A 922746-nucleotide genomic window follows, 5' to 3' on the forward strand; every position below is an offset into this window, starting at 1 on the left:
CCAGATCGAGATCATACTCGCGCCCCTCCTCGATCCGGTCTGCCCACTGCGCGGCAAGGCGGCGCACATCACTGGCTTGCGGTGCAACAAGGTGTGGGCGTACCGCCTTGCGCTGTGCTTGTGCCGGCTCGCCTTCACGCATCATGAAACTGCGTCCATTCCATTGCTTGAGCATGCACAGTGCCGGCGTCCAGCGGCGTAAATCGTCACGATGCTCGACCATCAGTTCGTGCACGGTTTGCGGATGGAACAGGCACCAGACACGTTGCGGGCCCATGCGCATGACGGCGACGTCCGGCTGCATCGCGTGCATTTTCTTCAGCCAGGCCAGCGGGTCGCGCTGGATCTCCAGCCAGTGGCGCAAGCCCGCACGGTTATCACCGACCCAGGGTATGTTGGCCAGCCGACGGCGTATCGGGCAATTCGGATTGGCTTCGAGCATGGTTCCGCCTCACTGCGTTCCCTTGTTCAGGGCCTTATTCGGGGTGAGGATATTACCCTGGATGGACTTTCTCAGACCCGATTACAAGGCGATTTTCCAATTCGTAGGGCATTCAATTGTCTCATGTGTATTTGATGGGCCCGTGACTCATCTTGCCACTTGTAATCAGCATACCCTTTCACTCCTTCCCAAGTCATCAATAGCACATCTGTACTATAGGAGGTTCTTGTACAGCTCCACTAAGCTACCTCAATAAGCGAATTTTCAGTAGCAATTGCACATCTTCAGATAACCGTCGACTTTCAGGCTGCCGAAACTCTCGTGCAAAAAATAAACTTTTACTCTCAGAGGTAGCAACCATGGGTACTTATTGCCAACTGGCGAAACTGAAAGGTTTGGCGGCTGCAGGAATGTTAATGATGGCCTTGACGGCATGCTCAACCGATGGAAGTTCATTCGCCGGACTGGACTCTTTAACCGGCGAGGCAAAGTACGCGCCTGAATTTATCAAAAGTAATATTGTTGTTGGCAAGTCAACAAAACAACAGATTCGCGAAAAGTTTGGCTCACCTTCAAATGTGAGTGACAACCTGGGCAACGATACCTCGGAATGGCTTTACGATCGCAGCGAGTCGCAACTGGGCAAGCTTACGGACATGGCTTACAAGTACACCACCCGGTACGGGGCTCAAGGCTCTGCCAGCACGATCATTTCGAGCCAGAACCAGGTGGGTGATGCTCAAGAGATCATGAATGATGCCGGTACACTCTCTGGCAGCAATGCCCCAGGAAAAAAGGTGAAAATCAACAAGCTGTATGTTGAATTCAAAGGTGATGTCGTGCGTTCCTTCAGGACCTATTAAGCACGGAGCGATGCTGAAAAAGACATCGTTCCCGGGGATGTGCCGAATCCATTCTCATGAAGTGGCATTGATCATCCGATCACTGCCATTGTGCACGCTTAATTGATCCCCCACTTATGCAGCGACCCCGTATTGCCCATTCCCATGAAACCGCAGCCCTTGGTTTCGTAATACGCGATGATGCCTTTGGAATCAACGGTCATATTGACTATGCAGGCGGTATATTTACGCTTCGTCGTGTAAGTTTCTACGTGTTGCACGTAACCTCTGGAGGTGTCGGTATAGGTGCCGGCTCATAGTACCCTTCATTACTCATCCATTCATAAAAGGTATATTCAGGGTTGCTGATTGAGCGGGTTATATACCTCGGCTTGCCCATTGACGGAGCCAATCGCTCTACCGCCTCACTGACGTTTTTTCCCACTAGCTCACTGGCTATGCTTCTCTCTGGATTTATCGTACTGCACCCTGAAAGACCTATAATCAATAGCGCTGGAATAACCAGTTTGTTCATGATGGGTTTGCTCATGGAAGCGAAGTTATTGAGTGCCTACAAACAACCAAGGCGTAATTGCGATAAAGCCAGAAGATACCCGTTGCCAGGCTCTTAAAAAATAGTACACATGTGCTATTGGGCACGCTCTTTTCTTATTGGCTTTTTAAACGAACGGCATATACCCGGCCAAGCAGATTGTCTTGATTGAACGTGAAGGTCATCACAACAGAACTGGCGTCAGGCTCAAGTATCGCCTGCCCCCGATTGTCTCGAACGACAAGCGTGCCAGGCGCATCTTCAATAACCTTCGATGTTTCAGACAGGGTGAACGCCTGAGCAATTACAGCCTTGCGGGTATTCAAGGGGAAATATCGGGTGACAATATCGCTGACATCGATTTGCTCAAAACCGACGGGCTTTCTCAATGAATGAACTTCGTCAAGCATGGCGCTCAAGTCCGCAGCCAGAACATGCTGAAAGCCTGAACCCATCACCATTAGTGCCACAACCAGATATCTCATGAAGCCTGGCGGCCTCCTGAAGCGTCCTTTACAGGGGTTCATAGACAGCCTTCTTCCCGATAGTCGCCACCCACAAACGCAAGCGTGTCGCCCGGCCCAAGACGCCAGTAGACTCGCGCAGAAACCCTGCAGGGTATCGATCCCTCCTTTCGCACTGCCCCGTAGTAACCGCCACTCACAAACCATGTCGGTTTGAACCCTTCGCTGTTGAGTTCACGAATGAAATCCTCGGCAGGCATGCCCACTGGAAACCGAGTGCGTAGACGACTGCCAAATTGTTCGGCGGCGTTGTTCCATTCGTGCGGCAGGCCATCAGTCAATGACGAGGGTGATCGTACGGAGTCCCATAAAAGAACAACGACGATGCCGATGGCAATTCCCCCGCTATAAAGAACTGCATTTTTAGTTAGATTTTTAATCATGATTAGCGTTTAGATCGCGACCTGTAGTGTGTACAGCCTTTCAGCAATTAATTCATTCCTGCCAACTCTTTTTCAATAGCACATGTGTGCTATTTGTTCGGGCCTGTGCCCGGTATAGCCTCTATCAAAGCCATGATCGGATATGAAGGATGTTCTATGCCTCCTCACCTGCTTGTACCCGTACTCGTCGGGGCAAGTCCCGGCAGTATGCTGCAGCGGGTCTTCATTTCCATCGGGTTGGCACTCTGCTGGCCAGTGAGCACTTTTGCAGCGTCCGCAACACCCGCTATCCCGTACACCGTTCAGACTGCAGATAATATTGAAAATCTGCTCAACCTCGATGAACGTAAAATCATTCAGGAGGGTTTGATCTGGGGCGGAGTTTATACCGGCCGTATCGATGGCAATTTTGACAAGGACACTCGTGACGCCATTGCTTCTCTTCAGCAACAGTACAAACAGCCCGGTACCGGCCTGCTCAGCGAAACGATGGCCCAGCACCTGTATCAGTTAGCCCTGAATGCCAGGACAAGATCTGGCTGGGAGACACTGGCAGACCCCGGTACGGGCGTGATAGTGGCCTACCCCTCCAGACTGCTTGCTACGGCGTTCCAGGACCCGGGCACGCTCTCACTGAGACTGGTTTCCGACGACAGAAAAATTTCGCTACAGATGATCAATGCAAATCGCCTCGCACCCGGCGCTATCGATACCTTATATAAGCAAGTGAATGAAGATGGAGCGTCGACCATCATTCATACCTCCAGGAAAGACAACATGTTCATCACCGCCGGGGAGCGCGGTGCCGTCAAGTTCTACAGCCGCTACGAACAACGCGGGAATGAGATTCGGGGCTATGACCTGATATGGGCGCGTGATAATGATACGGAGATGCAGATCTTCTCCCCCTTGATTTCCAACAGTTTTGAGGCATTTCCCACGCCCGCCGTTACCTATGATGCTTTTCTCAAACCCCACCTGATAAAGCAGCCTTATTACCCCTATCTCATAGCTCTCTCCAGAGAAAAAAGGAAACCATCAGCCAGTGACAACGCTTCAACTGTTGAGCAGCAAGCCCCTGTGAAAGCCACTCCCGATGGTCTGGGTCCACGATTTTCCTATTCCTACGAGGAACTCAGGAATGTCGGCCTGGTAGATTCCTATCGCTTCACGCGCAAGTCTGACTTACTGGTTGGCAACAACGAAATCAATGCGGTGGACGGCATGTTCATGACTCGCCGCCCTCTGCGTTATATAGCCAGGCAATGTGGCATGGATACGCATTACAGTCCCGCGGACTCTGCAGTCATCCTCTGCTACGGAGTTATCGACTACCTTCTTCGTCAGGCCGATGCTCTCAATGCCAATAATGATCCGGCATTCCGGGCTGAATACGTGAAGGCAAGGCTACGTCTTGCTTTGCTGCATGCTACAGGTCATGCACTCATTGACCTGCTGAACCTGCCACCCCCTTCGAATGAAGAAGAGACTGTCGATCAACTGGTCGCAACCCTGATCCTGCTTGATGCGAACAATGAAGAAACACCCGAGCAGCTCACGCGCATGCTGGCGATGAACGCGACCGGGCTCAAAGCCGACCTGTCAGTGCCTGCCCCTTACATTCACGACGAATTATCTAAAAAGCACACTTGGAACGAAGAGCGCTATTCCAACCTGTTGTGCAGGGTCTACGGCAGCAATCCACAGGGTTATGCGTCGATTGTCGATCAGGGGCTGCTTCCAAAGTCCAGAGCAGCAAATTGCACTGAGGATGCTCCCGGGAAATATGCAGCATGGAAAGATTTTCTGTCGCCACACTTCGCACCACGCTTTCAAAAAAACACCGGCGACTCAGTCAGTCGCCAGGAATAAGCCCCAATCAAGGATATAAACGGAGTATGGACACTGCATACGCCAGAACATCAAGCCCTCGTGAAGTAGCAACAGGTTGCATGACGTGGCTTGTAGCTCTGCTCTTGCCCGTCTGCGTCCATGCGAGCGGGCAACTACCGCCAAGTACGATCGAGGATCGTACCCTGCCCAGCGCCTCCGCTTGCCGCACCTTTCTTGAGGCAACCTGGCGGAAAGATCTGAGCAAGGCCGACCCGCAGCCAATCCCCGATAACGACGGATCAAGGCAGACGCTTATCTACTCCGACGGTGTGGTCGCCATCGATGACAGGCACCTGACTTACGAAGTCGAGGAAGGCTGGCAATTCAGACAACCTCTGCTCGATATAAAGCAGATACGGACTTCCTACAGTTATGAACGCCGCAGTTATAGATGTGAGGACGCCCATCTTACTGGCACCAGCATCAGCGGCTATGCGCTCGAAGGTTATGAAACGATGGTAGGTAGGAGCGAATTCATTCGCGAATAAGCGGAGCGCCGCCCGATTCGCTTGTGTCTTTGATCAGGGTAAGGTCAGGAGTATGCACTTGAATTACAAGCAACTGTTGCGAGCGGTGACTAAGTTGTGTGCTTCACCGTTCAGAAAAAACAGCAGCGACAAGGAGCCTTTGACCTTCAAGCAAACACCATCGGGCGTGTGGGAAGCTCTGGATGGATACTATCGGGTAAGTTTTGAGGGCCGACGTGTCGGTCATGTCATTAACCTGCACGTGGATGGCAGACCTGAGGCATGCTTTTTCGTCTGGTCAGAAAGCAATTATGAAACTGACGTTCCGAGCTATATATGGACACTCGGCGCACGACCCGCAGTCGGTGAGACGCGGGTCGGCAAACACACATACACCTCCATATTCCTGGCCATGTCCAAGGCTTTCAATGAGTCAGAGAAAGTGACAGTGATTTATGACCCCGCTATAGAAAATACTGTGCTGGATCGCTGGGGGCCGTGATGACTCCGGAGGAGTCTTGTTGATCATCTATGCTCTCTTATCCCGTTAGACAGGACGTTTATGGCCATACCCTATCTGCCGCTGTTGCTCTGGAACAAGTACTGGAAGCTGAACGGCGAGTTTGTGTCCTGTCAATATTGTCGCCGATCGCAACACCTGGCAGACCATCGCCCTTTCAAACACGCACAGAGCTGCCCCCAGTTCACGCGGCAGGTCCAATCCCCCGGTCGCGAGTTGGGGCAGATCATTGAACAAAAAATCAACGCAGGACTGTTTTAGATCTGTGCCGGATATTCTCAGGGCAACGTCCGGGGGCTTGCACGAATGCCCGGGGCTGACTCCTGCGGTTTATCTGTCCAGGTCAGGAGCTTTGACAAGGTTCCATAGGGCTCGGCAAACCGTTGGCAGGACGCTTCATCGGTCACGTCCGAGACGCTTGCTGACTGAGTTGCACCGATACGCATAGCCTTTAGCCAGTCTTTGGCACGGTGCCTGTCCTGGTCGGTCAACTGGAGCCGGTGTTGAGCCAGTGCGGCACTGGCATTGCGAATAATGGTCTGCGCGTCATCCGGGTTTAAAACGCGGCATATCTGACCGATCAGCACTAACCGCTCGATCCGGACCGTATTCATTGCCACACCCTGCCACTGCTTCCAGGCAAGCAGGCCCGGAACATCGGCGGGCATCGGCTTGCCTGAGGTGAGCACACTCTGGATGTACCTCATTTCAGGATCTGCTGCGTACCAGGCAAACAACTCGGTTTCGTTCTGGGGAAGCCATTTATCCCAGCGCGTAAACACTTGCTCATTTTCGCTACTGTCTCCACCAACAGGTATGCACACAAAAGTGCCCAGTTGCGAAGGACGGCAACTCCAGGGATAGGAGAGTGCTCGCTGACTCACGACACTGCCAATTCGGACAGAGTTCTTGTCTTGGCCGATAAAGCCGAGCAAAAGTTGCGGCGGCCCGGTATAGCCGCTCTGATTCGAGGGCTTGTATTCGCAGACACTCGTGATAGGCGCTAACTTCACGTCAGCAGGTGCGCACGGTGACTCATCCAGTTCAGCCACATCGAACCACTGCCGCATATAGTCGCGCATTTTCGGCGACGCCCATGCCAGATTCTCTGAACCCAGCTCAGCCAGAGCGTCAATGGCATCCATGGGTTGCTCTACAGGCGAGAGAGCCAGAACTGGTGTGAGCGCGCTACTCAACCACAGTGCTGCCACGCATAATATGCGGCGATGAAATACTGCGGATGGGCAGGCAAACATAGTTAATTTCTCGCTAATTTATGATCTTGACGTAACAACACTCTACCCTCGTGTTTTGTTATCACTCAGGCACCGAAATACCAGCTCTTTGATAACCGCGTACATCCTGAACCCACCGCTTTCGCATTTTGAATGATGCCTCGTCGATCGGCTTTAAGGTTGACGGTGCAGTAGTGATTAACACGCTTGTAGTCGTAGGTATAAACCAATATAGGGCGCCCCATATTGACGTCCATGTAGGAGCCGGTCTGCTCCGGCACGTCTTCGTAGTAAACAAGCGTCTCCCATTGATATAGACGCTCTGAATCAACCGGAATCGTGTCGGCAATTATGCTGGGTATTGGCGTGGGCTCATAGACAGGATTACCCATGGTTGAATAAAGAAAGCCCTTGGCTTCTGCGATATCCTTGCCCTTGAGCTTGTCTATCATTTCATGCTCAGGGTTAAAAGAGCTGCATCCGGAGACAGACACAAAAAGCAAAAGCGTCACTGCCATCTTGAACATTATTTCGATCCTGATATTTATATGAAACCGTCTAAGCACGTGTAATGATCGCCAAGCCGAAAAAATTAATCGGCTTGAGGAAAATCATTCATGGAAGCACATGACAAGAGCGAAAGTTAGTCTATTTGCAGAATAATGACCAAGCCTTTAAAGCATATCAATAGCACATATGTACTACTACCAATGTGACTGCCGGGGATACGGTGACTCTCTTTCAGCCAGCCTGACGGGGGATAGATGATAAGGCATACCCACAGGCCATTGCTTACAACGCCTGGAGCAACCTGGGTGCGATCAGCTCTAAAGCTCATCGAAAAGCCGCCGTTACACTGGGTTCAACCCTCACTCACGGAAGTAGTGACATGCAAATAACCAATAATACCCTGCCCATACTGACGCCCGGCGGTACTCGCCCAACGACTCCCCTGCCCGTGTCTCCAACCCCTCCACCACCCTTGACCGATGAACAAAAAGCGGCATCGGAAAAGCTCAGGGATCAGTTGAAAAATCCGACCACCCCTCCGGTTACGGCCACGCCGGAGAAAACCACGCTGATCGATGAAGTGGTTTAATTTGTTGCGGTAATAGGGCTAAAGTTCAAAGGCAATGAGGTTATGCCATAGGCATAACCTCAACTTTATCAGAGATTACTGCATTAAGAGATCAAGGGGCAGGAGAAATGGCAACCTTAAGGCCATCATTCTCTAAATATAAAACAGCTTCACGACCGTTGATTTCAATTGGCATAGGACTCTTGATTCTGCCATCATCTTCAGCTTGTGATATTTTGAAAAGTTTTTTGTCAACTATATTGGCTCGCCATATTGATTCGCCATTTTTAAAATAAAGAATCGGACGAGGTTTGCTCCATACCGGAATGAATATGTTCCAGTCGTGTTCTGGGTCGTTCGGGGAAGCTATAAATTCCGATTTGTCTATGTGCGGATGATAAATTTCCATTTTATTGTAGGAGCTGCTTCGGCTAAAAAACAGAGAGCCCTTTTGATTCTCTGTAGTGTTGGATGCTCCTTGAAATAGAGTGCTACTCTCCGTAGGGGGCAGGCGAGATCCCAGCTTATAAGACATGCTTATAAAATGATTGGGCGCCACTTTGATCCTATAATAAAAAACTCCACTCAGTACACCCGCCAATCTTCTACCTTCGTCATTGCTATCAGGGTCTTCCGTCCCATCGAAGCAGATATCTCTAGCTATAGGGTACAACATTGGTTGAACGATGGGATATTGATCAACGAACTCATACAGCGCACCTTTATAGCAACGCATTTCAGAATTGTATTCTCCATCAAATACAATAACATGTAATTTTCCTGATAGCGTTTCAGTTGCCACAATGTACTGCTGTCTATATTTCTTGCTATACGGAAGCTGCGTCAGGGTCCAGTTCTTCCAGAGTTGGTCACTAATAAAATAACTTTTATCTGCTGGCAAAGCAGTTACAGCTTCACTGTCTTTAACGTTTTCAGATGGAGGGGTTAAAAAATCGATCTGCTGTGAGTAAGTATTTTCCAGGCACTCTATAGATTCACAGGCATCACGAGCGGACTCTAGCCACTCTCGTTGTGCCATCTGTATGAAATAGCTATTCTTCAACGGCCTGAAAGCTACACTCAAATCCTCATCCAGCTTTGATAATGAAGGATTGTCACAGATCTTATGTTCTACGTCTGTCGATGCCTTGCGACAGTCAAAGCTAGCGGAGTGAGCATAAGGAAAAACTGCCATCAATGACAAAAGCATGGCTGTGGTTGCAATGTGATTTTTTCCCATTATTACAGTCCCAAAAAGCGTAAAACTGATAAAAATTAGTAGCACTTTCTGGACGCTGGAGCGTCCGAAACCTGCATTTTCAAGCGCTGCCAATTACTGGATGCGACTTGATCTCCCTGCTCAGCAGCCAAACGATAGCAAGCCATTGCTCTGGGCACGTCTTTAGTGGCTAACTCACCCATTTCGAAAGAGTATCCCAAATAATTAATTGCATTGACGGAACCCATCGTGGCCGCACGTATAAGTTCCTTTTCTGCCAGTGCTGGATGCTGGCATGCGCCATCTGCGCCTGTATTATTACCGTAACAGTAAAAGGTCGATAACCCTAAGGCGCCTTCGGCGAGAGTAGTGGCGGCTGTTTTAAAAAGTGCCTCGACCTTGGAGGTTTCCAATTGTGGCGCCATACCGGACAGGCTCAGACCCGCTGCATCCAGGCTAGCCTGAGGATCGCCCGAAGCTGCAGAGCATAGATAGTTTTCCAAGGCCGCCTCAAAGAACTCCGCAGTGAGCGGATATAGCTGACCCTCCCCCAGATTAAGGAAGGATTTGGCCCGTTGATAACAGAGGCTTTCGATGCGATTCATTGTTGGTGTTTCTGTGACCGAAAGATAGTTATCCCTGATTGACCAATCCTCTATCTTTGCAAGCATCCAGCATGATTCGCGAGTAAAGCTAAAAATCTTTATATTGCTATTACCTGCGCGCTTATCAATGATATTGACGTGACTATTATCCTTCTCTTCAATGGTAACACCTTCCGCTCTATCAAAATATATAGGTGCCATGAGTGGAAGCGTTAAATCTGCATTCGCGACCTCAATGGTGTGAGGCTCAAGTTTTCCCGACGGCGATGTAGATTTCAGCTCTAGAATTTTTATTGTGTTTTTTGCAAGGCGTTGTTGCACCTCTGGAGCGGTTGAAAACACCTTGAGGAATAAGTCAAACTTGTCATTGGGGCACTCATGTGCGTTCGCATTACCATGAAACAAGCTAAGCCCTGAGGCAGTAAAAGCAATTAACGCCAAAAAGCGTTTTTTCTTTAGATTAAGGGCCATCTCATCATACTCTATTACTTTTGTGAGGCGTGATATCTTACCTAAAACACGCCTCTATTTTTTGATTCTTCTCAACAGCCGTCTACGTTACCGCACTGAATCCAGCCACGAATCAACTTCCCCTTGGCAGTCTTATATACAACCGAAATCCATCCGGCCTCAACGGCTTCTTGTGTGACCTTGTCTCCTGCAACAAGATACTTGCGACTCATGTCAGCCAGTACAGGTGAATTGTATAAAGAAGATTTCTTATTAACGACCAAAGTCACAGGTGTACCGGAACTCCACTTTTTGTAAAATTCTGATTGAAGCCTGGAAGTAACCGCATCCTTACTCTTGTACGGAAATAGATAGGCAACTTCTTTATAGTCATCTGCTAAAATATCGCCACCCTCACCAAAGTACTTGGAAAGCTTATCATCCTTGGTGTAACCATTAGAGCTCTTTTTGTAAGCATGAACAGAATAGTACTCTCCCGAGTATTTGAGTCCCGTATCGGACCTGATCTCAACACCATGTATCACAAAAAGCTCTTTTTCACGACCTTGCTCTGCGTTAGCTAAAAAAGCGGCTTTGACTTCACCGGTGTCTGCTAAAAAAGGCAACTGCCCAATCAGGCTTCTGTCACCTGTGTTGCAGTTAAAGAAATTGATATCGATCCCTAACTGCTCACCCCCGCTGGTATCTCTCGCATCCTCATCAATGGGGACGAGATCAAAAGTAATGATTCCGTTTTCAACAGATATTGACCGAAATGCTTTACCTTCAAGCACCTCACAGGAAAATACACTAAATGGATAAAAGATACATAGAGTAACCAAGAATTTTTTGAGTAGGTTCATATGGGTCCCATGGATGCTAATCCGTGATTTTACACTGCCTGATGCGAACACAGTAAACTCAAAACGTATGCTACCAAGAGCAAGGTAAAAAGCATAAATAACGTAAGTAGCATTAACTATCGCCCCCTCACGCCACCACTCTTGCCAAGGAGTAGTCTGAAGGGGGATTTATCCCCCCCCAGTAGCCTGCATACTTTGGCCAGCCACTAAATCACAGAAGAAATACTAATCCATCGTATCAAATAGTTTCCATTTTTCATCTTGTACGAAATTTTAAGAAAGCCATTCTTGTATTCTAAAATCCTGACCTCATCTCCAGAGATTAAATAACCCTTAGTTTTAGACGACTCCGATGGCTCAGAGTATAAAAAAATTTTTTCTGAGCTGACGCTTGTAGTAATCTCGCCGCCCGCGAGCATCAGAGCATCCTTATTGAAAACCTCTGAAATGTGCATGTCTGAAAAATTCAATTTTTCCAGATTTTTAAGATTACTCACTAAGGTTATAGATTTTACTTTCTCAGAAGTATCAAATGATGGAAGACGCATCTCTTTTGTTGCACCCTTCAAATAGATACCATCCTTTGCTGGAGCCAACTCAATTGCGTCCACGCCATTCGGATAGTTCCACAATATCTGATATGCGCCACTTTCTGTTTTTGTAATATCTGGTTGGTTCGTCCCATCTCTGACGCTATCTAGGCTTACAAAATTTTTATTGGAGGACAGTAATATGACCTTGTCACCGCTTCTTGAGTAAAAGCTAAGCACTGCATTATCAGAGCTTTCGGGCGCTTCATATATGCAAGCAAAATCTGCCCCCATATTAAATTGCTGATATAGAACAGCGTCGCGAGGGATCGATTTCTCACATTCCTCTGCTGCTTGCACACTTGAGAAAAAAAATAAAAACGCTGCTAATACAGTAAAACTTTTCATTACCAGTTAGCCTTTAGATTGTTATAAGCATTTGAAATTTTCGTATCATAACCGACTTGATTTTCGCCATTATATTTCTTAGCAATGGTCAGCCAGTTTTTTTGCTTCATCGGTTCAAGCATATTTTTCTCTTTGGTAAGAAATATCTTAAAGTATTGCAAGTGCTGCAATGCGCAGTAGTTCTGCGCCTCTACCAATTCATCTGTGCTTTTATACAAGCGAGCATAATACGCTCCCATAACCTGGAATTTCCCCCAGGAGCATGACTTATTTGCAGCATCACGATCTAGTTCGCGCGCGCGCTGAAGTCGTTCATACTGTGATTGCTCACTACCATAGGAATAACCAGCTTGGTAGGTATGGACAATTTTAGGCTCGCTAGTAGCTAAAGCATTTAATTGCTGATCGGTATATCCTTTATTTTTAAGAAAGCGGTACATATAGTGACGTTCATAAAGTATTGCCGCGTGTTGCTGGCCAGGAACAAATTCTTTGAATGGTACCTTATCTCCTGTTTCTGCAACTGCTATCGCACGAAGCACTTCTTTCTCGACGCCAAGCTGAGTCGCCAATAATTCAAAATGCTCTTTCGTCACATCCCTGACACCTGTTTGACAAGGAGAGTCTACAATGCCTTGATCAAAGCAAAAGCATTTATTATTGGATAGCATATTACCGATCATTGCTACCGGATGAAAATGTTTAACGACACCTGTACCGTCACCTATTTTAGCTGTACCTGTCAGTTCATCCCAAAAAACCAATTTATCTATTCGATCTTTCTCGTGTTTCAGCACAGCAGGATAGGCCTCTAACAAAACGTCTAAACGGGACCATTTAGAAGTATCTGATTTAGATTTCCACTCTGTCGGATGATCCGCAACCAATTTCGACCAACGCCCTCTAAACTCTAAGTTCTTTAAGGCAGTTGGCAGGTCTTCGACTGTTATCTTATTGTCATTATTCCCGTACTTATCCAAATCGTTGTAGATATCTTTGAAAAACGCAGGCAGGTCATTAACATCCAGAAAGCCGTCAGCATTTTGGTTATTTTCTTTGACGATTTTGAAGCCCAACGTTTCCCAGTCATGCTGAGTGATCAGCTTGGCCGACTCTTTCTTCAGCAAACCAGTTTTGCTTTCTCCGCTGTCGACAACAGTGATCTCATACCAATCAACCGTATCTTTGAAAGGTATCGCCTTAGCTAAGTCTACAAAGTGCTCACTTGATAGCTCTATCTCTCCTACCAGCGGCGTTTTTTTATTCAATACCGTTGCGGCAGGCAAGTGTATATATTTTTTACCGTCCTTTATACCCGCTTTATTCTTAAGAAAATCTTCTATTCGAGGATCCGCCGAAAAAACCTCTACATGAATCTGATGCTTTCCTGATATCCCGCCGGTAGGGCCGGAAATGTTTTCATTGAGTCCCAAGTAGCCGATCGGGTCACCAGCTTTAATTGCGGTTTCAACGGATACAACTTCGTCAAAAGTCGACGGAATGAGTTCTTGCCACTGAACAAAACGATTGGGGGATATATCTTCTACACAAGCCCAAAACGAAGTGGGCACAACCATTGTGCTGTTTTTCAATCCGGTGGGCGGACCTGATGTACTAGGTATAAATGTACACTCTGCCATTCGAAGGGTTTGATTACCCAGTTTAAGATTGAGAACTTTAGCACTATCAAATTCAATCGTGCTGTTTGTGCATAAAACTAAACCTTCACTTCCGCTTTGAGTTGCTGCACTGATAGGCAACCCTGCCTGAGCGCCATGAGCAAGAGCGGCTGGAGGCTGGCGGAGAGTAAGTCCGGATCCTGTAACGACTGCTCTCACCTTTCCCTTCCAGTAACCTGGCTTGGTTCGCTCAGGAGGAATTATTTCATTCCAGCTAGGGTCGCCATTAGTTCTAGGATATGCAGCACCATTTTTCTTGTAGGCAAACCAGAACTCTTGCCCCTCGGTACGACCAGTGACTGTACCTTTTAACAGCTTGCCTTTGGCATGAACATGGTCAGGGTGTTCTTCTAAAATTTCTATTTCCGCACCAGCCGAAATACCCCCATACTCCTGACAGTTGGCAGCACCCGCTATATCACTTCGAGCCTTAAAGCCACTTGCAATCATCTTGATTCGTGGCAATTTAACTTCATCAGGTGCAGCAGGATACCGGTCAAATGGCAGTAAATGCATGTAAAGACTATAAAAAATCAGTTCATTACATACTCCAGGCGTCACCTCTGTGTTGACAGGTGACTTGTAGTCATGCCTTACAAGGCAGAAAGAATTTGAATACTTAAGTGTTTCAGTAGCGTTCGCACCTATAAACTCACTTGCCAGATAATCCTTATTAAGACGGTACGCCACAACGACTCCATCTCCAATACAGCGAACAGGCTCATCACGGATGCACTGTGGCGCACTCGCATTACTAATATGAATTCCACCATGCCAAAAATTATGGCTGCCTAAGAGATAGTTGCCAGACGTCTCTGCCTCTAGCGCAGAGAACAACTCATCTGCATCTTTATACGGTGCACCTCCAGCCTTGCGTATCGGAAATTGCCATGGGCTACTAACCTTTACAGTCTCCGCAGGTGCTGGTGCTGGTGCTGGTGCTGGCGCACCACTGTTATCTCCATCTGGATGCGTCAGATTGGAAATATCGAACTCGCGAGGATTGACCGTAGCATGACCCTGAACCAGGTTCGGATGGCCTTTCGTGCCATTGCGAAGCACCTCAAAGTGCAAGTGTGCGCCCGTGCCAATGCCTGTATTCCCGCATGGGCCAACAGACGCCCCTTTAGCCACGGAGCTCCCTATAGCCAGAGGGGAAGCAGATCTCATGTGCGCATACAATGTATGAACAATCTCTGTCCCATTGGCGTGCTCAAGTACTACCAGATTTCCATACCCGGACATGGTGCCTTTATAGACAACCTTTCCTGCGCCCGCGGCTGGGATCGACGTACCACTAGGTGCCGCCCAGTCCTCTCCTCGATGCGGACGGACTTCACCTGTCACTGGATGAGTACGCGTGGGGTTCCACGCGCTCGTGTAAACAAAAGGTGCACCTGGGTTATACAATTCCATGTTATTACTCACTGTACTCATCACAGTAGAAAACAGAACTTCCCCGTTGCTTGGGGTTTGCAATCAAAATAGGTGAAACACCGTCATTTTGATTTAGCTTTATATCTGGAAACTGCGTACGCAATCTTGCTTCAACGGTCGCAGGGCTATCCTTTAAATAGATAGCATGAACACTGAAAGGACCATGATAAGGAATCGCAACTTCACTTACGGCCAAGCCATAAAAAGTATCATTTACACAGTAGAACGCTACTTCATCGATGCGACACGGCTCAAGTTGGCGTTCAGAAAAATACTGGCCGCTGGCTTTTTTTGTCACAGGATCAAGAAAGATATTTTTAATCTGGCAGGCCTCAATGCCGTTAAATTGCTCTTCCAGAGACGTGCTCGCGCAAGCATCTAAAACTGCTAAAGGCGCAAGGAAGAAAAACGCTAAAAATTTATATCGCGCAAGAGGTAACTTGATATTGAACATTGCTTTCCCTTACTCAGAAAACACAAAAAAAGCCTTCGGCTTAACCTTCTCAGGCGGCGCATTCACCAGAGCCTGATCCATCAGACTCCCCGCCTTGTCCTTATCCGCCGCGCCCGGCAGCACGGGCGGTTTGATCGCGATTCCCGTACCTGACCCTGCCGAGCCGCCGGCATTGATCTTCACTACCGGGCCAATCACGGTAATGCCGCCACCATCGAGCTTGATAAAGCTCCCGCCTCCCAGCGCCGTCAGTTCCGTGCCGGCTTCGATGACGATCTTGTCGCCAGCCTTGAGGTGGATTTCCCTGCCGACGCTGGTCAGTTGTGCCGTGCCGAGCTTCACATGCTGGTTTTGTCCGATGGTGAGGTGGTCATCCATCCGGACCTCGACCTTGCGGTCGCTGTGGGTGGTGCGGTGTTCTTCGGCCTTGAGTTCGGTGTAGGTGTTTTTCTCTACAGTGTCGTGGCGTTCGTTGCCGACGCGGATTTTCTGGTCGTGCTCGATGTTTTCATCCCAGTCGCGCTGGGCGTGGATGTAGATCTGTTCGGCACCTTTCTTGTCTTCGATGCGCAGTTCGTTGTAACCGCCACCGCCAGGAGAGCTGAGGGTCTTGAAGACGGTGCGGGTCTTGTTCGCTGGCAGCGTGTAGGGAACCTGGTTTTCCTTGTGGTACAGGCAGCCGTTCACCAGTGGCTGGTCGGGGTCACCTTCGAGGAAGGTGACAAGAACTTCCATGCCGATCCGCGGGATGGAAATAGCGCCATAGCGATCACCTGCCCAGGCAGTGGAGACGCGCAACCAGCAACTGGTCTTGTCGTCGGCCTGGCCTTCCCGGTCCCAGTGGAACTGCACTTTGATCCGGCCGTACTGGTCGCAGTGGATCTCTTCACCTTTTGGCCCTGTGACGGTGGCGGTCTGGGTACCGAGCACACGGGGTTTGGTGTGCTCCAGCGCCGGACGGTAGAACACGGCCCACGGGGTCGCGAGGAAGCGGTTGCGGTAGCCCTGATGGAAATCGTCCTTGTTGTCAGTGGTGTCGCTGGTTACCGACTCTTCCAGCACTTGCGGCTGTTTGCCTTCATGAAAGATTTCGGTCAGCAGCCACAGGTCGTTCCACTCGGTACGAGGGTGGTCGGAGAGTTCCAGGAAGTGCCCGCTGGTGAGGGTCGTCTGGTCGCCCCAGCCCTCGACCTGCTGGTAGTCGGCACGATGACGCTCCAGCGCCCGCTGGCTGAGGAATTTACCCCGGGCACGATCCAGGAAGCTGCCCGGATAGTCGTAGTCTTCCAGGTCTGGTTCAGTGCTTTCGCCAGCGGGTTTCCAGGCGGCTTCGAGTTGCATGTTGGGCTTCTCGAAGTCGTAATCACGGCGGGTGACGCGGCTGGTGCGGGTTTCCAGGCGCAGTTTGAAGCCCTTGATCACCGGTTCGTCGGCAACCAGGCCACTGCCTTGTACATACGCTGTGGGCTGGCCGAGCTTGGGGAATACGGTCTGGTCGTCGCCAAATACCAGCAGATGAAGTTTTTCGCTGTGCTGGAAGTGATAGTGAATCCCCTCCTCCTCACACAGGCGCTGGATAAAGTGCAGGTCGGTTTCGTCGTACTGCACGCAATACTCGCGCTTGGGGCACGGCTGGCTGAGCTGGAAGCTGTAGGCGTTACCCTTGATGCCGTGCTCTTCGAGGATCAGTGCAATGATCTCGGGCGCCGACAGTTGCTGGTAGATGCGCTGGTTGGTCCTGTGGTGCAGGTACTGCAACTGCGGCACCAGAGACAGGGTGTAACGGGTCAGACGCTTGCCGGCGTCGCCTTGGGCGATACGGTATATCTGGCCATGAATGCCGCTGCCCTGCGGGTCGAACGCCAGGAACGCCTGCTTGTGCAGGAGCTTTTCCAGGTCCAGATCAGGGTTTTCGCTGACAAGTTCCACGTCGAAACGAAAGGCCTGGCTGATGCCTTCTGTACCCGTAAAAGCCAGCACCTGCAGATCGCCCTCGTAATCTTCGATGGTCAGGCTGAAGTGCGTTTCGTTGGAAGGGTTGAACATTGTTTGCTCCCTGTTCGGTAGTCATCCGTTACGCCAAGGCATCAGACGCTGCTGCCAGGACGAAGTGACGGTGAAAGCGTCACGCAATTGTTTGGCGGTGATCCTGCGATCCCCGGCATCGAAAGCCAGTGCTGCGCGCAGGGCTGGCCAGCAGTGTTTCGGCAAGTTCTTCGGCGCTTGCAGTTCACGATCGAGGCGTTCGTCACGGGCCTGAGTCGAGGGCAAACGGCGAAACGGGTGTTTGCCTCCCGCCAGCTCGAAGATCACACAGGCCACGCCATAAACATCGGCACCTGCCGACAATGGTTTGCCTTCGAGCAGTTCCGGGGCGGCATAGCCCGGTGTCCAGGCATGGAATCGCTCGCGGCTCAGGTGCGGCAGACCGGGCAGGATACCCTCCTCTGCCTGGCCAAGGCCAAAGTCGAACAGGCGCACGCCGTCTTCGGTGACCATGACGTTGCTCGGCTTCATGTCACCATGCAGCACGCCATGGGCATGGGAATAGGCCAAGGCATCGAGCAGCGGCAGTGTGATGTCACGCAGTTCTTTCCACGGCAGCCCCAGGGGCCGCTCGCAGAGCAATTTGTCCAGGGTCAGCCCACGCATGAGTTCCATGGTGATGAAGGCCCGCTGGCAGTCAGTGTCCACTTCAAAGTTATGCAGGCGCAGGACGTTGTCGTGGCGCAGGCGTCGGGTCAGGGCAAACTCGCTGTAAAGCAAGGCGCTGGCATCCGGCGACTCGGCAAACTCTTCGCTGAGGACTTTCAGCGCGATATAAGGATCGGGATCGCCGAACTGCTCGCTCAGCAAGTCCCGGGCACGATAGACCAGGCCCATGCCACCGGCACCGAGCAAACGCTCGATACGGTAACGACCTGCCAGCAGATCGGGCATCTCCGAGATACTGGCCCGGGTCGGCGCCGGCGCAGCTTCTGCCTTGTGCGACTGGGCGAAGGCAAAATAGGTCAGATTGCTGTCCTGTTCCTCGCTCACCAGCAAGTCGTCGATCGGTCCCATGAGTTCAGTCATTGGCGGATTACCACGGCCGTCAGGTTGTCCCGTGCCGAACCACGCAGGGCACCATCGAACAGGCGCTCCAGCGCAATCTGCGGCGCAGTCAGGCTCAAGGCATTGCCGAGTGCATCGCTGCTGAGCCCTTGATACAAGCCGTCGCTGCAGAGCAGGAAGGTGTCGCCGGGATACACTTCCAGCTCCAGTACATCCAGGGTCAGTTGCTCTGCAGCACCGACTGCACGAGTCAGGGCATGGGCGCCAGGATAGGCCCGGGCCTGCTCAGCGCTCATTTTCTGCTCGTCGATCAGTTGCTGCTGCAGCGAATGGTCCCTGGACAACTGATACAGACGCTGACCGCGCCACAGATAACAGCGGCTATCGCCGGCCCAGATGCAGGCCGCACGATTGCCCTCCACCAGCAGCGCCACAACGGTGCTGCCCATGATGCTGTCGTGGCGTCCGGCGGTGACAGTCAACTCTTGCCCCAAACGACGGTTGAGCCAGTGCAGGCACTGGCGTATGTCCTTGAGTCGTTCGTCGAAATCATTCTGTACCGGCAATTCCGCCAGGCTGGCGACGATCAACTGACTGGCGATATCGCCCCCCTGATGACCGCCCATCCCGTCTGCGACCACCCACAGCCCATGCTGTGGGGAGTCCAGAAAAGCATCTTCGTTGCGCGCCCGAACCTTGCCGGCATCGGTGCGCGCAGCGCTGCGCCATGGGCTGGCTACCAGCATCAGAGCTGCACCGGCATGCGGAAGGTACGCAGCACGCCCATGTCGAACGGGTTCGGCGTGCGCTGGCTGGTCAGCAGGTAGTTGGCGCGCAGGCCACCCACGTCGGCCTTGAGCACCAGCACGTCACGCCCTGTCAGGTATTCGGTCTGCATCAGGTCGAACAGACGGAACAGCGACCATGGTCCCGTGTTCTTCTCGATACCCAGCGGGCGACCGACCATTCTGTCGAGTACCAGGCTGGTGCGGCCGTCTTCGGCATCGGTCGGCCACTTGAACGACACCGGCACGATCGGACCATGGCGATATTCGATGGTCTTGTCGCCCAGCTTGAACTCGGAACGGCTGACTGCCGGGTCCAGGGTGTAAGGCTCCAGCTTGAACTGCACTTGCGGCTCGGCCGGGTTATCGGCGAAGAAGCTCTGGCGGATAACCAGCGCAGACGCCATCTGGTCGAGGTAGACCTTGGAAACCGGCAGGCTGTAACCGTCGACAGTGCGCATGCGGTAGTTACCCGGATCGCCACTGACGAATGGACGCATGTAGCTGTCGAAGAAGCGATCCGCAATACCCTGAGCCTTGAAGAACTCACGGAAGTCGCTGATTGCCACGTCGCTGGCGCTGTGTGCGTTGAACGGATAACGCTGATTGATCGCCTTGCCGTAGAAGCTGTACAGCTCGTTCTGATAACGCTGGTTCAGGTACTGATAGGAATCACGCAGCACCAGGCGCCAGGTGTCTTCAGCCAGGACGTTGAACCACACGCCCACCGGACGCGGCAGACGGCTGGATACAGTGCGCAGGTTGCTCAGCGCATCACGCTGGCCACCCATGCGGTTCTTGGCCAGTTCGAACGCAGCCTGATCCGGCGAGCTGGAGCGCGCCAGGCTGGCCATCTGCATTTGCAGTTCGTTGAGGGCTGCCAGGGCTGGCGTCAGGTCAGCGGTCGGGCCGTTGTTGTCGTCCAGCAAACGGTGCAGCGGTTCGAAGCGGCTTTGCAGGGATTTACGCGCAGTATCCGGCAGCTTTTTCGCCAGAGCATCAGACGCATTGCCAGCAGCAGCGGCTGCCACCTTGCCGAGTTTCCCGCCCTTGTCGGCCAGTTGCGCGGCAGCTGCAGCGGCTTCCTCTGCCGTTTCCGCGACCACCGGGAAGCGGGTGTTTTCACGCACTTCGACCAGCATCTGGATGACCGGTGAGTTGGCTGACGTCAGGCCTGCCAGTTGCTCGGCACCCTCGCCAAAGTCGTTGATGGCCGGCAGTTGCACCTGGCCTACCGCTTCGCCCCAATAGTTGGCGTAGTCACGGAAATACAGTTGCTCCAGCTCAACCATCAGGCGACGCAAGTCCATGCTGCTAAGGCCAGAGCCTTCGCCCAGTACCCAGTTGTCACGCAGGATATCGCTGACCAGCATCGAGCCCTGCACCGAGAAGTACTGCTGGTAACCCTGTTGGGTGTAGAAGCCCGGAATCACATAGTCGGTGCCGACAAACAGCGAGCCTTGCGGGCCCAGGTGTTGATCCAGACGGTATTCCGGCAAGTTGCGAGCCTGCTCGCGCAGCATCCGGTAGACCACGTTGGCCAGGGACTCGCTGCGCAGAATCTGACGCGCCTGAGCCACCAGTTGCTCGTCCAGCGGATAAACGAACGGCTGCTTGAGCAAGCGCTCGAAGTGGCTGTTCAAGCCGTTCTGTACGGCAGTGTTGCCGCTGTAACGCTGGGACCATTCTGTCGCGACCCAGTCCTTGAGCCATTGCTCGTCGCGACGGTCCTTCATGTTCAGCATCAGGTACGCACGCAGGCTGTTGAGCAGGCGATCGCGGTCCTTGGTGTTGGCACGCACCTGCCCTTCCAGCAGGGTTGCGACCCGTGGCAACAGTTGCTGTTCAAGCTGACGATCGTAAGCGTCCTTGACGACCGGGTTGACGGCTTCGCCCTGATACAGACCGCCGCGCTCGTGGTAACTCACGTCGCCTTTTGCAGGGAACACCTGGGTAGCGGCGTAGCTGGTGTCCAGGGTCTTGAGTGCCGCCATGGCGTCATCGCGGGTGCTCAGCGCCGAACGTTGCTGGGTCCAGGTCTGAGCCAGGTTGCGCAGGTTTTCCAGACGCTCATAGTTGGCAGAGAAACCGCTGGCCCAAAGCAGGCCGAACAGCGCAAGTGCTGCCAGCGCGCCTACGTACAGCGCACGCTGGCCCCAATGGATGCGGCTGCGCTCGCGTTTGTCCAGACCCGCAAGATCGGCCTCGGGAAAAATCACCCGGCTGAGCAAGTGGTGAATGAAGCGCGAACGGCCACTGCGCAGGGTTGGCAAGATGCCAGCGTTCAGACCCAGGTTGGCGCCGATACCCGCAGTGGTGGCGTCCATTTCCGCAGTCAGGTGCGGCGCGCTGGTCAGGTAGAAACCGCGCAACTGGCTGGCACGCTGGTAGCGGTTGCCAGTGAATGCCATGTCGACGAACAGGCACAGACGCTCGCCGATCTGACCCAGTTGATGCGGGAAGTCGAGGATACGGCCACGACGCTGGGTGTCACGCTCCTGGTGCATGCGCATGATCACCTGGCTATTGAGGCGACGCAGCAGTTCTTCGAACTCGTTGCGCAGCACAGCCACATCGGTGCCGACTTGCTCTTTGCGGAAGCTGGTACCCAGCACCTGATCGCTTTCTTCGCGAGTCAGTTGATCGAAGAACTCATCGAAGCCCAGCAGGCTGTCAGCCTTGCTCAGCACCAGATAAACCGGCACGTCCACGTGCAGTTTCTGATGCACGTCCTGCAGGCGTCCACGCACCTGACGGGCCAGGGTTTCGAGTTGCTGTTCGCTGCCCTGCAGCAGGGTTTCCACCGGAATGGTCACCAGCACGCCGTTCAACGGACGATTGCGACGACGCTTGCGCAGCAGGTCAAGCAAAGTGCTCCAGGCACTGCCATCGACTTCGGCATCCGGCTGGGTCAGGTAGCGGCCAGCGGTGTCGATCAGCACGCCATGATCAGCGAAGTACCAGTCGCAGTGGCGGGTGCCCAGGGTGTCGCGGGTCAGCTTGCGCTCGATCTTGTTGATCGGGAACTCAAGACCCGAGAAGTCCAGCAGGCTGGTCTTGCCACTGCCCTGCGGTCCGATCAGCAAGTACCAGGGCAAGTCACTGCGCCAGCGCTCGCTACGGCCACGATACAGGCTCGACGTCTTCAGGGTCTTGAGCGCATCCTTGAAACGCGCTTTCAACTCCTTCTGTTCTTCGTCGATCTGCTCTTCGCGGCGGAGACGATCCTGGCCGTCTTCGCTCTCTTCCATCGCTTTCTTGCGAACACCGGCGCGCCAGCTGACGAAGACCATGGTCAGGCCCCAGATCAGGAACAGCACGCTGATGGTCAGCAGGCGGGAGGTCGAGCCTTCCCAGAACTTGTAGTCATTGACCGCCAGCAGCGGCCCCACGAACCACACCAGCAACGCGACAAACAGTACCAGCAGCAGCGTCCAGACCCATGTCTTGCGCAGGAATGCGCCGACTTTCTTGAAAAAATTCTTCATCACGCGTCCCTGATTACGGCTGCGACTGCGGTTGAACCGCGGTCTGGTCAAACGGCTGATAAGGTTGCAGAACGGTGTCGCGCTGCTCGCCCAGCATCCAGGCGAAACCGGAATACATCACCACCAGGCAGACGAAGGTAAACAGCACCACCATCCACACCGGCACGATGCGTACCAGGCTGCGGCGCTGATCGTTCAAGCCTTCCCAATGGGGCGACAGCTCACGTGGTACATCACCGCGAAGTTGGCGGATCTGGCGATACAGGGCGTCACGGATGCCTTCGAGCTCGAGCATGCCCCGTGCCTGGACCCGATACTTGCCTTCAAAACCGAGGGACAGGCACAGGTACATCAGTTCCAGCATGGGCAGGTGCTTGACCGGGTTTTTCGACAGGCGATCCAGCAACTGGAAAAACTTCTCGCCGCCGAAGGTTTCGTTGTGGAAGCTGCTGAGCAGGCTCATCTGCGACCACTCGCTTTCGTTGCCCCAGGGCGTGGTCACAACCGCTTCGTCTACCACGGTGCACAGCACGTAACGGGCAGCCATTACCTGGCTGCTCTCGGCACCGTTGTGCAAGGCGCGCACTTCAAACAGCTTCAGCCCGGCAGTCAGTCGATCATTGAGTGCGTACAGGTCCTCGCGGGAGTCACTGTGCTTGAGTCGCACCACTTCAGACAGCAGCTCGGAGCCAGCAGCCACCAGCGAATTGAGGCTGATGTTGAACGCTTCGGCCGGGCGCAGGCGCGCCGCATAGATCATGCGCTCTTCAAGCTGCTCGAAGCGTGGCGGCGCTGCGAAGTCGGTCAGCGGGCTCGAAGCCGGCCCATGGCCCTGACGGTCGAGCAGGACGGTCTTGTCGTCCTGGTTGTATTCCGTGTCCTTGATCATGTCGATCAGTTCCTTATGGCCCAGAATTTCAGTTCAAGCTCGGCGAATTCGCCGGATACGTGGAACGCGAAGCCGCCGGAGCGCTCGAGTTGCGCCAGGTCTTCGGAACTGAGTTCGAGGATGAAATAGGTTTTGTTGGAGTGGAACGCGATCTGCCGCGGGGCCACCGGCAAGGGTTTGACCTTGATGCCTGGCAGGTGCAGGTTGACCAGTTGGCGGATACGCTCCACCGGGCCGACCTTGAGGTGCGCGGGCAAGCGATGGCGCAGCTCTTCGGAGTCGCAGTTGGCACTGGCCGCCAGCACGAACGAGGCCGAGCCCAGCAGTGTGTGATCGTGCAGCGGCGAGACGATGATGCCGTACTGGCGCGCCTGCAGAATCAACTCGATGGCATGCTGCTCCAGCACCATCGACAACACCTGACGGATCGCTTCCATCAGTTTGCGGAAGCTCGCGCCCTGGTCGCTGTGCTGATAACGGCTGTCCAGGCGCGGGCGCTTGCTGTCGCTGGAAAAGGTCGCCAGATCGCCCAGCATGGTCAGCAGCGTGCGGTACAGCTCTTCCGGGTGAACCTGCTCAAGACCCAGGTAGTGACGCAGCAACAGCTCGGTGCGGTTGATCAGTTGCAGCATCATGAAGTCGCCGACTTCAGCGCCGCCCACCTTGCCGTTAGAGCGAATCCGGTCGGCGATGGTATCGCCCCGGTGGCTGAGCATGCTGATGACTTCCTTCAGGCATGACAGCAGGTAGCTGGAAGCGTGTGCCTGGATGTAGGTCGGCACAAAGTCAGGGTCGAGGCTGATCACGCCGTCCGGCGTCGTATCGAGCACTTCGCAGATCTTCAGCTTCACGTACGCCTGATCGCTCTGCTGCTCGCCGAGCAACAGTTTGAAGTCGGGACGGCCACAGCTGACCTGGCTTGAGGAATCGTCGCCGGCATTGGAGTCGGCTACTTCGGCTTCATACGCGGTATAGCGTGCCAGCACGTCGGACTGCTCCGGGCGGCGCGCTTCGATGTGATTGCCGGTCACCAGCGGCAGTGCCAGATAGACCGGTGTATTACCGGTATTGGGCGGTACGTCGAGAGCCAGCGGCTCGGTGTTGCCGCCCAGCTCGAACAGGCTGCCGTCCGGCAGAATCCCCGAGGCCTGACTGACCACCAGTTTGCCCATGTTGAGGAACTGCAGGTCGATGTCCAGATTGAGGAAACCCCAGGTGTAGCTGCCCAGCAGCTTGGTCCGGGTCTTCATCTGGTGATCGTAGTAGCGATCGTTGTGCTGGAAGTGCTGCGGACGCAGCAACATGCCTTCCTGCCAAATGACTTTATGAGAGTTCATGGTCAGTCGACTGCCTTGGCGAGCGATTCATTGGTGTTGCGAATACCGTTCTGATCGAGGATCAGTTCGGCATCGGTGAGTGCCAGCGGGGTCACTTGCAGCGTGTAGCGCCATCTGGTTTCCGGCAGGTCACGGTAGGCCGCAAGGACACCGACGTAGCGGCTGCCCTCTCCCACAGTCAGCTTGAGGTCGACGGTTTCACCCGGACGCAGCTCCAGTTCTTCGCTGGTCACCATGTCCGGCGACAGGGACTCCTTGGCGCGCTCATAAAGGCTGAAGAAGTCCGCATTCTCGAACGCCACCGGGTGCTTGAGTTCGAACAGGCGTACCACGATCGGTGACGGACGGCCATTGAGGTCCGGGTTCAAACGATCACTGGCCGTCAGCTTCAGGTTGAGCTTGGTGAGATGGGAGTACGGCGAGAGCGTTGAGCAGCCGGCCAGCAGCACCAGGGCGGTCAGCGCAGCCAGCGTTTTAGAGAAAGCAGTCATACGGCGAGACATGCGCATCATCCTTGGTGATCGGTGTGGAGGGTGGAAATCAGGCGAATCTGCTCTTCATAGGCCTGGGCGAAATCGCGGGCCATCAAACGCTCGCTCCAGTCATCATCCTGGCGCAACGCCTGGTGATAGCGTCCGTAAGCTCTCCAGCGACTGCCGGACGTGGCAAACAGCGGTTTGTTGTCGCGCTCGAAACGCAGGGTGAGCTGTTGCGGCGAGAAGTGTTCCAGAGTGCCGCGAACGGCGGCGCGGCTGGCGGTCAGCAAAGCCACCTGATGCGCCTGCAGATCACGGAATGCGCGGGATATCGCCTGCTCGGCCGGCAACTGCCCAGGTTTGCCCGGCTGCAACAGAATGCCCAGTGCTTCACGGGTATCGACGGCAAACTTCAACGGGTTTTTCTGACTGCCCTGAACCGTGGTCTGTGCCAGGCGCAATTCGTTTTTCAGCTCGCTACGGGTGCGCAGGCTCTGCTGCAGACCGCCGATGCTTTGCTTGAGCAAACGGGCTGCATTGAGCGCCAGTGCCTCTTTGGCATCGTGATCGAGACCGTTGAGGTCAACCCCCAGAGCCACAGCAAACTTGTCCCAGAAAGCATCGGACTGACGTTCGACCGGCGGCGGTGCAGGCGCGGGTTCAGGCTTTTTCGCGACCTCGACCAGTTCCGGCACCAACAGGCTTTCCATATCGATGCGGGCATAGTCGGCACGCTGCCGGCCATCATCGATAGCGGTGTTCGGGGAGATCAGCTCCTCGATTTCCGAATAGACACGCTCCTGCTGGTCAAGGGCGTTCAGCGGGTCCAGGTCGAGGAAGGCATCGTCAGGGATGATGCTGCCTGCCGCCTGTGGACGACCGACTTCCACGTCGAACGTGGCCGGGTCACGAACCAGACGCGCACGAATCTCGAAGTCACCCAGGACATATACACTGCCGTGTTCGATACGAACGGCTTCACCCTTGCGCAGGCGCGCACCGTTGGCGCTGTCCTGAATACCGTTACTGCTGGTATCGGTCAGGAAAAACGTTCCCTCGCGATAGCTGATCAGCGCGTGATGGTTGGACAAATGACGCTTGCGGTCCGGGATGATCCAGTCGCAGTCCTCTCCCCGACCAATCACGCCACCCGCCTGCTTGAAGGTCTTCTGGCACAACTCCGTGGGCACGAACTGCTTGGTGTTAAGCATTTCGAAAACCAGTTCCATGATGATGCTCCTTGCGGTCACTTGCCGCGATTGACCGCCTGAGGATCACCCAATGGGCGATAGGTGTTGTCGTTGAATTTGTAATTGCCGCTGCAGCCGCCAAGGCCGCATAGAACGACAAGTGTCAGCAGGAAGGCTTGCCAGTGACGAACAGACATCAGAGGGTCTCCAGGAGTAAGCACAAAGCGCCGGACCTTTCGGAGGGCGCTGTTGGAAGCGGATGAATTGAAAAACAGTGTGGTTGCCTACCCATTGAAATCACCCAGATTGATATTCAGGCGCTCAAGGCGGTAAAGCAGTGTGCGTCTCGGCAGACCGAGTTCGCGCGCGGAAAGCGTCTGGTTGCCATCGTTCTTGCGCAGGCAATCGAGGAGCATGCAGCGTTCTACCTGTTCCAGTCGCTCGCGCAGATTGAGGCTGCTGTCCAGTGGGATGGCTTCTGTGCGCAGGGAAAAGTGCTCGGCCAGCAACTCACCGCCCTCGCACAGCAGCACGGCACGTTCGACCAGGCCCTTGAGCTCGCGAACGTTGCCGGGGAAGGCATAGCTGGACAGGTGAGTCAGTGCCGAATCCGACCAGCGCAACGGGTCACGCTGCAGGAATGCACAGGTCTTGTCGGCAAAGTGCCGAGCCAGGTCGACAATGTCGCCTTCGCGCTGACGCAAGGCCGGCAGTTCGATAGGGAACTGCGCAAGGCGGTAGTACAAGTCCTCGCGGAACGTGCCTTCACTGACCATCACCGACAGATCCCGGTGTGTGGCGGCAATGATGCGCACGTCGATCTTGTGAGTCTCGTTGGAACCCAGCGGACGAATCTCGCCTTCCTGCAGGACGCGCAGCAGCTTGGCTTGCAGGGCCAATGGCATGTCGCCGATTTCGTCGAGCAACAGGGTGCCGCCATTGGCAGCGTCGAAAAGCCCTTCACGGTCAAAGTCAGCACCGGTGAATGCACCCTTGCGATAGCCGAACAACTCGCTTTCGAGCAGGTTTTCAGGGAACGCCGCACAGTTCTGCACGATGAATGCCTTCGAATGGCGCGGTCCGAAGTCATGAATCGCCCGTGCGACCACTTCCTTGCCGGTGCCCGTCTCGCCGCGCAACAGCACGGTATAAGGGCTGTGCAGGACTTTGCTGATCATCGAATAGGTACGGCGCATGCTTGCGCTTTTACCGATCAGTCCGTAATCGCTGGCACTGGGCACGCGGGCCGATGCAACGGGCAGCTCATTCATGGGCTGGCGCAGGCGCTGCATCAGATGCAACTGGCCAAGTACAAACGAGCCAAGCTGTCCGAGTGAGTCGGCAAAACCTTGCAGGTCGACATGCCGACGGCTTGCGCACAACAACACGCCTTCTACGGACTTCTGATGGGTGACCATCGGGACACACAGCAGCGACTGCCAGGGCGTGGCCTGTGCCGGCAGGAAGCTGGTTTCATGCAGGCTGCCGCTCAGTTCGCTGAGGAACAGCACACGATTCTGGCTCAGGGCGAACTGCAGCAACTGTTCGTCACTGTAATCCACCGGCAAGCTCGCCGCTTCCCGGGGTTGCAGGACGCCATCAAGGCACTCGGCATTCATGCCAAGGCAGGTGTTGGTGGCATCCAGCAGGTAGAGCTGAGTCAGCTCGCAACCGCTGAGCCCGGCCAGCCCGCGCACAAAGCCACCCAGCAGATCGGCACCGCTGGCCGCTCGCGACAGTTCAGCGTACTGCGCAAGCAACGCTTCGGCATAGGCCAGTGGCTGAGGCACCTGAGTGAACATCACACCCACCTCAGGCGAACTCGCACGTCACGCTGGCGTTGCCGTCGAGCGTGGCGTGAACCCGCTTGAGGCTTTCACCGGTGGCCATGGCATCCAGGAGGCGGTCGGCCACCAGCGGCAGAACGTGCTGATCCAGCAAGTGATCGATCAGGCGCGCACCGCTTTCGCTCTGGGTGCAACGCTCGGACAGGTGATCCACCAGGTTCTGGCACCAGGTGAACTCCAGCTGGCGACGGTTCAGGCGCTCGCCCAGACGACCGAGTTTGATCTCGATCAGCTCGCGCAGCACCGGGCCGCCGACCGGGTAATACGGCACGACGCGCATACGGGCCAGCAGCGCCGGTTTGAAGTGTTTGCTGAGGACCGGGCGAATGGTCTCTTCCAGCACTTCGGCAGACGGACGCTCGCCGTTTTCGCACAGCTCGGCGATACGGTCGCTGCCCAGGTTCGAGGTCATCAGGATCAGGGTATTGCGGAAGTCGATCTCGCGCCCTTCCCCGTCGTTGGCCACGCCCTTGTCGAAGATCTGGTAAAACAGGTTGAGCACGTCCGGGTCAGCCTTCTCGACTTCATCGAGCAGCACCACGGAATAAGGCTTCTGGCGCACGGCTTCGGTGAGCATGCCGCCTTCGCCGTAACCTACATAGCCCGGTGGTGCGCCGATCAGGCGTGAAACGGTGTGTTTCTCCTGGAATTCGGACATGTTGATGGTGGTGATGAAGCGGTCACCGCCGTACAGCAGATCCGCCAGGGCCAGCGCGGTTTCGGTCTTGCCGACACCGCTCGGACCGACCAGCAGGAACACGCCCACCGGTGCGTCGGGCTTGTTCAGGCCGGCAGCCGTGGCGCGCATCGAACGATCAAGCGCATGTACAGCCTGTTCCTGACCACGGATGCGGGTACGCAGGTCGACGGCGAAACTCGCGACCTTGGCATTGTGCTCACGGGCCAGTTGCGACAGCGGCACACCGGTCCAGGCGCTGATCACTTCGGCCACCAGACGCGGGCAGACTTCGAAGCTGACCAGACGCTCCTTGGCCTGAGCGGCGGTCAAGGCACTGTGGGTCTGGTTCAACTCGGCTTCCAGCGTCTCGACACTCAGGGCTTCGTCGGCTTCATTGCTCAGGGTTTCGATGACCGTGCCTTCGGCGTCCTCTTCGACACTGATGGTCGGCTCGACCGCTGCGGCTTCACGGGCCTTGGCCAGTTGCTGACGCAGTTCCAGCAGACGTTCGGCCAGTTGCTTCTGTTCGGTCCACTGGCTTTCCAGAGCTGTCATTTCACTCTGGGCTTCCTCCAGTCGGGCTTCCAGAGCATCAAGGGCTTCATGGTCGATCAGCAGACCGGCTTCGGCATCACGGCGCAGCGCCTGACGCTGACGGCCGCCTTCGGCCAGTTCGCCACGCAGGCGCTCAAGGCTCTCAGGAGCCGCGGCCAGGCTGATGCGCACACGGGCGCATGCTGTATCGAGAACATCGACAGCCTTGTCCGGCAACTGGCGGCCTGCCAGATAACGGGCAGACAACTCGGCAGCACACACCACGGCGTCATCACGCAGGTAGATACCGTGGCTCTTCTCGTAAACCTGAGCCAGGCCACGCAGGATGGTCACGGCTTCGCTGACAGTCGGTTCGTGCAGTTGCACCGGCTGGAAACGACGGGCCAGGGCCGGGTCTTTTTCAAAGTACTTCTTGTACTCCGCCCAGGTGGTGGCAGCGATGGTACGCAACTCGCCACGGGCCAGGGCCGGCTTGAGCAGGTTGGCTGCATCGGAGCCACCGGCATTGCCGCCAGCACCGATCAACGTGTGGGCTTCGTCGATAAACAGGATGATGGGCTTTGGCGAGGCTTTGACTTCGTCGATCACACCTTTGAGGCGTCGTTCGAACTCGCCCTTGACGCTGGCACCGGCCTGCAACAGTCCCATGTCCAGAGACAGAAGCTCTACGCCCTTGAGGACTTGCGGCACTTCACCCGCGGCGATGCGCGAAGCCAGACCTTCGACAATGGCGGTTTTACCCACACCCGCTTCACCGACCACAATCGGGTTGTTCTTGCGGCGACGAGCCAGGATATCGACCATCTGGCGAATAGCGCCGTCGCGGCACAGCACCGGATCGAGTTTGCCGTCACGGGCCTGTTGGGTCAGATTGTGGGTGAAGCGCTCCAGCAGCGACTCGCCCTGCACTGCCGGTTTACCGTTGGCCGGTTGTTCTTTCTGGGACAGCGCGAACTCTTTGAGGCGTTCAACGTTCAACTTGGCCAGCAATGGCTGGTAGCGGCTACCGGCATAGCGCATCGGATTGCGCAGCAATGCAAGGATCAGCGCGGCCTGTTCGACCTGGTTCTGGCCCAGTTCAAGGTTGGCCACCAGCAACGCATCCTGTATCCATTGCACCAGTTCCGGTGCGAACACCGGGTTACGCGAAGCACTGTGCTCGACGCGCGGCTGCAGCGCAGCGCTCAGTTCACCGGCATCCACTTCGGCATCCTGCAAGGCGCGCGCGAGCAAGCCTTGGGGACGTTCCAGCAGGCCCAGCAACAAGTCTTCGACGAGGATTTTGCTACCGCCACGGGCAACGCAGCGCTCGGCCGAACGTTCCAGATCACGACGGGTTTCGGCGTCCAGTGCCTGAATAAGTTGTTGCAGGTCTACGTTGATCATGGGTCATCTGTCCTTAATGAGTTTTGCTGCCCAGGGTTACCACACCGTCCGCTTTTTCGCGGCCGAGCCAACTGGTCCATCCCAGGCGACAGGCGTTTTGTTCACCGATGCGCAGTTCGCGTATTTCTTCCTGGCGCAGTACCAGGCGAATGTCGTAATCAAGCGGGTCACGCAAGGTGAACCGCACCAGCGCGCACAGCGGCTGGTAGCCGAAACCGATCGGCAGGAACTCGTGAAAGCGCTGCCAGTCGAGCTCGCGAATGTGAATGCGGAACTTGCCGCTGCGGTCGCGCACGTGCTCACCCAGCACCAGATCTTCCCCGAGCATGCTGTTGGCGCGGCCCAGACGATTGCGCTGCTCGTCGAGAATTTCCACCCGACGCTCGATGCACTGCTCGATGGTCAGTTCGGCGTGCTTGAAGTAATAACGCAGCACCGCTTCGATCAATGCTGCCGAGTGCGCACGCAGGCTGAGCAGGCCCAGATACGGCAGCAAACGCTTCCAGTTCAGTTCCTTGGCGCGCCGGATCTCTTCCCCACCCAGGCCGATCAGGGCGAAAAGATGCGAAGAGAACGCATCGACCGCGCCGCTTTCGAAGCTGGCGCGATAGCGGTATTTCTTCCAGATCGGCAGCATCAGCCGTTGCAGGCGATGGTGAAACAGATCGAGAAAATTGCGGGTCGGGTTGCCGTCCTCGCTGTCGCCCAGCGCCTGTTCGCCATAAAACGCAGGCAGCGGCGAACCGGAACCCACCAGGCCGATCAGGTTGAAGCGCATGCGCGCCCGCATCTGCCCGTGCTCTTCGAAAAACTCCACGCGATCAACGTCACTGCCAGGGAAACCCAGGCTCGGGTTGGCCTGGAATTCCAGCTGGTCATACAGGTCGTCTTCGCTCAGGTACGGGTGCGCCTCGCGCAGCCGGTCGATGACCAGCAGCACAGCCTGAAACAGCGAGTACTCTCGTATACTTCGGGTCAGCCCGCTTAAAGCAGGGGCTGAAGACCCATACGTGGTGTCCATTGGTACACCTCTCCCTGTGTGCTTTTTACCCGCAGTTCATGGTACGAATTGAGACTGGCGTAAAGCGCGAAAAACTCGTTGAGAACCGAAGCGAACACGAACAGGTCGCCTTCGCCGATATACCCTTCCGGGTCGATGGTCAGTTCGGTGCGCAGACCGCGTACCGGCAGACCACGGTGTAACCGGTCCACGTGTTGATGCTTGATCGACTTGAGCCCGCCCAGCAGGCGCTTGCTGACCTTTTCCGCGTGCTGGTCGTAGTAGCGCGGCAGGTCGTAGGTTTCCAGAATCACCTTCAGTGCATTGACGTCGGCCAGGGACAAATAGTTAAGCGACATGTTGCTGATCAGCTTCCACAGGAAGTCACGGTTCAGCGGCGGCGCAAAACTCGACGTGGCCGGGGTGATATTGCGAAAGCTCAGGAACTCCGGCGTCTCTTCGCAGGCCATGCAGATATCGCCGAGCTTGAGCTTGCGCGGCAGGTTCTGGTTGGTGCACATCAGCTCGATGGACAGGGTTTCGTGAGCCTCGGTGTGACGGATACCGAAGCTCAGGTAAGTGTCCAGCCCGTGATGCAGCAAGGATGAACGCTGGCGGATGCTGTAATGCGGACGGCTGTTGGGCACATCGAAGCTGGGGTCATGTTCGAAAGACTCGAACGGCACGTACTCCTGATAACCGAGGCCGCCGGGCTTCCAGCCGGTCACGGTTTCCACCGAAAACACACCACAGTTTTCCAGGTCGTATTCCGCTGGCAACAACAGGTACTCGTCCTGTTTGCCATCGAGACGGATCGGCAACGCATCGTGCTTGAACAGGTTGACGATGGGCGTGCAGAACAGCTTCACGTTATCCAGGGTCGGGCGCAGGCGCTGGATACCGCTTTTACGGATATCGAAACGCAGTTCCAGGCCACGCATCTGCTTGAGGGTGTCTTGTGGCAACGCTTTGAGAATATCCAGGCCGTTGACGTCGACGAACAGGAACTTGTCCTGAAAGGCGAAGTATTCCTGCAGGTAGCGATAGCCGCGGAAGGTGTTCAGCGGATACGGGATCAACGCCTCTTCCTCGGCAAAACCCACCGGCTGCACACGGTCGCCCGGGATCTTGAAGGCCATCGGAATGTCGTTGACGCCATTGATGGGCTTGCCGGCTCCGTCCAGAGGAATCAGCTCGATGCCTTCCAGGTTGCGCAACAGGCTCAGGTAAAGCATCTGGCTGATGTAGCGCTCACCGGCAAAATGCAGGCGCAGGCGACTCAGCTCCAGCTCGCCCAGGTGACCGTCAGCACTCATTTCCAGGCGCAGGCTCAACAGCGAACCGTCGCCCTTCACCGAGTAATTCAGTGCCTTCAGGTCCAGTGCCAGCACCTCGGTCGGGTAGCAGGTACGGAAACGGCAACGCACGTCATCTTTTGGCACGCTCTCGATTGGCGTATCACGCTCGACATTCAACGCAGGCCCCGAACGCTTGAGCGGATCGAACTGCAAAATGCTGAATGCCGGCAGCGGGCGCATGTAGTTCGGCCACAGCAGTTGCATCAGCGAATGGCTGAGTTCCGGCAATTCGTCATCGAGTTTCTGGCGCAGACGCCCGGTCAGGAAAGCAAAACCTTCCAGCAACCGCTCCACATCCGGATCACGCCCGGTCTGCCCCAGAAAAGGCGCCAACGCCGGGCTACGCTCGGCGAAACGACGACCTAGCTGACGCAGTGCGGTGAGCTCGCTTTGGTAGTAGTGGTTAAAGGACACGGGTTACCTGCCTGGTAGTGGATCTCGTGGGAAAGCGGTTCTGCTTAATACTTTGTGCCGAGTGATCAGAAAATTTCACTGAACACCCATTTGTCGAAGCGATAAAGCGCTACAACACCTGCAATCGGAGCGATCAAAAGAGAAAAGCCCCCCTGAAAACTTTTCGACCTTGCGAAAATGACAAGCGCCCTTGCAAAGCAAAAAACCACCAGCAGCATTAGCGGAATATAAAGGGCCACACAAAGGACAAACAGCTCCTTGTAGATATCGACACTCTCCGAAAGCCCTAAATACTCAAAGCTAACTGGCCACTCGCTTTTTGGATCTGTAAATGAAAAAAGTACAAAGATCGCCAAAACCGAATAATAGAAAGCTTTCATTTATCAGCACCACGCCCGGAGCGCCTCGCCAATACCATTTCGCTCACTTTCCCTGAAAGAAATATTGCAGCAGCAGTCAGGCCGCCTGTCAAAACGCTGTAAGCCAATGCCCGCACAGGGTAGAGAGGAAGCAGGTAAACCAATATAGCGCCTACCATAAGGAACAAAAAAACTAGTTTCATTGCAATCCTGGGTATTAACGCCACAATGAAATTTACCGCAATAAAAAAATAGAAAATCAAATACATGGCCATCCCAATGGATGCGCCGCGAGAAGTCAGCCCGCCAAAAGCATATTTATACAACGATACGCCGTAATAATTAACGACCACATAGAAGGCGCATGCAAAAAAATGGACTGCCAACGCTATCATTACTCGAGCCATCATTTTTTCCAGACTCCATATTTCGCTACCAAATCTGGGGTAATGGAGCTTTTAAGCTTCTGGCTTGAACCATTACGGTACAGAGTTTTAGTGATAACTCTCTCACGAAGCCCCATGCGGCCGGCAACGACCATTTCCTTTTCAATGTGAATATCAAAATTTTCCGAAGCCCAAAGCGCACCGCGCAATACCATGTAGTTATCGTATTCGTTAGAAAAATCCGCCTTCGGAAAAATAGGAAGACCATCGCCATATTTCATGCCGGTCTCCACTGTTTTCAGGATAGAGGCCTCTTGTTGCTTTGTCTCTTCCAGATACAGACGGTATGTATCGGTGGCAAACGGAATTTGACCCACTCCATCAGCCCAGTAAGGCTCGCCTTCGATCATTACCAATATGAAGCCAGATCCACCTTCAGGGCTATGTTTCCAATCTCCTGACATGGTAGGCATAAAGCTGAGCGACACACGATCTACGATCGCAAAGTTAATAATCTGCGCCCACGTAAAGTGCTTGTACGCCTTATAGGCTTCAGAGCCAACTGATAGAGATTCAGGGTTTATCCATACCATCTTTCTATAGTTATCGGCCAAAGGCTCAAACCACTGGCGCTTTGCCTCATACAACTTATCAGCTGTGAGAATTCTAAATTTAACATCCGATGGCCCAGGTTTTAGGGCAAACAGTGGTACTCCATTCCCCCTGGTTACAAGCCAGATATCGGGCACTAAAAGCTTTTGAGGTTTTTGATCCTCACTAGGTGTCGTTTCCGACTTGATTTTCAGCTCCGTTTTGCCATCCGACGTCTCAAAAACATGAGCTACACCGTCGATAATAATAGTGGTTTCCACGCTATTACTCCGACGCTACGTAAATAGTGACTATTTCGCTTTGCTTGCCAGTCGATAAACATCCAGTGGCACCAGCGGTCGATGAGCTTCCTGCTTTCTCTATCCCAGACTCAGAAATCATCCTGTAATTCAAGCTGGATACAGGCTGTCCATTAGCAGTCTGAAACTCAAAAGTACGATTAAATACTCCAGGAATAACCACTGGCTCAGGAGCAACAAACGGCGCCGGCGTATGCGAATTCCCGATAATCACCGTCCCGGACCCGGCCGTCACCTTGTTGCCATGACTGCCCACCGAACCCACGGTCGCAGCCGGTTTGCCGTTGATCAGAACGGTCGTTGCAAGATCGCCCACCATCGCACCGCCACAGGCCGAGGCATCGCCCTGGCGGGCGGCCGGGAGGCCGTCGAAGAAGACGTCGCCGGAACCGGCAGCAATCGGGTTGGTGCCATGGCCGGAGACAGGGCAAGCAGTCGGGTCGGATACACGTGCTGCGGGTTTACCGGACATCGGAGTCTCCTTAGTTGACCTTCACTTGACCGCTGCCATCCAGGCGCGCGGCGAAACTGACCTGACGCTTGAAACCATCAACTTCCAGCAGGCCTTCGATACTGAAGGACAGGCGAAGCTGATCGTTGTCACGCGGCAGGGAAATGACACGCACGTTGCTCAGGCGCGGCTCGTAGGCTTCGATGAAGCTTTCGATGGCCAGGCGTGCCTGACTCAGGGAGTCGTGCAGGCTCAGGCGCATGTCATTGAGATCGGGTAACCCGTAATCGGACAGCGTTTGCACGCTGCCCGCACGGGTGCTGAGCATCTTGGCCAGATGGGCAGCCACGGACGACATGGCGGAAACCTCGCGGCTCCATCCAGCACGTTGATCCGCGTCGCCACTCAGGCGCTCGAAAAGGCTGCCGTATCCGGTCATGAGTCGCTCCTTACTCTTTGTCCAGCTTGCCAACCAGCGACAGGGTGAAATCGGCCCCCATGTACTTGAAGTGCGGACGCACGTTCAGGCTGACGCGGTACCAGCCCGGCTCCCCTTCTACATCGCTGACGATGATCTGGGCAGCGCGCAGTGGGCGACGGCCACGGACTTCGGCGCTCGGGTTTTCCTGGTCGGCCACGTACTGGCGGATCCACTTGTTGAGTTCCAGCTCGAGGTCGGTACGCTCTTTCCACGAACCGAGTTGCTCGCGCTGCAGCACTTTCAGGTAGTGAGCCAGGCGGTTGACGATCATCATGTACGGCAGTTGGGTGCCGAGCTTGTAGTTCAGCTCTGCTGCCTTGCCTTCTGCGCTGATGCCGAAGAACTTCGGCTTCTGCACCGAGCTTGCGGAGAAGAACGCCGCGTTGTCGGAGCCTTTGCGCATGGTCAGGGAAATGAAGCCTTCCTCGGCCAGTTCGTATTCACGACGGTCGGAAACCAGAACCTCGGTAGGAATCTTGGTTTCGATTTCGCCCATGCTTTCGAAATGGTGCAACGGCAGGTCTTCAACAGCACCACCGCTCTGCGGGCCGATGATGTTCGGGCACCAGCGGAACTTGGCGAAACTGTCGGTCAGCTTGGTGCCGAACGCGTAGGCCGTGTTGCCCCACAGGTAGTGCTCGTGGCTGTTGGCGACGGTTTCCTTGTACACGAACGATTTGACCGGGTTTTCTTCCGGATCGTACGGGTTGCGCAGCAGGAAGCGCGGCACGGTCAGGCCAACGTAACGGGAGTCTTCCGACTCACGGAAGCTCTGCCATTTGGCGAATTGCGGGCCTTCGAAGTGATCTTTCAGATCCTTGAGGTCCGGCAGACCGGTGAAGCTTTCCAGGCCGAAGAATTTCGGGCCGGCAGCGGCAATGAACGGTGCGTGGGACATGCAGGCTACGCTGGAGACGTACTGCATCAGCTTCACGTCAGGGGAGCTTGGAGACATGTAGTAGTTGGCGATGATCGCGCCAACCGGCTGTCCACCGAACTGACCGTATTCAGCGGTGTAGATGTGCTTGTACAGGCCCGACTGCATCACTTCCGGCGAATCTTCGAAGTCGTCCAGCAGGTCGTCCTTGGAGACGTTGAGGATTTCGATCTTGATGTTTTCACGGAAGTTGGTGCGATCGACCAGCAATTGCAGACCACGCCAGGACGATTCCAGGGACTGGAAGTCAGGGTGGTGCAGAATTTCGTCCATCTGACGGCTGAGCTTGGCATCGATCTCGGCGATCATGCGGTCAACCATGGCCTTCTTGACCGGCTCACCGTTGTTCTGCGGCTTGAGCAGTTCTTCGATGAAAGCAGACACGCCGCGCTTGGCGATGTCGTAGGCTTCGTCGTCCGGTGTCAGACGGGTTTCGGCAATGATGCTGTCGAGAATGCTGTACTCGCCGCTCTCGTTGCTCTTTTGCTGTGCTGCGCTAGTGCTCATTGTGTTGGCTTCCTTGACTGATAGAGGCTCAGGCTTTCGGGGCTTCGGCGTTCAGGCCCAGCTCACCGAGTACGCGACCGCGGGATTCGTCGTCGGCGAGAACGCCTTCGATGGCTTTGCGGAACGCAGGCGCGTTACCCAGCGGACCTTTGAGGGCCACCAGCGCGTCGCGCAGTTCCATCAGTTTTTTCAACTCGGGTACTTGCTCGACCAGGCTGGCCGGGTTGAAGTCCTTCATCGAGTTGACGCGCAGCTTCACGGCCAGCTCTTCGTTGTCGCTTTCTTCCTGAAGGCGGTTCGGCACGCTCAATGTCAGACTCAGCTCTTGCTTTGCCAGCACTTCGTCAAACGTCATTTTGTCGATGCTGATCGGCTTGCGATCTTCGATCTTGCGTTCGTCCTTGCGGTGCGTGTAATCACCGATTGCAAGTAGCTTCAACGGCAGTTCGATCTCTTCCTGTGCACCACCGGTGGCAGGTTTGAAAGTGACGTTAATGCGTTCCTTGGGGGCTACCGAGCCTTCTTTGGCCATGGCTTTTCTCCTTGCGGTTGTGGCCCTGGGGCCTATTCGAGTACCACTTCGAGGTCGAGGTGGCACAGCCTGCGATAAATCTCTTCCTTGCGTTCACGCACTGCATGGTTCTGCGGCAACAACTCGCAGCAGCTATGCAGTAAATGCAGCACTTCCAGCGCAAGATCGGGCTCCCAGGCGTTCAGGCCTGAGTCCTGTAATGTTTGGTCGAGTGTTTCGAGCTGAGTCCTGGCCAGTTCGTATTTCTTGGCCATGAAGCACAGCCGCGCGAGTGCGAACTGCCAGAAAAACTTTACCCGTCCGCCGTTGGCGCTCTGCAAGCCCTGCTTGAGGATCTGCACGGCAGCCTTGAGGCCTTCCTTGCGCAGAACCGGCATGACATCTTCGAGGGCCTGTTCCCAGGCCGGCTGGGTGTCGGCAACTTCAACCTTGCGCGGCGCACTGGCAGTCTGCAGGTGCGGCATCACATGGGCGCTGATCCAGGCGCGGGTGTTCGGATCGGCAAACGGTGCGCCGTCGTGGAAACGCAATTCGATAATGCCGGGCAGACGCTGGATCAACAGCGCAAAGTGGATTTCCACTTCACGCATGGCCAGTTCGGCGTTCAGGGCCTGCAAGCATTCCCAGACCATCCGCTGGCCATCGAACCAGAATGGCGCCTTCGTCAGGCTGGCCTCCAGTTCTACCAGCAGGTCGGCATATTTGCCCTGGTCGTAACGATCCTGATAAGCCTTGAGTTTGTCGGCCGGCAGCCCGCGCAGCGCGGTGATCTGCTCCGCATTGCGCTCGGGAACCGCATCTATCGGCAGCCACAGCAGCGTGCGACTGAGGCGCAAAGCGCGCAAGTCACTGGCTTTCTGCTTGAGCCACCAGGCGCACAGCGGACGTGCGTTTTCCTGTTGGGCACGCAGGGCCTTGTGCGCCTCCTTCTCATTGTCGATTGGCGCACCGGGCGTGAATAACTGGGTAGCGGCCTGCTTGACCTGAGCAACCGCTGCACCCACCACGCCAGGTTCCGGCTGGTTGTCGGCAGCGCGCTGAACCATGCTTTTAAGGCGGCGGGAGAGTGGCAACAGCAGCGGAGCATCATCGCCCAGATGTTTGGTGCACGCATTGTCGAGACCTTCAAGGTGCTCGACCAGACGGCGGAACAGAGGCAGTTGCTCTTTGATGGCAACGTTTTCGTTCAAAACCTGCTCAAGGCGTGACACCAGCCAACTGATGCCAGCGGCACGAGTACGCGCCTTGCTCGGGAAAACTTCGGGCCAGTGATTCTCGCAAAGGTGGTGTAAAAGCCCGAGGCCTGCCAACAAACCCTGGAAGGATTCTCGCTGATAAAGGGACCAGGTCAGCCAGGCACCTACGCGCAAATCCTTGGACTGGGTACGAAGGAGAGTTTCACTGTTTTCGCGAATTTTCAGCCAGTCGATCTGACCGCTTTCGTGCATGGATTGGGCTTTGTTCAGCTCGCTTTCCAGAGCCTCATACTCGCTTGAAAAGCGAACGTCCTCGCCCGCAAAGCTTTCGGTGGAAACCGGTGCCTTTGCGAGTTCGAGGTAATGAGCCGAAAGCTTACTTGAATATGACATCCATGACCTTCAATTACGATCACATCCAATGTAGCCATTACAACTGCAATGGCATTAAGACAGCGCGAAGTGGTCGCGACCCCCGATTTAATTGAGAATCGCACCTTCTGAGGGCGTGGATCTTACTCACCGTGATGGCCACTAGCAAGTACTTAAACAGCAAGACGAAACTTCTTTATGTTTTGTAGGGATTTTCTTAAAACACGAGAACTAATGATGTCAGCCTGATGTCTCACACCTCCACCTCAGTGCCGCCAGCGCGGGATGAAACCACTCTCTGCAAGGATGAGAGCCATCATGTAAAGTGATGGCAATTGGCAATCACCCATATATCAACAGTGCCCACCACTAACTCTTGCGACTATTATTTGTATGCGCGGGAACTAATGATATCAATATGATGTCGCACCCATCCCCGCACTTGGCAATATGCAGATAAAACATGTGCCGTAGTTATGACTGAATGTCATTACCGGATGAATACATACAAGAAGAAGGTAATGAAAAGACCATCATCAGGGTTACCCGGAGATGTCTAGGGGTATTTCCCCATTGCTGTGCATGCGTACATACACAGCAATGGGAAAAGAAAGGATTGATGACGAATCGGGTTATTCCTGACTTCCTCCAACCAGTGTCTGCACTCTCAAGACCTTGTTACCTGCCGTCACGTAAGCCCAGTGCTGTGAACCCGCCGAGCAGAATGCAAGGTTGCCGGTATCTTCTGCAGCCACCTGCAATTTCCCCAGCAGTTCGCCTTTTGGCGAGAACACCTGGATACCTTCTTTGCTGCTGCTCCAGACATTACCCTTGGCGTCGACCTTGAGGCCGTCGGGGATACCCGGAGTGATTTCGGCAAATGTCCGGCCATTGCTCAGTGCGCCCTTGTGCACCTGATAGACCATGATCCTGTGGGCCAGCTTCGGGTTCTTGAAGTCGTGGGCCAGTTGCGAATCAGCCACGTAGAGCAGGCTTTGATCAGGCGAAAAGGCCAGGCCATTGGGTGAATGAAGGCCCGGTGTCTTGAGGCGCGTCAGCTCCTTGAGCTGCGGGTTATAGCGATACAGGTACTCGCCGCCCTGCTCCGGCTTTCCTCCGTAACTCTCTGCCTTGTTCAAGACGCCAAAGGTCGGATCGCTGAACCAGATATGGCCGCTCTTGTCGACGATGACATCATTCGGGCTGTTCAGGCGTTTCCCCCTGTATCGCTCGACCAGAGTTTGCCATTTGCCATCCTTTTCCTGACGCACGATTGCCCGTTCGCCATGGGAGGCTGCAACCACGCGCCCCTCGGCATCCAGTGCCCGCCCGTTCTGATAGTGGGCAGGGTCCAGCAAGGTCGTGACGCCGCTTTTCTCGTCCCAGCTCATGACCTTGTTCGCCTTGACGTCACTCCAGAGCAGGCGACCATCGGGCAGGCACAGCGGGCCTTCTGCCCACTTTGCTCCGTCGGTGAGCATTTCCACCTTCGCACCGGGCTCGACCAGCGTGGAAAACGAAGGGTGGGTGGCAACCACCGTTATAGGCGAAGCCGCATCCGCAGCCATGATCTGGCTGGTTGCCAGGAGTGAGCTGCCCAATAGCAACAGGGACGCTTTCTTTCGTAATTGCCGCATATTCCGTCCTTATATGAAGATACGTACGAGGCAGGTTTGACGGTAATCGGCGGCCGAAGTTTATTCCCGATATTTATTGACTGCGTAACAGCCTCCAGACGGCGATGCTCACCAGACCGATCAGGGCGCAAGCTGCGAGCAGAACCAGACTGTGTGATGAGCTGAAAGCCTGCTGCCCGGCCAGAACGAGTTGCTGCACCTGATGCCCGCCCAGCGCCTTGGCCGCCATCATCGTTTCGCCGATCGAGCGCCCTGCTGTTTCGGCGATACTCGGGGGAAGACCATCCGGCAGACGGATCGATCTCTCATAGCTGGACGTCAGAATGATTCCGAACACCGTGATACCCAGCCCCGAGCCAAGATCATAACTGGTCGCCTCCAGAGCTCCGGCCGAGCCGGCTTTCTCGACGGGTGTATTGCTCATGATTGCGACTGAAGACGCGGTCATGCCAACGCTGAGCGCCAGCCCGAGTGTCGCCAGGATGAAAATGACCATCACACCGTTGCTGCCCAGGTCTGCAAGCGCCAGCCCCAACAGCGATGCGGCAGAAACCAGCAGAGAAAAGCTCGCCACCCGCCTCAACCCGATCGCCTGAAGAGTCATGCCTGCCAGTGGCCCGCCGACTGCGGAGCCGATCATCAGTGGCAACATGAAAATGCCAGCCTCCAGAGGCGTTTGCCTGAGCACGAATTGCAGTTCCTGAGCGAGCATCAACTCAACCCCGGCAAGCGCTCCCATGACCACCAGCGACATGACAACACCTGCGCTGATCGCCGGGACAGAAAACAGGCTCAAATCAAGCATCGGGTCGGGCGAGCGCAGTTGCTTGCGTGCAAACCAGCACAGCATCAGGATGCCGAATGTCAGGAAGAGAGTCGTCATCAACAGGGAGCTGCCTGTCCTGAAAGCCGACTTCAGGCCATATACCGTTGCCATGATGCCGAGGATCAGAATAAGGGCCTGGCCTATGGACCACTTTCCGTTACTGCCTGCCGATAGCAGACGCACCGGGATATAGGCCCTCACCAGAGGCATGACAACAAGCATCACCGGCACGTTTATAAGGAATACTGCGCCCCACCAGAAATGCTCGAGCAGCACCCCGCCAGCAAGCGGTCCCAGGGCAGCTCCTGCGGAAGCGACTGCACCCCAGATGCCCAATGCCATGGCCCGCTCACCTTCATCCTCGAACGTCTGGCGAACGATGGCCAGGGTGCATGGCATGACCATGGCAGCGCCAAAAGCCATGAACGCACGTGCCCCGATCAGGGCCTCGGCACTCGGAGCAAATGCCGCAAGCACCGACCCCGTGCAAAAGATGCCAAGCCCCAGCAGCAACATGCGCCGATGGCCGACTCTGTCGGCGAGTGTCCCCATGGGGATCAACAGACTGGCCATCAGCAGCGGATAAATGTCGATGATCCACAGGACCTCGGTACCGTTTGCCTGCAGGGCAATGGAAAGCGAGGGGACTGCCACATGAAGAATGGTCAGATCCAGTACGATCGGCAGGAAAGCCATCATGACCGCCAGCAATACCAGCCAGCGGTTTAAAGTTCTACCCGACATATTCTTCACCTGCCGAGCCGCGCTGTGCTCTCTCACGCAACCCCATGATCAGGACAAAAAACACCGGCACGAAAAGCACGGCCAGCGTTGCAGTGAGCATCCCGCCCATGACGCCGGTCCCGATGGCCTGCTGACCAGCCGAACTGGCCCCCGAGGCGAACGCCAGTGGCACAACCCCGAAGATGAACGCCAGGGATGTCATCACGATGGGCCGCAGCCGCAGACGAGCCGCCCGGATACTGGCCTCGACCCTGCCCATGCCTTGAGCATGAAGACTCGTCGCGAACTCAATGATCAGGATGGCATTCTTCGCCGAGAGCCCGATGATGGTGATCAGCCCGACCTTGAAGAAAACGTCATTGGGCATGCCGCGCAAGGTAACGGCCAGCACCGCGCCGATAATCCCGAGGGGCACCACCATCAAGACTGCCGCAGGAATCGCCCAGCTTTCATAGAGCGCCGCCAGGCACAGAAAGACCACCAGCATCGACAGCCCGAGCAGCAGCGGCACCTGGCCGCCGGATATGCGCTCCTGCAAGGAAAGTCCCGCCCACTGTAGGGCAAACCCTGAGGGCAGCCCCGAAGCCAGACGCTCCATTTCCTCCATTGCATCACCGGTGCTGTGCCCCTGCGCAGGCTCGCCGGACAGACTGATCGCCGAGTAGCCGTTGTAGCGAGTCAGCTGTGCTGGCCCTTTCGTCCACTTGATAGTGGCGAATGCGGAAACAGGCACCATGCGCCCCTGACGGTTTTTGACTTCCAGGCGCAACAGGTCTTCAACCTGCTGCCGACGGTCTCCCTCGCTTTGCACGATCACCTGCTGCATGCGGCCAAGGTTCGGGAAGTCATTGACGTAAGCTGAACCCAGTGAGGTCGACAGCACGCTGGCGATATCCGAGAACGAAACACCCATGGCGTGGGCCTGCAAGCGATCCACATCGATGTTGATTTGCGGGGTTTCCGCCAGAGAGGCTTCGCGCACGTTTTGCAGAACCGTGCTCTCGCCGGCTCGACGCAAAAACTCGTCACGAGCCTGTCGCATCGCGTCATACCCTTGAGAACTGCGATCCTGCAACCAGACCTCGAAACCGCCCGATGTGCCAAGACCTTCAACGGGCGGTGGCAACAGACTGAAGACCATGGCGTCCTTGAGACCTGAAAAAACGGCAGTTGCCCGGTCGGCAATGGATTGCGCGGAATCCTGAGCGGCTCGCTCGGACCAGTCTTTCAGCGTGGTAAAGGCAAGCGCAGCATTCTGCCCGCTACCGGAAAAGCTGAAGCCGAGAATCATCACGGTATTGGTAATACCGGGTTCCCGGGTGTTATGTGCTTCGATCTGCCTAGCCACTTCAATGGTGCGTTGCTGGCTGGCACCTGGCGGTAATTGAATATCGGTGATGGTGTAACCCTGATCCTCCATTGGCAGGAACGATGACGGCAGACGGGCAAACAGCAGCCCCATGATGCCTGTCAGCAATAGAAAGATGACCATGTAGCGCCCAATGCGCCCTACCGCCTTGCTCACCAGATTTTCGTAACCCTGACTGGCTTGCTCGAAACGGCGGTTGAACCAGCCGAAAAAACCTTTCTTTTCGTGATGCGAGTTTGCAGGTATCGGCTTGAGCATCGTGGCGCACAGAGCCGGTGTCAGGCTCAGGGCCAGAAACGCCGAGAAAACGATGGCAACGGCCATGGAAATCGAGAACTGCTGATAAATCACCCCCACCGAACCCGACATGAATGCCATGGGAATGAAGACCGCTGTCAGCACCAGGGTTATACCGATGATGGCGCTGCTGATTTCCTCCATGGCTTTGCAGGTCGCTTCTCTGGGTGAAAGCCCTTCCTGGGCCATCAGTCTTTCGACGTTTTCCACCACCACAATGGCATCGTCCACCAGAATGCCGATTGCCAGCACCATGCCGAACAGTGTCAGCACGTTGATCGAGAAGCCGAGCACATACATCACGGCAAAGGTGCCCATCAGGGCGACAGGCACCACAAGGGCCGGGATCAGGGTGTAGCGGATGTTCTGCAGGAACACGAACATCACGATGAACACCAGCACCATGGCTTCGATCAGGGTGTGAATGACCTTGGTGATCGAGACTTTCACAAAAGGCGACGTGTCATAGGGAATGTCGTATTTCACACCCGCCGGAAAGTAGCGCGAGAGTTCGTCGAGCTTTTGCTGCACCAGTGTCGCGGTGCTCATGGCATTGGCTGCCGGCGCCAGTTGCACACCGACGGCCACCGATGCCTTCCCGTCCAGGCGGGTGGCGAAATTGTAGTTCTGGGCACCGACTTCAACCCGGGCCACATCGCCGATGGTCACGGTTGAACCGTTGGTGTTCGACTTGAGCACAATGGCGGCAAACTCCTGAGGCGTGCTCAACTGCCCCTTGACCATGACGGTAGCGGTCAGCTCCTGATCCGTCGAAGACGGCAAATCACCAATGCTCCCCGCCGCAACCTGTATGTTCTGCTCGGCAATAGCCTGGCTGACATCCGCCGGAGTCAGATTGAACGCCACCAGTTTCTGCGGATCGATCCAGATACGCATGGCACGTTCCGAGCCGAACAACTGGGCCTTGCCCACGCCTTTCAGGCGCTTGAGTTCGTTGATCACGTTGCGTGTCAGGTAGTCGCTCAGCGCAATCTCGTCCAGACGGCCGTCCGTGGAGGTCAGCGTCGCGATCATCAGGAACCCGGCGGAGATTTCTTCCAGCTGAAGGCCCTGCTGACTGACCGCACGAGGCAGACGCGGCTCGATGACTTTCAGACGGTTCTGCACATCGACCTTGGCCAGCTCGGGGTTGGTGCCCGGCTGAAAGGTAATGGTCATGGTCGCCGTGCCCTGGCTGCTGCTGGAACTGAAATACAGCAAATTGTTGACGCCGTTCAGCTCCTGCTCGATCAGGCTCACCACGCTCTCATCGATGCTATTGGCGGACGCGCCAGGGTAAGTGGCCGTCAATTCGAGTTGAGGCGGCGCAACGCTGGGGTATTGAGCCACTGGCAGCCTGGGTATTGCCAACAGGCCGGCCAGCACGATGAACAATGCGATGACCCAGGCAAAAACCGGCCGGTCGATAAAGAACTGCGCCATTACTTCTGCTCCTGAGCCAGGGCGTCTGCGCCCTCTTCCTGCACGGTGACCGCACTACCCGGCTGCACATGTTGCAGCCCGGAAACGATGACCTGGTCACCGGCGTTCAGACCGTTCTTCACGATCCAGCGATTGCCTTGTACGCTGCCCAGCTCAATGCTCCGCTCCAGAACCTTGCCCTCATCCACAATAAGGACCAGGGCCTTGCCTGCCGCATCACGTTGTACGGCGCGCTGAATGACGGTAATGCCTTGTGCCGTGCGAGCCTGATCAAGCTGGACGCGGATGAAACTGCCGGGCAGCAGCTCATTTTTCGAGTTGGGAAACTCACTGCGCAGCGTGACCTGACCGGTGCCTTGGTCAACAGTCAGGTCGGAAAACAGCAGCGTCCCCTTGTGCGGATACGGGCTGCCATCTTCCTGAATGAGTGTCGCGGTAATCTGTCCCGGCTCAAGCTGCTGCAATTCGCCTTGCTGCAACGAGCGACGCAGCTCGCTTATCTGGCGGGTGGACTGATTGATGTCGGCATAGATCGGCTGTAACTGCTGGATGGTTGCCAAAACAGTGGCATCGCCCTGCCCGACCAACGCGCCTTCGGTAACCAGCGCCTTGCCGATTCGCCCCGAGATGGGCGCAGTGACGGTTGCATAATCGAGGTTGAGTCGGGCGCGCTTGAGCGCAGCACGGGTCGAGGCGACATCGGCCAGGGCCTGCTGGAAGCTGGCGCGAGCGTTTTCGGCGTCCTGACGACTGACGGCACTGATCTTTGTCAGCTCGGCATAACGCTCGGCCTGCAAGCGAGCCTGATACTCCGTCGCCTGAGCCTTGCGCAAAGCCGCTTCGGCGCTTTCCAGATCGGCCTGAAAGGGCGCGGGATCAATGCGAAAAAGCACATCGCCCTGCCTGACATCGGAGCCTTCACGGTAAACCCGTTGCAACACGATCCCGGCGACCCGGGCACGGACCTCGGCAACACGCGGCGAAACCAGGCGGCCATTGAGTTCAGTGGTGATGATCAGGGGATGCGTCTTGACTCTTTCCACCTTCACTTGAGGTGGCATGTCTGGCTCAGCCGTTGGCTTGCCACAGGCAGTCAGTGCGGCAAGAGCGACGCACAGCAGTAAATGACCAGGATCGAGACGGAATAAAGACGGCATTGTGGCGTTCCCCTGAAGATCACGCCATGCTAAAGACTGCTTCCGGAACGCATGTAAACAAGTGTTGGGAAGATGTTAATAAGTGTTAAGGCTTTGCTCGTATCCGGCAGGCCTTGGTTATGCTTTCCCTCTTTGCACAAATGGCCTGAACAATGACCAGGATTATGCTTGTCGAGGACGACATTGCGCTGGCAGAACTGATCGCAAGCTATCTCCAGCGCTTTGAATACGATGTCTCGATCGTCAACCGCGGAGATCGTGCGCTTGAAGGCATGCATCGCTTGCGTCCCGACCTGGTCATCCTCGATCTCATGCTGCCGGGGCTCGATGGTTTGCATGTCTGCCGACAGTTGCGGGACGAAAGTCCCGCTCTGCCTGTCATCATGCTCACGGCCCGGAACAAGAACGACGATCAGATTCTCGGCCTGGAAACCGGTGCCGATGACTACGTTGCAAAACCCTGTGATCCTCGCGTGCTTCTGGCGCGGATCCGCACGCTGTTGCGGCGCAGTCTGTCTGCCGAAACTCGTCACGATGCCCAGCAGATTGTCCTGGGGCGGCTCTTGATCGATCTGGCTGAGCGCCAGGTGAAATGGCGCGACCAGGATGTAGAGCTTTCTTCCGGGGAGTACAACCTGTTACTGGTGCTTGCCAACCACGCGGGCGAAGTATTGAGTCGCGATCAGTTGATCCAGCAGTTGCGTGGCATCGAATTCAACGGTATCGATCGTTCGGTCGATGTCGCCATTTCCAAGTTGCGTCGCAAGTTTGAAGACAACCCCGCCGAGCCTCGCAGAATCAAGACGGTCTGGGGCAAGGGTTACCTGCTCAGTCGCTCGGAGTGGGACGAGTAACAGGCCGGTTTCACGAACATTCCGCACTTCCCTGCAAAAGATAATGGATCGCCATGTTCAAGATGCTCGCTCGGCTTTACCTGATCATGCTGGTGACCTATGGCGTCGCGCTGTTTGCGATCCCGGAGATTGTGCTGAGCTGGTTCAATCAGCAAACCATCACTTATAACCAGGATCAGGCCAAGGGTACGCTGAGCCAGATCAGGAAACGCTTCAACCAGACACCGCAAGAAGCCTGGCCAGCGCTGGAAAACGAACTGCGGGCCGATTTTGCCCCGTCTCGGTTGAGGCTTGTCTCCATAGACGATCCTGGCCTGTCGGAGCATGAGCGCACCGCTCTCAAGCAAGGCCTGAATGCTGTGCGTTCGGACAATTATGGCGAACTGGGCACCGCGCTAACCCTTGTTGCACCGGATACGGTTGTCGAGCTGATAGCGCCCGATGCGCCTGTCGATATCAACATCATGTACTGGCTGATCAATATTCTGATCGGTGCCGCATTGCTGGCCTGCCTGCTGGTATGGATCTGGCCTCACTGGCGCGACCTGCAACGACTCAAGCGTACGGCGATGACCTTGGGCAGCGGCAATCTGGCGGAGCGAACGCAAATCTCACCGCGCTCGAACATTGGTGATCTGGCCCAGGTATTCGACAAGATGGCTCAGGATATCGAAGGCCTGCTCAATCAGCAGCAGGAGCTCTTGAATGCGGTATCCCATGAATTGCGTACCCCCTTGTCGAGGCTGGAGTTCGGCATGGCGCTGGTCATGGCCGATCCCCTGGAGGCACCGACAAGGCTGCGTCTTGAGCAGATGGTGGGCCACATCCGGGAGCTGGATTCCCTGATCGATGAGCTGCTCTCCTACACTCGCCTGAAATCACCGAACCAGCGTCCGCAGCCCGAAGCGATGCCATTGCAGACGTATCTGGACAGCGTGCTGGGTGGCTTTATCGATGAACAGGAAAACAAGGGGTTCTCGTTACTGCTGTGCCTTGAGGATGCCGCAGGGCACTTTGCCCTTGATCCTCGTCTGACTGCACGCGCCCTGCAGAACCTTGTCGGCAATGCCATTCGATACTGTGACAAGGCGGTGCGAGTCAGTGCCAGGCTGACAGAGCAAAGCCTCGTCATAAGTGTCGAGGATGACGGGATTGGCATACCTGTCGCCGAGCAAGAGCATATATTCGAGCCGTTCTATCGACTGGATCGAAGTCGCGATCGTGATACGGGTGGATTCGGTCTGGGGCTTGCCATCAGTCGTCAGGCCATTGAATGCCAGAATGGCAGGATAACCGTCGACTCATCGCCACTGGGAGGCGCAAGGTTCGAGATATTTCTGCCAGCCCGGAAGGCTGGCTGAATATTCATCGTTTACAGGTCAGGCACTGTGCAGCGCCTTGCCTTTGACCTGAGTAATCGCCTTGTCCAGGGCAACCTGGAAGACCTCGACCAGCACATCGATTTCTTCGGCCTGGATGATCAACGGCGGCAGGAAGCGCACGACCGCTCCGTGACGTCCGCCCAGCTCCAGAATGACACCCAGGTGCAGGCATTGGCGCTGAATGGCCTGGGCCAGTGCGGTATCTGCTGCTGGCACACGACTGTCGCCCGGCGTGTCGCTGACGATTTCCACGCCGACCATCAGGCCACGACCGCGAACCTGGCCCAGACATGGGTAATCGCTCTGCAACTGGCGCAGCGAACTCATCAGGCGCTGGCCCATGACGTCGGCATGCCCCGGCAGGTTTTCGCTGATGATATGGCGCAGGGTTGCAGCACCCGCCGCCATGGCCATCTGATTGCCGCGGAATGTGCCCGCGTGGGAACCGGGTTTCCAGGTGTCCAGTTCTTCCCGGTAAACCACCACGGACAATGGCAGACCACCGCCAATGGCTTTGGAAAGCACCAGGATGTCGGGCTCGATGCCCGCATGCTCGAAAGCAAAGAGTTTGCCGGTACGACCGATGCCGGTCTGCACTTCGTCGATGATCAGTGCCACGCCATGTTTGCGGGTCAACTGACGCAGGCCCTGAAGCCAGCGCACCGGCGCGGGTATCACGCCGCCCTCGCCCTGCACGACTTCGACCACGATGGCCGCGGGAGGCAGTACGCCTGACTCCGGGTCGCCCAGCAGTTGTTCGATGAAATGCAGCCCGGCATCGATACCCGCTTCACCGCCAATGCCGAACGGGCAGCGGTAGTCGTAGGGATACGGCAGAAACTGCACGTCGGCCATCAAAGAACCCAACGCCTGCTTCGGCCCCAGATTGCCCATCAGGCTCAAGGTGCCCAGGGTCATGCCGTGGTAGCCGCCGGAGAACGACATGATGGGTTTGCGCCCGGTGGCGATACGCGCCAGCTTCAATGCTGCCTCGATGCCATCGGCACCGGTCGGGCCACAGAACTGGATGCGCCCATGGCGGGCAAAGTTTTCGGGCAGCGCAGCAAACAGGTCTTCGACAAAACGATCCTTGACCGGTGTCGTCAGGTCCAGGGTATGCAGAGGCAAACCGGAATCCAGCGTCTGGCGCATGGCTTCGATGGCGACCGGATGGTTGTGGCCCAAAGCCAGAGTCCCCGCGCCTGCCAGGCAGTCCATGAACAACTGACCTTGAGTATCGCGCACATAAAGACCATGAGCTTCCTGCAACGCCAGTGGAATGCGGCGCGGGTATGAACGGGCATTCGACTCGCGTGCAGCCTGACGCTGCAAGTACTCATTGGTGTTCAGTTGACGGGGTGCCTGCTGACGAAACTGCTCCAGTGTGAAGGTTGCACTGGAGGCCTGGCGGGGCTGGACGCTTTCCATATTGAATCCCTGAAATTGAAAACACGGTCGCAGGCGATCAGCCCTGCCCTTGTACCTGCATGGCCTGACGCAGGCTCAGCGGGCGCATGTCGGTCCAGACTTTCTCGATGTAGCTCAGGCATTCTTCCTTGCTGCCCTGTACATCGAGGGTGCGCCAGCCTTGGGGCACACTGCGATAGTCAGGCCAGATCGAGTACTGTTCCTCATCATTGACTACAACCAGAAAGCGCGTATCCGGACTGTCCAGACTCATTGTTTTTCTCCTTGAACAAGATTTTGATACATTCTCGACACATTACTACGAATGGTAGCAATTCTCATTAATATTTTATTGCAGATATACCTGTCGCTGTTGCCGATAGCCGGGATGAACAGTCGCAAGACACTGACGGCCTGTTTATACTTTCAGCCCTCTGAACGATAACTGCTCTCAACAAGCGGTCCACGGATGAGTCGATGATTCCCAGCCTTGCCCCGCTGTTCACCGGTCCCCTCGCCGACTACGGTGAGAAACTGCAACTGCGCAGCCTTCCACGGACCGACGTGCCGGGTGACCTGTTCTTTGAGCACGAGCATTTCAGTGCATTCGTCGACAGCCTGTTGCTGCACTACAAGACCGATGAGCGCCTGGCCCTGGTGTCGTTGTGGTCCAAGTGGTACTTCAGCACCTTCATGGCGCCGGTAATGGCCGCCAGCCTGCTGCAACAATCCGCACTGCCGCTTGCCCTGACCGACACCGGTCTGCAACTGGGCACCGACTCCAGACCCAAGGCGCTGCATCTGGCTCATGCCGGCAAACCTCTGCCAGCCTGCTCGGCCTTCGAGCGCTTTCATGACCTGATCGACAATCACCTGACACCTGTCATCGACGCTCTGGTCAAAGTTACCCGCGCATCGCCCCGGCTGTTCTGGAGCAATGTCGGCAATACCTTCGAGTTCGTCACCAGCCGTCTCGACCTGCACCCGCTGGCCAGCCCGCAAAGCACCGCACCGGCCAAAGAAATCCTCACGGCCCGCCTGCGCCCTGACGGTCGACGCAATCCATTGTTCGCCCCCGTGCGCTATCACGACACCGGCGAGAACGAGCCCCTGCGCCTGAGGCGTATCTGCTGCATCCGCTACCGGCTTCCCGGTGTCGGCTACTGCAGCAGTTGCCCTCTGGATGAGTGCAGGCAGCCGGACTGACTATTTCACCAACTGGAAAGGGTTTTCGGTTTCCCGGTCGTAATCCACCAGATGGCCGTAATCCAGGCGATAGACCCGGTCGGCGACATCGAAATAGCGGTCGTCATGGGTGATGGCGATCACCGTCTTGCCAGCCGCTTTCAGCTCTGGCAACAGGTCGTTGTAGAACACATGACGGAATACCGGGTCCTGATCCGCCGCCCATTCGTCCAGCAGGAAGACTTCCCGGCCTTCCATCATCAGCATCAACAGCGCCAGACGCTTGCGCTGGCCCATGGACAGCGATGTGGTGGACAGACGCCCGGCCGCGAACTCGACTTTATGAGCCAGCCCCAGACGCTCCAGATAGTGATCCACCCGAGCCTCGAGCTCTTCATGCTTGCCCGCATCACCCAGCACATCGGCGAACAGATAGAAGTCGGCAAAGATGGCCGCGAAATGCTCGCGATGCCACTCGCTGGTACTGGCATCCAGCGCCACGCCATTGAGTGAAACCTGCCCGGACGTCGGCACATAGAGCCCTGTCAGCAACTTGGCCAGGGTCGACTTGCCGCTACCATTGCCGCCGACAATGAAAATCAGCTCGCCACGCCGGATAGACAGATCCACAGGACCCAGTTCAAAGGCAAACTCGTCACTCTGGCCGGGATAGCGGTAACGCACGTTCGACAGACGCAGTTCCTCAAAAGGCTGCGACGCCTGCTCCGGTGTCGTGAATTGCACCGTTTCGCCCAGGGCCAGAGCATCGATGGCCTGCAAGGCCACATGGCCACGAATGACGGCCGGAATGGCATCCAGAATCATCGAGATCGGCGTACGCAAGAACATGATTGCCAATACGTAACCCACCACCACCTGCTGGTTCAGCCAGCCAAGCCCCTGGCCAAGAAAGAACAGCGTACCGATCAGCACGAATACCAGCAGGGTCGTCCAGTTCAGGTTGATGGCCCACAAGGTATCGGCGCGCACTGACGCATCCAGCGAGGCGCGTGCAATGGGCTCCAGCTTGTGCTGATAGAGCTGGTGCCGACGCTGGCGGCTCAGGCCCAGTTCGCAACGACCCTGAATGGCCGCCTCGAACTGTTCGGTCAACTGGTCATCCTGGCGCCTCACCGCCTGCATCAGGGACTTGATCTTGCGCCCGAGCAACACATCCAGGCCGACCCCGCAGGCAATCACGACCAGCGTCAGGAAGAAGAACGGCAGACTCAGCCAGGCCATGTACGCCAGCCCCGTCAGCAACAACAGGCCGTTGTACAACGAAATCGGCAGTTGTTTGAACGCCGTGGCGACGGTAGTCACGTCCTTGGTCAGCGCGTTGTAGATGCGTGGGCTGCCCAGCCGCTCGATGCGCTCCAGCGCAGTACCCAGCACCTTGCCCACCAGTCGCAGACGTAGCTGGTAGACGAGACGATGGCCGATCTGCACCAGCAGCGACTGCGAGGTGATGCCACTGACAAACAACAGCATCAGCAAGCCGCCGAATATCAGCAAGGCCTGGCCGATATCGCCAGGGCCTTGTTCCAGGCTGCGGTTGATGTAGCCAATCAGACCGATACTGGCCGCTGCACTCAAGGCACTGCTCAGCACCGCAAGAAAGATGCGCCACCGAGCGTTATGCAGCAGTTCTCTCAATAGAATCATGACGCCGATACCACCTTGGCAGAAGTTTCCAACAGTAGAGGCAACAGGCTTTCGGCCAGTCGAGGTTCGCCAGGTATTTCGTGATGGCCCACGTCCAGCGTCCATTGGCGAACGACCTGCTGCGTATGCGCTTGCCACTGGGCACGCAGGTCCGCATGGACATTGCCACGCCACACCCAGACCGGCACATCGACGACAGGCAAGGCCTGCTCATACAGGCGCGTCTTGATCGAGCGATACTGCTTCAAGAGTGCGAGCAGTTCGGCATCCGCCGCTTCCCATTGCAGATGCGAACGCACCTGAGGATCGTTGAGCAACAGGGTGACGCCTTCGGCATAGTCATGACCGGCCAGCAGGCTCGTCAAGCGCTCGCGCAATGATTCGCCAATCGGCTGCGCGTGGCTGCGGCAGTAAAAGGCAAAGTCGGCAATCAGTTGCCCTGCTTCATCGCCCTCTCCCGCCAGACTGCGCCGGGCATCGTGATCGAGCACCGCGAGCCCTGCGATATTGAAGCCACTGGCCTGCAAGTGCGGCACCAGCAACAAGGCCAGTCGCGACGCCAGGCTCCAGCCCAGCAGCACCAGCGGCCGTTTTTTCAATTCGACGGGAATGCTCGCCACATAGCGCTGCAACAGCGTATCCAGGGTGCTTTCATCCCAGCCTTCTTCCAGTGCCGCCAGGCCAAAGACCGAGACGTGAGCCCCCAGATTGTCCACCAGCGGCTGATAGGCTTGCAGATGCCCCTGGGCTCCATGAACCAGCAGCACGGCGGGTGATTCTCCATCCGCTTCATTGAGGACTTTCCAGGGGCCGCTGCTCTCGCCTTTGCCCAGGCCACTGACCAGATCGCGCACGGTATGGCGCTCGAACAGCAGATTGGTCGGCAGGTTGAGTGCCAGGCGCTCGCGCAGCAGTGAGATAACCTTGATCGCTGCCAGGGAATGCCCGCCGACGGTAAAGAAGTTATCGGTCACGCCCAGGTCTTCGACGCCCAGCACCTCGCACCAGATGGCCAGAACGGCGGTTTCCAGTTCACCGACCGGTGCCACTCGGGTGTTCTGCAAGCGCTGCCGGGCACGTTCCAGCAGGTTCTTGCGGTCCAGCTTGCCGTTGCTGTTCAGTGGCAGTGCCTTGAGCTCCAGAATGCCGCTGGGCAGCATGTAGTCCGGCAGTTGACGAGCGAGGCTGGCACGCAGTTGGTCTGCGGACTGAGAGCCGGTTTCGTCCTTGACGATAAAGGCCAGCAGCCGTGCATGATCGCCTTCGCCCTCCAGCAGCACAGCCGCCTGCAACACACCTGGCTGGCCCAGCAGAGCCTGTTCGACTTCTGCCAGCTCCAGACGGAAACCGCGAATTTTCACCTGCTGATCGTTACGTCCCAGAATGCGCAATGCGCCATTAGCCTGACGCAAGGCCAGGTCGCCGGTGCGATACAGACGTGCTCCGGTGAGCGAGTCGACACCAAAGGCATTGCCGCCCGCATCTCCCACATAGCCACCTACGTAGCCGCGCCCGACACTGACTCCGCTGATGCACAATTCGCCAGCCTGCCCCGGTGGTACCGGACGCTGCTGCTCGTCCAGCAAATGAATACGGTTATCGCCCAGCACCTGGCTCAGGGCACTGCCTGCCACACCCTGATCGGGATCAATCGCCTGCCAGAGCACTCCGACCGTGGTTTCGGTGGGGCCGTAGTGGTTGTACAGACGACAGGCCGGTTTCGACTCCACCAGACGGCTCAGCAAATGCTCACCGATGGGTTCCCCGCCCAACACCAGCGCCTGACGCGGAAGCACGTCAGCGGCGTGCTCGCCCATCAGGGCTTCAAGATGCGAAGGCACGATCTTGAGGACATCCAGCGGGTAGCGCTTGAGTTCTTCGGCAAAGGCCTGGGCATCGGTCACGGTGGATTGCTCCAGCACATGCACGCACCCGCCTTGCAGCCAGGCCGGGAACAGCACCGTATTGCCCAGGTCCGCGAGCAACGACGACACCAGTCCATAATGCCCGCCCTCGGGCAGGTTCAGGGCGCGGGTTACTTGCGTGGCGTAATGGCGCAACTGCGCCTGTTCGATCTGCACACCTTTGGGCTTGCCGCTGGTGCCCGAGGTATAGAGCACGTAGGCCAGATCCTGCGCCGCAACGGACACCGGCGTATCGAAAATCGGACCGTTGCTGGCTTGCGACCAGCTCAGGGTTGCCAGCGCGGTTTCAGGCAGCAGGTCTTCCAGGCACAGCAACAGCGCTGGCCGGGCGTCTTCCAGAATGCCAGCCAAACGCAGCGGTGGCTGCTTGGGGTCCAGCGGCAGGTAGGCGGCACCGACCTTGAAGCAGGCCAGCATCGCCACCAGCATCTCGGCACCTCGTGGCAGATACAGACCGACCACGTGCTCACGACCGATACCGGCCTGATGCAGGCTGCCGGCTATCCGGTCGCTCAGGGCATCGAGTTCGGCGTAGGTGAATATCTGATCACCATAGCGCAGCGCCGGGCGAGCGGGTTGCGTACGAGCGTGCTCACGCAAGGTGGCGACGATATCGAGATCGGCCTCCAGCTCAGGGCGTGCCGGTTCGGCCAGCAGTTCCTGGGGCAGATGAAGGTCAACCGCATCGAGCCGACCGTTGGGCGCTTGCACCAGTTGCTCCAGCCAATGGACAAAGCGCTGGAGCAATACCTGCGCCTGTTCGCCACGGTAAAGGCCGTCGTCATAGGCCAGCGCAAGCTGCCCATTGCCTTGTGAATCCAGGGTCAATTGCAGGTGCAGTTCCACTGGTGTGTCGAAAGAGAGCACTTGCAGGTCTTGCAGTTGCGGCGTGTACAGCACTCTCAGCCCAGTCTGGAAGCTGGCGCGCCACTCCGGCAGCAGTTGGGCCTGGCCCACATATTCCTGCCACTCGACAGCGTTTTCCAGTTGCCGGCTCAGTTGCCGGGCCACGCTGGTCAGGGTGCTGTGCTCGGAGAGCTGCACCACCATCGGCAAGGTCTGCTCGAACAGGCCATAAGCACCCTGTAGCTCTTCATAGTCATCCCGAGGGTCATGCTGCACGCCAAGCTGGCCATGCTGCTGGCCATTGAGCCTGCCCAGCAGAGAACCCCAGGCCGCCAGTGCCAGTTGCTCGACATCCAAGCCTTCGCTTTCAGCCAGCGCATTCAGCGCAGTTGAGAGTGACTGGGCAAGTTCCAGGCGAACCACGCCATGGTTGCCACTGGCGATGCCGTAGCGCTCGATCAGGCGCATGCCCGGCACATCCTGCAAGGCCAGATTGCGCCAGAACTGCGCGCCCTGCTCGGCGTCTTCGTCCAGTTGCAGGCCGTTGATCCACTCGACATATTCGCCGTACTGCATGGGTTCGGCTTCAATCGCTGCACTGCGGCCCAGCAAATGCTCCTGCAACTGGAGCAGGCTGCGCTGATCCAGCGAGTAGACCGGGACCGCCAACAGCAGGCTGTCGTCCAGCAGCCAGGCCAGCACATCCGGCTGTTCAGCCTGGCAATGACGCCGAGCCTGTTCCCGCCAGCCTTGTGCATCATGGCCATCACTGGCCTGAGCCTGACGCCAGTCCAGGCGCAGCTCGTGGTGTTCGGCAACCCGCTGGCGCAGCGCCGTGGCACCGACCGGGCGCTGATAGCGCTGGCGCAGGGCCTCGTGTTGTTCAAGGCAGGCACGTAAACGTAGTTCAACGGTGCCTGCGGGCACACCGGCCAGTTGCATCCGTACCCAGCGCCAGGCCTGTGGGTTGGCCTGGGCCAGCTGTTTCTGTTGCGGTGAAAGCGTCAGTCCAAGATCCATCATGGGTTCAACTCTGCGTGGGTCGCTTCGGTCTGCGCCGGGGCAGCCATTACCTGATCACGGCCATAGATCTCGCCCATGGCCACCACAATTTTTCGCTCGCCATCAAACGGGTCCCGGGCATGGGCTGCCAGCATATTGTCGAGCATCACCACATCGCCCTGCTGCCAGTCGAAGCGCACGGCGCAACGGTCGTAGGCGGCGTTGATGGCTTCGATGGCGCTCTCTTCAAGCTCCGAGCCGTCGCCGTAGAACACCTGCCTCGGCATGGTTGCTTCGCCATCGCGCAGGAACTGCTCGCGAATGTCAGCATCCAGGAAGGCCGGATGGTAGAGCTGGATCTGGTTGAAGAAGCTTTCTTCGCCGGTCAGCGGATGCAGAATCACCGCCGGACAGACCTGACGGGTATGCAGGTCGTTGGCGCCGCGCCACTGGAACTCGATATTGCTTTCACGGCAGATCCGCTCGACCTCGGCACGGTCCTCGGTCTGGAAGAAGTGCTGCCAGCTGACGTCCAGGCTGGTGCTGAAATTGCGCACGTACATCAGTTGCTTGCTGCGCAGCTTCGCCTGCAGCCAGGCCGGCAGTTCACGATAGACCTCGCGGCTGTCGACAATCGGCGTCGCGCCACCGGTGGTGGCCGGAATCTCGCAGTAGAACCACTGCCGACGCGGCCAGCGATGCTGATGAGCGCTCTCGTTGTGGAACAGGATCATCCGGTCCTTGGGGTATGGCGTGGACTTGTAGATATTCTTGCCGCCCTCTTTCTTGGGCAAGTCACCGTACTGGCCATAGAGCTGCGGGCACAGGGCCTGGCAAAAGCTCTCGAAATCCACCGGCGTCGGCAGGTCGAAACCACGGAACAGGATGCCGCCATGCTCGCGCAGCCAGTTTTCGACCTTGTCACGGTTGGCTTCGGCCCAGATGGCCGGGGCCAGTTCACGGTCGCGCAGGGTCACCAGCAAGGGGAATTTCGAGCCTTCGCGCAACGGTCGGGCTTCGATGGGCTCGCGGGCTGCGGGAGAAGCGCTCTGGCGCATCTTGCCCAATTTGCTCATCTTGCGTTGCACCGGGTTGTCCGTGGACATTGCAGCAGCTCCCTTTACGGTCGGAATCAAGGTATCGATAGGTTTTTCAGGCGCGACGAGGACCATCTCCAGCAGCGACGCGAAAGCATCGCGCAGGCGTTCGATGGTGGCCGGGCGGAACAGGCTGGTGCGATACACCCAGCGCAGGCTGATCGCATCACCGTCTTCGCTGGCGAACAGCGCCATGTCGAACTTGGAATGATGCTGCTCGCCAGTCAGCGGCTCGACCTTCAGGTTGCCCAACTGACGTTGCTGACGCGGCGTGTTGTCCAGGACAAACAGCGTTTGCAGCAGCGGATGCAGATTGGCCACCCGAGGCAGTTCCAGGCACTCCACGACCCGCTCGAACGGCGTGTCCTGCCAGGCGAACGCTTGAAGGCAAAGCTCCCGGACCTGCTGCGCCTGCTCACGGAAACTCAGTTCCGGTTGCAGGCGGATACGCAAGGCCAGCAGGTTGACGAAGAAGCCGATCAGCGACTCGGTGGCCGGATGGTCGCGGTTTGCGACATCGGTGCCGATCACCAGATCGCGACCTTGGGTTTCGCGCTGCAATACGGCGGCATAGCAGGTCAGCAACAGCATGAACGGTGAAGTGCCGCTCTCTTGGGCAAAGGCCTTCAGGCGCTCGACCGTGGCGGCCGACAACTGGAAATCCAGGGCCGCGCCGGTGCCGCTGTCGCGCTCCGGGCGCGGAAAGTCGAATGGCAAAGGCACCTGCGCGGGAATCCCGGCCAGGGTGCGCCGCCAGAAATCCAGGCCTTCACGCTGACGCAACTGGACCGCAGGCGAGCCCTGCCACACCGCATAGTCGACGTACTGGATCGGCAATTCACCCTGATCAGGCTCCAGGCCTGCGCTCCAGGCTTCGTAGCCTTGAATCAGCTCGTCCACCAGCACGGCGCCGGACCAGCCATCGGAGGCGATATGGTGTATGACCAGTTGCAGCACATGTTCTTGCTCGCCAAGGCGATACAGTACGGCCCGCAAAGGTGCTTCGCGGCCCAGGTCGAACGGTCGCAAGGCAACTTCACGGGCTTCGGCTGGCCATTGTGCTTCGCTGGACTCGATCACTTGCAGCGCGACCGACAGATCCTCATGAATCCGTTGGCGCAACTCGCCAGCCTGCTGGTGATAGGTCGTGCGCAAGATGGCATGACGGCTGACCAGTCGCTGTAACGAACGCTGCAGGGACTGGATATCCAGCTCACCGCGCAAGCGTACGTTGCTGCCCATATTGAAACTGCTGTCGGCCGGATCCAGTTGCTGCATCAGCCAGACCCGCTGCTGCGCCGAAGACAATGGCTGCTCGACTTGCTGATCGACGTGGGGAATGGCCAGTGAGCCGATATCCAGATCACGTGCCAGACCTTCGATTCGTGCAGCCAGCTCGGCCAGTACCGGCGTTTCAAACAGCCAGCGCAGCGGCACTTCAAAGCCCTGCTCGCGCAAGCGGCTGCGCACCTGAGCCGCCATCAGCGAATGCCCACCCAACTGGAAGAAATGGCCGTCGGCAGGAATCTGCTGGCGTTTCAGCACAGCGCCCCAGACGTCGGCCAGCATGCTTTCGCTGGCCGACAATGGTCGCTGAACGGCGCTGATGGTCGGGCTTTCCAGTTGCAGGCGTGGCAGTTGCTTGCGATCCACCTTGCCGTTGGTATTGAGCGGTAACTGTTCCAGCGACTTCAAATGCGTCGGCAGCATGTAAACCGGCAGGCGCGCCTGCAAATAGTCGCGAATCTCGGTTTCGTCGGGTGAGCTGCCAGCTTCTGCCACCCAGAAAGCGGCCAGATGTTCGCCCTGTACAGCCACGACCGCCTGAAGCAGTTTCGGATGACTGAGCAGCACCGCTTCGATCTCGCCCAGTTCGATCCGGTAACCGCGCAGTTTGATCTGATCGTCGGTGCGGCCCAGGTAATACAGCTGCCCGTCGGGCTGCCAGCGCGCCAGATCGCCTGTGCGGTACAGGCGGCTGCCATCGGTGCTGAACGGGTCTGCAATGAAGCGCTCAGCAGTCAAGCCGGGTTGTCCGGCATAACCACGAGCCAGACCCTCACCGGCAATGTACAGTTCACCGACGCAACCGGTCGGCACTTCGCACAAATGCTCGTCGAGGACATGGCAGCGAGTGTTGAGCAGCGGTCGGCCAATGGGCGCGACCGGCAATTGCAGCGCATCGATCGGGGTTTGCGTCGACCATACCGTGGTTTCTGTCGGGCCATAGACGTTGACCAGATGAGCCACCGATTGCCGCAGCTCGGTGGCCATCTCGGCCGACAAGGCTTCACCGCCTGCCAGCGCCACCCGCCCGGCCAGCACCTGACGGTCGCCCTGCAACAGCATGGCCCAGGTGGCCGGTGTGGCCTGAATCAGGTCCACGGACTGGTTCTTGATCAGGCTGGCGAGCAATACAGGGTCCTGACGCTCTTCATCGTCGGCCAGTACCACGGCACCACCGCGCACCAGGGGCAGGCACAGCTCCAGGCCACAGATATCGAAGGTGACGGTCGTCAGGGCCAGGTAACGCTGCACGTTTTCCAGAGGCAGCGCCTGCTCCATGGCCAGCAGGAAGTTGGCAAAGTTGCCGCGGCTGATCTGCACGCCTTTTGGCTGCCCGGTGGAACCCGAGGTGTAGAGCGTGTAAGCCAGTTGCTGAAGGTTTCTGTCAATCGCCGGAGCCTGTGCCGGGAATTGCGCCAAGGCCAGATCCGCCCAGATATGGCTGCGCAGTTGCTCGGGCAAGTCTGCAGTCCGTGCATCGCAGAGCAGCAAGTGTGGCTGCGCCCGATTGAGAATCTGCGCCTGACGGGCTGCCGGATGACCGGGATCGAGGGGCAGGTAGGACGCACCGGCCTTCTGGATACCCAGCATGCACACCAGCAGTCTTTCGTCTCTTGGCAGGCAGAAGGCAACGGTCGATTCGTGACCGACGCCCTGTTCCAGCAGCCAGTTGGCCAGTCGATTGGCCTGGGCATCCAGCGCCGCGTAGCTCAAGCGCCGATCTGCGCTGTACACCGCCACACGCTCGGGATAGAGAACGGCCTGGACTTCAAAGCGCGTCACAAAATCCGCTTCGCAGTGTACGTCCATGGACGCACCTGCCGTAGCCAGTCTTGCAACAGAGCCCAGCGGCACTTCCAGCAGGTTCTGCTGAAGATCAAGGCTCGTCAGGCTGCCCAGCAAGCCTTGGTAATCCTCCACCAGCCGTTGCGCGGTTTCAGGACGCAGCAACGCAGTGGCGTACTCGACAATCAGGCGAGTACTGGCATCAGCACCACGCCCGTGGGTGAACAGGTTGAACGTCAGGTCGAACTTGGCACTGACCACGCCGTCCGGCAGCGCCAGCGATTCCACGCTGACACCCGGCAGGCTGAGGCTGCGGGCGTCGCCATGGTCGATCTGGTAATTGAACAGGTTCTGGAACACCGGCGTGCGATCCAGATGGCGCTCGAAATCCAGCTTGTCCAGCAATTGTTCGAACGGCAACTCTTGGTGGGCCATATCTTCGACCAGTTGCCCGTTCAGAGTTTTGATGAAGGCTTGCAGGCTTTGCCGGGCATCGATCTGTACCCGATGAGCCAGGGTGTTGACGAACAGGCCGACCAAGGCCTGACCCGCTGCCGACTCACGTCCGGCCACCGGCAAGCCGATTGCGAAATCAGTGCGCCCGGCATGCCGCCACAACAGGAGCTGGTAAGCGGCAAAGTACAGCACGAACGGCGTGACACCCAGCGCTCTGGCCTGTGCTTCGACCGCTGCGCTCAGCGTAACCGGCAAGGCAAATTCCTCACGGGCACCGGCATAATCCTGCACCACTGGCCGCAGGCAATGATCGGGCAGTTCCAGAGGTTCGTTGCCCAGACCTTGCAGCCGTTGTTGCCAATAACCCAGCAATTGCCGGCCCTGCTCGCCGTCCAGACGCTCGCGATGATCCTTGATGAAGGGCAGCAGGCCGGTTGTCGCAGGCGCTGGCTGGTCCTGATAGATCAGCGCGAAGTCCTGCACCAGCAAGCCCATGGACCAGCCATCCACGGCAATGTGATGCACATTGAACAGCAGGCGGTAATCGCCGGGCGCAATGCTGAAGACATCAATGGCCAGCAACGGCCCGTTGACCAGATCGAAGACTCGCCGGGCAGCCTTGGCGATGCTTGCCTGCTGCTCCGATTCGTTCAGGCCGCTGAGGTCATGCAGATTGAAGATCGACGTACCTGTCTCGTCCAGACGCTGCCAGACCTGTCCCTGCTCTTCAAAGAATCGGCAGCGCAACGCTTCATGGCGCTGGACCAGGGCCTGACAGGTGCTTTGCAGACGCGGAACATCCAGATCACCGCGCAAGGCCAGCAACTGAGTGACGTTATAAGCGGTTTGCGCCGGATCCAGTTGCTGCATGAACCACACCCGTTGCTGAGCGTGGGACAGGGGCTGCGGTTGGTCCGCTGTCTGGATGGCCACGGGCGGCGTAACGGTTTTTGCCGCAACAGGTTTCAATACTCCGGCCAGTTGCCGGGGCGTCGGGTTTTCCAGCAGTTGCCGAGGCATCAGGCGCAATTCGGCCTTACGCAGACGTGCAATCAGTTGCAGGCTGAGGATCGAGTCGCCACCTTCTGCAAAGAAATCGGCATCCGGCCCCAGTCCCGGCTGTTCAAGCAGTTCACGAAAGGCTTCAATCACTGCAAGCAAGGCCGGCTGCTGACGGCAGTCGATGCACAGAGCCATACCCGCCAGGGTGGAATGCTGCAGGACGTCACGAGGCTTGAGCTTGAGCCCGGCCCGGGAAGCCAGGCCGATCAGTTGCAGACTGAGGATCGAATCACCGCCGAGGGCAAAGAAGTCATCTTCACACCCGACCTGAGTACAACCCAGCACCTGACACCACAACTGCGCCAGCTGCTGCTCCGTTTCCCCCGTCGGTGGCTGAACGGCAGCGTTGTCTGCTTCACCTTCAGCAGGCTCAGGCAAGGCGCGACGATCCAGCTTGCCATTGGCGGTCAGCGGCAGTGTCTCCAGCGTCAGCCAATGGGCAGGCAGCATATGCTCCGGCAATTGACGCCGGGCTTCGGTCTGCACATCAGCCAGTTCTTCGGCGCTCAGCGCAGGGCTGATATAAGCCACCAGTTGCGTCCGGCCCTTGATGTCCAGCGCCAGTACCGCGCCTTCGCGAACCTGTGGCCGGGCATTGAGCCAGGCACTGACTTCACCGGGCTCGACCCGGAAACCACGAATCTTGACCTGATCGTCCTGACGACCAAGAAACACCAGACGACCGTTGCGGTCCAGACGAACCCGGTCGCCGCTGCGGTAAAAACGCTGGCCCTGAGCCGTAGAACCGAAGGCCCGCGCAGTCAGCTCAGGCTGACCGAGATAGCCTTGAGCAACCTGCGGGCCTGCAATCAACAGCTCACCGGCGACGCCAACAGGCACCGGAATGTCATTGCCATCGACAATGCGCAGTTCACAGTCCGCCAGCGGCTGGCCCAAAGGCAGGTATTGCCCTGGCTCCAGTGCGTCGAGGGACTGGATTTCGCCACAGATCACGCCGACCGTGGTTTCCGAAGGCCCGTAGTGGTTGAAGATACGCAGTTGCGGCGCCAGTTCGCGCACTTGGGTAAACAAGGCCTGATCGAAGCCTTCGCCGCCCAGAATCAGCACTTCCCTGGGCAACACGCGCCGGGCATCGTCCAGCGCCAGCAGGCCGCGCAAGTGCGAAGGCGCGATTTTCAGGCAGTCCACGGGCTGCTCGTCAAGGAAGTCAGCCCAGCCAGGCGGATCGAACGTCAGGGATGCCGGCGGCAGCACCAGCGGATCACCGGCATTCAGGGCCGCGAATACGCAAGTCAGGCCCAGATCCGCGGCCACGGTGGCCAGGGTCGCCCAGCGGCTGCCGGATTTTGCCTGCAAACGTTGGCCAACAGCTGTCGCGTAATGCGCCAGATTTGCGTGGGTGACCAGCACGCCCTTGGGCTGGCCGGTGGAACCCGAGGTATAGATCAGATACGCAGGCAGGTGCGGCAGGCTCAGGCTCTGAACCGAATCCACAGGTGCATCAGCCGACCAGTCGCTGGCGGTCAGCGCAAGGTGAGCAATATCCACACCGGTTTCAGGCGCTTCGGCCAGGGTCAGCCACAGGCTCGCACCGCTGTCCTGCAACAGTTGCGCAAGTCGTTGCGGCGGCTGGGCCGGGTCGAGAAACAGACAGGTTGCACCGCGTTGCCAGCAGGCCAGGGTCGCCAGCAACTGCTCGGCGCAGCGAGGCATGCACAGCGCAACCACATGCCCCGGCTCAATGCCCTGCCCGGCCAGTCTGGCCGCCAGCGCACGGCTCGCGGCACCCAGCGTTGCATAGTCAATATTCTGCTCAGCACTGCACAAGGCTTGAGCGGTCGGTGTATGGGCCGCCCAGTGCCGGACTTGCTGGTCCAGCGGCAACGGCGTCGAACCCAGTGCCGGGCCACTCAGTTTGCTTGGCGGCGAAACCAGTTGCAGTTCGGCCAGGCGACGCTGGGGATGGCTTGCAGCCTGTCCGAGAATCGCCAGCAGATCGTCCAGCATCTGCTCGACTGTTGCAGCCTCGAACAATTCGTCGCTGTATTCCAGCTCGCAGCGCAGGCGCGAGTCGGCGGTGCGCACCATGCGCAGCGTGAGGTCGAAACGGGCATGGCGCTGTGGCGGGTCAAGCACTTCGACCGCGACACCGGGCAATTCCAGGGTTCGGCTCGCAGGCAGGTCGACCTGCACGAACATGACCTGGAACAGCGGGCTGGAACGCGGACGCTCAAGACTTTCCAGCACATTCTCGAAAGGCAGCAATTGATGATCGAAAGCGGCTGCAACGGTGTCACGGGTGCGCAGCAGTGCGCTGGTGAAATCGGGGTTGTCCTGCAACTGCTGACGGATCACCAGCGTGTTGAGCAACGGGCCTATAAGCGGCACCAGTTCCGGCCGGTCACGCTGGGCTGCGGAAGTGCCCAGGCACAGGTCGTTCTCGCCGCTGTAGCGGGACAACAGGCAACTGAAAGCGGTCAGGCCATAGATATACAGCGTCACACCCTGCTTGCGAATGGCGGCTTCCACTGCTGTTGTCAGCTCGGGTGAAAGCTCGCGGGCCAGCACCGCACCGCTATGACGGCGCTGATTGGCCGAAGGCCGTGGGCGATCCAGTGGCAAGGCCAACGGTGCCGGAGCATCCGCCAGTTGGGTGCGCCAGAACGCGATGTGCTGCTGGCAACTGTCACTGTCCAGCCACTCCTGTTCCCAGGCCGCGTAATCGGCGTACTGGATACTCAGTTCCGGTTGGCGGGCAGGCTCGTTCAGGGCCAGTGCCCGATAAGCTTCGGCCAGTTCCAGCGTGAGCTGCTGAGCCGACCACGCATCGTAGGCCACGTGATGAATAGTGAAAAACAGCCAGGTCGACTGCCCTTGAGCATCGCTGAAAGCCTGCCAGCGCCATGGCGCCGAGCTAGCCAGGTCGAAGGGTTCGGCCAACTGGCGGGCGTATTCGTCGGCACACCATTGCTCGTACTCATCGGTCGCCAGGCTCAAGCGTTTGACCTCTGGCAGGGCAACCTGCAAAGGCTCGCAGTGAGGCTGCAACTGACCCTGGGCATCGCTGATGTAACGTGTGCGCAGGATCTGGTGGCGGTCGGTCAACTGCTGCATGGCCTGTTGCAGACGCTGGCCATCGAGGTCGCGGTCGAAACGCAGGACCGAGCACAGATTGTAGAGCGCACGACTGCTCAGGGCTTCAGCCGACAGAAAGCGCCGTTGCGCCTGGGCCAGCGGCAGGCTCTGGCCTTCGCTGTGCACGGCAGGCACGATCGGCAGCCGCCAGCTGTCGATGCCCTTCTCGGCCAGACGCTGGCGGAACAACTTTTTCTTGTCCCCAGGCAGGGAAGCCAGTCGCTGTGCAATCTCCAGGAACGCTTGTTGCGTCATCCCACTCATTCTTATTCTTCCATCTCTGATAGTAGACGCTGCATTTCGTCCAGGGCTTCATCCGTGGAAGGCCCTTGGGGTTTTTCGATCTGCTCGGCAAGCGCAGCAATCGTCGGGTTGTGGAACAGGCTGCGCAGTTCGATCTTGATACCGAAACGGTTCTCGACCCGGGTCATCAAGCGCATCGCCAGCAGGGAATGGCCGCCCAGCTCGAAGAAACTGTTGAACACCCCGACCTGCGGCACTTCAAGCAACTCCTGCCAGATGTCGGCCAGTTGCTGTTCCAGCTCGTTGCGCGGAGCAACGCCTTCCAGAGCCACGGGTTGCGGCGCCGGCAGGCTCTTGCGGTCGATCTTGCCGTTGGCATTGAGGGCAAAGCGTGACTGCTCGATAAAACCGGCAGGAATCATGTAACCCGGCAACAGGCCTTCCAGATGGCGACGCAAGGCCGCCTGATCCACCGGGCTCGGCGTTTGCAGCCAGGCAAACAGACTCTGGCTGCGGGCGTCGATCATCACCACGGCCTCTTCCACGCCCGGATAACGACGCAACAGCGATTCGATCTCCCCCGGCTCGATACGGAAGCCCCGCACCTTGACCTGGAAGTCGCTGCGCCCGACATAGGCCAGACGACCGTCATTGCGGCGGCGCACCAGATCGCCGGTGCGGTACATACGGCTGCCGGATTCGCTGGCATAAGGATCCGGCAAATAGGCTGCCGCCGTAATGGCAGGCGCATGCTGATAGCCACGGGTCACGCCGGAACCGGCGATATACAGCTCACCGGTCGTGCCCAGAGGCACCGGACGCAGCATTTCATCGAGTACATAGCAGCGAGTGTTGAGCAATGGCGAGCCAATATCGGCCACACCGTTCGGCACTTCCTGCAACGCCTGAGTCGTGGACCAGACCGTGGTTTCCGTCGGGCCATAGGCGTTGATCAGGGTCACGCCCCGGCTGCGCAGTTCGGTCACCAGTTCACCCGGCACCGCTTCGCCGCCGATCAGGCCGCGTATGGCTGGCCAGTCGGTATGGCCGGTTTCCAGCAGGATCTGCCAGCCCGCAGGCGTTGCCTGGAACACCGTGGCACGACGCAGCAAGGCAAACAGTTGATGACCATCGACCACCTGCTCGCGACGCGCCAGCAATATGGCCGCGCCATTGACCAGCGGCAGGAACAGCTCCGGCTTGCACATATCGAAGGCGTAAGTGGTACTGGCCAGCCAGACATCGTTGGCGCCGAGTGGCAACTGCTGACCAAGACCGGCCAGCAGGTTGCTCAGGTTGTCGCGGGTGACCTGCACGCCTTTCGGTGTACCGGTCGAGCCCGAGGTGTAGATGACATAAGCCCGTTGTTGCGGGTTGACCGGCAGCGACAGGTTCTCGGCGCTGTAGTCATCCAGCAACAGTTGGTCGAGCAGCACCTTATCTATGCCGCTCAAGGCATCGCTGCTCAGACTCTCGCCAAGCACCCGTGCCGGACGCGCATGCCCGATGATGAAGCGCAGGCGGTCTGCCGGATGTTGCGGGTCCAGTGGCAGGTACGCCGCACCGGCCTTGTGAATGGCCAGCAGGGTTGGCAACAGCCACGGGCCGCGGGTCAGGCAGACGGCAACCAGGTCATCGGTACCGACACCCTGCCCGCGTAGCCAATGGGCCAGACGATTGCTGCGGGCATTGAGTTGCGCATAGGTCCACTGCTGGTCCTGACAATCCACGGCCAGGGCCTCGGGTGTCAGCGCCACTTGCCGCTCGAAACGGGCAATCAGATCCATTTCATGCTGCACAGCCTGGGCAGTCAGGTTCCATGGGCGCTCGTCCAGCGCATGATCGGCATTGGCCAGGTCGACATCCCACAGGCGCGCTTCAGGTTGTTTGAGCATGCCTTCGAGCAGATAGCGGTATTCGTCGGCATAGCGTTGTGCGGTGCGGGGCAGGAACAGATCGGTGTTGTATTCCAGCACGCACTGCCAGTCGTCACCGTGCTGTTCGATATGCAGACCGATATCCACCAGGGCGCTGTCGCTTTCGACATTCAGACGCTGCACCGGCACGTCGGCAAAGTGCTGCTCGCCCGATGCGGCGACGTCGCGCTGAATCAGATTGAACAGTGCCTGGAACAGCGGCGTATGGCTCAGGTCGCGGCGCACTTGCAGGGCTTCCACCAGACGCTCGAAAGGCACGTCGCCATGCTGCTGCGCGGCCAGATGCGTGGCTTGCAACTGCTGCCAGAACTGCTCGACCGATTGCAGCGGATCGATGCTGCTGCGCAGGACCTGGGTCGTGGCAAAGTAACCGATCAGGTTGTCGGTATGAGCCTGATGACGATGGGCAACCGGAAGGCCCATCCAGATTTCACGCTGGCCCGAGTGTCTGGCCAGTAGGGTTTTCCAGGCAGCCAGCAAAGGTGCGAACGCCGTCAGGCCGTGGCTTTGCGCGGTTGTCCGCAGTTGCGCGACCAGCTCGGCTGGCAGGTCGAAGCGCAGACGCTGGCCTTTGTAGCCCTGCTCCGCCGGACGCGGCAAATCGGTTGGCAGGTTCAGCACCGGCGGCTCGCCAGCCAGGGCCTGACGCCAGTATTCAAGCTGCGATTCGATCAAGGCCTGCCCGGCCGGGGCTTGCCAGCTGGCGGCAATGTCGGAGAACTGCAACGGCAGTTGCGGCAGGCAGGCGTTGCGGCCTTCCACAATGGCCTGATAGATCAGTTGCAGTTCATTGAAGAAGATCTCCAGCGAACGGGCATCGGCAATGATGTGGTGCAAAGTGACCTGCAACACGCTTCGGCTCGGCCCTTGATACACACGCACCCTGAACAGTGGCGATGCTGTCAGATCGAATGCGCGCTGCGCTTCCCGAGTCAGTTTCTGCGCGAAAGCCTGGGAGTGTTCGTCGATCTCCAGCGGCTCGGTGCTCACCTGCACTGCGGCCTGATCCTCGACACACTGACGGGCGCCTTCGGCGGTGTCGCTGAATACCGTGCGCAGGCTGTGCTGGCGACTGATCAGTTGAGTCAGGGCCTGTTCCAGCAATGCCGGTTGCAGCACACCGTCCAGTTTCAAGGCCAGGGACAGATGATAGGCCTGGGTATCGCCTTGCAGACGGTCCAGGAACCACAAGCGTTGTTGCGTGAAATGCAGCGGTGCCAAAGACTCCTTGAACGGGCGCAGGATGCCTTCGGACTCAACGTCTGTCGCCGCCAGTTGCGCAGCCAGGTCCCGCAGCACCGGGTGCTCGAACAAGGTGCGCAACGGCAGGCGCCGGCCATGTTGTTCGGCAATGCGCGCCACCAGGCGTGCGGCCAGCAACGAATGACCGCCCAAGGCGAAGAAGTTGTCTTCGGCCCCGATATCGCTGCTGCCCAGCAGCTCTTCCCAGAGCAGGGCCAATGCCTGCTCCCACTCGCCGGAGAGCGCACTGCGCTGACCATCGCGCTGGAGCGGTTCCGGCAATGCCTTGCGATCAACCTTGCCGCTTGGGCTCAGTGGCAGAGTCTCCAGGTGGACGAACTGGCTCGGCAGCATGTAGTCCGGCAGTTGCGCGCCAAGGGTTTCGCGCAACAGCGCTTCATCTTGGGCATCACCCGCGTAATACCCCACCAGCCGCGCCGCTTCGCCGTTGCCCAGCAGCACGACAGCTGCCTCGCGAACGCCAGAAATACGCGCCAGCAAGGCCTCGATTTCCCCCAGCTCGATGCGGAAGCCGCGCAGCTTGACCTGGAAGTCCAGACGACCCAGGTAATCCAGGCTGCCATTACTATTGCGGCGAACCCGGTCACCGGTGCGATACATGCGGGCTCCGGCCACGAACGGATCCGGCAGGAACGCCGCGGCAGTCAGACGCGCTGCCGCAAAGTACCCGCGGCCCAGGTTGGCACCGGCCAGATACAGCTCACCGGGAATTCCGTCGGCCACGGGTTGCAGATCGGCATCCAGCACATAGGCAGCGGTATTGGCTACAGGCTGCCCGATAGGCACTTCAACGCCGCTTTCGTTGCCGTTGCGAACTTCGAAGGTGCTGTAGACCGTCGCTTCTGTCGGTCCGTAACCGTTGATGACCCTGGCTCCCCTGCCCTCGATGGCTTCGGCCAGCGCACAAGGCAAGGCCTCGCCACCGGAAATGGCGCGCACGCCTTGCCAGTGACGCGAGGTGTGGGCCACCAGCATCCGCCAGGTGGCGGGCGTGGCCTGCATGACGGTCGGTTGCGCAGCCTCCAGCAGTTGATCGATGGCTTGCGGGTCCCGGGCCTGTTCGCGGTCGGCCAGCAGGATACTGGCGCCATGGGCCAGTGGCAGCAGCAGTTCGACAATGGCAATGTCGAAGGTCGCGGTGGTCAGGGCCAGCACCCGGTCCTGTGCGTCCAGCGGCAGGACCTGCCCGACCGCCAGCATCAGGTTCATCAGGTTGCCACGGCTGATCGCCACGCCTTTGGGCTTGCCGGTGGACCCGGAGGTGTACAGCACGTAGGCGAGTTGATCCGCTGTCCATGCCGGTGTCCTGAGTGTTTCAGCCGGTTTCAGTGCGTCGATATCCAGCAACGTCACGCCGCTGTTCCAGCCAGCCAACACTTCCAGGCTCGCCGCAGTACCCAGGCATATCCGCGGTTGCGCGGCTTCAAGAATGTAGCGGCCACGCTCCGGTGGCGTGTCTTCGGCCAGCGGCACATAGGCCGCACCTGCCTTGAGAATCCCCAGCATCGCCGTTGGCAGGCGCGCATCACGTGGCAGATTGAATGCCACGCGGTCTTCGATACCGACGCCATGGGCCTGCAACGCAGCGGCCAGTCGTTCGGCAGCCTGATTCAGTTCGGCGTACGTCAGGCGCTGATCGCCGGCCAGTACGGCAGTGGCGTCGGGCTGAAGGGCAACCTGGAGTTCAAAGGCCTGGAGAATGTCCTGCTGACCACCGACTACCGGGCCGTCGAGCCGTGCCAGGGCACGCTCGGCAGGTTGCCAGACCAGTTCGCCCAGGGCTTTTTCCGGTTGATCGAGCAAGGCCTCCAGCAACACCAGATACTGCTCGGCCATGGTCTGCACCGTCTGCTCGCGGAACAGATCGCTGCTGTATTGCAGGCTCAGGCTGATGCCATGCTCGCTGTCACGCACGTCCAGGTGCAGGTCGCACAAGGCGCTGTCCGGGCGGTTGTCCAGAGGTTCTGCGATGACGTCAGTCAGCTCGAAACGCTCCAGGGCATTGCCCGGGAAGTAGTTGAACATCACCTGGAACAGCGGGTTGTAGCTGACTTGCCGGGCCACGCCGAGCTGCTCGATCAGGTAATCGAACGGCAGATCCTGATGGGACTGCACCGACACCGACAGCGCCTGCAATTCGCTCATCAATTGCAGCAGGCTGCGCTCGCCGGACAGTTTCTTGCGATACACCAGCGTATTGACGAAGCAACCGACCAGAGGTTGCAGCGCGGCATGATGCCGGTTGGCAACAGGCACACCGACAATGATGTCGTCTTCACCGCTACGGCTGCGCAGCAGCAACTGGAATGCCGCCAGCATCGGCGTGAAGTTGCTCCAGCCGTGACGAGCGCTGAATGCGCGCAAACGTGCGGTCAGGGCCTCAGGCAAACGCTGTTCGACACGACCGCCATTCTGGCTGGCCTGGGCAGGACGCGGGAAGTCGGCTGCCAGCTCCAGCACCGGCAGTTCACCGGCCAGTTGCTCGCGCCAGAAGCCCAGTTCCTGCTCGCAAGCCTTGCTATTCATCCATTGCCGCTGCCACAGGGCGTAATCGGCATATTGCATCGACATGGCCGGCGCTTCTGCGCTCAGGCCCTGACGCAGATGGCGATACTGTTTGCACAGACCATCGATGATCAGTTGCAGGGACCAGCCATCGGCAACGATGTGATGGCAGTTCAGCGACAGGACAAACGCCTCAGGTGCCAGACGATAGAGCCTGGCGCGCAGCAACGGCGCGGCCTGCAGATCGAATGGCGTCATTGCGTCCTGACGCAGCAGGTCGTGCAGTGCCTCTTCGCTTGGCACATCGATCAATGGCAACTCAAGTTCGGTGCGGGCCAGAATCACCTGGCTCGGGCCTTCAGGCTCGCTGATGAATCCGGTGCGCAGCACTTCATGCTGGTCGAGTACGGACTGCAAGGCGCTCTGCAAATCGTCGATATTCAAGGCGCCGGTCAGGCGTACCGCACCGGCCAGGTTGTAGGCCGGGCTTTGTGGATCGAGTTGTTGCAGGAACCAGAGCCGCTGCTGGGCAAAGGACAGCGGCAGCTTTTCAGGACGAGGCAAGAGCTTGGGCGCTGACTGGGCAGTGTCGGTACGGTTTTCCAGCCAGTCCGCCATGGCGGCAATGGTCGGGCGCTCGAACACGATGCGCAGTGGCAGGTCTTTACCGCTGAGCTTGCCGATCAGGCCGATCAGTTGCGTGGCCAGCAGCGAATGACCGCCCAGCTCGAAGAAGTTGTCTTCGACGCCTACCTGATCGAGCCCCAGCACGCTTTGCCAGGCTTCGACCATCTGGCCTTGCAGTTCGCTGCTGGGCGCCACATAACGGGCCTGGCTTTGCGCGGCAAAATCCGGCGCGGGCAAGGATTTGCGGTCGATCTTGCCGTTGCCATTGAGGGGAAAGCGCTCCAGGAACATGAACGCGCCCGGAATCATGTAGGGCGGCAGGTTGCCCAGCACATGCTCGCGCAGGGCTTCGATGCCTGGCTGGTCATCGGACACCACATACGCCACCAGCACCTTGGAGCGTTGCTGGTCATCACGGGCCACCACCACGGCTTCCCGGACACCCGGATAGCGGGTCAGGCAGGCTTCGATTTCGTCCAGTTCGATACGGTGACCACGGATCTTGACCTGATGGTCGGTGCGCCCGACGTATTCCAGATCACCATTGGGCAGGAAACGCGCCAGGTCGCCCGTGCGATAGATGCGGCTGCCATCGTTGGCAATCGGGTCCGGCAGAAACACCGCCGCCGTACGTGCCGGGTCGGCCATATAGCCACGACCGACGCCCACACCCGCCACGAAGATTTCCCCCACTGCTCCGGCAGGTATCGGTTGCAGGTCGGCATTGAGCAGGTACAGACGGTTATTCAGTGTCGCGCGGCCAATGGGCACGTTGATGCGTTGCTCAGGCAAGCGTTCGAGCAACGGATGGAACGCCACGTCATCGGAGCATTCCGCCGGACCATAGGCGTTCATCAGCGGAATGGCTGGATAGCGCTCGAACCAGCGCCGCGCCAGAGCTGGCGGCAGTGCTTCGCCGGTCGCCAGGACCCAGCGCAGACGGGAACGGTCGAGGCCAGCATCCAGCAGGCTTTGCATCAGCGATGGCACCGCTTCAAGAATGCTGATGTCATGGCGTTCTATGGCGGCGGCCAGGTCATCGGGGTTCTGCACCACGCAATCACCCAGAATCACGGTGCGCGCCCCCAGCACCATACCGGCCAGGGTTTGCCACACGGAAATGTCGAAGCACTGCGGCGCGGTCTGGGCAATCACGTCACTGGCATCGAGGCCGAGCCCCGGCAGTTTGCCGAGAATATTGTTGAGCATGCCCGCATGGGCAACCATCGCGCCCTTAGGCGTACCGGTGGAGCCGGAAGTGAAGATGCAATAGGCCAGCGAGCTGTCGTGAACCGGAATGTTCAGGTCATCATCGCTGTAGCTGCCCAATGCGGAGGAATCGTAAAGCACCGACTTGAGCGGCTGCTCCAGCAGTTCCACAGCCTCCATCGCCAGTTCGCCCTGCCCTGCACTGTGAATCAGCAATGGCGTGCGACTCTGGCGCAGCACCTGGGCCAGACGTTGTGGCGGGTTGCGGGGATCAAGCGGCAGCCAGCCTGCGCCGGCCTTGAGGGTCGCGACGATCATCACCACCAGGTCCAGGCCACGTTCGTCGAACACCGCGATCAGGTCGTCCGACTGGACGCCCTGTGCCCGCAAGTGCCGGGCCAGACGGTTGGCGGCACGGTTCAACTGGTCGAACGTCAGGCTCTGTTCGCCATGCACAATGGCCACGCGCTCGGGCGTCTGGCGAACCTGTTGCTGTAAGCGTTCGATATACAAGGGTTGCAGCAGTTGCTCATCGGCGGCCAGACCGCCACCGGCCCAGTCCTGATGCTGGATGGCGATTTCCCGCTCATCGAGCATGGCCAGATGATGCAGGGGCGTTTCGGGCTTCGCGCTCAGTGCTTCGCCCATATTCAGCAGCAAGGTGCGGAAGTGGCGCAGCATCTGCTCGATTTCTTCGCGCAGGAACCAGTCAGTCTGGTAGGTCAGTTGCAAATGCAGACGTTCGCCCGGAACGATGACCACCGTCACGGGGTAGTTCGTGTGGGTGCGGTTGGCCATGTCGCTGATCAGGTAATCCAGCTGGCTCTGACGCAGGTCGGAAGTAATCGGCGCGTTCTCGAACACGAACAGGCTCTGGAACAGGTCCTGACGCTGCACGTCGCTCCAGCGCTGGATGTCGGCCAGGGAAACGCTTTCGTGTTCACGCAGGCTCAGGTTCTCGGTCTGCAAGGCTTTGAGCCATGGCCCCAGCGCATCGTCCAGACGCCAGCTCCAGCGCAGCGGCAGGCTATTGATAAACAGGCCGACGATGCTTTCCATGCCCTGCATATGAACCGGACGCCCGGCCACGGTGATGCCGAACACCAGATCGCGATCACCGCTGTAGCGCGCCAGCAGCAAAGCCCAGGCGCCCTGCACCAGCGTGTTGAGGGTGATGCCGTGGCGGGCAGCGGTATTTTGCAGGCTCTGGGTCTGTTCCAGGGTCAGGTGTTCGACGCAATCTTCGACCGGCTCGGCGGCATCCTGAATGCGGCCCACATGGCCAAAACCAAACTCGTTGGGGGTGTCGAAACCGGCCAGACGCTGCTGCCAGAATTCCTGATGATCTTCGGGCTTCTGGGCTTCCAGCCAGCGGATGAAGTCGCGGTACGGGCGAGGTGCCGGCAGGTTCAGGCGACGCCCCTCCTGCGCGGCGCGGTAGCCGTTGAGGAAGTCCATCATGATGATCGAGAAGCACCAGGCATCCATGAGGATGTGGTGATAACTGCGCACGAACTGGTAGGTGTCAGGTGCAATCTTGTACAGCCTGACCCGCATCAAGGGGGCCTTGGTAAAGTCCAGGCCCTGGGCACGCTCTTCGCTCAGCAATTGTTCCAGACGGCTCTGTTGCTCGCCGTCGCTCAGGTGCGACCAGTCTTCATAAGTGATGGGCAGTTCGACCTGTTTGTGCACCACCTGCATCGGGCGCTTTTGCTGTTTCCAGACGAAAGACGTGCGCAGCAGTTCGTGACGCTCCACCACCTGCGCCCAGGCCTGACGGAAAGCGTCCAGGTCGAGGTCGGGCATGACCATGACGTGGCGATATTGCAGCAGGTACATCCCCTTGCCGGGGTGCAGCAGACTGTGGAACAGCAATCCTTGCTGCATGGGAGCCAACGGGTAAATCGCTTCGATATTGCGCGAAAGTGCTTTGACCTTGTCGTTCATGCTGACGGTATCCGAACCTTTAATGTAGGGGACGCAGGGTTGTCACTGCTCAAGCTGTTCGAGCAGTCCCAGGAATTCATCGTCGGACAGGCCTGAGTCAGCGAAGTCCGAAGCCGTGGCGCGGCCAGCCGCTGGAGACAGGCAGTGCTCCAGCAAGGCGCCGATCTGCTGCACAAACTGCTGCGCCAATCCGTTTACCAGTGCCTGATCGTGAACGTGCGGGGCATAGCGCCATTCGATATGCAGCCGTCCTTCGTTCTCCAGCGCTGTCACATCCAGCCAGTGGGTGCGGCGGGTATCGTCGGCGCGCATGCCAGGGCAGATCGGCCGGGATAGACGCCAGAGACGGGACGCCCCCAGCCATTGATCGACACGGCCCAGGTAGTTGAAGGTCAGCAGCGAGGCTGCGCCCAGGCCATGAGCCGGATCCTGGCGCAACAGGCCGTAGCCGATGCCTTGCTCGGGCACACGGCGCAGGGCTTCCTTGGCGCCGATGATCGAGGACTCAAGGTCCCAGGACGTGTTGACCGCCAATGGATAACGACTGGTGTGCCAGCCCACGGAACGGGACAGATCGGGGGCCTGCTCCCAACCGCTACGACCATGGCTTTCCAGCTCAAGAGTGACCCGGTCACGCCCTTGCCACTGACCGATGACACCGGCCAGTGCGGCCACCAGCAGGTCCTGAACCTGGGTGCCGTAGGCTGAGTGGCAATCACCCTGCAACAGTTGTGTCTGCTCAACCGAAAGCTGTGTATCCAGCGTGCGGCTCTCGCCGTATTTATTGCTCTGCTCAAGGGCCAAGCCTTCAGCAACCAGTTGCTCGCGCCAGTAGTCCGCCTGAGCCAGGAGCTCTGGCTCGTTGCGATGGCGCTGCAAGGCTTCGCTCCACACGTGAAAACCCGCCGAAACGGCCGGCAGCTTCAGATCCGGTTGCAGGTACAGGCTTTCCAGTTCTTCCAGCAGCACTTGCCACGACACCGCATCCACCAGCAGGTGATGGGCCGTGCACAGCAACTCCCGGCTCCGGGAGAAATACACCCAGCGGATCAAGGGGGCCTGATCCAGGTTGAAACCCTGCTGCCAGCGTTGCAGCAAGGCTTCGCTCAACGGCTCGTCCTCAACCTGCAGCAGCGCTTCGACCTGTTTCTCGGAAAAGGCCTGATAACGTTGCTGCCAGCCGTCTTGCGAGGCCTCGAAAGTCAGGCGCAAGCTGGCATGCCGGTTGAGCAACGCGCCCGCTGCCTGGGTGAAGCGGGCCTGATCCAGCGGCTCGTCCAGCGCCAGCAAGAGCGACTGGTTCCAGTAGCCGGGCTGGCTTTGCTGCGGGGCAAAGAACCAGTCCTGAATAGGCGTCAGGGCAAAAGCCGTGGTGGGCTCAAGTGCTTCAGAGGCCGCGCCCGCCTTGTCCGCGCCAAGATCAACCACCTGCTCTGCCCAGCCGCGCACGGTGGGGAATTCGAAGATCTGCTTGGGCTTGAGTTGCAGACGCTGTTGCTTGGCCTTGGCGATGATCTGCAAGCTCAGAATCGAGTCGCCACCTGCCGTGAAGAAGTTATCGTCGACACTCAGTTGCGGCTTGTCGAGAATCTCCCGAGCGATGTCCAGCAGGCGTTTTTCGAGCTTGCTCCGGGGCGTCTGCGCCACTCGCGCCAGGGCCCGCACGCTTTGCTCGGCAAACAGTTGCTTGGGCGTCATCAGAATCTGTTGCTGACGCGCCAGGGCAATGATTTGCAAGCCGAGAATGGAATCGCCGCCATTGGCGAAGAAGTTATCGTCAGGGCCAAGCTCCGGCTTGCCGAGCAAGGTCCGCCAGATATCCAGCAAGGTGCTTTCGACAGCGTTCAAGGGCTGATCGTCTGTGGATTCAGCAGCAGACGCCTGAGTCGGGGCCTGACTGGCGAGAGCGATCAGGGCCTGGCGATCAATCTTGCCATTGGCCAGCAAGGCAAAGCTTTCGAGGCAATGCCACTGGGCCGGCTGCATGTAGTCAGGCAGTTGCGTTTGCAGCGCATTCTGGATGTCGGCCAGGGCGTCTGGCGGCGCAATCAGGAAGGCCACCAGACGGTTGCCGGTCAACGGCGCCGGAATATTCAGCACCCGGACATCGCTGACCTGCGCCATGGCGCGCAATTGAGCCGCGACTTCTGCGGGCTCGACCCGATAGCCGCGAATCTTGACCTGTTCATCGAGCCGGCCGAGAAATTCCACCTGCCCTTGATGATTGATTCGTACCCGGTCGCCGGTGCGATAGCCGTGCTCACCAAAGCGGGCATGATCGGCATCAGGAGCACTGAGGTAGCCCGGCGCGACCGTCGCCCCCTGAATGTAAAGCTCGCCGCTGACGCCGACTGGCAACAGCGCGCCTTCAGGAGAGCGAACACTGACTTGAACATTGGCCAGAGGTTTCCCTAACGGCGCAGCACCACTGCCCTCCACTTCATGGGTCAGGACGCCGATTGTGGTTTCGCTGGGGCCGTAGTGGTTGACGATGCGCAGGTCCGCTTTCAGGGCACGCAAGCGACTGATCAGGTCATGGCCCAGCGCTTCGCCGCCCGTGACCAGACACTGGCGTGGCAGCAGGCGCTGCGGGTCCGTGGCGACCAGCAAGGCATTGAGATGTGACGGCACGATCTTCAACAGGTCGACAGGCTCACGCTCCAGCACGGCCGCCAGTTCCTCGGCGTCGAAGGCAAGCTCTTCGGCCAACAGGCGCAGGCGGCGACCGCTGAGCAGGGCACCGAACAAGGCCGTGTGACCAAGGTCGGTCGCACAACTGGCGAGACTGGCCATACTGGCATCGGCGCTGAGATTCAGGCGTTCAAGGCAGCCGGTGACGTAATGAATCAGGTTGCTCTGGCTGACTTTCACCCCTTTTGGCTTTCCGCTGGAGCCCGAGGTGTACACCACGTAAGCCGTCATATCTGCCGCCAGGGCAGCGCGCAGCGGCGCGTCACTGAATAGCGGCGCAGCAGGGATTGGCAACCAGCGCACCTGCTCCGGCAACCACGCTGGGCGCGGGCCTTCGCCCACCAGCACTTTGGGTGCTGCATCCTCGCAGATGTCCCGCAAGCGCGACTCTGGCCATTGCGGGTCAAGGGCCAGATAAGCTGCGCCACTCTGCCAGGCCGCGAGCATATGCATCACCAGTTCGCGACTGCGTGGCAGACACAAGGCAATCCGCTCGCCGGCCAGATCCTGGCCCAGTCGCTCGCCACGGGCAACCACGGCACGCCCCAGTTCGGCATAGCTGAGCGTGCCCTTTTCATCCTGCAACGCAATCGCCTGGGGCTTCAGCGCGCACTGTTGCGTGAAGGCTTCCCAGGCATTGCTGACGACCAGCGGAGTGTCTTCGCCCTTGAGTAGCGATTGCTGCTCGACTGGCAACCAGTCGAGTTCGGCAAAGGGTACTTCGGGCTGTTCGAGAACCGCATGGACCAGTGCCACGAACTGGTCGCGGTAACGCTCAACCGTCTGATGCAGGTACAGCGCCTTGCTGTAGCGCCACCGGCAAAGGAAGCCTTCTTCCTCGTCGATGACCACCATGTTCAGCTCATGGGCTGCGCCGCGCTGCTCCGAGAGCAAACGGTCGACATACTGCTCGAAAGGCGCAATACGTTCCTTGTTGAGGGTGAACATGTGCTGGAACAGCGGCGCCCTGCCCATCTGCCGCGGCAAGTCCAGTTGCTTGACCAGACGCGAGAAGGGGTAATGGCGGTGCTGAAGCGCCTGCTTGACCGTGGCGTCCACCTGCTTGGCCCACTCACCACTGGACACGTCGCGGCGCAAACGGCAGCGGATCGGCAGTGGATTGACCAGATAGCCCGGCAGGTTGAGGTGTTCACGGCGCAGACGCCAGCCGCTGGGGGTTCCCAGCACGAAGTCGTCCTGCCCGGACAGCACGCCGAGAAACTGCTGGAACAGCGAGAACCAGAACACATAAGGCGTTACGCCCAAGCCTCGGGCCACGGCACGGATTCTGGCCGTAGCAGTGGGATCAAAACGCACCGACAACTCGCCGCCCTTGAAGGCCTGATTGCTGCCATAAGGGAAATCCGTCGGCAGTTCCAGGGCCGGGGCTTCGGCCAGTTGCGCCTGCCACCATGCCAGTTCCACGGGTTCGGCCGCTTCGCTGCGGACATGCAGATCACTGCAATAATCGCGATACGCATCGGGATTTACCGGCGCCAGCGACTGACCATCGAGCAGAGCGAACAGCTCATTGAGCACGGTGTAGAACGTGGCCAGGTCGGCAGCGATGTGATGAATCACCAGCAACACGCTGTATTCGGTAACGTCGCCCTGAGTGTTGCTCAACAGGACAACGCGGCTGACCTCGCCGGCTTCCAGATTGAACGGTTTGTCGGCCAGCCCGGTGATGTGTTGCTGCAAGGTATCGGCATCTGCGGTCTGCAATGCCACACGCTGCAAGGGCTGGATCTGTTCGCGATTGCTCCATTGCAGCAGCTCGCCATTACGCTCTGCATAGGCCGTGCACAACATCGGATAGCGCTGCTGTACCGTGGCCCAGGCATCCTGAAGGCGCTTGGGCAGATCAGCGGTGACAAATTGCGCCTTGATGCGTCCGGCATAAGCGATGTTATAGGCGCAGTTGTCAGGCTCCAGACGCTGGAGAAACCAGAGTGCCTGCTCGTTATCCGTCAATGGGCGGGCATCGAAATAATCGGGATGCTGTTGCAGCCAGCGCAGCACCTCAGGACTTTTGGCCTGCAGTTCGGCTACCAGCTCATCGTTCAAGGCGCCCTGTGATCCGTGGGCAATGGCTAACTGGCCTTCGGCTATAGACAGGCGAATTCCGCGCAGCCAGCAGCGATGCATCAGGCGATCCATTTGTTGTCCTTTTTCTACTTGTTCGAAGTAAGCCGTCTATTGCGACGGCTTTCCAGATGAGAGTGCTCAGCTCGCCGAAGCAGGCTCCGCCATGGCGACCACGACCTTGCGTGCGCCCTGGAATGTCGAGCGGCCGTGGGCCACCAGCATGTTGTCAAGCATCAGTACGTCGCCTGCCTGCCAGGGAAAACTGACCTGGCAGCGCTGGAGAACAGCGCGTACATGCTCAAGAGCTTCCAGCTCGATGGGTGAACCGTCGCCGTAAAAAACGTTACGCGGCACGCCTTCCTCGCCAACGATGGAAATCAGCGTCTCGCGTACCGCCGGTGCAAGATTGGAAATATGAAACAGGTGCGCCTGATTGAACCAGACCCACTCGCCGCTTACCGGATGCCGGGCAACGGCCTGACAGACCTGACGAGTCGAAAGCTCGCCCTCTTCATCCCACTCGAATTCGATATTGCTGGCCTTGCAGAACTGCTCGACCTGCGCCCGGTCCTCGGTGTTGAAAGCCTGTTGCCATGGCAGATCCAGGCCATTGCCGTAATTGCGCACATACATCAGGCGCTTGTCGGCAAAGCGCTGGCGAATGACCGGATCAAGCTGTCGATAGACCTCACGACTGTCGGCAATCGGGGTTTCTCCGCCGACCGGGGACGCCTGCACACAATGAAACCAGATCTTCATTGGCCAGTTCAGGGAATAGGACTGTTCATTGTGCAGCGGGATGACCTGGTGGGCCGGGTATTCGGTGGAGGTATAGACACGGTTGTTGAGCTTGGTGCGTGGCGTGGAAGCGTAGTCGTAAGTCAGCAGTTCGTGGCCGAAGCTGCTGGCAAACGCTTCAAAGTCGGCTTCGCCTTCGAAGGCAAAGCCTCGGAACAGAACACCACCGGCACGGGGCAGTTCAGCCTCGACCACCTGCTGGATCTGCTCGCGATGGGCTTGCCAGGTATCGCCGGCAGCCGGCGCCTGAAAGATGAACGGCAGGGTCAGTTCGCTCCCTTGGGAAACCTCCATGGATTGAACCTGTGTACGCGCCACACCCGTTTCCATTTGAACCCCTCGCCATCCCGATAAGCGTATTTTTGGAGAGCACAAACTAATACAAACGAGTACCAACATCAATAGAGAATGATTGTCATTTATGACATTTGTATCAAAATTGACACAACTTATGGCGCTTGCAGGACGCTCTCCCGCTCACCGATATGCGACATCAGCAAATAGGCTGAACCCAACAGGCCTTGCATCGTATCGGCATAGCGGCTGCGGTTCAGATACAGGAACTGACGATTCTTGACCGCAAACAGATTCTGCCATTGCGGCGACTGCCGGAAGGCCGCCGTGCTGGTCTCCGAATCTAGCAGCTCTTCATATGTATCAATAATGAAATCACTGTTGAAGTCGCCAATTCGCTCCAGGCTGTAGGGCACGTTCTGCCGTGCAGCGCTGTAAGCAGGGACTCGTCCCAGGCCAAAATCGGCGATGACATCATCCATGCCACCACGGCCTATCAACTGGAAACCATCGGTGTAGACCTCCAGCGTGGTCACAGTAATTCGCGAAGGATCCTTGACCCGTTTCTTGAACTCCTTGACGACCCATTGGTACTCACCGAGCATTTCGGCGTAACGCTGCTGCTTGCCGACCAGTTCGGCGAGTTGTCCGGCGTAGGTCTTGATATCGCTTTCCCGAGCAGGCAGGAGCACCACCGGCGCAATCTTGCTGAGCTTCTCCTTGATATCCGCGTGATATGACAATCCGATGATCAGGTCAGGCTTCAAGGCAGCAATCGCTTCCAGATCGGGTGCCTGATGCGAGCCGATGTATTGAATGCCGTTCACATCGAAATGCTCCTGGGTGCCGCGAAACAGCACATCGGAAAACAGCTTCTTGCGGCCGGTGGAGCCGCATGGCTTGACGCCCAGCTCCAGCAATTGCGTGGTCAGGCTGAAGTCATGCAGCGATACGATGCAATGCGGTGCCACCGGCACTTCGACCCGGCCAAAGCTGTTCTCGAACACCCTGGTTTCTGCAGCGCTGACGTTTACGGCCAGCAATGCCAGAGGCGCACACAACATGCACGCCACACTCCGGAAAATTCCTTTCACCCGCACTTACCCCCAGACAATTTGTTTTCAGCGATTGCGCTGACGCGCCAACAGGACCATCAGATAAGGCGCACCGATAATGGCGACCACCAGCCCTGCCGGTAACTGCAAGGGCGGAAAGATCCCCCTTCCCAGTGTGTCGCCAGCCAACACCAGCAGCGCGCCGAACAGCGCCGACAAAGGCATCAAGGCACCATGGCGATCACCCGCCAGTTGCCGTGCCAGATGCGGAGCGACCAGTCCGACAAAGGTCATGGTGCCGACATTCGCTACAGCCGCCGCCGTCAGCATGACGCTGCACAGCAGCAAGGCGATCATGACACCCGTGACATTCAGGCCTCGGCTGAGCGCAACCTTTTCCCCGAGTTGCAGCAGGTTCAACTGCCGATGACAGAACAACAGCGGCAAACCGGCGAGCACCAACCAGAACCCCAGGCTGTGAACCTGCGCCCAACCGGCCCGATGCAGGCTGCCACCCAGCCACATCAGGGCCGACTCCACCTGATCGATATTGCCGTAAGTGATCAGCAGATCGGCGACCGCACTCAGCATGGCGGTAAGCCCGACGCCCACCAGAATCAGACGCAGCGGCGAGATACCCTGACGCCAGGACAGCAGCGCCACAAAGAACGCCACCGCCAGACCACCGGCCAGTGCAGCCAATGGATACAGTTCCAACGGCAAAAGCCCGGGCCAGAGCACGATTATCAGCAGCATGGTGACGCTGGCACCCGACTCCACGCCCACCAGACCGGGCGCTGCCAGCGGGTTGCGGGTCAACGACTGCATCAGCAGGCCGGCCAGGGACATGGCCGCACCTGCCAGGATGGCCAGCACCACACGGGGCAATCGCAGTTCCCAGAGCAGATTGCGTATGGTCGGGCTGACCTGCTCGGGCGTCAGCACTGCCTGCCAGGCCTGGGCAACACTCAGGGAAAAACTGCCAACGGTCAGCGCGTACAGCGCCAGGCCGATGACAGCAGCTGTCAGCACCACCACCGAAATCAGGTCGATGGGTCGGGCAATCCAGGGCAACAATGGCAAGGCTCTGGGCAAGGTCAGTCCGGCGCGCCTCATTTGACCTTCCTCAGCACCAGGATGACAAAAACAGGGCCGCCGATCAGGGCCGTGACGATGCCAGTGTTGAGCTCGAACGGACTCACCACGGTGCGAGCCGCGATGTCCGCCAGAATCAGCAGCAGCGCCCCCAGCAGAGGAGCTGCCAGCAACAGCCGACGATAATCGTCGCCAAACAGCAGGCGCGCCGCATGAGGCACGACCAGCCCGACAAAGCCGATAGGCCCGGCCAGAGCCACGGCACACCCGGACAGCAGAACCACCGAAGCCAGCCCGAACACGCGCATCTTCAGCAGATTGACGCCCATGCCCGCAGCCGCCTGCGGCCCAAGACGGTGGGCATTCAAGGCCCGCACATTGATCAGACACAGAAACATGCCCAGCAGGACATAAGGCCAGACCCAGGCCTGCATCGTGCCGCCGGTCACACCGATGGAGCCGGTCAGCCAGCGTCTCAGGCTGTCGAGCCCTTGCTGATCGAGCAATAACAGAATTGAGGTGAACGCGCTGAACAGCGCCGCAATCATGGCGCCCGACAGCGTCAGCCGGATCGGGTTATGGCCCCTGCCCGCCAGCAACAGGACGCCGATGGCCGCCGTCAGCGCACCGGCAAAGGCAAATAACGGGATCATCGACAAATCGTTGCCCGGCATCACCAGCAGCCCGAACACCACGAACAGTGCCGCGCCGCTATTGATACCGAGAATTCCCGGATCAGCCAGCGGGTTATCGCCGACCGCCTGCATGATGGTGCCGGCAAGCCCGAGGCTGGCACCCACCAGCAACGCGACCAGCAGGCGCGGCAGGCGACTGCCACGAATGACACTGTGATCGGGGTTGCCCGGCACATAGGCAACCAGTGCCTGCCAGGTTTCGTGCCAGGGAATGCTCTTTGCGCCAACCGCCAGATGAATCAGTGCGGCCAGGGCGATTGCCATCAACAGTCCCAGCCATACGGGTAACCGTAGACCGTGACTCACATCGCCTCCTGCACGGGCAGCGGCTTGCTTCGGTTCGACTGCGGGACGCATAACAGGTCGCCGGAATAAGGGTCAGTGATGATGTGCGCATCCAGATCGAAGACGGCCTTGAGGTTTTCCCGGGTGAACACCTCGGCAGGCGCGCCCTGAGCCAGCAGACGTCCTCCGCGCATCATCACCAGATGATCGGCGTAACGGGCAGCCTGGTTCAGATCATGCAGGACGGCCACGATGGTCTTGCCCTGCCCGCGAAGGTCCACCAACAGTTCGAGCAGCGTGATCTGATGGGCGATGTCGAGGAAAGTGGTCGGCTCGTCCAGCAGAATCACCGGCGTATCCTGGGCGAGGGTCATGGCAATCCAGCAGCGCTGCAACTGCCCGCCCGACAGGGTTGCCAGCGAGCGATCAAGCAAAGAATGAATACCCGTCAGCTCAATGGCGCGGTCAATCGCCTGCTGATCCTGGTCGGACCATTGGCGCCACCAGCTCTGCCAGGGGAAGCGCCCCTGCATCACCAGCTCTCGCACACTCATGCCCGCTGGCGATGTGGTGTGCTGGGGCAGCAATGCCAGCTGTTGCGCCAGCGCCCGACGCGAATACTGGCGCAGCGGCTTGCCGGACAACTGCACTTCGCCCGCGCCCGGACGCAACATATGTGCAAGCACGTTGAGCATGGTGGTCTTGCCGCAGCCGTTGGCACCGATCAGCGCTGTGAAACGGCCTTCGGGAATGTCCAGGCTGACGCCATCAAGCACCAATTGTTCGCCATAGCCCAGCCGCACTCCGGTGGCTTTCAGCATGACCTTTCTCCCACCCAATAGAGCCTGATCGAATCGTCCGTCGAGCAATGCCCCGGCATCGTTTTTCATCCTGTCATCACATCAGGGGCATAAGTGGGCCACAGAATGTGTCGAAAATGAAATAATTCTGTACTGCAGCGACAAATCTTAATGCAAAACCTTATCATTTACAGATAAAGTACGGCCAATTGATACCAGCCCGGTTGAGCCACTGATGGCACAGGATTCAGGGCAAACGCTATTCCGAAAGTCAAAAATGTACCTCCAAGGACTCCCTCGATGCTCGAAAGAAAAATAACAGTTAGCACCGAAAACCGTTACACAAGGCGCCCTCCTGTGTTTCACCTGACCACCCTGGCACTGGCTTTGAGCAGCGTCATCTCGGCGCAGGCAATCGCGGCGGATGAAGCATCCAGCAGCAATGCCGTTCAACTCACCAATATCAACATCAACGCCGACACTCCGGAAAACCCGACCGCTCCGCTGGCCGGCAAGGTTGCCCTGCGCAATACCAGTGCCACCAAGACCAACGCGGCCATTACCGAAACACCGCAGTCGCTGTCCGTAGTGACTGCCGATGAAATCACCGACCGCAAGTCCGACACCCTGGCCGACGCCCTGAGCTACACGCCGGGCTTCACCAGCCAGCCATCGAGCTTCAACCGCACGTCCGACCGCTTCCGTATCCGCGGTTTCGACGTAGAGTCTGCTACCGGTGGTTCCTTGCGTGATGGCCTGCGCCTGCAGAACAACTCCTACGACGGCGTCCAGGAACCCTTTGGCCTGGAGCGCGTGGAAGTGATCCGTGGTGCGGCCTCGGTCCTGTACGGTCAGTTGTCGCCTGGCGGGTTCGTCAACGGCGTCAGCAAGCGTCCGACCGAAACACCGCTTCATGAGCTGGGCCTGCAATACGGCAACAATGATCGCAAGCAATTGACCGGCGACTTCAGCGGCCCGCTGGGCGACAGCGATACCCTCAGCTATCGCCTGACCCTGTTGCAGCGTGACAGTGGCACCCAGCAGGACCACATCAATGACGACAAGCTCTACATCGCACCGGCCCTGACCTGGCGCCCTAATGAAGACACATCGCTGACCTTGCTGGCCTTCCACCAGAAAAGCGACACGCGCTTCTCCGCGCCCCTGCCTTACCAGCTCGTCAAAGGCCTCGGCAACGGCCCCTTCACCATTGGTCGTCACGACTTCATCGGCGAGCCCGGTTACGACGACATGAATGGCGAGATGTCTGCCATCGGTTACGAGTTCGAGCATAACTTCAACGACAACATCCGCATCAGCAACAAGCTGCGTTACTACGAAGCGGAGATGAAGTGGAAGTACTTGCAGATTCCGACGAACAACGCGGCAGCGATAGCAGCGGTCAACTCGGCGGCTAGAAATGGCTTGCTGACTCGCCAGTACAGCGACCGTCACGAGCGCTCCAGAGCCCTGGCCAGCGATACCAACGTCGAAGCACGCTGGAACATCGGCGGTGTGGAAAATACCTTTCTGGTCGGTGCCGACACCTACGATGCATCGTATGACTCGCACAACTTCCGGAACAACGCGCCCTCTTTGAACCTTGCCACCTACAACTACGGGCAACCGGTGGTAGTGAACAAGGCGCAGAGCGCTGACCGTGGTTCGCAAATCGATACCCTGCAGACCGGCATTTATCTGCAGGACCAGATCAAGTTCGACGATCACTGGCTGCTGTTGCTCGGTGGTCGCCACGACTGGGCCAACCAGGACCAGAAAGCCTTTGTAAACGGCCAGAAACGGCACCAGTCAGACGAATCCACCACTTGGCGCGCCGGTCTGGTGTACCAGGCGGATAACGGCCTGGCTCCCTACATCAGCTACAGCGAGTCGTTCTTCCCGGTAGCGGTGGCCGATGCTCCGACACAAAGCTTCGCACCGACAGAAGGCAAGCAGTATGAAATGGGTATTCGCTACCAGCCTCCTGGCAGCAATGTCCTGTTGAGTGCCGCTGTTTATGAACTGACCCAGAAAAACGTGCTGAAGACCGTCAATAGCGTTTCTTCGCAGACGGGCGAGCAACGCTCCCGCGGGCTGGAACTGGAGGCCAAGGCCGATGTAACGCCGCAATTCAGCGTCATTGCCACCTATGCCTACACCGATGCGCGGATTACCGAAAGTTCGGTTCCGGGTGAAGTGGGCCAGCGTAGCGAAGATACTCCGTACCACCAGGCCGCATTGTGGACCGACTACAACTTCGCCCTATTCGGCATTCCGCAACTGAAGATTGGCGGTGGTGCGCGCTACAAGGGCACAACCCAGGCTTCGGGTATCGAGTCGCAGATGCCGGCTTACTTCCTGTTCGACGCCATGGCCAGCTACCAGATCGACAAGAACTGGGACATTGCCATCAATGCAAACAACGTGACCAACAAGAAGTACACCTACTGTGAATTTGCTATTTGCCGCTACGGCGACGAGCGCGAGCTGGTGACGTCCGTCAACTTCAGGTGGTAAAAACCCTGTAGGTGTAATGCCGATCAGTTAAGGCACAAACAAGACTTGTGGGAGGCAGCTTGCTGGCGAAAAAGGCCTGAAACCGGCAGATACTCTGCGCCGTACGCTGAAGTCGCCAGCAAGCTGCCTCCCACAAAGTGATTCATTGACATTAACTGATCGGCCTACCCCTTCGGCTTCGCAGCTTCCAGCACACCCCGGATAACCTGCGACTGCCACGCAAAGTACGGGTTGTACGTCAGGCGCGCATGCACCTTGCCCGGCTCACGGTAGCCCCACTCGGAATACCACACCTCTTCCCCTGCCTCACAGCGCGCAACATCCTTGGCATTCAGGCCATTCCAGCAGAAACGCAGTTTCCCTGATCGACCATACAAAGCGTTCTGCGGCGAAAACAGAATGCCCATGTGGGAAAACTGGCTGATACGCTCATCTGCAAGGCGGTCCGTGCGGGTCAGGATGCGCGATGAATCCAGTGCTCCAGCCTGCTCCTGTCCATACCAGATCAATCGGCTGGCAGGGTTTGTAAAGCGGCGGCTGAACATATCCCGTACATACTGCACATCGACGACCGAGTCCTTTTCGGTCAGGACGATGGCCACGGGACGGTCGAAGTTTTCATGCTCGATCAGGCTGCGAACCGCCACGCTGCTGCGGTAGAACTGGGCGAAACCGTTGGTGGGCACGTTGTAATAGCGTACGGGCGATTGCTGCGGACGAGACTCGTTGGGCGGGACGATCCAGGTCCTGACATGAGCCAGCCATGGCGTAACCCAGTCGAAGGTGGCACTGGAACGCAGGGCTGGCGAAAACAGTACAAGGCCATTGATGTCGGGGTCCTTCATGGCATAGGCGAGTGCCAGATTCGCACCGGTCGAGAATCCGCCCAGATAGACCTCCGGGAAATCCTGTCGCAGCAGTGCAACCTGCTCCTGCACCAGTTGCTGCCATTCTTCCAGGTGAATATCGATCAGGTCTTCAGGCCGGGTGCCATGCCCGGGCAGCAACGCAACCCGCACGACATAGCCCTGATCGGCAAAATCCTGGGCGACGTCAACGAATGACCAGGGCGAATCACCCAGCCCGTGCAGCAGAAGCAACGCCTTGCCGGAAGGTACGGCAGGACGGATCTCGAAAGGGGCGTTCCACACCAGTTCATTGTCACGGCTTTCAGTCTGGAAAAGACGGCGCTCGCGAATCTCCTGCCGGGTGTCTTGCAGGTACGCCTGAAAACTCGCGTGGTGTGTCACGGCCTTTTCAGCCTCTGGCTGCCGGGTGCATCCCATGGCCAGAATCATGAATGCCATGCTGGCCGCTACCCTGGCCATGAGTGACTGATGCATCGTTTCCCTACCCCGATCCTTGCTGAATGTTGCTCATCGTAATCATCCGCCCGCACCAGCGATACTTTATTTGGCGGGTGGTTTCACACGTCATGGTTTGCCCTGCCCTGCATCCTTTCGTAAAATGCCCGCCACCCTCGGGAACGCTTTGATACAGCGAGCTTCCCACTCATTGATCAGAGCAGTCAGGACATCCGTGGCAAGAAAATCCAGAAGGGATCTCATCAATGCAACGGGCACAGGCGATGCACCGGTCACGGTCATCGATGTGGCGCGTGCAGCCGGGGTTTCTCCCATCACGGTTTCTCGCGCCGTCAATCGCCCTGAACTGGTCAGTGATGCAACCCGCGAACGGGTTCTGGAAGTCGTCAAGGCCATGGGCTACGTGCCCAATCTTCTGGCTGGCAGCCTTGCAAGCAGCAAAAGCAAGCTGGTGGCTATCCTGCTGCCCACCATTGCCCACTCCATTTTTGCCATTGCCGTGCAAGCCATCATGGATCGCCTGACGGAAGCCGGTTATCAGTCGCTGCTTGGCCCCACCGGCTACTCCCCGGAAAAGGAAGAGTCGCTGCTGGAAGCAATTCTTGGTCGTCGCCCCGACGGCATCGTGCTGACCGGCACGCTGCACACCGAAGGCAGCCGTGCCCGGCTGGCCAGTGCAGGTATTCCGGTGGTCGAGGCCTGGGACCTGAGCGATACGGCGCTGGACATGCAGGTCGGCTTTTCCCATGAAAAGGTAGGCGAGTTTGTGGCCGATCACTTCGTCGCCAAGGGCTATCAGCGCTTTTCGGTGATCACCGTCGATGATCCTCGCGGGATTCGCCGCTGCAACAGCCTGATTCAACGCCTGGCACAACATGGCATATCCGGGGTGCCTGTTGAGGTACTGCCTCTGCCCGCGACCTGGGAAGTCGGCCGCGAAGGACTCAAGCGCCTGTTACTGAGCCCCCAACGCCCGCAACTGGTGTTCTGCAGTTCAGACACCGTCGCCATGGGCGTACTCGCCCAGGCCACAGAACTGGGCTTGCGGGTTCCCCAGGACATTGCCGTACTTGGTTTCGGCGATACGACCAACAGTCGGTTTGCGCAACCGGCTCTTTCGACCATCAGCGTCAACTCCACACAGATGGGCCATGAAGTCGCGCAGGCTCTACTGCGCCGCTTTGAGGGCGATACCTCGATCACCCACTTCGACAGCGGCTTCTCGCTGATCGAACGCGCCAGCACCTGATTCCCCTTCATTTTCAAAAAATCTGCTGCTCCGGGCTTGAATGATAACGTTATCTGAATAATGATAACGTTATCGTTGTACGACAACGGATGAGTCGGCTTGCCCTGCTCACACATATCTACCCGCATAAAAACAACTAGTGGGAGCGTCATCCATGCAAGAACCGAAGAAAACCCGCGCCCGGTATCTGATCCTGCTCATGCTGTTCCTGGTGACCACGATCAACTTTGCCGACCGCGCAACCATCTCGATTGCCGGATCCAGCATCCAGAAAGACCTGGGCATCGACTCCATTACCCTCGGCTACATCTTTTCCGCTTTCGGCTGGGCCTATGTGCTCGGCCAGATCCCTGGCGGCTGGCTGCTGGACCGCTTCGGCTCCAAGAAGGTCTACGCGGCAAGCATCTTCACCTGGTCGCTGTTCACTCTGCTGCAGGGCTATATCGGTGAATTCGGGGTCGGCACGGCAGTGGTGGTTCTGATCCTGCTGCGCATGATGGTCGGCCTGGCCGAAGCGCCCTCCTTTCCGGGCAATGCGCGTATCGTGGCGTCATGGTTCCCGACCAAGGAACGCGGTACGGCTTCGGCCATTTTCAACTCGGCCCAGTACTTCGCCACAGCGCTGTTCGCGCCGCTGATGGGCTGGATCGTTTATCGCTTCGGCTGGCAGTACGTATTCATCTTCATGGGCGCCATAGGCATCGTGTTCTCGATGATCTGGATGCGGGTCATCTACAGCCCGAAGGATCACCCGCTGGCCAATGCTGAGGAAGTCCGCTACATCGCCGAAAACGGCGGCCTGATCGATCTCGATGACAAGAAAAAGAAAGCCGATGGCGGCCCGAAATGGGACTACATCCGTCAACTGCTCACCAACCGCATGATGGCCGGTGTCTATCTCGGACAGTTCTGCATCAACTCGCTGACGTACTTCTTCCTGACCTGGTTCCCTGTGTATCTGGTCCAGGAGCGCGGCATGACCATCCTCAAGGCCGGCCTCATCGCGTCGCTGCCTGCCATCTGCGGTTTCCTGGGTGGCGTGCTGGGTGGCGTGTTCTCGGACATGCTGCTGCGACGCGGCAACTCCCTGAGCGTGGCGCGTAAAACGCCTATCGTCGTCGGCATGCTGCTGTCGATGTCGATGATCATCTGCAACTACGTCGAAGCCGACTGGATGGTCGTCGCGTTCATGGCGCTGGCCTTTTTCGGCAAGGGCGTCGGGGCGCTGGGCTGGGCTGTGGTGTCCGACACCTCGCCGAAACAGATCGCCGGTCTGGCTGGCGGCCTGTTCAACACCATCGGCAACCTGTCCTCGATCAGTACGCCTATCGTGATCGGTTACATCATCGCCGCCACCGGCTCGTTCAAGATGGCCCTGGTCTTTGTCGGCGCCAACGCCTTGATCGCCGCCATCAGCTACCTGTTCATTGTGGGCGATATCAAGCGCATTCACCTCAAGGGGATCAGCGATCCGCTGGAAGACAGACCGGCGCAGGCCGATGCTCCAGCCGCCCCTCACACGCCTCGCTGACTCACAACAAGAAAGGACTTTGATTCATGACTGCTCAGACTTCCAGCCAGGCAACACGCGGCGCTCCGGTCATCACTGAACTGCAGGTCGTTCCCGTTGCGGGACACGACAGCATGCTGCTCAACCTCAGCGGCGCCCATAGCCCGTACTTCACTCGAAACGTGCTGATCCTCAAGGACAACGCCGGCCATATCGGCGTCGGCGAAGTCCCGGGCGGCGAAGGTATTCGCAAGACCCTGGAAGACGCTCGGGACCTGCTCATCGGCCAGTCCATCGGCAATTACCAGCATCTGCTGAAACAGGTCCGTACAGCCTTTGCTGACCGCGACGTCGGCGGACGTGGCCTGCAGACCTTCGATCTGCGTATCACCATCCATGCGGTCACGGCCGTGGAATCCGCCTTGCTGGATCTGCTGGGCCAGCACCTGGAAGTGCCGGTATGCGCCCTGCTCGGCGAAGGTCAGCAACGGGATGCGGTGGAAATGCTGGGCTATCTGTTCTACGTCGGCGATCGCACCCGTACCGACCTGGCCTATCGCTCGGAGGCCGATGCCGATAACGCCTGGTTCCGCCTGCGCAACGAAGAAGCCCTGACCCCGGAAAAGATCGTCAGTCTGGCTGAAGCGGCCTACGAGCGTTATGGCTTCAAGGATTTCAAGCTCAAGGGCGGCGTATTGCGTGGCGATGAGGAAATCGAAGCGGTCACGGCCCTGGCCGAGCGTTTCCCGGACGCTCGCATCACTCTGGACCCGAACGGCGCCTGGTCATTGAAAGAAGCCATCCGCCTGTGCCGCGACCAGCATCATGTGCTGGCGTATGCCGAAGACCCGTGCTGTGCGGAAAACGGTTTCTCCGGTCGTGAAGTCATGGCCGAGTTCCGTCGCGCCACCGGCTTGCGCACCGCAACCAACATGATCGCGACCGACTGGCGCCAGATGGGGCACGCCATTCAATTGCAGTCGGTGGACATTCCGCTGGCCGATCCGCACTTCTGGACCATGCAGGGTTCGGTACGGGTTGCCCAGATGTGTAACGAATGGGGCCTGACCTGGGGCTCGCATTCCAATAACCACTTCGATATTTCCCTGGCGATGTTCACCCAGGTCGCGGCTGCCGCTCCCGGACAGATCACCGCCATCGACACCCACTGGATCTGGCAGGACGGACAGCGCCTGACCAAAGAACCGCTGAAAATCGAGGGAGGCCTTGTGGCCGTGCCGAAAAAGCCGGGCCTTGGGATCGAACTGGATATGGACGCCCTGCAAAAGGCCCATGAAGTCTACAAGGGCATGGGACTGGGTGCCCGTGACGACGCCACCGCCATGCAGTACCTGATCCCGGACTGGACGTTCAACAACAAGCAGCCTTGCCTGGTGCGCTGATCGATTCACAGCTTTAGATCCGAAACTGGCCACTCGTTGGCAGCCGGCGCACAACCCCCTTGTGCGCCGTTTTTTATCAGCCTCGAAAAACCCTGACGTATATCCTGCAAAAGTCGTAAACATGTAACAGGATGCGTACAGAATCCAGTACACAATGCGCCGTACCTATTCTCCTGATTACTTTAGATACCAGCGGCAAGATATTGATTTAAAGGCAATATAGCGCCATGAACCCGCACCTCTCAGCCCCTCTATAGCCATTAAAGGCCTGGCTTTTCGCTACATCAAAATGTATATACAAGCAATCACGCACATTCGCTTTCGTGACCGAGGTCTCTTTATCAGCGTCGAAAACCTGTCCCAGCTACATCATCATGGATGAAAAAATGCCTCATACCTTATTTCCGCAAATTGGCCGAGTCATGGCCAGTATTGGTACCCGGAATTTTTCACGTGCGTTTCATGAGCTGATCAATACGCAGCTTGGCATCGATGCCGCACATCTTCATGCGCTGCCACAGCCTCTGCAATCCGAGCATTCCAGCGCTCGGGCGATGTTTGACGAAACCGTCACCTCACCCCGCACCCTCAGTATGTTCACGGATTCGGTTCACCTCTATCCGATGCAGGAATCCGATGGCTACTGTTGCCGAATCACGGTTTTCCGTGCGCCGCCTTCGCTCTGTTTCTCCGCTGGCGAGCGTCGTCGGCTGAAAGACATCTCGCCGTTCCTGTTTTCGATACTCGAGAAACATGTGGAAGCCTTGCAGACTGTTCTGTCCAGAGCCGAGGCCAACAAGACTGAAAGCCTTGAAGACCGCTTCCACGAGCGCCTTCGCGAAACCGGCCTGACGCTTTCAGAGCGGGAAACACAGGTCTGTCTCGGGCTGCTGGCCGGGCATACGGCACTGGAGCAGGCCGAACGTTTGACGCTGAAGGTCAATACCGTGGGCAGCTATCAGCGCCGCGCCGCCGTCAAGCTGGGGATCAGCGGGCGCAACTCACTGATGCGCTGGATGTACGCGTCGCCCGAAGGCATTTCCATCGCCAACTGAGGCTCTGGACCTGCCCTCGGACGCGGGTTTCAATCCCGTGCCAACGCTTCGATCGGATCAAGCCTTGCCGCATTGCGTGCCGGTACAAAGCCGAACAGCACGCCAATCAGTGTCGAACAGGCGAAGGCGGTGACGATCGAAGCCGGTGAGAACACCATTTCCCACTGCTTGACGAACAGCGTGAACAGGTAGCCGATCCCGTAAGACAGGGCGATGCCGATAACCCCGCCAATCAGGCAGACCATCACGGCCTCCACCAGAAACTGCTGGCGGATATCCGACTGGCGAGCACCGACGGCCATGCGGATACCGATCTCACGGGTCCGCTCGGTCACCGACACCAGCATGATGTTCATCACCCCGATACCACCGACCACCAGGGAAATCACCGCAATCAGCGACAGCAGCAAGGTCAGCGAGCGACTGGTTTTCTGCACGGTCTGCATGACGCTGTCGAGGTTGTTGGTGAAGAAGTCCTTGGTGCCGTGGCGCTGCAGCATGAGGGCCTTGATCTCCTCCTCTACCTGCTTGCTCGGCATGCCGTCCTTGACCCGCACACTGATGCTGTCCAGATGGCGCTGGCCCAGCACGCGTCCGGCTGCCGTCTCATAAGGCATCCAGATATTGAGGGTATTGCCGGCGATGAACAGGTTCTTGTGATCGCTGGTAACGCCAATCACCGTGCACGGCAGATTGCCGATCAGGATCACCTTCCCCAACGGGTTCACACCCGGCCCGAACAGCCGTTGCGCGGTGTTGTGATCGAGCACCACCACCTGGGCCTGACGTCGTGCATCCTGCTCGTTGAAGGTGATGCCTGCCGCCAGCTGGATGTTGCGCACCTGAAAGTACCGGTTGCTGACGCCGTTGAGCTGGGCATCGACATCAATGTTGCGATAGCGCACCAGCATGCTGCGACCGACCACCGGCGTAGCGCTGTCGATGTAATACATCCGGTTGAGCGCCGCGACGTCGGACGGCAACAGGGTTTCGATGGATTTTGCCCGGCTGTCACCGAAGTTGCTGCCGGCGTAGATATCGATGGTGTTGCTGCCGATGGCCTGGATGTCCTTGAGCACATAGCGCTTGGCACCTTCGCCAATGGCCGAGATGGACACTACCGAAGTGATGCCGATGATGATCCCGAGCATGGTCAGCAAGGTGCGCATGCGGTGCGAGATCAGGGCGATCCAGGCCATGTTGAAGGCTTCGCGGAACAGGCCGAGGCTGACACCCAGGCGTCGGGCCGCGCCTTCATGCTGCAACTGCGGCTCGGGTTCGGGCGCAGCCTGTGCCTTCTGCACCGTGCGCTGGTCACTGATGATCTCACCGTCACTGACTTCGATGATGCGCTCGGCGTGGGCCGCGACCTTGGGGTCGTGGGTGACCAGAATCACCGTATGGCCGAGGCCGTGCAGCTCAAGAAGGATGTTCATCACCTCCTTGCCGCTGGCGGTATCCAGGGCACCGGTGGGTTCGTCGGCCAGAATCACCTGGCCGCCGTTCATCAAGGCACGGGCAATACTTACCCGTTGCTGCTGGCCACCGGACATCTGGCTCGGCCTGTGGGACAGGTGCCCGCTCAGCCCCAGGCGCGTCAGCAACTCTGACGCACGCTGATGCCGCTGCGCCTGGGATTTGCCGGCATATACAGCCGGGATCTCGACGTTGCGCACGGCATCCAGGTGCGGCAGCAAGTGATAACGCTGGAAAATGAAGCCGAAATGGTCACGACGCAGCGCCGCCAGCTCTTCGTCGTCGAGGTCACGGGTTTCCTGGCCGTTGACCTTGTAGCTGCCGCCGCTGGCATGGTCCAGACACCCGAGGATGTTCATCAGCGTCGACTTGCCCGAGCCCGAGGCACCGATGATCGCCACCAGCTCGCCTGCATGAATCGCCAGGTCGATATGCTTGAGCGCCAGAAACTCGCGGTCTCCGGCCATGAAACTGCGGCTCACACCTTGCAGGTGCAGGATTGGGCTGCCTGTATCGATCGTCGTCTCGTGGAGAGCTGCAACCTCTACCTTCTGGTTCATGCTCAGGACCCCGCCACGGTCGCTGACGGATCGGCGATGACAACCTGATCACCTTCGGCGAGCCCGTTCTTGATCTCCACCTGAACGTTATTGTTGATCCCGGTCTGCACCTTGCGCTCCTGGGCGAAGCCGCTCTTGTCCAGGACGCGAACGGTGTAGACACCTTCTTCATCACGATTGCCCAGTGCTGCCACCGGCATGCTCAGGGCATTCTTGGCGGTGTCGAGGACGATACGCACCTGAGCGGTCATGGAGATGCGCAGGCGATGGTCGAGGTTCGGCACTTCAAACAGCGCGTTATAGAACACGGCCGAGTTCTGCTTGGATGACGAACCGCTGCCTTCGGTTTCCAGGTAGTCCTGTGGCGCTGGCTCGGTGCCGCGCAGCGTGGCGTAGTAGCGTTTCTCTTCACCCAGAATCGTGAAGTAGACCTCCTGACCCGTGCTGATGTGAATCACGTCAGCCTCGGACACCTGAGCCTTGATGGTCATGGTGTCCAGGTCCGCCAGCTTGAGCAGTACCGGCGCCAGTTGCTGGGCGATAACGGTCTGGCCTTCCTGGGTCACGATACCCACCACGTCGCCGTCGATGGGCGCGACGATGCGGGTGTAGCCCAGATTGACCTTGGCCGTGTCGATCTGCACCTGGGCGCTTTTGATCTGCGCATCCAGCGCGCTGACGTTGGCTTGCTGCACTTCATAGTCGGACTCGGCATTCTCGAAGTCCTGACGGGAAATAGACTGATCGGTCTGTAATTCCTTGTAGCGATCATACAAGCGCTTGGCCTGCTTCATCTGGGCTCTGGCGGAGAGCCGGTCGGCCTGAAGCTTTTCCTCATCCACTTCGGCCTGACGCAAGGTGTTACGCAACACCAGAGGGTCGATTTCAGCCAGCCACTGGCCCTTCTTGACCTTGTCCCCCAGCTTGACCTTGAGCGACTTCATCTGCCCTGAAACCTGGGCACCGACGTCCACCTGCTTGATGCCTTCCAGCACGCCTGTTGCCAATACGGCGTTCTCGATGTCGCTACGCTCGACCCTGGCAGTGATATAGGTCGGCGGCTTGGCCGGGGCTTCGATGGCATACAACACGGCACCCGCGACCAATACCAGGGCAGTACCCAATCCAACCTTACGCAATTTCGACTTGTTCATAGATGCCCACTGATACTTGAAGATCGCGCCCACCAAACGGGGCGGTAACTGACTTTTCGGTGTTCTGTGCAGCAGAGCTTCCCGCGCGCATCGGCGGGAAGCTCCTTTCTTCATGGCCTCATGACAGCGTTTCCTCGACCCCGACTGTCAGCCTGTCGTACCACCATGCCGCGAGGCTGTAGACGTCTGGCGCCTTGAGGATGCTGAAGTGGTTGCCCGGGCCATCCCAGATCGCCAGTTGCGGCAACAGGTGCTGCCAGCCGACGGCCATGGCGGCCTGCTCGATCAGGTTGGCTTCGGCATCCAGGCGCGTGTCCGTCACCCGCACCAGACTGGCCGGCCCGGTATACCCCTGGCCTGGCAGGTAAACGGTGCGCAAGGCCGTGGCGAAGGTGCGGAAGATCCCGTGCAGAGCCTGTGGCGCCAGGCGTGGCGGCAACAGGCCAACACGCACCATGGCTTCCTGCAGCAACCGCAACTGGGTGGCATCATCGCCGTCGTTGAAGCCTTGCTGATCCAGGTCCAGACGCTTGCCGCTGGAAATCTGCAGCGCCTCGATCAGTTCCTTCAACGCCGCTGTGGTGGTGTAAGGCTTGCTGAGCACGCCTTGGCCGCCCGGCGCTTCGCTGTCGATCAGGGTCAGGGACGCCACTTCCCGGCCACGTGACTGAAGCTTCACAGCCATGGCATGAGCCGCCCAGCCGCCAAAGGAATGGCCGACCAGATGCAGCGGACCTTGCGGGTAGAAATCCTCGATTTCCTGCACGTAACGGTCTGCCGCGGCCTCGACCTGGCTATGGGGAACGCTGCGCCCGTCAAGGCCGCGTGGCTGCAAGCCGTAGATTGGCCAGTCCGGCCCGAATGCTTCCACCAGGCCGATAAAGCTGGTGACGCTGTCACCGGCACCCGGTATGCAGAACAGCGGCGTCTTGCCATTCTTGCCGCTCTGGATCGCCAGCAAGGCCTGATAGGCAGGCGCTGCCGGAGCCTTCGCAGGTTCCGCAGCCAGCACCTGAGCGATGGCCTGACCGAGCACCTGCACATGAGGTGCCTGCATCATGGTCTGGTGATCGCCCGGCACATCAATGCTGTGCAGTTGTCCGGGTTGCAAGGCCTCAGCCCAGCCCAGGGTCGCGCTGGTTCCGGCCGGCGCCATCGGACGCTCCTCGGCGCGGAACTGGTGAACCGCCAGGCTGATGGGCTCCAGTCGGTAATGGGCCAGGGCATGACCATGGGCCACTTCCCGCTCAAGGAAGTGCTGCAGTTGCTGATCGCTGGCCTGAGCCAGTTCCGGATGCAGCAGGTGTTCGTCGCGACACAGCAACAGCAGCGCCTCGAAGCCCGGCATGGCCGGTTGCTCCAGAATCGAAGCCAGACGCGCCAGTGGCGCAACACCCGCTTCGCCCTGAGCCTTCCAGTGCGCGGTGCAATGAGACAGCAGTTGCCGCTCCAGCAGGTTCGGCCCTTGCCAGCGCGCCTTGCCCTGATCGGTCAGTCGCGGCACATAGGTATCGAGCAGGCCGAGGAAGTCGACCTTCTCGTCCATGCCCAGCAGTTGCGTGGCAACCTCATAGGCCAGCACCCCGCCGAACGACCAGCCAGCCAGACGATACGGGCCATGTGGCTGCACATCGCGAATCAGCCCTACCAGACGCGCAGCCAGGCATTCCATGGTGCGCAGTTGCGGTTGCCCCAGACCGATGCCCGGCAATCCGTAGATCGGGAAGTCGCCTTGCAGATGACGGCCCAGCACCGGGAAGTAAGCATCCAGTCCGGTGAAGTCATGGACCAGGAACAACGGAGGCTGTTTGCCGTCCGCCCGCACGGTAATGACCTCTTCGGCTTCTGTAGGCCCGGCCGGACGCTGGTCGAGCAGACCGGCCAGCGCAGCGATGCTGGAATGCTGGAACAGCTCGGCCAGCGTCAGCGGCACACCGGACTTCTGGATCAGACTGACCAGACGGATCGCCGACAGGGAATGACCGCCCAGCTCAAAGAAGCTGTCGTGACGCCCTACTCGCTCGACTTCCAGCACCTCGGCCCACAACTCGGCCAGACGCTCTTCCAGCGGTGTTTCAGGTGCCTGATAGGTGGCGGTCGCCATGGCATCCAGGCTCGGCACCGGCAGGGCACGGCGGTCGACCTTGCCGTTCTGGGTCAGCGGCAGTGCATCGAGGCCGACATAAGCGGCTGGCACCATGTATTCCGGCAAGCGGCCCAACAGATGGGTGCGCAAGGTGCTGCCGTCGAGCTCGGGGTCCAGACGGGTGAAGTACGCCACCAGACGCAACGTCCCCTGCTCCAGACGCTGAGTCGTGACCACCACTTCGCCGATGCCTGGGCACAGCGCCAGTTGCTGCTCGATTTCGCCCAGTTCGATACGCACGCCACGGATCTTCACCTGATCGTCGTTACGGCCCAGGTATTCCAGGGTTCCGTCGGCCAGCCAGCGCACCAGGTCGCCGGTGCGATACATCCGTGCTTGCGGCTGCGCAGTGAACGGATCGTCGAGGAAGCGCTCGGCGGTGAGGTCCGGTCGGTTCAGATAGCCACGGGCAACACCGGCACCGCCGATGTACAACTCGCCCGGCACGCCCAGCGGCACCGGCTGCTGACGCTCGTTCAGTACATAAAGACGGGCATTGCTCACCGGCTTGCCGATATGCAGCACGCCGCCCACTTCCATGGTGCCGGAGCTGGCCACGACTGTGGCTTCGGTCGGGCCGTAGTTGTTCACTACGGCAAAGCCCGGATCACGGTTGAAGTTGCGCAGGCGGTCGCCACCGATCAGCAAGGTGCGCAGGGTCGGATGACGCAGCTCGCGGCTGAAAGCGTACTCGGCCACCGGCGTCGGCAGGAAGGACACTTGCAGCGGCTGAGCCAGCCACCAGTCCAGCAGTGAATCGAGCTGTTCGTTTTCCACCTCGGCTGGCGGAATATGCAGCACGGCACCGGCACACAGGGCTGGCCAGATTTCCCAGGCCGTGGCATCGAAGCCAAAACCCGCCACGCTGGCGGTATGGCTGCCAGCTTTCAAGTCGAAGGCCTGGCAATGCCAGTCCACCAGATTGTTCAGGGTGTGGTGTTCGACCATCACGCCCTTCGGCAGGCCGGTAGAGCCCGAGGTGTAGATCACATAGGCCAGATTGCCCGAGGTCAAGCCCGGAACCAGCGGGTTCTCGGGGTTGGCGGCCCAGTCCGGGCGATCCAGAGCAATCACCGGTACCGGCAGTTCCGGCAGACGCGCCAGCAGGTCGAGCTGAGTCAACACCACCACCGGCTCGCTGTTTTCCAGCAGGTAGCTGATGCGCTCGTCCGGATGCCCCGGGTCCACCGGCACATAACCCGCGCCTGCCTTGAGCACAGCCAGCAGGCCGACCAGGGTTTCCAGCCCGCGACGGGCAACCACCGCCACCCGATCATCCGGGCGCACGCCTTGGCCGATCAGGTGATGGGCCAGGGCATTGGCACGGCGATTCAACTCGCTGTAGCTCAAGTGATGCACGCCCACTTGCGCGGCAACGGCATCGGGTTGCAAGACAGCCTGCTGCTCGATGCGCTGGTGAACGGTCAGTGCCGTTTCATGCGCGGCCAGATGATCGTTGAAGCCTTCAAGCAGTTCGATCCGCTCGGCCACTGGCAGGATGCCCAGCGCCTCGACCGGCGTCTGCGGAGACTGCTCCAGCGCCGCCATCAAACCTTCCACAGCGTTGATCAGATACGCGCAGATACGCCGCGCATCGATACCTGCCGAGGTCAGCGCGCTCAGCTCGAAGTCCTCGCCCAGATCGTCGACGCTCAGGGTCAGCGGATAGTTACTGCGCTCATCGGCCTGCAACAGCTCGATACCCTGCCAGGCCGTGCTGGCTGCTTCGTCAGCAGCTTGCGGGGCAGCGCTATGGCGATAGTTGAACAGTGCGCTGAACAACGGCGCACCCGCTGGCAAGGCGCTGCAACGCTGGGCCAGTGCCAGCGGCGCATGCTCGTGGGCAAACAGCCCGGTCAGGCGGCGATGGGTTTGCAGAACCACGTCGCGCACCGGCTGGTTACCCAGGTCGATACGCAGCGGCAAGGTGTTGATGAACACACCCAGGGTGCGCTCAACCCCTTCACCGCCCTGCAAGCGTCCGAGCAACACGGTGCCGAACACCACTTTTTCACGACCGGACAAGTGGCCCAGCACTTGAGCCCAGGCCAGATGCATCAGGCTTGCGGCACTGACGCCCAACTGGCGGGACTGATCGCGGACCCGACGGGACAAGGCCGCATCCAGACGCTGCCGGGCTTCGCCTGGCACATCCGCGCCCGGCAAAGTTGCCTGACCATACGGCAAGGTCGGTTCGTCCAGATCCCCCAGTTGTTCGCGGAAGAACGCTTCATGGGCTTCATCGCCAGGCCCCAGCAGAGCCTGAGCGATGTAGTTGCGATACGGCACCGGCTCAGGCAATTGCGCCTCAAGGCCCAGCAATACGGCTTGCAACTCGTGGCTCAGCAGCTCCAGCGCCATGTGGTCCATGATCAGGTGATGGAACAGCAGCACGGCGACGATGCGCTGGTTGTCCGGATCATCGGCATGTACCAGACGCAACAGCGGTGCCGCGTCCAGATTCAGCGGCTCGGCGTCGCTCAAGGCGGCCAGCGGCACTTCCACCACCGGCAGTTCGGCATTGCGCCAGACCACCTGCACCGGCGTTTCCAGACCTTCCCAGCTCAGCGAAGTGCGCAACACATCGTTACGGGCGATGACACGCTGCAAGGCCGAGCAGAACGCGTCCAGACGTTCGCGATTGGCAAAGGCAAAGCGCGCCTGCAAGCGGTAAGGATCGTCCTCAACCGACGTCAGGTAATGGTAGAAAATACCGGCCTGCAACGGCCCCAGCGGGTAAATGTCCTGCACGTTCGCAGCACCGCCAGGAATGCTGGCGACGATACGGTCGATGGCAGGCTGATCCAGCGTCACCAGCGGCAACAGATCCGGCGTGATGCGCGAGCAATCCGCAGTGATCAGGTTGGCCGGCACTTGCACGCCATGGCTGCTGCCGATGCCGCTGGCCAGGGCGGCCAGGGTTGGCTGGGCGAACAGCACGCGGATATCGGCTTCCAGGCCGAGACGACGAATGCGCGCCACCAGGGTAACCGCCAGCAACGAATGACCGCCCAGCTCAAAGAAGTTGTCGTGACGCCCTACCCGGTCAACCTGCAGCAACTCGCTCCAGATTTCGGCCAGATCGGTTTCCAGTTGACCTTGCGGCGCCTCGTAGTCGCGACCCGGCAATGCATCGCGATCCGGAGCAGGCAAGGCACGGCGGTCGACCTTGCCATTGGCGGTCAGCGGCCAGGCATCCAGACGCACAAAGGCGCTGGGCACCATATAGCCCGGCAAGACCGTCAACAGCTCGGCACGCAACTCGGTAACAGACGTCGGCGCCGTATTGGCCTGCTGGATGAAATAGGCCACCAGTCTCGGCTGGCCTGGCTCATCTTCACGCGCCAGCACCAGCGCTTCTTCGATACCCGACAACTGACCCAACTGGCTTTCGATCTCGCCCAGTTCGATACGCACGCCACGGATCTTCACCTGATCGTCGTTACGACCCAGGTATTCCAGCGTGCCATCGGCATTCCAGCGCGCCAGGTCGCCGGTGCGGTACATCCGCGCACCCGGCTGATTGCTGAATGGATCGTCGAGGAAGCGCTCGGCGGTCATTTCCGGACGGTTCAGGTAGCCACGGGCCACGCCATCGCCCGTCACATACAGTTCACCGGCTACGCCAAACGGCACCAGTTGCTGATGCTCGTCCAGCAGGTAAACTTGGGTGTTGGCAATCGGCTTGCCGATATCCAGACTGCCATCGGGCAGCAGCTGACCTGAAGTGGCCACAACCGTGGCTTCGGTCGGGCCGTAGTTATTGATCACGGCAAAGCCCGGATCACGGTGGAACTGACGCAAGCGGTCGCCACCGATCAGCAAGGTGCGCAGCGTCGGGTGACGCAAATCGCGGCTGAAAGCGTATTCGGCCACTGGTGTCGACAGGAAGGACACTTGCAGCGGCTGAGCCAGCCACCAGTCCAGCAGCGAATCCAGTTGCTCGTTGCTCACATCCGCAGGCGGCACATGCAAGGTCGCACCGGCGCACAGGGCTGGCCAGACTTCCCAGGCCATGGCGTCGAAACCAAAACCGGCAACGCTGGCAGTATGGCTGCCAGCTTGCAGATCAAAGGCTTCGCAATGCCAGTGCACCAGATTGCTCAAGGTGCGGTGTTCGACCATCACGCCTTTTGGCTGGCCGGTCGAGCCGGAGGTGTAGATCACGTAGGCCAGATTGGCGTCCGTCAGGCCTGGCACCAGAGGATTGCTTTGCTGATCGACCCAGTCCGGGCGATCCAGAGCAATCACCGGCACCGACAAGGGCGGCAGACCGGCCAGCAGTGTGTGCTGAGTCAAGACGGCCACCGGTGCGCTATCGCTTAGCAGATAAGCGATACGCTCATCCGGATGCGCCGGGTCCACCGGCACATAACCCGCGCCCGCCTTGAGCACGGCCAACAGGCCGACCAGTGTTTCCAGCCCGCGACGGGCCACCACGGCCACGCGGTCATCCGGGCGCACGCCCAGGCTGATCAGGTGATGGGCCAAGGCATTGGCCTTGCTGTTCAGTTCGCTGTAGCTCAGGTGCTGATCGCCCACTTGCGAGGCGATGGCATCGGGTTGCTGAACAGCCTGGGCTTCGATCAAACCATGGATGGTCTGACCTTGCGGGACTTCCAGGTCTGTAGCGTTGAGTGCTTCCAGCAGATACTGACGCTCTTGCTCGCCCACCAGCGCGACCTGATCCAGCACGGTCTGCTCGTTGGCCACCAGCGCTTGCAGCAGTTGCTCGAAGTAATGAACGTAACGACCCACAGTGGCTTCGTCGAACAACGCCAGCGCGTAGTCCAGCGTGCCGACCAGTGTTTCGCCCTGCTCGCCCAGGTTCAGCGACAGGTCGAACTTGGACACCTGGCTGGCCTGCTCGACCGGCGAGACGATCAGCCCGTCCATTGCCGGAACCGAACCTTCGCCCGCGAGCCAGTTCAAGGTGGTCTGGAACAGTGGCGCGTGAGCCAGGCTGCGCTCCGGACGCACGATTTCCACCACCTGCTCGAATGGCAGGTCCTGGTGATCCTGAGCTTCCAGAACACGTTTCTTGACCTGTGCCAGCAAGGCTTTGCCGGTCGGTGCGCCCGAGGTGTCGATACGCACGGCCAGGGTGTTGACGAACAAGCCGACCAGCCCCTCCAGCTCGGTGCGACCACGGCCTGCCATCGGGCTGCCGATCACCACATCGTTCTGTCCGGACAGGCGCGCCAGCAGCGTCGCCCAGGCTGTCATCAGCGTCATGTACAACGTTACGCCCTGACGTTGAGCCAGATTCCGCAGGCCGCTGCTCAGGTTTGCATCCAGATGCACCGCAAGGCTACCGCCCGTGAAATCCTGTTGCGCCGGACGTGGACGGTCAGTTGGCAACATCAACAGCGTCGGTGCGCCGCCCAGTGCTTCACGCCAGTAGGTGGACTGCTGTTGCAGACGCTCGCCCGTCAGCCATTGACGCTGCCAGACGGCATAGTCGGCGTACTGGATCGCCAGTGGCGGCAAAGGATCAGCCTCACCCACACGCAAGGCCGGGTACAAGGCCAGCAGTTCACGGGTCAGCACGCCCATGGACCAGCCATCGGCGACGATATGGTGCACGGTCAGCAACAACACGTGATTATCGTCGGCCACCTGCAACAGGCGACCACGGATCACCGGGCCACGGGTCAGGTCGAAAGGTGCCGCAGCTTCTGTGCGAACCCGCTCAGCCAGAGCTTCAGGGGTATGGCGCAGGTCTTCAACCGGCAGCACAACTTCATCGGATACCGGCGCAAACAGCACTTCTGCACCGTCCTCCAGAGCGACAAAGCGGCTGCGCAGGGTTTCGTGACGCTCGATGACACGAGCCAGGGCACGGGACAGCGCAGGCACATCGAGAGCGCCTTGCAGGCTCAGGGCCATAGGGATGTTGTACGCCTCGTTGCCACCTTCCATCTGCGCCAGGAACCACAGGCGCTGCTGGGCGAAGGACAACGGCAGCGACTGGTCACGAGCCGCCGGCAGAATCTGCATTTGCTCGCTACGCCCGATGCCGGACACAGCCGCTGCCACTGCAGCCAGCTCGCCCAGGGCAAAGAGTTCACCCAATGGCAACTCGACACCCAATTGCTGACGAACCTGGGAAACCATGCGCATGGCCAACAGGGAATGCCCGCCGAGATCGAAGAAGTGATCGTGGCGACCCACTTGCTCAACCTGCAGCACGTCGGCCCAGATCTGTGCCAGAGCGATTTCGATCTCGCCTTGCGGCGCTTCGTAGGTCTGGCCGAACAGCGCCGAACGATCCGGCTTGGGCAGCGCACGGCTATCGAGCTTGCCGTTGGCGGTCAACGGCAGGGTTTCCAGCTCGACGAACGCGGCGGGAACCATGTATTCCGGCAGGTTGGCCTGCAAGGCCGCACGCATCTGCTCGGACGTGAGGGCTTCGACGTCCTGATGCTGGGTGAAGTAGGCAACCAGACGCACACGTCCCGGCTCGTCTTCACGGGCCAGTACCACGGCGTCACGGACACTGGGCAGTTCGTGGAGACGGCTGACGATTTCGCCCAGCTCGATACGGAAGCCACGGATCTTGACCTGATCGTCGTTACGGCCCAGGCATTCCAGCTGGCCATCTTCCAGCCAGCGACCCAGGTCGCCGGTACGGTACATCGTGGCACCCGGCTCATCGCTGAACGGGTCGGTGAGGAATTTCTCGGCAGTCAGGTCCGGACGGTTCAGGTAACCCTGCGCCACGCCGTCGCCGCCAATGTACAGCTCGCCGATAACACCCTGCGGCACCAGACGCTGATGAGCATCCAGCACATAGATGCTGGTATTGCCGATCGGACGGCCAATGGAAACCGACTCGGCACCTTCGGCCACTTCCCGCACTTCGTTGGTGGTGGCAAAGGTGGTGGTTTCGGTCGGACCATAGCCGTTTACCAGACGTGGCCCCGGCGCATGTTCCAGCATGGCGCGGAAACTGGCCGGATCGGCACGTTCGCCGCCGGACATCAGGTAGCGCAGGCCCTTGAGTGCCTCGGGGATCAGTTGCACGTACTGGTTGAACAGCGCGGTGGTGAGGAACAGCACGCTGACAGTGCGCAAGGCATCGCTGAGACGCGCCGGGTCGATCAGGGTCTGGTGGTCGATGATCAGCAGTTGCCCGCCGTTGAGCAAGGCACCCCAGACTTCCATGGTGCTGGCATCGAACGCAGGGTTGGAGGCGAAGGCCACACGGTCCTGTTCGTTGAAGTCGGCGAAGCCATTGTTCAGCACCAGACGGGCAATGCCGCGATGCAGCACGCACACGCCTTTCGGTGCGCCGGTGGAACCGGAGGTGTACATGACATACGCGACACTGTTGGAGTTCTGCACCAGAGCCGGATCATGGGCCGGCTGATCGTCCAGAACCAGCTGGTCCAGGTCGATGCGCGGGGTGGCAGAGTCAATCGACGCGGCACGCTGAGCCAGCACGAACACAGCCTTGCAGTCTTCGATCATGTAGACCTGACGCTCGGCGGGTGCATTGATGTCCAGCGGCACATAGGTCGCCGCGCACTTGCCGATGGCCAGTTGGCCGACCAGCATGTCAATGGAACGCGGCAGCAGGATCGCCACGTGATCATTGGGTTTGACGCCCTGGCCGATCAGATAATGAGCCAGGCGGTTGGCGCGCTCGTTCAGTTCGCCGTAACTCAGCGAGCGGCTGCCATGCACGGCTGCCACGGCCTGAGGATGCGCGGCTGCGCGCTGCTCGAACAGGCGATGCACCGGCAACTCGCGAGGGTAATCGCGACGGGTGATATTGAAGCCCACCAGCAAGCGCTGACGCTCTGCCGCTGGCAGCACCGACAACTGCTGCAGGCCGTTTTCAGGCTGCTGCTCCAGCGCCTCGACCAGATTGGCCACGGCTTCCTGCAGATAACCGCAGACTCGCTGGGCATCGATGCCTTGTGCCGCCTGAGCGGTCAGGCTGAAGGTTTCGCCCAGATCGTCGATGCTCAGGGTCAACGGATAATTGCTGCGCTCTTCGGCATTCAGCACGTCGATGCCTTTCCAGGCGGTGCTGGCGGCTTCGTCCCTGGCCTGAGGTGCCGCGCTGTGGCGGTAATTGAGCAGCGTGCTGAACAACGGCGCGCCAGCCGGCAAGGCACTGCAACGCTGGGCAAGGGCCAGTTGGGCATGCTCGTGGGCAAGCAGGCCGGTCAGGCGGCGATGGGTGTCGAGTACCGCGTCACTTACCGGCTGGTCGCCCAGATCGATGCGCAGCGGCAAGGTGTTGATGAACACGCCCAGGGCACGCTCCACACCTTCACCACCTTGCAGACGTCCGAGCAATACCGTGCCGAACACCACGCTGTCGCGGCCGGACAACTGGCCCAGCACCTGAGCCCAGGCCAGGTGCATCAGGCTTGCAGCGCTGACACCCAGTTGCCGGGCCTGCTCGCGGACCTTGCCGCACAAGGCGACATCCAGCGGCAGTCGCGCTTCGCTCAGCTCACCCTCGCCAGCCGCCACAGGCAGGCCGTAAGGCAGGGTCGGCTCATCGATATCGCCCAGTTGCTCGCGGAAGAAGGTTTCATGGGCTTCATCGCCCGGACCTTGCAGGACCTGAGCAACATAGTTGCGATACGGCACCGGTGCCGCCAACTGTGCTTCTTCATTGAGGAGCATGGCCTGCAACTCGTGGCCCAGCACTTCAAGGGCCACATGGTCCATGACCACGTGATGGAAGCGCAGCACAGCGGAAATCCGCTGGGTGGCCGGATCACGGGCATGCACCAGATGCAGCAACGGAGCCTGGGTCAGGTCCATGCGTGGCGCACTGGCCAGGTCTTGCAGCGGGATCTCGTCGACTTTCAGACGAGCCTGACGCCAGACCACTTGCACAGGAGCCTGCAATCCTTCCCAGAGCAAAGCCGTGCGCAGGATGTCGTTGCGCTCGATAACCCGTTGCAATGCATTGCTGAACGCTTCGAGGCGAGATTCATCCGCAAAGGCGAACTGCGGTTGCAGCAAGTACGGATCGTTATCGCCCGCTGCCAGGTGATGGTAAAGAATACCCGCCTGCAAAGGCCCCAGCGGGTAAATGTCCTGCACGTTGGCTGCACCACCGGGAACGCTGGCGACGATACGGTCGATGGCGCTCTGTTCCAGCGCTACCAGTGGCAGCAGATCCGGGGTGATGTGTTGGCAATCAGCACCGATCCGGTTGGCCGGAACCTGCAGTTCGCTGCCGATGCTGCTGTCGGCGGAGTTGGCCAGTGCAGCCAGGGTCGGCTGGACGAACAGCACGCGGATATCGGCGGTCATGCCCAAGCGGCGCATGCGGGCGATCAGGGTCACGGCCAGCAACGAATGCCCGCCCAGCTCGAAGAAGTTGTCCTGACGACCGACGGTTTCCACGTGCAGCAGCTCGGCCCAGAGTGAAGCCAGCTGGGTTTCTGTCTCGCCTTGAGGGGCTTCGTAGTTGCGGCTCAGCACCGCTTGCGCGCCCGGCTCCGGCAAGGCTGCGCGGTCGAGCTTGCCGTTGGGGCTCAGGGGCAAGGTTGGCAGCGCGACATAGGCAGAAGGCACCATATAGTCCGGCAACCCGGCCAGCACATATTCACGCAAGGCTTCGATGCCCGGAGTTTCCTGGCCTTCATGGCAACTGAACCAGGCCACCAGACGCTCGTTATGCAGCAGGACTGCCGCTTCACGAATGGCCGGATGAGTGGCCAGGCGTGCTTCGATCTCGCCCAGCTCGATTCGCAGGCCATGCAACTTGACCTGGAAGTCATTACGACCCAGGAACTCCAGAGTGCCATCGGCACGCTGACGCACCAGGTCGCCGCTGCGGTACAGGCGGTCGCCTGCCACGAACGGGCTGTCGATAAAGCGCTCGGCCTGCATGTGCGGCAGGTTCAGGTAGCCGCGGGCGACACCGGCACCGCCGATGTGCAACTGGCCCACCACGCCTTGGGGCACGGGCTGATCGTAGGCATCCAGTACATACAGGCGGGTATTGCTGATGGGGCGGCCGATAGGCAATGCGCTGTCTGGCACGGAGTCCTGAGGCTCCAGGGTCCAGACGCTGCAATCCACCGTAGTTTCGGTCGGACCATAGACGTTATGCAGACGTGCGCCTGGCAAGCGCTGACGCACCTGACGGGCCAGCGCCTCGGTCAGTTCGCCGCCGCCGCAGACGATATCGGTCAGGGAGTCGCACTGGCTGCTTTCTTCCAGCTCCAGGAACTGTTGCAGCAAAGCCGGTACGAATTGCACCACGCTGACCTGTCGCTCGATGATCAACTGCGCCAGATAAGCCGGGTCGCGATGCCCGTCCGGGCGCGCCAGCACCAGTCGCAGACCCGCGCACAGTGGCCAGAACAGTTCCCATACCGACGCATCGAAACTGACCGGCGTCTTGTGCAGCAAGGCGCCTTCAGGCGTTGGCAGAATCAACTGCGAACTCCATTGCACCAGGTTGCACAGGCCACGATGCTCGACCATCACGCCTTTCGGCGTGCCAGTGGAACCAGAGGTGTAGATCACGTAAGCCAGATGGTCGGCGCTCAGGCCTGGCACCACTGGGTTCTCGGAAGATTGCGCCGCCCAGGTGCTGGCATCCAGATTCACCAGTTGCAGCGTGTTATCGGCAAAACGCTCTTGGGTTTTGGCATCGACCAGCAGGGTCAGGGCTCCGCTGTCCGCCTGCATGTAGGCCAGACGCTCGGTCGGGTAACCCGGATCAAGCGGCACGTAGGCACCACCGGCCTTGAGCACCGCCAACAGACCGACAAGCAGGTTCGGGCCACGTTCCAGGCACACCGCCACTCGGCTGTCAGCCTGTACGCCTTGACCGATCAGGTGATGGGCCAGACGGTTGGCGGCCTCGTTGAGCTGGCGATAGCTCAGTTGAACGCCTTCGCTTTGCAGGGCGATGGCATCCGGCGTATTCGCCACCTGAGCCTCGAACAGCACCTGCACAGGCTGGTCGAGTACAAAGTTCTGCTCGCTGGCATTGAAATCCACCAGCAAACGCTGACGTTCCTGGGGTTTGAGCAGTTCGGCCTGTGCCGGAACGGCATGATCGCTGCCGACCATGCTCCACAGCAAAGGCTCCAGGTAAGACACATAACGCTCGGCGGTAGCGGCATCGAACAATGCCGTTGCGTAATCCAGGGCACCGGCAAAACCTTCTTCGGTTTCGCCCATGCTCAGGGTCAGGTCGAACTTGGCGAAAGTCGGTTGATCGCCCAGCGGTTCCAGACGCAAGTCACCCAGGTGCAGTTCCAGACCCTGACTACCGTCCCAGGCCAGAGAAGTCTGGAACAGCGGGCTGTGGGCCAGGCTGCGTGGTGGACGCAAGCGTTCTACAACCTGCTCGAATGGCAGGTCCTGATGTTCCTGGGCTTCCAGCACACGAGTCTTGATGCGTGACAGCAGTTCGGTGACATCCGGCTCGCCCGAGGTGTCGATACGCACAGCCAGGGTGTTGACGAACAGGCCGATCAGCCCTTCGACTTCGGCACGGCGACGGTTGGCCACCGGCGTACCAACGACCACTTCGTCCTGACCGGACAGACGCGCCAGCAACACGGACCAGGCCCCCATGAACAGCATGAACGGCGTCACGGCATGGCGCTGGCAGAAAGCTTTGATCTCAGTGCTCAGGCGCGCATCGAAGCGCACCGGCAGGCTGACGCCGGTGTAGTCCTGACGTGCCGGACGCGGCCGGTCGGTAGGCAGGGTCAGCAAGACTGGTGCGCCGGAAAGCGCCTGATACCAGTAGTCGCCCTGACTGCTCAGCCTTTCGCTGTCCAGCCAGTTGCGCTGCCATACGGCGTAGTCGGCGTATTGCAGGGCCAATGGCGGCAGCGGATCATCGAGGCCCTGACTGAATGCCTTGTACAGCGCGGTGAGTTCGCGGGTCAGAACACCCAGAGACCAGCCGTCGGCAACAATGTGATGCACGGTGAGCAACAGCACATGACGATCTTCGGCCAGGCACAGCAGACGACCACGAATCGGCAATTGATGGTTCAGGTCGAACGCCTGCTCCGCTTCTTCCTTGACCACGGCCTGCAAGGCCTGCTCGTCCTGATCGCGCAAGTCCTGCCAGGTCAGCTCCGGAACCACGTTTTCGGGTGCGGCCTGTACCGAGGCTTCACCGTCTTCCTGAGTGAAGCGGCTGCGCAGGCTGTCGTGACGCGCAACAATGCGTTCCAGTGCGCGTCTCAATGCTCGGGTGTCCAGTTGGCCAGTCAGTTGCAGGCCCAATGGAATGTTGTAGGCACTGTTGGCGTCTTCCATCTGCGCCAGAAACCAGATGCGCTGCTGGGCGAAAGACAGCGGAACCGCCCCGCTGCGCGGCAGCACTTCTATGGGTGGCAGCTCATTCTTGCCAGCATTGCCCAGGCATTGCGCCACGGCAGCCAGAGCGCTGTCGGCGAACAGGTCGCCCAGGGACAATTCCAGCGACAGGCGATGACGCACCTGGGAAACCATGCGCATTGCCAGCAGGGAGTGGCCGCCCAACTCGAAGAAACGGTCGTGACGCCCTACTCGCTCGACTTGCAGCAACTCGCTCCAGATCTGCGCCAGCGCGATTTCCAGCTCGCCTTCCGGCGCCTGGTATTCGCCAGTGAACAGCGCATCACGATCCGGCACCGGCAAGGCACGACGGTCGACCTTGCCGTTGGCGGTCAGCGGCCAGGCATCCAGACGCACCAGCGCACTGGGCACCATGTAGGCTGGCAACTGCTCCAGCAAGGCAGCGCGCAAATCATTCACCACCAACGGCGTGCTGTCGGCCCGTTCGGTGAAATAACCCACCAGTCGCGGCTGGCCTGGCTCATCTTCACGCGCCAGTACCAGCGCTTCTTCGATACCCGGCAACTGACCCAACTGGCTTTCGATTTCCCCTAGTTCGATACGCACACCACGAATCTTCACCTGATCGTCGTTACGACCCAGGTATTCCAGCGTGCCATCAGCATTCCAGCGTGCCAGGTCGCCGGTGCGGTACATCCGTGCGCCCGGCAGTTTGCTGAATGGATCGTCGAGGAAACGCTCGGCGGTCATTTCCGGGCGGTTCAGGTAGCCACGGGCCACGCCATCGCCCGCCACATACAGCTCACCGGCTACGCCAAACGGCACCAGTTGCTGATGCTCGTCCAGCAGGTAAACCTGGGTGTTGGCAATCGGCTTGCCGATATCCAGGCTGCCATCGGGCAGCAGTTGACCTGAAGTGGCAACAACGGTGGCTTCAGTCGGGCCGTAGTTGTTGATCACGGCGAAGCCCGGATCACGGTGGAACTGACGCAGACGGTCGCCACCGATCAACAGGGTGCGCAGCGTCGGGTGACGCAAATCGCGGCTGAAAGCGTATTCGGCCACTGGTGTCGACAGGAAGGACACTTGCAGCGGCTGAGCCAGCCACCAGTCCAGCAGCGAATCCAGCTGCTCGTTGCTGACATCCGCAGGCGGCACATGCAAGGTCGCACCGGCGCACAAGGCTGGCCAGACTTCCCAGGCCATGGCGTCAAAACCGAAACCGGCGACGCTGGCGGTGTGGCTGCCGGCGTGCAGATCAAAGGCTTCGCAATGCCAGTGCACCAGATTGCTCAGGGTGCGGTGCTCGACCATCACGCCTTTTGGCTGGCCAGTGGAACCTGAGGTGTAGATCACGTAGGCCAGATTGGCGGCGCTCAGGCCTTGTACCAGTGGATTGTCCTGATGATCGGCCCAGTCTGGGCGATCCAGAGCAATCACCGGCACCGACAAGGGCGGCAGACCGGCCAGCAGCGTGTGTTGGGTCAAGACGGCCACCGGTGCGCTATCGCTCAGCAGATAAGCAATGCGCTCATCCGGATGCGCCGGGTCCACCGGCACATAACCCGCGCCCGCCTTGAGCACGGCCAACAGGCCGACCAGTGTTTCCAGCCCGCGACGAGCCACCACGGCCACGCGATCATCCGGACGCACGCCCAGGCTGATCAGGTGATGGGCCAAGGCATTGGCCTTGCTGTTCAGTTCGCTGTAGCTCAGGTGCTGATCGCCCACTTGCGAGGCGATGGCGTCTGGCTGGTCGAGGGCCTGACGCTCGATGCGCTGATGGATGGTCAGCACGGTTTCCTGATCGAGATGGTAGGCATTGAAATTTTCCAGCAGCCGCTTGCGCTCATCGGCAGGCAGGATTTCAACCCGCTCGACGAGCATTTGCGGGGCCTGTTCCAGGGCCTCCAGCAAATGCTCCATGGCTCGTTCAAAATAGGCACAGGTGCGCTGCGGGTCGATGCCGTCTGTGGTTTGTGCGGTGAAGCTGAAGGCTTCGCCCAGATCGTCGACGCTCACCACCAGCGGGTAGTTACTGCGTTCTTCGGCGTGCAGCACTTCGATGCCCTGCCAGGTTTCACCTGTGGTCTGGGCAGAGCTGTGGCGGTAGTTGAGCAAGGCGTTGAACAGTGGCGTCGGCGCGGCCACACCGCTGCAACGCTGGGCCAGAGCCAGCGGCGCATGTTCGTGGCGCATCAGAGTGGTCAGGCGCTGATGGGTGGCCTTGACTGCGGTGCGCACGTCCTGCGCATCCAGATTGATGCGGATCGGCAAGGTATTAATGAAGATACCCAAGGCACGTTCGGTCGCCTCGGCTCCCAGCAGACGGCCCATCAGTACAGTGCCGAATACCACTCGCTGGCGGCCGGTCAGGCCTGACAGCACCCGCGCCCAGCCCAGGTGGAACAGGCTGGCGACGCTGATGCCGAGAGTCCGCGCCTGATTGCGCAGGCGGCGGCAGAGCTCCAGGTCCAGAGACAGGGTGTATTCGGTAATGTCGCCACCGTCACCGCTGAGGTCCTGCAGGTCGTAGGCCAGGGTCGGCTCATCGAGGTCGCCCAGCATCTCGCGGAAGAACGTTTCATGTTCTTTCTCGCTGACACCCAACAGGGCCTGACCCACGTAGTTGCGAAACGGAACCGGCGTACCCAGCAGACCGGCCTGGCCACTGAGGCAGGCCTGGATTTCATGGCGCACCACTTCCAGGGCGCTGTGGTCCATGGCGATATGGTGGAACTGCAAGGCGGCCTTCACGCCCTGAGCGTGGTCGGCTTCGTCGTAGACCAGACGAATCAACGGCGCCTGGCCAAGATCCATGATGGCCTGGGCTTGCGCCGACAAGGCACCGACCTTGAGTTGGGCACTGCGCCAGACAACCTGGACCGGGGTTTCCAGCCCGTCCCAATGGACCGACGTACGAAGGATGTCGTGCCGTTCGATCACTGTTTGCAGCGCCAGAGCGAATGCGTCCAGACGAGCGCGGTCGGCAAAGGCGAATTCCACGTGCATCACATAGGGGTCGCCGTGGCTGGCCGTGACGTGGTGGTAAAGAATGCCCTGCTGCAAGGGTGCCAGCGGGTAGATGTCCTGCACATTGGCCGCGCCGCCGGGGACATGCGCGACCAGACTGTCGATAGCGTCCTGATCCAGTGACACCAGGGTCAGCATTTCAGGTGTGATGCGTGTGCAACCGGCTGGAATGCCGTTTTCCGGCAAGGCTGGAGCACCGCGTTTTGTTGCCAGATACTCGCCCTGTTCGATCAGTTCGATCAATGCCGGCTTGTGCTCGCGCAGGTGCTCCACCAGGCCCTTGTCGGTCAGCGCACGGCGATTGCCCTGCACTACCAGTTGTCCATCCTTGACCGACAGATTGATGTCATTGGCCTTCAGTGTCGCCAGGAGTTCGTTGATGCTCACAGGATAATCTCCATGCTCTCTGTGATGGCTGCATAGCCGGCCAGCGTAGGTTGTTCGAACAGCGCCCGGACATCGGCTTCAATGCCTTCCTGCCGCAGACGCGCGGTCAGACTGACCGCCAGAAGCGAGTGACCGCCCAGTTCAAAGAAGTTGTCATGTCGCCCCACCCGCTCGACGCCGAGCAGTTCGGCCCAGAGTTCGGCCAGCAGGACTTCGGTCTCGCCCTCCGGCTCTTCGTAGGGACGGGTCAATACCGCGTCTGCACCCGGCGCAGGCAAAGCCTTCTGGTCCACCTTGCCGTTGGGGGTCAGCGGGAACTCATCAAGGTGTACATACAGCGCTGGCACCATGTAATCCGGCAGTTGAGCCCTCAGCACTTCACGCAGGGTTTCCACTGGCAACAACGTGCCGGTGTAGTAAGCCACCAGTCGCTGACCGCCCGGTTGCTCGTCGCGAGCCAGCACCACGACCTGTTGAATGCCCGGATGACGGGTCAGGCACGCCTGGATTTCACCCAGCTCGATGCGCAGGCCATAGAGTTTGACCTGATCGTCGTTACGTCCCAGGAAGTCGAGGTTGCCGTCCGCACGCTGGGACACCAAGTCACCGGTGCGGTACAGGCGGTCACCGGCCACGAACGGGCTGTCGATGAAGCGCTCGGCCTGGAATTGCGGCAGGTTCAGGTAACCACGGGTCACACCCGAGCCACCGATGTGCAACTGACCGATCACGCCCTGTGGAACCAGTTGGTCGTACTCGTCCAGTACATACATGCGGGTGTTGCTGATCGGCCGCCCGATAGGCAAGGCGCTGCCGGGCACGGCTTGGTGTGGCTCCAGGGTCCAGGCGCTGGAATCCACCGTGGTTTCGGTCGGACCATAGACGTTGTGCAGACGCGCCCACGGCAGGCGTTGACGTACCTGCTCGGCCAGAGCGATGGTCAACTCACCACCGCCGCAGACGATATCCGTCAGCGAGGTGCACTGGCTGATTTCTTCCAGCTCCAGGAACTGCTGGAGCAAGGCCGGTACGAACTGCACCACGCTGGCCTGCTGATCGCGGATCACCCGCATCAGGTAGGCCGGATCGCGATGGCCGTCAGGACGCGCCAGGACCAGCGGCACACCGGCACACAGCGGCCAGAACAGTTCCCATACCGAGGCATCGAAACTGATGGGCGTCTTGTGCAGCAGCGCCGTCTCGGGTTTCAGCGCAATGACTTGCGAAGTCCAGTGCACCAGGTTGCCCACGCTGCGGTGCTCGACCATCACGCCTTTCGGCGTACCGGTTGAGCCGGAGGTGTAGATCACATACGCCAGGTGATCCGCGCTCATGCCGACAATCTGAGGATTGTCGATGCTCTGGGTGCTCCAGGTATTGTCGTCGAGATCCACACGCAAGGTGCGCTCTTCGTCCAGCAGTTTGCTGGTCGCCGCCTGGACCAGCACCACGGCAGGCGCGCTGTCTTCGAGCATGTAGTGAATGCGTTCCCGAGGGTAGCTCGGGTCCAGCGGCACATAGGCGGCACCGGCCTTGAGGATGGCCAGCAGGCCGACCACCATGGACACGCCACGTTCGACACAAATCGCCACACGATCATCGGTTTTGACACCCAGGCCGATCAGGTGATGAGCCAGGCGGTTAGCCTGTTCGTTGAGGGCCTGATAGCTGAGCTGCATGCCTTCGCCACGTAGCGCTATGGCCTGTGGCTTGTGGGCAACATTGCCCTCGAACAGACCGTGCAGGGTGTGATCCAGGTCGTAGTCGACCTCGGTCCGGTTGAAGTCCACCACCAGTCGCTGACGTTCCCCGGCATCCAGCACCGACAGGTGTTGCAGCGGCAGATCAGGTTGAGACTCAAGGGCCTCGACCACACCGGTCAATGCCTGCTGCACATAACCGCAGATGCGGCGAGCGCCCACCTCAGGCGTGACCGTGACCGACAGACGCAGGCTGTCGCCCAGGTCGTCGACGTTGAGGCTCAACGGGTAGTTGGTGTTTTTCTCGCTGGCCAGGATTTCCAGGCCGCGCCACGCTTCGCGCTGGGCATCCTGTTTAGCCTGACCGGCGCTGTGGCGGTAGTTGAGAATGGCGCTGAACAGCGGTAATGGTGCAGCCACCCCGCTCCAGCGTTGGGCCTGAGCCAGAGAAGCATGCTCATGACCCAGCAACGCAGCAAGACGGGCGTGGGTGTCACGCGCACCTTCACGCACACCGATATCCGCCAGATCAATGCGCAGCGGCAGAGTATTGATGAACATCCCCATGCCACGGTCGGCACCGGCGCCGCCTTGCAGGCGACCGAGCAATACCGTGCCGAATACCACACGATCCTTGCCGGTTGCGCTGGCCAGCACCCGGCCCCAGGCCAGGTGGAACAGGCTGGCAACGCTGACACCCATCTGCCGGGCCTGACTGCGCAGGTGCAGGGTCAGGTCATCGGGCAGTGTCAGTTGAGCTTCTTCGATGGAGCTGCCATCGCCCTGAACATCGTGCAGACCGAACGGCAGGGTCGGCTCGTCGATATCGCCCAATTGCCCACGGAAATACGCTTCGTGTTCCGCTTCGCTGACACCCAGGCGCGCCTGGGCCACGTAGTTGCGGTACGGCACCGAAAGCTGCTCCGGCTCCGGCTCGCCGCGCAGGTGAGCGAGTATTTCCTCGCGCATCACTTGCAGGGCCGTGGCATCGACCACGATGTGATGGAACAGCAATGTAGCCTGCAGACGCGAGCTGGCCGGATCATGGCTGTAGACCAGACGGATCAGCGGTGCCTGGCTCAGGTCGATCCGCGCCGAACTGTCCTGGGTTTCGATCTGCGCCAGAGGCACTTCCTCCACCGGCAGCTCGGCATGACGCCAGACCACCTGCTGTGGAACCTCCAGCCCTTCCCAGACAATCGCGGTACGCAGGCTGTCGTGACGGGCAATGACCTTGCGCAGGCCATCGGCAACCGTGTGCATACGCTCCAGGCTGTCAAAGCTGATGCGCAATTGCAGCAGGTACGGATCGCCCTGATCGGCGGTCAGGTAATGATAGAGAATGCCTTCCTGCAACGGCGCCAGCGGGTAGATTTCCTGCACATTGGCTGCGCCGCCAGGAACCGTTTCGACGATACGGTCGATGGTCGGCTGGTCGAGACGCGACAGGCTCAGCATATCCGGCGTGATGCGTGCAGCACCTGCCGGTACGAGGTTGGCCGGTACCGTGATTTCGCGACCATTCCCAACCGAGGAAGCCAGTGCAGCCACGGTCGGCTGGCCCAGCAGGACACGCACATCGGCACTCAGGCCGGCGTTGCGCATGCGCTCCACCAGACTGACCGCCAGCAACGAATGGCCACCCAGCTCGAAGAAATTATCGTGACGCCCTACCCGGTCAAGTCCCAGCACCTGAGCCCAAAGCTCGGCAATGGCGACTTCCACTTCGCCTTGCGGCGCTTCGTAGACCTGAGCGGCCAGATCGGACTGGTCCGGGTCCGGCAGAGCACGGCGGTCGAGTTTGCCGTGGCTGGTCAGCGGCAAGGCTTCCAGGCGGATGAAAGCCATCGGCACCATGTAACCCGGCAGGCTGGCCTGCAAGGCCTGACGCAATACGTCGGTTTCGACCGGGACGGTTTCAGTGAACCAGGCCAGCAGGCGTTCGCCACGCACCAGCACCACGGCATCGTTCACGCCGGGCTGGCTGGCAAGGGCCGCTTCGATTTCGCCCAGTTCGATACGCATGCCGCGAATCTTCACCTGATCGTCGTTGCGGCCCAGATAATCCAGGGTGCCGTCGGCATTCCAGCGCACCAGGTCGCCGCTGCGGTACATGCGGGCATGGGCCGCGTCGCTGAACGGGTCGGCAATGAAACGTTCTTCAGTCAGATCCGGTCGGTTCAGGTAGCCGCGGGCCACGCCCGAACCACCGATATACAGCTCGCCGCTCACGCCTACCGGCACAGGCTGGAGCTGTTCATCCAGGACATAAATGCTGGTATTGGAGATCGGGCCGCCGATGTGCAGCGATTCGCCTACCCGCACCTGACCCGAAGTGGCGACCACTGTGGTTTCGGTCGGGCCATAGTTGTTGATCACGGCGAACCCCGGATCGCGGTCGAACTGACGCAGGCGGTCGCCACCGATCAGCAGGGTGCGCAGGGTCTGGTGCTGCTGAGGACGACGGAAAGCCTGCTCGGCCACCGGAGTCGGCAGGAAGCCGACCTGAAGTGGCTGCTCCAGCCACCAGTCGAGCAGTTCATCAACGTGCTCGTTGCCCACATGAGCCGGTGGCAGGTGCAGTACAGCACCGACACACAGCGCAGGCCAGATTTCCCAGACCATGGCGTCGAAACCGAAACCCGCAACGCTGGCTGTGTGGCTGCCGGCGCTCAAGTTGAAAGCCTGGCAGTGCCAGTGAACCAGGTTATTCAGGGTGCGGTGCTCGACCATCACGCCTTTGGGTTGGCCGGTGGAGCCGGAGGTATAGATGACGTAAGCCAGGTTTTCATGGCTCAGACCCGACACTTGCGGGTTGCTGCGGAATTCCTGATCCCATGCGCCATGGCCCAGATCCACCTGGACGACATCACCCACCAGATCCCGGGTCGAAGCATCCACCAGTACCGCTCGCGGCGCGCTGTCCTGCAGCAGGTAGGTGATGCGATCGGCAGGGTATGCCGGATCCACCGGCACATAGGCGGCACCGGCCTTGAGAATGGCCAGCAGACCGACCAGGCGGTCGGGGCTGCGGCGCAGGCACAGAGCGACCCGCTCGTCCGGCTTCACGCCCAGACCGATCAGGTGATGGGCCAGGCTGTTGGCGCGACGGTTGAGTTCGGCGTAGCTCAGGACTTCATCGCCCTGCACCACGGCAGGCGCGTCCGGCCTGTTGAAAGCCTGGGCTTCGACCAGAGCATGGATGGTCTGGCCTTGAGGGAAATTCCGGGCGCTGGCGTTGAAGTCCACCAGCACCTGGCGGCGCTCTTCGGCCTGCAGGATCGACACCCCATTGAGCGGTGCCAGCGATCCCTGCTCCAGGGACTCCACCAGTTGCGTCACGGTGTTATGCATCCAGCCGACCACACGCTCGGCACCGATACCCTCCAGCGCCAGCACGTGCAGGTCGAAACTGTCGCCCATGTCGTCGACGCTCAAGGTCAGCGGGTAGTTGCTGCGCACATCACCACCCAGCACACGCACACCCTGCCATGCACCTTCACCGTCAAGCGGCTTCACATTGGCGCTGTGGCGATAGTTGAGCAAGGCGCTGAACAGCGGAGAACCCGCTGCAACGCCACTGCAACGCTGGGCAAGCACCAGCGAGGCATGTTCATGGGCGAGCAAGGTAGACAGACGCGAATGCACGTTCTTCACGGCTTCGCCCGCGCCAGTCGCGGTATCGACCCGCAGCGGCAAGGTATTAATGAAGACACCCAGTGCCCGTCCGGCACCCTCGCCGCTCTGCATGCGACCCAGCAACACAGTGCCGAATACCACATCGCGACGATTGGCCAGCACGCTCAACACTCGTGCCCAGGCCAGGTGCATCAGGCTGGCGGCGCTGACACCCTGCTGGCGAGCCTGCTCACGCAGGCGCCGGGAAAGCGTGTTGTCGAGTACCAGACGGGATTCTTCGATACCGCTGCCGTCGGTGCGCACGTCCTGCAGACCGAACGGCAGGGTCGGCTCGTCGACGTCACCGAGCATCTCGCTGAAAAAGGTTTCGTGGCGTGCGTCATCACTGCCGATGCGTACTTGTGCCACATAGTTGCGGTAAGGCACGGGTGGCGCCAGATCCGCCAACTGACCGGCCAGCAAGGCCTGCATCTCGTTGCTGACCACTTCCATGGCGGCGTTGTCCAGCACCAGGTGGTGGAACAACAAGATCGCCACGACCTGATTGTTGGCCGGGTCCTGGGCATGGACCAGACGCATCAGCGGTGCCTGGGACAGTTCCAGACGATGATGGCGGGCGTCGAACTGTTGCTGCAAACGTTCGATGACGCTGGCCCCTGCATCCGGGGTATCGAAGCTGACCGGTTGCACCGTCAGTTCGGCTTTGCGCCAGACCACTTGTTGCGGGCTTTCCAGTCCTTCCCAGACCACGGAAGTGCGCAGGATATCGTGACGATCAATGACTTGCTGCAACGCACCGGCCCAGGCTTGCAGACGAGCCAGGCTGTCGAAAGCCAGGCGCCATTGCAGCAGGTACGGGTCGCCCTGTTCGGCAGTGATGTGGTGGTAAAGAATGCCTTCCTGCAACGGCGCCAGCGGGTAGATTTCCTGAACGTTGGCCGCACCGCCGGGCACGGTGGCGACAATCCGGTCGATGGCCGTCTGATCGAGATCGGTCAGGCTCAACATCTGCGGCGTGATCTGTGTGCAGCCTGCCGGTACGCGGTTGTCCGGCACCGCAATCGTTTGCGACTCGTTGCCTTTGAAAGCAGCCAGGGCTGCTACGGTCGGCTGGGCCAGCAATGTATGAACATCGGCCTTGAGCCCGGCCTTGCGCAGGCGATCCACCAGGTTGATGGCCAGCAGCGAATGACCGCCCAGTTCGAAGAAGTTGTCATGACGTCCGACTCGCTCAACATCCAGCACCTGAGCCCAGATGTCGGCCATGGCGACTTCCACAGCGCCTTGCGGTGCTTCATAAGCCTGACCGAGCAAGGATGCAGGATCCGGGTCCGGCAAGGCGCGGCGGTCGAGTTTGCCGTTGTTGGTCAGCGGCAAGGCTTCCAGATAAGTGAAGGCGCGCGGCACCATGTAACCCGGCAGGCGGGCACGCAGGGCCTGACGCAAGGCTTCGGGGTCTACAACAGCGTTTTCGGTGAACCAGGCCAGCAGTTGCTGATCGCGCACCAGGACCACGGCATCTTTCACGCCGGGCTGGCTGGCCAGGACCGCTTCGATCTCGCCCAGCTCGATGCGCATGCCACGAATCTTCACCTGATCGTCGTTGCGGCCCTGATAGTCCAGAGTGCCGTCGCTGTTCCAGCGCACCAGGTCACCACTGCGGTACATGCGAGCATCGGGAACGTTACTGAACGGATCGGCGACAAAGCGCTCTTCGGTCAGGTCCGGACGGTTCAGGTAGCCACGGGCAACACCCGCGCCGCCGATATACAGCTCACCGGTCACACCCACCGGCACCGGTTTCAGGCGCGCATCCAGCACGTAAGTACGGGTATTGGCAATCGGCCCGCCGATGTGCAAGGCGCCGCCCACCAGCACTTGCCCGGAAGTGGCAACCACTGTGGTTTCGGTCGGGCCATAGTTGTTGATCACGGCAAAGCCAGGATCACGATTGAGCTGACGCAGGCGATCACCGCCGATCAGCAGGGTACGCAAGGTCGGATGACCCTCTTCCTGACTGAAAGCGTACTCGGCCACCGGTGTCGGCAGGAAGCTGACGTCCAGTGGCTGGGCGCGCCACCATTGCAGCAAGGCGTCGATGTCTTCGCCACTCTCCTGAGTGGGTGCGACATGCAGGGTCGCGCCGGAGCACAGGGTCGGCCAGACTTCCCAGGCCATGGCATCGAAGCCGAAACCGGCCAGGCTGGAAGCGTGTCCACCCGCACCCAGCGAGAAAGCCTCGCAGTGCCAGTCGACCAGATGAGAGAGCGTGCGATGCTCCACCATGACGCCTTTCGGCTGGCCGGTGGAACCCGAGGTGTAGATCACATAAACCAGATTGTCGCTGCTCAGGCTGGCGATCCGCGGGTTGGCGTGAGCGCCCTGCCCCCAGTCGCTGCCGTCCAGATCGATCAGCGGCAGACTCAGCTCTGGCAGACGGTCATGCAGATTCGACTGGGTCAGCACCGCCACCGGCTGGCTGTCGCTCAGCAGGTAAGACAGGCGCTCCCGTGGATGCGCAGGATCAACCGGCACATAGGCCGCACCGGCCTTGAGCACGGCCAGCATGCCTACCAGGGTTTCCAGGCCACGACGGGCAACCAGCGCAACACGATCATCCGGGCGCACGCCCAGTTCGATCAGGCGCTGGGCCAGGCCATTGGCCTTGCGGTTGAGCTGGGCGTAGGTCAGGTGTTTTCCCTGATGAACCGCCGCAACGGCATCCGGGCGGGTCTGGGCCTGATTTTCGATGCGCTTGTGGATCAGTTGTTCGCTGGCAGAAGTTGCATCGGTCGCGTTCCAGCTCTGCAATTGCTGGTGCTCGGCAGGCGTCAGCAGGTCAAAGTCCTCGACCAGCAGTTCCGGATTCTCCAGGGCCTGTTCCAGTACCTGCAACAGGCGAGCGGCGATAGCCTCGGCCTCTTCGGCCTCGAACCAGGCGCGGTGATAGACCAGGTGCAGCCAGGCATTGTCATTGAAGCTGTTGGTACGCAAATGGATGGCAAGAGGCGTTGTTTCGTAGCCGTTCGAGACTTTTACCGTCTGCGCCTGAGCCTCGCCATAGCGATATTCATGATCTTCCTGCTCGTAGGAAACCGAAACCTCGAACAACTGGCCACGTTCCTCACGGGCCACACCCAGGTTGCGATTCAGCTCGCTCAGGGGAAAGCGTTGATGGCGGAAATCGCGCTTGAGTGTGTCGCGTACCTCCTTGACCAGCGAGCCAAAGTTCAGTTGCCCGTCAAAGGTCATGCACACCGCACTGACCTGAGCGAAGTGGCCCATGGTCGCCTTGAAACGCGCACCGATACGGTTGAGCAATGGCAGACCGACCACCCAGTCTTCGCGCTGGGCGGTACGGGTGAAGTAGACGTGCAAGGCCGCCAGCAGGACATGAAACGCCGTAGAGCCGTTGCTTTCGGCGAACTGCTTCATGCGCGTGTGCAGCGCTTCCGGGAAGTTCTGTACCCAGGTATGGGACGGTGCCGGATCGGTTGCACGGCGGTTGTGGTAGCGCGATACCAGCAGCGGCTCCGGCAGGTTGCTGTACTTCTCCAGCCAGTAAGCCTTGTCCCGCTCGTAGCGTGGCGATTCGTGGTAACGCGCATCTTCCTGAATGAAGTCGCGGTATTCCGGAGCCTTGAAATCCAGGCTGCTGCCTTCAGCCAGTGCCGTGTAGTGCTCACCCAGGGATTTGATCATCTGCCCGAAGCCCCACCCGTCAATGATCAGGTGGTGAACGACGTTGATCATCCAGTGGTGTTCCGCACTCAGGCGCACAAGGCAGAACCTGAACAGTGGACTGCCATCCAGTGTGCAGGGGCGCTGCATGTACTCAAGGGCCAGCGCCTGGGCAGCGCCGATCGGGTCTGGCTGGTCGCTCAGATCATGCAACGGCATCGGCACAGGCATCGATGCGGCATAGGTCTGCAACGGCAGGCCGTCTGCCGAAGCGCCCGGCAGCAACACTGTGCGCAAACCTTCGTGGGATGCCACCAGATTTTCCAGCGCACGCTGATACAAGACCGGATCCAGAGGACCGGTTAGGTTCAGGTAGCCGCCGATGTTGTAGAGAGGAGAATCGCCACGACTGATCTGATCAAGCCAGACATCACGCTGAGCGGCGGTTAGGGGGAAGACATCGGCGGCTGACATGGTCCAGGTCCTTCTAGGCAGTTAAGCCGCGGATTCAAGCACCGCCCTGCCGAACCTGTATGTCCTAGAAAACCCCTACAATGGCGTATAGCCACCATTCAAAAAAATCTTGACAGCTGCTCTGGCCCACGGAGTTAGCTGTTTCGACCGCTCGTCACCGAGCGAAGAGATTATCTTTGTCAGATAAAGTTCATATCCAATAATGCGCCTGTCCCGGTTTTCCACTACAGACACGGAGCAAACCCTTGGGATTGAATAAGACCATCGTCAGCGTCATTATTCAGGCGTCAACATAAGGACTCGGCCACTACCAATCAGTACGGTCAGAATCAGGGAAGATAGAAGTATGAAACTGACAACCCCTCTCGAGCACAGTCACGACCCGCGTTTTTATCAGCATCTGGGTCAGCTTATTTCCAGCACCGGCAGCAACACCTTTGCCAGGCAGATGCTGCAACTGGTCGACGCACTGGTGCCGGTCCACGGTCTCGATATCAATGAGTGGATCCTGGATGTCCCCCAGGCCAGCATCAGCCAGACCAACAGCCTCGGCAATGCCGGCCTGCAATACGACTTCCCGGCGACCAACAGTCAGCGTCCGCCCCTCCTGCAGAGTGTCATGCAGATGGACGCACCACTGCTCATCCAGCTCAAGGTTTCCTCGAACACGCAAAATCCGCAGTACACGATTCACCAGTGCAATCTGGTTTCGAGCCGTGCCGAGCAGCGCTGGATCATCTGCTTCTATCGCCTGCCGACCTTGCGACCGTTCTCACTGAGCGAGTTGTCACTGCTCAAGAGCCTGTCCGACACACTGCTGCCGCTGGTCGAACATCATGCACAACTTCTCGCGCAGCCCGCCACCCGTGTAACAAGCACGGCACGCGTCGAACCCGAGCAGGAAGCAGAAGCCGCCTCCATGCACCAGGCTTTCAGCGGTCGCCTGGCACAGGATGCCATCATTTTGTCCGCACGCGAACAGGAAGTCTGTCTCGGTCTGCTGACCGGCGGCACCGTACCGGAGATGGCGCAAAGACTGCGAGTCAAGGCCAGCTCGGTGGAAACCTACCTCAAGCGCGCCACCGTGAAGCTGGGCATCAGTGGACGGCATGGCCTGGCAAGGTGGATGGCGGGTGCCTGAAGACCTTCGCTTCCTTCAAAATCCCGGCATGCTGTCCCAGTAGTCTGCACCCAACGCCCCGAGCATCTTCGGGGCATGCCTGCCGTCTACCCTCACAAAGAAAGCCTGCGTATAAGCGCTACCACGCTGCCCTCCACTAACGCCCATCTTTCGTTCGAAGTGATCGATACAACCACTGTGAGTGATCACCACCAGGTTTTCGCCCGGTTTCTTGTGCGCCAGTAGCGCCTCCTTGAAGCCACTGTCACACGCCTCGACCCAGCGTTGAGTCTGTGCGGAACCACCCGAAATCAGATCAGCCGTTTGCCTTGTCCGCGTCAACGGACTGGTGATGATCCTTGCCTTTTCCAGCCCCAACTGCTGCAAGCCGTCCCCCACCTTCATGGCGGCTTGACTCCCCACAACGGTGATGCCATCGGAACTGTCCATGCAGGCATTATGAGAACGATCGCAACGTTCGGCATGCCTGATCATCACCACAACATCGCCTTTCGCCCAAAGCCCATAAAGCCCCGACTTGCTCATATTGTCATCCATACCTAAATCAACAATACGAGTCGCTGACAACATCCAGACAAACACGGCAGAAAGCAAAGCTAGCAAAAGAAGGGTTGCGACACTCTCCATGCCCGATTTATTGAAGTGCCATTTCCGACGCCATTGCTTTTCGAGCGCCAAACTATAAAGCCTAGTGAAAGCCACACCCTGCGTCCTTGATCAAAGTTTGAGAAAACAACGCCTGCTGAATCTTTCGTATTTTTATAGACGGAGCTGTCACGGTGAGGTCAACGAGTTGTCAAAATTTTGTGGACTCTTTTGAGCCCTCATAAACAAATGTCTATTGATGAATGCCCCCTCTTAAAAGGCTGAGATACATCAACTAGTGGAAAGAGACTTTTGACAACCCTTTCACTTTAAATTGACGTTTGCCGGAGTACTTTTACCCCGACAGGCTTGCGATATCTGGCGTTGAAAGACATGCCAAGCCCCTGACTACCTGCCGTTGGCCTGACATCATAAAAATGAAGAGCAGCGTAATGCGTATACTGGTTATTGAAGATCACAAAGACATTCTCGCCAACATTACCGAGTATTTCACCCTTAAAGGATTTGAAGTAACCGGGGCGCTGGACGGACTGACCGGACTCCACCATGCAGTGACCGGTAATTACGACGCCATTATCCTGGACCTTATGCTGCCAAGTATGGACGGTATTCTTGTCTGTAAAACCCTGCGGGAAAACACCACAAAACATGTTCCCATATTGATGCTGACGGCTCGCGATGCACTGGATGACCGCATAACAGGATTCAATGTCGGTGCAGACGACTACATCGTCAAACCCTTTGCACTGTCCGAGTTACTTGCCCGGGTTGAATCAGTTGCACGACGCTTCAGCGGTATGAAAAAACGCATGTTGCAGATACATGATCTGACCTATGACCTGGACACCCTGGAAGTCAGACGTGCAGGGTGCTTGCTCAAGCTGAACCCTACCAGCATGGTCATTCTTGAACTGCTCATGCGTAAAAGCCCGGCTATCGTGAAGCGGCAGGATTTTGAACAGGCCCTCTGGGGCAGCAATGCACCCGACTCGGACAGCTTGAGAACCGGTATTTATACACTGCGCAAAATCATTGATAAGTCGTTTGATATTCCCCTGCTGCACACCGTTCATGGCCTGGGTTACAAACTGCAAGGCCCGCGATAGATCATAACTGTTGCCCCACCAACACCTGAGCAACAGAGCACACCCTCAAGCAACATCGCCACTGCGCTATCAATGACAAACCCTATATAAATCAGCTCATTACACTCTGGCACAGGACTTGCCACCTGAGCGATGCAGCTCTGATCACGGAGCCTCATCACAAAGGAATCGAACATGAGTGGACTATTGAAGGTCATCGCTGTTTCAGGCGGGGCCTCTCGCCCTTTTATCCCGACGATGCTGCCAGACAACTGGCTTGAATCTGTCTGCGCGGGAGGATGCCTGTGACCTCTCCTCTGTCCGCTTCCTTCGCTTCACCTCTGCTACTGGCCCGCAATCTGGCGACGGATTTCGCCAGCAACGCTGCCGAACGCGACAAGAACGGTGGGACGCCACTGGCCGAACGCGATGCCTTGCGCCGCAGCGGGTTGCTGGCTCTGACTATCCCGACGCGCTTTGGTGGCCTGGGTGCCAACTGGCAGGAAACCTTCGACGTGGTGCGTGAGTTCGCCAGGGTCGACAGTTCCATTGCCCATGTCTTTGGATTCCATCACCTGATGCTGGCCACGGTCCGGCTGTTCGCCAGACCCGAGCAATGGCACCCGTGGTTCGAACAGACGGCCCGGCAGAACTGGTTCTGGGGCAACGCGCTGAACCCTCTGGACACCCGCACCGTGATGAAGACCTTTGACGGCTGGCGTGAGTTTTCCGGGCGCAAGAGTTTCTGTTCCGGGGCCAGCGACTCGGAAATGCTCATCGCGTCGGCGGTGGATGAAAATGCCGGTGGCAAGCTGGTGATTGCCGCGATTCCCAGCGGTCGCACCGGCATTACCCTGCACGACGACTGGGACAATATGGGCCAGCGCCAGACCGACAGCGGCAGCGCAACCTTCGAGCGGGTGCGTATCGAGGAGTCGGAACTGCTGCTCGATCCGGGCCCGCTGAGTACACCCTTTGCCTGCCTGCGTCCGCTGATTGCCCAGTTGCATTTCACCAACCTGTTCCTGGGAATCAGCGAAGGCGCCTTCGAGGAAGCCCGGCAGTACACCCTCAAGGAAAGTCGCCCGTGGTTCACCTCCCAGGCTCGGGACGTCAGCGAAGACCCTTATGTCCTGCGTCATTACGGCGAATTCTGGGCGGCTCTTGAAGGTGTGCGTGCCCTGGTGGAGCGCGCCTGCGTGCAACTGGACGAAGCTTGGAACAAGGGACCGGACCTGAGCAGCGAAGAACGTGCGCGCCTGGCGCTGTCCATCAGCAGCGCCAAGGTCGCAGCCACTCGCACAGGTCTGGATCTGTGCAGCCGGCTGTTTGAAGTGACCGGCGCCAGAGCCACACATGCCGCCCTGCGCCTGGACCGTTTCTGGCGCAACCTGCGCACCCAGACCCTGCACGATCCGCTGGATTACAAGCTGCACGAGCTGGGCGACTGGGCCTTGAACGGCAAGCGTCCGACACCGACCTTCTATTCCTGAGCGAGAGCCCGTATGCAATTGCTGACACTTCCACCCTCCCCATCCCTTGCGACCTCCATCCGCGCCACGGCCCAGGTGTTCGAGGACCCGAAATCCAGAACCTTGCTGGCCCATCTGCAACAGATCGCCCCCAGCGAAGCCAGCGTACTGATCATCGGCGAGACCGGCACCGGCAAGGAGCTGGTCGCCCGGCATCTGCATAACCTCAGCGGTCGCTGCAATGGCCCGTTTGTGGCGGTCAACTGCGGCGCATTCTCAGAGTCGCTGGTGGAAGCCGAACTGTTCGGCCATGAGAAAGGTGCTTTCACCGGCGCCCTGAGTGCCAAGGCCGGCTGGTTCGAGGAGGCCAACGGCGGCACGCTGTTCCTCGACGAGATCGGCGATCTGCCCATGGCCATTCAGGTCAAGCTGCTGCGGGTCCTGCAGGAACGTGAGGTGGTACGACTGGGCTCACGCAAGAGTATCCCGATCAATGTGCGGGTACTGGCGGCCACCAATGTTCAACTGGAAAAAGCCATCAATGCCGGGCATTTTCGCGAAGACCTGTACTACCGACTGAATGTGGTGACCCTGTCGCTGCATGCCCTGCGCGAACGTCCGGGCGATATCCTGCCCCTGAGTCGCCACTTCGTGCGCACTTACAGCGAACGGCTGGGTTACGGGCAAGTGGAACTCACCGCTCAAGCCCAGTCCAAGCTGGTCGGCTACAGCTGGCCCGGTAATATTCGCGAGCTGGAGAACGTCATTCACCACAGCCTGCTGACCTGCTGTGACGGCAAGGTTCAGGCAGAGGATCTGCGCCTGTCCAACCTGCGTCTGGAGCGTCAGGACGAACAGGTGCAGAGCCACGACAGCAACGCTGTGGACGATCTGCTGCAAAAGGCGTTCAGCAGGCTTTACGAGCAGCACTCGGGCAATCTTCATGAGCATGTCGAAAATGCGCTGCTACGCTCGGCCTATCGGCACTGCCACTACAATCAGGTTCACACGGCGCAATTGCTCGGGCTGTCCCGCAACGTGACCCGCACGCGCCTGATAGCCATTGGCGAACTGGTGGTGAACAAGCGCCGTAACCAGAATCACGCACCGGACAATCGCTTCATGCAACTCTCGATCTGAAGCCATGGCTCGGGCGCCCGACCGAGCGGCTTGTCTGTGCTGCAACTGTCCGCCAGGCAACAGTTGTTCAGCATTATGCCTTCGGCTGCACAGCCCCGTTTCAGCCTCTATTGCGTGTAACGCCCACGGGCCGTGGCCTGCAGCATATGGCATGACACCTGCAATCCCGTCATGACTCCCTACCTGACTGGATACCACGCGATGCGTCTGATTGATCTGGCCTTGCCCCGCCTCCCTCGCTCCCTGAAGCTTCTGGCCTGCACCGGCCTGATGGCACTGGCCCTGAACCCGTCGGCCCGCGCCGAAAATGCGCCTGAAGAAGTACGTCTGGACTACGCCTACTATTCGCCTGTCAGCCTGGTGCTCAAGCACTTCGGCTGGGTCGAAAAGGCCTTGCCGAACTCGAAAGTCAGCTGGGTGTTCAGCCAGGGCAGCAACCGCTCGCTGGAATACCTGAACAGTGGCGGCGCAGACTTCGGTTCGTCAGCCAGCCTCTCGGCGGTGCTGGCACGGGCCAATGGCAGTCCGATCAAGTCGGTATATGTCTACAGCCGCGCCGAATGGACGGCACTGGTGGTGCGCAAGGACTCGCCCCTCAAGAGCGTGAACGATCTCAAAGGGAAGAAGATCGCCGCGACCAAGGGCACGGATCCGTATCTGTTTACCCTGCGCTCACTGGCCAAGGCCGGCCTGGAAAAGAATGACGTGGAACTCCTGCATCTCCAGCATCCGGACGGACGCACCGCCCTGGAGAAAGGTGATGTCGACGCCTGGGCCGGTCTTGATCCGCACATGGCTGCCAGCGAGCTGCAGGCAGGCTCACGTCTGTTGTATCGCAACAAGGATTTCAACAGCTATGGCGTGATCAGCGTGACCGAGGCCTTCGCCAAAGCCCATCCGCAAACCATTACGACTGTGATCAAAGCCTACGAGCAGGCACGCCACTGGGCCATTGCCCATCCGGAAGAGTTCGCCAAACTGCTGGCTGATGAATCCAGGCTGCCGCTGGACGTCGCCAAATTGCAACTGACCCGCACCGACCTGTCTGCGCCTCAACTGACCGACAAGGATATCGAAGCCTCCAAGGCCGCCGCACCGATTCTGGTGTCCGAGGAACTGGTCAAGCGAGGTGTCGATGTCAATCAGGTCATCGATCAGTTGATCGATCCATCCTTCGGCAAGGCCAGTATCGAGTGATGAGCACTTCCAGCAAAGCCCTGGCCGGGGCAAGTCCGGCAGAGCGCCCGGCCAGCCGTGCGCTCCAGTGGCGACGTCGGGCCAAGGGCCTGGCCTTGCCGCTGGCAATCATCCTGTTGCTGGAAACCGTGGTGCGTCTGGGCTGGATCGCTTCCTACCAGATGCCCGCCCCCAGCGAAGTCGCGCAGACCCTGTTCCAGCTCGCCGATGGCGCGTTGTGGAAACACATCGGGGCGAGCCTGTCCCGGGTACTGGCCGGTTTTATCATCGGCTCCGTGCTCGGCTTGCTGTTCGCCGCCTGGGTCGGCCTCAGTCGTGAAGCCGAGGCCTGGCTGGAACCGACCTTCGCCAGCCTGCGGGCGATTCCCAGCCTGGCCTGGGTTCCGCTGCTGCTGTTGTGGCTGGGGATTGGCGAAACCTCCAAGGTCACGCTGATCGCCATTGGCGCTTTCTTCCCCGTGTACCTCAACGGGGTCGCGGCGATCCGCAATATCGACCGCAAGCTGGTGGAAGTCGGACGCATGTATGGCTTCAGCCGCACGCGCCTGGCCCGACGGATTCTCTTGCCAGCGGCCTTTCCGGGTGTGTTCACCGGCCTGCGCAGCGCTCTGAGCCTGAGCTGGATGTTCCTGGTCGCCGCCGAACTCATCGCCGCCACGCGCGGCCTGGGCTATCTGCTCAGCGATGGCCGTGAAACTTCGCGGCCGGATCTGGTGCTGGCCGCAATCATTGTCCTGGCGCTGCTGGGCAAAATCAGCGACGGCCTGCTGGCCGGCCTTGAAAAGCGCTGGTTGGCCTGGCGCGACACCTTCGACGGCGCAGATTCCGGAGCCCGACCATGACTCGACTTCATCACACCACGGACGATCAACCGCTTCTGCTGGATCTGCACGTGGAGCACAAGGCTTTCGGCGATACCGCCGTGCTGGGCCGTCTGGACCTGCAACTGCAAGCGGGCGAAATTGTCAGCCTGCTCGGCCCAAGTGGCTGCGGCAAAAGCACGCTGTTGCGTCTGGTGGCGCAACTGGATCAGGACTTTCGCGGCCAGTTGCGCCAACGTCCCGATGAAGTGGGTTTCGTGTTCCAGGAACCGCGCCTGATGCCCTGGCTGACGGTGGCCGAAAACATCGGCTTCAGTCAGGACAAGGATTACGACCGCGCCCGCGTCAACAGCCTGATCGACGAAGTCGGCCTCACCGGCTTTGCCGATGCGCTGCCCAAGGCATTGTCGGGAGGCATGGCCCAGCGGGTGGCGATTGCACGCGGGCTTTATGGTCAGCCGCAACTCCTGTTGCTGGACGAACCCTTCAGCGCAGTCGATGCCTTTACTCGCTTCAAGCTTCAGGACCTGCTGCTGGACCTGGCCCAACGTCACCATATCGGCCTGCTGGTCGTGACCCACGATGTGGATGAAGCGCTGTACCTGAGCCACCGGGTACTGGTGATCGGCAACCGTCCCGGCACCATCATCAGAGAGCTGAACGTACCACTCACCTACCCTCGCGACCGTCGCGATGAAACCCTGGCAAGGCTGCGCAGCCAGGCGCTGGAATCGCTGCATGATGCGCGGGTGATTTGAGGCTCTGTCGCGGCCAAGGCCCCTCCCACATGATCTGTAGTAAGGGCCTTGCCCGCGACGGGCTATTTGAAGTTCAAAACAACCCTGATGTCGGTGGCTCTGTGCCCTTGAGCTGCCAGGCCCCCACCACAGCAGCCTTCCAGTGACGCGGATTATGGTTGGCCACGGTGCGAGCATTGCGCCAGTGGCGATCAAGGTTATGGCTACGCCCGGTAGTTGAAGCTCCGCCCACATCGAACAGGGTTTCAGCCGCCTTGAGCGCGAGCTCTGCGACCAGATACTGCGCCTGGGCCACCTCGACGGCTGCCTGTTCGACTTCTGCATGCGCCTGCTGCGCGCTCCAGGCCCGGTCGATTGCCTCGGCGGCCTTGAGCACCAGTGCTTCGGCAGCGTAGGCCCGGGCGGAAATATCGCCCACAGCCAGTTCCACATAAGGATCGTCCACCGAACGACGGGCGCTGCTGTGCTTGATCGGTCGCGCATGCTCCCTGGCAAAACGCACCGCATCGTCCAGTGCGTTGCGGGCAATACCGGCCTGTACCGTGCCAAGGAATAGTTGCAGAAACGGCGTGACGATGGTGCGCTTGCCCTCTTCCACTGTACGGGTTCGAATGTCACCGGCCTCGACCCGCACGTTCTGCAGATGAGTCGTGCCACTGGCCGTCAGACGCTGACCCATGGCATCGAAGTCGTCGAGCAGTACCAGGCCTTCACGGTCGCGAGGCAGAACGAATGACACCGGCTGCTCATCCTCGTCCAGTGCCACCGCGCTGACCCAGTCGGCAAACAGCGCACCCGTGCTGTAGAACTTGCTGCCATTGGCCCGATAATGATCGCCCTCACGCACCAGCCGCGCAGCAATCGATCCATTGGCTCCACCCAGTTCCCAACCGGCATTGCCGATCACTGCGCCTTCAAGGTAGCGGGCAAACCAGCGCTCACGTTCGACCTCGGCATCTTCAGTCGTGGCTACCAGCAGCCCCTCGACAAAGGCCAGCCCGGGACGCAAGGCCTGGGCAACGTTGGAATCCACCGACGCGATGCGCAGCAGCAACTCAATGACATCCCGCACGCTGCCGCCAGGGCCACCATGGCTTTTGGGGATACGCACGGTATACAGGCCGGCAGCCGCCAGTTGGGCGATGGCCTCGAAAGGCAATTGCCGCTCGCGTTCACGCTGTGCCGCGCCCGCGCCGATGGCCGGCAGCAGCGCAGTGATACGGGCCTTGAGCTCAACGATGCTGGCAGCAGGCGGCTGCGGGGTAAAACGTTGAAAAGTGGTCATGGGCAGTCCTCAGCCTAGATGGCGATTTTCCAGAGACGTGATTCATCGAATACGTCAAAAGCTTCGTGTTCCGGGTCCAGCGGCGGCACGACCAGCTCCGTGCCGCTACCCGGCAGGCGCGGAACAGAGCCAAGCAGGCGCTGGGTGTATTCATGGGCAGGCTGTGTGAAAAGCTGCTCAGCGGCAGCCAGCTCGACGACCTGACCGTGACGCATCACCAGCACGTTGTCGCTGACATGACGAATCACCCCCAGGTCGTGGGAAATGAACAGATAGGCCAGCCCCAGTTCCTGCTGCAGGTCAGCCAGCAGGTCCAGCACTTGTGCCTGCACCGAAACATCCAGCGCCGATACCGGTTCGTCGCAGATGATCAGCTTTGGCTCGCTGGCAATCGCCCGGGCAATCGCCACCCGCTGGCGCTGACCACCGGACAGCTGCAAGGGCCGTCGCCGGGCCAGCTCAGGCGGCAATCGCACCTGACTCAGCAGATGGCTGATCCGCGCCGGACGCTGACTCACCTCGACGCCCGCAACATGCAGCGCATCGTCGAGGATCTGCATCACGCTCCAGCGTGGGTCGAATGAACCGAGAGGATCCTGATAGATGACACTGATTTCCCGCCTCAGCGGTCTGCGCCGGTTTTCATCGATGGCATTGCCGGGCAGGTTCCAGGGTTGACCGCGATACAGCACCTGGCCGGCATCGGGTTGCAACAGGCCAAGGGCGATGCGGGCTACCGTGGTCTTGCCAGAGCCCGACTCACCGACAATGCCCAGGGTCTGCCCGGCGCGCAGCTCGAAACCGACGTTCTGCACCACCTGACGAAGCTGGCCGTCCGGCCCCAGATAGCGCTTGCCAATACCTTGTGCCTGAAGCAGCACTTGCCCCGCCTCACTGCTTCTGACAGGCAGTATCGGGCGCTGCACGCCCGGCCTTTCGGGAGACAGGCGACTGCCGCGAGGGTGCTCGGACGGCACGGCCGCCAGTAACTCTCGGGTGTAGGGATGTTGCGGCTTGCTCAGGACCTGTTGCATCGGCCCTTGCTCGACCACTTCGCCATGACGCAGCACCACCACGTCGTCCGCCAGTTGCGCCACCACTGCCAGGTCATGACTGATGATCAGCAACGAAGCACCACGGGCCTTGATCTGCTGGAAGACTTCAAGAATCTGCGCCTGCACCGTAGCGTCCAGGGCCGTGGTCGGCTCGTCGGCAATCACCAGCGCCGGGTCCATGGCCAATGCACTGGCAATCAACGCTCGCTGGCGTAAACCGCCGGATAACTGGCCGGACCGCTGGCGGGCTCGCAATGCAACATCGGGCACGCCAACCCGCTCCAACAGTTCCAGTACACGAGCACCTCGCTGCTGCCGATTACCGAAACCATGGGTCTCCAGCACTTCGAGGATTTCCTTGCCCACCGGCCGTAGCGGATCAAGAGACACCAGAGCATCCTGCAGGACAAAGCCGATGTCCTTGCCACGCACCCCACGCCACTGGCGCTCGCTGAGAGCAAGCAGGTCATGCTCACCAAAACTCAGCCTGCGGGCCGCCACGTCAGCACGATTGCCCGTCAGGCCCACGAGACTGCGGGCACTGACGCTCTTGCCCGAACCGGACTCGCCCACCAGCGCCACACAACGACCGGGCGCCAGAGTAAAAGACAGATCCTGCACCACGCTTCGGCCTTCAAACGCGATGCTCAGGCCTTCGACAATCAGGGTCTTGTCACTCATGGCAGGCGTCCCTCAAGGCGTTGTTGGATATAGCGACCGGTCACGGTGGTGGACAGCGTGGTCAGCACGATGAACAGGCCCGGAAAGAAGGTGAGCCACCAGGCATTGGCGATGAAGTCACGCCCCATGGACAGCATGGTTCCCCACTCGGGGGCTGGCGGCTGGGCGCCCATCCCCAGAAAACTCAGGGCCGAAGCCCAGACAATCGCTTGCCCCACGCCCATGGTCAGCGTGACCACCAGCGGGCGCATGGCGTTGGGCAGTAACTGGCGCAGCACGATGCGCGAGACCGGATGCCCCAGCGCCCGCGCCGCTTCGATATAACCGGCATTGCGCACGGCCAGGACCTGGCCGCGAACCATCCGCGCATAACCGGGAGCAGCCCCGAGGCCGGTGGCCACAATCAACGGGCCGATACCACTGCCGAACACCGTCACGAACAACAGAGCCAGCACCAGGCTCGGGAATGCAAACAGCACCTCCAGCAACCAGCCCACCCAGCGATCGATCCACGCACTACCCAGCCCTCCCAGCAGACCGAGGCTGACGGCAATGGCCATCGCCAGGGCTGTAGCGGCGACACCGATGAACAGGCTTTCGCGAGTGCCGTAGACAATCCGGGCAAAGATGTCGCGCCCCGACTGATCGGTGCCCAGCCAATGCGCCCAGCCCGGTGCCTGGAATGCCTCGCGGGGGACAATGGCCAGCGGATCGATGCTCGTGAACAGTTGCGGGGCCAGCGCCGCCAGCAGCAGTGCCGCAAGAAACAACAGCGCCAGGCTCGCACCCAGAGGTGGAAGATGAAGACGCCGTTGCCGACGCAACGGGCTGAAGGTCTGGTCAAGCGTCAGGTCGCTCATGAGTTCGGCTCCTGTTGCCGTGGGTCGATCCATTGATAAAGCAGGTCCACCAGAATATTGGCCAGTACATAGCTCGCAGCCACCACCAGACTGATGCCAATCACCAAAGGCAGGTCCTGAGCCTGTACCGCCTGATACAACTGGCGACCGACACCCTTGCGGGAAAAGATCACCTCGCAGACCACCGCGCCACTGATCAGCGCACCAATGGCCCAGCCGGAAAGTGATACACCCGGCAGCAGCGCATGACGCAAGGCATGCCTGAAACGCACCGCCAGATCGCTCAAGCCTCGGGTTCGGGCGGTCAGTACAAAGGGTTGATCCAGCGTCAGCTCCAGGGATTCACGGGTGACCTGGGCAATGAAACCTGCCAGTGGAATGGCCAGCGAAAAGGCAGGCAGCACCAGGCTTGCCAGACTGTCGCTACCGGCAGGCGGAAACCAGCGCAGCCCAAAGGCAAATACCGCGAGCAGTACGACCCCAAGCCAGAAATGCGGCAAGGCAGCACTCAGGGTTTCGGCGAACGATGCCGCGCCGCCGATCAGCCGGCCGCGCCCTGAAGTGACAACCGTCAGCAGCAGGACCAACACCCAGGCCAGTGCCAGCGATGCCAGGGTCAGTTCCAGAGTCGCACCACCCTGCTCGGCCAGCACGCGGGTCACCGGCTGATGCTGGGAATAGGAACTCCCCAGATCCCCCTGCAGCAACCGCCCCAGATAAACCACGTATTGCACCGCCAACGGCTTGTCGAGGCCGTATTCCTGGCGCGTGGCTTCGATGGTTTCCGCGGTCGGGTTGCCGCTGGGGCCACCCAGAATGGCCAGGACCGGATCGCCCGGCATCAGACGCAGGGCGAAAAAGGTCAGGGTTGCCACGGCCCACAGCACCATCACCCCGCCCGCCACACGAATGGCGGCACGACGACCGAGGGCGGTCAGGCGTTGGCGACGGGGATCAACCACCTCCAGAGAGGTTGCACTTGTACTCATTTCGTCACCCATGAGTCATAGAGATAAGTCACCGCCAGCGAAGGCTCCAGCCGCACGCCGTGGGCCGTCTTGTAAATGCCAAGCCGGGTGCTTTGCGGGTAGGTGGTCAGTTCCAGATATTGCCCGGCGATCTGCTTCTGGGCTTCGTAATAGATCTTGCGACGCTGCTCGGGGTCCTGAGTGGCCAGGGCACTTTCGATCAGCGCATCGAATCCGGCGTCGGCATAACCCGCGGTGTTCTGGTGGTAGCCGCCAACGCCGGCAGGCTGGACAAACGCGGAGCTGAAGATGATCCGCAGTACATCGGGGGTATTGGTGTTCCAGTAGCCGATGCGGATGTCGTAATCCCAGGCAGCCTGACGCGCCGTGGACTGCACATCGCTCATCTGATCCATCACCAGATCGATGCCGACCTGACGGGTCGTTGCCTGAACCTGCTCCCACAAGGTCACTTCAGACGGGGGCGTGCGAGAACCGATCAGCACCACGGCTCGCAGACGCTTGCCATTTCTGGTGCGGTAGCCCTCGGCATCACGACCTGTCCAGCCAGCTTCATCGAGCAACTGCGCGGCGCGGGCCGGGTCATAGTCCTGAACACGTTCGAAGTCCGGGCTATAGAATGGCGTCGCTACGCTCAGCGGACCGCCAGCCCTTTGAAACTCGCCGAAATAGACACTCTTGAGCGCCCCCTCCACATCGGCGCTGCGCACGAAGGCCTCGCGTACCCGCAGATCGTCGAAGGGTGCCCGGCGAATATTGAAGGTGCCATTGGTGGGGTTGCCCGGACGCTGGGAGATGATCAGTTTCAAATCCGGGTTGCGTCGCGCTGCCTCATGGGACTCAGGCGGCAGAGCCTCGATCACGTCCACCTCACCGGCTTGCAGGGAGGCAAAACGTACCGAAGGCTCCTGAATGAATTTCCAGACAATGCCTTCCAGATAGGCCGGCCCCTGATGCCGAGCCGTGGGCGGCGCCCAGTTGTAGTCGGGGTTGCGCGCAAGCTGGACGTGGCTCTGCCGTTCCCACTTGACCACCTTGAACGGCCCGCTGCCCACCGGGCTTTCGCAGTTGGCATCGCGGCTGCGCGCCAGCGCCGTGGGCGACTGGATACCGAGGAACCCCTGGGCCAGCACTTCCAGAAACGCGGCATAAGGCGTGGCCAGATGCACGATGGCGGTGTGGTCATCCACGACCTCGGTGCTGCGGTACTGACGAATATAGCCACCGGCGGTGCTGGACTGGGTCTTGGGATTGGAAATGTGATCGAGGTTGGCCTTCAGGGCCGCGGCGTTGAATGGCGTGCCGTCGGTGAAGTGCACGTCATTGCGCAGATGGAAGGTATAACTCAGCCCGTCGGGCGAGACTTCCCAGCTCTTGGCCAGCCAGGGACCGATACGGCCTTCGCTGTCCATGGACACCAGCGAGTCAAGATACTGCTGGGCGACGAACACCTGGGGCATGTCGCCCGCCACATGAGGATCGAGGCAGGTAGGCTCACGGTCAGTGGCGTACACCAGCGTGCCGCCGTGCACCGGCTGGTCGCTCTGGGTCGCGACTTTTTCGGCACGCTCGCAACCGGTCAACGCCAGGGCCAGTGCCGAGACGGCAAATAAAGGGATGAAAGGACGGATATCGAATTTCAAGATCGCTCCCGGGGATGACATGTCCGATGGCTTGGCACGGGCTGATAGCAGAGGTATTGCAGGTCCCGTGCCGACTCTCAAACCATTGAATTCATTGACTTAAAGATAAGGACCAGTGATGACTGACCAACAAAGTGTCCACGGGCTGTTGCTGCTGCAACAGCCGCCGACTGCTGGTTCATGACGTTTCTGGCGCCGCAAAGCGCAGCGGCTGCAAGGGTTGACTCAGTGCGGCAGGATCGCGGTAGCGCGCTGCCGGATGGTTGTCTGGCAAACGCGACTGCCCTGCCCCGAACAGCCTTTCGCGCAGTGTTTCGCCGGGGGTATAGCGCTCGCGGAAACGACCACGGCGCCGCAACTCAGGAACCACCAGGTCGATGAAGTCCCGGGCCGTCTCGAACGACAGGTATTGGCGCAGGTTGATACCGTCGATGCCGTCCACATCCAGCCAGCGCTCGATCTCGTCGGCGACTACGGTCGGTGTCCCGGCAACGAAGTAACGATCCTCCTGCAATCCTGAAAAGCTGCCGAGCATTTCAGCCACTGTGGTATCCGGCCCGAAACGATTGAGCGAACCCCAGCCGATATCGCCACGCTTGATGATGCTGGACAGTCGTTCATGGGGCGGATATGCCTTCAGGTCGATGCCCATCTGGGCATGGGCCATCCCGCCATCGGCACTGATCAGGCGACGATAGCTGTCGAGCTTGGCCGACACCTCTGCATCGTTGCGCCCGACGATCACCCCTGCCTGAACAATGAACTTGATGCCTGCAGGATCGCGGCCCTGTTCCTCGGTATTGCGGCGCATGGTGGTGATATTGCGCCGCACATCCTCATGGGTGACGCCGCCGGTAAACACCACTTCGGCATGTCGCCCCGCAAAAGCCGAACCCGCCGGAGAGCCCGTGGCCTGGAACAGCACAGGCGTACGCTGCCGCGACGGCTGGCACAGGTGCGGGCCGGCAACCTTGAAGTGCTCACCGACATGGTTGATGTAGCGAACCTTCGACGGATCGGTGTAGATACGCCGCTCGCGATCCTGAATCACCGCATCGTCGTCCCAGGAGCCTTCCCAAAGTTTGTAGAGCACGTCGAGATATTCGTCGGCGATCTCGTAGCGATGGTCGTGGGGCACTTCCTGATCCAGCCCGAAATTGCGGGCGGCGTTGGGCAGATAGGACGTGACGATATTCCAGCCAACCCGGCCCTTGGTCAGGTGATCCAGAGTGCTCATGCGCCGGGCAAAGCTGAACGGCGGCTCGTAGGTGGTGGAAAAGGTCACGCCGAAACCCAGCTCACGGGTCACTGCCGCCATGGCCGGGACCAGCAGCATCGGATCGTTGCTGGGCACTTGCAACCCTTCACGCAAAGCGGTTTCCGGGCCATTGCGGAAACGGTCGTAGACGCCCACCACATCGGCCAGAAAGACACCGTCGAAAGTGCCGTATTCCAGCAACTGGGCCAGCTCGGTCCAGTAGTCCAGGTCGTTGAAACGGTGGCGGTTATTGTCCGGGTGAACCCACATGCCATGGGTGATATGGCTGACGCAGTTCATCTCGAACAGGTTGACGTGCAATTGTTTAGGCATAGCGCTCTCCTTGAATGGCGTTCAGACCGCGCTGGCTTCGTCGATAGCGCCCTGACCTGCGGCCTCGGCATGCAATGCTCGCCAGGTCGCGGTTGGGCTGATGCCGTTGAGGTAGTAATTGCCCAGCGCCTGCTCGCGGTAGATCGCCGGGTTGTGGGACGCCAGGGTGCGGGCGTTGCGCCAGTGCCGATCGAAATTGCGCCCGGTACTGGTGGCCGAGGCACCACCAACTTCAAACAGCAAGGTGCTGGCTTCCAGCACCTGGGCCAGAACGATCTGCTGGGCCTGATAGGTCTGCACTTCGGCTTCGGTATAAAGCGGCTCGCAAACCTCACCGGTCTGCTCGGCTTCATGCACGCCTTGCAGGCTGTGGCCGATGGCGTTGACCTGTGCCTGGGCTGCAAAGGCCAGGCTCGACAGGCGACCGATGACCCGCTGCACCAGCGGATCGTCGGCCGGTCGGGACTGGCCGGGAATGCCGAAGGCTCGTGTGCGGCCCTGCACGAAATCCACGGCATCGGCCAGCACGCCACGTGCGATACCCGCCAGGGTTGCCAGATGCACAGCCTGATAAAAGGCCGTCAGGTAGGACTCGGCGCGCAGTTCGCCTTTCTTGAAACGACGCAGAATGTGCTCTGCCGGCACCTCAACAGCCGTGAAACGAGTGGTACCGCTACCCGTCAGGCGCTGACCGAAACCGTCCCAGTCATCCAGCACTTCTACGCCTGGCGCCCCGGTCGGCACCGACAGGCTGACGAAGTCATCGCCGTCATTGGCGATGGCTGCCACCCAGTCGGCATAAAGCGTGCCGGTGCAGTAATACTTTTGCCCGTCCAGCCGGTAGCCCGCACTGGAGTTTTCAGGGTCCTGCGCCGTCAAGGCCACGGTATTGCCGGAGCTGTCGCTTCGCTCAGCCATCGCCGCTCCCCACAACTCGCCAGCCGCCACTTTGGCGAACCAGTAAGCCTGGGAAGGAATGTCACGGGACGACAGCCGTCCTTCGACAAAACCCAGATGTGCCCGCAGGATCTGCGGCAGGTTTGAATCGGCTTCCCCAAGACGCACCAGCCAGTGCAACAGCTGTGGCAGGCTCGCACCCAGTCCGCCATAGCGGCGCGGTACCCGAAGGGCACCAAAACCGGCTTCTTTCAGCCATGCCACCGGCTCGTGAGCCAACTGACGCTGCTGTTCACGCTCCACCGCACCCGCAGCGATGCGCACAATGACCGGGGCAAAACGCGCCTCCAGCTCGGCATCGGTAACCGCTTGTTCAGACTCGTGACTCATGGCAACTCCTTGTATTCCTGAATGGCGGCGTTCAGAACCGGAACGCCACACCGGTGGTTACCGAGAAAGCGTCGCCCGGATAGAAATTCGCCGAGTCCTGGCCGTTGGCGTTGTAGGCCGTATTGGCGGCAGTGGCGTAGCGCTGGTCAGTGAGGTTGCGCAGGTCGGCAAAGACCTCCCACTTCTTGCTCGGTGCCTGATAACCGACCTTGGCTCCCCAGAGCACGTAAGACGGTGCCTGCCAGCTGTTGGCGTAATCGATGTAGTAACTCGATGCTGCCCGCAGATTGAGCGAGGCGTAAAAGCCGCTTTGCTGGCGGTAGGCAAGCTCGGCCTGATAGACATGACGTGGCAGGCTGGGCAGTTCGTTGTCGCCAAAGGTGTCATCGTGGCGATAGTGGAAATCGTTGAGGGTGTAGGCCTGCCGCAGGTCCAGAGTGTCACCGTTGTCCCCCGACCAGAGCAGCGCGCTCAAACCGGCCTCGATGCCCTGGTGAATGGTCGGGCTGGCATTGGACGTGGTTGTGATCTGATCCTGAGTGGCAGTGGCCTGTTGCACCACGACTGTCAGCAGTTCCTTCTGAATCCAGGAGCGATATAGAGTCAGGCTGCCATCGAAAATCCCCTTGCTGCCGCGAATACCCACTTCGAAAGTAGTCGCCTTCTGCGGCCTGGCATCGAACAGATAAGGGTTGCCGGTGCTACCCAGTTGCCAGGTCACCGGCGGATCGATACTGCGGCTGACATTGCCGAATACCTGGAAATCCGGCGTCAACTGATAGCGCAGGCCGATACGTGGCGCGATGTCGTTCTCGGTGTAGGCGACGCTGTCGGGAAAGTCGCTGGTATTGGTGCCCGTGGTGTATTCGATCTCGGCCTTGCGCTTGATACTCGTGAACGAAAGCCCCGAGGACAGCCACAGGCGATCCGTCAGTTGCAGCTCGTTACCGAAACTCAGCACCGTGTCCCGGGAGCCGGTGTAATTGGTTTCCTGCAGCTTGGCACCGGTGCTGGCGCTGTGGGATTTGACGTCGGCCAGATAGGCCCGGGTGTTGCTGAAGATGATGCTGCTGTCGCTGGGCAGGCCGAAAAAGCGGTCCCCGGTGCGGAAATAGCGCAGGGTCAGGTTTATATCCTTGGAGCGCCAGTCCTGCGGCGCAACGGCGTAGCGCCAGCCATTGAGCAAGGGGTAGTTGTTATAGGCCGCGCCCACTTCGAGCTTGCCGCCATCGTCGAAGGTGTAGGTGGTCTTGTTGGCCAGAAAGGTGGTGCCATCCTTGCGGCGTCCGGTGGGCGCGAGGTTGCTGCGCGGGTCGTGCTTGAGCTGCTGGCGAGTCAGGGTATTGCCGTTGACAAGGTCCTCTTCCCGGTACTTGAGGAAGAAGCGCGTCTCCAGTTTCGAGCTGAACACATGCCCGAAGTTGGCAGCCAGGCCACGGGCTTCATTGGCAGCATGATCCTGATAACCGTCACGCTCGTTATGCTGGATATTGATGTAGTAATCACTGTCACCCACCACGCCGCCAGTGCTCAGTTGCTGCTTGCGATAACCGTAGCTGCCGACCTCGAAACGGGCGTAATTGCCGGGGTCGGTACGCCCGGTCTTGCTGACGAAGTTGATCGCACCACCCAGCGAAAGGGCTGCATATTCCGAGGCATTGGCGCCATACAGCACTTCGGTATGGTCAACGCCCTGCATGTCCAGGAAGTCTTCCTGGGTTCCGCCGGGGCCGGTGATCGGCAAGCCATCGAACAGAAACTTTGTGCCCAGCACATAGCCTTGATAGAACGTGTTCAGGCCTGAACCGCGAATGGATATCTTGTTGGCACCACTGCCACTGGTGGCCTGAGCGAACACACCCGGCTGCAGAGCAAGCACATCCTCTGCACTGCCCGCCTTGCCCTGCTCGATCTGACGGTTGTCTACCACCGCCGTATTGCCCGCCACCTTCTGCAGACGTTTGCGATCCTTCTGCGCCTCACTGGCGGCAGTGCCGGTGACCGTCACCTTGCCCAGGGTCGTACTGCCAGACTCATCAGCCGCCTGGGCCAGCGGGCCGAGCAAAGCCAACAGGATCGGCACACTGGCAGAGCTGCTTGTCAGATGAGGGAAATAACGTCCGCCTTGTCGCTTGATCGCCTGCACTGCAAGTACTCCCTGATGACAACGGATATCCAGACAGCCACTAACTGACCGAATCCGAATAACGCATTAAAGTTATGGAAGTTCATATTGCAGATGTCGTGCCAGCGAGTTTTATTGGCTTTTATCGCTATAAACACTTCTGAAAAGTTGAGCAGCCGTACAAACTGACCAATTGATGTTGCGCGGCAAACAGTTGCGCGGTTCTGAGGTATTAAAAATCAGCCAAGCTCTCTGAATCAGCACATCTGGAGCAGAATCCCTCTCTAAAAAAGCGCCGTTCATATATTTCGGCAACAAGTAATATGCATATAACCACCACTGTTCCCCCTGCAACACTCCACCAACAAACTTTACGCTTTCCAATCACCTGCCCGATAAAACTTGCCACCACATTCAAACTTTACGGGCATCTAACAACTGGCACAGAAACTGCTCACCCCCATGACTGGCCTGACTATGCCCATAGAACGCCGATACCTTCAGTGACGAACTTGGGAGACATACATTGCACGCCATACAACAGGACCGATTGCGCCTGGCCATCCGCCACGCCTCTTTCACGATGGGGCTGGGATGCGCCCTGCTGACCCCGGCCATGACCTATGCCGCGGACTCGACACTGGGTACCGTCACCGTCCAGGGAACCCGACAGTCTGAAACCGAGAACGCCAGAAGCCAGCTGGCCGAAGTGCCTGGCGGCACCAGCGTGGTGGACAGCGAAGAAGTTGCACGGGGCCGTACCGCCAACCTGCAGGATACCCTCGGCTACCAGCCCGGCGTGTTCGTACAGTCCACTGGCGGGAACGATGCGGCAAAGATTTCCATCCGGGGCTCAGGCGCCAACACCTCGCCCGGTTACTTTCGAGAAGGCATCAAGTTCCTGTTCGACGGCCTGCCGATCACAGGCCCTGGCGGTACACCCTATGAGTTTCTCAATGCCTCGGGCGTGAACTACACCGAAATCCTGCGTGGAGCCAACGCCTTTCAGTACGGCGCATTGACCCTGGGTGGCGCGGTGAACTTCGTCAACCACAGCGGCTATACCGCACCGGGCCTGCGTTTGCGTGCCGAGGCCGGCAGTTACGGCTACCAGAAGCAGGCGCTGAGTGTCGGTGGCGTTGAGGGTCCGCTGGACTACTACCTGAACGTCGACAACTACCGCAATGAAGGCTATCGCGATTACAGCCTGTCCAAGAGTTCGGGCGTGGTCGCCAACCTGGGTTATCGCTTCAGTTCCAAACTGGAAACCCGCCTGATGCTGCGCTACCGCGACGAGTTTCATGACGATCCAAGCGCCACCACCCTGGATGCAATCAAGCGCAATCCGCGACATGCCAGCGCCACGGCCGAGTCCAGTGGTGCAGGCAGTCGTCGACCGGGCAGCCTCTGGCTGGGCAGCAAAACTATCTACACCTTCGACGACGATGCGCGCCTGACCCTGGGCTTCGCCTATCACGACTATGCCCACAACAATAATCCGAACAGCCCGAGCAACCCCAGTTACTGGGACTGGCATGATCTGAATCTGCTCGCAGGCTACGAACGCATCGACAACTGGTTTGGCCATGAAAGCCGCAGCTCCATTGCCTTTACCTCCACTCAGCATCTGCGCGGCGAGGTCAATTCGGCGACAGCCTCCAAGGTCCCGCTCAAGCAGGTCAACTACAAGGACTCCGCCGACCGGGTTATCTCCCTGGGAAATGACTTCAACCTGATCGATCGCCTGTGGCTCACCAGCGGCGTGTCGTTCATCAATGTTCAGCGCAAGATCAACGTCGATCAGGCGGTCAATCCCAACACCACCACCTTCGCCACCCACGAAGACTACGACAACTGGAGCATCGCCCCGCGTATCGGCCTGCGTTACGAACTCAACCCGCAACTGCAAGTGTTCGCCAACTTCAGCCGCTCCATCGATCCACCGGCTTCCTGGGAGTATTCAGGCTCTGGTCCGACCACGCCCTACATTCGCCCGCTCGTGGAGCAGAAGGCCAATACCTTCGAGGTAGGTATCAAAGGCTCGTCCGGGATCTTCGACGGCAGCCTGGCGCTGTATCGCTCATGGATTCACGACGAGTTGTTGAACGTGCAGTTCATTGCTGCCACCTCAACCTCCGCTGCTGTAACCGGGGCCTTCAATGCCTCGCCCACCATTCACCAGGGCGTGGAAGCCGGCTTGAACACCCGCCTCTGGGAAAACCCTCAGGGCGACCAGTTACGCTGGCGTCAGGTGTACACCTGGAACGACTTCCATTACCGCGACGACGAAACGTTCGGCGACAACCAGTTGCCCGGCATTCCCAGCCACGTCTATCAGGGCGAGTTGCAGTATCGGCATCACGGCGGCGTCTATACCGGCGTAAACGTGCAATCGGCGTCCCGCACCGCAGTGGATTACGCCAATACCTTCTACGCGCCGTCGTACACCATCTGGGGAGCCAACATCGGCTACGAAGCCCCCAAAGGCGACTGGAAGGTTTCGCTGGACCTCAAGAACCTGGCGAACAAGGCTTATGTCTCGGCAGTCACCCCGCAGTACAACGCAGCCGGTGCTGATACGGCGTCGCTGTATCCGGGTGACGGGATCGGGGCTTATGTTGGGTTTGAAGTGAGGTACTAGGACTGATGCTACATGTAGGACCGGATTCATCCGGGAAGAGGCCTCTATATCCGCCGCATCTGCGTGATCAGAAAGAATGCCTTCCCGGATGAATCCGGTCCTACAGTACGGCGTGAAACGCAGCTCACGACCAGTACGGTTCTATCCTTAGCGCCACAAAGTCTAATTTTCCAGACCGATCTGCCAGTACAGTCGATACCGATCATAGACGCATTTTTAAGGACGATCATGAACACCAGGATTCTTGCTTCAGGCTTTGCCACCCTTCTCGCCTCATCCTTCAGCCAGGCGGCTGCACCCGATACCTCGATCAGCGATGCGCAATACAAGACCGTGCTGGAAGGCTCATGGCGAGCCGAACAACACAGTGTGCGCGACAGCCATCGTCACCCTCGGGAAACCTTGAAATTCTTCGGCTTGCAGAACAACCAGACCGTGATCGAAATAACCCCCGGTGGTGGCTGGTACAGCGAGATTCTGGCGCCCTTGCTGAAGGATCACGGCCACTACATTGCAGCCCTGCAAGCGCCATCCTCAGGTGACTATTACAAGAAAGCCGCCGACAGCCTGAAGCAGAAATTCAAGGCCGATCCGGAGCGTTACGGTAAAGCAGAGTTCATCGAGTTCGATCCCAAGACCCCGGTCTTCGGCAAACCCGCCTCGGCCGATCGGGTCCTGACATTTCGCAACGTGCATAACTGGGTGCTTGCCGATGATGCACCGCAGACATTTTCAGCCTTCTTCAAGGTACTGAAACCGGGCGGAGTACTGGGCGTGGTCGACCACCGCGCCAAAGACGGCAGCAGCCTGGAAAACATCAAGACAAGCGGCTACCTGCCCACCGATTACGTGGTCAAGCTCGCGACCGATGCAGGCTTCAAACTGGAAGCGCAAAGCGAGATCAACGCCAACCCGAAAGACACCAAGGATTACCCTGCGGGCGTCTGGACACTTCCGCCGGCGTTGAAGCTAGGTGAGCAGGACAAGGCCAGGTATGTAGCGATTGGCGAGTCGGACAGGTTTACGTTGAGGTTTGTTAAGCCGGTGAAGTAGGCACTGTGCCATCCATCATCCCCATGTGCAGTGCCGTGGCACAAGAAACTGCTCATGGGGTTTGGCCTTAAAAACGATAACGCTTGGCATCAGTACACAACCGCTCGATCAATGCCTGTGCGTGGGAAGGATCCAGCCCTTTGGTGCGCACCTGCAACATCCTCAGCAAGTGTGCATATTCCTGACGCACGCCGGTAGCGAAAATACCAGGGTTGTCGGATCCAACAACCACAGCAACAGAGCTTTGCATCGGATGCTTGCCTAACCCCAGCCAGTTCCTTGCATGATGATCGTCGTAGCCCTCATGAATGCTGATACGCACATTACTGCTGGGCAACGTCTCAATGGCTATGGTGCATTCTGCGAGTCGTTTGAGCACCGCCTGCTGCAGAGCGCGTAATACCTTGGGACTAAGAACATCACTCTCCCTCGAAATCACAATGTCTTCCCGGCAGCGCTTCAACTGTCCGGTTTCTACACCCACCCCATGCCTTCTCAGGAATTGGGTATGTGCCATGGGATGTCGCTCAGCGGCTTCAGCATAGCGTTTAGCTTCTTCACGCCGATTCGGGTCAACATCGTTGATATGATCCTCCCTCGCTAAAGGATCCAGAGAACGTAATTTCCAGGCGGCTGCCAGTACATCCGGTGTAATTGTGGGGTTCTGCCAGATTCTCATGGCCAGGGAACGGATCTCTGCCTCTATCAGCGGCAGGCTATCCGTATGGACCCGAGCATGTAACAGGGTGTCCCAGGCAAATACCAGGTCATCAAGGCGCTCCTCTATCGGCAACACCACATAACCTTGAACTGAATCCCACCACTTCTTCGGACTTACCCCAGCGGCAGTGCCGTGTCCGATCCGGCAGCCAGCGTCCAGGCCGAGATACAACACCGTTTCACCAATGGCTCGTAAACCAGAGGCCAGATGCGCGTAGTCCTCTCCTACGTGATAAGTGAAACGCCGGATACCTGCCGTGCGCATCCGGCGGAACACGGGAGCAAACACTTCTGGTCCCGCATGCCGTTCATTGCTGGCAGCATCGATCCCCCGGATCAGGCTGTCGAGCCCGCGGGTCCGCTGTAGCAAAGCCACAAGCGCCCGGGCGTTCTGATCAGTTTCTCGACGCACCCGAACATCACGGCATAGAGGACGCACTCCTTTATCAGAGAAGAAGGCATCACGCTCGCTGGGTTTGGTCGTTTTAATGAAATGCGGCACCAGTCCCAAACGCAGGCGACGTAAAGACTTGGGGGCATTGGCATGGCCTTTTTCCAAATTTTGCACTTGCGCCAGTAACTCCGACAAAGAGCAGTAAGGGTCAGGTTTGGACAGAGACTTACCACTCACGTCCTCGCCTAGAAACTGCAAATAACCACGAAGGATTTTCCCGATAAGTGCTGCGGTCTTGTCAGGATGATCTTTAGGGGCAAAGCGGCCCTCGAGAAAATCCATCGTTTGCTGATGACCGCGCTCAAGCTGACGAAAGCGCTCGGCATAGTCCTTCTCGGTTGCTTCTCGCAACTCGTTATGGGTGATGTACTGAAACTGATCGAAGCCTTTATGTTGCTCCTGTTGCACCAGCAACCGGCAAAACTGAGATCGAACAAGTGCGTAATGCCAAAAGGCACACCCCAGACTTTCTGGCAGGGTATGGCGATTGAAGCCCGTCAGCAGAGTGACTAGCTGCCATGCCTCAATCACTATGTCACTCAACCGCCCATTAGAATTTGGCAGACACTGCTCGCGAGCATTTCGCAAAGCGGTGACCGCTGACTCATCCATAGCTTGAGCCAGTCGAGCTTTCGGCCCTTCCGTTGCACGACGCAATAACAGAGCCTTGAGCGCAATTGCATCCTCTACACGTCGCATCAGCATGGCTGGTTTAAGTTCTGGATCTTCCTGACGTAACAGGCGATCCACACCATTACCGATTTCTACATGCAGCCCATATTCACGCTCGAGTATTTTATGGCTCAGGCCGCCCACCACACTTGCCGGCCTGGCGAGGGCATCGCACCACACCTTTTCAGCTTCGGTAGTGCCATTAAGATGCAAGTGGGTTTCATCCAGCCCCTGGGTGCGGCAAAGGTGGTCGAGAAACGGATCGTCATCCACAGGCAACGTTGAATCGCACAGCCAACGCTGCAAACGCTCCAATGCTTCCTTCTGCTCCCGATAGTCCAATGGCTCACCAGCAGACCAGTTCAAACGCTTGGCCATCCAGGCAGAAGTGATCAGCAGAGGTGGCACGACAAGAATAAGTGACTGCCAAGGCTCAAACAGCCGTGTGCGGACACGGATGGAACCATCGTTGCCTTCACATAAAAATATGTCGGCAAGTCGATTGAGCAAAACGGGTAACTGAGTGTGCGGAAGATCCTCTACAGACAGATCGTTCACGGTTTTTGACAAGCGTTTTTCCAGTACATCATCGGTCATCAGAGGATGCAGGCGATTCATTTGCATGAAGCGACCTTGCTTGAAGCTTTTTGACCAAGACTCCCTCAGTACCTTGCTGAAACCGTCTTCATAGAGACTGACCAGTGAGGCACCATTGCTGTCACGGACCGTGCTTTCCATTAATCGTAATAAATCGATATTGAGAAAGACGGATCGGGCATAGGTCACTACTTCCCAGGCTTGGAAGTGCTCTGCTTCTGTGGAAAGACAGAGGCTTGAGTTACTTGGCTGCATAGCGGGGGACTACGTTCAGGAGTTCGTAAAAATTTACGACTTCAACTTGAAATGAGTTTTTTCGAGTTGGGCCTATCGAAACTTTTATACCTTTTTCTTTAAGCCCAGTCATGTGAGCGCGCGGAACATAGCTTTCGATCTTCAAATTCAACAACGCATCACTTACAGAGTCCAAAAGCTTACTTTTCTTAGGATTCAAGAACATCCATATCAAAGGACAGGAAAGGAGCACCCCCATAATAATCGGCATTTTTTCATCGGTGAACCTCTTCAATAAATCGATAAAGGCTTGATCAGAAGTTTTCGATGTTCCTTTACGCCCCGGCAATGATGAGGTAATCGCTAGCATGCCATGCAGAATACAAATAATTTGCCGATGTATAATTTCTCCAGTACGCCAGTGCAATGTAGCTTTTTCATCCAAACTCAACAAATCGTCATGAAGCCGCAATGCTAAATGCCCCAACAACCCAGGGGAAATTTTGTATTCCAGATTGCGGACACTACGATGCCACTTCCTCATACTGCTGCTAAAAACAATAAAAGCATTTTGATTGCTAACCACTAAACCTTCATCGCCCTCATCAAGCCCATCCTCTTCATCATGTTCGTGCTCAGGTGCAGCAAAAGATGAACCTCCCCCTCCAAAGTGCGGAATGACGGAAAATTCTGCAAACGAACCCAGCTCATCAATACTATTAGCAAACAGCAAATCAGCTATCACACCAAACAAAGACAGCGCCGAGACAGAGCGCATCACTTCGCCTCGCTCGTTGAAGCGCCTACTCAAGATCAGCTTAAGTATTTCACCAAACCTTCCACAGCGCTCATCTACTAAATCATCTATATAAAACCACCCAACCCCATTATTTATCGACACACCTTCACTATTACCTTTAATCTTTTCCCACCAACCCCTTGAGCGCTCAGGCAAGGAGTCCACCAAAGAACTCATATAATAACTTGAATCACGCAAATGAATATCGCGCCCACCATACCAGTTCTGCTGAATCGTTTTGGAAGCAACCTTATTCGCAAGCCCAACCGAGCCAAAAGAAGATCCTTGCAACTTATTTACTCGCTCATTGGCTCGATCAATAGCACCGAGTCGCGCCGCCAACTCCGAAGCAGTTATTCCAGATTGACTCCAAAGAAAATTAAAGAGAGAGCTTCTAGACTCTGCATCCAGCAAAGCAGGCCTTCTCATCATTGTTACCGGCAGTGCAAGTCCTAACAACGCCTTAAGAGTATTTCCCACATGCCCCTTGAGCTTCTGTGCCAGCAACAACGCCAAGCAATGTACTGCAATAGCGCGATTAACTTCTGATGAGACACCAAATCTGACGAGGTCAGGTGCGTCTTCTTGCTTGATCAACCACCCAAAAATCACCCGCAACGAGTAATCCAAATCCCCTTTAAAGATCAAATCGGCTGACACACCTTGAGCGATTAGGCGAGTCGAGAAGGCAGTAAATATTGCACTGTATTTTATGTCATCTGGCTCATCAAGAGCTCGCATATAGCCGATAACAAGCCGTAATGGCTCCGTAGCAACCAAATTAAAGAACGGGTGACTGGCAACATGAGGGGGTTCGTGCATCAGTGCACTAATACTTGTATTAGCCCACTCTCTTAGCTCAATACTTGGAGACGCTCCCTGACCTACGTGGATATTCCCCTCCGAATATTGTTTCAGTCCACCAAGCGGCACCATGGATATCCGATTTTGAGGCGGAGCAATCTTGAGCAAATATTGCTCCTCAAGCTCCGAGACGCCACCCCCTACGCTTTGCTGACTCAGCCCCATCAGACCAAGATCATGCTTTAGAACCTGCTCACCAAATGCCTCATAGATATTCTTACGTAACAATCGCCCATAAAGCTCAATATCACCTGAGAGTATGACGACTAAGCCAGGATGCGTCAGGTATTTTCTCACCGTCTCCAAGATCAAGTGGCCGTGAGCAAAGTTAGTATCAACATCATCAAAAGTCAGCACAAAAGCTTTTTTATTGAGCAGCTTCAATGCATGCTCAATATATATGCCAAGCTTTTTTTCAAAATCACGGCCTTTTTTGGCTTTGCGCAAGCCTTGGCTCATAACCCATTTGGCGTCCTCCCATTCAGCACCGTAGGCCGAACTGGAACCAATTCCGTCAAGCAACCCCAGACCTTCCGCCAAGGCCTCTCGAGCACTTTCCAATGCGCAGGTGTCACCTTTTATTTGGGCAAGAACAGCCTCAATCGCGGAAAGAATAACCACGACAATATTTTCTTTCGTTTCAATCAGGGTAGGATCAATAAGCCGCAACACGCTTAGCTGAAGCTTTTCATCATCTCTTAGTCTTTCAAGCGACTTGAGCAGAAATGTAGTTTTCCCGCTACCACGACTCCCTTCGATCAAAATGGCGCTGTGTACTCTTGAATAGGTGATATCTGTTTCTTTGATGCTTTCGTAGGGGAAGGTACTGCGAGCTTTTAATTGATGCTCAATTCTACCCCGCAATTTCAGATAAGCATCCTGCTGAAGCTGCCCCTCGGAATCCTCCAGCACTCCAGCCTCATTGACGGAGAGGTTTATCACCACCTTGTTGTCACTCATGTATCTTTCCTTGCTCAAATCAAACTGCTGTATAGCCTGGAACAACCAATGAAGAGCACGAAATGCTCTACTGTCGGCATACCAGTTGCGTAATTTTTGTCATTGTGGCGTCAAGTCAACCTTGCAGTGGCTGACCGCCGAGTAAATGTGGGAGCGCTAGCGCTAATGAGGAACGGGTGATCAATGACGATCCACCGATGTGCCTGAAGAGAGAAGAAGCTTCCATGCAATAAATCCATACCAACCAGATAATGGCTAAACGCTATATTCCACCCTTAAATAAATGTCAATGATTTTCATAATATTGTTATCCGCCATTAATCTTGGCTCTTGCCCCAAAACACTCCGGCAAACGCCCAAACAGCAACCAATACAGCACTGGAATCAACCCAAGGGTTATCAAAGTACCCAACGCCAGCCCACCCATGATTGTGATCGCCATGCCTTTCCAGAGCGGGCCGGCAAACAGCATCAGTGGAATCAGGCCGATGATGCAGGTCAGCTTGGTCATTACGATGGGACGAAGGCGCATGACCGCAGCATTGACCACAGCATCCCTTAGCGCCAGGCCGGCAGCCGATTCGGCTTCGATCCGCTCCAGCAGCAGTACCGCATTGTTGACGATGATGCCGGCCAGCGACAGCAGACCGAAAGTGGCCATGAATCCGAAGGGGTAGCCGGTGATTACCAGAGCAAGGGATACGCCGATCAGGACGAAGGGAACACTGCTGACCACGATCAGCAGTTTGCGGAACGAGTTGAACTGCCAGATGAACAGCAGCAACATCGCGACCAGCGCATGGGGCAAATATTGCAACAGGGCCTGGTTCGCAGCGGCAGAGTCTTCGATTTCTCCGCCCAGCTCGATTCGGTAGCCACTGGGCAGGTTGATCGCAGCCACTTCCGGGGCCAGTTTTTCGACGATGGAGCTGGCGGTCATCGACGGGTTGTGGCCTGTGACGGTTATCGCCCGTTCCAGATTGCGTCTCTGAATGACCGATGCTTCTACGGCAGGCTCAATCTTCGCGATAGCCGACAGAGGCAGCGCATCGCCACCGGTCGAGGGATAAATCAGCGTACTGGCAATATCATCACCTGGCGTTATGGCTGTTGTCGGCTCCCGAACCAGAATCGGTACGTTCGCTTCGCCATCCTGCATGGAGGACACCAGCAACCCGCCATTGCGCAGTTGCAGGGCCTGGGCAATATCTTCACTGCCGATGCCGGCACGCCGGGCAGCGTCCTGATCGACGACGATGTTGTAGCGCACCAGTCGCAGCCGCCAGTCGTCATTCACATCCAGGGTCCCTGGCACAGCCAGCATGGCTTTTTCGATGCGCGCAGCGATATCCCGCAGTACGGATTCATCCGGGCCGATCACTCTGTAAATGGCAACACCTGCTTCGGTGGTTCCCAGTGAAAACCGCTTGGGCTGCGCCTGCACTTCCGGATGCTGGCTCAGCAGATAGCGCCGGGTACGCTCGATCACTGCATCGAGATCGGCTCCTTCCTTGATGCTCACCGTGAAATAAGCCGTATCCGGGGCAGCCAGAGGTGGATTGAGGCCCAGGACGATACGCGGGCCACCCTCAGCCACATAGCCAATGCTGCTTACCACATCCCGGTCAGCACTCAGCCATTGACTGATCTCGCGCACGGTCTGCTGCGTCATGCCGGACGCAGTACCGGGCTCCAGGGTGACAGGGATCTGGAATTGCAGACGGTCTGATTTGGGCAGGAAATCATAGGGCACCTGAATCAGCACGATCACGGCCGAAGCCAGCATCACCAGCATGGCTCCCAGAAACGTCAGCGGATGCCTGAGCAGCCCTTCGATGATGCGGCGATAGCCACGATAGAAAGCCGAGTCATAGACCTGCGCCTTATCGTGATGCTCATCCGGCTGCGGCGCTCTGGCAAAGTAGAAGCACAGCAGCGGCGTTACGGTCACACTCAGCAGCCAGGAGCCCAGCAAGGCGATGGCCAGCACAATCGCCAGCGACCTCAGGTATTCGTTGGTACTGGTCTGGCCCAGAAAGAACGGTGAAAACGCCAGGACAATCACCAGCGATGACGTCAGCAAGGGAATCATCAGGGTTCGCCCCGCATCCTCGCAGGCCTGTCGGCGCGACTCACCGGCTTCCAGCCGACGCTCGATGTCTTCGGCAATGACGATGCCGTTATCCACCAGCAGCCCCAGAGCCAGAATGATCGCGGCAATGGAAACCGTTTGCAGCTCGACGCCCAGCGCACGCATCACGATCAATGTTCCCAGGATCGTCAACGGCACGATGGCTCCCACCACCAGACCGGTTCGCCAGCCCAGAAACAGCATGACGACAGCCATGACAATCACCACGGTTTCCATCATCACATGATTCATTTTCGACATTTCGTGGTGAACCACGTCGGACTGAAACGTCACGATGTGCAGCTCGAACCCCGCGGGCAATTGTGCTTCCAGTTGCTCCAGACGCGAGCGCAACTGTGCCCCGAACGCCCCGATGTTGAGCCCTGGCTTCATCGAAACGGCAAATACCACGGCATCCTGTCCCTGATAAATCGCCGCTGTGTCCGGTTGCTTGTCGAGTGCGACCGAAACCTTCGCCAGCGTGCCGAGCGCAATGGTTTTGCCGTCGGGAAGCTGTATCGGCAGCGCCTCTAACTGGGATTGCCCCAACACTTCACCGGTGACGGTCATGGTCGTGTTCTGGCCGCCGATCACTGGGCTGCCTGCTGCGACGATCATGTTCTGGGCCTGCAATTGCTGCAGGATCTGCCGGGCCGACATGCCAGCAGCTGCGAGCCGAGAGCGATCCAGATCCAGGTAAAAACGTTCCTGCTGCATACCGTACAGCGAAATCTGCTCCACTCCCGACAAGGCATAGAGCTGGTTGCGCAAGCGGGTCAAGGGGCCGCGCATTTCACTCATGCTGTAGCCCTCGGCGGTGACTGCGATGGAAGCCACGGCAACGCGCCCGAAATCATCATCCACAAATGGCCCCGACGCGCCTTTCGGAAAGCTCGCCCCGGCCTCTGCGGCCTTGGCCCTGACACGCTGCCAGAGCACGCCCAGATTCTTGACCTCGTCATAGGCCGTTACCTGAATGACTGCACTTCCCGGCCGCACCGTGGTGACCAGATTCTTTATCTCGGGCAACTCGCGCAGTTTGTCTTCCGTCGGCTTGACCAGTAGCTCCTCCACACGCTCGGCAGGCAGGCCGGGGAATGAAACACTGACCAGCGCATCGCGGATCGTCACGGAAGGCTCTTCCTGAGAGGGAAAGCCCAGAAAGGTGAAGACTCCGGCGACGAGTACCAGAAAAGCAGCGAATAGCGTCAATCGGCTGAAGCCGAGAGCATGGCGTGTAAGGTTCATGGTCTAGTTCCGGGTCAGGCGAGTGGAAGGCTGGAACAGGCTGACAGTCTGGCCATCGGTCAGAAAAGCGACGCCGCTGACAACAATCTGCTCACCTTCGGCAAGCCCGCTCTCGATCACGGCCCGGCCTTGCCAGACGCCCTTGAGCGAAACATTCCGGGCCGATACCTTGCCTTGCCCGGGCCTGTAGACAAATACCTGGGCCTTGGAGTACTTGTCGCCCACCACAAGAGCCTGCATCGGAATGCTGATCGCGCGCGAGGATTCAGAGCCGAGTTGCACCAGCACCGATACGCCACTGGGAAGCGGCTCACCGGCCTCCTCGACGCGGAAGATAGCGGTCTGCGTCAGACCGTTGTCAGCGCGTTGCGAGAGGCTTTCCAGCACCAGATCAAGTGCGACTGTCGGTTGCGAAACCATCCACGCCATAGCGCGGTCACCCGGTGTCATCTTCAAGGCCTGGGCAACAGGCACCGCCGCTACGATCTGACGGTTATCTTCAGACTCGACCTCAAGCACGACCTGCCCTGCTGCCACTTCGCTGAACGGCTCGACCTGCCGCGCCACGACCCGACCGGCAAAGGGGGCAACCAGCCTGACGCGCTCGACTTCCCGCTGAGCCAGGGCCAGATCGGCTGCCGTACGACGCTGCTGGGCACTCGCATCCTGCCAGGCTGTTTCGGCCTGCTCGACAACACTTTGTGCAACGCTGCCTGAAGCGAACAGGCTCTGCTGGCGCTGATAATTGCGTTTGCGCTCCAGTGCTTGAGCAAGGCTGGTGGCGACGCTGGCCTGGGCCTGCTTCATGCGTAATCGTGCAGGTTCATCATCCAGTTTCGCCAGCACTTGCCCCTTCTGCACGAGAGCCCCCACATCAACACTCAGCGACATCAACCTGCCTGAAGACTCAAAAGCCAGTGCGGCGCGCTGTTGCTGGCGAACCACACCCGTAATGCGCACCCCGTCCCCTCGCCCGGCGCTGACAGTTTCAACCTTGACTGCACGTGCCACAGGCGGCGCAGAAGCCTCTTGCCCGGAACACCCTGCGAGTTGCAGGGCCACAAGACAGACGACACAAAGGCCGGTGAAAAACCTCCTGGTCAAGAGTCCCTTTGCATTGAAATGCCAGCGCATGCTCGGTACCTGCCCTTCAGTCAAAAGCTGTAATTGATCGTGGCCAGGCCAGTAGCCTCGGCGTCGGTCTGCACCAGCGGGCTGCCACGTACCTGATCGGTGTAATGAGTGACACCGACGGAAGTCAGCGCTGACCAATGAGCGTCGAAGGTGTGTTGCCAGTTGAGCGCCGCAGAATACGAGTAGATTCCGCTGTCGGCCTGGAAGCTGCTGAACCGCGAAGTGCTGCTCTGCGCCTGGGTGACACCGAAATAGGTCTGGTTGTAACGTCCATCGCCTGCATGAGCATCGATGTCGAGGGCGATGGTGTCGTCGTTGGTGTGGAATACGATGCCTTCAAGCCCCAGGCGATAGCGATTGCCACGATCCTCACCGCCGGTTCGCAGCTCGGCTTCGCCGTTGAGGGAAAGCCATGGCAACAATTGCTGGCTCACATTGATGTCTGCAACGGTCGCGCCTTCTACCGTCCCCATACCTTTGAGGTCAGTGGAACCGTAGCGACTGCCGCTGTTTTTAGTGCTGCGGCCCATGTCGTAGTTGAGCGCCGCACTTGCACTGAAACCTGACGACGATTGCCATTGCAGGCCCAGCCCCCGAAGGCTGTCGGCAAAGAAGATCCCGCGCTGAATGCTCAGCATCGGCAGCAATGTACTGCGGTAGTGATCGGAACCCATGTAACGCGCAGTGACCGCGGCACCCAGCCCCATGCTGATATCGGTCTTCTTGCCCAGCAGACTGTTGCCCGACGTGTCGTCAGCCGCCTGGACATACCCGGCACAGCTCGCAACAAGAGTCGCGCACGTCAGTAAAGCCTTCAGGGAGACACGGGAATCGAAAGTGGCGTAGCGGTTATTCATGATGAAGCTCCAGTTTGGGGTGTGGTTTGCGCGGGAGCGGCGTCTGTGCCACTGAGCACGCGATAGATATCCAGGCGGTTAAGCAGCAGGTCGTGACGGACCTGACGCCATGCCATGTCCGTGCGGGCGATCAGAATCGTTGAAGAAAGCAGCGAAAGACGGCTGACCCCACCGACATCCAGCGCCCTGGAAGTACGCTGAGCCTTGCTCCTGGCCAGGGCGACGAGGACCTGCTGACTGCGCAGGCGCTCAAGCACCAGTTGCCGCTGTGCCAGTACATCGGCAACTTCGCGAAAGGCGGCTTGAACGGTCTGCTCGTACTGAGCGACGGCAATGTCCTTGCGCACCTGCGCCAGATCGAGATTGGCGCGGTTGCGCCCAGAATCGAACAGCGGCAGTGAAATCTGCGGGCTGAACAGCCAGGTGCCGGAACCGGCATCAAACAGCGAGCGCAAGCCATCGCTGGCCAGACCGGCTCCCGTACTGAGCCGCACAGACGGAAAAAAGGCTGCACGAGCTGCGCCGATATTGGCGTTGGCCGCTTTCAGATGCTCTTCGCTCTGACGCACATCAAAGCGCTGTAGCAAACGTTGCGAAGGCATGTCCGCCAGCCATGTCGGCGTCTCGGGTGCATCCGTGCCGTCAGGAGACACTGGCAGACCGGAAGGCTCCGGCTCTCGTGCAACCGGCGTGGAATAACCGGTTACCAGCATCAATGCCTGGGTGGCACGGGAGTGGTCGCTGATCGCTTCCTGCAACTGAAGACGTGTGCCCTGCGCCCGCACATGTTCCTGAGCCACCTCGTCGAAAGAAATGGCTCCGGCCGCCTGTTGCTCTTCGGCCATGCCCAGCAGTGTCTGCTGCGCCTCGTCGATGCGTCGGGCGTCACCTTGTCGGTCAGCCGCCAGACGCTCCGCCAGATAGAGTCTGGCAACCTCGACGATCAGCGCGCTTCGCGCAGCCTGCTGGCCATAGGTCGTTGCCAGATAGTCATGGCGTGCGGCATCGGAAAGGCTGCGTACACGACCAAAGAAGTCCAGTTCAAAATCCGAAATACCTATCGATGCGTATTTCAGATTCTGTCCATAACGCTCGTTGAGGGCGGCATTATCAAAGTGTTGCTTGTCGCGTTCGACGCTGGCGGCCAGGGTCGGCAAGCGGTCTGCCTGTGCAATGCCCGCCAGGGCCTGCGCCTCCTTGACCCGAAGCGATGCCACCTGGAAGTCCCGGTTGAAACCAAGCCCCTGCTGTACGAGACGCACCAGCTCACCATTGGGCTCCAGCTCTGTCAGCAGACGGGTTTCATCAGCCGAAAGCGGTATCCCGGACACCATCGGATGAGGCGCCGCCTGCAAACTCACTCCCTGCGCCACAGGCACTGGCAAGGACGGTCTGCGGTAATCGGGAGCCAGCGAGCAACCGGCACTGCTCAGGGCCAGCAAAAGCACCGGCCAGCAGATCGGGTTCGATCTTTTAGACTTGGACAGCGATGTGTTTGGCGGCATAGGATCTGTTCGCGGTAAGGAAATCTGGAGCGATCCTATGTGCCGTCTATCAATAAACCGTTCGTGAAATATCAAGATTTCATCAAGAGGCATCCCCGTGTCGGAAAAACGTATTCTGGTCGTCGAAGACGATGCTGACAGCGCCAGTATTCTGGAGGCCTACCTGCGCCGGGATGGCTTTGAAGTGACACTTGCCGAAGATGGACAGCGCGGGATCGAACTGCATCGCCAGTGCAAGCCGGACCTGATTCTGCTGGACGTGATGCTTCCCAAGGTGAGCGGCACCGAAGTGCTTTCTGCCGTGAGACGTTGCAGCGACACGCCGGTCATCATGGTCACGGCCATGGGGGATGAACCGGAAAAACTGGGTGCCTTGCGCTATGGCGCAGATGATTATGTCGTCAAGCCCTATAACCCCAAGGAAGTCGTGGCCAGGGTGCATGCGGTCCTGCGCCGATCAGGCGGGTCCGGGCTGGCCGAACGGCATCTGCGCTACAAGAATCTGCTGGTGGATCTGGACGCCGTCACCGCCAGAATCGAAACGGATACCGACGAGCCGGTCCTGCTGGATCTGACACCCACCGAGTTCAAGATCCTGTCCACCCTGCTGAAAACCCCGGCCAAGGCCTTCACCCGCGACGAGCTGCTGGAAATATGCCTGCCGGAAAGCGATGCCCTGGCCAGGGTCGTGGATGCCCATGTCCATAACCTGCGGCGCAAGCTGGAAACCCATGGCATCGAAGGTGTGCTGGTGACCGTACGTTCCGTTGGCTATCGATTCCGGTGAACCCTGTGGCCGATCTTTCGAAGAAACACCCCAGCCCTTTATGGCGCTGGGTCGGCATACGCATGAGCCTTCTGGCCATGGCCGCGATTGTATTGATCGCTCTCAGCATGTGGGCGCACTTTCTGTTATCGGAGCGGCAGACACTCCAGCGCATGCCGGTCGAGACTCGTCTTGAACTCGAACAATTGCGCAGTGATCCGCAGCTCAACGCAGCACGCCTCTGGGAAATATCCACCCAGTACTACGACATCGAGGATGTCGTCCCGGGAATCAGCAACAAGGACTGGATTCTGCTGGCGGTTCTCGTGGCCGCTGCCCTGCCCGTCATTCTTCTCTGCGGCCTGCTGTTCTCACGCCCGTTGTCCAGCCAGTTTTCGGCCATCGCCAAGGTGGCGCGTTCGGTTGCCCAGGGCGATTTCAATACCCGGCTTCCCGTTACTCACAAAGGCCCTGAGGAATTGCAGAGACTGGTCAGCGACTTCAACAGCATGACGACCCAGTTGCATCGATACGAACAGGAAGTTCGTGAATCCAGCGCCGTCATCGCCCATGAACTGAGAACGCCCCTGAATGCGTCCATGGGCCGTGTACAAGGCATGATCGACTGCGTCTTTCCCCGCGATGCAGAACAACTGAATATGGTGAAAAGGCAACTGGATCAGTTGAGCAAGCTGGTGGATGACCTCCATCTGCTGTCCTTGGCCCGTGCCGGTCAACTGCAACTCGACAAGACCCGCTTCGCGCTGGGAAAACTGATCGATGAACGTCTGGCCTGGTTCAGCGACCCACTCGAAAACGCCAGTATCCGGTCCACCGTCGATATCCCGCCGGATTTGTACATCGAAGCCGATCGCGACCGCATGGGTCAGGTGGTCAATATCCTGATAGACAATGTATTGCGCTATGCCGCGCAAGGCAGGGAGTTGCATATTTACGCAAGGGCAGACAAGGACAAGGTGTCACTGGCGTTTGCAGATCGCGGCCCGGGCTTTGAGGCAAAGGATCTTGACCTGGTATTCAATCGATTCTGGCGAGCCGAACGTTCAAGAGCCCGCTACAGCGGTGGCAGCGGTCTGGGGCTGTCCATAGCACGCGCCATATGCCTGGAACATGGCGCAAGCATCGGCGCTGAAAACCGGGATGGAGGTGGTTCGGTCATAACGGCAGAGATTCCGCACGCTCAGGGATGAGCGTTCTGCCTGCTGATACCCGTGTATCTTTGACGCATAAAACACCCCGCCCCCCGTAAAGACTCCGTATAGATAATTGCTATCCCCCTGCATTGGATTACCCCTCCAGACTTCACATGCTGCAGGAATATCAATAATGGAAAATTCGGAACTGGGTTTCATGATCATCATAATGATCGGACTCTTTGGATTTGCTTCGTTTCTTTTCGAATATCTGGGTACACGACATTCCAGAAAGAAAAAACCTCATTGAACATCGGGCAGAAAATCCGAAACGTGACAAGCGCATCCTTGCAATAAACCTGTCAATCTCACTCCTTACTTGTCACGTGCAACTTCACACATTCAGAACAGTACAAGTGCCGCCCTGACTTTATCCTTTCCGAATACACTCATCCGCTCGAACTCCTGATGCGTCAATGGAACATGCTGGCAATCCAGGCGCTGACGGTAGCGACCATGATCCAGATCAGGGTCATGCAGGTACACGAAGTCTTCATCGCACCCCGTTATCACCACCCAATGCGGAGCCTTGGAGTGTGTCAGCCGATAGCTGCTGATCAAGACAATGGGAACACCGCCCTCGCTGAAAATCCGCGGCAGATCCAGGCGTCCGGATCTGGATTGCTGAACGCCGCTGGCTTGCAGTTCCCTGCAAAACGCGTCATGCACCAGACGCATGACCGACTTCTTGTCCTCACGACGTACACCATCGAGAAACAATGGCCCCGTGCGGCTCACGTGCAGCCGTACGTCGAACCCGCGCCGCCAGGCAGCCAGGGCAAGGCCATGGGGGCTGCAGCCGCCGTGACCGGAAGTCATGAATATGGTCGTGGCTTCGCGCCATAGCTGAATTTCCTCGTCCCGGGAAAAGACCCGGTCAGGGTTGAGTGCCTTCATGGCCATCAGCAATGACGCTGCCCCGCAGGTAAATTCGGTCGTCTGCGAATAATACGGAACCGCCATGACGCTGCCTGCAACCGGCAGCACGATACGTTTCTCATAGCGCAATGCACGTGCATGGTCCTGATAGTAATCATCCACCTCGGCAAAGAGCCGGTAACCGGCTCGCTCATAGAGACGGATGGCTGCCGGGTTATCGGGACGTACCTCCAGCCGCAGGTGCGCGCACTCCTGCTCAATAGCCAGTTGTTCTGCTTGCTGCAGCAACGCCAGACCAAGGCCCGATCCTCTGGCCCGGCTGTCAATTGCGAGGGAATAAAGCCTCGCCAACGAGGTGCCACGATGGAAGAGCACCAGTGCATACCCCATCAGGCCTTTATCATCTTCGGCAACCAATAATCTGGCGTGGGCACGCTGAATCATCCACAGAAAGTTGCGCCGGGACAGTCGATCCTGCTCGAAACATTGATTTTCCAGAAGTTCCAGAGCCGGAATATCTTCGGCGACAGCAAAGCGGTAGTTAATATTCATGGTTTTACCGTAAATAAAGCATAACGACGAAAGACAGGCCGACTGAAAACATGCTTTATAGAACACACTTACACAACAAAGGCCCCCTTTATCATGGTTTCGGTGTATTCAAACGTAATGGAAATATTACCAAAGGTCGAGTTGAATCTACCGGCAGCGAAAGAAACTCCGGCCACACTGTTTGCACCCAGCAAGTTACTGGTTATTGTCGAGCGCCGCGATGACTGGCTTGGTTACTTACCCAGCGAAAGTATACTGACCGCTCAGGAATACCTCGAAGACAAGCGTTATAAAAATCCTGGCGGACAGGTTCAAGTAATAAATCTGTGCCGCAATTATAAATATCTTGGCCACGGCTATTACTGCTCGTTACTGGCAGAAGCACGCGGTCATAAAGTCATCCCTTCGGTCAAAACCATCAGCGAACTCACAAAGCGCTCACCCTACGGTCTGGCCCTTGAAGATCTGGACCGTGTGCTGGATAACGCCATCGCCGACCATCCTTACGGCGAAACCGAAGGGTTCACACTGAGTTTTCATTTCGGCAAAACCGACCTGATACCGCTGCAAGGGCTGGCACAACAACTGTTCGATACCTTTCCTGCGCCCATCCTGCAGGTGGAGTTCATCAAGAACCAGCGCTGGCACATCGCAGGAATCAAGGTCGGTGCCCTGCACAAGCTGCGGGAGGAACAGCAACACGATTTTGCCCATTCGCTGGATACCTTCAACCGGCGCATCTGGCGTCAGCCGGTTTCACAGCGTCAGTCCCGTTATGACCTGGCCATTCTGCATGATCCTGCCGAGGCACTCGCCCCCTCCAATCCTCTGGCTCTGCAGCGGTTCATCGATGCAGGCCAGCGGCTGGGCATTGATGTGGAACTGATCGAAAGGAAAGATTACGCACGACTGGCCGAATACGATGCCTTGTTCATCCGTGAAACCACCAGCGTTGCCAATCATACGTATCGGTTCGCCAAGAAAGCCGAGAGCGAAGGCCTGGTGGTGATGGACGACTCGGCCTCGATCCTGCGCTGCACCAACAAGGTCTTTCTCACCGACCTGCTCAACAAGCACAACCTCGGCATGCCTGCGACAGAGATCCTGTATCGCGATCGTATTCAGGACCTGGAGCAGGTAGGCGAACGCCTGGGGTTTCCTGTTGTATTGAAAATTCCGGACGGCTGCTTCTCACGGGGTGTAATCAAGGTGGAAACCCAGGCCGAACTCGCCAAAGCCGCTGCCGAACTGTTCGAGCACTCCGTATTGCTGCTGGCCCAGGAATACCTCTACACCGAGTTCGACTGGCGTATCGGCGTGCTCAACCGCAAGCCGCTCTACGCCTGCCTGTACTTCATGTCCAAGGGCCATTGGCAAATCTATAACCACAAGGCTCAAGGCAGCGAGGTCAACGGCCTGTGCGAAACAGTTCCCATCGAAGAAGTGCCCCCGGCTGTGGTCAAGCTGGCCGTGGACGCTGCGAGCCTGATCGGCGACGGACTTTACGGGGTCGATCTCAAACAGACCGACAAGCGCCTGGTGGTCATCGAGGTAAACGATAACCCCAACCTGGATGCCGGGATCGAGGATGCCTGCATTCAGGATCAGCTGTACGACCGGATACTGGAGGAGTTCGTCCGTCGTCTGGAGCTCAAGCACCAGGGCCATGGTTAATCAACCTTTGCAGTAGAGACGCCAGAATGATTGAACGCTACAGCCTGAATGACGGGACGCTTCATGCAACAACGGCCGAGGATGCGCCACTCTTGTTATGCACAAACCCCACAGCTCAAGAACGGGACTTTCTGCATCGCAACTTCAAGGTTGACGCCCATATGCTGGATTCGGCGCTGGACCCTGATGAGGTGTCCCGCATCGAATTCCATGACGGTCAGCTCTTTCTCATCTGGAAGCGTCCGGAAAGCTATTCGGGCGCAGCAGCCATGACTTTCGAAGTCTCATCCTTTGGCCTGATGCTCTCATCCGAGAAGCTGGTGGTCATCTCTGCCGGCAATTCATTGCTCAGTACAGAAGGAACCCATCGGCCTCTGGAAAACCCGCTGGATATTCTGATCGACTTGCTGTTCAACAGCGTGCATCACTATCTGGGTCACTTGCGGGTCATCAAGATGATTGCCCGGGAGCTGCACCAGAAGTTCGATACGTCGCTGGATAATCAGCATCTGCTGCACATGTTCAATCTCAGTGAAAGCCTGATCTATTACATCAATGCGATTCAGAGCAATGGCGCGGTCCTGGAGCGTCTGCACAATCATGCCGGCAAACATGGATTTTCAGCCCATTTCATTGCCCTGCTGGACGATCTGATCATCGAGAACGACCAGTGTTACAAGCAGGCCAGAATCTACTCCACGGTGTTCGCCACGCTCATGGATGCCCGAGGCAACATGGCAAACAACAACATGAACTCGATACTGCGCAACCTGACCGTGGTCAATGTGGTGTTCCTGCCACTGAACCTGATCGCCGGTATCGGCGGCATGTCTGAATTCAGCATGATGACGTCGGGGTTTGCGTGGTGGATATCATTCCCGGCACTGATCGCGGGCATGCTGATTCTGAGCCTGCTGATGGTGGTGGTGCTCAGGAAATCGTTCTTTCGCAGTGACACCTGACGGCAGCCACAGGTTGTACCCGGTAGAAAAAAGCCCCGCCATCAGGCGGGGCCAAAGAGTCGCAGGCCTCAGGCCTGCTTGTCGCGAATACCGCAGTGCACATCGGAAGCGATCTGGCCGTCGGACAGCTTGATGATGCGGTCAGCCAGCTGGAAGTACTGATCGTCGTGGGTGATGATCAGGATCGTCTTGCCACGGCGTTTCAGGTCGGGCAGCAGTTCCTCATAGAAGAAACGCTTGAAAGGTGGGTCCTGATCCGCAGCCCATTCATCGAGGACGTAGAGCGGGCGGTCTTCCAGGTAGGCACAGACCAGCGCCAGACGTTTCTGCTGACCATAGGAAAGCGCCTTCAGGGTCGAGTAACCGTGTCCTTCGATCTTGATCTTGTCCGCCAGGCCCAGAGTCGTCAGGTACTTTTGCGCCAGCGCAGTGCTCGCTTCCTTCTCGTCAGGACCGATCAGGCGGTTGAACAGATGGAAGTCAGAGAACACTGCCGAGAACATGTCCCGATAATCGCTGCGATTCTTGTCGGTAACGTCTACTCCGTCGAGCTGAACCTGGCCCTGGCGCGGGATGTAGAGGCCGCACAGCACTTTGGCCAGAGTGCTTTTGCCACACCCGTTGCCGCCGACGATATAGATGAGTTCTCCTGCGTGAATGTCCAGGTCAACAGGCCCCAGGGCAAAGCCCGAACCGGTATCGGCATTCTGGTAATCCATCTTTATGCCCTTGAGCGAGATGGTATTCCAGGCTTTCTGGGGGAAGTGCAGCAGCTTGGGCACTTCCGCTTCCACAACCTGTGGGTGCTCGTCATTGATGCCAAAGCCGAAATCAGCCAACCGGCTGCTTGCAACACGGCCCTGGGCCAGGATCGGCATGGCGGTCACCAGCAGAGAAAGCGGCCCCATGATGTAGAGCACGGCCAGAATGCTGGCTGTCAGCACGGAGGGGTCCAGGGCCGCCACTTTCGGCGCGGCGAACAACAGACAGCCCAGCAGTATCGACAGGGTGAGTTGCCCCACGTTGTCACCGGCCGTGAACCAGACGCGTTCTATGAAGTTGAAACGTGCCACCCGGGTCGAGGAAGCATCGATGGCCGAACGGCTGAACCAGTTGCGGCGAATACGGTTGAGCTTCAGTTCCTTGAGACCGAACACCAGCGCATGGGTGTATTCGTTGAACGAGGTGAATTCGTCACGCACCCGGCTCGACACCTTCACGCCACTGCTGAAGAAATACAGATAAAGCACCACACCCACGAACATCAGCGTCAGCGTGACTGCAAACACCACCCAGGACAGGTAGGCCAGGTAAGCGATACCGAACAGAAACACCGTGGTTTCCACCAGCACCGTAGGCATCACGACCAGCGTGGTATTGAGCTGGGGAATGTCATTGGTGAGCATGGTCAGCACGTTGGCCGGGCCGCGTCTGTCCACTTCTTCAAGAGGCGTGCGCAGAATCTTGCGACACAGTGCGATGCGCAGCCGGGTCATGATGTGCATGCTTGCATAAGCCGGAAAGAACGCCGCAGCATTGCGAAAGATGAACGCGACGGCGCTCAGGCCGATAAACCAGTACATCACCTGGGTCCGCGAGCCTTCCATGTGGATGGCCTGGTTGATCACGTTGACCACTGCAATCGAAGCGACCCCGCTGATGACACCGGTCACCAGGGTAAAGAGGGTCAGCCAGGGATGGCTGCGCCATAACAGGCGCATGATCGAACCCGGACTGGGCTTTTTCTCTTGCTCGTTGCTCATTGCTCAATATCCTTGGATGGACGGGCCATAGGGCAGTACCGATTACGAGTCGCTGGCACATGAGCGCCAGCGGGTTCGGAAAAACAGTGAAATTCAGACAGACCAGTTTACGGACAAGGCCGCTCGCGGCTGTCCCGGACTCCGAGTACAAGCACCAATCATTTGCTCGGCCAGACGGCATCCCGCGTGGTCATCTCACCCATGGCCACCGCGATGAGTCGTGGCTCTTCATAAGGGTCACGGGCATGGGCCGCGAGCATGTTGTCCAGCATGATCAGGTCACCCTTCTGCCACTGGAACCTTACAGCGCAAGCCTCATAAGCCTCACCGACCAGCGCCATGACCTCATCTTCGATAGGCGTCCCGTCGCCATAGCTGACCATTCGTGGCAGGCGGTCTTCACCAAACATGTCGAACAGGTCTTCACGCATTTCCTCGCCCAGGCAGAACGGGTGATGCAGCTGGACCTGATTGAAGAACGCTGCCTGTCCGGTGACCGGATGACGAATGACCGCCGGACAATGGGTGTGGATCTGCAGGGTGTCGGCGTCCAGCCACTCGAACGCGGTGCCTTGTTCACGACAGCGGGCCTCTGCCACTTCGGGCTTGTCGGTGCCGAAGAAGCTCTGCCAGCTGGGTTCTACACCTGAGGTAAAGGTACGGATGTAACGCAGTGCCTTGCGCTCGAACTTCTCGACCACTTCGCCAGGCAGTTGCAGCAGCATCTGGCGAATGTCCACCAGCGGTGTGGCGCCCCCCACTTTCGAGGGCAGCTCACAGTAGAACCACTGCTTGCGTGGCCAGCTTTCCAGGTGCGAGCTTTCGTTGTGGTAGAGGATCATTTCCCGCTCGGGATAAGGCGTGGAGCGATACACATTGCGACCGCCCTCCTTCTTCGGCAGATCGCCGTACCCGCCGTGCAAGCCCGGTGACAAGGCTTCTGCAAAACTCTCGAACAGGGGCACGCTATCCAGGCCGAACCCCCGGAACAGAATCGCGCCGTGCCGGCACAACAGTGCTTCGATGCTTTCACGGTTTTCTGCGGCCCAGGCCAGGGGTTCCAGCCCGGCTTCGACAGGCTCTATCACCACTGGCAGGCTGCTGGCGGGATCCAGCAGCGACAGGCGCACCTTTTTGTCACCGTGGCTGTCGGGCCAGCGCAATGACTCGGTAGTTTTCGGCTGCATACCAGCAGGCAAATCGATGGTTTCAAGGTTCATGCATCACTCCCGGGCGATGAATATCGAGGGTCGTGCCCGTTCGAGAAACCTCCCTTGCCGGCACGCTTTGCGCCAGCATGTAAGCATCGCCGGACATGCCTGTCTGTCACTGCAATTAGGGACATTGCGGCCCTTTCGCTGTGTCACCGACTGTCCCCATTTCCCTCGACAGACACCTTTGCAGGATGGGTGCTGAAATGCCTCCGCTGCGCAAATACGAGCGGTTCGCAAGTACCCCACAACGCTTCGGTACGGGCTGCAGAACCTGGTTTCGAATGCGTCCAGCGCACTGCAACTTGTGATCAAACAGGAGTGTCATTCATGCCGATCAACCCGACAGGCGAAGGGGCAGACAAACTGTCAGCCCCACTGCGACCCGGCGCCTTGCTGCACGAACTGTTCAGTGCCAGGGCCAGAGAATTTCCCGAAAGAACAGCGTTATCCGATGAAACCCGAGCCGTCAGTTACGCAGAGCTCGACGCAGCATCTTCGGCGCTGGCAGCCAGCCTGCGCAAACGCGGCGTCAAGGACGGCAGCCTGGTAGGGCTGTGCCTGGAACGTAATGTCGACCTGGTCATTACCCTGCTCGCCATTCTCAAGGCCGGTGGTGCCTATGTCCCGGTCGATCCGGCCTACCCTGCAAAACGCATCGAACACATCGTTCAGGACAGCGGCCTGCAACTGATCGTCAGCACCAGTAATCTGTGCAGCTTTCCCAAGACGCCTTCGCTGCAAGTGCTGCTCCTGAACGAGCTGCTGGAAGAAAAGAATCCTGGCGAATTCAAGGCCAGCAGCGCCGATGCGTCTCAGGCTCCGGCCTACGTGATCTACACCTCGGGCTCCACGGGCGAACCCAAAGGCGTGCTGGTAACTCATGCCAACGTGAGCAGCCTGCTGGAAAGCACCCAACGCATCTACCATTTCACTCACAACGATATCTGGTCGATGTTCCATTCCATCGGCTTCGATTTTTCGGTCTGGGAAATCTGGGGCGCTCTCGCCCACGGTGGCCAGGTTGCCATCGTGCCTTACGAAATCTCACGCTCACCTGAGACCTTCAGGCAGTGGCTGATCAGCAATCAGGTCACCGTCCTGAGCCAGACGCCATCGGCCTTCCGTGGTCTTGATGAAGCAGACAGTCAGGCCAGCAAACGTCTGTCGCTGCGCTACGTGGTATTCGGTGGCGAAGCATTGCCCGCTACCGTGCTGCGTCCGTGGGTCGAACGTCATGGTGACGCGCTGCCAGCCCTGATCAACATGTATGGCATCACCGAAGCCACCGTGCATACGACCCACAAACGGGTACGCGCTCAGGACCTTGAAACATCGGCCACCGTGTCTGTCGGTCAACCACTGGATGGCTGGACCCTGCATCTGCTGGATGAAAAACAGCAAGCGGTGAACACCGGCGAAATCGGCGAGCTGTATATCGAAGGCGCCGGGCTGACCCTGGGCTATCTGAATCGTCCCGGCCTGACGGCAGAGCGCTTTGTAACCCTGCCAGGCAGCGGCATCCGCGCCTATCGCACCGGCGACCTGCTCAAGCTCGACGAGCATGGCGAATACCTCTACGCCGGACGTAGCGACCAGCAACTCAAGGTGCGCGGCTTCCGTATCGAGGCCGGCGAAGTCGAAGCCGCCCTGCAGTCGAGCAAGAAGATTTCCGCCAGCCACGTTACTGCCTATGACTACGGTCAGGGCGATATCCGCCTGGTGGCCTATGTCGTTCCTTCCGATGGTTCACAGACCGTGACCCAGGAACTGCGCAGCGAACTGGCGGCAGTGGCCGCACAACAGTTGCCGGACTACATGCGTCCTTCGACTTACATTGCTCTGGCGGCACTGCCGGTCACTGCCCACGGCAAGATCGACAAACAGCAACTGCCTTCGCCGCTTGAGCACACCAGCGCCACAACCGATCAGGGCAACCTGTCGGAACAGGAACTGTATGTACTCAAGGTCTGGTCCGACGACATCGGCCTCAAGGGCATTGGCCTGAACGACGATTTCTTCGATCACGGCGGCACCTCACTGGCCCTGATCCGTTCCCTCAGCCTGCTCAAGGCACACTACAAGGTCGACCTCAACCCTGGCGTTCTTGCGGACGGAGCCACTGCCAAGGTTCTTGCCGCCAGCATTCGCAACGCCCTTGCCAAAACCGAGCAGGGCAACCTGTCGGAACAGGAGCTGCATGTCCTCAAGGTCTGGTCCGATGAGATCGGCCTCAAGGGCATTGGCCTGAACGACGATTTCTTCGATCACGGCGGTACCTCGCTGGCCCTGATCCGCTCCCTCAGCCTGCTCAAGGCTCACTACAAGGTCGACCTCAACCCTGGTGCTCTCGCGAACGGAGCCACTGCCAAGGTTCTTGCCGACAGCATTCGCACCTCCCTTGCCAACGCTAATTGACCGAAAAGGAACACGCACATGTCTGAAGTAGCAATCAAGCGATTCCACCTTTCCAAGGAAGAACGCGCCGCATTCGAAAAAAACGGTTTCATCGGCCCTTTCACGGCCTATGACCAGGACGAAATGAAGGAAACCTGGAAACGCCTGCGCCTGCGTCTGCTGGATCGCAGCCATGCGGCCTATCAGGATCTGGACGCGATCTCCGGCGGCACCAACATCGCCAACTACGACCGCCACCTGGATGACGACTTCCTTGCCGAGCATATCGGCCGTCCGGAAATCTGCGACCGCATACAAAGCATTCTGGGCCCGGATGTACTGTGCTGGCGCACCGAGTTCTTCCCGAAATACCCGGGCGATGAAGGCACCGACTGGCACCAGGCAGACACCTTTGCCAACGCTTCGGGCAAGCCGCAGATCATCTGGCCGGAAAACGAAGAGTTCGGCGGCACCATCACCGTATGGACAGCCTTCACCGACGTCAGCATCTCCAACGGCTGCCTGCAGTTCATTCCTGGCACCCAGAACAGCATGAACTACGACGAAACCAAGCGCATGAGCTACTCGCCGGAAACCTCCAACTCGGTGGTCAAGGATGGTGTACGCCGTGGCTTCTTCGGCTACGACTATCGCCAGTTGCAGATAGACGAGAACTGGAAGCCTGACGAAGCCAGCGCCGTGCCGATCCAGATGAAAGCCGGCCAGTTCATCATTTTCTGGTCGACCCTGATGCACGCCTCGTACCCGCACAGTGGCGAAAGCCAGGAAATGCGCATGGGCTTCGCTTCCCGCTATGTACCGTCCTTCGTGCATGTCTACCCGGATTCCGATCACATCGAAGAATACGGCGGCAAGATCAGCCTGGAAAAATACGGCGCGGTGCAGGTCATCGGCAATAACACCCCTGACTACAACCGCCTGGTAACCGAAACCACCCGCGGCAAGAAGTTCAGGGAAGACTGAGTCAAATGCCGATCAGTTAAGGCACACCTGTCACTTGTGGGAGGGGCCTTGGCCGCGACGACTTGCTTACAGGCAACCCATTTTCAACGCCTGAAAGCTGGCTGTCGCGGCCAAGGCCCCTCCAACGGATGGTGGTCCAGCCACCTGTTTTTTTGAAATCAGCCTCTTGATCGATCGGCATTAACCCTACATGTCTGGTAAGGAGCGTTTAACCATGTCCCATTTCACTGACGCGGCGACGCGCCTGTGCGAGGCAGTCAGGATGCTCCGGCATCTGGCGACCAATCTCCCCGAACCGATCCGTATCGGCTTCCTCGGGGCCGAGGATGATCGTTCGATCATCGCCGGCCCCGGCGTAGCAGCAACACAAAAGGCAGTCAGCCAGGCTTTCGAGCGCCTGGGCGTTCGGCATCTGGAATATCACCACGATGCTATTGCACAACTGTCCTCCTTCGAATTGTTCATCAGCAGGAAAATCAGCGCCTCGCTGGATTTCAATTACGAGCTGTTCGGCGTTTCGGAACCGGATCAGGCGCAACAGACGCTGATCCAGGATTTCGACTTCAGCCCTCCTCTGCCCGGTATCGCAAGATCGAGCCTGATCACCCGCGACGGCGTCCTGCTGAACACTTACGCCAGTGCCAACCGGCAACTGGCCCCGATTGTCCTTGCCCTGCCCTGCGGTCTGCCTTTCGAGCTGTGCCGCGAATGGTTCCAGGCGCTGGGCGAGCGTTATTTCGTCATGGCCTGGGAGACTCGCGGGCTGTTTGGTGCCTGCATCGACTTCGATCGCCTGCAAGTGGATGCCGATGCCCAGGTGGCAGATCTGTTCGCCGTCATGGATCACTTTGGCCATGACAGCGCGCACCTGATGGGAATCTGTGGCGGCGCGGCCATTGCTCTTTGCGCGGCGGCTGCCAACAGTGAGCGGGTTCGTTCCCTGAGCCTGTGGCATGGCGACTACAACCTGGCCGATGACAATCTGCGCACGGCCCACCAGCGCAATTTCGAGTGGCTGATGGAGGCCGCCGCAGCGGATCGCAACGAAGCAGGCGACCTGCAGATGCTGTTCGTCGATCAGGCCACGCTGGTCACCACCCCGGAACCCATTGCCCATGTGGCGCTGTTTCCGTACACCAACGCGGAGCTGTTCTACCGCTACTCGAAACTCAACGACGCCCTGAACAAGAAAGACCTGAACGGGCTGCTCGATCAGATCACAGTGCCGGCTCTGGTAGTGGCTGGCGACAGCGACCAGACCACCCATATCGGTGGTTCGCGGCACATCGCCCAGAACATCGAGGGGGCACGCCTGCATGTCGAGGAAAACGGCAGTCACCTGGCGTTTTTCGAACACGCCACGCGCTCATGCAGCACAGCTTTTCGCTTCATGGAAGAGCTGGAAGAACCTGCGTTGATTTGAGTCCGTGTAGGAGCGGACTTGTCCGCGAAGACGGCATTCCAGACGCTAAACATGTGTGGATGTACCGGCCTTTTCGCGGATGAATCCGCTCCCACAAACTAGTTCATAAGGCGATAAATCACTTTGTGGGAGGCAGCTTGCTGGCGACTTCAACAGACGCAGAATATCTGTCGGTTTCACGGCCTTTTCGCCAGCAAGCTGCCTCCCACAAGTTTTGTTTGACCTTAACGGATCGGCATTAACCCTACAGATCCTAAACCCATGAATCAGGCCCTCAGGCCTGATCTACCATGTGCTGCTCGCGATAGAACTCCATGTACATCACCGTCCGTACACCGCTCGATGCGTTGACCGCGAAATGATCGAGTGAGCCGTCAAAAACCACCAGGTTGCCGTTAACGCTCTGGCTGAACTGACCATTGACGTTCAGGTAGTTGTAGTTCTGCTCGGTGGGCGCATCGATGGTCAGTTGCATGTGCAGCAAGCCCTCTTCCCAGGTACCGCCGTGGGAGTGGGTGCCGAGGAAGACATTGGGCTCCAGGCGCAGCAATGCGCACAGTTTGATGCCCGGCGTATTGCTCAGCAGCTCCAGGGTGCGTGGCATCTTTTCCCGGGCATAGGGAATGGGCTGGTCGTAGGCCACCAGCGCGTATTGGGTCCAGTTGGTCATCAACTGATCATTGTCCCCCCAACCCCAGAGCCAGCCGTACTCGCCGCCGTTATTGACGTGCTCGGTCAGTTCCTCGAACAGCTCGGTGATGGACTTGTTGACGCGGTTTATTTCCAGGGTCGGGGCATCCAGAGCCTGAAACTCGTCACGAATCACTTCCCAGTTTCTGGCCAGGTTTTCAAGTTGCGGGAAGCGGCAGGCTTCATAAAACGACGGGCGCATGGCGCCTCCTTCATCAGCAATTATCGGAAGACCTTCAGGTGAGGTCATTTGCCTTTCGCCAAACGAATGCAAGGCGATAAAACCATTTGGCCTGCCGTCACCACGGACTGTCTGCCACCGTAATCGGGTACATCGTTCCCCCGTGAAGCGCCTGGCGTTTGTCCCCACTTCCAGCGACATACAGTGAGCAAGCGTTCCTCTAATTTTTGATCGAACCTCATGATTCGTCACGCCGATGGGTAATGTCCGCATTACAGCCTGGCTGCCCACCGCCCGTAGACGAGCCTTCACTGACTGCGCGATACAGGTGATCCGACATGGCCTCGTCCACACCCCAGATGCTTGAACAAGAAACCCCGTCGTACGGGCTCGCCTCCGTGCAGCAAGGTATCTGGCTCGATCAGATGGCCCATCCCGAATTGCCTTACTACAACATCGGCATGGCAATGGAGATCCGTGGCGAAATCGACGTGCCGCTGTTCGAGAAGGCCATCCAGCTGGTGGTGGAACGTCACGATTCCCTGCGCCTGAGTTTCGGCGTGCAGGACGGAGTGGCCTGCCAGCGGGTCCTGCCTCAGGTCGATGTAGCGTTGGAGGTGGTGGATTTTTCCGGCGAACAGGATCCTGAAAAAGTCGCCAGGGCATACCTGCAGGAAGAGTTTCGCCGCCCTTTCCCGTCGCTGACCGGCGTGCTCTGGAGTGTTCGTCTGGTCCGTTGCGGGCCTCAGTTGTATTACTGGCTGACCCGTTATCACCACCTGATGACCGATGGCATCAGCGTCATGCTCATGGGCCGCGCCGTGGAGCAGGCCTATAACGGGCTGCTGATTGGCGAAGACGATCCGGCCCAGGGTCCTTCCTATCTGTCCTTCCTCGAAGAGGATCGTGGCTACCTGGAATCGAGCCGTTTCGAGCGGGACCGGACGTTCTGGCAGGAAGTCTTCGCCGAGATGCCGCCGCCGTTGCTGCAACAGCGTTTCGCAGTACCGGGCAGTGGCATTGCACCCAGCGCTCAGGTGCAGACGATGATGCCTCGCAAGCTGTTCAACGATCTTGCCGAGTTCGCCACAGGCCAGGGATTGTCCCTGGCTCACGTGTTCATGACGGTCATCAGCACCTATTTCTGCCGCACCACCGGCGTCGATTCCATCGTGATCGGCATGCCGGTACACAACCGCACCAATGCACGACAGAAAGCGACTGTGGGCATGTTCTCGTCGGTCAGCCCGATCCGCCTGGAAGTCGACACCCAGGCTTCGCTTGTAGATCTGATGCAGGTCACCGCGGCCCAGTTGCGCCGCTGCTATCGACACCAGCGCTTTCCGATTGCCGAACTCAACCGCACCCTGAAGCTGGCTCAGGAAGGTCGTCGGCAACTGTTTGACATATCGATCTCGTTTGAAAGCCTCAATGGCGACGCAACGCTGGGCGGCCAGGAAACCGAGATTTTCACCCAGGACAACGGTTACGAACGTCTGCCACTGGCCATCTTCGTCCGCGACTACCATGCCTCGGATGACGTTTACCTGGACTTCAACTTCAACACCGCCTTCTTCACAAGGGAGGAAGTCCAGACCATTCAAGGCCGCATGGTGTCGATGTTCGAAGCCCTGATCGAGCACCACGCGCTGCCTGTCGCACAATTCCCGATCATGCCGCAGGCCGAGCAGGATCGCGTGCTGCACACCTTCAACGCGACGCAACACGACTACCCTCGCGACGAACTGATCCATGGGCTGTTCGAGCAACAGGTCGAGCGTACGCCTGACGCTGCTGCGGTCGGCGATCACAACGGCCAGTCATTGAGCTACGAAACACTCAACCGGCGCGCCAACCAGCTGGCCCATCAACTGATCAAACAGGGCGTAACGCCGGACTCCCGAGTCGCCGTAGCCCTGCGCCGCAGCAACGAACTGGTGGTGGCGCTTCTGGCAATCCTCAAGGCCGGTGGTGCCTACGTGCCGATCGATCCAGACCTGCCGGACAATCGTCGTGACTACATGCTCGACGACAGCTCTCCCGTGGCGATGCTGACCTGCGAGGCTTTGCTGGATAACGTCGCCCGTGCAGACATTCCCGTGCTGCTGGTGGACGAAAATGTCGATCGCTCCGCGTTCCCGGACACCAACCCAAGCCCGGCATTGCAGGGCCTTGAAGCCACGCACCTGGCCTATGTGCTGTACACCTCCGGCTCCACCGGCAAGCCCAAAGGCGTGATGAACGAACATCGTGGCGTGGTCAACCGCCTGCTCTGGGCCCGCGACGAATACCGGGTCAATGAAACCGATCGTGTACTGCAGAAAACGCCGTTCGGCTTCGACGTGTCGGTCTGGGAATTCTTCCTGCCGTTGCTCACTGGTGCTCATTTGTACATGGCTCGTCCCGGTGGCCATCAGGACCCGGGCTATCTGGCTCAGGTGATGCGCGAACAGAACATCACCCTGTTGCACTTCGTTCCCTCGATGCTGGAAGTGTTCCTGGAGCACGGCGACAATCAGGGCTTCAGCGCACTGAGTCGCGTACTGTGCAGCGGCGAAGCCTTGCCTCGCAGTTTGCAGAAGCGCTTCGAGGAACAACTGGCGCCGGTCGAGCTGCATAACCTCTACGGCCCGACCGAAGCCGCCATCGACGTCACCTCCTGGCAGTGCCTCCCAAGCGACGAAGGCGACAGCGTGCCCATTGGCCGGCCTATCGCGAATATCCAGATCTATATCCTCGATCCCCATGGTCAGCCGACGCCTGTGGGTGTAGCCGGCGAGATCAATATCGGCGGTGTGGGGGTTGCCCGTGGCTACCTGAACCTGCCCGAGCTGAGTGCCGAACGCTTTGTGCGTGATCCGTTCTCCAGTGACCCGGATGCTCGTCTGTACAAGACGGGCGACCTGGGGCGCTGGCTGGACAACGGCGCGGTGGAATACATCGGACGCAACGACTTCCAGGTCAAGATCCGTGGCCAGCGTATCGAGCTGGGCGAGATCGAAGCCAAGCTGGCCCTGCACGAAGCCATCAAGGAAGCCGTGGTGCTGGCTCGCGATGAAGCCTCCGGCGAGAAGCGTCTGGTGGCCTACTTCACCTCGACCAGCGATTCGCCACTGGATATCCGTGAGCTGCGCGATCACCTTCAGGCCCAGCTTCCCGCCTACATGGTGCCTGCCGCTTATGTCGGCCTGGAAACCCTGCCGCTGACCGGCAACGGCAAGCTGGATCGTGGCCTGCTGCCTGCGCCGACCGCGAGCGACGTGATCAGCCGCCGCTATGAGGCGCCTCAGGGCCAACTGGAAAGCTCTCTGGCTGAGCTGTGGCAAAACCTGCTGAAGGTGGAACAGGTCGGACGCGAGGATCATTTCTTCGAACTGGGCGGCCATTCGCTGCTGGCCATTCAACTGATCTCCCAGATGCGCCAGCAACTGTCCATCGAGCTGGACCTGGCCGAACTCTTTGCCCACCCGACCCTCGCCGACCTGGCTCACATTGCCGCAAGCGCCGGTAAAAGCAGCCTGCCGGACATCACGCTGGCTGACCGTGACGCCGACCTGCCCATGTCCTTCGCCCAGCAACGCCTGTGGTTCCTGGCACAGATGGAAGGTGCCAGCGAGGCCTATCACATGCCGGCAGGATTGCGTCTGCGAGGCGTACTCGACGCTTCGGTACTGCAAAGCGCTCTGGACCGCGTGGTCGAACGCCATGAGGCATTGCGCACCCGTTTCGTGCCGCATGCCACCGAACAGGCGGTGCAAGTCATCGATGCCAAGGGTGCAGGTTTTATCCTGAAGCGCATCGACCTTTCGGGTCAGGCCGATGCAGAACTGCAGATGCAGACGCTGGCTCGTCAGGAAGCTCTGACACCTTTCGATCTGGAGCGCGGCCCGCTGGTGCGTGGCACTCTGATTCGTCTGGGTGAAACCGAACATGTGTTGCTGGTGACCCTGCACCACATCATCTCCGATGGCTGGTCGATCGGTGTGCTGACCCGTGAAGTGGCAGCGCTCTATGACGCACTGCGCCAGGGCCATGCCGATCCATTGCCGCCGCTTGCTCTGCAATACGCCGACTACGCCGCGTGGCAGCGCCGCTGGCTGACCGGCGAAGTGCTGGAGAAGCAAAGCCGCTACTGGAAGGAAACCCTGGCCGACGCACCAGCCCTGCTGACCTTGCCCACCGACCGGCCACGTCCGGCGGAGCAGAACTACAGCGGCGCCAGCCTGCCGGTGAATTTTGACGAAGACCTGACCCAGGCGCTCAAGGCTTTGGGGCAACGTCACGGCACAACCCTGTACATGACCGTGATGAGCGCCTGGGCTGCATTGCTCAGCCGCCTTTCCGGCCAGGACGAAGTGGTGATCGGCTCGCCCATGGCCAACCGAACCCGTGCCGAAGTCGAGCCCTTGATCGGCTTCTTCGTGAACACCCTGGCGATTCGTGTCGACACTTCGGGGCAACCTGATGTCGGCTCACTGCTGGCACGGGTGAAGGCCCAGACTCTGGCTGCCCAGCGTCATCAGGACCTGCCTTTCGAGCAGGTCGTGGAAATCGTCAACCCGTTCCGTAGCCTGTCTCATACCCCGATCTTCCAGGCCATGCTCAGCTGGCAGGACACTGGCGTCGGCCAGGCCGCACTGGGCGAGTTGCAACTGGAAGACCTGGGCCTGCTGAACGACATCGCCAAATTCGACCTGTCCCTTGATCTGGGAGAAAACAACGGACGCCTGAGCGGCAACCTCGAATACGCCACGGCCTTGTTCGATGAAGCCACGGCGCAGCGTTATCTCGGTTACCTGGAGCGTGTTCTGCGGGCCATGGCCGCCGATGACAGCTCGGTGGTGGAACATATCGACCTGCTCGACGCCAATGAGCGTCAGCGGGTCCTGCAGGATCTGAACCCCGCCCGCACGTCTTACCCCCACGACCAGACTATCCATCGTCTGTTCGAGGATCAGGCCAGCGTGCGTGGCGATGAACTGGCGGTGGCTTTCGAGGGCCAGCGTCTGAGTTACAGCGAACTCAACCGGCAGGCCAACCGCCTGGCCCATCACCTTATCGGCCTCGGGGTTCGCCCGGACGACCGGGTGGCGATCTGCGTAGAGCGCAGCGCGCGAATGGTGGTGGGACTGCTGGGTATCCTCAAGGCTGGCGCAGCCTATGTGCCGCTGGACCCGGATTATCCTGAGCAACGCATTGCCTACATGCTGCAAGACAGCACGCCTTCGGTGCTGGTCAGCCAGAAAGAAGTACTGGGTCGCGTGCCGCAACTGTCGATTCCACTCGTGCTGCTGGACGAGCCCATCACGGGCCGCGATGACAATCCGGTCGTTACCGATCTGCGTCCCGAACATCTGGCCTATGTGATTTACACCTCCGGTTCCACCGGCAATCCGAAAGGCGTGATGATCGAGCACCGTGCGCTGATCAACTACAGCCTCGATGCAGCCCGCCTGTTCGAGCTGAGCACCCAAGACACCGTGCTGCAACAGAACACCCTGAACTTCGACCTTTCCATCGAAGAAATCTTCCCGGCGCTGCTGTCAGGCGCAACCCTGAAACCGAGCCGCAACCTGTTCGGTACACGACAGGATGACGACGAACCGGTCGCGACCATGGTGCACATGACCGCCGCCCATTGGCACACCATGGTGGGTGAATGGCACCTGAATGCAGCCCTGGCCGAAAGACAACTGAAAAACGTGCGCCTGATCAACGTGACTGGCGACGCGCTGTCCGCACAGAAGCTGCAACAGTGGGAAGGCATTCGCCCGTCCCACGTAAAACTGGTCAACACCTATGGTCCGACCGAAGCGACGGTGTCCTGTACCGCCGCCTATGTTCAGGGCTCTGCCGAAGACAGCGAAGCCAGCGGTAATGCCACCATCGGCACACCCATGGCCAACACCCGGATCTACCTGCTGGACGGGCAACAACAGCCTGTCCCTTTCGGCGCTTCGGGGGAAATGTTCATTGGCGGCGATGGCGTCGCCAGAGGCTATCTGAACCTGGACGACGTCACCCGGGAGCGCTTCCTGGCTGATCCGTTCAGCGATCAGCCCAATGCCCGGATGTACAAGACCGGCGACCTGGCCCGCTACCTGCCGGATGGACGCATCGAGTACCTGGGCCGTAATGACTTCCAGGTCAAGGTGCGGGGCTTCCGCATCGAACTGGGCGAAATCGAGGCCCGCCTGGGCAGCCTGCCGGGGATCAAGGAAGCAGCCGTCATTGCCCGCGCCGACAGCGCAGGCGAAAAACGCCTGCTGGCCTATGTGGTTCCCCATGAAGGCCAGAGCATCGATGCGTCACAACTGCATGCGCAACTGACGCCGCTGCTGGCTGAATACATGATGCCCGCTGCATTCGTGAGCCTACCGGCCTTCCCGCTGACCGCCAACCGCAAGCTGGACCGTCAGGCGCTGCCCGAACCCACCGCCGATGCCTACGCCAATCGTGTACACGAAGCTCCGGAAGGTGCCACCGAAACCCTGTTGGCACAGGTCTGGCAAGAAATACTCGGCCTTGAAACTGTCGGTCGCAACGATCACTTCTTCGCCTTGGGCGGACACTCACTCAAAGCCGTCAGCCTGATCGAGCGCCTCCGTGAGCAAGGGCTGGTGGCCGATGTGCGAGCCGTCTTCAGTGCGCCGCTGCTGCGGGACATGGCCAAGGCCATCGAAGGCGGCAGCGATTCGCTCTTCGTCGCCCCGGCGAACCTGATTCCCGATGGCTGCACGGCACTGACCCCGGACATGCTGCCGCTGGTGCAATTGAGCCAGCCGCAACTCGACACCCTGATCCAGCGGGTGCCGGGCGGTGCAGCGAATATTCAGGACATCTACCCGCTGGTGCCCTTGCAACAGGGCATTCTCTATCACCATATGCTGGGGCATGAAGGCGACGCCTATCTGGTGCGCTCGATGATCGAGTTCGATGATCGTACCCACCTGGATGCCTTTCTCGATGCCTTGCAGCAGGTCATCGACCGCCACGACATCCTGCGCAGTGCAGTGCAATGGAGCGGTCTGCCACAAGCGGTGCAGATCGTTCAACGCGAGGCCACCCTGCCGGTCGAGACACTGGCACTCAAAGGCAACTCGACAGCCCTTGAACAACTGCAACAGGCCAGCGATCCGCGCCATCTGCGCATGGACCTGACCAAGGCTCCGCTGCTCAGCGCCCGGATCGTCCAGGACCCGCAATCCCGGCGCTGGCTGCTGGCCTTGCTCGATCATCACCTGATCAGCGATCACGTCAGCCTTGCCATCATTCTCGAAGAAATCCAGACGATCATGCAGGATCGCAGCGATCAACTGCCGGTGCCGCTGCCGTACCGGGATTTCGTTGCCCAGACCCTGGCCAGCACACCCGAGGTTCACGAAGCCTATTTCAGCGAACGTCTGGCAGTCATCGATACACCGACCGCACCTTTCGACCTGCTCGATATACAAGGCGACGGAGCCGACGTCAGCGAAATCAGCCAGTACCTGGCACCGGAGCTGGCACAGGCCATCCGCGAGCAGTCCCGCCGTCAGGGCATGACACCGGCCGTACTGTTCCATACCGCCTGGGCACAGGTTCTGGCCCGCTGCACCGATCAGAGCGATGTGGTGTTCGGCACGGTGGTATCGGGTCGCCTGCAAGGTTCGTCCGGCTCGGAACGGGCGCTGGGGGTATTTATCAATACCCTGCCGGTGCGTATCAGCCTTGCCGGGCAAGGTGCTCAAGAGCTGGTCAGGGAAGTGGCCCGGGATCTGGGCCAGTTGCTGGGACACGAACAGGCTTCCCTGGCGCTGGCCCAGCGTTGCAGCGGCGTTCCGGCTTCTCTGCCGCTGTTCACTACCCTGCTCAACTATCGCCATCAGACCGATGGCGGCTCCCTGGCCAATGAAGAGGCCGTACTGCAATGGAATGGCGTGCGCTTCCTGAGCAACGAAGCACGTACCAACTACCCGATTGAAGTCGCCGTGGCCGATGAGGGGCAAGGATTCTCCCTGACCACCCAGACAGCCGCTGGCGTCGATCCGCACAGGGTCGCCAGCTATTTCATTCAGGCTGTCACGACACTGGTGGACGCTCTGGCGCAGACGCCGATGCGTCTGGCAGAAACCCTCGACATCCTGTCCGAAACCGAGCGCCAGCAAGTGCTGACCGGTTTCAACCAGACCGCCAGCGACTTCGGTACACCTCGGCCCTTGCAGGTGCTGTTCGAGGAGCAAGTCAAGGCACAGCCCAATGCCATTGCTCTGGTTTACGAGCAACAGCAACTCACCTATGCCCAGCTCAACCGTCGGGCCAATCAGTTGGCCCAGCGTCTGCTGGTGCATGGCGTTCAGCCCGAGCAACGGGTCGCCATCTGTGCGGACCGTAGCATCGAGATGATCGTCGCCCTGCTGGCCGTGCTCAAGGCTGGCGGCGCTTATGTGCCCATCGACCCCAACCATCCTGCCGATCGCATCGCCTTTATTCTCAAGGACAGTGCCGCTCGCCTGTTGCTGTGCCAGAAAGCCCTGACACCTCACCTGCCTGCGACACGCTATTGCCCGGCGCTGATTCTGCTCGATGAGCATGATCCAGCAGTCATCGAAAACGACTCGCAATACGACGAGAACTTCGACCCTGAATCCGTAGGCCTGACAGTCGAAAACCTGGCTTATGTGATCTACACCTCCGGCTCCACCGGGCAGTCCAAGGGCGTAATGGTCGAACACCGCTCGGTGTTCAACTTCAGCCACGTCATGGCGCGAACTACTCACGCCCATTGCCCGCCACAGGCCAATGTGGCGCTCAATGCCGGCTTCTACTTCGACATGTCCATCAAGGGCATCGCCCAGCTGTTCTTCGGCCATCGTCTGATCATCATTCCATCGCTGATCCGTGCCAGCGGCCATGAACTGCTGGATTTCCTCGAGAAACATCAGGTCCATGCCTTCGACTCCACACCGTCGCAACTGGATACGCTGCTGGCGGCCGGTCTGCTGGAGCGTCGCAGCTACCAGCCGGTCAGTGTCCTGCTGGGTGGCGAAGCCCTGAATGCCGCGACCTGGGACAAGCTGCGCCAGAGCAAGACCATTCATTTCTACAATATGTACGGCCCGACCGAATGCACGGTCGATGCCTCTCTTGGCCTGATCAGCGAACTGGGCGACCGTCCGAGCATCGGCAAGCCACTCGCCAACATGCAGGTGCTGGTACTCGACAAGCGTGGCCAGCCGGTGCCGGTGGGTGTGATCGGTGAACTGCATATCGGCGGTGCCGGTGTCGCGCGCGGTTACCTGAACAACCCGCAACTGACTGCCCAACGCTTCGTCTCCAATCCGTTCTCCAGCGATCAGCATGCTCGCTTGTACAAGACCGGCGACCTGGGTCGCTGGAAAGCCGACGGCAGTCTGGAATATGCAGGCCGCAACGATTTCCAGGTCAAGATCCGCGGTTTCCGTATCGAACTGGGCGAGATCGAAAGCGCGCTGCTGGCCTCTGCTTCTGTGCGTGAGGCCGTGGTGATTGCTCGCGAGGACCGCTTGGTGGCCTATGTCTGTGGCGAACCGACTTCTGCCGAAGAACTGCGGGCACGCTTGATCAAGCGTCTGCCGGAATACATGGTGCCCAGCGCCTTCGTGCAACTGGACGCCATGCCGCTGACCGCCAACGGCAAGCTCGACCGCCGTGCCCTGCCCGCTCCGGGTCAGGATGCCCTGGCCAGCCGTGCCTATGAAGCGCCACAGGGCGAAGTGGAACAGACCATTGCCAGAATCTGGCAGGAGTTGCTGCACGTCGAACAGGTCGGCCGCAATGACGGCTTCCTGGAACTGGGCGGCCACTCATTGCTCAGCGTTCAGTTGCAGGCTCGCCTGCACACCGAACTGGGTGTTGAAATCGATCTGCGCACGCTGTTCGCCCAGTCCTCGTTGCAGGAACTGGCGTCCTATGTCGCCCAGGCCGATCATTCCAGCTCGCAGGCAATCCCTCTGGCCGACAGGCAGCAGCCGTTGCCGGTCTCTCTGGCCCAGCAACGACTCTGGTTCCTCGACCAACTGGACCACAGCGCCGGTGCTGCCTACCACATCCCGGCACTGCTGCGCCTGAACGGTGAGCTGAACCGCAATGCCCTGCAACGGGCGCTGGACAGAATCGTCGAACGCCACGAAAGCCTGCGCACAACCTTCGAGCGCCATGGCTCGCAAGTACTTCAGCGTATTGCCGCGCCAGCCAGCATCACCCTTAGCGAAACCACGGTCAGCCAGGCGCTGGACAACGAAACCCTGCAAAACATGGCCGCACAGGAAGTGAGCAAGCCTTTCGATCTGGCCAAGGGCCCGCTGTTCAGGGCTCATCTGGTACGCCTGAGCGATAACGAACATCGGCTCTGGGTAACCCTGCATCACATCATTTCCGACGGCGTCTCCATGGGCGTGCTGATCGACGAGTTCGGCGCGCTCTACAGTGCTTTCGCCAAGGGCGAGGCCGATCCGCTGCCTGCCCTGGCCATTCAGTACGCCGACCATGCCGTCTGGCAGCGGGAGTGGCTGTCGGGTTCACGTCTGCAGGCGCAGAAGGATTACTGGCAGCAACATCTGCTGGGCGCTCCGACGCTGCTCGAACTGCCTACCGACCGCCCTCGTCCTCTGGTCCAGAGCCATGCAGGCGGGCAATACAACGTCGTGCTTCCCACCGAACTGACATCCGGGCTGCGCGCCCTGAGCCGTCGTCATGGCAACACCCTGTTCATGACCCTGATGGCAGGCTGGGCAGCCTTGCTGTCACGCCTGAGCGGACAGACCGACATTGTGGTCGGCACCCCGGTCGCCAACCGGCAACGGCAGGAAACCGAGTCGCTGATCGGCTTCTTCGTCAATACCCTGGCGATCCGTGTGCAACTGGACGACGAGCCGAGCGTCACGCAACTGCTCGAACAGGTCAAAGCCAGTACCCTTGGGGCTTTCAGCCATCAGGAACTGCCTTTCGAGCACGTGGTGGAAACCCTGAACCCGGAACGCAGCCTGGGCCACAGTCCGGTCTTCCAGAGCATGCTGGCGCTGAAGAACGGCGATGCCGAACCGGCGCTGCAATTGCCCGGCCTGACACTGACCGCCGAAGATTACGAGCATCGCAGCACCCAGTTCGACCTGTCGCTGTCCCTGACCGATGACGGCACCGACCTGACCGGCAGCGTGGAATACGCCAGCGATCTGTTCGACGACAGCACCATCGCCCGTTTCATGTCGCACTTCCAGGCCTTGCTAGAAGGCCTGCTGGGCAACGATCTGCAAGCGGTCAGCCGCCTGCCGCTGCTCAATGAGGAAGAACGCGAACAGGTGCTCTATGGCTGGAACGCCACCGAACGGCCATTGCCGGGCAATCCCTGCATCCATGAAGTGTTCGAACAGCAGGTCCGCAATCAGCCTGAAGCACTGGCACTGATCTTTGAAGACCAGCACCTGAGCTATGCCGAACTGAACGCCGAAGCCAACCGCCTGGCCCATTACCTGCTGGCCACCGGCATTCAACCCGATGACCGTGTGGCACTGGCCGTCGAGCGCAGCCCGCGCCTGATCGTCGCCTTGCTGGCGATTCTCAAGGCGGGTGCAGCCTATGTGCCGCTGGACCCGGCTTACCCTGCCGAGCGCCTGGCGTACATGCTGAGCGACAGCACGCCGCGGGCCTTGCTCTGTGAGCACGGAGCCCTGGAGCGTCTGGGGGAGTTGCCCGCCGACCTGCAAGTGATTGCCCTGGATGACGAGTTCCAGCCCTGGACCACCCTCGATGACAGCAACCCGGATGCTTCGGCACTGGGCCTGAGCGCATCGAACCTGGCCTATGTGATCTACACCTCCGGCTCCACCGGTAAACCCAAAGGCGTGATGCTTGAGCATGCCGGCCTGCGTAACGAAGTCGAGGCTATTTGCGGCCTGACTGGCCTGGTCGCGGGTGAACGCTCGCTGCAATTCGCCTCGGTCAACTTCGATGCCTCCACCGAAGAGATTTTCGGTGCACTGGTCAGCGGTGCCACGCTGGTCTTGCGCAGCGATGCCTGGCTCACCTATGCCAGCAACTTCTGGGCCTTGTGTGCGGAAAACAGGCTGAATGTGGTGAGCCTGCCCACGCGCTTCTGGCAACAGCTGGCTCAGGATCAGAAAGCGCCGATTCCCGAGCATGTGCGGGTGGTGGTCATCGGCGGCGAAGAGTTGAGCACCGAGGCCACGCAACAGTGGTTTGCACGCGCCGGCCATACCCCGAGACTGCTCAATACCTACGGCCCGACCGAGGCGACCATCGTGACAACTGCGGCTGAAGTCCAGCCACAGGACACCCCGAACCGCAGCATCGGACGGCCACTGGCCAATACCCGGGTCTATGTCCTCGACCGCCATGGCGAGCCGCTGCCCACCGGCGTGGTGGGTGAGCTGTATATCGCAGGTGCCGGGGTTGCGCGTGGCTACCTCAACCAGCCGCAAATGAGCGCCGAACGCTTCCCGATCTGCCCGTTCAGTGAAGACAGACAACGCATGTACCGCACCGGCGACCTGGGTCGCTGGCTGCCGGACGGCACCTTGCAGTTCCTGGGTCGTAACGACGATCAGGTCAAGATCCGGGGCTTGCGCATCGAGCTGGGTGAAATCGAAAACGCCCTCGCCGCCTGCCCGGGCGTGGGTCAGGCGGTGGTCCTTGCCAGAGATGACAGCCCGGGACAGACCAAGGGACTGCAACTGGTCGCCTACCTGTGCGGCGAATCCCTCTCAGTGGAGCAATTGCGCACGCAACTGCTTGAGCGGCTTCCCGAGTTCATGGTGCCCAGCGCCTTCGTGCAACTGGATGCCTTGCCACTGACCCCCAACGGCAAGCTCGACCGCCGTGCATTGCCGGCACCCGATCAGCAGGCTTTCACCAGCCGTCGGGACGAAGCGCCACAGGGCGAAACCGAAACCGTGCTCGCCACGCTCTGGCAGGAACTGCTGGGGCTGGAGAAAGTCGGTCGCCATGACCGCTTCTTCGAACTGGGCGGTCACTCGCTGATGGCGGTCACGTTGATTGATCGCCTGCGCCAATTGGGTCTGAATGCCGACGTGCGCAGCGTCTTCACCGCGCCAAGCCTGCACGAACTGGCCGCAACCCTGCAGCATGGTAACGTGTTGCCATTCGAGACCCCGGCCAACCCGATCAAGGACGGTTGCACGGAACTGACCCCGGACCTGCTGCCCCTGGTGGAACTCAGCCAGTCGCACATCGACCGCATCGTCAGTCAGATACCCGGCGGCGCGGCCAATATTCAGGACGTCTACCCGCTGGTGCCGTTGCAGCAAGGCATCCTGTTCCACCATATGCTGGACCAGGAAGGCGACACCTATCTGGTGCGTTCGGTCCTGGAATTCAGCGAGCGGGCAACCCTCGATACCTTTCTGGATGCGCTGCAACAGGTCATCGACCGGCATGACAGCCTGCGCACCTCCGTGCACTGGAACAGCCTGCCGCAGCCATTGCAAGTGGTACAACGCACAGCGCAACTGACCGTCAGCAACCTGGACTTCACGGGCGACGACATTCGCGGGCAACTGGACCACGCCACTGACCCGAGTCGGCTCCGTATCGACCTGGGCAAGGCCCCCCTGATCCATGCCCATGTCACCCGGAATGCAGAAAGCTGGCTGTTGACCCTGCTCGACCATCACATCATCAACGACCATGTCAGCCTGGGCATCGTCCTCGATGAAATCCGTACCCTCATGAATGGCGACGCCGATCTGTTGCCTGAGCCACAGCACTACCGCGAGTTTGTCGCCCAGACCCTGGCCAGCCCGGTGGAACTGCACGAGGCTTATTTCCGTCGACGTCTGGCGGATGTAGACAGCCCGACTGCACCATTCGACGTGCTGGAGGTAGAGGGTGATCTTGAGAACCACATCCTGACCCTGGACGAAGACCTCACCCGGCAACTGCGCACCCAGGCCAGAAACCTTGGCGTGCTGCCTGCCACGATCCTGCATGCAGCCTGGGCGATGGTGCTGGCGCGCTGTACTGCCCGCGACGACGTGGTGTTCGGCACCGTGCTGTCAGGCCGGTTGCAAGGCGGTTCCGGCGCACAAAGTGCCGTGGGCATGTTTATCAATACCCTGCCGGTGCGCGTGCAACTGGCAGGACGCAACGTTCAGGAATTGATCAGCGCAACGCATCAGGACCTGAGTGAGCTACTGGCTCATGAACAGGCTGCCCTGACCACAGCCCAGCGTTGCAGCAATATCGAAACCGGCACCCCGCTGTTTACCGGTCTGCTCAACTACCGCCAGCACGCACAGGCTGACGGACTGGCGGACTGGCCGGGCATTCGGGTGCTGACCGACGTGGACAACGGCGATTACCCGCTGTCGCTGTCGGTGGACGACTACCCGCAGCACATGAAGCTCACCCTGCAAAGCGTGCCGCTCATCGGTGTTCAGCGCATCGCCGACATGACCCTCAAAGCCTTGAATCTGCTGGTTCAGGCAATGGAAAACAGCCCGGATACCGAGCTGAGCGATCTGGACGGCGATAGCCTGGCGTTCATCGGGCGTAACGACCTCAAGGTCAAGGTCCCGCGCTCGGCACAGGCTGCCCCTCGGGTCTATGAAGCCCCCAACGGCGAAACCGAACAACTACTGGCGAACATCTGGGCCGACCTGCTCGGTTTCGAGCGTATCGGTCGCAACGACTCGTTCTTCGAGTTGGGCGGACATTCGCTGACAGCGGTGCAACTGACCCTGCGGATCCGTGAGGAAACCGGCGTCGAGATTCCCCTGCGGGCACTGTTCGAACAGAACTCGCTGATGGCTCTGGCCGACCACATCAACACCTTGCAACTGGCGCTGTACGACGCCGACGACCTGCTCGCGCTCGAACAGGAACTGGCTTTGCTCTCTGAAAGCGACCTGCTCGCTATTGTCTCCAAGGATGCCTGAATTGAACGATCGTAACGAAAGCCTCGACCAGTTGAAACGCGCCGCCCTGCTGCGCCTGCTCCAACAACGCGGTGCCAGCCGTACCGAGCGTGCGCCTCAGGATGCAATCGAAGCGGCAGACCGCAGCACCGCGCTGCCCCTGTCGTTCGCCCAGCAGCGCCTGTGGTTTCTCGATCAACTCGACCACACCGCCAGCGCCGCCTATCACATGCCTGCGGCCTTGCGTCTGACCGGCACCCTGGACAGATCGGCGCTGAAGTCTGCCCTCGATCATCTGGTGGCACGCCACGAAAGCCTGCGCACGACCTTCGAGCAAAAGGGCGAGCAGCCGGTGCAAGTCATCGCCGCGGCCGATAGCGGCTTTACGCTGGTGGAGCAGGATTTGCGTGAGCAGTCCCCGGAACAGGCACGCCTGAGCGCCACCCGGATCAGCGAGGCCGAAGCAGCAGAGCCTTTCGACCTGCTCAAGGGGCCGCTGATTCGCGGCCGCCTGTTGCAAGTGACTGATGACGAACATCTGCTGCTGATCACCCAGCACCACATCATTTCCGATGGCTGGTCCATTGAAGTGCTGGTCCGGGAGTTCTCTGCCCTTTATGAAGCCTTTGTCGGCAACCAGCCCAACCCGCTGCCGCCCTTGTCGATCCAGTATGCCGACTACGCCGCCTGGCAACGCCAGCGCATGAATGGCGAACTTCAGACCCAGCATGTGGAGTTCTGGCGCAATCACTTGAGCGGTGCGCCAGCCCTGCTGACAGTGCCCACCGACCGGCCACGTCCGCCAGTGCAAAGCCATGAAGGCAGCACCCTGAGGTTCAGCCTGCCCAAGGACCTTTCCCGGGCAGTCGGCGCCTTTGCCCAATTGCGCGCCGCAACGCCCTTCATGACCCTGATGGCCGCCTGGGCCGTGCTGTTGACCCGCATCAGCGGCCAGCAGGACGTGGTCATCGGCACCGTCGCCGCCAATCGTGATCGTCAGGACGTACAGGGGCTGATCGGCTTCTTTGCCAACACCCTGGCCTTGCGCGTCCGCTTGCAGGCTGACCCGAGCCTTGATGAAGTCATGGCCCAGGTGCGCAACCTGATGCTGGAATCGTCGAGTTATCAGGACACGCCATTCGATCTGGTGGTGGAAGCACTCAAGCCGCCGCGCAGTGCCAGCCACAGCCCGATTTTCCAGACCATGCTCTACACCAATGCCGGCAACGACTCGGAACAGCTGCGTCTGCCGGGCCTGACGCTGGAGTTCCTGTCTTCGCGCCAGGAAGACACCCAGCACGATCTGTCCCTTCACATCGATGAGGGCGGCGAGCAACTGGTGTGCAGCCTGTCCTACTCCACGGCACTGTTCGACGCATCGACCATCGAACGGCTTTCCCGACGCTTCGAGCGGGTGCTGCGCTCTTTCACCGAGGCACCGGAAACCCGAGTGGGCGCACTGGATCTGGACCCGGATCTTGATCTGCCAAAGGTGCAGCCAACCGGTCACAATGACCTGGAAACACCACTGTCCTGGCACCAGGAACGTATCTGGTTCGTCGACACCTTTGAAACCGGCTATCTGTATGACGCCAACCCGATCTACCACAACATCCCGCTGTTGCTGGAGCTTGACGGCGAGATCGACAACAGCGCCCTGCAAACGGCCCTCAATGGCCTGATGGCCCGCCATGAAATCCTCCGCTGCCGGGTACTCAGCGATGGCGCCAGAGCCTGGCAGCGTTTTGAAAAGAATGCCGCACTGCCCCTGAACTGCCTGCAAGCCACATCCGGCCAATGCACCGCCATTGCTCTGGAAGACGCTGCGCAGCCATTGCACATGGACGGCGGTGCACTGGTGCGGGCGACTCTGGTACAGGACGGCTCTCGTGAGTCGGTACTGGCCATTACGGTTCATCACTTGCTGGCCGACCGGGCTTCGATGCAGATCATCAAGCGCGACGTGCTGGAACTCTATGACGCAGCCTGCTCGGGACGCGAACCGCAACTTCCGGACCTGCCGGTGACCTATCGCGACTTCGCCCAGTGGCAGCGCCAGTTGCCTGCGGCGACCCGTGAATCCCTGCGTTCGTTCTGGGCTTACCAGTTGCGCGGCAAGCTGCAACCCATGGAGCTGCCTCTCAACCGTCCCCGTGCAGCGGTTCATGTCTTCACACCCGCCACTCATGCCTTCGAACTCACGGCCAGGCAAGTCAAGGCCGTGGAAGCCGTTGCCCGCCGCGCCGGAGTTTCCACCCAGAGCCTGGCGCTGAGTGCATTCACCGCCCTGCTGCGCCGTTATGCCGGGCATGACGAACTGGTGGTCGGCACCACCGCTGCCTGCCGCGAAGACCAGGCGCTGCAAAACATCGTCGGCCCGGTCGGCAACCTGCTGGTGCTGCGCGGTGCCTGTGATGAAAACACCTCGCTGCAAGGCTTGCTGACCCAGACCGCGACCAGACTGGCCCAGGCCCACAAGCACCGCTACATGCAGTTTGACCAACTGGTACTGGCCATCAATCCCGACAAGGACATGAGCCGTACCGCGCTGTTCGATGTGCTCTTCAACTTCGAACAGGCCCGGCAGACGCCTGATCAGGTTGCGGGCCTCGGAGTGCGTACTCTGGAAACCAGCCTGGGTTACGGCAAGAACGACCTGCATCTGCTGATCGTTGCCAGCGAAGCTCAGTGGCAGGGTCACATGACCTATAACGCCGACTTCTTCGACCCGGATTTCATCGCGCAACTGATGCAGCATTTCGTCCGTCTGCTGGACGCCTTTGCTGGCGATGCCGAACAACCGGTGGATGACATTCCACTGCTGGATGAACAGGACAAGCTCGTTCAGGCCTTGCACTGGAACGATACCGAGGCCGCGTACCCGGCTGATGCGACGCTGCATCAGCTGTTCGAGGCTCAGGTTCTGGCCACGCCAGAGCATATTGCAGTCAACAGTGCCGAAGGCCAGCTCACCTATAAGGCACTCAATGAGCGTGCCAACCATCTGGCCCATCGCTTGCGTGACAGCGGGGTTGCGCCTCAGGAGTTGATCGCCATTCTGCTGGACCGCTCGCTGGACATGATTGTCAGCACCCTGGCCGTGCTCAAGGCCGGTGCGGCCTATGTGCCCATCGATCCGGCTTCGCCTGCCGATCGCATGGCCTACATTCTGAAAGACAGTGGCGTGCGCAAGATCATAGCCCGTAAAGAGACGGCCGAATCACTGGCCGACACGGCACTTGAAATCTTCGATCCCGCCTCGCCGAACAAAGAGCGCAGCAGCGCCGCTAACCTGGAAAACCTCACAGCACCGGAACACTTGTGCTACGTGATCTACACCTCGGGCTCCACCGGCCAGCCCAAGGGCACCTTGCTGGAACACCGCAACGTGGTGCGTCTGCTGCACAACAGCCGCAGCCCTTTCAACTTCGGCAGCAACGATGTCTGGACCCTGTTCCACTCCAACGCCTTCGATTTCTCGGTATGGGAAATGTTCGGTGCCCTGCTGCACGGCGGGCGTCTGGTACTGGTGCCGGAACCCGAGCGTCGTGATCCGGCGCTGTTCCTCGATTTCCTTGAACGCGAACAGGTCACGGTTCTCAACCAGACACCGTCTGCCTTCCTGCCCTTGAGCGAAGCGGCGCTGGGACGCCAGGAAACCGCTCTGCGCGCATTGAAATACGTGATCTTCGGTGGCGAAAGCCTGGAAGTGAACCGTCTGGCAGCGTTCCATGGCGCCTTCCCCGGGGTGGCGCTGGTCAATATGTACGGCATCACCGAAACCTGCGTGCACGTGACCTTCAAACACATCAAGGCCGAGGACATCAAAGTCGGCATCTCCAATGTGGGACGGCCGATCCCGACCACCGTGACTTACGTCATGGACAGCAAGCAGCGCCTGCTGCCGGTAGGCGTACCAGGTGAAATCTGTGTCGGCGGCCTGGGGGTCGGGCGCGGTTATCTGAACCGCCCGGAACTCACTGCCGAGCGTTTCATCGACGATCCTTTGCGTCCAGGCGAACGCCTGTACCGCTCGGGCGACCTGGGCAAACTGCTGAGCAATGGCGAAATCGTGCATCTGGGGCGTATGGACGCTCAGGTCAAGATTCGTGGTTTCCGTATCGAACTGGGCGAGATCGAGGCCAAACTGCTGGCCTGCGAAGGCGTGCATGAAGTGCGCGTGCTGGCCCGCGACGATGCCCGTCAGGGCAAACGCCTGATCGCCTACCTGATTCCCGAGCCAGGTGCAGTGATTGAAGTGGCGGCCTTGCGCAAGCAATTGGGTGCGACTTTGCCGGACTACATGGTGCCCAGCGCTTTTGTCAGCCTGAACGCCTACCCACTGACCGCCAACGGCAAACTGGATCAGGATGCCCTGCCCGCTGCGGGTGTGGATTCCATGTCCGAGCGCGGCTATGAAGCACCTCAGGGCGCTACCGAACAGGCCCTGGCACAGATCTATCAGGAACTGCTGGGAGTCGAGCGCGTGGGTCGTCGCGACGGTTTCTTCGAGCTGGGCGGCCATTCGTTGCTGGCGGCACAACTGGTGTCTCGCGTGCGTCAGGTACTGGGCGGCGAGCTGATGCTGCGTGAGCTGTTCAGCCACCCGACCGTCGAAGAGCTGGCCAGGGTCATCGGCACCCTGGAACAGAGCGCGGTTGCAGACATCAAGCCTGTAAACCGTGAAGCTCCGCTGGTGCTGTCCTTCTCTCAACAGCGCCTGTGGTTCCTCGATCAACTGGACCCCAATGCCAGCATCGCCTACCACATGCCGGCGTCCCTGCAATTGCACGGCGAACTGAACACCAGAGCCTTGAAAGATGCCCTCGATCATCTGGTGGCCCGCCACGAAGGGCTGCGCACCACCTTCAAGCGCATCGCAGATCAGCCGGTGCAGGTGATTGCCGCGCCCGACAGCGGTTTCAGTCTGACCGAACACGACCTGCGCGCCCTGCCTTTCGAGGAGGCGCAATCCAGTGCGGCACGTATCGCCCAGCGCGAAGCGGCAGCACCTTTCGACCTGCAGCAAGGACCACTGATTCGCGGCAGCCTGATACGCCTGGCCGATGACGAATACCGCTTGCATATCACCCAGCACCACATCATTTCCGATGGCTGGTCCGTGGGTGTTCTGGTCAGGGAATTCGCGCAGATCTATGAAAGCTTCAGCCAGGGCAATACCCCATCGCTGAAACCATTGGCGATCCAGTACGCCGACTATGCCGCCTGGCAGCGTGAAACCCTGGCAGGCCCGCAACTGGCCAGTCAGCTTGAACAATGGCGCGAACACCTCAGTGGCGCACCGACCCTCCTGAACCTGCCTGCCGACCGGCCAAGACCGGCGCTGCAAAGCTATCGCGGTGCCGATGTACCACTGGCCCTGAGCCCGCAACTGCTCGCCCAGGTGGAACGCTGCTGCAAACAGCACGACGTCACGCTGTTCATGGTCCTGCTCAGCGCCTGGTCGGTGCTGATGGCGCGGCTGGGCAACGAGCGCGATGTGGTGATCGGCGTGCCGACCGCCAACCGTGGCAATGCGCAGGTCGAATCCCTGATCGGCTTTTTCGTCAACACGCTGCCGGTACGGGTGCAATTGCAGGACGGTCCGAGCGTCGCGCAACTGCTGGCGCAGGTCCGGGACACGCTGCTGGCCGTCCATGAACGTCAGGAAGTGCCTTTCGAGCATGTGATCGAAGCCCTGCAACCGCCTCGCTCCCTGAGCTACAACCCGCTGTGTCAGGTTGCCCTGTCTCTGAACAACACCCCGGACGATGGCCCGCTGAACCTGCCGGGCCTGACCCTCACGGCACTGAATCAGGCTCAGGAAACCTCGCAGTTCGACCTGATGCTGTCCCTGGCGGAAAACGCCGGAGAACTGGGTGGTGCCATTCAATACGCCACCGACCTGTTCGACCGTGCAACCGTGGAACGCTTTGCGCAATCCTTCCAGGTTCTGCTGGAAGCCTTTGTCCGCGACAGCGAACAGTCAGTCATGGCCTTGCCGCTGCTGACGCCTGCCCAGCGAGAAGCGCACCCGTCACTGCGCCCTCCTGTGGCAAGCTTCAACACGCCTGCCCTGATTCATCAGCGCTTCGAACACATGGCGGAACAACAGCCCCACGCCATCGCGCTGCAATTCGCAGAACGTCAGGTCAGCTACCAGGAACTCAACCGCAGGGCCAACCGCATCGCCGGGCAATTGCTGGAGCTGAACGTCAAACCTGACGACCGCGTCGGCATTCTCGCCGAACGTGGCGTGGACATGCTGTGCGCCATTCTCGGCGTGCTGAAAGCCGGTGCTGCGTATGTGCCGCTCGACCCGGCCTATCCTCAGGCGCGCCTGAATTATCTGCTGGAAGACAGCCAGCCGGTGGCCCTGCTGGCCCAGCCTGCAAGCCTGGATGCCCTGGGTGATCGCCCCGAGATTGCGCTGATCGAACTCAACCCGCAAACCAGTCCCGGAACGGCCACGGACGCGACCCTGGATCGCAACCCGACACCGGACCTTGGCCCGCAGCATCTCGCCTACGTGATTTACACCTCCGGCTCTACCGGATTGCCTAAAGGCGTGCTGGTGGAGCATGGAAATGTGGCGCGGCTGTTCGATGCCACGCAAGCCAGCTTCAGTTTCGGCAGCGACGATGTCTGGACGCTGTTCCACTCCTTCGCCTTCGACTTCTCGGTCTGGGAAATCTGGGGAGCCCTGGTCTACGGCGGCAAGCTGGTGATCGTGCCCACCGAGCTGGCACGCTCGCCGGACGACTTCCATGCGCTGGTCTGCCGTGAGCAGGTCACTGTGCTGAACCAGACGCCAAGCGCCTTCCGCCAGTTCATCGAAGCCGCCGGGCGCAGCCATGAAGCCCACAGCCTCAAGGAAGTGATTTTCGGGGGTGAAGCCCTGGATGTTCGCACCTTGCGCCCATGGGTCCAGAACACGCCGCTGACCCGCACCCGACTGGTGAACATGTACGGGATTACCGAAATCACCGTGCATGCCACCTTTCATGCTGTCAGCCAGGCTGAAATCGATGCAGGCGATAACGGCCTGATCGGCGAACCTTTGCAGGACCTGTGCCTGCGCATTCTGGATGCCTTCGGGCAGCCGGTGCCGGTCGGTGTCGAAGGTGAAATCTACATTGGCGGCGCCGGTGTCGCTCGCCATTACCTGAATCGCCCCGAACTGAATGCCGAGCGCTTCATCGCCGATCCGTTTTCCGCCAGCCCCGCAGCACGCCTCTACCGTACCGGTGACGTGGCACGCTACCGGGCCGATGGCGAGGTTGTTTACGTGGGCCGCAACGACTCACAGATCAAGATTCGCGGTTTCCGTATCGAACTGGGCGAGATCGAAGCCCGTCTGCAAGCCTGCGACGGCGTGCGTGAAGCCGTGGTGATCGTGCGTGAAGATGCGCCCGGTGATAAACGTCTGGTGGCTTACCTGATCGCCCATGAACAGGCGACGCTGGAGTCGTCGGCACTGCGTTCACAACTGGCCAGTACCCTGGCCGAGCATATGATCCCGAGCGCTTTCGTGCCCTTGTCGGCCTGGCCGCTGACCACCAATGGCAAGCTGGATCGTAACGCATTGCCCGCGCCGGATCGCACCGCAACGGCAACCCGCGACTACGAAGCCCCTCAGGGCGCGCTGGAAATTGCCCTGGCCTCGGCCTGGCAGGAACTGCTGGGTATCGAGCGAGTGGGTCGCGAAGATCACTTCTTCGAGCTGGGCGGACATTCGTTCCTGGTGATCAGCCTGATCGAGCGCCTGCGCCAGAACGGCATTGTGCTGGACGTGCGCAGCGTCTTTGCCGCACCGACACTCAAGGCCATGGCGGCGGTGCTGTCCACCGATACCGGGACTGTCAGCGCTTCTATCCCGCCGAACCTGATCCCTGACGGCTGCACGGAGATCACTCCAGACATGCTGCCGCTGGTCACGCTCACCCAGGCGGAGATCGAGCAGATTGTGGCGGACGTGCCAGGTGGTGCAGGCAATGTCCAGGACATCTACCCGCTGTCGTCGCTGCAGGAAGGGATTCTCTTCCACCACCTGTTGCAGAACCAGGGCGATGCGTACCTGATGCGCACCGTGGTGAAATTCGATCAGCGCGAGCGTCTGGACGAGTTTCTGGCTGCGCTGCAAAGCGTGATCAATCGTCATGACATCCTGCGCACGGCCCTGCGCTGGTCCGGCCTGCCGAAACCGGTGCAGATCGTGCAGCGCCAGGCAACGCTGCCGGTGAACGTGCTCGACAGCAGCCAGGCTGCCGATCCGTTGCAGATGCTGCACGAACACACCGACACCCAGACCCTGAGTCTGGATCTGCAACAGGCGCCGCTGATCGCGGCCTACATGACCTGGGACAGAACCCGGGAGCAATGGCTGCTGGCGCTGCTGGATCACCACCTGATCAGCGATAACGTGACCCTGCGCCTGATCATGTCGGAGATCTACGCCATCCTGCATGGCGAAGGTCACAGCCTGCCGCCGTCCCATCCTTACCGGAACTTCATTGCCAAGGCGGCCATGGTTTCCCAGGAAGAGCACGAAGCCTATTTCCGCAAACTGCTGGGCGACGTCGACGAAACTACCGCACCTTATGGCGTGCTGGATGTTCAGAGCAGCGGTGCCGGCAATACCAAGGCGATCCGCTACCTGAGCGACGAGGTCAGCGCAGCCGTTCACCGCGTGGCCAAAATCCGTGGCGTGCCCAACTCCGTGCTGTTCCATGCGGCATGGGGACTGGTAGTCGCGGCCACCAGCGGGCGCGACGATGCGGTGTTCGGCACGGTGTTGTCGGGCCGCTCCCAGGGGGCCAGCGGTGCCGACCAGGCACTGGGCATGTTCATCAACACCCTGCCAATGCGCATTCGCCTGGAGCAAAGAAGCGTCAGCGACATCGTCCAGGATGCCTATCAGCAATTGAGCGAACTGCTGACCCATGAGCAGGCATCACTGGCCCTGGCCCAGCGTTGCAGTGCGGTCGATGCGTCGATGCCGTTGTTCACCGTCATCCTCAACTGCCGCCATGGCGAGATGATCACCGCCGATGGCAGCAATATCGCGGAATTCGACAAGTGGGACGGTATCCAGTTCGAGGCGTCGGAAACCCACACCAACTACCCGATCGAAATTGCCGTGGCGACTGAAAACGGTGCGATTTCGCTGACCTCCCAGACAGTGGTCGGCATCGACCCGCAACGGATTGCCGATTATCTGGCGCAGGCAGTAACCGTGCTGGTGGAAGCGCTGGAGCATACGCCGCAACGTCTGGCCGATACCCTCGATATCCTGCCTGTGGCAGAGCGCCAACTGGTGCTGGACGGTTTCAACCAGACCGCCAGCGACTTTGGCAGCCCTCGTCCCTTGCAGACCCTGTTCGAGGAGCAGGTTCAGGCTCAACCGGACGCCATTGCCTTGGTTCACGAGCAGACACAACTCACCTATGCCCAGCTCAACCGTCGGGCCAACCAGCTGGCCCAGCGTCTGCTGTCCCACGGCATTGAGCCGGAACAGCGGGTTGCCATCTGCGCGGAACGCGGCACCGAGATGATCGTGGCCCTGCTCGCCGTGCTCAAGGCCGGCGGCGCTTATGTGCCCATCGACCCGGATCACCCGACCGACCGTATCGCCTTTATCCTCAAGGACAGTAACGCTCAGGCTCTGCTCTGCCAGCAGGCTCTGATTGCTCACTTGCCTGACGAGCAAAGCCGTCCAGCGCTGATCCTGCTCGACGAACATGACCTTGCATCGGTCGATAACGATCCGCAGTACGACAGAAACATCGACCCTGCCGACCTCGGCCTGACCGCCGAAAACCTGGCGTATGTGATCTACACCTCCGGCTCCACCGGACAGTCCAAGGGCGTGATGGTCGAGCACCGTTCGGTGTTCAACTTCAGCCAGGTGATGGCGCGGACCACCCACGCCCATTGCCCGCCACAGGCCAATGTGGCGCTCAATGCCGGGTTCTACTTCGACATGTCCATCAAGGGCATCGCCCAGCTGTTCTTCGGACATCGTCTGATCATCATTCCGCCATTGATTCGTGCCAGTGGCCATGAACTGCTGGATTTCCTCGAAAAACATCAGGTCCATGCCTTCGACTCCACGCCTTCGCAACTGGATACCCTGCTGGCAGCCGGTCTGCTGGAGCGTCGCAGCTACCAGCCGATCAGCGTCCTGCTGGGTGGCGAAGCCCTGAATGCCGCGACCTGGGACAAGCTGCGCCAGAGCCGGAACATTCACTTCTACAACATGTACGGCCCGACCGAATGCACGGTGGATGCTTCCCTGGGGCTGATCAGCGAACTGGGCGATCGCCCGAGCATCGGCAAGCCGCTGTCCAACATGCAAGTGCTGGTACTCGACAAGCGTGGCCAGCCCGTGCCGGTGGGCGTGACCGGCGAGTTGCATATCGGCGGTGCCGGTGTGGCCCGCGGCTACCTGAACAATCCGCAAATGACCGCAGAACGCTTCTTCAGCAACCCGTTCTCCAGAGAGCAACAGGCTCGCTTGTACAAGACCGGCGACCTGGGTCGCTGGAAAGCCGACGGCAGCCTGGAATACGCCGGACGCAACGACTTCCAGGTCAAGATTCGCGGTTTCCGTATCGAACTGGGTGAAATCGAAAGCGCACTGCTGACCTCAGCGGCAGTGCGTGAAGCGGTGGTCATCGCTCGCGAAGACAATCCGGGCGAAGCCCGTCGTCTGGTGGCCTACGTTTGTGGTGAACCGACCTCTGCCGAGGAATTGCGCGCCCTGCTGCTCCAGCGTCTGCCGGAATACATGGTGCCCAGCGCCTTCGTGCAACTGGAATCCATGCCGCTGACCGCCAATGGCAAGCTCGACCGTCGCGCCCTGCCCGCTCCGGGTCAGGAATCGCTGGCCAGCCGTGCCTATGAAGCGCCACAGGGCGAAGTGGAAGAAGCCATTGCCAAAATCTGGCAGGACCTGCTGCATGTGGAGCGAGTCGGTCGCAACGATGGCTTCCTGGAACTGGGTGGCCATTCCTTGTTGGCAGTGCAGTTGCTCTCGCGGCTGCGCCGCAAGCTCGGTACCCGGCTGACCCTGCGTGAGCTGTTCGACGCCCCGACCGTACGCGGTCTTGCTGCAAGGGTGGAATCGGCATCGTCCGAGCAAAGCCAGACCATCCCGCTGGCCAACCGCAAGGAGAAGCTCGCCCTGTCGTTCTCGCAACAACGGTTGTGGTTCCTGGATCATCTGGACCCGGCAGCCGGTGCCGCCTACCACCTGCCCGTGGCCCTGCGCCTGAGTGGACAGCTGAACCCCGAAGCCTTGCAGGCCGCCCTTGACCGTCTGGTGGCCCGCCATGAAAACCTGCGGACTTCGTTTGCACTGGTCGATGGCCAGCCGGAACAGAAAATCGCACCGGCGGACCGTGGCTTCACACTGACGCGGCACGACCTGCGCTCGTTGTCGGCCACAGAACGTCAACAGGCCATCGAGCAACTGGGCGAAACCAATGCCAGCACGCTGTTCGACCTCAGCAACGGACCGCTGCTCAGAGGTTCTCTGGTGCAGACTGGCGACCATGAGCATCTGCTGTTCATCACCCTGCACCACATCATCTCGGACGGCTGGTCCAACAGCGTTCTGGCCCATGAGATCAGCGTGCTTTACAGCGCATTCAGTCAGGGCCAGAAGGACCCGCTGCCGGCCTTGCCACTGCAATATGCCGATTACGCCGTCTGGCAACGGCAGTGGTTGCAGGGTGCTGCCCTGCAGGCCCAGACCGATTTCTGGCACAAGCACCTGCATGGCGCACCCGCCTTGCTGAACCTGCCCCTCGACCGGCCTCGTCCGGCGGTGCAGAGCTATGCCGGTGGCATCATCGACTTCGCCCTGCCCGACGGGTTGAGCGAGCAGTTGCGTGCCTTCAGTCAGGCACAGGGCACCACCCTGTTCATGACCCTGCTCGCGGGCTGGTCGACCCTGATGACTCACCTCAGCGGCCAGGACGACGTGGTGGTCGGCACACCGGTCGCCAACCGCCAGCGTACCGAGCTGGAGCCTCTGATCGGGTTCTTCGCCAACACCCTGGCCTTGCGGGTCAAGGCCGAGCGTGAGACGAGCGTCTCCCGGTTGCTGGTCGGTATCAGGGACTTGACCCTGGCGGCCTTCAATCACCAGGATCTGCCTTTCGAGCAAGTGGTCAGCGCGTTGCAGCCCACCCGCAGCATGAGCCACAGCCCGCTGTTCCAGGTGATGCTCAGCCTCAACAACACGCCTCCCGCACCGCTGACGCTGCCGGGCCTCGAGATCGAGTCGCTGGAAAGTGCTCACCACACCACCCAGTTCGACCTGTCGCTGTCCCTCACCGAAGACCAGGGCACGCTGTACGGCAGCATGCAGTACGCCAGCGACCTGTTCGATACCGCAACGGTGCAGAACATTCTCGATCTGTTCACCCTGAACCTGGAGCATCTGATCGCCGATGCCCGGCAACCGGTCGGCAAGTTGCTGGAGCAGTTGCCAGCGCTGGAGCGCGCCGGGAACGCGCCGCATCAGCCTGCCTCGCTGGATGCACAGGAAGCAGAAGCCTTGCCTTATGAAGCACCCCAAGGCGATACGGAGCTGGCCATTGCAAGCATCTGGCAGGAGCTGTTCAAGACAGAGCAGATCAGTCGTCACGATGATTTCTTCAAGCTGGGCGGCATCTCGCTGATGGCCGTGCAAATGACCTCAAGGCTGCGCAAGGTGCTGGGCAAGTCCATCGCAGTCCGTGACCTGTTTGTCGAGCCTACCGTGGCCGGTTTCGCCCGGACGCTGGATCAGCAGGCTGGCCAGGGCACGCGGAGCAATCTGGTGCCGATCCGTCGCAACGGCAGCCAGCGCCCATTGTTCCTGGTCCACCCGTTGGGCGGCGAAGTGCAATACGCCCGGGACCTGGCACCGGAGCTGGATATCGACATACCGGTCTACGGACTGGCGGCCAGTGGCTTCGCAGCCGGTGAAAAAACGCCGACCACGATCCAGGCCCTTGCCGCCAGCTACCTGACAGCAATTCGCGCCGTGCAGCCCAAGGGGCCTTACCGGATTGCCGGCTGGTCCGCTGGCGGTCTGATCGCCCACGAAATGGCGCATCAGGCCATTGCCGCAGGCGAAACCGTCGAGTTCCTGGGGATTATCGACACCTCGGTCCACAAGACAGCGCCTGCCGAGCAACCGATCAGCGAAACGCAGTTCCTGCTGGAATGGCTGCCCGAAAGGATCGAGCCAAGCATCAGGCGTGAGCTGGATGCCCATGCCGCCGCCAACCGGATCGATCAGATGCTTGCGCTTTGCCTGGCCAATGACCTGTTGCCGCAGGAGCTGGGCAAAGACATCGACGCCCAGTCACTGCGCACTCACCTGAAGGTTGCCCATGCCATCCGTCAGGCGGTCGATGCCTATGTCAGCCCGGTGACGGCAGTGAATGTATCGCTGTTTACCGCCAGGGATCAGGAGCGTGTCGATGCATCACTGGGCTGGAGCGAGCTGCAGGGCGACCGTGTGCAGATCACTCCGCTGCGCGGCGAGCACAACACGCTGGTGAAGGCGCCCTACGTCAGAGCTCTGGGCGAAGCCATCACTCTGGCCTTGAAGCGTCTATAACTTCCAGCAGCATCGGCGGCCTGGCGCAACAAACGCCAGGCCGCCATTCTCTGGATTGAAGCGAGGGCTTTCTGTGAATGGAGTATCTGCAACGGCCATCAACTTTGCCGAAAAGTTTTCCCTGTTTTCGGAGCAATGGACACCCAAGGTCATCGCGCAGATGAACGACTACCAGTTCAAGCTGGTTAAGGTCGAAGGCGAGTTTATCTGGCATAGCCATGCCGATACCGATGAAGTCTTTATCGTCATTGAAGGCGAGCTGGAGATTCACCTGCGCGATGGCAAGGTCACTCTGGGAGCGGGAGAAATGTATGTAGTCGGCAAAGGTATCGAGCACAAGCCTTGTGCAACGCGGGAAGCCAGGATTCTGCTGGTCGAACCCCGTGGTGTCATCAATACCGGCGAGCATACCGGAGAGATGACGGCCGAGAACGATCGCTGGATCTGAAACGTGCTCCCGCACACTGCGCGGGAGCCTTCAGCCTGAAGCTCTGGGTCAGGAAACCACCGCCTTGACGGGCGGCTGGGTACGACGTCCCAGTACACCGGCACCTGCGGCCACCAGACCGGAAATCACCATGGTGATCAACAGCATCCAGGCAGCCTGGGAAACCCGTTTGGCAGTCACTTCGGCGGCTTCACGGGCTTTCTGTTCGGCCTGGGCTTTCAACTCCTCATACCTGGCATAAGCCTCGCGATAACTGGCCTGAGCCTGATCGACAATCTGGTTGGCCTCTTCATCGGTCTTGTTGCCACGGGCCTTGATCAGATTGACCATGGCCTGGCGGTCGGCTGCATCCCAGACCTGATCCCCCTTCTCCTTGATGCGATCCATCAGGCTACCCAGTTGCTCATCGGCCTGCTGAGGGTTCTGCGCACCTTGGCGGGCAGTATTCTGCGCGTCCTGCTGGGCGGAGTCGGCTTCCTGCCGGACAGTGTCAGGGTTCAGCTCCGGCTTGCCGGTCTGGCGCATGGCCGTTTCGATTTCCCCCTGAATATCGTTGAGGTTGAAGTCGATACCTTGCGCACGCAGTTGTTCCTGAATCCTGTCACCCAGCGCAGGCGCGACCTGAGCGATGCCGCTGCCCAGTGCCGACATGCCGCTGCCCGCCAGATTCAAGCCACCGCGCACCACGCCCGTGACAGCGCTGGACACCAGATAGACCGTGATCAGAGAAACGCTGGCCCACACCAGCAAACCATGGAATGCACCCTCGCGTTGGGCCAGGCGTCCTGCTGCCCAGCCGCCGACGAACAACGAGATCATGGAACTGGCGACCAGCCAGATACCGGCGCCGGTGCCGATCCCGGACATGGGGTTGGCTTCCTCGATCGGATCGATGCTGGCACTGCCGATAGCCGTGCCCAGCAGGTTCAGGAGCAATGAAACAACCATGGCCAGCACGACACCGGCCAGTATCGCACTCCAGGAAATACGCTTGAGCACTGGCGCAATGGTATGAGCATCCTGATGGACATAGGCGGGATCAGCGCCCGGAGTAATACGGTCATCGCGAATCATGGTGGTAGTCCTTGAAGTCAGTGGCAGAACACGCAAGAAGTCTGCGCTTGGTTCAGTGACCTGAAGGCGAGCCAGGAAGTTTAATACTTCCGTCGAATAATCCATAAATAAGTAAAGACGTTACAACGGGTGTTTCATATAAGCGCAGCGAGACGGTTCATTGATATTACAAACTGCGTTCATTCGTTATTAAAGTACTCCGCACAGTAACTTTTCTAACAATATTGTAATAGTCAGCTCACCTTCCCGTTAGGATCCGCACCGTATCATCACCCTCACGACTGGTCAGCGCCGATGAGAAATCTCGCGCCGAACAGATGAAGAAGTCGGAAGGCTGAAAATAGCGTTGTAACTTCACCTTTATGGCCATACGACTCCTTTGGTAAAGGTGAATCTTCAAGCGTCCTCAGGGACGCTTTTTTTTGCGCCGGGATATTCGCGAATGAATTCGCTCCTACTCATTAAAATGGAATTCTGTAGGAGCGAATTCATTCGCGATAAGCACACTAAGTACGCCATCAAAGCCAGATATCCAATTGCCGCTCTTCAAAAACCAACGGTTGTCCATGTTCCAGCAAACACCGGATCCCCGGGCCGAGCAGATCCTGAGGACCATCCAGCGGCGTCACCGGAAATGCCTGGAAACGTCGCTGATTGGCGCTGACCTGCTGGAGGATCTGTCGGTCCTGGCGCAGGATGACCCGAAACGCCTTTTGCAGAACGAGGCGTTTGATCGCAGCCGGCAGCCAGCCTTGTGCCGTGGCAATCCGGGCAAACACGCGGAGTTGTCCATCGCCACACGGAGTCAGCCATGTGCTGGCCAGCAGGCTGAGGCCGTCGTGGCGATCGCGATATTCGATTTCCGCCAGGCCCGGCAGCCGGAAGCGCCCCATGCTGCTGCCCCGCTCACCTTCAAGCAGTCGCGAGATCAGCCCTGACTGCTTGCCCTCCTCGCTGTACAGCGCCTCGATGCCATCGGCCAGTGGCCGCACCCTGGCGCTGATTTTCTGCCGTTTGCGGTCGTGGCGTATCCAGCCGGCGTGGACGAAATGAGTATGGAACCCGTCGAGGAAGTTTTCCGCAGCGTCCTGCAGCGAGCACTGCACACTGTCCGTGATCCAGAACGTGTCGAGTGGCTGCTTTTGTTCGGCAGGCGCAACCGGCGGCATTGCAGGAGGTTGCCCGCTGAGGCAGACCCACACCAGACCATGGGCTTCGCAACAGGCCAGGCTGTCGAGCAGCGGCTTGCTGCCTGGAGCATGCTCGGTGCCGGGCACGCGGGTGCAACGTCCGTCAGCGGCAAATCGCCAACCGTGATAAGGGCATTCGATCTGCCCGTCACGGACCTTGCCCGCGCTCAGGGGCGCAAAACGATGCGGGCAGCGATCCGGCAGCGCAGCGGCGCGACCGTCTTCAGCCCGGAAAAGCACCAGCGGCGTGTCGTGTAATTGGCACGCCAGGGGCGCGCTCTTCAATTCGTGACTGAGCGCGACCGGCCACCACTGGGCAAGAGGATTCATAACTTGAGCTTCTTCATCAGGGGCACGCCAATGCCATGCAGCAGGCAACTGAGCAACGTCCACACCAGCCGACGGCCCCAAGACAGATGGGCAACGCGGATCAGGCTGTATTCGATCTGGGGCTGACCACCACGCAAGCGCTTGAACCCGGCGGCACCGGAACTGAAATTCAATACCTGACGCCGTTTCGCAGCTTCCAGCAGGCACAGGCAGGTCAGTTGCCGATACAAACCCGTCTTTTGCGGCAGAGCCGTGTCATAGCCCACGATGGGAGTGCTCAGGGTTGTGTCATTGGCAAACCAGCCCAAGGCGCCGTCGATACGTCCGTCAGGCCTGCGCAGAACGCGGATATCGAGCCAGCCTTCACTCTGGCCGCGCTGCATCCAGCGGGCGCTGTAGTGCGGATTCAGGATGCAGTACTTTTCCAGATAAAGCAGGTTGTAGAGATGTTCGATACGCTGAAAATCCGCGTCGCTCAGTACTGAGCCCGGCACGACTTCGTAGGGCGCGCGTCGCAAGAGCGTGGTGTCCATGCCCACGTTGTGGTGCTTGAGAAATTCAGCCTCGTCCCCTGCCCGGCCATCGAACAGATAGACCTGACGACTGGGAATGCTCAGGTAGCCGAGGGTTTGCAGATGCTCTCGCAATTCCCGGTTGCTGAAGTCGTTGATGGAGCGAAAGCACAAGGCATGATCCGGGAAAGCCTGCTGCAAAAAGGCGCTGATCGCCGGCAGTTCGGCGACATTCCACTGGGCCGGGTAAAGATTGGTGGACAGCAGCCAGTTGTTGACCTGCACCAGCCTGTCGACCCTGGCCGCCCTCAGCAGCAGGTCAACGCTTCGGGTCAGCAACTGCAATGGCCAGGTCAGCCAGGGTCGGCCAAGGCGCTTGAGTTCTTCCCGGGCATAGCCGCTGTAGGCCGTGCGGGGGGAAACCACGTAGCAGTTATCGTCAGGTTCATTGCCATCGTTGATGCTGACCGGAAACGCCTGAGTACCGGTGTCGAGCAGCGCCATGCGGGTGCTGACATTGCCGATCAGGCCCGCGGTGGCGCAGGCGCGGACATAATGCCGGGCATGGCTGTCGTCCGGGTTGGCCTGCTCGCTGAGGAGTTGTTCCGGGAATAGCAGCTTCATCGTGGACGCTCGTTCAGCGCCTGACCGTTCCACTCGATATCCGCCGTGGAAGCTGCCAACAGACCGCAGCGCCGGGAAACGGAGCGAGAGATGATTTCTGCAAGGCTCAACACTTGAGCGCCCAGCGGCCAGAAGTCGCCTTTCTGTACGACCACATCCCGGGCCGCGTGGTAATCGCGCCAGAACGCCTTGCTCAACAGCCGTTGCGGGGCCGCCAGCAAGAGCATGGCCAGTGCGATCATGCGCGGATCACCCGTCGGCTCCAGCACCTTCTCGCAGTTTTCGTGCAGGCTGCTCACTAGAAAGCTGCGCTGATCGTCGAACAGATGCACGCCGCTGGTCGCTCGCGGATTGCACTCCAGCACATGGAACCGGCCCTCGCGGTCCTCGATAAAGTCAAAGCCCACTTGCCCGGTGTAGCCGGTTTCCTGGCCGAACTGTTCCAGAAACTGGCGCACGGCTTGCGGCGCGGCGGGCTGGAAGTAGATCCCCGAGCCACGCCCCACCCGGTAGCGCGGCTGGTAGCAACTGTGGGCGCGCAGTTCGCCATCGATCAGCACGCTGAAACTGCAGAACTCTTGCCCGTCGATAAAACGCTGCGCCACCCAGGGTGAAGCGTTGTCGGGTTGAACCTTGCTCAACTGACTGGCCGACGGGCGAATCAGGGTCTGGGAAGCAAAACGCGAATACGCCGGTTTGAATACCCATTGCCCGGCTTCAGCAGCCAGGGCCAGCACGGCCTGACGATCCGTCAGCAGTCGGGTTTCGGGAGCCGCCAGCGCCCAGCCCTGGGTCATGGCTGCGAACCGGCCTTTATGATGCAGGCGGTGCAACAGTGCAAAGTCACTGGTCAGAACACGGCACAGCGGGGCCAGCCGTTCAAGACCGTGAGACAGGTAGAACACTTCTTCGCAAGTGGGCAGCAGCAAGTCGATGCCCTGGGTTTCGATCACTTTCGCCAGGGCCTCGATCCAGGCGGCCGGGTCCTGTCTTGGCTCCGGCAGGCGCACGAACTGCTGTGCCGAGCGGCTGAAACGGCTGAGTGGCTGGCCCAGAGAATCGCCGACGATCACATGCCATCCGGCTTCGTCAAAAGCCCGCGCCCATTCCAGACAGGCTGGCGCACGCGCCCCGAGAATCAGTACGCGCATGGCAGGCCCTCGGGCAATTGCAGCAGTTTCAGACGTCGACGCTTGGCATGTGGCGGTGGCGCCTGCCAATGACCAAAGCTCAACCCGGGTGGCTGCAAGGCGTGATCAGCGCACAGAGCCTGAAAGCTGTCGGTCAGGGCCTGGCACAGGCTGGCGTGATCGTCGCGAGCCAGCAAGTTGACTTGCCAGTGCAGGCCCTGCTGATGGATTTCATATTCCTGAAGCGCCGTGCCATGCATCAGCAAGGCGCGGCGCATGACATCGGGATAAAGCGCCTGCAACCGGTCGCCTGCAAGGCTGGGCAGCCAGAGAATGTCATCGGCACGGCCTTCGACAGCCGCAATCGCCCGCTCGACTCGCCCACAAGGGCAAGGTGCCTGGGCGACACGCAGAATGTCATTGAGCCGGTAACGCACGATCATCTGCGTGCGCCGGGAGAAGTCGGTGATGATCGGCTGAAAGCGCGTGTGTCCGGCATCCAGCCATTGCGGTTCGATATGCAGGTGGCTTTCGTTCAGGTGCAAGGTGCCCTGCTCGCAGGTGTAACCCAGAAAACCTTCACTGGCCTGATAGATCTGCTGCGGTGCGACACCGAAGGCCTTGAGCACGGCATCGGCATCATCGCTTTCGAGCACTTCGGCCACCGACAGGATATGCGTGGGCCTTATCGTCAACCGCCCGCTCAGCCTGGCCTCGGCCAGCCCCCTCAATACCGTGGCCGGGGCCACCAGCACATCGGGGTTCTGCGCATTGAGGCGTTCAAACGATGCCTCGAGGCCCAGGGTCAGGTCGTGAAAGGCAAAGTCGATACGGCGACTGGACAAGGTGGTGTAGAGACGGCTGTTGGCGCGCAGGAAAAAGGCAATTCCCAAGGGCTCGCGCCAGAAGCACAGCAAGCGCGGCAGAAAGCGACGCGGCAGGGTTCGCGCCAACAGGATGCCAGCCCAGCGCTGACGCTCCAGTGCACTGACCAGAAACACGCCCTGATTGCCGGAAGTGCCGCTGGAAAGCCCCACCGTCATATCGCCCAGGGTCGGGCTGAAGTCCCGTGACTCCTCTGCCTGACGTGCAATGGGCAAGACCTGTTCCAGGCTCAGGCCGCGGGTGTTGAACCCGGCAAAGTCGCCCATCAGAGTGGCCTTGTCCATCAGCGGTAGGTCCGCCAGATCGCTGATATTCAAGCCTTTGAAACGCTGGGCCTGGGGCAGCACGTTTTGCAAAAAGTGCTGCAGCTGTCGGGCCTGCCAGGCTTCCAGTTGCTCACGGCGGGTGAAGCGCAACCGGTAGCGGCTGTTGATGAAACTCAGGGCGCTGCACAGAGCCCCCATCAGTTTTTCACTGCTCATGAGCGAATGCCTCCCAGGCCTGGGTGCAATGGGACGGCAGCACCGCCACGGCCGGCTCTCGACGAATCAAAGTGCCAAGGTCGCTGTAGGTCTGGCGGTATTGCCTGGCATCGTGACTGACAAAGTGCAGCGCGGGCCAGGCTGGCAGGCGCTCGGCACGGCAGGCGGGCACCGACCAGCAGGCGTCGGCCACCAGAAACACCGGACGCCCATCGGCATCGGGGATAAACAGACCAAGCTGGCCTTCACTGTGCCCCGGCAGCGGCACGCCGATCAGGCTGCCGTCGCCCAGCAAATCCAGGCCCTGGCTGAAAGGTGCCATCCATTGGGGCAGCGCAACCTTCGTGCAGTGGTCGGCAAGCGTCACCCGTGAGCCGAAATCGTCCGGCAACAATGCGGGCAAATGACCGCCCAAGGTGGCGCGCCAGCGAGAGCCGCGCAGGCTTTCGATCTGTCGGCGGTCGGCATCCAGCGCAATGAACGATGCCTTGGGAAAATCCCTGAGTCCCGCGATGTGGTCGCTGTGGAAGTGGGAAATGATCAGGGTACGAATGTCATCCGGGTGAATACCGAACGCGTGCAGTTGAGCCAGCAGTTGCTCCTGCACGGGCAATTGCACAGGCACTGCACTGCGATACAAGCGCTCGGGCAGCTTCTGGGTCGCCTTGAAAAAATGCTCGGCGTAACCGGTGTCGTAGAGTATCCAGCCCGCATCGGGGTGGCGAATCAGGCCGCACAGTGCAGGGAAACGGGTCGACGCAATGCGTCCGCCACGATCGGCCATGCATTCCAGGTGTCGGCACCAACCGGCGCGCAAGACGTTGAGGCTGACGGTACGGCTCAACCTTGTGCTCCTTGCCGGGCCAGCCACCACTGGGCGTGCTGGCGAATGCCCTCTTCCTGAGTCATGACGGGTCGATAACCCAGTTCGTTGCGAATAGCGTCGAGGTTCAGGGTCTGACTGAATGCCAGCACGCCAGCGCCATAACGGGTCAATAGCGGCTCGCCGCTGCCCGTCAGCCGGGCGCGGGTTTCCAGTACCCGCGCCACGGTGTCCACCAGTCGCCAGGGCAAATGACGGGTGCGCAGGTTCAGGCGAAACTGCTCGGCGATACGCTGCAGCAAATCCTCGAAAGCCAGCGGCGTGCCGTTACTGACGTTATAGGTGCACACGGCCCGAGGCAGCGGCTGGCTCAGGCTCAGCTCCACGGCATGCACCAGATTGTCGACGCAGGTCAGGTCCAGTTGCGCCTGACCGCCACGCATCAGCGGGATTCGCCCACGCTGCATGACCCGCAACAGGCGCGGCAACAATGTGCCGTCCCACGGGCCGAAGACCGCACGCGGGCGCAGGATCACCGCTTCGGTGAGCCCTGCTTCATGCACTCGAGTTTCGGCCAGTGCCTTGCTGCGGGCGTATTCGTTGACCGCCGGTGGCAGCGGATCGTTTTCGCGAATGTCCAGACGATCACGAAAGGCAAAGTACAGACTGGGCGTCGATAGATGCACCAGACGCTTCACCTCGTTAATGCGACAGGCCTGGAGCACTTCATCGGTGGAATCCAGATTGGCCTGGGTAAAGGCTTGCGGCGTTCCCCAGGGTGAAGACAATGCCGCGCAATGAACAATGGCGTCACAGCCTCGGGCGGCTTCGCCCAGTGCAGTGGCGGCCTCCGGTGTGCCGTGCTGCAAGGGAAGCCAGCTCACGGCACCGGGGCTGTGGCGAATGACCTCGGCGGCTGCCGCTGGGTTGCGACCGCTGAACTGCACCTCGAAGGCCCGGGAGGCCAGTCGCCAGACGATATGTCGGCCAATGAACCCGGTACCGCCGGTAACCAGAACTTTCATCAGTACTCCAGGATCATGCCGCCAAGCGAAAGGCCCGCGCCGGTGCCGATCAGCATCAGCGTCTGGCCACGCAGGATACGCTGGTCGCGAATGGCGATGTCCAGCGCAGTGGGCAGCGAAGCGGCCACCTGATTGCCGTGCCGGGCAAAGATGTCGATGACCTTGTCCGCTTCAAAGCCCAGGCGTCTGGCCGCATGGTGCAGCGCTTGCTGGCTGGCCTGATGAGGGATGACCCAGTGAATCTCATCCTGAGCCAGTCCGGCCTGGGTCAGCAGTTCATCCATCAGCGTGGGCAAGTGCCTGGCGGCCAGGCGATACACGTCCTTGCCCTGCATGGCAAAACTGGTCAGCGGCTCGAACGGCGTGTCGATACGACGCGGGTGAAAACGCGAGCCACCGGCAGGGATCTGACACAGGTGCGCGCCTTCGGAAAAGGTCTTGAGGCTGGAGGCAAGGATCTTCGGCCCACCATCACTGACGCCCAGCACCACGGCGGCCGCGCCATCGCCAAAAATTCCGCTGACTTCGACCTGCTGCCAGTCCAGACCGCAGGAAGCGATATCCGAGCACACCAGCAGAATGCGCCTGTAACGCCCGGCAATCAGGGGCCATGACAACGTATCGACGGCGGCGAGAAAGCCCAGGCAACTGGCATTGATATCCATGGCTGGAATGCCGGACTGGCCAAGACCCAGTTCGCGGTGCAGCAAGGCGGCGTTGCATGGCAGGCCCTGATCCATGGTGCCGCTGGCGCAGGCGATCAGGTCGATCTGTTCCAGCTCGACACCGGCCGCACGCAAGGCATGGCGCGCCGCAATGGCGCCAAGGCTGGCGGCGGTTTCGGTGCGGCTGGCGACATGCCGTTGGACCACGCCGCTGATGCGCTCCACACTCCCCGCCACCAGACCCAGCTCGACATCGAGTTCGGCACTGGTGACCACCCGTTCAGGCACAGCGTGCCCGGAACCCAAAATGACCACAGGTCGTGGCGGGTGTGGCAAAAGCGGTGAAGTCTGCATTCAAATTCCGTTTGGCGAGGATAAAGCATCGCCTGTTAAGGCGGCGGAATAGGCTAACAGGTTATTGATGGATATACGCGCTGTAAGCTTACAGTGTCGGCTTGGGCACGGGCGTGTCTGGAATCGACTTGGCGTTCTTGGGTTGTTTCGGACAGCCTCCGGATATGCCCCATTTGGTAATAATGCCCCCTTCAACAAGGAAGCGTTGAACACATCGGGAATATCTGGGGTTATCTCCACTCGCGCCTGCAAGCCAGACATATTCATAAGAAATCATGCTGGCTGCACCTCCCGCCATTGGAAAGCTGTTCTGCGGGGTACCCCAGGACATGATCAGATCGTCCAGGGACGAACCTACCCAGGACGCCTGCACGTCATCCGTCGTCTGAAAACGCTGGTTATTCAGCAGGTTTCCCAAAGGTGTATTGGCACAACCGCCAAGCGTCAGGGCCGACAGAACAATTATCAGGAACCTCATATCCCAAACTCCATTAGTTGTTACGACAGACTGGTTTTTCTGTCTCCGGATGAGGCGCTACAAGAAGTGCGCAGGCCGTTATACGGTCTGGCTGGCGGTCGGAAAATAGTACAGGTGTACTATTCAAGCAGGCTCGAAATCACTTTAAGTTGCCTAATACAATGATTGACTGTGCAATACGTCAACTCATGTCCGGCTGTTAAGTACTATCATTTCAATTATCGCCAAACGCTCGAAGGTGAGCGGTTCCTGGTCTAAAAGGATGTCGCCGCGTGCTGCTCACTCTTCTGGAAATCGGGCTGGAAACGTTTGAATACTTGGTCGAGAACCCACCTTATGCCTGGCTCTTTGGCCTGTGCCTTGCTCTCCTGGCTCTGGGCATCTGGCTGAAGCAGCAAGTTGCAAGGCTGCGCACAGAATCCGTCAGGCAAAAAGAAGAGATCGACGCCCTGCAGCAACGCCTTGTTCGCCTGGAGTCGCCAACCGCCATGCCTGAAGCGGCACAGGCCACGGCGCCGCTTCCTGACGATACGATTATTGTCGCGACCCAGGACAGCGGGCCGGAACTGATCTGGGACTTGCCGGAAGAATTGCCCGCCACTGCGCAACCCGAAGTTGGCATCAAGCCGACTGCGCAACCTGTTGCACCCGAACGTTCCAGGGCAAACCCGCTGAATGCTGCGTTCGAGGCGGCAAAAAACTGGCTGCTGGGTGGCAATACCGTGCTGCGGGTTGGCGCAGTCGTGCTGTTCATGGGGCTGGCGTTCCTGCTGCGCTATGCCACCGAAGGCATGGTGGTGCCGATCGAAGCACGCTATGCAAGCGTCGCTGCCAGCGCCATGGCGTTGCTGGGCCTGGGCTGGTGGCTGCGTCAACGCAACGCCAACTTCGCCTTGATGATGCAAGGCACCGGAGTCGGCGTGTTGTACCTGACGGTCCTGGGTGCCATTCGGGTGCATGAGCTGCTGGACCCGAGCCTGGGCTTTGTCTTGCTGGTGGCGGTCATGCTGTTCTCGACCCTGCTGGCCGTCACGCAAAACTCGCTGGCGCTGGCCTGCGCCGCCACGATCGGGGGTTTTGCCGCGCCCATCCTGTCGTCTACCGGCCAGGGCAGCCATGTCATGCTGTTCAGTTACTTTGCCCTGCTCAATGCCGGGATTTTCGCCATTGCCTGGCTCAAGGCCTGGCGCCTGCTGAACCTGATTGGCTTTGTCGGGACCTTCGGTATCGGTTTCGCCTGGGGCTTGCGCTCGTACAAGCCGGAGCTGTTCTGGAGTGTCGAACCGTTCCTGATCCTGTTCTTCCTGATGTACCTGGCCATCGGCCTGCTGTTCGCCCGGCACAAACTGCAGGAGCGCAATGATGCGCCCGATGATGACAGCCGCGAATCGATGCTGCGCTGGTCCAGGCGTCAGGGCGACTATGTCGATGGCACGCTGTTGTTTGGTACGCCCCTCGCAGGCTTCGGTATGCAATATGCGCTGACCCGCGACATGGAGTTCGGCACCGCTTTCAGCGCGCTGGCGCTGGGCCTGCTGTACATGGGCATCGCTCGCCTGCTCTCCGGTAGGGCACCGGGTCGCGCGTTGTTGCTGGTGGAAACCTGCCTGGCACTGGGCGTCGTCTTCGCCACACTGGCGATTCCCTTGGGGCTTGGCGCGCAATGGACCACCAGCGCCTGGGCCATCGAGGGTGCGGCGATTTTCTGGCTGGGCCTGCGTCAGCAACGTGTGCTGGCTCGCGGCTTTGGCTTGCTGTTGCAGGTTGCTGCGGGACTGGCGTTCATTCACCAGATGTTCCAGTGGTACTCCCTGACGCTGCAAGGCGATTTCTGGACGCCCATGATCATCGCCCTCGCCGCCCTGCTCAGTGCCTTGTTCGTCCATCGCATCAAAGCCCTGCGTTACCTCAAGGACAGCGTGCTGTCAGGCATCCTGCTGGTCTGGGGCAGCCTGTGGTGGGGTCTGGCCTGTGTCATCGCGCTCATGCGTTTCTCGTCGCACACCCTGTTCCCGACCTGGTTGCTGCTGTCGGTGGCCGCGAGCATAGGCATATGGACCTTGCTGGCCCTGCGTTGGCGCTGGAGCGGACTGGCGGCGCTGAGCCTGTGGTTGACACCTGTCAGCCTGATCCTGCTAGTCGGCGCGATGACCGACACCCAACACCTTTTTGCCCATTGGGCCTGGGTGGGCTGGGGCGCATTGCTGGCCGTGCATCTGTTTTCCCTGCGCCGCCTGGCAGATCTCCTGCCCCGCAAGGCGCAGTCACTGGCCCATATTCTGGGTTGCTGGTTGACCCTCTTCATCCTCAGCGTCGAGCTGTTCTACGGCATAGACATGCTGGTCAGCTCCAATGCCCCTAACAGCGCGTGGAACGCGATGGGCACATTGCTGCCCAGTCTGTACCTGCTTGCAATGGCCTCCAACAGAACCTGGATCTGGCCGGTGACCGACCATGCCAGGGCTTATCGCGTGTGGGCCGCACTGCCCGTGGCGCTATTGCTGCTGGCGTGGTTCTGGCTGACCAACTCTTACAGCCGTGGCTACGCCGAACCTCTGCCTTATGTGCCCTTGCTCAACCCGCTCGATCTGACCTTGTCGTTCGCCCTGCTGGGGATCGTGAACTGGACCCGCAACAAGCTGCCACAACTCGCAATGACCGTACCCCGCGCCGAACGGCTGGCGGTAATCATCGCTGGCGCTTCGTTGTTCGCCCTGGTTACCGCCACGGTGCTGCGCACGGCCTGGCATTGGGCCTGGCACGAAATCGACCCCATGCTGGATCAGGCGGTGCTGTCCATCGTCTGGACCCTGATGGCACTGGCCCTGATGATCGGCGGCCATATTCGCCGCCAGCGTGAGATCTGGATCACCGGCGCGCTGTTGATCGGCGTCGTGGTCGCCAAACTGTTCCTGGTCGAGTTGAGCGACCGGGGAGGCATGGCACGCATCGTGTCCTTTATCGGTGTTGGCGTTCTGCTGTTGGTGGTGGGTTACTTCGCCCCGCTTCCACCGAAAAAACCGTCAAACACTACGCAAACACATTGATCATGAGGATTACCTTCTTGAGTCATCAACCGCTGTTCAAGATCGTGCTGTGCAGCCTGGCCATGCTGGGCTCGCCCCTCGCCAGCGCTCAGGACAACCCGGCCGACTTTGCCAGCCACACGCCTTTGAAACTCAACGGCGGCGGCCCCTGGTATCGCATCGAACTGCCACTGACCGTGCAGCTCAACTCGCGTCAGAGTGCTTTGGGCGACTTGCGGGTCTTCAACAGTGAAGGCCAGGCTCAGGCTTATTCGCTGGCCTATGACCCGATTCAGCCACGGCAGGAACCGGCGCCGGTTTCAGTCAAATGGTTCCCGCTGTACAACAGCGCAGACGCTGCCGACAGCACCCCCAAAATCCGTGTTGAACGCAGTGCCAGCGGCACGCTGGTCGAAGTGCAGCCCCAAGGTGCCATTGAAGCGGGCGAAGAAGTGCTGCGCGGCTGGCTGCTGGACACCAGCGCCATCAAGCAGCCCCTGAAACAACTGATTCTGGACTGGAGCACCGAGCGTGAAGGCTTCCAGCGTTTCAGCATCGAGGCCAGCGATGACCTGCAACACTGGCAAGCCTGGGGTGAAGGCCAGGTAGCGCGCCTGTCGTTTGCCAACGATGTGGTGCAACAGCGCCAGGTCAATCTGCCGGGTCGCAAGGCGCGTTATCTGCGCCTGTTGTGGAATACGCCAGACAGCGCGCCAACGCTGACTTCCGCGCAACTGCTCAGCGTCAGCAGCGACACACCGCAAGTGCCTCTCACCTGGTCGCAACCGCTGGAAGGCAGCCTTGAAAAACCCGGCACTTACCTCTGGCAATTGCCCGCAGCCCTGCCCGTCGAGCGCCTGAAACTCGATATCGCCCAGGCCAACAGCCTGGCGCCCGGCACCTTGTACGGACGACCGGACAGCAAAAGCACGTGGCAGACGCTGGGCAACGGCCTGCTTTACCGTCTGACACAAAATGGTCAGGACGTGATTCAGGATGAAATACAGGCCTCCGGCACAGTGGTGCGGCAGTTGAAACTTGAAGTGGATGAACGCGGCGGCGGCCTGGGTAGCCAGCCACCTTCCTTGCGGTTTGCCGTACAGGCGCCTCAGGTCGTGTTTCTGGCACGGGGCAACGGCCCGTTCTCACTGGCGATCGGCAACCCGAGCGCCAAGCCTGCCAACCTGCCGCTGGCCACCCTGATCCCGGACAACAACGCCCGGAAGATGAGCAGCCTGAGCAGCGCCGAGCCGCTGAACGAACCGGTCAGGCTGGCACAGGCCGCCGAGAGCAGCATCGACTGGAAACGCATTGGTTTGTGGGCCGTACTGGTGCTGGGCGTGGCTCTGCTGGGCTGGATGGCCTTGAGCACCTTGCGTACGTCACCAAAGTCCTAGATTCGTGAAATCAGTTCCGCAGCATGGAAATTCCGCAATGACTAAATTTGCCGCCCTGGCGCTGCTTTTCTTCCCTCTGCTGGCCTCTGCCGACTGTACGGATCAGTTGCAAGCCTGGGCCAACACCCTGAAACCCGACTTGAAGTTCGACAGCGAACGCGCTGTATGCAAGGTCAATCCAGCCAATCCCGGACAGATACTGGCGGCCCTGCCCTTTGCCGAGACGGTGGATGAAGAGGGTCAGGGTGACTATGGCCTTGGCGTGATCATGGCCGACGCTGCCAGTGGCAAGATCGTTGCCCGGCACTACCAGAGTGCTGCAATCACCTCGGACGCCATTTCTTTTGAAAGCCTCAGCCTGGACACTGCCCGCTATCAGCTGACGCCGCAGCTCAGGGCTTTCGGCGTGCGGATATCTTACGACGGCGCATCCAGGGTCAACCCTTTCGCCAGCACGACCCTGAACCTCTATGTGCTCGACGGCACACAATTGCGCCCGGTCATGAATACACTGGAAGTCAGCAGAAGCGGCGGCGAATGGGACGGCATGTGCGACGGTGAATTCACCCGGACACTGCGCACCCTGTCCATGGCAAAGAAAAACAGCCATGGCTTTTCAAGCCTGGATATCGACGAGAAGGTCATCCATACCCGGAACCAGCGCAAGGGTGAGGATTGCCAACGAACCGAGGGCAAACCTGCCAGTTCCAGACTCACTCTCGACTATGACGGCAGCCAATATGCTGTGCCGAGCGGCCTGTCATACCCGTGAAGCCAAGGCATACCTTTAACTTGTGGGAGGGGCCTTGGCCGCGACGACCTGCTTATAGGCAACACATTTTCAGCGCCTGAAGCTGATGATGAAGCTGTCGCGGCCAAGGCCCCTCTCATCAAACAAAACTCAATACCATGAATTAAAACGTCTTTTTTGTGAGGCAGAAACGTTCTCCGGTGTACATATCCATTAGCGGTATGTACTGGTTCTACCGGTTCCGCCTTTACGGCGGCCCCCTTTTGTTTCGGTGAGCCAAAGTGACACGCCGTAAAGGCGCAAGGCGGCCTCAAGCCGAACACTCAGTCCGCAACACATGGCACCTGTTTGCTGCGCGACAGCGCGGCGCCGAGGCGGCGGGTAATCTCCCACGGATTCATGCCGATCATGAAATCAAGGTACAAACGAAACGTGTGGGAGGCAGCTTGCTGGCGAAAAAAGCCTGAAACTGGCAGATATTCTGCGTCTGTACGCTGAAGTCGCCAGCAAGCTGCCTCCCACAAAGTGATTCATTGACCTTAACTGATCACCACAGATCATTCTTTGGGCTGGAAGCTCACCTTGACCGGTGTGTTCGGCTTGTAAGTCCAGCTCCGGGGTCCATCACCCGGTTTGAACCCCGGATACCAGGCTCTGAGTTCGGTATCACTCGCCCATTGGAGTTGTAACTGATCGGGTTTCGGAGATTCGGGGGTGTCGATATCAAACTGCGCCCAGGCTTCCACGGCGGATTGGCACGCTGCCGATACGCCAGCATCAAGAACGGAAACCTGTAGCTTTTCACCCCATGTCATGGACCCGCTCTCAGGGCACCGGCGAACTTCGACGTGATGCTTGCCATCGGGTGCAGGCAGACTGGAAACCAGTTCGTTGGGGCCGCATCCCGTCAGGGCAACGGACAGCAAGAGCAGGCATGGAATCGTTTTCTGCATCACAGCACTCCAGGGATCTATTCCAGCAAAAGACGCCGGGCCAGGCCTTCGATATAGGTTTCATCCTGACCGTCAGGGTGTGCTTCAAAGGCCAGGTGCAGGTATTCATGGGTGAGGTCGAGGCGGTCCTGAAGTGACAGCACGCCACGCACGTAGATACGTTTGCGCTCACGGTCGACATAGGGGTTGCCGAAAGCCAGCTGGCAGACGGCAAATGTACTGACTTCGTTGTAGCCCGCTTCGCTTTCGAGTCGTTGACGCCAGCCCCGACGCTGGTTTTGCAGCCAGTCCTGGGCGGCTGGAAGCGCCCGGCAGGATGCGACCGGGTTGTCCCAGCGACTGAGGCTGGTGCGCGGGTAGGCGTGCAACAGAATGGCGTCGTAACGCTGACCGGCCTCGGCCTGTTCCACAGCCTGCAGCCAGGAGAGCTTGTCGGAACCGGGCTCAGTGGAGTGATAGGTGATATTGCTGCCGGCCAGCACCAGGTCGCTGGTCCAGGCCGCGATCTGGCGGGACTCCGCAGAGGCCGGGCGCGGGGCGACGCGCTGGCGATTGCTGCTGTCGTCGATGGCCAGACACTCGCCGTTACGACTGGCATTCTGCAGCAGGTAAGTGCGAATCGCGACGGCCAGGGCCTTGGCCGCTTCGGGCGGATTGGCCGAAGCTTCGCGCTGGAGCACACGGGCGACGTATTCCTCACGGTCCAGACGCGCCACCAGCTTGTCCTTCAGCAGAAAGAGTTCGCCGTCGCTGTGTATGTCCAGTTGATTGCCATTGGCGAACTCGACGCGATAATCCCCCAGCAAAGGCCCCGACTCCACAGCACGGCCAGCGGCCAGAACGCGCTCCACCGGATAGCGTGAAAACAGGTCCACTTCGACACAACGCCCAGGCTCCGCAGGCCAGCCTGCTGGCACCACCGAAGCGATGGCCTCGCTGTAGTTGCGCAAAACCGTCTGACTGGTGCCGCGCCCCTGGGCCCAGACAGGCGTGCCATCCACTGTCCAGCCGGCAAACCCGCCCTGACGCAGTCCGCTGTCGCGGTCCTCGAACCAGCTCCAGGTTTTCACCCGCAACCAGCCGCCCAGCTCGCCCACAACATTGCCGTCAGCGGCGTTCAGCACCACATCCAGCAATACCCGCCTCGCCTGCTCCTGCGCTGGCAACACCGCCAGTATCCCGAGCAGTTCGGCCACAGGCACTTGTGTAGCAGGCTGCAACGACTGAAGACCGAGCAACCATTGCGGGGCCTTGCGCGCTTGCCAGTACGAACGCCAGTCTGCTTCGGAAATGGCCAGGCGTTGCGGCTCGAAGTACAAGCCACAGGATTTAACCAGCGCCTGATCGCGCTCGACCTTGCCACCGGCCGTGCAGCAATACACTTCCTCTTTCGACTGGCCGCGACACTCATAGGCCGGTTCATGAGCATCGGTATCCACCAGCCATGCATAGACAAAGAGTTTCCAGAGACTGCCCAGCGGGGTCTGCAAATCCGCAGGCAACGGCTCCCGCGACAGCAGTCGGGTCTGGCTCAAAGACAGCAGCTCGCCCTTGAACCCCATCTGCAAGGGTTCTTCCTGCGCCGTTGCCAGCGCAGGGAGTAAAAGCAGTACCAGCCATGACAGACGCCGGATCATGTCAGTTGACCTTGACCTGACCATAAGCGGGTTTCGTTTCCAGGGCCTGATTCTGCGGCGCATAGACCTGAGTGAAACGCACCGGCGGCAGCTTGAACTGGCCTTTTTGCGAGAAGCGCACCAGATGCCGTACCCGCAACTCGCCGCTCAGGGCGTCCACCGGAATGGCATAAGCCATTTGCCCCGGCTCAAAGCGGGCCTTTTCCAGCGCCGCCGGTTCGGTCCCGGCCTTGCCCTGCAACTTGATGCCCCAGGTGGTCCGTTCCACATCCGCGCCCGGTGGCAGCGGCACTTCGATCATGCCGTAGCGCAGCGGCTTGGCAGCCTTGCTGGTGATGATCACTTCGTCGAGGTAAAGGCTGTCACTGGACAAGGGCTTGCCATCGACCGCCTGGAGGCTGAACTTGAACGCTTCGTCACCCGGCACAAGGCGCGACAGGCGACGGGTGATGGTCACCGCCATCGGATCGATTGCCGGTTGCCGGGTCTGATAGCTCAGCAAGGCCCGCAGCGGACGCTCCTGGGTCCCGGACAACGACAATACCGCAGGCACGGGAGTAGCGCCCTGCCAGATCCAGTACATTTCACCGCTGTCGCCGTATCGTTTCTTCCAGCCTTCACCCGGTGCCAGAGCGATGGTGGGCGAAGCCTGCTCGATGCTGCGTTGCAACCAGCTCAAGGCCAGGGCCCGCTCCAGGGTCGATTGCTGTGGCAGCAGACGTTGCAGCAAGGCATGGGCACGGCCCTGATCGAAGCCTTGCAGCGACAGGTTCAAGGCTTCGGCAAAGGGCTGGGAGCTGACCGCCAGACGTTGCTGGGCATCCTGCAGTTGACGGCTGAAGGCCTCCGGCAATGTCACCTTGGACTGCTTGGCCAGAGAAGCGGTGAGCGCACGCGCCGCCGCCAGTCCCAGCGCAGAATCCGGGGCGCTCATGACGATGCTGTCTTCGCCACTGTCCAGCAGGTTCGCCTGAGGGCCCTCACCGGCTTTCGCCAGATCATCCATCAGGCCGCCGAGCAATGTGTTGACCGGCAATTGCATTTGTCTGGCGAACGACAGGATCAGCGCACGCTGCAGCAAAGGCGTGTTTCTGGCCTGTTTTGCATACACCTCCAGCACCCGCTGCCAGTGTTCCGGCGGCAGTTGCAGCTCCAGGGCCTTGCTGGCGTGCCAGTCGGCGTAATAGGCGTAGGCGGTCAGGAATGCATCCGGCTCGACGTCATAACCCCACCATGTAAAGCTCGCCGAAGGACCGGCCATTTGCACCAGTCGCAAACGGCTGTTCTGCATGATCAGGCGCAGGCGATCCCTCACTTGCGGGTTCGACGACAGGATCGGATAGGCCATGCTCAGCGGCAACAAGCGGCTGGCCGTATGCTCGACGCCGCCATAGGGATAGCTCAGCAAATCGTCGAGTGCCGAACGGAACAACGCTTGCGGGCTGTCATCCAGGCGCAGGCGAATACCGGTTGCATCGTTCGGCAAGGTCAGCGGATTGTCGCCACTGATTGCGTCCAGACTCTGGTTTTGCGTCACCTGCCAGCCTTCACCGGTCGCGGTCAGGTTCACAGCCAGGGCATCGGCGACTTTTCCGTCCTGAACCAGTTGCGCCGTCCACTCGCCACTGGCCAGTGCAAACCCTGGCAGCGCGATGTAGTTGATACCCTTGTTCAGGGTGACGGGCACACGCTGCTCGGCACCGGCGTAATGCGTCACCAGCTCGGCCTTGACGGGTTTATCCGCCTGGCTGAAAGCGAACACACCCAGATCAGGCTGGTCGCCTGCGCGGAACCGCGTCGGGCCGCTCCATTTCAGGTACAGCGGTTTTTCCGAACGTACAAACTGCTTTTTCTGCCCGACCTGACCGTTCTGATCGATGGCCCGGGCCGTGATGCGCCAGCGGGTCAGCGAGTCCGGCATTTTGAAGGTAAAGCGCGTCTTGCCGTTGGCATCGGTCACCAGTTCAGGCTCCCATGCAGCGGTGTCGACGTCCTCACGACGCGGCCGCTCCAGCACTTTCACGCCCCGCTCGCTGCGGTTGGCCTTGCCCGGCGCCGTCGGGCTGCCCGGCAATGCCACGTCATAGCTGATGAACGACAGGCTGGCACTGGTGCGCACGTTATTGCGGCGCGGGTGGTAGAAGAACTGGTCGATGGTCGGTGCGATTTCCGGTTGCAGCGCGTAGACCATTTCGTCTACCACGCTGACCGTCAGGTGCGCCGGAACCGGTTTGCCAGCGAAGTGTGTGGTCAGGTCCACCGAGACGATATCCCCCGGCTGGTAGTCTTCCTTATCCGTGGCGATGGCGACGTCTATCTGCGGCGCAACCACCTTGATCCCGGCGTTCTGGAAGCTGTACTGGCCACCTTTGGTGTACAGGACCGAGAAGGTCAGGTTCGGCGCGAAGTTCTCCTTTACCGCAATCCGCGCACGGTATTGGGTTTTGTTGAGCTTCTCCATCTTCAGCCAGTCGCCGCCCTTGGACAGCAAGGCCGTGGCCTCGACCTTGTCACGCTCCAGGGACAGCAGCGCATCGCTGACCGGCTCGGGGAACGTGATCAGCGCCAGGGCTTCGTCGCCCACCTTGTACTCGGGCTTGTCGAAGATGATTTCCACGGTGCCCGGCACGGCCTTGACGCCGTCGCCAGTCACAGAATGCCCGGTGGCGCCCAGCAAGCGTCCATGCTCGTCCAGCAGGGTCAGGTTGTAGGTGCCCGGACGGTCGAAGCTCAGGCTGAAATCCTTTGCTGTAGCCGCAAGCTTGTCGCCGCCACTGGCCTGGTCTTCCAGACGAACCCATTTATAGCTGCTCGGCGTCACCGCCTTGACCGGCTCGCTGCCGCCTTCACTCTGATAGCTGAAAGCAACCTTCTCGCCCACGGCACTGAATCGCTGGGGAGCAGTGAGACGGAAACTGGCTGCGCCACGATCAATCAGGATTTCCCGGGTGGTCTTGACCCGATACGCCGCGCCGTCGCTGGCGAACACGGTCAGCATGTAGCGGCTGGGCTTGTCGGCAGCGGGCAGATCAAGAGGCGCATTGCCCTTGGCATCGGTGGTCAGTTCGGTGCTGGTCAGTTCCACCGGGAATTGCCCGAGGTATTGCAGCTCGTTATCGACCGTGGACAACTGCTGGGCGCGCAGGCTCAGGGTCACCTTGGCATTGGCCACCGGCTTTCCGTCCGGATACAGAAGTACCAGATTGCCCTTTACCGGCTCGCCGGTGCCATAGTCCTGCTTGGCCAGATTCAGCGACACTTCAAAGTGCGGCTTGATGTATTCCGCCACACGGAAGGCACTGCTATAGGCCTGATCCCTGTAGCTGAAACGCAGCTCATAGCCACCCGCCACGGCGTTGTCCGGCAACTGAAAACGTCCCTGGGCACCCGACACGGCGTCGAATTTCAGTGGCAGCGATTGCAGTGCAGTTCCCGTGGCGTCGAGCACGGTCACGTCCACATCCGCAGCGGTCGGCGCAACGGAATCACGGGCGTTCTTGAACTCGCGACCGACGATTTTCAGCGACACCCAATCACCGGGCCGGTACATGGGCCGGTCGGTAAAGGCATACAGCTTGGTGTCGTAGATTTCACTGTCGTAGTAGAAGTTTTCCGAAACGAAGACACCGCCCTCTTCGTCTTCACCGATCACGAACGAGCGTTCGGGGCTGACGTGTTTCAATCTCAGCAAGCCATCGGTGCCAGTCGCCCCGCTGCTCATCACGCCCAGGCCATCGGTCCACAGCACATTGACCTTGGCGGCCGAGCCGCCGTCCTGCTTGCGGGCGGCCCAGACCAGAAGCTCGTCACCGGAAATCTTGCTCACGGCCACGGTATTGGAAACGAAGACCATGGTCGTGGCGCGGTACTTGCCGATCAGCGCCTCCACCAGATACAGACCCGGCTTCAACTGACCCAGCGGGATATAGACGTTACCCGGCACGACCGTGACGAACTTGCTGGACGAACCGCTCAGGTCAACGCCAGCCGGTGGCTGGATCGGCTTTGCTTCCCACAGCGGATAACGGAACTGGCTGACCACCGGTAGGCCGGGGATCAGGGCAAATTGGGGTTGAGCCTCGAAAGGTGTAGGCGCAGCGATGGCATTGCCCATTTTCAGTTCAGGCACTTCCTCGGTCACCTGCTTGCGGGACTCGTAGGAAAACGCTCTCTGCATCACACGACGGGACGTGCGATACCAGTTGTCCCACAGGTAAGCCAGGGTGTTGGACAAGCCTTCGCCCTTGAACTGGCCTTCACTGACCACGCGGTGCAGGTTCTTCTGCCGCTTGAGGAAATCCAGCGGCTTGTCGATGCGGTAGACGCGAATGTCTGCGCCGCCGTAAGGCTCCATGCGAAACCGGCGATAGTCACGTCCCGGCGCTTCCAGGCGAACCAGCGCCTGTTCATTGCTGGAAAAACTGCTGTCCGCCAGCAGGAAAAAGCTTTCACCGGGCACCGGGCTATAACCGCTGGGGGCGACGCTGTCCTCGGCGTGGGCATTGGCCACGGGGATCAGCAGTGCCAGAAGCAATGAAATCAGAGAGCAGATACGCAGCATGCGGGCACCGGTCATTGGGTGAGAAAGTTGAGTCGATAGACGCCGATGAAATTGGGGTTGGCAGCGTCGGGTATCCATCGGGTGTCCTTCCATGTCATGAGTTGCTGCAGGCTCGCGGAGCGCATGCCGTTGTCAGTGGGGGTTGTGGTGCCGGTGTGATAGGCGATGTAGCGGCCCATCCAGATCATCAGATGCTGGTCGTCGCCCTGATCGAAAAACATCAGGTCGCCGGGTCGGGCCTGGGTCACGTCGCGCCCTACCAGATGGCTGTTGAACTGGATCAATTTGATTGCATTCACATACGGGCCGACCTTGCCGCCACCTTGCTGCCATTGCTGGGCGAGCCCTCGCTGTGCTTCGCTCAGTTGCAGTTCAGGCGGCAGATAACGGTTCGACAGGCCATTGCTGCGCAGCCATTTGTCGTCATGAACCTTCAGCGCTTCGTTACTGGCGAAGCGCACCAGGCCGGCGCAATCCTGCTGATACCAGCGCGGACTGGGGCCCTGGGCCAATTGCTCCTGGGCGATACGCACGAACCAGGCACGAAACACCTGGGATTGCTGCGCATCGAGGGGCGGCACATCACTGGCAAAGGCCCGGCTGCCCAGCAGCATCGTCAACAGGACAAGTCCTCGAACAAGGGTGATCACAGGGCTTTCCACTCCAGCGGCAACCATTGCCAGTGGCCGTCGGGCTCGGTGCCTTCCGGCAGCGTGAGTGCGTACTTGCCGTAACCGCCGAGCTTGCGCAGCTTGGGAATCAGATGGGTCTGCGCGGCGTTATAAAACACCGGTTCCATGTCCTTGGGCAGGCTGCCCAGGGTTTCCTGCTGCATCAGTTGCGCCATGGAGCCGGGGTTGAAGTAGACCGGCACCAGGGAGTCCTTGGGCAATACATCGGCCAGCGGCGGGAAACGCTTGTCGAGGGTGCCGAGGGCTTTGTCCACGAGCTTGTCGTCGAGGGAAAACAGCAGCGTCGAGCCATGACGTGCCAGGCTGACTTTCATGAAGGCCTTGCCGGTGATGGCGTCCGGGTTCTCGGCATTGCGAGCCAGATACGGACCGAAGTTGGTGCTGACCTGACGTTGCCATTGATGGGTTTCGCCTTCCTGCTTCTCGATCACTGGGAATACTTTTTCGGCGACGTTGGCCTCATAGGCTCCGACCATGGAACCGAACAGGTTGCCCAGGTCTGCATCGAGGCTGGAGGCTTCCTTGGGCTTGAGGCTGGCAACCAGAAGTGGCGTGTACAGACGCGAGTCGGCGTACCAGCACAGGCCTGCCGAGTCGGAGATGTGTTCAGTCAGCGCCTGGGCCACAGCATCCTGCGCACCCAGCTTGACCAGCAGCGGTTTCTGCTGGGTGGCCGCCAGCGGCAAGGCCACGCAGGCACTGGCGCCGATGGGCATAGCTTGCCAGATGGGTTTGAAATTCAGATCCGGCTGGTTCTCCAGTTCGTCCATGGCCAGGAAACTGTGCCAGCCCTTGTCGTCCATCTCGAAACGCAGGCCGGCGAAATTCGGGATAAAGCGCTGATACCCCATGGCCAGAACACTGGAGTTGACCGACAGGCGTTGTTTGACCTCTGGTTTGCGTGGCTCCAGGCCAAAGGCTTCGGTGAACAGTTTGTCGCCGTTGAGCAACGCGGCCATGGCTTCGGTGGAAACGCTGCCGGGTGCAAGCGAGGAACCGTTCTCCTGCTCGTCAGACGGGCTCATGCCGGAAGAGGTCGGTTCATGGGTGGCAGTGTCCGGCCCCACAAGCCTCGCCGGGTTGGACAGCACCACCAGCTTGTCGCCGTGGGAAGCGAATACCAGCGATTTGCTGGCGTTGTAGCTGAGCTGATAGAGCGGCACCTCGTCGGCACCCACTTTCAGCACGCCGATGTTGTTCAACTGAGTGTCGTACAACACCTTGAGCAGCGGCTCCAGGGTCTTGGCCAGGCCTCCGCGGTCCATGACCATCAGGAAATCCTTGAGCCGGCCATCCTTGCCACGCCACAGGGCGATATCCGCCGGTTGATCGAGAAGTTGCTCGATCAGGGTGTCCTGCAACTTCAGGTCGTATTCGTAGATGATTCTGCGCAGGCTGCCGATCAGGCCGAGGCGATCGGCATGGGTTTCGTAATAGAAGACGAAATCTTCGGTCAGGGTTTCCTTGAGGAACGGCACGGCCAGCAGGTCCCTGGGCAACTGGCTCAGGGACCGGGTTTCCAGCAGGCCGTCCGGACGGCTCATGCCCAGTTTGTCACTGGCAATTGCAGCCACCGGCACCTTGGGTTTGTGCATGAACCAGCCCATGGCACCGGCCACTCCAGCCACCAGGCACAACCCCGCCAGCAGCACTGGCCCGCGACGGGAAGATTTGACAACAGGCGTTTCGGCAGGCTGGGGAACCGCTGTTGAAGTCGAGTTATCGCTCATGTTCACAAAACCCAATTCATCCATGGGACGGGATGATCAATAGTTGAAAGTCTTGACCAGCAGCAGGTCACCGATGGCACGCAGAGGCACGATGAAGGTCTCGCGCTTTTCATCGACGGTATTTTCGTTGAGCACCAGGGTTATCTGTGAAGTGATGACTTCCTGTTTGTTACTGGCTTCATCGAAGTTGTAACCCCCGTTGCCGAAGTTGCCCCAGTAGTTCACGTAGATCAGGTAAGTGCCCTGCATGGGAGCGGTCATGGTGAACATTTCCGGACCGGGCCCGTCGACGCCGTCCGGGTCCAGGCCGCCACCGTTGGTCAAGGCCGTGTGCCCGAAGAACGCATGCTGCCCGTCAGGCGTCACGATGTGCAGGTCGAGTTCGGCCTCCGGGTCGTCCCAGCCCAGCACAACGCGAATCCGCGCCGGGGTTCGCAGGCTGTTGGCTTCATAGAACTGAACGCGCTTGAGAGACTTGCCTTCTGCACTGCGCACTTCAACACTGTTGGAGCCCGCACCAAAGGCATAAGGCCGGGCGAAACGCCCTTCTTCGTCGGTATACAGATTCAATGGGTTGCCATTGACCGAGAGCACATGAGGCCCGCGCTGTTTGCCGATGGCCTTGAGCTGCCCTTCGATCATGGTGCGATTGCGCTCCATGCCCCGGTCGATGGGGGGCGTGGGATAAGCGACACGAGGGTTTTCACTGCGGTCCAGAAGGCCGTGGTAGCGCCAGCCGCCCACGGGTTCCGACAGCGTGGCCGACGGTTCGGCCCATGCGGTGGTTGCCCAGGCAAACGTGGCCATGAGCGTTATCAAACTACCTTTCAAGGTAAGCTCTCCAGGAAAATCATGACGTCTGAAAGGCAGACGAAAATCCGGGCATTCAATTGATCACGGCACCCGACGGCGCAGGCTCGTCAGGTATGGGCTCATCAGGAACAGGGCCTATGGGGAAGGTACCCATATCGGCGATGTCACCCGCTTCTGACGGGCAACCGCGGCCATCCGTGGTCGTAACGACGATCTCGCCATCGAGATACCAGTACGCCATGTTGTTGTCGTCTTCTTCGTAATAACAGAGTGCAGTGCGGCTGCCATCCAGCGCCGCAAGAATAGCCCAGTTCACGGAACCACCACTGCGACGATCCCAGCCTGAAGCCAGCAAGCGATCGCCGACCTTGAGGATCGGGCTGATCATGTCTTCACCCAGCACCGCATCGCTGACCGTGGCCGAAGGTGCCGCCTTGATCACGGCGGCGCGAACGTCAGGGTCCTCGATGAAGGCGGTGCCATTCACCTTTTCCCATGGATACTTGCCGATATAAGCCTCAAGGGGGGTGTGCGTCTGTTCCTTCCCGGCAAGGGCCATGCCTGCGGCCCCTGAAAACAACACGCCCAGAACGGTCCCTGTAAGCAAGCGTTTCATACCACTTCCTGATCAATACTGCGGTTCGGGAAAATCATCTTCGGCCTTCGCACCAGGGCCAATTCTGCCGGGAATCTACCCCCACAGATAATCCCGGCCAATAGTACGGATGTGCTATCCCCGCATTTCAAAATCGCCCATTCCCTATCAATAGCTTGAACAGGCTCTGAGCGCTTTTTCATGACGCAAGGCAGCACGCTGCCGAAAACAGGCGGAGCCCGCCCTCAAAAAATGCCAATTACGAATAATAAAAATCGTATAAATCACAAAAATGTATATTAGCTTAAAACCAAAAAGACTTTTACAGCCTCTTCTCAGACGAATAAGGTCTTAAAACCAGCCTGAAGCGCTGTTCGACTTGAAGAGGATTTCACATGCATCGCATTCAATCTCAGGCATTGCCAGGCAACCCCGCGGACCAGGGGACGCAGCAATGATCAAACGCCCTCTTCTGCCGCGCCTGTTATTCGCCGCCGTCACGGCCACCACCCTGCTGGGTTGCTCACCTTCCGGTCAGGACAGCCAGGCAACCAAGACGCTCAAGGTCGCTTTCTTCAGGGATAACACCACGCTGGTCAGCCTCGACCCCTTCCAGGTCTACTGGCTGGAACACCGGGTCGTTCTGCGCAATGTCGCCGAATCATTGACCGATCAGGACCCGCAGACCGGCAACATCATTCCCTGGCTGGCAGAACGCTGGGAAGTGAGCGACAACGCGCTGGAATACACCTTCCACCTGCGCAAGGACGTGACGTTCAGTAATGGCACGCGCTTCGACGCTCAGGCGGTGAAAACGGCCTATGACTCCAACAAGGCTTTCGCCACCCAGTTGCCGACCACCTTCGGTGCGACTTATCTGGCGGGCTACGACCACGCCGAGGTGCTGGACGACTTTACCGTCAAACTGGTACTGGCCAGACCCAACGCCGGTTTCCTGCAAGCCACGTCCACCACCAACCTCTCGATTCTGGCACCGGAATCCTACAAGCTCAGCGCCAAGGAACGCTCGCTGGGCGCGATCATTGGCACCGGACCTTTCGTGCTGGAGCGCTACACCCCGGAAAGCGGTCTGCGCCTGACCAAGCGCAAGGGCTACGCCTGGCCATCGGCCAATGCCCAGAACAAGGGCGAAGCGCACCTGGAGAACGTCGAAGTCAGTTACGTGCCGGAAGAAAGTGTGCGTAACGGCAAGTTCGTACAAGGCCAGGTGGATATTCTCTGGCCGCGCAACCCGTTCTCCGAAGTGGACCTGAATCTGTTCAAGTCCAAGGGCGCCACCATCCAGAGCCGTTCCCTGCCTGGCCCTGCCCTGAACATGTACCCCAACACCCGTGGCACGCGCATCCTGGCCGATCGCAATGTACGCCTGGCCTTGCAGAAAGGCATTGATCGCAAGACTTACGCCGCCACCGTCTACAACCCGCAATTCCCGGTGGTTTCCAGCGTCTACGACATCACCACGCCTTACTACAGGAATCTGGGCGACAAGCTTGCCTATGACCCTCAGGGTGCCGAACGTCTGCTCGAAGAATCCGGCTGGCAGAAAAATGTCGACGGCTATCGCTACAAGGACGGCAAGCGCCTGAAGCTTTCCTACAACCTGTCGCCTGCCGAGAGCGCTGGCGATGTATTGATCCAGGATCAACTGCGCAAGATCGGTATCGAATTCAAGCTCAACGTCGTGACCACCGCCGAATGGGCGGCAGCCAACGCCGCAGGCAACTACGACCTGACATCGACCTACATGACCCGCGCCGACCCGATTGTCCTGCAAACCATCATCGATCCGCGCACCGCAAACAGTTCGACCCTGGCCACCAATCTTTACGAACCGCAAACACTGCCCAAGGCACTGGAGCTGTTCGATGCCGGGCTGACTGCCACTCGCGCAGAACAACGGGCACAAGCCTATGGCGACCTGCAGAACCTGCTGATCGACGAAGGCTCGGCGTTCCCGATTTATGAGCGAGTCTGGCAGGCCGCAACCGCCAAGAAGGTGCGCAACTTCCACTGGACCGCTGAAGGTTTTGCACTGTTCAACGACATCGAGATCGCTGCGCCATGAGCCGTTACGTCCTTGGCCGGATTGCCCAGGCGCTGCTGGTACTCTGGGGTGCCTACAGCATCACTTATTTCATTCTGTATCTGCTGCCCGGCGACACACTGTCCATCATGCTCAGCGCCTCGGGTGTCGAGATCGATGCCCTGTCCGAACAGGACATCGCCCAGGCCAAACTGTATTACGGGCTGGATCGCGGCGTCTTCGAGCAATACATCGATCTGCTGTGGGGCGCGATCCACGGCGACTTCGGCAATTCGCTGACGCTCAACCGCCCGGTTTCAGAACTGCTGGTCGAGCGCTTGCCGCAAACTATGGCGCTGGCGGGCCTGGCCATTGTCCTGTCGCTGATCGGCGGGGTCGGCCTGGCTTACCTCACCGCGTATGTACGATGGCAGCCGTTGAAAGTTGCTCTGTCACGCCTGCCTTCACTGGGCTTCTCGGTGCCGGTGTTCTGGATGGGGTTGCTGCTGATCCAGCTGTTCGCCTTCAGCCTCGGCTGGTTTCCGGCCACCGGCAATCAGGGCTTCTCCAGCCTGATATTGCCTGCGGTCACTCTGGCGATTCCCAGTGCGGCGGTTTATGCCCAGGTGCTGTTGCGCGGTTTTCAGGGGGTGTGGAAAGAACCCTACATCATCACCGCCTACGCCAAAGGCCTGAGCCGCGCTCAGGTTCAGGCGCGCCACGCCTTCAAGAACTCAGCCTTGCCGCTGCTGACACTGATCGGCCTGCAGGTGGGCAATACCGTTTCCGGCGCAGTGCTGGTGGAAACCATCTTTGCCCGCGCTGGCGTCGGTCGTCTTGCCCAGGAAGCGGTACTGCGCCAGGACATTCCGGTGGTGCTCGCCATCGTCGCCGTCTCGGCTGCCGCTTTCGTCGTGGTCAATCTGATCGTTGACCTGCTCTACCCCGCGCTGGATCCGCGCATCGCCCACACGCCAAAGGTCTCCTGACGCCATGACCATTTTCGATACCCGCCTTGCACGTCTGGCTCGCGCTGTCAGCCACACTGAAACACCGCCTGCGGCCCAGTGGCGGCGGCGCAGCAGCCTGAGCCGGGCTTTCGATGCGGTCAGGCCACTGCTGCGTCGGCCCGGCTTTCTGCTGGCAGTGGCCATCGTGGCTTTCGCGTTGCTGGCCGCTGTCGCACCGACCCTGCTCAGCAGCTACGCACCCTACGCGACCTCGCCCGCCGACAAGCTGACGCCGCCCAATGCCGCGCACTGGTTCGGCACCGACGAACTGGGGCGTGATCTGTATACCCGCGTGGTGCATGGTTCCAGCCTGTCGGTGCAGGCCGCCTTGCTGGCAGTCGGCATTGCCATGGCCGGTGGTCTCAGCCTCGGGGTGATTTCCGGCTTTGCAGGCGGTCGCATCGATGCCGTGATCATGCGTTTCATCGATGTACTGCTGGCGCTGCCCGGCCTGTTGCTGGCTCTGGCCATCGTCACGGCCATCGGCTTCGGCACCATTCCTGTAGCCATCGCAGTGGGTGTCGGGATCATTCCCGGCTTCGCCCGCACCACCCGCGCCGAGGTGCTGCGCGTCAAGACATTGCCTTACGTCGAAGCGGCCAGGCTGGGCGGCGCAAGCTGGACCCGGACCTTGCTGCGACACATTCTGCCCAATGCCTGGGGCCCGGTTGCAGTGTTAGCCACCCTGGATTTCGGCGCTGCCATTCTGGCCACCGCCGGCCTGAGCTTTCTCGGCTTTGGCGCAGAACCGCCAGCCGCCGAATGGGGCACGCTGATTGCCAACGGCCGTCACTTCCTGATGACCGCGCCCTGGGTGTCGCTGCTACCCGGCCTGTTTCTGGTCGCCGTGGTGTTCAGCTTCAACCATATCGCCCGCACTCTGGAAGAGACTCAACGATGACCGACACGCCACAACTGATCGACCTCCAGAACCTCAGTGTGACCTATCGCTTCAACGGGCAGCTCACTCAGGCCGTGCGCAACGTCTCCTTTCAAGTAGCCCGAGGCGAAACCGTGGCGATTGTCGGCGAGTCCGGCTCGGGCAAGTCCACCATCGCCAACTCGATCCTCGGCCTGTTGCCGGATAACGCGACCATCACCAGCGGTGAGCTTCGGGTCGACGGCAACGACCTGAGCCACGCGTCTGAACGGGAGAAGCGCAGGGTTCGCGGCAGCATCATCGGTCTGGTGCCACAGGACCCGATGGTCAGCCTCAACCCGACCTTGCGTATTGGCCAGCAGATTGCCGAAGCGTTGATCCAGGCTCACGGCCGCCGCTACCCGGCCATCGACGCCGATGTGGTTGAGTTGCTGGAACAGGTCGGCCTCGACAAGCCGGTGCTGCGCGCCCGGCAATACCCTCACGAGCTGTCCGGCGGCATGCGCCAGCGGGTGCTGATCGCCATCGCGCTGGCAGGCAATCCCCGCCTGATCATCGCCGACGAGCCCACCAGCGCTCTGGACGTCACGGTGCAACGCAAGATACTCGACCACCTGCAACGTCTGGTGGGCGAGCGAGGCATTTCCCTGTTGATCATCACCCACGACCTTGGCGTGGCAGCGGACCGCGCAGACCGGGTGCTGGTGATGAAAAGCGGTGAACTGGTGGAGCAAGGTCCGCCACGGCAGATCCTTGTAAACCCCGAACACAGCTATACACGCGCATTGATTGCCGCCGCGCCGGCTTTCGGCCAGAGAAAAAGCCCGGCAGCACCCCGCTCTGCTTCGCCAGACACTAAGCCGTTGCTGACCCTGAGCAATATCGGCAAGACCTATCGCCTGCCTTACGTGAAAGGCGAAGACGCCGACTTCCAGGCCTTGCAGGACGTCAATTGCAAGGTTTATCCGGGACAGACGCTGGCCATAGTCGGCGAATCCGGCTCCGGCAAAAGCACGGCGCTACGTATCGCACTGGGCCTGGAAAAGCCGACTCACGGGCGAGTCCTGTTCGAGGACCGCGACGTCACGGACCTCGGCTGGAACGAGTTCAGGCCCTTGCGGCGGCGCATCCAGCTGGTTCAACAGAATCCGTTCGGTGCTCTCGACCCGCGCTTCACCCTGTTTGAAAGCATCGTTGAACCGCTGGTTTCCTTTGGCCTGCTCAAGGGCCGTGCGCTGGAACAGGCGGCACGCCAGTTGATCGAGCGGGTTCATTTGCCGACGGCGTATCTGGACCGACTGCCCAGAGAGCTGTCAGGCGGACAGCGGCAGCGTGTTGCGATTGCCAGAGCACTGGCTCTGCAACCGGACCTGCTGTTGCTCGATGAACCGGTCTCGGCACTGGATGTTTCTGTGCAGGCGCAGATCCTCGACCTGCTCGTCGAACTGCAAAGTGAACTGGGCATCGCTTACGTGCTGGTATCCCATGACCTTGCGGTTGTCGCCAGCGTCGCGCATCAGGTGCTGGTGCTCAAACACGGCAAGACCGTCGAGCAAGGTCCGGCCAGCGATGTTTTCGAACGACCCGAGGCGGCTTACACCCAGGAGCTTATTGCCGCGATACCGGGTCGAAGCCTGGAGTTGCAGGCTGCGATACAGGATTAATGCCCGCCTCAGACTTACTCTGCAAATGGTAGTGAAAGGTAATGTCGGCCCAGCTCCGTCAGCGTTCCCTCGTTACTCAGCAGGCTTGAAAAATGCGGGTCATCGTTCATTCGCCCGGTGAACCATGCATAACGGAATACATCAGCCCGGCTCTCGCAGATGGCAACCATTTCGGTCATCTGCTGCTTCTGCTTTTCGAGTGAGTCGATCTGGACACCATCCGGCACGGAATGCCAGTTGGCGAATTCGGTTACCCAGAACGGCTTTCCAAATCTGGACAGCCTGTCGAGCATTCCTGACAGGCCATAGTCGTACCAGTGAAAGGCCAGGTAGTCGATTTGCGGCTCCCTGTTCTGATTCTGCGCTCGGTAGGCCGCATAGAACGCATCCAGCCATACGACCGGGTCCCCATAACCGCTCATGGTTCCCCAGTTCATGGCGGGACCGACCAGCTTGACGCCGGTCTGGGCGGCTATCTGCTCCAGCCTTGGCCAGAACCGGGCTGCCGCTTCGGGAGTCATGTTCGCCTGATCCAGAAGATTCGGCTCATTGATGACCAACAGATAGCGAATAGCGGGATGTGCGAGCAGGTAAAGCTTCAACTGGCCGTCATCGACATTCGCATTCCAGACCATGGGGATGAAGTCCACCCCGTACATCGATGCATAGTCATAAGACGCCAGCCGGTCGTGAGGCTTGGGGCTCCAGTTGTACCACCAGCTGATTCCGGGAGCCAAAGCACTCAAGTCTGCTGGATACGCAATGTCATAGGCGATCCCGCGCTTTGCACTTTTTGTTGTGGCAGCCCAGGCAGATGCGCTCAATACCAGCATCAGCAGCACACAAAAGAATCGTGCGCAGCGTTGTCTTGCAGCGTTTTGCAAAAGCATGGGCTGATCTTCCATAGATGATTCAAAGGAAAGTCTTATTCAGATCTTCCAACGACAGAAACTTTTCCTACCCTGCTTCAGCCGGACTTCAAACCCTTAACTTATTCGCATTTCTTGAAAATCCACTACAGAAAGCTCTACAACTAACCTGTTGCAAAACCCAAACTAAACCATTCACAAACCTTTATTTAACACACAAAAAACTACCATTAAAATCAAGCTGCAACAGCATATCAGACCACTAAACCTAACAGCAATTAGGTTTACAAATTAGCAAAATAAATACAGAAAAAAGCGCAAAACAAGCAAAATAAACCAATAAGCAATCAAAAATAAGCAATAAAACACCAAAAAATAGAGATTTTTGCCTCTTAAATCCAGCATCAACCTCAAAAAAAAGCGCCAATAGCCATGCGCCAGCATTTCCAACTAGCCTCATAAAATATAATTTCTCCCCCGCTGAACTTTTCATCCTCTTCCCGGACTTAACATGCGGCCTTCAGGCGGAACTTCTGTATTCCGCGATCAGCCGACTCCACACTTATCCTTTATCGAGACTCCATCGATGACTAGACCCCTGCTGTCTGTTGTTAGCGTATTACTGCTGGGCGCCTCCAGTATCAGCCCGGTTTGGGCAGACTCTAAAGCGGTCGACACACATCACTCGGAACAAGCTGTTCGTGAACAGGTGGATAAACAAAGGGATCAACTTTCGGGTGCCAACAAAATTGCCACGCCGGCTGAAAAAGGATCGGCCGCACTTCTGCAGGCCCCTGTAGATACAGAGGATGCACCCGCTCAGGTGCAGAAACCATGAACATCGGCTCCCATGATTCCCTCAACCTGCGCCTCCCTCACCCGCCAAAAAGGATGCTGCCCTTGTCAGCCTTCAAACACACACTGGGCTTGAGCATATTGGCCATAAGCGTATCGCAGGCCAGTATTGCCATGGCCGTGACGCCCATGACCGGCAACGAGGTAGAAGCCCGTGTCGGTGCCTTCCTGGACAACATGAGTGTCTCGGAAAAGATCAACTTCACCCGCGTGGATGACGGGCGCATGATTCCGCGCCTGAGCAAGTGGGGGATGGAAGGTACCGTCGCGTATGACTCGGCGATGGGCGTGCATGTCAACAATGCGACATTCGGAGCCCAGTACCCGGCTCAATCCGCGCTGGCGGCCACCTGGAGCATCAACCGCGCCAAGGAGTTCGGCCTGGCAATCGGGTACGAAACCCGCATCGCTGGCGGCCAGCAAATGCTGTCTCCGGGCGTCAACCTGTATCGCACGCCTTATGCAGGACGTACCGCCGAGTATGTGAGTGGCGAAGATCCATTCCTTGGCGCCGTGCTGGCCCCAGCCATCACCAACGGCATCCAGGTCCAGGGCATACAGGCTGCCGGCAAGCACTATGTGGCCAATGAACAGGAAGCCAACCGGCATTACGTCGATATCCGCGTTGATGAGCGCGCCCTGCGCGAAATGTACCTGCCCGGCTTCGAGTCGATGGTCAAGAACGCCAATATCGCCTCGATCATGTGCGGCTACAACAAGATCAATGGCGACTATGCCTGTGAGAACCACCACCTGATCACGGACGTTCTCAAGGGTGAATGGGGCTTTCAAGGCTTCGTGATGAGCGACTTCAACTCGGTGCAGGATGCCTTCAAGGGTGCATGGGCCGGGACCGATATCGATATGCCGTCCGGCCTTCAATTCACCGAGGCCAAACTGCTTCCTTACCTGTGGAGCGGGCAACTGACTCAGAACGTCATCGACGACAAGGTCAGACGCAACTTGCGCGGCCTGGTGAGCTACGGTTTCGACAAGCAGTTGAACAAGGCCCAGACCCTGGAGCATCCGGAATACGGCATGCGTGCGGCGCTGAATATGGCCCGCGAGTCGACCGTGCTTTTGCGTAATGAAAAGACCGCGAAGGGAACCCCTCTGCTGCCACTGGCCCGTGATGCAAAAATCGCCGTTATCGGTGATCTGGCCATACAGCCTCCGGCTTCGCCGTTCGGTACTGCAAATTCGCCACCCAACACCTACGTGACAGAACTCAGCGGCCTGCAGCAACTGGCTTCAACGAGTTCGAATATCGAGTACCTGCACGAGATGAGCCTCAACCCGAAGGCTTCTGTCTGGTATCAGCCGGGCACGGGCCAGAACGGCATCAGCAACGGCGGGGTAAAAGCGGAGTATTTCTCCAATACGGAGCTTTCCGGCTCCCCTGCCCTGACGCGTGTGGAACCGGGGGTCAACCTGAACTGGGTCACCAATACCAACGCCACCGATACCGGCACTACCACCGTTTCGGGCTTCAACCCCGCAGCCGGATCCTTCTCGGCACGCTTCACCTCCACGATCAAGCCGACCATTTCCGGCGAACACGTTTTCAAGGTTCGTGCTGATGGCGCTTACAAGTTGTGGGTGAACGACGAGCTGGTTCTGGAAAACGATGGCACGCAACAGTCGTTCGATCTGATCAACGCGCTGGTGACCTCAGGCAAGACCGCCCGACTGCAAGCCGGCAAGGAATACAGCGTGAAGCTGGAATATCGTCGTCTGCAAGGCAACTTCACGACGTTCCTCGGCGGCCTGGCTGGCGTTCAGATGAGCTGGGCGTCCCTGCGACCGCCCAAGGATCTTTCGCAATACGATGCAGTCGTCATTGCGGCCGGTACCAATCATGAATATGAAGGCGAGTCGATTGACCATGCCTACGAGCTGCCCGAGTACCAGTCTGACCTGATCACCTACACAACCAAGGCCAACCCGAACACCGTCGTCATCCTGCACAGTGGCGGCGGTCTGGATATGCAGCCTTGGGCCAACAAGGTCGGCGCCACTCTTCATGCCTGGTTTGCAGGTCAACAAGGTGGCCAGGCAATCGCCGAAATCCTGTATGGCAAGGTGAACCCTTCGGGCAAGCTGCCTATCACCATCGACAAAAAGATCCAGGACAACCCAAGCTACGCCTCGTATTCCGATCCAAAACAATATCGAGGTGACAACGCGCTGACCGAAATGAACTACAGCGAAGGCATTTACCTGGGCTACAGAGGCTATGACAAGAAGCATGCGAAGCCGCTCTACCCCTTCGGATACGGGCTTTCCTATACCAGCTTCGCGTACAGCGACCTGAAACTGTCGACCAACGTCATGACGCCGGGCAACACCATTGACGTGAAATTCACGGTCACCAACACCGGCGACAAGGCGGGCTTCGAAGTCGCGCAGTTGTACGTCCGCCCGGTGACACCAGCGGTTGACCGTCCGGAAAAAGAACTCAAGGGGTTCAGCAAGGTGTACTTGCAGCCGGGCGAAAGCAAGACCGTCAGCATCCCGATCGACTCGCGCTCACTGGCTTACTACGTGGACAAGACGGCCAGTTGGGATGTGGATGCCGGCAAGTTCAAGATTCTGGTAGGGCCGGACTCAGAGACTCTGCCTCTGGATCGCACCTTGATCACACTGTATCCAGAGCACCTGACCACCCGCGACAGCAACCCGTTGCCGCTGCCGTTGCGCAAGGCCGTACAGGTAAGCGCCACCCAGGCATTCTGATGACAGGCATTCAGGCTCAGGGATGAGCCTGGATATCCTTGCCCAGACGACGAAGGTAAATATCGAAAACGGCCATGACATCCACGTCCTGCGGACATCTCAACCACTGGATCTGCAAACCGTCCATGACCGAGAAGATTTCCTGCGCCAATGCCTTCACATCGATGTCAGCACGAATCTCTCCCGCCTCTTTCAAAGCCGTCATGTGCCCGCGTGCGTGCTGGTGAGTGAGGTGAAAGCGTTCCTGATACCAGGCCCATGCAGGGTGAGCCTTGGACATGCTTTCCATATTCATGACCAGCGACGCCTGGCACTCGAAGGCATCTTCGATACTGAAACCCATGCTCTGCCTCAGGAACCTGAGGAAACCCTCAAGCGTCATCTCCATGGTCAGCTCATGAAATCGCGAGACGACCCTCTGATCCCTGCGCTCCAGAAGCGCGTTCAGCAGAGCCTCCTTGTTCGGGAAATGGTGCAGCAACCCTACGGTTGTAATGCCGACAAGTGCCGCGATATCGCGCATCGAGGCGCTGGAGTATCCATCCCGCGCAAAAATGACGGTGGCCGCATCCAGCAACGCCGTTCTGCGCATCTCACCCTTCGGCGCCCGACGACGCTTCGGCGCAGTCTCTTCAACCGATTCATTCCCTGATTCGTCAACTGCCATAAGGATCCGCTAACACACTCATTCAAACTGTCTCGACGTCTTGTAACGCCCGGCTCCATGGAGTCAGGCCAAGGAGGCGACACGATACGCTAGCGCTGCGGGCATCGCCAAACGACTGGAACGAAGGAAGACAGGAAATACGTATCAAGGGATAACAAACAGCTGGAATATTGCAAAAACCATAAGCGCAATGACGGCAATGCCCATCAACGACGTCAGATTGGCCTGCAGGGTCTCGGAAAAAAAGGAACCTTTCACGGGATACTTTCCAAGCGTGAAAGCTTTCATCACAGGCCAGCCGACAAAGTAGCAAATGGCTCGAAAAACGACTTCAACCAGTATGTCAATCACAGCCGACGATCCTTGATCTGCTTGAAAAGAGAACGGGCCAGTAAATTACCATTACCCCATGAATTGCCGAAGGCCTGATTGGCTGAATGTTGGTCAAACCAGCCTAACGAAAAGCATCGGCGCTAAGCCCGAACCGGTTCATTTTGTTATACAGCCCGCCCCGGGACACTTTCAGTTGCCTTGCAGCCAGCCGGATATTTCCGTTGGTGTGCTTCAGCGCATCGATGATCGCGTTCATTTCATGGGCTCCCAGGTCAGGGGCATCATTGTATTCAGACCGTGACGGGGGTTGCGGCCGTAGCGATGCCTGGATGATTTCCAGGGGCAGGTCACCTGGCTGGATCGATGCGGTTGCCGCCAGATTGGTAGCGCGCTCGAGGGTGTTTTCCAGTTCGCGCACATTTCCCGGCCATGAATACGCCATGAGCGCGTCCAGCGCCGGGGTGGAAATACCCGACACGGACTTGCGCAATGACTGCGCGCAGCGGTCGAGAAAGTGCTGTGCCAGAAGGGAAATATCCTCCTTGCGCATTCGCAATGGCGGCACCGTGAGGTTCAGGACATTGAGTCGATAATAGAGGTCTTCCCGGAACGCACCTTCAGCTACGGCCTGGCTCAGGTTGCGGTGGGTCGCTGCAATGATCCGGACATCCACCTGCCGGGACTTTCTGGCGCCGACGCGAGTCACCTCGCCCTCCTGTAAAACCCGCAGCAGGCTGACCTGAGCATCAAACGACATGTCGCCGATTTCATCGAGAAAGATGGTGCCGCCATCAGCCAGTTCGAACTTGCCCGCAGAACCGCCACGGGCAGACCCGGTAAACGCGCCTTCAACGTGACCGAACAGCTCGCTTTGCACCAGTTCCCGGGGAATGGCGCCGCAGTTGACGGCCACGAAAGGACCGCTGCTACGCTCGCTGGCATTATGAATGGCCTGCGCGAACAACTCCTTGCCGGTGCCGCTCTCGCCGAGGATCAGCGTGGTGGAATCGCTGCGACTCGCAATCCTGCCAAGGCGTAGCGCGTCCTGCATGATTCTGGAGTTTCCCTGAATGCTGTCGAAGGTATAACGAGCCTGAGCCCCCATGATGCGGCGGGTGATTTCGCGGATGCGGCGGTTTTCACGCAGGGACACGATCCGCCCGCCCTGCCCGGTCAGGCAGACCGAAACCAGGCACGCCAGTTGAGTGCCGTCGTGAAGCTGAAAGGTACAGTCCAGATCCCGTAACGCTTCGCCCTGACGCTGCATGATTTCTTCGTTCAGCTCGCTCTGCCCGAGTTGCAGGAACGGACGCTCCAGCAACTCAGGCCCGACCCGGAACAACTGGCGGGCATAACGATTGAGCGCCTTGATACAGCCCTTGTCATCAAGAACCACCAGGCCTTCATTGAGCACCTCCAGAACGCTACGCTGCTCGTCCAGCAGCGTCTGCAACGCCATCTGCCGCGAGACAGCCTCAGCCGCCGCCTGCACGGTGCCCAGGGTATGGAAATGAAACCATCCCGGCTCGGCTGTCAGGGTCAGGATCGCCAGGGTTTCACCATTGGCATTGCGAATCGGCGCGGCAGCGCAATGCATGCGACGTTGCCGCAAACCGTGGGCAAAGTTCTCCTCGGCCAGCACGTAGACCAGTCGATCCTCGGCAATCGCAAGGCCCGTGCAGTTGGTGCCCTGCACGGACTCGGACAGGCGACTGCCCACCGGCGTGATGTCCAGCCCGCAGAAACTCAGGGTCGTGCCTTGAGGATCGGTGAGGTTGATATGGCCTCTGGGGTTATAGGCGAGCAGACCGCGCATCACTTCCTGGGCGGTCTCGATCAACAAGGCGTTAACGCTCAGCTTTTCAGCCAGATCAGTCGGGGTGACGAACCGGTATTCGGCATCTTCGGGATCGATCCCCTGGTCGATGCTGCGCCGCCATGAAGCCCAGATCACCGGCCTCACCACAGGATGAGGATCGACTCTGCCTGCAAGACACTCCCGCCAGGCCTGTTGCAGTTCGAGCATCGGCCCGTCGTTCAGGGCCAGCGGGCCGATGGCGGTGATGTAGTCCAGTTCATTCTGGGGCAGTGTCAGGAACGAATGATCGGCCATTTGCAGCTCTCGAAGTGTTCATTTCTTTGACATGTCATTGTAGACATGTCTTGCAAATAGACACTCTCGCATGCGTAAACAAAGAAATTTTCATTACATATCAAGCACTTGATAAATGGCACAGGGTTTGCTCTCCCGTCCAGAGAGCGAATGAGTTCACTCGCTCGCCCCATCACAACAACAAGGAACGCATGCATATGAGCAAGATCATCCGCCTGGGACTCATCGGTGCAGGCCGCATGGGCAGTTTTCACGGCCAGACAGCCGCCCTGCATATTCCGGGAGCCTGCCTGGCTGCCATTGCCGACCCGACACCGGGACAAGCCGCTCGCCTGGCTGAAAAATTCAATGTGCAGAAGGTCTACACCGACCCGCAGCACCTGCTGGATGATCCTGACATCGATGGGGTTCTGATTGCGGCTCCGGCCCGCAGCCATGCCGAACTGGTCATCGCCGCCGCCCGGGCCGGGAAAGGTGTCTTTTGCGAAAAACCCATGGCAATCACACTGGATGAAGCCGACCGGGCCATCGCCGCAGCCTCCGATGCCCGAGTGCCTTTACAAGTGGGGTTCAATCGGCGTTTTGCCAGAAGCTTTCGCCAGGCGCATCTGGATGTTGTCGCGGGCCGCATCGGCACGCCGCAACTGCTGCGCTCGGTCACCCGGGACCCGGCATTGAATAATCCGGCCGGCATCGGGCAGTGGGTGATTTTCCTGGAAACACTGATCCATGACTTCGATGCCCTGCTCTACCTGAACCCCGGTGCCCGGGCCGTGGAGGTGAATGTCATGGCCGATGCGCTGGTGGCTCCGGCCTACAAGGACAAGGGACTGCTCGACACCGCAGTGGTGACAATTCGTTTCGATAACGGCGCCATCGCCACTGCCGAGGCCAATTTCCAGGCAGTCTATGGCTACGATGTGCGGGGTGAGGTCTTTGGCAGCGCCGGCATGCTGACCATGGGCAGCGTCGCCCAGTCCGAACTGGTTCGTTATCTGGCCGATGGCATCCAGGCCGACACCCAGCGCATGGACACCGACCTGCTGCGCGATGCCTACATTGCCGAACTCAACCACTTTGCAGACTGCCTGCGCACGGGTGAAAGACCACTGGCAAGCGGTGAAGATGCCCGAGCGGCACTGGCCATTGCCCGCGCCTGCATCGAGTCAGTCCAGCAGGGCAAAACGGTACGGGTTGCAGGAGAACAGGCATGAGTTTCTGCCCCTTCACACTGGCCGTCAGCGCCGAAATGGTGTTTCTCGACCTGCCCTTCGTAGAGCGCGTCCGGCGCATCCATGAGCTGGGCTTCAGTGCCGAAATCTGGGACTGGACCACCAAGGACATCGCGGCCTTGAGCGCTACAGGTGCTGACTTCACCTCCATGACCGGTTATATCTCGGGCAATCTGACGGATGCCGAAGGTATCCAGCGCCTGCTGGAAAGTGCCAGGGAATCACTGGCCGTTGCCGAGCGCCTGAACTGCCCCGGCCTCAACCTGCATGGCACCGGCCTGGACAACAAGGGCCTGCCGGTCAACCCTGTAAGCCATACCAACGGGCGCATGTGGCTGAACGCCTGCAAGACCCTGGAAAAAATCGCCCGGCTTGGCGAGGATCATTCCCGAGTCTTCCTGCTGGAAAACCTCAATACCCAGGTTGACCATCCCGGCACGCCGTTCGCCAGGGCCGAAGACACGCTGGCCTTGATTGAAGCAGTGGATAGCCCGCACCTGAAAATGAACCTGGACCTGTATCACGCGCAGATTGGCGAGGGAAACCTGATCGAGCTGATCCAGCGTGCCGGCAGCGCCATCGGCGAAATCCAGGTGGCGGATGTACCGGGGCGCATGGAACCCGGCACGGGCGAAATCCATTACCCGGCCATTGCCAAAGCCCTGCATCGCATGGGCTACAGCGGTGTGGTCGGCCTGGAAGGCTGGGCATCCGGCGACCCGGACATTGCGCTGCAGCGTTTTCGTCAGGCCTTTACCCTGGAGGAATGAATACTCAAAGGTCTTCCGGCCCAGGCACAGGGCCGGAGGCCTCGCTCACTTGATGAATTTCAACCCATAAGAACAAAAGGAAAACCATCATGCGCCATTCGCTTGTACTTGCCTTTGTGACCCTGCTGTTCAGTCACGGGGTGCTTGCCGATTACCGGATCGGCGTCAGCATCGCCAGGATCGACGACAACTTCATGACTTACGTGCGCAACGGCCTGAACGATGCCGCGAAGAAAGAAAACGTGCAGATCCAGTTCGAAGACGCCCAGGGAGACGTGGTTCGCCAGCTCAATCAGGTCGAGGGGTTTATCAGCCAGAAAGTGGATGCGGTCATTGTATTGCCGGTCGACACCGCTGCTGCCGTCAATATCACCCGAGCTGCCACCAGGGCCAGAATACCGCTGGTCTACGTCAATCGCCGACCCGACCAGCACACGCGGTCGGCCGGCGTTGTCGCCGTGGCGTCCCAGGATATCCAGGCAGGTCAGTTGCAGATGAAGTATCTGGCCGAAAAGATGGGCGGCAAGGGTAATCTGGCGATCATCATGGGTGATCTGGTGCAGAACGCGACCCAAGGCCGAACCGAAGGGGTCAAGCAGGTTTTGCAGCAGTATCCCGACATCAAGATCGTTGGCGAGCAGAGCGCTCTCTGGCAGCGTGACAAAGGCATGGACCTGACCAGCAACTGGCTGCTGGCCGGGGTCAAGATCGATGCGATCGTGGCCAACAATGATGAAATGGCAATCGGCGCCGCCATGGCATTGCAACAGGCCGGGCAACGCTCGACACCCGTTGTCGGCATCGACGGCCTTCCCGACGGGCTTGCGGCCATCAAGCGCGGTCAATTGGCAGCCTCGGTGTTTCAGGACCCACAAGCCCAGGCCAGCAGCGCCATCACCGCCGCGCTACGGATGATCAAGGGTGAGCCCGTGGAGTCCGATATATGGGTGCCCTATCAGTTGATCAGGCCGGAGCAGGTATCGGAGTTCGCGCAACATTTCAAATAACGCCGGGTCACGTGTTCAAGTGCTGCGGCAAATCCTGAAAAGCTGGCTTTGCGGATGTCCGGAGCACTTGATCCCCCGTCACGTTTCGATCTGGCCTTGCTCTCGATGAAGATAGTTCTCAAGCAGAGTGACGACTTCCGCAACAAACTGCGGGTTACCCAGCAAGGCGGGTCGATCGGCGGTCACGGTATGAATGATCGCGTGCGCAGAGATGCCCATCAGGTAGATCGACAGCTCCGGGTCGGGCACGTTTTTCATGAAGGGCCTGAGCACATCAGCGAATTGCCTGCGCAACGGGTCCGCGTCCTGAGACTGCCTCACCGTATAGGGCAACTCTTCATGGATTGCCTTGTGTACTGCGGGTGCGACGCTGTGCTCATTGACCAGCATCTCGACAATTAGCGTCAGTGCGTCTCGAAGAGAAGGTTTTTGCGGCAACTCCTTCAATGCTTCAAGCAAGTCGCTGCGCGTTGCTGCCACATGGCGTCGCTGCAATTCGGCAATCACCGCCTCCTTGTTGGGAAAGAACTGGTACAGAGAACCGATATTGACACCTGCACGCTCTGCAATGGCATTGGTCGTCAGCCCTTCCCAACCCACCCGGGTCAGAATGTAAGTCGCTGCCTGCACAATCGCATCGACAGTCGCCCGGGAGCGTGCCTGAGCCGGGACTTTCCGGGGTTTTACGGTCGTTCGGCCTTTGCTCACGGGCTGCTCCGGAACATGAGTATTTAAAATGTAAGTATTAACTTACGATTTCAGGGCATGAAAGCACAACCCCTCACGCCTACCCTGAAGAGCATTTTTTCATCATGAAAATACCAGACACCCCAAGCTCCTGGTCCGGTTTCCAGGCTGCGAACCGCTTCCGCAGAGCCATTCGCAAATTCAATTCGACACCCATTGCAGAGGACGACATTCATGCGTTGCTGGCCGAGGCGACGTATGCTCCCTCAAGCGGAAACATGCAACCTTACGAATTGCACTGGGTTCGGGAGCCCTCTCTGAAAGCCCTGATTGCAGCAGCCTGCAATGGGCAGAAAGCGGCGGCCTCGGCGGCTGACTTCATCGTCCTGGTGGCCAGCCCCGCATTGGGTCTGCGTACCGCCAAAGCGCAACTGGAGCATGTTGAACACTGCGCAGCGCTGGGAGAAAACTCCAAGGCCTATTACCGCAAACAGACAGGGATGTTCCGCAAAATTCTTGGCATCGGCTCTTCAGCCCTCTGGTCACCGCTTGTCTTTCTGGCGGCCCTGATTCGCCCGACCCTGTCCCTGATCCCGATAGGCCATATCGGCAGCCGTCAGTGGGCCGCACGAAATGCCATTTTCGCGGCTCAGACGCTCATGTTGGGCGCGGCTGCAAAAGGCATCGACTCGTGCCCGATGGAAGGCTTTTCCGCCTCTCAGGTTGCCGGCCTTCTCAAACTGCCACGAGGTTCCGTGATTCCACTCGTCATTGCCCTTGGGTATCGCGCAGATGACGCAAGGATCGAAGAACGCTGGCGCTTCCCGCTGACTGACATTGTGGTTTCACACTGAACCTCAGCAGCAGGCCACGATCATGAATACGCTGTCTTTTATCTCGGCCCTGTGCAATCGCAAGTCCTTGCTGGCTGTTTCCTTGCTCGCAAGCGCTGTGTCAGGTGGCCTCCTTTTTGTCAGTGAGCACTCCATGGCGACTCAGCCATTGGCCCAGCCTGCCGTGGCCTTGACGGTCACTGTTGCGGTTGCTACTCAAGCCAAGTGGCCCGTCACGCTTGAAGCAAGCGGTGTGATTGCTCCCTGGCAAGAGGCCGTTATCGGTTCTCAAGTATCAGGCCTGAGGCTTGATGAGATTCTCGTCAATGTCGGCGATCACGTCAGACGCGGACAACTGCTGGCCACCTTCGACTCCGAGTTGCTGGAAACCGACAAGGCCCGGCTCAAGGCCTCTTGGGAGCAAGCCGAAGCCAACCGCCAGCGCGCCCTGCAACTCAAAGGCACCGGGAGCCTCAGCGAGCAGGAAGTGCTTCAGTACCTGACCCAGGCTGACGTTGCGAAGGCCTTGTTGCAAAGCACCCTATTGCAATTGCGCTATGCCCGGGTCACGGCACCTGATGATGGTGTCATCAGTGCCCGCAACGCCACGCTGGGTATCGTCTCTGCAAGCGGGCAGGAATTGTTTCGCATGATTCGCCAGAGTCGCCTGGAGTGGCGAGGCGAGATGACTGCAATCCAGTTGTCCGGGATAAAGCCAGGACAACGTGTCGACCTGACATTACCGGACGACACGTGCGCTACAGCTCTTGTGCGCCAGATAGCCCCCAGCCTGGATAGTCAGACCCGGCTTGGCATCGTGTATGCCGATATCGAGCCAGGCAGCGCAGCACGCGCCGGCATGTATCCACTGGGCAGGGTAACGCTGGCTGAAAGTCCTGCCGTCATCGTGCCTGCCGGCAGTGTGGCAGTGCGTGATGGTCGCAGCTATGTCCCCAAGCTGCCTGCTGGTGATCGTGTCAGCCTGCAAGCCGTCACTGTCGGACGCCGCCAGGGCGCTGAAGTGGAAATCACCTCAGGTCTGCGCGTTGGAGACAAGGTGGTCGTACAAGGTGCGGGCTTCTTGAATGAAGGCGATCGGGTGCATGTCGTTGCTGCACCTGATGTCACGAAGGAATAGACAATGAACTTTGCCACCTGGTCGATCCGTAACCCTGTTCCCGCCATTCTGCTTTTCATTCTTCTTTCTCTGGCTGGCATCCTTGGCTTTCGGACCTTGCCCATCGCCAATATGCCGGATATCGACCTGCCCACCGTCGTCGTATCTCTGACGCAGCCCGGTGCAGCTCCAGCTCAACTGGAAACCGAAGTTGCACGCAAGGTGGAAAACTCCCTGGCCACGCTGTCCGGAATCAAGCACATCACTACTTCCATCGTCGATGGGAAGGTCGCCATCAACGTTGAGTTCGTCCTCGAAAAGAAGCTCTCCGATGCATTGATTGAAACCAAGGATGCCGTGGATAAGGTCCGCTCCGATTTACCCGACGATCTGGAGCAACCCTCCATCAGCGCAGTGCGCGTCGGGAGTGACGAGGCAACCCTGCTCTATGCGGTAGCGTCTTCACGGATGGATGAAGAAGCACTGTCCTGGTTTGTGGATGACGCACTCAACAAGACGCTGCTAAGCGTACAGGGCATCGGCAAGTTCGAGCGGATCGGCGGCGTCCAGCGCCAGGTGCGTGTAGAAGTGAATCCGTCCAGTCTGGCAGCGCTGGGTGCTACAGCCGCCGAAGTATCAAGAGCCTTGAAAAATGTAGAGCAGGAATCTTCCGGCGGAAGAGGACAGATCGGGGGCACAGAGCAGGCTGTACGCACGATTGGCACCCTTCGTCAGGCTGAGCAATTGAAGAGTTTGCCAGTGGTGCTTGACGATGGTCGACGCATAAATCTGGATCAGGTGGCCACTGTCAAAGATACCTATGCAGACCGCACACAGATCGCCACGCTCGATGGTAAAGCTGTTGTGGGGTTCAGAATATTCCGGGCCAGAGACGTTGACGAAACACAGGTTGCAGCCGATGTGGACGAAGCGCTCCACAAGCTTCAGTCAAACAATGCAGGACTCAGCTTTGTAAGGATTTCCGGCACGGTCGACTATACGCACGAACAGTACAAAGGCTCCATGCATATGCTTTATGAAGGGGCTTTGCTGGCAGTGCTGGTTGTCTGGTGGTTTCTGCGTGACTGGCGTGCCACTTTGATTTCCGCTTCCGCACTTCCCCTGTCGATTCTGCCTACCTTTCTGGCCATGAGCTGGCTGGGTTATTCGCTCAATACGCTGACGCTTCTCGCACTGGCCGTCATCGTGGGAATCCTGGTAGACGATGCCATCGTCGAAATCGAGAACATTGAGCGTCACAGCCGAATGGGCAAGCCCGTCAAGCAGGCAACCGCTGATGCAGTCACCGAGATTGCACTTGCGGTCATGGCGACCACGATGACCCTGGTCGTGGTGTTTTTACCGACAGCCATGATGAGTGGCGTACCAGGCCTGTTCTTCAAACAGTTTGGCTGGACAGCCGTAATAGCCGTGCTCTCGTCACTGCTTGTGGCACGGGTGTTGACCCCCATGATGGCTGCCTGTCTGCTCAAGACTCATGGTGTCGAGAAACAGGTACAGGAAGGCCGCTTGATGCAGCTCTACCTGAGTTGCGTGCGCTGGTGCCTGTTTCATCGTCGTCTCACGCTGGCGGGCACTGCCCTGTTCTTTGCTGGCTCGATCGCCGTGGTGCCCTTGCTTGAAACAGGCCTGATACCAGCGTCCGACAAGGGCTACAGCAATATCAACATTGAGTTGCCACCAGGCAGCAGTCTGGCTGATACCCGTGCGGTAACAGAGGCTGTGAGTCGTGCAATCACCGGCATTTCCGGGATTGAGCACGTAATGGCAACAGTCGGTGTTACCCAACCGGCAGGGCATGGCCAGAGTCAGGAGGCCGAACTGCGTCGTGCAATGATGACGCTGGTTCTTTCTGCTCGCGATACACGCCCGACTCAGATCGATATCGAAAATCAGGTGCGCGCTGTACTGCGAGACGTGCCCGGTGCCCGTTTCTCACTGGGGACAGGGGGACTGGGCGAGAAGATGTCACTGATTCTCTCAAGCGATGACAAGGATGCGCTAAAAGCGACCGCTCAGGCATTGGAGCGACAACTGCGTGATCTCGATGGCCTGGCAAACATTACTTCGACAGCAAACCTCGAACGCCCCGAGATCGTTATTCGACCCAATGCTCGACAGGCTGCCGAGCGCGGTATCACCACATCGACCATCGGCGAAACGGTGCGCATTGCAACAAATGGAGATTTTGATGCACAGATGGCCAAACTCAATCTTGATAACCGGCAAATCGCAATACAGGTGCGTATCCCGGACGCTTCTCGGCAGAATCTGGAAACCGTGTCCAACCTGAGAGTGCGTGGTCGCGACGGCCTGGTTCCTTTATCGAGCGTCGCAAGCCTGACCCTGGAAAGTGGCCCTACCCAGATTGATCGTTATGACCGACGCCGGTACGCAACGATTACGGCAGACCTTGGCCATATGCCTCTCGGTAAGGCCCTGGCAAGTGCCAAGGCTCTGCCGGCGATTCAGTCCATGCCTGCCAGTGTGCAATTGATTGAAACAGGCGATGCAGAAACCATGGCCGAATTGATGAGCGGTTTCAGTATGGCAATCGTTATCGGCGTGTTCTGTGTCTACTGCGTCCTGGTATTGCTGTTTCATGACTTTTTCCAGCCAATGACCATTCTTTTCGCCATCCCGCTTTCAGTAGGAGGGGCGTTTGTCGCCTTGTTACTGACCCGAGGCATGCTGAGCCTGCCGTCCATGATTGGACTGGTGATGCTGATGGGCATTGTGACCAAAAACTCCATTCTGCTTGTTGAGTACGCAGTAATGGGCATCAAGCGGCAAGGCATGTCTGTGCAGGATGCCTTGGTCAACGCATGCAACAAACGGGTACGCCCCATCGTGATGACGACCTTGGCCATGATCGCCGGGATGCTGCCTATTGCGCTGGGCATGGGAGCTGATGCCAGCTTTCGTCAGCCCATGGCCATTGCGGTAATCGGCGGGTTGATGACTTCGACCGCATTGAGTCTTCTGGTAGTTCCCGTGGCGTTCACCTGCGTGGATGACCTTGAACGCTTGATACACCGTTGGTTTGCTGGCTCAAGTACGCATAAGACTGTTCACTGAAATAGTCATGAACTGCCAGACTCGAGAATTATTAACGCAAGATAATAATTCTCATATAAATAAAGGGCAGCTCCATTAATGCGTGCTATCAACCGCTAAAAATACTTTTCATCCGTGACAGAATTTCCCATTCAAATTCTGTCATTTCACATACTTGCAAAACGCTAGCACTGAACTACATTGCTACTCATTCCAAGCCTGAGCGGTCAGGCGCCCTACCCGTTTGGTTGTAGAGACAGGAGTAATGCCGGCCCCGGATGCAGTTTGAAATATCTGACAAGGACACTCAGTCATAACAATCAAGAGGGATGCTTGATGAAGCATAGTCCGTTGTACCGTGCACTCTCCAAAGCAGGAGTTGCCGGAAGTGGGTGGCTATCGTTGCTGTGCTTTTCGATTCTGGTCATCGCCAGTTTTCTGTTGTTTGGTGAGCAGATCGAACAATTCCTGACCGGTCTGAGCCTGACGATTCCGTCAGACCCCATTCAGAAGTTAAACCTCGCCCTCCTGTTGATTGCCCTGCTTGCGTTCGATGTCGTGCTGCCTGTGCCCTCCAGTATCGTGGCGCTGATGGCGGTGGCGTTGCTGGGCAGTATCGGCGGTTATCTGGTCATTTTCATTGGGCTTTGTCTGGGTGCCGGAATGGGCTATGCCTTGGGGGCCGGTTACTTGCGGCTGCTGTCCAGGCGCCTGGCGGTCAACAAGCGCAGCAGCGGGCAACTGGCCTATCAGCTCAATACCCTGTCGCTGATCTGCCTTCGTGGTGTGCCGGTGCTGGCGGAAACTTCGGTGGTGGCCGCTGGCATGCAGCGCTATCCGCTGCGTCAGTTCCTGCTGGTCACGACTCTGGCCAATGCGGGGCTCGCCCTGGCCTACAGCGCCATCGGCACTTATCTCATGGAGAAGGACGCACTGCTGGTAACGATACTGGCCAGTATGGTCCTGCCCGGTCTGTTCATTGCCGGTCGCAGTCTGGTGAAAATCATCAAGAGCCGCGCTGCAAAAGACACCGACGGTCCTTTGCAGGGCCGTTTCGAGGTCAGCTACAACTATCCGGTGGTTTTTACCGATCACCTGTTCGACCCGAAAAATGACTGCCTGCGGGCGCAACTCACTGCCGAGCAGCCGGGCCCGGTAACCGTGCTGATCTTTGCCGACGAGCAACTGCTCAAGTCGTCACCCCATCTGCTGCCGCAGATTGATGCCTACTTTGCCGCTCATGCCCGTGACCTGCGCTTGCAGACCGCGCCCATTGCGGTGCCAGCAGGTGAACTGAGCAAGACACCGCAAGTCCTGCATCAGCTCTATGAACACATGTTGCAGCACGGGCTGGACCGGCATTGTTATGTGCTGGCCATGGGCGGCGGTGCCGTACTGGATGCTGTGGGCTATTCCTGCGCCACCTTCCACCGTGGCATGCGCCTGATCCGTATCCCGACCACAGTGCTGGCCCAGAACGATGCCGGTATCGGCGTCAAGAACGGCATCAATGCCTTTGGCCAGAAGAACCTGCTCGGCGCGTTCTGCCCGGCCAATGCGGTGATCAACGACTTCCAGATGCTGCTCAGCCTGTCACAGCGTGACCGGATCGCCGGGCTGGCTGAGGCCGTGAAAGTTGCCGCCATCAAGGATTCAGCCTTTTTTCAGTGGATGGAGCAGCAAGCCCAGGCGCTGGCGACCTTTGAGCATAGCGCCAGCCGTTACGCCATCCGCCGTTGCGCAGAACTGCATCTGGGGCATATCACAGGCGCAGGCGACCCGTTCGAGCGGGGCAACGGCCGGCCACTGGATTACGGGCACTGGTCCGCCCACAAGCTGGAAAACCTGAGCCAGCACCGCTTGCGCCATGGTGAAGCGGTGGCCGTGGGCATGGCGCTGGACGCGCTGTACGCCAATGCGGTGAAGCTGCTGTCGGACACCGATACCGAACGCCTGCTGCACCTGCTCGTGCAACTCGGCTTCAGCCTCAACCCGCCGGAGCTGTTGCTCAAGGATGCCCAGGGTCGCTCGCTGATCGTGCAAGGCCTGGAAGAGTTCAGGCAGCACCTTGGCGGCCAGCTTTCCATCCCGATGCTCACCAGCCTGGGTGAGTCCACCGATCTGCACGAAATCGATTTCGCGCTGATGGAGCAAGCCTTGCAGCGCCTGTCGTCCTACAGCACTTCGCCCCTGGGCTGGACCAAGAGTTGCCCTGAATGAACCAGACCTCCCTGAAAACCTGGATGACCCTGGGCCGTGTCTCCAATCTGCCGACGGTATGGACCAATACCCTGGCAGCCGCATTGCTGGCCAGTAGCGCTGGCGCCCTTGCCCCGCCTTCGTTTCTGGTCTGGGGGCTGCTGCTGGTCGTGCTGTCGCTGCTTTATCTGTTCGGCATGCTCTTGAACGACCTGCTGGATGCCGACTGGGATCAGCAACACGACAATCCGCGCCCCATTACCCTCGGGCTGGTCAGCCGCCAGCAAGTCGCACTGGCTGTCGGCGCACTGATTCTGGTGGCGGCCGTCGCGATACTGGGCCTGAGCCAGTTGATCGAAGAACCGGACTGGCTGCTGGGCAGCGCTGCGCTGTTGCTCGGCTTCATCCTGGCCTACAACATTCTGCACAAGAAATACCCCCACAGCGTCTGGCTGATGGGCGCCTGCCGCTCGGCGCTTTACCTGACAGCGGCTGCCAGCCTCAGCGTACCGCCGGAACCCATCTGGCTTTGCGCGGCATTATTGGGCGCCTACATCAGTGGCCTGACCTACCTGGCCCGTCAGGAACATCGCAACCAGTTGCTCAGCCGCTTCCCGCTGCTGCTGATGCTGAGCCCGCTGATCCTGGTCAGCTACGCCAGCAACGGCATGTTCTGGCTGGTGCTGCTGATCTGGCTCGTCTGGCTGGGACGCAATTACTGGCGTCATCTGGCCAACCCGCAGCATCGTCAGGTCCGCGCGTTCATCGGTGCGGGTCTGGCTGCACTGCCACTGTTCGACGCCATGGTTCTGGCCCTGGCGGATCAACCCTGGGCCAGCCTGCTGTGCGTCCTGGTGTTCTTTCTGCTTCCTCGCTTCCAACGCTGGATCAAGCCCACATGATCGAAATCGCCCCGAATGGATTTGCGGCACTTGAACTCAGAGAAGAGATCCTGACCGACCAACTGCAGCGCTTCAGCCGCCACTTGCCGATGTCCGAGTTGCAGTGGTGGGACAGTGCGCTGCCACAGATTGCGCAAAACCCGAGTGCCGACACGCTGGTGCTTCTGAGCAGTCAGTGCAAACGTCAACTGGCTGAGCGGCCTGAGGCTGATGACGCTGCATGGACCAAGGTGCAGCTAGCCCGCGTGCTGCTGCTGTCAGAAGCCCTCAAGCATCAGGAACCCGGCAAGCGCTCAGCGTTGCTGCGTCAGTTCTATGCCTGGGGCGACGATCAGGAAAAGATTGCCATCCTCAAGGCCCTGGACTGGTTCGATGCCAGCGGGCAGTGCCTGGACCTGGCCCTTCAGGCCGGCCGCACCCACAACAGTCAGGTGTTTGCCGCCATTGCGCTGGATAACCCCTTCCCGTCGAGCCACTACAACGAGCGCGCTTTCCACCAACTGGTGCTGAAAGCGCTAAGCATGGGCCTTGATATCCGGCGCCTGCTGGGTCTGCCTGAAAGGCGCAGCAGCTCGCTGAACCAGCTTGCCCTCGACCTGCTGGAAGAACAGCTTGCCGCCGAGCGTCCGGTTTCAGTCGGCCTGGTTCACGTCATCGCTTTCGCGCTGCTCACAGCCCCCCAACACCAGAGGCTTGCCCAGTTGCGTCAGGCGCAACGCCTGCCCGCCGAATGGGCCGGGCACTTTCGGTAACACCAAACCCGCATTCCCCAACGCTTGCCCTTTGCGCATTACGAGGATGTTCCATGCCCAAGTACTTCGATCCGCACATCCACATGGTAAGCCGTACCACGGACGACTATCAGAACATGGCCGCCGCCGGGATCACCGGGGTCATCGAACCCGCCTTCTGGCAAGGCCAGGCGCGCACCAGTGTCGGCAGCTTTGTCGACTACTTCGATATGCTGCTGGGCTGGGAACGCTTCCGCGCCAGCATGTTCGGCATCCATCATTTCTGCACCATCGGGCTCAATCCCAAGGAAGCCAACGACCTGTCGATCGCCTACGAGGTGCTGGATATCCTGCCTCGCTATCTGGTCAAGGACGGCGTGGTAGCCGTCGGTGAAATCGGCTACGACGATATCACTCCCGAAGAAGACCGTTTTCTCGCAGCGCAACTGGAGCTGGCCAAGCAGTTCCAGTTGCCGGTCCTGGTCCACACCCCCCATCGCGACAAGATTGGCGGCACCAAACGCACGCTGGCGGTGGTCCGCGAAATCGGCATTCCCGAGAACCAGGTCATCATCGACCACCTGAACGAGCTGACCCTGCCCCTGGTGATGGAAACCGACTGCTGGCGCGGCCACTCGATCTACCCCAACACCAAGATGTCGGAGCAACGCATGGTGGCGCTGCTCAAGGAGTACGGCACTGAAAAGATGGTGGTCAACAGTGCCGCAGACTGGGGCGTCAGCGACCCGCTCAAGGTGCCGAAAACCGGCCAGGCAATGCTGGCGGCCGGCTTCACCGAAGCGCAGGTCGAACACGTGCTGTTCCATAACCCGGTGGACTTCTTCGCCCAGAGCGGGCAACTGGACAAGGAACTGGTCAGCACCCCGATGCCCATCGATCAGCGTAAACAATGGCAGGAAAACTCGGCCCTGCGTGGTCAGGAACCGGTGGTCAAATGAGTGCCGCGTCCGGCTGGACCGCTGCCCAGATCGGCTATTGCAGCAACGTGCATCCCGCGCCCGGGCTGGCTGAGTTGTGCGCCTCCATCGAGCAGCATTTCCGGGGTGTACGCCAGCAGCGCAAACTGACCGAACAGGAAAGCGGCCTGTGGATCAGTGCCCAGGCGGCTCAGGAGTTACAGGATGCAGCGGCGCGCAAAGAATTTCTGGCCGTATTGAAGCGCGCCGGAATGCGCCTGACGTCACTCAACGGCTTTCCCTACGGGCAGTTTCACAAGGGCGCGGTGAAAGCCGAGGTCTACCTGCCCAGTTGGGCGGACGCCGAACGACTGACCTACAGCCTGCAACTGGCTGAAATTCTGGCCGAGGCCTTGCCTGCGGACTGCGATCAGGGCGTGATTTCCAGCGTTCCACTGGGTTACGCCGCCCACTGGAGCCCGGAGCGGCAGCAGCGTGCCGAAGAGTTGCTGGGGCACCTGACGTCTTCCCTGGCCAGCCTTCGGCACAAAACCGGCAAGAAGATCGTGATCTGCCTGGAAATGGAGCCGGACTGCGTGCTGGAAAACACCACCCAGGCCATCGAGTTCTTTCAGCGCCTGCAAGCCCGCGACCCTCATCATGAGCATCTGGCGTTGTGCTTCGATGTCTGCCATCAGGCGGTCGTGTTCGAGGACTGTCATGAGTCGCTTGGCAGGCTGCGCGAAGCCGGGGTTCCGGTGGGCAAGATCCAGCTATCCAATGCCATGATCTGCCATCTGCCCGCCGAAGACGACAGTCGCCGTGAACAGGTTCTCGATGCGCTGGGCGACTTTGCCGAAGCCACCTACCTGCATCAGGTCAAGACCCTGGACCCACAAGGCCAGCTCAAAGCCTGGTCGGATCTGCCAGCAGCACTGGAGAACCCGGAGCAAAGCAGCGAGCTGAGGATTCACTTCCACGTGCCGCTGTTCAGCGAGCAATTGCTGTTGCCAGAACTCAGCGGCAGCCAGTTGGCCTTGAGCCAGACTTTCGATTTCCTGGCAGAGCACGCCGATTTCCGTCCGGTGCTGGAAGCGGAAACCTATAGCTGGAACGTCCTGCCTTCCGCCATCAGGCCACAGACCGAACGGGCCTTGCTGCTGGGCATCGCGGCCGAACTGCAATGGGTCGAAAAGCAACTGCGCCAGCGCGGTTTACTGCTGGCCGATGCCCACAAGCAAAAGGCCTATGCCGATGCGATCTGACCTGTCGCCACTGCTGCTGATCAACGTGGTGGGCCTGACACCCGGCTTGCTGGGCGAAGCCACACCGCAGATCAATGCGTTGCTCAAGAATGCGCAGATGGCCAGCTTGCAGCCGGTGTTTCCGGCGGTGACTTCCACTGTGCAGGCGTCCATCCTTACCGGCCAGCCGCCCTCGAAGCATGGCGTTGTCGGCAATGGCTGGTATTTCCGCGATCAGGCCGAAGTCCGCTTCTGGCTGCAGCCCAACGATCTGATACAGGGCGAAAAGGTCTGGCACGCTCTCAAGCGTGAGCATCCGGAGTTTCGCAGCAGCCAGCTGTTCTGGTGGTTCAACATGTATGCCGACGTGGACGCCGCCATCACGCCACGTCCCCACTACCCCGCTGACGGCCGCAAAATGTTCGGTCTGTATTCGTCACCGGCGTCGCTGCACGAAGTCATCGAGCAGCAGATTGGCGAGTTTCCGTTTCCAGGTTTCTGGGGACCCGCCGCCGGTATCGCGTCCAGTCGCTGGATCGTGGATTGCGCCATGGCCGAATTCCGCATCAACCGGCCCAATCTGCAACTGGTCTATCTGCCGCACCTGGATTACAGCCTGCAACGCCACGGGCCGGATCATCCGTCGATTGCCGATGAAGTGCGGGCCATCGACCATGAAGTCGGACGCTTGCTGGCCTTCGCCGAACAGCAAGGTGCCAAGGTCATGCTGCTTTCGGAATACGGCATAGAAGCGGTTCAGCAATCGGTGTCGATCAACCGGGTGCTGCGCTCGGAAGGCTTGCTGCAAGTGCGTCAGTCCCTGTCCTGGGAACTGCTGGATCCAGGCGCCAGTGCCGCCTTTGCCGTCACCGATCATCAGATCGCCCATATCTACGTGAAACGGGCGCAGGATATCCCCAAAGTCAAAGCCCTGTTGCAGCGCCAGCCAGGCATCGAGCAGGTGCTGGACAAGACAGAACAGCAGGCCTGGCAACTCGATCACCCTCGCAGCGGCGAGCTGGTGGCCATCGCAGAAGCCGGTTTCTGGTTCGATTACTACTACTGGTTCGATGATCGCAAGGCACCCGACTTTGCCCGCACCGTGGACATTCATCGCAAGCCCGGTTACGACCCGCTGGAGCTGTTCATCGACCCGGCCATTCGTTTTCCGAAACTGAAAGTGGCGCGCCGCCTGCTGCAGAAAAAGCTCGGCTTTCGCTACTACATGGACTTGATCCCTCTCGATACCCGACTGATTCGCGGCAGCCATGGACGCTTGCCCGGCGATGAACAGTCAGGCCCGTTACTTATTACAAATTGCGAACTGCAGTTGCCGGAGCGTCTTCCTGCAACAGCCGTCAAGCAACTGCTTCTGGAGTATTTCCGGGGGCACCCACACCGTGATCAGACGAATGCCAAGGAGATTTCATGCGGCGAGCCCTTTATGTAAGCGTTCTAAGTGCCGTGGCCAGTCTGGCTCAGGCGCAGACACCACCCCCTTTCGATTGCACCAACCTTTTCAAGTTTGGCACCAGCCAGGCCACGACCTGGACCACCTTCCAGCAGAGCCCTGAAACCATGGCCTGGAACTGGTTTGCCTGCCTGAACCAGCCGGCAGCCCAAGGCAACCCCAATCGTGTCTGGGAAACCCTCAAGCCCAGCGATCAGGTCTATCTGAGCAATGGCGCCCAGCCCCTGCCCTATGCACAGCGTGAACAACTGCCAGCCGATGTGAAAACCAAGGCTCAACAGTTGAACATGAACATGCAGCGTACCTTCCAGAATCTGGACAGCATTCAGCAAGTGGACGGGCTGATCCTGCAAATGGGAAATCAGGTCCCTGCGGCGCAACGGGGCCAGCCCGTACGCTTTCACTTGCAGATGAGTGAAGACACCTTCAATTACATCGTTGAAAAGAACGTCTACAACACCAACGGCCAGGCGGCCCTGACCAGCAACCTGAACTTTCCCTCGACAGCCTGGGAGTTGAAAACCTCCTGGCTGTGGATCGGTGCCGACCAGGCGTTCATGCAGCAACTGGCCAATGACGGCTATTACATCATTCAGGCCTATTACCTGGACGATGACGAGAAGACCTACAACGTGGGTTATGCCGCCCTCAGCGGCATGCATGTCATCAACAAGCTGTCGCCAAGCTGGGTCTGGACCACCTTCGAAAACAAGAACAACAGCAAGTACAGCGTGACCAATGACACTCCGGCCAAACCCATGACCAACATCACCGGGCCGACAGCGGCGGCACAACCGGTCAATACCACCTTCCAGGCCCAGTACCCGGCTCTGGCGCAGTACGAACTGATCGGCGTCCAGTACCAGAACGACGGGCAACTGCTGGCCAACTCGCAACTGGAGTCGGCTTTCCAGAGCAATTCCGACTGCCTCGCCTGCCACAGCACAGCGGCCTACTCAAAGACAAAACACTATTTCAACTTCGCGCTCCCGGAAAAGGACGGCATCGTCTATCCGGTCAAGGAACTGCCGGACTCGGCCTATGCCGGCTACCAGAAACTGGACTTCGTCTGGTCGCTCAAACGCGCCCAGTGGCAACGATCTGCACCTAAAGGAGAGTGACCCCATGAGCGTGTTGAATTTCCCTCGTATCTATTTCAATGGCCACATGTTCTGGAATCCGCCGACGGCCAATAACAACGACATGTTTCCGCTGTACGACGCAGTCAAGATGCAGATGAACTGGCCGTTTCTGAAGGAGTACGGCATCACGCCTGAAAATGCCGCCACCACTCTGATGCCCTGGACCATCGCACCGATTCCCAGGGTGCCCGATTACGTATTACAGGTACCGGGCAATTACGGCGCGAGCGGCATTCCCGGCGAATGGGATCTGTTTGGTGACAATGGCTGCGGCACAGTGGGCTACAAGGATATTCAGTCTCTGGTCATTGGCGGAGAGCTGCAGAACGACAGCTATATCAGCCAGGATGATCTGGTCAACAAAAGTTACCAACTGGTAGGCAACCCTTTTGGCAGCACTGCACAGACACCGGCCCGTTTCGTTGATGTGAGTCCTTGGCAGAACACGTTCACGGCACTGTATTTCGACAAGCTGATCATTGGAGACAGCCAGTGTGGTCTGACTCTTGACCGCCAGTACCGCATGCTTGATCGCTTTCTGAACTTCAACTGGGGAGCCTTCGGCGGCCTGAATTATGTCACCACCACCTGGCAGACCTGTTTCCCCAAGGAAAACCTGCAATGGGTAAACGGAAACTCGGTGTTGTTGAAAAACCTTCAGCAGCAGATGGAAAAGCAAAATGCCAAAGGTCTGATGTTCCGGTTTTCGACCTATCTGACTTACTACGACAAAAACGGCATTTTCAACGATTACCCGCCTTTCATCACTCACTCCGCAGACAAGAGCCAGAGCGCGCAGGAAAAAATTCAGAAAGAAATGCAGGCCATGTATCAGAAAGGCCTGGATAACGTTGCAGATATTTTCTTCAACCCGGCTTATAGCCGTACGGCTGGCACCTTGGGGCTATGGTTCGAGGATGAATTCCCGACTGCACCTGCCGGACGTCGTCTGGTTCCGGCATCACCCATCAGCGTTTACAAGAAAACGCCGGGCGATACGCCTCTTCCGCCCGGAGCCACTATCCAGCTTGGTGTGATTTCGGCTCAGGTACAGCCTGAAAGCAACATTCTGTCGCTGGATCTGGGAACCGGCTTTCCGTTTTATACCGTGGACGACAAGGCCGCAGTCCCCGTGGCCGAGAAATTCCAGGCAGGTGACTATGAGGTGGGAGTACGAACCAACGGACAATTCAGCAAGGTCGCAAGCTTCGGCTTCGATCAGTATCAACAGTCCGCTTTCGACAAGCGCTCCGGCATTCTCGATTTCTCCCTGACACCCGACGCCATCAGCAAACTGCAAAGCGGGCCGCTGGAACTGCAATTGTCGGGCTCGTCACCCACGACCGCCGCCACACAGCAGATGTGGACCGCCGAAGTCGTGGAAAGCGCCAGTTTCATCGATGTCGGCGATACCAAGACGCTGAACATCATGGTTCAGTACGATGGCAAACCGGCGGCGAATACCGTGGTCTGGGTGGCGGAATACAACAACGCCTTTTCAGTGACCACCAGTAGCTATTACCTGGCCTTCAGTAATGCAGCAGATTTCACTCTGTTCGAAAATTACCCACCCACTTATGAGCAGAACGCATCCGTGCTGCCACAATTTCTCAATACCCCTCCCGTATTGAGCCTGGCCGCCGATGGCAGCGGTCGCCAGCTGACGGAGTTTTTACCTCCGCTGGCTGCAAGCGTACTGAAGGACGATTCTCCGAAAGAAGTCAGCTATCAGACCTACCTGAGCAACCCGACAGCGCTGGAGCTGACGCCTTGTCTATCGCTGGCCAATGCCATTGGGCATCAAGACACTCTGGAAGGAAAAAACGGCAGCACAGTGAACTACAGCGTGGCGAAGATCACGACAGATGCCAACGGTGTCGCTCAATTGACCTTTACCGCTCAGGCCCCGGGCTTTCCCACATTGCGCTTCTTCGTACAGGAAGGTGATCAAGCCCCCCAGATCCCTTTCAGCTTCAACTACCTGTCGGCTTACACCGACTTCCTGGCACCTCTGCGGGTTCTTCCTCTGGAGCCGCAACTGCAACAGGACTTCATCACTTACTGGAACAGCATCTACGAGCAGCAGGACGCCCGTGTCTTGATCTGGGAGAAGTTCATCTATCCGCGAATCCTCGAACCCTTCTATTACCTGTATCCGATCATGGCCAAGTACATGCCGCTCAACTCCCTGAAGCGCATAGAAGGCGCGGTCGATCAGTTGATTGTGCTGATCAGCAAGCCGTACCAGGAAGAAAGCACACTGGCGATGCCCATCACCCGTGACATGCCGCAAAGCCGCCGTGCCGTACTGGAGCTTTGGGCGCAATCCCTCGTCAAGGGCAACTACCCGCCCACGCCCCTGAGCATGAGCGACTTCCCGAAAAGCTGTTAAACGCCCAGGCAGGAAAGCGGGTGGCCAACAGGCCATCCGCCATTTCAAAGGAGTGTCGTATGAAATCCAGCGTTCTGATTCGGCTGTTCATGTTGTCGAGCCTGCTGTTCTGCAACTCCCTGTTTGCGCAGGGCGGCGGCGATATCTACCCGTCCATGGGCGTACACAACACCGCAGGCTGTAATGAAAAGAACGGCAACTGCATCGCCAAACGCAACCCGACCGACCCCAGCGATCCGTTCTTCCCGGCATTCTGGGTCAGTGACTGGACCATGTACCGGGTGACCACCGACAGCTACAAGAAAAACCCGCCGCCTTACAGCAACCCGCCCTCCACCTTGAAGCCGAGTGATTACAGCGTTTCCAGGGGCACCAGCTATTACGACACCACTTACATTCCGGCCGACGGCGATGGCTACGGCGCGATGATGGAGCACTACGAGAAATACTGCCTGCCGATCTTCCCGATCAAGGACAATAATTACACCTGCTCCTTCGTGTCCCTGGGCAACAAGGCGTATTTCCTGACCTACGAGCAGGACCGCCCCAAGGGCATGCCCGCCTGCTGCATGTTCTCACCCATGAACCACCCGCCTCGCCAGGACTTCATCCAGCATTTGCCGTATAGCCCCGAGCGCAGCAAAAACCTCAATGCCAGCGTGCAGGCCTATTCCATTGATGTACCGGGGCCGGATGGTCCGATCCTGTTCGGCTATTCATTCTTCAAGGACGCCACCCGCGACCAGCAGGGTCAGGCACCGTATCGGCACCCGCAATCCTTCTTCTTTTCAGGCGACGTCTCCACCGCCGATGCGCCCATCGTCAGCCAGAACTACACCAACTTTCGCGTAAGCAAACCGGACCCGGCCACGACCTGGGCGCAGGTGGCGAAGATGTGTCCGGCCAATCCCGAGCCCTGCCAGTTGTTCAACCCGCCAGCCACGCTGAGCAACGGCAAAAAGGCGCAATGGAACAACCTGATGCCCAACAGGCCCTGACAGACAAGGACGTGTGCCATGACTACTCGATATCGTCTTGCCCTGGCACTGCTCGGCAGTGTCAGCCTGCCTGCCCTGGCCCTTGAACAACCGATGCCGGATGTGTCGGTGACGAGCCTGAATTGCCAGCTGCCCGGCAGCCCCCCAGCCGCCAAAAGCGGCCAGGACCCGTTCGATCTGTACAGCTGGCAGATGTTCATCGCCCTGAACTGGCCCGTAACGGATGGTCAGCGCGGAACCCCCGACTGCAACAAGAAGCCTGGGGATGCGGGTTACACCGTCTGGCAGAGTTACAAGAACGTCAGTGAAATATTCCCGGCAGACGGCAGTAATCCAGGCCCCTGGAATACGCCGTTGACCGCCCGGAATCTGGGCATGATCAATATTTCGGCCCTGAAAAACACCAGCGTACTCCAGGCGGTCGATCAGGCCGTGGGCGGCTGGCTGATCGATCAACGCGGCAATCCGACCTACTACGACATCTCGGCCAACGAGGTTTCGTACAACTACATCGTGGCCAACGACTTCTACAACGCCAATGTAGTTTCCAAGGCCAGCAACATCTCATTCCCGAACGGCGTCATCGAGGTCAAGTCCAGCTGGCGCATACTCACGCCCGCCGACAATGCCAGTCGTTACCTGACGGTTCATTCCCAGGTCGATCTGTTCGATGATCAGGGCAAGCCCACCGGTGCTGTTGAAGATGCCTATCTGGGGCTGGTGGGTCTGCACATCATCACCAAGGTTCAGGGCTATCCGCAGTGGATCTGGTCCACCTTCGAGCAGGTCGACAACGTGCCGCCCAAGAAGGAATCGGGCGGCCAATGGATCGACAACCCGACTTCCGGCATCAATTATTCCTACTTCAACCCCCATGCCGAGCCTGCCAGCCTCAATCAGTCTCCGTGCGACTGGCAGACGCAAGACAACAAGATGGTGTGCGTACCCAAGGCCGGCACCACCTTCCAGACCCCGAACCCGCTGAACCGGGTGACGCCGATTGCTCTCTCCACCGAACTGATCAACAAGGGATTCCAGCTCAATCCCGGCTTGCAGCAAAGCGCTCTGAAGTACTACCAGCTCGTCACGACCCAACGTCCGTTCAACCCGAACAACCCCGGTAATCCGTTGGGTCAGCCGACCCCGGCACTCTCGGCCAACGTCACGATGGAAAGCTATATCCAGGCCAACAGCAGTTGCATGGCGTGCCACTCCATGGCGACACCAGTCGGCAGCCCCTACAAGGCCGACTTTTCCTACATGTTCAAATTTGCGCAACCCGCCGCCCAAGGCGCCAAGGACGAGAAATAGAGCATGAGCATTCTCAATGGACCACGATTGAATTTCTGGGGTGGCATCAGCACGGATGTGAGTGTGCCGAACAATTCGGCGACCGTGCCTCAGAACGATGACGACGGATTCCAGCTGTTCGATCCAGCAACCTCCACTATTGCTCCTGGGGCACAGTCCTACAGCGATGAGCAATTGAACGAAAAGATCAATACTCCCTCCAGTACTGCGCCAACCAGTGGTTACACCCAGGGTGGCTGGAATCACTACGGCCAGCATGTCGTCGAACTGGACACGCAGATCAGTTCGCAAGGGAATCCGGGAAGTATCAGCAAGCAAGGCGACCTGGTGGGAAAACCCGTCTATCTGCTCGGTTCACTGGACCCGGTCACCGGCCAGCGCAGTTCCTCCGGCCCGATGATGGTGGATCTGGACCCGACATCAACGGTTACCACCCAGATATTTGTCGGTGGTCTTCAGATCGGCAACAACGGCGATACTCAGCTACTGATCAACTGCGATACCGTTTGCAGCAGCCTGGATGTAAAGCAGCGAATACTGGGACCGGCAACCATGGATGCGCCAGGATCCTTCGCCCTCAGCGGCACCTTTCAACTGACCTTCCCGCGGGACAGCATCGTCAGTTACAACCAGAACAGCGAAGCCCTGAAATCGATCATCGAGGCCCCTGGCGCAACCGGAATCGTCCTGCGTTTCGTCATGTTCGAGATGTGCCCGACCCTGACCACCCAACAACTGAATGCTGATTATGCAGCCAGGAAATACACACCCAACCCAAGTATTGGCAGAGTTATCGGTACACTGGCACCGGCCTTTGCCGACGAGCCTGCCATCTGCCCGGCGGGTCGACTGCTGGTCAATCAAGACACAAAAAGCACCGGCTTTGCAGACCTGAGCAACAAAGGGTTGTTGAGCATCGATATGGTGAACCTCATTCCCAAGGAAACGTTCAGGGCTGATCGAACGGCCATCACCAGCCCCATCGGCCCCAATGCCGATTATGGCCTTGTCAGTTTCTGCGCAGGCACAACAACTCTCGCGACACTGGCCCCGGACAACGAGTACCTGCAAAACTATTACCTGTATGGCGGCATCGTGGATTTACCTCTGGATGCGGGCAACGCACAACAGGCAAAGACCCAACCGCTTTCACTGTCGGCCCCCGACAAGAAAATCAGCTATTGGCCAACAACAAGAGAAAGCTCTCTGCTGATCAAAGAATCGGCTTACAGACTCTACACCGACCAGAGAAATATCTACCTGGAAGACCATCCTGATGGCCTGACGATTCAGTTGCAGGTCAGGTATCTGGGCGGGCCTGTCCCTTCCGACACCGCTATTGGAATAGCAATTGGCACCAGCCTCGACTGCCTGAACTACCCGACATCAGTTCAAGTGCTAGCCAACCAGCTCTCGGTCGATGTCGATATCACGCCCAAGGCAGGTACCGAAGGATTGGCTGGTTTCAGCACGCTGACGTACACCCTTGCGGGCAACAGTTCGTACTTCAGCAACTTCCGCAAATACTCCCAGACGGATTTCGGCATCGCTGCGGGAAGCACCATCACCTGGGATCAGATGTATCCCAACGTGCTGCGTTATCACTATCTGGCCTTCCCTGCCATGTCCCGCTACGTACCGCTCAACCAGCCAAATGCAGTCATGGGGGCCAAGGACACCATTCTCAGACGCATCTCGGACAACTACAAAGGCACCACTCTATATATGCCGGTGGTTCGTTCGATGTCACCAAGCCAACGAGCATTGCTCAGCGCCTACCTGACAGGCACGCCCTGGCAGCCGCTGCCATGAGCGCACCACCCACAGCTATGGAGAGCGTCATGACTGTTCCCATTGAGATTCCCGCCCATCCAACTGAGCGACTGTGTGCCAGTACTTTCATTGCCGAGGGTTTGCTGAACCCGCGAGGTCTGTGCTCCGGGCCCGATGGCAACCTGATTCTGACCGAAGCAGGATCGGGGTTGCCCGATGCGACCTTCAGTGGCCGCATCAGCGTTCTGCGCCCGGACCCGGAAAGTCCGGGCGTCTATCTGCCTGCCGAACCTCTGGCCCAAGGCTTTCGTGCCATGAACATGCAGCCTCGCATGCTGCGGGACGAGATCATGGGCGTCTCGGATATTGCCTGGGGTAACGGGCGCTTTCTGGTCAGCCAGACCGACTATGTGCAGGGTTCGAAGATCCTGGATATCCAGTACTCACCGCCCGAGCCGGTTTTCCGCAGCCAGGGCAACCTGAACTCGCTGTGCTATCACCCCACCCGTCACAGCTGGCTGGCGGTCAAGCCTGATACCAACCAACTGGTGGAATTCAGAGACGGCAATGAAGGTGAACGCATCCTGGTCCAATTGCCTGACCTGGCTCAAGGGCAGGAGGCGGTGCCGGTGACCCTGGTTTATGAGCCTGCGACCGGAGCTGTCCTGATCAGCCTGTTCTCCGGGGAGTTGCGTGCCAATCCTGAGCGTCAAGGCATCGATTTTGTCGACAGGGCTGGCCAGGTCATCCGGGTCTGGCCCGACACCGGCAAGATCGAGCTACTGATCAGCGGGCTGCAATTACCCACCGGCCTGGCCATCCGAGCGGATGGCAGCGTACTGGTGCTGGAACTGTGCGACCGCCTGCTGCAACCCTTGCGCCCCGAATGGGCCGGCGAAGCCTTGCATGGAGGGTTCGAACGGTTCAGCGGCCGATTATTGAGCTGCGACCTGAAAGCGCGGGAAGTCACTGTGCTAGCCACAGGGCTGGATACACCCTCCAACCTCTGCCTTGTGGAGAATGCCGTGATCGTCAGCGAAGGTATGGGGCTTACCGGACGCCTGCTGCCGGGTCGGGAAAATACAGTGGTGCCGCTGACCGGGAGGTTACGACGCGTGGCGTTATCCTCCTGAAATCTTGAAAAAACCCACAAAGTGGGAGCGAATTCATTCGCGATACGGCATTTCAAACGACACATATCTGTCGGGTGTACTGGCCTCTCGCGAATAAATTCGCTCCTACTCTCTTGCTGCACCTGCAAGTGACGCCATCCCCCTGTCCGGCATCGAATACCTATTCTGCGGCACAGTGGTCGTTCTCAAGGAACAAGGCATATGCACTTGCAACACTCCCCACCTTTCCCTCTCTCGCGCCTGAACCCGGCCAGATTGCTTGGTTTCAGCGCCACCCTCGTCTGCGCCAATATCGTTCAGGCTGCCAATACCGTCAGCCTGGAGAATATCGAGGTGTCGGCCGGTACGGTCAGCGCGGCCGAGGCATCGCGGGAGCAAGCGAAGAAAGTGCCGGGAGCCACCAATGTCGTGGACCTGAACGATGTCGAGCAAGGCCGTGTGGCCAACAATGAAGATGTCTTCAAATACCAGCCTGGCATCTATGCCAAGGCCGCCAACAACGAAGGTGCGAAGATTTCCATTCGCGGCTCGGGCATCAACCGGGCGCCCGGCGCGCATGCTTCCGGGCTGTTTGAAATGCTCGACGGCCTGCCGCTTACCGGCCCCGGCGGTACACCTTATGAACTGAAAGAACCTCTGTGGCTGAGCCATGTGGACGTGCGACGCGGCGCCAATGGTTTCGATCAGGGCTCACTGGCTCTGGGCGGCTCGATCAATTACCTGACCCGCACCGGCTATGACGCGCCAAAACTGCAACTGCGTTACGAAGCCGGTAGCCACGGCTACACCAAGCGCCAGATCAGTTCCGGGCAGGTGCTAGGGGATCTGGATTACTACGTCAGCCTGACCGACTCGAACTATGACGGCTTCCAGGACCAGAGTTCCGGTGGCAGCAAAGGCATTGCCGCCAATGTCGGCTATCGCTTCAACCCGAATATCGAAACCCGCTTCTACTTCCGCTATCGGGAAACCGATAACGATACGCCGGGCCGGCTCACCAAAGAGCAGATCAAGCACGACCCGCGTGCAGCCAACTCACTCAATGTGACCCGCGACTCAAAACGCCTGCAACCGGGCAGCACCTGGCTCGCCAACAATACCACGTTCTATCTGGATGACAATTCCCGCGTGGAAGCCGGCCTGGTCTATCACGACTACCCCATGGACCTGCGCGAAGGCACCAACCGCCTGAAAGTCGCCTACACCGATGTCAGCGGCACGCTGAACTACATTCGTCAGGACCAGTTGGCCGGGCATCAAAGCATCACCACCATCGGCCTGCGCACCACCAAAGGCCTGCCGAACAACGGCGCCTCCGAATACGTGCGGATCCCCACAGGTAATACCGCAGGTTTTGCCGTTGGCACCAAGACCCGTGATTACAGCTACCTGGGTTCCGACACGGCGCTGCATCTTGGCAACGATCTGGAACTGGTGCCGGACTTGTGGCTGACTACCGGTGTCGCGGCCATCTATACCCGCCGCGAGACGGAAGTCACTTACCCTGAGGTCAACGACCCGGTCAGCACCCATGACTGGGACTACGCCGCCCGCCTCGGCCTTCGCTACGAATTCACGCCGCAATTGCAGGTGTACGGCAACCTCAGCCGCTCGGTGGAGCCACCTCATGCGTGGTCGATGATCTGGGGCTCGAACAAGTTCTTCCCGGCCGGAAGTGGAGCCGCGACCGGCCTGCAGCGGGCAGGCGTGAAGCTTGAAAACCAGACCGCCACCACCCTGGAGCTGGGCGGGCGCGGTGAAAGCGAAATTGGACGCTGGGACCTCGCCTGGTACTACTCGCAGGTACGCCACGAGTTGCTGAGCGTCGAAACCCAGGCTGCTACCCAGACCACCTCGGCGATCATTGCGGAATCCAATGCCAGCCCGACCCTTCACCAAGGGGTCGAAGCCAGTCTGGACAGCACGCTGTGGCAAGGCGGAGCAACCGGCAAGCTGGCCTTGCTCCAGGCTTATACCTACAGCGACTTCCATTACCGTGATGACGATCGATTCGGTGATAACCAACTGGCTGGCATTCCGAAACACTACTATCAGGCTCAACTGCGCTACAGCCATCCCACCGGCTTTTACGTCGGCCTGAACACCGAGCATGCGTCAAAAATTGCCGTGGACTACGCCAACTCCTTTTACGCAGACGCTTACACGCTGCTGGGGGCAACGCTGGGTTATGCCTCGCCCAAGGATGACTGGCAGACCTGGCTGGACCTGCGCAACCTGACCAACAAACGTTATGCCAGTACCGTGACGCCGGGTTATGACGACCGTGGGCAGGATATGGCCCGTTCGACTCCGGGCGATGGAATGGGCGTCTATGCCGGGGTTTCCTGGAGCCTTCGCTGAGATGACGTGCTCCCCATCGGCTGCGATGGGGACCGGTCAGAAGTTTGCAGGTGTGTTGGCGCTGATGATTTCGGCCTCGTCCTGACCGATATTGCGGAAGCGGTGAGGCAAGGTGGAAGGGAAATAATAGCCATCCCCGGCGCTCAGAATATTGGTCTGGCCATCGATGGTCAGCTCGATCGTCCCGCGAGTAACCAAACCGCACTCCTCGCCTTCGGCATGCACGATGGGTTCATCACCGGAACTGGCACCCGGCGCGTACTGCTCGCGCAGAAAGCGCATCTGCCGGCTCGGCAGGGTCGCGCCGACCAGCAAGAGGCGCAGCCCGTTACGGCCCAGATCGGGCTGATCGCTGGCGCGGAACACATACTGGTCCTGCCCCGGCGGCTGATCGAAGGTGAAGAAATCCGCCAGGGTCATGGGAATGCCCTCAAGCAGTTTCTTGAGGGAGCTGACCGAAGGGCTGACCCGATTCTGCTCGATCAGAGAGATCGTGGCATTGGTCACACCGCTGCGTCTGGCCAGCTCGCGCTGAGACAACTTATAGCTTTCGCGTACCAGCTTGAGTCGTGCTCCCGTGTCCATAGCCGCCTTACATGAGAAATATTCGGTGAATGAGGCGCGATTGATGGCAGACACCACAACCCCACAAAAGCCGCGTATTAAATCACGTTTGCCAGCGTACGGAACATGCTCCGGCTATCGCTGGCTGCGGCGTTGCGCATAAACCTGACAGGCTTCACGAAATGCCTCGAACAGACGCAACGACACAGGATTGTCCAGAAACTGCCACTCAGGGTGCCACTGCACGCCCAGCACAAACCCCGATGCGCCAGGCATGGATACCGCTTCGACCAGACCGTCCGGCGCCAGCGCTTCTGCGCGCAAATCGCCCGCCAGCCGATCGATGCCCTGGCTGTGCAGACTGTTGACCTCAAAGCCCGGAGCCAGACCAAGGGAATCGAGCACGCCACCGGATTGCACCTGCACGCCATGCTGCGGTGCATATTGCTCTTCCAGCCGTTCACTTTTCGGCTCGCGGTGGTCCATGTAACCCGGCAGTTCATGAACACGCTGATGCAGGCTGCCACCCAAGGCCACGTTCAGCTCCTGAAAGCCCCGGCAGATACAGAAAACCGGCACGCCCAGGGCAATGGCCTGCCGCAGGAGTGGCAAGGTGTTGCGGTCACGTAACACATCATGCTGAGTGCCTTCGGCGCTGGCCGCGCCCTGATAATGGCGCGGCTCGACGTTGGAGGGCGAACCGGTAAACAGCAGGCCATCCAGACGGGCCAGCAACTGGGCAGGATCGGTTGGCGTGGCCAGCGCAGGCAAGACCACAGGCATACCGGCAAATGCGGCCGCCTCGACATACTTGTCGCCCGCCGTGTGGGACGAGTATTTACCCAGCTGCTGACGGCACGCAGTAACGCCAATCATTGGAAGGTTCGACATGATTCAGCCTCTTTGACGATATGCGCGAAGGGCCTGCAAAGCCGCTATCGCGCTCATTGGCATGAGTCTAAGATAGTCACCACCGCAATTGGCATGGGCATTCTGGCAATGGAAGTATGCAGCGATGCAATATGAGATCAGTCACGCCGACCTGACCCTCGTGCTGGCATTGGTGCGCGGACGCACCCTGGCAAGGGCCGCCGAGTTGCTGCAGGTGGATATATCCACGGTATTCCGCTCCATCAGAAGGCTCGAAGCGGCATTGGGTACTGCATTGTTCGAGAAAAACCGCCGCGGCTACATTCCAACCGACACCGCACAGGCCATGTCAGAGCAGGCAGAACGAGCGGAACTGGCCCTCAATGCCGCGCGCGTGGCCCTGCAACAAGGGGAAAATGTGGTCAGCGGCACGGTGCGTCTGACCTGCACCGACGCCGTACTGCACAGCCTGCTGTTACCTGCCCTCGCCCGTTTCATGCCGTCCTTCCCGGCACTGACCCTGGAACTGGCGACCTCCAATACCTTCGCCAACCTGAGCCGCCGCGATGCGGACATTGCCCTGCGCCTGACCAATACGCCGCCCGAGCACCTGATCGGCCGCCAACTGGGCACTGCCCACTACGTCATTTGCGGCCACCCGGATTATCGCGAGCCCTTGCTGGATTCACCGACATCCGTGCCCTGGATCAGCCCGGACGATTCAATGCCGGACCACACCTCAGTCATCTGGCGCAGACAGGCATTCCCTGCCGTCGTGCCACACTATCGATGCAGCAGCATGTCGGCCGTTTCGCAACTGGTGTCAGCCGGGCTTGGCGTGGCGGCCATGCCCGACTTCACCGCCCGCAATCTGCCCGGCACCGAAGTGCTGAGCCCTCCCCTGGAAGGCTGCAGCACCGACCTCTGGCTACTGACTCGTCCCGATTGCCGGGCATTGCGCTCGGTTCAGGTGTTGATTGAGGAATTGACGCCGCTGCTGCGCGAAGAACTGCTCGTAGGCGTTACACCGATCAGTTAAGGCACATACAAAACTTGTGGGAGGCAGCTTGCTGGCGAAAAAGGCCTGAAAACTGGCAGATATTCTGCGTCTGTACGCCAAAGTCGCCAGCAAGCTGCCTCCCACAAAGTGATTCATTTACCTTAACTGATTGGCATTGGTCCTACAGACTCAGAGCGATATTTCGGCAATCGCCGCCCGGGCCTGTTCGATTCCCTTGTTGCGCACTTCTTCGGTTTTCGATGCGCCTTCGGCCCTGACCACCTGCACATCGGTGACACCCAGAAAACCGAAGAAGGCCTTGAGATAGTTTTCCTGAAAATCCATATGGCCTGCCGGCCCTTGCGCATAAAACCCGCCACGGGCCGATACGATAATGACCCGCTTGCCGACGGTCAGGCCGACAGGGCCTTTATCCGTGTACTTGAATGTGCGCCCCATCTGGGCGATTCGGTCCAGCCAGGCTTTCAGGTGGCTCGACACGGAAAAGTTGTACATGGGCGCGCCGATCACCAGCACATCGCTGGCCAGGAACTCGCTCACCAGCGCTTCCGATACCAGGTGTTCCTGCCGGGCGCTGTCATCGATGGCAATGCTGCTGCCCGGACGGAATCCGGCTGCAATGGCACCATTGAGGTGTCTGATTTCGTTGAGGGCCAGGTCGCGGTACTCCACTTGAGCATCAGGATGGCGGGCCTTGATATGGGCCACCGTGGCGGCAGACAGATCGCGGGTTACAGAACTATTGCCCAGAATGCTGGAGTCGATATGCAGTATTTTCATTTCAGCCTCACGTTTGCGGGGGTTATCAGTTAGAAGATTGCTGGCCTGCTTCCCTGGCGGCCCGATCTATCAGTGCGGCCACCTCTTCGGGGTGAGAAAGCAGAGACAAATGGCTGGAGCGGATGGAGGTGACGTTTGCGCCAATCTGCCGGGCAATGACCTTTTGCAGATCAGGTCGCAGGGCATGGTCGTTTTCCGTTTGCAGATACCAGCTGGGCTTTTCATGCCAGGCCGCATGCCGGACCTTCCCTGCAAAACTGTCCACCGAGATGGGCTGCTGGGTCGCGGCCAGTTCCTGTACCTTTTTCATGGGCAGATCCGCCGCCATGACCTGCTGAAATGCCTGGGGATCGTCCAGCCAGATCAGGCCTTGATCATCGGGTACCAGCCCCTCCATGGGGGCATTGAGCCTGTGCAGCAGATCAGCCACCGATTCACCGCTGTCGGGAACCAGGGCGCTGAGATAGACCAGGCCTTTTACATTGGCCTCGTTACCGGCCTGGCTGATCACGGCACCCGCCCAGGAGTGGCCCACCAACAGCACATCGCCCTTCTGGCGCTTCAGCACTCTTTCAGTGGCAAGCACATCATCGTCCAGTGAAGTCAGCGGGTTCTGGACCGCGGTGACTCGATAGCCCCTGGCCTGAAGCCTGGCAATGACAGGAGTCCAGCTGGAGCCGTCGGCAAATGCGCCATGCACCAGCACAATGCTGCGCACGCCCTGCTCTATAGGTGCGGCCATGGCCTGGCCAGAGGTGAACAGCATCGTCAATCCGAGCGCCGCGGCCAGTTGACTCAGTCTGAGAAAATTCATGGGAAACGCCTGAATGACTTGATGGAGAAAAGTCTATAGAGGCTCTTGAAATGGCATCAGATGGCAAACCAGCCATGTTTCATGCAAAACTCGCCAACCCGTAAAATTCACCAGGAGTTCCTGTGCGCATAGCGATCGTTGCCGTGGATGGCAGTCTGATGTCGGCGATTGCCGGTCTGTCGGATATGTTCTGGATCACCAATCAGGCATTGCGCACCCCGCCACAAGGCGCTGCAAAAAGCCTCATCGATCAGGCCGGTCTCGAATTTGAAACCACCATCGTCAGCGCCGATGGCAAGGCTCTGCGCGACCCGCAGGGCCGACAGATTCCGGTAGATGGCTCGTTTCATGACCTGGCCCATTGCGATGTCGCCCTTGTCACCGGGATGGCCCTGGGACCGGACGGACTGCCGCCGCTGTCCGACTCGATCCGTCAGGCCGCGAGCTGGCTCAAGAGCAGCCACGAAAAAGGCGTGCTGATTGGCGCAGCCTGTGCCGGTGGCTTTGTGCTGGGTGAGTCGGGCTTACTGAATGGCAGGCGCTGCACCACCACATGGTGGCTGCATCACGCGTTCAAACAACGCTTCCCCAAGGCACTTCCCGTCTGGGGCACGGCTGTGGAAGAACAGGACAGGATCATCACCACAGGTGGCCCGCTGTCCTGGGTCGATCTGGCCTTGCATGTGATCCGGCGCCTGGCCGGAGCCGAAGTCGCCAGACTGGCCGCTGACATTTCCGTGGCCGACAGCTTGCCGCTGCCACAACTGATTTATGCGCCTCGGGGGTTCGTCAATGCAGCAGACCCGTTATTGCTGCAGGCAGAGCAGATCATCCGCCATACCAATCCCGAACTGACAGCCGGAGGCCTGGCCAAAGCCCTGAACATGAGCGAACGAACCCTGCATCGCCGACTCAAGGAACTGACCAACGAATCCCCCAAGACCTTCATCACTCGCGTCAGGATAGAGACTGCCTGCGTGCTTCTGGAAACACCGGGCAGCAGCGTCAAGCAAGTGGCTCTCAAGTGCGGCTACAGCGAAGAAACCGCCTTCCGCCGCGCCTTTACCCAGTTGACCGGCATGACACCCGCCGATTACAGACGCTGGTCGAACGGGCGCAATTGAGCGGCCTTTCGATTACGTGGCAGGTTTGTAGGACCGAATTCATTCGGGAAAGCAGTATTTCTTCAGATAAAGATGCGGCGGATGTACAGGCCCTCTTCCCGGATAAATCCGGTCCCACGGTCAGATAGCATGCAGCCGTATTTCAAACCGGCAGCCATTGGGCTCCCGGCTGGTCAGCAGCACTTGCCACTGCTGGTTGGCGCAGATGCGTTGCACCAGTGAAAGACCCAGCCCCAGACCATTGCCTCGTTGTTCATCGCCCCTGACAAAGGGTTGAAACATGGCTTGCTGCTTCTCGACGGGAATCCCTATGCCGCTGTCTTCCACCACAAAGCTGTCCGCTTTCACAGTCAGGCGAATGAAGCCTTGATCGGTGTAGTGCCAGGCATTGCGCAGCAGGTTGCCCATGACCGAGTGCAAAAGTGTGGCGTTGTACAGGGTGTCCGATGTTTCCAGAGGTTCGTAGATCAGTTCCAGCCCTTTTTGCCTGATGGGTTCCCCCCAGAATTCGACCAGTTCCCTGGCTACCATCGACAGTGTCGAACGGGGTCCCTGACTGGGTTGATTGCTTTCGGCACGGGCCAGCAGCAGAAAGGTTTCCACCAGTTGCTGCATCGCGGTACTGGCCCTGGCAATGCGCACCACCTGGGAATGGGAGCGCTTGTCCAGACTCGGGTTTTCCAGCAGCAGTTCGCTGGAGCTGATCAGGATCATCAAGGGCGTGCGCAGCTCATGACTCACGTCACTGGTAAACAGCTTCTCGCGCCCCAATGCCGCACGTAGCTGGTCCATGGTCTTGTCGAACGCCAAGGCCAGGGCACCCACTTCATCCTGGGCATATTCGGGGGCCAGTGCAGGCGCCTGGCCGATGAATTGTTCTCGCTGCCGGACCTGACGAGACAGATGTACCACCGGCGCAATCACGCGATGGGCCAGCAAGCGACCCAACAGAATGGCCAGCAGCACGCTCAATACAAAGCTGATGAAAACCACGACCAGCAGGATTCTTTCACGCTTGATGGCGCTGTGCAGATCGCGCAACAACACATACTTGCGGCCGCTCACCACCTCGACCATGGCGTGATAAGGACGGTTTTCCCAGGTGAGTTCATGAAAGCCTTCGCCAAGCTCCTCCAGAGACGGCGTCATCGCCAGATCACCCGCTCCGCCCTGAACGTAGAACAGCGAGCGTTTATAAGGCCGGTGTCGCCAGTCGTCTGCGTTCTCCATCATCAAGAGCCGGTGCAGGTCACTGCCGAGGGTAATGATGGCCAGTCTTTTCTCGACAATATGGACGGTAGCAACGACACCGACCGCAAATACCCCGGCAATCAGAGCGCTCATCACCGCAAAAACCGTAACGATGCGTTGCTTGAGACTGTGTTTGTTTTCCATGGACTTTCCGACATCAGGACAATGCTCAACGACCCGAAATCACTCAAGCCTTCAGGCGTGAGTGATTATCGGGAAGCGGATGTCATGATTTCGTCAAGAAATGGTGCTGACCACGCGCAATGCCAGTCCTTCGTAGGCATCCAGGGTAATAGTGAATTCACCCTCCTGGGTCAGATCCCCTTCCACTCGCTCGTTGATGATGTCTACCACAAGGCCTGCGGCAATGTCCGGCATGTGCAGGGTTTCGACAATGGTCTGCGAGCTGAAGTTGAGGGCCGTTATCTGAATGCCTTTATCAGCGGGCAACTCGTGAACCATCACCAGCAGGCCGGGATGTTCCACATCGGGGATCAATATCTGGCGGCTGGCGGCAATGTCATAGGCGCGGCGCACGGCGAGGATTTTCTTGAGCTGCGACGCGAAAGAGTCAGGGCGCTGCAACTGGCTGATCAGGCTGCCGTACAGGGTTTGGGGGCGAGGCATATTGCCGGCGGAAAACTCTGCATCCGGGTCAAGGTCCACCAGATCATAGGCACCGCGATGAATCCAGCGGGTGTCGCCATCCTGCATCAGGTGCTGAACCTGCTCGGCAGGCAGTGGCAATGCCCCCACCAGATCCCAGCCGGACAAGGCAAAAACCCCGGGCTGCATTGCGTTGTACATCACCAGCAACAAGTGAATGTGCTGGATCTGCTTGATGTCTGCCTCGGTGATGGTGCTCAGGTCACGAATTCCCAGGGCCGCCGTGATGATACTGGCCGTGGTACAGGACACGCCGTTGGTGACGAACTTGAGGTTGTAAGGTGCATGCTCTCCCGCCAGATGCTCATACATCTCTTCGCGGATGTGCTCGCGCAGGATATTGCCGGGAAAGGTCTGGCCCTGATAGTGGTACGTGTCATGGGCATGCAGGGTCCAGAAATGCACCAGTTCCAGGGTCAGTTCATCATGGTTCTGCAACGCATGGATCAACGACGCCGGATCGATGCCGAACGCATGCACCTGACGCAGCATCAGGCGCAGAAACTCCGTAGTACCGGTCACCAGCGCATGCTGATAGGCAGGCCGGGTAATGAAGTCATAGGACAGGTCGGCGCCGCCATGGGACATGGCCGCGATGTCATCCAGAGTCAGGTTCAGCTCCTGAAAGCTGAAACCGCCCGCCTTACGGATTGCGCCACCCAGCAACTGGTTACCGGTAATGGACAGCGGATGGCTTTCCGACCAGGCCGTGCCTTCGGCCTTGCGCTCCACCCCCAGAAAACCGTTGGCATCCAGGCGCAGAACCCTGGCGCCCATGACATCGATGGCATGCAGCGCGTCGCCGATGATCATCTGTTGCGCGGCAAAGCTTGGGTCCAGCCAGTTGAGCGAGGGCTGGCCTTCCTTGAAGTAATGCAGGTAGACCCAGCGCCGGGCCTTGCCATCCACGCCATGAACCACGGCCGTGGCACTCCAGTCGGTTTCCTTGACGCCCGGCTCGAAGAAAATGACCCGCTGCAATTGTCCGACGATGTAATGCTTGTCCCGAAGCTGATCCACCACCTCGGGCATCAGGTTGATCGCATCGCGTCCCGCAGGTACATCCGGCAGCAGAGACCAGTCTTCCTCACGGATCTCGACCATGTGATAAAGGCCGGGATAATCCTCGTAAGCCATCTCCGCCAGACGGAAATCGGCGCCTTTGCCGGTGTGTGACGGAATCACGTCATCGATGATGACCGCATTGTGCGCGGCAGCAATGCGGCTGAGGTTCAGCAACTGGGCTTCGGTCCCCAGTTGCGGATCAATCCCGAAACTGATCCTGTCGAAATTGCCATCGATGCTGGGCGTGAGATTGCGGCCTTGCAGGCCACCGGAAAGCTTGAGCGGTCCGTTATGAATGCCCTGGATGCCGATCTCGGACAATGAGTGCCAAAGCGCCTCATCCCCCAGAGCCTCCAGAACCGAACCGCCCTCGCGGGTGATGATTGACGCCGGATACGCCGTGAACCAGACAGAGGCTATCGCCGAAGCATCCCTGGGACGCGCCTGGGCAAAAGGTCGCTGCCATAACCTGCCCTGCCCGCCATAGGTCTTGGCACGCTGCCGTGCGGTATTGAGCATCGATTGTTCAACCAGCCAGTCCAGATACTGCTTGTCCGGTGTCGTCATAGGTTCAGTCATCCCCACGTCCATTAGCTCAAAACAGACCGCAGGCGACCTGTCCCGAATTCACTACCTATGGGTATGAGCGCCAGCGATGGAAAACGTTGCATCCGGTTTTACGTGGCCATGCGCTGAACCGGAACAAGAGACGGCTTTTTCAGGGTCTGCAGCACCGCATTGGACGCATTGGACAGCAGCGATGTGGGCCGTGCGACGACGCTGATATGGCGCATGATCATCGACGGCAGCGCAACGAGCTCAAGATCCCTGAAACGACCGGCCAGCAAAGCACTGGGCAGAATCGAGATGCAGTGCCCCTTGGCAATCAGGTCCAGCAGCGTTTGCACGCAACTGAGTTCGCCGCGATGGCTGAGGCGCAACTGGGCGGATGCCAATTGGTTGTGCAGCCGCTCCAGACCTGGATGACGCCACGCGACATAGCGCACGGTCTGGGAAAGCTCGGTGAAACTGCGCATGGAAGGCTGCCGACTCTTGGCACACGCCAGCACGTAATAGTCGGACCAGTGATGATGCTCGATATAGTGCTCGCTCAGCACGGTGCTGGGCAGAATCAGGATATCGGCCAGCTCTTTTCTCAAGGGCTCCAGGGAAGGGTTCTGCTCGTTGCTGTGCACAACGCTCAAATGGATATCGGGGTAAATCCGGGCCAGGAAATCCAGGGATGTGTCCAGGCTCGTTTCGAGAATGTGGGTGAAATAGTGAATCGTTACGCTACCGCTGGCCCCATTTTTTTTAGTTGTTCAAGCGTCGCCACGATGTTTCCAAGAGTCTGGGTGATGACTTTTCCTTCCGGGGTCAGGGTGCAGCCTGTACGGCTGCGGATGAACAGGCGTTTTTCGAAAAAATCCTCAACCTCCTTGATGGCGTAACTGATATTGGACTGACTACAACCCAGGATGGCCGCAGCCTCCGAGAAAGAACCATGCAATGCAACGGCTTGAACGACTTTGAAGAAATGGGTTTTCATATTTCCTGCACTCTGGACGTGGCGAAATGGGCGCGGGCCTGCAATTGAGCAGGTTGGTGAAGGGAATACAAGAAGCCCCGCAAACGCAATCCCGATGCCTGCCACAGGACAGTTCAGAAGGATGTGTCAGACGGGGTAAAGCGACCGCTGCATTTTTCGAGAAAGGCGCGTTACGCACAAGTGCGTGACGAAATCAGTGATGCTCCCGTCCGGCTGACAGACTGACAGCCAGAGGGAATATCGGCACCGATGCTTCCGAAAAAACAGAAAAAGGACGGGATGGCAGGATTACTTAGTCGTTTTCGGTCCAGTCGAAGTCTAGTTGCAGTGCAGTACGTTCCGCCAGTTCGCGACTGTGCAGGCGTTCAACCAGGTGCAGGCTCATGTCGATACCGGCGGAAATGCCCGCCGACGTCACGAATGCACCTTCGTCGACCCAGCGCAGGGTGCTCAGTACGTCGATGGAGGGGAACATTTCCTTGAGGTCGGCGATGTCTTCCCAGTGAGTGGTGACCTGCTTGCCTGCCAGTTTGCCGGTCTTGGCCAGCATGAAGGCTCCGGTGCAAACGGCGGCAACCACACGACCGGGTACGGACTGATCGCTGATCCAGTGGATGACATCGGGTTTTTCCAGTTCGGCATTGACCACGCCGCCCGGTACGATCAGGCAATCCATGGCGGGATGATCGTGAATCGAATAGTCCGGGTCGACCTTCAGGCCAGCCCTGGCGCGTACCGAAGCGGTGCTTCGGCCGATGGTGAATACGTTGAACAGTGGCCGTTCGTCGCGGCTCTTGCGTGCGTGCATGCGTGTGGCGGTGGTGAACACTTCATAGGGCCCTGCGAAGTCAAGGACTTCGACGTCGTCATAGACGTAGATACCGATATTGAGTGACATGAAGGGGGCTCCAGAGTACTTGGTGACAGCCGCCAGATTACCCAGTAGCATCACACCGAACTACTGTCGGTAATGCCAATATCCGGTAACATCGCGCCATGAAAAATCATCTCGTCGTTGCCCTCATCTATAACCAGCTCTGCACCTTCGAATTTGGCTGCACGGTGGAAGTCTTCGCCCTGAAACGGCCTGAGCTGGGCGTCAACTGGTATGAGTTCGCAACCTTTCCGGTGGATGATGGCCCGATCACGGCCGCTGGCGGCATTACCATCGTGCCGACGCCCGGTGACGTGCTGCTGGAAAACGCCGACACCATCATCGTGCCCGGCTGGCGTGGAGTGGAATCCGCCATCCCGCAACGGCTTATCGAACAGCTTCAGGCAGCCCATGCTCGTGGGGCACGCATCTGCTCGATCTGCACGGGTGCCTTTGTGCTTGCGGCGGCCGGTCTGCTCGACGGGCACAAGGTGACCACTCACTGGCGTTACACCGACCTGCTGGCAACCATGTATCCGGGCCTGACCATTCAACCGAACGAGCTGTATGTCGATCAGGGCAGTATCGTCACCGCTGCCGGCTCTGCCGCTGGCCTGGACATGATGCTGCATCTGGTGCGTAACGATCACGGCTCCCGGGTCGCCAACATGGTGGCGCAACGCATGGTGATCCCGCCCCATCGCGAAGGCGGACAATCGCAATACGCTTCACGGCAGCTGGTTGCAGCCGCCGACGGGCCGATCTCCAACCTGATGGACTGGATCCGCAGCGACTTGCAGCGCCCGCACACCATCAAGGAAATGGCCTCCCGCGCCGCCGTCAGTACCCGCACCCTGCACCGCAGCTTCATGGAAAGCACCGGACTGACGCCTTATGACTGGCTGCTGGGCGAACGCATCGCCTACGCCAAGGAATTGCTGGAATCTTCGCGAATCCGCCTCAATGAGGTGGTAGACAGAGCAGGCTTCGGCTCGGAAGAGTCCTTCCGCCGACATTTCCGCAATCTGGTGGGTATCAGCCCCAGCAGCTACCGCAAGCAGTTTGCCAGGGCCTGATATTGGCCAATGCCGATCAGTCAAGGCACATGACAAACTTGTGGGAGGCAGCTTGCTGGCGACAGAGGCGTGAAATCCGACAAATATTCCGCGTCATACGCTGAAGTCGCCAGCAAGCTGCCTCCCACAAATTGATTCATGTCCTTGGTAGATGGCCCCGACCAGCCCATCGGCCAATACCCCCCATGCACCGGCCACGGCGGTATTGGTCAGGGCAACCAGGCTGATCCCGGCCTGCGGATCGACCCAGTAATGACAGCCATATAAACCACACCAAGACCAGGTACCCGCGCTCTGGGGATGCTTGGCCAGCGCGGGATCGGTCAGGACCACCGGGCCAAGGCCGAACTTCCAGCCGGCTCCCCTGCCCGCCAGGCCCGTCTCGCCAATCGCATTGCCCAACAGGCTGGCGGTACTCGCGGCGGTCAATATCGGTGAACCGCCCAGACGTAGGCATTCCAGCAGGCGCAGATAATCATCGGCAGTGCCCAGCATGCCTGCGCCACCAGAAGCATAGGCCTCTGGCTCAAAGGCACGGCTCGACGACAGCCAGGCATGACCGCTGTCGAGCGCCAGCAGATCATGACGGCCCACACGTTCGGGACCACTCCTCCCGTCCTTGTAGGCACTGGCCAGCCGTTGATCGTCATCGGGGCTGAACCCTGTCGCATTCATGGCCAATGGCTCCGTTACCCAACGGGCTATCGCTTGCGGCAATGCAAGGTCGGTGGCCTGTTCGATAACAGCGCCCACCACATCCGTGGCCAGCGAATATCCCCAGGCCATGCCTGGCTCGAACAGCAGAGGCACACTGGCCAGACGTTGCAGGTTCTGTTGCAGGTCCATGGCAACAAGGTCCAGCCCGTCCGACACACCGGCCAGAGCATAGGCATTGCCCGGTGGTTGCTCGAAGCCATAGCTCAGACCGGCGGTGTGCGACAGCAAATGCCTCAAGGTGATGACCGGCTCTCGACCATCGGCCAGTTGCGGACGAAAGTCCTTGAGCCAGGTCGTCACCGGCGCCTCCAGCGACAGGACTCCCAGCTCGCAGAGACGCAAAGCCGTGACCGAGGTCAGCAGCTTGGTCAGCGACGCCAGACGAAACCGTGTATCGCGCTCGACCGTTATGCGGCTTTCACGATCCGCCCAGCCACGAGCGGAGGCGTAGCGAATCTCGCCCTCCTGAGCCACCACCAGCACACCGCCCACAATCGAGCCCTGATCGACAACACCATGCCAGACGTCGGCCAGACGCTTGATGACCGGCCCATCGATAAAGGGCATACGCTACTGCCCTCTGACTGCATGAATGAATATCTGCGAATAGGCCTGCGCCGAATGACGGATCGGGTTGGTATGCGAACAGCCATCGGCAAAGGCCATACGCCCCACCAGCTCCGCATCCCGCTCATCGATGCCAATGGCTCCCAGGGTGTGGGGAATGCCGATTTCTTCGCGCAGTTGCAACAGCCACTCCATGACACCCTCGAAGCCCGACCTGGGCAGGCGCAGGTAAACCGCCAGATCGTCCATTTGCGGGGTCAGGGCCGACTCATTGGCTTGCAGCACATAAGGCAACAAAATGGCATTGAGCAAACCGTGGTGCAGGTCATACAAGGCACCCAGGCTCTGGGCGATGGCATGCACGCCGCCCAGCCCCCGCTGGAAGGCCGCCGCACCCATGCTTGAAGCCACCAGCATCTGCTGGCGAGCCTCAAGATCGTGACCATCCGCCACGACTCTGGGCAAGTGAACCTTGATCAATTGCATGCCCTTGACCGCCACGGCCTCGGCCATCGGGTGATAGACCGGCGAGCAATAGGCTTCCATGCAATGGGTCAGCGCGTCAGCGCCAGTCGCCGCAGTCAGTTGCGCTGGCAGATCCAGAGTCAGGTTTGCATCCAGAATCGCAATGCGCGGCAGCATGCGGATATGCAGAATGGTGCGTTTGACCCGCGCCGCCTCATCGGTAATCACCGACGCCCGCCCGACTTCCGAGCCCGTGCCCGCCGTAGTGGGCAAGGCAATGACCGGTGCAATCCCCAGAGGATCGGCCCGCAGATGGTTCTGGCCGATGTCCTCGAAATCCCAGAGCGGACGAGCCTGCCCCGACATCAGCGCCACCGCCTTGGCCGCATCCAGCGCCGAACCGCCACCAAAGGCGATGACACCGTCATGCCCTCCCGACTTGTAAGCCTGCAAGCCATTGGCGACATTGTCGCCGGTGGGGTTGCCCTTGACCTGATCGAACAGGCCGCAGTAGCCCAGCGCTTCGCGGCAATCGGCCAAGGCGCTGTGGATCATGTCGGTGCTGCCCAGAAACGTATCGGTAATCAGCAACGGACGCTTGATCCCTGTGGCACGGCAGGCATCGGCCAACTCTCTGACACGCCCCGCGCCCACCCGGATCGAAGTGGGATAGTTCCAGTCGTTAGTGTGCATAGGTCTATTCCTTATTGAGGCGCTAGTTGCTTCAGCCGATGAAACCGGCAGGCAATAAACCGAACAGCAGTCGCAGACCGAACACGATCATGAACAGCCCGGTAATGATGTCGATGGCCTTCTTCATGCGCTGATAACGCGCCTGAACCGCCGGAATCGAAAACAGCGTCGCCAGCAAGACAAACCAGGAAATGGCCAGGATCGCGATGATCGAAACCCCGGCAGTACGCACCCACATCGGCATACCCGGCGTGGTGACGGTGGTAAATACGCTGGTATAGAAAGCCAGGGCCTTGGGATTGGTCATATTGGTCAGCAGGCCAAAACGGTAGGCGCGACCCAGACTGCCGATGCCCAGGGCCTGGATATCACGCGGCTTGGGCTGACTGCCCGCGCTGCGCAGGCTTTTGCTGCCCAGCCAGGTCAGGTAAGTGCCGCCGAGCAACTGCAAAGCAGGCTGCAACCAGGGCAGTTGCTGAAAGATCAGCCCCAGGCTGGTAGCCGCCAGCAATGCCCAGATGATGCTTCCCGACGCCACACCCAGCCCGGCGCATATCCCCTGTTGTCGGGACTGGCTGAATGAAAGTTGGGTAATGACCAGAAAGTTGGGACCGGGGCTGATAATCAGAACGATGAAAGCACCGGCGAGCGCGGTCAACAACGTGATCTCGTACATGAAAAGTTATCCTGTTCAATTCAATCAGTAATGTGGCGAGTTACAACCTGGCGGCTGTTGAAGCGTTAACACCCAATGCATTCATGCAGGACTCGACAGCCCGTCGCGCTTCGATGAGCGCGCGGCAGCCTGGGTCCGGCGTGGGGACATAGTGGTTATAGAAAGTGCAGCCCTCGACGGCAGGCCCCAGAACCCAGAGCCTTTGCTGGACCGAACCATCGGCACTCAGCGCCCGGCCGACGCTGTCCGTCTCGATGCCGTCGGCGGGATAGGCATGGGCGGCGCGAACCAGCCCCTGACGCTGCAAATCGCCAATCAGGCCCTGAGGGTTGCGGGACAGGCCGCTGTGGGGGACCCGGGCATTGATGACCCTGTCGAAACCCGAACAGCCCGCCTCCTCCATCGGCGGCAGTACCTGGACGACACCGGCATCCATCAAGGCCAGCAGGTCTTCGTAACGCTCTTTTTGCGGGCCACCGACCAGTCGATTGGAAAGCCCGGCCCAGGTGCCATAGAACTCGAGGGTCGAGGCTGGCGTCAGCCCGTTGCGGTCCACCAGCATGCGCAGCAGATCCCGGTAATCGCGCCAGACTTCCAAAGCCTGCTTCACCGGACTCTGTGCAATGCCTCGACGACTGAGCGCCAGGTCATGTTCGATCCAGTCGCGATACCACTGACTGTAATCACTGGCCTGCCCCGTCCAGCGCCGGGTTGGCAGCCATCGAGCAGGCTCGAACTCGCCCCACTCTGCGGCCAGACGGACGAACAACGTCTCTCGCAACCGGGGATTTTTTGCATCCCGCAGCCGTTGCTGAACAGACGCCAGTTGATCGGGCGACTCAAGCCGGACCCTGGCCTGATAGAACACCCCGCGCATTTCGTCTTCGATCAGCGGCAGAATGTCCTGCTCGAAATCCAGTTGCCCGGTCGCGCTCTGCTGTCGCAAGACCTCGATGGCCTGGGCCGTGAAAAACAGCCTGGGTAATCTTTCACTGCTGGCCGGGCTCCATTGTGGCCGGGCATGGAACGCCAGCCCCGAACGGGAAAACAGGCTGATGTGCGGCTCACGCCCCGAAGCAATGTAACGCCAGCCAGCAAAGCCAGCGTCGCGCTCATAGCGCCCGCCTCGGCCCTCAGTCAATCCGGCGAGGGTGTCCATGGCCGTCAGCCCAAGGCCTTCGATGGCAACGTGCTCGCCCACTGCCTGTTCTTCGCGTGTTTCAGGCGCATGCCCGCTGGTGAGAAACACTGCTTCGGTGGTGAATGACCTGCCATTGGCAGTCTGCAACCGAAAACCCGACGTATCCGACAAGGGCTGACACCCCGTCACTGCCTGCGGATCATGGCGCACCTGAACATGGGCCGGGCACTGCTCCAGCAAAAACCGGTAGCTGTCCTGCAGATAGCGGCCCAGCAACTTGCGCGGCACAAAATCGCCAAACCCGATGGGCCGAGCGTGCTCGTCGTCACTGGTATGGCCACGTTCATTCAGACGCACGTCATGGGCGGTACACCATTGCAGAAAGGTCATGCCCGCCGGCTCGCAGACCGGATAGGCACTGGAGAACGCCGACAACTGGCCAGCCATGGTGTTGAGCATCAGGTAATCCGGCTGCTCGACCAGGTGCAAGCCGCTGCCGGGCAGTTGCGGGTCGAAGACGTCGATCAGCCAGCGCTGGCTCCGGTCATCGCGAGCCATGCCAATCAACTGCTCCAGAATGCTCAGCCCTCTGGAGCCCATGCCGATAATGGCGATTTTGCGTGTCTCAGGCTCGACAACAGGAGCGTGATCATCAACAAAACGTTCGATGGAAAGAGTCTGCATGACCGTCACCACCGATTCGATTCAAAGAAGAATCGGGGCACGGACAATGCCGTGCAGTCGGTGATCGCCTGCTGATACACCCGCTGGCCCACGGCCAGATCCAGCACCCCGAGCCCGAACGGCGAAAAGATCGACGCCCGGTCCGGCTTCAGCTCGACCTGGCCCAGCATCAGTTGCGCCAGGGTGCCGGTAATGAACGAGCGATCCTGATAATGCTGCACCGCAAGATCCGGCGAGGTCTGGGCCTTGAGGCAGTGCTCCACGTCATCGAGGATATTGTTGGCGCCAGCAATGACCTTTGGCCCCAGATCCCGCAATGAAATATTGAGGATGACCTGCTCGGGACGGAACGGGTACTCCTCTACGTAAGGGCTTGGCGCGGTGGTCGCAAATACCACCACATCGGCCTGCAGACTGCTTTCCAGATCCGCCGGGTGACTGGTGAGTTGATGACGGGTCGAAGCGTGTTCGATCAACGCCAGAGCCGATTCCACATGCTTGTCGAATACGCTGACGTCATCCATCGTCCAGCCATCGCTGACGAACATGTCCAGAATCGTGCGGGCAATGAACCCTGCGCCGATAAAGGCGATGCGACGGACGCTGCGTTGCTGCCGGTTCAACCAGCGCGCGCCCAGCACTGCCGAGGCCGCCGTCCGCATGGCGCTGATGCGCGAAGCTTCCAGACAGGCGAAGGCGTAGCCGGTCAGCGGGTCGTTGAGGATCAGCACCGCCGAGGCACGCTGCAAGCCCGTGTCGATATTGCCGGGAAAGCTGGAAATCCACTTGATGCCACTCACCGGCTGTTCACCCGACAGGCTGGCCGGCAAGGCGATGATGCGATTGGCCGGGGCCTGGGGGAAGCGCAGGAAATAGCTGTCGGGATTGATGGAGCGCCCCGCTTCATGCTCCAGATACGCACGCTGTACATCGTCGATGCAGGCCTGGGGATCGTCCGCCAGAATCCGCGCCACTGCCTCGCCATCCACTACATGAAACGGCGTCTGGCGCAGGCGTTCGGTGGCCAGATAAGTGGTCCACTCGGGTACGATCGGCATGTCCGCCAGGGTCATGTTCAGCACTTCACTGCCAAAGCGCTGCTCGACCCATTGATCGTCGTAAAGCGTGTCCAGATAACGCTCGCCCCAGTCCGGCGACAACGCCACCACCACCGCACCCGGCTCGATGCGCTCGCGCCAGGCATGCACGGCCGCTATCACCGTGGCGGTCGAACCACCGACCAGCAAGCCTTTGCTGCGCGCCAATACCCGGCACATGGCAACGGTGCGCGATTCGGGCACCATTTCCAGGGCATGAATGCCTTCGGCGTTGAAGATCGGCGGTCGCTGGCTGGTGCCCAGCCCCGGAATGAAGCGCCGACTGGCGGGTGTGTTGAAAGTCACCGAGCCGACACTGTCCACGGCAATGATCTTGGTCGTGGGGTGATGACGCTGAAAATACTGCACGCAGCCCATCAGGGTTCCGGTGGTGCCAGCCCCCACGAACAGGTAATCCACATGACCGAAATGTCGGCCGATGGAACGCGCCGTCGTGCGCGCATGGGCCCGGGGGTTGGCCGCATTTTCATACTGGTTGAGCCAGACATAGCGCGAGTCGCTGCCGACCTTGTCACGGATCAAAGCAATGCGCGTCCCCAGAAAACCGCCATTGGCGTCCGGCGTATCGACCTGGATCACTTCGGCGCCATAAGTGCGCATCATGCGGATGTTGTGATTGGAGCTGTTGGGGTCGACCACACAGGTGAACCTGATGGAGCGCTCGGCGCAGATCATCGCCAGGGCCACACCCAGGTTGCCGGACGAGGACTCGATCAGGATGGTGTCCGGGCCGATCAGGCCGCGGGTCTGAAGATCATCTACCAGGCCCACGGCGGTCTTGAGCTTGATGGAGCCTGCCGGGTTGAGCGATTCCATTTTCAGGAAAAAATCATGCCCCAGACCTGCGACCTTGAGAAAGGCCTGGTCGTGAACGATATCGCAGATATTGTCGTACATGAGGATCACTTCACTGTGTCAGGAGCGGGGCATCGGCCAGGGAGTCGAGGGTTTGTCCAAGGGCGTTGGCGATGCGCTCGGCACGCAACGCCATCAGGGAAAACGACTGGCTGTCGCTGATGCCATGGGTACGCTCGGACAGGCCGTTGACCCAGACGCTCACGTCACACTCGCCCTGAGTGGCGACGTTGTAATTCCTGTCGATGATCAGGCCGCCGTCCAGATCAGCCTTGAGCCAGGGCTGCAGGTTGCTCAGCAACGGCGGAATCAGATACTGCTGGTAGCCCGTGCCCAGCACGATCACGTCCACTTCCAGCAGTTCAGTGCGCTGGCTGAAGGTGTCGGTCAGTGCCACGCGATAGCCCTGGTCGGTTTTTTCCACCCGGGAAATGATCCGGTAATCATAGGTCTGCAAACGCTTGCGACCGGCAATGGTGTCTTCGTAGATCATCGAGAACAGTTTCTGGCTCTCATCCGGATCGATACCGGCGTAGTTGGTCGACCGGCTCCAGTCGAGAAAACGGTGGCGTGCTGCCGGGTTCAGGTCGTGGAAGTAATCCACATGATCCGGGGCGAAAACCCGGTTGGGGAACTGGCCCAGTTGAGTCAGCTTGAAGCCAGCGGAGCGATGAACCGAATGCACCTCGATGCTGCTGTCGCGTCCGATCAGCTCCAGCACCGACTCACTGGCGCTCTGCCCGGAACCCAGCACCAGCCAGCGCTTGGGCAGCCGGTCGCCAAAGGCTTTCAGGCGGGTCAGAAACTGCGAGGTATGGAACAGGGTCGGGCCAAGCAGCGCCTGGAACTCCACCGGAACTCTTGGCGCACTGCCGCTGGAGAGCACGATATTGCGTGTGTTGAAACTGGCATCCGGCGTCTTGACCTGCACCTCGCACAAGCGACCGTCACGAATGACCGGCAGGATTTCAGTGACGGGCGCATTGAAACGGGTGTGGCTGTCGACTTGCCGGGAAACCCAGGCGAGATAGTCCGACCACTCATGGCGGCTGGCAGGACGCCCCAGCAGACCGAAGTCGAACATACGGCCCTGGCTTTTCAGGTACATGGCGAACGAAAAGCGGCTGCGGGGATTGCGTGGCGTTACCAGATCGCGAAAGACATGGTGATTAATATCGGTCCCGGCCAGCAGAAGCTCGCGATGCCATTGAGTATCCGGCGCGGCTTCAAGATAACGGACCGTCAGGCGAGACAGCGGATCATCCACTTCCCGTGCATCTTCAAACACACAGGAAAGTGCAATACCGGCAGGTCCGAAACCAATACAGACCGCATCGGTATTAAACATGTGTGGTGCTAAGTTACCCATTGAAGAACCATCCTTAGAACTGGAGTAAATGGCAGTAAGCAGATAGAGGTGTTGCGTTATTCGGTCACGGGGACGAGCCCTCTCTCGCCCAGTTTCCAGACACTGTTGAACGCCCCCCGGCATTCGCCCCGGTCGAAACCGACGAGGCCCAGCGGCGTGTTGAAAAGGGTGTTGCTCAAGGCAGCCGACAGTTCGGCTTTGCGCAAGGTGCTGTTGGCCAAGACCCCAAGCACGTAGAACATCAGCAGGCTTTCGCGGTAATAGGTTTGCGGCATTGCGCCGTACAGTTGCTGATGAAGATCCGTTGCCTGACCCGAAGAGCTTTCCGGCTCTTCAGCCAGCCCTGCTACACCGAAACCGATGACATAGGTGTCGCGGTCATCCGCCTGTGCATGGCCCAGATAAGGCGATGCGGCGTCGTCGGTGAGCACCAGAGGTCGCGTGCTGCCCGACTGGCGTCGTGCAAGCCAGTGCTCGCGGCTGGCCTGCAAGCGTCCGGCGAAGACTTCCACCTGGGCCTGATCGGGCTCGAAAACCCGGCGCAACCCCGCCTGTCTGGCGGCAACGTCGATGGCACTGGCCAATGCCTGACCGTGGGCGCTACCGTCGGCGTCGATATGCAGAACCTGCCAGTCCCGGGTTTTCAGCCAGGCCAGCAGATCACTGGCCAGTTGTCGATCCGACGGGCAAAAGCGAAAGACGTTGGGGTGCTCCAGCGTCAGGCAGTCAATGGTGGCGGCAGGCGTCAGCAAGGGGATTCCCGCCTGCTGATAGAGTGGCGCGGCACCCAGTGCTGCATCGGAAGAGAAATGCCCGACCACCAGGTCGACTTCCCAGTCGATCATCTGTCGCGCCACCTCGGCCCCCCGTGCGGCATTGGCGCCATCGTCGAGAAAACGCCACTCCACCCGGTCCAGCCCGGCAATGAAGTTGCGGGCTACAGCCAGCGCCCGCAAAAAGGTTCGGGCATGAGGCGTGTCATTGGGGTCGAACAACGCACTCACGCCAACCCGCAGAGCGCGGTACTTCTGCACTGGGGTCATGGCTGTACGCCCGGATCGGCGGAGTCATTGCGGGCGCGGGCCGGTGAAAGGGCCGACCAGTCACTGCTCAGCTCCTGGCCTGCCAGATGACTGCGCAACTGGTCGTAGGCGATCTGCGCAATCGCCGGGGCAAGCTTGAAGCCAAGCCCGGACATCCCCGTTGCCATGTAAACCGGGCTGTGCTCGCCGCAGAATCCCACCAGCGGCCTGCCATCGGGGCTGTAGCTGTCAAAGCCCGGCAGCACATCCAGCACGCTGATCAGCCCGGTGGAGGCCGACAGTTGCTGCACACGCTGGCTGGCGTCCAGAGCATGACGCTCATCAGGCAGGGCAAGACTTTCCGGCCAGGCACCCGCCTCTCGCAAGCCACAGCCGGTCTGCACGATATTGCGGGTCAGGGGAATCCCGTAAGCTTGGGTGACCGCATCGATCACCGGCATCAACCAGGTGCTTTCGGTCATCACTCGCGCCAGGGGGATCGAGCGGGTTTCAAGTCCGAAGTCCATGCCTGGCAGCAGATCCGGGCTCCAGGCACCGGCTGCAATCACCACCGCCCGGCAGCGCAAGGTGGCGCTGCCCAGTTCGATGCGCACGTCGTGACTGGAACGGCAGTCGATGGACCTGACTTCACTGTGCTCCAGCAACAACCCGTACTGGCGGACCACATTGCTCAACAGGGCCACGGCCTGACGCACATTCCCCACACTGGCACGGGGCTCGAACAGATTGACCCGCGGCTCCTTGTGACAGTGCGGATAATGCACGCCGTCAAGTTCATGGGTGCCGACCAGATGCATCGGGTAGCGCACTCTGGCGTGCTGGCGAATAGCGCTCCAGACATCCTCCAGTCGATCCGGCGCAACGCGATAAATCACGCCGGTACGGCGCAATGCATTGGAATAGGTCGTGGCGAAGACGCCTTCATCCATCAAGCCAATGGAATACGCCGCCAGTTCCATCAGCATCGGGTCGGCGTCATACAGGCGCACCAGCCCGCCGGAATAGCTGCTGGAACCCAGGGCTCCGGCAGCGCCCTTGTCGATCAGTGCCACGGAAACACCCGTACTGCTCAGTTTCGCGGCAATGCTGGCACCCACGATGCCAGCGCCGATCACCGCAATTTCATAATCGATGAACATCGGGATGTTCCTGCTCAGATGGAGTATTCAGCGGCCGAGCCGGACATGACCGTGGCGTTGACCCGCGCTTCGGGCAGCCCGAATGCCGTGACGATGCCCGCCGACATCTGCGGTATCAGCGGCTTGCCGATCACCGCCAGGAACGCCGCCAGATGAATCACCGGACGCCCTTCGGCAAGGCGCGCAGCCGTGATGGCAATCACATCCAGCAGCACCTGAGCCATGCCCTTCATCGAGAAATGTTCGGGATCTGAAGCCTTGAGCCATTGCAGGCGCAGCGCCTCAAGCAAACCGGCGTCCTGGCCGCAGATGCCGCTCCACCAGCAGTCATCGCAACGCTGCCCGGCTTCCAGCAAGGCCGGGAAGAACTCGTTGAACACACGTTGGCGCCATTGCAGGAAGTGCTGCAGGCGGAAATCACCTTCGCTTTCCTCTGGAGCAATACTGGCCAGGTACAGACGGGCGCTGTCCGCGCAGGCCTCGCGGGCCAGATCCCCGACCCAGATGGCATGGTTGCGGCTGGTGGACAGGTTCAGGCCATCGAGCTTGAGGAACTGGTTGGGAATGAAACGCTGATTGACCTTGATGTCATCCATTGCAGAAAGCTGCGCCGGGTAAACGATGGCGTGGCTGAATACGCAGTCGAAACCCAGAAAATGCACCAGCGTCCCCTGCCCCGATTGCCAGTACTGGCGGAACAGTTCGGGACGTCCGGCCTGCTCCGCATACTCGCGAAAAGCCGCCATGTAACCCGCCAGCCCCATGAACCAGGTATGCACCCGGCAGGAACCATCGGCCTCAAGATCGAGCCCGCCATCTTCAGGGCGCGTCACACCCCAGTCATGCAGGTGTTCAACGGTTTCCCGCAGCCAGTTGTCCAGGGGCTTGCGCCATTTGCGGCCCAGCAGCCTGTCGCGCAGAACCGGCTTGAACGCCGCCAGCTTCATGAAGGCACGATGGGTGGATTTCCATTGGGACGGCTGCTTGCACAGTTTGCAGTGCAGACCGGTCATCAGCGCGGCATCGGGCGCCTGAGCGCAGTTTTCGCACTGGCTGGCGTCGGACTCGGCCCCGCAATAGTTGCAATTGCCCCGGGCAAAGGCTTCATAGCCCCATACTCGACAGTCAGGGCAATACGGCTCTTCGGCATCGCGAAACTCGATGAAGCCGGATTTTCGGACCTTGTCGAACACCTCGCCAACTGCCTGCTCGAACCACGGATTGCGGTAAGGGCGCATCCAGTTGTCGGGCTTGATGTTGATGGCCGCCAGTGACGCCTCGATGCGGTCCGAGTTGCGATTGGCCAGCTCCACCGGATCGACACCCAGCTCCATGCCTTTGCGCAGCATGTAGGACTGATAGTCGTCCGAGTAGGAAACCAGCACGCAGTCATGGCCGCGCTGGCGCTGAACACGGGTGAAGACGTCTGCTGCCAGAAACGGCCCGGCGATATGGCCGATGTGCAGATCACCGTTGGGCGTGGGCGGTGTGATGGTCACAATGAACTTAGCCATTGAGGCACCCCGTCGTCTCGTTGTGCTGCTCGACGAAGGCATTCACGTAGTTCATGTCCCACCAGACCACGTAGAAATGAAAATCCTCATCGGAATCGTTGATGACGTAGTGATTGGTGTGTTTGGGGATGGCCGCAATGTCACCCACGGCAAACTCCATTTCCCGATCACCGACCACCAGCCTGGAACGCCCCTTGATGGCGATGAAGATTTCCTGATCGATCTGGGTATGGGCTTCACTGCTGGTGCCTGGGCGCACGACGCACCAGCCCCCGGCAAATGGCATCGGATAACCATCCCATGGCAGCAGACGACTGCCATCGAGCCCGTATTCATTGACCAGGGCGTCGAAGTTGGTTTTACGGTGAATGTCGAACTTTTCCATGCTCAAATCCGTGCGTTGTAGAGGGACAAAGCATGAATTTGGGGGAAAGGGTTGGCTATCGGATCGCCTGATAAGTCAGGGGCGCTGCATCGATTTTCTGGATGGCTGCATGTAAGTCGTTCACCTGTTTTGAAGCCCATTTATCGGGAGAAAAACTTCTTACAGGTATTCGAGAATCTAATTCAAAGTATTTCATTTCAAACAAAAGACAGTCCCATGACAGGCGTTGCAAGGCATTGGCGCGCAAGGGGTGAACAATGATAATCACTATCATTGTTGCTGATAATTGAATACGTCCCGGCAGTGTTACTGTGCCCGCGATGACAGAACACGTTGAAAGCTCTGCGAAACCGCATCGCAGGGCCTGAATACCTGCTCTACTTCATCAGTCCTTTGGTTAGATCTTTTAAGCCATCACACGTGAGTGCGATGGCTTTTTTTTGATTTCGGGCAATTGGCAGTAACAACTTTCGGCTTGATGAATGGCCTGTTTGCGATAGTTTTTCGACCGTTTCCTCACGGCAAAAACAGGCATTCCGATGTTCACCCCCGCAGCCCCTCATCACTGCACCGAATCCGGTGCCGAATTCTGGCTTCTTGCCAATCAGGTCAGTAAACGCAGCGAAAATGAACGTCTGATGAATATCCAGGCAGGGTTTGCTCCAGGGTGGATCCGTTCGGTTCGCGAAGCTTTCAGGCTGAGCCATGAACACCTTGAAGAATTGCTGAACGCCTCGACCTCCACTCTGGAACGTCGCCAGCGCCAGCAACAGCCACTGGACCGGATCGTCTCGGAGCGTCTTGACCGGATCGCCATGATTGCCACCCAGGCCATGGAGGTATTCGAAACACCGGAGCGGGCCAGCCAGTGGATGCTGACCGCCAATGCCGCCCTGGGAGATCAACGCCCTTTGCGCTTGTGTGAAACGGAGATCGGCGCCCAGCAAGTACGCCGGGCCCTGGCGGCTATCGCCCATGGCGGGGTTGTCTGATGGAGGCCTGGAGAATCACCACGCCAGCGTTCGCCACAGACCTCAGCGGCCAGGGCGCAGCGTTGTATGGCGGGCGCTGGAATCATCGGGAGCACAAGGCTTTGTACTTCGGCATGAGCGCTGCAATCTGTGCCCTGGAAGCAGTTATTCACTGCACCCAAGTCCCGCGCATCGCGCTGAAACTTGTCCGGGTGAAGCTGCCGGACGAGCCACAGCTTTACTGCGAGCCCGACCTGCAACCCCTCGGCGAAAGCTGGGCCAGCAACCCGGCCGATATCCAGAGCATGGATTTCGGTACGGCCTGGCTCAAGCGCAGCCAGCAACTGGGCCTGATCGTGCCTTCTTCGGCCCTGCCACAAGCCCGCAATATCCTGCTCAATCCGCTGCACCCGGCAGCGAAGCGGATCGAGATTCTGGAAATCACGGACTTCGCGCTGAGTCAGCGATTGATATCCACCACCAGCCTGCCACGCACCTGACCGGCAATCAGCCGTGGCGCAATGTCGACGACTTCGCTCAAGCCGATTTCACGGCTGATCAGCGGTAGCAGCAAAACATCCAGATCAGTAGCCAGACGCGCCCAGGCTTCCAGGCGGTCGGCTCGCGGGCGATTGACACTGTCGATCCCGGCCAGGGTTACGCCGCGCAGGATGAAAGGCGCAACCGATCCCGGAAACTCCATGCCCTGGGCCAGACCGCAGGCTGCGACGATGCCGCGATAGCGAATGCCGGCGCAGACGTTGGCCAGCGTATGGCTGCCGACCGAATCGATGGCTGCCGCCCACTGCTCTTTGGCCAACGGGCGACCCGGTTCGGACAAGGTCGCCCGATCAATGACTTGCGCCGCGCCCAGTTGCTGCAGGTACTCACTTTCCGCAGGACGCCCCGTCGAAGCCACCACCCGGTAACCGAGCCTGGCCAAAATGGCCACCGCAAAGCTGCCCACGCCACCGTTGGCACCGGTCACCAGCACATCGCCGCTGTCGGGCGTCAGGCCATGTTTCTGCAAGGCGATAACCGCAAGCATTGCGGTGTATCCCGCCGTGCCGATGGCCATGGCCTGGGCTGGCGTGAACGCCTCGGGCAGTGGAATCAGCCACTGGCTCTTGAGCCGTGCCCTGGCAGCCAGACCACCCCAATGGGCTTCACCCACACCCCAGCCATTGAGCAGGACCTGATCGCCCACCTTGAATTCCGGCGACTCGCTGCTTTCGACCGTCCCTGCCAGATCGATCCCCGGCACCATGGGAAAACTGCGTACCACTGGGCTGGCACCGGTGATAGCCAGGGCATCTTTGTAGTTGAGGGTGCTGCTGGACACCTGCACCGTGACATCGCCCGGCGGCAGCGAGGATTCATCGATATCTGCCAGGCTGGCGCGATATCCTTGCTCGTCCTTGTTGATCAAAATGCCTTTGAACATATGCACCTCCAATTTAGACCGATCGTCTTTAAATAGACCCGAGCAATCATTGCGGCAAGCCGCGAAGAAAGCCCGCAATAAAGGTATTCAAGGGTTTGTCGCTTTTGACCAGCCGCGCACGCAGCACCGCGCCTTCCCAGCCGATCCAGAAAAAAGCCGCCAGCTCATTGCAGTCCGCATCCCTGGCCAGCTCGCCAGCCTGCTGGGCGGCCTTCAGACAATGGGCAAGTTTCGCCTGCCAATCCTGGAGGATATCTTCAAGTTCAGTGCGAAAGGATTCAGGTAAGACGCTGATTTCCTGACCAAAATTACCCACCATGCAACCACGCCGATAACCATGGCGCGCCATGCCGTGCTTGGCACTCTGCACGAACCCTACCAGCCGCTCCAGCGGCGAAAGCGATTCATCCAGCAGCCAGCGGTCCAGGCGACGGGCGAAGTAACCGGCGTAGCTCTCCAGCACTGCACGGCCAAAGACTTCCTTGCTGGCAAAATAGTGATAGAAGGAGCCTTTGGGAACGCCCACTTCCTTGAGGATGTAATCGATGCCCGTGGCCATGTAGCCCTGCTCGGTCAGGACCTCAAGGCCTCGGCGAATCAGGGCTTCGCGGGTTTCCAGGTTTTCGCGGTCCACCTTGGGCGGGCGACCGGGGCGTCTGGGCTTATCGGATAATGTCGTCATGGCGGCAATATTAGACCGACCGTCTCTAAAGTCAAATCCATGTGAGGCAACATCTGATCGAAGGGTTGCCAAAGGCGATGGCTGCGCGCTCAATAGCAGTTTGACTGCCTTCGATAGGGAGCCCCTGGCATGAGTTCATGGCCTGACAACCGCATCCTTGATCTACTCTCCATCACCCTGCCCATCCTGCAAGCCCCCATGGCCGGGGCCACGGGATCGGCCATGGCGATTGCCGTCGGGAATGCCGGCGGGCTGGCCTCGCTGCCCTGCGCCATGCTGAGCCCGGAGCAGATCAGCGAAGAAGTGGCGCTGATCCGCCAACACAGCCAGGCACCACTGAACCTGAACTTTTTCTGCCATACACCGCCTGTGCCCGACCCTGAACAGGCCGCGCGCTGGAAAGAAGCGCTACAGCCTTACTATCAGGAACTGGGTGCCGATTACGATGCCCCCACTCCGGTTTCAAGCCGGGCACCTTTCGATGCCGATAGCTGCGCATTGGTCGAAGCCCTGAAACCTGAAGTGGTGAGCTTCCATTTCGGCCTTCCCGAACGCGCCTTGCTGGACAGAGTCCGGGCGACCGGCGCCAGGATCCTGTCCTCGGCCACCACCGTTGAAGAAGCGGTCTGGCTTGAGAACAACGGTTGCGACGCGATTATTGCCATGGGCTATGAAGCAGGCGGCCATCGCGGCATGTTCCTCAGCGACCAGCTCCATACCCAGGTCGGCACTTTTGCCCTGGTCCCCCAAATTGCCAACGCCGTCAGCGTGCCGGTCATTGCCGCAGGCGGTATTGCAGAAGGCCGAAGTGTCGCAGCGGCCTTCATTCTTGGCGCATCGGCGGTGCAAGTGGGCACGGCTTATCTATTCTGCCCCGAAGCCAAGGTCAGCAAGCTGCATCATCAGGCCCTGCGCAGCGCCACGGACAGCCAGACGGCCTTGACCAACATCTTCACGGGCCGCCCGGCGCGGGGCATCGTCAACCGGATCATGAGCGAAATCGGCCCCATGAGCCCGCTTGCGCCCGCCTTCCCTCTGGCTGGCGGTGCATTGATCCCCCTTCGTGCCAAGGCCGAGCCACAGGGTAACGGCGACTTCATGAACCTGTGGGCAGGCCAGGCCGTCGGCATCAAGCATGAGCTGTCGGCAGCCGAACTGACCCGGCAACTGGCTGATAATGCGCTGAAAATACTCTCCGGGAAGTGAAACAGCGCTTCCATGGGAATGCGTCATCGCTATATATTTAAATATATAGCGAAGGACTGCCTGTGGCTGTCGCGCCCATTCTCCCCTGAAAATATCCCGGAGCCGTTTCATGCGAGCGTTCCTGCCACGCATCACCCTCAGATCACTGGTTGCAGCCACCGCGGCTCTGGGCATGACTTCTGCCTTTGCCGGTGAGGTTCAGGTCGCCGTGGCTGCCAACTTCACGGCGCCGATCCAGGCCATCGCCAAGGACTTCGAGAAAGACACCGGACACAAGCTGGTCGCCGCCTTTGGCTCGACAGGCCAGTTTTACACCCAGATCAAGAACGGCGCGCCTTTCGAGGTATTCCTGTCCGCCGACGACACCACCCCGGCCAGGCTTGAGCAGGAAGGCGACACCGTCAAAGGCTCGCGCTTCACCTATGCCGTCGGCACCCTGGCGCTGTGGTCGGCCAAAGAAGGTTATGTGGACAGCAAGGGCGACGTGCTCAAGGCCGGTCAGTATCAGCACCTGTCCATCGCCAATCCCAAGACCGCCCCCTACGGCCTGGCTGCCACGCAAGTACTGGGCAAGCTGGGGCTGATCGAGACGACCAAGGCCAAAATCGTGGAAGGCCAGAACATCACCCAGGCCTATCAGTTCGCCTCCACCGGCAATGCCGAGCTGGGTTTCGTCGCCCTGTCGCAGATCTACAAGGATGACAAACTCACCAGCGGCTCGGCCTGGATCGTCCCTGCCGAACTGCATGACCCGATCAAACAGGACGCGGTGATCCTCAACAAAGGCAAGGACAACCCGGCCGCCAAGGCTCTGGTGGAATACCTCAAAGGCCCGCAAGCGGCCAGTGTCATCAAATCCTTCGGGTATCAACTGTAAATGCCGCTGGGGAGTGCCGATATCGCGGCTATCTGGCTGACGCTGAAACTGGCGTCGCTGACAACCGTCATCCTGCTGGTGATCGGTACACCCATCGCCATGTGGCTGGCCAGAACCGACTCCTGGCTCAAAGGCCCGGTAGGCGCAGTGGTGGCCTTGCCTCTGGTGCTGCCACCGACGGTCATCGGCTTTTACCTGCTGATACTGTTGGGGCCTAACGGCTTTGTCGGCCAGCTCACCCAGAGCCTTGGCCTGGGCACCCTGACGTTCAGCTTCACGGGGCTGGTGATCGGCTCGGTGCTGTACTCGATGCCCTTTGTCGTGCAGCCTTTGCAAAATGCCTTCGCGGCCATCGGCACGCGCCCGCTGGAGGTGGCTGCCACCCTGCGAGCCGGCCCGTGGGACACCTTTTTCCATGTGATTCTGCCGCTGGCCAAACCTGGCTTCATCACCGGCGCCATCCTGGGCTTTGCCCATACCGTGGGCGAGTTCGGCGTGGTACTGATGATTGGCGGCAATATCCCCGAGAAAACCCGCGTTGTGTCGGTGCAGATATTCGATCACGTCGAGTCGATGGAATACCTGCAAGCCCACTGGCTGGCGGGTGCCATGCTGATTTTTTCATTTCTGGTTCTTTTGGCGCTCTACTCAAGCGGCAAGTCCAAAGCAGGTTGGAGTTGATTCATGGCATCGCCCATCGCCGTTCGCCTGCAGATGGCTTTTCCCACATTCAAGGTGGATGTTGACCTGAACTTGCCGGGCACAGGCGTGACCGCGCTGTTTGGCCCGTCCGGCTCAGGCAAGACCACCTGCCTGCGCTGCATCGCCGGCCTGGAGAAAGCGCAACAGGGGTTTATCCAGGTTAATGGCGAGGTCTGGCAGGACTCGGCCAACGGCATATTCCTCGCACCGCACAAGCGCTCGATCGGCTATGTCTTTCAGGAAGCCAGCCTGTTCCCACACCTGTCCGTGCGCGGCAACCTGGAATTCGGCCTGAACCGAACGCCCAAAAACCAGCGCAGCATCCCGATGCAACACGCGACCGTCCTGCTGGGCATCGATCATCTGCTCGATCGCCTGCCGGACAAACTCTCAGGCGGCGAACGCCAGAGGGTCGGTATCGCCCGTGCCCTGCTGACCAGCCCGCGCCTGATGCTGCTCGACGAGCCGCTGGCTGCGCTGGATACCCGGCGCAAGAACGAAATCCTGCCGTACCTGGAACGCCTGCATGACGAACTGGAAATCCCCATGCTCTACGTCAGCCACTCTCAGGATGAAGTTGCACGTCTGGCGGATCATCTGGTGCTGCTAGAGGAAGGCAGCGTCCTGGCCAGCGGCCCCATCGAAGAAACCCTCGCCAGACTCGATCTGCCGCTGGCCATGGGCGACGATGCTGGCGTGGTGATCGAAGGCGCAGTGAGCGCCTACGACAGTCATTACCAGCTACTGACCATCACCCTGCCCAACAGCGACCTGCGCCTGACCGTTGCTCACACCGAACTGGCAAAGGGCAAGACATTGCGGGTCAAGGTGCAGGCACGCGATGTCAGCCTCAACCTGCATGCGGATGACCAAAGCAGCATTCTCAACCGCTTGCCCGTGACCGTGATCAGCGAAGTCGCCGCCGACAATACGGCTCATGTACTGGTGCGGCTCGATGCGGGCGGCACACCGCTGCTGGCGCGTATTACCCGCTACTCCTACGACAACATGAGGCTTCACCCGGGACAGCAACTCTGGGCGCAGATCAAGGCCGTTGCGGTGCTGGCATGAAATAATTGGCACCCGCTCGAGCCGGCGTGGTCAGTGTTGTTAACCGACCTGGAAACATGACCATGCCCTCTCCGACCGCCAGTTCATCCGCAGTGCCTGAACTTCATTACGTCGACGATTCTCAGCCAGGGTTCACCCGCAAGATCCTGCGAGGCAAGTTCGCCTACTTCGATACAGATGGTCAGCGCATTCGCGACGAGGCAGAGATACAGCGCATCAACGCACTGGTCATTCCACCCGCCTACACTGACGTCTGGATCTGCGCCGACCCGGCCGGACACTTGCAAGCCACCGGCCGCGATGCCCGAGGCCGCAAACAATATCGCTACCATCCGCAATGGCGGGAAATCCGCGATCAGGACAAATACTCGCGCCTGATCGAATTCGGCCATGCGTTGCCCAAGGTCCGCAAACAGATCGAAGCACAACTGGCACAACCCGGCATCGGTCGCGAAAAAGTCATGGCAACGGTCATTTCCCTGCTGGACGCCACCTTGATCCGCATCGGCAACAGCCGCTACGCCAAGGAAAACCGCTCTTACGGCCTGACCACCCTGCGCAACAAGCATGTGGAAGTACACGGCACGCAAATCGTCTTCGAGTTTCGGGGCAAAAGCGGCATAGAACACCGCGTCAGCGTGAGAGACCGGCGCCTGGCCAATGTGATCAAGCGCTGCATGGAATTACCGGGGCAAAACCTCTTCCAGTATCTGGACGACAACGGCGAACGCCACACCGTCACCTCTTCGGATATCAATGCCTACCTGCAAGACCTGACCGGAGCCGACTTCACCGCCAAGGACTATCGGACCTGGGCCGCAAGCGCGCTGGCCCTGGCAACCCTGCGCAAACTGCACTGGGAGCCGGAAGCCGATGCCAAGAAACACATCGTCGAAATGGTCAAGGCCGTCTCACGACAACTGGGCAACACCCCCGCCATCTGCCGCAAATGCTACATCCACCCCGCCGTGCTGGAAGGCTTCCTGCTGGGCAACCTGGCGAAACTGCCCCGCAGCCGACAACGCAAAGGCCTGCACCTGGAAGAAGTAGCCCTGGCTCACTACCTGCGAAGCCTGGCGCAAAGCATGGAAGACGTCGCGACCACCAAGAAATCGTAAGGGGAATATCTGACAGAGACGCGAACCGGGAACCTCCTGCTTCATCGCAAGCAGGTTTCGTAGCCCCATGATTTACAGAGATTTTTCATTTCACGGAAAAAGTAACATCTTGTGCCATCTGAAGGACTTGCACGCTTGCTTCATGGGGACGGGATGTATATATTCCCTGCCTTGGCGCTACCGCCCCGATGGCGAAATTGGTAGACGCAAGGGACTTAAAATCCCTCGTCCTCTGGACGTGCCGGTTCGACCCCGGCTCGGGGCACCATATATGAATCAAGGGCTTGCACGGGGTGACTCGGCAGGCCTTTGGTGTTTTTGGGGGTTGTGAAAGTTACGGTGCCCCGCAATTGCGGCAAAGCAGATATATCAGCCCGGCTTAGTGCCGGGCTTTTCGTTTCAGGCCCTAAGCCAACCGCCTCATGGACAATTCCATCTTCGCCATCAGATCTCGCTGTTCTCTCAAGGAAAGCACCAGATGCGCGATGGACCTGCTGGATGACAGATCAGACAAAGGCATACCCGTTACGTACAGCTCGATTTCGCCTGATTCGGCGTTGGTGAGCTTTACCGAAAAGCTGTCGTTCGCCGAGATGACGCATTCGCATTTGCTGGGCAGAAAAGCCGTTTCAAGGACTCGCTGTAGCTCGGGCTTTGAATACATGGTTTGCTCTCTACTGATCAGATCTTTCCGACAATACTAGACAAGTATTACGCCAACTTGTTGCCGATCGTCGGCATATTTTCTTGATCCAAGTGGCTGCGGGCGTACTCGATAAGCTCATCCACATGCATTTCTGCACGAGCCAGTCGGGTACTCAGTGAAATACTCGAACCGTGAGTCGTGGTTCGTCGATACAGACAGTTTTCTGAAAAAGATGGAAGTGGCCTGGCTTCAACTACATCAGCTAGTTGAGGATGCTCGTTCAAAAACGCCAGAAGCCTTTCGCTGGCTCTGTGTAGAGTTTCTTCCATGAGACGGCTGAATCTGCCAGCATTTCTGTTTACGTAGCCAACAAAATACTCGCTCTTGTAACAGTCCGGTGAGGCCACATGACATTCGGCACAGAGCAGAAAGCGATTTTCCACGGTATCCGCACCGCCCAGGGAATGCGGAATGATATGCGCGACCTCCTGATACCCCTGATCGCCACAACACCAGCATATACGCAGCTCTTCGCTGTCATCACACACGGCTTCGAGCGCATATTCAGAAAAGCCGTATTGTTTGATCCAGTGCAAATTGCTTTGCCAGGCCTTGCGGACAACTTCACGCCTGATCACTTTTCTCTTTGGTGACAGCCCCATTAGAGACACCTGCTCGGTCAACTCCGAATGGCTTCATGATCGCAATGAAACTTCGTCAAAGCCACACTCAGGTTATGGCGAGCTGTAGGACCGGATTTATCCGGGAAGGCAATATGACTGACGATATAAATATCGGGGATGTACACGTTTCCTGGTACACAAATCATAAGCAGGCCCGACATCCGCCGAACCTGCCGGACAACCTATCTTACGGACATACGCAGACAGTCGGACCAAACACCGGGCCGCTGCATGGGTCCGGGGACGGGCCGAATACCGGGCATGCAGCCTGGGCATTCAGAGAGAAACCACACAGCAGAACTACAGCAAACATCACTTTCTTCATTTGCAACCTCCTGGTCGAATCATCGATAACATTCCGTGATCTCCCCCGCAGTCAGGACACCTGCCCGCAGAGGTGCCGAATATTCGCCCATCACAGGACGGGCCGCAAGACCTGTCAGCAGTGACCGTCGAGCCTTTCACAGGAAGTCCGGTTGAACCAACACGCTGGAACGCCATCCACTTTAAGCAGCTCTGAATCTCATTCGGATGGACAGCCAAGGCTGGGAGGCAGTAATGAAAAAGAACACTGATACAAAAAAGAAAGCAGTGCCGACAGATCAATCAGGCGAAGTCGAGCGCGATAACGATGCGCATCGTCCAGATGGGTCTTCTGGAACATCGCATGATTCAACGGCGCAGAAAACCGCACGCAAGGAAGGCAAGCATTCAAGGTGAAGGGACTGTTTTTTCGCGAGCGTTGCGAATTGGCAGGACGAGACTGCCAACTGCCGCAGATACTCAAGACCAACGACACCGTTCAGATACCTTGCTGTCTGGCATAACACATTGCTTCATACTGGCGGCAAGGTTATACGCAAGAGGGTTGCGACTTGCTCGATTTTATAAGCGGTATATTGAATATATTTGCAAACTGGCCCACCTATGAACGCCCACGTCGTGTATTTACGAGAGGTTTCGTTATTTTCTGCATCGTGACGGCAGTCATGGAACTGCTCATGTTGAATGCGCTATTCGGCAATGGATGACGAAAAGTAAACCTGCTCCTGACAGGCAAAATGGATCAACGCAAATGACGATGCACTACCGTGAAAGTGCCTGCCTGCGCTGCCTGCGATCAGTCGCTCTGGAAACCATATAGGTCCAACTCAGAAATCCCATCCCCGCCACAATGAACACTGCCGGGCTGCGCATCAGAACAATCCCGCCGATCAGCATACCCAACCCCAACGCACCCACGATCAAGGCAGATAGTGCAAACAGATTCATACAACCCTCCTTTGTCATAAATAAATTGGTCGCACCTTCAGCATTGTCATACGTATGGGTTTTCAATGTGAGATAGGTGTGCAGACCGGCTTGGAGGGTGAGTGGGTGTTTGGCGGGGGTGGTTCCATCATTGTGGCTTACCGCTGTAGCTCGATGACTGGAAAACGGCTACGTCATACGTTGAGGAAGTGCATGGGGAATTGCGGGAGAGGAGTGCGCGGTTGTTGGAGACACCCAACCAAAGCACGTTACGCGACAATCAGGCATGAATAGGCAGTCCAATAGCCTTTGCCCTTCTCTTAAGGTGCATACCCACTCTTGTAGGAGGCAGCTTGCTGGCGAAGACTTATAAACAGACACCACATGTGCATAGGCCTTAAACTTTCCCGGGGAAACCACTCGCCGCGTTTCGCGAATGAATTCGCTACAGAGTTGCGTTTTTAGTGCGGGACACGCAATAAAGATCAGCCCCCCAAAAAAATCACCTCTATACCACTACTTAACAATTCCATGACACAAATAAAAAACCCCGTAGACGTTAATCTACGGGGTTTTCAATAGTGGAGGCCGAGGTCGGAATCGAACCGGCGTAGGCGGATTTGCAATCCGCAGCATAACCATTTTGCTACTCGGCCTCAGACGCCTGATGCTTTTACAACCACATCAACCGTTTTGAACTCTTTGGGATCAAGCCTTAGCTTTATCCTCAACCCATTGAATCTTAAGGGTTTTTTCTCGTTCCTGAATCAGGAATGGACGCAATTCTGGACTGGTTGAGGGGGCATGTCAATAACGTGAGTGAAATAATTCCATACATGCCCGCTCAACGAGACCGGTGTTTACTCTTTGCTGAGGTCTACCAGCGGTTCCTTGCGCACTTCGGTTGCCCGACCGTCCTGGATGGTCTTGATCTGGCCCAGTGCGGTGTCGACTGCGCCTTTGTCTGCCAGCAGGCTGTAGCTGATCTGGAACTGGCGCTGTTCTTTCGGGGCGATGGTCGGCACGAGTTTCAGAGGGCGCTGGTAGCGGCGGTTGTAGGAGAAGCTGGTGCCTGGCTCAAGGCCGGTGACATAGCCCTGGCCACGGGTGTCGGTGTTTTTCCACAAGGAGAACACGGGCAGTTGGTGGGTATTGAAGCCCACTGCGACTCCGAGGCTGCCGGCCTTGTTGTGCAGTACGGTAAGGGTATCGCCTTTGGCGTCGCCGTAAGGCACTACGTTATAGACGGTTTCGTCGTAGTCTGGCGTAGGACCGCGGTAGGTTTGCCAGTCAGGCAAGTCGCCTTTGGCCTTTTCGTTGAAGGGCGATACCTGCTGCACCGGCGCCTCGAAGCGTGCGCCCTCCTCCAGGAACGGCGTGCTGAAGTTGCTGTGGTACAGCGCCTGGTATTCCTTTGGATAGTCGCCGTTGTTGGTCAGTGTGTCGTTGAGGGTAAAGCGGGTGCTGCCCGGATCGGTGACCAGTTCGGTCTGGACCGAGAAATCGACTTTCTTGAACGCCTGTTCTTTCAGTTCACCCTTGAGGCGAATGGCATAAGGCGGCTTTTCGTCGATATGCAGGGTGACTTTGTTGGCGGGGATATTCGCCGCTCGGCCATGCAGGGTCAGCAGTTCGCCGTTGTCGATGCCCGGATGGCCAACCCATTCATAACCACAACGGGTCACCAGTTCGTTGAAACCTTCGAGCCAGCCCAACCCGCCGCGACCGTTCAGTTCGATGAAGGCCGGGTTGACGACCTCTTTCACCGGCGAGTCCCAGCCCATGCGTACATCACCGACCGAGGCTTGCAGCACGTTCATGCCGCGAGTGGGCACAACCGACAGCTTCATGGTGCCGTTGTCGATCTCGATGATGCTCACGCCTTCCTGACGACCGCCGTGGAGGGTGCGCATGGTGACGGAAAAGGGTTTGTCGGTCTTGATCCCGAGTTGGGCACTGGTGATCTGCTGGTTCTGGGCGGCCTTGTCGGTATCGAGCAGCACATAGTCCCAGGCGAAGGCGTTGGTAGCCGAGACGATGGCAGTGGCACCGAGAAGCCAGGCGAGCGATTTCATGGGGGTGGTCCTTATTGGAATTATGGGGACAACTGAAGTTGATTAAACGATTCAGCGACCCATCAAGTCTAGTCAAAATCGCAGAATTCGTGAAAAGAGAATTATACGCCCGTGCAGATTCGACCCTCTGATCAGAACCCTGACCACAATTGAAAATACTTATCGTTCACGTTTAAACTGCGCGCTTTTCAGCGGGCGGCACAACCGCTCTTCAGGTTCGAGATCACTGCAATGAGCGATTCCTCCGGCCATCTGTACACGTTTCTGGGGATTCGCCAGGAACTGGTCAGCTACGCGGCAAAGATCACGGGTGATCGCATGCAGGCCGAAGACATTGTTCAGGAGGCCTGGATTCGCTTCATTCCGCAGCAGGCCAGCGCCGAGCAGCCGGCAGCGTATCTGTATCGGATTGTGCGCAATCTGGCGCTGGACCTCATACGCAGCCGCAGCCGGGAGCTGGCCCATCAGGTCTCCCCTCCTGCCTGGCTGCTGCCGGCGCATATCAGTGATCCTGCCGAACTGTGCCAGCACAACATGACGCTGGAACGTCTTTCCCGTGCCCTTGAAGCAATGCCTGAAAACAGTCGTCGGGCTCTTGAGATGCATCGCTTTGGCGGCTGCACCCTGGCCGAGATCGCCGGGCATCTGAACGTGTCCCTGACCACGGCCCATCGCCTGTTGCGTGATGCATTGGTGCGGCTGGCCCGTGAAGTGGACAACCCGGATGACGATAAGGATGTTTCCCTGTGAGTCATGAGGACGATGTACTGGAACAGGCCGGTGACTGGCAGATACGCCTGCAGGAAGATCCTCAGGCCCGGGAAGCTTTCGAGCAGTGGTTGCAGGCCAGCCCTGAACACCGTGCAGCATGGCTCAAGATGGAAAAGCTCTGGGGCGCGCTGGGCGAATTGCCAGCCCTGGCAGTTGCGCCTGCCCCCCGCAGCCAACCGCAGCCACAAGGCAAACCCGTAAAGCGCCGTATCTGGACCCGTCTGGCACTGGCAGCCGGGCTGGCGGCAGTTGCGGTTTTACTGGCCCCACAAGCCAGCCTCACGCTGCGCGCCGACTATCACACCGGCGTTGGAGAAACCCGAACGGTCCAACTGGCGGACGGCTCCACAATCACCCTCAGCCCGCAGAGTGCATTGCGCCTGATCGGTGGCGATGCCCGAAAGGTGGAATTGCTGCAAGGCCAGGCCTATTTCCAGGTCGCCCCCGACCCGCAGAATCCGTTCACGGCCCAGGCCGGACAACTCTCGGTACGGGTATTGGGCACGGCTTTCGATCTGGACCTTCAGGCACACAGTGCCGAAGTCGCTCTGGAGCATGGCCAGGTCCAGGCCGAAAATGCTCAACCACCGCTCAGCGAACGCCTGATGCCCGGCCAGCGCCTGAAGTTCAGCTGGCCATCGGGCAAAGCCGAACACTCGCATGTCAATCCCACGGACATTGGGTCATGGCGCAGCGGTTCGTTGTTCGTCGAAAACCAGACCGTGGCCGACATCGCTGAGCGGCTGCAACGCTATACCAGCGGCTGGATTGTGATTGCCGACCCGGCCCTGAAGCAGCGGCGCATTACGGGCGTGTTCGACCTGAACCACCCGGATCGAGCCCTCAAGGCCCTGGCGCAATCGCTGGCGGTTGAAACCCGGCAGGTGTCGCCGTGGGTGCATGTTTTGGGGAGTTTCTGATTTTTTATCTGAAAGATGGAAAAAATCCCGGCGTCCTACGTCTTTCATGACCAACTTGAGAACTTATCTCAAATGCAATCAAGTCGTATGAAGGATTAAATCGATGTCGCGCTTCCCTGCATTGCCGACACTGGCACTGGCCATCCTCCTGCCGATGGACAACGTCCGGGCCACCGAAACGTCCGAGAACCTGCGCACGGCAAGTTACAGCATCGCTGCACAACCGCTGGCCTCGGCACTGGCCCAGTTTGCCCGACAGAACAACCTGCAACTGAGCTTCGATGCCGCATTGGCCCAAGGCAAGATAGCCCCGGCGGTGAACGGGCAGCTCAGTGAGCGTGAAGCGCTGGCCCGGCTGCTCCAGGCGTCGGGATTGAGCTGGTCGCTGACCGACGACCGTATCCTGTTGCTGTTCCCGCAACCTGCCAGCGGCTCGCTTGATCTGGCGCCGTCACTCATCACCTCCAGCGCATTCACCGAACAGGCTGGAGGCCCGGTGCAAGGCTATCGGGCGACTCGCAGCGCGACCGGCAGCAAGACCGACACGGCCCTGCGCGACATGCCGCAGTCGATCCAGGTGGTGTCGCGCAAAGTGATAGAGGATCAACAGGCCAATAGTCTCGCCGACGCCCTGACCAACGTCAGCAGCGTGCAGCGCAGCAACTCCCATGGCGGTTCGTCCGAGAGCTTCGTGATCCGTGGTTTCAAGGCCACCAGCTATGCCGTGGACGGAATGCTGATCAACCCGCTGGCCTCACGGCCCGAGGCTTTGCGCGATCTGGCCAACGTCGAACGTGCCGAAGTGCTCAAGGGCCCGGCGTCGGTGCTTTATGGCCGGGGCAACCCTGGCGGCCTGATCAACCTGGTCACCCGCAAGCCCAGCTTCACGCCCGAAGCACAGGTCAAACTCCAGGCAGGCTCCTACGATTTCTACCGCCTGGAAGCCAATGCCAGTGGGCCGCTGGACGAAGCCAGGACCCTGGCCGGGCGCATGACGGTCGCCACGCAGACCGAACGGGGTTTTCGGGACACCTTCCGCGACAGCAAACGCACCTACCTGGCCCCGACCCTGCGCTGGGAGCCAACGGATACCACCCGGGTCGACGGTGGCATGGAGTATATCGATCAGACCAGCCCGTTCGACCGAGGCCTGATTCCGGTCAACGGCAAGATCGATATGAGTGCCGATCGCTACCTGGGCGAACCCTGGGCGCGTGACGAGGCCAACAAGTTTTCGCTCTGGTATCGCGCCGAACATGACGTCAATGACTGGCTGACCCTGCGCCAGATGACTCGCTGGGATCAGTCGCACAAGGATCGCTATGTCGTCGATCTGCGCGGCCTGGGTTCGGATGGCCGCACCCTCGCCCGCCGCGCCACTGACGGCGAAGAACGAATCAAGACCCTGGACATGCAGTTCGAGGCCATCGCCCGTTTCGCCACCGGCGGCCTGAACCATACGGTGCTTGCCGGCTTCGAGTACATCGATGGCAAGCGTCGCAGCCGCAGCGACCGCGCCTCCCTGACTTCCATCGATATTTTCAATCCGGCCTACGGCGCCACACCCGGCCCTTTTGCATTCAGTGAAAAGGCCAGTTTCGACCTGACCGCCTACAGCTTTTACCTGCAGGACCAGATCGACCTGAACGAACAATGGAAGCTGATCCTCGGTGCCCGCTACGATGATACCCGCCAGCGAAACACCACAGTGGGCACCTCTGACATCACCCGCACCGACGTGGACCCCGGCAAGGTGTCGCCACGCATCGGCCTGGTTTATCAACCCACCGACTGGCTTGCGCTCTACACCAGTTACAGCACGTCATTCACCCCGCAGAGCGATATCCAGCGTAATGGCAGCCTTCTGGACCCGGAAGAAGGCATTCAGTATGAAGTGGGCGCAAAATTCGATCTGATCCCGGACCGTCTGAGCGCTACCTTGTCAGCCTTCGAGATCACCCGCCAGAACGTTGCCGCTACAGACCCCGAAGACGACAACTATTCAGTGCAGACCGGTGAGCAGCGCGTACGCGGTGTCGAACTGGACGTCAGTGGCACGCCGCTGGAAGGCTGGGAGATCATTGGCAATATCAGCGCGCTGAACGCTGAAGTGACCCAGGACACCACCATCAAGGTCGGCAACAAACTCGAAGGCGTGCCGACCCTGAGTGGTTCGTTGTGGTCCAGCTACCAGTTGCAGGAAGGTGCTCTGAGAGGCCTGGGCTTCGGTGCCGGGGTGATTGCGGTCGGCGAGCGTCAGGGAGATATCGACAACAGCTATGACGTGGGAGGCTATGCCCGGATCGATGCCAGCCTGTTCTACGACATCGATGAAAACATCCGGGTATCACTCAATGGCCGCAACCTGACCGACCGCAAATATATCGAAACCGTTGCCAGTACCGATGGTAACTATGCTGGCGCACCTGCATCGGTGGTCGCGACCGTGAGTACAAAATTCTAGAAGCAGCAAACACGTAGGAGCGGATTCATCCGCGAAGACAGTATTCCCAACGATAAACAGGTATCGGGCCCTCGCGAATAAATTCGCCCCTACAAATCATGATGTCGGGTTTTACCTCGATCAGTTCCACCCACCACCCATCACCTTGTACAGGCTGACCCTGTTGCTCTGCTCGGACAGTCGCAGGGTGATCAGATCCTGCTCGGCGCTGTACAGCGAGCGTTGCGCGGTCAGTGCTTCCAGGTAGCTCTGCGAGCCGCCACGATAAAGGGCATCGGACAGTTCGAAGCTTTTGCGGCTGGCATCGGTCAAGGCCTGCTGCGCCGCAAGTCGCTCATCAAGCGTGCTGCGAACCGCCAGGGCATCGGCCACTTCCTTGAAGGCGCTCTGAATGGTCTGCTGATAGGTCTGGACCTGAATTTCGCGTTCGACCTTGGCAGCGTCCAGGGTTGCACGGTTCGCACCGCCATCGAAGATCGGCACGCTGATGCTCGGCGCAAAGGTCCAGGCGCCGCTGCCCGCCTTGAACAGACTGGACAGGCTTGAGCTGGCTGAACCGGCATTGGCCGTCAGGCTGATGGTCGGAAAGAACGCCGCACGCGCTGCGCCAATATCGATATTGGCTGACTTGAGGCTGTGCTCGGCGGCCAGTACATCGGGGCGACGCTGCAACAGGCTCGATGGCAGCTCATCCGGCACCTGGACCAGCTGTGCAGCCGATTGCAGATCGCTGCCCGGCAAAAGGTCTTTAGGAATGTCGCTGCCGACCAGCAAGCGCAAGGCATTCTGATCCTGAAGAATCTGACTGGCATATTCCGCCACATCGCCACGGGCCGACTCGACGGTGGTCTGGGCCTGCACCAGCGACAATCCGGAAGAACCGCCCAGTGCATGACTGCGCCTGGTCAGGTCATACGTCTGCTGCTGGCTGGTCAATGTTTCCTGAGCCAGTTGCAGAAGCTGGTTGTCCGCCGCCAGGGTCAGCCAGGCCGTCGCCACTTCGGCCACCAGACTGATCTGGGTGCTGCGCCGGGTCTCAGTCAGCGCCAGATAGTCTTCCAGTGCTTCGTCCTGCAGATTCTGAATCCGCCCGAAAACATCCAGCTCGTAACTGGTCATGCCCACTTGCGCGCTGTATTCGTGACTGGTGCTCGCCGTGCCAGTGCTGGACATGGACCCCGGCGTACGGCTTTTAGTACCGCTGACGCCTGCACTGATGGTCGGCAGGCTCGCAGCCCGCTGAATCCGGTACTGAGCCTGGGCTTTTTCGATATTCAGGCTGGCCAGGCGCAAATCACGGTTATTGCTCAGAGCCAGTTCCTGCAACTTCACCAGCCGGTTGTCGGTGAAGAATGTCTTCCATTCGATGGAGGGCGCAACCGTGCCTGATTCGGCCGCCATCACCGGCAACCATTGCTGCGCGACAGGCGCGTCGGGACGCTGATACTCGGGCGCCAGATTGATACAACCGCCAAGCAGCGCCAACGCGGCCGGCAAAAGCCAATGCAATTTGATCATGCGTCACCTGTAGAAACTGTCGATGTCGTGGTCGTAACCGAAGAGCTGCTGAAACGACGACGAATCAACAGGAAGAACAGCGGCACAAAGAAAATGCCAAGGACTGTGGCGCTGAACATGCCGCCCAGTACGCCTGTACCAATGGCCTGGCGCCCGGCAGAACCTGCCCCGGAACTCAATGCCAGTGGCAACACCCCGAACATGAATGCCAGCGACGTCATCAGGATCGGCCTCAAGCGTTGGCGGGACGCAATCAGAATCGCGTCCTGCAGGCTCTTGCCATGCTCTTGAAGGTGTTTGGCGAATTCGACGATCAGAATGGCGTTCTTGGCCGCCAGTCCCACAGTCGTCAGCAGTCCCACCTGGAAGTAGACGTCGTTGCTCAAACCACTGACGCGAGTCGCCAGCACAGCCCCAACGACACCCAGCGGCACCACCAGCATCACCGAAAACGGCACAGACCAGCTTTCATACAGTGCCGCCAGGCAGAGAAACACAAACAGAATCGAGATACCGTAGAGCAATGGCGCCTGCGAGCCGGACAGCCGCAATTGATAGGACTGGCCGCTCCACTCATAACCGATGCCTTCAGGCAGTTGCTTGACGATCTCTTCCACGGCCGCCATGGCAACCCCGGAGCTCACACCCGGCGCAGGATCACCCACGATTTCCAGCGACGAATTGCCGTTGTAGCGCTCCAGCAAAGGCGAACCGTAGCTCCAGGCACTGCTGGCGAAGGAGGAAAAAGGCACCATTTCGTCATTGCTGTTACGCACGAACCAGTGATCCAGGTCCGCCGACTGCATGCGCGACGTGGCCTCGCCCTGGACATAGACCTTCTTGACCCGTCCCTGATTGAGGAAGTCATTGACATAGGTGCCGCCAAGCGCGGTGGACAAGGTGTCGTTGATGTCACTGGTGCTCAGCCCCAGGGCACCGGCCTTGCGGTCATCAATGCTGACTTTCAGTTGAGGCGTATCGTCCAGACCGTTGCTGCGTACGCCCAGCAAGCGCGGATCTTTCCTCGCCAGTTCGATGAACTGCTCACGCGCCGCGACCAGGGCATCATGGCCCAGTCCGCCAAGGTCCTTGAGTTGCAGGTCAAAACCGGAGCTTTCACCCAGACCACGCACCGCCGGAGGCTGCATCACGAACACACTGGCATCCCCAATACTGGCCAGGGCCATGGTCGCTCGTTGAGCGATGGACGCCGCATCCTGACCTTTGCCCGAACGCTCGCTCCAGTCCTTGAGCTTGATGAATGAGCGACCGGTATTCTGGCTGTTGCCGCCCATGCCCAGACCGGTAATGGTGATCAACGAATCGACTTCCGGCTGTTGGAGCATGTAGCTTTCGAACTGCCTCATCGCCGCCTGGGTACGACTGTCAGTAGCACCTACAGGCAGTTGAACCTGCCCCATGAGGATGCCCTGGTCTTCGTCCGGCAGGAACGAGGTCGGCAGGCTGACATAACCTGCGGCCATTGCCAGCAGGATCAAGCCATACACCAGCATGCTGCGACGTCCACGCTGCAGCGTGCTGCCCACCAACCGCTGATAGTTATCGGCACCGCGCTCGAATGTCCGGTTGAACCAGCCGAAGAAACCGCCTCGCGGAGCATGGCCCTGAACATCGGAAGGCTTGAGCAAGGTGGCGCACAAGGCTGGCGTCAGGGTCATGGCCACGAGCACGGAAAGCAACATGGCAGAGACGATGGTCACCGAGAACTGCCGATAAATGATCCCCGTCGAGCCGCCGAAAAACGCCATGGGAATGAATACCGCACTGAGCACCAGGGCGATACCGATCAGGGCGCTGGTGATTTCCGCCATCGACTGGCGAGTGGCTTCAAGGGCCGAGAGCTTCTGCTCTCCCATCACCCGCTCGACGTTTTCCACCACCACAATGGCGTCATCTACCAGCAGCCCGATGGCCAGCACCATGGCAAACATGGTCAGGGTATTGATGGAGTAGCCCGCCAACGCCAATACGCCAAAAGTCCCCAGCAACACCACCGGCACCGTGATGGCCGGAATCAGGGTAGCGCGCAGGTTCTGCATGAACAGAAACATGATCAGCACCACCAGAACGATGGCCTCGCCCAGAGACTTGACGACTTCTTCGATGGACAGGCTCACGAAAGGCGTGGTGTCGTAGGCAATCACGTTCTTGAGTTGCATTTCCGTGGGGTAGAAAGGCTCAAGCTCCTTGAGCTTGGCCTTGACGGCTTCCCCCACGCTCAGGGCATTGGCACCGGTCGCCAGTTGCACACCCATGGCCGCAGCAGCCCGGCCATTCAACGCCGAGTTCACGTCGTAACTTTCGCTGCCCAGTTCAACACGGGCCACATCCCCCAGCAGCACCACGGCACCATCGCTGGAAGACTTGACCACGACATTGCGAAACTCCTCGGCGGTCTGCAGCTTGCTGCGAGCGCTGATGGTGGCATTCAGTTGCTGGCCTGCCACAGCGGGCAATGCCCCCAACTGACCGGCAGACACCTCAGTGTTCTGGGCCTCCAGAGCACTGCTGACGTCCGAAGGCATCAGGGCATATTTTTCCAGCTTGCCCGGGTCCAGCCAGATCCGCATGGCATAGCCCGATCCCATGGTCTGAACATCGCCCACACCGTCGATGCGGCTGATCTGGTCGAGCAAGGTGCTGGAAATGTAATCGCCGATCTGGGTACCGGTAACGCTGTCGTTATCGGAGGTCAGGGCCACGATCATCAGAAAGTCCGAACCGCCCTTGGTCACGGTCAGGCCTTCGCTCTGCACGGATTGCGGCAGCCGGGATTCAGCCTGTTGCAGCTTGTTCTGCACCTGCATCTGCGCCACATCGGGGTCGGTGCCGGCGGAGAACGTCAGGTTGATGCTGGCGCTGCCCGCCGAGCTGCTGGAAGCCGACATGTAGGTCAGGTTGTCCAGCCCTTTCATCTGCTGCTCGATGACCTGGGTCACCGAGTCTTCGACAGTCTTGGCCGAGGCTCCGGTATAGGTGGCCGAGATCCGCACCGTCGGGGGTGCGATATCCGGGTATTGCTCCAGCGGCAACTGGCTGATGGACAAGGCGCCGCCGAGCATGATGCAGATGGCGATAACCCAGGCAAAGATCGGCCTGTCGATAAAGAAACGCGCCATGCTCAGCCCTCCTTCGCAACGGTTGCGGGCGATGCCTGCGCGTCACTCTTGACGGCCAGTACTTCGGTGCCGACCCGGACCTTCTGCCCGCCTTCGACAATCACCTGATCGCCCGCCACGAGGCCAGCCGTCACCCACCACTGATTGCCTACCGCCCGGTCAATCGTCAGCATGCGCTGCTCGACCTTGCCATTGACCACCACCAGCACCGAAGTCATGCCACTGGCGCTGCGACTTACCGCCCTTTGCGGCACGAGGATCGCCTTGTTGTCTCGTGCCTGCTCCAGCACCGCTCGCACATACATGCCGGGCAACAACAGCCGGTCCGGGTTGGCGAACCGGGCGCGCAGGGTCACGGTACCTGTGCCTTCGTTGACGCTGACACCACTGAACTGCAACCGACCTTCACCCGGATACGTGCTGCCATCATCCAGTTTGAGGGTGATGGGCACAGCACCGTCGCTGTTGGCTTGCAGTACACCGCTGGCCAGGTCGCGCTTGAGGCGCAGCAATTCAGTGGTGGATTGCGTGACATCGACATAGATCGGGTCCAGTTGCTGCACGGTCGTCAGCGCCGTGTCCTGATTGGCCACGACCAATGCACCAGGAGTCACGGTGGAGGTTTCTATGCGCCCGGCGATGGGCGACGTGATGCGGGTATACGCCAGATTGATACGTGCGGTTTCCACACCCGCCTGCGCCACTTGCAGCTCGGCTTCGGCGCTGAGCAGACTGGCCTGCGCGTCTTCATTGTCCTGCTGACTGATGGCATCGATCTTCGCCAGCCGGGCATTACGCGTGGCCGTGCTCTGTGCCGACTTCAGGGTGGCACGGGCCTTGGCCAGGGTAGCCTGGGCGTCTGCCAGCGCGGCACGGTACGTTGCGCTATCCAGTTGATAAAGCGCCTGTCCCGCCTTGACCTCTGCTCCTTCGGTAAACAGCCGCTGCTGCACGATACCGCCGACTTGCGGCCTGATTTCGGCCACCATGAAAGCCTGCGTGCGCCCGGCAAGCTCGGTGGTCAGTACCTGGCTCTGTGGCTGGACACTGATCACGGAAACCTTGGGCAGCGCTGCGGCAGGCGCAGCCTCCTCGGGTGAGCAACCGCTCAGCAGGCTTAAAAGAGCCGCATAAAAAACAAAGGTGACAGTCACCAGGTTCTTGGCGAAGATTTTGATAGACATGGAATGCCTCTGCTGGACGTTATGGCTTGGGCCTGACGTCAGATTGCGAGACAAATGTGCAGGAAAATTGAAGATTCCCCGCGCAGCTTGAATCTTCGTCGCCAGCGGGCCTAAATGAGCGGCCTCTTCATCTCCACAAATGCGAAGCCCATGAAACTGAGCATCTCCACCAAACTCTTCATCGCGGTTCTGGCCAGCGTGTTGTTCGTCATCCTGAGCATGGGGCTGACCACCAGCTGGAGTTTTGCCCGCGGCTTTGTGGGGTATCTCAATGAACAGGGCATGCAGCGGATGACCCCGATTCTGCCCAAGCTCGCTGCCGCCTATGTCCAGGAAGGCAATTGGGAGTTCCTGCGCCATGACGGGGACCGCTGGTTCGACATCATGCGTCCCGACCAGGAGGACAACGAACGCAAGAAGTTCGACACCAATGCGATGCAGACCTCAGACCTTACCGGTGCCGTACTGCGTTTTGCGCTGCTGGATGCAGACAAGCAACAGGTGACGGGCTACTCGGGCCTGCATGACGATGACTATATGCGCCCGATTGAGGTGAATGGCAAAACCGTCGGCTGGCTGGCCATTACGCCTTTCCAGAGTGTCAGCGAAGCAGGCGGCGAACGCTTTCAGCAGTATCAGTTTCGGGCCAGCCTCGGAATGGGCGTGCTGTCACTGATTCTGGCCATGTTGATTGCCTGGTGGATCTCCCGAACCCTGCTTGATCCGGTCAAGCGTGTCGCAGCGGCCACCCATCGACTGGCCGCCGGGGAGTACGGCAGCCGGGTAGCAGTGTCTTCCAATGATGAAGTCGGGCAACTGGCCCGTGACTTCAATCAGTTGGCTTATACGCTGGAACGCAACGAACGCATGCGCCGGGACTTCATGGCCGATGTTTCTCACGAACTGCGCACGCCCCTGTCGGTGCTGCGCGGTGAACTGGAAGCGATCGAAGATGGCGTGCGCACACTGGATCAGGCTTCGATGAAGTCCTTGCAGGGCGAAGTCGGCATGCTCAGCAAGCTGGTGGACGATCTCTATGAATTGTCACTGGCCGATGTCGGCGCCCTGACCTATCGCAAGACCGACTGCGAACTCAATGACCTGCTCACAAGCAGCGCTGCCATGTTCCAGGAGCGTTTCGCCGCACGGAATCTGAGGCTGGAACTGGACCTTCCCGCCCAGTCGCTGCCTGTGCAGGCCGACGCCAAACGACTGCAGCAATTATTCAACAACCTGCTGGAAAACACGGTGCGCTATACCGATGACGGCGGCGTGCTGCAGATCCGTGCAGGCCATGAAGGAAACGAATGGCGTATCGACTTTCTCGACTCAGGGCCCGGCATCGACGCCGAGCAACTACCCCGCCTGTTCGAGCGTTTCTACCGGGGCGAGGCATCACGTAACCGGGCCAGTGGCGGCGCAGGGCTCGGCCTGGCCATCTGTCACAGTATCGCGCTGGCGCATGGCGGCAGCCTGACTGCCGATCACTCTCCGCTGGGCGGCCTCTGGCTGACCCTTCGCCTGCCACGGAATACCTGAAGCATGGTCAACGAAGCCCCCATTCTCATCGTCGAAGATGAACCCAAACTGGCTGCGCTGATGCGTGACTATCTGACCGCAGCCGGTTATCCGACCCAGTGCCTGGACAACGGCCTGCAAGTGGTGCCCGCGGTACGGGCCTGCGAACCGCGCCTGATCCTGCTGGACCTGATGCTGCCAGGCCGCGATGGTCTGCAAGTGTGCCAGGAACTGCGCACCTTCAGCGCGGTGCCCATCGTCATGATCACTGCGCGTGTCGAGGAAGTGGATCGCCTGCTGGGCCTGGACCTGGGAGCCGACGACTACATCTGCAAGCCTTTCAGCCCCCGTGAAATGGTCGCCAGGGTCAAGGCGATTCTGCGGCGCGCACCCCAGATGGTTGCTCAACAAGCCCAGCCACGCCTGCTGATCGATGAGGAGCAATATCGCGCCTCGTTCGACGGCGTGGCGCTGGACCTGACACCCGTTGAGTTGCGCCTGCTCAGCACGTTCGTCCGCTCGCCGGGTCGCGTTTTCTCCCGGGACCAGCTTCTCGACAAGCTGTATTCGGACCATCGCGTGGTCACTGACCGCACCGTAGACAGCCATATCCGCAACCTGCGGCGCAAACTTGCGCAGGCCTGTCCAGGCGAAGACCCCATACAGTCGCTGTACGGCGTGGGCTACAAACTGGAACTTTGATTCGCGCAGGCCCCGTCACTGGTATGATCCGTTTTTCGCCCTGCACTGCTGAAATCGTTTAAGGACCCTTAATGGCCAGCCATCCACAACGTGTCGCCATCGTCATCCCGGCAAGATACGCATCCACCCGCCTCCCCGGTAAACCGCTTGCCGACATCGCGGGCAAACCCATGGTGCAGCATGTGTATGAGCGCGCTCTGGAAGCCGCCATTGCCGATACGGTGGTGATTGCCACTGACGACCAGCGTGTGGCCGATGCGGCGCGCAGCTTTGGCGCGGCCTGTGTGATGACATCCCCCGACCATCCTTCGGGCACCGATCGTCTGGCCGAAGTCATGACTCAGGTCGAAGCCGATATCTACGTCAACCTGCAAGGCGACGAGCCTCTGGTAAGGCCTGCGGATATCACCACGCTGGTGAAAGGCATGCTTGCCGATGCGTCCGTGCAGGTCGGCACGCTCTGCCATCCGATAGACTCGGCCGAAGCAGGCAACCCCAATACCGTCAAAGTGGTACTAGCGGCCAACGGCAATGCGCTGTATTTCAGCCGCTCGCCGATTCCTTACCCCCGCGAGGCTGAAACCGCCACCTACCTCAAGCATGTCGGGGTCTATGCCTATCGTCGCGAGGTGCTGGCCAGCTACTCCGGCTTGCCCCAACCCATGATCGAGCACGCGGAAAAACTGGAGCAACTGCGCCTGCTGACCGCCGGTTACTGCATTCGCGCCTGGGTGGTGGAGCCCACCGGCCCCGGCGTCGATACCCCTGAATGCCTGGAAAAGGTCCGTGCCCTGATCGAAGGCCGCTCGCTGCCAAGCCTGCCTGCACTGTCCGACATTCGTCTGGTGATCACGGATGTCGACGGCGTCCTGACCGATGGCGGCATTTTCTACGACGCCACCGGCGAATGCCTGAAACGCTTCCACGTCCGCGATGGCATGGGCATGCGCATGCTGGAGGAAAACGGCGTGCGCGTGGCCGTGTTGTCGGGCCGCGACTCGGCCACTTTGCGCAAGCGCGTGGCAGATCTGGGCGTCGAGCTTTGCCAGTTCGGCATCAAGGATAAAAAGGCAGCCTGCGAGCAGTTGATGGCCGCCGCCGGGGTGACTGCCGGGCAAACAGCCTGTATCGGTGATGACTCCATCGACCTGCCAGCCTTTGCGGCCTGCGGCCTGTCGTTCGCCGTGGCCGATGCACCGGTCTATGTGCAGCAGCAAGCCACCCATGTGCTGCAACGCGCAGGTGGCACCGGTGCATTTCGCGAGGTTTCCGACTCCATCCTGATCGCTCAGGGCAAAGCCGATGTACTGGGCTCTGCTGCCGGTTATGCGTCGGTCATGGCCAAGATGGCCCAGTAAAACCTGAGGCTCCCGACCTCCAGCGGCTCGGGAGCCTGTACATCCGCACTACCATTTCCCCTTCTGCATGGAACAACTCCCGCACAACGGCCACTCAGGTTCAAACGAACCTAAGACCGCGGGAGAGAATTCATGGGCATTCAGTCCGCCAGGGCTTTCAAATACGTACAAGAGTTTTCATGCATTGCCGAGCGTTGCGAAGACAACTGCTGCAAGGGTAACTGGCGCATTGCAGTCAGCAATCGCAGCCACGAGCTGTACAGCCGGGACTTTCCCGAACTCTTGAACCTGATCGTCAAAGACGATTCGGGCTACCAGATGGACAAGGCCGGCGGCCAGTGCGGCGCGCTGCAGGGCGGACGTTGCCAGATCCATGCCCAGCAGGGTGAAGAAGTGCTCACCGATACCTGTGCCAACTACCCTCGCATGTATCGCCGCATCAACAATTCGCTGGTGAAGTCCGCAACCATGAGCTGCCCCGAAGTTGCCCGTATCGGGCTGTTTGGCGAATCGCCGTTCCAGATCGAAGAAGGCCCTCAGGACGACCATCATCTCTACGCCGCCGCCAATCAGGAGTTTCCTGGCATCGATCAGGCCCAGTGGCGCTCGGTGATGGAGTCTTTGCTGCAAATCACCCTGTCGAAGAAACTGCCGGTCAGCCAGGTGCTGCTGCGTCTATACGACATTTCCACGCAACTGTCGGAACTGCCTCATGCCCGCTGGATCGAGGAAATCCCGTTGCTGGCCGACAACACCAGCAACCTTCAGGAAGATACCCGCGAGCCGATTCTTGCCGATCCGTTGCTGATCGTCCTGATCAATGTCTTGAACTCGCCAGGCGCACCCTCTTCCTTGCGCCAGCAGATCCTCACCTCTTCACTCATCGTGCCCGGCGAAACCCCGGCACAGGCGCAATGGACCCTGCGCAGCGAATATCGCCGCCTGTACACGGAAAAACTGCAACACAGCCTGGATCTGATCCTGAAGCGTTTCATTGCCGCAGAAATGACCCGCACCGGCTTCCCGTTTATCTCCAACACCAGTGCCGGGCAGGATTACGGTTTGAGCCTGACCGAGTGGGCCACTACCCTGGCGATCCGTACCCTGACCTTGCGCAACCTGCTGATCGCGCATTGCGATGTAACCAACCAGTTGGCACCGGACAAACAACAGACCGTGGACCTGGTCTACCGCTTCTGCCGGGCTGCCAGCCATAACGCAGTGACCGCCGCCGAACGAACCTTGCGCAACACGATCACCGAAAGAGGCCTTGCCTATCTGAAGACGCTGATCAATCAAGTGGATGCCTGACCTTATCCGCTGTCGCCTTCCTGAGCCCTGGATCAGCAGGGTTCAGGCATCAAAAACTACTGCACCGACTGCTTCATAGATCCAGATCAATAAAACCGGAAGGCAAGGCGATTACCGTTCGCGACTTTTTGCGACCGACACCGCCATGACACCCTTTACCCCGGAACTGCTCGCCCCCGCTGGCACCCTGAAAAACATGCGCTATGCCTTCGCCTACGGCGCCGATGCGGTCTACGCAGGCCAGCCGCGCTACAGCTTGCGAGTGCGCAATAACGAATTCGATCATGCCAACCTGGCGCTCGGTATTCGCGAGGCACAGGGCCAGGGCAAGCGCTTCTATGTGGTGGTCAACATCGCGCCGCACAACGCCAAACTCAAGACCTTCCTCAAGGACCTTGAGCCCGTCATTGCGATGGCTCCCGACGCACTGATCATGTCCGACCCCGGCCTGATCATGCTGGTACGCAAGCACTTCCCGCAGATGCCGATTCACCTGTCGGTGCAAGCCAACACCGTGAACTGGGCCAGTGTCGAGTTCTGGCAGCAGCAAGGCCTGAGCCGCATCATCCTGTCTCGCGAACTGTCCCTGGAAGAAATCGACGAAATCCGCCAGCAGGTGCCTGCCATGGAACTGGAAGTCTTCGTCCACGGCGCGCTGTGCATGGCCTACTCCGGCCGTTGCCTGCTGTCGGGCTATATCAACAGGCGTGACGCCAATCAGGGCAGTTGCACCAATGCCTGCCGCTGGAAATATTCCGCCCGGGAAGCCACGCAAAACCAGCTCGGCGATATCGTGCAGACCTATGAACCCGAACCGACTCTGGGTGCTGGTGCACCGACCGATCAGGTATTCCTGTTGCAGGAGTCCAACCGCCCGGATGAACTGATGCCCGCTTTCGAGGACGAACACGGCACCTACATCATGAACTCCAAGGACCTGCGCGCCGTGCAGCATGTCGAGCGCCTGACCCGCATGGGCGTGCACTCACTGAAGATCGAGGGCAGGACCAAATCCCACTTCTATTGCGCACGCACCACCCAGGTGTACCGCCGAGCCATCGACGACGCCGTCGCCGGTCGCGCATTCGACCGCAGCCTGATGAGCGACCTGGAATCCCTGGCCCAGCGCGGCTACACCGAAGGCTTCCTGCGCCGCCATGTGCATGATGAATACCAGAACTACCAGAACGGCAGCTCGGTGTCCGAACGACAGCAGTTTGTGGGCGAACTGACCGGCGAAAGACGTAATGGATTGGCAGAAGTCCGAGTCAAGAACCGCTTCAGCCTCGGCGACCCTATGGAACTGATGACGCCCAAAGGCAACTTCCACTTTGATCTGCAGCAATTGCAGAACAACAAAGGAGCAGCCATCGAAATCGCACCCGGAGACGGACATACGGTGTACGTAGCGATTCCCGAGGAGGTGGATTTGGGGTTCGGATTGTTGATGCGGGATATCAAGTAGGAGCGAATTTATTCGCGAGGCGGCATTTCAAACGACGCATCTGTGCCGGATGTCATACCGTCTTCGCGGATAAGTCCGCTCCTACTGGCAGCTAAAGGGTTTTCATGTACTCGATCAACGCATAGCGCTGGTCATCGTTGAATGATGATGCGCCATAGTCATGACCTGCCTTCGAATTCCCCGGCAAGGAAGTATCGAAAGTGAACGGTGCGCCTGGCCCATTGGCATCGATAAAACCGACAGCCTTCGGATCGAACACAATCGAGCCCGTCTTGAAACTCGAAGGACGTGCATCAGGTGGAAGCAGCAGGTCATACAGCGTGCGTACCGAGCCGTTATGCAGGTAAGGCGCTGTTGCCCAGATACCCGTCAATGGACGCGCCTTGTAGGCAAGGGTCGGATACTCCTGGATATTCAATGCGTAGCAGGCCTGGAGTCGCTTGTTCTTTTCGGTCGAGGCAAGGCTCAAAAAGGAGAAAACGCTCTTGCGTTCGGTTAGTGCCGGTTGCGACTGGACGTTCATGTAATCCTTCAGCGCCAGCTCAAGAAGGTCTTTCTTCTGGTTCAGTAATATTTCCCGTGCCGTTACGCCCAACTGCGTAACCAAAGTTGTCTGGTCCGTGACCACGCCTTTGAATGTATTGAGAAACGCGCCCTTGAGCTTGCCAGGATCACTGATGAACTGGACCGCATTACAGGCCATCCAGGGGTCGGTATTGATGCTTTGAAGGCTTTCGGGCCTTGTGCTGATAGGCGTCATCTGAGCGACGATCTTGCTTTTCAGATCATCGCGCGACAACGGTAAATGGCAGCTTGAGCAATTGTTTTCGAACAGCTTCGCACCTTCTCCCACCTTCACAGGGTCGATAGCCCCGAGCCTTTCAGGCCATTTCGGTGGTTTCAGGCGCTGCAATGTGCGCTCGAGCTGATCGAGGTTATCGATGCGCACGCTTGAAACAAAGCCCTTGAAAAGCGAATTGGAGCGAAAGGCCACATCACCGAAGACACCTACGACTTCCGAGGCGTTGCGCGCAAGAGCACCGACATCCAGACCATCGGGGCCCAGTCGCTTGTTTGGAGCGACACCATTCCATTGCACTTTATCGTGCTGGGAAGTGTTCCACAGAAACGGATAGCTGACTGGAGCATCCGCGGGGTTGGGCGTTGGTTTTGGGGCGCCGTTGAGCTGGGCCACACGGTTGAGAATATGCCCCACGGCATCAACCCGGCCCGGGCCATACACCAGATCCGTTTTATAGAGCGATGCACTTTTATCAAGGAAAAGGTTCAACTCATTCAGTGAGCTGGAGAGAAGCTGACGATTGGCTTCAGTGTCGGCACCTGCAAGGACCTTTGTCGCAAAGCGATCAAATTTTTCATCATCGCCCTGGGTGTCGATCAACGCCTCGCGGAAGGCATCAACAAACTTCTGGAAATCTGCATTGGTCGGGCCGCCCTGAACCTCCCAGGTATGGCCACCATAGGAAATATTGGCCGTGTGACAGGCTGCACAGTTCATTCCCACCCAGGGTTCCCGGTCAGACTGGTCGCTCTTCCAGCGCAGGCGAGAAAACGTCAGGGACTTGTCACTGCCCTGATCGACCACAAACCCCAAGGGCAACCGATAACTCTTGTAGTCAAACTCCAGAGTGCGCGGCGTGTAACCATACTTTTCGATATTCGCATCAGACATGAAAGGCACTTTCGAACCTTTTATTTCCAATGCCATCATCCAGCTCAAAGGAACCAGGCGCGATCCCTGAGAAGTGTCCTGCCAGACTGCGAGATCTTTTGCACTCCAGTTCTGATCCAGGCTGTAATCATCTGCCAGTACCGCTGCCGATGTCAGGCTTGCGACCCCAATACTTACCGCTGCCAGCAAAGACTTCACTGTCATTTTTCTCGATCCTTCGTAACTGTCTCCGGGAACCGCATTCAATACGCACATCGCCCGAATCTTCGATGGGCTGCACCCTGACTGGCAGTGTAGACAGGTTTTAGAAGAGTGATGGCCTTTTGTCATAAGCCATGAAGACAGAGGCATACGGAGGCCTCTAGCGAATAAATGACGTGGGAGGCAGCTTGCTGGCGACAGCGCCGCTGTTCGGAATAAAGCCCCTCATGATTATCCAGTCTGCCTCATGACCGAATGCAGATTAACGCAATTTATCGATGGGTTTCGCATCCCTAGACTATGGCCATCAGCCCCGCAAAGGGCTTGTGTGCCTATGAAAAGGAGAACCCATGTCCATCAAAGCCTACGGCGCCCACGCTGGCGACAAGCCTCTCGAATCACTGGAAATCACCCGCCGTGCTCCGGGTGCCCATGACGTTCAGGTCGATATCGCTTATTGCGGCATTTGCCATTCCGACCTGCATCAGGTGCGGGGTGAATGGGCCGGGACTCAGTTTCCTTGCGTACCGGGCCACGAGATTGTCGGGCGTGTATCCGCAATCGGCGAGCACGTGAAAGGCTTCCAGTTGGGCGATCTGGTCGGTATCGGCTGCATCGTCGACAGTTGCAAGCACTGCGAAGAATGCGATTCGGGCCTCGAGAACTACTGCGACGGCATGATCGGCACTTATAACTTCCCGACTCCGGACGCTCCCGGCTGGACACTTGGGGGTTACTCGGAGCAGATCGTGGTGCACGAGCGCTACCTGTTGCGTATCCGCCACCCGGCAGAACAACTCGCCGCCGTTGCGCCGCTGCTGTGTGCGGGAATCACTACCTATTCACCCCTGCGCCACTGGCAGGCTGGCCCCGGCAAGAAAGTCGGGATTGTCGGTATCGGTGGTCTTGGTCACATGGGCATCAAGCTGGCCCATGCCATGGGCGCACAGGTGGTGGCTTTCACCACCTCGGAATCCAAGCGTGAAGCGGCAAAAGCGCTGGGTGCCGACGAAGTCGTGATCTCGCGCAACGCCGAGGAAATGGCCGCCCATGCCAAGAGCTTCGACCTGATCATCAACACCGTCGCGGCACAGCACAGCCTTGATGACTTCCTGGCGCTGTTGAAGCGTGACGGCACGCTGACGCTGGTCGGCGCACCTGCCTCGCCGCATCCATCGCCGGAGGTGTTCAACCTGATCTTCAAGCGGCGCTCGATCACCGGTTCCATGATCGGCGGTATTCCTGAAACCCAGGAGATGCTGGACTTCTGCGCCGAGCACAACATCGTCTCGGACATCGAGCTGATACGTGCCGACCAGATCAACGAAGCCTATGAGCGCATGCTCAAGGGCGACGTCAAATACCGCTTCGTGATCGACAACACCACCCTGGCCAACGCCTGATTCGGGGTATCAAGGCTACATGCCGGGGCCTGCCCATGGCCTCGGCACGGACGCAATCAAGAGCTATTAATCAATCCCGTTCATATGGCCTAGAAACCACAGGCAATTGAGGGTACTCAATAGCGTGCTACCGTTTCAGCAGTGTTGCGCAAGTGAAACGCTTGCTCCCTGGCCCGCGGATAGCACCCCAGGGCATTCCCCCACCAGATGGCTGGATAATCATGGAACTGCAGATTAACGATAAGACCTATCAGGTCCAGTCCGAAGGCGATACCCCGTTGCTGTGGGTCATTCGCGATGAACTCGGGTTGACCGGAACCAAGTACGGCTGTGGCCTCGCGCAATGCGGGGCCTGTTCCGTGCTGATCGATGGCGTGGCAGCGCGCTCGTGCGTCGTGCCGGTCCAGGGCGTGATCGGGCGCAAGATCACCACGATCGAAGCCATCGAAGAAGATGACGTGGGCAAGCGAGTGGTCGCCGCCTGGGTCAAGCATCAGGTCCCGCAATGTGGCTATTGCCAGTCGGGCCAGGTCATGGCCGCGACCTCATTGCTCAAGCAGGTCGCCCATCCTTCAGATGCCGAGATCGGCGCTGCGATGATCAACCTGTGCCGTTGCGGCACCTACAACTTCATCAATGCAGCAGTGCATGAAGTGGCTGGAGAAAAGGTCGCGCTGTTTGAACCGGCAGCAACTCCCGGCAAGTCTTGAGGACTGCACGAGGCACAGACCTCGGCATCGAGTTTCACCCATCGTGATCCAGAACCTGAGTGTGGATGCGTCTTGAAAGGGATGGAATCCAGAGGAAATCATAATGACAAAGTTGGCGGACAGTCCCGACACAAGCGAGGCGTTTCCGACAGGGGAAGCGATCAATATTTCCCGGCGTCGCTTTCTGGTTGCATCGGCCGGCACCATGGCAGGCGCCCTGGTTCTCGGCTTCGGCCTGCCGATGGGCCAGGCCCGTGCCCAGGCCAGAGTGGCCGCAGAGGTTCCGGGGACGCGAGTCCCGGCCTTTCTCGAAATTCGCCCGGACAACACGATCCGGTTGCAGAGTCCTTTCATCGAAGGCGGCCAGGGCATTTTTACCGCCATGGCGCAGATTATCGGTGAAGAACTGGACGCAGACCCGTCCACCTTTATCGTGGAAAACGCCTCTCCCGGCAGCGAGTATGTGGTCCTGAGCAACGGCATGCGGATCACCGGTGGCAGCATGTCGGTGCGCATGAGCTATCCCACCATGCGTCGGCTCGGTGCCTTGACGCGAGCGATGCTATTGCAGGCCGGTTCGGAGCGCCTGGGAGTGCCGGTCAGCGAACTGACCACCCAGCCCGGCCAGGTCGTTCATGCGGCTTCGGGCAGGACGCTGAGTTACGGCGAGCTGGCCTCTCGCGCCATGGACCTGCCGGTCCCCGATCCAGACAGCGTCACGCTCAAGGACCCGAGCCAGTTCCGCTGGATCGGCAAGTCGGTAAAACGTCTGGACGGCCACGAAAAGTCTACGGGCAAGACCATTTACACCATCGATTGCAGTGTCGATGACATGCTCCACGCGGCCGTACAACACGCCCCGCGACTCGGTCTGACGGTCGGTTCCATACGCAATGAAGACCAGATCAAAGCCATGAAAGGCGTGCACTCCGTGCATCGTCTGCCCGGTGCCGTGGCAGTCGTGGCCGAGCGCTGGTGGACAGCCAAACGTGCCGTGGAAGCGGTGCAGGTCGACTGGAAAGAGCCAGGCCCGGAATCGGATCTGCGCTACATGCCGGCGGACTTCTCCACTGCGGCCTTCAGCGAGCGGCTGGCCAACGAGCCCGGCGCTGGCAAGGACGACGAAGTGGTCGGCGAAGCCGGCAAGGCTCTGGACAGTGCTCATACCGTTGTCAGCGCCACCTATTACAGCCAGTTTGTCCATCATGCTCAGTTGGAGCCGCCTTCTGCATTGGCGCGTTTCAACCCGGACGGCACACTGGATCTGTGGCTGCCCAACCAGGCACCGGACATGTTCCTGGCCGACGTAGCCAAGAGAACAGGCCTTGAGCCGTCGCAGATCAAACTTCATTCGCCAGTACTGGGCGGTTTCTTCGGCAGGCACTTCCTCTATAACAGTGCCTCGCCCTACCCTCAGGCCATCCAGTTGGCCAAGGAAGTCGGGCGTCCGATCAAATTGATCTGGAGTCGCGAAGAAGAATTCCTGCGCGATGTGCTGCGCCCCATGGCCGTCGTACGCTTCCGTGGCGGGCTCGATGCCAAAGGCATGCCTGTGGCCCTGGAAGCGGTCAGCGCAACCGAAGGCCCTACCGAAGGCATCAGCAACAAACAGGGAGAAAAGATTGACCCTACCGCTCTGGAAGGACTGGCAGGCAAGGTCTATTCGATCCCCAATCGCAGGATTGCCCAGCTGTATGTAAAGAGCCCGGTCATGCTGGGTTACTGGCGCTCGGTCGGCAACTCGATGAACGACTTCCTGTATGAAACCTTCCTGGACGAACTGGCGGACAAGGGCGGTCAGGACCCTTACGAACTACGCATGCACTTGCTCAAAGGCAACGAGCGGTTGACCAACCTGCTGCGCGCCGTCGGCGATCTGGCCGGTGGCTGGAAGCGCGGCCCGTTCAAGGCTGAAGATGGCACCCTCCGCGCCCGTGGCGTTGCCATGGCATCGCCTTTCGGCACGGAAGCGGCGGTCATCGCGGAAGTCTCGATCAAGAATGGCCAGGTCAAGGTGCACGACATCTGGCAGGCCATCGACCCGGGCAGCATCGTCAATCCGGGCATCATCGAGGCCCAGGTCAATGGTGCCGTTGCGCTGGGTCTTTCGCAGGTCCTGCTTGAAGAAGCGGTCTACGAGAACGGCATCCCCACCGCCCGCAACTACGACATGTACCCGATCCTGCCACCTGATCGCATGCCTCGCGTGCACGTGAAGATCATCGAGAGCGGCGCGAAAATGGGCGGCATCGGCGAACCACCGCTGCCCGCCGTTCCGCCAGCAGTGGCCAATGCGGTCGCCCGGCTGACCGGCGAGCGCATTCGTAGCATGCCGCTGTCTCGATACACCTTCAAAGACCAACAAGCATGACGCCTCGGGTCCAGGGATCACAGATGACAACAAGCAGAATCAAGAAAGTTGCTGCCGTCCTGGTGCCGGTGTGTGTCGTGGCGGCAGCGGGTGTCGCGTGGTTCGTGACACGCACACCCGCCTCGCCCTTCGACGGTGTGGCCAGCCCTCAGACCGCACCGGCGGAACTGATCCAGCGTGGCGAATACGTTGCCCGGCTCAGCGACTGCGTGGCCTGCCACAGCACACCCGACAGTGCGCCCTTCGCTGGCGGTCTGGAAATGGCGACCCCATTGGGATCGATCTTTGCCACCAACATCACGCCCGACAAGGAAACCGGGATCGGCAACTACAACCTGGCGGAATTCGACCGGGCATTGCGCCTGGGCGTTGCCCGTGACGGCCATCGGCTTTACCCGGCGATGCCTTATCCGTCCTATGAAAAGCTCAGCCAGGACGATATACGCGCGCTCTATGCCTACTTCATGCAAGGCGTAAAACCCGTCAAACAGGAAAACCAGCCGAGCGAAATCCCGTGGCCGCTGAACATGCGCTGGCCGCTGGCGTTGTGGAACACGGTCTTCACCGACTCCGGAAGCTATATAAAGGCTGAAACCGCAAAAGATCCGCTGTGGCTTCGCGGCGCCTACATTGTTCAAGGCCCTGGGCATTGCGGCAGTTGCCACACGCCGCGTGGCCTTGCCATGAACGAGAAAGCCCTGGACGAACGCAGCCCGGCGTTCGTTTCCGGCGCGCTTCTGGATGGCTGGTATGCGCCCAGCCTGCGCAACGATCCAAACACCGGGCTTGGCCGCTGGAGTGAGGAAGACATCGCACGCTTCCTCAAGACAGGTCGCAATCAGCATGCCGTGGTTTTCGGCTCGATGACCGACGTGTTCAACAACTCCACGCAGTACATGACTGACGAAGACCTGAAGGCCGTGGCGCACTACCTCAAGTCGCTGCCGGGTGATGCCAGACGTGACGGCGAACCATGGCAATACGATGCGAAATCCAATGCCAACCTGACGGTCAGCGAGCAGTTGAAGGTGCCGGGCGCACGCACCTACATGGCCAAATGCAGCTCCTGTCACGGAGCGGACGGACGTGGCCAGGGAGAATGGGTACCGCCTCTGGCCGGAGCCTCATCCTCACTGGCGAAAGAACATGCATCGTCGATCAACGTCACCCTGAACGGGTCGGGACGTATCGTGGCCAATGGCGTGCCGGATGCCTACCGCATGCCTCCGTTCCGCAATCAGCTCTCCGATCAGGAAACCGCAGACGTCCTGACCTTCATCCGCACCTCCTGGGGTAACAAGGGCGGCCCGGTCGGCGTGAAGGATGTGCAGGACCTTCGCGAGCGGACCAATCCGGCCAGCAGTAACGTGATCATTCTGCAGATGCGGTAAGACTTGTCACAGCCAAGGTCCTCCTGCGCTTTTGTGGGAGGGGCCTTGGCCGCGACGACCAGCTTGAGGGCGATACATTTTCTTCGGATGTAAGGGACTCTCGCGAATGAGCGGAGCGCCGCCCGATTCGCTCCTACAGCAGATCAAGGATTCTGCGTCACCGCATCAGCCGCAGGCAGTACAAAACCTGCCGCGAAGGTTGGTTTGACGTCCAGCGGTTTGGCGATCAGGCCATGCGCCTGGTAGAAATCGGCGGTTTCCTGCTGTTCGGTAATGGTCTGGGCATCCACTGACTGCCAGCGCAGTTTGCGACGCTCGAATTGCAGGCGCGCAGCTTCCTGGGGAAAGCCGATGATCTGTGCCAGGGTTCGTGAATAGCTGTCGAGGTTCTGGTAAGCCCAGACCTGCGCATTGGCCAGTCGTACCAGATAATCCTGCAAGGCTTCGCGACGGTCCGGGTCAGCCAGCGCCTTGTCGGTGGCGGCCAGGAAACTGTTACCGCTGGACAGCCCGCGACCATTGACCAGCACCCTGCCCTGACCGCTGAGTTCAGCCAGCGCGGTGTAGGGTTCCCATGTCGCCCAGGCATCTACCGAACCATTGGCCAGCGCGACCTTGGCGTCTACCGGGCCGAGGAAGCGGAACTCCACGTCTTTCTCGCTCAAACCGGCGGTGGCCAGGGCCTTGAGCGCAATATGGTGACCAATCGAGCCACGTCCTGTAGCGATGCGCTTGCCTTTCAGGTCCGCCGCCGTTTGCAGCGATGACTTGGGCTCGACCAGCACCGCCGTGCCGTAAGCGTCGGATTTGTCTACGGCGATGGCCTTGACCTGCGCCCCGGAAGCCAGCGCAAACAACAGCGGCGCATCACCGATGATGCCAGCGTCCACCGCTCCGGCATTCAAGGCCTCGGCCAGCGGTGCGGCGGCCGGAAACTCCGCCCAGCGAATGTCATACGGCAGATCACGCAGGGCGTCGGCAGCTTCCAGCTGGGCGCGCATGTTGCCCTTCTGGTCGCCGATGCGCAGTTCAATACGTTGTTCGGCTAGGGTCGGGCCTGCCAGCAGCAGGGCGGCGCCTAGCGCCAGGATTCTTGCAAAAGGGGGCATCGCGGACATTCTCCGTGGCTGAGGTAGCCTGTGGTCAGGTTCTGGAGGATGACTGTACCGGCAAGCCAATAATCAGTGAAATGCATTTTAGTCATAACCTAATATGCGTATATTTTTAATTATCGCCATCAGCTTATATCGAAAAAGAATTTTACAGCAGTCATTACCAATAATACGGTAATAAGCATCGCCCAATCTGGGCATTCCCCCGTGTTTCCTGTGATGAGTGCCTGATGAATCAACCTTCTGCTACCACTGTCAGCGTGATCGCCAGCCAACTGGATGCTCAGTCCAACGAACTGCTCCGTCGGCAATTGCCCGGGCACCGGGTACTGGACCTGACGCCCGATCAGTTCAATGCCGAACGGGCGGATGTGGTGATCCTGCGCCCGGTCAATGTGCGTGGCCGCCGAGTGGATGAACCGCCGCGTGGCTGGCCCTGGTCGCTGCGCTGGGTGCAACTGGTGTCTTCGGGCATCGACTTCTATCCCGACTGGCTGTTTCAGGGACCACCGGTTACCAGCGGCAAGGGCAGCAACGCTGAACAGGTTGCCGAGTTCGCGCTGGCGGCCATCTTTTCCGCAGCCAAGCGCCTGCCGGATATCTGGGTCAAGGATGACGACTGGAGCTTCAGCCAGTTGCAACCGGTGCGTGGCCGTACCCTGGGGATTCTCGGGCTGGGCAGCATCGGCCGCAGCCTCGCGACCAAAGCCACGGCGCTGGGCATGCGCGTGATTGCCCTGGGTCGGCCTGAGCAGCCATTGACCGGGCTACCCCATGTTGAAGTGGCCGAAAACCTCCATCACCTGTTTGCCGAATCCGACCATCTGGTGCTGGCTGCGCCCCTGACTGCCCAGACCCGTGGCCTGATCAATCGTGAGGTACTGGCCAGTTCCAGACCCGGCCTGCACCTGATCAATATCGCCCGTGGCGGATTGCTCGATCAGCAGGCGCTGCTCGAAGCACTTGAAGCCGGATGGATTGGCCGCGCTACGCTGGATGTGACCGAACCCGAGCCATTGCCGGCTGGCCATCCGCTGTACAGCGACCCACGGGTGTTTATCTCGCCGCATACCTGCGCACTATCCACTGACGGTGTTAACGGCTTCGTCGATGATTTCGTCGAGAACTTCAAGCGCTACCGCCAGGGTCTGGCCCTGAACAATCTGGTGGATCATCAGCGCGGTTACTGAAACTCGCTACACACCACGCCACACCCTGAAAAAGCACTGCCCCTTTACAGACTGACCGACCCCGACCCGGCGGAGGCACAGGATTCCTGCACCCTCCCCGGCTCTAGTGCGTTTGCGTGGACGGCTGCAGGTTGAACACACCAACCGAGCATGTTGACCGTCAGGAACTTCGTCCATGGCCAAACCGACCTTGCGTTACCGTATTTCCCCGCTCCTGCTGTCCTTGCCCCTGAGTGCCTTCGCCGCCAGCGATCCGCTGCCGGAAGAGCGCCTGCCCAGCGTGACCGTCACCGCCGAACACCGTCAGGAGAACCTGCAGAAAACCCCGCTGGCGATCAGCGCCTTCGACGAAAACACCCTGCGCGACCAGCAGATCAACAATATCCGCGACCTCTCAGGACGGGTGCCGAACCTGACTCTCAACCGCCAGTCGATCTCCTATAGCGCCCAGACCTACGGCATTCGCGGCATCGGTGAAACCGACCCGATCCAGGAAGCCGCCGTCGCGGTATACGCCGACGACCTGTACATCCCCCGGGCGATTTCCTCGATGCTCGACTTCAACGATGTCGAGCGCGTCGAAGTGTTGCGCGGCCCCCAAGGTACTTTGTATGGCCGCAACAGCGCGGCCGGGGCGATCCGTGTGATCACACGCGACCCGAGCCAGGAAACCCGGGGCTTCGTTGAACTCGGCGCAGGGACTTACAACGCTCAAAGCAGCCGCCTGCTGATCAGCGGACCGTTGGTGGACAACACCCTTTTCGGCAGCTTTTCCGCGCTGCGCCTCAGTCGCGATGGCACCGTGCGCAACCGCACCCGGGATACGGATGTGAACAATGTCGACATCCAGTCCTATCGAGGCAAGTTGCGCCTGGCACCGCTGGACTCGCCCTGGGACACACAACTGACCCTGGCAGGCACCTTCGACCGTGGCGACACCACCAGCTACACGCCATTCGACCCGGCCACCGGCCGCTTCGACAAGTTCAAGACCTACAGCAGCCTCGACCCGAAGAACCGGCTCGATCAGGGCAGCGCCGTACTGCGGGCCATCTACACCTTCGACGATCACCTGAACTTCAAGTCGGTCACCGGCTGGTCGGCTTTCGATCAGCCCGTGGACTACGACAACTCGGGCGAGGCCAACAGCGGCAATGCTGCGCCGGTGCAAAACAACCTGATCCACTACAAGCAGCGCTACGCCACTCAGGAGTTCCAGCTCAATGGCGACTATGAGCGTTTCAACTACACCCTCGGCGTCTACCTCTATAAAGAGCGCTTTCGCGCCGAACGCGACAGCCTGACCTATTCGGTCGCTGCCGACCGGGTCAATGCCAGCGGCCAGTACAGCACCACTGACACCGAAAGCTACGCCGTCTATGGCCAGGGCAACTACAAACTGACACCCCGCCTGTCGTTGACCGCAGGCCTGCGATACACCAGCGAACACAAGAACTTCGATTACAAGAACTACCGGATCACCACTGCTCGCGAGATCACCGGTCTCAATTTCAATGCAGAAACCAGCGACAGTTGGGCTTCCCTGAGCCCGAAAGTAGGTCTGGAATACACCTGGAGTGACAGCCTGACCCAATACGGTTACGTGGCCAAAGGCTTCAAGGCCGGCGGTTTCGACAACCGCGCACCCACCCAGGCCGCTGCGCTGCAGGGTTTTGAACCGGAGAACGTGATTACCTATGAAACCGGCTTCAAGGGCGATTACCTCGCAGGTCGCCTGCGCAGCAATATCGCACTGTTCTACAACGACTATCGCGACCTGCAGACCAACGCCTGGGACCCGGCCATCAGCGCCAACCTGCGCACCAATGTCGGCAGCGCCCACAGTTATGGCGTCGAGCTGGAAAACACCGCACTGCTCAGCCGCGACCTGACCCTGACCGCCAACCTGGGTTACCTCAGGGCCCAGTACGACGACTTCAAGAATGCCGCCGGTGCAGGAGTCGATGCCGATGGCAACTGGATGGTCTTCGCACCCCGCTGGAACGCATCCCTGGGCCTGAACTGGACGGTGCCCGTCAATGTGCCGGGCGCACTGGTGGCGGGCACCGACTGGCAGTTCCAGACCAAGTCTTACGCCAACGCCGTAAATGGCGATATCTACGAAGTGCCCCAGCAGAGTTTCTGGAACGCCAACACCAGCTACAGCAGCGGCGATGGCCATTGGACCACCACCCTGGCGGTGAAGAACCTGCTCAACCGCGCCTACCCGCAGAGCATTGCCTATTCAGCAGCCAGCAGCACGGCGTATTACGCGGTCAACGATCCACGCACCCTCACCCTGAGCGTGCGTTACGACCTGTAATCGAAAGCGTGACCGGCCTGCATCGACAACCGAATATCGATGCAGGCAGCGCTGAAATCTCTTATTCCAGAAACGAATCACCACATGAAAACAAAGTATTTATCGTTCTATAAAAAAGCCCTTAGTCTCAACCCATGCCCCGCTTCGCAAACAAGGATTTCCCCATGAGCCATTCCGCACAGATCGTCGATTTGAGCCTGTATCGCAAACGCAAACATGCACAGCAGCTGGGCCGTATGATGTGGGCGATGTACGCGCATCAGGCAGGAATTGCGATACAACCGGGGAGCGAGGGTCTCGCATCGCCGAAAACACCTCGCCAAGCGTAACGCCATGACGACATCGGACCGTTTTCTGGCAACATCGATTGACACACCTCTGGACCTTGCCCAAGAGACGGCCACCAACGAAGACGACCTTATCGGTTCGCGCGTCGCCCAGAACCTGCAACGCCTGCGCAGCAAGCGCCAGTTATCACTGGATGCCCTGGCACGATTGAGCGGGGTCAGTCGGGCGATGCTGGCGCAGATCGAATCAGGGCGCAGCGTGCCCTCGATCAAGGTACTGTTCAAGATCGCCAAGGGTGTCAGGGTTTCGGTTGCAGCCTTTCTGGAAAACCGCGAATGCGAAGGTGTGACCGTAATGCCGGCACGCGACAGCAAACGCCTGGTCAGTGCCAGCGGCGACTTTGTCAGCCGGGCACTCTACCCGTACGACACATCACGCCACGTTGAATTCTACGAGTTGCGGATCAGCCCGCTGGGAGAAGAATATTCCGCCGAGCATGGGCCGGGCGTGCAGGAAAATCTGGTAGTCGCGCAGGGTGCGCTGGAGATCAGTGTGAACGAAGAGCGTTTCCTGCTCTCCACGGGCGATTCGATCATGTTCTATGCCGACCAGCCCCACCGTTACCGCAATCCGGTAGACAGTGAGGCGGTGGCCTATCTGGTGGTGACCCACCCCGAGCGCCGCGACTGAGGTTCACGGCACCTGCATTGGATCAGCAGGTGCAGCACATCATCGGCATGCCGTTGCAGCTCATCATCATCGGCATGCTGCAGTCGTTCATCATTTTCATCATCAGCATGCAGCAGTTGTTCATCATGTCCATGCTCATGCCAGCCATCGGCATCATCTTGCAGGTCATGCCGTCAGCCATCATGGTGCATTCCATCATGCACTTCATCATCGGCATCGACATCGACATCCCCATCATCGGCATGTTCATGGACATTGCCATGGCCGCTTCCGACATGCACATCATCGACATGTTGGCGCACTGCATCATGACCGGCATGCCGCAGTTCATCATCATCTGCATCATTTCGGCGTTGTTCTTGAACATGGCCATGTCCATGCCAGCCGCCGGCTTCATGGTGCACATCATGCCGTCTTCGACCATGGTGCAAGTCATGGTCGCCATCATCATCGGCATGCCCATCATTGGCATCATCGGCATGTTGGCGCTCATTGGCATCTGCATCGCGTTCATCATGGTGAAATCCTCTTCAATTTGACGATAGGGTGTGGAGCTGATGGGGGCCGATTCTAGGCTCAAGCGTGGACACGGCAAGATGCTGGCAAAACAGCACAGGATGCTGTCGGGACAAGCGGTTTTGCGCCAATTACCGGCACCTTGACTGTAGTAGAAGACAAATGACTGTTATTGCATCCTCCGATAACTTTCCAGCGACAGATACAGCGCAATAGATATCGCCATACGTTCCATGCTCATAACCCAAATGCATATTTGATCTAAACGGTTCGCAAATAAATGCGCAGATCGTGCCTTGCATAAAGCCCGTTCAACGTCAGTTGGCTCTTCACCCCGCTTGCGATCACGGCTAACCTTGGCGACCGGTCAGGCCAGCATGTCGCGCCTGCCGATCAAATGCTCTCGGAAAACACTGCCACGATGGATATCTCTTCGACTCACCCCGCACTCAACGGCAGCAAGGAAAACGCTGGCGGCGGGCGCGTTCAGGTCATTGACCGCTCGATTGTTCTGCTACGAACCCTGGCTGGCCTCAAGAACGGTGCCAGCGCGCTGGACCTGGCGCGGTTGACCGGCATCGATCGCTCCACCATCCATCGTCTGCTCAAGACCCTGACCCACTGGAGCCTGATCGAATCCCAGGGCGCGACCTACCGCATCGGTCCCGAGAGCCTGATCTATTCGACGGCCTATCTGAACCGCATGAACCTGCGCAAGATCGCCCTGCCCTATGCCATCGAGCTGCAACGGGTAATCGGCGAGCGCCAGGCAATCGTTTCCCTGTCGATCCCGGTGGGCGATCAGGTAGTGCTGATCGAGCGGATGTGGACACCGACCACACCGCTCAACGTCATCGTCGACCTGGCCGATCAGTACCCCATCGATGGCAGCCCCAGCGGCCGTGCCGTGCTGTCCACTTACAATGAAGAAGCGGCGCTGAATATTCTGGGTCAGGAGCGTTATGTCAAAGTGCTGCCCGCTCTGGAAATGATCCGCAGCCAGCAGGACTTCGCCTTCGGTCATGGCGAGTTCAAGCCAGGCCTGTCGTCCGTGGCCTTTCCCATCCGCCTCGAAACCGGCATGGCCCTGGGCGCAGTGGTGGTGGCGGGCCTTGGGATGGAAGATGAAACCCATCCTGCCTCGCCACTGGCCAGCCACGTGCGCCGCGCCTGTGAAGGCATTGCCGCGCAACTGGGCAACCTTTAAACCGGCAACTGCGGCCCCAGTGCCGCAAGCAGGCGGTTCTTCTGCACCTTGCCATAGTGCGAACGCGGCAGCTCATCGATGAAGTAGATCTGTCGCGGAACCTTGTGCCGCGACAGGCTGGCGCGACAATGCTCGGTCAATTGCGGTAACGATGGAGCATTCGCCGGATCGACCACCACTGCCGCACACACCTGCTCGCCCCACTCGATGTCCGCCAGACCGAATACATGGGCATCTTTCACGCCGGGATGACTCAACAGGCTTTGCTCGACTTCACCGGGTTGCACTGACTTGCCGCCGCTGCGGATGATGTCCTTGCAGCGTCCAAGCACTACCAGTTGCCCGTCCTCACGAATCCGGCCCAGGTCGCCACTGCGCAACCAGCCGTTATCCAGCACTTCGGCTGTTCGGGCTTCCTGCTGCCAGTAGCCACTCATCAATTGCGGTCCGCCCAGCAGAATCTCGCCCATACCATTGGCATCGGGCTGATGAATGCGAATGGCCGCAGAAAACAATGGGCGCCCTACCACCCCTTCGGCGCTTTCTCCGGCATGGCGTAATGCAGCCATTTGCGCAGCCGCGAGGTAACAGCTCCAGGGCGCTTCGGTCATGCCGTAAAGCACACTGATTCGCCCACTGAACACACTGAAAGAGCCTTCCAGCACTTCACCGGTCAAGGCCGCAGCGCCAATATCCAGACTTTTGAAAGCAGGCAATTGCACAGGTTCGCTGCCGTTTTCCCGCAGCAGGCGCAACAACTGGGTCGGCACCAGAGAACTGAAGGCAACCTGCTGCTCGCGCAACTGCGCCAGAAAGGTCTTGCTGTCGAAACGACCACCCAGCACCACCTGCCCGCCACTGAGCAGATGCGCCAATACCGCCACTGCCGCAATGGGCCACAACGGGCGGACATTGAGCAGCACATCACCGACAGCAGCGCCACGGCCCATCACGATGTTCTGCAACACGGCACAAAGGCTGGCATGCCGGTGCATCACGGCCTTGGGCACGCCAGTAGTGCCGCCGGTGTAGTTCAGAGAAGCCAGGGCATTGGCCGGTTGTGCGGCGCGTGGCCCGATATCGGCAGGCGTCGTTTCGATAAGCGAACCCAGGGGTAGACAAGCAATACCCGCCAGCGTCAGGTCTTCGGCAACCGCTGCGTACTGACGGGAAAACAGTAGCAAGGCCGCACCGGCATCGCGCAACTGAGCCAGGAGTTCATCGGGGGCCAGCGCCGGATCAAGTGGCACGCGGACACGTCCGTTGGCCATGCAGCCATAGTCGGCGATCAGATAGTCGATACTGGCCTCAGCCAGCAACGCCACCCGCGCACCGGGCTCGATATCCAGCCGCCCCAGCTTCTGGCCGAAGGCAGTAAGGGCACGGTCGAGTTCAAGAAAGCTCAGGCTGCGGGCACTGGCCGGTTCGCTCAGTGCAGGCAGGTCTGGCCATTTTCGGGCGGCCTGCCCCAGCAGAGTACTGATATCCATGGCTACCACCCGCTCAGGACGATGCGTCCATTGACCTGGCGCGACTCCAGCAGCGCATGGGCCTCGCTCACCTGCTGAAACGGCAGCACCCGATCGATCAAGGGCCGGACCTGTCCGCTATGGATCAGCGCAAGGGCAACGCGCAGTTCTTCCACCGTGGCACTGCCCGAACCCTGAACCTTGAGTCGCCGACCGATCAGCAACCCTGGCGCAATCGGCACACTGCCCGGCTGGACATTGCCCAGCACCACCACACGCCCGCCCAGGGTCATGCTGCGCAAGGTGTCCTCAAGGGTGTGGCCGAGATTTTCCATCGCCACATCCACACCGCGCTTACCGGTCAGTTTCCAGACTTCGGCGCTGTAGCTGCCGCTGGAAACCACCACGTCATGAGCACCCAGTTGATGAAGAAAATCGCGCTTCGCGGCGCTGCCGGTGACGGCAATTACCCTCGCACCCAGCGCCCGTGCCAGCTGGATCTGATGCGCGCCAAGACCGCCACTGGCACCGTTGATCAACACGGTTTCGCCCGGTTTGAGCGCCGCCTCGCCGTGCAACGCACGCACGCTGGTGGCAATCGGGCAGGAAGCCAACGCCGCCAGGGTGTAATCCAGGCCGTCAGGCAGTTCGATGGCGGAGATCGCCGGAATCCGCAGGTATTGCGCGTAGGCTCCTTCAGTGTCCACCGAGGGCAGGCCCAGTGCCCGGCACAAATCCTGGCGTCCGCGCAGGCAGTCGCGGCACTGGCCGCAGAAACGTCGCTGATAGACCACAACCCTTGAGCCCACCGCCAGTTGCAGGACGCCCGCGCCCACCTCCACGACTTCACCGGCCACTTCATGGCCCAGTACCACGCCGGTATGCGCCCCCGGCAGATGGCCGGCACGGTGCAGCAAATCGTGATGGCAGACCCCTGCCGCATGAACCTTGACCAGCACTTCACCCGGACCGATATGCGGCGTAGGCACTTCTTCGACTTGCAGTTGCTCAGGCCCGCCGAAGGCTTTCAGGACTATCGCTTTCATTTTTTATAACCATTAGTGACCCGCTAAGAATATGTTCATATAACAAACATGTTGTTTGCATTATGAACATCAATTAAGTTTTCCCCACTTTGACGCAGACCTCAAGAGGCAATGCGTCTTTCTTTCACACTCAGCGAAATCGAAGTCATGACAGTCGAGTATCAACACCTTGGGGAAGGCGTCCTGCAGGTCACTCTCAATCGCCCCGAGCGCCTTAACGCGCTGGACAGCCAGGCCAAACGCGAACTGGCTGAGATCTGGCAGCGCGCCGCAGACGACCAGAGCGTGCGGGTAATCGTGCTGCGAGGCGCAGGCGAGCGAGCGTTCTGTGCCGGTTCCGATCTCAAGGAAATCGAGGCCACAGGCGAAGCCGTGAGCAGCGAACTGCTCGCCCGCGCCCTGCCCGGCGTCGGCTTCGATCTGAACAAACCGGTGATTGCCGCATTGCACGGTCACACATTGGGGCTGGGCATCAGCCTGGCGATTCATTGCGACTTTCGCATTGCTCGCCATGACACCCGTTTCAGCTTTCCGGAAGTCCAGCACGGCATGTTGTCGGGTTTCAGCGCCATCACCCTTCCGGGGCTGATCGGCGAAGCTGCGGCTCTGGACATCATGCTCAGCGCTCGCCCGTTCGATGCGTCCCAGGCACTGGCCATGGGACTGGTCAACCAGCTTGCGGACGACGCCCATGCCAGTGCACTGGAGCTGGCCTCGCGTCTGGCGGCTCATTCGTCCAAGGCGATGGAATGGACCAAAACTTTGCTGCTGGCCCAGAGAAAGGCCCGACTCAAGCAGCACCTGACGCTGGTCGATCAGGCCCGTCAGGACGTCATGCTTTACCGATAACCACAATAACCAACACTTTTCGCCTCGCCAGTACTGTCAGGAACACCCACCACCAGGAATGGAAAGCGGCACCCGAATCGGAGCCACACCATGTCTCGCCCCAAGACTTTCCAGCCCAGGCTGAACCTGCTGACCGCAGCGACTCTGGGCCTTTGCGCCAACCAGCTGGCATTCGCCGCCGAAAGCCCCGTTGATACCGCCCTGCAGACCGTGGTCGTGACCGGTGCCCGTGATGAAGGCCGCACCGTGGCCAAGAGTCTGGCACCCATCGACGTGATCAGCGCCGACGACCTGGCCCGTTCGGGCAAGCAGAACCTGCGCGATGCCCTGGCTGCCAGCGTACCGTCCTATACCAATGCCGCCGGTTTTACAGGGGGCACCGGGCTATCGGTAAAATCGGCAACCCTGCGCGGGCTGGGTGGGAACCACGTGCTGGTGCTGGTCAACGGCAAGCGTCGCCACAACACCTCGCTGATCTTCGTGCAGACCGCCGCCACCTCAAGCGGCCAGTCGCCTGCCGACCTGGACCTGATCCCGGTCAGCGCGGTGGACCACATCGAAGTGCTGCGCGACGGTGCAGCCGCACAGTACGGCTCGGACGCCATCGCCGGGGTGATCAACATTATCCTCAAGACCAATCGCTCCGGCGGCAGCGCCAGCGCGTTGTACGGGCAATACAAGGAAAGAGTCGGCGGCAAGGGCAACTTCGGTGCCCGCGGCCAGGGCCAGATCAACCAGGGCTTCGAGCTGCCCAATGACGGCTTTTTCAGCCTCAGTGCCGATATCGGCATTCAGGAAAGCTCCAACGTCGCGGGCGCAGTGCCAGATCGCACACGCATCTACTTCCCGCAGAACGGCAGCGCCGACCCACGGGAAACCAGCGAAAGCCGCTATCGCCAGCAACTGGGTCAGCCCCGCTCCCAGACCTATAACTTCGGCTACAACGCCGAGCTGCCGCTGAACGAAGATGTCAGTCTTTATTCGTTCTCCACCCTCAGTCACCGTAACTCCACCAGTTGGGGGACTTACCGCACCGCCAACTCGCCGCAGAATATCGTCTCGGTGTACCCGGACGGTTTCTCGCCACGCTTCGTGGTGGAAGAAGATGACTTCCAGACCGTGTTTGGCGCACGCCATGAAAACCTGCTCGGCTGGCGCTGGGACCTCAGCACCAGCTATGGCCGCAACGATGCCAACACCCGCAACGAACGTTCGCTGAACCCGTCGCTGGGTCCGGACAGCCCACGCGATATGGATGGCGGCCATCTGATTGCCAGCCAGTGGACCAACAATCTTGACCTGACCCGAGGCTTCGATACCGGCCTGTTCGCCAAACCGCTGAACGTCTCCACCGGGCTGGAATTCCGTCGCGACGGCTTTGGGATCGAAGCAGGCGAATATGCCTCCTACGCTGATGGCGGCTACATATTCCCTGTCGGCCATCCGCTGGCCGGACAACGCCCGAACCCCGGTGCGCCAGGGCTGGTGGGGTTCACACCTCAGGATGCACATAACTATTCGCGGACCAACACCGCTGGCTATATTGACCTCAGCCAAAGCCTGACCGAACGCTGGGACGTCAGCCTGGCCGGACGTTTCGAGCATTACAGCGACTTTGGCGATACCGGCAGCGGCAAGTTCTCGACGCGCTATGCCTTCACACCCCAGTTCGCCGTGCGCGGCACCATCAGCAACGGTTTCCGTGCGCCGTCGCTGCAACAACAGTATTACTCCTCGTCGCTCACTGCCTGGCGTACCAGCCCGCTGACCGGCCAACTGGAACAGGCCGTCACTCGCTATGTGACGGTGGACGACGCTGCTGGCCAGGCTCTCGGTGCCAAGGAACTGAAACCCGAGCGTTCGACGAACTACAGCCTGGGCTTTGTCGCCACGCCGACGGAAAACCTCGACGTGACAGTCGACCTCTACCAGATCGATATCAAGGACCGCATCCTGCAGACCAGCAACCTGCAAGGCACCGCCGTCTCCAACCTGCTGGCCGCCAACGGCCTGGACCCGAACCAGATCGTGTCCTACTTCGGCAACCTGGCCGACACCCGCACCCGCGGCATCGACCTGGTGGCCGATTACCGTTATGACCTGGGCCGCTATGGCAAGACCAAATGGACACTGCTGAGCAACCAGAGCCTGCAGACCATCGAAAAGATCAAGGAACCCGAATCACTGGCCGGTACCGGCGTCAGCGCCGTGGGTCGTGATCGTCAGGGCAACCTGACCACGGCTTACCCGAAAAATGTCACCTCCCTGACCGCCGCCTGGCAACTGGGGGATTTCGACCTGACCCTCAAGGGCACCCGCTACTCGAAAGTCACCGGCCGCAACCAGGTTTCCGCCAGCCGCGACGAAGAAATCCGTCCGGCACTCATCACCGACCTGAGCCTGGGTTACTGGCTCAGCGATGCAGTGAAAGTGACCCTCGGTGGCGAGAACATCTTTGATCGCCGACCACAACAGCTCAACGAAGAAGCCAAACGCTTCTACTTCTTCCCCACCGATAACCCGACCTATAGCTGGTACTCGCCCTATGGGCTTGAAGGTGCCTACTACTTCGCCAAACTTGACGTGAGCTGGTAAGACCGATGAGCACTCCCGGCGCTGTAAACGCTGACACGCAACCCGCAGAAAACACCGAAGCGGTTTTCGACCAACGCCTGTACCGCAAACTGGCGTGGCGAATCATGCCGTTTCTGTTCCTGTGTTTTGTCCTGAACTGGCTGGACCGGGTCAACATCAGCTTTGCCCACCTGCAATTCAAGACCGACCTGAACATCAGCGACGCCACGTTCGGCATCATTGTCGGGGTGTTCTCCATCGGCTATCTGCTGTTCGAGATCCCCAGCAACCTGCTGCTGGAAAAGTTCGGTGCGAAGAAAACCATGACCCGGATCATGATCCTCTGGGGCCTGGTCACCATCGCCACCGCGTTCGCCCAGACACCCGCGCAGTTCTATGTATTGCGCATACTGCTGGGCGCGGCCGAGGCAGGCTTTTTTCCCGGCGTGATCCTCTACCTGACTTACTGGTTCCCGGCCAGCCACAGGGCACGAATCACCTCGCGCTTCATCATGGCGATTGCGGTCTGCGGGATCATCGGCGGCCCGCTGTCGACCTGGATCATGAGCCACTTCGCTGGTCTGGGCGGCTTTACCGGCTGGCAATGGCTGTTTGTCGTCACCGGTATTCCACCGGTGCTGGCCGGGCTTTTCGCCTGGTACTGGCTGGATGACAAACCGGCCAACGCCAAATGGTTGAGCGATGCCGAGAAACAAGCCATTGCCGACGCCCTTGCCCATGAACGCAAACAACGCCAACCGGGTGGGCATCAGCGCTTCGTCGAGGCCTTGAAAGATCGCAAGGTCTGGTTCATCACCCTGGCCTACTGCCTGACCATCATGTGCACCGGCAACGTCACCAATATCTGGGCGCCGTCGATCATCCGCGACTCTGGGGTCAGCAACCTCGGGCATCTGGGACTGCTCTCGGCACTGCCTTATGTGATCGGTGTGTGCGTGATGCTTTGGGCCTGCCGCCATTCGGATCTGCATCAGGAACGTCGATGGCACTTCGCGCTGGGCGGCCTGACCGCCGCGCTGGCCATGGCGATCCTGCCGCAAATGCTGTTCAGCCCGTGGTCGGCGATTGCCGTACTGACCGTGATGACCAGCGGCTATCTGGTAGCCACGTCGATTTTCTGGACCATCCCCACCTATTACCTGTCGGACGGCGCCAAGGCAGCGGGCCTGGCACTGGTCAATTGCTGCGGGCAGGTCAGCAGCCTGCTGACGCCGATCATGATCGGCTCGATCAAGACCAACACCGGCAGTATCAGCCTGGCGCTCTACATAGTCGCGGCCCTGGTGGCCAGCGGCACCCTGATCCTCTTGCTCGGCGTTTCACGCCAGTCCTTGCGCGATGCGCCCTGAACCCTTTTCGAGAGTTGCACATGACTGATTACCTGGCACTGGCCCATGAACTGGCCACCCACATTCAACCCGGCGCAGCGGAGCGCGATGCCAATCGCACACTGCCCTACGCTCAGCTCGACCTGATCCGTGAATCGGGTCTGGGTGCCGCCCGCGTGCCAACGGAATTTGGCGGCGGCGATGTCAGCCAGTTGCAGGTGGCGCAGATCTTCATCGCCCTGGGCAAGGCCGACCCTTGCGTGGCTCAGGCGCTGTTCCCGCATTTCGCCACCGTCGAGCACATGCGCCTGATCGCCAACCCCGAGCAACAACGCCGCTATCTCAGTGCCTTTGCCAACCGGCAATTGTCCTCCGGCGCGGTCGCCGAGCGCAGTGGCACCTTCCGCGGTGAAATCCATACCCGCCTCGAACGCCGTGGCGAACAGCTGATTCTCAATGGCAGCAAGTTCTACAGCACCGGCTGCCTGTTCGCCGACCTGCTGAAGATCCAGGCAGTGGACGAAGATGGCAATGCGCTGTACGTGATTCTGCCCGCCAACACGCCCGGCATCACCATGCTCGATGACTGGGACGGCATGGGCCAGCGCAGCACTGCCAGCGGCACTACCTTGCTGGAAAATGTCATTGTGCAACCGGAGCAGGTGATCCCTCTGGCCCAGTGGTATCAGCGACGCAACTACGTCGGTGCCAGCGCGCAGTTGATCCACTGTTCCATCGATATCGGCATCGGCCTCGCCGCGCTGGACGATGCGGTGCACTGGGCACGCAACGGCTCGCGCCCGGTGCGCGAGAGTGGTGTCGACAAAGCCCGCAACGACCCGTACATCCTGCACACCATTGGCGACCTTTCGGCGGCGATTCATGGTGCCGAAGCGCTGGTTGAAAAGGCTGCGCTGAGTGTCGACCTGGCGGCTCGCAGTCAGTTGCAGGGCCTGCTTGCCGGTGAAGAACTGGACGCTCTGCTGGCGCGCTCTTCGATTGCCGTGGCCGAAGCCAAGATCGCTTCTACCCGCGCTTCACTGCATGTCTGCGAGCGGCTTTATGAAGTGGGCGGTGCCGCCACCACGCAATCGCGCTACAACTTCGATCGCCACTGGCGCAATGCCCGAACCCACACCACACACGATGCCGTGGCTTACAAGTACAAGGCCATCGGTGACTACCTGCTCAACGGCAACTACCCGCCGATTGCCTTCACCTACTGACAGAGCCGATCGACCATGCAGCCAAATCGAAAGCCCTGCACGCGCCTGTCAGTGGGCGCGTCATTATTGCTGACCTTGCTGGCGAGCCAGGTCCGGGCCGCCGAACCGGCTGCCTGGGCAGACCTGGATAAGCAGATCGCCCGCGCCCTGCCCGGCGTGATCGAACTGCGCCACGCCATTCATCAACACCCGGAACTGGGCAACCGAGAATTCAACACCAGCAAACGCATCGCCGAACGGCTGCGGGAACTGGGCCTTGAAGTACAGACCGGCATCGCCCATACCGGCGTGGTCGGCGTACTGCGCGGCGGCAAGCCTGGGCCGGTAGTGGCAATCCGCGCCGAGCTGGATGCCCTGCCACTAACTGAACAGACCGGCCTGCCCTACGCCTCGACCGTGCGCGCCCAGGACCAGAGCGGTGACTTTCGCACCCGAGGCAAGGAAGTCGGAGTGATGCATGCCTGCGGCCACGATGCGCACATGGCCATGGCCCTCGGCGTGGCCGAAGTCCTCGCCGCCCGTCGCAGTGAACTACCTGGCACTCTGAAACTGATTTTCCAGCCCGCCGAAGAGGGTCCGCCACTGGGCGAAACCGGCGGTGCACAGTTGATGATCGAACAAGGCGTACTGACCAACCCGACACCCGACGTGATCTTTGGCCTGCATGTCACTGCAGGTACGGCCGGCACATTCACCCTCAGTCGCCACCGCACCACAGCGGCAGCCGACACCTTCGTCGCCCGTATCAAAGGCCGTCAGACCCACGCCGCATTCCCCTGGACCGGTATCGATCCGGTGCCGGTCGCGGCCCAGACCATTCTCGCCTGGCAAACCATTCCCAGCCGCCAGTCGAACCTGAGCCTGCTGCCTGCTCCGGTGATTTCGGTGGGCAGGATCGAAGCTGGCGACCGCCACAACATCATCCCTGCCGAAGTCCGGCTGGAAGGCTCGATCCGCACCGTGAGCGACGAACAGCGCGAAGACGTGCTGATGCGCATGCGCCGCAGCGCAGAGAACATCGCCGAAGCGTCAGGTGCCACGGCAGAAATCGACTACCTGCCCGGCAACTACCGCGTCGGCCATAACGACACCGCACTAGTCGACCGCCTGTTGCCGGTGTTGCAAGCCGTCTCCACCACACCGGTGAAAATCGACAACGGCACCTACGGCGCCGACGACTTCGCCGAGTACGCAAGGCAGATTCCGGGGATCTTCATGCGCATGGGCGTTACGCCGCCGGCGCTGGAAGGCAAAGCTGTCTGGCCGACTCACTCACCCGGCTTCACCGTGGATGATCCCAGCCTTGCAGTGGGGATTCGGGCGCTGAGCCGGATGACCTTGAGTTATATGGCGGGCGGATAGTGTTCAGGTGTCCGCTGTAGGAGCGAATTTATTCGCGAAGAGACCTGTACATCCAAAACATCTTCAGTGCCGGTTTCGCGAATGAATTCGCTCCTACAAGTCATTTACGTTTTTTTGATAGAAAGGGTTTCAGGCACCGCCACCCACAACAGGACCAGCGCCGCAGCCGCCACAGCAGCAAGGGTCAGGAACGCCGCGCTGTAACCGGCCTCGTGCACCACAAAACCCGCCAGGCTATTGCTCAACGCCGCGCCAAGGCCGAAGACCGTCGAGAGCGCGCCAAGGCTGATGTTGAAGTGTCCGGTGCCATACGTGAGGTCTTTGACGATCACCGGAAACAGTGCACCGAAAATGCCCGCACCAACACCGTCCAGCAGTTGCACGGCGACCAGCCAGTAAGGATCGTCCGACAGGGTATAAAGCGCGCCGCGCAACGGCAGGATCAGGAATCCGATGAGCAACAGCGGCTTGCGTCCCCACAGGTCAGCCTTGGCTCCCACCAGCAACGCGGCCGGGATCATGACCAGTTGCGCCGCAACGATGCAGGCGGAAGTCAGTGGCGTGGCCATCTGCAGATTGACCTGCGCCAGCTTCTGGCTCACCAGCGGCAGCATCGCGGCGTTCGCCAGATGGAACAGCGCGCAGCAAATGCCAAACAGCAGCAGTGGCTTGTTGGTGAGTAGTACGGAAAACCCCGAAGGCGGCTCAGCATGCTTCACATCGTGGGTATCCAGGCCACGTGCGAGGTCATGGTCGATGGCATCTGCCGAAACGAAACTGACCGCTATCACACTGCCCAGCGCCATGACCGCCATCAGGTAGAAGACTGCAACAGGCCCGAACAGGTAAGAGAAGCCGCCAGCCAGTAATGCAGCGCAGGCATTGCCGGCATGGTTGAAGGTTTCGTTGCGCCCGGTACGGCGCGTGAAGGCTTTAGGGCCGGTGATGCCCAGAGAAATCGCGGCAATGGCCGGGGCAAATACCGATGAGGCCACCGCACTGAGGGCCTGGGTCAGGGCAACCAGAGTGAATGACGTCACGAAAGGCAGCAGCAGACAGCTACCGGTCACCAAGAGTGCAGCCACTGCAATGATCGCTCGCTTGCCTCTTGCGCTGTCGACCAGTGCTCCAGCGGGAGTCTGGGTAATGAGTCCTGCTATACCGGCAATCGTCATCACCACACCAATGCTGGCAGGATCCCAATGGTGAACGGCCAACAGGTAAATCGCCAGATAAGGACCGAGCCCGTCGCGTACGTCAGCGAGGAAGAAATTGAGGCTATCGAGGGAGAGAGCGTTGCGGCGATCCGAGTGACTGGTCAAGGCTGACATCTTCAATTCTTGAGGTTTCGCGATATGACCAACCTCTGCGAGGTTAATGACCGCTCGTCACTGTTTTTAGTTTCATGAAACATTGCCAGCAGGACCAGCTCAGAAAATACCAAAATATGATCTTATTAATTTATAAAAATAACAAAAACACATAATTAGCTTAGACCTAAAAAGACTTTCACAGGCGTTTCCCAGAGGCCTATCGTCTACCCCGGTCCGACCCCTTTCCTGGCGGAGGCCGCTTCCCCAAAGACCTTCGTCAGGAGCACGTCATGAGCGAATCCCTCAATCATCTATTGGCCGAACTGCATGCCGAGCGCGTACGCACCTGGGCACCCGAAGCCCTGAAGATCAATATCGATCAGCGTCAGCGACTGGTCGATGAAGCGCGACCGGATACCTTCGTCAAGACTGGCGACAGCATCGCGCCCTTTGAACTGCTCAAGGTCGAAGGGGACACGCTCAGCCTTGATCAACTGGTGGCTGACGGCCCCGCAGTGCTGGTGTTCTTTCGCTTTGCCGGTTGCCCGGCCTGCAACATCGCCATCCCTTATTACGAGCGCAACCTGCAACCGGCCCTGCGACAGCGTGGAGTTCCGCTGGTGGCGGTCAGCCCCCAGGTGCCGGAACATCTGGTGGAAATCAAGGACAAGCACTCGTTGAGCCTGCAGGTGGCCAGCGACAAGGACAATCGGCTGGGTCAGCGTTTCGGCATCCTCTACAGCTTCGACGAAGCATCACGTCAGGCCTCTCTGGCCAAAGGTCAGGGAATTGGCGCAATCACCGGCACCGGAACCTGGGAGCTGCCGCAACCGACAGTAGTAGTAGTAATCGGTCGCGACCGCCACGTGCACTTTGCCGAAGTCAGCCCCGACTGGCTGGTACGCAGCGAAGCACAAACGATCATCGATGCCGTAGATGCAGCACTGGATGCCGACAGCCCAACGTTTCGACAAGCCAGAGCATGATCACACCGAGCGCCCTCTATTCCACCGAAAGGACTTGAACCCATGAGCAAACGCCAACTGCACTTTGGCGCCATCCTGACCGGCGTCGGCACCGACCAGCAGGAATGGCTGCACCCGGATATTCCCGGCAATGCCAGCATCGATATCGACTGGTACAAGCAGCAGGCCCGGGCGGCCGAGGCAGCGCATTTCGACTTTGTATTCATCGTCGACAGTCCCTACATCACCCCGGACTCGGCACCGCACTTTCTCAACCGCCTGGAACCGCTGACCCTGCTCTCGGCGCTCGCGGGTGCCACTGACAGGATCGGGCTGGTTGCGACCCTGACCACGTCCTACACCGAGCCGTTCAACGTAGCCCGGCAGTTCGCCTCGCTGGACCAGATCAGCCACGGACGCGCCGGCTGGAACGTGGTTACCACCGGACTTGAAGGCGCAGCGGGCAATTTTGGCCGCGAGCAGCACATAGACCATACCGAACGCTATCGCCGGGCCAGAGAGCATGTCGCGGTGGTTCAGGGGTTGTGGGATTCCTATGAAGACGATGCCTTTCCTCGCGACAAGGCCAACAAGCGCTTTCTGGACCCCGGCAAGCAGCACCGCCTGGACCACCGTGGTGAATTCTTCTCGGTCACCGGTCCGTTGAACATTTCCCGCTCGGCCCAGGGCCAGCCGGTGATCTTCCAGGCAGGTGTTTCCGAGTCAGGGCGCAAGCTGGCAGCGGAAATCGCCGAAGGCATCTTTGCCGGTGTCGACAATTTCGAGGATGCCCGCGAGTACTACGCCGATATCAAGCATCGTGCCGCAGCCGCGGGCCGTGATCCGGCGCAAGTGCTGCTGTTCCCCGGCATTACGCCCATCATTGCCGATACCGACGAACAGGCACAGGCGATTCTGCTGGAGCGCGAAGGCGAGGTAGACCTGAACAAGGCCTTGGTGCAACTGGGCCGCCCGTTCAACTACCACGACTTCAGCCAGTATGACCTTGACGCTCCCTTCCCCGAACTGGGCGAACTGGGCAGCAACGGCTATCGCGGCCATGCGGAGAAGATCAAGCGAGTCGCCAGGGAAAAAGGCCTGACCCTGCGCGAAACCGCCCTGCGCTTTGCCCGCCCCTTCACCGGCTTCGCCGGCTCAGCACTGACCGTCGCCAACGAGATCGAGCGCTGGTTCAACGAAGGTGCAGTGGACGGCTTCAACATCCACGTCGGCGCACCGGCCAGCTTTGCCCGCTTTACCGACGAAGTACTGCCGATCCTGCGCGAACGCGGGCTGTTCCGCAGCGAATACCGGACCAGCACCCTGCGCGGCCATCTGGGAATCGATGTGCCGCGCAATCGCCATAGCCAGCAGGTTCAGGAGCAGGGTTCAGAAGTGACAGAGCTGGCGTAAGGACGGACTTCTCGCGAATGAGTTCGCTTGTGTCCTGGGCTCCCCGTAGGAGCGAATTCATTCGCGAAAAGGCTTTCACACACGCCTGGAGTAAGGCAGCCCCAACGTCACCACAAAATCCTGACTGGTGCTGTTGAAGTCAATCGTACAACCACAACGCTGTACGATCGCCTGAACGATTGCCAGGCCCAGCCCGCAACCGGTGCTTGAGCTGCTGCGCCAGAAGCGTTCGGTCATGTGGCGAAGACTGTCTTCGGACATGCCCGGGCTCGCATTCCTGACGCTGACAAAAGCAGATTCACTGTTGCTTGTCACACGGACAACCACCTGCGTATCGGCAGGACTATGTCGCAAGGCGTTGTCCAGCAGGTTGCGAAGCGCAGCCACTGCCAGTACCGACGGCATGTCCAGAGCGGCTGAAGACGTCATTGGCTGATAACTCAGCTGGATGCGCTCCGTGCTGCTGCCTGTATCCTGAATCGCCAGGGAGACCGCCTGCTCGACATTGCACTGGCTGCCATCCTCGAATGACAGGCTGCCCTCGACCCTGGCCAGCAACAGCAATTGCTCAAGGGTGTTGTGCAGCCGGTCAGTCCCTTGCTCGGCACGCACCAATGCCAGCTCTCTGGCTTCACCGCTGGTCATCTGCGCAACCTGCAAATGGGTTTTTATCGCGGTCAGCGGGCTGCGCAGTTCGTGGGCGGCATCACCGGTCAGGCGGCGCTCACGTTCGACTGCCTGGCTGATTCGCACCAACAAGTGGTTTTGTGTTTCCAGCAGCGGCTGCAATTCATTGGGCAGCATCCGAAGCTGTAGAGGCTCAAGAGAATCAATATTGCGTTTCTTGAGTTCGTCACGCATGCGCTTGAGGGGTGACAGGCCTTTGCCTATGCCCAGCCAAAGCATCGCAACGCACGCCAGCAGCGCGACCAGCACAGGAACGGACGCTGACAGCAGGACAGAATGGTTGAGGGATTCGCGCTCCTGCTCACGATCCGCCGTGGTGATGCGAACATCGCCCTGAACAAGGGTAAAGGTGCGCCAATGTTCGCCGTCGATCTCCTGATCATGAAAGCCGCCATTGGCACTGGCGATGATATTGGCGACGTTGCCATGGCTGCTGGCCAGGATTTCCCCACGCAGCGAACTCACCTCGCAGGCCATGCCATCAGGAATGACCAACTGGTTTGCGCTGAAATGAGCACCGCCCTCCTTCGTCGACAAAGGTTCGGGTAACTGATCAACCAGAGAGGCGACCATACGCGCCGACGCCGCAAGCCGTTGATCGAGGGAGAACATCATCTGGGTTCGCAGGTCCTGATACATCCAGGTAGCGGCCAGCGTCCAGACCACGACAAAGGCAACTCCAAGAATCAGGGTCAGACGCAGGCGCAGACTCATGAACCTGCCTCCAGTGCCCCGAGCCGATAACCCGAGCCGCGCACAGTCTCGACAATGCCGTTACCCAGCTTGCGACGAAGATGAAAGATATGGACGTTCAAGGCGTTGCTTTCGACCTCATCACCGAAGCCGTACACGCTGTCTTTCAACTGCTCGATGGAAAGCACCCTGCCCCGGTTGTTGAGCAATGCCAGCAGCAGCGCCTGCTCACGGCGCGAAAGATCGATGGCCTCACCCGCCAGCCAGGTTTCCCGTGTGCTCGGATCGTGGGTTACGGCTCCGTGTTCGATAAGATTGACCGCCCGACCTGCAACTCGGCGTACCAAGGTATGCAGGCGAGCATACAACTCCCTCAGATCGAAGGGCTTGAGCAGGTAATCATCAGCACCCGCTTGCAGTCCTTTGACCCGGTCATCCACATCATCGCGTGCGGTCAGTATCAAGACCGGTATCGTCTGACCGGCAAGCCGCAAACGCCGTAACAGACTGATCCCGTCCTCATCAGGCAAGCCCAGGTCGAGAATCATCACATCGAACTGCGCGACATCCAGCATGGCATAAGCAGCAGAGGCAGAAGCCACGCGGTCGACGTTCAAACCCTGGGCGTTCAAACCGGCGACGATGCCACTGGCAATGAGTTCATCATCTTCACACAGCAATACGTGCATGGCCGACTCTGGTGGAGGACAGGATTTCATGCTTGCCACAATAACGCGCAAGCGGCATTTCAGGTTCTGAAGATAACAAATGCTTATGATTTAACTGGCAGGTTTTTCGTCCATCTCCCGAGGCTTTGCATTCCCCCTGGAAGCACTTGCGGCTGCCTGACTCTTTTCAGCCTTCTCCTGAGCTTTCGCAAGGTTCTCACGCGCCTGCTGACGCTCCAGCGCAAAAGCCTCCTGACGCTTTTGAATCATGTCAGCGCCATCCTGGGCAAAGGCAGTGGTGCAGCACAGGGCAAGAAACGAAGTCAGGATAAATTTGCGGGTAGTCATCGGGTATCTCTCTCATAGGTGGCAGGCTTGCAGCGCCAAGGGCGTCTGCTTCAAGTGACTGCACTTTGAGGGAGGCCGATTAAGGCATCGTTAACACGGTCGAGGATTTTGAAAAGAACCCCACACCGTCAAGGATCGTGGTAGCGGGATGACTCGATCATGGCATAAAGACCAAGCGTGGCCCGGAAGCGCACCACTGGAAAAAGAGGAAATAACCGCTCACATCACTGAGGCAGTTATCAAAGAACAAAGTCGAAGGTCGAAAAACTTGACGACTATCCGGCCCCTCTTAAACTTACCCAACGTCTTCTCGATAAGCTCAATTCGATTTTTATATCAGAATATACAACCCTCGACATCCGCAGCACTCTTTCAGTTACTTCCCGGATTTTCAGGAAATAAAACTCCAGACGCTGCAGGTCAATAGTCATGAAACGTATACTGGTGGTCTATTTTTCACAAACAGGGCAATTGAAACGTGCAGCGGATTCATTTGTCCGCGCTCTGATTGAAGATGATCGCGTGATCGTAGAGTTCGAGGAGCTTGCCCCGCTCAGGCCTTATCCATTTCCCTGGTCATTTATCGAGTTCTTCGACCAGTTTCCAGAAGCAACATATTTATATCCACCACGCATGCACCCCTTCAAGGCTGATATAAACACACGATATGACCTTGTCATTCTTGCATACACCGTCTGGTTTCTGTCACCTAGCCCTCCTGTTACAGCTTTTTTGAAATCTGCAGAAGGACAAGTCATTCTTCGTGACACAGCAGTGATCACACTTATTACGTGCAGAAATATGTGGATACAGGCACAGGAACAAGTAAAAAAGCTATTGCTTCAAGCCAATGCACGGCTTCTGGACAATGTTGTTCTCACCGACAGGGGAAGCGCCCTCAAAACGCTTGTAACAACACCGCGCTGGATGTTCACCGGAAACAGGGAAGCCTTTTGGGGAATATTTCCACGCGCGGGTCTGACGGACGAAGATGTTCAATCTGCTCAACGATTTGGCAAGGCTCTTCTTCCTGAACTTGTAAATGGCCGCATGGAGCAAAGCTCGCCGTTGTTGAAAGGCCTGAAAGCCGTCCGTGTTGATCCACGGCTCATCGACAGCGAAAAATTTGCTCGTCGCAGCTTTCTACTCTGGGGGAAATTATTTCTCGCGATAGGCCCTCAGGGACATCCTCACAGAAAACTTGCTGCCATCGCGTATGGCGTTTTCATGATCTGCATGGTGGCCACTGTTATTCCCGCGATGATGGGTCTGAGAACACTTATAAAACCAATGCGTCGGCACGCATTCGAAAGGCAATGCCGTTATTTTGAGGAGCCTTCCGGGTCTAGTGGCTTTCGCATGAAGGATTAATCATGAGCTCATCAGTCTATATCAACCGCGCCGCTACTTTTTTGCCTGGCGCACCTGTCTCGAACGATGACATGGAAAATATTCTTGGTACCGTAGCAGGCAAAACTTCACGCGTGCGGCAGAAAATCCTGAAAAGTAACGGAATCCGAAACCGTCATTACGCAATTGACCCGGCAACTCATCGACTTACCCATAACAACGCACAGCTCACTGCCGAGGCGGTTCGCAACCTCAGGATTGAAAACCCAGTGTTATCAACCCTGGAATTACTCTGTTGCGGCACCAGCAGTCCGGATCAGATTTTCCCAAGTCACGCCTCGATGGTGCATGGAGAGCTTGCCTGTCCACCCTGCGAGCTGGCTTCATTCAGCGGAGTCTGTCTCTCTGGACTGTCTGCAATCAAATACGGATACGTGTCGATTCTCTCAGGCTTGAGGCACCAGGCCATTGCAACGGGTTCTGAACTGGCGTCCACATTCATGCAGGGAAAACATTTCACGGAAGAATCCGAATCAGCTATTCATGAACTGGAAGCACAGCCTGAAATCGCGTTCGAGAAAGACTTTCTCCGCTGGATGTTATCGGATGGGGCAGGCGCGGTGCTCTTGAACGACAAACCGAATCCAAGCGGTATTTCTCTGCGGATTGACTGGATCGAGATACTGTCCTATGCCAATTTACTACCGGTCTGCATGTATGCAGGAGCGATAAAAAATAAAGACGGAACACTGACAGGATGGCGAGAGTTCAACTCGTACAAGGAGCTGGGCGAACACTCCGTATTCGCTATAAAACAGGACGTCAAACTTCTCAATGAACATGTTGTGAACATTACCATTGCCAAAGGGCTTCAGGATATTCTTGAGAAAAGAGCACTGACACCGGAAGAGATCGACTGGTTTCTACCACACTACTCCTCCAAATTCTTTCGCCAGCGGATTTACGACTCCTTGAAATCCATAAACTTCGAAATACCCGATGAGCGCTGGTATACAAATCTGGAGCGCGTCGGAAATATCGGAGCAGCTTCCATCTATTTCATGCTTGCAGAGCTTCTCAACAGCGAAAAGCTGAGCAATGGCGATAGCATTCTGTGTTTCGTTCCTGAAAGCGGGAGATTTTCAACGGGTTTCATGAAAATGACAGCCATTTATCAGTAATGGGCATACATACCCTCTCTTAACAGAGCTTTCACATGAAAAATCACTCACGAAAAAACGCACTGTCAGCGGCCGAGATGCCCTGCCCGCATTCATCCGAAATGCAATTATTGAATTTGATTACCGGAGCCTGGGCGTCTCAAGTCATATATGCCACAACCCAATTCGGATTGATCGATAAAATACAAGAAGGCACTCACAGCACAGAAGGCCTGGCGTATGGACTAGGGGTCAGGGAAAAGGAACTGCATCGCTTACTGGGCGCAATCGAGGCATTTGGACTTATCAGCGGATGCGCCAAAAACCATATTGAACTGACGGAGATGGGCAGTTTGCTTTGCTCCAACAGAAGCAACTCGCTTCGTCCACTTGCACTGTTCTGCGCCCAAGGCTGGCACGTAAAAACCTGGGAGCATTTACTCCAAAGACTGAATCTGGAAAAACCGGCATTTGACCACATCATGGGAATGCCACTGTTCGACTATTTGCAGGGTACTCCTGATGACAGGGCCTTGTTTGATAGCGCCATGGACAGCCTATCGTTACTCTGGGGACCAAAGATAGTTCAACACATGAATCTTTCAGACGCGAAATCCGTCATTGATATTGGAGGCGGGAGAGGTATATTTCTTGCTGAAATCCTGTCACAACACCATCATCTGGAAGGCCGCCTGCTCGACCTGCCCGAAGCTCTCGAACAGGCTCGACACACTCCATATCTCCAGGACTTTATCTCCCAGGGTCGCTGCAAATTGATTGAGGGTTCATTTTTCGACAGATTCTCTACCTCGGCTGACACCCATGTAATGAAATTCATCATGCATGATTGGGGGGATCAAGAGGCTCTGACAATACTGGAGAACAGTCGAAATGCGTTATCGGTGGATGGGCAGCTTTTTATTGTGGAGCAGATCATTGATCCGGCTAAAAAATCACCCTTCACGCAACTCTGTGACATTGAGATGCTGCTCTTTGGTAACGGAAAGGAACGTACCGCAGAGGAGTTCTGCAGACTGATCGAGCACGCCGGCTTCACGGTTGAAGACATCAGTGAAACCGCTACACCCTTTTCGATCATCCAGGCAAAACCACACTGAACCTCTCAGACGGGAAAAGCAGGGGAAGATGAAAGCGGGCAGGCACAGCCTGACAGAAAACGCACAAACAAAAACGCCACTCTATTGAGTGGCGTTTTTGTGAATCTGGAGCGGGAAACGAGACTCGAACTCGCGACCCCGACCTTGGCAAGGTCGTGCTCTACCAACTGAGCTATTCCCGCTTGGTGATGGCCGCCATTCTATACGCTGGCGTTTATTCGTCAAGCCCTTGATTCAAAAAAGTTATTTCTTTTCGGCGGTGGTTTTCAGGTGAGGCCAGGCGGCTCTCAGATACTGGACCATCGACCACAAGGTCAACCCTGCTGCAATCAGCAGCAATGCATAGCCGAGGATCACCCAGAAGGTGACCGCAGGCGGGTTGGCCAGCAGGATGACCAGCGCCAGCATCTGCGCGGCGGTTTTCCATTTGCCCATGTTGGACACGGCCACCTGGGCCCGTGCGCCGATTTCGGCCATCCATTCACGCAATGCCGAGATCACGATCTCACGACCGATAATCACGGCAGCCGGCAGGGTCAGCCACAGGTTGGCGTGGGTCTGAACCAGCAGAACCAGCGCGACCGCCACCATCAGCTTGTCTGCCACCGGATCGAGAAAGGCGCCAAATGGCGTGCTTTGTTCGAGACGACGCGCCAGATAACCATCGAGCCAGTCAGTCGCAGCGGCAAAGGCGAACACGCTACTGGCCGCCATGTAGCTCCAGTGATAAGGCAAATAGAACAGCAGAATGAAGATCGGGATCAGTAAAACACGCAGAACGGTAATCAGATTAGGGATATTCATCGGCACAACTGGCTACGAGGTGAGCGAGCATTCTACTCGCTGTGCAGGTTTGCATAAATCGACTCTGCCAGCTTTTTGCTAATTCCGGGTGCTTTTGCTATTTCATCGATGCTTGCACGGGCCAATTCCTGCAATCCGCCGAAGTGTTTGAGCAGATCCCGCCGTCGGGTCGGGCCTACGCCAGCCACGCCTTCGAGGGTCGACGTGCGCCGTGTCTTGCCACGCCGGGCACGGTGACCGGTGATGGCGAAGCGGTGAGCCTCGTCGCGAATCTGCTGGATCAGGTGTAAAGCGGGCGAATCGCCCGGCAAGGTGAACTCGTGGGCGGCATCATTGAGGTACAGGGTCTCGAAACCGGCCTTGCGGGTCGTGCCCTTGGCCACGCCGAGCAGGATCAGGTCGGGAACCGCCAGTTCGTTCAGTACATCCCGGGCCATGGACAGTTGCCCTTTACCACCATCCACCAGCAGGATATCGGGCAACTTGCCCTCGCCGTCCTTGATTTTGCTGAAGCGTCGGGTCAGGGCCTGATGCATGGCGGCATAGTCATCGCCCCCCGTGACACCCTCGATGTTGTAGCGCCGATAATCGGACTTGATCGGTCCTTCAGGACCAAAGACCACACAGGACGCCACGGTCGCTTCGCCGCTGGAATGGCTGATGTCGTAACACTCCAGCCGTTGAGGCGGCTCGTCGAGCTTGAGAACTTTTGCCAGCGCCTCGAATCGCGAAGCCACATGCTGACGATTGGCCAGACGTGCGCTCAGAGCCTGTTCCGCATTGGTCACGGCCAGTTGCTGCCAGCGCGCACGGGTGCCACGAACCCTGTGACTGATGGTCATCTCGCGGCCACGAGACTCTTCGATGGCATCGATCAGCGTCGGGAAGTCCTCGTGGACCACATTGACGATGACCTCGCTGGGCAATTCACGGTCGACGCCACCCAAAAAGTACTGGGCCAGAAAGGCCGACATCACTTCACCGACCTCCTCTTCTATACCAACCTGCGGGAAGAAGTTCTTGCTGCCCAGTACACGCCCGCCGCGCACACTGATCAGATGCACACAGGCGCCGCCCGGGTTCACGAACGCTGCCACCACGTCCACATCACCGGTTCCGCCTTCCATGCTTTGCTGATCCTGAACCCGACGCAGCAAGGCCACCTGATCACGCAGCTCGGCAGCCCGCTCGAAATCCAGGGCCATGGCGGCCTTTTCCATGGACTCGTTCAGCTCATCGGTCAGGGCATTGCTGCGCCCTTCGAGAAACATCACCGAATGACGCACGTCCTCGGCGTAGACCTGCGGCTCCACAAGCCCGACACACGGCCCCTTGCAACGCTTGATCTGGTACTGCAGGCAAGGCCGGTTACGGTTCTTGAAGTAGCTGTCTTCGCACTGGCGAACCAGAAACGTCTTTTGCAGCAGGCTCAGGCTTTCACGAATCGCACCTGGGCTTGGGTAAGGCCCGAAGTATCGTCCCTTGGCCTTCTTGGCACCGCGATGAATGCTCAGGCGCGGAAACGCACCGTCGGACAGAAAGACATAGGGATAAGACTTATCGTCGCGCAACAGGATGTTGTAAGGAGGCCGCCACTCCTTGATGAGGGTCTGCTCCAGCAACAGCGCTTCGGTTTCGTTGGCCGTGATGGTGGTTTCAATCTGGGCGATGCGGGCAACCAGCGCGCTGGTCTTGGGTGCAAGACCGGTCTTGCGGAAATAGCTGGCCAGGCGTTTCTTGAGGTTCTTGGCCTTGCCGACATAAAGAAGCTGGGCATGAATATCGAACATGCGATAGACGCCGGGACGGCCACTGCATGTTGCAAGAAACGCACTTGGATCAAACGATTGGGTCATGTTCAGGCGCTGGCATCAACCATGCCGTGACGTACAGCCAGTAATGCAAGCTCGACATCGCTGCTGATCGAAAGCTTCTCGAAAATCCGGTAACGGTAGGTATTAACGGTCTTGGGTGACAAGCATAGCTTGTCGGAAATGGTCTGGACCTTCTGGCAGCCGACAATCATCAGGGCAATCTGGATTTCGCGCTCGGAAAGCAGATCGAACGGGGAGTTGTTGACCTGTGGCTGAAAAGACTTCAATGCCAGTTGCTGAGCGATTTGCGGACTTATGTAGCGCTGGCCGGCAAACACAAGGCGAATGGCCTGCACCATTTCCGCAAGCCCTGCCCCTTTGGTCATGTAGCCAGCTGCGCCAGCCTGAAGCAGGCGCGTCGGGAAAGGGTCTTCCTCGCACACCGTGACGGCAACGACCTTGATCTCGGGATGGCTGCGCAGCAACTTGCGAGTCGCTTCAAGACCTCCGATGCCGGGCATCTTGACATCCATCAGCACGACGTCAGGTTTGAGTTCCCGGGCTTTCTTCAGAGACTCCTCGCCAGAGTCAGCCTGACCGACAACCTGCAAGCCATCTATGTCGGCAAGCATGCGGGTGATGCCTGTGCGGACAAGATCATGGTCATCGACAACTAGCACCCTAATCAAGCAGACACCTCACGCAACAGTCATAACGAATGCTAACCACCATAACAAAAACCATGAGTCAGACCTAGCGCCTGTTGCCGTTTCAGTACAAAGCCGATTGCCTCACCAGCCCCCTGGAAACCAGAAAGTGGGCGCAATCGTGCAGAAACGGCAGCACAGGACAGGATCCGCCTCACACGGATACGTGGAAAGCGTTGCCAACAAACTATCACTAACCTCTTAAGACGCCAGTGTTTTTTCGCAAACGCGCTTGTTTGGCAGATCTGCCATCAATGATCATCGGGCAACGACTTGTTGTGAATGGTGTAGGACGCCGACAGTTCGGCCAGAGTGATGGTCAATCGGCTTATTGCATCCTGATCCTCCTTGAGCAAGGTTCTGTAACTTCCCAATACTTTTTCTTCGGCGCTACTGAGATTATCGATGGGAACAGGCGTAGGCATCCCGGTCAACACGTAAAGGACATCGACCCCCTTGGCCGCTACCGCTGCGAGATAGTCAGCCTTTGGCGCACGATCGCCACTCTCGTATTTCCCCTGAGCATTAGCCTCCACGCCACCGATTTCACCAAAGGCGCGTTGAGAGAGCCCAAGACGCTCTCTTTCTTTTCTCAATCGATAACCGATTCCACTCATTTGAATGCATAACCTTGTTGACCCCATCCTTACGAATGGTAGAATCCAGACAGAATTAAACTTATTTGAACGGTTTTGAACTATGCCCGGAATACGTACTGCTGCACAAGCCAAGGCTTGGCTGGAACAACAGGGAAAATCGGTTCAAGAATTTGCTCGGGAAAACGACATTGACCCGGCAACTACTTACCAAGTATTGGCTGGTCGCAAGAAAGGCCGTCGCGGAGAAGCCCATAAAGTGGCGGTTTTACTGGGTATGAAGATAGGCGTCATCCCTTCGCAGAGCAGTGACCCAGTGCAAGAAACTGAAAGCTGAGAATATCTCTCACTCCAACATCTGCAATTAATAACTAAACAATCCGACTGCCGGTGTCGACTTTTCTGACAGAACCTGTCCATAGAAAAATAGCCGTTTAAACCTTGGTCTCTTTTAATGGCCAAGCGTTCATTCGGGCCAGCACGCGGGCGCCAATGAAGTCGATTGAATTTTCCAATTGAATCAGGCCATTCGCCTACGGTAAGCTCGCGCTCAACCTACGGAGACACACCATGCTGCAATCCGCCTCATCACAGCTTCTGCACCCTGCCAGCGTTGAACGCTCGGTAGCGGTCGTTGCTGCTCGGGTTGCTTCGGCTGCTGTCTGCCTGCCGGCCAACTTTTATTACGGGTATTGGTTTAGCCACTGGCGCGCCTGATACCCAAAAGGCGCCCAGATTCAGGGGACGCCAACCAGAGAATTCTCTACCCCCGGTCGGCTACCCGACCGGGGGTTTTGTTTTTTGGGGCTCTCGAAAGCCCGATTGAATCCACATGAGGAATACGACATGAACACCACTTCTTATTACCGCAACGACATCGACTTCGCCTGGCGATTTAGCAACCTCCGTTCGGGACAGCCAGCCGCCTCCGATCGGTCACTGCCAGGTGGCAACCTCACACGCACAGCCAGTCAGGCCAATTGTCGAACACCCCAATAGGGTCTTGCGCGGGAAGATGCCCGCCAGCCCAGGAAACCAGATCATGAACTCGTCCGTTGCCGTAAAACCGTCCGACCTGTCCAGCAATGTCACTCTGCTCGACAACACTCCCGCTCCAACGCGCCTGCCCAGCACCATAGAGCTGAAAAGCCGCCTGCCACTGACCGCCGCCCTGAGCGAACAGGTCGCAGCCCACCGCCGTGCCGTGCGCTCGATCCTGACCGGGGAAGATTCCCGCCTGCTGGTGATCGTAGGCCCCTGCTCTCTTCACGATCCGCAATCGGCCCTTGAATACGCCGAACGTCTGGCCAGCCTGTCCGCCGAAGTCAGCGATCAGATGCTGCTGGTGATGCGCGCCTACGTCGAGAAACCTCGCACCACGGTCGGCTGGAAGGGCCTTGCCTACGATCCGCAGCTCGATGGCAGTGACGACATGGCCGCCGGCCTCACGCTGTCACGTCAGTTGATGCGCGAAATGCTGCTGATGGGCTTGCCGATTGCCACCGAGATACTGCAGCCCATGGCGGCTGGCTACTTCGATGATCTGCTCAGTTGGGTCGCCATTGGCGCACGCACCACCGAATCCCAGATCCACCGGGAAATGGCCAGCGGCCTGCCCATGGCGGTCGGCTTCAAGAACGGCACCGATGGCGGCGTAGCAGTGGCCAGTGACGCGATGCGTTCGGCGGCTCATCCCCATCGTCATTTCGGGATGGATCGTCATGGCCACCCGGCCATCATCGAGACCCAGGGCAATCCCGACACCCATATCGTCCTGCGCGGCGGCCATCGCGGCCCCAACTACGACAGCCAGAGCGTTGCCCAGGTGCGCGCCAGCCTTGAGAAGAACCGGATCGCGTCAAGGATCATGGTCGATTGCAGTCACGCCAACAGTGGCAAAGACCCGCTGCGTCAGCCACAGGTATTCAATGACGTGCTTGAGCAGCGCTTGCAGGGCGACCAGTCGCTGATCGGCATGATGCTGGAAAGTCACCTGTTCGATGGCTGCCAGCCTTTGAGCGAAACGCTTCAATACGGCGTTTCGGTAACCGATGGCTGCCTCGGCTGGGAAGGCAGCGAGCGGTTGTTGCGTCAGGCAGTGGACCGGTTGCGCTACAGGTAATCGGTTCTCGATGAACTTTTATCAGGAAATGCAGCCTTGATTCCGGTAGGCTCTTTCTTTTTTTTCACAGGAGACACTTTCCCATGGCTAAAGCCACTGCCCGCCACATCCTTGTTTCGAGCGAAGAGAAATGCAACGAACTCAAGGCTCAGATCGAAGGCGGCGCTGATTTCGCTGAAATCGCCAAGGCCAACTCCAGCTGCCCGTCGAGCCGTCAGGGCGGCGACCTGGGTTCGTTCGGTCCAGGCCAGATGGTGAAGGAATTCGATACCGTCGTATTCAGCGCGCCAGTCAATGTCGTGCAAGGCCCGGTGAAAACCCAGTTCGGTTATCACCTGCTGGAAGTGACCAGCCGCCAGGACTGATCCTGACTCGCTGCTGCACGTGGACGGCTCATCTTCGGATGGGCCGTTTTCATTTACACGCTCTTCACAAGCTCCCGTCTTTATTGACAATTACGGTTACAAGCCCCTTCTGATCCGGTAACTTGGCGCATGCCTTCAACCCTGATGTTCATGTGTGAACCTCAGTCAGGATTCGAGTAATGCGTTCTGTTTTCCTATCACTGATAACTGCACTGCTGGTGCTGATCACGGGCTTTCAACAGGTGCTGGCGGCGCCGCAGCATGCCTTGACCGTCTATGGCGAGCCACCACGCTACCCTGCCGGTTTCCAGCATTTCGACTACGTGAATCCCGATGCGCCCAAAGGCGGTAGCATGCGCCGTTCGGCAACGGACATCGGCCAGTTCGACCATCTGATTCCCTATATCGATAAAGGCATAGGGGTCACACAAATCAGCGGCCTGCTGTATTCACCCTTGGCCGTCAAATCCCTGGACGAGCCCTACACGGTATACGGACTCATCGCACAGAAAATGGAACGCCTGGAAGACGGCATGTCCCTGCGTTTCTATCTTGACCCGCGCGCCCGCTTTGCCGACGGCACACCGATCACGGCCAGTGACGTGAAATACACCTATGAACTGCTGATGACTCAAGGCAGCCTGCAATACCGCACCCGCTTTGAAGCGGTAAAAGGTCTGGAAGTGGAATCCGAAAGCCGGATTCGCTTCGACTTCAAGAACAACGACAGCCGTACCCTGCCCCTGGATCTGGCCTCGCTGCCGGTGCTCCCCGAGCATTGGTGGAAAACCCGTGACTTTGCCGGTGGCGCAGGCTTCGAGATTCCGCCGGGCAGCGGCCCTTACAGGATCAGCCATGTGGATCCGGGGCGCAGCATCACCTTCGAGCGTGACCCGAACTGGTGGGGCAAGGATCTGCCGGTCAATAAAGGCATGTACAACTTCGACCGATTCAGCATCGAGTACTTTGGCGATACTGATGTAGCGCGGCAGGTACTCAAGGGCGGCGCCTACGATTACAACCGCGAATACTCGGCCACCGGTTACTCGATCCGCTATGACAGCCCGGCACTCAGCGAGGGCCTGCTGCAAAAGGCGCATCTGGCCAAGGGAGCGGTCCAGAGTACGCAAGGCTTCGTCTTCAACCTGAATCGCCCGATGTTTCAGGATCGCCGCGTGCGTCAGGCCCTGTCTCTGCTCTGGGACTTCGAGTGGGCCAACCGGCAGATGATGCGCAATATGTACATCCGCCAGGACAGTTATTTCTCGAACTCGGAACTGGCCGCGACCCAGTTGCCGACACCCGCCGAGCTGAAGATCCTTGACCCCCTGCGCGGTTCGATTCCCGACGAAGCCTTCACGACAGTTTTCAAGAACCCGAAAACCGATGGCACGGGGTTTATCCGCGACAAACAACTGCAAGCGCTGGCGCTGCTGCAGGAAGCCGGCTGGACACCCAAGGGCGACCAACTGGTCAACGCCCAGGGCGAGCCGCTGAGCTTTACCTTCCTCAATGGCCAGCCGGGTTTCGAGCGCCTGTTGCTGCCTTACAAGCGCAATCTGGCGCAGATCGGTATCCACTTCGATGTGCGGCGCATCGATGCGGCCCAGTATCTGAACCGTGTCATGGCCCGTGATTACGACATGATCGTGACCGGTTATTCGGTGTCGACTTCACCGGGTGCGGACCTCTATAACAGCTTTGGCTCGAAGGTGGCCAACGATCCCGGCTCCAGCAATTACATGGCGTTGCAGGACCCCGCCGTGGATACATTGATCGAGGGCCTGATCAAGGCAAGCGACAAGGCGACCATGACCGATTACGCCCACAGCCTGGATCGGGTGCTGCAATGGAATTACTACTGGATTCCCAACTATTACCCGCCGGGCTCCTCCACCGTCTGGTGGAATCGTTTCGGTATCCCGAAAATCCAGGCCAGCAACAGCGAAGCCATCGAAACCTGGTGGGAAGTCAGCCCGACACCGCTGACCAATGAACAGTTCGCAGCAAAACGTGGTGCTTCAGCCCTTGTTTCGGAGATGCAGTGAATGCTCGGTTATGTCCTTCGCCGTTTGCTGCTGATCATTCCCACGTTGTTGTGCATTCTGCTGGTCAACTTCTTTATCGTGCAGGCCGCTCCCGGCGGGCCGGTGGAGCAAGCCATCGCCCGACTGCAAGGCATCGGCGGCGCCAGTGTGGGTGCTGGCGCAACAGAAACCGCCAGCACTGGCCAATCAAGGGCTTCACGTGGCCTCGACCCCAAGCTGATCAAAGAGATCGAGCGTCAGTACGGCTTCGACAAACCGCTGCACGAGCGGTTATGGCTGATGCTGAAAAACTACGCACGCCTGGATTTCGGCAACAGTTTCTTTCGTGGAACCACGGTCACCGACCTGATTCTGCAAAAGATGCCGGTTTCCATTTCCCTCGGGCTCTGGGCGACGCTGCTGACATATCTGGTTTCGATTCCGCTGGGCATTCGCAAGGCGGTCAGGCACGGCAGCCAGTTCGATATCTGGAGCAGCACCGCCATCATCATCGGCTACGCCACTCCGGCCTTTCTGTTTGCCATGTTGCTGATCGTGGTGTTTTGCGGCGGCACTTCACTGCACTGGTTCCCGGTGCGCGGCCTGGTTTCGGATGATTTCGACCAGCTCTCGACATGGGCGAAGATCGCCGATTACTTCTGGCATCTGGTGCTGCCGGTATCGGCGCTGGTCATCGGCGGATTCGCCTCTTTGACCCTGCTGACCAAGAACGCCTTCCTCAATGAAATCACCCGCCAGTACGTCACGACAGCCCGAGCCAAGGGCATGAGCGAGCGGCGTGTGTTGTACGGTCATGTATTTCGCAACGCCATGCTGCTGGTGGTATCAGGCATTCCCCAGGCGTTCATCACGGTATTCTTTGCCGGTTCGCTGCTGATCGAGGTGATTTTCTCTCTCGATGGCCTGGGGCGCATGAGTTACGAAGCGGCTGTTTCTCGGGATTATCCGGTGGTGTTCGGCTCGCTGTTCATCTTTACCCTGTTCGGCCTGCTGATAAAGCTGGCAGGCGATATCTGCTACACCCTGGTCGACCCGCGCATCGACTTCAGCGCGAGGAATGCCTGATGCGCAGACTCTCTCCGCTGGCTCAACGCCGCCTTGAACGTTTTCGCGCCAACCGCCGGGGTTGGTGGTCGCTGTGGCTGTTCTGTGCGCTGTTTGCACTGACGCTGGGTGGCGAACTGATCGCCAATGACAAGCCGCTGGTGGTGAGCTATCAGGGCTCGCTCTACTTCCCGGTTCTCAAGCGCTATACCGAGCAGGAATTCGGCGGTGAGCTGCCCTTCCAGCCCGATTACCGCAGCGAATACGTGCACAAGCTCATCGCCAGGGGAAATGGCTGGATGGTATTCCCGCCGATTCCATTCAGTGACGACACGCCCAATTACGACCTGGCACTCCCGGCCCCCAGCCCGCCCTCGTCCACCAACTGGCTGGGCACCGACGATCAGGCTCGCGATGTTCTGGCGCGGGTCATCTTCGGGGCGCGGGTGTCGATCCTGTTTGCCTTGATCCTGACCGCCGTCAGCGCACTGATCGGCATCGCGGCCGGGGCACTGCAAGGGTATTACGGCGGCTGGGTGGACCTGATCGGTCAGCGCCTGCTGGAAGTCTGGTCAGGCCTGCCGGTGCTTTACCTGCTGATCATCCTGTCAGGCTTCGTCGAGCCCGGTTTCTGGTGGCTGTTGGGCATCATGGCGCTGTTTTCCTGGCTGTCGCTGGTGGATGTGGTGCGCGCCGAATTCCTGCGCGGACGTAACCTGGAATACGTCAAGGCAGCCCGCGCCCTTGGGCTGGGTGATCGCAAGGTGATTGTGCGGCACATCCTGCCCAACGCCATGACCGCGACCCTGAGCTACCTGCCGTTTATCCTGACCGGTGCCATCTCGACCCTGACGGCACTCGACTTTCTGGGCTTCGGCATGCCGGCTGGCAGTGCTTCGTTGGGTGAACTGATCGCCCAAGGCAAACAGAACCTGCAGGCGCCGTGGCTCGGGCTGACAGCCTTTTTCGCCCTGGCGTTGATCCTGACGCTGCTGGTGTTCATTGGTGAAGCCTTGCGTGATGCGTTTGATCCGCGATCTTGATCCCCGATCTTGATCCGCGATCTTGATCCGCGATCTTGACCACCGATTTGATTCGAGACCCTGAAATGTCAGAAAAGCTGATCGAAATACGCAACCTGAACATCGCCTTCGGTGGGCAGAAGGTCGTCAGCAACCTGAGCCTCGATATCTGCGCGGGGGAATGCCTGGCCCTGGTGGGTGAATCCGGATCGGGCAAGTCCGTCACGGCCCACTCGATTCTGCAATTGCTACCCAAAAAAGGCACGACCAGCACCGGCAGCATCACCTATCGTGGCCAGGAACTGATCGGTGCCAGCGACCGGACCTTGCGTGAATTGCGGGGCAATCGGATTGCCATGATCTTTCAGGAGCCCATGACGTCCCTGAACCCGCTGCACACCGTCGCCCGGCAGATCGGCGAGACGCTGCTCCTGCATCGCGGCATCAGTGGACGCGAGGCTGAGGCCAGGATCATCGAGTTATTGGAACTGGTGGGCATCCAGCAGCCGCAAAAGCGCCTCAAGGCCTACCCTCACGAATTGTCCGGAGGTCAGCGCCAGCGGGTCATGATCGCAATGGCTTTGGCCTGCGAGCCGGAACTGCTGATTGCCGATGAGCCGACCACGGCACTGGATGTAACCGTACAACGCAAGATCCTGTTGCTGCTCAAGGAACTGCAACAGCGCCTGAACATGTCGTTGCTGCTGATCAGCCATGACTTGAATCTGGTGCATAGCGTCGCCCAGCGGGTTTGCGTGATGCGCGCTGGTGAAATCGTCGAACAGACCGATTGCCAGTCACTGTTCAAATCGCCACAACACCCTTACAGCCGGTTGTTGCTGGATGCAGAACCCGCAGGCGAGCCGCTGCCACGGGATACCCGGGAAAAGGTGCTGGAAGTCGAGAATCTGCGCGTCTGGTTTTCCCTGGCAGGCGGTATCCTGCGTCGGCACAAGGAGTATCTGAAAGCCGTCGACGATGTCAGCTTGAGCATCGAGCGTGGCAAGACGCTCGGGATCGTCGGCGAATCCGGCTCGGGCAAATCGACACTTGGTCAGGCAATCCTGCGCCTGCTGGAGTCTCGTGGCAGTATCCGTTTTCGGGGACAGGCTCTGGATGGCTTGAGTCAGAAGCAGATGCGCCCATGGCGTAAAGAGATGCAGGTGGTGTTTCAAGACCCTTACGGCAGTCTCAGCCCGCGCATGTCAGTGGCGCAGATCATCAGCGAAGGCCTGGAAGTCCACCGACAACTGGACGCACAGCAATGTGAGGCCGAAGTGATCCGGGCGCTGGAAGAAGTCGGCATCGACCCTCAAAGCCGCCATCGCTATCCCCATGAGTTTTCCGGTGGTCAGCGCCAGCGTATTGCGATTGCCCGGGCACTGGTGCTCAAGCCGGCCTTGATACTGCTCGACGAGCCCACTTCGGCGCTGGATCGTACGGTACAGAAACAAGTCGTTGCACTGCTGCGCGACCTGCAGGAAAAACATGGCCTGACTTATCTTTTCATCAGCCATGACCTGGCCGTAGTCAAGGCGCTGGCCCATGATCTTATCGTGGTCAAGGACGGCAAAGTGGTCGAGTACGGCGCCAGCCACACTATCTTCGATTCGCCTCAGCATCCTTACACCAGGGAATTGCTGGCGGCAGCGCACCCAGGATAAAAACAGGCATTCTGTTCGGCCAGACGCCGGGGTCAAATGACGGAACACCCCAATGAAAGAGAACACTCTCAGCGACTACCAACACATCCAGCGCCTTGCGACCCGCTCCCTGTTCGAGATCATCGAACAGTCCAGTGAAGGCACGGTGATCGTCGACAAAGAGGCGCGCATCGTCTGGATCAATGAACGCTACGCCCGCCGCTTTGGCCTGCAGGATGCAAGCCTGGCCATCGGGCAACCCTGCGAAAGCGTGATTCCCGGCAGCCTGTTGCGCCAGGTGGCCAACAATGGGCAACCGATCCTGCTGGACATGATGGACACCGCCAAGGACCCGCTGGTGGTCATGCGCCTGCCGATCCATGACAACGCCGGCTCGGTGATTGGTGCCATCGGTTTTGCCCTGTTCGACCAGTTGCAGACCCTGTCCCCTCTGCTCAAGCGCTACCTGAGCATGCAGCAGGAACTGGCCAGTACGCGCTCGCTGCTAAAGGCCCGGCAGGCAAAATACAACTTTGCGCACTTCATCGGCATCAGTGAAGCGACCCTGGAAGTCAAACGCCGTGCCCGACGCAGTGCCAGCACCGATTCCCCGGTCTTGTTGCTGGGTGAAACCGGCACCGGCAAGGAGCTGCTGGCCCATGCCATTCATAACGCCTCGCCCCGTGCCGACAAGCCTTTCGTCAGCATCAACAGCGCCGCAATCCCGGAAGCCCTTCTGGAAGCCGAATTCTTCGGCACAGCGCCTGGAGCGTTTACCGGAGCCGTGCGCAAAGGGCGCTCGGGCAAATTGAAAATCGCCCAAGGCGGCACGCTGTTTCTCGATGAAATAGGCGACATGCCGCTGGAGCTGCAAAGCAAATTGCTGCGGGTATTGCAGGAAAAGGAATACGAACCCGTAGGTTCCAACGAAGTGTTCCAGAGCGATGTGCGCGTGATAGCCGCCACCTCCATCGACCTGGAAGCAGCCATCAAGCGGGGGGAGTTCCGCGCCGACCTTTACTATCGCCTGAGCGTCCTGCCGATCCAGGTTCCGCCCTTGCGCGAGCGCCTGGAGGATTTGCCTGTCCTGAGTGAAACCATCCTCGAAGAACTGCACAGCCAGCATGAACTGGAAGGCAACGCCCTGAAGCTGCTGGCCCAGCATGCCTGGCCCGGCAATATCCGGGAATTGCGCAATGTGCTGGAGCGTGCGGCCTTGCTCAGCGACGACTTGCAACTCACGGCCCAGGACATCCACAGCGCCATCGGCACCCTGCTGCCGGTCAGCGTCAGCTCTGCCCGAGATAATCACACTCAGGTCCACGAAACCTTCAGCCAGGCTCGCAGACGCTGTGATCGGCAGTTGATTGAAAACACTTTGTTGCAGTGCGCAGGGAATGTGGTGCAGGCAGCACAGCAACTGGGCCTTGGCCGCTCGACCCTCTACAAGAAGATGGCGATGCTGGGGATTGCCGAGTCTCAATAGAGAGAACCGAGTCTCCCTTCAGAGACGAGCCCGGTGGGAGCGAATTTATTCGCGAAAGATCGGTTTTCGCGAATGAATTCGCTCCCACGGGGCGGCGGTGTCTCTGTTGTGAGACTGCCGCCTTCATGAAATCTAATAATTCCCTTTACTTTCAATCAGTTGAATATCTGGCACGAATCCCGCTATAGCCCTGCGGCGGCCTGACCGCACCCATAAAACAATAACAACAGGAGATACCCATGAGCGTAATCATCGCTTTGGCGGCCCTCGCGCTGCTGATGCTCGCAGCCTACCGTGGCTATAGCGTCATCCTCTTTGCCCCCATTGCCGCGCTGGGTGCGGTATTACTGACCGATCCTTCGGCAGTGGCGCCTGCTTTTACCGGGCTCTTCATGGACAAGATGGTCGGTTTCATCAAGCTGTACTTTCCGGTGTTCCTGCTGGGTGCGGTGTTCGGCAAGCTGATCGAGCTGTCCGGATTCTCCCGCTCCATCGTGGCAGCCGCCATCGGCGTGCTCGGTACACGTCAGGCCATGCTGGTGATTGTGCTGGTCTGCGCACTGCTCACTTATGGTGGCGTGTCGCTGTTCGTCGTGGTGTTCGCGGTTTATCCGTTTGCGGCCGAAATGTTTCGCCAGAGCGATATCCCCAAACGCCTGATCCCGGCGACCATCGCCCTGGGTGCCTTCTCGTTCACCATGGACGCCTTGCCCGGCACACCGCAAATCCAGAACATCATCCCCACCACCTTTTTCAACACCACCGCCTGGGCCGCGCCGTGGCTGGGCCTGATCGGCACCGTGTTCGTATTCAGCGCCGGCATGCTGTATCTGCAGCGTCAGCGCAACAAGGCTGCGCGCACCGGCGAGGGTTATGGCCATGACCTGCGCAACGAACCGGAGACGGCAGCCGACCTGAAGCTGCCCAACCCGTGGATCGCGCTGTCGCCGCTGATACTGGTGGGCGTCATGAACCTGTTGTTCACCTGGTGGATTCCCCAGTGGTATGGCAAGACTCATACCCTGGCGCTGCCGGGCATGGCGGCGCCGATTCAGACCGAAGTCGCCAGGCTGACAGCGATCTGGGCCGTTGAAGCCGCACTGCTGACCGGCATTGTGATGGTGCTGATATTCGGCTTCAGCGCCATTCGTTCCAGACTGGCCGAGGGCAGTAAAAGCGCAGTCAATGGCGCGTTGCTGGCGGCCATGAATACTGCATCCGAATACGGCTTTGGTGCAGTGATCGCTTCATTGCCAGGGTTTCTGGTACTGGCCAACGCCCTGAAAAGCATCCCGGACCCGCTGGTCAATGAAGCCATCACCGTGACCTTGCTGGCCGGGATTACTGGCTCGGCTTCGGGCGGTATGAGCATCGCTCTGGCAGCCATGTCGGACAGTTTCATCGCAGCCGCCAATGCCGCGAATATTCCACTGGAAGTCCTGCACCGGGTGGCCGCCATGGCCAGCGGCGGCATGGACACCCTGCCCCACAACGGCGCGGTCATCACGCTGCTGGCCGTGACCGGGCTGACCCACCGTGAAGCCTATCTGGACATTTTCGGTATCACCATTATCAAGACACTGGCGGTTTTCGTCGTGATCGCAGCGTTCTACGCCACTGGCATCGTTTAAGGAATCGATTATGAATCTGCAAGGAAAAACCGCACTGGTTACTGGCTCCACCAGCGGCATCGGTCTGGGCATTGCCTTGGTGCTGGCAAAAGCTGGCGCGAACCTGGTGCTCAATGGTTTCGGAGAAGCTTCGGCGGTGATCGCCCAGGTGCAACAGTTTGGCGGTCGCGTTGGCCATCACCCGGCGGATGTCAGCGACCCGGCGCAGATTGCCGAAATGATCGCCTATGCCGAACGCGAATTCGGCGGTGTCGACATTCTGGTCAATAACGCCGGCATTCAGCACGTGGACGCTGTGGAGGACTTTGCCGTCGAGCGCTGGGACTCGATCATTGCCATCAACCTGTCATCGGTGTTCCACACCACCCGTCTGTGCCTGCCCGGCATGCGCAGCAAGGACTGGGGACGCATCATCAATATCGCCTCGGTTCATGGGCTGGTGGGCTCGACCGGCAAGTCGGCCTATGTCGCGGCCAAGCATGGGGTGATCGGCCTGACCAAAGTGGTGGGTCTGGAAACGGCCCGCAGCAATGTCACCTGTAACGCCATCTGCCCCGGCTGGGTCCTGACGCCGCTGGTGCAACAGCAGATCGACAATCGCCAGGGCGACCCGGATCAGGCCCGGCGTGACCTGCTGGCCGAAAAACAGCCTTCGCTGGATTTTGTTACGCCCGAGCAATTGGGCGAGCTAGTGTTGTTTCTGTGCAGTGAGGCGGCAGTCCAGGTGCGCGGAGCTGCCTGGAATGTGGATGGCGGGTGGCTGGCCCAATAGGCAGGGTCATAAATCACTTTGTGGGAGGCAGCTTGCTGGCGACTTTAGCGTACAGACGCAGAATATCTGTCGGTTTCAGGCCTTTTTCGCCAGCAAGCTGCCTCCCACAGGTTTTGTTTGTGCCTTAACACTCAGGATTGAGGGCCTTCATTCTCGTCCACCAAACCCCAATCGGGCATCTGCGCGGCATTCGTGCCCACTGGCGCCGAGGGTGCCGTTGTCAGGTGCGAGACGCCCTCGCCGTGCAACTTGAGGCGCAGGCGCACGTTGTTTTGCGAGTCGGCATTTTTCAGCGCTTCCTCTTCGCTGATGATCCCTTCTGCCGCCAGATTGAACAGTGCGGTATCGAAGGTCTGCATGCCCAGGCTGCCGGACTTTTCCATGATGCCCTTGAGTTCCGTCAACTGGTTGCGCTGGATCAGATCACGAATGGTCGGCGTGCCCATCATCACTTCCACAGCAGCCCGGCGCTTGCCATCCGGGGTCTTGACCAGACGCTGGGAAACGAATGCCTTGAGGTTGTTGCCCAGGTCATGCAGCAGTTGCTCGCGGCGCTCTTCCGGGAAGAAGTTGATGATCCGGTCCAGCGCCTGGTTGGCGTTGTTGGCGTGCAGGGTCGAGATGGCCAGGTGGCCGGTATCGGCAAAGGCCAGCGCATGCTCCATGGTTTCCCGGTCACGAATCTCGCCGATCAGGATGACATCCGGCGCCTGACGCAAGGTGTTTTTCAGAGCGGCACGAAAACTGCGGGTATCGACCCCCACTTCACGCTGGTTGACGATGGACTTCTTGTGGCGATGGATGAACTCCACCGGGTCTTCGATGGTGATGATATGACCGCTGGCATTGCGGTTACGGTAATCGATCAGGGCCGCCAGGGACGTGGATTTACCCGAGCCAGTCGCGCCCACGAACAGCACCAGCCCGTGTTTTTCCATGATCACATCGAGCAGGATCGGCGGCAGGTGCAGATCCTCGAAACGCGGGATATCCAGCTTGATATTGCGCGCTACGATGGAGACTTCATTGCGCTGCATGAAGATATTGATCCGGAAACGTCCGATACCGGCCAGCGACACCGCCAGGTTCATCTCCAGCTCACGCTGGAATTCGAGCTTCTGTTCCTCATCCATCAAGCCCTGGGCAACGATCGCCACCTCACCGGGCTTGAGGGTTTCAGTGCCCAGCGGCTTGAGCACGCCATTGAACTTGGCGCACGGCGGCGCTCCGGTGGAAAGATAAAGGTCCGATCCGTCCTGGCTGGCCAGAATCTTCAACAACGCCGGAAAATCCATAATCAACACCGCACAAGAAAATATGAAAACGTTTTTCTGCCCGCCACACTTGATGGTCTTTGACGAGCAGATTTATTCATTCAGGTCAGGGCAGGCATAATGGCAGCCTTTTCTGACAGGTGATATTGCGACATGAAAGCCCAAGCCCGCCATATTCTGGTGAAGACCGCCGAAGAAGCCGAACAGCTCAAGCTGCGTATCGCCAAGGGCGAGGCCTTCGACGTGCTGGCCAAAAAGCATTCCACCTGCCCGTCCGGCAAGCGTGGCGGTGATCTGGGTGAAGTGCGGCCCGGCCAGATGGTCGGCGCCATCGATCAAGTCATCTTCAAGAAGCCGCTGCGCACCGTACACGGCCCCATCAAGAGCAAGTTCGGCTATCACCTGGTTCAGGTGTTCTACCGCGACTGAACCGGCTTCAGGCTACTCACGCCCAACGGCAAGAGTAGCCCGAAATCTGCGTTGTCACTTCGGCGCAATCGCGCCATCGACCAGCACCTGGGCTTCAGCCACCAGACGCTGGAGGTGATCCTCGCCCAGGAAGCTTTCTGCATAGATCTTGTAGATGTCTTCGGTCCCGGACGGACGTGCGGCGAACCAGCCGTTCTCGGTCATCACTTTCAAGCCACCGATGGCCTGATCGTTACCCGGCGCATGGCTGAGAATGCCCTGGATCTTTTCACCCGCCAGTTCCGTGGACGTGACCTGCTCAGGCGACAGCTTGCCCAGCAGCGCCTTCTGTTGCGGGTTGGCCTTGGCATCGACACGAGTCGAGAACGGCTCGCCCAGCTCGTCAGTCATGGCCTTGTAGTGTTCGCTCGGGTCACGCCCTGTACGGGCCGTGATTTCAGCAGCCAGCAAGGCCGGGATCAGGCCATCCTTGTCGGTGGTCCAGACCGTACCGTCGCGGCGCAGGAACGAAGCACCGGCGCTCTCTTCGCCACCAAAGCCCAGCGAACCCTCGAACAGCCCGTCGGCGAAGAACTTGAAGCCCACCGGGACTTCATACAGACGACGTCCCAGACGCGCCGCGACCCGGTCGATGATACCGCTGCTGACCACGGTCTTGCCGACGGCCGCATCGGCGCGCCAGTGCGGACGGTTCTGGAACAGGTAGTCGATGGACACCGCCAGATAGCTGTTAGGCGTCATCAGCCCGCCGGTCGGGGTCACGATACCGTGGCGGTCATGATCCGGGTCGCAGGCAAAAGCGACCTGATAGCGGTCCTTGAGGCCGATCAGGCTCTGCATCGCATGGCTGGACGATGGGTCCATGCGGATCTGACCGTCCCAGTCCACGCTCATGAAGCGGAAGGTCGGATCGACGAACTGGTTCACCACGTCCAGGCTCAGGCCGTAATGCTCGCCAATGGCCGACCAGTAGCGAACCCCTGCTCCGCCCAGCGGATCCACGCCCAGACGCAGACCGGCATCGCGGATGGCGTCCAGGTCGATGACGCTTTTCAGGTCGGCCACGTAGGTGTTCACGTAGTCATGACGATGGGTGGTGTCGGCACGCAGGGCTTTTTCATGGCTGATGCGCAGTACACCCTGGAGTTTCTCGGCCAGCAGTTCGTTGGCCTTGTTCTCGATCCATTTGGTGATGTGGCTGTCAGCCGGGCCACCATTTGGAGGGTTGTACTTGAAGCCGCCACTTTGCGGCGGGTTGTGGGACGGCGTGATCACGATCCCGTCGGCCAGACCGGAAGTACGGCCACGGTTGTAGCAGATGATCGCGTGGGATACCGCCGGAGTCGGCGTGTATTCATCACCTTCGGAAATCATCACCTGCACGCCGTTAGCCGCCAGCACTTCCAGGGCCGTTGCGCTGGCAGGCGTCGAGAGTGCGTGAGTGTCGGCGCCCAGGAACAGCGGACCATCGATGCCATTGGCCTGGCGGTACAGGCAGATCGCCTGGCTGATGGCCAGAACGTGCCACTCGTTGAAGCTCAGCTCGAAAGAGGTGCCGCGATGACCAGAGGTCCCGAAAGCCACGCGCTGGGTTGTGATCGAAGCGTCCGGCTGCCCGGCGTAATAGGCCGTTACCAGTCTCGGGATATCGACCAGTAACTGCGCAGGTGCCAGCTTGCCGGCGAAAGGACTGAGACTCATACAACCTCCACGTAAATGGGGACAGGAAATTCGGTTTTGGCGAAAACGGCTATGGTGCGGCAGTTTACTGGCAGTTTGACCGGAATGCTTGGCTATCGATCCCTAAGTCTCTGAGTTTGCGAGCTGCCACCAGCTCGGGAGCAATTGTTGCACCTGACGCTCGGCAAAACGGTCATCGATCAGCATGACCACACCACGATCGTTCTGGCTGCGGATCACTCGCCCGGCCGCCTGCACGACTTTCTGCACACCGGGATAAAGATAGGTGTAATCGTAGCCAGAGCCGAACAAGGCAGCCATTCGTTGCTTGAATTGTTCGTTGACCGGGTTCAGTTGCGGCAAGCCAAGGGTCGCGATGAATGCGCCGATCAGCCGTGCTCCGGGCAAATCGATCCCCTCGCCAAACGCACCGCCCAGCACCGCAAAGCCGATGCCCTGGCTGCTCAGGGTGAAACGGTCGAGAAAGGCCTGTCGCTCGCCTTCGCTCATGCCGCGTTCCTGTTGCCACAGCTCGATCTGCGGCCAGGTCTGGCGCATCAGCTCAACCACTTGCTGCAGATAATCGAAACTGCTGAAGAACGCCAGATAATTGCCCGGTTGCGCCTGAAACTGCTCTCCCATCAAGGCCACGATAGGCGCCAGCGAGGCCTGACGATGGGTGAAGCGGGTCGAAATGTGGCTGACGATCCGCACATTCAGTTGATCGTGATGAAACGGCGACTCCACATCGATGCAGACGGTCTTCTCTGGCAGTCCCAGCAAGTCGGCGTAGTAGCGTTGCGGCTTCAACGTGGCGGAAAACAGCACAGTCCCGAGTGCAGCACCCAGTCGCGGCGCAATGAAACGGGCCGGCACCACATTGCGCAGGGTCAGCCGGGAAAGACGGCGTTTTGCGCCCCACTCGCGCACGGCGATATCGAAGATGAAATGCTCGTCGAACAGCTCGGCAATCCGCACAAAACCGATGGCATCGAAATAAAAGCTTTGCAGCGCCCCATCCACCGCATGGGGGTGTTCGTTGAAGTAGTCGCCTATGGCCGCCACGCACAGATTCAGGCTACTCAGGAATTTAGCTGGCACCTCGGCGTAGGCCTGATAGGCGCCCGCCTGTTCCTTGTGCAGGGCATTCCATTGGCGACTGAGCCGTTGCAGGGGTTTCTGCAAGGGCTGCGGAGCCGTCTGCCGAAGCGCATTGAGGCTCTGCTGATCGAGACTGGCGCTGTACATGCTGCGGGCACGCTCGACCATGTTGTGAGCTTCGTCCACCAGCACCGCCACGCGCCACTGATTGAACTGGGCAAGACCGAACAACAAGGCGCTCAGGTCGAAATAGTAGTTGTAGTCGGCGACCACCACGTCCGCCCAGCGCGCCAGCTCCTGGCTGAGGTAATACGGACAGACCTGATGCTGCAAGGCAACGTCCCGCACGCCAGCCTGATCCAGCCATGGAGCCTTAAAGGCAGCGCTGCGTGCGGCGGGCAGACGATCATAGAAACCGTTGGCCAGCGGGCAAGAGTCGCCATTACAGGCCTTGTCCAGATGCTCGCAAGCCTTGTCCCGTGCAACCAGTTCCAGCACTCGCAGCCCGAGGTCAGGGGAACTGCGCCCGATCACTTGCAAGGCATCCAGCGCCAGCTTTCGGCCCGGCGTCTTGGCCGTCAGGAAAAACACCTTGTCGAGCTTTTGAGACGGTGCGGCCTTGAGCATGGGAAACAGCGTGCCGACGGTCTTGCCGATCCCGGTCGGTGCTTGGGCCATCAGGCAGGAACCGGTGCTGACCGCCTTGTAAACCGATTCAGCCAGCGTCCGTTGCCCGGTGCGGAATGCGGGATAAGGAAATGCCAGTGCCTTCAGGCTCTGGTTACGTGACGAGGTGTGCGCCAGTTCCTGCTGCGCCCAGTACAGAAATATCTCGCATTGCCGCTCGAAAAACGCCTGCAACGCCTCGCGGCTGAAAGGCTCGCGAATCACGGTTTCCTGTTCGCTGATGATGTTGAAATAGACCAGCGCCAGCGTGACCTCGCTCAGATCCAGGCGCTGACACAACAGCCAGCCGTAGATCTTCGCCTGCGCCCAGTGCAATTGGCGATGATTGGCCGGCATGGCATCGAGTTCGCCGCGATAGGTCTTCACTTCCTCCAGTTGATTGAGCACCGCATCGTAGCCATCGGCCCTGCCCCGGACCGTCAATTCCCGATAATCGCCGCTCAGCGACAGCTCGGCCTGATAACTCGCGCCACGCCGAGCCGCCACGGTGCGATGGCCGGCAATGCCTTCCTGAGCCGTGGGCGAAGGCGTGAAGCGCAGGTCCAGACTGCCAACCTTGGCCGTGAACTCACACAACGCACGCACCGCCACGACATAGCGCAGTGAGGGCGGTTCAAGATGAGGGCTGGGAGGGATCGTCAGGGTCACTGCACAGGGAACTGTAGATTGCCGATACTGGATGGGCATACAGATAGCAGCCTTTACCTGGCCCTGGCAAATACAAATGGATCAGCGGCTCCATCAAAACAACACAACAACATGAATTGAAAAGAATTTCTGTGGGAGAATTTCTGTGGGAGCGAATTCATTCGCGAACAAGCAGCCTTCGCGGATGAATCCGCTCCCACAAGTTTTGTTTGTGTAATGTATACATCTCCTCAATGCTGCCGCGCCTGTTTCAGGGCTTCGGCCAGCGCCGTCAACAGACGAGGAATATTCTGGGTCCAGTCGATGGCGTAGCCGATGCGCAGGTGTTGCCGATGCAACCCCTGCAGGCTGAACAGCTCGCCAGGAGTGACGATGATGCGCTGCTGCACAAGGCTCTCGAACACCTGCCGCATATCCACGGGATGGACACTCTGCACCCATATTCCACAGCCGCCTTCCGGCAGCTCATACCGCAGCAGTTGCCCGAGATGACGATCCAGTAACTGCACCATCATTTTCATGCGTTCCACCAGCAAACCCCGCAGTTCAACCAGATGAGCATCCAGTCGCCCGCCACTACAGAGCCTGGCGATTGCCTTCTGACGAATAGGCGGCAACTCGAAGGCCCGCAACAGGAAATACTGCTGCCACTGAACCTCGAAGTGCTTGCACAGCAGATAACCATAAGGCGCTTCCGGGCCCAGGGTCTTGTCGAAGCTGCCCAGAATCAGCAGGCGCTGGGGGTCAATCAGGTCACGCAAGCGGGTGGGTTCCGGTGCAAAGACCAACTCGCCGTGACTGTCGTTTTCCAGCACCCAGACCCGATACCGATTGAGCAATTGGGCGACGGCCTGAAGGTTGGCAAGCGGCAGCAGGCTGCACTGCACCGGATTCAACAGCGAGGGCAAAAACGCCAGGCCAATGTTTTCCGTCAGCAACACCTGATCCAGCGCTGCCAGATTGATGCCGCCGGTCTCGTCCAGCGGTATCTCGATGACCCGGATGTCTAAGGATTGCAGCAGACGTAGCAACGTCCAGGTACAGGGCGATGCCACCAGCACGGTTCCGCCGCGCAGGTTCAGAACATCGATAACCGCTGTCAGCATGCCGGGCATGTCCGGCCCGATATAGACATTTTCAGGATGCCAGCAGTGCTGGGCATCACGGGTATGACGAGCCGCCAGGGCCGTGCGCAGTTCAATATCGCCAAATGGCTGGAATACGGCACTGAGCGGGCGCGGGTAATACCTGAGCAGTTCGCGCTCCATGGCCAGCAACGGGCTTTCCATGGATTGCAGCAAGGTGGGTTCGTCGTTGCCCAATACCCATCCACCCGGACGACGAACATGGCGGTAAAACGTTTCCAGCAGGCTGTCATTCTCGAATACCGGATCAGGAGTCTCATCGCCGACCCCGCCTGGCAAGGCGTAATAGCCGGACTTGGGCATTGAACACACCCGTCCTTCCTTTTCCAGCAGCGAATAGGCGCTTTGCACCGTCGAGATCGAGACCCGCAGGCGCCGGGACAACTGCCGCAAGGAGGGCATCCTGGTCGTCGAATCGGTTTGCACTTCGTCAATCAGACGAACGAGATAGCGGTAGACCGCCTGATAGGCGAAATCCGTTTTGTTTTTCATGAGGAGACAATCCGGCGCAGGGCCAAAAGATTTTCCAGGCGATGGCGACATGGCTGATACCGAGTCCACGGCAACAGCCATAGCCAGACAGAGGGCTCAGCGTCCGGAGAGCACTTCAGCCATGACGCCGCCGGTTTCAGGATCGACTGTCACGACCCGACACTTGTCCGGGTCAGCGGCGCGAACCTTGGCGATGATCGAGTGTTCATTGTCAAAGTTGACCCGCGACTTGCAGTACAGGCTCTGCAACCCCTTGAGACTCAGGCCACTGATATCCACCAGCCATTGCACCACCTGCTCGGGTGCCGTGAGCCCCGAGAGCACCTTGTGCAGGTCCGGCAAGGCCACCAGCATGCCCGGATGGCAAGAACGCAGAAATGCTTCCAGCTCCCGCCCACGATCTACAAAGGGCGAGAAAGTCATGCACACCAGTTGCGACTCATTCAGACCAAATCCATCCAGGGCGTAACTGGCAGCCAGTTCGCGGCGTGCTTCGATACGCTCGGGCCCGTCATAGGCATCCATGGCCAGCTTGATCAGCCGCGCCGGCATCTGCTTCCTGCGCATCAGCATGCGGGCCAGTGCCAGGTACTCGGCAATTCCTTCGGCATAGCGACGGCCTTGCAGGTATTGCGCCTTGAGACCCCGGATATGGGCCATCAACAATGGATTGGCACAGTCCGACTCACTGAAAGCGAACGACAGGTCATCGAAGCGAAAGCCCAGGAACTCGGTCAGCAGGTTCCAGTGCTCCTCGACCTTGCAACTGACCAGATCACAGATGCTGATGAAGGCCGGCACAATCGCCTGATTGGGGTAAACGATAGCCCGCGGCGATCTGGCGGCCTCATCGCCCTCTCCATAGAGTTCATGGAAATAAGCCTGGCCGATCGTGTCGATGGACCTGAGGATGCCATTGAGATTCTGGCCACTCCAGTTGACCTTGCCCTGCCCCGTTCGCTGGGCAAGACGCATCGCCCAGGTGACGTAATGTTTCTGCTCTTTTCGAGAGTCGCCATTGACCACGGCATCCACGCCGCTGCCCCAGCTAGAAGCCCGCCCCAGAAACTCCGCAAGCCCCAGATAGCAACGATTGCAGAAAGTGGTGCGGCCATCGCCGCCGGTCAGATGGCCGGCCAGCAACATGTCCGAGCGATTCTGCTCGCGCCCTGCACTGGAAAACGGCAGGTCCGGCTCGAATGTCTGGGTATATTGGTTATCGACCACGAGCATTTCCACCCGCGGGTCGTCATACAGAAACAACGCCGAGTAGGTGCGATGAATGTTATCCATCACGGCCTGGGTCAGCCCTACATGGCGCATGTTGGCCACACGCAGATTGAAAGTGCCGGGGGATCTGCCTGCGATGCTCAGTTGCGCAGCTCTCAGGAAAGCCAGTGTATAGGCACTGTCCTTGCCGCCACCGAAGGCGACCAGCACCTTGAAGCTGGAGATTCGCTCGATACCACCCGCAGCGACGATCAGTCGCTGAATCAGCAATTGCAGGGCCGTACGCTCAGCTCTCGTGAAATAGCCCAGCAAGCGCTGCAATACTTGCTGGTACACATAATTCATGGCTTGTTCGTGAATGGAACTCATACTTTTTCACCCACCCCGTTTTCAAGACAACACATGATGCAAGGGCGGCATTTAATATCGGGCTTATACGCGATTTTATAATCGATCATGACTCATTCCCTGAGTAAGAATTACCAAACTATTATCGGTATCCCTAAAACAATTACAAGGTACAGATCGACACCAAAAGCGATACACCTCGTTTAAACAGGCGCCCATAATAAACACAATGTTCAATCTGTAATGATCCCGCCTCCCTCACGCACTACACGTAGCGCAAGCCAATCCCTTCAGGCCGAAGGCTCTGGAAAGGGACTGCACACCAAGACTCCCGAAGCAGCCGACAAAAAATGTATTTTCGACCGTAGGAAACCCTGTTCACCCACGCCAACATCCGTCAGACACATTAAACAAAACCATTCATTATGATTATTTTAAAAATCACGCCCCCCACCTAACCGTTCATCCGTAAAACTGAAAAATATTAAACAACTAACACCGTCTTTTTTATGCCCGCCTTGCAGTACAAGCCCGCACACTTTCACGCATAAAAAAGCCCTCCTGAAAAGGAGGGCTTCAAGTAGAACTTAACAAGCGGGTGACAAAACTATGCCTGAGTGATTTCCAGTACAGCACGTCCACCAATCGGGCAAGCATCCATGTAGCGGTGAGCCTGAACCACTTGTTCAAACGGGAAGTTGCGCGTCTGTAGCGGCACCAGCACCCGGTCAGCCGTCAACTGGTTGATATCGCGCAAGGCCCGTTGCAGCGCCTCGGTATCAGGAACAATGCCCAGCTCAGGCTTGCCGGTGAAGTTACCCAGGCAGTGCACGAAGAACTGGATGTTCTTCTGGAAAGCCGCACAGGCCGGGAATGGAGTCTGGTTGCCACCTTGCAGGCCATACAACACCAGGCTGCCACGGGGAGCCAGAACATCGCCCATCATCGACATCTGCGGACCGCCCAAGCCATCGAACACCGCATCAACACCGCGATTGTCGGTGTACTTGTTGATCGCCATCAGCAAGTCCTGCTCTTCAGTGACCACGACCTTGTCAGCGCCTTGTGCCAACAGATAATCACGAGCATCGTCAGTCTTGGTCGCTGCAATGACGCGAGCGCCCAGCGCCTTGCCCACCTGCACGAAGCACGGCCCCGAGCAATGGCTGGCATCAGTGACCAGCACGGTTTGCCCTGCCTTGATGCGAGCCAGCTCGACATAGGCAAAGTAGGCGACCAGCATCGGCGTGTAGTGCACGCTGGCTTCGACGGGGGTCAATACGTCGGGGTAACGGGTCAATGCCGAACGCGGCAATACAATGGACTCGCCATAAACAGGATGCCTGTTGGCATCGGCGGCCGGAAAGCTGGCGACCTTGTCACCCACGGCCAGATCGCTGACGCCATCACCCAGAGCGCTTACGACACCCGCCATCTCGTAGCCAAGACCGGCAGGCAGACGCGCCTGGGTGGAAGCAAGATTTTGCCGCCAGAGAACGTCATACCAACTGACACCGATTGCCTGGACACGCACTTGCACCTCACCGGGTGCAGGCAGCGCGTCGGGATGCTCTTCGACCTTGAGCACCTCGGCCGGGCCAAACTGGTGAAAACGGATCGTGCGGGACATTTAGAACCTCGCCTTGTATACCTTGATGCCGTGAACTCTATCCGGGCTCTGCCGACAACACTATCAGTGGCTATTAATAGTCGACATGCCTGTCATCGATTGTGCCTCATGGGCCGGGCGACAACGCCTGGCACTCCCTGAAGGCCCATGCATTCATGGGCGGCCATTGTTGGCATGTCGACGAAACATTGCAACCTGTGTGGACATTTAAGACAGCGTCACGAAATTTTTCGATGCGCGTCATCCGCGTTTGCTCGTACTATCGCAACCTCTCAAAGCACCAAATCGACAAATGGCCCGAGAAACTCCGCATGAATCGCAACGACCTGCGTCGCGTTGACCTCAATCTGCTCATCGTTTTCGAAACCCTGATGCATGAAAGAAGCGTGACCCGCGCGGCCGAAAAACTGTTTCTCGGGCAACCGGCAATCAGCGCGGCCCTCTCGCGCCTGCGCGGCCTGTTCGACGATCCGCTGTTCGTGCGCACCGGCCGCAGCATGGAGCCAACAGCCCGCGCCACGGAAATCTTCGCCCTCCTGTCCCCCGCGCTGGACTCGATTTCCACCGCAGTCAGCCGGGCATCGGAGTTCGATCCGGCCACCAGCACCAACGTCTTCCGCATCGGCCTGTCCGATGACGTGGAATTCGCCCTGCTTCCGACCCTGCTCAAACGACTGCGTTCCGAAGCACCCGGCATCGTGCTCGTCATCCGCCGCGTCAATTACATCCTGATGCCGGCCCTGCTGGCCTCGGGCGAAATCTCCGTGGGCGTCAGCTACACCCAGGACCTGCCCGCCAACGCCAAACGCAAAGTCTTGCGCAGAAGCAAGCCGCAACTGCTGCGCGCCGACTCGATTCCCGGCGCCCTCTCCCTGGACGACTTCTGCGCCCGCCCCCACGCACTGGTGTCATTCGCAGGCGACCTGAGCGGCTTCATTGATGAATACCTGGAAGAAATGAACCGCAAACGCCACGTCGTCCTGGCCGTCCCGCAGTTCAATGGCCTGGCCACCCTCCTGACAGGCACCGACATCATCGCCACCGTGCCGGATTATGCGGCCCAGGTACTGACGGCTGCTGGCGGGGTACGGGCAGAAGACCTGCCTATCGAGACAAGAACCTTTGAGCTGCATATGGCGTGGCGCGGGGCGCAGGATAATGATCCGGGGGAGCGGTGGTTGAGGTCGCGGATTCAGATGTTTTTTGGGGATCCGGATAGTCTTTGACAGAACCCCACAAAACTAGAAGTTTTTATAAGCAAACCTTCAACGGATAAATTCGCCCACCCAATTCCACCGATCTCCATAACTATGGTGGGCATGGGAGGCAAATTCCGTTTTTACAGAATGATGCCTCAAACCATATTGCCATTCTTGAGGCGCAACGCCTCAACGAACACTGTCGGCCTATACAAACCCCATTTTTCAAATCCTTTCAGCGTATAAGCCCAAACACGACTGCTTGCTGAGCCAGCGCTCGGAATCGCAAAACCATGGGCCAATTATTCTGCCCCTGCTCCATGTAAAGCATCGCATCGCTCATCCCTAACATGCCCCTCAACATTCCTGAACTTTTCTCATCACTTCATAAAAATAAACCCCACTTATCACCCCCCCTTCAAACCGTCAGCATCACCTCCGACTAAAGCAAGACAAATCCTCAGTAACCGCAACCGATCCACCCTGCCCCTATCAGGTGCCGGCTGCTTCTCAACACTCTCGCATTCAGGAAAAGTGATATGGCTCAACGAACCCGCAATACATTCATGCTCGGCATCCTCGCTGCCTGCACCGCTTTGATGGTCACTGCCGCTCCTGTCTTCGCACAGAATCAAGCAGCCCACAAGGCTGAAACGCTGACGCTCACCAGCCAGTGGGACAAGACTTTCCCGCAGAGCAACAAGGTCGATCATCAGAAGGTCACCTTCAAGAATCGCTACGGCATTACGCTCGCCGCCGATCTCTACCTGCCCAAGAATCGTGGCAATCAGCGATTTGCGGCCCTTGCTGTCAGTGGTCCCTTCGGTGCCGTCAAGGAGCAGTCCTCGGGATTGTATGCGCAAACCATGGCCGAGCGCGGGTTCGTAACCTTGGCATTCGATCCGTCCTATACCGGCGAAAGCGGTGGCCTGCCCCGTAACGTCGCTTCACCAGATATCAACACCGAAGACTTCATGGCCGCCGTGGACTACCTTGGCCTCAATTCTGCCGTGGACCGTAATCGCATCGGCGTCATTGGTATCTGCGGCTTTGGCGGTATGGCTCTCAATGCCGTGGCGGTCGACAAGCGCGCCAAAGCGGTCGTCGCAGTCACCATGTATGACATGTCGCGTCTGATGGGTAGAGGTTTCCAGGACAGCTTGTCGCTGGAGAACCGGACCAAGATCCTGACCCGACTCAGCGAGCAGCGCTGGAAGGATGCAGAGAGCGGCACTCCGGCGCCAGGTGCTCACGACTTCTATGTCGATGCAAATGGCAATGTGGAGATCGCCAACAGGATTCTTCCGGAAACGTTGCCTGCTGATGCGAATCCGGTCACCAAGGAGTTCTTCGACTACTACCGCATGCCGCGCGGCTACCACAAGAACTCGGTGGCTTCGGCGGGCGCCTTTACCGGCACCAGCCCGATGGCCTTCATGAACATGCCGCTGCTGACATACATCAAGGAAATCTCTCCGCGCCCGATTCTCTTCGTCGTCGGCGAAAACGCGCACTCGCGCTACTTCACCGAAGACGCATACAAGGCTGCGAACGAGCCCAAGGAACTGGTCATTGTGAAGGGAGCCAATCACGTCGATCTGTACGATCAACTGGACAAGATCCCGTTCGACAAGATCACGGACTTCCTTCGCACAAACCTGAAATAAGGCAGCACCGGGGTACTCGCATCCGGGCACCCCGCATCGTTTCAGGTTTGAAGACAGCATTCAGACCGACAAGGCAGATACTGATGACGCCGCACTTTATGCTGAAGCTGTCCAGAACGAATCTACGCAATGCGATAGCGCCGAACCTGCTGGCTCGGCGCTACACACGCCTCTCTTACTGATACCGCTCCAGCCAATGCGCATAAGGCGCAGGCAATGTCCAGGAAGCCTTGTCCACCCCCAGTTCCTTCGCAGCAAAGTAAGCCCAATGCGGATCAGCCAGATGCGCGCGGCCTACGGAAACCAGATCGAGTTGACCCGCCTTCAAAGCACCTTCCGCCAGTTGCGGCGTACCGAAGCCCCAGGCCGAGGTCACGGGCAAACCGGCTTCGCGTCGTACGCGCTCGGCGACAGGCCCCATGAATGCAGGCCCCCAGGGAATCTGGGTGTCAGGAATGGTGAAACCGACGCTGACGCTCAGCAGGTCCAGACCACCGGCCTTGAAGCGGCGAGCCAGCTCGATGGATTCGCTCAGGGTCTGCTCGTCACGCCCGTCGTATTCGATCACACCGAAACGCAGGGTCAGCGGCAGGTTTTCCGGCCAGACTTCGCGTACTGCGGCCAGGGTTTCCAGCAGGAAACGGCTGCGGTTATCGAAGCTGCCACCGTAGGCATCGGTACGCTGGTTGGAGTGTTCGGAGAAGAAGCTTTGAGCCAGATAGCCGTGGGCGAAATGCAGCTCGATCCATTCAAAACCGGCATCGCGGGCACGTCGGGCAGCGTCGACGAAGTTCTGGCGCACACGGGCGATATCTTCCAGAGTCATCGCATCCGGGACCTTAGGCAGATTGGCGCCGAAAGGAATGGCCGATGGCGCGATGGTTTTCCAGCCGCGAGCATCGGAAGCGGAAATATGATCATCGCCTTCCCACGGACGATTGGCGCTGGCCTTGCGACCGGCGTGGGCAATCTGAATGCCGGGCACGGAACCTGCGGCCTTGATGGCTTTCACAATGGGGACAAAGGCTTGCGCTTGCTCATCGTTCCAGATCCCCGCGCAACCCGGCGTGATGCGCCCCTCGGGAGCAACAGCCGTGGCCTCGACCACCAGCAACCCTGCCCCGCCACGCGCCATGCCGACCAGGTGAACGTGGTGCCAGTCATTCACCACACCTTCGTTGGCCATGTATTGGCACATCGGCGGGATGGCGATCCGGTTGCGCAGCGTTACGTCTTTCAGCTTGAAGGGTTCGAACAATGCAGACATGTGGCAGCTCCTGAAAACGAACAGACAATCTGATTCGATAGTTCGATGGTAATCGAACTATGATGATAAGCGAAAGCCCTGTTATCATTCACGCCATGCGAAACTTCACCCCCCCAAATGCTCAAGACCTGACTCTCGAACGCGTGCTCTACGCCTTGAGCGACCCGGTTCGCCTGGAAATCGTTCGCTGCCTGGCAGGCGTTCCCGAAGCCAGTTGCGGTGAACTGGACGGCGGACGCCCGAAATCCAGTATGTCGCATCACTTCCGGGTATTGCGCGATGCAGGGCTTGTGCAGATCCGCAACGTGGGCACGACGCACATGAACTCTCTGCGCTCGGACGTGCTTGAAAGCCGGTTTCCGGGGTTGCTGGCGAGTATTCTTGCTCAGAAGTGAAGCATGCATCAGGTAACGACTGCCACCTGACGCATGCTTCATCTTGCCGTCGGTTACTGACTCGACAAGACTTTCTCACCAACACCTTCCCCCCGACTCGCCTGCCCCAACGCCGCCCAGGCAAAGCCTGAAGACGCGAGCAGAACCAGGACTCCCAGAGAAAACGGACTCCACCAGCCCTGGCTGTCGAACAGCATGCCCCCAAGCCCTGCCCCCGCAGTGATCGCCATTTGAATGGTAGCAACCATCAGGCCGCCTCCCGCTTCTGCATCGTGCGGCAGGGTCTTGCTCAGCCACAGTCCCCAGGCAACAGGTGCTGGCGTCGCAACCAGGCCCCAGACTGCGAGCAGAACGCCCACCGCCCACATGGAGCTGCCCATCTCGATCAGCAGCGCCGCCAGGATTGCCATCGATAGTGGAATGGCGATCAGGTAGGCGTACAGACGGGTTTGCAGCAGCGAGCCAATCAAGTAAGTGCCAACAACGCCGCTCGCCCCCAGCAGCAGAAGCATGAGCGACAGGGTCGTGACGCTGACGCCGGTGACGACTTCCAGAAACGGACGCAGGTAGGTGAATACCGCGAACTGCCCCATGAAAAGCAGCATGATTGCCAGCATCCCCAGCGCGACTTGAGGATTACCCAGCAGACGGAAAGGATTGCTGGAACGGGTAGTCGCTTCACTGCGCATCGCAGGAATACTCAGCCACTGCCAGATAAACGCAAGCACAGCCAAGGGCACCACGAGGAAAAACGAGCCCCGCCATCCGATGCACTGCCCGAGATAGCTGCCCAGAGGCGCAGCAACCGTGGCCGCCAGTGCGTTGCCGCCGTTGATGAGTGCCAGGCCTTTGGCAACGGAGTCCTTGGGCACCAGTCGCATGACGGTCGCAGTCGACATGGACCAGAAACCGCCAATCGCGATGCCCAGCAGAGCACGCCCTGTCATGAACACCGTGCCGTTATGGGCCAAGGTGACAATTGCGCCTGAAATCACCAGCAGCAGGCTGAAGCCCAGCAGTACTTTGCGGCGATCGAACCGACCGGTCAGCGGCGTGTTCAAGAGGCTGGTCAGAACGGCAAAAAAGCCGGAAATAGAAATCGCCTGACCGGCCTGACCCTGGCTGATACCGAGGTCCCGGGCAATCGGCGTAAGAAGGCTGACCGGCATGAACTCCGATGCAATCAGTACAACGACACAGAGCGCCATTGAGAATACGGCTCCCCATGCCGGAGGCTGACCGGGAGTCGTTTGTTGCTCTGGGCGGGTTTCCAGTGTGCTCATATGCTCTACCTGTTGAAGATGAGGCTTGTAACCGCAGTTCAACAACTGCGCCGGGGCGTCTTGTCGAGGCTTCGAATAAGTCGAAAGGGTCACCGAACTGCGAGACAAGCCCGCCGGAACCATCCGCATAACCTGTTCCGATGACGCGGCCGAGAGCGTTCTGAGGCCCATGCTTGCCGACTTTCTGGCGGCGTATCCGGACGTTCAGGTCGAAATCGGTATCGATTACGGCTTCACCAATATCGTGACCGACCGCTTCGATGCCGGCATACGGCTGGGCGAATCCATCAGTAAGGACATGATTGCCGTGCGCCTTGGCCCCGACTGGCGACTGTCCGTGGTTGGCTCCCCCCGCTACTTCGAAAAACATGCTGTCCCGACCCAGCCCCAGGACCTTACACAACATGACTGCATCAATATTCGCCACTCGCCAAACGGTGGCTGCTATGCGTGGTTGATTCAGTCGACGCGGTTCCACCAGGGCTCGAAGGATTGAGCCCTGCCGTCGACATGGACGGGCTGACCGATCATCGGTGTCCACAGGGCATAGCCGCGCCCTTCACTGGCTGCAGCCAGGCGCCGGAAAGGATCGTTCCAGTCATGGGACGCGAGGGAGAAACGTCCCACATGCCCGGGAGTCAATACGCGGGCACCCAGATCGACAGCGGCTTGGGCAGCTTCCTCGGGGTTCATGTGCAGGTTCGCCCAGCGCGGATCGTACTGGCCGCTGTCGAGGGACACCCAGTCGAACGGCCCGAAGCGCTTGCCAATCTCGGCAAAGTGACGGCCATAGCCGGAGTCACCGCTGAAGAACAGCCGCCGCTGCGGTGATTCCAGCACAAACCCTGCCCACAGCGCCTGATTGCGGGTCAATGTGCGCCCGGAATAATGCCGCGCAGGCGTCGCATGCAAGCGCAGCTCCTTGCCGACATCATGGCTCTCGTACCAGTCCAGCTCGTGAATCCTGGCAGCGTCATAACCCCAGGACTCGAAATGCGCTCCGATGCCCAGCCCGGTTACCACCTGCTTGACCAAGGGCTGAAGAGCAAGAATCGTCGGGTAATCGAGGTGATCGTAGTGGTCGTGAGTGATCAGTAGCACATCGATCCATGGCATGTCCTGCGCCGAATAGATGGTTGTGCCATCAAACGCCGTCACGAATCCGGGCAACGGTGCAGCATGGTCGCTGAATACCGGATCGATCAGGATGCGCTTGCCATTCAGTTGCACGTACCAGGAGGAATGCCCGAGCCAGATCACCAGATCCTCCTGCGGGTTCAGGGAGCGCAGGTCTGTTTTCTGGGTGGGAATGTTTCGAGTCGGCCGTGGCTTGCCCTTTTCCGCGAAGAAGTTGTCGATGCGGATCGACAACTGCGTAGCGCCATTGGTCAGGAAAGGCGTGTCCTCCTGATTCTGAAAAGCACCGTTCACGTAGTTCGGTGATGCCTGGATACGGGCAAGCCGCTCACCCTGCGGCAACTGCCCGAAAACCGGGTTACACATATAAAAGAAGACTGCCGCCACCAGCCCGGCAACGATCACCGTGAGCACGGCCAATGATCCCAACAGAATTTTTCTCATCTTGGCTCTGACTGCGTTCAAAAGTTGCCCGCGATGGTAGAGAGAGACCGTGCATCCAACTAGACCCGTATGGCTTGATACGGTTATGAATCAGATTCAGTAATGCGGTTGCTCTCTTGCTTTTCGCGAATGAATGGGCTAACCGGGTACTACCGATCGGTCAAGGCACATACAACACGTGTGGGAGGCAGCTTGCTGGCGAAAAAAACCTTTGCCGAAACCATATGTTGAGGCCGATGAAGATTGGATACCCATGATGTCAGGAGCGTGCAGTCAGGCTCAACATGACAAAATGCTCATAGTGACCCACCCCGTTTTTCACGATTGGATCTTGCGACGTCAATGCAGCAATATCTTGATCGTCATCGACCTGATAAAGCGAGACACCATAACCGCCCGTTTCATCAATTACCGGGCCATGAGCGACAATTAGCCCTTGAGCAAGTAGTTCATTCATATAAGCGCCATGCTGCTTCATCCACGCCTTTTCATCAGCAGACAGGGTTGCCAGGAAGTCAGAGCGCGGAGGAACAAATTTGCACAGGTAATATTTCATTTTTCAGTCTCCCAATGGTGAACATTATTTTCATGTCGCTGAGCACTGCAGATGGCACATATTCGTGCCCATTCTGCGCTATGAAATACTCTATTTTTCCGAGCTAACACTTTTCAGTATCGAGCTTTCAAAAACCTTAGGTACATAGTTCTGCAAGAAAAGAATCATCCCGGTCATTTTCCCTACAGGATTACTGAACCTGGATTTTCTGGATTCAATGAGCCTGCTGATTTTTTGCACAACTGCAGTTGGCTCTTCTGCCTCATCAATCCCTTTCTGCGTTGCCGCGTTCACTTTCTTCCGGTAGGCGTCATAGTCAGGGATGTTATTATTTTGTGCAGTAATCGCGTTGTGGCCCAGATTGGTTTTGAACCATACGGGCTCGACCATGTTGACCCTGATATTGAATTGATCCAGCTCAAAGCGCAGGGATTTGAAGTAGCCCTGTACTGCATGCTTGGAGGCTGTGTAAAAGGCCAGATTTGGCGGGCCAATCAGGCCAACAATCGAGCTGACGGTAATGATCTGGCCATGCTTCTGACGTCGAAAATAGGGAAGCAATGCGTTAGTGACTTTAACTGTTCCCCAGAAATTGGTCTCAAACTGCTGCCGACCCAGCTCCAGGGAGGTTTCCTCCGCAATGCCGGTAACCATATAGCCGGCATTGTTCACCAACACATCCAGTTGCGTTACATGCTTGAATAGTTGTTCTGTGAAGTTCTTGATTGATGCATCGTTGTCCACATCCAGAGCGAGCAATTTGAACGGCAACTGACCCGCATATTTTTCAGGCGTACGACTGGTGCCGATAACATTAAAGCCTTGGTGGTGAAGGTTTTTGGCGAGCATCAATCCAAAGCCGGAAGATGCGCCTGTGATCAGGATGGTCTTTTTCATCAGTCTACCTTTCATGGGAGGTTTCCTCCCGTTGAGTGCGCCATAGGAACGGTCTGTCGGGATTTGTCGCATGGGAGCCCCCCTGGAAGGACGTCCCTGGACACCGGATGAGATATAGATTGCTCCGGGCGGCCCTGCCTGGCACTCGCCTAACGCGCCTATGTGACTGCAAAACCCGCCAAAATGAGGCAGGACAAATTGGCACAATCCGTCGTTGTTGTGGCGCGATCTGCTCACTAGACTAGGTTGCCCAGGTGCCTCGTATCACCCCCGAAAGAGTGATTGATTTCATGGCAGGAAAACGCAGTTCCGCTTTGGATTTCTCAGTTTGGCCAGGCTGGCGATTGCTGATGCATGATGCCGGTTTGGCTACTGCGCCGGTTTTGCGTCGCGCTCAGATGCCAGGCGATCTATTCACACGGCAGAACGTGCGCCTGGATTCCAAAAGCTTTTTCACCCTGTGGCGAGCCATTGATGCTGAGGCTGCATCCGTCTGCGCTACGGTGCCCGCTCCGTTACAGATCGCCAAGGTGATGACCTCAGACTGGTTTGATCCAGAGCTTTTCGCAGCGTTGTGCAGCTCCAATTTAGGCAGCGCTCTCGAGCGGATTGCCAAATACGTACGGTTGATAGCCCCGATGACGATTGGGGTTGTTCGTACTGAAGCACATACGACAGTAACCATGGATTTCCTGGATACCTCCGAGTCGCCGCCAGAGGTTTTCCTGGCATTTAAAATTGTGTTCTTCGTACAACTCGCAAGGTTGGCTACCCGTAGTCATGTGAAGCCTTTGCAAGTGAGCTGGCCATCACAAGCCGCAGAGGCGGATGCAGAGGCTTATAAAGCCTTTTTCGGCATTCCTGTCACTCAAAGCCCTTTGGCCTGCGTTGTATTCGACGCTGCTGATGTGGAAAAACCTTTCCTGACAGAGAACCACAAGATGTGGTTGTTCTTTGAGCCAAGCCTGCGTCAGCGACTGTCTGACCTGGACAGGACTTGTAGAATGGCAGACAGGGTGCGCAGTGTCCTGCTTGAGTCACTGCCAGCCGGTGAGGTGTCGATGGAAGCGATCAGCCGAAAGCTTGCGGTCAGCACCCGCACCCTGCAGCGCAAACTGCGCGATGAGGGCACTACGTTTCAGCAGACGCTGGACATGCTACGCGCTTCATTGGCGCGTCACTATCTCGGTAACACCGCCATGTCGAGCGCCGAGATCTCGTTCCTCCTCGGGTTTGAGGATGCCAATTCCTTCGCTCGTGCATTTCAATCGTGGAGTGGCACTACGCCCGCCAGGGCAAGATTGGAGATGGTTGCCTCAGACAATTCACAGCTTGCCGGGGCAAAAAGCGTGCAGCAGGATTGAGGCCAAATTCAATGTAGCCTGCGCTCGTCTGTTTTATAACTGCGCAAGGGCTGAGGGTTAAATAACTATGCGTCAGGAGGAATATTGAGCGATTCATCGAGATTCTACTGGATCAATGAACCTGCTGAATGGGTGAGAGACGACTCGGGGTTATCTGTCGTTACCGATAAAAAGACCGACTTCTGGACGAAAACCTGGTATGGATTTGAGCACTTTAGCGGACATTTTTGGGGCGTAGACGTCGAAGGCGACTTCACATTTCAGGTGAAGGTCACTGCAAGCTTCGAAGCTCTGTATGACCAAGCTGGAATCATGCTTTTTGCAGACAACACACACTGGTTGAAGGCGGGTGTGGAATTCAATGATGGCGCACCCGCGATAGGTAGCGTCTTGACGCTGGGCCAGTCCGATTGGGCGACTGGTATATTACCCGCCAGCGGCGAAGTATTCTGGATGCGTCTTACAAGGAAAGGAGATAGCCTGCGCTTGCAGTATTCGATAGATGAAAAAGCTTGGCCGCTATTGCGACTCGCATACTTCCCTCAGAATATGAAATGCGCTGTAGGCGTCATGTGCTGCACTCCCGAGCGAAAGGGTCTAAAGGTAAAATTCGAGGATTTATCGCTCACATCCGCTTTCGATAAACATTTGCACGACTTGACCTAGCCAGAATCGTATAAAGCCCTGATTGAAGTAACTACTTCATACATCACAGAAACCCTAGAAATTCATGATTATGCAAAAATATAGAGGATAGGAATACAGAGCCCTCTGGCCATGGAGTCATCTTGGATGAAGATGCCAAAGGAAGCCTCCTGAAAACAGGAGACTCCCTGTACCCAAAGCACTATGCCAGCTATGGTCAGAAGCCCTCGCAAATGGCTATGCTGCGCCCATGAACACCTCGCCCCCGATCCGCAACCCATGCCCGCCCGGCGCTTGTAACTGCGAGCGTGAGCGGCTGGACGCTCCCGATGCCGATCGGCGCATTCTGCTTCTGACCCGTGAGGAAGAAAAACGCCTGCTGGAGCGGCTGGAGCGTATCGAAAGCCTCAGCGACCTTGAACGCTTGCAAGGCAAAATCCACGAGCAATTGGGTATCCGCGTGGAGATCGCGCCGGGTTTCAATGAGGTGCGTACCATGCGCGGTATCAGCATCTTTGTGCCCGAAAAGACCGGCCTGTGCCGCAAGACCCGCCAGTCGATTCCGGCGGCTATTCGGCGTGGCCTGGAAAATCGCCCCGAAATCGCCTGGGAACTGCTCAACGCCCATGACTTGTTGCGTGATGCCTGAGCTATGATGCCGGCTCATACCAATAAGGAAGAATCGTTGTGCCGCTCGAAATTCGCCCTGCCCGCCCCGACGACGCCAGCCAGATCCTTGCCTTCATCACTGAACTGGCTATCTATGAACGCGCCCGTCATGAAGTGATCGCCACTGTCGAAGACATTCATAGCTCGCTGTTCGCCGACAATGCACCTGCCAAGGCCTTGATCTGCCTGTATGACGACAAGCCCGTCGGTTTCGCCGTGTATTTCTACAGTTACTCCACCTGGCTGGGCCGCAACGGTATTTATCTGGAAGACCTGTACGTCTCGCCGGAAAACCGCAGCATCGGTGCCGGACGCGCCTTGTTGCGTCATATCGCCCGTGAAGCCGTCGCCAATGGGTGCGGCCGCTTCGAGTGGAGCGTGCTGGACTGGAATGAGCCGGCCATCAAGTTCTACAAGGCTTTGGGTGCGGCACCTCAGGACGAGTGGGTGCGGTATCGCATGGAAGGCGACGCGCTGCTGAGTTTTGCCAAGGGTGACGAATAACCCCGTCATCACGCTTGAACCAGGCCCGACGCAATGTCGGGCTTTTCAATGGAATACAGGCTCATGTCCGGGCCATGGCGGCTTGTTGCAATCAATGCGGCGAATCGGCATCATTTGATAATAATTTTCATTAGCCTTCGTAACATGATCCCGACCTCCCCCGATGCCCATCGTCTGAACGTGCGTAACCGTGTTCTGCAACAATTGTTCGGCGACCATCATGGCTGGTTGCAGGAGCGATTGCGTGCGCGTCTGGGTTGTCATCACGATGCAGCAGACATGGCAGCCGAAACCTTCGCCCAGGTGGTCGCCCTGCCCGAGCCTCACGCCATTCGTGAACCAAGGGCATTGCTGACGACCATTGCCAAGCGACTGATTTTTGCTTCGTGGCGGCGCCGGGATCTAGAGCGGGCTTACCTGGAAGTACTGGCGCAACAGCCTCAGGGCTACGAGCCTTCCGCCGAAGAACAGGTACAGGCGCTGGAGGCCCTGAGCACGATCGACCAGATACTGGATGGCCTGTCGCCCATGGGCCGCAGTGCCTTTCTGTATAGCCAGCTCGATGGCATGACCTATGCCGAAATCGGCCGCGTGCTGGGCATTTCAGCGCCACGGGTTCATCAATACGTCGTCAAGGCATTGGGCCTTTGCTATCTGGCCCTAGAGCAACGATGAGTACCCAGCGGCTATCGCCCTCTGTCGCCGAAGCCATTGAATGGCTGGCCCTGCAACGCTCCGGCAGCATCAGCACGACTCAACGCCAACGCTTTCAGCAATGGCTGCAGAGCAGCCAGGACAATCGCGATGCCTGGGCGCAACTTGAGCAGCGTATCGGGCAGACCTTCGCCGGGCTGCCGCCCTTGTCACGTCAGGTGTTGAGCACGTCCGGGCAAACACGACGTCAATGGCTGCGCGGAGCATTGGGGCTGGCCGGAATGGGTATCGGCGGCTGGTGGCTGCAACGCAACGGGCTGCTGCCATGGAATCGTGGCGATCTCTACACCGGACTGGCCGAGCGGCGCCCCTTCTCTCTGGAGGATGGCAGCCAGCTTCTGCTCAATGCCCGAAGCCGTGTCGACCTGGCCTTCGACGACCGACAGCGCACCCTCATTCTGCATGAGGGCGCCCTCAGCATTCAGGTCGCTTCAGACCCGCAACGGCCTTTGGTCATTCGCACCGCCTTCGGCGAAGCCAGGGCATTGGGCACACGCTTCACCGTCAGCCTGCATGAACAGGGTACGCATGTCTGGGTGCAGGAATCCCGCGTGCAACTCACGACGCCCGGCGGTGCGACTCAAACGCTTGGTCCAGGCCAGGGCGCTCGATTGCATGGTGGACGCATTCAGCCTCTGGAACCGCGCTTGTCGAGCGAAAATGCCTGGAAAGATGGCTTGCTCGAAGTTCACGACCAGCCACTGGCCGATGTCATCGAAGCCCTGCGCGACTATCACTCCGGCCTGTTGCGCATCGATCAGGAGGCCGCCGCGCTGCGGGTCACCGGCGTCTTCACCCTGGATGACAGTGGCCAGACCTTGCGTTCGCTGCAGGAAGTGCTGCCGGTAAAAGTCGAGAAACGCTTCGGCTGGTGGACGCAAATCAGCCTGCGCTGAAAATATTTCTCATACCCCCTTAATTTCCTGGCCGCTCGCGTCACATAGCTGGCATCGACTACCCGAACGGGAAATGCTGCCATGCACCGACCACTACGCTTGACCCTGACACCGCTGGCATTTGCCCTGGCGTTCACCACGCTGGACAGCGTGGCCGATGATCCCGCCCAGCCCGCAAACGCCCGCCAGCAACTCATGGACCTGGATCTGCCAGCCGGCCCTCTGGACACAGCCCTGACCGCCATCGCTCGCCAGAGCGGACGCAGCATTGCTTTCAATGCCACCCTGACTCGCGGCCTGACGGCATCGCCCTTGCGAGGCCGCTACAGTGTCGAACAGGCCGTGAGCGAGGTGCTGCGGGGGCTGCCTCTGCAATTGAGCATCACCCCAAGCGGCACCCTGAGCATAGAGCCGCGTCCCGAGACTTCGGCCATGGAGCTTTCGGACATCAATGTGAGTGCGGCCAGCCACGAACAGGACGCCTGGGGACCGGCACACAGCTGGGTTGCGCAACGCAGCGCGACCGTGAGCAAGACCGACACATCACTGCTGGAGATTCCCCAGTCGGTGTCGGTGATTACCCGTGAAGAAATGCAGTCACGCAAACACGACAGCCTCGCCGACGCACTCAACTACAATACCAGCGTAATCAGCCAACCCAATGGCTATAGCCGCGTGGCCGATGACTACCGCATGCGCGGTTTCGATATCGGCCCGCGCACAGGCGGCGTGATGCGCGACGGCATGAAAATGCAGAGCACCCAGTTTGAAGGGGGTCAGGAACCTTACGGGCTGGAACGCGTTGAAGTGCTCAAGGGCGCATCCTCCGTACTGTATGGCCAACTGGCTCCCGGCGGGCTGATCAACGCCATCAGCAAACGGCCGACCCTCGATCCGCTGCATGAAATCAACCTGGAATACGGCAACCATGACCGCCAGCAGCTTTCCACCGATCACAGCGGGCGCATCGATGAGCAAGGCCGCTTCAGCTATCGCCTCACCGCCCTGGTACGCGACAGCGGCACCCAGTACGACGCCATCGACGATGACAAACACTACATTGCCCCGGCACTGACCTGGCAAATCAACGACGACAGCCGCCTGACCCTGCTCGCCAGTCATCAGCGCACACAGACCAGCCTGACGCCGCCCATGCGCTATGACATCACCACCTTCAGCTCAACGCCGGGCTACAAAGTGCCCTACAGCCTGTTTGCAGGCGAGCCGGATTTCGACGACTACGATGGCACCCTGCAGACCTTCGGCTATCTGTTCGAGCAGCGCCTGAACGACAACCTGCAAGTGCGTCACGCAGCCCGCTACTTCGAGTCCCGCACCGACTATGACTACATCACCCTGAACAACAGCCGGATCAGCGGCGCGAACCTGTCCAGTCTTTCTCGCACTTACAACTCACGCGAAGACATTGCCACCGGATGGACCACTGACACCAGCCTGCAACTGGATCTGGAAAGCGGACGCTGGAAACATACCCTGCTGGGCGGCCTGGACTACTACCGCAAGACCTACGACAGTCATCGCTTCAGCGGCAGTGCGCCGGCACTGGACCTTGCCAATCCGGTCTATGGCAGACTGCCGAACGTGAACCGCAGCATCGACAGCGGCTCGGACCTGCACAGCCATCAACTCGGCATTTACCTGCAGGAACAATTGAAGCTCGATGATCGCTGGCTCCTGATGATCGGCATGCGTCAGGACTGGGCCGACAACAGCACCCTCAACTATCGCAACGATTCGCGCACCGGCACCGATGACAACAAGGCCACTGGGCGCATCGGTCTGGTCTATCTGGCCGAAAACGGTCTGGCGCCTTATATCAGCTACAGCCAGTCTTTCCTGCCCTCTTCCGGCACCGATGCCAATGGCGATGCCTTCCTGCCCACCGAAGGCGAGCAGTATGAAATCGGCATCCGCTACCAGCCTGCGGGCCGTGAAATGATGATCAGTGCCGCGGTCTACCAGTTGACCCAGAGTAACGTCATCACCTCGATTGCCGGCTCGGACTTCGACGAGCAGACCGGCAAGGAGCGCAGCACCGGTTTTGAAGTGGAAGCCAAGGCCCAGTTGACCCCGCAACTGGCCATGAACGCCGCCTATGCCTACACCGACGCCCACATCATCAAGGACAACGACGAAGTGCTCGAAGGCTCGCGCATTGAAGGCACGCCTTATCACAACGCCTCGCTGTGGCTGGATTACCGTTTCGACTCGCCGGGCCTGCAGGGTCTGTCGGTCGGCAGCGGCGTGCGTTACGTCGGCACCACCCACACCTCGCCAAGCGTCACGGATCGCAAGATTCCGGCCTATGCCCTGTTCGATGCCCGGATCAGCTATGACCTGGACGATCACTGGCAGGTCAGCGCCAAGGCGCAGAATCTCACCAACGAGAAATACCTGTACTGCGCCAACTCCTGCCGCTATGGCGATACCCGCAGCCTTGTGGGAGCGGTCAGTTATCGATGGTGAGGTTGTCGCGGCCTGATAACGATTGTTGCGCGTATTGTTTCGCGTGCAGAACATGCTTCAATAGCCGGCAGTAAAGAACTGGCAGCGATCTCTGTTCATATTTACTGAACAGAGGCCATCTGGTGTGCATGTCCGCACAAGGTTGTGACATTCATGAATACACGATTCGTTGAGACCTTCATCCTGCTGGCCCATGTGGGTAGCGTTCGTCAGGTTGCCAAGCAGATGCACACCACCCCTGGCGCCATCTCAATGCGTGTGCGCAAGCTGGAAGCCGAGCTTGGGATTGTGCTCTTCAACTGGGATCACAAGACCCTTCAGATCACGGCTCAAGGTGCCAGCCTGCTGCCTCATGCGGAGCGTCTGCTGCAAGCCACCCAAGCCTTTCAACGGGCGGCCGGTTCTCCAGCCAGAGAGCAAGGCAGAATCCGGATTGCGGTAATCGAGACAGTCGTCCATACCTTTCTGCCGGACTTCATGAAGTTGATGAACCGGACAATGCCCGATGTCACCATCGACCTGTCGGTTGAACTGACCTCGAACGCAAAAGAGCAGTTGATGCGACGCGAAGTCGACCTGATCATCCGGGTCATCGCCGATGACAGCGACAATCCTTTTGCCGTTACCAAGCCCATTGCCGAACTGCCCATTCATTGGGTTGCACGTCCGCGGGCTGTGCCGGCACGGGATATGGTCAGAAAGGTATTGAGCAGGCAGATGCTGACGCAAATGCGTGGTTCGGCGCCCTACGAGTCTGCGGTTTCCATTGCACGGCAGTTGGCATCGGAGCACGGAGTATTGGCCAGCGAACTGCGCATATCCGGCTCACCGTCACTGGCGGCGCTGGTATCGCTGGTGAAAGAAGGCGTGGGTGTGGCGATCATGCCGGGCATTCTGGTCAAGGAAAGCCTGGAAAATGGCGAGTTGCAGGAGCTTTCTCTACCCAGCCCGCCCTCGTTCAAAATTGCTACATCCCATATGAAAAACGCATCGCCTCTTGTGTCAGAAGTGGCAGATATCGTGCACAGGGTCTGCCGAACCTACTGTAAACGCCAAGGGGAACACTGGATCATCAGCCATGGATGATTCTTCTGTTCAGTTAAATTGAACAGGCATGACGATTATTGTTGGATAGACACTGCCAGTGAACTGCTCAAAGAATGACTCCACCACTTCGTACTCCTGGAGTCTTCACGATGAGCAACCTCTGGAACAATCCCGCCGAATTTCGCGCCGCCGTTCGAGCCGGTCGTCATACCGGGCCAACCGCAGACGTTTGTCCTGGCTACACCCAGGGAAATCTGGCCATTCTTCCTCGCGAATACGCCGATGAGTTCCTGCGATTCGCCCGCCTCAATCCAAAATCCTGCCCGATTATCGGGATGACCGAACCGGGAGACAGCCGGGTTCCGGAGCTGGGCAGCGTGGACCTGATGGCCGATGTGCCCGCTTATTGCGTGTTTCGCGATGGTGAGCAGGTCGATGAAGTCTCAAACCTGAAAGGGCTATGGAACGATGATCTGGTCGGTTTTGTGATTGGCTGCTCCTTCTCCTTCGAGGGCGCGCTTCTGGACGCAGGCGTCCCGATTCGCCACATCGAACAGGGCACCAACGTCCCGATGTACGTTTCCAATATTGAAAATGGCAAGGCTGGCCGTTTCGGCGGAACCACCGTGGTCAGCATGCGTCCCATGACGCCAGCACAGGCCATCCGGGCGGTACAGGTCACTTCCCGCTTTCCGAGTGTCCATGGAGCCCCCATTCATCTGGGCGACCCTTCGCTGATCGGCATCAACGATGTAGATACACCCGACTTCGGCGAACGCTCGATCATCCAGCCAGGAGAGATCCCGGTGTTCTGGGCCTGCGGCGTCACGCCTCAGCAAGCAATCCGCAGCGCCCGCCCTTCTTTCGCCATCACCCACAAGCCGGGACATATGGTGGTGACCGATATTCTCAACAATCATCTCGCGGTGTTTTAAGGGCAACGAGAGCCTTGCTGGCGTTAAGAGGCTGACTTCAAAAGCAGGTGGCTGGATCATAATCCGTGGGAGGTATGCCTTAACTAATGAGCTTTAGAGGATATCCAGCGGATACGTCACGATCACCCGATGCTCATCGCTGTCACGCTGGGAAGCCACTTCGCTGCGTAACGAGGCATGCCGCAACTGGACGCCGAGTTTCTTCAGCGGCCCGGATTGCACCACGTAGCCCAGGGTCAGGTTGCGTTCCCATTCTTTCTGGTCGCCATTGACCGTACGAATGTTCGAGCCGCTTTCGTACATGCCCATGAACGTCAGGCCAGGAAAACCCACTTGCGCGAAGTCGTACCCATAACGAACCTGCCAGGTGCTTTCACCGGCACGCTGGAACTTGCCAATCATGGATTCGGTCATGAAGTACGCCGTAGAACCATCGCCCTGGTTGAGCCAGACCGCATCGCTGTCACCACTGACCTGCTGGAAACCGGCAGCAAGGGTGTGACCGTTGACCAGATAGGTGAACAGTGCGCTGGACAGGCGGCTGTCCACTTTGCCTTTCACCACACCGCCGCCGTAATAGCCGTTGGTGTAGAACGCCGGATCATTGCCATTGGCGCCATCGGACTTGTTATCGAAATAACGCAAGTCGGAACGCAAGGTACCCGGCCCTACCGCCATATCGTATTTCACGCCCAGAAAGTTCTGTTTATAGAAGTCTTCCAGGTTGCCGTAGTAATACTGCAAGGTCAGGTCTTTAGTGGGTTTGTAATCGACGCCACCGTAATAGAACTTGTTGACGAACTCGCCCGTGCGGGCGTTATTCGCGCCAGGAATGGACATGCCCATCTGGTTGCTCGACCCACGCCCTTTTACATGTTCCAGCTGGCCCAATGTAAAGGTGAATTTATCAATGTCCTTGGACTGAACCTGACCGCCATTGAAGGTCTGTTGCAACATGCGATCCGTGGCCATCACCACCGGCAACATCGGTACCATCGTGCCGTAACGAAACTCGGTTTTGGAAATAAGCGCCTTGGCGGTCAGGCCAACGCTGCCGAACTCATCAACGGCGCGGCCATCGCTGTCGGTGGGAAACACGTTGCCGTTGAACGCCGAACTGGTCGGGTTGTAATGACGGCCCTTGCCTGAGTCCAGACGAAAACCGGCCATGCCCAATGCATCGACACCGAACCCTACAAGCCCCTGGGTATAACCGGAACGAAAATCGAGAATGAAACCTTGTCCCCACTCCTGAGTGTAATTAGGGTTGTCCGCACCGCTGCGGTTATCCGAATTACTGAAGAAGTTACGGGCCAGCACACTGGCCTTGCTGTCTTCTACAAAACCGGCACTGAATGCCTGTTGGGCCATGACCATACCGCAAATACCAGCCACCAGACGGGGCGAGCGATTGATAAGCTCCATCGAAATATCCTTTGCTGTAAGTAAGTGTTGTAAGCAGTCAGGAGTAGGCAGTTAAGTTTTATTGTTTTGAGGAGCAACGAGAGTCGGCGCGGTGACTAACTTGACCGCGGGCAAGCGATACAGAACCAGCAATCCAAGAACCCCAAGACCAGCGCACATCAGCAACCCGATCCCCACCGAGCGCGCCAATGCCTCACGGGCCAGTTCCAGCAGTTGCCAGGCTTCGCCAGAATCAGCAGAAGTCGAGGTCAGCAACACTTGCGGGTTGAGGTAACGGGCAATCGAGCTTTCATGGCCCGCCGCCAGAAAAGCCCGGTTCAGATGGGTGACATACAGCAGGTTGACCAACACCCCCATGGCCGCCGTGCCCAGCAGGCCGCCGACCAGACGCAGTGACTGGATCAAGGCCGTGGCAATACCCAGAAACTGCCGCTCGGCCAGGGTCTGGGTGAACACGGTCAGGTTGAGCAGGATGAAGCCAAGCCCTGTTCCCGCCAGCAGGATCAGCATCAGCAAGGTCGTGAATGATGCACTGCGCCCCGCCACCGCCAAACCGGCACAGGCCAGCAACAAGGCGAGGAAACCGGCCAGCGGCAGAATGTTCGGGTTACTCAGCCGCGTCACAATGCGGCTGTTGACGATGGCCCCCAGGGTGATGCTCAAGGCCAGCGGTGTAATCAGCAGACCGGCGTCTTTGGGGGAATAGCCGTAACTGCCTTGCAGCAGCAGCGGCAGATAGAACAGCAGGCTGAACATGATCGCTCCGGCCAGCACCGAAAGCAGAAACAGGGTGCGCATGCTCGAGACGGCGAACATCGCCGGTGGCAGCAATGCCGAAGTGCAGCGCCGCTCCCAGTACCAGAGCGTCACGCCGGAAAACAGACAGATCAAGGCCAGGGATGCACTCAGCAAGGTGCTCGAATGCCCCATCCACTCGACACCCAGTTGCAGACTGCCCAGAGCCAGAGCAATCAACAGCGCGCCGAACCAGTCCAGACGAATGCCCTTGGTCTGCACGGGCCGGTAATACGGCAGGTAGCGCCAGGCGAAGAACAGCGCGATACAACCCAGCGGCAGATTGAGATAGAACACTGACCGCCAGCCATAAGCCTCCGTCAGCAAACCACCCAGACCGGGACCGATGGCGTTGACCACGCTGAACAACGCACTGAGCATCATCTGCCAGCGCAGCCGTTGCCGGGTATCGGGAAACAGCTCGGGAATGCAGGCGAAGGCCGTACCGATAAGCATCCCTCCTCCAACGCCCTGCAACGCCCGACCGATCACCAGGACCAGCATGTCGGTGGCCAGCGCACAAATCAGTGAGGCCAGGGTAAAGACGATGGTCGCCGCAATCACGAACGGCTTGCGCCCGAAGTAATCCCCCAGCCGACCGAACACGGGAATGGTCACGATCGAGGTCAGCAGATAACCGGTGGCGACCCAGGCATAGAGTTCAAAACCCTGCAGTTCGGCGACGATGCTGGGCAACGCGTTGCCGATCACCGTCTGGTCGAGCGCCGAAAGCATCAGAACCAGCGAGATGCCAAGCATCGCCAACAGCGCCTGCCTGAAGCTCAAGGCACTTGCCTGAGTCGTCATTGACGCGCCTCAGACCAATGCCGCAACGGCAGTAGCCATTCGCGAACATCCCTGTTCAAGGGTTTCCTGTGCCGTGGCGATGGACATGCGAAAGAACGGCGCCAGACCGTACGCGGTCCCGGCAACCACCGCCACGCCCTGGCTTTCCAGCAGGTACATCACCACGTCAGTGTCGGTTTCCAGAAGCTTGCCATCAGGCGTGCGCTTGCCGATCAGGGCCCCACAGTTCACATAGAGATAGAACGCACCGTCGGGCTTGAGGCAGCTCAGGCCGTCAATGGCATTGATCAGTTCCAGACAGCGATCACGACGCTGCTGATAGACCTTCACACTCTCTTTGACGAAAGACTGATCACCATTCAAGGCCGCCACCGCAGCCGCCTGGCTGACAGAGCTGGCATTGCTGGTCGACTGCGACTGCAAGGTGGCCATGGCATTGATCACATCGGCAGGTCCGGCCGCATAACCGATCCGCCAGCCGGTCATGGCGTAGGTCTTGGAAACGCCATTGATGACCAGCACACGGTCACGCAGTGCAGGCTCGACACACAGGATGTGCGCGTTATCCGCACCGTCGAAACGGATGTGCTCGTAGATATCGTCGGTCATCAGCAGTACATCGGGAAACTCCAGCAGCACATCGGCCAGCGCACGCAATTCCCGGGCGCTGTAGCTGGCACCGGTCGGGTTGCTTGGCGAGTTGAGCAGCAGCCAGCGGGTACGCTCGGTAATCGCGCCACGCAACTGTTCGGCAGTGAGCTTGAAGCCGTTTTCTTCCGGGCAGGCCAGCGTCACAGGCTCGCCTTCACAGGCCAGCACCATGTCCGGGTAGGAAACCCAGTAAGGCGCGGGAATCAATACTTCATCCCCTGGGCCAAGGGTGGCGGCGAAGGCATTGAAGATTGCGCTCTTGGCGCCGCTGGTCACCACGATCTGCGAAGCCGGGTAATCGAGGCTGTTTTCCCGGGCGAGCTTGGCTGCAATGGCCTGACGCAATTCCAGTGTGCCGACGTTCGCCGTGTAGCGGGTTTCACCCCGTTCGATGGCGGCGCTGGCGGCATCACGAATGTGTCGGGGTGTATCGAAGTCGGGCTCGCCGACGACCAGATTGATGATCGACTTGCCCTGACGACGCAGTTCGTTGGCACGGTCGGAAGCCGCGCTGCTTGGCGAAGGTTTGATGCGTTGCACGCGGGCGGCGATGCGGGAGGCGTTCAAGGTCGTAATCCTCGGAGGTGACATTCGAGGCTCTACGTTACGAGTCAGGGTCGCCGGACGGATAAGACCATTTCGTTCTGGTTTGATAGGAAGTCCTTATGACCGCTTGCAGACCGTCAACGCACCAAAATGAAACACCCTCATGAATGTTGCGCCTCGTGCAGGCAGAACCGGCTGATGACCGGGACGCCATAGCAAAGGCTTATATATAGCGTCCGGCCTGCTAGGCGGCATGGCCTGCCTTTTGCTAAGCCCCATGGGATGTCAGCCCCAGCATGAGCCTGTCTTTTGAATCTCCGTCGACTGAAATACTTCGTGAAAATCGTCGACATTGGCAGCCTGACCCAGGCCGCCGATGTCCTGCACATTGCACAACCCGCCCTCAGCCAGCAGTTGGCAACCCTGGAGGCCGAGCTGCATCAGCAGTTGTTGATCCGCACCAAACGCGGCGTGACACCCACCGAGGCGGGCAAGGTGCTTTACGGCCATGCCCAACACATTCTGCGTCAGTGCGAGCAGGCCATCAGCGACGTGAACGACACCGGACACGCCTTGTCTGGTCAGGTGTCGGTAGGACTGGCGCCGGGCACGGCAGCCTCCACGCTGGCCCTGCCGCTGCTGCGTCGGGTTCGCGAGCGCTATCCGGGGATCCTGCTGTACCTCAATGAAAACTTCGGCACCACCCTCAGCGAACTGATCATGAATGGCCGCATGGACATGGCGGTCCTGTACGGCGGACGCGAAGTGCATGGCCTGAGTTTCGTCCCCCTGTTGCGGGAAAACCTGTATCTGGTCAGTGCCGACGAGCACCTGGGCGAGCGTGACGAAATCGCGCTGGCCGAACTCGCAACCCTGGAAATGCTGCTGCCACGCCCGTACAACATCATGCGCAAGCTGGTGGATGAAGCGTTTCTAGGGATCAGCCTCAGCGCCAGAGTGGTGGCCGAAGTGGAGTCCTCGGCAACCCTGACTGCCGCCGTGGCAGAACGCTTCGGCTCGACCATTCTTCCCGAGTCGGCCGCCAAGGTACTGGTCGCCGATACAGGCGCACGCATGGTGCGCATTGTCGAACCGGCGATTCAGGCACCGTTGGCGTTGTGCCTGTCCGGCCACCTGCCGTTGTCGGTGCCTGCTCAGGCGGTGAAAGCCATTCTGCTGGAGCTGGTGGCAGAGCTGCGCAACCAGACTGATCCAGGGTCATAAGCGAGTCTTATCACCCCACAGCCAAACCGTCTTGGCGGTCCTGCACGGCCCTCGTTAGATTGAAATTCATTCAATACGGCAAGTGGCATAGGTAAAGGCAAGGGTATGGATCAAGAATGTATCAAGGCACTGATCGGGTTACTGGCAGAGTCCGACCTGATCGAGCTCAGCCTGACGGAAGGCGACAGCACCCTGCGTCTGTTCAAGGAAGCGGCAGGCAATGTCGTGGAAGCACCTCTGGTACCCGCCAAGGTGACAACCGGCAAGGTAGCCAGCGTATCGGCGCCCGTCAAGGAAGAGGTCAAGCTCGAGGTCAAGGCCAGTCTCTACGGCGTCCTGCATCTGACTCCGGCAGTCGGTGAAGCCCCCTTCGTGCAGATCGGCGATAGCGTGGAAGCAGGACAGACGCTGGCGATCATTGAAGCCATGAAGATGTTCCATCCGCTCAAGGCCAATCGCGCAGGCATCGTCGAAGCAATCCTCGTGGACGGCGGCACGGAAGTCGAAGCAGGCCAGCCCTTGTTCCGTATCGGTTGATCCCGACGCACATTTTTCAGGTATCTCGAATGTTCGATAAAGTGCTGATCGCCAACCGTGGCGAAATTGCCCTGCGTATCCAGCGCGCTTGCCGTGGCCTGGGTCTGAAAACCGTCGCGGTCTACTCCGAAGCCGACCGTCACGCGCAGTACGTCACCCAGGCCGACGAAGCGCTGTGCATCGGCCCTGCCGCGCCCACCCAGAGCTATCTGAATCAGACCGCCCTGCTCTTTGCAGCCAAGGTCAGTGGCGCCCAGGCCATTCATCCCGGTTATGGCTTTCTGTCGGAAAACGCCGTCTTTGCCGAGCGTATCGAAGCCGCCGGCCTGACCTTCATCGGCCCCAGCGCCGAGTGCATTCGCACCATGGGCGATAAGGTTTCAGCCAAGCGAGCCATGCGTGAAGCCGGTGTGCCTTGTGTGCCGGGGCCGGACTCAAGCATGTCCAGCGACCCGCAGAGCATTCTCGCGGTCGCTCGGGAAATCGGTTATCCGGTGATCGTCAAAGCCGCTGGTGGCGGTGGCGGTCGCGGCATGCGCGTGGTGCAGCAGGAACCCGAGCTGCTGGAGGCGATTGCCCTGACCCGCGAAGAAGCGCGTCTGGCATTCGGCAACCCCGAACTCTATATCGAGAAGTTTCTCGGCCACCCGCGCCACGTTGAAATCCAGGTGCTGTGCGATGCCTTCGGCAATGCCGTGTGGCTCGGCAGCCGCGATTGCTCCCTGCAACGTCGCCATCAAAAAGTACTTGAAGAAGCACCAGCGCCAGGCATCGATCCGCAATTGATTGCCCATGTGGGTGAGCGCTGCGTCAAGGCGTGCCAACAGATCGGTTATCGAGGCGTCGGCACCTTCGAGTTCCTTTATGAAGACGGCCAGTTCTTTTTCATCGAAATGAACACCCGCCTGCAGGTCGAGCATCCGGTGACCGAGATGACCACCGGCATCGATATCGTCCAGCAGCAACTGCGCATGGCGCGAGGTGAGCATCTGGAGTTGCGTCAGGCAGATATCGTCGCCCAGGGCCATTCGCTGGAATGCCGGATCAACGCCGAAGACCCGCTCAGTTTCATGCCGACGCCAGGGCAAGTCACCCGCTGGGAAGTGCCTGGCGGTTTCGGCGTCAGGGTGGATTCCCATGTCACCAGCGGCTACCGCGTCCCGCCCTATTACGACTCAATGGTCGCCAAGGTCATCAGTCACGGCGCAACCCGGGAAGAAGCCATGGCCCGCATGCGTCTGGCCCTCAGCGAGCTTTATGTAGAAGGCATTTCCACCAATATTCCCCTGCACCGGGAAATCCTCGACGACCCTGCTTTCTGTGCAGGCGGCGTCGATATTCACCATCTGGAACACTGGCTGCAGCAACGGAGCCCACAATGAGCATCGCGCTTACGGACCCACGTCCGGTCATCAGCCTGCTGGGCACCACTGCCCTGTTATTCGAAGCACCTGGCAGCCTCGATCTTGCCCCCCAGCAACGCATCTGGGCCATGGCCCGCGTGACGGCTCAGTGGCCGGAAATCAGCGAGTCGGTACCGGGCATGAACAACCTGATGCTGACCTTCAAGACCCCGCCACGGCATCTGGATGCCTTGACCGAACGCCTGCTGGAAACCTGGCAGGCCTGCGAGCCGCTGCCGTTGCAGGGTCGCATCATTGAACTGCCCGTGACCTACGGTGGCGAACACGGCCCGCACATGGGTGACGTGATTGCCCATACCGGACTGGACATCGAAACCATCGCTCACCTGCACAGCGAACCGCTGTATCCGGTCTATGCCTTGGGCAGCCATCCTGGCTACTGCTATCTGGGCGGCATGGACCCACGCATTGCCACACCCCGGCGCAAGGTTCCGGTGCTCAGCATCGGTGCCGGCGCGGTGTCCATCGGTGGCGTACAGACCGGTGTTTCCGCCTCTGCCGGCCCCAGCGGCTGGAACACCATCGGTCGTACCGAAATGTCTTTCTTCGACCCCGGGCAATCGCCCCCGGCACTCTTGCAGCCGGGCGACCTGCTGCGCTTTCGCATCGAGAGGATCATTCGATGATCGAGATTCTATCCGCCACCGCCCTGGCCACCGTCCAGGATCTGGGCCGCACGGGCAGCCTGGGTTACGGCGTCGGCACTTCAGGGGCCATGGACACACTGGCCGTGACGATCGGCAACATTCTGCTGGGCAATGCCGATGACGCAGCGGCCATCGAGATTCCGGTATTCCCGTTCGAGGTCCGCCTGCTGGAAGACTGTGCTTTTGCCGTGACCGGTGCCGCCTGTGCCTTGAGCCTGGACGGTATGGCCTTCCCACCGAACTGGGTCATGCAGGGTCATGCAGGCCAGACGCTGGTCATCGATCACCCGACGGCGGGTTCTCGCGCTTACTTGTGCCTGGCCGGTGGCGTCGATGTGCCGGTGGTACTCAACTCGCGCAGCACTCAATTGCGAGGCGAGTTCGGTGGTTTTCAGGGACGTGCCCTCCAGCAAGGTGACCAGTTGAAATCGGGTTCGCCAGGCATCAGCAAGCTGGCCACGGACTTCGGCGTGCTCAGCCCTGCCCATGCCTTGCTATTGAGCGTGGACGGCGTGCCTGCCATGCGCGTTCTGCCTGCCGCCGAATACCAGGCATTCAAGGCCGATTCCCGAGCGTCGTTCTGGAGCGACGACTGGAAAATCACCTCCCAGAGCAATCGTTACGGCTACCGCCTGGAAGGCACGCCAATCTTGCCCGAACAGGCCATGGAAGTGCGTTCCCACGGCATCGTGCCGGGTGTGATTCAGGTGCCCCATGGCGGTCAGCCGATCATTCAGATGCGTGATGCGCAGCCCAGTGGCGGGTATCCGAAATTCGGCACGGTGATCGAAGCCGACCTATGGCGACTGGGACAGGCCGCCATTGGCAGCCGGATTCGCTTTATCGAATGCAGTTACGACCAAGCCCTGGATGCCCTTGAGCAGAATCAGGCCTATCTCGCCGAAGTGCGGCGTCTTGTGGACCTGCATGGCCTGAATCGGCGCTGAGGAAATGAACATGAACATTGAAGAGATTCGTCAACTGGCGGCTGATCTGGCACTGGCAGGATTATCTGGCGCAGAGGTCGAGAAAACCGGATTCAAGCTGAGCCTCAAGCGCGGCTTGATAGGTCAGTTATCACCCTCGCCGACTTCGCTCGAAACCACAGAAACTGGACGGGGTGCAGACACACTCACCATCAAATCCAGCGGCATCGGTCGCTTGCTCGATGCCCACCCGGACAACGGCATCGTGCTGGCACCGCCGGGCAGTGACGTACAGGTTGGCCAACTGGTCGCACTGCTGGCCGTCGGCAACTTGATTTTGCCGGTCCGCAGCCTGCACGCGGGCAAGGTTTCCAGCCTGCTGGTGCCCGGCGGCACAACGGTCGGTTACGGCCAGCCATTGATAAGCCTTGGTCATACAGAAGCGGAGCAACCATGAAGATCGACCTGAACGCAGACATGGGCGAAGGCTTCGGCGCATGGCGCATGGGCGAAGACGAAGCGCTGATGGAGATCATTTCATCGGCCAACGTCGCCTGTGGCTTCCATGCCGGTGATCCCTTGATCATGGACAACACGGCACGACTGGCCAAAGCCAGGGATATCGATCTGGGTGCCCACGTCGGCTTTCCCGACCTGATGGGGTTTGGTCGTCGCCAGATGAATATCGACATCAACGAATTGAGCACCTACGTGACCTACCAGTTGGGCGCTCTGGCAGCAGTGGCCTGGGTTGCAGGCCATCGCATGACGCACATGAGCTTTCATGGCGCACTGGGCAATATGATCGCCGCCGATGCCGAGATGGCTGCACACCTGATTCGCACCGTGGCAGCGTTCGACCCCGAGATCATCATCAGTTCGTCCAGCAGCCGCGCCATCGAACGCGCCGCCAGCCAGTGCAACCTAAGGGTGGCGACAACCTTTCTCGCTGACCGGGCCTATGACGATGATTGCCTGCTGGTGCCCCGCAAGGTCGCCAACTCGGTCATCAAGGACCCGGCGACGGTGCTGCAACGGGTTCGACAACTGCTGGAAGACGGCACCGTGACCAGCATCACCGGCAAGGTCATCAAGGTCAGCGCCTGCTCGATATTGCTCCACGGCGATACACCCGGCGCGGTTGAACTGGCGCGCACCGTGCGCCATGAAATCGAATCGGCAGGCGGGCAGATCGTGCCGATTTCGCAGTTGCTCGACTGAACCAGCCCTTAAGGCAAATCACTTGTGGGAGGGGCATTGGCCGCGACTTCACTTACAGGCAACACATTTTCAGCGCCTTCAGATTGGCTGTCGCGGCCAAGGCCCCTCCCACGGATTGCGAACCAGCAACCTGTTTTTTGACACCAGCCTCTTAACGGATCGGCATTACCCCGTTTCGCAAAGACCGGCTTTACATCATAAGAGACGCTTATAGCCACACAGCCAATCCGTCTTGGTCGCCGGGGTTTGTGCTGGATAGAGTCGATGCATGAGCGACACACAGCATTCAGAGGTAAACGCAATGCCATTTTCAGATTACAAAACCGCGCTGGTCACTGGCGCATCGTCCGGCATCGGTGCCGCAGTGGTCGAGCGCCTGTGCCAGGAAGGTATCGAAGTTCACGCCCTGGCCCGCAGCGCCGACAAGCTGGCCGATCTGTCCGCACGCACCGGTTGTATCGCCCACGCCATCGATGTCACCGACCTGGCCGGGCTGACGGCACTGTTCGGGCAATATGACTTCGACATTCTGGTCAACAACGCAGGCGTCGATCGTCCGGGCTCGATCCTCAAGGCTGACGCCGAGGGCATCGACTTCCTGATCGACGTCAACCTGCGCGCCGTGCTGCATCTGGCACGCCTGGCCTTGCCGGGCATGGTCGAGCGCGACAGTGGCCATATCATCAACATCAGCTCCATTGCCGCCGCCTATAACTTCGGCGGCAACTCGACTTACCACGCCACCAAGGCAGCGGTCAGCATGCTTTCTCGCCAATTGCGCATCGACGCCTTCGGCAAGCGTGTGCGGGTAACCGAGATCTGCCCGGGCCGGGTCGCCACCGATATTTTCGCCCACGTGCATGGCGACTCCGAAGAAACCTACAAGCGCTTCGTCGAAGGTTTCGAGCTGCCCGTCGCAGCCGATATCGCCAATGCCATCGCCTTCGCGATTGCGGCACCGGTCTCCATGAACATCGGCCACATGGAAATCACCCCGACCCTGCAAGTGCCCGGCGGCCTGTCCACTGCACGCCCGCAGGACTATCAGGGCTGAAAGCCTTGGCACCGAGAACAGAACGGATCAATCCGTCACACGCTCCCTGGCCGGGCCCCACGCCCGGCATTTTTTCTGCCCCTACCCATGCTGATAGGGATTGACCATGAAGCAAGACTTCGATTTAGCCCCGATCCTGCACGGCGAATACGCCGAGCTGATCCTCAAGGGCATCGAAATGACGCTGCAACTGGCGTTGTTCGCCTGGTGCCTGGCCATGATCCTCGCCCTTGTGCTGGTGACCGTGCGCCTGACCGGCAACACCTACGCCAATCGCCTGGTAGCAGCCTACGTTTCCTACCACCGCAATGTGCCGACACTGGTGCAATTGATGCTCTGGTATTTCGGCATCCCGACCCTGCTTTCAAGCTCCACGCAAATCTGGCTGGCGGGTTACAACACCGAATACCTGTTCTCGATCATTGCCCTTGGACTCTGCCAGGCCGCGTATTTCAGTGAAGACATCCGCAGCGGCCTGCGGGCCATTCCTGCAGGACAAACCGAAGCTTCGCGAGCACTGGGCATGGGCTATGTGCGCTCGATGCGTTACGTGATCCTGCCTCAAGGCGTGCGCAACAGCCTGCCGTCGCTGATCAACCATACGGTGCTGCTGTTCAAGAACACCAGCCTGGCCATGGCCATCGGCGTCATGGAGCTGACTTACGCAACGCGGGAAGTCGAGAACTACACCTTCCGGACCTTTGAAGCCTTTCTGGTGGCATCAGTGGTGTACCTGGCCTTTTCGCTGCTGCTGATGGCCCTCGGTGCCCTGCTGGCCAAGCGATTCAACAAAGCTCTGGCGAGGTAAGCGACCATGTTCGATATCTTCACGATTCTGCAGCAGAACTGGACGCTGTTCCTGATCGGCCAATACCCCCACGGCCCGCTGGGCGGTCTGGCAAGCACCCTGATCCTTGCAGTTCTGGCGCTTCTGTTCGCTTTTCCTCTGGGCCTGTTGCTGGCACTGGCCAGGACCTCGCCCTGGAAAGCACTGCGCTGGTTTTCGACCGTCTGGGTCTATGTGCTGCGCGGTATTCCATTGCTGATGGTGATCTTCTGGACCTACTTTCTGGTGCCGTTGATCATCGGTCACAACATCACCGGCTTTACCACCATGCTCTGCACCCTGGTCATCTACCAGAGTGCCTACCTGTGCGAAATCATTCGCGGCAGCATCCAGGCCTTGCCGAGCGGTCAGTACGAAGCCTCCCGAGCCCTGGGCATGGGCTACATGCGCACCACGGTCTGGGTGATCCTGCCTCAGGCGCTTTACAACGCATTGCCCAGCCTGCTCAGCCAGTTCATTTCCATCATCAAGGAAACCTCCCTGGGTTATGTCATCAACGTTCAGGAAGTGACCTTTGCCGCCAACCAGGTGAACAACCAGTTACTGACCAAGCCCTTCCAGGTGTTCTTCATTCTGGCGGTCATTTACTACCTGCTGTGCTTTGGCCTGACCCGACTGGCCGACTGGCTGGAGCGCCGCATCGCCCGCAAGCGCCAGGGCACCACCGCTGCTGCCGTTACCGACAGCCCTTTGCCTACCCCTATCCATTAAAGAGGGCTGACTCATGCGTCCAATGATCATGTTTTCCAACGTCAACAAGTGGTACGGCGAGTACCAGGCCCTGACCAATCTCACGGCCCAGGTGAATACCGGCGAAGTCGTGGTGCTGTGCGGCCCTTCCGGCTCGGGCAAGTCGACGCTGATCCGCACCGTCAACCGTCTGGAAGATATTCAGGAAGGCCAGATCCTGTTCGACGGACAGGATGTGAACGGCACCGATGCCAACGTGAACCGACTGCGCAGCCGGGTGGGCTTCGTATTTCAGAGCTTCAACCTGTTTCCACACCTTTCCGTGCTGGACAACATCATCCTGTCGCCGACCAAGACCCTCGGGCTCAAGGGCTCGGCGGCAAAACAGCGAGCGATGCAACTGCTGGAGCGTGTCGGGCTGGCCCACAAGGCCGGTGCCTACCCCGCTCAACTGTCCGGCGGCCAACAACAGCGCGTAGCGATTGCCCGTGCCCTGGCCATGGAGCCACCGGTCATGCTGTTCGATGAACCCACCAGCGCCCTTGACCCGGAAATGGTCGGCGAAGTGCTGAGCGTGATGAAAGGCCTGGCCAAGGACGGCATGACCATGATGTGCGTGACCCACGAAATGAACTTCGCCCGTGAAGTGGCCGACACCATCTGGTTCATGGATGCCGGACAGATTCTGGAGAAAAGCGACCCGGAAAGCTTTTTCAGCCAACCCCAACACCCGCGCGCGCAGCGTTTCATCGCTGACTTGCGCGCCCATTGACTTGCAAGAACTGCCGCTGACCCGACTACCGATTCTTAATCTTCTGGAGCTCCCCATGCGTATCAAGCATCTGTTCGCCGCTGTAGCGTTGAGTCCTTTGGCAGCCACCCTGGCCCATGCCGATCAATTGAGCGACATCATGGCCAGACAATCCATGAGCTGCGGCGTGTATGCCGACGTTCCCCCCTTCTCGGCGCCGGACCCGAAAACCCGTGAGCTGGTGGGCATGGACGTGGACCTGTGTACCGCGCTGGCGAAGAAGCTTGGCGTTAAGCTGGAACTCAAGCCGATGTCGGTGGAAGCACGGGTTCCGGAAGTGAAGATGGGCCGCGTCGATGTGCTGTTCGCCAACCTGGCCTACACCCAGACCCGCGCCGATCAGATCCAGTTCAGCGACCCCTACTACATCGCCAAGGAAACCCTGGTAGTGCATGCAGCCAATGCCGACAAGGACAAGGCTTTCTTCAAGGGCAAGCGCATCAGCTCCACCAAAGGCTCCACCTCCGAGCAATCGATCCGTATCGCTGGCGCGGTTCCGGTAACCTTCCAGGACACCGGTTCGGCCTACATGGCCTTGCAGCAGAACAAGGTGCTGGGCCTGGTCACCAACACCATGACGGCCATCAAACTGGTCAACCAGGCCAAGGCCTCGGGCGTGGAACTGGCCATCGTCAAAGAACCCATGGCACTGGAGCCGATTGGTGCCGGCATGCGCAAAGGCGAACCGGCCTTCCTGGCCAAGGTCAACGAAGCCCTCAAGGCCATGGACGACGCAGGCGAGATCGACGCCATCTGGGACCGCTGGATCGGCCCGAACACTGAGTACAAGATGGTTCGTGAAGACAAGGTTCAAAGCCTGAGCAGCCTGAAGTTCGATCCACTGCCTTGATCGACTCATGACCCAGCTCAACACATGAGCCCCAAACGCCCTGCTTCTGCAGGGCGTTTCCTTTTTCGGGTTCAGTTATGAAAGCAGAGCCTGTAGCATCCCGTGGCGCGCATGTATCCAGAACAGTGCAAGACCCGAGGAAAGAGATGGCTCATTCACTTCAATATCAGGTGTCAGACTCCATTCGAGGCATCGAAAACGAAGTCGGCCGGCTGCTGGATCTGGTGCCCATGCTCAAGGAGGCCGGCAATGATGAACTGGCCGCGAAAGTCGGAATGCAGGCGCATAAGCTGCTTGAAGTGGCGGTGGCGTTGAGGATGGCGTTGGCGGATTGAAAGCGGGATTTTTACGGGGCAAAACGCAGTAATGATGACCTGTAACAGCACTGAAGCGGCTCACACCGCTTCAGGCTGACGTTCACACGACCGGATTCAGACGTCGAAGCGGTCCAGGTTCATGACTTTGGTCCAGGCGGCAACGAAGTCGCTGACAAACTTCTCCTGGGCATCAGCACTTGCATAGACTTCGGAGATTGCACGCAGTTGGGCGTGGGAGCCGAAGACCAGATCGACGCGGGTACCGGTCCATTTCACCTGACCGGTCTTGCGGTCACGTCCCTGGAAGGTGTCGTTGGCACCCGAAGCTGCATTCCACGCCGTCCCCATATCGAGCAGGTTGACGAAGAAGTCATTGGTCAACGCCTCTGGCTGCTTGGTAAACACACCATGCTGGCTATTGTCGGCATTGATGTTCAGGACCCGCAGGCCTGCCAGCAGCACGGTCATTTCCGGAGCGGTCAGGGTCAGCAGTTGCGCCTTGTCCACCAGCAGTGCTTCGGCCGATACCTTGTAGTTGCCCTTGAGGTAATTGCGGAAACCATCGGCAATAGGCTCCAGGAAACCGAAGGATTCGACGTCAGTCTGCTCCTGGGAAGCGTCGGTGCGGCCCGGTGTGAACGGAACCTTGACGCTCTGCCCGGCATTGCTGGCTGCTTTTTCGATGCCTGCGCTGCCTGCCAGTACGATCAGGTCGGCCAGGGAAATCTTCTTGCCGCCCGCCTGCGCACTGTTGAATTCGGCCTGAATCCCTTCAAGGGTTTTCAGCACTTTCGCCAGTTGCTCGGGCTGGTTGACCGGCCAGTCTTTCTGCGGAGCCAGACGGATACGCGCACCGTTGGCGCCACCGCGCTTGTCGGAACCCCGGAAGGTCGAAGCCGATGCCCAGGCAGTGGACACCAGTTGCGAAACCGACAAGCCTGAAGCCAGGATTTTGCTCTTGAGGGCAGCAACGTCGCTGTCGTCCACCAGAGCATGGTCGAGAGCTGGAAGCGGATCCTGCCAGAGCAGTTCTTCGGTAGGGTTTTCCGGCCCGAGATAACGCGCCAGCGGGCCCATGTCACGGTGGGTCAGCTTGAACCAGGCACGGGCAAAGGCGTCGGCCAGTTGGTCCGGGTTGGCGAGGAAGCGTCGGGAAATCGGCTCGTAGATCGGGTCGAAGCGCAGCGCCAGATCGGAGGTCAGCATGCTCGGGGCATGGCGTTTGGAAGGGTCGTGGGCATCCGGCACAGTACCCGCGCCGCCGTTGTTCTTCGGCGTCCACTGATGAGCGCCTGCCGGACTTTTGGTCAGTTCCCAGTCGAAGCGGAACATGTTTTCCAGATATTCGTTGCTCCACTTCGTTGGCGTGGACGTCCAGGTCACTTCCAGGCCGCTGGTGATGGTGTCAGCGCCCTTGCCGGTACCAAAGCTGTTTTTCCAGCCAAAGCCCTGCTCTTCCAGGCCTGCGGCTTCAGGTTCAGCGCCCACGTGGCTTGCAGGGCCTGCACCGTGAGTCTTGCCGAAGGCGTGACCGCCCGCGATCAGGGCAACGGTTTCTTCGTCGTTCATGGCCATGCGGCCGAAGGTTTCGCGAATGTCCTTGGCGGACTCGATCGGGTCCGGGTTGCCTTCGGGACCTTCCGGGTTTACGTAGATCAGGCCCATCTGCACGGCGGCCAGCGGGTTTTCCAGGTTACGGCCTTCGCTGTCGGTGCGCTTCTCTTCGCTGCCATGCAGCTCAGGCTCGGCAACCAGAACGCCCTCGCCCGGTGGCTGAGCCTCCTTGCCATAGCGACTGTCGCCACCCAGCCAGGTCTTTTCGGAACCCCAGTACACGTCTTCTTCAGGCTCCCACACGTCCGGACGACCGCCGGAGAAACCGAAGGTCTTGAAGCCCATGGACTCCAACGCCACGTTGCCGGTGAGGATGATCAGGTCGGCCCAGGAAATCTTGCGTCCGTATTTTTGCTTGATCGGCCAGATCAGGCGCCGGGCCTTGTCCAGGCTGACGTTGTCCGGCCAGCTGTTGAGTGGTGCGAAGCGCTGCTGACCCGCACCGGCACCGCCACGGCCATCGGCGGTGCGGTAAGTCCCGGCGCTGTGCCAGGCCATGCGCACGAACAGCGGCCCGTAATGACCGAAGTCGGCCGGCCACCAGTCCTGAGAATCGGTCATCAGGGCGTGCAGGTCTTTTTTCACGGCCTCGAGGTCGAGACTCTTGAACGCTTCAGCGTAATCGAATGCCTCGCCCAGTGGATCGGACAAGGATGAATGCTGATGCAGGATTTTCAGATTGAGTTGCTCAGGCCACCAGTCTCGGTTCGTTGTACCACCACCGGCAGCGTGGTTGAACGGACATTTTGATTCGGTTGACATGTACTGCTACCTCTTGGTCTGCATCCTGCTATCCGACCGGGCCTCAAGCCCGGATCGCGACAGATGATGTCTATGGCATATACAGAGCCCGCGGTGTCTCTGGGCTCCGTTCTCACGGCAGTGCTGCTGGCCAATCATCAAGTGCCTTGCATCAGGACTTGCGTCGGCATCGATCAGCCTAGACGAGTCCAGGGTGTAGAGCTAGAGGGATCAATCAGGCAGGCAACAAAAAACCCGCTGCCAGCCAGAGGGGCGACAGCGGGTTTCGGGTGCTGCGGTGCTGCGGTGTTGCGGTGTTGCGTTGCTTACTAGAGTTACTTGCTGTCAGGCAGCGCGTAAGCGATCACGTAATCACCACGATCAGGCGACTGACGCGCACCACCGGCAGTGATGACGATGTACTGTTTGCCGGTCTTGGGCGAAACATACGTCATCGGGCCGCCCTGGCTGCCTACGGGCAGACGCGCTTTCCAGGCTTCTTCGCCGTTGGCGGAGTTGAAAGCACGCAGGTAGTAATCCTGAGTACCGGCGATGAACACCAGACCGCCCTGGGTAGACAGTGTCCCGCCCAGCGTCGGCATGCCGATCGGCAATGGCAGGTGCATCTTGATGCCCATGGGACCGGTGTCTTCAACCGTACCCACCGGCACTTGCCAGGCGACCTTCTGAGTTTTCATATCGATGGCAGTCAGGGTGCCGAAAGGCGGTGCCTGACAAGGAATACCGGCTACCGACAGGAAGCGGTTCTTGTTCACGGCGTACGGCGTGCCTTTGAGCGGTACTGCACCCATGCCGGTGTTCAGCGCTTCACCGCCAGACGAGGCCTTGGCATCTTTTTCCTGCGGCACCATCTGGATCCACAGTCCCAGACGCATGTCGTTGACGAAGATGAAGCCATGCACCGGATCGGTAGAAATGCTGCCCCAGTTCATGCCACCCAGAGAACCCGGAAAACTCAGCGAGACGTCGGTGCCCGGCGCGGTGTACAGGCCTTCGTAACGCATTTTCCTGAACGAGATACGGCACAGCATCTGGTCGAACGGCGTTGCACCCCACATGTCCGACTCTGTCAGGTGTGGTGCGCCGATCTGCGGCATGCCCACCGACAGAGGCTCGGTTTTCGAGTAAGGCTCGTTGGGGATGTTGGACGGTTTGACCGGAATCTCGTCAACCTGAGTCAGCGGCTGGCCAGTGGCACGATCCAGCACGAAAATCTGTCCGGCCTTGGTACCGATCACCACCGCTGGAACCTTGCTGCCATCGGCCTTGGTGAAATCGATGAGGCTTGGCTGCATGGGCAGGTCAAAGTCCCACAGATCGTTGTGAACGGTCTGGTAGACCCACTTCTCTTCGCCTGTGGTCGCGTTCAATGCCAGTACCGAAGCGCCGTACTTGTGATCCAGCGCGGTACGCTCCACACCATAGATGTCGGTGGACGAACTGCCCATGGGCAAGAACACGGTATTCATGGCCGGGTCGTAAGACATCGGCGCCCAGCTGTTGGGCGTACTGCGCACGTAAGTGCTGTCCGCAGCCGGTGCGTTCCGGTCCTGAGGATTGCCCGGATCGAAGGCCCAGCGCATTTCGCCGGTGACCACGTCAAAACCACGGATCACACCACCCGGCATGTCGGCCTGAACGTTGTCCGCAACACGACCACCGACCACCACAGTGGTCCCGGCCATGAGCGGCGCGGAAGACAGCTGGTAGTAAGAATCCGGAACCTTGCCCAGGCCGGCTTTCAGATCGACCTGCCCGTTATTGCCAAAACCCTGGCAAAACTCGCCGGTATCGGCATCAACGGCAATCAGGCGCGCGTCGATGGTGTTGGTCAGCAGACGACGCTGGCAATTGGCACCCGTGGGTACGGAAACAGCCTTGGCAGGCGTGCTGCCGTCGGTTGGCTGGGCAACGGCGGCTGTGGCATCAAAGTAAGCCAGGCCACGGCAACGCTGCCAGACCGCAGATTGAGCGTTGATCTCGTTCTTCCACAGTTTTTTGCCGGTGTCGGCATCCAGCGCGATGATGTTGTTGTGCGGGGTGCAGATAAACACCTTGTCGCCAATCTGCAACGGAGTGGTCTGGTCTTCGGCACCGTTGCCGTTGCTGATTGCGATGTCGCCAGTGTTGTAGGTCCAGGCCGGCACCAGCTTCGAGACGTTGCTGCGATTGATCTGGTCCAGAGCTGCGAAACGGCTGCCACCTTCATCATTACCGTAGTGCTGCCAGTCTTTCTGAGCCTTTGCCGGGTCGACACTGGTCAGGCCCGGGCCGTTGCCAGTCGGGGAAACCGAGGCATGCGGCATGAACATTCCCGCACCCGCCGCAACAATGGCGATGAGCAGAGCGCCCGCCAAGGCATAGCAGGCACCGCCGACCTTCAGGCCATTCGCCCTGCACAGCGCCGGATAGATCAGCGCCACCAGCAGGCTCAGGATGCCCAACGCGAACAACCGCGAAATCAGCGGCCAGAAATTCAACCCGGCATCGGCCAGTGCCCAGAGCACCGTAAGCACCATCACCGCTGTGAACAGCCAGGCACCCGCAAGGCGTTGTCTGAAAAGCAGAACGCTCGATGCAATCAGTCCAAGACCGGCCAGCAGGAAGTACCAACTGCCACCCAGCGTGACGAGATAGCCGCCTCCTGCGGCGAAAAGCAATCCAAATACCAGTACACCCAGCGCGACAACCCGAATGGGCCAGCGACTGAAGGATGCAGAAGGTTGAGACTTAGTCATGTTGCATGATCCTGCTGATGCATGAACGCTTGAGAAAAACGGGGCTTTTCCGGCAGCTCAGAGGCAAAGCCCACGGTAGGATTTTCCGGCTCTGAACATCGGGTTCGATGCCTGCGAAAAATTATTAACTAAACGGTTACTTTTTTAACGATACCAAAAAAGCCGCTGCCTGCGTCAGATTGTCACTCGCAGAAAATGAGAATGACTCTTACGGATCTGGCAATAATCCATCTATCAGAGGAAGCAAAGAAGTACCGACGAGCATCTACGAGTCGTGTAATGCGTGACGGACTGGCCGTGAGACCGAATGGTGCGCGTGGGGGCTCTCTCGGGATAAACGAGTTCATTCGCGAATAACGGCATTGAAGGCGATCCATTCTCTTCTGGATGTACCGGCCTCTCGCGAATGAATTCGCTACCGGGGACTATCTGAGGGGCGGTTCTTCATCTTCGTCTATCGGTGGATTGACCGGCAGATCAGGATCGTCGCTCTCATCATTATTGAGATCATCAACGGCTGGATCGGCATCGAACCCGGTTTCGCTGTCCGTCGGCCTGGTAGCAGGGCTCTGCGAAACATTACCCGGTGCATTCTCGTCAATTTCCATGACCATTCTCCGCGTGAGGCGCAGGATGTCTGCGCTTTGTAGTGAGAAAGGCTGTGGCGCCGGGAGTGCAAGGGAAGCGATGAGTGGCGGATGCTCACTCCAGATAGACGACTGCCAGTTGACACACCTCGTCGATTCTCATCAAGACGAACTCAGCCGCGACGCCTGAACATGGGCAAATCGACATTATCCAAAATCGCCAAAATACATCACGCCATGATATAAAAGCCGCCCTTCCCTCAACCGAAGCGACGCTATCTCCATGGCTGATACCCTCCACAAGCAGGACTTTGAAACCCTGTCCGAATTCCGCTATCAGCTACGGCGCTTTCTGCGCTTTTCCGAAGAGGCCGTTCAGGCCTGCGGCGTTACCTCCCAGCAGTACCTTCTGATGCTGCACACTCAAGGTTTCAGCGACCGCAACTGGGCCACCGTGGGTGAGCTGGCGGAGCGTTTGCAGATCGTGCCTCATGGTGCGGCAGCGCTGGTGAAACGTTGCGAGGCTCTGGGGCTGGTGCAGACTCAACGCAATGTCGAAGACCGGCGCGAAGTACAAGTCAGTCTCACCGACAAGGGCAGTGAGGTGCTGGCGCAGCTGGCTTTTCTGCATCGGGAAGAACTCAAGTCGGCTGGCAAGCGTTTCCGCGTGCCTTTCGAGCAGGAGTGAAGCCTGAGCATGCCCTCCTCTTTTAAAGCACGCCTGCGCTCGCTATGGCCTGCGCCCCACGCAATCGACACCCGAGAAAAGTTACGCGCCAGCAGCGGCGCGGCCCTGGGAATTCTATTGGTCGCCAGCGTGGCAGCGCTCGGGCTGCACGGCGCACTCGCCATGGAGCACAGCCTTCTGGGCATGGCCATCGTCGCGCCCATCGGGGCCAGTGCGGTGCTGGTGTTTGCCGTGCCATCAAGCCCGTTGGCGCAACCCTGGTCAGTGGTGGCCGGCAACACGGTTTCGGCGCTGGTGGGCATTGCCTGCGCCAAATGGATTCCCGATGCCACATTGGCTGCCGCGCTGGCGGTCAGTCTGGCGATTGCCGCGATGCTGGCGACCCGCAGCCTGCATCCGCCAGGAGGCGCAGCGGCGCTGTTGATGGTGATTGCCGGTTGCGATCAGTTTGTGTATGCACTGAGTCCCGTGATGCTCGACTCGCTGTTGCTGGTGACGGCGGGCGTGATCTACAACAATCTGACTCGTCGTCCCTGGCCCCATGTTCAGCAGGTAAAAAGCCACTCGCCTGCCAGCCGTTTCAGTGACGCGGATCTGGAGGCCGCCCTCGCCCATTACAACCAGGTGCTGGATGTCAGCCGCGACGACCTTCACGAACTGCTGGAGCGAGCAGAAGCCTCGGCCTACCAGCGCAAAATGGGCGAGATCCGCTGCGCAGACGTGATGAGCACCACGCCGATAGTCGCCCGCCAGGAAATGCCCCTGCGTGAGGCCTGGGCCTTGATGCGTCGACACAAGATCAAGGCGCTACCGGTGATCGACCGGCAACGACACCTGATGGGCATCGTGACAGTGGCCGACTTCATGAAACAGATCGATATGGATGCCCACGAAGGCGTGGGCTGGCATCTGCGGGCACTGCTGCGCCAAGTCAGCAACAAACAACCGGCGAGCATTGTCGGCGAGATCATGACCCGTAAGGTGCGTGTCGCCAGTGCCGAGCGCCTGCTGACCGATCTGGTGCCGGTGTTTTCGGAAAATGGCCATCGGCATGTTCCGATCATCGACGCCCAGCGGCATCTGGTGGGCATCATCACCCAGTCGGATTTGATCAAGGCGCTGTATAAGGCTGTGCGGGTCTAGAGCGCTTTCAAAAAACGTCCTAAACCCGCACTCAGCGATCAGGCCGAACGTCTAGTTCGAGTTCTGAGTAACGAAGCTGCTGACCGCACGCACCACGGAGTTCGCACCTTGCTGAATCTCCTGGATCACACGGTCTGCATCATTGGCCAGGGTCAGCGCCTCAGTAGCCTGCTCCGTACTGCGTTCGATCACGCCAACGGCACCCGAAGCAAGGCTCTGGTTTTCCTTGACCACGCTCACGATATCTTCCGTAGCCTTGGTGGTACGGGAAGCCAGTTGTCGAACCTCGTCAGCCACCACGGCAAAACCTCTGCCCTGCTCACCGGCCCGGGCCGCTTCGATTGCAGCGTTGAGAGCGAGCAGGTTCGTCTGTTCGGCAATACTGCTGATGGTCTTTACGATTGTCCCGATCACCTGACTCTGGGAATCAAGCGCCTCGATGCCTTGAGTCGCCTCTTGCATCGACCGGGTCAGACGATCCAGGACCTCCACCGTGCTCTTGATCACTGCACGCCCCTGCTGGGCAGTAGAGTCAGTCTGGACAGAGGTTTGATACGCCATATTCGATGCTTCGGACACCGCCTTCTCGCGCTCGACCTGATCGGTGATGACGGTTGCGAACTTGGCAATCTTGTACAGCTTGCCATTCGCATCGGTGATGGGGTTATAGGAAGCCTCAAGCCACACATCACGACCGAACTTATCGATACGCAGGAAACGATTGACGATGAACTCACCTCTGCGCAGCCTTTCCCAGAAACTTTTATAAGCCTCTGAGCCGGACTCTTCGGGCGTACAGAAGATGCTGTGGTGCTTGCCTTTGATCTGGGCAAGCTCATAGCCCATGGCCTTGAGGAAGTTGTCATTCGCGGTGGTCACAATTCCATCGAGCGTAAAATCGATGACAGCCGTCGAACGCTGCAAGGCATTGACCAACGCCTCATTCTCTCGCGAAGCTTCGATGGTGCGCGTCAGTACGCTCGAGTACAGAATGATTTGTTCGATACCACCGGTTTCATTCCTGAATGGCACGACAATCGTTCGCAGCCAGACCTTGGTGCCCTGCTTGTGATTCAACCGCAGCGTCCCGCTAAAGTGCTTCCCTTCCCGAATAGCACCCAGAGCCCGCTTCTGGTGAACATCACCACTCAGCTCCGACGGACTCAATTCCTCAAGACGACGCCCGACCACCTCGCTGGGCGAATAACCAAGCTCGGCTTCAAACAGAGCATTGATGGATTTCACGTTCCCTCGACCATCCAGTACTGCAGCTACAGTCTCTAAATCCAGAACCTGACTGGCCTGCTCCAGCATGGCCAGTCGAAGTTCCAGTGCCTTGTTGGCTTGTTTCAAATGGGAGTTGAACATGATGGGTATCCGAGGAAGGTTGCATATTGCATCGGATATAAAACGGGAATCTTTAATGCTCATGAAGAAGAAAGCACGACATCACGAGCACTCAAGCCAGGCGTTGTGAGAGAGAAATACCTGACCTGAAATGATGTGACTCTCCGAAAGCCCGCCAGATGATGCGGGCTTTTCGTATTCGTCCTATCCCTGGCGTTTGATCTCGTCCTTGTCAACCGCCTTGGCGCGCCTGGCTTCATCCTTGATTTCACCGACCAAAGCCGCAATTGCACGCCCACCACTGAGCTTGGCAGTCGGAATCCCGGTCATTGTCAGCTCCGGAATATGGGTTTCCGGGTTCCTCAGTTCGATGGACATCAAGCCGTCCGGGCTGATGGTGCATTTACAAATCGTAGGCCTGAAGGCCACTTCCATAACATGACGCAGTTCAAGATGAGAAAGCATTGGACCATCCCTGTAAACACTACATAGCGGATTGACACTAGAGTCTAGCCCAAGGTCGCAGATGTGGTTTTTGTCTGACGGAGCATGTGTAAATTTTTATGTCGATATTGCACACCCGCAACAGAACAGCATGGAGTGATGGGTATAAGACCGGACCATTTCATTTCCTGAAAGGACCTTTGGGTGAAGCAGCTCATGCTGCTTACTCAGCATCGATAAGGCTGTCAGTCTTCGGCTCGTCATCGTCTTCGCGGTCAACCTGAGCTTCATCGTCAGAGTCTGGATTACCCGGAGGCGGATTCCAGTCCTCGGGACGGTCAACACTGCCCTGCTTTGGCTCGGACGGGGCTTGATCAAGACCGGAGCCATGACCTTCGCCGGTGTCGGTCGTCTTTTCAGCCGGGCCTGGGTAAGCGCTCTCAGGCCCGTTGTTTTCGATTCCCATGGTTACTCTCCTTTCTCGGCGCAGGGTTTCTGCGTGTGTATAGGGTGAGAGAGGTAGAGAGGACGGGAGTGCAGAGTGGGTAGACGAGTGGTTGACCGGAACAGGCTTACGGACTTCAAACCTGTTGTGAAAATCAGTGACTCTTCTGAAGCGAGGCTGCATTGGTCGCTGCATTCGGGTGGAATGCTGACACGACGGAAGACGGCAAGAGATTGTTTTGGCACAACCAGTCTTCCAAGGGAGCTAATTGGCACTGCAAACGAGGTATAGGTAGACCCCTAGTGAAAATCTTGAAAGAGGAAACTGGAAGAATCCCCGCAAAAGTTACGCACATGAAAAAGCCCAACCTTCACAGATTGGGCTAAGTCATTGAAAAATATGGTCGGGACGGAGTGATTCGAACACTCAATCCCTAGCACCCGATCTCCTTTTTCATACTTCTGGAAGGACTCCAAAATTTCTCCCTGGATTTTCCTAAGCTAGTATTTACTTGAGCTCCAACGGTGTTCAGTTCTACAAGAGTCCAGGAACGTCCATCAAGAGCCGACGTTTTTGTGGGGGTAAAAGTAGAAGGATCGTATATCAGCAGGGTTCACAGAACATGGCATGATGGTGATCATGCCCTGATCTCTTTGCGAGGTAGTAATGCAACTCTTCGCTGCTCAAATTAGCCCAAGGCTGTCCAGGTAAGCACTCACCTCTCCCATTCCTCGCTCCGCTACACCCAGTAGGTCATCTCGGTCTTTACGATTCAGCGGCAGCGGACCCGCGTTAGACACCCATTTAGAGATGCTGGTTTTGGGTAAACGCCTGGATGACAGAACCATCGCCATAAGGTCGTCCCGTGCTTTTTCATCGTTGAAAACGGCCTGCAGGTTTTGGCCCTTTGGATTGTAACTCGTGCCATCTATCATACCTGCGGCGTGAAATGAAGCTCGTCTGATAATGCACGGAACGCATTTGCCACACTGCTGATGCGTTCTCTTCCATTTCCCACAGGAGACAGTATCGGTGGCAAGAGCGCTGAGCGAGATTTGATCGGAACAGCCAAGAAGCATTTCCCCTTTTGTCTTTAGCGCATACGGGTTTTTGACAACGACTGGCAAACCAACGGTGTCCAGAATCTGCTGGAACAACCCAAGAAAATGAGGATGAGTCGTTCGGGTGCTCAGCGCCCCTATGCGTCTTGGCGTCATCGGTGGATTGAGAGCGATGAGACCGTTCTCTGGAACGAATAACTCCACCGGTGTACTGGCCACTCTCAATTGCGCCAAAGTAGCAGCGACTAACGTGCCATAAGCAAGGAAGTTGAAGCTGCGTGTACGCATCTGCACATCGAGCGTGGTACCAAGCAATGAGGTGGGGTTCGCCACGGCAGCAAATCTCGAGACTTTTACGGGGAGCTGGCTGCTCACAAGGATTTGCTTCTCCGAATCCCCTCTGTAGGAATGACTGATCAGAATTGGCCGTCGCCCTTTACCCAATAGATCAAGCGCACCAATGCCACTGTCCATGCCTCCGGAGAACAAGCTCACACAATCATGGCCAGCAAGCACGGTGATGTGGCCACGATTTTGCGATTTTGATTGTCTAGGGCCGTCAGGTAGCAACTCAATCGTCCAGATGTCACCACTTAAAAAATGAAGCGCTTTTTGAAGCAAAGGAACAGCTGCATACCAAAGATCCGGATCGGCTAATGGAATGAGCAAGCGAAGCTGTCTTGCCCACCCATCGTCTGCCTCGGCTTTATCGACAAACGTGTCTGCCGCCGTAACTGCCATCGCAATAGTGAGCAAATCGAAGCCCACGCGACTCACGGGCGCACCTAGACGTCGAACAGCGGTACGAACAGGCCCACCGATTGAACAGGTACCCTTCGCCAGTGGTCGACTTCCGTACATCAGGACGGGTATGACATTCGGAGAGCGTGGTGGAAGTTGGTCAAATTCGTGATGAAAAATTAGGTCAGTCACTGTTCGTAGCTCTCCCACTCGACCCAAACTTCTTTAATCGCACTGAGCTGGATTTTTTCGATTTGGGCACTCGTGAAGGACTTCAAGTTACCCGTTAAAAGGGGGCGCATGTGCTTGTCCGTTACCGCTTCCACCAAAGAAAACAAATCCCTTTCCGCCTGCTCCACCTGCCCAGGAGAGGATGCTTTAGCGAAGGCCTCATTGGAGTCCAGCACTATCTGCCCAAAAATACATTTCGTGACGTACACGAGCATCATTTGGACAAGCATTTCATCATTTATCTTCGTGAAGTCGAATTCATCATAGCCTTCCAGGCAATCCGATAGTGCTTCATTCATCGCTACGCGAACCCGGTCTGAATCGCCATCTTCTGGAACGAGAGCTTGGACGATTATGTCAATCGCAACGTCCGTATCTTTCCCGTTAAGGGACGCTAGATCGAGCCCGCTTGGTGACTGGCCGTCACTCAGCGCTGCCATTGCACCAAACAGTGCGCCGCCAGCACCAGCCATCGAGCCAAATCGAATGGGGCCGACACTGCTACCACCTGTAGAGCCACTGGCATAGCTTCGTACAGCAGAGCGAAGGTAGTCGCCGTCTCCGCTGGAGACGAATTTACCCAAGGATTTACGGAAATCTTTGAACCGCTGCGGAGGAGTTTCTGGAATCGCACCTTGGCCCGTTGTGTCTATCCATTCAGGAACAAACGGAGAATTACCACCGGGCCCTTTACTCGAAGTCGACGTTCCCATGTCATTGCTTCTCTTTAGGCTTAAACCAGCTGACGCTTTTCACCCTGGTACTGAGCCAGGGCTTAATTTTTCCTGGCATGACCGTATGGATGAAATCGGATAACGAAGAGCCTGCATCGGATGAGCGCTCGGCCAACATAAATGCGCCATCAAAACCAGGCGCTCTGGTAGTCCAATCCACGTGGGACCGCATTGACTGAATAAGCTGTGCCATAACAGCACCATGCTCGCCAGTTGGTATTGTGAGAATGGCAGCGATGGCAGATGGGGAGGATGTGTTGGACGCTCTCTTGAGAACCACAAGCGCTTCTGTCGCAGCGGCCGATAAGCCCGCTCTCAGTACACGTAATGGCGTGGTCTCACGACTCAAATAGACAATCGGACGGAGATCAGTGTTTGAGAGTGAAGGCTCAAGCGTCAGCCACTCTCTGATAAATTCAACTTTTACGTTCCACGGTTCAGGGCAAGCTAGTTTGAACTTATCTGGATCCTCCAGCAGGTTTTCGAGGGTCGCCAGGATTTCCGGTTTCCCCCCCGCAGCTGCGTTGATCACCGAATACATGTGAGCAACCGACTTGTCTTCCATGCACCGTTCAAACAGAGCGAGTTTGGCAATCAAAGCCTCATCCACCGGCATGTCTCTTTGCTTGGCAACACGAGAGCGCATACGAACTACGTTCAACATCCGCTTAACGATTCGTGGATTTCCAAGGATCAGCGTTGAGTTCGCGAGCATAGAGGCCATGCGATCAGCAATCGCAAAACCTTGGGCGATCTGATCTGGAACACCTGCACCAAGAAGACCTAATGCGGCCTCGGTGACGATAGGCTCTTCCTTCCAGGCTTTACGCAGATTCTCCTCAAGCCCGGCTCGTAGCTTTTCGATTTTATCCGCTGGAATCACTGCGCCGGCGGACGCGAACAACATGAACAAATAGGCTCTCACTTCTTGTACCCCGAGCCTAGGAACACGTACTGGCACCTGGATGAGCTTGTCCAAATAGTCAGTTACGTGTCGGTCATCTGGGTCTTTGAAATGCTCGCTCACCGAATGTCTGACCATGTCTTCATCGGCAGCGACGACAAATGCCGTTTGCCCCATGAACAAAAACAAGCGAAGGGCTTCGAGGGTTTGGATGGTCTGCTTTGGAAGGCACCGATCGAGGTTGTCTACAAATACGACCAGCGTTTTATCCAACGCAGTGAGAACGTCGGCAAATTCTGACCTAAAGGCGGCGATTTCCTTCGGTGGAGTCCGCTGCTTTTCCTCATCCAACAAACCAGTAAGGTGGCCTTTAGCCTTGCCACCAGCTTCCTTTAGCGTCGATAGCGTTTCTTCATCCGCCTCGCCCGAGAATAGATCGTCTAGGGCCTGCACACCTTTCATGCCAAATCCAAAAGCTGGTATCCCCATGGCCATTGCGCCACCTTCGACCAGAAGACCAAGTGCACGCATTTTATTTACACGGCCCATCAGTTTCTTGGCTTTGGGGATAACCGCTGGTTTTCCTTCTGATGCTTCAATCAATGTCGATGCGATGATTTCCATCAAGGCTGCTCGGGAATCGTCAAATCCCTGATAAAGCCATGCATCAAAACGCACCACAACGTATTTACTTGGGGCCTCACCGGGGTTGAGGCCTTCCTCAATTAAATTCAGCAGAGTTGATTTTCCAGTGCCCCAAGAACCAAATACACCGACCGTCACAGGCCTCATGTTCGGGTCGCGAATTACGTCGACGACCAGATCAGCGACCTCTGAGTAATTCAGAAAATCTTGTTTTGTATCGACGTCAGCCCACATTTGAGCCTCCCTGCTTCACATTATTTGCGCACCTGACGGCTTTAAACGACCCGTATCCAAAGCCGCAGGCCGTACTGGATCAGTATTGAACGATCCGTATCATTATCGAAAAATAGCACCCGTGCCACTATTTTGGCACTTCATTTTCTGATGCAATGCTCTGCATTCGGTGTAACCCCACAGCTCAAGGGCTGACCAGGTCGGTACGCGATATATTTAATAGACATTCCGAGCTAAGCTGATGACGTTATTTGAGTTTCTATCTCCTTATGTGAGGTTCTTCCACGGTGCGGCGTATAACCTGCATCAAACGTTGGATGGGTTAGGCATTTCCTCTTCCGGGTTCATCGAACAAGCGGCGGATGGTGGGCTAGTGGGCGGCTTCGCACCCGGTGAAGCAGTTGTACCCGTATTAGTCGCCATTATGTTTCTAGCACTTTGTTCTTTACCATTGGTACTTTTGGCTGGATACATTCTCGGCAGAGCAAAAGGCATAATGATAATAGGGCTTCTATTATTATTGCCAGGACTGCTAAACACACTTGGTTTTCTTCCAGCTTTTAGCCTCACCCCATCCAGATATTCTGTGGGTGGCACAGGTAGTTTGGGAAGCGCCTTTGGATTTGCATCTATAATCTTATATGCCGTACTAATCGGATGGTCCGCAACTATAATTATATACGACGCATTCAAATTGAATGACCGCTTCCGCCACTATTACGATCATATTTGGTTTCTTATGGCTATTTTGGCAGGAGTATTTTTCGTTGCTGATAGTGGTGCCTCCGAGGACGCTCAGGAGCTGACAGACGCTAGCGCCGCGACGAGAAATGCGAGCTTGTATTTACTAGCGCAAGTACGCGAGTACGATAATTACTGCCAACAGAACGGACTCTCAGAATCTGTATCCTGCCGCTGGGCTTCACGTGTACAGCAACAGCTTAACGAATACGCTAGTGATCACCATAAGATCTATAAAGAATTCGGCCCCCACGTTAGTCGCACTCTTTACGCTCCAAGCTGGTCTCAAATAACGGATAAAGAAATAATTAAAATCAGACAGGAGATAAATGACTACAATAACCAAAGATGCCCAACTACGAAACTTGGCGTTGGCTCTTACCAACTCTCCCCAGCATCCGGCATCTGTCAAACCGTACCGGCTTCTTATTGCACCGCCTTTCCCGATCCGCCTGAAAACCTCGTCGACAAATATATCATTGGGAGAACTGTAGCTTTAGCATCTGAATGCATAGTACCAACCTTGGTTAGGCTCAGGTATGAACAAGAAAAAACGATTACAGTAGTATCTCAAAATCAACGCTCCAAACATTATCGCTGGCTATTTTTCATAGTGTTTTCAATCATTGTAGGCGGAAAAATAGCAAACTCCACTACTCGTGTAATCGATATTGATCGAAGGGCTCCCGAAGAGCAACAAAGAATTCGAGAACTGGTTTATAAGGTGTTGAAAAAAACCGGTAGCATGTCGGGATTGGTGGCTAGATTTTTAATCTGGAGTTACCGGTTTCTCAAAAACCAGCACAAGACTTCTTGAAGCACGGGATTACCTACCCGATCGAGCGCTGCGATGCTGCAACGTGTAGCCGGATAGCAGCGGCTCAATGGTATAGCGCCCCCCTGCCCCTGATCGGTACATTCAAGGAATGTTAAAATGAATATAAAAAAAATCGAAGTACCACCTTACGTTTCCCTAGCAGGTGACAGATGAGTTTCGTTCTTGAGGATTTAGGATTAGCTTATCGAAAGGCTAAGGTGGATTTATTCTATTCGTCCAGTCCCGACTTATTGGCAATAGCAGCCTACGAGGAACACCTTTCCGAAAATCTCAGTGCGCTTTTGATTCTGCTCAATGGAAGCAACCTAAAGTGGGTTGAACAGAAGGCGTTTATCGGTGGGTGGACCTTTGCCACTAAGTCTGTTACTTGGGCAGACCGCAAGGAATTTCGCGAAAAAAATGGTACCGGCCTAATTTTTTCCTCTCCAGAAGAAGATTGGGACCGCACTTGCGAGTTACTTTCGGAAACTGAGGAATATTCAAAGCCTAATGCGGAATTCCGCTTGATGGCTCAATGCAGCATAGACTTTCATGTATTATCTGCTTTATGGTTGCTTAAAGTAGGGCATCAGTATGATGCGAAGCTTTCCAAATGCGCCTACGGAAATCGATTGCGCCGCACACAAGATGGAAAAAATATAAACCCGCTATCACTAGGTTCATTTGTTCCTTATTTAACACCTTTTCGAAACTGGCGTGACAACGGCATTTCCTCAATGCGTGCTGCCTTGGATGATGGAAAAAAAGTCGTCGCACTCACGGCTGATGTCAGTTCTTTTTACCACGAACTTAAACCTAGGTTCATGCTGGAGTCGTCCTTTCTCCATGATGTGCTCTCACTTGAGCTGACAGAAACCGAGAAAAAACTAAATCATTTATTCATCAAAGCTCTAGAAGCATGGGCAGCGACAACTCCGCTGAAGAAAGGTCTGCCGGTTGGATTACCAGCGTCTGCTGTAGTCGCCAACATGGCTTTGATAGAGCTGGACCGCGTGATCGAACAGCAAGTCATTCCATTGTACTATGGACGATACGTTGATGATATTTTGCTCGTCATGGAAAATGGCGCCCACTTCCGGTCAACGGATGAACTTTGGGATTGGTTATTCGAACGCTCTGACGAAAAACTTGCTTGGGATGGTAAGGGAGAGAGTAAAAGAATAATTTTTCAGCCTAGCTATTTCAAATCGGGAAAAAACAAAAGTCAGATATGTTTTGCCAATGCAAAGAATAAAGTCTTTATGTTGAATGGCGATACGGGCAAAACGTTCATAGACGCTATTGCTCATCAGATTCACGAACGCGCAAGCGAATGGCGTGCAATGCCACGCTTACCTCGTTGGGCCGAACACGTTGGAACCGATCTTTTAGCAGCAACTCAAAGCGACGGAGAGACGGCTGATAACTTGCGAAAAACGGATGCGTTAACAATGCGTCGCGCGGGTTTTGCCATCAAGTTACGTGATTTTGAAGCGTATGAACGTGACTTACCTCCTGAAGCTTGGAAAGCGCACCGGCATGCATTTTTTCGCGCATTTACCCAGCACGTACTAGTGCTGCCACAATTTTTTGAGTTATCGATTTATCTACCTCGCGTGATACAGCTGGCAACCGCATGTGAGGATTTTCGGGAGCTACGAAAAATCATTACAGCGCTTGACAAATTGCGTACGAATATCAGGCGAAACTGCTCAGTGAGCGTGAAGGCGTGGCCTAACGAAGGACCGGTCGATGACGAGAACGTTCTTGCGCTGTGGGAAGGACACTCACTAAAAACCGTACTTGAAAGTATTATGTCCGCATTTCCGCCTTTTCTCTCCAAGAATGGCAAGCGGGAATGGAAAGAACATATGGCCGACTATCGACCAAGCGATCTAGGAGTAAAATGGCCTTGGTCCACCAAAGCCTTCCAGCGAGCCCAAGCTAGACTCTTTTCTTTTGATTTGGCCCACATGCCATTCCGCTTTATTGGCTTGCCAGAAGAAATGGTCGCGCAGCGGGGTATTCCTGATCGTCGATCAGGTGCAATTCACGATGAATCGGCTCAAATGCTTCCCCACAGGGTATTACGCGGAGCAACATTCCTCGCAGAATGGAGCAATCTCGAAGGCTTACCCCGGGGCCTTCTTTTCGCCACACGACCTTTCAACCTCCCCGAGCTTTTCGTACTCAGCAAAAATGTCTACTCCAAGGATCATGAGGAGGAAATACGCGCAGTTGTTCTAGCTCTAAGAGGTTTCACGCTAAACGACAAAATGCCGTTTATGGATCGACGAGGAGTTCTACAAATTCCCGATGATACACCCCCATCAGATTACCGCATTGCCGTATCCAGCTGGCAGACTCGACTGGAAAGTTGGACAGCATCGGTAGCGCAGCAGCCTGACCCTGACATTCAAAAAAGGTACGCTAGGCTGAATCACTTGCTAGACGGCGTGATTTCAAACCCTGAGAAGAGTCGTTATCTAATCCTGCCTGAATTGGCGCTTCCAGCCCTATGGTTCATTCGCATCGCGCGAAAGTTACACGGTCGTGGTATCTCTTTGATTTCTGGGGTCGAATACCTTCATGCCAAACATGCGAAGGTTCACAACCAGGTTTGGGTAGCTCTTTCTCACGACGGGCTGGGGTTCCCCTCAACGATGATCTACCGACAGGACAAGCAACGACCCGCATTGCATGAAGAACAGGAACTGCGTCGAATAGCGGGCGTGGAATTAAAGCCAGAAAAACCTTGGAAAAAGCCACCAATTATTCAACATGGAGAGTTCCGCTTCGCTTTATTGGTATGCAGCGAACTCACAAATATCGGCTATCGAAGTGCGCTTAGAGGAAAGGTAGATGCGCTGTTTGTTCCTGAGTGGAATCAGGACACAGAGACATTTAATGCGTTAGTAGAATCTGCCGCGTTAGACATTCATGCTTATGTTATCCAGTGCAACGACCGGCAATACGGTGATAGTCGTATCCGCGCACCTTACAAGGATAGCTGGAAACGAGATGTTCTTAAGGTCAAAGGTGGAATCACAGATTATTGTGTCATTGGAGAAATCGACATTCAGGCATTACGGCGATTTCAGAGCAGCCACCGCTCACCTGCAGGTCCATTTAAACCAGTTCCAGACGGCTTTAAAATTTATAAGACTCGCAAAGTCTTACCGAAGTGATCATCATAAATTACCAGTTATGAATGGTCTGCTACTCGCAGGAGTTCCAAAAGTAAAAGGCCGCTAACGAAGCGGCCTTTTTTTCTACAAGGCTCAGCTGTTAGACAAGGTTTCGCAAAGCTTCAGTCCCTTTTCCGTCACCACAGCCCCCGAAAATTTATAGCCATCTTCTTTATCGAACAGTAGATAGCTCTGCGACGCCAACCACCAAACAACATCTGAAAAAATTGCCCATCTTTTGTCGATTGACCAGACGCCTGCTTTTCAACCGCAGAAGTATGAATCGACTTGCACCCGTCATTGCCCTTTTAGTCCACAGCCGCCGCATCCAGCTCGCTAGGCTAATCTCCTGCCGCCCATCTAGGAGCCACATCGTGCACGGATCATAGACCACTCCAACGCCATAGGCCTCTATACCTTCGTAGCCGCCTTAACATCGGCCACACCCGAACCGTAACACGCCTTCCCTCAACAGTGCATCGCGAATACGGTTATCAAGCATGCAGTTTTGGCCGCAGGAACCTTAGGATTTTCAAGGCATAGTTAATTCCACAGCCAGGGATTTGCAGCGCTGCTGTAATTGCAATTGCTCGTTCTGAATCGCTAACAGCGACGACGGCGTTCAAGACATCTTGTAGCCGAGGCCGGCCTCGAGACGCAATCGTTGGATCGTTCTTGCCGGCTCCCTATGCCAGTAAAGAACGGATGTAATTCGTCGGGGTATTCAACACCGGACCACTCGTTGCAAGCCAGACGCCACGATCCTCAACTACCTGATCCAAGGGAATACGGATAGTAGTCACCTGAGGCAGAGACGAGGCACGTGAGGGCATCGAAACTAGGCAATCTCGACTACCCTCACCACTCAAGTACGCGCAGCCTGGACGACTCCTAGTTGAACTGTGGCTTCGGATCAATTGCTCCCTGACTTAATGGCGGACCATAGGATCCAACAAGTGACGACCGAATCCTACTACCCCAGCGTTTCACAGCGACGGGCTATTCGCGTCTGTGGGGGTAAAAACACTAAAAATAAAAAGGGGTCACGAGATAAAATCTCGTAACCCCTTGAATTATATGGTCGGGACGGAGTGATTCGAACACTCGACCCCTAGCACCCCATGCTAGTGCGCTACCGGACTGCGCTACGCCCCGACTAGGCGTGAAACTGTTTCGCAACTTGCGAAAGCGATGAGGAATATACCCTAAGCTTTTGAATTATGGAAGTATCTTGCTCGCTCGTCATGCACGAAGAATGACAAGTACATCTTCCAGTTCGGCAATCATCTGCCGGATCATCTGCTTGTTGTGCTGGGTATCGTCCTTCGCTTCGCCACTGGTAAGACGCAACCGGGCTCCACCGATGGTGAAGCCCTGGTCGTAGAGCAAAGCGCGGATCTGGCGGATCATCAGCACGTCTTGGCGCTGATAATACCGACGGTTTCCGCGTCGCTTGACGGGGTTGAGTTGAGGAAACTCCTGCTCCCAATAGCGCAGAACGTGCGGTTTGACCGCGCAGAGCTCGCTGACTTCACCAATGGTGAAGTAGCGTTTGCCCGGGATAGGCGGTAGCTCGTCGTTATGACTTGGTTCCAGCATAAGCCTCAACTCGGGCCTTCAACTTCTGCCCTGGACGAAAGGTGACCACACGGCGAGCAGTGATCGGAATCTCCTCGCCGGTCTTTGGATTTCTACCAGGCCGCTGGCGTTTGTCGCGCAGGTCGAAATTGCCGAATCCGGACAATTTCACCTGCTCGTTGTCTTCCAGAGCGTGCCTGATTTCCTCAAAGAACAGCTCAACCAATTCCTTGGCTTCTCGTTTATTCAGGCCCAGCTCTTCGTACAGACGTTCGGCCATCTCAGCTTTCGTCAGAGCCCCCATACGCTACTTCCTTAACGTGACGTTTAACCGTTCCTCAAGTGAATTGAGGATAGCAAGTGTCGTTGCGTTTACCTCATCGTCAGTAAGAGTGCGCGATGGATGCTGCCAGGTCAAGCCGACTGCAAGGCTTTTTCTATGCGGATCAATGCCTTTACCCTGATACACGTCAAATAGCCTGAGGTCCGTGAGCCATTCGCCTGCATTTTCACGAATAACGTCAAGAACCGCGCTTGCATTGACGTCCCGATCAGCCAGCAGAGCCAGGTCGCGGCGTACTTCCGGGAAGCGGGAAAGCTCGTGGAATTTCGGCAGACGGCCTGTAGCCACTTCGCCCAGCACCAGTTCGAACACGAACACCGGGCGATCAAGGCCCAGAGTTTTTGCCAGTTCCGGATGAATGGCGCCCAGGAAACCGACTTCACGACCATCGCGCTCGATGCGAGCGGTCTGGCCAGGGTGCAAGGCTGGATGCTGACCTGCAGAGAACGTGAACTCACCCAGTGCGCCAGCAAAACCAAGCACCGCTTCCACATCCGCTTTCACGTCGAAGAAGTCGACGGCGTCACGGCCTTGCGCCCAACCTTCAGGCAGGCGGCTGCCGCAAACCACACCAGCAAGCATCGGCTCTTGCTTGAGGCCATCAAGCTGACCGACGAAACGCAGACCGCTTTCGAACATGCGAACGCGATCCTGCTGACGGTTGAGGTTATGTTGCAGCGCCTTGACCAGACCCGGCCACAGCGAGGAACGCATGGCAGCCATGTCATTGGAGATCGGGTTGGCCAGCAGCAGCGGCTGGACGCCCGGGCTGAACAGCTCGAACAGTTTCGGATCGATGAAGCTGTAGGTGATCGCTTCCTGATAGCCACGGGCAACCAGCAGACGACGCAGTTCAGGCAGATCGCCACGCGCTTCAGCCTTGGCCTGAGGGGCCAGGCGTGCTTGCGGGTAACGAACCGGCAGGTGGTTGTAACCGTACAGACGCGCCAGCTCTTCGATCAGGTCGACTTCAAGGCTGATGTCGAAACGATGACTTGGCACTTCAACGAGCCATTGGCCAGCAGTCTCGCTGCTCAGTTTCAAGCCCAGAGCAGTCAGGAGACGTTCGATTTCGGCGTTTTCGATCACCAGGCCGAGCATTTGCTCGACACGGCTTGCACGCAGGGTCACGGAAGCAATCGATGGCAGGTGCTGTTCGCTGACTGCTTCGATGACAGGCCCTGCTTCACCGCCGGTGATTTCCAGCAGCAGGCCAGTGGCGCGCTCCATGGCTTCACGGGCCAGTTGCCAGTCCACGCCGCGCTCGTAACGGTGCGAAGCATCGGTGTGCAGGCCATAGGAACGGGCCTTGCCAGCCACCGAGATGGTGTCGAAGAACGCGCTTTCCAGGAAGATATCGCGAGTCTTGGTGGTCACGCCGCTGTGCTCGCCACCCATGATGCCAGCGATAGCCAGTGCACGCTGGTGGTCGGCGATGACCAGGGTGTCAGCACGCAGGCTGACTTCCTGACCGTCGAGCAGGACCAGCTTCTCGCCCTCCTCGGCCATGCGCACACGAATCCCGCCATTGATTTCGGCCAGATCGAAGGCATGCAGAGGCTGACCCAGCTCCAGCATGACGTAGTTGGTGATGTCGACAGCTGCATCGATGCTGCGCACGTCCGAACGACGCAGACGCTCTACCATCCACAGCGGAGTAGGACGCGACAGGTCGACGTTGCGAATCACACGCCCCAGGTAACGCGGGCAGGCAGCAGGTGCCAGCAACTCGACAGGACGCACTTCGTCATGCACTGCAGCAACAGGTGCCACGTGCGGACGAGTGACCTCGGCGGCATACAGCGCGCCGACTTCGCGAGCCAGACCGGCAACCGACAGGCAATCGCCACGGTTTGGCGTCAGGTCGACTTCGATGCTGGCATCGTCCAGCTCCAGGTAAACGCGAATGTCCTGCCCCACTGGAGCGTCGGCAGCCAGCTCCATCAGGCCATCGTTACCCTCGCCCAGTTGCAGCTCGGCAGCGGAACACAGCATGCCGTTGGACTCGACGCCGCGCAGCTTGGCCTTCTTGATCTTGAAGTCGCCAGGAAGCTCGGCGCCGATCATTGCGAAAGGAATCTTCAGGCCCGGACGCACGTTCGGCGCGCCACAGACGACCTGCAGTGTTTCGCTGCCATTGCTGACCTGACAAACGCGCAGCTTGTCAGCATCAGGGTGTTGCTCGGTGCTCAGGACTTCGCCTACGACCACACCGGTGAAGATGCCGGCGGCCAGCGTAACGCTGTCAACCTCAAGACCGGCCATCGACAGACGGGCAACCAGCTCGTCCCGGGAAACCTGCGGGCTTACCCAGCCACGCAACCATTGTTCACTGAATTTCATCCTGCTCTCCTAATAGATTCGTTACGGGCATGCGTTCTAGCGAAATTGCGCCAGGAACCGCAGGTCGTTGTCGAAGAACAGGCGCAAGTCATTGACGCCGTAACGCAGCATTGCCAGACGCTCGACACCCATGCCGAAAGCAAAGCCCTGGAACTCTTCAGGGTCGATGCCGGACATGCGCAGCACGTTCGGGTGGACCATTCCGCAGCCCATGACTTCCAGCCAGCCGGTCTGTTTGCAGACGCGACAGCCTTTGCCGCTGCACATCACGCATTCCATGTCGACTTCAGCGGAAGGCTCGGTGAACGGGAAGAACGAAGGACGGAAACGAACCGCCAGCTCTTTCTCGAAGAACACGCGCAGGAACTCTTCGATGGTGCCTTTCAGATCCGCGAAGTTGATGTCGCGATCGACCAGCAGGCCTTCGATCTGGTGGAACATCGGGGAGTGGGTGATATCCGAGTCACAGCGATACACACGACCCGGGCATACGATGCGGATCGGCGGCTGTTGCGATTCCATGGTCCGCACCTGCACCGGCGAGGTGTGGGTACGAAGCAGCATGTTCGCATTGAAATAGAAGGTGTCATGCATCGCCCGCGCCGGGTGGTGGCCAGGGATGTTGAGCGCCTCGAAGTTATGGTAATCGTCTTCGACCTCAGGGCCTTCGGCAATGCCGTAGCCGATGTGGGTGAAGAATTGTTCGATACGTTCCAGAGTCCGGGTGATCGGGTGCAGACCACCGGAGGTCTGACCGCGTCCCGGCAAGGTCACGTCAATGCACTCGGCCGCGAGCCTGGCAGTCAGTTCTGCCTGCTCAAACGACGCCTTGCGGGCATTGAGAACCTCTGTGACACGTTCCTTGGCAACGTTGATCAGGGCGCCGACTTGCGGACGCTCTTCAGCAGGCAGGTTCCCCAGGGTCTTCATCACCTGAGTCAACTCGCCTTTCTTGCCGAGGTAGTGAACCCGGATTTGCTCCAGGGCATTGATATCTTCGGCGCTTTGCACAGCCTCAAGAGCTTGCGAGACCAGCGCGTCCAGGTTTTCCATGTACAGACTCCAGATACAAAATAGGGGAAGAGCCAAAGGCTCTTCCCCTATTTATGACGTTCAAAACCGGTTCCGGAACCCGGAACCAGTGATTGTCGGGGACTTAGGCCAAAGTGGCTTTAGCTTTCTCGACAATCGCAGCAAACGCCGCTTTTTCGTTCACTGCCAGATCAGCCAGAACCTTACGGTCGATCTCGATGGACGCCTTTTTCAGGCCAGCGATCAAACGGCTGTAAGACAGACCGTTGGTACGAGCACCAGCGTTGATACGAGCGATCCACAGAGCGCGGAACTGACGTTTTTTCTGACGACGGTCACGGTAGGCGTATTGGCCTGCCTTGATTACCGCTTGCTTGGCAACACGGAATACGCGTGAACGCGCGCCGTAGTAGCCTTTAGCAAGTTTCAGAATTTTTTTGTGACGCTTACGGGCAATGACGCCACGCTTTACACGAGCCATGAGTTACTTCCTCTATTCTTGATCAAAATTAACGAAGGCGCAGCATGCGCTCGACTTTTGCCACGTCAGACGGATGCAGCAAGCTGCTACCGCGCAGTTGACGCTTACGCTTGGTCGACATTTTGGTCAGGATGTGGCTCTTGAAAGCGTGTTTGTGCTTGATGCCGTTCGCAGTTTTCAAAAACCGCTTAGCTGCACCACTTTTAGTCTTCATCTTTGGCATGTTCGGATACTCCGCATTCAGTTGATAAACATAACCGCAAGGCCTGCCGTGCCCTGGTGGTTACTTCTTCTTTTTCGGGGCGATGACCATGATCAGCTGGCGTCCTTCCATCTTAGGATGCTGTTCGACGGAACCGTATTCGAGCAGGTCAGCTTCAACCCGTTTCAACAATTCCATACCCAGCTCCTGGTGGGCCATCTCACGACCACGGAATCTCAACGATACCTTGGCCCTGTCCCCGTCACTCAGGAAACGTACCAGGTTGCGTAGTTTTACCTGGTAATCCCCTTCCTCCGTCCCTGGACGAAACTTGATTTCTTTAACCTGGATCTGCTTCTGGTTTTTCTTCGCTGCAGCAATCTGCTTCTTCTTTTCGAAGATCGATTTGCCGTAGTCCATGACACGGCAGACCGGAGGTACTGCGTCGGCAGAAATCTCTACCAGATCCAGCTTCGCCTCTTCGGCTATACGAAGCGCTTCATCAATCGAGACGATGCCAATCTGCTCGCCGTCAGCGCCAATTAACCGAACCTCGCGGGCCGAGATATTCTCATTGATCGGGGCCTTGGGTGCAGCTCGTTTATCTTGTCTCATTTCACGCTTAATAATAATTACTCCGAATCTTGGCGACCACGCCGGGAAACCGCTTGTGCGAGGAATTCAGCGAATTGGGCGACCGGCATTGAACCGAGGTCAGCGCCTTCGCGTGTACGCACAGCGACAGTTTGCGTTTCAACTTCCCGATCTCCGATGACGAGGAGATAAGGGACCTTGAGCAAAGTATGCTCGCGGATTTTAAAGCCGATCTTTTCATTTCTCAAGTCGGACTTGGCACGAAATCCGCTTTGAGCCAGAGTTTTTTCGACTTCAAGGGCAAAATCTGCCTGTTTATCAGTGATATTCATGATCACTGCCTGCGTCGGAGCAAGCCAGGCCGGGAATGCGCCTTCGTAATGTTCGATCAGAATACCGATGAAACGCTCGAAGGATCCGAGGATGGCACGGTGCAACATGACCGGATGCTTGCGACCGTTGTCTTCCGAGACGTACTCGGCGCTCAGACGGATCGGCAGGTTGAAATCGAGCTGCAAGGTACCACATTGCCAGACACGACCGAGACAATCCTTCAGGGAAAACTCGATTTTCGGACCATAGAAAGCGCCCTCGCCCGGTTGCAGATCGTAGGGCAGGCCCGCGCTGTCCAGCGCAGAAGCCAGTGCCGACTCGGCACGATCCCACAATTCGTCGGAACCCACGCGCTTTTCAGGGCGGGTCGACAGCTTGAGCTCGATGTCCTTGAAGCCGAAATCGGCATACACATCCAGGGTCAGCTTGATGAAAGCTGCCGACTCGGACTGCATCTGCTCTTCGGTGCAGAAAATGTGCGCATCGTCCTGAGTGAAGCCACGCACGCGCATGATGCCGTGCAATGCACCCGACGGCTCGTTACGGTGGCAGGCACCGAACTCGGCCAGACGCAGCGGCAGTTCACGGTAGCTTTTCAGGCCCTGATTGAACACCTGCACGTGGCACGGGCAGTTCATCGGCTTGATGGCGTAGTCGCGACTCTCGGACTCGGTGGTGAACATGTTGTCGGCGTAGTTGGCCCAGTGCCCGGATTTCTCCCAGAGCGAGCGATCGACCACCTGTGGAGTCTTGATCTCCAGATAGCCGTTCTCGCGCTGCACTTTGCGCATGTACTGCTCAAGCACCTGATACAGGGTCCAGCCCTGCGGATGCCAGAACACCATGCCCGGCGCTTCTTCCTGGGTGTGGAACAACCCCAGGCGCTTGCCGATCTTGCGATGGTCACGCTTTTCAGCTTCTTCGATGCGCTGGATATAAGCAGCCAGTTGCTTCTTGTCCGCCCAGGCGGTGCCGTAGACGCGCTGCAACTGCTCGTTCTTGGCATCGCCACGCCAGTAGGCGCCGGAGAGCTTGGTCAGCTTGAAAGACTTGAGGAAGCGGGTGTTCGGCACGTGCGGACCGCGGCACATGTCGACGTATTCTTCGTGATAGTACAGGCCCATGGCCTGCTGATCGGGCATGTCCTCGACCAGACGCAACTTGTAGTCTTCCTGGCGCGAAGTGAACACTTCGATCACTTCTGCACGCGGCGTCACTTTCTTGATGACGTCGTAATCTTTTTCGATCAGCTGCTGCATGCGCTGCTCGATGGCCGCCATGTCGTCAGGCGTGAACGGACGCTCGTAGGCGATATCGTAATAAAAGCCATCGTCGATGACCGGACCGATAACCATCTTGGCAGTCGGGTACAGTTGCTTGACGGCATGCCCTACAAGGTGAGCGCAGGAGTGGCGGATGATTTCCAGGCCTTCCTGATCCTTGGGGGTGATGATCTGCAGGCTGGCATCGCCTTCGATGAGGTCGCAGGCGTCGACGAGCTTGCCATCGACTTTACCGGCCACGGTGGCCTTGGCCAGACCGGCGCCAATGGAAAGCGCGACATCGGCTACGGAAACCGGATGATCGAATGAACGTTGACTGCCGTCGGGAAGAGTAATGGTGGGCATGGCGCCTCCTCTCCTAGTGGTGACCCCTACCAAAGGTCACGTGGGTTGGGATGAGCCAGTACGTGATTCGGTGGTATGCCTGCCTCACAGTGGCAGGAGCCTTTCAGGCCAACCTTCAACCGAACCAGATGACTGGATTGTGCGAAAAAAAACCTGCATGTGCCGCGCCGATGACCATTGAGCCACGGGGCAAAGAATCTACAGGACGCGCATCCTAGCACAGACACATCGATTCACACGCACAACCTGCCCGATGAGTATGGAAATAGAGCGTTTTTGCATATCGCCTGAACTGGAGCCGTTCAAGGCCGTCTGAATAAGTCGGGTTCCTGTATGACTCTTCCAGTAAAGGAGAACACCATGAAGCGCTTTCACCTTATGCCTGCCCTGCTTGCCTGTGCCGCCCTTGCCGGCCCGCTGACCGCTCAGGCGGCCATGGACAGTGCGACTCGCTCTGCCTTCACTCAAGAATGTGTCAGTGCTGCGAAACAGCACAATCTGGACGACAAGACGGCCAAGGCCCATTGCGATTGCGGCGCAAAACAGGTCGACAGCCATTTCTCGGACAAGGAAATCGCCAGCCTCAGCGCCGACGCCTCTCAAAACCCGGCCCTGGCTTCAAAACTGCAAAAACTGGTCGCCGAAAACTGCAGTGCGGCAAAAAAATAATTTCCCACGACGCCTGAAGCGAGCCACTCTCAACGATTGTTGAAGGCACCGAAGAATATGCCCGAAAGCCCCGTAAAACGTGGCTTTCGGCGCAGCTGAAATCCCCCCTTGCTCGCGCGACTCGTCATATTACTTTTGCACAACGGTAATATGACGCCCTGCATCTACTCGATTTTGATTCAAAGTTCCTACCTAAAGGGCTCTCTTTTCTTACATTTCGACTATTATGGCTCGGTGTGCCCAGTTGGCCTGAGCAGCACGTTCTACTGAAAAATTATGTTCTTGGAGATACACCATGTCTAATCGCCAAACCGGCACCGTAAAATGGTTCAACGATGAAAAAGGCTTCGGCTTTATCACTCCACAAGGTGGCGGTGACGACCTGTTCGTCCACTTCAAAGCAATCCAGAGCGACGGTTTCAAAAGCCTGAAAGAAGGCCAGACCGTTTCTTTCGTTGCTGCCAAAGGCCAGAAAGGCATGCAAGCAGAAGAAGTCACTGTGGTCTGATCCACCTGACTTGAAAAAAACCCGTCTCAATGGACGGGTTTTTTTATGAAAAGGGAAATGCAGGCATCAACCGCAGTTGACGCGAATCACCTTGCCACTGGCATCCGCATTGATATTCACGCGGTCGGAGCGATACTCCAGCGTGACCATATCGTTGGGACCCAGAATCCGGGCTTCATTCGAGCCGGATTGAGTACGCACCTGAGCCAGCAATGCAGCCGAAGCCTGCTGACCCACCGCCGACTGGGCCTGTGCCGCATCGCAGCGACCATGCCCTGCATGAGAAGCAGGCGCCTGGGCAGTTTCGGGAGACGATCCCGATGTGGAACTGCACCCTGCCATCAACGCTGCCAAAGCGACAAAACCCAATGTTGCAAATTTCCGGGGCATACACCCTCCTCTTCCAATGAACATGTTCAGACCATGTGCGACCGCATCCAGGCGCATTGGTTGCAGACACAGGCCCACACGCCGCAAAAGTCTGCCCCAGAGAACGATTACATACGCAGCCAAAAATCGTCACAAAACGTTTATTCGAATAGGCTATCGATAAACCGACATGATGCCTAAGTAGAAGTGTCACCCTGTGCGTGGAATGATCTACTGCACACGGCGTCCAGGCATTCGGCAACGCTCAGGATGATGCGCTGCTTTCACACGAGACGAGACAGACATGACAATCATATCCATCGATGCGGATATCAAGGCCAAATGGCCTCAAGGACATTGCTCGCACAGTCCGGGCACGGCAGAAGAGCTTACGATCATTGCCGTCGACCTGCTGGTCAAGGAACTGGGCACCGAAGGTGCCCGAACCTTTCTCGGCCAGGTGCTGAGCAGGTACTCCCCGGCGGAGCTACCTGCCTGAAGCACAACGACTCACTTCAAACGGGCCAACCGGCTGGTCAGCAGGTCGAAGAAGCCCTGAGCGTCGCCATTCTCGACCCAGAACACATTCTGTGGCTGCTTGAGCGTGCCGTACCAGTCTGCGACGGTCTGACCAAAGCCGATGCCATCGCGACTGTCGATGGCCAGATTGATCTGCCGACCTGAAAACAGCTCTGGCTGTAGCAGCCAGGCAATCACGCTCGCATCATGGACAGGCCCGCCGGGCAGTCCGTAATGCTCCATATCCAGCTTGACGTACTCATCGAGAATGCCACCAACCAGCTTGCCAGCCTGATTGCCCAGTGCGGCGATCTTCTGGAGACGCTGCTCGCTGGTCAGGATCTTGTGGGTCACGTCCAGCGGCACATAGGTCAGCTTGACGCCGCTGGCCAGAACGATCTGCGCCGCATGAGGGTCGGCGAACAGATTGAACTCGGCAGTCGGCGTGATATTGCCACCATTGAAGTGCGCGCCGCCCATGACCACGACTTCCTTGATCCCCTGGGTGATTTCAGGTGCCTGAACCAGTGCCAGCGCCAGATTGGTCTGTGGACCGAGCATGGCAATGGTGATGCTGTGCGGCTCGGCTTTTTTCAGCGTGTCGATCAGGTAATTGACGGCGTTACCTTCAGCCAGCCCTTTTGCAGGCTCGTGGACCGGCACACCCGGCAATCCTTCCTGACCATGCACGTTTTCGGCATAGATCGGCGTACGCACCAGAGGCTTTGGCGCACCGGCATAGACCGGCACTTCCTCACGTCCCGCCCACTCGCGGGCAAGCCGGGCATTGCGCGAGGTCTTGTCCAGACGCACATTGCCTGCCACCGTGGTGATCGCCATCACGTTCAGTTCTTCTGGAGAGGCCAGCGCCAGCAGCAGTGCGACCACATCGTCGGCGCCCGGATCGGTGTCGATGATCAGATTGCGCTTTTCAGCCGCCTGGGCGGCACTCATACCAAGAATGGACAAAAGCGATAGGCTCCACAGTAGTTGCCTGGAAAACTTCAATACCTGCATGGTTTACTCCCTGTTGGATATTTCCTTAAAACACTACGCCAGCCACCAAGGCAACATTGCTATATGGCTGGCATTCCCCGCTACGCACGATAGCCTTGGCGCTGCGGCTCAAGACTTTCAATTCCTCATGACTTACCCAGCGCTGCTGGCCCAATTGCTCGTCAAGCGCCAGGGCTTCGATCACGCGCAGCCCCGGTGGCTGGACTTCTACCATCTCGCTGGCCAGCACATGGCTTTCGACCTGCATTTCCGTCAGTACGACATCCAGCACGCTGGCGAAATCAGGCACGCCCTGGGTCAAGGCCAGGTCGATCAGTTCGACACCCGCAGGCACGGGCATGCCGGCGTCGACGATCATGAGGATATCGCCGTGCCCCAGTGAAGCAATCACGCGGGACAAGGCAATATTGAGAAGAGGTGTCTTTTTCATGAGGCTTTGAATTCCTGCACTTCATCGAATGTCGGTATCGAAGGCTGCGCACCGGCACGGGTGACAGACAGTGCCGCCGCAACCTGGGCAAAACGGATCGCTTCGGACTCGCTCTTGCCTTGCGAAAGAGCCGAGGCAAAACCGCCGACAAAGGTATCACCTGCCGCAGTCGTATCAACAGCCTTCACCGGCTGCGCAGGCACGTGTTCAAAACCCTGGGCATTGGCCAGCAGACTGCCCTGCTCTCCCAATGTGATGATGACATTACGGGCACCGGCCGCCAGCAGCGCCTTTGCCGCCTCCTGTGCCGATACAGGCGAATCCACGACGATTCCTGTCAGCGCCTGCGCCTCGCTTTCATTGGGAATCAGGTAGTCAATCAACCGATACCACTCTTGCGGCAAGGGCGAAGCAGCCGGTGCAGGATTGAGAATCACGGTCCTGCCCAGCTCACGGGCGCGGGACAAGGTGTAGTGGACCGTTTCCATCGGCACTTCGAGCTGGCAGATGACCACTTCGGCTGCGACCAACAGCGCATCGAACACCCCGATCAGAGAGGGCGTCAGTTGAGCATTCCCACCGGCGACAATAATGATCGCGTTCTGGCTGCTGTCATCCACCACAATCGAGGCAATGCCGGTGGATACACCGGATACCGAAGTGACTGCGCGACAATCGATGCCTTCTGCCAGCAACGCGCCGCGCAACTGTTCGCCGTAGGCATCTTCACCCACGCATCCGATCATCGCCACGCTGCCACCCAGGCGAGCAGCCGCCACGGCCTGATTGGCTCCCTTGCCGCCGGGCACGGTCATGAAGGTTTCTCCGGCAAGGGTTTCACCGGGTCGCGGCAAACGCTGGGCGCGAATCACCAGGTCCATGTTGAGGCTGCCAACTATCACTATTTTTGCTTGCATGGCTCATTCGCTCGGCGCTGTATTTCAGCGCAACTCATTGAAGGCATTGTTCGGTGGCGCCGTGGATTCACGCACCACGACACTGGGAGTTACAAGGCGTCTGCCGGGCAACTCGGTCGAGGTTCCGACAATTCTGGACAACAGCATTTCTGCTGCCGTTTCCCCCAGCTGCATGATCGACTGCCCGACAGTGGTCAGCGCGGGATAGACATAGCGACTCATCTGGATATCGTCGAAACCGATCACCGACAGCTCACGGGGAACCGGAATATTGCGCTCGGCCGCTGCCCGCAACACTCCAATGGCGATCACGTCGTTACCGGCAAAAATGGCGGTAGGACGACGACCTGCCAGCAGACCGACCGCAGCCTCATGACCGGCAGGGCTGGTGAAGTCGCTGTGGATCGTCCATTCAGGCAGCACCTCGATGCCCGCTTCCTGCATGGCGCGCCGATAACCGACAAAACGCATATCGGCCACCACCGTATTGTCCGGCCCGCCGATGCAGGCAATATCGCGATGCCCAAGATCAATCAAGTGGCGGGTCGCCAGGTAGGCGCCATGCTCGTGATCGATGCGCACCATGTCGGCCTCGATGCCCTCAAGCTCGCGGTCGACAATCACCATGGGCGTGCGCACCTCTGCCAGACCGCCCGCGACACTGACATCGCCACCCACCGAGGACACGATCAGGCCGTCGACGCGCTTCTCCAGCAGTACGCGCAAGTAGTTGCGCTGCTTTTCCGGGTTGTCATCGGAGTTACAGAGGATCACGCAAAAGCCGTTACGCTCGCAGTGATCCTCGATCCCTCGCGCCAGTTCGGCGAAGTAAGGGTTGATACCGTTGGGAATCAACAGCCCGATCGTCGAAGTGGTCTTGGCCTTTAGGGAACGGGCAACAGCGCTGGGCACATAATCGAGCTGGGCAATGGCCGCCTCGACCTTGATCCGGACCGGATCGCTCACCGGGCGGGTCTTGTTCAGCACATGGGACACCGTGGTGTAGGAAATCCCTGCCAGCGCCGCGACGTCTTTGATGGTTGCCATATCAGCCCTGCCGCCGTGCCCGGTGGCTACGATAGGTATCCAGGACCACCGCGATCACGATCACGGCACCGGTGATGATGCGTTTGGTGGGTTCCGATGCACCGATCTGCGCAAGACCTGCCGCCAGGACGGAAATGATCAGCACGCCAAAGAAAGTGCTGATGATCGAGCCGCGCCCCCCCATCAGACTGGTTCCGCCAATCACCACCGCCGCGATGACCTGCAGTTCCAGGCCCGCACCGGCATTGGGGTCAGCCGCTTCCAGTCGGGATATCTGGAACAGCGCCGCCACACCGGCCAGCAGGCCCATGAGCGAAAACACCAGAATCTTGTAAGGCTTGGGATTGATCCCCGCCAGACGCACGGCTTCTTCGTTGGTGCCGATACCGATCAGGTAACGACCGAATACCGTGCGCGTCAGTACCGCCTGGGCAATGAAGATCACCAGCAGTGCGATCACGAACGAGGGAGAAATGCCAAAGGCCAGCGGGTTGGACAGCCAGGCGAAGGAGTCGCCAATGTAGGCCGTACGCGAGTCGGTCATCTGATACGCCACGCCGCGCGCCATTTCCAGCACGCCCAACGACACGATAAAGGACGGGATTCGCCATGCGACGGTGATCGAACCGGTAATGGTGCCCGCCAGGGTTGCGCAAGCGATGCCCAGCAAAGCTGCGGGGAATACGCTCCAGCCCCAGCCCAGAATGGCGACACTCACCGCCGAAGCGGCCAGCGCCAGAACCGAACCCACCGAGAGGTCAATACCGCCGATGATCAACACCAGCGTCATGCCCACCGCCAGCACCATCAGGTCCGGAATCTGGTTGGCCAGGGTGCTGAAGGTCTGATACGACAGGAAGTGATCGCTCAGTAGCGAGAACAGCACAATCATCGCCAGCAAGGCGCCCGCCAGCCCGAGGTAAGTGCCGAGGCCGAAATAATTCCGGGCCGCTGAAGGCTGCGTCTGGGAAACAGGGTTATTCATGAGTCATTCCTGGGCGCCGCTTCGCTAAGCAACGCATCACGTTTTTGATAGCCGGCAAAAGCAGCGGCGAGCAGTTGATCCTGAGTCCAGTTGTCGCGCTCGAAGGTATCGATCAGGCGACCTGCCGACAGCACACCAATGCGGTCACAGATCAACATGAGTTCGCGCAGATCGCTGGACACCACCACCAGCGCCCGTCCCTGGCGAGTCAGTTCGCCCAATAGCGCATAGATGTCGAACTTGGCTCCCACATCGATACCGCGAGTGGGTTCGTCGAACAGCATTACCGGGCAGTCACGCTCCAGCCAGCGGCCGATAACCACCTTCTGCTGATTGCCACCGGAAAGCTCCGAAACCAGTTGTGCCGGGCTGGAACTGCGGATACGCATGGCTGCGACCTGCCGCTGCGCCAGTGCCAGTTCATCGCGGGCACTGACTACGCCACCCCGGGAAATGGCTGGCATATTGCCCAGCGCGACGTTGGCGCTGATGGACTGCGACATCAGCAGGCCTTCGCCCTTGCGGTCTTCGGTGATCAGCGCAATGCCGTGCTCAACCGCATCGGCAGGCGAGCGAATGGTCGCTTCGCGCAATGGCTGACCGACTTCGATGCTGCCGGTATCGGCCTTGTCGGCACCGTAGATCAGACGCAACAGCTCGGTTCGTCCCGCGCCGATCAGGCCGGAAATACCGAAGATCTCGCCGCGGCGGACCTGAAACGAAACGTCCTGCACCTTGCCAGCACGCCCCAGGCCCTTGACCGACAGCGCGACCTCACCAATCTGCCGAGCCCCCATGTCGATGTGCTCGCCCAGCTCTCGCCCGACCATCAGCGTGACCAGTTGCTCGCTGTCATAGCGGGCAATCGGCTCCACACAGACCAGCTTGCCGTCACGCAGCACGGCAATGCGCTGGGCGACCCTGGCCAGTTCCTCAAGACGGTGGGAGATGTAAATGATCGAGACGCCACGGGCCTGCAGGCGGCTGACCTGCTCGAACAGCATCTCGACTTCCCGCGACGTCAGCATCGCGGTCGGCTCGTCAAGAATCAGCACATGACAATCGCCTGCCAGGTTACGGGCGATTTCAACCATCTGCTGGTGGCCGATACCGAGATCGCCGACCAGCGTATCCGGGTCGATGGCTTCCAGCCCGACTTGAGCCATGGCCTTGATAGCGTTTTCGCGCAGAACCTTGCGGTCGATCCAGCCCAGACGCCGCGGCATGTCATCCAGAAACAGGTTTTCAGCCACCGTCAGGGTCGGCAGCAGGTTCAACTCCTGCATGACCATGCGTACGCCCAGCTTTTCAGCCTGGGTACGGTTTGCCGGTTGATAAGGCTGCCCCTGGAAATGCATCACACCGGCATCGGGCACAACCAGCCCGCCAATGATCTTCGACAAGGTGCTTTTACCGGCGCCGTTCTCGCCGGTCAGGGCCAGCACTTCGCCGCGCATCAGCGTCAGCTCGATATCGGCAAGCACCGGTTGGGCGTAGGTCTTGCCGATTCCACTGATGGACAGAACAGCATCCTGGACAGGTGCTGACATAAGATTCTCCCGACGCCTGCCCGGTTCGGGCAGGCGCCATTACCAGACAGGGATCAGGGTTTGGTGACGAGTTCGACAGGGGTTTCGATCACGCCATTGACGCTATCGACCGGCTGCTTCTTGACCAGCTTCAACGCCGCTTCGATACCGAAAACCGCTTGCTTGGCAGCGAACTGGTCAGCGGTGGCCAGCACTCGACCGTCCTTGAGCATCGGCTTGATGGCATTGATATTGTCGTAACCGACCACGGCGACCTTGCCCGCCTTGCCTGCGGCACGAACCGCCGACACCGCGCCCAGCGCCATGCTATCGTTACCCGCCAGCAGCGCCTTGAGGTTCGGATACTCGTTGAGCATGGCCGAGGCAACGGCGTTGCCCTTGTCGATTTCCCAGTTACCGGACTGCACGGAAACGATCTTCAATTGCGCAGCGTCCATGGCGTCCTTGAAACCGGCGGTGCGTTGCTGGGCATTGGTGGTGGTCGGCACGCCTTCGATGATGCCGACTTCATCGCCGGCCTTCAGGTCCTTGGCCAGATACTCACCGACCAGACGGGCGCCCTTGCGGTTGTCAGGGCCCACGAAAGGCACTTCGATGTTTTTGCTTTTCAGCACGGTGGCATCCAGCTGGTTATCAATGTTGACGACCTGGATACCGGCATCCATCGCCTTCTTGATCACCGGCACCAGCGCCTTGGAATCGGCAGGCGCGATGACCAGTGCATCGACTCGGGAGACGATCATCTGCTCGACGATACGGATCTGACTGGCCGTGTCGGATTCATCCTTGATGCCGTTGGAAACCAGGTCGAAGTCGTTGGAATGCTCTTTCTGGTAGGCCTTGGCGCCATCTTCCATGGTGCGGAAGAACTCATTGGCCAGTGATTTCATGACCAGAGCGACCTTGGGCTTTTCAGCCTCCTGCGCATGGACGAAAGAGAGGGGCGTGACTGCCGTGGCGGCAGAGAGAATAGCGGCAGCGAGAAGACGTCCAGCGAATGGCAGCTTCATGAGTTCATCTCCGATGTTGTGATTATTTTTCGGGCGAACGACGCAGGATCGAACATTGGGCTCGACACGCAAACGTTTGCGAGTGAGAACTATGAAGAAAGCTTGCTGCTTTTGTCAATTAACATAAAGCCAGCCGGCAGCACTGCCGACCAAGAGAAAACGCCATCGAAAAGACGGAAAAAAGACAGAAAAATCAATAAACAGCGATATACCCCCAAACCCAGGCATCTGATCCTACATAAGAGTTGCGAAAGATCCGACAGTGAAATACTGTATGCCCGTACAGCAACCCAAGGGATCTTTTTTCGTGGCAAGACAAAGCGCAGCAGTGACCCCCTCCCTTCCCGGCTCCTACGAACGCCTTGGCATCCGGGTGCAAAAAATCATCAACTCGACTACCGCCCAGAAAGCCAGAGCCGCCCTGATCTTTCGCCAGCCCGACGAGCCGGAAGACGACTGGGCTCAGTTACTGGAAGAAATAGCCGAGAACGATAACGTCACCCTCGCCTGGCGCGATGACGGCGGCGTGCAAATTTTCTGGACATTGCCGAAGGAAGACTGACGGCATGATGGTTCGATTTTCTGCCCTGCTCTGCACCACCCTGTTCCTCATCGCTCCACTGACCGTACAAGCCGATGCTCCGAGAACCTTCAGCGAGGCGAAAAAAGTTGCCTGGGGCCTCTATGCGCCTCAAGCGACCGAGTTTTATTGCGGCTGCAAATACACCGGCAAGCAGGTCGATCTTGCTGGCTGTGGTTACGTGCCACGCAAGAACGCCAACCGCGCCAAACGCATCGAGTGGGAACATATCGTGCCCGCCTGGCAGATTGGCCATCAGCGCCAGTGCTGGCAGGACGGCGGTCGAAAAAACTGCGCAAAGAATGACGACATCTATAAACGTGCCGAAGCCGACTTGCATAATCTGGTGCCGAGCATCGGAGAGGTAAACGGTGACAGGAGCAACTTCAGTTTTGGCTGGCTCCCCGAGCAGAAAGGCCAATACGGTTCCTGCCTGACGCAAGTGGATTTCAAAGCGAAAAAGGTCATGCCACGGCCTTCGATCCGCGGCATGATCGCGCGCACTTACTTCTACATGAGCAAGCAGTACAACTTGCGGCTGTCACGCCAGGATCAGCAGCTCTATCAGGCCTGGAACAAGACTTATCCGGTTCAGGAGTGGGAGCGCCAGCGCAATCAGCGGGTCGCCTGCGTCATGGGCCGTGGTAACGAGTTCGTGGGGCCGGTGAATCTCAAATCCTGTAGCTGAGCACTTTCAACATCCATTTGAGCAGTTTTCGATGAGCAATACACGCACCTGAATAAGGCGCTTGGCCACTCATCGGACAACCGCTCACTTGGATCCAAAACCATGTAATTTCCCTCCTCGTGTCCTGCTTGGCCCACGACAGTATCTGCCCGACAGTGCTGTAAATACGGGCAGCCCACCGGGCAGGACGCTAGAGACCGCAGTCCGATCAGAACCGTCTGAATTAATTGCAACCCTGTATCGATCTCGAAATGAAGTAGCAATGCCACGTGCATGAGGCACGCCCCAGCTACCTGTACTCCCACGTACTCATTTTCAGATGGCGTAGCCCTTACGCCCAACAGGCAGGCATGAATGACAACTCAAACGGAATTTGAAATTCATTATCAGTTCAAGGGCGAAGCTCGCCACTTTCTGCATCAAGCCCTGCTTCTGAGTCAAAGCGACGCCCTTCATATCGCCACGCTGCATGCCGGAGTCGGCACTGTCAGTGACAATGTATCCGCAGGCCCCATACGCCTGGCGATCTTGCAGGCGCAGGGCTTTGGCGTGACGCAGGTGCATTGGAAGAAGTGCTCTGCAAATATCTGAGCTTCTCTGAAAATGAAACCGGCCCCTCAAGGGCCGGCTTCATCAATGCGCTCAGATCGGGGCGTATTCGCCCGTGCCATCAGGCCAGGGTGTCAACAACTCAAACCCCGTCTGGGTCACGGCAACCATATGCTCCCACTGGGCGGACAAGGACAGATCGCGTGTCAGCACTGTCCAGCCATCCGCCAGAGCCTTGGTTTCCGGCCTGCCGGCGTTGATCATCGGCTCGATGGTAAACACCATTCCCGGCTTGAGCTTGAGGCCCTTGCCAGCAGTGCCGTAGTGCAGAACCTGCGGCTCTTCGTGATAAGTGCGGCCGATGCCATGGCCGCAGTACTCGCGCACGACACTGAAGCCTTCGCGGTGTGCAACCGTCTGGATGGCGTGGCCGATATCACCCAGCGTGGCACCGGGACGCACGGCATGGATACCGGCACGTGTGGCTTCATAGGTGGTCTCGACCAGCCGCTTGGCCAGCGGACTGACTTCCCCCACCAGGTACATGCGGCTGGTATCGCCATACCAGCCATCCTTGATGACCGCCACATCGATATTGACGATATCGCCGTCCTTGAGGATGTCCGTCGGCGAAGGAATGCCGTGGCAGACCACGGCATTGGGCGAAATGCAGGTGGTCTTGGTGAAGCCGTGATAACCCACGTTCGCCGGGATGACTTTCAGCTCTTTGACAATGTACTCGTTGCAGATGTCATCGAGGGCTTCGGTGCTGACACCGGCCTTCACATGGGGCGCAATCATGGCCAGTACTTCTGCAGCCATGCGGCCCGCAATGCGCAACTGGACCAGATCCTGTTCGGTCTTGAGCGTGATACCGCGGCTCATGAGGCCACCCGCACAACCGACGAGATATCGGATGCCTGGGCAGTCAGCACGGTGCCGCCCGCATCTTCGGCACGAATCAGCATCTGACAGATTTCGCTGTAGTTGAGTGTTGGATGAAGCTCGGCAAGCATGCCGATGCGCATCCAGTGCTCAGCCTGAGCGTTGATCGAACGGCTCAAGGCCACGCTGGCCGAGCGCAGATTGGCGTGCATGTGTTCAGAAATCTTTACCAGCCCCATGACTCACCTCATATGGAATATACGAATCATATATGTTTCGTATATCAGCAAGCAAGCAGGAGGCTGGAAACACCGGCTATCAGGCGACAGCGGCTGCACAACACTCGTCGTCATAGTGGGGTTCGGTGAGCGTTATCGAGCCGTGTGGCTCATCGAAATTGAATTGGCGCAGCGCAGTTGCCAGAGCAAGAAAATCTTCGCGCTGCATCTCGTTGACCAGGATGGCGCAGTGGTGAGTGATCGAACCTTGCAATGCATTCAGGGACATGACAACCTCGTTACCGGATACTGTTCTTATATACAGTATTCATTGAGCAGGCCCGGCACAAGCCTGCTCGCGACGAATGGTCATTCGCCGCCTCCCGCAATCACGACCTGGCAAGTGCCTCCAGGCGCTCCCAGTCGCTCACCTCGATATCGATTCCATCGGCCAGCGACCGGGCGCGCAGCGCATAGCGGCGGTCCCCGGGAATACGCTCCTGCCCTGCTCCCTGCATCTGCCTGACCAGCTCTTCGCTGCGCTGGGCAAATTGCTGGCCGCTGCCGCCTCTGTCCGGGTCGATGACGATAAGCAGTTGTCCGGTCCAGGGTGTCTGGGCACCGGGGTGTTTCGACCAGTCGAATTCGAACGAGAAATTCCCGCCGGTCAGCCCGGCAGCCAGCAGCTCCACCATCATGGACAGTGCCGAGCCCTTGTAGCCACCAAACGGCAACAGTGCCCCGCCCTCGAGAATGGCCTTGGGGTCTTCGGTGGGCTGTCCATTGCGATCCACGCCCATGCCCGCTGGCAGCATTCGCCCTTCCCTTGCGGCGATCTGGACATCGCCATGGGCGATGGCGCTGGTCGCCAGATCGAACACCACCGGCTCACCACCGGCACGGGGCGCCGCAAAGGCAATCGGGTTGGTGCCAAACAGCGGTTGTTGCGCACCATGGGGCACGACGCAGGTCATGCTGTTGACCACACTCAGCGCCACAAGGCCCTGTTGGGCAAAGGGTTCGACATCCGGCCATAGCGCCGCGAAATGATGAGAGTTGCGAATGGCCAGAATCCCGATCCCGGCATGTGCGACCTTTTCTACAAGCAGTGAGCGAGCCGCCTCCAGGGCTGGCTGGGCAAAGCCGTTGGCAGCATCGACCCTGACGAAGGCTGCGGCAACATCTTCGACCACAGGCACCGCCTGGCCATCGACCCAGCCACTGGCCAGGGACGACAGGTAGCCTGGAATGCGAAAGATGCCATGGCTGTGGGAGCCATCACGCTGTGCGCTGGCGCAGTTTTCGGCCAATACGCGAGCGGTCTGCGGCGAAGTACCATGGGCCAGAAATATCTGCTGAAGCAGATCGGCCAACTGCTGATACGAAACCGTCCTGACCTGATCATTATCACGAGTTGCGGACATCCAGAGCTCCGGCGTCAAGGTTGAAAAAGCAAGTATCGGCGCATCTGAAAATATCGCTGCGCCCTTCGGAAAAAACGTCCAGACCGTGTTTTTACATCAATGAGAGCCGATCACATTCACGATGAAATACTCCTCTCCCTGATACTCAATAGCCATACATTGTTCTCTCCAGTAGACATCAGGAGGTAGAATGCCTCCACGGTAAAGACCGGAGAGCCAATGAGCGCCCCCAACCTCAGCGAAGCAGAATATGACGCAATCACCGATGCCGCCGCGCATTGGTGCATGCGCCTGCATGCCGATGACTGCACGGATGCGGAGCGAAAGGTTTTCAATCAGTGGCTCAATGCTCATCCACAGCATGCGATCGAATACCAGGCAATGCTGGAGATATGGGATATTTCCGAGCAGGTCACGCCCGTCAATCCAGCCCCGGTGATCGAACTCAAGCCACAAGCGCCGACGGCTCCGTCCTACCGCAAACGCTCGCGCCGTCACTACGCCGTTGCTGCCACTATTGCTGCCCTGGCCATTCCTCTGGCAGGCATTATCGGCTGGAATCAAGGCTGGATTCCCAACGCTTACGACACCTACGAAACCCTGGACGCCACTCGGGTCGTCACCATGGCCGACGGTAGCCGTGTGGAGCTGAATCTGGGCACGCAACTGACTTACGCCAATTACAAGGATCGGCGCAGCGTCACCCTGAAAAAGGGCGAGGCGTTCTTTGAAGTCAGCCATGACAGCACTCACCCGTTCGTGGTCAGGGCCGGTCAGGGCAGCGTCAAGGTGACGGGCACCCGCTTCAATGTCTGGATGTATCAGGAGCAGGTGCGGGTCATGCTGGTCGACGGTTCGGTGCAGGTCTGCAGTGACCGTTCGCAGCCGGGCGCCGGTTATCGTCTGGAGCCAGGCATGCAGGCCAGTTACAAGCCTGGGGACTTCCAGCCGAAAATCAGTGAAACCCACAGCGGCGACACCAGCCTTGCCTGGCGCAATGGCAAGCTGATCTTCAATGACCTGCCACTGAGCCAGGCATTGCCCTTGATCAACCGCTACCTCCCGACGCCGATCCTGCTGGCGGATAACGCCACGGGCGCCATTCGCCTGGGCGGCAGCTACAACACTCAGGACATGTCGAATCTGCTGGCATCCCTGCCCAAGGTATTGCCGGTATTCGTCACCCGCAATCAGGAAGGCAACCCCGTCCTCAACAAACGCTCTTCGGCAACGCCCAAAGGCTGATCCTCTTATTGCCGCACTATTTCCTTTGCGATAAACGCAAATGCGAAGCGTTTTCACAGTTTTTTGAATAATCCCTCGTTATGATCCGGGCGTTCGCGCTGCTTTCTGTCGCCCGGAAAACGGCCGTCGTCCTGGCAAAAACACATTTTTATGTTTTTTTTGCGTTCAAATATGAGTTTTTCAGGCGTTCGTTCGTCATTAGTAATGAGTTTCGTTCACAGAACCCAATGAGCCGTATCTGAAAAAGCCTGAAAAGGAGTTTGCATGTTCAATCGTCAAGGAATTACAACCCGCACGATGCTCCGGCAGACGGCCCTTTCTGCCCAGGCAGAATCGCCCGCCGCAGAAACCGATCGCCCCGGCAATGAACATATAAGGCTGCTGCTGAAAAGTTTTGGTCTGCGCACCAGCCTCGTCAGGCTGAAGGTCCTGGATGCGCTGCTGGCGGCCAATGATGAAGGCCAGACCCTGGGAGTACGGGGTGTACACAGCCAGTTGCTGCGACTCGATGTGCCGTTGTCTTTTCTCAGTGTCCGCGAGGTGCTCAAGCGCCTGTGTGATGAAGGCGTGATCAACCTCAATGCGGACAAGACCTACAGCCTGCACCCTCGCGCCTGGGAATGGCTGAGCGAATCGAACAAGGATTGACACCCTCGATGCGACGATGCAGGGCAGCGAATCTCAGCGCTTGACCTTGCGTCGCATGATGCCGTTCAGAACGACCACGATCACGGCCACGCTGATGGCAATGTACTGGAAGGTCTTCTCACTCAGCACACCCGTGTTCTGCAGGTGTGACAGCCCCAGCATGATCGCCATGACGGACAGGATGATCAGAATGGAGTAAATCAAGCGTTGCTTGTTGGTCATAACGGTTTCCTGAGTTCTCTGGACAGCATTGGCTCTGCGCAAATGCCCGCATATGGTACGCCGATGCGCCGTTTCTGGCACGGCCCTCCCGCCTCATCACAAGCCCCTGTGACAGACATAGAGCACAATTGAACATGGCTCTGTGAATCACGCATGGTTTAATGCCGCCCTTCAAAGTCGTTTATCGACTGTTCATGACTTGCCAAGGAGTTTCAACATGCCCCATGAAGGCAGCCTGCTACAGGCCGCAGTCGTGTTCCTGCTCGCCGCCGTATTGACTGTTCCGCTGGCCAAGCGCCTGCAACTGGGCGCCGTGCTGGGCTATTTATTCGCGGGCGTCATCATCGGCCCTTCAGTACTCAAACTCATCGACAACCCGGAAAGCGTCAGCCATATCTCGGAACTCGGGGTGGTGTTGCTGCTGTTCATCATCGGCCTGGAGCTGTCCCCAAAACGTTTATGGGTGATGCGCAAGGCGGTCTTTGGTGTCGGCATGGCGCAAGTGCTGCTGACCGGTCTGGTGATTGGCTGTGTTGCCCTGCTAGCCTTCGAGCAACCCCTGAATACAGCTGTGGTGCTGGGTCTGGGTCTCGCATTGTCTTCCACCGCTTTCGGCCTGCAAAGCCTGGCCGAGCGCAAGGAGTTGAACAGCCCCCACGGGCGTCTGGCGTTTGCCATTCTGCTGTTTCAGGACATCGCTGCCATCCCGCTGATTGCCATGGTTCCGTTGCTGGCTGGCACCAGCCACGAGCAAGAACTCAGTTCCCATGAAAGCCTGCTCCACAGCCTGCAGGTGCTGGGCAGCATCGCAATTGTGGTGGTCGGCGGTCGCTACCTGCTGCGCCCGGTGTTTCGCATCGTGGCCAAGACCAAGATCCAGGAAGTGTCCACAGCCACCGCCCTGCTGGTGGTCATGGGGACGGCCTGGTTGATGGAGCTGGTGGGCGTGTCCATGGCGCTGGGCGCCTTCCTGGCCGGTCTGCTGCTGGCAGACTCCGAATACCGGCACGAACTCGAAGCGCAGATCGAGCCTTTCAAAGGGCTGTTGCTGGGGCTGTTTTTCATCAGCGTCGGGATGGGCGCCAATATCAGTCTGCTGTTCAGTTCACCGGTGATTGTGCTGGGGCTGACATTTCTGCTGATTGCCCTGAAGTTTCCTCTGCTGTTTTTCATCGGGCGTCTGGCAGGCGGGTTGAGTAAACAGAATGCCCTGAGCCTGGGGCTGGTGCTGGCCGCAGGGGGTGAATTCGCTTTCGTTGTCTTCAAGATCGGCAATCAGCAAGGTCTGTTCGAACCCGAGCTGTACGACATTCTGATCCTGGCCATTACTCTCTCGATGGCCATGACGCCGCTGCTGTTCATGGCCATGGCTCGCTGGATCAAGCCCAAGGTCAAGCCTGTCGAGGTGCCGGACGAGTACCGCGATATCAATACCGACAGCCCTCGCGTGGTGATTGCCGGCATGGGCCGTATGGGCCAGATCGTGGCGCGTATTCTGCGAGCGCAGAATATCCCTTTCGTGGCGCTGGATACTGCGGTGGAATCCATCGAGTTCTCGCGCAGCTTCGGCAATGTACCGGTGTTCTACGGCGATCCGATGAAACCGGAAATCCTGCGGGCGGCCAAGGTTCATGAGGCGGAGTTCTTTATCATCGCCACCGATGACCCCGACACCAACATCAAGACCGCCGAGCTGATCCGCAAGTTGTACCCGGACATGAAGATCATCGCCCGCGCCCGTAACCGCCAGCACGTCCATCGCCTGATCGACGTGGGCGCCCAGGCGGTACGTGAAACCTTCTATTCCAGTCTGGAAATGAGCCGTCAGACCTTGCTGGGCCTAGGTTTGAGCCAAGCCCAGGCCGACGCGCGAATCAGCCGCTTCAAGCGTCACGACGAGCAGGTACTGGCTGCCCAGCATCTGGTGTATGACGACGAAGCCAAGCTTCTGCAAACCGCACGGGAAGCCAGGAAGGAACTGGCGCAGTTGTTCGAGGCGGACCGTCAGGAAGAGGAATCAGGCAAGTAGTGCTTAAACTTGTGGGAGGGGCCTTGGCCGCGACAGCATCAGTGAAGGCAACACATCTTCAGCGCACTTCAACTGGCTGTCGCGGCCAAGGCCCCTCCCACGGATTGGGATCCTGCCACCTGCTTTTTGAAAATGCCTCTTAACTGATCGGTATTACTCCTGCCCGGTCAGCGGCTTCAGTCGCGAGAACTGTCGGCATACGGGCTGTCCCAATACCGTTTGTGCATGCCGAGCTTTTTCTTGAGGGCATTGGGCAAACGCTTTTCCTGCTTGCTCAGTTTGTAGGCCAGCAGCTTGAGGGCGTTGCGAATGAAAGACAGTGGCCACAGCAGAAAGCGACGCTTGCCCAGAAAGGCCAGCTCTGATTTCACATAGCGCATCCCCTCGCCCGCAATGCCGCCAAAGGTTTCGTAGATCCAGGATTCCCGAGACTGGAACACGCCAATATCGAAGTAACGACAAAACTCTTCCCGCAGGCTGTAGTTGTGGGAATGCCTGCACACCGCCGAACCTTCGTAAGCGATTTTCCAGCCATCGAGCAGCATCCTGGCCGTGACGTACATGTCTTCGGAGAGGATCACATGCCGCGGGAAGCCTCCCGTCGCCAGCAACGCCTCACGACGATACGCCGCGAAGGAATTCGACATGAACGGTGTCTTGATGCCCAGCGTTGCAGCATCCTCAAGGGTCTTGATCCGGGAAGTCGGCGGGTAATTGAACAGTCGCGCATGCTGCGCCAGCAGGTTGGCATCCTTGTGAGGCAACTGCCGTCCGCATACCGCGCCTACCTTGGGATCGGCAAACGGCAGCAGAATATTGGCGATGGCGTCGACATCCTCCACATAGGCATCCTGGGTCATGTAGACGTAAACGTCGTAGTCGGGGTAGCGCTCGACCATCATCTGCCGGGTGCCGCCGTGGTTGAAGTCCTTGCTGTCGATACGGATCACATTGGCGCAGCGTGACTGTGCCAGTTCCAGCGTGCCATCCGACGAGCTGGAATCAACGATCAGGGTGTCGAAGGTCGCGGTCTGGGTCGCCAGCGAATCCAGCAGGCGGTCCAGATCCTTGCGCCCGTTGTAGGTCGGAATGACACAAGCCACTCTCAAAGACGGCATAACAATACTCCAGAGCAAATTCCTGATGCCCAATCTGTCAGCGTGTTTGAGGGTAGCTCATGCCTCGCCGGACGACCATTTGAATGTAATCAGCCCAGCACTTCACTCAAGGGAATGAAATTGACCCAGTCACCTTCAGCAACCGTGCTGCCTTCGCGAACCTCGATCAAACCGTCGGCCCAGGCCGCACTGCGCAGAACGCCGGAGCTTTGGTTGCTGTAGGCCACGGCGCGCCCCTGCTCCAGACGCCCGCGCAGGTATTCGCGACGATTGCCTGCCTTGCGCCAGACGAATCCGGCCGGGACGGGAAACTGCATGGGCGTGACATCTGCAACACCCTGACGGCGGAGCAGATAGGCGCGAGCCAACAACGCAAAAGTGACCAGCGTGGACGCCGGATTACCCGGCAGGCCGATCACCGGCACGCCACGGAAATGGCCGAAGGTCAGCGGCTTGCCCGGCTTGATCGCCAGCTTCCACAACGACAGCTCGCCCTCTTCGCGCAGCGCATGGCCGAGGAAGTCCGCTTCGCCTACGGATACGCCGCCCGTGGACAGGATCAGGTCGACCTCGTTGAGCCCCGCCAATGCAGCACGGGTCTTTTCCAGATCGTCCGGCAGGATGCCGGCATCCACGACTTCGCACTCAAGACGCTTCAACCAACTGCACAGCAGCACGCGATTACTGTTGTAGATCTGCCCGGGACCCAAGGGCTGACCGGGTTCGATCAACTCATCGCCAGTGGACAGCACGGCCACACGGACCCGGCGTATGACTTCCAGCTCAGCCAACCCCAGGGATGCCGCGAGCCCCAGCTCGATAGGCCCCAGGCGAGTCCCCGTCGCCAGCACCTTGTCGCCGACCGTGGTTTCCTGTCCTTGGGGACGGATGTTCTGGCCAGGCTTCAGTGGTTCGGTAAAGCGTACGCGCTGGTCATCCAGGACTTCGGCGTTTTCCTGCATCTCGACGCAATCGGCACCTTCCGGCATGGGAGCGCCGGTGAAGATCCGTGCGCAAGTGCCGGCTGCCAATGGCTCGGGAGCCTGCCCGGCGAAGATTCTCTGGCTGACGGACAGCGGCTCGCCGTTCCAGTCCGCCAGACGCAAGGCGTAACCGTCCATGGCGCTGTTGGGCCAGGGCGGCAGGTCAAGGGTGGAAATCAGGTCCACCGCCAACACACGACCCTGGGCTTCGGCCAGCGGAACCCGTTCACGCTCGGTGATGGGCGAGGCTTCGGCCATTTCCAGCAGACGCGCAATGGCTTGTTCGACAGGCATCAGGGCCTGAGGTGCGTTCATGCCCGTTCAACCACGGGTGGCGCAGGGCTCGGCCTGCCTGAGGTGCGGCACGAAATTGCACGGGCGGAAACGCGAATCCAGCTGTTGAGACAGAATTCCGTCCCAGGCCGTACGCACCGCGTTGGTGGAGCCCGGCAGGCAGCAGACCAGCGTACCGTTGGACAGACCGGCCAGCGCACGGGACTGAATGGTCGAGGTGCCGATATCCGGTACGGAAATCTGCCGGAACAGCTCGCCGAAACCATCGACCTGCTTGTCCAGCAGGCAGCTCACGGCTTCCGGCGTGCTGTCACGTCCGGTAAAGCCTGTGCCGCCAGTGATCAGCACGACCTGAACCTGTTCATCGGCAATCCAGGTCGCAACCTGGGCGCGGATCTTGTACAGGTCATCCTTGAGCAGGACGCGCTCGATCAAGCCATGACCGGCTTCAGTCAGGCGATCGACGAACATCTGCCCCGAGGTGTCGTTTTCAAAGGTGCGGGTATCGCTGACGGTCAGGACGGCGATATTCAGGGGTACAAAAGGTGTGTCAGCCTTGGCTTTCATGGCCTCGATCCGGTTGTTAAGGAAACAGGCCGGTGTTATATCACAGCACTCCTTTTTACTGCCCGGTGAGTCTTTGATGAATGTTGGCGTCACATTGGCGAACTGCTCGATCCTGCTGCTGGCCGGAGGTCAGGGACAACGCATGGGCGGGCGTGACAAAGGCCTTGTGCAATGGCAGGGCGAGCCGCTGATTCAGCACCTGCATCGCCTGACACGTCCCTTGACCGATGACCTGATCATTTCCTGCAATCGCAATCTGGAGCGTTACGCCGCTTACGCCGATCAACTGGTTCAGGACGATAATACCGACTTCTGCGGGCCTCTGGCCGGTATCCGCGCCGCCCTGCCCCTTGCCCGGCACGAATACCTGCTGGTACTGCCCTGCGACGCGCCGCTGATCGATAACGCCTTGCTGCAGGCGCTGCACAACACGGCACTGGAACACCCGAACCATCCGGTCATGGTCCGCGAAGGCGAACACTGGCAACCCCTGATCTGCATTATTCCGACCCTCCATGCCGAGGCGCTGGAACGTGCATGGCAGAGCGGTGAACGCAGCCCGCGCAGGGCCATGGCGCCCCTGCAACCCGTGGCCTTGCAACTGGAGACTGGCGACCCGCGACTGGCCAATCTGAATACTCCCGAATTGCTGAGTCAGATCAATGAACAGGCTCAATGAACTTTTCATGGAACTTGCAGAAGGTGTATACGTCTGAGAGTCATTAACCAAGAGTCCATCCGGAGACACTGTCATGAAACAACGCACTCTTCCTGCCGCCTTTTTGCTGGCACTGGGTATTGCTTCCCTCGCAGGCTGCGCATCGCCAACTGTAATCACTCTGAATGATGGCCGTGAAATCCAGTCCGTAGACACCCCTCACTACGATGAAGATTCGGGCTTCTACGAGTTCAAGCAACTCGATGGCAAGCAGACCCGCATCAACAAGGATCAGGTACGTACCGTCAAGGATCTGTAATCCGGACGTGATGTACAAAAAACCCGCCAGTCGTATTGATGGCGGGTTTTTTATTGGTTGCACAGTCCTGTTCTTCGCGAATGAATTCGCTCCTACCGGGCAGTGCCGATCAGTCAAGGCCAATGAGTCACTTTGTGGGAGGCAGCTTGCTGGCGACTTCACGTACAGACGCGGAATATCTGCCAGTTTTCAGGCCTTTTTCGCCAGCAAGCTGCCTCCCACAAGTAGTGTTTGTGCCTTAACTGATCGGCCTGCCTACCAGTCCAGCTTCAACAGGCTCTCGAACTGGCGTGGTTCCCCGCTCACCGGGTCGATGAAGCGCAGCCCCTGGGCTAGCAGTTTCAATGGCCGGTCGTAATCGTCGACTGCATCCTTGATGACGTCGGGATAGAACGGGTCATTGCAGATCGCCGCGCCGAGCGCCGCCATGTGGACGCGCAACTGGTGCTTCTTGCCGGTCACCGGATACAGCCCGTAACGCCACAACTCCCCGTTGCGCTCGCAGACTTCGATGCGGGTCTCGGTATTGCTTGCCCCTGGCCCTTCCTGCATGCGGAAAAACGGCTCGCCATCCACCAGTCGGCTCTTGTGCAGACGAGGAAATTCGAGCCCGGGCAGCGCAGGCGCGATGGCTTCGTAACGCTTGTCGATCTTGCGAGTGGGAAACAGCGCCTGATAAGCCGAGCGGCTTTGCCTGTTGGCCGAAAACAGCACCAGCCCGGCGGTGTGCCGGTCGATGCGATGCAGCGGAACCAGATCCGGGTTGCCCAACCGGTGAATCAGACGCCGCAGCAGGGTTTGCTCGACATACTCGCCAGCCGGCGTAACCGGCAGGAAATGGGGCTTGTCGGCTACCACCAGATGCTCGTCGGCATACAGAATCGTTTCTACGACCGGGATCGGTGTTTCGTTCGGGACTTCGCGAAAATAGTGAATCTTCAGGCCTTCCCGATAAGCCAGATCGGGGGAAACAGGCATGCCGTTGCCATCCAGCACCCTGCCACGGGCGATGCGGTCCAGCCACTGCTCGCGGCTGATGGCCGTGAATCGCGCGCACAGGCAGTCGAGTACCGTCGTCCAGGGGCCAGGCGGCAGATAGAGGGTGCTGGCTTGGTTATGGGCGGCAACAAAAACGGACTCGGACATGCGCAGGTCTGACACTCATGAAGATGCAGGAACAACGGGACGTGCATTATCCCTCAAGGGCTTGATCCCCGCTATGCGGGCGATAACCGCACCAAATCCCTGCAAGGCCCGAGATAGAACCTGCAGCACTTTGAACCATCTGGTACATTTTGCCGAAAATGTTTGCCCGACACCGGGCAGTGACGCCAGAACAAGAGACAGAAAGTCATGACCCAGATTGAAAAACCGTCCATTCTCGCCGGCCTGATCGGCTCAGGTATCCAGGCCTCACGAACCCCGTCGATGCATGAGCATGAAGGCGATGCCCAGGGTTTGCGCTATCTGTATCGGCTGATCGATATCGACGCCCTCAAGCTGGATATCAACGCCCTGCCGCGCCTGCTGGAAGGCGCCCAGAACACGGGGTTCACAGGCCTCAACATCACCTTCCCCTGCAAACAGGCCGTCATTCCTCTACTGGACGAACTGTCCGACGAGGCTCGCGGCATTGGCGCGGTCAACACCGTGGTCTTCAAGGATGGCAAGCGCATCGGCCATAACACCGACTGCCTGGGTTTTGCCGAAGGCTTGCATCGCGGCCTGGCTCAGGCTCCGCGTCAGCATGTGGTGCAGATGGGCGCTGGCGGGGCTGGCGCTGCCGTGGCCCATGCGTTGCTCAGTTCAGGCGTGCAGCATTTGAGCGTTTTCGAGGTGGAACCTGAACGTGCCCGTGGCCTGGTGGATAACCTCAACGCCTGCTTCGGGGTCGGCCGGGCTCAGGTGGGACTCGATCTGCCGGGCGCAATGGCCGAAGCCGACGGGCTGGTGAATACCACACCCGTGGGCATGGCCAAATTGCCCGGCACGCCATTACCGGTGGAGCTGCTGCGCCCCGAACTCTGGGTGGCGGAAATCATTTACTTCCCGCTGGAAACCGAACTGCTCAAGCATGCCCGCGCACTGGGCTGCCGCACCCTCGACGGCTCGACCATGGCCGTGTTTCAGGCGGTGAAGGCATTCGAGCTGTTCAGCGGTCGCCCTGCCGATGCAGAGCGCATGATGGACCACTTCCACAGCCTGTAAGACTCAGCGTTTGAGGTAACTCAGCACAGCGTCGCAGATCATGGTCTTGTGACGCTTCTTGACCTCATCGCTCCACAGTTCGATCTGGAAAATCTCGCTGAACGTGTGGCGGTTGGAGATGCGATAGAAGCAGAACGAGCTGATCATCAGGTGCAGGTCCACCGGATGAACACCTTCGCGGAACAGCCCCATGGACTCGCCGCGTCGCAGAATATCGTCCAGCGCCCGAATGATGTTCTGGCTCTTGGCCTGAATCGAATCGGACTGTTTGACGTTCTCGCCGTTATGAATGTTTTCGATGCAGACGATGCGCACGAAATCGACATTGCGGTCATGGTGATCGAAGGTGAATTCCACGACTCGATGGATAGCTTCCACCGGCTCAAGCTCGCCCAGGTTCAACTGGCTTTCGGTGGTGCGGATATCGCCGTAGAGCTTTTCCAGCACTTCAACGTACAGCTGCTCCTTGCTACCGAAGTAGTAATAGATCATCCGTTTCGACGTCTTGGTGCGCTCGGCGATGGCATCGACCCGTGCGCCGGTCAACCCGTAGGCAACGAACTCGACGATTGCCGCCTGAAGGATATCCTCGCGGGTCTTTTCCGGATTGTTCTTGCGGCTCTTGCGCAGCGCATCGACGGGCTCGACGGCAGCGGAGTCGGCAGTTTTTTTCATTATTCGCTCACGACCACGGTTGAATTCCGGATTATGAAGCGCGTAATGGATCGAGGGAAGCTGCGCAGCACTCCTGCACTGCGCAGCCCGGCATCAAACCTCAGAGACGCGCCTGACGCGCCGCCACGTTACGGGCCTTGGCCATGGCCGCAAGACGCACCGGAACATTGGCCGCGCCATATCCGACGTAGCCGTTCTTGCGTTGCAGAATCTCGAAGAAGAAACGCCCGTCGAAGGCATCGGTGTAGACGTGGAACAGCTCGCCGCCCTGGGCATCGCGGTCGTACAGCACGTTGTAATACGCCAGTTCGCTGAGGAATTCGTCATCGAAGTCGAAGCGTGCGGCCAGGTCGTCGTAATAGTTGAGCGGGATATCCAGCAACGGGACGCCCGCCTCCTTGGCACGCCTGACCTCGGCAAAAATGTCTTCGCACGAGAACGCGATGTGATGCACGCCGGAGCCACGATAACTCGACAGGGCATGGGATATCGCCGTGTTGCGGTTCTCCGAAATGTTCAGCGGCAGACGGATCGTGCTGCACCGGCTGCGCAAGGCCCGGCTTTTGACCAGCCCGTAAGGATCGGGCAGCACCACTTCGTCATCGGCCTCGAAGTCCAGCAGGCTCTTGTAGAACAGCACCCAACTGTCGAGGCTGTCTGCCGGCAGCGCCATGGCCATGTGGTCAATGCGTTGCAGGCCGCCCTGATCCCTGGTCTTGGGGTCGACGACAAAGTCGATGTCGTAGATCGACTGCCCGGGCTCGGCGCCCTGGACCAGATAGATCAGGCTGCCATCGGGCGCACGCACCGAAGGGATTTCACGCTCATTCGGCCCGACCAGTCCGCGATAGGGCTGGCCCTTGAACGCACGCGCACGCTCCAGCGCCCTGTTGCCGTCATCCACTCGCAAGGCAGTAGCACACAGCGAAGGGCCATGGGCCTCGAAAAAGCTGTGGGCAAAGGAATAGGGTTCGGCATTGAGCACAATCTTGATATCGCCCTGCCCCAGCAGGCTCACCGCCTTGGAGCGATGCTGCCCCAGACGGGCGAAACCGAGACGTTCGAGCCAGCCGGACAGCCGTGCGCCCTGAGTCTCGTCAACCGCGAACTCAAGGAACTCGACGCCACTGTAGGTGCTGGCAGGCGGCGGATTGAACAGGATTTCGGAAGCCACCGGCTCAGCCTCGCGAGCCAGCAGCTCGCGGGTTTTCTCTTCCAGATAGAGCAATGAACGGAAACCATCGGCGGCGTTGGCTCGGGTTGGCGCAGCCCGAAAACCATCATTGAAGACTTCCAGTGACAAAGGTCCGGTGTAGCCACTGCGCAGGATCGGCGCCAGAAAGCCTGGCAGGTCGAATTCGCCCTGACCGGGGAAGCAGCGAAAATGCCGGCTCCACTCCAGCACGTCCATGGCCAGGATCGGCGCATCGGCCATTTGCACGAAAAAGATCTTGTCGCCGGGAATCTGGGCGATGGCACCTGGATCGCCCTTGAGCGAAAGCGTATGGAAACTGTCGAGCAATACACCCAGGGCCGGGTGATCGACCTGACGCACCAGATTCCAGACCTGTTGCCAGGTATTCACATGACGCCCCCAGGCCAGGGCTTCGTAGCCCACCCGCAGGTTACGGGCACCGGCACGCTCGGCCAGCAGGCTCAGGTCATCGAGCAGGATATTTTCATCGCCCACCGAATCGGCGGCGGCATTGCTGCAGACCAGCACCAGATCAGTGCCCAGCTCCTGCATCAGATCGAATTTGCGTTCGGCACGGTCGACATTACGCTGAAGCCGGTCACGGCGGCAGCCTTCAAAGTCACGAAACGGCTGGAACAGAGTGATGGCGATACCCAGGTCGGCGCAGATCTGCCTGACATTTCGCGGGCTGCCGTCGTAATACAAAAGGTCGTTCTCGAAGATTTCTACCCCGTCGAAACCGGCTGCAGCAACGGCTTCGAGCTTTTCAGGCAGAGTACCGCTCAGGGATACGGTGGCAATAGAACGCTGCATGCTTTGAGCTCCTGGATGAGCACAACCTCTTCGGGTCGTGACTGGATAGCACCGCATTCTCGGCCTGAATCGGCCGCATTACAGGGGTGCGAGTAAAGTATTTCCCTGTCAAAATGCCAGATCAACATAAAGTGTACGAACTGGTTAGTTTTGCGTTCGATTATCGAACAGAAGCCATTTTCCTCGATTGACGCTGTTTCGATCAGTCCTCACCATCTGCCACACATTGCAGGATCACCGCGTGTCCGTTTTCGCTTCACGGCAACAACCCCATAACAATTTCAAAAAACAGGAATATTGCTCATGTCTACCCTCCTTGCGCCGTCCGCTCTCACCTCGACACGCCCTCACCGTTCACTGGACCGACGATATCTGCCGGTCGTTCACGCGACCCGACCTGTCGACGCCTGAATCAACCCAGCGCACTCGAAGGGTTGAGCCTGTAAGATGCCGGCCCGTTGAATCGTTCAGAAGATGCCGTGAGCAACTGGCCACGAGCATAACGGTTCGACGATCTCACTTTTACAGGTACAGCGCCTGAGTCGAGTGGACTTCTCAAGTCCGACTGTAGCGAACTGCACAGTCTTGGAACGGATGGTTAGAACATCATGATCAACACCCAAACCAACCCCGTCGCCCGGGCTGCCCGGGCGGGCATCGGCGAAAAGATTCGTGGCGCCATGGCCGTGGGCAAGACCCGCTGGGGCATGCTTGCCCTGGTGTTCTTTGCAACCACCCTGAACTACATCGACCGTGCAGCACTGGGCGTCATGCAGCCGATCCTGGCCAAGGAAATGAGCTGGACGGCGATGGACTACGCCAACATCAACTTCTGGTTCCAGGTCGGTTATGCGGTGGGCTTCGTACTGCAAGGCCGGTTCATTGACCGGGTCGGCGTCAAACGTGCTTTCTTCCTGGCCGTACTGCTCTGGAGCCTGGCCACCGGTGCCCACGGCCTGGCGACGTCCGCTATCGGCTTCATGATCTGCCGCTTCATTCTGGGCCTGACCGAAGCCGCCAACTACCCCGCCTGCGTCAAGACCACACGTCTGTGGTTCCCGGCCGGGGAACGTGCAGTGGCCACCGGCATCTTCAATGCCGGGACCAACGTCGGCGCCATGCTGACCCCTGCCCTGTTGCCACTGATCCTGACCATCTGGGGCTGGCAGGCTGCGTTCGTGGCCATGGGCTCGCTCGGTCTGTTCTGGGTCATCATCTGGCGCCTGAAGTATTACAACCCCGAAGAACACCCGACTCTGCGCAAGAGTGAACTGGACTACATCAACCAGGAAGTCGAGCCGGAGCCGGTCAAGGTGCCTTTCTCGCATATCCTGAAAATGCGCGGCACCTGGGCCTTCGCTGTGGCTTATTCCCTGACCGCACCGGTGTTCTGGTTCTACCTGTACTGGCTGCCGCCGTTTCTCAATCAGCAATACAACCTGGGCATCAGCGTCACGCAAATGGGTATCCCGCTGATCCTGATCTGGCTGACCGCCGATGTGGGCAGCATTGGTGGCGGCATCCTGTCCTCATGGCTGATCGGTCGCGGCGCAAGACCAACTACAGCTCGCCTGATCTCGATGCTTATCTTCGCCATCACCATCTGCAGCGTGATCTTTGCCGCCAATGCCAGCGGATTGTGGGTTGCCGTACTGGCCATTTCGGTAGCGGTCGGCGCGCATCAGGCCTGGACGGCAAATATCTGGAGTCTGGTGATGGACTACACGCCCAAGCACATGATGAGCACCGTATTCGGCTTCGGCGGGATGTGTGCGGCCATCGGCGGGATGTTCATGACCCAGTTGGTCGGCGCGGTCCTCACTGCCACCAATAACAACTACAGCGTGCTGTTCACCATGATCCCGGCGATGTACTTCATTGCCCTGACCTGGATGTTCTTCATGGCACCCCGCAAAGTGCCGAAGATCAGCGAGTAACACACTCTGTAGGAGCGAATTTATTCGCGAGACGTCCGTACACCCGAAGAAGATGTATTGCCTTCAATAGACGTCTCGCGGATAACGCCTGCTACTCACCCCTTGGTACGCTGCTGCCACGCAGCAGCAAGCCCGCTCAGGCAGATGATCACGATACCGACCTGCGCGATGGGTGACGGCATATGGTCGAAGACGATGAACCCCAGAAAGCCCGCAAAGACAATCTGACAGTAACTGAACGGCGCCAGAATGGCCGGTGCGGTGAAGCGGAATGCCTGGGTCAGCAGCAAATGAGCGGACATCCCGCACGCCCCCAACGCCAATAGAAACGGCCAGTGCTTGAGCTCAGGCGTCTGCCAGAAAAACGGCACCAGCGCGCTCATCAGCAAGGTATTGAACAGACCGGCAAAGAAGTTGCTGGTGGTCGGGCTGTCATACGGGCTGACCAGACGTGTCAGCAGTTGATAGATCGCAAAGCACAAGGCCGAAGACAGCGGCAGCAGAATCGCCGGTGTAAAGAGTTCACCGCCCGGGTGAATGATCACGATCACCCCCGAAAAGCCCACCACCACCGCCAGCCATTGGCCTCGCGTGACACGCTCCTTCAATAACGGCACCGACAAGGCCGTGACCAGCAACGGCGCAAGAAAGTTGACTGCCGTGGCTTCAGCCTGGGGAATGAACATCAGGCTGCTGGTAAACAACAGGCTGGTACCCAGCAGGGCCAGCGCACGCAAGACCTGAAAACCCGGTCGCTTGGTACGCAACACCCGCAGCCCCGCCGACGGCATGAAGATGAACGCCATGAGCAGCGTATGAACCAGATAGCGGGCCCAGACCACCAGAATGATCGGATAGAAGCCTGAAAGGTATTTGGAGAGCGTGTCATGGCTGGCGAACAGAAAGGTCGCCAGCAGGATCAGGCCAATTCCCTTGAGGGGTTGATTGACACCGGATAGCGGCGTGCTGGTAGTGCTCATCGGGCTTCCTTGTTCTGGCATGCAACTGAAGAATATTCACGCGCCTCGCCCAGCGGGGCCGCAATCATTTTTGAGTGAGCATCGCAGGCAGTAATCGGGACGTCTCGTTAAAATGTTCCAACCAGTTAATTTTTGGTCGATAATCGCACGAAATAGCATTTTTCCAATTGCAGACGATTCTTTGGTCTTTACTATCAGAGCCAGTTGTACTGCCCACAAATAATGATAAGAAGGCTCCTACCTCATGCGCTTGAAATCCAACTGCAAAATCCTTTGCGGCTTTTCTGCGGCTATCACAGCCAGTCTCACTCCCACCTTCACCCAGGCGGCAGGCTTCGTCGATGACGCCAAGGTGGGCTTGAACCTACGCAACTTCTTTATCAACCGCAACTTCGTCGACCCTGACAACGCCCAGAACGGCGCTCAGGAATGGACCCAGAACTTCATTCTCGACGCCCGCTCCGGCTTCACACAGGGCACGGTCGGCTTTGGTGTCGATGTACTGGGGCTCTACTCCCTCAAGCTTGACGGCGGCAAAGGCTCGGGCGGTACACAACTGCTGCCGATTCATGATGATGGACGCCCCGCCGATGATTTCGGACGACTGGGCGTTGCAGCAAAGGCACGCTTTTCCAAGACCGAGCTGAAAGTCGGCGAATGGATGCCGGTGCTGCCCATTCTGCGCTCCGACGATGGCCGTTCACTGCCACAGACCTTCCGTGGCGGACAGATCACCTCGAAGGAAATCGACGGCCTGACACTCTACGGCGGCCAGTTCCGCGCCAACAGCCCGCGCAACGATGCAAGCATGGAAGACATGTCGATGCAGGGTCGTGGAGCCTTTACCTCCGACCGTTTCAACTTCGGCGGCGGCGAATACACCTTCAATGAAAAACGCACTCTGGTCGGCCTCTGGTACGCCCAGCTCGAAGACATCTACCAGCAGCAATACCTCAACGTGGTCCACAGCCAGCCGCTGGGCCAATGGGTGCTGGGTGCCAACCTTGGCTACTTCAACGGCAAGGATGACGGCCGGTCACTGGCCGGCGACATGGACAACAAGACCTGGTCGGCCATGCTCTCGGCCCGCTATGGCGGCAACACCTTTTATCTGGGCTTGCAGAAAGTCAGCGGCGACAGCGCCTGGATGCGGGTCAATGGCACCAGTGGCGGCACCTTGGCCAACGACAGCTACAACTCCAGTTTCGAGAATGCCAAGGAGCGTTCCTGGCAGTTACGCCATGACTACGACTTTGCCGCACTCGGCGTGCCCGGCCTGACCCTCATGAACCGCTACATCAGTGGCGAAAACGTGCATACCGGCACCATCACCAATGGCGAAGAATGGGCTCGAGAATCGGAACTGGCCTATGTCTTCCAGAGCGGCTCGTTCAAGAACCTGTCGGTCAAATGGCGCAACTCCAGCATGCGCCGCGATTACAGCACCAACCAGTTCGACGAAAACCGCCTGATCGTCAGCTATCCGTTGTCGCTGCTCTGACAGACAAAGGCCGCCAGGGAAACCCTGGCGGCCTTTTCATGAGCCCGCCATCACTCCTTGTTCAACGACTCCACGCCCATCTCGTCCCACACCTCTTCAGCCAGATGGAAAGTCGCATTGGCGGCCGGAATCCCGCAATAGATCGCACTTTGCATCAGCACTTCCTTGATCTCGTCACGGGTCACGCCATTATGCTTGGCAGCCTTCAGATGCAAACGCAACTCCCCTTCGCGATTCATCCCGATCAGCATGGCGATGGTGATCAGGCTGCGGGTATGCCGTGGCAGACCCGGGCGCGTCCAGATATCGCCCCAGGCATGACGGGTAATCATTTCCTGGAACTCTTCGTTGAACGGCGTCAGTTTTTTCAGGCTGTTATCGACATGGGTATCGCCCAGCACCGCACGACGAACCTGCATGCCGGCCTGATAGCGTTCTTCTTCGTTCATTGCTTGATCCTTGTGTGTTCGGCCACGGCACGTTCGACCCAGAGTCGGGCCTGGCCAAGGTAATGAGCCGGATCGAGCAGGCGATCCAGCTCCGCGGATGACAGTTGTGCGGTGACTTGCGGATCCTCGCCCAGCACCTGACGCAGATGCGCGCCCTGCTGCACGGCGCGTCGGCAGTTCTGTTCGACCAGATGATGCGCGGCGTCGCGTCCGATGCGTCGGGAAAGCTCGATGCTGACGGCTTCGGCCAGCACCAGTCCACGAGTGGAATCCAGATTCGCCAGCATGCGCGACTCATCGACTTCCAGCCCCGGCACAACCTGCAAGGCCTGCTGCAACGAGCCGGACACCAGGCAGCAGAGTTCCGGCAGGGTTTCCCATTCCGCATGCCACAGGCCCAGGCTGCGCTCATGCTCCTGAGGCATGGCTGCAAACAGGGTGGCGACCAGCCCCGGCGCACGCGTCGCCGCACCGATCATCACCGCTGCGCCCACCGGGTTTCGTTTGTGGGGCATGGTCGAAGAACCGCCCTTGCCTGCTGCCGCGGGCTCGAACACTTCGCCCACTTCGGTCTGCATCAACAGGCTGATATCCCGGCCCATCTTGCCCAGGCTGCCTGCGATCATGCCCAACAGGCTGGCGAATTCCACCAGTCTGTCACGCTGGGTATGCCAGGGCTGATCGGGCACGCTCAACTGCAACTCGTCTGCCAGGGCCTCGGTTACTGCAAAAGCCTGATCGCCCAATGCCGCCAGACTGCCGGAAGCCCCACCGAACTGCAGGCACAGCAAGCGCGGTCTGATCTCTTCCAGGCGCTGGCGATGGCGCGTCACCGCTCCCAGCCAGCCAGCGATTTTCATGCCCAACGTCACTGGCGTCGCCTGTTGCAGCCAGGTGCGCCCGGCCAATGGCGTCTGCGCATGACGCTGGGCCTGCACGCCAAGGGCGTCGGCCAGTTCTTGCAGATCACGCTCCAACAGTTCGATCGCGCGACGCACTTGCAGGATAAGCCCGGTATCCATCACATCCTGGCTGGTAGCCCCCATGTGCACGTAACGCTCGGCTTCAGGGTTGCGCAGGGCAATCTGCTTGCCCAGCGCCTTGACCAGTGGAATCGCCGAGTTGCCCGCATTACCGATTGCCACGGCCAGGGCATCGAAATCGAACAGCCCGGCGCGGCAGCTTTGCTCGATATCGGCCACCACGTCCCCGGGAATCAGCCCGACACTGGCCTGAGCCCTGGCCAGTGCGGCCTCGAAATCCAGCATGCCCTGCACTCGCCCGGCATCGCAGAACACCTCGCGCATCAGGGACTGAGTGAAATAGGCATCGAAAAGTTGATTGCTCGGTCTGTTCACATCACCGCTCCAGATAAAAGTCAGGTGGCATCCGCATGGCTGACCCAACCCTTGATCAATACTGCCAATGCGGCCAGGGCTGCGGGAATCACCAGGGCGGTCAGGACCTGCTCGAAACTCCACCCCAGCCCAAGCAAGGTAGCACCGGCCCAGGCACCGAGAATCGCACCAAAGCGACCAATGCCCAGCATCCACGAAACACCCGTGGCACGCCCCTGGGTCGGATAGAACCGGGCCGCCAGCGAAGGCATCGCCGATTGCGCACCATTGATGCACATGCCGGCCATGAGAACGAGGGTCGCCAGAAGCGCAACATTGTGCAGGCTCTGCCCGACCAGCCAGGCGAAGACACCGGCCAGTGCATAGGCCACGCCAATCACCTTATGCGGGTTGAACCGGTCCATGGCCCAGCCGACGCCCACGGCACTGAGCACACCGCCAAACTGGAACAAGGCACCGATGAACGCCGACTGTTCCATGCTCGCGCCGCTGTCGCGCATCAGGGTCGGCAGCCAGCTGGTCAGCAGATAAACGATCACCAGCCCCATGAAATAGGTCAGCCACAGCAACAAGGTTCCTGTGCTGTATGTGCCGGAAAAAATCACCTTCAGCACATTGCGGCTGCTGACGGTCTTTTGCTCCGGGACGCTGAAATCCCCGGCGGTCGCGACCTCAGACGGCGCGATGGGCGCCAGTACCTTGCGAATCCGCTCGACACCGCGATTGCGCACCACCAGAAAGCGCGCTGACTCCGGCAGCCAGACCATCAGCACCACCGCCAACAGCAACGGCAGAATGCCGCCGAGCATCAGCAGGCTGTGCCAGCCCAGGCTGGGGATCATTTTCGCCGAGACAAAACCTCCACACGCCATGCCCAGGTTGAACCCGCAGAACATGCTGGTGACCAGCAGGGACTTGAGGCGCTCGGGCGTGTATTCGGACAGCAGCGTGGTGGCGTTGGGCATTGCCGCACCGAGCCCCAGGCCGGTCAGCAGGCGCAGCACCAACAACTGGTCGATATTGGTGCTGTAGGCCGAAGCCAGACTGAACAAGCCAAACACAAACACCGCGACCACCAGCACCACTTTGCGACCAAAGCGGTCGGCCAGCGGCCCGGAACCCAGTGCGCCGAATACCATGCCGATCAGGGCAGCGCTCATCACCGGCCCAAGGCTGGCCCGGTCAATGCCCCAGTCCTGACTCAACGCAGGGGCGATAAACCCCATGGCTGCGGTATCCAGCCCATCGAGAAAGACGATCAGAAAGCACAACGCAACAATCCGCCATTGATAACGGGACAGCGGCTGACTGTTGATGAAGACCTGCACGTCGAGCGTGCCCGTAGCGGACTCGCGAGCTGAAAGCGTCATGGATGTTTCCTTTTATTTTTATAAGGTCGCCAGCCAATGCTGGCGCCATGCAACGCACGCAATGAGGGCTTGTTAAAAGTCGAAAAACACCGTCTCGTTCTCGCCCTGAATCCGGATATCGAAGCGGTAGGCCAATTGGCCATCGACGCTGCAACGCCGTGCAATCAGGGTTTCGCGACGTGGCGGCTGCTCGATCAGGTTCAGCACAGGATCGACCGCATTGGCCTGAGGCTCATCATCGAAATACAGCCGCGTCTGCAAGTGGATATTGATCCCCCGGGCAAACAGCGACACGTTGATATGGGCCGCCATGGGCACTCCGGCAGCGTTGTTCACGACACCGGGCTTGATGGTCTTGAGCGTCCACAGACCATCGTCGCCTGTGGCGGTGCGACCGAAGCCGTTGAAGGGCTTTTCAGCCCCGTAGACGCTGTCATAGACGCCATTGTGGTCGGCCTGCCAGAACTCCAGAAACGCATCGCGAATCAGATGGCCATTGCCGTCGTAGACATTACCCAGCAACAGGATGTGCTCACCCGGCGCGCCGGGTTTGGCCATCTCGTTCCAGATTTCCAGCTCGCGGGTCGGGTTGCCGGCTATTTCCAGCGCCAGACCGATATGCACGTAGGGACCAGCGGTTTGCGAAGGTGTTTCCTGCAACAGTTGAACGGGCATGTCGAAACCTCCTCAGCAGTTTTCAAAGTGAGTCTTGCGCTGGCCGCGCAGAACGATATCGAAGCGATAAGCCAGACAATCCATCGGATTGCCCATGCCCAGGTCAAGCCTGGCGATCAGGCTCTGGACCGCCTCGGGGCTGGCGATCGACTTGACGATCGGGCAGATCGGAATCAACGGATCACCCTCGAAATACAGTTGCGTGATCAGGCGCGTGGCAATCGACGGGCCGCTGACCGACACATGGACGTGGGCAGGACGCCAGTCGTTGGGACCGTTGCGCCATGGGTACGGGCCGGGCTTGACGGTGCGGAAGCTATAATTGCCTTCGCTGTCGGTGAGGGTTCGCCCGACACCGCCGAAATTGGGGTCGATGGGGGCCAGATAACTGTCGCGCTTGTGGCGATAGCGGCCACCGGCGTTGGCTTGCCAGATTTCCACCAGCGTGTGCGGAACCGGCTTGCCGTACTGATCGCAGACCCGACCGGCAAGGATGATCCGCTCACCGATCGGCAGGCCGCCATGGTTGAAATTGAGCAGCAGATCGTTGTCATGCTGACCGAACTTCAGGTGCGAAAAGTCAGGGCCACTGGCTTCGGAAACCGATTGCGGAATGCTGACCAGTGCCTGACGCGGAGAGCGCAGAATCGAGGTCTTGTAGTCAGGGGTCAAAGCTTTGGGATGCCAGTTGCGATCCCGAATGACGAAGCGGCTGTTGTCCGCGACAGACATGGCGTTCTCCTTGTTCTTTTTATGGAGTGCGCAAGTGTCCATCACTTGCGCTGCAGGCTGCGGCGAAGTGTCGCGCGGGAGAACCCAGGTCGAAAATTGAAAAAAACCGCATCATCCATAACCAAATGGTTATGTGTAACGCCCTTCACGATACGCTTCACCCACGCCGCGCAACTCGTCCACGCACCATTGGGCAGCCCGTGACAAGGGCAAGGCCGGATTGCTGCACAGGCCCACGGAACCGCCGGGCTCGCGAATTCCCATATCCAGCTCCACCAGGGTGCCGATCTGCAATTCCTGGAGTACGGCATCCAGCGGCGCAATCCAGATCGCATTGCTGCACTGCACATAACGCCGGCTCAAGGTCAGCGACAGGGTTTCCAGTCGCTGGCGTGGCGGCTGAATGCCGTATTGAACGAACAGGCTGTCCGCGAACTTGCGGATGGTGGTCCCGGCCAGCGGCAGGACCAGCGGGAAACTCTCCAGGCTTTCGCGCTTGAGTGGCGCTGCCAGCAAGGGGTGATCATTGCGAACCACCAGCGTCATCGACTCGTTGTACAGATGCTCGAAAGTCAGGCCCTGGATCTGCGGGCTATCGGTCATGCGCCCCACGACCAGGTCCAGCTCGCCGACCCTAAGCTGCGACAGCAGATAGGCGCTGGGCCCGGTCATCACGCTGACAACCAGAGCCGGATGCCGCTCGTGCAGCCTGCTGATCACCTCCGGCACCAAGAGGCTTTCAGCGGTGGACAACACACCCAGCCGCGCCGTGACCGTTTCATGCTCCCCCGAACGCAGGCTGCTGACACCTTCGCGCAACGCCTGCACACTCGGCCCGGCAAAACGCATGAACGCCACACCGGCCTCAGTCAGGGCAGCGCCGCTCTTGCTGCGCACGAACAGCGTGGTTTCCAGCAGGGTTTCCAGTTCCTTGAGGCTTTTGGACAGAGCCGGCTGGCTGATCGCCAAGGCATCGCAGGCCCGAGCCAGACTGCCCTGGCGCGCCACTTCGAGAAAGCACACCAGATGACGAAACTTGATTCGGGTATCGATATTCAACGCGCACCGGGCCTTTTGCTGAGAGGGGTAAAGCGATAAATAACTTTGTGGGAGGCAGCTTGCTGGCGACTTCAGCGTACAAACGCAGAATATCTGCCGACTCACAGGCCTTTTTCGCCAGCAAGCTGCCTCCTACAGGTTTGTGCATGCCTTAACTCAATGACTGAGAAAAAAAGCGACCTGCTCACTGTCAAAGGGCCAATCCAGTTCAGCGCCGGTATCGATGCGTCGCAATACCGGAATCCGCAGGCCATAGTCTTCGAAAAAAGCTTCGTTTTCGGCGATGTCCACCAGTTCGACCAGCAGACCATGCTCGACCAGAGGCAGCAGAATCCCCTCGGCGACCTCGCAGAGATGACAGCCCAAGGTACCGAACAGTTGGCATTCGGGTGGCATGAAACACATCCTCCCAGACAGTAGGTTAACCATTCTAGGACGGTTGATGCGTCAGCGCGAGCGTGAAGCCGGTCAGCGGACATGAGGCCCTAGGAGCCCACCAACCGAGCATCCTTCCTGAAACGTCGCTTGCTGAACTCGTTGGCACGGTCGAGCACCGGCTTCTCGAAACAGCGGTAGCCTACCCAGCCGTAACACACCACGGCTGCCATCATCAGCGACGCGAAGAACAGGTTGTCGAGATAGCTCTCGGGCCACGCGCCCACCAGATGCCAGACCCGACCTATCACACCCAGCACCAGCAGATGCGACAGATAGACCGTGTAGGACATGTCGCCCACGGCAACCAGAAACCCTGGCATGGCGATCCTTTTACGCCGCTCCAGCAGCACAAGGCTCAACACCAGCGCGCCGAATGCCGACCCCACGGCCAGCATGCGCAGCAAGCCCTGGCTGTCGTGAAGACGATAGATACCGATCAGGGGCATGCTCAGCAGAGCAATAACCAGCAGCCCCCAGACCGTCGACGTCGGTACCCGTGCGCTGTGTGGCCCATAGAAGAACAGCGCCAGGGCCACGCCGATGATGAACTCCAGTGAATAGGGATGCAGGATGATCTTCAGCGCCGGTGAATAGTCCTGCCAGTTCTCCAGGCAGTTGAACACCACGATGACCAGGGCCCAGCCCCCAAGCAGCAACGGCAGGCTTCGCTCACGGAACCACAGGAACGTGGAAAACATCAGGTAGAACCACAGTTCGAACAGCAGCGACCAGGCCACCATCACCAGCAGGACTTTATCGTTGGGCAGCAGCAGGAAGGACATCAGCAGATTGGAGGAGCCATGGCCGCTGTTGACCATACCGGGCATGGCCAGATACACCCCCAGCGTGATGAAGAAATACAGCCAGTAGGTCGGGTAGATTCGCGATACACGATTGAACAGAAAGCGCTGCGCCTCGACGCCGTTCTGGAAGCGCCCGCGACTGACAATCACCATCACGAAGCCGCTGATCACAAAGAACAGGTCGACACCCAACTGGAAGAAATCGAGAAAAGGCGGCAGAAGAATATCGCCGCCGGAAAACTTTTCCTCCAATGACATCATGTGGAACAGCACGACGCCCAATACCGCCACGCCCCTGAGCCCTTGCAGGGAATACAGCCGCTCCATGCCTTTCTCCATTACTGACCGCCGCTGCTCCATGGCAACGCAGTACCCGATGACCGAGCCCCACAATTGGATACAGAGCATAGCCAAGCGTGGAAATTATGAAACCCCGGCTCCGCCTTTGAGCCTCACCTTCATGGAAGCAGTCCGACACGGGCAAGGCACAATCACGCAAAATCTTCGACAATGCATTACCTTTATCCAGGTCAGTTGCATCGACCCTTGCCGACATCCTTGTGGCAGAACACGCCAAATTAGCGCGCTCGCCCCCGATGACGCACCAATATAAGCCACACGTTGCTGCGCCAGGACTGGCCGCGGCAATTGAAATGAACCTTCGCAAATACGCTGCACTCGAAACATCCATACGCCACCTGACGGAGAAAACCATGGCTCGCCAAACAGCACAAAATGCTCAAGAGATATTGATGGCCGATTTTCAGACCCTGGTCGCCGACACCGAAAAATTGCTCGAACACACCGCCACTCTGGCAGGTGACCAGGCAGACGAGCTGCGCAGCCAGATCCACGAAAGCCTGTTGCGCGCCCGTGAAACCCTGAAACTGACCGAAGAATCCCTGCGCGAACGCGGTCAGGCAGCGGTCATCGCCACTGAAGACTATGTCCAGAACAATCCATGGCAATCGGTAGGTATCGCTGCCGGTGTCGGGTTCATTCTGGGCCTGCTGGCAACGAGGCGTTGATCCCATGAGCCTCGGACCTGAATCAGGGTCGCCCAAGGCGGACCAGGGCTCTTCACCGCGGCGCCTGGGCGCTGCATTTCTCGGTTTGCTGCACAGCCATGTCGAACTGTTCGGGATCGAGTTGCAGGAACAGAAAGCCCGCACCTTGAGCCTGTTGCTGTTCGCAGGACTGGCGCTGGTATTCGCCCTGCTGCTGTTGACCGGATTGTCGGCACTGCTCCTGATCATTCTGTGGGACAGCTATCGCCTGGCCGGCATCATTGGCCTGTGCTCGTTCTATTTCCTGGCGGCAGTGTTCTGCGCATTGCGCTTGAAAGAAGCAATCTTCGACGAGTCTTCGCCTTTCAGCGCGACCCTCGAAGAACTGGCCAACGACCGTGAGCGACTGATGCCATGAATGAACCGAAGTCGCACAGCGGCAACACACGGCGCGAACTGCGCAAGGCGCTGATTCGCCTGCGCATGGAAATGCATCGCCAGGAAATACGTCACGAGTCCGCTCACTTGCTGCAACCCCTGCAACGGATGCGCGGCCTGAAAAACGACTGGCAAGGCGCCCTGGGCATCAAGCATGCGCCCTTGTGGGGAGTCGGTGCCGTCGCTCTGCTGGGTTTCTTCAGCGGTCGGGGCGCCAAGAACCGACAGGCCAGCAACATTGGCCGTCTGGTGAAGCTGGGCGTCACCCTGCTGCCCTTGCTCAAGGTTGCCCTGCAAAACCGTACAGACAAGCGCTGACCTCTGCTTGGCTGCATTCTTGCAACATGTGTAACAAGCGCCCGCCCCGGAGTCGATCCGGGGCGGGTCTTGGTGCTGTGTAAGTAAGGAGAAATATGTGGAAGGGCAACCCCTTGCCTGCTTTCAACCATTCATCGATACCGCTACCGGACGCATTGCCGGTGTTGAAGCTCTGGGAAGAATTCGTAAGGAAAACGGCCAGCTGGAATCGGTCGGTCCGCTTTTCTCCGACCCGAAAGTGCCTGCTGCCGGTCTGCGTCGTCTTGACCGGCTGATCCGGGACAACGCCCTGAGCCGCCTGCATGAAGCGCCCGATGACTGGTTTCTGAGCCTGAATATCTCGCCCCGATGGATCAGCCGTCTTCGACCCGGACAAGCCCTCCCCAGCCTCGATCAGTTGCATCGACACAACGTTCCTCCCGAGCGCATCGTGTTTGAAATAACCGAACTGGGCGGTGACAGTCAGTGCCTGACCGATGTCGTCGCACGCTATCGCGAGGCCGGGGCCCGTATCGCCATTGACGACTTCGGTGCCGGGTACTCGCAACTGGACCGCGTCCTGTCGCTGCAGCCGGACATTCTCAAACTCGACATGCGCCTGTTCCAGGCCGCAGCGCGGGGTGGCCCGAGCAGTGATGTGGTCAAGGCGCTGGCCCTGATGGCAGAAAAGACCGGGTGCTGGATCATTGCCGAAGGTGTGGAAACCGAGGCCGAACTGAATTTCGCCCTGGAATGCGGCTCGCGCTATGTGCAGGGTTATCTGTTCGCCAAGGGAGAGCTGGACTTTTTTGCCGCAGACACCTTCGTCACACAATTTGCCGAACTGCGAGACCGTTACGTCCTGCAGAAGGTCGCAGAACGTGCCCGGCTGATGGTGCTGCGCCAGCAACTGACGCAACTGATGCATCTGCTGCAACGCTGGGCCGAAAACAGACTGCCGGTCAGCGAATTGCCGCAGGTGCAGGACTATCCGTGGCTGCTGCGTTTCTATCAATGTGACCGGCACGGCACTCAACTCACGCCAAACCTGGAGTGGCTCAAGGGTGCCTGGCACGCCGACGCCCGCTATCTGGGGCACAACTGGTCCTGGCGACCTTATTTCTATCACCTTCTGGCAGAAGGCTGGGACGAACGCAGGCTGACCCTGTCCAACACCTATCGAGACGCCACCAGCAACCAGTATTGCCTGACTGCCGGGCAGTTCTTCGACAATGGCAATCGCCTTCTGCTGATCGATATCGATGCCGCCGGGCTGTGACAGGCCTTGCGGTCCTGCGGCCGAACCGGGAAGCTAGACGGACTCGAAAACAACGGAGTGAACGCCTTGGATTGGCAGACCCTGCTTAACCGCGAACGACTCGGCAAGCCGCTGCATAGCCCTGAAGAACTGGGCCGCAGCCCTTTCCACAAAGACCATGACCGCATCATCTTCTCGGGCGCCTTCCGACGTCTGGGACGCAAGACACAAGTCCACCCGGTTTCGAGCAACGACCATATCCATACGCGCCTGACCCACTCCCTGGAAGTCAGTTGCGTCGGACGCTCTCTGGGCATGCGCGTCGGTGAAACCCTGCGCAGCGCCCTGCCCGACTGGTGCGACCCCAGCGATCTGGGCATGGTGGTGCAGTCAGCCTGTCTGGCCCATGACATCGGCAATCCACCGTTCGGCCACTCCGGTGAAGACGCGATCCGCAACTGGTTCAATCAGGCTGCCCGGCGTGGCTGGCTCGATGCGATGAGTGAAACCGAGCGCAACGACTTCCTCAACTTCGAAGGCAACGCCCAGGGCTTTCGCGTCCTGACCCAGCTGGAATATCACCAGTTCGACGGCGGCACCCGTCTGACCTACGCCACGCTGGGGACTTACCTCAAATACCCGTGGACGGCCCGGCATGCCGATTCTCTGGGTTACAAGAAGCACAAGTTCGGCTGCTACCAGAGCGAACTGCCGATCCTTGAGCAGATCGCCCATAAACTGGGCCTGCCGCAACTCGAAGATCAGCGCTGGGCACGCCATCCGCTGGTATACCTGATGGAGGCCGCCGATGACATCTGTTATGCCCTGATCGATCTGGAAGACGGCCTGGAAATGGACCTGCTGGACTACGCCGAGGTGGAGTCACTGCTGCTGGGCCTGGTGGGCGACGATCTGCCCGAAACCTATCGCCAGCTCGGCCCCGGCGACTCGCGCCGACGCAAACTGGCCATTCTGCGCGGCAAGGCCATCGAGCACCTGACCAATGCCGCTGCCCGCGCCTTCGTCGAACAGCAGGACGCCCTGCTGGCAGGCACGCTTCCCGGCGATCTGGTGGAGCACATGCACGGTCCGGCAAAACGCTGTGTGCTGAACGCCAAGGACATGGCGCGCAAGAAGATTTTCCAGGACAAGCGCAAGACGCTGCATGAAATCGGTGCCTACACCACGCTGGAAATCCTGCTCAATGCGTTCTGCGGCGCAGCTGTCGAACAGTTCGGAGGACGTGCGCCTTCGTTCAAGAACCGGCGCATCCTTGACCTGCTGGGCAACAACGCACCCGATCCCAAAGCGCCTCTGCACACCTCGTTTCTGCGCATGATCGACTTCATCGCCGGCATGACCGACAGCTACGCCACCGAAATGGCCAGGGAAATGACTGGCCGCTCCGGGCAGATATAGCACTCGCCGGCCGGACACGCTTGCCTCATGTGCCCGGCCAGCCCACCCCATGCACAACAACTTCAGAAAAGGCCTACAAACAGGCCAAAAATGTCCTATCGCCTCTCCTTCGCAGCACCCTCAATAATCCAGCCACTTTAACTGCCGAACTGGCAAGCGCCAGCAAGGCACTCTGCCGCATTGCCGGAAACCTCATGTTTAAAAACGACTTGCGAATCCTGCTGGTAGAGGATCACCCTTTTCAACTGATCGCCACCCAGATCCTGCTGAACAATCAAGGATACTTCCTGCTGACGCCAGCCCTGAACGCCCTGGAGGCCATGGCCGCCATGGAGCGCAGCCCGCAACCCTACGACCTGATCCTCTGCGACCAGTGTCTCCCCGAGCAAATGGGCTTCGACCTGATCGATCAGGCCTATAAACAGGGCTTCATCCGGCATGCCATCGTCCTCAGTGGCCTTGACCCGGCGCACCTGCATGAACTGGAGCAGCAGGCCCTTGCACGCGGAATCCCTCTGCTGGGCTGCCTGAGCAAACCCCTTCATGGTCCTGATCTTTCCAGCCTGCTGGCCAAGCTGCCTGCCAGAAGCTGATTTCAAGCACGCCCCTCCATACCCGATTCCAGGAGCGATCAGACTGGCGTTACGCCAGCGAATGCACTTTTACACTGTAGGCAGTTTACGATTGTGTTGAAGGGTAATTCCGAAACGCGATAAACAACATAAAACCCAATAACTAATCTGCACACTGGAACAGATTGAAATTTTTTAAAAACTTAAATCCTTGCGTGGGCTTTTACGTACTCCAATACTCTAATTACTGTAGGAACTTTCCTATATACGCCTGCCGGGCGGGTCCATTCATGTGCCTGCCCGAACATCTGAGCTAAGGTGCGCGCTTTCTTCGCTGCTTGTATGGATTGAATTATGAACTCAGTTTTTATCATCGACGATCATCCCGTTATTCGCCTGGCCGTCAGGATGCTGTTGGAAAACGAAAACTATGAAGTGGTCGGCGAAACAGATAACGGTGTGGATGCCATGCAGATGGTCCGCGAATGCATGCCTGACCTGATCATCCTCGACATCAGCATCCCCAAGCTCGATGGCCTGGAAGTACTGGCCCGCTTCAACAGCATGGGCCTGTCATCGAAGATTCTGGTGCTGACCTCGCAAACTCCGAACATATTCGCCATTCGCTGCATGCAATCCGGTGCTGCCGGCTATGTCTGCAAACAGGAAGACCTGAGCGAACTGCTGAGTTCTGTAAAAGCGGTATTATCCGGCTACAATTACTTTCCCAGTCAGGCACTGACTCCGGCCGTTCGCGAAGATGGGCAGCCCAGCGAAATAGAACTCTTCAAGCTGGTGAATGATCGCGAATTGATGGTACTGCAATTATTTGCCCAGGGCCGTTCCAACAAGGAAATTGCCAAGGGCATGTTCCTCAGCAACAAGACCGTCAGTACTTACAAGACACGACTCATGCAAAAGCTGAAAACCAAGACCTTGGTAGAACTTATCGAGATGGCAAAACGCAACGCGCTAGTGTGAGAACCCGGATGCCCAAGCGCTTGAAAAACTTTCTGATACTGGCAACGAGCATATGTCTAGGCTGGGGTACATATACCAACCTTGAGGCAGCAGACCACTACACGCTGCTCGGCCGCTCAAACCCGGCTCACATGGATGTGAAGCTAGACGCCGCCCAGTGGCAATGGGTGCGCAGCAAGCGTGAACTGATCCTCGGCACCTCGGCACCGGATTACCCGCCCTTCGACATCACCATTTCCGGCAATGACTACGAAGGCATCACGGCCGATTACGCCAGCATCATATCCCGGGCACTGGACCTCCCCCTCAAGGTCCAGCGTTTCGAAAACCGCGAGGCCGCGATGAACGCCCTCATAACCGGCCAGATAGACCTGCTGGGCAGCGCCAATGGCTTTGAGGCCATGGACCGCTCTATCAGGCTTTCAACACCCTACGCCGTGGACCAACCCGTCCTGCTGGTACGCACAGGCGATACCCGCTCACTGACAGATGGCCTCAAGGGCATGCGCCTGAGCATGGTCTATCACTATCTGCCACTGGCCGATGTCAAGGCGCTGTACCCCGAAGCCATCCTGCAGACCTACCCCTCTTTCCAGAACGCCATCAATGCCGTGGCCTTCAATCAGGCCGATGTCTTTCTCGGCGACACCATTTCCACGCAATACATCATCAACAAGGGCTATCTGAACAATGTGAAAATGGCCAGTTTCGGCAAGCACGAAGCCAACGGCTTCAGCTTTGCCACAAACCACGAAAACACCCAGTTGCTGGACATTGTCAACCAGACACTCAAGGCCATCCCGGTGGATGAGCGCATCGACATCTCCAAGCGCTGGGGCGCTGGCAGCGACATGCTGCTGACCGACCAGAAGCTGCAACTGACACAACGCGAGGAGCGCTGGATTACCCGGCATCCCACAGTACGGGTCGTAGTCAACGAAACCTATGCACCCTTGACCTTCTATGATGCCAACGGCAATTTCCGTGGCATCACTGCCGACCTGCTTGAGCTGATACGCCTGCGTACCGGCCTGCGATTCGAGATCGTAAGGGCATCCAGCTCAAGCGACATGATGAATCAGGTTGCTCAGGGTCAGGCCGACATGATCGGAGCCATGGTGTCGAGCGACGAGCGTGGAGACCGGTTCAGCTTCAGTCGCCCCTACATCGACAACTCCTTTGTCCTGATCACCCGCAAGGGTGAAAAAGCCCCGACCTATCTGGAACAGATGGACAACCTGCATATCGCGGTCATCCAGGGCAGCCCGATACTGCAATGGCTGCGACGCGAACACCCCGATATCGTCATCGTGGAAATAGACAATCCATTCCAGGCGCTGGACATGCTGGCCACAGGCAAGGTGGAAGGCGCAGTCACCTCCCTGCTCAGCGCCAACTACTTTCTGTCTTCCGGCGTCTTCGAGGGGCAACTGCAGATCACCGCCACCGTTGGCGAGGACCCTGCCCTGATCTCGATGGCCACCTCACGCAACGCACGGGAACTGAGCTCGATTCTCGACAAGGCACTGGCGAGCATTGCGCCACAGGACCTGGCAATCATCAATAATCGCTGGCGCTCGTATACCCCTGTCGGTGGCAACTGGCACAACTACCAGCGCCTCATCTACCAGATCCTGGCCGGTGCAGGCCTGCTTCTGCTCGGTCTGCTGGTCTGGAATGCCTACATGCGCCGCCAGATAAAACAGCGCGAAACGGCAGAGCGGGCACTGGGCGATCAGCTTGAATTCATGAGCGCGCTGGTCAACGGCACGCCGCACCCGATCTATGTCCGTGATCGGGAAGGCCTGCTGCGCATGTGCAACGACAGCTACCTCGATGTCTTCGAGGCCCGTCGTGAAGACATCATCGGCAAAAGCGCTACCGAAGGCGTACTGAGCAACGCCTTCGAGGCCAGCGAGTACGCCGCCGACTACAAGCGCGTCATGGCCAGCGGCACACCCCTGATTCTCGACCGGACACTGCATATCGGCGAACGCCGGTTGACCATCTATCACTGGATCCTGCCGTTTCGCGACTCCCTGGCCCAAGTCCAAGGCATCATCGGCGGCTGGATCGATATCAGCGAACGCCGCAGGTTGATCGAAGAACTGCAGTCGGCCAAGGAACAGGCCGATGATGCCAACCGGGCAAAGAGCACCTTTCTCGCGACCATGAGCCACGAAATACGCACGCCCATGAACGCAGTCATCGGCATGCTGGAGCTGGCACTCAAACGTGCCGATCAGGGTGTGCTGGAACGCTCTGCCATCGAAGTCGCCTACAGTTCGGCCAAGGACATGCTGGACCTCATCGGCGATATCCTCGATATCGCCCGCATCGAATCCGGACGCCTGACCCTGAGCCCCGAGCGAGCCAATCTGCGGCAACTGGTGGAGTCTGTCACCCGGGTGTTCGAGAGTCTGGCCCGGCAGAAGAAACTGAGCCTGGTGCTGGAGCTCGACAGTCGGGCCAACACCGATGTTCTGATCGACCCGCTGCGCTTCAAACAGATCCTGTCCAACCTGATCAGCAACGCAATCAAGTTCACCCAGCAGGGCCAGGTCAGCGTCACCCTGAAAGCGGAAAAGGGCTCCAGCAGTCAGCAACTGCACCTGAGCGTGACCGTGCAGGACAGCGGGATCGGCATCAGCGCAGAAGATCAGCGGCGTCTGTTCGAGCCTTTTGCCCAGGCCGACAATCAGGCACGCATGGCGCGTACCGGTGCCGGGCTGGGGCTCGTGATCTGCCGCAGCCTCTGCCAGATGATGGGCGGCACCCTGACCCTGAATAGCGAGCCGGGCCGGGGAACCCAAGTGCACATGACTCTGGATCTGACCACCCTGGAACCGCTGGCCATCGCCACGCCAGTGGAAGAAGCCTCACTGCCGCCCGGCACGCCCTTGAACATCCTGATCGTCGACGATCACCCCGCCAACCGGTTGCTGCTTTGTCAGCAACTGGGTTTTCTCGGCCATCATTGTGAAGTGGCCGAACAGGGAGCCCAAGGGCTCGAGAACTGGCTGGCCGGATCGTTCGATCTGGTGGTGGCCGACTGCAACATGCCGGTCATGAATGGCTACGACCTCACCCGCGCCATAAGAGCCCATGAACAGAGCAAAAACCTTGTTCCCTGCATCGTCTGGGGCTTCACTGCCAATGCCTTGCCCGAGGAAATCCAGCGTTGCCTTGAAGCAGGCATGGACGACTGTCTGTTCAAGCCCATAGGCCTGACGACACTCAGCGAGCGACTGGCCAAAATCCCCGTACGCTCTGCACCTGCTGCCCCCTTCAACCTGAACAGTCTCAGCAACCTGACCGCAGGCCGGGCAGAAATGATGCAGCGCCTGCTTACGCAACTGCTGCACAGCAGCCGGGAGGACCGCAAGGCCCTGGGCGACCTCATGACCCGTGGTGACCACAAGAACATTGGCGAAATGGCTCATCGCATCAAGGGTGCAGCGCGAATCATTGGCGCATCGCGGGTGATCGAAAGTTGCGAGGCCCTTGAGCATGCCTGCTCGCCGGGTACTGAGCCCCATGTCCTGGAGGCCTGTCACAAGGAACTGAACGCCGCCATGCTTGATCTCGAAGAGGCGTTGATCAGCCAGCAACCAGAAGATCGCGAGCAAGAAGAGAAAGGGAAGCAACAGTGAAACAGGCACCGTCACCGCTTAACTGGTAGACTGCGCCCCGAAATTACCTAAGAGGATCGCTTCATGGCCACTAACCGCTCCCGTCGTCTGCGCAAAAAGCTCTGTGTGGACGAGTTCCAGGAATTGGGCTTCGAGCTCAATCTGGAATTCAAAGAAGATCTGGATGACGAGGCAGTTGACGCCTTCCTGGACGCTTTCCTGACAGAAGCCATGGACGCGAACGGTCTGGACTACGTTGGCGGCGATGACTACGGTCTGGTTTGCCTGGCTGATCGCGGTTCGGTCAGCGAAGAGCAACGCGCTGCTGTAGAAGCATGGCTCAAAGGCCGCAGCGAAGTAGTCAAGGTTGAAGTCAGCCCGCTGCTGGACGCCTGGTATCCGGAAAAGCCGATCAATCCGGCTGCGTGATCCAGAAGCAGACTGTGCGAACAGGTCTGCGACATTCAACAAATGCCCCGACTTGTCGGGGCATTTGTTTTTCCGGGCTGCAAAGAGAACCTTTCATGCCCGCGCACTGCTTTTTACCTACAACAAAAAAATCCTGTTACAACCCCATGCCACAACCCACGCGGGCCCGGCTTCGGGCATAATGCCGTTCTGTTACAGCGCTGGCCTTGTGTTATTACCGTTCGGCCTCAGGCGTCTATCATTGTTACCGAGGGAATTCATCCATGCCCTCTTTTTGTTCCCCTTCTTTGCTGTAGGGTTTTCTTGATGATCAAATCTTTGCGTCCACTGCTTCTCGCCTCTTTTCTCCTGCCTCTGGCACTTCCTGTACATGCAGCCGTCATCAACACCACTCTTCCCCCCAAGGTCCAGCAAGCCCTCAAGGCCAGCAAGCTCAACGACAACGCATTGTCGGTGGTGATGCTGCCGCTTAACGGTCCTGGTACCCCGACAGTCTTCAATGCCGATGTTTCCGTGAACCCGGCATCGACCATGAAGCTGATCACCACCTATGCCGCGCTGGAAATCCTCGGCCCGACTCACCAGTGGCGAACCGAATTCTTCACAGACGGCACCCTGAGCAATGGCGTTCTGCAAGGCAACCTGTACCTCAAGGGCGGCGGCGATCCCAAGCTCAACATGGAAAAGCTCTGGTTGCTGATGCGTGACCTGCGCGCCAATGGCGTACAGCAGGTGACGGGCGATCTGGTGCTGGACCGCAGCCATTTCGTGCAGCCTCGACTGCCCGAGTTCAATGATGACGGCAATGACGATAACAAGCCGTTCCTGGTCAAACCCGACTCGCTGATGGTCAACCTCAAGGCCTTGCGCTTCGTCACCCGTAACGATGACGGCAAGATCCGTATTTCTGTCGAGCCGCCCATTGCGAGCATCCGGGTCGACAACCAGGTCAAAGCGCTGGCGTCCAAGCAATGCACTGGCGATGTACGCTACAACCCGGTTCCACAGCCTGATGGCAGCGTCAATGTGACGGTCAGTGGCCAGTTGGGTAATGGTTGCAACTCCCAGACCTACCTTTCGCTGCTCGACCACCCGACCTACGCTGCTGGCGCGGTACGGGCCATCTGGCAGGAACTGGGTGGCAGCATCCTGGGCAAGGACCGTGTCGATGTCGTGCCGGGCAATGCCAAGCTGCTGGCCAAGGCATTCTCGCCGGATCTGGTTGAAGTGATCCGCGACATCAACAAATACAGCAACAACACCATGGCGCAACAACTGTTCCTGAGCCTGGGACAAGAGTTTCGCAATGATGCAGACGGCGATGACGCAAAGGCCGCACAGCGGGTGATCCGTCAGTGGCTGGCGAAAAAAGGCATTACCGCACCGCATCTGGTCATGGAGAACGGCTCGGGCCTTTCCCGTGCCGAGCGCGTCAGCGCCCGTGAAATGGCAATCATCCTGCAGGCCGCATGGCGCAGCCCATACGCTGCCGAGTTCATGAGTTCAATGCCTCTGGTGGGCATGGACGGCACCATGCGCAAGCGCCTGAAACGCACGCCACTGCTGGGCGAAGCCCATATCAAGACCGGTACGCTGAATACAGTGCGGGCCATTGCCGGCTTCAGCCGTGACAGCAATGGCAATACCTGGGCGGTGGTGGCGATTCTCAACGACCCACGTCCGTTTGGTGCGTCATCGATTCTGGACGAGGTGCTGGTGGATCTGTATCGCCAACCGAAACTGAACAACAGTACGGTTTCCATCCTGCAGCCCTGATCTGCCAGGTTACCGGTAGGAGATCACCCGGCGCCTCGGTGCCGAATGGCTGGCAATGATGTGGGAGGCAGCTTGCTGGCGACTGGCAATTTGAAGCCGATAAACATTCTTTGGTTTCACGGGTGCTGTCGCCAGCAAGCTGCCTCCCACAGTCACCGACCTGACTTGGCAATACCTTACGCAGAAAGAGCCAATATCAATCGAGCTCCGGCTCGACCCGGTCCCTGCCCGCCAGCTTGGCAGCATAAACCCCCGAGTCGGCCCTCAACAGCAGCGCATCCACGCTTTCTCCCGCCCGCCAGCTGGCGATACCGAAACTGGCAGTGACCTGCCCGACCGTATCCAGCGGCTGGCTGCGCAAGGCCTCGCGCAAACCGAGAGCCAGTTGGTAGGCTTGCGGTGCCTGAGCGCCTGGGCACAACACCACGAACTCTTCCCCGCCGATACGGCAAAACACATCATCACAGCGCAGACGCTGGCTGATCTTTTTGGAAACGGCCTGAAGCACCGAGTCGCCGACCGCATGCCCGTACTTGTCGTTGAAACGCTTGAAGTGGTCGATATCCAGCATGATGACCGACAAGTAACCGCCGTGCCGATTGATGCGCGCCAGTTCAGACTGCAACCTGTCCTGAAAGTAACGACGGTTATAGGTACCGGTCAGTACATCGGTCACCGACAGTGCCCGCAACTCCTGCTCGACCCGCTTGAGATCGGAAATGTCCGAGATGAATCCATGCCAGAGCACGCTGCCATCGGGTAGACACTCCAGCGTGGCGGCACCTCGTACCCAGCGCAGCCCCTTGCGTGGCAGCTCGATGCGATATTCCTCACTCCAGGGCGAGGACTGCTCGGCACTGATACGGATTGAATCGCGCAAACGTACGATATCGGCAGGATGCGTACGCCTGAGCAGAACCTCGGCATCCTGGAGCAACTCTTCTTCGGTCAGCTCAAAGAGCTCGCACATACCGACACTGGCGTAGGTGAAACGTGAACTGCCATCGGCATCCTGACGATACTGATATATACCGCCCGGTACCTGGGAGCTGAGTTTCTTCAGCAACTGGTCACGTGCTTCAAGCGCCTCGTAAACACGCTTGTGCTCGGTGATATCGAGGCAGACGGCCAGGTAGCCGATCCATTGCTCCTGATCGTCTCGCACCGCCGTGATCAGCATGTTCACCACCAGCGTGCTGCCATCGCGTCGCAGGAAGGTCCACTCCCGGGAAGGATGGCTACCCTCTTGCGTGGCATCGACGAACATGGCTTGAGCTGCAGTGATCGGACGTCCATGAAGCTCACTCCACTCCTTGGCATGAGCTTCGAGTTCCGATAACTGATGCAGATCCTTGAGCTTGAACGTGCCAAGCACTTCTTCATCCGTGTAGCCCAGCATTTTCTGCGCACCGACGTTGAAGGTGGTGATGACACCGTTGAGATCAGTGGCAATGATCGCCACTTCCGTCGCGGAGTTGAGCACATTGCGCAGTTGTCCGTGGGTCACGCGCAATTCCTGCTCGCGCTGACGCAACTCGCGGGTCCGTTGCTCAACCATGTGCAAGGCTCGCTGACGCTGGCTGACAAGGCTGTAAAGCAAGGCACTGAGCATCAGGCTCAGGAGACCACCCAGCAAAGCCAGGCTGCCGGCCATCGGCGGATTGCTCAGCATGAAGGCATCAGTAGGACGAACCTCAAGCAAATAATCACGATCGCCCATGCTCAGCAGAGTGCTGAGATGCAAATCACTCTCGGCCGCCACACCTGCGGAACGGTACAACAGATCGGGCTCACCGTCCGAACTCAGGTCGAGCATGCTCATGGCCAGATTGTCCTGGCTGGGCAAGCCTTCGTTCATCATTTGATCGAGGCTGATGATTGCCATGACAAAGCCGCGCAAGACTGGAGTGGGCGCATCAATGGCGGCAACCGGCGAATACACGGGTGCCATCAGCAACACACCCCGGGTATCGGTCTTGCTCAGGCTGACCAGATCCACACGGGGCGTTGCCACGATACTGCCACGCAAGCGGGAACGCTCGATGGAGAGGTGCCGAATTCGTTCTGAGTTCACATCGAAGCCCAGAGGCGGAGGCTTTTTACTGAGGGTCTGGATAAACACGACAGGAAAGTATTCGTCGCGCACTTCGGCTGTTTTCAGTACGCCATTCCCGTCGAGCTCGCGTATGGCGAAATCCTTGACCCCGGCCTGACGGACACTCTCTTCAAAGGTTGCACGCTGGGCCTGGGTGACGTGGGGCGTCCATGTGTAAGCTTGGGTGCCTACCAGCATGGGGCCGACAAACCCCTCGTACTCGGTACGCGTGATCTCATTGGAATAGAGAAAGAAGCGGCGCAGGGTGTCGAGCCTTTTGACCTGACCGTCCAGCCGCTCCTGGATGCGACTGAAACGCTCACCTGCCAGAAGGTCGAAACGCTGGCGTAACTGGCGTTGATACAGCTCCAGATTGGCCAGTGCCAGCATCACGGTAAGTGCGGCGCCAGCGGCAAAAGCCAGCGCCGCAACCAACCATGCAGAGGCCTGTTCACTGATGAATCCCAGAATTCTGGGCCGGAACTGTTTCGCCGCCATACTTAGAACCCGTGACGCTGGCCATGATTCTCTTATAGCTATTCGCTAGTAATTTGCCTAGCCCGAATAAGGAGAATCAGTTCACGCGCGTCGTGATCTTCCAGGCACGGTGGATCTTGCTGTTGCGCGCAAAATCCTGATCGATGGTCTGGGCGGTGATTTCTTCGACCGAATAGCGCTGGGCAAGATTCTCGTCCAGCACAAACTTGCGGAAGTTGTTCGAGAAATACAGCACGCCACCCGGTGCCAGACGCGCCATGGCCAGATCGATCAACTCGACCTGATCGCGCTGCACATCGAAGATCCCTTCCATACGCTTGGAGTTCGAGAACGTTGGCGGATCAATGAAGATCAGGTCGTACTCTTCACGGCATGCCTGCAGCCAGGCCATCACATCGCCCTGCTCCAGACGGTTCTTGTCGGAGAAACCATTGAGCGACAGATTACGCCGTGCCCAGTCCAGGTAAGTCTTGGAAAGGTCGACACTGGTGGTACTGCGCGCCCCGCCCTTGGCAGCGTGAACGCTGGCCGTGGCTGTGTAGGAAAACAGGTTGAGGAAACGTTTGCCCGCAGCCTCGCGCTGAATGCGCATGCGCATCGGTCGATGATCGAGAAACAGACCGGTATCCAGATAATCGGTCAGGTTCACCAGCAGCTTGACCCCTCCTTCGCTGACTTCCTGGAACTGGCCCTGAGCACTTTGACGCTCATATTGCCTGGTGCCGCTCTGACGCTCGCGACGCTTGATCACGACACGGCTCTTGTCGATGTTCAAGGCCTGAGGAATCGCTGCCAGTGCATCAAACAGACGGGCCGAAGCTTTTTCCGGATCGACGGATTTAGGCGCGGCATATTCCTGAACGTGGACCCAGTCATGGTACAGATCGATGGCCAGGGAATATTCGGGCATATCGGCGTCGTACACGCGATAGCAGTCGATGCCTTCGCGACGCACCCATTTGCTCATCTGCTTGAGGTTCTTTTGCAGACGATTGGCGAACATCTGCCCGCCTTCGCTCAAGCGTGCCTGCTCGACCACAACCGGAGCCGGCTTGATCGGATTGCCATTCTTGTTGAGCTTTCTTTCGACCGGCTCTTCAACCTGTGTCTCGCGCTCGATCTGGCGCTGCTCGGGCGTACGACGCTCGCCGGTGACGAACTGATCCGGCAGGACCTTGATGAGCAACAGCTTGCAAGGCAAGGCGCCGTTCCAGAAGGAATACTGCTTGTGGCTGCGAATACCCATGCGCTTGCCCAGATCAGGCGCGCCGGTGAACACTGCCGCTTCCCAGTTGAGACACGCCTGACGCAGGCGCTCACCCAGATTCTGATAGAGATACAGCAGACTCGCCTCGTCGCCCAGGCGCTCACCGTAGGGAGGGTTACAGATCACCAGACCTTTCTGGTTCTGATCCGGACGCGGCTCGAACGTCGCCACTTCGCCCTGATAAACCTTGATCCAGTCGCTCAAGCCTGCCCGCTCGATGTTGTTGCGACCCGGCTGGATGAGACGCGGATCGGCTTCATAGCCACGAATCCACAGCGGCGGCCTGGCCAGGCCTGCCTGAGCACGCGCCAGAGCTTCATCGTGCAGCTTGCGCCACAGCGCCGGGACGTGGCCGAGCCAGGCCGAGAACCCCCAACGCTCGCGCTTGAGGTTGGGCGCGATATCGGCGGCGATCATGCCGGCTTCCACCAGGAAAGTGCCGACACCACACATGGGGTCAGCCAGCGCGCCACCTTCGGCAGCAATGCGTGGCCAGCCGGAGCGGATCAGGATCGCCGCTGCCAGGTTTTCCTTGAGCGGAGCGGCGCCCTGCTGCAGTCGATAACCACGCTGATGCAGGCTGTGGCCGGACAGGTCCAGGGACAGGATGGCCTCGCCACGGTCCAGACGCAGGTGCACCCGCAGGTCAGGATTGATCTTGTCCACTGAAGGACGCAGGCCATCGGAAGTGCGCAGCTTGTCGACGATCGCGTCCTTGACCTTCAACGCACCGAAATGGGTGTTGTCGATGCCCGAACCATAACCACTGAATTCCACAGCCACGGTGCCATCGGCTTCCAGATGATCCTGCCAGTCGACATGCAGTACGCCTTCGTAAAGGTCGTCGGCATTTTTCATCGGAAAACGCTTGAGTACCAGCAGCACCCGGTTCGCCAGGCGGGACCACAGGCACAGCCGATAGGCGGTTTCCATGTCGGCCGTACCGCGGATGGCTGAGGTGTGTTCGCGTGTTTCCTGAAGGCCAAGCGCAGTGGCTTCCTCGGCAAGCAGGCCTTCGAGGCCTTTGGGGCAAGTGAGGAAAAGTTCGTAGCGATCCGACATGAGTATTCCAGGGCCTGAGCCGTCAGCGGCGGGCAACGCATTGCCCGACCAGATTTAAAACAGACGTCTTTCAGGGAGAACGTCTGCGTGGCACCCAATTTGTGCCGATCCACCGTATGAACCTGTCATGTCATTACGGCAGTCTTGTAACGATGAAAAGTGAATATTGGACCCTAGGACGTAGGTAATAAAAAGTCACATACCGACCCTTCGTCGAATTTTCACTGAATGCATTAAGCCATTACTCGCATTTGCGAGCTTGTCTCACTCCTGCCTGAAACCCGCGCCTCAGCAGGGTTGGGACATGAATCAAATTTGAAACACCTTCTTGCTTATCGCTCTACAGACCTAAATGTGACGTGCTTATGACAAAACGATCATTCACACCGTCTCGCGCTTTGGTTAGAACTCACCACAGGTCATCACTGCAACGGTAATGACACTCAGGCCCGCGACGCCGGCAGCGGGCACCAACGGCAGAAAATTCTGCCCGACCTCGACAGAGGTCTTCAGGGATATAACAGTCAACAGACGAGGGCAATACCCTATGAGAAGACTTAAGCGTGATCCGTTGGAAAGAGCATTTTTGCGCGGATATCAATACGGCGTTACTGGTAAATCCCGTGAGCTTTGCCCTTTTACTCTACCGTCAGTACGCCAGGCATGGATCAATGGTTGGCGAGAAGGACGTGGCGACAACTGGGACGGTATGACCGGCACTGCGGGAATCCACAGACTCAACGAACTTCACGCGGTCGGATAAGGTAGCCTCCGGCCAGTCCATCAAACTTTCTACTGACTTTTACACCCATACCATGCACGCCCCATCCGGGCGGCGGGCTGCGGCCCAGGGGCTCCTCAGGGAGCCCCTTTTTTTCGCCCTGCAATCAGCCGCGAGGCATGGCCGCAATCGCATCCACCGATTCACGGATAAGCGCCGGCCCCTTGTAGATGAACCCCGAATACACCTGCACCAGACTCGCGCCAGCAGCAATCTTCTCGGCGGCATGTCGGCCTTCGGTGATACCACCTGCCGCAATGATCGGCATACGCCCTGCCAGCTCGCCAGCCAGTACCTTGACGGTATGAGTGCTCTTTTCCCGGACGGGCGCACCGGACAGACCGCCTGCTTCGTCAGCATGGGCCAGACCTTCGACACCTTCGCGGCTGAGCGTGGTGTTGGTGGCGATGACCGCATCCATGCCGGACTCGATCAGGGCCGTGGCGACCAGCACGGTTTCTTCGTCGGTCATGTCAGGCGCGATCTTGATCGCCAGCGGCACACGCCGGCCATGCAATTGCGTCAGTTCCTGCTGACGCTGGCTCAAGGCCTCCAGCAATTGCTTCAGGGAGTCGCCAAATTGCAGGCTGCGCAGGCCTGGCGTATTGGGCGAACTGACGTTGACGGTGACATAACTGGCATGGGCATAGACCTTGTCCAGGCAGATCAGGTAGTCATCGACAGCACGCTCTACTGGTGTATCGAAGTTCTTGCCGATATTGATGCCCAGGATGCCCTTGTATTTCGCAGCCTGAACCCGGGAGACGAGGTTGTCCACGCCCAGGTTGTTGAACCCCATGCGGTTGATGATCGCTTCGGCATCGGGCAGGCGGAAAATACGCGGCTTGGGGTTGCCCGGCTGCGGACGCGGCGTCACGGTGCCGATCTCGACAAAGCCAAAACCCAACTGCGCAAAACCGTCGATGGCGGCACCGTTCTTGTCCAGCCCGGCTGCCAGCCCTACCGGATTCGGAAACTCCAGCCCCATGACCGTGACCGGCAACTTCGCAGGCGCCTTGCTCAACAGGCCATTGAGGCCCAGCCGACCACCGGCACCGATCAAGTCCAGCGACAGGTCGTGGGAGGTTTCCGGGGAAAGTTTGAAGAGTAACTGGCGGGCCAGGTTATACATGGGCGGGCAAGGCTCGTGGGAAGCTGAATTCAGGGCGCGATTATAGACATGTGCCGCCCCCGGCGCGAGGCAAGCTTGCATTTCATGCTTTTGCGCCCTCCATCTGTGCGCAACGCTTCACGGCAGTGCACAAACCGCCACGGCATCCACCTCAATGCCCCGCAGACAGGCTTGCCTGCAACTTGGCACAACCGCTGCATGAACGCCTGCATGTAATTCACAAGACTGCACCCCTCAACGACGAGGGCTGCACTTCCCGAGAGAACGGGACCGGACAAAGGCGTCCTCGTCAGGTAACTGGCGAGACGCCTTTTTTGTTTGCGCAGAATTTATCGAGCACGGCCCTGCAGTGACCTCGGAGGCGACATGGCGAAACTCAGACTGGTAATGATCGGCAATGGAATGGCCGGGGTTCGAACCCTTGAAGAACTGTTGAAGTTGAACGAAGACCTCTACGAAATCACCGTCTTCGGCGCCGAACCGCACCCCAACTACAACCGGATACTGCTGTCGCCGGTACTGGCTGGCGAGCAGACCTTCGATGACATCGTGCTCAACGACCTGAATTGGTACAAGGAACACAACATCCAGCTACTGCTCAACCGCCGGGTGGTGAAAATCGACCGCTCCCGACGCATCGTCACCGCCGAGGATGGCACCCAGGCCTCTTATGACCGCTTGCTGATCGCCACCGGCTCACGCCCGTTCGTGCTGCCAGTCCCCGGCAACACCCTCAAAGGCGTGATCGGCTATCGCGACATCGCCGATACCCGACTGATGATCGACACGGCAACCACTCACCGACGCGCCGTGGTCATCGGCGGCGGCCTGCTGGGGCTGGAAGCGGCCAACGGCCTCAAGTTGCGCGGCATGGATGTGACCGTGATCCACAACGGCAAATGGCTGCTGGAGCGGCAACTGGACAAGACCAGCGGCCAGATGCTGCAAGCGGCACTGGAGCGTCGCGGCCTGGCGTTTCGTCTCAACGAGCAGACCGAGACCTTTCTCGGCGATGAGCAGGGTCAGGTTCAAGCCGTGCAATTCAAGGGCGGCGCGGTGATTGATGCCGATCTGGTGGTCATGGCCGCAGGCATTCGCCCCAACATGGAACTGGCCGCACAATCAGGCCTGCCCTGCGACCGGGGCATTCTGGTCAACGACACCCTGCAGACCTACGACCCACGGGTCTATGCCATCGGCGAATGCGCCAGCCATCGCGGTATCGCCTATGGCCTGGTTGCACCACTGTTCGAGCAAGCCCGGGTCTGCGCCAATCACCTTGCTCAGTTGGGTTTCGCCCGCTATCCGGGCTCGGTGACCTCGACCAAACTCAAGGTCACCGGCATCGACCTGTTCTCGGCTGGCGACTTTATGGGGGGTGAAGGCACCGAAAGCATCACCCTCTCCGACCCTTTGGGCGGTGTCTACAAAAAGCTGGTCATCAAGAATGACGTGCTGGTCGGTGCCTGCCTGTATGGCGATACCGCCGACGGCAGCTGGTACCTGCAACAGATCCGGGAAAACCGCGGGATCGGTACACTCCGCAATCACCTGATGTTCGGCGAACAGACTACCGACGAGGCGGCATGCGCATGATGGAGGCTCCGACCCAGGCCACACAGATCACTGCCTCCACCTGCTGCTACTGCGGCGTTGGCTGCGGCGTGCTGATCGAACATGACGGACAGAACATTCTCGGAGTCAGTGGCGACCCGCAACATCCAGCCAACTTCGGCAAGCTGTGCAGCAAAGGCTCGACCCTGCACCTGACCGGCGACCTGTCGGCGCGGGCGCTTCACCCGCAACTGCGCCTGAGCAAAAGCCTGGCCCGCAGCAACACTGACTGGGATACGGCTCTGGAACATGCTGCCAATGTCTTCGCCGATACCATCAAGGAACACGGCCCCGACAGCGTGGCGTTCTATATTTCGGGGCAATTGCTGACCGAGGATTACTACGCCTTCAACAAGCTGGCCCGGGCACTGGTGGGCACCAATAACATCGACAGCAATTCCCGGCTCTGCATGTCTTCGGCCGTGGTAGGCTACAAACGCAGCCTGGGCGCCGATGCGCCGCCGTGCAGTTACGAAGACATCGAGCTGAGCGATTGCGTGATGATTGTCGGCAGCAACATGGCCTACGCCCACCCGGTTCTGTTCCGACGGCTGGAAGAAGCCAGGAACCGTCGGCCCGAGATGAAAATCATCGTGATAGACCCCAGGCGCACGGACACTTGCGAACTGGCGGACTTGCACCTGGCCATTCAGCCAGGCACTGACGTTGCGCTGTTTCACGGCATTCTGCATCTGCTGATTGACGAAGGCTTCACCGATCACGGCTTCATCGACGCCCACACCCAAGGCTATGCAGAACTGGAAAACCTGGTTCGGAATTACCCGCCAGAGACCGTCGCCGAAACCTGCGGCATCGCCATCGAAGACCTGCGCGCCTGCGCACGATGGATTGGCCAGGCTCCCGGCTTCCTGTCGCTCTGGTGCATGGGTTTGAACCAGTCCACAGCCGGCAGCGCCAAGAACAGCGCGCTGATCAACCTGCATCTGGCCACCGGCCAGATCGGCCGCCCCGGCGCAGGCCCCTTCTCGCTCACCGGCCAGCCCAACGCCATGGGCGGCCGCGAAACCGGCAGCCTGTCCAACCTGCTGCCAGGCCATCGTGAGGCTGCCAATGCCGAGCATCGCGCCGAAGTCGCCGAATACTGGGGAGTCGATGCGCTGCCAGCCACTCCCGGCCTGCCCGCCATCGACCTGTTCGAGCAGTTGCGTACAGGCAAGGTCAAAGCGCTATGGATCGCCTGCACCAACCCGGCCCAATCGCTGCCCGATCAGCAAAGGATCAGGGAAGCATTGAGCACATGCCCGTTCGTGGTATTACAGGAAGCTTTCCAGACCACTGAAACCGCACGTTTCGCCGACCTGTTGCTGCCCGCCGCCAGTTGGGGCGAAAAGGAAGGCACCGTCACCAACTCGGAACGACGCCTCTCCAACGTGCGCAAGGCCATTCCCGCTCCAGGCCTGGCACGTCCCGACTGGGCAATCACCGTGGATTTCGCGCAACGCCTGGAGCGCAGGCTGCGGCCCGGTACTCCTGCCCTCTTCGATTTCACACGTCCCGATCAGCTATTCGATGAGTACAAGGTTCTGACACAGGGCCGTGATCTGGACATGTCCGGCATCGACCGCGCCCTTATCGACCGCCTCGGCCCACAACAATGGCCTTTCCCCCAAGGCGCTCGCGAGGGCACCGCCCGCCTCTACAGCAATGGTGTCTTCCCGACCGCTTCGGGGCGGGCGCAATTTGTCTGCGATGCTTATGTCGCGGCCAAAGAGCTGCCCGACGCACAGTATCCACTGACCCTCAATACCGGCCGACTGCGCGATCAATGGCATGGGATGAGCCGTACCGGCACCGCCGCCCGCCTGTTTGGCCATGTCAGTGAAGCCATACTGGGCCTGCATCCGCAAGAAATGGAACGCTATGAGTTGGCGTCAGGTGATCTGGTTCATCTGCATAGCCGTCGTGGCGATCTGGTGGTGCCCGTCAGCAGCGATGATGGCGTTCGTCCGGGTCAGGCATTTCTGCCGATGCACTGGGGCGACCGGTTTCTCAAGGGAGGCATCAATGTACTGACTCAACCCGCCTTTGACCCGCTGTCCAAACAACCGGAACTCAAATATTCCGGGGTACGCCTCGAGAAAGCAGACTTGCCCTGGCAATTCTTCGCCTTGATCGAAGGTGATGTGCAAAGCCACCTGACGGCGCTTCGTCCGCTGTTTGACACATTTGCCTATGCCAGCCTGGGACTGATCGGTCGCGAGCGCCCTGCACTCGTGATAAGGGCAGCCAATCCCGAGGCACCTGAGCATTCGCTGCTGGAAGACATTGATCGTCTGCTGGGCCTCGATGAAGGTCCGGTCATGGCCTACGACGATCCAAAACGTGCCATCGGCAAGCGGATTCGCCTCGATGACGGCCACATCACCGCCTTGCGCCTGGCTGGAGAAACCCTCGCTCAGCACTGGCTGCAGAATCTTTGGCTACAAGGTCGGGTGGATGAGCAACTGCGCCGCTGGATGCTGGCGCCGATCAGCACGGAACCGGGCAAAAATGCCTCTCAGGCCCGCGACAGAATCCTCTGCAACTGCAAGAACGTCAGTCAGAGTGCAATCATGAAAGGAATAGACAACGGCCTGGATTTGAACCAGCTGAAAACACAGCTCGGTTGCGGAACCCAGTGCGGCTCATGTGTGCCGGAAATAAAAAGGCTGATAAGCGCTGTGGTACTGACGGATTGAATATCGATTCATCAAATCGCAGGCAAAGAAAAGCCCGGCATAAGCCGGGCTTTTCATTCAAAGCAGGCTAATTACTTAGCTTGTGCTTCAACTTCAGCTTCTACGCGACGGTTTACTGCGCGGCCAGCTTCAGTTGCGTTGTCAGCAACTGGACGGGTTTCGCCGTAACCAACCGAGTTTACGCGGTTAGCGCCAACACCATACTGGTTGACCAGAACTTGTTTAACGGCGCTAGCGCGACGCTCGGACAGTTTCTGGTTGTAAGCGTCAGGACCGACGGAGTCAGTGTGACCTTCAACAGTGGTGGTGGTTTGTGGGTACTGTTGCATGAAGTCAGCGAGGTTTTTGATGTCGCCGTAGCTGTTAGGCTTGACCACAGCTTTGTCGAAGTCGAACTTGACGTCCAGCTCAACACGAACCACTTCAGCAACTGCCGGGCAGCCATCAGCGTCAACAGTTACGTTGGCTGGGGTGTTAGGGCACTTGTCGACGTTGTCGCACACGCCGTCGTTGTCACTGTCGGAGCAGACTTCAGCAACTGGAGCAGCTACTGGAGCTGCTTCGGTTTTCTTGCTGCCGCCACCGAAGTTTACGCCGATACCGACGCTAGGAGCCCACTCGGTCTCGCCTTGGTCGATGTTGTACTGGGCTTCAACGCCAGCACGAGCATAGAAGTTGTCGGTGAAGTACAGCTTGGCACCGCCGCCAACGTTGGCGAAGGTGGAACCGTTACGACCACCACGGCCAGTCTGACCGATGCTCTGATCGGAGAAACCTGCAGACACGTACGGACGCAGCATGTCGCCTGGGTTGTTGAAGTGGTACAGAGCGTCCAGGGCAGTGTTGGAGCCCTTGATGTTCTTGCCATCGTCGCCACGAGCATTGTGAACTTCGTCGTAGCCCAGACGCAGTTCAACGTCGTCAGTCAGGAAGTAACCGATCGAACCGCCGAACAGGTTGCCGTCGTTTTTGAAGTCACGAGAGCTGTCAAAATATTGCTTCTTGGCGAAGCCCTCGATCTCGACTGCGCCTTGGCCTTGCGCCAGCACGCCGAACGAAGTCGCGGCAACGATAGTACCAATGGCCAAGCCCAAGGTGTTTTTCAGTTTCATCCGTTAAATCCCCATCTGGTGATTGTAAAGCAGCCCCATGACAACTGAGGCAATTCGTCGGCAAGTCTAGCAGACCCTGCCAGTTCTTTAGAGATATTTGCTCCGAGTTAAGTTTCGGTGATGCCCGCAAATTTCTCACGTAATTTATCTAATGCCCGCTTATAGCGCATTTTCGTTGCGCTTAAGCCCATGTGCATGATGTCTGCAATCTCCTGGAATTCAAGTTCTGCGACAAATCGCAGCACCAGAATCTCCCGATCGATCGGGTTCACATGCACAAGCCAGCGATCAAGTCCGCCCCTTTCTTCAGGTTTGGGCGTCTTTTCTTCAGACGCTTCCTCAAGCGGGTCCAGACTCAAAGCGTCCATCAAGCGACGCTTTCGCCGTTCCTTTCTGTACTGAGTGATGCACTCGTTGTAGGTGATGCTGTAGAGCCAGGTTTTGAACTTCGATTTTCCTTCGAAATTCTTCAATCCATACAAGACCTTAAGCATCACTTCCTGACAGACATCATCAGCATCGCGATCGTTCCCTAAATAACGTGCACAGACGTTAAAAAGTGTTCTCTGGTAACGACGCATCAATTCTTCGTAAGCCCGCGTCACGTTGAAAAGCTCGACGTGAGCGCGCGCGACCAGCTCCTCATCTGAGAGCTCGCGTGGGTCGTAGCGCGTCGAAAGCGGTAAGGGTTTATTCAAAACGAGTCGTGCCGACAGTCAGTTCAATGTCCGCCAATGCCCGGTTTCCGGCAATTTGGGGCGGCATAGATTAGCAGATTCGCCGCTTAACGGCTGCTTACTCTCTGCTCAAGGAGAATTTTGTTGGAAAAAGAAACCAACTCCCCTTCGTCTGTCAGCAGTGTAGTCTTGACCGTACCGATTTCTTCGATCTGCCCCTCTATGTCGCCAACCTGCAAATGCTGGCCGACCTGATAAAGCTCTCGGACATAAATCCCCGCCAGAATCTGACCTGCAATTTCACGACTTCCCAGCCCCAGCGCCAAGGCAACGGCCAGGCCGACGGTCAGGAGGCCAATCACGATAACGTGATTGAGCAGATCTGTCTTCACTTCAAGCTGGCTGATTGCCACCGAAATACTGATGATGATCACCAGCCCCTGAGCGATTCGCCCGAGACCGGGCGCATAATCGACCCCGACGCCCTCTGCCGCGCCACGCACCAGCCCGTTGACCAGTTGCGCCAGCAACACACCCACAAGCAGCACCAGCGCCGCGCCAAACACCTTGGGCAGGTACAACGCCAGCATGTCCAGCGTCGCCGATACACGTTGCAGACCAAGGGACTCGGCCGCAGAGACCAGGAAGATCAACAGGACGAACCAGTAGACGATCTTGCCGATAAGAGTGGAAATCGGCACTTTCACGCCGGCACGGCTGATCAGCTTGGTCAGCCCGGTGCCGCCCATGAGGCGATCCAGGCCCAGTTTGGCGAGCAATTTCGATAACAGGGCATCGAGCAGTTTTGCGACCACGAAACCCAGCAGCACCACCACAAGGGCGCCGAACAGATTAGGGATGAAGTTTGCAACTTTGGTCCACAATGCAGTCATTGCAGCAACCAGACTCTGGGTCCAGAGATCCAATTCCATGTTCAATCAGCCTTATCGACAGGACGGGCAGTAGGTTGGGTTCGACGGGAAACAGGAGAAACGTGTGCTGAACCGTTATTGAGGGCAATCATCATCGCCTGGGACCAGCGCCCAAGCAGCCCGAACAGCACACCGGCACCCACCTGACGGTTGGCGGTTTTCAGGACACGGCCCAGGCAAGCGTCGTCATCCCGGCTGGAGGATGACGATTTGAGCATGTCACGCAAAGATTCTTCAAAGGGATCGTGCATCAGGCACCTCACGCAATGTCAGTGAGAGACGTGACTATTTTCAGGCGAGTCACACATGGCACTGAAATTTTATTTGTCACAACCAGCGCAAACGCCTGAACAACCACCACTGCCCCACCGCTACCAGGACAATCAATACGCACGCCAGCAGAAAACCGTAAGGATTGTCGGAACCGGGAATACCGCCGACGTTTATCCCCAGCAGCCCGGTCAGAAAGCTCATGGGCAGAAAAATACCGGTGATGATCCCGAAGCGGTACATGGTGTGATCCATGCGCTCACGCAAGCGGCGGTCTTCGGACTCCAGCAGCAGCCCTACCCGCTCGCGGGTCAGTTCGAGTTCTTCCAGATAACGGGTCAGGCTGTTGTTCAGCTCGTTCCAGTAATCGGCGTCGTCATCCACGAACCAGCTCAGTTTGATGCGCGACAACTGGCCGAAGATATCCCGCTGAGGCGCCAGAAAACGGCGCAGGCCCGCTGCCCGTCGACGAATCTGCAGCAACTTGCTGTGCTCGGGACTGTAACGCTCGTCGGCATCGGTCTTTTCTTCCTCGTCATCCACCGACTCGGTCAGGTCGCCGAGCAGGTCCTGGACCTTTTCAGTCAGGTACTGGGCCAGATAAAGCATCAGTTCCGAGGCCGTCTTCGGCCCCTTGCCCTCGCTCAACTGCTCGATAAGCTCTTCGGTTGCCCGCAAAGGCCGCAGGCGCAAGGAAATCACTCGCTGGGCAGCAGCGAAAATACGCACCGATACCATGTCTTCCGGTTCGGCACCGGGATTGAGGTTCACGCCACGCAGGAACAGCAACAGCTCCTGATCCGGCAAGGGCAGCAAACGCGGCCGGGTATTTTCTTCAAGCAGCAGCGTGCAGGCGAACTCGCTCAGGCCACTGGCGTTACGCAGCCACGAGTGGGTCTGCGGGTGGCTGCGATCCCAATGCAGCCACAGACTTTCGTGGGGCTGCATCTGAAGACTATCGAGTTCGGTTCGAGCAATGAAACGCGCTCCGCCCTGACCATCCAATACGAGGGCATGAACCAGCCCCCACTGCGCGTTTGCTTCATCGAACATTCTTGCTTCGCTTATTCCGGCATTGTCAGAGGGGACGGAGAAATGATCACGCCATTATTATCGGCATACAGGTATTCACCCGGCCGGAAGGTAATACCGGCAAAGGTCACAGGGACATTCAAGTCGCCGATGCCGCGCTTGTCGGTCTTTTTCGGGTGACTGGCCAGCGCCTGCACGCCCAGATCGGTTTGCGCGATGACATCGACATCACGAATGCAGCCGTAGATCAGCAAACCTTCCCAGCCACTTTTCGCTGCCTTGTCCGCCAGCAGATCACCCAGCAGCGCGCAACGCAACGAGCCACCACCATCGACGACCAGCACCTTGCCCTTGCCATCGAGGGCGACCTGGTCTTTGACCAGCGAATTATCCTCGAAGCACTTGATGGTCACGATCTCGCCACCAAAGGAGTCACGGCCGCCGAAGCTGCTGAACATGGGCTCTACGACTTGCACCAGCTCTGGATAGGCATCACACAAATCGGGGGTCGAATAATGCATGGCTAACTCCTGTCGGTGAGAGATGGGAATGCTCAGGGCAGCATAGTGGCTTTGACCTCAACTTTCGCCCCGACTTTCATACAAACACAAAACCAGCCTATTGCCCTACCGCTTCGCGCAACTGAGGACTCTCTTGGGGAGCCGAACGGTCTTGCAGCCAGCCGAGCACACGTGGCCAGACCTGCTGTTGCGCCCCCTTGCTGACCAGCATGCGAACATGATCGAAATCTTCATTGAAGCCATGCTCGCGCCCCAGACAAAGAAACTCTCGCTGCTGCGAGCCAAACTGGTCGAACAGCATCTTGCAGGCCCAGACCGGGTCCTGATGATCACCCACAGCCGCCACTGCCAGCACCGGTATCTGGACACTGGCCAGCGCGGCCCACCAGTTGCTGTCACGATCACCGAAGCGCCCGAACAGACCGTGCCAACGCATGCTTTCCAGGACAACGCCAATCGGCTCGTCTTCCGGCCCCCGCTTGAGGCGCGGTCCGGAAATATGCTCGAAAGGCTTGAGCAGCAGACGCCCGGTCCACTGCACAGGCGGAATTTTCAATGGCCAGTAGGTACGGCTGATCTGGCTGCCAAACAACGCAACCGACGCCGCCCCCTCAGGCCCCAGATATTGACCACCCAGCGCCGCCGCCAGCGTGGTGCCACCCAGGGAGTGACCAATCCAGTGCGGCACCTGCCCGTTCTGCTCGCGAACGAAAGCAGCAATGGCCGGCAGATCATAGCGGGCGTAATCCGCCACGCGATTGCGACGATAGTCCTGATTGCGAGCCGAAAGCCCATGGCCGCGCATCTCGGCAATCCACACATCGTAACCGGCACGTGCCAGGAACGGCCCGAGGCCGATGCCTTTGGGGGAATACCAGAAGCGGCGATTGGAAAAGCTGCCATGCAACAGAATGACAGGCACACCGCGCACATCGGGCTGATCCACCAGACCGAGACGGGTAACAGCCAGCTCGACACTGGAGTCAGGGCTGTTGGCAGGCTTCAAGCGATAGACGTCCTCGACCAGATCGCCACGACGCTCGGCACTGATCAAGGCAACGGGAAAAAGATTGCTGCTGCTTTGCATATTGCTCTTTTATCTAGGCTTCAAAGGCATCGGGTCGCCTCTGACAGACGGATGAAACTGCTGGTTCGGTTGCCCCCTTTGGGGCCTTGCATGAAAAAGGGCGGTTTCCGAAAAAACCGCCCTTCCCCGAAACGCTTGAAACCCTAGACGATTCAAGACGCTATTGCATCACATCGGAAAAAACTCAGGCAGGTGCCTGACCCTCCGCGAGGAAGAACCAGGTTTCCAGTACCGAGTCCGGGTTCAGCGAAACGCTTTCGATGCCCTGCTCCATCAGCCAGCGAGCCAGATCCGGATGGTCCGAAGGACCCTGACCGCAAATGCCGATGTATTTCCCGGCCTTGTTACAGGCCTGGATGGCATTGGACAGCAGCTTCTTGACCGCCGGGTTACGCTCGTCGAACAGGTGCGCAATGACACCCGAATCGCGGTCCAGGCCCAGCGTCAACTGGGTCAGGTCGTTGGAACCGATGGAGAAACCGTCGAAGTGCTCCAGGAACTCTTCGGCCAGAATCGCGTTGGACGGCAATTCGCACATCATGATGATGCGCAGACCGTTTTCGCCACGCTTGAGACCATTGGCCGCCAGCAGCTCGATGACCTGGCTCGCCTCGCCCAGGGTACGCACGAAAGGCACCATGATTTCGACGTTGGTCAGGCCCATGTCCTCGCGCACACGCTTGAGGGCACGGCATTCAAGCTCGAAGCAGTCGCGGAAGTTCTCGCTGATGTAACGCGAAGCGCCACGGAAACCCAGCATCGGGTTTTCTTCTTCCGGCTCGTACAGCTTGCCGCCGATCAGGTTGGCGTATTCGTTGGACTTGAAGTCCGACAGACGCACGATGACTTTCTTCGGCGTGAACGCTGCGGCCAGGGTGCTGATGCCCTCGACCAGCTTGTCGACATAGAAATCAACCGGGTTGCTGTAACCGGCAATGCGCTTGTCGACGCTATCCTTGATTTCGGGCGGCAGGCCGGCGTAGTTGAGCAGCGCCTTGGGATGCACACCGATCATGCGGTTGATGATGAATTCCAGGCGTGCCAGACCGACACCGGCATTGGGCAACTGGGCGAAGTCAAACGCACGATCAGGGTTGCCGACGTTCATCATGATCTTGAACGGCAGATCAGGCATGGCATCGACCGAGTTGGTCTTGATGTCGAAGCCCAGTTCACCCTCGAAGATGTAACCGGTATCGCCCTCGGCGCAGGAGACGGTGACGCCCTGCCCGTCCTGCAGCAGTTGAGTGGCATTGCCGCAACCCACAACAGCCGGAATACCCAGTTCGCGAGCGATGATCGCGGCGTGACAGGTACGGCCACCACGGTTGGTGACAATGGCGCTGGCGCGCTTCATGACCGGTTCCCAGTCCGGGTCGGTCATGTCGGAAACCAGCACATCGCCGGCCTGGACCTTGTCCATCTCGGACACGTCCTTGATGATCCGCACCTTGCCCGCGCCGATGCGCTGACCGATGGCACGGCCCTCGACCAGCACATTGCCGGTTTCCTTGAGCAGGTAACGCTCCATGACATTGGCGGCGGAACGGCTTTTCACGGTTTCAGGACGTGCCTGAACGATGTAGAGCTTGCCGTCGTCGCCATCTTTGGCCCACTCGATGTCCATCGGAGCCTTGTAGTGCTTCTCGATGATCATCGCCTGCTTGGCCAGCTCGCTGACCTCGGCATCGGTCAGGCAGAAACGTGCACGGTCGGCAGCGTCGACATCGACGGTTTTCACCGAGCGACCGGCCTTGGCCTCGTCGCCGTAGATCATCTTGATGGCCTTGCTGCCCAGGTTGCGGCGCAGGATGGCCGGGCGACCGGCAGTCAGGGTGTCCTTGTGGACATAGAACTCATCCGGGTTGACCGCGCCCTGCACCACGGTTTCGCCCAGGCCGTATGCGCCCGTGATGAACACCACGTCACGGAAGCCCGACTCGGTGTCGAGGGTGAACATCACACCGGCAGTACCGGTCTCGGAGCGAACCATGCGCTGAACACCTGCCGACAGGGCCACCAGCTTGTGGTCGAAGCCCTGGTGTACACGGTAGGAAATGGCGCGGTCATTGAAGAGCGAAGCAAAGACTTCCTTGGCCGCACGAATGACGTTATCGACACCGCGGATATTGAGGAAGGTTTCCTGCTGGCCTGCGAAGGAGGCATCGGGCAAGTCTTCTGCCGTTGCCGAAGAACGCACGGCCACTGCCAGGTTCGGGTTACCTGCCGACAAGGCATCGAACGCCGTACGAATCTCGGCATTGAGCTTCTCGGGGAACTCGGCCTCCATGATCCACTGACGAATCTGTGCACCGGTTCTGGCCAGGGCATTGACGTCGTCGGCATCCAGAGCGTCCAGGGCTGCATGGATCTGATCGTTCAGACCACTCTGCTCAAGGAAATCACGGTAGGCCTGGGCTGTCGTAGCGAAACCACCGGGCACCGAAACACCAGCGCCTGCCAGGTTGCTGATCATTTCGCCGAGGGATGCGTTCTTGCCTCCCACGTGCTCCACATCATGGACGCCGAGCTTATCGAGGGAAACTACGTACTCTACCAAGGTGATCTCTCCACTAACTGTGTTTGTTGTTGGGAAAAGCTCATACACCCGAGCCACGCTGTGACAGCGGGTATTCTGGACCGACTTGAAGCAGTAACCTTGAAAAAAGGTGAGAATGCAGGCCATCAGGGCCGGCAAGCGCGCCTATGATATCCAAGAATCGTCACCAGCTTAAGGCCAAGGGCGCAAATGAAACGATCCGCTTTCTTCATCTCTGACGGCACAGGCATCACCGCTGAAACGTTGGGCCAGAGCCTGCTGGCACAATTTGAAAACATTACGTTCAACAAGTTCACGCGCCCCTATATCGACAGCGTCGAGAAGGCGCGGGCGATGGTACAACAAATCAACAATGCCGCCGACAGGGACGAGGTGCGACCGATCATCTTCGATACCATCGTCAACCAGGAGATTCGCGAGATCCTGGCGACCTCCAACGGTTTCATGATCGACATTTTCTCGACCTTCCTTGCGCCGCTGGAGCAAGAGCTTAGTTCACACTCCTCCTATTCGGTGGGCAAATCGCATTCCATCGGTCACAACTCCAACTATATGGAGCGTATCGAAGCCGTGAACTTCGCCCTGGACAACGACGACGGTGCGCGCACTCATTATTACGACAAGGCCGATATCATCCTGGTGGGCGTCTCACGCTGCGGCAAGACGCCGACCTGCCTGTATATGGCCATGCAGTTCGGTATCCGCGCCGCCAACTACCCGCTGACCGAAGACGACATGGAGCGCCTGCAACTGCCCGAAGCCCTCAAGGCACACCGTAGCAAACTGTTCGGCCTGACCATTGATCCAGATCGATTGACGGCCATCCGTCATGAGCGCAAGCCCAACAGCCGCTATTCCAGCTATGCCCAGTGCGAGTTCGAAGTGCGGGAAGTGGAAAGCCTGTTCCGTCGGGAAAACATCCCGAACATCAATTCCACGCATTTCTCCGTGGAAGAGATTTCGGCCAAGGTGCTGGTTGAAAAAGGTGTGGAGCGACGCTTCAAATAACCCCAGAGGATCACTTTGTGGGAGGCAGCTTGCTGGCGACTTCTGTGTACAGACACAGAATATAGGCTGCGTCACAGGCCTTTTTTCGCCAGCAAGCTGCCTCCCACACGTGTTGTTTATGCCTTAACTGATCGGCACTCGCACCCAACCCTCCATCAATACCCTGGCGCTACGGCTCATGATGGCCTTGGTCACTTTCCATTCGCCCTCTTCCTGCTGAGCCTGGGCACCGACGCGCAAGGTGCCGGACGGGTGCCCGAACGTCACAGCCTCGCGCTCGCCGCCACCTGCTGCAAGATTGACCAGCGTGCCCGGAATCGCCGCAGCGGTGCCGATGGCCACGGCGGCTGTGCCCATCATGGCGTGATGCAGCTTGCCCATGGAGACGGCCCGTACCAATAGGTCGACATCCTGCTTGCTGACCGGCTTGCCACTGGAAGACAGATAGTCCGCCGGCCCGGCAACGAAGGCCACTTTGGGGGTGTGCTGACGCAGCGCAGGGTCGTCGAGGCTCTTGATCAAGCCCATGCGCAACGCACCATGAACCCGGAGGATTTCCAGCTTTGCCAGGGCATGGATATCGCTGTTGATATCACCCTGTAACTCAGTGCCGGTGTAGCCGATATCAGCGGCATTGACGAAGACCGTGGGGATACCGGCATTGATCAGGGTCGCCTTGAGCGTACCGATACCTGGCACGTGCAGCTCATCGATCAGGTTGCCGGTGGGGAACATCGAACCGCCCGCGCCCTCTTCATCCGCAGCCGGGTTCAGGAACTCCAGTTGCACTTCAGCGGCGGGGAAAGTCACGCCATCGAGTTCGAAGTCGCCAGTTTCCTGCACCTCACCACTGCTGATGGGTACATGGGCAATTATGGTCTTGCCGATATTGGCCTGCCAGATTCGCACCACCGCAACGCCGTCGCGGGGAATACGGGCGCTGTCCACCAGCCCCTGACTGATGGCAAACGAGCCAACGGCCGCCGAGAGATTGCCGCAGTTGCCGCTCCAGTCGACAAAAGGCTTGTCGATGGACACCTGACCGAACAGGTAATCGACATCGTGATCGGCTTTATGGCTGCGCGACAGAATCACAGTCTTGCTGGTGCTGGATGTTGCGCCGCCCATGCCATCGATCTGTTTCTCGTAAGGGTCGGGACTGCCGATGACCCGCAACAGCAACGCATCACGGGCAGCGCCCGGGGTCTGTGCAACCTCGGGCAGGTCCTGCAGATTAAAGAACACACCTTTGCTGGTACCGCCACGCATGTAGGTGGCCGGAATTCGGATCTGGGGTTTGTGCGGCATGGGAAACCGGTCCTCGAATGGTTGCTCGAACACGCAGGGCCGGATTTATCCGGGAAGACGATTCTTCGCGAATAAATTCGCTCCTACTGAATAGCAATCCGTGGGAGCGAATTCATTCGCGAGAGGCCTGTACATCCAATACATATGTATCGTCTGGAAGGTTTCGCGGATGAATCCGCTCCCACATATTGGTGTTTTCAGGCTTGTGTGGATTCCAGAAAGTCTTGAGCGAATCGTTGCAATACACCGCCCGCTTCATAGATAGACACCTCTTCGGCGGTATCCAGCCGACAGGTCACGGGCACTTCCAGCCGCTCGCCGGTCTTGCGATGAATCACCAGCGTCAAGGTTGCCCGCGGTGTGCGCTTGCCGATCACGTCGAACGTCTCGCTGCCATCGATCCCCAGCGTCAGGCGGTTAGTGCCTGCCTGGAACTCCAGCGGCAAAACACCCATGCCAACCAGGTTGGTGCGATGGATACGCTCGAAACCTTCCGCAGCAATGGCCTCCACACCCGCCAGACGCACGCCTTTGGCCGCCCAGTCCCGGGACGAACCCTGACCATAATCGGCACCGGCAATAATGATCAGCGGCTGCTTGCGCTCCATGTAGGCTTCGATGGCTTCCCACATGCGGGTAACCTTGCCTTCAGGCTCGATCCGGGTCAGCGAACCTTTCTTGACTTTGCCATCCACCACCGCCATTTCATTGAGCAATTGCGGGTTGGCGAAGGTAGCGCGCTGTGCAGTCAGGTGGTCCCCGCGATGGGTCGCGTAGGAGTTGAAGTCCTCTTCCGGCAGGCCCATTTTCGCCAGGTATTCGCCTGCCGCGCTGTCGAGCAGAATCGCATTGGAAGGCGACAAGTGATCGGTGGTGATGTTGTCAGGCAGCACCGCCAGCGGACGCATGCCCTTGAGCGTGCGCTCACCGGCCAGCGCGCCTTCCCAATACGGCGGACGGCGGATGTAAGTGCTCATCGGGCGCCAGTCATACAGCGGCTCGACTTTAGGGCCGCGGTCTTCCTCAAGGGCAAACATCGGAATATAGACCTGCCGGAACTGCTCCGGCTTGACCGATGCCTTGACCACGGCATCGATCTCCTCGTCGCTCGGCCAGATATCCTTGAGGCGGATTTCCTTGCCGTCGGCAATACCCAGTACATCGTTTTCGATATCGAACCGAATGGTGCCGGCAATGGCATAGGCCACCACCAGCGGCGGCGAAGCCAGGAAGGCCTGCCGGGCATAGGGATGGATGCGTCCGTCGAAATTGCGGTTGCCGGACAACACCGCCGTGGCATACAGGTCGCGGTCGATGATTTCCTGCTGAATCTTCGGCTCCAGCGCGCCAGACATGCCATTGCAGGTGGTGCAGGCAAAGGCCACAACACCAAAGCCCAGTTGCTCCAGCTCCGAGGTCAGCCCGGCTTCATCCAGATACAACGCGACGGTTCTGGAGCCCGGTGCCAGCGATGATTTCACCCAGGGCTTGCGACTCAGGCCCAGGCGATTGGCATTGCGGGCCAGCAAGCCGGCAGCGATCACGTTGCGCGGGTTGCTGGTGTTGGTGCAACTGGTGATCGCGGCGATGATCACTGCACCATCGGGCATCTGCCCCGGCACTTCCTGCCACTGCCCGGCGATGCCCCTGGCCGCAAGGTCCGTGGTTGCAACGCGGGCATGGGGGTTGGATGGGCCGGCCATGTTGCGCACCACGCTGGACAGGTCGAAGCTCAATACCCGCTCATACTCAACCTGCTGCAAGCTGTCGGACCACAGCCCCGTGTGCCTGGCATACACCTCCACCAGACGCACTTGCTCGTCCTCACGCCCGGTCAGGCGCAGGTAATCGATGGTCTGCTGGTCGATGGAGAACATCGCAGCCGTGGCGCCGTACTCGGGTGCCATGTTGGAAATCGTCGCCCGATCCCCAAGGGTCAGGCTCGATGCGCCCTCGCCGTAAAACTCCAGATAAGCACCGACGACTTTCTGCTTGCGCAAGTATTCGGTCAGGGCCAGCACCACATCGGTGGCGGTAATGCCGGGCTCGCGACGACCGGTCAGCTCGACGCCGACAATATCCGGCAGGCGCATCCAGGACGCGCGCCCGAGCATGACGTTCTCGGCCTCCAGGCCACCCACGCCAATGGCGATCACACCCAGCGCATCCACATGAGGCGTGTGGCTGTCAGTGCCCACCAGGGTGTCCGGGAAAGCCACACCTTCACGCACCTGCACCACTGGCGACATTTTCTCCAGGTTGATCTGGTGCATGATGCCGTTGCCCGGCGGGATCACTTCGACGTTCTTGAAGGCCTTTTTGGTCCAGTCGATGAAGTGAAAACGGTCCTCGTTGCGACGGTCCTCGATGGCCCGGTTCTTCTCGAAAGCCTGAGGGTCATTGCCACCACATTCAACGGCCAGGGAATGGTCGACAATCAACTGCACCGGCACCACCGGGTTGACCAGCGCCGGGTCGCCGCCCTGAGAAGCAATGGCATCGCGCAGACCGGCCAGGTCCACCAGCGCGGTCTGACCCAGAATGTCATGGCACACCACCCGCGCCGGAAACCATGGAAAATCCAGGTCGCGCCTGCGCTCCACAAGCTGAGTCAGGGAAGCCTTGAGCGTGGCCGGATCACAGCGACGCACCAGGTTTTCGGCCAGCACCCGTGAGGTGTAGGGCAACAGGTCGTAAGCACCCGGCTTGATGGCTTCGATGGCCCCACGGGCGTCGAAGTAATCCAGCGAGGTTCCGGGAAGCGGCTTGCGGTATTCAGAGTTCATGGCACGGGGACTCGATCACGGAATTTGGGAGTAGAGAGGGGAACTCATGGGCGGCTCCCCTTCTCTCTTCAGCGCTGTTCGATGGGCACGAAGGTGCGCTGTTCGACGCCGACATACTCGGCGCTCGGGCGGATGATGCGGTTATTGGAACGCTGCTCGAAAACGTGAGCAGCCCAGCCGGTCAGGCGCGAACAGACGAAGATCGGCGTGAACAGCTTGGTGGGAATCCCCATGAAGTGGTACGCCGAGGCATGGTAGAAGTCGGCATTGGGGAACAGCTTCTTCTGCTCCCACATGGTCTTGTCGATAGCCTCGGAAACCGGGAACAGCACCGTATCGCCCACTTCGTCCGCAAGCTTTTTCGACCAGCCCTTGATGACCTCGTTGCGCGGGTCGGACTCCTTATAGATCGCATGACCGAAGCCCATGATCTTTTCCTTGCGCTCCAGCATGCCGAGAGTGCCCTTGGTAGCCTCTTCGGCCGACGCAAAGCGCTGGATCATTTCCATGGCCGCTTCGTTGGCACCGCCATGCAGCGGACCGCGCAAGGTGCCGATGGCCGCCGTGATGCAGGAATACAGGTCCGACAGGGTCGAAGCACAGACACGGGCGGTAAAGGTCGAGGCGTTGAACTCGTGCTCGGCGTAGAGAATCAGCGAGACATCCATGACCTTGCGATGCAGCTCACTGGGGGATTTGTCGAGCAGCAGGTGCAGGAAATGGCCGCCGATGGAGGTTTCATCGGTCACGCAATCGATGCGTTTGCCATCATGGGAGAAGCGATACCAGTAACACATGATGGCCGGAAACGCCGCCAACAGTCGGTCCGTCGCATCACGCTGCTGCTCGAAACTCAGCTCAGGCTCAAGAGTGCCAAGCATCGAAGCGCCGGTACGCATGACATCCATCGGATGGGTGTCGGCAGGAATGCGCTCCAGCACTTCTTTCAGTGCCTGTGGCAGGTCCCGCAGGCTCTTGAGACGATCCATGTAGGCGGTCAGTTGTGCCTGATTCGGCAATTCGCCATAGAGCAGCAGGTAGGCGACTTCTTCAAAACGGGCCTCGGCAGCCAGCTCGCGCACGTCATAGCCGCGGTAAGTCAGGCCCGCACCCGCGAGGCCGACAGTGGACAGGGCAGTCTGGCCGGCAACCTGACCTCGCAGGCCGGCACCGCTCAATACTTTTGCTTCAGCCATTGCATTCTCCAGTTCTTGAAATTGTCGGGAATTGGCGATTTCGTTTTTTTTTCGCGGATGAGCGGAGCGCCGCCCGATCTCACATACACATTGGCCCTTGTAGGAGGCAGCTTGCTGGCGAAAGGGCCAGTGAAAACGACAGATACGCTACATTTCATTGACGCTGTCGCCAGCAAGCTGCCTCCCACAAAGTGTGCAGGTCACCCCTTCTTCTGCGCAAACAAAGCATCCAGCTTCTGCTCAAAGGTGTGATAGTCGATGGCGTCATACAGCTCCATGCGTGTCTGCATGGTGTCGATCACATTCTTTTGCGTGCCATCACGACGAATCGCGCCATAGACGTTTTCCGCTGCCTTGTTCATGGCGCGGAATGCCGATAAAGGATAGAGCACCAGCGAAACGTCAGCGGCGCGCAGCTCATCCACCGTGAACAGCGGCGTTGCACCGAACTCGGTGATGTTGGCCAGAATCGGCACACCCACCCGATTGGCAAACTGCTTGTACATGCTCAGTTCGGTGATGGCCTCGGGAAAAACCATATCGGCACCGGCTTCGATACAGGCCGCTGCCCGCTCCAGCGCCGACTCCAGCCCCTCGACCGCCAGAGCATCGGTGCGCGCCATGATCACAAAATTGCTGTCGGTGCGCGCATCCACCGCCGCCTTGATGCGGTCGACCATTTCCTGCTGGGACACAATCTCCTTGTTGGGACGATGCCCGCAGCGCTTGGCGCCAACCTGATCTTCGATATGAATCGCTGCCGCGCCCGCCTTGATCATCGATCTGACCGTGCGCGCCACATTGAACGCCGAAGAACCGAAGCCGGTATCCACATCCACCAGCAATGGCAGGTCGCAGACATCGGTGATGCGTCGCACATCCGTCAGCACATCCTCCAGCCCGGTGATACCCAGGTCTGGAATCCCCAGGGAGCCAGCCGCCACTCCGCCGCCCGACAGATAAATCGCCTTGAACCCGGCGCGTTTGGCCAGCAGCGCATGATTGGCATTGATCGCCCCCACGACCTGCAGCGGCTGCTCACTGGCAACGGCATCACGGAAACGCTGGCCGGGAGTTTTATTGTCGTGACTCATTTCTCACCTCGGTCGGGAGCCGCCTGGTAATGGCGCTCGATGTTGCGTCTGGAAGCGCCGATATGGCGGCGCATCAATAATTCGGCCAGTTCACCATCGCGATCGGCAATGGCGTCCAGAATGCGGTGGTGTTCGGCAAAGGCCTGGCGCGGGCGGTTGGGCGTGGTGGAAAACTGGATGCGGTACATGCGAACCAGCTGATAAAGCTCACCGCAGAGCATCTGGCTGAGGGTCTTGTTGCCGCTGCCCTGGATGATCCGGTAATGGAAGTCGAAATCCCCTTCCTGCTGGTAATAACCCAACCCCGCCTGAAACGCCGCATCTCGCTCATGGGTGTCCAGCACATTGCGCAACTCGTCGATCTGTTCGGCGGTCATGCGCTCGGCGGCCAGACGACAGGCCATGCCTTCGAGGGATTCGCGGATTTCGTACAGTTCGATCATCTCGGCATGGCTGAGCGATACGACACGCGCCCCCACATGCGGGACCCGCACCAGCAATCGCTGGCCTTCCAGGCGGTGGATCGCTTCACGCAACGGCCCGCGACTGATGCCGTAGGTGCGGGCCAGCTCCGGCTCGGAAATCTTGCTGCCGGGGGCAATCTCGCCCTTGACGATGGCCGCCTGAATACGCCGAAAGACGTTTTCGGAAAGGGTTTCGGAATCCTCGACGGCGGCCACGGAAGCCTCGGCTGCATCCGACATATTGTCGACACCTTTAAAAGCAGATGAACGTAAATCTAGTGAATACAGGATTAATCGTCAAAGAAATTCTCAAGATTGTCGACAATCCAGCTTTTGTGGGAGCCCTGACTGATCGGCACGACTGCAGCCAGTGATAACTGGCATCACGAAACCTTCATGCTAGAATGGCGACCGCATCTGCCCAGTGCAGCTCTTCAAAGGACACGGCCTGCCAGACACGCCAGGCTGAAAAACCTGCGCTGCGGCCCTGAAGTTTTCCGCCTGTTGCGCAAGGACCTATGAGACTCGAAACCCTCACCACGTTGCTCTGTCTGCTGTTTCTTCCTGCCCTGTGCGCTGCTGCCAACAAGACCGTCTACGGCCTGAACGAATACGCCAGACTCACCAACATTGACCTTGAGGTCGCAGCCAAACTCGACACCGGCGCGAAGACCGCATCGCTGAGTGCGCGTGATATCAAGCACTTCAAGCGCAATGGCGAGAACTGGGTCAGGTTCTACCTGGCCATCGACAACAGCCACGCCCACCCCATCGAACAGCCCCTGACGCGCATCAGCCAGATCAAGCGGCGAGCCGACGATGTCGACCCGGACGACGAGAAAAAGTACAGCGCAAGGCCGGTGATCAACCTCGATATCTGCATGGGTGAAGTTTTACGCACCATAGAAGTGAACTTGACCGACCGAAGTGCTTTCCAATACCCGCTTTTGATTGGCTCCGATGCACTCAAACACTTCGATGCGCTGGTCGATCCAAGTCTCAAATTTGTGGCGGGCAAGCCCGCCTGTGCCTCCGTCGTTCAAAACGCAGAGTAAATACATGCGCTCTCTTACACTCCATCTGAAAATCCTGATCACGCTTCTGGTGACACTCGGCATCGCGATCACGGCCTATCAGATTGTCATCCTCGGCATCCCGCTGACCGAGGACGAGACTGACAACCTGTGGAATATCGACGCCAAGGTAGAGTTCCAGGCCAACAGCAAGGAATCGATCAAGATCCAGATGTTCGTGCCGCCTTTGACCACGGACTACATCAGCCTCAACGAAAGCTTCATCTCCAACAATTACGGCGTCAGCGTCAACCGCGTCGAGGGCAACCGCAAAGTGACCTGGTCCTCACGCCGCGCCAATGGCAACCAGACGCTGTATTACCGGCTGGTGCTGACCAAACGCTACGGGGCAGACAAGCCCAAGAGCAAAGGCCCGATCTTTCGCGACAGCATCCCGGTAGAAGGCGCCGAGAAAATCGCCGCCGAAGCCTTGCTTGCACCTATTCGCCGCCACTCCGCCGATGTCGAAACCTTCATCAGCGAGGCCATCAAGCGCGTCAACAACCTCAAGGACGATAACGCCAAGCTGCTGCTGGCCGGAGACAACTCGGCCGTCAAGAAAGCCCAGATCACCGAGCTTCTGCTGTCCATGGCCCATGTGCCGATGGAAAAGGTCCACACCATCCGCCTGATCGCCGACCAGCCACAGACGCCTGAACTCTGGCTGCGCAGCTTCAATGGCAAGGAATGGCTGTATTTCAACCCGGACACCGGCGAAGCCGGCCTGCCGGATGACCGGCTGCTGTGGTGGACGGGGGACGAAAACCTGCTCAGCATCGATGGCGGCAAAAAGGCCACGGTGACGTTCAGCCTCAACAACAGCGAAATGAACGCCATGCGGCTGGCCAAGCTGACCGACGAAAACACAGACAGCGACTTCCTGTCCTACTCGCTCTACGGCCTGCCCCTGCAAACCCAACAGACGTTCATGATCATGGTGATGATCCCGATTGGCGTGCTGGTCATCCTGATCCTGCGCAACCTGATCGGCCTGCAGACCCTCGGCACGTTCACTCCGGTGCTGATTGCCCTGGCCTTCAGGGAAACCCAGTTGGGCTTTGGCATCGCGCTGTTTACCGTGATCACGGCCCTCGGCCTGTCGCTTCGCTCTTACCTTGAACACCTGAAACTGCAGATGCTGCCGCGCCTTTCGGTGGTGCTGACCTTTGTCGTGGTGCTGATCGCGGCCATCAGCCTGTTCAGCCACAAGCTTGGCCTGGAGCGCGGGCTGTCCGTGGCGCTGTTCCCGATGGTGATTCTGACCATGACCATCGAGCGGCTGTCGATCACCTGGGAAGAACGCGGCGGCGGCCATGCCATGAAAGTGGCCATCGGCACCCTGTTCGCGGCCTCTCTGGCGCACCTGATCATGACCGTGCCTGAGCTGACGTACTTCGTGTTCACCTTCCCGGCAGTGCTGCTGATTCTGGTCGGCTTCATGCTGGCAATGGGCAGGTACCGTGGCTATCGCCTGACCGAGCTGCTGCGCTTCAAGGCATTCCTCAAGGCAGAAGACGCCAAATGATCGGCTTATGGAAAACCTGGAAGGCCCTGGAAGCCAAGGGCATCATGGGCATCAATCGGCGTAATGCCGACTATGTGCTCAAGTACAACAAGCGCAGCCTGTACCCGATTGTCGATGACAAGATCATCACCAAGGAACGGGCTATACAGGCCGGCATTCAGGTGCCGGAAATGTATGGCGTGATTTCCACGGAAAAGGAAATCGACCGGCTCGACGAAATCCTCGGCCGACATACCGATTTCGTCATCAAGCCCGCGCAGGGTGCTGGCGGCGACGGAATTCTGGTGGTTGCCGACCGTTTCGAGGGGCATTACAAGACCGTTTCGGGGCGCATCATCAGTCACTCGGATATCGAACATCAGGTGTCCAGCATCCTGACGGGGCTGTATTCCCTGGGCGGGCATCGCGACCGTGCCCTGATCGAATACCGGGTCATTCCGGACCAGATCTTCAAGAGCATCAGTTACGAAGGCGTGCCCGATATCCGCATCATCGTGCTGATGGGCTATCCGGTCATGGCCATGCTGCGCCTGCCGACCCGCCAGTCAGGCGGCAAGGCCAACCTGCACCAGGGCGCCATCGGTGTCGGCGTAGGCCTGGCCAGCGGCGTGACCCTCGAAGGCACCTGGCTCAACAACATCATCAATAAACACCCCGACACCGCCAATGCCGTGGACGGTGTGCAACTACCCTACTGGAACGGCTTCATGAAGCTTGCCGCCGAGTGCTACGAACTGTGTGGCCTGGGCTATATCGGCGTCGACATGGTGCTGGACCAGGAAAAAGGCCCGCTGATCCTCGAGCTCAACGCCCGCCCGGGCCTGAATATCCAGATCGCCAACAACTGCGGGCTGACTCACCGGACCCAGGCGGTTGAGGCGCATCTGGAGGAATTGGCACGCCAAGGCGTCAAGGAGACGCCTGAGCAGCGGGTGGAGTTTGTGCAGGAGGTGTTTGGGCATGTGTGAACGGGATTTCGATGGACTATACCGCCAAGTATTGACGGTGAACTCATGGGGCAAACCTCACTTTTCTGCTCACTTCGGCGGTGTTCCCACCGGCAGTTTTTTTACTGACTTTGCTCGCACTAACTAGCCGGGCTGAAATCTTCTCCCCTCTCTTAATGGTACGATGCGCTTTTTCAAGAGCGGCGCGCTCTCTAGCACCTTCGTCAATAGCCTTATAAATCTCGTCTCGTTGTTGCCAAGTCAATTCATCTTGACTAGTGCTCCCTCGCATGAATCCTTCACGACGCCCGCTTCCCTGTTTCCATAGCTCAATTTCCCTGCGACTAAGATCACCGACCGAGAACCTCTTAGAAGCATCATCAGCAACGGATTTCGGCGGTACACTCGCGGAACTGAGCGAAACTCTCGGAGAACTTCCAGCACTCGACACCGCTTTCGCTGCACCTCCTAAAGATGCTCCGATATTGACACCTATAGCCAACCCACCTGTAGCTCCCGCCATAACTCCAGCCCCAAGACTGAGCCATGCCAACGATTCGCTTAAACCGCCCGACGTTAACGAACTACCTACACCCATCCCCACAGAAAAAACTGTAGCTACAGTTGAGACACTGCCCGCAACATATCCCACCATTGAAGCAGTAGCCGCAGTTATACCTAACGCTGCACTGACGGGGGCGGCGATGCCAGCAGTCAAGACTGTGGCCGCGACACCTGCAACCAGGCCGACCCACCATGGAATATGCCCATCCGGATCCAGATAATTGACCGGATCCCCCAGGCAATACGCATAAGGATTCACCCCTCCCCGATCAAACGGGCTAAGGCTGTCCGGGCTATGAAACCGCATCAGCACCGGGTTATAGGCGCGATAGCCCTGCCCTAGCAGGTACCAACCGGTGGATGGCTCACGCAGCTCGCCGTTGAAGGCGCTACGGCTGTCCACTGCCGGTATGTCACTGCGATGGCCATAAGCGCTGTATTCGATAGACGTGACGTTAACCGCATCGACCTCAGCCATGACCGTCTTTTTTGCATCGGTCGCCAGCAGCAAAGTCGCGTCACCTGCCCCGCCCCGACGCTCGGCCAGCAAGGTATCGGCGTTTCCGATAAAGGTCCGCTGCTGCGCCCCTTGCAACTGGTTGGCCAGTTGCCCTTCCCGATAGAAACGCTGCTCATGAACCCCCGCTTCGCTGGAACGGGTCAGACTGTCCTGCGCGTCATAGCCATAATCCACCACGGCAACCCCATCGTTGGCAAAAACGGCCAGTAAACGGCCCAATGCATCGTACTCAAGTGAGCGTCCGACTTCGTCAAGCGTCAGGTTGCCGTTATCGTCGTAATCCAGCTGGATATGGGCCGGGTAATCGGCATGACTGTTACGCACGGCGCTGAGCTGGGTCGGGTCCTGCCTGGTATATTCATACTCCGCCGTATTGCTGCCACCTGCGAACACCGTCTCGACGCTCAGAATATTATCGAGCGCATCAAACGTGAACGTCTGGCTCTGGATCTGCTTGCCCTGGGGGTCCAGAGGCGCATCAGGGCCGGAAGCGGTGTACAGCTCCAGCCGCCCCCTGACATCGTAAGCAAAGGTTTCATCACGCAGCACTGTACTGCCCTCTTTCAAGGTGCGCTGCTTCAGGTGATCGACCGCATCATAGACCTGAGCCAATTGCTGCGTTGTGCCTCCCGGCAGAGTAAAACTGCGCAGGACCTCCCTGCCTGCCTCGTCGTACTCCAGGCTGATACTCAGGCTCTGGACACTGTCCACGGTTACGATGCTGTCGAGCAGACCCTGAGCGTTATAGCCAAAAGTCGACACAAGCGAGCCGGCACTGAGTTGTTCGATCCGGCCGCTGGCGTCATAGCTATAAGTCTGAACCTGACCCAGCACATCGGTGTAACCGAGCAGACGGCCCTTGAGGCTGTATCGATATTGCATGACATAGGCTTCACCGCCCTGACGTCTGCGCTCCTCCTTGAGCTCACCATTGCTGTAGTAATCGCGCTCAAGCTCCTGATCCTGCTCCTTGCTGCTCATCAGGCGGGCACTCTGCAAGTCGTAGGTGTAATCGGCCGTACTGCTCAAGGTCTTGCGCTGAATGGGCTGATCACCCAGTTGAGGCTGGTAGATATAGTCGATTGCCTCACCACCCGGCGTATGAACCTTGCCGGGCTTTAACTGGCCACCCGGATACTCGAACCGGCTGACCCGGCCACCAATGGTGGAGTCGGTCATGCGCTTCAAACCATCGAATGTCTGTTCGCCTACCACCACGCCATCGACAGCAATCGATACAGGCAAGTCCTCGCTACTGTGCAAAGCGTAAGTGCGCTCTACTTCGGACTTGTCGGGTAGTTTACTGATGCGCGGGCGGTCAAAAGCGTCATAGCTGAACTCCCGATAATTGAGCAACGCATCGAATTGTCCGAAGGTTCGCCCAAGGCCATCGTAAGTGGTGGTTTCGAGGCTGATACGCGACTCATCCAGCGCCAGCCGCTCGATAGAATCAGGCTTGTCGAACAGATTGTTCACGGTGACCGTCTTGCCCATCCCTGCCTGCCACTCGGTGGTGGTGCGCTTGACCGGGTCCTGGACCTTGTGCCGCTCGATTCCGTCCGGGCCGGTAACACTACGCTGCTCCCCCCAGTCGTCGTATTCATAAGCGCTGGTCAACGGCAGCTCATGCAGTTGCGGCTCGGGCTCATCTTCCACGTCCACCATCCACCAGTCACTTTCGGTGTCTTCGACCAACAGCCCGCGCGTGTCATACCGCGCACTGTAAGTCTGGACGTACTCGGTGGGGTGGTTTTCATCAGCCCCCTGACGCAGCTCCTTCACCACCCGGTTCATGCCATCGAGCAAGGTGCGGGTCTTGATGCCCTTGACGTTGGTGGCCTCCTGCTCGGCCTGCTGACCGTCCACGGCACTGAGCACATAGGCATAACGGCGCGTGGCTTCGTACGCGGTGCCCGGCGCGGCGGTTTCCTCGATGACCCGGCCCAGGGGGTCGTAGCGGTAGGCAACCTCCACGTCGTTGTCGTCACGGTTGAGCAGCGGCTGGCCGTTGAGCAGCGAGTGTTGCAGGGTGTAGGTCTTGCGCACAGTATCGAAATTTGTGCTCAGGCTGATCTCGGTGTGCTGCACGGTTTCCCCGGCGCGGGTGTTGCGGGTTCTCTGGTAGGTGTAGTCGGTGATCGTCGAGAGGCCATTGAGGGTCTGGGTTTCCTGCAACTTGCGCCCGTGCAGATAACGGTCGGCGGGCTGGTCGATGTAGGTGAACGCAGTATGTTGCAGCTCGATTTCGTCGATGCCTTTTACCTGCAGCAGGCGCTCGTCGGTCACGGCCAGCCAGTCAGGTGTGGTACCGCCCACCCCGGTTTGCAGCGCGTAGCGATACGCCGTGCGCAACACCGGCGCTTCGCCGGGCGCGCCGGGGACGGGCGTGACGGTGGAGTCCTGCAGGTTGCGCACGAACCCCTGAGGGTCGGCCGGACAGCCATCACCGCCAGTGGCCGGGTAATAGCGCCGGGTTTCCAGGGTGCCGTCGGGATTTTCCTGGGTCAGCAGGTTGCCGAAGACATCGAAGGTGGTGCGGGTGGTTTCCTCATGGGTCTGGCTGGAGGCGCTGGGGTGGTACCAGATTTTCAGCACGGTGTCGGGCAACTGGCACTGGGCCGGTTGCTGGGCGAAGGGCACACCGGGCAGGCTGTGATAGGTGGTGCGGGTGGTGAGGACATTGTCGCCCTGGGTGACGGTTTCCTCGGTCAGCAGGTGAAAGTTGTTGAAGGTCCGCACCGTGGAGCGCAGCGCCTTGCCCTCGACCCAGAGCATTTCCGTACTGGTGTAGGTGTAGCGCGGGTCGGCCTGATAGAGGTTGTCCAGCCCGTCGTCGTCCCAGATCAGGCCGATGGCGTTGAAGCCCAGAAAGTTGGTGTTGGAGTATTGATAGTGAACCTCGACTGGCGGCTGACCGAAGCCAGGTCGCTGTTCATGCCGGGACACGCGGGGCAGTGACGGATAAAGGTTCTGCGGAAACTCATGGCCTTGAGCATCGTAGGTGATGAGTTCATGGCCACCGAGCGGGGTGCGCAGCTCCTTGAGGCACAGGTAATCGTTGATCGGTTCATAAACAAAGCGCCAGCCGGCCTGATTGTCGGTGGGCAGGATTACCCGGGTGACTTCACCGTTGTCGAGCCACAGCGTGAAGCTGGCCAGGGGTGCACCGCCGCTGCCCTCGCCGGGATGCAGTTCGAGGTTGATCTGGGCACTGCTGCGGGTGATCTGAAGCAGGGTGCCATAGTCGTCGCTGACGCTTTGCAGTACGCTTTCACCGGCGTAGGTGCCGTAGATCAGGTTCAGGTGATGGCCTTCTGCCGAGTGGATGTCGGTCACCCAGGCCAGGGTGTCGTCACCATGCAGGGTGAGGGTTTCCACCAGCCCGGACTTGTGCACCACGCGGTAGCGGCCATCGACCAGGGAGAAGTGGAAGCTGTCGATCTTGCGTTCGGGTACGGTGAGCTGGCCACCGGCTTCTTCAATGCGAAAGGTTTCGCCGGTGGACAGCGAGAGAATGCGCGAGACGGTGTCATAGTTCGACAGACGCAGACTCCAGCCTTTTCCGAAGCCGATATCGGCGGGGCTCATGGGGCTGAAGCCCAGGGTGAGCGGTACGACAGGGCCGCACAAATGGTTGGCTTTGAGTTCGGGCAGGGTAATGGCGCAGGTGTACTGCCCGGTGCGCGGATCGACACCGGCCTGAACGGCGCTCAGGAAGTTGAAAGCGTTGGAATGGACGGTAGGAGTGGCCATGGAGATTTCTCCATTACGCAAATTGAAGTCATGCCATCGACTGAATAGCAATTACGGTGTTGGAACCGCAGAGCGCTCTATTTTGACGCACGACAGCTTTCCGCCCACCTGCCCGCTTGTAGAGCTGGATATCAGCATCACGCCCGGTACAACAACCGAGCCCACCTGTTTCTTGCCAGCCTCTTCAATGTCGAGACCGAGCGCCATGTCAGTCGGCTGCTTTATGGTCTTGAACCTGTAAGAAAAATTTCCGCTTTCCGTGCAGGCAGGAGAGTCATAAAAGGAAAAGAAAGTCGCTGAAGGGACATTCTCCAGCCTGAATGCATAGGCATCATCATTGACGCACCCCAGCGAATTATCTTGAAAGTTTATCGTCGAGGTAACAAAAGGAATGCTGCAATTATTAGGGTAGGTGTCATCCGGATTTTTTTTATTCAAAATCACCAGTTGCCCATCTGCATCAGCTCCCTGTGCAACTGAATAAGACAACCCTGTAAATAAAGTTAAAGTCACCACGACTGAAATCGTCGACACGCTTCTGATTATATAACACGCCATGACAATGCCTCCTGCTATTGATAGGCGGCAACATCACTTCCACGTTGAGTAACGCATAAAAAGCCACCCGATTTAAAACTTTATACCGAGCCATACTAGCAGTAAAAAAGGGCCTGACAACTGGCATTTCTATCAGTAGACACTCACACCAAGACCGCTGAGACTTTTCCTCTAAAGAGTACGACTGCTTTCTTGCATACACCTGTCTGCGCACAATGAAGCTGGCGATTATTCCTCGACAGCATAACAAATCAGTCAATGACATATCCGATAACCGGGAGGTCTTTCATGTCTACTTTTAATAACACCAAAACAAGGGCTTTATCCGGAGATTCGCAACAAGCCTTGTTAACCTGGCTACAGGAAAACCCCAAGACCCTCGGTTGGGATGCGGTTGTGGTTTATAACCGTGGCCGGGCCAATGCGTTACTGACGCAGCAATACATCAAGAAACTGACGGCCGACAATTACCTCACGCCCATCGACGGGCAGATAGGAGGTCAGGAAGGTGAAAAACTGAACTTCTTTGGTATCCAATTGGGACTGCCCCGGCTTTCCTTCGAGAACGCCGATATAGAGCACTCCAAAGCAAGAATCACCCAGGCCATTACTGCCGGTCTGGCCATTCTGAAAAGCGAACCGGTGGGGGGGTACAAGGGAATTCACTCTATCATGCGACCCAACGGGGCCGCTGGACCAACACTGTGGATGGACGTCGACCTGCTGAATGCACCCGGTGACGTTACGGACGCGGGAGCCGTACAGATCGACCTGACGAAGATGACCAACTTCGACACCGACCTGTTTTCCGACCGGGTCAGTATCATCAATGCACAGGAATTCTTCCTCGAGCGCTTCAAGGAAAAACCGGAACTGCAGGTGTACACCCTAGGCAGCCTGAACCAGTCCGCAGACTCGACCCTGACTCCACAGCACTTCATCATTCGCACCCAGGCAGCACCAAACGCCCAGCTTCGAGGAGCACCCAACTATGGCGACGGTGCTGTCGTCTTGCTGGTAACGCTCAAAGGCGGGACTGACGGCGGAGCGCCTACAAAAAACAGCGGTTTCCGGTATTTGATTCCTAATGATGAAAATGGCACCAAGTACTCGAGTGCGGTAGTGCTTTCAAACCGAGCGTTGTTCAGCAAGCTGATACTGCCGACACTCAATCAGCACCCGACAATCACGTATAAACTGGAATCGCCTACTTCGGACGACGGCATCGCTCTGCACATTTATGCACAAGCCCTTTCCAAGGATTACATCAAACCCAGTGGAACCCTATTCCAAAGTTCCTGGGGGGGACATCACAGCACATTACGGTCACTCGAAGAAGCCATTATCAAGGTAACGCCTGACGGCCAGTATAAGGGGCTGAGATTCGTAGCATTCAACAATACCCTTCGACTGGAATGGAGCGCCTTCAATAGAAGCAAGTGGAACCAGAAAGTGGATGTAAACAATGGTGGCGATACCGATGTAGACGGAAACTTTGATTTGACGATAGACCTGATCTCTGACATGAGTCTCGAACTGGACCCGGAGACAGGAATTATAAGTTTTTCAATAGACGAGAGCGCCAACTCACACGTACAACTCGGACCTTTCGATTGGTTGGAGTTTTTTGGCTTCGATAACCGGTCTGACTTTCTGGATACATGGTACAGCGATATAGACCAGCACTTCTTCGACTATGTGGATACCATCAGGCTACCCGATATCGACACCTTCCTGCTGAGGAACCTGTTGTTCCCGGACAATAACTCCATGGTCCTGACTGACGCACATATACCCGGCGATCTGGCGATCTTCGGCAATGTCGACCCATCACTGACCAGTTTCGTCATAGAGCCTGAGAGGGTCATTTTGAATCCAGGCAGCACCCAGGCCTTCAACGTCGAGCCAGCCGCCACGGTCACCTGGAGCGTACAAGGTCTGCCAGGTGAAAGCCTTCCAGTGGGCTCCATCGATAATCAGGGGCTCTATACCGCCCCCACCCGGGACGATCTTCAAGGCCGCGAAGCTCAACAAGTGATCATTACCGCCACCGGTACCACGGCACGGGGGATCGCTGCCTCATCATCGACCCTGGTCTCGATTGTCAGCCAGACCATCTCCGTCAATCCGATCTTCTCGGTAGCAGGTCCAGAAACCACCCTCAAGTTCACTGCCGGTGCTCTGGACGACAGGACCTTGAATTGGGCGCTGAAAGATCCCGGTCAGGGTGGCACGGTAGAACCCGCAACAGGCCTGGGAGTCACTTATAAAGCCCCCGCAGAGAGTACGGGCATGTTTACCCTGGAAGTGCTTCAGGTTACGGACGATCAGGGGAATATGGGGCAAGCGGACGTACTGGTGATCAACAAAAAACTCGGAGGCCAGGTCGAGGTGGATCTGGGAGAGGCCGCCAACGGCAAGGCTCAACTGCAGTTCATGAAGCAATATGATGAAGGCCCTATAGCCGTTCCGCCAGATATGCTGAGCTGGACGTTACTGGCTGGCCCCGGCTCGATTGATTCTGTTGGTCTCTACACTGAGCCACAGCAAAAGTTAGCAAGTTTCTGCGTGATCACCTGCGCATTCTCCTATGCGCCGTTCCCCGGGGCGCCGACAATAACTGACTACGGCTACACCGTATTACCACTGCCGTTAGCGCAGTACCCCGACGTGAAACGGGTCTATCAATAAATCAGGAATTGATAAAGGCCACTGCATGGCGGCGGCGGTCTTACACATGGAATTGTCGAGGTGTGAAATGGCCAACTCAAAGGATTCGCTATTACAGAAACTCAAAGGCAGAACCAATACCCATGGCTGGGGAGCGGTAGTTTCCTACAACCGTACCAAGGTCAATCATCTGCTGGCGCAACAGCATATATCACGCTTCAGCACCGACAGTTTCCTGCCGGCGATCCGTGGCGATGTGCAACTGGAAGGGGCAGAAACCCTTCAACTGAGCGGGATCATTCTCAGTGCTCCCCGTCTCTCTTTTGAAAATGCCTCGATGCGTGACTCCAGAGCGCGCCTGCATATGGATATTGTGGCCGGCACGGTCACTCATTACAGCAATGCACCCGGCTCTCCGGCACGGGCACTTTCCAGTTTCAATATTTCAGAGCAGCACGGCTATCAACTGGAGGCCAATATTGAGCTGAGAAAAGTGGTGGGAGGTATCAACAAGAATTCAGAAGTCATTCTGGATATATCGACGGCTGTCGGCTTCACCACCAACCTGATCGATCAGGGCGTCGGCCCTACATTGATCGGGGATTTCTTCAAGGCCCGCTTCGATGAATTACCGGCCCAGCTACAGGTGTATTCACTGGGATTACTGGATTTCGATGAGGACGATCTGCTGGCTCCCCGGGACTTCTATATCCTGACCCAGGCGGCCCCGGAGGGAAAAAACCTCAGGTCGGACAGTTATGGCGATGGTGCCGTGGTGCTATTCGTTCGCACCAGAAACAATTTCCATGACGGAACGCTGCCTGCAGACGAAAGCGAGTTTCCATATCTGATTCCGGATGACAAGGTTCCGGGAGAAGACCGCTCGATGTATTCGGGGTCGCTGCTTATTTCACGGCAGGCTGTCATTCATTGGTTTGTAATGCCTTATATCAAAAACTTTGTAGGCCGCGGCCTTAATTTTGAAGTAAGGGACAATTACCCAAACTACAGCCTGGAGGCTGTCGCAGGCAAGTACTCTGTTGGCAGAATTGATGTCGTCTACGAAGACTATGATACCTCCCACCTTATAAACGAAGATCTTTCATTCACTTTTATTGATAAAATGTCGGTATACATAACACCCGACTTAAGATTAGCCATTAAGTGGAGTGACAGTTTAACTGAATCTTTTCATCGCTGGGATGATGTTTCAGGATGGTGGGATAACCATTACGATACCGTTGTAGATTTTAATTACAGCCTCAACATAATATTTGACAGCGTATTGGACCCTGCTACCAACTCCCTACATTTTGAACGCTCGAACGAATCTAATTCAGCCCACTCACTCAATGTCCACTATAGCTTTTTCGATCCTGAACCCCTTATCGAAAAGGCCAATGCTGAATTGGGAAAAGCCCTGGAAAACATGCTCAACCTTTTCAAAACCATCGACATTCCCGAAATAAACTTCTTCGCCATCAACCATCTGTTATTCCCGGAACACAACGCTCTGATCCTCAAGGAAGCGCATCTGCCCGGCGACCTGACAATGTTCGGCGAAATCGATCCGGCCCTGACATCGTTCAGCCTCGATCCGCTTTACACCACCGTCAAAGCCGGCGACACGCTGCAGTTTGAAATCATCGAGCTGCGCTATCGGGCCCGTGCAGCCAATATCACCTGGAGTGTCCGTGATATCGACGGGTCACGCTCCCTGGGCACCATCAGTACCGGAGGATCGTATACCGCTCCAGCACTGGGACTGCTCGAAGACAAGACAACCCGCAATGTGGTAACCGCCACTTACACGGATCCCCTGACCCAGGAGACACGTACAGCGTCTGCGCTGGTGATCGTAGTTTCCAGCTCCATGGCAATGACCCCGGCCCTGCATGCCATCGATCTGCGTGCTCCACGCAATGTCACATTCAAGGTTTCGACCCTTGGCGGGCATCCGGTGACCTGGGCCCCCCTGTCAACAGGTCAGGGGACCCTGACCGGCAACGGTTATGAAGCAACCTACGTCCCACCCACTACGTTGCCTTCAGGCAAGTTCCTTCCGGTGACCGTCGAGGCGATAGACAGTGTTACCCAGGCTCGATGCCCCGGGACAGTACTGTTGATCAACGGTGTCCTGCCCATGGATGTCAAACCGGCGTTTCATCCCGGCCTTGCGCCGTCAGCTTCTTTACATATGTCCATATCCGGAGTTCCGGCTGAAACCCGCGATGTGCAGTGGAGCGTGGCCCTGGGGCAAGGCAGCATTGATACGCTGGGCAATTTCAAGGCTCCGGATGTGATTACCCAGCCTTATACCGTCGTTCAAGGCAGCTATCACGACGGCATTGGTACTCAATCGGGATATGGGGTCGTACATTTATCCGAAATAGCACCGCGTGCTCAGTGGGTGCGCCTATCGGACTTCACGATCAAGGAGAACTCAGGATCCTCCGTGCTGTTCGCCAATGGGCAGCAACAGGTCAAAGTTCGGGTCGCGGTCAAGGTTGAAAGTGACGGCGCCGAAGTTTCACTGACACCATCCGAGTTGAACAGCATGCGTCTGGTTGTTGCGGATTCAGGCGACGATTTGCCCTATGTCGGTGAAAATGGCGTCCCCGTCGATGCGCCCGAAAATCGGAAATGGGGCGTGAACGAGTCCAAAAACCGTTATCTGTATTATCCCGTTGACCCCACACAGGCTTATGAACCACAGGATCTGGATGGCAGCGGAAAATACCTCTACATCCAGAGCCGCAGTTCGACGCCTCTCAGAATCGCCGTTGCCTTGACCCGGGCCGATCAGATTGAATTTTACTCGACGGATAACGGCGGCTCAGAAGAAAAAAACAACATTCTCAAGGTTACACCACGTCTTCCGCCAAACTATGCGACCGATAACTATGAGTTCACTCGGATCAGGGTAGAAGGCGAGGAGGACAATGATTATGCACTCAACACCGTTGACTACTACACCTTGAGATTTAAGCAATCTGTCGAAAATATAAAGTTCGTCTCCGTTGAATTTGATGGCCCCGCCAGTATGACGCAATGGGAAAGCCGGCAGTATGCGGAACAGATGGGCAGCTATACCGGGTATGCGCCTCCGCGCAGCAAGACACTTCGGTTCGAGCCGTTACTGATGCAAAGCATTGCACCTGAGGTACGCCCAAGCCTTGATGTTGCCCCCGGCAAGGAAGCACCCGAAGGCGCGATACTTATCACACTGCACCGACGCTCGGATTTTACGTTCGATAACGACAGCGACTTTGACCAGCCCATGAAGCTGAAACTCATTGATGAATACGGTAACCCGCACATGATCACCGTGCAGTTCAACTCGCCTACCGACCGTAATGAATTGGCCATTGTTGCCACTAACTGACGCTCTCTATTTGCAACTTATGGAAGGCCCGATGAACTCATGGCTTATCGGGCCTCTGGAGAAATCTCCATGGCCACTCCTACCGTCCATTCCAACGCTTTCAACTTCCTGAGCGCCGTTCAGGCCGGTGTCGATCCGCGCACCGGGCAGTACACCTGCGCCATTACCCTGCCCGAACTCAAGGCCAACCATTTGTGCGGCCCTGTCGTACCGCTCACCCTGGGCTTCAGCCCCATGAGCCCCGCCGATATCGGCTTCGGAAAAGGCTGGAGTCTGCGTCTGTCGAACTATGACACCGTCTCGCGCATTCTCTCGCTGTCCACCGGCGAAACCTTTCGCATTGAAGAAGCCGGTGGCCAGCTCACCGTACCCGAACGCAAGATCGACAGCTTCCACTTCTCCCTGGTCGATGGCCGCTACCGCGTGGTGCACAAGTCCGGGCTGGTGGAAACCCTCACCCTGCATGGTGACGACACCCTGGCCTGGGTGACCGACATCCACTCGGCAGAAGGCCATCACCTGAACCTGATCTACGGCACCTACGCCGGTGAAAGCGTACTGCAAAGCGTCAGCGACGACTATGGCACCCTGCTTCAGATCACCCGCAGCAGTGCCCAGATCAACCTCGAACTGCATCCCGGCCAGGGCAGCGGCGGTGCACCCCTGGCCAGCTTCACGCTGTGGCTCGACAACGGTGAAGTCACCCGGGTAATCCTGCCCACCGACAATCAGGCCGGCTGGCGCTTTGTTTATGAACCGATCAACGATTACCTGTGCCTCAAGGAGCTGCGCACCCCGCTCGGTGGCCATGAACTCATCACCTACGATGCTCAAGGCCATGAGTTTCCGCAGAACCTTTATCCGTCACTGCCCCGCGTGTCCCGGCATGAACAGCGACCTGGCTTCGGCCAGCCGCCAGTCGAGGTTCACTATCAATACTCCAACACCAACTTTCTGGGCTTCAACGCCATCGGCCTGATCTGGGACGACGACGGGCTGGACAACCTCTATCAGGCCGACCCGCGCTACACCTACACCAGTACGGAAATGCTCTGGGTCGAGGGCAAGGCGCTGCGCTCCACGGTGCGGACCTTCAACAACTTTCACCTGCTGACCGAGGAAACCGTCACCCAGAACGACAATGTCCTCACCACCCGCACCACCTATCACAGCCTGCCCGGTGTGCCTTTCGCCCAGCAACCGGCCCAGTGCCAGTTGCCCGACACCGTGCTGAAAATCTGGTACCACCCCAGCGCCTCCAGCCAGACCCATGAGGAAACCACCCGCACCACCTTCGATGTCTTCGGCAACCTGCTGACCCAGGAAAATCCCGACGGCACCCTGGAAACCCGGCGCTATTACCCGGCCACTGGCGGTGATGGTTGTCCGGCCGACCCTCAGGGGTTCGTGCGCAACCTGCAGGACTCCACCGTCACGCCCGTCCCCGGCGCGCCCGGCGAAGCGCCAGTATTGCGCACGGCGTATCGCTACGCGCTGCAAACCGGGGTGGGCGGTACCACACCTGACTGGCTGGCCGTGACCGACGAGCGCCTGCTGCAGGTAAAAGGCATCGACGAAATCGAGCTGCAACATACTGCGTTCACCTACATCGACCAGCCCGCCGACCGTTATCTGCACGGGCGCAAGTTGCAGGAAACCCAGACCCTCAATGGCCTGTCGACGATCACCGACTACACCTACCAGAGAACCCGCAACGCCCGCGCCGGGGAAACCGTGCAGCACACCGAGATCAGCCTGAGCACAAATTTCGATACTGTGCGCAAGACCTACACCCTGCAACACTCGCTGCTCAACAGCCAGCCGCTGCTCAACCGTGACGACAACGACGTGGAGGTTGCCTACCGCTACGACCCCCTGGGCCGGGTCATCGAGGAAACCGCCGCGCCGGGCACCGCGTACGAAGCCACGCGCCGTTATGCCTATGTGCTCAGTGCCGTGGACGGTCAGCAGGCCGAGCAGGAAGCCACCAACGTCAAGGGCATCAAGACCCGCACCTTGCTCGATGGCATGAACCGGGTGGTGAAGGAGCTGCGTCAGGGGGCTGATGAAAACCACCCCACCGAGTACGTCCAGACTTACAGTGCGCGGTATGACACGCGCGGGCTGTTGGTCGAAGACACCGAAAGTGACTGGTGGATGGTGGACGTGGAAGATGAGCCCGAGCCGCAACTGCGTGAGCTGCCGTTGACCAGCACCTATGAGTACGATGACTGGGGCGAGCAGCGCAGCGTCAAAGGCCCTGATGACGTTTGGCAGTTCGCTGAAACCGATCCGATACGTCAGACCACAATAAGCTGGGTGCAAAGCAACGACACAGCACCGCTGATCAACAACCAGATCGAAACCAGAAGCAACCGCTTCGGCAAGCCCGAATGGGCCCGGACACTGGATGCTGGCGGCAACCTCGTGGGCCAGATCGATTATGTGTATGACGGTCTGGGACGCTGCATACAGAAAGTGAACGCCCTCGGGCAGAGTACAGGCTTCACTTACGATGCCTGGTCACGCCTCGTCGGAACCACCCTCCCCGACCAGACCTTTGTTGAAAAGGGTTATGCACCGCACAGCAGTAACTCCTTGCCGACCAGCCTTCACGCCAAGGCAGATAAAGCCCCTGAGTCGATCCTGCTGGGCGAGCAGCATTTTGACGGCCTGGACCGCGCGACACAGCTCAAGACAGGTCCCCGCATCACCACTTTCACATACAAGGGCGGGCAGATGCAGGTGGATGAAAGCATGACCGCCGGCAACCACTCCATGAAGTACCATTACAGCCTGGGACTGACCGAGCAGCCCATACGGATCATTGCCGAAGATGAACAGACTGATTTCACTTATGATTTCAAGACGGCTGAATTGCTGAGTTCGCAAAACAGCCTTAGTCGCACCGAGTTCGATTACAACCTGAACGGGCAATTGACAGCCGAGCGTCGGGTTGAAGAAGGTGTGACGTGGGAGACCCGCCATACAGCGTCGTTCGGCGGACGGGCTCTGAGCAGGCAGGAACCCGGCGGCCTGACCACTTTGTACGACTACGATGACCAAGGCCGTATCAGGTCCGTAAAACAGGGGCAATTGCAGGCAGAATTCACCTGGTCCAGCCTGGGCCGGGTGCAAAACATCCTCACCACCGACTCAGGCAGCGGCACTACATTGCAGACCGGCTTGCAGTACAACGATCAGGGCCAGGAAACAGAACGAACCCTTGAACTGAGCGGACACGACACTCGCATCATTACCCAGACCTGGCGCAAGGATGGCAAGCTGATCTCCAGGCATCTGAAAACTCAAGACCGCTCATTGCTCGATGAAACATTCGATTACGACGAACGAGGTCGCCTTGTCCTGCATGACTGCTCTGGTGCGACACTGCCGCAGGACGCTTATGGCCACGGGATCAGCGAACAGCATTTCGAGTTCGATGCGCTGGACAACATCATCGCACTGCACAGCGTCTTCGATGATGGCAGCACCGATGAAGCAGCGTTCGGTTTTGCCGACGATGATCCGACGCAACTGGTGGGCATCACCCACACTCATCCGGCCTACCCGGCCAGTATCACCCTGGATTACGACGCCAACGGCAATCTACTGCATGACGAAAACGCGCAGCAGCTGACATATGATACCCAGAGCCGACTGCTGAGTGTGACAGCGACGGATGGCTCGACGGCGGTGCAATACCGTTATGACGCCCATAACCAGCTGGTCGGTGTCACACCCTCAGGCCGGAGCGAGACACTTCGCTTCTATAAGGACCAGCGCTTGAGCAGCATCCTGCAGGACAACATAATCACCAGTTATCTGTATGGCGGCGATCAACCTTTGGGGCAGCAGACACAGGGTGACGATTCACCTCCTCTGCTGCTCATGACAGATGCCAAGCAGAGCGTTATCGGAGAAAGCCAGAAGTCCGACCTGCGCACTGCGGTGTACAGCGCTTACGGAGGGCGCAGCAGCGAAGAAGACCTGCGCAACCTGTTGGGCTTCAATGGCGAAGTGCGCGATGAAGTCAGCGGCTGGTATCTGCTGGGACGCGGCTATCGCGCCTACAATCCGACCCTGATGCGTTTCCACAGCCCCGACAGCCTCAGCCCGTTCGGTGCTGGCGGGCTCAATCCGTATGTCTACTGCCTGGGTGACCCGATCGGCTTTGTCGACCCGACCGGGCATATGTCCCGCGGCCTGTTTCTGGGGTTGAACATTGCAGGGCTGGTGCTGGGCATCATCGGCACTGTAGCGACCGGCGGGCTGGTTGCTCCGATGCTGACCTTGCAGTTCGGCCTGTCCGCAGTCGCGCAGACAGCAGGCGTTGCGGCAGTGATTACCGGCAGTATCGGTATTTACACACCTGACCTGCAGGCCAAGAAAGTGCTGGGGTGGGTGAGTACGGCGCTGGGGATTGTTTCGCTGCTGGCAGGGTTGGCTACGGTAGCTACGGGGACGTCGAAGTGGTTGAATCACACAACTTCAGGTATATCCAACGTTGATGACGCAAATAATATTATCCCGCGACATGCCGCTGAAGCCATAATTCCTACTACTTACCGCCAACCAAGAATGATATTCCAGGGCAACAGATATATACCGGATTCCAACACTGCTAGCTCTATAACAAGAACAGGCACGTTCACTGAAAATACCTCAACACAAACAGACCTAATCCTAATCCCCCGCACCGAACTAGCTAATACGGTACGCCCCCCAACCTTGAGTAATGCACCACCGCCTCCACCCGAGCCTGGCATTTCGCTGCCTGAAGTAACTCCCCCAACGCCTTCGATATCGAAAGCCCCAAGCAGTACACCTTTGCCAGCGAAAACGTCAAGGAGTCCCCTCCCAGACCCGGAACAAAGGCCGGCCGAGTTTATTGAGTGGATAAATAGAACAAAAGGCGATGCATCACTCTCAGGCAAGACCTATAAGCCAGGAAACGTGAGAGCCCTACTGAAAAATGTCAGGCGACTAAGTATTTAACAACGAAAAAGCCGCTCCGGCGAACCCGGAGCGGCATTTATAGACTCAAACCACCAACGTCAAATCCTGCCGCCTGAACCCCAGATACGACAACCCGCCATCAAAGCTAACTTCGATATCTACCCAAAAAACGGCATTGAGTTTCAGTTGCTCAAGAAACGAGCGAGCCAGCAACGCATGGACTCCAGAGCTGAGTTCACCTGCCGTGACCTGTCGGTCCTTGAACAGATCGAAGTACAGATCGGCTCCCGTATTCTTGTCCACCCCTTCAGCCCACATATGCATCTTCTGCCCGACTGCCATGAACGCCCATGGTGTGATGGAGAAATCCGCCCCACCCGGTACTGCGGAAAGACGAAGTGTCGCCGGGGTGCCGCTTGCCTGATCACACTGAGGTTTGGGAAACCGGAATTCGGAAATGGCCAGGATGGTCAGAAAATAGGTAGCCGAAGTCTGGGTATTGCCACTCTGCGGCTTGACGGTGTAATACACCTCGACTTCCCGGCCTGACCCGATATTGCCAGGCACTGCACGGGCCGGTATGAGATATTCACGCCCCCCCGGTTCGGTCGGGACTGTGGTTTCATGGCTGGCATCAGGGGCTGCTCCGCCCCAGTAGACCGTCACCAGATCAGTGGGTTGCAGATCGATTTCCGCCGGGACCACGACCACCGCCCCTTCCGTCACCAACAGCGGGTCCAGTGTTCCCTTGCCGCCACCCGATGGCACCGAGCTCTTGACCGAGGGCATCAGTAAGGGCACCGGCTGGGCATCGACAGTCAGCATCACCGCACGAGACAACACACTCAGGTTGCCGGCCCGGTCCTGGACCTCATAGGTCGCATATCGCTCACCATCGCCACTGGCAACAATAAAGTCACCGTCGATCTCGATCTGCAGGCTCATATCGTCCTGACTCAGGGTTTTATCACCCGCCAGCAAGGAACCGACTGGCACCTGCTCCCAGTACCAACTGATGACGTCACCAGGCCTGCGCGTTATATAGTCAGGAACAGTAGCGGGAAGCATATTGCCGTGAGTTTCAAGATAACGGGCCGTCACCTTGTTACCAATAAGGTCAGGCAGAAAAACCAGAGGGTCTTTATTGCCGGCCAGAATCGGAGGGGTTTTGTCGATGTTGATGTCAATGGCATCGGAGTAGTTATAGTTGCCGTCCGCAAGATAGACTTCGTAAAACAAGCGATGCACACCCTCACTCAACTCGGCTACCGGAATATGTGCAAACAGACTGTCCGGATCCGTGATGGGGGTACTGAAGGATTTCTCGGCAACTTTCCGGCCATCCCACTTCAAGTCAACCCTTTCAGTCAACCCTGGACGAGGATCACTTGCCCCCCATAAAGGAAAGGTTATTTTCAGGTCTTTCTGCCATGCCTCCCGCGGTAACAGATTGTCTTCTCCACCTGGAATATTCGGCAGCGCTTCAGGCACTGTCGGGATGGGTAGAGGCGCCAGAAAACCGGTCACGTCCATATCGAATATCTCCTGTTTTACCCACCAGAAAATGTCTGAAAGGCCAGGCTGCTTGCCGATGAACTGGCAAGCAGACCAGCCTCAAGACTCAAGGTTTTGGTGGTGGCACTTCACATGTAATATTTCCCGGACGAACAACCGACACGTACTGTTTCTCAGGCATCGGATCGGCCGGAACAGGAGTTCCGCCGCCCACAGGTGTCACGGTGTAGGTCACATCTGCATACCCCTGCCGAATCGGCAAGATATGATCCGCGTAAGGCTCAACAAGAAATATGAAACCGTTACTAACCTCTTCCGGGGTCAACGGCGTATGTGTATAGGTAAATCGGGTCGCGGGAATCGACGTGCTTCCGTCAAACTCATAACCCTGCCATACCGCTGTCACCACATCGCCGGGGTTCAAATCCCGATCCGCGGGAACTTTCACCCTGAAACCGAATTTTGCGGTTGGATCATCATAGTCTTCGGAATACAGAGAAGCGCACGAAAGTGTCTTGTTCCCATTTTCATCCTCGTAGATATCGGGAAAGCTGACAGGATCGAAAGCGGTAACCAGAACATTTACCTCAACGGGCGTATTCAAGGATTTCTGAGGGTTGTTACCGTCTGCGCTGTTGATGGTGTAATACATCGGCAATGCCGGATTGTTGGCCTGAGCTTCAATGACAGCCCAGGGGATAGTGAAGTCAACCGGATCACCGGCGGACTCGGCTACCACAGTGAACTCAGCCACAGCATCTTCCTGAGCCCCCCAATACAACTTCAACACCTCACCACTATTGACTGGATCATAAAGAGGCACAGTAGCGACTATGTCCTTGCCAGCATCATTGGGTGTGAGCTTGTCCTGGTCACCATCGGCACCGGTCAGGTGAACGAGAGCCAGTGTCGGATTGACCGGATCAGGCTCATCAGGGTTTACGGGTCCTATGACCGAAAAATCAGCCTGCACATCCACGTATAACGGCGTATCCGGGAATTTCAGCGACCCACGAGTGACTTGATAGCTGACCCGTACAGCCTCCTCCCCGGGACCTCCGGTATATTCGGCATTCAAGACACTCCAGGGCACAGGTACATAGACATCACGCGGAGTCGAGCCAGGCGTGACATCCCCCAAGGCAGTCCCTCCCCATTGCACTTTGATGACAGACCCATTGGGGTTGTCGAAAGCAGGAATAAGCACCTCGACGCCCAGATGAGCATCGGCCAGATCTACAAGTGGCCCCAATGGGACTTCCGGATCCTTCAAGTTGTCAGGCAGAGCCCCCAGTTGCACATCCACCTGAGTCGGCCTGGAAATGGCACTCACATTACCGGCCTTGTCTGTCAGCCAGTAGACCGCAAAGGTTGCACCGTTGGGCTTGGCTTCAATAGCCGCTTTGGGGATGGGAATCTTCCGGTCCGCGGGGAGCTTGTCCGGCCCGAAGACAGGATTTGGCGCATCGGGTGAATCAGGAGGCAACCCCTGCTCCCAATAGACCACAATCGTGTCTTCATCACTGATCCCGGGGTACTCAGGCAATGTGCAGACAAACTCGGTGACGCCTCCCGCAAACGTATCATCGGTAATCACGCTGTCGGGAACTGTCAATGCTGCAGGGAACGCAAGTTCAGGATCAGGATTGGCGTAAGGCGCAGTCCTGTCGATAGTGATGGTAAGGGGGCCGGAACTGTTAATGTTTCCATTACTCTCCCGAACAGTATATTCAAGGGTGAATACGCCTTCATGAGGAATATCGCTATTGGGCACAGGATGGTCCAGAGGGAAATCCGTATCGACTAACGGTCCCTGGAATTGTAAAATTTTTCTATAAATTCTAACCGCCCCGGAGTTGAACATATCCAGCGTGACATCGGCATAACTGCCGTTTGGCACTACTGTCCCCCAGAAAGGAATCTTTACATCCAGATCTGCCACCAGGATAGAAACAGGCAGTAACCCTTCTGGCAAGCCGTCAAGAATACCCTCCAACAAAGGAGGATCCAGCGGTGCAAGGTCCTGCGAGGGCTCTCCTCCCCCCCTTTGATTATAAGAACGCAGGTATTCACTACGTTTTTTTATACCTTCTTCGATTTTATCGGAATTCGACATATCCCTCTCCTTGAGATCATGATGTAAATAAATGAGCAAGCGCCTTCAACCCGGAATTGAAAACCTCAGGTAGCGAATACACAGCTACTCGCCCACCATTAAAAACCTTCCGTGAACACACGAACACTGTCAGAACTGACAGTTCTCCCACGCGCATATAGCAGGAGCGGATTTATCCGCGATGACATGATTGCAAGCGACACACTTACTTGAAATGCACAGGCGCCTCGCGAATAAGATCGCTCCTGTTGACTCCTATCATTTTTTATATTGTGCTTTTTATAAAAATGGACTATCCGCCGGACAGAAAGATTGACCAGCCCCCTACAAAAGTCACAGTAAAAACTACCAGTTATAACGCAACCCTATATTCGCCCCCCATGGCTGCTCAAGTTTCCTGCCATTGCTGTAATCAAAATCGGCATGCAGTTGTAGTTGATCCGATATCGAGACGGCAACGCCGACACCCAGCTCACCCCGTGAACCCGAAAGGTCATTGTTAAACACGTTGTTATTGACCTTTACACCGTTATCCTGGGAAAACTCATGCACATAAGCCGCACGAACATAGGGCTGGGCAATACGACCAGCGCCCAGATCGAAATCACGGCCTGCAGTAGCTCCCAGTTTTCCGATCAGAGAGCGGGTCACATCACCGTCAGCCTGCATACCGTTGTCAAGGCTATAATCCCTGCCTTGAACCATCACACCTGCCAACTGCGTGTACGGCTCAACAAAATAGCCAGCATCCAACTTGATATGCTTGCCGAACTCTAACGAGGCCCCCACAGCTGAGTTGTCGTACTCTCCTCTGGTTTCGGAGCCATCGCTCATGCTGACATCGGCTTCATTACGAAAACGGTTGAACTTGAGCACGCCGTCAAAGTAATAACCACTGCTCTGATCCAGCCAGGTTGTATAGGCTCCGACGTAGTAGCTGCTGACCTGACCGGTCGTCCCACGGGCAAGGTTCAGATCCGACTTGCTGTAACCGCCTAGCAGACCGACCAGCCACTGACCGTCTCCCCACGGCAACGGAGCATCGGCACCAAAGGAAATACCCTGCTGCGTCTGCTGGTAACCGACGCCGGATGCCGCCTTGGCGTCGAATTTGTTGCCATAACCACGGATCCAGCCACCAGGCTGCACGCCCTTGAAACGCAACTCGCCCATACGGCTACGCAAGGTGGACAGTTCGCCATACCAGACAGTAGGAGCTGTATTGAACAGCGCCAGCACAGCGCTGGTACCGGAACTGACCTTGCCGGTGTTTACCAGATACCAGTCGTTTCCACCTTGCTGGGTAAGTTCATAAGTGTACGTCCCCATATCTACCGGACCGTTTAGCAACGAAAACTGCGCGTCGCCACTGGCTGTATGCACCACATGGAGGGAGGAATCAGCCAGCGGGTCGGCACCTGTAGCCCCAACCAGCAAGGAGTGATTGCCGGTTGCAGTACCGGTTACCTCCAGAAAATCGACTTTACCCTGCGAGAAGTCGGCATCCATGACAAAAGTGCCGTTGCCAGACAGATTGCCTACCGACAGTCTGTAGAACGCATCGGGCTCACCCATCTTGATAAAGCCGCCATTCATTGCGAGGTTGCTGATCGAGGAATCTTCAACCATCACCCACTTTGCAGCGCTATTGATCGCCAGACTATTGAGGTTCTCAAGACGGCCAGTAAGAACAGAGTTGTTGGAGAGTGCAACATTTGCGGTGCTGCCCGCCTCAGCTATCACATCGCCAGTAAGGCTGCTCTGGTCCAGGTTCAAATCCAGATTTGCGCTGTCACGGATCTGAACATTCCCTTCCAGAGTGCTACCTGCCACGTCCATTCTGGCCGTAGCACCGTTGACTTCGAGAATATTGCCGTTGCCCCCCACCAGACTTGAACCATTCTTTACAACGATGTGCGTAGAGTCCTGACTTCCAAAGGGAGGATCGACCACTATCGCGGCACCGGTCTGCCCCACCACCTGACTATTGTCCAGTTCGATATAAGGGTTTCCCGCACCGGCACTTGGCGGGCTTTGGGTAACGTGAATGCCATTTACAGTGCCGGAAATAACCGAACCGCCATTGACCTGCAATGTACCATTGAACATGTGGATACCCACGCCATCGGTACCTGTACCGCTGACCTGACTCCCCGAGATCGCCACCGTGCTCCCCGCGAGAATGTCTATCCCCATCTCTGTTCCGCTCACCGAACTTCCGGTCAGCGTGAGATTTGATCGGGTGGCCCGTATACCGGCTTCCCCTCCACTGATACTGCTACCACTGAGGTTTCCTGTACTTTCCCTGAGATCAACCGCAGCACCAAACAGACCGCTGCCACTGATCTGGGCACCCGTAACATTCAACGTACTATTACCACTCACCTCTATGGAGTCTGTTCTGGTGCCATTGGCATTAAGCACACCGCCATTGATGACTCTCCACTCATCCCTGACATATGTGCTGTCTATATCTTTTGTCACACCATCAACGGTTTCAGACCAGACTTGATTGCTCACCAGCATCAACGGTGCAAACCCTAAAACCCGCAACGACCTACTCACAGGAGTGAGTGGCGATAGATTATAAAAAAACATAACTTATTCCCTGGACTTATAAAGCGATGAAAAATAGAGCACTCCTCATCAGCAGCGCCGAAGAATAACAATACAAAACCGATAATCATGTAGGACGTTTCCCATATGAAAGTAGCCTAATTCCCACGCAAAAAAGTCAAACAAGAGATAAAAAACCAATTGATTAAAAATAATAAAACCCTGACTTATCCACTTACAGACTAAGCCGACTTTTTTATGAACAATTCGCCACAGACTTTCTGCCAAACCATGAAAACAGCAATAAGACCTCCCCTTGAAGAATCGGCCTTAATTAGTAAACAGCCACTTTACGGACAGCATTCATATAGAAAAAACACTCAAAAAGGAGTGAAAGAGCAGGCAAGTGTTTCATTCATGAAACAAGGCACTGGAAGATAGAGACATCCGGGCCTTACAATCGCGGACCTCACACGCTGACCGAACGCTGCAAATGTCAACCTGCTCCCTCTATTCCTTACGTTACTCATATGACCCTGCCGAATACTTCAAAAGGGTTCGGCATGCGCCTGGCGCCGTCTTGCTGGACAGCGGCCGCCCCGAGGCGGATCGAGGCAGGTTTGACCTGCTCAGCGCATGGCCGCTGGAAGATCTGGTGGTCGAGCCGGGCGAGTCCGGCACAGCGTTTCTGCAACGGTTGCGCGACAGCCTCGAGGCTCTGGGCCCTGCGCAATTACCTGCTGAAAGCGAGCTGCCTTTCGTCGGCGGCTTGATCGGCTATCTGGCCTATGATTTCGGCCGCCGTCTCGAGCCGCTGCCGGCGCAGTCCATCGACGACCTGGAACTGCCCGATGCCCGACTGGGCCTGTATGCCTGGGCGGTGGTCAGCGACCATCAGGCGCGCACCACGCAACTGGTCTGTCACCCGGCCTTGCCGCAGGCAGAGCAACAGCGTTTGCTGGAGCTTTTCTGCCAGCCGGTCGAGGCGGCTGCGCCCGAGTTCCGGCTGGAAGGTCCGTTTCAGGCAGATCTGAGCGCACTGGATTACAGCAAGGCACTGGCACGCATTCAGGATTACATCCAGTCCGGCGACTGCTACCAGGTTAACTTTGCCCAGCGTTTTCAGGCGCGTTGCGAAGGTGAGCCGTGGGCCGCGTACTGTGCCTTGCGGGCAGCATGTCCTACACCCTTTTCGGGCTATATGCAGCTGCCCGACGGCGGCGCGATTCTCAGCCTGTCGCCGGAGCGCTTCGTCAAGGTCAGCGAAAGCCAGGTCGAAACCCGCCCGATCAAGGGGACACGCCCGCGTGGCCGGGACGCTGTTGAAGATACGGCCTATGCCCGGGAACTGCTTGCCAGCCCCAAGGACCGCGCCGAAAACCTGATGATCGTCGATTTGTTGCGTAACGATCTGGGCCGCAGTTGCACCATCGGTTCGGTAAAAGTCCCGGAGCTGTTCAGCCTGGAAAGCTATCCGAACGTGCATCATCTGGTCAGCAGCGTGACCGGCGAACTGGCCGTCGGCAAGGATGCCCTGGATCTGATCGCAGGCAGTTTTCCGGGAGGCTCGATTACCGGCGCTCCGAAAATCCGTGCCATGCAGATCATCGACGAACTGGAACCCACACGCCGTGCCCTGTACTGCGGCTCGCTGATGTACATGGATGTGCGGGGTGAAATGGACAGTTCCATCGCCATCCGCAGCCTGCTGGTCAAAGACGGCAGTGTTTCCTGCTGGGGCGGCGGAGGAATCGTCGCAGACTCCGACTGCGAGTCGGAGTACCAGGAGTCGTTTACCAAGGTGCGGGTGTTGCTCAGGACGCTGGAAAACCTTGTTCGCGAATGAATTGGCTCTGTTGCAAGTCTGTCAGAGGACTGTGGGAGGCAGCTTGCTGGCGACTTAAGCGTACAAACGCAGAATATATGCCGGTTTCACAGGCCTTTTCGCCAGCAAGCTGCCTCCCACAGGTTTTGTCTGTACCTTGACTGATCGGCATTATTCAAGAATTCTACAACGACAAATCCCGATTCGAGGCCTTGATGAATTCCTTTTTCAGGTCTTCAAAGGTATGCACCGCCGGGAACTGCGGGAATTCACGGATGACGTTATCCGGCGCATGGAACAGGATGCCTGCATCGGCCTCGCCCAGCATGGTGGTGTCGTTGTAGGAATCACCCGCGGCGATGACGCGGTAGTACAGACTCTTGAAGGCCAGTACCGACTGACGCTTGGGATCTTTCTGGCGCAACTGATAGCTGACGACACGATCCGTCTCGTCGGTGATCAACCGATGACACAGCAACGTCGGGAAGCCCAACTGGCGCATCAGCGGCTGAGAGAACTCGTAGAAGGTGTCCGAGAGAATCACCACCTGAAAGCGCTCGCGCAGCCAGTCAACGAACTCGGCCGCCCCGTCCAGCGGCTTGAGGGTGGCGATCACGTCCTGAATATCCGACAGCTTCAGGCCGTGCTCATCGAGAATGCGCAGGCGCTGCTTCATCAGCACGTCATAGTCAGGAATGTCCCGGGTGGTCGCCCGCAGCGATTCGATACCGGTTTTCTCGGCAAAGGCAATCCAGATTTCCGGGACCAGTACACCTTCCAGGTCGAGACAGGCAATTTCCACAGAACACTCCTCCAGGGATTTCGAGATCAAGCGAAGCGGCACTCTAGGGTCTGGTGTCGTTTCAACGCAAGGCCACAGGCCGGTGGTTTTTGTTACCATTGCCGCCATCACGAGCGCTTAAGCGCCACTCTTGTACCTAGGAAGCCGCCTGATGAGCCAACCTTTCGACGTCGCTGAACTTGCCGCGACGTATGCCAACAAGTCTGCCCAGGACATTCTGAAACTGGCCTTCACGCATTTCGGTGACGAGCTGTGGATTTCCTTCAGCGGTGCCGAGGATGTGGTGCTGGTGGACATGGCCTGGAAGCTGAACAAGAACGTCAAGGTATTCAGCCTGGATACCGGACGCCTGCATCCAGAGACCTATCGCTTCATCGAGCAGGTCCGCGAGCATTACGGTATCACCATCGAACTGATCTCTCCCGATCAGCAGAAGCTTGAGCCTTTCGTCAGGGAAAAGGGCCTGTTCAGCTTCTACAAGGATGGTCATGGCGAGTGCTGCGGCATTCGCAAGATCGAGCCCCTGCGCCGCAAGCTGTCAGGCGTCAAGGCCTGGGCAACCGGCCAGCGTCGTGACCAGAGCCCGGGCACCCGCAGCGCGGTAGCCGTCCTGGAAGTGGACAGCGCCTTTTCGACACCCGAGCGCACGCTGTACAAGTTCAACCCACTGGCACAGATGAGCAGCGAAGAAATCTGGGGCTATATCCGCATGCTGGAGCTGCCTTACAATAGCCTGCATGAGCGCGGTTTCATCAGCATTGGTTGTGAACCCTGCACGCGCCCGGTATTGCCGAACCAGCACGAACGCGAAGGCCGCTGGTGGTGGGAAGAAGCAACGCAGAAAGAGTGCGGATTGCATGCCGGGAATCTGATCACCAAGGGTTGATGACCGTTTTCGCGGATGAATCCGCCCCACATACATACCATGTGGGAGCGAATTCATCCGCGAAGGTGTGAAACCCCATCAATGCACGGGCAGCTCAACACCTTCAAACAGTTCTTCAAGCTCCTGCTTGTTATGGCACTGAATCGCTTTGGCCATCACTTCGCGAGTCAGGTGCGGAGCGAACTTCTCGATAAAGTCGCACATGAAGCCACGCAGGAACGTCCCACGACGGAAAGCAATCTTCGTGATGCTGGACTCGAACAGGTCGCTGGCATCAAGGATGACCAGGTCGCTGTCCAGTTCTTCATCCACTGCCATCCTGGCAACGATGCCGACACCCAGATTCAGCCGCACATAGGTCTTGATCACGTCCGCATCCGCAGCCGTGAAGACGACCTTGGGCACCAGGCCCCGATGGCTGAATGCTTCATCAAGCTTGGAACGTCCCGTGAACCCGAATACATACGTCACGATCGGGTATTCGGCCAACAGCTCCAGAGTCAGCTTGGGCACCTTGGTCAGGGGATGGCCCTGAGGCACCACGACACAGCGGTTCCAGCGATAGCACGGCATCATGACCAGGTCACCGAACTGCTCGAGTGCTTCGGTGGCGATGGCGAAGTCCACGGTCCCGTCAGCCGCCATTTCTCCGATCTGTACGGGTGAACCCTGATGCATGTGCAATGCAACATCCGGGTATTGCCTGATGAAATTACTGATCACAGGCGGCAATGCATAGCGCGCCTGGGTGTGGGTGGTTGCAATCGACAAGGTGCCCTTTTTCTCGTTGGAGAATTCCTGGGCGATTTGCTTGATACTTTCGACCTTGCGCAGGATCTCGCCGGCGGTGGTGATAATGCGCTCACCGGCTGGCGTAACTCGCGTCAGGTGCTTGCCGCTGCGGGCAAAAACTTCCACCCCCAGCTCGTCTTCAAGCAAGCGTATCTGCTTGCTGATGCCGGGCTGCGAGGTATAAAGGCTCTGTGCCGTCGCGGAAACGTTGAGGTCGTGGTGCGCCACTTCCCAAATGTAGCGCAATTGTTGAAGCTTCATATGTATCCCTCAAAGCAGATAAACCCTAGGGGTATCAGCGACGGTATATAACTGGATTAATGGTCGAGTGGAGAACGCTAGAACTTTTTATCACCTTTGAGAGGTAATCGCACGCTCGATTTCACTTAAACCATCATTTACACCATCACTCCTGCCCCCGTCCTCTGTTCTGCATCATGGGCACCATGTAAACCGGTACATCAGAAAGCTGTAAAACCCTGGCGGCCGTACGACCGATCGGCGCGCCCTCTTTCGCCATATGGCTATGACTACCTAGCACCAGCAAGTCCACTGCCAGCTCGCGTGTCTGTTCAAGGATCATATTGCAAGGCTCACCCTGGACAACCCTCACTGCGCGGATGAAAGACAGGTCTTTATGACCTTCACCTAGTTCTTCACGAAACCCGTCGAGCATCCGTTGCTCTATGCCATCCATGAATGTACTCACGCCCTTGCCGTGGAGATCCTTCAGCTCATCCTCGCCCAGGTAACTCTGCAACACCGACTCGGCGAACAGCCCCATGGGTTCGACAACATGAATGACATAGAGACCGGCATTGAAAGTTCGAGCCATCGCCAGCGCATGCTGCACTACATAGGGCGCATACAGACCGAGGTCTGTGGCACACAGGATCGAACGAATCATATAACCTCCCAAACAACCGGAATGGCGGAGATTGATTCAGCTTAGCAGCGCAACAAAGACTACGAAGGCGGCTTATTGCGCCTTGCACTTTCAGAGCTTGACTTCATTGCTGATGCCATGAGGAACATGGCCGGTAGCTACGACCTCCCGAGCCTTCTCGCAGTGGCCGGGCTGATCGTCGAAGAACACATCTGCCGCGAACGCTTCAAGAAAGGCCGACTTCTGCAAACCGCCCAGAAACAGCGATTCATCAAGCCGGATATCCCACTCGCGCAAGGTGCGAATCACCCGCTCATGGGCCGGTGCGGAACGGGCGGTGACCAGGGCCGTGCGAATCGGGCAGCTTTCTTCGGGAAACTCCCGCTGCAACAGGTTGAGGGCCGCCAGGAACGGCTTGAAAGGGCCGCCGCGCAGAGGTTCACGGGCAGACTCGCGTTCACTGGCCTGAAAGGCAGCCAGCCCGCCGGTCTGGTAGATACGCTCGGACTCGTCGGAAAACAGCACCGCATCACCGTCGAACGCGATTCGCAACTCGGAACTGGCCGCCCGACGTGCGCCACCCGAGAGAATGGTCGCTGCGGCAAATCCGGCATCCAGGGCGCTGCGCACGTCTTCGGCATGGGTGGAAAGAAACAGATGGCAACCAAACGCCGCCAGATAAGGATAAGGACTGCGCCCGCCGACAAATGCGGCACGGGTGATGTCCAGCCCGTAATGCTGGATGGAATTGAAAACCCGCAACCCGGTGTCGGCACTGTTACGCGAAACCAGGATGACTTCGACCCGCGCCTTGCTGAGGCTGGCGTTGAGGCTCAGCAGCTTTTCCACCAGCAGATAAGCGTCGCCCGGTTCCAGCACCTCGTCTTCATGGTCGATCTGATACTGGCGATAGGCTTCAACCCCATCCGCCATATACACCGCATGGCTTTCGCGCAGATCGAACAATGCTCGCGACGAAATCGCCAGCACCAGTTTTTGCTCATCACGCTCAGCCATGATCGCCTCCTCGCTTGACCACTATTTATTGCGCCGTTCGATGAACGCCAGAGCCTGATAAAGCACCCGGACCCGCGCCATGTCATAGCCGGCGGCCAGCGCTGCAGCCAATGGCCTGGCGTAGATGGCTTCCAGCTCCAGCGGCCGCCCTTCGATGAAGTCGTGGTGCATGCTGGGTTTGTAATCGGGCATCTTGCCGGTTATCTCGAACAGGTGATGAGCATACCCTTCAGGCAGGATATAGCCACACGCCTCGGCGCCCTGCACCACTTCATCCATCAATCCCTTGATCAGTTCACGACTGCAAGGGTCGACCATCAGCGGCGTGGTGCTGGTCTGCAACAGCGCGGACAACCCGTTATAGGGCACATTCCACACCAGTTTCTGCCAGCGCGCCTGCTGCAGGTCAGCCATCGCATGGGATTCGACACCTGCCACCTGGAACAGAGTCGAGCATTCCTCGACGGCAGCCTGACGACTTTCCTGATCGCCAGCCGGGCCGCTGTGATAGCCGATACTCACGGCGCCAAAAGCCTGATGAGCCACAACGCCGGGTTCGACACGGTGTACGCAAATGAAACACAAGCCGCCCAGAAGATGCAGGCTATCGGGCAACAGGAGCCGCAACTGATCTTCGACTCCCAGGCCATTCTGCAAGAGCAGGACTTTTGCGCCCGGCGCCGCAGCCCGTGCAATGACAGGTGCCAGCCCGGCATTACTGGTGCTTTTGGTGCCCACCAGCAACACGTCACAAGGCGGCATATCGGCAACGGAGCAATAGGCCTGAACCGGATCGAGCTTCAGGTTGCCATGCACGGCACTGTTCACCTGCAGGCCATGAGTGACCACTGCATTGAATTCACTGCGCAACAGGAAGTGCACGTCAAAACCGGCACGCGCCAGCATCAGCCCATAAAAACCACCGATAGCACCGGTACCGATAATACCGATCCTCGGTTTGCTCGTATCACGGGTCATCATCTTCCCTCTCAAGATCGTCTGCCTCATGGCAACTCTGATTGTTCGCACACACTATCCGACGCATGCAGTCAGGTTGCAAATTCGCCGCAGAACCGGGCGGCTATCCTTGCTTGAAGTACTGCATTTATTACAGCACGGACAGCCCAAAGCCACGTTTACCCATTGTCGAGGGACGGGGTAACGCGCTAAGGTTCGGCTCCCCGATACGCTCAACCATGCTGGACACCGTCGCAAGAAACACAGCAGGCGGCCAGCACCCGTGACCTGATGAGTAACACGATGGCTGATTTACCGATTGACGACCTCAACGTTGCGTCCAACGAGACTCTGATCACGCCGGATCAACTCAAGCGCGATATCCCTCTTACCGGCACTGCCCTGCACACGGTAAGCCAGGGCCGCGAAGTGATCCGCAACATTCTCGACGGCAAGGATCATCGCCTGTTCATCGTGATCGGGCCATGCTCGATCCACGACCTGAAGGCAGCAAAGGAATACGCCGAACGTCTCAAGACCCTGGCAGCCGAGCTGTCGGACACCCTGTACCTGGTCATGCGCGTGTACTTCGAGAAGCCACGCACCACGGTCGGCTGGAAAGGCCTGATCAACGACCCGTACCTGGATGACTCCTTCAAGATCCAGGATGGCCTGCACATTGGTCGCCAGCTGTTGCTGGACCTGGCGGAAATGGGCCTGCCGACCGCTACCGAAGCGCTGGACCCGATCTCTCCGCAATACCTGCAGGATCTGATCAGTTGGTCGGCCATCGGCGCGCGCACCACCGAATCCCAGACGCACCGCGAAATGGCTTCCGGCCTTTCGTCGGCCGTAGGCTTCAAGAACGGCACCGATGGCGGCCTGACCGTTGCCATCAACGCCCTGCAATCGGTTTCCAGCCCGCACCGCTTCCTGGGTATCAACCAGGAAGGTGGCGTGTCCATCGTGACCACCAAGGGCAATGCCTACGGCCACGTGGTACTGCGCGGCGGCAACGGCAAGCCGAACTATGATTCGGTCAGCGTCGCGCTCTGCGAACAGGCCCTGAACAAGGCCGGTATCCGCCCGAACATCATGGTCGATTGCAGCCATGCCAACTCCAACAAGGACCCTGCCCTGCAACCGCTGGTCATGGAGAACGTCGCCAACCAGATCCTGGAAGGCAACGAGTCGATCATCGGCCTGATGGTTGAGAGTCACCTGAACTGGGGTTGTCAGGCCATTCCCAAAGACCTGTCGGAACTGCAATACGGCGTATCGATCACCGATGCCTGTATCGACTGGGAAAGCACCGAAAAAACCCTGCGCAGCATGCACGCCAAACTCAAGGACGTGTTGCCTAAACGCAACCGGGGTTGATGGCTGTACTGCAATGAAAAACGCCGGGCATATGCCCGGCGTTTTTCATGGTGCGCTGTGCCCTCAGATCTTGGCAGCCTGACGGTGATGACGCTCCATGTAGCGCTCCACATAGGAGCAGGACGGGATCACGGTATATCCCATGCTGTCGGCATAGTTGAGCGCCTGTTCGGTCAGGGCTGCGGCAATCCCCCTGCCACGAAGCTCGTCCGGGACGAAGGTCCGGTAGAAATCCAGTGTCTGTTTCCCCAGGTCCATGTAGGTCAGGTAGGCACGGTGGCCGTCAATATTGACTTCAAATTGATGACCGGTCTTATCATGGTGGATGGACAACGCCTCGCTCATCACTACTCCTCGCGGGTCTTGGAATTGACCCCTACCTTACCGATGTTTTTCCGGCGAAGGAATATCTACGCCACCCCGTGCCTGCCTGGACACCGAGAAGAGCATTGCGATCTTCAGCAAACAGCACCTTCAGATAGTAGGCACCCTTGTAGAAAATGCTCAAGCATATCGATCATAAAAAAGCATGTTCGACCTGCTATTTACAGGCCTGGTTGAACCAGTCCTTGCCGGATGCTGTCGATTGAGACGTCCATGAACATTGAAAGTCACCGCAGTCCTTTTCAGATGACCTGCCCTTCGGGAGCAAGGTGCTGCATTGGACACGAAATGGCCGATATGAAGCCGCAGCACCCGGATTCCGGGGCATGACCGTACGTGTCTTCTCGAGCCATGCGGTCGTCAGACGCACTGTCACAAGATGACACGGCAAAGTGGATAGTTTTTATACAATTTGCTTGAGAAGTAGTGCGGAACACTTTCAAAGCCAAGATTTTTATCCCTTCTTGCGCTTCGTCAGTTTACTTACTACAAACAATGGGTACTATGTACGCCGGTCATTTTCTCACTTTCGAGAGATGACTAATTTAAAGAAAAGTCCTTAAGGGGAACACGATGAACAACGTTCTGAAATTCTCTGCTCTGGCTCTGGCCGCAGTTCTGGCCACCGGTTGCAGCAGCGTCTCCAAAGAAACCGAAGCTCGTCTGACAGCTACCGAAGACGCAGCAGCTCGTTCGCAAGCACGTGCCGACGAAGCCTATCGCAAGGCTGACGAAGCTCTGGCTGCTGCTCAAAAAGCTCAGCAAACTGCTGACGAAGCCAACGAGCGCGCTCTGCGCATGTTGGACAAGGCAAGCCGCAAGTAATAATCCCTCGGGGTTATTGAAAAGGCCGACCCGTTCGCACGGGTCGGCCTTTTTATTGCCTGCGATTCAGTGCTCAGGCCCTGGCCAGCCCGCTCAGGCTGACCATGACTCAAGACAGCTTACTGAAAGATCACAGGCGCTTCGGAAGCCGCAGGCGCAGTGCCCGGAACCGCGATTTCCACCGGCATGCCATCTTCGGCAGCCACCACATCACGCACCAGATCCCAGTTCATGCGCAGGTTGTTGGCCAGATCCTCGCGCTTGAGCAAGGCATTGATGACACCAGTGTGCTTGTCGACCACCGACGGATTGCCCTGATCGTCCAGCGGGGTATGAGCTTCCAGATACACCTTGCCGCCGCTGATACCGAACTTGTACGGCTCGCTGATGATGCGCACGGTTGTGCCAACCGGCGCCATGTCTGCCAGTTCCAGCACGTTGTTGTTGTACATGCGGAAGCAGCCATGGCTGGTGCGCATGCCGATGCCGAATTTCTTGTTGGAACCATGGATCAGGTAACCGGACATGCCCAGTCCGAACTTGAACGGACCCAGCGGGTTATCGGGACCGGCAGGAACGACGCTGGGCAGGATGTCGCCATCAGCCGCGTGCTCGGCGCGGATCGACGCTGGCGGTGTCCAGGTAGGGTTCGGGGTCTTGGCGATCACCTTGGTCACGCCAATCGGCGAACCCCAGCCTTCGCGCCCCACACCCAGAGGATAGGTGTGCACCACGTTCTGGCCCTTGGGGTAGTAGTACATCCGGTATTCGGCCAGATTGATGACGATACCTTCACGCGGACCCGGCGGCAGAATGAAGCGGGTCGGCAACACGATATCGGTGCCTGCACCCGGCAACCATGGGTCGACGCCCGGGTTGGCCGCAATCATCTCCAGATAGCCCAGGTCGTACTTGGTCCCGATATCGGCAAAGGTATCTTCGTAGCGGGCCTTGATCACCTGAACCTGCCCGATGATGTCCTCTCCAGGCGCAGGCAATGGAAACTCCAGTGCATTGACAGAGCAGGCCACAAAAAGAGCGGCAAGCGACAGACAGCGGGTAACGGCTGGAATGCGCGACAACATCCGGGAAGATCCTTCGGCTAAACGGCAAATGGGGGAAATTGATGAAGTGTACACCGGCGCTTGCAGAACCGGGAGACAGGGTCTGAAGAGAGACAGCTAGAGTTCAGGCCAGATCGGGTGCATACCGCGCCGCTGAGCGTCGAGAATAGCCTTGCACAGCGGGCACAGCCGCTCATCGATCAAGGCTTGCTGCTCGACCCCCGACCAGCGTGGCTGCGCCGGGAGCAAAGTGCCGCACAAGGTACGATCAATCGAGCCACCCAGTTCCAGTTGCCGCGCGATCAGATGCACCCTGGCTTCCTGGCACGCGAACAGATCGAGCTGCTCATCGGGCTCGATCATTTGATAGGCATATAGGGACCAGGCGGGACGCGGCATGAGGGGCTCCAGATAGGGGGCGCCACATTAGCCGAAAGCCACCGCCCAGAAAAGCCTCAAAGCAGCGGTTTCAGGCTTGGCCAGACATTTTCCAGCAACTTGCCCTGAGCACTCGGTGCCGGGTGCAGACCATCGTCTTGCATCAGCCCCGGAACGCCCGCCACACCCTCGAGGAAAAAGGGCATCAGAGGGACTTTTTTCTCTTCGGCAAGGGTGCTGTAGACGTCCTCGAAGGCCTTGGTGTAGCGCGGGCCATAGTTGGGTGGAATCCGCATACCCAATAAAAGCACCTTGGCACCCGCTTCGCGAGAGCGATCTATCATTGATGCAAGATTTTGTTGCAATTGTGCTGGCAGTTGCCCCCGCAGCCCGTCATTGCCACCCAATTCGAGAATAACCAGCTCCGGCTTATGCTCTGCAAGCAGCGTGGGCAGCCGCGCCAGGCCTCCGGCACTGGTGTCGCCACTGATGGACGCATTGACGACTTTATCGGTGTATCCCTCGTCGCGCATGCGCTGCTCGAGCAGGCTGACCCAGCCGACACGGGTATCCATGCCGAAAGCCGCGCTGATACTATCTCCAACGATCAATACCGTGCCCGCCACTGCCCCTTGTGACAGCAGCAATAACCCCAGGCCAGCACTTAAAAACCACGCACGCATCGGATTCTCCATGAGTGAAAGTATTCTCAGTGCCCAAAGCCTCAGCAAAGTGGTCCCCAGCACCGAAGGTGACCTGACTATCCTGCACGAACTCTCTCTGGAACTAAACAAGGGAGATACGCTGGCCATCGTTGGTTCCTCGGGTTCCGGCAAATCCACCCTGCTGGGCCTGCTGGCCGGGCTCGACCTGCCGAGCGCCGGTGCCGTGACCCTGTCGGGCCGCAACCTGAGCCAGCTGGATGAAGACCAGCGCGCCAGGGTTCGCGCCGAACACGTCGGTTTCGTCTTCCAGTCGTTCCAGTTGCTCGACAGCCTCAATGCCCTGGAAAACGTCATGCTGCCCATGGAGCTTGAAGGCCGCAAAGACGCCCGGGAAAAGGCCCGCAGCCTGCTGGAACGTGTCGGACTGGGCAAACGCCTGACCCACACCCCACGCCAGTTGTCCGGTGGCGAGCAGCAACGGGTGGCGATTGCCCGAGCCTTCGCTGCCGACCCGGATGTGCTGTTCGCCGACGAACCCACCGGCAACCTGGACAGCCACACCGGCGAGCGCATCAGCGACCTGTTGTTCGAGTTGAACAAGGAGCGCAACACGACGCTGGTGCTGGTCACCCATGACGAGCGTCTGGCCCATCGCTGCCGACGCCTGATCCGTCTTGAAGGTGGGCGACTGGTCGCCCCTCTGGAGCCTTGATGGCACGCCTGCCCTTTATGCGCCTGCTCAGCCTTGCCGCCCGCCAACTGCTGCGCGATGCCCGCGCAGGCGAGTTGCGTGTGCTGTTCTTCGCGCTGGTGGTCGCTGTTGCCGCCAGTACCGCCATCGGTTACTTCGGTGCGCGCCTCAATGGCGCCATGATGCTGCGGGCGACCGAATTCCTCGGTGCCGACCTGATCCTGGAAGGCTCAAGCCCTGCCCGTCCCGAACAGATTGAAGCCGGCGAAAAGCTCAAGCTCGATCATGCGCGCATCGTGCTGTTCTCCAGCGTGATCGCCACCGACAGCGGCATTCAGCTTTCCAGCATCAAGGCCGTGGATGACGTCTATCCGCTGCGGGGCGATCTGAAAAGCGCACCCGACCTCTATCAGCCCGAGCAGATCGGCAATGGCCCGGAGCCCGGCGAAGCCTGGGCCGAGGCACGCCTGTTACCGGCTGTGAACCTGAAGATCGGCGACAACATCGATGTCGGCTCCAGAACCCTGAAGCTGACTCGCATCCTCACCTACGAGCCTGATCGTGCCGGCAACTTCTACAGCCTGACGCCCCGGGTGATGATCAACCTGCAAGACCTTGCCGCCACCGGTGTCGTGCAGCCGGGCAGCCGGGTCGAGTACCGGGAAATGTGGAGCGGCCCACCCGAAGTGCTGGCCGCCTACCGCAAGGCCATCGAGCCGGGTCTTGAGCCTCATCAGGAAATCAAGGACGCCCGGGACGGCAGCCAGCAGATCGGCGGCGCACTGGGCAAGGCCGAGCGTTATCTGAACATGGCGAGTCTGGTGGCTGTGCTGCTGGCGGGTGTCGCCGTTGCACTCTCGGCATCGCGCTTCGCCGCCCGGCGTTTCGACTCCAGCGCGCTGCTGCGCTGCCTGGGTCTGTCTCGCAGCGAAACCATGACCCTGTTCAGCCTGCAACTGGCAATCATCGGCCTGATGGCCAGCTTGAGCGGTGCCCTGCTGGGCTGGCTGGCGCAACTGGGTCTGTTTGCCCTGCTGCAAAGCCTCTTGCCGGCCACCGTTCCTGCTGGCGGCCTGATGCCCGCCTTTGCCGGGATCGGCACCGGACTGGTTGCCCTGGCCGGTTTTGCCCTCCCGCCACTGGCCGCCCTGGGCCGCGTACCGCCGTTGCGCGTACTGCGTCGTGACATGCTGCCGATTCCGGCCAGTTCCTGGCTGGTCTACGGCGCGGCACTGCTGGCGCTGGGCCTGATCATGTGGCGTCTGAGCCTGGATCTGGTGCTGACCTTCGCCCTGCTGGGTGGCGGCATCGTGGCCGCGCTGGTGCTGGGCAGCCTGTTGCTGCTGGCTCTCAAGAGTCTGCGCCGCCTGTTGTCCGGCGCGTCCCTGCCATGGCGCCTGGGTCTGGGCCAGTTGCTGCGCTATCCATTGGCGGCTGCCGGTCAGTCACTGGCATTCGGGCTGATTCTGCTGTCCATGGGCCTTATCGCCCTGCTGCGCGGCGAACTGCTCGACACCTGGCAGAACCAGTTACCCAAGGATGCGCCGAACTACTTCGTGCTCAATGTGCTGCCTGCCGAGAAAGATAACTTCGCCCAGACCCTGAGCCGACTGTCGACCCACTCCGCCCCGCTCTACCCCGTGGTGCCGGGTCGTCTGGTGAATATCAACGGCCAACCGGTCGGCAACTTCGTGACCAAGGATTCACGAGGCGAAAATGCGACCCGTCGCGACCTGAGTCTGACCTGGGCAGCCGATATGCCCGAAGGCAACAGGCTGACGGCCGGCCAGTGGTGGGCACCGACAGCCGCTGCTGACGCCAAACCCGGTGTCTCGGTGGAAGCCAAGCTGGCAGACAGCCTGGGGATCAAGCTGGGGGACAACCTGAGCTTCATCGTCGGCGGCCTGACTCGCGAAGCAGTGGTCACCAGCCTGCGGGACGTGAACTGGGACACCTTCCAGCCCAACTTTTTCATGATCTTCCAGCCCGGCACACTCACCGACTTGCCGACCACTTACCTGACCAGCTTCTATCTGCCGCCCGGCCAGGACAAGCAGATCGTCGAGCTTTCCCGTGCCTACCCGGCCATCAGCATCCTGGGCGTGGAAGCCCTGCTGGCTCAAGTGCGCAGCATCCTGGATCAAGTGACCCTGGCCGTGCAGTTCGTGCTGCTGTTCGTGCTGGCGGCCGGCATTGCCGTGCTGTTTTCGGGATTGCAGGCGACACTGGATGAGCGTATCCGCCAGGGTGCCCTTTTGCGTGCCCTGGGTGCCGAACGCAAGCTGCTGATCAAGTCGCGCCGGATCGAGTTCGGTCTGCTGGGTGCGGCCAGTGGTTTGCTGGCCGCGCTGGGCTGTGAACTGGTCAGTCTGGTGCTATACCGTTACGCCTTCGATCTGGCCTGGCAACCGCACCCATGGCTGTTGCTGCTGCCACTGATCGGCGCCCTGCTGGTCGGCGGCGCCGGCGTTTTCGGCACAAGACGCGCCTTGAATGCCAGCCCGCTGGCGGTTTTGCGCGAGGGTTGAGGCTTTCGCTCCCACACCACTCATGTGGGAGTCACTTGTGGGAGGGGCCTTGGCCGCGACGACTTGCTTACAGGCAACACATTTTCAGCGCCTGATGATGAAGCTGTCGCGGCCAAGGCCCCTCCCACGGATTGTGATCCAGCCACTTGCTTTTTGACACCATGCAGGATTTATCCGCGAATATCACTGGCCATAACTAATCTCATTGATCCACCAAAGCACCTCTCCCCCAGGTGTCTGCACCACCGCCTCATCACCCACTTCCTTTTTCAGCAGCGCACGAGCCATGGGTGAGTCGATGGAGATGTAGTCGTTGCGGCCGTAGATCTCGTCATACCCCACGACGCGGAATTTCTTGACCTCACCCGCTTCGTTTTCGATCTCCACCCAGGCCCCGAAAAAGACTTTGCCTTCCTGCTCGGGGGAATAGGCAACCACCCGCACATCCTCAAGCCGCTTGCGAAGGTAGCGAACCCTGCGATCGATCTCGCGAAGCAGCTTCTTGTTGTACTGATAGTCGGCATTTTCACTACGATCCCCCAGCGATGCCGCCCAGGTGACCTTGCGGGTGGTATCGGGACGCTTTTCCCGCCACAGGTAATCCAGCTCCTTTTTCAGGGCCTCATGACCTTCCGTTGTAATGATGTTTGTAGGCAAAAGAGGATTCTCACTAACCAGCGGGAGTCGAAGAAATAGAGAAGGGGATAGTAGAAGTTGCGAGCGGCAAGCTGCAAGCTGGAAGAGCAGGCCTTTCAGAGGACTGAAAGGCCTTTGGAGCTTATCGGGATAACTGGAAGCGGCTGACCACGGTGCGCAGTTCGCTGGCCAGTGAGGACAGTTCGTCTGCGGTTGCAGCGTTGTCATTCACGCCATCCATCACCACCAGACTGCTGCTGCGGATGCCCATGACGTTGCGGTTGATATCTTCCGACACCGAGTGCTGTTGCACGGCTGCGCTGGCGATCTGGGTGTTCATGCCCACGATGCCGTCCACGGCTTCGTTGATCTGTTGCAGGGTTCCCGAGGCCTGTTCGGAAGCATCCAGGCACGCATGGGCACGGTCCTGCCCGGCTTTCATCTGCTGCACGGCTTCGTCCGTCGCATCTTGCAGTTGCTGAATGATGCGACGAATTTCCTCTGTGGAATTCTGGGTACGCGACGCCAGGGTGCGCACTTCGTCTGCGACCACCGCAAAGCCTCGACCCTGCTCGCCGGCCCGCGCCGCTTCGATGGCCGCGTTCAACGCCAGCAGGTTGGTCTGGTCGGCAATGGTGCGAATCACCTCGATCACGCCGCCGATTTCCTGGCTGTGAGTCGCCAGGGCTTCGACTTTCTGGCCACTGAGCTGAACTTCATTGACCAGGGCTTCGATGGTTGCCCGAGTGTCACCCATGACTTGCAGGCCCTTGGTGGAAGCACTGCTGGCCGCTTCGGCAGCGCGTGCAGCACCTTCGGTGTTCTGCGCCACATCGGCCACACTGGTAGTCATTTCGTTGATAGCGGTGGCGACCTGTTCGGTCTCGGCCTGCTGGGCATTCATGGATTGCTTGGCCTGACTGATCGAGCGCTCCAGACGTTGCGCGGACTCGGAGACAGAATGTGAACTGCTCTCGACCTGGCTCAAGGAATGGGAGAAGGCTTCGACCATGCTGTTGAGGCCAGTACCGACATCACCGATCTCGTCACGACTGCCTACTTTGACACGGGCAGTGAGGTCGCCTTGGGCAATGCGGGCAGTCACGCTCAGCAGTTCTTCCACTGCGCTGCGCAAAGCACTGTAAATGCCTGCAAAGGCGTACAGCAGCAAGACGCCGAGAACGACGAACAGGCCGATAAAAAACATGCGCTCATTGTTACGATCCTGCAGGCGGGTGGCGATCTGGCTCTGCAGCGAAGCCTGCATCTGCTCCTGAGCCTTGTAGAACTGCGCTACCACGGCATTGCCGCGCTCACCCAGGGTGTTGGCGTTTACGTTCGAGCGCTGGCCCGGATCCAGATAGTCCATCAGGTCACGGCTCAGGTTTTCCAGGTCGTTGATGGCCAGGGTTACAGGTTGCTCCACCACATCTGTGAGAGCCGGCTCCTGGCGACGCAGCAGACGCAGGCTCTGCTGCAACTCCTGGCGAATCTGGGCTTCCTGCTTCATCAGGTTCAGGGCAAAGGCGCGGGTGGTCTCGTCAATCTGGCGGTCGGCACTGAAACCGGTGGCCAGGCCGCGAATCTGTCCGATCACATTGATTTGCCTGGGCAGTCGCAAGGTGCTCAGGTCGATCAGAAACAACGAGCCATAGTCTTCGTCCAGAATCATTCCGGAAGTGGCCGAAATGTAATAGATAAAACCCAATACCTTGGTCAACTGGTCGTTCCAGGCACTGAAGAGGGTCAATGGATCCCCACCGCTCTTGGCTCGTTCGATCAATTCACGGGTATCGGCACGCAACTTCTGCACCCGGTCAGCGGTTTCCAGATACTTGCCGAACTTCCCGTCCTGGATCGCCAGTTCGTTGAAGGCCTGCTCAAGTTTCTCGGCATTGCGAGCAACATCGGCCTTGGCGCCTTCATTGCCGCTGAGCATGCTGTGGGTCAGGGCCCGTTGCATCATGGACAGGCGTAGTACAGGGGTAACGTCCAACAGGTATTTCTGGCCTACCTGCTCATGACTCAGCGTGTCGATGCTGGCGTTGAGCGTCTGCATGACCCGGATACCGAGAAAAAGCAGAGGGATGAGGACAATGACACCAAGGATAAAAAACTTTATGGGGAAGCGGACACGGTTTGTAACGTAAACGGCAGGGCTCAATATGTTCATCAGATTCTCATTCACTATTTTTTAGCGACAGCCGTTCAGGGCCTTTTTTGAGACGATCCCTTTCTCGTTTGTGTTGGTGTATTTATGCGAAAAATCGGTGCGTCAGGCTTTGTACGAAAAGTCGGAGAGATGCGATCAGTCATGACAAGGACAGGCGATGAGTGGCCTGGGTCACGCACTGGTTCCAGCGTTGTAAAACGCTGTCAGGGATTTGCACTACACGACCTCGCTATCGACTGAAGCACGGAAAGCTTCATGCCAATCGAGTCGTCAGCGGACGGAAGGTCACGGGTTGCACGATCGCAACCCGTTTCGGGAGGGCTTGAATAACGAGAGAGAACGGCGGGTTGCAGTACTTGTCAGCCGAGTGTGATAAACCCCTGACGGGCAATGCGCGTCAGATCACGGATGACCTGCTCGACGTTGTCGGCATCCGGAGTCTGAATCACCGCCAGATCGAACTGGTCATTGGCGTAATGAGCCAGCGATTGGGTCGTATCGGCAAATTGAATAAGAAAGGCGCAGGAACCGCCGCGACGTCGAGGCCAGCCATCCAGATAACGCAACAGCGTCGGCTGATGTGAACCGCCCAACAGGATTTTCGGATTCTTGCGCGACAGCACAGTGGTAATCGGGGACAGGCGAGCGAGGGGGCGCAGGTTGTTCATGGTGTCTTGTCTCAGCCTCGGGAGGTCCGCTGGGCAGCGGTGGGAGGCAACACCGAACCAACGTTTTAGCGGTATTTCGACAAGGTCCGGGCCTTGCCTGGCGCCCCGCAAGTAGTTGTTAAATCGGCGCCTGCCAGCATCCTAGAGAAGCCGTTGGTTAATTGTCAAATGCCATCAACCAGAAAGGCCCGCCTTTCACAAGGCGAGCCTTTGCTGATACCCATGCCGCTCCATTACCTGGCGATGGCGCTATCCACCGAGAGTTTGCCTGCACCTTCGATCAGAATCGCAATGGCACCACCCAGCAGAGCCAGGGCGAACTCATAACCATTGTTGGCCATGAACAGCCCGTTGCCGATGTGCACCGAGAAAATCGCCACCAGCAACAATACCGCCAGGCCCAGAGCAGCCGGGCGAGCCAGCAGGCCGATCAGTACGGCCAGGCCACCGAAAAACTCGACACTGCCCGACAGCAGCGCCATCAGATAACCCGGATTCAGGCCCTGACTGGCCATGAACTGCGCCGTACCTTCCAGGCCATAACCGCCAAACGCACCGAACAGCTTCTGGCTGCCGTGAGCGATGAAGATGATGCCGACGATGATGCGCAATACAGTCAGGCCATAGCCAGCGCGAGTGGAGAGTACCGATTTGATGGTTGCGTTCATGGTGAGTTGTTCCGTTACTGATTAAGTGGGAGTGGTGCCATCATAATCAAATCAACCAATATGAAAATCGCAAAAATCTCAGCATAACAATCGAATAATTCGATTTATCTTCTGATGACAGACTTTTCAGACGTGTCCTTCTCCAGCGCACCACGCTCGCGATCGAACGCCAGGTAATACTTGTTCACGCTGTTCACGAAGCTGACGACGTTGGCACTGCCCTGCTCCATGGCAATACGTTCGGTCTGGAAGAACCACTGATTGGGGTTGAGGCCACGACGGCGCGCCTCGTCGCGCATACCTTGTACCCGCTCCGGCCCCAGGTTGTAGGCCGCCAGCACAAAAGCCATGCGCTCGCGCTCGTTGACCCTGGGGCTGGCGAAGTACTTGCTGCGGATCAGCGCCATGTAACGGGCACCGGCCTGCACATTCTTGTCGGCCGTCTGGATATCGGAAACTCCGACCCGTTTTGCCGCCGACGGCGTGATCTGCAGCAACCCCGTCGCCCCGCCGCTGCCCTTGGCCGCCGGGTCCAGTTTCGATTCCTTGAACGCCAACGCTGCCAGATCCAGCCAGTCCATGTCCTGGGCGTCGGCATGGCGTTGCAGCATGGGGCGCAGTTTTTCCAGGCGCTGAAGATTGGTGCGCACCAGAGGGTTGTTGACCCGATAGGTATTCTTGTAGGCCTTTTCGAAAACGAGGTCCTGATTGGCAGGAGGCTTATAGGTCTTGAGGAAATCATCGATACTGGCGCGCAAGCGGGTGGCGTCCTGGCGCACGAACCAACTGATGTCGTCGTGGGTACGCAACGTCAGGCTGCGGTCCAGACGCAGCTTGGGCATGACTCTGGCCCAGCGCTCGGCAATGGGTTGCTCCACCAGCGTCAGGGGATAGATACCCGCCTGCACCATTTCCAGCACGTCTTCCACTGCAAGGCTGGGGTCGACCCACTCGATACGTACCGGTGCCAGTTTGCGCAATGCCAGCTGCTGATTGACCTGATGCAGCGCTTCATCGGCCATGCTGCCGGCCGGCAGACTCAGGGTGCGCCCTGAAAGCTGCTCGACATTCCGGTAGCTGCGCCCTCCCCTGACACCCACCAGAATCAGTGGCACGTCACGAATGATCGGCTCGCCTGCATTGATACCCTTGGCGTTGGCGGTATCGAGCAACTCACCCGGCGCCACCAGATCACCCTCGCCGCGCTGCAGGGCGGCAAGCAACTGATTCTTGGCTTTGGGGATGATCTTGAAGGTCACTTTCTGGCCGTTGCGAGCATGGCCATTGAGGTATTGTTCGAAGGCTTGCAAGCGCTGATATTCGATGCCGATTTCCTGCCCCTTGACGTCACCGGAGCTGTTGCGGCTCTGATTGACCAGCACCCGCAATACCTTGCTGCTGCGAATCGCCTCCAGGTCCCGCACCTGAGTCTTGTGCTGCGCAGCCTCCGGTCCCACCTGACGGGCAGCCGCGGGCAAAGGCGACAGCGCCACTAGGCAAGCGATGGGCAAAAGCAGGGCTCGAACGGTCATTCACGCTCCGGGGAAACGCCAGAAAAGACAGAAAAAAGAATTGCTCAGGGACGCGTCACACACAAAACCGTTAAACCTTCAGGTTCAACCTGCTGAATACATTGCATTTTCTTGTTATTACCGAAGCTCTGATATCCTCGGCAGCCTTCGGCTGGAGGTAGCACCATGCAACTCATCGACATCGGCGTCAATCTCACCAACGCAAGCTTCGACTCGCAGCGACAGGCGGTACTCGACCGGGCCTATGCCGCTGGCGTGTCGCAACTGGTCGTCACCGGCACCAGTGTCGAGGGCAGCGAACAGGCTCTGGAGCTCTGCCATGAACTGGATGAAAGCGCTCTGCGACTGTTCTCCACAGCAGGTATTCACCCCCATTCAGCGAGCGATTGGACACAGGACACCGAACAAAAGTTGCGGGCACTGCTCAAGGAATCCCGCGTGCGGGCAGTCGGTGAATGCGGGCTGGATTTCAACCGTGATTTCTCGCCCCGTCCCCTGCAGGAAAAGGTGCTTGAAGCCCATCTGGCACTGGCCGTGGAGTTGCAACTGCCGGTATTCCTGCACGAGCGCGATGCCAGCCAGAGACTGCTGGAGATTCTGCGCGACTACCGCGATCGCCTGCCTGCGGCTGTGGTGCACTGCTTTACCGGGGAGCAGAAGGCACTGTTCAGTTATCTGGATATGGACCTGCATATCGGCATTACCGGCTGGATCTGCGATGAACGCCGGGGCACCCATTTGCATCCGCTGGTCCACAACATCCCTCGTGGCCGCCTGATGCTGGAAAGCGATGCGCCTTACCTGCTGCCGCGCAGCCTGCGGCCCAAGCCGAAAAACGGTCGCAACGAACCGGCTTATCTGCCAGAGGTGCTGCGTGAAGTGGCCTTGCACCGCAACGAAAGTCAGGCCGACCTGGCCAGCCATACCACAGCCTGCGCCCGTGATTTCTTTGGTTTGCCGGATTTCGTGGAGCCAGTCGGGGAAATGCAAGGTCAATAACACTTTGTGTGGGAGGCAGCTTGCTGGCGACTTCAGCGTACATACCCGGAATATCTGTCGGTTTTCAGGCCTTTTTCGCCAGCAAGCTGCCTCCCACAGGTGTTGCGTGTGTGCCTTGACTGATCGGCATTAACCAAGGAAATGTGACGTTACCTTGACCCGTATCAACTGTTTGTTCAGTGGCTGAGGCATCGTGATGGCACCTTGCTGCACATCTCTAACGATCAACCAAAAGAAGACCACTCATGGGCTCATTGCTTAGCAACCTCTCACTGAAGTACAAGTTCTGGGCCGTCAACGCGGTCGCATTCATCACGACCCTGCTCCTGGTGGTTTACGCCGTGGAGCTGGAGCAACAGGCCCGCCAGGAAACCGCACGAGACGCCGCCCAGGCACAGGCACGCCTGATCGCCGCATGGCCCGCCGCGCAACCCTTGCCCTCCTCAGCCAATATCCTGACCTACGCGCAGGGCCAGACGCCGAGCCTGAACAGCCAGCCTCTGCCACAACTGAGCAATGCCACGGACTGGGTTGCCCTGGATAAACAGGCAGGCGATCAGTCTCTGGTCGGCGCGCAGGTCGTCAGCCGCGCCGATGGCCAGCGCGTTGCCGTACTGGCCCTGGCACCCACAGCCTTGCAGGTGCTTGAGGATCGCTTCGCCAATTACGCCGTAGCAGTATTCGTGCTGATGATCGCGATGCTATGCGCCTCGCAATTGCTGATCCGCTTCATCCTCACCCAGCTCAACGCCCTCAAGGATGTGATGCTGCATGTCGAGAAAAGCGGCGATCTGTCTGCCCGAGTTCCCAACGGCAGCGACGATGAAGTCGGGCAGATGGCCAAGGCCTTCAATGCCATGCAGGCGGGCTACCAGCGGGTGGTCAACACCGTCTCGCAGACCGCTACCCGCCTGGATGAAGGCGCAGCTCACCTGGCCTCGGGCATGAAGGATGTACGCCACGGCATGCTCGGCCAGCAAAGCGAAACCGATCAGGTCGCTACGGCAATCAACGAAATGACAGCCACTGTCCATCACATTGCCCAGCACGCCAGCACCACACGGGATCAGTCCCAGACTGCAGACAATCTTGCAGGCAGCGGCAAGACCGTGGTCGACCGGGTACAGGTTTCCATTGCCGGGCTTTCCAGCGGCGTGCAGCAGACTGCGCAGATGATCCAGCGCCTTGCCGAAGACAGTCAGAAGATCAACGGCGTGGTCAACGTGATCCACAGCATCGCCGAACAGACCAACCTGCTGGCCCTGAACGCGGCCATCGAAGCGGCACGTGCCGGGGAAATGGGTCGTGGTTTCGCGGTGGTTGCCGACGAAGTCCGCAATCTGGCCAAGCGGGTGCAGACGTCCACCGACGAAATCACCGGCATGGTGTCAGCCCTGCAGGCCGGAACCCGTGATGCCGTGGACTTCATGCAGGACAGCTCCTACAAGGCCGATGAGTGCGTGCAACAGGCCCAGGAAGCCGGTGAAGCGCTGGCGGCCATTGCCGGTGCTGTGGCGCAGATGCGTGAAAGCAATACCCAGATCGCCGTGGCAGCCCAGCAACAAAGTCAGGTGGCCGAAGAAATGAACCGCGCCGTGGTCAGCATTCGCGATGTCACCGAGCGCACCGTGACCCAGACCGTGGACTCGGCCTCAACCAGTGACGATCTGGCCACACTGGCAGGCGAACTGAGCAAGGCCATCGGCCAGCTCAAGCTGTAAAGGCCTATCGCACCGATAGTCAGGCTTGGCTCGCGGACAAACGGAGCCAGGCCTATTCTTCAGGACATTGAAATAGGTTTTGAAGAGGACAGCAGTATGGGCAAGCGACTTCCCAATCTCCCCACCTGGCAATGGCGCGGCTATGCCGACAACCATCAGCACCCGGCCAATCTTGTCCTGCACCTGATTGCCGTGCCGCTGTTTATCCTTGCGGCTCTGCTGTTGCTCGACGGGATCTTCTCCCTGAGCTTTTCCTCGATTGCGATTGGCATCATCGGCCTGATCGCCGCCCTGGGTTTCCAGCGCCACGGCCACTCCCTGGAAGCCCAGACGCCAGAACCCTTCAGCGACAGGAGCGACGCGGTAAAACGTCTGCTGACCGAACAGTTCGTGACTTTTCCACGCTTCCTGTTGAGTGGCGCCTGGTGGCGGGCCTGGAAGCAAAGGCATAACCGCCGATAAGACGGCTTAACCGAACACCGTGACCGTCTGCCTGCTGATCGCCACCAGTTGACCATCAGGAGCCCACAGCATGGCAGCGGTATGCCCATAACCATCGCGGGCATGTTCGATCACGGCGCGGTAGCTGCACCAGTCAAGCGTATTCAAGGCCGGTTGCGGCTGCACGAACTCGATGGTCCAGGTCAATGAACTGCCGGGAGTGGGTTTGCTCAAGTGTGGCAAAAGTGCAGGCGGCCAGGTGTCGACCATCGCCAGAATATGCGCTTCAGTGAGTGGCTGAGGCTCTACCTCATCGCGAAAACGCACATAACCGCCAATGGCAGGTGACGGGGTATTGCTGAACGGCAGGCCACCCAGCGCCCAGCGCATTTCCATGAAACGCATGTATTCGGGCATCACGCCGCTGATAAAAGGCAGTGCCGGGCAATGCTCAAGCGCCTTGAGCTCGGGAGCCGGATCAGCCGCGACCGCAACCACCGACTCACGCGCCGCACCGAAACTGCCCTGCATCAGGGTCATCACCTGCCCGTTCTGCATCGCTCGCCCCAGCACCTGACTGACCGCCTTGCCCTCGCGCAGGATGTCGACCTCGAAGGAGATCGGCACGCCTGGCTCGGCTGGCCCGACAAAGGTGATCGCCAGGGAACGCACCGGTCTGTCCTGAGGCACACGACCGCGCATGGCCTCATATTGCAAGGCCGCCATCAGCCCGCCAAAGCAGGCGCGCCCCTGTGACCACAGAGCCGGGATGGTGACAGACTGGGGGTTGTCGCGCACCGCGTTGAGCAGATCGGAAAAAGTCATGGGAACCTTGGCGTAGGAAAAAGCTGACAGTCGTCATATTAACGACCCCGCCACCTACTGACAGACGCCGTATCGGCCATATTTGCGGCCTGAATGACTTGAGTTCCGATAATCAGAAACAATCCCTGGCCAATCGCTCCAGTGCATTCTCGGCCTTGCGCTCGGCCCGCACGATACCGATCTGCCAGCCCGCAATGCAGGGCGCCAGATCCGCTTCCTTGCCAGCCTGTGCCAACCATTGCAAATGATCGTGCCAGTTGCCCAGTTCGCTCTGGGCGGCCTTGAGCCTGGCCTGAAGCTTTTTGGGCTGATGACTGAGTTGCGGGTAAGCCTCGGCGGCATAGCGCACACGCTTGATAAGCAAACGCAGGTCGTGTCGATCATGACCCGGATCAGCAATGGCCACCCGCAGCTTCTGCCATTGCTTGTCCATGCGCTTCTCAATGACCTTGCGCAGATCACCCAACCCACCCTGGCGTTCCTGCATGCGCAGCATGGCCGGGAACTGATCGAGCAAGGCGAGTAACTTGAGCAACTCGGCGGACCTCGCCACTTTCGGGCAGGCCTTGTCCAGGTACTCGTGGCGCTTGTCCGCCGCTTCGTCCAGGCCTTTTTTGGCGAGAAACCCGGCCAGCACCTGCATGTCTCGCAAAGGCGTCGTCAACTGGCCAAGGGCCTTGGCGGCGTCTTCCAGCGGCTCGGCACCCGGCAGCTCGCGCAATGGACGCAACACGCTGCGCAGACGACGAACCGTGGTGCGCAAGTCATGCAGCGCCTCACTGTCGGTGGATACCGCCACACGTGCCTGGCAGGCGATCAACTTGACGTCCAGCGCAATGATTTCGGCGATCAGATGGTTCACCATCGACGACATGCCCACATCCTCTGAAAAAACGGTTTATGAATGACTGCCCTTCAAGGGCGCCAGGCGCCATGGCAAACGACGGCGCAGCTCTTTGAGGCAGCGGCGCAACTCGCTCACCGAAGCTCCACTTGCGCCATAGCGCTGGGCCTGGAATTCCTGAACAAAGGCTTCGATGACATCGGCATGGCGCGGAAAAAACAGCACGGCGCGGCTGCAAAAGGCTTCGGCGCCCTCACCCGGCATGCGCCGCAGCCCATGTCGCGCCAGCAGACGCTCGAAGGCCATGAACAGGCGAAGCTGCGAATCACTTTCCCTCTGCCAGGGTTTGAACAGCCACAAGGCTATCAGTGCCAGAACGCTCAGGACACCCCCCACGAAAACCGGCACCTGAAAACCCGAGAACCAGCGGCCCAGCACCTGCAACTGCTGCTGGCCCTGATAGCCCAGCACCCAGCGCTGCCAGCCGTAATTGAGGCTGTCCCAGCTCAGGCGCAGCGAATTGAGCCAGGCCACGTCCCGGTAACGCAACGCCGACATGGGTGAATCCTGCAGGAATGCCTCATCGGCGGCCAATGCCTGTTCCAGGCCCTGCTCGATACGCTCGGGCGCCACGGCAGCCGTCGGGTCGACACTGCGCCAGCCAGCGTCCGGCTGCCAGTATTCGACCCAGGCGTGGGCGTCGAACTGGCGCACGGTCAGGTACTGGCCGTCCGGATTCAACTCGCCGCCCTGATAACCCGCCACCACCCGCGCCGGAATCCCCGCCGCCCGCAACACGAACGTCATGGCTCCGGCGTAATGGCCACAGAAACCCTGCCTGCTGACAAACAGGAAATCATCGATGCTGTCGATCCCCAGCGTCGTAGGCTTGAGGGTGTAATGAAACGGCTGCTCGCGAAAATACCGCTGCATGGCCTCCACCAGCGCATCGGGTTTTGGATAGCGGCGCGACAGGTCCCTGGCCCATTGCCGAGCCTGATCATTGCCCTTGGCAGGCAATTGCAGGTCCTGGCGCTGAATGTTCTCGGTCAGTTGTGCATCACGAACCGCCTGTGGCCATGAAGTCACGGCGAACATCATGGACTGATCCACAGGCCGCCTGCGCTGCAAACGGAAATCGCTCATCTGGCGCACCTCGGCCAGAGTCGTTTCACCGACATCGAGAATCGGCAGCCACGGACGCCCACTGGGCTCCATGACAATGCTGTAGGCGATTGCATCCCCGCGCTTTTGCCACTGCGGCACCTGCACCGTCTGGGCACGCAACGATTGCGACCAGCGACGCCCATCGAACTGCTCAAGGGTCAGGCTGCGCCAGTACAACTGATTACGCGCCGGGACCGGCCCCTCGAAGCTGGCGCGAAACACCAGGGCTGGCGATTTGCTCAATTCCGTCAGGTCACCCGGCGACATGCTGTCGGACAGGCCGGTCACGCCCTTGTTGCTCGGCTGCGGCAGCGCCCATAGCGGATCGAGACGCGGAAAGAACAGAAACAGCAGCAACATCAGCGGCACGGCCTGGGCGATGAGTTTGAAGCTCAGCTTCAGGCTGTTGACGGGTTTGCTGGCCAGATCAGACTGTTGCAGACCGATCAGAGACGCCAGCAAGGCCGCAATCGGCAACAGGCTCAATAGCGCCCAGAGCAGGTTGTCCTCGAACAGATAACCCACCACCACACAAAAGAATCCCAAAAAGATCAGCACCAACGCATCGCGCCGGGTCTGCATCTCCAGCATTTTAAGCACAAAGGCGGCGATCAGCAGCGCGGCTCCGGCATCGAGCCCCACCAGACTGCCTCGCGCCAGATACACACCACCGGCCGTCCCCACCAGCAGCCCGGACTTGACCCAGTTCCCCGGCATGCAGGCCCGCATGCGCATGACTTGCACGCGCCAGGTCATGCATCCCAGCCACAGCAGGATGATGGATACCGGCAAATGGGTGATGAACGGCAGGATGACCAGAGCCTGGGCCAGCAACAGCCAGATCAGGCCTGGACGCGGGACGGGTTGTCCGAGGCTGACGTTGTTCATGAGCGATTGCCGAAGAGTGCCAGCTCGCGCAGACAGGCCTCGCGATGGGCATCGCTGCTGTCCACCGCCGACAGGAAACCCGGCAGGCGCAAGGCAAAGGGCTGCTGACGTTGCGACAGCTCCAGCACCCAGTAACACAGACGCGACAGGCGCTCCTCGATATCGCCCCCCAACGCCATGAAATCCAGGCACAGCTCATGGCCGCTCAAGTCAGTGAAGTCCTTGACCAGCAGGCCCTGGCCTCGGGAATACGCTTTCCAGTGCAGACGTCGGCGGTTATCGCCGGGCTGATAGCTGCGCAAGCCCTGATAGTCATCCACGCCCGCTCCCCGAGTCGCCTGACCATCGTCCTGGGCATGGGGTTGCACGCCCTGAAGCAGCGGCATCGCACCGGGTATAGGACGGGGATAAATCAATACGGTCTGTTCAAGGTCCAGCCAGCTCCAGGCCCGGAAAATCCCCAGGGGAAACACGCTCTCGACACGCAATCGGGGAGCACGCAGCCAGCCACGGGTTTCGGCAGGCAATGTCAGCTCCACCTCCGTCAGGCCTTCGGCAGTCACATCGCCGGGCTGCAACGTTTGCGCATTCCAGCCAAGCCCGAGGGCCTGATGGGCATGGCCGGCACTTTCCAGACGCAGGCGCAACTGCACCGGCTCACCGACAAACACCGAACGCGCCAGACCGGCACTGAGCACCAGCCCGCCAAGATTGCGGTAGGTATGCAGGATGGCCAGTATCCCCACCGACAACAGCAGAAAGGTCAGGCCATAAGCCAGGCTGTTCTGGTAATTGATGGACACCAGCAGCATCAGAAACACCACCAGCGCGAACGTCGCGCCGGTGCGGGTCGGCAGGATGAAAATACGCCGATGATCCAGCTTGATTCGCGCCGCCGGGGGAATCCGTCGCACCAGCCAGCGCTGCCAGAGCGGTTTGAGCTGTTGGATCAAAGCACCGGCACCTCACGCAGCAGCCACTGCACCAGCGCCCCGCCGCCATGACCGGTCGGGTCGCTGCGCTCGCGCAGACGATGACCCACCACGGACGGCAACACCGCCTGCACATCTTCAGGGATCACATAATCGCGGCCCAGCAACAAGGCCCAGGCCCGCGCCGCCGAAACAATCGCCAGACTGGCGCGAGGCGAAAGCCCGTAGGCGAACTGCGGCTGGCTCCGGGTCGCGTCCACCAGACGCAAGACATAATCCACCAGCGCATCGCTCACCCTCACCTGCCGGGCCTGGGCCTGCAACAGACCCAGTTCGGCATGGTTGAGTATCGGTTGCAGGCGCGGCATCAGTTCGCGTCGGGATTGCCCCAGCAGCAAGGCTTTTTCAGCCGCCTTGGCGGGATACCCCATGGAAATGCGCATCAGGAAACGATCCAGTTGCGACTCGGGCAAGGCAAAGGTGCCACCGGAACTGAACGGGTTCTGGGTCGCGATCACAAAGAACGGATCGGGCAACAGCCGCGTCGCGCCCTCGATGGAAACCTGCCCTTCTTCCATCGCTTCCAGCAAGGCACTCTGGCTCTTGGGGGTCGCCCGGTTGATTTCGTCGGCCAGCACCAGTTCAGCGAAGATCGGCCCTGGATGAAAGGTGAACTGCCCGGTGTCGCGGTCGAACACTGAAGTGCCGAGAATATCGCCGGGCAACAGGTCCGAGGTGAACTGGATACGCTGATAGCTCAAGCCCAGGATCCGGGCCAGAGCATGGCTGAGGGTGGTCTTGCCCATGCCCGGCAAGTCCTCGATCAACAGATGACCGCCACCCAGCAGGCACGTCATTGCCAGACGCACCTGCCCTTCCTTGCCCAGCACCACTTCGTTTATGGCACTGAGACATGCATCGAGTTTTCTGCCCATCTGAAAGCCTCTCCAGCCGACTGCCTATAAAGCCATTGGGACTGCAAACGATGCCATCACGCACAACCACTTTAAGGTTAGCGTAGGCCTTTTCGCCAGAAGGGAGAGGAGAATTACTTTGGGAGGTGTGGGGTTCGCGAATGAATTCGCTCCTACACAGGGAGGGAATTCATTCGCGAAGGCCGGATCAGCGACCGGCGCGGGACTCGCGAATATAAAAGCGTGCTTTCTCGGCCTTTTGCGTACAACCTTCAAACGCCTCGAATTGCTGCTGAGTCTTGGCACCGGTCAGGAGCGACAGGGCCTTGGAGTAACTGACCGTACCGGCAAAACCTTCGGCCTTGGCCAGATCAAGCTCCTGCCAGGCGCTGTCAAGCTGGCTGGCGCAGCTGTCCCGATACCCGGTCTTGCCGGCACAACCTGCAAGGACCACGATGAACAATGGCAAACAGATCCAGGCTTTCATGGGGTGTTACCTCAGACGTGAAAAATAGAGTGTGCGGCTTTGACGATGCTGGCCACTAAAAGTGCCGTAAGCAACTGTTTTCATTGCATGGCATTCTGCATTACCCGGTCATGGATCGATACCAATCAGGAGCATTCTGATGAAAAAACGAATAGCACTGGTGCTGGGCTCCGGCGGCGCTCGTGGTTATGCCCATATCGGCGTGATCGAAGAGCTGGAACGGCGCAATTACGAAATTTCCTGCATTGCAGGCTGCTCGATGGGCGCTGTAGTGGGCGGTATCTATGCCGCTGGCAAACTGGAGCAGTATCGCAAATGGATCGAAAGTCTCGATTACCTGGATGTATTGAGGCTGGTGGACGTGAGTTTCCGGCTGGGGGCAATTCGTGGCGAGAAAGTTTTCGGACACATTCGCGATATCGTCGGCGAGATCAATATCGAAGACCTGCGCATTCCCTACACGGCTGTAGCGACCGACCTCACCAACCAGCAAGAGATATGGTTTCAGGAAGGCTGCCTGCATCAGGCCATGCGCGCCTCGGCGGCGATTCCCAGCCTGTTTACTCCGGTCATGCAGGGTGGCCGGATGCTGGTGGATGGCGGCCTGCTCAACCCGCTGCCTATCGTGCCAGTGGTCTCCAGCCACTGCGATCTGATCGTGGCGATCAACCTCAACGCCACCAATCAGCAGCAGTATCAGCTACCGACGATTGAGCGTCCGCCAGCCGTGAAAAAGCGTGTCGATTCGCTGATCAGTTCACTGGGCTCACGCCTGCCGTTCCGGCGCAAGCTCGAAGCCGTCGAGGGAGGATCAAGCAGCCTGAAAACTGCGGCAGCACTTATCGAAAATCCCTGGCTGGGCGAAGAATCCGCCGACCCGCTGGGCCAGCAACCCGCCGCCGCACCTCTGGCCTCGGGAGCACCGAAATCAGCCAGTGGCTCGATCATTATCGACAATGTGGGGCCTGCTTCATTGCTGGACCTGATCAACCAGAGTTTCGAGGTGATGCAGACCTCGCTGGCACAGTACAAGATCGCCGGTTATCCGCCGGATATCCTGATCAACGTTCCAAAGCGGGTCTGCCGGTTTTTCGAGTTTTACAAGGCGCCGGAGCTGATCGCGCTGGGCCGTGAAATTGCCCGGGATACGCTGGACCGATATGAAAGCGAGCATGGTAGTTCGCAGGGGTAATGCCGATCAGTCAAGGCAAAAATAAACGTGTAGGAGGCAGCTTGCTGGCGAAAAAGGCCTCAAGACCGGCAGATATTCTGCGTCTGTAGAAGTCGCCAGCAAGCTGCCTCCCACAAAGTGATGTATGACCTTGAGTGCTCGGGTCACCCGCCCATCAACCGGTATCCAACCCCCGCCTCGGTCACGATAAAGCGTGGGGCAGCGGGGTCATCGGCCAGTTTCTGGCGCAGGTGCCCTACCACGATCCGCAGATAGTGGCTGTCTTCGGTGTGGGTCGGTCCCCAGATATCCTTGAGCAATTGCTGCTGGGTAATGACCCGCCCCGGATAACGCGCCAGTTGCGCCAGCACCGCGTATTCCTTGCGGGTCAGCGCCACTTCGACACCGTCCAGCAGCACACGCCGATACGCCAGATCCACGGTCAACGGGCCGATATTGAGTGCCGATTCCGGCTTGTCGCCCACCGGCACCTGACGCAGCAATGCCCGGACCCTCGCCAGAAACTCCTGAATACCAAAGGGTTTGGTCACGTAATCGTTGGCACCGGCATCCAGTGCCTGGACCTTCTGGGTTTCGCTGGCGCGGACCGACAGCACCAGCACCGGCACGCTCGACCACTCACGAAACTCGCTCAAGACCTGCTGGCCGTCCATGTCCGGCAATCCCAAGTCGAGCACCAGCAGGTCCGGCTTGCTCAAGGCGGCCTGGCTCAAGCCGTCGATGCCGGTGGCCGCCTCAAGCACTTTGTATCCCTGGGAGACGAGGCTGATGCGCAGAAACTTGCGAATCTGCGGCTCGTCGTCGATCACCAGAATGGTCGAGGTCTGACTCATGATGTCCCTGAGTGTGCAATGGCCTGATTGGCCACAAGCCTAACGTAAAGCGCCCTCAAGGCAACGACTCCGTTTCGGCTTCAGGCTGGGTTTGCAGCGGCAGGTGCAAAGTGATGCAGGTGCCTTGCCCGTCTATGCCGCTTCCCACGCTGACTCGCCCGCCGTGGGCACCGACCATGCCCTGACAGATTGCCAGGCCCAACCCCGTGCCCTGCCCGCCACGATCCCCTCGGGCTGCGGTGTAGAACATGTCGAAAATCTTCGACCGCTCGCTCTCGGGAATCCCCGGGCCTTCATCGCTGACAGCAAATATCAGTTCGCCGTTCTCGACGGTGACCGACACTTGGAGACGGCCATTGAGTGGCGAAAAACGTGCCGCGTTTTCCAGCACATTGACCAGCGCCTGCTCGATGAGCGCAGCATGCACATACAACAGCGGCAGTTCGGCAGATACCTGAGCCTCGACCTGCAACGGCGCCATCACGGCACGCAAACGACTGAGTGCGCTGCCGACGATATCGCCGGGCGATACCCAGTCCCGCGCCAGTTTCAGGGCACCGTGCCCCAGACGAGTCATGTCCAGCAGGTTTTGAATGTAGCGATCCAGACGCTCGGCCTCATCCCGGGTGCCTTCCAGCAGTTCACGACGGTCTTCAAGGGAGATGGCCTCGCCCAGCGCCAGCAGGCTGTCGATACTGCCACGCATGGAGGTCAGGGGCGTGCGCAAATCATGAGATACCGACGCCAGCAAGGCACTGCGCAACTGCTCGGTTTCCCCATGCAGGCGCGCGGCTTCCAGATCCTCGGCCAGTCGCGCACGGGCCAGCGCCTGGGCCAGTGGCTGGCTGAGGGCAATCAGCAGACGACGACGCTGGGCAGTGAATTCCTGACCATCGCGCGGGCACACGCCCAGCAAGGCCAGCGGCCCGTTTTCACCGGACAATGGCCACCACCACCAGCGCCCGGACGGCAAGGTTCCGGTGCCGTAGCCCGCCGCCTGATCGTGCTGCCAGGCCCAGTCTGCCGCCGCACGCTCCGATTCGGACAGTGGCGCAATATCGTCGCTGAGTTTCCAGCCGCCCTGCCCGTCGCGGTCCAGCAGGCAGACTTGCAGCTCCTGCCAGCCATTCAAATGATGTTCGGCGGCGCTGAGCACGGCCTGACGATCCGTCGCGGCAGTCATCTTGCGGGACAGGTCCAGCAATTCGCTGGTCTGCTCCTGGGTATCGCGCAGGGCTTCCAGTTGCCGACGCTGGCGGGCGGCCAGATTGCCGGTCAGGGCAGACATCAGCAGAAAGAACAGCAAGGTCAGCACGTCTTCTTCGCGCTGGATGGTCAGGGAAAAACTCGGCGGCATGAACAGAAAGTCATAGGCCAGGAACGACAAGACCGAACAGGCCAGCGCCGGGCCAACGCTAGTGCGTATCGCCACCAGCAGAACGGCCGCCAGAAATACCAGCGAGATATTGGGCAGATCCAGTACGTTCGACACCGCCCAGGCCAGGGCACTGGCCAGCACGGTGGCAATCAGGGCCAGGAAGTAATCGAACCACGGCTCAGGGCGGGACGAGCGAACCCGTGGCTGATCCGGCAATGGCTCGCTGTCCAGCACACTGATTTCAAGGCCATGGGCTTCACGCAACAGACGCTCGGCAACCCCGCCGCCGAATAGCCGTCGACGCAGGCGCGGTTGCGACTGGCCAACCAGAACCACGCTGGCCCGGCGCTCAGCCGCATGCTGAATCAGGGTTCTGGCCACTTCGCCTGCACGCAACAGCACCACTTCCCCGCCCAGCCGCTCGGCCAGTTGCTGGGCACGTTGCAAGCGGGCGCGGGACTGTTCGTCGAAAGGCCGGCCATTGTCGACATGCACCAGCGTCCAGGGCAGATGCCGACGCTGGGCAACACGGCTGGCATGACGCACCAGACGCTCGGCATGCATGTCGCCATCCACACAGACCAGCAACCGGCCACGCACCGCAGGCGCGTCCTGCCCCAACTGGCGGTAACCCTGAGCCAGATCGTTATCCACCTGGGCCGCTGCCGTCTGCATCGCCAGCTCACGCAAGGCCGTGAGGTTGGTCTGGGTGAAGAATGCATCGATGGCCGCCCGCGCCTGCTCCGGCACATAGACCTTGCCGTCGCGCAGACGCTCCAGCAGCTCACGGGGCGGCAGGTCGATCAGCACCAGTTCATAGGCTTCCTGCAGCACCCAGTCGGGCAGGGTTTCGCGGACCTGCACACCGGTAATCCCGCGCACCTGATCGTTGAGGCTTTCCAGGTGCTGCACATTGACGGTGGTGTAGACATTGATGCCCGCGGCCAGCAGTTCCTGAATGTCCTGCCAGCGTTTGGCGTGGCGACTGCCCGGTGCGTTGCTGTGGGCCAGTTCGTCCACCAGCGCCAGTTCCGGACGCTGCCTGAGCAGACCATCGAGGTCCATTTCCTCCAGCGTCACGCCACGGTATTGCGAGCGCAGCAGAGGCTGTTGCGGCAAACCGCCCAGCAACGCCTCGGTTTCTGCGCGACCATGGGTTTCGACCACACCGGCCAGCACCTTCACGCCCTGTCGCAACTGACCATGGGCGGCCTGCAGCATCGCGTAGGTCTTGCCCACGCCGGGCGCAGCGCCCAGAAACACTTTCAAACGCCCACGCCCGGCTCGGGGCATATCGGCTAGCAAGGCATCGGCACGGCCGGAATCACTCATGTCTGTTACTACTCACTCAAAGTTGTGCCTGGCGTTGCGCAGACGTTAACTGATTCAGGGCACGATTCAAGTCCAGCACATTAACCACGGGCGGGCCAATCAGGGATCGCTGGGTATTGGCCTCGATCAAGGCCTGAACCTGCTCCAGCGGCAACTTGCGCGCCGCCGCGACCCGTGCAGCCTGATAGATGACGGCGGAAGGCGGCAGGTGCGGGTCCAGACCGCTGCCTGAAGTGGTCAGCAAGGCCAACGGCACCGCGCCCTGCCCTGCAACGGCCAGTTTGGCGGCCTCTTCAGTGACACGGGTTGCCAGTGCAGGATTACTCGGTGCCAGGTTGCTCGCGCTGCTGGAAACCGTGGCGAAGGCACCGGCCGAAGGACGCGGCTGGAACCATTCATCGCCGCTGAAGGCCTGGGCAATCAGCTCCGAGCCTTGCACCTTGCCGCTGGCGTCGTAGACCAGGCTGCCATTGGCCTGATCGGGGAAAGCCACCTGAGCCACACCCGTCACCGCCAATGGATAAGCCACACCGGTCAGCACAGTCATCAACACAATCAGGCTCAAGGCCGGACGCAATACAGTGGACATCATCATTTCCTCATAGAGAGTTGCAACGCTTCATGTAGGCGTAATACAGAACACGTGTGGGAGGCAGCTTGCTGGCGAAAAAGGCCTGAAACCTGACAGATATTCTGTGTCTGTACGCCCAAGTCGCCAGCAAGCTGCCTCCCACAAAGTGATTCAATCGGCATTTCTCCCGGTCAGGGTTTACACCAGGCCCAATCCAACCAGCAGCATGTCGATCAGCTTGATACCCACGAACGGCACGATGATGCCGCCCACGCCATAGATCAGCAGGTTGCGGCGCAGCAGATGAGCTGCGCTGGCGGCCTGGACACGCACGCCGCGCAGGGCCAGCGGGATCAGCAACACGATGATCAAGGCGTTGAAGACGATGGCCGAGACAATCGCGCTTTGCGGGCTGGCCAATTGCATGATGTTCAGCACACCCAGTTGCGGGTAAATGGCAGCGAACAAGGCCGGCAGGATCGCGAAGTATTTGGCGATGTCGTTGGCGATGGAAAAGGTCGTCAGCGCGCCGCGAGTGACCAGCAATTCCTTGCCGATCTGCACCACGTCGAGCAATTTGGTCGGATCGCTGTCCAGGTCCACCATGTTCGCCGCTTCACGCGCAGCCTGAGTGCCGTCGTTCATGGCCATGCCGACGTCCGCCTGAGCCAGCGCCGGAGCATCGTTGGCGCCGTCGCCGCACATCGCAACCAGCCGCCCTTCGTTCTGCTCGGCGCGAATACGCTCCAGTTTCTTCTCCGGCGTCGCTTCGGCCAGCACGTCATCCACACCGGCTTCGGCGGCAATGGCCGCAGCGGTCAGCGGGTTATCGCCGGTCACCATCACGGTGCGAATGCCCAGCTTGCGCAGTTCGGCAAAACGCTCGCGGATGCCAGGCTTGACCACGTCCTTGAGATGGATGGCGCCCAACAGTTTCTTGTCGACACACACCAGCAACGGCGTACCGCCGGTCTTGGCGATATTGTCGATTTCCCGGGCCAGGGCCGCAGGCAAGTCGCGACGTTGCAGATCCACAAAGGCCAGCAATGAATCCACAGCGCCCTTGCGGTACTGGTGACCTTGATAATCCACGCCGGACAAACGGGTTTCTGCGCTGAAAGGCACAGCCGTCAGTTCCGAAGGCTTGGGCTCGCTGATCGGGTGCAGGTTACGCAGGTATTCGACGATGGATTTACCTTCGGCCGTGTCATCGGCCAGGGACGCCAGCAAGGCGCCGTCGCTCATCTCTTTGGCCGTGACACCCGTCGCGGAATACAGCGCGCTGCAACGGCGATTGCCAAAAGTGATGGTGCCGGTCTTGTCCAGCAGCAGCACGTGTACATCACCGGCAGCTTCAACCGCACGGCCGGATTTGGCGATGACGTTGAGGCGCACCAGCCGGTCCATGCCCGCGATACCGATGGCCGACAACAAGCCGCCGATGGTGGTAGGAATCAGAGTCACCAGCAGCGCCACCAGAAACACCAGCGGCAGGCTGCCACCGGCAAAACGGGCAAACGGTTGCAGGGTCACGACCACCAGCAGGAAGATCAGGGTCAGGCCGATCAGCAGGATATCCAGCGCCACTTCATTGGGCGTTTTCTGGCGCTTTGCACCTTCGACCAGGGCAATCATGCGGTCCAGGGTCGATTCGCCGGGGTTGGTGCTGATCTGTATCAGCAGCCAGTCGGACACCAGCCGGGTATTGCCGGTCACGGCCGAACGGTCGCCGCCGGACTCGCGAATGACCGGCGCCGATTCACCGGTAATCGCAGCCTCGTTGACCGCTGCAATGCCTTCGATGACTTCACCGTCACCGGGGATCATTTCCCCGGCTTCGACGCGTACCACATCGCCTTTGCGCAAGGCGCTGGCGTTGACCATGCTGAACGCGCCGGACTCATCGCGACGACGCGCCTTGAGCCCTTCGCTGCCCGCCTTGAGGCTGTCGGCACGCGCCTTGCCACGGCCTTCGGCCAGGGCTTCGGCAAAGTTGGCGAACAGCACGGTGAACCACAGCCACAGGGCGATCTGCACCGCCACACCCGTGGGCACGGCCGGATCGGGAATCAGGCACAGAATCGTGGTCAGGATGGCGGTCAGTTCCACCACCAGCATCACTGGCGAGCGGGCCAGTTGGCGAGGGTCGAGCTTGACGAAGGCTTGCACCAGCGCACCGCGCCACAGCGACGAGAAGCTGGTTTTCGCCGGATCGGCCACCGCTGGCGTTTCAGACGGCTTTGTCACAGGAATCTGCATATTCATCATCGGCTCCTCAGAAGCCCAGGCTCAAATGTTCGGCGATCGGACCCAGTGCCAGGGTTGGCAGGAAGGTCAGGCCACCGACCAGCAAAATGGTCACGGTCAGCAAGGTCACGAACAGCGGGCCATGGGTCGGGAAGCTGTTGATACCCTGTGGCGCGGCCTTTTTCATCGCCAGGCTGCCCGCCAGTGCCAGGACCGGCACGATGTAGCCGAAACGTCCCAGGAACATCGCCACGCTGAGCATCAGGTTGTGGAACACGGTGTTGGCACTGAAGCCACCGAACGCCGAGCCGTTGTTGGCCGTGGCCGAGGTGTAGGCGTACAGCAACTGGCTGAAACCGTGAGGGCCGGGGTTGCTCACCGAAGCCAGTGGCCCTGGCAGACTGGCCGCCACGGCACCCAGCACCAGCACGCCCACCGGCATTACCAGCAAGGTCGCCACCAGCAAGCGGATTTCCGTCGCCTGAAGCTTCTTGCCCAGGTATTCCGGGGTACGACCGATCATCAGGCCAGCCAGGAACACCGCGATCAGCACATTGAGCAGCATGCCGTTGAGGCCAACACCCACACCGCCGAAGATCACCTCACCGACCATCATGTTGACCAGCGCGACCATGCCGGTCAGCGGGTTGAGGCTGTCATGCATGGCGTTGACCGAGCCGTTCGAAGCGGCAGTGGTCGCTGTCGCCCAGAGCACGGTGGCGGTAGTGCCAAAACGGCTTTCCTTGCCTTCCAGCGGTGCAGTCTGCTCGACACCGGCAATGTTCAGCGCCGGGTTGGGCTGATACTCGGCCCACAGCGAAACAGCACCGCCGATCAGCAGCATGATCAGCATGCAGGCCATGATTGCCCGGCTCTGGCGCATGTCCTTGACGTAATGGCCGAAGGTAAACACCAGCGCAGCCGGAATCAGCAGGATCGACACCAGTTGCAGCAGGTTGCTCAAGGCAGTCGGGTTCTCGAAGGGATGCGCCGAGTTCACGCCAAAGAAGCCACCACCGTTGGTGCCCAGTTGCTTGATCGCGATCTGGCTGGCGGCAGGTCCCATGGGCAGGCTTTGATCAGCGCCCTGCAGGGTGACGGCATCGATGTAGTGGGCAAAGCTTTGCGGCACGCCCTGCCAGACCAGCAGCAAGGCCAGCACGATGCACAGCGGCAGCAGGCCGTACAGGGTGACGCGGGTCATGTCGGTCCAGAAGTTGCCGAGATTTTCCGTCGAGCGGCGGCTGATGCCGCGACAGAACGCCAGCAGCACGGCAATACCGGTGGCGGCGCTGACAAAGTTCTGCACGGTCAGGCCGACCATCTGGCTCAGATAACTCAGCGAAGCTTCACCGCTGTAGCTCTGCCAGTTGGTGTTGGTGACGAAACTCATCGCGGTATTGAACGCCAGCGACCACTCCAGGCCCGGCAACTGCTGCGGGTTGAGCGGCAAGGCGCCCTGCCCCAGCAGCATGGCGAACAACAGTACGAAACCGGCCAGGTTGAACGCCAGCAAAGCCCACAGGTAGGCTTTCCAGTTCTGCTCGACCTTGGGGTCGATGCCTGACAGTCGGTAGCAGATATTCTCTACAGGCCTCAGCACCGGGCTGAGCCAGGTGCGCTCGCCTTCCACCACCCGATAGTAGAAACGCCCCAGCAAAGGCGCGGGTAATACGACCAGTACCAGAAAAGCCAGAATCAGCAGATAGTCATAACTGTGCATGGCAGCTCCTAGTTCCGGCCTGCGCGCAACAGCGCAACCAGCAAGTAAATGAACAGCCCGACTGCCAACAGCAGTGACACCCCATCCAGAACGCTCATCAAGATTCTCCGTCGCTACGGCGGTTGCCGCTTGGGAGCAATTGTCCTCAGGAGGGGTGTAAAGGAACGAGAGCGACAGGCATGAAGGGCCGTAAAGACGGCGTAAAGAATGGCGCGGCAGGAGCGAATTCATTGGCGAGGCGCTATGGAAGGCGATGACTTGGCACTGGCCGCGTCGGCGGCAAAAAAGTATTACAGGCAGGCTCCGCCCTTTTGTACCAAGATCAATACATTCAGGACATGCCCACGACATTCTCCCGCGACACCCTTTCGCCGCGCCCCGTGGCGAAGTAGCATGACGGGAGCGTTGATCCTCAACAGCGGCCAGTGATGGCGGCATCACAAGGCAGCAGTCGTACTATGCAACCCATTCCAGACAGCAACACCGATCAATCCTCATCCGAACAGCGCTGGAACACCCGTGCATTGATCGTCGATGACGACGTGGCCATTCGTGAACTGCTCTGCGATTACCTGTCCCGTTTCAATATCCAGTCCAGAGGCGTCACCGATGGCACGCAGATGCGTCAGGCCCTGACCGAGGAAACCTTCGATGTCGTGGTGCTGGACCTGATGCTGCCCGGCGAAGACGGTCTGTCGCTGTGCCGCTGGCTGCGCAGCACTTCGGATATTCCGATCCTGATGCTCACCGCCCGCTGCGAACCCACTGACCGTATCATCGGCCTTGAACTGGGTGCCGACGACTATATGGCCAAGCCCTTCGAGCCTCGCGAACTGGTAGCCCGCATCCAGACGGTCTTGCGCCGTGTGCGTGACGAACGCAGCGAACAGCGCACCACCGTTCGCTTCGATGCATGGCGACTCAACAGCGTCCTGCGCCAGCTGATTGCTGCCGATGGCCTGGTAGTGCCGCTCTCCAACGCCGAGTTCCGCCTGCTGCGGGTATTTCTGGAACGTCCGCATCGCGTGCTCAGCCGTGAACAACTGCTCGATGCCGCCCGTGGTCGCTCCATCGAAGCCTTCGACCGCAGCATCGATCTGCTGGTCTCGCGCCTGCGTCAGAAACTGGGTGACGACCCCAAGAATCCCCAGTTGATCAAGACGGTACGCGGCGAAGGCTACCTCTTCGATGCCAAGGAACTCGCTTGATAAGATCAGCCGATACACTCTTCGCACGACTTTTTGGCGGCGCGCTGATTGCGATCCTGCTGGGGCATGTACTGGCATTTATCTGGTTCACCCAATACGGCCCACCACCGCCACCACGGGAAGCGCCGCCCTCCGCCCAGCAGCAGGCCAATGACGCCCCTCAGGACCGTGAGCGCCGCAAACCTTCATTCTGGCGTGGCCCGCTGACCGTCGTGGGGTTTCAGTTGGTCACTCTGGTGATCGCCGCCTGGTTCGGGGCCAAGGCCCTGAGTCGTCCCGTGCAGCGCATGAGCGAAGCGGCCGAGCGCCTGAGCGAAAACCTCGACAGCCCGCCCCTGGAACTCACCGGCCCCAGAGAAGCGCGCAATGCCGCACATGCCTTCAATCTGATGCAGCAGAAAATACGCGAACAGATGCAGCAACGCGGACGCATGCTGGCAGCTGTCTCCCACGACCTGCGCACACCGCTGTCGCGCCTCAAGCTGCGCGTCGAAAAGATCGATGACCTCAAACTGCACGACCAGATGACTCAGGATCTGGACGATATGATCAACATGCTCGACGCGACCCTGAGCTACCTCAACGAGCATCGCAAGAGCGAAGAGCTGCAACAGCTGGACCTGCAGGCACTGATCGAATCACTGGCCGAGAACGCTCAGGACAATGGCGACGACGTGCAGTACCAGGGCCAGTGCAAGCCACTCAGGATCCAGCCCATGGCGCTGCGCTCCTGCCTGCATAACCTCATCGACAATGCCCTGCGCTATGCAGGCAGTGTGCACATCGCTATCGAGGATCAGCCCGGTCGCGTGAAGATCTCGGTCATCGATCATGGGCCGGGTATCGCACCCGAGTTTCACGAGACGGTTTTCGAGCCCTTCTATCGACTGGAAGGCTCGCGCAATCGCAACTCCGGTGGTGTCGGCATGGGCATGACCATCGCCCGGGAAGCGGCCTTGCGCATGGGCGGCGAGCTGTATCTGGCCCAGACTCCGGGCGGCGGCCTGACGGTAGTGCTTGACCTGCCGCGGGCCTGACGAGCGCGTATCCCACCCGATACAAATCCCACATCCCCACGACAACTGCCACCCCGAGGCTTCATAAGCCGGTGCACCGCCATCGGCTCTATAAACCTCAGGGAGTCAGTCCAATGATCAGTGGCATCAGCAGCAGTTATTCGAGCTACACCAGCTCGACCAGTTTGACTTCAGGCACCAACAGCAAGAAATTTCAGGAAGAGTTGCTGGCAAAGCTCGATACCGACGGTGATGGCAGCATCAACAAGGACGAACTGAGTTCGGCGCTTTCCTCCGACAAGAAAGACGGGATTACCGTCAGCCTGAGCGAAGCGTTCAGCAGCCTGGACAGTAACGATGATGACAGCCTGGATGCCGATGAACTGGCAGCGCTGACTCCACCGCCGCCTCCACCCGCCACGGACCTGGCAGAAGACCTGCTCAGCTCGCTGGACACTGACGGCGACGGTTCGATCAACAGCGACGAGCTGACCACCGGGCTCACCAATGCAGGCAGCACGGCCGACAGCACTAAAGTGTTCGATGCACTGGACACCAACGAAGACGGCACCGTCAGCCTTGAAGAACTGACCGCCAGCCTGCAACCTCAGCAGCCACCCGCCGGCCCGCCGCCAGCACAGAATGCCAATGTCAGCAGCACCGACAGCGCCGCCCTGTTCAGCTCTCTGGATACCGACAGTGACGACAGCATCAGCGCCACCGAACTGGCCACTGCCCTGAGCCAGAGCAACAGCAATAGCGAGCAGACCAATGCCAATCAAGTGGCCGCCCAGGCCTTGAGCAAGATGATTGCTGCATTGGGTGAGCGTTATGACACCGAAGGCAGCAAGCCTATCGGTAAATACCTCGATACCGCTGCCTGACCGGGAGACCGCCGCTGACCAGTGTCATGCGGCGGGATCTTTTAGCGGTGATTCTTGATGATTCGCTCGCCTGCGACCCAGTCGGTCAACAGGCTGTAGGCAACCGCCAGTAGCGTCGGCCCGATGAACAGGCCGATAAAACCGAAGGCCAGCAAACCACCAAATACTCCCAGTAGCACGATCACCAACGGCAGGTTGCCGCCACGGCTGATCAGGTATGGCTTGAGCACGTTGTCCACGCCACTGATGATGAAGGTGCCCCACAGCCCCATGAACACCGCCATGCCATATTCGCCCTGCCAGACCAGCCAGGCGGTGGCCGGGATCCAGACCAGTGGCGGCCCCATGGGAATCAGGCTGAACAGGAAGGTCAGGATGCCCAGCACCAGAGCACCGGGAATGCCTGCGATCAGGAAGCCGATCAGAGCCAGAATCGCCTGGGCTGCCGCGGTGCCGATCACGCCATTGACCACGCGCTGTACGGTAGCGGCCACCAGATCCAGATAATACTGGGCCCGGTCACCGATCAGGCGCTCAAGCAGGCTGAGCACGAAGGCTGCCAGCCTTGGACCGTCGCGATAGAAGAAGAACGCGAACACGATGCTCAGGGTCAGTTCGAGAATGCCGCCTCCGATCTGTGCGCTGCGGGCCAGCAGCCAGTTGCCGACCTCCCCCAGATAAGGTCTGGCAGCAGTAATCAACGCCGCGCCTTGCTGATCGATGGTGTTCCACATACCGACCAGCCGCTCGCCCACCAGCGGAATCCCCGCCAGCCAGGCCGGAGGATCGGGCAGCCCGTCGACCTGAACATCCTTGATGAACGCCGTTGCGTCCCGCACATGATCGGCGAGGTTGAACCCCAGCCACACCAGTGGCGCGGCCACCAGCAGCAGCCAGCACAGACTCATCACCAGAGCGGCCAGCGATTCGCGGCCCTTGAACCAGTGAGTCAGCAAACGCATCAGCGGCCAGCTGGCAAACGCCAGCACAGCCCCCCAGACCAGTGCCGACCAGAACGGGGCCATTACCCAGAGACAGGCACCCAATAGCACCAACAACAGGATCTGCACCAGCAGGCGGTCGTTATTGAACATGGAGGACACCTATGAGAATAAGAACAGCAAACGTCTTGGACAGAGCCTAGCGGATGACCTCTATGACAAGTCCTGCCTTATCGACACTGCCCGTCTCCAATCGTGCCGTGCGCACGCCCTTGGCAACCAGGGCTTCGCGCCATGCATCGGCATGGGTGCCCGAAACCGTGGCACGCAAGGTGCTGTCCAGATTCAGGCCACGGGACAGTAGAGTCACCCAGCGCTCCTCGGGCTCGCCACCAAGCCGTGGCAGATCCAGCCTGCCGGTGCTTCTGAGCTGGCGCAGCAAGGTGGCGGACGTCGGCAGCAATTCGCCCAGAGGTGCGGCGGCCGTGAATTGCTCGACATGCAGGTAAGCGCGGCGATTGCCGCGAGTGATGCCGTACAGGGCCACCAGGGTTTCGCTGTCAGGCTCGGCCAGTCTCAGCAGCAGATAGGCTTGCCGGTCATCGGCGCCGTAAAGCCTGGAATTGCCGAACACATCATTGGCCCACAGGCTGCTTTCGCCGCAATCCCGGGCCTGACACCAGAACAACAGCTCGGCGCCCTTCTGCTGCAAGGCTTCGCGAGCAGCCGTAAAGGCTTCATCGGACGTGTGTTCGACAGGCAACTGGTAGGTCACCGAGGTAAGACTGCCACGGGTGTTGACCTGACCGTCAAAACGCAACTGACCGCTGATCTTGCGGATCGACCCCATCGGGTAGACACGTTCCAGTTCGGCAGCAGGCCGGTAATCGACTATTTCCGCGTCAGCCAGACGCGGCACGATGCTCAGATCGTGGCTGTCCGGTACATCCGCGGCAGACACCAGAGTGCTGAACAGTGAAGCTCCCAGCATGACAAATGGAGCACGGGATAAACGCATGGGTGCTCTCATCGACTTGCAAGGGATGAAATGGAATGGACAACGTCACCACTGAGGCGAATATACAAGGCAATAGGTTGGTCCATCATGACTGACTCCTGTTTCGATCCTTGCAGCGTCGACAGTTGCCTGTTGCAAGTCAAGGCGCAGCGAAGAAGCGATTGAAACAGTCTGCAACAGAGCACGCGCCCTCTTCGTCATTCAAGTGCAGATGATGCCCGCCAGGCAAGCTCTTGACCTGAAATGGCAGCCCTGACAACAGCTCCCGATTCCTGGCCAGCATTCCGTCTTCAGCCATTACCAATTGTGTCGGACACTTGATGCCAGCGACAAAGTTCATGGCCTGCTGGTGACTGAAGCGCATGGCCGAGGGTAAGGTCAGGCGACTGTCGCTGCGCCAGGTGTAACCGCCGGGCACCGGCATCAGCCCACGCTGGGCCAGCAATTGCGCCGCTTCACGACTGACGGCCACCATGCCTTTCATACGCACTTCCACTGCGCGGTCCTGATCCGGGTACACCGGCTTTTGCTTGCCGGGCAAGGCCAGTTGCGCCTCGATGGCCATGCGCATGCGATTCACTGCCTCGTCCGCTTCGCCGGTCAGCGGCAACAACCCGTCGATCAGGGCCAGACGCTGCACTCGTTCAGGCATCGAAGCCGCCAGAATCACCGAAATGATTGCCCCCAGCGAATGCCCCAGCAGGGAAAAGCGCTGCCAGCCCAATTGCTCCGCCACCTGCAGCACATCAAACACATAGTCAGCCAGATTGTAGCTCGCCCCTGCCGGACGGTGATCGGAGTGACCATGGCCTGCCAGATCAAGCGCCACGATGCGCAGGCCTTCAAAGCGCGGAGCCAGCCGGGCAAAGCTGTTGGCGTTATCGAGCCAGCCGTGCAAGGCGATCACCGGCTGCCCGTCTTCAGGGCCGAACAGATGAGCGGCCAGTTCGATATGCCCCAGACTCAGGCGAACTTCTTCTACTGCATGGCTCATGGGCCCTTAACCTCAATACGTCGGGCGTCCCAACGGGTAAACAATGACTTGAGCATCTGCGCTGTTTCGGTGGGCCGCTCCAGGGGAAACATGTGCCCGCCCGGCATCGACAGGTATTCACCGTCCCGCAGACGCCTGGCCTGATAACCATGATGGGGCAATACCACCCGGCTGTGCTTGCCGCGCACCATGGCCAACGGCACGCTGAGTTGTCGCGACGGCTTGGGGCTGGTGTGCGGAATACTGCGATAGATGCTGATTTCCGTGGCCGCATCGAAACGCAGTCGCAACTGTTCGCCATCGGCTTGCAGGCCATGCTGCAGATAGGCATCGAAACAGTCCGGATCGAAACGGCGGAACAGCGTCTTGCTGGCGAAATAATCACGGGCTGCTTCAGCATTGCTGAAGGCTTCGCGGCGCCCCAGGGTGCGACCTGCGGGTGTGATGCGGTCGATGAAACCGAAACGCTTGGCGGCGCGAATCATCCATTGATCCACCAGGCTCAGGACCGGCGAATCGAGCATCACCACGCCTCGATACAACTCGGGGCAGCGCAATGCCGCATGAAAGTGCAGCACACCCCCCAGTGAATGACCGACACCCCAGACTGGCGCCGGTTGTTCGCGCAAGTGATGGATCAGTTCATCCACCAGATTCAGCCAGTTGTCATCGACCGGGAAACGCGGGTCGTGGGCATGCTGTTCGAGATGGGCAACCGAGTACTCCGGTGCCAGCGCGGAGAACAACTTGCCGTAAGTCGCCGACGGAAAACCGTTGGCGTGAGCAAAGAAGATATGTTGCGACATGCCGACGCACTCGATGGCCGAATCTGTGACGATTGTGCGCACCCCGTTGGTGCTACGGCAACGATTGGAAGTGCCATCGAAGGTGACACTCCGGCCATAAAGTTGGCCGGAGTGTCGGCATTCAACGTGCAGGCGGCTCCTGCCCGTGAGGAACGACCGCAACGGTCAGGCGGGAGATGCAGCACGGCTTGCCCTCCTCGTTGCTGATGCGGATATCCCAGACATGGGTCGTGCGACCGAGATGAACAGGACGCACTACGCCCGTTACACGGCCACTTCGTACGCCACGCAGGTGGTTGGCGTTGACCTCCAGCCCCACGCAAAAGAACTTGCTGCTGTCGACCACCAGAAAACTGGCCATGGACCCAAGGGATTCCGCCAGCACCACCGACGCCCCGCCATGCAGCAGGCCGAAAGGCTGATGGGTACGCTGGTCAACCACCATGCTGCCGGTCAGGGAATCTTCGGTAAACGAGTCGAGGCGAATATCCAGCACTTCGCCAATGGTGTTCTTCTGGCCTGCATTGAGGCTTTCGAGATTGGGAGTTTCACGCCATATGGTCATGCCTGATCCTTTTTTTATGGAGGGTGGGAGCGGATTTATCCGCGAAACGGGCTGTTCGCGAATAAATTCGCTCCTACATTGCATCCGTGATTCAAACGTGACGAACACTCAGCAGCGTCATCCCTCCAGCCGTTGCAAACTCGCCTTCGAGTTCGGCGAGGCTGGCGGTGCTCATGGGCTGGGCGTGCTGATAGCTGCCCTGCTCCAGCAGACCGATCAAGGCGCCAACCAGAGGCTGGTGACTGACCAGCAGGATGTCGTCGACAGCCTGAAGGTCAAGATGACTCAGGACCTGACGGGGATCGCTGTCGGGCGTCAGCCAGGGCACGGTCACGATCGGCTCGCTGAAACCCAGCGCATGACGAACCAGTTCGGCAGTCTGTTGCGCCCGCACGTAAGGGCTGGCCACGATTCGTTGCAGCGGCTTGCCTTGCAGATGCGCAGCGCTCTTGAGTACCTCTTCGCGGCCATGGGCCGTCAGCTCACGCTCGGCATCGCTGCGCGCCCGGGATTGCGCCTCTCCATGGCGCAGTACCCAGACCTTCACAGTTTTGGCTCTTCATCGCGCACCGGATGCGGTGCAGGATCGACGCGATGCGCAGCCTCGCCATCCGGAGCACGCGGCGTCGGCCAGTCGGCGAATGGCCAGGGCTTCTGGTCGCTGTGAAAAGTCCCGAAACGGCCGATCTGCGCCAGAAACTGGCTCAGGCTGTCACCGAAGTTCATCAGGCTGCCACTGGGTGCGCCATAAATCAGGCGATAGACCAACTGCACCACCACAACACCTGCCAGGACAATCTCCGCGACCTGCCAGGCGATGACGAACAGCAGCATCCACAGAATGCGCAACAGGATCGACTCGTTCTTCTGGATTCTGGATTCGTTCAAGCTCTTCTCCCTGATGAAATGGAATTCAGTTGAAACCCGTGGTGGAAATAAAATCGACGTCCGTCTTGGGCTCTGCGCGCATCAGCGCTTCGATGACCTGATTGAGCGTACGACCTTCAAAAAGAATTGCATGCAGGCCCGCGACCAACGGCATATAGACCTGAACCTGCTGCGCCTTCACCTTGAGCACCTTGAGGGTGTTCACGCCTTCGGCCACTTCGCCCAGTCGGCTCACCGCTTCGTCCAGGGTCAAACCCTGACCCAGAGCGAAACCCACCTGATAGTTGCGGCTCTTGGGCGAGGAACAGGTCACGATCAGGTCGCCGACACCGGCCAGCCCCAGAAACGTCATGGGGTTGGCACCCTGACTGACCGCAAAACGGGTCATTTCGGCCAGTGCGCGGGTAATCAGCATGCTCTTGGTGTTTTCCCCCATATCCAGCGCCACGGCCATGCCCGCAATGATTGCGTAGACATTCTTCAAGGCGCCGCCCAGTTCCACGCCAAAACGGTCGTTACTGGCATAGACACGAAAGGTACGACCATGCAACGCCGCCTGAACCCGCTGACACAGCTCTTCATCTTCGCTGGCGACTACTGTCGCAGTCAGCGCACCCTCGGCGATTTCCCGGGCCAGGTTGGGACCGGACAACACACCGATGCGGGCATCGGGAACGATTTCTTCAAGGATCTGGCTCATCAGCTTGAACGTCTGGGCCTCGATGCCCTTGGTCAGGCTCACCAGCATCTTGCCCTTCAAACGCTCGACATGGGGCGCCAGCACGGTACGCAAGGCACTTGAAGGCAGTGCGACGAAAATCAGCTCGCACGCTTCGAGGGTTGCAGTGAGATCGGTGACAGGCTCGACTTCAGGCCTGACCTTGATGCCCTTCAGGTAACGGGGGTTTTCACGGTTGTCGCGAATCGCTTGGGCCTGCTCCGGGTCGCGCATCCATTGACGCACCTGATGACCGTTCTGTGCCAACAGGTTTGCAATGGCAGTGCCGAAGCTGCCGCCACCAAGAACCGCTACAGGTTGCTGTGTGGTCATAAACCAATCCATCCAGGGCCATTCAACTGGCGATGACGCATTATACGGAGCGCTGACGCATCGGCCAGCGGCAAACGTTTTCAGAAACACCATCAGTCATTGACCTGAGCACATTGAAGTCACACAAGTTCCATGGAAATCGCTGCCATCTCGGTTAACATGCGCCGATGCAGCATGGATTATCATGGCAAACGGCTTTTATGCTGTGCCGATGCAAATGCTATGACCCGAACCACAGAGCGCAGAAGCATGGACGCCACACTCCACTTCCTGGATTGCCACACGGCCCAGAAGGCACGCAGCCAATGAAACTGCGTCACTGGGACATCAACACCCGCACCCAGATCATCAGCCTGGGCCCTGCACTGATCCTGACGTTCCTGCTGGTCAGCTTCTTTACCTTCGTGCGCATTCAGGACCTGCGTCAGGAACTCAATCATATCGGGCAACTGATCGCCAACCAGCTGGCACCTGCATCGGAAACCGGGGTCATTCTCGGGGATCTCGAAACCCTCAAGAGCCTGATGCGTGCAACCCTGTCCATGCCCAATGTCCGCTATGTGGAAATTCAGGACAGCAACAACAACGTGCTGATCTACATCGAGCAGCCACACCAGAGCGCCAACCACTCCCTGCAGACGGAAACCTTCCAGGCGCCCATCCACTCGCAACATGCGAGCGTGAACCACAATATTGCGACCTCGGAAAGCTATCTGGGTCGAGTGCTGGTGGGCATGTCCAGCGAGGCGTTCAGCCAGCGCCAGCAGGAGATCCTGCTCAAGGCCGGCATCCTGGCGCTGTTCGCTCTTCTGTTTACCTTTCTACTGGCCAGACGCCTGGCCCTGAGCCTGTCGCAACCGATCAGCGACATGGGGGAAGCCCTCAAGGCGATTCAACAGGGCGACTACCACACGCCTCTGCCCGTCAGTGACGATGCCGAGCTGGGCGCGCTGGCCAGACATATCAACAATCTGGCGTCGAATCTGGACAAGGCCAGTACCGAGCAACAACGCTCCATGGCCCAGTTGATCCAGACCCGGGAAGAAGCCGAACAGGCCAACCGGGCCAAATCCGACTTTCTGGCGATGATGAGCCATGAACTGCGCACCCCCATGAATGGCGTGCTGGGCATGCTGCAATTGATGGAAACCACCCGCATGACCGATGAGCAGGCCGAATATTCGGCGCTGGCCACCGAGTCAACAGAACATCTGCTGCGGGTCATCAATGACATCCTCGACTTCTCCCGTATCGAACGCGATGCCCTGCAGATCGAAGGCATCACCTTCAACCTCGCCGAGCTGGTCAACGCTTCGATCCAGGCCTTCGTCCATAGTGCGCAGCAACGCAACCTGCTGCTTGAGCGGCAGATACAGCCAGGCCTGGAGTCGCTGAATGTCGTGGGCGATCCCACCCGGATCCGACAGATTCTGGTCAATCTGATTGGCAACGCCCTGAAATTCACCGAAGTCGGCAGCGTGCGCATTGAAGTGAGCTGGGAAAACCTGGGCAACGATCAGGTGCGCTTCATATGCACCGTGCGCGACAGCGGGATCGGCATTCATGCGGATCGGCTGGAATCCATGTTCGATGCCTTCAAGCAGGCCGACAGCTCCATTTCCCGGCGCTATGGCGGCACCGGACTGGGCCTGCCGATTGCCCGCACACTTGCCGAGCGCATGGGCGGAACCCTGCAGGCACAGAGCGAAGAAGGCACAGGATCAATCTTCACTCTGCAGATTCCGTTGCCGCTGTGCAACACGACGGCCATTGCCAAGGCGCAACCACTGCCGGGTATCGACTCCAGCAACAAGGAGCGCTGTGTATTGCTGGTGGAGGACAACCCGGTCAATCGCACCGTGGTCACGGCCATGCTGCACAACATGGGCTGCAAGGTGGATGTCGCGCTCGACGGCGCACAGGCCGTCATCAAGGCCGCCGCAGGAAATTACGCGCTGATTCTCATGGATTGCCGACTGCCGGTCATGGATGGTTATGAAGCGACCCGCAGGATCCGGCAACTTTCGGGGCTCGGCGAGTTGCCGATCATCGCTCTGACGGCTAATGTCCTGCAGGGTGATCGTGACGCCTGTTTACAGGCGGGCATGAACGACTATCTGGCAAAACCCTTCAAACACGCTGATTTACAGCAGGTTTTACAACGTTGGCTATCCTTTCGAGCGGCTGCGACTGGCGATAAATGATAAATTGCGGCAGTCTTGTGGATCGAACCGCCCAATGATATCGGTCGGATGACGTATTTCAGTGCACAGGTGTACTTTGATTTTCCCTTGCGCTGTGACTTTCACTTCAACGCAACAGTCTATGAGTAGGCTGCCGGACAGAGTCCTGGCGAATTAGTCCGCCAGGACTGGCGATAGGGCCAGTGGCGCCCCATCTTGCCGCACAAAGATTATTGAGGAGCTCGCATGACCAAACAACACGCCTTTACCCGGGAAGACCTGCTGCGCTGCAGTCGCGGCGAGCTGTTCGGACCAGGTAACGCGCAACTGCCCGCCCCCAACATGCTGATGGTTGATCGCATCACCCACATCAGCGAGGAAGGCGGCAAGTACGGCAAAGGTGAATTGGTCGCCGAGCTGGATATCAATCCAGACCTGTGGTTCTTCGCCTGTCACTTCGAAGGCGACCCGGTCATGCCAGGCTGCCTGGGCCTCGATGCCATGTGGCAGCTGGTTGGTTTCTTCCTGGGCTGGCAGGGTCTGCCAGGCCGTGGCCGCGCACTGGGCTCGGGCGAAGTGAAGTTCTTCGGCCAGGTCCTGCCGACCGCCAAGAAAGTCACCTATAACATTCAGATCAAGCGCGTCCTCAAAGGCAAGCTGAACCTGGCCATCGCCGATGGTTCGGTCACTGTCGACGGTCGCGAGATCTACACCGCCGAAGGCCTGCGGGTCGGCGTCTTCACTTCCACTGAAAACTTCTAAGGGTAATCGCATGCGCCGCGTCGTTATCACTGGTCTGGGCATTGTTTCCTGCTTGGGCAATGACAAAGAGACCGTCACCGCCAACCTGCGTGCCAACCGCCCTGGCATCCGGTTCAATCCGGAATATGCCGAAATGGGTCTGCGCAGCCAGGTTTCCGGCTCCATCGACCTCAACCTCGAAGAACTGATTGATCGCAAGATCTACCGTTTCGTCGGCCACGCGGCAGCTTATGCCTACCTGGCGATGAAAGACGCCATTGCCGACTCCGGCCTGAGCGAAGATCAGGTTTCCAACGTACGTACCGGCCTGATCGCCGGCAGCGGCGGCGCCTCCACTCTGAACCAGATGGAAGCCCTGGATACCCTGCGCGAAAAAGGCGTCAAGCGCGTCGGTCCATACCGCGTCACCCGGACCATGGGCAGCACCGTTTCCGCGTGCCTGGCCACTCCGTTCAAGATCAAGGGCGTGAACTACTCCATCTCGTCCGCCTGCGCCACCAGCGCCCACTGCATCGGTAACGCAGTCGAGCAGATCCAGCTGGGCAAGCAGGACATCGTTTTTGCTGGCGGCGGTGAAGAAGAGCACTGGACCCAGTCGTTCCTGTTCGACGCCATGGGCGCTCTGTCCACCCAGTACAACGAAACCCCGGAAAAAGCCTCCCGCGCCTACGACGCCAAGCGTGACGGTTTCGTCATTGCCGGCGGTGGCGGCATGGTCGTTGTCGAAGAGCTGGAACACGCTCTGGCACGTGGCGCCAAGATCTACGCTGAAATCGTTGGCTACGGCGCGACTTCCGATGGCTACGACATGGTTGCTCCGAGCGGCGAAGGCGCCATCCGCTGCATGCAGATGGCCCTGTCCACCGTTGACGGCAAGATCGACTACCTCAACACCCACGGCACCTCGACTCCGGTCGGCGATGCCAAGGAAATGGAAGGTGTTCGTGAAGTCTTCGGCACCGACGCTCCAGCCATCAGCTCGACCAAGAGCCTGTCCGGTCACTCCCTGGGTGCTGCCGGTGTACACGAGACGATCTACTGCCTGCTGATGATGGAAAACAACTTCATCGCCGGTTCCGCGAACATCGACGAGCTGGACCCGGTTGTCGCCGACATGCCGATCCTGCTCAAGACTCGCGAAGATGCCAAGCTTGATCTGGTCATGAGCAACAGCTTCGGCTTTGGTGGCACCAACGCTACGCTGGTCTTGAAGCGCTGGCAGGGCAAGTAATACGCCCATCGCCACGTGATAGAGAAGGCGCCTTTCGAGGCGCCTTTTTCATGTCTGCGATATGCTTGGGCATTGCCCCGATCAGCAGAGACAAGCCCCATGCTCACCATCAAGCCACGTGCCGAAGACGTGGAAGGCCAACCGATCCTGCGCCCCCTGCCCTCCGCCGGATGCAGAAGCGTCGGCCCCTTCGTATTTTTCGATCACATGCTGGAAACCGAGTACGCGCCCGGCAGCGGCATGGATATTCGCCAGCATCCGCATATCGGCCTGTCGACCCTGACCTATCTGCTTGAAGGCCAGCTACAGCACAAGGACAGCCTGGGCAGCGACCAGTTGGTCGGCCCTGGGGATGTCAGCTGGATGACCTCCGGCAGCGCCATCGCCCATATCGAACGCACACCCTCCTCCCTGATGGCCAGCGGCTCGCGCCTGCATGGCCTACAGGTCTGGCTCGCATCGCCCAGGGAACATGAACAGGGAAAGGGTCATTATGGCTATTACCCGGCGCAGAGCCTGCCATGCAGCGAGACGGCAGGAATCAGCATCCGCATGATCGCAGGCAACGGCTTCTGCCTGACCTCGCCTGTAGCCGTGCTGTCACCCACCCTGTACGCCGAACTGCATCTACAGAACGCCACGACCCTGCTGATCCCCACCGAACATGAAGAGCGGGCGCTTTACGTGCTGGAAGGCGAAGCATCACTGGACGGCGAGCCTGTCACACCCCGAAGCCTCGTGGTGCTGGACACAGGCCAGGAAGTAAACCTGTGCGCAGAGAGCGACTGTCATGCAGTACTGATCGGAGGCGCACCACTGGATGGGCCACGGCGCATGAACTAGAATTTCGTGGCCAGCGACAAGGCCTTGATAGAACAGGCAAAAGCTCGTTGGGCAAGCGGAGACTGGCCGACGGTGCCGGGGGAAGTGGGCAGGATTGAACTGCCTGGATGAGATTCGCGACTGAAGTCGCTCCTACACTGTGGGAGCGACTTCAGTCGCGAAAAACCATGTACGGCTTAACCGAACACTTCACCCAGCAGGTTATGCATGGTGGTGAACGCACGCTTCGAGACTTTGGCGTCGTACATCATCATGCCCGGCACATTGGCGTGCGGGTCTGTGAACGAGTGGAAGGCGCCGCCGTAGCTGTGCAACTGCCAATCCACACCTGCTGCATTCATTTCTTCCTCGAACGCTGGCAATTGCTCTTTGGGCACCAACGGATCGGAAGCGCCGTGCAGGACCAGCACCGCACCCTTGATGTTGTTCGCATCGGCAGGGTTCGGAGTGTCCAGGGTGCCGTGGAAAGAGATGGCCGCTTTCAGTTCTGCACCGGTACGCGCCAGCTCAAGGGAGCAGCAGCCACCGAAACAGAAGCCGAAGGTTGCGATCCGGCTCTTATCCAGCGAGACATCGCCCTGGGCCAGCAACTGGTCGAGAGCGACCTGCATGCGCTTGCGCAGCAAGGCGCGGTCATTCTTGAGGGGGGTCATGGCGGCGCCCGCCTCGTCATTGTTGGACGGACGAATGCTCTGGCCATACAGGTCGGCCAGCAATACGACGTACCCCTGTTCGGCAACCGACCTGGCGATGGTTTCAGCGCCCTGGCTGACGCCCATCCAGTTGGGTGCCATCAATAATCCCGGACGCGCAGAGGTTGCAGCCGCGTCGTATACCAGACGGCTTTCATAAGGCTGGCCATCGATCTGATAAACCACGGAACGGACAGTAATAGTGCTGCTCATTGCTGACTCCTGCTCATTAAGGGGAAGTGATAAACCGTAAAATCAGAAAACCCGCCGAAGCGGGTTTTCTTTCAACCGGTGATCAAACCGACAGTTCGACCAGCAACTTGTTCAGACGGCGCACGTAGGCAGCCGGATCTTTCAAGCTGTCGCCAGCGGCCAGGGCCGCCTGATCGAACAGGATGTGCGACAGATCGCCGAAACGCTCTTCGCTCTGCTCTTGATCGAGCTTGCCGATCAGAGGGTGAGACGGGTTGAATTCGAAGATCGGCTTGGAATCCGGGACCTTCTGGCCGCTGGCTTCCAGGATCTGACGCATTTGCAGACCCAGGTCCTGCTCGCCGATGGCCAGAATCGCCGGGGAGTCGGTCAGGCGATGGGAAACCCGGACTTCGCTCACGGACTCGCCCAAGGCAGTCTTGAGACGCTCGATCAAGCCTTCCTTCTCTTTGGCGATCTCTTCCTGAGCCTTCTTGTCCTCTTCGGAATCAAGTTTGCCCAGATCCAGGTCGCCACGCGCGACATCGACAAAACCCTTGCCATCGAAATCGCTCAGGTAGCTCATCAGCCACTCGTCGATACGGTCGGTCAGCAACAGCACTTCGATGCCTTTCTTGCGGAAGACTTCCAGGTGCGGGCTGTTCTTGACCTGAGCGTAGGACTCACCGGTGAGGTAGTAGATCTTGTCCTGACCTTCCTTGGCGCGAGCCAGGTATTCGGACAGGGAAACGCTCTGCTCGCCGCTGTCGTCGCCAGTGGAAGCGAAACGCAGCAGGCCGGCGATTTTTTCCTTGTTGGCGAAGTCTTCAGCCGGGCCTTCTTTCAGCACCTGACCAAAGTTCTTCCAGAAGCCCTTGTACTTCTCGGGCTCGCTCTTGGCCAGTTTCTCCAGCATGTCCAGCACACGCTTGGTCAGCGCGGACTTCATCGAATCGATGATCGGATCTTTCTGCAGGATTTCACGGGAAACGTTCAGCGACAGGTCATTGGAGTCGACCACGCCCTTGATGAAGCGCAGGTACAGGGGCAGGAAGGACTCGGCCTGATCCATGACGAATACGCGCTGCACATACAACTTCAGGCCGCGAGGCGCTTCACGCTGGTACAGATCGAACGGAGCACGCGCCGGGACGTACAGCAGCGAGGTGTATTCCAGCTTGCCTTCGACCTTGTTGTGGCTCCAGCTCAGCGGGTTCTCGTAGTCGTGAGCAACGTGCTTGTAGAACTCCTGGTATTCCTCATCCTTCACATCAGTGCGGGAACGGGTCCACAGTGCGCTGGCACGGTTGACGGTTTCCCACTCCAGCTCAGGAGCCTCTTCGCCTTCTGCAGCCGGAGCCTGCTCTTTGGGCAGCTCGATCGGCAAGGCGATGTGGTCGGAATACTTCTTGATGATGTTGCGCAGACGGTAGCCATCAGCGAACTCGTCTTCACCGTTTTTGAGGTGCAGAACGATACGGGTACCGCGCTCGGCCTTCTCGATGGTAGCGACTTCAAACTCGCCCTCACCTTTGGAAGACCAGTGCACGCCTTCGCTGGCCGGCACACCGGCACGGCGGCTGAATACTTCGACCTGATCGGCGACGATGAATGCCGAGTAGAAACCTACGCCGAACTGACCGATCAGGTGCGAATCCTTCTTCTGGTCGCCCGACAGGTTTTTCATGAAATCTGCGGTACCGGATTTGGCGATGGTACCCAGGTGGGTAATCACATCGTCACGGCTCATACCGATGCCGTTGTCTTCGAGTGTGACGGTCTTGGCGTCCTTGTCGAAGGTCACGCGAATCTTCAGCTCAGAGCCGCCTTCCAGCAACTCCGGGCGGGACAGGGCTTCGAAACGCAGCTTGTCGACCGCGTCGGAGGCGTTGGAGATCAATTCGCGAAGGAAGATTTCCTTGTTTGAATACAGCGAATGGATCATGAGGTGCAGCAGTTGCTTTACCTCGGTCTGGAAGCCCAGGGTTTCCTTTTGAGTTTCCACACTCATGGTCATCAAACTCCAAGTGGATGATATAAGCCGCCACATCCGGGCCAAGGCCTGCGTGGCAGCGGGTAGTCATCAAAGTGGGGGCTGGAGGCAGGATTTCAAGAGCGCAAAAACATCAACGGCAATTCTTCTCTACAAAGACGTCCTTGCAAAAGCCTCGATGCAAGGTGTGGGCAAACGAACGTTTCACTGGCAAGACAGCCACACCCTGGAATTCAATCCCGGCTCGTCGACAATAAATTCATGTCTGTAAGGGCAAAGAAACAGGCGTATTGGATATTCCGATAATCCGTCGGAACTTAACTTACACGCCCGTGCTCTGAGGCAAGTAGTTAATCAATAAGGAGAAATACCCCATGCGTAAATCTTTAGCCTATGCCTTGATGCTTTCTGCCACCCTGGGTCTTGCCGCCTGCGACAAAAAATCCGAAAACACTCAGCAAGAAGCCAACAAGGCAGCTCAACAATCCCAGGAGTCGATGGAGAAGGCTCAGGAAAAAGTGAATGATGCGGCCAAGGAAAGCCAGGAAGCTGCCCAGAAGAATGCGGAAGCCGCACAACAGCGCGCCGCAGAAGCTCCTGCCCAGGCGCCAGAGACAGCACCAGCCAAATAAGGCACGCCCGAGGGTCTCCAATAGAAACAATAAAGCCCGTTATTCAACGGGCTTTATTTTGGGCGACTGTAAAACAGTCATTACACCAGCGTATTAACGCATTACAGCATCATACCAACGCTTCGCTGCGCTTGCCGGCGATGCGATCGAATACCACAGCACCGAACAGGGTAATCACCGAAGGCACCAGCCAGGCCAGCCCCTGCTCGCTCAGCGGCAGATTTGCCAGTACACCCGGCAGGTACTCGGCAAGTCCGGCACCTTTGAGGGCATCGATAATGCCGAACAGCAGGGAAACCAGCATGACCGGAGCGATGACCCGGCCCTGACTGTTCCACAGCCCTTTGCAGAAGCTCAGACCGACCAGCACGATGCACGGCGGATAGATTGCCGTGAGCACCGGAATCGAGAACTGGATCAGATTGGTCAGGCCAAGGTTGGACACCAGCAGGGAAAACAGCGCCAGGATGATGACCAGCGTCTTGTAGGACAGCGGCAGAACGCGGCTGAAATACTCGGCACAGGCACAGGTCAGGCCCACGGCAGTCACCAGACAGGCCAACGAAATCAGCACCGCCAGGAAACCACTGCCCAGCGAGCCCGAAGTATGTTGCACATAAGCATGCAACACCGCCGCGCCATTGGTCGCACCCGCAGCCACCGCATGGCTGCCGGAACCCAGACGGAACAGGCTGATGTACACCAGCGCCAGGCCCACGCCAGCGATAAGGCCGGCAATGATTGCGTAGCGGGTAATCAGACGTGGCGACTCGACGCCTCGCGAACGGATGGCATTGACGATGACGATGCCGAACACCAGAGCCCCAAGCGTATCCATGGTCAGGTAGCCATTGATGAAGCCCTGGGAAAAGGGTGCAGCCACATAAGCCGCCTCTGCAGGCCCGACATCACCCGCTGGAAGCATGAAGGCTGCAACACCGAGCACCGCCAGCGCGATGATCTTCAGAGGCCCCAGGAAACGGCCAACGGTATCCAGCAGACGGCCCGGGTACATGGAAACCCAGAACACCACCAGGAAATAAACCAGACTGTAGAGGAACAGCGCCAAGGGGCTCTCCCCTGTCAGCGGCGCCAGACCGACTTCAAAGGACACAGTGGCGGTACGCGGGGTCGCGAAGAGCGGACCAACAGCCAGATAACAGACCGCAGCCAGAATGCCGCCAGCGACCTTGCCAATGGGGCTGCTCAGATCGTCCATGGCGCCACCGACCTTGGCCAGGGCAATAACGGTGACGACCGGCAAGCCCACAGCCGTGACCAGAAAGCCCAGCGCAGCCATCCACACGTGGGGTCCGGCATGCAGGCCGACGATAGGCGGAAAGATGATATTGCCGGCACCCACAAACAGGGCGAATGTCATGAAACCCAGTGCCAGGACGTCCTGGCCTTTCAACACTTTCATCGAGGAAAACCACACTGCCAAATCAGGATTAAAAGAGAGGATTCCCGAGGGTCTGGGAAACGATGCCTACCCTTTTAAGGCTGGCAATAGGCGCCAGGTTTCCTTGTGGGAAACGGACGACGCGAAAAGGTTGCTAGCCTAACGAAATGGGCAATAAAACGCACTAGAAAAGAGCGCAGGAGCGACGAGACGCACTTGAATGTAGCGACTTACCATTCATTCGTGCATGAAACGCGCGAAAAGACAGTTGCTCTGACAAACATGCAGGCAATACTTATCAGTCAAGGTCACTTTGTGAGAGGCAGCTTGCTGGCGACTTCAGCGCACAGACGCAGAATATCCAGCGGTTTTCAGGCCTTTTTCGCCAGCAAGCTGCCTCCCACAAATTTGTTTGTGCCTTAGCATTCGTCGCCTGAAATGCCGTCTCGCGAACATCCCACAAAGTGGCACCCCAGACGCACAAAGGCCACCCGAAGGTGGCCTTTGTTGAAGCATCAATCAGTCAGCCGAAGCTTACTTCTTGACTTCCCAACCAGTCAGCTCAGCCAGGGCTTTGCCGATGTCTGCCAGGGAACGTACGGTTTTCACGCCAGCGTCTTGCAGTGCAGCGAATTTCTCGTCTGCAGTGCCTTTACCGCCGGAGATGATTGCACCTGCGTGGCCCATGCGCTTGCCCGGAGGAGCAGTCACACCAGCGATGTAGGAAACAACCGGCTTGGTCACGTTAGCCTTGATGTAGGCAGCCGCTTCTTCTTCAGCCGAACCGCCGATCTCACCGATCATGACGATCGCTTCGGTCTTCGGGTCTTCCTGGAACAGTTTCAGGATGTCGATGAAGTTGGAGCCCGGGATCGGGTCACCACCGATACCGACGCAGGTGGACTGACCGAAACCGGCGTCAGTGGTCTGCTTGACAGCTTCGTAGGTCAGGGTGCCGGAACGCGACACGATACCGACCTTGCCTGGCAAGTGGATGTGACCTGGCATGATGCCGATCTTGCACTCGCCCGGAGTGATAACGCCTGGGCAGTTAGGACCGATCAGGACCACGCCCAGCTCGTCGCACTTGACCTTGGCTTCCAGCATGTCGATGGTAGGAATGCCTTCGGTGATGCAGACGATCAGCTTGATGCCGCCGAAAGCTGCTTCAAGGATGGAGTCCTTGCAGAAAGGAGCCGGAACGTAGATGACCGATGCGTCAGCGCCGGTAGCCGCTACAGCTTCTTTCACAGTGTTGAACACTGGCAGGTTCAGGTGAGTGGTGCCACCTTTGCCTGGAGTCACGCCGCCAACCATTTTGGTGCCGTAGGCAATGGCTTGTTCGGAGTGGAAGGTACCTTGCGAACCAGTGAAACCCTGGCAGATAACCTTGGTGTCTTTATTGATCAGAACGCTCATTACTTGCCCTCCGCAGCTTTGACAACTTGTTGAGCAGCGTCGGTCAGGCTGGTAGCCGCGATGATGTTCAAACCGCTTTCTGCCAGTACTTTAGCGCCCAGCTCAGCGTTGTTGCCTTCAAGGCGAACAACAACCGGGATTTTAACGCCGACTTCTTTCACTGCACCGATGATGCCTTCGGCAATCATGTCGCAACGAACGATGCCGCCGAAGATGTTGACCAGTACTGCTGCGACATTGGTGTCGGACAGAATGATCTTGAACGCTTCGGTAACGCGTTCTTTGGTAGCACCACCACCAACGTCAAGGAAGTTGGCTGGCTTGCCGCCATGCAGGTTGACGATGTCCATGGTACCCATGGCCAGACCGGCACCGTTGACCATGCAGCCGATGTTACCTTCCAGCGCTACGTAGTTCAGTTCGAACTTGGCAGCGTGAGCTTCGCGCGGATCATCCTGGGATGGATCGTGGAAAGCCTTCAGCTTTGGCTGACGGTACATGGCGTTGGCGTCGATGTTGATCTTGGCGTCCAGGCAGTGCAGATCGCCGTCAGCCTTGATGACCAGCGGGTTCACTTCCAGCAGGGCCAGATCGTGGTCCTGGAACAGCTTGGCCAGACCGATGAAGATCTTGGCGAACTGGGCAACCTGCTTGCCTTCCAGACCCAGCTGGAAAGCCAGCTCGCGACCCTGGAATGGCTGAGCGCCAACCAGTGGATCGATAGTGGCCTTGAGAATCTTTTCAGGAGTGTCGTGAGCGATCTTCTCGATGTCCACGCCACCTTCGGTGGAAGCCATGAACACGATACGACGGCTGGAACGATCGACTACAGCGCCCAGGTACAGCTCTTTGGCGATGTCAGTGCAGGATTCAACCAGGATCTTGGTCACTGGCTGACCGTTGGCGTCGGTCTGGTAAGTTACCAGACGCTTGCCCAGCCATTGCTGTGCGAAAGCTGCTGCGTCTTCTTTGCTGCGAACCAGCTTGACGCCGCCCGCTTTACCGCGACCACCAGCGTGAACCTGAGCCTTGACGACCCACTCGGTACCACCAATCTTGTCGCAAGCTTCTGCTGCTGCTTCCGGGGTGTCTACTGCGAAGCCTTTGGATACTGGCAGGCCGTATTCAGCGAACAGCTGCTTACCCTGATACTCGTGAAGATTCATGCTTATTACCGTCTTCGTTTAGGTACTGCGCATTCGGTGCTGCACATTCATTGTGCCGCACCACCTGTGACCGCTACTCCTGGATGGCTCCAGGGTGTCATTCGACACACCTGAAGCCGCCTGAGAGGTCGAGTCCGGCGGACTTTCCGCGGTGAGTCTTGCTCGCAAGGCTCACGACGGGCAGTCCGTCGTGGTTTCTCTTGTTGTCTTAGCGTTTTTTACGGTTCTGGATGTGGATGGCACCGCCATTCACCGCCAGGGCCGCTTCGTGAAGCGCTTCGGACAGAGTCGGGTGCGAGAAGACCATCATGCCGATGTCTTCTGCACTGCTACCGAATTCCATTGCAATCGCGCCCTGCTGTACCAGCTCGGCAGCGCTTGGGCCAATGACGTGAACGCCCAATACGCGGTCAGTCTTGGCATCGGCGATGATCTTGACGAAACCGCCGGTGTCGTTGGCGGCCATGGCACGGCCACTGGCTGCAAACGGGAAGGTGCCGACGTTGACTTCAACGCCTTCGCTCTTCAGGGTCTGCTCGGTTTTACCAACCCACGCGATTTCCGGGTGAGTGTAGATAACCGAAGGAATCAGGTTGTAGTTCATCTGGGCCTTGTGACCCTTGATGCGCTCGACGACCATGATGCCCTCTTCCGACGCCTTGTGCGCCAGCATCAGACCACGAACCACGTCACCGATGGCGTAAACGCCCGGCACGCTGGTGGTGCAGTAGTCGTCGACATAGATGAAGCCACGCTCATCCAGGTCCACGCCGCTGTCGGCAGCCAGCAGGTCGGTGGTCACAGGACGACGACCAACGGCAACGATCAGGCGATCGAAAGTGATCGACTGTTCGCCGGTTGCGTCGGTGTAGCTGACCACAACTTCTTCACCGTTGACCTTGGAACCGGTCACGCGAGCGCCCAGTTTTACGTCCAGGCCTTGCTTGGTGAAGGTTTTCAGCGCTTCCTTGGAAACGGCTTCGTCAGCAGCAGGGATGAACTTGTCCAGAGCTTCCAGAACAGTTACCTGAGCACCCAGACGGGCCCATACCGAACCCAGCTCCAGACCGATAACGCCAGCGCCGATCACGCCCAGACGCTTTGGTACTGCCTGGAATTCCAGGGCGCCGGTGGAGTCGACGATGACTTTCTGGTCGACCGGAGCCGGTGGAATGTCGATCGGACGCGAACCGGAAGCCAGGATCACGTGTTCGGCTTCGATGATTTCAACGGTGCCGTCAGCAGCGGTCAACTCGACCTTCTTGCCGGCCAGCAGTTTGCCGTGGCCTTGCAGAGTGGTCACGCCGTTGGCCTTGAACAGGCTGGAAACGCCGCCAGTCAGGTTCTTGACGATGGTGGACTTGCGGCCAACCATTGCAGGAACGTCGATGGAGACGTCAGAAGTCGAAATACCGTGAACGCCGAAGCCGTTCTTGGCTTCGTAGAATTTCCAGGAGCTGTCCAGCAGAGCCTTGGAAGGAATGCAACCAACGTTCAGGCAGGTACCGCCCAAGGCCAGTTTGCCTTCCTTGTCCTGATACTTCTCGATGCAGGCAGTCTTGAAACCAAGTTGCGCAGCCTTGATGGCGGCAACATAACCGCCAGGGCCTGCGCCAATCACTACCACGTCGAATTTCTGGGACATAAAAAAGATTCCTTTTAGCTGCGAGCTTCAAGCTGCAAGCTGCAAACCGATCAGTGGCTTTCCACGCAACCGGCTTGCAGCCCTTCATTAGATGCTACCTGCGAGCCCCGGGCCATACGCCAAACTGCTTTTTCTTGCAGCTTGCCGCTTGCAGCCCGGAGCTGCTCCATCAGATATCCAGCAGCAGACGAGCCGGATCTTCCAGCAGGTTCTTGATGGTAACGAGGAAGGTTACCGCTTCTTTACCGTCGATCAAACGGTGATCGTACGACAGAGCCAGATACATCATCGGACGAATCACAACCTGACCATTGACCGCCATAGGACGCTGCAGAATGTTGTGCATGCCCAGAATCGCGGCTTGTGGCGGGTTGACGATCGGCGTCGACATCATCGAACCGAAGGTACCACCGTTGGTGATGGTGAAGGTACCACCTGTCATCTCGTCCAGGGACAGCTTGCCGTCACGAGCCTTCTTGCCGAAGGTGGCGATGCCGCCTTCGATTTCAGCCAGGCTCATCAGCTCGGCGTTACGCAGAACCGGTACGACCAGACCACGATCGCTGGAAACGGCAACACCGATGTCGGAGTAACCGTGGTAAACGATGTCGTTGCCATCGATCGAAGCGTTGACTGCCGGGAAACGCTTCAGCGCTTCGGTAGCGGCCTTGACGAAGAACGACATGAAGCCCAGGCGCACGCCATTGTGGGACTTCTCGAACAGGTCCTTGTACTTGGAGCGCAGAGCCATGACTTCGGTCATGTCCACTTCGTTGAACGTGGTCAGCATCGCCATGTTCGACTGGGCTTCGACCAGACGCTTGGCAACGGTGGCACGTACGCGAGTCATCGGTACACGCTTCTCGACGCGGTCGCCAGCAGCCAGCACAGGAGCAGCAGCGGCTGCAGCAGGCTTGGCAGCAGGAGCTGCGGCCGGTGCGGATTTCTTGGCTTCAACAGCGGCAACCACGTCTTCCTTGGTTACGCGACCGTCCTTGCCAGTGCCTTTGACGCTGGCCAGGTTGATGCCGTTTTCTTCAGCCAGCTTGCGAGCGGCAGGTGCTGCGATTGCATCTTCGTCAGCAGCCGATACAGCGGCCTGGGCCGGTGCAGCAGCAGGAGCCGCGGCGGCAGGCGCAGGAGCAGCCGATGCGGTAGCACCGGCATCCAGGGTTGCAATCACTTCGTTGGACAGGACGATGTCGCCCTCGCCTTTCACGATCGATGCCAGCACGCCGTCTGCTTCGGCCAGGACTTCAAGTACAACCTTGTCAGTCTCGATATCGACCAGCAGCTCGTCACGTTTTACCGCTTCGCCCGGTTGCTTGTGCCACTTGGAAATGGTGCCGTCGGCAACGGATTCCGGGAAAGAGGGGGCTTTGATCTCGATAGCCATTATCTGTAATTCCTTAATTCGGTTTCTAATGCTCGAAGGCGTTAAACAGTGAAGGCATCTTGCAGGAGTTTTTCCTGCTGCTCGGCATGCATCGAAGCATAACCACACGCTGGCGCTGCAGAAGCGTCACGACCGGCATACTCGAGAACGAGGCTGCGGTTGTGATTGCTCATGCTGCGACGCAAGTGGTGCTGACTGCTGTACCAGGCACCCTGGTTCATCGGCTCTTCCTGACACCACACTACGTTCTGCAGGTTGGTGTAAGGCGCGATCGCTTCCATGAGATCGTCTTCAGGGAACGGATACAGCTGTTCGATACGTACGATTGCGATGTCTTCGCGGCCTTCGGCACGGCGTTTTTCCAGCAGGTCGTAGTAGACCTTGCCGCCACACAGAACCAGACGGGTCACTTTGGCCGGATCGAGCGCATCGACTTCCGGGATCACGGTCTGGAACGAACCTTCGGCCAGTTCTTCCAGAGTCGAGACCGCCAGTTTGTGGCGCAGCAGCGACTTTGGCGTCAGCACGATCAGCGGCTTGCGCAGCGGACGAATGACCTGACGACGCAGCAGGTGGTAGATCTGCGCCGGCGTAGTCGGCACACACACCTGAATGTTGTGCTCGGCACACAGTTGCAGGTAACGCTCAAGACGTGCGGACGAGTGCTCAGGCCCCTGCCCTTCATAACCGTGAGGCAACAGCATGGTCAGACCGCACAGACGGCCCCACTTGTGCTCGCCGCTGGTGATGAACTGGTCGATGACCACTTGCGCGCCGTTGGCGAAGTCGCCGAACTGGGCTTCCCAGATAACCAGAGCGTTAGGCTCGGTGGTCGAGTAGCCGTATTCGTAAGCCAGTACCGCTTCCTCGGAGAGGAACGAGTCGTACAGGTCAAAACGCGGCTGACCGGCGAACAGGTTCTTCAGAGGAATGTAGGTGCTTGCGTCTTTCTGGTTGTGCAGGACGGCGTGACGGTGCGAGAACGTACCGCGACCGATGTCCTGACCCGTCATGCGGATCGGGTGACCTTCGAACGCCAGGGTCGCGTACGCCATGGTTTCGGCGTAACCCCAGTTGATCGGCAGGCCGCCGGCTTGCATCTTCTGACGGTCTTCGTAGATCTTCTGGACCTGACGCTGAACCACGAAGCCTTCTGGCAGCTCCATCAGTTTGGCAGACAGTTCCTGCAAGGTCTTGAGATCGAAGCGGGTGTCGTGACGCGCAGTCCAGGCATGGCCCAGATACGGACGCCAGTCGACGAACAGTTCCTTGTTCGGCTCCTTGACCAGGCTTTTCACCACGTGCTGACCATTGTCCAGCGCATTGCGATAGTCATCGATCTTGGCCTGGACACGTTCTTCAGTGAGAACACCGGCCTTGATCAGCTGCTCGGCGTACAACTCGCGAGTCGTGCGCTGCTTGGTGATCTGCTGGTACATCAACGGCTGGGTGCCGCTAGGCTCGTCCGCTTCGTTGTGACCGCGACGACGGTAGCAGACCAGATCGATCACGATGTCACGCTTGAACTGCATGCGGTAATCGATAGCCAGCTGGGTCACGAACACCACGGCTTCCGGGTCATCGCCATTCACATGGAGAATCGGAGCCTGGATCATCTTGGCAACGTCGGTGGCGTACTCGGTGGAACGCGAGTCCAGCGGGTTGCTGATGGTGAAACCAACCTGGTTGTTGATGACGATATGGATCGTGCCGCCAGTCTTGAAGCCGCGGGTCTGCGACATCTGGAAGGTTTCCATGACCACGCCCTGACCTGCGAACGCAGCGTCACCGTGGAGGGAAATCGGCAGAACCTTGTCACCGTTCGGATCGTTGCGACGATCCTGACGCGCACGCACGGAACCCTCGACCACCGGAGAAACGATTTCCAGGTGGGACGGGTTGAATGCCATGGCCAGGTGAACTTCACCGCCTGCGGTCATTACGTTGGAAGAGAAACCCTGGTGATATTTAACGTCACCGGAGCCCAGCTCCACTTTCTTCTTGCCTTCGAACTCGTCGAACAGCTCGCGCGGGTTCTTGCCGAAGGTGTTGACCAGCACGTTCAGACGGCCACGGTGGGCCATGCCGATCACGACTTCCTTGGTGCCGTAGGAGCCGGAGCGCTGGATCAGTTCGTCCAGCATCGGAATCAGGCTTTCGCCGCCTTCCAGACCAAAGCGTTTGGTGCCCGGGTATTTGGTGCCCAGGTATTTTTCCAGACCTTCAGCGGCCGTAACACGCTCAAGCAGGTGACCCTGGATTTCAGCAGAGAACGCAGGACGGCCACGCACGCTTTCAAGACGCTGCATGAACCAGTTGCGTTGCTCGGAATCAACGATGTGCGTGAACTCCGAACCGATGGTGCGACAATATGTCTGCTGCAACGCTTCGAGAATTTCGCGTAGGCTCGCTTCCTCTTTGCCGATGAACAGGTCGCCGGCACGGAAAGTCGTATCAAGATCGGCATTGGTCAAGCCGTAGTGATTGATCGACAGATCGGCCGGGGCAGGACGCTGCCACAGGCCCAGCGGATCGAGCTGGGCAACCTGATGGCCGCGCATACGATATGCCTGGATCAGTCGCAATACTTCAACTTGCTTCTTCTCGTGCTCGCTGCTCACGCTTCCGGCAGATACCGGTTGGGCGCGGCGCTGGTTTTTGGCCAGCAACACGAAATGATCGCGAATCGTGGAATGCGATACATCGGTGGCAGAGTTGCCGTCTGCTGGCAACTTCTGAAAGTAGGTGCGCCATTCTTCTGGCACAGCGTTAGGGTCGTGCAGGTAGAGCTCATAAAGCTCTTCCACATAGGCAGCGTTACCACCGGAAAGGTGGGCACTGTTCCACATGCGCTGCATCACGCTTTCTTGCATGCTTGGTCACCCTCGGTAAGGGGACACCACCGGCGAAGACGCCATAGCAAACATGAAACAGTCGTGTGCAGCGACCATATCAAGTCACTAAGGATCACGCAGATAGCCCGGGTACCAGCCCGGATGCCCCTGCTGGTCTCATTTCTTCAAAATAAGAGCGGCAGCCTTGCGAGCCACTGCTCAGGTTAAAGCCACGACGCCGGTTGAAGCCTGCGCCGCGGCTACTTTACGTGCAACGGTGTTGCGGTACTGCGATAAATCAGACGCCGCTTTGCAGAAGCATGTTACGTACGTGGCCGATTGCCTTGGTCGGGTTGAGACCTTTAGGGCAAACGTTCACGCAGTTCATGATCCCGCGGCAGCGGAAAACACTGAACGGGTCATCAAGCGAAGCCAGACGCTCTGAAGTCCGGGTATCACGGCTGTCAGCCAGGAAGCGATAGGCTTGCAGCAGTGCAGCCGGGCCCAGGAACTTGTCCGGGTTCCACCAGAAGGACGGGCAGGAAGTCGAGCAGCAAGCGCACAGAATGCACTCGTACAGACCATCCAGCTTCTCACGCTCTTCCGGAGTCTGCAGACGCTCGATGGCCGGAGCCGGAGTATCGTTCTGCAGGAAAGGCTTCACCTTCTCGTATTGCTTGTAGAAGATGCTCATATCGACTACCAAGTCACGAATAACCGGCAAACCAGGCAGTGGGCGCACTACCAGCTTGTTATTCTTGACCACGGACGACAGTGGAGTGATGCAGGCAAGACCGTTCTTGCCGTTGATGTTCATGCCATCGGAACCACACACGCCTTCGCGGCAGGAGCGACGGTACGAGAAACCTTCATCCTGTTCCTTGACCAGAGCCAGCACGTCAAGAACCATCAGGTCCTTGCCGCCGGTATCGACCTGGAACTCCTGCATGAACGGAGCAGCGTCCTGATCAGGGTTGTAGCGATAAACACTGACTTGCAACATATCGGTCACCCTTAATAAGTCCGAATCTTAGGCTCAAAAGTCGGAACAGTTTTTGGCGAGAAGTTCACGGCACGCTTGGCTACGCGCTTGTCACCCGGGAAGTACAGGGTGTGGCACAGCCAGTTTTCGTCATCGCGGTCTTCAAAGTCTTCACGGGCGTGGGCGCCGCGCGATTCCTTACGATGTTCTGCAGCAATCGCCGTGGCTTCGGCAACTTCCAGCAGGTTTTGCAGTTCAAGCGCTTCGATACGGGCAGTGTTGAATGCCTGGCTCTTGTCGTTGATCTTGACGTTGGCGATGCGCTCACGCAGGCCAGCCAGCTGGGCAATACCCTTCTGCATGTATTCGCCGGTACGGAATACACCGAAGTAGTTCTGCATGCAGCTTTGCAGCTCTTTACGCAGCGAAGCGACATCTTCACCGGTAGTGCGCTCGTTGAGGCCGGACAGACGCGCCAGGGCAGCGTCAACATCGGACTCGGAGGCACGACGGTAGTCGACACCTTCACGCAGGCTCTGCTCGAGGTGCAGGCCGGCAGCGCGACCGAAGACCACCAGGTCGAGCAGCGAGTTGCCGCCCAGACGGTTGGCACCGTGCACGGATACGCAAGCCACTTCACCTACAGCGAACAGACCAGGAATGATCTGATCGGCACCGGTAGCGTCCTGGGTGATCGCCTGGCCATGAATGTTGGTGGCAATGCCGCCCATCATGTAGTGGCAGGTCGGAACAACCGGGATCGGAGCCAGAGCAGGATCGACGTGAGCAAAGGTCTTGGACAGCTCCATGATGCCTGGCAGACGGCTGTGCAACACTTCTTCGCCCAGGTGATCGAGCTTGAGCATCACGTGGTCGCCATCAGGACCACAACCGTTACCGGCGATGATCTCTTTAACCATGGAACGGGCAACAACGTCACGACCGGCAAGGTCCTTGGCGTTCGGAGCATAACGCTCCATGAAACGCTCGCCGTGCTTGTTGATCAGGTAACCACCTTCACCACGGCAACCTTCGGTAACCAGTACACCTGCGCCGGCAATACCGGTCGGGTGGAACTGCCACATTTCGATGTCCTGGACAGGAACACCGGCACGCAGGGCCATGCCGACACCGTCACCGGTGTTGATCAGGGCGTTGGTGGTGGACGAGTAGATACGACCTGCACCACCGGTCGCCAGTACGGTTGCATTGGCGCGGATGTAGGAGGTTTCGCCTGTTTCGATGCAGATAGCGATGATGCCGACAAAGGCGCCATCCTGGTTCTTCACCAGATCCACTGCATAGTATTCGTTCAGGAATACGGTGCCAGCCTTCAGGTTGGCCTGATACAGGGTGTGCAACAGTGCGTGACCGGTACGGTCGGCAGCGGCGCAGGTACGTGCAGCCTGACCACCCTTACCGAAGTCCTTGGACTGACCGCCGAAAGGACGCTGGTAGATGCGGCCCTGTTCGGTGCGGGAGAACGGCAGACCCATGTGCTCGAGTTCGAAGACCGCTTCCGGACCTACGGAACACATGTATTCGATAGCGTCCTGGTCACCGATGTAGTCGGAACCCTTGACGGTATCGTACATGTGCCAGCGCCAGTCATCGTTCGGGTCGGCCGAAGCGATTGCGCAGGTGATGCCACCCTGTGCGGAAACAGTGTGCGAGCGAGTCGGGAATACCTTGGTGACAACAGCGGTCTTGTGACCACCCTGAGCCAGCTGCAAGGCAGCGCGCATGCCAGCGCCGCCGCCACCGATGATGATGGCGTCGAAGGAAAGTGTATTTGTGTTAGCCATGAATCAGATACCCCAAAGAATCTGCACGCCCCAGACGAAGTAAGCGAACATCGCAACGCCGCTGACTGCCTGGAAGAGAAAACGAACTGCAGTCGCGGACTTGCCCAGCGCCATTGGCGTCAGGTAGTCGGTCGCGATGGTCCACATGCCGACCCAGGCGTGAGCGCCAAGGGCAACGAAGGCCAACAGACTGAAGATACGCATCCCGTTGTGCGAGAACAGCTCATGCCACTGGGCATAGGTCAGGCCAGGGTGAGCGACGAGGTAGCCGATCAGGAAAATGAAATAAGCCGCGAGAACGACCGCTGAAACGCGCTGCGCCATCCAGTCATAGAGGCCCGAACGCGACAGGTTAGTGACGTTGGTTACCATATCCATACTCCCGCCAGGATGATCACCACCACGGAGACGGCGATAACGATTTTCGAGCCCAGTTTCCCGCCTTCCAGCGTTTCACCGACACCCGCGTCCATGATCAGGTGACGAACACCCGCCACCAGGTGATACAGCAGGGCAGACAGCAGCGCCCAGATTACAAACTTGGCCAGCGGGCTGGTCAGACACGCTTTTACTTCACCGAAGGTTTCTTCGGAGGCCAGCGACTTGTCCATTGCATACAGCATGATTGCAATACCGACAAAGAGGATGACACCGGAGATACGGTGAAGGATGGACGTGTAAGCAGTGACTGGGAGCTTGATGGTCCTTAGGTCTAGATTTACAGGTCGTTGGCTTTTCACGGCTTTTTTTTCACACTGAAGAGCCCCTAACAATCAGGGCAAGTTGTTGGGAAGTGCACTGGTCAGGTACCCACCACCCAGGAAGTGACAACCCCCTCAAAACGGGCCAAAAAGCCCTTGGCGGTCGGACGCCGAGTATAGACAGTTAGGGAACTAATGACAACGCGCATACTTGCAGCCAATAGCGGATTGCGCGGATTGAATAAAAGGCGTAAACGGCAGCAATGGCTTGAAGAAACATCGACATAAAGGCCTTGCGGAACACGACTTTAGGCAAATTGACTTTAGAATTTATCTAACTATAGTGGTGCGGGCCCTGCGTGGGGGGCCTGTCTGATGATTTGAAGCATAAATAGGAGGCCACATGGCTGACAAAAAAGCGCAGTTGATCATCGAGGGCACAGCCCCCGTCGAGCTGCCCATACTGACCGGCACCGTGGGTCCTGACGTGATCGACGTGCGCGGACTTACCGCCACCGGCCGCTTCACATTCGACCCTGGATTCATGTCGACCGCCTCTTGCGAGTCGAAGATCACCTACATTGATGGTGATAATGGCATTCTGCTGCACCGCGGCTATCCGATCGAGCAACTGGCCGAACAGTCCGACTATCTGGAAACCTGCTACCTTCTGCTCAATGGCGAATTGCCGACCAGCGAACAGAAAGCCCAGTTCGTTGCCGTGGTCAAGAACCACACCATGGTCCACGAGCAGCTCAAGAGCTTCTTCAACGGATTCCGCCGCGACGCCCACCCAATGGCCGTCATGTGTGGCGTAGTCGGTGCCCTGTCCGCGTTCTACCACGACTCGCTGGACATCAATAACCCGCAGCACCGCGAAATCTCGGCAGTACGCCTGGTCGCCAAGATGCCGACCCTGGCAGCGATGGTTTACAAGTACTCCATGGGCCAACCCATGATGTACCCGCGTAACGACCTCAGCTATGCCGAAAACTTCCTGCACATGATGTTCAACACACCTTGCGAGATCAAACCGATCAGCCCGGTGCTGGCCAAGGCCATGGACAAGATCTTCATCCTGCATGCCGATCACGAGCAGAACGCTTCGACCTCTACCGTGCGCATGGCCGGCTCGTCGGGTGCAAACCCGTTCGCCTGTATCGCAGCCGGTATCGCTGCACTCTGGGGCCCGGCTCACGGCGGTGCCAACGAAGCCGTACTGACCATGCTCGATGAAATCGGCGATGTTTCCAACATCGACAAGTTCATCGCCAAGGCCAAGGACAAGAACGATCCGTTCAAGCTGATGGGCTTCGGACATCGCGTCTATAAAAACCGCGATCCACGCGCTACGGTCATGAAAAAGACCTGTGACGAAGTACTTCGCGAACTGGGCATCACCAATGACCCACAACTCGAACTGGCCATGCGCCTGGAAGAGATCGCCCTCACCGATCCGTACTTCATCGAGCGCTCGCTGTACCCGAACGTCGACTTTTACTCAGGCATCATCCTGAAGGCCATCGGCATTCCAACCAGCATGTTCACCGTGATCTTCGCCCTGGCACGGACTGTCGGCTGGATCTCGCACTGGAAAGAAATGCTCTCCAGCCCGTACAAGATTGGCCGCCCACGCCAGCTGTACACCGGCAACGTGACACGCGACATCGTTCCGCTGGAAGATCGCAAGTAAGCGACCTGCCAACGAAAAGGGCTGCCAATGGCAGCCCTTTTTTATTGCGCAATAAAACGAAAACCTATTTCTGCGACCGCTCCTTCAGCGCCTTCAGGGTGTTAAACGGCGCATCCACGACAAACTTGTTGGCCACCCAGGACGGAACACTGCCGCCCGGATCGGTATGCACCTGATAGGTGACTTCTGTCAGATTCGGGCCTTTGGGCACCAGCTTCCAGAAACCCTTGACCTCGGCGACCCGCACAAAGCCCTTTTCCTCAGGCAAATAGCTTGATTGTTCATCGATATTGCGGGTCAGGCTGCCATCTGCGCCCTCCTCGCTGGTAATCAGCAGAATCGAATCACGGGGCGTTACGGGCCATGGCGTGTTGAATCGCGTGTAGGTCCAGGCCTTGTTGCCTTCATGCTTGAGCAACTTCTGTGACTGGCATTCATGAATCCAGGCGCAGGCCCCCACAACATCCTCCTGCAGGGCGCGCAGCTTGGCCACACTGGCATTGATGGTCGTCACACCGCGATAAGCCTTGTATTTGGAGCCCGGCACATCACTCAGGGAGACCTTGATCCCCTCCTCGTCCTTGGCCACCTGCCAATCTTCAGCCTGGGCCACACCTGTCAGCAACACAGTCAACCCACAGACAACAGCCATGCGATGCAGCGTATTCATTGTTTATTCCTTGTTGTTGATATTCTGATAAAGCAATTCCGCCCAGCGACACTCTTGATTCAACTGCATCTGACTCAATTGCAGCTCATGCAACCGCAGTTGCCTTTTCCCACCAGCCAATCAGACGAATAGCCTCAGCCTGATCAACACCACAAACATCTTCCGCCGCCTTGAACTGACTACAGACAGCAGGCCGCTCAATCTTGCCAAACAAGCCGCATAGCAATTCGATAGATAAATGCAGGCAACGCTCTCCGGCAGGCTTGCCGTCTGGCATGCCCGGAATGGGAGAAGTAATGGAGGGAGCGATGCAGCAAGCACCACAACCGGAGCGGCAGTCCATGACCAAGACACCCTTGCTGAATATTAAAAGGAAGATTTTAGCGGCTAAAACGGACGTTTCAAAATGCCATATCAGACGAGAAAGAGGGCCTTACTGCTTGAATTTGAAATCCAGCGCGGCCCCTTCAATATCGCGACGACTTTCGTTGCGCATTTGCAGTTGCATTTCATTGCTCAGCAGGCGCCCATTGAGCTCGAAAGGACTGGGATCAGATGATGAACCCTTGCTGCCAAACATCTGCGGCAGCAAAGGCTTGCGCTTGGCAGTGATGACATTGGCAGGAGGAGAAAGCTCTTTGACCATTTCTGGCGGCAGGCTCAAATCAAGCTTGGGCTGAGGCAGCCGGACATCCTTGACCGAAGTTTTAGCCGTCTTGCTCTTTTCGCGACTGGCGGTAGCAGCAACGGCCTTCTCTTTAGCAGGAGCAGCCTTGGCCACTGGAGCCTTCGCAGCCTCCCTGGAAGCAGGCGATTTAGCGACAGAAACAGGGCGCGGCGGCGTTACTTCCCCCTTACCCGCAACCACAGGAACAACCGGGACGCCAGGCTTCAACTCATGCACTGGCGCAGCAGGTTTGGCCGCTGGCGGCTCGACGGCGGCAGCTGGCGGCTGAATAGCGGGAGCAGCAGGCGCAGCCACGCTAGCCTCAACCTTCGGCTTTGGAACCGGCGCGTCTTGAGAGTCGCAAGCGCTCAACAACACAACGACGAACAATCCGAGACAACGAAACGCATTATTCATAATAAGTAAATGGCTGAGGCATAGAGGTCACATGCTGTCCCTTTGAGGCACACCTGACAAGACAAGAGTTCCAGCGATCAGACAAAAAAACATGTGCGCTCAATAAGCCGGCACAGTTTCTTGACACAATTGTTTGGCCAGCATGCCCAATGTCATCAGCGCACGCTCCGCTTCACGGTTCCAGGGCATGCCACAGTTCAGACGAATACAGTGATTGAACTGTTCTGTATTACTGAAAATAAGACCCGGCGCGATACTGATCCCCTGCTCCAGCGCCCGCACATGCAATTCCTGGGTATTGACGCGCCCCGGCAGGCTGACCCAGAGAATAAAGCCACCCACGGGACGACTCATCTGAGTCCCCTCGGGGAAGAACTGCTGCACCGCCAACTGGAAAGCACTCAGATTCTTGCGATACTCCAGACGAATAAAACGCAAATGCCGGTCATAACCACCGTTTTCCAGGTAAGCCGCGATAGCCATCTGCGTCACGCTACAGGCTGAATGAGTACTGAAGGTCTGCAGGCGCTGGATTTCCGCCTGATACTTCCCGGCAATCATCCAGCCGATGCGCACACCCGGCGACAGGGTCTTGGAAAAACTGGAGCAATAAATCACTCGACCCAGGCGATCGAAGGCTTTCAAGGCCTTGGTACGCCCTACTTCAAACATCAGTTCGCCGTACACATCGTCTTCGACGATCTGGATATCAAAGTCCGATGCCAGTCGCAGCAGATTCTTCTGCCGCTCTTCCGGCATGGTGCCACCCAGCGGATTACTCAAGCGGGCGGTCAGCACCAGAGCCTTGATCGACCACTGGTTGGCTGCCAACTGCAGAGCTTCCAGACTGATGCCCGTCGATGGGTCACTGGGAATCTCGATGACCTTGAGCCCCAGCAGATCCGCCAGTTGCAGCAGGCCGTAATAGGCTGGTGACTCGGCCGCGATCAGGTCGCCGGGCTGTGTCAGCACCCGCAGCGCCATCTGCAAGGCATCGACACAGCCGTGGGTAATCACCACCTCATACGGGTCAACCACCACACCGGCATCACGCATACGGATAGCAACTTGCCTGCGCAATGGCTCGAAACCGGGGCTGAACATGTAACTGAATGCCCGAGGGCTGTGAAAGCGCGTCACCTTGGCCAGTTGCTGATGCAGGGCGCGGACCGGCAGATAATCCACGTGCGGCACCGCAGCCCCAAGGGCAAACACACCTTCACGACGAGATTCTTCAAGCACCTGCTGGATGATGCTGCTGCGGGTCACCAGACCTGGACGCTCCACTCGCGCAATATCCGGCGTCGATGCCGTCAGCGCAGGAGTCTGATGCACGTAATACCCGGACTGCGGGCGAGCGCGGATAAGACCCTGATCTTCAAGATTGGCGTAGGCCTGCAATACCGTTGCATGGCTGACATTGAGCTGCGAGCTCATTTTGCGGACCGAGGGCACACGCTCGCCGGGCTGATAGACGCCCCGACGGATGTCTTCCGCCAGTTGCTGAGCGATGCGTTGATAAAGCAAAAGATTGGTCATGACACAGCCTCGAACCGACCCGCAATTTGTTTTTGTAGGGGAGATAATAGCCTAAAGACCGGAACAGTCGAAAAGTGTACGGGGACAGTTTCTCTTCAGGCCCATCATTGTGCGCTCTGACAAAAAATATTGTCGGGTAAAGATGCCAAGTTCACGGCTTTTTAAGCCAAAAAAAGCCCGGGGCCGTTTCCGACGCCGGGCTTTTTTCAGATTTTTTCTTACCGGGCAGCGCCTAGCTGGCCCTTGTCGTCGGAAAAGACGATTTCTACACGACGATTTTGTGCTCGCCCACGCTCGGAGGCGTTCACATCGACCGGATATTGCTGACCATAACCCTCGACCTGAATACGCTTGTCGTCCACACCCAGGTCGATCAGCACATCGGCGACCGACTGTGCGCGATCACGGGAGAGTTTCAGGTTTTCCTGCCGATCACCGGTACTGTCGGTATAGCCTTCGATCCTTACCGTGCGGCGAGGATTGAGCAACAGGAACTGTACGACTTTGAGCACCGTGCGATTGGCAGAGCTTTTCAGTTCAGCATGACCCGGATCGAACAGCACGTCACCCAGGGTCATGACCAGACCACGGTCGGTCTGCGTGGTCGCAAGGCTGAGTATCTGGTCTTCCAGCCATTTGCCATGCTGCTGCGCACTGGCCAGCTTGGCCTCGCGCAACGCCAGTTGCAGGCGCTGACGCTCCATCTCCAGTTTGGCCAGTTGCTCCTGGGCCAGCATCAGGTTGCTGTGCTCACGGGCAATCTCGCTGTACCGGGTACTCAGGTAGGCGTAGTGGCTGACATCGGCACCGCTGCCCAGATAACTCGACAGGCGCTCTGCCCTCGCCAGCGATTCGCCTGAACGGATCACGTCCTTGGGCGCACTGCGCAGTACATTCGGGTCTTCTTTGACTTTCTGGAAATCTGTACCGGCCTGACGCAACGCCTGCTCACTGTCCTGATGACTCGCACAACCAGACAGGCCTGCCACGCCCAGCAAAAGGCATCCGCTCAATACACGGGTAACACGGTTCATTGAGCTTCCCCCAACTGTTTGCGCAGACGGTTGAGGCGAACATTCAACTGATTGATCTGCTCCTGACTTTTCAGGGTCAACACCCGCGCCTCCGCCAGGCGCGCATCAAGCTCGGCACGCTCGGCGTTCATACGCGCATCCTTGTAGGATTTATCGGCCATGTCGGCACGTGCCTGGGCAAATGCGGCTTGCGCATTGACCAGCTCGGACTGCTCATCGCTGGCGCCGACAGCCTTGGCCTGCTCCAGAGCCTGCTCGGTCAGCTTGAACTGTTCGGTCGGTGCCGGATCACTGGCACAACCGGCCAATGTGGCGATGGCCATGAATGCAATTAAAGGGCGAATACTCACAAAAACATTCCTACTTGTTTGGGGCGCTGGTGCTGGCAGGTTGCAGCAACTGGGCTTTCCACACATCCAGATTGCGCTGGATGGCCTCACCCGCAAGGCCCGAAGCCGCCAATTCTGTCATCTTTTTCACCAACTGTCCGCGCAACCATGAATCGTTGCAGGCCGAATTCGCCGATAACGCCAGATACAGGCCCGGTTTATCAAGGGGCTCAGGCTGAGCGACCAGATCGGACGACAAGCCAAGGGTCTGCATCATCACCATGCCTGCATAGCGTCCAGCCAGCACATATTCGACCTGCCCCAATGCCAGTTTCTGAAAGGCCAGGGTCAGATTGGGCAAACGCTCCAGCGTCAGGTGTTCTTTAGCCGTTGCCTCGAATGACTGGGTCAGACGAGTCCTTTCAGAAATAGCGCCCGACCGCCCGTGCAGGTCGGCGAGAGAACTGAAAGGCAAGGCATGATCGTGACGGGTCCAGACCAGAATTTCATTGTGGGTGATCGGCGGCTGGATATAGTCGAACGAATCAAGCTGAGCCTGATTCAGTGGCGCATCGACCAGCATGTCCATGCGACCGGTACGCGCTTCTTCCAGCGCCTGGCTGCGCTTGCCGGCATACAGAAATTCGACATCCAGATCCAGAGAATCGGCCGCCTGCCTGAGCAGGTCGGCATTGGCGCCCATCAAGTGCCTTGGGTCCTGCGGATCGCGCCACAGGTAAGGCGGCGCATCCGGGCTGCCGGTGACGATCAGTCGCTCGCACTTGCCCGCCGCAGATACAAGCGACGGCAGCACCATCAACCCCAGAAGAAGCGAAGCCACATACAGCCTTGGCTGACCCATGGATAATCCTTTTTCGACACAACAAAAAACCCGTTCACTCAGACCAGGCGCCCTGTCACAGACAGGCGTGCACAGCCGGATTGAACGGGTTCTCGACAGCCGGTTTAAACCAGCTTTTCCAGCTCAGGCACAGCTTCGAACAGATCCGCAACCAGACCGTAATCGGCCACCTGGAAGATCGGGGCCTCTTCGTCCTTGTTGATCGCAACGATCACTTTGGAGTCCTTCATGCCCGCCAGATGCTGGATCGCGCCGGAAATACCGACAGCGATGTACAGCTGAGGCGCAACGATCTTGCCGGTCTGACCGACCTGCATGTCGTTGGGTACGAAACCGGCATCGACCGCGGCACGGGATGCGCCCACCGCAGCACCCAGTTTGTCCGCCAGGGCGTACAGGTGCTTGAAGTTGTCGCCATTCTGCATGCCGCGACCGCCGGAAACGACGATTTTGGCAGCGGTCAGCTCTGGGCGATCGGACTTGGCCAGCTCTTCGCCGACGAAGGACGATTTGCCTGCATCGTGAGCAGCAGAAACAGCTTCGACCGCAGCCGAACCACCTTCTGCCGCTACCGGATCGAAACCGGTCGCACGAACGGTGATGACCTTGACCGACGCACTCGATTGCACGGTGGCAATGGCGTTACCGGCGTAGATCGGACGCTTGAAGGTGTCAGCCGATTCAACCGAAACGATTTCGGAGATCTGATCCACGTCCAGTTGCGCCGCAACGCGAGGCAGGATGTTTTTGCCATTGGAAGTCGCAGCCGCCAGGATATGGCTGTAGCCAGCGGCCAGCTCAACGACCAGCGGTGCTACGTTTTCCGGCAACTGATGCGCATAGGCAGCATTGTCGGCAACCAGCACCTTAGCAACGCCAGCGATCCTGGCAGCAGCTGCGGCAACAGCACTTACGCCGGAACCGGCCACCAGGACATTGATATCGCCACCGATCTTCTGGGCAGCGGCAATGGTGTTCAGCGTGGCTGGAGCCACAGCTGCATTGTCATGTTCAGCGATAACCAGGATCGTCATTTAGATTACCTTCGCTTCGGTTTTCAGTTTTTCGACCAGTTCGGCCACCGACTTCACCTTGATACCGGCGCTACGTGCTGCCGGCGCTTCGACCTTGACCGTCTTGTTGGTCGAAGCCGTGGAGACGCCCAGTGCATCCGGGGTCAACGTTTCAAGCGGCTTTTTCTTGGCCTTCATGATGTTGGGCAGCGAAGCATAACGTGGCTCGTTCAGACGCAGGTCTGTGGTCACGATAGCCGGCAGGCTCAAAGAGACGGTTTGCAGACCGCCGTCGATTTCGCGGGTCACGGCAACCTTGTCGCCCGACACTTCGACCTTGGAAGCAAAGGTGCCTTGCGGGTAACCGCTCAGGGCAGCCAGCATCTGGCCAGTTTGATTGTTATCACTGTCGATGGCCTGTTTGCCCAGGATCACCAGTTGTGGCTGCTCCTTGTCGACAACAGCCTTGAGCAGCTTGGCGACGGCCAGGGAAGTCAGGTCCTCGGCGGACTCGACCAGCACGGCACGGTCGGCACCCAGCGCCAGAGCTGTACGCAACTGCTCCTGGGCTGTGGTCGGGCCGATGGTGACCACGACGATTTCGCTGGCAACGCCTTTTTCTTTCAGGCGGACAGCCTCTTCCACAGCAATTTCGCAGAAGGGGTTCATGGACATTTTGACGTTGGCAAGATCGACGCCGGAGTTGTCCGCCTTGACGCGAACCTTGACGTTGTAGTCGACCACTCGTTTGACAGCTACAAGAACCTTCATGGATTCCTCACTCTCCGGTGAAAAGAAAGTCGCCCGGCATGACCAGGCGATCGATAGGTGTGTCCTCAACAAGCAATCGTTTCAGTGCAGGCATCGGGGTTGTCTATCAGAACAGCCGCCAAAAAACCGTATATAAGGCCAGATCACACCCATCAAGCGCCTCAAGGGTGTGTAAAATGCGCCGCGCGCGATGGCCGGACTGCCTGCACTACGCTCACCTGATACCTTTTCGGAGGTTTCATTGAACCTCGCTTCAGCCTACGGCGAGCGCAAAACCGCCCGTATCTTGACCGCAACGCCTTTTCCGGTCAATACGACAGATCGGCCAGTTCCGAGTCTCGCGTCTTTGATTTATCTGGCCTGCGGCCAATTCAAACGAACGTTTGTATTGGACCTGCAAAGTGGTGTAGATATAATGCGCTCCTTAATAAAGACGGGCAGGCATCTCACGCCTCCGCACGTCGGCCTGTACGCTTCATATAAAAAAATACCGTGAGCCTTGAGAGTAGGAGATAGCCTGTGGAACGCGAATACATGGAATTCGACGTCGTCATCGTCGGAGCCGGCCCTTCCGGGCTTTCTGCCGCGTGCCGTCTTAAACAGAAGGCAGCCGAAGCGGGCCAGGAAATCAGCGTCTGCGTGGTGGAAAAAGGCTCCGAAGTCGGCGCACATATTCTGTCCGGCGCGGTATTCGAACCTCGCGCCCTGAACGAGCTCTTCCCGAACTGGCAGGAGCTTGGCGCGCCGCTCAACACGCCGGTCAAGCGTGATGACATCTATATGCTGCGCAGCGCCGAAAAGTCCGTGAAAGTACCGGACCTGTTCGTGCCCAAGACCATGCACAACCAGGGCAACTACATCATTTCCCTGGGCAACCTGTGCCGCTGGCTCGCCCAGCAGGCCGAAAACCTGGGTGTCGAGATCTATCCGGGCTTTGCCGCCCAGGAAGCCCTGTTCGACGAAAACGGCGTAGTGCGCGGGATCATCACCGGCGACCTGGGCGTTGACCGCGAAGGCAACCCGAAAGAAGGCCTGTACACCCCGGGCATGGAATTGCGCGGCAAGTACACCCTGTTCGCCGAAGGCTGCCGCGGCCATATCGGCAAGCAACTGATCAAGCGCTTCAACCTCGACAGCGAAGCCGATGCCCAGCATTACGGCATCGGCCTGAAGGAAATCTGGGAAGTCGATCCGGCGAAGCACGAGCAAGGTCTTGTGGTGCATACGGCTGGTTGGCCGCTGGACGACGAAAACATGGGCGGTTCTTTCCTGTATCACCTGGAAAACAATCAGGTGGTCGTCGGTCTGATTATCGACCTGTCCTACAGCAACCCTTACCTGTCGCCTTTCGACGAATTCCAGCGTTACAAGCACCATCCGGTCATCAAGCAGTATCTGGAAGGCGGCAAACGCATCAGCTACGGCGCCCGCGCTATCTGCAAGGGCGGCCTGAATTCCCTGCCGAAAATGGTTTTCGCGGGCGGCGCGCTGATCGGTTGCGACCTGGGCACCCTGAACTTCGCCAAGATCAAGGGCAGCCATACGGCCATGAAGTCCGGCATGCTCGCTGCCGAGTCGGTGGCCGACGCCCTGCTCGCCGGCAAGGAAGGTGGCGACGTGCTGACTTCTTATGTAGACGCCTTCAAGGCCAGCTGGCTGCATGAAGAACTGTTCGCCAGCCGTAACTTCGGCCCGGCGATGCACAAGTTCGGCGCAGTCATGGGCGGCGCGTTCAACTTCATCGACCAGAACATTTTCGGCGGCAAGATCCCGCTCACCTTGCACGACACCAAGCCGGACTACGCCTGCCTCAAGCTGGCAGCCGACTCGAAGAAGATCGACTACCCAAAACCCGATGGCAAGCTCAGCTTCGACAAGCTCAGCTCGGTATTCCTCTCCAGTACCAACCATGAAGAGGAACAACCTTGCCACCTGAAGCTGACCGATCCGAGCATCCCGATCACCAGCAACCTGCCGCTTTATGACGAACCTGCCCAGCGCTACTGCCCGGCTGGCGTTTATGAAGTGATTACCCAGGAAGATGGCGAGAAACGCTTCCAGATCAACGCCCAGAACTGCGTGCACTGCAAGACCTGCGACATCAAGGATCCTGCGCAGAACATCACCTGGGTGGCGCCGGAAGGGGCTGGCGGGCCTACTTACCCTAATATGTAGGTGAAACAAGCTGCAAGTTTTTAGCGGCAAGCTGCAAGAGAAAGCCCCTTCGCAGACTGTGTGAAAACACACTGACAGGCCCTAGACCAAACGCCCCGACTTGTTCGGGGCGTTTGTTTTTGTGCTGAAAAAGGCTCCTCAGCCCATCAGTTGCATCATTTGCTTGGCACCCAGGACACTGATCGCCCGCTTGAGGTTGTAAGCGGTCACGGCCAGAGCCATTTCAGCTCTTGTGCCTTCGAGTTGTCGCAGCAGGAAACGCCCGTTCCCAAATAGCCATTGTTTAAGATTGCCAAACGGGTGTTCCACGATGGATCTACGCCGTTCCATTATCTCTGGATGCAGCTCCATCCGCTGCGCCATACGCTCAAAAGCTTCCTCTTGAGCGTGACGCGAGACATAGCGGCGCTTGGCCGTCGTACATTGGGGTTTCAGCGCACACCCGGCACAGTCGCCGATTGCCGCCTGGTAGATCCGGTCGCCCTTGTGACGCTGCTTCAGCGTTAGCCACTGACCTGCCGGGCACTGGTACCGATCCTGTTCGGCGTCGTAGGCAAAGTCCTTGCGCTCGAATAATGTCTCGCCGCCTGGGTTGGAGGTTCGGTTTGGCGGCACGTAGGCGGTAATGGAGGCTTCCTCACACGCTTGGAACTGCTCGCCATTCGAGTAGCCCATATCAGCTGTCACGGTCAGCGCTTCCTGCCCCAGCTCAGCCTTGGCCGCTTTAGCCATGGGTTCAAGCTGCTTGCGGTCGTCACCCTCTTGCGTCACCTCGTGATGCAAAATCAAGCAGTGCTCTGCGTCGACGGCGGTCTGTACGTTATAGGCAACACGCGCTCCTTTGGGCGTGCGCATCATTCGGGCATCGCTTTCGTGCGTGTTGAACTGCTCCAGCCCCATCGATTTCATTAAGGCTTGGCAACTGCGGTTGTCTTGCTGCTTGGCCTCAAGCCTCGCCAAGGCCGCCTTGATCGCAGTGCGATCTACCACTTGCTCACCCTCAGACTTATCAGCGGCATCCAGATCAGCCAGGTATTGGGCGATCCGCTTATCCAGCTTCTCATCCTGACGCTTGAGTTGATTCAGATTCAAATGACGCCGCGAGGAAGCGACTGCCTGAAACTTGCTCCCGTCGATGGCAACCAGGTCACCGGCAATCAAACCGACAGTTCGGCAGAACCGCACAAAAGCCCGGCATGTCGTAACAAACGCAGCTTTGTTGTTCTTGCGGAAATCAGCGATGGTCTTGAAGTCAGGTTTGAGTCGGTTGATCAGCCACATCACTTCGATGTTGCGCTGGCACTCGGCCTCTAGACGCCGCGACGAGCGAATGCGCTGAAAATAGCCATAGAGGTAGAGCTTGAGCTGATCGGCAGGATCATAGGATGGCCGCCCAGTGGCCTTGGTCTGGGCCTTCTCAAAGCCGAGCTGGCCCAGATCGAGCCTGGCGACATACAGGTCGATGACCCGTACGAGGTGATCTTCCGGGATCAGTTCCTCCAGCGAGACCGGGAACAAGCTGGTCTGGCTGCGGGACTCTCCTTGTATGTAGGCCATAACGAAAAATGCTCCGTATCTTCCGATACGGAGCATTCTCTTAAAGGGCCGGACAGATTGCTAGGTTTTCACACAGTCTGTTCGGGGGCTTTTTTGTTTTAGGCGGGAATGCGCAGGTAGGTGCTTTCTTCTACGGGATTGCGTTCGAAGTAGCGTTTGTATTCGCGGCTGAATTGGGACGTGCTCTGGTAGCCGACGCAGTGTGCGACCTGGGCCACGCCCATTCCCTGGGCAACCAGCATATGCTGGGCCTTGAGCAGGCGCAGGCGCTTGAGGTACTGCACGGGAGACAATAAGGTGCTGCGCTTGAAGTGTTCGTGAAAGGTCGAGGCGCTCATGTTTGCCTGCCGCGCCAGGATGTCGATATTCAAAGGTTCGGCATAATGGTTGTGCAGATACGCCAGAGATGCTGCGACACGGGCGAAATGGCTCTGTTGCGCAACCAGCGCCCGCAATACACCCGCCTGAGGGCCACGCAGGGCTGCATAAAGCACTTCCCGCAGCCGTGATTGCCCCATGACGTGACAATCCAGCGGATCATGCAGACAGCGCAACAACCGCTCCACACTCTCGCGCATCGGCGCGTCCAGCACAGCCGAGGTCATGGACTCAGGCGTCTGCGCCTCGATGGCGTGATCAGGCACCGGCCCCATCAACTGCACCAGTTCGCCCAGCACAACCCGGTCAATCGCCACCGAAACACCCAGCAACGGCGCCTGCGGCGTGGCAAAGGTTTCACACATGAAGGGGACTGAAAGCGCCTGCACCAGATAGTGCCCGGCGCCGTAATCCAGCGTGCGCGACCCCAGACTCGCGAGCTTGCCGCCCTGAGCGACGATCATAAGGCTCGGCTCATAAATCTGCGGGCTGCTGGCCACATACTCATAAGCCGATACCACCTTGACCTCAGGCAACAGCGTCGGCATGAAGCCGGGGCGCGTGGCCAAGGGCTTTATCAGGGAAACGAGGGTGGCATTGGCATCGGCAGAATGAGGGAGTGACATGGAGCACCGGGTAGAGAATCAGACATGAGCATCATCGCAGAAATGAGCGTTTCAGCCATGCACGATTAACCATATCCGGAGAAATAGGCATGACTCGCGGAGGAATGCTCATGGCACTCAGCACCCGCTCCCCGGAAAATAGTCACCACTATTCACCCTTGATCCGCGAGGAACATCATGTACAAAGCTATCGGTTACGCCGCCCAGTCCGCCACCGCCCCCCTCGCCCCCATGACCTTTGAACGTCGCAGCCTGCGAGCCAACGACGTTGCCATCGAAATTCTCTACTGCGGCGTCTGCCACTCCGACATTCACCAGGCCCGCAACGAATGGGGCATTGCCGTTTACCCGCTGATGCCGGGCCACGAGATCGTCGGCAAGGTCACAGCCACCGGCCCGGACGCTGGCAAATATAAAGTGGGCGATCTGGTGGGCGTCGGCTGCATGGTCGACTCCTGCCAACAGTGCTCGGCCTGCCAGTCCAATCTGGAGCAGTACTGCCTGGAAGGTCCGACCATGACCTACGCCACCCCTGACCGCGTGGACGGCAGCAACACCATGGGCGGCTATTCCAACAGCATCGTGGTTCGCGAAGAATTCGTGGTCAGCATCCCGGAAAAACTCGACCTGGCGGCTGCCGCACCGATTCTCTGTGCCGGCATCACCACCTACTCGCCTCTCAAGCACTACGGCGTAAAAGCGGGCGACAAGGTCGGGATTCTCGGCATGGGCGGTCTGGGTCATATGGGGATCAAGTTCGCCAAGGCCATGGGCGCCGAAGTCACCCTCTTCACCCGCTCGGCATCAAAAGCCCAGGAAGCTCGTCGCCAGGGCGCAGATCATGTGATCGTCTCCACTGACGCCGAACAGATGAAAGCCGCTGCCGGTCGCTTTGACTTCCTGCTGGACACCATTCCGGTACAGCACGACCTGAACCCCTACCTGGAAACCCTGAGCTTTGACGGCGTCCATATTCTGGTCGGCCTGATCGAACCGGTAGAGCCGCCAATCCACGCCGCTCATCTGGTCATGAAGCGTCGTGTGATCGCAGGCTCGCTCATCGGCGGGATTGCAGAAACCCAGGAAGTCCTGGACTTCTGCGCGGCAAACGACATTACCTGCGATATCGAAATGCTGGATATCCGCAATATCAACGAGGCCTACGAGCGCATGCTCGCGGGTGACGTGAAGTACCGCTTCGTGATCGACATGGCGACCCTGAAAGCCTGATCAACACCAACCCTGTGGGGCGAATTCATTCGCGAATGAATTCGCTCCCACACATTAGCTCCCCAAAGGGTTAACCGCCCAGCTCAGCCGAAAGCCTTGCCGCCGCTTCCTTGATGACCGGCACCAGGTCGGCCATTTTCTCCAGCGGCATGTACGGCACGGTACTGGCAATACTGATCGCCGCGACAATCTGCTTGCCCGCATCGCGAACCGGTGCCGCCACGCAGCGAATCGACGGTTCGTTATCCTCAAGATCGAAGGCATAGCCGCCTTGCACATACTCTTGCCTGCGCTGGCGCAATTGCTCCCAGGTTTGCTGCTCGTGCGTTGGCCATTGCGGGTTCTTTCCTGCAACCGGCAGGCTGATTTCATACAGCCTTTGCCACTCCGACTCCTGACTGTCCAACAGCAACGCCTTGCCGATGCCCGTGCGCACCAAAGGCATGCGATGCCCTACCCGGGAACGCATTTCCGGGCCGTTGCGGCCAGGGTTCTTGTGCAGGTAAAGCACGTCGTCAGCGTCGCGAATCGCCAGATGCAAGGTGTCGCCCGTCAATTCCGACAGCTCATCGAGATAAGGCCGGGCCAGAATGGCCAGTGGCACCTCTTCCCGAGCCTGGAAACCCAGTTCGATCAACTTGGGCCCCAACAGATAACCCACCTGGGGCAACACACGAAGATAACGCTCATCCACCAGGCAACTGACCAGCCGATGGGTCGTGCTGCGGGTGGTGCCGATCAGGCTGGAAATCGCTTTCAGGTCACGGGCACCACTGGCCACGGCCTGCACCACCGCCAGGCCGCGCAACAGGGTTTGCGTCCCGGTCGGTGCGGAGTCCTTGCCCGTGGCGCTCACAGGTGTGAGTGGATCATTGTGCATATCAGCCCTTATCAGATCGGAAAGCTGGCGGCATTATCGTCGCCAGCCCTTCTGCATGCCAACCATCACAACTCGATGCGCTCCACCTTGCCCACCAGCAGGATGTAAGACAGCGCACCAATCAGCGCCAGCAAGGCGATGTAGGTGATGGCAGGCGCAAAGGAATCACCCGACGCCAGGAAGCCGATCACGATGGGCGTGGCAATCGCCGCCAGGTTACCGATGAAGTTGAAGGTGCCACCAGTCAACCCCAGCAGACGGGCCGGAGCCAGTGTCGACACCAGCGACCAGGTGATCGACGCCAGACCATTGCCGAAGAACGCCAGCGCCAGGAACGCAATCACCAGCGGCGTGGATTCCACGTAGTTGGCACCGATGATCGAGGTGGAGATCAGCAGACCGGCAATGATCGGCAGCTTGCGCGCCAGACCAACGCTATGGCCGCGACGGATCAGCCAGTCGGAGAAGAACCCCGAGCAGAGTACGCCGACAAAGGCCGCCAGAAACGGCAACGACGCCAGCAGTCCGGACTTGATGAAGTCCATACCGCGGTACTTGACCAGATAGGTCGGGAACCAGGTCAGGAAGAACCAGAGGGTCGAATTGAGGCAGAACTGCCCCAGATAAATGCCCCACAGCTTGCGCTGGCTCAGCACCACACCCAGATCCTGCCAACTGAAGCCACGCTTCTGCTTTTCGGTATCGACCTGGATATCCACCAGCCCGCCACCTTCGCGGATCAGGTCGATCTCTTCCTTGTTGATGCCTTTGAAATCACGCGGCTCGCGATACACCGCATACCAGATCACGGCCCAGAGTATGCCGACGCCACCGGTGACGACAAACACCATATGCCAGCCGTAATGAGCTTGCAGCCAGGCCAGAACCGGCGTCAGGAACGCCAGGCCGACAAACTGCCCCGAGGTGTAGAAACCGATGGCCGTAGCCCGCTCGCGCTCGGGAAACCAGGTGGTGACCACGCGACTGTTGATCGGGTAGGCAGGCGCTTCAAGCGCACCCACGGCCATGCGCAGCACGAACAGCGCAATGAAACTCGCCGCAAAGCCCAGCATGACGGTAGCAATCGACCATAGCAGCAGCGCGACGGTGTAGAGAATGCGCGGCGGAACACGATCCACCAGCCAGCCGCCAGGCAGCTGCATGGCCGCATAGGTCCAGCCGAAAGCCGAGAAAATCAGGCCCACATGAACCGGGTCGATACCCAGTTCGCTGGTCAGGGCCGGAGCCGCGATGGACAGGTTGCTGCGGTCCAGATAGTTGATCACCACCGTAATGAACAGCAGCACCATGATGAAGAAACGCTTGCGAGTAGGCGTGACTAAAGACGCCGCCCCTTCGAGAGTGCGGGTTTGCATGAAGATTGCCCCTTGTTGGATTTATGTGAGGACTGCGTTCTGCAATGTCTGATCGTGCAGCGCTCGAGGGCTGCACGATCATTCAGACCTCCATCACCATTCGGCAAAGCTGCCGTCGGCATGGCGCCAGATCGGGTTGCGCCAGCGGTGACCGATGGCGGCACGCTCCTTGACGTACTCTTCATTGATCTCGATGCCCAGGCCCGGTCCGTTGGGGATCTTCACCATGCCCTTGTCGTAATCGAACACTTCGGGGTGCTTCACATAATCCAGCAGGTCATTGCTCTCGTTGTAGTGAATGCCCAGGCTCTGCTCCTGAATGAAGGCGTTGTAACAAGCCGCATCAAGTTGCAGACAGGCCGCCAGCGCAATCGGCCCCAGCGGGCAATGCAGCGCCAGCGCCACGTCATAGGCTTCGGCCATATTGGCGATCTTGCGGGTTTCGGTAATGCCGCCTGCGTGAGAGGCATCCGGCTGGATGATATCGACGTAACCTTCGCTCAGGACCCGCTTGAAGTCCCAGCGCGAGAACAGCCGCTCCCCCAGGGCAATAGGCGTGCTGGTCAGCGGCGCAAGCTCCTTGAGCGCCTCGTAGTTTTCACTGAGCACCGGCTCTTCGATGAACATCAGCTTGAAGGGGTCCAGCTCTTTCATCAGCACCTTGGCCATGGGCTTGTGGACCCGGCCATGGAAGTCCACGCCAATGCCGACATTCGGCCCGACCGCGTCACGCACCGCAGCCACGTTGGCCAGCGCCAGATCGACCTTGTCGAAGGTGTCGAGAAACTGCAGCTCTTCGGTGCCGTTCATTTTCACGGCCGTAAAACCACGCCCCACCGCTTCCTTCGCAGCACGGGCGGTATCGGCTGGCCGGTCGCCACCGATCCATGAGTAGACGCGGATCTTGTCCCGCACCTGACCGCCCAGCAGATCGCTGACCGAAACGCCCAGGGCCTTGCCCTTGATATCCCACAGCGCCTGGTCGATACCGGCCAGCGCGCTCATGTGCACCGCGCCGCCGCGATAGAAGCCGCCGCGATACAGCACAGTCCAGATGTCCTCGATATTGCGCGGGTCCTTACCGATCAGATAATCGGAAAGCTCCTCCACCGCTGCGGCGACGGTATGGGCGCGGCCTTCGACAACCGGCTCGCCCCAGCCGACGACACCGTCATCGGTTTCGACTTTCAGAAAGCACCAGCGTGGCGGAACGATAAAGGTCGTGAGCTTGGTGATCTTCATGTGTGCACTGTCTCTTATAGGTATGGGAAGAAGCGCTGGAGGCGCCGGTCAGTTGGAAGTCCGCCAGGCGCTGACATAAGCCTTGGCGCGCTGCTCGACATCCGCCACGCTCATGCCTGGCTTGAACAGCCCGGAACCCAGGCCAAAGCCTTTGACGCCGGCATCGAGGAAGTCCTTCATGTTCTGCGGCGTGATGCCACCCACCGGCAGCAACACCGTGCCGGCTGGCAGCACCGCCAGCCAGGCCTTCACCACCGCAGGCGACATCTGCTCGGCAGGAAACAGCTTGAGCACATCGGCACCCTCGCCCAGAGCAGCAAAGGCTTCGGTGGGCGTGGCGACGCCCGGCGACAGGAACAACCCGGCAGCCTTGGCTGCACGCAGGACCTTGGGGTCACTGTGCGGCATGACAATGACCTGACCGCCCGCCTCCTTGACCTGATGGACCTGCTCCGGCGTCAGCACGGTTCCCGCACCCACCAGGCAATCGGCAGGCAGGTACTGACGTAACAGCGTGATGCTGTCGTAAGGCTGCGGCGAGTTGAGCGGCACCTCGATCACCCGGAAACCGGCCTGATACAAGACCTCGCCAATGGCCGGAGCCTCTTCGGGACGCAGGCCGCGCAGAATCGCGACCAGTCCGTTTTCCTGCAGAGCTTGCTTGAGCATTTCACACCTCATGGGAATCTGTTGAAGGCCCGGACGCGATCAGGCCAGCCTGAACGGCCACCTGCCACAGGCCTCGCTCGGTCGCCTGTGCGGCCGTCGTCACCTGATCGAAACCGCATGCCGCAAGGCCACGTGTGTAACGCGCACAAAGCGACTCGCTACCGATCAGAATCACGGCAGGCAGTGGTTTCAGCGTTTTTTGCTGGATTCGTTTAAGGGCTTCCAGCTCATGGCCGATGAGCAGACCGGACAGATAGTCAGGCTGGGCACTGGCATCGAGCTGGCCGGTCAGCCCCAGGGTCCGGGAACTGAAAATGGTCGACAGCAGACCCGATGCCCCCTCGGGCGACAGGGCAATGGACAGCCCGCGGTCGAACGCATGGGTATCGAAGGTTTCGCCGGGGCGCATGGTGCGACCGAGAATGGTGTGACCGCACAAGGCGGCGTACACCTCGCCGGTCATGAAGGTATCGAAATGGACAATGCAGCCTTCCAGCACATGCACCCATTTGGAGTGGCTGCCAGGGAGGCCGATCAACAGGGGCCGACGGGTCGCCGCCTCGTCGAGGGAAGCCAGTACACCGAGCACCTGGGTTTCTTCGCCGCGCATCACATTGGGCAGGGTCGAGCGCTGCAAGACGCCGGGAATGATATGGATATCGACGCCCCGCAGGCTGCGCACGCTTTGCAGGCCTGCGCTCAGCTCACTGACGCTGGCCGGGGTTTCACGGTATACGGCTTCGCGCCAGCCCTGAGCGCTGCCCACCATGCCGCAGGCAATCACCGGCAGATGCGGCTGCTCATCGAGCCAGTCGCCACAGGCCTGATCGAAAGCCAGTTCGAAGCCATCGCTGCACAAGGTGCCCGCAATCAGCCGCGGCGTATCCGGCAATTGCATGATGCCTGCGCTCAAGGAGCGCTGTTCCAGGACCTGGCCGTGTTCGCCAAGTCGATAAGCACGAAGTGAGGTTGTCCCCCAATCGAGCGCGATCAATTGCGCTGCCATCGCTTCACCTGTTGTTTTTTTAAAAGTGAGTGCGAGGCGGACTATAAACCCACCGAACAGATAATCTCAATATGTAATTTACAATCCCATATATAGGGATTAATTAAAAAACCGCCTCACCCGGGAATGGACTACCTTTGGTAAGTCTTTCCAGATCCTTTACATCAAGAGCCCGCTCGGCAGCTTTGCCGCAGTGGTAACGTGCCCGATCTCTCGCTTCAGCCCCTCCCTGCCCCATCCTCCTGCGCCGTTTGCAACCTCATCTCCCTTTAAGGAATTCGACGCCATGAAGCGATTTCTCGTGCTCGACAGCTTTCGTGGGCTGTGTGCCCTTGCGGTGGTGCTGCATCACTTTCATGCAACCCAGAGCGTTACTGAGCTGGCGTTTTTCAAGCACGCCAATTACATGGTGAATTTTTTCTTCGTGCTCAGCGGCTTTGTGCTCTATCACATCTACGCCGACCGACTGGGCAGCACGGCACAGCTGAAGCGCTTTGTGATTGCGCGAGTCTGTCGTCTGTATCCACTGCACCTGGCGACCTTGCTGGCCGCCCTGCTGTTCGAGCTGCTGAAGCTGGCCGCCGAACACCAAGGCATCCTGTTTGCAGCGGGCAGCTTTACCGGCCCACGGGCTGCCGACGAAATCCTGCCCAATCTGTTGCTGCTGCAATCCTGGTGGCCAGGCTTCAACCACTTGTCGTTCAACTTCCCGTCATGGAGCATCAGCGTCGAGTTCTATCTGTACCTGCTCTTCGCCCTGATTGCCGTCGGGCTGCCCGGGAGATCGCGGCAGATATTCGCGGCCATCGCTGTCCTGGCCTTCGTCGCGCTGTACTTCAAAGACACCCTCTTCAACGAAGGCGCCCTGACAGGCCTGGCGTGCTTCTTCAGCGGCGTAATGACTTATCGGCTCTACTCAAGATTCAAAGGGCTTGAGCTACATAAAGGCTGGGCGACGCTGCTGGAGGCGCTGGCCCTGCTGACGGTCTACATGGCGATCACCTACAGCGGCCCCTCACAGAATATTTCCCTGAGCCTGCTGTTCTGCGCGGTGATCGGGTTGTTTGCCTTCGAGGCAGGCGGGATTTCGAGAGGGCTGTGCGCCCGGCCGTTCAAGTGGGCAGGCACCCTGTCCTTTTCGATCTACATGACGCACACCATCGTACTGTTCGTCGTGACAACGAGCCTGATGCTGTTCGGCAAAGTCACCGGCCATGACCTGCTGATTGACCTTCCCAGTGACATCCCCGGTGTTGACCTGCGCTACATCCACACCCAAAGCATGCTGCTGGACAATCTGATCATCGCGATCAGTGTAGGAATGGTGTTGCTGCTGTCGGTACTGACGCACCGCTATATCGAACTGCCGGGCATTGAACTGGGCAAGGTCTGGGGCCGCAAAGCCACCGGCACTGCCGGGCCCCGGACACAGCATCAGGAAACGGCCCCCTGAATCGCAGCCATAAAAAAACGCCCCTGATGAGGGGCGTTCTTTTGACAGCTTCAGCGAATCAACGCTCCAGCAGGATCCGCAGCATGCGACGCAACGGCTCGGCCGCGCCCCACAGCAACTGGTCGCCTACGGTGAAGGCGCCCAGGTATTGCGAACCCATGTTCAGCTTGCGCAGACGACCCACCGGAACGCTCATGGTGCCGGTGACGGCAGTCGGGCTGAGCTCGCGGATGCTGTCTTCGCGATGGTTCGGGACCAGCTTGACCCAAGGGTTGTGCTGGCTGATCAAACCTTCGATGTCCGCAATCGGCACATCCTTGTTCAGCTTGATGGTCAGTGCCTGGCTGTGGCAGCGCATGGCGCCGATACGAACGCAGATGCCATCCACCGGAATCGGGCTCTTGAAACGACCCAGAATCTTGTTGGTCTCGGCCTGGCCTTTCCACTCTTCGCGGCTCTGACCGTTCGGCAGTTCCTTGTCGATCCAGGGGATCAGGCTGCCAGCCAGCGGCACACCGAAGTTCTCGGTCGGGAAGGCTTCGCCGCGCATGGCTTCAGCGACCTTGCGGTCGATGTCGAGGATGGCGCTGGCCGGGTTGGCCAGGTCATCGGCGACCGACGAATGGACAGTGCCCATCTGCTTGATCAGCTCACGCATGTTCTGCGCGCCGGCACCGGATGCCGCCTGATAGGTCATGGCGTTCATCCACTCCACCAGACCGGCCTCGAACAGACCGCCCAGGCCCATCAGCATCAGGCTGACGGTGCAGTTGCCGCCGATGTAGTTCTTGGTGCCCGCGTCCAGTTGCTGGTCGATGACCTTGCGGTTCACCGGATCCAGCACGATCACGGCATCATCCTGCATGCGCAGGCTGGAGGCCGCGTCGATCCAGTAGCCCTGCCAGCCGGCTTCGCGCAGTTTGGGGAACACCTCGTTGGTGTAGTCGCCGCCCTGGCAGGTCAGAACCACGTCGAGGGTTTTCAGTTCTTCGATGCTGTAGGCATCCTTCAGAGGCGCAACATCCTTGCCTACCGACGGAGCCTGGCCACCGACATTGGAGGTAGTGAAGAACACCGGCTCAATGAGATCGAAGTCCTGCTCTTCCCGCATCCGCTGCATGAGCACGGAACCAACCATGCCACGCCAACCGATCAGACCTACACGTTTCATCGCAACTACACCTTGAATAAAAGTGGGACCGCTGCCGCACATGTGTCATGCACAGCGAGCAGCGGGCCAGAGAGATTACAGATTCCGCAGCGCGGCGACTACTGCGTCGCCCATTTCCCGGGTACCGACTTTCACGTTACCGGCCGACCAGATGTCGCCAGTACGCAAGCCCTGGTCCAGAACCAGACTGACGGCCTGTTCGATGGCATCAGCGGCAGCGGTCAGGTTGAAGCTGTAACGCAGCATCATCGATACCGACAGGATGGTCGCCAACGGGTTGGCAATGCCCTGACCGGCAATGTCCGGCGCCGAACCGTGGCAAGGCTCATACATGCCCTTGTTATGGGCATCCAGCGAGGCCGATGGCAGCATGCCGATGGAACCGGTCAGCATCGAAGCTTCGTCGGAAAGAATATCGCCGAACATGTTGTCGGTCACTATCACGTCGAACTGCTTGGGCGCACGTACCAGTTGCATGGCGGCGTTGTCGACGTACATGTGGCTCAGTTCGACTTCAGGGTAGTCCTTGGCGACTTGCTCCACCACTTCGCGCCACAACTGGCTGGAAGCCAGTACGTTGGCCTTGTCCACCGAGCACAGCTTCTTGCCGCGAACCATGGCCATGTCGAAACCGACCCGCGCAATACGGCGAATCTCGCTTTCGCTGTAAGGCAGGGTGTCGTAGGACTGACGCTCGCCGTTTTCCAGCTCGCGGGTGCCACGTGGCGCGCCGAAATAGATACCGCCGGTCAGCTCACGGACGATAAGGATATCCAGGCCTGCAACGATTTCCGGCTTGAGGCTGGAAGCATCGGCCAGTTGCGGATAAAGAATCGCCGGACGCAGGTTACCGAACAGGCCCAGTTGCGAACGAATCTTCAGCAGACCGCGCTCGGGACGAATGTCACGCTCGATCGCGTCCCACTTCGGGCCACCCACGGCACCCAGCAACACCGCATCGGCAGCGCGGGCACGATCCAGGGTTTCGTCGGCCAGCGGCACGCCATGCTTGTCGATGGCGGCACCGCCGATCACGTCGTGGGTCAGCTCGAAGCCCAGTTGATACTTCTCATTGGCTACTTCCAGCACCTTGACCGCTTCGGTCATGATTTCCGGACCAATGCCATCACCTGGGAGAATCAGAATCTGCTTGCTCATAACATCCTCAATTTTGTGCATCGGTGCCTCGAACAGCACCTGTATATAACGCTTGATACGGCAAAAGACTTATCGCTGCGCCCAGAGCACCAGTACATCGGTGCTGAACGAGCCATCGTCGGAAATCTCGAAATACTCGCGAACCTCGGCACCCATGGCTTGCTGCAAGTCACGAATCGCAACACGCAACGACTGCGGCGTACGCATGCGTTCGACCCATGAGGTGTATTCCAGATGCAGGCGTTGACGCGTATGGCTACGCGTGAACAAACCGGCATCGCTGACCTGATGTAACCACTCGGCAGCCGAGTAATCCCGCACATGACTGGTGTCGCGCAACACCTCCACCGTTTGCAGGTAGGTATCCAGTAACGGGCTGCCCGGTGACATGACATCGATGAAAGCAGCCACGCCACCCGGTTTCAGAACACGTCGCACTTCACGCAGGGCCAGCGCCAGATCGCTCCAGTGATGGGCCGAGTAGCGGCTGAACACGAAGTCGAACTCGCCATCCTGGAAAGGCAGACGCTCGGCCGCTCCCCGAACAGTGCGAATGTTGTTCAACCCTTTCTCTGCAGCGGCAGCACTTACCACGTCCAGCATCTGTTGCGAGAGGTCGTAAGCTACCACTTCGCCAACCGCAGGGGCGACATTAAAACTCACGTGTCCCCCTCCACACCCCAGATCCAGCACCCGCGCTTCGCCATGCCCGGCCACTTCGGCCTGCAATAGCGCGAACTCGGCACCCTGAGCGTGAACCGCACTGTTCAGATAGGCCGAAGCCTGCTCACCGAACTGGCGCTGGACGACTTGAGTGTGGGCAGCGTTTGTCATGTCGGGACTCCTGTTGGGGTCGGCTCGCGAATGAGTCCGCTCCTGCAAGCGAACTCATTCGCGATCAAAGATCAGCCACGAAACAACCATGGCTGACTGGCGCGGTGCTTGCTCTCGAAGGCGGCGATGGCATCGCTGTCTACCAGGGTCAGGCCGATATCGTCCAGGCCATTGAGCAGGCAGTGCTTGCGGAAAGCGTCGATCTCGAAGCTCAGGACCTTGCCGTCGGGACGGGTCACGGTCTGGGCCTGCAAGTCGATGCTCAACTGGTAGCCCGGAGTGGCTTCAACCTGCTGGAACAATTGATCGACTTCGTCTTCAGGCAGAATGATCGGCAGCAGGCCGTTCTTGAAGCTGTTGTTGAAGAAGATGTCGGCATAGCTCGGCGCGATGATTGCGCAGAAACCGTACTCTTCCAGTGCCCATGGCGCGTGCTCACGGCTGGAGCCGCAACCGAAGTTCTCGCGGGCCAGCAGCACGCTGGCGCCTTGATAACGGGCATGGTTGAGCACGAAATCATTGTTCAACGGACGCTTGGAGTTGTCCTGATAAGGCTGGCCCACATCCAGGTAACGCCACTCATCGAACAGGTTCGGGCCAAAGCCCGTGCGCTTGATCGACTTGAGAAACTGCTTCGGGATGATCTGGTCGGTATCGACGTTGGCACGATCCAGAGGAGCGACAAGGCCGTTGTGCTGGGTAAACGCTTTCATGCTGGGCTCCTTAGTGCTGGATCAAGTCACGGACATCGATGAAACGACCGTTGACCGCTGCCGCTGCCGCCATGGCCGGGCTGACCAGGTGAGTACGACCACCGGCACCCTGACGCCCTTCGAAGTTACGGTTCGAGGTGGAAGCGCAATGCTCGCCGGAACCCAGGCGATCCGGGTTCATGGCCAGGCACATCGAGCAACCCGGCTCACGCCATTCAAAACCGGCTTCGATGAAGATCTTGTCCAGACCTTCTTTCTCGGCCTGCTCCTTGATCAGCCCCGAACCCGGAACCACGATGGCCTGCTTGACGGTCGCTGCGACCTTGCGGCCCTTGGCGACATCGGCAGCGGCGCGCAGGTCTTCGATGCGCGAGTTGGTGCAAGAACCGATGAACACACGATCCAGCTGGATATCGGTGATCGGCTGATTGGCCTTGAGGCCCATGTACTTCAAGGCACGCTCGATGGAGCCACGCTTGACCAGATCCGTTTCCTGAGCCGGATCGGGCACGTTCTGATCGACGGCCAATACCATTTCAGGGGAAGTGCCCCAGCTGACCTGCGGCTTGATCTGCGCAGCGTCCAGCTTGACCACGGTGTCGAACACCGCATCCGGGTCGGAAACCAGGTCTTTCCAGGCCTCGACAGCCAGATCCCACTCCGCGCCCTTGGGCGAGAACGGACGACCCTTGACGTATTCGATGGTCTTCTCATCGGTAGCCACCATGCCGACGCGAGCGCCCGCTTCGATGGACATGTTGCAGATGGTCATGCGGCCTTCGATGGACAGGTCGCGAATCGCGCTACCGGCGAACTCGATGGCGTAACCGTTACCGCCCGCTGTACCGATCTTGCCGATGACGGCGAGCACGATGTCTTTGGCGGTGACGCCAGGCGGCAACTGGCCTTCGACCGACACCAGCATGTTCTTCATTTTCTTGGCGACCAGACACTGGGTCGCAAGCACGTGCTCGACCTCGGAAGTGCCGATACCGTGGGCCAGCGCACCGAATGCACCGTGAGTCGAGGTGTGGGAGTCGCCACAGACGACGCTCATGCCCGGCAAGGTAGCGCCCTGCTCCGGGCCGACCACGTGAACGATGCCCTGACGCGGGTCGTTCATCTTGAATTCGATGATGCCGTATTCGTCGCAGTTGTCGTCCAGGGTCTGGACCTGCAGACGCGAGACTTCGTCTTCGATGGCACCGATACCACCCTTGCGCTCGGCAGTGGTCGGAACGTTGTGGTCCGGGGTCGCAATGATGGAATCGATGCGCCATGGTTTGCGCCCGGCCAGACGCAGACCTTCAAAGGCCTGCGGCGAGGTCACTTCATGGATGATATGGCGGTCGATGTAGATCAGCGCCGACCCATCGTCGCGCTGCTTGACCAAATGCGAATCCCAGAGCTTGTCGTAGAGCGTTTTGCCGGCCATCGGACGTACTTCCTCATCAGCTTTCTTTCTATGCCTTGGGCAATCGGAAATCGATGACCCCTTGGCTTGTGCGGACAATGCTATGAAATATGCTTAAATAACTCAAATTCATAATTTTTATGCTTTGGATAACCAACTGGAATCCGACCATGGATCTTGCCAACCTCAATGCCTTTATCGCAATTGCCGAAACCGGCAGTTTCTCGGGAGCCGGTGAACAGCTGCATCTGACCCAGCCTGCAATCAGCAAACGCATCGCAGGCCTCGAGCAGCAATTGAATGTCCGGCTGTTCGATCGCCTGGGCCGGGAAGTCAGCCTGACCGAGGCTGGCCGCGCCCTGCTGCCCCGCGCCTACCAGATTCTCAATGTGCTGGATGACACCCGTCGGGCGCTGACCAACCTCACCGGCGAAGTGACCGGCCGCCTGACGCTGGCCACCAGTCATCACATCGGCCTGCACCGCCTGCCACCGCTGCTGCGTGAATACACCCGCGCCTATCCGGAAGTCGCCCTAGACATTCAATTTCTGGATTCGGAGGTGGCCTATGAAGAGATTCTCCATGGCCGCGCAGAACTGGCGGTCATTACCCTCGCGCCTCATCCTCACTCGCTGGTACGCGCCGTGCCGGTCTGGGATGACCCTCTGGATTTCGTCGCAGCCCCGGAACACCCGCTGACCAACAGCGGCCCGATGAAACTTGAGGACATCGTGCGCTACCCGGCCGTCTTTCCCGGCAGCAACACCTTTACCCATCACATCGTCAGCGGCCTCTGCGAAGCCCAGGGCCTCAAGCCGAACATCGCCATGAGCACCAACTATATGGAAACCATCAAAATGATGGTGTCCATCGGGCTGGCCTGGAGCGTACTGCCACGCACCATGCTCGACGAACAGGTGGCGCGCATTCCATTGCCGGGCGTACAACTCAATCGCCAGCTAGGCTACATCCTGCACACCGAACGGACGCTCTCCAATGCCGCCAAGGCGTTCATGGCGCTCCTCGATGCACAGGCCTGACGACCGGCCGTTTATTTCCAAGACAGAACATCAGAACCCTGATATACGGGTTACATGATGCAAATCGATCGTTTTACAGGCTTTATTCATAAAGGCTCGTGATCACATGTCCATCCCAGCAGATAGCTCCGCCATGGCGCACATCGGTGCGGAACAAACGCTCAAGGAACTGCGCGACCGTCTGGAGATGGCTCTGGGGGCAGCCCAGATGGGCACCTGGGACTGGCACATTCCCAGCGACACGCTGCATGCATCGGCGCAGGCAGCGCAGTTGCACGGAATGCCGGCACAGCCATTCAACGACACCCTGCATATCTTTTTCGCTGACGTTCCTGCCGAAGAGCGCAACCGCATGCGCCAGGCCTACAACGCCGTGCTCGACAGCCAGGACGACAGTTTCCAGATCACTTACCGGCTGCAACTGAAAAATGGCGCACTCCGCCTGCTGGAAGGCCGCGCCCGCCTGTATCGGGATGAAAACGGCGCGCCCCTGAAGCTATCCGGCACCCTGCTGGATATCACCCAACAGCATGCACGCTCGGCACTGTTGGCCAGCGAAGAGAAATTCGCCAAGGCGTTTCACTCGAGCCCGGACTCGATCACCATTACCGAGCTGGAATCCGGCCACTATGTGGAGGTCAATGACGGATTCTGCCGTCTGACCGGCTTTACCAGCCAGGAAGTCCTGGGGCGTACCGCCCTTGAAGCTGGCCTCTGGGTCGAGCCGGAACAACTCAGGCAACTGACCGATCAATTGCGCACGACAGGCAAGATCCATCACCTGGAAATGTCCGGACGCCACAAGAATGGCACGCCGCTCGTTCTGGATATTTCAGCCGAACTCATCACCCTGAATGAAACCGCCTGCCTGCTGGTGACCGCCCGCGACATCAGTGAACTGAAACATGCCCAGGCGCAAGCCCAGCATCTGGCCTATCACGACCCGCTGACCAACCTGCCCAACCGGGCCATGCTGATGGAAAGGCTCGGCCAGCAGCTCACCCAACTCAAGCAGGACAACCTGCGCGGCGCCCTGCTGTTTCTCGACCTGGACCACTTCAAGAACATCAACGACTCACTGGGCCACCCGATGGGCGACTCCGTGCTGAGCATCGTCACCGCACGCCTTGAAGCCAGCGTACGCCTTGAAGACACCGTTGCACGCCTGGGTGGCGATGAGTTCGTGGTGCTGATCGGCGGCCTTGAAGGCTCACGGCATGAAGTCGCCACTCAGGTACAGGACCTCGCCGACAATCTGCGCAAGCTGCTGGCAGAACCCATGTTCATTGACCGGCAGCGTCTGCAAGTGACACCGAGCATCGGTATTGCCCTGATACCCGATCATGGCTCCAACCCAGCCGATATCCTCAAGCGCGCCGATATTGCGCTGTATCGCGCCAAGGACTCGGGGCGCAATGCCGCACAGCTGTTCCATCGCTCCATGCAGAAAGCTGCCAGCCAGCGCCTGCGCATGGAAAACGACCTGCGCATGGCTCTGACCCGCAACGAACTGCACTTGTACTACCAGGCTCAGGTCAACACCCTGAGCGACAGGATCATCGGCGCAGAAGCCCTGCTGCGCTGGCAGCATCCCGATTACGGCCTGCTGGCACCTACGCAGTTCATTCAGATCCTCGAAGAAAGCGGAATGATTCTGGAAGTCGGCGGCTGGGCCCTCGAAGAGGCCTGCAAGGTGGGAGGCAGGTTATTGCAGCAAGGCCTGCTGCCGTTGAACGACTTTTTGCTGGCCGTGAATATCAGCCCGCGCCAGTTCCGCCAGACTGACTTCGTCGAGCAAGTGGAAAACTGCCTGAAGCGCCATCGCCTGCCACCCACCATGCTCAAGCTGGAAATCACCGAAGGCATTGTCATCCAGAACCTGGACGACACCATCGCCAAGATGCTGCGCCTGAAAAAGATCGGCGTCAGCTTCGCCATGGATGATTTCGGCACCGGCTATTCATCCCTGACGTATCTCAAGCGCCTGCCGGTAGACGTCCTGAAGATCGATCAGTCGTTCATACATGAGGCCGCCACAGACGCCAACGATGCCGAGATCGTTCGCGCCATCGTAGGCATGGCCAACAGCCTCAATCTCAGCGTCATCGCGGAAGGGGTGGAAACCGTGGAGCAACTGGCGTTTCTCGAACAGCTGAATTGCCACACCTATCAAGGCTATCTGTTCAGCGAGCCACTGCCCCATGCAGAATTCGAAGCCCTGCTCTGCCTGGAAAAAGGCCTGCCGGAAACCAGCGTGCAAACCTTGCTGGCGCAGGAATAGAAAAAAGGAAGGCATCCGTGGATGCCTTCCTGAACACTTGATTAATGCTGCAGCACTTTCTGCTGATTGATCGGGATGCGTTTTGGCTTGGCCTCTTCCGGCACCAGACGAATCAGATCGATATTCAGAAGGCCGTGGGACAGGCTGGCATTCTTGACTTCGATATGGTCCGCCAGGCGGAAGGACAGCTTGAACTCGCGACGGGTAATACCCTGATGCAGATAGGTAATGCCTTCGACCTCCTCCTCTCGCTTGCCGGCACTGACGCTCAACACGCCGTTTTCGATCTGCAGTTCAAAATCTTCTTCCTGCATGCCGGCAGCCGCAATCACGATGCGATAGTGATCGTCGGAGTGCTTTTCCACGTTGTAGGGTGGATAGCTGGTGGTCGAATCATTCCGGGCAACGGACTCGAACAAGTCATTGAAACGGTCGAAGCCCACTGAATGGCGAAAGAGTGGGGCCAAAGAGAATGCAGTTGCCATAATGGTTCTCCTTAATCAGTGAGACGGTAGTCATGCGATCCGTATCCGGTATCGCTTAACCACCAAATTAAGGTCTGACTTGCAGATTTCAAGAGCCGTTTTTCAAAGCATTTACGACCGTTCGTCGGGAGAAAAACCGATCAAGGCACTGATGCGTTCACAGTCCGTTTCACGGCGCAAGGTGTCGAACATGACCACGGCTTCGGGGTAGCTTTTGGTCAGGAGCACCAGCCATTGCTTGAGGCGTCCCGGCGCCTGGATGAGGGTCATCTTGGCCAGGCAGTCCTTCCAGAAGGTGCGCAACATCGGCTGCAACTCGGCCCAGGTCATCTCGACAACCTCTTCGCCCGCATTCGCCGCCGCGATCTGCCGGGCCAGATCCGGACGCGCTACCAGTCCGCGACCGATCATGATGTCCCGCGCACCGCAGATCTCCTTGCAGCGCCGCCAGTCATCCACCGTCCAGATTTCGCCATTGGCAACCACCGGAACCTTGACCACCTCCTGAATCCTGGCAATCCACTCCCAATGCGCAGGCGGCTTGTAGCCATCGACCTTGGTCCGGGCATGCACCACGATCCGCTCGGCACCGCCATCCACCAGTGCCCGGGCGCAATCCAGGGCGCCGTCGGTATTCTCGTACCCCAGACGCATCTTGGCCGTGACCGGAATACCCTTGGGCACGGCACGTCGCACATGACTGACGATGGAATGCAGCAGCTCAGGCTCCCTGAGCAGAATCGCGCCTCCACGGGAGCGGTTGACGGTCTTGGCCGGGCAGCCGAAGTTCAGGTCCAGCACCGGGGCGCCCAACTCACAGGCAAATGCGGCATTTTCAGCCAGACAGACCGGGTCCGAACCCAACAATTGCAGATGCAATGGCACGCCTGCGGCTGTTTTCGCATCGGTGTGCAGCTCGGAAGCCAGCTTGTAGAAATAGGCGGCAGGCATGACCCGCTCGGTCACCCGGATGAACTCGGTCACGCACCAGTCAACGCCGCCGACGCGGGTCAGCACATTACGCAGGATGTCGTCGACCAACCCCTCCATGGGCGCCAGAGCAATTTGCATGGGTCACACTCGAAAAAAAGTCCGGCAGTTTACTGCCCGGCGCCGGGATTTGGAATGTCGCCCGACAAGGCGCTGCCATAACCCTCGATGAATTCATTCGGCATACGCTTTGGCTTGCCACTGGACAGCTCGATACAGACAAAAGTGGTCCGGGCGCGCAGCAGGGTCAAGCCGTCCACCGGGCGCTTGAGCTGAAAGCAGCGGGTCATTTTCAGGCGCTTGTCCCAGTCGACAATCCAGGTGGCCAGTTGCAGTTCGTCATCTTCGTAGGCGCTGGCCAGGTAATCGATTTCATGCCGCACCACCGCCATGGCCCGGTCCAGACGCCGGTACTCGCTCAGGTCCAGCCCCAAGTGCTGCGAATGCCGCCAGGCGCAACGCTCCAGCCAGGAGACATACACCGCGTTATTGGCGTGTCCCAGGCCATCGATATCATCGGCTGCCACATTGAGGTCGATTACAAAAGGCGTTGCCCGATCCCAGACCATATTTGCTCCTGTTGTCGTATCGCGAGAGGACTCATGTCCACAAGGAGCTCAGTCTAAACCACCGCCGACTTGGCCGCCCTCAACAGACGATCCGACAACTCGCCGGTGCCCAGCGCACGGGCCAACACCAGGCCGCCCACCATCAAGGCGAGATCAGCCAGGACCTTGTCCGCCTCTTCAGGGCTCGAGGACAGCTGCGCAACCATCAACTCCACATGCTCAGCCAAAGAGGCCTGAAAGCCCTCCGGCAAGCGCGGCATATCCCCTGCAGTGGAAGGAAGCGGACAGGCCTCGCCCTGGGCATCACGGTGCTTGCGTGACAGATAAAACGCCGCCAGCAAGGCACGCCGCTCATGACAGGGAAGCTGCTCGTCGATTTGTGCAATGGCAGACCTTCGCTGCTTCAGCAACCGGTCGAAGGCTTCAAGCATCAGCGACTCCTTGCTGTCGAAGTGAGCGTAGAAGCCCCCTACCGTCAGCCCCGCAGCGCTCATGATTTCACTGACGCTCGGTTGTTCCGGGCCACGACTGATGAGGGCCGCGCTGGCAGCATCGAGAATCCGTTCACGAGTTTGCGCTTTTTTATCGGTCATGCCGCTCTCCAGAAATTACGCAGATAATATTATTCGCATAATCCTGAATGACAAGCGCAACGCGGCTTATCTGCCAAAGGCAGAGCAATTGCGCGAGAAGGAAGGGCTTACAGCGGAACGGGCGAAATTAAAAAAGGCCCAAAAAACAAAAGGGCCATTCAATAATCGAATGACCCTTGGTCTCGCAGAGCGAGAAATCGTGGCGTCCCCTAGGGGACTCGAACCCCTGTTACCGCCGTGAAAGGGCGGTGTCCTAGGCCACTAGACGAAGGGGACGCAAAACCTTCGAGCAAATTCGCTAAAAGCGAATCCTGGCAAAATTGGTGGAGCTAAGCGGGATCGAACCGCTGACCTCCTGCATGCCATGCAGGCGCTCTCCCAGCTGAGCTATAGCCCCAGATTTATCGCCTCGCGGCGGAGATCAACCTTGCGGCATCACTCTTTGAAAATGGCGTCCCCTAGGGGACTCGAACCCCTGTTACCGCCGTGAAAGGGCGGTGTCCTAGGCCACTAGACGAAGGGGACAAAACCTTCTTGCGTACATGACAGGCGCTGGTTCCTGTCATCGTACTGTTTCAAGGTAATGTAGCCGACCTTGAAACTCTTTGTTTGGTGGAGCTAAGCGGGATCGAACCGCTGACCTCTTGCATGCCATGCAAGCGCTCTCCCAGCTGAGCTATAGCCCCACATCAGTGGACGGGGCGCATGTTAAGCGTGAGTCGCTAACCTGTCAAATTTATTTTCAACATTTTTGAAAATTTTTCGTCGACATAACAAACACTTAACGCTTCACCCCCGTAAAACCGAGGTCGAATCGACCACTGTGCACCCCTGCCCTGCGAGCACACAGTGATCCTTCACTGCATCAGGCTATGGCGCCCAGCAGTTTTTCCCACTCTTTGTTTTCTTTCTTGGAAACACCACCGAGCAGATCGATGGCCTGACGCAGACGGAAACGGGTGAGGTCCGGTCCGAGGATTTCCATCGCATCGAGCACCGAAACCGAACTGGCCTGCCCGGTAATCGCCGCAAACATCAAGGGCATGGCATCACGCAGCTTCAGCTCCAGATGATCGACCACCGCCTGGATACAGCCAGTAATCGGGTCTTTCTCCCACTGACGCAGGGATTCGAGCTTCCACAGGATCAACTGCATCAACTGGCGGACCTGATCGCCCGACAGCTTCTTGTGCTCGAACAGCTTGGCATCCGGCGTCACGCCGCCCGCGAAGAAGAAGCTGGCCAATGGCGCGATCTGGCTGAAGGTTTCGACCCGGCCCTGAACGTGAGGCGCGATCTTCATCAGGTATTCGGGGTTGAGCGCCCAGTTCTGCACTCGGGAAGCGAACTCTTCGACCGGCAACTCGCGCAGCCACTGGCCATTGAGCCAGGACAGCTTCTCGATATCGAAGATCGGACCGCCCAGGGAGACGCGGGACAAGTCGAAGTTATCGACCATTTCCTGCAACGAGAACTTCTCGCGCTCGTCCGGCATCGACCAGCCCATGCGCCCCAAATAGTTGAGCATGGCCTCGGGCATGAAGCCCATGCGCTCGTAGAAGGTCACGGAAGTCGGGTTCTTGCGCTTGGACAGCTTGCTCTTGTCGGGGTTACGCAGCAGCGGCATGTAGCACAACTGCGGCTTGTCCCAGCCGAAGTACTCGTAGAGCAGGATCAGTTTCGGCGCGGATGGCAGCCACTCTTCGCCACGCAGTACGTGGGTGATCCCCATCAGGTGGTCATCCACCACGTTGGCCAGGAAGTAGGTCGGCAGACCGTCGGTCTTCATCAGCACCTGCATGTCCATGCGATCCCATGGGATCTCCACTTCGCCACGCAGGATGTCCGGCACCACGCACACGCCCTCGGTCGGCACTTTCATGCGGATGACGTGGGGCTCGCCGGCGTCCAGGCGACGCTGGACTTCTTCCTTGGAAAGCAGCAAGGCACGGCCGTCGTAGCGTGGAGTCTCGCCCCTGGCCATTTGCTCGGCGCGCATCTCGTCCAGTTCTTCGGCAGTGCAGAAGCAAGGGAAGGCGTGGCCAAGATCGACCAGTTGCTGAGCGTACTTGCGATAGATGTCGCCCCGCTCGCTCTGACGATACGGGCCATGTGGACCGCCTACATCCGGACCTTCGCTCCACTCGATGCCCAGCCAGCGCAACGCATCGAAAATCTGCTGCTCGGACTCGCGGGTCGAACGCAACTGATCGGTATCTTCGATGCGCAGGATGAACTCACCACCGTGCTGCTTGGCAAAGCAGTAGTTGAAAAGCGCGATGTAGGCGGTGCCAACATGGGGATCGCCAGTGGGTGATGGCGCAATGCGAGTGCGAACGGTGGTCATGAAAAATTCCGAAATAGATCGATCAAGCGCGGAATCTTAACAGGCCGAACCCTTTTGGCTCCACTTCGCGAATGAATTCCGGGCGACCTCTTCGCGACTGAAGTCGCTCCCAAAGGGTAATGCTGATCAGTCAAGGCACAAACAGAACTTGTGGGAGGCAGCTTGCTGGCGAAAAAGGCCTTGAAACCGGCAGATATTCTTCGGCTGTACGTGAAAGTCGCCAGCAAGCTGCCTCCCACAAAGTAATCCATGGCCCCGACTAATTGGCATTACCCTCCTGTGGGAGCGACTTCAGTCGCGAACAACGCGCGATCAAACCGCCAATAACCGCTCCCGCAGCTTGGCGATCTCGTCGCGCATCTGCGCCGCGGCCTCGAACTCCAGGTCGCGGGCCAACTGGTACATTTTCTCTTCCAGTTGACGAATGCGCTTGGTGATTTCGCTGGGTGAGCGCAGTTCGTTCTCGTAGCGGGCGTTTTCTTCCGCGGCCTTGGCCATGCCTTTGCGCTTCTTGCTCCGCGAACCCGGGACCGTCGCGCCTTCCATGATGTCCGCCACGTCCTTGATGACACCCTTGGGCGTGATGCCATTGGCCAGGTTATGGGCGATCTGCTTTTCACGACGCCGTTCGGTCTCGCCAATGGCCCGTTCCATGGAACCGGTCATGCGATCGGCATAGAGAATCGCCCGGCCATTGAGGTTACGAGCTGCCCGACCGATGGTCTGGATCAGGGAGCGTTCGGAACGCAGGAAACCTTCCTTGTCGGCATCTAGAATCGCCACCAAAGACACTTCCGGCATGTCCAGGCCTTCGCGCAACAGGTTGATCCCCACCAGCACGTCGAAAGCCCCGAGACGCAGATCGCGGATGATCTCGACCCGCTCAACAGTATCGATGTCCGAGTGCAGGTAACGGACCCGCACCCCATGGTCGCCCAGATAGTCCGTCAAATCCTCGGCCATGCGCTTGGTCAGGGTCGTGACCAGCACTCGCTCTTCCAGCGCCACACGCTTGTTGATTTCCGACAGCAGATCATCGACCTGAGTCAGCGCAGGACGAATCTCGACCTGCGGGTCCACCAGCCCAGTCGGGCGCACCACCTGTTCGATGACTCGCCCGGCATGCTCTGCCTCGTAAGGCCCCGGCGTGGCCGAAACGAAGATGGTCTGCGGGCTGACCGCCTCCCACTCGTCGAAGCGCATGGGCCGGTTATCCAGTGCCGATGGCAGCCGGAAGCCATATTCCACCAGGGTTTCCTTGCGCGAGCGGTCGCCTTTGTACATTGCACCGACCTGCGGCACGCTGACGTGGGACTCGTCGATCACCAGCAAGGCGTCAGGCGGCAGGTAGTCGTAAAGCGTGGGCGGTGGCGCTCCCGACGGGCGGCCCGAGAGATAGCGGGAGTAGTTTTCGATGCCGTTGCAGTACCCCAGCTCCAGAATCATTTCCAGGTCAAAACGGGTGCGCTGCTCAAGACGCTGGGCTTCCACCAGCTTATTGTTGTTGCGCAGGTATTCCAGGCGCTCCTGTAACTCGACCTTGATGCCTTCCATCGCTTCGAGCAGCGTCTCGCGGGGCGTCACATAGTGGCTCTTGGGGTAGAAGGTAAAACGCGGCAGCTTGCGGATCACCTCCCCCGTCAGCGGATCGAAGGCCGACAGGCTTTCCACCTCGTCGTCGAACAGTTCGACGCGGATCGCTTCCAGATCGGACTCGGCCGGGTAGATATCGATGACATCGCCTCGCACCCGAAAGGTCGCACGGGCAAAATCCATGTCGTTGCGGGTGTACTGCAGATCCGCCAGACGGCGCAGCAAGGCGCGCTGGTCGAGTTTGTCGCCACGGTCGATGTGCAGGACCATACGCAAGTAGGTTTCCGGGCTGCCCAGACCATAGATGCAGGACACCGTGGTGACGATGATCGCGTCCTTGCGCTCCAGCAGGGCCTTGGTCGCGGACAGGCGCATCTGCTCGATATGGTCGTTGATCGAAGCATCCTTCTCGATGAAGGTGTCCGACGACGGCACATAGGCTTCCGGCTGATAGTAGTCGTAGTAGGAGACGAAATACTCCACCGCATTGTTGGGGAAAAACGTCTTGAACTCGCCATACAACTGGGCCGCCAGGGTCTTGTTCGGCGCCAGCACCAGGGTCGGGCGCTGTACCTGGGCAATGACGTTGGCGATGCTGAAGGTCTTGCCCGAGCCGGTCACGCCCAGCAGGGTCTGGTGCGCCAGCCCGGCCTCGATCCCTTCCACCATCAGGCGGATGGCCTCGGGCTGATCGCCGGCTGGCTCAAAACGGGTGACGAGCTGAAACTCGGACATGACCTACCTCTTGATTCGTTTACGCCAAGGGTTCGTCTGCGCAGGCCACACCCGCAAAAACGAAATCACCGCAAACGCCGATCCCGCCGGGAAAGACGTGCAGTGTTTGAAGTGATGCACTGTAGATGGAGCCATATACTCGTCTTTCAAGTCATGGATTGCATCACCGATTGCCGGTCGGTCAGACGAACGTTGTCCCCGGAGCTGGAAAAACCTCGAAAAAACCTGTTACGCCCTGTCGCTCCCGGACCGGATGCTCTTTATACTGACTCCCCGTTTGTGCACCGCTCTGGCGCATTCTGTTGGAGCATGCACTGCACTTCCCTTCACCCTTCATTCAGAGCTGCCGCAAACAATGAGCCTGTTCTCCGCTGTCGAAATGGCGCCCCGCGATCCGATCCTGGGTATCAACGAAGCATTCAACGCCGACACCCGCACCAACAAGGTCAACCTTGGGGTGGGCGTCTACTGTGACGAAGACGGGCGCATTCCATTGCTGCGCGCAGTGGCCGAAGCCGAGAAGATTCGCGTGGCGCAACACGCCCCTCGCGGCTACCTGCCAATCGACGGCATCTCGGCCTACGACCTGGCCGTGCAGAAACTGCTGCTGGGCGCCGACTCGCCGCTGATCGCCTCGGGCCGCGTGCTGACCACCCAGTCCGTCGGCGGCACTGGCGCTCTGAAAATCGGTGCAGACTTCCTCAAGCGCCTGCTGCCCGATGCCGTAGTCGCCATCAGCGACCCAAGCTGGGAAAACCACCGCGCCCTGTTTGAAGCGGCGGGCTTCCCGGTCCAGGACTATCGCTACTACGACGCCCCGACCCACGACGTGAATCGTGCCGGCATGCTGGAAGACCTGCAGAACCTGCCGAACGGCTCCATCGTTGTGCTGCACGCCTGCTGCCACAACCCGACCGGTGTCGACCTGACCCTGGACGACTGGAAAAAGGTTCTGGAAGTGGTCAAGGCCAAGGGCCACGTACCTTTCCTGGACATGGCTTACCAGGGCTTCGGCCAGGGTATCGACGAAGACGCACTGGCTGTGCGCCTGTTCGCGGATTCGGGCCTGACCTTCTTTGCCTCCAGCTCGTTCTCCAAATCCCTGTCGCTGTACGGCGAGCGTGTCGGCGCCCTGTCGATCATCACCGAGTCGAAGGAAGAAACCGCCCGCGTCCTGTCCCAGGTCAAGCGCGTGATTCGTACCAACTACTCCAACCCGCCGACTCACGGCGCAATCATCTCTGCCGCAGTCCTCAACGACCCGGCACTGCGCGCCATGTGGGAAGAAGAACTGGGCGAGATGCGCGTGCGTATCCACGGCATGCGCAAAGCCATGGTAGAGCGCCTGGCCACTAACCCGGCCGGTCAGGACTTCAGCTTTGTCGGCCGTCAGTGCGGCATGTTCTCCTACTCGGGCCTGACCGCCGAACAGGCCCAGCGCCTGCGCAGCGAGTTCGGTATCTACGCGCTGGATACCGGGCGTATCTGCGTGGCAGCCCTGAACCAGAAGAACATCGACGCGGTCTGTGACGCGATCAAGCAAGTGCTGTAATTCATTGCTGCAAATGAAAGGGAGGCCAGATGCAAGTCTGGCCTCCCTTTTTCATGCCCGAGGCAAAAATACCTCAAGTTATCTCCAGACACGCCGCTAAATCTTCCGTGGTTTTCCGGATGAAAACCCACATGGACATGCAGACGATATTGCCTGCATCAAGATGCATTCAGGACTACACGGAGATTACATGAAGTTCCAGTCTTTCAAACTCCCCCTCACCGCAGCAGCTCTTGCACTTTCGCTGAGCCCCCTGGCCTCCATGGCCGCGGTCATCGAAGTCACCATGCAGAACAACACGCCAAAGACCTTGACGCTTGTTTCTTCGACCAGTGGCTTCCCGTCTACTCTGACACCTTTTCAGACCGTTACTTTCATCGCGCCATCGGGCTTCAGCAGCAGCGATGTACAGGCTGATTATGCGAGCGGCCAGTCCACCGGCGGCTGCAGATTCCAGGCTGGCCACAAGGAGTACTCCACTGGCCCGCAATACACCAGCAGCGCCAAGGGTTATGGACAACTCTCGGATGGTGCCTGCTATGAATACGTTTCCAAGAAATGGTCGGCACCTTACAACTACAAAATCCATTTCATGATGTCGCAATAAGTATCGGCCCACGTCGATAAGGACAAAAAGGGGAAGCAGGCGCAAGTCTGGCTTCCCTTTTTCATAGATGTACGCCTGTAGAACCGCAACGCTTTCAACATAAAAAACAACACAACAATCCGACGGCAGAGCACCATGAAAAAGAAAGTCATCATTGATTCGGATATGGGCTGGGACGACGTTCTATCGATTTCCTACCTGATGAAAGACCCCACTGTTGAAATCATTGGCTTGACCGTTACCGGCTGCGGCGAAACCAATCTGGGCTGGGGAACGATCATTGCCCAGAACTTGCTGGCCATTGGCAACAAGCAGAACACGCCGGTTGCAGTGGGCACGGAAACGCCCCTGAAATACGACAACAAGTTCCCTCAGGACTTCAAGAGCGACATGAATGACATCATGGGCCTGATCGGAAGCCTGAACCCTGTGGAACTGCCAGTCATTTCCCCGCTGTCGGCCTGGGAGTTCCTGTTTGAAACGGTAAAAAACAGCAAGGACAAGATCACGATTCTGTCCCTGGGCGGCTTCACCAACATCGCCAAAATGCTGGAGCTCTGCAAACAGCCAGGCGACATCGCAATGATCGAAGGCATCTACGCCATGGCCGGCGCGGTGTATGTCGACGGTAATGTGGCCGGGCTCAGCACCGCCAAACCCGAGTGGAATCAGGGCAGCCTCTACAGCAGCAACTACTACGCCGAATGGAACGTCTTTGTGGATGCCGTCGCAGCCAACAATGTGTTCCAGTCACAGATCCCGCTCACACTGGTGCCACTGGACGTCTGCAATCAGGTCATTCTGGACCCCAGCTATTCGGACAAGATCAAGGCTCAGGACCCAGTGGCAACTCTGGTGCGCCAGGTGCTTGAAACAAAATCCGGCAGCCATGCCGAAGGCGGACTGCCCGTTCCTATCTTCGATCCGCTGGCGACCATGCTCATGGCGGGCGGCATCCCGTCCACCAAGACCGATACGCAGTTTCTGTCCGTAGAGACGCAGCAGTCCGAGCACGACAACCACTGCGGGAAGATCAACGTTGAAAGCAGCGGCTCCCGCAAAATCGTCTTTGTTCAGGGCGTTTCCCAAATGGCCTTCAGTGAAAACTTTGCCAAGGTCATCAATGGCCCGTTGAGCTGAATGAAAAAAGAGCCTGATCAACCATCAGGCTCTTTCCTGGACGTAAATTCCCGCCCCCGTTCCTCGTTTAATGGACAGTTCTCGTGGCCGTCGCCTGCCGACGGGCTGAATTCTCCAAGCAGGAACCCTGCATGAAACGCTCTCGACACCCTGGACGCGCCGTCCTTCTGGCGCTGTGCATGTTTCCGGTCATTGCCGTGTGCGCCTGGCAAATCATGCCTTCGGGCAACAACGATGCCGTGACCGCCCTCGTCACCCGCAGCGACATACAAAGCAGCGTGACCGCACTGGGCACTCTGCAACCGCGCAGTTATGTGGATGTGGGTTCCCAGGCCACCGGCCAGATCATGAAGATCCACGCGCAGGTCGGGGATCAGGTCAAGGAAGGTCAACTGCTGGTGGAGATCGATCCGTCCACGCAAAAGGCCCGGCTCGATGCCGCCCGCTACGCCATTGAAAACCTCAAGGCCCAGCTTCAGGAGCAGCGCGCCCTGCACGAACTGGCTCAGCAGAAACAGCAGCGCCAGCGAAGCCTCGCAGCCGCAGGCGCCACCCGCGCCGAAGATGTGCAGGCCGCCGAATCCGAGTTTCGCGCCACTCAGGCACGGGTCGACATGTTCAAGGCGCAGATTCTCCAGGCCCAGGCCAGCCTGCGCAGCGACGAAGCCGCGCTGGGCTATACCCGCATCTATGCGCCGATGTCCGGGACCGTGGTCGCGCTGGATGCGCGGGAAGGCCAGACCCTCAATGCCCAGCAGCAGACCCCGCTGATCCTGCGCATTGCCCGGCTCTCGCCCATGACGGTGTGGGCCGAAGTGTCCGAGGCCGATATCGGCCATGTCAAACCCGGCATGAACGCCTACTTCACTACGCTCAGTGGCGGCACCCGGCGCTGGAACAGCACGGTGCGGCAGATTCTTCCGGTACCGCCCAAGCCGCTGGAACAGGCCAATCAGGGAGGTGGCAGCCCGAGCAGTTCGGGCAAGAGCGGCAGCGGTCGCGTAGTGCTCTATACCGTGCTGCTGGATGTCGACAACGCCGACCAGGCACTGATGGCGGAAATGACCGCGCAGATCTTCTTTGTCGCCAACAGCGCTCAAAACACCCTGACCGCTCCCCTTGCCGCCCTCAAAAGCGGGCCGCAGGCCGACCTGCAAACCGCACGGGTGCTCACCGCCAGCGGCGACATACAGAACCGCGAAGTCCGTACCGGGATCAGCGACCGCTTGCGGGTGCAGATTCTCGAAGGGCTGAATGAAGGTGATCGGCTGTTGATCGGCCCGTCCGTCGGCAGCGGAGGCTGAATGCAGACGCCACTGATCGACCTGCGGGATATCCGCAAATCCTACGGCGGTGGCGACAGCCCGCTGGTCAACGTGCTGCGGGGCATCGACCTGTCGATCCATGCCGGAGAGTTCGTGGCCATTGTCGGTGCCTCCGGCTCGGGCAAATCGACCCTGATGAATATCCTCGGCTGCCTCGACCGTCCAAGCGCCGGGCAGTACCTGTTCGCCGGGGAAGATGTGGCCGGGCTGGACAGCGACGAACTGGCCTGGCTGCGGCGTGAAGCCTTTGGTTTCGTGTTTCAGGGCTACCACCTGATTCCGTCCGGCTCGGCGCAGGAAAACGTCGAGATGCCAGCCATCTACGCCGGAACGCCCGCACAAGAGCGTCATGCCCGCGCCGCTGCCCTGCTCGATCGACTGGGTCTGGCGTCACGTACCGGCAACCGTCCGCACCAGCTCTCCGGCGGCCAGCAACAACGGGTTTCCATTGCCCGGGCGCTGATGAATGGCGGGCATATCATCCTCGCCGACGAACCCACCGGCGCACTGGACAGCCACAGCGGTGCAGAGGTCATGACCCTGCTGGACGAACTGGCCAGCCAGGGGCATGTGGTGATTCTGATCACCCACGACCGGGAAGTCGCCGCCCGCGCCCGGCGCGTCATCGAAGTCAGTGACGGCCTGATCGTCAGCGACACGGCATCCGGCAATCCGCAAGCCCCAAACAACCCGGCCGCCCTCCAGGCCGTTGACCTGCGCCAGCGTCTGAATGAAGGCAGCACTCGCAATGGTGCCTGGAAAGGCGAACTGCTCGATGCCATCCAGGCCGCGTGGCGGGTGATGTGGATCAACCGGTTCCGCACGGCCCTGACCTTGCTGGGCATCGTGATCGGCGTCGCCTCGGTGGTGGTCATGCTGGCGGTGGGCGAAGGCAGCAAGCGTCAGGTCATGGCGCAGATGTCGTCCTTCGGCTCCAACATCATCTACCTCAACGGCAAGTCCCCAAGCCCGCGCACGCCCAAAGGCATCATCACGCTGGAAGAAGTGGCCGCCCTGGGCGAGCTGCCGGAAGTCAAAATGATCATGCCGGTCAATGGCGGACAGGCAGGCGTGCGCTTTGGCAACCTCGATCACTCCAGTTACGTGGGCGGCAACGACACGCATTTTCCGGCCATCTTCAACTGGCCGGTCGTCGAAGGCAGTTACTTCACCGAAGCAGACGAAAGAAACGCCGCAGCCGTGGCGGTGATCGGGCACAAAGTCCGGCAAAAGCTGTTCAAGGACATGGCCAGCCCCATCGGCCAGTACATTCTCATCGAGAACGTGCCCTTCCAGGTGGTGGGCGTCCTGCAGGAAAAAGGCGCCAGCTCAGGCGACCTGGACAGCGACAATCGCATTGCCATTCCCTACTCCTCGGCCAGCATCCGCCTGTTCGGCACCCAGAACCCGGAATACATCGCCATCGCCACCAAAGATGCCGGCAAGGTCAAGGAAGCCGAGCGCTCGATCAATGACCTGATGCAGCGCCTGCACAACGGCAAGAACGATTACGAACTGACCAACAACGCCGCCATGATCCAGGCCGAAGCCAGGACTCAGAACACCCTGTCGCTGATGCTCGGCTCGATTGCCGCCATTTCCCTGCTGGTGGGCGGTATCGGCGTGATGAACATCATGCTGATGACCGTGCGCGAGCGCACCCGGGAAATCGGCATCCGCATGGCCACCGGCGCACGCCAGGGCGACATCCTGCGCCAGTTCCTCACCGAAGCCGTGATGCTCTCGGTGGTGGGCGGGCTGGCCGGTATCGTGCTGGCATTTGGCATGGGCGCAGCGCTGCTGCTGGGCAAGATCGCCGTGGCGTTTTCCCTGTTCGCCGTTGCCGGGGCCTTTGCCTGTGCAGTGGTAACCGGCGTGGTCTTCGGTTTCATGCCTGCCCGCAAAGCTGCCCGGCTCGACCCGGTTGCAGCCCTCACCAGCGAATGATCGATCAATGAAGCCAACCCTCACCCTGTTGACCACCTGCCTGCTGCTGGCGGCCTGTAATACGTCTGCGCCCTCCATCGACAGCGGCATTCAGCCACCGCCAAGCTGGGCATTCGCCCAAAGTGCCGCCCTGCAACGCACCGATGCTCAATGGTGGCAGCAATTTGGCAGCCCGGACCTGAATCGCCTCATCGAACAGGCCAAGGTGAATAGCCATGACGTCGCCGCCGCAATGGCCAGAGTACGTCAGGCCCAAGCCACGGCGACCATCGCCGGAGCCCCCACTCGCCCCGAAATCACCTACGACATCCGGGGCGAGCGCAACAAATTCCTGCGCAGCAGCGACCGCAAGGCCAGTCCTTCGGATGACAACAATACCGACGCCTTTACCACCAGCCTGAGGGCCAGCTACGAAGTCGACTTCTGGGGTGGTGTCTCGGCTGCACGGGACAGTGCACTGCAAACATTGAAAGCCAGCGAATTCGACAGGGCCACGGTGGAACTGACCCTGCTCAGCAACGTGGCAGACCGCTACGCACAAACCCTGTCGGCCACCGAGCAGAGCCATATCGCCGAGCTGAACCTGGCCAATGCCCAAAACGTGCTGCGCCTGGTACAGACCCGATACGACTCGGGCTCTGCAACGGCACTGGAACTGGCTCAGCAGAAAAATCTGGTCGCCACTCAGCAACGGGAACTGCCACGCATTCAGCAACTGGCCAACGAGCAACGCATCACCCTGGCCGCCCTGCTCGGCCAGCCTGTGCAGCGTCTGGAACTGGGGAATCAGGATTTCGAGACCCTGAGCTGGCCGCAGATCGGCACAGGGCTGCCCAGCGAACTGCTGACCCGCCGCCCCGACATCGCCAAGGCCGAAGCCGAACTGGCCGCCGCCCAAGCCGATGTCACCGTTGCCCGCGCTGCCCTGCTGCCGAAACTGACCCTGAGCGCAACGGTGGGCACGGAAGTGGTCCGGGCCGAAGACTGGCTGCGCGCGCCCTTCAGCAGTCTGGCCGCCGGCCTTACAGGGCCAATCTTCAATAACGGACGCCTGAGCGCAGAACGCGACAAGGCCACGGCCCGTCAGGAAGAGCTGCTGGAAACCTATCGCGGCGCAATCATCAATAGCTTCGCCGACGTGGAAAAAGCCCTGAACAGCATCAGCGGCCTTGATCAGCAAAGGCACTGGCACGACGAAGAACTCAAACAGGCCCAGACTGCCTTCCGCATCGCCCAAAGCCGTTACGAAGCCGGTGCCGAAGACTTGCTGACCGTACTGGAAACCCAGCGCACGCTTTATCAGGCCCAGGATGTGAGCGTGCAGCTTCGGCTGTCGCGGGTGCAGGCAAGTATTGCGTTGTACAAGGCGCTGGGCGGCGGTTGGTCACAAACCCTGTAGAACAACCCACCGGCTGAGAGGCTGAGTTCAAAAAGCAGGTGGCCAGGCCACATTCGTGGGAGGGGCCTTGGCCGCGACGACCTGCTTACAGACAGCACATTTTCAGCGCCTTCAAACTGGCTGTCGCGGCCAAGGCCCCTCCCACAAGTGACAGGCATGCCTTAACTGATCGGCATCATTTAAATCAGGGATTACAACCCCCCAAACCACTTCTCCGGCAACAGGTTCCTCGCATACCACGGTCGGCGCGGTACGCGGCGCAGGAGGTTGCCGAGTTTGTCATCCGCCGCAAAGGTGATGCGCAACGCCAGCTTCATGACCTCCGGGTCCATCTCCATGGTAGTACCGACATTCAGGCCTGGCGTAGTGCTGCATCCATGGGTCTGCGGACCCAGCCATGGATCACTGATCTCGACCCAACGACCTGGCGCAAACCAGGGCACGCCATTGACTTCGAGACGGCTCACTTCTCCCGGATGAAAACGCTCATGGGCGCGGAACCAGTCGTCGATGCGGTCATCGATCCAGCCATGGAACATCCAGAACACTGGATGCACATGGGAAGAAAACGGATCCGCGAGAAAGTCGTTTTCCGGCTCGAACCAGCGGGCCGCGAAGTCCGCCGAGTCACGGGCCATGGGCACCGGCTCGCCGTTTGAAGGGTCCCGCGCCACCGACGCCCAGCGCATGTGCAGCCAGTCATGCAGCTCCAGTTCGACCTGAGAACCGAACTGCCCCAGGGTCAGCGTCGACAGGAAACGCGGATCCCGGTACTGGGACTCCCACACCTGAAAATGCGTGCTGTAGGTTTCGGCGCTTTTGATATCGCTGACCAGCTGGCTGTACTCCGCATCGCCATTGGCCTGCCAGGGCGGTGGCAACGCGCAGCCATCGTGATTATCGAAGTAACGGGCAAAGCCCAGGCGATCGCGCTCCAGCTCCGGTTGCGGCAAGGGGAAGCGCGGCCAGGAAGGCAGCTCCTGAAACTGCCGGGCCTGGATCAGCATGTGTCGATGCATGAAAAAGAAATCTATGCCCGACCCGTTGCGGTCCTTGTGCTCGCCACGGGCGTCGCGCTCCTTGTCTCGCGGACCGGGTTGCCAGCCGATGCCGCGCAGGGCATTGCGCTTGTCTTCGGGCAGGCGATGCCACTTGTCGCGACTGGCATGCCAGAGCTGGTGGAACAGACGATGCTCCTTGGAAACCAGCCAAGCCAGAAACGGCGGCGTCAGCCCGATGCGATCCCGGGCTTCGGGAAAAATCTGCTTGGTGGCGATAAAGCGGTTTTCCAGCTCGGGCAGTGCCAGCGGACGGTCCAGACGCTCGATGCGCCCGCTCAAGGTGCCACTGCCCGCATTACCGAAGCTGCCCCAGACTTCATCCAGCACCATGCTGAACTCATAGTCCGGCGCATCGCTTTGCGGGCTGTTATCGAGATGGCCATCAATGACCCGGAAATACAGCTTCGAGGCGTCGGCAGAGCGCAGATCGCCGATCACCCGAAAACGCGGCGCGTCCTCTCCCCGCAGGCGCTCTGCGGTGTCGATATAACCCCGCAGGCCACGACCACGCGGGGCAATGTCCAGGAACATTTCCAGACCTTGAAGTGGCGCACCGATCAACCCGGCATCACGCCCCTCGAAGCGGATAGTCCATATTCCGCGCAGCTTGTCGGCCAGTCGCTGGGTGGCGGTGTCGGCCGGCGCGGCTGTCGCTTCCCCCGGTGTCACGGGCTCTTCGACGCGAGTCAGTTCGCGATGTGCGTAATAAGCAGCCGGTACCGCAGCACCGGTGAGCGCCAGGCCCGCTATAAACCCTCGTCGAGAAATCGTCATTGCACTACCTGTTGCCCCAAAACGGCGTTTATCCCAGCTAGGACGTAACATCGATGCAGAAATTTAGGGCAAGGACCGCGAACGGCATCCGCGTTAAATTTTTCCGCCATCCGCTCGTTCTCCCCAGATAGCAAAGGCCCTTGTGCCTGCTTCTGAACGGCGAACCGGAATAGAGATGGCAATGACAAAACCGCGTTGGAAAAAGGCTCTTTTCATTGGCCTGCCCCTGGCTCTGGCAATCAGTGCCGGCGCAGGCTGGCTGGCCTGGAATTACTGGTCGCCATCGGGTTACCCGGTCAAGGTGATGAAACAGGCCGAAGAGCTGCAGGAACGGATCATTTCCTTCGACAGCCACATCACTGTGCCCCTGAAGTTCGGCAGCGAACGCAACGAAGCGGACAAGGACGGCTCCGGGCAATTCGATCTGGTGAAGACCGCTCGCGGACGCTTGTCGGGTGCGGCACTGACGGTGTTCGGCTGGCCGGAAATCTGGAACGGCCCCAATGCCCCCCATCGCCCGACACCGGGCTTTGTGGACGAAGCGCGCCATCAGCAGGAAGTGCGCTACAAAATCATCACCGGCATGGTCCGCGACTTCCCGAACCAGGTCGGCATTGCCTACACCCCGGATGACATGCGCCGCCTGCACGGTGAAGGCAAGTTCGCGATTTTCATCAGCATGCTCAACGCCTATCCACTGGGCAACGACATCAATTTGCTGGACCAGTGGACTGCACGCGGCATGCGCATGTTCGGCTTCAGTTATGTGGGCAACAACAGTTGGGCCGACTCCTCAAGGCCCCTGCCGTTCTTCAATGATTCCCAGGACCCGCTGGGCGGCCTGTCCGATATCGGCAAGCAGGCCGTGCACCGCCTGAACGATCTGGGCGTGATCATCGACGTGTCGCAGATGTCGACCAAAGGCCTGGAACAGGTCAGCCAGCTGAGCCGCACGCCCATCGTCGCGTCGCACTCCGCACCGCGGGCGCTGGTGGACATCCCCCGCAACCTGAGCGACGAAGAGTTGCAGATCATCAAACGGAGCGGCGGCGTGGTGCAGGTCGTGGCGTTCCCCGCCTACCTGAAACCCTTGACCCAGAAGACCCAGGACAAGCTCAACAAGCTGCGCAAGGACTTTGACCTGCCGCCGCTGCCGAACCTGGCCATGGCCCTGATGCCCGGCGACGCCATCATTACTGTCTGGCCCGAGCAACGCTTCGGCGCTTACGCCAGCAAGCTGTACGCCATCCTCGAAGAAGAGCCCAAGGCCACCGTCAAGGATTTCGTCAATGCCATCGACTACACGGTGAAGAAGATCGGCATCGATCATGTGGGCATCAGCTCCGACTTCAACGATGGCGGCGGCGTGGACGGCTTCAAGGATGTCAGCGAAATCCGCAACGTGACTGCCGAGCTGATCGAGCGCGGCTATGCCGAGGCCGACATTGCCAAGCTCTGGGGCGGCAACTTCCTGCGGGTCTGGGAACAGGTGCAGAAATCGGCAAAACCGGTGGCCAGCCAATGAACCTCTTGCACTTGAACACCGACATCTCAGGTATGGCCGCTCATGACTGACCGCAGAACCTTTCTCAAACAGGCCGGCCTGCTCGCCGCCGCCCTGCCCATGGGCGCGAATCTGCTGCCTTCGGCCATGGCCGCCAGCGCCGATCCGGCCTCAAAGGACAAGTGGACCGCCTTGCGTGGGCTGTTCGATCAGGACCCGGATTACATCCACTTCGCCAACTTCCTGATCACCTCGCACCCAAGACCGGTGCGCGAGGCCATCGAGCAGCACCGGGCCAATATCGACCGCAACCCTGGCCTGGCCATGGACTGGGACCTGAAGGAAATCGCCCGCCGCGAAGACGCGGTGCGCGAATGGGCGGGCAAGTATTTCAATGCAAAGCCCGGCCAGATCGCCCTGACCGGCAGCACGACAGAGGGCCTGGCGATTATCTATGGCGGCATTCATGTACGGCCGGATCAGGAAATCCTCACCACCGAGCATGAACATTTCTGCACCCGCAACATCCTCAACTCACGTCACAAGCGAGAAGGCACTCAGGTTCGCAAGATCCGCCTGTTCAAGGACTCCACCACGGTTTCGAGCGACGAGATCATCGGCAATATCGCCCGCAGCATTCGCCCCGAAACCCGCGTACTGGGCATGACCTGGGTGCAATCGGGCAGCGGCGTGAAACTGCCCGTTGGCGAGATCGGTGCGCTGGTTCAGGAACAGAACCGCAACCGTGACGAGAAGGATCGCATTCTGTACGTGATCGATGGCGTTCACGGCTTCGGCGTCGAAGATGTGGATTTCCCGAGCATGAATTGCGACTTCTTCGTCGCCGGAACCCACAAATGGATGTTCGGCCCACGGGGCACCGGCATCATCTGTGCCCGCTCGGAGCAATTGAAGGATGTCACTCCGCTGATCCCGAGTTTTTCCGAGGCCATCAACTTCGGCACCATCATGACGCCTGGCGGCTATCACTCCTTCGAGTACCGCTGGGCGGCGGACAAGGCTTTCGAACTGCATCTGCAACTGGGCAAGGCCGATGTCCAGGCGCGCATTCATCAGCTCAACACCTACATCAAGCAACGCCTGAAAGAACAGCCGGGCATCGAGCTGGTCACGCCCATGGCACCCGAACTGTCGTCGGGATTCAGCTTCTTCAGGGTCAAGGACCGCAATAGCGACGACGTGGCCGCCTGGTTGATGAAAAACCGGATAGTGGTGGATGCCGTGGATCGCGATATCGGCCCCGTCGTGCGCACCGCTCCGGGCCTGCTCAACAACGAGGCCGAGATAGACCGCTTCCTGGCCGTCCTCGGTCAGCGTCCATGACGCATTCCCCCGTTTTCAGTTTTCTGCCTTGAGGCCCGTTATGAACAAGATGCTGCCCTCCCTGTCCCTCACCGCCCTGCTGGGTGCGCTGTTGCCCGCAGCCGCCATGGCCGCCACGCCCGAACCGGGCAAGGTGTTCAAGGATTGCAAGGACTGCCCGGAAATGGTCGTGCTGCCTGCCGGGACCTTCACCATGGGCGCGCCCGAATCCGAACTCGGTCGCCAGCCCGACGAAGGCCCGCTGCATGAAGTGACCTTCGCCAAGCCCTTCGCCATCAGCCAGTTTCAGGTCCTGAGCGGCGAGTGGAAGGCCTATATCAAAAGCACCGGCTACAAGATGCCCGATGGCGATACCCGTCCGGGCCGCGAGTGCAAGGCTGGCCAGCCGCGCTATCCACTGACCGACCGCCAGCCAGCGGTGTGCATGGACTGGAACGAAGCCAAGGCCTATGCCGCATGGCTCTCGAAGAAGACCGGCAAATCCTACCGACTGGTCAGCGAGGCCGAGCGCGAGTATGCAGCCCGTGGCGGCAGCACCGGACCGTTCCCCTTCCCTATGGATGAAGGCAAGCAATACAGCATCGCCAAACATGCCAATACCTATGGCCCGGAAGATGGTTTCAGCGTCACGGCCCCGGCCGGCAGCTACAGCCCCAATGACTTCGGCATCTATGACGCCCACGGCAATGTCTACGAATGGACCGCCGATTGCGAAACCAGCAACTACAACGGCGCACCCACCGATGGCAGCGCATGGCTGGCCGGTGATTGCAGCTGGAAGATGATTCGCGGCAACGACTGGACCGAAGCGCCGATCTTCTCCCGCTCCGGCAACCGCAACAGCCGCAAGCCCGATGTGCGCGGCGACTGGCTGGGCTTTCGGGTCGCCCGCGAACTCTGACGCTTTCACAACGCAATGCCGATCAGACAAGGTCAATGTGTGGGAGGCAGCTTGCTGGCGACTTCAGCGTACAGACGCAGAATATCTGCCAGTTTTCAGGCCTTTTTCGCCAGCAAGCTGCCTCCCACAGGTTTTGTGTACACCTTTACTGATCGGCATTACCGCTACAACGGACACTAACGAGACAAGAGCATGACGCCCAAATCAGAAAGCCTCGCCCGGGAAACCCTGAGGATCCTCAAGCCATTCTGGTGGCTGGTGGCTCTCTCGACGGTGCTGGGGGTTGTCAGCGGCCTGAGCGTGACCGCCCTGCTGGCCACCATCAACAACGCGATGAACATGGCAGGCGGACCTGACACCCACACCGCCCTGCTGTTCGCCGGTCTGTGCGTGCTGACCCTGGCCTGCTCCACCGTCTCGAACCTGTCGACCAACTATGTCGGCCAGCGCGTGGTCGCCAACCTGCGTCGCGAACTGGCCGCCAAGGTGCTGGTCGCGCCCATCGAGCAACTGGAGCGTTATCGTTCACATCGCCTGATTCCGGTGCTGCTCAATGACGTGAACACTCTCAGCACCTTCGCGCTGTCCATTGCGCCGATGGTGATTTCGTTCACCGTCACCCTGGGCTGCCTGACGTATCTGGCCCTGCTGTCCTGGCAGATCCTGGCACTGACGGTCCTGACCGTGGTGCTGGGCACCGGCGCGCAGTACCTGGCTCATCATTTCGGCACCCGCAGCATCATCGCGGCGCGCAATGGCGAAGACGAGCTGCAGAAGCACTATCAGGCCCTGTCGGCCGGCGCCAAGGAACTGCGCATCCAGCGCAAGCGCCGCCAGCACATGCTCGACGAGCAGATCCATGGTGCCACCGAGCGCATCTGCCGCTCCAACGTGCGTGCCGCCAACATTTTCGTCAGCGCAGAAACCTTCGGCTCGATGCTGTTCTTCGCGGTCATCGGCATCGCCATTGCCTTTCAGGCGCTGTGGCCGAGTACCGAAAAGACCGTGCTGGGCGGTTTCGTGCTGGTCATGCTGTATATGAAAGGCCCGCTGGAGCGCCTGATCACCGCCCTGCCCGGTATCAGTCGCGCACAGATCGCCATGCGCCGCATCGCCGAACTGTCGTGGAAGTTCTCCAGCCCCGAGCCACACCTGCTGGTCAGCGACCGTCCCAACACCCTGGCGAGCATGCAGACCCTGGAACTGCATCAGTTGCGCTATGACTATCCGCCAGTGGAAGGCAGCGAGTCCTTCCATCTCGGCCCGGTCAACCTGAGCATCAAACAGGGCGATATCGTGTTCATCGTCGGTGAAAACGGCTGCGGCAAGACCACTCTCATCAAGCTGCTGCTGGGCCTTTACACCCCACGACAAGGGGAAATCCGCCTCAACGGCAAGGCAGTCACGCCAGAAGAGCTGGACGACTATCGCCAGCTGTTCACCACCATCTTTGCCGACTACCACCTGTTCGACGAACCGCTGCAAGGCGAAGCCCGACTGCCTGCCGATGCGGGCAAGTACCTGGAGCGCCTGGACATTGCCCATAAGGTCAGCATTCGAGATGGCGCGTTCACCACCACCGACCTGTCCACCGGTCAACGCAAGCGTCTGGCCCTGATCAATGCCTGGCTGGATGAACGTCAGGTGCTGGTGTTCGACGAATGGGCAGCCGATCAGGACCCGGCTTTCCGCCGCGTGTTCTACACCGAGCTGTTGCCCGAACTCAAACAGCAGGGCAAGACCATCATCGTCATCTCCCACGATGACCGGTATTTCCCGATTGCCGATCAACTGGTGCGCATGCAGGCCGGCAGGATCGAGGTGGAGCAGGTACAAGCCCAGCCGGTATCCGCCTGAATACAGCCTGTTATCAATGCCCGAGCCCCGCCCGGTTCATACCGCGAGCGGGGCTTCTTTTTGCCCATGAGTCAGCCACCTCCTCACCACCGATAGCCTTGCGCCATCTTTTTTCGGGCACATGTGAAAAATTCATTAAATAACTGAGAGCCATTTTCGTTCTCTTTAACAGCACACCTGCGCGGGCATCTGCCGTCAGCCTGGCTCCCAGTAAAAGTCGAGCAGCATCTGTCCGGACTCAGCATCCGGACAGGCCTGAACGACGCTCTTTATCTCCTTGCCAATACCAACTAGAAAGAGCCACTTCATGTACACACCGTCACGACTCACCCCTCTCAGCAAGGCCTTGTTGATCAGCCGGATGTTTCGCTCAAGACCTGCCATGGCAGCAATCGGTCTGGCGCTCAGCATGCCCATGGCCGCTCAGGTACAGGCCCAGGAAATCGAGTTCAATATTCCGGCTCAACCGCTGAGCAGTGCCCTGAGTCAACTGGAACGCCAGGGCAATCTGCGTGTGGCCTACAGCCCGACGGATGTACAAGGCAAGACCAGCGGTGCCGTACAGGGCAAGTTCACTCCGGCACAGGCAGCGGGGAAACTGCTGGCCGGAGCAGGCCTGACCTACAGCCTGCAAGGCAACGCCCTGACCCTGAGTGCGCAGGAAGCATCGGCGGCCATCAATCTGGCGCCGACCGCGATTGACTCCCAGTATCTGGGCACCGCCACTGACGGCACAGGCTCCTACACCACCGGCGCCACCACTATCGGCAAGGGCGCGGCGCAATCGCTGCGGGAAACGCCGCAGTCGGTGACCGTCATGACCCGTCAGGTCATGGACGACAACAACCTCACCAGCCTGAGCGAAGTGCTGGAAGACACCCCCGGCATCAGCTTCCAGTACCGTAACTTCGGTGGCCACGTGTACACCTCCCGTGGCTTCTCGCTGCTGGCGGAAAGCTTCCTGGTCGATGGCATTGGCGGTCAGGGCTACCAGATCACCGGCTGGATGCAGCCGGACATGGCGATCTATGACCGCGTGGAAGTGCTGCGCGGTGCTTCAGGGCTGCTGGTGGGTGCCGGCCAACCCGGTGGTGCGGTGAATCTGGTTCGCAAACGCCCGACCGCCGAGAACAAATTCTCGATCACGACCCGCGCCGGTTCATGGGATCAGTACCGTGTCGATCTGGATGGCAGCGGCAAGCTCAACGATTCGGGCACCGTCCGTGGCCGCATGGTGGCCGCCTATGAAGACAATGGCTCGTACCTGGATAACCGCAACAGCCGCACGCCGCTGCTGTACGGCATCCTCGAAGCCGACGTGACCGACGACACCACCCTGACCATGAGCCTGCGTCGCCAGGAAAAGGTCATCAACGGTTACTCCATCTACGGCCTGCCGCGCTACAGCAACGGGCAGTCGCTGGACTTGTCGCGTTCGACGAACCTGGCTCCCAAATGGAACCGTCTCGAAACCGACATGACCGAAGCCTTCTTTGAAGTCGAGCATCGCTTCAACGAGAACTGGCTCAACAAGACTTCCCTGACCTACTCCGAAGGTGGATTCGAGCAGGTCATTGCCTATGCACAAGGGGCCATTAACCCGACAACGCTGACCGGCTCCACTTTCCGCAGAACCCTGTTCCGCAACGATGAAGTCAACAGCCTGGGCCTGAACAGCCAGCTGGAAGGCAAGTTCGACGCCTTCGGCCTGTCCCATCAGGTCACTTTGGGGGCCGACTGGTCGAGGCAGAGAGCCGACACCAAAAGTGTCTCGCCAACAATGGGTTCTGCAGTCAATGTCTTTGATGTCGATACCAGCGCACTTGCAAAACCGGCACGTCCAGCCTGGACAAGCGATTACGTCTCGACCGAAGAGAGGGCAGGCCTCTACGCCAATACCCGCATCCACCTGAGCGAGCCGTTGAGCCTCGTGCTGGGCGGGCGCTTGAGCTGGTTCGAGTATGACTACAACGCCAAATATGGCCCGGCCCTTTCCTATAACTCCAAACAGACTCAGGAATTTACCCCGTTCGCAGGCCTGATCTACGACATCAATGAAAACTGGTCCTGGTACGCCAGCTATGCGGACATTTTCACTCCGCAAGCCGCCTACAGGCAGGTCGGCGGCACACCACTGGACCCGGCTGTTGGCTCCAACTACGAAACCGGTATCAAGGGCGAGCTGTTCGACAAGCGTATGAACCTGTCGATGGCCCTGTTCTATATCAAGCAGAAAGACGTTGCCTACGAAGATCTTTTGGCTACGGACCCATGCCCGGGCGGCTCTGACAACACCTGCTACATCCAGGGCGGCATCAAGCGCAGCAAAGGCATCGATATCGAAGCCAGCGGTGAAGTACTGCCGGGCCTGCAGGTCTTTGGCGGTTACACCTTCAACCGGTTGGCAAACAGTTCCGATATGGAAGTCGCCTACGAAACACCGAAACACATGCTGCGCCTGAACACCAGCTACAACCTGCCGGGCGCCTGGAACCGTCTGACCCTGGGCGCTGGGGTATCGGCGGATTCCGGCTACAGCGTCCCGTCCAACAATCAGCTGGGTGTTTCAGGCCGCGCCATCTGGGATGCACGCGCCTCCTGGAAACTCGACGAGCACTGGACCGTCGCTCTGAACGCCGACAACCTGTTCGATCGCAAGTACTACACCACTGCCGTGGCACTGGATCGTTCCAACGTCTACGGCGAACCACGCAGCTACGTCCTGACCTTGCGCGGCGACTTCTGATCCCGCTCACTATCTGCGGATGAATCGATCCGCAGGGCACCACAAAAAGACCAGGGGGCAACCTCTGGTCTTTTTTATTGAGGAAATCACTAAATTAATTCCGACCTCATTCGTATCGATTCTTTATGAGTCACGCTGTAAAACCGCCCACAGTCTGGTAAAGGATGACCGGAGGCCGTGCCCCCTACATCCGTATGGTTTACCCTGCGTTACCGATCAAAGAGCCATCATTATGCGATCACGCACCCGCCCTTCACTGCCGATACGGCTGCCTGCAATGCAGGTGGTGGGGCTTGCGTTGCTGATGGCATTCAAGGGCGAGGCCCTGGCCCAGGAAATGGAGTTCGATATCCCCGCCCAGCCCCTGAACAGCGCCTTGAATGAACTGGGGCGCCAGGGCGATCTGCAAGTGCTGTACAACCCGGACGATATCAAGGGCAAAAGCAGCCAGGCCGTGCGTGGCAGGTTCACCCCTGAACAGGCAGCCCGCAACCTGCTCGATCAGGTCCGCGTACCTTACAGCCTAGAGAACAACACCCTGACACTGACGGCCCCTGTGCCAGCGGTCAGCCTCAAGCCGCTGTCGATCCAGGCACCACCGTCAGGCCTGACCACCGAAGGCTCGGGCTCCTACACCACATCCGCGGTGAGCATCACCAAAAGCGCCCGGTCCCTGCGTGAAATTCCGCAATCGGTCAGCGTCGTGACCCGCCAGTTGATGAACGACAAGAACCTCTACAGCCTGGAAGACGTGATGGCCCAGGCAACCGGCGTCACCTTTTCCCAGCGCAATTTCGGCTCCCATGTGTTCAGTTCCCGCGGCTTTGCCATGGAAGACGAGAGCTACACCATCGACGGCATCTCGGGCCAGGGCTACAGCGTGACCGGCTGGATGACGCCCGATATGGAAATCTACGACCGGGTGGAAATCCTGCGAGGTGCTGCCGGACTGCTGATCGGCGCAGGCAACCCCGGCGGCACGGTCAATCTTGTACGCAAGCGCCCGACCGCCCTACCGCAGTTTTCGATCACCACCCGCACCGGCACCTGGAACAACAACCGGGTGGATCTGGACGGCAGCAGCAAGCTGAACGATTCGGGCAGCATCCGGGGCCGCTTCGTGGCGTCCTATTCCGATCGTGACTACTTTATCGATGGCCTCAGCAAATCCGCCCCGCTGCTGTACGGCATCCTCGAAGCCGACCTGAATGACGACACCACCCTGGCTGTTGGCGTGCGTCGTCAGGAAGCCGATATCAAAGGCTTCACCATCTTCGGCCTGCCCCGCTACAGCGATGGCAGTGCCCTGGACGTGCCACGCTCGACTTCCCTGGCCCAGGACTGGAACCGTCACCAGACCCGCACGGACGAAGTGTTCACGGAACTGGACCATCACTTCAGCGAGAACTGGTCGGGCACACTGTCTGCCACCCATTCAACGGGTTCGTTCGAGCAGAAAGTGGCCTATGCCCAGGGCGCCATTGATCCGGCGACACTGACCGGCTCCCGTATCGCCCGAACCCTGTTCCGCTCCGACCAATTGCAAAGCACGGGTTTCGATGCGCACATGGACGGCCATTTCGAGGCGTTCGGCCTGGAACACCAGTTGACCTTCGGCGGCAACTGGTCGGAACAGACACGCAAGTCCAGACAAGCCAATGTCACCTCCAACCAGCCCATCGATGTATTCGCCCCCGATAGCCACCTGATTGCCGAACCGGCCCAGCCCGAGTGGACCTCCATCACCGACTTCAGTGACAAACGCTACGGTACCTACGCCAATCTGCGCCTGCATCTGTCGGAGTCGTTGAGTCTGGTCATGGGCGGCCGCCTCAGCTGGTACGACTACCAGACCCAGACGGCGGGCGTCACTCGCAAATCCATAGAGCAACATCAACTCACACCCTTTATAGGCACGATCTACGACCTGAATCCGGACTGGTCGCTGTACGCCAGTTACACCGATATCTTCCTGCCGCAAAGCGTGTACCGGGATGCTGATGGCAACCTGCTGAAACCGGCCATCGGCGCAAACTACGAAACCGGTATCAAGGGCGAGCTTTTCGACCAACGCCTGAACCTTTCCTTTGCGATGTTTTACGTCAAGCAGAAGGATGTGGCCGTGGAAGACAGCGCCAACCCTGGCGAATGCCTGATAAACGACATCTACGGGACCTGCTACCTGAACGGCAACATCCGCCGCAGCAAAGGGTTTGAAATCGAAGCCAGCGGCGAGCCCCTGCCCGGCCTGCAAACCGTGGCGGGCTACACCTTCAACATGACCCGTGGCAGCGACGGCCAGTCCATATCGGCAGAAACACCCCGGCACCTGTTTCGCATGACCGGCAACTACACCCTGCCCGGCGCCTGGAATCGCCTGACCCTGGGCGCAGGGGTTTCGGCCCAGAGCGGCTATTCGGAAATCGAATCCTCAGCCCAAATCAGAAACCCCGGCCGCGCCATCTGGGACGCCAGAGCCTCCTGGAAAATCGACGAACACTGGAGCGTGGCCCTCAACGGCAACAACCTGCTGGATCGCAAGTATTACAAGGCGACCGGGGACGTGGACCGAGGCAACTACTACGGCGACCCACGCAATTATGTGCTGACCTTGCGCGGGGAGTTTTAGGGGGCCGCCGGAGGCGGCAAGCGGCAAGCTACAAGCTTTTGACTTGAAGCTTGCGGCTTGCGGCTTGCAGCTTGCAGCTCAAAACCTCATTCCCCCCTCAAACTTTCCACAACGCTTTCCAGAAAACCCTCCGCAATCACCACATTGTCATGTCGCTCCTGAATGGTGGTTGAGGAACGCAGTCCGTTTACCGAGCACTGTTCCGCTACCACCGCCTGTGCCTTGAGGATCTGGTCCGGTTCGCGGCTTTGTCCTGCCCACCAGCAGTCCACTTTCACGTCGAGCTTCTTGAGAGTGAAGGCTTCGGCCAGTACGGCATTGGCGTGCAGCAGTTTGTAGCCGGTTTCGATTTCGTCCTGGATGGCAATGTCCTGGAAGACGTTGCGCAGGCTTTCGACGCTGATATCGGCATCCCGGGCAACCTGCTCGATCACCCGGTCGGCGATTTCACGCTCGTCCTTGAGCGATACCCTGGCGCTTGCGATCAGCTCCATGACTCGCTCACGGGCCAGCCCCGGCACGAAGGCCACCAGACTCTGGATCAGGCTCTGGAACAGGTTCTGGTCCTGATTCTGCGCCCGGACTTCAGGGTCTTCCTCGATCCAGCTCAGGCCTGCCGAAGCCGGCAGCATCGAATCCACCAGCGCCAGGAAACTCACCTTGTCGCCATCACGCTCCAGAATATGGGCGACATCGATGGCCAGGGCTCCGCCCAGGGACCAGCCCAGCAGGTTGTATGGCCCGACAGGCTGGGTGAGTCTGATCTGTTCGACGAAGTAATCGACCATTTCCTCCCACGACCTGTCGAACCAGCCCGGCACCACATAGGCCTTGTTGACCAGGCCATACACCGGCCTGTCTTCGCTCAACCTGCCAGCCAGCGGGTAATAGGAGTAGGTGCCGCCACCACCCGGTGGCAGGCAGAACAGCGGGGTCTTGTCGGACTGGCAGTTGTTCATGGCGATCACCGCCGACTTGACCTTCGCTTCGCCTGCCCGCAGGAAGTCCGCCAGCTCACCCAGGGTCTGCATCAGCAGGAAGTCATGGAGTTTGATGGAGATATCGAACGTTTCACGAATCCTGCCCGCCAGGGACACCGCCAACAGCGAGTGGCCGCCCAGGGCAAAGAAGTTGTCGTTGAGGCCCACGCGCTCGACTTTCAGCACATCGGCCCAGAGAGCGGCAAGGCGTTCTTCCAGTTCGGTACGCGGCGCAACATAGCCTTGCTGCAACTGACTGGCATCGGGTTTTGGCAAGGCCTTGCGGTCCAGCTTGCCGTTGGCGGTCAGCGGCATGACGTCAACGGCCACAAAGTGCGTCGGCACCATGTAATCCGGCAGCAACGCCTTGAGACAAGTCCTCAGTTCATTCGCATCCTGCGCCCCATCGTTCGCCACCCAATAAGCCACAAGCTGTTTGCCGTTCGGGCCGTCGACGTCGATCACATGGGCTTCGCGCACGCCCGGATGCTCATTGAGCCGCGCCTCGATTTCACCCAGCTCGATGCGCAGCCCGCGAATCTTGACCTGATGGTCGATGCGTCCTGCATAGTCGATCACCCCGTCGTCGCTGTAACGCGCCAGGTCGCCGGTGCGATACAGACGACCGCCATCCGTCGAGAACGGATCGGGCACGAAGCGTTCGGCAGTCAGTGCAGCCCGCTGGTGATAACCACGCGCCAGACCCACACCACCCAGATACAGTTCGGCCGCAGCTCCACGGGCAGCCGGTAGCAGGCCGTCATCGAGAATATGCGTCTTGAGGTTATCGATAGGCCGACCGATCGGCACGCTCAGGGTATCGTCCGGCGTGCAGGTCCAGTGGGTCACGTCGATGGCGGCTTCAGTGGGGCCATACAGGTTGAACAGACCGGCCTGAGGCAAACGCTTGAGCACTTGCGACGCCAGCTCCGCAGGCAAGGCCTCGCCACTGCACACCACACGGCGCAGGCTTCGGCAGCTTTCCACCTGTTCATGGGTCATGAAAGCCTGGAGCATCGAAGGCACGAAGTGCAGCGTCGTGACCTTGTGCTGGGCAATGGTCTGCACCAGACGTTCGGGGTCCCGATGATCGCCCGGCATGGCGATGGCCAGACGTGCGCCGGTGAGCAGCGGCCAGAAGAATTCCCAGACCGACACATCGAAGCTGAACGGCGTCTTCTGCAATACGGTATCGCTGGCATCCAGCCCGTAGGCTTTCTGCATCCAGTGCAGGCGGTTGACCAGAGCCAGATGGCTGTTGCCCGCACCCTTGGGCTTACCCGTGGAGCCCGAGGTGTAGATCACATACGCCAGGTTTTGCGGCTGGGTAAGGTTGACCGGGTTGTCCTGGCTGTAAGCCTCCAGCCAGTCGCCTTCCTGATCCAGACACAAGGTTTGTACATGAGCAGGTACCGGCAGGCCTTGTAGCAGCGACGTCTGGGTCAGCAACAGGCCAATGCCGCTGTCATCCAGCATATAGGCCAGTCGATCCTGCGGATAATCCGGGTCCAGCGGCACATAGGCGCCACCGGCCTTGAGAATCGCCAGCAGGCCGATCACCAGTTCCAGACTGCGCTCGATGCAGATCCCCACCAGCGCATCCGGGCCGATACCTGATTCGCGCAGCTTGTGGGCCAACTGGTTGGCGCGGGCATTGAGTTGCCCGTAGCTCATCTGCTGATTGCCGAAAGCCAGCACCGGGGCATCGGGGGTCGCCAGTACCTGAGCTTCGATCAGGGTCTGAATGCACTGCTCGCCCGGGAACCCGGCAGAGGTCGCGTTCCATTCCCGCAGAATCTGGTGCTGCTCCTGTTCATTCAACAACGGCAACTCACCGATGGCGGCAGCCGGATCACGAACCAGTGCCTGAAGCAGGTGCTGGAAATGGTTGGCCAGTTGCGTCACCACGTCTTCACTGAAGTGCTGACGGGCGTAGCTCAGGCGCAGGGACAGGGTTTCGCCCAGATTCACTACCAAAGTCAGCGGGTAATGAGTCTGCTCCTGGTTGTTCAGGCCGCTGAAGGCCAGACCGTCCGGCGAAGCCTGTTGCAGGGCTTCGGACACCGGGTAGTTCTCGAACACCAGAATGTTGTCGAACAGCGCTTCGCCACCGCTGCCGGCCAGACGCTGGATTTCGTACAGCGGCGTGTGCTCGTACTCGCGCAGGGCAATGTTCTTGTCCTGCACCTGCTGCACCCAGTCCGCCACCGACTGCTCGGGGCGAGGACTGGCAATGACCGGCAAGGTATTGATGAACAGGCCAAGCTGCTCTTCGACACCCGGCAAATCTGCCGGACGCCCTGCCACGGTCGCCCCGAAGGTCACGCTGGACTGCCCGGTGTAGCGCTGCAACAGCAGCAACCAGGCCGATTGCACCAGCGTATTGAGGGTCACGCGCTGCTCGCGGGCAAAATCGCTCAGCCGTTGAGTGCTGGCCGCATCGATCGACTGGAAGTAATCGCCGTGCCCCTGGCCACTGCCACTGGATTTAAGGGCCTGAGCCAGCCGGGTCGGCTCGTCCAGCTCGGCCACCTGTGCGGTCCAGAAACCCTCGCTGGCCTGGGCATCCTGGCGTTGCAGCCATTCGATGTAATCGCGATAACGGCTGCTCTGCTGGGGCATCGGCTGGCCGCTGTAGCGTTGCAGCACTTCACCCAGCAGGCGCGAACTGCTCCAGCCGTCCATGAGAATGTGATGGCTGGTGTAGATCAGATGATGGGTGTTGTCGCCTGTTCGCAATACCGCCAGACGCAACAGCGGACCCTGAGTCAGATCGAAGCCCTTTTGCCGATCGGCCTGCGCCCAGTCATCCAGCCACGCCGCCTGCTGATGGCGGGCATCCAGTTCGACAAAAGGCACGAGAACCTGGCGCTGCACCACTTGCAGCGAATGCTCAAGATGGCTGACGAAGCCACTGCGCAGCACTTCGTGAGCATCCACCGTGGCCTGCCACGCCGCCCGGAAGCGCTCGACATCCAGCCCGGTCACATCGACGCGCATCTGGTTGATGTAGTTGCCCGCTTCTTCCTCGAACAGGGTATGGAACAGCATGCCTTGCTGCATCGGCGACAGCGGATAGATGTCTTCGATGTCACGAGGATTGATCGACAGGCGACCCAGTTGCTTCTGGTTCAAGCGGGCCAGCGGGAAGTCGGACGGTGTCACACCGGCACCGCCTTCGCTGGTGCAGTGAGCGATCAGTTGCTGCAATTCCCCGGCGTACTCATCGGCCAGACGCTGTACGGTATCGGCCTCGAACACCGCCGAACTGAAACTCCAGCTCAGACGCAATTCACCGTTGTAGACCTGACCATTGATGCTGATCGGGGCCGCCAGCGGTGCTTCCCGGCTCTGGGATGCGCCACTGCTTTCACCCGACGGCGCAAACAGCGCATCCCTGGCATCGAAACTGCCATCGAACTGGCCCAGATAATTGAAGACGATGCTGCCCTGAGCCAGTTGTTGCAGGCTCTGGCGCACAGGTTCCGTGCCGAGATAACGCAATACTCCGTAACCGATGCCCTTGTTGGGGATGGCGCGCAGTTGTTCCTTGATCGACATGATCGAATCGGCAAGGCTTGCCTGCGCCGTGAGTTTCACCGGATAGAGGCTGCTGAACCAGCCGACGGTACGGCTCAGGTCGATGTCGTCGAAGAGATCTTCACGGCCATGACCTTCCAGTCTGATCAAGGCATTGGCCTGGCCGGTCCAGCGGCTGATCACCCGGGCCAGCGCGGTGAGCAACAGGTCGTTGACCTGAGTGCGATAGGCAGCCGGAGCGTCCTGCAGCAGTTGCCGGGTCAGGTCGCTGTTCAGGTGAGTGGTGACGGACGTGGCGTGTTTCTGCTGCTGGCCGCCATCCGGATGATCGCTCGGCAAGGCATCGCTGACGCCCTGCAACTGCGCCTGCCAGTAAGCCAGCTCCGACTCCAGCGCCGGGCTTTGGGCGTAAGCATGCAACTGCTCGGCCCAGGCCTTGAGGGAACTGGTCTTGGCAGGCAATGCCAATGCCTTGCCGGTGTTCAGGGCGACATAAGCCTGTTGCAGGTCTTCCAGCAACACTCGCCACGACACGCCGTCCACCACCAGGTGATGGATCACCAGCAGCAGACGCTGCTCACCTTGCGGCAGGCTCACCAGCACCGCACGCAGCAGCGGACCGTTTTTCAAGTCCAGGCTGCGCTGGGCTTCGTCGGCCAGTTCGGTCAGGCGCGAGATATCGTCCAGCTCATGCACCCACAGCAGATCACGGGTGGACAGCGGCCCGAAGGTCGCCTGCCACTGGCCATCCTGTTGGGCAAAGCCCAGGCGCAGAGCGTCATGCTGTTCGATCAGAGCCTGCAAGGCTGCCAGCAGATGGCTGGCTTCCAGCGGGCTATTGGGCTTGAGCATCACCGACTGGTTCCAATGATGGCGCTCGGGAATGTTCATCTCGAAGAAACGCGCCTGAATCGGCAGCAACGGCAAGTTGCCGCTTACCTGCTCAACGACTGCTGCGGGCTTCTTCTGAATCAGTTTGGCCACCGTCGCCAGCTGGGCGATGGTCTGTTTCTCGAACAGTTGCTTGGGGCTCAGCTTGAGGCCCTGGCGCTTGGCGCGGGCGATGATTTGCAGGCTGAGAATCGAGTCGCCACCCAGTTCGAAGAAGTTATCGGTGGTGCCGACTTTCTCCAGTTTGAGTACATCGGCCCACACCGCCGCGAGCTTTTCCTCGATCTCGCCCACCGGTGCCGTGTAACGCTGTTTGACCACGCCTGGCTTGGGCAAGGCACGCTTGTCCAGCTTGCCGTTGGCGGTCAGCGGCAAACGCTCCAGCACCACAAACTGCGCAGGCACCAGGTATTCCGGCAGGCTGGCGGTCAGTTGCTCGCGCAGGGTGTCGACCGAAGTCGTCGTGCCTGCCGCTGCCACGCAGTAAGCCACCAGTTGCAGACGGGACTCATCGCTTTCCAGCGGCAGGGCCAGCACCACGGCTTCGGCCACGCCATCCAGCGCTTGCAGCACCTGACCGACCTCACCCGGCTCGACCCGATAGCCGCGAATCTTCACCTGATCGTCGGCACGTCCCAGGTATTCCAGCAGGCCGTCGACCCGGCGCGCACGGTCACCGGCACGGTACAGACGTTCGCCATCGCCTTCAGGGTCCGGCACAAAACGTTCGGCAGTCATGGCGGCGCGGCCCAGATAGCCCTGGGCCAGACCGTGGCCACCCAGGTACAACTCACCGGCTACCCGCTCGGCCATGGGGTTGAGCCAGGCATCCAGCACCCGCGCCTTGCCATTGGCCAGAGGTTGCCCCACCGGCACAGTGCGGCAGGCCTCCAGTTTTTCCTGCACTTCATGAGTCAGGATGCCCACCGTGGTTTCGGTCGGACCGTAGTGGTTGACGATCCGGCAACCCGGCTTGAGGCTCCTGATCTGTTCGATCAAGGCCCAGGAACTGGCCTCGCCGCCCAGAATCAGCAACTGGCTCGGCAGCACATCGGACGAGCGAGCCGCCTGCAACAGGCCTTGCAGATGGCTCGGCACGATCTTCAGCACTTCCACCTGATGCTCGGCCATGTACGCGGCGAAACCATCAGGATCGAAGGCCTGTTCATGGGACAGCAAGTGCAGTTGGCGACCGGAGGCCAGGGCGCCGAACAACAGGGTATGACCCAGGTCGGCAGCCACGGTGGAAACCATGGCCATGCTCGCCTCGGCGCTCAGGGAAAGACGCTGGAGCACGCCTTGCAGGTAGTTGGCCAGCGCGCCATGGCTGATGACCACGCCCTTGGGCTGCCCGGTGGAGCCGGAGGTGTAGATGATGTAGGCCGGCTGCTCCGGCAGCACTTGAGTATTCAGCGGGCTGGTATCGATATCGGCCCACAGGCTGGCGTCATAGGCCAGCACCGGGCAGACACCCAGACCGGCCGCCTTGTCATCACCACGGGCATGGATCAGCAGCACTGCGCCGCTGTCCCTGGCCAGTTGCTGCAAGCGTTCGGCCGGTTGCGCGGTGTCCAGCGGCAGGTACACCGCTCCCAGTTTCAACACCGCCAACAGGCTGACCACCCACTCCACGGAACGGTCCTGACACAGCGCCACGGTCATGCCCACGGCAATGCCTTCACCTTGCAGATAACGGGCGAACTGGCTGGAGCGCTGTTCCAGCTCGTTATAACTCAGCACCTGCTGGCCCACGCGCAGTGCAGGCTTGCCCTGCCCGGCCTGCAAGCCTTTTTGCCACAGGCTCAGGAAGTCGAAGCTGTCGAAATCCCAGGCCTGTGAGGCAACCGGAGTGGCAACGGCCAGCGGATGATCCGCCAGACGCTCACCGGAATGCGCCACCAGCGCTTCCAGCACCTCCTGCAAGGAGGCCGCGATACGCTCGATGGTCGAGGCCTCGAACAGGTCGGTGGCGTAGGTGAAATAGCCACGCAGTCCCGACGGGGTATCGGTGAAGTCATAGGCCAGATCGAAACGTGCATCACCACCGCCCACCGGGAATTCGGCCACCGTCAGCCCGGCCACGGCCGTACCGCTCTCGCCTTCGTCACCGGCAAACACATGCTGGTTGATCTTGAACTGGAACAGCGGGTTGTGGCCCAGATTGCGCTCGGGTGCCAAGGCGTCCACCAGATGCTCGAACGGCAGCTCCTGATGGGACTGCGCGCCCATCACCACATCTTTCACCTGATTCAGCAGCTCGGCAAAAGTCTGGCGCTCATCCACCTGAATGCGCAGCACCTGGGTATTGATGAAGAAACCGATCAGGCCTTCCAGCTCGCGGCGGGTACGACCGGCATTGGGCGCGCCGATGCGGATATCGGCCTGTCCGCTGTAGCGCGACAGCACCACCGACAGCGCAGCCAGGGTCAGCATAAAGACAGTCTGGCCGTTGTTGCGCGCCAGGGTCTTGAGTTGGGTGGACAGGTTTTCCGGCAGATCGGCACGCACAATGGCGCCGCGGTAGCTCGGTTGAACCGGCCGCTCATGGTCCAGCGGCAATTCCAGCAGCGGGTGCTCGGCGCCCAGTTGCTGCTTCCAGTATTCCAGTTGGCGCTCGCCCTCCCCGGCTTCCAGCCAGGCGCGCTGCCAGATGGCGTAGTCGGCGTATTGAATCGCCAGCGGCGGCAGTTGCGCGGGCAGACCTGCAACCTGCGCCTGATAGAGCTGGACGAACTCGCGAATCAACAACTCCCCCGACCAGCCATCGGACACCACATGATGCATGCACACGGTCAGCACATGTTCGGCGTCGTTCAGGCGGAACAGCTTCACCCGCAGCAGCGTGCCGCTCAGCAGGTCGAAAGGCGTCTGCAGCTCGGCTTTGACCTGGGCTTCGATGTCGTCGGAGCTGGCCTGGGCGACTTCCAGCGCCACGCTCGCCTGCTCAAGAATCTCCTGATGAAACTCGCCCTCCACCGACACGAACCGGGTGCGCAGGGTTTCATGGCGCTGCACCAGCCGCTCAAGGGCCTGCGCCAGGGCGCGCTCGTCCAGCTGGCCGTTCAGGCGCACAGCCAGCGGCACGTTGTAGGCGATATTGCCCGGCTCCAGTTGCCAGAGGAACAGCATGCGCTGCTGGGCGTAGGACAACGGAATGCGTGGCAGGTCATGGCGGGTCACCGCGATGGGCAACAACCTGAAGCTCTGCCCGGTCTCGCTCATCTTTGTGAGGATCTGGCGGCGCTGCTCCACAGGCAGGCCGACGAAACGCTGGGCAATACGTTCTGCTGCAGACTTCTCCATGTCAGATACCCGCCATTTCATTCATCATTTTTTCGATATCGGACAAGCCGTCCTCGGTCAGCGACAAACCGCTGCTCTGCAATGCCTGGATAAAGTTGTTCAATTGCGGTTTCTCGAAAACAAGGCGCAGGGGCACATCGATCCCCAGGCCTGAATGGATTCTGGAAATAAGCTGGGCCGCCAACAGCGAGTGTCCGCCCAGCTCGAAGAAGTCGTCGGTCAGGCCGACACGCTCGACCTTCAGTACCTGCGCCCAGATATCGGCGATCTGTTGTTCCTGCCCGGCGGACGGCGCGACATAACGGCGCTGCAACTGGCTGGCATCGGGCTTGGGCAACGCCTTGCGATCCAGCTTGCCGTTGGGGGTCAGCGGCATCTGCTGCAAGCGGACGAAGTGGCTCGGCACCATGTAATCCGGCAAGCCGGCCCGCAGATGCGCCTTGAGCTGATCACGCTGGGCATCGAAGTCCTGCGCCCCATCGACTGCGACCAGATACGCCACCAGTTGCTTGCCTGCCGGGCCGTCGATATCGATGACCGTGGCTTCATGAACGCTTGGGTGCTCCTGCAGGCGGGCTTCGATTTCACCCAGCTCGATACGGAAACCGCGGATCTTCACCTGATGGTCCAGACGCCCGACATACTCGATCACCCCGTCGGCGTGATAGCGCGTCAGGTCCCCGGTGCGATACAGCCGCGAACCCGGCGGCCCGAACGGATCGGGAATGAAGCGCTCGGCAGTCAGCGCCGCCCGCTGGTGATACCCCCGCGCCAGACCGTCACCGCCGATCAGCAGCTCACCTCGGGTGCCGATGGGCAGAACGTTGATATCGTCGCTGACGATGTGCAGTCGGGTATTGGCCAGCGGCCGACCCAGCCAGATATCGTCACTGCGGGTCAGGTAATGGCGCGCCGACCAGACGGTGGTTTCCGTCGGCCCGTAGACGTTCCAGACATGCCCGGCCTGATCGATCAGGCGCTGAGCCAGTTCGACGCTCAAGGCCTCGCCACCGCACAGCACCGTCTTGCCTTGCAAGGCACCGGCAGGCGCGCTGTCCAGCAGCATGCGCCAGGTGGAAGGCGTGGCCTGGATCACGCTGACAGCCTGCTGTTCGATCACCGCCAGCAAGGCGTGCGGGTCCTTGTTTTCATCGGGACGCAACAGCACCACCGAAGCGCCGCGTATCAGCGGCAGGTACAACTCCAGCCCGGCGATATCGAATGACAACGAGGTCAGGGACAGGACCTTGTCCGTGGCCTTCAACCCCGGCTGCCCGGCCATGCTGTGCAGGAAATTGACCAGCGCCTGATGGCCGATGATCACGCCTTTGGGCTGCCCCGTGGAGCCCGAGGTGTAGATCACATAGGCCAGGTTTTGCGCGTGTGCCGGGTTGACCGGGTTTTCCTCGCTATAGCCTTGCAGCCAGTCGCCGGCCTGATCCAGGCACAGGCTCTGGACACTGGCCGGAATCGGCAGACGTTCACGCAGTGCGGTCTGGGTCAGCAACAATTGCAGGCCGCTGTCCTCGATCATGTAGGCCAGACGGTCCTGAGGGAAGTCAGGGTCCAGCGGCACATAGGCACCGCCCGCCTTGAGAATCGCCAGCAGACCGATCACCTGTTCCAGACTGCGCTGCACCGCAACACCCACCAGCACATCCGGGCCGACACCCAGTTCGCGAAGTTTGTGGGCCAGTTGGTTGGCGCGGCTGTTGAGCTGGCGATAGGTCAGCTGTTCGCTGCTCAGGGTCAATGCAAGGGCATCAGGCGTGGCCTGAACCTGGGCTTCGATCAGCGCAGGCAGGCATTGCTCGTTCGGATAAACCGCCGCGCTGTCATTCCAGCCTTGCAGAATCTGCTGACGCTCGGCTTCGCTCTGCATCGGCAGCTCGCTGACCCGCTGGCGGGCATCGATGCAGATGGCTTTGAGCAATGTCAGCCAGTGCTCGGCCATGCGCTCGATGGTCGCGCCATCGAACAGGGCCGTGGCGTAGGTCAGGCCAGCGCTCAGGCCGTCTGCATGCTCCGTAGTCCCAAGGCTCAGGTCGAACTGGGCCGCATGGCTGTCCGACTCAAGGCCCTGGATACTCAGCCCGGACAACTCGCGAACCTCGGCACCGGCCTGAGTCTGGTGATTGAACATCACCTGGAACAGCGGGCTATGACTCAGGCTGCGCTGCGGCTGCAAGGCTTCCACCAGTTGCTCGAAAGGCAGCTCCTGATGAGCCTGGGCCTGCAAGGCGGTCTGTCTGACCTGCTGCAACAGCTCGCTGAAGGTGGTGTGCAGATCGAACTCGGCTCGCAGCACCTGGGTGTTGACGAAGAAGCCGATCAAACCTTCGGTTTCGGCACGGGTGCGGTTGGCAATCGGCACGCCGACGCGAATATCGTTCTGCCCCGAATGGCGATGCAGCAGGCTCTGGAAAGAGGCCAGCAGCAACATGAACAGCGTCACGCCTTCCTGACGAGCCACGTCTTTGAGGCTGTCCACCAGATCAGATTCCAGCTCAAGACCCAACCGGGCACCGGCATGGCTCTGCACAGCAGGCCGTGGCCGGTCCGCAGGCAACTCCAGAATCGGCTGCTGGTCGCCCAGCTGTTCTTTCCAGTAAGCCAGTTGCCGAGCCTGTTCGCCGGCTTCCATCCAGGTGCGCTGCCAGAGAGCGTAATCGGCGTACTGAATCGCCAGTTCACCCAGATCGACTTCACGTCCCTGGCTGTAGCCTTCGTACAGGCGCACCAGTTCGTCGACCATGATCGGCATCGACCAGCCATCGGAAACGATATGGTGCTGGGTCAACACCAGCACATGCCGGTTTTCGCCCAGGTTCAGCAGCCTGACCCGCAACAGCGGACCCTGCTCCAGATCGAAGGGACGCTGCACTTCCTGCTGTACACAGACTTCCAGTGTCTGGCCGACGGGCACCTGCTCGACCGGCAGCGTGAAAACCGACGCCGGATGAACGACCTGCTCCGCCTGCTCACCGCTCTGGCGGAAGGTCGTGCGCAGGGTTTCATGACGGGCAATCAGGGCGGTGAAGCTCTGCTCCAGCGCATCAATATCCAGCGGACCGTTCAGGCGCAGGGCGACCGGCATGTTGTACGCGGTGCTCTCTGGCTCAAGCTGCCAGAGAAACCACTGACGCTGCTGGGCATAGGACAGGCCCAGCGGCTGAGTGCGGTCGGCCTTGATGAAGCCGGGAGCCTGACTGACCTGCCCTTGCCCTGCCGCCTGGGCAAAACCGGCCAGATTCTGGGCTTCAAACAGGTTGCGCAACGACAGTTCGAGGTTCAGTTGCTGACGAATCCGGGAAATCACCTGGGTCGCCAGCAGCGAGTGGCCGCCCAGCTCGAAGAAATTGTCGTTCAAACCCACCCGCTCGACTTTCAGCACGTCCGCCCAGATGGCAGCCAGTTGTTGCTCCAGCTCGCTTTGCGGCGCCACATAGCTGTTCTGCAACTGGCTGGCATCCGGCTTGGGCAAGGCCTTGCGGTCCAGCTTGCCGTTGCCGGTCAATGGCATGGCGTCCAGCACCACGAAATGGGTCGGCACCATGTAATCCGGCAGATGGGCCTTGAGTTCGGCTTTCAGTTGTTCGCGCAGGACCTGATGATCGATGCCTGAATCCTGCGGCACCAGATACGCCACCAGTTGCCCGTCCAGCGCCAGCACGATGACTTCCCGGACGCTGGCCTGAGCCTGCAAGCGCGCCTCGATTTCACCCAGCTCGATACGGAAACCGCGAATCTTCACCTGATGGTCGATACGCCCGGCGTATTCGATCACGCCTTCTGTCCTATAACGGGCCAAGTCGCCGGTGCGATACAGGCGACCGCCGTCTTGGGAGAACGGGTCCGGCACAAAGCGTTCGGCGGTAAGTGCTGCACGGTTGTGATAACCCCGTGCCAGACCGGCATGGCCGATATGCAGTTCGCCGCTGCAACCCAGGGCAACCGGGTTGAAATCTGCATCCAGCACGTACCAGGACAGATCGGGAATCGCCTCGCCAATGGGGCTGGCAGCATTCAGGGTGTCGGCTTTGGTGATGGGGCGATAGGTGACATGCACCGTGGTTTCGGTGATGCCGTACATATTGATCAGTTGCGGGCTCTGGTCGCCAAAGCGCTCGAACCATGGGCTCAGGCTGGTGACGTCCAGTGCCTCGCCGCCGAAGATTACCGAACGTAAAGCCAGAGCCTTTGAGCTGTCGCAAGCAACACGCATCAGTTGCTTGAACGCCGACGGTGTCTGGTTCAATACCGTGACCTGTTCCTGCACCAGCAAGGTATGGAAATCTTCCGGTGAGCGGCTCACATCCCGAGGCACGATAACCAGACGACCGCCGTGCAGCAGTGCGCCGAAAATCTCCCACACCGAGAAATCGAAAGCGTAGGAATGGAACAGGGTCCAGACATCGCGCTCATCAAACTTGAACCAGTCATCGGTGGCCGCAAACAGGCGCATCAGGTTGTGATGGGGCAGCAACGTGCCCTTCGGCTTGCCGGTGGAACCCGAGGTGTAGATCACGTAAGCCAGGTTATCCGGCGCGCTCAGGTTGACCGGATTGCTCTCGGCATAACCTTCCAGCGCATCGCTCAGCGACAGGGTTTTCACTTGCGGTGGCAGCGGCAGGCTGGCCAGTAAGTGGTCCTGGGTCAGCAGCAAGGTAATGCCGCTGTCGTCCATCAGGTAATTCAGACGTTCCTGCGGGGAATCCGGGTCCAGCGGCACATAGGCGCCACCGGCCTTGAGGATCGCCAACAGGCCGACGATCATTTCCAGGCTGCGCTCCACCGCCAGTCCGACACGCACCTCAGGCCCAACGCCCTGCTCCCGCAGCTTGTGGGCCAAGCGGTTGGCGCGACGGTTCAGGGCTTCATAAGTCAGGTGCTGATTACCCAGGCTCAGGGCAATGGCCTGAGGGACGCGAGCAGCCTGAGCTTCGATCATCTGATGAGCGCACTGTGTGCTTGGGAAAACCGCCACCTCGCGATTCCAGTCCTGCAACGTCTGCTGGCGCTCGGCAGCGCTCAGCAATGGCAGGTCCGCGATGCGCTGCTGGATATCGGCTGTCATGGCGTGCAACACATTGCGCCAGTGATCGGCCATGCGCTCGATGGTTGCGGCATCGAACAGGTCGGTGGCGTAGATCAGCGAAGCGCCCAGGCCGTCTTCCCGCTCACAGGTATCCAGAGTCAGGTCGAACTGCGCGGTGTGCTTGTCCGACACCTGGTATTCCAGACGCAGGCCGGGCAACTGTCGGGCCTCGTTCCGGCCCTGGGTCTGGTGGTTATAGGCAACCTGAAACAACGGGCTGCGACTCAGATCGCGCTCCGGCTGCAAGGCTTCCACCAGTTGCTCGAAAGGCAGGTCCTGATGAGCCTGAGCCTGCAAGGCGGTCTGCTTGACCTGTTGCAACAGTTGGGCAACCGTCGTCTGCGAATCGAACCCGGCCTTGAGCACCTGAGTGTTGACGAAGAAGCCGATCAGGCCCTCGGTTTCGGCGCGGTTGCGGTTGGCAATCGGCACGCCGACACGCACATCGTTTTGGCCGGTATAGCGATGCAACAGGGTCTGGAACGAAGCCAGCAACAACATGAACAGGGTCACGCCCTGTTGCCGCGCCACGTCCTTCAAGCGGCACAGCAGTGCGCCATCCAGTTCGACATTGATGCGCGCCCCGCCGTTACCACGCACGGCCGGACGTGAACGATCGGTGGGCAGTTCAAGCACCGGCTGCTGGTCGCCCAACTGGTTTTTCCAGTAAGTCAGCTGGCGCTCCTGCTCACCCATTTCCAGCCAGTTGCGCTGCCACAAGGCGTAATCGGCATACTGGATCGGCAGCGCTGCCAGTTGCGGCTCGCGTCCCTGGCTGCAGGCTTCGTAAAGGCGCAGCAACTCATCGACCATGATCGGCATCGACCAGCCATCGGAGACGATATGGTGCTGGGTCAGAACCAGCACATGTTCGTCATCCCCAAGGCTCAGGAGCCTGACCCGCAACAGCGGACCGTTCTGCAGATCGAAGGGCCGTTGCACTTCCTGTTCGACGTAAGTCTCGACCGTTTCACCGGCCTGCAGACGATCCACATTCAGAGCGAAAGGGCCAGCCGGATGCACCACTTGCAGGGCGTCGTCGCCTTGCTGCTCGAAGGTCGTGCGCAGGGTTTCGTGACGGGCGATCAGGTGTTCGAAACTGCGGCGCAGCGCTTCGACATTCAGGCTGCCGTGCAGGCGCAGAGCCAGGGGGATGTTGTAGGTGGCGCTTTGAGGGTCAAGCTGCCAGATGATCCATTGCCGCTGCTGGGCAAAAGAGAGTGCAGAAGGTTCCTGCGACTCTCTCTTGAAGATTGGCGTGACGGCGTAGAGATTCACCCCCTGTCGCTTCAGCAGTACCGCCAGCGCCTTGCGTTCACGGGCGGACAGCGATTTAACGGACTCAAGCAACTCTTGCACGGGGGTATCTCCTGCTAAGCGATCAAATTATCAATTTCCTCCGCTGATAAACGTTTGAGTGCCTCCAGTGATTTAGTCAATTCGTCCTGTGCATGGTCACTTTTGCCATTTTTTTGCTCGATCACGGCAACCAGACCCGCCACGCAAGGTTGTTCGAACAACTCTTTCAACGAAACCTCGTGCTGCAATTGCTCGCGCACACGCACCAGCATCTGCACCGCCACCAGCGAGTGACCGCCCAGTTCGAAGAAGTTGTCGTTCAAACCCACCCGCTCGACTTTCAGCACGTCCGCCCAGATGGCTGCCAGTTGTTGCTCCAGCTCGCTTTGCGGCGCCACATAGCTGTTCTGCAACTGGCTGGTATCTGGCTTGGGCAAGGCCTTGCGGTCCAGCTTGCCGTTGCCGGTCAATGGCATGGCGTCCAGCACCACGAAATGGGTCGGCACCATGTAATCCGGCAGATGGGCCTTGAGTTCGGCTTTCAGTTGTTCGCGCAGGACCTGATGATCGATTCCTGAATCCTGAGGCACCAGATACGCCGCCAGTTGCCCGTCCAGCGCCAGCACGATGACTTCCCGGACGCTGGCCTGGGCCTGCAAGCGCGCCTCGATTTCACCCAGCTCGATACGGAAACCGCGGATCTTCACCTGATGGTCGATACGTCCGGCGTATTCGATCACGCCTTCAGAACGGTAACGGGCCAGATCGCCCGTGCGATACAGGCGACCGCCATCCTGAGAGAACGGGTCCGGCACAAAGCGCTCGGCGGTAAGCGCTGCACGGTTGTGATATCCCCGCGCCAGACCGGCATTACCGATATGCAATTCGCCGCTGCAACCCAGGGCCACCGGGTTGAAATCGGCATCCAGCACGTACCAGGACAGATCGGGAATCGCCTCGCCAATGGGGCTGGCGGCACTCAGGGTGTCGGCCTGGGTAATCGGGCGATAGGTGACATGCACGGTGGTTTCGGTGATGCCGTACATATTGATCAATTGCGGGCTCTGGTCGCCAAAGCGCTCGAACCATGGGCTCAGGCTGGTAACGTCCAGTGCCTCGCCGCCAAAGATTACCGAACGTAGCGCCAGCGCTTTTGAGCTGTCGCAAGCCACCCGCATCAGTTGCTTGAACGCCGACGGTGTCTGGTTCAATACCGTGACCTGTTCCTGCACCAATAAGGCATGGAAATCTTCCGGCGAGCGGCTGACATCACGAGGCACGATGACCAAGCGTCCGCCGTGCAGCAGCGCACCGAAAATCTCCCACACCGAGAAATCGAAAGCGTAGGAATGGAACAGGGTCCAGACATCGCGCTCATCGAACGTGAACCAGTCATCGGTGGCCGCAAACAGGCGCATCAGGTTGTGATGGGGCAGCAGCGTGCCCTTCGGCTTGCCGGTGGAACCCGAGGTGTAGATCACGTAGGCCAGGTTATCCGGCGAGCTCAGGTTGAGCGGATTGCTCTCGGAATAACCTTCCAGCGCATCGCTCAGCGACAGGGTTTTCACTTGCGGTGGCAGCGGCAGGCTGGCCAGTAAGTGGTCCTGGGTCAGCAGCAAGGTAATGCCGCTATCGTCCATCAGGTAGTTCAGGCGTTCCTGCGGGGAATCCGGGTCCAGCGGCACGTAGGCACCACCGGCCTTGAGGATCGCCAGCAAGCCGACAATCATTTCCAGACTGCGCTCCACCGCCAGTCCGACACGCACTTCCGGCCCAACGCCCTGCTCCCGCAGCTTGTGGGCCAGACGGTTGGCGCGACGGTTCAGGGCTTCGTAAGTCAGGGTTTGATCGCCCATGCTCAGGGCAATGGCCTGAGGTACGCGAGCGGCCTGGGTTTCGATCAGTTGATGGGCGCATTTTGCGCTTGGCCATGCCTGCACGGCTTGCGTCCAGCCAGTCGGCAATGCCAGTTCACCCAAGGAGGCTGACGGCGCAGCGCTCAGGGTTTGCAGCAAGTGGTCGAAATGGCCGGCCAGTTGCGCCACGGTTTCGGCAGCAAAGTGCTTGCGGTCATAGCTGAAACGCACCGACAGCACGTCGCCCGCTTCGACAACCAGAGTCAGCGGGTAATGCGCCTGCTCCTGATTGTGCAGGCCGCTGAAAGCCAGGCCTGCCGGAGCCTGTTGCAAGGCTTCGGATACCGGGTAGTTCTCGAACACCAGAATGTTGTCGAACAGCGCCTCGCCACCGCTGGCCGCCAGACGCTGGATATCGTACAGCGGCGTATGCTCGTACTCGCGCAGGGCAATGTTTTTGGACTGCACCTGTTGCACCCACTCGGCCACCGATTGCTCGGGACGCGGACTGGCGATCACCGGCAAGGTGTTGATGAACAGCCCAAGCTGCTCTTCGACACCCGGCAAGTCTGCCGGACGCCCGGCCACTGTTGCGCCGAAGGTGACGCTGGATTGCCCGGTATAACGCTGCAACAGCAGTAACCAGGCCGATTGCACCAGGGTGTTGAGGGTCACACGCTGCTCGCGGGCAAAATCACTCAAGCGTTGAGTGCCTGCTGCGTCTATCAGGTGGAAGTAATCCCCATAACCCTGCCCGCCTGCACTGGCTTTGAGCGCCTGAACCAGTCGGGTAGGCTCATCCAGCTCTGCCACCTGTTCAGTCCAGAAGCGCTCGCTGGCCTGGGCATCCTGGCGTTGCAGCCATTCGATGTAATCGCGATAACGGCTGCCCTGCTGTGGCAGTGGCTGGCCGCTGTAGCGTTGCAGCACTTCGCCCAGCAGTCGCGAGCTGCTCCAGCCGTCCATAAGGATGTGATGGCTGGTGTAGATCAGGTGATGGCTATTGTCCGCCGTGCGCAGCAGCGCCAGACGCAGCAGTGGCCCCTGGGTCAGGTCGAAACCCTTTTGCCGGTCGGCCTGCGCCCAGTCATCCAGCCACGCCGCCTGCTGATGGCGGGCATCCAGCTCGACAAAGGGCACGACAGCCTGGCGCTGCACCACTTGCAGCGAGTGTTCCAGGTGGCTGACAAAGGCACTGCGCAGCACTTCATGGGCATCCACCGAAGCCTGCCATGCAGCCTTGAAGCGTTCGACATCCAGCCCCGCCACATCGACGCGCAACTGGTTGATGTAATTGCCCGCTTCCTGCTCGAAAAGGCTATGGAACAACATGCCCTGCTGCATCGGCGCCAGGGGATAGATATCGTCGATATTCCCCGCAGCAATCGGCAAACGGCCCAGTTGCGCCTGAGTGAGGGTAGTTAGCGGGAAGTCCGATGGCGTGACGCCCTGCTGGCCATCGAGGCAATGCTCGATCACCGCTGTCAGCGCCTGCTCGTACTGACGCGCCAGCGCCTCGATGGTCGAAGCCTGATAGACCTCGCCACTGAACGCCCAGTCCAGTTGCAACTGGCCGTCGAACACCTGACCGTTGATGCTCAGTCCGTTGCCCAATGGTCCGTCTTGACTCAAGGCATGACCGCAGCTATCCCCGCTCGGCACGAACAGCGCGCCGTCACGCTCGTTGAAGCTGCCGTCGAATTGTCCCAGGTAGTTGAAGGTGACCTGCGCCTGAGGCAAGGCCGCCAGCTCGCGACCAAAACCGGCATCGCCCAGGTAACGCAACACGCCATAGCCGACGCCTTTGTTCGGCACAGCCCGCAGTTGCTCCTTGATGCCGCAGATGCTTGCACCCAGCTCGGCTTGCGGTGTCACCCTGACCGGAAACAGGCTGCTGAACCAGCCGACCGTGCGGCTCAGGTCCATGTCGTCGAACAAGTCTTCACGGCCATGGCCTTCCAGCTGGATCAGCACCGAAGGCTGCCGGCTCCACTGGCACAACACCTGCGCCAGCGCGGTCAGCAACAGGTCGTTGACCTGAGTCCGGTAAGCCGCTGGTGCCACCTTGAGCAGCTTGTGGGTCAGGTCCTTGCTCAGCCAGGACGAAGCATGGGCGACATCGCGGTTGCGTTGCGTGCCGTGCGGATTGTCACAAGGCAACGGCTGGATATCGCCGCTGATGGTTTGCAGCCAGTAATCACGCTCGGCAGCCAGGGTTTCGCTGGCGGCATAACGATGCAGTTGCTCGGCCCAGGTTTTGAGGGAAGTGGTCTTGGCGGGCAATGCCAATGCCTTGCCGGTGTTCAGGGCGACGTAAGCCTGTTGCAGATCTTCCAGCAACACTCGCCACGACACGCCGTCCACCACCAGGTGATGGATCACCAGCAGCAGACGCTGCTCACCTTGCGGCAAGCTCACCAGCACCGCACGCAGCAGCGGACCGTTTTTCAGGTCCAGGCTGCGCTGGGCTTCGTCGGCCAGTTCGGTCAGGCGCGAGATATCGTCCAGCTCATGCACCCACAGCAGGTCGCGGGTGGACAGCGGCCCGAAGGTCGCCTGCCACTGGCCGTCCTGTTGGGCAAAGCCCAGGCGCAGAGCGTCATGCTGTTCGATCAAAGCCTGCAAGGCTGCCAGCAGATGACTGGCTTCCAGCGGGCTATTGGGCTTGAGCATCACTGACTGGTTCCAGTGGTGGCGCTCGGGAATGTTCATCTCGAAGAAGCGCGCCTGAATCGGCAGCAACGGCAAGTTGCCGCTTACCTGCTCAACGACTGCTGCGGGCTTCTTCTGAATCAGTTTGGCCACCGTCGCCAACTGGGCGATGGTCTGTTTCTCGAACAGTTGCTTGGGGCTCAGCTTGAGGCCCTGACGCTTGGCCCGGGCGATGATTTGCAAGCTGAGGATCGAGTCGCCACCCAATTCGAAGAAGTTATCGGTGGTGCCGACTTTCTCCAGCTTGAGCACATCGGCCCACACAGCGGCGAGCTTTTCCTCGATCTCGCCCACGGGTGCTGTGTAACGCTGTTTGACCACGCCCGGCTTGGGCAAGGCGCGCTTGTCCAGCTTGCCATTGGCGGTCAGCGGCAGACGCTCCAGCACCACGAACTGCGCAGGCACCAGGTATTCCGGCAGGCTGGCGGTCAGTTGCTCGCGCAGGGTGTCGACCGAAAGCGTCTTGCCCGCCGCTGCCACGCAATACGCCACGAGTTGCAGACGGGATTCATCCCCCTCGACACCTTGCGCCATCACCGTGGCTTCGGCCACCGACTCGAAGCGCAGCAACACCCGCGCCACTTCGGCAGGCTCCACTCGATAGCCGCGCACTTTTACCTGATCATCACTGCGACCGATGAATTCCAGCAGCCCCTGACGGCTGCGGCGCACTCGGTCACCACTGCGATAGACCCGCTGCCCGTCCCCGGCAAAGGGGTCCGGCACAAAGCGTTCGGCCGTCAGGCCCGGCTGTCCGAGATAGCCCAGCGCCACGCTGTCGCCGCCGATATACAACTCACCCGCGACCTGCTCGTCGCTCGGGTTCAGCACATCGTCCAGCACATAGGCATGAGCCCCCGGCAATGGCGTCCCCACCGGTACGGAACGGGACGGATCGATCACCTGGACTTCATGGGTCAGCACGCCCACCGTGGTTTCACTGGGGCCATAGTGGTTGATAAAGCGACAGCCCGGCTTGAGCTGACGAACCTGCTCGAACAAGGCTGGCGGACACGCCTCGCCACCGACAATCAGCGCATGCTGTGGCAGCACATCGGCGGGATTGGCAGCCTGTAACAGGGCCGTAAGATGACCGGGGACGATTTTCAGCACGCCGACGCGATGCTCGGCCATGTACTCGGCAAAGCCATCCGGATCGAAGCCCAGGGCTTCGGTCAACACATGCAAGGGACGCCCGGAACACAGGGCACCGAACAGCACGGTATGGCCCAGGTCGGCGGCGATGGTCGAAACCAGCGCCATGCTGGCGTCCAGTGCCAGTTCCAGACGCTCAAGCAGACCACGGACATAACTGGCCAGCGCGCCATGGCTGACCAGCACACCCTTGGGCTGGCCGGTGGAACCGGAGGTATGAATCACATAGGCCGGCGACTGCGCCGAAACCACGATGCCAGGATGAGTGGCAGGCTGGTGCTGCCAGAGGCTCGGCACATAGGCCAGGCCCTGACAACCGGCCACTGCCAGCGAAGTCTGGCGCTGATCGCCTTCGGCACACAGCAGCACCCGGGCGCTGGCACCTTCAAGCATCTGTTGCAGACGCGCATCCGGCGCCTTGACGTCCAGCGGCATATAGACGCCGCCCGCCTTGAAGATCGCCAGCACCGCCGTGAGCCAGTCCAGGGAGCGTTCCATCAGCACCGCCACGGGCTGGCCTTCCCTCACACCCAGACTCACCAGATGATGGGCCAGACGATTGGCCGCCTGATCCAGCTCGGCGGTGGTCAGGGTGCGCTCAAGGCAACGGGCGGCCAAGGCATCAGGCTGTTTCTCGACCTGAGCCTGCCACTGTTGCAGCACCTGCGCGGCAGGTTCACGGGCAACTTGCGGAGGCTGAACCGACAACGCGCCGAGGCTGAACAAGGGCGCCTCCGGAGCTGCGAGCAGGGTCTTGAACAGCTCAAGCAGCGCCGGAATGAAGCCCTCGACAGTCGAGCGTTTGTACAGGTCGCTGGCAAAGGTCATGTCGCCATGGATCAGCGTGCCGTCGTCAGTAATGTCCAGCGCCAGATCGAAATGCGCACCGTCCTTGTGGAACTCGTACTCGCTGACCTCCAGACCCGGCAGTCTGAGGGCCACTTTCTGCTTGAGCACCACGTTCTGGTTGAACTTGGCCTGGAAAAGCGGGTTGTGCCCCAGGCTGCGCTCCGGCGCCAGTTGATCCACCAGTTGCTCGAACGGCACATCCTGATGGGCCTGGGCACCAAAGGACGTTTCACGAATCCGGGCCAGCAGATCGAGATAGCTCAGACGCTCGTCCACTTCGCAGCGCAGCACCTGGGTGTTGATGAAAAAGCCGATCAGGCCTTCGGTTTCAGCCCGGCCACGGTTGGCATTGGGCACGCCGATGCGGATATCCCGCTGCCCGGCCTTGCGGGACAGGAACAGGGAAAAACCGGCCAGCACCAGCATGAACAGGCTCATGCCCTGACTGCGGGCAAAGGCATTCAGTTGTCGGGACAGATCGAGGCCGAAGTCGAACTTCAGGCGCTCGCCCTGAAAGCTCTGGGTCGCCGGACGCTGAAAGTCATGGGCGGCATCCAGCAGAGGCTGCTCGTCGCCCAGTTGCTGACGCCAGTAATCGAGTTGCCGCTCGCCCTCGCCGGCTTCCAGCCACTTGCGCTGCCAGATCGCATAATCGGCGTACTGCAAAGGCAACTCCGGCAGCACCGGCTCGCGACACTCGCTGTAAGCCTGATAGCAGTGCACGAATTCCTGAATCATCACATCCATGGACCAGCCATCGGAGACGATGTGATGCATGCTCACCACCAGCACATGTTCATCGTCAGCCAGGCGATACAGGCTGGCACGCAACAGCGGGCCTTTCTGCAGATCGAACGGCTGGCGAGTGCTCTGCTCGACCTGCTGAGCCAGCTCGACCTCGCGAACATCCACCGACAACGCCGACAGATCGACACGTTCCAGCGCCACACTCTGATTGCTGAGGATCACTTGCCGCGGCTGGTCGCCTTCGGTGTGGAAGACCGTGCGCAATACCTCATGACGCTCGATCAGATGATCGAACGAACACAGCAGCGCCGACTCATTCAGCTGACCGCGCAGACGCAGGCCGGTGGTCATCTTGTAGGCATCGCTCAGCGGGTCGAGCTGCCAGAGAAACAGCAGGCGCTGCTGCGCGAAAGACAACGGGATCTCGTCGAAATCATGGCGGCTGACCGGCACCGGCAACAGGCTGAAGTCCTTGCCTTCCTGGCGCAGTCTGGCGAGGAACTGTTGACGCTGTTCCAGGGGCAGCCCGACAAAGCGTTTAGCGATACGTGCAGCAGTAGTCCCGGTCATGCGCCAAATTCCTCCAGTGAATCCATGAACTGGTCCATGTCGCTCCAGTCGTTGTCAGCCGTGTCATCGGTGAGCAGCGCCACTTCGGCGGCCAGATCGCTCAGCACAGGTTTCTCGAACAGGGTGCGCAGCGGCAGGCTGACGCCCAGTTGCGTCTTGATCCGGGCAATCACTTGCGCGGCGAGCAGGGAATGACCGCCCAGTTCGAAGAACTGGTCATCCAGGCCCACCTGCGGCACATGCAGCACTTCCACCCAGATGGCGGCCAGGCAGATCTGCAACTCGGTTTGCGGTGCGCGATACGTGGCTTGCAACTGGCTCGGGTCGGGAACCGGCAAGGCCTTGCGGTCGAGTTTGCCGCTGGGGGTCAGGGGCAGGTTCGGCAAGAGCAGCAGATGGGTGGGCACCATGTAGTCCGGCAGGCTGGCTTGCAGCTGGGACTTGATGCCCTGGCGCAACGCCGCCTGTTCGGCATCGCCGGTGGCCGCGATTTCAGGCACCAGATAAGCCACCAGTTGCGTGCTACCCGCCAGTGGCAGCGCCAGAACCACCGCTTCGCGAATGCCGGTGCACTGTTGCAGGCGCGATTCGATTTCGCCCAGTTCGATCCGGAAGCCGCGGATCTTTACCTGATGATCGACACGACCGATGTACTCCAGTGCACCATCGGCTCCCAACCGCGCCCGGTCGCCGGTGCGATAAAGCCGTTCACCCGCCACGAACGGGTCGGCAATAAAACGCTCGGCGCTCAGCGCTGGCTGGCCGTGATAACCACGGGCCAGACCCGGCCCACCGATATACAACTCACCCACTGCGCCCTGAGGCAGCAGGTTCAACTGGTCATCGAGCACGTACAGACGACGTCCCGCCAGTCCCCGGCCAATGGGCACGCCGCGCCAGGACACGATCTGCGGCGTCAATGCGCTGCAATCATGAATACTCGACACCACCGTGGCCTCGGTCGGCCCGTAGGTGTTGAGCAGTCGCACATGGCCAAGCCCGGCCTGACGCCACAAGCGCAAGCCTTCCACCGCCATGGCTTCGCCGCCCACATGAATCTGACGCAACGCGCCATAGTGCTCGGGTGGCCGGGCAGCGTAATCCTGCACCAGGGTCAGCCAGTACGCGGCTGGCAGGTCCGCCAGGGTAATGCCGTGCTCGACAACCGCCCGATGGAAGGTGCCGCTGTCCCAGAGTCGATCATCGCGCAGCACCACACAGGCACCATGGCACAGCGGCGGATAGAACTGCTCCACAAAGCCATCGAAACTGTTGGTGGCGAACTGCAGGACCCGATCACCTTCGCGCAAGTCGCTGTAGGTCGCGCCCAGGGTGACGAACTCGGCCAGTGCAGCATGACTGATGGCCACGCCCTTGGGGCGACCGGTGGAACCGGAGGTGTAGATCACGTACGCCAGATTGGCCGGATCGACGTTGACATCCAGATCCTGTTCAGCGGCTTCGCCCTGCTCATCCAGCAGGTCCAGACACAGGCACTGGATATCCCCCAGCGACGGCAGATCGGGCAGCAGTTCGCTGCGGGTCAGCAGCAACTTGAGACCGCTGTCCTGCAGCACATGATTCAAGCGCTCGGCGGGAGTCTTCGGGTCCAGCGGCACATAGGCACCACCGGCCTTGAGCACCGCCAGCAAAGCCACGGCCATTTCCAGGGAACGCCCCAAGGCAATGCCCACCAGCACGTCGGGCCCCACGCCTTGCTCACGCAAGCGATGGGCCAGACGATTACTGAGTTGATTCAGTTGTTCGTAGCTCAGGCCTGGAGCCTGACTTTCACCCGCCATGACCAGCGCCTGCGCCTTTGGCGTACGCTTGACCTGCGCCTCGAACAACCGATGCGCGGGCGTGGCAGAACTGGCCCGTGGCGCGGCATCGACATCCATCAATTGCTGACGCTCGTCAGCCGCCAGCATCGACAATTCGCCCACCGACAGTTGCGGATCGGCACAGGCCGAAGCCAGCAGATTGCGCCAGTGCCCGGCCAGACGGGCGATGGTCGCCTCGTCGAAAATATCGGTGGCGTAGGTAAAGGCGGCATTGAGCTGTTCGCCTTCCCCGCTGGTGGCCAGCATCAGATCGCTGGCGGCGGCATGGGCACGTCCGGCGGCAGCCTGTTGCTCAGCGGGCAGATTGGTGACCCGCAGGCCGCTTGCCAGTTGCTTGTCCAACAGATCGGCAACCACCGGCTGATGGTTGAACATGACCTGGAACAGCGGGTTGTGGCTCTGGCTGCGCTCGGGTTGCAAGGCATCGATCACCGCATCGAAGGGCAATTCCTGATGGGACTGCGCGCCCATCGCCGCCTGACGCACGGTCTGCAACAGATCGACGAACCGGGTCTGCGCCGTCACTTCACTGCGCAGTACCTGGGTGTTGATAAAGCAGCCGATCAGGCCTTCGGTTTCACTGCGCGTGCGGTTGGCAATCAGCCCGCCGACGCGGATATCGGTCTGCCCGCTGTAGCGATGCAACAGGCTCTTGAAGGAAGCAAGCAGCACCACGAACAAAGTGACGCCCTGACGCTGGGCCAGGGTTTTCAGGTCCCGCAGCAAAGCGGTGTCCAGGGAGATTTCCAGACGCGCGCCCTGATGAGTCGGCAAGGCCGGATGAGGTCGATCAGTGGGCAGTTCCAGCACCGGATGCTCTTCCCCCAGATGCCCGCGCCAGTAATCCAGTTGACGCTCCTGCTCCCCCGCCTCCAGCCAGCTGCGCTGCCACAACGCATAATCGCGGTACTGCACGGCCAGGGGATTGAGTTGCAAGGTCTTGCCTGCCACCAACGCGTCGTAGCCACGCAACCATTCATCGATCAGCACATTCATCGACCAGCCGTCGGTGATCATGTGGTGCAGGTTCAGCAGCAATACATGTTCCTGCTCAGCGAGGCGCAACAGGCGAATGCTGAACAGCGGCCCCTTTTCCAGATCGAAAGACTGCCCGGCCTGAAGGGCCATTTCCCGATGCGCCGCCGACCAGCGCTGCTCCAGCGGCAAGGCGCTCAGGTCCAGCAACTCGATACTTACCGGTGCAGGCTCAGCCACCCGCTGGAAGGCACGGTCGCCGTCCTGACCAAAGGTCGTGCGCAGGCTTTCATGACGCTCCACCAGAGCACTGAATGCCCGCTCCAGAAGCGCGACATCCAGCGAGCCGTTCAGGCACACCGACATCGGCAGGTTATAGGCCGAACTTTCAGGGTCGAGCTGCCAGAGGAACCACATGCGCTGCTGGGCATAAGACAGGCCATCACGCTCAACAAGCCCAACGCAGGACGGGATCGGGAACAACGAAAAGTCCATGTCCTCCTGGCGCATACCGTCGAGAAACAACCGACGTTTTTCAGGAGGCAGCTCGACAAAACGGCGAGCCAGTTTATGGGCGTGTTCGGGATTCATGCATTGGGTCCTTGCTGAATAGGCCTGACCATGAGGCTTGGTCGTATCAACAAGAACGAACTGGAGACAAAATATTTAACGGAAATTAATGCTTGATAGCTCATGGCCTTGATGCGCAAGAAAATGCGCACCCAAAATCGGTAATAAGCGCTGAAAGCCACGGATCAAAAGGCCTCCAGCCAATACGCAAGGAGTTGCGCAGGTGCGCAGGCCTTTGCGCACTTTTTGCTGAATCCTTCGCCTGGTTTTCAACCGAAAAAACTCCATGTGCCTGTATTTGCTGGAAAAATTTCCGCAGGCACGCTTTTTGACAGTCGTCCCTCCGCTCAACGGGCGTTAGTGCCCCTAAAGACGGAGGAACAAGGGATGTCCGCACCCGCCCATCAGGCGCATTTCAACCTGCACCTGCAAGACGTCAAACATGACTTCAAGGTACTGGCCTTTACCGGCACCGAGGCCATCAGCCAGCCCTTTGCCTTTGAGCTGGAACTGGTCAGCGAAGATCCGGCGCTGGACCTGGACGACTTCCTGCACCGTCCGGCCTTTCTGCAATTCGGCCCCGGCGACATTGGCGTACACGGCCTGATTGATCGCATCGCCCAGGGCGATTCCCGCAGGCGCCTGACCCACTACTCCATGACCCTGCGACCGCAGCTGTCGTACCTGGGCCACCGCATCAATCAACGCATCTTCCAGCAGCAATCCGTGCCGGACATCATTGCCCGGGTGCTGCAGGACCACGGCATCCTTGCCGACCGCTATCACTTCCAGCTCGGCCTGCCGTACCCCAAACGCGAATACTGCGTGCAGTACGACGAATCGGACCTGCATTTCATCCAGCGCCTCTGTGAAGAGGAAGGTCTGCACTATCACTTCCAGCACAGCAGCACCATGCACAAGTTGGTGTTTGGCGATGACCAGACTGTCTTTCGCAGGCTTGACCCCCTGAGCTATCGGCAGGACAGCGGGATGATCACCTATGCGCCGGCGGTCAAGCGTTTCAATGTTCGCCTGGAAACCCGTACCACTCGTACTACCCGCCGGGACTACGACTTTCAGAAACCACGAGTGCCCCTTGAAAGCGCAGTCGATCACCAGATCCTGCCGGACCTTGAGGATTACGATTACCCGGCCCGCTTCACCGACCGTGAGCGCGGCAAGCTACTGACCAGGCGGGCACTGGAACGCCATCGCCATGATTACCGCCTCGCCGAAGGCCAAAGCGATCAGCCGGCACTGGTCAGCGGTCACTTTCTGGACCTGACCGGGCACCCGCAGACAAGCTGGAATCAGCTCTGGCTGCTGACCGAAGTACGCCACGAAGGCCATCAGCCTCAGGTGCTGGAAGAAACCGCTGCTCAAGGACAAGAACCTGCCAGACAAGGTTATCTCAACACCTTCCGGGGCACGCCTTGGGACGTTTTCTACCGTCCGCCCCTTCGCCACCCCAAACCCCGTATTTCAGGCAGTCAGACGGCGATGGTCACCGGGCCGCAGGATCAGGAAATCCATTGCGACCCGCATGGCCGGATCAAGGTGCAGTTCCACTGGGATCGCGAGGGCCGGCAGGATGCCCGAAGCAGTTGCTGGTTGCGGGTTTCGTCCAGTTGGTCAGGTAATCGGTATGGCGCTGTCGCCCTGCCACGGGTCGGCATGGAAGTGCTGGTGACCTTTCTGGAAGGCGACCCCGATCAGCCGCTGGTGACCGGCTGCCTGTACCACGCCGAAAACACCCCGCCCTACGCCTTGCCCGAGCATCGCACCCGCAGCGTCTTCAAGACCTTGAGCAGCCCAGGCGGCGGGGGCTCCAACGAGCTGCGCATCGAAGACCGCAAGGATCAGGAACAGATCTTCATCCACGCCCAGCGCAACTGGGACCAGAGCATCGGTCATGACCAGAAGATCCATATCGGCAACGAGCGCCACGAGCGGGTCGAGGCCAACAGCTACAGCGAATTCAAGGCCGAGGAACACTGCACCGTCAACGCCGACCGCAAGGTGGAAATCCGGGCGAACGATCACCTGAGCATTGCTCAGGTTCAGAACATCAAGGTGGGGCTGGCGCAATTGGTCGAGGCCGGTCAGGAAATCCATCTCAAGTCAGGCGACAAGCTGGTGATCGATGCCGGTATGGAAATGACTCTCAGGGTCGGCGGCAGCTTTATCAAGATCGATCACAGTGGCGTCAGCATCAACGGGCCGCTGGTCAGGACCAATCAGGGCGACTGGCCGGGCATCGGGACAGAGGCGCCGCCCGTACTGCCCATCGCTCCCAAGGCGGCAGATACATCCCCATCCGGCAGAAAACCTCTGACCGTGCAGACCCAACCCAAAACATCCACCTCCAGCCAGGGGGCCGAGGCGCTGATCGTCGATGTCTGGGGCGATCCCGATCAGGGCAGCCAGGTGATTCTGCTGGGCCCGGAGGAACAGCCATGAAAACGTTCAACGACAAGTCCATTACTCAAGGCACCCGCAAGCATACCGAGTACCTCAATGATCAGCGTGCGCGGCTGGCTTTGCAGGTCCCTCGCACCGATGGCGGCGTGCTGCAAATCCCCCTGCTCCCCGATGCCCTGAGCACCAGAGAGGAAGAAAGCATTCAGCGCAATACGCTGCTCTCTGTTCTGCCTCTGGCTCGCCTTCCCGGTTATGACAAACCCAATGAATATCCCAGAGGCGGCCTGCCTCGGCGGGGGCGAATTTATGTGTTCTGGCGCGACGTCCTGTGGCGAGAGCTGGAAACCGATGGCCAGGGCCAACTGTTCGAGGTAGATATCGCTCACTGGCGAGCGGTCGCACAACAACTGGGCAATGCCGACAAGCGCGACCCGGTGGCCGTCAAACAGCAGGTGATTCTGCTGCCGATGCTGCTGCAGGGCCGCTTTGTCGCCGACCAGCTACGGATGGCCTACAGCGAACTGCCCTGGAGCTGGGAATACATCCAATGGCTTGAAAGCGACGCCAGCCGGATCAAGGCTCGCTCTCAGCATATTGCCCGCATCTGGGACACCGCCGTAGTGGGTTCACAGCATTGGAAGACCACACAGGCCAACCCGAGCCTACCGGTCAGCCGTCTGCGCAAAGGCCTGCGTGCCAGGGACTTCAATATTGAAAGCGCCATGGAAGACCCTCTGGATTTCACGCCGGATTTTGCGGCGTTCAGCGATGAAACATTGCTCAAACGCTTGCAGAGGCGTCAGGAGCAACTGGCGCAACACCTCAAACAGCAACCGCCTGCGCCACTGCCCGAAATGGAAGCAGGCGTCGATCTGCTGGACACTTACAAGCTGCGGGACAACACACATCTGGTCGCTCTCATTCTCGAAGACCCGCTGTTTGCCGTACGCCATGCGACTGCGCAGATACGCAACTGTGTTTCCTACCTGCAAACCTTGAATGCCCTGATTGCCTTCCAGCCCCACGGACAATATGCCCAGGTGCTGTACAGCGCCGTGGGCGGGGAGTACATCCACCTGAAAGGGCGGATTGACCTGCCCAGGTTTTATGAAACGGTGTTCGAGCAGGAACGCAAGTCCGGACGCAAATCGCTGGCAATGCATCTGACACGACTGGTCGAATTACTCGACAAGAAACTCCCCGTCGTCCTCATGGACTGGACTTATCGCCACGACGAGGCCTTGCTGGAACCCTACAGCCTGATGGCAGATGCTCTGGGCGCCCTCGAATACACGCCCGCTCAGGCAGATGCCTTGCTGACCGGCATGGATGTTACAGAGCTGGAACCCTCCATCAGGACCCTGGTCAAGAACGTGCTACAGGCCGAGCATCCGCTGGGCACCATGCTGCTGGCCACAGACACCGGACAACCGCCCGAACTGCTCAAGCGCCTGATTGCCCTGCGCGACCGCAATGAAGCACCCCGGCCAGAAGCCATGGGCCTGAGTACCCTGATGCTCAGCGCCTCCTTTGCAGAAAAAGTGGACTGGCCCGGCATAGGCAAGACCTTCGCGTACTTCATGGGCGACCTGCTGGATATCTTCGGTGCCAGCGTCGTGGCGCAACTCAGCCGGCTGTCCAACAGCAGCATACAGATCAAACTCGACCGGCTATTCATGCCGACCTTCAACACCCTCTCGACCCTCTCGACAAAGATGGCGGGCATCCGCCTGATGCCCATGGGCGAAGCACTGGCCGGCAACTATGTGGTGATCGGCGTTCAAGGCCCAGGCTTGCGCAGAGGCCTGACCGACAGCGAACGCAGCGAACTGACCCGCAAGAACTACCGCTACGCCACCCTGCACAGCCATTCCGGCGAAACCCTGGGCAGCACCAGCGCCAAAGGCCAAGGCAAGAACGCCCCGATGCTGCGCAATGTCACGGTGCTTGCTATCCCTGAGGGCCATCCCGAACTGACTCACTACAACAACTTTCGGGTGAACTTTGGAGCGCTGACGCAGGGGATGGAGAAGACCAAGGTGGTGCCTACGTCGATGGTGGGGTTTGCGGTTTATAACTTGATGGTGCAGCTTGAAGCTTTTAAAACCTTTGAGGCTGAGGGGGAAGATCTTCGCGGATTCGCAGGAGCAGGCTCTGCTGTAATGGATCTGCTAGTTGCCATAGGCAGCCACAGCAAACTTATTTTCGGTAAAACTATCGAAAACCACCTGACCAAACCACGTATCAACGTAGAGAAAATCTCGTCCCGCTGGGCAAAAAACCTCGAAAAACAAACAGGCAGTCCCAAGCTATCTTTTCTTCGTGCCTTTGGCGGCATAGCTACATTGATTAGTTCAACAATAAGCGCTTGGGACAGCTATCGAAACTATAACAAGGGTAATTACGCGCTATCGGCAAGTTATGCAACCATTACAGCGGGAAATTTAATATGGCTAGCCTATACCATAGGACTTACTATCAACCCCGTTGCGCTTTTGATCGGGGCAGCACTGGTTATTGGCGGAGCGGTGCTTGCCAATATATTTGATGACGATGAAATCGAAATTGCCGTACGTTATGGTCCCCTCGGCACAGATTCTGCTACCGAAGATTCACTTAAAGACTTTATACATCTAAAAGATCCGCTCATTGCCTACCAACAATTGTCAGGGCTCTTGGGCAAACCCAAAATCAGGGCATTACGGCTGGCCGATTGGCGCAGAGAAGCTTCAACACAACAACTTAAAGCGGTGCAAGAAGCCGATAAACAGCGTACACAACTGACAAACTCCAGAGCACAAACCATAAGCCCCGATAAATACGCTCTGGCCGACCAAGACTGGGTGGTCATCCTGAGCACACCCTTGCTGGGGATGATTAGCAATGACTCAAATCATTTCCAACTATTGGCCCATGAGTTTTGCTCTAACCTGGACACAGCCCAAGCCTACGCCTCAAAACAATATCACTGGCAAGCCACAGGTCAGCCAAAAGTGGCGGCAGTGCCTCTGGATGCAATCAGCATCCTGTATGTCTTGCCTTCTCTTCTTGAGCCCACTCTACCCAGCAGGCGCTTCATCAGAACTGAAGGACTGAGGATCTGCACCCAGATAGAACTGAACATAGAGCCAGACAGTCCGCCTCTGGTACTTCCGCAACCTCATCCCAAAAAGTGGAAAGCATTCACTCCCGCTCATCGCCGGGCACCGTTAGACAAGCCTCAAGCGGATAAAGCCCCTCTTTACTGGCAAGTCGAAACCATCGAGCACCGTCTATGAATGCCCATATTAATCAGCCCTACGCCAATAGCGCCTACCACAGCGACAGCAAGGAACCACTGCCACCACCAAGTTCGCATACCCATCTCAACCGCAATGGTCTGTTCGATACGCACCTTGCGTTTGGTCATTACGCCGGGCTGGACTCGGCTACGGAAATTACTCTGCAACTTGAATGCGAAGAGCATTTGATTTATCAGAAGCAAGAGGAGCGTGGTGAAAAACAGGAAGCATACTGCGATGCAAAACGCTGGAGATTTCAAAACTCCAGCAAGATTCCGCACTTGCTATTTGTAGCAAAACTTATGAGCTTTTCGCTTATATGGGGAATTTGGGGAATAGGAGTTTTCGGCCCCATAAAACCAGCACTAGGATATAAAACTATCGGTACGGAAATGGTCCTCCTAATCTCATCTACATCAGCCATCTTAATAGGCATATCTCTGGCTCTTTACATGACAGAAAAAAAATCCGCTCACTATATGCAATTTGCAGGATTCATTATCTGTGCCAGCCTTGTACTTTGGTTAAGAGGGAGCCTTTGGGGCAACAGCGAAATGCAAATTGCCTTATGGCTAGGCACCTTCCTCTACTTCATGAGCACCATCGGCTTCGATTGCCTGCTCTGGCTGCACAGCAAGGTCAGCCGCCACGACGGCAGTGAGTTCAATCGGGTAGACGGCATGGTGCGTTTCAAGCGGCGTTTCCGGCGTTTGTTTGTCGCGCCTTTTGAAGAGTTCGATCCGGTGCTGACATTGCTGCCCAGCGGTTACGGGTCCCATGACTACACGATCACGCTGTATCACCGTTACACCAACAAGAAGATCTATCTGGCGACCAAGATGCATTCACTGGGGCTGGACAAGGCCAATACCCTGGCGTTCTGGGATTGCCTGCAGCGCTATATGGACGTCACCCAACCGCTACCCGATTTACCGGTGCTGGAACAAAGCCGCCATCTGGACCCCGTCACCGCTGCCCACGACGCCAGCACCGGCCGCAACCCTCGCCGCTGGCGCGATCAGGCCCTGACAGGCTGGAAAACCTCGGGAGAAAAGAAACTCAACGAGCAATTGCAGAGCTATCCGTGGCAACAACAACCTTGCGTCATCAAATCCCGCCTGAGCGAAGAACTCACCATAGAAGCCTGGTACCGCGCTCAGGAAGCCAAGGGCATTCAAGCGACACCCAAGGCTGAGGACTTTGCACGGCGCGCTGATTACGACGAGTCACAGATATGAACGCCTACGCCACTAGCGCCTATCGCAGCGACAGTCAGAAACCACTGCCGCCACCAAGTTCGCATGCCCATCTCAACCGTAATGGCCTGTTCGACACTCATCTTGCCTTTGGTCATTACGCCGGGCTGGACTCGGCTACGGAAATTACTCTGCAACTGGAGTGCGAAGAGCATCGGATTTATCAGAACCAGGAAGAGCGTGGTGAAAAACAGGAAGTGTATTGTGATGCGAAGCGCTGGCGCTTTCAGAATGCCAGCAATATTCCACATACGTTATTTACATCCAAGCTAATCTGCTTTCCTTTTATATGGTTTTCATGGAGCACATGGATTTTCTTTCCATTCCTGGAAGAACTTGGACATGTCTATTCCGGCACAGGACTTACATTGTTAATAGCTTTTTTATCGGTCGTACTGATGTTCGGGTCTTTAACTTTGTACATGACCGAAAACAAGTACCTCCATCACGTTCAGATTTCTGGTTTTCTTATCTGCGCAACCATCGTCCTCTGGCTGAAAAGCAGCCTCTGGGGTAACAGCGAAATGCACATTGCCTTCTGGATAGGCACGCTCCTCTACTTCATGGGCGCCATCGGTTTCGACTGCCTGCTCTGGCTGCACACCAAGGTCAGTCGCCACGACGGCAGTGAGTTCAATCGGGTAGACGGCATGGTGCGCTTCAAGCGACGTTTCCGGCTTTTGTTTGTTGCGCCTTTTGAAGAGTTCGATCCGGTGCTGACATTGCTACCCAGTGGCTACGGGTCCCATGACTACACGATCACGCTGTATCACCGCTACACCAACAAGAAGATCTATCTGGCGACCAAGATGCATTCACTGGGGCTGGATCAGGCCAATACCCTGGCGTTCTGGGATTGCCTGCAACGCTATATGGACGTCACCCAACCGCTACCCGATTTACCGGTGCTGGAGCAAAGCCGCCATCTGGACCCGGTCACCGCCGCCCACGACGCCAGCACCGGGCGCAACCCTCGCCGCTGGCGCGATCAGGACCTGACAGACTGGAAAACCTCGGGAGAAAAGAAACTCAACGAGCAATTGCAGAGCTATCCGTGGCAGCAACAACCCTGCGTCATCAAGTCTCGCCTGAGCGAAGAACTCACCATTGAATCCTGGTACCGCGCTCAGGAAGCCAAGGGCATTCAAGCGACACCCAAGGCTGATGACTTTGCGCGGCGCGCTGATTACGACGAGTCACAGATATGAATGCCTACACCATTAGCGCCTACCGCGGCGATAGCAAGGAACCGCTGCCATCCCCCAGATGGTACGTCCATCTCAACCGCAATGGCCTGTTCGACACGCATCTTGTCTTTGGTAATTACGCCGGGCTGGACTCGGCTACGGAAATCACTCTGCAACTGGAGTGCGAAGAACATCTGTTTTATCAGAAGCAGGAAGAGCGTGGTGAAAAACAGGAAGTATATTGTGATGCCAAACGCTGGCGCTTTCAGAACTCCAGCAGAATTCCATATTTACTATTTGTATCCAAAATAATGAGTTTCTTCCTTATATGGGCCGCTTGGGGCACAGGAGTTTTTGGCCTAATAAAAATCGAACTGGGCTACAAAACTATTGGCACCGAACTCACATTCCTGATAGCACTTTTAGCAGTCTCGCTATCTATTACATCTCTTGCTCTGTTCATGACAGAAAAAAAAGCAGTCCATTACATTCAAATTGCCGGATTTTTTATCTGTGCAACCATCGTCCTCTGGCTAAAAGACTCTCTCTTCGGCAACAGCGAAATGCATATTTCCTTCTGGATAGGCACCCTCCTCTATTTCATGGGCGCCATCGGTTTCGACTGCCTGCTCTGGCTGCACAGCAAGGTCAGCCGCCACGACGGCAGTGAGTTCAATCGGGTAGACGGCATGGTGCGTTTCAAGCGGCGTTTCCGGCGTTTGTTTGTCGCGCCTTTCGAGGAGTTCGATCCGGTGCTGACGTTGCTGCCCAGCGGTTACGGGTCCCATGACTATACGATCACGCTGTATCACCGCTACACCAACAAGAAGATCTCTCTGGCGACCAAGATGCATTCACTGGGGCTGGACAAGGCCAATACCCTGGCCTTCTGGGATTGCCTGCAGCGCTATATGGACGTCACCCAACCGCTACCCGATTTACCAGTGCTGGAACAAAGCCGCCATTTGGACCCCGTCACCGCTGCCCACGACGCCCGTACCGGCCGCAACCCTCGCCGCTGGCGCGATCAGGCAGTAACAGGCTGGAAAACCTCGGGAGAAAAGAAGCTCAACGAGCAATTACAGCGCTATCCCTGGCAGCAACAACCCTGCGTCATCAAGTCTCGCCTGAGCGAAGAACTCACCATCGAAGCCTGGTACCGCGCTCAGGAAGCCAAGGGCATTCAGGCAACACCCAAGGCTGAGGACTTTGCACGACGCGCTGATTACGACGACTGACAAAATGAAAAAGCCCGAATCACCTTGCCGATTCGGTATGCCCCTTGGCCATGGCCACCACCACTTTGCGCTTGCCGGTAAAGGGTGAGCGCGCATGGGCCGAGAGCATGTTGTCCAGCATCAGGACGTCGTTTTCCAGCCAGGGAAAGCTGACGGCGCACTCATCGAGCACGCCACGGACTTCTTCCAGCAGGCTTTCTTCGATGGCTGAGCCGTCGCCGTAGTAGACGTTACGCGGCAGGTCTTCTTCGTCCACCACGTCGAGCAGGGTTTCGCGGACTTCCGGCTGCAGGTTGGAGATGTGGAACAGGTGCGCCTGGTTGAACCAGACCATGTCCTGGGTCACCGGATGACGCGCCACCGCCTGACAGATCTGCCGGGTGCGCAGTTCGCCATCGTCTTTCCACTCGCACTGGATGTTGTGGGCGCGGCAGTAGGCTTCGACAACGCTTTCGTCTTCGGTGTTGAACACCTGACTCCAGTCCACATCCAGGCCGTTGCCGAAGTTGCGCACGTACATCAATTTCTTTTCGACGAAACGGTCACGAATGCGTGCCGGAATCCGGCGATAGATTTCACGGCTGTCGGCGATGGGGGTTTCGCCGCCGGTTTCGGCAGCAATCATGCTGTAGAACCAGATGCGCATCGGCCATTCCAGGGTGTAGGCCTGCTCGTTGTGCAGGGGAATGCTCTGGTGCGCCGGGTATTCGGTGGAGGTGTAGACGCCTTTGGTCACGTTGCTGCGCGGCGTCGAGCCGAATTCATAAGTGAGCAACGGATCGCCAAACCCGGCGGCAAATTCACGGAACGCTTCCGCACCGCCGACATTGAAGCCGCGGAACAGAATCCCGCCGCTGCGGTAAAGATGCTCGGCAACCAGTGGTTTGAATTCGCCCAGGGCTTCCATCAAGTCCAGGCCCGGCTCGGGAGCCTCCACCAGCAGGGGCAAAGTACCGGCCCCGGCCTGCAATGGCCGGATATTCAAACTCAACGCATGACTCATGATGACTCTCCCTTGATGGCAAAGCGTGCGAGCCCCAACGGCCTGACGCTACACCGACGTCCTGATTTAACGTACCCGGCTACCTGAAAATTAGGCCTTTCCCACAGAAAAACAGCTCATTCCCGGCACTTGAAACATTTACTTTCATTTAAGCGAAAGAAATAATTACATCATTTGCATTCTCATTCGTCTTTATTAGATGCAGCGGCAGCATCGGCCAAAAGCCATGACCGTTTTCAGCAAAAAAGAGCCCGCGCCCCTCACCAATGGCCGCTCTGACACCGTGAATCGAGACCGTTCCCCCATGTCAAAGAAGTCCCGCTCAAAAATCTGGTTTCTCGTCCATAGCTGGCTGGCACTGCCGATCTGGTTTTTCGTGCTGATCGTGTGCGTGACCGGCACGCTGGCGGTGGTCAGCAAGGAAATCATGTGGCTGGCCAACCCGGAGATGCGTGCCGTCAAACCTTACGATGACGCGCCGCGCCTCACCTTCGAGCAGATCAGGGCCACCATCGAGCGTAACGAGCCGAACCTGATCATCGGCACCATGATGCAGCCGGACGGTGAATATTTCGCCCTGAGCGTCAATGTCACCTACCCCGACGGGCGCTCGGTGCCGGCCTATGTAAACCCTTACACCGGCCTTATCCAGGGCGTCACGCCAGCCTTCGACTTCCGTCGTTTTACCCGAGCCCTGCATGGCTGGTGGCTGGTGCCGTTCACCAACGGTTATTCCTGGGGCTGGTATCTGGTATCGATCCTCGGTCTGCCGATGCTGGTGTCGCTGATCACCGGGCTGGTGGTCTACAAGAAGTTCTGGAAAGGCTTCCTGAAACCCACACTGCGCTTCAAGCACGGTGCGCGGATCTTCTGGGGCGACTTTCACCGCCTGAGCGGCATCTGGTCGATCTGGTTCATTGCCGTGATTTCCATCACCGGCACTTGGTTCCTGATCCAGGCCCTGCTCTGGGATAACCAGATCAGCATTTCCAGCAAATCCCAGGCGGCGTCCATCATTCCCCACAGCAGCGTGCCCCTCACCGCTGACGGCAGCCCTGCGCCGACCATCAGCCTGGACAAGGCCATCGAAATTGCCAAACAGCGGATTCCCGGCCTGGAAGCCAGCTTCATCAGCCCGCCCAGCAATGCCTACGCCAACATGGAAGTCGGTGGCCGCAGCTGGTATCCGCTGATGTACCAGACCGCCGAAATCAACCCGTACAGCGGTGAAATCGCCACGTCGCACCTGCTGTCGGACCGCAACAAGCTGGAGTTCGTCACTGAATCCATGCGTCCGCTGCACACCGGCGACTTTGGCGGGATCTGGATCAAACTGATCTGGGCCTTCTTTGGCCTGCTGTTGAGCATGATGGTCCTCAGCGGCCTGCTGATCTGGAGCAAGCGCACGGCGCTGGCCACCCTCAACGCCCTGAAACGCGACGCCAAGGCCGAACAGGCCGCAGCCAGGAAACAACAATCGCCGCGACCGTCCCTGGCCACCGAAATCCCGGAGAACACCCTGTGAGCAAGGCCGCAACCGTACAACCCGTTTCGACCCTGGGGCGCCTGTGGCACAAGTGGCGTTTCCATATCAACATCCTGCTGGTGCTGGTTCCCCTGGGTTTCATGCCCAAGTACTTCGCCGACGATGCCCTGCTGCGTGGCGACAAGGGGCTCGGGCAGCGGGAGCTGGGCACCGTTCAGGTCGGGCCATGGAGCATGAAGCTGGCCGAAGAGCGCAATGAAGCACCGATCTTTTCCGGCGCCTCGGGCTACATGAAAAACTTCAATGCCTCGCTGTGCGAAAGCTGCGCCGATCAGGTCAAGGCGACGTACCTGCGCATCGGCAAGCCCCGCAGCCTGCGCACTGCCGGGGTGATCTTCTTCGGCGTGGCCTATCGCATGACCGCGTTCATGCAGATCCCGGAAAACACCGACCCCGATCAGGACCTGTGGATCACTATGGAAGGCTGGGACGGTTCCGTGCATCAAACCTCCATTCCTCTGCATCAAGCCTCACCTTCGACCGTAGCCTGGCTGAAAAAACAAGGAGCCAAAAAGTGATCGTACGCTTCCCGTTACGCCAGTTGGGTATCAGCGCCCTCTTCTTGCTGAGCGCCGGTTTTGCCGGCAACGCCCTGGCGCACAACCCGATGTGCGAGTGCAAACAGATCGACGCCGAGCAGATCCGCTGCACGGGCGGTTTTTCCGACGGCAGCGGCGCGCCGGGAGTGACACTGGACGTCATCGGTTATGACGAAACCATTCTGGTGCCCGGCAAGCTGGGCGAGGATTCGACCCTGACCTTCAAGCGCCCTTCCGCCGAGTTCTATGTGCTGTTCGATGCAGGCCCCGGCCACGTCGTGGAAATCGACCAAGCCGATATCGAGGCCCCATGAGTACATCAACCCGACAGATCGTCCGCCCGGCCGGTGCCGGCCATGAAACCCTTTACGTGCTGCTGTTGTGCCTGTTGATTCTGGGTGTCGCGGCCACGGTGGTGGGCCTGCGCGGCGAAAATCACGAAGTGCAGACCGTCGCCAGTCATCAACTGGATGCCCGACGCGACTTGAGCGCCGCCGAGCAAGGTATCTACGCCGACCTGCGCGTGACCCTGGACGAAATCCGGCTGCTGACCCAGGAGCAACAAGAGCCGATTACCCCTCAGCAACTGGCCGATGAAGGCTTTGCGCCCTTTGCCCGGGACGCCAGTTCCGTGAGCCGTGGCAATCATGCCTGGCAAATGGTCGGGCACTCTTATCTCGGCCTGAGCCCGATGCCGACAACTGCCGGATCCTTCCTGCTGCGCATCGAAGCCGATGACAAGACCGAAGCCGATATCTGGATCACCCGCAAAGACTCGCCAGCCGTACCCACCGACCTCAGCGAACAGGCGCTGATCAGCGCCGGCTGGCAGCAGGTCGTCGCGCAATTCGATGCCGGGGTTACCCGCCAGCATCAACACTGAACCCACGCATTCACTGAAAAGAAGACCGCTTGCCCATGCCTATTTCATTGAAACGCCGTCCATTGCTGCGCGTCGTACTGGTTGGCCTGTTGGCCACGTTGCTCGCACCACTGGTCAATGCCGACCCGGCCAAGCGCCTGCGGATCGGCATCACGCTGCATCCTTACTACAGCTATGTCAGCAATATCGTCGGCGACAAGGCCGAGGTGGTGCCGCTGATTCCGGCCGGTTTCAACCCACACGCCTATGAACCCCGTGCCGAAGACATCAAGCGCATCGCATCGCTGGATGTGGTTGTGCTCAACGGCGTCGGTCATGACGACTTTGCCGACCGCATGATTGCCGCCAGCGAAAAACCGGACATCCCGACCATCGAAGCCAACGCCGATGTGCCGCTGCTGGCAGCCACGGGGATAGCGGCTCGCGGTGCTGGCAAGGTGGTCAACCCGCACACCTTCCTGTCGATCAGCGCCTCAATCGCCCAGGTCAACAACATCGCCCGGGAACTGGGCAAGCTCGACCCGGACAACGCCAAGACCTACACCGCCAATGCCCGCGCCTACGGCAAACGCCTGCGGCAGATGCGCGCCGACGCACTGGCCAAACTCACCAAGGCTCCCAATGCCGACCTGCGGGTTGCCACGGTGCATGCGGCCTACGATTACCTGCTGCGTGAGTTCGGTCTGGAAGTCACGGCTGTGGTCGAGCCGGCTCATGGCATCGAGCCGAGCCCCAGCCAGTTGAAGAAGACCATCGACCAGTTGCGCGAACTGGACGTGAAAGTGATTTTCTCGGAGATGGATTTCCCGTCCACCTACGTCGACACCATCCAGCGTGAATCCGGGGTCAAGCTTTACCCGCTGTCGCATATTTCCTATGGCGAATACAGCGCCGACAAGTACGAGAAGGAAATGAAAGGCAATCTGGACACCGTGGTCCGAGCCATTCAGGAGGCTGGCGCATGACCGCTGCCGAACCGATTTCCCTCGTCAGCCGCGGGCCGGGCCTGACGTTTGCCGATGTCAGCCTGACCCTGGGCCGCACCACCATTCTCGACCGCATCAACTTCAGCGTGCGGGCTGGCAGCGTGCATGCGCTGGTGGGGCCAAATGGCGGCGGTAAAAGCTCGCTGATCAAGACGCTGCTCGGGCAGATGCCTCACCAGGGTGAACTCAGCCTGCAGTGGCCCGGCTCGCCCGGCCTGATCGGTTATGTACCTCAGGCGCTGGAATTCGACCGCGGCCTGCCCATGACAGTCGACGACTTCATGGCTGCCATGTGCCAGCGACGCCCGGCGTTTCTCGGCCTGTCACGTCACTACGCAAAAGCCATCGGCGAAGCCCTTGAGCGTGTCGGCATGCAGGACAAGCGCAAGCGACGCATGGGCGCATTGTCCGGTGGCGAGCGCCAGCGTGTGCTGCTGGCCCAGGGCCTGATCCCGGCACCGCAACTGCTGGTGCTCGACGAACCGATGTCGGCCCTAGATGAAGCCGGTATCCAGGTATTCGAGCGCCTGCTGGGCGACTGGCGTCAGACGGGTATCACCGTGCTGTGGATCGAGCACGATCTTGAAGCCGTCAAACGTCTGGCCGATCACGTGACCGGCCTCAATCGCCGCGTGCTGTTCGATGAATCGGCACAGACCGCACTGACACCCGAGCGGCTGCTGACGCTGTTCTCTGCCCATCCGCGTGCAGCGGACAGCCAAGGGAGTGCTGCGTGATGGATTACGAAAGCTTTCGTCTGTTCATTCAGGGCCTGGCCTCCTCCGGCTACCTGCCGGAAGCCCTGGCCTACGGCTTTGTCGTCAACGCCCTGCTCGCCGGCCTTTTGATCGGCCCGGTGCTGGGCGGCCTGGGCACGCTGGTGGTGGTCAAGCGCTTTGCGTTCTTCTCCGAAGCCGTGGGCCATGCCGCCCTGACCGGAGTAGCCATCGGCATTCTGCTGGGCGAACCCTACACCGGTCCTTATGGCAGCCTGTTCGGCTACTGCCTGCTGTTCGGTATCGTGCTCAACTATCTGCGCAACCGCACCGGTCTGGCACCGGATACCCTGATCGGCGTATTCCTTTCAGTGTCCCTGGCGCTGGGGGCCAGCCTGCTGCTGGTGCTGGCGGGCAAGATCAACGTACACATCCTGGAAAACGTGCTGTTCGGTTCGGTACTGACCGTCAACGGCAATGACCTGCTGGTGCTGCTGATTGTCGGCTCGCTGGTCATGGGCCTGAGTCTGCCGTTGTACAACCGCATCATGCTGGCCAGCTTCAACCCGCAACTGGCCGCCGTGCGCGGCGTCGCGGTCAAGGCGCTGGATTACCTGTTCGTGATTCTGGTGACGCTGATTACCGTGGCTGCGGTGAAAGTCATCGGCGCCATTCTGGTGGGTGCGCTGCTGGTGATCCCCGCAGCCGCAGCGCGACTGTTGAGCCAGTCACTCAAGGGTTTTTTCTGGATTTCGGTCGCCATCGCCACCGTCAGCACCTTGTGCGGCATCCTGCTGCCTATCGTCTTCGACCTGCCCGTGCCGTCCGGCGCGGCGATCATTCTGGTGGCGGGCATCGGTTTCGCCCTGGCTGCCATCGCTCGCGGCACGGTCCCCAGCCTCAAAGGGAATATCGGATAAATGCCTACTCTGCGCACATTGACCCTCGCTCTGGCCCTGACCGGCCTGTTCAGCAACAGCCTGTATGCCGCCGAAAGCAAAAGCGCCAGCCCGGAACCCGTCAGGGTGCTGGCCAGTCTGCCCATCACCTACGGCCTTGGGCAGATCCTGCTCAAGGACAGCGGCGTGGTGCTGGAGCGCGCCGCAGCCGCCAACCTGCCGGGCTCACGCCAGACCGCCTACTTCACCGGACGCGGTGCCGAGGCCCTGCGCAAACTGAGCGTGGAAGCCGATGCGGTGATCGGGCTGCGCTCGATCTGGTCCGACGACCCGCTCTACCCCAATGCCCGACGCAGCAATATCCGCATCACCGAAATCGACGCCGCTCGCCCGGTGGATGGCAGCCTGCCGGGCATCGCCTTGCAACCCGGCCAGAACGTCGATGGCTTGAACAGTCAGCCTTGGCTGGCCAGCAATAACATGGGCCGCATGGCCGATGTGATGGCCGCCGATCTGGTACGCCTGGCACCGGCAGCCAAACCGAAAATCGAAGCCAATCTGGCCGCCCTCAAGCAGCAGTTGCTCAAGCTGAGCGCTGCCAGCGAAGCCCGTCTGGCCAGTGCGGATAATCTGAGTGTGGTGAGCCTGTCAGACCGTTTCGGCTACCTGATCAGCGGCCTGAACCTGGAGCTGATCGACACCCAAGCGCTCACCGACGAGCAATGGACACCCGAGGCGCTGGCCAAGCTGACGTCGACGCTGAAGGAGAATGATGTGACGCTGGTGCTGGATCACCGTCAGCCACCGGAATCCGTGAAAGCAGCTGTTGCGGCGGCAGGCAGTAAATTGCTGGTGCTGGGGATTGACGGGGAAGACCCGCTGGCCGAGTTGCAGGGCAATATCGAGCAGGTGATTGCGGGGTTGTCAGGTAAAGGCTGATTCGCGAATAAATTGGCTCCTGCAACATACCTGTGCAGGCTGTGTGGGAGATTCTATGGTTGTGATCAAGCCATAACCCACCCTTTGGTTTGATATTCGCTCTGATTCTTCATCAGGGCGAATGCCACCCGAGCGAGTTTACGAGCGAGCATGACGAGCACTTGTGTGGTCGCTTTTCCACGGCTGCGATGATGGTCGTAAAACTCTTTCCAGGCACTTGATCGGCTCGCGGACATGGCGGCGTTGTGCAGCAATCGGCGGATCTCCGAGCAACCTCGCTTGGTCAGGGATCGGCGGCCATTTTTTTGGCCTGAGTCAGTCACCCTCAGGTCCATGCCCAAAAAGGCGATGTATGAATCGCTACTCGTGAAGTCGCCTCGGCTGTAAGCCATGACCAGAGCGGTCGCGGTCAGAAAACCGATGCCTTCGACAGCTTGGCATCGGGCGACTTGCTCCAGCAGGCCGGCTTCGCGCAAGACCTCCTTGAGCTTCTTCTGGATCAACAGGTCCAGCCGCTCGATGGACTTGAGGAAAGCTGCGAAGGCGGCTTTCAAACTGGCGTCATTTGCCCAGCTCTGGGTCAGGCTGGTTTTGGCCTGAACCAGCGAAGCCCTGCGGCGCAGAAGGCTTTGCAGCTTGCCATAGACGGCTGGAGGCGGGGTCCAGGGGCGTAGATCTTCGCCTTCGTTTTTCAGAAAACGGGCCAGAAGCCGAGCATCGGAAGCGTCCGTTTTGCTACGACCACCAATGCCTTTACGGTAATTGCTCAGTTGAAAACCGTCGATGATGTAGACGTCAAAACCAGACTCGTAAGCCAGCTCGACCAGATCGACGTGATAAATATTGGTCGCCTCAACAGCAATGGCGGTGGGCCTCGGCAACGTTTTGAGCCAGCGCTTTATGGCGGGCTTTTCATTGGCTATCGAGGTGAGCAGGTCCAGGTCTGCCTGATAGGTAACGAGTTCAATCTTGGCAACATCCACGCCTACGATTGACTGCGAAACGCGCATTGCCATGGGCACTTCTCCACGCTAAGGTTTTACGGCTTGAGGGGGTTCACCCAGAGGCGCAGGCTTGTTTCTATCGTCGCTTGAACGAAGCATTCTTTATCGGCGCTTTTGGTGGAAGGGGTGAGGCGAGGTCTCCCACGGTCTGTACTGTGGCTGCAGTCAGATGCGAATTGTTCGTCCCACCACCCCTTCAAGCTCTACCATACAAGCGAATCGGGCGGCGCTCCGCTCATTCGCGATAAGCCATTGAAGAAAATGAATTTTCTTCGGATGTACAGGCCTCTCGCGAATGAATTCGCTCCTACAGATCAGTGTGTAGTAACAGCCTGTGCTTCCATCTTCTGGCGCAGGCTCAATGGACGCATGTCAGTCCACACTTCTTCGATATAGGCCAGGCATTCCTTCTTGAAGCCGCTCTTGCCCACGGTGCGCCAGCCGTTGGGGATCGCCTTGTAGTCAGGCCAGATGGAATATTGCTCTTCGTGGTTGACCACAACCTGAAAGACGATGTCGTCGCGGTCGAAAACTGAAGTCATTGCTACTCTCCATGGTTATTCAGTGCCGATGCGCCAATTCACAGCGGCTATGTAAAGTGAACGTATCGCTACGTCGAAAAATTAAAGGCTGGCAACGGCCGCCGAAAGCGCTCGGCCGAATATACCGGCCACTTCGTCGATCTGCTCGGCAGTAATCACCAGCGGCGGCAAGAAGCGCACGACGCTGCCGTGACGGCCACCCAGCTCCAGAATCAGCCCACGCTTGAGGCATTCGCGCTGAACCAGCGGTGCCAGACGGGCAAAGGCCGGTGGATGCCCGAGTGCATCGAGCTCGCCAGTCGGGTCTACCAGTTCGACACCCAGCATCAGCCCGCGACCGCGAATATCCCCCAGTTGCGGGAAGTCGCGTTGCAGCTCTCGCAGGTGCCGGGTCAGACGTGCGCCCACGGTGTTCACGTGCTCGCAGACATCATGCTCCTTGAGATAACGCATCACCGCCGAACCTGCGGCCATGGCCATCTGATTGCCGCGGAAGGTCCCGGCATGGGCACCTGGCTGCCAGGCGTCCAGCCATTGGCGATAGACCACCACTGCCAGCGGCAGGCTGCCGCCGATGGCCTTGGACATCACCACTACATCCGGAATGATCCCGGCATGCTCGAAGGCAAACATCTTGCCGGTGCGGGCGAAGCCGCTCTGGATTTCATCGACGATCAGGGCAATCCCGGCCTTCTCGGTGATGCGGCGCAGACCGCGCAACCAGTCCAGGTCCGCCGGAATCACCCCGCCCTCGCCCTGCACCACTTCAACGATCACCGCAGCCGGTAGCTGCACCCCGGCTTCGGGATCGTTCAGCAGGTTTTCCAGATAATGCAGGTTGGCCTTGACCCCTTGCGCGCCACCCAGACCGAACGGGCAACGGTAATCGTAGGGATACGGCATGAACTGCACGCCGGAACTGAGCAAGGCACCCAGCGGTTTCTTCGGACCCAGGCTGCCCATCAGGCTCAAGGCACCCTGGCTCATGCCGTGGTAACCGCCCTGGAACGACAACACGGTGCTGCGCCCGGTGGCGGTACGCACCAGTTTCAGGGCCGCTTCCACCGCATCGGTGCCGGTGGGGCCGCAGAACTGGATTTTCGCTTCCTGGGCCAGTGCCTGTGGCAGCAGGCCGAACAGGTCCTGGACGAACTGATCCTTGACCGGCGTGGTGAGGTCCAGGGTATGAAGCGGCAGTTCGTCGCTGATGACCTGCTGGATGGCCTCGATCACCACCGGATGGTTATGCCCCAGCGCCAGGGTGCCAGCGCCCGCCAGGCAATCGATGAAACGACGACCTTCGACGTCCTCGACATGAATGCCCCTGGCACGCTTGAGCGCCAGAGGAATGCGTCGCGGATAGCTGCGAGCGTTGGACTCCTGACGACTCTGGCGGGCCAGCAAGGGCGACTCGTCGAACTGGTAAAGCGTCTCGGCAGACTGCGCCGGCTGATCCTCAATAAACCTGGTAGCGACTGACATCCGTGCAACCCTCAATACGCTGTCGATAAGCGAAATACTTAAGTGGCCCGATGCACGACCCTTGAGTCGTTCATCGGGCATTCATTGCTTCATTGAAAAACGCGCCAGCCGCTTGCGGATTTACACCCTGTCACAGCTTTTTTATCAGCCGTGCCTTTGCGCCGACGAGAGGCTGATTTACAGCCCTTCCAGTTCAGCCATCAGGTCCGCCAGCCGGTCGAACTTCTGCTCATCGACCTTCTGTCCGCCCAGGCCTTCCAGATGCCCGGCCAGACCTTGAATGGTGTTGAACTCGAACATGGCGCGCAGCGGGACATTGCGTTGCAGCAGCTTCTGCGCACGGGTGACCACTTGCGTCGCCAGCAGCGAATGGCCGCCCAGCTCGAAGAAGTTGTCGGTGATGCCCACCCGCTCGACCTTCAGCACATCGGCCCAGATCGCCGCCAGTTGTTGCTCAAGCTCGCTCTGCGGTGCCACGTAATCGTTCTGCACCTGAGTGACATCCGGCCTTGGCAGGGCCTTGCGGTCCAACTTGCCGTTCGGGGTCAGCGGCATGGCTTCCAGCATCACCAGATGGCTCGGCACCATGTAGTCCGGCAGGCTGGTCTTGAGATGGCTTTTCAGCTCATCGCGCAGCACATCCGTAGCCTGTGCAGGGGCACGCGGCACCAGATACGCCGCCAGCACCTTGCCCAGCGGCCCGTCGATATCCAGCACCACGGACTCACGAATCGCTTCGTGCTCCTGCAGGCGGGTTTCGATTTCGCCCAGTTCGATGCGGTAGCCGCGGATCTTCACCTGATGATCGACACGGCCCACGTACTCCAGCACGCCATCGGCCCTTCTGCGCGCCAGATCGCCGGTGCGATACAGACGCTCGCCCGGAGCCCCGAACGGGTTGGGCACAAACACCGGCACAGTGCGCAGCGGGTCGCTGACATAACCACGACCGACACCGGTCCCGGCCACGCACAGCTCGCCTACCGCGCCCAGCGGCACCAGCTCCAGCGCCTCGTCGAGCAGGTAAAGACGGTTGTTGTCGGTAGGTGTACCGATGGGCAGATAGGTGCTGCGAGTGGACTCTGCATCGACGCGGAAGAACGCCACGTCATCTGAACATTCGGCAGGACCATAGGCATTCACCAGCCCGATATCCGGGTAGCGTTGCAGCCATTGGCTGGCAAGCTCCGGCGGCATGGCTTCACCGGTGGGCAGCATCCAGCGCAGGCCGTCGAGAGTGGCCTTCTCCTCGGCCAATAGCCCTTGAATCAGGGAGGGCACGCTTTCCAACACGCTGATCTTCTGAGCCTGAACATGATTCAACAGAGCCTGCGGATCACGGGCGATATCGTTCGGCACGATATCCACCCGCGCCCCGAACAACGGTGCCGCCAGGAACTGCCAGACCGAAATATCGAAACTCTGCGAAGCGGTCTGGGCGATTACATCGGCATCGCTCAGGTTCAGATAAGGCACCTTGCTCAACTGGTTATTGAGCATGCCGCGCTGTTCGACCATCACGCCTTTGGGCAAGCCGGTAGAACCCGAGGTAAAGATCACGTAGGCCAGGTTGTCCGGCGAGCTGTAGCGTCCCGGATTCTCCTGGGACAGCTCGCTCTGCTGCACGCTTTCCCAGACCAGCAGACGCGGACGCTTCGCTTCTTCGATATCGGCCAGCAAAACCTGGGCCTGTTCGTGGCATTCGTTGCTGCACACCAGCACCGGCGTATGGCTTTGCTGGATGATGCCGCTCAGGCGCTGGTTCGGCAGCGCCGGGTCCAGGGGCAGGTAACCGGCACCGGCCTTGAAGCTACCGATAATCATGCCCAGCAACTCGGGACCCCGCTCGGCCAGCAAGGCAATCGGCTGATCGAAACCGGCACCGGCCTCGATCAAGGCATGGCCCAGGCGGTTACTCAGTGCATTCAATTCGGCGTAGCTGTACTTGCGATCCAGGCAACTGACAACGGTACGTTGGGGATGAGCCACGACCTGCGCTTCGAACAGTTCGGCATAGCTGCGCTCCAGCGGGTAGTCGTGGTCGCTCTGATTGCAGCCATCGAGCAGGAACTCGCGCTCCGTTGCACTGAGCAGCGCCAGTTCGGACATATCGCCATGGAAGCCCTCGATCAAGGCCAGCAGCAGACGCTTGAACTCGCCCAGCATGCCTTGAACCGTGGTTTCGTCGAAGTAGCGCTGGTCATAGGACAGATGCAAGCCCAGGTCATCGCCGGGGTAGCACACCGCCGTCAGCGGATAGTTGGTGTGGGTACGGCCCGAATCCGAAGTGGCATTGAGGCTTTGCGCACGGTCCAGCACCGAGACTTCCACCGGCGCGTTCTCGAACACGAACAGGCTGTCGAACAGCGGCTGGCCCTTGGGCAGTTCGCTGTTTTCCTGGATGGTCACCAGCGGCAGGTATTCGTACTCGCGCAGCTCCATGTTGCTTTCCAGCAAACGGCTGAGCCACTGACGGACGCTGCAACGCTGATCATCCTGCGGAAGGCCCACGCGCAGGGCGATGGTGTTGATGAACAGGCCGACGGTGCGCTGCATCTGCGGCATTTCCACCGGGCGCCCGGCCACGGTCACGCCGAACACCACGTCGCGATCACCGCTCATGCGCCGCAGGGTAAGGGCCCAGGCCGCCTGGGCAAAGGTGTTGATGGTCAATTGATGCTGCTGGGCGAGTTCGCGCAATCGCACGCCATCGACCACATCCAGACGGGTGTAGCAGTCGCCCACCACCATGCCGCCGCTGTCACCGGCATGTTCGCGCAGGAACGGACGGTCGCTCGGGATCGGCGTCGGACGCTCGAAGCCCTTGAGGTTCTGCCGCCACCAGTCACGGGCCTGCACCAGACCACGACGTTGCAGCCAGCCGATGTAATCGCGATAGCGCGGCGGCGCGGCCAGTTGTGCGTCGCGGCCTTCGCCCAGTGCGGTGTAGATGTCGAAGAAGTCGTTCATCAGCAACGAGCGGCACCAGGCATCGATCAGAATGTGGTGGTTGCTCATCATGAACCAGTAGCGCGCCTCGTCGACACGAATCAGGCGCAGGTGGAACGGCGGCTGGTTGAGCAGATAGAAACCGGCCTCGCGCTCGGACTTGAGCAAGGCTTGCAGACGCGGCTCCTGCTCGCTCTGCGCCACATCGCGCCAGTCCAGATAGTCGATGGGCGTGTTGCCGGGTTTATGGATGACTTGCAGCATGGTTTCGCCGATGTCCCAGCAGAACGAGGCACGCAGGGCTTCATGACGGGCGATGACCGCCTGCCAGGCCTGGGCGAAACGCTGCGGGTCCAACTCGCTGTTGATGCGATAGCGGTCCTGCATGTAATACAGACCGGTGCCCGGTTCCAGCAGAGTGTGCAGCAGCATGCCTTCCTGCATCGGGGTCAGCGGGTAGACATCTTCGATCTGGCTCGCCGGAACCGGCAGTGCATCCAGATGCGCCTGATCCAGAGCCGCCAGCGGGAAGTCCGAAGGCGTCAGGCCGCCGCTGCCGTCAGCGAGGCAATGGGCAATCAGCGCCTGCAATTGCTCCAGATAAGCCTGGGCCAGTTCGGCGATGGTCTGGCTCCGGTAACGCTCGCCACTGAAGGTCCAGCGCAGCACCAGTTCGCCGCCATACACCTGACTGTCGATGCTCAGTTCGTTAGGCAGTGGCGCATGAGCGTCATGGGCCGCGCCCGCCGACTCTTCCAGCGGGCGGAACAAGGCATCGCTGCCAAAGCTCTGGTCGAACTGCCCCAGGTAGTTGAAGGTGATCGGCGCGACCGGCAAGGCCTGCATCGCCGCGCGGCTGGTGCCATCAGCCAGATAACGCAGCACGCCATACCCCAGCCCCTTGTGCGGAACCTGACGCAACTGCTCCTTGATCGCCTTGATCGATGCGCCCGGCCCGGTTTCTTCGGCAGATGCAGGCGTCAGTCGCAGCGGATAGGCGCTGGTGAACCAGCCCACGGTACGAGTCAGGTCGATTTCGTCGAACAGGGTTTCGCGGCCATGACCTTCAAGCTGAATCAACGCCGACGCCTGCCCGCTCCAGCGGCAGACCACCTGCGCCAGCGCGGTCAGCAGCAGGTCGTTGACCTGGGTCCGATAAGCGCTCGGTGCCTGTTGCAGCAACTGTCGGGTGCTTTGCGCGTCCAGTCGCACACTGACGGTCTGCGCATGAATATTCTGCTGACCGCCCTGAGGGTTGTCACAAGGCAATTCGGCACCCGGGCCTTTGAGCTGGCGCTGCCACCAGGCCAGCTCTTCACGCAATGATTCACTACCGGCATAGGCTTGCAGACGTGCAGCCCAGTCACGGAAGGCGCTGGTCTTGGCCGGCAACTGGATGGCTGCGGCATCGGCCAGTTGACGATAGACGACTTGCAGATCATCCAGCAGCACGCGCCACGAAACGCCATCGACCACCAGGTGGTGAATGACCATCAGCAGGCGTTGCTGTCCCTGCGGGCCATCCACCAGCAAGGCGCGCAGCAGCGGGCCGTTTTGCAGATCGAGGCTGCGCTGGGTGTCCGCAAACAATGCAGCACACTCGTTCATATCGGTCACACGCGCTTGCAACAGCAGGCTTTCACCGGTCACGGCACGGTGCTCGGCCTGCCATTTGCCCGCGTGGTCACGGAAGCTCAGGCGCAAGGCGTCGTGCTGTTCAAGGACCGCCAGCAGCGCCTGTTCAAGATGACGAGGCTCCAGGGTCGTGGTCGGCTCCAGTACCAACGCCTGGTTCCAGTGCTGACGCCGGGGAATCGGTGTCTCGAAGAACCAATGCTGAATCGGTGTCAGGGCCGATTCGCCGGTCAGCAGCCCTTGCTCGGCCTGGACCACTTCGCTGGTGGTGGCCACGGCAGCCAGGGTCTGAACAGTCTGGTGCTGGAACAGGTCCCGAGGACTGAAATGAATCCCGGCCTGACGCGCACGGCTGACCACCTGAATCGACAGGATCGAATCGCCGCCCAGCTCGAAGAAGTTATCGTTGAGGCCGACTTTCTCGACATTCAACACCGCGCACCAGATGCCCGCCAGGGTCTGCTCCAGTTCGCTGGTGGGCGCCACATAACTCTGACGATTGAGTTCCGGGTCCGGCGCTGGCAAGGCGCGGCGGTCGAGCTTGCCGTTGGCGGTCAGCGGCATGCTGTCCAGCAGGATCAGGTGCGTGGGCACCATGTAATCCGGCAGTTGTGCCTTCAGGTGCGTCTTGAGGGACTCGCGCAGTTGCGCCTGTTGTTCCTCGCCCTGCCCGGCCACCTCAGTGACCAGATAACCGGCCAGTTGCTTGCCCGCTGGCGTATCCAGCGCCAGCACCACGGCTTCGCGAATGGCTTCATGTTCCAGCAGACGGGTTTCGATTTCGCCCAGTTCGATACGGAAGCCACGGATCTTCACCTGATGGTCGATCCGGCCCAGGTATTCCACCAGGCCATCGGCACGCTGGCGCACCAGATCGCCGGTGCGGTACAGACGCCCGCCATTACCACTGAACGGGTCAGCAACAAAACGCTCGGCCGTCATCGCGGCACGTTGGTGATACCCCTGAGCCAGACCGGCACCGCCGACATACAGCTCGCCGGTCGCACCTTGCGGCACCAGCGCCAGATCGGCATCGAGGATATAAGCCACCCGAGCGCCCACTACGCTGCCGATCGGCACACTGGCCTCGCCCTCTTCCAGCCAGGCCGGAGCCAGACTGGCCAGGGGCATGACCACGGTTTCGGTCGGGCCATAGGCGTTGAAGAACAGCTCCGGCTTGAAGACCGCCCGAATACGCTGCAAGTGCTCGCCGGTCAGCGCCTCGCCACCGGTGATGCACATGCGTACCGGCAGCGTCTGGCCCTGAGTCGAGAGCCACTGCGCCAACTGGCTGCCGTAGCTTGGAGTGAAGCCGAGAATGTTCACCTGCTGGCTGCGGATCAGCTCGCAGATTTCTTCGGCATCCCATTGCCCCTGGGCACGCAAGACCACCCGCGCTCCGCTGAGCAACGGCACCAGCAGACGCTCGGTGGCGGCGTCGAAGTTGATCGAATAGAAGTGCAGTTCACAGTCATCGGGACGCATCTCGAAACGACGAATCACCGCCTGACAATGCATGGCGATTTCACCGTGGGACACCACCACGCCCTTGGGCTTGCCGGTGGAACCGGAGGTGTAGATCAGGTACGCCTGATGCTGCGGCAGGCTGATGAAAGGCAGCTCGCTCGTCGGGTAGTCGGCCAGGGCCGGCCTGTCATCTTCCAGGCACCAGCGAGCGACACCCGCCGGCAGTTCGCCCAAAGCCTCGAACAAGGCGGCATTGCTCAACAGCAGGCCGATGCCGCTGTCTTCGATCATGTATTGCAGGCGTTCCAGCGGGTATTCAGGGTCCAGCGGCACATAGGCGCCACCGGCCTTGAGGATCGCCAGCAGGCCGACCACCATGTCCAGCGAACGCTCCAGCGCCAGACCGACCCGAACCTGCGGGCCGACACCACGCTCGCGCAGCATCCAGGCCAGACGATTGGCGCGGCCATCCAGTTCGGCATAGCTCAGGGTTTCGCACGCAAACGTCAGGGCCGGTGCGTCCGGACGGGCTTTGGCCTGTTCGGCAAACAGGCTGTGGATGCACTGATCCAGACGCTGCTCGCCCGCCTCGACGCCCAGGCTGTCGAGCAACTGCTGACGCTCGGCCTCCTGCAACAGCGGCAGTTCGCTCAGGCGTTGTGCCGGATCGGCCAGCAAGGCTTGCAGCAGATTGAGCAGGTGACCGGCCATCTGCGCGATACGCGGTTCGTCGAACAGATCGGTGCTGTAGGTCAGGCAGCAACCCAGGCGATGATCCAGTTCGGTGACTTCCAGGTTCAGGTCGAACTTGGTGGCACGGGCATCGTTGACCAGATATTCGACCGTCATGCCAGCCAGTTCGCGGCTCTGCTGGAATTCCCAGCGCTGCACGTTGCACATCACCTGGAACAGCGGGTTATAGGCCGCGCTGCGTGGCGGTTGCAGGGCTTCGACCAGGTGATCGAACGGCAGATCCTGATGGGACTGGCCTTCGATGACCGTGTGGCGAACCTGTTCGAACAGTTGCTCGACGCACATCTGGCCGTCGAGCTGAACGCGCAACACCTGGGTGTTGAGGAACGCACCGATCAGCCCTTCGCTTTCCGGACGAATCCGGTTGGCCACCGGCGCGCCGATGCGCAGGTCGGTCTGGCCGCTGTAGCGATAGAGCAGCACCGCCAGCGTCGCGGTCATGGTCATGAACAGGGTCAGGCCGTTATTGGCATTGAAGGCCCGCACGCGAGCAGCAAGGTCATCGCTCAGGTCGAAGCGATAGAGTTCGCCCTTGTGGCTCTGCACCGGTGGACGTGGACGGTCGCTTGGCAATTCCAGCAAGGGATGCTCGTTACCCAGTTGTGCCGTCCAGTAATCCAGTTGACGCTGACGCTCACCGGCTTCCATCCACTGACGCTGCCAGACGCTGTAATCCAGGTATTGCACCGCCAGGGGTTCCAGCGGCGAATCACGCCCCTCAAGGAAGGCTTCGTACAGCAGGCCCAGTTCACGGGCAAAGATATCCATCGCCCAGCCTTCGGTGACGATGTGATGCAAGGTCAGGACGAAATAGTGTTCCAGCTCGCCAGCCCGGACCATGCAGGCACGCAGCAGCGGACCGGTTTCCAGATCGAAAGGCTTGTGCGCCTCGCTGTCGGCGAACTCTTGCAGACGACGCTGACGGGCTTCGCCTTGCAGTACCGAGAAATCCTGCCACTGCATGCGCAGGCCGGTTTCTTCGCAGACTTTCTGGCAAGCCACGCCATTGACGCTCGGGAAGGTCGTGCGCAGGGTTTCGTGGCGCAGGATCAAGGCTTGCAGCGCCGCCTCGAAGCACTCGATGTTCAGCACACCGTTCAGGCGCGCCATGCCGCCCACGTTATAGGCCGGGCTGTCGGGCTCCATCTGCCACAGGAACCACATGCGCTGCTGGGAATAGGACAGCGGCACTGGCTGGTTGCGGTCGATCCTGGCAATCGGCTGCTGGCTGTTGCGGGCGCCGGACGCCTGAATGGCTTCAACCTGCCCGACAAACGCCCCCAGCTCACTGGCCTCGAACAGCGTCCGAAGCGGCAGCTCGATATCACAGGCCTGACGGACCCGAGAAATGATCTGGGTAGCCAGCAATGAATGACCGCCCAGGGCAAAGAAGTCATCACTCAGGCCAATGCGCGGCACGCCCAGCACTTCGCGCCAGATAGCGGCGACCTGTTTCTGCAGCCCGGTTTCGGGCTCGACGTGTTCACGGCTCTGCCAGACCGGCTCCGGCAAGGCACGGCGATCCAGTTTGCCGCTGGGGCTCAGGGGCATGCTGTCCAGACGCACCAGTTGCGCGGGGACCATGTACTCGGGCAGTTCAAGGGCCAGGGAAGACTTGATGCGCTCGATCTGTTCGGCGTCGGTTTCCTGCTCCAGCGCTGCCGTGTAGTAACCGATCAGTTGCGGGCCGGAAAGGGTTTCACGTACCAGCACCGCTGCCTGACCGACGCCTTCCTGAGCCAGCAGACGGGCTTCGATTTCCTGAAGCTCGACCCGGAAACCACGCAGCTTGACCTGCTGATCCAGACGCCCCAGGTATTCCAGCGAACCGTCCGCCGCCCAGCGCACCAGGTCGCCGGTGCGATACAGACGTGCGCCCTCTTCGCCCAGCGGATCGACGACAAAACGCTCGGCCGTCAGACCGGGACGCCCAAGATAGCCGCGAGCCAGACCGATGCCACCGATGCACAACTCACCGGCTGCGCCACGGGGCAGGAGATTCAGGTCGCTGTCCAGCACCCGGCACAGCACGTTACCCAGCGGGCGACCGATCGGCGAGCGCTCGGCATCCGTCAAACGGCATTGCCAATGAGTGACGTTAATGGCGGTTTCCGTCGGGCCATAGCGGTTGTGCAACTGCACGCTCGGCAATTGCTCCAGCACCCGGTTGCGAAGTTCGGCAGGCAAGGCTTCGCCACCGGAAAACAGGCGGCGCAGGCTGCTGCACTCCCGGGCCAGAGGTTCATCGATAAACAGTTGCAGCAGGGACGGCACGAAATGCAGCGTGGTGACGCCGTATTCCTTGATGAGCCGGGCAATGCGATGCGGGTCGCGGTGCTCGCCGGGGGCAGCCAGCAACAGGCGGCAGCCGGTGATCAGCGGCCAGAAGCATTCCCACACCGAAACGTCGAAACTGATCGGTGCCTTCTGCATCAGCACATCGGTTTCGTCCAGCGCGTAAGTGGCCTGCATCCATTGCAGACGCTCGGCCAGTGCCGCATGAGTGTTGCCCACGCCCTTGGGCTGGCCGGTGGAGCCGGAGGTGTAAATCACGTAGGCCAGATTGTCGCCATGCAGGTGCAGACCCGGCGCGCTGACAGGCCAGTTGTCCAGATGCAGGGTGTCCATGACGATGGTACTGACGCCTTCGGCGCCCGGCAGATCGCCCAGCAAATGGCTCTGGGTCAACAGCAGTTCAACGCCGCTGTCTTCGAGCATGTAGGCCAGTCGCTCGGTGGGGTAATCCGGGTCCAGAGGCACATAGGCGCCACCGGCCTTGAGAATCGCCAGCAGACCGATCAGCAATTGCGGCGAACGCTCGGCCGCAATCGCCACCTTGACGTCCGGACCGACGCCCTTGTCCCGCAGGTAATGAGCCAGACGGTTGGCCTGGGCATGCAGGCTGGCAAAGTCGAGGCTGCCGCCGTCCCACACCAGGGCAATGCGCTCCGGGGTCTGGCGGGCCTGAAGGTTCAGCAGTTCCGGCAGCAATTGCCCGGCAGGCGCGCAAGGCGCAGCGCCCCAGTTCGCCTGCTCGGCCAGCTCATCGGCAGTAAGCAATTGCACATCGCCCAGCACGATATCGGTCTGCTCGCAGACCTGCGTCAACAGGCGCACGAACTGCCCGGCCATGCGCACGATGGTGGCACGTTCGAACAGCTCGTCGGCGTAGTCGAAAGACAGGTTCAGGCGACCATTGCGATCCTCTTCGCTGTGCAGTTGCAGGTCGAACTTGGCTTCGCGGCTGTGCCATGGCAACTCTTCGGCCAGCAGACCCGGCAGACGGCGCAAGGCGCTCAGGTCCCGTTGCTGGTGGTTGAACATGACCTGGAACAGACCCTGCTCACGGGCCTGGGGAAATGCCTCGACCAGTTGATCGAACGGCAGGTCCTGATTGGCCTGAGCCTCCAGCGCCGCCTGACGGGTTTGCGCCAGCAGCGAGGAAAACGGCAGGCGTGAATCCAGTTGAGCACGCAGCACCAGAGTATTGATGAAGAAACCGATCAGGCCCTGGGTTTCATGACGCGGACGGTTGGCACCGGGCACGCCGATACGAATATCGTTCTGGCCGCTGTAGCGATGCAGCAGGCTCTGGAAACCGGCCAGCAACAGCATGAACGGCGTCGACTGATAAGCCTGGGCGGCCTGTTTTACTGCGGCGCTCAGCTCGTTGCTCAAGCGCAGGCTGTAACGCGAAGCGCTGTCCTGCTTGCGGGCCGAACGCGGATGATCGGTGGCCAGCGTCAGGGTCGGCTGCTCGTCACCCAGTTGCGCCTTCCAGTAATCCAGTTGACGCTGGGCCTCGCCACGGGCCAGCCATTCGCGCTGCCACTGGCCGTAATCGGCATAACGCAACGACAGCGGCGCCAACTCCAGAGGCTGCTCCTGAATGGCAGCGGCATAAAGACGCGAAAATTCGTCGATCAGCACATTCAGCGACCAGCCATCGGCCACGATGTGATGCAGCGTGACCAGCAACTGATGCTCTTCATCGTCCAGTTTCACCAGCGTGACGCGCAGCAGCGGGCCGGTTTCCAGATCGAATGGCAGGCGTGCCTGTTCTTCACGAATGGCCTGGGCACGGGCTTGGCGCTCTTCGCCGGACAGGTCGCTGATGTCGATCATCTGCAGCGGGAGTTCGCTGACCGCGTCGATACGCTGCAAGGCCACGCCGTCCTGCTCGTAGAAACGGGTGCGCAGGGATTCATGACGTTCGATCAGGCGCTGGAAGCTGCTGCGCAGCGCCGTGATGTCCAGCTCGCCCCGCAGGTGCAGACCACCGGGAATGTTGTAGGCACTGCCTTGAGGGTCCATTTGCCAGAGGAACCACAGACGGTTCTGGGCCAGGGATTGCGGCAAAGCCTCGTTGCCCGACAAGCGGGGAATGGCGTCCTGAGTCTGGCCTTCGCGTTGCAGCACTTCGATCTGCGCAACCAGCGCCGCCAGAGTGGGTGCCTCGAACAGCAGGCGCAGATTCAGCTCGATACCCAGCGTATCGCGCAGGCTGGCGACCACCTGGGTCGCAATGATCGAGTTACCGCCCAGCAGGAAGAAATGGTCATCGGCGGCCACCTCCTCCACGTGCAGGTGCTCGCACCAGATTCTGGCTACACGGGCCTGTAGATCAGCGCCGGTGGCTGACACCGCGTCCTTGTCGGCAACCGCGCTCTGCGGGAAGACCGCATAGCTGTCCAGACTGCCATCGGCCAGACGGGTACGGCAGGCAGAACGTTGCAGCTTGCCGCTGGAGGTCTTGGGCAATGCCCCGGGATTGAGCAGCACCACCACGGTCGGCGCTTCCTGGAACGCCTCGGCAACGGACTGGCGAATCATCTTGATCAGCGTCTCGGGAGCCAGGGTTTTCTGCACACTGCGCCCCACTTCCGCCGCGATGCCGATCCCTTCACTGCCCTGTTGAGTCACGGCGAACGCCGCAACCCGGCCTTTGCGAACCACATCGACGTCACGCTCGACCGCCTTTTCGATGTCCTGCGGGTACAGGTTGTGGCCACGCACGATCAGCATGTCTTTCAGGCGACCGGTGATATACAGCTCGCCATGACGCAGGAAACCCAGGTCGCCGGTGCGCAGCCAGGTACGGCCTTCGTGCTCGACAAAAGTCTTGGCCGTGGCTTCGGGATTGCGCCAGTAACCATGGGCGATGCTCGGGCCACAGGCCCAGATTTCGCCCACGCTGTTTTCGCCCAGTACCGCCAGGGTCTGCGGATCGGCAATCAGCACGCCATGTTCAGGCTGGCTGGTGCCGCAACTCATGACCGGATTGCCGTCGCCCGGCTCGGCCACATTGCGTGCCAGGGCACGTTCGTCCAGACGCAGGGACGGAATGCCCTTGCCACGCTGACCACCGGCCACGAACAGTGTCGCCTCGGCCAGGCCATAAGAGGCGAAGAAGCTGTCCGGGGTAAAACCACAGACGGCGAACTTGTCGGCAAAACTGTCCAGGCTGTCCTGACGAATCGGCTCGGAGCCCGAATAGGCCACGCGCCAGCGGCTGAGGTCCAGACGCGCCAGCGCCGAGTCGCTGACCCGCGAACTGCACAACTGATAAGCGAAATCCGGACCGCCGCTGATGGTGCCGCCGTACTCGCTGATCGCTTCCAGCCAGCGCAGTGGCCGGGTCAGGAAATAGGCAGGTGCCATAAGCACGCAAGGCACGCCGCTGAAAATCGGTTGCAGCAAGCCACCGATCAGCCCCATGTCGTGGTACAGCGGCAGCCAGCTGACGATCACGTCATCGGGATTGAGATCAATCCCGAAGCCGTGGCGAATCAACAGTTCGTTGGCAACCAGATTGCCATGACTTACCTGAACGCCTTTGGGCAAGGCGGTGGAACCGGAGGTGTATTGCAGGAAAGCAATATCGTCGTGGCTCAGTGCCGGGCCTTGCCAGCCTTCGGCAATGGTGCTGTCGAGGGTATCGACACACAGCAATTGCGGGGCATTGGCTGCCGCCAGCTCATCCATTTGCAGCAAGGCCGGGCGCAGGTCGGAGCCAGTCAGCAACAGGCGCGGCTCGGCATCGGCGATGATCGAGAGCAGACGCTCCTGGTGGTGACGGCGATTGGATTCCGGCGGATAGGCCGGCACTGCAATCACGCCGGCATACAGGCAACCAAAGAAGGCCGCCACGTAGTCCGGCCCGCTATGGAACAGCAGAATGGCCCGGTCACCCGGCTCAGCCCGGGCTTGCAGCGCGGCGGCGATGGTCCGTGCACGCAGGTCCAGATCACGGTAGGTCAGCACGATGCCCTGATCTTTTTCGTCAGTGAGAAAACGCAAGGCCAGGCGTTCAGGCGTCTGCGAAGCGCGACGCTGAAGGGCTTGCGCCAGGGTATCGGGGAGTTCAAACGCATCCATGATGAGGTTCCTGCTGTATTCGGCTTGCCAAATGAGGTCTGGATTTCAAGAAAAGGCGCGCGCTGTCGGGCACAAACGCGCGTGAGGCAATCAGGGGATCAACCGGCCGCCAGGGCCATTTGCCGCGCTGCGCCGTTGCGCCAGCGGGTCAGGTGCTGCTCGGCGTAACGCCGCAGGTGACGCAGCAGTTGAGCCTGCTCGTCGACCAGATAGAAGTGATGGCCCTCGAACATGTCCAGGGAGAAACCGGTGCAGGTTTCTTCCTGCCAGTCGAGCAGCTCTTCTACCGTGACGCTGTCCTGCTTGCCGCCAAAGACATGGATCGGCACGCTCAACGGCTCGCGTTCGCCATATGTGAAGCTGCCGCAGGCCAGGAAATCGGCGCGCAGGATAGGCAGCATCAATTGCATCAACTCATCGTTGGCAATCACGTTTTCGCTGGTGCCCTTGAGCGTGCGCAACCGGGCGATCAGTTGCTCATCGGTCTTGGCGATGGCGTATTCACTGACATCACGGCGTACCGGCCCCGCAGAGGCAGACATGAACAGGACCAGCGGTGCGGGCAGGCCGCGGGCGCGCAGCACATGGGCCAGCTCGAAGGTCAGCAAGGCGCCGAGGCTGTGTCCGAAAATCGCGTAGGGCTTATCCAGTTCAACACTGATCTCGTCGGCCAGACGGTTGGCCAGCTGTACGATATCGGTCTGCAGCGGCTCGTTCATGCGCATGCCACGGCCCGGCAATTCAAGAGGACGAACGTTCACCCACTCCGGCAGCTTGCGCCGCCACGGGCTGTAAAACATCGCACTGGCCCCGGAAAACGGCAGACAGAACAGCGTCAGGCTCGCAGGAGTGCTCATATCAGGCCCTGCCATACGGTGACGCCGACGAAAAAGCTGCGATGCGCGCGCTCGAAACCCATTGTGTCCTCCTGATCTGATCCTTGGCCGCAGTCGTAGGCGGGCCTGTCATCAATGAGAACGGATGGCATCTGGAAATAATTAGTCGCATCTGAGCGCTGTAAAAGTGCACAGGCATCGAATTGCGCCTTACAGGTGCACTGATTCAATTTCGCATTTGACAATTATTATCATTAAGAATAGTTTACCCGCCGTTCAGCAGGTGCCACCCAATACGGGGACACACCTTCTCCAAGACTCGCAGCAAGGTGAATTCCATGACGGAACAAGTGCTCACAAGTAAGTGTGACTCACCCTTACTCCAGGTTTTTATCGACAACTATCTGCTGTTGGTCAAAATCGCCGCCCGCATCGTTGGCTGCCGCTCACGCGCCGAAGATGTGGTGCAGGACGCATTTTTCAGATTGCGTTCCGCCCCCCAGATCACCCTTTCGTTCAAGGCCCAGCTCAGCTATCTGTTTCAGATCGTGCGCAACCTGGCCATCGATCACTATCGCAAGCAGGCCCTGGAGCTCAAGTACACAGGCCCGGAAGATGAAGGCTTGAACGTGGTGGTTCAAGGTGCGTCGCCGGAAACCTCGCACATCAATTTCTCCAGCCTGGAGAAAATAGCCGATGCCTTGTCGGAGCTGCCGGCGCGTACCCGGTATGCCTTCGAGATGTACCGCCTGCACGGCGTCCCGCAAAAGGACATCGCCAAGGAGCTGGGCGTCTCCCCTACCCTGGTGAACTTCATGATCCGCGATGCGCTGATTCACTGCCGCAAGGTCAGCGGCGTCAGGAACTGAATCCGTTTTCACCAACGCAAAAAACACATCCGGGGCAAAGGCCCCGGATGTGTTTCAGGTATTCAGACTTCTTGAATCAGCGGCTGACCTGGTACTCAGGCTGCACTTCCGGCATGGCCGAAGAGTGGTGGTTGAGGATCTTCCACTGCCCGCCCACACGCTCGTACAGGAAGGTGTAACGCGCCTGCACCTTGCTCTTCTTGCCATCAGCAGCGGTCAGGGTGAAGGTGTAGACACCGCTGTCCATCGCTGCATCAGGGCTCAGACGGCGGATTTCGCGGTAGTTGATCTCACCGACCGGCTTGAGGGCCAGAAAGTGGTCGAAGTAATCGGTGATTTCTGCAGGTGTGGCGCGCACCTTGTTGGAAACCGTTGGCTGCAGAATGGCATTCGGCGCGTAGAGGCTGACCACTGTCTGCGGGTTGCCGGTTTTCAGCGCCGTGTTCCAGCGGTCAAACAGACCCGAGATTTCCTGGTCCTTCACGTCGGACGGCTGCTCGGCCACCATGCGGTAGGTGTAAGGAGCGGTATCTGCTGCGTGAACCAGCGGAGCACTCAGGGCAAAAAGCATGACCAGGGCGGTTTTATTCAGTTTCATCGCAACACTCCTACAGAGATCTGTTCAGGGATTCAGTGAGTGCTACTTTGCCGCTGCGGATGATCTGCGCCATCGGCCAATCGGGGTTATTTGACTATGCCATTCGGCATATAAGCTGCCCGTTCGCATGGAACACCTGCCTTCACAAACGCAAAAAAACACATCCGGAGCAAAGGCCCCGGATATGTTTCGGCTATCAGACTTGTTGAATCAGCGGCTGACCTGATACTCAGGCTGCACTTCCGGCATGGCCGAAGAGTGGTGGTTGAGGATCTTCCACTGCCCGCCTACACGTTCGTACAGGAAGGTGTAACGCGCCTGCACCTTGCTCTTCTTGCCATCGGCAGCGGTCAGGGTGAAGGTGTAGACACCGCTGTCTACCGCTGCGTCTTTGCCCAGGCGGCGAATTTCACGGTAGTTGATCTCACCGACCGGCTTGAGGGCCAGGAAGTGATCGAAATAGTCCTTTATCTCTGCCGGAGTGGCGCGCACCTTGTTGGAAACTGTCGGCTGCAGTACGGCATTGGGGGCGTACAGGCTGACTACTGTCTGTGGGTTGCCGGTTTTCAGTGCATTGTTCCAGCGATCAAACAAACCCGAAATTTCCTGGTCCTTCACGTTGGACGGCTGCTCGGCCACCATGCGATAGGTATAAGGAGCAGTGTCTGCTGCGTGGACCAGCGGAGCACTCAAAGCAAAAAGCATGACCAGGGCGGTTTGTTTCAGTTTCATCGCAACACTCCTACAGGGGATCTGTTCAGGGATTCAGTGAGTGTTACTTTGCCGTTGCGGACCGTTTTCTCCATCGGCCAACCGGGGTTATTTCTCTATGCCAACCGGCAGATAGGCACCCCGCGCCATCACAGGTTTTAATGGCATCATGTTGTGCCCGCGCGGGCATGAACCGACGCCTGGAGTACGACACAGATGCAAAGCCCTCCACATGATCCAGCGAGTGCCCTGGCGATTCGCACGCAATATCGCCAGTCACAAAGCCGTGCCGCACGCCTTCGCCTGCTGGTGGATACCGGACAGGAACTGACCCAGTTGCCTCCCGAAGCCATGCGCCAGCGCGTCTTGCAGCGAGCCTGTGCTTTCGTCGCCATGGACCACGGCCTGCTACTGGAATGGGGAAGCGACAATGTGGTGCGCACCACGGCCTTGCATGGCAGTGAAGAGCGTCTGCGCAGCCTGGAAATCGTCGCCGACACCCTGGCCATCGGGCCGCAATGGCTGGAACGCGACCATGCCACGCTGCCCAATGTACTGACGCTGCCCCTGCGCGGGGCCGACGATGGCTCCTTTGGCACGCTGGTACTGGCGAACAGCGTGAATATCAGCGCCCCCGACAGCGAAGACATTGAGTCCCTGCAACTGCTCGCCACCCTGCTGGCGGCGCATCTGGAAAACAATCGCCTGCTCGAAGCACTGGTGGCACGTGAGCGGACCATGTCCGAACTGGTCAATCAGTTGTTCACCGCCCAGGAAGACGAGCGCAAGCGCATGGCCTATGACCTGCATGACGGGCTGGCACAGACCCTCGCCGGCCTGCATCAGCGCCTTCAGGGTTTTGCCGGTCGCTGCCCGGAATTGCCAGAGCCGCTGGATAACGACCTGCGGGCCATCCTGACCCTGGCCCAGCACTGCGTCGGCGAAGGCCGGCAATTGATCAGTGGCCTGCGGCCAAGCGTTCTTGACGACTTCGGCCTGCTGCAAGCCGTCGACAAGGACGCCGACCGTCTACGGGAAGCCGGTATTAACGTACACTGGCGCTCACGCTCCATGACCCGCCTGCCCAGCCACCTGGAAATCGCCCTGTTTCGCATTGCCCAGGAAGGCATCAACAACATTCTCAAGCATGCCAATGCCGACAACGTGCAACTGGCGCTCGAGCTGCATGACACCACGGCCTCGTTGCTGATCGAAGACAACGGCTGTGGTTTCATCATTAACCAGCAATCAAGGAACAACGGCGTCCAGAAGCTTGGACTGGTGGCAATGCAGGAACGAGCCAGCCTTCTGGGTGGCCGACTGGTTCTTGTCAGCAGCCCGGAATCCGGCACACGGATACGCGCTACCGTCCCTCTCAATACAGACAAGGCAACACTATGACGAACACCTTGCGACTGGTCCTGGCAGACGACCATGAAGTGACCCGGACAGGATTCGTCTCGCTCCTGGCCGGCCACCCGGAGTTCGAGGTGATCGGTCAGGCTTCCGACGGCCAGCAGGCCATCGAACTGTGCGAGCAGATGCAGCCCGATATCGCGATCCTCGATATCCGCATGCCGGTCCTCAACGGCCTGGGTGCCGCGCGCATCCTCCAGCAGCGCATGCCCCAGCTCAAAGTGGTGATGTTCACCATGGACGACAGCACCGATCACCTGGAAGCCGCCATCAGTGCCGGTGCAGTGGGTTACCTGCTCAAGGACGCCAGCCGCGACGAAGTGATTGCCAGCCTGCAACGTGTCGCCCGTGGCGAAGAAGCCCTGAACAGTGCCGTCAGCGCCCGTCTGCTGCGACGCATGACCGAACGCAACAACAGCCGCGCCATCACCACCGAAGCCCTGACGCCCCGTGAGCGCCAGGTACTCGGGCTGGTAGCCAGCGGCTTCAGCAACCGTGAGATCGGCGAAAAACTCGGCATCACCGCTGGCACCGCCAAGGCACATGTGGAGAAAGTCATTGCCAAGCTCGGGGCCGCAGACCGGACCCAGGCGGCGGTACGCGGCGTAGCTCTGGGCCTGGTGAGTCAGTCTACAGGCGACTGGAGGTGAACTTGATCAACGTCACGCGCTGGGAAGACCTTCCCCTACGCGGCAAGGCACTGGTGGCTATTTCACTGCCACTGGTGATTCTGATGCTTTCCCTGGTGCTCATCTACATCGCCGAGCGCCAGACCACTCAAGCTGAAGAAGATGTGCGCAGAGTGCTGCTCGTTCAGGGCGATATCCAGAGCGTTCACACCCAACTCGCCGAAGCGGCAGCCAGTGTGCGCGGTTACCTGCTGACCCGTCGCGAGGACTTTCTACCAGGTTACCTGAACGCCGAGGCGCAGATCGAAGCAGCGCTGGACCGACTCAATACCAATGTGCGCGACCAACAGATGCGCGAACACCTCCAGGCCATCGCGCCGCTGATCGAAACCAAGGTCGACGGACTGGAAACCCTGCGCAATCTGAGCAAGGAAGGCCAGGACGCGATTTCGACCATCCTGATCGAGAACAAATACATTCTCGATGAGCTGCGCGACCGAATCCGCACCATGCGCGAACGGGAAGACACCTTGCTGGCGGAACGCACGGCAGACGCCGCCGAGACCCGCGCCCGTCTTCTGTGGTCGACGTTGCTGGCAGCAGGCTCGGGTGTATTTGGTGCCATCCTTGCCGTATTGATGCTCTCCAGAGGCATCGTGGCCAGGGTGCAGCAGGTGCAAGGCAACGCCCAGCGTCTGGCGCTGGGCCACCCGCTGCTGCCGCAACCGCCGGAAAACGATGAAGTCGGCCAACTGGGCACACGTCTGGTAGAGGCCGGTCAACTGCTGGCCGAACGCGAGCGGGCATTGCGCGAGAACGAAGAGCGCCTGCGCCTGATCATCGAAGGCGTCAAGGATTACGGGATCTTCGCCCTGGATGCCAAGGGTTATGTCATCACCTGGAACGCCGGGGCCGAGCGCATCAAGGGCTATACCGAGCAGGAAATCCTCGGCCAGCACTTCTCGCTGTTCTATCTGCCGGAAGAATGCCCGCAACACCCCGACATGGCGCTGCAAGAGGCGAAACTCCACGGCCGCTACATGGAAGAAGGCTGGCGTTGCCGCAAGGATGGCAGCCGTTTCTGGGCCAGCGTGGTCATCACCGCCCAATACGACAGCAGCGATGCCCTGCGCGGCTTTTCCAAGATCACCCGGGACATCACCGACCGCCGTGCTGCCGAAATCGCCCTTGGCACAGCCCGGGAAGAGGCAGAACGCGCCAGTCGTGCCAAGAGCGAGTTTCTTTCGCGCATGAGCCACGAACTGCGCACGCCCCTGAACTCCATTCTGGGCTTCGCTCAACTGCTGGACATGGACTCCAGCAATCACCAGAAACCTCAGGTCGGTCATATTCTGCGAGCCGGTCAGCATCTGCTGACACTGATCAACGAAGTGCTGGACATTGCCCGGATCGAGGCAGGCCATCTGTCACTCAACCTGGAGCCGGTGCTTTTGCCCGAGGTTCTTCAAGAAGCCTTGAGCCTGGTCTGGCCCATGGCGGCCGATGGCGGTATCCAGCTGGCAGAATTGCCGGAACTGGCAAGCGACAGTGGTGTGATTGCCGATCGTCAGCGTCTGGTTCAGGTGCTGCTGAACCTGCTGTCCAACGCCATCAAATACAACCGCCCCAATGGGCTGGTGAGAATCGAGGTCCAGCAACAGGACGACCGGGTCACCATCAGTGTCATCGACACAGGCAAAGGCATTGCGCTGGATCGACTCGATCAGTTGTTCAAACCCTTCGAGCGTCTTGAGGCCGACTCCAGCGTGGAAGGCACAGGCCTGGGCCTGGCATTGAGCAAAAGCCTGCTGGAAACCATGAACGGCAGCATGACCGTACACAGCACGCCGGGAGAAGGCTGCCGGTTCACCCTGGAATTACCCTATGCACAAGTGCACAAGGCAGAAGAAGCGCCGATTCGCCGGATCAGCGCGATGCCTGCCGAACCGCACCCTGCCCGCGTCGAGCATTACGGCAAAGTGCTGTGCATTGAAGACAATCTGTCGAGCATGGCCCTGATCGAAACCCTGTTGCAGCGCAGGCCCGGCATTCAACTGCTGTCCAGCATGCAAGGACAACTGGGGCTGGACCTTGCCCGGCAGCACGCGCCGCAGTTGATTCTGCTGGACGTGAACCTGCCGGACCTTGCGGGCCGCGATGTATTGAAACGCCTGCGACAATCCCCCAGCACGGCCAACACGCCGGTACTGATGATCACGGCCGACGCCAGTGACAAGACCCACCGCGAGTTGCGCCAGGCCGGAGCTACGGCAATCCTGACCAAACCCATCCAGGTGCCGGCGTTCCTCGCGCACCTGGACCAATACCTACCGGAGCCTTCATGAGCGGCGATTTCCGTATCCTGATTATCGATGACCAACGGCCCAATCTTGAACTGATGGAGCAATTGCTCGCTCGCGAAGGCCTGACCAATGTATTGAGCAGCACCGAGCCACTGAGAACGCTGGACCTGTTCAACAGCTTCGAGCCGGATCTGGTGATTCTCGACCTGCACATGCCGGAGTTCGACGGGTTTGCGGTGCTGGAGCAACTGAATCGGCGTATCCCGAGCAACGACTACATGCCGATCATGGTCCTGACCGCCGACGCCACTCGCGAAACCCGCCTGCGCGCCCTGGCCCTGGGCGCTCGTGACTTCATCAGCAAGCCACTGGATGCCCTGGAAACCATGCTGCGGATCTGGAACCTGCTGGAAACCCGCGCACTCTACAAAACCTTGCGCCAGTTGTTGCCACCGGAAAAGATCGAACTGCTGCGCCAGTATCGGGCACCGGCGCAGGCTTGAGTTCGATTACTTGATGAGAATGACTGGCACCGACACATCATGAATGACACGGTTGGCGACCGAGCCCAGCAGCAAACCGCCGAAACTGCCCAGGCCGCGAGTGCCCATCACCACGGTGTCGCAACCCAGTTGCTTGACAGCCAGCTTGACCTGATCAGCCACATTGCCAAGATCCACGTGAGTCTGATGGTTAATATCAGCCCGCTTCAAGAGCACCACGGCCTCGGCAAGGATTCGGTTGGCTTCATTGAAAAGCCCGGCCTTGACGCCCTCGATCATGTCCGGCGCCAGATAGTCGCTATAAACGACCGGGCTGGCCTGGACGTTGAGCAAATGCACCTGCAGGGGTCGTGCAAGGCTGCCTGACAAACCGATGACGTACTCCAGCGCATGCTTGGAATGAGCCGATCCGTCATAAGGAACCAGTACTTTGTGCATGACATCTCTCCTTGAATGGGTATGTATTCAACATAGTCCCCTTCAAGGCCGGCAACCATCGCAAAGGCGGCTTTGATTGATCCAGAGCAAATCCGGCGTGAATATTTTTGGCAGCCCTTCGCGAATGAATTCGCTCCTACAGTCTGCTGGTGCGTGCGAATCGGGCGGCGCTCCGCTCATTCGCGAAAAAACCACTAATGCCCCGCCAGAAACTCCGCCGCCTGATCCAGCAGCAACAAGGGCTTTTCCGCCTTGTGAATGTCGACTGACAGCAACTGCCGAAAACGTCGTGCTCCCGGAAAACCATGGGCCATGCCCAGGATATGCCGCGTGATATGGTGCATGGTGCCGCCGCTCTCGATATGCGCAGCAATATAAGGCCGCAACGCTTCCAGAGCCTCTGCACGACTGATCACCGGCGCTGTGCTGCCGAACAGTTGGCGATCTACTTCAGCCAGCAGATAGGGATTGTGATAAGCCTCACGCCCGAGCATCACGCCATCGAACGTCTGCAAATGCTCCTGGCATTGCTCAAGGGTCTTGATACCGCCATTGAGAATGATCTCGACGCCCGGAAAGTCCCGCTTCAACTGCGCTGCCACGTCATAACGCAGCGGCGGAATATCACGGTTTTCCTTGGGCGAAAGCCCTTCCAGAATCGCGATACGGGCATGCACCGTGAAGCTGTTGCAGCCAGCCTCATGAACCTTGCCGACGAAATCACACAGCTCGGCGTAACTGTCCCGGCCATTGATCCCGATCCGGTGCTTCACCGTCACCGGAATCGCCACCGTGTCCTGCATGGACTTCACACAATCGGCCACCAGTTCGGGATGCCCCATCAGGCAGGCACCGATCATATTGTTCTGCACCCGATCACTCGGACAGCCCACATTCAGATTGACCTCGTCGTACCCCACCTCTTCAGCCATGCGGGCACAAGTCGCCAGATCCGCAGGATTACTCCCGCCCAGCTGCAAAGCCAGCGGATGCTCGGCCTCGTCGTAGCGCAGAAAACGCTCACGATCACCGTGGATCAATGCACCTGTGGTGACCATCTCGGTGTACAGCAGGGCATTCTTCGACAGGATGCGCAGGAAATACCGGCAATGGCGGTCAGTCCAGTCCATCATCGGGGCGACGGAGAAGCGGCGGGATGGCGCAGGGCTTGATTCACATGGGCTGCAGAGCGTTTCGGGCAACATTTTCAACGTATTTGTACCAGTTCTGGGCCGTGTTAGCGGCCGCTAAACACATGCATGAGGAGGCGAATTCTATCAGAGCGGACTTAATGTCTCACGACATCCGAATCGGCAGATTAAATTTAGTAAATTTAAAATTGAAAAAACTAAATCAAGGCATATAATCTAGTTTATCATGACGAATAATTTACTAAATTGGAGCATGCCATGCGCAGCGAAGCACTTGTTCAATTATCACTGGAGGCTTTGGGTTGCACACAAAAAGAGCTAGCAACGCGGCTTGGCGTTTCTGCGACCCAGATCAGCAAATGGAAAAAAGGAGAGCACCTTTCCTTTGAGATGGGAGAGAAGCTGAGGGTGCTTTCAGGGATTGGCGATCAAGACCCGGAATTTATTGTTTGGAGCAGCTCACGTGAGAATGCTCTGAAATGGGAGCGCCTCATTCATTACCTTGCAGAGATGGCTCAATCGAGTGCGGAGACGGGATACAACTCCCCCCCATTAGTGGAAGACATTGACAATTTGTGCTGGAACACTTTTCACACGCTCCGAGAAATGGGTGTTGAAATTCCTAAAGTATTTCCTGCCGAGCTAGAAATTACTGCCAAAGACAACGAAGACAACGAAGACAACGAAGACAACGAAGACAACGAAGAGTATTGGGAGGCAGTGACACACAACCAATACTCGTCTCTTATTTACAAAATCTTCAAAGCATTTACTGATGTATATGGTTTCTATACCGCATATGTAGAGTATTTGATTAATGACGACATGGAGCTTTTTGATTCATCCATTGAAGAAATCGAGCCAAACCTCATATCTCTAGCCGCCTCAAAAGTTGATGTAAACCTAGAGCTCGCCCCAAGCTTTAGAAAATTCAAATACAAAACTGAAAGAGATTATGAAGACTGGCTTGGCTTAGTGAAAGATAGAGCATTTAAAACTGGAACCCCATTAAAAGCCGAGCTTCTTGATCTTGTATATCATGGTCACGACGGGCTTGGACACGCGGCCGAGGCTGAAAGTCTTGGGTTCAATGCATCACGCATCCACCCTGACATTTATATGAACGAGCTTCTGGTAGGCATGCGAGTTATCCATCAGGTATTGCCGGCCATTTTGAAAAAACTTGGCATCGAAGATGAATTTCAACTGGACGAAAAAGCACTCAGAATCAATTAATCCAACACCGTTTGATTATTACCTGTGTATGCCCACGTACCGCACAACACAGACAAAAGAATCATGACCGCAATGCTTTTAACTTGTAGAGCATACCCCAACATTACGATCAGTTAAGCCAAAAAAACTTGTAGGAGCGAATTTATTCGCGAGACGTCATTGAGGGCGATAGACTTCCTTCAGCTTCACGGGCCTCTCGCGAATAAATTCGCTCCTACAGTTTGCTGCGTGGCACCGAGGCGGCGGGCGATCTACTACAAATTGACATGTGCCCCTTAATTGACTGGAAGCAGGGCAAACAATGATTTCAGTGAGACTAGGAATAGCGTTTCCAGTCAGACAACTGGCAGCATCATTTAGCAGCGCCTTCTAAGACCTTGTCCTCTTGATCGAAAGTCAGGCGATCCCAAGGGAACAACCAGCCCCAACCACGCTCAAATCCAGTCTGAACCCCTCTTCCATACCCCCGAGCGTCATCCATTGCCTGCGAATGAGGAAAGCGCGTCATCAAACGTCGACATCATGGTCTGCGACCTTGAGTGGCAGGCAGCGCTCGGGTAATGTCATCCAACCGCACAGGACAGAGCACGCTAATGACTTCCAAGCTGGAACAACTCAAGAAATTCACAACTGTCGTCGCCGATACCGGTGATTTTGATGCCATTGCCCGCCTCAAGCCGGTAGACGCTACCACCAACCCTTCCCTTCTGCTCAAGGCGGCTTCCAGCGAAAGCAACGCTGAGCTGCTGGCCGAGGCTTTCAGTGGCAGCAAGGGTGATATCGGTCTGGCGTCTGACCGCTTCGCCGTTGCCATTGGCCGCAAGATTCTCGATGTCGTGCCAGGGCGCGTGTCCACCGAGGTGGATGCACGGCTTTCCTTCGATACCCATGCGATGATCGAGCGCGGCGAGCGTCTGGCCAGTCTGTACGATGCAGCCGGTATTGGTCGCGATAGGATCCTGATCAAGCTGGCTTCCACCTGGGAAGGTATCCGGGCCGCCGAGAAGCTGGAGAAGGACGGCATCCAGACCAACCTGACCCTGCTGTTCTCTTTCGCTCAGGCCGTGGCATGCGCCGAAGCTGGCGTGTTCCTGATTTCGCCGTTCGTGGGCCGTATCTACGACTGGTACAAGAAGTCGTCGGGCCAGGAGTACACAGGTGCAGAAGATCCGGGCGTGCAGTCCGTGACCCGCATCTACAACTACTACAAGGCTAACGACTTCAAGACCGTGGTCATGGGTGCCAGCTTCCGTAACCTGAGCCAGATCGAACAACTGGCTGGTTGCGACCGTCTGACCATCAGCCCGGACCTTCTCAAGCAACTGGCAGAAGACAACGGCAACCTGGAGCAGAAACTGGCACCGGGCAACGCTGGCGAAGCCCGTCAGAGCCTGTCCGAGAAGGAGTTCCGCTGGGCCTCCAACGAAGATGCCATGGCCACGGAAAAACTGGCCGAGGGCATTCGTCAGTTCGCTCGCGACCAGGAAAAGCTCGAAGCATTGCTCGCCGCCAAGGCCTGAATGCACTAAAGGGCGGCCTCCTTGCGGGGGCCGCCCTTTTTATTGCCCGCTGTTCAGCGCGGCAAGCGTGCAGATTCGCTTATCGCTGCCCTTCGAGGGCATTGACCAGATCATGGAAGGCTTCACGATTGGAGTCGTTCAAGCCCATCAGGATCTTGTGCGCTTCCAGCACCTTGGCCTTGACCACCTCTTCGCACTGATCCTGCGACGGCAGGTCGGTCAGGCACTCGGGGCGCGGGATGGGACGATCGACGATGTTGAACACCTGATCGAAGCCCATCGACTGCAAGAGCCGGGTGATGTCTTCGTGGGTCGTTACCAGGGTTGGCAGCAACCCGACCTTCTGACGCGACAGAATCGACAACTTGGCCAAAAGGCCCAGCGTCGTACTGTCGATGCTGCGGGTTTCGGTCAAGTCGATCACCACGGCCGAGAAATTCAGCGCGGAGAAGATTCTCTCGATTGTCGCATCCAAGGCCGAACACAGCGTCAAACGCACTTCGCCCACGAACTTCAGTACGAAGGTGCCTTCCTGCTCGGCGAACTGGATTCTACCGGTACTCATTCAAGATTCCTGCGTAACACTAACAAGGCGATATCATCCGGCATCTCCCCTAGCGTAGCCAATTCAAAAACCTCCTGAAGTCCTTCCAGGCTTCCACCAGCAGTCTTCACCATTTCCGGCAAGACCGCTTCCTTTTCCTTGAGTGTATCACCGGGCAGAAGATCCAGTATGCCATCAGACAGCATCGTCAGACTGAAGGACTCGGGCAGTTCCAGCTCATGGTCCTGATAGGTCGCTTCATTGAACAGGCCTACAGGAAGACCGCGGCCCTGCAGATAGCGCGCTTCCCCGTCTGAGAACAGCACAGGCAGCGGCAGATGGCCACCGACGGCATAGGTCAGGATGCCGGTGTCTTCGTCGATGACACCACCGACCATGGTCACGTGCTTGCCCAGCTTGCAGCTGATCAGGCCACGGTTGATGTGCGACAGCACGTCCGACGGCTTGAACTCAGGCAATGTGCCGCCGCGCTTGGATTCGAACAGCAGGCGCGTGGTCATGAACTTCAACAGCACCGTAATGAATGCCGAAGACGCACCATGACCCGAAACGTCAGCCAGATAGAACGCCACGCGCCGTTCATCGACACGGAAATAATCCACGAAGTCGCCGGACAGATACAGTGACGGGATGATCTGGTGGGCGAACTGGAACTCATCGATGGCCCAAGGGCTGATCGGCAGCATGTTCATCTGCACCTGACGACCGGCATCCTGGTCTTCCTGCAACAGATGAAGGCTCGCCTCCAGCTCGCGATTGGCCGTTTCGAGCTTCTCGCGGTAGTTCTGGTTTTCCTGAAGCAGACGGGCACGGTCCAGTGCGCGGTGCACGGAATGTTCGAGAACGGCCAGGTCTTCAAGCGGCTTGATCAGGTAGTCGGCAGCGCCAAGGCGCAAGGCCTCGACCGCATCGCTCATGACGCCCGCGCCGGAAACGACAATGACCGGGGTCTGTGGAGAAAGCCCCGTCACCTGACGAATCAGCTCAAGGCCTCCCATCTGGGGCATGCGCAGATCGCAAATGACCAGATCGGGCTTTTGCTGCTCGAATGTCTGTATTCCCTGCAGGCCATTACTCGCCTGGAGGACACTGAAGCCACTATCTTCCAGATAGGCGGCGAGACTCGCACGCACTACGTCGTCGTCATCGATAATCAGCAGTGTGGCACTGGTTTTTGGCATGTGGGCAAACGGCGCCAGATGAGGTTGTGTAGGCGGCCCGGACATGCCGGTACCTGCTTACTGGATTCGCTTCTAGCCTCTCTGCAACGGCAGGTCCGCACTCGGACCGGCAATCAGGTTTCAGAGGTGCCCTTCAAGGCGCAGACGGTACTCCCATCCGACGGGCGTTTCAAGCGTACGACCCTGCTCACTTTACGTCTTTACATCGCAAATCGCCGGGAGTTATAAGAACCTACTAATCAGCAACCAAAACGAAGGGATAGACATGGGCCAAAATGATCGCAGCTACGAGGAGAAACGCGACTACATTCGCATGCGTATCGATGCAGATATCAACCTGCTCCATGCAGGTCAGGTAATTCCGGCCGTCTGCATCGACCTTTCCAGCACCGGAATGCAGGTCGAGGCCCCCCGCTCCTTCAAGATCGGCGACAAACTCAGCGTCAGCATCGATTCGGATCACCCGGCACTCTCGGGACTGTCCGCCCAGACAGAAGTTGTCTGGCTGACGGATATCGAAGGCGGCGGGCAAAAGCTGGGGCTTTCCATCATTTCGATGAATTGATTGCACCATCGCTTCGCGCAAAAGAAAAAAGGCGACCTTGGTCGCCTTCATTCATTCGGTCAACATTACGTAACGATTAAAAATCGTCTTCGACCTGACCATCCTTAACCTTGAATTCGCGGTTCTGCAAATAGGCGTTGCGGATGAAGGTGTATTTGTCACCGCTCACCATGCGCTCTGCCGACAGCAGGCTGGCGCGCATATCGATCAGGTCAGCAGCGCGCAGGCTATTGCGGGTTGGCACATGGTCGATGTAACGGTACGGTTCGGTGTAGGTGTCCGGGTATTTGGCGATGGCATCACGCACAGTGCTCGGGCCGAACAGCGGCAACACCACGTAAGGACCACTGCTTACACCCCAGTAACCCAGGGTCTGACCGAAATCTTCATCATTGCGCTGCAAGCCCATGTGGGTGCCGACGTCGATGACGCCCAGCAGACCGAACGTGGTGTTGACGATAAGACGCGCAGTATCGACACCGGCAGCCTCAGGCTTGGCCTGAAGGATATTGTTGGCCAGGTTGCCCACATCGCCGATGTTGTTGAAGAAGTTGTGTACGCCGTCTTCGACGAATTGCGGAGCTATGTATTGATAGCCCTGCGCAATAGGCTTGAGGGTGTAGGTGTCGAGGGTGTCGTTGAAACGGAAAATGACGCGGTTGACACTCTCCCACGGATCTTCTTCGGCCGCCTGTGCCGCCATCGGAACGAAGGCAACTCCCACACATACACACAACCGAGCCAGACGCCCGGCAAAGCCTGCACCGATCACGGGCATAGCTGAAACTCCTGATCAAGATGATGACGCGCGACTGCGAGCCGATACGCAAGGATTGGCAGTATAAAGCGTTCCGCCAGAAATAAGTCAGTTCTGTCAGTCCGACAGACTTTTAAACACAGTCACCGGACATTCATCCGAATGTCACAAAAGCCCGGTAGCGTTCATGAATATTTCAGAGACATTACCATGCTCGCGCCGGTTGCCAACTCCCTGCCTGACTTCCCTGCCCTGCTGTTCGGCCTCAGCGGCTGCCTGGTGGACTTTGGGGCGCAGGCAGGCATCAAGGCTCAGGAACCGGACTTCGCCCTCGCGACGCCCGGCGCCATCGATATTCTGCAAACCCTGAGCCGCCAGGGCATGCCCTGCGCCTGGATCGACGAACTGCCCGAAAACCTGAGCCATGCACTGGCTGCGACTGTCAGCGAATGGGTCACGGCGGCTCCACGCCCGAACGCAAAATGGCCTGCTCCCGACGCCTGCTGGCTGGCCCTGATGGCGCTGAAAGTGAATCAACTGGAGGGTTGCGTGCTGATCAGCGGCGACCCGCGCCTGCTGCAATCGGGCCTGAATGCCGGACTCTGGACCATCGGCCTGGCGTCCTGCGGGCCGTTGTGCGGCCTCTCTCCTGCGCAATGGCAGGCACTGAGCGACAGCGAACGCGAACAACGCCGCGCCCACGCCACCCTCAAGCTTTACGCTCAGGGCGTGCATTCGGTCATCGATCATCTGGGTGAACTGGAGTCCTGTCTGGCCGATATCGCCCTGCGCCGCAGCAAGGGTGAAAAGCCCTGATACACATCATGCAGGCAAGTCCCGAGTGGATTAGTCTTAATGCATCACGGACCTTTCGCTCGATGCGAGAGTCCATGAAGCAGACTTATCAACAAAGGAGCACGCCATGCCTGCCCGCGAACTGCAAGAACAACTCAATACCCTGCGCGAGCAACTGGAGCACAATCCGCCGCTGTCCGAAGCCGAGCGTGACAATCTCCGTGAGCTGATGGAACAGATCGAAACAAAGATCCAGCTGGAAAGCATGACTCAGGACGCCAGCCTGGCCGATGGCGTCAATCTCGCGGTAGAACGCTTCGAGCTGGAGCATCCGGCCATTGCCGGGACCCTGCGCAATATCGTCCAGACCCTGGGCAATATCGGGATCTGACATAACGAAAATCCCGTCAGATGAAGTAATGCCGATCAGTTAAGGCATATGTCACTTGTGGGAGGGGCCTTGGCCGCGACGACTTGCTTACAGGCAACACATTTCAGCGTCTGAAAGCTGGCTGTCGCGGCCAAGGCCCCTCCCACGAATTGTGACCTTGCCATTGGCTTTCTGAAATGAGTCTCTTAACTTATCAGCATTACGTCAAATGACGGGCTTCTCTGCTTACTGGCGTGCCAGTCGACGGTTATCGACCTGCAATGCTTCAGTACTGCGATAGGGGTTGATATCCAGCCCGCCACGACGCACATAACGCGCATAAACCGTCAGTCTCTCAGGCTTGAGCAAACGCTGCAGGTCGAGAAAGATCCGCTCCACGCATTGCTCATGGAAGTCCGAATGCTGGCGGAAGCTGACGATGTAAGCCAGCAGGCTCGCATGATCCAGCGCCGCACCACGGTACTCCACTACCACACTGCCCCAGTCAGGCTGGCTGGTCACAGGACAGTTGGACTTGAGCAAGTGACTGTGCACACTTTCCTCGATGACACGGGAATCGTCGCAGCGCAGCAGCTCGGGTTGCGGATGGTCGTAGCTGTCGATGCTGACATCAAGATCATCGATACAGGCGCCCGGCAAGCTGGCCACACCTTCGCTCTCGATCTCGGCCAGACGGCTGATACGCACACCGACAGGCTTGCCCGCCGCTGCCGACAGGTCCTTCTCAAGGGTCGCTTGCAACTGCTCAGTGCTCTGGAAGGAGGTCTGGTTCAGCGAGTTGAGGTAAAGCTTGAAGGACTTGGACTCGATGATATTGGGCGAGTCAGCCGGGATGCTGAACTCGGCAATCGCCACCACCGGCTTGCCCGACGGCAGCAGCCAGGACAGCTCATAGCAATTCCAGAAATCGACACCCTGATAAGGCAACGTCTGAGCCGTCAGCCCCAGCTCGGCCCACTTCGCAGCGCGCGGAATCGGGAACAACAGGGATGGCGTGTAGGTGGCGATGTACTCACTGGACTTGCCCAGCGGAGAGTGTTCGGCTGCGGGATGCATGGCGATACCTGGAATCTCATGAATTAACCCGGCAAGTTTATAGGGTTTGCACCGGGCTTTCAGCTTTAACGCCTGCGCGCACTTTGACGCCCGTGCAGCAATGAATTCATTGCTGCACGGGATCGGTCATTCGTAGCGCAGTGCATGAGCCGGCTGCACCTGGGCGGCGCGCCATGCTGGGTAGATGGTTGCCAGGAAGCTCAGGATGAAACCGGCGCTGCAGATCAGCACCACGTCACCACCCTGCAACTCCGAAGGCAGGTTGCTGATGAAGTACACATCGGAACTGAAGACGTGCTGGCCGCTGACCCGCTCGAACCAGCCCACCAGACTGCTGACATTCAGCGCTGCAATCACGCCCAGAACGCCGCCGATCAGGGTGCCGACGATACCGATCACCGTGCCCTGAACCATGAAGATCGCCATGATCTGCCGCGGCGTGGCACCGATGGTGCGCAGGATGGCGATATCCGCGCCCTTGTCGTTCACCACCATGATCAGGGTCGCAATGATGTTGAACGCCGCCACGGCGACGATCATCAGCAGCAACAGGCCGATCATGGTCTTTTCCATTTTCATCGCACTGAACAGGCTGCCCTGGGTGTGGGTCCAGTCATCGGCACGATAATCGGCGCCCAGGCCCGAAGCGATGGCAGTGGAAACCTGCGGCGCCTTGTACAGATCCTTCAGCGCCAGACGCACGCCCTGCACCTGATCGGGCTGCCAGCGCTGCATCTGCGCGGCGTCGGCAATGTTGATCAGCGCCATGGAGCCATCCAGTTCGGCTCCCACCTTGAACACGCCGACCACAGTCAGGCGTTGCAGACGTGGCGTGATACCGCCCGGTGCGCTGCTGACTTCCGGCACGATCAGGGTCAGCTTGTCGCCCACGCTCAAGCGAAAGCGACGAGCCGTGATCTCGCCCAGCACCACGCCGAACTCGCCCGGTTTCAGGTCCTGCAGGTTGCCGCGAATGATGTGCTTGGTCACGATGGAGACTTGATGCTCAAGCGCAGGATCGATACCGCTGACCTGGATCGGTTGCATGGAGCCCTTGTAGGACAGCATGCCTTCCATCTCGGTGAGTGGCACGGCTGCCGTGACTTCCGGGTTCTTCAGGGCCGCTTCTGCCAGCGGCTTCCAGTCGTCCACCGGCTTGACGCCGGCGATCATCGCATGGGGCACCATGCCGAGGATCCGTGAACTCATTTCACGCTGGAAACCGTTCATGACCGATAACACCACGATCATCGCCAGCACGCCCAGCGCCAGACCGATCATCGAGGTCATCGAAATGAACGAGATAAAGCTTTTACGACGCTTTGCGCGGGTATAGCGCGCGCCGATGAAGATGGATAACGGTCTGAACATTCGCGGAGCACCGTAGAAAAAGGTAAAGACCCCGACGCGATGACTTGCGTCGGGGCGGGTCAATCAGCCAGCGACGAGGCGACCGTCTTCCAGGCGCAGTACGCGGTCCATCTGCCGGGCCAGGTTCATATCGTGGGTCACCACCAGAAACGCCGTACGCGACGAAGTGCTCAGCTCACGCATCAGGTCCTGAATACCCTGGGCCGTGTGATGATCGAGGTTGCCCGTGGGCTCATCGAGCATCACCAGCCCTGGCTGGTTCACCAGCGCACGGGCAATCGCGACACGCTGACGCTCACCGCCGGACAACTCCGATGGCTTGTGGGCCAACCGATGCCCAAGACCTACGCGCTCCAGCAAGGCGGTAGCCCGCTTGCGGGCTTCGGGAATCGGTGTGCTGCCGATCAGCAACGGCATGCAGACGTTTTCGAGTGCAGTGAACTCGGGCAACAAGTGGTGGAACTGGTAGACGAAACCCAGCGCCCGGTTACGCAACAGACCGCGGGCCTTTTCATTCAGCGCCGACAGCTCTTCCCCGGCCAGCCAGACACTGCCCTCGGTAGGCGTATCCAGGCCACCGAGAAGGTTCAGCAAGGTACTTTTGCCCGACCCCGAACTGCCGACAATCGCCACGCGCTCACCCGGATGCAGCTCAAGCTGCAGACCGGACAGCACCACGACAGACTCCGGACCTTCCTCGTAGGACTTACCCAGATTGCGGCAACTCAATACAGCTTTATCTAACATGCCCGACTCACTCATAACGTAACGCCTCCGCAGGCTGGGTGCGCGCCGCACGCCAGGCTGGATACAGGGTGGCGAGGAAACTCAGGGCCAACGCAGCACCGCAGACCTGGAACACATCCTGGGCCATCAGTTGCGAAGGCAGATAATCGATGAAGTACACGTCGGCATTGAGGAACTTGTGGCCCATCAGGCCTTCAAGCGCCGAAATCGCCGAGCTGACATTGAGCGCCGCCACAATACCTACTGCCGCGCCGATCAGGGTGCCGACCACACCGATCACGGAGCCTTGTACCATGAAGATGGCCATGATCTGGCGCGGGGTCGCGCCCAGGGTGCGCAGGATGGCGATGTCGCCCTTCTTGTCGTTGACCACCATGACCAGCGTGGAAATGATATTGAACGCCGCCACCGCGACGATCAGCAGCAACAGCAGGCCGATCATGGCTTTTTCCATGCGGATCGCCTGATACAGGTTGCCGTGGGTGCGGGTCCAGTCACGGGAGTAGAAGTTGTTCTCGCCCAGCTTCTGGGCAATTTCCCATGACGTGCGGGGAGCCGCGAACAGGTCATCGAACTTCAGGCGCAGGCCCTGGACCTGATCCGGCTTCCAGCGATGCAGACGCCCAAGATCCTCGAGATTGGTGAGGCCCAGATAGCCGTCCAGCTCACCGGCGCCGACGTGGAAGATACCGACCACTTCAAAACGCTTCATGCGCGGAAACATGCCCGCTGGCGTGAGCGTGACTTCCGGAGCCACGAAGGTCAGCTTGTCACCGATGCCGACCCCCAGCTTGGTGGCGGCCTTGTCGCCGATCACGATGCCGAAACTGCCAGGTGCAAGGCTGTCGAGCTTCCCCTGTTTCACAAAGTTGTCGATGATCGAAACCTTGCGCTCCTGAGTCGGGTCAATACCGTTGAGCAGCACCTTCTGGACCTTGCCGTCATTGGTCAGCAAACCCTGCATCTGGGTGAATGGCGCAACCGCCAGCACCTGCGGGTTTTCCTGGACCTTGGCAGCCAGGCCCTGCCAGTTGGCAATGGGCTCGCCCGATTCGATGGTGGCGTGAGGCACCATGCCCAGCACACGGGTGCGCATTTCGTGATCGAAGCCATTCATGACCGATAACACGACTATCATCACCACTACACCCAGGGCGAGGCCGATGATGGACGTCAGGGAAATGAAGGAAACAAAATGATTACGTCGTTTTGCACGGGTGTAACGCGTGCCGATAAATACAAAAAGAGGTCTGAACATGTAGGGAATTGTTCGCAGGAATGGGGACGTCCGTGTGGCGAGCCTTGACGTGCAGCTTTACACTCGAAACTCTCTGACCACAGCAGCTACCATGGGTTCGCCATGTCGACACTAGATGAAGAAGAACGCCGCGAATACTACCGTATCGAAGACAGCGTCGCACTGGAAATTAACCCCCTGTCTCAGGCCGACCAGGCCAGCCAGGAAGCCATGCGCGACACGTCGGTACTGTTCGATCTGCTCAGCGAGCTGCATGTCAGCGAATTCGAATCCCAGCATCTGTTGCGTCAGCTCGACGAGCGTGACCGGGTGCTCAACAGCTTTCTCAAGTCGCTGAACAAGCGTATCGACCTGCTGGGCCGGGTTGTTGCCCATACCGCGCTGGGCAAGCTTGGCGCACCGCAGCCGGTAAAGCTTTCCGAAGGTGGCCTGCTGTTCACCTCGAACCAGAGCTACGCCCTCGGCGAAAAACTGTCGATCAAGATGGTGCTGATGCCCCAGGCTTCAGGCCTGATGCTGCGCGCCACTGTCATTCACTGTAACACTCTGGAAAACGGCGAATTCGATGTAGGCACCGAATTCGTGGACCTGCCGGACGCCCAGCGTCAGTTGCTCGCACGCCATGTGCTGCAACGCCAGGCCCAGCAACGTCGTCAGGCGCTTGAACAAGGCATGCCCAAGGCCTGAGCCCGTTCCCTTGCACACATCACATTCATGTATTTGGCGCCTTCGAGGCCAGGAGTAATTGTGACGCTTATCTACGGCCACCGCGGCGCCAAGGGCGAAGCACCGGAAAACACCCTGACCAGCTTTCAGGAATGCCTCAAGCACGGCGTACGCCGTTGCGAGCTGGATCTGCATTTGTCTCGCGACGGGGAACTGATGGTCATTCACGACCCTACCCTCAAGCGCACCACGGATCGGCGTGGCAAGGTCAATGAACATCTGGCCGCCGACCTTGTGACCTACGACGCTCGCAAGGGCGGCCCAGGCTGGGTTTCGCCCTGCCCGATCCCGCATCTGGAAGAACTGTTCGAGAAATGCGACTTCGAGCACTGGCAACTGGAAGTCAAAAGCGCTTCACGCACTCGCGCTGCCAATACCGTGCTGGCGATTCGTGAACTGGCTCAGCGCCATGGCTTGCTGGACAAGGTGACGATCACCTCAAGTTCCCGGGAAGTGCTGCGCGCCGCCGTGGAGCTGACGCCGGACATCAGCCGTGGACTGGTCGCCGAATATGCCTGGCTCGACCCGTTGAAGGTCGCCCAGAGCTACGGCTGCGAGATTCTGGCATTGAACTGGACGCTGTGTACCCCGGAGCGTTTGCAGAAAGCGCAACGTCAGGGTTTGCATGTGTCGGTATGGACCGTCAACGAACCTGCGCTGATGCGCAGGCTCGCCGACTTCGGCGTAGACAGCCTGATTACAGACTTTCCCGGTTTGGCCAGCGCCACTCTCGAGAATCGCTGAAATCGGTCTCCCCGGCCGGCTCAGGCCACCGGCCGGAGCCGCTTAAAAAAGCCGGTTCAGACCATCGTAGGCCGCTACCCGATAGGCTTCGGCCATGGTCGGATAGTTGAAGGTGGTGTTGACGAAATACTTGATCGTATTCGCAGCACCTTCCTGGTTCATGATCGCCTGACCGATGTGCACGATCTCCGAAGCCTGGTCACCAAAGCAGTGAACGCCCAGGACTTCCAGGGTCTCGCGATGGAACAGGATCTTCAGCATGCCGACCCGCTCACCGGAAATCTGCGCACGGGCCATGCCCTTGAAGAAGGCCTTGCCCACTTCGTAAGGCACACGTGCCTGAGTCAGTTCATGCTCGTTCTTGCCGATCGAGCTGATCTCGGGAATGGTGTAAATCCCGGTCGGCACGTCGTTGACATACCGCCAGCTGCCGTTGTCCACCAGACTGCCCGCTGCCGAACGCCCCTGGTCGTAGGCGGCACTCGCCAGGCTCGGCCAGCCAATCACATCGCCTGCGCCGTAGATATTGGGAACGCTGGTGCGATAGTTCTCGTCGACTTCGATCTGACCGCGACCGTTGGCCTTGAGACCGATGTTCTCCAGGCCCAGCTTGTCGGTGTTACCGGTACGGCCGTTACACCAGAGCAAGGCGTCGGCCTTGATCTTCTTCCCGGACTTGAGGTGCAGGATCACACCGTTATCCAGGCCTTCGACCTTTTCGTATTCTTCGTTATGGCGAACCATCACGTTGTTGTTGCTGAAGTGATAACTCAGCGCCTGGGAAATTTCCGAGTCCAGGAAGCTCAGCAACTGATCGCGGTTGTCCACCAGCTCGACCAGCACACCCAGACCACTGAAGATCGAGGCGTATTCACAGCCGATCACGCCAGCACCATAGATGATCAGCTTGCGCGGGGTATGGCCCAGGCTGAGGATGGTGTCGCTGTCATAGATACGCTTGTGATTGAAATCGATATCGGCAGGACGATAAGGGCGCGAACCGGTGGCGATGATGACCTGGTTGGCCACCAGCTTTTCAACGACGCCGTTGGCGCATACCACGTCGATGCTGTTTTCATCGGAGAAGCTGCCGGTGCCGAAGAACACATCCACCCGGTTGCGGGCGTAGTAGCCGGTACGCGAGGCCACTTGCTTGGAAATGACGATTTCAGCGTTCTTCAACACGTCCGGGAACGAAAACCAGCGCGGCTCGCCAATGGCCCGGAACATCGGGTTGGTGTTGAAGTGGATGATCTGCTTGACCGCATGACGCAATGCCTTGGAAGGAATCGTGCCCAGGTGAGTGCAGTTGCCGCCGACCTGCCGACGACTGTCGACCATCGCAACCTTGCGCCCCGCCTTGGCGGCATTCATTGCCGCTCCTTCTCCGGCTGGGCCGGAACCCAGTACCACTACGTCGTAGTTGTAGACAGCCATGCGTACTCCTTTAGAACATACCGAGGCGCCACTCTGGCATCTCTGGCTAAATCACGGGGCCCAGTCTAGCGCTGCACCAAGGGGGCGAACATTACCCCTTGGTCGCGTTGAAGGCCACTTTTGTCTGCAATCGATCATTCAGGCTCACTGCGCCTGCACGGCACATAGCTGATCGAACGCCAGGTTGCTGCGAATGATAAAGCGCTTATCGGCACGAATCACAAAAAAAGCAGCAATTTGATGCTGTTGTGCGTAATCCCAGCCTCGCTCCGGCCCCAGAATCAACAACAGCGTAGACAAGCCATCGGCCATCAGCGCCGAAGGATGAATCACTGTCACCGATGCCAGGTCATGAGTCACCGGCGCTCCGCTCAGCGCATCAAGCGTATGGGAATAGCGATGCCCTTCATGCTCGAAGTAGTGGCGATAATCCCCGGACGTCGAAACACCACAACCGTCCAGAGCAAAGATCTTCTGTGCGATCTGCTGATCGTCGCGAGGCGCTTCGAGGGCAACGCGCCACGCCGAACCATCGGGCTTGCGCCCTTTTACCTTAAGCTCGCCAGTGACCTGCACCATATAGTCATGCACGCCCAGCTCATCGAGCCGTGCAGCAATACGGTCCACCGTATGGCCGGCAGCCATGCTGCTCAGGTCTATCTCAACGTCCGCATCCTTGCACAAGCGCCGGTTATCGATGCTCAGATGTCGATAACCCACTCGCTCACGAGCCCGGGCCAGCTCACGTGCCGTCGGCACCTGCTGGACGCGGGACTGGGGGCCGAAGCCCCACAGGTTCATCAAGGGCAGGACCGTCAGGTCGAAAGCGCCTTGGGTTTCACGGGCCAGATGCTCACCGACACGCACCAGTTCCAGCACCGCAGGCGGCATGGCCTGGCATTGACCGGCCGCCATGACATTGAAACGCTCGATATCCGAGTCGCTGCGCCAGGTGGACATCTGCTGATCCACCTCGGCCAGGATCGCCTCGACCTCAGGCTGGACAACACGTATATCGGGCTGACCCGGATGGCGCACATAGCTGACCGAATAACCGCTGCCCATGGTCGGCCCACCAAAGTTCTGCAAGGCAGGCCCGGAATCACAACCGGCCATGACACCGGCAAACAGCACGCACACAACCCTGCCCAGCCACAGCCTCATGGAGCCAGCACCAGAAACAGGCGCTGGGCGATGTCCTTGCCGATGGCACTGCGATAGATATTGACCACGTCCCTGGCCCCTCCCGAATTTCTGATCAGTGACTTGTAACCGATCATCCGCTGCTCGGGCAATTTCAGATGAGCCGCCGTGAAAGCCTGGGCGCTGTCCCCTTCGTTTCTGTAGTGAAAGTGCGCCCACCACAACAAGCGATTGTCCTTGTCACGAATCGCATACTCCTGCAGAAAATCATCGCGCCTGGCGCCCGACATGTTTTTCCTGCCCTCGAAAGAGGAAATATTGACTTCGCCCTGACGGTGCAGATAGCTGACCCGCGCAGCTGTCGGCGGTTGAGACTTGATCATGGCGATACGCAGGCTGCGACCTTCGGCTGTCAGGCGGGTGGCGGCCTCTCGCAACTGCGCAGCATTTTCGGTCAACTGTTGCGACAGATTTTCGGATGTCCTGGCAGTTTCGGTGATCTGCTCGGCAAGCGCGGTCAACTTGTCCGCTCTGGAAACCAGGATGTCCTCGATGTCTTCCGGCTCGTAGGCACGTGTTGCCTGCGAGCGGGCCTTTTCAAGTGCAGGCTCAACTTCCAGCAAAAATGCACGGGCACGCTTTTGAAGCTCACCCGCTGATGCCGGTCGAACAGCGGGCGTCGGCTTTTCAGGTCTGGCAACCTGGATTTCCACCCATTGACCATCCGCATGCTGGTGCCAGGAACTGATCACCTCGCCCGTCTGCGTATTCATGACATCGGCGACTTCACCGGGAAAGTTTGTTTCATTGCGGCGTACATTCCCCACAAAGGAGCGGTAATTGCGGGTCCTGATGACTCTCTTGTAAGGCTGCTCGACCCGCGGCACATATTCGACCACGGCAGGCAAGGATTCGACGTTTTCCTGAATCAGCTTCGCCAGTTGGGCCTGGGTTCTCTCGCACAGCGAATTCAGCTCGTTTCTGAAGTTCTCGAGGTGCAGGGCCTGTTCTCCCGTGAACAGCCCTGTATCGACATCATCAGCAATCCCCTTGGCCTTGTGATACTCGCGCAGGACACTTTCCAGAACATCGATTCGCTCGGCCAGCGAATAGGCATTGGGCCTTTCAAGCTCGGCATGAGAGGCGAACGCGCCATTGAGGCTCATGTCGTTACGCAACGCCTTGAAAGGACGAAACTCATCCTCGAGGACAATAAGCTCTCTACTGAAGCACAATTCCAGATGCGACATCATGTGCTGGAAGTGCCACTCAAGGCCGGAGAACAGCTTGCCTTCATACAAAGTCGTAACCTGCTTGCGCCAGAACTCTTCACCCACCTTGGGCACCGCCCGCAGCTTTTCCCAGAGCGATTCGCGAATCTGCGACCAGTGCACGCCCTTTTCCTGCCTGCTCAGCAGCGTCTTGAACATGCTCAGGTAGGTTCCGATATTCTCATCCGAGAGCACACTCCCGGTCCGGGCCATTTTCGCAACTTCGGTGTTGGCAAGAAGACCGTTTTCAGCTGCCAGCCGACCCTCCAGAAACTCCAGGTAGATCGTCACCCGGGCAATATCCTCAGCCATCTGCCGTTCAGGAGGACGATCCCCGACTCTCAACTCTTCCCACAGGCTCATCCGCTGCTGCAATAGCTCGACCTCCTCGCCCATTGCCTCTTCGAGACGGTCGAAAAACATCTGCCGCAATTCACCAACAGCCGTATTCAGATGCCCGTTGTAGCCTGTGATCTTCTTCACCAGATCCGTTTCCCGTGCATCGAGCTCTGCCAGGCGCTGAGTGATACGGGCCAGATTCTCTGCGTTCTGCAGAGCCATCTGGCGGATGCTCTTCTTCGGTCCACCACCGCGCAGATGCAGCCCCAGGTCCAGGTGCCATTCCTGACCATCATGCCTGAGCCAGGGACCCGGCACCGAGGGGTCGTCGGGACGCACGACACGCACCCCGTCGTCCTCGACCGTGACCCGAAACAGGTCGCTGCCGACTCTGGCCAGCCAGAGGTCATTGAAACTGTAGAGAGCGGCGTTCGCTCCGGAGGCAAGCGGCTTTCCGGTCACCGTGCCAGGCCAGATCTTGAATTTCTCAAGCTCCAGGCGCTGCGCTCCGCTGAGTCGACTGCTCGGTTGCGACCAGGAAAAATCGAGCACTGTGCGGGCGTCATCCAGAGGGCGCTCGACAAGAATTGGAGCCTGACGAACGATCACAGGCTCCTCAGTCACAACCGGCTCCACCAGCATCTGATTACCTGCAAGCAGATTCACGGACGCCAGGTTATTTAGAGAAACCCCGGAATGCAGCAAGACCAGCGAGATATTGAGCAGCAAATCGGCAAGCTCTGCCGGACTTCCCTCCCCCTCCGAGCCGGGCCGGGCAAGTTGTTCGTTGATACCGGACAACAATTGCGCAAGCCACAAGGCATTGGCAACCGGCCCGCTGAACAGCGGCAACACGGTATTGAGCAAGAGCCAGCCGCCGCTTTTGAGCAGTGCCCAACGACTTTCTGCATTGGAAACGGCGTTGCGATCTGCCAGCTTGATCAGCGCCCGGGCATTGGCATTGAACAGGCCATGCATGATGTCTCCCTTGAGTACATCTGTGCCCAGCACCGCTGGCAGGGGTTTTTCCAGTGGCGAGAAATCCGAGCCCAGGCCAAATCGGTTGACATGAGGCTCAGCAAAACCTCCATTGGCATACACCGGACGCGCACTGTCACTGAGCCAGACCAGAATGTCGTCTTGCAGCGCTCCGGGCTGCCTGACCGCTGCGAGCAGCGCCGGCCAGCTGGCATATTCGGTCAGTGAAGTGCGGGCAAAAGGCCTGTAAAGAACATGTGGGCCGACAGATGTGTCCTGCGGGCCGATCACGAACATATTGTCCACCACATCGGCCTGATGCCCTGGCTGGCGAACGAAGGACAAGGGCCGCAGGACTATTGGCTGAATCCCCACAAGCCGGCTGGCCATGCCTGTCTGCATGATGGCGTAAACGGATTGATAGCCCTTCTGGCTCAGCTCGCCCTTGATCTTCTGCTCCAGTGCCTGCAAAGGTAACTGGAGGCGCAACTGATCGGAAAACAGGACCTCACGCCGCTTTGCCTCGGCGGTATCAGTGACCAGATAGCGCTTGAGCAGGTCGGGATAGACCTGGCCGATATCGACGCGCACGGTAAGCTCTTTCAGATAATCCGCCGTCATCCAGTGCGGCAATGGTTTTGCGTCGGTGCGATAGACCGTGATTTTTCCTACGGGCAACCCGGAGAGATTTTCCAGAGCGAATTCGGGAAAGGTCATGATCACCGGCTCGACACTTCCCACCGCAAAAGGCTGATCGCCCGCGGACACACTGGTGGCAGTGACCTTGTCTATTCGCACCTGAATCTGACTGGGCAAGAAGTCCACGCCGTCGAGATGATCCTGAGCGATGGCAATGGCCAGGGACCGGGACGCAAACTCAAGAATCGGCGGCAGCCCGTCATTGAAGGATTTGCCTTTGGCACGCTTCTGGGTCACCGCCAGCGCCCCCATCAAACGGCTGTACTCGTTGCGATCGGCTTCGCGGGCGTTTTTCATCCACAACGGCAGACGTTCGATGCCCAGCGTCGAAGAACGGTTCGATGCAGGGTCATCCGTCTCGAAAAGTCCGCACACGTCGGTCAATGCCGCCAGTGAGTGCTCCAGGCGATCAAGATCATAGACCTGGATGCTCTTGAGCCCCTGTATGCCCACCAGCTGGTTTTCCAGTAGCGCCATGGCCAGAACGCTGAAAACATCGTCTTCAGGCTCATGAATGAACCACCGCACGTCCAGTTGTCCGATCTGATCATCCAGCAGATACGCCAGACTTTGCTCCCAGTCAGCGAGGTTCGACCAGCTCTGGCAGCGCCCCGACAACTGATACATCAAGACCTGCTCATTGCCCTTCTGAGTGTTGAAAATGATCAGGACCGGAAGTATCACCGACCGGGCTTGCGGCTCGTTGACCTGAAAGCGAATGATGCAGGTACGGGGCAACGGGCGCTGTACCGCCAATCGTTCGCGCTCGGCCTTTTCCGGAAACAGGGCGATATCGCGCAACCACTTCCCGGCCATGGAGGCCTGCACACGAGAAGGCGTTGCGCCCAGCCCCTCCAGCAATACCTTCTTGATCTGGCCACCCAGCCAGTCCCAACGGCTGCGGCAATCGACAGGCTCGCCACTGCACTCTCGCCAGTAATCGACCAGTGCCTGCTTGAAGTTCTCGAGCAAGCCCAGCGCCAGTTGATTCACCAGCGTGCCGATACAGGGCATGTCAACCGAAAACGGGCCTGAAGGCCCCAGAAGAATATGTTGTCCGCGGATCCACTTCACACTGGACTGGGCTGCGAAATGCTCCAGCAGACAGTCGACGAGGGTTTGAGTCTCGCCCCCGGCAGACGATGCTGCTGGCACGTTTGCAGTACGGGAAAGGACCGCCGTCTGCGGGTCGATCTGCAACGTCGGATACAACTCACGCAACCCCTGACGCAGGGTGGCCACAGCGACCTGGCGCAGGGTAGGACGCGTGGCAAATTTTTCTGCAATATCGAATGCAGCAGTCATATGAAATCAGCTCCCTTGTTGGATGGCAGCCTTTCAAGCCAGAGGCTCAGGCGCTATTTCAACGAGCTAAAGCCATATATCCCCTCTCCGGCACATAAACAAATACCCCATGCAGCCTTGAAAAAAGGACCGTGCAAACGGCTGTCCTGTAGCGGAAGGTTGTCTTCGGACCAATTTACACATATGGTTACAATTATGCTTCGTGTGCGGGCTTGAGCCTTCGCCGCGGCAAAGCAGGACATAAATACAACGATTTCCCCCTAGCTAGACAGCCTAAGTGAGTATTTCCAATGGCCTCAAACACAGGCAAAGGCAAGGCGATTTTTCGCGTTGTCAGCGGCAACTTTCTTGAAATGTTCGATTTCATGGTCTACGGCTTTTACGCCACAGCCATCGCCAAGACCTTCTTCCCTGCCGACAGCGCATTCGCGTCGCTGATGCTTTCGCTGGCCACCTTCGGTGCCGGTTTCCTGATGCGCCCGCTGGGTGCGATTTTCCTGGGTGCCTACATTGACCGCCACGGTCGCCGCAAAGGGCTGATCATCACGCTGGCGCTGATGGCTCTGGGCACAGTGCTGATCGCCTGCGTGCCGGGTTACGCAACCCTGGGCGTTGCCGCGCCCCTGCTGGTTCTGCTGGGCCGCTTGCTGCAAGGCTTCTCCGCAGGCGTGGAGCTGGGTGGCGTTTCGGTGTATCTGGCGGAGATTTCCACGCCGGGCCGCAAAGGTTTCTTCGTCAGTTGGCAGTCCGCCAGCCAGCAAGCGGCCGTTGTTTTCGCCGGCCTGCTGGGTGTCGGTCTCAACCACTGGCTCAGCCCGGATCAGATGGGTGAATGGGGCTGGCGCGTGCCGTTCCTGGTGGGCTGCCTGATCGTACCGGCCATCTTCATCATTCGTCGCTCCCTGGAAGAGTCGCCGGAGTTCGAGGCTCGCACCCATCGTCCGACGCTGCGTGAAGTCATGCGCTCCATCAGCCAGAACTTCGGTCTGGTGCTGGGCGGCATGGCGCTGGTCGTGATGACCACCGTGTCTTTCTACCTGATCACCGCCTACACCCCGACCTTCGGCAAGAACGAACTGCATCTGTCGGACATCGACAGCCTGCTGGTGACGGTCTGCGTGGGCATATCCAACTTTATCTGGCTGCCGATCATGGGCTCGTTCTCCGACCGTATCGGACGCAAGCCTCTGCTGATCGCCGCAACCGTACTGGCCATCGCCACTGCCTACCCTGCCCTGTCGTGGCTGGTTGCCCACCCGAGCTTCGGCAATCTGCTGATGGTCGAGTTGTGGTTCTCGTTCCTGTATGGCTCGTATAACGGCGCCATGGTTGTGGCACTGACCGAAATCATGCCGGTAGACGTGCGCACCACCGGCTTCTCCCTGGCCTACAGCCTGGCGACCGCAACCTTCGGTGGCTTCACGCCAGCGGCATGCACCTACCTGATCCATGTACTGGATAACAAGGCTGCCCCGGGCATCTGGCTGACCGGCGCTGCAATCCTGGGCCTGGTTGCGACACTGGTGCTGTTCCGCAAGGGCGGGCACAAACTGCAAACCCCGGGTGTTACAGCTACAGCCTGATCACCGCTGTAGAGATGCAACATCACAATGCCCCGACCCTGCGTCGGGGCATTTTCGTTTTCAGACCTTGAGTTTCCATGGCTTGAAACTCAGCCACAGCAGCACACCCGGCAACTGCAAGGCAATCATGAGGCCCAGCGACCATTGATAAGCCTCCACCGGATGCCCTGCGCCCTCGCCCACCGGCCATAGATTCAGCACGATCCCCATCAGCCATTGCAGGAAAAATGCGAGCACGAATACCACCAGATTGAAGGAAGAGCTCACTCTGCCCGCCAATTCAGAAGGCACCGATTGGGCAATGATTGCGTAGTTCATCGTGGTCGATGTGCCAAAGAAACTGAAACCCATGGCAATCAGGTACGGCGAAACGGGCAAGCCGCTGGCCATGAGCACTTGAAAGACGACAAAGATCACCATCCCCGCGCCACAGACCATGATCGGCTGCACCCCGAAACGGCGCAGGTAATCGGTGATGGCGCCAAAGGCCAGGGAACCGGCAACCATGGCGACCGTGCCGAACAGCAGCACGCTGGCCATATCCGGATCACTCAACCCGGCCATATCGTGCAGCCATGGCCCCATCCACAACGACAGCACCGACATGTAGATGGCATGGGCACAGACCGAGTACAGGGCCAGACGCCAGAAGGACCATGACAGATAAAGCTTGCCTACCGCGGCGAACATATCGGCGTAGCGCACACTCTTGGCCTCGTAGGCCCTGGGCACGCTGAAATGGATGATGGCGGCGACACACAAGGTCAGCAGCGCCAGAATCAGAAATGCCTCACGCCAGGTCACCCAGCCGAGCAGTACATGCAGAGGCGTGGTGGAAGCCATGGCCCCCAACCCGCCAATGGACAGCAGACAAGCCGTCACCAGAGGCAAGCGCTCCACCGGCAACCAGATGGCACAAGCCTTGATGGCACTCATCAGCGACCCGGCAACTCCCAGACCGATCAGGCCGCGCCCGATCATCAAGCCCGCTTCGGTACTGGAAACGCTGAAGATCACCGAGCCCAGCACTGCCAGCAACAACATGGGTGCCTGCACGCTACGCGGACCGTAACGATCCAGCATGACCCCCAGCGGAATCTGCGCTGCAGCGAAGGCCAGGAAATACACGCCCGTCAACAATCCCAGGCTGCTGGCGGGCAAACCAAGGTCGGCCTGCAAGTCGACATAGATCACCGCATTGACCGTGCGGAACATGTAAGAGATGAAATGGCCCAGGCCAAAAGGAATGAAAATCGTCAAGAACAACAGGAAGAAACTGCTTTTGAGCTGCTTCTGCGAACAATCCATCGTCGAACCACCGCTCATCAAGCGACTCTCCATAAACAAAACGGGCCGAAACCTGTAGATACAGGATTCGGCCCGTTTGGGGAACTGCCCGGCAAGACCGGGCAGCTACATCATTACTGCGGGAAGGCTGGCGGATTGACGCCGGCGATATCTTCCATGACGCGAACAACCTGGCAGCTGTAACCGAATTCGTTGTCGTACCAGACGTACAGAACAACGCGGTTATCGTTGACGATGGTTGCTTCGCCATCCACCACACCGGCGTGGCGCGAGCCCACGAAATCGGTGGAAACCACTTCCTGCGAGTTCACGAAGTCGATCTGCTTGTGCAGGTCCGAGTGCAGCGCCATGTGACGCAGGTACTCGTTCATTTCTTCGCGGCTGGTGGCTTTCTCGAGGTTGAGATTGAGAATGGCCATGGATACGTTCGGCGTCGGAACGCGGATCGCGTTACCGGTCAGCTTGCCAGCCAGTTCAGGCAGAGCCTTGGCAGCAGCAGTGGCAGCACCGGTTTCGGTGATGACCATGTTCAGCGCAGCGCTACGGCCACGACGATCGCCCTTGTGGAAGTTGTCGATCAGGTTCTGGTCGTTGGTGTACGAGTGGACCGTTTCAACGTGACCGTTGACGATACCGAACTTGTCGTTGACAGCCTTGAGCACCGGCACGATGGCGTTGGTGGTGCAGGATGCAGCGGACACGATCTTGTCGTCAGCCGTGATTTCACCGTGGTTGATACCGTGCACGATGTTCTTCAGCTTGCCCTTGCCAGGCGCGGTCAGAACAACGCGGTCGATACCCGGGCATGCCAGATGCTGGCCCAGGCCGTCGGCATCACGCCATACACCGGTGTTGTCCACCAGCAGGGCGTCCTTGATACCGTACTGGGTGTAATCCACCTCGGCAGGGTTCTTGGCGTAGATGATCTGGATCAGGTTGCCGTTGGCAGTCAGGGTGCTGTTGGCTTCGTCGATGGTGATGGTGCCGTCGAACGGACCATGTACCGAGTCACGACGCAACAGGCTGGCACGCTTGACCAGATCGTTTTCCGCGCCTTTGCGGACAACGATGGCACGCAGGCGCAGGCCTTCGCCACCACCGGTCTTCTCGATCAGGATGCGGGCCAGCAGACGACCGATACGGCCGAAACCGTAAAGCACGACATCGGTGCCTTTGGCTGGAGTGGCGTTTTTCTTGCCAACGACACTGGCCAGTTCGTCACGCACGAACTGCTCGGCGGAACGGCCGTTGCCTTCGGTCTTGAATTTCACGGCCAGCTTGCCCAGGTCCACCGAAGCGGCGCCCAGTTCAAGCTCACTCATCGCTTTGACGAGCGGGAAAGTCTCGTGCACGGACAACTCAAGTGCGTCGGACTGGCGATGACGCGCAAAGCGGTGAGCTTTGAGAATCGCGATGACTGAACGGTTGATCAGGCTGCGGCCATAGATCGAACTCACCACATTGTTATTGCGGTAGAGCTGACCGATAAGCGGGATCATCGCCTCGGCGAGTGCTTCACGATCAATCCATTCACCAAGACACTGGTCGGGCTTCTGAGTCACGGGAACCTTCCACATGTAGGGGCTGAAAAAAGGGGCTACATTATGCCGCCGCCTTTGTTTATGAGCAATGCGCCGTTGTCAGATCAATGCGCACTACATTTGTTCCTTGTACACGCAGGAAATTTCCGAGCAGGACTTTTACGCCTCAAAACCGACCTGAAAACTGACAGGCACCATCTTCCACCGGTACAATCGCCGCCCCTGTCGCAACGCCTGGAGCCTGACCTTCCGTGCCCGTTCTGCGTCTACCGCTTCTTCCTGCCGCTGCAGGCAAACAACACTGGGGCAACCTTCCCGGTGCCGCACTGAGCCTGGCGATTGCCGAGGCCGCAAGCGCCGCCAAGCGCTTCACCCTGCTTTTGACCGCCGACAGCCAGAGCGCCGAGCGGCTTGAACAGGAGCTGAAGTTCTTCGCGCCGACGCTGCCGGTCCTGCATTTCCCAGACTGGGAAACCCTGCCCTACGACCTGTTCTCGCCGCACCAGGACATCATTTCCCAGCGGATCGCCAGCCTCTACAGCCTGCCGGAACTGGATCATGGCGTATTGGTAGTCCCCATCACCACGGCCCTACATCGGCTGGCACCGACCCGGTTCCTGCTGGGCAGCAGTCTGGTGCTGGATGTCGGCCAGAAGCTCGATGTCGAAGCCATGCGTACGCGCCTGGAAGCCAGCGGCTATCGCTACGTCGATACGGTTTATGAGCATGGCGAGTTCACGGTGCGCGGCGCGCTCATCGATCTGTTCCCGATGGGCAGCAAGGTGCCTTACCGGATCGACCTGTTCGACGACGAAATCGAAACCCTGCGCACCTTCGACCCCGACACCCAGCGCTCTATCGATAAGGTCGAGTCGGTCCGTTTGCTGCCGGCCCGGGAGTTCCCGCTGCAGAAAGAAGAAGTCACGCGCTTCAAGGCCCGCTTTCGCGAGCGCTTCGACGTGGACTTCCGGCGCAGCACGATCTTTCAGGACCTGAGCAGCGGTATCACGCCAGCCGGTATCGAGTACTACATTCCGTTGTTCTTCGAAGAAACCTCGACCCTGTTCGATTACCTGCCCCAGGACACTCAGGTGTTCTCGCTGCCGGGTATCGAACAGGCCGCCGAAAACTTCTGGAACGATGTGCGCAACCGCTACGAAGAGCGCCGCATTGATCCCGATCGCCCGCTGTTGCCGCCTGCCGAGCTGTTCCTTCCGGTAGAAGACTGCTTTTCACGCCTGAAAAGCTGGCCGCGTGTGGTTGCCAGCCAGCAGGATGTCGAGCCCGGCGTCGGCCGCGAACGCTTCCCGACCCAGGTGCTGCCGGATCTGGCCATCGAAGCCAAGGCCAACCAGCCGCTTGCCGCGCTGTCGAACTTTCTCGACGACTTTCCCGGTCGCGTGCTGTTCACCGCCGAATCCGCAGGTCGCCGCGAGGTGCTGCTGGAACTGCTGGATCGCCTGAAGCTGCGCCCCAAAACCGTCGACAGCTGGCTGGACTTCGTCAACGGCAAGGACCGGCTGGCAATCACCATCGCACCGCTGGACGAAGGTCTGGTGCTGGAGCAACCGGCGCTGGCGCTGGTGGCCGAGAGTCCGTTGTTCGGTCAGCGGGTCATGCAGCGTCGACGTCGTGAAAAACGCAACGACGGCGGCAATAACGATGCCGTGATCAAGAACCTCACCGAGCTGCGTGAGGGCGCGCCGGTGGTGCATATCGATCATGGCGTTGGCCGCTACCTGGGGCTGGCGACACTGGAAGTCGAAAATCAGGTCGCCGAATTCCTGATGCTGGCCTACGCCGAAGACGCCAAACTGTATGTGCCGGTCGCCAACCTGCACCTGATCGCCCGCTACACCGGCAGCGACGACGAAACCGCGCCGCTGCACCGCCTGGGCTCGGAAACCTGGCAGAAAGCCAAGCGCAAGGCCGCCGAGCAGGTACGCGACGTGGCGGCGGAGTTGCTGGATATCTATGCCCGCCGGGCCGCCCGCGAAGGCTACGCTTTCGAGGACCCGAAAGCCGATTACGCAACCTTCAGCGCCGGGTTCCCGTTCGAGGAAACCCCGGACCAGCAGACCACCATCGAAGCGGTACGCGCCGACATGCTGGCACCCAAGCCCATGGACCGGCTGGTCTGCGGCGACGTGGGTTTCGGCAAGACCGAAGTGGCGATGCGCGCCGCGTTCATTGCCGTACACGGCGGACGTCAGGTGGCGATTCTGGTGCCCACCACCCTGCTCGCCCAGCAGCACTACAACAGTTTCCGCGACCGCTTTGCCGACTGGCCTGTGCGGGTCGAGGTCATGAGCCGCTTCAAGTCCGCCAAGGAAGTGAACGCTGCCGTGGCCGATCTGGCCGAAGGCAAGATCGATATCGTCATCGGCACCCACAAGCTGCTGCAGGACGATGTAAAAATCAAGAACCTGGGGCTGGTGATCATCGACGAAGAACACCGCTTCGGGGTGCGTCAGAAGGAACAGCTCAAGGCCCTGCGCAGTGAAGTCGATATCCTGACCCTCACCGCCACACCGATCCCGCGCACCTTGAACATGGCGGTGTCTGGCATGCGCGATCTGTCGATCATCGCCACACCGCCAGCCCGCAGGCTTTCGGTCCGCACCTTCGTCATGGAGCAGAACAAGCCGACCATCAAGGAAGCGCTGTTGCGCGAGCTGCTGCGCGGCGGTCAGGTCTATTACCTGCACAACGACGTCAAGACCATCGAAAAATGCGCCGCCGACCTGGCCGAACTGGTGCCCGAGGCACGCATCGGCATCGGCCACGGCCAGATGCGCGAACGCGAACTCGAACAGGTGATGAGCGACTTCTACCATAAGCGCTTCAACGTGCTGATCGCCTCGACCATCATCGAGACCGGCATCGACGTGCCAAGCGCCAATACCATCATCATCGAACGTGCCGACAAGTTCGGTCTGGCGCAGTTGCACCAGTTGCGCGGCCGGGTCGGACGCAGTCACCACCAGGCTTACGCCTACCTGCTGACACCGCCACGCAAGCAGATCACCCCGGATGCGGAAAAGCGTCTGGAGGCCATCGCCAACACCCAAGACCTGGGAGCGGGCTTTGTACTGGCCACCAACGACCTGGAAATCCGTGGCGCCGGCGAACTGCTGGGCGACGGCCAGAGCGGTCAGATCCAGGCCGTCGGCTTCACGCTGTACATGGAAATGCTCGAACGCGCCGTCAAGTCGATCCGCAAGGGCGAACAGCCCAACCTCGACCAGCCACTGGGCGGTGGTCCGGAAATCAACCTGCGGGTTCCGGCACTGATTCCCGAGTCGTATCTGCCGGATGTGCATACCCGGCTGATTCTCTACAAGCGCATTGCCAATGCCGCCGACGAGGATGGCCTCAAGGACCTGCAAGTGGAGATGATCGACCGCTTCGGCCTGCTGCCAGAACCCACCAAGAGCCTGATACGCATCACACAGCTCAAGCTGCATGCCGACCAACTGGGCATCCGCAAGATCGATGCAGGGCCCCAGGGTGGGCGTCTGGAATTTGCAGCCGATACTCCGGTTGACCCGCTGACGCTGATCAAACTGATCCAGAGCCAACCCAACCGCTACAAGTTCGAAGGTGCCACACTCTTCAAATTCATGGTCCCCATGGAGCGCCCTGACGAGCGCTTCAATACGATCGAAGCGCTGCTTGAGCGCCTGACCCCGAAAACTGCTTGAAGGATTCATCCATGCGTCTGTTTCGTTCATTGATCCTGCTGCTGACGCTTGTCGCTCCGACAGCTTTTGCCGACAGCCTGTATCAGGTGGAAATGATCCTGTTTCGCCAGCTCGGCGAACCTGCCGCTACACTGCAGTTCGCCCCCGAAGACTGGAGTGCCGGCGCCAGACGCATCGACTCCGGCAACGAGCGAAGCCCGGCCTTGAACGACATGGCCAAAAAGCTTCAGGACAGCGGCAAATATCAAGTGCTGCTGCAAAAGGCCTGGCAACAAAACATCGGCACCGAAAACAGCAAAATGGCCGTGACCAGCGGCCAGGAACAACTCGGCCACTTCCCGGTAGAAGGCACTATCAGCCTGGCAATCGCGCGTTTTACCGATGTATCCGCAGACTTCTGGATCAACCAGCTCGACCCCCATGGCATATTGATCAGCAGTGAACACATGAAACAGACCGCCAGGGTCAAGAACGGCGAGCTGATCTATCTGGATAACAGCAATCTGGCTGTGCTGATAAAAGTTTCTCCCCTTTGAGCATTCAGGAGCGCGGCTGCGCTCCCTTTCTTTTGAGCATCGCTACGGCGTAGGGCTTTTTAAAACTGTGTCGTCCATTCTCGAAAAAGTCCTTGCTTCGGCATGGACACAGCTATTCAAACCCCAGACTCTTGAGCGGGGGTACAGCTATGCCCTGCAAAAACGCATCGCACTCGAAGAGTCCAGCCCGCAGATCATTCGCACCACCTGCCGGGGTTCGGGGTACGAACTCTACACCCAGACCCTGCTGTTCAAGGATCCGGATCGCTACAAGAACTTTCTGGTCTGCAAATGCACCTGCCCGGTACACAATGACTGCAAGCATTGCGTAGCGGCCCTGTATTTCCTGCAGGACCCGGCAAACAGGCAGGCCCTGGCGGCAGCCATGGCTTCCCATGCCCCCGAGGTCGTCGAACATCAGGCCACCCTGCCCGAGCGCCTGATCGACGATATGAAACCCGTACCGCGCCTGATACTGGCCAGTATCGAGTTCAGCGCCTACGAGCCTCGCAACGGTCGCATGCAGCGTCATATCCAGCACCGTGCGGCCCTGGCCTTTGCCTACGGCAAGCATTACGCCGTCGGCACGACCAACGTCAGCATTCTGGTCAGCTCACTGGGCAGCGACCTGGTCAACCAGAAGAGCGACATCATCGAGCACACCGAAACCGAAACCCTGCGCATCCGTCGCCAGGGCGAACAGGAGCGGCAGTATCGCCAGCAACTGAGCGACATCGGTTTCAAGGTCGCCACCCGTCAAAGCAAGGCTCTGCCCGACAGCGCCGGTGACATGTATGAGCTGCCCACCGACAAGGCATGGCTGCATTTCGTCCTGGACGACCTGCCAAGATTGCGCGAGGAAGGCTGGGAAATCGAAATACGCGATGACTTCGGCTTCGATGTCACGCCCGTGGATGACTGGTATGCCGTCATCGACGAGGAAACCGAACGCGACTGGTTCGACCTGGAACTGGGCATCATCGTCAACGGCGAACGCCTGAGCCTGCTGCCGATCCTGATCAACCTGCTGCGCAGCCACCCGGAACTGATGAGCCCTTCGGCCGTTGCCAAGCGCGGCGATGAAGAACAGTTGCTGGTCCAGCTCAACCACTTCACACAGAGTGGCGGCGGCCCGGTACAGGTCGCGCTGCCTTACGGGCGGCTCAAGCCGGTACTTGCGACCCTGGGCGATTTCTACTGGCGCGAGGAAGACAGCAATACCCTGCGCATGAGTCGGGCCGATGCGGCGCGCCTCACCGAACTCGATGACCTGCCGCTGGTCTGGCAGGGCGGCGACCGGCTGCGCCAGTTTGCCGAACGGCTGGTGAACATCAAGGATGCGCCGGTCAGCCTGCCCGAAGGCCTGAATGCCACACTGCGTACGTATCAGCTGGAAGGCCTGAGCTGGATGCAGTCCCTGCGCGAGCTGGAAGTGGGCGGCGTGCTGGCAGACGACATGGGCCTGGGCAAGACCCTGCAGACCCTGACCCATCTTCTCATGGAGAAACAGGCCGGACGCCTCGACCGCCCTGCCCTTGCGGTCATGCCCACCAGCCTGATCCCCAACTGGCTGGACGAAGCCGAAAACTTCACGCCCCAGCTCAAGGTCCTGGCCCTGTATGGCGCCAACCGCCATCAGGAAGCCAGCAACCTTCAGGACTACGACCTGATCCTGACCACTTACGCCCTGCTGCCACGGGATCTTGAACTGCTGGAGAAGCTGCCGCTGCACGTGCTGATTCTCGACGAAGCACAGTACATCAAGAACCCCAACAGCAAGGCGGCCCAGGCTGCGCGCAACCTCAACGCCCGCCAGCGCCTGTGCCTGAGCGGTACACCTCTGGAAAACCACCTGGGCGAGCTGTGGTCACTGTTCCACTTCCTGATGCCCGGCTGGCTGGGCAGCAGCAAGGAATTCAACAGCAACTACCGGACGGCCATTGAAAAGCACGGCAACATGGATCGCCTGCACCACCTCAATGCCCGTATCAAACCGTTCCTGCTGCGCCGCACCAAGGAACAGGTGGCGACCGAGTTGCCGCCCAAGACCGAGATCATTCACTGGGTCGAGCTCAATGACGCGCAACGCGACGTCTACGAAACCGTACGCCTGGCCATGGACAAGAAGGTTCGCGACGAGATTACCCGCAAGGGCGTGGCCCGCAGCCAGATCATCATTCTTGAAGCCCTGCTCAAGTTGCGTCAGGTCTGCTGCGATCTGCGCCTGGTCAACGACGACATGCCGGTTCCCGGCAAACAGGGCAGCTCGGCCAAACTGCAAAGCCTGATGGAGATGTTCGAGGAACTGCTGGCCGAAGGTCGCAAGATCCTGCTGTTCTCGCAATTCACCTCGATGCTGACCCTGATCGAGCAGGAGCTGGAACAGCGCGGCATTCCCTACGCCCTGCTCACCGGCTCGACCCGTGATCGCCGCACACCGATTCATGAGTTCCAGAACGGCAAGCTGCCGGTGTTCCTGATCAGCCTGAAAGCCGGTGGCACCGGCCTGAACCTGACCGCTGCCGACACCGTGATCCACTATGACCCCTGGTGGAACCCGGCCGCAGAAAACCAGGCCACCGACCGCGCCTACCGCATCGGTCAGGACAAGCCGGTATTCGTCTACAAGATGATTGCCCGCGGCACCGTGGAAGAGAAAATCCAGCGCTTGCAGCAGGAAAAATCAGCCCTGGCAGCAGGCGTTCTGGATGGCCGCTCGGCCGGAGACTGGAAGCTACGGGACGAAGACCTGCAGGCGCTGTTTGCGCCATTGCCGGCTGCGCCGAAGAAAGGCAGGAAATAAGTTAAGGCCAATGAATCACTTTGTGGGAGGCAGCTTGCTGGCGACTTCAGCGTACAACGCAGAATATCAGCCAGTTTCAGGCCTTTTTCGCCAGCAAGCTGCCTCCCACAAGTGTTATTTGAGCCTTGACTGATCAGCATTGCCCCGTGGGGTTTATTCCGCCGAAAGCACCCGTGCCAGGGTCGCTTTCACTTTACCCATGCCATCACGCAGCGCCTGCTCGATCTCGGCCATGGTGATGACAGCTTTCGACTTGCCCGCCGCCGGGTTCACCACCAGTGCCAGACAGGCGTAATCCAGCTCCAGCTCACGGGCCAGTGCAGCCTCAGGCATGCCAGTCATGCCGACGATGTCGCAGCCGTCACGCTCAAGACGAACGATCTCGGCCACTGTCTCCAGACGCGGCCCCTGGGTGCAAGCATAGACGCCACGATCACTGAACTCGCAACCTTCAGCCGCCAGCGCCGCAATCAGACGAGCGCGCAACGCCTCGCTGTAGGGGTAGCTGAAATCGATATGAGTGACCTGCTCCAGGTCGTCGGCAAAGAACGTGTGCTGGCGACCGCTGGTGTAATCCACCAGATCATGGGGCACGCAGAAATGGCCGGTTCCCATGGCAGGATGAATACCGCCCACGGCATTCACAGCCAGAATCGCTTGCGCACCGGCCTGCTTCAAGGCCCAGATGTTGGCGCGATAGTTGACCTGATGCGGCGGCAGGCGATGAGGATGGCCGTGACGGGCCAGAAACATCACTTCGCGACCGGCATAGTCACCGATCTGGATTTCGCCCGACGGCGCGCCATAAGGCGTGTTCATGGGCAGGGACTGGCGAATGTTCAGACCTTCAAGCTGGGTCAGGCCTGTTCCGCCGATAATCGCGTAAACCGTCATTGCAAATCCTTAATCGATCAATTGGGCATTGCGCAGCGCCTGAAGCGCCGTCAGCCAGCGCGGATGCTGGCGATAATCCGTCGAAGCATGAGCCTGACCACGCATGCGGGCGATACGCGCCGAAGGCTTGACCTTCAGGCGTTGCGCAGCGCTCAGGGCCAGCTCGGCGGCAGCACGGTCATTGCAGACCAGACCCATGTCACAACCGGCGGTCAGCGCAGCCTCGATGCGACTGGCCGCATCACCCACCACATGAGCGCCTGCCATGGACAGGTCATCACTGAAGATGACACCGTCGAATTGCAGTTCGCCGCGCAGGATGTCCTGCAACCAGCGACGGGAGAATCCGGCAGGCTGCGAGTCGACCTGCGGATAGATGACATGGGCAGGCATCACCGCCGCCAGCTGCTTGCTCAGACGCGCAAAAGGCACGAGGTCCTTGCTGCGAATTTCGTCCAGGCTGCGCTCGTCATTGGGAATTGCCACATGGGAATCGGCTTCCGCCCAGCCATGCCCCGGAAAGTGCTTGCCGGTAGCAGCCATGCCGGCAGCCTGCATGCCACGGATAAAGGCGCCAGCCAGCACGGCGGCACGCTCGGGATCGCCCTCGAAGGAACGGGTTCCCACTACAGCGCTGCGCTGGAAATCGAGGTCCAGTACCGGCGCGAAACTCAGGTCCAGGCCCACGGCCAGTACTTCGGTCGCCATCAGCCAGCCGCAATGTTCGGCCAATGATTCGGCATCGGGCTTCTCGGCAATGGCACGCATCGCAGGCAAACGCACGAAACCCTGTCGCAGACGCTGAACCCTGCCGCCTTCCTGATCCACGGCCAGCAGCAAGTCAGGGCGAACGGCACGAATGGCCGCGCTCAACTCGCGCACTTGCCGCGGATGCTCGATGTTACGGGCAAAGATAATCAAACCGCCCACTTCGGGCTGACGCAGAAACTGACGGTCTTCGGCGGTCAACCAGGTACCGGCGACATCGACCATCAGGGAGCCTTGCAGGCCTGAACTCATAGAAAAACCCTTAACACACCATTACCAATCAATCCGGGCATGGTGCTTGATCCTGGAGCCTCGCGCAATGCGAGCGCATCCAGGAATCGTCAGGCCTTGGCGGCGACGGGGGCGCTCGAGGAGCTTTTGGTGCGTGGTTTGAGCTGTGCTGCGATCATAGCGGCGTCTGTCACACCGGTTTCGGCACGCATGCCGGCTGCCAGGAATGGCACCATCAGACGCATGACCTGCTCGATGGAAGTGTTGACGCCGAAATCGGTCTCGGCAATGGCGCGCAAGGCCTTGATACCGGACATGCTGAAAGCTGCGGCACCCAGCATGAAGTGCACACGCCAGAACAGCTCGATAGGCGGAATGCGCGGCGCGGCTTCATTGACCAGAGTCATGTAGCGGCGGAACACCTTGCCGTACATGTCTTCCAGATAGCGACGCAAGTGACCCTGACTCTGGCTGAACGCAAGCCCCAGCAGACGCATGAAGATCGACAGGTCATTGCCGCTGCGTGGCTGAACCACCAGCGCCTGTTCGACGAGCATCTCCAGCAACTCTTCAAGGGTTGGCTTTTGCTCGGGCCTGGCCTGACGACGCTCCAGCTCACGCTCGAGACTGATGCAGAAAGGCCCCAGAAAACGCGAGAAAACCGCCTGGATCAAAGCCTTCTTGGAACCGAAGTGATAGTTCACCGCAGCCAGATTGACCGACGCCTTGCTGGTTATCAGACGCAAGGAGGTTTCGGCAAAGCCCTTTTCTGCGAACAATTGCTCGGCAGCATCAAGAATGCGTTCAACGGTTTCCGACTGGGCCATGGCTCTCTGCCTAACAAACGAACGTTTGAAACATACGTATCAGCCGGGCCTCTTGTCAAGCGGGCTGTTCATAGAGTGGCCGAACAGTCACTTATCCGACCTCTTGCAGACAGACCGCAACCCGACCGTCGGGCGACGAAAATGAAAAGGACGATTGCCAACACGCCTTCACTGTATATAATCCCAGTCACTGTATAAAAAGACAGAGCGCCTGCCATGATCAAACTGACGCCACGCCAAGCCGAGATTCTGGGCTTCATCAAACGCTGCCTCGAAGACAATGGCTACCCGCCTACCCGTGCGGAAATCGCTCAGGAACTGGGCTTCAAATCCCCCAACGCGGCGGAAGAACACCTCAAGGCACTGGCCCGCAAGGGCGCCATCGAAATGACTCCGGGTGCGTCACGCGGCATCCGCATTCCCGGTTTCGAGGCCAAGCCTGACGAGAACAGCCTGCCGATCATTGGCCGCGTTGCCGCGGGTGCGCCGATCCTGGCCCAGCAGCATATCGAAGAGTCCTGCAACATCAACCCGACCTTCTTCCATCCAAGTGCCGATTACCTGCTTCGGGTCCACGGCATGAGCATGAAGGATATCGGCATCCTCGATGGCGACCTGCTGGCCGTACATACCACCCGTGAGGCCCGCAACGGCCAGATCGTGGTTGCACGGATCGGCGACGAGGTCACGGTAAAACGCTTCAAACGTGAAGGCAGCAAGGTCTGGCTCATTGCTGAAAACCCGGAGTTCGCCCCCATCGAGGTCGATCTCAAGGATCAGGAGCTGGTTATCGAAGGCCTGAGTGTCGGCGTGATTCGCCGCTAAGGAGACGCTATGCAGTTCCATCAAGCACAGTACACGCAATTACCACTGTTCGAGGCGTTCCTGGCCCAGCCCATGGTCCCGATGATTGCCGAAGAACCCGAAAAAGCCTGGAGAAACGAGCCGGAAGCTTTCAGTGAACTGACATTGCGCGGCGCTGCAGGGAACTGCCTGAGTCTCATGGCGCCCATTCTTCGAGAGCTGAGCCAGGATACCAGCGACCGCTGGCTGACCCTGATTGCACCACCGTCGAGCCTGACTCAAACATGGCTGAGGGATGCAGGACTCAACAGAGAGCGAATCCTGCTATTGCAACCTCGCGGGACCCAAAGCGCACTGGAGTTGACTCGTGAGGCGCTTCGGCTGGGAAGAAGTCATACGGTGGTCAGTTGGCTCAACCCGCTGAGCGCTGCAGCTCGCCAGCAACTGGTCAATGCAGCAAGGGTCGGTAATGCACAAAGCCTGAATATTCGGCTGGGCTGATTGCCCGGTCGTTAATGAAGAACTTTCGGGCCGGTGTCCTTTTCGAGTTCACCCTCGGCCAGCCGTCCGGCCATCTGCACACCTACGCTCAGCATCGCCTTGGCAATCTCGACATGCTGACCCTGCATGAAAGACTTGGCATCCGCCGAGAAATCGAGGGTGACCAGCGCCCCTTCATCATCAGCACGACGCAGCTCTATGCGGCCGTCAGGTAGTTCGACAATTTCAAGAAAAGAGGTAGGCATCAGTACAAATACTCCGCGAAAGGCCAGCATTGTAACAGTCTGCCAGCCTGTAGATCATTGGTTTTAGCACTCGCTCAAGCCTTCACGAAAACGAATGGCCAGACCCTTTAGTTGTTGCCGCCAGCCTTCCAGTTCCTCACGAGTCAGCTCAATCGCAGGTTCGTCGTCCAGATTTACCGCCACAATCATGGCCTGGGTGACATCTCCCTTGGGAGCTTTAGGGGCCCGAGGCGGCTCGAACAAGGCGTTATAGGCCGACAGAAGCTGCGCCAGCCAGGTTTCCCTGCTGCGCGCCAACTCGACCAGTTCGGCCATTTCCGGGATTGCTACGGCGTCCAGCACTTCCTGGGTCAGCAACAGCTCGGCTCGGGGCGCACCGGCCTGAGGCAACCGGTAGAAACCGGCAATTTCATGACACAACCCCAGCAGCGCGCCATACAAATGAAACAGGACGGATTCACGCTCGGCCTGCAACAACGCCTGGGCATTGATGGCCTGACCTTTCTCGGCCTTGCCCAGCGCTTCAAGCGCGAGCCCGGCAAAGTAGATCTTCTGATTGGTGCGGGTATAGAGCTCATGGGCCATGGCGGCATTCTCCATAACGGTCAGATAAAAAGAGCATGGCCACAAGCGCCAAAGCTCCCGACAGGGTCAAACCCGCCTGGAGCCTCCTGGGCAAACTGTGCCCGACTTGCGCCGGACACACTTGATCAGCGCTTGTCTTCGACCTTCCAGACACCGCCATCATAGAAGGCACGCCAGCCGGTCGGCTTGCCCTCCACTTCGGTCTGAACATATTGCTCTTTGGTCTTGCGGCTGTAACGAATTACCGCCGGACGGCCATCGGGGTCTTTCTTCGGCGCTTCGCAGAGGAAGTGATACTTGGGATCGATTTCATCCTTGTGCGGCACGATCTCAATGACCAGCGGCGCACGGGTTTCACGGTTCTTCGGGAACTGGCTTGCAGCCAGGAACAGACCGGAAGCACCGTCGCGCAGGATGTAGGTGTCATCGACCTTGTCGCACTTGAGCTCAGGCATCTTCACCGGGTCCATCTTCGGTGGCGCAGCCTCACCGCTCTTGAGCAGCTTGCGGGTGTTCTTGCATTCGGCATTGGTACAGCCGAAGAACTTGCCGAAACGGCCGGTCTTGAGCTGCATTTCGCTGCCACACTTGTCGCACTCCAGGCTCGGACCTTCATAGCCCTTGATGCGATAGGTGCCCTCTTCGATCTCGTAACCCGAGCAATCCGGATTGTTGCCGCAGATATGCAGCTTGTGCTTCTCGTCCAGCAGATAGGCATCCATGGCCGTGCTGCAGACCGGACAACGGTGCTTGCCGCGCAATACGCGGGATTCGGATTCACCCTCGTCATCCTCGGCGATCTCGTCACCGGGAGTCAGGTTGACCGTTGCCTTGCAACGCTCCTTGGGTGGCAGGCTGTAGCCCGAGCAGCCGAGGAAGACACCGGTCGACGCAGTGCGGATCTGCATCGGACGGCCGCACACCTTGCACGGAATGTCGGTCATGACCGGCTGGTTGGCACGCATGCCGCTGTCAGGGGCTTCGGCCACTTCGAGTTTCTTGCGGAAGTCGCCGTAGAACTCATCCAGCACGTTTTTCCAGTCGCGCTCGCCCTGGGCCACATCGTCGAGGTTCTCTTCCATGCCGGCCGTAAAGCCGTAGTCCATCAGGTTGGAAAAGCTCTCGGACAGACGACCGGTAACGATATCGCCCATTTTTTCCGAATAGAAACGGCGATTGTGCAATGCAACGTAGCCACGATCCTGGATGGTCGAAATGATCGCCGCATAGGTCGAAGGACGACCGATGCCGCGCTTTTCCATTTCCTTGACCAGGCTGGCTTCGGAGTAGCGAGCCGGCGGCTTGGTGAAGTGCTGGCTCGGGTCCAGCGTCACCAGTTTCAGGGTTTCGCCCTGCGCCATGTCCGGCAGCACACCGTCATCGCCAGGCTTGGACATCTGCGGCAGTACGCGAGTGTAACCGTCGAACTTCAGGATGCGGCCCTTGGCGCGCAGTTCGAAGTCACCGGCAGCAACGCTGACCGTGGTCGACAGGTACTGGGCCGGCGGCATCTGGCAAGCCACGAACTGGCGCCAGATCAACTCGTAAAGGCGCTCGGCATCACGCTCCATGCCCGACAGCTTGCTTGGATGGGTATTCACGTCGGACGGACGAATCGCTTCGTGAGCCTCTTGTGCGCCTTCCTTGCTGCTGTAGACATTAGGGGATTCCGGCAGGTACTTCTTGCCGAACTCTGTCTCAATGTAATCACGCGCCATGCTGACGGCATCGGCCGACAGGTTGGTGGAGTCGGTACGCATGTAAGTGATGTAGCCCGCTTCATACAAGCGCTGGGCCATCATCATGGTTTTCTTCACACCAAAGCCCAGGCGGTTACTGGCGGCCTGCTGCAAGGTGGACGTGATGAATGGCGCCGACGGCTTGCTGCTGGTCGGCTTGTCTTCGCGCTTGACGATGCTGTAGCTGGAGGCCTTGAGCTTCTCCAGCGCCGCCATGGCCTGTGCTTCGTTGAGCGGCTTGAAGGCCTCGCCATTTTCCCTGGCGACTTCAAAGCGCACATTGGCGCCCTTGGCAGTGCCCAGGTCGGCGTGGATTTCCCAGTACTCTTCAGGAATGAAGGCACGGATTTCGCGCTCACGCTCTACCACCAGCTTCACGGCAACCGATTGCACACGACCGGCTGACAGGCCACGAGCGACCTTTTGCCAGAGCAGCGGCGACACCATGTAGCCCACGACGCGGTCGAGGAAGCGACGGGCCTGCTGGGCGTTTACACGGGCGATATCCAGCTCGCCGGGCTTTGAAAAGGCTTCCTGAATGGCCTTCTTGGTGATTTCGTTGAACACCACGCGCTTGAAGCGGCTGTCATCCCCACCGATGGCTTCGCGCAGGTGCCAGGCAATGGCTTCCCCTTCGCGGTCCAAGTCCGTTGCGAGATAGATGGTGTCGGCATCCTTGGCCAGCTTGCGCAGCTCTTCGATCACCTTTTCCTTGCCGGGAAGGATTTCGTATTTGGCCTTCCAGCCGTGTTCGGGGTCGACGCCCATACGCGACACCAACTGGCGCCGGGCCTTTTCCTTGGGGCTCAGTGCGGGCGCTTCGCTCGCAGTTGCCTTGCCACGCTTGGCGGCAGGTTCCTTGGCAGCACTAGCCGAACCGCTGGTGGGCAGGTCTCGGATATGGCCGATACTCGACTTCACCACGTACTGGTTGCCCAAATACTTGTTGATGGTCTTGGCCTTAGCCGGGGATTCCACGATGACCAGCGATTTGCCCATGGATCAGAAAATTCCTGAAAACTAGATGAAAGACAGAGTGGAGCTTATAAAGGCCACGCTATATATAGTGGCTACAAGGTGAGGTCAAGCACAGGCTGTTGTGCGGCCCCGACTCACGGACGGGTAAAAAGACTCGGCTCGACCTGAACCAAAGCAAAGCGCGGCACTTGCTCGCCGTCAACCTCGACGGACTCGAGGAACATGCTCAAAGGACGTACCCACATCCCGAAATCACCGTAAAGAGCCTGATAGAACACCACTTCTTCCTCGGTTTCGGAATGTCGCGCAACGCTGAATACCCGGTACTCCGGGCCTTTGTAATGGCGATAGAGCCCTGGCTCTAATTGCATGCTGTTGCCCTCTTGAAACATGGCTGAAACAACGGGTAAAAAAATTGCTTTTTCCAAAATACAAAAGCCGGGGACCAGGCCCCGGCTCGCATCAATTCAGGGTCCGTTGACGACAACGGCCCCTTTCAATCTCAGATGCGTTCAAAAACAGTGGCAATACCCTGGCCCAGACCGATACACATGGTCGAGACGCCCAGCTTGCCGCCATTCTGCTTCATTACATTGAGCAAAGTACCCGAAATACGCGCACCGGAGCATCCAAATGGATGGCCCAGGGCAATAGCGCCGCCGTTCAGATTAACCTTCTCGTTCATCTTGTCGAGCACTTTCAGATCCTTGAGCACTGGCAGGGCCTGTGCGGCGAAGGCTTCGTTGAGCTCGAAGAAGTCGATATCGGCAATCCCAAGACCGGCACGCTTGAGGGCTTTCTGAGTCGCAGGAACCGGGCCGTAACCCATGATTGCCGGGTCGACACCCGCCACGGCCATGGAACGGATAACCGCCATCGGCTCGATACCCAGGTCCTTGGCACGCTGGGCAGACATGACGATCATGCAGGACGCACCGTCGGTAATCTGCGATGACGTACCCGCCGTTACAGTACCGCCCTTGGGATTGAATGCTGGCTTGAGGGCCGCGAGACTTTCCAGAGTGGTATCCGGACGGATGGTTTCGTCGTAGTCGAAAACCTTGAGGAAACCGTCTTCGTCATAACCCTGCATCGGGATGATCTCGTCCTTGAACTTGCCCTCCAGGGTCGCCTTGTGGGCGAGCTGGTGGGAGCGCAGGCCGAAAGCGTCCTGTTGCTCACGGGTAATGCCGTGCATCTTGCCGAGCATTTCGGCCGTCAGGCCCATCATGCCCGAAGCCTTGGCGGCATGCAGGGACATGTGCGGGTTCGGATCGACGCCATGCATCATGCCGACATGGCCCATGTGCTCGACGCCACCGATCACGAACACATCACCGTTGCCGGTCATGATCGCCTGGGCCGCCGTGTGCAGCGCGCTCATGGACGAACCGCACAGGCGGCTCACGGTCTGGGCTGCGGAGGTGTGCGGGATCTGGGTCAGCAACGACGCCATGCGCGCGATGTTCCAGCCCTGTTCCAGGGTCTGGTTGACGCAGCCCCAGATGACATCTTCCACCTCGGCCGGGTCGATCTTCGCATTGCGCTCCAGCAACTTGCTGATCAGGTGCGCCGACATGTCTTCGGCGCGGGTGTTGCGGTGCATGCCGCCCTTGGAGCGGCCCATCGGGGTGCGACCGAAGTCGACAATCACGACGTCTCTTGGATTCAAGCTCATACGTTCATTCCTCAGAAGGCGCTTAACCGAAGAAGCTCTGGCCTTTACTGGCCATTTCGCGCAGCTTCGCGGTCGGTTGATACAAGGCACCCAGCTCGGCATATTGGTCAGCGAGGGCAACGAATTGGGCGACGCCGATGGAGTCGATGTAACGCAGCGCACCACCACGGAACGGAGGGAAACCGATGCCGTAGATCAGGCCCATGTCGGCTTCGGCAGCGGTTTCGACGATGCCGTCTTCCAGGCAACGCACGGTTTCCATACACAGCGGGATCATCATCCAGTTGATGATGTCTTCATCAGTCACTTCACGCTGCTCGTAGACAATCGGCTTGAGCACATCCAGCACGCTCGGATCGCTGACCTTCTTGGGCTTACCCTTCTTGTCCGTCTCGTAGGCATAGAAGCCCTTGCCGTTCTTCTGGCCAAGGCGCTTGGCCTCGTACAGAACGTCCACGGCAGAACGGGTATCGTCCTTCATGCGGTCCGGAAAGCCTTCGGCCATGACGTCACGACCATGGTGACCGGTGTCGATGCCGACCACGTCCATCAGGTACGCAGGCCCCATGGGCCAGCCGAACTTCTCCATGACCTTGTCGATGCGCACGAAATCCACACCGGCGCTGACAAGCTTGGCGAAACCGCCGAAGTACGGGAACAGGACACGGTTGACCAGGAAGCCCGGGCAGTCGTTGACCACAATCGGGTTCTTGCCCATTTTCTTGGCGTAGGCAACGGTGGTCGCCACGGCTTCTTCGCTGGACTTCTCGCCACGGATGACTTCCACCAGCGGCATCATGTGCACCGGGTTGAAGAAGTGCATGCCGACGAAGTTTTCCGGACGCTTGAGGGCCTGAGCCAGCAAGGTAATGGAAATGGTCGAGGTATTGGAGGCCAGGATAGTGTTTTCAGCCACATTGGCTTCGACTTCGGCCAGTACTGCCTGCTTGACCTTGGGGTTTTCGACTACTGCTTCGACCACCAGATCGACGTTGCCGAAATCGCCATAAGACAAGGTAGGACGAATAGCATTGAGTGCCTCAGCCATCTTGGCAGGTGTCAGACGACCTTTGTCGACACGGCCACCCAGCAGCTTGGAGGCTTCATTGAGACCCAGTTGAATGGCCTCTTCGCGGATATCCTTCATCAGGATCGGCGTGCCTTTCACAGCCGATTGATAAGCGATACCGCCGCCCATGATCCCGGCGCCCAGTACGGCAGCCTGTTTCACGTCCTTGGCCAGAGCATCGTATGCCTTGGCTTTCTTTTTAAGCTCCTGATCGTTCAGGAACAGGCCGATCAGACTCTGCGCCGCAGACGTCTTGGCCATTTTCACGAAACCGGCAGCTTCGACTTCCAGCGCCTTGTCACGACCGAAGTTCGCGGCTTTCTGGATGGTCTTGATGGCTTCGACAGGTGCCGGGTAATTCGGGCCGGCTTGACCTGCGACAAAACCCTTGGCGGTTTCAAATGCCATCATCTGCTCAATGGGATTGAGCTTGAGCTTGTCCAGCTTGGGCTGACGCTTGGCCTTGAAATCGAACTCGCCGCTGATGGCGCGCTTGACCAGATCCAGGGCAGCAGCCTGAAGTTTTTCAGGGACGACCACTGCATCGACAGCACCGACCTTGAGGGCGTCTTCGGCAGCGTTTTCCTTGCCGGAAGCGATCCACTCGATGGCGTTGTCGGCACCAATGATGCGTGGCAGGCGGACAGTACCGCCGAAACCGGGATAAATGCCCAGCTTGACCTCAGGAAGACCGATCTTCGCCGTGCTGGCAATGACGCGATAATCAGCCGCCAGACACATCTCCAGGCCACCGCCCAGTGCGATGCCATTGATGGCGACGACCGTGGGCACACCCAGGTCTTCGAAGTCGCTGAAGATCCTGTTGGCCTCGAGGTTACCGGCAATCAGTTCGCTTTCCGGCAACTTGAAGTTATCGACAAACTCGGTGATGTCGGCGCCTACAATGAATACGTCCTTGCCACTGGTGACAATCACGCCTTTGACAGAAGCGTCGGCCTTGAGGGTATCAACCACCTGGCGCAGCTCGCTCAGGGTCAGGCGATTGAACTTGTTGACGGACTCACCCTTGAGGTCGAAATTCAATTCGACGATGCCACTTTCAAGAGCCTTAACCGTGATGGCTTTACCTTCGTAAATCATCAACTGATCTCCACAATAGGGAAGCTGAACAATACTCGCCGAACCTTGAGGCTCGACGAGACTACGACGTCGCCGTCGATGAACACGCCAAATCAAGCACACCCGCCGACGTGGTAGTCAGAGTTCTGTCAGAGCCGTCTGACGACCAAACGATCAATTCATACGCCCGTTTGATTTGGGTATGCACACCATCAGGCAAAACCCGAAAATTGTCAATTCGACGAAACATCAATAAAAACGGCGTATTGGCCAGATTGCAGCCTTGCCCTGATTCAAGCCCCCAAGTTTGATTTGGGCCCATTCAAAAAAGTGATAATGCAAAGCTCGGAGGAAACCCCGGACGGGCTTTTTTGCACCGTTGAGGCTCGCAGATGAAAAATACTCGGGAAAAACGCGACAAAACGGAGCGTAAGGTCTAAAGTCTGGCCAGTGCCTGCAAAGCCGCTCATCGGCGCGCAGGATTCGGCGATCTACGGCATTGCACCGTAGCGCCACGAATTATCGGCCTGCCTGGCCAACCCCCAGCCCGATGTTGTTGTCGGGCTTTTTATTGCCTGCAAATCAGACGGCTTCAGGCCAGCGCCTTGAGCACCGCATCGATTTTCGGCAAGACCTGCGGCTCCCCCTTCTCGCCCCAGAACAAGGCAATCATCTGCGTATCGGCCTCGACCTTGAACACGTCCGCCGGCAACGTATTGAAATGATTTATCAGCCCCGCATCCTCACAAGGCTCACGCCAGCGGTTAAGCCAGACACCCGGCTCACTCTGCCAATAAGCCCAGCACGCACTCTGCGAGCCCGAACGAGGCCGATGATATTGGGCGCAAGGGCTTGGGGGCTCTTTGGAGAGCCAGTGAGGCCACTCCTGGGGCGCAAGTTGCATGGCCATTCCAAGACGCCGCGCCTCAAGGCGCAAAGCCATCCTGCCGCTCTGCTGACGCGAGGGGCGCAGCCATACCAGCGGACTCAACATCACACAAATGATTGACAGAACCACCAAGGTCGTCATATTTCTTGTCCCCGCCCGATCAGGCTCTGTACGAAAAGTGGCCGCAACTGGAAATATCCGGCATCGAAATGGATGCAAATGCGCGCCGATAAAAGGAGATCACCGAAAGAGTCGCAGAGCAGACAGCACCCTTGCTCGCCAGCTTTCGCAGCACTAAAAAAATCAAAATAAACAATGGCTTGCAAAAGGGCCTGCCCACAAGCGTGCGAAGAAGCCATACTCACCCTTATCGCAATCCTCTCGGAGGACCTCCTTATGTCGTATCAACACATTCTGGTTGCCATTGACCTCACCGACGAGTGCGACCCAGTCATCCGTCGTGCTCGCGTATTGGCCCAGGCCAGCGATGCCACCCTGTCGATGGTGCACATTGTCGAACCCATGGCCATGGCCTTCGGGGGCGACGTCCCAATGGACCTGTCTCAGCTGCAACAGCAGCAATTCGATCAGGCCAAGGAAAAGCTGGAAAAACTGAAGGAAAAATACCCGGAGATCAAGGCAGGCGAAAGCCATCTGGTCTATGGTCAGCCACGCCAGGAAATCCACCAGTTGGCCAAGAACCAGAAGTGCGACCTGATCGTTGTCGGCAGCCATGGTCGCCACGGCCTTGCCCTGCTGCTGGGCTCCACCGCCAATGACGTCCTGCATGGCGCACCTTGCGACGTGCTCGCTGTACGCCTTAACAAGCCTGAGTAAAGCGAAAAGCCCGGGCATCGCTCCCGGGCTTTTTTGCATTCCCCCCACACACCCGGTGGGAGCGAATTCATTCGCGAGAGGCCGGTACATCCTAAGAGATGTATCGGCTTCAATATCACTCGTCCAGTTCGGCCCAACGCTCCAGCAAGGCATCGAGTTGCGCTTGCAGGCTTTCCACCTGAGCCAGCACGGCCGTGGTCTGCTCGGAAGAGCGCTGATAGAAGCCAGGCTCGGCCATTTCGGCAGTCAGGGCAGCCATCAGCCCTTCCACCTCATCAATCTGCGCCGGCAAGGCTTCCAGTTCGCGCTGCTGCTTGTAGCTGAGCTTCTTTTTCGCAACCGGCATTTCCTGAGCGGCGACCGGTGCAGCCTGTACCACAGCGCTGTTCAGCTCGGCCTTGCCCGACTTGGTATCGGTCACGCCCAGCAGGCGCGGTGAACCGCCCTGACGCAGCCAGTCCTGATAACCACCGACGTATTCGCGAACCTTGCCTTCGCCCTCGAACACCAGCGTGCTGGTCACCACGTTGTCCAGGAATGCCCGGTCGTGGCTCACCATCAGTACGGTGCCCTTGAAGGTCAGCAGCACTTCTTCAAGCAGCTCCAGGGTTTCCACGTCCAGGTCGTTGGTGGGTTCGTCGAGGACCAGCAGGTTGGCCGGCTTGCTGAACAGCTTGGCCAGCAACAGACGGGCACGCTCGCCACCGGACAACGCCTTGACCGGCGTACGCGCACGTTGCGGACTGAACAGGAAATCGCCCAGGTAGCTCAGAACGTGGCGGCTCTGACCATCGATATCGATGAAGTCACGACCTTCGGCCACGTTGTCGATCACGGTCTTTTCCAGATCGAGCTGGTGACGCAACTGGTCGAAGTAAGCGACCTCCAGACGAGTGCCGACCTCGACCTTGCCCTGGGTAGGCTGCAGGTTGTCCAGCATCAGCTTGAGCAGCGTCGTCTTGCCAGTACCGTTGGCCCCCAGCAGACCGATACGGTCTTCGCGCTGCAAGACCATGGAGAAATCCTTGATCAGCGTCGGACCGCCCGGATGGGCGAAGCTGACGTTTTCCAGCGTCATCACCTGCTTGCCGGACTTCTCGGCCGTATCGAGCTGGATATTCGCCTTGCCGGTACGCTCGCGACGTTCGCTGCGCTCGACGCGCAGGGCCTTGAGGGCGCGCACGCGACCTTCGTTACGGGTACGGCGGGCCTTGATGCCCTGACGAATCCACACTTCTTCCTGAGCCAGACGCTTGTCGAACAGGGCATTGGCGGTTTCTTCCGCGGCCAGTGCCGCTTCCTTGTGGACCAGGAAGCTGGCGTAGTCGCCGTTCCAGTCGATCAGGCCGCCACGGTCGAGTTCCAGAATACGGGTCGCCAGGTTTTGCAGGAATGCCCGGTCGTGGGTGATGAACAACACCGCGCCCTGGAAATCCTTGAGGGCTTCCTCAAGCCAGGCGATTGCGCCGATGTCCAGGTGGTTGGTCGGTTCGTCGAGCAGCAGCAGATCCGGCTCGGAAACCAGCGCCTGAGCCAGCAGCACGCGGCGACGCCAGCCACCGGACAACTCGGCCAGGGTCTTGTCAGCCGGCAGTTGCAGGCGGCTCAGGGTGCTGTCGACCAATTGCTGCAGGCGCCAGCCGTCACGGGCTTCGAGCTCCTGCTGGACATGCATGAGCTTGTTGAGGTCTTCCTCGGTCACGCAGTTCTGGGCCAGATGATGATACTGAGCGAGCAAGGAGCCCACGCCATCGAGACCTTCGGCGACCACGTCGAAGACGGTCCGCTCGTCGGCCACAGGCAATTCCTGGGGCAACTCGCCGATCTTGAGGCCAGGCGCACGCCAGACAGCACCGTCATCGGGCTTCTGCACGCCCTTGACCAGCTTCAACATGCTGGATTTGCCTGTACCGTTACGGCCGATGATGCACACCCGCTCACCACGGGCGATCTGCCAGGACACCTTGTCCAACAACGGCATGGCGCCGAAAGCAAGGGACACATCGCTGAATTTGAGCAGGGTCATGATCTTCTCCAAAAACCGGGCGCGCATTCTACCTGAGATCACCCGTGGATGTCGGCATTCATGCCACCGGGCAGCGACAGAGTGTGAAGGCCTTATAACATCCGGTTTCATTCAAGGGCGTTACAGCCTGCGGCAATGCTTTCACCCGAGGCTGGCAAAAGGCTAAGCTAGCGACACTTTTCACGAATCATCTGCTCGGAAGTCTCATGCGCAGTCGCTTGTTCAGCTTTTTATCCTGCCTGCTGCTCTCTGCCACCGCGGCCCAGAACGCTCACGCGGCAGACCTCAGCCAACAACGCCAATATTACGACGAAGCAAAACGGGCACTGGCCAAGGGTGATTCGGGCCCTTATCAAATGTACAAATCGGCACTGGCCACCTACCCGCTGGAGCCCTACCTCGAATACGACGAACTGACGGCGCGCCTCAAGACGGCCAGCAATCAGGAAATAGAACGATTCCTGGCCGAACACGGCGACCTGCCCCAGGCCAACTGGATGAAACTGCGCTGGTTGCGCTGGCTGGCCGAGCGCGGCGACTGGCAGCCCTTCGTCAAGTACTACAGCCCCAAGATGAATTTTGTCGAACTGGACTGCCTGTACGGCCAGTACCAGTTGAACAACAACCTGCGCGCCGAAGGCTATGCCAACGCCGAAAAGCTGTGGATGACCGGCAAGACCCAGCCGGCCGCCTGCGATGCATTCTTCAGCCAGTGGGCCGCCGCCGGCCAGTTGACCGAACAGAAACGCTGGCAGCGTGCCAAGCTGGCAGCCCAGGCTCGCAACTACAGTCTGGCGAACACCCTGGTCAACAGCCTCAACTCACTGGCCCCTCAGGGCAAGTTGCTGCTGGCTGTTGCCCAGAAGCCGGAAATGCTCAATAACCCGGCGCAGTTCGCTCCCGTGGATGAAGCCATGTCCGATGTGGTGGGTCTGGGCTTGCGTCGCCTCGCCAGACAGGACCCGCAAAAAGCCATGGCCATGCTCGACGGTTATGCCGCGACCATGCACTTCTCCCGTGAAGAGCAGGTGGAGATCGCCAAGGAAATCGGCCTGACCCTGGCTCGTCGCTATGACGACCGCGCTCTGGAGGTCATGACCAAATACGATCCCGAGCTGCAGGACAACACGGTGACCGAATGGCGCCTGCGCCTGCTGTTGCGCCTGGGACGCTGGGAGGATGCCTACGAACTGGCACGTCGCCTGCCTCAGGATCTGGCCAGCACCAACCGCTGGCGCTATTGGGAAGCGCGCGCACTCGAGCTTGCCCAGCCGAACAACCCGCTGATCCCGAGCCTGTACAAGGACGTGGCCAAGGAGCGCGATTTCTATGGCTTCCTGGCGGCCGACCGGACACAGAGCCCCTACCAGCTCAACAACAAGCCTCTGGTGCTCAGCCCTGCTCTGATCAACAAGGTTCGCAACACGCCGGGCATACGCCGCGCCCTGGAGTTTCATGATCGTGGCGAAATCGTAGACGGCCGTCGCGAGTGGTATCACGTCAGCCGCTTGTTCAGCCGCGACGAAATGGTTGCCCAGGCCAAGCTGGCCTATGACATGAAGTGGTACTTCCCGGCGATTCGCACCATCAGTCAGGCGCAGTACTGGGACGATCTGGATATCCGCTTCCCCATGGCCCACCGCGACACACTGGTCCGTGAAGCTCAGGTACGCGGCCTTCATTCGAGCTGGGTATTCGCCATTACCCGCCAGGAAAGCGCATTCATGGATGACGCCCGCTCAGGCGTGGGCGCCAGCGGCCTGATGCAGTTGATGCCGGCCACCGCCAAGGAAACCGCCCGCAAGTTCAGCATTCCGCTGGCCTCGCCTCAGCAGGTGTTCGATCCTGACAAAAACATTCAGTTGGGTGCTGCCTACCTGAGTCAGGTTCACGGCCAGTTCAATGGCAACCGGGTGCTCGCCTCCGCCGCCTATAACGCCGGCCCGGGCCGCGTTCGCCAATGGCTCAAGGGCGCTAACCATCTGGCATTCGATGTCTGGGTAGAAAGCATTCCCTTCGACGAAACCCGCCAGTACGTGCAAAACGTGCTGTCTTATTCCGTGATCTACGGGCAGAAGCTCAATTCACCGCAGCCGCTGGTGGATTGGCATGAGCGGTTCTTCGACGATCTGTAAACACTGATGGAGGGCAAGTCAGCCGCGCTGCCTTGCCCTCCTCGACACAGCCAGTTACTCCAGAATCTCCACCGGCATCCCCACTTCCAGTACACCCGGCCCGTCATTGACCATGTTCTGGCCAAACATCACATCCCCCTCGATTTCACGATAGGTCTTGAGCGTCGTCAGAGGCTCACGGTCTTCGCTGCGCTGGCCGGTCGCCGGATCGATAGTGGTCAGGATGCAGCGCGCGCACGGCTTGAGGATGCGAAACTCCATCTCGCCGATGCGGATGCGCTTCCAGTTGTCCTCGGCAAAGGCCTCGGCACCTTCGATAACCAGATTGGGCCTGAAGCGCAGCATCTCCTGAGGACGCCCGATTCTGGCAGACAGATCTTCGAGCGAACCCTGGCCGATCAGCAGCAAGGGGAAACCATCGGCAAACGAAACCTTGTCAGCGCCTGTGCCGTAGCCACTGGGCAGCGAACGTGCGCGGTCCACCGGCACATACACCATGCGGGTCGGCTTGCCGATGAATTCGCTGACCCAGGCGGCCGCCTCCTCTCCCGCATCCGGCACCTGCAAGGTATCGCGCCAGACCGTCACACCGCGCAGAGTCGTCTCTACATCGAGAGGCAGAGCCACATCCAGAGGCTGGAAACCGGGAGCAGAAAGGGTCACGCCACCTGCCGCATTCCACAGAACGGACAGTTGCGACATGTGCGGCAAGGCACGCTGAGTGAAGAAACGCCCGCTGTTTGCGTCCACCAGCATCCAGCGTCGATCACCTGCCAGCCCCAACTCATCGAACGCTGCGCGCTGCAGCACTTCGGCTTTGCAGGATTTGAGGGGGAAACGATAGAGAGAAGCGAGACGTAGCATTGCCTGTTCCTTGGTGGCTCGAAAAACTGCGACATGAACGTCGCAGCTTATACGAGGCACCCCAGGCAAAGCAGCAAATGTTTCAGCCGCCGCAGACCATTATCAGGCGCTGACGCACCACTTCGACCAACTTGTCGGGCTGGAACTTGGAGAGGAAGTTGTCGCAACCGACCTTCTTGACCATGGATTCGTTGAAGCTACCGGACAGGGAGGTATGCAACACGATGTACAGGCTGCGCAAACGCGGGTCGTTGCGGATTTCCGTGGTCAGACGATAACCGTCCATCTCGGGCATCTCGGCATCGGTAAAGACCATCAGCAATTTTTCTTCGACGTTCTCTCCGGCATCTGCCCAGCCTTTGAGCATGTTCAGCGCCTTGAGACCATCGCTGGCAACGTGCAGCTTCAGGCCCAGTTGCGAAAGGGTGTCACGTAACTGCGACAGCGCCACCTTCGAGTCATCGACCAGAAGGATTTCACGCCCCTTTGCGTTCTCCAGAACCGGATCTTCCAGCTTTTCGCGGGACACCTTGGCGTTGTAAGGCACGATCTCGGCGAGGACTTTTTCCACGTCGATAATCTCCACCAACTGGTCATCGACCTTGCTGATGGCTGTCAGGTAATGCTGGCGACCGGCGCTGGTCGGCGGCGGCATGATCGCGTCCCAGTTCATGTTGACGATACGGTCCACGCCACCGACCAGAAACGCCTGCACGGAACGGTTGTATTCGGTCACGATGATGGTGCTGCCCGGGCCTGGAACAAGCGGGCGCATGCCGATCGCCTGGGACAGGTCGATCACCGGCAGCGTCTGGCCGCGCAGGTTGACCACGCCACAGACAAACGAGTGTCGTTGCGGCATCAGGGTCAGTTTTGGGAGCTGGAGCACTTCCTGGACCTTGAACACGTTGATCGCGAACAGCTGACGACCGGCAAGGCGAAACATGAGGATTTCCAGGCGATTCTCGCCCACCAGCTGTGTGCGTTGATCTACTGTGTCGAGAATGCCAGCCATTTATAGCTCCTGAAGCGTTGATCACGATGGGTCTGCAGTACCTGTATCGGCTGCAACAGCCCGGACCTTAATAGCCATAAATACAATGTCCAAGCATTGATGTCACATTACCATCATGCTTTACTGATGTCGCACTGCCTGCGGTCAAATATGACAGAAAACTCTTATTTGACCCTTACAAAAAAACAGACTCGACGCTTTCGAGCCTAGGGGTACCCCTGAGCCCCTATCAGGGCCGACCTGATATTCTCAACTCCCAATAGCCATTATTGTGACGCCATTCACAGTGAACGAATGGAATCATGCCTTTGTTCGTCTTGCAGTCCGACAACGGTTTGGCGCCACTCAAGGCTTCATTTTTCAAATGTTCACAAGCAATCCTTGAGCAACATTCGGAAACCCCCTACATACATTCATTTGAAATCACCATTAACTGTCGTCCATTCGCTGCGGGCGAAACAAATTCGCTATCTGAAATGCGTGGAGACAGAGGATGCTGAACAGTAATGAGTGGCAGGAAAAACACGATCAGTTCCTTAGCAATTCACAGAACCTTCTCTGCAAGTCAGAGGAATGCCTGTCGCACCTGGAAATGATCGGCGACGATGAAGACGCCATCGAAGGCCTGCTGACCAATCTGCTCAAACTGAGCCTCGAAGCACAGAGCGCTTCGATCGAAAGCCTTGCCGATTTCTCCAGAAAGCTGCAGCAGTGGCTCACCGAAGCCTGCCAGTATCCCGGCTTTTCGCCAGAAATCCTGAATACGCTGAAAAGCTGTCTGGAATTGATGTCCTGGCAACTGGAACTGATCGACCCGCAAACCGGCGAGATGCTCATGGATTGCGATGAGCAGCAGGCGCTTCTGGCAAAGTTGTCTGAAATCTCCAGTATCAGCGACCAGTAACAGCAGGTTTGCACGTCATCCCTGCTCAAAGCCCATTCCTTTTTTCAACTTCCCGGACCAGTGGAAACATCCAGAAACATCATTAAGAATGCCCACCGCACCTATTGACCGGCAATTTTCTGTTTACAGAAATGCGGGTTAACCATTAAATCGTCCTTCATTGAAACAGGATGGCTGACCGGGAATGGGCAGGCTCTTGAGTTGACGAGCTGTTATACAACTGCCGGATATCGATCCGCACCGACCATAAAAGTGGCGCCATTCGTTATGCACCTCAGCAGGAAGCTCCCAGGGTTCCGATACCTGAACACGAAAAACGGCCACTGGCTGACCAACGTGCTGTGCACAGGCGCAATCCTGGGCAACATCGGGCTGTTCCTGAGTACCGATGCCCTTCCCCTTCCACTGCTTGTCCTCAACCTGATCACCTTCATCAGCATCTGGCTCACCCGGTTGCGCAACCGCCAGCTGATCCAGCTCAAGCCTCAGGAACTGGCCGAACGGATGCTGGAGGTCCAGGAAAGCGAGCGTCATCGGCTCAGCCGGGAACTGCACGACGACATCGGACAGATGCTCACTGCGGCCAAGATCCAGTGCAACTGGCTGGAGCGTCGCCTGCCCGTAGAAGCGCAATCCCACGGCGCCCAGCTCAATGCCATCCTTGAAGAAACCCTGGATAAAGTGCGCGACCTGTCCAGCATCCTCAATCCCCGCCAGCTGTCGAGCCTGGGACTGGAGGCCAGCCTGCGCGCCCATCTGCTGAAGAGCCTCAGCGACAGTCAGGTACGCTGGAGCCTGGAATGTCAGCAGCGACTGGCCGGCATTCCCGAAGAAATGGCCATGGCCGCCTTTCGTATCGCTCAGGAGGCCGTGACCAATGTGCTGCGCCACTCCCATGCGAAAAACCTGCTGGTGCGCCTGCAGCGCCTGCCCGCCGGGCTTTCGCTCTTTATCTCGGATGACGGCGTCGGCTTCGAGCCGACAGAAAACCCCGCAGATGCCGGCCAGCGCGGCATGGCAGGCATGGCCGAACGCGTCGCCTTGCTCAATGGCTCCTGGAGCCTGCACAGCACGCCGGGTCAAGGCACACAGATCGACGTATTGTTTCCCTGGGCTCCTCGTACCCACGAACGGGCCAATGCACACAAGAAGCCTCAATGACTTGCAATCTACTGCTGATCGATGACCACTCGCTGATCAGGGCGGGCGTACGCGCTCTGGTTTCAGACATTCCCGGCTATGCCGTCATTGGCGAAGCAGCCGATGGCAGCCAGTTGGCGAGCCTTGCGCTCGAACTGCAACCTGACATCATCCTTCTGGACATCACCATGAAGGACACCAATGGCCTGGATGCTCTGGAACAACTGCTTGCGGTACAGCCCCACAGCAAAGTGCTGATCATCTCCATGCACACCGATCCCGACACCATCATGGGCGCCCTGGAAACGGGTGCTCACGGCTATCTGCTCAAGGATGCGACCGCCAGAGAGCTGGAGCAGGCACTGGAAGCCCTGCGCAACGACGAACGCTATCTGAGCCCCGCCATCGCCCATACCGTGATCAACCGGGCCTTGCGCGGTCCGCGCACCAACAGGCCCGAAGCCCTGGACAAATACAACCTCACCGCTCGCCAGCTGGAGATACTGCGTCTGGTGGTACGAGGCAAATCCACCCGGGAAATCGCCAGTGGACTGGGCCTGAGCATCAAGACCGTGGAAAGTCACCGATCGCAGATCATGAAGCGCCTGCAGATCTACGATGTTGCCGGTCTGGTACTGTTCAGCGTGCGTGAGCGGATCATCAGTCTGGACGATTGAGTGCCTGAACCGATCCGAGTACAGGTGAATTCTTCGGCAGATGGACCTGCAAGGCCGCAGGACGCGCCACGAAACGCAGGTTCTCGCCCGACAGCGGCTCACCATCCAGATTGATGTCCAGCCCCTGGGCAGACTTGAGTTCGACCCAGGGCAAGCGGGCACGCACAAACATGTTGTCGATCCCCAGACCACCTTCGAGCAGGCTCTTGAGCGTGCCGACCACTTCCTGGGGCGCTGGCAGGATGCTGATATCGAGCATGCCATCATCGACCATCGCCTCTGGACACAGCACATGCCCGCCTCCGGCCTGACGTCCGTTGCCGATTCCCAGAGCCAAAAGATTGCCACGCCAGTGGAAGTCCGGCCCGACCAGCTCACCATGAGCCGCATGCAGCTCGCTGAAGCGCGACAGCCCGGTAAACAGATAGGCTGCGCCGCCCAGCACCTTTTTCAGGTCTTCGGATGTATTGGCCGTGACCTGGCTGCCAAAACCGCCGGTGGCCATGTTCAGGAACAATTTGCCGCCGACTTCGCCGAGGTCAACCGCACGCGGTTCCACATCCAGCAGATCCAGCGCGTCCGCCACTTCCAGCGGTACGCCAGCAGCCCGGGCGAAATCGTTGGCGGTGCCCAGTGGCAGGATAACCATACTGCTGCTGGTACGAGCCTGGGCCAGCGCTTCGGCTATGTCGCGTACCGTCCCGTCACCGCCTCCGGCAATGATATGCCTGTGGCCTGCGGCCAGCGCCTCGGTGACCAGTCGCTGGGCATCACCGCCCTCCCAGGTCAGTCGCACATCCAGATCCCAGCCTTGTTTGCGCTTTTCCAGCACGGCGTTGCGGACATCCTCGTTAAGCGACTGCTTGCCGTGCAGAATCAGAATCGCTCTGCGTTTTGTCATGACGCCTCCCATGTTCGGTGATCTGTACAGACACAATTTCCGTATAGCACTTGGTGTGACCCCGCCGCGCAGGAAAAGGCCCGTCCCTGATGATAATTTTTTCCGGGGCACCCGCAACGCAGGATTACCCGAAATGACTGGGGAAAAAGCCCTCGAAGGCCCTGCGCAGCGCTATCAAGGGCAAAATAATATCGCCAGAGTGACACTTTTTCTGTGTCATGAGCTTTACTGTCAAGAAACCCCCATTTGAGGTAGTTAACCTTCAAAATGCAGAGAAAAGACTTACGCTATCAAAGGCTTTGGATACCTTGAAGAAATTGACAACACTTCAGAACAACAAGGAAAAAACCAAAAACGACAAATAAATGGCTTTTCTGAAGATAAATAAATAGAAAAGATATTTTTTTGACTCTACGATATGACGACCGACAGATCATGGATCGGTGCTCGAGCCATGAGTGCCATGTAGTGAGGGAGCTTTATGCGGTTGCAACCAGTCGACAGTCTTTCGCTGACACGCACCAGCCTTGTCGAATACTTCCTTTTGGGCATCCGTCTGATACATGGAGTTTCCTGCATCCTGCCAGGGATGCTGATCCTCGCACTGATGCACAACGGCACTATCGAAAACCTCAAGGACTACGCACTGATGCCGCTGTTCTTCAGTGTGGTCTGCGTCCTGATCTTTCAGGCACTGGGGGTTTACTCCGAAGCGCTGTTCAGCAACGCATTGCGCTTGCGCATCATTGCTTTCGCCTGGTCTGCCGCCTTTGGCCTCTTGCTGTTCATGCACCAGACCATGGGCTTTTTCAAGCACCTGAGCAACGAACAACTGATTTTCTGGTACCTCAGCAGCCTGGCCCTGTTCTGCATCGTTCGCTTGTTGATGCTGGTGTTTTTCAAGCACCAGATGCGCAAAGGCATCTTCCTGCAGAACTCCGTGATTCTGGGGGCCACGGAAAACGGCATGCGCCTGGCCGAATACCTGCTTGAGCATCAGGATATCCGTTCGGGGGTAACCGGCTTCATCGATGACCGTATCGGCCGTATGCCCAAGACCGTCGCCAATCTGCCGTTGCTGGGCAACACCAGCGATCTGGAACGATTGATCCGTGAGGAAAAGGTTACCCAGGTGCTGGTTGCCCTGCCCTGGACTGCCGAAAACCGCATGGACTACATCATTCGCGAACTGCGCAGGCTGCCGGTGAATGTCTTGCTGGTGCCGGACATGATCGCCTTCCGGCACACCCACAACCGCATTACCGAAGTCGCCAAGCTGCCGATGTTCAATGCCTCCGATGTGCCGCTCAATGGCTGGTCGCCGTTCTTCAAGCGTGCCGAAGACATTGTGCTGTCGACCCTGGCGGTGCTGGCGCTGTCACCGATCATGCTGCTCATCGCCCTGGCCATCAAGCTTGATTCTCCCGGCCCGGTGCTGTTCCGGCAAAAGCGTTATGGCTACAACAACCGATTGATCGAGGTCTTCAAGTTTCGCTCCATGCATCAGCATCAGGCCGATGCAACCGCCGAGCAACAAACCACGCGAGGTGACGCCAGGGTCACTCGAGTCGGGCGCTTCATACGCAAGACCAGCCTGGATGAGCTGCCACAGTTGTTCAATGTCGTGGCAGGCAGCATGTCGATGGTGGGACCTCGGCCCCATGCAACGGCAACCAAAGCGGCCGGCATTCTCTTCGAGCAAGCGGTGAAGGAATACACGTCACGCCACAGGGTCAAGCCAGGCATTACCGGTCTGGCACAGATCAATGGCTATCGTGGTGAAACAGACACCGTGGAAAAAATCGAAAAGCGCGTCGAATTCGATCTTGAGTACATAGAAAACTGGTCCGTCTGGTTCGACCTTTACATCCTTATGCGCACTGTTCCGGCAGTGCTCTTCACTCGTGAGGCTTACTGATGAGCAACCTCATCCCCTGCATCATCGCCGGCGGGTCCGGCACCCGACTCTGGCCAGTCTCTCGCGAAGCCATGCCCAAGCCGTTCATGCGCCTTCCCGATGGCGAAAGTCTGCTGCAAAAAACCTTCAAACGCGCCACAGGGCTGCCGGAAGTCGAACGGCTGCTGACGGTCACCAACCGTGAAGTGTATTTCCGGACCGCTGACGACTATCGCCAGCTCAACAAGACAAAACTGCCTCTGGATTTCATTCTTGAGCCTTTTGGTCGCAACACGGCGGCAGCCATCGCCGCGGCAGCGCTTCACGTGGCCCGGCTGTATGGCGACAACGCCAAACTGTTGGTGCTGCCCGCAGACCACCTGATCACGGATGTGGACGCCTTCTCGAAAGCAGTAGGAGTCGCTCAGGAACTGGCCGAGCAAGGCTGGCTGGTGACCTTCGGGATTCTGCCGACCAAACCGGAAACCGGTTTCGGCTATATCGAAAAAGGTCAGTCACTCAATGCCGAGGGCTATCAGGTAGCACGTTTCGTCGAGAAGCCGGATGAAGCCACCGCCCAGGGTTATGTGGACGGCGGACTGCATCTGTGGAATGCGGGGATGTTCTGCATGCGCGTCGATGCCGTGCTGCGTGAGCTTGAAATCCATGCTCCCGACGTACTGAAGGCGGTCAAGGCCTGTCTTGAAAAGAGCATCAGCAAGGAAGGCAATCACGAGTTGCAAGTGGAACTGGAGAGTGAACTGTTCGGCCAGGTCCCGGACATTTCCATCGATTACGCACTGATGGAGCGCTCGCAGAAAGTCGCTGTGGTGCCCTGCCAACTGGGCTGGAGCGATATCGGCTCCTGGCAGGCCGTGCGCGAACTCACTGCCGCAGATGCACAGGGCAACCAGTGCAACGGCCAGACCGTATTGCATGACGTGACCAACTGCTACATCGACTCGCCGAAACGTCTGGTGGGTGCGGTGGGCCTGGACAATCTGGTCATCATCGACACACCGGACGCTCTGCTGATCGCCGATGGCACGCGCAGCCAGGACGTGAAAATCATCGCCCAGGAACTCAAGCGCCAGGGGCACGACGCCTATCGCCTGCACCGCACCGTCACCCGGCCATGGGGCACTTACACCGTGCTCGAAGAAGGCAAGCGCTTCAAGATCAAACGCATCGTGGTTCGCCCGCAAGGGTCGCTGTCGCTGCAGATGCACCACCATCGCAGCGAACACTGGATCGTGGTCAGCGGCATGGCAAGAGTCACCAATGGCGAGCGGGAATTCATGCTCGACACCAATGAGTCGACCTTCATCAAACCGGGCCACACGCACCGTCTGGTCAATCCGGGCGTCATCGATCTGGTGATGATCGAAGTCCAGAGTGGCGAGTATCTGGGGGAAGACGACATCGTGCGCTTCACTGACATTTATGGCCGGGCACCGGAAGCGGCCAAGGCATGAAACTTAACGGCAAGGTCATCATGGCAAGACAATCGACAAAGATGAGGAACTGAACCGAAACAGACAGTGTGAAAACGTAGCGAGCGAAGGTCAGGCAAGGCGAAAACAGGCGAGGAGGCGGAGTTTACGTGTTGTAAATGAGCACTCCGAGCCTGTTTTCAACGCAGCATGACCGAGCGCAGTAGTTTTCACACAGTCTGGAAACGCACTGGACAGGCATTACCGGCCACCATGATTTCTTTACCCGAAAGGGAGCCTTATTCGTGCATGACAGGAGTTCAGGACCGATGAAAAGCATTCTGCTGTTAATCAGCGTATTGCTGCTAAGCGCTTGCAATACCCCCGCCAGGGTCGGCTTGCCCGACGACCAGGCCCAGATAGAAGCCGGTCAGGCGGCTGGCCGGGCTCTGGCGGGCAAACCCTTGCCACCGGAACGGATTCGCCCCGGAGATACCTTGCGTATCGTGCGCAATACCGGGGAAGCGCCATCCATATCGGCGTTCACCGCCAACTCCATCTATGAGCTGACGCTGTTTCAGGTCCTCAATGACGGGACCTTTTCCTATCCTTACATCGGTACGGTCAAGGCGGCCGGCCTGACCCTGCCGCAATTGAACGACGTACTGGAAAGCAAGCTCAAGGATGTCTATCGCGAGACCGCCCTGACCATCAATATTTCCCAATCACCGGGTAATACCGTGTTCGTGGGCGGTGCAGTGCGAAACTCGGTCACTCTGCCGGTCAATGTGGCCACCAATCTGGAGCAGGCTCTGGTGGGTGCCGGCGGGGTCGCACTCGATGCAGATGCCCGTCAGGTGGCGCTGCTGCGCCTTGAAGAGGACGGCCTCTACAAGACCTACTTCTTCGATTACAGCAAGTTTCTCTGGGCAGGCGCCGGTGGTCCTCGGGCACCGGTCCTGCTGCAACGTGGCGATGTAGTGTTTGTCCCCAAATCCTCGGTCGGAAACAAGGTGGACGGTGTCAACCTGTACTTCAACCAATTGATTCCTTTCGCGAAATCGATAGGTCTGGGCATGAATTACGAGTTGCGCAACAACAACTAATCGTCAGGGAAAAGACATGATCAATATCCGTTCATTTCGCGATCTGCTACGCCTGTTTTTTATCTTCAAGCGTGAAGTAAAAATCACCGTGCTGGTGACCTTCGTCATCGTCATTCTGGGTGCGTTCCTGCTTCCCAACCGCTATGAGTCCACCGCGCTGTTGCTGGTCAAGCCCGGTCGTGACACCAGCACCGTGCCCATCGAGTTGTCCGACCGCCAGGCGATCGTAGTGCCCAACGGCCTTCGTGATCCGTTGCTGGACGAAGAGCGCATGCTTACCGGTCGCCCGATCATGCGCATGGTGGCCGAGAAGTACCTGAACGAGCTGTCCAAGATCGAGCCTGAAACCGGGGTCATGGCTTCGGTGAAAAACGGCATCAAGTACGTCGTGCGCTCGGTCTTCGAGGCTGGGCACAGCGTGCTGCAATTCCTGGGACTGGCGGAAAAGCGCACGCCGGTCGAACGCATGGCCGAAGATCTGGAGAAGAACTTCAAGGTCCGTCACGAACAGGGTTCATCGGTGATGGAACTGACCTTCACCTGGAATGACCCGGTTACCGCGCAGATCGTGCTCAAGACCTGGATCGACGAATACCAGTTGCAACGCACCAAGACCCTGGGCCGCGTGAGCCTGTACGGGTTCTACGAAACCGAAGTCAAGGCGATTGGCGCCAACATCATTTCGTACAAGCAACAGATTCAGGGTTATCTGAACCAGTTGGGTGCGGTGAGCATTTCCCAGCGCCTGGCCGATACGTCCCAGGGCCTCAATGACCTGCGTACCGAACGCAACAACACCATCCGCGCCATCGCCTCCACCAAGGCCGGACTCGACACGCTGAAGACACAACTGGCAGCGCAACCCAAGACGGTTTCGGCAGGCCGCGAACTGGCGCTGAACCCGAACCGTCAGGACCTGCAGAACCGCATCAACGGCAAGGAAGTCGAGCGTCAGGAACTGCTGCGTTCGTTCAAGGAGCAAGCACCACCGGTACGTGCCGCCAACGAAGAAATCAACAATCTCAAGCAACTGCTCAAGGAGCAGGATGCAACCATCCAGCGCTCCGAAAGCATCACGCCGAACCCGATCTATAACCGCATGCAGAACGTGTATGCCGACCAGCAGACCAGCTACGCCCGCCTGCAAACCCAACTGGCGCAGCAGAACGCGCAACTGGCCCAACTGGAGAGCGACCGCCAGCTGGCCCTGAAACTGGAGCCGGAGCTTTCGCGCCTGCAGAACGAACTGGATGCGGCCCAGAAAAGCTATGCGCTTTACACCGACAGCCTGGAGAAGGCGCGTATCGACCGCGAACTGGATAACAGCCAGATCAGCAACATCGCTACCATCGAAGACGCTACGTTCAACGCCAGTCGGGTCTTCCCGAAAAGCATGCTGATGCTGCTGCTGGCCTTCCCGTTGAGCATTGTCGTGGGCTTCCTGGCGCTGTACTTCTTCTACCTGCTGGATCAGCGCATCCACGACGGCGACAAGATCGAAGGACGCTTTGGCGTGCCGGTCTGGACCAGCCTCCCGGACCTGGAGCGTGCCCAGGATCGCAGTGCGGCCCTGACGGCCAACCTGCACCGGATCTACGGCATCCTGCCTCTGGGTCAGGTTGCAGAAAAAGGCCTGGCCATCGGCTTCACCTCCGTGCATCGGGGCGAAGGGGTGAATTTTGTCATCTCGCGTCTGAGTACCCTGCTGACCGAACAGGGCCATAGCGTACGCACTGAAGGCCGTGGCCCGGCAAAACCGGGAGAGATCGTCTTGATCAATGCTTCAGGCGTCTACGGCAACCAGGAAGCGTTCGTCCTGCTGCGTGATGCCGATCAGATCGTGCTGGTGGTACGCGCTGAACAGACCACCGTACCGATGCTCGAAGATGCCCTGGCCACCTTGAACACTGCATTCAAGAAGGTCGACGGCGTGATCCTCAACCGTCGCCGCTTCGTAGTGCCGGAGCACGTGCTGAACTTCCTGAAACGCATCGGGAGTCGTGCCTGATGCAAATAGCCCTGCTCGCCCCGCTTCCACCGGAGCAGAACGGCATCGCCGATTATGCCGGGCACCTCAAACAGGCTCTGCTGGAGTCGGGCGTGCAGATAAGTACGCCCTTGCGAGGCATCGGCAACGATCCTCGCAAGGCCGAACAACGTGTCGCCGAAACCGACTGGAGTGGCATCGATCTGGTCCATGCCGAACTGGGCGGCGGACGGCTGGCGGAATTTCAGGCATTGCGGGCATTGCGTCAGCGCTTCCCCCATTTGCCCCTGACCGCCACCGTGCATGATCCGGAGCGCCTGGTCTGGCGTCGGGAAAAACTGCCATGGCCGTTATCCCTGGCCAGCAACCTGCGCTCTCCCCTGCCGGAAATCGCCACAGTACTGGCCGACCCGCTGTGCCTGCGCGAAGAGCGTCAACTGGCAAGAAGCATGACCCGTCTGATCACCTTGACCCAGGCTGGAAGTCAGAGCCTGAAACAGCGCATGGGCCTGGAGCAGTCGCAGATGGCCGTGATCAATCATGGCAACCTGGCAATCGAGCCGGTGCCATTGCCGGCCTTGAAGCCTCTGCGGTTGCTGTATTTCGGTTTCATCTATCGCGGCAAGGGTATCGAGGATCTTCTGGATGCTCTGGCCAATGTCTTTGTCGCCCAGCCGCAATTGCGTTCCACTGTGCGCCTGACACTGGCCGGTGGCAGCGAGCCGGAAATGGCCTTCGGGCCGTCGGGCAGCTATCTGGATCAGTTGCGTCTGCGTATCCGGCAACTGGGTCTGATGGATCTGGTGGACTGGCAGCTCGACCTGCCTGCCGAACAGATCCCCCATGTCATCCAGGCCCATCATGTGATGGTCCTGCCCTATCGAGAGTCCAGCAAGCTGAAGATTCTGGGCAAGCTGCGTGGCACCAGCGGCGCGCTGTCCTGGGCCACCGCCTGCGGTCGCGGAGTCATCACGTCGGATGCCCGTTCGTTTGCCGAAGAAGTTTCCCATGGCAACGGCATGATCTACCCTCAGGGCGATGTAGCCGCACTGACCGAGGCATTGAATCGTATCTGCGCGGCACCGCGGATGGCCATCGAGTGGTCCGAAAACGCTACGCGCATAGGCAAGACCCGGGTCTGGAGTCAAACGGCAGAACGTTTCAGGGATGTATTCCGGCAGGCATGCGAGGTGAATTGATATGCGGCGCACATCAAGATCATGGCTGGCCATCGCGGCACTGCTGACAGGCGCGATGACTCTGGGAACCGTCGCTCAGGCAGCGACCGTTCTGCAGGCACCGCGTGCGGTGGTCTGGAAGGACTTCCTGGGCGTCAACGTGCAGTTCCAGTATTTTGCGCCCGAGATCTACCAGCAGCAGATGGAGCGTCTGGACGCACTGGGACTGAACTGGGTACGACTGACCATTCACTGGTCGATCATCGAGCCGGTCCAGGATCAGTACAACCTCACGGATCTTGACAACGCCATGGCTGCCATCAAGAGCCATCGCTACAACACCCTCGCCTATCTGGTGGGCTCGGCCCCCTTCGCCAGCAGTTCGGTCTCTACCGCTGCGAGCCGTGATCAGTATCCTCCGCTGGATTTCAACGTCTTCGCCACACGCATGGCGGCACTGGCCCAGCGTTACCCCCATGTGAACAACTGGCAGGTCTGGAACGAGCCGAACATCATCTGGCTGCCCAGGGCCGATCCGGTTGCCTACGGCAATCTGCTGTTCACTACGGCCAATGCGATCCGCTCTGTCATGCCGGACAAGACCATCGTGACAGCCGGCATGGCTTACTACAGTCAGATGCAATACCGCTCGGACTACATGCTGCAGTCACTGGTCGAAAACGGCCTGGGTTCGCAAAACATTGTGGCGGCGTATCACCCTTACTCCGAATACCCCGAAGGCGACTCGGTCGCGGACCGGGATTTCCTGGTGCGCTCCAATGCCATGAACAATCTTCTGCACAGCAATGGTGTGTCACAGGTGTGGGCCACCGAATGGGGCTGGTCGAGCTATTCAGGCCCGGTGGAAATGCAGGCCATCATCGGTACTCAGGGCCAGGCCGACTACACCCTGCGTCGTCTGGCACTGATGAGCGCCCTGGATTTCCAGCGCATCTTCCTGTTCAACCTCAGCGATCTGGACGAACGCGCCACCGCTCGCGATCAGGGTTACGGCCTGCTCGACCTGCAAGCCAACCCCAAGCCGGTCTATACCGCGCTGCAAAATTTTCTGAACATCACCGGACCGCGCCTGGAGCCAGCCGCTCCGCCAACCGTCAGCACTGTCCCCAATGACCTGTTTGCCGTGCCATGGACACGCAGCAGCGACGGCAAACGTCTGCTGATGTTCTGGAGCGCCACCGGCACCACCCTCAACTTTCCGCAAATCCATGAAGGCATCGTGCATGATCCATTGAGCGGCACCCAGACTCCCCTATCCGGTAGCCAGGGCATCAGCCTGGCACTCAAACCCACCCTGCAAATTCTGGAATGGAATCCATAATCATGCGAATTCTATGGACACTGCCCTATCTGCCATGGCCTACCACCAGCGGCGGCAAGACCCGTGAGTATCATCTGCTGCGCAATCTGGCAGCACGCGGTCATCGCATTACCCTGCTGGTGCAATCCAAGACCCCGCTGGACGATGCCTGCCGCAGCGCCCTGGAACCCTGGCTGGAACGCCTGATCGTCATTGACCGGCGTCCGCTGCTCAGCCTGCGCACCCTGCTGGCCGTGGCCTTCGCGCCACCGCCGATGCTGGCCAGCGTCAACGGCTATGCACCGAAACTGGAGCAGACTTTTGAAAAGCTGCTCGAAGAAGACTGGGACATCATTCAGCTCCAGCACACCTATGCCTTTCAGCCATTCGAAGGGCCGCTCAAGCGCTCAGGCAAACCGTTCGTGCTCACTGAGCACAATGTCGAATCGGCGCTGGGCGCGGCCAGTTATGATCGCCTGCCCCGCTGGGCCAGCTTCTTTGCCGTCTATGACCGCTGGCGCTACCGGCGCTGGGAACTGCGGGTTTTCCGCCAGACCAGCGAGCTGGTCGCCGTCACCGAAGAAGATGCCAAGGTGCTTTCGCGCCTGAGTGGCCGGGCCACGTCCATCGCAGTCAACAGCGTGGATTGCAGCTACTACGCCAATGTTCACGCAGACCGCTACAACCGCCGCCTGCTGTTCATCGGCAACTACGAATACGGTCCCAATGTGGATGCCATCGAGTGGGCGCTGGACGAAATCATGCCGCTGGTCTGGGAGCTGTCGCCCACCGTGCGCTTTGCCGTGGGCGGTTTTGGCATGCCCGAGTCCTGGCGCGAGCGCTGGCCCGACCAGCGCATCGAATGGCTGGGTTTCGTGCCGGACCTGCGAGCCCTGCAAAGCAGTTCCTCGATGTTTTTCGCGCCCCTGCGTCAGGGTGGCGGCTCGAAGCTGAAGATTCTGGAGTCCATGGCGGCCGGCCTGCCGGTGGTCACGACCGGGCAAGGCGTTTCAGGCCTGGACGTCACCCATGGCGAACATTACCTGGGCAGTGAGGAACCGGCCCAACTGGCGCGCCTGATCGCCGACAACATCGACAGCCCTGCACGTCTCATTCAGATTGGCGAAGCCGGAAGAGCCTATGTGCGCTCACGGCACGACTGGTCGGTTTCGGCCGCCCAGCTGGAAGGTATCTACACCCGAATTTCGCCCCCAAGCAAGGATCTCGCGCATGCGTATCGGACTTGATTACCGCGCTGCGGCCGGTTACCCCGTCAGCGGCATCGGCCGCCAGAACTTCGCGCTGGAAGAAGCCTTTCGCGCTCACCCCGATGTGCAACTGCAACTGTTCGGGGTTGCCCCTTACGAACACCCGATCCGGCGCCTGATCCACACGCCACGATGGGCCACCCCGCTCAACTCCGTGCATCGCCTGCCGGATCGCCTGGGTTTCGAGGGCCTGTTCCTGCCCAAGGCCCTGCGCGATACAGAGGTCCAGATCTACGTGGCCAATATCAACATGGGCCTGCCGTTGGGGCGCAAGCCTGCCAACGTACGCTACGTGCTGCAGTTGCATGACCTGTTCCAGATCACCCAGAAGAACAATCATGGCTCGCGCCTCAAGGCCGCGTTCTATCGCCTGACCGACTACCTATCGATTGCCTACTCCCTCAGAGTCGCCGATGTGGTGTGGGTGCCCTCGCAATTCACTGCCAATGAAGTCATACGCCTGTTCCCGTCAGCCAGGAAAAAGCTGCGCATCGTGCCGCTGCTGGTCGAAGGCTTCAAAGATGCGCCTGCTGACATTGCCGCACTGCAATTGCCCGAGCGTTACTGGCTGTGTGTAGGCACCCGCGAACCGCGCAAGAACATTGCCTGGTTCGTCGACGCCTGGCAGAACGCCCGCCTCCAGTTCCCCACCGTGCCTGACCTGGTGCTGGTCGGCGGCAGCGAACCCTTGAACGAATCCCAGCGCCGTCTGCCAGGGTTGCATGTGCTCACCGGCATCAGCGACAGCGAATTGCATGCGGTTTATCGCAACGCCGATCGCCTCTGGCAACCCTCGTATGCCGAAGGCTTCGGCCTGCCAGTGATCGAAGCCCTTAAAGTCGGTACACGAGTCGCGGTCGCCACCGGCTCGTCTCTGGATGAAATCACCCCACCGGACAGCCCGCGATTCTCGCCCACCAACAGCCAGGCACTGGTGCAACTGATGGGGGAACTGTCCACGGCCCCTGAAGAGGACCCCGAAATCTCCAGGACCTGGGCGACCTATTACGCCCACGAAGCTTTCTACAAGCGCCTGCATGAAGCTCTCGAGGAGTTGCGCTGATGCCGGTAGCGATGCCACTCGGATTGTTTTTCGGCCTGGCCTTCGGAGTCATGATCTGGCTGCTGCCAGCCTCCAAGGTCCTGCTGGTAGCGGTCGGGACAGCGTCCATCATTACCGTGATCCGCCAGCCCATCCGCGGGTTGCTGCTGTTCTGTGTGATCGGTGCCTTCATTCCCTACTCCACGATACAGATCGGCATTCGCACCACGGTTTCCGAAGCCCTGATCATGCTGACCTGGGCCAGCTATCTGTTGCAGGCCATGTTCTTCGAGCAGCATCGTGTGCCGAAGATGATGCGTACCGAGCGCCTGCTGCTGGCGCTGATGCTGTTCAGCGCTTTCCCGTTCCTGATCGGCCAGCTCACCATCGTTTCCGACGGCAACGGCCCGATCAACTGGGTACGCTGGCTGTTCAACCTGTCGATCCTGTTTCTGGTGCCACGCCTCCTGCACGATGGCAAGACACTGGAGCACGTGATCATCGCGATACTCACCGGCACCCTGATGATGCTGTTGCTGTCGATTCCGACCTATGTCATCAATGGCTCGGCGTCGGCCATCACGCCGATCCTGGCAATCATGGGCTACGGCGGTCTCGACGTGTTGAGCGAAAGCCTGCTGTCGCTGTCCAGTCGCATGGGCTCGCCTTGGCTGCACCCCAACGTGGCGGGTGGTGCCTTTGCGATGATCCTGCCGATTGCGTTCTGCTTCGGCATCACCCGCAGTGGCGGACCTCGTTCGCTAGGCCTGCTCGTTGCGGCACTGGGCGCCATCGGCCTGCTGCTGACCGGCTCACGGGGCGCACTGGTGAGCCTGATGGCTGTCATGCTGTGGATGGCGCGTCGCCGCCTGCCGTATCTCGGGCGCCTGTTGGTCGGGGGAGGCATCGGTGGCGTGTTGCTGCTGATGTTCTACCCGCCCTTGCAGGATCGTCTCATGGGACTGTTCAGCAACGACGACACCAGTACCGCCATCCGCTTCCTGGAGTACACGCACTTCCCGCAGGCCATGGCCCTGTTTCCGTTCGGCATCGGTTTCAAGATCGACCCTCCCGTGCCGGGCTACACCCAGTTCGGTATTTCCAACCTGTGGCTGAACTTCATCTACAAGATGGGCATTCCCGGCATGTTGCTGTTCATTGCCGTCACCGTGAGCTGGTGGAAGGAAGTCCGTCCGGCCTCAGGCAAGATCACCCTCACCCCTGACAACGCCATTGGCCTGGGCTGTACGGTCGGCGTGCTGTCCGCGCTGTTCAGCGGTCTGTTCGATCACTATTTCAGCTTTACCAGCGTGCTGGTCGCGCTGTTCTGGCTGTTCGTCGGCATCAGCCTGCACGAAGCCAAGCGCCTGCGCACCAAGGCTGCCCCCCCCTTGAAATCCCCCGCCGCCTCAACCGACCTGGGAACACCGCAATGAAACACCGCATGATGCATTCGCATAACCTCAGAGAGGCCCTTCCCGACTACGCCCGCAAGATGGGCGTGGACCTGGAAGAACTGCAGGCCGCCTACCAGTGGATGCTGGACAACGAGGTGTGCTTCGAAACCAGGATCAAGAACACGACCCTGTCCTTTATCTGCTACCTGAATATCGAGCCGCGCATCGAACACCCTCTGGCCCGGCGTTTCTATCGCCTGCTGGCCAGCGAAACCCTGGGCGCGCTGATTCCCCTGTACGGCATCAACTGGCCGACCTTGCGCGACCGCATGCTGCGCACCTGGGAGCAGATCTACAACATCCTGATCTGCAAGATTCCCAGCCACACCTTGCGCCTGCTCTGGCTGCGCATGGGGGGTGCCAAGATCGGCAAGGGTTCGACGGTCTGGCGCAATACCGAGGTGCTGGGCGTGGACAGCCTGCGCATCGGCAACGACTCCACTGTCGGCTGGCACTGTCAGCTGGATGCCCGTGGCGGTCTGGTGATCGGCGATCACGTGACCATCGCCTCCCATGTGCTGATCATCGCAGGCGGACACGACCTCAACGAGCCCGAATTCTGGGCAGTGGGCGGCCCGGTATTGATTGGCGACTACGCCTGGATCTGTAGCCGCGCCCTGCTCTCGTTCGGCGCCAACATCGGTGAAGGTGCGGTGGTGGGTGGCGGCAGCGTGGTGTCCAAGCCGATCCCGGATTACGCCATCGTCAGCGGACCGAACGCTGAAATCAAAGGCGAGCGTGCCCGTAACCTCAAGTACAAAGTGGGCGGCAAAGGCCTGTTCACTTTGTTCCATTAAGCAACCTGCCCATGCTCGGCTCGACCCTGTGGCTGACCCTCGCGACGCTGACCGGCCTGGCTGCCGGCTTTGCCCGCGAGTGGTTGCTGGTGGCCGCCTGGGGTGCGGGCAGCCAGAGCGATGCGTTTCTGGTCTCGATGTTTCTGCCCGAAGCCTTGCGCATGTCCCTGGCGGCCGGCCTGCTGAGTGCGGCAGCCTTGCCGTTGTATCAACAGCGTTCTGCCGAACGGCAGCAGCACTGGCTTCAGGTGCTGACACCACGCCTGCTGATTTTCGGCGTGCTGCTCAGCCTGATCCTGAGCCTTGGATCAGGGCTTTGGGTACGTCTGATCGGGCCGGGACTCGACAGTGACGGCTACGCTCAGGCAGGCAGCGGCCTGCACTGGCTCGCATGGTGCGCCCCGGGCTTTCTGCTGCATGCCTTGCTGTGCATTCCCCTGCAGGCACGCTCACGCTTTGTGCTGGCAGGTCTTGGCTCGCTGCTGTTCAACCTGCCGCCCGTGATTTACCTCGCACTGCTCAGCCATTCGGCAACGACCGAGGGCCTGGCTTTTGCCTGCGTGCTGGGCAGCTTGCTGATGCCGGGCGTGCTGTTGCCGACCCTGTTTCGCTCGGGTTGGCGCCCGTGGTCCTGGCAGACCGAACAGGGCGCTGTACGTGAACTGTTTCAGAGAATCGGCCCGCTGTTGAGCAGCAACCTGGCCAGTCAGGGCCTGGCGCTGCTGGAGCGGATGGTCGCCTCGTTGCTGGGTGAAGGCGCGGTGACCTGGATCAACCTGGCACGCAAACTCATCAACCTGCCCTTGATCGCCCTGATGAGCCTGAACCAGGTGCTATTGGGCCTGATGAGCGGCAGCGAAAATACCCAGCGCCTGTCACTGCTGCGCCGCGGCCTGGGCAGCGCCACCTTGCTGACCCTGCCCGCAGTGACCGGCCTGATCGGTGCAGCCGGTGCGCTGGTGGTGCTGTTGCTGCCCAACCAGACCCACGACGGCCCACTGCCACAATTGCTGGCCTGGTTTGCCGTGCCCTTGATGTTCGGAGCCTGGAATGCGCTGCTGGCGCGCTACGCCTATGCCGACGGCGATACTCGTCTGCCGCTGAACTGTGAGTTGATCGGCAGCCTGTGCAACGCCGTGCTGTTGGGCATCCTGCCGTTTTTCCTGGGTCTGACCGGCATCGCCCTCGCAGCCCTGGGCGGCGCACTGGTCACCGGCCTGTTGCTGATGCGTCGCCAGTCCCTGCTCGCCGTGGTCCCATGGCGCAGTCACTGGCTGCTGGCCGCATTGTTCATGTCAGTGGCGGCCCTGTTGCTGCATCCCTTGCAGGATATCTGGCTGCAACTGACCCTCGGCTGCGCCTATGGCGCGGGGTTGATGGTCGGGCTGGCGTTGTGGCTGAAGCCGTGGCGGGCTGTTCACGAGTAACACATGAAGGAAAAACATTCCTGTGGGAGGGGCCTTGGCCGCGACGACCCGCTTTGCAGGCAACACATTTTCAGCGCCTGAAAGCTTGGCTGTCGCGGCCAAGGCCCCTCCCACGGATTGTGATCCAGCCACCTGCTTTTTGAATCAGGTATTCGCGAAAAGCCCCCGCACCCAAAGAAAATCCATCGCCTTCAACGCCGTCTCGCGAATGAATTCGCTCCTACGCGGTCGTGAACTGTGTGGTTTCTGTTGGAGCCTGGGTAACTGCGTACTCCCGCTTCCTGAACAACTTTGCGAAAGGCAAGCGCACGAATAACTTGCGGTGCTCGCCGATATCTTCCTGAATCTTCTGAATCTGCATATGACGCCAGTACCTGCCCGAAATGAAAAAGGGCAGTATCACTCATCTCAAGTGATACCGCCCTTCGAGAGGCCTGCCGAAAATGCTAAGTCTTCAAAGCTGAAACTTGGCTACCAGCACGTTAAAGGACGTGGCCAGACGCGAAAGCTCCTGACTCGACGCACTGGTCTGGTTGGCACCCGCCGCGCTCTGGGTCGAGAGGTCCTGGATGTTCAGCAGGTTGCGGTCCACTTCACGGGCCACCTGAGCCTGTTCTTCGGAAGCCGAAGCAATCACCAGATTGCGCTCGTTGATGGTCGCGACACCATCGGTAATCTTGACCAGCGCCGAACCTGCACGCTCTGCCAGTTCCTGAGTGTTGGTGGCCAGCGACAGGCTCTTGCCCATGGCCGCAACCGCACCGTCGGCACCCGCCTGGACAGTACCGATCATGCCTTCGATTTCCACGGTCGAAGCCTGGGTGCGATGAGCCAGGGCACGCACTTCATCGGCCACTACGGCAAAACCACGTCCCTGCTCACCGGCACGGGCTGCTTCAATGGCAGCATTCAACGCCAGCAGGTTGGTCTGTTCAGCGATGCTGCGGATCACTTCCAGCACCTTGCTGATATCACGGACATGACCGGCCAGTTGCGCAACCGCCTCGGTCGACTGAGTAATTTCACTGACCATGGTGGTGATGCCCTTGACGGTCTGATCCACCTGGCCACGGCCCTGCACAGCATCGTCAGTCGCGGTTTTCGACGCTTCGGAAGTCGACACGGCGTTGCGGGCAACTTCTTCGACCGCTGCGGTCATCTGGTTGACGGCCGTGGCCGCCTGCTGGATTTCGTCATTCTGACGGGTCAGCCCGCGAGTGCTTTCGTCGGTGACAGCGCTCAGTTCCTCGGCAGCCGAAGCCAGTTGCCCCGAAGCGCTGGCGATCTCCTGAATGGTGTATTTGAGACCGCCCTGCATGTCGGACAGCGCATTGAGCAATTGGCCGGCTTCGTCGCCACGATCAGAAGCGATAGGTTGAGTCAGATCCCCCTTGGCGATGCGCTGGGCACTGGCGACTGCAATGGCCAGAGGACCGGTAATCATGCGGGTAATCAGGATGCCCAGAATGATGGCGACGATAAAAGCGATAATGACGCCCGTCGACAGCATCACAATGGCGCTGGACTTGAGTTCGGCAGCAGCAATCGCACCTTCCTTGATCTGGCGATTGTTGGAGTCGATCATGATCCGCACCAGACTGCGAGCCTTGGAGAAACCCTCGCCAGAGAGTTCGTTCAGGCGATTGCGTGCCCCGGCCAGATCACCCGCTGTCATGAGCTCCGTTACTCTACTGGCACCCGCAATGTAAGCAGGCATGAGCTTCTCGAACTCATCCCCGGCGGCTCGCTCATCATCCTCCAGAGGCGTTGCGCGGTAAGTGGCAAACACCTTCTGCATACGCTCCAGATCCGACGCAATTGCCTGACGAACCCTCTCCTTGTCCGCCTCCGGTACGCCGCCATCCTGGGCATCGAGCAACCTGTAGAGCCCACGGTTATGGGCGGTCAGGCTGGTCAGGGTTTCATTGGTGTTAGCCACCGAGACCAGATTGTTGGAAAAGGTCAACGCCAGGGCATCGGCCAATCGACTGATTCCCACCATACCCAGGCCACCTACAGACAGGGTAATCAGAGCACAGAAGATAAAAGCTGCCAGCAACTTGGTCGAAAACTTGGACTGACTCAGAATATTCATGTTGCGAACTCGCAGGAAAGGAGAAGGAACCAGATGCAGAAAATTTCAGGAAGCGTTTCTGTGACATCATATTGCCTTCATTAATTCGCAAAATTTTCACAAATTTTTATTTTTCTGCTTTTCCTTGCTGAGTTCCCTCCTGCAGGACCCCGCAAGCACGCAACATGATGACTCAGAGCAACCCCTGCTCCGCACAGACCTTCACCACCTGTTCGCGAAACCAGCCATTGGCTTCGTCTTCCTCAAGATGCCTGCTCCAGACCATATCCAGAGTGAATTCCGGCAGATCAGGGGGCAGTTCAAATACAGCGACCCAGGAGGCGGTGGCCAGCAGGGTCTGGATGCGGCGTGGCATGACCAGAATGAAATCGGTCCCCTCCAGCAGTTGCAACGCTGCACGGTAACTGTTGGCGCGGGTGATGATGTGCCGCTCGCGTCCCTGGCGCTGCAACCAGCCATCCACCATATTGGTGTCGGACGTCCAGGGTGTCGGGTACACATGATGGCGTTGGGTGAAGGTTTCGAGATCGATGCTGGCGCACTGGGGCGCGAACTGTGCGTCCATGACGCAGACAAGGTCGTCTTCCAGCAGAACCTGCTTCGCCAGCCCTTCGGGAATGCGATGAAAGCCAGGGCCGAAACACAAAGCCAGATCGAACTGGCCCTCATTCAGAGCCTGGGCAGGCAGTTCCTTGTTCAGCTTCTGAACGTTGACGGTCACGGTAAATCCGGCAGCGATAAAGCTGCGCATCAGATGCGGCAGCACCAGCAGCTCGAAATACTCGGGGGCGCAGACTGTGAAGGTTGTCTGCCGGCTGCTGGGGTTGAACAGTTGCAGTCCGTCATGGCACAGATTGACTTTCTGCAGGATCTGCTGCACATGGCTGTGCATGGCAATGGCCTTGCGCGTCGGGCGCATGCCGTTGCGGGTGCTGATGAACAAATCGTCTTCGAAGTTGGCCCGCAACTTCTTCAAGCAGTAACTGACCGTCGACTGGCTGACATGCAGTGCTTCCGACACCAGTGTCAGATTGCGCTGCTCGTAAACCGAAACGAAGACCATAAGGTCCTGCATGTCGAGCTTTCTGAGAGCATTACTGTTGAGCATCGAGTTTTCTCGTGGCACTGACGGCAGATCAAGTCAGCGCTAGCAAGATAACATCAAAACACGATCACGCCGTCTCCCCCTTCAACGTCACCGGATCCTGTGAGGACTCACATCATTACAGGGTGTAACAAACCTCGATACATCAGGCATTTTGCTGACGGCAGTCGCAACGCGCATGAGGCTCCGGCCTTGTAACCACAGCCTTCGCAGGCTCATCGGTTTCCTCTACTTCCAGCCACCAGGTTTCACCACGGCACGGGTACTGGATGTAGAACGGCTGCCCCATGAGCGGCGTGGTAATGGAGACATTCTTCTCCCAGGCCAGCGCCAGAATACGGTCGAAGGGCTCGTGCCAGGCATGCATCGCCAGATCGAAAGTGCCGTTGTGAATCGGCAGCAGCCAACGGCCACGCAGGTCGATATGCGCTTGCAGGGTCTGCTCCGGTTGCATGTGCACATCCGGCCACTGGACGTTATAGGCACCGGTTTCCATAAGGGTCAGGTCGAAGGGGCCGTATTGCTCGCCGATGGTTTTGAAGCCATCGAAGTAGCCGGAGTCGCCACTGAAGAAGATCCGCTGCTCATCCGCCAGAATCACCCAGGAGGCCCAGAGGGTCTGATTGCTGTCGAGCAGGGTCCGCCCGGAAAAGTGCTGTGAAGGTGTGGCAACAAAACGGATGCCCGACACTTCTGCGGATTGCCACCAGTCGAGTTGCCGCACCTTGTGCACCGGAACGCCCCACTCGATCAAGGTATCGCCCACGCCCAAGGGGGTCAGGAAGTGCTCGGTCTTGTCCATCAGGGTCTTGATGGTCATGTGATCGAGATGATCGTAGTGATTGTGCGAAAGAATGACTGCCTTGAGTGGCGGCAGATCTTCAAGGCTGATCGGCGGTTGGTGGAAACGTTTCGGGCCGGCCCACTGCACGGGCGAAGCACGCTCGGCAAACACCGGATCCGTCAGCCAGAACTCATTGTGCAGCTTGAGCAGCACGGTGGAGTGCCCGAGGCGATACACCGTATTGTTCGGGGCTGCCAGCAATTGCTGGCGTGACAGCGACTGGACCGGAATCTCGCCTGCTGGCCGAGTGTCACGTGGCTTGTTGAACATGGCATTCCAGAACACCCCCAGGGTGCGGACAAACCCCAGCGACTTGACCGGCGCATGGTTGCGATAGCGCCCCTCATGACGAGACAAGACAGGCAATGAAGCGGCATCTGTTTTTGGGGGATTCATGGCCATGATGTACTGACTCCTGATAACAGGTCGAGATTCCTGCCGTGCTGAATCAAGCTATACGCACCTTGCGGAACGTGGCGTGAAAATGTGTAACAGTGTTTTACACTACACGGTGTAGTTTTAAGCTTGCATGATTGGCTACGACAAGTAAACTGCCGAGTGTAATTTTCTCTAAACGCACGTTTGAAGCGAACCTATGAAAGCCCCCATGCGACTTACCGACCAGAAACGCGAAGCCATTGTCCTGGCAGCCATTGCCGAGTTTCGTGATCGCGGCTTCGAAGTCACCAGCATGGACCGCATCGCGGCACGGGCCGAAGTTTCCAAGCGCACGGTCTATAACCACTTCCCCAGCAAGGAAGAGCTCTTCGCGGAAATCATTCAACGCCTGTGGGCGTGCGCGTTCCCCTCGCCCGACGAGCCTTACAAGGCCGATAAAGGACTGCGCGAACAACTGCGCGACTTGTTGCGACACAAGATGGACACCCTGGCAGACAGCAACTTCCTGGACCTGGCACGGGTGGTCGTGGGTGCGACCGTTCACTCCCCAGACCGTGCCCAGACATGGATGACCCGCCTCAACGAACGTGAAGAAACCTTCTCGGTCTGGATTCGCGCCGCCCAGAAGGATGGACGCCTGAAACCCGTCGACCCGGGCTTCGCTGCCGCCCAGATGCATGCCCTGCTCAAAGCTTTTTCCTTCTGGCCGCAACTGACCCTCAATGCCGAGATTCTCACCCCCGAGAAACAGACCGAAGTGATCGAATCGGCACTGGACATGTTTCTGGGCTGGTACGAGATCAAGCCCGCTCAGTGATTCGCCTGACGATCTCATGCCGCTGCTCCAGGGATGCCGCAAGACGCTGGCGGGTCATGTCCAGAACCCTCGCTGGCGCAGTGGCCGGACTGCCCGCTTCGAAAGGCGGTGCAGGAGCGTATTCCAGTTGCAGTTGAATCGCCTGGGCACTCTCGTCACCGAAGAGTTCGGCCGCCAGCGTCAGCGCAAAATCGATCCCCGCCGTCACCCCGCCGCCAGTCAACAGGTTGCCATCGCGCACCACGCGCCCTTGAGTGGCAATGACCCCAAAGGCCTCCAGCAATGAATGCGAGGCCCAATGAGTGGTTGCACGGCGTCCCTGTAAAAGCCCCGCTGCACCCAGCACCAGTGCGCCGGTACACACAGAAGTGACATAACGTGCCGTACACGCCTGATCTGCAATGAATGCCAGGGTCTGCTCGTCTTCCAGCAAGGCATTGATGCCCATGCCACCGGGAATGCAGATGACATCCAGCCGTGGGCAACCCTCGAAATCCACCGTAGGCACCAGCGTCAGGTGGGTGCTGGCCTTCAGCGGTTCCAGGGTTTTCCAGACCAGATGCACCTTGATGTCGGGCAACGAGGCAAATACTTCGTAAGGCCCGGTCAGATCCAGTTGCTGTACACCGGGAAACACCAGAAGGCCGATATGCAACGTCATCTCGATAACTCCTGCAGAAAGATGGGATGCATGAACTGTATCTGGACGGCCTCTGGCAGATATGCCATAAACCCCACCAATTACGCCAATCATCTCGATGAAGGTTGCTCCATGGCTGACAGCCAGAAAGTCATTCATATCCTTGCCTTCGCCGACGTTCAGGTCCTGGATGTCTGCGGGCCGCTGCAGGTGTTCGCCTCGGCCAACCGGCGTCTGGAAGGCTTGGGCAAACCGCTGCCTTATGCCATGAAAGTGGTAGCGGCCGAGCCCGGCAGTGTCATGTCGTCAGCGGGATTGGGGCTGCAGACATGGCCACTGCCCAGCGACGAGCCTTGCGATACGTTGATCATCGCTGGCGGTCGCGGCATCGGCGCCGCGATGGAAAATGCAGGCTTGGTGAACTGGATACAGCAGCAGGCAGCAACAGCCCGGCGCGTGACATCCGTCTGCTCGGGTGCGTTTCTCCTGGCGCAGACCGGGCTTCTGGATAATCGGCGCGTGGTCACCCATTGGGACAGTTGCGACAGGCTGGCCAAGCGTTTTCCGAGTTTACGGGTCGATCCCGATCCGATCTTCATCAATGACGGTCCGTTCTGGACATCGGCGGGCGTCACGGCGGGCATAGACCTGGCGCTGGCCCTGATCGAACAGGACCTCGGACATGCCATGGCGCTGGCAGTGGCCCGTGATCTGGTGGTTTTTCTCAAGCGCCCCGGTGGTCAGGCGCAGTTCAGCAACGCACTGTCGATGCAGCAAGCCAGCCATCCCACGCAAAACCGCTTCGCCGAGTTGCATGGCTGGCTGATGGAGAATCTGGATGACGATTTGTCGGTCACAAGCCTCGCTGCCCGGGTAGGCATGAGCGAACGCAGTTTTGTCCGCCACTACAGCGCCCAGACCGGCACGACACCGGCCAAGGCCGTCGAACAGCTTCGCGTCGAGGCTGCGCGACGCCTGTTGAGTGAGAGCACGCTGGGCATCAAACGCATCGCATCACAATGCGGTTTTGGCAGCGAAGAAACCCTGCGCCGCAGTTTTCTGCGGGCCCTGTCGGTCACGCCCCAGGCTTATCGGGAGCGGTTCAGGCACTGAGGCTGCGAGAGCATCAGCCCAGCACTACACCCTGATGCCGATCAGTTAAGAGGCTGATGTCAAAAAAGCAGGTGGCAAGATCACAATCCGTGGGAGGGGCCTTGGCCGCGACAGCCAGTTCAGGCGCTGAAAATGTGTTGCCTTCACGCTAGTCGTCGCGGCCAAGGCCCCTCCCACAAGTAACAGGTGTGCCTTAACTGATCGGCATTAGAATCACACCCCGACACTCGCCAAACCCGATCGACACCTGCCCTTCACGATGACAACGGGCGCGCAGGATCACTTCGTCGCCCGATTCCAGAAAACGACGCTCCTCGCCGCTGGGCAATGTCACCGTTTGCTTGCCGCCTTCGGTCATTTCCAGCAGGCTGCCGAACTGCCCGGCCTGGGGGCCGGACAAGGTTCCGGTGCCGAACAGATCACCCGGTTGCAGCTTGCAGCCGTTGACGCTGTGGTGCGTGACCATCTGCGCCACGGTCCAGTACATGTTCAGGCTGTTGCTCAGGGCCAGACGATAAGGTTCCAGGCCCTGAGCCTTCATCTGTTCGGTCAGCAGCAAGACCTCCAGTTCGATATCCAGCGCACCGTTTTCCTGATCCGCCGGATCCAGCAGGTACGGCAACGGCTGTGGATCGCCTTCGGGACGCGACGGTTGGGGGCTGCGAAACGGGGCCAGGGCTTCGGCGGTCACCACCCAGGGGGAAATTGTCGTGGCAAAACTCTTGGACAGGAACGGCCCCAGCGGTTGGTATTCCCAGGCCTGGATATCCCGTGCCGACCAGTCGTTGAGCAGGCAGAAACCGGCGATGTGCTCGCTTGCCCGATCAATCGCAATCGATGTGCCCTGCTCATTGCCAGGCCCGATCCACACGCCCATTTCCAGCTCATAATCCAGCCGCTTGCAGGGGCCGAAGGTCGGCACTTCCTGACCCGGAGCCAGTGTCTGGCCATTGGGGCGTTTGATGGGTGTACCGGAGATGCACAACGTTGACGCCCGACCGTGATAGGCGATGGGCACGTACTTGTAATTGGGCAGCAAAGGATTGTCCGGACGGAACAGTTTGCCGACGTTCGTGGCGTGGTGGATGCCGACGTAAAAATCCGTGTAATCCCCTACCCTCGCCGGCACATGCAGGCGGCACTCGCTCATCGGATGCAGAAGATTACTGACGGCCTCCAGGCGGGTACGTTGCGGGCTGTCTTCTGCGAGCAAGTGCAACAAGGCATGACGCAAGGTCCTCCGCGCCGTTGCACCCAGCGCAAAGAAGTCATTCAACTGATCACGGCTGGCGACCTCGGCGACGATCTGCGCTTCGCCCTCGAAGAAACCGGCCTGCACCGCTGCTTGCAGATCGAACACAAAATCCCCGATGGCCACGCCGCCACGAGGGCCTGTATCACCGTGGCTGAACACCCCCAGTGGCAGGTTCTGCAAGGGGAAATCGGGATGGCCGTTGGCCGAGGCAATCCAGCTGTGGCGGGTTGAAGAAGCATTCATCAAGGCTGTTCCTTATTGAAGAGGCTGGCCATGTCATTCCAGCAAGCGTCGTAGTCGCGTTGCAGTTGCTCACAGCTCAGGGCGTGACGGCTTGGGCGCAGCACTTTGCCGGTCTCGAACATGAAGGCCAGGGTGTTATCGATCTTGTGGGGTTTGAGCTCGGCGGCGATGGCTTTTGCTGCGGTGGCATTGTCGGGGCCGTGGGCGCTCATGCAGTTATGCAGCGACGCACCGCCGGGCATGAAGCCTTCGGCCTTGGCGTCGTAGACACCCTCGATCAGGCCCATGAATTCGCTCATCAGGTTGCGATGGAACCACGGCGGCCGGAAGGTGTTTTCCGCCACCATCCAGCGTGGCGGGAAGATCACGAAATCGATATTGGCCTGCCCATGCACCGCGCCCGGTGCCGTGAGCACCGTGAAGATCGACGGGTCCGGGTGATCGAAACTGACCGTACCGATGGTGTTGAAACGACGCAGGTCATACTTGTACGGCACGTTGTTGCCATGCCAGCCCACCACGTCGAAGGGCGAATGATCCAGTTGCGTGGACCACAGCTCACCGAGAAACTTCTGCACCAGTTCAACCGGCGTATCGCTGTTCTCGAACCGGGCGATGGGTGCCAGAAAGTCTCGCGGGTTGGCCAGCCCGTTGCTGCCGATAGGCCCCAGATCCGGCAGGCGCAACGCACAGCCATGGTTCTCGCAGATGTAGCCTCGGGCAGTGTCGTCCAGCAGTTGCACACTGAATTTCATGCCTCGGGGCAGTACCGCAATTTCCTGAGGCTCGATGTCCAGCAGCCCAAGCTCGGTAACGATGCGCAACCTTCCCTGCTGCGGCACCACCAGCCACTCGCCATCGGCATTGAAGAATGCCCGCTGCATCGAGGCATTGGCCCGGTAAACGTAAATGCTCACGCCCTCGGCCTGATCCGCGGCACTGGTACTGGCCAGCGCAATCAGGCCGTCGATGAAGTCAGTGGGTTCTGCAGGAATGTCGAAGGCATTCCAGCGCAGTCGATTGGGCGTGATCGGCCCTTGCTCAAGCCCCGTGATCTGTCGGGCCAGGCGCTCATAGCGAGGATGAGCAGCAGAAGGTTTGATCCGGTACAGCCAGGTACGCCGGGCCTCGGAGCGCGGAACCGTGAACGCAGTGCCGGACAGCAGTTCGGCATACAGCCCTAGCGCATGTTTCTGCGGAGAGTTCTGACCGACCGGCAAAGCACCGGGCAACGCTTCACTGCTGAAGTGATTGCCGAAACCGGACTGATACACCAGGGGTTCTCTATTGGAATGAACAGGCATCTGGACCTCTTGTTTTTATTGGGTCGCATAGCGGCGAATCAAAAATCGTAAATCAATTACGAATAACGTAATTTGAGTTTGAGGTGTGGTCAAGCTATAAAGCTGCCTTTCCAGATTGGCGCCCCACTCATGACCGATGAAATCGAAAACCCTGCCAGCGGGCGCCAGCAAAAGGTTCAGGCAGCCGAAGTCGGCCTTGGCGTGCTCAAGGCCCTGGCCGAACTGACACCTTCGACCTCGCTGTCAAAACTGGCCGAGCACTTGGGCATGCCGGCCAGCAAGGTACACCGCTACCTGCAAGCGCTGATTGCCAGCGGTTTTGCCGAACAGGACGGGGTCACCAACCACTATGGTCTGGGCCGTGAAGCCTTGCAGGTCGGATTGGCCTCGCTGGGCAAGCTGGACGTGCTGAAAGTCGCCGCGCCTCATTTGGCCACCTTGCGTGACGAGCTGAATCAGACCTGCTTCCTGGCAGTCTGGGGCAACAAAGGGCCGACGGTGGTGTATGTGGAGCAATCCACAGGCGCCGTCACGCTGGTGACTCAGATCGGTTCGGTATTACCCCTGCTGAGTTCATCTACTGGCCTGGTATTCGCCAGCTTTCTGGATGACCGGGAAACCGCCGCCCTGCGCGACCAGGAAACCCTGCACCTGAACACAGCGCAGCTCAAGGACGTCGAGCAACATGTCGAACAGATCCGCACCCATGGCGTGCATCAGATCCAAGGGTTGCTGATGCCTGGGGTCAACGCCGTGTCATCGCCGGTTTTTGCCATGGGCAACAAGCTGGCGGGAGTGGTGACGGTGGTGGGTTCGAGCGCGCTCCTGACGGGCAAGGCGCAGGACCTGGCGGCCGAGCAATTACTTGCAACGGCACAGGCGATCAGTGGGAGGATGGGGGGCTGAAAGCAGCAAGCCATAAGCTACAAGCTACAAGTGAGAAGCAAAAGCCCACTCGGATCTGCTCTTTCTTGCAGCTTATAGCTTGAAACTTGCCGCTCTCCTCTACTCCGCCATCAACACCCCACGCCGGATCTGATCACGTTCGATCGACTCGAACAGCGCCTTGAAATTGCCCTCGCCAAACCCGTCATCGCCCTTGCGCTGGATGAATTCGAAGAACACCGGCCCCATCAGGGTTTCGGAGAAGATCTGCAGCAGCAGACGACGCTGCCCGCCTTCGGACGAGCCATCGAGGAGGATGCCCCGGGATTTCAGCTCGGCTTCGGGTTCGCCGTGGTCAGGCAGGCGGCCTTCGAGCATTTCGTAGTAGGTTTCCGGCGGCGCGGTCATGAAGCGCATGCCGGTGGTTTTCAGGGCATCCCAGGTCTGGATGAGGTCATCGGTGAAGAACGCCACATGCTGGATGCCTTCACCATTGAACTGCATCAGGAACTCTTCGATCTGGCCTGCGCCTTTCGAGGACTCTTCGTTCAAGGGAATGCGGATCATGCCATCGGGTGCGGTCATGGCCTTCGACGTCAGGCCGGTGTATTCCCCCTTGATGTCGAAATAGCGGATTTCGCGAAAGTTGAACAGCTTTTCATAGAAGTTCGCCCAGTACGCCATGCGCCCGCGATAGACGTTATGGGTCAGGTGATCGATGAACTTCAGGCCTGCACCCACCGGATGCCGGTCCACGCCTTCAATGAAATTGAAGTCGATGTCATAGATCGAAGTGCCTTCGCCAAAACGGTCAATCAGGTACAGCGGCGCGCCACCAATGCCTTTGATCGCCGGCAAGCGCAACTCCATGGGCCCGGTGGCGATTTCCACGGGCTGGGCGCCCAGCTCAAGGGCGCGGCTATAGGCCTTTTGCGCATCCTTGACCCGAAACGCCATGCCGCACACCGACGGCCCGTGCTCCGCCGCAAAGTACGACGCCAGGCTGTGGGGCTCGTTGTTGAGAATCAGGTTGATCGCGCCTTGGCGATACAGCACCACATCCTTGGAGCGGTGGGTCGCGACCTTGGTGAAGCCCATCATCTCGAAGACAGGCTCAAGGGTATTGGGGGTCGGTGAGGCGAATTCGATGAATTCAAAGCCCATCAGGCCCATCGGGTTTTCGTAGAGATCAGCCATGGTCTGGCTCCTTGCAGGAAAAGTGAGAACGCGAGACAGCTCGAATCACTTTTCTGCGGGCGGCGCACAGGGAACGCCCCGGACGCTGCGGGCGAGGAAGTCACCAAAAATCAGTTGCAGACCCAGTGTTTTCATAAATCTCAGTCTAGTCCGGCTTGTCCGGTTGTGTGTCCGGGTGGGCCTTCAGAAAGGCAGGAAATTGCAGCGCCTGCTGCTCGACCCGGGCGATACGCGGATAAGCGCTCAGGTCGACCTTGAAGCGCCGCGCCGCATAGACCTGCGGTAGAAGATACACATCTGCCACGCTGGGCACATCACCCAGACAGAACACCGTCCCGTCAATCAACTGCTCGACGGTATTGAGCCCTTCGCGTATCCAGTGGCCAATCCAGTCGGTAATGGCGGCCTCGTCATGACCCAGGCCGCGCAACCGGTTGAGCACCGAAACATTGTGCAGCGGATGGGTATCGCAACCGATCACCGCCGCCACTGCTCGCTGCCTGGCACGCAACAGCAAATCCGTGGCAAGCAGAGGTGGCTGCGGATAGCGTTCTTCGAGGTATTCGATAATGGCGGGCGACTGGGTAATGACTTCACCGCTCTCAAGCTGCAAGGCCGGTACGCGGCACTGAGGATTGATGGCCTTGTAGGATGGCTTGAGATGTTCGCCGCCGTCAGCCACCAGATTGACCGGGATCGCGGTGTAATCCAGCCCCTTGAGTGCCAGGGCGATACGCACACGATAACTGGCCGTCGAGCGGTAGTAGGTAAACAGGCCAGGCCAGACGGTGTCTCGTGGGTGCGAATTCATCCGCGAATGCTCGTTATTATTTTTCGTAAATACATTACGTTATGCGTAAATTGCGGTATCGCCCGTCACCTGTCAAGCAATCCCTCACGTCCAGCCTTGCAGCCGCAACGTCGAGCGCACCAGTCGCTGCTCTTCGTTTTCGATCTCCCGCAGGTTTTCACTGATGCTCTGGATATGCGCGAGCGCGGCCTTGCGGGCCTGCTCCGGGAGACGGCCGGTCACGGCGTTGTACAGACGGGCATGCTGGCGGTCGATCTGGCGTTTCTGCGGTTCGCGGTGATAAAGATTGTTGACCGAGGCATAGACGGTGTTGAGCAGCAGATCGGTGAGCGAACGCAAGGTCTGCACCAGCACCGGGTTGTGGGAGGCCTCGCAAATGGCCAGATGGAAAGCATGATCGAGCCGGGCATGCTCGCTGGCTTCAAGCGCCTGGCTCTGGGCCGCGACCAGGGCGTCATAGCTGCGGGTGATCAGGACAAAATCGGCATCGGTGCCGCGCAAGGCCGCCAATCGCGCCGATTCACCTTCCAGCAGGCTGCGCACTTCAAACAGGTCATACAGGGTGCGCGGTTGCGAACCGAACAGATGCATCAGCGGCGATACCTGCTGCTGGCTGTTCATGTGGGCGACAAACGAGCCTTTGCCCTGCTCGGTTTCGATAATCCCCCTCGCCCGCAGCAGCTTCAGCCCTTCACGCAAGGCCGTACGGGAAACGCCAAGCTTTTCGGTCAGGCGACGCTCGGAAGGCAAGAGCTGCCCGACCTTCAGGACGCCATCGACGATCAGCCGCTCGATACGCTCACAGACCACATCCGCCACTTGTGTCGGCCGCGGCTTCGTAGAACCGTTCATCCTCGCTCCAACTGGTATGACCAGATTCAGTGAAAAACCGATGGCGAACCAGACCAATAACAACCCATTGATTAAAAATGTATTTTTCAAGATACAGCGCCACAACCTCTTGAAAAACTGGTTCGACCACTCCTGTAAAGCATGGACAGTAAGGCCCGCAGCACCAATGATGCAAGCCAGTCGCTGTACGCAAGCCCGACAAAAACAACAGTGGGTTGCACCATGAATATTCTCTACGACGAACGCATCGACGGCGCCCTGCCCGAGGTCGACAAGCAGCAACTGCTTGATGATCTGCAACGGCAGTTACCCGACCTGGATATCCTGCATCGCCCCGAAGAGCTTCGGCCCTACGAGTGCGATGGCCTGTCCGCCTATCGCACCACGCCCATGCTGGTGGTATTGCCCCGGCACCTGGAAGAAGTCCAGACCTTGCTCAGGCTGTGTCACGAACGGCGTGTGCCGGTGGTGGCTCGTGGCGCAGGCACCGGTCTTTCCGGGGGCGCCTTGCCGCTGGAGAAAGGCGTGTTGCTGGTAATGGCGCGCTTCAATCAGATCCTGGAAATCGACCCCGCCGCCCGTCTGGCCCGCGTCCAGCCGGGCGTGCGCAACCTGGCGATCTCTCAGGCAGCAGCGCCTCATGGCCTGTATTACGCGCCGGACCCTTCTTCGCAGATCGCCTGCTCCATCGGTGGCAATGTCGCGGAAAACGCAGGCGGTGTGCATTGCCTCAAGTACGGCCTGACCGTCCACAACCTGCTCAAGGTCGAAATGCTCAGCGTCGAAGGTGAACCCATGACCCTGGGCGGCGAAGCGCTGGACTCGCCGGGCTTCGATCTGCTGGCGCTGTTTACCGGCTCCGAAGGCATGCTGGGGGTCATCACCGAAGTGACGGTCAAGCTGCTCCCAAAACCGCAGGTGGCCAAAGTGCTGCTGGCGGCTTTTGATTCGGTGGAAAAAGCCGGGCGCGCCGTGGGCGACATCATCGCGGCCGGGATCATCCCCGGCGGGCTGGAAATGATGGATAACCTGGCGATTCGTGCGGCCGAGGATTTCATCCATGCCGGTTATCCGGTCGATGCAGAAGCCATCCTGTTGTGTGAACTCGATGGCGTCGAAGCCGACGTGAACGATGACTGCCAGCGGGTCCGGGAAGTCTTGACCCGAGCCGGTGCCACCGAACTGCGTCAGGCCAGGGACGAAGCCGAACGGGTGCGCTTCTGGGCTGGGCGCAAGAATGCCTTCCCGGCGGTCGGGCGTCTGTCGCCGGATTACTACTGCATGGACGGCACCATTCCGCGCCGTGAGCTGCCCGGCGTCTTGCAGGGGATCACCCGACTGTCCGAAGAATACGGCCTGCGGGTCGCCAATGTGTTCCATGCCGGAGACGGCAATATGCACCCGCTGATCCTGTTCGATGCCAACCGGCCGGGGGAACTGGAACAAGCCGAGAACCTGGGCGGCAAGATCCTTGAGCTGTGCGTTGCGGTGGGCGGCAGCATCACCGGTGAGCACGGCGTCGGACGGGAAAAGATCAATCAGATGTGCGCCCAGTTCAACAGCGATGAGCTGACCTTTTTCCACGCCATCAAAGCGGCTTTCGATGCCAGCGGCATGCTCAACCCGGGCAAGAACATTCCGACCCTGCACCGCTGCGCGGAATTCGGCGCCATGCATATCCACGGAGGCCAGTTGCCCTTCCCTGAACTGGAGCGTTTCTGATGGCCACGCCCCATGACCGCGATGCCAGCCAGAGCCTGCTCGATCAGGTCACTCTGGCCCTGCAAGACGCTACGCCATTGAGGATTCAGGGCGGCAACAGCAAGCATTTCCTGGGCCGCAACGTGACAGGCAAAGTGCTCGATACACGCGAACACCGGGGCATTGTCAGCTATGACCCCACGGAGCTGGTGATTACCGCTCGCGCCGGCACGCCGTTGAGCGAACTGATGCAAGTACTCGATGACGCCGGGCAGATGCTGCCCTGCGAACCACCGGCGTTTGGCGAAGCCACCGTCGGAGGCGTCGTCGCCGCCGGGCTGTCCGGGCCGCGCAGGCCATGGTCGGGCTCGGTGCGGGATTTCATGCTGGGTACGCGGTTGATTACCGGGCTGGGCAAGCATCTGCGCTTTGGCGGCGAAGTGATGAAAAACGTCGCCGGTTACGACGTGTCACGGTTGATGACCGGCAGCCTGGGTTGCCTTGGGCTGTTGACCGAAGTCTCTCTCAAGGTCCTGCCCAAACCGCGACAGTGCAGCAGCATTGCTCTGGAAATGAACAGCGCCCAGGCTCTGCAACGTCTGGCTCAATGGGGACAGCAGCCGATGCCGATCAGCGCCGCCAGTCATGATGGCCGTGTCCTGTATCTGCGCCTTGAAGGAGGCGAAGGTTCGGTAAACGCTGCACGGGACCGACTCGGCGGTCAGGCACTGGACGCCGGTTACTGGCAGGACCTGAACGAACAGCGCCTGGACTTCTTTCTCGACAGTCGCCCGCTATGGCGCTTGTCGGTCCCCAACAATACCGGCGTGCTGGACTTGCCCGGCGAGCAGTTGATCGACTGGGGCGGCGCGCAACGCTGGCTGAAATCCGACGCCGAAGGCGACACGATCCGCCAGATGGTCAAGGCCATCGGCGGCCATGCAACCTGCTACCAGCCGGGTCACGAAGACAGTCCGTTCCAGCCGCTGGCCACACCGCTGCTGCGCTATCACCAACAACTCAAGGCCCGGCTCGATCCTCATGGCATCTTCAACCCTGGCCGAATGTACGCGGAGTTCTGACCATGCAGACCACCCTCAGCGAACACGCCAGACAATTGCCTCGCGCCGAAGAGGCCGAGCGCATCCTGCGCAGTTGCGTACATTGCGGTTTCTGCAATGCCACCTGCCCCACCTATCAATTGCTCGGCGATGAGCTGGACGGCCCTCGCGGGCGGATCTATCTGATCAAGCAGGTGCTGGAAGGCAATGAAGTCACCGAGAAAACCCAGTTGCACCTGGACCGCTGCCTGAGCTGCCGCAATTGCGAAACCACCTGCCCGTCCGGCGTGGATTATCACAACCTGCTGGACATCGGACGAGCCGTGGTGGACGCCGCCGTGCCTCGCCCGCTGGGCCAGCGCCTGTTGCGCGACAGCCTTCGCCATGTGGTCCCCAACGCAGGGCTGTTCAAGTCCCTGACGCAACTGGGCAATACCTTTCGGCCATTGTTGCCTGACAGCCTCAAGGCCAAGCTGCCGGTCTCGATACACCCGGCGGGCACTCGCCCGGCAAACCGCCACGAGCGTCAGGTTCTATTGCTGGAAGGTTGCGTGCAGCCCGGCCTGTCGCCCAATACCAATGCCGCGACCGCACGGGTGCTGGATCGTCTGGGCATCAGCGTGCAGCCTGTCAGCGAAGCCGGTTGCTGCGGCGCCGTGGACTATCATTTGAACGCTCAGGACACCGGACTGGATCGGGCGCGGCGCAATATCGATGCCTGGTGGCCCGCCATTGAAAGCGGCGCCGAATCCATCATCCAGACCGCCAGCGGCTGCGGTGCCTTCGTAAAGGACTATGGTCATCTGCTGCGCCATGACCCTGAATACGCCAGCAAGGCCGAGCAGATCAGCGCCTTGAGCAAGGATCTGGTGGAAGTGCTGCGCGATGAACCGCTGCAGACGCTTGGCATCAAGAGCGACCTGCGCGTGGCGTTCCACTGCCCTTGCACCTTGCAGCATGCACAGAAACTTGGCGGCGAAGTCGAACGGGTGCTGACGCGTCTGGGCTTCAACCTCACAGCCGTGCCGGACGGGCATTTATGCTGTGGCTCGGCGGGCACCTACTCCATCACCCAGCCAGCGTTATCACGTCAATTGCGCGATAACAGAATGAACGCTCTGGAAAGTGGCAAGCCAAACGTTATAGCCACTGCCAATATCGGCTGCCAGACTCACCTGTCGGGCGCCAACCGGACACCGGTAAGGCACTGGATCGAACTGATCGACCAGGCCCTCAACCCTGCCGAATCTCACTGAAAACCACTCTGGAGAATCCCATGAAAATCAAAGCCGTTCTGACCCAGACCGAAGTCAGCCAGATGCTGACTGCCGCCCGCAACGAGGCGCTGGCCAATGACTGGGCGGTGTCCATTGCCGTGGTCGATGACGGTGGTCACCTGCTGGCCTTCGAGCGTCTGGACGGTGCAGCCGCGATCAGCAGTTACATCAGCATGGAAAAAGCCCGCACTTCCGCGCTGGGTCGCCGCGAGTCCAAGGGTTATGAAGAGATGGTCAATGGTGGTCGTACGGCATTTCTCAGCGCCCCTTTGCTGACATCGCTGGAAGGCGGCGTGCCGGTGATTGTCGATGGCCAGGTCATCGGCGCCGTGGGCGTTTCCGGTGTGAAAGCCGATCAGGATGCCCAGGTGGCCAAGGCCGGGATTGCGGCGCTGAACGCCGATTGATTGCCGATTTTTCGCGACTGAAGTCGCTACAGAACATTGCTGATCGGTCAAGGCACACACAACACTTGTGGGAGGCAGCTTGCTGGCGAAAAAGGCCCTGAAACTGGCAGAAATTCTGCGTCTGTACGCAAAAATCGCCACCCACAAAGTAATTCATTGACCTTGACTGATAGGTATTACGCCCACAAAACCACCAGGGATGAGGCCTGACCATGACTGATTTCATTAAATGCCAACGCTTGAAAGTGGCGGTCACTCTGCAACGCTTCGTCGATGAAGAAGTCCTGCCGGGCACCGGAATCGATCGTGAAGCGTTCTGGGAGGGATTCGATGAGCTGGTTCATGACCTGGCTCCGCTGAACCGCGACCTGCTGGCCGAGCGTGATCGTCTGCAAGGCGAGCTGGATAAATGGCACAAGGCACATCCCGGCCCGATCAGCAATATGTCGGCCTACCGCAGCTTTCTGCAATCCATCGGTTATCTGCATCCGGTACCGGAGCAGGTCTGCGCGACCACCTCCAATGTAGACCTGGAAATCAGCGATCAGTCCGGCCCGCAACTGGTGGTGCCCGCCAGCAACGCCCGCTACGCCCTGAATGCGGCCAATGCCCGCTGGGGTTCGCTGTATGACGCGCTGTACGGCACCGATGTGATTCCCACCAGCGAAGGTGCTGAAATCAGCGCCGGCTACAACCCTCTGCGCGGCGCCAAAGTCATTGTCTTTGCCCGCGAACTGCTGGACGAAATCGCGCCCCTCGCCCGTGGCACGCACATCGATGCCCGGCATTACGCAGTCAACGATGGCAAGCTGGTGATCAGGCTGGCCGACGACAGCGAGACCGGTCTGCTGCAGCCGGAAAAATACCTCGGCTATCAGGGCGACCCTCAGCATCCTACTGCCGTGCTGCTAAAGAACAATGGCCTGCATGTCGAAATCCAGATCGATCACAAACACGCCATCGGCAGCAATGATGTGGCCGGTATCAAGGACCTGCTGATCGAGTCGGCGCTGTCGACCATCATCGATTGCGAAGACTCGGTGACGGCCGTGGATGCCGACGACAAGGTGTCGGTCTATCGCAACTGGCTGGGCCTGATGAAGGGCGACCTGAGCGAAGACCTGGTAAAAGGCGGCAAGACCATCACCCGCAGCCTCAATCCAGATCGCGCCTACAAGGCAGCCAACGGCGGTGAGCTGAAACTGCCGGGCCGCTCGCTGCTGCTGATTCGCAACGTCGGCCATCTGATGACCAACCCGGCCATTCTGGATCGTCAGGAACATGAGATTCCCGAAGGCATTCTCGACGGCGTGATAACCAGCCTGATCGCTCTGCATGACCTCAAGCGCCGTGGCAATTCACGGGCAGGCAGCATCTACATCGTCAAACCCAAGATGCATGGCCCGCAGGAAGTGGCCTTTGCCGATAATCTGTTCAGCCGTATCGAGGACCTGCTCAAGCTGCCAAGACACACCCTGAAAATGGGCATCATGGATGAAGAGTGCCGCACCAGCGTCAACCTCAAGGCCTGTATCGAAGCGGCTTCGGCGCGGGTTGCGTTTATCAACACCGGTTTTCTGGATCGCACCGGCGACGAGATCCACAGCGCCATGCAGGCTGGCCCGGTGCTGCGCAAGGGCGACATGAAAAACACGCCCTGGATCAAGGCTTACGAGCGTAACAATGTGCTGGTCGGTTTGAACTGCGGCCTGCGCGGACGGGCGCAGATCGGCAAAGGCATGTGGGCAATGCCTGATCGCATGGCTGACATGCTGGAGCAGAAAATCATCCATCCACAGGCAGGCGCCACTACCGCCTGGGTGCCCTCACCGACCGCGGCGACGTTGCATGCCCTGCACTATCACAAGGTCGAGGTGCGCAAGATTCAGGAAGAGCTGCAACAGATAAAACTGGCCGATATCAGCGAACAACTGCTGGATGACCTGCTAAGCATCCCGGTTGTCGACAAGCCTGACTGGTCTCTGGATCAGATCCGCGCAGAAGTCGAAAACAATGCTCAAGGCCTGCTCGGTTATGTGGTGCGCTGGGTCGAACAGGGCGTCGGTTGCTCCAAGGTGCCAGACATCCACAACGTCGGGCTGATGGAAGACCGGGCAACGCTGCGCATCTCAAGCCAGCACATGGCCAACTGGCTGCAGCATGGGGTCATCAAACGGGAGTTCGTGCTCGGCATTCTGGAGCAGATGGCCAGAGTGGTCGACAAGCAGAATGCCGGAGATTCGCACTACCACCCCATGGCGACGGACTTCAAGAAATCCGTCGCCTTCCAGGCCGCCTGTGCGCTGGTGTTCAAGGGCAGCGAACAGCCCAGTGGTTACACCGAGCCGCTGTTGCATGAGTTCCGGTTGGAGTTCAAGAAAATGAATTGAGCACATTCTGTAGGAGGAGGCCTGATTTCAAAAAAACGAGGGATAGGGTCACAATCCGTGGGAGGGGCCTTGGCCGCGACGACTTGCTTACAGGCAACACATTTTCAGCGCCTGAAAGCTGGCTGTCGCGGCCAAGGCCCCTCCCACAAGTGACAGGCATGCATTATTCGCTACAGGGATCAGGAGCTTTCGCGCACCACCAGTTCAAAACCCAGATCCACATGAGGTGGCTGGGCCAGCCCTTCAAGCAGGCCCAGCAGTAGTTGTGCGGCACGCTGGCCGACCTCCTGGCGGGGGGTGCGGATCGAGGTCAGGCGCGGGACCATATGGGCCGAGCCTGGCAGATCGTTGAACCCCACCAGGGAGACCTGCTGCGGAATCGCAATGCCACGACGCAAGGCTTCCAGGGATGCGCCCTGTGCCAGGTCGTCGTTGCAGAAAAAGATCCCGTCCACATCCGGATGCCGATCCAGCAACTGAGCGAACAACTCGCTACCCAGACCGATGGAAGACGGTTGCGGCGTCGAGACTTGCAGCTCGGGGTCGAACAGCCCGGCCTCTTCCAGCACCTGCCGAAAACCCGCACCACGACGCAATACCCGTGGGTCGAGCTGAGCGGCCATATACACAAGACGCTTGCGACCGCGCCCCAGCAGATGACGCGCTGCCTGGGCTCCGGCGTCTTCCTGGGAAAAGCCGACACAGTACGCCTCGCGTTCGGTGTCCAGCTCCATCATGTGCACACAGGGAATGCCGCTGGACTCCAGCATCTGGCGCGCCGCCGGTGTGTGGTCGAAACCGGTCAGCAGGATGCCTCTGGGCCGGTTGACCAGATGGTTGCGCAGCAGTTTTTCTTCTTCGTCGGGGGAGTAGTGATAGTTGCCGATCATCACTTCCAGCCCGCGCGTACGCAGAACGCCCTGAATGGCTTCCAGGGTTTCGATGAACAACTGGTTGGAGAGCGACGGCACCAGCACCACGACCGTCTGGCTGCAGGATGAAGCCAGGGCCCGGGCTGCGGGATTGGCGACATAGCCAAGGTTCTGCGCTGCCGTGCGAACCTTGTCCACCAGCTCCGGCGCGACAGTGGCAACACCACGCAATGCCCGTGATGCCGTGATAGGCGATACGCCAGCCAGTTGCGCTACTTCATTGAGGGTCGGACGGCCTGTCGAGCGGGAACCAATGCGTGTCATTTATTGCCAACTAACATAGGGGTTGCAAAAAGTGTTCATTGCCCCCTAAGGTAGCGCTGTCTCATGGACCGTGACAATGCTTTCTCGCGGCTGATCACTGCGCAGAACAGCCTGCAATGGCATGGCTACACCTAAAACAACGACAAGAACTGGAACAGACCAGACTGAATCTTTTGTCTACCGGACAAAGACAGCGCTGTCTCCAGATGAGGTATCTAATGTGACAACTGCGAAAACTGCTATTTCCGCCATCGTGGTGATGGGTGTTTCCGGCTGCGGCAAGAGTGTGGTCGGCGCAGAAATTGCCCTCAACAGTGGTGGTCGCCTGATCGAAGGCGATGTCTTTCACCCTGCCGCCAACATCGAAAAGATGAGCGCCGGTATCCCCCTCAACGATGAAGACCGCGCCGGCTGGCTGACCCGCCTGGGCGAGGAAATGGCTGCTGCCCTGGAAAACGGCGAGCGACCGGTCCTGACCTGCTCTTCCCTCAAGCTTCGCTACCGCGAACGCCTGCGCGAAGCCGTACCGGGTCTGGGCTTTGTCTTTCTGGAGTTGAGCAAGGAAGTCGCAACCGACCGCTGTGCCCACCGACCGGGGCACTTCATGCCGGCCAGTCTGGTGGACAGTCAGTTTGCGGCACTCGAGCCACCCCATGGTGAACCCCGGACACTGATCGTCGATGCGACTCAGTCCGTAGACACCATTGGCAAGCAAGCTGCGGCATGGTGGGAAGCCTCACGAGTCGGCTAAAGGCGTGAGCGCGAAAGACAGCGCTGTCTCAAAAACGGGACAGCGTCGAGTTGCAGGGCGAGATCGCTCCAAGATCACGCCATTGAATGGCTCCTAAAAACAAAGACAACCGGAGAGACCTCCCATGTTCGGTATGACCCATGAGACGTACCTGCTGATCGATGCGCTGGTAACCGTCGTCGGCCTTGTGCTGCTGATTACCAAATTCAAAGTCCACCCCTTCGTTGCACTGACCATTGCAGCGGGCTTCCTGGGCCTGACCTCCGGGATGCCGGTGGAAAAGGTCATGAAATCGTTCCAGGACGGTTTCGGTGGCGTACTGGGCTTCGTCGGTATCATTCTTGGCCTGGGCACCATGCTCGGCAAGCTGATGGCCGACTCGGGCGGCGCGGATCAGATCGCGCAAACGCTGATTCGCACCTTCGGCAAGCAGAAAGTGCATTGGGCGATGATGCTGTCCGCGTTCCTGGTCGGTATCCCGCTGTTCTTCGAGATCGGCTTCGTACTGCTGATCCCGCTGGTGTTCATCGTGGCGCGTCGCACTGGCGTATCGATCGTCAAGATCGGTATCCCGCTGCTGGCAGGCCTGTCGGCCGTTCACGGCCTGGTACCGCCGCATCCGGGTCCGCTGCTGGCTATCGGGATTTTCGGTGCCGACATCGGCAAGACCATTTTCTATGGCCTGATCATCGCTCTGCCGACTGCCGTCATTGCAGGTCCGATCTATGGCAAATGGATTTCCAGATACATTCCGGGCACGCCTTCCCAGGAGCTGATGGATCAGATCGCCAAGGAGTCGAGCACACAAAACCTGCCTGGCTTCGGCATCACGCTGGTGACGATCCTGCTGCCGGTATTCCTGATGCTGCTCAAGACGTTTGCCGACGTGGTATTCCCGCCGGAAAACATGTTCCGCATCTGGATGGACCTGATCGGTCACCCGATCAGCGCCCTGCTCGCAGCCCTGCTGCTGGCGTTCTACACCTTCGGTTCGGCACGTGGCTTTGACCGCACCAAGATCATGAAGCTGCTGGACCAGAGCCTGGCACCTGTCGCGGCAATCGTTCTGATTGTCGGCGCGGGGGGTGGTTTCAAACAGATGCTGGTGGCCAGCGGCGTGGGTGATGTAATCGGCAACATGGCGGTGCAGGCGCAGGTCAACCCGCTCCTTCTGGCCTGGCTGGTGGCTGCGGTCATTCGTATCGCGACCGGCTCTGCGACTGTCGCAACCATTACCGGTGCCGGTATCGTTGCTCCAGTAGTGGGCCTGATTCCGGGCGTCAACCGTGAACTGCTGGTATTGGCTACCGGTGCGGGTTCGTTGATCCTGTCCCATGTAAACGATGCCGGTTTCTGGCTGGTCAAGCAGTACTTCAACATGACCGTGGCAGAAACTTTCAAGACCTGGACCGTCATGGAAACCATCCTCTCGGTGGTCGGCCTGATCTTTGTCCTGTTGCTGTCGATGGTCGTTTAACGACGTCCGATGCAATGAAGTCTTCGCGGACACTAGATGCCCGCGAAGACTGTTTCCCTGCCCCGGCATCGTTTTCTTACATGCCGCCCAAGACCCGTCCTTTATACGAACCCCGCACTTGAGCGAGCCCCGTGAACACAAGGCTCTGGCACACTGCGCGCACCTGCATGGCGCTGTAAAACGCGCTCGGATTCAGCCTGAAATCCTATTTCCTACGCTCAACTACACGCTTTCACTTTGAAATATCAGAAAGCTCGGGCAATGTTTCAAAGTAATGCCTACGCTTACATATGTCGGGGAGTTGGCCTTCTCAACGCCCTCCTGAAAGCTGGCGGTAATGGCGAGGTACGCTGCGGCTCACGTTACTTTTTACTTTCCACCAGTAATTACGGGCATTTTCGTGCCAAAACGGGCAGAATTGGCGTACTCGTCGTATCGATGATGCAAATCTCGATGACAAGAAAATGACCCGAGGGAATTAATTTCAACGCTGCAACGTCATACGATGGATGCATTTGGATGTACTCGGCAACAATCACCACGCAAAGGCAAACGCCAGCCTCTTGAGAGAGGCGTTTCAAGAGGCCATCAAGGAAAAGATTATGTTGATACTCACTCGCAAAGTAGGCGAAAGCATAAACATCGGTGACGAAATCACCGTGACGATTCTTGGCGTTCAAGGACTGCAAGTCCGGCTAGGTATCAATGCACCGAAAAATGTCTCCGTGCATCGTGAAGAGATCTACAAGCGCATCCAGGCAGAACTGGCTCCAAACCAAGACCCACAATAATTCCCGCGACACCCTCCTCTATTCAGCTGATCTGCCGTCCAATCGGCAGATCGGCCATACGGCGCCTCAAGGGGCGCCGTTTTTTCCCCCTGCCTTCAAGCCCCGCCACTCCCGGCCCTGACCACTTGTCATTCACCCGGAACATCGCTTCAACCCCGTAAGTCCACCTCAAGCAAGCAGATCAATGCCAGCCCGTTGTACGTAGTGAGCCGCGCATTCTCTTTTACCTGACGACACGAATACGGTGAATGACGATGGCAACCATCAATGACCCCACCATCAGCGGCAGCAGACCGACAGGCCAGGAGCCTTTGTCCGGCTTGCATGACGACACGCTGAATCCTCTGGACCAAACGAAGGAGCAAGACAACGCGCCATTCGATCAGTATCGCGACACAGCAGCGGATCAGATCGACAATCTGGCAAACGACGCCCAGTCAGCCGCAAGACAGATCTCGGACAACGACACCCTGGGCCTGTCCCGGTACGTCTCGGATATCGCCCAGGGTCTCAATGGCCTGGCAGAAAAGCTGCGAGGCAAGAATACCGATGAATTGTTACAGGATGCAGGAAAGCTGGCCCGTGATAATCCGATGCTGTTCATCGGCGGCAGTGTTGCCCTTGGCCTGGGGCTTTCACGGCTACTCAAGGCATCGATACCCGCCACAGACAGCACCTCTTCGGCCAGCGACACCGCTTACGACCCCATCAGCCCGTCGACACTTGCCGCAGAAGAAATGGTCGCCACTCACCCGCACTCCGACGATGTCCTGCACAGCGCCAGGCCCGGAATGGGCATTCCCGATAGTCCTGCTGCCACCGAGTTCAACGATGATCCTGTCGATGACCTCTCCCGTACGGGCTCTACCGGGAATGACCTGCCGAAAGGAGGTGTGTGATGAAGACACCACCCGATATTCCAGAAGGGTCCGAAAACGATACTTCGGTACTGGGCCTGATCCGGCAACTGGCGCATGAGGTCCCCGCGCTGATCAACAAGGAAATAGCGCTGGCCAAGGCTGAAATCAGGGAGTCGGTCCAGACCTCCAGGCAAGCACTCATGTCCATCGGCATCGGTGCAATCATGATTCTGGGCGGCTTTATCGTCCTGCTGCAGGCAGTGGTCTATGTGCTGACCCACTTCATGGCCTCATGGCTGGCGGCCCTGATTGTTGCCGTGGTCGTGATGATCGTGGGTTATCTGATGATCATGGCCGGCAACAAGAAGCTCGAGCCCTCCAACCTTGCACCGGAACGTACCGCCAGCACCTTGCAGAAAGACAAGGACGCCATCCAGAGGAAAGTCTCATGAGCATAGACAGCAGCTTCGACACCCCGGAAAACTTTGAGGCGCAATCGCAAAAGAGTCCGGAAACCCTGGAGCAGGAAATCGATGAACAACGTTCCAATATCGGCAATATCGTCGATGCGCTCGAAAAGAAGATATCCCCTGGCCAATGGGTCGATCAGGCCCTGGCCTACGTTCGGGAAAACGGCGGCGAGTTTGCGGGCAATCTGGGCAATAACGTCAAGGCCAACCCGGTGCCTGCCGTGCTGGCATCGGTGAGCATACTCTGGCTGATGCTGGGCAGCCGCACGCCCTCCCCCGGCCCTTCGGTGATCGATAACGCCGGCAGGAAGGTCAGCGACATCGCGGGAAGCGTGGGCGACAGCCTGAGCAGCGCAAAGGCACGGATTCAGGAAACCGCAGCCCGCATGAAAGACAAGGGTAGCCAGGTGACTGACAGTCTCGGGGAGAAATTCTCGTCCTCCTCAAGCCACGGCACAGGCGACACGCTTCAGGAAAAACGCCTCAGAATGCAATCCAGCGCCAGCACTCTGTTGCGCGAGCAGCCCATGACCGTTGCCGCCATAGGCTTGGCGGTGGGGGCGATCATTGGCGCGGCCTTGCCCGCCAGTGAGCGTGAAAAGCAGTTGATCGGTCAGGCCCGTGACAAGCTGATCAAGACACCTGCACAGCAAAATGGCCAGGAGCGGTTTTCGTCGACAGGCACTGGCCCCACTCCCGGCGGGTCGTCCTTGTCGGACCGGCATGACGGCCTTGGCGAACCCTTGCCGGGCACCTCGTCAGGAACCTCGCCCGGCCTGGGGTGAGGCTCAGGCAAACAGCCCGGCAGAGGCCGGGCCGTTTGCAACGGTCATGGTTTAATCGCTTTCACTTGAGAAGACACTGCACGATTCTGTCCTTCACCAGCAGACGTCTTTCCTTGAGTTTCTTGAGTTCATCGTCAGCAATCCCACCCGCCAGTCCCTTTTCGGCATCGATCACCCGAGTGTCTGCATCGTCGTAGTCAGCGAGCAGTTGCTGCAACTTCGCATCGCCCTTGCTGCGCTGTACAACCTCTTCCCGGGTCAGTTGCAAATCCGCGAATAGATCATGTTTGACTGGCATGGATGACATCTCCTGTAAAACGACTGAATCATGAGCCTAGCATCTAGACTCCAGGCACGACTCAGCCCTGAAAGTTCAGGACAAGCGACGTCTGGGGCGCCCATACGGGAGCGCGTTCTTCCCGTTGCAACACATGGCTCTGACGGGAAGGTTCGAGGGACAGGGTCTTGTCCTGCAACCTCGCCAGTACGGCGTCGATCACCGCCCGGCTGGCATCATGGTGAAACTGCCAGACGCCATAGATACGCCCATCGAAAGAGGGTTCGCTGCCCAGTTTCGGGTCAGCTTTCAGGCCAGCGCCTATGCCGAACAGATGCAGCCCCTTCAGGCGACGGCCGAACTGATCAAGCGGACAGCCCGATGCATCGGAATCCAGCCCGCCCTTGGTCTCAGACAGACGCAAGGCACGACCGTCCGGGTCAGTAAGGGACGGCAAGCGTGGCTGATACCCCGTGCACTGCACCACCACCCCGGACTCGGCCAATGCCTGCTCCGCTTTTTCATAGTGCCCGTCAGGCCCGCCGTTGGTCTGCAGCAATTGCACGCGAACGCCCGTCTTGCCGATCCGTCCGTTCCTGAGCGCTTCGCAGCCGATATCCAGCGCTCTGTAGCGCAAGCCACCGGAGCGGTTGATACGGCCCGATATCGGACAGATATCGGATTGCGGATCAAACTCATAACCGGCCGCCACGGCCTGCTCGGCACTTTCATAGAACAGACGAATTCGCGTGCGGTGGATCAGAGTCACTTCCTGCAGACCGGCGAACTCCAGGGCATCGGCCAGGTTCTCCAGGACCGAAAAGGCACTGTGGGAACCTCCGACCACTGTTATTCGTCTGCCACTGGCCAAAGCCGGCGCGAAGACTTCACGCAGTTGAATGGCGTTCATGCGAAGGAGCTGGTCAGAGCTCTGGATATTCATGGAAGTCGACAACACCAGCCCATCCTCGGCCAGACCACGAACCAGATGCCGGGGATCCTGACGACCACCCAGGTTGAGCACCAGGGTTCGGCAATGGATCAGGCGCATGCAGCCTTCGGTTTCCACCTTGAGGCAGAACCCGTCTTCTTCACAAATCACCTCGGTAATAGTCGTGCAACGCCAGATCTTCGCCCCGTAATGACGAACGATATGGTTCAACAGCAGGCTGGATGCCTCAGCCATCAACTGGCCGACATCTGACAACTGCGGAGCACTCTGGGCCTGGCCTCTGATGCGCCAGTAGGCCGGTGAAGACTCCAGAGGCTTGAACACCTCACTCAATGCAGGGTCTCGCAGGCAATCAATGAAGACATCCCCAACCGAGTTGGCCGTGATGCGGTACTGCCCCAACATCCCCGTTCCGGGATTGTCGCTGGCATCGACCACGATCAGGCCATTGCGCGCAATATCGGCCAACGTACCACTTTTCAACGCGTTGAATAAAAAGCCCATGCCCGCGAGCCCGGCGCCTCCTACAACACATCCACATGCTGTTTCCAACTGTTCTTCAAACATGATGAGGCTCCATCGTCATATAAATACGTTGGTGCAATCCAGAAGTTCTGGAAGTTCTACGCAGGGCACAACGCTCAAGAAAAAGAGCTTGAGCAAAAGAATGCTTGTTATTTATTCATGAGTCGCGCATCACGGCATTGATACAGAAGCGAGATTCAAAAACCCTTGGCTCAGCATAAATAATTTCATATTCAATAAAATTGAACATAAAGCTACCGCCAGCCCGTTAAATGGACAGGGATCGAACACTCAAGAAACCTGGGACATATCCAGCCGAAACCGGATAGAAGAGAAAGGGTTGAATGAATATTTGCAAAGAACCGGCAAAGTGTCAAATAATCCGCAAAGCCCGCTTACAAAATGACAATTTTCTATTAACTACATGATAAATATGGGGATATTTTTTTGACACCTCGACAGGCAGCCCATGAAGACCATTTTCCCGGCAATTCATGCCGTTTTATTTTTACATCGCATGGCTGAAAATCCGCAAAAGACCAACGCCAGCAAATTGACCCTTCGCAAGAACATGCGTGTGTCATACGAAAAGACTCAATAAACGCCCACACTGAAACGCCCCGGTCATTGATGAACGAGGCGTTGTGAGAATATCGCGTTACGAGGGAGCCTGAGACGACTCAGGCTATGTGATAGTGGGGTTGAAGCTGTGCGTGGTGAGCATGCTCATCGCGCAGCTCAGCGACCAGATCGGAAATATCACGGCTGGTCTTGAGCCTTTCCAGAGAAATTCCGGTTACTGAAAGCTCTATACGTCCGGTGGATGGGTCAGTGATCTGCACCGACAGGGTGGTCCTTGCGGGCGAAAGGCCCGGCACCACCGTACAGGTACAACTCAACGGTAAAAAAGCAACTTCAATGATATTTCGCAATTCCAGCGTAGACAGTCCACAAGCGATCATTTGCCATCTCCTTATTTTCAAGCGCTGCAGGTTTCAGCAGTTTGCCAATGCTTTTTTAGTTTCCCGCCCAAGCAAGACATTCCATTGCCCGCCAACTAATTACTGACACTTACTGCATATAAACCTGTTTATACGCCTCTCCTTTCTGCCAGGCAAATGTCTCACCTGCACACCAATATAGCACCTCACTGGAATTATTCAGGATAATTGGCAGAAAAAACGTTTCACTACAGCACTTCAGCGCTTTTATGCTCACGCCCGCCAGAAAAACAACTTATTTATCCATTGAAAAGACTGACAGACGGTTCAGGAACCGACGAAAAACAACAGCAGGCGTAATGCCGATCAATCAAGGCACACCGGTCACTTGTGGGAAGGGCCTTGGCCGCGCCGACTTGCTTACAGGCAAAACATTTCAGCGCCTGAACGGGCTGTCGCGGCCAAGGCCACTCCCACGAACAGAGTATTAATCCGGTGTTCTGGGCAAACGCAGGTGGATCAGGGCCACACGCGCCCCATGCTTGTCTCTGCGCTCTTCAATGGCAAAGGGTCGAAAACCCATGCGCGGATAAAACAACAGGCCTGGAACATTGTGGTTGAAGCATGACGCCGTCAGCTCGGTGGCCTCGTGCTTGTCGAACGCGATATTCATCATGCAATTGATCATATAGCGCCCGACCCCCTTGGCGCGGGCCTTGGGAGCAATGATCACATTGCCCAGCGAGCAGCGGCCCCGAAAGTCCGAACGGGAAAAATTGGCAAAACCGACCACCTCGCCATTCATCTCGATAACGGTGGAGTCAAAACGATTCTCCATGGCTTCTTTGAGCTGAGGCGCTGTCAATGGATAGACCGCCCGGGGAAACATGTAAAACAACTCGTCGGCATTCTGAGGCAGCTCACACACGATAGGGATGTCTTTCTCTTCCATGGGACGGTGATGGAACATTGAGCGGTAACCTCTCGGAGAATGTGAATGACAAGCGATAAGACTCTATACGACCCGACAGATTCCGCACCGCCGTATGACAGAATCAAGACATAAAGTCCTGCCGGACGCTACTACTAAGACTATCGGCTCTCTGACGGGGCAATATTCTGTAACCGATTTTCCCCGCACCGGCTTGCAAGGCGATGGCAGAACCGGCATTTATTTCACTTTTGTTGATCGGACGTCGCTCTCATGCCGATATTCTCTCTTGCCCGCATCAAGGCCCGCCGATTTACGTGGGCATGCATGGCGGCCCTCATCATCGGCTTGCCCGTAGGCTGTGCGGTACTGGAGCACAAGGAGCGCGAACTGGTCTTTCGCATCGAGCCCGGCAATGCCAGCTGGTACAGCGGCCTGCCTGCCGACGTGCAGGAACTGGAGCTCAATACGCCCTCCTTTGGCACATCGCAGAATATCCACGCCTGGTGGTGGCCTGCGACGCGCAAGGATGCTCCGGCGATTCTGTACCTGCACGGCTCACGCTGGAACCTTACCGGCCAGTTGTTCCGCATCGAACAATTGCGGGCACTGGGCTTCTCGATTCTGGCCATCGACTACCGGGGCTTTGGCCAGAGCATGGGCCAACTGCCGTCTGAAGACACCGTCTATGAAGACGCGCGAATTGCCTGGGATCGCCTCAAGCAGTTACAACCAGACCCACAGCGCAGGCTGATCTACGGCCATTCCCTGGGCGGTGCCGTGGCCGTGGACCTGGCTGCCGAACTGGGGCGTGACGCCAGGAAAGACGATACACCGACCCAGGCTCGAGGACTGATCATCGAATCCACCTTCACCAACCTGGCCGACGTGGCCGCTGCCATCGCCAATACCTCGCTGCCGGTACGCTGGCTGCTTTCCCAGAAATTCGATTCGCTGGACAAGATCGCAGACATTCACATGCCGGTGCTGATCGTACACGGCACCGACGACCGCTATGTACCGGCACGTTTCAGCGAGGAGTTGTTCGAGGCGGCACAAGAGCCGAAAAACCTGTTGCTGGTGCCAGGCGGCACTCACAACAACAGCATGCGGCTGGGCAGACAGGCTTACAGTCAGGCCATCCAGACATTGCTGAAGGCGACGGCATCACCGGAGCAGGCGAAGAAAGAAGAGAACAGGCAGAAGCAGGCGGGGTGAAGGTTGCCGTGCCGAATTGCTTCGGCACGGCATCGATCGGTCAGATCAGCCCTTTGCCGGCGGCTTCTTCAAGAGCGCTACGTGCCAGTTGCTTGACCAGCAGGTCCGTGGACTCGTTGAAAGGCACCGCAAAGATCAGGAGCAACTGAACCCAGGTCGTCAATTTCTCTTGTTTACGTACCTGGCCCAGCTTCTTGCCGTCCTTGTCACGGAAGGTCAGCTCAAGCGACAAGGTGTTATCAAACGTATTGGGGATCAGGAAAAGAGTGAAACCTGTCAGAAAAGCGCCTGCCAGATTACCTTCCTCATGATTGCGCAGCGTCGCGGTGACGTACACATCGGATGATTGCTGCTCGGTTGTAACCCCGGAAAAACGCTGGCTATCCTTGAACTCCTGAAGCAACAGCTTTTCCAGACCTGCGATATTGGTATTCGTGTTCATCGCATTGTCGTTATGAGCATACTCGGCAAGCACTTTGAGGTAGACGGCAGGCTTTTCCTGCTTGGCCGCAGCAAGCGGCCACTGCCCTGCTGGTGTCAACTCGTGATGGGAATACGTCATGCAGCCTTGCAGGCTCAGGGAAAAAACAATGGCCAGCAACGCAAGAAACTTGTTCACGGAAATATCCTTATTCTTTCGGAAGTTGTTGAGTGGCATCTTTGAGCAGGATGTTGACCAGCTCGGTCAACTGATGGGAACCCAGGGTCATGTTGTAATAGTCGTTATCCCAGAACCCCGTGTTCTGATCGCGCTTGACCACCTGCCGTGAAGACGCCAGTTGCTTGCCGGTGCGATCCGTGATGCTCAGTTCACCTGCAAGATCATAGGTATCGACATAGATAGGGCCGTTGACCCAGATCCAGACCGTCAACGTCAGCAAGGCACCAGGAAAGTAGCCAGGGTGAGGCGCACGCTTGCCCTTGAGAGAGGTGAAGTTGAATGTCAGCTCGACATCCTTCTCGCCGACCTTGGCCGGGAAGACGATCATTTTCTGGAAGAACTCGCCTCGCTCGATGTAGGTATTGATCTGGCTGGTCAACTGAACGCCGATATTACGGCGTACGTCAGCTTTGATGCTCTCATCAGAAACCTGTACATCCTTGACCGAGGCCCCCACAGGCAAGGTGTGTTCAGCCACTTCAATGGGAGGGGCAATCGGGCCAGCAGGCGTGAAGGAGACACACCCCGTCAACATCAGCCCCACGAAGCCGATCACCGCGCACTGCAACTTATTCATTTAACGAACATCCTTGAGATGTAGCCGAAAAGCGCCATCTGACCTTGAAAAAGTAAGGGTATGCCACAGGCTCTCGCCTGTCCGTGGCACGCAAAAGATGGCTAAGCGCCATCTAGGGCGGCGATTGTAACCACTCCGTATCAGGCTTGCTAATCAATTGATGCTGCGAGGAAAGGTGCGACAGCGGGATGCGAGGGGGGAGGAAGAAGCTTTACGGGGCGATGCTTACGCCAGGCGAATTCATATAAGCATCTCGGGGACAGTTACAAAACCAACGCTCCGACCCTGGAGCGGCAATTCTGCACTTCAGTATTTGATTCGATAAATATTCAACAAGGTTTCATTGGCATATATATATTCCACCTTGCCGATAAAGGCGCTGTGCTCCAGCCAGTCATTGGGGCCCATGGCGACCTGGAATCGCGGAGTGCAGGTACATTCATAATGACCGGCAGTAACAGGCCATACACCGTCCTGAATTTCCTGCTGACCGGTTTCATCCAGAACGAGCACGCCTTCATTGATGACGTTGATCAACTCACCCAGGTCCGTGCGCAAGGTAAAACGTGCATTCAAGCGGGCAACTTCGCCAGAATTCTCGATAAAGAAATCGGAACCGCCCGGCAGCACCACGCCTTGAAACTGCTGGCCGAAGAACTCACCGCCCACAATGGAAGTATTACTGCGAAGACCGTCACTGCATATGCCCAGAAACGTCGGGGCATCGGTGCGCAATGTGATAGTGAGAACCTTTTCCAACAAAGGAACCTTTGTTGTTGCAGTCAGGGCGCGCTCGGTTCTCTTGCGAGAGTCGTTAAAGTCAATGACATTCATATATACCTCTCGCTTTGTCTATGTGCGTAAGTCAGCACATATCATCATTACATTTTCAAGTCATTAAACTATCAGGAATTTACCAAGTTTCTGCTCATCCCAGTTTGCTTGTCAAGATAATTGTACTGGCCAGTTTACTTAATATGATAAAGGTCACATTAACGATCCCGGCAACAAATCCTTGCCATCCTTCTAAAAAAGACTAAGTTGTACGATGACGGATGAGATCTGGAGATCCACTCGCCAGACCGATCGTCCGCCCTACTCTAACTACAAGAAAAGGACCTGTTCATGAAAAAGCTCAAACTGCTTGTGGGTTTTCTGTGTCTCTTTACGGGATTCGTATCCGCCGCACCCTCCTCCGATGAAAACGATGTGGCGGCTGCCGTGGACAAACTGACCCAGGCCATGTGGCACAAGGATATCGGGCAACTCAAGGCGCTGACCGCAGACAACCTCTCCTACGGCCACTCCAGCGGTAATATCCAGGACAAGCAGGCATTCATTGCCGACATCGAAACCGGGAAAAGTGCTTTCAACGAGCTGAAAATGCTCAATCAGAAAATCATTCTATCCGGCGATGTCGCCATGGTCCGCAATCACTTCTCGGCTCAGGCGGTGAACAGCGGCAAAGTGGTGCCGACTGAAATCGAGAACTTCCAGATCTGGCAGAAACAGAACGGCCAATGGCTGTTGATTGGCAGACAAGCGTTCCGTTTCTGATTCAGGCCATACGGACGGCTGTGTTCACTGCGAACCGAACATGGCCGTCCAGTAAATCCCCGCATCGCTCTTGGGATCTATGGCATAAGCGGCGCCCAACTCCCGGAAGCCCGGATTCATCAGGTTGGCGCAGTGACCGGGGCTGGCCAGCCAGCCATCGACAACCTTGCGTGTGGTGTCCTGGCCAGCGGCGATGTTTTCGCCGATCTGCTGGGCGATGTAACCGGCAAGCTCCGCCCGGTCTCCCGGCGTACTGCCGTCGCGGCCCTTGTGATCGAAGAAACTGTTATTGGCCATGGACCGTGTATGCCCTTCGGCCGCCGTCGCCAAGGTAGCGTTCCAGGTCAGCGGCGTCGTGGCATTGAAGGCCTGGGTGCCACATTGACGTGGCTGGTTACGGGCCGTATTGATCAGTTCAAGCAGCTTCTGACCTTCGGCCTGCCAGTCTCCCAAACGCGCAGCCAGCAGCGAGCGCGCCAGTACGATGCGCCACTCCCGCCCTTCACGACTCACACCAATATCGACGAATTGCGGGTCCAGCACCACCTGACAAAAACTTTCCTGCACCGCTTTCATCGCAGACTGCGCATCTCGCGGCCCGGACAGGCTGATGGCCTGCACTGTCACCATCGGATAGGACGCACGCGCCAGCGCCTGCTGCAAATCGCCCGAACCGGTGGCAGGCAAGACCAGTCGCGAATCGCTGACCAGTGGCGGCAGCTCCATGGAAACCTGCCCCCCACAGCGCTGAACCTGACTGCGATAGAGATTGATCGATTCTGCCAGTTGCGTTTCTTCGGTAGCCAGCGCATCGACGGAAGACAACGACACCACAGCAATAAGGAAAAGGGATGACAAGACGCGCATGAAAGAGCCTACCTTTGGACCGGACCTGCACATGATGCGCGATTTGCCCGGCAAATTGCACTCTGCCGGGTACAGCCTGACTCATCGCGAATAAAGTGCAGTCACCTCCTGGGCAGGCAATGGCTTTCTACAGGGGAAATCAGCCAGCCAGGCGGCGTGCCTGGCTGCCGAAAAAGCTCAGGCATCCAGTTGCAGGTTCTTGCGAATGCCAGCATCCAGCACACTCGCGGGCGCGAATCGACGCAGGAACTGCAACTGTCTGGCGGTCTTCCCGGAGGTATAGCGAAGCTTCGGCCGCTCGGCCTTTGCGACCTGCAACACGACGTCGGCAACAACCGAAGGATCGTCAGCATTCGCCATCGCCTGCCTGATCACCGTCATCATTTTTGCGCGAATCGACTCATATTCCTTGAGCGGTGCATCCGGCTTGATGGTGTTGGCATCGAACTGTGTCTTGGTATAGGCAGGTTCGATAACCGAAACCCTGACCCCACGGGTCCGCAATTCATGATCCAGTGCCTGGGAATAGCCCTCTACCGCATGCTTGCTGGCGGCGTAAAGCGCAACATAAGGCATGGGAACCACGCCCAGAATCGAGCCTATGTTGATGATCCGGCCACTGCCCCGCTCAATCATGTGCGGGACAATTGCACGGGTCATGCGCACGATGCCCAGAAAGTTGGTATCGAAAACCGCTTTGGCCTGCTCGATCGAGCTTTCCTGCGCAGCCGCTGGGGCAATGCCGATCCCCGCATTATTGACCAACAGATCAATACGCCCTTCCAGTCTCAACAACTCGCTGACCGCCGCATCGACGGAGGCATCGTCAGTCACGTCCAGCGCCAGTAACGGGAAACGCCGCTGACCCGCATGATCGGCGCGTCGGCTCGTGCCATAGACCGTGTAGCCCGCGGCCAGGAGTGCATCAGCCGTGGCTTCGCCGATACCTGAAGACGCGCCCGTCACAAGTGCCACTGGTTTATTGGCTTTCATGAAAGCACCTTCAGCGCGAAACAGTCTGATAACGTTCTGCGGCATGCGCCTGCCTGATCTCCGACAACAGGCCTTGCCGCGCAGCATCCAGAGCGTCCCAGCGTGCAGCCTCGTGCAAGGGCGGAATCGTCACCCCTTCACGCCGGTCAAAGCCGACCAGAGCGGCATCTACCAGTTCGCCCACTTCCATCACTTCAGGCAGCGTATTGATATCAATGCCTGCACGCTCCCAGATCTCGGTGCGGGTTGAAGCTGGAAGAACGGCCTGTACATAAACCCCTTTGGGGCCAAGCTCCAGACTCAGGCCTTGAGAAAGGAAGAGCACGAAAGCCTTGGTCGCGCCGTACACCGACATGCCGAATTCCGGTGCAAAACCGACCACCGAGCCGATATTGACGATGGAACCTTCACCCGCTTCTACAAGCCTTGGAGCGATAGCACCAGCGAGGCGGACCAAGGCCATTGTATTCAATCCAACCATTCGGTTGAGGTCGTCGGCAGTCTGGTTGAGGAAACCTCCGGACTGGGCGATACCGGCATTGTTGATGAGGATTCCGATGCGGGTGTCATCGCGCAGACGCTCCTCGACGGCACTCAGATCCTCGGCGCGAGTGAGGTCGGCCTGAAGAATGTCGATGGTGACGTCATGTTCCTGGCGAAGATTCGCGGCAAGGGTTTCCAGCCGTCCCTTGTCGCGGGCGACCAGTACGAGGTTGTGGCCACGGCGTGCGAAGCGTTCGGCGTAGGTTGCACCGATGCCGGAGGAAGCGCCGGTGATGAGGACTGTCGAAAGGCTGGTCATGGGGTTGCTCTCTTGAGTGAGGGGAACGAGTACCGGAAAAGATGCCGGGCCACGTCAATCCGTGGCCCTGCCGGCTTTACTGCGCTTGAGAATCTGCGAAGGTCGGATAGTCGATATAGCCCGCCGCACCACCGCCATAGATCGTGGCCGGATCGGGCGCAGCCAGAGGCGCTCCGCTGCTCAATCGCTCGACCAGATCCGGGTTGGCAATGAACGGACGTCCAAAGGCGAACAGGTCGGCCTGATCCTGGTTGAGCCGGGAAGTGGCGAGGTCCAGGTCATAGCCGTTATTGGCGATGTAGGTGTTCTTGAAGCGCCGACGCAGGGAGTCGAAATCGAACGGTGCCACGTCACGAGGCCCGCCGGTCGCACCCTCGACCACATGCAGATAGGCAATGCCCAGAGCATCGAGCTGATCGACGATGTAATCGAACTGAGCCTGCGGATCGCTGCTTGAAACCCCGTTGGCTGGCGAAACCGGCGAAATACGAATACCGGTACGTTCAGCGCCGATCTCGGCGACCACTGCCTGGGTCACTTCCAGCAACAGCCGCGCACGATTTTCGATGGAGCCGCCATAGGCATCGGTGCGCAGGTTGGAGCCATCTTTGACGAACTGATCCAGAAGATAGCCATTGGCACCGTGAATCTCGACGCCATCGAAACCCGCAGCGATGGCGTTTGCCGCAGCCTGGCGGAAATCATTGACGATGCCCGGCAGCTCATCGAGCTCCAGAGCACGGGGCTCGGAAACATCCACAAAGCTGTTGTTGACGAAGGTTTTGGTCTGGGCACGGATCGCAGACGGCGCAACCGGAGCAGCGCCATTGTTCTGCAGATCGACGTGGGAAACACGTCCGACATGCCACATTTGCAGGAAGATGCGCCCACCCTGGGCATGCACGGCATCGGTGACCTTGCGCCAGCCGTCGATCTGGGCCTGCGAGTAAATGCCCGGCGTGTCCTGATAACCCTGCCCTTGCTGGGAGATTTGCGTGGCCTCTGAAATCAGCAGACCGGCCGACGCCCGCTGGCTGTAGTAAGTCGCGGCAAACTCGCTTGGCACAAACCCGGCACCGGCGCGATTGCGCGTAAGCGGCGCCAGAACGATCCGGTTGGAGAGCGTCAGGGAGCCAAGGGTGTAAGGCTCGAACAAAGTCTTGTCGGTCATGTTTCCTGCTTCCACGTCGATTGGGAGAGTTGCTACAGGAGCAGCGTCGATTCCTGTAGCGAGCCGCCACAATGATGATGATCATAATCTTAATCGTCAACAGTTTTGATGATGAACGACATCAATGTATAGTGACCACCTGAGCGTCAGCAAAAAAGGCATCCGGATATGAGAGTCAGCAAAGCACAGGCACAGGCGAATCGGGCGCACATCGTCGAGACGGCTTCCAGACTGTTTCGTGAACGGGGTTATGACGGCGTGGGCGTCGCGGATCTGATGGCGGCGGCAGGCTTCACCCATGGCGGGTTCTACAAACACTTCGGCTCCAAGGCCGACCTGATGGCAGAAGCCGCTGCGAGCAGTTTTGCCAAGAGCGTGAGCAATAGCGAAAACATGAGCGTTGAAGAGTTCTTCACGCTTTATCTGTCTCGCCAGCACCGCGATGCGAGGCATGTGGGCTGCACGATGGCAGCGCTCTGCGGAGATGCGGCGCGCCAAACCCCGGAAGTCAGGACCACGTTCGCCGAAGGGATCGAAAACATGCTCGAAAAAGCCGGTTCCGAAGGCTCGGACACCAGCGATGCAGACCAGCAGCGAACCCGAATGGTCAGCATGCTGGCCCACGCTGTAGGCGCAATCGTATTGTCACGCTCCTGCCCGGATGACTCACCGCTGGCGGATGAGATTATCGATGTGTGCCGGGCGGAGATACTTGCGAACTTTTCGACGGACGTTAAAGCCTAGGCTTGCGAGCCACTCACCAGTACAGGCCCACGCCCGCCACTGCGCAATGCGCCCTCACCCAGGCGTTCCACCACCAGCGCTGCGGCGTGACGGGTCATCTCGTCCAGATGCCGATCGCGCTTTTTCTCGGCGTCCACCATGGCCCTCTTCCCGTGTTGCTTGAGCAGGTACGCATGAATCTGCTGCACCTCCACTGAGCGATAGATGGGTGCGACATCCAGCACGGCCAGCAGGCCATCCGTGCCATGGTCCCGGGTGTTCATGATGACTTGGGGCCCACGCGCGCCAATCACCTGAAAACCCAGCGACTCGAAACACGGCACCTTGCCAGTGACACAGCAGAGTTCCGCATGCGGGTAACGGCCAAGCATTTTCTGCAGCATGGCTCGTGCGATGCCACGGCGGCGGTGGTTTTCCCGTACGGCCATATACGCCACGGCACAGGCCTGAGGATCATCCTTGACCGGCAAGTACAGGACAAAGCCGGTCACGATGGAGGGATCCTCTTCATCCAGCGCCACGATCAGCTCCACCGCAATGCCTTTGGAGCCGTCCATCCCATCCAGGTAGAGATGGACCTCGTAGCCGATGCCGTATTGATAAAGGTTGTAGAGCGGGTTGCTCGGGGCGATGGCGACCATGCTGATGTCGGTGACGTAATCGACCACCATCTGCAGAATCTGGCTTTTGATGGCTTCGGGAGGTGTGGCTTCAAGCAGGGTGACAATGGACATCAAGCGTGTGGCTCCGGGGCTTACCCATGACAATGTGGCAGCGCCATCATAACGCGCCAGAGCCTGAAGCACGGAAGAATAAAACGCCTACCCGAAAGCACACTTGCCCGACATACAGATAGCCACTATCTTAACATCATCGCAAAAAGAGAAACTTCAAGAAACATATTAACAGCGACATACAAATAACAGTTCTCATCTACGCCTCATTGTGTCCCCCTTATGTACGTCATTCACATTTATCTCAATCGCCCCGATTAGTTTTTACGATTACAGATAAATGCTCAGCGGCCTAGGATAAGTCCGCTGAATACAAAAATATGAGGGATTCAAAAAATGCCGTTTTTAAACTGGTCTGGCCAAGTGCTGCGTTTGACTGCTGTCGGCTTAATGGTTATTCCGACCGCTTATGCAGCTGATACATTAACCCGCGACAATGGTGCCCCGGTGGGCGATAACCAGAACTCACAGACTGCCGGTCCTCAAGGGCCTACGCTGTTGCAGGATGTGCAGTTGCTGCAGAAACTCCAGCGTTTCGATCGCGAGCGCATCCCTGAGCGTGTGGTTCACGCCCGTGGTACAGGGGTTCGTGGTGAGTTCACCGCCTCGGCCGACATCAGCGACCTGAGCAAGGCCAAGGTGTTCAAGTCGGGTACAGCGACCCCGGTTTTCGTGCGTTTCTCTTCCGTCGTGCACGGCAACCACTCGCCTGAAACATTGCGCGACCCCCATGGTTTTGCTACCAAGTTCTATACCGCCGATGGTAACTGGGACCTGGTGGGTAATAACTTCCCCACCTTCTTTATTCGCGATGCCATCAAGTTTCCCGATATGGTTCACGCCTTCAAGCCTGATCCTAGAACCAACCTGGATAACGACTCGCGCCGTTTCGACTTCTTTTCCCACGTCCCGGAAGCAACTCGCACTCTGACACTGCTGTACTCCAATGAAGGGACACCTGCGGGTTACCGCTTCATGGACGGCAACGGTGTACACGCCTACAAACTGGTGAATGCCAAGGGCGAAGTGCATTACGTGAAGTTCCACTGGAAATCGCTGCAAGGCATAAAGAATCTTGATCCGGCACAAGTGGCTCAAGTGCAGTCCAAGGACTACAGCCACCTGACCAACGACCTGGTTGGCGCGATCAAAAAAGGCGATTTCCCGAAATGGGACCTCTACATTCAGGTGCTCAAACCAGCCGATCTGGCGAAATTCGAGTTCGATCCGCTCGATGCCACCAAGATCTGGCCTGACGTACCTGAGCGCAAGATCGGTCAGATGGTCCTGAACAAGAACGTCGATAACTTCTTCCAGGAAACCGAGCAGGTCGCCATGGCTCCGGCCAACCTGGTACCGGGTATCGAGCCTTCCGAAGACCGCCTGCTGCAGGGTCGCGTGTTCTCCTATGCCGATACGCAGATGTATCGTCTGGGCGCCAATGGCCTGAGCCTGCCGGTCAACCAGCCGAAAGTTCCGGTCAACAACGGCAACCAGGATGGCGCGATGAACACTGGCCACACCACCAGTGGCGTCAACTACGAGCCAAGCCGTCTGAGCCCGCGTCCGTCCGATACTCAGGCTCGCTACAGCCAGTCTCCAGTAAGCGGCACCACCCAGCAGGCGAAGATCACCCGCGAGCAGAACTTCAAGCAGGCTGGTGATCTGTATCGCTCTTACAGCGCCAAGGAACAGACCGATCTGGTCCAGAGCTTTGGCGAGTCGCTGGCTGACACCGACACCGAAAGCAAGAACATCATGCTCTCGTTCCTCTACAAGGCTGATCCAACCTACGGCACTCGGGTAACCGAAGTGGCCAAAGGCGATCTGGCCAAGGTCAAGGCCCTGGCTGCAAACCTCAAAGACTGATCAAGTCGATAGCCGGCCCCGCAAGGGGCTGGCTGTTTTTCAGGAGAACGCCCATGCGAACCTTACTTTTCGGGTTGGTGCTGTTTGCCGCCGTCGCTCAGGCAGAAACACCTTCGGACCAGACAACCAACCAGTTACGCACTCTGTTTTTCGACGCTTCCCGTGAGGGAAACAGCGAGATGATGACCACCTTCATCGACGCTCACTACGACCTGAACATCCAGGATGAGAAAGGCTATACCGGGTTGATTCTGGCGGCCTATCACGGCCACGAACAACTCGTTACCCAATTGATCGATGCCGGTGCGGATCCCTGCACCAAAGACAAACGCGGCAATACCGCCTTGATGGGCGCCATTTTCAAGGGCGAACTGAGTATCGCCAAACGCCTGGTCGAAGCCGATTGCGCACCCGACCAACGCAATAACGCCGGTCAGACGGCTTCAATGTATGCCGCGCTGTTCAAGCGCACCGAAATTCTGCAGGCCCTGGCAGCCAAAGGCGCCGACCTGAGCCTTCGCGACAGCATGGGCAATGATGTGAACAACCTGTCCAGAGGTGAGTTCCAGGCACCGGCAGTCCAGTAGGAGCGCCGCCCGATTTGACCATCCCGTGGGAGCGAATTCATTCGCGAGAGGCCATTCCAGGCGATGCATTTTCTGTGGATGTACCGCCCCGCTTCGCGAATGAATTCGCTCCCACAGAGACTGGTTTTCCCACAGAGACTGGCTTGCTTACCCCACCTTGAAAAACGCAACCTTCCCGGTCAGTCGATCAGCCAGCTCCGCCAGCTCTTCACTGGAACTCGCCACTTCCCGTGACCCGGCAGCCGATTCAAGGGTGGAGCTGTGGATGCGGTTGATGTTCTGTGCAACATCATCCGCCACGGCATTCTGCTGAATCGAGGCGCTGGCGATCTGGGCATTCATGCCATTGATGGCACCGACCTCTTCGCGAATCCGGCTCAATGCCGCCTGGGCATCACGGGTCTGCTCGACAGTCGTGCGGGCCAGCTCACAGCTCTGCTGCATGATCCGCGTCGCGCCTTGCGTGCCGCCCTGAAGCTTGCTGATCATCTCGCGGATTTCCTGGGTGGACTCCTGAGTCCGTGTCGCCAGGGAGCGCACTTCATCGGCCACGACCGCAAAGCCGCGCCCATACTCACCGGCGCGAGCAGCCTCGATGGCAGCGTTGAGCGCCAGCAGGTTGGTTTGCGCGGCGATGGAGTTGATCACCTCGATCACGGTTTCAATGTTCTCGCTGTCCTTGGAAACCTGATCCACCGTCTGGGTAGCCTGTTCCAGAATGGTCGCCAGTTCCTGAATGGTCGTGGCGGCCTCCCCAACCATGCGATGGCCACTTTCGACCTGAACGTCGGCAACCTTGGTCGCCTCGGAAGCCTGGGAAGCATAGCCCGACACCTGGCTGACCGAACCCGCCATCTGGTTGATAGCCGTCGCGATATGCTGGGCTTCATTGGTTTGCAGACTGATCTGGCGATTGTTGTCGGCCGAAGTAGACAACAGTCGCACCGAAGAATCGGTGACATGGGCCGCCGCAGCCCGCACTTCACTGATGGTCTGGGACAGATTCCCCAGAGTGCTTTTCAGGGTGCCCATGACGCTATCGGGGTAATCCGACTCGATCTTCTGATTCAGATCGCCACCCGCCAGCCGACGAATCACCTCGGCAACCTCTGCGGGCTCAGCGCCCAGCGTGGACCTCACAGAGCGAATGATCGTCATAGACACACCGATGCTGAGCAAAACCGCGACCGTGGTCGCAATCACCATCAGCAACATGAAGCCGCCAGCGGCTGCCTGCACCTTGTCGAGCAGACCCTTGATCTGCGCTTCTTCATGATCGATCAATGCATTGATGCGCTTGAGCCATTCGCTGTAATCGGCAGAGGTCTGGGCCAGCAACATGGCCTGCGCACCCGCCACGTCGTTGTTGCGACGCAACTCCAGCACCTTGTCAGTCGAAGCCAATGCCTTGCGCTCGATATCCTTGATGTCCTGCAGCAAACGTTTCTCTTCGCTGGAAACGTTCCTTTTCTCGTTGAACAGACGATCCATCGGCTCGGCCGAATCGTCATAGTCCTTGCGCAGGCGCACGATTTCGTTCAAATGCCGATTGAGGTCCTGATCGCTATTGACCAGCACGGCATCGCGAATGGAAATGGCGCGGTTATGCACACTGCCACGGAAGTTGATGGCATAGCGTTGGATCAGCGCAGAATTGTCGCTGACATACTTCAAGCTATCGTCAATAAACCCGACACGCTGAATGCCCACAGCGGTCACCAGCACCAACAAGGACAACACAGACGCAAAGCCCAAGCCGATGCGTTTGGCCAATGAAACGGGTTTACTCATGACACACCCCAGCGAGAGTGAAAGTTGCAGAACAGATAGCCAGTGGCTATCAACGAACGCAATCTACTCCCACTCAGGCTATGGGCACAATTGAATCTGGAGTTATTACTCCATAAATATTCTTAATGCAGGAAAAGGCCCGGCGACACGAGGGATCGCCGGGGCAATCAGTCTTCCAGATTGAGCATTTCATGGATGCGACTGGCAAAGGCTTCCATGGTAAATGGCTTGGTCAACACCCACATGCCCGGCTCCAGATGGCCGTTGCCGATAATCGCGTTTTCCGCGTAACCGGTGATGAACATCACCTTCAGATCAGGCCGAAGAATGCGGGCGGCATCAGCCAGTTGCCGACCATTCATACCACCAGGCAAGCCGACATCGGTCACCAGCAAGTCCACCCGCATGTCGGTGCTCAGCAGTTCCAGCGCCGTCGCCCCTTCTGCTGCTTCCACCGATCTGTAGCCGTGATCTTCGATCACTTCGCTGACCAGCATGCGAATGGTCGGCTCGTCATCAACGATCATGATCGTCTGGGTAGACTCGGCGCGGATGTTTTCTGCAGGCTCCAGCTCCGGGTCGTACAACTCCTGCGGCGCGCCCAGATAATGCCGAGGCAGATAGAGACACATGGTCGTGCCCTGATCCTTCTCCGAATAGATACGCACCTGACCACCGGACTGCCGCACGAAGCCATAGACCATCGAAAGCCCGAGCCCCGTGCCCTGCCCCAGCGGCTTGGTGGTGAAAAACGGATCGAAAGCGCGATTGATCACTTCCGGCGTCATGCCCGTACCGGTGTCGGTGACGCAGAGGGAAAGATATTGCCCGGGAGGCATATCCCGCGCCACACAAGCGCGCTCGTCGATCCACTTGTTGGCGGTTTCAATGGTGATGCGACCGCCTCCAGGCATGGCATCACGCGCATTGAGGCACAGATTCAACAGGGCATTTTCCAGCTGGGGCGCGTCGATAAAAGTCGACCACAACCCCACTGCCGTCACCACTTCCACCGTGATATGCGGCCCCACGGAACGACGAATCAGCTCTTCCATGCCGATCACCAGCCGATTGATATCGACCGGCTTGGGATCAAGGGTCTGGCGTCGTGAAAAGGCCAGCAGACGATGAGTCAGCGACGCCGCACGCTTGGAAGCATCACGGGCAGCAGCGACATAACGATCAATCTCGTTATAGCGCCCCTGGCTCAGGCGCGTCTTGAGCAGTTCCAGCGAACCGGTAATGCCCGTCAGCAGATTGTTGAAATCGTGTGCAATTCCGCCCGTAAGCTGGCCGACGGCCTCCATCTTCTGCGACTGGCGCAAGGCTTCTTCGGCCTGAGTCAGACGAGCCTGCTCCTGAAGACGCTCACTCACGTCATAGGCAAACAGGTAAGCGCCGATCTGCTTGCCATCGACGTTACGCAGAATGCTGTAGCGAATCTCATAGTGTCGGGTGTCATCCGCCGAATCGCCAAAACGGGTGACCTCGACGAACTCCTCCCCTGCCAGCGCCCGCTCCCAGAAGCCACGAACGACCTCCTGGCTGTCAGGCCGATGCTTGAGCAACTCAAGCATGTTGTCGCCAACCTTGGGCGTGACACCGAACAGACGCTGAAACTCTCGCTCGGCAGAAGCGTTGATCGCCAGCCAGCGGTACTCGGGATCAATGACATGAATGAACGCATTGGTCCCGTTAACCACATCGGACAACACCTTACGCTCGGTAACCGCCTCGATGATGCGCGCTTCCAGCGTCTCGTTCAGTTGCCGCAAGGCCTCTTCGGCACGCTTGCGCTCGGTAATGTCCTGGAACAGCACCGCTACCTGGTTGCGACTGGCCGGCTCGATACGAAAAGCCGTCAGCGCCAGATAACGCCCGGTCGCCACCAGCTCCCGCTCAAAGCGGATCGGCTCACCGGTGCGCAGCACCTTGCCATAGAACTCGACCCAGCCATCGGCCTCGTCGGGGACCATCTTGCGAAGCGTCTGCCCGACGACATTGGGAATACCGGCATGAAAGGCATAGGCCGGATTGGCCTCGATATGGATGTAGTCACTCAAAGGGCCGTGCGGACCATCGAAAAACTCAATGATGCAGAAACCTTCATCCATGGCATTGAACAGGAAACGGTAGCGCTCCTGAGACGACGCCAACTCCAGCTCGGCTTTCTGCCTGTTGGTGCACAGCTGATCTTTGAGGCTCAGGTTTTCCTGTTCAAGCGCCTTCAACTGGCTTTTCAGGCTTTCAATCTCGGTCGGAGTCAATGCTGCTGTACCTGGAGGTATTGATTACGCTGTTTCACATTCCGCAGAAATGCATGCACACGCTACGAAAAAACGGCTATTACCAAAAAAATTAGTGGCGCTTTGAAATCATTAGAGCACTGAGATCTCAGCAAATTCCATCGCAACTCCATGAAAAGAGCGTTGGGCGATAAAAAATATCCAAACAGATGTACGAAAGATTTAAAAAGCCTCCTGACGAGTGAGTTTCTGATGCCTGCGCAACCACTCATCCACCAGATCCCCCATGGTCTTCGCCGTACCATCGCCAATCCAGGCCATGAACGGGCGGTCGAACCTGAAATCCGGACCGCAGTGCTCCGTCATGAAGCGCCGGACATTCTGGGTGTTCTTGTAGGTGGCGGTGACGGGGGTGGATTGGGTGATGGGGTCGGAGTGCCAGTTGAAGGGCATGGGAGTGGCCTGTGTGAATAATGGGGCGTTGTGCCAGGTGGCAATGTTTCATGCTACCCCACATTCAATCCAAGTGCTGGCTTGGGCCAATAACCCAAGAGCAACAGCGCACGAGTTTGCTGCCTGGTTTTATAAGACTTTCGCCGAATAGCGGAAACTGTTTAGCTGCCCTATCGGTTTTCGACTAAAAGTGGCTGTATAAAATGAGCACTAAAATTTATTCAGCTGATCGATTTATCCAGATTGACGCCCCCAGTTCACTACCGATATCAAGTCACTCTTGACGATCTTTGAGTTATTACACGGATCGCACAAATCAACATTAACCACACAGATCAAGAGTTAACAAGCATGCATAAGAATATCCGTCTAGGTCACATCAGTTTAAGTTTTCATGCGGCAAGCGCAGCACTTGTTCAGCGTGTCCTTGAACGGCACGGTTATCAGGTTGATGTCCGGTCGGCACCTCACGAGGAGATGTTCAAGCGGCTCAATGAAAGGCATATAGATATGCTGGTCTCCGCCTGGTTGCCTGCCAGTCATGGTGCTTACCTCGCAGCCTGTGAAGTACCCACTACTCGCCTCGCAACTCTTTACGAGCCCTACTGTATCTGGGGAGTGCCGGATTACATACCCCATGATGTGGTAACTTCTGTTGCTGACTTGCTTCGACCTGATGTCGCAATGCAGATGAGTAAACGCATCCAGGGAATCAATCCTGGTGCCGGTATCAGTCGCTTCTCGAAAGAGATCATAAAAAACTATAACCTTGACGATCTGGGCTACTATTTTTCGGAAGGTACCGAAGCTGATTGCTTCAACCGTTTTGAAGAGTCTTATGCGAGGAAAGAATGGTTTGTCATCCCTTTATGGCAACCCCAGTACCTCCATCATGGGTACAATATTCGGGCCTTACATGAGCCTCTGGGGCTTTTAGGCGGGACGGATCAAGCCACTCTCATCGCCATCAGTGATGTCGTACAGTCGATGCCCGAGCAACTGGTTGAGGAGCTGACTTCCTTGAATCTGGGTAACACTGCAATCAGTGAAATTGACTATTTGATCAATAAAGACAAGCGCTCGCCTCTTGAGGCAGCAGATATCTGGCTGAGCAGCTTTTCCAATCAATGAACACTCATCAAAACAAGGAGCAAACTCCTCGCCACGACTAGTTCGCCATAAAAGTTTCAAGGCGAGAAGAAAGAAAGCTTTTAAGAACCTGGACTGCCGGAGTGATAGATGTTCGGTGGGCGCAAACCAGCTGAAGAGGTGCAGGCTGCCCGTAATTTTCCGGAAAAACTTCAACCAGACGCCCATTGCGCACATCATTAACCACATCAATCCTGGATTTATAAATTATCCCGAAACCCGCCACAGCCCAGCGACGAACTATATCAGCGTCGTCACTGACACGGTCACCACTTACCTGCACGGTTTGTACACCTTCAGAAATATTGAAACTCCAGCGCTCGTGAGTTTGCTCGCCCATGACGTATCTCAAGCAGTTGTGACTGGCCAGTTCTTCCGGAGACTTCGGGGTGCCGTGCCTTTTTAAATAGGCGGGCGATGCGCATACTGTTCTTCGGTTCAAGGGAGCGAGTGACAAGGAGACTAAACTTGAATCGGCTAATTGGCCATATCTGATGCTGGCATCAAGATGCTCGCTATAAAGGTCCGCTACCTGATCGCTGATGCGCAATTGAAGTTGGACTTTCGAATGCATCTCCTTGAACTCGTCAAGCCAGGGCAGCAAAACATTTCTTCCCAAGTCTGAAGGCATCGACAATCGTATGGTCCCGGCAATTTCCTGGCGATCCTGTATCAATAAATGCTCTCCCTTCTCCAGGGCCTCCAGTGCCTGTTTAGCATGGGGCAGGTATCTTTCTCCATCATCAGACAGTCTCAACCGCCTTGTAGAACGTATAAATAACCTGACACCTAGAGAACTCTCCAAGCGGTGTACAGCGCTGCTGGCCAAAGCCGGAGAGATTGAGAGCAAACGGGCAGCCGCTGAGAGGCTTCCCGCAGTTGCTGTGGTCACGAAAATCTGTAAATCATCGAGTCGAACGATTTTCTTCACTTTGACGAAATTCTTTATGTGTCCATGGCGTTTCACATCATAAGCGTAACAACGATGATTGCCTAGTATTCAAACAGGAGCTGGCAATGAATATTGTAAAACGCTTTACGCTGTCTGCCATTATGTCCGCCATCATGGTTACGGCGCACGCTGATACACAGAATAATCTGCATGTAGTTGCTCAATCAGATACCGCTGTATGGAATGCGGTTGCCGTGGATCACAGCGGTTCGCTTTATGTGTCAGGACCGAAATGGATGGGCTCACAAGCTCCGTCTGTTTCGAAGTTGGATGGTAACGGTCATCCCCAGCCGTTCCCGAACGCTCAGTGGAATAGTGACGACTCGAAAGTTCCCGCCAAACAGCGCTTCATCAATGTTAACGCTATGCGAGTCGATGAGCAGAATCAACTCTGGATAGTTGATGCCGGAGTGACTGGCTTCGGGGGCAAGGTTATTCCTGGCGGAGCAAAACTGGTGGTTATCAACTTGTCAACTGGCCAGGTTGATCAGGTCATCATCTTTGATGAGAAAACCGCTTTGGCAGGTAGCTATATCGATGATGTCCGCCTCAATGGTAAGCACGCCTATCTGACAGATGCCGGCGTGCCTGGAATTGTTGTGGTGGATATTGAGACAAAAAAATCTCGTCGAGTGCTTTCCAATAGCCAGGCAGTCCGTGCTCCAGAAGATCGGGATATCATTGTAGAGGGCAAAGTACTTCGGGCACCTGACGGTAGCGCTTTAAGGGTACATGCTGATCCGCTCGAAGTTTCGAGCGATGGTAAGTGGCTCTATTTCGCGCCTTTGGAAGGGCCCTGGTATAAGATCGAGACTCGCTGGCTGGACGATTCCAGCTTATCGGCAGAAGCCCTTGCTCAAAAAGTTGAGTTTTGGCGGGACCTTCCACCCGTGGGAGGCACTGTCATGGACAAGAGCGGTAATTTCTACTTCAGCGACTTGGCGGAAAACAGCGTCAAACGCATAACCAAGTATGGTGCGATCGAGACTGTTGTAGTTGATAGCCGCCTCCACTGGGTTGATGCCCCCGCTTTTGATAGTCAAGGAAGGCTGTATCTCCCTGCTGCGCAAGTCGACCGTGTTGCCTTGTTTAATGGCGGAACTTCGAAAGTCGAACGTCCACTCAAGATATACCGCCTGGATCCCAAGTAGGCTTTAGAGGGTTCATCAGGGCTTAAACTTATTCAGATAAGCCCTGATGCGAGGATTTAGATTGAGACAGGGGTATGCCGACACTATTTAATTGCAATGACAGGTTGATCCGTCACGGCAAAAAAATCTTGCGGGCGTAAGTTTAAAATAAAATGCTTTTCATAAGCGCATCAGCGCCTCAATTCAGGGCAAACCATTACCCACCCAGAATTCTGGATCAGCGTTTGTGGATGGTTGCTCTGAATATACGGGCAAGAGCCTGTGCACTATCAGCTTTGCTTTACCTTCAATATTACGTTTCAAGGTCCTGAACGCTATTCCTCCAGCATGCTTGACAAGAGCCTGCTCGGACTTCCATATCTCAAGTATTGTCCATTGATTGAAGTTGTCTGCATTCTGAAACAACTCGTACTGGAGGCATCCTTCTTCGCATTGCGTCGCATCGACCGCCTTTAATAAAGCCTCTTGCACTTCCTTTAAATAAGGCTCTTCTGCGATGACGTGAGCAACAATATATATTATCTCGACCATACGCGATTACTCTGGCTGTGATATTCAGAGTCTGCATGAACTGCATGCCGGACGATACCCGGGTTTTCGAAGAAACAGTTTATTCAAAACGGACTTAATCATCTCAGACCTGAGTTGCATAAAATACGACCTTGAGCGAACCAGCCTCTGCCTACGGGGGCAAGCAACAGTCGCCGCAGAGCGGCTACCCCATCAGGGCTTCATGTGAGTATTGTGCCGACCTGGCATTTTCAAGGAAAAATTTTGATGTCTGTTAAAGGGAAGCTCCGCTTATCCACTCGTGTTGCGGCGGCGCCTGATGCCTTGTCCAGCCTGTTTATCAAGCAGGTCGTAGTCCGCAATAAAATGGCGCTTGGAATCATCATGGCTACCTTGTTGCCTGCCGCAGCCCCAGGCTTTGCTGCCACTAGAGAGCCGCAGGAGCTTGAGCCCATGGAGGTCGTTGCTCAGGCGGACGACGAGGTCGATCAGGCACGCAAGCAACTGGAAAGACGAGCCGCCAGCACTGCACTGGTTGATGGTGAGCGTTATCGTGACGGTCGTGCCAGTACTGTGGTCGATGCCATGAGTTACGCCCCTGGCGTGCTGGCTCAGAGTCGGCATGGCGACGAAGCCCGTTTCTCGATTCGTGGCTCGGGTATTCAGCGCGGTTTCCTGATGCGTGGAATCCAGCTCTATCAGGACGGGATACCGCTTAATCACGCCGACGGCAGTGGTGATTTCCAGTCCATCGAGCCGTTGGCAGCACGTTACATCGAGATTTGGCGCGGCGCGTCGGGCCTGGAGTATGGTGCCAATGGTCTGGGCGGAGCAGTGAACTTCGTCTCGCCGACCGGCCGTGACTATCCAGCGCTTTTATTACGTGCCCAGACCGGTTCTTACGACCTGCGACGAAACCAGCTTGCCATTGCTGGCGCTGATGAGGTGTTCGATGGTTTCCTGAGCATCACCGACAGCCATCAGGATGGTTACCGCCATCAGTCCGCAAGCGACTCTACCCGCTATTTCGGCAATATTGGCGCACGTCTGTCCGAGGTGCTGGAGGCCCGACTCTATTTGACGCATCTGGAAAGCAAGCTGGAAATGCCCGGCAGTATTTCCGAGGCGACGATGCGCGATGATCCACGTTCGGCTGCTGCGAACTATGAGCGACTCGATGCACATAACGACTATCGAATGGATCGTGCGGCATTGAAATTGAACTGGCAGGCCAGTGACCGCACCAGGATCGAGAGTTCGATCTATCTGGCCGACCGCAAGCGTGACCACGCCATGACCTACGCTGTGCTGCAACAAGACTTGCAGGACGTGGGCCTCGGGCTACGTAGCGTTACCGAATTCGGCTCACCGGAACTTACCCGAGAGCTGGTTCTGGGGGCCAATATCTCGCGCCTGACGGGTAATGAAAAACGCTTCACCAATGTCAATGGCAAACCGGGAGGCCTGCCCCGTCAAAGCGACCTTGAGGCCAGCGACAGTTCGTTCTTTGTCCAATATAGCCATGGGCTGACCGAAGCCTGGACCTTGCAGATCGGAGCCCAGACCGTACGTGCGACGCGCAAGACCGACTACAAAGGATTTCCGGCCACCAGTTATGACGAGCGTTATGAGGGGCTGAGTCCGAAAGTGGGCGTACTTTTCGAGCCCACTGCGCATAGCCAGTGGTACGCCAATGTCAGCAAGGGCTACGAGGCGCCTCCGTTCGGGGAAATCGTCGTCAATACGCAACCCATCGCTGAAGATCAGGAGTCCACCACATTGGAGATCGGCTACCGCCATCGCGTCGGTGATCTGCAACTGGACGCGGCGGTATACCGCTCCTGGATCGACCGTGAACTGCTTTCATTGACCGACAGCCAGGGCAATGCACTGGGCACGGTGAATGCTGGCAAAACCATTCATCAAGGCATCGAGCTCTTCGCCAGCATGCCCATCAACGATCAGTTGCTGATGCGGATGAACTACCTGTTCAACGACTTCCGCTTCGATGGCGATTCAGCATTCGGAGACAACCGTCTGGCCGGCGTTCCACGACAGATGCTGCGTGGCGAGCTGAAATGGTCACCCAGTCGCTGGATTTACGTCGCGCCTTCGGTGGAGTGGCTACCCGGGAAAACCTACATCGACCATGCCAACACGCTGTCCAGCAACGGCTACAGTTTGCTCAACCTGACCGTGGGCGGGGAGCTCGACGTACATACCCGCTGGTTCGTCGAAGGTCGCAATCTGGGTAACCGCACTTATGCCGCATCCACTGCCGTACAGGCCAACGTGCGTGGTCAGGATGGTAATTACTATTTCCCCGGCGATGGACGCAGCTTGTACCTGGGCATCGAGTGGCGCCTTTGAAGCAGCTTTCAAACCGTTTCTGCGCCTTTGCAGGGGTTGGGTGGGAGGCGCTTGCTGGCGCCTTCAGTCTACAGACGCAGAAAATCTGTCAGCTTTCAGGCCTTTTCGCCAGCAGGTTCTTGGGCGTACGTTTCTCACCCCCCAAATGCGAACAAGCTGATAGTTCTGCGAGGGCGTTGCATGTTTTACAACGCCCCGCTTATTCCCTTTCCAGCCCGAACACCACGCTCGAACAATCTGGTTGTGGAGGTATTTACAGACCGAGGTCAGACAGGCTTGGGTGGTCATCCGGGCGGCGTCCCAGAGGCCAGTGGAACTTGCGCTCGCTCTCTTTGATGGGCATGTCGTTGACGCAGGCGAAGCGACGGTGCATCAGGCCATCCGCTTCGAATTCCCAGTTTTCGTTGCCGTAAGAGCGGAACCAGTTACCCGAATCATCATGCCACTCGTAGGCGTAACGTACGGCGATGCGATTGTCGGTGAAGGCCCAAAGCTCTTTGATCAGGCGGTAATCAAGCTCTTTTTTCCATTTGCGAGAGAGGAAACCTTTGGCTTCTTCGCGATTGGTCGCAAATTCGGCGCGGTTACGCCATTTGGTATCCAGCGTATAGGCAAGCGAGACCTTTTCGGCATCGCGGCTGTTCCAGCCATCTTCAGCGAGTCGGACTTTCTCGATTGCCGTTTCACGGGTGAACGGAGGAAGTGGCGGGCGAGTTTGTGCATTGGACATGGTAGTGCCTCCAGGAGAATTGGATGTGTCGTTTATTTAACGTTTTTGGAACTCAAGCGCCTGCAAAGAGGACTCTTTAAACAAGAGCCGTACAACTTTCTCAGCGATTATCGTCACAACATAAATGCGTCACGATAATCGCTACCTACATCAAAGTCTTAAATGATCCAGTTTATTCGAACGGGTGCAGGGCAGCCACGCGGTCCAATGAGCGTTAACGTCATCTTTTAAATCGCACGTCTTGCGACGTGTCATTTTTTAAAGCGATGCCTATTTAATCAATAGTCGTGCAACTTCCCTTGCGTCATCGACGGCGTTGTAATCGCCCATCACGCGTGCCATCGTGATTGCACCTTCGATCAATATCAGCAGTTGTCTCGCCAGGACAAAGGGTTGCTCTGCATTCAACGGCTCGGTCAGTTCGAGCGTGTAATCCAATAATTTCTGCTTATGCAGCTTGGCGATATGGCGAACAGGATCATCGGGATCTCCAACTTCTCCGGCTGTATTAATGAATGCACAGCCTCGAAATCCGTCTGACTCGAACCATCCCTTAAGCACCGTAAAGATGTTGAGGATACGGTCTTGCGGAGTATCCGCTTTATCACACTCCGTTCTGAACCACTGCATCCAGCGAACATCTCGTGCGTTCAACGCTGCCGCCGCCACTTCATCTTTGGTCGCGAAATAGCGATAAATGCTTTTACGAGCTACGCCCGAGGTTTTCACCAAAAGGTCCATACCTGTCGCATGAATGCCGTTCTGATAAATAAGTTGCTCGGCGGTCGCAATAATCTTTTCTCGAGTGTCTGTCATTTGGGTCTCCATGGACTCAATGTAGAACGATCGTTCTCCATGGTCAAGCACCAATTGGAAATCTCCATGATCAACTGAGGTCATCAAGCCTCAAGGCCGCGGCGAGCCTGGGCTTACGGTTGAATGAGCAGGCGCAGATCCGAACTCAATCGCTGTGAAAGCTACGCTTCTGGGGGGAATGGGATAGTCAATTCGGAGCACGCTGGCATGCTATGAAAATGGCACCAGGAGCGGTTTTGGGGCAGAGGGAGGGGTCGACGCGGATTTGCTGAAACTCTGCGAGGGCGTTGCCTATTTTACAACGCCCCGCTTATTGCTTGGTCAAGGGTTTAGTGCATGCGTCTTAACGAGTGCAAAAACCCTCTACTCGATCAACCATTGCCGCCACCTCCACAAGAAATCAACTCGATGAGCCCCATTTGGTACCACTTGTTCTGGCAACTCCAGCCGTGTTCAAAAGTAAAGGCACTTGCGGTGCCGCTAAACGCGAGCCCCACTGAAAGGGCGAGCGCCGTTCCAATTGTCAAACGTGCTTTCTTCAGTCTGTTTTTCATGGAGACTTCCTCTATCACTCGGTTGCTGTGCGGTCTAGCAGGTGAAGGGGCGGCGGTGTCAGAACCAGCCGCTATTCCTGTGGCAAAGCTGCCACTCTTTGCTTTATCGAACTGCGTCTGAACAAAGACAGCCGAGGAGTGGCTACTACTGAAACAGCGTTGGTTCAACGACACACTCCTCAGGTCCATTTGATTACGCAGAGCCAGCGGTATCAATAGTACAAGTGAGCTATTTACTCATTCTGAAGAGACACTACATATTCCACAGAGAAAGGCTGCTGATCCGGACTGACGCGCCGAAAATGGCAGGCAGCTTCTGGCCGATTACTGCCTCGTCGCCAACAGGTCAGCAAGTTGAAACACCGACAATTTCACCATCCCAGACGCCTCTACCAAAGACAATCTGTACTACACCCACCACAGCCACAAACGACTTTTCCCTTTCTCTTGAACGAAATTTCCTAGAAAATCCCACCCCCTTGCGCCCACCCATACAGGCCACTAATGTGCGCCGGTCGCTGCATCGCAGTGATCGGGTTTAGTCGCCCAATTGTGTTAGGCGCATGGCGTCGCCAGAGTCAGATGATTTTTTCGTCTGCACTTTATGGTGGCCGTGCCCAGGGCACCTTCGGGTGCGCCGGATCCTAACGCCCGGTCGACTAACCTGTGCACGGCTGCCACCTTTCGTTTAGTCGCGACAGGAGACAGCATTCCCTTAGCGTTAGGAATCTCCAACATGCTCAATGCAGAACCCGCTTTACCTATTGACCACCCTTCCCTTTCCAGCCCGAACACCACGCTTGAACAATCTCTGTGCTATGCCTCGGAACTGCTCAGTTGCGCGGCCGCCACGGCTTATGAAAGCAGTGACCATCTGAATGGAACGCAACGGCATCTGGCACTTTCCGTTGTGCATCTGGTGGAAATGGCCAAAACCGTGGTTGATCGTTCGCTGAACGGGATTGAAGCACGCTGAACCGGACTGGTCTTGAAAACGTCGAGATGACATTTAAGTATTCAGCGTTTCTCAGCTCGCAAGACAGTGCTCTACCAACGCCTTTGCCATATCTTGCTGACTATTCGCGTAACAGCCGCCCAACTGCCAGAAACAAAAAAGCCCGGCGAACCGGGCTTTCTCATACCAAGCGCTGCTTATTTAGCAGTTTTCAGCTTGATGACATCACCGGATACGGTGGTGGTGTAGCCGTTCAGGACCCAGGCCCAGAACCATTTTTCCTGCACTTGAGTATTGATCAGCGCATCTCCGCCTTTCGCCTGGATAGCAGAATTCTGAGCGCGAACAAAACGATCATTCTGACGAATAGGGATCAGACCGAAAAGCATCAGGCCTGTAGCACTTGCTTCACTGTGACCAACGACAGTGTACTGGTTGCTATCGTATTGCTGAGTTTTCATAGCGGTGCCGGTGCAACCCGCCAGAACCAGACCACATACTGCAGAAGCGATGACTTTACTAAACGACTTCACGATGTTTCCCCATGCGATATAACCCGAATCCAATTTTCGGGCGGCGCCACTTTACCTGAAGTGCTCAAACTTTTGATGTTTTTTACACCCATGCCTGAACACACGCCGTTCTCGTATTGGTATACATCGCTCTTGGGTAAAGTTGTCTATTAGTATCCAGGCAGGATTCGATCGGTAAGCACTAGTGTTGTATTTCAAAGTCACGCACTTGACGCTCGTGCTGCACGAGCGACCGAGGCGAGAATGTCTTCTGAACCGGCAGATATTATGCGTCTGTACGCTGCAGTCGCCAGCAAGCTGCCTCCCACAATGTGTGATCGGCGCAAGAAGCCCCGGTTTACGGAGTGAGAGCCACGTCTGAAAGCTTGACCCCACACATCTCGGCAAGCACCTGCACCACCAGCGCATGATCCTGTCTCTGAGGCAGACCCGACACAGTCACGACGCCTATGAATCCAACACCTTCGACCTGTAAGGGGAAGCTGCCGCCGTGGCATGCATAGTCGCGTGGAGAGAGAGCCATGGAAGACTCCAGCGAGTGACCGTCTTCAAATGACAAGCCCACTCGATAAGAACTCTGGCCCATCAACTCCACCACATTTCTTTTTCGGCGGGCCCAGTCAGCATTGCATGAAGCGGTTCCGGGCATTGCGTAGAAAAACACCGTCTCGCGAGCAAGTCTGATTTCAATCGTCGTACCCACCCCCGCCTCTTCGCACAGGGTCTTCAGCCTGAGCCCAAGTGCCCATGCTGCAGCGTTGTTGAACGCTTTGAACTGGAGAACCTTTTCCTGAACCGCGATACGCTGCAGATCTTCCTGTCGCTCAATATTCATCGAATGTAAGTCCGGTGTTCTGACGTCTGCGAAAGACTCGCTTTGAGATATGCGGGTAACAATACAACACCCATCCAGTGATTACAGGACTATCAAAACTCCAACTGCGCCGAAAAAGCCACAGTCCGCGGATCCCCCAGATAGTTGCTGTTGAGCCAATACTTCTTGTCAGTCAGGTTGCTCACGTTCATGCGCAGGGTCAGGTCATTGTTGCCCAGCGCCATGCGGTAGCGGGCGCCGGCATCGAAGGTGGTGAAGGATGGCAGGCTGTAGTTGTTGGCTTCGTCTGTGTATTGCTTGCCGGTGTAGAACGCTCCGCCAGTCACTGCAAAGCCTGGCGCGGAGGCAATGTCGTATTCGGCATAGACCTTGGCCAGTTGCTTGGCGACGTTGATGGGCGTGTTGCCGTCGTTGGCCGCTACGGCGCCCTTTTTCACTTTGGGATCGAGCAGGGTCAAACCGCTGACCAGCGTCAGTTGCGGGGTGACTTTTCCAGTAACGCTGAATTCCAGGCCATTGTTTTCCTGGCGACCGTCCTGAACGTAGACCCGGGCGCTGTTGGTGTAGGCGTTGGGTTTGTCGATGTTGAAGGCTGCCAGGGTGATCAGTGTGTCGCCGATGCTGGCCTTGGCTCCGATTTCATATTGTTTGCTGATCTGGGGGGCCAGGCCGGTGCCCGAGTTGATTGCTCGCGAGGGTGCTATGCCGCCGCTTTGCAGCCCTTCGATATAGGTGGCGTAGGTGGTCAGCCAAGGCACGGGCTTGTAGATCAGCGACACGCTGGGTGAAGTCGTGCTTTCGTCATATTCGGTTTTGCGCGGGATGGCGGAGTTGACGAAGTCGTTGTTGTAGGTCTGGATCCGGGTGTGGGTGACGCCGAGGATCGTCGACCACTGTTCGTTAAAGGTGATGATGTCGCCGATCAGCAGGTTGTGGGTGTCACTGGTGCTGGAGAGGTGCTGGGCGCCGTGACCGATGGAGTAACCCGGCTTGCCGACTTGCGGTTGTTCATCGAGCGACACGGCCGGGCCGGTGACCGAGCTGTATTGCTGGCTCGGGATATGGTCCTGGTGCATCAGGGTACGTGCGGTATTGCCCTGATAGCCCAGCGTCAGCTTGTGATCGAGGGTGCCTGTCGCGAACTGCGAATCAAGGAACAGATAGCCGGAGTACTCCCGGGTTTCAAGGGGCGCAAACGCATACAAAGGCTGGGTGTACACGCCCGGCGCATCGATCTGCGGGCCGGTGTAGGTGTATTCCTGGGTGTATTGCTGTGCCGCAACCGCCCCACGCAGACTGAACGTGTCATTCAAACGCCATTTGGCCCGCACGCCCGCCTTGTCGGTCTGGTTGTCGGTGAACCCCCATCTCTGGCTGTAGAGCTTGTCGGTGTCCAGTGATGAGGCACTTGGCCGGAAGGCCTGATTGGCGAAGAACCAATAGCTGGTGAGGCCGCGGGTCTGGCTTTCCTTGTGGGAGGCGTCGAATTGCACTTGCAGGTCGTCGCTGATGTTCCAGTCCAGCGCCAGGCTGATCATCTGCCGACGACGCTTCTGCAGATCGATGGCGGTTTCGCCATCCTGAGTCAGGAGGTTGAGTCGGTAGGCAAACTTGCCTTCGCTGTCGATCGGGCCGCCGAAGTCGCCGTGCAGGTAGTAGTTCTCGCCGCCGGCATTACCAAGGGTGACGCTGTTGTAGCGCTGGTAGGTCGGACGCTTGAGCACGTAGTTGGCCAGGCCGCCAGGAGACGCCGGGCCATACAGAAAGCCCGTGAGGCCGGTGATCACTTCCAGTTGTTCGGTGTCTTCTATGAAGTTGCCAGCATCGGCGAGTGTGCTGAAACGCAGGCCATCGTTGGCGATGTTCAGGCTGGCGGAGCTGCTGAAACCCCGCACGTTCACAGCACTGGCGTAACCGGCACTTTTGGGGGAGTAAAGCTGGGTGAAGGGGTTGCGCTTGAACACATCGTCGAGGGACGTGGCCTGCATGTTCTTGAGCAATGCCTGAGACGTCACGCTCATGGAATAAGGCGTGTCCTGCAGTTTCATGCCGCCCAGAGCGCCGACATTGTTGATGCTGTCGCTCACATAACCCGCCGCTTCCGAGCCTTGCAAGGCGGCGCTGCTGGCATTGATATCGACATTCGGCATGGTCAGCGTGCCTGCCTCGGTACTGACTTTGACCAGCCCATAAACCCGATCCCCCAGTTGCACCGCCTCAAGCCCGGAACCGGCCAGCAGTCTGGCGAGGCCTTGCTCCGCGCTGTAGTCACCCTCCAGTCCCGGCGAGTTCAAGCCCTGAGTCAGGGCCGGGGCGAACTGCACGGTGATTTTCGCCTGCGAGCTGAAGCCGGCAAGCGCCTGGGACAGGCTCGCTGCCTGGACGGTGTAATGCCGGGTCGCTCCGTCTGCCAGAGCACACAGCGGCTGAGCGGCCAGAGCCAGAGTCAGCAATGACAAAGCGAGCCTGTTGCGTGTGGTTGCACACGGGATACGAAGATGAGCCATGGAGCAAAATGTCCTTTGGTGATTTACAGATTCACAACCAAGGACGAGCACCGCAGAAAAACGGGCCAAAAAAGACGGTGTGAAAAATCACGTTTTGCTCACCGTCACCCAATAACGGGTTCGATAATTCACGGTAACCGGGAGCGTGATCGGCAGCGCGGCGAGGATGGCGTCGCTGTTGTCGAGCTGGAAGCCACCGCTGATACGCAAGGCCGATGCGCTTTCGTCACAGTGCAGCCGACCCGGTCGATAGCGGGTCAGCTCCTGAAGGAAATCCCCCAGCGGCATGTTCTCGGCCACCAGCTCGCCTTGTGTCCAGCGGGTAGCCAGCTCGCTGGCCGGACGCAAAGGGCCGAAGGCATCTGCGCTGAAAGACACTTGTTCTCCGGCTTCCACGACCTGTGGCGCTGCCTGCTCGGGCGTGGCCCGAACCCGGCCCTGGAGCACCGCAAGTTGTGTGGTGCCACTGAGTTGACGCACGCTGAAGCGCGTCCCCAAGGGTTCCATGAGCCCTTGTGCGCTGGCCACTCGCAGAGGACGGGCATCGACGCCGGTACGGATCAATATCTCCCCGCGCACCAGACGGATCAGCCGCTGCCCGGCATCGAATCGCACGTCGATGGCGCTGTCGGTGTTCAGGTCGACCACGCTTCCGTCAGCGAGTGTCAGTTGCTGCCGTTCGCCTGTGCGGGTTCGGTAGTCGGCCATCCAGCCCTGGTCGGAGCCAAAGCGATAGCCAAGGTAGCCAGCGGGCGCAATGGCAGCCAGCACCAGCAGCGTCTTCAAGACCTGACGTCGTTCGCGGTTGAGAGTGCCCATGGCAATGGAAGGCGGCAGACCACCCAATTGCTGTTGCACATGCTGCACCCGCTGCCAGGCACGCTCATGCTCCGGGTCGGCCGCACGCCACCGCGCACAGGCCTGCTGTTGCGCGGGGCTCAGTGACTGCTCATGCATCAGCACAAGCCAATGGGCGGCCTGACGGGCAACATCGCGACTGATCGGTGCCTGTGCGGACATTAAAACGTCACGTCGCTCAGGATGCAGGCTTCAAAGGCAGTGGCCATATGACGCTTGACCGTGCGCTCGCCAATGCCCAACTCCCGGGCGATCTGCACATAAGTCAGGCCATCGATCTGCGCCAGCAGAAATACCGCGCGCACGACGGGCTTCAAGCGGTCGAGCAAGGCGTCGAGCTGGAACAGGGTTTCGCGCATGTGGCATTGCTCTTCCGGCGACAAGGCAAAAGCCTCGGGCACCTGGGCGAGCATGTCGAGATAGGCCCGCTCCAGGGACTGGCGCCGAAAGTAGTCGCAAACCAGCCGTTGCCCCACCGTCGCCAAATAGGCCCGTGGACGGTCCAGGGTCAGGGTTTCGCCGGTTTTACGCTGTGAAGTGAGGATGCGCAGAAAAGTATCCTGCGCCAGATCCGCCGCCTGGCTGGTGCAACCCAGACGATGATAAAGCCAGCCCGTCAGCCAGCTGTTGTGCTCTGCATAGAGAAGCCCTATACGATCCTCGCCCACGACGCGCCTCCCCAAAGAAGCGGCGATAATAATTGATAATGATTCTCATATCAATGCGAGTCCATACGGGCCAAAGTGGCCGAACTCTCAGCCTGCCTGCTCGTCCTCGAAACCTGTATGAAGTAGCGGCCAAGCCCCCTACCACACGTGACAGTCAGGCCTTGACTGGTCGGCCACTCACCCAAACATCCCCACCACCTGCCATGGCGTCATCTTCGTCACCATGATCAGCACGATAACGAACATGCCCGCAAAACCCGGCACGCCCAGCCAGAACCACTTGCGATAAACGGACTGGTACTCGGCGCCCAGTTCTGCGCCCGAGTGAACCGCCGTCAGAGCCATCGTCTGCAATTGCTTCTGCAGTACCAGCACCGGCAGCCAGAGTGAGCCGACGCACAGGAAAATCACCAGTGAGGTCAATACCCATTCCGTGGTCAGGGGCAGGCCCATGATTCGGGTCAGCAGGTAGCCGGTAATGATCTGGAGAAAACCCGCCGGGGTGGTAATCCAGGTGTCGAAGCGCACCACCATTCTGGCGACATGGGCGATGACGTGGGGGTTTCCGGTGCGGCTGGCGGCGATGAGGTACAGGTAAGACCCCATGCCGAAACCAAACAGGAAAATCGCCGCGATGATATGGGTGTATTTCAGAAGAAGGTAAGTCATCGGTCAGCGCTGCGCGTCGGAAAACTGTACTGACAGATGAATATTCAACGGCTCGTTGATCGCCGCCAGGTACTCGTCAACGGTGATTTCGCCCACGCAGGCTCGGGCACCGGGCTCAGGCGTGTAGCCGCGATTGACCTTTTCCATCAGGGCGACGGCTGCGCAACTGGGGATTTCCGGGCCTTTGTCATTAGAGGCCGTCAATTGCACTGTCATCAATAGCGGCCTTGCGTCATGGTCAAGGCCGTGGACATCGATGAACATCGCACTTTTGCCATCCCCGAAACGCTCGAACCAGGTTCCCCAGCGATGCAGCCTCGCAGCCCATGCTGGAACGGAACGGATCAAACCCACCTTTACCGCCAGAGCCAGCAAGTAATTAGCGACGCCTCCGAGTTTCAAACCCGATCCCGCCTTGAAGCTCAGGTTGCGGGCACCATAGCGCCCGGCAAAGATATCCATATCGGGCACATCGACATTGGCCAGGAGCCGGGTGCCCATCATCGGCATCTTGCGCAGGACAAGCCCCTGCCAGCCGGAAACCGCATGCACCCGCCCTTCCTTGAGCTGATTGATCGGCTTGCCGGCATAGGCCAGTACCCCTTCGATGGTCGACAGACCGGGCATTTTCGCCGACGAAGAAATGCCGTGGTTGATGGTGTCGATGCGGGTAAAGCGATGACGATGCTGATCGATGATGGCCGAAGACAGCGAAGGCACGGAACTGCAACCGCTGAAGATCGCCACGCCTGCTGCTCTGGCCCGGGCATCGAGCACGGAAATACCGTTGACGAAATGGCGACAGTCGGACAAATCGCAGTAATTGACCCCGGCATCGATGCAGGACTCGGCAATGGCATAGGATTGCCCCTGAAACGGGCCAGCCGTATGAATCACCCAATCAATGCCCATTTGCGCCAGGACCGGTTTCAGCTCTGCGCCCATGGCGTTGCCACACCAGCCTTGCACCGCCTTGCCAGACTGCCGCCCAAGCGCCTCGACCTTTTGAGAGAGCTTTTGCGCATCACGCCCTGTAATGACCAGTTCGATATCGGGAACGGCTGCGAGATGCCGGCAAATGATGCTGCCGAAATTTCCATAACCGCCGACCACCATCACCCTGAGCGTCATTCACATCTTCCCGATATTCATTGATTCATGCGGCGGCAGCTTCGCTGATATGCGGCAGGCGTTCAAGTTGAGTCATGCATCACGTGTGGGAGGCAGCTTGCTGGCGACAGGGCCGATGAGTTTTATGGAAAACCCGGCTCGACGTATAGCCAAAGGCTTACACGAGCCAAGGACAATTCGCTCTTTCTGCCCTTCGAGAAGGCTCGTAAGATTGGATCCAACAACTGATGAACAGGAAGTTCATCAGGATCAAGGATGATCGACCATGGCTCGGATGGCTGCCGACAGGGAGTTGGAATGGTCTTTGGAAAAGGAAAAAACCCGCTTCGGCGGGTTTTTATTTGCCCGCAGAAAAGTGAACCAGACGGCTCAGCGCCTCATCTCTTCAATTGGAATCTGCAACAGTCCCCTCTTGAGCGGCTTCGGCAGCCATCTTCAATCGGTCAGCCTTGCAAATGTATTTAGGCTTGCTCTTGGGTGCCAGTTTGGCACTGGCCTTCTTGGCGTGTGCCTTCAACAGCTGCTGGATCTTTTTACGGCGATTCATGTTTCCCACTCACCTTGCGAATGCCTGGATGATATCAGCTTGAGATAGCGAGCCAGAGCCCTGAAGAGCCGGTTGATCAGAGGCCATGGAAAATTTCACAGCCGACGTATAGCCAAAGGCTTACACGAGCTGAGGACAATTCGCTATTTTTGCCCTTCAAGAAGGCCCGTAAGATTGGATCCAACAACTGGTGAACAGGGAGTTCGCCAGGATCAAGGACGATCGACCATGGCCCGGAGGGCTGCCGGCAGGGAGTTGGAATGGTCTTTGAAAAACCCGCTTCGGCGGGTTTTTATTTGTCTGTAGAACCCTTCGCGAATGAATTCGCTCCCACAGTGCCCCCCACAGATTGTGCTCATCATGCGTTTGTTAGGCGGGCACCAGCGTCTCCAGCAGCCACGACCCTGCCGGTCCCAGGCTGCGCTGGCGTGACCAGATGACATCCACCGCCGAACTGCGCGGCCAGCCAGACACCTTGAGTTCTTTCAACAGCCCGCTGGCGTAGCGTGACACCAGCCAGCGCGGCAAGGCCGACCAGCCAAAGCCGAAGCCCGCCATGTCCATCAACAGCAGATAATTGGGCGCCGACCAGTTGCTGTAGCCACTGGTGGGCAAGTCGTCGGTGGGGACGTTGTGGTCGATCAAGGTATTGAGGCGCAGCGCCCGGTATTCGGACAGTTGCTGATAATTGACCTGCTCCAGCGCAGCAAGCGGATGGGTGTGGGCGACGAACAGGCCGAAGTCCGCACGCTCGACAATGGTCGCGTGGCCGATTTCCGGCGGATAGCTCGCCTGTGCCGACAACAGGCCCAGAGACGCCCTGCCCGACTGGATCAGGTTGATCGCATCGCCATGTTCGGCAAACACGCATTCCAGCTCCAGTTCGGGAAAGCGCTGGTCCAGTTCCGTCATGCGCACTTCGAACTCGGAAAACTGATTGGCATCGGACAGCACCAGGGTCAGGCGCGGCTCGGCACCTGCCGCCAGACGCCCGGCGGTGCGGCGCAGGCGATCCGAAGCACTGAGCACATCCTCGACACGCCCCAGCATGGCCTTGCCCGCTTCGGTCAGGACCGGCTGACGCGCGGAGCGGTCGAACAGCTCCAGCCCCAGATCGATTTCCAGCCGGGCAATGGCTTCGCTGATGGTGGACTGGCTCTTGCCCAGACGACGGGCAGCGGCGCTGAACGAACCCAGTTCGACGATCTGGGCAAAGGCTTCAAGGGCTTCGGGTGAAAAACTCATGGGCGGCCTGCTATCGGTTTTTCCGATGGAAACGATTTTCACTTTAGCCCAATGACCGATGAGAATGCACCCATACCGCAACACAAAAGGTCATCTGTAATGAGTCAGACAAACCACAAGCCCTCCCCTGCATCGACTTTGCCTGCCAAGTCCTTCAAGGAGCGCATCCTGCACGCCACCCTGTTTGAAGTGTGCGGCGTGATCATGATCGCGCCGCTGCTGGCCTGGGTCATGGGGCATTCGCTGGGCATGATGGGGGCCATGACGGTGATGATTTCCACAGTGGCCATGATCTGGAACATGATCTACAACACCCTGTTCGACAGACTGCGCGCCCGACTCGGTTTCAGCATGAGCCTGGGCAAACGCGCACTTCATGCCTTGGGTTTCGAGGGCGGACTGATTCTGGCCGTGGTGCCACTGGCGGCCTGGTGGTTGTCCATCAGCGTGCTTGAAGCCTTTCTGCTGGATATCGGCATCCTGCTGTTGTTCCTGCCTTACACCATGCTGTTCAACTGGGCCTACGACCTCGTGCGCGAGCGGGTCATGCAGCGCCGCCTGTCCAGATGTGGCGAGGCCTCACGGTCCTGAATGCATTTGCCGTTGGATTGCAGTGAAAGGGTTCGGGCACAATCATCGGCCCACAGTGACGATAAGGTCTGTCCGACATGACCACGGAAATTCTCAAACTGGCTGCCTTCAGCGACGGCGATCAAGGCGGCAACCCGGCAGGCGTCTGGATCGGTGATGCACTGCCCGATGAAAACACCATGCAGCGCATTGCCGCCGAGGTCGGTTTTTCGGAAACGGCTTTCGCAGCGCCGTTGGACGATGGATGGCGTGTACGCTACTTCTCGCCCCTGGCCGAAGTGCCCTTCTGCGGCCATGCCACCATTGCCCTGGGCGCCGCACTGGCCGCGCAGCAAGGCGACGGGCTGTTCAAGCTGACGCTCAATCAGGCGCAAATCACGGTCGAAGGCCATGCCCGTGGCGAACTGACCTCAGCCGCCCTGCAATCGCCCCCCACTCACAGCAAAGCCATCAGCCCGCAATTGCTGGAAGAAGCCCTGGCTCTGTTCGGGTATCAGCACAGCGATCTGGATGAGCGTATTCCACCTGCGGCGATCAATGGCGGTGCCGGGCATCTGGTGCTGGCGCTCAACAGCCGCTCGAAGCTCAAGGCCATGCACTACGATCAGGAAGCCGGACGCCAATTGATGGTGCGCGAAGGCTGGGCAACCATCGTGCTGGTGTTTGCCGAAAGCGAGCAGTTCTTCCATACCCGCAATCCGTTCGCCTTCGGCGGTGTCTACGAAGACCCGGCCACCGGCGCGGCCACCGCAGCACTGGGCGGCTACCTGCGTGATATCGGCTGGCCCCACGGCGGCGTGATCAACATTCTGCAGGGCGAAGACATGGGTAGCCCGTCACGCCTGCGCGCCGAAATCCCGGAGCAGATCGGCAGTTCGATCCGTGTGTCGGGGATGGCGCGCAAGCTGTAGAAATCTTCAGGTTTTAAGCTGGCTGCCACTGATCGCCACGCCCAGCAACATCACGGCAACGATCATGAAGGCCAGCTCCAGGCTGCTGACATGGGCAATGAAACCGATGGCAGCCGGCCCGACCAGAATCCCCGCATAACCGACCGTGGTGATGGCCGGGATCGCGACGCTTTCCGGCATGGTGGTCTGTCGGCCGACAGCGCTGTAGCAGACCGGCACGATATTCGAGCAACCGGCGCCCACCAGTGCATAACCCAGCAAGGCCGCTTCCCAGGCTGGTACCAGCGTGGCAATCGCCAGACCGCTGGCAGCGCACAGACCGCCCAGAATGATGATCCGGTTGGAACCCAGCTTGCGCACCACCTCATCGCCGAACAGACGTCCAAAGGTCATGGTCACGGCAAACACGGCGTAACCCAACCCTGCATAGGACGTTTCAACACCCCGCAGCGAGCTGAGGAAGACCGCGCTCCAGTCGAGCATCGCCCCTTCGGCAAGAAACACGGTGAAGCACAGCAGGCCGATAAACAGCACCACGCCACGGGGAATCGCGAAGGCAGGCCCTTCGGACTTGCTGCCATAAGGCAACAGATGCGGCGTGGCCTTGGCCAGTGCGGCAAGGGTCAGCACAACCACCACCAGCATCGCCACCAGCGGCGAAGCCCCCAGGGTCAGCAGGACGCTGACACCACCGGCCCCGACGATACCGCCCAGGCTGAACAGGCCATGAAAGCCCGACATCATGGTCTTGCCGCTGGCCCGCTCGACAATGACCGCCTGGATATTGGCCGTGCAATCCACCCCGCCCATGCTCGCACCGAACAGAAACAGGGCCGCCACCAGCAGCGGCAGGCTGGAAATGGTCGCCAGCAAGGGCAGGCACAGGCAGATCAACAGGGTCGAGCAGACCAGCAGGCGCCGGCAGCCATAACGAGAGGCCAGCGCCCCCGCCAGCGGCATGGACAGAATCGAGCCCATGCCCAGGCACAGCAATAATAAACCCAGCGTGCCGTCATCCAGACCGATCCTGGCCTTGGCATAAGGCACCAGAGGTGCCCAGGAGGCGACGCTGAAACCTGCAATGAAAAACGCTATCCGGGTGGAAGACTGCTCCTGCCGGGCCTTTGTTATCTGGGCCTCGTGGCTGAAAGAGGTCATGCAAACTCCTTGAGAACACCAGACAGAATCGTGCTGGCAAGCCTGACAGCCTAGCAAACTCAGGGAGCATTCCATATGTGCAGTGTTTATCAAGGGTGGATTTGTGCAGACCATGTAGGAGCGGATTCATCCGCGAAGATGGCCAGCAGAAATACTCCAGCTATTTTCAAACCTTCGCACTAGACTACGCACCTTTGCAGTGCATCCCGCTCGCCCATCCATCAAAGAGGCCGCTGTGTATAAAGGTGTCGTGCTGTCGGTCATGGCGTCGGTGCTGTTCGCCGTCATGTACTTCTATACCTCACTGATGACACCCCTGACCGGCGAGGAGATCTTCGGTTGGCGCATGTTGCTGACCGTGCCTTGCGCCACGCTGTTCATGCTGTTCAGTGGCGACTGGAAACTGGTAAGTGCGCTGGCCGGACGCATCCGGCAGCAGCCGCTGCTGGTGTTCGGCATCCTGCTGTCTTCGCTGCTGCTGGGCGCGCAACTGCTGATCTTCATGTGGGCGCCGTTGCACGGGCGTAGTCTGGAAGTGTCCCTGGGTTATTTCCTGCTGCCGCTGACCATGATCGCCACGGGCCGCATCGTGTACGGCGAACACCTGTCGCATCTGCAGAAGATCGCCGCTTCGCTTGCCCTGATCGGCGTCGGCCACGAACTATGGCGGCTGGGCAGTTTTTCCTGGGAAACCCTGTTGGTGGCGCTGGGTTATCCGCTCTACTTCGTCCTGCGGCGCAAGCTCAAGACCGATAACCTGGGCGGGCTGTGGTTCGACATGCTGTTCATGCTGCCCATCGGCCTGTGGTTCATTGCCAATGGCAACCCGATGGCGGCTCAGGACGAACCCAAACTCTACTTCCTGATCCCGCTGCTGGGCATCATCAGCGCCTCGGCCCTGATCAGCTACATCCTTTCCAGCCGCATCCTGCCATTCAGTCTGTTCGGCCTGCTCAGCTATGTGGAGCCCGTACTGCTGGTGTGTGTCGCACTGCTGCTGGGTGAAAGCATTGGTCGTGATGAATGGCTAACCTACCTGCCGATCTGGCTGGCGGTGGTGGTGCTGGTCATCGAAGGTGCCCGGCATATGCTGGCCCAGCGTCGTCGGGATGCTGCCTGAGCGCCAGGCCGATCAATGCTCTGTAAAACGCTCCAGTTGCATTTCCTGCAGGCGACTGAGGGTGCGGCGAAAGGCAAACGACAGATACCCCTGGGTGTACAACTCGTCCATGGAGGTCTGCGCCTCGATATACAGCGGGATGCGCCGGTCGTAGCACTCATCCACCAAAGCGATGAAGCGCCGCACGCCGTCATCGTTGGGTGACAGTTGCGGCAGTTGTCGATCCCCCGCCGCCACTTGCTCGACACCATCCTCGGTCCCGCGGGCAATCTTCGCTTCGCGCTGGGCGGCGCTCAGGGCCGGGACTTCGCCAAGCAGGATCACCGAGAAACGATCGCATAACGCAATGAAATCCATGGCCGCCAAGGGCTGCTCGCATAGATCCCGGTAACGGCACCAGACCGTGGTGTCGGTGTGCTGCACCACGTTGATGCTGCGATAACCGAGCATCACCTGCGAGTCATACACCGTCTGCCCGCCACTCAAGGCCTTGAAGATATCCCCCAGCGCACTGGCCTGTCCCGGCTCGGCAATCCAGTAACGCTGATGCAACTGACCGGGATGCAGGCGATGATCTTCGCCGCCGTCCACGGTCACCACATCCATGTACTGCTGGATCGCAGCGATGGCAGGCAGGAATCGCTCGCGGTTATGGCCGTGACTGTATAGCTGCTCCGGTGGCTGGTTGGAGGTGCAGACCAGCACCACGCCTTCCTCGAACATCACCTGCAACAGGCCGCCCAGAATCACCGCATCGCCGATATCGGTGACAAACAACTCATCGAAACACAGCATCCGCACCTCGCGGGCCAGCTCACGGGCCACGACTTTCAGCGGCTGGGGCGTGCCCATCAGCTCGAACATGCGCTTGTGGACCCAGCGCATGAAGTGATGAAAATGCTGACGCCGGGCCGGTACGCTCAGGCTCTCGAAAAAACGGTCCATCAGCCAGGTCTTGCCGCGCCCCACAGGCCCCCACAGATAAACACCCTTCGGTGCCTTGCCCTTTTGCGCCAGCGCCAGATAACACGTCTGCAATTGTCGGGCAGCCTGAAGTTGCGCCTCGTCAGGCTGAAAACCACGCTGGACCGCTCGTTCATAAGCATCCAGAGGAGACACGACATCCATCGAAAACGCACCTTAGGCTTGGAGAAAATTTGCCAGCATATAGAAGCACGAGGCAGATGATAGTCGCTCATGACGACTTTTTAACTGGTCGGTTAAACGCATATTTCGTAACATCTGCCCCCTTCTTTTGTATGCCGACGGCTGTGACGCAGTACGTTCGCCCTCAGGTAAGTCATGAAACCACTCCGTATCCGCACTGAAGTCCTGGCCGGACTCACCACTTCCTTTGCCCTGGTGCCCGAATGCATCGCCTTCGCCCTGGTGGCTCACCTCAACCCGCTGATGGGTCTTTATGGCGCGTTCATCATCTGTACCCTGACCGCGTTGTTCGGCGGGCGTCCGGGCATGATTTCCGGTGCGGCGGGTTCCATGGCCGTGGTGATCGTGGCACTGGTGGTGCAGCACGGCGCGCAGTATCTGCTGGCTACCGTGGTGCTGGGCGGATTGATCATGATCGCCTTCGGCCTGCTGCGCCTGGGCAAGCTGGTGCGCATGGTGCCCTATTCGGTGATGCTCGGCTTCGTCAACGGCCTGGCGATTGTCATTGCACTGGCGCAAATGGAGCACTTCAAGAGCGGCGAAGCCTGGCTCAGCGGCAATGGCCTGTACCTGATGCTGGGGCTGGTTGCCCTGACCATGGCCATTGTCTACCTGCTGCCACTCCTGACCCGTGCCGTACCACCCGCGCTGGTGGCGATTCTCAGTGTCGGCCTGCTGGTGTATCTGCTGGAACTTCCGACCCGCACCCTGGGCGATATGGCGCACATTGCCGGTGGCCTGCCGTCACTGGCCTTGCCCGATGTGCCCTGGAATATGGAAACCCTGCAGATCGTGATGCCCTATGCCGTGCTGATGGCGATCGTCGGCCTGCTGGAAACCCTGCTGACCCTGAACCTCACCGATGAAATCACCGAAACCCGTGGCCACTCCAACCGCGAGTGCATCGCCCTGGGCGCGGCCAATATGGCGTCCGGCTTCTGCGGCGGCATGGGCGGTTGCGCAATGATCGGCCAGACGGCCATCAACCTCAGTTCCGGCGGGCGTGGTCGACTGTCCGGCGTGGTGGCAGGCGTCATGATCCTGATGTTCGTGCTGTTCCTGTCGCCGCTGATCGAGCGCATTCCCCTGGCGGCGCTGGTGGGCGTGATGTTCGTGGTGTCCCAGCAGACCTTTGCCTGGGCATCGCTGCGGGTGCTGCACAAGATCCCCATGAACGACATGCTGGCGATCATCGCCGTGACCATCGTCACCGTGCTCACCGATCTGGCAGCCGCCGTGGTGTTCGGCGTCATCATCGCCGCCCTCAACTTTGCCTGGCAGCAGGCCCGCGAGCTTTACGCCGACACGCATCTCGAACAGGACGGCAGCAAGCTCTACCTGATGCACGGCACCCTGTTCTTCGCGTCCACCGCGCGTTTTCTCAACCAGTTCGACCCGGCCAATGACCCGCAGCATGCAACCGTTGACTGCCGCCATCTGAACTTTGTCGACTACTCGGCCATTGCCGCGCTGAAAACCCTGCGCGAGCGCTACAGCAATGCCGGCAAACATCTGCGCGTGATCCACCTGTCAGAACGCTGCAAGAAACTGCTCAAGCGCGCCGGAGCCCACGACAGTTGAGCGACCTGAAACATATAGGTCATATCTTGAGAAAGAACGTTTATTGAGACCCTGCCTGTAAATGGTAGGGTCTGCTCCCTCAGCGAATACGAGGACGTTTCACATGCAATGGACCCCAACAGGTGTTGCCGCGGCATTGCTGCTCATGATCGGCAGCACAGCCTTTGCTCAAGGCGAAGCACCGGCTCTGGACAAGACCGTGAATGCCGAAGTCCAGAGCCTCATGCAGCAGTACAGGATTCCGGGAATGGCCATTGCCATCACCGACAATGGCCAGCAGCGCTTCTATGACTTCGGGGTGGCCTCCAGAGACAGCCAGGCAAAAGTCGGCAACGACACGCTGTTTGAACTGGGCTCGCTCAGCAAGCTGTTCACCGTCACCCTCGCCACCTGGGCTCAAGCCAACGGCCAGCTTTCCCTGACCGACAACATCGACACTTATGTGCCCCAGTTGTACGCCAGCCGCCTGGGCAAGGTGCCGCTCTTTCATCTGGGCACCCATACCGCCGGAGGCTTTCCCCTGCAGTTTCCCGATGCGATACGGGACAACGGGCAGATGATGAGTTACTTCAAGGCCTGGCAACCGCAATACCTGCCCGGCACCCATCGCAGCTACGCCAACCCCAGCATCGGCTTGCTGGGCATGATCGCGGCCAGCAGCATGAAGCTGCCGTTCAATACAGCCATGGAGCAGCATCTGTTTCCGGCTCTCGGCATGACCAACAGCTACATCGATGTGCCCGCCAATCGACAGTCCCGCTATGCACAGGGTTACAACAAGCAGGACGAGGCTGTCAGGCTCAACCCCGGCGTGCTGGCCGCCGAAGCCTATGGCATGAAGTCCGGCAGCGGTGACCTGATCCGCTTTGTCGAAGCGAACATGGGAATTGTGCAGACCGCGCCTGCGCTGCAACGGGCCCTCGCGGATACCCGGACCGGCTACTTCAAATCAGGCCCGTTCACTCAGGACCTGATCTGGGAGCAGTACACACTTCCCGTCAAACTGGAAACGCTGCTCGCAGGCAACTCCAGCAAGATCGCCTACGAAACCCAGACCGCTACCGCCTTGACCCCACCCTTGAAACCGCAGCAGGACGTGTGGATCAACAAGACCGGTTCGACCAATGGCTTTGGCGGATACGTGGCGTTTGTACCCGGCAAGAAGCTCGGCATCGTGATCCTGGCCAACAAGAACTACCCCAATGAAGAACGGGTTCGTCTGGCATATCGCATCCTTGAAGAACTGGGCTGCTGCTCGCCTGATTGAATGTGAGTGTGGGTGGCTGTATGGATGGCTGTGTGGGAGCGGATTCATCCGCGAAGACGTCATTGAAGATGATAAATATGTGTGGGATGCACCGGCCTCTTCGCGAATGAATTCGCTCCCACGGGCTATCGCTACCCCTACCTGAACCCAACCTGAACAGCATAGGCATCACCGGAAAAACAACTGGCTCTCATTCGGGAATGAGTATCATTATGTTACTTATTGTTTCAGCCAAACAGCTTGCTGAAACACCTCACCCCGAAGCCTTTACCCCGGTGAACCATGCTTGTTCCGTTTTTGATCATGCTGCGCGAAGGTATTGAAGCCGCGCTTATCGTTGGCATCATCGCCAGTTACCTGAAACAGACCGGCCGCGGCGAGTGGATGCCTGCGGTGTGGATCGGTGTATTCCTCGCCGCAGCCCTGGCCCTGTTCGTCGGCGGTGGTCTTGAGCTGATGAGCGCCGAGTTCCCACAAAAGCAGCAGGAGCTGTTCGAGGGCATTGTCGGTCTGGTGGCCGTGGGTATCCTCAGCTCCATGGTGTTCTGGATGCGCAAGGTGGCCCGCTCCATCAAGCACGCCCTGCATGCCTCCCTGGACGCCGCCCTCGCCGGCTCGAAAAACCAGACGTACGCCCTGATCGCCATGGTGTTCTTCGCCGTGGCCCGGGAAGGTCTGGAAACCGTTTTCTTCCTGCTCGCCGTCTTCCAGCAAAGCGAAGGCTCCAGCGCGCCCCTCGGCGCCCTGCTCGGCCTGCTGCTGGCCATCGGTTTCGGCGTGGCGATCTACAGCGGCAGCATGCGTCTGAACCTGAGCCTGTTCTTCCGCTGGACCGGGTTGTTCATCCTCGTGGTAGCCGCCGGGATTCTGTCCAACTCCGTGCAGGCACTGCATGAAGCCGGCGTGTGGAATCACTTGCAGGATGTGGTCATCGACTTCAGCGCAACCCTGCCGATGGATGGCCCGCTCGGCTCGGTGCTGGCCGGCATGTTCGGTTATCAGGATGCACCGACCGTCAGCACCCTGAGCGCTTACCTGATCTACCTGATCGGTGCGCTGGTGCTGTTTTTCCTGCCCCATACCCCGGCAGAAAAACAGCAGCCCTCACCCACTTCCGTCACAAACGAATAAGGGCCTACATGTCGAACCCTTCCTCTGAGCTTTCCGGGAAAGCCAGGCCTCCCCGTGCCTTGCGACTGGCAGTCGCCGGCTCCGTGATCCTGATGGTCGCTGCCGGTGGCCTGTTCTACTACGCCTCCCAGGTGGCCTCGAAAAAACGGGCTGCCAACAGCGGCAATGAAACCGTGGTCAACATCCACGCCCACAACTGCGAACCCAACGCGCTGACCGTGCCTGCCGGCAAGAACGCCTTCCGTATCGTCAACCGCTCCGAACGCGCCGTGGAATGGGAAATCCTCGACGGCGTGCTGGTGGTGGAAGAACGGGAAAACATTGCGCCGGGCCTGAGCCAGGTGATCAACGCCAACCTGCAGCCCGGCGACTACGCCATCACCTGCGGCCTGCTGAGCAACCCGCGAGGCACCTTGCATGTCACCCCGACCGCCGAGTCCGAGGCCCGTGCCAAGGCGCGTCCTTCCATGGTTGCGTTTATCGGCCCGCTGTCCGAATACCGCGTGTACCTGAGCCAGCAAAGCTCGGCACTGATCAAGGCCGTCACCACCTTGCAGCAGGCCATCGAAGCCGGTGACCTGAACGCAGCACAAGCCGCCTACACCCCGGCCCGCACGCTGTATCAGCGCATTGCCCCAGCCTCGCAGCGCCTGGCCGAACTGGACAACGCCATCAACGCACGCGCCGATTACTACGAAAAACGCGAGCAGGACCCTGGCTTCAGCGGCTTCCATCGCATCGAGTACGGGCTGTTCGAAAAACGCAGCACCGAAGGCCTGACTCCCGTGGCGCAGCGTCTGCAAACCGATGTTGCCAGCCTCAAGCAGCAACTGCTGGCGCAAACCCTGGCCCCCGAGCAACTGGCCGATATCGTCGCCCGCAACATGAACAGTCTGGCCGAGGTGCGCAGCAAGGGCGAAGAAGAGCGCTACAGCCACAGCGACCTCAATGGTTTCGCCGCCAACCTGGAAGGCACGCGCAAGGTCATCGACCTGCTGCGTCCGCTGCTGGCCAAGAGCGCAGGCGCTCTGCTGCAAACCCTCGACAGCACGTCGGGCGCCCTGGATGAACAACTCAAGGCGCTGAAAACCGACAACGGCTACCGCCCTTACGATCAGGTCGATGCAGCGCAGCGTCAGGCCATCGCCGACAAGGCCAAGGCCCTTGCCGATGCGCTGCACGGAATCGACTCGGCCCTCGGCCTCTCCGACCTCTGACTGATGTGAACAAGTGACTACGATGAAAAACCCGGAATCCGATAACGCCCCCCACTCCCTTCAGCGCCGCCGTGTTCTGCTGGGGCTGGGTGCCGCCGGTGCCGCACTGGCAGGCAGCAGCCTGAGCGGCAACGCCCTGGCCGCCGCCACCGCCCAGGTCACCGAAGCACCCAACAGCGACAAGACCCAGGACCACAATGCGTTCCATGGCATCCACCAGAGCGGCATCGTCAACCCGCGTCCGGCTGCGGGCATGATGGTCGCCTTCGATGTGCTGGCTGCCGACCGTGAAGACCTGGAGCGCATGTTCCGCACCCTCAACGAGCGCATCGCCTTCCTGATGACCGGCGGTCCGGTGGCTGAGGTCGATCCGAAACTGCCGCCGCTGGACTCGGGCATCCTTGGCCCGGTGGTCACACCCGACAACCTGACCATCACCGTGTCGGTGGGCGAGTCGCTGTTCGACGAGCGCTTTGGCCTGACTGCCGTCAAACCCAAGCGCCTGAGCCGCATGACGGGTTTCCCCAACGATGCGCTGGAAGCCAGCAGTTGCCACGGCGACTTGAGCATCCAGTTCTGCTCCAACACCCCGGACACCAACATTCACGCCCTGCGCGATATCGTCAAGAACCTGCCGGACCTGCTGCTGGTGCGCTGGAAGCAGGAAGGCACGGTGCCGGCCCAGGCCCCCAGGAAGCCGGGACAGCCTGCGGAAAGTGCGCGCAACTTCCTGGGTTTCCGTGACGGCTCGGCCAACCCGGATTCCAACAACCAGAAGACCATGAACGAGCTGGTCTGGGTCCAGCCCGGCAGCGACGAACCCGCCTGGGCCGCCAACGGCAGCTATCAGGCGGTGCGGATCATCCGCAACTTCGTCGAGCGCTGGGACCGCACGCCCTTGCAGGAACAGGAATCCATCTTTGGCCGCACCAAGAGCACCGGCGCGCCCATGGACGGCAAAGTGGAAAGCGATGTGCCGAATTATGCCGCCGACCCCCATGGCAAGAAGACCCGCATGGACTCGCACATTCGCCTGGCCAACCCGCGCACGCCGGAAACCCAGCGCAACCTGATCCTGCGTCGTCCGTTCAACTACTCCAACGGCGTCAACAAGAACGGCCAGCTCGACATGGGTCTGCTGTTCATCTGCTACCAGAGCGATCTGGAAAAAGGCTTCATCACCGTGCAGACCCGCCTCAACGGCGAGCCGCTGGAGGAATACCTCAAGCCGTTCGGCGGTGGCTATTTCTTCACCCTGCCGGGCGTGACCAGCGACAAGGATTTTATCGGCCGCTCATTGCTGGCCGCCGCAGCAACTGCCAAAACCGCATGACCTTCAATCACCTGACCCGGAAGACAACCATGAAAAAAACGCCTCTGGCCTTGCTGCTGACCCTTGGACTGCTTCAGACCCCACTGGCCGCGTTCGCTGCCACGGCGCCGCTGGACCTGGTCGGCCCGGTTTCGGACTACAAAATCTACGTCACCGAAAACATCGATGAGCTGGTCAGCCACACCAAAGAGTTCACCGATGCGGTCAAGAAAGGCGACATCGCCACGGCCAAGAAGCTGTACGCGCCGACGCGGGTCTACTACGAATCGGTAGAGCCGATTGCCGAGCTGTTCAGTGACCTGGATGCGTCCATCGACTCACGTGTGGACGATCACGAGCAAGGTGTCGAAGCCGAAGACTTCACCGGTTTCCATCGTCTGGAATATGCCCTGTTCTCGAAGAACACCACCCAGGATCAGGGCCCGATTGCCGACAAGCTGATGGCCGACGTGAACGACCTGCAAGCCCGCGTGGCCGACCTGACCTTCCCGCCCGAGAAAGTCGTCGGTGGCGCTGCTGCCCTGCTGGAAGAAGTCGCCGCCACCAAAGTTTCCGGCGAAGAGGACCGCTACAGCCATACCGACCTGTATGACTTCCAGGGCAACATCGACGGCGCGAAGAAAATCGTCGACCTGTTCCGTCCGCAGATCGAGAAACAGGACAAGGCCTTCGCCACCAAGGTCGACAAGAACTTCGCCACCGTGGACAAGATCCTGGCCAAGTACAAGACCAGGGATGGCGGCTTCGAAACTTACGACAAAGTGAAGGAAAACGACCGCAAGGCCCTGGTCGGCCCGGTCAATACACTGGCCGAAGACCTGTCCACCTTGCGCGGGAAACTGGGGTTGAATTAACTCTTGGCCTTGTTCGCGGATGAATCCGCTCCCACAGGGATTTGTGTCATCCCGTGGGAGCGGATTTATCCGCGAAAACCCCAGCACCTCATCAAATCCCGCTGAACCAGTTATACCCCTGATCCTCCCAATACCCGCCCGGATTTTCGTTGCTCACGAATATCTCGACGATATGCTTGGGGTTCTTGAAGCCCAGCTTGGTGGGTACCCGTACCCGCAGCGGGTAGCCGTAATCAGGCGGCAAGGCGACATCGCCGAAGTCCAGGGCCAGCAAGGTCTGTGGATGCAGGGCCGTGGGCATGTCCAGGCTTGAGTAGTAGCGGTCGGCGCATTTGAACCCGACGAAACGCGCCGTGGTGTCCGCACCGATATATTCCAGAAAGGTCTTGAGCGGCACACCGCCCCACTGCCCTATTGCGCTCCAGCCTTCGATGCAGATCAACCGCGTGATATCCGTGCGCTGCGGCAACTTGCGCAAGGCTTCGAGGGTCCATGACTGCTTGTCGCGCACCAGCCCCGAAACCGCCAGCCGATAGTCGGACAGCTCAACTTCGGGCACGTTGTATTCCGGGTAGAACGCATTGAACGGGAACGGGTTGGTGATCTGCGCCTTGCTGTAGGTCGGTGCCAGTTTCTGGCCACTGAACAGCCAGGCCTGAACCCGGTCGTTCCAGCGCGACATGGCCCACAGCGCTCGGTCCACCTGATCGCCGTCCTGCAGATTACAGCCGGTCAGCATCGACATGGCACCCACGGTCAGCCCGGCACGCAGGAACGAGCGGCGCTGGATATCCACCAGTTGCTGTTGTTGTGCAGGCTCCAGACGGATGCGCTGGGTGATGCGTTTACGAGGTTCATTCATGGCCGGGGTTTCCGTGTTCAGCCGGCAGACGCCCGCCAGTAATCATGGGCAACAAGGTGCGCGGGACCAGCACGACCAGTGCCAGGTGAACGATGACAAATGCGCCGATGGCCGACATCGCGCCGAAATGCACCCAGCGGGCAGCGTCGTAGCCGCCCATCAGGCTGGCCAGTTCCTGAAACTGCACCGGTTTCCACATCGCCAGCCCGGACAGCACGATCAATACGCCCATGGCCAGCACCAGCCAGTACATCAGGCGCTGGACGGCGTTGTAACGCCCCTTGATATGGGCCAGACGAAAGCGCAAGGCATCGACGATATCGCGCTTCACCTCGGCAGGACGTACCGGCAGCAGGTCGCGCTTGAAGTGGCGACTGAACACGCCATACAGCACATAAACCAGGCCATTGATCACCAGCAGCCACATCACTGCAAAGTGCCAGGCAATCGAACCGCCCAGCCAGCCGCCAAGGGTGAGCGATTTGGGAAAGGTAAAAGCCATCAGCGGCGCAGCGTTGTAAATCCCCCAACCGCTCATGAACATGCAGACCATGCCCACCGCATTGACCCAATGGGTCAGCCGCACCGGCCAGGGATGAATGGGACGGGTTTTCATGATTGTTCTCTCAGAAGTTAACCGAGCGCGGGCTGATTTCAAAAAGCAGGTGGCTGGGCCACAGTCCGTGGGAGGGGCCTTGGCCGCGACAGCTTCAGTTCAGGCGCTGAAAATGTGTTGCCTGTAAGCAGGTCGTCGCGGCCAAGGCCCCTCCCACAAGTGACTTCATATGCCTTGACTGATCGGCACTCACTCCATGTATCAATCACATCGGCGGTGTATACCCATCCTTGCCAACCGCAATCCCACGAGCAGACTTGCCGTCATCGGCGGGGAACAGCACGATCTTCGCGCCTGCTTTCAACTCACTGCGCTGGCCCGGTTCGACATAGGCAATCGGCACATCTTCAGGCACCACCAATTGTTTCTCGCCGCCCTTGTAGAGCACGCTCAAGGTGCGGCCATTGGCTTTGGACAAAGTGCCCACCGTACCGTTGGTCATGGTGCCGGTGCTGCCATCGGCGTTTTCCCAACCATAGTGGCCTTCGCCGCTACCTTTGAGGCTGGCTTCGAACACAGTGACTTCCAGCGCCTTGAGCGTACCGTCAGCCTGGGGAATGGCTGCCGAGCCGACAAAGCTTTCCGGCTTGATGGTGTCCAGATCGGCCTTGGAAACCAGGCGGATGCCGGTCTTTTCGGTCAGTTGAATGCTCTGGTGCTGGCCGGCACGGGTCGTGAAGTTCAAGGTGTCGGCCTGCAGGCTCTCGACCGTGCCACGCATCGGTTTGACCACCGGCAGATCAGCGGCCTGGGTCATGACGGCGGCACTGAGCAACAACAGGCCGAAGGTAGTGGAAAGCGCAGTCTTCATCGGTTATTCCCTGACAGATTGAATGAAGCGCCATCATTGCTCCGCTACCGGTACTGCAAAATGACCTGCCAATGACATTTTTGTCATTCACGAAACCGGCTGTTCAATGACAAAAATGTAACCGACTTGCCGCTGGCAACTGGTTAGACTGCCGACACCGGCGCGACTCAAGGCGCCTGCCAGAGTGTAGCCAGCATCACGATGCATATCCTGCTGATTGAAGACGACACCAAGACCGGCGAGTACCTGAAAAAGGGCCTCGGCGAATCCGGCTATCAGGTCGACTGGGCTCAACACGGTGCCGACGGCCTGCACATGGCCCTGGAAAACCGCTACGACCTGATCGTGCTGGACGTGATGCTGCCCGGCATCGATGGCTGGCAGATCATCGAGGTGCTGCGCGCCAAACAGGATGTGCCGGTGCTGTTTCTCACCGCACGGGATCAGTTGCAGGACCGGATTCGCGGCCTGGAACTGGGTGCCGACGACTATCTGGTCAAACCCTTCTCTTTCACCGAATTGCTGCTGCGCATCCGTACCATCCTGCGTCGTGGCGTGGTGCGTGAAGCCGATCATTTCCATCTGGCCGATCTGGAGCTGGACCTGCTGCGCCGCCGCGTCACCCGCCAGCAGCAGGTCATCGTCCTGACCAACAAGGAATTCGCCCTGCTGCATCTGTTGTTGCGCCGCGAGGGCGATGTGCTGTCACGGGCACAGATCGCCTCCGAAGTCTGGGACATGAATTTCGACAGCGACACCAATGTGGTGGATGTGGCCATCAAGCGCCTGCGCAGCAAAGTGGACCTGCCCTACCCGATCAAGCTTATCCATACCGTGCGCGGCATCGGTTACGTCTGCGAGGTACGGCCATGCACCCCGGACGCCAGCCATCCCTGACCCTGCGCTCGACCCTGGCTTTTGCGCTGGTGGCGATGTTCACCGTGGGCGGTGCGGGGCTTTATCTGTATGAGGCGATGAAACAGAGCGTCCTGCAGCGTAGCGACCATGCGGTACTCGCCCGGCTGGATCATTTTCGCAAACTGCTGCGCTATGACCTGACTCTGGACAACCTCAAGGCCAGCCCGCAGTTGTTCGAGAACATGCTCGACAGCGAAGAAGACATTTTCATCATTGGCGAACCGGGCAAGCCGCCGGTGATTGCCGTGAACCCGCAACGCGCTCCTCTGCCGGAACTGCCAACGGTCGCTCAGGACCAGCCCCTGAGTGCCAGCGACATGCGCAGCGGCATGAGCCTGCAAGGTGTGCCGCTGCGAGCGGCAGCATCCCTGGCGATGTCCAATGGCGTGGAATTGCGCTTGCAGGCCGCGCACCTGATGGTCAAGGAAATGGCCATGCTCGCCAGTTTCCGCGAACGCATCTATGCCGCCATGACGCTGACCTTTGTGCTGACGGCCTTGCTGGGGTATGTGCTGTTGCGACGCGGCTTGCGCCCGCTACGCCAGATGGCAGCCCATGCGGCCGGTATCTCCCCGACCAGCCTGCATGACCGCCTCGATACCCGCAACACGCCGGTGGAACTGCAACAACTGAGCGACGCCTTCAACGCCATGCTCGACCGGCTGGATGACGGCTATCAGCGCCTGACGCAGTTTTCTGCCGATCTGGCCCATGAAATCCGTACACCGGTGGGCTCGTTGATGGGGCATTGTCAGGTCGCATTGCGCCAGACTCGTAGCGTCGATGACTATCAGGCCTTGCTGGCTTCCAACCTCGAAGAACTGGAGCGGATTTCACGGCTGGTGGAAAGCATTCTGTTCCTGGCTCGTGCCGACGAGGCCCAGGCGGTTCTGGAACCTCAGCCGCTGCAATTGCAGGACGAACTGCAACGAGTGACGGGCTATTTCGAAGGGCTGGCCGAAGAGCGGCAACTGGAGCTGCATGCCAGTGGCCAGGGCAAGCTGGACGCCGACCCGATCCTGCTGCGCCGAGCCTTGAGCAATCTGGTCGCCAACGCCATTCGCTATGCCGACGAAGGCAGCCGGATTCTGGTAAGGGTCGTGTCTCTCAAGCATGAACAACGAATCGAAGTGGAAAACGAAGGGCCCGTGCTGCCCGCTGCAACCCTGGACCGGCTGTTCGACCGCTTCTACCGTGGCGACTCCTCGCGCCACGAAAGCTCCGACTCCAACGGCCTGGGGCTGGCCATCGTGGCGGCGATCATGCACTTGCATGGTGGTCGCGTCGAAGTGGCACAGCCTCAGGCCGGAAGGATCTGCTTCAGCCTGGTATTTATCGGTTAAGCCTTCTTGTCGTGGGCAATGGTCAACTTGTAGAAAGTCGCCGCGCCCCCTTCGTTGGTGTACCCGGTGTTGTCCTGGGTATAGACCCCGGCCTTGAAGTAAAACAGTTTGGTGCTCCAGGCCGAGTCCAGGCTGGCGTTCCAGATATGGTCGTAGGCATTGACCGTGAGACTCCCGGCGGGCGTCAGATGGATGCTGTAGCTGAAGCGCTCGTTGAGCGGAACACCCTGGGCAACCATGATCACTTCGATTTCCGCATCCGGGCTGCGACGAAACTTGGCGACGATATTGCCGGTCTGCAGTTTTTCCTTGTACTGATACTCGACCTTGAGCAACGGCTCGGTGCTGCCATAGCAGTGGATCTGACCAATCACGATCTTGCCGCTGGAAGGCACCTGGTTGACGGTCAGCGACGCCCGCAGAAAATTGTCCGCACTCGAGTAAGCCCAGTTGTGGGCTCGACCATCCGCCGTGGTCTCGCGCAGCTCGGTACGTGGGTACTTGGCATTTTCCGTGGTGGAGCCGGTGACCGGTGCCCAGAAAAACAGGGTATTTCCGGAACGGAAATATCCATCCTCATAGCCACCCATGAGTTTCGGGGTGTCGATGGTAGTGGCTGGTGTTCCGACAGGTACGGAAAGATTCCAGGTGGCGAGGTCGATCATGGGGTTGCTCGCAAGGTGCGCCTTGGCACCGGCAGGATGGCTCTGGAACGGGCGTTTAGCACCCGTTGGATTCGTCCTGACTATCGGCTGAATCGTTTATTTTTTAAACACCACCCAACGGCATATTGGCGTCAAAAGAAAGTCGCAAAACACCCAAAGCCACTACTTTGATGCCATTTGTATCGAAAGTTTGACAAGTGGACTTTTTGTTCTAAGCGGTGATTTATTTGGAAAAAGTCAAGAACCGGGTGCGTCATTTTTTTGAATGGCGATCGCCGAAATGAGCGTTTTTTGCGGAAAATTGCCGACAGACGGTAGCAATTATTTTCAATATTCGAGGCACTTTTCAAACCAGAGACTGTCCTGACGACCGTTCATCGCCCTTTCACCCACACTGTGGGAGGGGCCTTGGCCGCGACTTCAAAGCTTTCAGGCGCTGAAAATGTATTGCCTGTAAGCAAGTCGTCGCGGCCAAGGCCCCTCCCACAAGTGACTTCATATGCCGCATTACTCCTGCAAAGGGAGCGTTACGCAGGAGAAAGGACAGGTTCCGGCAGGCGAATGAACACGGTATAGGTCGCGCCTTCCATTTCCTCGAAGGCAATCAGCTTCTCGACCAGAAGCTCACTGAGCACCTTGCCGGCATTGAGCAGCAGCATGCCGTTATCGGCGTTGAGGTTACGGGCCAGCACCATGCCCGCACTCAACTCACGAGGTTTCATGGCCTTGACCAGCGGGTCGCCCAGAGTGATATCGGAGCGGTAGACCGCGCAGGCCTTGATGAATCCTTCAAGCAGGCAAGGGTCGTACCAGCGCCCGCTGTACTGGCGAATAAACACCAGCGCTTCGTCGCTGTTCATGCGCCGCTGAAGAATCAGGCCATGCTGCAACTCGATGAAGTCCACCGCCAGCTTGAGCAGACGCGAACCGAAAGGAATCGCCTCGCCCTTGAGCCGGTCCGGGAACCCCGTCCCGTCCCAGTGTTCCTGATGGTGCAGGATCAAGCGGGCTGCATCGCGCATGGGGTCCAGGGTCATGAGCAATGATTCGCTCTGCTTCGGATAGTCCCGATAGCGTTCACGTTCGGTGTGGGACAACTGGTCGACAGGCGAAACGATCATGTTGTCGCTCCAGCCGAGCTTGCCGATATTGTGCAACGCGGCCGCCATGCACAGGTCGCGGCGGCTGGCTTCATCCAGCCCGTTAACCTGACAGTAAGTGCGCACCAGATCGATGACCTGCCGGTTGGTCTGCTTGTCCGCAGGCAGGCGCTGATTGACCAGCAACGAAAAGAGCTCGGTGCTGGTGGCATAGCTGTGCTTGAGTTCGTCGTAGGCCAGGTCGAGCATGTCGGCGGTCTGCTGCACCTCGGATGTGCGCGCCAGCACGCGCTTCTCCAGGGTGGCATTGAGCAGTTGCAGCGCTTCGTTCTGATCGTGGGTCAGTTGTTCGAGACGTTGCCGCTCGCGCTCGGAATGCTGATGGGCCAGGGACTGGCGCAAGGTCAGCAGCATGTCCTCGTCATTCCAGGGCTTGCTGATGTAGCGATGAATGCCGCCTTCGTTGATGGCCTTGACGATCATGTCCAGGTCCGCATAACCGGTCAGCAACAGACGCATGGTAGAAGGGTAAAGCTCATGGATGCGGGCCAGCAACGTGGAGCCATCCATGTGCGGCATGCGCGCGTCGCTCATCACAAGGTCGATGGGGTGTTGCGCCATGATGTTCAGGGCTTCTTCGCCGCTGTTGGCGCAGTGAATGGTGTACCCCTGGGTTCGCAGCAGACGGCGCAGGCTGCTGAGAATCAGCTCTTCGTCGTCGACCAGAAGCACGTTCGGTTTGAATGCACCGGCAGAAACAGACTTGTCGTCCATCGCGAGTACCTCGCTTGGCGGTAGGGGCACATTTGTTCTTGTGAAGTGCCAGATCATCATGCGCTTGGATCTTGTCTTGAGCATAGCGGGCGATTGAAAAATAGTGGCACTTTGCAATTATTTCCGATGAAAGCTCACCCGCAGCGCTATGCTCAAGTCAGTCAGGGACGCTTCCTGTCATCCACTCGACCGTTGCCGCAGGTGTGCCATGAAAATCCTGTCCAACCGACGCATTCTCCTGATCGATGGCACCCCCGCCACTCACGAAGACTTTCGCAAGGCGCTGGTGCCCGACAGCAGCGGCCAGGCTGATCTTTACCTGATCGAAGCGGCCCTGTTCGGCAATGACATGCCGATCATCACCCACCACTACCTGCTCGATTGTGTGTACGACGCGCCAGACGGCCTGCTCAGGGCGCAGCAGGCGCTGGATGACGACGAGCCTTACGCGCTGGCCTTTGTCGACATGCATCTGGCGGAAGATGCGCGGGTCATCGAAAAACTCTGGCAGATCGACCCGCGCCTGCAAGTGGTGATCTGTACCGCGCAGTCCGACTATTCGTGGGAAACCCTGATCGATCGCCTGCAAGGTCATGAGCGGCTGCTGACCCGCAAGAAACCCTTCAATGACATTGAAGTGCAGCAACTGGCCAATGTGCTCACCACCAAATGGGAAATGACCGAGCTGGCATCGGTGCAGATGGACCGGCTCGAACAACTGGTGGAACAGCGCACCGAAGAACTGACCCGCACCAGTGAAGAACTGCAACATCAGATCGACGAGCGCAAACACCTGGAAAGCCAGTTGGTGCAATCGGAAAAACTGGCTTCGCTGGGGCAACTGGCGGCCGGTGTGGCCCATGAAATCAATAATCCCATCGGTTTCATCTCGTCCAACCTCGGCACCCTGGAAAACTATTTCGCCCAGGTGAAGGAAATGCTGCTGGCCTACCGGGAGGTCGAGCAAACACTGCCACAAGGACCGGAACGGGATCGACTGGCCGAACTGCGCGAGCGCATAGAGCTGGATTACCTGATCGATGACATTCCGGTGCTGATCAGTGAATCCAAGGAAGGCATCGACCGCGCCGGGAAGATCGTCAAGGATCTCAAGGCCTTTTCCCGGGTCGACAGCAACGAGCAATGGCAGTGGGCCGATCTGCATCTGGGCATCGACTCGACGCTCAACATCGCCGCCAACGAAATCAAGTACAAGGCCGATGTGATCAAGGAATACGGCGACCTGCCGCAGATCGAGTGCCTGCCCTCGCAGATCAATCAGGTGGTCATGAACCTGGTGGTCAACGCGGCACAGGCTATCGGCAGCGAGCGCGGGCAGATCGTCATTCGCACCGGCCAGGAAGACGACACTGTCTGGCTGGAGGTGGCCGACAACGGTTCGGGCATGGAGCCGCAGGTCATGCAGCGCATCTTCGACCCCTTCTTCACCACCAAGCCCGTGGGCAAAGGCACCGGGCTTGGCCTGTCGCTTTCATATGGCATTGTCAAAAAGCATGGCGGCAGCATTGGCGTTTCAAGCCAGGTGGGGATCGGCACCACCTTCAAGGTGGTACTGCCGATTCATCAAGTCAAAACCGGCAATTGACGCACGGTGCCACGACCCTCGGGAAATTTACGGTTGACGGAAAGACTTTGTTACAGGATATTATTAGTTAGCAAGCTATTAATATCCTCACTAACAATATCGTCCCTAACTAAATTTCCGGTCACCCATGTCACTCGATTCACTTCACAGGGCCATCAGCAGCGGTATGGTCGCCGCCTCCCGCCAATGGCGGCGTATCTGCCATGCCACGCTGTCCACTTATGGCATCTCCGAAGCCTGCGCAGGTCCGCTGCTGGCCATTGCGCGCCTGGGCGACGGCGTGCATCAGGTGAAAGTGGCCCAGGCCGCCGGTATGGAAAGCCCGACCCTGGTGCGTCTGCTGGATCAGTTGTGCGCATCCGGCATCGTCTGCCGCACCGAAGACCCCAACGACCGCCGCGCCAAGGCCTTGAGCCTGACCGAAGACGGCCGCAGGCTGGCCGGTGCGATCGAACAGGAACTGACTCGCCTGCGCGCCGACGTGCTCAAGGGCATCGACACTGCCGACCTCGAAGCCACCTTGCGCGTATTCAAGGCCTTCGCCGATGCGGCTCACCCTGACAGCGCAGGTCAGTCGTGAACGGTTTCTTCGCCGGCTTCCCTCCAGCCCGTGACTGGTTCTATGGCGTACGCACTTTCGCCGCGGCCATGCTGGCGCTGTATATCGCGCTGCTCATGGAAATGCCGCGACCTTACTGGGCCATGGCGACGGTCTATATCGTTTCCAGCCCGTTCGTTGGCCCCACCAGTTCCAAGGCCCTGTATCGCGCCCTGGGCACACTGGCCGGTGCCGCCGCCTCGGTATTGCTGGTGCCGATCTTCGTGCAGACGCCTTTGCTGCTGGCGATTGTGATCGGCCTGTGGACCGGCACGCTGCTGTTTCTTTCCCTGCACCTGCGCACCGCCAACAGCTACGCGCTGATGCTGGCCGGCTACACCATGCCGCTGATTTCCCTGCCGGTGGTGGACAACCCGCAGGCGGTCTTCGAGATTGCCGTGTCGCGCACCGAAGAGATTTTCCTGGGCATCATCTGTGCTGCCGTGGTGGGTGCCATGTTCTGGCCGCGTCGCCTGAAGCCGGTGTTCCAGAGCACCACAGAACAATGGTTTCGCGACGCCAGCGCCTACAGCGAACGGTTCCTGGGCCGCAGTGCCCAGGCCGAAGAAGTCGGCGCACTGCGCAATTCCATGGTCGGCAGCTTCAACTCGCTGGAACTGCTCATCAGCCAGTTGAGCCATGAAGGCACCCGCAAGCAGACCGTGCGCCACGCCATGGAACTGCGTGGACGCATGATTCACCTGCTGCCGGTAATCGATGCCCTGGACGACGCGCTCTGGGCACTGGAGCGCCGCACGCCGGAACTGCTGGCCAGCCTCTCGCCGCTGCTGGTGGAAACCCGCAACTGGCTGGACAACACCGCCCAAGGCCCGCAGCGGGAACAATGGCAAGTGCTGCACCACGAGCTGGAGCGCCTGCAACCCGACGCCGCGCAACTGGATGAGCGGGAACAACTGCTGCTTTCCAATGCGCTGTTCCGACTGGGTGAATGGATCGACCTGTGGCTGGACTGCCGCACCTTGCAGTACGCCATCGATACCGACGATCAAACGCCCTGGCGCGCCGTCTACCGGCACTGGCGTCTGGGTCGGCTTACGCCGTTTCTGGATCGCGGCCTGATGCTGTATTCGGTGACTTCGACGGTGCTGGCAATTATCGCCGCTTCGATACTGTGGATCCTGCTGGGCTGGAAAGACGGCGCCAGCGCCGTGGCCCTGGCCGCGGTGTCCTGCAGCTTCTTTGCCGCCATGGACGACCCGGCACCGCAGATCTACCGGTTCTTTTTCTGGACACTGATGTCGGTGGTGTTCGCCAGCCTGTACCTGTTCGTAGTGCTGCCCAACCTGCATGATTTCCCGATGCTGGTGCTGGCCTTTGCGGTGCCCTTCATTTGCGTCGGCACGCTGACAGTGCAGCCGCGTTTCTTCCTCGGCACGCTGCTGACCATCGTCAACACCTCGTCCTTCATCAGCATCCAGAGCGCTTATGACGCCGACTTCCTGAACTTCCTCAACGCCAATCTGGCGGGCCCGGCCGGGCTGTTGTTCGCCTTTATCTGGACGCTGGTGTTCCGCCCTTTCGGCGTCGAGCTGGCCCTCAAACGCCTGATCCGCTTCAGTTGGCGCGACATCGTGAGCCTGAGCAAACCGGCCACCCTGGCCGAGCACCGGCACATGGGCGTGCAGATGCTCGACCGTCTGATGCAGCAACTGCCGCGCCTGACCATCACCGCCCAGGATACGGGCATTGCCCTGCGCGAACTGCGGGTCGCCCTCAACATGCTCGATCTGCGGGCTTATACGCCGCGAGCCCCACTCGCTGCCCAAAGCTTGCTCAATCAGGTGGTGGATGAAGTCGGCAGCTACTTCAAGGCCTGCATCAAGGCCGATGAACGCCTGCCTGCGCCCAAAGGGCTGCTGATGACCATGGACCGGGCGCGTCGCTCGCTCACCGCTCAATCGATGGGCCAGGACCAAGCACGCATTCACTTGCTGCATGCCCTGAGCGGCCTGCGTCTGGCACTGTTGCCGGGAGTCGAGATCGTCAGCGTTGCCGGGGAAACCACTGAACAACCGCCCTATGGCATCGATGGAGCGCCTTCATGATTGGTGATCTGGATATCAGCGGCATTTTCGTGCCCACCTTTCTGGCGATCATGGGCATCGCCTACCTGCTGTTTCTGGGGCTGCACGCCGTCTTGTCGCGCGCCCACTTCTACCGCCTGGTGTGGCACCGGGCTTTGTTCAACGTAGGTCTATACGCTTTGTTGCTCGGCGCCGTGGATACTCTCAGTCGATACCTGATGACATGAAAAAACCATTACTGACATTGGGCCGCGTGGTCCTGACTCTGCTCGTTGTGCTGCTGGCTTCCGTCGTCGTCTGGCGCATGGTGATGTACTACATGTATGCGCCCTGGACCCGGGACGGTCATATCCGCGCCGACATCGTGCAGATCGCTCCGGACGTTTCCGGCCTGATCCAGAAAGTCGACGTGGGCGACAACCAGCAGGTCAGCAAGGGCCAAGTGTTGTTCACCATCGATCAGGACCGCTTCCAGCTGGCCTTGCGTCAGGCTCAGGCAACGGTTGCCGAACGCCAGGAAATCTGGGAACAGGCGCGGCGCGAGAACAAGCGCAACAAGGGCCTGGGCAATCTGGTGGCCCGCGAGCAACTGGAAGAGAGCCAGTCCCGTGAAGCCCGCGCCCTGTCGGCCCTCAATGAAGCCCGAGTGGCTGTGGACGCTGCGCAACTGAATCTGGATCGTTCGGTGATCCGCAGCCCCGTGGACGGCTACCTCAACGACCGTGCGCCGCGCCCCCATGAATTCGTGTCGGCAGGCCGCGCCGTGTTGTCGGTAGTGGATACGGCGTCCTTCCACATCGATGGCTACTTCGAAGAAACCAAGCTCGATGGCATTCATATCGGCCAGGGCGTGGACATCCGCGTGGTCGGCGACAACGCGCGCCTGACCGGCCATGTGGTGAGCATCGTCGCCGGTATCGAAGACCGCGACCGCACCAGCGGCTCGAACCTGCTGCCCAACGTCAACCCGGCGTTCAGTTGGGTGCGACTGGCACAGCGCATCCCGGTGCGTATCGCCTTTGACGAAGTACCTGCGGACTTCCGCATGATCGCCGGGCGCACGGCGACAGTCTCGATCATCGACGACCGTCAGGGAGCGGCACAATGAAACACGCCACGCACATGGCCACGCTGGGTTTGGGGCTGCTGCTGTCGGCCTGCCAGATGGTAGGGCCTGATTATGAACTGCCCAAGGACAGCGCCATCAATCGCCCGGACCTGCAAGGCGAACTGGCGGGCCAGTCCGTCAATACCGTTTCGGCACCGGTGCCGGAACACTGGTGGCGTCTGTATCAGGACCCGCGACTCGATGAGCTGGTGCAACAGGCCATGGCCTCCAACACCGACCTGCGAATCGCCGCCGCCAACCTGCAACGCGCCCGCTACCAGACCGCCGAAGCCCAGGCCGCTGGCGGTTTCACCAACAGCGCCAAAGTGGGTGCCCAACGCCTGCAGGAATCGGGAGAAGCCTTTCTGCTGGCCGATAAAGTGCCGGTGGCCAATGTCGGCGATGTGGGGCTGACCACGTCCTATCAGTTCGACCTGTTCGGCACCTTGCAGCGCGGCATTGAAGCAGCCCAGGCCAATGTCGATGCCAGCCAGGCCGCAGCGGATACAGCGCGCATTACTCTGGTCGCCGATGTGGTGCGGGCCTATACGCAGGTCTGCGCCGCCAATGAAGAGTTGCACATCGCTCAGGAGTCGCTGGACCTGCAACAACAGAGCGTGACCCTCAACCAGCGCCTGCGCGATGCCGGGCGCGGGGATGAAACCCAGGTCACCCGCTCACAAACCCAGTTCAAATCCCTGCGCGCCGAACTGCCCCGCTATCAGGCCTTGCGTCAGGCCGGGCTGTTCCGCCTGTCGATGCTGCTGGCCCGGCCCGTGGACCAACTGCCCGCTGGCGTCAGTACCTGCAACGAGCTGCCGCATATCGCGCAAGTCATGCCCGTGGGCGATGGCGCCGCCCTGCTCAAGCGCCGCCCGGATGTGCGCCAGGCCGAACGTCATCTGGCCATGGCCACCGCGCAGATCGGCGTCGCCACAGGCGAGCTGTACCCGGACATCAGCATCGGCGCAACCGTGGGCAGCATCGGCATCCTCGAAAACCTCGGCAAACCGGCAGCCAACCGCTGGGGCTTCGGCCCGCTGCTGAACTGGACCGTGCCGTCCAACGGCTCACGGGCACGCATCCACCAGGCCGAAGCCTCGACCCAGGCCGCGCTGGCGCGCTTCGATGGCGTGGTCCTCAACGCCATCCGCGAAACCCAGACCGGTCTGGCGCAATACACCGCCCTGCTGGACCGACGCGATGCCCTGAAAGAAGCCGAGCAGTCGGCCCAGGAAGCCGCAGAACAGACCCACCGCTTCTACAAGGCCGGCCGCGCCTCGTTCCTGGCGGATCTGCAGGCGACACGCACCTACACCGACGTGCGCGCGCAGATGGCAGCGGCCAATACCCAGGTGGCCATGGGACAGATCGATCTGTTTCTGGCACTGGGTGGGGGTTGGGAACAGGAAAAAAGCAGCCCTCGACAGACTCCTTGAGTTCAACTCATAAGGGGGCAACCAAAGCCCCCTCAAGCCTTGCCCGGATTCAGACAGTGCAACGACTTATTGTATTGAAAATGACAAATATCAATACGATATCCGCCCCACCGAAAATTGGCGTCAAATATTATCAATATATTCAGCCAGTTCTCGCCCGCCCCCAGTAAGTGACCACCGTTCTTGAAGCGCCCTATTGATCACCGCCCGAAAACAGGGCGGCACGCATCGACTGGCCGACAACGATGCCCTGTTTCAGCCCGCACTCTATTTAACTGTTTTTTTGTGCTTGCTAGCAGATTTCAATAATGCTATTAAATAGCTGCGCCATTATTTGGCCACCACCAAACTATAATCAAGGATGACGGCCATGCATGGCGCACTTCTCTTCCACTAGACCTCCATTCGAGTGTATCGACTTTGTAAGTTGACGATAACACTGTCTTACAGCGTTATAAGGCATTGCCCTGCACGCCAGATAACAAACAGATAGAAAGCTGACTTGATGTTATTCAAGTCTTTTTTGTTGCGCCTGCACTTATTACCCATAAACCAACACGTCTTACTGACTTAATCAACCCGAGGAAAATATCATGAGCTGGCCAGGCAAAGGTGTCGATTATTATGCCTACGTGGAAACCAACGAATTCACTACCCTTTTCCAACAACCCACCGATTGGGGTGATAAAAAGGCCTCCTATCAACTTGATACACCGAACACGATGCAACATGGCAATCTTCAAATCTCGGAAAACGATATCGGTTATCTCTCGCACACCGGACGCTATAGCTGGCAACTTTCAAAGAACCAGCAACCTATAGCGGACCGGTATGCAGATATTGCCCCGTTTACCGGAAACCTTGGCGATACCACCCTGGGCAACATGCTGCAGACCCCTTCCCTGTTCGGGCAGGGCTGGGCGGTTTCCTATGGTTTTTACGACAGCGGAAGCGGCAGCGGCGGTCTTACCAACCAGGACCAGTCTTATGTATACGCCACAGGCGACATGTCAGGCTGGATGGGAGATCTCGCCAACAGCATGGGAGCGGCACTGACGGAAAAGCCGTTTTCCACCTTTGCATTGCCGGGTGCCCATGATGCCGGCATGTTTGATCCGACCCTCCTCACAAACCTGTTGAACAAGGCTGAGTTCCTGGCCGCCCTCACAGGCGTATTTGGCTCTGCCATCGCGCTTCTGGCCAAACCCATTGCCTTGCGCGCAATCATCAACCTGGCGTTTACCCAGAAAGACAACATCACTGCACAGCTCAACCTGGGGACCCGCTACTTCGACTTCCGTCCGGGATATTGCTATCAGAACATTACGGACGGCATCTATCACCAGCACAACCTGATTCCAGGCTATTCGTATCAGAGCTTCCTGGAAGACATTCTGAGCTGGCTGGATCATCATCCGACGGAAATTGTCATCATCAGCCCGAACTTCCAGGGTTTCGCGCAAGATGCGATGAAACCGGCACCCGATGTACTCGACGGGATGCTCAATACTGCACTGGCCAACACCCAGACACAGGGCAAGATCGTGCCCGGTTACAAAGGCGATCTTGCCTCGAGTTATACAAAGCTGCTCTCGCAATCGAAACGCCTGATCCTGCTACCGCAGACCGACTCGACTGAAGATGCCTCCAAGTACGATTCCTACAACGGCAGTTACACCACAACAGACGTCAGCAACATACTGGCTGCACTAAATGGCATGAACGCCTCCACTCAAGCCAAAAACGACTACACCGTGCTGCAACTTCAAGGAACAGCCAGTGGAGTGGACGGGGCAGCCGGTCCCGCCATTGTGACCCTGAGCGATGCCTCTTCTCCGTTGATGTCAACCAAGCCGGGATTCGACTTCCATACCTATCCGTGGCTGGTCGAGAACGTCGCCAGCAATCTGAGCGCATCGGGACTTGTCGTCTTTCTCAACGACTTCTGTGACAACGCCCTGGCTTCCATTGCGAAACAGATCACACAGGCCAGAGCCGGGAAACTCTAGTTATCCGTACACTCAATCATTTGTAACAAGCCTGATAATAACAGCCAACTCTTGCATGTAAGGGAAGTACCAGCATGGGAACAAAACACAACGCGACCATTTTCATCACCAATGACACGGGCGGAAATGCTGACATTATTCTGTTCCACACAGACTCGAACGACCACAGACAGTCTGGGCAATGGTCTGCACAACCGGGACAAACTGTCGGCCCACTGGAAGTTACTTTTGAAACAGGTCTGGATGTCATTGATGTTCTGGATTACTGGTCCGTCATGGTCAACGTCAGGGATGGTAAATCGCCGGGTCACTACGCCAATACAGGCACAGAGGCAAATAATTACAAGAAGGAATGCCAACTACAAAGCAAGGATGTAGGGCAAACCACTACTTTCTCCGTGAGCACCACGAAGTTCAATATTACATTGAAATCAGGTGGATGCAGTGATGGTATGAAAAAGCTGGCACCCGCTGCCACTGCCCCCATCACCCACGTATTTGTCGTCATGCTGGAGAACCATTCGTTCGACAATATATTCGCCATGTCCGGGATTCCGGGCATAACGGCAGCCACGACCAATGACTCGAACACTTACAAGGACGATGTCTATAAAGTTCAGGCAAGTGCTCCCGTGAGCATGCCAACGGATCCGGGGCACGAGTTCAATGATGTGCTGGAACAACTGACCGGGGGGACCAACTTCGTCAAAGGTCAACCTTACCCCACCATCAATAACTCTGGATTCGCCTCCAGTTACGCGACATCGATAACAGAGTTCCCCTACACACCACCCTCCAGCGAACAAATCATCGACGTCATGTCGTGTTTCGACACACCGACTCAATTGCCTGTCATCTATAACCTGGCGACAGAGTTCGCTATATGCGATCACTGGCACTCTTCCATTCCAGGGCCGACATGGCCGAACCGCTTCTTCGTTCACGGCGCTTCGTCGGCCGGTTTCGACGACAGCCCGAAAAATGAGCAGATGTTCGCCTGGGAAACAACCGATGGATTCGTCTACCCCAACGGCTCCATTTTCCAACGGCTCAAAGATGCCAACATCCAATACAGGATCTACAACGACTCCCAGGTTCAGCCAAAAACCTATCTGAGCCTGTACAGCGATCAGCCTGAACGAGGAACACCATTGGGTGCGGTCCCACAGGTTGCGGCCCTTAAAGGTCTGTCAGTGTTTGATATTGAATCCCTGCAGCACTTTGCGAACGACCTGCAACAACCCTACCCGTTTTCTTACACCTTCATAGAGCCTCATTACGGGAATGCCGGCAATGATTATGCGGGCGGCTCATCACAGCACCCGATGGATGACGTCTATGGTGGAGAGCACTTGCTGCAGGCCGTCTATGCCGCTATCCGCAACTCGCCTTACTGGAACACCAGTCTATTGATCGTCACTTACGACGAACATGGCGGTCTCTATGACTCGGTCACGCCAGGAACAATAACTGCACCGGGTGATAAATTTCCCGCTGGCAACAACACCCATGGTTTCGACTTCACGACAGCAGGCGTTCGAGTGCCAGCCATCGTGGCATCCCCGCTGATTCCCAAAGGCACGGTGGACTCGACGCTGTACGACCATGCTTCGGTTCCTGCGCTGCTGGAAAATCTCTGGGGCTTGAAGCCTTTGACGCAGCGAGATGCCAATGCCAATACCCCGCTGCATCTGCTCTCGCTGACCACTCCACGCGATACACCCAGCGCACTGGCCGATCCGAAGGCAGCAGTGACAAAAACCAAGGCTACACCGAGCGAAACCGAGAATGCTGCAAAACTGGCCAACCCCGTTCCCGTTTCCGGGAATCTGGCGGGCACCCTGGCCATTCTTCGCAAAATGGACGCAGAGTTGTCAGCAGGCAAACCTGCCGGATTGCTTCCCGAGCAAAACCTGGCTGGCATCGGACTGCTTGCTGCCACAGGCCAGGTCGCCACCGTCCAGACACTGGATGACGCAGAGCAATATGCCCAAGAGGTTCTGGAAAAAGCACACCAGGCCAGAGTCCAGAGAAAGCTCGCAGACGCTGACAAGAGTTAATCCGAAACGGCTGACGCTTGCGTACGGGTTACGCAAGCGTCAAAAGAAAATGGATTATTCCCGATGCCGGGCATTAAGCTTTCGCAATACTCATTGCGAGAGCAACCATGAACACCACCCTCAGCCGCCGCGAGCGGCTGCACAACATCATTTTCCAGACCGACACACCCGCCGGGCGGAGTTTTGACAAGATTCTGCTGATTGTCATTCTGCTCAGCCTGCTGGTGACCATGGTCGACAGCATCGAGGAGATCCATCGCGATCACGCCACCCTGTTCGCCTATATCGAATGGGGCTTTACGCTGGTCTTCGCCATCGAATACATCCTGCGCCTCTACTGCTCACCAAGGCCGCTGAAGTACGCCTTCAGTTTCTATGGACTGGTGGACCTGCTGGCCATCGTACCGGGAGTGCTGGCGATCTATTACAGCGATGCCCAGTACCTGCTGATCGTGCGAATCATCCGCATGCTGCGCATCTTCCGGGTCCTCAAGCTCAGCCCTTATCTGAAGCAGGCCCACTATCTGGTGGAGGCCCTGCGCGGCAGCAGGCAAAAGATCATCGTGTTTCTGGTGAGTGTCTCGACCCTGGTCACGGTGTTCGGCACCCTGATGTACGTGATCGAAGGCCCGCAACATGGGTTCACCAGCATACCCAAGGGCATTTACTGGGCTATCGTGACCCTGACCACCGTGGGCTTTGGCGATATCGTGCCCAAGACGCCACTGGGGCAAATGGTGTCGTCCATTGTGATGATCATCGGTTACTCGATCATTGCCGTACCCACCGGTATATTCACCGCCGAACTGGCCAATGCCATGCGCGGCGAACAGCTCAGGCATGACTGCCCGGTGTGCGTGAAAAAGCACCATGAGCACGGCGCAGCCTTCTGCTCGCGGTGTGGCAATGCGCTGTTTCCCAAGGTAGAAGACCAGGCATAAGCAAATACGTTTTTAATCTTTAGAAGGCCCAGACTCTGCGGCTATAGTCGCGGCATTAGGCCATCAGCCCATAACAATGACTGTCAACTCAAGGAACGTGCAGTGAAAAAAATCTTCGCCGCCTCGCTACTGGCCGCAGGCCTGGCTTTCGCCAGCGCCGCTCAGGCCGCTCCGACTCTGCTCAACGTCTCCTACGACGTGATGCGTGACTTCTACAAGGACTACAACAGCGCCTTCCAGAAGCACTGGAAAGCCGAACACAAGGAAGACGTCACGGTACAGATGTCCTTCGGCGGGTCGAGCAAGCAGGCGCGTTCCGTGATCGATGGCCTGCCGGCTGACGTCATCACCATGAACATGGCCACCGACATCAACGCCCTGGCCGACAATGGCGAACTGGTTCCCAAGAACTGGGTGACCCGCCTGCCGAACAACAGCGCGCCCTTCACCTCGGCCACCGTTTTCATCGTGCGCAAAGGCAACCCCAAAGCCCTGAAAGACTGGCCGGACCTGATCAAGGATGGCGTCGAAGTCATCGTGCCTAACCCGAAAACCTCGGGCAATGGTCGCTACACCTACCTGTCGGCCTGGGGTTACACCCTCAAGAACGGCGGTGATGAAGCCGCCGCCCGCACCTTCGTCGGCCAGTTGTTCAAGCACGTACCGGTGCTCGACACCGGTGGTCGTGGCGCAACCACCACCTTCATGACCAACCAGATCGGCGACGTGCTGGTGACTTTCGAGAACGAAGCGGAAATGATCGCCCGCGAATTCGGTCGCGACCAGTTTGAAGTGGTCTACCCGAGCGTTTCCGCCGAAGCCGAGCCGCCGGTGAGCGTGGTCGACAAGGTCGTGGACAAGAAAGACTCCCGCGCACTGGCCGAAGGCTACCTGAAATACCTGTGGTCCCCTGAGGCCCAGGAAATCGCCGCCAACAACTACCTGCGCCCACGGGACGCGACAGTGCTGGCCAAGTACAAGGACCGCTTCCCGAAAGTCGACTTCCTGTCCGTGGAAAAAACCTTCGGTGACTGGCGCACCGTGCAGAAAACCCACTTTGTTGACGGTGGCGTGTTCGACCAGATTTACTCGGGCAAGTAAGTCGACCCGGGCCTCACCGGCGCTGTTGCGTCGGTGAGGCCTTTTTGTTTTTGCCGTAAGCGAAAAGCCGCCCTCGCCCGCCCCAAGCTCACGAAATGCCGAAAATACAGGACATTTCTTACAGGCTTATCCCTTTCCCATGAGTGAACTTTCCTAGAAAATCTTCCCCCCTTGCATGGGCGTTTTTGGCTCTCTAGGCTGTGTCGGTCACTGCACATCAGTGATCGGGTTTAGCAGCCTGGGGACATAAATCACCATGCAAAAGTACCGCTTATGGCGGCTTTGCGTGGGGCACCTTCGGGTGCGCCGGTTTTTGGTGATTTTTCCCCGGTCTGCTAACCCGCGACAAAGCCGCCACCCTCAATCGTTTAGCAGCGATTGTCCGGTGGCTTCCTCACGGAGAAATCATCATGAAAAAAGTAACGCCCGATCCACCCATCTTTTCACTCGAAGAATCCCTGCTGCATATCTCCGAGCTGCTGCGTTGCGCAGCCGCAACCGCTTACGAATCCGGCGACAGCCTCAACGGCCCGAAACGCGACCTGGCCTTTTCAGTCGTGCATCTGATCGGCATGGCCCGAAAGGAACTGGACCGCTCGCTGGAGCGGGTTGAGGTGCGCTGACCTGTACAGTGCTCCTACGTTCTGATACCGATCAACCAAGGCACACACAAAACCTGTGGGAGGCAGCTTGCTGGCGAAAAAACCTGAAAACCAACAGATATTCTGCGTCTGTACACTGAAGTCGCCAGCAAGCTGCCTCCCACAAAGTGATTTATGAACTTCTGATCGGCATTATTCTGTGGGATTCATCCGCGAGAGGCCGGTACATTCAAAGAAAATGCATCACCTCACAGCCCACTCAATTCCCGAACTGCTTCCCCAACCCCGCTGGCACCCCACTGGTATCCGTCGACTGCCATGGCCCGTTCGGGCTGGTGGACCAGCTCCAGCCGTTGTTCCATTGGTAGTAGGTGCGCTGGCGGTAGAAGGTGTTGGTCTGGTCTTCCATCACGTACACGCCCATGCGCGCATCCCAGTGGCTGTTGCCGCCCGGTGGCGGGGCGAAGCTGGCGGAGGTTTTCGGCGCGGGTGCCGGGGCCTTGGGCGGGGTTTTGGGGGTGGTCGGACGTGGGCTGCCCGGTTGCTGGCCGCCCGGCAAGGACTGGATGGGTTCCTGGCCATGGGGTTCGGGTGGCTGAACCGCACAAGCACTCAAACCAAGAGCCAGACCCAATAAGGTAATGCGTGCGGTGCGGTACATAAGCGACTCTCTATTTGTCAGGACTGTCGATAGTTAAGGCCTGCTGCGCCGTGATGCTACTGGCCAGTGGCTGGCTGCGGCCGATCCACTCACCCGTGGTTGGCTGCCCTGCACGGGACACCCGTGCAACCAGTTGGACTTGCGCAAAGTTCGACAGTTTCAGTTGCGGCATCATTGCGTCGGAATCACCCAGTTCGACCTGCGCAGGCAGGTCGGCCACGGTGATGCGTTTGACCGCCAGAGGTGCCGGTGGGCCATTCACGGCGCGGGCAAAGATGAACACGCTGTCACCCGGTTGGACACTGGCCTTGAGCGCAGGTGCCAGATCCACACGCACCTTGATGCGCGCAGCATCAGCCACGACGGGAACCGCTTTGATCCCGAGGTTTTCACGGGCGCGGGCAATGCCGCCTTCCAGTGCCGGACGGGACGGGTCCTGTGGGGGCAATACGCTCAGCAAACGCGTCCAGTAATCCACCGCGATCTGATAACGCTCGCTTTCATAGGCTGCGATACCCAGCAACCCGAGGCTGGTGGCTTCTCGCGGATCGGCCTTGAGGGCTTCGTCGGTAAGGGCCTGGACCTGAGGGGTAAATTGCTTGTTGCTGGCGAAATACAGCGCCTGAGCCCATTGCCCCAACAGTTCCGGCTGACGTCCGGCCAGGGCCACGGCGCGCTCGAGCATTTTCGCGGCATCGCCCGGACGCTCCTGGGCCATGTAGCTGCGGGCCAGGAAGTAGAACCCTTCGGCAGAGTCCGGCTGGGCTTCGACAGTGCGCTCCAGGCGGCGGGTCATGTCTGCCAGGGACGTCGGCGGCTGGGAGAACTCACGGGCCAGTTCGACCTTGTCGCTGGCCCCGTAATGCAGGTACAACCCCAGACCAAGAGCAGGCACCAGTACCGCCGCAAGCAAGGGCATGGCTTTGCCCAGACGCGTATTGCGCACAGGGCCCGTGTCTTCGGTATCGGCCAGCAATTCCCGAGCAGCCTCGGCACGACCGCTCTGCATCTGCGCGGCCGACAACACGCCCTCCTCCTGCTGGCCTTGCAACTCGGCCACGCGCTCCTGATACAGGGCGACGTTAAGGGCCGTGCGATCCTCTTCCGGTTGCACATGACGACCGCGCAGGACCGGGATCAACAAGAAACTCAGGGCCACCAGCAACAGCAGGCCGGCTGCCATCCAGAAATCGATCATTCTCGGTTTTTATCCAACAGGTGGGCGAGGCGCTGACGCTCCTCGTCGGAAAGAACATCGGCTTCTTCGCGTTGCTCACTGCGACGACGACCAACAATAACGCCAATCACGACCAGCCCCACAAGCAGCAACCCGGCCGGGCCGAACCAGAGCAGCCAGGTGCGTGAGCTCAGTTGCGGGTTGTAGCGCACGAATTCGCCGTAACGATTGACCATAAACTCGATGATCTGCTGATTGCTCTGGCCTTCACCGAGCATGCGGTAGATCTCCTTGCGCAGGTCGGCAGCAATCGGCGCGTTCGAGTCAGCGAGGTCCTGGTTCTGGCATTTGGGGCAACGCAGTTCCTTGGTCAGTTCGCTGTAGCGGGCACGCTCGGCTTCGTCGCGAAACTGATAGGCATCGATGGCTGCCTGGGCAAAACCGGCCAAGCCCAGGCTCAGTACAACAACAGTCAACCAGCGCTTCATGGTCTGGCCTCATCGACCAGCGCCTGATACAGCCCGGCCAGTTTTTCACGCCAGACCGTCTCGTCGATCACCCCGACGTATTTGTGGCGGATGATGCCCTTGCTGTCGATCAGGAAGGTTTCCGGCGCGCCATAGACGCCCAGGTTCACGCCCAGAGTGCCCGCTTCATCGCGGATATTGAGCTGATAGGGATTGTGGAAATCCTTGAGCCACTTGATGGCGTCGGCGTTCACATCCTTGTAGTTGATGCCGTAGATCACCACGCCTTGCTGCATCAGTTTGTTGAGCACCGGGTGCTCGACCCGGCAGGCGATGCACCAGGTTCCCCAGACGTTCACCAGTGCCGGTTTGCCCAGCAGGTCGGCGCGGGTCAGGACCTTGTCACTCTCGACCTGCGGCAGAGAGAACTCGGGGAACGGCTTGTCGATCAGCGCCGAGGGCAGTTCGGCAGGGTCCAGGTACAGACCGCGATAGAGAAACACTGCGACAACCAGAAAGATTGCCAGTGGCAGCACCATGATCCAACGCTTCATACCGCTGCTCCCGTCATGCCCAGCGCGTCACTCACTTTGTTTTTGACCTTGACCCGGTAGCGCCTGTCCATGGCCGCCAGAATGCCACCAAGACCGGTCAGCAGGCCGCCGAACCAGATCCAGCGCACGAACGGTTTGACGTGGACACGTACTGCCCAGGCGCCATTACCCAGGGGTTCCCCGAGGGCGACATACAGGTCGCGGGTCACACCGGCATCAATGCCGGCCTCGGTCATCATCGATTGCTGAACGGTGTAGAGGCGTTTTTCCGGATGCAGCACCGAGATCACTTTGCCGTCCTGCAAGACCCGCACGGTGCCGCGATCGGAGGTGAAGTTCGGCCCTTCGTAATGCCTGGCTCCCTCGAACACGAACTGATAGCCGCCCAGTTCGGTGGATTCGCCGGGTGCCAGACGCAGATCCCGCTCGGCACTGTTCTGGCTCGACAGCACGACACCCAGGGCGCAGACCGCAATTCCGATGTGAGCGAGCTGCATGCCCCAGTAACTGCGGGTCAGGCCGCGAGCGCCCTTGAGCAAGCCTTTGTGACGAGTCTTGTCCAGCAGGTCGCGAACGCCCGCCAGCAGCACCCAGGCCGCCAGCATGAACGTCGCCATCACCGCCCAGTGGAAATCACCCAGCACAAGACCGGCGATAACCGCCAGAATCGCACTGCCGATCAGCACCGGCGCCAGCATGCTTACCAGCCATTTGAGTGGCGTGTCTTTCCAGCGCACCAGCACGCCGACCGCCATCACCACCATCAGCAGCCCCATCAGTGGCACGAACAGCGCATTGAAGTACGGCGGGCCGACGGACATCTTGGCGCCGCTCACGGCATCGAGCACCAGCGGATAGAGCGTGCCGAGCAGAATCATGGAGGCCGCGACGACCAGCACCAGGTTATTGCCCAGCAGCAGCGTCTCTCGGGACCACAGGCCAAAGCCCACCTGGCTTTTCACCACCGGGGCACGAACAGCAAACAGCGTCAGCGAGCCGCCGACCACCACCAGCAGGAAGATCAGAATGAACACGCCACGCTCGGGATCGGAGGCGAAGGCATGCACGGAGGTCAGCACGCCTGAACGCACCAGGAAGGTCCCCAGCAGGCTCAGGGAAAACGCTGCAATGGCCAGCAATACCGTCCAGCTTTTGAATACGCCGCGCTTTTCGGTGACTGCCAGCGAGTGAATCAGCGCCGTGCCCACCAGCCAGGGCATGAAGGAGGCATTTTCTACCGGGTCCCAGAACCACCAGCCGCCCCAACCCAGTTCGTAATAGGCCCACCAGGAGCCCAGGGTGATGCCAATCCCCAGAAACGCCCAGGCGACGATGGTCCAGGGCCGCGACCAGCGTGCCCAGGCCGCATCCAGACGCCCGCCCAGCAAAGCGGCGATGGCAAAGGCGAAGGCCACCGAGAAACCGACATAGCCCATGTACAGCATCGGCGGATGCACGATCAGGCCGATGTCCTGCAACAACGGGTTGAGATCCCGGCCATTGGCCGGAACCTGGGGCAGGATGCGCGAGAACGGGTTGGAGGTCAGGATCAGGAACGACAGAAAGCCGACGCTGATCATGCCCATCACTGCCAGCACCCGGGCCAGCATGATCTGTGGCAATTGCCGGGAGAAGACCGATACGGCAAAGGTCCATCCGCTGAGGATCAAGGCCCAGAGCAGCAAGGAACCTTCATGGGCACCCCAGACAGCGCTGAACTTGTAGTACCAGGGCAAGGCGCTGTTGGAGTTCTGCGCAACGTAGGCCACTGAAAAATCGTCGACCATGAAGGCATACGTCAGGCAGCCGAACGCGAAGACCAGAAAGCTGAATTGCCCCCAGGCCGCGGGACGCGCCAGGCCCATCCACAGCCGGTCGCCTCGCCAGGCACCCAGCAGCGGCACGATAGCCTGCACGACTGACAGGCACAGCGCCAGAATCATGGCCAGATGGCCGAGTTCAGGAATCATGACTCAACCCTGCTTGGATGGTGTGGGAGATGGAGCCGGAGCGGACTGGCCGCTTTCCTGCAGCGCCTTGGTCACTTCGGGCGGCATGTACTTTTCGTCATGCTTGGCCAGCACTTCATCGGCGACCACGACGCCTTCGGCATTGAGTTTGCCCAGCGCGACAATGCCCTGCCCTTCACGGAACAGATCCGGCAGGATGCCACGGTAGGTGATGGTCACCGACTTGCTGAAATCGGTGACCACAAAGCGCACATCCAGCGAGTCGGCCGAACGTTGCAGCGAGCCCTTCGCTACCATTCCGCCTGCCCGGATGCGCGTGTCCAGCGGCGCTTCGCCGTTGGCGATCTGGGTCGGGGTGTAAAACAGGTTGATGTTTTCCTTCAGGGCGCTGAGCGCCAGGGCCAGGGCAATCCCGACCCCGGCCAGTATCGCGAGGATGATCAACAGACGCTTTTTGCGCAGCGGGTTCACTTCTTGCTCTCCCAGCGCAGACGACGCGCCTCTTGTTGCAGGTAACGCCGACGCGCCAGCAACGGCAGCGCCACGTTGAGAATCAGCACGAACAGGCAGATACCGTAAGCCGACCAGACGAACAGGCCATGACGGCCCATGGCCAGAAAATCAGCGAATGACTCGAAACTCACTGTGCGCCTCCGCTGTTTGAAGAGGTCGGACTCTGACCCAGGCTGTTGAGGATTTCGGCTTTCACCCAACTGGTCCGCGACTCGCGCTTGAGCACTTCAAGGCGCATGCGCACCAGCAGGACCGCCCCGAAGAAGCAGTAGAAACCCAGAGTGGTGAACAGCAACGGCAGCCACATTTCAGCAGGCATGGCCGGCTTTTCGGTGAGGGTGAAGGTCGCGCCCTGATGCAGGGTGTTCCACCATTCCACCGAGTATTTGATGATCGGGATGTTCACGACCCCGACGATGGCCAGCACCGCACAGGCCTTGGCGGCGCTGTCACGGTTGGTGATGGCGTTGCCCAGGGCAATCAGGCCGAAGTACAGGAACAGCAGAATCAGCATGGACGTCAGCCGCGCATCCCACACCCACCACGAGCCCCAGGTCGGCTTGCCCCAGATGGCGCCGGTGACCAGTGCCAGAGCAGTCATCCAGGCACCGATGGGCGCGGCGCTTTGCAGGGCGACGTCGGCCAGTTTCATCTTCCAGACCAGACCGACCACGCCACAGACCGCAAGCATCACGTAGCAGGACTGGGCCAGCATGGCAGAAGGCACATGAATGTAGATGATGCGAAAGCTGTTGCCCTGCTGATAGTCAGGCGGCGCAAAGGCCAGGCCCCAGACCGTGCCGGTGCCGATCAGCAGCACGGCGGCAATGCTCAGCCAGGGCAGCAGGCGCCCACTGATGCCGTAGAACCACTTCGGAGAACCAAGCTTGTGAAACCAGGCCCAACTGATGCTGTTTTTCATCACGCTGCTTTTCATCACGGTGCATTCCGGGTTTTTACTGATGGCCAGCCTTTGCCAGCCTCAGAACCTCAATTATTCGCCGACGCTGATCTTCAGGCCTGCGGCTATTGCAAAGGGTGTCAGGGTTACAGCCAAAGCGGTCAGGCTGCCAAGCCAGAGTAGATAACCGGTTGCCGGCATGCCTTGCAGGGCCGCTTGCAAGGCGCCACTGCCCAGGATCAGCACCGGGATATACAACGGCAGGATCAACAGCGCCAGCAGCAGGCCGCCACGCTTCAAACCGACGGTCAGCGCTGCACCGACGGCGCCCAGCAGGCTCAGCACCGGTGTCCCCAGCAACAGGGAAAACAGCAGGACCGGCAGGCATTGAGTGGGCAGACCGAGCATGAGTGCCAGCAACGGTGCCAACAATACCAGTGCCAGCCCGGAAAAAACCCAGTGTGCCAGTACTTTGGCCAGTACCAGAAGCGCCAGAGGGTGTGGCGAAAGGACCCACTGCTCCAGTGATCCGTCCTCGAAATCACTGCGGAACAGCCCGTCCAGCGAGAGCAGGACCGATAAAAGCGCCGCGACCCAGAGCAACCCTGGCGACAAGGTTTGCAACAATTGAGTCTGTGGGCCGACCGCCAGAGGGAACAATGCAATCACGATAGCGAAAAAGACCAATGGGTTGAGCAGCTCCGCCGGGCGACGCACAAGCAGTCGCGCCTCACGGGCCAGCAGCAGGGTAAATACATTGCTCATACCGACCACTGTCCCAGATCAATATCCCTGTAACCCGCAGGCATGCGGCTCAGTGTGTGGTGGGTGGTCATGACGATCATTCCGCCTTGTTCGCAGTGTTGGGCCAGATGGTTTTCCAGTTGCGCGACACCCTGCTTGTCCAGGGCGGTGAAAGGCTCATCGAGAATCCAGATCGGTGGCGCCGCCAGATACAGGCGCGCCAGTGCGACTCGGCGTTGCTGACCAGCGGACAGGGTATGGCACGGCACGTCCTCGAAACCCTGCAACCCCACGGCATCGAGCGCCTGCCAGATATCAGGCGCCTGCACCGGCTGATGCAGGGCACAGAGCCAGCTGAGGTTTTCTGCCGGTGTCAGCAGATCCTTGATCCCGGCAGCATGGCCGATCCACAGCAGGTTGCGGGCAAGCTCGGCACGCTGACCTTCAAGGGGCTGGCCATTGAGGCGGACTTCTCCGGTTGTGGGCTGCATCAGGCCGGACAACAACCTGAGGAGGCTGGTCTTGCCACTGCCATTGGGACCGCTGATCTGCACCATGTCGCCCGTTTCGAGGCGCAATTCAAGGTTCTCGAACAGCATGCGCCAGTCGCGTTCGCAGGACAGACTTGTCGCTTCCAGAAGAGGTGTCGCCAGGGTCATCGAGGGCTTCCAGCATGGCATTGGCACGTCGAGGGACAACGTACAGGACACGGACAGAGAAAGGGAGGGTTCAAGTCGGCATTGAAACAGCCGTTACATTGGTGCAACTTTATCTCCGGGCCATGCGTGGCCGACATTATACATGTGTGTCCTGATACCAAGAGGGCAACTTCCACAGGTCGAGATTCAATGACGGGTGATATCACCAGCGTTCCTGCCGCGGCACCGACTACCGCCCTGTTGAAGGCAACGGTGACTCAGGCGCAGGTCCTGACCTTGCTGCAAGCGGCAGAAAATCTGGTGCCCGAAGGCCAGACTGCCGAAGCCGAGGTGCTGACCCTCAAACAGGTCAACCAGCAATTCCAGTTACTGCTCAGGCTGGCACTGAGCAATGGTAGCCAGACCAACCTGCCGGTCAACAGCAGCCTCCCCTTCACGCCAGGCACCACCCTGCAAGTGGCTCAAGCATCGCCCAATGAACTGACGCTGACCTTGCAGCAGATCAACAATGCGTTGAAAAACTCGCAGACCAGCATCGATCTCAAACAATTACCGGTGGGCTCCCTGCTGCAAGGCAAGGTCATGACCAGCCAGGTCGTCAATCAACTGGCCGGAGCACAGAGCTATCGCTCGATCGTGATGCTGCTCAATACCGCTCAGGCCGGCACTATCCTGACCATCGAGAGCCCCAAGCCGCTGACTGTCGGCAGCCTGCTCAGCGCCCAGGTGCAGGGCAACCAGTCGTTGAACTTCGTGCCCCTGCCCGGCCGCCTCGATCAACTGGCGGTCGCGCAGCAACTGGCCACCCAGCAGAATCGCCAGGGCTCGCTGGAAAACCTGATTGCCGCCCTGCAGAACCTGCCGCGCTCCAACCCTTCGATTCCGGCGCCATTGCAGGCCAGCATCAACCAGATACTGGCCAGCATTCCCGATATCGAGCAGATGAGAACGCCGGGCAATGTCGCCCAGGCCCTCAATTCCAGCGGCATGTTCATGGAGGCCAAGCTGCTGGCGGGCCTGAGCCCGTCGCTGGCGCCGGACATGAAGGCCAACCTGATGCGCCTGATCGCGCAGGTGCTGTCTGAACTGCCGGGCAATGCTTCGTACAACGCAGCGGCTGCGTCCAATATGCTGACGCGGGTCATCCCCAGCACCATCCGCAATGCCCTGGGCACGCTGGGTCTGGTAGCGCCGCGCCCGCAACCCACCAGCTTCCCTCTCCCCTCCCGTGACGTCAGCGGCGGCGAGAAGGAAGAAGATCTGGAACTGCTGCTCAAACTGGCGGCTGCTGCGGTGTCGCGCCTG

General features: G+C 58.8%; 682 protein-coding genes, 8 tRNA genes and 11 pseudogenes (2 of these 701 cut by a window edge). 306 read left to right on the top strand and 395 right to left on the bottom strand.

What is annotated here, in order from left to right; all coding sequences use genetic code 11:
* Positions 1-442, bottom strand: partial view of a cytochrome P450 gene (locus tag KQP88_RS12280; RefSeq protein ID WP_216705847.1) — the start only. It extends 839 nt beyond the left edge of the window; the window shows 442 of its 1281 coding nt (coding positions 1-442); it begins with the start codon at positions 440-442; its stop codon lies off the left edge, out of view.
* A gap of 359 nt (positions 443-801) precedes the next feature.
* Between KQP88_RS12280 and KQP88_RS12285 the strand changes: the two genes are divergently transcribed.
* On the top strand, positions 802-1305 hold the full coding sequence (locus KQP88_RS12285) for a hypothetical protein (protein WP_253950586.1): 504 nt from the start codon (positions 802-804) through the stop codon (positions 1303-1305).
* A gap of 648 nt (positions 1306-1953) precedes the next feature.
* Here the strand turns inward: KQP88_RS12285 and KQP88_RS12290 are convergent.
* Positions 1954-2322 (bottom strand): DUF6393 family protein, encoded by a 369-nt coding sequence (locus KQP88_RS12290; RefSeq protein WP_216705848.1) that lies wholly within the window; start codon positions 2320-2322, stop codon positions 1954-1956.
* A gap of 38 nt (positions 2323-2360) precedes the next feature.
* On the bottom strand, positions 2361-2744 hold the full coding sequence (locus KQP88_RS12295; RefSeq protein WP_216705849.1) for a hypothetical protein: 384 nt from the start codon (positions 2742-2744) through the stop codon (positions 2361-2363).
* Positions 2745-2900: 156 nt separating this feature from the next.
* Between KQP88_RS12295 and KQP88_RS12300 the strand changes: the two genes are divergently transcribed.
* The 3 genes from KQP88_RS12300 to KQP88_RS12310 all read left to right on the top strand — a co-directional run bounded on the left by KQP88_RS12300 (position 2901) and on the right by KQP88_RS12310 (position 5606).
* Positions 2901-4616 carry a DUF4344 domain-containing metallopeptidase gene (locus KQP88_RS12300; RefSeq protein ID WP_216705850.1) on the top strand — a complete coding sequence of 572 codons (1716 nt, stop codon included), beginning with the start codon at positions 2901-2903 and terminating at the stop codon, positions 4614-4616.
* Positions 4617-4696: 80 nt separating this feature from the next.
* Positions 4697-5125, top strand: a complete 429-nt coding sequence (locus KQP88_RS12305; RefSeq protein WP_216705851.1) for a hypothetical protein — start codon at positions 4697-4699, stop codon at positions 5123-5125.
* A gap of 58 nt (positions 5126-5183) precedes the next feature.
* A complete protein-coding gene (locus KQP88_RS12310) occupies positions 5184-5606 on the top strand; it encodes a hypothetical protein (protein ID WP_216705852.1) in 423 nt (140 codons plus the stop codon).
* Between the two features lie 296 nt (positions 5607-5902).
* Here KQP88_RS12310 and KQP88_RS12315 read toward each other — a convergent pair whose 3' ends face one another.
* Both KQP88_RS12315 and KQP88_RS12320 read right to left on the bottom strand, forming a co-directional pair.
* Entirely contained in the window at positions 5903-6769 is an 867-nt protein-coding gene (locus tag KQP88_RS12315) for a hypothetical protein (RefSeq protein WP_216705853.1), read from the bottom strand.
* Positions 6770-6945: 176 nt separating this feature from the next.
* Positions 6946-7386, bottom strand: coding sequence for a hypothetical protein (locus KQP88_RS12320; RefSeq protein WP_216705854.1), 441 nt, complete (start codon positions 7384-7386; stop codon positions 6946-6948).
* Positions 7387-7748: 362 nt separating this feature from the next.
* Here KQP88_RS12320 and KQP88_RS12325 point away from each other — a divergent pair, with 362 nt between their 5' ends.
* Positions 7749-7958 (top strand): hypothetical protein, encoded by a 210-nt coding sequence (locus tag KQP88_RS12325; protein WP_216705855.1) that lies wholly within the window; start codon positions 7749-7751, stop codon positions 7956-7958.
* Between the two features lie 91 nt (positions 7959-8049).
* Here the strand turns inward: KQP88_RS12325 and KQP88_RS12330 are convergent, their stop codons facing one another.
* From KQP88_RS12330 to KQP88_RS12480, 31 genes are all read right to left on the bottom strand, one after another.
* The gene (locus tag KQP88_RS12330; protein ID WP_216705856.1) at positions 8050-9177 is read right to left on the bottom strand and encodes a lysozyme inhibitor LprI family protein; all 1128 of its coding nucleotides are present in this window, start codon (positions 9175-9177) and stop codon (positions 8050-8052) included.
* A 35-nt stretch (positions 9178-9212) separates the two neighbouring features.
* Complete coding sequence (locus KQP88_RS12335; RefSeq protein ID WP_216705857.1) at positions 9213-10232, bottom strand: tetratricopeptide repeat protein; 1020 nt, start codon at positions 10230-10232, stop codon at positions 9213-9215.
* Positions 10233-10303: 71 nt separating this feature from the next.
* The gene (locus KQP88_RS12340; protein ID WP_200992239.1) at positions 10304-11074 is read right to left on the bottom strand and encodes a hypothetical protein; all 771 of its coding nucleotides are present in this window, start codon (positions 11072-11074) and stop codon (positions 10304-10306) included.
* 206 nt (positions 11075-11280) lie between these two features.
* Entirely contained in the window at positions 11281-12012 is a 732-nt protein-coding gene (locus KQP88_RS12345; RefSeq protein ID WP_200992238.1) for an SH3 domain-containing protein, read from the bottom strand.
* Entirely contained in the window at positions 12012-15128 is a 3117-nt protein-coding gene (locus KQP88_RS12350) for an N-acetylmuramidase domain-containing protein (RefSeq protein ID WP_322973083.1), read from the bottom strand. The genes KQP88_RS12345 and KQP88_RS12350 overlap by 1 nt, the downstream gene beginning before the upstream one ends.
* Complete coding sequence (locus KQP88_RS12355) at positions 15112-15582, bottom strand: hypothetical protein (protein WP_200992236.1); 471 nt, start codon at positions 15580-15582, stop codon at positions 15112-15114. Before KQP88_RS12355 ends, KQP88_RS12350 begins: the two co-directional genes overlap by 17 nt.
* Positions 15583-15591: 9 nt before the next feature.
* The gene (tssI, locus tag KQP88_RS12360) at positions 15592-17628 is read right to left on the bottom strand and encodes a type VI secretion system Vgr family protein (protein WP_216705859.1); all 2037 of its coding nucleotides are present in this window, start codon (positions 17626-17628) and stop codon (positions 15592-15594) included.
* 21 nt (positions 17629-17649) lie between these two features.
* On the bottom strand, positions 17650-18657 hold the full coding sequence (locus tag KQP88_RS12365) for a serine/threonine-protein kinase (RefSeq protein WP_216705860.1): 1008 nt from the start codon (positions 18655-18657) through the stop codon (positions 17650-17652).
* Positions 18654-19382: a PP2C family protein-serine/threonine phosphatase gene (locus KQP88_RS12370; RefSeq protein WP_216705861.1), complete on the bottom strand. Its 729-nt coding sequence runs from the start codon at positions 19380-19382 to the stop codon at positions 18654-18656. The genes KQP88_RS12365 and KQP88_RS12370 overlap by 4 nt, the downstream gene beginning before the upstream one ends.
* Positions 19382-22909 carry a type VI secretion system membrane subunit TssM gene (gene tssM / locus KQP88_RS12375; protein ID WP_216705862.1) on the bottom strand — a complete coding sequence of 1176 codons (3528 nt, stop codon included), beginning with the start codon at positions 22907-22909 and terminating at the stop codon, positions 19382-19384. The genes KQP88_RS12370 and tssM overlap by 1 nt, the downstream gene beginning before the upstream one ends.
* A gap of 13 nt (positions 22910-22922) precedes the next feature.
* Positions 22923-23798: a type IVB secretion system protein IcmH/DotU gene (gene icmH, locus KQP88_RS12380; RefSeq protein ID WP_025260173.1), complete on the bottom strand. Its 876-nt coding sequence runs from the start codon at positions 23796-23798 to the stop codon at positions 22923-22925.
* 5 nt (positions 23799-23803) lie between these two features.
* Positions 23804-25135 (bottom strand): type VI secretion system baseplate subunit TssK, encoded by a 1332-nt coding sequence (gene tssK / locus KQP88_RS12385; protein ID WP_200992231.1) that lies wholly within the window; start codon positions 25133-25135, stop codon positions 23804-23806.
* A 2-nt stretch (positions 25136-25137) separates the two neighbouring features.
* Positions 25138-25638: a type VI secretion system lipoprotein TssJ gene (gene tssJ / locus KQP88_RS12390; protein ID WP_216703173.1), complete on the bottom strand. Its 501-nt coding sequence runs from the start codon at positions 25636-25638 to the stop codon at positions 25138-25140.
* A 5-nt stretch (positions 25639-25643) separates the two neighbouring features.
* Positions 25644-26840: a type VI secretion system-associated FHA domain protein TagH gene (gene tagH / locus KQP88_RS12395; RefSeq protein WP_200992229.1), complete on the bottom strand. Its 1197-nt coding sequence runs from the start codon at positions 26838-26840 to the stop codon at positions 25644-25646.
* 17 nt (positions 26841-26857) lie between these two features.
* On the bottom strand, positions 26858-26998 hold the full coding sequence (locus KQP88_RS12400; RefSeq protein ID WP_025260177.1) for a hypothetical protein: 141 nt from the start codon (positions 26996-26998) through the stop codon (positions 26858-26860).
* 87 nt (positions 26999-27085) lie between these two features.
* Complete coding sequence (locus KQP88_RS12405; RefSeq protein ID WP_216703174.1) at positions 27086-28603, bottom strand: sigma-54 interaction domain-containing protein; 1518 nt, start codon at positions 28601-28603, stop codon at positions 27086-27088.
* Positions 28604-28613: 10 nt separating this feature from the next.
* Entirely contained in the window at positions 28614-31268 is a 2655-nt protein-coding gene (tssH, locus tag KQP88_RS12410; protein ID WP_216703175.1) for a type VI secretion system ATPase TssH, read from the bottom strand.
* Positions 31269-31281: 13 nt separating this feature from the next.
* On the bottom strand, positions 31282-32289 hold the full coding sequence (gene tssG / locus KQP88_RS12415; protein WP_200992226.1) for a type VI secretion system baseplate subunit TssG: 1008 nt from the start codon (positions 32287-32289) through the stop codon (positions 31282-31284).
* Entirely contained in the window at positions 32253-34040 is a 1788-nt protein-coding gene (tssF, locus tag KQP88_RS12420; RefSeq protein WP_200992225.1) for a type VI secretion system baseplate subunit TssF, read from the bottom strand. Before tssF ends, tssG begins: the two co-directional genes overlap by 37 nt.
* A 65-nt stretch (positions 34041-34105) precedes the next feature.
* Positions 34106-34420 carry a hypothetical protein gene (locus tag KQP88_RS12425; RefSeq protein ID WP_216703176.1) on the bottom strand — a complete coding sequence of 105 codons (315 nt, stop codon included), beginning with the start codon at positions 34418-34420 and terminating at the stop codon, positions 34106-34108.
* Complete coding sequence (locus KQP88_RS12430) at positions 34417-34809, bottom strand: hypothetical protein (RefSeq protein ID WP_216703177.1); 393 nt, start codon at positions 34807-34809, stop codon at positions 34417-34419. Before KQP88_RS12430 ends, KQP88_RS12425 begins: the two co-directional genes overlap by 4 nt.
* Complete coding sequence (locus KQP88_RS12435) at positions 34806-35657, bottom strand: hypothetical protein (RefSeq protein ID WP_216703178.1); 852 nt, start codon at positions 35655-35657, stop codon at positions 34806-34808. Before KQP88_RS12435 ends, KQP88_RS12430 begins: the two co-directional genes overlap by 4 nt.
* A 4-nt stretch (positions 35658-35661) precedes the next feature.
* Positions 35662-36168 carry a PAAR domain-containing protein gene (locus KQP88_RS12440; protein ID WP_216703179.1) on the bottom strand — a complete coding sequence of 169 codons (507 nt, stop codon included), beginning with the start codon at positions 36166-36168 and terminating at the stop codon, positions 35662-35664.
* A gap of 10 nt (positions 36169-36178) precedes the next feature.
* Entirely contained in the window at positions 36179-36586 is a 408-nt protein-coding gene (gene tssE, locus KQP88_RS12445; RefSeq protein WP_198726434.1) for a type VI secretion system baseplate subunit TssE, read from the bottom strand.
* A gap of 10 nt (positions 36587-36596) precedes the next feature.
* On the bottom strand, positions 36597-38072 hold the full coding sequence (gene tssC / locus KQP88_RS12450; RefSeq protein ID WP_025260185.1) for a type VI secretion system contractile sheath large subunit: 1476 nt from the start codon (positions 38070-38072) through the stop codon (positions 36597-36599).
* A 28-nt stretch (positions 38073-38100) separates the two neighbouring features.
* The gene (gene tssB, locus KQP88_RS12455; RefSeq protein WP_198726432.1) at positions 38101-38604 is read right to left on the bottom strand and encodes a type VI secretion system contractile sheath small subunit; all 504 of its coding nucleotides are present in this window, start codon (positions 38602-38604) and stop codon (positions 38101-38103) included.
* 32 nt (positions 38605-38636) lie between these two features.
* Positions 38637-40193 carry a type VI secretion system protein TssA gene (tssA, locus tag KQP88_RS12460; RefSeq protein WP_198726429.1) on the bottom strand — a complete coding sequence of 519 codons (1557 nt, stop codon included), beginning with the start codon at positions 40191-40193 and terminating at the stop codon, positions 38637-38639.
* 611 nt (positions 40194-40804) lie between these two features.
* Complete coding sequence (locus KQP88_RS12465) at positions 40805-41809, bottom strand: SMP-30/gluconolactonase/LRE family protein (RefSeq protein WP_216703180.1); 1005 nt, start codon at positions 41807-41809, stop codon at positions 40805-40807.
* Between the two features lie 73 nt (positions 41810-41882).
* Complete coding sequence (locus KQP88_RS12470; protein ID WP_216703181.1) at positions 41883-43379, bottom strand: MFS transporter; 1497 nt, start codon at positions 43377-43379, stop codon at positions 41883-41885.
* Positions 43369-46488: an efflux RND transporter permease subunit gene (locus tag KQP88_RS12475; RefSeq protein WP_216703182.1), complete on the bottom strand. Its 3120-nt coding sequence runs from the start codon at positions 46486-46488 to the stop codon at positions 43369-43371. Before KQP88_RS12475 ends, KQP88_RS12470 begins: the two co-directional genes overlap by 11 nt.
* The gene (locus tag KQP88_RS12480; RefSeq protein ID WP_216703183.1) at positions 46488-47645 is read right to left on the bottom strand and encodes an efflux RND transporter periplasmic adaptor subunit; all 1158 of its coding nucleotides are present in this window, start codon (positions 47643-47645) and stop codon (positions 46488-46490) included. Before KQP88_RS12480 ends, KQP88_RS12475 begins: the two co-directional genes overlap by 1 nt.
* A gap of 152 nt (positions 47646-47797) precedes the next feature.
* Here KQP88_RS12480 and KQP88_RS12485 point away from each other — a divergent pair, with 152 nt between their 5' ends.
* Together KQP88_RS12485 and KQP88_RS12490 are read left to right on the top strand one after the other, a co-directional pair.
* Positions 47798-48499, top strand: coding sequence for a response regulator (locus tag KQP88_RS12485; RefSeq protein WP_216703184.1), 702 nt, complete (start codon positions 47798-47800; stop codon positions 48497-48499).
* Between the two features lie 53 nt (positions 48500-48552).
* Positions 48553-49860, top strand: a complete 1308-nt coding sequence (locus KQP88_RS12490) for an ATP-binding protein (RefSeq protein ID WP_216703185.1) — start codon at positions 48553-48555, stop codon at positions 49858-49860.
* A gap of 18 nt (positions 49861-49878) precedes the next feature.
* On the opposite strand, the gene KQP88_RS12495 is transcribed toward KQP88_RS12490, so the two are convergent.
* Positions 49879-51309, bottom strand: a complete 1431-nt coding sequence (locus KQP88_RS12495) for a diaminobutyrate--2-oxoglutarate transaminase (RefSeq protein WP_216703186.1) — start codon at positions 51307-51309, stop codon at positions 49879-49881.
* A gap of 37 nt (positions 51310-51346) precedes the next feature.
* On the bottom strand, positions 51347-51562 hold the full coding sequence (locus tag KQP88_RS12500; RefSeq protein WP_198726413.1) for an MbtH family protein: 216 nt from the start codon (positions 51560-51562) through the stop codon (positions 51347-51349).
* 203 nt (positions 51563-51765) lie between these two features.
* Here KQP88_RS12500 and fhuF point away from each other — a divergent pair, with 203 nt between their 5' ends.
* Positions 51766-52494 carry a siderophore-iron reductase FhuF gene (gene fhuF, locus KQP88_RS12505; protein WP_216703187.1) on the top strand — a complete coding sequence of 243 codons (729 nt, stop codon included), beginning with the start codon at positions 51766-51768 and terminating at the stop codon, positions 52492-52494.
* On the opposite strand, the gene KQP88_RS12510 is transcribed toward fhuF, so the two are convergent.
* The 10 genes from KQP88_RS12510 to KQP88_RS12555 all read right to left on the bottom strand — a co-directional run bounded on the left by KQP88_RS12510 (position 52495) and on the right by KQP88_RS12555 (position 86247).
* On the bottom strand, positions 52495-54138 hold the full coding sequence (locus KQP88_RS12510) for a cyclic peptide export ABC transporter (protein ID WP_216703188.1): 1644 nt from the start codon (positions 54136-54138) through the stop codon (positions 52495-52497).
* Positions 54135-57932 carry a non-ribosomal peptide synthetase gene (locus tag KQP88_RS12515; protein WP_216703189.1) on the bottom strand — a complete coding sequence of 1266 codons (3798 nt, stop codon included), beginning with the start codon at positions 57930-57932 and terminating at the stop codon, positions 54135-54137. Before KQP88_RS12515 ends, KQP88_RS12510 begins: the two co-directional genes overlap by 4 nt.
* Entirely contained in the window at positions 57929-66958 is a 9030-nt protein-coding gene (locus tag KQP88_RS12520) for a non-ribosomal peptide synthetase (RefSeq protein WP_216703190.1), read from the bottom strand. The genes KQP88_RS12515 and KQP88_RS12520 overlap by 4 nt, the downstream gene beginning before the upstream one ends.
* Positions 66959-66960: 2 nt before the next feature.
* A complete protein-coding gene (locus tag KQP88_RS12525; RefSeq protein ID WP_216703191.1) occupies positions 66961-76425 on the bottom strand; it encodes a non-ribosomal peptide synthetase in 9465 nt (3154 codons plus the stop codon).
* Between the two features lie 42 nt (positions 76426-76467).
* Entirely contained in the window at positions 76468-81276 is a 4809-nt protein-coding gene (locus KQP88_RS12530; protein WP_216703192.1) for a non-ribosomal peptide synthetase, read from the bottom strand.
* Positions 81277-81342: 66 nt separating this feature from the next.
* Positions 81343-82296 (bottom strand): TauD/TfdA family dioxygenase, encoded by a 954-nt coding sequence (locus KQP88_RS12535; protein ID WP_216703193.1) that lies wholly within the window; start codon positions 82294-82296, stop codon positions 81343-81345.
* A gap of 155 nt (positions 82297-82451) precedes the next feature.
* A complete protein-coding gene (locus KQP88_RS12540) occupies positions 82452-83360 on the bottom strand; it encodes an ABC transporter substrate-binding protein (protein ID WP_216703194.1) in 909 nt (302 codons plus the stop codon).
* Positions 83361-83417: 57 nt separating this feature from the next.
* Positions 83418-84467: a FecCD family ABC transporter permease gene (locus KQP88_RS12545; RefSeq protein WP_216703195.1), complete on the bottom strand. Its 1050-nt coding sequence runs from the start codon at positions 84465-84467 to the stop codon at positions 83418-83420.
* On the bottom strand, positions 84464-85447 hold the full coding sequence (locus KQP88_RS12550) for a FecCD family ABC transporter permease (RefSeq protein ID WP_216703196.1): 984 nt from the start codon (positions 85445-85447) through the stop codon (positions 84464-84466). The genes KQP88_RS12545 and KQP88_RS12550 overlap by 4 nt, the downstream gene beginning before the upstream one ends.
* On the bottom strand, positions 85444-86247 hold the full coding sequence (locus KQP88_RS12555; RefSeq protein ID WP_216705944.1) for an ABC transporter ATP-binding protein: 804 nt from the start codon (positions 86245-86247) through the stop codon (positions 85444-85446). The genes KQP88_RS12550 and KQP88_RS12555 overlap by 4 nt, the downstream gene beginning before the upstream one ends.
* A 279-nt stretch (positions 86248-86526) precedes the next feature.
* On the opposite strand from KQP88_RS12555, the gene KQP88_RS12560 reads away from it, so the two are divergent.
* A complete protein-coding gene (locus KQP88_RS12560) occupies positions 86527-88743 on the top strand; it encodes a TonB-dependent siderophore receptor (protein WP_216703197.1) in 2217 nt (738 codons plus the stop codon).
* A gap of 164 nt (positions 88744-88907) precedes the next feature.
* On the opposite strand, the gene KQP88_RS12565 is transcribed toward KQP88_RS12560, so the two are convergent.
* A complete protein-coding gene (locus KQP88_RS12565; protein WP_253950478.1) occupies positions 88908-90086 on the bottom strand; it encodes an alpha/beta hydrolase in 1179 nt (392 codons plus the stop codon).
* A gap of 196 nt (positions 90087-90282) precedes the next feature.
* Between KQP88_RS12565 and KQP88_RS12570 the strand changes: the two genes are divergently transcribed.
* The 4 genes from KQP88_RS12570 to KQP88_RS12585 all read left to right on the top strand — a co-directional run bounded on the left by KQP88_RS12570 (position 90283) and on the right by KQP88_RS12585 (position 95285).
* The gene (locus tag KQP88_RS12570; RefSeq protein ID WP_200992202.1) at positions 90283-91317 is read left to right on the top strand and encodes a LacI family DNA-binding transcriptional regulator; all 1035 of its coding nucleotides are present in this window, start codon (positions 90283-90285) and stop codon (positions 91315-91317) included.
* Positions 91318-91471: 154 nt separating this feature from the next.
* Entirely contained in the window at positions 91472-92848 is a 1377-nt protein-coding gene (locus KQP88_RS12575; RefSeq protein WP_216703198.1) for an MFS transporter, read from the top strand.
* 26 nt (positions 92849-92874) lie between these two features.
* Positions 92875-94230: a glucarate dehydratase gene (gene gudD / locus KQP88_RS12580; protein WP_216703199.1), complete on the top strand. Its 1356-nt coding sequence runs from the start codon at positions 92875-92877 to the stop codon at positions 94228-94230.
* A gap of 386 nt (positions 94231-94616) precedes the next feature.
* On the top strand, positions 94617-95285 hold the full coding sequence (locus KQP88_RS12585) for a helix-turn-helix transcriptional regulator (protein ID WP_200992393.1): 669 nt from the start codon (positions 94617-94619) through the stop codon (positions 95283-95285).
* A 29-nt stretch (positions 95286-95314) separates the two neighbouring features.
* Here KQP88_RS12585 and KQP88_RS12590 read toward each other — a convergent pair whose 3' ends face one another.
* The 4 genes from KQP88_RS12590 to KQP88_RS12605 form a co-directional block, all read right to left on the bottom strand.
* Positions 95315-97321 carry a MacB family efflux pump subunit gene (locus tag KQP88_RS12590; RefSeq protein WP_025260213.1) on the bottom strand — a complete coding sequence of 669 codons (2007 nt, stop codon included), beginning with the start codon at positions 97319-97321 and terminating at the stop codon, positions 95315-95317.
* Between the two features lie 2 nt (positions 97322-97323).
* Positions 97324-98475, bottom strand: a complete 1152-nt coding sequence (gene macA / locus KQP88_RS12595) for a macrolide transporter subunit MacA (protein WP_200992199.1) — start codon at positions 98473-98475, stop codon at positions 97324-97326.
* A gap of 118 nt (positions 98476-98593) precedes the next feature.
* Positions 98594-116332, bottom strand: a complete 17739-nt coding sequence (locus KQP88_RS12600) for a non-ribosomal peptide synthetase (RefSeq protein WP_216703200.1) — start codon at positions 116330-116332, stop codon at positions 98594-98596.
* On the bottom strand, positions 116329-125826 hold the full coding sequence (locus KQP88_RS12605; RefSeq protein ID WP_216703201.1) for a non-ribosomal peptide synthetase: 9498 nt from the start codon (positions 125824-125826) through the stop codon (positions 116329-116331). Before KQP88_RS12605 ends, KQP88_RS12600 begins: the two co-directional genes overlap by 4 nt.
* A 346-nt stretch (positions 125827-126172) precedes the next feature.
* Here KQP88_RS12605 and KQP88_RS12610 point away from each other — a divergent pair, with 346 nt between their 5' ends.
* Positions 126173-126967, top strand: a complete 795-nt coding sequence (locus KQP88_RS12610) for a helix-turn-helix transcriptional regulator (RefSeq protein ID WP_216703202.1) — start codon at positions 126173-126175, stop codon at positions 126965-126967.
* A gap of 15 nt (positions 126968-126982) precedes the next feature.
* Here KQP88_RS12610 and pmrG read toward each other — a convergent pair whose 3' ends face one another.
* Positions 126983-127645 carry a lipopolysaccharide core heptose(II)-phosphate phosphatase PmrG gene (gene pmrG, locus KQP88_RS12615; protein WP_253950479.1) on the bottom strand — a complete coding sequence of 221 codons (663 nt, stop codon included), beginning with the start codon at positions 127643-127645 and terminating at the stop codon, positions 126983-126985.
* Between the two features lie 359 nt (positions 127646-128004).
* Between pmrG and KQP88_RS12620 the strand changes: the two genes are divergently transcribed.
* The 6 genes from KQP88_RS12620 to KQP88_RS12645 all read left to right on the top strand — a co-directional run bounded on the left by KQP88_RS12620 (position 128005) and on the right by KQP88_RS12645 (position 134046).
* Entirely contained in the window at positions 128005-128679 is a 675-nt protein-coding gene (locus KQP88_RS12620) for a response regulator transcription factor (protein WP_216703203.1), read from the top strand.
* Positions 128680-128957: 278 nt separating this feature from the next.
* A complete protein-coding gene (locus KQP88_RS12625) occupies positions 128958-130151 on the top strand; it encodes an acyl-CoA dehydrogenase family protein (RefSeq protein WP_216703204.1) in 1194 nt (397 codons plus the stop codon).
* A gap of 12 nt (positions 130152-130163) precedes the next feature.
* On the top strand, positions 130164-131270 hold the full coding sequence (locus KQP88_RS12630) for a sigma-54 interaction domain-containing protein (RefSeq protein WP_216703205.1): 1107 nt from the start codon (positions 130164-130166) through the stop codon (positions 131268-131270).
* 270 nt (positions 131271-131540) lie between these two features.
* Positions 131541-132467 (top strand): aliphatic sulfonate ABC transporter substrate-binding protein, encoded by a 927-nt coding sequence (locus KQP88_RS12635; RefSeq protein ID WP_216705947.1) that lies wholly within the window; start codon positions 131541-131543, stop codon positions 132465-132467.
* Positions 132467-133309: an ABC transporter permease gene (locus tag KQP88_RS12640; RefSeq protein WP_216703206.1), complete on the top strand. Its 843-nt coding sequence runs from the start codon at positions 132467-132469 to the stop codon at positions 133307-133309. Before KQP88_RS12635 ends, KQP88_RS12640 begins: the two co-directional genes overlap by 1 nt.
* Positions 133306-134046: an ABC transporter ATP-binding protein gene (locus KQP88_RS12645; RefSeq protein ID WP_216703207.1), complete on the top strand. Its 741-nt coding sequence runs from the start codon at positions 133306-133308 to the stop codon at positions 134044-134046. The genes KQP88_RS12640 and KQP88_RS12645 overlap by 4 nt, the downstream gene beginning before the upstream one ends.
* A gap of 73 nt (positions 134047-134119) precedes the next feature.
* Here the strand turns inward: KQP88_RS12645 and KQP88_RS12650 are convergent, their stop codons facing one another.
* The 8 genes from KQP88_RS12650 to KQP88_RS12685 all read right to left on the bottom strand — a co-directional run bounded on the left by KQP88_RS12650 (position 134120) and on the right by KQP88_RS12685 (position 145583).
* Positions 134120-135331, bottom strand: coding sequence for an acyl-CoA dehydrogenase family protein (locus tag KQP88_RS12650; protein ID WP_216703208.1), 1212 nt, complete (start codon positions 135329-135331; stop codon positions 134120-134122).
* Positions 135332-135345: 14 nt separating this feature from the next.
* Positions 135346-137067, bottom strand: a complete 1722-nt coding sequence (locus tag KQP88_RS12655; protein ID WP_216703209.1) for a dipeptide ABC transporter ATP-binding protein — start codon at positions 137065-137067, stop codon at positions 135346-135348.
* Positions 137064-137927, bottom strand: a complete 864-nt coding sequence (locus tag KQP88_RS12660; RefSeq protein ID WP_216703210.1) for an ABC transporter permease — start codon at positions 137925-137927, stop codon at positions 137064-137066. The genes KQP88_RS12655 and KQP88_RS12660 overlap by 4 nt, the downstream gene beginning before the upstream one ends.
* Complete coding sequence (locus KQP88_RS12665) at positions 137924-138916, bottom strand: ABC transporter permease (RefSeq protein WP_253950480.1); 993 nt, start codon at positions 138914-138916, stop codon at positions 137924-137926. Before KQP88_RS12665 ends, KQP88_RS12660 begins: the two co-directional genes overlap by 4 nt.
* Entirely contained in the window at positions 138913-140511 is a 1599-nt protein-coding gene (locus tag KQP88_RS12670) for an ABC transporter substrate-binding protein (RefSeq protein ID WP_253950606.1), read from the bottom strand. The genes KQP88_RS12665 and KQP88_RS12670 overlap by 4 nt, the downstream gene beginning before the upstream one ends.
* Positions 140512-140737: 226 nt before the next feature.
* Positions 140738-142150, bottom strand: coding sequence for an LLM class flavin-dependent oxidoreductase (locus KQP88_RS12675; protein WP_216703213.1), 1413 nt, complete (start codon positions 142148-142150; stop codon positions 140738-140740).
* Between the two features lie 21 nt (positions 142151-142171).
* Positions 142172-143437, bottom strand: coding sequence for an acyl-CoA dehydrogenase family protein (locus KQP88_RS12680; protein WP_216703214.1), 1266 nt, complete (start codon positions 143435-143437; stop codon positions 142172-142174).
* Positions 143438-143468: 31 nt separating this feature from the next.
* Entirely contained in the window at positions 143469-145583 is a 2115-nt protein-coding gene (locus KQP88_RS12685) for a TonB-dependent receptor family protein (RefSeq protein ID WP_216703215.1), read from the bottom strand.
* Between the two features lie 505 nt (positions 145584-146088).
* Between KQP88_RS12685 and KQP88_RS12690 the strand changes: the two genes are divergently transcribed.
* Together KQP88_RS12690 and KQP88_RS12695 are read left to right on the top strand one after the other, a co-directional pair.
* On the top strand, positions 146089-148203 hold the full coding sequence (locus tag KQP88_RS12690) for a TonB-dependent receptor family protein (RefSeq protein ID WP_253950481.1): 2115 nt from the start codon (positions 146089-146091) through the stop codon (positions 148201-148203).
* Between the two features lie 228 nt (positions 148204-148431).
* Positions 148432-149256, top strand: coding sequence for a class I SAM-dependent methyltransferase (locus tag KQP88_RS12695; RefSeq protein WP_216703216.1), 825 nt, complete (start codon positions 148432-148434; stop codon positions 149254-149256).
* A gap of 67 nt (positions 149257-149323) precedes the next feature.
* Here the strand turns inward: KQP88_RS12695 and KQP88_RS12700 are convergent, their stop codons facing one another.
* The 6 genes from KQP88_RS12700 to KQP88_RS12725 all read right to left on the bottom strand — a co-directional run bounded on the left by KQP88_RS12700 (position 149324) and on the right by KQP88_RS12725 (position 161431).
* A complete protein-coding gene (locus KQP88_RS12700; protein WP_216703217.1) occupies positions 149324-151954 on the bottom strand; it encodes an amidohydrolase family protein in 2631 nt (876 codons plus the stop codon).
* Entirely contained in the window at positions 151941-154556 is a 2616-nt protein-coding gene (locus tag KQP88_RS12705) for a hypothetical protein (RefSeq protein WP_216703218.1), read from the bottom strand. The genes KQP88_RS12700 and KQP88_RS12705 overlap by 14 nt, the downstream gene beginning before the upstream one ends.
* Before the next feature lie 307 nt (positions 154557-154863).
* A complete protein-coding gene (locus KQP88_RS12710) occupies positions 154864-157935 on the bottom strand; it encodes an efflux RND transporter permease subunit (RefSeq protein ID WP_216703219.1) in 3072 nt (1023 codons plus the stop codon).
* Positions 157936-157938: 3 nt separating this feature from the next.
* A complete protein-coding gene (locus tag KQP88_RS12715; RefSeq protein ID WP_216703220.1) occupies positions 157939-159069 on the bottom strand; it encodes an efflux RND transporter periplasmic adaptor subunit in 1131 nt (376 codons plus the stop codon).
* A gap of 20 nt (positions 159070-159089) precedes the next feature.
* Positions 159090-159926, bottom strand: a complete 837-nt coding sequence (locus KQP88_RS12720) for a MipA/OmpV family protein (RefSeq protein ID WP_216703221.1) — start codon at positions 159924-159926, stop codon at positions 159090-159092.
* Complete coding sequence (locus tag KQP88_RS12725; RefSeq protein ID WP_216703222.1) at positions 159923-161431, bottom strand: efflux transporter outer membrane subunit; 1509 nt, start codon at positions 161429-161431, stop codon at positions 159923-159925. The genes KQP88_RS12720 and KQP88_RS12725 overlap by 4 nt, the downstream gene beginning before the upstream one ends.
* Positions 161432-161528: 97 nt before the next feature.
* Here KQP88_RS12725 and KQP88_RS12730 point away from each other — a divergent pair, with 97 nt between their 5' ends.
* Positions 161529-162218 carry a response regulator gene (locus tag KQP88_RS12730; RefSeq protein WP_200992177.1) on the top strand — a complete coding sequence of 230 codons (690 nt, stop codon included), beginning with the start codon at positions 161529-161531 and terminating at the stop codon, positions 162216-162218.
* Positions 162219-162280: 62 nt separating this feature from the next.
* Positions 162281-163408 (top strand): sensor histidine kinase, encoded by a 1128-nt coding sequence (locus tag KQP88_RS12735; protein ID WP_216705949.1) that lies wholly within the window; start codon positions 162281-162283, stop codon positions 163406-163408.
* Positions 163409-163753: 345 nt separating this feature from the next.
* Here KQP88_RS12735 and KQP88_RS12740 read toward each other — a convergent pair whose 3' ends face one another.
* Positions 163754-164842, bottom strand: a complete 1089-nt coding sequence (locus tag KQP88_RS12740; RefSeq protein ID WP_200992176.1) for a GNAT family N-acetyltransferase/peptidase C39 family protein — start codon at positions 164840-164842, stop codon at positions 163754-163756.
* Positions 164843-164959: 117 nt separating this feature from the next.
* On the opposite strand from KQP88_RS12740, the gene KQP88_RS12745 reads away from it, so the two are divergent.
* Both KQP88_RS12745 and KQP88_RS12750 read left to right on the top strand, forming a co-directional pair.
* Positions 164960-166516 carry a RimK family protein gene (locus tag KQP88_RS12745; RefSeq protein WP_253950482.1) on the top strand — a complete coding sequence of 519 codons (1557 nt, stop codon included), beginning with the start codon at positions 164960-164962 and terminating at the stop codon, positions 166514-166516.
* 26 nt (positions 166517-166542) lie between these two features.
* Positions 166543-167478, top strand: coding sequence for a magnesium transporter CorA family protein (locus tag KQP88_RS12750; protein ID WP_216703224.1), 936 nt, complete (start codon positions 166543-166545; stop codon positions 167476-167478).
* A 68-nt stretch (positions 167479-167546) separates the two neighbouring features.
* On the opposite strand, the gene KQP88_RS12755 is transcribed toward KQP88_RS12750, so the two are convergent.
* Positions 167547-169241, bottom strand: a complete 1695-nt coding sequence (locus KQP88_RS12755) for a cyclic peptide export ABC transporter (RefSeq protein WP_216703225.1) — start codon at positions 169239-169241, stop codon at positions 167547-167549.
* 158 nt (positions 169242-169399) lie between these two features.
* Complete coding sequence (locus tag KQP88_RS12760; protein WP_318294932.1) at positions 169400-170428, bottom strand: TauD/TfdA family dioxygenase; 1029 nt, start codon at positions 170426-170428, stop codon at positions 169400-169402.
* A gap of 354 nt (positions 170429-170782) precedes the next feature.
* Here KQP88_RS12760 and KQP88_RS12765 point away from each other — a divergent pair, with 354 nt between their 5' ends.
* The 3 genes from KQP88_RS12765 (at position 170783) to KQP88_RS12775 (ending at position 175256) form a co-directional block, all read left to right on the top strand.
* Positions 170783-172870 carry an amino acid adenylation domain-containing protein gene (locus KQP88_RS12765; protein ID WP_216703227.1) on the top strand — a complete coding sequence of 696 codons (2088 nt, stop codon included), beginning with the start codon at positions 170783-170785 and terminating at the stop codon, positions 172868-172870.
* Positions 172871-172888: 18 nt separating this feature from the next.
* On the top strand, positions 172889-173833 hold the full coding sequence (gene syrB2, locus KQP88_RS12770; RefSeq protein WP_200992170.1) for a syringomycin E biosynthesis L-threonyl-[L-threonyl-carrier protein] 4-chlorinase SyrB2: 945 nt from the start codon (positions 172889-172891) through the stop codon (positions 173831-173833).
* Positions 173834-174047: 214 nt separating this feature from the next.
* Positions 174048-175256 (top strand): alpha/beta fold hydrolase, encoded by a 1209-nt coding sequence (locus tag KQP88_RS12775; protein ID WP_216703228.1) that lies wholly within the window; start codon positions 174048-174050, stop codon positions 175254-175256.
* 274 nt (positions 175257-175530) lie between these two features.
* Here KQP88_RS12775 and KQP88_RS12780 read toward each other — a convergent pair whose 3' ends face one another.
* Positions 175531-176148, bottom strand: coding sequence for an aspartyl/asparaginyl beta-hydroxylase domain-containing protein (locus KQP88_RS12780; RefSeq protein ID WP_216703229.1), 618 nt, complete (start codon positions 176146-176148; stop codon positions 175531-175533).
* 317 nt (positions 176149-176465) lie between these two features.
* On the opposite strand from KQP88_RS12780, the gene KQP88_RS12785 reads away from it, so the two are divergent.
* The 3 genes from KQP88_RS12785 to KQP88_RS12795 all read left to right on the top strand — a co-directional run bounded on the left by KQP88_RS12785 (position 176466) and on the right by KQP88_RS12795 (position 205105).
* On the top strand, positions 176466-191060 hold the full coding sequence (locus KQP88_RS12785) for a non-ribosomal peptide synthetase (protein ID WP_216703230.1): 14595 nt from the start codon (positions 176466-176468) through the stop codon (positions 191058-191060).
* Between the two features lies 1 nt (position 191061).
* Positions 191062-204657: a non-ribosomal peptide synthetase gene (locus tag KQP88_RS12790; protein WP_216703231.1), complete on the top strand. Its 13596-nt coding sequence runs from the start codon at positions 191062-191064 to the stop codon at positions 204655-204657.
* Between the two features lie 73 nt (positions 204658-204730).
* Complete coding sequence (locus KQP88_RS12795; RefSeq protein WP_216703232.1) at positions 204731-205105, top strand: cupin domain-containing protein; 375 nt, start codon at positions 204731-204733, stop codon at positions 205103-205105.
* A gap of 48 nt (positions 205106-205153) precedes the next feature.
* On the opposite strand, the gene KQP88_RS12800 is transcribed toward KQP88_RS12795, so the two are convergent.
* The 9 genes from KQP88_RS12800 to KQP88_RS12840 all read right to left on the bottom strand — a co-directional run bounded on the left by KQP88_RS12800 (position 205154) and on the right by KQP88_RS12840 (position 214677).
* Positions 205154-206179: a hypothetical protein gene (locus KQP88_RS12800; RefSeq protein ID WP_216703233.1), complete on the bottom strand. Its 1026-nt coding sequence runs from the start codon at positions 206177-206179 to the stop codon at positions 205154-205156.
* A gap of 518 nt (positions 206180-206697) precedes the next feature.
* Positions 206698-207699 carry an aromatic ring-hydroxylating dioxygenase subunit alpha gene (locus tag KQP88_RS12805; protein ID WP_216703234.1) on the bottom strand — a complete coding sequence of 334 codons (1002 nt, stop codon included), beginning with the start codon at positions 207697-207699 and terminating at the stop codon, positions 206698-206700.
* On the bottom strand, positions 207696-208835 hold the full coding sequence (locus KQP88_RS12810; protein WP_216703235.1) for a hypothetical protein: 1140 nt from the start codon (positions 208833-208835) through the stop codon (positions 207696-207698). Before KQP88_RS12810 ends, KQP88_RS12805 begins: the two co-directional genes overlap by 4 nt.
* Positions 208832-209986: an ATP-grasp domain-containing protein gene (locus KQP88_RS12815; protein WP_216703236.1), complete on the bottom strand. Its 1155-nt coding sequence runs from the start codon at positions 209984-209986 to the stop codon at positions 208832-208834. The genes KQP88_RS12810 and KQP88_RS12815 overlap by 4 nt, the downstream gene beginning before the upstream one ends.
* Positions 209974-211332, bottom strand: a complete 1359-nt coding sequence (locus tag KQP88_RS12820; RefSeq protein WP_216703237.1) for a F390 synthetase-related protein — start codon at positions 211330-211332, stop codon at positions 209974-209976. The genes KQP88_RS12815 and KQP88_RS12820 overlap by 13 nt, the downstream gene beginning before the upstream one ends.
* On the bottom strand, positions 211322-212176 hold the full coding sequence (locus KQP88_RS12825; protein WP_216703238.1) for an MBL fold metallo-hydrolase: 855 nt from the start codon (positions 212174-212176) through the stop codon (positions 211322-211324). Before KQP88_RS12825 ends, KQP88_RS12820 begins: the two co-directional genes overlap by 11 nt.
* Positions 212173-213180: an NAD-dependent epimerase/dehydratase family protein gene (locus KQP88_RS12830; protein WP_216703239.1), complete on the bottom strand. Its 1008-nt coding sequence runs from the start codon at positions 213178-213180 to the stop codon at positions 212173-212175. Before KQP88_RS12830 ends, KQP88_RS12825 begins: the two co-directional genes overlap by 4 nt.
* The gene (locus KQP88_RS12835) at positions 213180-214199 is read right to left on the bottom strand and encodes a 3-oxoacyl-[acyl-carrier-protein] synthase III C-terminal domain-containing protein (protein ID WP_216703240.1); all 1020 of its coding nucleotides are present in this window, start codon (positions 214197-214199) and stop codon (positions 213180-213182) included. The genes KQP88_RS12830 and KQP88_RS12835 overlap by 1 nt, the downstream gene beginning before the upstream one ends.
* 88 nt (positions 214200-214287) lie before the next feature.
* Complete coding sequence (locus tag KQP88_RS12840; protein WP_198726299.1) at positions 214288-214677, bottom strand: hypothetical protein; 390 nt, start codon at positions 214675-214677, stop codon at positions 214288-214290.
* A 299-nt stretch (positions 214678-214976) separates the two neighbouring features.
* Here KQP88_RS12840 and KQP88_RS12845 point away from each other — a divergent pair, with 299 nt between their 5' ends.
* From KQP88_RS12845 to KQP88_RS12855, 3 genes are all read left to right on the top strand, one after another.
* Positions 214977-217724 carry a DUF2339 domain-containing protein gene (locus tag KQP88_RS12845; protein ID WP_407681837.1) on the top strand — a complete coding sequence of 916 codons (2748 nt, stop codon included), beginning with the start codon at positions 214977-214979 and terminating at the stop codon, positions 217722-217724.
* Positions 217725-217786: 62 nt separating this feature from the next.
* Positions 217787-219100, top strand: a complete 1314-nt coding sequence (locus tag KQP88_RS12850; protein ID WP_253950607.1) for a DUF3999 domain-containing protein — start codon at positions 217787-217789, stop codon at positions 219098-219100.
* A 37-nt stretch (positions 219101-219137) separates the two neighbouring features.
* Positions 219138-219872, top strand: a complete 735-nt coding sequence (locus KQP88_RS12855) for a PA3715 family protein (protein WP_216703242.1) — start codon at positions 219138-219140, stop codon at positions 219870-219872.
* Between the two features lie 536 nt (positions 219873-220408).
* Here the strand turns inward: KQP88_RS12855 and KQP88_RS12860 are convergent.
* The 7 genes from KQP88_RS12860 to KQP88_RS12890 form a co-directional block, all read right to left on the bottom strand.
* A complete protein-coding gene (locus KQP88_RS12860; RefSeq protein ID WP_216703243.1) occupies positions 220409-220804 on the bottom strand; it encodes a hypothetical protein in 396 nt (131 codons plus the stop codon).
* 17 nt (positions 220805-220821) lie between these two features.
* Positions 220822-222441 (bottom strand): DUF2300 domain-containing protein, encoded by a 1620-nt coding sequence (locus tag KQP88_RS12865; RefSeq protein ID WP_216703244.1) that lies wholly within the window; start codon positions 222439-222441, stop codon positions 220822-220824.
* A gap of 1 nt (position 222442) precedes the next feature.
* Entirely contained in the window at positions 222443-227017 is a 4575-nt protein-coding gene (locus tag KQP88_RS12870) for an alpha-2-macroglobulin family protein (protein WP_216705951.1), read from the bottom strand.
* On the bottom strand, positions 227014-227679 hold the full coding sequence (locus tag KQP88_RS12875; RefSeq protein WP_407681805.1) for a DUF1175 domain-containing protein: 666 nt from the start codon (positions 227677-227679) through the stop codon (positions 227014-227016). Before KQP88_RS12875 ends, KQP88_RS12870 begins: the two co-directional genes overlap by 4 nt.
* Complete coding sequence (locus tag KQP88_RS12880; RefSeq protein WP_216703246.1) at positions 227649-229424, bottom strand: DUF2138 domain-containing protein; 1776 nt, start codon at positions 229422-229424, stop codon at positions 227649-227651. The genes KQP88_RS12875 and KQP88_RS12880 overlap by 31 nt, the downstream gene beginning before the upstream one ends.
* Positions 229425-229460: 36 nt before the next feature.
* Entirely contained in the window at positions 229461-230231 is a 771-nt protein-coding gene (locus tag KQP88_RS12885; RefSeq protein WP_216703247.1) for a YfaP family protein, read from the bottom strand.
* 79 nt (positions 230232-230310) lie between these two features.
* Positions 230311-230853, bottom strand: coding sequence for a hypothetical protein (locus tag KQP88_RS12890; RefSeq protein ID WP_200992151.1), 543 nt, complete (start codon positions 230851-230853; stop codon positions 230311-230313).
* Between the two features lie 433 nt (positions 230854-231286).
* Here KQP88_RS12890 and KQP88_RS12895 point away from each other — a divergent pair, with 433 nt between their 5' ends.
* From KQP88_RS12895 to KQP88_RS12910, 4 genes are read left to right on the top strand one after another with little or no spacing between them, the layout of a single operon-like run.
* Positions 231287-232918, top strand: coding sequence for an ABC transporter substrate-binding protein (locus tag KQP88_RS12895; protein WP_216703248.1), 1632 nt, complete (start codon positions 231287-231289; stop codon positions 232916-232918).
* A complete protein-coding gene (locus tag KQP88_RS12900; protein WP_216703249.1) occupies positions 232915-233865 on the top strand; it encodes an ABC transporter permease in 951 nt (316 codons plus the stop codon). The genes KQP88_RS12895 and KQP88_RS12900 overlap by 4 nt, the downstream gene beginning before the upstream one ends.
* Positions 233866-233869: 4 nt before the next feature.
* On the top strand, positions 233870-234787 hold the full coding sequence (locus KQP88_RS12905) for an ABC transporter permease (protein WP_216703250.1): 918 nt from the start codon (positions 233870-233872) through the stop codon (positions 234785-234787).
* Positions 234784-236430 carry a dipeptide ABC transporter ATP-binding protein gene (locus KQP88_RS12910; RefSeq protein WP_216703251.1) on the top strand — a complete coding sequence of 549 codons (1647 nt, stop codon included), beginning with the start codon at positions 234784-234786 and terminating at the stop codon, positions 236428-236430. The genes KQP88_RS12905 and KQP88_RS12910 overlap by 4 nt, the downstream gene beginning before the upstream one ends.
* 14 nt (positions 236431-236444) lie before the next feature.
* Here KQP88_RS12910 and KQP88_RS12915 read toward each other — a convergent pair whose 3' ends face one another.
* On the bottom strand, positions 236445-237263 hold the full coding sequence (locus tag KQP88_RS12915; RefSeq protein ID WP_253950609.1) for a glycoside hydrolase family protein: 819 nt from the start codon (positions 237261-237263) through the stop codon (positions 236445-236447).
* Positions 237264-237897: 634 nt separating this feature from the next.
* On the opposite strand from KQP88_RS12915, the gene KQP88_RS12920 reads away from it, so the two are divergent.
* Together KQP88_RS12920 and KQP88_RS12925 are read left to right on the top strand one after the other, a co-directional pair.
* Complete coding sequence (locus KQP88_RS12920; RefSeq protein WP_200992384.1) at positions 237898-238137, top strand: hypothetical protein; 240 nt, start codon at positions 237898-237900, stop codon at positions 238135-238137.
* 53 nt (positions 238138-238190) lie between these two features.
* Complete coding sequence (locus KQP88_RS12925) at positions 238191-240890, top strand: beta-glucosidase (RefSeq protein WP_216705952.1); 2700 nt, start codon at positions 238191-238193, stop codon at positions 240888-240890.
* A gap of 16 nt (positions 240891-240906) precedes the next feature.
* Here the strand turns inward: KQP88_RS12925 and KQP88_RS12930 are convergent, their stop codons facing one another.
* The 3 genes from KQP88_RS12930 to KQP88_RS12940 all read right to left on the bottom strand — a co-directional run bounded on the left by KQP88_RS12930 (position 240907) and on the right by KQP88_RS12940 (position 244003).
* A complete protein-coding gene (locus KQP88_RS12930) occupies positions 240907-241557 on the bottom strand; it encodes a TetR/AcrR family transcriptional regulator (protein WP_025260277.1) in 651 nt (216 codons plus the stop codon).
* 144 nt (positions 241558-241701) lie between these two features.
* On the bottom strand, positions 241702-241908 hold the full coding sequence (locus KQP88_RS12935) for a hypothetical protein (protein ID WP_198729331.1): 207 nt from the start codon (positions 241906-241908) through the stop codon (positions 241702-241704).
* Positions 241909-242011: 103 nt separating this feature from the next.
* Positions 242012-244003: a sigma-54-dependent Fis family transcriptional regulator gene (locus KQP88_RS12940; protein ID WP_216703253.1), complete on the bottom strand. Its 1992-nt coding sequence runs from the start codon at positions 244001-244003 to the stop codon at positions 242012-242014.
* A 191-nt stretch (positions 244004-244194) separates the two neighbouring features.
* Between KQP88_RS12940 and KQP88_RS12945 the strand changes: the two genes are divergently transcribed.
* From KQP88_RS12945 to KQP88_RS12955, 3 genes are all read left to right on the top strand, one after another.
* Complete coding sequence (locus KQP88_RS12945) at positions 244195-245217, top strand: Gfo/Idh/MocA family oxidoreductase (RefSeq protein ID WP_216703254.1); 1023 nt, start codon at positions 244195-244197, stop codon at positions 245215-245217.
* Positions 245214-246005 (top strand): TIM barrel protein, encoded by a 792-nt coding sequence (locus KQP88_RS12950; protein WP_216703255.1) that lies wholly within the window; start codon positions 245214-245216, stop codon positions 246003-246005. Before KQP88_RS12945 ends, KQP88_RS12950 begins: the two co-directional genes overlap by 4 nt.
* A gap of 89 nt (positions 246006-246094) precedes the next feature.
* Positions 246095-247012 carry a sugar ABC transporter substrate-binding protein gene (locus tag KQP88_RS12955; RefSeq protein WP_260413745.1) on the top strand — a complete coding sequence of 306 codons (918 nt, stop codon included), beginning with the start codon at positions 246095-246097 and terminating at the stop codon, positions 247010-247012.
* 78 nt (positions 247013-247090) lie between these two features.
* On the opposite strand, the gene KQP88_RS12960 is transcribed toward KQP88_RS12955, so the two are convergent.
* On the bottom strand, positions 247091-247720 hold the full coding sequence (locus KQP88_RS12960; protein WP_216703256.1) for a TetR/AcrR family transcriptional regulator: 630 nt from the start codon (positions 247718-247720) through the stop codon (positions 247091-247093).
* A 104-nt stretch (positions 247721-247824) separates the two neighbouring features.
* Here KQP88_RS12960 and KQP88_RS12965 point away from each other — a divergent pair, with 104 nt between their 5' ends.
* The 16 genes from KQP88_RS12965 to KQP88_RS13040 all read left to right on the top strand — a co-directional run bounded on the left by KQP88_RS12965 (position 247825) and on the right by KQP88_RS13040 (position 271301).
* Complete coding sequence (locus KQP88_RS12965) at positions 247825-248553, top strand: nitroreductase family protein (protein WP_216703257.1); 729 nt, start codon at positions 247825-247827, stop codon at positions 248551-248553.
* A gap of 22 nt (positions 248554-248575) precedes the next feature.
* Positions 248576-249670, top strand: a complete 1095-nt coding sequence (locus KQP88_RS12970; RefSeq protein WP_216703258.1) for an efflux RND transporter periplasmic adaptor subunit — start codon at positions 248576-248578, stop codon at positions 249668-249670.
* 3 nt (positions 249671-249673) lie between these two features.
* Positions 249674-252748 carry an efflux RND transporter permease subunit gene (locus tag KQP88_RS12975; RefSeq protein ID WP_216703259.1) on the top strand — a complete coding sequence of 1025 codons (3075 nt, stop codon included), beginning with the start codon at positions 249674-249676 and terminating at the stop codon, positions 252746-252748.
* Positions 252749-253063: 315 nt separating this feature from the next.
* Complete coding sequence (locus tag KQP88_RS12980; RefSeq protein WP_216703260.1) at positions 253064-254947, top strand: 3-dehydroquinate synthase; 1884 nt, start codon at positions 253064-253066, stop codon at positions 254945-254947.
* Positions 254944-255828, top strand: coding sequence for a UbiA family prenyltransferase (locus KQP88_RS12985; protein WP_200992140.1), 885 nt, complete (start codon positions 254944-254946; stop codon positions 255826-255828). The genes KQP88_RS12980 and KQP88_RS12985 overlap by 4 nt, the downstream gene beginning before the upstream one ends.
* The gene (locus tag KQP88_RS12990) at positions 255825-256580 is read left to right on the top strand and encodes an EboA domain-containing protein (protein ID WP_216703261.1); all 756 of its coding nucleotides are present in this window, start codon (positions 255825-255827) and stop codon (positions 256578-256580) included. Before KQP88_RS12985 ends, KQP88_RS12990 begins: the two co-directional genes overlap by 4 nt.
* A 53-nt stretch (positions 256581-256633) precedes the next feature.
* A complete protein-coding gene (locus KQP88_RS12995; protein WP_216703262.1) occupies positions 256634-257518 on the top strand; it encodes a TatD family hydrolase in 885 nt (294 codons plus the stop codon).
* Positions 257515-258741 (top strand): metabolite traffic protein EboE, encoded by a 1227-nt coding sequence (gene eboE, locus KQP88_RS13000; protein ID WP_216703263.1) that lies wholly within the window; start codon positions 257515-257517, stop codon positions 258739-258741. The genes KQP88_RS12995 and eboE overlap by 4 nt, the downstream gene beginning before the upstream one ends.
* Entirely contained in the window at positions 258731-260170 is a 1440-nt protein-coding gene (locus tag KQP88_RS13005; RefSeq protein ID WP_216705954.1) for an alkaline phosphatase family protein, read from the top strand. Before eboE ends, KQP88_RS13005 begins: the two co-directional genes overlap by 11 nt.
* Entirely contained in the window at positions 260149-261312 is a 1164-nt protein-coding gene (locus tag KQP88_RS13010) for a hypothetical protein (protein ID WP_216703264.1), read from the top strand. Before KQP88_RS13005 ends, KQP88_RS13010 begins: the two co-directional genes overlap by 22 nt.
* A 4-nt stretch (positions 261313-261316) precedes the next feature.
* On the top strand, positions 261317-263725 hold the full coding sequence (locus tag KQP88_RS13015; RefSeq protein WP_216703265.1) for a hypothetical protein: 2409 nt from the start codon (positions 261317-261319) through the stop codon (positions 263723-263725).
* A 59-nt stretch (positions 263726-263784) separates the two neighbouring features.
* Positions 263785-264723 carry a hypothetical protein gene (locus tag KQP88_RS13020; protein ID WP_216703266.1) on the top strand — a complete coding sequence of 313 codons (939 nt, stop codon included), beginning with the start codon at positions 263785-263787 and terminating at the stop codon, positions 264721-264723.
* Between the two features lie 18 nt (positions 264724-264741).
* Complete coding sequence (locus KQP88_RS13025; protein ID WP_216703267.1) at positions 264742-266034, top strand: hypothetical protein; 1293 nt, start codon at positions 264742-264744, stop codon at positions 266032-266034.
* 3 nt (positions 266035-266037) lie between these two features.
* Complete coding sequence (locus KQP88_RS13030) at positions 266038-267846, top strand: hypothetical protein (protein ID WP_216703268.1); 1809 nt, start codon at positions 266038-266040, stop codon at positions 267844-267846.
* Positions 267847-267875: 29 nt separating this feature from the next.
* Positions 267876-268940 carry a hypothetical protein gene (locus KQP88_RS13035; RefSeq protein WP_216703269.1) on the top strand — a complete coding sequence of 355 codons (1065 nt, stop codon included), beginning with the start codon at positions 267876-267878 and terminating at the stop codon, positions 268938-268940.
* A gap of 201 nt (positions 268941-269141) precedes the next feature.
* Complete coding sequence (locus tag KQP88_RS13040) at positions 269142-271301, top strand: TonB-dependent receptor family protein (RefSeq protein WP_216703270.1); 2160 nt, start codon at positions 269142-269144, stop codon at positions 271299-271301.
* Positions 271302-271337: 36 nt separating this feature from the next.
* On the opposite strand, the gene KQP88_RS13045 is transcribed toward KQP88_RS13040, so the two are convergent.
* Complete coding sequence (locus KQP88_RS13045; protein WP_025260295.1) at positions 271338-271886, bottom strand: cupin domain-containing protein; 549 nt, start codon at positions 271884-271886, stop codon at positions 271338-271340.
* A gap of 114 nt (positions 271887-272000) precedes the next feature.
* Positions 272001-272756, bottom strand: coding sequence for a gamma-glutamyl-gamma-aminobutyrate hydrolase family protein (locus KQP88_RS13050; protein ID WP_216703271.1), 756 nt, complete (start codon positions 272754-272756; stop codon positions 272001-272003).
* Between the two features lie 124 nt (positions 272757-272880).
* Here KQP88_RS13050 and KQP88_RS13055 point away from each other — a divergent pair, with 124 nt between their 5' ends.
* Positions 272881-273774 (top strand): LysR family transcriptional regulator, encoded by an 894-nt coding sequence (locus tag KQP88_RS13055; protein WP_216703272.1) that lies wholly within the window; start codon positions 272881-272883, stop codon positions 273772-273774.
* Between the two features lie 150 nt (positions 273775-273924).
* On the opposite strand, the gene KQP88_RS13060 is transcribed toward KQP88_RS13055, so the two are convergent.
* Together KQP88_RS13060 and KQP88_RS13065 are read right to left on the bottom strand one after the other, a co-directional pair.
* Positions 273925-274536 carry an FMN-dependent NADH-azoreductase gene (locus KQP88_RS13060; RefSeq protein WP_216703273.1) on the bottom strand — a complete coding sequence of 204 codons (612 nt, stop codon included), beginning with the start codon at positions 274534-274536 and terminating at the stop codon, positions 273925-273927.
* A 25-nt stretch (positions 274537-274561) separates the two neighbouring features.
* Positions 274562-275350, bottom strand: coding sequence for an alpha/beta fold hydrolase (locus KQP88_RS13065; protein WP_216703274.1), 789 nt, complete (start codon positions 275348-275350; stop codon positions 274562-274564).
* Positions 275351-275472: 122 nt separating this feature from the next.
* Here KQP88_RS13065 and KQP88_RS13070 point away from each other — a divergent pair, with 122 nt between their 5' ends.
* Positions 275473-276474: a GlxA family transcriptional regulator gene (locus tag KQP88_RS13070; protein WP_216703275.1), complete on the top strand. Its 1002-nt coding sequence runs from the start codon at positions 275473-275475 to the stop codon at positions 276472-276474.
* 120 nt (positions 276475-276594) lie between these two features.
* Here KQP88_RS13070 and KQP88_RS13075 read toward each other — a convergent pair whose 3' ends face one another.
* The 5 genes from KQP88_RS13075 to KQP88_RS13095 form a co-directional block, all read right to left on the bottom strand.
* Positions 276595-277869, bottom strand: coding sequence for a sensor histidine kinase (locus KQP88_RS13075; RefSeq protein WP_216703276.1), 1275 nt, complete (start codon positions 277867-277869; stop codon positions 276595-276597).
* Between the two features lie 93 nt (positions 277870-277962).
* On the bottom strand, positions 277963-280023 hold the full coding sequence (treS, locus tag KQP88_RS13080) for a maltose alpha-D-glucosyltransferase (RefSeq protein WP_216705955.1): 2061 nt from the start codon (positions 280021-280023) through the stop codon (positions 277963-277965).
* A 110-nt stretch (positions 280024-280133) separates the two neighbouring features.
* Positions 280134-280709 (bottom strand): LysR substrate-binding domain-containing protein, encoded by a 576-nt coding sequence (locus KQP88_RS13085; RefSeq protein ID WP_253950610.1) that lies wholly within the window; start codon positions 280707-280709, stop codon positions 280134-280136.
* Between the two features lie 35 nt (positions 280710-280744).
* The gene (locus KQP88_RS13090; RefSeq protein WP_200992124.1) at positions 280745-281005 is read right to left on the bottom strand and encodes a helix-turn-helix domain-containing protein; all 261 of its coding nucleotides are present in this window, start codon (positions 281003-281005) and stop codon (positions 280745-280747) included.
* Between the two features lie 292 nt (positions 281006-281297).
* Positions 281298-281903 (bottom strand): DJ-1/PfpI family protein, encoded by a 606-nt coding sequence (locus tag KQP88_RS13095; protein WP_117163163.1) that lies wholly within the window; start codon positions 281901-281903, stop codon positions 281298-281300.
* A 98-nt stretch (positions 281904-282001) separates the two neighbouring features.
* Between KQP88_RS13095 and ftrA the strand changes: the two genes are divergently transcribed.
* Positions 282002-282955: a transcriptional regulator FtrA gene (ftrA, locus tag KQP88_RS13100; protein WP_198723887.1), complete on the top strand. Its 954-nt coding sequence runs from the start codon at positions 282002-282004 to the stop codon at positions 282953-282955.
* 93 nt (positions 282956-283048) lie between these two features.
* Here the strand turns inward: ftrA and KQP88_RS13105 are convergent, their stop codons facing one another.
* Genes KQP88_RS13105 through KQP88_RS13150 form a run of 10 tightly spaced genes read right to left on the bottom strand, consistent with a single transcriptional unit; the run spans position 283049 to position 295321 of the window.
* Positions 283049-284239, bottom strand: a complete 1191-nt coding sequence (locus KQP88_RS13105) for a serine hydrolase domain-containing protein (protein ID WP_216703277.1) — start codon at positions 284237-284239, stop codon at positions 283049-283051.
* A gap of 3 nt (positions 284240-284242) precedes the next feature.
* On the bottom strand, positions 284243-285397 hold the full coding sequence (locus tag KQP88_RS13110; RefSeq protein WP_216703278.1) for an iron-containing alcohol dehydrogenase: 1155 nt from the start codon (positions 285395-285397) through the stop codon (positions 284243-284245).
* A gap of 31 nt (positions 285398-285428) precedes the next feature.
* Positions 285429-286073 (bottom strand): LysE family transporter, encoded by a 645-nt coding sequence (locus KQP88_RS13115; protein ID WP_216703279.1) that lies wholly within the window; start codon positions 286071-286073, stop codon positions 285429-285431.
* A 40-nt stretch (positions 286074-286113) separates the two neighbouring features.
* Positions 286114-287898: an FAD/NAD(P)-binding protein gene (locus KQP88_RS13120; protein ID WP_200992121.1), complete on the bottom strand. Its 1785-nt coding sequence runs from the start codon at positions 287896-287898 to the stop codon at positions 286114-286116.
* 5 nt (positions 287899-287903) lie between these two features.
* Positions 287904-289913: a 2,3-diaminopropionate biosynthesis protein SbnB gene (gene sbnB, locus KQP88_RS13125; RefSeq protein ID WP_216703280.1), complete on the bottom strand. Its 2010-nt coding sequence runs from the start codon at positions 289911-289913 to the stop codon at positions 287904-287906.
* 10 nt (positions 289914-289923) lie between these two features.
* Entirely contained in the window at positions 289924-291240 is a 1317-nt protein-coding gene (locus KQP88_RS13130; protein ID WP_200992119.1) for a SidA/IucD/PvdA family monooxygenase, read from the bottom strand.
* Between the two features lie 56 nt (positions 291241-291296).
* Positions 291297-292283, bottom strand: coding sequence for an ABC transporter substrate-binding protein (locus tag KQP88_RS13135; protein ID WP_216703281.1), 987 nt, complete (start codon positions 292281-292283; stop codon positions 291297-291299).
* Complete coding sequence (locus KQP88_RS13140; protein WP_216703282.1) at positions 292280-293422, bottom strand: NAD(P)/FAD-dependent oxidoreductase; 1143 nt, start codon at positions 293420-293422, stop codon at positions 292280-292282. The genes KQP88_RS13135 and KQP88_RS13140 overlap by 4 nt, the downstream gene beginning before the upstream one ends.
* Before the next feature lie 14 nt (positions 293423-293436).
* The gene (locus KQP88_RS13145) at positions 293437-294936 is read right to left on the bottom strand and encodes a methionine--tRNA ligase (RefSeq protein ID WP_216703283.1); all 1500 of its coding nucleotides are present in this window, start codon (positions 294934-294936) and stop codon (positions 293437-293439) included.
* Entirely contained in the window at positions 294929-295321 is a 393-nt protein-coding gene (locus tag KQP88_RS13150) for a cupin domain-containing protein (RefSeq protein WP_200992115.1), read from the bottom strand. Before KQP88_RS13150 ends, KQP88_RS13145 begins: the two co-directional genes overlap by 8 nt.
* A 539-nt stretch (positions 295322-295860) precedes the next feature.
* Between KQP88_RS13150 and parS the strand changes: the two genes are divergently transcribed.
* Together parS and KQP88_RS13160 are read left to right on the top strand one after the other, a co-directional pair.
* Complete coding sequence (parS, locus tag KQP88_RS13155) at positions 295861-296313, top strand: type II RES/Xre toxin-antitoxin system antitoxin (RefSeq protein ID WP_216703284.1); 453 nt, start codon at positions 295861-295863, stop codon at positions 296311-296313.
* Complete coding sequence (locus tag KQP88_RS13160) at positions 296313-296792, top strand: RES family NAD+ phosphorylase (RefSeq protein ID WP_216703285.1); 480 nt, start codon at positions 296313-296315, stop codon at positions 296790-296792. The genes parS and KQP88_RS13160 overlap by 1 nt, the downstream gene beginning before the upstream one ends.
* Here KQP88_RS13160 and acuI read toward each other — a convergent pair.
* Positions 296753-297736, bottom strand: coding sequence for an acrylyl-CoA reductase (NADPH) (gene acuI / locus KQP88_RS13165; protein WP_216703286.1), 984 nt, complete (start codon positions 297734-297736; stop codon positions 296753-296755). The genes KQP88_RS13160 and acuI overlap by 40 nt on opposite strands.
* 46 nt (positions 297737-297782) lie before the next feature.
* A complete protein-coding gene (gene acuR / locus KQP88_RS13170) occupies positions 297783-298418 on the bottom strand; it encodes an acrylate utilization transcriptional regulator AcuR (protein ID WP_200992111.1) in 636 nt (211 codons plus the stop codon).
* A 129-nt stretch (positions 298419-298547) separates the two neighbouring features.
* On the opposite strand from acuR, the gene KQP88_RS13175 reads away from it, so the two are divergent.
* The 6 genes from KQP88_RS13175 (at position 298548) to KQP88_RS13200 (ending at position 303660) form a co-directional block, all read left to right on the top strand.
* A complete protein-coding gene (locus KQP88_RS13175) occupies positions 298548-299624 on the top strand; it encodes an NAD(P)H-dependent flavin oxidoreductase (protein WP_216703287.1) in 1077 nt (358 codons plus the stop codon).
* 109 nt (positions 299625-299733) lie between these two features.
* Positions 299734-300501: a molybdate ABC transporter substrate-binding protein gene (modA, locus tag KQP88_RS13180; protein WP_216703288.1), complete on the top strand. Its 768-nt coding sequence runs from the start codon at positions 299734-299736 to the stop codon at positions 300499-300501.
* Complete coding sequence (gene modB / locus KQP88_RS13185) at positions 300502-301182, top strand: molybdate ABC transporter permease subunit (RefSeq protein ID WP_216703289.1); 681 nt, start codon at positions 300502-300504, stop codon at positions 301180-301182.
* A 3-nt stretch (positions 301183-301185) separates the two neighbouring features.
* A complete protein-coding gene (gene modC, locus KQP88_RS13190) occupies positions 301186-302274 on the top strand; it encodes a molybdenum ABC transporter ATP-binding protein (protein ID WP_216703290.1) in 1089 nt (362 codons plus the stop codon).
* 62 nt (positions 302275-302336) lie between these two features.
* Positions 302337-303392: a DNA topoisomerase IB gene (locus KQP88_RS13195; RefSeq protein ID WP_216703291.1), complete on the top strand. Its 1056-nt coding sequence runs from the start codon at positions 302337-302339 to the stop codon at positions 303390-303392.
* 182 nt (positions 303393-303574) lie between these two features.
* Positions 303575-303660: transfer RNA gene (locus KQP88_RS13200), tRNA-Leu, on the top strand.
* 138 nt (positions 303661-303798) lie between these two features.
* On the opposite strand, the gene KQP88_RS13205 is transcribed toward KQP88_RS13200, so the two are convergent.
* From KQP88_RS13205 to KQP88_RS13215, 3 genes are all read right to left on the bottom strand, one after another.
* Positions 303799-304056, bottom strand: coding sequence for a DUF1652 domain-containing protein (locus tag KQP88_RS13205; protein WP_025260322.1), 258 nt, complete (start codon positions 304054-304056; stop codon positions 303799-303801).
* 47 nt (positions 304057-304103) lie between these two features.
* On the bottom strand, positions 304104-304700 hold the full coding sequence (locus KQP88_RS13210; protein WP_216703292.1) for an HNH endonuclease signature motif containing protein: 597 nt from the start codon (positions 304698-304700) through the stop codon (positions 304104-304106).
* 208 nt (positions 304701-304908) lie between these two features.
* Positions 304909-305046, bottom strand: coding sequence for a PA0050 family protein (locus KQP88_RS13215; RefSeq protein ID WP_216703293.1), 138 nt, complete (start codon positions 305044-305046; stop codon positions 304909-304911).
* A 233-nt stretch (positions 305047-305279) separates the two neighbouring features.
* Here KQP88_RS13215 and KQP88_RS13220 point away from each other — a divergent pair, with 233 nt between their 5' ends.
* A complete protein-coding gene (locus KQP88_RS13220) occupies positions 305280-305441 on the top strand; it encodes a hypothetical protein (RefSeq protein WP_200992104.1) in 162 nt (53 codons plus the stop codon).
* Between the two features lie 366 nt (positions 305442-305807).
* Here the strand turns inward: KQP88_RS13220 and KQP88_RS13225 are convergent, their stop codons facing one another.
* From KQP88_RS13225 to KQP88_RS13235, 3 genes are all read right to left on the bottom strand, one after another.
* Positions 305808-305993, bottom strand: a complete 186-nt coding sequence (locus KQP88_RS13225) for a hypothetical protein (RefSeq protein ID WP_200992103.1) — start codon at positions 305991-305993, stop codon at positions 305808-305810.
* A 561-nt stretch (positions 305994-306554) separates the two neighbouring features.
* Positions 306555-306628 (bottom strand) — tRNA-Cys (locus tag KQP88_RS13230).
* A gap of 204 nt (positions 306629-306832) precedes the next feature.
* Positions 306833-308047, bottom strand: a complete 1215-nt coding sequence (locus KQP88_RS13235; protein ID WP_216703294.1) for an aldose 1-epimerase family protein — start codon at positions 308045-308047, stop codon at positions 306833-306835.
* Between the two features lie 231 nt (positions 308048-308278).
* On the opposite strand from KQP88_RS13235, the gene KQP88_RS13240 reads away from it, so the two are divergent.
* From KQP88_RS13240 to KQP88_RS13250, 3 genes are all read left to right on the top strand, one after another.
* On the top strand, positions 308279-308797 hold the full coding sequence (locus tag KQP88_RS13240; protein WP_216703295.1) for a sigma-70 family RNA polymerase sigma factor: 519 nt from the start codon (positions 308279-308281) through the stop codon (positions 308795-308797).
* The gene (locus KQP88_RS13245; RefSeq protein WP_200992094.1) at positions 308794-309738 is read left to right on the top strand and encodes a FecR family protein; all 945 of its coding nucleotides are present in this window, start codon (positions 308794-308796) and stop codon (positions 309736-309738) included. Before KQP88_RS13240 ends, KQP88_RS13245 begins: the two co-directional genes overlap by 4 nt.
* A gap of 103 nt (positions 309739-309841) precedes the next feature.
* Positions 309842-312202: a TonB-dependent siderophore receptor gene (locus KQP88_RS13250; RefSeq protein ID WP_216703296.1), complete on the top strand. Its 2361-nt coding sequence runs from the start codon at positions 309842-309844 to the stop codon at positions 312200-312202.
* Positions 312203-312322: 120 nt separating this feature from the next.
* Here KQP88_RS13250 and KQP88_RS13255 read toward each other — a convergent pair whose 3' ends face one another.
* The 3 genes from KQP88_RS13255 to KQP88_RS13265 are packed head-to-tail and all read right to left on the bottom strand — an operon-like array spanning position 312323 to position 318044.
* Positions 312323-313720, bottom strand: coding sequence for an efflux transporter outer membrane subunit (locus KQP88_RS13255; RefSeq protein WP_216703297.1), 1398 nt, complete (start codon positions 313718-313720; stop codon positions 312323-312325).
* Positions 313717-316860 carry an efflux RND transporter permease subunit gene (locus tag KQP88_RS13260; RefSeq protein WP_216703298.1) on the bottom strand — a complete coding sequence of 1048 codons (3144 nt, stop codon included), beginning with the start codon at positions 316858-316860 and terminating at the stop codon, positions 313717-313719. Before KQP88_RS13260 ends, KQP88_RS13255 begins: the two co-directional genes overlap by 4 nt.
* 2 nt (positions 316861-316862) lie before the next feature.
* Positions 316863-318044 carry an efflux RND transporter periplasmic adaptor subunit gene (locus tag KQP88_RS13265; RefSeq protein WP_216703299.1) on the bottom strand — a complete coding sequence of 394 codons (1182 nt, stop codon included), beginning with the start codon at positions 318042-318044 and terminating at the stop codon, positions 316863-316865.
* A 150-nt stretch (positions 318045-318194) separates the two neighbouring features.
* Between KQP88_RS13265 and baeS the strand changes: the two genes are divergently transcribed.
* The 5 genes from baeS (at position 318195) to trhP (ending at position 324398) form a co-directional block, all read left to right on the top strand.
* Positions 318195-319583 carry a sensor histidine kinase efflux regulator BaeS gene (gene baeS / locus KQP88_RS13270; protein WP_216703300.1) on the top strand — a complete coding sequence of 463 codons (1389 nt, stop codon included), beginning with the start codon at positions 318195-318197 and terminating at the stop codon, positions 319581-319583.
* A 3-nt stretch (positions 319584-319586) separates the two neighbouring features.
* Positions 319587-320264: a response regulator gene (locus KQP88_RS13275; RefSeq protein ID WP_216703301.1), complete on the top strand. Its 678-nt coding sequence runs from the start codon at positions 319587-319589 to the stop codon at positions 320262-320264.
* Between the two features lie 71 nt (positions 320265-320335).
* The gene (gene kdsB / locus KQP88_RS13280) at positions 320336-321622 is read left to right on the top strand and encodes a 3-deoxy-manno-octulosonate cytidylyltransferase (protein ID WP_216703302.1); all 1287 of its coding nucleotides are present in this window, start codon (positions 320336-320338) and stop codon (positions 321620-321622) included.
* A gap of 132 nt (positions 321623-321754) precedes the next feature.
* Positions 321755-322933, top strand: a complete 1179-nt coding sequence (gene fliB / locus KQP88_RS13285) for a flagellin lysine-N-methylase (protein ID WP_216703303.1) — start codon at positions 321755-321757, stop codon at positions 322931-322933.
* A 145-nt stretch (positions 322934-323078) separates the two neighbouring features.
* A complete protein-coding gene (gene trhP / locus KQP88_RS13290) occupies positions 323079-324398 on the top strand; it encodes a prephenate-dependent tRNA uridine(34) hydroxylase TrhP (RefSeq protein WP_216703304.1) in 1320 nt (439 codons plus the stop codon).
* Positions 324399-324489: 91 nt separating this feature from the next.
* Here trhP and KQP88_RS13295 read toward each other — a convergent pair whose 3' ends face one another.
* Positions 324490-326295, bottom strand: a complete 1806-nt coding sequence (locus KQP88_RS13295) for a di-heme-cytochrome C peroxidase (protein WP_216703305.1) — start codon at positions 326293-326295, stop codon at positions 324490-324492.
* Positions 326296-326642: 347 nt separating this feature from the next.
* On the opposite strand from KQP88_RS13295, the gene KQP88_RS13300 reads away from it, so the two are divergent.
* The 4 genes from KQP88_RS13300 to KQP88_RS13315 all read left to right on the top strand — a co-directional run bounded on the left by KQP88_RS13300 (position 326643) and on the right by KQP88_RS13315 (position 332167).
* The gene (locus KQP88_RS13300) at positions 326643-327695 is read left to right on the top strand and encodes an NAD(P)-dependent alcohol dehydrogenase (RefSeq protein WP_216703306.1); all 1053 of its coding nucleotides are present in this window, start codon (positions 326643-326645) and stop codon (positions 327693-327695) included.
* A gap of 221 nt (positions 327696-327916) precedes the next feature.
* On the top strand, positions 327917-328405 hold the full coding sequence (locus KQP88_RS13305; RefSeq protein WP_117165529.1) for a (2Fe-2S)-binding protein: 489 nt from the start codon (positions 327917-327919) through the stop codon (positions 328403-328405).
* 103 nt (positions 328406-328508) lie between these two features.
* Positions 328509-330776: a xanthine dehydrogenase family protein molybdopterin-binding subunit gene (locus tag KQP88_RS13310; protein ID WP_216703307.1), complete on the top strand. Its 2268-nt coding sequence runs from the start codon at positions 328509-328511 to the stop codon at positions 330774-330776.
* Between the two features lie 23 nt (positions 330777-330799).
* Complete coding sequence (locus tag KQP88_RS13315; protein ID WP_216703308.1) at positions 330800-332167, top strand: c-type cytochrome; 1368 nt, start codon at positions 330800-330802, stop codon at positions 332165-332167.
* Between the two features lie 143 nt (positions 332168-332310).
* Here the strand turns inward: KQP88_RS13315 and KQP88_RS13320 are convergent, their stop codons facing one another.
* Positions 332311-333276: an ABC transporter substrate-binding protein gene (locus tag KQP88_RS13320; protein WP_216703309.1), complete on the bottom strand. Its 966-nt coding sequence runs from the start codon at positions 333274-333276 to the stop codon at positions 332311-332313.
* Positions 333277-333509: 233 nt separating this feature from the next.
* Here KQP88_RS13320 and KQP88_RS13325 point away from each other — a divergent pair, with 233 nt between their 5' ends.
* The 4 genes from KQP88_RS13325 (at position 333510) to KQP88_RS13340 (ending at position 337770) form a co-directional block, all read left to right on the top strand.
* The gene (locus tag KQP88_RS13325; protein WP_216703310.1) at positions 333510-334469 is read left to right on the top strand and encodes a D-isomer specific 2-hydroxyacid dehydrogenase family protein; all 960 of its coding nucleotides are present in this window, start codon (positions 333510-333512) and stop codon (positions 334467-334469) included.
* Between the two features lie 175 nt (positions 334470-334644).
* Complete coding sequence (locus KQP88_RS13330) at positions 334645-336792, top strand: TonB-dependent receptor (RefSeq protein ID WP_216703311.1); 2148 nt, start codon at positions 334645-334647, stop codon at positions 336790-336792.
* 164 nt (positions 336793-336956) lie between these two features.
* A complete protein-coding gene (locus KQP88_RS13335) occupies positions 336957-337121 on the top strand; it encodes a hypothetical protein (RefSeq protein ID WP_200992080.1) in 165 nt (54 codons plus the stop codon).
* A 4-nt stretch (positions 337122-337125) separates the two neighbouring features.
* A complete protein-coding gene (locus tag KQP88_RS13340; RefSeq protein WP_198725544.1) occupies positions 337126-337770 on the top strand; it encodes a helix-turn-helix domain-containing protein in 645 nt (214 codons plus the stop codon).
* A 22-nt stretch (positions 337771-337792) separates the two neighbouring features.
* On the opposite strand, the gene KQP88_RS25270 is transcribed toward KQP88_RS13340, so the two are convergent.
* Positions 337793-338287, bottom strand: a complete 495-nt coding sequence (locus KQP88_RS25270) for a hypothetical protein (protein WP_253950484.1) — start codon at positions 338285-338287, stop codon at positions 337793-337795.
* Between the two features lie 420 nt (positions 338288-338707).
* Here KQP88_RS25270 and KQP88_RS13350 point away from each other — a divergent pair, with 420 nt between their 5' ends.
* Entirely contained in the window at positions 338708-339493 is a 786-nt protein-coding gene (locus tag KQP88_RS13350; RefSeq protein ID WP_216703313.1) for an IclR family transcriptional regulator, read from the top strand.
* Here the strand turns inward: KQP88_RS13350 and KQP88_RS13355 are convergent.
* Entirely contained in the window at positions 339490-340983 is a 1494-nt protein-coding gene (locus tag KQP88_RS13355; RefSeq protein WP_200992077.1) for a class I adenylate-forming enzyme family protein, read from the bottom strand. The two genes, KQP88_RS13350 and KQP88_RS13355, sit on opposite strands and share 4 nt — an antisense overlap.
* 2 nt (positions 340984-340985) lie before the next feature.
* Complete coding sequence (locus tag KQP88_RS13360) at positions 340986-342008, bottom strand: alcohol dehydrogenase catalytic domain-containing protein (RefSeq protein WP_216703314.1); 1023 nt, start codon at positions 342006-342008, stop codon at positions 340986-340988.
* Positions 342009-342119: 111 nt separating this feature from the next.
* On the opposite strand from KQP88_RS13360, the gene KQP88_RS13365 reads away from it, so the two are divergent.
* From KQP88_RS13365 to KQP88_RS13385, 5 genes are all read left to right on the top strand, one after another.
* Complete coding sequence (locus KQP88_RS13365) at positions 342120-342857, top strand: enoyl-CoA hydratase/isomerase family protein (RefSeq protein ID WP_253950485.1); 738 nt, start codon at positions 342120-342122, stop codon at positions 342855-342857.
* Between the two features lie 90 nt (positions 342858-342947).
* The gene (locus KQP88_RS13370; RefSeq protein ID WP_198725555.1) at positions 342948-345452 is read left to right on the top strand and encodes a TonB-dependent receptor plug domain-containing protein; all 2505 of its coding nucleotides are present in this window, start codon (positions 342948-342950) and stop codon (positions 345450-345452) included.
* 5 nt (positions 345453-345457) lie between these two features.
* Positions 345458-346801, top strand: coding sequence for an MFS transporter (locus KQP88_RS13375; protein WP_216703315.1), 1344 nt, complete (start codon positions 345458-345460; stop codon positions 346799-346801).
* Between the two features lie 20 nt (positions 346802-346821).
* Entirely contained in the window at positions 346822-348006 is a 1185-nt protein-coding gene (locus tag KQP88_RS13380) for an acyl-CoA dehydrogenase family protein (protein WP_216703316.1), read from the top strand.
* Positions 348007-348021: 15 nt separating this feature from the next.
* On the top strand, positions 348022-349368 hold the full coding sequence (locus tag KQP88_RS13385; protein ID WP_216703317.1) for an amidohydrolase: 1347 nt from the start codon (positions 348022-348024) through the stop codon (positions 349366-349368).
* A gap of 104 nt (positions 349369-349472) precedes the next feature.
* Here KQP88_RS13385 and KQP88_RS13390 read toward each other — a convergent pair whose 3' ends face one another.
* Positions 349473-350690: an MFS transporter gene (locus KQP88_RS13390; RefSeq protein WP_216705958.1), complete on the bottom strand. Its 1218-nt coding sequence runs from the start codon at positions 350688-350690 to the stop codon at positions 349473-349475.
* 281 nt (positions 350691-350971) lie between these two features.
* On the opposite strand from KQP88_RS13390, the gene KQP88_RS13395 reads away from it, so the two are divergent.
* Both KQP88_RS13395 and KQP88_RS13400 read left to right on the top strand, forming a co-directional pair.
* The gene (locus tag KQP88_RS13395) at positions 350972-351667 is read left to right on the top strand and encodes a peroxiredoxin-like family protein (RefSeq protein WP_216703318.1); all 696 of its coding nucleotides are present in this window, start codon (positions 350972-350974) and stop codon (positions 351665-351667) included.
* A 42-nt stretch (positions 351668-351709) separates the two neighbouring features.
* The gene (locus KQP88_RS13400; RefSeq protein ID WP_216703319.1) at positions 351710-353059 is read left to right on the top strand and encodes an LLM class flavin-dependent oxidoreductase; all 1350 of its coding nucleotides are present in this window, start codon (positions 351710-351712) and stop codon (positions 353057-353059) included.
* 75 nt (positions 353060-353134) lie between these two features.
* On the opposite strand, the gene KQP88_RS13405 is transcribed toward KQP88_RS13400, so the two are convergent.
* The 3 genes from KQP88_RS13405 to KQP88_RS13415 all read right to left on the bottom strand — a co-directional run bounded on the left by KQP88_RS13405 (position 353135) and on the right by KQP88_RS13415 (position 355455).
* On the bottom strand, positions 353135-354460 hold the full coding sequence (locus tag KQP88_RS13405; RefSeq protein ID WP_216703320.1) for an ATP-binding protein: 1326 nt from the start codon (positions 354458-354460) through the stop codon (positions 353135-353137).
* Positions 354457-355128, bottom strand: coding sequence for a response regulator (locus tag KQP88_RS13410; RefSeq protein WP_200992069.1), 672 nt, complete (start codon positions 355126-355128; stop codon positions 354457-354459). Before KQP88_RS13410 ends, KQP88_RS13405 begins: the two co-directional genes overlap by 4 nt.
* Positions 355129-355218: 90 nt before the next feature.
* Positions 355219-355455 carry a hypothetical protein gene (locus tag KQP88_RS13415; RefSeq protein WP_216703321.1) on the bottom strand — a complete coding sequence of 79 codons (237 nt, stop codon included), beginning with the start codon at positions 355453-355455 and terminating at the stop codon, positions 355219-355221.
* 429 nt (positions 355456-355884) lie between these two features.
* Here KQP88_RS13415 and KQP88_RS13420 point away from each other — a divergent pair, with 429 nt between their 5' ends.
* The 3 genes from KQP88_RS13420 to KQP88_RS13430 are packed head-to-tail and all read left to right on the top strand — an operon-like array spanning position 355885 to position 359083.
* Positions 355885-356826 carry a hypothetical protein gene (locus KQP88_RS13420; RefSeq protein WP_025260374.1) on the top strand — a complete coding sequence of 314 codons (942 nt, stop codon included), beginning with the start codon at positions 355885-355887 and terminating at the stop codon, positions 356824-356826.
* Positions 356827-356828: 2 nt separating this feature from the next.
* Complete coding sequence (locus tag KQP88_RS13425; protein WP_025260375.1) at positions 356829-357986, top strand: beta-ketoacyl-ACP synthase III; 1158 nt, start codon at positions 356829-356831, stop codon at positions 357984-357986.
* A 35-nt stretch (positions 357987-358021) separates the two neighbouring features.
* Positions 358022-359083, top strand: coding sequence for a methyltransferase (locus KQP88_RS13430; RefSeq protein ID WP_025260376.1), 1062 nt, complete (start codon positions 358022-358024; stop codon positions 359081-359083).
* Between the two features lie 106 nt (positions 359084-359189).
* Here the strand turns inward: KQP88_RS13430 and KQP88_RS13435 are convergent.
* From KQP88_RS13435 to KQP88_RS13455, 5 genes are all read right to left on the bottom strand, one after another.
* Positions 359190-359265, bottom strand: a tRNA-Gly gene (locus KQP88_RS13435).
* 61 nt (positions 359266-359326) lie between these two features.
* Complete coding sequence (gene pgsA / locus KQP88_RS13440; RefSeq protein WP_025260377.1) at positions 359327-359887, bottom strand: CDP-diacylglycerol--glycerol-3-phosphate 3-phosphatidyltransferase; 561 nt, start codon at positions 359885-359887, stop codon at positions 359327-359329.
* Positions 359888-359919: 32 nt separating this feature from the next.
* Positions 359920-361743, bottom strand: coding sequence for an excinuclease ABC subunit UvrC (uvrC, locus tag KQP88_RS13445; protein WP_198725569.1), 1824 nt, complete (start codon positions 361741-361743; stop codon positions 359920-359922).
* 2 nt (positions 361744-361745) lie between these two features.
* Positions 361746-362390, bottom strand: a complete 645-nt coding sequence (gacA, locus tag KQP88_RS13450) for a response regulator transcription factor GacA (RefSeq protein WP_025260379.1) — start codon at positions 362388-362390, stop codon at positions 361746-361748.
* A gap of 269 nt (positions 362391-362659) precedes the next feature.
* On the bottom strand, positions 362660-363025 hold the full coding sequence (locus tag KQP88_RS13455; protein WP_025260380.1) for a helix-turn-helix domain-containing protein: 366 nt from the start codon (positions 363023-363025) through the stop codon (positions 362660-362662).
* 82 nt (positions 363026-363107) lie between these two features.
* On the opposite strand from KQP88_RS13455, the gene KQP88_RS13460 reads away from it, so the two are divergent.
* The 10 genes from KQP88_RS13460 (at position 363108) to KQP88_RS13505 (ending at position 375137) form a co-directional block, all read left to right on the top strand.
* Positions 363108-363341: a DNA-binding protein gene (locus KQP88_RS13460; RefSeq protein ID WP_216703322.1), complete on the top strand. Its 234-nt coding sequence runs from the start codon at positions 363108-363110 to the stop codon at positions 363339-363341.
* Between the two features lie 705 nt (positions 363342-364046).
* Positions 364047-365126 (top strand): 3-deoxy-7-phosphoheptulonate synthase, encoded by a 1080-nt coding sequence (locus tag KQP88_RS13465; protein WP_216703323.1) that lies wholly within the window; start codon positions 364047-364049, stop codon positions 365124-365126.
* An 83-nt stretch (positions 365127-365209) separates the two neighbouring features.
* A complete protein-coding gene (locus KQP88_RS13470; RefSeq protein ID WP_117165564.1) occupies positions 365210-365491 on the top strand; it encodes a peptidylprolyl isomerase in 282 nt (93 codons plus the stop codon).
* A gap of 179 nt (positions 365492-365670) precedes the next feature.
* Positions 365671-367539 carry an extracellular solute-binding protein gene (locus tag KQP88_RS13475; protein WP_216703324.1) on the top strand — a complete coding sequence of 623 codons (1869 nt, stop codon included), beginning with the start codon at positions 365671-365673 and terminating at the stop codon, positions 367537-367539.
* Positions 367540-368604, top strand: a complete 1065-nt coding sequence (locus tag KQP88_RS13480; protein ID WP_200992065.1) for a microcin C ABC transporter permease YejB — start codon at positions 367540-367542, stop codon at positions 368602-368604.
* Entirely contained in the window at positions 368604-369626 is a 1023-nt protein-coding gene (locus KQP88_RS13485; RefSeq protein WP_216703325.1) for an ABC transporter permease, read from the top strand. The genes KQP88_RS13480 and KQP88_RS13485 overlap by 1 nt, the downstream gene beginning before the upstream one ends.
* 65 nt (positions 369627-369691) lie before the next feature.
* A complete protein-coding gene (locus tag KQP88_RS13490; RefSeq protein ID WP_216703326.1) occupies positions 369692-371269 on the top strand; it encodes an ABC transporter ATP-binding protein in 1578 nt (525 codons plus the stop codon).
* 52 nt (positions 371270-371321) lie between these two features.
* Positions 371322-372734, top strand: coding sequence for a sigma-54 interaction domain-containing protein (locus KQP88_RS13495; protein WP_216703327.1), 1413 nt, complete (start codon positions 371322-371324; stop codon positions 372732-372734).
* 239 nt (positions 372735-372973) lie between these two features.
* Positions 372974-374365 (top strand): GntP family permease, encoded by a 1392-nt coding sequence (locus tag KQP88_RS13500; RefSeq protein ID WP_025260387.1) that lies wholly within the window; start codon positions 372974-372976, stop codon positions 374363-374365.
* A gap of 10 nt (positions 374366-374375) precedes the next feature.
* Entirely contained in the window at positions 374376-375137 is a 762-nt protein-coding gene (locus tag KQP88_RS13505) for a 3-hydroxybutyrate dehydrogenase (protein ID WP_200992060.1), read from the top strand.
* Between the two features lie 131 nt (positions 375138-375268).
* Here KQP88_RS13505 and KQP88_RS13510 read toward each other — a convergent pair whose 3' ends face one another.
* Positions 375269-376432, bottom strand: a complete 1164-nt coding sequence (locus tag KQP88_RS13510; RefSeq protein ID WP_200992059.1) for a PilT/PilU family type 4a pilus ATPase — start codon at positions 376430-376432, stop codon at positions 375269-375271.
* 132 nt (positions 376433-376564) lie between these two features.
* Here KQP88_RS13510 and KQP88_RS13515 point away from each other — a divergent pair, with 132 nt between their 5' ends.
* Positions 376565-376840, top strand: coding sequence for a peptidylprolyl isomerase (locus KQP88_RS13515; RefSeq protein ID WP_025260390.1), 276 nt, complete (start codon positions 376565-376567; stop codon positions 376838-376840).
* 54 nt (positions 376841-376894) lie between these two features.
* On the opposite strand, the gene pgm is transcribed toward KQP88_RS13515, so the two are convergent.
* The 5 genes from pgm to KQP88_RS13540 all read right to left on the bottom strand — a co-directional run bounded on the left by pgm (position 376895) and on the right by KQP88_RS13540 (position 385801).
* Positions 376895-378541 (bottom strand): phosphoglucomutase (alpha-D-glucose-1,6-bisphosphate-dependent), encoded by a 1647-nt coding sequence (pgm, locus tag KQP88_RS13520; RefSeq protein ID WP_216703328.1) that lies wholly within the window; start codon positions 378539-378541, stop codon positions 376895-376897.
* Positions 378542-378643: 102 nt separating this feature from the next.
* Positions 378644-380899, bottom strand: coding sequence for an ATP-dependent DNA helicase (locus KQP88_RS13525; RefSeq protein WP_253950611.1), 2256 nt, complete (start codon positions 380897-380899; stop codon positions 378644-378646).
* 287 nt (positions 380900-381186) lie between these two features.
* Positions 381187-382593 (bottom strand): aminotransferase-like domain-containing protein, encoded by a 1407-nt coding sequence (locus KQP88_RS13530; protein ID WP_216703330.1) that lies wholly within the window; start codon positions 382591-382593, stop codon positions 381187-381189.
* Positions 382594-382689: 96 nt separating this feature from the next.
* Positions 382690-384192: a hypothetical protein gene (locus KQP88_RS13535; RefSeq protein ID WP_200992054.1), complete on the bottom strand. Its 1503-nt coding sequence runs from the start codon at positions 384190-384192 to the stop codon at positions 382690-382692.
* A gap of 586 nt (positions 384193-384778) precedes the next feature.
* Entirely contained in the window at positions 384779-385801 is a 1023-nt protein-coding gene (locus KQP88_RS13540; protein WP_216703331.1) for a zinc-dependent alcohol dehydrogenase family protein, read from the bottom strand.
* A gap of 311 nt (positions 385802-386112) precedes the next feature.
* Between KQP88_RS13540 and KQP88_RS13545 the strand changes: the two genes are divergently transcribed.
* Both KQP88_RS13545 and KQP88_RS13550 read left to right on the top strand, forming a co-directional pair.
* Complete coding sequence (locus KQP88_RS13545; protein ID WP_236249815.1) at positions 386113-387027, top strand: LysR substrate-binding domain-containing protein; 915 nt, start codon at positions 386113-386115, stop codon at positions 387025-387027.
* A 572-nt stretch (positions 387028-387599) separates the two neighbouring features.
* Complete coding sequence (locus KQP88_RS13550) at positions 387600-388667, top strand: alpha/beta hydrolase (protein ID WP_253950612.1); 1068 nt, start codon at positions 387600-387602, stop codon at positions 388665-388667.
* A gap of 175 nt (positions 388668-388842) precedes the next feature.
* On the opposite strand, the gene KQP88_RS13555 is transcribed toward KQP88_RS13550, so the two are convergent.
* A complete protein-coding gene (locus KQP88_RS13555; RefSeq protein ID WP_216703332.1) occupies positions 388843-389934 on the bottom strand; it encodes an NADH:flavin oxidoreductase/NADH oxidase in 1092 nt (363 codons plus the stop codon).
* Positions 389935-389993: 59 nt separating this feature from the next.
* On the opposite strand from KQP88_RS13555, the gene KQP88_RS13560 reads away from it, so the two are divergent.
* Entirely contained in the window at positions 389994-390329 is a 336-nt protein-coding gene (locus KQP88_RS13560; RefSeq protein ID WP_216703333.1) for an ArsR/SmtB family transcription factor, read from the top strand.
* A gap of 53 nt (positions 390330-390382) precedes the next feature.
* On the opposite strand, the gene KQP88_RS13565 is transcribed toward KQP88_RS13560, so the two are convergent.
* The gene (locus KQP88_RS13565) at positions 390383-391612 is read right to left on the bottom strand and encodes an MFS transporter (RefSeq protein WP_216703334.1); all 1230 of its coding nucleotides are present in this window, start codon (positions 391610-391612) and stop codon (positions 390383-390385) included.
* Positions 391613-391709: 97 nt separating this feature from the next.
* Here KQP88_RS13565 and KQP88_RS13570 point away from each other — a divergent pair.
* A pseudogene (locus tag KQP88_RS13570) lies at positions 391710-392066 on the top strand (LysR substrate-binding domain-containing protein); the annotation flags it as partial.
* Positions 392067-392071: 5 nt separating this feature from the next.
* Here KQP88_RS13570 and KQP88_RS13575 read toward each other — a convergent pair.
* The 3 genes from KQP88_RS13575 to KQP88_RS13585 all read right to left on the bottom strand — a co-directional run bounded on the left by KQP88_RS13575 (position 392072) and on the right by KQP88_RS13585 (position 394646).
* Positions 392072-393193 carry an MBL fold metallo-hydrolase gene (locus KQP88_RS13575; RefSeq protein ID WP_216703335.1) on the bottom strand — a complete coding sequence of 374 codons (1122 nt, stop codon included), beginning with the start codon at positions 393191-393193 and terminating at the stop codon, positions 392072-392074.
* 259 nt (positions 393194-393452) lie between these two features.
* The gene (locus KQP88_RS13580; RefSeq protein ID WP_200992048.1) at positions 393453-393749 is read right to left on the bottom strand and encodes a YciI family protein; all 297 of its coding nucleotides are present in this window, start codon (positions 393747-393749) and stop codon (positions 393453-393455) included.
* 90 nt (positions 393750-393839) lie between these two features.
* A complete protein-coding gene (locus KQP88_RS13585; protein ID WP_216703336.1) occupies positions 393840-394646 on the bottom strand; it encodes an SDR family NAD(P)-dependent oxidoreductase in 807 nt (268 codons plus the stop codon).
* Positions 394647-394996: 350 nt separating this feature from the next.
* On the opposite strand from KQP88_RS13585, the gene KQP88_RS13590 reads away from it, so the two are divergent.
* The 9 genes from KQP88_RS13590 (at position 394997) to KQP88_RS13630 (ending at position 403907) form a co-directional block, all read left to right on the top strand.
* A complete protein-coding gene (locus tag KQP88_RS13590; protein WP_216705960.1) occupies positions 394997-396010 on the top strand; it encodes an AraC family transcriptional regulator in 1014 nt (337 codons plus the stop codon).
* Positions 396011-396094: 84 nt separating this feature from the next.
* A complete protein-coding gene (locus KQP88_RS13595) occupies positions 396095-396676 on the top strand; it encodes a DUF1349 domain-containing protein (RefSeq protein WP_216703337.1) in 582 nt (193 codons plus the stop codon).
* Positions 396677-396905: 229 nt separating this feature from the next.
* Entirely contained in the window at positions 396906-397304 is a 399-nt protein-coding gene (locus KQP88_RS13600) for a hypothetical protein (RefSeq protein WP_025260404.1), read from the top strand.
* 38 nt (positions 397305-397342) lie between these two features.
* Entirely contained in the window at positions 397343-397828 is a 486-nt protein-coding gene (locus KQP88_RS13605) for a GNAT family N-acetyltransferase (protein WP_216703338.1), read from the top strand.
* Between the two features lie 144 nt (positions 397829-397972).
* Positions 397973-398503: a sigma-70 family RNA polymerase sigma factor gene (locus tag KQP88_RS13610; RefSeq protein WP_216703339.1), complete on the top strand. Its 531-nt coding sequence runs from the start codon at positions 397973-397975 to the stop codon at positions 398501-398503.
* Entirely contained in the window at positions 398500-399438 is a 939-nt protein-coding gene (locus KQP88_RS13615; protein ID WP_216703340.1) for a FecR family protein, read from the top strand. Before KQP88_RS13610 ends, KQP88_RS13615 begins: the two co-directional genes overlap by 4 nt.
* Positions 399439-399519: 81 nt before the next feature.
* The gene (locus tag KQP88_RS13620) at positions 399520-401925 is read left to right on the top strand and encodes a TonB-dependent siderophore receptor (protein ID WP_216703341.1); all 2406 of its coding nucleotides are present in this window, start codon (positions 399520-399522) and stop codon (positions 401923-401925) included.
* Positions 401926-402078: 153 nt separating this feature from the next.
* Positions 402079-403011, top strand: a complete 933-nt coding sequence (locus tag KQP88_RS13625; RefSeq protein WP_216703342.1) for a LysR family transcriptional regulator — start codon at positions 402079-402081, stop codon at positions 403009-403011.
* Between the two features lie 110 nt (positions 403012-403121).
* Positions 403122-403907: a putative hydro-lyase gene (locus KQP88_RS13630; RefSeq protein WP_200992042.1), complete on the top strand. Its 786-nt coding sequence runs from the start codon at positions 403122-403124 to the stop codon at positions 403905-403907.
* Positions 403908-404000: 93 nt separating this feature from the next.
* Here KQP88_RS13630 and KQP88_RS13635 read toward each other — a convergent pair whose 3' ends face one another.
* Genes KQP88_RS13635 through KQP88_RS13645 form a run of 3 tightly spaced genes read right to left on the bottom strand, consistent with a single transcriptional unit; the run spans position 404001 to position 408152 of the window.
* Entirely contained in the window at positions 404001-405332 is a 1332-nt protein-coding gene (locus KQP88_RS13635) for an OprD family porin (RefSeq protein WP_216703343.1), read from the bottom strand.
* A 51-nt stretch (positions 405333-405383) separates the two neighbouring features.
* On the bottom strand, positions 405384-406934 hold the full coding sequence (locus KQP88_RS13640) for an MFS transporter (RefSeq protein WP_216703344.1): 1551 nt from the start codon (positions 406932-406934) through the stop codon (positions 405384-405386).
* 9 nt (positions 406935-406943) lie between these two features.
* Positions 406944-408152: an aspartate transaminase gene (locus KQP88_RS13645; RefSeq protein ID WP_216703345.1), complete on the bottom strand. Its 1209-nt coding sequence runs from the start codon at positions 408150-408152 to the stop codon at positions 406944-406946.
* A 288-nt stretch (positions 408153-408440) separates the two neighbouring features.
* Here KQP88_RS13645 and nac point away from each other — a divergent pair, with 288 nt between their 5' ends.
* From nac to KQP88_RS13710, 13 genes are all read left to right on the top strand, one after another.
* Positions 408441-409355, top strand: a complete 915-nt coding sequence (nac, locus tag KQP88_RS13650) for a nitrogen assimilation transcriptional regulator NAC (protein ID WP_216703346.1) — start codon at positions 408441-408443, stop codon at positions 409353-409355.
* 105 nt (positions 409356-409460) lie between these two features.
* Positions 409461-409892, top strand: a complete 432-nt coding sequence (locus KQP88_RS13655) for an acetyl-CoA carboxylase biotin carboxyl carrier protein (protein ID WP_216703347.1) — start codon at positions 409461-409463, stop codon at positions 409890-409892.
* Positions 409893-409921: 29 nt separating this feature from the next.
* Positions 409922-411274 (top strand): acetyl-CoA carboxylase biotin carboxylase subunit, encoded by a 1353-nt coding sequence (gene accC / locus KQP88_RS13660; protein ID WP_216703348.1) that lies wholly within the window; start codon positions 409922-409924, stop codon positions 411272-411274.
* Entirely contained in the window at positions 411271-411942 is a 672-nt protein-coding gene (pxpB, locus tag KQP88_RS13665; protein ID WP_216703349.1) for a 5-oxoprolinase subunit PxpB, read from the top strand. Before accC ends, pxpB begins: the two co-directional genes overlap by 4 nt.
* Positions 411939-412910, top strand: a complete 972-nt coding sequence (locus tag KQP88_RS13670) for a 5-oxoprolinase subunit C family protein (RefSeq protein WP_216703350.1) — start codon at positions 411939-411941, stop codon at positions 412908-412910. The genes pxpB and KQP88_RS13670 overlap by 4 nt, the downstream gene beginning before the upstream one ends.
* Before the next feature lie 10 nt (positions 412911-412920).
* Entirely contained in the window at positions 412921-413346 is a 426-nt protein-coding gene (locus tag KQP88_RS13675) for a biotin/lipoyl-containing protein (protein WP_216703351.1), read from the top strand.
* On the top strand, positions 413343-414110 hold the full coding sequence (locus KQP88_RS13680; RefSeq protein WP_200992032.1) for a LamB/YcsF family protein: 768 nt from the start codon (positions 413343-413345) through the stop codon (positions 414108-414110). Before KQP88_RS13675 ends, KQP88_RS13680 begins: the two co-directional genes overlap by 4 nt.
* A 301-nt stretch (positions 414111-414411) precedes the next feature.
* Positions 414412-415164 (top strand): SDR family oxidoreductase, encoded by a 753-nt coding sequence (locus KQP88_RS13685; protein WP_198727739.1) that lies wholly within the window; start codon positions 414412-414414, stop codon positions 415162-415164.
* 106 nt (positions 415165-415270) lie between these two features.
* Positions 415271-415972 (top strand): amino acid ABC transporter permease, encoded by a 702-nt coding sequence (locus tag KQP88_RS13690; RefSeq protein ID WP_198727738.1) that lies wholly within the window; start codon positions 415271-415273, stop codon positions 415970-415972.
* 6 nt (positions 415973-415978) lie between these two features.
* A complete protein-coding gene (locus tag KQP88_RS13695) occupies positions 415979-416722 on the top strand; it encodes an amino acid ABC transporter permease (RefSeq protein WP_200992030.1) in 744 nt (247 codons plus the stop codon).
* 22 nt (positions 416723-416744) lie between these two features.
* Complete coding sequence (locus tag KQP88_RS13700; protein WP_198727776.1) at positions 416745-417473, top strand: amino acid ABC transporter ATP-binding protein; 729 nt, start codon at positions 416745-416747, stop codon at positions 417471-417473.
* 55 nt (positions 417474-417528) lie between these two features.
* Positions 417529-418362 carry an ABC transporter substrate-binding protein gene (locus KQP88_RS13705; protein ID WP_216703352.1) on the top strand — a complete coding sequence of 278 codons (834 nt, stop codon included), beginning with the start codon at positions 417529-417531 and terminating at the stop codon, positions 418360-418362.
* A gap of 146 nt (positions 418363-418508) precedes the next feature.
* Positions 418509-418697, top strand: a complete 189-nt coding sequence (locus tag KQP88_RS13710; RefSeq protein WP_198727735.1) for a hypothetical protein — start codon at positions 418509-418511, stop codon at positions 418695-418697.
* Positions 418698-418793: 96 nt separating this feature from the next.
* On the opposite strand, the gene katG is transcribed toward KQP88_RS13710, so the two are convergent.
* The 3 genes from katG to KQP88_RS13725 all read right to left on the bottom strand — a co-directional run bounded on the left by katG (position 418794) and on the right by KQP88_RS13725 (position 424401).
* Complete coding sequence (gene katG, locus KQP88_RS13715) at positions 418794-421055, bottom strand: catalase/peroxidase HPI (RefSeq protein WP_216703353.1); 2262 nt, start codon at positions 421053-421055, stop codon at positions 418794-418796.
* A gap of 314 nt (positions 421056-421369) precedes the next feature.
* On the bottom strand, positions 421370-423793 hold the full coding sequence (locus KQP88_RS13720; RefSeq protein ID WP_216703354.1) for a glucose/quinate/shikimate family membrane-bound PQQ-dependent dehydrogenase: 2424 nt from the start codon (positions 423791-423793) through the stop codon (positions 421370-421372).
* 425 nt (positions 423794-424218) lie between these two features.
* Positions 424219-424401: a hypothetical protein gene (locus KQP88_RS13725; RefSeq protein ID WP_216703355.1), complete on the bottom strand. Its 183-nt coding sequence runs from the start codon at positions 424399-424401 to the stop codon at positions 424219-424221.
* A gap of 262 nt (positions 424402-424663) precedes the next feature.
* Here KQP88_RS13725 and KQP88_RS13730 point away from each other — a divergent pair, with 262 nt between their 5' ends.
* Together KQP88_RS13730 and KQP88_RS13735 are read left to right on the top strand one after the other, a co-directional pair.
* Positions 424664-425068 (top strand): MarR family winged helix-turn-helix transcriptional regulator, encoded by a 405-nt coding sequence (locus KQP88_RS13730; RefSeq protein ID WP_200992017.1) that lies wholly within the window; start codon positions 424664-424666, stop codon positions 425066-425068.
* A gap of 9 nt (positions 425069-425077) precedes the next feature.
* On the top strand, positions 425078-426211 hold the full coding sequence (locus tag KQP88_RS13735; protein ID WP_216703356.1) for an HPP family protein: 1134 nt from the start codon (positions 425078-425080) through the stop codon (positions 426209-426211).
* Positions 426212-426262: 51 nt separating this feature from the next.
* On the opposite strand, the gene KQP88_RS25610 is transcribed toward KQP88_RS13735, so the two are convergent.
* The 7 genes and pseudogenes from KQP88_RS25610 to KQP88_RS13765 all read right to left on the bottom strand — a co-directional run bounded on the left by KQP88_RS25610 (position 426263) and on the right by KQP88_RS13765 (position 432997).
* On the bottom strand, positions 426263-426772 hold the full coding sequence (locus KQP88_RS25610) for a methyl-accepting chemotaxis protein (protein ID WP_236249837.1): 510 nt from the start codon (positions 426770-426772) through the stop codon (positions 426263-426265).
* Positions 426773-426802: 30 nt separating this feature from the next.
* A pseudogene (locus KQP88_RS25615) lies at positions 426803-427642 on the bottom strand (PAS domain-containing protein); the annotation flags it as partial.
* Positions 427643-427762: 120 nt separating this feature from the next.
* The gene (locus KQP88_RS13745; RefSeq protein ID WP_200992015.1) at positions 427763-428023 is read right to left on the bottom strand and encodes a DUF1652 domain-containing protein; all 261 of its coding nucleotides are present in this window, start codon (positions 428021-428023) and stop codon (positions 427763-427765) included.
* A gap of 202 nt (positions 428024-428225) precedes the next feature.
* Positions 428226-428468 carry a hypothetical protein gene (locus tag KQP88_RS13750; RefSeq protein ID WP_216703358.1) on the bottom strand — a complete coding sequence of 81 codons (243 nt, stop codon included), beginning with the start codon at positions 428466-428468 and terminating at the stop codon, positions 428226-428228.
* Positions 428469-429130: 662 nt separating this feature from the next.
* Entirely contained in the window at positions 429131-430459 is a 1329-nt protein-coding gene (gene qatC / locus KQP88_RS13755; RefSeq protein ID WP_318297762.1) for a Qat anti-phage system QueC-like protein QatC, read from the bottom strand.
* Complete coding sequence (locus KQP88_RS13760) at positions 430438-431193, bottom strand: hypothetical protein (RefSeq protein ID WP_253950488.1); 756 nt, start codon at positions 431191-431193, stop codon at positions 430438-430440. Before KQP88_RS13760 ends, qatC begins: the two co-directional genes overlap by 22 nt.
* A gap of 1 nt (position 431194) precedes the next feature.
* Positions 431195-432997 carry a KAP family P-loop NTPase fold protein gene (locus tag KQP88_RS13765; protein ID WP_216703359.1) on the bottom strand — a complete coding sequence of 601 codons (1803 nt, stop codon included), beginning with the start codon at positions 432995-432997 and terminating at the stop codon, positions 431195-431197.
* Positions 432998-433238: 241 nt separating this feature from the next.
* On the opposite strand from KQP88_RS13765, the gene KQP88_RS13770 reads away from it, so the two are divergent.
* Together KQP88_RS13770 and KQP88_RS13775 are read left to right on the top strand one after the other, a co-directional pair.
* On the top strand, positions 433239-434555 hold the full coding sequence (locus tag KQP88_RS13770) for a hypothetical protein (protein WP_216703360.1): 1317 nt from the start codon (positions 433239-433241) through the stop codon (positions 434553-434555).
* 170 nt (positions 434556-434725) lie between these two features.
* Positions 434726-437743 (top strand): RNA-directed DNA polymerase, encoded by a 3018-nt coding sequence (locus KQP88_RS13775; RefSeq protein WP_216703361.1) that lies wholly within the window; start codon positions 434726-434728, stop codon positions 437741-437743.
* A gap of 1078 nt (positions 437744-438821) precedes the next feature.
* On the opposite strand, the gene KQP88_RS13780 is transcribed toward KQP88_RS13775, so the two are convergent.
* From KQP88_RS13780 to thrS, 9 genes are all read right to left on the bottom strand, one after another.
* Positions 438822-438898, bottom strand: a tRNA-Pro gene (locus KQP88_RS13780).
* Between the two features lie 87 nt (positions 438899-438985).
* Positions 438986-439342: a MerR family transcriptional regulator gene (locus KQP88_RS13785; protein ID WP_198725037.1), complete on the bottom strand. Its 357-nt coding sequence runs from the start codon at positions 439340-439342 to the stop codon at positions 438986-438988.
* Positions 439323-439625 carry an integration host factor subunit alpha gene (gene ihfA / locus KQP88_RS13790; protein ID WP_002553164.1) on the bottom strand — a complete coding sequence of 101 codons (303 nt, stop codon included), beginning with the start codon at positions 439623-439625 and terminating at the stop codon, positions 439323-439325. Before ihfA ends, KQP88_RS13785 begins: the two co-directional genes overlap by 20 nt.
* 3 nt (positions 439626-439628) lie before the next feature.
* Entirely contained in the window at positions 439629-442007 is a 2379-nt protein-coding gene (gene pheT, locus KQP88_RS13795) for a phenylalanine--tRNA ligase subunit beta (protein ID WP_216703362.1), read from the bottom strand.
* A gap of 36 nt (positions 442008-442043) precedes the next feature.
* Positions 442044-443060 (bottom strand): phenylalanine--tRNA ligase subunit alpha, encoded by a 1017-nt coding sequence (gene pheS / locus KQP88_RS13800; protein WP_024685429.1) that lies wholly within the window; start codon positions 443058-443060, stop codon positions 442044-442046.
* Between the two features lie 103 nt (positions 443061-443163).
* Positions 443164-443520 (bottom strand): 50S ribosomal protein L20, encoded by a 357-nt coding sequence (rplT, locus tag KQP88_RS13805; protein ID WP_016963673.1) that lies wholly within the window; start codon positions 443518-443520, stop codon positions 443164-443166.
* A gap of 28 nt (positions 443521-443548) precedes the next feature.
* On the bottom strand, positions 443549-443743 hold the full coding sequence (gene rpmI / locus KQP88_RS13810) for a 50S ribosomal protein L35 (protein ID WP_002553160.1): 195 nt from the start codon (positions 443741-443743) through the stop codon (positions 443549-443551).
* A gap of 60 nt (positions 443744-443803) precedes the next feature.
* Positions 443804-444355 (bottom strand): translation initiation factor IF-3, encoded by a 552-nt coding sequence (gene infC, locus KQP88_RS13815; protein ID WP_170929410.1) that lies wholly within the window; start codon positions 444353-444355, stop codon positions 443804-443806.
* The gene (gene thrS, locus KQP88_RS13820) at positions 444355-446277 is read right to left on the bottom strand and encodes a threonine--tRNA ligase (protein ID WP_216703363.1); all 1923 of its coding nucleotides are present in this window, start codon (positions 446275-446277) and stop codon (positions 444355-444357) included. Before thrS ends, infC begins: the two co-directional genes overlap by 1 nt.
* Positions 446278-446637: 360 nt before the next feature.
* Between thrS and KQP88_RS13825 the strand changes: the two genes are divergently transcribed.
* Both KQP88_RS13825 and KQP88_RS13830 read left to right on the top strand, forming a co-directional pair.
* Entirely contained in the window at positions 446638-446946 is a 309-nt protein-coding gene (locus KQP88_RS13825) for a hypothetical protein (RefSeq protein ID WP_216703364.1), read from the top strand.
* 295 nt (positions 446947-447241) lie between these two features.
* Positions 447242-447454: a cold-shock protein gene (locus tag KQP88_RS13830; RefSeq protein WP_024685433.1), complete on the top strand. Its 213-nt coding sequence runs from the start codon at positions 447242-447244 to the stop codon at positions 447452-447454.
* Between the two features lie 66 nt (positions 447455-447520).
* Here KQP88_RS13830 and KQP88_RS13835 read toward each other — a convergent pair whose 3' ends face one another.
* The gene (locus KQP88_RS13835; protein WP_025260462.1) at positions 447521-447844 is read right to left on the bottom strand and encodes an I78 family peptidase inhibitor; all 324 of its coding nucleotides are present in this window, start codon (positions 447842-447844) and stop codon (positions 447521-447523) included.
* A gap of 283 nt (positions 447845-448127) precedes the next feature.
* Here KQP88_RS13835 and KQP88_RS13840 point away from each other — a divergent pair, with 283 nt between their 5' ends.
* The gene (locus KQP88_RS13840; RefSeq protein ID WP_200992012.1) at positions 448128-448322 is read left to right on the top strand and encodes a hypothetical protein; all 195 of its coding nucleotides are present in this window, start codon (positions 448128-448130) and stop codon (positions 448320-448322) included.
* A gap of 11 nt (positions 448323-448333) precedes the next feature.
* Here KQP88_RS13840 and KQP88_RS13845 read toward each other — a convergent pair whose 3' ends face one another.
* The 7 genes from KQP88_RS13845 to KQP88_RS13875 are packed head-to-tail and all read right to left on the bottom strand — an operon-like array spanning position 448334 to position 455298.
* Positions 448334-449359, bottom strand: a complete 1026-nt coding sequence (locus KQP88_RS13845) for a nucleoside hydrolase (protein WP_200992011.1) — start codon at positions 449357-449359, stop codon at positions 448334-448336.
* 25 nt (positions 449360-449384) lie between these two features.
* Entirely contained in the window at positions 449385-449789 is a 405-nt protein-coding gene (gene rbsD, locus KQP88_RS13850) for a D-ribose pyranase (RefSeq protein WP_198725044.1), read from the bottom strand.
* Positions 449786-450706: a ribokinase gene (gene rbsK, locus KQP88_RS13855; RefSeq protein ID WP_216703365.1), complete on the bottom strand. Its 921-nt coding sequence runs from the start codon at positions 450704-450706 to the stop codon at positions 449786-449788. Before rbsK ends, rbsD begins: the two co-directional genes overlap by 4 nt.
* A 24-nt stretch (positions 450707-450730) precedes the next feature.
* Positions 450731-451753: a LacI family DNA-binding transcriptional regulator gene (locus KQP88_RS13860; RefSeq protein ID WP_216703366.1), complete on the bottom strand. Its 1023-nt coding sequence runs from the start codon at positions 451751-451753 to the stop codon at positions 450731-450733.
* A 1-nt stretch (position 451754) separates the two neighbouring features.
* The gene (locus tag KQP88_RS13865) at positions 451755-452738 is read right to left on the bottom strand and encodes an ABC transporter permease (RefSeq protein ID WP_025260468.1); all 984 of its coding nucleotides are present in this window, start codon (positions 452736-452738) and stop codon (positions 451755-451757) included.
* The gene (locus KQP88_RS13870; RefSeq protein ID WP_200992008.1) at positions 452735-454288 is read right to left on the bottom strand and encodes a sugar ABC transporter ATP-binding protein; all 1554 of its coding nucleotides are present in this window, start codon (positions 454286-454288) and stop codon (positions 452735-452737) included. Before KQP88_RS13870 ends, KQP88_RS13865 begins: the two co-directional genes overlap by 4 nt.
* Positions 454289-454341: 53 nt before the next feature.
* Positions 454342-455298, bottom strand: a complete 957-nt coding sequence (locus KQP88_RS13875) for a sugar ABC transporter substrate-binding protein (protein WP_200992007.1) — start codon at positions 455296-455298, stop codon at positions 454342-454344.
* A 307-nt stretch (positions 455299-455605) separates the two neighbouring features.
* Here KQP88_RS13875 and KQP88_RS13880 point away from each other — a divergent pair, with 307 nt between their 5' ends.
* The 3 genes from KQP88_RS13880 to KQP88_RS13890 all read left to right on the top strand — a co-directional run bounded on the left by KQP88_RS13880 (position 455606) and on the right by KQP88_RS13890 (position 457157).
* The gene (locus KQP88_RS13880) at positions 455606-455860 is read left to right on the top strand and encodes a DUF1654 domain-containing protein (protein ID WP_025260471.1); all 255 of its coding nucleotides are present in this window, start codon (positions 455606-455608) and stop codon (positions 455858-455860) included.
* A 4-nt stretch (positions 455861-455864) separates the two neighbouring features.
* Complete coding sequence (locus KQP88_RS13885) at positions 455865-456566, top strand: endonuclease (protein WP_200992006.1); 702 nt, start codon at positions 455865-455867, stop codon at positions 456564-456566.
* 354 nt (positions 456567-456920) lie between these two features.
* The gene (locus tag KQP88_RS13890) at positions 456921-457157 is read left to right on the top strand and encodes a DUF6555 family protein (RefSeq protein ID WP_216703367.1); all 237 of its coding nucleotides are present in this window, start codon (positions 456921-456923) and stop codon (positions 457155-457157) included.
* Between the two features lie 51 nt (positions 457158-457208).
* Here KQP88_RS13890 and map read toward each other — a convergent pair whose 3' ends face one another.
* From map to KQP88_RS13910, 4 genes are all read right to left on the bottom strand, one after another.
* Complete coding sequence (gene map, locus KQP88_RS13895) at positions 457209-458000, bottom strand: type I methionyl aminopeptidase (RefSeq protein ID WP_216703368.1); 792 nt, start codon at positions 457998-458000, stop codon at positions 457209-457211.
* On the bottom strand, positions 457997-458239 hold the full coding sequence (locus KQP88_RS13900) for a ParD-like family protein (protein WP_025260507.1): 243 nt from the start codon (positions 458237-458239) through the stop codon (positions 457997-457999). Before KQP88_RS13900 ends, map begins: the two co-directional genes overlap by 4 nt.
* Positions 458240-458318: 79 nt before the next feature.
* Positions 458319-458507, bottom strand: coding sequence for a hypothetical protein (locus KQP88_RS13905; RefSeq protein WP_216703369.1), 189 nt, complete (start codon positions 458505-458507; stop codon positions 458319-458321).
* A 100-nt stretch (positions 458508-458607) separates the two neighbouring features.
* Positions 458608-459642: an Ldh family oxidoreductase gene (locus KQP88_RS13910; RefSeq protein WP_216703370.1), complete on the bottom strand. Its 1035-nt coding sequence runs from the start codon at positions 459640-459642 to the stop codon at positions 458608-458610.
* Positions 459643-459861: 219 nt separating this feature from the next.
* On the opposite strand from KQP88_RS13910, the gene KQP88_RS13915 reads away from it, so the two are divergent.
* A complete protein-coding gene (locus tag KQP88_RS13915) occupies positions 459862-460887 on the top strand; it encodes a FecR family protein (RefSeq protein WP_216703371.1) in 1026 nt (341 codons plus the stop codon).
* A 264-nt stretch (positions 460888-461151) separates the two neighbouring features.
* On the top strand, positions 461152-461535 hold the full coding sequence (locus tag KQP88_RS13920; RefSeq protein ID WP_198725060.1) for a Fe2+/Zn2+ uptake regulation protein: 384 nt from the start codon (positions 461152-461154) through the stop codon (positions 461533-461535).
* A gap of 33 nt (positions 461536-461568) precedes the next feature.
* Here KQP88_RS13920 and KQP88_RS13925 read toward each other — a convergent pair whose 3' ends face one another.
* Positions 461569-461757 (bottom strand): hypothetical protein, encoded by a 189-nt coding sequence (locus KQP88_RS13925; protein WP_025260512.1) that lies wholly within the window; start codon positions 461755-461757, stop codon positions 461569-461571.
* 217 nt (positions 461758-461974) lie between these two features.
* Between KQP88_RS13925 and KQP88_RS13930 the strand changes: the two genes are divergently transcribed.
* Positions 461975-463786 carry a monovalent cation:proton antiporter-2 (CPA2) family protein gene (locus KQP88_RS13930; protein WP_216703372.1) on the top strand — a complete coding sequence of 604 codons (1812 nt, stop codon included), beginning with the start codon at positions 461975-461977 and terminating at the stop codon, positions 463784-463786.
* A gap of 176 nt (positions 463787-463962) precedes the next feature.
* Here KQP88_RS13930 and KQP88_RS13935 read toward each other — a convergent pair whose 3' ends face one another.
* The 3 genes from KQP88_RS13935 to moaB all read right to left on the bottom strand — a co-directional run bounded on the left by KQP88_RS13935 (position 463963) and on the right by moaB (position 466748).
* Positions 463963-464904: a glycosyltransferase gene (locus KQP88_RS13935; RefSeq protein ID WP_216703373.1), complete on the bottom strand. Its 942-nt coding sequence runs from the start codon at positions 464902-464904 to the stop codon at positions 463963-463965.
* Between the two features lie 89 nt (positions 464905-464993).
* Positions 464994-466202, bottom strand: a complete 1209-nt coding sequence (locus KQP88_RS13940; protein ID WP_216703374.1) for a molybdopterin molybdotransferase MoeA — start codon at positions 466200-466202, stop codon at positions 464994-464996.
* A 6-nt stretch (positions 466203-466208) separates the two neighbouring features.
* Complete coding sequence (gene moaB / locus KQP88_RS13945) at positions 466209-466748, bottom strand: molybdenum cofactor biosynthesis protein B (protein ID WP_216703375.1); 540 nt, start codon at positions 466746-466748, stop codon at positions 466209-466211.
* A gap of 76 nt (positions 466749-466824) precedes the next feature.
* Between moaB and mobA the strand changes: the two genes are divergently transcribed.
* Entirely contained in the window at positions 466825-467427 is a 603-nt protein-coding gene (gene mobA, locus KQP88_RS13950; protein WP_216703376.1) for a molybdenum cofactor guanylyltransferase MobA, read from the top strand.
* Between the two features lie 73 nt (positions 467428-467500).
* On the top strand, positions 467501-467725 hold the full coding sequence (locus tag KQP88_RS13955) for a YgdI/YgdR family lipoprotein (protein WP_025260518.1): 225 nt from the start codon (positions 467501-467503) through the stop codon (positions 467723-467725).
* A gap of 255 nt (positions 467726-467980) precedes the next feature.
* Here KQP88_RS13955 and KQP88_RS13960 read toward each other — a convergent pair whose 3' ends face one another.
* The gene (locus KQP88_RS13960; protein ID WP_216703377.1) at positions 467981-468871 is read right to left on the bottom strand and encodes a pseudouridine synthase; all 891 of its coding nucleotides are present in this window, start codon (positions 468869-468871) and stop codon (positions 467981-467983) included.
* Positions 468872-469078: 207 nt separating this feature from the next.
* Between KQP88_RS13960 and KQP88_RS13965 the strand changes: the two genes are divergently transcribed.
* The gene (locus KQP88_RS13965; protein WP_216703378.1) at positions 469079-469933 is read left to right on the top strand and encodes a shikimate dehydrogenase; all 855 of its coding nucleotides are present in this window, start codon (positions 469079-469081) and stop codon (positions 469931-469933) included.
* Between the two features lie 3 nt (positions 469934-469936).
* Here the strand turns inward: KQP88_RS13965 and KQP88_RS13970 are convergent, their stop codons facing one another.
* Positions 469937-470608, bottom strand: coding sequence for a TetR family transcriptional regulator (locus KQP88_RS13970; RefSeq protein WP_200991995.1), 672 nt, complete (start codon positions 470606-470608; stop codon positions 469937-469939).
* A 100-nt stretch (positions 470609-470708) separates the two neighbouring features.
* Positions 470709-472616, bottom strand: coding sequence for a 3-dehydroshikimate dehydratase QuiC (gene quiC, locus KQP88_RS13975; protein ID WP_216703379.1), 1908 nt, complete (start codon positions 472614-472616; stop codon positions 470709-470711).
* Positions 472617-473224: 608 nt separating this feature from the next.
* Here quiC and KQP88_RS13980 point away from each other — a divergent pair.
* Entirely contained in the window at positions 473225-474553 is a 1329-nt protein-coding gene (locus KQP88_RS13980) for an MFS transporter (RefSeq protein ID WP_216703380.1), read from the top strand.
* A gap of 95 nt (positions 474554-474648) precedes the next feature.
* Here KQP88_RS13980 and KQP88_RS13985 read toward each other — a convergent pair whose 3' ends face one another.
* Positions 474649-475533 (bottom strand): DMT family transporter, encoded by an 885-nt coding sequence (locus KQP88_RS13985; protein WP_200991992.1) that lies wholly within the window; start codon positions 475531-475533, stop codon positions 474649-474651.
* Between the two features lie 244 nt (positions 475534-475777).
* Here KQP88_RS13985 and KQP88_RS13990 point away from each other — a divergent pair, with 244 nt between their 5' ends.
* The gene (locus tag KQP88_RS13990; RefSeq protein WP_216703381.1) at positions 475778-477034 is read left to right on the top strand and encodes an OprD family porin; all 1257 of its coding nucleotides are present in this window, start codon (positions 475778-475780) and stop codon (positions 477032-477034) included.
* Positions 477035-477084: 50 nt separating this feature from the next.
* Here KQP88_RS13990 and pcaC read toward each other — a convergent pair whose 3' ends face one another.
* From pcaC to KQP88_RS14030, 8 genes are all read right to left on the bottom strand, one after another.
* Positions 477085-477483 (bottom strand): 4-carboxymuconolactone decarboxylase, encoded by a 399-nt coding sequence (gene pcaC, locus KQP88_RS13995; protein ID WP_216703382.1) that lies wholly within the window; start codon positions 477481-477483, stop codon positions 477085-477087.
* The gene (locus tag KQP88_RS14000) at positions 477480-478841 is read right to left on the bottom strand and encodes a 3-carboxy-cis,cis-muconate cycloisomerase (RefSeq protein ID WP_216703383.1); all 1362 of its coding nucleotides are present in this window, start codon (positions 478839-478841) and stop codon (positions 477480-477482) included. Before KQP88_RS14000 ends, pcaC begins: the two co-directional genes overlap by 4 nt.
* 20 nt (positions 478842-478861) lie before the next feature.
* The gene (locus KQP88_RS14005; protein WP_216703384.1) at positions 478862-480211 is read right to left on the bottom strand and encodes an MFS transporter; all 1350 of its coding nucleotides are present in this window, start codon (positions 480209-480211) and stop codon (positions 478862-478864) included.
* Positions 480212-480283: 72 nt separating this feature from the next.
* Positions 480284-480886 carry a protocatechuate 3,4-dioxygenase subunit alpha gene (gene pcaG, locus KQP88_RS14010; protein WP_200991988.1) on the bottom strand — a complete coding sequence of 201 codons (603 nt, stop codon included), beginning with the start codon at positions 480884-480886 and terminating at the stop codon, positions 480284-480286.
* 12 nt (positions 480887-480898) lie between these two features.
* Positions 480899-481618 (bottom strand): protocatechuate 3,4-dioxygenase subunit beta, encoded by a 720-nt coding sequence (gene pcaH / locus KQP88_RS14015; protein ID WP_198725076.1) that lies wholly within the window; start codon positions 481616-481618, stop codon positions 480899-480901.
* A gap of 129 nt (positions 481619-481747) precedes the next feature.
* Positions 481748-482677: a pca operon transcription factor PcaQ gene (gene pcaQ / locus KQP88_RS14020; RefSeq protein WP_216703385.1), complete on the bottom strand. Its 930-nt coding sequence runs from the start codon at positions 482675-482677 to the stop codon at positions 481748-481750.
* Between the two features lie 156 nt (positions 482678-482833).
* Positions 482834-483073 (bottom strand): glutaredoxin family protein, encoded by a 240-nt coding sequence (locus KQP88_RS14025; protein ID WP_198725078.1) that lies wholly within the window; start codon positions 483071-483073, stop codon positions 482834-482836.
* A gap of 89 nt (positions 483074-483162) precedes the next feature.
* Positions 483163-484245 carry an acyltransferase family protein gene (locus KQP88_RS14030; RefSeq protein ID WP_216703386.1) on the bottom strand — a complete coding sequence of 361 codons (1083 nt, stop codon included), beginning with the start codon at positions 484243-484245 and terminating at the stop codon, positions 483163-483165.
* A gap of 386 nt (positions 484246-484631) precedes the next feature.
* On the opposite strand from KQP88_RS14030, the gene KQP88_RS14035 reads away from it, so the two are divergent.
* The 10 genes from KQP88_RS14035 (at position 484632) to dacB (ending at position 495727) form a co-directional block, all read left to right on the top strand.
* Positions 484632-484946, top strand: coding sequence for a DUF883 family protein (locus tag KQP88_RS14035; RefSeq protein WP_117165707.1), 315 nt, complete (start codon positions 484632-484634; stop codon positions 484944-484946).
* Between the two features lie 4 nt (positions 484947-484950).
* On the top strand, positions 484951-485343 hold the full coding sequence (locus KQP88_RS14040) for a phage holin family protein (protein ID WP_216703387.1): 393 nt from the start codon (positions 484951-484953) through the stop codon (positions 485341-485343).
* Positions 485340-485681 carry a hypothetical protein gene (locus KQP88_RS14045; protein ID WP_200991983.1) on the top strand — a complete coding sequence of 114 codons (342 nt, stop codon included), beginning with the start codon at positions 485340-485342 and terminating at the stop codon, positions 485679-485681. The genes KQP88_RS14040 and KQP88_RS14045 overlap by 4 nt, the downstream gene beginning before the upstream one ends.
* A gap of 97 nt (positions 485682-485778) precedes the next feature.
* On the top strand, positions 485779-486939 hold the full coding sequence (locus KQP88_RS14050) for an EAL domain-containing protein (protein WP_200991982.1): 1161 nt from the start codon (positions 485779-485781) through the stop codon (positions 486937-486939).
* A gap of 66 nt (positions 486940-487005) precedes the next feature.
* The gene (locus tag KQP88_RS14055) at positions 487006-488337 is read left to right on the top strand and encodes a deoxyguanosinetriphosphate triphosphohydrolase (RefSeq protein ID WP_117165665.1); all 1332 of its coding nucleotides are present in this window, start codon (positions 487006-487008) and stop codon (positions 488335-488337) included.
* A gap of 194 nt (positions 488338-488531) precedes the next feature.
* Positions 488532-488930, top strand: coding sequence for a response regulator (locus KQP88_RS14060; protein WP_200991981.1), 399 nt, complete (start codon positions 488532-488534; stop codon positions 488928-488930).
* A gap of 333 nt (positions 488931-489263) precedes the next feature.
* Positions 489264-489890 carry a response regulator transcription factor gene (locus KQP88_RS14065; protein ID WP_122317360.1) on the top strand — a complete coding sequence of 209 codons (627 nt, stop codon included), beginning with the start codon at positions 489264-489266 and terminating at the stop codon, positions 489888-489890.
* Positions 489891-489898: 8 nt separating this feature from the next.
* Positions 489899-493543 carry a transporter substrate-binding domain-containing protein gene (locus KQP88_RS14070; RefSeq protein ID WP_216703388.1) on the top strand — a complete coding sequence of 1215 codons (3645 nt, stop codon included), beginning with the start codon at positions 489899-489901 and terminating at the stop codon, positions 493541-493543.
* Positions 493544-493606: 63 nt separating this feature from the next.
* Positions 493607-493951: a YggL family protein gene (locus KQP88_RS14075; RefSeq protein WP_200991979.1), complete on the top strand. Its 345-nt coding sequence runs from the start codon at positions 493607-493609 to the stop codon at positions 493949-493951.
* 306 nt (positions 493952-494257) lie between these two features.
* Positions 494258-495727 carry a D-alanyl-D-alanine carboxypeptidase/D-alanyl-D-alanine endopeptidase gene (gene dacB / locus KQP88_RS14080; protein WP_216703389.1) on the top strand — a complete coding sequence of 490 codons (1470 nt, stop codon included), beginning with the start codon at positions 494258-494260 and terminating at the stop codon, positions 495725-495727.
* A gap of 196 nt (positions 495728-495923) precedes the next feature.
* On the opposite strand, the gene KQP88_RS14085 is transcribed toward dacB, so the two are convergent.
* Both KQP88_RS14085 and rlmKL read right to left on the bottom strand, forming a co-directional pair.
* Entirely contained in the window at positions 495924-498320 is a 2397-nt protein-coding gene (locus KQP88_RS14085; protein WP_216703390.1) for a sensor domain-containing diguanylate cyclase, read from the bottom strand.
* A gap of 76 nt (positions 498321-498396) precedes the next feature.
* Positions 498397-500649 (bottom strand): bifunctional 23S rRNA (guanine(2069)-N(7))-methyltransferase RlmK/23S rRNA (guanine(2445)-N(2))-methyltransferase RlmL, encoded by a 2253-nt coding sequence (rlmKL, locus tag KQP88_RS14090; protein ID WP_216703391.1) that lies wholly within the window; start codon positions 500647-500649, stop codon positions 498397-498399.
* Between the two features lie 547 nt (positions 500650-501196).
* Here rlmKL and rmf point away from each other — a divergent pair.
* Positions 501197-501412 (top strand): ribosome modulation factor, encoded by a 216-nt coding sequence (rmf, locus tag KQP88_RS14095; protein WP_074569014.1) that lies wholly within the window; start codon positions 501197-501199, stop codon positions 501410-501412.
* Positions 501413-501536: 124 nt separating this feature from the next.
* Here the strand turns inward: rmf and KQP88_RS14100 are convergent, their stop codons facing one another.
* The gene (locus KQP88_RS14100) at positions 501537-502562 is read right to left on the bottom strand and encodes a quinone-dependent dihydroorotate dehydrogenase (RefSeq protein ID WP_200991975.1); all 1026 of its coding nucleotides are present in this window, start codon (positions 502560-502562) and stop codon (positions 501537-501539) included.
* Between the two features lie 366 nt (positions 502563-502928).
* Here KQP88_RS14100 and KQP88_RS14105 point away from each other — a divergent pair.
* A pseudogene (locus tag KQP88_RS14105) lies at positions 502929-504128 on the top strand (NAD(P)/FAD-dependent oxidoreductase); the annotation flags it as partial.
* A 26-nt stretch (positions 504129-504154) separates the two neighbouring features.
* Entirely contained in the window at positions 504155-506875 is a 2721-nt protein-coding gene (locus tag KQP88_RS14110) for a nitrate reductase (RefSeq protein ID WP_216705963.1), read from the top strand.
* Between the two features lie 71 nt (positions 506876-506946).
* On the opposite strand, the gene KQP88_RS14115 is transcribed toward KQP88_RS14110, so the two are convergent.
* From KQP88_RS14115 to ppsA, 8 genes are all read right to left on the bottom strand, one after another.
* Positions 506947-507987: an OmpA family protein gene (locus tag KQP88_RS14115; RefSeq protein WP_198725092.1), complete on the bottom strand. Its 1041-nt coding sequence runs from the start codon at positions 507985-507987 to the stop codon at positions 506947-506949.
* Between the two features lie 107 nt (positions 507988-508094).
* Positions 508095-508685, bottom strand: coding sequence for an RNA polymerase sigma factor SigX (gene sigX / locus KQP88_RS14120; protein WP_025260549.1), 591 nt, complete (start codon positions 508683-508685; stop codon positions 508095-508097).
* An 86-nt stretch (positions 508686-508771) separates the two neighbouring features.
* Positions 508772-509596 carry a mechanosensitive ion channel family protein gene (locus KQP88_RS14125; RefSeq protein WP_025260550.1) on the bottom strand — a complete coding sequence of 275 codons (825 nt, stop codon included), beginning with the start codon at positions 509594-509596 and terminating at the stop codon, positions 508772-508774.
* A gap of 2 nt (positions 509597-509598) precedes the next feature.
* Positions 509599-509847, bottom strand: coding sequence for a hypothetical protein (locus KQP88_RS14130; RefSeq protein WP_025260551.1), 249 nt, complete (start codon positions 509845-509847; stop codon positions 509599-509601).
* Positions 509848-509923: 76 nt separating this feature from the next.
* Entirely contained in the window at positions 509924-510919 is a 996-nt protein-coding gene (locus tag KQP88_RS14135) for a zinc transporter ZntB (RefSeq protein ID WP_200991972.1), read from the bottom strand.
* Between the two features lie 11 nt (positions 510920-510930).
* Positions 510931-511419, bottom strand: a complete 489-nt coding sequence (gene rraA, locus KQP88_RS14140; protein WP_198725096.1) for a ribonuclease E activity regulator RraA — start codon at positions 511417-511419, stop codon at positions 510931-510933.
* Between the two features lie 97 nt (positions 511420-511516).
* Positions 511517-512506: an alpha/beta fold hydrolase gene (locus KQP88_RS14145; RefSeq protein ID WP_216703393.1), complete on the bottom strand. Its 990-nt coding sequence runs from the start codon at positions 512504-512506 to the stop codon at positions 511517-511519.
* A 184-nt stretch (positions 512507-512690) separates the two neighbouring features.
* A complete protein-coding gene (gene ppsA, locus KQP88_RS14150; protein WP_216703394.1) occupies positions 512691-515066 on the bottom strand; it encodes a phosphoenolpyruvate synthase in 2376 nt (791 codons plus the stop codon).
* Positions 515067-515255: 189 nt separating this feature from the next.
* Between ppsA and ppsR the strand changes: the two genes are divergently transcribed.
* Positions 515256-516074: a posphoenolpyruvate synthetase regulatory kinase/phosphorylase PpsR gene (gene ppsR / locus KQP88_RS14155; RefSeq protein WP_025260556.1), complete on the top strand. Its 819-nt coding sequence runs from the start codon at positions 515256-515258 to the stop codon at positions 516072-516074.
* A gap of 123 nt (positions 516075-516197) precedes the next feature.
* Here the strand turns inward: ppsR and prpF are convergent, their stop codons facing one another.
* The 5 genes from prpF to KQP88_RS14180 form a co-directional block, all read right to left on the bottom strand.
* A complete protein-coding gene (gene prpF / locus KQP88_RS14160) occupies positions 516198-517382 on the bottom strand; it encodes a 2-methylaconitate cis-trans isomerase PrpF (protein ID WP_216703395.1) in 1185 nt (394 codons plus the stop codon).
* Between the two features lie 197 nt (positions 517383-517579).
* Positions 517580-520168 (bottom strand): Fe/S-dependent 2-methylisocitrate dehydratase AcnD, encoded by a 2589-nt coding sequence (gene acnD, locus KQP88_RS14165; RefSeq protein ID WP_216703396.1) that lies wholly within the window; start codon positions 520166-520168, stop codon positions 517580-517582.
* A 68-nt stretch (positions 520169-520236) separates the two neighbouring features.
* Positions 520237-521364, bottom strand: coding sequence for a bifunctional 2-methylcitrate synthase/citrate synthase (gene prpC / locus KQP88_RS14170; protein WP_216703397.1), 1128 nt, complete (start codon positions 521362-521364; stop codon positions 520237-520239).
* A 200-nt stretch (positions 521365-521564) separates the two neighbouring features.
* Positions 521565-522458 carry a methylisocitrate lyase gene (gene prpB, locus KQP88_RS14175; protein WP_200991967.1) on the bottom strand — a complete coding sequence of 298 codons (894 nt, stop codon included), beginning with the start codon at positions 522456-522458 and terminating at the stop codon, positions 521565-521567.
* On the bottom strand, positions 522455-523162 hold the full coding sequence (locus KQP88_RS14180) for a GntR family transcriptional regulator (RefSeq protein WP_216703398.1): 708 nt from the start codon (positions 523160-523162) through the stop codon (positions 522455-522457). Before KQP88_RS14180 ends, prpB begins: the two co-directional genes overlap by 4 nt.
* A gap of 278 nt (positions 523163-523440) precedes the next feature.
* On the opposite strand from KQP88_RS14180, the gene rloA reads away from it, so the two are divergent.
* From rloA to KQP88_RS14195, 3 genes are read left to right on the top strand one after another with little or no spacing between them, the layout of a single operon-like run.
* Positions 523441-523977: a retropepsin-like aspartic peptidase RloA gene (gene rloA / locus KQP88_RS14185; protein WP_025260562.1), complete on the top strand. Its 537-nt coding sequence runs from the start codon at positions 523441-523443 to the stop codon at positions 523975-523977.
* A gap of 4 nt (positions 523978-523981) precedes the next feature.
* Positions 523982-525520: an osmotic stress tolerance membrane protein RloB gene (gene rloB, locus KQP88_RS14190; RefSeq protein WP_216703399.1), complete on the top strand. Its 1539-nt coding sequence runs from the start codon at positions 523982-523984 to the stop codon at positions 525518-525520.
* Positions 525520-526488, top strand: a complete 969-nt coding sequence (locus KQP88_RS14195) for an alpha-L-glutamate ligase-like protein (protein ID WP_216705964.1) — start codon at positions 525520-525522, stop codon at positions 526486-526488. Before rloB ends, KQP88_RS14195 begins: the two co-directional genes overlap by 1 nt.
* A gap of 43 nt (positions 526489-526531) precedes the next feature.
* Here KQP88_RS14195 and KQP88_RS14200 read toward each other — a convergent pair whose 3' ends face one another.
* Both KQP88_RS14200 and KQP88_RS14205 read right to left on the bottom strand, forming a co-directional pair.
* Positions 526532-531304, bottom strand: coding sequence for an RHS repeat domain-containing protein (locus KQP88_RS14200; RefSeq protein WP_216703400.1), 4773 nt, complete (start codon positions 531302-531304; stop codon positions 526532-526534).
* Positions 531305-531355: 51 nt separating this feature from the next.
* On the bottom strand, positions 531356-531862 hold the full coding sequence (locus KQP88_RS14205; RefSeq protein ID WP_216703401.1) for a hypothetical protein: 507 nt from the start codon (positions 531860-531862) through the stop codon (positions 531356-531358).
* A 288-nt stretch (positions 531863-532150) separates the two neighbouring features.
* On the opposite strand from KQP88_RS14205, the gene KQP88_RS14210 reads away from it, so the two are divergent.
* The 3 genes from KQP88_RS14210 to KQP88_RS14220 all read left to right on the top strand — a co-directional run bounded on the left by KQP88_RS14210 (position 532151) and on the right by KQP88_RS14220 (position 542915).
* Complete coding sequence (locus KQP88_RS14210) at positions 532151-534553, top strand: nucleoside-specific channel-forming Tsx family protein (protein ID WP_216703402.1); 2403 nt, start codon at positions 532151-532153, stop codon at positions 534551-534553.
* Between the two features lie 67 nt (positions 534554-534620).
* Complete coding sequence (locus tag KQP88_RS14215; RefSeq protein WP_216703403.1) at positions 534621-537917, top strand: hypothetical protein; 3297 nt, start codon at positions 534621-534623, stop codon at positions 537915-537917.
* A 69-nt stretch (positions 537918-537986) separates the two neighbouring features.
* The gene (locus tag KQP88_RS14220) at positions 537987-542915 is read left to right on the top strand and encodes an RHS repeat-associated core domain-containing protein (protein ID WP_216703404.1); all 4929 of its coding nucleotides are present in this window, start codon (positions 537987-537989) and stop codon (positions 542913-542915) included.
* 45 nt (positions 542916-542960) lie between these two features.
* Here KQP88_RS14220 and KQP88_RS14225 read toward each other — a convergent pair whose 3' ends face one another.
* The 3 genes from KQP88_RS14225 to KQP88_RS14235 all read right to left on the bottom strand — a co-directional run bounded on the left by KQP88_RS14225 (position 542961) and on the right by KQP88_RS14235 (position 549033).
* Positions 542961-544409, bottom strand: a complete 1449-nt coding sequence (locus tag KQP88_RS14225) for a hypothetical protein (protein WP_216703405.1) — start codon at positions 544407-544409, stop codon at positions 542961-542963.
* 88 nt (positions 544410-544497) lie between these two features.
* The gene (locus KQP88_RS14230; RefSeq protein ID WP_216703406.1) at positions 544498-546507 is read right to left on the bottom strand and encodes a hypothetical protein; all 2010 of its coding nucleotides are present in this window, start codon (positions 546505-546507) and stop codon (positions 544498-544500) included.
* A gap of 345 nt (positions 546508-546852) precedes the next feature.
* Positions 546853-549033 carry an autotransporter outer membrane beta-barrel domain-containing protein gene (locus KQP88_RS14235; protein ID WP_407681806.1) on the bottom strand — a complete coding sequence of 727 codons (2181 nt, stop codon included), beginning with the start codon at positions 549031-549033 and terminating at the stop codon, positions 546853-546855.
* Between the two features lie 523 nt (positions 549034-549556).
* Here KQP88_RS14235 and pabB point away from each other — a divergent pair.
* Complete coding sequence (gene pabB, locus KQP88_RS14240; protein WP_216703408.1) at positions 549557-550909, top strand: aminodeoxychorismate synthase component I; 1353 nt, start codon at positions 549557-549559, stop codon at positions 550907-550909.
* 163 nt (positions 550910-551072) lie between these two features.
* Here the strand turns inward: pabB and thrH are convergent, their stop codons facing one another.
* Entirely contained in the window at positions 551073-551690 is a 618-nt protein-coding gene (gene thrH, locus KQP88_RS14245) for a bifunctional phosphoserine phosphatase/homoserine phosphotransferase ThrH (RefSeq protein WP_198725141.1), read from the bottom strand.
* Positions 551691-551841: 151 nt separating this feature from the next.
* Here thrH and KQP88_RS14250 point away from each other — a divergent pair, with 151 nt between their 5' ends.
* The gene (locus KQP88_RS14250; protein ID WP_216703409.1) at positions 551842-552576 is read left to right on the top strand and encodes a phosphoadenylyl-sulfate reductase; all 735 of its coding nucleotides are present in this window, start codon (positions 551842-551844) and stop codon (positions 552574-552576) included.
* A gap of 78 nt (positions 552577-552654) precedes the next feature.
* Here the strand turns inward: KQP88_RS14250 and cysB are convergent, their stop codons facing one another.
* From cysB to KQP88_RS14270, 4 genes are all read right to left on the bottom strand, one after another.
* Positions 552655-553629, bottom strand: coding sequence for an HTH-type transcriptional regulator CysB (cysB, locus tag KQP88_RS14255; protein ID WP_025260576.1), 975 nt, complete (start codon positions 553627-553629; stop codon positions 552655-552657).
* Between the two features lie 145 nt (positions 553630-553774).
* Entirely contained in the window at positions 553775-554275 is a 501-nt protein-coding gene (locus KQP88_RS14260; protein ID WP_216703410.1) for a universal stress protein, read from the bottom strand.
* A gap of 90 nt (positions 554276-554365) precedes the next feature.
* Positions 554366-555271, bottom strand: a complete 906-nt coding sequence (locus KQP88_RS14265) for a 5'-nucleotidase (RefSeq protein ID WP_216703411.1) — start codon at positions 555269-555271, stop codon at positions 554366-554368.
* A 21-nt stretch (positions 555272-555292) separates the two neighbouring features.
* Positions 555293-556249 carry a putative 2-dehydropantoate 2-reductase gene (locus KQP88_RS14270; RefSeq protein ID WP_216703412.1) on the bottom strand — a complete coding sequence of 319 codons (957 nt, stop codon included), beginning with the start codon at positions 556247-556249 and terminating at the stop codon, positions 555293-555295.
* Positions 556250-556531: 282 nt separating this feature from the next.
* Between KQP88_RS14270 and KQP88_RS14275 the strand changes: the two genes are divergently transcribed.
* On the top strand, positions 556532-557608 hold the full coding sequence (locus KQP88_RS14275) for a 3-deoxy-7-phosphoheptulonate synthase (RefSeq protein WP_025260580.1): 1077 nt from the start codon (positions 556532-556534) through the stop codon (positions 557606-557608).
* 63 nt (positions 557609-557671) lie between these two features.
* Here the strand turns inward: KQP88_RS14275 and KQP88_RS14280 are convergent, their stop codons facing one another.
* Positions 557672-557953: a GNAT family N-acetyltransferase gene (locus tag KQP88_RS14280; protein ID WP_025260581.1), complete on the bottom strand. Its 282-nt coding sequence runs from the start codon at positions 557951-557953 to the stop codon at positions 557672-557674.
* Between the two features lie 612 nt (positions 557954-558565).
* Between KQP88_RS14280 and oprI the strand changes: the two genes are divergently transcribed.
* Positions 558566-558817 carry an outer membrane lipoprotei OprI gene (gene oprI / locus KQP88_RS14285; protein ID WP_002553018.1) on the top strand — a complete coding sequence of 84 codons (252 nt, stop codon included), beginning with the start codon at positions 558566-558568 and terminating at the stop codon, positions 558815-558817.
* 119 nt (positions 558818-558936) lie between these two features.
* On the opposite strand, the gene KQP88_RS14290 is transcribed toward oprI, so the two are convergent.
* The 3 genes from KQP88_RS14290 to KQP88_RS14300 form a co-directional block, all read right to left on the bottom strand.
* Entirely contained in the window at positions 558937-559902 is a 966-nt protein-coding gene (locus KQP88_RS14290) for a L,D-transpeptidase family protein (RefSeq protein ID WP_095066950.1), read from the bottom strand.
* A 96-nt stretch (positions 559903-559998) separates the two neighbouring features.
* On the bottom strand, positions 559999-560280 hold the full coding sequence (locus KQP88_RS14295; protein ID WP_025260583.1) for a hypothetical protein: 282 nt from the start codon (positions 560278-560280) through the stop codon (positions 559999-560001).
* A gap of 56 nt (positions 560281-560336) precedes the next feature.
* Positions 560337-560942: an arylesterase gene (locus tag KQP88_RS14300; protein ID WP_216703413.1), complete on the bottom strand. Its 606-nt coding sequence runs from the start codon at positions 560940-560942 to the stop codon at positions 560337-560339.
* A gap of 10 nt (positions 560943-560952) precedes the next feature.
* On the opposite strand from KQP88_RS14300, the gene KQP88_RS14305 reads away from it, so the two are divergent.
* Together KQP88_RS14305 and KQP88_RS14310 are read left to right on the top strand one after the other, a co-directional pair.
* Positions 560953-561636: an ABC transporter ATP-binding protein gene (locus KQP88_RS14305; RefSeq protein ID WP_122317868.1), complete on the top strand. Its 684-nt coding sequence runs from the start codon at positions 560953-560955 to the stop codon at positions 561634-561636.
* Positions 561636-564143 (top strand): ABC transporter permease, encoded by a 2508-nt coding sequence (locus tag KQP88_RS14310; RefSeq protein WP_216703414.1) that lies wholly within the window; start codon positions 561636-561638, stop codon positions 564141-564143. The genes KQP88_RS14305 and KQP88_RS14310 overlap by 1 nt, the downstream gene beginning before the upstream one ends.
* 183 nt (positions 564144-564326) lie before the next feature.
* Here KQP88_RS14310 and greB read toward each other — a convergent pair whose 3' ends face one another.
* The 5 genes from greB to KQP88_RS14335 all read right to left on the bottom strand — a co-directional run bounded on the left by greB (position 564327) and on the right by KQP88_RS14335 (position 569820).
* On the bottom strand, positions 564327-564800 hold the full coding sequence (gene greB / locus KQP88_RS14315) for a transcription elongation factor GreB (RefSeq protein ID WP_198725153.1): 474 nt from the start codon (positions 564798-564800) through the stop codon (positions 564327-564329).
* 121 nt (positions 564801-564921) lie between these two features.
* Entirely contained in the window at positions 564922-566952 is a 2031-nt protein-coding gene (locus tag KQP88_RS14320; RefSeq protein ID WP_216703415.1) for a methyl-accepting chemotaxis protein, read from the bottom strand.
* 359 nt (positions 566953-567311) lie between these two features.
* Positions 567312-567620 (bottom strand): class I SAM-dependent methyltransferase, encoded by a 309-nt coding sequence (locus tag KQP88_RS14325; RefSeq protein ID WP_216703416.1) that lies wholly within the window; start codon positions 567618-567620, stop codon positions 567312-567314.
* Positions 567621-567853: 233 nt separating this feature from the next.
* Positions 567854-568288 (bottom strand): DoxX family protein, encoded by a 435-nt coding sequence (locus tag KQP88_RS14330; protein WP_200995056.1) that lies wholly within the window; start codon positions 568286-568288, stop codon positions 567854-567856.
* A gap of 104 nt (positions 568289-568392) precedes the next feature.
* Complete coding sequence (locus KQP88_RS14335) at positions 568393-569820, bottom strand: MltF family protein (protein WP_216703417.1); 1428 nt, start codon at positions 569818-569820, stop codon at positions 568393-568395.
* 165 nt (positions 569821-569985) lie between these two features.
* On the opposite strand from KQP88_RS14335, the gene KQP88_RS14340 reads away from it, so the two are divergent.
* From KQP88_RS14340 to KQP88_RS14350, 3 genes are all read left to right on the top strand, one after another.
* Positions 569986-570819: a TatD family hydrolase gene (locus tag KQP88_RS14340; protein ID WP_216703418.1), complete on the top strand. Its 834-nt coding sequence runs from the start codon at positions 569986-569988 to the stop codon at positions 570817-570819.
* Between the two features lie 245 nt (positions 570820-571064).
* Entirely contained in the window at positions 571065-572540 is a 1476-nt protein-coding gene (locus KQP88_RS14345; protein ID WP_200995059.1) for a methyl-accepting chemotaxis protein, read from the top strand.
* A gap of 96 nt (positions 572541-572636) precedes the next feature.
* Positions 572637-573002 carry an Mpo1-like protein gene (locus tag KQP88_RS14350; RefSeq protein WP_216703419.1) on the top strand — a complete coding sequence of 122 codons (366 nt, stop codon included), beginning with the start codon at positions 572637-572639 and terminating at the stop codon, positions 573000-573002.
* Positions 573003-573008: 6 nt separating this feature from the next.
* On the opposite strand, the gene KQP88_RS14355 is transcribed toward KQP88_RS14350, so the two are convergent.
* The 6 genes from KQP88_RS14355 to KQP88_RS14380 all read right to left on the bottom strand — a co-directional run bounded on the left by KQP88_RS14355 (position 573009) and on the right by KQP88_RS14380 (position 579038).
* The gene (locus tag KQP88_RS14355; RefSeq protein WP_200995061.1) at positions 573009-573806 is read right to left on the bottom strand and encodes an acyl-CoA thioesterase; all 798 of its coding nucleotides are present in this window, start codon (positions 573804-573806) and stop codon (positions 573009-573011) included.
* A gap of 112 nt (positions 573807-573918) precedes the next feature.
* Positions 573919-574680 carry a CHAD domain-containing protein gene (locus tag KQP88_RS14360; protein WP_253950489.1) on the bottom strand — a complete coding sequence of 254 codons (762 nt, stop codon included), beginning with the start codon at positions 574678-574680 and terminating at the stop codon, positions 573919-573921.
* Positions 574681-574704: 24 nt separating this feature from the next.
* Positions 574705-576705, bottom strand: a complete 2001-nt coding sequence (locus KQP88_RS14365; protein ID WP_216703420.1) for a transglutaminase TgpA family protein — start codon at positions 576703-576705, stop codon at positions 574705-574707.
* Complete coding sequence (locus KQP88_RS14370) at positions 576702-577658, bottom strand: DUF58 domain-containing protein (RefSeq protein WP_216703421.1); 957 nt, start codon at positions 577656-577658, stop codon at positions 576702-576704. The genes KQP88_RS14365 and KQP88_RS14370 overlap by 4 nt, the downstream gene beginning before the upstream one ends.
* Positions 577655-578572, bottom strand: coding sequence for an AAA family ATPase (locus tag KQP88_RS14375; protein ID WP_025260600.1), 918 nt, complete (start codon positions 578570-578572; stop codon positions 577655-577657). Before KQP88_RS14375 ends, KQP88_RS14370 begins: the two co-directional genes overlap by 4 nt.
* A 187-nt stretch (positions 578573-578759) precedes the next feature.
* Entirely contained in the window at positions 578760-579038 is a 279-nt protein-coding gene (locus KQP88_RS14380; protein WP_025260601.1) for a hypothetical protein, read from the bottom strand.
* Positions 579039-579177: 139 nt separating this feature from the next.
* Here KQP88_RS14380 and KQP88_RS14385 point away from each other — a divergent pair, with 139 nt between their 5' ends.
* A complete protein-coding gene (locus KQP88_RS14385) occupies positions 579178-580230 on the top strand; it encodes a patatin-like phospholipase family protein (protein WP_216703422.1) in 1053 nt (350 codons plus the stop codon).
* Between the two features lie 143 nt (positions 580231-580373).
* On the opposite strand, the gene KQP88_RS14390 is transcribed toward KQP88_RS14385, so the two are convergent.
* From KQP88_RS14390 to kdpF, 6 genes are all read right to left on the bottom strand, one after another.
* Entirely contained in the window at positions 580374-581063 is a 690-nt protein-coding gene (locus KQP88_RS14390) for a response regulator (RefSeq protein WP_200995065.1), read from the bottom strand.
* 55 nt (positions 581064-581118) lie between these two features.
* Positions 581119-583773 carry a sensor histidine kinase gene (locus KQP88_RS14395; protein ID WP_216703423.1) on the bottom strand — a complete coding sequence of 885 codons (2655 nt, stop codon included), beginning with the start codon at positions 583771-583773 and terminating at the stop codon, positions 581119-581121.
* 16 nt (positions 583774-583789) lie between these two features.
* The gene (kdpC, locus tag KQP88_RS14400; RefSeq protein ID WP_216703424.1) at positions 583790-584362 is read right to left on the bottom strand and encodes a potassium-transporting ATPase subunit KdpC; all 573 of its coding nucleotides are present in this window, start codon (positions 584360-584362) and stop codon (positions 583790-583792) included.
* A 180-nt stretch (positions 584363-584542) separates the two neighbouring features.
* Positions 584543-586609, bottom strand: coding sequence for a potassium-transporting ATPase subunit KdpB (gene kdpB, locus KQP88_RS14405; RefSeq protein ID WP_200995068.1), 2067 nt, complete (start codon positions 586607-586609; stop codon positions 584543-584545).
* 10 nt (positions 586610-586619) lie between these two features.
* On the bottom strand, positions 586620-588314 hold the full coding sequence (gene kdpA, locus KQP88_RS14410; RefSeq protein ID WP_025260607.1) for a potassium-transporting ATPase subunit KdpA: 1695 nt from the start codon (positions 588312-588314) through the stop codon (positions 586620-586622).
* An 8-nt stretch (positions 588315-588322) separates the two neighbouring features.
* Positions 588323-588412 (bottom strand): K(+)-transporting ATPase subunit F, encoded by a 90-nt coding sequence (gene kdpF, locus KQP88_RS14415; protein WP_074569008.1) that lies wholly within the window; start codon positions 588410-588412, stop codon positions 588323-588325.
* 360 nt (positions 588413-588772) lie between these two features.
* Here kdpF and KQP88_RS14420 point away from each other — a divergent pair, with 360 nt between their 5' ends.
* The 3 genes from KQP88_RS14420 to xopAW all read left to right on the top strand — a co-directional run bounded on the left by KQP88_RS14420 (position 588773) and on the right by xopAW (position 591422).
* A complete protein-coding gene (locus KQP88_RS14420) occupies positions 588773-589522 on the top strand; it encodes a response regulator (RefSeq protein WP_095066940.1) in 750 nt (249 codons plus the stop codon).
* On the top strand, positions 589519-590559 hold the full coding sequence (locus KQP88_RS14425) for a sensor histidine kinase (protein WP_216703425.1): 1041 nt from the start codon (positions 589519-589521) through the stop codon (positions 590557-590559). The genes KQP88_RS14420 and KQP88_RS14425 overlap by 4 nt, the downstream gene beginning before the upstream one ends.
* A gap of 113 nt (positions 590560-590672) precedes the next feature.
* Positions 590673-591422, top strand: a complete 750-nt coding sequence (gene xopAW / locus KQP88_RS14430) for a XopAW family type III secretion system calcium-binding effector (protein ID WP_216703426.1) — start codon at positions 590673-590675, stop codon at positions 591420-591422.
* Positions 591423-591463: 41 nt separating this feature from the next.
* Here xopAW and KQP88_RS14435 read toward each other — a convergent pair whose 3' ends face one another.
* The 8 genes from KQP88_RS14435 to KQP88_RS14470 form a co-directional block, all read right to left on the bottom strand.
* The gene (locus KQP88_RS14435) at positions 591464-592516 is read right to left on the bottom strand and encodes an AI-2E family transporter (RefSeq protein ID WP_198725193.1); all 1053 of its coding nucleotides are present in this window, start codon (positions 592514-592516) and stop codon (positions 591464-591466) included.
* Positions 592517-592562: 46 nt separating this feature from the next.
* On the bottom strand, positions 592563-593381 hold the full coding sequence (locus KQP88_RS14440) for a DUF4892 domain-containing protein (protein WP_200985903.1): 819 nt from the start codon (positions 593379-593381) through the stop codon (positions 592563-592565).
* Between the two features lie 139 nt (positions 593382-593520).
* Positions 593521-594375, bottom strand: coding sequence for an alpha/beta fold hydrolase (locus KQP88_RS14445; RefSeq protein ID WP_216703427.1), 855 nt, complete (start codon positions 594373-594375; stop codon positions 593521-593523).
* A complete protein-coding gene (locus KQP88_RS14450) occupies positions 594372-595181 on the bottom strand; it encodes an alpha/beta fold hydrolase (protein ID WP_200985901.1) in 810 nt (269 codons plus the stop codon). The genes KQP88_RS14445 and KQP88_RS14450 overlap by 4 nt, the downstream gene beginning before the upstream one ends.
* Positions 595182-595302: 121 nt before the next feature.
* Complete coding sequence (locus tag KQP88_RS14455) at positions 595303-595746, bottom strand: hotdog fold thioesterase (protein WP_117164274.1); 444 nt, start codon at positions 595744-595746, stop codon at positions 595303-595305.
* A gap of 91 nt (positions 595747-595837) precedes the next feature.
* Entirely contained in the window at positions 595838-596293 is a 456-nt protein-coding gene (gene sixA / locus KQP88_RS14460) for a phosphohistidine phosphatase SixA (protein WP_200985900.1), read from the bottom strand.
* The gene (locus tag KQP88_RS14465; RefSeq protein ID WP_216703428.1) at positions 596290-596634 is read right to left on the bottom strand and encodes a DUF4389 domain-containing protein; all 345 of its coding nucleotides are present in this window, start codon (positions 596632-596634) and stop codon (positions 596290-596292) included. Before KQP88_RS14465 ends, sixA begins: the two co-directional genes overlap by 4 nt.
* 25 nt (positions 596635-596659) lie before the next feature.
* Complete coding sequence (locus KQP88_RS14470; protein ID WP_216703429.1) at positions 596660-597685, bottom strand: NAD(P)H-dependent glycerol-3-phosphate dehydrogenase; 1026 nt, start codon at positions 597683-597685, stop codon at positions 596660-596662.
* A 305-nt stretch (positions 597686-597990) separates the two neighbouring features.
* On the opposite strand from KQP88_RS14470, the pseudogene KQP88_RS25620 reads away from it, so the two are divergent.
* From KQP88_RS25620 to KQP88_RS14490, 5 genes and pseudogenes are all read left to right on the top strand, one after another.
* A pseudogene (locus tag KQP88_RS25620) lies at positions 597991-598299 on the top strand (hybrid sensor histidine kinase/response regulator); the annotation flags it as partial.
* Between the two features lie 93 nt (positions 598300-598392).
* Positions 598393-599889 (top strand): annotated as a pseudogene (locus KQP88_RS14475) (ATP-binding protein); the annotation flags it as partial.
* 225 nt (positions 599890-600114) lie between these two features.
* Positions 600115-600630, top strand: a complete 516-nt coding sequence (gene fabA / locus KQP88_RS14480; protein ID WP_198725204.1) for a 3-hydroxyacyl-[acyl-carrier-protein] dehydratase FabA — start codon at positions 600115-600117, stop codon at positions 600628-600630.
* A gap of 10 nt (positions 600631-600640) precedes the next feature.
* Positions 600641-601861, top strand: a complete 1221-nt coding sequence (gene fabB, locus KQP88_RS14485) for a beta-ketoacyl-ACP synthase I (protein ID WP_216703430.1) — start codon at positions 600641-600643, stop codon at positions 601859-601861.
* 99 nt (positions 601862-601960) lie between these two features.
* Positions 601961-602815 (top strand): annotated as a pseudogene (locus KQP88_RS14490) (pirin family protein).
* A gap of 65 nt (positions 602816-602880) precedes the next feature.
* Here the strand turns inward: KQP88_RS14490 and KQP88_RS14495 are convergent.
* On the bottom strand, positions 602881-603609 hold the full coding sequence (locus tag KQP88_RS14495) for a dienelactone hydrolase family protein (protein WP_216703431.1): 729 nt from the start codon (positions 603607-603609) through the stop codon (positions 602881-602883).
* Between the two features lie 82 nt (positions 603610-603691).
* Positions 603692-605599: a molecular chaperone HtpG gene (gene htpG, locus KQP88_RS14500; protein WP_216703432.1), complete on the bottom strand. Its 1908-nt coding sequence runs from the start codon at positions 605597-605599 to the stop codon at positions 603692-603694.
* Between htpG and KQP88_RS14505 the strand changes: the two genes are divergently transcribed.
* Both KQP88_RS14505 and KQP88_RS14510 read left to right on the top strand, forming a co-directional pair.
* On the top strand, positions 605598-605852 hold the full coding sequence (locus tag KQP88_RS14505; protein WP_216703433.1) for a hypothetical protein: 255 nt from the start codon (positions 605598-605600) through the stop codon (positions 605850-605852). The two genes, htpG and KQP88_RS14505, sit on opposite strands and share 2 nt — an antisense overlap.
* A 103-nt stretch (positions 605853-605955) precedes the next feature.
* Positions 605956-606213, top strand: a complete 258-nt coding sequence (locus KQP88_RS14510; RefSeq protein WP_200995080.1) for a hypothetical protein — start codon at positions 605956-605958, stop codon at positions 606211-606213.
* A 109-nt stretch (positions 606214-606322) separates the two neighbouring features.
* Here KQP88_RS14510 and brnQ read toward each other — a convergent pair whose 3' ends face one another.
* From brnQ to sdhC, 10 genes are all read right to left on the bottom strand, one after another.
* The gene (gene brnQ, locus KQP88_RS14515; protein WP_216703434.1) at positions 606323-607636 is read right to left on the bottom strand and encodes a branched-chain amino acid transport system II carrier protein; all 1314 of its coding nucleotides are present in this window, start codon (positions 607634-607636) and stop codon (positions 606323-606325) included.
* Positions 607637-608149: 513 nt separating this feature from the next.
* Entirely contained in the window at positions 608150-609034 is an 885-nt protein-coding gene (gene sucD, locus KQP88_RS14520) for a succinate--CoA ligase subunit alpha (RefSeq protein WP_025260628.1), read from the bottom strand.
* Positions 609034-610200, bottom strand: coding sequence for an ADP-forming succinate--CoA ligase subunit beta (gene sucC, locus KQP88_RS14525; protein WP_216703435.1), 1167 nt, complete (start codon positions 610198-610200; stop codon positions 609034-609036). The genes sucD and sucC overlap by 1 nt, the downstream gene beginning before the upstream one ends.
* A 208-nt stretch (positions 610201-610408) precedes the next feature.
* The gene (gene lpdA, locus KQP88_RS14530) at positions 610409-611845 is read right to left on the bottom strand and encodes a dihydrolipoyl dehydrogenase (RefSeq protein WP_095066930.1); all 1437 of its coding nucleotides are present in this window, start codon (positions 611843-611845) and stop codon (positions 610409-610411) included.
* 169 nt (positions 611846-612014) lie between these two features.
* Positions 612015-613241, bottom strand: a complete 1227-nt coding sequence (odhB, locus tag KQP88_RS14535; protein ID WP_216703436.1) for a 2-oxoglutarate dehydrogenase complex dihydrolipoyllysine-residue succinyltransferase — start codon at positions 613239-613241, stop codon at positions 612015-612017.
* 41 nt (positions 613242-613282) lie between these two features.
* Complete coding sequence (locus KQP88_RS14540) at positions 613283-616114, bottom strand: 2-oxoglutarate dehydrogenase E1 component (RefSeq protein ID WP_200985896.1); 2832 nt, start codon at positions 616112-616114, stop codon at positions 613283-613285.
* Between the two features lie 259 nt (positions 616115-616373).
* Positions 616374-617078 carry a succinate dehydrogenase iron-sulfur subunit gene (locus KQP88_RS14545; protein WP_025260633.1) on the bottom strand — a complete coding sequence of 235 codons (705 nt, stop codon included), beginning with the start codon at positions 617076-617078 and terminating at the stop codon, positions 616374-616376.
* A gap of 11 nt (positions 617079-617089) precedes the next feature.
* Complete coding sequence (gene sdhA / locus KQP88_RS14550) at positions 617090-618862, bottom strand: succinate dehydrogenase flavoprotein subunit (protein ID WP_200985895.1); 1773 nt, start codon at positions 618860-618862, stop codon at positions 617090-617092.
* 3 nt (positions 618863-618865) lie between these two features.
* On the bottom strand, positions 618866-619234 hold the full coding sequence (gene sdhD / locus KQP88_RS14555; protein ID WP_025260635.1) for a succinate dehydrogenase, hydrophobic membrane anchor protein: 369 nt from the start codon (positions 619232-619234) through the stop codon (positions 618866-618868).
* Positions 619228-619602: a succinate dehydrogenase, cytochrome b556 subunit gene (gene sdhC, locus KQP88_RS14560; protein WP_025260636.1), complete on the bottom strand. Its 375-nt coding sequence runs from the start codon at positions 619600-619602 to the stop codon at positions 619228-619230. The genes sdhD and sdhC overlap by 7 nt, the downstream gene beginning before the upstream one ends.
* A 364-nt stretch (positions 619603-619966) precedes the next feature.
* On the opposite strand from sdhC, the gene gltA reads away from it, so the two are divergent.
* A complete protein-coding gene (gltA, locus tag KQP88_RS14565) occupies positions 619967-621256 on the top strand; it encodes a citrate synthase (RefSeq protein ID WP_025260637.1) in 1290 nt (429 codons plus the stop codon).
* A gap of 64 nt (positions 621257-621320) precedes the next feature.
* Here the strand turns inward: gltA and KQP88_RS14570 are convergent, their stop codons facing one another.
* From KQP88_RS14570 to KQP88_RS14610, 9 genes are all read right to left on the bottom strand, one after another.
* Entirely contained in the window at positions 621321-621926 is a 606-nt protein-coding gene (locus KQP88_RS14570; RefSeq protein ID WP_025260638.1) for an START domain-containing protein, read from the bottom strand.
* A gap of 85 nt (positions 621927-622011) precedes the next feature.
* A complete protein-coding gene (locus KQP88_RS14575) occupies positions 622012-622269 on the bottom strand; it encodes a YkgJ family cysteine cluster protein (protein WP_216703437.1) in 258 nt (85 codons plus the stop codon).
* 90 nt (positions 622270-622359) lie between these two features.
* Positions 622360-623010 (bottom strand): translation initiation factor 2, encoded by a 651-nt coding sequence (locus KQP88_RS14580; protein WP_216703438.1) that lies wholly within the window; start codon positions 623008-623010, stop codon positions 622360-622362.
* 99 nt (positions 623011-623109) lie between these two features.
* Positions 623110-624549 (bottom strand): aminotransferase-like domain-containing protein, encoded by a 1440-nt coding sequence (locus KQP88_RS14585; RefSeq protein WP_025260641.1) that lies wholly within the window; start codon positions 624547-624549, stop codon positions 623110-623112.
* 218 nt (positions 624550-624767) lie between these two features.
* Positions 624768-625583, bottom strand: a complete 816-nt coding sequence (locus KQP88_RS14590; RefSeq protein ID WP_025260642.1) for an OmpA family protein — start codon at positions 625581-625583, stop codon at positions 624768-624770.
* On the bottom strand, positions 625580-625933 hold the full coding sequence (locus KQP88_RS14595; protein ID WP_216703439.1) for a DUF4398 domain-containing protein: 354 nt from the start codon (positions 625931-625933) through the stop codon (positions 625580-625582). Before KQP88_RS14595 ends, KQP88_RS14590 begins: the two co-directional genes overlap by 4 nt.
* A 10-nt stretch (positions 625934-625943) precedes the next feature.
* Entirely contained in the window at positions 625944-626774 is an 831-nt protein-coding gene (locus KQP88_RS14600; RefSeq protein WP_216703440.1) for a substrate-binding periplasmic protein, read from the bottom strand.
* A gap of 104 nt (positions 626775-626878) precedes the next feature.
* The gene (locus tag KQP88_RS14605; RefSeq protein WP_216703441.1) at positions 626879-627808 is read right to left on the bottom strand and encodes an electron transfer flavoprotein subunit alpha/FixB family protein; all 930 of its coding nucleotides are present in this window, start codon (positions 627806-627808) and stop codon (positions 626879-626881) included.
* The gene (locus KQP88_RS14610) at positions 627809-628558 is read right to left on the bottom strand and encodes an electron transfer flavoprotein subunit beta/FixA family protein (protein WP_025260646.1); all 750 of its coding nucleotides are present in this window, start codon (positions 628556-628558) and stop codon (positions 627809-627811) included.
* A gap of 519 nt (positions 628559-629077) precedes the next feature.
* Between KQP88_RS14610 and KQP88_RS14615 the strand changes: the two genes are divergently transcribed.
* The gene (locus KQP88_RS14615) at positions 629078-630733 is read left to right on the top strand and encodes an electron transfer flavoprotein-ubiquinone oxidoreductase (RefSeq protein ID WP_216703442.1); all 1656 of its coding nucleotides are present in this window, start codon (positions 629078-629080) and stop codon (positions 630731-630733) included.
* A gap of 138 nt (positions 630734-630871) precedes the next feature.
* On the opposite strand, the gene KQP88_RS14620 is transcribed toward KQP88_RS14615, so the two are convergent.
* A complete protein-coding gene (locus KQP88_RS14620; protein ID WP_216703443.1) occupies positions 630872-632290 on the bottom strand; it encodes an IS1182 family transposase in 1419 nt (472 codons plus the stop codon).
* A gap of 98 nt (positions 632291-632388) precedes the next feature.
* On the bottom strand, positions 632389-633294 hold the full coding sequence (locus KQP88_RS14625) for an AraC family transcriptional regulator (protein WP_216703444.1): 906 nt from the start codon (positions 633292-633294) through the stop codon (positions 632389-632391).
* Positions 633295-633471: 177 nt separating this feature from the next.
* On the opposite strand from KQP88_RS14625, the gene KQP88_RS14630 reads away from it, so the two are divergent.
* Entirely contained in the window at positions 633472-634524 is a 1053-nt protein-coding gene (locus tag KQP88_RS14630; protein ID WP_216703445.1) for an NAD(P)-dependent alcohol dehydrogenase, read from the top strand.
* 70 nt (positions 634525-634594) lie between these two features.
* On the opposite strand, the gene KQP88_RS14635 is transcribed toward KQP88_RS14630, so the two are convergent.
* From KQP88_RS14635 to KQP88_RS14655, 5 genes are all read right to left on the bottom strand, one after another.
* Positions 634595-635404 carry an IclR family transcriptional regulator gene (locus tag KQP88_RS14635; RefSeq protein ID WP_216703446.1) on the bottom strand — a complete coding sequence of 270 codons (810 nt, stop codon included), beginning with the start codon at positions 635402-635404 and terminating at the stop codon, positions 634595-634597.
* A 65-nt stretch (positions 635405-635469) separates the two neighbouring features.
* The gene (locus tag KQP88_RS14640) at positions 635470-636780 is read right to left on the bottom strand and encodes an MFS transporter (RefSeq protein ID WP_216703447.1); all 1311 of its coding nucleotides are present in this window, start codon (positions 636778-636780) and stop codon (positions 635470-635472) included.
* Positions 636781-636873: 93 nt separating this feature from the next.
* The gene (gene dgoD / locus KQP88_RS14645) at positions 636874-638022 is read right to left on the bottom strand and encodes a galactonate dehydratase (protein ID WP_117186840.1); all 1149 of its coding nucleotides are present in this window, start codon (positions 638020-638022) and stop codon (positions 636874-636876) included.
* A 48-nt stretch (positions 638023-638070) separates the two neighbouring features.
* Positions 638071-638691, bottom strand: a complete 621-nt coding sequence (locus KQP88_RS14650; protein ID WP_216703448.1) for a 2-dehydro-3-deoxy-6-phosphogalactonate aldolase — start codon at positions 638689-638691, stop codon at positions 638071-638073.
* Between the two features lies 1 nt (position 638692).
* Positions 638693-639697, bottom strand: a complete 1005-nt coding sequence (locus KQP88_RS14655; RefSeq protein ID WP_216703449.1) for a 2-dehydro-3-deoxygalactonokinase — start codon at positions 639695-639697, stop codon at positions 638693-638695.
* Between the two features lie 286 nt (positions 639698-639983).
* Between KQP88_RS14655 and KQP88_RS14660 the strand changes: the two genes are divergently transcribed.
* Positions 639984-641150: an acyltransferase family protein gene (locus KQP88_RS14660; protein WP_216703450.1), complete on the top strand. Its 1167-nt coding sequence runs from the start codon at positions 639984-639986 to the stop codon at positions 641148-641150.
* A 58-nt stretch (positions 641151-641208) separates the two neighbouring features.
* Here KQP88_RS14660 and asd read toward each other — a convergent pair whose 3' ends face one another.
* The 5 genes from asd to leuC form a co-directional block, all read right to left on the bottom strand.
* Positions 641209-642321 (bottom strand): aspartate-semialdehyde dehydrogenase, encoded by a 1113-nt coding sequence (gene asd / locus KQP88_RS14665; protein ID WP_025260656.1) that lies wholly within the window; start codon positions 642319-642321, stop codon positions 641209-641211.
* 75 nt (positions 642322-642396) lie between these two features.
* Positions 642397-643479: a 3-isopropylmalate dehydrogenase gene (gene leuB, locus KQP88_RS14670; RefSeq protein ID WP_025260657.1), complete on the bottom strand. Its 1083-nt coding sequence runs from the start codon at positions 643477-643479 to the stop codon at positions 642397-642399.
* Positions 643480-643548: 69 nt separating this feature from the next.
* The gene (locus KQP88_RS14675) at positions 643549-644313 is read right to left on the bottom strand and encodes a class I SAM-dependent methyltransferase (protein WP_216703451.1); all 765 of its coding nucleotides are present in this window, start codon (positions 644311-644313) and stop codon (positions 643549-643551) included.
* 71 nt (positions 644314-644384) lie between these two features.
* Positions 644385-645026 carry a 3-isopropylmalate dehydratase small subunit gene (gene leuD / locus KQP88_RS14680; RefSeq protein WP_200995094.1) on the bottom strand — a complete coding sequence of 214 codons (642 nt, stop codon included), beginning with the start codon at positions 645024-645026 and terminating at the stop codon, positions 644385-644387.
* Positions 645027-645036: 10 nt separating this feature from the next.
* A complete protein-coding gene (gene leuC / locus KQP88_RS14685; RefSeq protein WP_216703452.1) occupies positions 645037-646461 on the bottom strand; it encodes a 3-isopropylmalate dehydratase large subunit in 1425 nt (474 codons plus the stop codon).
* Between the two features lie 149 nt (positions 646462-646610).
* On the opposite strand from leuC, the gene KQP88_RS14690 reads away from it, so the two are divergent.
* Positions 646611-647480, top strand: coding sequence for a LysR family transcriptional regulator (locus tag KQP88_RS14690; RefSeq protein ID WP_200995096.1), 870 nt, complete (start codon positions 646611-646613; stop codon positions 647478-647480).
* A 106-nt stretch (positions 647481-647586) separates the two neighbouring features.
* Complete coding sequence (locus tag KQP88_RS14695; RefSeq protein ID WP_216703453.1) at positions 647587-649761, top strand: putative bifunctional diguanylate cyclase/phosphodiesterase; 2175 nt, start codon at positions 647587-647589, stop codon at positions 649759-649761.
* A 41-nt stretch (positions 649762-649802) separates the two neighbouring features.
* Here KQP88_RS14695 and KQP88_RS14700 read toward each other — a convergent pair whose 3' ends face one another.
* From KQP88_RS14700 to uvrB, 10 genes are all read right to left on the bottom strand, one after another.
* On the bottom strand, positions 649803-650246 hold the full coding sequence (locus KQP88_RS14700) for an Hsp20 family protein (protein WP_200995098.1): 444 nt from the start codon (positions 650244-650246) through the stop codon (positions 649803-649805).
* A 111-nt stretch (positions 650247-650357) separates the two neighbouring features.
* A complete protein-coding gene (locus tag KQP88_RS14705) occupies positions 650358-651317 on the bottom strand; it encodes a tRNA dihydrouridine synthase (protein WP_200995099.1) in 960 nt (319 codons plus the stop codon).
* A gap of 29 nt (positions 651318-651346) precedes the next feature.
* Positions 651347-651805, bottom strand: a complete 459-nt coding sequence (locus KQP88_RS14710; RefSeq protein ID WP_095066915.1) for an acyl-CoA thioesterase — start codon at positions 651803-651805, stop codon at positions 651347-651349.
* Positions 651806-651858: 53 nt separating this feature from the next.
* Positions 651859-652398: a TetR/AcrR family transcriptional regulator gene (locus KQP88_RS14715; protein WP_095066914.1), complete on the bottom strand. Its 540-nt coding sequence runs from the start codon at positions 652396-652398 to the stop codon at positions 651859-651861.
* 200 nt (positions 652399-652598) lie between these two features.
* A tRNA-Glu gene (locus tag KQP88_RS14720) sits at positions 652599-652674 on the bottom strand.
* A gap of 45 nt (positions 652675-652719) precedes the next feature.
* Positions 652720-652795: transfer RNA gene (locus tag KQP88_RS14725), tRNA-Ala, on the bottom strand.
* Positions 652796-652847: 52 nt separating this feature from the next.
* Positions 652848-652923 (bottom strand) — tRNA-Glu (locus KQP88_RS14730).
* Positions 652924-653008: 85 nt separating this feature from the next.
* A tRNA-Ala gene (locus tag KQP88_RS14735) sits at positions 653009-653084 on the bottom strand.
* Between the two features lie 179 nt (positions 653085-653263).
* Positions 653264-654745, bottom strand: coding sequence for a glutamate--tRNA ligase (gene gltX, locus KQP88_RS14740; RefSeq protein ID WP_198725797.1), 1482 nt, complete (start codon positions 654743-654745; stop codon positions 653264-653266).
* A gap of 312 nt (positions 654746-655057) precedes the next feature.
* Positions 655058-657073 carry an excinuclease ABC subunit UvrB gene (gene uvrB, locus KQP88_RS14745; protein ID WP_200985874.1) on the bottom strand — a complete coding sequence of 672 codons (2016 nt, stop codon included), beginning with the start codon at positions 657071-657073 and terminating at the stop codon, positions 655058-655060.
* Between the two features lie 355 nt (positions 657074-657428).
* Here uvrB and KQP88_RS14750 point away from each other — a divergent pair, with 355 nt between their 5' ends.
* The 6 genes from KQP88_RS14750 to KQP88_RS14775 all read left to right on the top strand — a co-directional run bounded on the left by KQP88_RS14750 (position 657429) and on the right by KQP88_RS14775 (position 665043).
* Complete coding sequence (locus KQP88_RS14750; protein WP_095066912.1) at positions 657429-658625, top strand: amino acid aminotransferase; 1197 nt, start codon at positions 657429-657431, stop codon at positions 658623-658625.
* A 190-nt stretch (positions 658626-658815) separates the two neighbouring features.
* Positions 658816-659232 carry a hypothetical protein gene (locus KQP88_RS14755; protein ID WP_216703454.1) on the top strand — a complete coding sequence of 139 codons (417 nt, stop codon included), beginning with the start codon at positions 658816-658818 and terminating at the stop codon, positions 659230-659232.
* Positions 659233-659367: 135 nt separating this feature from the next.
* Positions 659368-660372, top strand: a complete 1005-nt coding sequence (locus KQP88_RS14760; RefSeq protein WP_216703455.1) for a nucleoside hydrolase — start codon at positions 659368-659370, stop codon at positions 660370-660372.
* Between the two features lie 131 nt (positions 660373-660503).
* Positions 660504-661676: an efflux RND transporter periplasmic adaptor subunit gene (locus KQP88_RS14765; RefSeq protein ID WP_216703456.1), complete on the top strand. Its 1173-nt coding sequence runs from the start codon at positions 660504-660506 to the stop codon at positions 661674-661676.
* Entirely contained in the window at positions 661677-663644 is a 1968-nt protein-coding gene (locus KQP88_RS14770; protein ID WP_216703457.1) for a MacB family efflux pump subunit, read from the top strand.
* Positions 663645-663651: 7 nt separating this feature from the next.
* Entirely contained in the window at positions 663652-665043 is a 1392-nt protein-coding gene (locus tag KQP88_RS14775; RefSeq protein ID WP_216703458.1) for an efflux transporter outer membrane subunit, read from the top strand.
* Between the two features lie 191 nt (positions 665044-665234).
* Here KQP88_RS14775 and pvdP read toward each other — a convergent pair whose 3' ends face one another.
* Entirely contained in the window at positions 665235-666878 is a 1644-nt protein-coding gene (gene pvdP / locus KQP88_RS14780; protein ID WP_216703459.1) for a pyoverdine maturation tyrosinase PvdP, read from the bottom strand.
* 181 nt (positions 666879-667059) lie between these two features.
* Between pvdP and pvdM the strand changes: the two genes are divergently transcribed.
* From pvdM to KQP88_RS14810, 6 genes are all read left to right on the top strand, one after another.
* Complete coding sequence (gene pvdM / locus KQP88_RS14785; RefSeq protein ID WP_216703460.1) at positions 667060-668403, top strand: dipeptidase; 1344 nt, start codon at positions 667060-667062, stop codon at positions 668401-668403.
* Between the two features lie 42 nt (positions 668404-668445).
* Complete coding sequence (pvdN, locus tag KQP88_RS14790; RefSeq protein ID WP_200985869.1) at positions 668446-669726, top strand: pyoverdine-tailoring periplasmic protein PvdN; 1281 nt, start codon at positions 668446-668448, stop codon at positions 669724-669726.
* A 40-nt stretch (positions 669727-669766) separates the two neighbouring features.
* A complete protein-coding gene (gene pvdO, locus KQP88_RS14795) occupies positions 669767-670627 on the top strand; it encodes a dihydropyoverdine dehydrogenase (protein ID WP_216703461.1) in 861 nt (286 codons plus the stop codon).
* A gap of 192 nt (positions 670628-670819) precedes the next feature.
* On the top strand, positions 670820-672484 hold the full coding sequence (locus tag KQP88_RS14800) for a cyclic peptide export ABC transporter (RefSeq protein ID WP_216703462.1): 1665 nt from the start codon (positions 670820-670822) through the stop codon (positions 672482-672484).
* Between the two features lie 307 nt (positions 672485-672791).
* Positions 672792-675230, top strand: coding sequence for a TonB-dependent siderophore receptor (locus KQP88_RS14805; protein ID WP_407681807.1), 2439 nt, complete (start codon positions 672792-672794; stop codon positions 675228-675230).
* Positions 675231-675462: 232 nt separating this feature from the next.
* Positions 675463-677859 carry a TonB-dependent siderophore receptor gene (locus tag KQP88_RS14810; RefSeq protein WP_216703463.1) on the top strand — a complete coding sequence of 799 codons (2397 nt, stop codon included), beginning with the start codon at positions 675463-675465 and terminating at the stop codon, positions 677857-677859.
* Positions 677860-677945: 86 nt separating this feature from the next.
* Here KQP88_RS14810 and KQP88_RS14815 read toward each other — a convergent pair whose 3' ends face one another.
* The 4 genes from KQP88_RS14815 to KQP88_RS14830 are packed head-to-tail and all read right to left on the bottom strand — an operon-like array spanning position 677946 to position 704269.
* The gene (locus tag KQP88_RS14815; protein ID WP_216703464.1) at positions 677946-686573 is read right to left on the bottom strand and encodes a non-ribosomal peptide synthetase; all 8628 of its coding nucleotides are present in this window, start codon (positions 686571-686573) and stop codon (positions 677946-677948) included.
* Between the two features lies 1 nt (position 686574).
* Entirely contained in the window at positions 686575-693030 is a 6456-nt protein-coding gene (locus KQP88_RS14820; protein WP_216703465.1) for a non-ribosomal peptide synthetase, read from the bottom strand.
* Positions 693031-693044: 14 nt separating this feature from the next.
* Positions 693045-700859: a non-ribosomal peptide synthetase gene (locus KQP88_RS14825; protein ID WP_216703466.1), complete on the bottom strand. Its 7815-nt coding sequence runs from the start codon at positions 700857-700859 to the stop codon at positions 693045-693047.
* Positions 700856-704269, bottom strand: a complete 3414-nt coding sequence (locus KQP88_RS14830) for a non-ribosomal peptide synthetase (RefSeq protein WP_216703467.1) — start codon at positions 704267-704269, stop codon at positions 700856-700858. The genes KQP88_RS14825 and KQP88_RS14830 overlap by 4 nt, the downstream gene beginning before the upstream one ends.
* Positions 704270-704635: 366 nt before the next feature.
* On the opposite strand from KQP88_RS14830, the gene tssI (KQP88_RS14835) reads away from it, so the two are divergent.
* The 5 genes from tssI (KQP88_RS14835) to KQP88_RS25290 all read left to right on the top strand — a co-directional run bounded on the left by tssI (KQP88_RS14835) (position 704636) and on the right by KQP88_RS25290 (position 713631).
* A complete protein-coding gene (tssI, locus tag KQP88_RS14835; protein ID WP_216703468.1) occupies positions 704636-706708 on the top strand; it encodes a type VI secretion system Vgr family protein in 2073 nt (690 codons plus the stop codon).
* A complete protein-coding gene (locus tag KQP88_RS14840) occupies positions 706705-709947 on the top strand; it encodes a hypothetical protein (protein WP_216703469.1) in 3243 nt (1080 codons plus the stop codon). The genes tssI (KQP88_RS14835) and KQP88_RS14840 overlap by 4 nt, the downstream gene beginning before the upstream one ends.
* 596 nt (positions 709948-710543) lie before the next feature.
* Positions 710544-711188: a hypothetical protein gene (locus tag KQP88_RS14845; RefSeq protein WP_216705967.1), complete on the top strand. Its 645-nt coding sequence runs from the start codon at positions 710544-710546 to the stop codon at positions 711186-711188.
* Entirely contained in the window at positions 711185-712414 is a 1230-nt protein-coding gene (locus KQP88_RS25285; RefSeq protein ID WP_253950490.1) for a Bax inhibitor-1 family protein, read from the top strand. Before KQP88_RS14845 ends, KQP88_RS25285 begins: the two co-directional genes overlap by 4 nt.
* Positions 712411-713631 carry a CidA/LrgA family protein gene (locus tag KQP88_RS25290; RefSeq protein ID WP_253950491.1) on the top strand — a complete coding sequence of 407 codons (1221 nt, stop codon included), beginning with the start codon at positions 712411-712413 and terminating at the stop codon, positions 713629-713631. Before KQP88_RS25285 ends, KQP88_RS25290 begins: the two co-directional genes overlap by 4 nt.
* A gap of 19 nt (positions 713632-713650) precedes the next feature.
* Here the strand turns inward: KQP88_RS25290 and KQP88_RS14860 are convergent, their stop codons facing one another.
* The gene (locus KQP88_RS14860) at positions 713651-714634 is read right to left on the bottom strand and encodes a TauD/TfdA family dioxygenase (protein WP_216703470.1); all 984 of its coding nucleotides are present in this window, start codon (positions 714632-714634) and stop codon (positions 713651-713653) included.
* Between the two features lie 304 nt (positions 714635-714938).
* Between KQP88_RS14860 and KQP88_RS14865 the strand changes: the two genes are divergently transcribed.
* Genes KQP88_RS14865 through KQP88_RS14900 form a run of 8 tightly spaced genes read left to right on the top strand, consistent with a single transcriptional unit; the run spans position 714939 to position 721142 of the window.
* Complete coding sequence (locus KQP88_RS14865; RefSeq protein WP_216703471.1) at positions 714939-716159, top strand: PepSY-associated TM helix domain-containing protein; 1221 nt, start codon at positions 714939-714941, stop codon at positions 716157-716159.
* Positions 716156-716698 carry a thiamine pyrophosphate-binding protein gene (locus tag KQP88_RS14870; RefSeq protein WP_216703472.1) on the top strand — a complete coding sequence of 181 codons (543 nt, stop codon included), beginning with the start codon at positions 716156-716158 and terminating at the stop codon, positions 716696-716698. The genes KQP88_RS14865 and KQP88_RS14870 overlap by 4 nt, the downstream gene beginning before the upstream one ends.
* Positions 716695-717033: a hypothetical protein gene (locus KQP88_RS14875; RefSeq protein WP_198725756.1), complete on the top strand. Its 339-nt coding sequence runs from the start codon at positions 716695-716697 to the stop codon at positions 717031-717033. Before KQP88_RS14870 ends, KQP88_RS14875 begins: the two co-directional genes overlap by 4 nt.
* Positions 717030-717602: a DUF6162 family protein gene (locus tag KQP88_RS14880; protein WP_216703473.1), complete on the top strand. Its 573-nt coding sequence runs from the start codon at positions 717030-717032 to the stop codon at positions 717600-717602. Before KQP88_RS14875 ends, KQP88_RS14880 begins: the two co-directional genes overlap by 4 nt.
* 35 nt (positions 717603-717637) lie before the next feature.
* Positions 717638-718567, top strand: a complete 930-nt coding sequence (locus tag KQP88_RS14885; protein WP_200993202.1) for a metal ABC transporter substrate-binding protein — start codon at positions 717638-717640, stop codon at positions 718565-718567.
* A complete protein-coding gene (locus KQP88_RS14890) occupies positions 718564-719325 on the top strand; it encodes a metal ABC transporter ATP-binding protein (protein WP_216703474.1) in 762 nt (253 codons plus the stop codon). The genes KQP88_RS14885 and KQP88_RS14890 overlap by 4 nt, the downstream gene beginning before the upstream one ends.
* Complete coding sequence (locus KQP88_RS14895; RefSeq protein WP_200993380.1) at positions 719325-720224, top strand: metal ABC transporter permease; 900 nt, start codon at positions 719325-719327, stop codon at positions 720222-720224. Before KQP88_RS14890 ends, KQP88_RS14895 begins: the two co-directional genes overlap by 1 nt.
* Positions 720225-721142, top strand: coding sequence for a metal ABC transporter substrate-binding protein (locus KQP88_RS14900; RefSeq protein ID WP_216703475.1), 918 nt, complete (start codon positions 720225-720227; stop codon positions 721140-721142).
* A 65-nt stretch (positions 721143-721207) separates the two neighbouring features.
* Here KQP88_RS14900 and KQP88_RS14905 read toward each other — a convergent pair whose 3' ends face one another.
* From KQP88_RS14905 to KQP88_RS14925, 5 genes are all read right to left on the bottom strand, one after another.
* Positions 721208-722158 (bottom strand): IS110 family transposase, encoded by a 951-nt coding sequence (locus KQP88_RS14905; protein ID WP_216703476.1) that lies wholly within the window; start codon positions 722156-722158, stop codon positions 721208-721210.
* 302 nt (positions 722159-722460) lie between these two features.
* Positions 722461-722688, bottom strand: coding sequence for an MbtH family protein (locus tag KQP88_RS14910; protein ID WP_198725745.1), 228 nt, complete (start codon positions 722686-722688; stop codon positions 722461-722463).
* 81 nt (positions 722689-722769) lie between these two features.
* On the bottom strand, positions 722770-724170 hold the full coding sequence (locus KQP88_RS14915; RefSeq protein ID WP_216703477.1) for an aspartate aminotransferase family protein: 1401 nt from the start codon (positions 724168-724170) through the stop codon (positions 722770-722772).
* A 177-nt stretch (positions 724171-724347) separates the two neighbouring features.
* On the bottom strand, positions 724348-737352 hold the full coding sequence (locus KQP88_RS14920) for a non-ribosomal peptide synthetase (protein WP_260413772.1): 13005 nt from the start codon (positions 737350-737352) through the stop codon (positions 724348-724350).
* 98 nt (positions 737353-737450) lie between these two features.
* Positions 737451-738209 (bottom strand): thioesterase II family protein, encoded by a 759-nt coding sequence (locus KQP88_RS14925; protein ID WP_216703478.1) that lies wholly within the window; start codon positions 738207-738209, stop codon positions 737451-737453.
* A 317-nt stretch (positions 738210-738526) separates the two neighbouring features.
* Between KQP88_RS14925 and KQP88_RS14930 the strand changes: the two genes are divergently transcribed.
* Positions 738527-739057 carry an RNA polymerase factor sigma-70 gene (locus KQP88_RS14930; RefSeq protein WP_025260702.1) on the top strand — a complete coding sequence of 177 codons (531 nt, stop codon included), beginning with the start codon at positions 738527-738529 and terminating at the stop codon, positions 739055-739057.
* Between the two features lie 76 nt (positions 739058-739133).
* On the opposite strand, the gene KQP88_RS14935 is transcribed toward KQP88_RS14930, so the two are convergent.
* Complete coding sequence (locus tag KQP88_RS14935) at positions 739134-739655, bottom strand: SgcJ/EcaC family oxidoreductase (protein ID WP_200993211.1); 522 nt, start codon at positions 739653-739655, stop codon at positions 739134-739136.
* Positions 739656-739865: 210 nt separating this feature from the next.
* On the bottom strand, positions 739866-740387 hold the full coding sequence (locus KQP88_RS14940) for an SgcJ/EcaC family oxidoreductase (protein ID WP_025260704.1): 522 nt from the start codon (positions 740385-740387) through the stop codon (positions 739866-739868).
* 195 nt (positions 740388-740582) lie between these two features.
* Between KQP88_RS14940 and KQP88_RS14945 the strand changes: the two genes are divergently transcribed.
* The 5 genes and pseudogenes from KQP88_RS14945 to KQP88_RS14960 all read left to right on the top strand — a co-directional run bounded on the left by KQP88_RS14945 (position 740583) and on the right by KQP88_RS14960 (position 745217).
* Positions 740583-741767, top strand: coding sequence for a sensor histidine kinase (locus tag KQP88_RS14945; RefSeq protein WP_216703479.1), 1185 nt, complete (start codon positions 740583-740585; stop codon positions 741765-741767).
* Positions 741764-742432: a response regulator gene (locus tag KQP88_RS14950; RefSeq protein ID WP_216703480.1), complete on the top strand. Its 669-nt coding sequence runs from the start codon at positions 741764-741766 to the stop codon at positions 742430-742432. Before KQP88_RS14945 ends, KQP88_RS14950 begins: the two co-directional genes overlap by 4 nt.
* An 83-nt stretch (positions 742433-742515) precedes the next feature.
* Positions 742516-744310, top strand: a pseudogene (locus tag KQP88_RS14955) (ATP-binding protein); the annotation flags it as partial.
* Positions 744311-744384: 74 nt separating this feature from the next.
* Positions 744385-744756, top strand: a pseudogene (locus tag KQP88_RS25625) (response regulator); the annotation flags it as partial.
* A complete protein-coding gene (locus tag KQP88_RS14960; RefSeq protein ID WP_025260709.1) occupies positions 744753-745217 on the top strand; it encodes a response regulator in 465 nt (154 codons plus the stop codon). The pseudogene KQP88_RS25625 and the gene KQP88_RS14960, both read left to right, overlap by 4 nt.
* Positions 745218-745223: 6 nt before the next feature.
* Here the strand turns inward: KQP88_RS14960 and KQP88_RS14965 are convergent, their stop codons facing one another.
* Entirely contained in the window at positions 745224-745655 is a 432-nt protein-coding gene (locus KQP88_RS14965; RefSeq protein WP_200993214.1) for a universal stress protein, read from the bottom strand.
* Positions 745656-745849: 194 nt separating this feature from the next.
* On the bottom strand, positions 745850-746860 hold the full coding sequence (gene dusA / locus KQP88_RS14970) for a tRNA dihydrouridine(20/20a) synthase DusA (protein WP_216705971.1): 1011 nt from the start codon (positions 746858-746860) through the stop codon (positions 745850-745852).
* A gap of 204 nt (positions 746861-747064) precedes the next feature.
* On the opposite strand from dusA, the gene KQP88_RS14975 reads away from it, so the two are divergent.
* Entirely contained in the window at positions 747065-748042 is a 978-nt protein-coding gene (locus tag KQP88_RS14975; protein ID WP_216703481.1) for a helix-turn-helix domain-containing protein, read from the top strand.
* Between the two features lie 593 nt (positions 748043-748635).
* On the top strand, positions 748636-749562 hold the full coding sequence (gene tal, locus KQP88_RS14980) for a transaldolase (RefSeq protein ID WP_216703482.1): 927 nt from the start codon (positions 748636-748638) through the stop codon (positions 749560-749562).
* 79 nt (positions 749563-749641) lie between these two features.
* Here the strand turns inward: tal and rssC are convergent, their stop codons facing one another.
* Both rssC and rssB read right to left on the bottom strand, forming a co-directional pair.
* Positions 749642-750127: an anti-sigma factor antagonist RssC gene (gene rssC, locus KQP88_RS14985; protein ID WP_117166539.1), complete on the bottom strand. Its 486-nt coding sequence runs from the start codon at positions 750125-750127 to the stop codon at positions 749642-749644.
* Positions 750124-751308 (bottom strand): two-component system response regulator RssB, encoded by a 1185-nt coding sequence (gene rssB / locus KQP88_RS14990; RefSeq protein WP_200993384.1) that lies wholly within the window; start codon positions 751306-751308, stop codon positions 750124-750126. Before rssB ends, rssC begins: the two co-directional genes overlap by 4 nt.
* A 265-nt stretch (positions 751309-751573) precedes the next feature.
* On the opposite strand from rssB, the gene KQP88_RS14995 reads away from it, so the two are divergent.
* Entirely contained in the window at positions 751574-751873 is a 300-nt protein-coding gene (locus KQP88_RS14995) for a PilZ domain-containing protein (RefSeq protein ID WP_025260714.1), read from the top strand.
* Between the two features lie 76 nt (positions 751874-751949).
* On the opposite strand, the gene KQP88_RS15000 is transcribed toward KQP88_RS14995, so the two are convergent.
* Positions 751950-752651, bottom strand: a complete 702-nt coding sequence (locus KQP88_RS15000; protein ID WP_025260715.1) for an MlaA family lipoprotein — start codon at positions 752649-752651, stop codon at positions 751950-751952.
* 189 nt (positions 752652-752840) lie between these two features.
* On the opposite strand from KQP88_RS15000, the gene KQP88_RS15005 reads away from it, so the two are divergent.
* On the top strand, positions 752841-753446 hold the full coding sequence (locus KQP88_RS15005; protein WP_025260716.1) for a phosphatase: 606 nt from the start codon (positions 752841-752843) through the stop codon (positions 753444-753446).
* Positions 753447-753552: 106 nt separating this feature from the next.
* Positions 753553-753816 (top strand): DUF4404 family protein, encoded by a 264-nt coding sequence (locus KQP88_RS15010; protein WP_025260717.1) that lies wholly within the window; start codon positions 753553-753555, stop codon positions 753814-753816.
* A gap of 225 nt (positions 753817-754041) precedes the next feature.
* Here KQP88_RS15010 and queF read toward each other — a convergent pair whose 3' ends face one another.
* From queF to KQP88_RS15030, 4 genes are all read right to left on the bottom strand, one after another.
* On the bottom strand, positions 754042-754872 hold the full coding sequence (gene queF / locus KQP88_RS15015) for an NADPH-dependent 7-cyano-7-deazaguanine reductase QueF (protein WP_216703483.1): 831 nt from the start codon (positions 754870-754872) through the stop codon (positions 754042-754044).
* A gap of 126 nt (positions 754873-754998) precedes the next feature.
* Positions 754999-756243, bottom strand: coding sequence for a lipoprotein-releasing ABC transporter permease subunit (locus KQP88_RS15020; RefSeq protein WP_216703484.1), 1245 nt, complete (start codon positions 756241-756243; stop codon positions 754999-755001).
* A gap of 63 nt (positions 756244-756306) precedes the next feature.
* Complete coding sequence (lolD, locus tag KQP88_RS15025; protein ID WP_200993218.1) at positions 756307-756990, bottom strand: lipoprotein-releasing ABC transporter ATP-binding protein LolD; 684 nt, start codon at positions 756988-756990, stop codon at positions 756307-756309.
* Positions 756991-756997: 7 nt separating this feature from the next.
* Positions 756998-758248, bottom strand: a complete 1251-nt coding sequence (locus KQP88_RS15030; RefSeq protein ID WP_200993219.1) for a lipoprotein-releasing ABC transporter permease subunit — start codon at positions 758246-758248, stop codon at positions 756998-757000.
* 102 nt (positions 758249-758350) lie between these two features.
* On the opposite strand from KQP88_RS15030, the gene KQP88_RS15035 reads away from it, so the two are divergent.
* Positions 758351-758935, top strand: a complete 585-nt coding sequence (locus tag KQP88_RS15035; protein ID WP_200993220.1) for a PilZ domain-containing protein — start codon at positions 758351-758353, stop codon at positions 758933-758935.
* A 60-nt stretch (positions 758936-758995) separates the two neighbouring features.
* Positions 758996-759718, top strand: a complete 723-nt coding sequence (locus KQP88_RS15040; protein WP_200993221.1) for a glycerophosphodiester phosphodiesterase — start codon at positions 758996-758998, stop codon at positions 759716-759718.
* Between the two features lie 42 nt (positions 759719-759760).
* On the opposite strand, the gene sthA is transcribed toward KQP88_RS15040, so the two are convergent.
* From sthA to KQP88_RS15055, 3 genes are all read right to left on the bottom strand, one after another.
* Positions 759761-761155 carry a Si-specific NAD(P)(+) transhydrogenase gene (sthA, locus tag KQP88_RS15045; RefSeq protein WP_117166550.1) on the bottom strand — a complete coding sequence of 465 codons (1395 nt, stop codon included), beginning with the start codon at positions 761153-761155 and terminating at the stop codon, positions 759761-759763.
* 144 nt (positions 761156-761299) lie between these two features.
* Complete coding sequence (locus tag KQP88_RS15050) at positions 761300-762319, bottom strand: FAD:protein FMN transferase (RefSeq protein WP_216703485.1); 1020 nt, start codon at positions 762317-762319, stop codon at positions 761300-761302.
* On the bottom strand, positions 762316-766890 hold the full coding sequence (locus tag KQP88_RS15055) for a dermonecrotic toxin domain-containing protein (protein ID WP_216703486.1): 4575 nt from the start codon (positions 766888-766890) through the stop codon (positions 762316-762318). The genes KQP88_RS15050 and KQP88_RS15055 overlap by 4 nt, the downstream gene beginning before the upstream one ends.
* A gap of 290 nt (positions 766891-767180) precedes the next feature.
* Between KQP88_RS15055 and tcuC the strand changes: the two genes are divergently transcribed.
* Positions 767181-768473, top strand: coding sequence for an MFS transporter (gene tcuC / locus KQP88_RS15060; RefSeq protein WP_216703487.1), 1293 nt, complete (start codon positions 767181-767183; stop codon positions 768471-768473).
* Positions 768474-768533: 60 nt separating this feature from the next.
* Here the strand turns inward: tcuC and KQP88_RS15065 are convergent, their stop codons facing one another.
* Complete coding sequence (locus KQP88_RS15065; RefSeq protein WP_200993225.1) at positions 768534-769799, bottom strand: MFS transporter; 1266 nt, start codon at positions 769797-769799, stop codon at positions 768534-768536.
* A 95-nt stretch (positions 769800-769894) separates the two neighbouring features.
* Positions 769895-771358 carry a glyceraldehyde-3-phosphate dehydrogenase gene (locus KQP88_RS15070; RefSeq protein ID WP_117181313.1) on the bottom strand — a complete coding sequence of 488 codons (1464 nt, stop codon included), beginning with the start codon at positions 771356-771358 and terminating at the stop codon, positions 769895-769897.
* A 215-nt stretch (positions 771359-771573) separates the two neighbouring features.
* Here KQP88_RS15070 and mfd point away from each other — a divergent pair, with 215 nt between their 5' ends.
* The 3 genes from mfd to KQP88_RS15085 all read left to right on the top strand — a co-directional run bounded on the left by mfd (position 771574) and on the right by KQP88_RS15085 (position 778365).
* Positions 771574-775026, top strand: a complete 3453-nt coding sequence (mfd, locus tag KQP88_RS15075) for a transcription-repair coupling factor (RefSeq protein ID WP_216703488.1) — start codon at positions 771574-771576, stop codon at positions 775024-775026.
* An 11-nt stretch (positions 775027-775037) separates the two neighbouring features.
* Positions 775038-775562 (top strand): CsiV family protein, encoded by a 525-nt coding sequence (locus KQP88_RS15080; protein WP_216703489.1) that lies wholly within the window; start codon positions 775038-775040, stop codon positions 775560-775562.
* 67 nt (positions 775563-775629) lie between these two features.
* Positions 775630-778365 carry a DEAD/DEAH box helicase gene (locus tag KQP88_RS15085; protein ID WP_216703490.1) on the top strand — a complete coding sequence of 912 codons (2736 nt, stop codon included), beginning with the start codon at positions 775630-775632 and terminating at the stop codon, positions 778363-778365.
* Between the two features lie 153 nt (positions 778366-778518).
* Here KQP88_RS15085 and KQP88_RS15090 read toward each other — a convergent pair whose 3' ends face one another.
* The 3 genes from KQP88_RS15090 to psrA form a co-directional block, all read right to left on the bottom strand.
* Complete coding sequence (locus KQP88_RS15090) at positions 778519-779259, bottom strand: S-methyl-5'-thioinosine phosphorylase (RefSeq protein WP_200993228.1); 741 nt, start codon at positions 779257-779259, stop codon at positions 778519-778521.
* 9 nt (positions 779260-779268) lie between these two features.
* Entirely contained in the window at positions 779269-780267 is a 999-nt protein-coding gene (nagZ, locus tag KQP88_RS15095; protein ID WP_216705972.1) for a beta-N-acetylhexosaminidase, read from the bottom strand.
* Positions 780268-780368: 101 nt separating this feature from the next.
* Positions 780369-781085 carry a transcriptional regulator PsrA gene (gene psrA / locus KQP88_RS15100; RefSeq protein WP_025260735.1) on the bottom strand — a complete coding sequence of 239 codons (717 nt, stop codon included), beginning with the start codon at positions 781083-781085 and terminating at the stop codon, positions 780369-780371.
* Between the two features lie 216 nt (positions 781086-781301).
* Between psrA and lexA the strand changes: the two genes are divergently transcribed.
* Positions 781302-781910: a transcriptional repressor LexA gene (lexA, locus tag KQP88_RS15105; RefSeq protein ID WP_025260736.1), complete on the top strand. Its 609-nt coding sequence runs from the start codon at positions 781302-781304 to the stop codon at positions 781908-781910.
* A 9-nt stretch (positions 781911-781919) separates the two neighbouring features.
* Positions 781920-782390: an SOS-induced cell division inhibitor SulA gene (gene sulA, locus KQP88_RS15110; RefSeq protein ID WP_216703491.1), complete on the top strand. Its 471-nt coding sequence runs from the start codon at positions 781920-781922 to the stop codon at positions 782388-782390.
* 11 nt (positions 782391-782401) lie between these two features.
* Here the strand turns inward: sulA and KQP88_RS15115 are convergent, their stop codons facing one another.
* From KQP88_RS15115 to KQP88_RS15145, 7 genes are all read right to left on the bottom strand, one after another.
* A complete protein-coding gene (locus KQP88_RS15115; protein ID WP_198725689.1) occupies positions 782402-782635 on the bottom strand; it encodes a hypothetical protein in 234 nt (77 codons plus the stop codon).
* Positions 782636-782698: 63 nt separating this feature from the next.
* Positions 782699-783220 carry a DUF6586 family protein gene (locus KQP88_RS15120; protein WP_216703492.1) on the bottom strand — a complete coding sequence of 174 codons (522 nt, stop codon included), beginning with the start codon at positions 783218-783220 and terminating at the stop codon, positions 782699-782701.
* A gap of 125 nt (positions 783221-783345) precedes the next feature.
* Positions 783346-785958: a type I DNA topoisomerase gene (gene topA / locus KQP88_RS15125; RefSeq protein WP_216703493.1), complete on the bottom strand. Its 2613-nt coding sequence runs from the start codon at positions 785956-785958 to the stop codon at positions 783346-783348.
* Between the two features lie 113 nt (positions 785959-786071).
* On the bottom strand, positions 786072-786308 hold the full coding sequence (locus tag KQP88_RS15130) for a DUF1653 domain-containing protein (RefSeq protein ID WP_025260741.1): 237 nt from the start codon (positions 786306-786308) through the stop codon (positions 786072-786074).
* A gap of 131 nt (positions 786309-786439) precedes the next feature.
* On the bottom strand, positions 786440-787615 hold the full coding sequence (gene fadA / locus KQP88_RS15135; protein ID WP_025260742.1) for an acetyl-CoA C-acyltransferase FadA: 1176 nt from the start codon (positions 787613-787615) through the stop codon (positions 786440-786442).
* A gap of 22 nt (positions 787616-787637) precedes the next feature.
* Positions 787638-789785 (bottom strand): fatty acid oxidation complex subunit alpha FadB, encoded by a 2148-nt coding sequence (fadB, locus tag KQP88_RS15140; RefSeq protein WP_216703494.1) that lies wholly within the window; start codon positions 789783-789785, stop codon positions 787638-787640.
* A 571-nt stretch (positions 789786-790356) separates the two neighbouring features.
* The gene (locus KQP88_RS15145; RefSeq protein ID WP_216703495.1) at positions 790357-790794 is read right to left on the bottom strand and encodes a hypothetical protein; all 438 of its coding nucleotides are present in this window, start codon (positions 790792-790794) and stop codon (positions 790357-790359) included.
* Positions 790795-791049: 255 nt separating this feature from the next.
* Here KQP88_RS15145 and KQP88_RS15150 point away from each other — a divergent pair, with 255 nt between their 5' ends.
* Positions 791050-791490: a universal stress protein gene (locus KQP88_RS15150; RefSeq protein ID WP_025260745.1), complete on the top strand. Its 441-nt coding sequence runs from the start codon at positions 791050-791052 to the stop codon at positions 791488-791490.
* A 115-nt stretch (positions 791491-791605) separates the two neighbouring features.
* Here the strand turns inward: KQP88_RS15150 and KQP88_RS15155 are convergent, their stop codons facing one another.
* Positions 791606-793516, bottom strand: a complete 1911-nt coding sequence (locus KQP88_RS15155; protein ID WP_216703496.1) for an ATP-binding cassette domain-containing protein — start codon at positions 793514-793516, stop codon at positions 791606-791608.
* A gap of 206 nt (positions 793517-793722) precedes the next feature.
* Between KQP88_RS15155 and KQP88_RS15160 the strand changes: the two genes are divergently transcribed.
* Positions 793723-795651, top strand: coding sequence for a transglycosylase SLT domain-containing protein (locus tag KQP88_RS15160; RefSeq protein ID WP_216703497.1), 1929 nt, complete (start codon positions 793723-793725; stop codon positions 795649-795651).
* 54 nt (positions 795652-795705) lie between these two features.
* Here KQP88_RS15160 and KQP88_RS15165 read toward each other — a convergent pair whose 3' ends face one another.
* Positions 795706-796515, bottom strand: coding sequence for an MOSC domain-containing protein (locus KQP88_RS15165; protein WP_216703498.1), 810 nt, complete (start codon positions 796513-796515; stop codon positions 795706-795708).
* An 82-nt stretch (positions 796516-796597) separates the two neighbouring features.
* Complete coding sequence (locus KQP88_RS15170) at positions 796598-797530, bottom strand: chemotaxis protein CheV (protein WP_200993233.1); 933 nt, start codon at positions 797528-797530, stop codon at positions 796598-796600.
* A 493-nt stretch (positions 797531-798023) separates the two neighbouring features.
* On the opposite strand from KQP88_RS15170, the gene KQP88_RS15175 reads away from it, so the two are divergent.
* The 3 genes from KQP88_RS15175 to KQP88_RS15185 all read left to right on the top strand — a co-directional run bounded on the left by KQP88_RS15175 (position 798024) and on the right by KQP88_RS15185 (position 800251).
* Positions 798024-798434 carry a hypothetical protein gene (locus KQP88_RS15175; protein ID WP_216703499.1) on the top strand — a complete coding sequence of 137 codons (411 nt, stop codon included), beginning with the start codon at positions 798024-798026 and terminating at the stop codon, positions 798432-798434.
* Between the two features lie 267 nt (positions 798435-798701).
* A complete protein-coding gene (locus KQP88_RS15180; RefSeq protein WP_216703500.1) occupies positions 798702-799595 on the top strand; it encodes a sensor histidine kinase in 894 nt (297 codons plus the stop codon).
* A complete protein-coding gene (locus tag KQP88_RS15185) occupies positions 799592-800251 on the top strand; it encodes a response regulator (protein WP_216703501.1) in 660 nt (219 codons plus the stop codon). The genes KQP88_RS15180 and KQP88_RS15185 overlap by 4 nt, the downstream gene beginning before the upstream one ends.
* Here the strand turns inward: KQP88_RS15185 and yegS are convergent.
* Positions 800235-801152 (bottom strand): lipid kinase YegS, encoded by a 918-nt coding sequence (yegS, locus tag KQP88_RS15190; protein WP_216703502.1) that lies wholly within the window; start codon positions 801150-801152, stop codon positions 800235-800237. The genes KQP88_RS15185 and yegS overlap by 17 nt on opposite strands.
* 481 nt (positions 801153-801633) lie before the next feature.
* Here yegS and KQP88_RS15195 point away from each other — a divergent pair, with 481 nt between their 5' ends.
* The 11 genes from KQP88_RS15195 (at position 801634) to KQP88_RS15245 (ending at position 816065) form a co-directional block, all read left to right on the top strand.
* Positions 801634-803070, top strand: a complete 1437-nt coding sequence (locus KQP88_RS15195) for an undecaprenyl-phosphate glucose phosphotransferase (protein WP_216703503.1) — start codon at positions 801634-801636, stop codon at positions 803068-803070.
* Entirely contained in the window at positions 803070-804524 is a 1455-nt protein-coding gene (locus KQP88_RS15200) for a mannose-1-phosphate guanylyltransferase/mannose-6-phosphate isomerase (RefSeq protein WP_216703504.1), read from the top strand. Before KQP88_RS15195 ends, KQP88_RS15200 begins: the two co-directional genes overlap by 1 nt.
* 287 nt (positions 804525-804811) lie before the next feature.
* Positions 804812-805588 carry a polysaccharide biosynthesis/export family protein gene (locus tag KQP88_RS15205; RefSeq protein WP_216703505.1) on the top strand — a complete coding sequence of 259 codons (777 nt, stop codon included), beginning with the start codon at positions 804812-804814 and terminating at the stop codon, positions 805586-805588.
* Between the two features lie 16 nt (positions 805589-805604).
* Positions 805605-807596, top strand: a complete 1992-nt coding sequence (locus KQP88_RS15210; RefSeq protein ID WP_216703506.1) for an exopolysaccharide transport family protein — start codon at positions 805605-805607, stop codon at positions 807594-807596.
* Complete coding sequence (locus tag KQP88_RS15215; RefSeq protein WP_216703507.1) at positions 807596-808774, top strand: glycosyltransferase; 1179 nt, start codon at positions 807596-807598, stop codon at positions 808772-808774. Before KQP88_RS15210 ends, KQP88_RS15215 begins: the two co-directional genes overlap by 1 nt.
* Position 808775: 1 nt before the next feature.
* A complete protein-coding gene (locus tag KQP88_RS15220; RefSeq protein ID WP_216703508.1) occupies positions 808776-810095 on the top strand; it encodes a cellulase family glycosylhydrolase in 1320 nt (439 codons plus the stop codon).
* Between the two features lie 2 nt (positions 810096-810097).
* The gene (locus KQP88_RS15225) at positions 810098-811321 is read left to right on the top strand and encodes a glycosyltransferase family 4 protein (protein WP_200993244.1); all 1224 of its coding nucleotides are present in this window, start codon (positions 810098-810100) and stop codon (positions 811319-811321) included.
* Entirely contained in the window at positions 811305-812405 is a 1101-nt protein-coding gene (locus KQP88_RS15230) for a glycosyltransferase family 4 protein (RefSeq protein WP_200993245.1), read from the top strand. Before KQP88_RS15225 ends, KQP88_RS15230 begins: the two co-directional genes overlap by 17 nt.
* The gene (locus tag KQP88_RS15235) at positions 812405-813820 is read left to right on the top strand and encodes an O-antigen ligase family protein (protein ID WP_216703509.1); all 1416 of its coding nucleotides are present in this window, start codon (positions 812405-812407) and stop codon (positions 813818-813820) included. Before KQP88_RS15230 ends, KQP88_RS15235 begins: the two co-directional genes overlap by 1 nt.
* On the top strand, positions 813817-814638 hold the full coding sequence (locus KQP88_RS15240) for an acyltransferase (RefSeq protein WP_025260763.1): 822 nt from the start codon (positions 813817-813819) through the stop codon (positions 814636-814638). The genes KQP88_RS15235 and KQP88_RS15240 overlap by 4 nt, the downstream gene beginning before the upstream one ends.
* Positions 814639-814649: 11 nt before the next feature.
* A complete protein-coding gene (locus KQP88_RS15245) occupies positions 814650-816065 on the top strand; it encodes a lipid II flippase MurJ (protein WP_200993247.1) in 1416 nt (471 codons plus the stop codon).
* A 454-nt stretch (positions 816066-816519) separates the two neighbouring features.
* Here KQP88_RS15245 and KQP88_RS15250 read toward each other — a convergent pair.
* The 4 genes and pseudogenes from KQP88_RS15250 to KQP88_RS15260 all read right to left on the bottom strand — a co-directional run.
* Positions 816520-817680, bottom strand: a pseudogene (locus KQP88_RS15250) (methyl-accepting chemotaxis protein); the annotation flags it as partial.
* A 6-nt stretch (positions 817681-817686) separates the two neighbouring features.
* A pseudogene (locus KQP88_RS25630) lies at positions 817687-818160 on the bottom strand (MCP four helix bundle domain-containing protein); the annotation flags it as partial.
* 172 nt (positions 818161-818332) lie between these two features.
* Entirely contained in the window at positions 818333-819268 is a 936-nt protein-coding gene (locus KQP88_RS15255) for a LysR family transcriptional regulator (protein WP_216703510.1), read from the bottom strand.
* Positions 819269-819410: 142 nt separating this feature from the next.
* Positions 819411-820511 (bottom strand): MBL fold metallo-hydrolase, encoded by a 1101-nt coding sequence (locus tag KQP88_RS15260; RefSeq protein WP_216703511.1) that lies wholly within the window; start codon positions 820509-820511, stop codon positions 819411-819413.
* Positions 820512-820704: 193 nt separating this feature from the next.
* Between KQP88_RS15260 and KQP88_RS15265 the strand changes: the two genes are divergently transcribed.
* A complete protein-coding gene (locus KQP88_RS15265) occupies positions 820705-821325 on the top strand; it encodes a TetR/AcrR family transcriptional regulator (RefSeq protein ID WP_198727500.1) in 621 nt (206 codons plus the stop codon).
* Here the strand turns inward: KQP88_RS15265 and KQP88_RS15270 are convergent.
* Positions 821309-821986 carry a DJ-1/PfpI family protein gene (locus KQP88_RS15270; protein ID WP_216703512.1) on the bottom strand — a complete coding sequence of 226 codons (678 nt, stop codon included), beginning with the start codon at positions 821984-821986 and terminating at the stop codon, positions 821309-821311. The two genes, KQP88_RS15265 and KQP88_RS15270, sit on opposite strands and share 17 nt — an antisense overlap.
* A gap of 111 nt (positions 821987-822097) precedes the next feature.
* Here KQP88_RS15270 and KQP88_RS15275 point away from each other — a divergent pair, with 111 nt between their 5' ends.
* The gene (locus KQP88_RS15275) at positions 822098-823078 is read left to right on the top strand and encodes a GlxA family transcriptional regulator (RefSeq protein ID WP_216705973.1); all 981 of its coding nucleotides are present in this window, start codon (positions 822098-822100) and stop codon (positions 823076-823078) included.
* 193 nt (positions 823079-823271) lie between these two features.
* Here KQP88_RS15275 and fahA read toward each other — a convergent pair whose 3' ends face one another.
* Positions 823272-824576, bottom strand: a complete 1305-nt coding sequence (gene fahA / locus KQP88_RS15280; RefSeq protein WP_216703513.1) for a fumarylacetoacetase — start codon at positions 824574-824576, stop codon at positions 823272-823274.
* Positions 824576-825880: a homogentisate 1,2-dioxygenase gene (gene hmgA, locus KQP88_RS15285; RefSeq protein ID WP_216703514.1), complete on the bottom strand. Its 1305-nt coding sequence runs from the start codon at positions 825878-825880 to the stop codon at positions 824576-824578. Before hmgA ends, fahA begins: the two co-directional genes overlap by 1 nt.
* Positions 825881-826009: 129 nt before the next feature.
* On the opposite strand from hmgA, the gene KQP88_RS15290 reads away from it, so the two are divergent.
* Positions 826010-826786, top strand: coding sequence for an IclR family transcriptional regulator (locus KQP88_RS15290; protein WP_216703515.1), 777 nt, complete (start codon positions 826010-826012; stop codon positions 826784-826786).
* 99 nt (positions 826787-826885) lie between these two features.
* Here the strand turns inward: KQP88_RS15290 and hppD are convergent, their stop codons facing one another.
* From hppD to glcC, 3 genes are all read right to left on the bottom strand, one after another.
* Positions 826886-827962 (bottom strand): 4-hydroxyphenylpyruvate dioxygenase, encoded by a 1077-nt coding sequence (hppD, locus tag KQP88_RS15295; RefSeq protein WP_200993256.1) that lies wholly within the window; start codon positions 827960-827962, stop codon positions 826886-826888.
* 145 nt (positions 827963-828107) lie between these two features.
* Positions 828108-828773: a maleylacetoacetate isomerase gene (gene maiA, locus KQP88_RS15300; protein ID WP_216703516.1), complete on the bottom strand. Its 666-nt coding sequence runs from the start codon at positions 828771-828773 to the stop codon at positions 828108-828110.
* An 84-nt stretch (positions 828774-828857) separates the two neighbouring features.
* Positions 828858-829625, bottom strand: a complete 768-nt coding sequence (glcC, locus tag KQP88_RS15305) for a transcriptional regulator GlcC (RefSeq protein WP_216703517.1) — start codon at positions 829623-829625, stop codon at positions 828858-828860.
* 222 nt (positions 829626-829847) lie between these two features.
* On the opposite strand from glcC, the gene glcD reads away from it, so the two are divergent.
* The 5 genes from glcD (at position 829848) to KQP88_RS15330 (ending at position 836461) form a co-directional block, all read left to right on the top strand.
* Positions 829848-831347 carry a glycolate oxidase subunit GlcD gene (gene glcD, locus KQP88_RS15310; protein WP_216703518.1) on the top strand — a complete coding sequence of 500 codons (1500 nt, stop codon included), beginning with the start codon at positions 829848-829850 and terminating at the stop codon, positions 831345-831347.
* Positions 831347-832408, top strand: a complete 1062-nt coding sequence (gene glcE / locus KQP88_RS15315; protein ID WP_216703519.1) for a glycolate oxidase subunit GlcE — start codon at positions 831347-831349, stop codon at positions 832406-832408. The genes glcD and glcE overlap by 1 nt, the downstream gene beginning before the upstream one ends.
* A gap of 2 nt (positions 832409-832410) precedes the next feature.
* Positions 832411-833643: a glycolate oxidase subunit GlcF gene (gene glcF, locus KQP88_RS15320; protein WP_216703520.1), complete on the top strand. Its 1233-nt coding sequence runs from the start codon at positions 832411-832413 to the stop codon at positions 833641-833643.
* 20 nt (positions 833644-833663) lie between these two features.
* On the top strand, positions 833664-834071 hold the full coding sequence (locus KQP88_RS15325; protein ID WP_198727511.1) for a heme-binding protein: 408 nt from the start codon (positions 833664-833666) through the stop codon (positions 834069-834071).
* Between the two features lie 212 nt (positions 834072-834283).
* The gene (locus KQP88_RS15330) at positions 834284-836461 is read left to right on the top strand and encodes a malate synthase G (protein ID WP_216703521.1); all 2178 of its coding nucleotides are present in this window, start codon (positions 834284-834286) and stop codon (positions 836459-836461) included.
* Between the two features lie 179 nt (positions 836462-836640).
* Here the strand turns inward: KQP88_RS15330 and gntR are convergent, their stop codons facing one another.
* A complete protein-coding gene (gene gntR, locus KQP88_RS15335; RefSeq protein WP_095066887.1) occupies positions 836641-837657 on the bottom strand; it encodes an HTH-type transcriptional regulator GntR in 1017 nt (338 codons plus the stop codon).
* A gap of 259 nt (positions 837658-837916) precedes the next feature.
* On the opposite strand from gntR, the gene KQP88_RS15340 reads away from it, so the two are divergent.
* The 6 genes from KQP88_RS15340 to KQP88_RS15365 all read left to right on the top strand — a co-directional run bounded on the left by KQP88_RS15340 (position 837917) and on the right by KQP88_RS15365 (position 842791).
* Complete coding sequence (locus KQP88_RS15340; RefSeq protein WP_216705974.1) at positions 837917-838408, top strand: gluconokinase; 492 nt, start codon at positions 837917-837919, stop codon at positions 838406-838408.
* A 124-nt stretch (positions 838409-838532) separates the two neighbouring features.
* Positions 838533-839885, top strand: a complete 1353-nt coding sequence (locus tag KQP88_RS15345) for a GntP family permease (RefSeq protein WP_198727514.1) — start codon at positions 838533-838535, stop codon at positions 839883-839885.
* A 602-nt stretch (positions 839886-840487) separates the two neighbouring features.
* Positions 840488-840676, top strand: coding sequence for a carbon storage regulator CsrA (gene csrA, locus KQP88_RS15350; RefSeq protein WP_002554157.1), 189 nt, complete (start codon positions 840488-840490; stop codon positions 840674-840676).
* 254 nt (positions 840677-840930) lie between these two features.
* Entirely contained in the window at positions 840931-841575 is a 645-nt protein-coding gene (locus tag KQP88_RS15355) for a hypothetical protein (protein ID WP_200993263.1), read from the top strand.
* Positions 841575-841988, top strand: coding sequence for a phage holin family protein (locus tag KQP88_RS15360; protein WP_200993264.1), 414 nt, complete (start codon positions 841575-841577; stop codon positions 841986-841988). The genes KQP88_RS15355 and KQP88_RS15360 overlap by 1 nt, the downstream gene beginning before the upstream one ends.
* Positions 841985-842791, top strand: a complete 807-nt coding sequence (locus KQP88_RS15365; RefSeq protein WP_216703522.1) for a DUF3618 domain-containing protein — start codon at positions 841985-841987, stop codon at positions 842789-842791. The genes KQP88_RS15360 and KQP88_RS15365 overlap by 4 nt, the downstream gene beginning before the upstream one ends.
* 61 nt (positions 842792-842852) lie before the next feature.
* On the opposite strand, the gene KQP88_RS15370 is transcribed toward KQP88_RS15365, so the two are convergent.
* The 4 genes from KQP88_RS15370 to KQP88_RS15385 all read right to left on the bottom strand — a co-directional run bounded on the left by KQP88_RS15370 (position 842853) and on the right by KQP88_RS15385 (position 846456).
* Entirely contained in the window at positions 842853-843089 is a 237-nt protein-coding gene (locus KQP88_RS15370) for a DUF465 domain-containing protein (RefSeq protein WP_200993266.1), read from the bottom strand.
* Positions 843090-843150: 61 nt separating this feature from the next.
* A complete protein-coding gene (locus tag KQP88_RS15375) occupies positions 843151-844587 on the bottom strand; it encodes a lysine N(6)-hydroxylase/L-ornithine N(5)-oxygenase family protein (protein WP_253950492.1) in 1437 nt (478 codons plus the stop codon).
* 638 nt (positions 844588-845225) lie between these two features.
* Complete coding sequence (locus KQP88_RS15380) at positions 845226-845507, bottom strand: DUF1652 domain-containing protein (RefSeq protein WP_200993267.1); 282 nt, start codon at positions 845505-845507, stop codon at positions 845226-845228.
* 466 nt (positions 845508-845973) lie between these two features.
* Positions 845974-846456, bottom strand: a complete 483-nt coding sequence (locus KQP88_RS15385; RefSeq protein WP_025260793.1) for a GNAT family N-acetyltransferase — start codon at positions 846454-846456, stop codon at positions 845974-845976.
* A 234-nt stretch (positions 846457-846690) separates the two neighbouring features.
* Between KQP88_RS15385 and KQP88_RS15390 the strand changes: the two genes are divergently transcribed.
* Entirely contained in the window at positions 846691-847635 is a 945-nt protein-coding gene (locus tag KQP88_RS15390) for an alpha/beta hydrolase (RefSeq protein ID WP_216703523.1), read from the top strand.
* A 40-nt stretch (positions 847636-847675) separates the two neighbouring features.
* On the opposite strand, the gene KQP88_RS15395 is transcribed toward KQP88_RS15390, so the two are convergent.
* From KQP88_RS15395 to KQP88_RS15405, 3 genes are all read right to left on the bottom strand, one after another.
* Positions 847676-848254: a hypothetical protein gene (locus KQP88_RS15395; protein WP_236249884.1), complete on the bottom strand. Its 579-nt coding sequence runs from the start codon at positions 848252-848254 to the stop codon at positions 847676-847678.
* Between the two features lie 10 nt (positions 848255-848264).
* On the bottom strand, positions 848265-848873 hold the full coding sequence (locus tag KQP88_RS15400; protein ID WP_200993270.1) for a hypothetical protein: 609 nt from the start codon (positions 848871-848873) through the stop codon (positions 848265-848267).
* Between the two features lie 306 nt (positions 848874-849179).
* Positions 849180-849707: a DUF3237 domain-containing protein gene (locus tag KQP88_RS15405; RefSeq protein ID WP_200993271.1), complete on the bottom strand. Its 528-nt coding sequence runs from the start codon at positions 849705-849707 to the stop codon at positions 849180-849182.
* A 291-nt stretch (positions 849708-849998) separates the two neighbouring features.
* Between KQP88_RS15405 and KQP88_RS15410 the strand changes: the two genes are divergently transcribed.
* On the top strand, positions 849999-850430 hold the full coding sequence (locus KQP88_RS15410; RefSeq protein ID WP_038399928.1) for a nuclear transport factor 2 family protein: 432 nt from the start codon (positions 849999-850001) through the stop codon (positions 850428-850430).
* A 24-nt stretch (positions 850431-850454) separates the two neighbouring features.
* On the opposite strand, the gene KQP88_RS15415 is transcribed toward KQP88_RS15410, so the two are convergent.
* From KQP88_RS15415 to KQP88_RS15430, 4 genes are all read right to left on the bottom strand, one after another.
* Positions 850455-851297: a CAP domain-containing protein gene (locus KQP88_RS15415; protein ID WP_216703524.1), complete on the bottom strand. Its 843-nt coding sequence runs from the start codon at positions 851295-851297 to the stop codon at positions 850455-850457.
* 177 nt (positions 851298-851474) lie between these two features.
* Positions 851475-852290 (bottom strand): oxidoreductase, encoded by an 816-nt coding sequence (locus KQP88_RS15420; protein WP_216703525.1) that lies wholly within the window; start codon positions 852288-852290, stop codon positions 851475-851477.
* Between the two features lie 10 nt (positions 852291-852300).
* Positions 852301-853092, bottom strand: a complete 792-nt coding sequence (locus KQP88_RS15425; protein ID WP_200993274.1) for an SDR family NAD(P)-dependent oxidoreductase — start codon at positions 853090-853092, stop codon at positions 852301-852303.
* A gap of 76 nt (positions 853093-853168) precedes the next feature.
* On the bottom strand, positions 853169-854263 hold the full coding sequence (locus KQP88_RS15430; protein ID WP_200993275.1) for an alkene reductase: 1095 nt from the start codon (positions 854261-854263) through the stop codon (positions 853169-853171).
* Between the two features lie 168 nt (positions 854264-854431).
* Here KQP88_RS15430 and KQP88_RS15435 point away from each other — a divergent pair, with 168 nt between their 5' ends.
* Complete coding sequence (locus KQP88_RS15435; RefSeq protein WP_200993276.1) at positions 854432-855007, top strand: TetR/AcrR family transcriptional regulator; 576 nt, start codon at positions 854432-854434, stop codon at positions 855005-855007.
* On the opposite strand, the gene KQP88_RS15440 is transcribed toward KQP88_RS15435, so the two are convergent.
* Positions 855004-855741 carry a GNAT family N-acetyltransferase gene (locus KQP88_RS15440; protein WP_200993277.1) on the bottom strand — a complete coding sequence of 246 codons (738 nt, stop codon included), beginning with the start codon at positions 855739-855741 and terminating at the stop codon, positions 855004-855006. The genes KQP88_RS15435 and KQP88_RS15440 overlap by 4 nt on opposite strands.
* A gap of 390 nt (positions 855742-856131) precedes the next feature.
* Between KQP88_RS15440 and katB the strand changes: the two genes are divergently transcribed.
* Complete coding sequence (katB, locus tag KQP88_RS15445; RefSeq protein ID WP_236249886.1) at positions 856132-857610, top strand: catalase KatB; 1479 nt, start codon at positions 856132-856134, stop codon at positions 857608-857610.
* 53 nt (positions 857611-857663) lie between these two features.
* Positions 857664-858197 carry an ankyrin repeat domain-containing protein gene (locus KQP88_RS15450; protein WP_200993278.1) on the top strand — a complete coding sequence of 178 codons (534 nt, stop codon included), beginning with the start codon at positions 857664-857666 and terminating at the stop codon, positions 858195-858197.
* A gap of 147 nt (positions 858198-858344) precedes the next feature.
* Here KQP88_RS15450 and KQP88_RS25635 read toward each other — a convergent pair whose 3' ends face one another.
* From KQP88_RS25635 to KQP88_RS15465, 4 genes and pseudogenes are all read right to left on the bottom strand, one after another.
* A complete protein-coding gene (locus KQP88_RS25635) occupies positions 858345-859412 on the bottom strand; it encodes a methyl-accepting chemotaxis protein (protein ID WP_407681838.1) in 1068 nt (355 codons plus the stop codon).
* A gap of 57 nt (positions 859413-859469) precedes the next feature.
* Positions 859470-859988: pseudogene (locus KQP88_RS25640) on the bottom strand (MCP four helix bundle domain-containing protein); the annotation flags it as partial.
* Positions 859989-860155: 167 nt separating this feature from the next.
* On the bottom strand, positions 860156-862102 hold the full coding sequence (locus KQP88_RS15460) for a hybrid sensor histidine kinase/response regulator (protein ID WP_407681839.1): 1947 nt from the start codon (positions 862100-862102) through the stop codon (positions 860156-860158).
* A gap of 354 nt (positions 862103-862456) precedes the next feature.
* Positions 862457-862687, bottom strand: a complete 231-nt coding sequence (locus KQP88_RS15465) for a DUF6434 domain-containing protein (protein WP_200993281.1) — start codon at positions 862685-862687, stop codon at positions 862457-862459.
* 351 nt (positions 862688-863038) lie between these two features.
* On the opposite strand from KQP88_RS15465, the gene KQP88_RS15470 reads away from it, so the two are divergent.
* On the top strand, positions 863039-863818 hold the full coding sequence (locus tag KQP88_RS15470) for a glycine betaine ABC transporter substrate-binding protein (RefSeq protein ID WP_216703528.1): 780 nt from the start codon (positions 863039-863041) through the stop codon (positions 863816-863818).
* 37 nt (positions 863819-863855) lie between these two features.
* Here KQP88_RS15470 and KQP88_RS15475 read toward each other — a convergent pair whose 3' ends face one another.
* Entirely contained in the window at positions 863856-864758 is a 903-nt protein-coding gene (locus KQP88_RS15475) for a LysR family transcriptional regulator (RefSeq protein WP_216705975.1), read from the bottom strand.
* A 95-nt stretch (positions 864759-864853) separates the two neighbouring features.
* Here KQP88_RS15475 and KQP88_RS15480 point away from each other — a divergent pair, with 95 nt between their 5' ends.
* Complete coding sequence (locus KQP88_RS15480; protein WP_216703529.1) at positions 864854-865939, top strand: L-dopachrome tautomerase-related protein; 1086 nt, start codon at positions 864854-864856, stop codon at positions 865937-865939.
* A 183-nt stretch (positions 865940-866122) separates the two neighbouring features.
* Here KQP88_RS15480 and KQP88_RS15485 read toward each other — a convergent pair whose 3' ends face one another.
* Entirely contained in the window at positions 866123-866470 is a 348-nt protein-coding gene (locus tag KQP88_RS15485) for a putative quinol monooxygenase (RefSeq protein ID WP_216703530.1), read from the bottom strand.
* 363 nt (positions 866471-866833) lie between these two features.
* Between KQP88_RS15485 and KQP88_RS15490 the strand changes: the two genes are divergently transcribed.
* Positions 866834-868819, top strand: a complete 1986-nt coding sequence (locus tag KQP88_RS15490; protein WP_216703531.1) for a TonB-dependent receptor family protein — start codon at positions 866834-866836, stop codon at positions 868817-868819.
* Between the two features lie 253 nt (positions 868820-869072).
* On the opposite strand, the gene KQP88_RS15495 is transcribed toward KQP88_RS15490, so the two are convergent.
* From KQP88_RS15495 to KQP88_RS15505, 3 genes are all read right to left on the bottom strand, one after another.
* Complete coding sequence (locus tag KQP88_RS15495; protein WP_200993288.1) at positions 869073-869549, bottom strand: nuclear transport factor 2 family protein; 477 nt, start codon at positions 869547-869549, stop codon at positions 869073-869075.
* A gap of 270 nt (positions 869550-869819) precedes the next feature.
* On the bottom strand, positions 869820-870377 hold the full coding sequence (locus tag KQP88_RS15500; protein WP_410175239.1) for a TetR/AcrR family transcriptional regulator: 558 nt from the start codon (positions 870375-870377) through the stop codon (positions 869820-869822).
* Between the two features lie 359 nt (positions 870378-870736).
* Positions 870737-870919: a hypothetical protein gene (locus KQP88_RS15505; protein ID WP_200993290.1), complete on the bottom strand. Its 183-nt coding sequence runs from the start codon at positions 870917-870919 to the stop codon at positions 870737-870739.
* Between the two features lie 736 nt (positions 870920-871655).
* Here KQP88_RS15505 and KQP88_RS15510 point away from each other — a divergent pair.
* On the top strand, positions 871656-871895 hold the full coding sequence (locus KQP88_RS15510; protein ID WP_216703533.1) for a DUF6124 family protein: 240 nt from the start codon (positions 871656-871658) through the stop codon (positions 871893-871895).
* 176 nt (positions 871896-872071) lie between these two features.
* On the opposite strand, the gene KQP88_RS15515 is transcribed toward KQP88_RS15510, so the two are convergent.
* The 9 genes from KQP88_RS15515 to KQP88_RS15555 form a co-directional block, all read right to left on the bottom strand.
* Positions 872072-872407, bottom strand: a complete 336-nt coding sequence (locus tag KQP88_RS15515) for a hypothetical protein (RefSeq protein WP_216703534.1) — start codon at positions 872405-872407, stop codon at positions 872072-872074.
* 337 nt (positions 872408-872744) lie between these two features.
* Positions 872745-873242, bottom strand: a complete 498-nt coding sequence (locus KQP88_RS15520) for a heme-degrading domain-containing protein (protein WP_216703535.1) — start codon at positions 873240-873242, stop codon at positions 872745-872747.
* Positions 873243-873334: 92 nt separating this feature from the next.
* Positions 873335-875749, bottom strand: a complete 2415-nt coding sequence (locus KQP88_RS15525) for a TonB-dependent receptor (RefSeq protein ID WP_216703536.1) — start codon at positions 875747-875749, stop codon at positions 873335-873337.
* Between the two features lie 87 nt (positions 875750-875836).
* Positions 875837-876769 (bottom strand): FecR domain-containing protein, encoded by a 933-nt coding sequence (locus KQP88_RS15530; RefSeq protein ID WP_216703537.1) that lies wholly within the window; start codon positions 876767-876769, stop codon positions 875837-875839.
* Positions 876769-877275 (bottom strand): sigma-70 family RNA polymerase sigma factor, encoded by a 507-nt coding sequence (locus KQP88_RS15535; protein WP_221526988.1) that lies wholly within the window; start codon positions 877273-877275, stop codon positions 876769-876771. The genes KQP88_RS15530 and KQP88_RS15535 overlap by 1 nt, the downstream gene beginning before the upstream one ends.
* 177 nt (positions 877276-877452) lie before the next feature.
* Complete coding sequence (locus tag KQP88_RS15540) at positions 877453-877944, bottom strand: DUF2269 family protein (protein ID WP_216703539.1); 492 nt, start codon at positions 877942-877944, stop codon at positions 877453-877455.
* A 3-nt stretch (positions 877945-877947) separates the two neighbouring features.
* A complete protein-coding gene (locus KQP88_RS15545) occupies positions 877948-879075 on the bottom strand; it encodes a saccharopine dehydrogenase family protein (protein WP_216703540.1) in 1128 nt (375 codons plus the stop codon).
* 385 nt (positions 879076-879460) lie between these two features.
* A complete protein-coding gene (locus KQP88_RS15550) occupies positions 879461-879622 on the bottom strand; it encodes a DUF2986 domain-containing protein (RefSeq protein ID WP_216703541.1) in 162 nt (53 codons plus the stop codon).
* A gap of 369 nt (positions 879623-879991) precedes the next feature.
* Entirely contained in the window at positions 879992-880867 is an 876-nt protein-coding gene (locus KQP88_RS15555; RefSeq protein ID WP_200993301.1) for a LysR family transcriptional regulator, read from the bottom strand.
* Positions 880868-880966: 99 nt separating this feature from the next.
* On the opposite strand from KQP88_RS15555, the gene KQP88_RS15560 reads away from it, so the two are divergent.
* Complete coding sequence (locus KQP88_RS15560; RefSeq protein WP_200993302.1) at positions 880967-881458, top strand: multidrug/biocide efflux PACE transporter; 492 nt, start codon at positions 880967-880969, stop codon at positions 881456-881458.
* A gap of 77 nt (positions 881459-881535) precedes the next feature.
* Entirely contained in the window at positions 881536-882369 is an 834-nt protein-coding gene (locus KQP88_RS15565) for a PhzF family phenazine biosynthesis protein (protein WP_216703542.1), read from the top strand.
* 6 nt (positions 882370-882375) lie between these two features.
* On the opposite strand, the gene KQP88_RS15570 is transcribed toward KQP88_RS15565, so the two are convergent.
* Complete coding sequence (locus KQP88_RS15570; protein WP_216703543.1) at positions 882376-883527, bottom strand: MFS transporter; 1152 nt, start codon at positions 883525-883527, stop codon at positions 882376-882378.
* A 235-nt stretch (positions 883528-883762) separates the two neighbouring features.
* On the opposite strand from KQP88_RS15570, the gene rarD reads away from it, so the two are divergent.
* Positions 883763-884647, top strand: coding sequence for an EamA family transporter RarD (rarD, locus tag KQP88_RS15575; RefSeq protein ID WP_216703544.1), 885 nt, complete (start codon positions 883763-883765; stop codon positions 884645-884647).
* 12 nt (positions 884648-884659) lie between these two features.
* Here rarD and zapE read toward each other — a convergent pair whose 3' ends face one another.
* On the bottom strand, positions 884660-885775 hold the full coding sequence (gene zapE, locus KQP88_RS15580) for a cell division protein ZapE (protein ID WP_216703545.1): 1116 nt from the start codon (positions 885773-885775) through the stop codon (positions 884660-884662).
* A gap of 174 nt (positions 885776-885949) precedes the next feature.
* On the opposite strand from zapE, the gene KQP88_RS15585 reads away from it, so the two are divergent.
* The 6 genes from KQP88_RS15585 to efeO (KQP88_RS15610) all read left to right on the top strand — a co-directional run bounded on the left by KQP88_RS15585 (position 885950) and on the right by efeO (KQP88_RS15610) (position 893197).
* Positions 885950-887395 carry a SulP family inorganic anion transporter gene (locus tag KQP88_RS15585; protein ID WP_200993307.1) on the top strand — a complete coding sequence of 482 codons (1446 nt, stop codon included), beginning with the start codon at positions 885950-885952 and terminating at the stop codon, positions 887393-887395.
* A 103-nt stretch (positions 887396-887498) separates the two neighbouring features.
* On the top strand, positions 887499-888662 hold the full coding sequence (gene ampC, locus KQP88_RS15590; RefSeq protein WP_216703546.1) for a class C beta-lactamase: 1164 nt from the start codon (positions 887499-887501) through the stop codon (positions 888660-888662).
* A 282-nt stretch (positions 888663-888944) separates the two neighbouring features.
* On the top strand, positions 888945-889793 hold the full coding sequence (gene efeU, locus KQP88_RS15595) for an iron uptake transporter permease EfeU (RefSeq protein WP_200993309.1): 849 nt from the start codon (positions 888945-888947) through the stop codon (positions 889791-889793).
* Positions 889794-889801: 8 nt separating this feature from the next.
* Positions 889802-891010: an iron uptake system protein EfeO gene (gene efeO / locus KQP88_RS15600; protein ID WP_216703547.1), complete on the top strand. Its 1209-nt coding sequence runs from the start codon at positions 889802-889804 to the stop codon at positions 891008-891010.
* A gap of 22 nt (positions 891011-891032) precedes the next feature.
* The gene (gene efeB / locus KQP88_RS15605; protein ID WP_122321818.1) at positions 891033-892343 is read left to right on the top strand and encodes an iron uptake transporter deferrochelatase/peroxidase subunit; all 1311 of its coding nucleotides are present in this window, start codon (positions 891033-891035) and stop codon (positions 892341-892343) included.
* A gap of 29 nt (positions 892344-892372) precedes the next feature.
* Entirely contained in the window at positions 892373-893197 is an 825-nt protein-coding gene (gene efeO, locus KQP88_RS15610) for an iron uptake system protein EfeO (protein ID WP_216703548.1), read from the top strand.
* 91 nt (positions 893198-893288) lie between these two features.
* On the opposite strand, the gene KQP88_RS15615 is transcribed toward efeO (KQP88_RS15610), so the two are convergent.
* The 3 genes from KQP88_RS15615 to KQP88_RS15625 all read right to left on the bottom strand — a co-directional run bounded on the left by KQP88_RS15615 (position 893289) and on the right by KQP88_RS15625 (position 895486).
* Positions 893289-894059 (bottom strand): molybdopterin-dependent oxidoreductase, encoded by a 771-nt coding sequence (locus tag KQP88_RS15615; protein WP_216703549.1) that lies wholly within the window; start codon positions 894057-894059, stop codon positions 893289-893291.
* A complete protein-coding gene (locus KQP88_RS15620) occupies positions 894052-894675 on the bottom strand; it encodes a cytochrome b/b6 domain-containing protein (protein WP_216703550.1) in 624 nt (207 codons plus the stop codon). Before KQP88_RS15620 ends, KQP88_RS15615 begins: the two co-directional genes overlap by 8 nt.
* A 205-nt stretch (positions 894676-894880) precedes the next feature.
* Positions 894881-895486 carry a hypothetical protein gene (locus KQP88_RS15625; RefSeq protein WP_025260836.1) on the bottom strand — a complete coding sequence of 202 codons (606 nt, stop codon included), beginning with the start codon at positions 895484-895486 and terminating at the stop codon, positions 894881-894883.
* A 201-nt stretch (positions 895487-895687) separates the two neighbouring features.
* Here KQP88_RS15625 and KQP88_RS15630 point away from each other — a divergent pair, with 201 nt between their 5' ends.
* Both KQP88_RS15630 and KQP88_RS15635 read left to right on the top strand, forming a co-directional pair.
* Positions 895688-896383 carry a heavy metal response regulator transcription factor gene (locus KQP88_RS15630; protein ID WP_025260837.1) on the top strand — a complete coding sequence of 232 codons (696 nt, stop codon included), beginning with the start codon at positions 895688-895690 and terminating at the stop codon, positions 896381-896383.
* Positions 896356-897747, top strand: a complete 1392-nt coding sequence (locus KQP88_RS15635) for a heavy metal sensor histidine kinase (protein ID WP_216703551.1) — start codon at positions 896356-896358, stop codon at positions 897745-897747. Before KQP88_RS15630 ends, KQP88_RS15635 begins: the two co-directional genes overlap by 28 nt.
* Here the strand turns inward: KQP88_RS15635 and KQP88_RS15640 are convergent.
* Both KQP88_RS15640 and KQP88_RS15645 read right to left on the bottom strand, forming a co-directional pair.
* Entirely contained in the window at positions 897744-898412 is a 669-nt protein-coding gene (locus tag KQP88_RS15640; protein ID WP_200993316.1) for a polysaccharide lyase family 7 protein, read from the bottom strand. The two genes, KQP88_RS15635 and KQP88_RS15640, sit on opposite strands and share 4 nt — an antisense overlap.
* A 527-nt stretch (positions 898413-898939) precedes the next feature.
* Positions 898940-900286, bottom strand: a complete 1347-nt coding sequence (locus tag KQP88_RS15645) for an HD domain-containing phosphohydrolase (protein ID WP_216703552.1) — start codon at positions 900284-900286, stop codon at positions 898940-898942.
* 208 nt (positions 900287-900494) lie between these two features.
* On the opposite strand from KQP88_RS15645, the gene KQP88_RS15650 reads away from it, so the two are divergent.
* From KQP88_RS15650 to KQP88_RS15700, 11 genes are all read left to right on the top strand, one after another.
* The gene (locus KQP88_RS15650) at positions 900495-901892 is read left to right on the top strand and encodes an ATP-binding protein (protein WP_216703553.1); all 1398 of its coding nucleotides are present in this window, start codon (positions 900495-900497) and stop codon (positions 901890-901892) included.
* A 127-nt stretch (positions 901893-902019) separates the two neighbouring features.
* Positions 902020-902472, top strand: a complete 453-nt coding sequence (locus KQP88_RS15655; protein WP_216703554.1) for a MarR family winged helix-turn-helix transcriptional regulator — start codon at positions 902020-902022, stop codon at positions 902470-902472.
* Positions 902469-904556 (top strand): FUSC family protein, encoded by a 2088-nt coding sequence (locus KQP88_RS15660; protein WP_216703555.1) that lies wholly within the window; start codon positions 902469-902471, stop codon positions 904554-904556. Before KQP88_RS15655 ends, KQP88_RS15660 begins: the two co-directional genes overlap by 4 nt.
* Positions 904553-904762: a DUF1656 domain-containing protein gene (locus tag KQP88_RS15665; protein ID WP_025260844.1), complete on the top strand. Its 210-nt coding sequence runs from the start codon at positions 904553-904555 to the stop codon at positions 904760-904762. Before KQP88_RS15660 ends, KQP88_RS15665 begins: the two co-directional genes overlap by 4 nt.
* Positions 904759-905643 (top strand): efflux RND transporter periplasmic adaptor subunit, encoded by an 885-nt coding sequence (locus KQP88_RS15670; protein ID WP_216703556.1) that lies wholly within the window; start codon positions 904759-904761, stop codon positions 905641-905643. Before KQP88_RS15665 ends, KQP88_RS15670 begins: the two co-directional genes overlap by 4 nt.
* Positions 905640-907082 (top strand): efflux transporter outer membrane subunit, encoded by a 1443-nt coding sequence (locus KQP88_RS15675; protein WP_216703557.1) that lies wholly within the window; start codon positions 905640-905642, stop codon positions 907080-907082. Before KQP88_RS15670 ends, KQP88_RS15675 begins: the two co-directional genes overlap by 4 nt.
* A 593-nt stretch (positions 907083-907675) precedes the next feature.
* Positions 907676-909091: a PI-PLC domain-containing protein gene (locus KQP88_RS15680; RefSeq protein ID WP_216703558.1), complete on the top strand. Its 1416-nt coding sequence runs from the start codon at positions 907676-907678 to the stop codon at positions 909089-909091.
* 74 nt (positions 909092-909165) lie between these two features.
* Complete coding sequence (locus KQP88_RS15685) at positions 909166-911151, top strand: alkaline phosphatase family protein (protein WP_216703559.1); 1986 nt, start codon at positions 909166-909168, stop codon at positions 911149-911151.
* Positions 911152-911258: 107 nt separating this feature from the next.
* A complete protein-coding gene (locus KQP88_RS15690; protein ID WP_216703560.1) occupies positions 911259-912092 on the top strand; it encodes an ion transporter in 834 nt (277 codons plus the stop codon).
* A 102-nt stretch (positions 912093-912194) separates the two neighbouring features.
* Positions 912195-913193 carry a sulfate ABC transporter substrate-binding protein gene (locus KQP88_RS15695; RefSeq protein WP_200993326.1) on the top strand — a complete coding sequence of 333 codons (999 nt, stop codon included), beginning with the start codon at positions 912195-912197 and terminating at the stop codon, positions 913191-913193.
* Positions 913194-913603: 410 nt separating this feature from the next.
* A complete protein-coding gene (locus tag KQP88_RS15700; protein WP_200993327.1) occupies positions 913604-913816 on the top strand; it encodes a DUF6124 family protein in 213 nt (70 codons plus the stop codon).
* A gap of 238 nt (positions 913817-914054) precedes the next feature.
* Here the strand turns inward: KQP88_RS15700 and KQP88_RS15705 are convergent, their stop codons facing one another.
* From KQP88_RS15705 to ccmA, 10 genes are all read right to left on the bottom strand, one after another.
* On the bottom strand, positions 914055-914456 hold the full coding sequence (locus KQP88_RS15705) for a hypothetical protein (RefSeq protein ID WP_216703561.1): 402 nt from the start codon (positions 914454-914456) through the stop codon (positions 914055-914057).
* Positions 914457-914466: 10 nt separating this feature from the next.
* Positions 914467-915654, bottom strand: coding sequence for a c-type cytochrome biogenesis protein CcmI (ccmI, locus tag KQP88_RS15710; RefSeq protein ID WP_216703562.1), 1188 nt, complete (start codon positions 915652-915654; stop codon positions 914467-914469).
* Positions 915651-916121: a cytochrome c-type biogenesis protein gene (locus tag KQP88_RS15715; RefSeq protein ID WP_216703563.1), complete on the bottom strand. Its 471-nt coding sequence runs from the start codon at positions 916119-916121 to the stop codon at positions 915651-915653. The genes ccmI and KQP88_RS15715 overlap by 4 nt, the downstream gene beginning before the upstream one ends.
* The gene (locus KQP88_RS15720) at positions 916118-916654 is read right to left on the bottom strand and encodes a DsbE family thiol:disulfide interchange protein (protein WP_200993331.1); all 537 of its coding nucleotides are present in this window, start codon (positions 916652-916654) and stop codon (positions 916118-916120) included. Before KQP88_RS15720 ends, KQP88_RS15715 begins: the two co-directional genes overlap by 4 nt.
* Entirely contained in the window at positions 916651-918624 is a 1974-nt protein-coding gene (locus KQP88_RS15725; protein WP_216703564.1) for a heme lyase CcmF/NrfE family subunit, read from the bottom strand. The genes KQP88_RS15720 and KQP88_RS15725 overlap by 4 nt, the downstream gene beginning before the upstream one ends.
* A gap of 3 nt (positions 918625-918627) precedes the next feature.
* Entirely contained in the window at positions 918628-919095 is a 468-nt protein-coding gene (ccmE, locus tag KQP88_RS15730; RefSeq protein WP_117166691.1) for a cytochrome c maturation protein CcmE, read from the bottom strand.
* Positions 919092-919268 carry a heme exporter protein CcmD gene (gene ccmD, locus KQP88_RS15735; RefSeq protein ID WP_025260860.1) on the bottom strand — a complete coding sequence of 59 codons (177 nt, stop codon included), beginning with the start codon at positions 919266-919268 and terminating at the stop codon, positions 919092-919094. The genes ccmE and ccmD overlap by 4 nt, the downstream gene beginning before the upstream one ends.
* Positions 919265-920059, bottom strand: coding sequence for a heme ABC transporter permease (locus tag KQP88_RS15740; RefSeq protein ID WP_200993389.1), 795 nt, complete (start codon positions 920057-920059; stop codon positions 919265-919267). The genes ccmD and KQP88_RS15740 overlap by 4 nt, the downstream gene beginning before the upstream one ends.
* Positions 920060-920131: 72 nt before the next feature.
* A complete protein-coding gene (gene ccmB / locus KQP88_RS15745) occupies positions 920132-920803 on the bottom strand; it encodes a heme exporter protein CcmB (protein ID WP_025260862.1) in 672 nt (223 codons plus the stop codon).
* Positions 920800-921441 (bottom strand): cytochrome c biogenesis heme-transporting ATPase CcmA, encoded by a 642-nt coding sequence (ccmA, locus tag KQP88_RS15750; protein ID WP_198728515.1) that lies wholly within the window; start codon positions 921439-921441, stop codon positions 920800-920802. Before ccmA ends, ccmB begins: the two co-directional genes overlap by 4 nt.
* 189 nt (positions 921442-921630) lie before the next feature.
* Here ccmA and fliK point away from each other — a divergent pair, with 189 nt between their 5' ends.
* On the top strand, positions 921631-922746 hold the 5' portion of the coding sequence (gene fliK / locus KQP88_RS15755; protein WP_216703565.1) for a flagellar hook-length control protein FliK. 465 nt of this gene lie beyond the right edge of the window; only the first 1116 of its 1581 coding nucleotides appear in the window; the start codon lies at positions 921631-921633; the stop codon falls past the right edge of the window.

Origin of the sequence: Pseudomonas lijiangensis (assembly GCF_018968705.1) — a bacterium.
GTDB lineage: Bacteria > Pseudomonadota > Gammaproteobacteria > Pseudomonadales > Pseudomonadaceae > Aquipseudomonas > Aquipseudomonas lijiangensis.

Bases quoted from the DNA above. Each gene is read 5' to 3' on its own strand.
- KQP88_RS12630 (WP_216703205.1), top strand. From the start codon at position 130,164: ATGCAATTGCTGACACTTCCACCCTCCCCATCCCTTGCGACCTCCATC.
- KQP88_RS15195 (WP_216703503.1), top strand. From the start codon at position 801,634: ATGCGGTTGCAACCAGTCGACAGTCTTTCGCTGACACGCACCAGCCTT.
- KQP88_RS13565 (WP_216703334.1), bottom strand. From the start codon at position 391,612: ATGAGCACACTGGAAACCCGCCCAGAGCAACAAACGACTCCCGGTCAG.
- KQP88_RS13295 (WP_216703305.1), bottom strand. From the start codon at position 326,295: ATGACAGTGAAGTCTTTGCTGGCAGCGGTAAGTATTGGGGTCGCAAGC.
- tssJ (WP_216703173.1), bottom strand. From the start codon at position 25,638: ATGTCTCGCCGTATGACTGCTTTCTCTAAAACGCTGGCTGCGCTGACC.
- KQP88_RS14900 (WP_216703475.1), top strand. From the start codon at position 720,225: ATGCCTACTCTGCGCACATTGACCCTCGCTCTGGCCCTGACCGGCCTG.
- KQP88_RS14995 (WP_025260714.1), top strand. From the start codon at position 751,574: ATGGGCCAAAATGATCGCAGCTACGAGGAGAAACGCGACTACATTCGC.
- KQP88_RS12995 (WP_216703262.1), top strand. From the start codon at position 256,634: ATGCCCAAGTACTTCGATCCGCACATCCACATGGTAAGCCGTACCACG.
- KQP88_RS25285 (WP_253950490.1), top strand. From the start codon at position 711,185: ATGAACGCCTACGCCACTAGCGCCTATCGCAGCGACAGTCAGAAACCA.
- KQP88_RS15265 (WP_198727500.1), top strand. From the start codon at position 820,705: ATGAAAGCCCCCATGCGACTTACCGACCAGAAACGCGAAGCCATTGTC.
- KQP88_RS13505 (WP_200992060.1), top strand. From the start codon at position 374,376: ATGAATCTGCAAGGAAAAACCGCACTGGTTACTGGCTCCACCAGCGGC.
- sthA (WP_117166550.1), bottom strand. From the start codon at position 761,155: ATGGCTGTCTACAACTACGACGTAGTGGTACTGGGTTCCGGCCCAGCC.
- KQP88_RS14215 (WP_216703403.1), top strand. From the start codon at position 534,621: ATGGCCAACTCAAAGGATTCGCTATTACAGAAACTCAAAGGCAGAACC.
- lexA (WP_025260736.1), top strand. From the start codon at position 781,302: ATGATCAAACTGACGCCACGCCAAGCCGAGATTCTGGGCTTCATCAAA.
- KQP88_RS15650 (WP_216703553.1), top strand. From the start codon at position 900,495: ATGAAAATCCTGTCCAACCGACGCATTCTCCTGATCGATGGCACCCCC.
- KQP88_RS13130 (WP_200992119.1), bottom strand. From the start codon at position 291,240: ATGGGTAACTTAGCACCACACATGTTTAATACCGATGCGGTCTGTATT.
- KQP88_RS14585 (WP_025260641.1), bottom strand. From the start codon at position 624,549: ATGACCAATCTTTTGCTTTATCAACGCATCGCTCAGCAACTGGCGGAA.
- KQP88_RS12290 (WP_216705848.1), bottom strand. From the start codon at position 2,322: ATGAGATATCTGGTTGTGGCACTAATGGTGATGGGTTCAGGCTTTCAG.
- KQP88_RS13500 (WP_025260387.1), top strand. From the start codon at position 372,974: ATGAGCGTAATCATCGCTTTGGCGGCCCTCGCGCTGCTGATGCTCGCA.
- KQP88_RS15450 (WP_200993278.1), top strand. From the start codon at position 857,664: ATGCGAACCTTACTTTTCGGGTTGGTGCTGTTTGCCGCCGTCGCTCAG.
- KQP88_RS13990 (WP_216703381.1), top strand. From the start codon at position 475,778: ATGCGCTTGAAATCCAACTGCAAAATCCTTTGCGGCTTTTCTGCGGCT.
- KQP88_RS14375 (WP_025260600.1), bottom strand. From the start codon at position 578,572: ATGGGCAGAAAACTCGATGCATGTCTCAGTGCCATAAACGAAGTGGTG.
- KQP88_RS13140 (WP_216703282.1), bottom strand. From the start codon at position 293,422: ATGTTCATCGATTATGAAATTGCGGTGATCGGCGCTGGCATCGTGGGT.
- KQP88_RS14840 (WP_216703469.1), top strand. From the start codon at position 706,705: ATGAAAACGTTCAACGACAAGTCCATTACTCAAGGCACCCGCAAGCAT.
- eboE (WP_216703263.1), top strand. From the start codon at position 257,515: ATGAGTGCCGCGTCCGGCTGGACCGCTGCCCAGATCGGCTATTGCAGC.
- KQP88_RS14335 (WP_216703417.1), bottom strand. From the start codon at position 569,820: ATGACCGTTCGAGCCCTGCTTTTGCCCATCGCTTGCCTAGTGGCGCTG.
- KQP88_RS13560 (WP_216703333.1), top strand. From the start codon at position 389,994: ATGATGATAAGCGAAAGCCCTGTTATCATTCACGCCATGCGAAACTTC.
- KQP88_RS15170 (WP_200993233.1), bottom strand. From the start codon at position 797,530: ATGGCTGGCATTCTCGACACAGTAGATCAACGCACACAGCTGGTGGGC.
- KQP88_RS13875 (WP_200992007.1), bottom strand. From the start codon at position 455,298: ATGAAGCTGCCATTCGCTGGACGTCTTCTCGCTGCCGCTATTCTCTCT.
- KQP88_RS14455 (WP_117164274.1), bottom strand. From the start codon at position 595,746: ATGACCATATGGCGTGAAACTCCCAATCTCGAAAGCCTCAATGCAGGC.
- tssI (WP_216705859.1), bottom strand. From the start codon at position 17,628: ATGTTCAACCCTTCCAACGAAACGCACTTCAGCCTGACCATCGAAGAT.
- efeB (WP_122321818.1), top strand. From the start codon at position 891,033: ATGAAAAACCCGGAATCCGATAACGCCCCCCACTCCCTTCAGCGCCGC.
- KQP88_RS14325 (WP_216703416.1), bottom strand. From the start codon at position 567,620: ATGAACAACCTGCGCCCCCTCGCTCGCCTGTCCCCGATTACCACTGTG.
- KQP88_RS12980 (WP_216703260.1), top strand. From the start codon at position 253,064: ATGAAGCATAGTCCGTTGTACCGTGCACTCTCCAAAGCAGGAGTTGCC.
- KQP88_RS13355 (WP_200992077.1), bottom strand. From the start codon at position 340,983: ATGGATATCAGTACTCTGCTGGGGCAGGCCGCCCGAAAATGGCCAGAC.
- KQP88_RS12955 (WP_260413745.1), top strand. From the start codon at position 246,095: ATGCGCCATTCGCTTGTACTTGCCTTTGTGACCCTGCTGTTCAGTCAC.
- KQP88_RS14045 (WP_200991983.1), top strand. From the start codon at position 485,340: ATGAATGAACCGAAGTCGCACAGCGGCAACACACGGCGCGAACTGCGC.
- KQP88_RS12745 (WP_253950482.1), top strand. From the start codon at position 164,960: ATGGAAATATTACCAAAGGTCGAGTTGAATCTACCGGCAGCGAAAGAA.
- KQP88_RS12640 (WP_216703206.1), top strand. From the start codon at position 132,467: ATGAGCACTTCCAGCAAAGCCCTGGCCGGGGCAAGTCCGGCAGAGCGC.
- kdpA (WP_025260607.1), bottom strand. From the start codon at position 588,314: ATGCACAGTTATGACTATCTGCTGATTCTGGCTTTTCTGGTACTGGTC.
- KQP88_RS12465 (WP_216703180.1), bottom strand. From the start codon at position 41,809: ATGCGGCAATTACGAAAGAAAGCGTCCCTGTTGCTATTGGGCAGCTCA.
- KQP88_RS12485 (WP_216703184.1), top strand. From the start codon at position 47,798: ATGACCAGGATTATGCTTGTCGAGGACGACATTGCGCTGGCAGAACTG.
- KQP88_RS13470 (WP_117165564.1), top strand. From the start codon at position 365,210: ATGGCTAAAGCCACTGCCCGCCACATCCTTGTTTCGAGCGAAGAGAAA.
- KQP88_RS12725 (WP_216703222.1), bottom strand. From the start codon at position 161,431: ATGCCGCCAAACACATCGCTGTCCAAGTCTAAAAGATCGAACCCGATC.
- KQP88_RS13555 (WP_216703332.1), bottom strand. From the start codon at position 389,934: ATGTCTGCATTGTTCGAACCCTTCAAGCTGAAAGACGTAACGCTGCGC.
- ihfA (WP_002553164.1), bottom strand. From the start codon at position 439,625: ATGGGGGCTCTGACGAAAGCTGAGATGGCCGAACGTCTGTACGAAGAG.
- KQP88_RS13750 (WP_216703358.1), bottom strand. From the start codon at position 428,468: ATGGGAATCGAAAACAACGGGCCTGAGAGCGCTTACCCAGGCCCGGCT.
- tssK (WP_200992231.1), bottom strand. From the start codon at position 25,135: ATGAACTCTCATAAAGTCATTTGGCAGGAAGGCATGTTGCTGCGTCCG.
- KQP88_RS14495 (WP_216703431.1), bottom strand. From the start codon at position 603,609: ATGAGCAGCACTATTACTGTCCGTTCCGTGGTTTATCAGATCGATGGC.
- KQP88_RS15145 (WP_216703495.1), bottom strand. From the start codon at position 790,794: ATGACGACCTTGGTGGTTCTGTCAATCATTTGTGTGATGTTGAGTCCG.
- KQP88_RS13050 (WP_216703271.1), bottom strand. From the start codon at position 272,756: ATGTCGAACCTTCCAATGATTGGCGTTACTGCGTGCCGTCAGCAGCTG.
- KQP88_RS14960 (WP_025260709.1), top strand. From the start codon at position 744,753: ATGAGCGGCGATTTCCGTATCCTGATTATCGATGACCAACGGCCCAAT.
- KQP88_RS14755 (WP_216703454.1), top strand. From the start codon at position 658,816: ATGAAGTTCCAGTCTTTCAAACTCCCCCTCACCGCAGCAGCTCTTGCA.
- KQP88_RS13830 (WP_024685433.1), top strand. From the start codon at position 447,242: ATGTCTAATCGCCAAACCGGCACCGTAAAATGGTTCAACGATGAAAAA.
- KQP88_RS14700 (WP_200995098.1), bottom strand. From the start codon at position 650,246: ATGGCAACTGCATTCTCTTTGGCCCCACTCTTTCGCCATTCAGTGGGC.
- KQP88_RS15630 (WP_025260837.1), top strand. From the start codon at position 895,688: ATGCATATCCTGCTGATTGAAGACGACACCAAGACCGGCGAGTACCTG.
- KQP88_RS14695 (WP_216703453.1), top strand. From the start codon at position 647,587: ATGTCCATCCCAGCAGATAGCTCCGCCATGGCGCACATCGGTGCGGAA.
- leuC (WP_216703452.1), bottom strand. From the start codon at position 646,461: ATGGCCGGCAAAACGCTCTACGACAAGCTCTGGGATTCGCATTTGGTC.
- modA (WP_216703288.1), top strand. From the start codon at position 299,734: ATGCGAGCGTTCCTGCCACGCATCACCCTCAGATCACTGGTTGCAGCC.
- KQP88_RS14580 (WP_216703438.1), bottom strand. From the start codon at position 623,010: ATGAATAATGCGTTTCGTTGTCTCGGATTGTTCGTCGTTGTGTTGTTG.
- KQP88_RS15420 (WP_216703525.1), bottom strand. From the start codon at position 852,290: ATGAAAGCCAATAAACCAGTGGCACTTGTGACGGGCGCGTCTTCAGGT.
- KQP88_RS14505 (WP_216703433.1), top strand. From the start codon at position 605,598: ATGGTCATCAAACTCCAAGTGGATGATATAAGCCGCCACATCCGGGCC.
- KQP88_RS14930 (WP_025260702.1), top strand. From the start codon at position 738,527: ATGACGGAACAAGTGCTCACAAGTAAGTGTGACTCACCCTTACTCCAG.
- KQP88_RS13120 (WP_200992121.1), bottom strand. From the start codon at position 287,898: ATGCAGACTCTTTCCATCGAACGTTTTGTTGATGATCACGCTCCTGTT.
- KQP88_RS15205 (WP_216703505.1), top strand. From the start codon at position 804,812: ATGAAAAGCATTCTGCTGTTAATCAGCGTATTGCTGCTAAGCGCTTGC.
- KQP88_RS15550 (WP_216703541.1), bottom strand. From the start codon at position 879,622: ATGAATCGCCGTAAAAAGATCCAGCAGCTGTTGAAGGCACACGCCAAG.
- KQP88_RS15500 (WP_410175239.1), bottom strand. From the start codon at position 870,377: ATGGAGACCCAAATGACAGACACTCGAGAAAAGATTATTGCGACCGCC.
- KQP88_RS12885 (WP_216703247.1), bottom strand. From the start codon at position 230,231: ATGGCCACGTTTGCCTGGGCAACCACCGCATGGGCCGAACCGTCGGCC.
- glcC (WP_216703517.1), bottom strand. From the start codon at position 829,625: ATGAACGGTTCTACGAAGCCGCGGCCGACACAAGTGGCGGATGTGGTC.
- KQP88_RS12660 (WP_216703210.1), bottom strand. From the start codon at position 137,927: ATGAGCGACCTGACGCTTGACCAGACCTTCAGCCCGTTGCGTCGGCAA.
- KQP88_RS12300 (WP_216705850.1), top strand. From the start codon at position 2,901: ATGCCTCCTCACCTGCTTGTACCCGTACTCGTCGGGGCAAGTCCCGGC.
- KQP88_RS14510 (WP_200995080.1), top strand. From the start codon at position 605,956: ATGCGTAAATCTTTAGCCTATGCCTTGATGCTTTCTGCCACCCTGGGT.
- KQP88_RS13115 (WP_216703279.1), bottom strand. From the start codon at position 286,073: ATGTACGAGATCACGTTGTTGACCGCGCTCGCCGGTGCTTTCATCGTT.
- KQP88_RS13225 (WP_200992103.1), bottom strand. From the start codon at position 305,993: ATGAATCTGTTTGCACTATCTGCCTTGATCGTGGGTGCGTTGGGGTTG.
- KQP88_RS15130 (WP_025260741.1), bottom strand. From the start codon at position 786,308: ATGCAATTAGAGCCAGGGCTCTATCGCCATTACAAAGGCCCGGAGTAC.
- KQP88_RS13535 (WP_200992054.1), bottom strand. From the start codon at position 384,192: ATGAGTTCCATTCACGAACAAGCCATGAATTATGTGTACCAGCAAGTA.
- KQP88_RS15165 (WP_216703498.1), bottom strand. From the start codon at position 796,515: ATGCTACGTCTCGCTTCTCTCTATCGTTTCCCCCTCAAATCCTGCAAA.
- KQP88_RS15050 (WP_216703485.1), bottom strand. From the start codon at position 762,319: ATGAGGCTGTGGCTGGGCAGGGTTGTGTGCGTGCTGTTTGCCGGTGTC.
- xopAW (WP_216703426.1), top strand. From the start codon at position 590,673: ATGATCAGTGGCATCAGCAGCAGTTATTCGAGCTACACCAGCTCGACC.
- KQP88_RS15425 (WP_200993274.1), bottom strand. From the start codon at position 853,092: ATGACCAGCCTTTCGACAGTCCTCATCACCGGCGCTTCCTCCGGCATC.
- KQP88_RS25635 (WP_407681838.1), bottom strand. From the start codon at position 859,412: ATGTTGCTGATGGTGATTGCGACCACGGTCGCGGTTTTGCTCAGCATC.
- KQP88_RS14885 (WP_200993202.1), top strand. From the start codon at position 717,638: ATGCCTATTTCATTGAAACGCCGTCCATTGCTGCGCGTCGTACTGGTT.
- efeO (WP_216703547.1), top strand. From the start codon at position 889,802: ATGTCGAACCCTTCCTCTGAGCTTTCCGGGAAAGCCAGGCCTCCCCGT.
- KQP88_RS14825 (WP_216703466.1), bottom strand. From the start codon at position 700,859: ATGACCGGGACTACTGCTGCACGTATCGCTAAACGCTTTGTCGGGCTG.
- KQP88_RS13375 (WP_216703315.1), top strand. From the start codon at position 345,458: ATGAGCACTCCCGGCGCTGTAAACGCTGACACGCAACCCGCAGAAAAC.
- KQP88_RS15400 (WP_200993270.1), bottom strand. From the start codon at position 848,873: ATGAATAAGTTGCAGTGCGCGGTGATCGGCTTCGTGGGGCTGATGTTG.
- KQP88_RS15180 (WP_216703500.1), top strand. From the start codon at position 798,702: ATGCACCTCAGCAGGAAGCTCCCAGGGTTCCGATACCTGAACACGAAA.
- KQP88_RS13395 (WP_216703318.1), top strand. From the start codon at position 350,972: ATGAGCGAATCCCTCAATCATCTATTGGCCGAACTGCATGCCGAGCGC.
- KQP88_RS13010 (WP_216703264.1), top strand. From the start codon at position 260,149: ATGCGGCGAGCCCTTTATGTAAGCGTTCTAAGTGCCGTGGCCAGTCTG.
- KQP88_RS15685 (WP_216703559.1), top strand. From the start codon at position 909,166: ATGGGAACAAAACACAACGCGACCATTTTCATCACCAATGACACGGGC.
- KQP88_RS13040 (WP_216703270.1), top strand. From the start codon at position 269,142: ATGCACTTGCAACACTCCCCACCTTTCCCTCTCTCGCGCCTGAACCCG.
- KQP88_RS14250 (WP_216703409.1), top strand. From the start codon at position 551,842: ATGAGCCAACCTTTCGACGTCGCTGAACTTGCCGCGACGTATGCCAAC.
- kdpC (WP_216703424.1), bottom strand. From the start codon at position 584,362: ATGTCCACTGTATTGCGTCCGGCCTTGAGCCTGATTGTGTTGATGACT.
- KQP88_RS13670 (WP_216703350.1), top strand. From the start codon at position 411,939: ATGATCGAGATTCTATCCGCCACCGCCCTGGCCACCGTCCAGGATCTG.
- KQP88_RS15585 (WP_200993307.1), top strand. From the start codon at position 885,950: ATGAAACCACTCCGTATCCGCACTGAAGTCCTGGCCGGACTCACCACT.
- KQP88_RS14860 (WP_216703470.1), bottom strand. From the start codon at position 714,634: ATGAGTCATGCGTTGAGTTTGAATATCCGGCCATTGCAGGCCGGGGCC.
- KQP88_RS14230 (WP_216703406.1), bottom strand. From the start codon at position 546,507: ATGTCGAATTCCGATAAAATCGAAGAAGGTATAAAAAAACGTAGTGAA.
- KQP88_RS14915 (WP_216703477.1), bottom strand. From the start codon at position 724,170: ATGTCAGTCGCTACCAGGTTTATTGAGGATCAGCCGGCGCAGTCTGCC.
- KQP88_RS13900 (WP_025260507.1), bottom strand. From the start codon at position 458,239: ATGGGGCTGGTAAAGATTTCTGAACACATGCACGCCAATCTGCGCTCG.
- KQP88_RS14660 (WP_216703450.1), top strand. From the start codon at position 639,984: ATGAAGCGATTTCTCGTGCTCGACAGCTTTCGTGGGCTGTGTGCCCTT.
- fhuF (WP_216703187.1), top strand. From the start codon at position 51,766: ATGATTCCCAGCCTTGCCCCGCTGTTCACCGGTCCCCTCGCCGACTAC.
- katB (WP_236249886.1), top strand. From the start codon at position 856,132: ATGGTTATTCCGACCGCTTATGCAGCTGATACATTAACCCGCGACAAT.
- rmf (WP_074569014.1), top strand. From the start codon at position 501,197: ATGAGAAGACTTAAGCGTGATCCGTTGGAAAGAGCATTTTTGCGCGGA.
- rssB (WP_200993384.1), bottom strand. From the start codon at position 751,308: ATGCCAAAAACCAGTGCCACACTGCTGATTATCGATGACGACGACGTA.
- KQP88_RS14910 (WP_198725745.1), bottom strand. From the start codon at position 722,688: ATGACTTCAGTTTTCGACCGCGACGACATCGTCTTTCAGGTTGTGGTC.
- KQP88_RS14235 (WP_407681806.1), bottom strand. From the start codon at position 549,033: ATGCTGGTGAGCAATCAAGTCTGGTCTGAAACCGTTGATGGTGTGACA.
- KQP88_RS13330 (WP_216703311.1), top strand. From the start codon at position 334,645: ATGGCCAAACCGACCTTGCGTTACCGTATTTCCCCGCTCCTGCTGTCC.
- KQP88_RS14605 (WP_216703441.1), bottom strand. From the start codon at position 627,808: ATGACGATCCTGGTTATCGCTGAACATGACAATGCAGCTGTGGCTCCA.
- KQP88_RS13315 (WP_216703308.1), top strand. From the start codon at position 330,800: ATGACAACAAGCAGAATCAAGAAAGTTGCTGCCGTCCTGGTGCCGGTG.
- KQP88_RS14030 (WP_216703386.1), bottom strand. From the start codon at position 484,245: ATGGAGCGGCTGTATTCCCTGCAAGGGCTCAGGGGCGTGGCGGTATTG.
- KQP88_RS13865 (WP_025260468.1), bottom strand. From the start codon at position 452,738: ATGAATAACCCTGTTTCCCAGACGCAGCCTTCAGCGGCCCGGAATTAT.
- KQP88_RS15030 (WP_200993219.1), bottom strand. From the start codon at position 758,248: ATGTTCAGACCTCTTTTTGTATTTATCGGCACGCGTTACACCCGTGCA.
- KQP88_RS12285 (WP_253950586.1), top strand. From the start codon at position 802: ATGGGTACTTATTGCCAACTGGCGAAACTGAAAGGTTTGGCGGCTGCA.
- KQP88_RS14385 (WP_216703422.1), top strand. From the start codon at position 579,178: ATGAAAAAACGAATAGCACTGGTGCTGGGCTCCGGCGGCGCTCGTGGT.
- fabB (WP_216703430.1), top strand. From the start codon at position 600,641: ATGCGCCGCGTCGTTATCACTGGTCTGGGCATTGTTTCCTGCTTGGGC.
- pvdO (WP_216703461.1), top strand. From the start codon at position 669,767: ATGAACAAGATGCTGCCCTCCCTGTCCCTCACCGCCCTGCTGGGTGCG.
- KQP88_RS14060 (WP_200991981.1), top strand. From the start codon at position 488,532: ATGTTTAAAAACGACTTGCGAATCCTGCTGGTAGAGGATCACCCTTTT.
- lpdA (WP_095066930.1), bottom strand. From the start codon at position 611,845: ATGTCCCAGAAATTCGACGTGGTAGTGATTGGCGCAGGCCCTGGCGGT.
- KQP88_RS12345 (WP_200992238.1), bottom strand. From the start codon at position 12,012: ATGAAAAGTTTTACTGTATTAGCAGCGTTTTTATTTTTTTTCTCAAGT.
- KQP88_RS12840 (WP_198726299.1), bottom strand. From the start codon at position 214,677: ATGAGGTTCCTGATAATTGTTCTGTCGGCCCTGACGCTTGGCGGTTGT.
- leuD (WP_200995094.1), bottom strand. From the start codon at position 645,026: ATGAAAGCGTTTACCCAGCACAACGGCCTTGTCGCTCCTCTGGATCGT.
- KQP88_RS12975 (WP_216703259.1), top strand. From the start codon at position 249,674: ATGAACTTTGCCACCTGGTCGATCCGTAACCCTGTTCCCGCCATTCTG.
- KQP88_RS15385 (WP_025260793.1), bottom strand. From the start codon at position 846,456: ATGTTCCATCACCGTCCCATGGAAGAGAAAGACATCCCTATCGTGTGT.
- KQP88_RS15200 (WP_216703504.1), top strand. From the start codon at position 803,070: ATGAGCAACCTCATCCCCTGCATCATCGCCGGCGGGTCCGGCACCCGA.
- KQP88_RS12850 (WP_253950607.1), top strand. From the start codon at position 217,787: ATGCTGGGCTCGCCCCTCGCCAGCGCTCAGGACAACCCGGCCGACTTT.
- KQP88_RS13325 (WP_216703310.1), top strand. From the start codon at position 333,510: ATGAATCAACCTTCTGCTACCACTGTCAGCGTGATCGCCAGCCAACTG.
- trhP (WP_216703304.1), top strand. From the start codon at position 323,079: ATGACACCCTTTACCCCGGAACTGCTCGCCCCCGCTGGCACCCTGAAA.
- KQP88_RS14345 (WP_200995059.1), top strand. From the start codon at position 571,065: ATGGGCTCATTGCTTAGCAACCTCTCACTGAAGTACAAGTTCTGGGCC.
- KQP88_RS15115 (WP_198725689.1), bottom strand. From the start codon at position 782,635: ATGCCTACCTCTTTTCTTGAAATTGTCGAACTACCTGACGGCCGCATA.
- acuR (WP_200992111.1), bottom strand. From the start codon at position 298,418: ATGACGACATTATCCGATAAGCCCAGACGCCCCGGTCGCCCGCCCAAG.
- KQP88_RS12540 (WP_216703194.1), bottom strand. From the start codon at position 83,360: ATGTTGTGTGCGCCTCTGGCATTGCTGGCCGTAAACGTCAGCGCTGCA.
- KQP88_RS15175 (WP_216703499.1), top strand. From the start codon at position 798,024: ATGCTGAACAGTAATGAGTGGCAGGAAAAACACGATCAGTTCCTTAGC.
- fliB (WP_216703303.1), top strand. From the start codon at position 321,755: ATGGGCATTCAGTCCGCCAGGGCTTTCAAATACGTACAAGAGTTTTCA.
- KQP88_RS15525 (WP_216703536.1), bottom strand. From the start codon at position 875,749: ATGGCTCATCTTCGTATCCCGTGTGCAACCACACGCAACAGGCTCGCT.
- KQP88_RS13205 (WP_025260322.1), bottom strand. From the start codon at position 304,056: ATGTATTCAAAGCCCGAGCTACAGCGAGTCCTTGAAACGGCTTTTCTG.
- pcaH (WP_198725076.1), bottom strand. From the start codon at position 481,618: ATGTCTGTCGCGGACAACAGCCGCTTCGTCATTCGGGATCGCAACTGG.
- KQP88_RS14300 (WP_216703413.1), bottom strand. From the start codon at position 560,942: ATGCGTGCGTGGTTTTTAAGTGCTGGCCTGGGGTTATTGCTGCTGTCA.
- KQP88_RS15470 (WP_216703528.1), top strand. From the start codon at position 863,039: ATGCATAAGAATATCCGTCTAGGTCACATCAGTTTAAGTTTTCATGCG.
- KQP88_RS14950 (WP_216703480.1), top strand. From the start codon at position 741,764: ATGACGAACACCTTGCGACTGGTCCTGGCAGACGACCATGAAGTGACC.
- KQP88_RS13845 (WP_200992011.1), bottom strand. From the start codon at position 449,359: ATGCAGGTATTGAAGTTTTCCAGGCAACTACTGTGGAGCCTATCGCTT.
- KQP88_RS12870 (WP_216705951.1), bottom strand. From the start codon at position 227,017: ATGACCGGTGCCCGCATGCTGCGTATCTGCTCTCTGATTTCATTGCTT.
- htpG (WP_216703432.1), bottom strand. From the start codon at position 605,599: ATGAGTGTGGAAACTCAAAAGGAAACCCTGGGCTTCCAGACCGAGGTA.
- ampC (WP_216703546.1), top strand. From the start codon at position 887,499: ATGCAATGGACCCCAACAGGTGTTGCCGCGGCATTGCTGCTCATGATC.
- KQP88_RS15430 (WP_200993275.1), bottom strand. From the start codon at position 854,263: ATGACCGACAAGACTTTGTTCGAGCCTTACACCCTTGGCTCCCTGACG.
- tssA (WP_198726429.1), bottom strand. From the start codon at position 40,193: ATGTCATATTCAAGTAAGCTTTCGGCTCATTACCTCGAACTCGCAAAG.
- dusA (WP_216705971.1), bottom strand. From the start codon at position 746,860: ATGTTGCCCGAAACGCTCTGCAGCCCATGTGAATCAAGCCCTGCGCCA.
- KQP88_RS12945 (WP_216703254.1), top strand. From the start codon at position 244,195: ATGCATATGAGCAAGATCATCCGCCTGGGACTCATCGGTGCAGGCCGC.
- KQP88_RS12755 (WP_216703225.1), bottom strand. From the start codon at position 169,241: ATGAGCAACGAGCAAGAGAAAAAGCCCAGTCCGGGTTCGATCATGCGC.
- KQP88_RS12625 (WP_216703204.1), top strand. From the start codon at position 128,958: ATGCCTGTGACCTCTCCTCTGTCCGCTTCCTTCGCTTCACCTCTGCTA.
- KQP88_RS15510 (WP_216703533.1), top strand. From the start codon at position 871,656: ATGCTCAATGCAGAACCCGCTTTACCTATTGACCACCCTTCCCTTTCC.
- KQP88_RS12475 (WP_216703182.1), bottom strand. From the start codon at position 46,488: ATGGCGCAGTTCTTTATCGACCGGCCGGTTTTTGCCTGGGTCATCGCA.
- KQP88_RS15670 (WP_216703556.1), top strand. From the start codon at position 904,759: ATGAAAAAACCATTACTGACATTGGGCCGCGTGGTCCTGACTCTGCTC.
- KQP88_RS14470 (WP_216703429.1), bottom strand. From the start codon at position 597,685: ATGACCACACAGCAACCTGTAGCGGTTCTTGGTGGCGGCAGCTTCGGC.
- KQP88_RS12315 (WP_216705853.1), bottom strand. From the start codon at position 6,769: ATGGATGCCATTGACGCTCTGGCTGAGCTGGGTTCAGAGAATCTGGCA.
- prpF (WP_216703395.1), bottom strand. From the start codon at position 517,382: ATGCCGCACAAACCCCAGATCCGAATTCCGGCCACCTACATGCGTGGC.
- KQP88_RS12905 (WP_216703250.1), top strand. From the start codon at position 233,870: ATGACCATTTTCGATACCCGCCTTGCACGTCTGGCTCGCGCTGTCAGC.
- KQP88_RS12780 (WP_216703229.1), bottom strand. From the start codon at position 176,148: ATGCGCCCGTCGTTTTATGAAGCCTGCCGCTTCCCGCAACTTGAAAAC.
- KQP88_RS15360 (WP_200993264.1), top strand. From the start codon at position 841,575: ATGAAGACACCACCCGATATTCCAGAAGGGTCCGAAAACGATACTTCG.
- KQP88_RS14865 (WP_216703471.1), top strand. From the start codon at position 714,939: ATGTCAAAGAAGTCCCGCTCAAAAATCTGGTTTCTCGTCCATAGCTGG.
- KQP88_RS12490 (WP_216703185.1), top strand. From the start codon at position 48,553: ATGTTCAAGATGCTCGCTCGGCTTTACCTGATCATGCTGGTGACCTAT.
- KQP88_RS12325 (WP_216705855.1), top strand. From the start codon at position 7,749: ATGCAAATAACCAATAATACCCTGCCCATACTGACGCCCGGCGGTACT.
- icmH (WP_025260173.1), bottom strand. From the start codon at position 23,798: ATGATCAAGGACACGGAATACAACCAGGACGACAAGACCGTCCTGCTC.
- KQP88_RS12900 (WP_216703249.1), top strand. From the start codon at position 232,915: ATGAGCCGTTACGTCCTTGGCCGGATTGCCCAGGCGCTGCTGGTACTC.
- KQP88_RS12565 (WP_253950478.1), bottom strand. From the start codon at position 90,086: ATGCATCAGTCACTCATGGCCAGGGTAGCGGCCAGCATGGCATTCATG.
- KQP88_RS12425 (WP_216703176.1), bottom strand. From the start codon at position 34,420: ATGAAAGCTTTCTATTATTCGGTTTTGGCGATCTTTGTACTTTTTTCA.
- KQP88_RS13545 (WP_236249815.1), top strand. From the start codon at position 386,113: ATGAATCGCAACGACCTGCGTCGCGTTGACCTCAATCTGCTCATCGTT.
- hmgA (WP_216703514.1), bottom strand. From the start codon at position 825,880: ATGCCTGTTCATTCCAATAGAGAACCCCTGGTGTATCAGTCCGGTTTC.
- KQP88_RS14935 (WP_200993211.1), bottom strand. From the start codon at position 739,655: ATGAAACTGAATAAAACCGCCCTGGTCATGCTTTTTGCCCTGAGTGCT.
- KQP88_RS15620 (WP_216703550.1), bottom strand. From the start codon at position 894,675: ATGAAAACCCGTCCCATTCATCCCTGGCCGGTGCGGCTGACCCATTGG.
- KQP88_RS12720 (WP_216703221.1), bottom strand. From the start codon at position 159,926: ATGAATAACCGCTACGCCACTTTCGATTCCCGTGTCTCCCTGAAGGCT.
- KQP88_RS12855 (WP_216703242.1), top strand. From the start codon at position 219,138: ATGACTAAATTTGCCGCCCTGGCGCTGCTTTTCTTCCCTCTGCTGGCC.
- KQP88_RS13635 (WP_216703343.1), bottom strand. From the start codon at position 405,332: ATGGAGCTTATCAATCGCTCGCCCCGTCTGGTGGCTGGTATTTGCGGT.
- KQP88_RS13610 (WP_216703339.1), top strand. From the start codon at position 397,973: ATGATCCCGACCTCCCCCGATGCCCATCGTCTGAACGTGCGTAACCGT.
- KQP88_RS15370 (WP_200993266.1), bottom strand. From the start codon at position 843,089: ATGCCAGTCAAACATGATCTATTCGCGGATTTGCAACTGACCCGGGAA.
- KQP88_RS13030 (WP_216703268.1), top strand. From the start codon at position 266,038: ATGAGCATTCTCAATGGACCACGATTGAATTTCTGGGGTGGCATCAGC.
- KQP88_RS14130 (WP_025260551.1), bottom strand. From the start codon at position 509,847: ATGCACGATCCCTTTGAAGAATCTTTGCGTGACATGCTCAAATCGTCA.
- KQP88_RS14940 (WP_025260704.1), bottom strand. From the start codon at position 740,387: ATGAAACTGAAACAAACCGCCCTGGTCATGCTTTTTGCTTTGAGTGCT.
- KQP88_RS15270 (WP_216703512.1), bottom strand. From the start codon at position 821,986: ATGACGTTGCATATCGGCCTTCTGGTGTTTCCCGGTGTACAGCAACTG.
- KQP88_RS13310 (WP_216703307.1), top strand. From the start codon at position 328,509: ATGACAAAGTTGGCGGACAGTCCCGACACAAGCGAGGCGTTTCCGACA.
- KQP88_RS12575 (WP_216703198.1), top strand. From the start codon at position 91,472: ATGCAAGAACCGAAGAAAACCCGCGCCCGGTATCTGATCCTGCTCATG.
- KQP88_RS13685 (WP_198727739.1), top strand. From the start codon at position 414,412: ATGCCATTTTCAGATTACAAAACCGCGCTGGTCACTGGCGCATCGTCC.
- glcF (WP_216703520.1), top strand. From the start codon at position 832,411: ATGCAGACCACCCTCAGCGAACACGCCAGACAATTGCCTCGCGCCGAA.
- KQP88_RS13705 (WP_216703352.1), top strand. From the start codon at position 417,529: ATGCGTATCAAGCATCTGTTCGCCGCTGTAGCGTTGAGTCCTTTGGCA.
- ccmB (WP_025260862.1), bottom strand. From the start codon at position 920,803: ATGAGCAATGTATTTACCCTGCTGCTGGCCCGTGAGGCGCGACTGCTT.
- katG (WP_216703353.1), bottom strand. From the start codon at position 421,055: ATGTCAACCGAATCAAAATGTCCGTTCAACCACGCTGCCGGTGGTGGT.
- KQP88_RS14830 (WP_216703467.1), bottom strand. From the start codon at position 704,269: ATGAATCCCGAACACGCCCATAAACTGGCTCGCCGTTTTGTCGAGCTG.
- KQP88_RS14180 (WP_216703398.1), bottom strand. From the start codon at position 523,162: ATGTCGGATGCAGCCGAGGCTTCCGTGGCCGCCGTCGAGGATTCCGAA.
- KQP88_RS15000 (WP_025260715.1), bottom strand. From the start codon at position 752,651: ATGCCCGTGATCGGTGCAGGCTTTGCCGGGCGTCTGGCTCGGTTGTGT.
- KQP88_RS14905 (WP_216703476.1), bottom strand. From the start codon at position 722,158: ATGGCAATGCGCGTTTCGCAGTCAATCGTAGGCGTGGATGTTGCCAAG.
- KQP88_RS13760 (WP_253950488.1), bottom strand. From the start codon at position 431,193: ATGGGAACGTCGACTTCGAGTAAAGGGCCCGGTGGTAATTCTCCGTTT.
- KQP88_RS14575 (WP_216703437.1), bottom strand. From the start codon at position 622,269: ATGGACTGCCGCTCCGGTTGTGGTGCTTGCTGCATCGCTCCCTCCATT.
- KQP88_RS15655 (WP_216703554.1), top strand. From the start codon at position 902,020: ATGTCACTCGATTCACTTCACAGGGCCATCAGCAGCGGTATGGTCGCC.
- KQP88_RS12480 (WP_216703183.1), bottom strand. From the start codon at position 47,645: ATGCCGTCTTTATTCCGTCTCGATCCTGGTCATTTACTGCTGTGCGTC.
- KQP88_RS13460 (WP_216703322.1), top strand. From the start codon at position 363,108: ATGCCCGGAATACGTACTGCTGCACAAGCCAAGGCTTGGCTGGAACAA.
- accC (WP_216703348.1), top strand. From the start codon at position 409,922: ATGTTCGATAAAGTGCTGATCGCCAACCGTGGCGAAATTGCCCTGCGT.
- KQP88_RS13215 (WP_216703293.1), bottom strand. From the start codon at position 305,046: ATGAAGAAAGTGATGTTTGCTGTAGTTCTGCTGTGTGGTTTCTCTCTG.
- KQP88_RS14135 (WP_200991972.1), bottom strand. From the start codon at position 510,919: ATGTTCGATGAAGCAAACGCGCAGTGGGGGCTGGTTCATGCCCTCGTA.
- KQP88_RS13730 (WP_200992017.1), top strand. From the start codon at position 424,664: ATGGCTGATACCCTCCACAAGCAGGACTTTGAAACCCTGTCCGAATTC.
- sbnB (WP_216703280.1), bottom strand. From the start codon at position 289,913: ATGTACGACAATATCTGCGATATCGTTCACGACCAGGCCTTTCTCAAG.
- KQP88_RS15680 (WP_216703558.1), top strand. From the start codon at position 907,676: ATGAGCTGGCCAGGCAAAGGTGTCGATTATTATGCCTACGTGGAAACC.
- uvrC (WP_198725569.1), bottom strand. From the start codon at position 361,743: ATGACCCAATCGTTTGATCCAAGTGCGTTTCTTGCAACATGCAGTGGC.
- KQP88_RS15355 (WP_200993263.1), top strand. From the start codon at position 840,931: ATGGCAACCATCAATGACCCCACCATCAGCGGCAGCAGACCGACAGGC.
- KQP88_RS12800 (WP_216703233.1), bottom strand. From the start codon at position 206,179: ATGATTCGCGATGACCGTATTACTCCGGGCGCTGATCCCGCCTATGTC.
- KQP88_RS14925 (WP_216703478.1), bottom strand. From the start codon at position 738,209: ATGAGCACTCCTGCGAGCCTGACGCTGTTCTGTCTGCCGTTTTCCGGG.
- KQP88_RS13765 (WP_216703359.1), bottom strand. From the start codon at position 432,997: ATGTGGGCTGACGTCGATACAAAACAAGATTTTCTGAATTACTCAGAG.
- KQP88_RS12910 (WP_216703251.1), top strand. From the start codon at position 234,784: ATGACCGACACGCCACAACTGATCGACCTCCAGAACCTCAGTGTGACC.
- fabA (WP_198725204.1), top strand. From the start codon at position 600,115: ATGACCAAACAACACGCCTTTACCCGGGAAGACCTGCTGCGCTGCAGT.
- queF (WP_216703483.1), bottom strand. From the start codon at position 754,872: ATGCATCCCGCAGCCGAACACTCTCCGCTGGGCAAGTCCAGTGAGTAC.
- gudD (WP_216703199.1), top strand. From the start codon at position 92,875: ATGACTGCTCAGACTTCCAGCCAGGCAACACGCGGCGCTCCGGTCATC.
- KQP88_RS12965 (WP_216703257.1), top strand. From the start codon at position 247,825: ATGAAAATACCAGACACCCCAAGCTCCTGGTCCGGTTTCCAGGCTGCG.
- KQP88_RS12740 (WP_200992176.1), bottom strand. From the start codon at position 164,842: ATGAATATTAACTACCGCTTTGCTGTCGCCGAAGATATTCCGGCTCTG.
- kdpF (WP_074569008.1), bottom strand. From the start codon at position 588,412: ATGAGCGTTCTGGATGGGGTGTCACTGCTGTTGGCAGTCGGGCTGTTC.
- KQP88_RS15530 (WP_216703537.1), bottom strand. From the start codon at position 876,769: ATGTCCGCACAGGCACCGATCAGTCGCGATGTTGCCCGTCAGGCCGCC.
- KQP88_RS13135 (WP_216703281.1), bottom strand. From the start codon at position 292,283: ATGACCCCAGTGCAGAAGTACCGCGCTCTGCGGGTTGGCGTGAGTGCG.
- KQP88_RS15440 (WP_200993277.1), bottom strand. From the start codon at position 855,741: ATGTCCATTGTCACCCTGCTTGAAGCCACACCTCCCGAAGCCATCAAA.
- efeO (WP_216703548.1), top strand. From the start codon at position 892,373: ATGAAAAAAACGCCTCTGGCCTTGCTGCTGACCCTTGGACTGCTTCAG.
- KQP88_RS15665 (WP_025260844.1), top strand. From the start codon at position 904,553: ATGATTGGTGATCTGGATATCAGCGGCATTTTCGTGCCCACCTTTCTG.
- KQP88_RS14710 (WP_095066915.1), bottom strand. From the start codon at position 651,805: ATGGTCTGGGATCGGGCAACGCCTTTTGTAATCGACCTCAATGTGGCA.
- KQP88_RS13265 (WP_216703299.1), bottom strand. From the start codon at position 318,044: ATGTCTATCAAAATCTTCGCCAAGAACCTGGTGACTGTCACCTTTGTT.
- KQP88_RS15410 (WP_038399928.1), top strand. From the start codon at position 849,999: ATGAAAAAGCTCAAACTGCTTGTGGGTTTTCTGTGTCTCTTTACGGGA.
- KQP88_RS12835 (WP_216703240.1), bottom strand. From the start codon at position 214,199: ATGCAGACTTCACCGCTTTTGCCACACCCGCCACGACCTGTGGTCATT.
- KQP88_RS15065 (WP_200993225.1), bottom strand. From the start codon at position 769,799: ATGAGCGGTGGTTCGACGATGGATTGTTCGCAGAAGCAGCTCAAAAGC.
- KQP88_RS13145 (WP_216703283.1), bottom strand. From the start codon at position 294,936: ATGGCTAAGTTCATTGTGACCATCACACCGCCCACGCCCAACGGTGAT.
- KQP88_RS14320 (WP_216703415.1), bottom strand. From the start codon at position 566,952: ATGAACATATTGAGCCCTGCCGTTTACGTTACAAACCGTGTCCGCTTC.
- KQP88_RS12525 (WP_216703191.1), bottom strand. From the start codon at position 76,425: ATGAACGACAAGGTCAAAGCACTTTCGCGCAATATCGAAGCGATTTAC.
- fahA (WP_216703513.1), bottom strand. From the start codon at position 824,576: ATGAATGCTTCTTCAACCCGCCACAGCTGGATTGCCTCGGCCAACGGC.
- pvdP (WP_216703459.1), bottom strand. From the start codon at position 666,878: ATGACGATTTCTCGACGAGGGTTTATAGCGGGCCTGGCGCTCACCGGT.
- KQP88_RS15220 (WP_216703508.1), top strand. From the start codon at position 808,776: ATGCGGCGCACATCAAGATCATGGCTGGCCATCGCGGCACTGCTGACA.
- KQP88_RS13965 (WP_216703378.1), top strand. From the start codon at position 469,079: ATGACCCAGATTGAAAAACCGTCCATTCTCGCCGGCCTGATCGGCTCA.
- tssH (WP_216703175.1), bottom strand. From the start codon at position 31,268: ATGATCAACGTAGACCTGCAACAACTTATTCAGGCACTGGACGCCGAA.
- KQP88_RS14815 (WP_216703464.1), bottom strand. From the start codon at position 686,573: ATGGAGAAGTCTGCAGCAGAACGTATTGCCCAGCGTTTCGTCGGCCTG.
- pheS (WP_024685429.1), bottom strand. From the start codon at position 443,060: ATGGAAAACCTGGACGCGCTGGTCTCGCAAGCTCTTGAGGCTGTGCAA.
- KQP88_RS13025 (WP_216703267.1), top strand. From the start codon at position 264,742: ATGACTACTCGATATCGTCTTGCCCTGGCACTGCTCGGCAGTGTCAGC.
- KQP88_RS13840 (WP_200992012.1), top strand. From the start codon at position 448,128: ATGACAATCATATCCATCGATGCGGATATCAAGGCCAAATGGCCTCAA.
- KQP88_RS15230 (WP_200993245.1), top strand. From the start codon at position 811,305: ATGCGTATCGGACTTGATTACCGCGCTGCGGCCGGTTACCCCGTCAGC.
- rlmKL (WP_216703391.1), bottom strand. From the start codon at position 500,649: ATGTCGGATCGCTACGAACTTTTCCTCACTTGCCCCAAAGGCCTCGAA.
- KQP88_RS13065 (WP_216703274.1), bottom strand. From the start codon at position 275,350: ATGAATTTTCTCAGACTGAGTCAACTGGCCGCGGCGCTCGGATTGACG.
- KQP88_RS14295 (WP_025260583.1), bottom strand. From the start codon at position 560,280: ATGCCGCGTCCCGCCTGGTCCCTATATGCCTATCAAATGATCGAGCCC.
- KQP88_RS14145 (WP_216703393.1), bottom strand. From the start codon at position 512,506: ATGCAAAGCAGCAGCAATCTTTTTCCCGTTGCCTTGATCAGTGCCGAG.
- KQP88_RS14845 (WP_216705967.1), top strand. From the start codon at position 710,544: ATGAGCACCATCGGCTTCGATTGCCTGCTCTGGCTGCACAGCAAGGTC.
- KQP88_RS12635 (WP_216705947.1), top strand. From the start codon at position 131,541: ATGGCACTGGCCCTGAACCCGTCGGCCCGCGCCGAAAATGCGCCTGAA.
- rraA (WP_198725096.1), bottom strand. From the start codon at position 511,419: ATGCATTATTCGACCCCCGATTTGTGTGATGCCTATCCAGAGCTGGTG.
- KQP88_RS14800 (WP_216703462.1), top strand. From the start codon at position 670,820: ATGACGCCCAAATCAGAAAGCCTCGCCCGGGAAACCCTGAGGATCCTC.
- KQP88_RS12500 (WP_198726413.1), bottom strand. From the start codon at position 51,562: ATGAGTCTGGACAGTCCGGATACGCGCTTTCTGGTTGTAGTCAATGAT.
- KQP88_RS14420 (WP_095066940.1), top strand. From the start codon at position 588,773: ATGCAACCCATTCCAGACAGCAACACCGATCAATCCTCATCCGAACAG.
- KQP88_RS13770 (WP_216703360.1), top strand. From the start codon at position 433,239: ATGACGTTATTTGAGTTTCTATCTCCTTATGTGAGGTTCTTCCACGGT.
- kdsB (WP_216703302.1), top strand. From the start codon at position 320,336: ATGGCCAGCCATCCACAACGTGTCGCCATCGTCATCCCGGCAAGATAC.
- KQP88_RS12765 (WP_216703227.1), top strand. From the start codon at position 170,783: ATGCCGATCAACCCGACAGGCGAAGGGGCAGACAAACTGTCAGCCCCA.
- KQP88_RS13060 (WP_216703273.1), bottom strand. From the start codon at position 274,536: ATGAAAATACTGCATATCGACTCCAGCATTCTGGGCAATAGTTCTGTA.
- KQP88_RS15275 (WP_216705973.1), top strand. From the start codon at position 822,098: ATGGCTGACAGCCAGAAAGTCATTCATATCCTTGCCTTCGCCGACGTT.
- KQP88_RS14035 (WP_117165707.1), top strand. From the start codon at position 484,632: ATGGCTCGCCAAACAGCACAAAATGCTCAAGAGATATTGATGGCCGAT.
- KQP88_RS14210 (WP_216703402.1), top strand. From the start codon at position 532,151: ATGTCTACTTTTAATAACACCAAAACAAGGGCTTTATCCGGAGATTCG.
- KQP88_RS13005 (WP_216705954.1), top strand. From the start codon at position 258,731: ATGCGATCTGACCTGTCGCCACTGCTGCTGATCAACGTGGTGGGCCTG.
- KQP88_RS12545 (WP_216703195.1), bottom strand. From the start codon at position 84,467: ATGAGGCGCGCCGGACTGACCTTGCCCAGAGCCTTGCCATTGTTGCCC.
- KQP88_RS12350 (WP_322973083.1), bottom strand. From the start codon at position 15,128: ATGAGTACAGTGAGTAATAACATGGAATTGTATAACCCAGGTGCACCT.
- KQP88_RS12520 (WP_216703190.1), bottom strand. From the start codon at position 66,958: ATGAGTGGGATGACGCAACAAGCGTTCCTGGAGATTGCACAGCGACTG.
- KQP88_RS14765 (WP_216703456.1), top strand. From the start codon at position 660,504: ATGAAACGCTCTCGACACCCTGGACGCGCCGTCCTTCTGGCGCTGTGC.
- KQP88_RS13675 (WP_216703351.1), top strand. From the start codon at position 412,921: ATGAACATTGAAGAGATTCGTCAACTGGCGGCTGATCTGGCACTGGCA.
- KQP88_RS13275 (WP_216703301.1), top strand. From the start codon at position 319,587: ATGGTCAACGAAGCCCCCATTCTCATCGTCGAAGATGAACCCAAACTG.
- KQP88_RS12865 (WP_216703244.1), bottom strand. From the start codon at position 222,441: ATGATCCGGCGTCTGTCATGGCTGGTACTGCTTTTACTCCCTGCGCTG.
- KQP88_RS12695 (WP_216703216.1), top strand. From the start codon at position 148,432: ATGAACACCAGGATTCTTGCTTCAGGCTTTGCCACCCTTCTCGCCTCA.
- KQP88_RS12655 (WP_216703209.1), bottom strand. From the start codon at position 137,067: ATGAGTGACAAGACCCTGATTGTCGAAGGCCTGAGCATCGCGTTTGAA.
- KQP88_RS13360 (WP_216703314.1), bottom strand. From the start codon at position 342,008: ATGAAAGCGATAGTCCTGAAAGCCTTCGGCGGGCCTGAGCAACTGCAA.
- KQP88_RS13580 (WP_200992048.1), bottom strand. From the start codon at position 393,749: ATGAAATATTACCTGTGCAAATTTGTTCCTCCGCGCTCTGACTTCCTG.
- KQP88_RS12750 (WP_216703224.1), top strand. From the start codon at position 166,543: ATGATTGAACGCTACAGCCTGAATGACGGGACGCTTCATGCAACAACG.
- KQP88_RS12985 (WP_200992140.1), top strand. From the start codon at position 254,944: ATGAACCAGACCTCCCTGAAAACCTGGATGACCCTGGGCCGTGTCTCC.
- KQP88_RS12775 (WP_216703228.1), top strand. From the start codon at position 174,048: ATGTCCCATTTCACTGACGCGGCGACGCGCCTGTGCGAGGCAGTCAGG.
- KQP88_RS13720 (WP_216703354.1), bottom strand. From the start codon at position 423,793: ATGACTAAGTCTCAACCTTCTGCATCCTTCAGTCGCTGGCCCATTCGG.
- KQP88_RS15625 (WP_025260836.1), bottom strand. From the start codon at position 895,486: ATGAAGACTGCGCTTTCCACTACCTTCGGCCTGTTGTTGCTCAGTGCC.
- KQP88_RS12705 (WP_216703218.1), bottom strand. From the start codon at position 154,556: ATGAGTGACAACAAGGTGGTGATAAACCTCTCCGTCAATGAGGCTGGA.
- KQP88_RS15210 (WP_216703506.1), top strand. From the start codon at position 805,605: ATGATCAATATCCGTTCATTTCGCGATCTGCTACGCCTGTTTTTTATC.
- KQP88_RS12355 (WP_200992236.1), bottom strand. From the start codon at position 15,582: ATGTTCAATATCAAGTTACCTCTTGCGCGATATAAATTTTTAGCGTTT.
- KQP88_RS14675 (WP_216703451.1), bottom strand. From the start codon at position 644,313: ATGACAAACGCTGCCCACACTCAAGTCGTCCAGCGCCAGTTCGGTGAG.
- KQP88_RS13105 (WP_216703277.1), bottom strand. From the start codon at position 284,239: ATGCCCTTTATCGATGGGCCGGTCATCAAGCGTCTGGCCGACGTCTGG.
- KQP88_RS12430 (WP_216703177.1), bottom strand. From the start codon at position 34,809: ATGATGGCTCGAGTAATGATAGCGTTGGCAGTCCATTTTTTTGCATGC.
- KQP88_RS13320 (WP_216703309.1), bottom strand. From the start codon at position 333,276: ATGCCCCCTTTTGCAAGAATCCTGGCGCTAGGCGCCGCCCTGCTGCTG.
- KQP88_RS15495 (WP_200993288.1), bottom strand. From the start codon at position 869,549: ATGTCCAATGCACAAACTCGCCCGCCACTTCCTCCGTTCACCCGTGAA.
- KQP88_RS13420 (WP_025260374.1), top strand. From the start codon at position 355,885: ATGAAACGTATACTGGTGGTCTATTTTTCACAAACAGGGCAATTGAAA.
- KQP88_RS15010 (WP_025260717.1), top strand. From the start codon at position 753,553: ATGCCTGCCCGCGAACTGCAAGAACAACTCAATACCCTGCGCGAGCAA.
- KQP88_RS13985 (WP_200991992.1), bottom strand. From the start codon at position 475,533: ATGAGCACTACCAGCACGCCGCTATCCGGTGTCAATCAACCCCTCAAG.
- KQP88_RS14355 (WP_200995061.1), bottom strand. From the start codon at position 573,806: ATGACTTTTTCCGATCTGCTCAACGCGGTGCGCGACAACCCCCAGTCT.
- KQP88_RS15215 (WP_216703507.1), top strand. From the start codon at position 807,596: ATGCAAATAGCCCTGCTCGCCCCGCTTCCACCGGAGCAGAACGGCATC.
- hppD (WP_200993256.1), bottom strand. From the start codon at position 827,962: ATGGCTGATCTCTACGAAAACCCGATGGGCCTGATGGGCTTTGAATTC.
- csrA (WP_002554157.1), top strand. From the start codon at position 840,488: ATGTTGATACTCACTCGCAAAGTAGGCGAAAGCATAAACATCGGTGAC.
- KQP88_RS13365 (WP_253950485.1), top strand. From the start codon at position 342,120: ATGCGTCTTTCTTTCACACTCAGCGAAATCGAAGTCATGACAGTCGAG.
- KQP88_RS15380 (WP_200993267.1), bottom strand. From the start codon at position 845,507: ATGATCGCTTGTGGACTGTCTACGCTGGAATTGCGAAATATCATTGAA.
- thrS (WP_216703363.1), bottom strand. From the start codon at position 446,277: ATGCCCACCATTACTCTTCCCGACGGCAGTCAACGTTCATTCGATCAT.
- KQP88_RS12555 (WP_216705944.1), bottom strand. From the start codon at position 86,247: ATGCTGAAAGCCACCGGAGTGCGGCTGGGCTATGGCGAACAATTGGTG.
- KQP88_RS13455 (WP_025260380.1), bottom strand. From the start codon at position 363,025: ATGAGTGGAATCGGTTATCGATTGAGAAAAGAAAGAGAGCGTCTTGGG.
- sucC (WP_216703435.1), bottom strand. From the start codon at position 610,200: ATGAATCTTCACGAGTATCAGGGTAAGCAGCTGTTCGCTGAATACGGC.
- KQP88_RS14975 (WP_216703481.1), top strand. From the start codon at position 747,065: ATGCGCAGCGAAGCACTTGTTCAATTATCACTGGAGGCTTTGGGTTGC.
- KQP88_RS14065 (WP_122317360.1), top strand. From the start codon at position 489,264: ATGAACTCAGTTTTTATCATCGACGATCATCCCGTTATTCGCCTGGCC.
- KQP88_RS14380 (WP_025260601.1), bottom strand. From the start codon at position 579,038: ATGAAAGCCTGGATCTGTTTGCCATTGTTCATCGTGGTCCTTGCAGGT.
- KQP88_RS14005 (WP_216703384.1), bottom strand. From the start codon at position 480,211: ATGACGCTTTCAGCTCGCGAGTCCGCTACGGGCACGCTCGACGTGCAG.
- KQP88_RS13860 (WP_216703366.1), bottom strand. From the start codon at position 451,753: ATGGCAACCATCAAAGACGTCGCGGCGCTGGCAGGGATTTCCTACACC.
- mobA (WP_216703376.1), top strand. From the start codon at position 466,825: ATGAATGTTGGCGTCACATTGGCGAACTGCTCGATCCTGCTGCTGGCC.
- KQP88_RS13045 (WP_025260295.1), bottom strand. From the start codon at position 271,886: ATGGACACGGGAGCACGACTCAAGCTGGTACGCGAAAGCTATAAGTTG.
- map (WP_216703368.1), bottom strand. From the start codon at position 458,000: ATGAGCCGCGGTATCACGCTCAAGACCGAACAGGATCTGGTCCAGTTG.
- KQP88_RS14715 (WP_095066914.1), bottom strand. From the start codon at position 652,398: ATGACCGATAAAAAAGCGCAAACTCGTGAACGGATTCTCGATGCTGCC.
- KQP88_RS13495 (WP_216703327.1), top strand. From the start codon at position 371,322: ATGAAAGAGAACACTCTCAGCGACTACCAACACATCCAGCGCCTTGCG.
- KQP88_RS12560 (WP_216703197.1), top strand. From the start codon at position 86,527: ATGCTCGAAAGAAAAATAACAGTTAGCACCGAAAACCGTTACACAAGG.
- psrA (WP_025260735.1), bottom strand. From the start codon at position 781,085: ATGGCCCAGTCGGAAACCGTTGAACGCATTCTTGATGCTGCCGAGCAA.
- KQP88_RS14290 (WP_095066950.1), bottom strand. From the start codon at position 559,902: ATGTTGTCGCGCATTCCAGCCGTTACCCGCTGTCTGTCGCTTGCCGCT.
- KQP88_RS14635 (WP_216703446.1), bottom strand. From the start codon at position 635,404: ATGCACAATGATCCACTCACACCTGTGAGCGCCACGGGCAAGGACTCC.
- KQP88_RS14445 (WP_216703427.1), bottom strand. From the start codon at position 594,375: ATGAGCCATGCAGTAGAAGAAGTTCGCCTGAGTCTGGGGCATATCGAA.
- tssM (WP_216705862.1), bottom strand. From the start codon at position 22,909: ATGAAGAATTTTTTCAAGAAAGTCGGCGCATTCCTGCGCAAGACATGG.
- KQP88_RS15345 (WP_198727514.1), top strand. From the start codon at position 838,533: ATGTTCGGTATGACCCATGAGACGTACCTGCTGATCGATGCGCTGGTA.
- rpmI (WP_002553160.1), bottom strand. From the start codon at position 443,743: ATGCCAAAGATGAAGACTAAAAGTGGTGCAGCTAAGCGGTTTTTGAAA.
- KQP88_RS13630 (WP_200992042.1), top strand. From the start codon at position 403,122: ATGAGCAACCTCTGGAACAATCCCGCCGAATTTCGCGCCGCCGTTCGA.
- KQP88_RS15675 (WP_216703557.1), top strand. From the start codon at position 905,640: ATGAAACACGCCACGCACATGGCCACGCTGGGTTTGGGGCTGCTGCTG.
- KQP88_RS12890 (WP_200992151.1), bottom strand. From the start codon at position 230,853: ATGAAACGCTTGCTTACAGGGACCGTTCTGGGCGTGTTGTTTTCAGGG.
- KQP88_RS15720 (WP_200993331.1), bottom strand. From the start codon at position 916,654: ATGAAGCGTTGGATCATGGTGCTGCCACTGGCAATCTTTCTGGTTGTC.
- KQP88_RS13930 (WP_216703372.1), top strand. From the start codon at position 461,975: ATGCCCCATGAAGGCAGCCTGCTACAGGCCGCAGTCGTGTTCCTGCTC.
- KQP88_RS13160 (WP_216703285.1), top strand. From the start codon at position 296,313: ATGGAGGCCTGGAGAATCACCACGCCAGCGTTCGCCACAGACCTCAGC.
- KQP88_RS13905 (WP_216703369.1), bottom strand. From the start codon at position 458,507: ATGTCCCTGAATGCATTGCAAGGTTCGATCACTCACCACTGCGCCATC.
- KQP88_RS14450 (WP_200985901.1), bottom strand. From the start codon at position 595,181: ATGTCGCAACATATCTTCTTTGCTCACGCCAACGGTTTTCCGTCGGCG.
- KQP88_RS12535 (WP_216703193.1), bottom strand. From the start codon at position 82,296: ATGGAGGTTTCCCAAGGGAGCGAACTGACCCTGCCGTTCATCTTTCAG.
- KQP88_RS13485 (WP_216703325.1), top strand. From the start codon at position 368,604: ATGCGCAGACTCTCTCCGCTGGCTCAACGCCGCCTTGAACGTTTTCGC.
- KQP88_RS12895 (WP_216703248.1), top strand. From the start codon at position 231,287: ATGATCAAACGCCCTCTTCTGCCGCGCCTGTTATTCGCCGCCGTCACG.
- quiC (WP_216703379.1), bottom strand. From the start codon at position 472,616: ATGCAGCGTTCTATTGCCACCGTATCCCTGAGCGGTACTCTGCCTGAA.
- KQP88_RS15565 (WP_216703542.1), top strand. From the start codon at position 881,536: ATGACCACGGAAATTCTCAAACTGGCTGCCTTCAGCGACGGCGATCAA.
- KQP88_RS14880 (WP_216703473.1), top strand. From the start codon at position 717,030: ATGAGTACATCAACCCGACAGATCGTCCGCCCGGCCGGTGCCGGCCAT.
- KQP88_RS13925 (WP_025260512.1), bottom strand. From the start codon at position 461,757: ATGACCAACAAGCAACGCTTGATTTACTCCATTCTGATCATCCTGTCC.
- KQP88_RS14435 (WP_198725193.1), bottom strand. From the start codon at position 592,516: ATGTTCAATAACGACCGCCTGCTGGTGCAGATCCTGTTGTTGGTGCTA.
- KQP88_RS15545 (WP_216703540.1), bottom strand. From the start codon at position 879,075: ATGACGCTCAGGGTGATGGTGGTCGGCGGTTATGGAAATTTCGGCAGC.
- KQP88_RS13575 (WP_216703335.1), bottom strand. From the start codon at position 393,193: ATGAGAAAAATTCTGTTGGGATCATTGGCCGTGCTCACGGTGATCGTT.
- KQP88_RS15520 (WP_216703535.1), bottom strand. From the start codon at position 873,242: ATGAATATTGAGCGACAGGAAGATCTGCAGCGTATCGCGGTTCAGGAA.
- KQP88_RS12785 (WP_216703230.1), top strand. From the start codon at position 176,466: ATGGCCTCGTCCACACCCCAGATGCTTGAACAAGAAACCCCGTCGTAC.
- parS (WP_216703284.1), top strand. From the start codon at position 295,861: ATGTTCACCCCCGCAGCCCCTCATCACTGCACCGAATCCGGTGCCGAA.
- KQP88_RS13710 (WP_198727735.1), top strand. From the start codon at position 418,509: ATGGCTCATTCACTTCAATATCAGGTGTCAGACTCCATTCGAGGCATC.
- KQP88_RS14805 (WP_407681807.1), top strand. From the start codon at position 672,792: ATGTACACACCGTCACGACTCACCCCTCTCAGCAAGGCCTTGTTGATC.
- KQP88_RS12470 (WP_216703181.1), bottom strand. From the start codon at position 43,379: ATGTCGGGTAGAACTTTAAACCGCTGGCTGGTATTGCTGGCGGTCATG.
- KQP88_RS14620 (WP_216703443.1), bottom strand. From the start codon at position 632,290: ATGGCCTACATACAAGGAGAGTCCCGCAGCCAGACCAGCTTGTTCCCG.
- KQP88_RS12400 (WP_025260177.1), bottom strand. From the start codon at position 26,998: ATGTCTGTTCGTCACTGGCAAGCCTTCCTGCTGACACTTGTCGTTCTA.
- KQP88_RS14965 (WP_200993214.1), bottom strand. From the start codon at position 745,655: ATGCACAAAGTACTGGTTCCTTATGACGGATCGGCTCATTCCAAGCAT.
- KQP88_RS14770 (WP_216703457.1), top strand. From the start codon at position 661,677: ATGCAGACGCCACTGATCGACCTGCGGGATATCCGCAAATCCTACGGC.
- pgsA (WP_025260377.1), bottom strand. From the start codon at position 359,887: ATGAATATCCCTAATCTGATTACCGTTCTGCGTGTTTTACTGATCCCG.
- ccmA (WP_198728515.1), bottom strand. From the start codon at position 921,441: ATGACCCTGGCGACACCTCTTCTGGAAGCGACAAGTCTGTCCTGCGAA.
- KQP88_RS13600 (WP_025260404.1), top strand. From the start codon at position 396,906: ATGAACACCTCGCCCCCGATCCGCAACCCATGCCCGCCCGGCGCTTGT.
- KQP88_RS13370 (WP_198725555.1), top strand. From the start codon at position 342,948: ATGTCTCGCCCCAAGACTTTCCAGCCCAGGCTGAACCTGCTGACCGCA.
- KQP88_RS13745 (WP_200992015.1), bottom strand. From the start codon at position 428,023: ATGCTTTCTCATCTTGAACTGCGTCATGTTATGGAAGTGGCCTTCAGG.
- prpC (WP_216703397.1), bottom strand. From the start codon at position 521,364: ATGGCTGAAGCAAAAGTATTGAGCGGTGCCGGCCTGCGAGGTCAGGTT.
- KQP88_RS13915 (WP_216703371.1), top strand. From the start codon at position 459,862: ATGAGCGCCCCCAACCTCAGCGAAGCAGAATATGACGCAATCACCGAT.
- KQP88_RS13890 (WP_216703367.1), top strand. From the start codon at position 456,921: ATGACAACTCAAACGGAATTTGAAATTCATTATCAGTTCAAGGGCGAA.
- KQP88_RS13015 (WP_216703265.1), top strand. From the start codon at position 261,317: ATGAGCGTGTTGAATTTCCCTCGTATCTATTTCAATGGCCACATGTTC.
- KQP88_RS15390 (WP_216703523.1), top strand. From the start codon at position 846,691: ATGCCGATATTCTCTCTTGCCCGCATCAAGGCCCGCCGATTTACGTGG.
- KQP88_RS13150 (WP_200992115.1), bottom strand. From the start codon at position 295,321: ATGGAAAAGTTCGACATTCACCGTAAAACCAACTTCGACGCCCTGGTC.
- pcaG (WP_200991988.1), bottom strand. From the start codon at position 480,886: ATGCCCGTTCAACTGTTGCAGGAAACACCTTCGCAAACCGCTGGTCCC.
- KQP88_RS13620 (WP_216703341.1), top strand. From the start codon at position 399,520: ATGCACCGACCACTACGCTTGACCCTGACACCGCTGGCATTTGCCCTG.
- prpB (WP_200991967.1), bottom strand. From the start codon at position 522,458: ATGAGTCACGACAATAAAACTCCCGGCCAGCGTTTCCGTGATGCCGTT.
- KQP88_RS14395 (WP_216703423.1), bottom strand. From the start codon at position 583,773: ATGAGTGATTCCGGCCGTGCCGATGCCTTGCTAGCCGATATGCCCCGA.
- acuI (WP_216703286.1), bottom strand. From the start codon at position 297,736: ATGTTCAAAGGCATTTTGATCAACAAGGACGAGCAAGGATATCGCGCC.
- KQP88_RS15155 (WP_216703496.1), bottom strand. From the start codon at position 793,516: ATGACCCTGCTCAAATTCAGCGATGTGTCCCTTGCTTTCGGCGCCATG.
- KQP88_RS15020 (WP_216703484.1), bottom strand. From the start codon at position 756,243: ATGTTCAGACCGTTATCCATCTTCATCGGCGCGCGCTATACCCGCGCA.
- KQP88_RS12950 (WP_216703255.1), top strand. From the start codon at position 245,214: ATGAGTTTCTGCCCCTTCACACTGGCCGTCAGCGCCGAAATGGTGTTT.
- KQP88_RS15325 (WP_198727511.1), top strand. From the start codon at position 833,664: ATGAAAATCAAAGCCGTTCTGACCCAGACCGAAGTCAGCCAGATGCTG.
- KQP88_RS13885 (WP_200992006.1), top strand. From the start codon at position 455,865: ATGATGGTTCGATTTTCTGCCCTGCTCTGCACCACCCTGTTCCTCATC.
- fadA (WP_025260742.1), bottom strand. From the start codon at position 787,615: ATGAGCTTGAATCCAAGAGACGTCGTGATTGTCGACTTCGGTCGCACC.
- KQP88_RS13700 (WP_198727776.1), top strand. From the start codon at position 416,745: ATGATCATGTTTTCCAACGTCAACAAGTGGTACGGCGAGTACCAGGCC.
- oprI (WP_002553018.1), top strand. From the start codon at position 558,566: ATGAACAACGTTCTGAAATTCTCTGCTCTGGCTCTGGCCGCAGTTCTG.
- KQP88_RS14110 (WP_216705963.1), top strand. From the start codon at position 504,155: ATGATGGAGGCTCCGACCCAGGCCACACAGATCACTGCCTCCACCTGC.
- KQP88_RS15160 (WP_216703497.1), top strand. From the start codon at position 793,723: ATGCGCAGTCGCTTGTTCAGCTTTTTATCCTGCCTGCTGCTCTCTGCC.
- KQP88_RS14390 (WP_200995065.1), bottom strand. From the start codon at position 581,063: ATGAGTCAGACCTCGACCATTCTGGTGATCGACGACGAGCCGCAGATT.
- KQP88_RS15715 (WP_216703563.1), bottom strand. From the start codon at position 916,121: ATGAAGCGCTGGTTGACTGTTGTTGTACTGAGCCTGGGCTTGGCCGGT.
- KQP88_RS13300 (WP_216703306.1), top strand. From the start codon at position 326,643: ATGTCCATCAAAGCCTACGGCGCCCACGCTGGCGACAAGCCTCTCGAA.
- KQP88_RS15185 (WP_216703501.1), top strand. From the start codon at position 799,592: ATGACTTGCAATCTACTGCTGATCGATGACCACTCGCTGATCAGGGCG.
- KQP88_RS12370 (WP_216705861.1), bottom strand. From the start codon at position 19,382: ATGCTGGTAGCCAGCCCATGGCGCAGCGCTGCGCGCACCGATGCCGGC.
- acnD (WP_216703396.1), bottom strand. From the start codon at position 520,168: ATGAACTCTGAATACCGCAAGCCGCTTCCCGGAACCTCGCTGGATTAC.
- KQP88_RS14125 (WP_025260550.1), bottom strand. From the start codon at position 509,596: ATGGAATTGGATCTCTGGACCCAGAGTCTGGTTGCTGCAATGACTGCA.
- KQP88_RS15415 (WP_216703524.1), bottom strand. From the start codon at position 851,297: ATGCGCGTCTTGTCATCCCTTTTCCTTATTGCTGTGGTGTCGTTGTCT.
- rloA (WP_025260562.1), top strand. From the start codon at position 523,441: ATGAGACTCGAAACCCTCACCACGTTGCTCTGTCTGCTGTTTCTTCCT.
- KQP88_RS13540 (WP_216703331.1), bottom strand. From the start codon at position 385,801: ATGTCCCGCACGATCCGTTTTCACCAGTTTGGCCCGGCCGAGGTGCTC.
- KQP88_RS15460 (WP_407681839.1), bottom strand. From the start codon at position 862,102: ATGGATGAAGGTTTCTGCATCATTGAGTTTTTCGATGGTCCGCACGGC.
- baeS (WP_216703300.1), top strand. From the start codon at position 318,195: ATGAAACTGAGCATCTCCACCAAACTCTTCATCGCGGTTCTGGCCAGC.
- KQP88_RS15505 (WP_200993290.1), bottom strand. From the start codon at position 870,919: ATGAAAAACAGACTGAAGAAAGCACGTTTGACAATTGGAACGGCGCTC.
- KQP88_RS12320 (WP_216705854.1), bottom strand. From the start codon at position 7,386: ATGTTCAAGATGGCAGTGACGCTTTTGCTTTTTGTGTCTGTCTCCGGA.
- KQP88_RS13490 (WP_216703326.1), top strand. From the start codon at position 369,692: ATGTCAGAAAAGCTGATCGAAATACGCAACCTGAACATCGCCTTCGGT.
- KQP88_RS14655 (WP_216703449.1), bottom strand. From the start codon at position 639,697: ATGGCAGCGCAATTGATCGCGCTCGATTGGGGGACAACCTCACTTCGT.
- uvrB (WP_200985874.1), bottom strand. From the start codon at position 657,073: ATGTCCGAGTTTCAGCTCGTCACCCGTTTTGAGCCAGCCGGCGATCAG.
- treS (WP_216705955.1), bottom strand. From the start codon at position 280,023: ATGACGACACCGGACAAGCAGTATCTGGACTGGCTGGTTGAACAATCG.
- KQP88_RS13690 (WP_198727738.1), top strand. From the start codon at position 415,271: ATGAAGCAAGACTTCGATTTAGCCCCGATCCTGCACGGCGAATACGCC.
- KQP88_RS14075 (WP_200991979.1), top strand. From the start codon at position 493,607: ATGGCCACTAACCGCTCCCGTCGTCTGCGCAAAAAGCTCTGTGTGGAC.
- KQP88_RS13655 (WP_216703347.1), top strand. From the start codon at position 409,461: ATGGATCAAGAATGTATCAAGGCACTGATCGGGTTACTGGCAGAGTCC.
- KQP88_RS14690 (WP_200995096.1), top strand. From the start codon at position 646,611: ATGGATCTTGCCAACCTCAATGCCTTTATCGCAATTGCCGAAACCGGC.
- KQP88_RS15120 (WP_216703492.1), bottom strand. From the start codon at position 783,220: ATGGCCCATGAGCTCTATACCCGCACCAATCAGAAGATCTACTTTGCC.
- KQP88_RS12820 (WP_216703237.1), bottom strand. From the start codon at position 211,332: ATGAGCAGTGAAAAACTGATGGGGGCTCTGTGCAGCGCCCTGAGTTTC.
- dgoD (WP_117186840.1), bottom strand. From the start codon at position 638,022: ATGAAGATCACCAAGCTCACGACCTTTATCGTTCCGCCACGCTGGTGC.
- KQP88_RS12735 (WP_216705949.1), top strand. From the start codon at position 162,281: ATGAGCCTTCTGGCCATGGCCGCGATTGTATTGATCGCTCTCAGCATG.
- KQP88_RS13785 (WP_198725037.1), bottom strand. From the start codon at position 439,342: ATGCTGGAACCAAGTCATAACGACGAGCTACCGCCTATCCCGGGCAAA.
- lolD (WP_200993218.1), bottom strand. From the start codon at position 756,990: ATGTTAGATAAAGCTGTATTGAGTTGCCGCAATCTGGGTAAGTCCTAC.
- KQP88_RS13625 (WP_216703342.1), top strand. From the start codon at position 402,079: ATGAATACACGATTCGTTGAGACCTTCATCCTGCTGGCCCATGTGGGT.
- gltA (WP_025260637.1), top strand. From the start codon at position 619,967: ATGGCTGACAAAAAAGCGCAGTTGATCATCGAGGGCACAGCCCCCGTC.
- KQP88_RS13410 (WP_200992069.1), bottom strand. From the start codon at position 355,128: ATGCACGTATTGCTGTGTGAAGATGATGAACTCATTGCCAGTGGCATC.
- KQP88_RS14220 (WP_216703404.1), top strand. From the start codon at position 537,987: ATGGCCACTCCTACCGTCCATTCCAACGCTTTCAACTTCCTGAGCGCC.
- ccmI (WP_216703562.1), bottom strand. From the start codon at position 915,654: ATGATCGATTTCTGGATGGCAGCCGGCCTGCTGTTGCTGGTGGCCCTG.
- glcE (WP_216703519.1), top strand. From the start codon at position 831,347: ATGGCCACGCCCCATGACCGCGATGCCAGCCAGAGCCTGCTCGATCAG.
- odhB (WP_216703436.1), bottom strand. From the start codon at position 613,241: ATGGCTATCGAGATCAAAGCCCCCTCTTTCCCGGAATCCGTTGCCGAC.
- KQP88_RS13585 (WP_216703336.1), bottom strand. From the start codon at position 394,646: ATGAAAAAGACCATCCTGATCACAGGCGCATCTTCCGGCTTTGGATTG.
- KQP88_RS13935 (WP_216703373.1), bottom strand. From the start codon at position 464,904: ATGCCGTCTTTGAGAGTGGCTTGTGTCATTCCGACCTACAACGGGCGC.
- KQP88_RS13515 (WP_025260390.1), top strand. From the start codon at position 376,565: ATGAAAGCCCAAGCCCGCCATATTCTGGTGAAGACCGCCGAAGAAGCC.
- KQP88_RS14750 (WP_095066912.1), top strand. From the start codon at position 657,429: ATGAGCCTGTTCTCCGCTGTCGAAATGGCGCCCCGCGATCCGATCCTG.
- cysB (WP_025260576.1), bottom strand. From the start codon at position 553,629: ATGAAGCTTCAACAATTGCGCTACATTTGGGAAGTGGCGCACCACGAC.
- KQP88_RS13955 (WP_025260518.1), top strand. From the start codon at position 467,501: ATGAAACAACGCACTCTTCCTGCCGCCTTTTTGCTGGCACTGGGTATT.
- KQP88_RS14610 (WP_025260646.1), bottom strand. From the start codon at position 628,558: ATGAAGGTTCTTGTAGCTGTCAAACGAGTGGTCGACTACAACGTCAAG.
- KQP88_RS14025 (WP_198725078.1), bottom strand. From the start codon at position 483,073: ATGCCACCCGAATGCCAACTGTTCGGTACCTTGGGCTGTCATCTCTGC.
- KQP88_RS15240 (WP_025260763.1), top strand. From the start codon at position 813,817: ATGAAACACCGCATGATGCATTCGCATAACCTCAGAGAGGCCCTTCCC.
- KQP88_RS12715 (WP_216703220.1), bottom strand. From the start codon at position 159,069: ATGCGCTGGCATTTCAATGCAAAGGGACTCTTGACCAGGAGGTTTTTC.
- sucD (WP_025260628.1), bottom strand. From the start codon at position 609,034: ATGAGCGTTCTGATCAATAAAGACACCAAGGTTATCTGCCAGGGTTTC.
- tssI (WP_216703468.1), top strand. From the start codon at position 704,636: ATGTCCGCACCCGCCCATCAGGCGCATTTCAACCTGCACCTGCAAGAC.
- KQP88_RS13475 (WP_216703324.1), top strand. From the start codon at position 365,671: ATGCGTTCTGTTTTCCTATCACTGATAACTGCACTGCTGGTGCTGATC.
- KQP88_RS14545 (WP_025260633.1), bottom strand. From the start codon at position 617,078: ATGTTGCAAGTCAGTGTTTATCGCTACAACCCTGATCAGGACGCTGCT.
- KQP88_RS13480 (WP_200992065.1), top strand. From the start codon at position 367,540: ATGCTCGGTTATGTCCTTCGCCGTTTGCTGCTGATCATTCCCACGTTG.
- KQP88_RS12880 (WP_216703246.1), bottom strand. From the start codon at position 229,424: ATGAGCGATAACTCGACTTCAACAGCGGTTCCCCAGCCTGCCGAAACG.
- topA (WP_216703493.1), bottom strand. From the start codon at position 785,958: ATGGGCAAATCGCTGGTCATCGTGGAATCCCCGGCTAAGGCCAAGACC.
- kdpB (WP_200995068.1), bottom strand. From the start codon at position 586,609: ATGAATATGCAGATTCCTGTGACAAAGCCGTCTGAAACGCCAGCGGTG.
- KQP88_RS14340 (WP_216703418.1), top strand. From the start codon at position 569,986: ATGCAACTCATCGACATCGGCGTCAATCTCACCAACGCAAGCTTCGAC.
- KQP88_RS15330 (WP_216703521.1), top strand. From the start codon at position 834,284: ATGACTGATTTCATTAAATGCCAACGCTTGAAAGTGGCGGTCACTCTG.
- KQP88_RS14365 (WP_216703420.1), bottom strand. From the start codon at position 576,705: ATGAACAACGTCAGCCTCGGACAACCCGTCCCGCGTCCAGGCCTGATC.
- KQP88_RS15540 (WP_216703539.1), bottom strand. From the start codon at position 877,944: ATGACTTACCTTCTTCTGAAATACACCCATATCATCGCGGCGATTTTC.
- KQP88_RS13680 (WP_200992032.1), top strand. From the start codon at position 413,343: ATGAAGATCGACCTGAACGCAGACATGGGCGAAGGCTTCGGCGCATGG.
- KQP88_RS14945 (WP_216703479.1), top strand. From the start codon at position 740,583: ATGCAAAGCCCTCCACATGATCCAGCGAGTGCCCTGGCGATTCGCACG.
- KQP88_RS15070 (WP_117181313.1), bottom strand. From the start codon at position 771,358: ATGTGGAAGGTTCCCGTGACTCAGAAGCCCGACCAGTGTCTTGGTGAA.
- KQP88_RS12710 (WP_216703219.1), bottom strand. From the start codon at position 157,935: ATGAACCTTACACGCCATGCTCTCGGCTTCAGCCGATTGACGCTATTC.
- rloB (WP_216703399.1), top strand. From the start codon at position 523,982: ATGCGCTCTCTTACACTCCATCTGAAAATCCTGATCACGCTTCTGGTG.
- KQP88_RS13735 (WP_216703356.1), top strand. From the start codon at position 425,078: ATGCCCTCCTCTTTTAAAGCACGCCTGCGCTCGCTATGGCCTGCGCCC.
- KQP88_RS15485 (WP_216703530.1), bottom strand. From the start codon at position 866,470: ATGGTCGAGATAATATATATTGTTGCTCACGTCATCGCAGAAGAGCCT.
- KQP88_RS25270 (WP_253950484.1), bottom strand. From the start codon at position 338,287: ATGATGAACGCGATGCAGATGCCAATGAGCGCCAACATGCCGATGATG.
- tssE (WP_198726434.1), bottom strand. From the start codon at position 36,586: ATGACCGGATACGGCAGCCTTTTCGAGCGCCTGAGTGGCGACGCGGAT.
- KQP88_RS14760 (WP_216703455.1), top strand. From the start codon at position 659,368: ATGAAAAAGAAAGTCATCATTGATTCGGATATGGGCTGGGACGACGTT.
- tcuC (WP_216703487.1), top strand. From the start codon at position 767,181: ATGGCCTCAAACACAGGCAAAGGCAAGGCGATTTTTCGCGTTGTCAGC.
- KQP88_RS25290 (WP_253950491.1), top strand. From the start codon at position 712,411: ATGAATGCCTACACCATTAGCGCCTACCGCGGCGATAGCAAGGAACCG.
- KQP88_RS13335 (WP_200992080.1), top strand. From the start codon at position 336,957: ATGAGCCATTCCGCACAGATCGTCGATTTGAGCCTGTATCGCAAACGC.
- KQP88_RS14920 (WP_260413772.1), bottom strand. From the start codon at position 737,352: ATGGATGCGTTTGAACTCCCCGATACCCTGGCGCAAGCCCTTCAGCGT.
- KQP88_RS12650 (WP_216703208.1), bottom strand. From the start codon at position 135,331: ATGACCACTTTTCAACGTTTTACCCCGCAGCCGCCTGCTGCCAGCATC.
- brnQ (WP_216703434.1), bottom strand. From the start codon at position 607,636: ATGAAAGTGTTGAAAGGCCAGGACGTCCTGGCACTGGGTTTCATGACA.
- KQP88_RS15560 (WP_200993302.1), top strand. From the start codon at position 880,967: ATGAGTCAGACAAACCACAAGCCCTCCCCTGCATCGACTTTGCCTGCC.
- KQP88_RS15435 (WP_200993276.1), top strand. From the start codon at position 854,432: ATGAGAGTCAGCAAAGCACAGGCACAGGCGAATCGGGCGCACATCGTC.
- KQP88_RS15705 (WP_216703561.1), bottom strand. From the start codon at position 914,456: ATGTACCGCACCGCACGCATTACCTTATTGGGTCTGGCTCTTGGTTTG.
- KQP88_RS13340 (WP_198725544.1), top strand. From the start codon at position 337,126: ATGACGACATCGGACCGTTTTCTGGCAACATCGATTGACACACCTCTG.
- KQP88_RS15090 (WP_200993228.1), bottom strand. From the start codon at position 779,259: ATGACGGTTTACGCGATTATCGGCGGAACAGGCCTGACCCAGCTTGAA.
- KQP88_RS12365 (WP_216705860.1), bottom strand. From the start codon at position 18,657: ATGACTGAACTCATGGGACCGATCGACGACTTGCTGGTGAGCGAGGAA.
- modB (WP_216703289.1), top strand. From the start codon at position 300,502: ATGCCGCTGGGGAGTGCCGATATCGCGGCTATCTGGCTGACGCTGAAA.
- KQP88_RS14360 (WP_253950489.1), bottom strand. From the start codon at position 574,680: ATGTCGTCGATGGTGAACCATCTGATCGCCGAAATCATTGCGCTGGAC.
- KQP88_RS13530 (WP_216703330.1), bottom strand. From the start codon at position 382,593: ATGAAAAACAAAACGGATTTCGCCTATCAGGCGGTCTACCGCTATCTC.
- KQP88_RS12605 (WP_216703201.1), bottom strand. From the start codon at position 125,826: ATGTCAGCCGCCGATGTCTTCCCCCTAACCGCCGCTCAGCGTGATGTC.
- KQP88_RS12620 (WP_216703203.1), top strand. From the start codon at position 128,005: ATGCGTATACTGGTTATTGAAGATCACAAAGACATTCTCGCCAACATT.
- tagH (WP_200992229.1), bottom strand. From the start codon at position 26,840: ATGGAACTGGTTTTCGAAATGCTTAACACCAAGCAGTTCGTGCCCACG.
- KQP88_RS14270 (WP_216703412.1), bottom strand. From the start codon at position 556,249: ATGACCCGTGATACGAGCAAACCGAGGATCGGTATTATCGGTACCGGT.
- KQP88_RS14280 (WP_025260581.1), bottom strand. From the start codon at position 557,953: ATGAGCGAGGCGTTGTCCATCCACCATGATAAGACCGGTCATCAATTT.
- KQP88_RS15255 (WP_216703510.1), bottom strand. From the start codon at position 819,268: ATGCTCAACAGTAATGCTCTCAGAAAGCTCGACATGCAGGACCTTATG.
- efeU (WP_200993309.1), top strand. From the start codon at position 888,945: ATGCTTGTTCCGTTTTTGATCATGCTGCGCGAAGGTATTGAAGCCGCG.
- ppsR (WP_025260556.1), top strand. From the start codon at position 515,256: ATGAAACGATCCGCTTTCTTCATCTCTGACGGCACAGGCATCACCGCT.
- KQP88_RS15405 (WP_200993271.1), bottom strand. From the start codon at position 849,707: ATGAATGTCATTGACTTTAACGACTCTCGCAAGAGAACCGAGCGCGCC.
- KQP88_RS12340 (WP_200992239.1), bottom strand. From the start codon at position 11,074: ATGAACCTACTCAAAAAATTCTTGGTTACTCTATGTATCTTTTATCCA.
- KQP88_RS13980 (WP_216703380.1), top strand. From the start codon at position 473,225: ATGATCAACACCCAAACCAACCCCGTCGCCCGGGCTGCCCGGGCGGGC.
- KQP88_RS15465 (WP_200993281.1), bottom strand. From the start codon at position 862,687: ATGCCCTTCAACTGGCACTCCGACCCCATCACCCAATCCACCCCCGTC.
- tssG (WP_200992226.1), bottom strand. From the start codon at position 32,289: ATGGACACCACGTATGGGTCTTCAGCCCCTGCTTTAAGCGGGCTGACC.
- KQP88_RS14570 (WP_025260638.1), bottom strand. From the start codon at position 621,926: ATGAATACGCTGCATCGCATGGCTGTTGTCTGTGGGTTGACTGTGTTG.
- KQP88_RS14070 (WP_216703388.1), top strand. From the start codon at position 489,899: ATGCCCAAGCGCTTGAAAAACTTTCTGATACTGGCAACGAGCATATGT.
- KQP88_RS13405 (WP_216703320.1), bottom strand. From the start codon at position 354,460: ATGAGTCTGCGCCTGCGTCTGACCCTGATTCTTGGAGTTGCCTTTGTC.
- KQP88_RS15260 (WP_216703511.1), bottom strand. From the start codon at position 820,511: ATGGCCATGAATCCCCCAAAAACAGATGCCGCTTCATTGCCTGTCTTG.
- KQP88_RS13725 (WP_216703355.1), bottom strand. From the start codon at position 424,401: ATGGAAATTGACGAGAATGCACCGGGTAATGTTTCGCAGAGCCCTGCT.
- KQP88_RS12530 (WP_216703192.1), bottom strand. From the start codon at position 81,276: ATGGATCGCCTGATGCATCGCTGCTGGCTGCGCGGAATTCGCCTGTCT.
- KQP88_RS14775 (WP_216703458.1), top strand. From the start codon at position 663,652: ATGAAGCCAACCCTCACCCTGTTGACCACCTGCCTGCTGCTGGCGGCC.
- KQP88_RS12675 (WP_216703213.1), bottom strand. From the start codon at position 142,150: ATGCCTAAACAATTGCACGTCAACCTGTTCGAGATGAACTGCGTCAGC.
- KQP88_RS13195 (WP_216703291.1), top strand. From the start codon at position 302,337: ATGCCCTCTCCGACCGCCAGTTCATCCGCAGTGCCTGAACTTCATTAC.
- leuB (WP_025260657.1), bottom strand. From the start codon at position 643,479: ATGAGCAAGCAGATTCTGATTCTCCCAGGTGATGGCATTGGTCCGGAA.
- KQP88_RS14310 (WP_216703414.1), top strand. From the start codon at position 561,636: ATGGCACGCCTGCCCTTTATGCGCCTGCTCAGCCTTGCCGCCCGCCAA.
- KQP88_RS15490 (WP_216703531.1), top strand. From the start codon at position 866,834: ATGGCTACCTTGTTGCCTGCCGCAGCCCCAGGCTTTGCTGCCACTAGA.
- KQP88_RS15225 (WP_200993244.1), top strand. From the start codon at position 810,098: ATGCGAATTCTATGGACACTGCCCTATCTGCCATGGCCTACCACCAGC.
- gntR (WP_095066887.1), bottom strand. From the start codon at position 837,657: ATGACACGCATTGGTTCCCGCTCGACAGGCCGTCCGACCCTCAATGAA.
- KQP88_RS14540 (WP_200985896.1), bottom strand. From the start codon at position 616,114: ATGCAAGAAAGCGTGATGCAGCGCATGTGGAACAGTGCCCACCTTTCC.
- KQP88_RS12830 (WP_216703239.1), bottom strand. From the start codon at position 213,180: ATGAAAGTTCTGGTTACCGGCGGTACCGGGTTCATTGGCCGACATATC.
- KQP88_RS15005 (WP_025260716.1), top strand. From the start codon at position 752,841: ATGCTCGCGCCGGTTGCCAACTCCCTGCCTGACTTCCCTGCCCTGCTG.
- KQP88_RS15375 (WP_253950492.1), bottom strand. From the start codon at position 844,587: ATGTTTGAAGAACAGTTGGAAACAGCATGTGGATGTGTTGTAGGAGGC.
- yegS (WP_216703502.1), bottom strand. From the start codon at position 801,152: ATGACAAAACGCAGAGCGATTCTGATTCTGCACGGCAAGCAGTCGCTT.
- tssB (WP_198726432.1), bottom strand. From the start codon at position 38,604: ATGGCCAAAGAAGGCTCGGTAGCCCCCAAGGAACGCATTAACGTCACT.
- KQP88_RS14705 (WP_200995099.1), bottom strand. From the start codon at position 651,317: ATGCAAATTGCTCTGGCGCCCATGGAGGGGTTGGTCGACGACATCCTG.
- KQP88_RS14040 (WP_216703387.1), top strand. From the start codon at position 484,951: ATGAGCCTCGGACCTGAATCAGGGTCGCCCAAGGCGGACCAGGGCTCT.
- KQP88_RS15340 (WP_216705974.1), top strand. From the start codon at position 837,917: ATGGGTGTTTCCGGCTGCGGCAAGAGTGTGGTCGGCGCAGAAATTGCC.
- KQP88_RS14100 (WP_200991975.1), bottom strand. From the start codon at position 502,562: ATGTATAACCTGGCCCGCCAGTTACTCTTCAAACTTTCCCCGGAAACC.
- KQP88_RS13400 (WP_216703319.1), top strand. From the start codon at position 351,710: ATGAGCAAACGCCAACTGCACTTTGGCGCCATCCTGACCGGCGTCGGC.
- KQP88_RS12915 (WP_253950609.1), bottom strand. From the start codon at position 237,263: ATGCTGGTATTGAGCGCATCTGCCTGGGCTGCCACAACAAAAAGTGCA.
- KQP88_RS12515 (WP_216703189.1), bottom strand. From the start codon at position 57,932: ATGATGGATCTTGGACTGACGCTTTCACCGCAACAGAAACAGCTGGCC.
- KQP88_RS13430 (WP_025260376.1), top strand. From the start codon at position 358,022: ATGAAAAATCACTCACGAAAAAACGCACTGTCAGCGGCCGAGATGCCC.
- KQP88_RS13175 (WP_216703287.1), top strand. From the start codon at position 298,548: ATGAGTTCATGGCCTGACAACCGCATCCTTGATCTACTCTCCATCACC.
- KQP88_RS12585 (WP_200992393.1), top strand. From the start codon at position 94,617: ATGCCTCATACCTTATTTCCGCAAATTGGCCGAGTCATGGCCAGTATT.
- KQP88_RS14625 (WP_216703444.1), bottom strand. From the start codon at position 633,294: ATGTCACTCCCTCATTCTGCCGATGCCAATGCCACCCTCGTTTCCCTG.
- KQP88_RS13260 (WP_216703298.1), bottom strand. From the start codon at position 316,860: ATGGCGCGTTTCTTTATCGACAGGCCGATCTTTGCCTGGGTTATCGCC.
- KQP88_RS14225 (WP_216703405.1), bottom strand. From the start codon at position 544,409: ATGGACGTGACCGGTTTTCTGGCGCCTCTACCCATCCCGACAGTGCCT.
- KQP88_RS14440 (WP_200985903.1), bottom strand. From the start codon at position 593,381: ATGCGTTTATCCCGTGCTCCATTTGTCATGCTGGGAGCTTCACTGTTC.
- KQP88_RS13250 (WP_216703296.1), top strand. From the start codon at position 309,842: ATGTCGCGCTTCCCTGCATTGCCGACACTGGCACTGGCCATCCTCCTG.
- KQP88_RS13970 (WP_200991995.1), bottom strand. From the start codon at position 470,608: ATGAAAAAAACTGCCGACTCCGCTGCCGTCGAGCCCGTCGATGCGCTG.
- KQP88_RS13035 (WP_216703269.1), top strand. From the start codon at position 267,876: ATGACTGTTCCCATTGAGATTCCCGCCCATCCAACTGAGCGACTGTGT.
- pvdM (WP_216703460.1), top strand. From the start codon at position 667,060: ATGACAAAACCGCGTTGGAAAAAGGCTCTTTTCATTGGCCTGCCCCTG.
- KQP88_RS15555 (WP_200993301.1), bottom strand. From the start codon at position 880,867: ATGAGTTTTTCACCCGAAGCCCTTGAAGCCTTTGCCCAGATCGTCGAA.
- fadB (WP_216703494.1), bottom strand. From the start codon at position 789,785: ATGATTTACGAAGGTAAAGCCATCACGGTTAAGGCTCTTGAAAGTGGC.
- KQP88_RS15570 (WP_216703543.1), bottom strand. From the start codon at position 883,527: ATGACCTCTTTCAGCCACGAGGCCCAGATAACAAAGGCCCGGCAGGAG.
- KQP88_RS13640 (WP_216703344.1), bottom strand. From the start codon at position 406,934: ATGACGACTCAGGCAAGTGCCTTGAGCTTCAGGCAGGCGCTGTTGGCG.
- KQP88_RS15725 (WP_216703564.1), bottom strand. From the start codon at position 918,624: ATGATTCCTGAACTCGGCCATCTGGCCATGATTCTGGCGCTGTGCCTG.
- KQP88_RS14115 (WP_198725092.1), bottom strand. From the start codon at position 507,987: ATGAAACTGAAAAACACCTTGGGCTTGGCCATTGGTACTATCGTTGCC.
- KQP88_RS12930 (WP_025260277.1), bottom strand. From the start codon at position 241,557: ATGGCAGTTGACGAATCAGGGAATGAATCGGTTGAAGAGACTGCGCCG.
- KQP88_RS14590 (WP_025260642.1), bottom strand. From the start codon at position 625,583: ATGAACCGTGTTACCCGTGTATTGAGCGGATGCCTTTTGCTGGGCGTG.
- KQP88_RS12940 (WP_216703253.1), bottom strand. From the start codon at position 244,003: ATGGCCGATCATTCGTTCCTGACACTGCCCCAGAATGAACTGGACTAC.
- KQP88_RS13550 (WP_253950612.1), top strand. From the start codon at position 387,600: ATGGTCACTGCCGCTCCTGTCTTCGCACAGAATCAAGCAGCCCACAAG.
- KQP88_RS14810 (WP_216703463.1), top strand. From the start codon at position 675,463: ATGCGATCACGCACCCGCCCTTCACTGCCGATACGGCTGCCTGCAATG.
- KQP88_RS13095 (WP_117163163.1), bottom strand. From the start codon at position 281,903: ATGTCACTCAATATCGGTATCTACGTCTATGACGACGTCGAAGTCCTT.
- macA (WP_200992199.1), bottom strand. From the start codon at position 98,475: ATGAACAAGTCGAAATTGCGTAAGGTTGGATTGGGTACTGCCCTGGTA.
- KQP88_RS12330 (WP_216705856.1), bottom strand. From the start codon at position 9,177: ATGGGAAAAAATCACATTGCAACCACAGCCATGCTTTTGTCATTGATG.
- glcD (WP_216703518.1), top strand. From the start codon at position 829,848: ATGAATATTCTCTACGACGAACGCATCGACGGCGCCCTGCCCGAGGTC.
- rplT (WP_016963673.1), bottom strand. From the start codon at position 443,520: ATGGCTCGTGTAAAGCGTGGCGTCATTGCCCGTAAGCGTCACAAAAAA.
- KQP88_RS12665 (WP_253950480.1), bottom strand. From the start codon at position 138,916: ATGAGTACAAGTGCAACCTCTCTGGAGGTGGTTGATCCCCGTCGCCAA.
- KQP88_RS13240 (WP_216703295.1), top strand. From the start codon at position 308,279: ATGAGCGATTCCTCCGGCCATCTGTACACGTTTCTGGGGATTCGCCAG.
- KQP88_RS15365 (WP_216703522.1), top strand. From the start codon at position 841,985: ATGAGCATAGACAGCAGCTTCGACACCCCGGAAAACTTTGAGGCGCAA.
- KQP88_RS12590 (WP_025260213.1), bottom strand. From the start codon at position 97,321: ATGAACCAGAAGGTAGAGGTTGCAGCTCTCCACGAGACGACGATCGAT.
- KQP88_RS13695 (WP_200992030.1), top strand. From the start codon at position 415,979: ATGTTCGATATCTTCACGATTCTGCAGCAGAACTGGACGCTGTTCCTG.
- KQP88_RS14305 (WP_122317868.1), top strand. From the start codon at position 560,953: ATGAGTGAAAGTATTCTCAGTGCCCAAAGCCTCAGCAAAGTGGTCCCC.
- KQP88_RS12405 (WP_216703174.1), bottom strand. From the start codon at position 28,603: ATGTTCACTCAGGTGCCTCAGCCACTGGCCTATGCCGAAGCGTTGCTT.
- rssC (WP_117166539.1), bottom strand. From the start codon at position 750,127: ATGAGTACCGGTAGAATCCAGTTCGCCGAGCAGGAAGGCACCTTCGTA.
- KQP88_RS14200 (WP_216703400.1), bottom strand. From the start codon at position 531,304: ATGGCCACTCCTACCGTCCATTCCAACGCTTTCAACTTCCTGAGCGCC.
- KQP88_RS15035 (WP_200993220.1), top strand. From the start codon at position 758,351: ATGTCGACACTAGATGAAGAAGAACGCCGCGAATACTACCGTATCGAA.
- KQP88_RS13615 (WP_216703340.1), top strand. From the start codon at position 398,500: ATGAGTACCCAGCGGCTATCGCCCTCTGTCGCCGAAGCCATTGAATGG.
- KQP88_RS15700 (WP_200993327.1), top strand. From the start codon at position 913,604: ATGAAAAAAGTAACGCCCGATCCACCCATCTTTTCACTCGAAGAATCC.
- KQP88_RS13825 (WP_216703364.1), top strand. From the start codon at position 446,638: ATGAAGCGCTTTCACCTTATGCCTGCCCTGCTTGCCTGTGCCGCCCTT.
- KQP88_RS13590 (WP_216705960.1), top strand. From the start codon at position 394,997: ATGCATGATGCCGGTTTGGCTACTGCGCCGGTTTTGCGTCGCGCTCAG.
- KQP88_RS12875 (WP_407681805.1), bottom strand. From the start codon at position 227,679: ATGGTTGCCGCTGGAGTGGAAAGCCCTGTGATCACCCTTGTTCGAGGA.
- KQP88_RS13940 (WP_216703374.1), bottom strand. From the start codon at position 466,202: ATGAACGCACCTCAGGCCCTGATGCCTGTCGAACAAGCCATTGCGCGT.
- KQP88_RS13380 (WP_216703316.1), top strand. From the start codon at position 346,822: ATGACTGATTACCTGGCACTGGCCCATGAACTGGCCACCCACATTCAA.
- KQP88_RS15480 (WP_216703529.1), top strand. From the start codon at position 864,854: ATGAATATTGTAAAACGCTTTACGCTGTCTGCCATTATGTCCGCCATC.
- ftrA (WP_198723887.1), top strand. From the start codon at position 282,002: ATGAAAAATCATCTCGTCGTTGCCCTCATCTATAACCAGCTCTGCACC.
- tssC (WP_025260185.1), bottom strand. From the start codon at position 38,072: ATGAGCACTAGCGCAGCACAGCAAAAGAGCAACGAGAGCGGCGAGTAC.
- KQP88_RS12810 (WP_216703235.1), bottom strand. From the start codon at position 208,835: ATGAAGCTGCTATTCCCGGAACAACTCCTCAGCGAGCAGGCCAACCCG.
- KQP88_RS13110 (WP_216703278.1), bottom strand. From the start codon at position 285,397: ATGCACACTAACGACTGGAACTATCCCACTTCGATCCGGGTGGGCGCG.
- KQP88_RS13415 (WP_216703321.1), bottom strand. From the start codon at position 355,455: ATGACTACCCGCAAATTTATCCTGACTTCGTTTCTTGCCCTGTGCTGC.
- KQP88_RS12815 (WP_216703236.1), bottom strand. From the start codon at position 209,986: ATGCGCGTACTGATTCTCGGGGCGCGTGCGCCAGCCTGTCTGGAATGG.
- KQP88_RS14085 (WP_216703390.1), bottom strand. From the start codon at position 498,320: ATGGCGGCGAAACAGTTCCGGCCCAGAATTCTGGGATTCATCAGTGAA.
- KQP88_RS12295 (WP_216705849.1), bottom strand. From the start codon at position 2,744: ATGATTAAAAATCTAACTAAAAATGCAGTTCTTTATAGCGGGGGAATT.
- zapE (WP_216703545.1), bottom strand. From the start codon at position 885,775: ATGGATGTCGTGTCTCCTCTGGATGCTTATGAACGAGCGGTCCAGCGT.
- pgm (WP_216703328.1), bottom strand. From the start codon at position 378,541: ATGAGTCTCAGTCCTTTCGCCGGCAAGCTGGCACCTGCGCAGTTACTG.
- KQP88_RS13920 (WP_198725060.1), top strand. From the start codon at position 461,152: ATGTTCAATCGTCAAGGAATTACAACCCGCACGATGCTCCGGCAGACG.
- KQP88_RS13305 (WP_117165529.1), top strand. From the start codon at position 327,917: ATGGAACTGCAGATTAACGATAAGACCTATCAGGTCCAGTCCGAAGGC.
- tal (WP_216703482.1), top strand. From the start codon at position 748,636: ATGACTTCCAAGCTGGAACAACTCAAGAAATTCACAACTGTCGTCGCC.
- sdhD (WP_025260635.1), bottom strand. From the start codon at position 619,234: ATGGTAACCAACGTCACTAACCTGTCGCGTTCGGGCCTCTATGACTGG.
- gltX (WP_198725797.1), bottom strand. From the start codon at position 654,745: ATGACCACCGTTCGCACTCGCATTGCGCCATCACCCACTGGCGATCCC.
- KQP88_RS15645 (WP_216703552.1), bottom strand. From the start codon at position 900,286: ATGGACGACAAGTCTGTTTCTGCCGGTGCATTCAAACCGAACGTGCTT.
- KQP88_RS13220 (WP_200992104.1), top strand. From the start codon at position 305,280: ATGAAAAAGAACACTGATACAAAAAAGAAAGCAGTGCCGACAGATCAA.
- KQP88_RS15635 (WP_216703551.1), top strand. From the start codon at position 896,356: ATGCACCCCGGACGCCAGCCATCCCTGACCCTGCGCTCGACCCTGGCT.
- KQP88_RS14650 (WP_216703448.1), bottom strand. From the start codon at position 638,691: ATGCTCAAGCAAGCTCTGCAGGAAAACGGACTGGTCGCGATTCTGCGC.
- KQP88_RS25610 (WP_236249837.1), bottom strand. From the start codon at position 426,772: ATGGCGTATCAAACCTCTGTCCAGACTGACTCTACTGCCCAGCAGGGG.
- rbsK (WP_216703365.1), bottom strand. From the start codon at position 450,706: ATGCAAGCAAAAATAGTGATAGTTGGCAGCCTCAACATGGACCTGGTG.
- KQP88_RS12805 (WP_216703234.1), bottom strand. From the start codon at position 207,699: ATGAATCCTCTTGCCCAGTGGTGGCCGGTCGCGCTCAGTCACGAATTG.
- pcaC (WP_216703382.1), bottom strand. From the start codon at position 477,483: ATGAACGAAGAAGAACGCTATCAGGCCGGCATGCAGGTTCGTCGTGCG.
- KQP88_RS12680 (WP_216703214.1), bottom strand. From the start codon at position 143,437: ATGAGTCACGAGTCTGAACAAGCGGTTACCGATGCCGAGCTGGAGGCG.
- KQP88_RS13465 (WP_216703323.1), top strand. From the start codon at position 364,047: ATGAACTCGTCCGTTGCCGTAAAACCGTCCGACCTGTCCAGCAATGTC.
- KQP88_RS12510 (WP_216703188.1), bottom strand. From the start codon at position 54,138: ATGATTCTATTGAGAGAACTGCTGCATAACGCTCGGTGGCGCATCTTT.
- sulA (WP_216703491.1), top strand. From the start codon at position 781,920: ATGCAGTTCCATCAAGCACAGTACACGCAATTACCACTGTTCGAGGCG.
- KQP88_RS12860 (WP_216703243.1), bottom strand. From the start codon at position 220,804: ATGCAGAAAACGATTCCATGCCTGCTCTTGCTGTCCGTTGCCCTGACG.
- KQP88_RS12990 (WP_216703261.1), top strand. From the start codon at position 255,825: ATGATCGAAATCGCCCCGAATGGATTTGCGGCACTTGAACTCAGAGAA.
- KQP88_RS12495 (WP_216703186.1), bottom strand. From the start codon at position 51,309: ATGGAAAGCGTCCAGCCCCGCCAGGCCTCCAGTGCAACCTTCACACTG.
- KQP88_RS12760 (WP_318294932.1), bottom strand. From the start codon at position 170,428: ATGCAGCCGAAAACTACCGAGTCATTGCGCTGGCCCGACAGCCACGGT.
- KQP88_RS15150 (WP_025260745.1), top strand. From the start codon at position 791,050: ATGTCGTATCAACACATTCTGGTTGCCATTGACCTCACCGACGAGTGC.
- KQP88_RS13910 (WP_216703370.1), bottom strand. From the start codon at position 459,642: ATGTCCGCAACTCGTGATAATGATCAGGTCAGGACGGTTTCGTATCAG.
- moaB (WP_216703375.1), bottom strand. From the start codon at position 466,748: ATGAAAGCCAAGGCTGACACACCTTTTGTACCCCTGAATATCGCCGTC.
- KQP88_RS12645 (WP_216703207.1), top strand. From the start codon at position 133,306: ATGACTCGACTTCATCACACCACGGACGATCAACCGCTTCTGCTGGAT.
- KQP88_RS12970 (WP_216703258.1), top strand. From the start codon at position 248,576: ATGAATACGCTGTCTTTTATCTCGGCCCTGTGCAATCGCAAGTCCTTG.
- KQP88_RS15290 (WP_216703515.1), top strand. From the start codon at position 826,010: ATGACCGATGAAATCGAAAACCCTGCCAGCGGGCGCCAGCAAAAGGTT.
- KQP88_RS15080 (WP_216703489.1), top strand. From the start codon at position 775,038: ATGCGTCTGTTTCGTTCATTGATCCTGCTGCTGACGCTTGTCGCTCCG.
- KQP88_RS15690 (WP_216703560.1), top strand. From the start codon at position 911,259: ATGAACACCACCCTCAGCCGCCGCGAGCGGCTGCACAACATCATTTTC.
- KQP88_RS13350 (WP_216703313.1), top strand. From the start codon at position 338,708: ATGGATATCTCTTCGACTCACCCCGCACTCAACGGCAGCAAGGAAAAC.
- KQP88_RS15055 (WP_216703486.1), bottom strand. From the start codon at position 766,890: ATGACTGCTGCATTCGATATTGCAGAAAAATTTGCCACGCGTCCTACC.
- pxpB (WP_216703349.1), top strand. From the start codon at position 411,271: ATGAGCATCGCGCTTACGGACCCACGTCCGGTCATCAGCCTGCTGGGC.
- pabB (WP_216703408.1), top strand. From the start codon at position 549,557: ATGTCAACCTGCTCCCTCTATTCCTTACGTTACTCATATGACCCTGCC.
- KQP88_RS13075 (WP_216703276.1), bottom strand. From the start codon at position 277,869: ATGGAAAACAAACACAGTCTCAAGCAACGCATCGTTACGGTTTTTGCG.
- KQP88_RS12700 (WP_216703217.1), bottom strand. From the start codon at position 151,954: ATGCAGCCAAGTAACTCAAGCCTCTGTCTTTCCACAGAAGCAGAGCAC.
- pvdN (WP_200985869.1), top strand. From the start codon at position 668,446: ATGACTGACCGCAGAACCTTTCTCAAACAGGCCGGCCTGCTCGCCGCC.
- sdhA (WP_200985895.1), bottom strand. From the start codon at position 618,862: ATGGCTAACACAAATACACTTTCCTTCGACGCCATCATCATCGGTGGC.
- KQP88_RS13870 (WP_200992008.1), bottom strand. From the start codon at position 454,288: ATGTCAGCACCTGTCCAGGATGCTGTTCTGTCCATCAGTGGAATCGGC.
- KQP88_RS14330 (WP_200995056.1), bottom strand. From the start codon at position 568,288: ATGAACGCAACCATCAAATCGGTACTCTCCACTCGCGCTGGCTATGGC.
- KQP88_RS12440 (WP_216703179.1), bottom strand. From the start codon at position 36,168: ATGTCCGGTAAACCCGCAGCACGTGTATCCGACCCGACTGCTTGCCCT.
- KQP88_RS15640 (WP_200993316.1), bottom strand. From the start codon at position 898,412: ATGATCGACCTCGCCACCTGGAATCTTTCCGTACCTGTCGGAACACCA.
- KQP88_RS14640 (WP_216703447.1), bottom strand. From the start codon at position 636,780: ATGCAAACCCGCACTCTCGAAGGGGCGGCGTCTTTAGTCACGCCTACT.
- maiA (WP_216703516.1), bottom strand. From the start codon at position 828,773: ATGAATTCGCACCCACGAGACACCGTCTGGCCTGGCCTGTTTACCTAC.
- KQP88_RS14890 (WP_216703474.1), top strand. From the start codon at position 718,564: ATGACCGCTGCCGAACCGATTTCCCTCGTCAGCCGCGGGCCGGGCCTG.
- KQP88_RS12305 (WP_216705851.1), top strand. From the start codon at position 4,697: ATGACGTGGCTTGTAGCTCTGCTCTTGCCCGTCTGCGTCCATGCGAGC.
- pheT (WP_216703362.1), bottom strand. From the start codon at position 442,007: ATGAAATTCAGTGAACAATGGTTGCGTGGCTGGGTAAGCCCGCAGGTT.
- KQP88_RS13210 (WP_216703292.1), bottom strand. From the start codon at position 304,700: ATGGGGCTGTCACCAAAGAGAAAAGTGATCAGGCGTGAAGTTGTCCGC.
- KQP88_RS13020 (WP_216703266.1), top strand. From the start codon at position 263,785: ATGAAATCCAGCGTTCTGATTCGGCTGTTCATGTTGTCGAGCCTGCTG.
- KQP88_RS13055 (WP_216703272.1), top strand. From the start codon at position 272,881: ATGCAATATGAGATCAGTCACGCCGACCTGACCCTCGTGCTGGCATTG.
- KQP88_RS13385 (WP_216703317.1), top strand. From the start codon at position 348,022: ATGCAGCCAAATCGAAAGCCCTGCACGCGCCTGTCAGTGGGCGCGTCA.
- KQP88_RS14260 (WP_216703410.1), bottom strand. From the start codon at position 554,275: ATGATTCGTTCGATCCTGTGTGCCACAGACCTCGGTCTGTATGCGCCC.
- KQP88_RS14350 (WP_216703419.1), top strand. From the start codon at position 572,637: ATGGGCAAGCGACTTCCCAATCTCCCCACCTGGCAATGGCGCGGCTAT.
- KQP88_RS14895 (WP_200993380.1), top strand. From the start codon at position 719,325: ATGGATTACGAAAGCTTTCGTCTGTTCATTCAGGGCCTGGCCTCCTCC.
- rbsD (WP_198725044.1), bottom strand. From the start codon at position 449,789: ATGAAAAAGACACCTCTTCTCAATATTGCCTTGTCCCGCGTGATTGCT.
- KQP88_RS15245 (WP_200993247.1), top strand. From the start codon at position 814,650: ATGCTCGGCTCGACCCTGTGGCTGACCCTCGCGACGCTGACCGGCCTG.
- KQP88_RS12610 (WP_216703202.1), top strand. From the start codon at position 126,173: ATGAAACTGACAACCCCTCTCGAGCACAGTCACGACCCGCGTTTTTAT.
- KQP88_RS14265 (WP_216703411.1), bottom strand. From the start codon at position 555,271: ATGGCTGAGCGTGATGAGCAAAAACTGGTGCTGGCGATTTCGTCGCGA.
- KQP88_RS13960 (WP_216703377.1), bottom strand. From the start codon at position 468,871: ATGTCCGAGTCCGTTTTTGTTGCCGCCCATAACCAAGCCAGCACCCTC.
- syrB2 (WP_200992170.1), top strand. From the start codon at position 172,889: ATGTCTGAAGTAGCAATCAAGCGATTCCACCTTTCCAAGGAAGAACGC.
- KQP88_RS13510 (WP_200992059.1), bottom strand. From the start codon at position 376,432: ATGGATTTTCCGGCGTTGTTGAAGATTCTGGCCAGCCAGGACGGATCG.
- KQP88_RS12335 (WP_216705857.1), bottom strand. From the start codon at position 10,232: ATGGCCCTTAATCTAAAGAAAAAACGCTTTTTGGCGTTAATTGCTTTT.
- KQP88_RS13775 (WP_216703361.1), top strand. From the start codon at position 434,726: ATGAGTTTCGTTCTTGAGGATTTAGGATTAGCTTATCGAAAGGCTAAG.
- KQP88_RS15235 (WP_216703509.1), top strand. From the start codon at position 812,405: ATGCCGGTAGCGATGCCACTCGGATTGTTTTTCGGCCTGGCCTTCGGA.
- KQP88_RS13235 (WP_216703294.1), bottom strand. From the start codon at position 308,047: ATGAAATCGCTCGCCTGGCTTCTCGGTGCCACTGCCATCGTCTCGGCT.
- KQP88_RS14205 (WP_216703401.1), bottom strand. From the start codon at position 531,862: ATGGCGTGTTATATAATCAGAAGCGTGTCGACGATTTCAGTCGTGGTG.
- KQP88_RS13835 (WP_025260462.1), bottom strand. From the start codon at position 447,844: ATGCCCCGGAAATTTGCAACATTGGGTTTTGTCGCTTTGGCAGCGTTG.
- KQP88_RS14630 (WP_216703445.1), top strand. From the start codon at position 633,472: ATGTACAAAGCTATCGGTTACGCCGCCCAGTCCGCCACCGCCCCCCTC.
- KQP88_RS13090 (WP_200992124.1), bottom strand. From the start codon at position 281,005: ATGAAAACCCATTTCTTCAAAGTCGTTCAAGCCGTTGCATTGCATGGT.
- asd (WP_025260656.1), bottom strand. From the start codon at position 642,321: ATGAAACGTGTAGGTCTGATCGGTTGGCGTGGCATGGTTGGTTCCGTG.
- KQP88_RS15740 (WP_200993389.1), bottom strand. From the start codon at position 920,059: ATGAAAAACAGCATCAGTTGGGCCTGGTTTCACAAGCTTGGTTCTCCG.
- KQP88_RS13255 (WP_216703297.1), bottom strand. From the start codon at position 313,720: ATGATCAAATTGCATTGGCTTTTGCCGGCCGCGTTGGCGCTGCTTGGC.
- KQP88_RS14275 (WP_025260580.1), top strand. From the start codon at position 556,532: ATGGCTGATTTACCGATTGACGACCTCAACGTTGCGTCCAACGAGACT.
- dacB (WP_216703389.1), top strand. From the start codon at position 494,258: ATGATCAAATCTTTGCGTCCACTGCTTCTCGCCTCTTTTCTCCTGCCT.
- modC (WP_216703290.1), top strand. From the start codon at position 301,186: ATGGCATCGCCCATCGCCGTTCGCCTGCAGATGGCTTTTCCCACATTC.
- KQP88_RS15615 (WP_216703549.1), bottom strand. From the start codon at position 894,059: ATGAATGAACCTCGTAAACGCATCACCCAGCGCATCCGTCTGGAGCCT.
- KQP88_RS12925 (WP_216705952.1), top strand. From the start codon at position 238,191: ATGCTGCCCTTGTCAGCCTTCAAACACACACTGGGCTTGAGCATATTG.
- KQP88_RS14600 (WP_216703440.1), bottom strand. From the start codon at position 626,774: ATGGGTCAGCCAAGGCTGTATGTGGCTTCGCTTCTTCTGGGGTTGATG.
- KQP88_RS13425 (WP_025260375.1), top strand. From the start codon at position 356,829: ATGAGCTCATCAGTCTATATCAACCGCGCCGCTACTTTTTTGCCTGGC.